Annotated in this window: 770 protein-coding genes, 3 tRNA genes, 1 other RNA gene, 4 pseudogenes and 5 riboswitches (2 of these 783 only partly in view); of the genes and pseudogenes, 306 read left to right on the top strand and 472 right to left on the bottom strand. The window is 69.3% G+C overall.

Annotated elements, in window-relative coordinates; translation table 11 throughout:
- The 3 genes from NUG20_RS04780 to ppc form a co-directional block, all read right to left on the bottom strand.
- Positions 1-13, bottom strand: the 5' end (the start) of a protein-coding gene (locus NUG20_RS04780) for an Lnb N-terminal periplasmic domain-containing protein (protein ID WP_263397307.1). 1016 nt of this gene lie to the left of the window's left edge; only the first 13 of its 1029 coding nucleotides appear in the window; its start codon is at positions 11-13; its stop codon lies off the left edge, out of view.
- Complete coding sequence (locus tag NUG20_RS04775; protein WP_263397306.1) at positions 10-576, bottom strand: TetR/AcrR family transcriptional regulator; 567 nt, start codon at positions 574-576, stop codon at positions 10-12. The genes NUG20_RS04780 and NUG20_RS04775 overlap by 4 nt, the downstream gene beginning before the upstream one ends.
- Positions 577-679: 103 nt before the next feature.
- Positions 680-3400, bottom strand: a complete 2721-nt coding sequence (ppc, locus tag NUG20_RS04770; RefSeq protein WP_263397305.1) for a phosphoenolpyruvate carboxylase — start codon at positions 3398-3400, stop codon at positions 680-682.
- A 358-nt stretch (positions 3401-3758) separates the two neighbouring features.
- Positions 3759-3860: riboswitch (S-adenosyl-L-homocysteine riboswitch) on the top strand.
- Between the two features lie 34 nt (positions 3861-3894).
- Between ppc and ahcY the strand changes: the two genes are divergently transcribed.
- The 4 genes from ahcY (at position 3895) to NUG20_RS04750 (ending at position 7220) form a co-directional block, all read left to right on the top strand.
- Positions 3895-5340: an adenosylhomocysteinase gene (ahcY, locus tag NUG20_RS04765; protein WP_263397304.1), complete on the top strand. Its 1446-nt coding sequence runs from the start codon at positions 3895-3897 to the stop codon at positions 5338-5340.
- A gap of 397 nt (positions 5341-5737) precedes the next feature.
- Positions 5738-6022 (top strand): hypothetical protein, encoded by a 285-nt coding sequence (locus NUG20_RS04760; RefSeq protein ID WP_263397303.1) that lies wholly within the window; start codon positions 5738-5740, stop codon positions 6020-6022.
- Positions 6023-6113: 91 nt separating this feature from the next.
- Entirely contained in the window at positions 6114-6668 is a 555-nt protein-coding gene (locus tag NUG20_RS04755) for a transglycosylase domain-containing protein (RefSeq protein ID WP_263397302.1), read from the top strand.
- Positions 6669-6821: 153 nt separating this feature from the next.
- Complete coding sequence (locus NUG20_RS04750) at positions 6822-7220, top strand: hypothetical protein (RefSeq protein ID WP_263397301.1); 399 nt, start codon at positions 6822-6824, stop codon at positions 7218-7220.
- A gap of 162 nt (positions 7221-7382) precedes the next feature.
- On the opposite strand, the gene NUG20_RS04745 is transcribed toward NUG20_RS04750, so the two are convergent.
- Positions 7383-10235, bottom strand: coding sequence for a TonB-dependent receptor (locus tag NUG20_RS04745; protein ID WP_263397300.1), 2853 nt, complete (start codon positions 10233-10235; stop codon positions 7383-7385).
- 150 nt (positions 10236-10385) lie between these two features.
- On the opposite strand from NUG20_RS04745, the gene NUG20_RS04740 reads away from it, so the two are divergent.
- A complete protein-coding gene (locus tag NUG20_RS04740) occupies positions 10386-11165 on the top strand; it encodes a DeoR/GlpR family DNA-binding transcription regulator (protein WP_263397299.1) in 780 nt (259 codons plus the stop codon).
- Between the two features lie 7 nt (positions 11166-11172).
- Here NUG20_RS04740 and NUG20_RS04735 read toward each other — a convergent pair whose 3' ends face one another.
- On the bottom strand, positions 11173-12303 hold the full coding sequence (locus NUG20_RS04735) for an amidohydrolase family protein (RefSeq protein ID WP_263397298.1): 1131 nt from the start codon (positions 12301-12303) through the stop codon (positions 11173-11175).
- Between the two features lie 109 nt (positions 12304-12412).
- On the opposite strand from NUG20_RS04735, the gene NUG20_RS04730 reads away from it, so the two are divergent.
- The 6 genes from NUG20_RS04730 to NUG20_RS04705 are packed head-to-tail and all read left to right on the top strand — an operon-like array spanning position 12413 to position 20721.
- On the top strand, positions 12413-14524 hold the full coding sequence (locus tag NUG20_RS04730; RefSeq protein WP_263397297.1) for a glycoside hydrolase family 36 protein: 2112 nt from the start codon (positions 12413-12415) through the stop codon (positions 14522-14524).
- A complete protein-coding gene (locus NUG20_RS04725; RefSeq protein WP_263397296.1) occupies positions 14521-15447 on the top strand; it encodes a DMT family transporter in 927 nt (308 codons plus the stop codon). The genes NUG20_RS04730 and NUG20_RS04725 overlap by 4 nt, the downstream gene beginning before the upstream one ends.
- A gap of 11 nt (positions 15448-15458) precedes the next feature.
- A complete protein-coding gene (locus NUG20_RS04720; protein ID WP_263397295.1) occupies positions 15459-16748 on the top strand; it encodes a D-tagatose-bisphosphate aldolase, class II, non-catalytic subunit in 1290 nt (429 codons plus the stop codon).
- Positions 16735-17895 carry an SIS domain-containing protein gene (locus tag NUG20_RS04715; RefSeq protein WP_263397294.1) on the top strand — a complete coding sequence of 387 codons (1161 nt, stop codon included), beginning with the start codon at positions 16735-16737 and terminating at the stop codon, positions 17893-17895. The genes NUG20_RS04720 and NUG20_RS04715 overlap by 14 nt, the downstream gene beginning before the upstream one ends.
- Positions 17892-18839 (top strand): N-acetylglucosamine kinase, encoded by a 948-nt coding sequence (locus NUG20_RS04710; protein ID WP_263397293.1) that lies wholly within the window; start codon positions 17892-17894, stop codon positions 18837-18839. The genes NUG20_RS04715 and NUG20_RS04710 overlap by 4 nt, the downstream gene beginning before the upstream one ends.
- A 37-nt stretch (positions 18840-18876) precedes the next feature.
- Positions 18877-20721, top strand: a complete 1845-nt coding sequence (locus NUG20_RS04705) for an NPCBM/NEW2 domain-containing protein (protein ID WP_263397292.1) — start codon at positions 18877-18879, stop codon at positions 20719-20721.
- A gap of 84 nt (positions 20722-20805) precedes the next feature.
- Here NUG20_RS04705 and NUG20_RS04700 read toward each other — a convergent pair whose 3' ends face one another.
- The 3 genes from NUG20_RS04700 to NUG20_RS04690 form a co-directional block, all read right to left on the bottom strand.
- On the bottom strand, positions 20806-21363 hold the full coding sequence (locus NUG20_RS04700; protein WP_263397291.1) for a DUF3228 family protein: 558 nt from the start codon (positions 21361-21363) through the stop codon (positions 20806-20808).
- Between the two features lie 325 nt (positions 21364-21688).
- Complete coding sequence (locus NUG20_RS04695; RefSeq protein ID WP_263397290.1) at positions 21689-22609, bottom strand: M14 family metallopeptidase; 921 nt, start codon at positions 22607-22609, stop codon at positions 21689-21691.
- 119 nt (positions 22610-22728) lie between these two features.
- A complete protein-coding gene (locus NUG20_RS04690) occupies positions 22729-25401 on the bottom strand; it encodes a TonB-dependent receptor (RefSeq protein ID WP_263397289.1) in 2673 nt (890 codons plus the stop codon).
- Positions 25402-26059: 658 nt separating this feature from the next.
- Between NUG20_RS04690 and NUG20_RS04685 the strand changes: the two genes are divergently transcribed.
- The 3 genes from NUG20_RS04685 (at position 26060) to NUG20_RS04675 (ending at position 29858) form a co-directional block, all read left to right on the top strand.
- Positions 26060-27430 (top strand): alpha-amylase family protein, encoded by a 1371-nt coding sequence (locus NUG20_RS04685; protein WP_263398392.1) that lies wholly within the window; start codon positions 26060-26062, stop codon positions 27428-27430.
- 306 nt (positions 27431-27736) lie between these two features.
- Positions 27737-28561, top strand: a complete 825-nt coding sequence (gene metF / locus NUG20_RS04680) for a methylenetetrahydrofolate reductase [NAD(P)H] (protein ID WP_263397288.1) — start codon at positions 27737-27739, stop codon at positions 28559-28561.
- A 652-nt stretch (positions 28562-29213) separates the two neighbouring features.
- Entirely contained in the window at positions 29214-29858 is a 645-nt protein-coding gene (locus NUG20_RS04675; protein ID WP_263397287.1) for a DUF4124 domain-containing protein, read from the top strand.
- Between the two features lie 259 nt (positions 29859-30117).
- Here the strand turns inward: NUG20_RS04675 and NUG20_RS04670 are convergent, their stop codons facing one another.
- From NUG20_RS04670 to NUG20_RS04655, 4 genes are all read right to left on the bottom strand, one after another.
- Complete coding sequence (locus NUG20_RS04670; protein WP_263397286.1) at positions 30118-31080, bottom strand: Nudix family hydrolase; 963 nt, start codon at positions 31078-31080, stop codon at positions 30118-30120.
- Between the two features lie 238 nt (positions 31081-31318).
- Entirely contained in the window at positions 31319-31693 is a 375-nt protein-coding gene (locus NUG20_RS04665) for a VOC family protein (RefSeq protein ID WP_263397285.1), read from the bottom strand.
- A gap of 822 nt (positions 31694-32515) precedes the next feature.
- Positions 32516-35254 (bottom strand): preprotein translocase subunit SecA, encoded by a 2739-nt coding sequence (gene secA / locus NUG20_RS04660; RefSeq protein WP_263397284.1) that lies wholly within the window; start codon positions 35252-35254, stop codon positions 32516-32518.
- Between the two features lie 163 nt (positions 35255-35417).
- Positions 35418-36365: a M23 family metallopeptidase gene (locus tag NUG20_RS04655; protein ID WP_263397283.1), complete on the bottom strand. Its 948-nt coding sequence runs from the start codon at positions 36363-36365 to the stop codon at positions 35418-35420.
- 10 nt (positions 36366-36375) lie between these two features.
- Between NUG20_RS04655 and NUG20_RS04650 the strand changes: the two genes are divergently transcribed.
- Positions 36376-36852, top strand: coding sequence for a DciA family protein (locus NUG20_RS04650; protein WP_263397282.1), 477 nt, complete (start codon positions 36376-36378; stop codon positions 36850-36852).
- A 149-nt stretch (positions 36853-37001) separates the two neighbouring features.
- Here NUG20_RS04650 and lpxC read toward each other — a convergent pair whose 3' ends face one another.
- From lpxC to NUG20_RS04575, 15 genes are all read right to left on the bottom strand, one after another.
- Positions 37002-37913, bottom strand: a complete 912-nt coding sequence (gene lpxC, locus NUG20_RS04645) for a UDP-3-O-acyl-N-acetylglucosamine deacetylase (RefSeq protein WP_263397281.1) — start codon at positions 37911-37913, stop codon at positions 37002-37004.
- Positions 37914-38157: 244 nt separating this feature from the next.
- Entirely contained in the window at positions 38158-39378 is a 1221-nt protein-coding gene (gene ftsZ / locus NUG20_RS04640; protein ID WP_179568378.1) for a cell division protein FtsZ, read from the bottom strand.
- A 201-nt stretch (positions 39379-39579) separates the two neighbouring features.
- Positions 39580-40815: a cell division protein FtsA gene (gene ftsA / locus NUG20_RS04635; protein WP_003465508.1), complete on the bottom strand. Its 1236-nt coding sequence runs from the start codon at positions 40813-40815 to the stop codon at positions 39580-39582.
- A complete protein-coding gene (locus tag NUG20_RS04630) occupies positions 40812-41642 on the bottom strand; it encodes a cell division protein FtsQ/DivIB (protein ID WP_263397280.1) in 831 nt (276 codons plus the stop codon). The genes ftsA and NUG20_RS04630 overlap by 4 nt, the downstream gene beginning before the upstream one ends.
- A gap of 160 nt (positions 41643-41802) precedes the next feature.
- Positions 41803-42762 (bottom strand): D-alanine--D-alanine ligase, encoded by a 960-nt coding sequence (locus NUG20_RS04625; RefSeq protein ID WP_263397279.1) that lies wholly within the window; start codon positions 42760-42762, stop codon positions 41803-41805.
- Complete coding sequence (gene murC / locus NUG20_RS04620; RefSeq protein WP_263397278.1) at positions 42759-44195, bottom strand: UDP-N-acetylmuramate--L-alanine ligase; 1437 nt, start codon at positions 44193-44195, stop codon at positions 42759-42761. The genes NUG20_RS04625 and murC overlap by 4 nt, the downstream gene beginning before the upstream one ends.
- Complete coding sequence (murG, locus tag NUG20_RS04615) at positions 44192-45502, bottom strand: undecaprenyldiphospho-muramoylpentapeptide beta-N-acetylglucosaminyltransferase (protein ID WP_263397277.1); 1311 nt, start codon at positions 45500-45502, stop codon at positions 44192-44194. The genes murC and murG overlap by 4 nt, the downstream gene beginning before the upstream one ends.
- Entirely contained in the window at positions 45499-46821 is a 1323-nt protein-coding gene (ftsW, locus tag NUG20_RS04610) for a putative lipid II flippase FtsW (protein ID WP_263397276.1), read from the bottom strand. Before ftsW ends, murG begins: the two co-directional genes overlap by 4 nt.
- Entirely contained in the window at positions 46821-47906 is a 1086-nt protein-coding gene (gene mraY, locus NUG20_RS04605) for a phospho-N-acetylmuramoyl-pentapeptide-transferase (RefSeq protein WP_263397275.1), read from the bottom strand. Before mraY ends, ftsW begins: the two co-directional genes overlap by 1 nt.
- The gene (gene murF / locus NUG20_RS04600) at positions 47896-49434 is read right to left on the bottom strand and encodes a UDP-N-acetylmuramoyl-tripeptide--D-alanyl-D-alanine ligase (protein WP_263397274.1); all 1539 of its coding nucleotides are present in this window, start codon (positions 49432-49434) and stop codon (positions 47896-47898) included. The genes mraY and murF overlap by 11 nt, the downstream gene beginning before the upstream one ends.
- Positions 49431-50927, bottom strand: coding sequence for a UDP-N-acetylmuramoyl-L-alanyl-D-glutamate--2,6-diaminopimelate ligase (locus tag NUG20_RS04595; RefSeq protein WP_263397273.1), 1497 nt, complete (start codon positions 50925-50927; stop codon positions 49431-49433). The genes murF and NUG20_RS04595 overlap by 4 nt, the downstream gene beginning before the upstream one ends.
- Entirely contained in the window at positions 50924-52795 is a 1872-nt protein-coding gene (locus tag NUG20_RS04590) for a peptidoglycan D,D-transpeptidase FtsI family protein (protein ID WP_263397272.1), read from the bottom strand. The genes NUG20_RS04595 and NUG20_RS04590 overlap by 4 nt, the downstream gene beginning before the upstream one ends.
- Positions 52792-53055, bottom strand: coding sequence for a cell division protein FtsL (gene ftsL, locus NUG20_RS04585; RefSeq protein WP_263397271.1), 264 nt, complete (start codon positions 53053-53055; stop codon positions 52792-52794). Before ftsL ends, NUG20_RS04590 begins: the two co-directional genes overlap by 4 nt.
- Positions 53052-54101 (bottom strand): 16S rRNA (cytosine(1402)-N(4))-methyltransferase RsmH, encoded by a 1050-nt coding sequence (rsmH, locus tag NUG20_RS04580; RefSeq protein WP_263398391.1) that lies wholly within the window; start codon positions 54099-54101, stop codon positions 53052-53054. Before rsmH ends, ftsL begins: the two co-directional genes overlap by 4 nt.
- A gap of 14 nt (positions 54102-54115) precedes the next feature.
- Entirely contained in the window at positions 54116-54517 is a 402-nt protein-coding gene (locus NUG20_RS04575) for a division/cell wall cluster transcriptional repressor MraZ (protein WP_255424114.1), read from the bottom strand.
- 373 nt (positions 54518-54890) lie between these two features.
- Here NUG20_RS04575 and NUG20_RS04570 point away from each other — a divergent pair, with 373 nt between their 5' ends.
- The 4 genes from NUG20_RS04570 to NUG20_RS04555 all read left to right on the top strand — a co-directional run bounded on the left by NUG20_RS04570 (position 54891) and on the right by NUG20_RS04555 (position 56979).
- Complete coding sequence (locus NUG20_RS04570) at positions 54891-55679, top strand: NRDE family protein (RefSeq protein ID WP_263397270.1); 789 nt, start codon at positions 54891-54893, stop codon at positions 55677-55679.
- Between the two features lie 99 nt (positions 55680-55778).
- Positions 55779-56143: RNase P RNA component class A (gene rnpB / locus NUG20_RS04565), an RNA gene on the top strand.
- Between the two features lie 63 nt (positions 56144-56206).
- Complete coding sequence (locus tag NUG20_RS04560; protein ID WP_263397269.1) at positions 56207-56518, top strand: DUF4160 domain-containing protein; 312 nt, start codon at positions 56207-56209, stop codon at positions 56516-56518.
- Positions 56515-56979, top strand: coding sequence for a DUF2442 domain-containing protein (locus NUG20_RS04555; protein WP_263397268.1), 465 nt, complete (start codon positions 56515-56517; stop codon positions 56977-56979). Before NUG20_RS04560 ends, NUG20_RS04555 begins: the two co-directional genes overlap by 4 nt.
- A 77-nt stretch (positions 56980-57056) precedes the next feature.
- On the opposite strand, the gene rsmI is transcribed toward NUG20_RS04555, so the two are convergent.
- Positions 57057-57881 carry a 16S rRNA (cytidine(1402)-2'-O)-methyltransferase gene (gene rsmI / locus NUG20_RS04550; RefSeq protein ID WP_263397267.1) on the bottom strand — a complete coding sequence of 275 codons (825 nt, stop codon included), beginning with the start codon at positions 57879-57881 and terminating at the stop codon, positions 57057-57059.
- Between the two features lie 81 nt (positions 57882-57962).
- Between rsmI and NUG20_RS04545 the strand changes: the two genes are divergently transcribed.
- The 5 genes from NUG20_RS04545 to NUG20_RS04525 all read left to right on the top strand — a co-directional run bounded on the left by NUG20_RS04545 (position 57963) and on the right by NUG20_RS04525 (position 63327).
- Positions 57963-59687 (top strand): penicillin-binding protein activator, encoded by a 1725-nt coding sequence (locus tag NUG20_RS04545; protein WP_263397266.1) that lies wholly within the window; start codon positions 57963-57965, stop codon positions 59685-59687.
- Positions 59677-60045, top strand: a complete 369-nt coding sequence (locus NUG20_RS04540; protein ID WP_263397265.1) for a YraN family protein — start codon at positions 59677-59679, stop codon at positions 60043-60045. The genes NUG20_RS04545 and NUG20_RS04540 overlap by 11 nt, the downstream gene beginning before the upstream one ends.
- A gap of 1 nt (position 60046) precedes the next feature.
- Positions 60047-60592 carry a metal-dependent hydrolase gene (locus NUG20_RS04535; RefSeq protein ID WP_263397264.1) on the top strand — a complete coding sequence of 182 codons (546 nt, stop codon included), beginning with the start codon at positions 60047-60049 and terminating at the stop codon, positions 60590-60592.
- Positions 60589-61974 carry an FAD-binding oxidoreductase gene (locus NUG20_RS04530; protein ID WP_263397263.1) on the top strand — a complete coding sequence of 462 codons (1386 nt, stop codon included), beginning with the start codon at positions 60589-60591 and terminating at the stop codon, positions 61972-61974. The genes NUG20_RS04535 and NUG20_RS04530 overlap by 4 nt, the downstream gene beginning before the upstream one ends.
- Positions 61975-62370: 396 nt before the next feature.
- Complete coding sequence (locus NUG20_RS04525) at positions 62371-63327, top strand: acyl-CoA thioester hydrolase/BAAT C-terminal domain-containing protein (RefSeq protein WP_263397262.1); 957 nt, start codon at positions 62371-62373, stop codon at positions 63325-63327.
- 848 nt (positions 63328-64175) lie between these two features.
- Here the strand turns inward: NUG20_RS04525 and NUG20_RS04520 are convergent.
- The 19 genes from NUG20_RS04520 to NUG20_RS04430 form a co-directional block, all read right to left on the bottom strand.
- Positions 64176-64910, bottom strand: coding sequence for a response regulator (locus NUG20_RS04520; RefSeq protein ID WP_263397261.1), 735 nt, complete (start codon positions 64908-64910; stop codon positions 64176-64178).
- Complete coding sequence (locus NUG20_RS04515) at positions 64900-67590, bottom strand: ATP-binding protein (protein ID WP_263397260.1); 2691 nt, start codon at positions 67588-67590, stop codon at positions 64900-64902. Before NUG20_RS04515 ends, NUG20_RS04520 begins: the two co-directional genes overlap by 11 nt.
- A gap of 66 nt (positions 67591-67656) precedes the next feature.
- Entirely contained in the window at positions 67657-68298 is a 642-nt protein-coding gene (gene kdpC, locus NUG20_RS04510) for a potassium-transporting ATPase subunit KdpC (protein WP_263397259.1), read from the bottom strand.
- Positions 68299-68339: 41 nt separating this feature from the next.
- Positions 68340-70400, bottom strand: a complete 2061-nt coding sequence (gene kdpB / locus NUG20_RS04505) for a potassium-transporting ATPase subunit KdpB (RefSeq protein WP_263397258.1) — start codon at positions 70398-70400, stop codon at positions 68340-68342.
- Positions 70401-70410: 10 nt separating this feature from the next.
- Positions 70411-72132, bottom strand: coding sequence for a potassium-transporting ATPase subunit KdpA (kdpA, locus tag NUG20_RS04500; RefSeq protein WP_263397257.1), 1722 nt, complete (start codon positions 72130-72132; stop codon positions 70411-70413).
- Between the two features lie 15 nt (positions 72133-72147).
- Positions 72148-72240, bottom strand: coding sequence for a potassium-transporting ATPase subunit F (locus NUG20_RS04495; protein ID WP_046977662.1), 93 nt, complete (start codon positions 72238-72240; stop codon positions 72148-72150).
- An 18-nt stretch (positions 72241-72258) separates the two neighbouring features.
- Positions 72259-72987: a TorF family putative porin gene (locus NUG20_RS04490; RefSeq protein WP_263397256.1), complete on the bottom strand. Its 729-nt coding sequence runs from the start codon at positions 72985-72987 to the stop codon at positions 72259-72261.
- 177 nt (positions 72988-73164) lie between these two features.
- Positions 73165-74745 (bottom strand): CocE/NonD family hydrolase, encoded by a 1581-nt coding sequence (locus NUG20_RS04485; RefSeq protein ID WP_263397255.1) that lies wholly within the window; start codon positions 74743-74745, stop codon positions 73165-73167.
- Positions 74746-75064: 319 nt separating this feature from the next.
- A complete protein-coding gene (gene thiL, locus NUG20_RS04480; protein ID WP_263397254.1) occupies positions 75065-76039 on the bottom strand; it encodes a thiamine-phosphate kinase in 975 nt (324 codons plus the stop codon).
- Positions 76040-76242: 203 nt separating this feature from the next.
- The gene (nusB, locus tag NUG20_RS04475) at positions 76243-76716 is read right to left on the bottom strand and encodes a transcription antitermination factor NusB (RefSeq protein WP_263397253.1); all 474 of its coding nucleotides are present in this window, start codon (positions 76714-76716) and stop codon (positions 76243-76245) included.
- Positions 76713-77180 carry a 6,7-dimethyl-8-ribityllumazine synthase gene (gene ribH / locus NUG20_RS04470; protein WP_263397252.1) on the bottom strand — a complete coding sequence of 156 codons (468 nt, stop codon included), beginning with the start codon at positions 77178-77180 and terminating at the stop codon, positions 76713-76715. Before ribH ends, nusB begins: the two co-directional genes overlap by 4 nt.
- Positions 77181-77299: 119 nt before the next feature.
- Positions 77300-78481 carry a 3,4-dihydroxy-2-butanone-4-phosphate synthase gene (gene ribB, locus NUG20_RS04465; protein ID WP_263398390.1) on the bottom strand — a complete coding sequence of 394 codons (1182 nt, stop codon included), beginning with the start codon at positions 78479-78481 and terminating at the stop codon, positions 77300-77302.
- A 114-nt stretch (positions 78482-78595) separates the two neighbouring features.
- On the bottom strand, positions 78596-79195 hold the full coding sequence (locus NUG20_RS04460; RefSeq protein WP_263397251.1) for a riboflavin synthase: 600 nt from the start codon (positions 79193-79195) through the stop codon (positions 78596-78598).
- A 78-nt stretch (positions 79196-79273) separates the two neighbouring features.
- Positions 79274-79447, bottom strand: a riboswitch (FMN riboswitch).
- 152 nt (positions 79448-79599) lie between these two features.
- Entirely contained in the window at positions 79600-80718 is a 1119-nt protein-coding gene (gene ribD / locus NUG20_RS04455) for a bifunctional diaminohydroxyphosphoribosylaminopyrimidine deaminase/5-amino-6-(5-phosphoribosylamino)uracil reductase RibD (protein ID WP_263397250.1), read from the bottom strand.
- A complete protein-coding gene (locus NUG20_RS04450) occupies positions 80715-81200 on the bottom strand; it encodes a GNAT family N-acetyltransferase (protein WP_263398389.1) in 486 nt (161 codons plus the stop codon). The genes ribD and NUG20_RS04450 overlap by 4 nt, the downstream gene beginning before the upstream one ends.
- Positions 81197-81727 carry a transcriptional regulator NrdR gene (nrdR, locus tag NUG20_RS04445; RefSeq protein ID WP_263397249.1) on the bottom strand — a complete coding sequence of 177 codons (531 nt, stop codon included), beginning with the start codon at positions 81725-81727 and terminating at the stop codon, positions 81197-81199. The genes NUG20_RS04450 and nrdR overlap by 4 nt, the downstream gene beginning before the upstream one ends.
- A gap of 144 nt (positions 81728-81871) precedes the next feature.
- The gene (gene glyA, locus NUG20_RS04440; protein ID WP_263397248.1) at positions 81872-83125 is read right to left on the bottom strand and encodes a serine hydroxymethyltransferase; all 1254 of its coding nucleotides are present in this window, start codon (positions 83123-83125) and stop codon (positions 81872-81874) included.
- A gap of 123 nt (positions 83126-83248) precedes the next feature.
- Entirely contained in the window at positions 83249-83716 is a 468-nt protein-coding gene (locus NUG20_RS04435; RefSeq protein WP_263397247.1) for an RcnB family protein, read from the bottom strand.
- A gap of 238 nt (positions 83717-83954) precedes the next feature.
- Positions 83955-84905 (bottom strand): helix-turn-helix transcriptional regulator, encoded by a 951-nt coding sequence (locus NUG20_RS04430; RefSeq protein ID WP_263397246.1) that lies wholly within the window; start codon positions 84903-84905, stop codon positions 83955-83957.
- Between the two features lie 110 nt (positions 84906-85015).
- Here NUG20_RS04430 and NUG20_RS04425 point away from each other — a divergent pair, with 110 nt between their 5' ends.
- From NUG20_RS04425 to NUG20_RS04415, 3 genes are all read left to right on the top strand, one after another.
- On the top strand, positions 85016-86515 hold the full coding sequence (locus NUG20_RS04425) for an MFS transporter (protein ID WP_263397245.1): 1500 nt from the start codon (positions 85016-85018) through the stop codon (positions 86513-86515).
- Between the two features lie 138 nt (positions 86516-86653).
- Complete coding sequence (gene ettA / locus NUG20_RS04420; protein ID WP_263397244.1) at positions 86654-88315, top strand: energy-dependent translational throttle protein EttA; 1662 nt, start codon at positions 86654-86656, stop codon at positions 88313-88315.
- A gap of 333 nt (positions 88316-88648) precedes the next feature.
- Positions 88649-89665, top strand: coding sequence for a DUF4434 domain-containing protein (locus NUG20_RS04415; protein WP_263397243.1), 1017 nt, complete (start codon positions 88649-88651; stop codon positions 89663-89665).
- A gap of 35 nt (positions 89666-89700) precedes the next feature.
- Here NUG20_RS04415 and NUG20_RS04410 read toward each other — a convergent pair whose 3' ends face one another.
- From NUG20_RS04410 to NUG20_RS04315, 20 genes are all read right to left on the bottom strand, one after another.
- Entirely contained in the window at positions 89701-90834 is a 1134-nt protein-coding gene (locus tag NUG20_RS04410; protein ID WP_263397242.1) for an acyl-CoA dehydrogenase family protein, read from the bottom strand.
- Positions 90835-90836: 2 nt separating this feature from the next.
- Complete coding sequence (locus tag NUG20_RS04405; RefSeq protein WP_263397241.1) at positions 90837-91523, bottom strand: alginate O-acetyltransferase AlgF; 687 nt, start codon at positions 91521-91523, stop codon at positions 90837-90839.
- Positions 91520-92995, bottom strand: a complete 1476-nt coding sequence (locus tag NUG20_RS04400) for an AMP-binding protein (RefSeq protein WP_263397240.1) — start codon at positions 92993-92995, stop codon at positions 91520-91522. Before NUG20_RS04400 ends, NUG20_RS04405 begins: the two co-directional genes overlap by 4 nt.
- A gap of 26 nt (positions 92996-93021) precedes the next feature.
- On the bottom strand, positions 93022-93252 hold the full coding sequence (locus tag NUG20_RS04395; protein ID WP_263397239.1) for an acyl carrier protein: 231 nt from the start codon (positions 93250-93252) through the stop codon (positions 93022-93024).
- 13 nt (positions 93253-93265) lie between these two features.
- The gene (locus tag NUG20_RS04390) at positions 93266-94846 is read right to left on the bottom strand and encodes an MBOAT family O-acyltransferase (RefSeq protein ID WP_263397238.1); all 1581 of its coding nucleotides are present in this window, start codon (positions 94844-94846) and stop codon (positions 93266-93268) included.
- A gap of 13 nt (positions 94847-94859) precedes the next feature.
- Positions 94860-95984: an alginate O-acetyltransferase AlgX-related protein gene (locus tag NUG20_RS04385; RefSeq protein ID WP_263397237.1), complete on the bottom strand. Its 1125-nt coding sequence runs from the start codon at positions 95982-95984 to the stop codon at positions 94860-94862.
- A gap of 4 nt (positions 95985-95988) precedes the next feature.
- Complete coding sequence (locus NUG20_RS04380) at positions 95989-97011, bottom strand: alginate O-acetyltransferase AlgX-related protein (RefSeq protein ID WP_263397236.1); 1023 nt, start codon at positions 97009-97011, stop codon at positions 95989-95991.
- 17 nt (positions 97012-97028) lie between these two features.
- On the bottom strand, positions 97029-99854 hold the full coding sequence (locus NUG20_RS04375; RefSeq protein ID WP_263397235.1) for an NfrA family protein: 2826 nt from the start codon (positions 99852-99854) through the stop codon (positions 97029-97031).
- A complete protein-coding gene (locus NUG20_RS04370; RefSeq protein ID WP_263397234.1) occupies positions 99851-101995 on the bottom strand; it encodes a glycosyl transferase family protein in 2145 nt (714 codons plus the stop codon). Before NUG20_RS04370 ends, NUG20_RS04375 begins: the two co-directional genes overlap by 4 nt.
- A gap of 6 nt (positions 101996-102001) precedes the next feature.
- The gene (locus NUG20_RS04365) at positions 102002-104221 is read right to left on the bottom strand and encodes a cellulose biosynthesis cyclic di-GMP-binding regulatory protein BcsB (RefSeq protein ID WP_263397233.1); all 2220 of its coding nucleotides are present in this window, start codon (positions 104219-104221) and stop codon (positions 102002-102004) included.
- Positions 104218-105408 (bottom strand): non-hydrolyzing UDP-N-acetylglucosamine 2-epimerase, encoded by a 1191-nt coding sequence (gene wecB, locus NUG20_RS04360; RefSeq protein WP_263397232.1) that lies wholly within the window; start codon positions 105406-105408, stop codon positions 104218-104220. The genes NUG20_RS04365 and wecB overlap by 4 nt, the downstream gene beginning before the upstream one ends.
- Positions 105409-105902: 494 nt before the next feature.
- Positions 105903-106418, bottom strand: a complete 516-nt coding sequence (gene def, locus NUG20_RS04355; protein ID WP_263397231.1) for a peptide deformylase — start codon at positions 106416-106418, stop codon at positions 105903-105905.
- A gap of 266 nt (positions 106419-106684) precedes the next feature.
- Positions 106685-111187 (bottom strand): cellulose biosynthesis protein BcsC, encoded by a 4503-nt coding sequence (locus NUG20_RS04350; RefSeq protein ID WP_263397230.1) that lies wholly within the window; start codon positions 111185-111187, stop codon positions 106685-106687.
- On the bottom strand, positions 111175-112335 hold the full coding sequence (gene bcsZ, locus NUG20_RS04345) for a cellulose synthase complex periplasmic endoglucanase BcsZ (RefSeq protein ID WP_263397229.1): 1161 nt from the start codon (positions 112333-112335) through the stop codon (positions 111175-111177). Before bcsZ ends, NUG20_RS04350 begins: the two co-directional genes overlap by 13 nt.
- Positions 112332-114626, bottom strand: a complete 2295-nt coding sequence (gene bcsB / locus NUG20_RS04340) for a cellulose biosynthesis cyclic di-GMP-binding regulatory protein BcsB (RefSeq protein ID WP_263397228.1) — start codon at positions 114624-114626, stop codon at positions 112332-112334. Before bcsB ends, bcsZ begins: the two co-directional genes overlap by 4 nt.
- A gap of 47 nt (positions 114627-114673) precedes the next feature.
- Complete coding sequence (bcsA, locus tag NUG20_RS04335; RefSeq protein ID WP_263397227.1) at positions 114674-116827, bottom strand: UDP-forming cellulose synthase catalytic subunit; 2154 nt, start codon at positions 116825-116827, stop codon at positions 114674-114676.
- 98 nt (positions 116828-116925) lie between these two features.
- Positions 116926-117324: a hypothetical protein gene (locus tag NUG20_RS04330; RefSeq protein ID WP_263397226.1), complete on the bottom strand. Its 399-nt coding sequence runs from the start codon at positions 117322-117324 to the stop codon at positions 116926-116928.
- 49 nt (positions 117325-117373) lie between these two features.
- Positions 117374-117832 (bottom strand): cellulose biosynthesis protein BcsD, encoded by a 459-nt coding sequence (gene bcsD, locus NUG20_RS04325; protein WP_263397225.1) that lies wholly within the window; start codon positions 117830-117832, stop codon positions 117374-117376.
- A gap of 218 nt (positions 117833-118050) precedes the next feature.
- On the bottom strand, positions 118051-119235 hold the full coding sequence (gene pncB / locus NUG20_RS04320; RefSeq protein WP_263397224.1) for a nicotinate phosphoribosyltransferase: 1185 nt from the start codon (positions 119233-119235) through the stop codon (positions 118051-118053).
- 154 nt (positions 119236-119389) lie between these two features.
- Positions 119390-120235 (bottom strand): glycosyltransferase family 2 protein, encoded by an 846-nt coding sequence (locus NUG20_RS04315; protein ID WP_263397223.1) that lies wholly within the window; start codon positions 120233-120235, stop codon positions 119390-119392.
- A 490-nt stretch (positions 120236-120725) separates the two neighbouring features.
- Here NUG20_RS04315 and NUG20_RS04310 point away from each other — a divergent pair, with 490 nt between their 5' ends.
- The 4 genes from NUG20_RS04310 (at position 120726) to NUG20_RS04295 (ending at position 126240) form a co-directional block, all read left to right on the top strand.
- On the top strand, positions 120726-121874 hold the full coding sequence (locus NUG20_RS04310) for a phosphotransferase enzyme family protein (protein WP_263397222.1): 1149 nt from the start codon (positions 120726-120728) through the stop codon (positions 121872-121874).
- A 158-nt stretch (positions 121875-122032) separates the two neighbouring features.
- Positions 122033-124195: a TonB-dependent siderophore receptor gene (locus NUG20_RS04305; protein WP_263397221.1), complete on the top strand. Its 2163-nt coding sequence runs from the start codon at positions 122033-122035 to the stop codon at positions 124193-124195.
- Positions 124196-124568: 373 nt separating this feature from the next.
- A complete protein-coding gene (gene pnuC / locus NUG20_RS04300; protein ID WP_263397220.1) occupies positions 124569-125150 on the top strand; it encodes a nicotinamide riboside transporter PnuC in 582 nt (193 codons plus the stop codon).
- A gap of 352 nt (positions 125151-125502) precedes the next feature.
- A complete protein-coding gene (locus NUG20_RS04295; protein WP_263397219.1) occupies positions 125503-126240 on the top strand; it encodes a UTRA domain-containing protein in 738 nt (245 codons plus the stop codon).
- Positions 126241-126439: 199 nt separating this feature from the next.
- Here NUG20_RS04295 and NUG20_RS04290 read toward each other — a convergent pair whose 3' ends face one another.
- The 4 genes from NUG20_RS04290 to NUG20_RS04275 all read right to left on the bottom strand — a co-directional run bounded on the left by NUG20_RS04290 (position 126440) and on the right by NUG20_RS04275 (position 130554).
- Positions 126440-126964: a cyclophilin-like fold protein gene (locus tag NUG20_RS04290; RefSeq protein ID WP_263397218.1), complete on the bottom strand. Its 525-nt coding sequence runs from the start codon at positions 126962-126964 to the stop codon at positions 126440-126442.
- A 26-nt stretch (positions 126965-126990) separates the two neighbouring features.
- Positions 126991-128205, bottom strand: a complete 1215-nt coding sequence (locus tag NUG20_RS04285; protein WP_263397217.1) for an MFS transporter — start codon at positions 128203-128205, stop codon at positions 126991-126993.
- A gap of 223 nt (positions 128206-128428) precedes the next feature.
- Complete coding sequence (locus NUG20_RS04280) at positions 128429-129457, bottom strand: alpha/beta hydrolase (RefSeq protein WP_263397216.1); 1029 nt, start codon at positions 129455-129457, stop codon at positions 128429-128431.
- 47 nt (positions 129458-129504) lie between these two features.
- A complete protein-coding gene (locus tag NUG20_RS04275) occupies positions 129505-130554 on the bottom strand; it encodes an NAD(P)-dependent alcohol dehydrogenase (RefSeq protein WP_263397215.1) in 1050 nt (349 codons plus the stop codon).
- A gap of 121 nt (positions 130555-130675) precedes the next feature.
- Between NUG20_RS04275 and NUG20_RS04270 the strand changes: the two genes are divergently transcribed.
- Positions 130676-131563, top strand: a complete 888-nt coding sequence (locus NUG20_RS04270; protein ID WP_263397214.1) for a LysR family transcriptional regulator — start codon at positions 130676-130678, stop codon at positions 131561-131563.
- Positions 131564-131581: 18 nt separating this feature from the next.
- Here the strand turns inward: NUG20_RS04270 and NUG20_RS04265 are convergent, their stop codons facing one another.
- From NUG20_RS04265 to xerD, 18 genes are all read right to left on the bottom strand, one after another.
- Positions 131582-132418, bottom strand: a complete 837-nt coding sequence (locus tag NUG20_RS04265; RefSeq protein WP_263397213.1) for a glycosyltransferase family 2 protein — start codon at positions 132416-132418, stop codon at positions 131582-131584.
- A 6-nt stretch (positions 132419-132424) separates the two neighbouring features.
- Positions 132425-134722 carry a type II secretion system secretin GspD gene (gene gspD, locus NUG20_RS04260; RefSeq protein ID WP_263397212.1) on the bottom strand — a complete coding sequence of 766 codons (2298 nt, stop codon included), beginning with the start codon at positions 134720-134722 and terminating at the stop codon, positions 132425-132427.
- A gap of 9 nt (positions 134723-134731) precedes the next feature.
- Positions 134732-135514, bottom strand: coding sequence for a type II secretion system protein XpsN (gene xpsN, locus NUG20_RS04255; RefSeq protein WP_263397211.1), 783 nt, complete (start codon positions 135512-135514; stop codon positions 134732-134734).
- Positions 135504-136307 carry a type II secretion system protein GspM gene (gspM, locus tag NUG20_RS04250; protein WP_263397210.1) on the bottom strand — a complete coding sequence of 268 codons (804 nt, stop codon included), beginning with the start codon at positions 136305-136307 and terminating at the stop codon, positions 135504-135506. Before gspM ends, xpsN begins: the two co-directional genes overlap by 11 nt.
- Positions 136288-137412 carry a PilN domain-containing protein gene (locus NUG20_RS04245; RefSeq protein ID WP_263397209.1) on the bottom strand — a complete coding sequence of 375 codons (1125 nt, stop codon included), beginning with the start codon at positions 137410-137412 and terminating at the stop codon, positions 136288-136290. Before NUG20_RS04245 ends, gspM begins: the two co-directional genes overlap by 20 nt.
- Entirely contained in the window at positions 137409-138269 is an 861-nt protein-coding gene (locus tag NUG20_RS04240; RefSeq protein WP_263397208.1) for a type II secretion system minor pseudopilin, read from the bottom strand. The genes NUG20_RS04245 and NUG20_RS04240 overlap by 4 nt, the downstream gene beginning before the upstream one ends.
- Positions 138266-138916 carry a type II secretion system protein J gene (locus tag NUG20_RS04235; RefSeq protein ID WP_263397207.1) on the bottom strand — a complete coding sequence of 217 codons (651 nt, stop codon included), beginning with the start codon at positions 138914-138916 and terminating at the stop codon, positions 138266-138268. Before NUG20_RS04235 ends, NUG20_RS04240 begins: the two co-directional genes overlap by 4 nt.
- Positions 138913-139329 carry a type II secretion system protein XpsI gene (locus NUG20_RS04230; protein WP_263397206.1) on the bottom strand — a complete coding sequence of 139 codons (417 nt, stop codon included), beginning with the start codon at positions 139327-139329 and terminating at the stop codon, positions 138913-138915. Before NUG20_RS04230 ends, NUG20_RS04235 begins: the two co-directional genes overlap by 4 nt.
- A complete protein-coding gene (locus tag NUG20_RS04225) occupies positions 139326-139775 on the bottom strand; it encodes a type II secretion system protein XpsH (protein ID WP_263397205.1) in 450 nt (149 codons plus the stop codon). The genes NUG20_RS04230 and NUG20_RS04225 overlap by 4 nt, the downstream gene beginning before the upstream one ends.
- Positions 139776-139854: 79 nt before the next feature.
- The gene (gspG, locus tag NUG20_RS04220) at positions 139855-140289 is read right to left on the bottom strand and encodes a type II secretion system major pseudopilin GspG (RefSeq protein ID WP_263397204.1); all 435 of its coding nucleotides are present in this window, start codon (positions 140287-140289) and stop codon (positions 139855-139857) included.
- A 502-nt stretch (positions 140290-140791) separates the two neighbouring features.
- Entirely contained in the window at positions 140792-142006 is a 1215-nt protein-coding gene (locus NUG20_RS04215) for a type II secretion system protein XpsF (protein ID WP_263397203.1), read from the bottom strand.
- 112 nt (positions 142007-142118) lie between these two features.
- Positions 142119-143849: a type II secretion system ATPase GspE gene (gene gspE / locus NUG20_RS04210; protein WP_263397202.1), complete on the bottom strand. Its 1731-nt coding sequence runs from the start codon at positions 143847-143849 to the stop codon at positions 142119-142121.
- A gap of 392 nt (positions 143850-144241) precedes the next feature.
- A complete protein-coding gene (locus NUG20_RS04205) occupies positions 144242-146134 on the bottom strand; it encodes a S8 family peptidase (protein WP_263397201.1) in 1893 nt (630 codons plus the stop codon).
- 159 nt (positions 146135-146293) lie between these two features.
- Positions 146294-154513: an ESPR-type extended signal peptide-containing protein gene (locus NUG20_RS04200; RefSeq protein ID WP_263397200.1), complete on the bottom strand. Its 8220-nt coding sequence runs from the start codon at positions 154511-154513 to the stop codon at positions 146294-146296.
- A 1858-nt stretch (positions 154514-156371) separates the two neighbouring features.
- Positions 156372-160511 carry a phosphoribosylformylglycinamidine synthase gene (purL, locus tag NUG20_RS04195; protein WP_263397199.1) on the bottom strand — a complete coding sequence of 1380 codons (4140 nt, stop codon included), beginning with the start codon at positions 160509-160511 and terminating at the stop codon, positions 156372-156374.
- A 234-nt stretch (positions 160512-160745) separates the two neighbouring features.
- On the bottom strand, positions 160746-161564 hold the full coding sequence (locus NUG20_RS04190; RefSeq protein ID WP_263397198.1) for a DsbC family protein: 819 nt from the start codon (positions 161562-161564) through the stop codon (positions 160746-160748).
- Between the two features lie 90 nt (positions 161565-161654).
- Positions 161655-163814, bottom strand: coding sequence for a hypothetical protein (locus NUG20_RS04185; protein ID WP_263397197.1), 2160 nt, complete (start codon positions 163812-163814; stop codon positions 161655-161657).
- 67 nt (positions 163815-163881) lie between these two features.
- Positions 163882-164856, bottom strand: a complete 975-nt coding sequence (xerD, locus tag NUG20_RS04180; protein WP_263397196.1) for a site-specific tyrosine recombinase XerD — start codon at positions 164854-164856, stop codon at positions 163882-163884.
- A gap of 152 nt (positions 164857-165008) precedes the next feature.
- Between xerD and NUG20_RS04175 the strand changes: the two genes are divergently transcribed.
- Positions 165009-165488, top strand: a complete 480-nt coding sequence (locus tag NUG20_RS04175) for an RDD family protein (protein ID WP_263397195.1) — start codon at positions 165009-165011, stop codon at positions 165486-165488.
- 67 nt (positions 165489-165555) lie between these two features.
- On the opposite strand, the gene NUG20_RS04170 is transcribed toward NUG20_RS04175, so the two are convergent.
- The 3 genes from NUG20_RS04170 to lptF are packed head-to-tail and all read right to left on the bottom strand — an operon-like array spanning position 165556 to position 168051.
- Complete coding sequence (locus NUG20_RS04170; RefSeq protein WP_263397194.1) at positions 165556-165858, bottom strand: hypothetical protein; 303 nt, start codon at positions 165856-165858, stop codon at positions 165556-165558.
- A gap of 4 nt (positions 165859-165862) precedes the next feature.
- Positions 165863-166969 carry an LPS export ABC transporter permease LptG gene (gene lptG, locus NUG20_RS04165; RefSeq protein ID WP_263397193.1) on the bottom strand — a complete coding sequence of 369 codons (1107 nt, stop codon included), beginning with the start codon at positions 166967-166969 and terminating at the stop codon, positions 165863-165865.
- Positions 166966-168051, bottom strand: a complete 1086-nt coding sequence (gene lptF / locus NUG20_RS04160; protein WP_263397192.1) for an LPS export ABC transporter permease LptF — start codon at positions 168049-168051, stop codon at positions 166966-166968. The genes lptG and lptF overlap by 4 nt, the downstream gene beginning before the upstream one ends.
- Before the next feature lie 108 nt (positions 168052-168159).
- On the opposite strand from lptF, the gene NUG20_RS04155 reads away from it, so the two are divergent.
- The 3 genes from NUG20_RS04155 (at position 168160) to NUG20_RS04145 (ending at position 173168) form a co-directional block, all read left to right on the top strand.
- The gene (locus NUG20_RS04155; RefSeq protein ID WP_263397191.1) at positions 168160-169659 is read left to right on the top strand and encodes a leucyl aminopeptidase; all 1500 of its coding nucleotides are present in this window, start codon (positions 168160-168162) and stop codon (positions 169657-169659) included.
- A gap of 131 nt (positions 169660-169790) precedes the next feature.
- Positions 169791-170213 carry a DNA polymerase III subunit chi gene (locus NUG20_RS04150; protein ID WP_263397190.1) on the top strand — a complete coding sequence of 141 codons (423 nt, stop codon included), beginning with the start codon at positions 169791-169793 and terminating at the stop codon, positions 170211-170213.
- Between the two features lie 108 nt (positions 170214-170321).
- A complete protein-coding gene (locus NUG20_RS04145; RefSeq protein WP_263397189.1) occupies positions 170322-173168 on the top strand; it encodes a valine--tRNA ligase in 2847 nt (948 codons plus the stop codon).
- 225 nt (positions 173169-173393) lie between these two features.
- Here the strand turns inward: NUG20_RS04145 and NUG20_RS04140 are convergent, their stop codons facing one another.
- From NUG20_RS04140 to pssA, 4 genes are all read right to left on the bottom strand, one after another.
- Complete coding sequence (locus NUG20_RS04140; protein WP_263397188.1) at positions 173394-174548, bottom strand: pectate lyase family protein; 1155 nt, start codon at positions 174546-174548, stop codon at positions 173394-173396.
- 576 nt (positions 174549-175124) lie between these two features.
- Positions 175125-175619: a ribosomal protein S18-alanine N-acetyltransferase gene (gene rimI, locus NUG20_RS04135; protein WP_263397187.1), complete on the bottom strand. Its 495-nt coding sequence runs from the start codon at positions 175617-175619 to the stop codon at positions 175125-175127.
- A complete protein-coding gene (locus NUG20_RS04130) occupies positions 175616-176107 on the bottom strand; it encodes an alanine acetyltransferase (RefSeq protein WP_263398388.1) in 492 nt (163 codons plus the stop codon). The genes rimI and NUG20_RS04130 overlap by 4 nt, the downstream gene beginning before the upstream one ends.
- An 8-nt stretch (positions 176108-176115) precedes the next feature.
- A complete protein-coding gene (pssA, locus tag NUG20_RS04125; RefSeq protein WP_263397186.1) occupies positions 176116-176892 on the bottom strand; it encodes a CDP-diacylglycerol--serine O-phosphatidyltransferase in 777 nt (258 codons plus the stop codon).
- Between the two features lie 75 nt (positions 176893-176967).
- Here pssA and NUG20_RS04120 point away from each other — a divergent pair, with 75 nt between their 5' ends.
- The 3 genes from NUG20_RS04120 to NUG20_RS04110 all read left to right on the top strand — a co-directional run bounded on the left by NUG20_RS04120 (position 176968) and on the right by NUG20_RS04110 (position 179905).
- Positions 176968-177363: a DUF4124 domain-containing protein gene (locus NUG20_RS04120; RefSeq protein ID WP_263397185.1), complete on the top strand. Its 396-nt coding sequence runs from the start codon at positions 176968-176970 to the stop codon at positions 177361-177363.
- A gap of 100 nt (positions 177364-177463) precedes the next feature.
- Positions 177464-179158, top strand: coding sequence for a proline--tRNA ligase (locus tag NUG20_RS04115; protein WP_263397184.1), 1695 nt, complete (start codon positions 177464-177466; stop codon positions 179156-179158).
- A 282-nt stretch (positions 179159-179440) separates the two neighbouring features.
- On the top strand, positions 179441-179905 hold the full coding sequence (locus NUG20_RS04110) for an H-NS histone family protein (protein WP_263397183.1): 465 nt from the start codon (positions 179441-179443) through the stop codon (positions 179903-179905).
- Between the two features lie 74 nt (positions 179906-179979).
- Here the strand turns inward: NUG20_RS04110 and NUG20_RS04105 are convergent, their stop codons facing one another.
- Positions 179980-181239 carry a threonine/serine exporter family protein gene (locus tag NUG20_RS04105; protein WP_263397182.1) on the bottom strand — a complete coding sequence of 420 codons (1260 nt, stop codon included), beginning with the start codon at positions 181237-181239 and terminating at the stop codon, positions 179980-179982.
- 107 nt (positions 181240-181346) lie between these two features.
- Between NUG20_RS04105 and NUG20_RS04100 the strand changes: the two genes are divergently transcribed.
- From NUG20_RS04100 to NUG20_RS04080, 5 genes are all read left to right on the top strand, one after another.
- Positions 181347-182459 (top strand): ABC transporter permease, encoded by a 1113-nt coding sequence (locus tag NUG20_RS04100; protein ID WP_263397181.1) that lies wholly within the window; start codon positions 181347-181349, stop codon positions 182457-182459.
- 81 nt (positions 182460-182540) lie between these two features.
- Complete coding sequence (locus NUG20_RS04095) at positions 182541-183362, top strand: ABC transporter ATP-binding protein (protein WP_263397180.1); 822 nt, start codon at positions 182541-182543, stop codon at positions 183360-183362.
- Positions 183363-183365: 3 nt separating this feature from the next.
- Positions 183366-184292 carry an MlaD family protein gene (locus NUG20_RS04090; RefSeq protein WP_263397179.1) on the top strand — a complete coding sequence of 309 codons (927 nt, stop codon included), beginning with the start codon at positions 183366-183368 and terminating at the stop codon, positions 184290-184292.
- Complete coding sequence (locus NUG20_RS04085) at positions 184289-184960, top strand: ABC-type transport auxiliary lipoprotein family protein (RefSeq protein WP_263397178.1); 672 nt, start codon at positions 184289-184291, stop codon at positions 184958-184960. The genes NUG20_RS04090 and NUG20_RS04085 overlap by 4 nt, the downstream gene beginning before the upstream one ends.
- 193 nt (positions 184961-185153) lie before the next feature.
- Positions 185154-185717 (top strand): hypothetical protein, encoded by a 564-nt coding sequence (locus tag NUG20_RS04080; protein ID WP_263397177.1) that lies wholly within the window; start codon positions 185154-185156, stop codon positions 185715-185717.
- An 85-nt stretch (positions 185718-185802) separates the two neighbouring features.
- On the opposite strand, the gene NUG20_RS04075 is transcribed toward NUG20_RS04080, so the two are convergent.
- Positions 185803-186384: an alpha-ketoglutarate-dependent dioxygenase AlkB family protein gene (locus NUG20_RS04075; protein ID WP_263397176.1), complete on the bottom strand. Its 582-nt coding sequence runs from the start codon at positions 186382-186384 to the stop codon at positions 185803-185805.
- Between the two features lie 113 nt (positions 186385-186497).
- Between NUG20_RS04075 and NUG20_RS04070 the strand changes: the two genes are divergently transcribed.
- Together NUG20_RS04070 and NUG20_RS04065 are read left to right on the top strand one after the other, a co-directional pair.
- Positions 186498-188141 carry an electron transfer flavoprotein-ubiquinone oxidoreductase gene (locus NUG20_RS04070; RefSeq protein ID WP_263397175.1) on the top strand — a complete coding sequence of 548 codons (1644 nt, stop codon included), beginning with the start codon at positions 186498-186500 and terminating at the stop codon, positions 188139-188141.
- Between the two features lie 66 nt (positions 188142-188207).
- Positions 188208-191039, top strand: a complete 2832-nt coding sequence (locus NUG20_RS04065; RefSeq protein ID WP_263397174.1) for a rhamnan synthesis F family protein — start codon at positions 188208-188210, stop codon at positions 191037-191039.
- 24 nt (positions 191040-191063) lie between these two features.
- Here NUG20_RS04065 and NUG20_RS04060 read toward each other — a convergent pair whose 3' ends face one another.
- On the bottom strand, positions 191064-191696 hold the full coding sequence (locus tag NUG20_RS04060; RefSeq protein ID WP_263397173.1) for a CoA transferase subunit B: 633 nt from the start codon (positions 191694-191696) through the stop codon (positions 191064-191066).
- Between the two features lies 1 nt (position 191697).
- Positions 191698-192435, bottom strand: a complete 738-nt coding sequence (locus tag NUG20_RS04055) for a CoA transferase subunit A (protein WP_263397172.1) — start codon at positions 192433-192435, stop codon at positions 191698-191700.
- 135 nt (positions 192436-192570) lie between these two features.
- On the opposite strand from NUG20_RS04055, the gene NUG20_RS04050 reads away from it, so the two are divergent.
- Together NUG20_RS04050 and NUG20_RS04045 are read left to right on the top strand one after the other, a co-directional pair.
- Complete coding sequence (locus NUG20_RS04050; protein ID WP_263397171.1) at positions 192571-193917, top strand: phosphohexomutase domain-containing protein; 1347 nt, start codon at positions 192571-192573, stop codon at positions 193915-193917.
- Positions 193918-193972: 55 nt separating this feature from the next.
- Entirely contained in the window at positions 193973-195376 is a 1404-nt protein-coding gene (locus tag NUG20_RS04045) for a mannose-1-phosphate guanylyltransferase/mannose-6-phosphate isomerase (RefSeq protein WP_263397170.1), read from the top strand.
- Between the two features lie 58 nt (positions 195377-195434).
- On the opposite strand, the gene rfbD is transcribed toward NUG20_RS04045, so the two are convergent.
- The 4 genes from rfbD to rfbB are packed head-to-tail and all read right to left on the bottom strand — an operon-like array spanning position 195435 to position 198916.
- The gene (gene rfbD / locus NUG20_RS04040) at positions 195435-196364 is read right to left on the bottom strand and encodes a dTDP-4-dehydrorhamnose reductase (protein ID WP_263397169.1); all 930 of its coding nucleotides are present in this window, start codon (positions 196362-196364) and stop codon (positions 195435-195437) included.
- Complete coding sequence (gene rfbC, locus NUG20_RS04035) at positions 196361-196918, bottom strand: dTDP-4-dehydrorhamnose 3,5-epimerase (RefSeq protein ID WP_263397168.1); 558 nt, start codon at positions 196916-196918, stop codon at positions 196361-196363. The genes rfbD and rfbC overlap by 4 nt, the downstream gene beginning before the upstream one ends.
- Positions 196915-197802 (bottom strand): glucose-1-phosphate thymidylyltransferase RfbA, encoded by an 888-nt coding sequence (rfbA, locus tag NUG20_RS04030; RefSeq protein ID WP_263397167.1) that lies wholly within the window; start codon positions 197800-197802, stop codon positions 196915-196917. Before rfbA ends, rfbC begins: the two co-directional genes overlap by 4 nt.
- Before the next feature lie 58 nt (positions 197803-197860).
- A complete protein-coding gene (gene rfbB / locus NUG20_RS04025; RefSeq protein WP_263397166.1) occupies positions 197861-198916 on the bottom strand; it encodes a dTDP-glucose 4,6-dehydratase in 1056 nt (351 codons plus the stop codon).
- 238 nt (positions 198917-199154) lie between these two features.
- Between rfbB and NUG20_RS04020 the strand changes: the two genes are divergently transcribed.
- The 8 genes from NUG20_RS04020 to NUG20_RS03985 all read left to right on the top strand — a co-directional run bounded on the left by NUG20_RS04020 (position 199155) and on the right by NUG20_RS03985 (position 207640).
- The gene (locus NUG20_RS04020) at positions 199155-199901 is read left to right on the top strand and encodes an electron transfer flavoprotein subunit beta/FixA family protein (protein WP_263397165.1); all 747 of its coding nucleotides are present in this window, start codon (positions 199155-199157) and stop codon (positions 199899-199901) included.
- A complete protein-coding gene (locus tag NUG20_RS04015) occupies positions 199901-200857 on the top strand; it encodes an electron transfer flavoprotein subunit alpha/FixB family protein (RefSeq protein ID WP_263397164.1) in 957 nt (318 codons plus the stop codon). Before NUG20_RS04020 ends, NUG20_RS04015 begins: the two co-directional genes overlap by 1 nt.
- Before the next feature lie 195 nt (positions 200858-201052).
- The gene (locus NUG20_RS04010; protein WP_263397163.1) at positions 201053-201751 is read left to right on the top strand and encodes an NAD-dependent epimerase/dehydratase family protein; all 699 of its coding nucleotides are present in this window, start codon (positions 201053-201055) and stop codon (positions 201749-201751) included.
- Complete coding sequence (locus NUG20_RS04005; protein WP_263397162.1) at positions 201729-202706, top strand: glycosyltransferase family 2 protein; 978 nt, start codon at positions 201729-201731, stop codon at positions 202704-202706. The genes NUG20_RS04010 and NUG20_RS04005 overlap by 23 nt, the downstream gene beginning before the upstream one ends.
- Entirely contained in the window at positions 202703-203125 is a 423-nt protein-coding gene (locus NUG20_RS04000; RefSeq protein ID WP_263397161.1) for a GtrA family protein, read from the top strand. The genes NUG20_RS04005 and NUG20_RS04000 overlap by 4 nt, the downstream gene beginning before the upstream one ends.
- Entirely contained in the window at positions 203122-204447 is a 1326-nt protein-coding gene (locus NUG20_RS03995; protein ID WP_263397160.1) for an NAD(P)/FAD-dependent oxidoreductase, read from the top strand. The genes NUG20_RS04000 and NUG20_RS03995 overlap by 4 nt, the downstream gene beginning before the upstream one ends.
- Positions 204444-206468 (top strand): hypothetical protein, encoded by a 2025-nt coding sequence (locus tag NUG20_RS03990; RefSeq protein WP_263397159.1) that lies wholly within the window; start codon positions 204444-204446, stop codon positions 206466-206468. Before NUG20_RS03995 ends, NUG20_RS03990 begins: the two co-directional genes overlap by 4 nt.
- A gap of 86 nt (positions 206469-206554) precedes the next feature.
- Positions 206555-207640, top strand: coding sequence for an FkbM family methyltransferase (locus NUG20_RS03985; protein ID WP_263397158.1), 1086 nt, complete (start codon positions 206555-206557; stop codon positions 207638-207640).
- Between the two features lie 94 nt (positions 207641-207734).
- On the opposite strand, the gene NUG20_RS03980 is transcribed toward NUG20_RS03985, so the two are convergent.
- The 12 genes from NUG20_RS03980 to NUG20_RS03925 form a co-directional block, all read right to left on the bottom strand.
- A complete protein-coding gene (locus tag NUG20_RS03980) occupies positions 207735-208676 on the bottom strand; it encodes a GDP-mannose 4,6-dehydratase (RefSeq protein WP_263397157.1) in 942 nt (313 codons plus the stop codon).
- A complete protein-coding gene (gene gmd, locus NUG20_RS03975; protein WP_263397156.1) occupies positions 208660-209700 on the bottom strand; it encodes a GDP-mannose 4,6-dehydratase in 1041 nt (346 codons plus the stop codon). Before gmd ends, NUG20_RS03980 begins: the two co-directional genes overlap by 17 nt.
- 80 nt (positions 209701-209780) lie before the next feature.
- Positions 209781-212327, bottom strand: coding sequence for a glycosyltransferase family 4 protein (locus NUG20_RS03970; protein ID WP_263397155.1), 2547 nt, complete (start codon positions 212325-212327; stop codon positions 209781-209783).
- The gene (locus NUG20_RS03965; RefSeq protein ID WP_263397154.1) at positions 212327-214603 is read right to left on the bottom strand and encodes a methyltransferase domain-containing protein; all 2277 of its coding nucleotides are present in this window, start codon (positions 214601-214603) and stop codon (positions 212327-212329) included. The genes NUG20_RS03970 and NUG20_RS03965 overlap by 1 nt, the downstream gene beginning before the upstream one ends.
- A 40-nt stretch (positions 214604-214643) precedes the next feature.
- The gene (locus NUG20_RS03960) at positions 214644-215936 is read right to left on the bottom strand and encodes an ABC transporter ATP-binding protein (RefSeq protein ID WP_263397153.1); all 1293 of its coding nucleotides are present in this window, start codon (positions 215934-215936) and stop codon (positions 214644-214646) included.
- Positions 215933-216718: an ABC transporter permease gene (locus NUG20_RS03955; RefSeq protein ID WP_263397152.1), complete on the bottom strand. Its 786-nt coding sequence runs from the start codon at positions 216716-216718 to the stop codon at positions 215933-215935. Before NUG20_RS03955 ends, NUG20_RS03960 begins: the two co-directional genes overlap by 4 nt.
- A 107-nt stretch (positions 216719-216825) precedes the next feature.
- On the bottom strand, positions 216826-218199 hold the full coding sequence (locus NUG20_RS03950) for a glycosyltransferase family 4 protein (protein WP_263397151.1): 1374 nt from the start codon (positions 218197-218199) through the stop codon (positions 216826-216828).
- 2 nt (positions 218200-218201) lie between these two features.
- Positions 218202-219395 carry a cystathionine gamma-synthase gene (locus NUG20_RS03945; protein WP_263397150.1) on the bottom strand — a complete coding sequence of 398 codons (1194 nt, stop codon included), beginning with the start codon at positions 219393-219395 and terminating at the stop codon, positions 218202-218204.
- Between the two features lie 82 nt (positions 219396-219477).
- Positions 219478-220848 (bottom strand): pyridoxal-phosphate dependent enzyme, encoded by a 1371-nt coding sequence (locus tag NUG20_RS03940; RefSeq protein ID WP_263397149.1) that lies wholly within the window; start codon positions 220846-220848, stop codon positions 219478-219480.
- Between the two features lie 201 nt (positions 220849-221049).
- Positions 221050-221274, bottom strand: a complete 225-nt coding sequence (locus NUG20_RS03935) for an HP1242/YdcH family protein (RefSeq protein WP_263110973.1) — start codon at positions 221272-221274, stop codon at positions 221050-221052.
- Between the two features lie 340 nt (positions 221275-221614).
- A complete protein-coding gene (locus NUG20_RS03930; protein WP_263397148.1) occupies positions 221615-222511 on the bottom strand; it encodes an OmpA family protein in 897 nt (298 codons plus the stop codon).
- A complete protein-coding gene (locus NUG20_RS03925; protein WP_263397147.1) occupies positions 222508-222900 on the bottom strand; it encodes a DUF4398 domain-containing protein in 393 nt (130 codons plus the stop codon). The genes NUG20_RS03930 and NUG20_RS03925 overlap by 4 nt, the downstream gene beginning before the upstream one ends.
- A 99-nt stretch (positions 222901-222999) precedes the next feature.
- Between NUG20_RS03925 and NUG20_RS03920 the strand changes: the two genes are divergently transcribed.
- On the top strand, positions 223000-224148 hold the full coding sequence (locus NUG20_RS03920) for a PilT/PilU family type 4a pilus ATPase (RefSeq protein ID WP_263397146.1): 1149 nt from the start codon (positions 223000-223002) through the stop codon (positions 224146-224148).
- 107 nt (positions 224149-224255) lie between these two features.
- Here NUG20_RS03920 and maiA read toward each other — a convergent pair whose 3' ends face one another.
- Entirely contained in the window at positions 224256-224915 is a 660-nt protein-coding gene (gene maiA, locus NUG20_RS03915) for a maleylacetoacetate isomerase (protein ID WP_263397145.1), read from the bottom strand.
- Positions 224916-225005: 90 nt separating this feature from the next.
- Positions 225006-225995, bottom strand: a complete 990-nt coding sequence (locus NUG20_RS03910; protein ID WP_263397144.1) for a fumarylacetoacetate hydrolase family protein — start codon at positions 225993-225995, stop codon at positions 225006-225008.
- 373 nt (positions 225996-226368) lie between these two features.
- On the opposite strand from NUG20_RS03910, the pseudogene NUG20_RS03905 reads away from it, so the two are divergent.
- Positions 226369-227679 (top strand): annotated as a pseudogene (locus tag NUG20_RS03905) (DEAD/DEAH box helicase); the annotation flags it as partial.
- A 310-nt stretch (positions 227680-227989) separates the two neighbouring features.
- Here the strand turns inward: NUG20_RS03905 and NUG20_RS03900 are convergent.
- Positions 227990-230266: a transferrin receptor-like dimerization domain-containing protein gene (locus NUG20_RS03900; protein ID WP_263397143.1), complete on the bottom strand. Its 2277-nt coding sequence runs from the start codon at positions 230264-230266 to the stop codon at positions 227990-227992.
- A 32-nt stretch (positions 230267-230298) separates the two neighbouring features.
- On the bottom strand, positions 230299-232935 hold the full coding sequence (locus NUG20_RS03895; protein ID WP_263397142.1) for a TonB-dependent receptor plug domain-containing protein: 2637 nt from the start codon (positions 232933-232935) through the stop codon (positions 230299-230301).
- A gap of 160 nt (positions 232936-233095) precedes the next feature.
- Here NUG20_RS03895 and queD point away from each other — a divergent pair, with 160 nt between their 5' ends.
- Together queD and NUG20_RS03885 are read left to right on the top strand one after the other, a co-directional pair.
- Positions 233096-233455: a 6-carboxytetrahydropterin synthase QueD gene (gene queD / locus NUG20_RS03890; RefSeq protein ID WP_263397141.1), complete on the top strand. Its 360-nt coding sequence runs from the start codon at positions 233096-233098 to the stop codon at positions 233453-233455.
- 283 nt (positions 233456-233738) lie between these two features.
- Positions 233739-234110, top strand: a complete 372-nt coding sequence (locus NUG20_RS03885) for a phasin family protein (RefSeq protein WP_263397140.1) — start codon at positions 233739-233741, stop codon at positions 234108-234110.
- 295 nt (positions 234111-234405) lie between these two features.
- Here NUG20_RS03885 and bioD read toward each other — a convergent pair whose 3' ends face one another.
- Complete coding sequence (gene bioD / locus NUG20_RS03880) at positions 234406-235098, bottom strand: dethiobiotin synthase (protein WP_263397139.1); 693 nt, start codon at positions 235096-235098, stop codon at positions 234406-234408.
- A gap of 256 nt (positions 235099-235354) precedes the next feature.
- On the opposite strand from bioD, the gene NUG20_RS03875 reads away from it, so the two are divergent.
- The 4 genes from NUG20_RS03875 (at position 235355) to NUG20_RS03860 (ending at position 239235) form a co-directional block, all read left to right on the top strand.
- A complete protein-coding gene (locus NUG20_RS03875) occupies positions 235355-235837 on the top strand; it encodes a free L-methionine (R)-S-oxide reductase MsrC (protein WP_263397138.1) in 483 nt (160 codons plus the stop codon).
- Positions 235834-236277, top strand: coding sequence for a TfoX/Sxy family protein (locus NUG20_RS03870; protein ID WP_263397137.1), 444 nt, complete (start codon positions 235834-235836; stop codon positions 236275-236277). The genes NUG20_RS03875 and NUG20_RS03870 overlap by 4 nt, the downstream gene beginning before the upstream one ends.
- 26 nt (positions 236278-236303) lie before the next feature.
- Positions 236304-236523, top strand: a riboswitch (cobalamin riboswitch).
- A 111-nt stretch (positions 236524-236634) separates the two neighbouring features.
- A complete protein-coding gene (gene btuB, locus NUG20_RS03865) occupies positions 236635-238506 on the top strand; it encodes a TonB-dependent vitamin B12 receptor (RefSeq protein WP_263397136.1) in 1872 nt (623 codons plus the stop codon).
- 273 nt (positions 238507-238779) lie between these two features.
- Positions 238780-239235 (top strand): GNAT family N-acetyltransferase, encoded by a 456-nt coding sequence (locus NUG20_RS03860; RefSeq protein WP_263397135.1) that lies wholly within the window; start codon positions 238780-238782, stop codon positions 239233-239235.
- Positions 239236-239281: 46 nt separating this feature from the next.
- Here NUG20_RS03860 and gph read toward each other — a convergent pair whose 3' ends face one another.
- Together gph and NUG20_RS03850 are read right to left on the bottom strand one after the other, a co-directional pair.
- Positions 239282-239935, bottom strand: coding sequence for a phosphoglycolate phosphatase (gene gph / locus NUG20_RS03855; protein WP_263397134.1), 654 nt, complete (start codon positions 239933-239935; stop codon positions 239282-239284).
- A gap of 45 nt (positions 239936-239980) precedes the next feature.
- Positions 239981-240883, bottom strand: coding sequence for a LysR family transcriptional regulator (locus NUG20_RS03850; RefSeq protein WP_263397133.1), 903 nt, complete (start codon positions 240881-240883; stop codon positions 239981-239983).
- Positions 240884-240983: 100 nt separating this feature from the next.
- On the opposite strand from NUG20_RS03850, the gene NUG20_RS03845 reads away from it, so the two are divergent.
- Positions 240984-241619, top strand: a complete 636-nt coding sequence (locus NUG20_RS03845) for an NAD(P)-dependent oxidoreductase (protein WP_263397132.1) — start codon at positions 240984-240986, stop codon at positions 241617-241619.
- A gap of 142 nt (positions 241620-241761) precedes the next feature.
- Positions 241762-242703, top strand: a complete 942-nt coding sequence (locus NUG20_RS03840; protein ID WP_263397131.1) for an MBL fold metallo-hydrolase — start codon at positions 241762-241764, stop codon at positions 242701-242703.
- 51 nt (positions 242704-242754) lie between these two features.
- Here the strand turns inward: NUG20_RS03840 and dinB are convergent, their stop codons facing one another.
- Positions 242755-243816 (bottom strand): DNA polymerase IV, encoded by a 1062-nt coding sequence (dinB, locus tag NUG20_RS03835; protein WP_263397130.1) that lies wholly within the window; start codon positions 243814-243816, stop codon positions 242755-242757.
- Between the two features lie 207 nt (positions 243817-244023).
- On the opposite strand from dinB, the gene fabA reads away from it, so the two are divergent.
- Both fabA and fabB read left to right on the top strand, forming a co-directional pair.
- Positions 244024-244539: a 3-hydroxyacyl-[acyl-carrier-protein] dehydratase FabA gene (gene fabA, locus NUG20_RS03830; protein ID WP_263397129.1), complete on the top strand. Its 516-nt coding sequence runs from the start codon at positions 244024-244026 to the stop codon at positions 244537-244539.
- Complete coding sequence (fabB, locus tag NUG20_RS03825; RefSeq protein ID WP_263397128.1) at positions 244539-245747, top strand: beta-ketoacyl-ACP synthase I; 1209 nt, start codon at positions 244539-244541, stop codon at positions 245745-245747. The genes fabA and fabB overlap by 1 nt, the downstream gene beginning before the upstream one ends.
- A gap of 54 nt (positions 245748-245801) precedes the next feature.
- Here fabB and NUG20_RS03820 read toward each other — a convergent pair whose 3' ends face one another.
- The 6 genes from NUG20_RS03820 to NUG20_RS03795 all read right to left on the bottom strand — a co-directional run bounded on the left by NUG20_RS03820 (position 245802) and on the right by NUG20_RS03795 (position 253468).
- Complete coding sequence (locus NUG20_RS03820) at positions 245802-246659, bottom strand: SH3 domain-containing protein (protein WP_263397127.1); 858 nt, start codon at positions 246657-246659, stop codon at positions 245802-245804.
- A gap of 314 nt (positions 246660-246973) precedes the next feature.
- Positions 246974-248998 carry a M3 family metallopeptidase gene (locus NUG20_RS03815; RefSeq protein ID WP_263397126.1) on the bottom strand — a complete coding sequence of 675 codons (2025 nt, stop codon included), beginning with the start codon at positions 248996-248998 and terminating at the stop codon, positions 246974-246976.
- A 61-nt stretch (positions 248999-249059) separates the two neighbouring features.
- Positions 249060-250163: a PLP-dependent cysteine synthase family protein gene (locus NUG20_RS03810; protein ID WP_263397125.1), complete on the bottom strand. Its 1104-nt coding sequence runs from the start codon at positions 250161-250163 to the stop codon at positions 249060-249062.
- Positions 250164-250316: 153 nt separating this feature from the next.
- Entirely contained in the window at positions 250317-250529 is a 213-nt protein-coding gene (locus NUG20_RS03805) for a heavy-metal-associated domain-containing protein (protein ID WP_263397124.1), read from the bottom strand.
- A gap of 45 nt (positions 250530-250574) precedes the next feature.
- A complete protein-coding gene (locus NUG20_RS03800; RefSeq protein WP_263397123.1) occupies positions 250575-253028 on the bottom strand; it encodes a heavy metal translocating P-type ATPase in 2454 nt (817 codons plus the stop codon).
- Positions 253025-253468, bottom strand: a complete 444-nt coding sequence (locus tag NUG20_RS03795; RefSeq protein WP_263397122.1) for a heavy metal-responsive transcriptional regulator — start codon at positions 253466-253468, stop codon at positions 253025-253027. Before NUG20_RS03795 ends, NUG20_RS03800 begins: the two co-directional genes overlap by 4 nt.
- A gap of 244 nt (positions 253469-253712) precedes the next feature.
- Between NUG20_RS03795 and NUG20_RS03790 the strand changes: the two genes are divergently transcribed.
- The 3 genes from NUG20_RS03790 (at position 253713) to NUG20_RS03780 (ending at position 257368) form a co-directional block, all read left to right on the top strand.
- Positions 253713-254147, top strand: a complete 435-nt coding sequence (locus tag NUG20_RS03790; protein WP_263397121.1) for a CopL family metal-binding regulatory protein — start codon at positions 253713-253715, stop codon at positions 254145-254147.
- Positions 254148-254258: 111 nt separating this feature from the next.
- Positions 254259-256082, top strand: a complete 1824-nt coding sequence (locus NUG20_RS03785) for a copper resistance system multicopper oxidase (protein ID WP_263397120.1) — start codon at positions 254259-254261, stop codon at positions 256080-256082.
- Positions 256083-256453: 371 nt separating this feature from the next.
- Positions 256454-257368: a copper resistance protein B gene (locus NUG20_RS03780; RefSeq protein WP_317852741.1), complete on the top strand. Its 915-nt coding sequence runs from the start codon at positions 256454-256456 to the stop codon at positions 257366-257368.
- 257 nt (positions 257369-257625) lie between these two features.
- On the opposite strand, the gene NUG20_RS03775 is transcribed toward NUG20_RS03780, so the two are convergent.
- Both NUG20_RS03775 and NUG20_RS03770 read right to left on the bottom strand, forming a co-directional pair.
- Positions 257626-258099: a hypothetical protein gene (locus tag NUG20_RS03775; protein WP_263397118.1), complete on the bottom strand. Its 474-nt coding sequence runs from the start codon at positions 258097-258099 to the stop codon at positions 257626-257628.
- A 320-nt stretch (positions 258100-258419) separates the two neighbouring features.
- The gene (locus tag NUG20_RS03770) at positions 258420-259145 is read right to left on the bottom strand and encodes a TetR/AcrR family transcriptional regulator (RefSeq protein WP_263397117.1); all 726 of its coding nucleotides are present in this window, start codon (positions 259143-259145) and stop codon (positions 258420-258422) included.
- Between the two features lie 100 nt (positions 259146-259245).
- Here NUG20_RS03770 and NUG20_RS03765 point away from each other — a divergent pair, with 100 nt between their 5' ends.
- Entirely contained in the window at positions 259246-260376 is a 1131-nt protein-coding gene (locus tag NUG20_RS03765) for an FAD-dependent oxidoreductase (RefSeq protein WP_263397116.1), read from the top strand.
- A gap of 169 nt (positions 260377-260545) precedes the next feature.
- On the opposite strand, the gene glmS is transcribed toward NUG20_RS03765, so the two are convergent.
- Complete coding sequence (gene glmS / locus NUG20_RS03760; protein ID WP_263397115.1) at positions 260546-262378, bottom strand: glutamine--fructose-6-phosphate transaminase (isomerizing); 1833 nt, start codon at positions 262376-262378, stop codon at positions 260546-260548.
- Positions 262379-262674: 296 nt separating this feature from the next.
- On the opposite strand from glmS, the gene NUG20_RS03755 reads away from it, so the two are divergent.
- The 9 genes and pseudogenes from NUG20_RS03755 to NUG20_RS03715 all read left to right on the top strand — a co-directional run.
- Positions 262675-263946 (top strand): efflux RND transporter periplasmic adaptor subunit, encoded by a 1272-nt coding sequence (locus tag NUG20_RS03755; protein WP_263397114.1) that lies wholly within the window; start codon positions 262675-262677, stop codon positions 263944-263946.
- Between the two features lie 175 nt (positions 263947-264121).
- Positions 264122-264844, top strand: a complete 723-nt coding sequence (locus NUG20_RS03750; RefSeq protein WP_263397113.1) for an ABC transporter ATP-binding protein — start codon at positions 264122-264124, stop codon at positions 264842-264844.
- A gap of 81 nt (positions 264845-264925) precedes the next feature.
- Entirely contained in the window at positions 264926-266224 is a 1299-nt protein-coding gene (locus tag NUG20_RS03745) for an ABC transporter permease (protein WP_263397112.1), read from the top strand.
- 64 nt (positions 266225-266288) lie between these two features.
- Positions 266289-267515: an ABC transporter permease gene (locus tag NUG20_RS03740; RefSeq protein WP_263397111.1), complete on the top strand. Its 1227-nt coding sequence runs from the start codon at positions 266289-266291 to the stop codon at positions 267513-267515.
- A gap of 49 nt (positions 267516-267564) precedes the next feature.
- On the top strand, positions 267565-268866 hold the full coding sequence (locus NUG20_RS03735) for an ABC transporter permease (protein ID WP_263397110.1): 1302 nt from the start codon (positions 267565-267567) through the stop codon (positions 268864-268866).
- A gap of 37 nt (positions 268867-268903) precedes the next feature.
- Positions 268904-270130: an ABC transporter permease gene (locus NUG20_RS03730; RefSeq protein WP_263397109.1), complete on the top strand. Its 1227-nt coding sequence runs from the start codon at positions 268904-268906 to the stop codon at positions 270128-270130.
- A 15-nt stretch (positions 270131-270145) separates the two neighbouring features.
- Positions 270146-271318, top strand: coding sequence for an ABC transporter permease (locus tag NUG20_RS03725; protein WP_263397108.1), 1173 nt, complete (start codon positions 270146-270148; stop codon positions 271316-271318).
- Positions 271319-271475: 157 nt separating this feature from the next.
- Complete coding sequence (locus tag NUG20_RS03720; protein WP_263397107.1) at positions 271476-272813, top strand: sigma-54-dependent transcriptional regulator; 1338 nt, start codon at positions 271476-271478, stop codon at positions 272811-272813.
- A pseudogene (locus tag NUG20_RS03715) lies at positions 272738-274162 on the top strand (HAMP domain-containing sensor histidine kinase); the annotation flags it as partial. The gene NUG20_RS03720 and the pseudogene NUG20_RS03715, both read left to right, overlap by 76 nt.
- Before the next feature lie 618 nt (positions 274163-274780).
- Here NUG20_RS03715 and NUG20_RS03710 read toward each other — a convergent pair.
- Together NUG20_RS03710 and glmU are read right to left on the bottom strand one after the other, a co-directional pair.
- Positions 274781-275740, bottom strand: a complete 960-nt coding sequence (locus NUG20_RS03710) for a right-handed parallel beta-helix repeat-containing protein (protein WP_263397106.1) — start codon at positions 275738-275740, stop codon at positions 274781-274783.
- Positions 275741-275848: 108 nt separating this feature from the next.
- Positions 275849-277213 carry a bifunctional UDP-N-acetylglucosamine diphosphorylase/glucosamine-1-phosphate N-acetyltransferase GlmU gene (glmU, locus tag NUG20_RS03705; protein WP_263397105.1) on the bottom strand — a complete coding sequence of 455 codons (1365 nt, stop codon included), beginning with the start codon at positions 277211-277213 and terminating at the stop codon, positions 275849-275851.
- A gap of 142 nt (positions 277214-277355) precedes the next feature.
- Between glmU and NUG20_RS03700 the strand changes: the two genes are divergently transcribed.
- Complete coding sequence (locus NUG20_RS03700; protein ID WP_263397104.1) at positions 277356-277739, top strand: GtrA family protein; 384 nt, start codon at positions 277356-277358, stop codon at positions 277737-277739.
- Positions 277740-277930: 191 nt separating this feature from the next.
- Here NUG20_RS03700 and NUG20_RS03695 read toward each other — a convergent pair whose 3' ends face one another.
- From NUG20_RS03695 to NUG20_RS03645, 11 genes are all read right to left on the bottom strand, one after another.
- Positions 277931-278503 carry a chorismate mutase gene (locus NUG20_RS03695; RefSeq protein ID WP_263397103.1) on the bottom strand — a complete coding sequence of 191 codons (573 nt, stop codon included), beginning with the start codon at positions 278501-278503 and terminating at the stop codon, positions 277931-277933.
- 506 nt (positions 278504-279009) lie between these two features.
- Complete coding sequence (locus NUG20_RS03690) at positions 279010-279432, bottom strand: F0F1 ATP synthase subunit epsilon (RefSeq protein ID WP_179568760.1); 423 nt, start codon at positions 279430-279432, stop codon at positions 279010-279012.
- A gap of 147 nt (positions 279433-279579) precedes the next feature.
- Complete coding sequence (gene atpD, locus NUG20_RS03685; protein WP_263397102.1) at positions 279580-280998, bottom strand: F0F1 ATP synthase subunit beta; 1419 nt, start codon at positions 280996-280998, stop codon at positions 279580-279582.
- 113 nt (positions 280999-281111) lie between these two features.
- Complete coding sequence (locus NUG20_RS03680; protein WP_263397101.1) at positions 281112-281489, bottom strand: hypothetical protein; 378 nt, start codon at positions 281487-281489, stop codon at positions 281112-281114.
- Positions 281490-281582: 93 nt separating this feature from the next.
- Complete coding sequence (atpG, locus tag NUG20_RS03675) at positions 281583-282446, bottom strand: F0F1 ATP synthase subunit gamma (RefSeq protein ID WP_145705144.1); 864 nt, start codon at positions 282444-282446, stop codon at positions 281583-281585.
- Between the two features lie 145 nt (positions 282447-282591).
- Positions 282592-284139: a F0F1 ATP synthase subunit alpha gene (atpA, locus tag NUG20_RS03670; RefSeq protein WP_263397100.1), complete on the bottom strand. Its 1548-nt coding sequence runs from the start codon at positions 284137-284139 to the stop codon at positions 282592-282594.
- A gap of 147 nt (positions 284140-284286) precedes the next feature.
- Entirely contained in the window at positions 284287-284814 is a 528-nt protein-coding gene (locus NUG20_RS03665) for a F0F1 ATP synthase subunit delta (RefSeq protein ID WP_179568768.1), read from the bottom strand.
- Between the two features lies 1 nt (position 284815).
- Positions 284816-285286, bottom strand: coding sequence for a F0F1 ATP synthase subunit B (locus NUG20_RS03660; RefSeq protein WP_263397099.1), 471 nt, complete (start codon positions 285284-285286; stop codon positions 284816-284818).
- A gap of 115 nt (positions 285287-285401) precedes the next feature.
- Positions 285402-285701, bottom strand: a complete 300-nt coding sequence (gene atpE, locus NUG20_RS03655) for a F0F1 ATP synthase subunit C (RefSeq protein ID WP_046978353.1) — start codon at positions 285699-285701, stop codon at positions 285402-285404.
- A 79-nt stretch (positions 285702-285780) separates the two neighbouring features.
- Complete coding sequence (gene atpB / locus NUG20_RS03650) at positions 285781-286575, bottom strand: F0F1 ATP synthase subunit A (protein ID WP_263397098.1); 795 nt, start codon at positions 286573-286575, stop codon at positions 285781-285783.
- A gap of 27 nt (positions 286576-286602) precedes the next feature.
- Positions 286603-286968, bottom strand: a complete 366-nt coding sequence (locus NUG20_RS03645) for an ATP synthase subunit I (protein ID WP_179568774.1) — start codon at positions 286966-286968, stop codon at positions 286603-286605.
- 443 nt (positions 286969-287411) lie between these two features.
- Here NUG20_RS03645 and NUG20_RS03640 point away from each other — a divergent pair, with 443 nt between their 5' ends.
- Positions 287412-288224: a hypothetical protein gene (locus NUG20_RS03640; RefSeq protein WP_263397097.1), complete on the top strand. Its 813-nt coding sequence runs from the start codon at positions 287412-287414 to the stop codon at positions 288222-288224.
- 91 nt (positions 288225-288315) lie between these two features.
- Here the strand turns inward: NUG20_RS03640 and NUG20_RS03635 are convergent, their stop codons facing one another.
- From NUG20_RS03635 to aceF, 3 genes are all read right to left on the bottom strand, one after another.
- Positions 288316-289011, bottom strand: a complete 696-nt coding sequence (locus NUG20_RS03635) for a DUF6624 domain-containing protein (RefSeq protein WP_263397096.1) — start codon at positions 289009-289011, stop codon at positions 288316-288318.
- Between the two features lie 120 nt (positions 289012-289131).
- A complete protein-coding gene (gene lpdA, locus NUG20_RS03630) occupies positions 289132-290937 on the bottom strand; it encodes a dihydrolipoyl dehydrogenase (RefSeq protein ID WP_263397095.1) in 1806 nt (601 codons plus the stop codon).
- Positions 290938-291069: 132 nt separating this feature from the next.
- Entirely contained in the window at positions 291070-292839 is a 1770-nt protein-coding gene (gene aceF / locus NUG20_RS03625; protein WP_263397094.1) for a dihydrolipoyllysine-residue acetyltransferase, read from the bottom strand.
- A 244-nt stretch (positions 292840-293083) separates the two neighbouring features.
- Here aceF and NUG20_RS03620 point away from each other — a divergent pair, with 244 nt between their 5' ends.
- Positions 293084-293842 carry a TspO-related membrane protein gene (locus NUG20_RS03620; RefSeq protein ID WP_263397093.1) on the top strand — a complete coding sequence of 253 codons (759 nt, stop codon included), beginning with the start codon at positions 293084-293086 and terminating at the stop codon, positions 293840-293842.
- A 10-nt stretch (positions 293843-293852) separates the two neighbouring features.
- Here NUG20_RS03620 and NUG20_RS03615 read toward each other — a convergent pair whose 3' ends face one another.
- The gene (locus tag NUG20_RS03615; RefSeq protein ID WP_263397092.1) at positions 293853-294383 is read right to left on the bottom strand and encodes a DNA-deoxyinosine glycosylase; all 531 of its coding nucleotides are present in this window, start codon (positions 294381-294383) and stop codon (positions 293853-293855) included.
- A 183-nt stretch (positions 294384-294566) separates the two neighbouring features.
- Here NUG20_RS03615 and NUG20_RS03610 point away from each other — a divergent pair, with 183 nt between their 5' ends.
- Complete coding sequence (locus NUG20_RS03610) at positions 294567-295202, top strand: OmpW/AlkL family protein (protein WP_263397091.1); 636 nt, start codon at positions 294567-294569, stop codon at positions 295200-295202.
- A gap of 92 nt (positions 295203-295294) precedes the next feature.
- Here NUG20_RS03610 and NUG20_RS03605 read toward each other — a convergent pair whose 3' ends face one another.
- The 5 genes from NUG20_RS03605 to NUG20_RS03585 all read right to left on the bottom strand — a co-directional run bounded on the left by NUG20_RS03605 (position 295295) and on the right by NUG20_RS03585 (position 299582).
- Entirely contained in the window at positions 295295-295858 is a 564-nt protein-coding gene (locus NUG20_RS03605; RefSeq protein WP_263397090.1) for a CcdC protein domain-containing protein, read from the bottom strand.
- Between the two features lie 12 nt (positions 295859-295870).
- Positions 295871-296677: a MetQ/NlpA family ABC transporter substrate-binding protein gene (locus NUG20_RS03600; RefSeq protein ID WP_263397089.1), complete on the bottom strand. Its 807-nt coding sequence runs from the start codon at positions 296675-296677 to the stop codon at positions 295871-295873.
- 197 nt (positions 296678-296874) lie between these two features.
- The gene (locus NUG20_RS03595; RefSeq protein ID WP_263397088.1) at positions 296875-297570 is read right to left on the bottom strand and encodes a methionine ABC transporter permease; all 696 of its coding nucleotides are present in this window, start codon (positions 297568-297570) and stop codon (positions 296875-296877) included.
- Complete coding sequence (locus NUG20_RS03590) at positions 297567-298574, bottom strand: methionine ABC transporter ATP-binding protein (RefSeq protein ID WP_263397087.1); 1008 nt, start codon at positions 298572-298574, stop codon at positions 297567-297569. Before NUG20_RS03590 ends, NUG20_RS03595 begins: the two co-directional genes overlap by 4 nt.
- Positions 298575-298685: 111 nt before the next feature.
- Positions 298686-299582, bottom strand: coding sequence for a DMT family transporter (locus NUG20_RS03585; RefSeq protein ID WP_263397086.1), 897 nt, complete (start codon positions 299580-299582; stop codon positions 298686-298688).
- 107 nt (positions 299583-299689) lie between these two features.
- Here NUG20_RS03585 and NUG20_RS03580 point away from each other — a divergent pair, with 107 nt between their 5' ends.
- Both NUG20_RS03580 and NUG20_RS03575 read left to right on the top strand, forming a co-directional pair.
- Positions 299690-300172, top strand: a complete 483-nt coding sequence (locus NUG20_RS03580) for a YajQ family cyclic di-GMP-binding protein (protein ID WP_263397085.1) — start codon at positions 299690-299692, stop codon at positions 300170-300172.
- 70 nt (positions 300173-300242) lie between these two features.
- A complete protein-coding gene (locus NUG20_RS03575; protein ID WP_263397084.1) occupies positions 300243-300803 on the top strand; it encodes a DUF1415 domain-containing protein in 561 nt (186 codons plus the stop codon).
- Between the two features lie 72 nt (positions 300804-300875).
- On the opposite strand, the gene NUG20_RS03570 is transcribed toward NUG20_RS03575, so the two are convergent.
- Complete coding sequence (locus NUG20_RS03570) at positions 300876-301592, bottom strand: pseudouridine synthase (protein ID WP_263397083.1); 717 nt, start codon at positions 301590-301592, stop codon at positions 300876-300878.
- Positions 301589-302662: a class I SAM-dependent methyltransferase gene (locus tag NUG20_RS03565; protein ID WP_263397082.1), complete on the bottom strand. Its 1074-nt coding sequence runs from the start codon at positions 302660-302662 to the stop codon at positions 301589-301591. Before NUG20_RS03565 ends, NUG20_RS03570 begins: the two co-directional genes overlap by 4 nt.
- A 142-nt stretch (positions 302663-302804) precedes the next feature.
- Between NUG20_RS03565 and NUG20_RS03560 the strand changes: the two genes are divergently transcribed.
- Positions 302805-303068, top strand: coding sequence for a hypothetical protein (locus tag NUG20_RS03560; RefSeq protein WP_263397081.1), 264 nt, complete (start codon positions 302805-302807; stop codon positions 303066-303068).
- 593 nt (positions 303069-303661) lie between these two features.
- Here the strand turns inward: NUG20_RS03560 and NUG20_RS03555 are convergent.
- From NUG20_RS03555 to NUG20_RS03535, 5 genes are all read right to left on the bottom strand, one after another.
- Positions 303662-304996: a PQQ-dependent sugar dehydrogenase gene (locus tag NUG20_RS03555; protein ID WP_263397080.1), complete on the bottom strand. Its 1335-nt coding sequence runs from the start codon at positions 304994-304996 to the stop codon at positions 303662-303664.
- Between the two features lie 71 nt (positions 304997-305067).
- Positions 305068-305391 (bottom strand): DUF3247 family protein, encoded by a 324-nt coding sequence (locus tag NUG20_RS03550; protein ID WP_263397079.1) that lies wholly within the window; start codon positions 305389-305391, stop codon positions 305068-305070.
- 69 nt (positions 305392-305460) lie between these two features.
- Positions 305461-307461 (bottom strand): PAS domain-containing hybrid sensor histidine kinase/response regulator, encoded by a 2001-nt coding sequence (locus NUG20_RS03545; RefSeq protein WP_263397078.1) that lies wholly within the window; start codon positions 307459-307461, stop codon positions 305461-305463.
- A 161-nt stretch (positions 307462-307622) separates the two neighbouring features.
- Positions 307623-307871 (bottom strand): hypothetical protein, encoded by a 249-nt coding sequence (locus tag NUG20_RS03540; protein ID WP_263397077.1) that lies wholly within the window; start codon positions 307869-307871, stop codon positions 307623-307625.
- Positions 307872-307883: 12 nt separating this feature from the next.
- Complete coding sequence (locus NUG20_RS03535; protein ID WP_263397076.1) at positions 307884-308354, bottom strand: hypothetical protein; 471 nt, start codon at positions 308352-308354, stop codon at positions 307884-307886.
- A gap of 200 nt (positions 308355-308554) precedes the next feature.
- Here NUG20_RS03535 and NUG20_RS03530 point away from each other — a divergent pair, with 200 nt between their 5' ends.
- Both NUG20_RS03530 and NUG20_RS03525 read left to right on the top strand, forming a co-directional pair.
- Positions 308555-309124, top strand: coding sequence for a DUF3016 domain-containing protein (locus NUG20_RS03530; RefSeq protein WP_263397075.1), 570 nt, complete (start codon positions 308555-308557; stop codon positions 309122-309124).
- A gap of 404 nt (positions 309125-309528) precedes the next feature.
- Entirely contained in the window at positions 309529-310500 is a 972-nt protein-coding gene (locus tag NUG20_RS03525; protein WP_263396421.1) for an IS110 family transposase, read from the top strand.
- Positions 310501-310817: 317 nt separating this feature from the next.
- On the opposite strand, the gene alr is transcribed toward NUG20_RS03525, so the two are convergent.
- On the bottom strand, positions 310818-311891 hold the full coding sequence (gene alr / locus NUG20_RS03520; protein ID WP_263397074.1) for an alanine racemase: 1074 nt from the start codon (positions 311889-311891) through the stop codon (positions 310818-310820).
- A complete protein-coding gene (locus tag NUG20_RS03515; protein WP_263397073.1) occupies positions 311870-313177 on the bottom strand; it encodes a D-amino acid dehydrogenase in 1308 nt (435 codons plus the stop codon). Before NUG20_RS03515 ends, alr begins: the two co-directional genes overlap by 22 nt.
- 147 nt (positions 313178-313324) lie before the next feature.
- Between NUG20_RS03515 and NUG20_RS03510 the strand changes: the two genes are divergently transcribed.
- Entirely contained in the window at positions 313325-313804 is a 480-nt protein-coding gene (locus NUG20_RS03510; protein ID WP_263111051.1) for an Lrp/AsnC ligand binding domain-containing protein, read from the top strand.
- 468 nt (positions 313805-314272) lie between these two features.
- On the opposite strand, the gene NUG20_RS03505 is transcribed toward NUG20_RS03510, so the two are convergent.
- Positions 314273-314650, bottom strand: coding sequence for a baeRF12 domain-containing protein (locus tag NUG20_RS03505; protein WP_263397072.1), 378 nt, complete (start codon positions 314648-314650; stop codon positions 314273-314275).
- A gap of 139 nt (positions 314651-314789) precedes the next feature.
- Entirely contained in the window at positions 314790-315209 is a 420-nt protein-coding gene (locus tag NUG20_RS03500) for a hypothetical protein (RefSeq protein ID WP_263397071.1), read from the bottom strand.
- A gap of 133 nt (positions 315210-315342) precedes the next feature.
- Between NUG20_RS03500 and msrB the strand changes: the two genes are divergently transcribed.
- The 6 genes from msrB (at position 315343) to NUG20_RS03470 (ending at position 319819) form a co-directional block, all read left to right on the top strand.
- The gene (gene msrB / locus NUG20_RS03495) at positions 315343-315807 is read left to right on the top strand and encodes a peptide-methionine (R)-S-oxide reductase MsrB (protein ID WP_263397070.1); all 465 of its coding nucleotides are present in this window, start codon (positions 315343-315345) and stop codon (positions 315805-315807) included.
- A gap of 43 nt (positions 315808-315850) precedes the next feature.
- Positions 315851-316261, top strand: a complete 411-nt coding sequence (locus tag NUG20_RS03490; RefSeq protein ID WP_263397069.1) for an MliC family protein — start codon at positions 315851-315853, stop codon at positions 316259-316261.
- A gap of 160 nt (positions 316262-316421) precedes the next feature.
- Positions 316422-317276 carry a flagellar motor stator protein MotA gene (gene motA / locus NUG20_RS03485; protein ID WP_263397068.1) on the top strand — a complete coding sequence of 285 codons (855 nt, stop codon included), beginning with the start codon at positions 316422-316424 and terminating at the stop codon, positions 317274-317276.
- A gap of 10 nt (positions 317277-317286) precedes the next feature.
- On the top strand, positions 317287-318516 hold the full coding sequence (motB, locus tag NUG20_RS03480) for a flagellar motor protein MotB (RefSeq protein WP_263397067.1): 1230 nt from the start codon (positions 317287-317289) through the stop codon (positions 318514-318516).
- A 332-nt stretch (positions 318517-318848) separates the two neighbouring features.
- Positions 318849-319445: an IS110 family transposase gene (locus NUG20_RS03475; protein ID WP_263397066.1), complete on the top strand. Its 597-nt coding sequence runs from the start codon at positions 318849-318851 to the stop codon at positions 319443-319445.
- Between the two features lie 35 nt (positions 319446-319480).
- Positions 319481-319819: a transposase gene (locus tag NUG20_RS03470; protein ID WP_263397065.1), complete on the top strand. Its 339-nt coding sequence runs from the start codon at positions 319481-319483 to the stop codon at positions 319817-319819.
- 103 nt (positions 319820-319922) lie between these two features.
- Here NUG20_RS03470 and NUG20_RS03465 read toward each other — a convergent pair whose 3' ends face one another.
- Positions 319923-320600: a hypothetical protein gene (locus tag NUG20_RS03465; protein ID WP_263397064.1), complete on the bottom strand. Its 678-nt coding sequence runs from the start codon at positions 320598-320600 to the stop codon at positions 319923-319925.
- 522 nt (positions 320601-321122) lie between these two features.
- Between NUG20_RS03465 and NUG20_RS03460 the strand changes: the two genes are divergently transcribed.
- Positions 321123-321659, top strand: a complete 537-nt coding sequence (locus NUG20_RS03460; RefSeq protein WP_263397063.1) for a hypothetical protein — start codon at positions 321123-321125, stop codon at positions 321657-321659.
- Positions 321660-321668: 9 nt separating this feature from the next.
- A complete protein-coding gene (locus NUG20_RS03455) occupies positions 321669-321953 on the top strand; it encodes a DUF4031 domain-containing protein (RefSeq protein WP_263397062.1) in 285 nt (94 codons plus the stop codon).
- Between the two features lie 918 nt (positions 321954-322871).
- On the opposite strand, the gene NUG20_RS03450 is transcribed toward NUG20_RS03455, so the two are convergent.
- Complete coding sequence (locus NUG20_RS03450) at positions 322872-323417, bottom strand: DUF6630 family protein (protein ID WP_263397061.1); 546 nt, start codon at positions 323415-323417, stop codon at positions 322872-322874.
- A 145-nt stretch (positions 323418-323562) separates the two neighbouring features.
- Here NUG20_RS03450 and NUG20_RS03445 point away from each other — a divergent pair, with 145 nt between their 5' ends.
- Complete coding sequence (locus NUG20_RS03445) at positions 323563-323805, top strand: DUF3297 family protein (protein ID WP_263397060.1); 243 nt, start codon at positions 323563-323565, stop codon at positions 323803-323805.
- Between the two features lie 355 nt (positions 323806-324160).
- On the opposite strand, the gene NUG20_RS03440 is transcribed toward NUG20_RS03445, so the two are convergent.
- From NUG20_RS03440 to NUG20_RS03430, 3 genes are all read right to left on the bottom strand, one after another.
- A complete protein-coding gene (locus NUG20_RS03440; RefSeq protein WP_263397059.1) occupies positions 324161-324922 on the bottom strand; it encodes an ABC transporter permease in 762 nt (253 codons plus the stop codon).
- The gene (locus tag NUG20_RS03435) at positions 324919-325866 is read right to left on the bottom strand and encodes an ABC transporter ATP-binding protein (protein ID WP_263397058.1); all 948 of its coding nucleotides are present in this window, start codon (positions 325864-325866) and stop codon (positions 324919-324921) included. Before NUG20_RS03435 ends, NUG20_RS03440 begins: the two co-directional genes overlap by 4 nt.
- A 273-nt stretch (positions 325867-326139) precedes the next feature.
- Complete coding sequence (locus NUG20_RS03430; protein ID WP_263397057.1) at positions 326140-327777, bottom strand: Na+/H+ antiporter; 1638 nt, start codon at positions 327775-327777, stop codon at positions 326140-326142.
- Between the two features lie 268 nt (positions 327778-328045).
- Here NUG20_RS03430 and NUG20_RS03425 point away from each other — a divergent pair, with 268 nt between their 5' ends.
- Together NUG20_RS03425 and NUG20_RS03420 are read left to right on the top strand one after the other, a co-directional pair.
- Complete coding sequence (locus NUG20_RS03425; RefSeq protein ID WP_263397056.1) at positions 328046-328357, top strand: hypothetical protein; 312 nt, start codon at positions 328046-328048, stop codon at positions 328355-328357.
- A complete protein-coding gene (locus NUG20_RS03420) occupies positions 328354-328944 on the top strand; it encodes a fasciclin domain-containing protein (RefSeq protein ID WP_263397055.1) in 591 nt (196 codons plus the stop codon). Before NUG20_RS03425 ends, NUG20_RS03420 begins: the two co-directional genes overlap by 4 nt.
- Positions 328945-329072: 128 nt before the next feature.
- Here the strand turns inward: NUG20_RS03420 and NUG20_RS03415 are convergent, their stop codons facing one another.
- From NUG20_RS03415 to NUG20_RS03400, 4 genes are all read right to left on the bottom strand, one after another.
- Positions 329073-330515, bottom strand: coding sequence for a UdgX family uracil-DNA binding protein (locus tag NUG20_RS03415; protein ID WP_263397054.1), 1443 nt, complete (start codon positions 330513-330515; stop codon positions 329073-329075).
- Positions 330502-331101: a hypothetical protein gene (locus NUG20_RS03410; RefSeq protein ID WP_263397053.1), complete on the bottom strand. Its 600-nt coding sequence runs from the start codon at positions 331099-331101 to the stop codon at positions 330502-330504. The genes NUG20_RS03415 and NUG20_RS03410 overlap by 14 nt, the downstream gene beginning before the upstream one ends.
- Positions 331094-332338 (bottom strand): putative DNA modification/repair radical SAM protein, encoded by a 1245-nt coding sequence (locus NUG20_RS03405; protein ID WP_263397052.1) that lies wholly within the window; start codon positions 332336-332338, stop codon positions 331094-331096. The genes NUG20_RS03410 and NUG20_RS03405 overlap by 8 nt, the downstream gene beginning before the upstream one ends.
- Before the next feature lie 91 nt (positions 332339-332429).
- Positions 332430-333236, bottom strand: a complete 807-nt coding sequence (locus NUG20_RS03400; RefSeq protein WP_263397051.1) for a DODA-type extradiol aromatic ring-opening family dioxygenase — start codon at positions 333234-333236, stop codon at positions 332430-332432.
- A 193-nt stretch (positions 333237-333429) separates the two neighbouring features.
- Here NUG20_RS03400 and NUG20_RS03395 point away from each other — a divergent pair, with 193 nt between their 5' ends.
- Both NUG20_RS03395 and NUG20_RS03390 read left to right on the top strand, forming a co-directional pair.
- Positions 333430-334338 carry a LysR family transcriptional regulator gene (locus NUG20_RS03395; RefSeq protein WP_263397050.1) on the top strand — a complete coding sequence of 303 codons (909 nt, stop codon included), beginning with the start codon at positions 333430-333432 and terminating at the stop codon, positions 334336-334338.
- A gap of 111 nt (positions 334339-334449) precedes the next feature.
- Positions 334450-335019 (top strand): flavodoxin family protein, encoded by a 570-nt coding sequence (locus tag NUG20_RS03390; RefSeq protein ID WP_263397049.1) that lies wholly within the window; start codon positions 334450-334452, stop codon positions 335017-335019.
- Between the two features lie 80 nt (positions 335020-335099).
- Here NUG20_RS03390 and NUG20_RS03385 read toward each other — a convergent pair whose 3' ends face one another.
- Complete coding sequence (locus NUG20_RS03385) at positions 335100-336002, bottom strand: LysR family transcriptional regulator (RefSeq protein WP_263397048.1); 903 nt, start codon at positions 336000-336002, stop codon at positions 335100-335102.
- 108 nt (positions 336003-336110) lie between these two features.
- Between NUG20_RS03385 and NUG20_RS03380 the strand changes: the two genes are divergently transcribed.
- From NUG20_RS03380 to NUG20_RS03335, 10 genes are all read left to right on the top strand, one after another.
- Complete coding sequence (locus tag NUG20_RS03380) at positions 336111-337193, top strand: aldo/keto reductase (protein WP_263397047.1); 1083 nt, start codon at positions 336111-336113, stop codon at positions 337191-337193.
- 237 nt (positions 337194-337430) lie between these two features.
- On the top strand, positions 337431-338426 hold the full coding sequence (locus NUG20_RS03375) for an aldo/keto reductase (protein WP_263397046.1): 996 nt from the start codon (positions 337431-337433) through the stop codon (positions 338424-338426).
- A gap of 97 nt (positions 338427-338523) precedes the next feature.
- On the top strand, positions 338524-339225 hold the full coding sequence (locus NUG20_RS03370) for a glycosyltransferase (RefSeq protein WP_263397045.1): 702 nt from the start codon (positions 338524-338526) through the stop codon (positions 339223-339225).
- Positions 339226-339345: 120 nt separating this feature from the next.
- Positions 339346-339753, top strand: coding sequence for a GNAT family N-acetyltransferase (locus NUG20_RS03365; RefSeq protein ID WP_263397044.1), 408 nt, complete (start codon positions 339346-339348; stop codon positions 339751-339753).
- Positions 339754-339864: 111 nt separating this feature from the next.
- On the top strand, positions 339865-340881 hold the full coding sequence (locus NUG20_RS03360; RefSeq protein ID WP_263397043.1) for a 3-oxoacyl-[acyl-carrier-protein] synthase III C-terminal domain-containing protein: 1017 nt from the start codon (positions 339865-339867) through the stop codon (positions 340879-340881).
- Between the two features lies 1 nt (position 340882).
- Positions 340883-341860, top strand: a complete 978-nt coding sequence (locus tag NUG20_RS03355; RefSeq protein ID WP_263397042.1) for an NAD-dependent epimerase/dehydratase family protein — start codon at positions 340883-340885, stop codon at positions 341858-341860.
- Positions 341861-342026: 166 nt separating this feature from the next.
- Positions 342027-342875, top strand: coding sequence for an MBL fold metallo-hydrolase (locus tag NUG20_RS03350; protein WP_263397041.1), 849 nt, complete (start codon positions 342027-342029; stop codon positions 342873-342875).
- On the top strand, positions 342868-344049 hold the full coding sequence (locus NUG20_RS03345) for an ATP-grasp domain-containing protein (RefSeq protein ID WP_263397040.1): 1182 nt from the start codon (positions 342868-342870) through the stop codon (positions 344047-344049). The genes NUG20_RS03350 and NUG20_RS03345 overlap by 8 nt, the downstream gene beginning before the upstream one ends.
- On the top strand, positions 344046-345155 hold the full coding sequence (locus NUG20_RS03340) for a hypothetical protein (RefSeq protein ID WP_263397039.1): 1110 nt from the start codon (positions 344046-344048) through the stop codon (positions 345153-345155). The genes NUG20_RS03345 and NUG20_RS03340 overlap by 4 nt, the downstream gene beginning before the upstream one ends.
- Positions 345156-345419: 264 nt before the next feature.
- A complete protein-coding gene (locus NUG20_RS03335) occupies positions 345420-346433 on the top strand; it encodes a Rieske 2Fe-2S domain-containing protein (RefSeq protein WP_263397038.1) in 1014 nt (337 codons plus the stop codon).
- Here NUG20_RS03335 and NUG20_RS03330 read toward each other — a convergent pair.
- Together NUG20_RS03330 and NUG20_RS03325 are read right to left on the bottom strand one after the other, a co-directional pair.
- Positions 346423-349416, bottom strand: coding sequence for a bifunctional diguanylate cyclase/phosphodiesterase (locus NUG20_RS03330; protein WP_263397037.1), 2994 nt, complete (start codon positions 349414-349416; stop codon positions 346423-346425). The two genes, NUG20_RS03335 and NUG20_RS03330, sit on opposite strands and share 11 nt — an antisense overlap.
- Positions 349417-349525: 109 nt before the next feature.
- Positions 349526-350473 (bottom strand): oxygenase MpaB family protein, encoded by a 948-nt coding sequence (locus NUG20_RS03325; protein ID WP_263397036.1) that lies wholly within the window; start codon positions 350471-350473, stop codon positions 349526-349528.
- A gap of 190 nt (positions 350474-350663) precedes the next feature.
- On the opposite strand from NUG20_RS03325, the gene NUG20_RS03320 reads away from it, so the two are divergent.
- The 3 genes from NUG20_RS03320 to NUG20_RS03310 all read left to right on the top strand — a co-directional run bounded on the left by NUG20_RS03320 (position 350664) and on the right by NUG20_RS03310 (position 355395).
- The gene (locus tag NUG20_RS03320) at positions 350664-351281 is read left to right on the top strand and encodes a hypothetical protein (protein WP_263397035.1); all 618 of its coding nucleotides are present in this window, start codon (positions 350664-350666) and stop codon (positions 351279-351281) included.
- Between the two features lie 451 nt (positions 351282-351732).
- Positions 351733-353823 (top strand): TonB-dependent siderophore receptor, encoded by a 2091-nt coding sequence (locus NUG20_RS03315; protein ID WP_263397034.1) that lies wholly within the window; start codon positions 351733-351735, stop codon positions 353821-353823.
- Between the two features lie 600 nt (positions 353824-354423).
- Complete coding sequence (locus tag NUG20_RS03310) at positions 354424-355395, top strand: IS110 family transposase (RefSeq protein WP_263396421.1); 972 nt, start codon at positions 354424-354426, stop codon at positions 355393-355395.
- A 451-nt stretch (positions 355396-355846) separates the two neighbouring features.
- On the opposite strand, the gene NUG20_RS03305 is transcribed toward NUG20_RS03310, so the two are convergent.
- From NUG20_RS03305 to NUG20_RS03295, 3 genes are read right to left on the bottom strand one after another with little or no spacing between them, the layout of a single operon-like run.
- A complete protein-coding gene (locus NUG20_RS03305) occupies positions 355847-356254 on the bottom strand; it encodes a hypothetical protein (RefSeq protein WP_263397033.1) in 408 nt (135 codons plus the stop codon).
- Between the two features lie 42 nt (positions 356255-356296).
- Positions 356297-357064 (bottom strand): LytR/AlgR family response regulator transcription factor, encoded by a 768-nt coding sequence (locus NUG20_RS03300; RefSeq protein ID WP_263397032.1) that lies wholly within the window; start codon positions 357062-357064, stop codon positions 356297-356299.
- Complete coding sequence (locus tag NUG20_RS03295) at positions 357057-358352, bottom strand: sensor histidine kinase (RefSeq protein ID WP_263398387.1); 1296 nt, start codon at positions 358350-358352, stop codon at positions 357057-357059. The genes NUG20_RS03300 and NUG20_RS03295 overlap by 8 nt, the downstream gene beginning before the upstream one ends.
- A gap of 339 nt (positions 358353-358691) precedes the next feature.
- Between NUG20_RS03295 and NUG20_RS03290 the strand changes: the two genes are divergently transcribed.
- Positions 358692-359903, top strand: a complete 1212-nt coding sequence (locus NUG20_RS03290) for an FAD-dependent oxidoreductase (RefSeq protein WP_263397031.1) — start codon at positions 358692-358694, stop codon at positions 359901-359903.
- A gap of 264 nt (positions 359904-360167) precedes the next feature.
- Here NUG20_RS03290 and NUG20_RS03285 read toward each other — a convergent pair whose 3' ends face one another.
- The 3 genes from NUG20_RS03285 to NUG20_RS03275 are packed head-to-tail and all read right to left on the bottom strand — an operon-like array spanning position 360168 to position 361249.
- Positions 360168-360386 (bottom strand): hypothetical protein, encoded by a 219-nt coding sequence (locus tag NUG20_RS03285; RefSeq protein WP_263397030.1) that lies wholly within the window; start codon positions 360384-360386, stop codon positions 360168-360170.
- Entirely contained in the window at positions 360367-360816 is a 450-nt protein-coding gene (locus NUG20_RS03280) for a type II 3-dehydroquinate dehydratase (protein ID WP_263397029.1), read from the bottom strand. Before NUG20_RS03280 ends, NUG20_RS03285 begins: the two co-directional genes overlap by 20 nt.
- Positions 360817-360826: 10 nt before the next feature.
- Entirely contained in the window at positions 360827-361249 is a 423-nt protein-coding gene (locus tag NUG20_RS03275) for a hypothetical protein (protein ID WP_263397028.1), read from the bottom strand.
- A 279-nt stretch (positions 361250-361528) separates the two neighbouring features.
- Here NUG20_RS03275 and NUG20_RS03270 point away from each other — a divergent pair, with 279 nt between their 5' ends.
- Complete coding sequence (locus NUG20_RS03270; RefSeq protein WP_263397027.1) at positions 361529-363121, top strand: APC family permease; 1593 nt, start codon at positions 361529-361531, stop codon at positions 363119-363121.
- Positions 363122-363139: 18 nt separating this feature from the next.
- Here NUG20_RS03270 and NUG20_RS03265 read toward each other — a convergent pair whose 3' ends face one another.
- From NUG20_RS03265 to NUG20_RS03255, 3 genes are all read right to left on the bottom strand, one after another.
- A complete protein-coding gene (locus NUG20_RS03265) occupies positions 363140-363700 on the bottom strand; it encodes a hypothetical protein (RefSeq protein WP_263397026.1) in 561 nt (186 codons plus the stop codon).
- Between the two features lie 181 nt (positions 363701-363881).
- Positions 363882-364337 (bottom strand): hypothetical protein, encoded by a 456-nt coding sequence (locus NUG20_RS03260; protein WP_263397025.1) that lies wholly within the window; start codon positions 364335-364337, stop codon positions 363882-363884.
- A 98-nt stretch (positions 364338-364435) separates the two neighbouring features.
- Positions 364436-366112: a M28 family metallopeptidase gene (locus tag NUG20_RS03255; RefSeq protein WP_263397024.1), complete on the bottom strand. Its 1677-nt coding sequence runs from the start codon at positions 366110-366112 to the stop codon at positions 364436-364438.
- Between the two features lie 365 nt (positions 366113-366477).
- On the opposite strand from NUG20_RS03255, the gene NUG20_RS03250 reads away from it, so the two are divergent.
- The 5 genes from NUG20_RS03250 to NUG20_RS03230 all read left to right on the top strand — a co-directional run bounded on the left by NUG20_RS03250 (position 366478) and on the right by NUG20_RS03230 (position 374085).
- Entirely contained in the window at positions 366478-369372 is a 2895-nt protein-coding gene (locus tag NUG20_RS03250; protein WP_263397023.1) for a M16 family metallopeptidase, read from the top strand.
- 359 nt (positions 369373-369731) lie between these two features.
- Entirely contained in the window at positions 369732-370205 is a 474-nt protein-coding gene (locus tag NUG20_RS03245) for an SMI1/KNR4 family protein (protein WP_263397022.1), read from the top strand.
- A 96-nt stretch (positions 370206-370301) separates the two neighbouring features.
- Entirely contained in the window at positions 370302-371090 is a 789-nt protein-coding gene (locus NUG20_RS03240) for a DUF72 domain-containing protein (RefSeq protein WP_263397021.1), read from the top strand.
- A gap of 556 nt (positions 371091-371646) precedes the next feature.
- Positions 371647-373338 carry an alpha,alpha-trehalase TreA gene (treA, locus tag NUG20_RS03235; RefSeq protein ID WP_263397020.1) on the top strand — a complete coding sequence of 564 codons (1692 nt, stop codon included), beginning with the start codon at positions 371647-371649 and terminating at the stop codon, positions 373336-373338.
- Between the two features lie 51 nt (positions 373339-373389).
- Positions 373390-374085, top strand: coding sequence for an AIM24 family protein (locus NUG20_RS03230; protein ID WP_263397019.1), 696 nt, complete (start codon positions 373390-373392; stop codon positions 374083-374085).
- 344 nt (positions 374086-374429) lie between these two features.
- On the opposite strand, the gene NUG20_RS03225 is transcribed toward NUG20_RS03230, so the two are convergent.
- Entirely contained in the window at positions 374430-375203 is a 774-nt protein-coding gene (locus NUG20_RS03225) for a lytic transglycosylase domain-containing protein (RefSeq protein ID WP_263397018.1), read from the bottom strand.
- 505 nt (positions 375204-375708) lie between these two features.
- Complete coding sequence (locus NUG20_RS03220; protein ID WP_263397017.1) at positions 375709-376695, bottom strand: hypothetical protein; 987 nt, start codon at positions 376693-376695, stop codon at positions 375709-375711.
- A gap of 276 nt (positions 376696-376971) precedes the next feature.
- On the opposite strand from NUG20_RS03220, the gene NUG20_RS03215 reads away from it, so the two are divergent.
- A complete protein-coding gene (locus NUG20_RS03215) occupies positions 376972-377748 on the top strand; it encodes a transporter substrate-binding domain-containing protein (RefSeq protein WP_263397016.1) in 777 nt (258 codons plus the stop codon).
- Positions 377749-377899: 151 nt separating this feature from the next.
- The gene (locus NUG20_RS03210; RefSeq protein WP_263397015.1) at positions 377900-378370 is read left to right on the top strand and encodes a DUF4410 domain-containing protein; all 471 of its coding nucleotides are present in this window, start codon (positions 377900-377902) and stop codon (positions 378368-378370) included.
- 458 nt (positions 378371-378828) lie between these two features.
- On the opposite strand, the gene NUG20_RS03205 is transcribed toward NUG20_RS03210, so the two are convergent.
- Both NUG20_RS03205 and NUG20_RS03200 read right to left on the bottom strand, forming a co-directional pair.
- Positions 378829-380922 (bottom strand): gluconolaconase, encoded by a 2094-nt coding sequence (locus tag NUG20_RS03205; RefSeq protein ID WP_263397014.1) that lies wholly within the window; start codon positions 380920-380922, stop codon positions 378829-378831.
- 137 nt (positions 380923-381059) lie between these two features.
- A complete protein-coding gene (locus tag NUG20_RS03200; RefSeq protein WP_263397013.1) occupies positions 381060-381959 on the bottom strand; it encodes an AraC family transcriptional regulator in 900 nt (299 codons plus the stop codon).
- Between the two features lie 301 nt (positions 381960-382260).
- Here NUG20_RS03200 and NUG20_RS03195 point away from each other — a divergent pair, with 301 nt between their 5' ends.
- The gene (locus NUG20_RS03195; RefSeq protein ID WP_263397012.1) at positions 382261-382620 is read left to right on the top strand and encodes a hypothetical protein; all 360 of its coding nucleotides are present in this window, start codon (positions 382261-382263) and stop codon (positions 382618-382620) included.
- 58 nt (positions 382621-382678) lie between these two features.
- Here the strand turns inward: NUG20_RS03195 and NUG20_RS03190 are convergent, their stop codons facing one another.
- Together NUG20_RS03190 and NUG20_RS03185 are read right to left on the bottom strand one after the other, a co-directional pair.
- Positions 382679-383590, bottom strand: coding sequence for a CorA family divalent cation transporter (locus NUG20_RS03190; RefSeq protein ID WP_263397011.1), 912 nt, complete (start codon positions 383588-383590; stop codon positions 382679-382681).
- Between the two features lie 175 nt (positions 383591-383765).
- Positions 383766-384641, bottom strand: coding sequence for a DMT family transporter (locus NUG20_RS03185; protein WP_263398386.1), 876 nt, complete (start codon positions 384639-384641; stop codon positions 383766-383768).
- A 424-nt stretch (positions 384642-385065) separates the two neighbouring features.
- On the opposite strand from NUG20_RS03185, the gene NUG20_RS03180 reads away from it, so the two are divergent.
- The 3 genes from NUG20_RS03180 (at position 385066) to NUG20_RS03170 (ending at position 388095) form a co-directional block, all read left to right on the top strand.
- Positions 385066-385758, top strand: coding sequence for a PDZ domain-containing protein (locus NUG20_RS03180; protein WP_263397010.1), 693 nt, complete (start codon positions 385066-385068; stop codon positions 385756-385758).
- 21 nt (positions 385759-385779) lie between these two features.
- Positions 385780-386979: a peptidoglycan-binding protein gene (locus NUG20_RS03175; protein ID WP_263397009.1), complete on the top strand. Its 1200-nt coding sequence runs from the start codon at positions 385780-385782 to the stop codon at positions 386977-386979.
- 258 nt (positions 386980-387237) lie between these two features.
- Positions 387238-388095 carry a class I SAM-dependent methyltransferase gene (locus NUG20_RS03170; RefSeq protein ID WP_263397008.1) on the top strand — a complete coding sequence of 286 codons (858 nt, stop codon included), beginning with the start codon at positions 387238-387240 and terminating at the stop codon, positions 388093-388095.
- Positions 388096-388231: 136 nt separating this feature from the next.
- Here the strand turns inward: NUG20_RS03170 and NUG20_RS03165 are convergent, their stop codons facing one another.
- Positions 388232-389131, bottom strand: coding sequence for a LysR family transcriptional regulator (locus NUG20_RS03165; RefSeq protein WP_263397007.1), 900 nt, complete (start codon positions 389129-389131; stop codon positions 388232-388234).
- A gap of 78 nt (positions 389132-389209) precedes the next feature.
- Here NUG20_RS03165 and NUG20_RS03160 point away from each other — a divergent pair, with 78 nt between their 5' ends.
- Together NUG20_RS03160 and NUG20_RS03155 are read left to right on the top strand one after the other, a co-directional pair.
- The gene (locus NUG20_RS03160; protein ID WP_263397006.1) at positions 389210-390013 is read left to right on the top strand and encodes an NAD(P)H-dependent oxidoreductase; all 804 of its coding nucleotides are present in this window, start codon (positions 389210-389212) and stop codon (positions 390011-390013) included.
- A gap of 85 nt (positions 390014-390098) precedes the next feature.
- Positions 390099-391202: a DUF1615 domain-containing protein gene (locus NUG20_RS03155; RefSeq protein WP_263397005.1), complete on the top strand. Its 1104-nt coding sequence runs from the start codon at positions 390099-390101 to the stop codon at positions 391200-391202.
- Positions 391203-391225: 23 nt separating this feature from the next.
- On the opposite strand, the gene NUG20_RS03150 is transcribed toward NUG20_RS03155, so the two are convergent.
- Positions 391226-391561: a hypothetical protein gene (locus tag NUG20_RS03150; protein ID WP_263397004.1), complete on the bottom strand. Its 336-nt coding sequence runs from the start codon at positions 391559-391561 to the stop codon at positions 391226-391228.
- Positions 391562-391969: 408 nt separating this feature from the next.
- Here NUG20_RS03150 and NUG20_RS03145 point away from each other — a divergent pair, with 408 nt between their 5' ends.
- The gene (locus NUG20_RS03145; RefSeq protein WP_263397003.1) at positions 391970-392503 is read left to right on the top strand and encodes a hypothetical protein; all 534 of its coding nucleotides are present in this window, start codon (positions 391970-391972) and stop codon (positions 392501-392503) included.
- Positions 392504-392624: 121 nt separating this feature from the next.
- On the opposite strand, the gene NUG20_RS03140 is transcribed toward NUG20_RS03145, so the two are convergent.
- From NUG20_RS03140 to NUG20_RS03130, 3 genes are all read right to left on the bottom strand, one after another.
- Positions 392625-392966, bottom strand: coding sequence for a DUF3817 domain-containing protein (locus NUG20_RS03140; RefSeq protein WP_263398385.1), 342 nt, complete (start codon positions 392964-392966; stop codon positions 392625-392627).
- A gap of 115 nt (positions 392967-393081) precedes the next feature.
- Complete coding sequence (locus NUG20_RS03135; RefSeq protein ID WP_263397002.1) at positions 393082-393843, bottom strand: AAA family ATPase; 762 nt, start codon at positions 393841-393843, stop codon at positions 393082-393084.
- Positions 393844-394019: 176 nt separating this feature from the next.
- Positions 394020-396107, bottom strand: a complete 2088-nt coding sequence (locus NUG20_RS03130) for a beta-galactosidase (RefSeq protein WP_263397001.1) — start codon at positions 396105-396107, stop codon at positions 394020-394022.
- A gap of 494 nt (positions 396108-396601) precedes the next feature.
- On the opposite strand from NUG20_RS03130, the gene NUG20_RS03125 reads away from it, so the two are divergent.
- Positions 396602-397783, top strand: coding sequence for a glycoside hydrolase family 30 beta sandwich domain-containing protein (locus NUG20_RS03125; protein WP_263398384.1), 1182 nt, complete (start codon positions 396602-396604; stop codon positions 397781-397783).
- Positions 397784-398160: 377 nt separating this feature from the next.
- On the opposite strand, the gene NUG20_RS03120 is transcribed toward NUG20_RS03125, so the two are convergent.
- Positions 398161-398784 carry a DUF2076 domain-containing protein gene (locus NUG20_RS03120; protein WP_263397000.1) on the bottom strand — a complete coding sequence of 208 codons (624 nt, stop codon included), beginning with the start codon at positions 398782-398784 and terminating at the stop codon, positions 398161-398163.
- Positions 398785-399021: 237 nt separating this feature from the next.
- Here NUG20_RS03120 and NUG20_RS03115 point away from each other — a divergent pair, with 237 nt between their 5' ends.
- Positions 399022-400332: an acetamidase/formamidase family protein gene (locus tag NUG20_RS03115; protein WP_263396999.1), complete on the top strand. Its 1311-nt coding sequence runs from the start codon at positions 399022-399024 to the stop codon at positions 400330-400332.
- Between the two features lie 215 nt (positions 400333-400547).
- Here the strand turns inward: NUG20_RS03115 and NUG20_RS03110 are convergent, their stop codons facing one another.
- Positions 400548-400748, bottom strand: coding sequence for a hypothetical protein (locus NUG20_RS03110; RefSeq protein WP_263396998.1), 201 nt, complete (start codon positions 400746-400748; stop codon positions 400548-400550).
- A 108-nt stretch (positions 400749-400856) separates the two neighbouring features.
- Entirely contained in the window at positions 400857-401843 is a 987-nt protein-coding gene (locus tag NUG20_RS03105) for a polysaccharide deacetylase family protein (RefSeq protein WP_263396997.1), read from the bottom strand.
- 304 nt (positions 401844-402147) lie between these two features.
- Between NUG20_RS03105 and NUG20_RS03100 the strand changes: the two genes are divergently transcribed.
- Both NUG20_RS03100 and NUG20_RS03095 read left to right on the top strand, forming a co-directional pair.
- A complete protein-coding gene (locus NUG20_RS03100) occupies positions 402148-403068 on the top strand; it encodes an alpha/beta hydrolase (RefSeq protein ID WP_263398383.1) in 921 nt (306 codons plus the stop codon).
- Positions 403069-403112: 44 nt separating this feature from the next.
- Positions 403113-404444 (top strand): M1 family aminopeptidase, encoded by a 1332-nt coding sequence (locus NUG20_RS03095; protein ID WP_263396996.1) that lies wholly within the window; start codon positions 403113-403115, stop codon positions 404442-404444.
- Between the two features lie 64 nt (positions 404445-404508).
- On the opposite strand, the gene NUG20_RS03090 is transcribed toward NUG20_RS03095, so the two are convergent.
- From NUG20_RS03090 to NUG20_RS03080, 3 genes are all read right to left on the bottom strand, one after another.
- On the bottom strand, positions 404509-405546 hold the full coding sequence (locus NUG20_RS03090; RefSeq protein ID WP_263398382.1) for a DUF5694 domain-containing protein: 1038 nt from the start codon (positions 405544-405546) through the stop codon (positions 404509-404511).
- 328 nt (positions 405547-405874) lie between these two features.
- The gene (locus NUG20_RS03085; protein ID WP_263396995.1) at positions 405875-406540 is read right to left on the bottom strand and encodes a DUF4142 domain-containing protein; all 666 of its coding nucleotides are present in this window, start codon (positions 406538-406540) and stop codon (positions 405875-405877) included.
- A gap of 212 nt (positions 406541-406752) precedes the next feature.
- On the bottom strand, positions 406753-407673 hold the full coding sequence (locus NUG20_RS03080; RefSeq protein ID WP_263396994.1) for a hypothetical protein: 921 nt from the start codon (positions 407671-407673) through the stop codon (positions 406753-406755).
- A gap of 263 nt (positions 407674-407936) precedes the next feature.
- Between NUG20_RS03080 and NUG20_RS03075 the strand changes: the two genes are divergently transcribed.
- Both NUG20_RS03075 and NUG20_RS03070 read left to right on the top strand, forming a co-directional pair.
- A complete protein-coding gene (locus NUG20_RS03075) occupies positions 407937-410417 on the top strand; it encodes a DUF1963 domain-containing protein (RefSeq protein WP_263396993.1) in 2481 nt (826 codons plus the stop codon).
- A 1562-nt stretch (positions 410418-411979) separates the two neighbouring features.
- Positions 411980-412252 (top strand): hypothetical protein, encoded by a 273-nt coding sequence (locus NUG20_RS03070; protein WP_263398381.1) that lies wholly within the window; start codon positions 411980-411982, stop codon positions 412250-412252.
- A gap of 77 nt (positions 412253-412329) precedes the next feature.
- On the opposite strand, the gene NUG20_RS03065 is transcribed toward NUG20_RS03070, so the two are convergent.
- The 4 genes from NUG20_RS03065 to NUG20_RS03050 all read right to left on the bottom strand — a co-directional run bounded on the left by NUG20_RS03065 (position 412330) and on the right by NUG20_RS03050 (position 416118).
- Positions 412330-412755, bottom strand: a complete 426-nt coding sequence (locus tag NUG20_RS03065) for a hypothetical protein (RefSeq protein ID WP_263396992.1) — start codon at positions 412753-412755, stop codon at positions 412330-412332.
- Between the two features lie 191 nt (positions 412756-412946).
- Positions 412947-413537, bottom strand: coding sequence for a 2OG-Fe(II) oxygenase family protein (locus NUG20_RS03060; RefSeq protein ID WP_263396991.1), 591 nt, complete (start codon positions 413535-413537; stop codon positions 412947-412949).
- A 96-nt stretch (positions 413538-413633) separates the two neighbouring features.
- Positions 413634-414548: a hypothetical protein gene (locus NUG20_RS03055; RefSeq protein WP_263396990.1), complete on the bottom strand. Its 915-nt coding sequence runs from the start codon at positions 414546-414548 to the stop codon at positions 413634-413636.
- A 43-nt stretch (positions 414549-414591) separates the two neighbouring features.
- On the bottom strand, positions 414592-416118 hold the full coding sequence (locus NUG20_RS03050; protein ID WP_263396989.1) for an SAM-dependent methyltransferase: 1527 nt from the start codon (positions 416116-416118) through the stop codon (positions 414592-414594).
- A 141-nt stretch (positions 416119-416259) separates the two neighbouring features.
- Here NUG20_RS03050 and NUG20_RS03045 point away from each other — a divergent pair, with 141 nt between their 5' ends.
- Positions 416260-417516, top strand: coding sequence for a chymotrypsin family serine protease (locus NUG20_RS03045; protein WP_263396988.1), 1257 nt, complete (start codon positions 416260-416262; stop codon positions 417514-417516).
- A gap of 55 nt (positions 417517-417571) precedes the next feature.
- Positions 417572-418159, top strand: coding sequence for a hypothetical protein (locus tag NUG20_RS03040; protein ID WP_263396987.1), 588 nt, complete (start codon positions 417572-417574; stop codon positions 418157-418159).
- Between the two features lie 287 nt (positions 418160-418446).
- On the opposite strand, the gene NUG20_RS03035 is transcribed toward NUG20_RS03040, so the two are convergent.
- Positions 418447-419259 carry a MipA/OmpV family protein gene (locus NUG20_RS03035; RefSeq protein WP_263396986.1) on the bottom strand — a complete coding sequence of 271 codons (813 nt, stop codon included), beginning with the start codon at positions 419257-419259 and terminating at the stop codon, positions 418447-418449.
- Between the two features lie 404 nt (positions 419260-419663).
- On the opposite strand from NUG20_RS03035, the gene NUG20_RS03030 reads away from it, so the two are divergent.
- Positions 419664-420314: a TetR/AcrR family transcriptional regulator gene (locus tag NUG20_RS03030; protein ID WP_263396985.1), complete on the top strand. Its 651-nt coding sequence runs from the start codon at positions 419664-419666 to the stop codon at positions 420312-420314.
- Between the two features lie 283 nt (positions 420315-420597).
- Here NUG20_RS03030 and NUG20_RS03025 read toward each other — a convergent pair whose 3' ends face one another.
- The 7 genes and pseudogenes from NUG20_RS03025 to NUG20_RS02995 all read right to left on the bottom strand — a co-directional run bounded on the left by NUG20_RS03025 (position 420598) and on the right by NUG20_RS02995 (position 426176).
- Entirely contained in the window at positions 420598-421908 is a 1311-nt protein-coding gene (locus tag NUG20_RS03025) for an SNIPE associated domain-containing protein (RefSeq protein WP_263396984.1), read from the bottom strand.
- 96 nt (positions 421909-422004) lie between these two features.
- Positions 422005-422769: a hypothetical protein gene (locus NUG20_RS03020; RefSeq protein WP_263396983.1), complete on the bottom strand. Its 765-nt coding sequence runs from the start codon at positions 422767-422769 to the stop codon at positions 422005-422007.
- Between the two features lie 366 nt (positions 422770-423135).
- Positions 423136-423408: a SymE family type I addiction module toxin gene (locus tag NUG20_RS03015; RefSeq protein ID WP_263398380.1), complete on the bottom strand. Its 273-nt coding sequence runs from the start codon at positions 423406-423408 to the stop codon at positions 423136-423138.
- Between the two features lie 81 nt (positions 423409-423489).
- Complete coding sequence (locus NUG20_RS03010) at positions 423490-424482, bottom strand: XVIPCD domain-containing protein (protein WP_263396982.1); 993 nt, start codon at positions 424480-424482, stop codon at positions 423490-423492.
- Between the two features lie 11 nt (positions 424483-424493).
- Positions 424494-425015, bottom strand: coding sequence for a hypothetical protein (locus NUG20_RS03005; protein ID WP_263396981.1), 522 nt, complete (start codon positions 425013-425015; stop codon positions 424494-424496).
- Between the two features lie 224 nt (positions 425016-425239).
- A pseudogene (locus NUG20_RS03000) lies at positions 425240-425374 on the bottom strand (SymE family type I addiction module toxin); the annotation flags it as partial.
- A gap of 202 nt (positions 425375-425576) precedes the next feature.
- Positions 425577-426176, bottom strand: a complete 600-nt coding sequence (locus tag NUG20_RS02995) for an XAC0095 family protein (protein WP_263396980.1) — start codon at positions 426174-426176, stop codon at positions 425577-425579.
- A 396-nt stretch (positions 426177-426572) separates the two neighbouring features.
- Here NUG20_RS02995 and NUG20_RS02990 point away from each other — a divergent pair, with 396 nt between their 5' ends.
- The 4 genes from NUG20_RS02990 (at position 426573) to NUG20_RS02975 (ending at position 432281) form a co-directional block, all read left to right on the top strand.
- The gene (locus NUG20_RS02990) at positions 426573-427631 is read left to right on the top strand and encodes a hypothetical protein (protein ID WP_263396979.1); all 1059 of its coding nucleotides are present in this window, start codon (positions 426573-426575) and stop codon (positions 427629-427631) included.
- A gap of 147 nt (positions 427632-427778) precedes the next feature.
- Entirely contained in the window at positions 427779-429161 is a 1383-nt protein-coding gene (locus NUG20_RS02985; RefSeq protein ID WP_263396978.1) for a hypothetical protein, read from the top strand.
- Positions 429162-430112: 951 nt separating this feature from the next.
- On the top strand, positions 430113-431246 hold the full coding sequence (locus NUG20_RS02980; protein ID WP_263396977.1) for a hypothetical protein: 1134 nt from the start codon (positions 430113-430115) through the stop codon (positions 431244-431246).
- Positions 431247-431636: 390 nt separating this feature from the next.
- A complete protein-coding gene (locus NUG20_RS02975) occupies positions 431637-432281 on the top strand; it encodes a hypothetical protein (RefSeq protein ID WP_263396976.1) in 645 nt (214 codons plus the stop codon).
- A 172-nt stretch (positions 432282-432453) separates the two neighbouring features.
- Here the strand turns inward: NUG20_RS02975 and aceE are convergent, their stop codons facing one another.
- Entirely contained in the window at positions 432454-435144 is a 2691-nt protein-coding gene (gene aceE / locus NUG20_RS02970; RefSeq protein WP_263396975.1) for a pyruvate dehydrogenase (acetyl-transferring), homodimeric type, read from the bottom strand.
- Between the two features lie 269 nt (positions 435145-435413).
- Here aceE and NUG20_RS02965 point away from each other — a divergent pair, with 269 nt between their 5' ends.
- From NUG20_RS02965 to NUG20_RS02945, 5 genes are all read left to right on the top strand, one after another.
- Positions 435414-437321, top strand: a complete 1908-nt coding sequence (locus NUG20_RS02965; protein ID WP_263398379.1) for a SpoIIE family protein phosphatase — start codon at positions 435414-435416, stop codon at positions 437319-437321.
- On the top strand, positions 437318-437758 hold the full coding sequence (locus NUG20_RS02960; RefSeq protein WP_263396974.1) for an ATP-binding protein: 441 nt from the start codon (positions 437318-437320) through the stop codon (positions 437756-437758). Before NUG20_RS02965 ends, NUG20_RS02960 begins: the two co-directional genes overlap by 4 nt.
- Positions 437755-438141 carry an STAS domain-containing protein gene (locus NUG20_RS02955; protein WP_263396973.1) on the top strand — a complete coding sequence of 129 codons (387 nt, stop codon included), beginning with the start codon at positions 437755-437757 and terminating at the stop codon, positions 438139-438141. Before NUG20_RS02960 ends, NUG20_RS02955 begins: the two co-directional genes overlap by 4 nt.
- Before the next feature lie 1133 nt (positions 438142-439274).
- Positions 439275-439691 (top strand): PadR family transcriptional regulator, encoded by a 417-nt coding sequence (locus NUG20_RS02950; protein WP_263398378.1) that lies wholly within the window; start codon positions 439275-439277, stop codon positions 439689-439691.
- Positions 439692-439768: 77 nt separating this feature from the next.
- On the top strand, positions 439769-440560 hold the full coding sequence (locus NUG20_RS02945; protein WP_263396972.1) for a siderophore-interacting protein: 792 nt from the start codon (positions 439769-439771) through the stop codon (positions 440558-440560).
- A gap of 692 nt (positions 440561-441252) precedes the next feature.
- On the opposite strand, the gene NUG20_RS02940 is transcribed toward NUG20_RS02945, so the two are convergent.
- Both NUG20_RS02940 and NUG20_RS02935 read right to left on the bottom strand, forming a co-directional pair.
- Positions 441253-441891, bottom strand: coding sequence for a YceI family protein (locus NUG20_RS02940; RefSeq protein WP_263396971.1), 639 nt, complete (start codon positions 441889-441891; stop codon positions 441253-441255).
- An 88-nt stretch (positions 441892-441979) separates the two neighbouring features.
- On the bottom strand, positions 441980-442570 hold the full coding sequence (locus NUG20_RS02935; protein WP_263396970.1) for a malonic semialdehyde reductase: 591 nt from the start codon (positions 442568-442570) through the stop codon (positions 441980-441982).
- A 127-nt stretch (positions 442571-442697) separates the two neighbouring features.
- Between NUG20_RS02935 and NUG20_RS02930 the strand changes: the two genes are divergently transcribed.
- From NUG20_RS02930 to NUG20_RS02910, 5 genes are all read left to right on the top strand, one after another.
- Positions 442698-443669 carry a mitochondrial fission ELM1 family protein gene (locus NUG20_RS02930; protein WP_263396969.1) on the top strand — a complete coding sequence of 324 codons (972 nt, stop codon included), beginning with the start codon at positions 442698-442700 and terminating at the stop codon, positions 443667-443669.
- Between the two features lie 653 nt (positions 443670-444322).
- Entirely contained in the window at positions 444323-446647 is a 2325-nt protein-coding gene (locus NUG20_RS02925; protein ID WP_263396968.1) for a TonB-dependent receptor, read from the top strand.
- Between the two features lie 41 nt (positions 446648-446688).
- Complete coding sequence (locus tag NUG20_RS02920; protein WP_263396967.1) at positions 446689-447801, top strand: glycerophosphodiester phosphodiesterase; 1113 nt, start codon at positions 446689-446691, stop codon at positions 447799-447801.
- 308 nt (positions 447802-448109) lie between these two features.
- On the top strand, positions 448110-448703 hold the full coding sequence (locus NUG20_RS02915) for a queuosine precursor transporter (protein WP_263396966.1): 594 nt from the start codon (positions 448110-448112) through the stop codon (positions 448701-448703).
- Positions 448704-449008: 305 nt separating this feature from the next.
- A complete protein-coding gene (locus NUG20_RS02910; RefSeq protein WP_263396965.1) occupies positions 449009-449236 on the top strand; it encodes a hypothetical protein in 228 nt (75 codons plus the stop codon).
- 90 nt (positions 449237-449326) lie between these two features.
- Here NUG20_RS02910 and glnE read toward each other — a convergent pair whose 3' ends face one another.
- Positions 449327-452155, bottom strand: coding sequence for a bifunctional [glutamate--ammonia ligase]-adenylyl-L-tyrosine phosphorylase/[glutamate--ammonia-ligase] adenylyltransferase (gene glnE, locus NUG20_RS02905; RefSeq protein ID WP_263396964.1), 2829 nt, complete (start codon positions 452153-452155; stop codon positions 449327-449329).
- A gap of 598 nt (positions 452156-452753) precedes the next feature.
- Positions 452754-454946 (bottom strand): translocation/assembly module TamB domain-containing protein, encoded by a 2193-nt coding sequence (locus tag NUG20_RS02900; RefSeq protein ID WP_263396963.1) that lies wholly within the window; start codon positions 454944-454946, stop codon positions 452754-452756.
- A gap of 154 nt (positions 454947-455100) precedes the next feature.
- On the opposite strand from NUG20_RS02900, the gene NUG20_RS02895 reads away from it, so the two are divergent.
- Positions 455101-456621 carry a succinyl-CoA:acetate CoA-transferase ScpC gene (locus NUG20_RS02895; RefSeq protein ID WP_263396962.1) on the top strand — a complete coding sequence of 507 codons (1521 nt, stop codon included), beginning with the start codon at positions 455101-455103 and terminating at the stop codon, positions 456619-456621.
- A 233-nt stretch (positions 456622-456854) separates the two neighbouring features.
- Here NUG20_RS02895 and NUG20_RS02890 read toward each other — a convergent pair whose 3' ends face one another.
- From NUG20_RS02890 to NUG20_RS02875, 4 genes are all read right to left on the bottom strand, one after another.
- Positions 456855-457139: a GIY-YIG nuclease family protein gene (locus tag NUG20_RS02890; RefSeq protein ID WP_263396961.1), complete on the bottom strand. Its 285-nt coding sequence runs from the start codon at positions 457137-457139 to the stop codon at positions 456855-456857.
- 608 nt (positions 457140-457747) lie between these two features.
- A complete protein-coding gene (locus NUG20_RS02885; RefSeq protein WP_263396960.1) occupies positions 457748-458821 on the bottom strand; it encodes a 3-deoxy-7-phosphoheptulonate synthase in 1074 nt (357 codons plus the stop codon).
- 452 nt (positions 458822-459273) lie between these two features.
- A complete protein-coding gene (gene groL / locus NUG20_RS02880; protein WP_263396959.1) occupies positions 459274-460920 on the bottom strand; it encodes a chaperonin GroEL in 1647 nt (548 codons plus the stop codon).
- Between the two features lie 137 nt (positions 460921-461057).
- On the bottom strand, positions 461058-461345 hold the full coding sequence (locus tag NUG20_RS02875; RefSeq protein WP_263111158.1) for a co-chaperone GroES: 288 nt from the start codon (positions 461343-461345) through the stop codon (positions 461058-461060).
- A 273-nt stretch (positions 461346-461618) separates the two neighbouring features.
- On the opposite strand from NUG20_RS02875, the gene NUG20_RS02870 reads away from it, so the two are divergent.
- The 6 genes from NUG20_RS02870 (at position 461619) to NUG20_RS02845 (ending at position 468308) form a co-directional block, all read left to right on the top strand.
- Positions 461619-463385 (top strand): endonuclease, encoded by a 1767-nt coding sequence (locus NUG20_RS02870; RefSeq protein WP_263396958.1) that lies wholly within the window; start codon positions 461619-461621, stop codon positions 463383-463385.
- Between the two features lie 476 nt (positions 463386-463861).
- Positions 463862-464194, top strand: a complete 333-nt coding sequence (gene cutA, locus NUG20_RS02865) for a divalent-cation tolerance protein CutA (RefSeq protein WP_263396957.1) — start codon at positions 463862-463864, stop codon at positions 464192-464194.
- A gap of 4 nt (positions 464195-464198) precedes the next feature.
- Positions 464199-466484 carry a protein-disulfide reductase DsbD family protein gene (locus NUG20_RS02860; RefSeq protein ID WP_263396956.1) on the top strand — a complete coding sequence of 762 codons (2286 nt, stop codon included), beginning with the start codon at positions 464199-464201 and terminating at the stop codon, positions 466482-466484.
- A complete protein-coding gene (locus NUG20_RS02855; RefSeq protein WP_263396955.1) occupies positions 466481-467065 on the top strand; it encodes a TlpA disulfide reductase family protein in 585 nt (194 codons plus the stop codon). Before NUG20_RS02860 ends, NUG20_RS02855 begins: the two co-directional genes overlap by 4 nt.
- A 495-nt stretch (positions 467066-467560) precedes the next feature.
- Positions 467561-468088 carry a hypothetical protein gene (locus NUG20_RS02850; protein WP_263396954.1) on the top strand — a complete coding sequence of 176 codons (528 nt, stop codon included), beginning with the start codon at positions 467561-467563 and terminating at the stop codon, positions 468086-468088.
- Positions 468089-468182: 94 nt separating this feature from the next.
- Positions 468183-468308, top strand: coding sequence for a hypothetical protein (locus tag NUG20_RS02845; protein ID WP_263396953.1), 126 nt, complete (start codon positions 468183-468185; stop codon positions 468306-468308).
- 170 nt (positions 468309-468478) lie between these two features.
- On the opposite strand, the gene NUG20_RS02840 is transcribed toward NUG20_RS02845, so the two are convergent.
- On the bottom strand, positions 468479-469873 hold the full coding sequence (locus tag NUG20_RS02840) for an FAD/NAD(P)-binding protein (protein ID WP_263396952.1): 1395 nt from the start codon (positions 469871-469873) through the stop codon (positions 468479-468481).
- Between the two features lie 271 nt (positions 469874-470144).
- Complete coding sequence (gene gstA / locus NUG20_RS02835; RefSeq protein WP_263396951.1) at positions 470145-470774, bottom strand: glutathione transferase GstA; 630 nt, start codon at positions 470772-470774, stop codon at positions 470145-470147.
- Between the two features lie 145 nt (positions 470775-470919).
- Between gstA and NUG20_RS02830 the strand changes: the two genes are divergently transcribed.
- From NUG20_RS02830 to accC, 4 genes are all read left to right on the top strand, one after another.
- Positions 470920-471243 carry a winged helix-turn-helix transcriptional regulator gene (locus tag NUG20_RS02830; RefSeq protein WP_263396950.1) on the top strand — a complete coding sequence of 108 codons (324 nt, stop codon included), beginning with the start codon at positions 470920-470922 and terminating at the stop codon, positions 471241-471243.
- Between the two features lie 313 nt (positions 471244-471556).
- A complete protein-coding gene (gene aroQ / locus NUG20_RS02825; RefSeq protein ID WP_263398376.1) occupies positions 471557-472003 on the top strand; it encodes a type II 3-dehydroquinate dehydratase in 447 nt (148 codons plus the stop codon).
- Between the two features lie 93 nt (positions 472004-472096).
- A complete protein-coding gene (gene accB, locus NUG20_RS02820; RefSeq protein ID WP_263396949.1) occupies positions 472097-472576 on the top strand; it encodes an acetyl-CoA carboxylase biotin carboxyl carrier protein in 480 nt (159 codons plus the stop codon).
- A gap of 144 nt (positions 472577-472720) precedes the next feature.
- On the top strand, positions 472721-474088 hold the full coding sequence (gene accC, locus NUG20_RS02815) for an acetyl-CoA carboxylase biotin carboxylase subunit (RefSeq protein WP_263396948.1): 1368 nt from the start codon (positions 472721-472723) through the stop codon (positions 474086-474088).
- A 190-nt stretch (positions 474089-474278) separates the two neighbouring features.
- On the opposite strand, the gene NUG20_RS02810 is transcribed toward accC, so the two are convergent.
- Complete coding sequence (locus tag NUG20_RS02810) at positions 474279-475172, bottom strand: AraC family transcriptional regulator (protein WP_263396947.1); 894 nt, start codon at positions 475170-475172, stop codon at positions 474279-474281.
- A 100-nt stretch (positions 475173-475272) separates the two neighbouring features.
- Here NUG20_RS02810 and NUG20_RS02805 point away from each other — a divergent pair, with 100 nt between their 5' ends.
- The gene (locus tag NUG20_RS02805) at positions 475273-476016 is read left to right on the top strand and encodes an SDR family oxidoreductase (protein ID WP_263396946.1); all 744 of its coding nucleotides are present in this window, start codon (positions 475273-475275) and stop codon (positions 476014-476016) included.
- 97 nt (positions 476017-476113) lie between these two features.
- Here the strand turns inward: NUG20_RS02805 and NUG20_RS02800 are convergent, their stop codons facing one another.
- Both NUG20_RS02800 and NUG20_RS02795 read right to left on the bottom strand, forming a co-directional pair.
- Positions 476114-476467, bottom strand: coding sequence for a hypothetical protein (locus NUG20_RS02800; RefSeq protein ID WP_263396945.1), 354 nt, complete (start codon positions 476465-476467; stop codon positions 476114-476116).
- Positions 476464-477396 (bottom strand): hypothetical protein, encoded by a 933-nt coding sequence (locus tag NUG20_RS02795; RefSeq protein ID WP_263396944.1) that lies wholly within the window; start codon positions 477394-477396, stop codon positions 476464-476466. Before NUG20_RS02795 ends, NUG20_RS02800 begins: the two co-directional genes overlap by 4 nt.
- 204 nt (positions 477397-477600) lie before the next feature.
- Here NUG20_RS02795 and prmA point away from each other — a divergent pair, with 204 nt between their 5' ends.
- Positions 477601-478521: a 50S ribosomal protein L11 methyltransferase gene (prmA, locus tag NUG20_RS02790; protein ID WP_263396943.1), complete on the top strand. Its 921-nt coding sequence runs from the start codon at positions 477601-477603 to the stop codon at positions 478519-478521.
- 46 nt (positions 478522-478567) lie between these two features.
- On the opposite strand, the gene NUG20_RS02785 is transcribed toward prmA, so the two are convergent.
- A complete protein-coding gene (locus tag NUG20_RS02785) occupies positions 478568-479053 on the bottom strand; it encodes a hypothetical protein (RefSeq protein WP_263396942.1) in 486 nt (161 codons plus the stop codon).
- A 160-nt stretch (positions 479054-479213) separates the two neighbouring features.
- On the opposite strand from NUG20_RS02785, the gene NUG20_RS02780 reads away from it, so the two are divergent.
- The 3 genes from NUG20_RS02780 (at position 479214) to fis (ending at position 481090) form a co-directional block, all read left to right on the top strand.
- Positions 479214-479582, top strand: a complete 369-nt coding sequence (locus tag NUG20_RS02780; protein WP_263396941.1) for a helix-turn-helix transcriptional regulator — start codon at positions 479214-479216, stop codon at positions 479580-479582.
- A 619-nt stretch (positions 479583-480201) separates the two neighbouring features.
- Positions 480202-480702 (top strand): DUF3426 domain-containing protein, encoded by a 501-nt coding sequence (locus NUG20_RS02775; protein WP_263396940.1) that lies wholly within the window; start codon positions 480202-480204, stop codon positions 480700-480702.
- Positions 480703-480817: 115 nt separating this feature from the next.
- Entirely contained in the window at positions 480818-481090 is a 273-nt protein-coding gene (gene fis / locus NUG20_RS02770; protein WP_003471008.1) for a DNA-binding transcriptional regulator Fis, read from the top strand.
- Between the two features lie 323 nt (positions 481091-481413).
- On the opposite strand, the gene NUG20_RS02765 is transcribed toward fis, so the two are convergent.
- From NUG20_RS02765 to NUG20_RS02730, 8 genes are all read right to left on the bottom strand, one after another.
- Complete coding sequence (locus tag NUG20_RS02765) at positions 481414-482388, bottom strand: phosphatidate cytidylyltransferase (RefSeq protein ID WP_263396939.1); 975 nt, start codon at positions 482386-482388, stop codon at positions 481414-481416.
- The gene (locus NUG20_RS02760) at positions 482385-483017 is read right to left on the bottom strand and encodes a lysophospholipid acyltransferase family protein (protein WP_263396938.1); all 633 of its coding nucleotides are present in this window, start codon (positions 483015-483017) and stop codon (positions 482385-482387) included. Before NUG20_RS02760 ends, NUG20_RS02765 begins: the two co-directional genes overlap by 4 nt.
- Complete coding sequence (locus tag NUG20_RS02755) at positions 483014-483667, bottom strand: CDP-alcohol phosphatidyltransferase family protein (RefSeq protein WP_263396937.1); 654 nt, start codon at positions 483665-483667, stop codon at positions 483014-483016. The genes NUG20_RS02760 and NUG20_RS02755 overlap by 4 nt, the downstream gene beginning before the upstream one ends.
- On the bottom strand, positions 483667-485127 hold the full coding sequence (locus NUG20_RS02750) for a TIGR04222 domain-containing membrane protein (RefSeq protein ID WP_263396936.1): 1461 nt from the start codon (positions 485125-485127) through the stop codon (positions 483667-483669). Before NUG20_RS02750 ends, NUG20_RS02755 begins: the two co-directional genes overlap by 1 nt.
- Positions 485128-485140: 13 nt before the next feature.
- Positions 485141-485575, bottom strand: coding sequence for a hypothetical protein (locus NUG20_RS02745; protein WP_263396935.1), 435 nt, complete (start codon positions 485573-485575; stop codon positions 485141-485143).
- Positions 485572-486951, bottom strand: coding sequence for a phosphatase PAP2/dual specificity phosphatase family protein (locus NUG20_RS02740; protein WP_263396934.1), 1380 nt, complete (start codon positions 486949-486951; stop codon positions 485572-485574). Before NUG20_RS02740 ends, NUG20_RS02745 begins: the two co-directional genes overlap by 4 nt.
- Positions 486906-488660, bottom strand: a complete 1755-nt coding sequence (locus tag NUG20_RS02735) for a bifunctional alpha/beta hydrolase/class I SAM-dependent methyltransferase (RefSeq protein ID WP_263396933.1) — start codon at positions 488658-488660, stop codon at positions 486906-486908. The genes NUG20_RS02740 and NUG20_RS02735 overlap by 46 nt, the downstream gene beginning before the upstream one ends.
- An 87-nt stretch (positions 488661-488747) precedes the next feature.
- A complete protein-coding gene (locus NUG20_RS02730) occupies positions 488748-489362 on the bottom strand; it encodes a CDP-alcohol phosphatidyltransferase family protein (protein WP_263396932.1) in 615 nt (204 codons plus the stop codon).
- A gap of 78 nt (positions 489363-489440) precedes the next feature.
- Between NUG20_RS02730 and purH the strand changes: the two genes are divergently transcribed.
- The 7 genes from purH to yccS all read left to right on the top strand — a co-directional run bounded on the left by purH (position 489441) and on the right by yccS (position 500966).
- Complete coding sequence (purH, locus tag NUG20_RS02725) at positions 489441-491027, top strand: bifunctional phosphoribosylaminoimidazolecarboxamide formyltransferase/IMP cyclohydrolase (RefSeq protein WP_263396931.1); 1587 nt, start codon at positions 489441-489443, stop codon at positions 491025-491027.
- 21 nt (positions 491028-491048) lie between these two features.
- Positions 491049-491906 carry a hypothetical protein gene (locus NUG20_RS02720; RefSeq protein WP_263396930.1) on the top strand — a complete coding sequence of 286 codons (858 nt, stop codon included), beginning with the start codon at positions 491049-491051 and terminating at the stop codon, positions 491904-491906.
- 27 nt (positions 491907-491933) lie between these two features.
- The gene (purD, locus tag NUG20_RS02715) at positions 491934-493223 is read left to right on the top strand and encodes a phosphoribosylamine--glycine ligase (RefSeq protein ID WP_263396929.1); all 1290 of its coding nucleotides are present in this window, start codon (positions 491934-491936) and stop codon (positions 493221-493223) included.
- A 124-nt stretch (positions 493224-493347) separates the two neighbouring features.
- Entirely contained in the window at positions 493348-494022 is a 675-nt protein-coding gene (locus tag NUG20_RS02710) for a uracil-DNA glycosylase family protein (protein WP_263396928.1), read from the top strand.
- Positions 494023-494256: 234 nt separating this feature from the next.
- On the top strand, positions 494257-496356 hold the full coding sequence (locus NUG20_RS02705; RefSeq protein WP_263396927.1) for a TonB-dependent siderophore receptor: 2100 nt from the start codon (positions 494257-494259) through the stop codon (positions 496354-496356).
- Between the two features lie 101 nt (positions 496357-496457).
- On the top strand, positions 496458-498575 hold the full coding sequence (locus tag NUG20_RS02700) for a TonB-dependent siderophore receptor (protein ID WP_263396926.1): 2118 nt from the start codon (positions 496458-496460) through the stop codon (positions 498573-498575).
- A gap of 168 nt (positions 498576-498743) precedes the next feature.
- A complete protein-coding gene (gene yccS / locus NUG20_RS02695) occupies positions 498744-500966 on the top strand; it encodes a YccS family putative transporter (protein ID WP_263396925.1) in 2223 nt (740 codons plus the stop codon).
- On the opposite strand, the gene NUG20_RS02690 is transcribed toward yccS, so the two are convergent.
- Positions 500911-502122: an MFS transporter gene (locus NUG20_RS02690; protein WP_263396924.1), complete on the bottom strand. Its 1212-nt coding sequence runs from the start codon at positions 502120-502122 to the stop codon at positions 500911-500913. The genes yccS and NUG20_RS02690 overlap by 56 nt on opposite strands.
- Before the next feature lie 107 nt (positions 502123-502229).
- Here NUG20_RS02690 and NUG20_RS02685 point away from each other — a divergent pair, with 107 nt between their 5' ends.
- The 7 genes from NUG20_RS02685 (at position 502230) to NUG20_RS02655 (ending at position 507314) form a co-directional block, all read left to right on the top strand.
- Complete coding sequence (locus NUG20_RS02685) at positions 502230-503120, top strand: LysR substrate-binding domain-containing protein (protein ID WP_263396923.1); 891 nt, start codon at positions 502230-502232, stop codon at positions 503118-503120.
- A 200-nt stretch (positions 503121-503320) separates the two neighbouring features.
- Positions 503321-505243, top strand: a complete 1923-nt coding sequence (locus NUG20_RS02680; protein ID WP_263396922.1) for an MFS transporter — start codon at positions 503321-503323, stop codon at positions 505241-505243.
- A gap of 92 nt (positions 505244-505335) precedes the next feature.
- Positions 505336-505635 (top strand): CD225/dispanin family protein, encoded by a 300-nt coding sequence (locus tag NUG20_RS02675; protein ID WP_263396921.1) that lies wholly within the window; start codon positions 505336-505338, stop codon positions 505633-505635.
- Between the two features lie 56 nt (positions 505636-505691).
- The gene (locus tag NUG20_RS02670; protein ID WP_263396920.1) at positions 505692-505973 is read left to right on the top strand and encodes a CD225/dispanin family protein; all 282 of its coding nucleotides are present in this window, start codon (positions 505692-505694) and stop codon (positions 505971-505973) included.
- Positions 505974-506043: 70 nt separating this feature from the next.
- Positions 506044-506466, top strand: coding sequence for a DUF2752 domain-containing protein (locus NUG20_RS02665; protein ID WP_263396919.1), 423 nt, complete (start codon positions 506044-506046; stop codon positions 506464-506466).
- A 93-nt stretch (positions 506467-506559) separates the two neighbouring features.
- Positions 506560-506901 (top strand): CD225/dispanin family protein, encoded by a 342-nt coding sequence (locus NUG20_RS02660; RefSeq protein ID WP_263396918.1) that lies wholly within the window; start codon positions 506560-506562, stop codon positions 506899-506901.
- A gap of 5 nt (positions 506902-506906) precedes the next feature.
- Positions 506907-507314 (top strand): DUF2752 domain-containing protein, encoded by a 408-nt coding sequence (locus NUG20_RS02655; RefSeq protein WP_263396917.1) that lies wholly within the window; start codon positions 506907-506909, stop codon positions 507312-507314.
- Here the strand turns inward: NUG20_RS02655 and NUG20_RS02650 are convergent.
- From NUG20_RS02650 to NUG20_RS02630, 5 genes are all read right to left on the bottom strand, one after another.
- Positions 507311-508207: a hypothetical protein gene (locus NUG20_RS02650; RefSeq protein WP_263396916.1), complete on the bottom strand. Its 897-nt coding sequence runs from the start codon at positions 508205-508207 to the stop codon at positions 507311-507313. The two genes, NUG20_RS02655 and NUG20_RS02650, sit on opposite strands and share 4 nt — an antisense overlap.
- A gap of 68 nt (positions 508208-508275) precedes the next feature.
- Complete coding sequence (gene nudC / locus NUG20_RS02645) at positions 508276-509208, bottom strand: NAD(+) diphosphatase (protein WP_263396915.1); 933 nt, start codon at positions 509206-509208, stop codon at positions 508276-508278.
- Positions 509209-509255: 47 nt separating this feature from the next.
- Positions 509256-509642 carry an iron-sulfur cluster insertion protein ErpA gene (gene erpA, locus NUG20_RS02640; RefSeq protein WP_053836095.1) on the bottom strand — a complete coding sequence of 129 codons (387 nt, stop codon included), beginning with the start codon at positions 509640-509642 and terminating at the stop codon, positions 509256-509258.
- A gap of 31 nt (positions 509643-509673) precedes the next feature.
- Positions 509674-510126: a bactofilin family protein gene (locus NUG20_RS02635; RefSeq protein ID WP_263396914.1), complete on the bottom strand. Its 453-nt coding sequence runs from the start codon at positions 510124-510126 to the stop codon at positions 509674-509676.
- 7 nt (positions 510127-510133) lie between these two features.
- Positions 510134-510868 carry a DUF6776 family protein gene (locus tag NUG20_RS02630; protein ID WP_263396913.1) on the bottom strand — a complete coding sequence of 245 codons (735 nt, stop codon included), beginning with the start codon at positions 510866-510868 and terminating at the stop codon, positions 510134-510136.
- Between the two features lie 193 nt (positions 510869-511061).
- On the opposite strand from NUG20_RS02630, the gene NUG20_RS02625 reads away from it, so the two are divergent.
- The 3 genes from NUG20_RS02625 to NUG20_RS02615 are packed head-to-tail and all read left to right on the top strand — an operon-like array spanning position 511062 to position 516207.
- Positions 511062-511694: a DUF4126 domain-containing protein gene (locus NUG20_RS02625; protein WP_263396912.1), complete on the top strand. Its 633-nt coding sequence runs from the start codon at positions 511062-511064 to the stop codon at positions 511692-511694.
- A gap of 41 nt (positions 511695-511735) precedes the next feature.
- Positions 511736-513646: an EAL domain-containing protein gene (locus NUG20_RS02620; protein WP_263396911.1), complete on the top strand. Its 1911-nt coding sequence runs from the start codon at positions 511736-511738 to the stop codon at positions 513644-513646.
- 2 nt (positions 513647-513648) lie between these two features.
- Positions 513649-516207, top strand: coding sequence for a hybrid sensor histidine kinase/response regulator (locus tag NUG20_RS02615; protein ID WP_263396910.1), 2559 nt, complete (start codon positions 513649-513651; stop codon positions 516205-516207).
- A gap of 177 nt (positions 516208-516384) precedes the next feature.
- On the opposite strand, the gene bfr is transcribed toward NUG20_RS02615, so the two are convergent.
- The 3 genes from bfr to NUG20_RS02600 form a co-directional block, all read right to left on the bottom strand.
- Positions 516385-516855, bottom strand: coding sequence for a bacterioferritin (gene bfr / locus NUG20_RS02610; protein ID WP_263396909.1), 471 nt, complete (start codon positions 516853-516855; stop codon positions 516385-516387).
- 113 nt (positions 516856-516968) lie between these two features.
- On the bottom strand, positions 516969-517178 hold the full coding sequence (locus tag NUG20_RS02605) for a (2Fe-2S)-binding protein (protein WP_263396908.1): 210 nt from the start codon (positions 517176-517178) through the stop codon (positions 516969-516971).
- A gap of 81 nt (positions 517179-517259) precedes the next feature.
- The gene (locus tag NUG20_RS02600) at positions 517260-517871 is read right to left on the bottom strand and encodes an RNA pyrophosphohydrolase (protein ID WP_263396907.1); all 612 of its coding nucleotides are present in this window, start codon (positions 517869-517871) and stop codon (positions 517260-517262) included.
- A gap of 120 nt (positions 517872-517991) precedes the next feature.
- Here NUG20_RS02600 and NUG20_RS02595 point away from each other — a divergent pair.
- A tRNA-Met gene (locus NUG20_RS02595) sits at positions 517992-518068 on the top strand.
- A 44-nt stretch (positions 518069-518112) separates the two neighbouring features.
- A tRNA-Gln gene (locus NUG20_RS02590) sits at positions 518113-518187 on the top strand.
- Positions 518188-518710: 523 nt separating this feature from the next.
- Here NUG20_RS02590 and rpsI read toward each other — a convergent pair.
- Both rpsI and rplM read right to left on the bottom strand, forming a co-directional pair.
- Positions 518711-519103 (bottom strand): 30S ribosomal protein S9, encoded by a 393-nt coding sequence (rpsI, locus tag NUG20_RS02585; RefSeq protein ID WP_003470251.1) that lies wholly within the window; start codon positions 519101-519103, stop codon positions 518711-518713.
- Between the two features lie 2 nt (positions 519104-519105).
- Complete coding sequence (gene rplM, locus NUG20_RS02580) at positions 519106-519534, bottom strand: 50S ribosomal protein L13 (protein ID WP_003470250.1); 429 nt, start codon at positions 519532-519534, stop codon at positions 519106-519108.
- Positions 519535-519750: 216 nt separating this feature from the next.
- On the opposite strand from rplM, the gene coq7 reads away from it, so the two are divergent.
- Complete coding sequence (gene coq7, locus NUG20_RS02575; protein ID WP_263396906.1) at positions 519751-520395, top strand: 2-polyprenyl-3-methyl-6-methoxy-1,4-benzoquinone monooxygenase; 645 nt, start codon at positions 519751-519753, stop codon at positions 520393-520395.
- 194 nt (positions 520396-520589) lie between these two features.
- The gene (locus tag NUG20_RS02570; RefSeq protein WP_263396905.1) at positions 520590-521099 is read left to right on the top strand and encodes a hypothetical protein; all 510 of its coding nucleotides are present in this window, start codon (positions 520590-520592) and stop codon (positions 521097-521099) included.
- A gap of 173 nt (positions 521100-521272) precedes the next feature.
- On the opposite strand, the gene NUG20_RS02565 is transcribed toward NUG20_RS02570, so the two are convergent.
- Positions 521273-521590 carry a DMT family transporter gene (locus tag NUG20_RS02565; protein WP_263396904.1) on the bottom strand — a complete coding sequence of 106 codons (318 nt, stop codon included), beginning with the start codon at positions 521588-521590 and terminating at the stop codon, positions 521273-521275.
- A 119-nt stretch (positions 521591-521709) separates the two neighbouring features.
- Entirely contained in the window at positions 521710-522504 is a 795-nt protein-coding gene (gene speD / locus NUG20_RS02560) for an adenosylmethionine decarboxylase (RefSeq protein ID WP_003476431.1), read from the bottom strand.
- A 149-nt stretch (positions 522505-522653) separates the two neighbouring features.
- Here speD and crp point away from each other — a divergent pair, with 149 nt between their 5' ends.
- Both crp and NUG20_RS02550 read left to right on the top strand, forming a co-directional pair.
- Positions 522654-523343, top strand: a complete 690-nt coding sequence (gene crp / locus NUG20_RS02555) for a cAMP-activated global transcriptional regulator CRP (RefSeq protein ID WP_046979198.1) — start codon at positions 522654-522656, stop codon at positions 523341-523343.
- Between the two features lie 52 nt (positions 523344-523395).
- Positions 523396-524154 carry a sulfite exporter TauE/SafE family protein gene (locus NUG20_RS02550; RefSeq protein WP_263396903.1) on the top strand — a complete coding sequence of 253 codons (759 nt, stop codon included), beginning with the start codon at positions 523396-523398 and terminating at the stop codon, positions 524152-524154.
- Here the strand turns inward: NUG20_RS02550 and NUG20_RS02545 are convergent.
- From NUG20_RS02545 to NUG20_RS02480, 14 genes are all read right to left on the bottom strand, one after another.
- Positions 524151-524882 carry a haloacid dehalogenase-like hydrolase gene (locus NUG20_RS02545; protein WP_263396902.1) on the bottom strand — a complete coding sequence of 244 codons (732 nt, stop codon included), beginning with the start codon at positions 524880-524882 and terminating at the stop codon, positions 524151-524153. The genes NUG20_RS02550 and NUG20_RS02545 overlap by 4 nt on opposite strands.
- A complete protein-coding gene (gene trpC, locus NUG20_RS02540) occupies positions 524879-525673 on the bottom strand; it encodes an indole-3-glycerol phosphate synthase TrpC (protein ID WP_263396901.1) in 795 nt (264 codons plus the stop codon). The genes NUG20_RS02545 and trpC overlap by 4 nt, the downstream gene beginning before the upstream one ends.
- A 143-nt stretch (positions 525674-525816) precedes the next feature.
- Positions 525817-526728, bottom strand: coding sequence for a DUF7822 domain-containing protein (locus tag NUG20_RS02535; RefSeq protein ID WP_263396900.1), 912 nt, complete (start codon positions 526726-526728; stop codon positions 525817-525819).
- A 347-nt stretch (positions 526729-527075) separates the two neighbouring features.
- A complete protein-coding gene (trpD, locus tag NUG20_RS02530) occupies positions 527076-528116 on the bottom strand; it encodes an anthranilate phosphoribosyltransferase (protein ID WP_263396899.1) in 1041 nt (346 codons plus the stop codon).
- A 16-nt stretch (positions 528117-528132) separates the two neighbouring features.
- On the bottom strand, positions 528133-528492 hold the full coding sequence (locus NUG20_RS02525; protein ID WP_263396898.1) for a hypothetical protein: 360 nt from the start codon (positions 528490-528492) through the stop codon (positions 528133-528135).
- 2 nt (positions 528493-528494) lie between these two features.
- Positions 528495-529073 (bottom strand): anthranilate synthase component II, encoded by a 579-nt coding sequence (locus NUG20_RS02520; protein ID WP_263396897.1) that lies wholly within the window; start codon positions 529071-529073, stop codon positions 528495-528497.
- A 319-nt stretch (positions 529074-529392) separates the two neighbouring features.
- Positions 529393-531003 (bottom strand): serine hydrolase, encoded by a 1611-nt coding sequence (locus NUG20_RS02515; RefSeq protein WP_263396896.1) that lies wholly within the window; start codon positions 531001-531003, stop codon positions 529393-529395.
- Between the two features lie 22 nt (positions 531004-531025).
- Entirely contained in the window at positions 531026-532141 is a 1116-nt protein-coding gene (locus tag NUG20_RS02510) for a YkvI family membrane protein (protein ID WP_263396895.1), read from the bottom strand.
- Between the two features lie 49 nt (positions 532142-532190).
- Positions 532191-533234, bottom strand: coding sequence for an N-acetyltransferase DgcN family protein (locus tag NUG20_RS02505; protein WP_263396894.1), 1044 nt, complete (start codon positions 533232-533234; stop codon positions 532191-532193).
- 90 nt (positions 533235-533324) lie between these two features.
- A complete protein-coding gene (locus NUG20_RS02500) occupies positions 533325-535664 on the bottom strand; it encodes a TonB-dependent receptor (protein ID WP_263396893.1) in 2340 nt (779 codons plus the stop codon).
- A gap of 176 nt (positions 535665-535840) precedes the next feature.
- A complete protein-coding gene (locus NUG20_RS02495) occupies positions 535841-537484 on the bottom strand; it encodes an N-acyl-D-amino-acid deacylase family protein (RefSeq protein ID WP_263396892.1) in 1644 nt (547 codons plus the stop codon).
- Positions 537485-537615: 131 nt separating this feature from the next.
- Complete coding sequence (locus tag NUG20_RS02490; protein WP_263396891.1) at positions 537616-538953, bottom strand: peptide MFS transporter; 1338 nt, start codon at positions 538951-538953, stop codon at positions 537616-537618.
- Positions 538950-539963 (bottom strand): dipeptide epimerase, encoded by a 1014-nt coding sequence (locus NUG20_RS02485; RefSeq protein WP_263396890.1) that lies wholly within the window; start codon positions 539961-539963, stop codon positions 538950-538952. The genes NUG20_RS02490 and NUG20_RS02485 overlap by 4 nt, the downstream gene beginning before the upstream one ends.
- Before the next feature lie 60 nt (positions 539964-540023).
- Complete coding sequence (locus tag NUG20_RS02480; RefSeq protein WP_263396889.1) at positions 540024-541949, bottom strand: serine hydrolase domain-containing protein; 1926 nt, start codon at positions 541947-541949, stop codon at positions 540024-540026.
- Between the two features lie 343 nt (positions 541950-542292).
- Here NUG20_RS02480 and NUG20_RS02475 point away from each other — a divergent pair, with 343 nt between their 5' ends.
- Positions 542293-543024 carry a helix-turn-helix domain-containing protein gene (locus tag NUG20_RS02475; RefSeq protein WP_263396888.1) on the top strand — a complete coding sequence of 244 codons (732 nt, stop codon included), beginning with the start codon at positions 542293-542295 and terminating at the stop codon, positions 543022-543024.
- A 91-nt stretch (positions 543025-543115) separates the two neighbouring features.
- Here the strand turns inward: NUG20_RS02475 and NUG20_RS02470 are convergent, their stop codons facing one another.
- The 7 genes from NUG20_RS02470 to NUG20_RS02440 all read right to left on the bottom strand — a co-directional run bounded on the left by NUG20_RS02470 (position 543116) and on the right by NUG20_RS02440 (position 549878).
- Positions 543116-543886, bottom strand: coding sequence for an SIMPL domain-containing protein (locus NUG20_RS02470; protein WP_263396887.1), 771 nt, complete (start codon positions 543884-543886; stop codon positions 543116-543118).
- Between the two features lie 21 nt (positions 543887-543907).
- Positions 543908-544978 (bottom strand): threonine aldolase family protein, encoded by a 1071-nt coding sequence (locus NUG20_RS02465; protein WP_263396886.1) that lies wholly within the window; start codon positions 544976-544978, stop codon positions 543908-543910.
- A 2-nt stretch (positions 544979-544980) separates the two neighbouring features.
- The gene (gene trpE, locus NUG20_RS02460; RefSeq protein WP_263396885.1) at positions 544981-546456 is read right to left on the bottom strand and encodes an anthranilate synthase component I; all 1476 of its coding nucleotides are present in this window, start codon (positions 546454-546456) and stop codon (positions 544981-544983) included.
- Between the two features lie 688 nt (positions 546457-547144).
- A complete protein-coding gene (gene yegS / locus NUG20_RS02455) occupies positions 547145-548083 on the bottom strand; it encodes a lipid kinase YegS (protein ID WP_263396884.1) in 939 nt (312 codons plus the stop codon).
- Positions 548084-548382: 299 nt separating this feature from the next.
- Positions 548383-548865, bottom strand: a complete 483-nt coding sequence (locus NUG20_RS02450; protein ID WP_263396883.1) for a GNAT family N-acetyltransferase — start codon at positions 548863-548865, stop codon at positions 548383-548385.
- 1 nt (position 548866) lies between these two features.
- Entirely contained in the window at positions 548867-549535 is a 669-nt protein-coding gene (rpe, locus tag NUG20_RS02445; RefSeq protein ID WP_263396882.1) for a ribulose-phosphate 3-epimerase, read from the bottom strand.
- Positions 549536-549545: 10 nt separating this feature from the next.
- A complete protein-coding gene (locus NUG20_RS02440) occupies positions 549546-549878 on the bottom strand; it encodes a J domain-containing protein (RefSeq protein ID WP_263396881.1) in 333 nt (110 codons plus the stop codon).
- A 143-nt stretch (positions 549879-550021) separates the two neighbouring features.
- Between NUG20_RS02440 and NUG20_RS02435 the strand changes: the two genes are divergently transcribed.
- The 4 genes from NUG20_RS02435 (at position 550022) to NUG20_RS02420 (ending at position 553432) form a co-directional block, all read left to right on the top strand.
- Positions 550022-550948 carry a phosphoribosylaminoimidazolesuccinocarboxamide synthase gene (locus NUG20_RS02435; protein WP_263396880.1) on the top strand — a complete coding sequence of 309 codons (927 nt, stop codon included), beginning with the start codon at positions 550022-550024 and terminating at the stop codon, positions 550946-550948.
- A gap of 257 nt (positions 550949-551205) precedes the next feature.
- The gene (locus NUG20_RS02430; RefSeq protein ID WP_263398375.1) at positions 551206-551673 is read left to right on the top strand and encodes a hypothetical protein; all 468 of its coding nucleotides are present in this window, start codon (positions 551206-551208) and stop codon (positions 551671-551673) included.
- A 142-nt stretch (positions 551674-551815) separates the two neighbouring features.
- A complete protein-coding gene (locus NUG20_RS02425; protein ID WP_263396879.1) occupies positions 551816-552496 on the top strand; it encodes a hypothetical protein in 681 nt (226 codons plus the stop codon).
- Between the two features lie 453 nt (positions 552497-552949).
- On the top strand, positions 552950-553432 hold the full coding sequence (locus tag NUG20_RS02420) for an Mpo1 family 2-hydroxy fatty acid dioxygenase (RefSeq protein ID WP_263396878.1): 483 nt from the start codon (positions 552950-552952) through the stop codon (positions 553430-553432).
- A 25-nt stretch (positions 553433-553457) separates the two neighbouring features.
- Here NUG20_RS02420 and NUG20_RS02415 read toward each other — a convergent pair whose 3' ends face one another.
- Positions 553458-554375: an SDR family oxidoreductase gene (locus tag NUG20_RS02415; RefSeq protein ID WP_263396877.1), complete on the bottom strand. Its 918-nt coding sequence runs from the start codon at positions 554373-554375 to the stop codon at positions 553458-553460.
- Between the two features lie 183 nt (positions 554376-554558).
- Between NUG20_RS02415 and NUG20_RS02410 the strand changes: the two genes are divergently transcribed.
- From NUG20_RS02410 to NUG20_RS02385, 6 genes are read left to right on the top strand one after another with little or no spacing between them, the layout of a single operon-like run.
- Positions 554559-557390: a monovalent cation/H+ antiporter subunit A gene (locus NUG20_RS02410; RefSeq protein ID WP_263396876.1), complete on the top strand. Its 2832-nt coding sequence runs from the start codon at positions 554559-554561 to the stop codon at positions 557388-557390.
- Positions 557390-557749, top strand: a complete 360-nt coding sequence (locus NUG20_RS02405; RefSeq protein WP_263396875.1) for a Na+/H+ antiporter subunit C — start codon at positions 557390-557392, stop codon at positions 557747-557749. The genes NUG20_RS02410 and NUG20_RS02405 overlap by 1 nt, the downstream gene beginning before the upstream one ends.
- A complete protein-coding gene (locus NUG20_RS02400) occupies positions 557746-559308 on the top strand; it encodes a monovalent cation/H+ antiporter subunit D (RefSeq protein WP_263396874.1) in 1563 nt (520 codons plus the stop codon). The genes NUG20_RS02405 and NUG20_RS02400 overlap by 4 nt, the downstream gene beginning before the upstream one ends.
- Before the next feature lies 1 nt (position 559309).
- Positions 559310-559810 (top strand): Na+/H+ antiporter subunit E, encoded by a 501-nt coding sequence (locus NUG20_RS02395; protein ID WP_263396873.1) that lies wholly within the window; start codon positions 559310-559312, stop codon positions 559808-559810.
- On the top strand, positions 559807-560091 hold the full coding sequence (locus tag NUG20_RS02390) for a K+/H+ antiporter subunit F (protein WP_263396872.1): 285 nt from the start codon (positions 559807-559809) through the stop codon (positions 560089-560091). Before NUG20_RS02395 ends, NUG20_RS02390 begins: the two co-directional genes overlap by 4 nt.
- Positions 560088-560459, top strand: a complete 372-nt coding sequence (locus tag NUG20_RS02385) for a Na+/H+ antiporter subunit G (RefSeq protein WP_263396871.1) — start codon at positions 560088-560090, stop codon at positions 560457-560459. Before NUG20_RS02390 ends, NUG20_RS02385 begins: the two co-directional genes overlap by 4 nt.
- A 165-nt stretch (positions 560460-560624) precedes the next feature.
- Here NUG20_RS02385 and NUG20_RS02380 read toward each other — a convergent pair whose 3' ends face one another.
- Together NUG20_RS02380 and NUG20_RS02375 are read right to left on the bottom strand one after the other, a co-directional pair.
- Positions 560625-561575, bottom strand: a complete 951-nt coding sequence (locus NUG20_RS02380) for a calcium/sodium antiporter (RefSeq protein ID WP_263396870.1) — start codon at positions 561573-561575, stop codon at positions 560625-560627.
- Positions 561576-562255: 680 nt separating this feature from the next.
- Positions 562256-562915, bottom strand: coding sequence for a lectin (locus tag NUG20_RS02375; RefSeq protein WP_263396869.1), 660 nt, complete (start codon positions 562913-562915; stop codon positions 562256-562258).
- A 488-nt stretch (positions 562916-563403) separates the two neighbouring features.
- Between NUG20_RS02375 and NUG20_RS02370 the strand changes: the two genes are divergently transcribed.
- Entirely contained in the window at positions 563404-563898 is a 495-nt protein-coding gene (locus NUG20_RS02370) for a hypothetical protein (RefSeq protein WP_263396868.1), read from the top strand.
- Between the two features lie 220 nt (positions 563899-564118).
- On the opposite strand, the gene hmgA is transcribed toward NUG20_RS02370, so the two are convergent.
- From hmgA to hppD, 3 genes are all read right to left on the bottom strand, one after another.
- Positions 564119-565417 carry a homogentisate 1,2-dioxygenase gene (gene hmgA, locus NUG20_RS02365; RefSeq protein WP_263396867.1) on the bottom strand — a complete coding sequence of 433 codons (1299 nt, stop codon included), beginning with the start codon at positions 565415-565417 and terminating at the stop codon, positions 564119-564121.
- Positions 565418-565435: 18 nt separating this feature from the next.
- Positions 565436-565765 carry an endonuclease domain-containing protein gene (locus NUG20_RS02360; RefSeq protein WP_263396866.1) on the bottom strand — a complete coding sequence of 110 codons (330 nt, stop codon included), beginning with the start codon at positions 565763-565765 and terminating at the stop codon, positions 565436-565438.
- Positions 565766-565909: 144 nt separating this feature from the next.
- Positions 565910-566977 carry a 4-hydroxyphenylpyruvate dioxygenase gene (gene hppD / locus NUG20_RS02355; RefSeq protein ID WP_263398374.1) on the bottom strand — a complete coding sequence of 356 codons (1068 nt, stop codon included), beginning with the start codon at positions 566975-566977 and terminating at the stop codon, positions 565910-565912.
- A gap of 179 nt (positions 566978-567156) precedes the next feature.
- On the opposite strand from hppD, the gene NUG20_RS02350 reads away from it, so the two are divergent.
- Positions 567157-567645, top strand: a complete 489-nt coding sequence (locus NUG20_RS02350; protein ID WP_263396865.1) for a MarR family winged helix-turn-helix transcriptional regulator — start codon at positions 567157-567159, stop codon at positions 567643-567645.
- A 463-nt stretch (positions 567646-568108) separates the two neighbouring features.
- Here NUG20_RS02350 and NUG20_RS02345 read toward each other — a convergent pair whose 3' ends face one another.
- The 3 genes from NUG20_RS02345 to NUG20_RS02335 all read right to left on the bottom strand — a co-directional run bounded on the left by NUG20_RS02345 (position 568109) and on the right by NUG20_RS02335 (position 571348).
- The gene (locus NUG20_RS02345; protein ID WP_263396864.1) at positions 568109-568717 is read right to left on the bottom strand and encodes a thioredoxin family protein; all 609 of its coding nucleotides are present in this window, start codon (positions 568715-568717) and stop codon (positions 568109-568111) included.
- A gap of 16 nt (positions 568718-568733) precedes the next feature.
- Complete coding sequence (locus tag NUG20_RS02340) at positions 568734-570251, bottom strand: peptide MFS transporter (protein WP_263396863.1); 1518 nt, start codon at positions 570249-570251, stop codon at positions 568734-568736.
- Between the two features lie 185 nt (positions 570252-570436).
- Positions 570437-571348 carry a tryptophan 2,3-dioxygenase gene (locus NUG20_RS02335; RefSeq protein WP_263396862.1) on the bottom strand — a complete coding sequence of 304 codons (912 nt, stop codon included), beginning with the start codon at positions 571346-571348 and terminating at the stop codon, positions 570437-570439.
- A gap of 163 nt (positions 571349-571511) precedes the next feature.
- On the opposite strand from NUG20_RS02335, the gene NUG20_RS02330 reads away from it, so the two are divergent.
- From NUG20_RS02330 to NUG20_RS02295, 8 genes are all read left to right on the top strand, one after another.
- On the top strand, positions 571512-575075 hold the full coding sequence (locus NUG20_RS02330) for a lamin tail domain-containing protein (protein WP_263396861.1): 3564 nt from the start codon (positions 571512-571514) through the stop codon (positions 575073-575075).
- Between the two features lie 975 nt (positions 575076-576050).
- Complete coding sequence (gene pdhA / locus NUG20_RS02325; protein WP_263396860.1) at positions 576051-577139, top strand: pyruvate dehydrogenase (acetyl-transferring) E1 component subunit alpha; 1089 nt, start codon at positions 576051-576053, stop codon at positions 577137-577139.
- Positions 577132-578211, top strand: a complete 1080-nt coding sequence (locus NUG20_RS02320; RefSeq protein ID WP_263396859.1) for an alpha-ketoacid dehydrogenase subunit beta — start codon at positions 577132-577134, stop codon at positions 578209-578211. The genes pdhA and NUG20_RS02320 overlap by 8 nt, the downstream gene beginning before the upstream one ends.
- A 1-nt stretch (position 578212) precedes the next feature.
- Positions 578213-578563 carry an SH3 domain-containing protein gene (locus NUG20_RS02315; RefSeq protein ID WP_263396858.1) on the top strand — a complete coding sequence of 117 codons (351 nt, stop codon included), beginning with the start codon at positions 578213-578215 and terminating at the stop codon, positions 578561-578563.
- Positions 578560-579984 (top strand): dihydrolipoamide acetyltransferase family protein, encoded by a 1425-nt coding sequence (locus NUG20_RS02310; RefSeq protein WP_263396857.1) that lies wholly within the window; start codon positions 578560-578562, stop codon positions 579982-579984. Before NUG20_RS02315 ends, NUG20_RS02310 begins: the two co-directional genes overlap by 4 nt.
- Before the next feature lie 126 nt (positions 579985-580110).
- The gene (locus tag NUG20_RS02305; protein ID WP_263396856.1) at positions 580111-580383 is read left to right on the top strand and encodes a hypothetical protein; all 273 of its coding nucleotides are present in this window, start codon (positions 580111-580113) and stop codon (positions 580381-580383) included.
- A gap of 323 nt (positions 580384-580706) precedes the next feature.
- Positions 580707-582281, top strand: coding sequence for a M4 family metallopeptidase (locus tag NUG20_RS02300; protein ID WP_263396855.1), 1575 nt, complete (start codon positions 580707-580709; stop codon positions 582279-582281).
- Between the two features lie 418 nt (positions 582282-582699).
- Positions 582700-583968: a DEAD/DEAH box helicase gene (locus NUG20_RS02295; RefSeq protein ID WP_263396854.1), complete on the top strand. Its 1269-nt coding sequence runs from the start codon at positions 582700-582702 to the stop codon at positions 583966-583968.
- A gap of 268 nt (positions 583969-584236) precedes the next feature.
- Here the strand turns inward: NUG20_RS02295 and NUG20_RS02290 are convergent, their stop codons facing one another.
- A complete protein-coding gene (locus NUG20_RS02290; protein WP_263396853.1) occupies positions 584237-584557 on the bottom strand; it encodes a DUF6172 family protein in 321 nt (106 codons plus the stop codon).
- 209 nt (positions 584558-584766) lie between these two features.
- Here NUG20_RS02290 and NUG20_RS02285 point away from each other — a divergent pair, with 209 nt between their 5' ends.
- Both NUG20_RS02285 and NUG20_RS02280 read left to right on the top strand, forming a co-directional pair.
- Positions 584767-585528: an SDR family NAD(P)-dependent oxidoreductase gene (locus NUG20_RS02285; RefSeq protein WP_263396852.1), complete on the top strand. Its 762-nt coding sequence runs from the start codon at positions 584767-584769 to the stop codon at positions 585526-585528.
- A gap of 800 nt (positions 585529-586328) precedes the next feature.
- Positions 586329-587621, top strand: coding sequence for a carbohydrate porin (locus NUG20_RS02280; RefSeq protein WP_263396851.1), 1293 nt, complete (start codon positions 586329-586331; stop codon positions 587619-587621).
- A 402-nt stretch (positions 587622-588023) separates the two neighbouring features.
- Here the strand turns inward: NUG20_RS02280 and NUG20_RS02275 are convergent, their stop codons facing one another.
- Complete coding sequence (locus NUG20_RS02275) at positions 588024-588656, bottom strand: Rossmann-fold NAD(P)-binding domain-containing protein (RefSeq protein ID WP_263396850.1); 633 nt, start codon at positions 588654-588656, stop codon at positions 588024-588026.
- Between the two features lie 691 nt (positions 588657-589347).
- Here NUG20_RS02275 and NUG20_RS02270 point away from each other — a divergent pair.
- Together NUG20_RS02270 and NUG20_RS02265 are read left to right on the top strand one after the other, a co-directional pair.
- Positions 589348-590274: a carbohydrate kinase family protein gene (locus NUG20_RS02270; RefSeq protein ID WP_263396849.1), complete on the top strand. Its 927-nt coding sequence runs from the start codon at positions 589348-589350 to the stop codon at positions 590272-590274.
- A gap of 120 nt (positions 590275-590394) precedes the next feature.
- On the top strand, positions 590395-591972 hold the full coding sequence (locus tag NUG20_RS02265) for a GGDEF domain-containing protein (RefSeq protein WP_263396848.1): 1578 nt from the start codon (positions 590395-590397) through the stop codon (positions 591970-591972).
- 84 nt (positions 591973-592056) lie between these two features.
- Here the strand turns inward: NUG20_RS02265 and NUG20_RS02260 are convergent, their stop codons facing one another.
- Positions 592057-592962 (bottom strand): DUF808 domain-containing protein, encoded by a 906-nt coding sequence (locus NUG20_RS02260; protein WP_263396847.1) that lies wholly within the window; start codon positions 592960-592962, stop codon positions 592057-592059.
- A 147-nt stretch (positions 592963-593109) separates the two neighbouring features.
- Here NUG20_RS02260 and NUG20_RS02255 point away from each other — a divergent pair, with 147 nt between their 5' ends.
- A complete protein-coding gene (locus NUG20_RS02255; RefSeq protein WP_263396846.1) occupies positions 593110-594738 on the top strand; it encodes a dihydroxyacetone kinase subunit DhaK in 1629 nt (542 codons plus the stop codon).
- A 149-nt stretch (positions 594739-594887) separates the two neighbouring features.
- Here NUG20_RS02255 and NUG20_RS02250 read toward each other — a convergent pair whose 3' ends face one another.
- Complete coding sequence (locus NUG20_RS02250) at positions 594888-596042, bottom strand: XAC2610-related protein (protein ID WP_263396845.1); 1155 nt, start codon at positions 596040-596042, stop codon at positions 594888-594890.
- Positions 596043-596237: 195 nt separating this feature from the next.
- Between NUG20_RS02250 and NUG20_RS02245 the strand changes: the two genes are divergently transcribed.
- Positions 596238-597929: an ABC1 kinase family protein gene (locus tag NUG20_RS02245; RefSeq protein ID WP_263396844.1), complete on the top strand. Its 1692-nt coding sequence runs from the start codon at positions 596238-596240 to the stop codon at positions 597927-597929.
- A 374-nt stretch (positions 597930-598303) separates the two neighbouring features.
- On the opposite strand, the gene NUG20_RS02240 is transcribed toward NUG20_RS02245, so the two are convergent.
- Positions 598304-600685: a DUF3772 domain-containing protein gene (locus tag NUG20_RS02240; RefSeq protein WP_263396843.1), complete on the bottom strand. Its 2382-nt coding sequence runs from the start codon at positions 600683-600685 to the stop codon at positions 598304-598306.
- Positions 600686-601009: 324 nt separating this feature from the next.
- Positions 601010-602041 carry an NAD(P)H-quinone oxidoreductase gene (locus NUG20_RS02235; RefSeq protein ID WP_263396842.1) on the bottom strand — a complete coding sequence of 344 codons (1032 nt, stop codon included), beginning with the start codon at positions 602039-602041 and terminating at the stop codon, positions 601010-601012.
- 303 nt (positions 602042-602344) lie between these two features.
- Between NUG20_RS02235 and NUG20_RS02230 the strand changes: the two genes are divergently transcribed.
- Complete coding sequence (locus NUG20_RS02230; protein WP_263396841.1) at positions 602345-603712, top strand: pirin family protein; 1368 nt, start codon at positions 602345-602347, stop codon at positions 603710-603712.
- A 761-nt stretch (positions 603713-604473) separates the two neighbouring features.
- Here NUG20_RS02230 and NUG20_RS02225 read toward each other — a convergent pair.
- Positions 604474-605076, bottom strand: a complete 603-nt coding sequence (locus NUG20_RS02225; protein ID WP_263396840.1) for a DUF4142 domain-containing protein — start codon at positions 605074-605076, stop codon at positions 604474-604476.
- A 144-nt stretch (positions 605077-605220) separates the two neighbouring features.
- Here NUG20_RS02225 and NUG20_RS02220 point away from each other — a divergent pair, with 144 nt between their 5' ends.
- A complete protein-coding gene (locus NUG20_RS02220; protein ID WP_263396839.1) occupies positions 605221-605361 on the top strand; it encodes a hypothetical protein in 141 nt (46 codons plus the stop codon).
- A gap of 97 nt (positions 605362-605458) precedes the next feature.
- Positions 605459-606175 carry a GntR family transcriptional regulator gene (locus tag NUG20_RS02215; RefSeq protein WP_263396838.1) on the top strand — a complete coding sequence of 239 codons (717 nt, stop codon included), beginning with the start codon at positions 605459-605461 and terminating at the stop codon, positions 606173-606175.
- A gap of 182 nt (positions 606176-606357) precedes the next feature.
- On the opposite strand, the gene NUG20_RS02210 is transcribed toward NUG20_RS02215, so the two are convergent.
- From NUG20_RS02210 to NUG20_RS02170, 9 genes are all read right to left on the bottom strand, one after another.
- Positions 606358-607713, bottom strand: a complete 1356-nt coding sequence (locus tag NUG20_RS02210; RefSeq protein ID WP_263396837.1) for an SLC13 family permease — start codon at positions 607711-607713, stop codon at positions 606358-606360.
- Between the two features lie 133 nt (positions 607714-607846).
- The gene (locus NUG20_RS02205; RefSeq protein WP_263396836.1) at positions 607847-608767 is read right to left on the bottom strand and encodes an acyltransferase domain-containing protein; all 921 of its coding nucleotides are present in this window, start codon (positions 608765-608767) and stop codon (positions 607847-607849) included.
- Positions 608764-609582 (bottom strand): triphosphoribosyl-dephospho-CoA synthase MdcB, encoded by an 819-nt coding sequence (gene mdcB / locus NUG20_RS02200; protein ID WP_263398373.1) that lies wholly within the window; start codon positions 609580-609582, stop codon positions 608764-608766. The genes NUG20_RS02205 and mdcB overlap by 4 nt, the downstream gene beginning before the upstream one ends.
- A 698-nt stretch (positions 609583-610280) precedes the next feature.
- A complete protein-coding gene (mdcG, locus tag NUG20_RS02195; RefSeq protein ID WP_263396835.1) occupies positions 610281-610934 on the bottom strand; it encodes a malonate decarboxylase holo-[acyl-carrier-protein] synthase in 654 nt (217 codons plus the stop codon).
- Complete coding sequence (mdcE, locus tag NUG20_RS02190) at positions 610927-611631, bottom strand: biotin-independent malonate decarboxylase subunit gamma (protein ID WP_263396834.1); 705 nt, start codon at positions 611629-611631, stop codon at positions 610927-610929. Before mdcE ends, mdcG begins: the two co-directional genes overlap by 8 nt.
- Positions 611631-612545: a biotin-independent malonate decarboxylase subunit beta gene (locus NUG20_RS02185; protein WP_263396833.1), complete on the bottom strand. Its 915-nt coding sequence runs from the start codon at positions 612543-612545 to the stop codon at positions 611631-611633. Before NUG20_RS02185 ends, mdcE begins: the two co-directional genes overlap by 1 nt.
- 400 nt (positions 612546-612945) lie before the next feature.
- Positions 612946-613260: a malonate decarboxylase acyl carrier protein gene (gene mdcC / locus NUG20_RS02180; protein WP_184412606.1), complete on the bottom strand. Its 315-nt coding sequence runs from the start codon at positions 613258-613260 to the stop codon at positions 612946-612948.
- A gap of 9 nt (positions 613261-613269) precedes the next feature.
- Positions 613270-614913 (bottom strand): malonate decarboxylase subunit alpha, encoded by a 1644-nt coding sequence (gene mdcA / locus NUG20_RS02175; RefSeq protein ID WP_263396831.1) that lies wholly within the window; start codon positions 614911-614913, stop codon positions 613270-613272.
- A 343-nt stretch (positions 614914-615256) separates the two neighbouring features.
- The gene (locus NUG20_RS02170) at positions 615257-615850 is read right to left on the bottom strand and encodes a TetR/AcrR family transcriptional regulator (protein WP_263396830.1); all 594 of its coding nucleotides are present in this window, start codon (positions 615848-615850) and stop codon (positions 615257-615259) included.
- Positions 615851-615957: 107 nt separating this feature from the next.
- On the opposite strand from NUG20_RS02170, the gene NUG20_RS02165 reads away from it, so the two are divergent.
- Entirely contained in the window at positions 615958-616998 is a 1041-nt protein-coding gene (locus NUG20_RS02165; protein ID WP_263396829.1) for an SDR family oxidoreductase, read from the top strand.
- Positions 616999-617243: 245 nt separating this feature from the next.
- On the opposite strand, the gene NUG20_RS02160 is transcribed toward NUG20_RS02165, so the two are convergent.
- On the bottom strand, positions 617244-618026 hold the full coding sequence (locus tag NUG20_RS02160) for an IclR family transcriptional regulator (protein WP_263396828.1): 783 nt from the start codon (positions 618024-618026) through the stop codon (positions 617244-617246).
- 304 nt (positions 618027-618330) lie between these two features.
- Between NUG20_RS02160 and fucP the strand changes: the two genes are divergently transcribed.
- Complete coding sequence (fucP, locus tag NUG20_RS02155) at positions 618331-619644, top strand: L-fucose:H+ symporter permease (protein WP_263396827.1); 1314 nt, start codon at positions 618331-618333, stop codon at positions 619642-619644.
- A 1-nt stretch (position 619645) separates the two neighbouring features.
- Complete coding sequence (locus NUG20_RS02150; protein ID WP_263396826.1) at positions 619646-620023, top strand: L-rhamnose mutarotase; 378 nt, start codon at positions 619646-619648, stop codon at positions 620021-620023.
- A 441-nt stretch (positions 620024-620464) separates the two neighbouring features.
- Here NUG20_RS02150 and NUG20_RS02145 read toward each other — a convergent pair whose 3' ends face one another.
- From NUG20_RS02145 to NUG20_RS02110, 8 genes are all read right to left on the bottom strand, one after another.
- Positions 620465-621784 (bottom strand): L-fuconate dehydratase, encoded by a 1320-nt coding sequence (locus NUG20_RS02145; protein WP_263396825.1) that lies wholly within the window; start codon positions 621782-621784, stop codon positions 620465-620467.
- A 264-nt stretch (positions 621785-622048) separates the two neighbouring features.
- A complete protein-coding gene (locus NUG20_RS02140) occupies positions 622049-622906 on the bottom strand; it encodes a fumarylacetoacetate hydrolase family protein (protein WP_263396824.1) in 858 nt (285 codons plus the stop codon).
- A 34-nt stretch (positions 622907-622940) separates the two neighbouring features.
- Positions 622941-623687 carry an SDR family oxidoreductase gene (locus NUG20_RS02135; RefSeq protein ID WP_263396823.1) on the bottom strand — a complete coding sequence of 249 codons (747 nt, stop codon included), beginning with the start codon at positions 623685-623687 and terminating at the stop codon, positions 622941-622943.
- A 31-nt stretch (positions 623688-623718) separates the two neighbouring features.
- On the bottom strand, positions 623719-624588 hold the full coding sequence (locus tag NUG20_RS02130; RefSeq protein WP_263396822.1) for an amidohydrolase family protein: 870 nt from the start codon (positions 624586-624588) through the stop codon (positions 623719-623721).
- Positions 624585-625586 (bottom strand): aldo/keto reductase, encoded by a 1002-nt coding sequence (locus NUG20_RS02125; protein ID WP_263398372.1) that lies wholly within the window; start codon positions 625584-625586, stop codon positions 624585-624587. The genes NUG20_RS02130 and NUG20_RS02125 overlap by 4 nt, the downstream gene beginning before the upstream one ends.
- Positions 625587-626035: 449 nt before the next feature.
- Entirely contained in the window at positions 626036-626716 is a 681-nt protein-coding gene (locus NUG20_RS02120; protein WP_263396821.1) for an HAD-IA family hydrolase, read from the bottom strand.
- 73 nt (positions 626717-626789) lie between these two features.
- Complete coding sequence (locus tag NUG20_RS02115) at positions 626790-627005, bottom strand: hypothetical protein (protein WP_263111295.1); 216 nt, start codon at positions 627003-627005, stop codon at positions 626790-626792.
- A 4-nt stretch (positions 627006-627009) separates the two neighbouring features.
- Positions 627010-627573 carry a peroxiredoxin family protein gene (locus tag NUG20_RS02110; protein ID WP_263398371.1) on the bottom strand — a complete coding sequence of 188 codons (564 nt, stop codon included), beginning with the start codon at positions 627571-627573 and terminating at the stop codon, positions 627010-627012.
- A 240-nt stretch (positions 627574-627813) separates the two neighbouring features.
- Between NUG20_RS02110 and NUG20_RS02105 the strand changes: the two genes are divergently transcribed.
- Positions 627814-629937, top strand: a complete 2124-nt coding sequence (locus NUG20_RS02105) for a methyl-accepting chemotaxis protein (protein ID WP_286038067.1) — start codon at positions 627814-627816, stop codon at positions 629935-629937.
- Positions 629938-630088: 151 nt separating this feature from the next.
- Complete coding sequence (locus tag NUG20_RS02100) at positions 630089-630307, top strand: hypothetical protein (RefSeq protein WP_263396820.1); 219 nt, start codon at positions 630089-630091, stop codon at positions 630305-630307.
- A 119-nt stretch (positions 630308-630426) separates the two neighbouring features.
- Here the strand turns inward: NUG20_RS02100 and glpK are convergent, their stop codons facing one another.
- From glpK to NUG20_RS02080, 4 genes are all read right to left on the bottom strand, one after another.
- Positions 630427-631926: a glycerol kinase GlpK gene (gene glpK / locus NUG20_RS02095; RefSeq protein ID WP_263396819.1), complete on the bottom strand. Its 1500-nt coding sequence runs from the start codon at positions 631924-631926 to the stop codon at positions 630427-630429.
- Between the two features lie 96 nt (positions 631927-632022).
- Positions 632023-632841, bottom strand: coding sequence for an MIP/aquaporin family protein (locus NUG20_RS02090; protein ID WP_263396818.1), 819 nt, complete (start codon positions 632839-632841; stop codon positions 632023-632025).
- 176 nt (positions 632842-633017) lie between these two features.
- Positions 633018-634529: a glycerol-3-phosphate dehydrogenase gene (gene glpD / locus NUG20_RS02085; RefSeq protein WP_263396817.1), complete on the bottom strand. Its 1512-nt coding sequence runs from the start codon at positions 634527-634529 to the stop codon at positions 633018-633020.
- A gap of 335 nt (positions 634530-634864) precedes the next feature.
- Positions 634865-635737 carry a DeoR/GlpR family DNA-binding transcription regulator gene (locus tag NUG20_RS02080; RefSeq protein ID WP_263396816.1) on the bottom strand — a complete coding sequence of 291 codons (873 nt, stop codon included), beginning with the start codon at positions 635735-635737 and terminating at the stop codon, positions 634865-634867.
- A gap of 273 nt (positions 635738-636010) precedes the next feature.
- Here NUG20_RS02080 and NUG20_RS02075 point away from each other — a divergent pair, with 273 nt between their 5' ends.
- Positions 636011-636484: a YehS family protein gene (locus NUG20_RS02075; protein ID WP_263396815.1), complete on the top strand. Its 474-nt coding sequence runs from the start codon at positions 636011-636013 to the stop codon at positions 636482-636484.
- A 475-nt stretch (positions 636485-636959) separates the two neighbouring features.
- On the opposite strand, the gene NUG20_RS02070 is transcribed toward NUG20_RS02075, so the two are convergent.
- Positions 636960-637457: a hypothetical protein gene (locus tag NUG20_RS02070; protein ID WP_263396814.1), complete on the bottom strand. Its 498-nt coding sequence runs from the start codon at positions 637455-637457 to the stop codon at positions 636960-636962.
- A 768-nt stretch (positions 637458-638225) separates the two neighbouring features.
- Between NUG20_RS02070 and NUG20_RS02065 the strand changes: the two genes are divergently transcribed.
- The gene (locus NUG20_RS02065; RefSeq protein WP_263396813.1) at positions 638226-639044 is read left to right on the top strand and encodes an HDOD domain-containing protein; all 819 of its coding nucleotides are present in this window, start codon (positions 638226-638228) and stop codon (positions 639042-639044) included.
- Between the two features lie 129 nt (positions 639045-639173).
- On the opposite strand, the gene NUG20_RS02060 is transcribed toward NUG20_RS02065, so the two are convergent.
- The 3 genes from NUG20_RS02060 to NUG20_RS02050 all read right to left on the bottom strand — a co-directional run bounded on the left by NUG20_RS02060 (position 639174) and on the right by NUG20_RS02050 (position 642373).
- On the bottom strand, positions 639174-640562 hold the full coding sequence (locus NUG20_RS02060; RefSeq protein ID WP_263396812.1) for an FAD-containing oxidoreductase: 1389 nt from the start codon (positions 640560-640562) through the stop codon (positions 639174-639176).
- Entirely contained in the window at positions 640559-641023 is a 465-nt protein-coding gene (locus NUG20_RS02055; protein ID WP_263396811.1) for a DUF4126 domain-containing protein, read from the bottom strand. The genes NUG20_RS02060 and NUG20_RS02055 overlap by 4 nt, the downstream gene beginning before the upstream one ends.
- A gap of 147 nt (positions 641024-641170) precedes the next feature.
- Positions 641171-642373, bottom strand: a complete 1203-nt coding sequence (locus tag NUG20_RS02050; protein WP_263396810.1) for an exodeoxyribonuclease III — start codon at positions 642371-642373, stop codon at positions 641171-641173.
- 76 nt (positions 642374-642449) lie between these two features.
- On the opposite strand from NUG20_RS02050, the gene NUG20_RS02045 reads away from it, so the two are divergent.
- The 3 genes from NUG20_RS02045 (at position 642450) to NUG20_RS02035 (ending at position 643883) form a co-directional block, all read left to right on the top strand.
- The gene (locus NUG20_RS02045) at positions 642450-642647 is read left to right on the top strand and encodes a hypothetical protein (protein ID WP_263398369.1); all 198 of its coding nucleotides are present in this window, start codon (positions 642450-642452) and stop codon (positions 642645-642647) included.
- Positions 642648-642848: 201 nt separating this feature from the next.
- Positions 642849-643337 (top strand): hypothetical protein, encoded by a 489-nt coding sequence (locus NUG20_RS02040; RefSeq protein ID WP_263396809.1) that lies wholly within the window; start codon positions 642849-642851, stop codon positions 643335-643337.
- 189 nt (positions 643338-643526) lie between these two features.
- On the top strand, positions 643527-643883 hold the full coding sequence (locus tag NUG20_RS02035) for a DUF1428 domain-containing protein (protein WP_263396808.1): 357 nt from the start codon (positions 643527-643529) through the stop codon (positions 643881-643883).
- Between the two features lie 105 nt (positions 643884-643988).
- On the opposite strand, the gene NUG20_RS02030 is transcribed toward NUG20_RS02035, so the two are convergent.
- The gene (locus tag NUG20_RS02030; RefSeq protein ID WP_263396807.1) at positions 643989-646139 is read right to left on the bottom strand and encodes a TonB-dependent siderophore receptor; all 2151 of its coding nucleotides are present in this window, start codon (positions 646137-646139) and stop codon (positions 643989-643991) included.
- A gap of 225 nt (positions 646140-646364) precedes the next feature.
- Here NUG20_RS02030 and NUG20_RS02025 point away from each other — a divergent pair, with 225 nt between their 5' ends.
- Positions 646365-647198: a lysophospholipid acyltransferase family protein gene (locus tag NUG20_RS02025; protein ID WP_263396806.1), complete on the top strand. Its 834-nt coding sequence runs from the start codon at positions 646365-646367 to the stop codon at positions 647196-647198.
- Between the two features lie 199 nt (positions 647199-647397).
- On the opposite strand, the gene NUG20_RS02020 is transcribed toward NUG20_RS02025, so the two are convergent.
- Positions 647398-648129 (bottom strand): hypothetical protein, encoded by a 732-nt coding sequence (locus NUG20_RS02020; protein ID WP_263396805.1) that lies wholly within the window; start codon positions 648127-648129, stop codon positions 647398-647400.
- A gap of 225 nt (positions 648130-648354) precedes the next feature.
- Here NUG20_RS02020 and NUG20_RS02015 point away from each other — a divergent pair, with 225 nt between their 5' ends.
- Positions 648355-649092 carry a ThuA domain-containing protein gene (locus tag NUG20_RS02015; protein ID WP_263396804.1) on the top strand — a complete coding sequence of 246 codons (738 nt, stop codon included), beginning with the start codon at positions 648355-648357 and terminating at the stop codon, positions 649090-649092.
- A gap of 375 nt (positions 649093-649467) precedes the next feature.
- Here NUG20_RS02015 and NUG20_RS02010 read toward each other — a convergent pair whose 3' ends face one another.
- On the bottom strand, positions 649468-649851 hold the full coding sequence (locus NUG20_RS02010) for a DUF4124 domain-containing protein (RefSeq protein ID WP_263396803.1): 384 nt from the start codon (positions 649849-649851) through the stop codon (positions 649468-649470).
- 257 nt (positions 649852-650108) lie between these two features.
- Here NUG20_RS02010 and NUG20_RS02005 point away from each other — a divergent pair, with 257 nt between their 5' ends.
- The gene (locus tag NUG20_RS02005) at positions 650109-652199 is read left to right on the top strand and encodes a TonB-dependent siderophore receptor (RefSeq protein ID WP_263396802.1); all 2091 of its coding nucleotides are present in this window, start codon (positions 650109-650111) and stop codon (positions 652197-652199) included.
- A gap of 270 nt (positions 652200-652469) precedes the next feature.
- On the opposite strand, the gene NUG20_RS02000 is transcribed toward NUG20_RS02005, so the two are convergent.
- The 3 genes from NUG20_RS02000 to NUG20_RS01990 form a co-directional block, all read right to left on the bottom strand.
- The gene (locus NUG20_RS02000; protein ID WP_263396801.1) at positions 652470-653045 is read right to left on the bottom strand and encodes a hypothetical protein; all 576 of its coding nucleotides are present in this window, start codon (positions 653043-653045) and stop codon (positions 652470-652472) included.
- Between the two features lie 177 nt (positions 653046-653222).
- Positions 653223-653885 carry a CPBP family intramembrane glutamic endopeptidase gene (locus NUG20_RS01995; RefSeq protein WP_263396799.1) on the bottom strand — a complete coding sequence of 221 codons (663 nt, stop codon included), beginning with the start codon at positions 653883-653885 and terminating at the stop codon, positions 653223-653225.
- A 260-nt stretch (positions 653886-654145) separates the two neighbouring features.
- Positions 654146-655057, bottom strand: coding sequence for a LysR family transcriptional regulator (locus NUG20_RS01990; RefSeq protein ID WP_263396798.1), 912 nt, complete (start codon positions 655055-655057; stop codon positions 654146-654148).
- A gap of 118 nt (positions 655058-655175) precedes the next feature.
- Between NUG20_RS01990 and NUG20_RS01985 the strand changes: the two genes are divergently transcribed.
- The 6 genes from NUG20_RS01985 to NUG20_RS01960 all read left to right on the top strand — a co-directional run bounded on the left by NUG20_RS01985 (position 655176) and on the right by NUG20_RS01960 (position 661093).
- Positions 655176-655916 carry an SDR family oxidoreductase gene (locus NUG20_RS01985; RefSeq protein WP_263396797.1) on the top strand — a complete coding sequence of 247 codons (741 nt, stop codon included), beginning with the start codon at positions 655176-655178 and terminating at the stop codon, positions 655914-655916.
- 37 nt (positions 655917-655953) lie between these two features.
- A complete protein-coding gene (locus tag NUG20_RS01980; RefSeq protein ID WP_263396796.1) occupies positions 655954-656865 on the top strand; it encodes an SDR family NAD(P)-dependent oxidoreductase in 912 nt (303 codons plus the stop codon).
- Between the two features lie 111 nt (positions 656866-656976).
- A complete protein-coding gene (locus NUG20_RS01975) occupies positions 656977-657195 on the top strand; it encodes a tautomerase family protein (protein WP_263396795.1) in 219 nt (72 codons plus the stop codon).
- 155 nt (positions 657196-657350) lie between these two features.
- Positions 657351-657857 (top strand): DoxX family protein, encoded by a 507-nt coding sequence (locus NUG20_RS01970; protein WP_263396794.1) that lies wholly within the window; start codon positions 657351-657353, stop codon positions 657855-657857.
- A 199-nt stretch (positions 657858-658056) separates the two neighbouring features.
- On the top strand, positions 658057-659427 hold the full coding sequence (locus tag NUG20_RS01965; protein ID WP_263396793.1) for an alpha/beta hydrolase family protein: 1371 nt from the start codon (positions 658057-658059) through the stop codon (positions 659425-659427).
- A gap of 175 nt (positions 659428-659602) precedes the next feature.
- Positions 659603-661093 carry a S41 family peptidase gene (locus tag NUG20_RS01960; protein WP_263396792.1) on the top strand — a complete coding sequence of 497 codons (1491 nt, stop codon included), beginning with the start codon at positions 659603-659605 and terminating at the stop codon, positions 661091-661093.
- 156 nt (positions 661094-661249) lie between these two features.
- Here the strand turns inward: NUG20_RS01960 and NUG20_RS01955 are convergent, their stop codons facing one another.
- From NUG20_RS01955 to NUG20_RS01925, 7 genes are all read right to left on the bottom strand, one after another.
- Positions 661250-661630: a SymE family type I addiction module toxin gene (locus NUG20_RS01955; protein WP_263396791.1), complete on the bottom strand. Its 381-nt coding sequence runs from the start codon at positions 661628-661630 to the stop codon at positions 661250-661252.
- A 384-nt stretch (positions 661631-662014) separates the two neighbouring features.
- Positions 662015-663274: a phosphorylase family protein gene (locus NUG20_RS01950; protein ID WP_263396790.1), complete on the bottom strand. Its 1260-nt coding sequence runs from the start codon at positions 663272-663274 to the stop codon at positions 662015-662017.
- Complete coding sequence (locus tag NUG20_RS01945) at positions 663274-663729, bottom strand: response regulator transcription factor (RefSeq protein ID WP_263396789.1); 456 nt, start codon at positions 663727-663729, stop codon at positions 663274-663276. Before NUG20_RS01945 ends, NUG20_RS01950 begins: the two co-directional genes overlap by 1 nt.
- Positions 663707-667210, bottom strand: coding sequence for a hypothetical protein (locus NUG20_RS01940; RefSeq protein ID WP_263396788.1), 3504 nt, complete (start codon positions 667208-667210; stop codon positions 663707-663709). The genes NUG20_RS01945 and NUG20_RS01940 overlap by 23 nt, the downstream gene beginning before the upstream one ends.
- A 265-nt stretch (positions 667211-667475) precedes the next feature.
- Complete coding sequence (locus tag NUG20_RS01935; RefSeq protein WP_263396787.1) at positions 667476-668315, bottom strand: TSCPD domain-containing protein; 840 nt, start codon at positions 668313-668315, stop codon at positions 667476-667478.
- A 94-nt stretch (positions 668316-668409) separates the two neighbouring features.
- Positions 668410-669141 (bottom strand): hypothetical protein, encoded by a 732-nt coding sequence (locus NUG20_RS01930; protein ID WP_263396786.1) that lies wholly within the window; start codon positions 669139-669141, stop codon positions 668410-668412.
- Positions 669142-669336: 195 nt separating this feature from the next.
- The gene (locus NUG20_RS01925; RefSeq protein ID WP_263396785.1) at positions 669337-671490 is read right to left on the bottom strand and encodes an adenosylcobalamin-dependent ribonucleoside-diphosphate reductase; all 2154 of its coding nucleotides are present in this window, start codon (positions 671488-671490) and stop codon (positions 669337-669339) included.
- A gap of 472 nt (positions 671491-671962) precedes the next feature.
- On the opposite strand from NUG20_RS01925, the gene NUG20_RS01920 reads away from it, so the two are divergent.
- Positions 671963-673408, top strand: coding sequence for a Do family serine endopeptidase (locus NUG20_RS01920; protein WP_263396784.1), 1446 nt, complete (start codon positions 671963-671965; stop codon positions 673406-673408).
- 22 nt (positions 673409-673430) lie between these two features.
- Here NUG20_RS01920 and NUG20_RS01915 read toward each other — a convergent pair whose 3' ends face one another.
- The gene (locus NUG20_RS01915) at positions 673431-673658 is read right to left on the bottom strand and encodes a hypothetical protein (RefSeq protein WP_263396783.1); all 228 of its coding nucleotides are present in this window, start codon (positions 673656-673658) and stop codon (positions 673431-673433) included.
- A 159-nt stretch (positions 673659-673817) separates the two neighbouring features.
- Here NUG20_RS01915 and NUG20_RS01910 point away from each other — a divergent pair, with 159 nt between their 5' ends.
- The 6 genes from NUG20_RS01910 to NUG20_RS01885 all read left to right on the top strand — a co-directional run bounded on the left by NUG20_RS01910 (position 673818) and on the right by NUG20_RS01885 (position 678717).
- The gene (locus NUG20_RS01910; protein WP_263396782.1) at positions 673818-674186 is read left to right on the top strand and encodes a hypothetical protein; all 369 of its coding nucleotides are present in this window, start codon (positions 673818-673820) and stop codon (positions 674184-674186) included.
- A 5-nt stretch (positions 674187-674191) separates the two neighbouring features.
- Positions 674192-674686 carry a phage holin family protein gene (locus NUG20_RS01905; protein ID WP_263396781.1) on the top strand — a complete coding sequence of 165 codons (495 nt, stop codon included), beginning with the start codon at positions 674192-674194 and terminating at the stop codon, positions 674684-674686.
- Positions 674683-675144, top strand: a complete 462-nt coding sequence (locus tag NUG20_RS01900) for a hypothetical protein (RefSeq protein WP_263396780.1) — start codon at positions 674683-674685, stop codon at positions 675142-675144. Before NUG20_RS01905 ends, NUG20_RS01900 begins: the two co-directional genes overlap by 4 nt.
- 151 nt (positions 675145-675295) lie before the next feature.
- A complete protein-coding gene (locus NUG20_RS01895; protein ID WP_263396779.1) occupies positions 675296-676417 on the top strand; it encodes an AI-2E family transporter in 1122 nt (373 codons plus the stop codon).
- Between the two features lie 127 nt (positions 676418-676544).
- Complete coding sequence (locus NUG20_RS01890) at positions 676545-677261, top strand: HAD family hydrolase (RefSeq protein WP_263396778.1); 717 nt, start codon at positions 676545-676547, stop codon at positions 677259-677261.
- An 85-nt stretch (positions 677262-677346) separates the two neighbouring features.
- Positions 677347-678717 carry a leucyl aminopeptidase family protein gene (locus tag NUG20_RS01885; RefSeq protein ID WP_263396777.1) on the top strand — a complete coding sequence of 457 codons (1371 nt, stop codon included), beginning with the start codon at positions 677347-677349 and terminating at the stop codon, positions 678715-678717.
- Between the two features lie 1099 nt (positions 678718-679816).
- On the opposite strand, the gene NUG20_RS01880 is transcribed toward NUG20_RS01885, so the two are convergent.
- Positions 679817-680563 (bottom strand): anti-sigma factor family protein, encoded by a 747-nt coding sequence (locus NUG20_RS01880; RefSeq protein ID WP_263396776.1) that lies wholly within the window; start codon positions 680561-680563, stop codon positions 679817-679819.
- The gene (locus NUG20_RS01875; protein WP_263396775.1) at positions 680560-681075 is read right to left on the bottom strand and encodes an RNA polymerase sigma factor; all 516 of its coding nucleotides are present in this window, start codon (positions 681073-681075) and stop codon (positions 680560-680562) included. The genes NUG20_RS01880 and NUG20_RS01875 overlap by 4 nt, the downstream gene beginning before the upstream one ends.
- Before the next feature lie 547 nt (positions 681076-681622).
- Here NUG20_RS01875 and NUG20_RS01870 point away from each other — a divergent pair.
- On the top strand, positions 681623-682729 hold the full coding sequence (locus tag NUG20_RS01870; protein ID WP_263396774.1) for a catalase family peroxidase: 1107 nt from the start codon (positions 681623-681625) through the stop codon (positions 682727-682729).
- Positions 682726-683310, top strand: coding sequence for a cytochrome b (locus NUG20_RS01865; protein ID WP_263396773.1), 585 nt, complete (start codon positions 682726-682728; stop codon positions 683308-683310). Before NUG20_RS01870 ends, NUG20_RS01865 begins: the two co-directional genes overlap by 4 nt.
- 333 nt (positions 683311-683643) lie before the next feature.
- Here the strand turns inward: NUG20_RS01865 and NUG20_RS01860 are convergent, their stop codons facing one another.
- The 5 genes from NUG20_RS01860 to NUG20_RS01840 all read right to left on the bottom strand — a co-directional run bounded on the left by NUG20_RS01860 (position 683644) and on the right by NUG20_RS01840 (position 688580).
- The gene (locus tag NUG20_RS01860; protein ID WP_263396772.1) at positions 683644-684456 is read right to left on the bottom strand and encodes a ThuA domain-containing protein; all 813 of its coding nucleotides are present in this window, start codon (positions 684454-684456) and stop codon (positions 683644-683646) included.
- Positions 684457-684880: 424 nt separating this feature from the next.
- The gene (locus NUG20_RS01855; RefSeq protein WP_263396771.1) at positions 684881-685483 is read right to left on the bottom strand and encodes a response regulator transcription factor; all 603 of its coding nucleotides are present in this window, start codon (positions 685481-685483) and stop codon (positions 684881-684883) included.
- Between the two features lie 49 nt (positions 685484-685532).
- Complete coding sequence (locus NUG20_RS01850; protein WP_263396770.1) at positions 685533-686723, bottom strand: sensor histidine kinase; 1191 nt, start codon at positions 686721-686723, stop codon at positions 685533-685535.
- 124 nt (positions 686724-686847) lie between these two features.
- Positions 686848-687678, bottom strand: a complete 831-nt coding sequence (locus NUG20_RS01845) for an ABC transporter permease (protein ID WP_263396769.1) — start codon at positions 687676-687678, stop codon at positions 686848-686850.
- A complete protein-coding gene (locus tag NUG20_RS01840; protein ID WP_263396768.1) occupies positions 687675-688580 on the bottom strand; it encodes an ABC transporter ATP-binding protein in 906 nt (301 codons plus the stop codon). Before NUG20_RS01840 ends, NUG20_RS01845 begins: the two co-directional genes overlap by 4 nt.
- A 249-nt stretch (positions 688581-688829) precedes the next feature.
- Between NUG20_RS01840 and NUG20_RS01835 the strand changes: the two genes are divergently transcribed.
- From NUG20_RS01835 to NUG20_RS01815, 5 genes are all read left to right on the top strand, one after another.
- Positions 688830-690074 carry an efflux RND transporter periplasmic adaptor subunit gene (locus tag NUG20_RS01835; protein ID WP_263396767.1) on the top strand — a complete coding sequence of 415 codons (1245 nt, stop codon included), beginning with the start codon at positions 688830-688832 and terminating at the stop codon, positions 690072-690074.
- Between the two features lie 1064 nt (positions 690075-691138).
- A complete protein-coding gene (locus NUG20_RS01830) occupies positions 691139-691831 on the top strand; it encodes an ABC transporter ATP-binding protein (RefSeq protein ID WP_263396766.1) in 693 nt (230 codons plus the stop codon).
- Positions 691832-691907: 76 nt separating this feature from the next.
- A complete protein-coding gene (locus tag NUG20_RS01825) occupies positions 691908-693065 on the top strand; it encodes an ABC transporter permease (protein ID WP_263396765.1) in 1158 nt (385 codons plus the stop codon).
- 46 nt (positions 693066-693111) lie between these two features.
- Entirely contained in the window at positions 693112-694425 is a 1314-nt protein-coding gene (locus NUG20_RS01820; protein WP_263396764.1) for an ABC transporter permease, read from the top strand.
- Between the two features lie 363 nt (positions 694426-694788).
- On the top strand, positions 694789-695946 hold the full coding sequence (locus NUG20_RS01815) for an alpha/beta hydrolase (protein ID WP_263396763.1): 1158 nt from the start codon (positions 694789-694791) through the stop codon (positions 695944-695946).
- A gap of 62 nt (positions 695947-696008) precedes the next feature.
- On the opposite strand, the gene rarD is transcribed toward NUG20_RS01815, so the two are convergent.
- From rarD to NUG20_RS01790, 5 genes are all read right to left on the bottom strand, one after another.
- Positions 696009-696965 (bottom strand): EamA family transporter RarD, encoded by a 957-nt coding sequence (gene rarD, locus NUG20_RS01810; RefSeq protein ID WP_263396762.1) that lies wholly within the window; start codon positions 696963-696965, stop codon positions 696009-696011.
- Entirely contained in the window at positions 696962-697864 is a 903-nt protein-coding gene (gene yedA, locus NUG20_RS01805) for a drug/metabolite exporter YedA (protein ID WP_263396761.1), read from the bottom strand. Before yedA ends, rarD begins: the two co-directional genes overlap by 4 nt.
- 1085 nt (positions 697865-698949) lie before the next feature.
- Positions 698950-700605: a M28 family metallopeptidase gene (locus tag NUG20_RS01800; RefSeq protein ID WP_263398368.1), complete on the bottom strand. Its 1656-nt coding sequence runs from the start codon at positions 700603-700605 to the stop codon at positions 698950-698952.
- Between the two features lie 148 nt (positions 700606-700753).
- On the bottom strand, positions 700754-701677 hold the full coding sequence (locus tag NUG20_RS01795; protein ID WP_263396760.1) for an MBL fold metallo-hydrolase: 924 nt from the start codon (positions 701675-701677) through the stop codon (positions 700754-700756).
- Between the two features lie 285 nt (positions 701678-701962).
- Positions 701963-703255, bottom strand: a complete 1293-nt coding sequence (locus NUG20_RS01790; RefSeq protein WP_263396759.1) for a tryptophan--tRNA ligase — start codon at positions 703253-703255, stop codon at positions 701963-701965.
- A 108-nt stretch (positions 703256-703363) separates the two neighbouring features.
- On the opposite strand from NUG20_RS01790, the gene NUG20_RS01785 reads away from it, so the two are divergent.
- Positions 703364-704197: a hypothetical protein gene (locus NUG20_RS01785; protein ID WP_263396758.1), complete on the top strand. Its 834-nt coding sequence runs from the start codon at positions 703364-703366 to the stop codon at positions 704195-704197.
- A 76-nt stretch (positions 704198-704273) separates the two neighbouring features.
- On the opposite strand, the gene NUG20_RS01780 is transcribed toward NUG20_RS01785, so the two are convergent.
- From NUG20_RS01780 to birA, 8 genes are all read right to left on the bottom strand, one after another.
- Positions 704274-704489, bottom strand: coding sequence for a CsbD family protein (locus NUG20_RS01780; RefSeq protein WP_263396757.1), 216 nt, complete (start codon positions 704487-704489; stop codon positions 704274-704276).
- Positions 704490-704684: 195 nt separating this feature from the next.
- The gene (locus NUG20_RS01775; protein WP_263111362.1) at positions 704685-704819 is read right to left on the bottom strand and encodes an entericidin A/B family lipoprotein; all 135 of its coding nucleotides are present in this window, start codon (positions 704817-704819) and stop codon (positions 704685-704687) included.
- A gap of 95 nt (positions 704820-704914) precedes the next feature.
- Positions 704915-705067 carry an entericidin A/B family lipoprotein gene (locus NUG20_RS01770; protein WP_263111363.1) on the bottom strand — a complete coding sequence of 51 codons (153 nt, stop codon included), beginning with the start codon at positions 705065-705067 and terminating at the stop codon, positions 704915-704917.
- A gap of 146 nt (positions 705068-705213) precedes the next feature.
- A complete protein-coding gene (rocF, locus tag NUG20_RS01765; RefSeq protein ID WP_263396756.1) occupies positions 705214-706137 on the bottom strand; it encodes an arginase in 924 nt (307 codons plus the stop codon).
- Between the two features lie 208 nt (positions 706138-706345).
- Positions 706346-706421: transfer RNA gene (locus NUG20_RS01760), tRNA-Thr, on the bottom strand.
- Positions 706422-706551: 130 nt separating this feature from the next.
- Positions 706552-707403, bottom strand: coding sequence for an SPOR domain-containing protein (locus tag NUG20_RS01755; RefSeq protein WP_263396755.1), 852 nt, complete (start codon positions 707401-707403; stop codon positions 706552-706554).
- A gap of 9 nt (positions 707404-707412) precedes the next feature.
- Positions 707413-708153 (bottom strand): type III pantothenate kinase, encoded by a 741-nt coding sequence (locus tag NUG20_RS01750; RefSeq protein ID WP_263396754.1) that lies wholly within the window; start codon positions 708151-708153, stop codon positions 707413-707415.
- Complete coding sequence (gene birA, locus NUG20_RS01745; protein WP_263396753.1) at positions 708150-709115, bottom strand: bifunctional biotin--[acetyl-CoA-carboxylase] ligase/biotin operon repressor BirA; 966 nt, start codon at positions 709113-709115, stop codon at positions 708150-708152. The genes NUG20_RS01750 and birA overlap by 4 nt, the downstream gene beginning before the upstream one ends.
- A 162-nt stretch (positions 709116-709277) precedes the next feature.
- Between birA and NUG20_RS01740 the strand changes: the two genes are divergently transcribed.
- The gene (locus tag NUG20_RS01740) at positions 709278-709544 is read left to right on the top strand and encodes a hypothetical protein (protein ID WP_263396752.1); all 267 of its coding nucleotides are present in this window, start codon (positions 709278-709280) and stop codon (positions 709542-709544) included.
- Positions 709511-710299 carry a M90 family metallopeptidase gene (locus NUG20_RS01735; RefSeq protein ID WP_263396751.1) on the top strand — a complete coding sequence of 263 codons (789 nt, stop codon included), beginning with the start codon at positions 709511-709513 and terminating at the stop codon, positions 710297-710299. Before NUG20_RS01740 ends, NUG20_RS01735 begins: the two co-directional genes overlap by 34 nt.
- Before the next feature lie 511 nt (positions 710300-710810).
- Here the strand turns inward: NUG20_RS01735 and NUG20_RS01730 are convergent.
- The 6 genes from NUG20_RS01730 to dusA form a co-directional block, all read right to left on the bottom strand.
- On the bottom strand, positions 710811-712001 hold the full coding sequence (locus NUG20_RS01730) for a DUF1501 domain-containing protein (RefSeq protein WP_263396750.1): 1191 nt from the start codon (positions 711999-712001) through the stop codon (positions 710811-710813).
- Between the two features lie 61 nt (positions 712002-712062).
- The gene (locus tag NUG20_RS01725; protein ID WP_263396749.1) at positions 712063-713649 is read right to left on the bottom strand and encodes a DUF1800 domain-containing protein; all 1587 of its coding nucleotides are present in this window, start codon (positions 713647-713649) and stop codon (positions 712063-712065) included.
- A 141-nt stretch (positions 713650-713790) separates the two neighbouring features.
- Positions 713791-715161, bottom strand: a complete 1371-nt coding sequence (locus tag NUG20_RS01720) for an ATP-binding protein (protein ID WP_263398367.1) — start codon at positions 715159-715161, stop codon at positions 713791-713793.
- A gap of 85 nt (positions 715162-715246) precedes the next feature.
- Positions 715247-715930 (bottom strand): response regulator transcription factor, encoded by a 684-nt coding sequence (locus NUG20_RS01715; RefSeq protein WP_003469280.1) that lies wholly within the window; start codon positions 715928-715930, stop codon positions 715247-715249.
- Positions 715931-716009: 79 nt separating this feature from the next.
- A complete protein-coding gene (locus tag NUG20_RS01710; protein WP_263398366.1) occupies positions 716010-716279 on the bottom strand; it encodes a hypothetical protein in 270 nt (89 codons plus the stop codon).
- 484 nt (positions 716280-716763) lie between these two features.
- A complete protein-coding gene (gene dusA, locus NUG20_RS01705; protein WP_263396748.1) occupies positions 716764-717783 on the bottom strand; it encodes a tRNA dihydrouridine(20/20a) synthase DusA in 1020 nt (339 codons plus the stop codon).
- A 144-nt stretch (positions 717784-717927) separates the two neighbouring features.
- A riboswitch (cobalamin riboswitch) is annotated at positions 717928-718181 on the top strand.
- 212 nt (positions 718182-718393) lie between these two features.
- On the opposite strand from dusA, the gene metE reads away from it, so the two are divergent.
- Positions 718394-720685 carry a 5-methyltetrahydropteroyltriglutamate--homocysteine S-methyltransferase gene (gene metE / locus NUG20_RS01700; protein ID WP_263396747.1) on the top strand — a complete coding sequence of 764 codons (2292 nt, stop codon included), beginning with the start codon at positions 718394-718396 and terminating at the stop codon, positions 720683-720685.
- A 214-nt stretch (positions 720686-720899) separates the two neighbouring features.
- On the opposite strand, the gene NUG20_RS01695 is transcribed toward metE, so the two are convergent.
- A complete protein-coding gene (locus tag NUG20_RS01695; protein ID WP_263396746.1) occupies positions 720900-722180 on the bottom strand; it encodes a PDZ domain-containing protein in 1281 nt (426 codons plus the stop codon).
- A gap of 132 nt (positions 722181-722312) precedes the next feature.
- Here NUG20_RS01695 and NUG20_RS01690 point away from each other — a divergent pair, with 132 nt between their 5' ends.
- Entirely contained in the window at positions 722313-724277 is a 1965-nt protein-coding gene (locus NUG20_RS01690) for a choice-of-anchor X domain-containing protein (RefSeq protein ID WP_263396745.1), read from the top strand.
- Between the two features lie 211 nt (positions 724278-724488).
- Here NUG20_RS01690 and NUG20_RS01685 read toward each other — a convergent pair whose 3' ends face one another.
- Genes NUG20_RS01685 through NUG20_RS01675 form a run of 3 tightly spaced genes read right to left on the bottom strand, consistent with a single transcriptional unit; the run spans position 724489 to position 730301 of the window.
- Complete coding sequence (locus NUG20_RS01685; RefSeq protein WP_286038050.1) at positions 724489-725940, bottom strand: efflux transporter outer membrane subunit; 1452 nt, start codon at positions 725938-725940, stop codon at positions 724489-724491.
- Positions 725940-729086, bottom strand: coding sequence for an efflux RND transporter permease subunit (locus NUG20_RS01680; RefSeq protein WP_263396744.1), 3147 nt, complete (start codon positions 729084-729086; stop codon positions 725940-725942). The genes NUG20_RS01685 and NUG20_RS01680 overlap by 1 nt, the downstream gene beginning before the upstream one ends.
- A gap of 9 nt (positions 729087-729095) precedes the next feature.
- Entirely contained in the window at positions 729096-730301 is a 1206-nt protein-coding gene (locus tag NUG20_RS01675) for an efflux RND transporter periplasmic adaptor subunit (protein ID WP_263396743.1), read from the bottom strand.
- A 160-nt stretch (positions 730302-730461) separates the two neighbouring features.
- On the opposite strand from NUG20_RS01675, the gene baeS reads away from it, so the two are divergent.
- Both baeS and NUG20_RS01665 read left to right on the top strand, forming a co-directional pair.
- Positions 730462-731841 carry a sensor histidine kinase efflux regulator BaeS gene (baeS, locus tag NUG20_RS01670; RefSeq protein ID WP_263396742.1) on the top strand — a complete coding sequence of 460 codons (1380 nt, stop codon included), beginning with the start codon at positions 730462-730464 and terminating at the stop codon, positions 731839-731841.
- The gene (locus tag NUG20_RS01665; RefSeq protein WP_263396741.1) at positions 731838-732521 is read left to right on the top strand and encodes a response regulator; all 684 of its coding nucleotides are present in this window, start codon (positions 731838-731840) and stop codon (positions 732519-732521) included. The genes baeS and NUG20_RS01665 overlap by 4 nt, the downstream gene beginning before the upstream one ends.
- A 112-nt stretch (positions 732522-732633) precedes the next feature.
- On the opposite strand, the gene purU is transcribed toward NUG20_RS01665, so the two are convergent.
- The 7 genes from purU to NUG20_RS01630 form a co-directional block, all read right to left on the bottom strand.
- Positions 732634-733485 (bottom strand): formyltetrahydrofolate deformylase, encoded by an 852-nt coding sequence (gene purU, locus NUG20_RS01660; RefSeq protein ID WP_263396740.1) that lies wholly within the window; start codon positions 733483-733485, stop codon positions 732634-732636.
- Between the two features lie 505 nt (positions 733486-733990).
- Positions 733991-734401 carry an XVIPCD domain-containing protein gene (locus NUG20_RS01655; protein ID WP_263398364.1) on the bottom strand — a complete coding sequence of 137 codons (411 nt, stop codon included), beginning with the start codon at positions 734399-734401 and terminating at the stop codon, positions 733991-733993.
- Between the two features lie 159 nt (positions 734402-734560).
- Positions 734561-735436, bottom strand: coding sequence for an NAD(P)-dependent oxidoreductase (locus NUG20_RS01650; RefSeq protein ID WP_263396739.1), 876 nt, complete (start codon positions 735434-735436; stop codon positions 734561-734563).
- Between the two features lie 61 nt (positions 735437-735497).
- Complete coding sequence (locus NUG20_RS01645; RefSeq protein WP_263396738.1) at positions 735498-736595, bottom strand: NADH:flavin oxidoreductase/NADH oxidase; 1098 nt, start codon at positions 736593-736595, stop codon at positions 735498-735500.
- Positions 736596-736983: 388 nt separating this feature from the next.
- Positions 736984-737835, bottom strand: a complete 852-nt coding sequence (locus NUG20_RS01640) for an NAD-dependent protein deacetylase (protein WP_263396737.1) — start codon at positions 737833-737835, stop codon at positions 736984-736986.
- Positions 737836-738046: 211 nt separating this feature from the next.
- On the bottom strand, positions 738047-738427 hold the full coding sequence (locus NUG20_RS01635; RefSeq protein ID WP_263396736.1) for a VOC family protein: 381 nt from the start codon (positions 738425-738427) through the stop codon (positions 738047-738049).
- Positions 738428-738481: 54 nt separating this feature from the next.
- Entirely contained in the window at positions 738482-739735 is a 1254-nt protein-coding gene (locus NUG20_RS01630) for an MFS transporter (protein ID WP_263396735.1), read from the bottom strand.
- Between the two features lie 98 nt (positions 739736-739833).
- Here NUG20_RS01630 and NUG20_RS01625 point away from each other — a divergent pair, with 98 nt between their 5' ends.
- Positions 739834-740739, top strand: a complete 906-nt coding sequence (locus NUG20_RS01625) for a LysR family transcriptional regulator (protein ID WP_263396734.1) — start codon at positions 739834-739836, stop codon at positions 740737-740739.
- Positions 740740-740853: 114 nt separating this feature from the next.
- On the opposite strand, the gene NUG20_RS01620 is transcribed toward NUG20_RS01625, so the two are convergent.
- The 7 genes from NUG20_RS01620 to NUG20_RS01590 all read right to left on the bottom strand — a co-directional run bounded on the left by NUG20_RS01620 (position 740854) and on the right by NUG20_RS01590 (position 748201).
- Complete coding sequence (locus NUG20_RS01620) at positions 740854-741522, bottom strand: VOC family protein (RefSeq protein ID WP_263396733.1); 669 nt, start codon at positions 741520-741522, stop codon at positions 740854-740856.
- A 187-nt stretch (positions 741523-741709) separates the two neighbouring features.
- Positions 741710-742042, bottom strand: coding sequence for a thioredoxin family protein (locus tag NUG20_RS01615; protein WP_003469256.1), 333 nt, complete (start codon positions 742040-742042; stop codon positions 741710-741712).
- 93 nt (positions 742043-742135) lie between these two features.
- Positions 742136-742708, bottom strand: a complete 573-nt coding sequence (locus NUG20_RS01610; protein WP_263396732.1) for a flavodoxin — start codon at positions 742706-742708, stop codon at positions 742136-742138.
- A 200-nt stretch (positions 742709-742908) separates the two neighbouring features.
- Positions 742909-743949 carry a ribonucleotide-diphosphate reductase subunit beta gene (locus tag NUG20_RS01605; protein ID WP_263396731.1) on the bottom strand — a complete coding sequence of 347 codons (1041 nt, stop codon included), beginning with the start codon at positions 743947-743949 and terminating at the stop codon, positions 742909-742911.
- 126 nt (positions 743950-744075) lie between these two features.
- Positions 744076-746493: a ribonucleoside-diphosphate reductase subunit alpha gene (locus NUG20_RS01600; RefSeq protein WP_263396730.1), complete on the bottom strand. Its 2418-nt coding sequence runs from the start codon at positions 746491-746493 to the stop codon at positions 744076-744078.
- 178 nt (positions 746494-746671) lie between these two features.
- A riboswitch (cobalamin riboswitch) is annotated at positions 746672-746894 on the bottom strand.
- A 383-nt stretch (positions 746895-747277) separates the two neighbouring features.
- A complete protein-coding gene (locus NUG20_RS01595; RefSeq protein ID WP_263396729.1) occupies positions 747278-747556 on the bottom strand; it encodes a hypothetical protein in 279 nt (92 codons plus the stop codon).
- Between the two features lie 105 nt (positions 747557-747661).
- On the bottom strand, positions 747662-748201 hold the full coding sequence (locus NUG20_RS01590; protein ID WP_263396728.1) for a hypothetical protein: 540 nt from the start codon (positions 748199-748201) through the stop codon (positions 747662-747664).
- Between the two features lie 177 nt (positions 748202-748378).
- Here NUG20_RS01590 and ompR point away from each other — a divergent pair, with 177 nt between their 5' ends.
- The 3 genes from ompR (at position 748379) to NUG20_RS01575 (ending at position 751420) form a co-directional block, all read left to right on the top strand.
- Positions 748379-749101 carry an osmolarity response regulator transcription factor OmpR gene (gene ompR, locus NUG20_RS01585; RefSeq protein WP_263396727.1) on the top strand — a complete coding sequence of 241 codons (723 nt, stop codon included), beginning with the start codon at positions 748379-748381 and terminating at the stop codon, positions 749099-749101.
- Positions 749098-750372, top strand: coding sequence for an ATP-binding protein (locus NUG20_RS01580; protein ID WP_263396726.1), 1275 nt, complete (start codon positions 749098-749100; stop codon positions 750370-750372). The genes ompR and NUG20_RS01580 overlap by 4 nt, the downstream gene beginning before the upstream one ends.
- Before the next feature lie 139 nt (positions 750373-750511).
- Positions 750512-751420 carry an alpha/beta hydrolase gene (locus tag NUG20_RS01575; protein WP_263396725.1) on the top strand — a complete coding sequence of 303 codons (909 nt, stop codon included), beginning with the start codon at positions 750512-750514 and terminating at the stop codon, positions 751418-751420.
- Between the two features lie 33 nt (positions 751421-751453).
- Here NUG20_RS01575 and NUG20_RS01570 read toward each other — a convergent pair whose 3' ends face one another.
- The 5 genes from NUG20_RS01570 to NUG20_RS01550 form a co-directional block, all read right to left on the bottom strand.
- Positions 751454-752224, bottom strand: a complete 771-nt coding sequence (locus NUG20_RS01570; RefSeq protein WP_263396724.1) for an SIR2 family NAD-dependent protein deacylase — start codon at positions 752222-752224, stop codon at positions 751454-751456.
- 1111 nt (positions 752225-753335) lie between these two features.
- Positions 753336-753767, bottom strand: a complete 432-nt coding sequence (locus NUG20_RS01565; protein WP_263396723.1) for an organic hydroperoxide resistance protein — start codon at positions 753765-753767, stop codon at positions 753336-753338.
- A 97-nt stretch (positions 753768-753864) separates the two neighbouring features.
- On the bottom strand, positions 753865-754332 hold the full coding sequence (locus NUG20_RS01560; RefSeq protein ID WP_263396722.1) for a MarR family winged helix-turn-helix transcriptional regulator: 468 nt from the start codon (positions 754330-754332) through the stop codon (positions 753865-753867).
- 359 nt (positions 754333-754691) lie between these two features.
- Positions 754692-755789 (bottom strand): cell division protein ZapE, encoded by a 1098-nt coding sequence (gene zapE, locus NUG20_RS01555; protein ID WP_263396721.1) that lies wholly within the window; start codon positions 755787-755789, stop codon positions 754692-754694.
- Between the two features lie 61 nt (positions 755790-755850).
- On the bottom strand, positions 755851-756516 hold the full coding sequence (locus NUG20_RS01550; protein ID WP_263396720.1) for an alpha/beta hydrolase: 666 nt from the start codon (positions 756514-756516) through the stop codon (positions 755851-755853).
- An 84-nt stretch (positions 756517-756600) separates the two neighbouring features.
- On the opposite strand from NUG20_RS01550, the gene NUG20_RS01545 reads away from it, so the two are divergent.
- Positions 756601-757464 (top strand): EamA family transporter, encoded by an 864-nt coding sequence (locus NUG20_RS01545; protein ID WP_263396719.1) that lies wholly within the window; start codon positions 756601-756603, stop codon positions 757462-757464.
- 187 nt (positions 757465-757651) lie between these two features.
- Here NUG20_RS01545 and NUG20_RS01540 read toward each other — a convergent pair whose 3' ends face one another.
- Complete coding sequence (locus tag NUG20_RS01540) at positions 757652-758977, bottom strand: GTP-binding protein (protein WP_263396718.1); 1326 nt, start codon at positions 758975-758977, stop codon at positions 757652-757654.
- Between the two features lie 62 nt (positions 758978-759039).
- Here NUG20_RS01540 and NUG20_RS01535 point away from each other — a divergent pair, with 62 nt between their 5' ends.
- Positions 759040-759420: a MerC family mercury resistance protein gene (locus NUG20_RS01535; RefSeq protein ID WP_263396717.1), complete on the top strand. Its 381-nt coding sequence runs from the start codon at positions 759040-759042 to the stop codon at positions 759418-759420.
- A gap of 201 nt (positions 759421-759621) precedes the next feature.
- Here the strand turns inward: NUG20_RS01535 and NUG20_RS01530 are convergent, their stop codons facing one another.
- The 3 genes from NUG20_RS01530 to NUG20_RS01520 all read right to left on the bottom strand — a co-directional run bounded on the left by NUG20_RS01530 (position 759622) and on the right by NUG20_RS01520 (position 762972).
- Positions 759622-761349: an ExeM/NucH family extracellular endonuclease gene (locus NUG20_RS01530; protein WP_263396716.1), complete on the bottom strand. Its 1728-nt coding sequence runs from the start codon at positions 761347-761349 to the stop codon at positions 759622-759624.
- A 98-nt stretch (positions 761350-761447) separates the two neighbouring features.
- Positions 761448-761966 carry a c-type cytochrome gene (locus tag NUG20_RS01525; protein ID WP_263396715.1) on the bottom strand — a complete coding sequence of 173 codons (519 nt, stop codon included), beginning with the start codon at positions 761964-761966 and terminating at the stop codon, positions 761448-761450.
- A 388-nt stretch (positions 761967-762354) separates the two neighbouring features.
- Entirely contained in the window at positions 762355-762972 is a 618-nt protein-coding gene (locus tag NUG20_RS01520) for a TetR/AcrR family transcriptional regulator (protein ID WP_263396714.1), read from the bottom strand.
- Between the two features lie 137 nt (positions 762973-763109).
- Here NUG20_RS01520 and NUG20_RS01515 point away from each other — a divergent pair, with 137 nt between their 5' ends.
- From NUG20_RS01515 to NUG20_RS01500, 4 genes are all read left to right on the top strand, one after another.
- Positions 763110-764273 (top strand): isovaleryl-CoA dehydrogenase, encoded by a 1164-nt coding sequence (locus NUG20_RS01515; RefSeq protein WP_263396713.1) that lies wholly within the window; start codon positions 763110-763112, stop codon positions 764271-764273.
- A gap of 106 nt (positions 764274-764379) precedes the next feature.
- Positions 764380-765990 carry a carboxyl transferase domain-containing protein gene (locus NUG20_RS01510; RefSeq protein WP_263396712.1) on the top strand — a complete coding sequence of 537 codons (1611 nt, stop codon included), beginning with the start codon at positions 764380-764382 and terminating at the stop codon, positions 765988-765990.
- 752 nt (positions 765991-766742) lie between these two features.
- Positions 766743-768755, top strand: a complete 2013-nt coding sequence (locus tag NUG20_RS01505) for an acetyl/propionyl/methylcrotonyl-CoA carboxylase subunit alpha (RefSeq protein ID WP_263396711.1) — start codon at positions 766743-766745, stop codon at positions 768753-768755.
- A gap of 195 nt (positions 768756-768950) precedes the next feature.
- Positions 768951-769691 (top strand): DUF6065 family protein, encoded by a 741-nt coding sequence (locus tag NUG20_RS01500; RefSeq protein WP_263396710.1) that lies wholly within the window; start codon positions 768951-768953, stop codon positions 769689-769691.
- Between the two features lie 7 nt (positions 769692-769698).
- Here NUG20_RS01500 and NUG20_RS01495 read toward each other — a convergent pair whose 3' ends face one another.
- From NUG20_RS01495 to NUG20_RS01470, 6 genes are all read right to left on the bottom strand, one after another.
- Positions 769699-770091 carry a hypothetical protein gene (locus NUG20_RS01495; protein WP_263396709.1) on the bottom strand — a complete coding sequence of 131 codons (393 nt, stop codon included), beginning with the start codon at positions 770089-770091 and terminating at the stop codon, positions 769699-769701.
- A gap of 375 nt (positions 770092-770466) precedes the next feature.
- On the bottom strand, positions 770467-770883 hold the full coding sequence (locus tag NUG20_RS01490; RefSeq protein WP_263396708.1) for a hypothetical protein: 417 nt from the start codon (positions 770881-770883) through the stop codon (positions 770467-770469).
- A gap of 146 nt (positions 770884-771029) precedes the next feature.
- Complete coding sequence (locus NUG20_RS01485; protein WP_263396707.1) at positions 771030-771575, bottom strand: excalibur calcium-binding domain-containing protein; 546 nt, start codon at positions 771573-771575, stop codon at positions 771030-771032.
- A gap of 90 nt (positions 771576-771665) precedes the next feature.
- Positions 771666-772880, bottom strand: coding sequence for a chromate efflux transporter (gene chrA, locus NUG20_RS01480; RefSeq protein ID WP_263396706.1), 1215 nt, complete (start codon positions 772878-772880; stop codon positions 771666-771668).
- A gap of 615 nt (positions 772881-773495) precedes the next feature.
- Positions 773496-773846: a hypothetical protein gene (locus tag NUG20_RS01475; RefSeq protein ID WP_263396705.1), complete on the bottom strand. Its 351-nt coding sequence runs from the start codon at positions 773844-773846 to the stop codon at positions 773496-773498.
- A 159-nt stretch (positions 773847-774005) separates the two neighbouring features.
- Positions 774006-776723 carry a bifunctional acetate--CoA ligase family protein/GNAT family N-acetyltransferase gene (locus NUG20_RS01470; RefSeq protein WP_263396704.1) on the bottom strand — a complete coding sequence of 906 codons (2718 nt, stop codon included), beginning with the start codon at positions 776721-776723 and terminating at the stop codon, positions 774006-774008.
- A 632-nt stretch (positions 776724-777355) separates the two neighbouring features.
- Between NUG20_RS01470 and NUG20_RS01465 the strand changes: the two genes are divergently transcribed.
- On the top strand, positions 777356-779185 hold the full coding sequence (locus NUG20_RS01465) for a monovalent cation:proton antiporter-2 (CPA2) family protein (RefSeq protein WP_263396703.1): 1830 nt from the start codon (positions 777356-777358) through the stop codon (positions 779183-779185).
- Positions 779186-779871: 686 nt separating this feature from the next.
- Here the strand turns inward: NUG20_RS01465 and zwf are convergent.
- Together zwf and NUG20_RS01455 are read right to left on the bottom strand one after the other, a co-directional pair.
- Positions 779872-781743, bottom strand: a complete 1872-nt coding sequence (gene zwf / locus NUG20_RS01460) for a glucose-6-phosphate dehydrogenase (protein ID WP_263396702.1) — start codon at positions 781741-781743, stop codon at positions 779872-779874.
- On the bottom strand, positions 781740-783530 hold the full coding sequence (locus tag NUG20_RS01455; RefSeq protein ID WP_263396701.1) for a glycoside hydrolase family 15 protein: 1791 nt from the start codon (positions 783528-783530) through the stop codon (positions 781740-781742). Before NUG20_RS01455 ends, zwf begins: the two co-directional genes overlap by 4 nt.
- Positions 783531-783651: 121 nt before the next feature.
- Between NUG20_RS01455 and NUG20_RS01450 the strand changes: the two genes are divergently transcribed.
- Positions 783652-784362: a response regulator transcription factor gene (locus tag NUG20_RS01450; protein ID WP_263396700.1), complete on the top strand. Its 711-nt coding sequence runs from the start codon at positions 783652-783654 to the stop codon at positions 784360-784362.
- Here NUG20_RS01450 and NUG20_RS01445 read toward each other — a convergent pair.
- Positions 784338-785705 (bottom strand): sensor histidine kinase, encoded by a 1368-nt coding sequence (locus NUG20_RS01445; RefSeq protein WP_263396699.1) that lies wholly within the window; start codon positions 785703-785705, stop codon positions 784338-784340. The genes NUG20_RS01450 and NUG20_RS01445 overlap by 25 nt on opposite strands.
- 230 nt (positions 785706-785935) lie before the next feature.
- On the opposite strand from NUG20_RS01445, the gene NUG20_RS01440 reads away from it, so the two are divergent.
- Positions 785936-788311, top strand: coding sequence for a YadA-like family protein (locus NUG20_RS01440; protein WP_263396698.1), 2376 nt, complete (start codon positions 785936-785938; stop codon positions 788309-788311).
- Positions 788312-788376: 65 nt separating this feature from the next.
- Positions 788377-790260 (top strand): S8 family serine peptidase, encoded by a 1884-nt coding sequence (locus NUG20_RS01435; protein ID WP_263396697.1) that lies wholly within the window; start codon positions 788377-788379, stop codon positions 790258-790260.
- Positions 790261-790540: 280 nt separating this feature from the next.
- Here NUG20_RS01435 and NUG20_RS01430 read toward each other — a convergent pair whose 3' ends face one another.
- The gene (locus tag NUG20_RS01430; RefSeq protein WP_263396696.1) at positions 790541-793855 is read right to left on the bottom strand and encodes an ankyrin repeat domain-containing protein; all 3315 of its coding nucleotides are present in this window, start codon (positions 793853-793855) and stop codon (positions 790541-790543) included.
- Positions 793852-794109 (bottom strand): YcgL domain-containing protein, encoded by a 258-nt coding sequence (locus NUG20_RS01425; protein ID WP_263398592.1) that lies wholly within the window; start codon positions 794107-794109, stop codon positions 793852-793854. The genes NUG20_RS01430 and NUG20_RS01425 overlap by 4 nt, the downstream gene beginning before the upstream one ends.
- 218 nt (positions 794110-794327) lie before the next feature.
- Between NUG20_RS01425 and NUG20_RS01420 the strand changes: the two genes are divergently transcribed.
- Genes NUG20_RS01420 through NUG20_RS01405 form a run of 4 tightly spaced genes read left to right on the top strand, consistent with a single transcriptional unit; the run spans position 794328 to position 798749 of the window.
- Positions 794328-795527: a beta-ketoacyl-[acyl-carrier-protein] synthase family protein gene (locus NUG20_RS01420; RefSeq protein ID WP_263398591.1), complete on the top strand. Its 1200-nt coding sequence runs from the start codon at positions 794328-794330 to the stop codon at positions 795525-795527.
- An 8-nt stretch (positions 795528-795535) separates the two neighbouring features.
- Positions 795536-796312: a beta-ketoacyl synthase chain length factor gene (locus NUG20_RS01415; protein WP_263396695.1), complete on the top strand. Its 777-nt coding sequence runs from the start codon at positions 795536-795538 to the stop codon at positions 796310-796312.
- Positions 796309-797127 carry a glycosyltransferase family 2 protein gene (locus NUG20_RS01410; RefSeq protein ID WP_263396694.1) on the top strand — a complete coding sequence of 273 codons (819 nt, stop codon included), beginning with the start codon at positions 796309-796311 and terminating at the stop codon, positions 797125-797127. The genes NUG20_RS01415 and NUG20_RS01410 overlap by 4 nt, the downstream gene beginning before the upstream one ends.
- Positions 797124-798749 (top strand): NAD(P)/FAD-dependent oxidoreductase, encoded by a 1626-nt coding sequence (locus tag NUG20_RS01405; protein WP_263396693.1) that lies wholly within the window; start codon positions 797124-797126, stop codon positions 798747-798749. Before NUG20_RS01410 ends, NUG20_RS01405 begins: the two co-directional genes overlap by 4 nt.
- 132 nt (positions 798750-798881) lie before the next feature.
- On the opposite strand, the gene NUG20_RS01400 is transcribed toward NUG20_RS01405, so the two are convergent.
- The 3 genes from NUG20_RS01400 to fabG all read right to left on the bottom strand — a co-directional run bounded on the left by NUG20_RS01400 (position 798882) and on the right by fabG (position 801065).
- Positions 798882-799814, bottom strand: coding sequence for a hypothetical protein (locus tag NUG20_RS01400; protein WP_263396692.1), 933 nt, complete (start codon positions 799812-799814; stop codon positions 798882-798884).
- Between the two features lie 15 nt (positions 799815-799829).
- Positions 799830-800048 (bottom strand): hypothetical protein, encoded by a 219-nt coding sequence (locus NUG20_RS01395; RefSeq protein WP_263396691.1) that lies wholly within the window; start codon positions 800046-800048, stop codon positions 799830-799832.
- Between the two features lie 279 nt (positions 800049-800327).
- The gene (fabG, locus tag NUG20_RS01390; RefSeq protein WP_263396690.1) at positions 800328-801065 is read right to left on the bottom strand and encodes a 3-oxoacyl-ACP reductase FabG; all 738 of its coding nucleotides are present in this window, start codon (positions 801063-801065) and stop codon (positions 800328-800330) included.
- 200 nt (positions 801066-801265) lie between these two features.
- Between fabG and NUG20_RS01385 the strand changes: the two genes are divergently transcribed.
- Positions 801266-801634 (top strand): tetratricopeptide repeat protein, encoded by a 369-nt coding sequence (locus NUG20_RS01385; RefSeq protein WP_263396689.1) that lies wholly within the window; start codon positions 801266-801268, stop codon positions 801632-801634.
- 43 nt (positions 801635-801677) lie between these two features.
- On the opposite strand, the gene NUG20_RS01380 is transcribed toward NUG20_RS01385, so the two are convergent.
- The 11 genes from NUG20_RS01380 to xanC all read right to left on the bottom strand — a co-directional run bounded on the left by NUG20_RS01380 (position 801678) and on the right by xanC (position 809246).
- Positions 801678-802247 carry a hypothetical protein gene (locus NUG20_RS01380; protein WP_263396688.1) on the bottom strand — a complete coding sequence of 190 codons (570 nt, stop codon included), beginning with the start codon at positions 802245-802247 and terminating at the stop codon, positions 801678-801680.
- Between the two features lie 38 nt (positions 802248-802285).
- A complete protein-coding gene (locus NUG20_RS01375) occupies positions 802286-802729 on the bottom strand; it encodes a hotdog family protein (protein WP_263396687.1) in 444 nt (147 codons plus the stop codon).
- Positions 802726-805092 carry an MMPL family transporter gene (locus NUG20_RS01370; protein WP_263396686.1) on the bottom strand — a complete coding sequence of 789 codons (2367 nt, stop codon included), beginning with the start codon at positions 805090-805092 and terminating at the stop codon, positions 802726-802728. Before NUG20_RS01370 ends, NUG20_RS01375 begins: the two co-directional genes overlap by 4 nt.
- Positions 805089-805310: a hypothetical protein gene (locus NUG20_RS01365; protein WP_263396685.1), complete on the bottom strand. Its 222-nt coding sequence runs from the start codon at positions 805308-805310 to the stop codon at positions 805089-805091. Before NUG20_RS01365 ends, NUG20_RS01370 begins: the two co-directional genes overlap by 4 nt.
- Positions 805307-805528: a hypothetical protein gene (locus NUG20_RS01360; protein WP_263396684.1), complete on the bottom strand. Its 222-nt coding sequence runs from the start codon at positions 805526-805528 to the stop codon at positions 805307-805309. Before NUG20_RS01360 ends, NUG20_RS01365 begins: the two co-directional genes overlap by 4 nt.
- 97 nt (positions 805529-805625) lie before the next feature.
- The gene (locus NUG20_RS01355; RefSeq protein ID WP_317852733.1) at positions 805626-806273 is read right to left on the bottom strand and encodes a LolA-related protein; all 648 of its coding nucleotides are present in this window, start codon (positions 806271-806273) and stop codon (positions 805626-805628) included.
- Positions 806197-807171: a lysophospholipid acyltransferase family protein gene (locus tag NUG20_RS01350; RefSeq protein ID WP_263111449.1), complete on the bottom strand. Its 975-nt coding sequence runs from the start codon at positions 807169-807171 to the stop codon at positions 806197-806199. The genes NUG20_RS01355 and NUG20_RS01350 overlap by 77 nt, the downstream gene beginning before the upstream one ends.
- Positions 807168-807455 carry an ApeI family dehydratase gene (locus NUG20_RS01345; RefSeq protein ID WP_263396683.1) on the bottom strand — a complete coding sequence of 96 codons (288 nt, stop codon included), beginning with the start codon at positions 807453-807455 and terminating at the stop codon, positions 807168-807170. Before NUG20_RS01345 ends, NUG20_RS01350 begins: the two co-directional genes overlap by 4 nt.
- A gap of 12 nt (positions 807456-807467) precedes the next feature.
- The gene (locus NUG20_RS01340; protein ID WP_263398589.1) at positions 807468-808217 is read right to left on the bottom strand and encodes a lysophospholipid acyltransferase family protein; all 750 of its coding nucleotides are present in this window, start codon (positions 808215-808217) and stop codon (positions 807468-807470) included.
- 53 nt (positions 808218-808270) lie between these two features.
- Positions 808271-809002: a COG4648 family protein gene (locus NUG20_RS01335; RefSeq protein WP_263396682.1), complete on the bottom strand. Its 732-nt coding sequence runs from the start codon at positions 809000-809002 to the stop codon at positions 808271-808273.
- The gene (xanC, locus tag NUG20_RS01330; protein ID WP_003470209.1) at positions 808977-809246 is read right to left on the bottom strand and encodes a xanthomonadin biosynthesis acyl carrier protein XanC; all 270 of its coding nucleotides are present in this window, start codon (positions 809244-809246) and stop codon (positions 808977-808979) included. Before xanC ends, NUG20_RS01335 begins: the two co-directional genes overlap by 26 nt.
- 129 nt (positions 809247-809375) lie before the next feature.
- On the opposite strand from xanC, the gene NUG20_RS01325 reads away from it, so the two are divergent.
- Positions 809376-810743: an NAD(P)/FAD-dependent oxidoreductase gene (locus NUG20_RS01325; RefSeq protein ID WP_263396681.1), complete on the top strand. Its 1368-nt coding sequence runs from the start codon at positions 809376-809378 to the stop codon at positions 810741-810743.
- On the top strand, positions 810740-811750 hold the full coding sequence (locus tag NUG20_RS01320; RefSeq protein WP_263396680.1) for a chorismate transformation FkbO/Hyg5 family protein: 1011 nt from the start codon (positions 810740-810742) through the stop codon (positions 811748-811750). Before NUG20_RS01325 ends, NUG20_RS01320 begins: the two co-directional genes overlap by 4 nt.
- A gap of 298 nt (positions 811751-812048) precedes the next feature.
- On the opposite strand, the gene NUG20_RS01315 is transcribed toward NUG20_RS01320, so the two are convergent.
- From NUG20_RS01315 to NUG20_RS01305, 3 genes are all read right to left on the bottom strand, one after another.
- Positions 812049-813410: an AMP-binding protein gene (locus tag NUG20_RS01315; RefSeq protein WP_263396679.1), complete on the bottom strand. Its 1362-nt coding sequence runs from the start codon at positions 813408-813410 to the stop codon at positions 812049-812051.
- A 140-nt stretch (positions 813411-813550) separates the two neighbouring features.
- Positions 813551-814567, bottom strand: coding sequence for a cytochrome d ubiquinol oxidase subunit II (gene cydB, locus NUG20_RS01310; protein ID WP_263396678.1), 1017 nt, complete (start codon positions 814565-814567; stop codon positions 813551-813553).
- Positions 814567-815967, bottom strand: coding sequence for a cytochrome ubiquinol oxidase subunit I (locus tag NUG20_RS01305; protein ID WP_263396677.1), 1401 nt, complete (start codon positions 815965-815967; stop codon positions 814567-814569). Before NUG20_RS01305 ends, cydB begins: the two co-directional genes overlap by 1 nt.
- 405 nt (positions 815968-816372) lie before the next feature.
- On the opposite strand from NUG20_RS01305, the gene NUG20_RS01300 reads away from it, so the two are divergent.
- The 5 genes from NUG20_RS01300 (at position 816373) to NUG20_RS01280 (ending at position 822156) form a co-directional block, all read left to right on the top strand.
- Positions 816373-818754 carry a S9 family peptidase gene (locus tag NUG20_RS01300; protein ID WP_263396676.1) on the top strand — a complete coding sequence of 794 codons (2382 nt, stop codon included), beginning with the start codon at positions 816373-816375 and terminating at the stop codon, positions 818752-818754.
- 332 nt (positions 818755-819086) lie between these two features.
- Positions 819087-819650: a hypothetical protein gene (locus tag NUG20_RS01295; RefSeq protein ID WP_263396675.1), complete on the top strand. Its 564-nt coding sequence runs from the start codon at positions 819087-819089 to the stop codon at positions 819648-819650.
- Positions 819651-819696: 46 nt separating this feature from the next.
- A complete protein-coding gene (locus tag NUG20_RS01290; RefSeq protein WP_263396674.1) occupies positions 819697-820710 on the top strand; it encodes a hypothetical protein in 1014 nt (337 codons plus the stop codon).
- Between the two features lie 283 nt (positions 820711-820993).
- Positions 820994-821893 carry an oxygen-dependent coproporphyrinogen oxidase gene (gene hemF, locus NUG20_RS01285; RefSeq protein ID WP_263396673.1) on the top strand — a complete coding sequence of 300 codons (900 nt, stop codon included), beginning with the start codon at positions 820994-820996 and terminating at the stop codon, positions 821891-821893.
- Complete coding sequence (locus NUG20_RS01280) at positions 821890-822156, top strand: DUF2164 domain-containing protein (RefSeq protein WP_263396672.1); 267 nt, start codon at positions 821890-821892, stop codon at positions 822154-822156. The genes hemF and NUG20_RS01280 overlap by 4 nt, the downstream gene beginning before the upstream one ends.
- 144 nt (positions 822157-822300) lie before the next feature.
- On the opposite strand, the gene NUG20_RS01275 is transcribed toward NUG20_RS01280, so the two are convergent.
- Together NUG20_RS01275 and polA are read right to left on the bottom strand one after the other, a co-directional pair.
- Entirely contained in the window at positions 822301-822780 is a 480-nt protein-coding gene (locus tag NUG20_RS01275) for a DUF421 domain-containing protein (RefSeq protein WP_263396671.1), read from the bottom strand.
- Between the two features lie 860 nt (positions 822781-823640).
- Positions 823641-826409 carry a DNA polymerase I gene (polA, locus tag NUG20_RS01270; protein WP_263396670.1) on the bottom strand — a complete coding sequence of 923 codons (2769 nt, stop codon included), beginning with the start codon at positions 826407-826409 and terminating at the stop codon, positions 823641-823643.
- 645 nt (positions 826410-827054) lie between these two features.
- Here polA and NUG20_RS01265 point away from each other — a divergent pair.
- Positions 827055-827342 (top strand): DUF2782 domain-containing protein, encoded by a 288-nt coding sequence (locus NUG20_RS01265; protein WP_263396669.1) that lies wholly within the window; start codon positions 827055-827057, stop codon positions 827340-827342.
- Positions 827343-828341: 999 nt separating this feature from the next.
- Here the strand turns inward: NUG20_RS01265 and tssA are convergent.
- From tssA to tssB, 29 genes are all read right to left on the bottom strand, one after another.
- Positions 828342-829388, bottom strand: a complete 1047-nt coding sequence (gene tssA / locus NUG20_RS01260; RefSeq protein ID WP_263396668.1) for a type VI secretion system protein TssA — start codon at positions 829386-829388, stop codon at positions 828342-828344.
- A gap of 79 nt (positions 829389-829467) precedes the next feature.
- Positions 829468-836622, bottom strand: a complete 7155-nt coding sequence (locus tag NUG20_RS01255) for a two-partner secretion domain-containing protein (RefSeq protein WP_263396667.1) — start codon at positions 836620-836622, stop codon at positions 829468-829470.
- Positions 836623-836632: 10 nt separating this feature from the next.
- Positions 836633-838330: a ShlB/FhaC/HecB family hemolysin secretion/activation protein gene (locus NUG20_RS01250; protein WP_263398588.1), complete on the bottom strand. Its 1698-nt coding sequence runs from the start codon at positions 838328-838330 to the stop codon at positions 836633-836635.
- Entirely contained in the window at positions 838327-838794 is a 468-nt protein-coding gene (locus tag NUG20_RS01245) for a hypothetical protein (RefSeq protein ID WP_263396666.1), read from the bottom strand. Before NUG20_RS01245 ends, NUG20_RS01250 begins: the two co-directional genes overlap by 4 nt.
- A complete protein-coding gene (locus tag NUG20_RS01240) occupies positions 838791-842426 on the bottom strand; it encodes a bifunctional serine/threonine-protein kinase/formylglycine-generating enzyme family protein (RefSeq protein WP_263396665.1) in 3636 nt (1211 codons plus the stop codon). The genes NUG20_RS01245 and NUG20_RS01240 overlap by 4 nt, the downstream gene beginning before the upstream one ends.
- A gap of 5 nt (positions 842427-842431) precedes the next feature.
- Entirely contained in the window at positions 842432-843160 is a 729-nt protein-coding gene (locus NUG20_RS01235) for a PP2C family protein-serine/threonine phosphatase (RefSeq protein ID WP_263396664.1), read from the bottom strand.
- Positions 843160-843732 carry a type VI secretion system-associated protein TagF gene (gene tagF / locus NUG20_RS01230; protein WP_263396663.1) on the bottom strand — a complete coding sequence of 191 codons (573 nt, stop codon included), beginning with the start codon at positions 843730-843732 and terminating at the stop codon, positions 843160-843162. The genes NUG20_RS01235 and tagF overlap by 1 nt, the downstream gene beginning before the upstream one ends.
- An 11-nt stretch (positions 843733-843743) precedes the next feature.
- A complete protein-coding gene (tssM, locus tag NUG20_RS01225; protein ID WP_263396662.1) occupies positions 843744-847262 on the bottom strand; it encodes a type VI secretion system membrane subunit TssM in 3519 nt (1172 codons plus the stop codon).
- Between the two features lie 23 nt (positions 847263-847285).
- Positions 847286-848575 carry a type IVB secretion system protein IcmH/DotU gene (gene icmH, locus NUG20_RS01220; protein ID WP_317852732.1) on the bottom strand — a complete coding sequence of 430 codons (1290 nt, stop codon included), beginning with the start codon at positions 848573-848575 and terminating at the stop codon, positions 847286-847288.
- A 4-nt stretch (positions 848576-848579) separates the two neighbouring features.
- Positions 848580-849914, bottom strand: a complete 1335-nt coding sequence (tssK, locus tag NUG20_RS01215) for a type VI secretion system baseplate subunit TssK (protein ID WP_263396661.1) — start codon at positions 849912-849914, stop codon at positions 848580-848582.
- Positions 849915-850088: 174 nt separating this feature from the next.
- Positions 850089-850328 (bottom strand): hypothetical protein, encoded by a 240-nt coding sequence (locus NUG20_RS01210; RefSeq protein ID WP_263396660.1) that lies wholly within the window; start codon positions 850326-850328, stop codon positions 850089-850091.
- 9 nt (positions 850329-850337) lie between these two features.
- Positions 850338-851615: a type VI secretion system-associated FHA domain protein TagH gene (gene tagH, locus NUG20_RS01205; RefSeq protein ID WP_317852753.1), complete on the bottom strand. Its 1278-nt coding sequence runs from the start codon at positions 851613-851615 to the stop codon at positions 850338-850340.
- Positions 851616-851790: 175 nt separating this feature from the next.
- The gene (locus tag NUG20_RS01200) at positions 851791-852327 is read right to left on the bottom strand and encodes a DUF6931 family protein (RefSeq protein ID WP_145703980.1); all 537 of its coding nucleotides are present in this window, start codon (positions 852325-852327) and stop codon (positions 851791-851793) included.
- A gap of 10 nt (positions 852328-852337) precedes the next feature.
- The gene (gene tssI / locus NUG20_RS01195; RefSeq protein ID WP_263396658.1) at positions 852338-854329 is read right to left on the bottom strand and encodes a type VI secretion system tip protein TssI/VgrG; all 1992 of its coding nucleotides are present in this window, start codon (positions 854327-854329) and stop codon (positions 852338-852340) included.
- Between the two features lie 311 nt (positions 854330-854640).
- Positions 854641-855951 (bottom strand): tetratricopeptide repeat protein, encoded by a 1311-nt coding sequence (locus tag NUG20_RS01190; protein WP_263398587.1) that lies wholly within the window; start codon positions 855949-855951, stop codon positions 854641-854643.
- Positions 855952-856024: 73 nt separating this feature from the next.
- Positions 856025-856312: a PAAR domain-containing contractile injection system baseplate protein gene (locus tag NUG20_RS01185; RefSeq protein WP_263398586.1), complete on the bottom strand. Its 288-nt coding sequence runs from the start codon at positions 856310-856312 to the stop codon at positions 856025-856027.
- Between the two features lie 61 nt (positions 856313-856373).
- Entirely contained in the window at positions 856374-858869 is a 2496-nt protein-coding gene (locus NUG20_RS01180; protein ID WP_263396657.1) for a serine/threonine-protein kinase, read from the bottom strand.
- 283 nt (positions 858870-859152) lie between these two features.
- Positions 859153-859689, bottom strand: coding sequence for a hypothetical protein (locus tag NUG20_RS01175; RefSeq protein ID WP_263396656.1), 537 nt, complete (start codon positions 859687-859689; stop codon positions 859153-859155).
- A 499-nt stretch (positions 859690-860188) separates the two neighbouring features.
- A complete protein-coding gene (locus tag NUG20_RS01170; protein WP_263396655.1) occupies positions 860189-861235 on the bottom strand; it encodes an endonuclease/exonuclease/phosphatase family protein in 1047 nt (348 codons plus the stop codon).
- A gap of 121 nt (positions 861236-861356) precedes the next feature.
- The gene (locus tag NUG20_RS01165; RefSeq protein WP_263396654.1) at positions 861357-861569 is read right to left on the bottom strand and encodes a hypothetical protein; all 213 of its coding nucleotides are present in this window, start codon (positions 861567-861569) and stop codon (positions 861357-861359) included.
- Between the two features lie 224 nt (positions 861570-861793).
- Positions 861794-862471 carry a hypothetical protein gene (locus tag NUG20_RS01160; protein WP_263396653.1) on the bottom strand — a complete coding sequence of 226 codons (678 nt, stop codon included), beginning with the start codon at positions 862469-862471 and terminating at the stop codon, positions 861794-861796.
- Positions 862468-865257, bottom strand: coding sequence for a type VI secretion system ATPase TssH (gene tssH, locus NUG20_RS01155; RefSeq protein ID WP_263396652.1), 2790 nt, complete (start codon positions 865255-865257; stop codon positions 862468-862470). The genes NUG20_RS01160 and tssH overlap by 4 nt, the downstream gene beginning before the upstream one ends.
- Positions 865258-865306: 49 nt before the next feature.
- On the bottom strand, positions 865307-866350 hold the full coding sequence (tssG, locus tag NUG20_RS01150) for a type VI secretion system baseplate subunit TssG (protein WP_263398585.1): 1044 nt from the start codon (positions 866348-866350) through the stop codon (positions 865307-865309).
- Complete coding sequence (gene tssF / locus NUG20_RS01145; protein WP_263396651.1) at positions 866314-868209, bottom strand: type VI secretion system baseplate subunit TssF; 1896 nt, start codon at positions 868207-868209, stop codon at positions 866314-866316. Before tssF ends, tssG begins: the two co-directional genes overlap by 37 nt.
- The gene (gene tssE / locus NUG20_RS01140; protein WP_263396650.1) at positions 868209-868712 is read right to left on the bottom strand and encodes a type VI secretion system baseplate subunit TssE; all 504 of its coding nucleotides are present in this window, start codon (positions 868710-868712) and stop codon (positions 868209-868211) included. Before tssE ends, tssF begins: the two co-directional genes overlap by 1 nt.
- Before the next feature lie 15 nt (positions 868713-868727).
- Positions 868728-869519: a type VI secretion system accessory protein TagJ gene (locus tag NUG20_RS01135; RefSeq protein WP_263396649.1), complete on the bottom strand. Its 792-nt coding sequence runs from the start codon at positions 869517-869519 to the stop codon at positions 868728-868730.
- Between the two features lie 82 nt (positions 869520-869601).
- Positions 869602-870105: an Hcp family type VI secretion system effector gene (locus NUG20_RS01130; RefSeq protein WP_263396648.1), complete on the bottom strand. Its 504-nt coding sequence runs from the start codon at positions 870103-870105 to the stop codon at positions 869602-869604.
- Between the two features lie 84 nt (positions 870106-870189).
- Positions 870190-871683 carry a type VI secretion system contractile sheath large subunit gene (gene tssC / locus NUG20_RS01125; RefSeq protein ID WP_185821500.1) on the bottom strand — a complete coding sequence of 498 codons (1494 nt, stop codon included), beginning with the start codon at positions 871681-871683 and terminating at the stop codon, positions 870190-870192.
- 3 nt (positions 871684-871686) lie between these two features.
- A complete protein-coding gene (gene tssB / locus NUG20_RS01120) occupies positions 871687-872193 on the bottom strand; it encodes a type VI secretion system contractile sheath small subunit (protein WP_145704028.1) in 507 nt (168 codons plus the stop codon).
- A gap of 457 nt (positions 872194-872650) precedes the next feature.
- Between tssB and NUG20_RS01115 the strand changes: the two are divergent.
- Positions 872651-873076 (top strand): annotated as a pseudogene (locus NUG20_RS01115) (AraC family transcriptional regulator); the annotation flags it as partial.
- 187 nt (positions 873077-873263) lie between these two features.
- On the opposite strand, the gene NUG20_RS01110 reads toward NUG20_RS01115, so the two are convergent.
- Positions 873264-873710 (bottom strand): universal stress protein, encoded by a 447-nt coding sequence (locus NUG20_RS01110; RefSeq protein WP_263396647.1) that lies wholly within the window; start codon positions 873708-873710, stop codon positions 873264-873266.
- A 78-nt stretch (positions 873711-873788) separates the two neighbouring features.
- Positions 873789-874355, bottom strand: a complete 567-nt coding sequence (locus NUG20_RS01105; RefSeq protein ID WP_263396646.1) for a sugar O-acetyltransferase — start codon at positions 874353-874355, stop codon at positions 873789-873791.
- A gap of 307 nt (positions 874356-874662) precedes the next feature.
- On the opposite strand from NUG20_RS01105, the gene NUG20_RS01100 reads away from it, so the two are divergent.
- The 3 genes from NUG20_RS01100 to NUG20_RS01090 all read left to right on the top strand — a co-directional run bounded on the left by NUG20_RS01100 (position 874663) and on the right by NUG20_RS01090 (position 876846).
- Entirely contained in the window at positions 874663-875535 is an 873-nt protein-coding gene (locus NUG20_RS01100; protein ID WP_263396645.1) for an MBL fold metallo-hydrolase, read from the top strand.
- A gap of 162 nt (positions 875536-875697) precedes the next feature.
- Complete coding sequence (locus NUG20_RS01095; protein WP_263396644.1) at positions 875698-875967, top strand: hypothetical protein; 270 nt, start codon at positions 875698-875700, stop codon at positions 875965-875967.
- Positions 875968-876516: 549 nt separating this feature from the next.
- Positions 876517-876846: a hypothetical protein gene (locus tag NUG20_RS01090; protein WP_263396643.1), complete on the top strand. Its 330-nt coding sequence runs from the start codon at positions 876517-876519 to the stop codon at positions 876844-876846.
- 284 nt (positions 876847-877130) lie between these two features.
- On the opposite strand, the gene NUG20_RS01085 is transcribed toward NUG20_RS01090, so the two are convergent.
- Positions 877131-878684, bottom strand: a complete 1554-nt coding sequence (locus NUG20_RS01085; RefSeq protein ID WP_263396642.1) for a hypothetical protein — start codon at positions 878682-878684, stop codon at positions 877131-877133.
- Positions 878685-878912: 228 nt separating this feature from the next.
- Between NUG20_RS01085 and NUG20_RS01080 the strand changes: the two genes are divergently transcribed.
- The 4 genes from NUG20_RS01080 (at position 878913) to NUG20_RS01065 (ending at position 882281) form a co-directional block, all read left to right on the top strand.
- Positions 878913-879656 (top strand): endonuclease/exonuclease/phosphatase family protein, encoded by a 744-nt coding sequence (locus NUG20_RS01080; protein ID WP_263396641.1) that lies wholly within the window; start codon positions 878913-878915, stop codon positions 879654-879656.
- The gene (clsB, locus tag NUG20_RS01075; protein ID WP_263396640.1) at positions 879653-880870 is read left to right on the top strand and encodes a cardiolipin synthase ClsB; all 1218 of its coding nucleotides are present in this window, start codon (positions 879653-879655) and stop codon (positions 880868-880870) included. The genes NUG20_RS01080 and clsB overlap by 4 nt, the downstream gene beginning before the upstream one ends.
- A gap of 35 nt (positions 880871-880905) precedes the next feature.
- A complete protein-coding gene (locus tag NUG20_RS01070) occupies positions 880906-881829 on the top strand; it encodes a lysylphosphatidylglycerol synthase domain-containing protein (protein WP_263396639.1) in 924 nt (307 codons plus the stop codon).
- Positions 881830-881894: 65 nt separating this feature from the next.
- Positions 881895-882281 carry a VOC family protein gene (locus NUG20_RS01065; RefSeq protein WP_263396638.1) on the top strand — a complete coding sequence of 129 codons (387 nt, stop codon included), beginning with the start codon at positions 881895-881897 and terminating at the stop codon, positions 882279-882281.
- Positions 882282-882753: 472 nt separating this feature from the next.
- On the opposite strand, the gene uvrD is transcribed toward NUG20_RS01065, so the two are convergent.
- Both uvrD and NUG20_RS01055 read right to left on the bottom strand, forming a co-directional pair.
- Positions 882754-884955: a DNA helicase II gene (gene uvrD, locus NUG20_RS01060; protein WP_263396637.1), complete on the bottom strand. Its 2202-nt coding sequence runs from the start codon at positions 884953-884955 to the stop codon at positions 882754-882756.
- A gap of 78 nt (positions 884956-885033) precedes the next feature.
- Positions 885034-885915 carry a LysR family transcriptional regulator gene (locus tag NUG20_RS01055; protein WP_263396636.1) on the bottom strand — a complete coding sequence of 294 codons (882 nt, stop codon included), beginning with the start codon at positions 885913-885915 and terminating at the stop codon, positions 885034-885036.
- Between the two features lie 117 nt (positions 885916-886032).
- Between NUG20_RS01055 and NUG20_RS01050 the strand changes: the two genes are divergently transcribed.
- Positions 886033-887556, top strand: a complete 1524-nt coding sequence (locus NUG20_RS01050) for an MFS transporter (RefSeq protein ID WP_263396635.1) — start codon at positions 886033-886035, stop codon at positions 887554-887556.
- A 99-nt stretch (positions 887557-887655) separates the two neighbouring features.
- On the opposite strand, the gene NUG20_RS01045 is transcribed toward NUG20_RS01050, so the two are convergent.
- The 10 genes from NUG20_RS01045 to NUG20_RS01000 form a co-directional block, all read right to left on the bottom strand.
- Positions 887656-889086 carry an FAD/NAD(P)-binding protein gene (locus tag NUG20_RS01045; RefSeq protein WP_263396634.1) on the bottom strand — a complete coding sequence of 477 codons (1431 nt, stop codon included), beginning with the start codon at positions 889084-889086 and terminating at the stop codon, positions 887656-887658.
- Between the two features lie 118 nt (positions 889087-889204).
- Entirely contained in the window at positions 889205-890623 is a 1419-nt protein-coding gene (gene cls, locus NUG20_RS01040; protein ID WP_263396633.1) for a cardiolipin synthase, read from the bottom strand.
- A gap of 217 nt (positions 890624-890840) precedes the next feature.
- Positions 890841-891008, bottom strand: a complete 168-nt coding sequence (rpmG, locus tag NUG20_RS01035; protein WP_170874102.1) for a 50S ribosomal protein L33 — start codon at positions 891006-891008, stop codon at positions 890841-890843.
- A 10-nt stretch (positions 891009-891018) separates the two neighbouring features.
- Positions 891019-891255, bottom strand: coding sequence for a 50S ribosomal protein L28 (rpmB, locus tag NUG20_RS01030; protein ID WP_003467012.1), 237 nt, complete (start codon positions 891253-891255; stop codon positions 891019-891021).
- Positions 891256-891428: 173 nt separating this feature from the next.
- Positions 891429-892094, bottom strand: coding sequence for a cation efflux transmembrane domain-containing protein (locus NUG20_RS01025; protein ID WP_263396632.1), 666 nt, complete (start codon positions 892092-892094; stop codon positions 891429-891431).
- Positions 892095-892097: 3 nt separating this feature from the next.
- Positions 892098-895310, bottom strand: coding sequence for an efflux RND transporter permease subunit (locus tag NUG20_RS01020; protein ID WP_263396631.1), 3213 nt, complete (start codon positions 895308-895310; stop codon positions 892098-892100).
- A 152-nt stretch (positions 895311-895462) separates the two neighbouring features.
- The gene (locus NUG20_RS01015; RefSeq protein ID WP_263396630.1) at positions 895463-896734 is read right to left on the bottom strand and encodes an efflux RND transporter periplasmic adaptor subunit; all 1272 of its coding nucleotides are present in this window, start codon (positions 896732-896734) and stop codon (positions 895463-895465) included.
- 482 nt (positions 896735-897216) lie between these two features.
- The gene (locus NUG20_RS01010; protein ID WP_263396629.1) at positions 897217-898488 is read right to left on the bottom strand and encodes a TolC family protein; all 1272 of its coding nucleotides are present in this window, start codon (positions 898486-898488) and stop codon (positions 897217-897219) included.
- A 55-nt stretch (positions 898489-898543) separates the two neighbouring features.
- Positions 898544-898912, bottom strand: a complete 369-nt coding sequence (locus NUG20_RS01005; protein WP_263396628.1) for a hypothetical protein — start codon at positions 898910-898912, stop codon at positions 898544-898546.
- A gap of 358 nt (positions 898913-899270) precedes the next feature.
- Positions 899271-901103, bottom strand: coding sequence for a DUF885 domain-containing protein (locus NUG20_RS01000; protein ID WP_263396627.1), 1833 nt, complete (start codon positions 901101-901103; stop codon positions 899271-899273).
- A 191-nt stretch (positions 901104-901294) separates the two neighbouring features.
- On the opposite strand from NUG20_RS01000, the gene NUG20_RS00995 reads away from it, so the two are divergent.
- Complete coding sequence (locus tag NUG20_RS00995) at positions 901295-901777, top strand: REP-associated tyrosine transposase (protein WP_263396626.1); 483 nt, start codon at positions 901295-901297, stop codon at positions 901775-901777.
- 141 nt (positions 901778-901918) lie between these two features.
- On the opposite strand, the gene NUG20_RS00990 is transcribed toward NUG20_RS00995, so the two are convergent.
- The 8 genes from NUG20_RS00990 to NUG20_RS00955 all read right to left on the bottom strand — a co-directional run bounded on the left by NUG20_RS00990 (position 901919) and on the right by NUG20_RS00955 (position 907779).
- On the bottom strand, positions 901919-902116 hold the full coding sequence (locus NUG20_RS00990; protein ID WP_263398593.1) for a hypothetical protein: 198 nt from the start codon (positions 902114-902116) through the stop codon (positions 901919-901921).
- Positions 902117-902243: 127 nt separating this feature from the next.
- Complete coding sequence (locus NUG20_RS00985; RefSeq protein ID WP_263396625.1) at positions 902244-902585, bottom strand: lipid-A-disaccharide synthase N-terminal domain-containing protein; 342 nt, start codon at positions 902583-902585, stop codon at positions 902244-902246.
- Between the two features lies 1 nt (position 902586).
- Positions 902587-903309, bottom strand: coding sequence for a glycosyltransferase family 2 protein (locus NUG20_RS00980; RefSeq protein ID WP_263396624.1), 723 nt, complete (start codon positions 903307-903309; stop codon positions 902587-902589).
- A 108-nt stretch (positions 903310-903417) separates the two neighbouring features.
- Positions 903418-904383, bottom strand: a complete 966-nt coding sequence (locus tag NUG20_RS00975; RefSeq protein ID WP_263396623.1) for an SDR family NAD(P)-dependent oxidoreductase — start codon at positions 904381-904383, stop codon at positions 903418-903420.
- Between the two features lie 65 nt (positions 904384-904448).
- Positions 904449-905372, bottom strand: coding sequence for a ParB/RepB/Spo0J family partition protein (locus tag NUG20_RS00970; RefSeq protein ID WP_263396622.1), 924 nt, complete (start codon positions 905370-905372; stop codon positions 904449-904451).
- Positions 905372-906169, bottom strand: a complete 798-nt coding sequence (locus NUG20_RS00965) for a ParA family protein (protein WP_263396621.1) — start codon at positions 906167-906169, stop codon at positions 905372-905374. The genes NUG20_RS00970 and NUG20_RS00965 overlap by 1 nt, the downstream gene beginning before the upstream one ends.
- 100 nt (positions 906170-906269) lie before the next feature.
- Positions 906270-906911, bottom strand: coding sequence for a 16S rRNA (guanine(527)-N(7))-methyltransferase RsmG (gene rsmG / locus NUG20_RS00960; RefSeq protein ID WP_263396620.1), 642 nt, complete (start codon positions 906909-906911; stop codon positions 906270-906272).
- Positions 906912-907155: 244 nt separating this feature from the next.
- Positions 907156-907779, bottom strand: coding sequence for a 4'-phosphopantetheinyl transferase family protein (locus NUG20_RS00955; RefSeq protein WP_263396619.1), 624 nt, complete (start codon positions 907777-907779; stop codon positions 907156-907158).
- A gap of 129 nt (positions 907780-907908) precedes the next feature.
- On the opposite strand from NUG20_RS00955, the gene NUG20_RS00950 reads away from it, so the two are divergent.
- Positions 907909-908160 carry a GlsB/YeaQ/YmgE family stress response membrane protein gene (locus tag NUG20_RS00950; protein ID WP_009573531.1) on the top strand — a complete coding sequence of 84 codons (252 nt, stop codon included), beginning with the start codon at positions 907909-907911 and terminating at the stop codon, positions 908158-908160.
- A gap of 62 nt (positions 908161-908222) precedes the next feature.
- On the opposite strand, the gene NUG20_RS00945 is transcribed toward NUG20_RS00950, so the two are convergent.
- The 6 genes from NUG20_RS00945 to NUG20_RS00920 form a co-directional block, all read right to left on the bottom strand.
- Positions 908223-908654 (bottom strand): GFA family protein, encoded by a 432-nt coding sequence (locus NUG20_RS00945; protein WP_263396618.1) that lies wholly within the window; start codon positions 908652-908654, stop codon positions 908223-908225.
- Positions 908651-909433, bottom strand: coding sequence for an exodeoxyribonuclease III (gene xth / locus NUG20_RS00940; RefSeq protein ID WP_263396617.1), 783 nt, complete (start codon positions 909431-909433; stop codon positions 908651-908653). The genes NUG20_RS00945 and xth overlap by 4 nt, the downstream gene beginning before the upstream one ends.
- Positions 909434-909494: 61 nt before the next feature.
- Positions 909495-910931 (bottom strand): coniferyl aldehyde dehydrogenase, encoded by a 1437-nt coding sequence (locus NUG20_RS00935; protein ID WP_263396616.1) that lies wholly within the window; start codon positions 910929-910931, stop codon positions 909495-909497.
- 329 nt (positions 910932-911260) lie between these two features.
- Positions 911261-911941 carry a pyrimidine 5'-nucleotidase gene (gene yjjG, locus NUG20_RS00930; protein WP_263396615.1) on the bottom strand — a complete coding sequence of 227 codons (681 nt, stop codon included), beginning with the start codon at positions 911939-911941 and terminating at the stop codon, positions 911261-911263.
- Between the two features lie 146 nt (positions 911942-912087).
- Positions 912088-913746 carry an MFS transporter gene (locus NUG20_RS00925; RefSeq protein ID WP_263396614.1) on the bottom strand — a complete coding sequence of 553 codons (1659 nt, stop codon included), beginning with the start codon at positions 913744-913746 and terminating at the stop codon, positions 912088-912090.
- Between the two features lie 133 nt (positions 913747-913879).
- A complete protein-coding gene (locus NUG20_RS00920) occupies positions 913880-915286 on the bottom strand; it encodes a DcaP family trimeric outer membrane transporter (RefSeq protein WP_263396613.1) in 1407 nt (468 codons plus the stop codon).
- A 216-nt stretch (positions 915287-915502) separates the two neighbouring features.
- On the opposite strand from NUG20_RS00920, the gene acs reads away from it, so the two are divergent.
- From acs to NUG20_RS00905, 3 genes are all read left to right on the top strand, one after another.
- Complete coding sequence (gene acs, locus NUG20_RS00915) at positions 915503-917446, top strand: acetate--CoA ligase (RefSeq protein ID WP_263396612.1); 1944 nt, start codon at positions 915503-915505, stop codon at positions 917444-917446.
- A 147-nt stretch (positions 917447-917593) separates the two neighbouring features.
- On the top strand, positions 917594-918259 hold the full coding sequence (locus tag NUG20_RS00910) for a response regulator transcription factor (protein ID WP_263396611.1): 666 nt from the start codon (positions 917594-917596) through the stop codon (positions 918257-918259).
- A gap of 700 nt (positions 918260-918959) precedes the next feature.
- Complete coding sequence (locus NUG20_RS00905; protein WP_263396610.1) at positions 918960-919526, top strand: manganese efflux pump MntP; 567 nt, start codon at positions 918960-918962, stop codon at positions 919524-919526.
- 75 nt (positions 919527-919601) lie between these two features.
- On the opposite strand, the gene NUG20_RS00900 is transcribed toward NUG20_RS00905, so the two are convergent.
- Both NUG20_RS00900 and NUG20_RS00895 read right to left on the bottom strand, forming a co-directional pair.
- A complete protein-coding gene (locus NUG20_RS00900; RefSeq protein ID WP_263396609.1) occupies positions 919602-920198 on the bottom strand; it encodes a 2OG-Fe(II) oxygenase in 597 nt (198 codons plus the stop codon).
- Between the two features lie 290 nt (positions 920199-920488).
- Positions 920489-922746: the 3' portion of a TonB-dependent receptor gene (locus NUG20_RS00895; protein ID WP_263396608.1), read on the bottom strand. It continues 451 nt past the right edge of the window; only the last 2258 of its 2709 coding nucleotides appear in the window; the start codon falls outside the window, past its right edge; its stop codon occupies positions 920489-920491.

The following is a 922746-nucleotide window of genomic DNA, read 5'->3' as shown; positions in this document are numbered from 1 at the left end:
GCCGCGTGCTCATAGCGTTGCCACCGCCGCCGGCGTGGCCAGCGCATGGCACAGCAGCCGACAACCGCGCAGCGCCAAGGCCTTGCGTTCGGCTTCGTCGCCGCCGCGCTGGCAGGCGCCGAGCATGTCCATCAACAAAGCGAGGTCGTCTCCATCCAGACCTGGGCGGCACAGGCCGGCATCGGTGGCGCGCCGCAGGAACGGCAGCAGGATCGCCATCAGCCGCGCATGCGCCACTTCGATCTGCGGATGGTCGCGCGGCATCGAGCGCCAATAGTCGGCCAGCGGAGCGGACATCGCGATGTGCTCGGCGACATCGCGCAACAGCAGGAACAGGCCATCGGGGCGCTCGCCGATGTCGCGCGCGCAGTGTTCCAAGCCATCCAGGGCGCGCTGCAGCAGCGCGATCATCAGGTCGGTGCGATCGGCGAAATTGCGGTACAGCGTGGCCCGGCCGACGCCGGAGCGCTCGACCACCAACTCCAGCGGCGCCAGCACCCCGTGCTCGCAGAACACTTCGTCGGCCGCGTCGAGCAGCAGGCGGCGGCGTTGGGCGGCATCGGCGCGGAGGTCCATGGCGGGGATTATCGGACAATTCTGTCCGCTTGCGATAGTGCCGCGGCTGCGGCCGGGTTCGAAGCCCGTCCGGCAGCACGGCTGCCGGACGCGGCGGCCGCCGTCAGCCGGTGTTCTGCACGCCCTGGGAGACGCCGTTGACGCAGGCCACCAGCGCGCGCAGCAGCTCCTCGTCCTCGCCATCGGTCGCCCGCCAGCGCTGCAGCAGGTCCACCTGCAGCACGCTGATCGGGTCGATGTAGGGATTGCGCAGGCGGATCGACAGCGCCAGCCGCGGGTCGTGCTGCAGCAGCGATGCTTGCCCGGTCAGCGCCTTCACCCAGCCCTTGGTCAGCGCCAGTTCGTCGCGGATGCGCGGGAAGAAGCGCTCGTGCAGCGGCCCGGCCAGGCGCGAGAACATCTCGGCGATGTTGAGGTCGCCCTTGGACAGCACCATCGCGATGTCGTCGAGGAAGGTGCGGAAAAACGGCCAGTCGGCGGCCATCTCGCGCAGCGTGTCTTCATGGCCGGCGTCGATGGCCGCGCGCAGGCCGCTGCCGACGCCGTACCAGCCCGGGATCACTGCGCGCGCCTGGCTCCACGCGAACACCCAGGGGATCGCGCGCAGGTTGTCCAGCGCCGCGTCCTGGCCCAGCCGCCGCGACGGCCGCGAGCCCAGGGTCATCCGCTCGATCACGTCGATCGGCGTGGCCAGGCGGAAATAGCGCATGAACTCGGCATCGCCGACGAAATTACGGTAGGCGCGAGTGCTGTGCTCGGCGACGATGTCCATCACCGGCCGCCACGCTTCCTCGCGCGCGTCAGGGGCGCGCGGGCGCAGGCTCGACAGCAGCACCGCGCCGGTCATCTGCTCCAGCGAACGCAGCGCCAACGCACGGATACCGTACTTGCGATGGATCACCTCGCCCTGCTCGGTCACCCGCAGCCGGCCGTCGACGCTGCCGCGCGGCGCCGCTTCCAGCGCGCGCGTGGTCTTGCCGCCGCCGCGCACGATCGAACCGCCGCGGCCATGGAAGAATGTCAGCCGGATGCCGAGCTCGGCAGCGGCGTCGAGCAGTTCCACCTGCGCACGCTGCAGACCCCAGCGCGAGGCGGCGATGCCGCCGTCCTTGCCGCTGTCCGAATAGCCGAGCATCACCATCTGCACGTCGTCGCGCGCGGCCAGGTGGCGGCGGTAGACCGGATCGGCGAGCAGGTCGCGCAAGGTGTCGGTGCCGCCGCGCAGATCATCCACGGTCTCGAACAGCGGCACGATGTCCAGCGGCACCGCGCCGCCCGCGTCGACCAGGCCGCCGCGCCGCGCCAGGGCAAGCACGGTCAGCACGTCGGCGCGGTTGTGCGCCATGCTGATGATGTAGCTGCCCAGCGCATCGGCGCCGTGGCGCGCGCGCGCATCGGCGAGCGCGGCGAACACCGCGTCCAGCCGAGCGTTGCCGGCATCGTCGGGCGCCGCCGGCAAGGCCTGCTCGCCGCCGGCGTAGGCACCGAGCACGGCCGCGCGCTCCTGCGCCGACCGCGCATCCCAGCCGTCGTCGCCCAGCGCCGTGGCCACCGCGCGCGCATGCACGCTGGACTCCTGGCGCACGTCCAGCCGCGCCAGGTGGAAACCGAAGCTGCGCACCCGCCACAGCAGGCGCCGCACCGCGAACCAGCCGGCGTGCAGGCCCTTGTTGGCCTGCAGGCTGTCCAGGATCAGTTGCAGGTCCTGCTCCAGCTCGGTCGGCGTGGTGTAGGCGCCGCCGGGCGCGTCGTCCAGCGTCGCCTGCAGGCGCGCGCGCATCAGGTCGTTGAACAGCCGGTAGGGCATGTCGCCGTGGCGCGGGCGCGAGTGCGCCGCGGCCTCGGGCAGCAGCTGCCGATAGCGTTCCAGTTGCGCCAGCAGCGGCGCACTGACCGCCACCAGCGTGGTCGACTGGCTGAGCAGGCTGGCCAGCTGCCACAGTTCCTTCAGGTAGCGGTCCAGCACCGCGCGGCGCTGCGCATCGAGCGTGGCGGTGATGGTGCCGGCGTCCACGTTGGGATTGCCGTCCATGTCGCCGCCGACCCAGGTGCCGAAGCGCAGCAGCCGCGGCAACGGCACCGGCACGCCGTAGGTTTCCTCGATCGCGTGCTCCAGGGTTTCGTACATCACCGGGATCACCCGGTACAGCACCTGGGTCAGGTAGAAGCCGACGTGCTCGCGCTCGTCTTCCACGGTCGGCCGTACCGGCGAGGAATCGGCGGTCTGCCACGAGGCGGTCAGCGCCATGCGGAAGCGCGCCGCGTCGGTGGCGCGTTCGCCGGGCGTGCGCATGCCGTCGAGGTTGTCGACCAGGCTGGCCACCATCAGTTGTTCTTTTTCCAGCAGCGCGCGGCGCACCGCCTCGGTCGGGTGCGCGGTGAACACCGGCTCCACGTCGATCCGCGGCAGCCACTCGCCCAGTTCCTGCGCGCTCACGCCCTGCGCCTTGAGCCGCTGCAGCGCATCGTGCAGGCCGTCCGGCTGCGGCGTGTCGGCGCTGTTGCGCTGGTAATCGCGGCGCCGGCGGATGCGGTGCACGCGCTCGGCGATGTTGACCACCTGGAAATAGGTACTGAAGGCGCGCACCAGCGCCTCGGCATCGCGCGGCGCGCGGCCGGAAAGCTGCTCGCTCAGCGAGGACGGCGGCGCATCGCTCTCGCGGCGCGCGATCGCGGTGGTACGGATGGTCTCGATCTCGTCCAGGAACTCCGCAGACACCTGCTCGGCGAGCAGGTCGCCGACCAGCGCCCCCAATCGGCGTACGTCGTCGCGCAAGGGAATATCGGGCGTGGCAAACACGATGCTGCTGCGGTACTCGTTCATCGGAAACGCATGGCTCGGCTGTGGGGGCGCCGCAAGACTAACCCAAAAGTATTAGTCCCCCGCCCGGTCCTGATAACGGTTTCAAAGCGAACCATCGCCGGTGCCGCGACACAGGCACTCCTGTGGGAGCGACTTCAGTCGCGACGACGCCATGCCGGACGCGTCGCGACCAAGCCGCTCGGCACAAGAGCCGGCCGCACTCGGCAACGCCCCCGAGGCGCCACCGGTGCGTAACGATCGCCCCCGGCAGGCCTGGTCGCAGCGCCGTCGCGGGAGCGGCGCCAACGCGCGCTGCATCCCAGGACGAGCGCCGCCCATTCAAGCACCGTACCCCGCAGCCGTTATACTTGGCTATCCCTCCGCCGAGGGGCGCTGCGACCGTGTCGATGCGGGGGCCTCCCCGCCTCCAGACCCGGCCAGGCTCGGCGGCAGGCTTGAGCGACAACGGCGCCCGGACCTTCGCGAGTTTCTCGCCATTGACCGGAGCTTTACCGATGAACGCTGTACGCAAGAGCTTTTCCACCGAGGGCGACTACAAGGTCGCCGACATCTCCCTGGCCGATTGGGGCCGTAAGGAGCTGGACATCGCCGAGCACGAGATGCCGGGCCTGATGTCGATCCGCCGCCAGTACGCCACCGCCAAGCCGCTGGCCGGCGTGCGCGTGACCGGCTCGCTGCACATGACCATCCAGACCGCGGTGCTGATCGAGACGCTGAAGGACATCGGCGCCGACGTGCGCTGGGCCTCGTGCAACATCTTCTCCACCCAGGACCACGCCGCCGCCGCGATCGCGGTCACCGGCACCCCCGTGTTCGCCTGGAAGGGCGAGAGCCTGGAGGAATACTGGGACTGCACCCTCGACGCGCTGACCTTCACCCTGCCTGACGGCACCCAGACCGGCCCGGAACTGGTGGTGGACGACGGCGGCGACGTCACCCTGCTGATCCACAAGGGCTACGAGCTGGAGAACGGCTCCAAGTGGGTGGACGAACCGGCCTCCTCGCACGAGGAGCAGGTGATCAAGGACCTGCTCAAGCGCGTGGCCGTCGAGCGCCCCGGCTACTGGACCCGCGTGGTCAAGGACTGGAAGGGCGTGTCCGAGGAAACCACCACCGGCGTGCACCGCCTGTACCAGCTGGCCGAGGCCGGCACCCTGCTGGTGCCGTCGATCAACGTCAACGACTCGGTGACCAAGAGCAAGTTCGACAACCTGTACGGCTGCCGCGAGTCGCTGGCCGACGGCCTCAAGCGCGCGATGGACGTGATGCTGGCCGGCAAGGTCGCCGTGGTCTGCGGCTACGGCGACGTCGGCAAGGGCTCGGCGCACAGCCTGCGCGCCTACGGCGCCCGCGTCATCGTCACCGAGATCGACCCGATCTGCGCGTTGCAGGCGGCGATGGAAGGCTTCGAGGTCAACACGGTCGAAGACAGCCTGGGCCAGGCCGACATCTACGTCACCACCACCGGCAACAAGGACATCATCCGCATCGAGCACCTGACGCAGATGAAGGACCAGGCCATCGTCTGCAACATCGGCCACTTCGACAACGAGATCCAGGTCGAGGCGCTGTACAAGTACCCCGGCGTGCAGAAGATCAACATCAAGCCGCAGGTGGACAAGTTCGTGTTCCCGAACGGCAACGCGATCTTCCTGCTGGCCGAAGGCCGCCTGGTCAACCTGGGCTGCGCCACCGGCCACCCGAGCTTCGTGATGTCCAACAGCTTCGCCAACCAGACCCTGGCGCAGATCGACCTGTGGCAGAACAAGGACAGCTACGAGAAGCAGGTCTACCGCCTGCCGAAGAAGCTGGACGAGGAAGTGGCGCGCCTGCACCTGGAAAAGATCGGCGTGAAGCTGACCAAGCTCAGCGACGACCAGGCCGCCTACCTGGGCGTGTCGGTCGACGGTCCGTACAAGCCGGAGCATTACCGGTACTGAGTGGTCGGCGGGTTTGCCGCCGGACGCGAAGAGCAGGTAGAACGGGCGCCGAAAGGCGCCCGTTTTTGTTGGTGGCCAGGCACCCTAGAGACACATCATGTCCATGACGCAGACGACCGGACTTAATCGCCAGTGGTCGCTTGTGCATCACGGAGGCGAGTGATAGCGTCGCACCGCATGCATCCATGGATCGGACCTCATGATCAGACGCGGAAGCGATGTAGGCAGGACATCGCAATGGCTTAAAGGCCTACTCGACCCGCCACTACTCCTGCGCTTCCCCAACAGCAATCGACAGTCGTCGGTTGTGGCCTGGTCATTGCCATGCGTCATCATGCTTCTGCTTTCCCTAGGTTGCGCCAGGAACCTTCAGCATAGGCAACTGACGGATATTCCATTGGCCGAGAAACCCGCCATTCCGTCCACCGAGTCCGCGTGCAAGGCAGCCGGTCAGTTCTGGTCGCAGCAGGGCTTGCCCGGTGGTCCGAAATCCTGCGCGGTGAAGACGACCGATGCATTCAAGATATGCACCGACAGCCTGCAATGCCAGGGAAGCTGCCTGGTCGCGAAAGACCTGCCATTGGGTGCCAAAGCGATCGGCAGTTGCTCGGAATGGATAGCAAACTTCAGCTGCTACAAATACATCGAAGATGGACGGGTGCGCATGCTCTGCGCGGATTGAGCAGACAGCGTGGCACCCTGCTCTGCGGCCCAAACCGCCCCATGCAAGCCAGGCGCCCTCAACCCGGTACGGGTCCGATGAGTGACATCCCATGAAACGCATCGCAGCATCGGCATTGACTGCGGTCGCGGCGCTCTTGCTGGTGGCGATCGCCGCATTCGCCTGCTACGACATGGTGGCGTTCCAGCCGCGCCGAGCGGAGATTCAGGCGCTGCTGCAGCGCGCTCCAGCGCAGGATCGCGATCCGCCGGCATTGATTCGCCGCTACATCCTTGCGTCGCACCAAGCCGATTACCCGCCTACCGCAGCCGTCGCCCGCATGCTGCTGGCGCGCCTGGATGTATCGCGCGATGAAGGCATGCTCGCCTGGCATGCGCGCACGGTGCTCTGGGATCGACTGGTCTGGCTGCACCTGTCGCAGGACGAGATCATGGCGCTGTATACCACCTTGTCCTACAACGGCTCTGGCTATGGCCTCAGCCAGCTGTCGCAGCGGCTGTACGCGAAACCGTTGAGTGCGCTGTCCGAGCCCGAAGCGGCCACGGTCGTTGCGATTCTCTGGTCGCCTGGCCTGCACCTGAGCGACAGGTCGCGCCTGGATCGGCGACGGGACCTCTTGATGGCAAGAGTACGGGCTGCACGTTGACGATACCCTCGCACACGGCATGACCTGCTCCGCGGGTGCGCCCGCTCCTGTCTCGGAAAAAGACTTCTGGAAACTGGTGGATGCGCCGTCGAATTGACGCCACCAAAACTGGGTTGGCAACTCTGTCCACCTAACACCGAGCGGAAAGGACTCATGTTGAAGCCTCGCCGGCTACTCGTTGGCCTGGGCTGTCTCGCAGCCCTGGCTGTCGCTGTCATCGCAGGCCACAAGCCACTGGTGATCTGGTTGATGCACACGCACCCGTTCTCCGCTGAAGCGTTCGACGCTTCGCGTTGGCGTGCCGGCCTGCAGGCGTCGGAGGAAGGCGAATGCGTGCGTGGCCGCATGGCGAACGACATCATTGCCACGGTCGCGCGCCCGGGTCGGCCGAAGTCTGCCGTGGAAGCAGCGCTCGGCGCTCCGCAGGGCATGCGCGGCGAGATTGCGGATTACGAGCTTGGCATGTGCAGCGGGCTCAGGATCGATTTCGATTCGCTGTATGTGGAGTACGCCGATGGCAAGGTGGTGCGGGCGTATCACGTGCAGCATTGAAGCGCCGATGGTCTCCGAGGTGCCCTTGCTTCGGGTGCGGCGAGGTGACTCCCTGAGCCAGATCAGCAATGCGCTTGAGGCCGGACCCTCACCCCAACCCCTCTCCCGATGGGAGAGGGGCTAAAGCACGGTCCTCTGCGGACGCCCGGAACCGCAGGCGGATCAGAACCGCAGGCTCAGGCCCAGGGTGAAGGCGCGGCCATAGCGGGAGTAGCCCTGCGACAGCAGCGGGTTGCCGTTGATGCTGTAGGTCTGCTCGTCGTCCAGCAGGTTCTGGCCTTCCAGGCTGAGGCTCAGCATGTCGTTGACTTCGTAGGACACGTGCGCGGTCAGCCAGGTGATCTTGTCGGCCTGTTCGTTGTAGCCGGCGCCCAGCACGTTGACCGCGGTGACGAAGCCGTCGGTGTGGTCGGCGGTGGCGCCGATCGACCACGGCCCCTTCTCGTACATCACCCCGAGCGAGTACACCGCCGGCGCGATGCCTTCCAACGGGCGCTCCTCGCCGTTGACCCAGCTGCGCGACCAGTTGCGGGTGTACTGCGCGCGGAAGCCCAGGCCGTTGTCCCAGAAGTGCTGCAGGCCAGCCTCGATGCCGCGCACCTTGGCGTAGTCGCCGTTGATCGGCCGCATCACGTTGAACAGGTGGCCCGGCACGCCGATGTCCTGGTTCGGCTCCCAACTGGTGGTGATCTGGTTTTCGATGCGCTTGTAGAACACCGCCACGTTGGCGATGGACTGTTCGGCGAAGTACCACTCCAGCGACAGGTCGCCCTGCTTGGCGCTGTAGGGCTTGAGGTTGACGTTGCCGCCGTAGATCTGGGTGAACTCGCCCCAGGACACGCTGGCGGTGGTGTTGGTCGGTGCCAGCTTGTCCACCGAGGGGCGCGCCATGGTCTTGGCCGCGCCCGCGCGCAGCAGCAGGTCGTCGCTGAAGCGCCAGGTGAAGTTGCCCGACGGCAGCACGAAGGTGTAGTCGCCGTCCTGCACGATCGGGGTCGGCTCGGCGTACTCGGCGGTGTAGTTGAACGCACCGTTCTCGGTGATGCTGAGGATCTTCGCGTCCCAGGCCTGGGCGCGGGTGCGGGTCTTGACCAGGCGCACGCCGACATCGGCGTTCCAGCGCTCGCCGGACAGGTCGGCCTGCACATAGAAGGCGTTGGTCTTCTCCTCGACCCGGTAGCTTTCCAGCGGGTTCCACTGCGGCGCGGCCAGCGCGTAGTCGTAGGTGCTGCCGTCCTGGCGCGGGTTGCCGTCGTAGGCCTGCAACTGGGCCAGGTAGTTGGGCACGTCGAAGGCCAGGAACGTGCGCGGGAACGTGGAGCCCACCTTGTCCATGAAATGCGGCAGGGCGAAGGTGTGATCGAGCACGTTGCCGCCCAGCGCGCCGACGTTGATCGCGTTGTCGCCGGAATAGTAGTCGGCGCCGCCGTTGAGGGTGTTGTTGATCAGGTCGCGGCGCTTGCTGCGTTCGGTGCGGGTCATCCCGAAGTGCAGGTTGTCCACGCCCCACTGGCCGACGTACAGCTTGCCGCCGAGGGTGCCGCCGGTGATCTCGTCAGCGATGTTGTCGCCGCGCAGTTCCATGTAGTGCGTGTTGAAGTCGGTGTCGGTGAACTGGCCGTTGGCCAGGCCGGTGGCGAGGTCGCGGCCATCGTCGAAACTGGCGGTGACGTTGGGCACGGCGTTGCGGCCCAGGGTGATGCGGGTGGTGTTGGGCTGATTCATGCGCAGCACCACGTAGGTGTCCTGGCCGCCGGAATAGCGCTTGGAGGTGGAGCGGTACAGGTCGCCGGTCAGGGTCAGGCTGTCGCTGGCCTTCCATTGCCCGTTGATGCCGTACAGGTCGGTGTCGACCACCCGGTGTTCGGTCTGATTGAGGATCTCCGGGTTCATGCGCAGCTCCGGATCCGGGTTGTCCAGGGTGAGGCCGGTGACGATGCCGTTCTGCACGGTGATGTCCGACCAGCGCCCCGGCGCGAACAACGGGTAGTACGACTGCTGGTAGGACACCTGCGGCGAATCGAGGCGGGTCTTGAGCCCGTCGACGACGATGCGTACGTCGTCGTTCGGCCGCCACTCGAACTTGCCGGAGAAGGCGCGGCGCTTCTTGTCCTCCAGGATCGAGCCGACGCGGAACTGGCCAGGTGCGATCAGCCCGTATTCGTCCGGATCCAGCTCGCCGTTGCCGTTGGGATCGATATTGCCGCCCCAGGCGTTGCCGCCCCAGGTCGGGTCGCTCGGGTCGGGGTTGCGGGTCCAGCCGCCGTCGTTGCCGGCGATGTCGGTGCGGTCCTTGCGCTCGGCGTAGACCACGCCCAGCAGCACGCCGAACGTGTCGTCGAGGAAGGTGTTGCTGTAGGCCGCCGACAGCTTGCGGCCGTTGAGTTCGGACATCTGGTTGCGGTCGCCTTCGGCGCGGACGATCGCATGCTGGCCCTTCTGGTCGAACGGGCTGGCCGAGCGCAGGTTGATCAGGCCGCCGATCGCGCCTTCGGTCAGCACCGATTGCGCGCCCTTGACCACGTCGGCGCCGCTGATCACGTCGGCCGGCAGCACGTCGTAGGCGAAATCGCGCCCGGCGCCGTCGGTGGCCAGGATGCGGCCGTTGAAGGTGGTGAGCGTGTACTCCGGGCCGAGCCCGCGCACGCTGACCTTCTGCCCTTCGCCGCCGGCGGTGCGGCTGATCGACACGCCGGTGATGTGGCTGAGCGAATCGGCCACGTTGTCGTCGGGGAAGCGGCCCAGCTCCAGCGCGCTGATCGAATCCTGCACCGTCGCCGCGTCGCGCTTGAGTTCGGTGGAACGCGCCAGGGCGGCGCGCACGCCGGTGACCTGGATCGTCTCCAGGTCGACCGGATTCTGGCTGGTCTCGGCGTTGCTGGTGGCGCTGCCCGGTGCCGGCTGCAGTTGCGACGACGACGGAGCGGCGTCCTGGGACCAGGCCGTGGCCGGCATCAGCAGGGCAAGGGCGATGGCATGGAACAGGCTGTGGCGATGCGGACGAACGGCGTTCACGGGCGGTCTCCTGGGGCTGGCGGGCGTAGGACGGCGGTGCGGGGGCCAGATGAAAAACAACGAAACCGAGCCTATAGCAGGTTTCGTTTTGTATCAATAGCGAAATGTAACGAACTGTCGCATACTCTGGACCGTTTGCAAGGAGCCCCCATGTCCGTCACCCGCGACACCAGCCAGCGCCGTCTCCAGATCAGCGAATTGGTTCGCCAGCACGGCAGCGTGCAGGTCTCCGCCCTGGCGCAGCAATTCGGGGTGAGCCTGCAGACCGTGCGCAAGGATCTGCGCTATTTGGCCGAACGCGGGGTCATGGCGCGCGCCTACGGCGGCGGCATCGACAGCAGCGCGGTCAACGCCGGGCCGGCCGAACCGCATTACGACGCCAAGCGCACCGTGCACCTGGAGGAAAAGCGGCGCATCGGCCGGCGCGCGGCGGCGATGGTGCAGCCGGGCAACACCATCGCCATCGATTCGGGCACCACCGCGATCCAGCTGGCCGAAGCGTTGCCGGACATCGACGTGACCGTGGTCACCAACGACTTCGGCGTGCTGACCGCGCTCAGCCCCAAGACCCACATCAACCTGGTGATGCTGGGCGGCGAACTGCGGCGCAAGAACATGGCCTTCTATGGCGGGCTGACGGTGGAAGCGCTGGACGCGCTGCACGTGGACCTGCTGTTCCTGGGCGTGGACGGTTTCGACCTGGAGCGCGGCATCACCACCCACTACGAACCCGAGGCGATGCTCAATCGCAAGATGGTGGAGGCGGCGCGCGCGGTCATCGCCATCACCGACAGCTCCAAGTTCGGCAAGATCTGCCTGCACCGGATCATCCCGGTCTCGGAGCTGGACGCGCTGATCACCGACACCGGCGCGCCGGAGGACGTTGCCCAGGCCTGCCAGGCGCTGGGCGTGGATCTGGTGCGCGCCTGATCCTGGCCTATTGCGCAGCGGTCTTGGCCGCGGCGAATTCGCGCAGCGCATTGCGGTAGTAGATCTTGTCGATCACCGTGCGCGGCAGCGCCAGGCCAGGCACGTCGGCCTCCAGCACGGCGATGCGCTGGCTCTCGTCGGTGGCCAGATAGCGCCAGTCCGATTGCCAGACGCCGTGCGCTTCGGCGCGGAACTGCGCCGGGTCCGCGTCCGGCGCGTAGGTCAGGTCGGTGCCGTACAGCAGGCGGTCCTGATAGCGGATAAAGAAGTCGCGCACCTTGGCCCGGTCGCGGTTGGACTGGTACTGCACCTGGCTCATGCGCGCGGCCAGGTCGACCGTGGCGTTGGGAAAGCGGTCCAGGAACTCCGCCAGCCGGTCGACGTCGTATTCGAGGCTGGCCATGTGCGCACCGACCACCCGCAGCTGCGGATGCGCGCCGACGAAGCGGTCGCGCGCGGCCATCAGCGCGGCATGCGAGGGCATCTCCGGATGCAGGTACATGTGGTACTGCGGATGCTTGGCGAAATACTCGCGGTCGTTGTTGGTGGTCATCTGCTGCAGCGGCAGCCAGCAGTTGTAGGGCTCGCCCTGGTGCGCGATCAGCGGCACGCCCAGTGCGCGGATGTGCTCGGCGACCGGCGCCAGGCCGGGATCGTCGAGCATGATCAGCCTGCCCTGCGCGTCCTTCTCCACCATGCCGATGTTCTTCCACACCTTCACCGCGCGCGCGCCTTCGCGCACCGCCTGGTCGAGGCCGGCATCGACGCGCTTGCGCCATCCGGGCGTGGCGTAGCCGCGCATCGAGAACGTCGTCGCCCAGTGGAAGCGCGCCGGATCGGCCTTGGCCAGGATCAGCGCATCGCGGTGCTGCCGCTCGATGCTGGGGAAATCCGGATAGTCGACGTTGATCGAGAGCAGTTCGAAATTGTCGGCGCGCGCCTGTTCGAGGAAGGCGTGGTCGGCGCGGTTGGCATGGACATGCGCGTCGTACTTGCGGACCTTGGCGAAATCTTCCATCGCGTAGGGCGCGTCGGCCACGTTGGCGCGCTTCGCGCCGGATTGCGCATGCGCCGCCGGCACGCCGCCCAGCAGGGCGATGGCCAGCGGAACGCCGAACAGGATCAGGACGGTCTTCATCACTCCACCTCACGTTATCGAAACAAGTAGCAACATAACGAAACAAAACGCTTGCATCAATCGTCAGGGCGCGCGCAGAATGCCGACAACGCCACCGGACCCGTTGCCCATGTCCCCGATTGGACGCCGCAGTGTCTTGAAGTACGTCGTCGGCAGCGTGGCCGGCGCTGCCGCATGGAGTGTGGCGCCCTGGGCACGCTCGGCCGAACCCGTCGGCGCGACCGCCGCCGACGGCAAGCCGGCGATCGCCGATGCGGTGCTGTCCCTCGCCTTCGACCGGCGCATGCACACGCGGCTGTCCTCGCGCGGCAAGCCGCTGACCGCCTACCAGCCCAGCGAAGCGCTGCTGCTGGCCGACGGCAGCGAACTCACCGACTTCGCGCTGACCGGCCAGCAAACGCATGCGCTGGACGATCCGCGCCATGGCCGCGGCCGGCAGACCGTGTTCACCGGCCGCGCGGCCAAGGCCGGCGTGGAGAAGCAGGTGGCGGTGAGCCTGTTCGACGCGCTGCCCGGCCTGGCGCTGCTGCAGGTGCGCTATCGCAACCTGGGCATGAGCGCATTGCAGGTGGCCGGCTGGCGCAACGGCGCGCACGAACTGCCGGCCGTCGCCGGCGGCTTCTGGAGTTTCTCCGGTGCCACCCACACCGACCGCCGCGATTGGGTGCAGCCGCTCGGCGACGGCTTCGCGCAACGCAACACGCTGGCGATGGAGTCCTCCGACTACGGCGGCGGCACGCCGGTGGCCAATCTCTGGCGCCGCGATGTCGGCATCGCCGTGGGCCACGTCGAGCTGGTGCCGCGCCCGCTGGACATGCCGGTGCGCCGTACCGCCGCGGGCGCGGCGATCGCCATCGAATCGGCGCAGGCGACGACGCTGGCGCCCGGCCAGGAACTGGTGACCGAGCGCACCCTGCTGGCGGTGCACAGCGGCGATTTCTTCGCCCCGCTGCAGCAGTACCAGGCGTTCATGCGCGCCGAGGGCATCGAAGGCCCGCGCCCGCCGGACTCGGCGTTCGCGCCGATCTGGTGCGCCTGGGGCTACGAGCGCGACTTCAACGTGCAGCAGATCTTCGCCACGCTGCCCAAGGCGCGCGAACTCGGCTTCGAATGGGCGGTGCTGGACGACGGCTGGCAGACCAACGAAGGCGACTGGAAGATCGACCGGCGCAAGTTCCCGCGCGGCGATGCCGACATGCGCGCGTTCACCGCCGAAGTGCGCAAGCACGGCATGCGCCCGCGCCTGTGGCTGGCGCCGCTGGCCGCCGATCCCGGCAGCGATGTGCTGCACGACCACGTGGACATGCTGCTGCTGGACAAGGAAGGCGCCTTCCAGACCGTGACCTGGTGGAACGCGCTGACCCAGTGCCCGGCCTACCAGCCGACCATCGACTTCTACGTGGCGCTGGTGAAGAAGGCCATCGGCGACTGGGGCTTCGAAGGCATCAAGCTCGACGGCCAGCATCTCAACGCGGTCGCGCCCTGCTACAACCCCGCGCACCACCACGCCAGCCCGAACGATTCGGTCGTGGGCCTGGCCAAGTTCTGGGATGCGATCTATCGCGCCGCGCACCAGGCCAATCCGCAGGCGGTGGTGGAACTGTGCCCGTGCGGCACCGCGTTCGCGTTCCACAACCTGCCGGCCACCGACCAGTACCCGTCCTCGGACCCGCTGTCGTCGTGGCAGGTGCGCAGCAAGGGCAAGTCGATCAAGGCGCTGATCGGCGCGCGCAGCAGCTACGCCGGCGATCATGTGGAACTGTCGGACAACCGCGACGATTTCGCCTCCAGCGTCGGCATCGGCGCGGTGATCTCCAGCAAGTTCACCTGGCCCAAGGACACCGACCATCCGTCGGTGCCGCTGCCGCCGGGCGGTTTCGTGCTGACGTCCGAGCGCGAAGCGCTGTGGCGCAAGTGGGTGGAGTTGTACAAGACCCACATGCTGCCCAAGGGCGAGTACCTGGGCACGCTGTACGACATCGGTTTCGACAAGCCCGAAGCGCATGCGATTCGCAAGGACGGCGCGCAGTACTACACGTTCTATGCGCCGCAGTGGGACGGCAAGGTCGAGCTGCGCGGCCTGGCGCCCGGCCGCTGGCAGGTGCGCGATCTGTTCAACGAACGCGACCTCGGCATCGTCGATGCCGCGCATGCGTTCCTGCCCGCGCGCTTCGAGCGTTTCCTGCTCCTGCAGGCCACGCCGGCCAGGGATCCGGCATGAGCGCGGCACCGACGCCGACCGCGCGGCGCCGCCCCTGGCTGGTCTTCGCCCTGACCACGGTGGTGCTGTGGGGATTGTGGGGCGCGCTGTCGCCGCTGTCGGCGGCGCACGGCTTCCCCGACACGCTGGTGTACTGCGTGTGGGCGCTGACCATGCTGCCGCCGGCGCTGTACCTGCTGTGGCGCAACGGCTGGCAGCTGGAGCGCTCGCCCAGGGCGATCGGCTACGGCCTGACCATCGGCCTGCTCGGCGCCGGCGGGCAGATGCTGCTGTTCCACACGCTGACCATCGGCCCGGCGTACTTCGTGTTCCCGATCATCTCGCTGTCGCCGGTGGTGACCATCGCGCTGTCGTTCCTGCTGCTGCGCGAGCGCACCGGCTGGCAGGGCACGCTGGGCATCGTGCTGGCGCTGCTGGCCCTGCCGCTGCTGGACCTGTCGTTCGGCCGCGGCAGCGGCGCCGGGCTGGGCTGGTTCCTGCAGTCGCTGCTGATCATGCTGGCGTGGGGCGTGCAGGCCTTCTTCATGAAGCTGGCCAACGACAGCGTGCGCGCGGACAGCATCTTCGCCTACATGACGCTCGGCGCCCTGCTGCTGGCGCCGGTGGCGCTGGCGATGACCGACTGGCGGCAGCCGATCAACACCGGGCTGGACGGGCCGTGGATGACCGCCGCCATCCAGCTGCTCAACGCGGTGGGCGCGGTGACCCTGGTCTACGCCTTCCGCTACGGCAAGGCCATGGTCGTGGCGCCGCTGAGCAATGCCGGCGCACCGCTGGTCACCGCGGCGCTGGCGCTGCTGTTCGCCGGCGTCGTGCCCGGTCCGCTGAAGGCGGTCGGCCTGGTGCTGGCGCTGGTCGCCTCGCTGCTGCTGGTGCTCGAACCCGAGCGCGCGCCGCAACCGCAACCGCCCTCTCCCCCCTGACTGGATTTTCCATGCACGCTCTGCTCGACCTGATCGCGCGGCATCGGCAAGGCCACGCCATCGGCGTGACCTCGATCTGCTCGGCCCATCCCCTCGTCGTCGAAGCCGGACTGCGCCACGCGCAGCGCAGCGGCCAGGCGCTGGTGCTGTTCGAGGCGACCTGCAACCAGGTCAACCAGGACGGCGGCTACACCGGCATGCGCCCGGCCGACTTCGTCGCGTTCGTGTACGCCATCGCCGACCGCGTCGGCTTCGAACGCGGCCGCATCGCGCTGGGCGGCGACCATCTCGGCCCCAACCCGTGGACGGCGCTGGACGCCGCCGCGGCGATGGACAAGGCCGAGGTCATGGTGGCCGCGTACGTCGCCGCCGGCTTCCGCAAGATCCACCTGGACTGCTCGATGGCCTGCAGCGGCGATCCCGAGCCGCTGCCCGAAGCGGAGATCGTGCGCCGCGCGGTGCGCCTGTGCCGCGCCGCCGAAGACGCGTGGGCGCAGGCGGGCGGCGAAGCGCCGGTGTACGTGATCGGCACCGAGGTGCCGGTACCCGGCGGCGCCACCGAAGCGATCGACGGCCTGGCGCTGACCACGCCGGACGCGGCGCTGGCCACCATCGAAGCGCACCGCAGTGCGTTCGCGCAGGCCGGGCTGGGCGATGCCTGGACCCGCGTCATCGCCTCGGTGGTGCAACCGGGCGTGGAATTCGACCATCACGCGGTCATCGACTACGACAGCGGCAAGGCGCGCGACCTGAGCCAGGCGCTGACCGCCGTGCCGGGCATGGTGTTCGAGGCGCACTCCACCGACTACCAGACGTGCGCTGCGCTGGACGCGCTGGTGCGCGACCACTTCGCCATCCTCAAGGTCGGCCCCGGGCTGACCTTCGCCTTGCGCGAAGCGCTGTGGGCGCTGGACGCGATCGAACGCGAATGGATCGACGCCACGCAGCGCGCCAACCTGCGCGAGGTGACCGTGCGCCGCATGCAGGCCGCGCCCGGCTACTGGCAGCGCTACTACCACGGGCAGGGCCGCGGCCTGGCCATCGACCTGCAGTACAGCCTCAGCGACCGCATCCGCTACTACTGGCCGGATGCGGAGATCGAGCAGGCACGCGCGCGCCTGTTCGACAACCTGCGCGCCGATCCGCCGCCACTGCCGCTCCTCGGCCAGTATCTCCCCCACGCATTGCACGCCATCCGTACCGGGACCGCGACGCGCGATCCGCAGTCCCTGGTCATGGCCCACGTCAGTGCCGTTCTCGACGACTATCACCATGCATGCCATGCCCATGACCCCTCCTGATGCCCTCGGCATTGCCGAATCCGAACTGGACGCCAGCGGCGCGCTGTGGACCGCGCGCGAGATCGCGCAGCAGCCGCGCATGCTCGAACGCACCCACGCGCTGGTCGCCGAACTGCACGCGCAGCTGCAGGCCTTCGCCGCACCGATCGCCGACGACCCGCGCGCGCGGGTGATCCTCACCGGCGCCGGCACCTCCGCCTACATCGGCCAGTGCCTGGCGCCGCTGCTGGACCGCGTGCTGGCTGCGCGCGTGGACGCGGTGCCCACCACCGACATCGTCTGCGCGCCGCAGCTGTACCTGGATCCGGCGCAGCCGCTGCTGCTGATCTCCTTCGGCCGCTCCGGCAACAGTCCCGAGAGCCTGGCCGCGGTGGACCTGGCCGAAGCGCTGGTCGCCGACGTGCGCCACCTGGTGGTGACCTGCAACCGCGACGGCGCGCTGGCGCGCGTGCCGGTGGCCAAGGCCATGACCCTGCTGCTGCCGCAGGAAACCCATGACGTCAGCTTCGCGATGACCTCCAGCTTCAGCTGCATGATGTACGCGACCCTGGCGGCGCTGCTGCCGGCCGGCGCGCTCGATGCCCGCATCGGCCCGATCGGCCGCGCCGTCGACGCGGTGCTGCTGCATGCGCGGCCGTTGCTGGAAACGCTCTCGCGCGGCGGCTTCGAGCGCGTGGTGTACCTGGGCAGCGGCCTGCTGCAGGGCCTGGCGCGCGAGGCCACGCTCAAGCTCGGCGAGCTCACCAACGGCGCGGTCGCTACCTGCTACGACTCGCCGCTGGGGTTTCGCCATGGTCCGAAGACCTTCGTCAACGCGCGCACGCTGGTGGTGGTATTCGTGTCCAACGACCCCTACACGCGCCGCTACGATCACGACCTGCTCGACGAACTGCGCCGCGACGGCTGCGCCGCCCGCGTCGTGGAGATCACCGCGCAGCCGCGCCCGGGCCTGGACGCGGACACGCTCGCAGTTGTCGGCATGCACGCAGCCGCGGACGTGGACCTGCTGTGGCCGTACATCGCCGCCGCGCAGCTGTTCGCGTTCCTGACCTCGCGCGCGATGGGCGTGACCCCGGACAATCCGAATCCGTCCGGGGTGGTCAACCGCGTCGTGCAGGGCGTGCGTCTGTACGCGTTGGACGCATGAGCGCAGCGCTCTACCTCGGCGTCGACGGCGGCGGCAGCAAGACCCGCTTCGCCGCGATCAACGCCAACGGCGTCTTGCTGGCCGAGGCGCAGCTGGGCACCACCTATCACCCGCAGGTGGGCCTGGACGGCGTCCGGGCCACCCTGGCCGACGGCATCGGCCAGCTGCTCGGCCAGTTGCAGCTTAGCCCGGCCGATATCGCGCAGGCCTTCTTCGGGCTGCCCGCCTACGGCGAGGACAGCCGCGCCACCGCCGCGCTGCAGGGCATCCCGGCGCAGGTGCTGGGCCACGACCGCTACGCCTGCGACAACGACATGGTCTGCGGCTGGGCCGGCTCGCTGGCCTGCGCCGACGGCATCAACATCATCGCCGGCACCGGCTCGATGGGCTACGGCCGGCGCGGCGCCGCCGCCGCGCGCTGCGGCGGCTGGGGCGAGGCGTTCTCCGACGAAGGCTCGGCCTACTGGATCGCGATCCAGGGCCTGAACGCGTTCTCGCGCATGAGCGACGGGCGTCTGCCGCGCGGTCCGCTGCATGCGCTGCTGCGCGAGCATTTCCAACTGGGCCGGCACGACCTGGACATCTGCGCGCACGTCTACGGCGAAGGCGTAGGCACCCGCGGCGACCTGGCCAGGCTGTCGCCGCTGGTCTCGCGCGCCGCGCAGGCGGGCGACGCGGTGGCCGCGGCGATCTTCGAACACGCCGGCCGCGAGCTGGCGGCGATCGCGGTGGCGTTGCACGGCGCGCTCGGATTCGACCCCGGCGAGCCGGTGCCGGTGTCGTATTCCGGCGGCGCGTTCAGCGCCGGCGATCTGTTGATGCGCCCGTTCCGGCTGGCGCTGGGCGCGGCCGCTCGCGGCTTCGAACTGCGCGCGCCCTTGCACGCGCCGCACTACGGGGCCGCGCTCTACGCGCGGCAACTGGCCGCCATTCCATCCCGCTGAAGCACCGCTGCGGACGCCAACCACCAAGGACACGCCAATGAAACGCCCGCTGCTGGCCGCTCTGCTCTGCACCCTCGCCGCCGCCGCGAGCGCGGCGCAGCGCCCCGACGCCCTGCAACCCAGCGGCCGTTTCAGCGTGTACGGCCACGGCGCGGCCGCCACCCCGCCGATGGGCTGGAATCCGTGGAACGCCTTCCGCACCGACGTCGACCAGGCGCGGATCCTGTCGGTGGTCGACGCCATCCAGCGCCGCGGCCTGCAGCAGGCCGGCTACCGCTACATCAACATCGACGACGGCTGGTGGTTGCAGCGGCGCGCCAGCGGCGAGATCGCGATCCGCACCTCGATGTTCCCCATCGCCAGGACCGGCGAGGGCGGCACCAGCTTCCGCGCCTGGACCGATGGATTGCATGCCCGCGGCTTCAAGGCCGGTCTGTACACCGACGCCGGACGCAACGCCTGCTCGCAGGCGTTCGACCGCACCAGTCCCAACCTGCCGGTGGGCAGCGTGGCCGAGCGTGAGATCGGCTTGCAGGGCTTCGAAGCCTCGGACCTGAAGACCATGTTCCAGGACTGGGGCTTCGACTACCTGAAGGTGGACGCCTGCGGCCTGGCCGACTTCGCTGCCGACAGCGTGCCGGTGCGCGAATCCGGCCAGCGCGCGTTGCGCCCGCTGATCGTGCGCGGCGACGCCGTGCGCAGCGACCGCGATGCGCTGGAGACGCACTACGCGCGCATCGGCCGGCTGCTGGCCGCGTTGAATCCCGACAACGACTACGTGCTGTCGATCTGCCCATGGGGCGAGGCCGGCGTGCGCGACTGGGGCGGCAGCTACGGCCACCTGTGGCGCACCAGTCCGGACATCGAGCCGACCTGGGACAGCATGCTGCACAACTTCGATTCGGCCTCGCGGCGCGAGCTGTACGCCGGCCCGGGCCGCTGGAACGATCCGGACATGCTGGCGGTCGGCCTGGGCGCGTTCGACGCCGCGCACCTGACCGAAGCGCGCACCCATTTCTCGCTGTGGGCGATGCTGTCCGCACCGCTGCTGCTGGGGTTCGACCTGACCCGCGCGCCGGACCCGCTGATCGAACTGCTGCGCAATCCCGAGGTGATCGCGGTCAACCAGGATGCGGCCGGCAACCAGGCCACGCTGGTGGTCGACGCTGCGCCGGTGCAGGTACTGGTCAAGCCGCTGACCGCGCGCGGCGAACGCGCGGTGCTGCTGTTCAATCGCGGCGACACCGCGGCCGTGGCGCAGGTCGATGCGCGGCAGATGAAGCTGGCGGCCGGCACGCCACTGGCGGTGCGCGATCTGTGGCGCCGCCGCGACCTGCCGTCGCGCCAGGGCCCGCTGCGCTATTCGCTGGCGCCGCATGCCGCGGTGATGCTCAAGGTCAAGGGCACGCCGGTCGAAGCGGACGCGACCCTGCTGAGCGAAATGACCGGGCGCATCCATGTCGCCGCCGATGGCCTGCCGAGCTACGCCACCGCGCTGGACGCCGCCTCCGGCACGCCGCGCGCCGACGTCACGCCATACGGCCAGCCGCTGAAGATCGCCGGCAGCGCATACGCATACGGCATCGGCGCCCATGCCGATTCGCGGCTGGAAATCCTCACCCGCGGCGAGTTCTCCAAGTTCAGCACCTCGATCGGGCTGCAGGACAGCGCCGCGCGCGGCACCGGCAGGACCGTGTTCCGCATCTACGGCGACGCCAGGCTCCTGTACGAAAGCGCGCCGATGCGCAGCGGCGATGCGGCAGTCGCCGTCGAACTGCCGATCGGCAACGTCGGCGTGCTCGAGCTGGTCGCCGCGGCCGACGCAGTGCCGGCCGGCGCGTTGCCGCCGCTGGTGGTCTGGGCGAATCCCGTGCTGCGCTGAGCGCGCTTGCGGCGAGCTTGCGCCTGTCGACGGCGGGCCGCTGGCAATCGCGCACCCGCTCGCTACTGCGACGCCGGCACGCGGCTAAGGCCGCCAGTTCGCGTTGCGCTCCCAGAACGCCACGCTGCGCCGGTAGGCCTCGCGGTCCAGCGCCACGCCCGAGCCGCCCTCCTCCACGCCCAGCGCGTTGCGCAGCATGGTGATCGGCGCCATCGGGATCTCCTGCGGCTCGGCCGTATAGAGGCAGCCGACCACGCCCCACTCGGCCTCGATCGGTGCGCCTTCGCGCGCCAATTGCTCGCGGCTGTAGAGGATCGGCAGCAGGTACGTGGCGACCGGCGGCTCGACGCCTTCGAACCAGCGCACCAGCACCGGCAACTCCTCCCTGCTGCGCGCTTCGTAGCCGGAACGCAGCAGGTGGCGATTGGCCTCGGTGATCGGCACGGTCAGGCAGCGGGTGGACGTCCAGTTGCGATGCACGTGCAACTTGCAGAACGGCGCGTAGCCGTCCAGCACCCGGAGCGGCATGGCGTCGTTGAGCTGGCGCTCGAACTGTTCCGGCGTGCAGTCCTGGATCGCGTTGCGGCGCGCGTCGCGCGGGAACAGGCGGGTGCGGGCGAAGGGGGTGAGGACGATGGACATGGCGGCTGTGGGCACGAGGAGCGAGCTAGCGTAGCGTGCTCGGCAGCTGATGGACACCGTGGACAACTGCATGGCCATGCGGCGGTCGGTACGGCATCGATTCCGATCGCCACCGCCTTTTTGCCCGTGCTTCTGCAGGAGGAGTTTCAACTCCGACGCTTTATCGGCAAGACGTCGGGATTGAAACCCCTCCTACGAAGAACAGAAGACCGTCATGGCGCGGTGTCGGACTTGGCATAGACGCGGATCAATGCTTCACCGCGTGGCGCGCCATTGCACGCGGACAAGCCGCCGCGCACGCCCGGCATCGCGCAGGCGGCACCGACTACGGATGCGCCAACGCATAGTCGATCGCCGCGCGAACCGCCGCCACCTGTGCGGCATTGCACTGCTCGGGCGTGGCGCTCGGACTGTCGGGATAGACCTCGGTGGTCGTGGTGTAGCGCGCGTCGCTGATGCCCGCACACAACCCCAGCTTCTTCATCGGGTAGCGGATGACGCCATGCGCCACCACCGGCGAGCCGATGATCTTGCCCTCGGCATCGGCCGGCGCGATATGCGTCACCTGCTCCACTGCCGCGATCACCGCCTGCTGGAACGCCGGTTGTGGATTCTCGCTGTCGTCGACCAGGTAGAAGCCGTCGGGAATGCCATCGGGCTCGTAGGCGACACCATCGCGCGCGGCCAGCGCCGGCCGGAATTCGGACTCGTCGCTGTCGGTGGTCTCGTGCAGGTCGATGTGCATCGCGATCCGCCCACGCAGCGGCGCGACCAGCCGCAGCAGCGCGGCCGACTCCTGCGCCGGGCTGTCTTCGCGGAACGACCGGTTCGGATCGATCGCGTCCGCGTTCCAGCGATGGATCCGCTCGTAGGCCCACGGACTCACGCACGGCGCCACCAGCAGGTTGGCGCGACCGGCGTAATCGGCCGCATGCTGGCGCGCGAACTGCAGCGCGCCGTGCACGCCACTGGTCTCGTAGCCGTGCACGCCGCCGGTCACCAGCATGCACGGCAGCGCGTCGTCCCATCCGCGGCTGCGCAGCGCCAGCAGCGGGTAGCGCTCCTGCGCGTACGCCACCACCCCGTAGTCCACGACATCCAGTTGCCCACGCAGCTGCTCGATCGCCGCCACCACATCGTCCTGGTAGCTGCGCTGGCGCTGCTGCCGCGACAGCCATGCCGCCCTTTCCGCAGGCCCCCAGGGCGTGCCGGGCGTACCGATCGGGTAGAAGGCGTCGGATGTCATCGTGCGGCTCCACGTGTGCAGTGAGGCGGACGACTTTAGCACCGTGCAGCGCCGCAGCGCGTGCATCGCGGCGCGACGCGCCATCGCCCTGCATGCGGCGCGCATCCCACCACCATGCCCTACAGCCGGAAGCGCAACCCGAGCGTGTAGGTGCGCTCCGGCGACGCCACCTCGCGCGGGAACGTGCTGCGCTCGCCGAAGTAGTTGTAGGTGGTGGTCCCGAGCAGGTTGGTCGCCTCGGCGAACACCGTCAGGCGCTCGCTGAGCTCATAGTTCAGGGCCACGTCCAGCCACTTCTCCGGGCCATGGTAGATCTGCTCGGGCTGGTCGCCGGAGCTGTTGAAGCTCACTGCGTAGCGGTTGCGCCAGTTGTAGGCGGCACGCGCGGAAAAGCGCTGGTACTCGTACATCAGGATGACGTTGTACGCATTCTTCGACACGTTGGTCAGCGGCTGGCTGATGCCGTCGGGCGAATCGGCCTCGGCGTCGATGTAGGTGTAGTTGAGCTGGGTGCCGAACCCGGACAGCCACCCCGGCAGGAAATCGTAGAACTGCGTATAGCCCGCCTCCACGCCCTTCAGCGTGCCCTTGCCGGTGTTGCGCGGGCGACTGATCGAATAGGTGGTCCCGTCGATGGTCTCGTCGGCCGCATAGGTCTGGATGTAGCCGTCGATGTCGCGATGGAAGGCGGCCAGCGACAGCAACGAACCCGGGCGGAAGTACCACTCCAGCGACAGGTCAGCGTTGCGCGACTCCACCGGGCGCAACTGCGGGTTGCCGCCGCCGCCGCGCGCCGGCAGCGAGTCGGTGGACTCGTACAGGGCCAGCTGCGGATTGAGATCGGCGAACTCCGGCCGAGTGATGGTGGTGCTGCCGGCCAGGCGCAGCATCAGGTTCTCGCGCAGCGACAGGTTGGCGCTGTAGTTCGGCAGCACCTTGTCGGTGCGCCGGTCGATCTGCACCGGGCCGGACACGCCGTCGCGCGGCTGCGTGCCGCGCAGCGTGGAATCCAGGCGCGTGGCGCGCACGCCGATGCGCCCGTCCACCGGCACCGGGCCAAGCGCGAAGCCATAGTTCAGTTGCGCGTACGCGGCGTAGTTGTCCTCGCGATCGTCGAAGAACAACGCCGGATCGGCGTCCGGGCGCGTGGCCGAGTGCCCCATCAGCGTGCGCAGGTAGGCGCTGCGTTGCAGCAGGAAATCCTGGTTGGCCGAGGCCCAGCGGTCGGTGCCGAAATCGCGCGCGCCGTCGAGCATGTTGCCCGGCGTCACCGAGGCCAGGCCGGGCACGTCGCCGAGCAGGATCGGCGTGCCGGTCACGTTGTCGCGTGCGCCGGTGTCGCCGGACCGATTGGTCGCGCTGCGCCGGCTCGCGCGCAGGCCGACGTCCAGCGATTGCAGCGGACCGGTGTCCAACGCGATGTTGGCGTCGCCGCGCCACGCCCACTCCTCGCCCTTCTGCTCGTTCCAGCTGTCGTAGTACTGGCGCAAGGTCCAGTTGCCGGGCGCGGTGGCGTCGTAGGCGCTGCCGTCGGCCTGGGTGATCCAGGTCGCCGGCGCGCCGCGGCCGGAGCGCAGGTGCAGCAGCGGCGCCAGCGTCTCCACGTCCAGGGTGAAGGCGCGATTGTCGGCGGTGCTGTAGGTGTAGGCCAGCTCGGTGCTCAGCTTCACCTTGTCGTTGTTCCAGCGCCCGCCCAGCGCCGCCTGATAGGTATCGGAGGCGTTCTTGTGCGCCTGGGTGCTGGACAGCGTCCGCATGTCGCTGGCTTCCAGTCCATCTAGCACCGCAGTGCCCGGGCGCAGGCTCAGCGAGCGCGTGTTCTCGGCCGTGGCCAGGCCGGGGAACGGGAGCCAGTAGTTCACCTGCGGCCGGTTGCCGTAGCCGATGTACAGCGCATCCAGATACACCTCGCTGCGCTCGCTCGGCGCCCACTGGAATGACAGGTTGGCCGACTTGCGCTCGCGGTCGCCGCGCGCCATCAGCCCGCCGGCGCTGTAGGGCACGTAGATCCGCTGGCCCGGATCGAGCGGATTGGGCTTCAGGTCGTAGGTGCCGTAGATCGAATTGGACTCCTGGTACGGGCGCCGCTGATAGGCCACGCTGCCCATCACGCCCATGCGGCCATGCCCGGTGTCCCAGCGCTCGCTGAGGGTCAGGCTGCCGTTGGGCACGGTCTTGCCGGCCTGGTCGCCGCGCAGCGCGCTGACGCTGCCGGCGATGGTGCTGTCCTCCTCGAAATCGAACGGCCTTCGCAGGTGCACGTCCACCACGCCGGCGATGCCGCCTTCCTGGAACTGCGCACCGGTGGTCTTGTATACATCGACGCTGCGCAGCAGTTCGGTAGGCACGTCGGCCAGCTCGATGTCGCGACCGACAGTGGTGAACACGTTGCGACCGTCGAGCGTGGTGACCACGTTCGGCAGGCCGCGCACCAGCACCTGCCCGACCTCCGCGCCAGCGCGCGCGACCTGCACGCCAGTCACGCGTTGCAGCGCCGCCGCCACGCTGTTGTCCGGCAGCTTGCCGATGTCCTCGGCGACGATGGAATCGCTGATCTCGGCATGCGCCTGCTTGGTCGCGATCGCATCGACGACGCTGCCGCGCACGCCCTTGACCTGCACCGTGTCCAGCGTTGGCGCGGCGGCGGGCGGCGCCGCGGACGCGCCATCGGCAGGCGCCGGCTGCGCATGTGCATGCACGCTGCCGCTCAACGCCAAGGCGATCCACAACGCCAGCGGACGCTGCATCGCGGCAGGCCGGCGATGCGATGGACAAGCAAGACTTCCGGTCATCGATCCTCCTGGGCTCGCCGCCGCGGGGCGCGGCGCGAGCGCGACTATCAGGGCTGTTGCACGAGGCGAACCGGCGATACAGGTTCGCGATGTCGCGAGTGGCGACGCGGCCGATTACAGCAACGCCCTGTGCAACGCGACGTGATGGCAAACGCGCCTCGGCGCCGCGCAGTGCACGCGGCTTTCATCGGTGACGTGAAAGGCGGCATAGGCTGCAATGCACGCCGCGCGTGGTACTCGCGCAATGCCGGCATACCGCTGGCGACCGCCGCCGGGATCGCACCCGACGTCTCCATCGATACCCCAAGAAAAACACAATGCATGCAACGCCGGTGCGCCGCTCACGCAAGCCACCGTCGCCGCACAGCGGCCACGCGTCATGCCAGGACGCGACGCCGCGCGCCAGCGCGACAGAACTGGATACCGATCCCGCTTTCGACCGGCACTGCAATGAATACGTATGTAGCGCATCCATGTTGCGCCGCGATGCGCGCTTAGCATCGCTCACCGCTGCATTCCCAGCGCCGCTGCCGCCGGCGTGGGAGGCAGGGCCGACGCGCAGGCACATCGCCTGCGCACTTCCACCAAGGAGACCCGTGTGATGCGCGACCTGCCCGCCGCTCCGATCGTCCCGCCGCGCCCGCCACGCTGGCGCATGTTGCTTGTCGGCCTGTTGTTGACCCTGGCCACCGCCAGCGCCCAGGCCGACGTCATCCTGCACGCCTTCAACTGGCCCTACGCCACCGTGGAAGCGCGCGCGGCGCAGATCGCCGCGGCTGGCTACCACAAGGTGATGGTGGCGCCGGCCTATCGTTCGCAGGGCAGCGAGTGGTGGGCGCGCTACCAGCCGCAGGACATGCGCGTGATCGACAACCCGCTCGGCGACACCGAGGACTTCGCCAGCATGGTGCAAGCGCTGGCCGACGTCGGCGTGGAGACCTATGCGGACGTGGTGCTCAACCACATGGCCAACGAGGCGGCGACGCGTCCGGACCTGAACTACCCGGGCAGCGCGGTGCTGTCGCAGTACGCAGCGGACCCATCGCGCTATGCGTCGCTGCGGCTGTTCGGCGACCTGTCGGCGAACTTCCTCGGCGCCGGCGATTTCGGCCCGGCGCAGTGCATCGCCGACTACGGCAATGCCTACCAGGTCCGCACCTACCGCATCTGCGGCGGCGGCAGCGATCCGGGCCTGCCCGACCTGGTCGGCAACGCCTGGGTGGTGCAGCAGCAGCGCAGCTATCTGCAGGCGTTGAAGACGCTGGGCGTCACCGGTTTCCGCATCGACGCGGCCAAGCACATGCCCTTCGACCATCTCAACGCGGTACTCGATGCCGGCATCCGTTCCGGCGTACACGTGTTCGGCGAGGTGATCACCACCGGCGGCGCCGGCACGGCCGACTACGACCAATTTCTCGCGCCCTACCTGCAGGCGACGCCGCACGCCGCCTACGATTTCCCGCTGTTCAGTTCGATCCGCAACGCCTTTGCGTTCGGCGGCAGCATGGACGGCCTGGTCGATCCCGGCGCCTACGGCCAGGCGCTGCCCGGCAGCCGCGCGGTGACCTTCGCGGTCACCCACGACATTCCCAACAACGCCGGCTTCCGCTACGCGATCCTCGATCCGGTCGACGAAACCCTGGCCTACGCGTATCTGCTCGGCCGCGACGGCGGCGTGCCGATGGTGTACTCGGACAACAACGAGAGCGGCGACAACCGCTGGGTGAACGCCTACCAGCGCGACGACCTCAAGCGCATGATCGGCTTCCACAATGCCGCCCAGGGCAGCGACATGCAGGTGCTGTCGCACGACGCCTGCCATCTGCTGTTCCGCCGCGGCGACTTGGGCATCGTCGGCATCAACAAGTGCGGCACCACCGTCACCACCGCCGTGGCAATGAACGGCAGCGTGCTGCGTTGGAACGTGGACTACAGCGACGCGCTCGGCTCCGGCAACGTGGTGCGCATTTCCAGCAGCAGCTACACCTTCAGCCTGCCGCCGCGGCAGGCACGGATGTGGAAGCGTTGACGTCGGCGGGCGCGTGACGGCGAGGGCGAGCCGACGATCGATCCGTCATTGGACGGCAAACGCCCGGAACGTGGAAGCGGAGCAGGCGCGACCGGATGGCGCGCCTGCGCGACTGGGTCGCTGGGTCCTGCAAGCAACCGCCGCCCGCGGACGCGGCAGCCAATCGACCGGCACGCCGACTGCGCGGCCGCCGGATCGTCCCGGCCGTGCAGGCCCCGGCGCATCGCCGCTGCACACTGGCCACGCCCGCAAACATCCATCCGGATGAAGAGATATACTCCACGCATCACCTGACGCGCCGCGCCCATGACCGCCATCAGTTTCGAGTTCTACCCGCCCAAGACCGACGAACAGCGCGCGCAGCTGGACCGCACCGCCGCGCGCCTGAAGGCCTACGCGCCGGAGTACGTATCGTGCACCTTCGGCGCCGGCGGCTCGACGCTGAGCTACACCTCCGAAACGGTGCGCCACCTGAAGCAGCACCACGGCTTCGAGGCGGCGCCGCACCTGTCGTGCGTCGGCGGCAGCCGCGAAGAGATCCGCGAGCTGCTCAAGCTGTACCGCGCGATCGGCTGCCGGCGCCTGGTCGCGCTGCGCGGCGACCTGCCCTCGGGCATGGGCCATCCCGGCGACCTGCGCTACGCCGCCGACCTGATCGCCTTCATCCGCGCCGAGCACGGCGATGCCTTCCACCTGGAGGTCGGCGCCTATCCGGAGACGCATCCGCAGGCCAGCGACGCGCTGAGCGACCTGCGCCACTTCAAGACCAAGGTCGATGCCGGCGCCGATGCCGCGATCACCCAGTATTTCTACAACGCCGACGCCTATTTCGCTTTCGTGGATGCGGTGCGCAAGCTCGGCGTGCAGATCCCGATCGTGCCGGGAATCATGCCGATCTCCAACTTCAGCCAGCTGCGGCGTTTCTCCGAGCAGTGCGGCGCGGAGATCCCGCGCTGGATCGGCAAGCGCATGCAGGCCTACGGCGACGATGCCGACGCGATCCGCGAATTCGGCGCCGACTTGGTCGCCTCGCTATGCGAACGCCTGCTCGCCGGCGGCGCGCCGTCGCTGCACTTCTACACGCTCAACCTGGCCAAGCCCACCGTCGGCGTGCTGTCGCGATTGGGATAAGCGCCGTCCGCCGCTGGCACGCGCACCTGCGCTGCGACGTTCATGGCCATCGGCGAGGCGGCAGGCATCCGATGGCGAACAGCGTCGGGACTGAAGTCCCTCCCACAAGACGCCTCGCTGCGGCACCTGGCCGAATTCCATGTAGGAGCGGCTTCAGCCGCGACAAACGGAGTCGGAAACCTGGCCGACTTCGCAACCGGTCGGCACTGAAGCCCCTCCTACAACAGCCGTGCTGCTTCACCTCGCCGAATTCCCTGTAGGTGCGGCTTCAGCCGCGACAAACGAAGTCGGCGACCTGGCCGACTTCAAAACCGGTCGGGGCTGAAGCCCCTCCTACAACAGCCGTGCTGCTTCACCTCGCCGAATTCCGTGTAGGAGCGGCTTCAGCCGCGACAAACGGAGTCGGAAACCTGGCCGACTTCGGAACCGGTCGGCGCTGAAGCCCCTCCTACAACAGCCGTGTTGCTTCGCCGTGCCGAACGCACTGTGGGAGCGACTTCAGTCGCGACGAGAAAAGCGGCCAGACCCCCGCCTCGCGAAAGGTCGCGACGATGCACATCCCACAGCACCCGTGCCTCGCCCCACGTTGCCGCGCTTGCGCCCCCCCCTGCGGCAGCTTCCCAGACACCAGGCGTACGGCTAGGCTGACGTGATGCGCGCGCCCTCGTCGATCCTCCTGTTGCTCTGCCTGTGCACCGTGTCTGCCGCCGCGCAGCAGGTCAATCGCTGCACCGGCGCCGACGGCGCCACGGTGTTCAGCGATCGCCGCTGCGAGGACCTCGGCGCGATCGACCGGCTGCCGCCGCGGGCCGCGCCCAGTGCCGCCAGCGAAGGCGCCAGCGGCCTGTACCGGCCGCAGTGCGTGCGCCGGCTCAGCGAACTGGCGCAGCAGATCCGCACTGCGGTGGACGCACGCGACATCAATCGCCTGTCCACGCTGTATTGGTGGAACGGCGTCTCGGACGAAGCGGCGCGACGCATCCTCGATCGCCTCGACGCGATCGTCCAGCGCCCGCTGGTCGCGATCGTGCCAGTGCTGCCGTCAGCACCGGCGTCCTTCCCCACCATGCCGGCAACGGCCGACACCGCGCCCGGCGCCGAACCGCAACCCGCAGCCGGCGCCGCACCTGCAGCAGCGCCCACCGCCACCGACGCCGTGCCTGGCGCTGCCGCCACGCCGCCGCGCGCACGCGCGACCGCGTTGCGCCTGGAGCAGACCCTCGGCGGCAGCGCGACGCCGACCTCGACGGTGCTCAGCCTGCGCCGGCAGTACAACTGCTTCTGGATCAGCTTCTAGCGCATTCCCGACTCGGGTTCCACAATCGGCACCCTGATGTGGGAGCGACTTCAGTCGCGACGGGCGTTCCCGATAAAGCCCATCGCGAGTGCAGCCGCTCCCACAGTGGCGGCAGTAGCTTGACCGGGGCGCTACACGCCGCGCACGCACAAGCAGCGGCCGCGATCGGCGCGCACTGCGTCGCCCAACCTTGCACCACGCAACAAGCCGCGACCGCCTCACCTCGCATCGCGCGCGCTGCGGCGCCAGCGCCACCCGATCAGGCGGCGTCCACGTCCACCGGCCACAGCCCACGGATCGCGGCGATGCCCTGGCCGCCATGGCGACGCGCTTCGGCAACCTGGGTCGGCAGCAGGCCGCCGATCGGATACAGCGGCAGCGCCACTTCCTCGCGCAGCCGTTCGAAGGCGTCCCAGCCCAGTGCTGCGGCGCCGGGATGGCTGGCGGTCGCCGCCAGCGGGCCGACCACCGCGAAATCGCAGCCGAGCCGCTGCGCCGCCTGCAACGCTTCCACGGTATGGCAGGACGCGGCGACGCAGTGCCTCGGCGGCAGCGGACGGGCATCGAACTGCGATAGTTGTTCCGACCCCAGATGTACCCCGACGCCCAGCTCCTGCGCCAGGGCCAGATCGCGATTGACCAGCACCTGCACGCCGCGCGCCGTACACAGCCCCGCCGCAGCCCGCGCCAGCGGCTGCCAGCGCTCCGCCGACAGGCTGCGCGCGCGCAGCTGCACGCGTTGCACGCCACCGTCCAGCGCGCGCTCCAGCGCCGCCAGCCAGCGCTCGGGCTCGACCGGCTCCGGCGTCACCAGATAGCGATCGGGCTGGCGCAGCATCGCCACCACCGGCTGGTCGGCCGGCGGCATCGCGTAGCGGCCCAGCTTGTCGGGCGTCACCCAAGTCAGCGCCTGACCCTCGCGGCCGCGCGCGGTGCCCTTCCACGACAGCACCTGGCGCATCTCCAGGCGCAGCCGCTTGTCCGGGTAGCGCTGCGGCACTTCCATCAGCTGCGCACCGACCGTCGCCTCGATGCCCAGCTCCTCCTGCAGCTCGCGCACCAGCGCCTGTTCGGAGGTCTCGCCCGGCTCGCGCTTGCCGCCAGGGAATTCCCACAGCCCGGCCAGGTCGCGACCCTCGGTGCGCCGGGCCAGCAGGATACGGCCGCGGGCATCGGTGATCACCCCGGCGACGACATGAATGGATCTGAGCGGTTCGGACATGACGCAAGCTTGCCGTCTTCGGCGGTGCCAACGCAATGAACCGGCTCACATCGTCGGCGATCCGCGCGTCGCCGCAATGATCTGCGCGTTCGATCCGAACCCGGCGGGCACGGCAGGCACGACCCGATGGCACCCGACCGCATGCGGCCATGCGGGCCCCGACACCATGCGAATGTGAAACGGCGGGCAAACGCGACGGCCTGGCATGGACGGCGCAGCGAAGGCGATGGCGCAGCGCTCAGCCCGGCAGATCGTGACCGATCCGCCACAGCACCCCGCCCGGATCGTGCAGGGTGAAATCGCGCATGCCCCAGGGCCGATCCTCCGGTACGCCGACGCGCGCGTCGTAGCGGCCGGCCAGATCGGCAGCATCCAGCCGCCGCCACCAGGCATCGGCATCCTCCACCCACAGGTGCAGCATCAGGTTGTGCGCCAGCGCCTGCTCGTAGAAATCCTGCAGCAGGAACGCACAGCGCTCGCCGTGGCGGAAACAGACGAGCCCGGCGCCAAGCGGCTCGGCCACGAATCCCACCTCGCGATAGAACTCCATGGACAGCGCAAAGTCCCGCGCCGGCACGAACACCTTCAATTCAAGACTGGGAGAAAGCTCCACGGCATCCGTCCAACGGCAATGGCGACACCCGGCACCCTACCCGCAGAACGCGCGATACGCCACGCCGGCAAGCGCCCCATCCGGGCCTTCCCCAAAACAAAAACGCCCCGCACAAGACCGGCTATAGATACAAGGGTTTGACCAACAACCGCACCACGGATGGAGCACAGCCTAGCCCCTCTCCCGTCGGGAGAGGGGTTGGGGTGAGGGTACGGCGCGAAGCGGCTCGTGGTGTTTGGGTGCACGAGGCTACGCCCGTACCCTCATCCGCCCCTGCGGGGCACCTTCTCCCGGTGGGAGAAGGGAACAGCCGCTTAGCCCCTCTCCCGCCGGGAGAGGGGTTGGGGTGAGGGTACGGCGCGAAGCGGCTCGTGGTGTTTGGGTGCACGAGGCTTCGCCCGTACCCTCATCCGCCCCTGCGGGCCACCTTCTCCCGGTGGGAGAAGGGAACAGCCACGTAGCCCCTCTCCAGTCGGGAGAGGGGTTGGGGTGAGGGTACGGCGCGAAGCGTCTCGCGGCGTTTGGTACACGAGGCCGCGCCCGTACCCTCATCCGGCCCTGCGGGCCACCTTCTCCCGGCGGGAGAAGGAACAGCCGCTTAGCCCCTCTCCCGCCGGGAGAGGGGTTGGGGTGAGGGTCCGGCGCGAAGCGGCTCGTGGTGTTTGGGTGCACGAGGCTACGCCCGTACCCTCATCCGGCCCTGCGGGCCACCTTCTCCCGGCGGGAGAAGGAACAGCGCGGTAGCTCCCTGCGCGGCACCTTCCCCGAAAGGGGACCATGATCGCGAGGGGCGGTTGTGGAGGCTTGTGAGCAGGGGCTCTCCTAGCTCAACTGCCCATGGCAATGCTTGAACTTCTTGCCGCTGCCGCACGGGCACGGATCGTTGCGGCCGACCTTGGGCGCCTCGCGGGTGACCTGCGCCACCGCCGGGGCGTTGGCGCCCAGCGCCACCTGCTCGGCTTCCTCGTCGGCGCTGTAGCCGCCGGCGTCCTGGTGCTGGAACTGCGCCTGGCGCAGCTGCGCCTCCATCTGCTGCCGTTCCTGCGCCTCCAGCGCCGCCACCTCTTCCTCGCTGCGGATGCGCACGCGCGCCAGCAAGGTCACGACTTCGCGCTTGGCGTGCTCGAGCATCTCCGAGAACAGCTCGAACGCTTCCTTCTTGTATTCCTGCTTGGGCTGCTTCTGCGCGTAGCCGCGCAGGTGGATGCCCTGGCGCAGGTAGTCCATGCGCGCCAGATGCTCCTTCCAGCTCTGGTCGAGCACGGTCAGCATCACGTGCTTCTCCAGCGCGCGCATGGTCTCGCCGCCGATCGCCGATTCCTTCTCCTGGAAGTGGCGGTCGACTTCCTCGCGCACCTTTTCGGCGATGCCGGCCGCGTCCAGTTCCTCGTGGCGCTTGACCAGGTCGGTCAGCGACAGCGGCAGGCCCAGGTCGCTGGACAGGGTCGCTTCCAGGCCCGCCAGATCCCACTGCTCGTCGACCGAGTTCGGCGGCACGAAACGCGCCACCAGGTCGTAGATCACGTCGTCGCGGATGCCGTCGACGTTGTCCTTGACCGACTCGGCATCGAGCAGCTCGTCGCGCTGCGCGTAGATCACCTTGCGCTGATCGTTGTTGACGTCGTCGAAGTCGAGCAGGTTCTTGCGGATGTCGAAGTTGTGCGCCTCGACCTTGCGCTGCGCCTTCTCGATCTGGCGGCTGACCAGCTTGTCCTCGATGACGTCGTCTTCCTTCATGCCCATCATCCGCATCGCCTTCTGCACCCAGTCCGAGGCGAAGATGCGCATCAGGTTGTCTTCCAGCGACAGGTAGAAGCGCGAGGAACCCGGATCGCCCTGGCGGCCGGAGCGGCCGCGCAACTGGTTGTCGATGCGCCGCGATTCGTGGCGCTCGGTGCCGATGATGTGCAGGCCGCCGGCGGCCTTGACCGCGTCGTGACGCTCCTGCCACGCGGCCTTCAGGCGCGCGCGCTCGTCCTCGCTCAGGTCCTCGCCCAGCGCGTGCAGTTCCGCTTCCAGCGAGCCGCCGAGCACGATGTCGGTGCCGCGGCCGGCCATGTTGGTGGCGATGGTCACCGCGCCCGGCTGGCCGGCGTTGGCGACGATCTGCGCCTCGCGCTCGTGCTGCTTGGCGTTGAGCACTTCGTGCTTCACGCCCGCCTTGCGCAGGTGCTCGGACAGCATTTCCGAGGTCTCGATCGAGGTGGTGCCGACCAGCACGGGCTGGCCGCGCTTGGCGCAGTCCTCGATGTCGGCGAGCACCGCGTTGAACTTGCCCTGGCGGTTGAGGAACACCTGGTCCGGCCAATCCTTGCGGATGGTCGGGCGGTTGGTCGGGATCACCACCACTTCCAGGTTGTAGATGCTCTGGAATTCGTAGGCTTCGGTGTCGGCCGTACCGGTCATGCCGGACAGCTTCTTGTACATGCGGAACAGGTTCTGGAAGGTGATGCTCGCCAGCGTCTGGTTCTCGCGCTGCACCGGCACGCCTTCCTTCGCTTCCACCGCCTGGTGCAGGCCGTCGGACCAGCGCCGGCCCGGCAGGGTGCGACCGGTGAACTCGTCGACGATGACCACTTCGCCGTCGCGCACGATGTAGTCCACGTCGCGCTGGTAGATCGCATGCGCGCGCAGCGCGGCGTTGAGGTGGTGCACCACGCTGAGGTTCTGCGCGCCGTACAGGCGGTCCTCGTCGTTGGTCAGGATGCCGGCGGCGCGCAGCAGTTCTTCTGCGTGCTCCATGCCGGCCTCGGACAGGTGCACCTGCTTGCCCTTCTCGTCGACCCAGAAGTCGCCCTCGCCTTCCTCCGACTCCTGCTTGGTCAGCTGCGGCACGATGCGGTTGACGCGGATGTACAGCTCCGGCGAATCGTCGGCCGGGCCGGAGATGATCAGCGGGGTACGCGCCTCGTCGATCAGGATCGAGTCCACCTCGTCGACGATGGCGTAGTTCAGGCCGCGCTGGTAGCGGTCGGCCTTGGACAGCGCCATGTTGTCGCGCAGGTAGTCGAAGCCGAATTCGTTGTTGGTGCCGTAGGTGATGTCGGCGGCGTAGGCGGCGTGCTTGTCGCTGTGCGGCATGCCCGGATAGACCACGCCCACGCTCAGCCCCAGCCAGTTGTACAGCTTGCCCATCTGCGCGGCGTCGCGGCGCGCCAGGTAGTCGTTGACGGTGACCACGTGCACGCCCTTGTCTTCCAGCGCGTTGAGGTACACCGGCAGCGTCGCCACCAGGGTCTTGCCTTCGCCGGTGCGCATTTCCGCGATCTTGCCCAGGTGCAGGACCATGCCGCCGATCAGCTGCACGTCGTAGTGGCGCATGCCGAGCACGCGGCGGCTGGCCTCGCGGCACACCGCGAACGCTTCCGGCAACACCTTGTCCAGGCTCTCGCCGCCGGCGATGCGGCCGCGCAATTCGGGGGTCTTGGCCTGCAGCTGCGCGTCGGAGAGCTGCTCCATCTCCGGTTCCAGCGCGTTGACCTTGGCGACGATACGGTGGAGCTGACGCAGCTGGCGTTCGTTGCGGCTACCGAAAACGCGAGTAAGCAGACTGTTGATCATTGAAGGAACCGGTTGGAAAGGAACGCCCGTACGGCCCAATCCCCAGGGAATCGAAGGGCCGCAAACGAAACAGGGCGCGAGGCGCCCTGTCGTGGCAAAGCCTATTGTAGCTTGGGGCGGGTCCCGGCGATTCAAGCGCCGGCATCGCCGCCCCAGCGATCCGTCAGCCGCGGCCGCGGCGGCCCACCGGGGTGGCGCCATCGCCGAGGAACTTGGCCGGATTCATCACCACGCCGTCCTTCCACACCTCGAAATGCACGTGCGCGCCGGTGGAACGGCCGGTGGAGCCGGCCTTGGCCACTTCCTGGCCGACCCGCACCAGATCGCCGACCTTCACCGACAGCCGCGAATTGTGCGCGTAGCGGGTGACATAGCCGTTGCCGTGGTCGACCTCGACCACGTTGCCGTAGCCGCCGCGCACGCCGGAGTAGCTGACCACGCCATCGGCCACGGCCAGCACCGGATCGCCGACGTTGGCGTGGAAGTCGATGCCCTTGTGGTTACCGGCACCGCCGCCGAACGGATCGGCGCGGCCGCCGAAGCCGGAGGTGATGTAGCTGTTGCGGATCGGCATCTGCGACGGCACCGCGTTCTGATCGAGCTGGTGGTCGAACAGCAGCGATTCGAGCACCGACAGCTGCTGGCCGGAGGTGGCGAACTGCTGCTGCAGCCCGTCCAGTTCCTTGTCCAGCTGCGGCGCCGGCATGTCCTGGCTGACCTCGTCGTCACCGCCACCGACGCCGACCGGCTGGTCGAAGTCGAACTCGCCGTCCTGCAGCTTGCCCATCCGGGTCAGGCGTTCGCCGAGCGCGTTCAGCCGCGTGGCCTGCGCCTGCAGTTCGCCCAGCCGCGCGGCCAGCGCGTTGACCTGGGTCTGCGCGTCGCGGCGCACCTGCGCCAGTTCCGCATCCTGCTTTTGCACCTTGGCCCGCAGCTGCGCCGAACCGGCCAGGCCGGTCGCGGCGCTGACGCCGATGCCGAGTACCATGCCCACGCCGAGCACCGCACCGAGCACGGCCAGGGGACGCCGGTCTGCGAACTCGCGCAGTCGCCACGGCAGGTCCTTGATCCCCTTTTCACGTGAATTGATTACGATCTTCTTAAACGCCATATGAGTTTTCATGTCTAAGCGAAAGTCCGGCGAGGGCCATACCACCGCGCCGATGCCGGCGTTGGACGCCGCATTGGCGGACAAGGTGGGCGACCCGTTGCGACGTGCCCTGTGGCTCGACGCGCTGGACCGACAGTTGCGCCCCCATCTGCCGCCGAACCTGGCCTCCCGTTGCCGGTTGGCCAATGTGAACGGCGAACAGCTCGTTTTTCTCGTTTACTCTCCGGTCTGGCATGCCCGGGTCAGGCTCGCCGAGGCCGATATCCTCGCTGCGGCCCGATCCCTCGGGCTGAAGGCCACCAGGGTGACCGTCAAGATTGCGACTTCACCTGCGCATTCCCCAATGCAGCAGGCAAGAAACAAGCCAGCACCGGTTTCCGCAGCGACGCACAAAGGATTGCGCGACGCGCTGGCATCCTTGCAGGACGTCGACTCCACGACGCCTGAAGCAGCTACGACCTCCGGCCGTAACGGTCTGCGTACGTAGACACGCACGACCTGACCCGACGCATCCTAACGGGCGCCGGCCTCGAGGTCGTTACCGATTCGTTAAATAGAAGTTAAGAGCGGACGAAGCGTGGGACGGATCGCCCCATTTCGTGACCGCGGGCCACCCCGGCTGCGGGGCGCCGAACTTTAGGCGTAGGCCACGGCCCCGTAGGCCACCGGCGCCGGTTGCGCGCCGCCGTCGAAGCTCACCCACTCCCATGCGGCCTGCTCGGCGAGCAGCGCGCGGACCAGCTTGTTGTTCAGCGCGTGGCCGGATTTGTAGCCTTCGTAGGCGCCGAGGATGGCGCCGCCGGCCAGGTACAGGTCGCCGATCGCATCGAGGATCTTGTGCCGCACGAACTCGTCGGCGTAACGCAGGCCGTCGTCGTTGAGCACACGGAACTCGTCGAGCACGATGGCGTTGTCCATCGACCCGCCCAGGCCAAGGTTGCGCTCGCGCATGTACTCCAGGTCGCGCATGAAGCCGAAGGTGCGCGCGCGGGAGATTTCCTTGATGTAGGCCATGGTCGAGAACTCGATTTCCTGGCGCGACTGCTTGGCCGGGATCATCGGGTGGTCGAACTGGATGGTGAAACCGAGCTTGTAGCCGTCGTAGGGATCGAAGCGGGCGATCTTGTCGCCGTCGCGCACTTCTACCGGACGCTTGATGCGGATGAAGCGCTTGGGCTTGCCCTGCTCGACGATGCCCGCGGACTGCAGCAGGAATACGAACGGGCCGGAGGAACCGTCCATGATCGGCAATTCGGCCGAGGACAGTTCGACGATGGCATTGTCCACGCCGAGGCCGGCCATCGCCGACATCAGGTGTTCCACCGTCTGGATCTTGGCGTCGCCGCGACTGAGCCCGGTGCACAGCGTGGTCTCGGTGACCAGCTCGGCATCGGCGGGCACTTCCACCGCCGGTTCCAGGTCGACCCGACGGAACACGATGCCATGATCGGCAGGCGCCGGACGCAGCGTCATGTACACCTTGTCGCCGCTATGCAGGCCTACGCCGGTGGCGCGGATCGTGTTCTTGAGGGTGCGTTGCTGGGTCATGGGAGACAGTCTGGGAACGTCCGCTCAGACGGGAACTGAACGAAATTGAGAATATCACGCGTTTAGCCAAATTTTAACAATACAGTCACAGCGTCCTATTTGCGCAACGCTGGCGCATGCCGGCGTCGCGGTCGCAAAAACCTGCCGGGTCGAGACGACCCGGCAGCAAAGGACACGGCGCGCCGATCGGGCGAACAGTCCCGATCGGCGGTGTTGCGGCCGGCGCAAGGCCGGCCTGGCGCGGTCAGTCCGCCTGGCGGCGCAGGAACGCCGGAATGTCCAGGTAGTCGTTGGGCAGATCGGCCGCGGCCGGTGCCGGCGCGGACGAGCCCATCGCATCGCTGCTCGGGCGACGCAGGCCCAGGCCCATCGCACCGCCGACCGCCTTGGACACGGCGTCGCCGCCATGCTCGAAGTCGCCGAATTCCGGCTGGCCGGTGGTCGCGTTGCGCACCAGCTTGATCGGCGCGCGCTGCTCCGGACGCTGGGTCTGGCGCGACACGGCGCGGTTCAGGCCGGTGGCGACCACGGTCACGCGGACCTCGTCCTGCATGTCCGGGTCGAGCACGGTGCCGACCACGACGGTCGCGTCTTCCGAGGCGAAGCCTTCGATGGTGCGGCCGATCTCGTCGAACTCGGCCATGGTGAAGTCCGGGCCGGCGGTGATGTTGACCAGGATGCCGTTGGCGCCGGCCAGGTTGACGTCGTCCAGCAGCGGGTTCTGGATCGCCGCTTCGGCCGCCGCCTGCGCGCGGTCGTCGCCGCGGGCCGAGCCGGTGCCCATCATCGCCAGGCCCATTTCCGACATCACGGTGCGCACGTCGGCGAAGTCGACGTTGATCAGGCCCGGACGCACGATCAGGTCGGCGATGCCCTGCACGGCGCCCTGCAGCACGTCGTTGGCGGCGCGAAACGCCTGGATCATGGTGGCGTTGCGGCCGAGCACGGTGATCAGCTTTTCGTTGGGGATGGTGATCAGCGAGTCGCAATGCTGGCTCAGTTCCTCGATGCCCTTCAGCGCGACCTGCATGCGCCGACGGCCCTCGAACGGGAACGGCTTGGTGACCACGGCCACGGTCAGGATGCCCATCTCCTTGGCCAGCTGCGCCACCACGGGGGCAGCGCCGGTACCGGTGCCGCCACCCATGCCGGCGGTGATGAACACCATGTCCGCGCCCTGCAGCGCGTCCATGATGCGCTCGCGGTCTTCCAGCGCGGCCTGGCGGCCCACTTCCGGATTCGCGCCGGCGCCCAGGCCCTTGGTGACGTTGGTGCCGAGCTGCAGCTGCAGCTTGGCGCCGCAGTTCTTGATCGCCTGCGAGTCGGTGTTGGCGGTGATGAACTCCACGCCGTCCACGCTGCTGCTGACCATGTGCGCGACCGCGTTGCCGCCGCCGCCGCCCACGCCGACCACCTTGATTACCGCATTGGGTGCCATCTTTTCAATCAGTTCGAAATGCGCCATGTCCGTTTCCTCTTGTTATGGGGCCGGGACTGGGGACTCGGGACTCGGGACTCGAAAAGCAGCTTCGATTCCCTGCCCGGCCTTTCGCGCCGGCTATTTTCTTAGTGGATGTTGCCGTTACCGCTTACCGTCTCTCTCCGCCCTTCCGCTCTCCGCTTTTGCTGTTCCGGGTCCCGAGTCCCGGGTCCCGAGTCCCGGCTTTCAAAACTCGCCGCGATACCAATTCTTCAATTTCTTGAACAAGCTGCCGGCGCGCCCGGTCGGCAGCGACGGACGCCGTGGGTGTTCGATCTGGCTGCCCATCAGCAGCAGGCCCACGCCGGTGGCGTGCACCGGGTTGCCGACTACTTCGCCCAGGCCGGTGACGTGCTGCGGAATGCCCACGCGCACCGGCATCTGCACCATTTCCTCGGCCAGTTCGACCACGCCTTCCATCTTCGAGGCGCCGCCGGTCAGCACCATGCCGGCGCGCACCAGTTCCTCGAAACCGGAGCGGCGCAGTTCGGCCTGCACCATCTCGAAGATCTCCTCGTAGCGGCCCTGCACCGCCTGCGCCAGCGAGTGGCGCGGCATGCGCCGCGGCGGGCGGTCGCCGACGCTCGGCACCTGGATGCTTTCCTCGGCGGTGGCCAGCTGCGCCAGCGCGCAGGCGTAGCGCACCTTGATCTGCTCGGCTTCCGGGGTCGGCGTGCGCAGCATGTGCGCGATGTCGTTGGTGACGTGGTCGCCGGCGATCGGCAGCGAGGCGGTGTGGCAGATCGCGCCCTGCACGAACACCGCCAGGTCGGTGGTGCCGGCACCCATGTCGACCAGCACCACGCCCAGCTCGCGCTCGTCGGCGGTCAGCACCGCGACCGAGGACGCCAGCGAGGACAGGATCAGGTCATCCACCTGCAGGCCGCAGCGCTGCACGCACTTGCTGATGTTGGCCGCCGCCGACTGCGCGCACACCACCAGGTGCGCGTGCACCTCCAGGCGCACGCCGGTCATGCCGACCGGATTGCGGATGCCTTCCTGCGAATCGTCGAGCACGTACTCGCGCGGGATCGCGTGCAGGATGCGCTGGTCGGCCGGGATCGCCACCGCCTTGGCCGCTTCCAGCACCCGGTCCAGGTCGTTCCAGGTCACTTCGCCGTCGCGGATCGGCACGATGCCGGGCGAGTTCTTGCACTGCACGTGGTTGCCGGAGATCGACGCGTACACCGAGCGGATCTCGCAGCCGGCCATCAGCTCGGCTTCCTCGACCGCGCGCTGGATCGATTGCACGGTGGATTCGATGTCCACCACCACGCCGCGCTTGAGCCCGCGCGATTCGTGCGAACCGATGCCGATCACCTCGATCGGGTTGCCGGGCGAATACTCGCCGACCAGCGCGACGACCTTGGAGGTGCCGATGTCCAGTCCAACGATGAGGGATTTGTCGCCTTTGCGGTTCATGTCTTGGAGCCGGGATTTGAGATTCGGGATTTGAGATTGGTGAAGGCAGGCTGGCTTGGGATGCGTGGCAGATCGACGGAAGCGGAGCGTTGCGAAGCCGGTTTCTTTCCCGATCCCGAATCTCGAATCTCCGATCCCCGCCTTTCGACCGTGAACCCATTGGTGTAGCGCAGGTCGGCGCGCGCGATCGGCGCCTGCTCCGGCGTGACCAGTTGCGGCAGCACGCGGGCGAAGCGTGCCAGGCGCGTGCGGGCGTCGTCGCGGCCGACCACGATCTGCACGTCCTCGCCCAGCTGCAGCGACCAGCTGCCGCGCGCGTCCATCGCCACGCCATTGACCGGCAGCCCGGCCGGCGCGAACAGCGCGCGCGATTCGTTGTACAGCGCGACCACGTCCTGCGCCTTGGCGTCCGGCCCGGCCAGCTGCGGCAGCGCCATGCCGCGCAGTTCGCTCGGCAGCGCGAAGATGCGGCCCTGCTCGGACAGCATGCGGTCGGCGCCCCAGCGCGCGAACGGACGGTGCTCGGTGACCCGCACTTCCAGCACGTCCGGCCAACGCTTGCGCACCCGCGCGCTCTCCACCCACGGCAGCCGCTCGATCGCGTCCTGTGCGTCCTGCAGGCGCACCGCGAAGAAACCGCGGCGCGCGTACGGCAACACCACCTGGCGCAGCTGCTCGGCCGGCACCCGCTTGAAATCGCCGCTGACCTGCAGCCGGCTCAGCGGCCAGCGCTCGGCGCCGACCCAGCCGTTGAGCACCGCCACCACCGGCAGCGCGACCAACGCCAGCGCCAGCACCCAGGCGAGGATGCGCAGGAGGGTGCTCATGCATCCGCCTCGCGGCGGATGCCGGGACTCGGGACTCTGGACTCGGGACTAATAAAAGCGGCGCCCTTGGCAAGGATGCGCGCGCGCTTGCTCGGGCGCAGCAGCGCATCGGCAGCGCGCGGCGCTCCGAGTCCCGGGTCCCGAGTCCCGAGTCCCGAAATCACAGCGTCTGCTCCAACACCCGCCACACCAGTTCCTCGAAGCCGATGCCGGCCTGGCGCGCGGCCTTGGGCACCAGCGAGTGGCTGGTCATGCCGGGTGCGGTGTTGGCTTCCAGCAGTGCGAAGGCGCCGCTGGCGCCGTCGCGCATCACGTCCACGCGGCCCCAGCCGCGGCAGCCGGCGGCGCGGAACGCGGCCAGCGCCAGTTCGCCGAGCGCGCGCTCGTCTTCGCCGTCCAGGCCCGGGCACAGGTACTGGGTGTCCTCGGCCACGTACTTGGCGTGGTAGTCGTACCACTGGCCCTTGGGCACGATACGGATCGACGGCAGTGCGGTGTCGCCGAGGATCGCCACGGTCAGTTCGTCGCCGACGATCATCTGCTCCATCAGCAGCTCGCCGTCGTAGCGCGCGGCCAACGCCACCGCCTCGTCCAGCTGCGCCGGCTCGAACACGCGGGTCACGCCGACGCTGGAGCCTTCGTTGGCCGGCTTGACGATCACCGGCAGGCCGATCTGCGCCGCCGCCGCGTGGATCGCGTCGGCCTGCGCGGTCGCCGCCAGGCGCACGTAGCGCGGCGTCGGCAGGCCCAGCGACAGCCACACCTGCTTGGTGCGCACCTTGTCCATGCTCAGCGCCGAGCCGAGCACCGGCGAGCCGGTGTACGGCACGCCAAACGCGTCCATCAGGCCCTGCACGATGCCGTCTTCGCCGCCGCCGTTGTGACCGTGCAGCACGTTGAACACGCGGTCGAAGCGCTTCTCCACCAGCGCCTGCGCCAGCGCCGGGATGCCGTCCACCGCGACCGCGTCGACGCCGCGCGCGCGCAGCGCCTCGAGCACGTTGCGGCCCGAATCCAGCGACACCTCGCGTTCGCTGGAGGTGCCGCCGAGCAGCACCGCGACGCGGCCGAACACGGCCGGGTCGGTGTGGCGCGGCGGCGCGAAGGTCGGCGCGCTCATGCCTTCCCCCCCGCAGCGAAACCGTCCTGGGCGATGTGCTGGGCGACGTAGCCGATGTCGCCGGCGCCCATCATCAGCAGCAGGTCGCCGTCCTGCAGCACGTCCGGCAGCACGTCGCTGAGTTCGGCGACCTGTCCGACCACCACCGGCTCGCTGCGGCCGCGCGCACGGATTGCGCGCGCCAGCGAGCGCGCGTCGGCGCCGGGGATCGGCGTCTCGCCGGCCGGATAGACTTCACTGAGCACCAGCGCGTCCACTTCCGACAGCACCGCGGCGAAGGCATCGAACTGGTCGCGGGTACGGCTGTAGCGATGCGGCTGGAACGCGACCACCAGGCGCTTGTCCGGCCAGCCGCCGCGCGCAGCGGCGAACACCGCGGCCAGCTCGCGCGGATGGTGGCCGTAGTCGTCGACCAGGCGCACGCGCGCGCCGCTGGCGGTGACCACTTCGCCCAGGTCGTTGAAGCGGCGGCCGATGCCGGCGAAGCTCTGCAGCGCGCTGGCGATCGCCTCGGGCGCCACGCCCAGCTGCCAGCCGATCGCGGCGGCGGCCAATGCGTTGAGCACGTTGTGGCGGCCCGGCAGGGCCAGCGTCACCGGCGTGCTGCTGCCTTCCGGCAGGCGCAGGGTGAAGCGCATGTGCGGACCGTGCTGGACCACGTCCTCGGCGCGCACGTCGGCGTTCTCGCTGAGCCCGTAGCTCATCACGTGGCGCGGGGTCTTGGCGGCCAGCGCGGCCACTTCCGGATCGTCGATGCACAGCACCGCCAGCCCGTAGAACGGCAGGCGCTGCAGGAATTCGGCGAACGCGGCCTGCACGCGGGCGAAATCGTTGCCGTAGTTCTCCAGGTGATCGGCGTCGATGTTGGTGATCACCGAAATCAGCGGATTCAGGCGCAGGAAGCTGCCGTCGCTCTCGTCGGCCTCGGCCACCAGCCACTGACCGCCACCGAGTTTGGCGTTGGCGCCGGCGGCGAGCAGCTGGCCGCCGATGACGAAGGTCGGATCCAGCCCGCCTTCGCTGAGCACCGCCGCGGCCAGGCTGGTGGTGGTGGTCTTGCCGTGGGTGCCGGCCACCGCGATGCCGCGGCGGAAGCGCATCAGCTCGGCCAGCATCGCCGCGCGCGGCATGATCGGGATGCGCTGGCTGCGCGCCTCCATCAGCTCCGGGTTGTCGTCGCGGATCGCGCTGGACACCACCACGCAGTCGGTGCCGAGCACGTTGGCCGCCGAATGCCCGCGCATCACCCGCGCGCCGAGCTTGACCAGGCGCCGCGTCGCCGCGTTGTCGGCGTTGTCCGAACCGGAGACCTCGTAACCCAGGGTCAGCATGACCTCGGCGATGCCGCTCATGCCGGTGCCACCGATGCCGACGAAGTGCACGCGCGGGAACGCGCGGACCAGGTCGCCGGTGTCGTGGAGACGGCGGATCATGCGCGAACTCCGTTCGCGGCGGGACCGGGGACCGGGGACCGGGGACCCGGAAAAAGCGGAGCGGCGGCGCTGCGCGCCTGGCCGTGGAGATTGTCTGTGTGCATAGGCTTCTGCTGTTGATCTTGCTTGTCGCCGGTCCCCGGTCCCTGGTCCCTGGTCCCGCTACGGGTCCCCGGTCCCCGGTCCCCGGTCCCGGCCTCTTCCAAAATGATGTCCGCGATCCGCTCGGCCGCATCCGGCTTGGCCAGGCTGCGGGCGGCGTCGGCCATGGACAGGCGACGTGCGGGGTTGCCGAGCAGGTCGCGCAGCACGCCCTGCAGGTTGGTCGCCAGGGCGTCGTCCTGCTTCAGCAACACGGCGGCGCCGCGTTCGACCAGGTATTCGGCGTTGCGGGTCTGGTGGTCGTCGACCGCGGCGGCGAACGGCACCAATACGCTGCCGATGCCGACCGCGCACAGTTCGGCCAGGGTCGAGGCGCCGGCGCGGCATACGATCAGGTCGGCCCAGGCGTAGGCCGCGGCCATGTCGCCGATGAAGGCTTCGACGCTGGCGGCGACGCCGGCGTCGGCATAGGCCTGGGCCGCTTCGTCGCGCAGTTTTTCGCCGCACTGGTGGCGCACCTCGACCTGCGCGCCGAGCGCGGCCAGTGCGCGCGGCAGCGCCTGGTTCAGCGCACGCGCGCCTTGGCTGCCGCCGAGCACCAGCAGCCGCACCGCGCCGTCGCGCGCGGCCAGGCGCTGCGCCGGCGGCGCCAGCGCGGCGATCTCGGCGCGCACCGGGTTGCCCACCGCTTCCTCGCGCGCGGCGAAGCTGCCCGGGAACCCGGTCAGCACGCGACGCGCGACGCGCGACAGCACCTTGTTGGTCAGGCCCGGGGCGCGGTTCTGTTCGTGCACCAGCAACGGCAGTTTCATCAGGCGCGCGGCGATGCCGCCCGGGCCGGCCGCGAAGCCGCCGAAGCTGACCACCGCGCGCGGCATCCGCCGGCGCAGCACGAAGCCGGCGGCGCGGATCGCGCGCATGACCCGCAGCGGCGCGCCGAACAGCGCCAGCGCGCCCTTGCCGCGCAGGCCGCCGATCTCGATGGTGTCGATCTCGATGCCGTGCTGCGGCACCAGTTGCGTTTCCATGCGCCCGGCCGCGCCCAGCCACACCACCGGCACGCCGCGCGCGCGCAGCACCTTGGCCACCGCCAGCGCCGGGAAGATGTGCCCGCCGGTACCGCCGGCCAGGATCATCACCGGGCGCGACGCGGCGTCCGCAGCGGATGCGGTCGCGGTGGTGACCAGCGGCACGGACGCACTCATCCCAGCCTCCCGAAGGTCGGCTCGACCCGCGGCTGCATGCGGCTGGTGCCGCGCGCCGGGGTGCCGGCCTGGATCGCCGCGGCCACCGCGCTGGCGCTGGCCTCGCGCGCGGCCTGCAGGTCCTCGGCGCTGTCCACGGTCTGCCTGACCGGCGGCGCCGCATCGCTGCGCACCTTCGCCACCTGGCGTTCGGCGCGATCGAGTTCGTAGGACACGCGCAGCAGCAGGCCCATCGCCACGCAGGTCATCAGCACGCTGGAACCGCCGGCGGAGATCAGCGGCAAGGTCAGGCCCTTGGTCGGCAGGATGCCCAGATTCACGCCGACCGAGACGAAGCTCTGCAGGCTGATCCACAGGCCGATGCCGAAGGCGATGTAGCCGGAGAAGTGGCGCTTCATTTCCACGCAGCGCATGCCCAGCCAGAACGCGCGGCCGACCAGCAGCGCGTACAGCGCGATGATCAGGCACACGCCGGTGAAGCCCAGTTCCTCGGCGATCACCGAGAAGATGAAATCGGTATGCGCTTCGGGCAGGTAGTTGAGCTTCTGCACCGAACCGCCCAGGCCGACCCCGAACAGTTCGCCGCGGCCCACCGCCATCAGCGCGTTGGACAGCTGATAGCCGGAGCCGAGCTGGTCGGCCCACGGGTCCAGGAACGAGGTGATGCGGCGCAGGCGGTACGGCTCCAGGATCGCGATGAAGGCGAACACCGGCAGCCCGATCACGATCGGCATCGACATGCGCGGCAGGTTGACCCCGCCCAGCACCAGCATGCCGGCGGTGATCGCCAGCAGCAGCGTGGAGGAACCGAAGTCCGGCTGCATCAGCAGCAGGCCGACCAGCGCCACCGCCACGCCCAGCGGCTTGAGCATCGCCGGCCAGGTCGCGTTGACCTCGTCGCGGAAGCGCACCAGGTAGCTGGACAGCCACACGATGTACAGCACCTTGACCGCTTCCACGGTCTGGAACTTGGAGATGCCCAGGTTGATCCAGCGCCGCGCGCCGTTGACGCTGCTGCCCAGCCCCGGCACGAACACCACGATCAGCAGACCGAAGCAGGCCAGCAGCAGCAGCTGGTTGTACTGCTCGATGTTCTTCAGCTCGGTGCGCATGGTCCAGATCGCCAGGCCGATGCCGCCGGCCAGGAACAGCAGGTGCCGGGTCAGGTAGTAGAACGGGCTGACGGTCAGCTCGATCGAGCTGGAGCCGACCATCACCACGCCCAGCGAGGCCAGCGCCACCACGGCGCCGAGCAGCCACGGGTCGTAGCGGCCGCCGATGGCCTCCAGTCGGGTCGCCTGGCGCGTGCTGTCGTTCATCAGCGCACCTTCAACGTGGCCAGGCCGACCAGCACCAGCACCACCGAAATGATCCAGAAGCGCACGATCACCCGCGGCTCGGGCCAGCCCTTCAGCTCGAAGTGGTGGTGGATCGGCGCCATGCGGAACACGCGCTTGCCGGTGAGCTTGAACGAGGCGACCTGGATCATCACCGACAACGTCTCGATCACGAACACGCCGCCCATGATCACCAGCACCAGTTCCTGGCGCACGATCACCGCGATGGTGCCGAGCACCGCGCCCAGCGCCAGCGCGCCGATGTCGCCCATGAACACCATCGCCGGGTAGGTGTTGAACCACAGAAACCCCAGCCCCGCGCCGGCGATCGCCGCGCAGATGATGATCAGTTCGCCGGCGCCGGGAATCGAGGGGATCTTCAGATAGGCCGAGAACACCGCGTTGCCCGAAGCGTAGGCGAACACGCCCAGCGCGCAGGCCACCAGCACCGTGGGCATGATCGCCAGCCCGTCCAGGCCGTCGGTCAGGTTGACCGCGTTGGAGAAGCCGACGATCCAGAAGTAGGCGATGGCGACGAAGCTGATCCCGGCCAGCGGCAGCGCGATCGACTTGAACATCGGGATGTAGAAGGTGATCGCGGCCGGCACGTCGGCGGTGTAGTACAGGAACAGGCCGGCGGCCAGGCCGAAGATCGACTGCAGCAGGTACTTCCAGCGCGACTTCAACCCGTTCGGGTCGCGGCGCACGATCTTGATCCAGTCGTCGTACCAGCCGATCACGCCGAACGCCAGCATCACCGCCAGCACCAGCCACACGTAGCGGTTGCGCAGGTCGCCCCACAGCAGCACCGACAGCAGCACGGTGAGCAGGATCAGCGAGCCGCCCATGGTCGGCGTGCCGGCCTTGGAGAAGTGGGTCTGCGGGCCGTCCTTGCGGATCGGCTGGCCGCCCTTGAACTGCGCCAGCCTGCGGATCACCGCCGGGCCCAGCCACAGCGACAGGAACAGCGAGGTCAGCGCCGCCAGGATGCCGCGGAAGGTGAGGTAACCGAACAGCCCGAACAGGCTCTCCAGCTGCTGCAGCCAGCGGGACAGTTCAAGCAGCATGCGGCGTCTCCTCACCCTGCGCCAGCAGCGCGCTCACGATCTTGTCCATAGCGCTGCCGCGGGAGCCTTTGACGAGGATGGTGGCCGGGACCGGGGACCGGGGACCGGGGACCGGGGAAAGCGCGGCGTCGGCGCCGACCGGCGTCGCGCGATTGTGTTGATGCATCGATGTGTGTACCTGCTTGTGCTCTTGCTGTTCCCGGGTCCCCGGTCCCCGGTCCCCGGTCCCGGCTGCGCGAAGGTCCGCACGCAGTGCCGCAATCAACGCCGCATGGCTGTCGAACACGCGTCCGTTCTCGCCGAAGGCCTGCGCGGCGACCGCGCTCAGCGGGCCCAGTGCGTACAGCCGGGTCAGGCCGGCGTCGCGGGCACGGCGGCCGCCGCTGGCGTGCAGCGCCTCGGCGCCGTCGCCGAGTTCGCGCATGTCGCCCAGCACCAGCCAGCGTTCGCCGCCGGCGGCGGCCAGCGCATCGATCGCCGCGGCCAGCGAACCGGGATTGGCGTTGTAGCTGTCGTCGATCAGCACCGCGCCGCCGGGCAGCGTGTGCGCGATCTGCCGGCCCGGCACCGGCTGCACCTGCGCCAGGCCCGCGGCGATCAGCGTCGGCGCGATGTCCAGCGCCAGCGCCAGCGAGGCGGCGGCCAATGCGTTCATCAGGTTGTGGCGACCGGGCAGCGGCAGCGTCGCGTCGACCTCGCCGTGCGGGGTGACCAGCACGAACTGCGAGCGGTCCGCGCCCACGCGCAGTTGCGTGGCGGTGACCTCGGCGCTGGCCTGCAGGCCGAAACGCAGCACGCGCGGGGTCAGCGGCGCCGGCAGGCGCTGTTCGAACCACAGCCCGAACGCATCGTCGGCATTGATCACCGCGGTGCCGTCGGGCGGCAGCGCGGCGTAGATCGCGCCCTTGGTCTCGGCCACGCCGAGCAGGCTGCCCATGCGTTCCAGGTGCGCCGGGGCGATGTTGTTCACCAGCGCCGCGTGCGGAGCGACGATGTCGGTCAGGTAGGCGATGTCGCCCGGCTTGCCGGCGCCCATCTCGTAGATCGCGTAGTCGGCCGCGTCCGGCGCCTCGATCACCGCCAGCGGCAGGCCGATCTCGTTGTTGCGGTTGCCGGGGTTGGCGTAGACGCTGCCGCCGTTCACCTGGCAGGCGTGCTGCAGGATCGCCAGCAGCAGCGCCTTGACGCTGGTCTTGCCGTTGCTGCCGGTGATCGCCGCCACGCGCGTGGCGCGGCCGCGCTGCATGCCGGCGGCGATCCGCGCCAGCGCCAGCTGGGTGTCGGCGACCAGGATCTGCGGCAGTTCGACCTGCGGCTGCAGCGCCTGCACCAGCAGCGCGCTGGCGCCGCGCGCGGCGGCGTCGGCGACGAAGTCGTGGCCGTCGAAACGCTCGCCGCGCAGCGCCACGTACAGGCTGCCCGGCGCCAGCGTGCGGGTGTCGTGGGCGATCGCGTCGATCGCCACGTCGTCGCCATGCAGTTCGGCGCCGGCCCAGTGCGCGAGCATCGACAGCGGCAGGCGCTTCATCGTGCACGCTCCATGGCCGGAGCGGCGGCGCGCGCCTGCAACGCCTGCGCGGCGATCTCGGTATCGTCGAACGGATGCTGGATGCCGCCGATTTCCTGGTACGGCTCGTGGCCCTTGCCGGCGATCAGCACGATGTCCTCGGGGCCGGCTTCGGCCACGGCCAGGGCGATGGCCTGGGCGCGGTCGCGCTGCACGCGCACCGCCTGCAGGTCGGTGAAGCCGGCCAGGATGTCGGCGACGATGCGGTCGCCATCCTCGCCGCGCGGATTGTCGTCGGTGACGATCACCACGTCGGCCAGGCGCTGCGCGATCGCCGCCATCTGCGGGCGCTTGCCGGTGTCGCGCTCGCCGCCGCAGCCGAACACGCACAGCAGGCGGCCGTGCACGTGGCCGCGCAGGCTGTCCAGCGCCTGCTCCAGCGCGTCCGGGGTATGCGCGTAGTCGATCACCAGCAGCGGCTGCGCCGCGCTGCCGCCGAGGCGGTTCATGCGCCCGCGGATCGGCTGCAGCTGCGACAGCGTCGCGGCAATGCGCGCCGGCGCCACGTCCAGCGCATGCAGCGCGCCGGCCACCGCCAGCAGGTTGTCCACGTTGAAACGGCCCAGCAGCGCCGACTGCACCGGATGCCGCGCGTCGCCGACCAGCAGGTCGAAGCCGATGCCGCGCGCGTCCAGGCGCAGCGCCTCGGCGCGCAGCGTGGCGCCGGCCTGGCCGCGCGAGCTGACGCCGATGCGGCGCAGTTCCGGGTCCAGCGTCGCCAGCAACTCGCGGCCGAACGCGTCGTCGAGATTGACCACCGCCGCCTTCAGCCCCGGCGTGGCGAACAGGCGCGCCTTGGCCGCGCCGTAGCCGGCCATGTCGCCGTGGTAGTCGAGATGATCGCGGGTGAGATTGGTGAACACCGCCACGTCGAAGTGCACCGCATCCACGCGGCCCTGGTCCAGCGCGTGCGAGCTCACTTCCATCGCCACCGCCTGCGCGCCGGCGTCGCGCAGCTGCGCCAGCAACGCATGCGTCTGCAGCACCAGCGGCGTGGTGAAGCCGGTCGGCACCACGTCGCCGTACAGGCCGACGCCGAGCGTGCCGATGCTGCCGCTGCGCGTGCCCAGGCTCTGCCAGGCCTGCGCCAACAGCTGCACGGTGGAGGTCTTGCCGTTGGTGCCGGTGACCCCGACCATGGTCATCGTCTGCGACGGATGGCCGTGGAACTGGTCGGCCATCGCACCCATGCGCGCGCGCAGGCCCGGCACCGCGATCGCGTCGGCCGGGGCCGGCAACTCGGCCGGGGCCGGCGGTTCGAACAGGATCGCCGCCGCGCCATTGGCCTGCGCCTGCGCGACGAAGCCCAGCCCGTGCGCGCCGAACCCGGCGATCGCCACGAAGGCATCGCCGGGGCGCACCGCGCGGCTGTCCATGACCAGCCCGGACACCTGCACGTCGCGCGCCAGCGCCAGATCCGGCAGCAGGTGCGACAGCGGCAGCGCGCGGCTCACTGGCGGGTCTCCTGCAACGGCACCGGCTGTGCAACCGGCGGCGGCGGCGCGACAGCACGCGCGCTGGGCAGTGCCGCTTCCACCTCGGTGGCGGCGTCGGGCACCAGGGCCGGATCCGGCTCCACCGGCGGCGGCGGCGCGTGGCCGCTCTTGCCGGCGGCCTGCGCCGCCAGCCACGCCTGGATGTCGTCCGGCGGCACGTCCATCAGCCGCAGCGCCCCTTCCATCACGTTGTGGAACACCGGCGCCGAGACCAGGCCGCCGTAATACTTGGCGCCCTGCGGATCGTTGATCACGATGACCGTGGCGAAGCGCGGATTGGTCGCCGGCACCAGGCCGGCGAACAGCGCGTTGTAGTGGCCGCGGATATAGCCGCCCGGCCCGTTGAGGCGCGCGGTGCCAGTCTTGCCGGCGACGTGGTAGCCGAGGATCGCCGCGCCCTTGGCGCCGCCCTGGGTCACCACGGTCTCCATCATCGCCACCACTTCCCGCGCCACTTCCGGGCTGATCACTTCGCGCGGCTCCTGGTGCTGGCCCTTGACGAAGGTCGGCTGCATCAACTTGCCGCCGTTGCCCAGCGCGGTGTAGGCGGTGGCGATCTGCAGCGGCGTCACCGACAGGCCATAGCCGTAGGACATGGTCGTCTTGGTGGTGCCGTACCAGCTGCGGCTGCCCGGATGCGACACCACGCCGGCCGATTCGCCGGGGAAGCCGCTGTGCGGCGCCGTGCCGTAGCCGAAGTTGCGCACCGACTTGTAGAACGCCTGGTCGTCCAGCTTGGCGACGATCTTGGCCGCGCCGATGTTGGAGCTGCGGGTGATCACGCCGGTGACGTTGAGCACGCCGTTGTTGCGCGGCACGTCGCGGATGGTGTAACGGCCCAGGGTCATGAACCCCGGGTTGGTGTCGATGATGGTATTGGGCGTCACCACCCCTGCCTGCAACGCGGTCGCCACCGTCAGCGGCTTCATCGTCGACCCCGGCTCGACCAGGTCGGTGACCGCGCGGTTGCGGCGCGCGTCGGAATTGACCCCGCTGACCGCATTCGGGTTGTAGGTCGGCAGGTTGACCATCGCCAGCACTTCGCCGCTCTTCACGTCCACGATCACGATCGAACCGGCGGCCGCCTTGTTCTCTTCCAGCGCGTTGCGCAGCTGCTTGTAGGCCAGGAACTGGATGCGGCGATCGATGCTCAGGGTCAGGTCCTTGCCCGGCTCGGCCGGCTTGACCAGGTCGATGCTCTCCACGATCGCGCCCTTGCGGTCGCGGATCACGCGCTTGGAGCCGGGCTTGCCGCGCAGCCATTCGTCGAACGCCAGCTCCAGCCCTTCCTGGCCACGGTCGTCGATGTTGGTGAAGCCGAGCACGTGCGCCATCGCTTCGCCCTGCGGGTAGAAGCGGCGGAACTCGCGCTGCGAGAACACGCCCGGGATGCCGAGCGCGACCACCGCATGCGCCTTGTCCGGATTGATCCGGCGCTTGAGGTACATGAACTCCTTGTCCGACTTCTGCGACAGCTTGGCGGCCAGCTCGTCGCTGGACAGTTCCAGCGCCCGCGCCAGCTGCGGAATGCGGTCGGGATTGCGCAGCAGTTCCTGCGGATTGACCCAGATCGACTCCACCGGCGTGGACACCGCCAGCGGCTCGCCGTTGCGGTCGGTGATCATGCCGCGCGAGGTCGCGATCGGCAGTTCGCGCAGGTAGCGCGCCTCGCCCTGGCGCTGGTAGAAATCGCTGTTGATGATCTGCACGTAGGCGGCGCGGCCGATCAGCGTGACCGAGCACAGGCTCAGCGCCGCGCCGACCAGCACCAGCCGGCCACGGAGATTGAAGTTGCTGCGCGGGCGGTTGCGGCCGGTCTTGCTCATGGCCGCACCACCACGATGTCGCCGGTTTCCGGGAACTTCATGCCCAGCCGCTCGCGCGCGACCTGATCGACGCGATTGCTTTCCGCCCAGGTCGCCTGCTCCAGCTGCAGCCGGCCGAACTCGATGTTCAACTCGTCGCGGTTGTGCTCCAGCCGCGACAGCTCGACGAACAGCTGGCGATGGCGATGGCGCATGTACACCACCCCGATCGCCGAGGCGATGGTGCAGGCGAGCAACACGACGAGCAGCAGCCGGCTCATTGGGCGTCTCCTGGCGGAGACGCCGGGATTGGGGATTGGGCATTGGAGATTCGGGAAGAGCGCTCTTCCAATCCCGAATCCCCAATCCCCAATCCCAGCTTCTCAGCCACCCGCAACACCGCACTGCGCGCCCGCGGGTTGCCGGCCAGTTCGTCGGCATCGGCCTTGATCGCGCCGCCATGCAGTTGCAGGGTCGGCACGAACGCCTGCGCTTCGGGCAGGCGGCGGTTGCTCGGCGGGGCCTTGGCGTGGCGGTTCATGAACTGCTTGACGATGCGGTCTTCCAGCGAATGGAAGCTGATCACCGCCAGCCGGCCGCCCGGCTTGAGCTTGGCCAGCGCCGCGTCCAGCCCGGCTTCGAGGTCGGCCAGTTCGCGGTTGATGTGGATGCGGATCGCCTGGAAGCTGCGCGTGGCCGGGTGGGTCTTGCTGTCGCCGCGCGGCATCACGCTGGCGATCAGCTCGGCCAGCTGCGCGGTGCGGGTCAGCGGCTGCTCGGCGCGGCGCGCCACGATCGCGCGGGCGATGCGCCGGCTCTGGCGTTCGTCGCCGTAGGTCCACAGCACGTCGGCGATGGCGCGTTCGTCGGCGCGCGCCAACCATTGCGCGGCGCTCTCGCCGGCATCCGGGTCCATGCGCATGTCCAGCGGGCCGTCCTTGCCGAACGAGAAACCGCGCTCGGCCACGTCCAGCTGCGGCGAGGACACGCCCAGGTCGAACAGCACCCCGTCCAGGTCGGCGGCGGCGTCCCACTGTCCCAGTTCGGCGAAGCTGCCGCGACGGATGCTCACCCGCGCGTCGCCACCGAACGCATGTTCGGCTTCGGCGATCGCCTCGGGATCCTTGTCCATCACCAGCAGCCGGCCTCCCGGGCCGAGTTTGTGCAGCACCCCGCGCGCGTGTCCGCCACGCCCGAACGTGCCATCCAGATAGATTCCGTCTTCGATCACCTGCAGCCCGTCCATGACCTGCGCGAACAACACCGGCACATGCGCCGCCGGCGGTTGCGACACCGGAAGGTGACCGGCCTGCGCCTGTCCGCGCATCCGGACACCCCGGCTCACAACTTCAGATCGAGCAATCCATCGCCCAGATCCTCATCAGACAATGTCTGCTGGATCAGTGCGCGATGAGCCTGCTCGCTCCATAGTTCGAACTTGTCGCCCATGCCTAACAGCACGGCGCGCTTTTCGATGCCCACCGCAGCGCGATGGCTCGGCGGGATGGTGATGCGGCTGTTGGCGTCCAGCTCCAGCGCGGCCGAGGAACCGACCAGCTTCTGCTGCAGGATCCGCACCACGCGCTGGGTGTTGGGCTTGGCCATGACGTCGTCACGGACCCGCTCCCATTCCTTTTCCGCGTACAGCCACAGGCATCCGGCCTCGAACGGGTTGTAGGTCAGCACCAGCCGATTGCCGCTCGCGCGCACGACGAGGTCGCGGTACGCGGTGGGAACCGCCATACGCCCCTTGTCGTCCACTGTGATTGCGGTCTCGCCCTGAAACACGACGCCTACACCTTTCCAAATCCGCCTGGGCGGTCATTGAACCACGAAAAACCACAAAAAACCCGGTTTTCCCTCAGGTGCCCACCTTAGCAGCGCGCGAAAGGTTGTCAACAACTTTGCGACCGATAAATCGCCAGCCACATCAATGGCTTGCGCCATTCTTTAGAGACTTGTTCAAAGCTTATCCACAAGTTGCTGTTTCGTCTCATATTTTGAGATTGGGGGAAAATTCAGCCCTGTGCACAGGGCGTTAAGACGGCGGTCGGCTGCCGTGCCGGCGGCCGGCCGGCTCGCGCGCCACTGCGCAAAGCCGCACAATCGGCGGCCTATGTGCCTGGTCGCCCTCGCCCTCCGCTCGCACCCGCGCTGGCGCCTGCTGCTGGTCGGCAACCGCGACGAATTCCATGCCCGCCCGACTGCCCCGCTGCAGCGCTGGGCGGCTCCGGCGCAACGCGTGCTGGCCGGACGCGACCTGCGCTCGGGCGGCAGCTGGGTGGGCCTAGACGACGCCGGCCGCTGCACCGTGGTCACCAACGTGCGCGATCCGCTGGCGTCGATGTCCGGCGCCTCGCGTGGCGCCCTGGTCGCCGACTATCTGGCCGGCACCGATCCGGCGGCCGCCTTCGCCGCCGCCCTGGCGCTGCGCGCCGACGCCTACCCGCCGTTCAACCTGCTGCTGGCCGACGCCGACGGCGCCGAATACATCGGCAACCACCCGCCTGCCCGGCAGCGCCTGGCGCCCGGCATCCACGGCATGTCCAACGGCGCGCTGGACGCGCCCTGGCCGAAGACCGCGCGCCTGTGCGACACCGTGGCCGACTGGATCGCCGCAGGCGACGAGGACCTGGCCCCGCTATGGCGAGCGCTGGCCGACGAGACCATCGCCGCCGACGCGCAGCTGCCCGACACCGGCGTGGGCCTGGAACTGGAGCGGCGCCTGTCGCCGGCCTTCATCCGCGGCCACGACTACGGCACCCGCGCCAGCACCATCGTGGCGGTGGACGGCGACGGACACGGCTGGATCCACGAGCGCCGCTTCGGTGCGGACGGGGTGTTTTTAGGGGAGACGCGGCTGGAAGGGCTCGGGACCGGGGACTCGGGACTCGGGTTCCGGTAAGAGCCAAAGCAAAAGCGAGGCGTGTCGCTCCCGCCGCTTTTTCCCGGCACCCGATCCCGCGCGGCGCGAAGGCGCCGCACATGCGACAATACCCATGGCGGAGTCGGCCAGACAGTCGCGTCATCCGGTGCATTTCGATGCAAAGGGTGCCGAGGAAAGTCCGGGCTCCATAGGGCAAGGTGCCAGGTAACGCCTGGGCGGCGCGAGCCGACGGATCAGTGCAACAGAAAGATACCGCCTAAGTCTGCGCAAGCAGACCGGTAAGGGTGAAATGGTGCGGTAAGAGCGCACCGCGAGTCCGGTAACGGACCGGTACGGCAAACCCCACCTGGAGCAAGACCAAATAGGGACCTCATGGCGCTGCCCGCGTCGGGTCCGGGTAGGTTGCTCGAGCGCCGCGGTGACGCGGCGCCTAGAAGAATGACTGTCCACGACAGAACCCGGCTTATCGGCCGGCTCCGCCACTTTTTCCAGATCTCGAGACCTCCCGCAGACCCCCCGGGTTCGGAGGCTTTAGCCTGGCTGTGATGACCACCCTTTCAGGCTGGCACGCGCCCGCAGGGCGGCCCACCCTTGCGTCGATGCAATGGTTGCACTATTTTGGACGTATGCCGACGATCGTCCGTTTCGCCAACAGCGTCATCACGATGTACGCGGCCGACCATCTTCCACCACATTTCCACGTCCGTACCAAGGATGGTCGAGAAGCCTTGATCGTTATCGAAACCCTTGCGGTTCTGGCTGGCCGCCTAAGCCGGCGCGAGCTGAGTGCGGCACTCGAATGGGCCGCCGCAAACAAGGCCGCCCTCGTCACCCGATGGCAGGAGTTGAATCCATGAACCAGCCTCAATTCGTCATTACCCAGGTGAAGGCCGTAGATATTGGCGAACTTGCGTTGACCTTCGCCGACGGCTTCACTTGCAGGGTCGATCTAAGCGACGTCCTGGCCTCGCATCCGTCCCTGAAGAAGGCGCGGATGCCGCATGTCTTCTACAAGGTCTCGCTCGATGAATGGAAACGTGGCGTCATCTTCGACGGCAACGATGACCTAGCGCTCGCCAGTGACAACCTACGGGCACTCGCCATTGAGCAGGCCGGTGACTACTCGCACCAGCAGATCATCGCCTGGATGCATCGCCACGACCTGACGCTGGATTCGGCGGCCGCGGCATTGGGCGTGAGCCGGCGCATGCTGGCGTACTACCGAAGCGGCGAGAAGCCCGTTCCCAAGAGCATCGGGTTGGCGATGCTGGGATGGGAAGCCGAACAAGCAGGGTTCCGATACCCGGCAGTCGCCTGACAACGCATTGGCTGGGAGCGGCGGTTGGCGATCGCACGCGGCAGGTCAGCCGGCATGCGCGCGGTATTGCGTCCGCCTCAGCCGCCGTACAACGCCTTGCGCGGCGCGCCGGTGATTTCCGCGGCCAGCTTGGCGGCGGTGGACGGCGGCAGGTGTTCGCTCAGCGTGGCGTAGACGCGGCGGCCTTCGGCCAGTTGCGCGTCGGCATCGTCGCCGGCGCCCTGCACGATCAGCACGAACTCGCCCTTGCGCTGGTTGTCGTCGGCTTCCACCCGCGCCTGCAGGTCGGCCAGGCTGCCGTCGAGCACGGTCTCGAACAGCTTGGTCAGTTCGCGCGCCAGTACCGCCGGGCGCGCGTCGCCGAACGCGGCGCGGCAGTCGGCCAGGGATTCGACGATGCGATGCGAGGACTCGTAGAACACCAGCGTGCGCGGCTCGCCGGCCAGGCGTGCCAGGCGCTCGCGGCGGGCGGAGGCCTTGGCCGGCAGGAAGCCTTCGAAGCTGAAGCGGTCGCTGGGCAGGCCGGCCACGCTGAGCGCGGCGATCGCCGCGCAGGCGCCGGGCACCGGGCTGACCCGCACCCCGGCCTCGCGCGCCGCGCGCACCAGCCGGTAGCCCGGGTCGCTGACCAGCGGGGTGCCGGCGTCGCTGACCAGGGCCAGCGAGTCGCCGCCGAGCAGGCGCGCGACGATGCGCTGCGCCAGCGCCTCTTCGTTGTGCTCGTGCAGCGCCAGCAGCGGCTTGTCGATGCCGAAATGCGCCAGCAGCTGGCCGCTGCGGCGGGTGTCCTCGGCGCAGATCGCGGCGACCGCGCGCAGCACCTCCTGCGCGCGCGGCGTCAGGTCGGCGAGGTTGCCGATCGGCGTGGCGACAACGTGCAGGGTTCCGGGCTGGGCGCTCATCTACGGCTTTCCATGGTCAAGGGTAGAATCGTAGCGGTTTTCCCCGGCGCGCCCCGGCGTGCCCTGCCGAATGGACCAGAAATGAACAAGCGATTCGCAAGGATTTCCGCCCTGTCGCTGCTGGCGCTGCTGTTCGCCGGCTGCGCCACCACCAGCGTCACCCAGAGCGCGTCGCCGGCCCAGTCCGCGGCGCTGGCGCTGCTGGACCAGGGCAAGCCGCGGGAAGCGGCGCAGCAGTTGGAAGCGCAGGCCGCCGGCGCCACCGGCAGCGAGCGCAATCAGTTGCTGGCCGATGCCGCCTTCGCCTGGTACGAGGCCGGGGACGTCGCGCGCGCGCGCAGCCTGGTGGCGCAGGTGCAGCCGCGCCAGCTGTCGGGCCTGAGCAAGGTGCGGCTGGCCCTGGTCAACGCCGAGCTGGCGCTGGTCGACCGGCAGCCGGCGCAGGCGCTGCAGGCGCTGGGCAGCGATCCGCAGGCGGTGCCGCAGAACCTGCGCGCACGCTGGCACCTGGCCCGCGCGCAGGCGCTGGAAGGCACCGGCGACGGCAACGCGGCGCTGGACGAACGCGCCCGCGCCGATATCGGCCTGACCGGCCAGGCGCGCACCGACAACCAGCGCGCCATCGTGCGCCTGCTGGCCGCCTTGAACGACGCCACGCTGCAGGCGCGCGCCGCCGCGCTGCCGGCCGGCGACCCGCTGTACAACTTCGCCGGGCGCGCGCTGATCAGCCGCGGCCTGCCGCTGCCGCGCCCGTTCGACCGCGGCGCGCAATGGGGCTTCGACACCAGCAAGCGCCCCCCCGCCGAGCGCGACGGCTATCGCCCGCCGGCCAAGCTGGCGGTGCTGCTGCCGCTGAGCGGCAGCCTGGCCACCGCGGCCGCGCCGGTGCGCGACGGCCTGCTCGCCGGCTACTACGGCGAGACCCGGCGCCGCCCGGAGATCAACTTCATCGACACCACCGGCACCGCCGCCGGCGCGCTGGCCGCCTACCAGAAGGCGATCGATGGCGGCGCCGACTTCGTGGTCGGCCCGCTCGGCCGCGACGAGGTCAGCGCGCTGTTCGCGCGCGATGCGCTGCCGGTGCCGCTGCTGGCGCTGAACCGCGGTACCGCCGCCCCGCCCGCCGGCAGCGCCGGCTTCTCGCTGGCGCCGGAAGACGACGGCATCGCCGCCGCCGAATACCTGCTGGCGCACGAGCGCCGCAACGCGCTGGTGATCGGCAGCAACGACGACAACGGCCGCCGTGCGGTGGCCGCGTTCCGCGAGCGCTTCAGCGAGCGCGGCGGCAAGGTCGTGGCCAGCGTCAGCGTGGCAGAGACGCCGGGCGATGTCGGCGCGCAGCTGCGCAATGCCGGCGCCGCCGACGCGGTGTTCCTGGCGGTCAAGGGCGGCACCGCGCGCGCGCTGGCGCCGCAGCTGGCGCTGGCCGGTTTCGCCGGCAAGAGCCGGGTCGCGACCTCGCAGCTCGTGCTGGGCACCGGCAAGGCGGAGGACGACCTGGTGCTGGACGGCATCGCCTACCCGAGCGAACTGTGGAACGTGCGCGGCGTCGGCGGCCTGCCGGCGGCGACCAGCGTGGCCGAGACCCTGCCGACCGCGCGCGGCCCGGCCGGGCGCCTGTTCGCGTTCGGCTACGACGCCTGGCAGATCAGCGCCTACCTGGAAAAGCTCGCCACCGGCGCCGAAGCCAACCTGCGCGGCGCCACCGGCGTGCTGCACCTGGACGGCTTCGGCAACATCCTGCGCACTCCGGCCTGGTCCACCTTCAGCGGCGGGCGCGCGACGCCGCTGCCCGATGGGCGTTGACCGCCGGCAACGCGGCAACGACGTGGAAGCGGCGGCGCGCGCCGAACTGGAGCGCGCCGGGCTGCAACTGATCGCCGCGAACGTGCGCTATCGCGGCGGCGAACTGGACCTGGTGATGCAGCAGGCGCAGTGCCTAGTGTTCGTCGAGGTGCGCTACCGGCGCACCGACGCATTCGGCGGCGGTGCCGCCTCGGTCGACCTGCGCAAGCGCCGCCGGCTGGTGCTGGCCGCGCAGCTGTTCCTGGCCGCGCACCCGCACTACGCGAACTGGCCGTGCCGCTTCGATGTGGTCGAGGCCGACGGCGAACCGCCGCGGCTGACCTGGCTGCGCGACGCATTCCGCGCCGACGACTGCTGACATGCCCAGCATCTTCACCCACGCCGCGGTGCCGCTGGCGCTGTGGGCCGCCGCCGATCGCGGACGCATCTCCGGGCGCCTGCTCGGCGCCGGCATCGCCGCGTCGATGCTGCCGGACCTGGACGTGGTCGCGTTCGCCCTGCACATTCCCTACGCCGATGCGTTCGGCCATCGCGGCGCCAGCCATTCGCTGCTGTTCGCCGCGTTGCTGGCCGTGCTCGGCGCGCTGCTGCACCGACCGTTGCGCGCCGGCGCGCTGCAGGCGACGACGTGGATGTTCGTGTGCACCGTCTCGCACCCGCTGCTCGACGCCATGACCTCCGGCGGGCTCGGCGTCGCGCTGGCGTGGCCGTGGAGCGAGCACCGCTGGTTCGCGCCGTGGCGGCCGATCCGGGTGTCGCCGTTCGCCAACGGCTTCTTCGGCGCGCGCGGCGTCGCCACCCTGCTGTCGGAACTGCGCTGGGTGTGGCTGCCGCTGGCGGCGGCGGTCGGCGCCTGGAAACTGCTGCAGCCGCCCTCCTCTCCCGCACCGCGTTCGCCACCATGACCACGCCCTTGCCAGCCGCCCTGACCGATACCCTCGCCGCACTGCTCGGCGGCGACGGCTGGCGCACCGACGACGCCAGTCGCCGCAGCTACGGCGAGGACGATTCGCGGCGCTGGGCGTTGGCCGACGCGGTGGCGCTGCCGCAGACCCGCGAGCAGGTGCAGGCGATCGTGCGCGCCTGCCGCGCGCATCGCGTGCCGATCGTCGCACGCGGCGCCGGCACCGGCACCGCCGGCGCCGCGGTGCCATTCGGCGGCGGCGTGGTGCTGTCGTTCGCGCGCATGAACCGCATCGTGCAGCTGCGCCCGCAGGACCGCTGCGCGGTGGTCGAACCGGGCGTGCTCAACGGCGACCTGCAGCAGGCGCTGATGCCGCACCGCCTGTTCTGGCCGCCGGATCCGTCCAGCGCCGAGATCTGCAGCATCGGCGGCAACCTGTCGACCAATGCCGGTGGCCCGCGCGCGGTGAAGTACGGCGCCACCCGCGACAACGTGCTCGGCGTGGTCGCGGTGACCGGCACCGGCGAGCTGATCCGCTGCGGCGGCGCCTACACCAAGGACGCCACCGGCTACGACCTGACCCATCTGCTGGTCGGCAGCGAAGGCACCCTGGCGCTGATCGTGGAGGCCACGCTGAAGCTGTCGCCGCGGCCGCTGGCGCAGGCCGGACTGCGTGCGTTCTACCGCGATGCCGGCAGCGCCGCGGCGGCGGTGTCGCGGCTGATGGCGCAGCCGACCACGCCGGCGATGCTGGAATTCATGGACCGCAGCGCGATCGCGCTGCTGCGCCGCAACGGCAGCGACGTGCCCGAGGCCGGCGCGATGCTGCTGATCGAAGCCGACGGCGACCACGACACCCTGCCCTATGCATTGCAGGCGCTGGGCGCGGCGGCCGAAGGCGACGGCCTGCTGTCGCTGGACGTGGCCACCGACGGCGCCGCGCGCGACCGGCTGTGGGCCGCGCGCCGCGCGCTGTCGCCGGCGCTGCGCACGATCAAGCCGGGCAAGATCAACGAAGACGTGGTGGTGCCGGTGTCGCGCATCCCCGAACTGGTGGCCGGGGTGGAAGCGCTGGCGGCGGAGTTCGACCTGCCGATCGTCGCCTTCGGCCACGCCGGCAACGGCAACCTGCACGTCAACATCATGTACGCGCCCGACGATGCCGCCGAGACCGCGCGTGCGCACGCCGCGCTGCCGCGCCTGTTCGCGCTGGTGCTGGCGCTGGAAGGCACGCTGTCGGGCGAGCACGGCATCGGCGTGGCCAAGCGCGACTACATGGCGCAGGCCTTCGACGCGGCCACGCTGGACGCGATGCGCGCGGTGAAGCGCGCGCTGGACCCGGACGGCATCCTCAATCCGGGGAAGGTGTTGCCGGACAGATAGCGCGGCTCGGGACTCGGGACTCGGGACTCGGGACTCGGGACTCGCAAGAATCGGCCTGATGCCGCGTGCAGGCAACCGGCGACCGCTTTTTGTAGGAGCGGCTTCAGCCGCGACGAACGAAGCGAAAAAGGCTGACAACGTCGTAACCTGTCGAGGCTGAACCATCCTGTGGCACACGGGGCCAACCCTGGCCACGTTTGCGGGAGATGCCCAGTCGGCAGCCGCGACTCGCATTGTTGGCAGCACCTGCACAGTCGACGTCGCCTCGCCGGCGTCAAGGCATGACCATCCGGCCATGCGACCGAGGCATGAATGCACGATAGTGCCGCGGTGCGAACGGGGACGTGCGGCGCATCCGTGCCGCGACCCGAGCGCCCACACCAGGAACGGCGCTTCATGACGATCAGATTCGGCCTCGCGGCCGCCGTTGCATGGCTGGCCGGCTGCGGCGTCGCGACGGCGCAGCCGATCGCCGAGCGCTCGATCGAGACCGCGACGCTCTCCGCCACGCTGTACACGCCCGAGGACACTGCGGCGCACCCGGCGGTGCTGGTATTGGGCGGCGCGGAAGGCGGACGCGCCTGGGCCAAGCGCATCGCCAGGCGCCTGGCCGAGCAGGGCTACGTCGCGCTCGCACAGAGTTACTTCAATGGGCCTGGCCTGCCGTCGCAACTCAGTGCGATCCCACTGGAACGGCTGCAGGCCGGCATCGACTACCTGGCGCAGCAAGGCCCGGCAGCGCCGCCGCGGATCGCCGTGCTGGGATTGTCCAAGGGCGCCGAAGCCGCACTGACGCTGGCTGCGCACGATGCGCGCATCGCTGCGGTGGTCGCCGCATCGCCATCGGACGTGGTCTGGCAGGGCATCGACCGCAGCGGCGGCGCAGCGGCCAGCTCGTGGACCCTGGCCGGCACGCCGCTGGCCTACGTGCCCTTCGCGCCCTGTCCAGATTGCAAGGGCTTGCTCGATCTCTACACGCACAGCGGCAAGGCGGTCGCCGCCGACAGCCCTGCCAGGATCCCGGTCGAACGCATCCACGGCCCGGTGCTGCTGATCGCCAGCGCGCAGGACCAGGTGTGGCCGTCCGCACAGATGGCCGATGCGATTGCCGAGCGGCTGCGGCGGCGCCAGTTCGCCCACCAGGTCAGCGTGCTGCAATACCCACAGGGCGGACATTTCGCCTTCGGCCTGGCGCCGACCGAGACCACGCTGCAGGAAGACATCGGCTTCGGCGGCGGCACGCCGTCAGGACTGACCGCAGCGCGCGCGGACAGCTGGACGCGGACCACGGCGTTCCTGGATGCCGCATTGCGCGACACCGGCGATACGCGTCCGGCAGCACCCGTGCGCTGACCCGGCAACCTGCACGTCGGCACCAGTACGCCCCAGCACCACTCGCAGATGCATAGCCACGGCTGTTCAGGCTGCTGGACGGCACGCTGTCGGGCGAACGCAGACATCGGCGCGGCCAAGCGCGACCACATGGCGCAGGCCTTCGACGCGGCGACGCTGGACGCAGCGCGGTGAAGCGCGCGCTGGACCCGGACGGCGTTCTCGATCCGGGAGAGGTGCTGCTGGATAAGTAGCTGAGCGAAGACCGGGAAAAGTGCAGCTCGCGCGTGCAGAGAAGGTTAGCGCCCCGCAATTCTGATCGACGCCGTCGCATCCCTTGGCCATGCGCTGCATTTTCTGATCACCGCCTTTGCCTTTGCTGTTGCCGTTGGCTTTGCTGTTGCTGTTGCTGTTGCTGCTGTTGCTGCTGTTGCTGTTGTTGCTGTTGTTGTTGCTCGTGGATTGGCTTTTGACTTACCGGGTCCCTTCCGCAGCGGCGGGCGTGGCGGGGAAAAACCCGAAGGGCGACGCGCATGGATGCGCGTCGTTCGCGGCAGGGGCAGGAGCCCCTTCCGCGAATCCCCGCCGCCCCCGCGGACCTGGAGCGCGCAGCGCGGAAGGCGCGAGGACGGGGTGTGCTTTCTTTTGGTTACTTTGATCAGCCTTCGGCTGCTGTAAAGCGCTTCTTTGCACAAGCAAAGAAAAGTGACTCGCGCCCGTAGGGCGTGAAATGCTTTGAACACTACGCTACCTGTCAGCAACCATGATCAAGCACTGGAGCGTGCCGGCCTGATCCATGAGCCATCCAGTCGCGGCAGCGCTTATCGGCGCAACTATAGCGACGCACGCGATATCGCCGCACCCAGACATCAACGAAACTCAGGATTGCTCTGCACCCCGATGAAACGCAACCCCACACCCGGCTCCGTAGCGATGTAGCGCGGCGCCACCGCGCTGTCGCCGAGCTTCTGCCGCAGCTTGCCGACCAGGATGCGCAGATAATGGGTGTCCTCTTGATGCGTCGGCCCCCACACTTCGCGCAGCAGCTGCGGCTGGGTGAGCACGCGCCCGCTGTGGCGCAGCAGCAGCGCCAGCAACGCATATTCCTTGCGGCTCAGCGGCAGCGGCTCGCCATCCAGGCGCACCTCGCGCAGGCCCAGGTGGATGTGCAGGTGGCCGTCGTCGAACACCGGCTCGGCTTCGCCGGCGGCCGGTTGCATGCGCAGCAGCACGCGGATCCGCGCCATCAGTTCCTGCACGCCGAACGGCTTGGTCACGTAGTCGTTGGCGCCGGCATCCAGCGCCTGCACCTTCTCCGTTTCGCCGGCGCGCACGGTGAGCATGATCACCGGCACCGTGGACCACTGGCGCAGTTCGCGCAGCACGCTGTGCCCGTCCTGATCGGGCAGGCCGACGTCGAGCACTACCAGTTCGGCGCCGTGCGCGGCCAGCTGCGCCAGGCCGTCGCCGCCGGTGGCCGCCTGCAGCACGCGGTAGCCCTGCGCGCGCAGGCTGATGTCCAGGAAGCGCCGGATCTGCGGCTCGTCGTCGATGACCAGCACGCGCGGCGGCGGAATCGGATCGGCGTGGGAGTCAGTCGGCATCGGGGCGGGGCGGCGGGGCGGCGGGTTCGATCAGCGGCAGGGTAATGCGGATCGTGGTGCCGCGGCCATCGGCGCCGGGCAGCGCCTCGACGCTGCCACCGTGCGCGCCGATCATGCCCTGGCAGATGGTCAGGCCCAGGCCGGTGCCGTGGCGGCCGCGGTCGCCGCGCTCGACGCTGTAGAACATGTCGAAGATGCGCGCGCGCTCGTCCTCGGGAATGCCCGGGCCGCGGTCGCCGATATCGATGCGCAGGCGCCCGTCGACCATCGCCGCGGCGACGCGGATCGCCTCGTCCTGCGGCGAAAACTTCGCCGCGTTCTCCAGCACGTTGAAGATCGCCTGCTCGACCAGCGCCGGGTGCACCCACAGCGTCGGCAGGTCCGCCGCCAGCGCGATGTCCAGCCGCACCTGCGGCTGGTAGCGCTGCAGCCGCCGCGCGGCCGAGCCGATCAGTTCGTCCACGCCGATCCAGTCGCGGTTCAAGGTCAGCCCGGTGTGGCCGAGCCGGGTCATGTCGAGCAGGTTCTGGATGTAGCGGTCCAGGCGCTCGCCTTCCAGCTGGATCGTCTCCAGCAGGCTGCGGCGGTCGTCGGCGTCCATCGCCTGGCCATAGCTGGACAGGCTGCTGGCGGCGCCGATCATCGCCGCCAGCGGCGAGCGCAGGTCGTGCGACACCGACGACAGCAACGCCGAGCGCAGGCGCTCGGTCTCGCCGCTGACCCGCGCGCTTTCCAGGTCGGCGACCAGCCGCGTGCGCAGCGCGGCCTGGCCGATGTCCTCGACCATGGCCTCGGCCAGACGCTGCTGCTCCAGCCCGGGGCGCTGCACGCCGGCAGCGAACTTCAGCCCGACCACGCCGATCGCGCCGCGTTCGTGGCGCACCGGCAGGAACCACCAGCTGGCGCCGGCCAGGGTGTCGGTGAAGCGGCCGGTGGCCTGGCCGTGGCGCTGCGCCCAGTCGGCGGCGCTGCGGTCCACCGCCGCCATCGACGGCGCGTAGTCGTGCGCGCCGTCCTGCGCCGCGGCGTGCGCCGCCTCCAGCGGCTGCAGCCGCACCCACGCTTCCGCTTCCAGCGTGGCGGCCAGCGCACGGCGCCCGGCCTCCAGCACCTGGCCCAGGTCGGCGGCACTGGTCAGTTCGCGGCCCAGCCGCTGCAGCGCGGTGGTCTGCGCGTTGGCCGCGCGCAGCGCCAGCACCTGCATGCGCAGCCGCGACGCCAGCCGCCCGGCGACCAGCGCCGCGACCAGGAACAGCAGCACCGTGACCAGGCCCTGGCGCGCGCCGATGTGCAGCGTGTAGCGCGGTTCGATGAAGAAGAAGTTGTAGGCGAAGAAGCTCAGCAACGCCGACAGCACCGCCGCGGCCATGCGCGTCTTCGCCGCGACCATCACCACCGCGACGATGAACACCATCGACAGGTCGTCGATGCCGACCCAGCGTTCGGCGATCCAGGCCACCGCCACCGCCAGCAGCGAAGCGACGGTGGCGAACGCCAGGTCGTCGCGCGACAGCCAGTGGCCGGGACTGCGCCAGCGCCGCCGCGCGCGTGCGCGCGCTTCCGGCGAGCTGATGATGACCAGTTCGTAGTGCGCGCCGCGCTGCAGCAGTTGCTGGGTCAGGGTGCGGTTGATCATCCGCGCCAGCGGCCGCTCGCGGGTGCGGCCGAGCAGCAGCGTGGACACGCCGTTGTGCGCGGCATGGTCGAGCAGCGCATCGGCCACGCTGGCGCCATGCAGCAGCGCCGCGTCGCCGCCGAGCCTGCGCGCCAGCGCGAAGGCGCGATCGATCTCCAGCTGCCACGCTTCTTCCGGCTGCGCCTGGGTCTGCACGGTGACCACGCTCCATGGCGCGCCGCGGCGCTCGGCCAGGCGCCGCGCCACCCGCACCAGGTAGTCGGACTGGCCGCGCCCGTCGATCGCCACCAGCACCCGCCGCCGCAGCGCCACGCCGGTGCGGCCCTGCGCGGCCTGCACGTCGCGCAGGTCGTTGTCGACGCGGTCGGCCGCAGTCTGCATCGCCAGTTCGCGCAGCGCGGCAAGGTTGGACGGCGAGAAGAAGGCCTGCAGCGCCTGCCCGGCCTGCTCGGGCAGGTACACCTTGCCCTGCTGCAGGCGCTCGATCAGCTCGCGCGGCGGCAGGTCGACCAGCACGATGTCGCGCAGCCGGTCGAAGATCGCATCGGGCACGGTCTCGCCGACGCGGATGCCGGTGATGCGGTGGACCACGTCGTTGAGGCTTTCCAGGTGCTGGATGTTGACCGTGCTGTAGACGTCGATGCCGGCGTCGAGCAGTTCCTGCACGTCCTGCCAGCGCCGCTCGTGGCGGCTGCCGGGCGCGTTGCGATGGGCCAGTTCGTCGACCAGCACGAGCGGCGGGCGCCGTGCCAGCAGCGCGTCCAGGTCCATTTCCTCGAGCGTGCGGCCGCGGTACTCCACGCGCCGCCGCGGCTGCACGGTCAACCCGTCGAGCAGCGCCGCGGTCTCCGCGCGGCCATGGGTCTCGACCACCCCGACCACCACCTCGCTGCCCTGCTGCTGCAGCTGCCGCGCGCGCGACAGCATCGCGTAGGTCTTGCCCACGCCCGGCGCCGCGCCCAGGAACACGGTCAGGCGCCCGCCGCGCTCGCGCTGGAGCGCGCCGATCAAGGCGTCGGCCTGTTGGGTGCGGGGATCGGGCATAGGTGCGGTTCGGGACTCGGGACTCGGGACTCGGGACTCGCAGAGCGTACAGCGCGGGCCGTCGGCTTATTGCTTTTGTTCTTGATTTTCCCGAGTCCCGGGTCCCGAGTCCCGAGTCCCGGCTCCATCCAACGCCAGGTTCAACGCCAACACATTCACCCGCGGCTGGCCGAGCACGCCGAACTGGCGCGGCTGCACCTGCGCGGCGACCAGCGCGGCGACGGTCGCGACCGGCAGCTCGCGGGCGTTGGCCACGCGCGCCACCTGTTGCTGCGCCGCGGCCACGCTGATGTCCGGGTCCAGGCCGCTGCCGGACTGGGTCAGCAGGTCGTCCGGCACCTGTGCCGCGGCGACGCCGTCGCGCGCGGCCAATGCTGTGCGCGCGTCGGCGATGCGCTGCTGCAGTTCGGGATTGCTGCGCGCCTGGTTGCTGCCAGCCGCGGCCATCGGGTCGAACTTGGCCGCCGACGGCCGCGGCTGGAAGTAACCGGGCGCGGCGAACGGCTGCGCGACCAGCGCCGAGCCGAGCACGCGGCCGTCGCGTTGCAGCAGGCTGCCGTTGGCCTGCGCCGGGAACAGCGCGCCGGCGAACAGGGTAGCGAGCAACGAGTACAGCGCGGCGGCGCCCAGCACCAGCAGCGGCAGCACCACCGCGGCGCGCCAGCGCAGCGGTTCGCGACAGGAAAGGGAAACCGGGGAAACGTTCATCGCGGGAGATCCGGAAAGGAAGCGGAAGATCGGTGCCAGGCTCAGCCCAGCGCCACCAGCAGCAAGTCGATCAGCTTGATCCCGACGAACGGCAGCAGCACGCCGCCGACGCCGTAGATCAGCATGTTCCGGCGCAGCAGCGAGGTCGCCGTGGCCGGGGTGAAGCGCACGCCGCGCAGCGCCAGCGGGATCAGCGCCGGAATCACCAGCGCGTTGAAGATCAACGCCGCCAGCACCGCATGGGTGGGGCTGGACAGGCGCATCACGTTCAGCGCGGCCATCTGCGGGATCGAGGCGGCGAACAGCGCCGGCAGGATCGCGAAATACTTGGACACGTCGTTGGCCAGCGAGAAGGTGGTCAGCGCGCCGCGGGTGATCAGCTGCTGCTTGCCCACTTCCACCACCGCCAGCAGCTTGGCCGGATCCGAATCCAGATCGACCATGTTGCCGGCTTCCTTGGCCGCCTGCGTGCCCGAGTTCATCGCCAGGCCGACATCGGCCTGGGCCAGCGCCGGCGCATCGTTGGTGCCGTCGCCGACCATCGCCACCAGGCGACCGCCGGCCTGCTCGGCACGGATGCGCGCGAGCTTGTCCTCCGGCGTGGCCTCGGCGATGTAGTCGTCGACGCCGGCCTCGGCGGCGATCGCCGCGGCGGTGAGCGGGTTGTCGCCGGTGATCATCACCGTCTTGACGCCCATCGCGCGCAGCCGCGCGAACTTCTCGCGCACTCCATGCTTGACCACGTCCGACAGCTCGACCACGCCGAGCACGTGCCGGCCCTCGGCCACCACCAGCGGCGTGGCGCCGCTGCGCGCGACCTGCTCCACCCGCCCCTTCAGTTCCGCCGGCACCTGCCCGCCCAGCGCGGTGACGTGGCGGATCAGCGCATCGGCCGCGCCCTTGCGGATCGAACGCGGCGGGTGTGGCCCCTGCGCGGGCAGGTCGACGCCGGACATGCGCGTCTGCGCGGTGAAGGCGACGAAGCTGGCGCCATCCGGGTCGGCCGGCGGCAGGCCCTGCTCGCGCGCCAGGCGCACGATCGACTTGCCTTCCGGGGTCGGGTCGGCCAGCGAGGACAGCATCGCCGCCTCGCGCAGCTGCGCCGCATCGACGCCGCTGAGCGCATGGAACGCGGTGGCCTGGCGGTCGCCGTAGGTGATGGTGCCGGTCTTGTCGAGCAGCAGCACATCGACGTCGCCGGCCACCTCCACCGCCTTGCCCGACTTGGCCAGCACGTTCGCCGACAGCGCGCGGTTCATACCGGCGATGCCGATCGCCGGCAACAGCCCGCCGATAGTGGTCGGGATCAGGCACACCAGCAGCGCGATCAGCAGCAGCGGGTCGATGCGCACGCCGACGAAGCCGGCGATCACCGGCAAGGTGGCGACCACGATCAGGAAGGTCAGGGTCATCGCCGCCAGCAGCATGGTCAGCGCGATCTCGTTCGGGGTCTTCTGCCGGTTGGCGCCTTCGACCAGCGCGATCATCCGGTCCAGGAAGCTATGCCCCGGCTCGGCGGTGACCTTCACCACGATCTCGTCGGACAGCACCTTGGTGCCGCCGATCACGCCGGAGCGATCGGTGCCGGCCTCGCGCAGCACCGGCGCCGATTCGCCGGTGACCGCGGCCTCGTTGATGGTGGCCACGCCGTGCACGATCTCGCCGTCGGCCGGAATGAGCTCTCCTGCGGAGATCACCACCAGGTCGCCGGGCTTCAGCTCCGCGGCGGGAATGCTGGTTTCGCCATCCAGTTGCGCGCTGCTCACCCGGCGCGCCACCAGGTCCTTGCGCGCGCGCCGCAGCGAAGCGGCCTGGCCGCGGCCGCGCGCCTCGGCTACCGCTTCGGCGAAATTGCCGAACAGCACGGTGAGCAGCAGGATCGCGGTCACCGCCCAGCCGAAGCCGGGCGCGCCCTGCCCGGCCGCGGTGATCAAGGCCGACAGCAAGGTGCCGGCGAATACCACCGCCATCACCGGGCTGCCGAGCAGATGGCGCGGCGAGAGTTTCAGCACGCTGGCGCGCAGCGCCGCACGCAACGCGGGGCCGTCGAGCAGACCGGGCTTGTGGACCGAGGAAGAAGCTTGCGGAAGCGGAGTGCTCATGGTCGTGGTCTCAGTGCGCGGCAAGCGTCAGGTGATCGGCGATCGGGCCCAACACCAGTGCCGGCGTGAATTGCAGAACGGTCAGGACCGCGATGACCGCGATCAGGGTCAGCGCGAAGGTCGGCGTTTCCACCTGCAGGCTGCCGCCGGTTTCCGGCGCCACGCGCTTGCGCGCCATCTGCGCGGCCACGACCAGCGGCACGATCAGCGCCGGATAGCGGCCCAGGATCAGCACCAGCGTGCAGGTCAGGTTCCACCATGGAATACCGTCGCCGAGGCCTTCGAAGCCCGAGCCGTTGTTGGCGAACGCCGAGGTGTACTCGTAGAACACCTGGCTGATGCCGTGGAAGCCGGGATTGGAGGTGGCGGTGATGGCCGCCGGCATGGCCAGGGTCAGCGCGGTGAAGCCGAGCAGCACCAGCGGCTGCAGCAGCACCAGCAAGGCCAGCAGGCGCACTTCGCCAGCCTCGATCTTGCGGCCGAACAGTTCCGGCGTACGCCCGGTCATCAGCCCGGCCAGGAACACGCTGAGCAGCAGGTACACCAGGAACTGCTGCAAGCCGCAGCCGATGCCGCCCCAGATCGCGTTGACCAGCATATCGACCATGGCCACGCCGCCGGTCAGCGGCGCCAGCGAATCGTGCATCGCATTGACCGAGCCGTTGGAGGTCTGCGTGGTCAGCGCCGACCATGCCGCCGACGCATCGGCGCCGAAGCGCACTTCCTTGCCTTCCATCAGCGCCGCGCTCGCGGTGCTGGCCGAATGGCCTTCGGACCACACCGCCACCGCGGTGGAGGCCAGCGACATCGCCAGCATGCTGCCGAACACCAGCGCGGTGAATTTGCGGCGCCCGGTGAACGGCCCGACCATGAACGCGATCGCGACCGGGATCAGCACGATCGCCAGCATTTCCAGCAGGTTGGAGAACGGGGTCGGGTTCTCCAGCGCCATCGCGCTGTTGGGGCCGTACCAGCCGCCGCCGTTGGTGCCGAGCTGCTTGATCGCCACCATCGCCGCGACCGGGCCGAGCGGGATCTTCTGCGTGGCCATGCCGGCGCTGGCGTCCAGCGGCGTCGCCACCGGACCGGCAGCCAGCGTCGACGGCACGCCCTGCTGGGTCAGCAGCACCGTCCACAGCAGGCACAGCGGCAGCAGGAAGCGCAGCGTCGGCCGGATCACGTCGGCCCAGTAGTTGCCGACGTCGGCCTCGTCGACGCTGAGCGTCGCAGTCTGCGAACCGCCGTTCGCTGCGGCCGCTCGCCCACCGAACAATGCACGCAACGTCGCCACCACCAGCGCCAGGCCCATCATCGGGGTGACGAACTGCAACCCGACCACGCCCACCGCCTGCGACAGGTACGACAGCTGCGCCTGGCCGGAGTAGTGCTGCTGGTTGGTGTTGGTCAGGAACGAGACCATGGTGTGCAGCGCGGTGTCCCAGCGCATGTTCGGCACCGCGTCGGGATTCAGCGGCAGCCAGGCCTGGGTGACGAACAGCGCGAACACCAGCACGCCCAGCACCAGGTTGCTGGCCAGGAACGCGGCAGCGTAGCCGCGCCAGCTCATGCCCTGCGCCGGATCGGTGCCGAGCAGCCGGTACAACGGCCGCTCGATCCAGCCGAACAGCGCGTCGCTGCGCATCGGCGCACCGCGCATCACCTTGGACAGGTACAGGCCGAGCGGCCAGCCGAGCAGCAGCGCCAGCGCATAGACAAGCAATGTATCGATCATGTCGGCGGTCTCGGCTCAGAAGTCTTCGGGACGCAGAATCACGTACAGCAGGTAGCCGGCGGCGACGATCACCGCCACGCCGCAGATCAGCGATAGCCAGGTCGGCATGTCATCTCTCCTAGGGAATCAGAACGTGGCTTGCAGCGCGGCTTCGACGCGCGCGCCGGCCATGCCGGGGAACAGCCGCTCGGCGGCGCGGTCGCTGTCGTGCGCGGTCAGCCGCAGCTCCAGCCCGGGGCCGCCCTGGCGGCCGCTGGGCAGGGCGAACACCGCGCTGACCAAGCCATGGCTGTAGCTGTCGGCGTAGCCGCGGGCGAGCCAGTAATGGCCGACCGCCGCCTCGACGCGGAAGCGCTCGTTGAACGGATAGCGCGCGCCGAGCTGCGCATAGGTGCCGGTGCTGTCGCTGGCCAGCGCGTCGTCGGACCAGCCGAGCTGCGCCCACACGCGCTGCTTCCAGGTCACGGTCGCGCCCAGCTCGGTCCAGTTCAGCGCGGCGGCCGAGGGGTATTGGTAGCGGGTCAGGTTCGCGTCCCAGGCCCAGTCCGGCGTCCACTGGCCGCGCCAGCCGAGCACGCCGTCGACTTCGGTGCTGGCGTGCGGGGCGCTGTCGAACTTGATCGACGAAGCCCACAGCGACGCGTATGCGCCGTTGTCGGCGGCCAGCGCCAGGCCGGCCTGCACGGCGGGATCGCCGTCGCTCTGGGTGCTGCCGCGCCAGACATAGTCGCTGGTCAGCGTGGCGTTGCCACTGACGCTGGCGGCGTGCGCCGATGCCGCGCAGGCAAGCAGGGAAAGCGCGAGCGCGCCGCGCGACATGGGCCGGCGGGCGATGCGGGGAAGCGGGGAACGCATGACGTGAGGTCCAGGGCGGAACCGTTCCGCCGACCTGGTCATGTTCCGGCGCGGGGCCGTAAAGTCGCTATCGGCCGACGCCGGTCGCGGCGTAAATTCCGCGTAATTTCCGCCACGGGCTGGCGGCCGGATACAGGAAAGGCCGGCATCGCGCCGGCCTTTCCGTCACACGCACATTCAGTGCAGCGGCACGCTCAGGCTCGACGGCGCCGCCGCCGGCGAACTGAAGCTGACGCTGCCGCCGAAGCGGCTGGCCGAGGTGTAGCGCGGATCGGTGGTGTCGACCACCAGCACCAGGCGGTTGCCGGCCGGGATCTCGGCGGCGGTCGCCTGCAGCGGCAGATCGATCGTGGTCGCCACGCCCGGGGTCGCGTTGCGCAGCGAGTACGGCGCATGGGTGAGCAATTTCCCCACACCCAGGCCGTCCATGCTGTAGAGGTAGGCGAACAGCGACACGTTGGCCTGGCTCGGGGTCACGGTCACGCGCAGGGACGGGCTGCCGGCCAGGCGCTTGGTGCTGGCATACGCCGGGCCGGCCCAGACCGCGGCGCCACTGCGGGTCACCAGCGGGATCGAGGTGGTGACCGGCGCGCCCAGGCCCTGCAGCAGGCCGCTGACCAGCAACACGCCCGAATCGGCCAGGGTCGGCACGCCGGTGGCGATGCGGTGGCTCCAGCCGGTGCTGGTCGCGCCGGCCAACGTGCCGGTGGGCGCCAGCAGGCCGCTCGGGCGGGTCAGTCCGTAGCGGGTCGCGCCGGCCTGCACGCTGTTCCAGTCGGCATAGCGCAGCCAGGTACCGCCGAGGGTGGACAGCTGCACCGGCAGCTCGCTGTCCACGCCGTTGGCCTGGCCCTTGAGGTAGTGGTCGAACCAGCGGGTGGTCTCGGTGTAGATCTCGTTCGGCAGGCCGAGCGCGCCCGGCAGTTCGGCGGTGGCGTGGTCGCCCTGGCTGAACATCAGGTGCTTGGGCACGGTCAGGCGGTTGTACAGGTCGATGTACTGGTTCGGCGGGAACAGGCCGTCGTTGAACGCATTGGCCAGCAGCACCGCCGGGCGGTTGCGGTTGAGCGCCTGCAGCTCGTTGATCACGCCGCGCTCGCCGGCCTTGGGCAGGAAGCCCTGCACCGCGCCGTCGTAGTCGCCGACCGCGACCCGCGCGCTGATCTGCGCCAGGTCCGGGCCGGGCCGGCCGGTGATCGCGCCGGAGGCGACCAGCAGGGCCACGCCCTGCTCGCTGACGGTGGCGTTCGCGTACAGCGAGGCCTGCAGGTCCGCCCAGCCGCTGAGCGCGGCGACCGCCTTGATCCGCGGATCGCGCGCGGCGGCGAGCAGGCTGGTGCCGGCACCGTAGGAAATGCCGGAGACGCCGATCGCATTGGCATTGGCCGGGGTGTTGGCCAGCGCCCAGTCGATCACCGCGCTGACGTCCTCGACCGTCGCCGCTCCGGCGATGTCGATCTGCCCGGCCGAATCCCAGAACCCGCGCGAGGTGTAGCTGACCACCACGTAGCCATTGCTGGCCAGTTCGCTGGCGCGGCCCACGTATTCCAGGTTGGGCAGCGACCAGCTGGCCGGCATCACCACCAGCGGGAACGGCCCGTCGCCCTGCCCCTGCGGTACCAGCACCAGCGCGCCGAGCTTGGTCCCGTCCCAACCCGGGATGGTCTGATACTGCTTGCTGAAGCCGCCGGCGAAGGCGGCGGCGGAGAACAACAGCATCGCGCACAGGGCGATGCAGCGGGACACGGACGTACGCATGTACTGCCTCCCAAACGGCGCCGGGTCGGAATGGCCCAGCTGCCAGATACGGTTACGAACACGCGACGTGGGGGTGTCGAGTGCCGCGACCATACCAGCGGGTACGGGCGACTTCACGCCGCAGTGCGGCACGGTATGGTGGCGCGCTTGTGGCCGTCGATCAGGCACCTGGCCTTCTCTCATCCGGCCCTGCGGGGCACCTTCCGCCGAAAAGGGGGCCCATCCTGACGGGAGAAGGGGAACAGCCGCGGCGTGCTTAGCCCCTCTCCCATCGGGAGAGGGTTGGGGTGAGGGTACGGCGCGAAGCGACTCGAAGTCCCTAACCGGCGAAATGCTCGTAGCCGCGCCGCGGCGGCTGCCACGGCTGGCCGTGCGCGTCGCGTACGACGATGCCGCTGCCCGCGACAATGCGGCCGATCGGCGTCGCGTCCTCGCCGATCGCCTGCAGCGCCTGCACGATGGCCGCGCGCTGCGCCGGTGCGGCGGTGAAGCACAGCTCGTAGTCGTCGCCGCCGCCCAGTTGCCAGGCGTGCACCTGCGCGGCATCCGCCTCCGCCGGTGCGGCGGCGGCCGGCAACGCGGCCAGCCATAGTTCGGCGCCGACCCCGCTGCGTACGCAGATGTGGTCCAGGTCGGCCAGCAGACCGTCGGAGATGTCGACGCAGGCGTGCGCCAGCCCGCGCAGGCGCAATCCAGCCTGCACCCGCGGCGACGGCCGCAGCAGGCGCTGGCGCAAATGCTCGTGAATCGGATCGGCAGCGACCTGCGCCACGTCCAGGCGTCCGGCCTGCCACAGCGCCAGCGCGGCGGCGGCCTCGCCGGGGCGGCCGGTCACCCAGATCTCGTCGCCCGGCTGCGCGCCGTCGCGGCGCAAGGCGGCGCCGGGCGCCACGCTGCCGATCGCGGTGACCGACAGCGACAGCGGCCCGCGCGTGGTGTCGCCGCCGGCCAGCACGATGGCGTGCGCGTCGGCCAGCGCGAAGAAGCCGTCGGCGAAGGCGTCGATCCAGCCCGCATCCTCGTGCGGCAACGACAGCGACAGCGTGCACCAGCGCGGCTGCGCGCCCATCGCGGCCAGATCGGACAGGTTCACCGCCAGCGTCTTCCAGCCCACATCGGCCGGCGCGGTCTCAGGCGGAAAGTGCACGCCGGCGTTGAGCGTATCGGTGGTGATCGCCAACTGCTCGCCCGGCGGCGGCTGCAGCAGCGCCGCATCGTCGCCGATCCCCAGCGGCACGTCGTCGCGCACCCCGATCCGGGCACGCAGGCGATCGATCAGATCGAATTCGGGCATTTGGGGGCCGGGATTGGGGATGCGGGATTGGAGATTGCAATAGCCGGGATGGGCCGCCATTCACCGGGAAGCGTGCTGGATTCGGGGTCGAGGCCTACGGTCGCCAAGCATTGCCGCGAATGCATTCCTTCGCGCGATCAACGATGGCTACCGGGAAGCCGCTCTTGCGAATCCCCAATCCCCAATGCCGAACCCCGCGCCGCCTAGGCGGCGCCCCCCGACTCCACCGCGCGCCATTCCAGCGCGGCGCGGTCGAGCACGCCGTTGACGTAGGTGTGGCCGTGTTCGGAGCCGAACCGCTTGGCGGTCTCGATCGCTTCGTTGATCACCACGCGGTACGGCACGTCCTGGCGATGCAGCAGTTCGTAGGCGGCCAGGCGCAGCACCGCGCGCTCGATCGCGTCCACTTCCTCGACCGCGCGGTCCAGGTAGCCGACCAGCGCCGCGTCCAGTTCGGCGCGGTGCTTGAGCACGCCTTCGACCAGGTTCTCGAAATAGATCAGGTCGGCCAGTTCGTGCGCCTGCTCGTGCGCGAACTGCGCGATCACGTGCTGCGCGGTGCCGCCGGCGATCTGCCAGGCGTAGATCGCCTGCAGCGCGCGCCGGCGCGCGCGCGAACGCAGCACCGGATCGACGCCGTCGCGGCGGACGTGCTTGTGGCCAGCGGACTTGTTCACGGCAGCAGCTCCAGAAGATTGACCATTTCCAACGCGGTCAGCGCCGCTTCCTCGCCCTTGTTGCCGTGGCTGCCGCCGGCGCGTGCCTCGGCGTCCTCGACCCGCTCCACCGCCAGCACGCCGTTGAGCACCGGGATGCGGAAATCCAGCGACACCCGCAGCAGGCCTTCGGCGCAGCCGTCGGCCACGTGCTCGTAGTGTCGGGTGTCGCCGCGGATCACGCAGCCCAGCGCGATGATCGCTGCGTGCTTGCCGGCGGCGGCCAGACGCGCGGCAGCCAGCGGCAGTTCCCAGGCACCGGGCACGCGGATCACGTCCACCGCCTCGTCGGCGATGCCGTTGCCGGACAGGCTTTCGCGCGCGCCGGCGACCAGCACGTCGGTGATGCGCGCGTTCCAGCGGCTGGCGATGATCGCGAACCGGGCCGCTTCGGGAGCGCGGAGGTCGCCTTCGTAGTGGGTCATGGCGGTGGCGGGTTCAGGGGGTTGGAGAGTTTAGCAGTGCAGCCGGGACCGGGGACCGTCGAGCCGGGACCAGGGACCGGGGACCAGGGACCCGGAAAAGCAAAAGCAGGCCGCGGGTTTCATGCCGTTGGCTCTTGCCGTTCCGGGTCCCCGGTCCCCGGTCCCCGGTCCCGCCCGGGTCCCGAGTCCCGAGTCCCGAGTCCCGACCCCACCTCCACATGCTCCACCACCTCCAGCCCGAACCCGGCCAGGCCGACCTGGCGGCGCGGGGTGCCCAGCACGCGCAGCTTGCCCAGGCCCAGGTCGGCCAGGATCTGGCTGCCGGCGCCGTTGCGCCGCCACTGCCCCACGTCCTTGCTGTTGGCGACCACGTCGGGCTGCTTGCGCAACCGCGCCAGCAGCGCCTGGCTGTCGCGCGGCGCCGACAGCACCACCATCACCCCGCTGCCGGCGTCGGCGATCGCGCGCAGCGCGTCGCTGGCGGCCACGCCGAAATCGTCGCGGCGCCAGTGCAGCAGGTCGGCCAGCGGGTTCTCCACCTGCACCCGCACCAGGGTCGGCGTGTCCGCGTCCGGGGTGCCGCGGACCAGCGCGAAATGCAGGTCGTGGGCGATGCGGTCGCGGTAGGTGACCAGGGTGAAGCCGCCGAACTCGGTCTCGATGGCGCGCTCGTCGATGCGCTCGACGGTGTGCTCGGTGGCCAGGCGATAGGCGATCAGGTCGGCGATCGAGCCCATCTTCAGCCCGTGCAGGCGCGCGAATTCCTCCAGCTGCGGGCGCCGCGCCATGCTGCCGTCGGGATTGAGCACCTCCACCAGCACCCCGGCCGGCTCCAGCCCGGCCAGCAGCGGCAGGTCGCCGGCGGCCTCGGTGTGGCCGGCGCGGGTCAGCACGCCGCCGGGCTGGGCGATCAGCGGGAAGATGTGGCCGGGCTGGCTCAGGTCGTGCGGCTTGGCGTCGGGTTTGACCGCGGTGCGCACGGTATGCGCGCGGTCGTAGGCGGAGATGCCGGTGGTGACGCCCTCGGCCGCTTCGATGCTGACGGTGAAGTTGGTGTGGAACTGCGCGGTGTTGTGCTGGACCATCGGCGCCAGCCCGAGCTGCGCGCAGCGCTCGCGGGTCAGCGACAGGCACACCAGGCCGCGCGCATGGGTGACCATGAAATTGATGTCGGACGGCTTGACCAGTTCGGCGGCCATGATCAGGTCGCCCTCGTTCTCGCGGTCCTCGTCGTCGACGATGACCACCATGCGGCCGGCGCGGATCTCTTCCAGCAGCTCGGGGACGGGGGCGAAGTTCAGGCTGGGGGCAGTGGACGGTGACATGGGGACTCGCAGGATTCGCAGGAGGTGGCGCCGCGGCGCCGGCAGCGCGGGCTGCGGCGACACGGCCATCGGGAGCAAGGACGGGTGGCGTCAGCCGTCGCGGCCTTGCAGCAGGCGTTCGACGTAGCGCGCGACCAGGTCGATTTCGAGGTTCACCGCGGCGCCCACGGCGGTCTGCGCGAACGCGGTGTTGGCCACCGTGTGCGGAATCAGCGCGACCTCGAACCCGGCGGCGTCCACTTCGTTGACGGTCAGGCTGACCCCGTCCACGCAGATCGAGCCCTTCTTGGCGATGTAGCGCAGCAGCGCCGGCGGCGCGGCGAAGCGCCAGCGTTGCGCGCGCGCGTCCTCGTGGATCGACAGCACGCTGCCAAGGCCGTCGACATGGCCGCTGACCAGGTGCCCGCCGAGGCGGTCGGTCGGGCGCATCGCCCGCTCCAGGTTCAGCGCCGCGCCTTCGGCGAGCGCGCCGAGCGTGGTCAGCGACAGGGTCTCGGTGGACGCATCGGCCTGGAACGACGCCGCGTCGAAGGCGACCACGGTCAGGCACACGCCGTTGACCGCGATGCTCTCGCCGAGCTGCACGTCGGCGAACGGCAGGCTGCCGGTGGAGAAGGTGAAGCGGATGTCGCCGCCCTGCGGCTGGCGCGCGGCCAGGCGGCCGACGCCTTCGATGATTCCGGTGAACATAAACGTTTCTCGCAAGGATGGTGAGCGAAAAACGCCACAAGGCAAACAGGCGCGCGCGCAGCCGCGAGGCTGCGCGAAGGCCGTCTTCTTTCATCCGGACTATACCGTCGGCTCCGGCATCGGACCGGATCTGCTGACCTTGCGCAGCGGCACCGGCACTGCGTGCCGGTTGCCTCTGTCCAAGCGCTCGCGGGCTCGTGCGCGAACGCACCTACCGCCGGTGGGGAATCGCACCCCGCCCTGAAGACGTTTGTGGTGCCGGCGAACCGGCGTGCGCATTCTAGCAGGGCGCGGCTTGGCACCCGCTGCGGCGGGCGGGCCACCGATGGGACGTAGCGTCACGGCGAAGGCGGCAACCGTGCGCCGTGGCGACAGCACACCGGCGCAGCAGATGCCGGTTGCCGCTACCCGGCGTCCGCCGCCGCCGGACGCAGCAGCAGGCGCAGGTCGTCGCCGACCTGGCGGGTCTCCAGCAAGCGCAGCGGCACGCGCTGCGCCATCGTGTCGATGCCCAGGCCGGCCAGCAGCGGGCGCGCGGCGTCGCCGAGCAGCAGCGGCGCCAGGTACAGCAGCACTTCGTCGACCAGGCCGGCGCGCAGCAGCGACCCGCCCAGGGTCGCACCGGCTTCGACCTGGACTTCGTTGATGCCGCGCTCGGCGAGCAGGCGCAGCGCCGCGGCCAGATCGAGGCGACCGGACTGCATCGCGACCGCGGCGAACTCGGCGCCCGGCAGCGGCGGCGGCGCCAGCCCCGGCGCGTGCAGGTACAGCGTCGGCGCGGCGCCATCGCGCACCTTGGCCCGCTGCAGCGTGCGCAGCTGCGCATCCAGCACCACGCGCAGCGGCGGCACCACATCGGTACCGTCATCCAGGCGCACCGTCAGCGACGGATCGTCGGCCAGCACGGTGCCGGCACCGGTCAGGATCGCCCCGGCGCGCGCGCGCCAGCGCTGCACGTCGTGGCGCGCGGCCGCGCCGGTGATCCACTTGGATTCGCCGCTGGCCAGCGCGGTGCGCCCATCCAGGCTGGCGCCGAGCTTGACCCGCAGCCACGGCCGGCCGCGCTCCACCCGCGACAGGAAGCCGCGGTTCAAGGCGCGCGCCTGCGTGTCCATCAGCCCGCTGCGGACCTCGATGCCGGCCTCGCGCAGCAGCGCAAAGCCGCCGCCGTTGACCTGCGGAAACGGGTCGGCCATCGCCGCCACCACGCGGGTCACCCCGGCCTCGATCAACGCCAGCGCGCACGGCGGCGTGCGCCCGAAATGCGCGCACGGCTCCAGGGTCACGTAGGCGGTGGCGCCGCGCGCACGCGCGCCGGCGTCGCGCAGCGCGAACACCTCCGCGTGCGGGCCGCCGGCACGTTGGTGGAAGCCCTCGCCGACCACCTCGCCGTCGCGCACCAGCACGCAGCCCACCATCGGGTTGGGGCGCGTGGTGTAGGCGCCGCGCTCGGCCAGGCGCAGCGCCTGCGCCATGTGCCGATGATCGTCGGCGGAAAACCCGCCCATCTCGCTGCCGCTCATGCCGCCAGCGCGCCGGCGTCGATGCGCATCACCGTCACCTGCAGCGGCCCCAGCGGCAGCTGCACATGCGGCTGCCAGCCCAGGCGCTGGTAGAACGGCACCAGATGCGGCTGGCAATACAGATACAGGTAGCCTACCTGCAGCCGCGCCGCGGCCTGCACGCAATGCGCGACCAATTGCGCGCCGAGTCCGCCGCTGCGCGCCTGCGGGCGCACGTACAGCGTCGCCAGCCACGGCGAGAACTGGCGGATGCGCGCGTCGTCGTTCTGCAGCAGGCTGACCGAACCGAGCCAGTCGTCGCCGTCGAGCGCGATCCAGGTGGTCGGGATGCGGCTGTCGCAGCGGTGGCTGCGCAGGTCGGCTTCGGCCTCGTCCAGCGCCCATTCCGGCAGCAGCGGGCCGAACGCCTGCAGGTGTTCGCTGGCCAGCGCCGGGATGTGCTGCGGCGCCTCGGCCAGGCAGACGATGCGCATGCCGGTCAGCGCTTGCCGGACTTGTCGCCCGGCTTGTCGACGCGGACCAGGTCCAGCAGCGGCAACTGCTCGCTGCCCACCGGCAACTCGCGTTCGAGCTTCTCGATCTCCTCGCGGAAATCGGCCACGTCCTGGAAGCTGCGGTACACCGAGGCGAAGCGCACGTAGCCGACATGGTCGAGCTTGCGCAGCTCGGCCATCACGTATTCGCCGACCCGGATCGACGGCAGCTCGCGCTCGCCGGACATGCGCAGCTGGTGCACCACCGCGCGCACCGCCGCCTCGATCTGCTCCTCGGCCACCGGCCGCTTCTGCAGCGCGCGGTCGAAGCTGGTGCGCAGCTTGCGCGCATCGAAGGCCTCGCGGCCGCCGTCGCTCTTGATCACCGTCGGCAGCTTCAGCTCGATCGTCTCCAGCGTACTGAAGCGCTCGCCGCACGCCTCGCACTCGCGGCGCCGGCGGATCGTCGCGCCGTCCTCGGACACGCGCGAATCGATCACGCGGGTGTCGGTGTGCTGGCAGAAGGGGCAGTGCATCAGGAAAGCCGGGACTCGGGACCCGGGACTCGGAACCCGGTGAAAAGCGGAATCCATCGACCGGCCGGCCCAATGGCCATGCCAGCGGATGCGGGAGCCGGCGCTGTGCCGAGTCCCGAGTCCCGAGTCCCGAGTCCCGACACCTCAGCCATACACCGGATACTTCCTGCACTGCGCGGTCACCGCCTCGCGCACGCGGGCGATGACCGCGGCATCGGCCGGGGCGTCGAGCACGTCGGCGATCCAGTTGGCCAGGTCGATGCTGTCCTGCTCCAGGTAGCCGCGGGTGGTGATGGCCGGGGTGCCCAGGCGCAGGCCCGAGGTCACGAACGGCGAGCGCGGGTCGTTGGGCACCGAGTTCTTGTTGACGGTGATGTGGGCCTTGCCCAGCGCGGCTTCCGCGTCCTTGCCGGACACGTCCTTGCCGATCATGTCCACCAGCATCAGGTGGTTCTCGGTGCCGCCGGAGACGATCTTGTAGCCGCGCGCGATCAGGGTCTTGGCCATCGCCTGCGCGTTCTTCACCACCTGCTGCTGGTAGTCCTTGAATTCCGGCTCCAGCGCTTCCTTGAACGCCACCGCCTTGGCCGCGATCACGTGCATCAGCGGGCCGCCCTGGATGCCCGGGAACACGATCGACTGCAGCTTCTTGACCAGTTCCTCGCTCGCGCCCTTGGCCAGGATGATGCCGCCGCGCGGGCCGCGCAGGGTCTTGTGGGTGGTCGAGGTGACCACGTGCGCGTGGTCCATCGGGCTCGGATACACGCCGGCGGCGACCAGGCCGGCCACGTGCGCCATGTCCACGAACAGCACCGCGCCGACCTGGTCGGCGATGGCGCGGAAGCGCGCCCAGTCGATCTTCTGCGAATACGCGGAGAAGCCGGCGACGACCATCTTCGGCTTGTGCTCCAGCGCCAGCCGCTCGACTTCGTCGTAGTCGATCAGGCCCTGCTCGTTCACCCCGTACTGCACCGCGTTGAACAGCTTGCCGGAGGCGTTGACCTTGGCGCCGTGGGTCAGATGGCCGCCGTGGGCCAGCGACATGCCCAGGATGGTGTCGCCCGGCTGCAGCAGCGCGAAGTACACCGCCTGGTTGGCCTGCGAGCCGCTGTGCGGCTGCACGTTGGCGTAGTCGGCGCCGAACAGCTGCTTGACCCGGTCGATCGCCAACTGCTCGGCGATGTCGACGAATTCGCAGCCGCCGTAGTAGCGCTTGCCCGGATAGCCCTCGGCGTACTTGTTGGTCAGTTGGCTGCCCTGGGCTTCCATCACCCGCGGGCTGCAGTAGTTCTCGCTGGCGATCAGCTCGACATGGTCTTCCTGGCGGCCGGCTTCGGCGGCGATGGCCTGGGCCAGTTCGGGATCGTAGGTTTCGATGCGGGCGTCGCGCGGGAACATCGGGTCTCCAGGGGCATGGACAAAAGGCAGACCGCTAGTTTAAGCCCCGCGCAGGGCCGGCGGCGAACCAAAACGACGACGGCCTCCCGCAGGAGGCCGTCGTGGCGTGCCCAGTGGCCCGGATCAACGGCCGTTGAGCACCAGGTCGGCGATGATGCCGCTGGCGATGGCGACCATCAGCAGGTTGCCGCGGTCGTCGCGGACCCAGCGGTAGCCGTACGGCGGACGCCGCACCTGGTAGCGGTCGTAGTCGTAGACCACGTAGTTGGGTCCGTAGTAGCGCTGGCCGCGCGCCCACGGCGGCGGGCCGGGATGGCGGTAGTAGACGACGTCCGGACGGCGCCGGTAGCCGTCGCGGTAGCCCTGGCTGTAGTAGCGGCGGTCGTCGTGGCGTTCGCGTTCGCGCCAGCGGCGGTCGCGGTCGCGATCCCGGTCGTGCCAGTCGCGATCGCGGCCGCGGTCGTTGTCGTTCCAGCCGTGACGGTCGCGGTCGCGATCGCCCCAACCGTCGCGGGCGAAGGCCGGCGGCGCCATGAAACCCAGCGCCAGCAGGGACGAAAGGGCAAGGGTGGCAATGCGTGTGGTGTTCATGGCTGCTCCGTCACTTTTGGTGTCACGACTGCATTAATGCGCCCGGCGTCTGAACCGCTTCCTGCTGGAACCGGTTACGCATTCAGCTTGCTGGAAACGAGTAAGCGACCGTTACTTTTCGACCTGTTTTTCCTTTGTATGTCCGCGTGGGCGACGTCGGCATTGCGGCGGCCCCTGCGGTCACATTGCCCTCCTGCCCCGCGCCGCCAACCCGCGCATGCGCGCCAGACACCCACGCTCAGTGGCGGTGCGCTTCGCCACTGCCCGCCGCGGCGACGCCGGCCGGCTGCGCATGCAGCTGCAGCAGCGCCGTCCGCGCCGCTTCGTCGGCAGGCAGGTAGACCACCAGCCGGTTGCCGTTGCGCGGCGCCGACCACCAGTTGACCTGCTGCAGCTGCAGCTCGCCGACCTGCGGATGGTGGAAGCGCTTGAGCTGGTTTTCCACGCCGCGCACCTCGCGCCGTTGCCGCCACAGCGCGTCGAACTCGGACGAGGCGTCGCGATACCGCGCCAGCAGGCGCTCCCATGCCGGTTCGCCCAGGTGCTCGCCCATGGCGGCGCGCAACAGCGCCACCATCTGCTGCAGGACGTTGTCCCGGTCGACCAGGCGCGCGCGCCAGCACGGGTTGGTGAACGCCTGGTAGACGCAGTTGCGGTCGGTTTCGGGCAGCTCCGCCAGGGTCACTCCCATCAGACGTTCGAAAGCGAGGTTGGCGCCCAGGATGTCGAAGCGCGGACTCTGCAGCATCGCCGGCCAGGGACCGAGCTGATCGAGCAGCATGCGCCCGGTATCGGTCAGCCGCTCGCACGGCGGCTGCAGCCGCTGCACCGCATCGCCCAGGCCGGCCAGCGCCAGCACGTGGCCGGTCTCCACATCCGAGCACTGCAGGGCGCCGGCGATGGCGGTCAGCACGCGCGCGGAGGCGCGCACCGGCCGGCCCTGTTCGAGCCAGGTGTACCAGGTGACGCCGACATCGGCGAGCGCGGCCACCTCCTCGCGGCGCAGGCCCGGCGTGCGGCGCCTGCCGGCACGCGGCAGGCCCAACCGCGCCGGATCCAGGCTCTCGCGGCGCGCGCGCAGGAAGGCGCCGAGCGCACGGGCGCGTTCGACGGCCAGCGCCGGGCCGTGCGTGGCGACGGCGGCGCTGCCCGCCGCAGCGCTGGTGGGAGACAGCCGATCATTGAGCATTGGTGTTCTCCGTCCGGGTCCGCGCATCGAACCGAGTCACAGGCAGGAAGCGCCAGTACCATGATAAATAACTACTTGTACCAGTTTAGAGGGTTCGCATACTGCGCGCCATGACCACCTCCTGTCCCTCCCCCGCCGCACCCACGCCCGTCGATCGCCGCGACCGGCACCCGCCGCGGTGCGCCCACCCCGACGCCGCGGCGCCGACCCTGGGCGCACGCGGGCTGGCGATCCTGCTGATCGGCCAGATGCTGCCGCTGATCGACTTTTCCATCATCAATGTCGCCCTCGGCTCCATCGCCCACACGCTGCACGCCTCGGCGATGGCGCTGGAACTGATCGTGGCGGTGTACGGCGTGGCCTTCGCGGTGGGCCTGGCCGCGGGCGGGCGACTGGGCGACAACTTGGGCCGGCGCCGGGTGTTCGCCGCCGGGGTGCTGCTGTTCGGCTTGGCCTCGTTGCTGTGCGGGGCGGCCGGATCGGTGGCGGCGCTGCTGGCCGGGCGCGTGCTGCAGGGCCTGGGCGCGGCGCTGGCGGTGCCGCAGATCCTCGCCACCATCCACGTCAGCCTGCGCGGCGAGGCGCATGCGCGTGCGCTGGCGCTGTACGGCTCGTTGGGCGGGATCGCGTTCGTCATCGGCCAGGTGCTGGGCGGCACCCTGGTCAGCGCCGACATCGCCGGTTCCGGTTGGCGCGCGATCTTCCTGATCAACCTGCCGTTCTGCGTGCTGGCGCTGGCGGGCCTGCGCTCGGTGCCGGAGACCCGCGCCGCGCGGCGGACGCCGCCGGACCTGGCCGGCGCCGGCCTGCTGGGGCTGTTCCTGGCCTGCCTGCTGCTGCCGCTGGCGCTCGGCCCCACGCTGCACTGGTCCGCGCCGTGCCTGGCGGTGCTGGCCGCGACGCTGCCGTTGCTGGTGGCGCTGGCCCGTACCGAGGCATGGCAGGAACGCCGCGGCCGCCAGCCGCTGTTGCCGCCGGCGCTGCTGCGCCTGCCCAGCGTGCGCTTCGCGCTGCTGCTGGGCGCGCTGTTCTTCGCCTGCTGGAGCGGCTTCATGTTCGTGCTCGCGCTGACCTTGCAGGCCGGCGCGGGACTGTCACCGCTGCAGTCGGGCAATGCCTTCATCGTGCTCGGCGCGGCGTATTTCTGCTCGGCATTGGTCAGCGCGCGTGCGGTGGCCCGGTTCGGGCTGCTGCCCACGCTGCTGCTGGGCTGTACGGTGCAGATGCTGGGCCTGCTGGCGCTGGCCTGGACGCTGCACGCGGCCTGGCCGCATCCCGGCTGGCGCGACCTGGCGGCGCCGACGGCGCTGATCGGGGCCGGCCAGGCGTGGATCGTGGCCTGCTTCTACCGCATCGGCCTGTCGCAGGTGCCGACCGAGCACGCCGGTGCCGGCAGCGCCATGCTCTCCACCATCCTGCAGGCCGCGATGGGCCTGGGGCCGGCGGCGCTGGGCGCGGTCTACGCGCATGCGCACGGCGGCGGCAGCCTGGCGGCGATGCAGACGGCGCTGGCAAGCGAGTGGCTGGCGATGCTGCTGCTGGTGGCGTGCACGCTGCGCTACCGGCAGCGTCAGCGTCGCGCCGGCCAGATGCCGACGGCGCGCCCCTAGCCCCGGCATCGCCGCGTCCGCACGCGGCGCGTGCATGTCGGCGCGGACGTGCCAACGCCGGTGCCGCTATAATCGCGGGTATCCATTTCGTCGCCTTCCGGCTCCGGCCGGCGGGCGTCCTGCGCCTACGGAGACCCCATGTCGCAATACATCTACACCATGAACGGCGTCAGCAAGACGGTGCCGCCGAAGCGCCAGATCATCAAGGACATCTCGCTGTCGTTCTTCCCCGGCGCCAAGATCGGCCTGCTCGGCCTCAACGGCGCGGGCAAGTCGACGGTGCTGAAGATCATGGCCGGCGTGGACACCGACTTCAGCGGCGAAGCGCGCCCGCAGCCGGGCATCAAGGTCGGCTACCTGGCGCAGGAGCCGGAGCTGGACCCGACCAAGACCGTGCGCGAAGCGGTCGAGGAAGGCGTCGGCGAAGTGCTGCAGGCGCAGGCCGCGCTGGACAAGATCTACGAGGCCTATGCCGAGGAAGGCGCCGACTTCGACAAGCTCGCCGCCGAGCAGCAGCGGCTGGAGGCGATCCTCGCCGCCGGCGATGCGCACATGGTCGAGCAGCAGTTGGAGATCGCCGCCGATGCGCTGCGCCTGCCGCCGTGGGACGCGGTGATCGGCCCGCTGTCGGGCGGCGAGAAGCGCCGCGTGGCGCTGTGCCGGCTGCTGCTGCAGAAGCCGGACATGCTGCTGCTCGACGAACCGACCAACCACCTCGACGCCGAGTCGGTGGAATGGCTGGAGCAGTTCCTGGCGCGCTACACCGGCACCGTGGTGGCGGTGACCCACGATCGCTACTTCCTGGACAACGCCGCCGAGTGGATCCTGGAACTGGACCGCGGCCGCGGCATCCCGTGGAAGGGCAACTACACCGACTGGCTGATGCAGAAGGAAGAGCGCCTGAAGCAGGAAGACAACCAGGAGAAGTCGCGGCAGAAGGCGATCCAGAAGGAGCTGGAATGGTCGCGGCAGAACGCCAAGGGCGGCCGCACCAAGGGCAAGGCGCGTCTGGCGCGGCTGGAAGAACTGCAGTCGGTCGACTACCAGCGCCGCAACGAGACCAACGAGATCTTCATTCCGCCGGGCGAGCGCCTGGGCAATGCGGTGCTCGAGTTCAAGCACGTCACCAAGAAGTTCGGCGACCGCCTGCTGATCGACGATCTCAGCTTCCTGGTGCCGTCCGGCGCCATCGTCGGCATCATCGGCCCCAACGGCGCCGGCAAGTCGACGCTGTTCAAGATGATCATCGGCAAGGAGAAGCCGGACTCCGGCGAGATCGTGCTCGGGCCGACGGTGAAGCTGGCCTACGTGGACCAGAGCCGCGACAAGCTGGAAGGCAACCACAACGTGTTCCAGGAAGTCTCCGGCGGCCTGGACATCCTCAACATCAACGGCGTGGAGATCCAGTCGCGCGCCTACCTGGGCCGCTTCAACTTCAAGGGCCAGGACCAGCAGAAGCTGGTCGGCAGCCTCTCCGGCGGCGAACGCGGGCGCCTGCACATGGCCAAGACCCTGCTGCAGGGCGGCAACGTGCTGCTGCTCGACGAACCGTCCAACGACCTGGACATCGAGACGCTGCGCGCGCTGGAAGACGCGCTGCTGGAGTTCCCGGGCAACACCTTCGTGATCTCGCATGACCGCTGGTTCCTGGATCGCATTGCGACCCACATCCTGGCGTTCGAAGGCGACTCGCACGTGGAGTTCTTCCAGGGCAACTACCGCGAGTACGAGATCGACAAGCGCCGCCGCATGGGCGACGACGCCGGTCCGAAGCGGCTGCGCTTCAAGGCGCTGAAGTAAGCCTGCAGGCAAGCGTTCCCGCAAACGGCCGCGCCCTTGCGCGGCCGTTTGCGTTTCGGCGTTGCGTCGCCACGCCGCCGTCCTCGCAGCGATGGCGCACGCCAGCGAGCATGCGCACGCGGCGCGGCGCCGACAGCGCAGACATCCCTCCCCGAATGCGCTGCAGCGGCAACATGCCCAGCCACGCAAGTCGGTGAGTACGTGCGCGCCGAACCGCCGGTCATCGAACCGCATCGGCAACATGACCGGCAGCCGGCCAGTACGCGCCGCGCCACGCGATCTTTCTGGGCGATGGTGTAGAAACATGCCTGGACCTCGCCGCTCGCGGAAGCAATGAACAACGCTCGCCCTGGATCCCGTCCCTTCCCGCTCAGTCGCCGCGACCTGCTACGGCTGGCCGTGCTCGCGCCTGCCGCGTTCGGCGCGAGCCTGCTGCCGGGCTGCGCCAACCCGCCGCGGTTCGACGGCGGTTTCATCCAGCCCTGGCGCAGCCACCTGGAAATGAGCGCGCAGGACTGGCAGCAGCACATGGCGCTGGCCCAGCGCATGGGCTGCCGCCAGATCGTGGTGCAGTGGGCAGGGTTGTACGGCAGCGGCGGCGATGCGGACTGGGACGTGCCGGACAGCGTGATGCAGTTGATCTTCTCCACCGCCGCTGCGGCGGGCTTGCGGGTGCGGGTCGGCCTGCCCTACCACAGCGGCTGGTGGAAGGCGCTGCAGACGCCGGACCTGGCCGCGCTGGATGCCTTCCTGGCGCTGACCCTGGACAACGCCCGCGCCTACCTGCTGCGCGCGCCGTGGGCCGCGCAGGGCAACTTCGACGGCTGGTACCTGCCCTACGAGTTGGAGCAGTTCCACTGGGCGCAGGACGAGCGCCAGCAGCGCCTGTGCGCCTGGCTCGCCGCGTTCTGCGCTGCGGCCAGCGCCGGCACCGCGCAGCCGACCGCGATCTCCACCTATTTCAGCCGGCTGCAGACCGACGGCTCGCTGGCGCAGCTGTGGACCCGCATCCTCGACCAGGTGCCGCTGCGGCCGATGGTGCAGGACGGGGTCGGCGTGGCCGGGCTGGACAACCTGGATGGCGTGGATCCGCTGCTGGCGCTGCTGCGCGCGCGCCAGGTCGACTTCGACGTGGTGGTCGAACTGTTCGAGCAATTGCCGAGCTCGGCCGCCGACGGCAGCAACTTCCAGGCGCAGACCGCCGATGCCGCGCGCATCCGCAAGCAGCTGGCATGGGCGCACGCCAGCGGCGCCGCCGGCATCTTCGCCTTCGCGCTGGATCCGTGGCTGTCGCAGGACACCCCGCGCGCGCAGGCGCTGCGCCGGCAGTGGCGCGCCGGGCGCCAGTAGCGCCGTGCACGCCTCGGCAGAAGCCGTGGCGCTTGTTACAGCGCGCGGCCGATGATGTCGCGCAGGATCTCGCTGGTGCCGCCGAAGATGCGCAACGCGCGCGCGTCGGCCCAGGCGCGGCCGATGCCGTACTCGCTGCTGTAGCCGTAGCCGCCGTGCAGCTGCAGCAGCGCGTCCAGCACCTGGCCCTGGATCTCGGTGGCGTTGAGCTTGGCCATCGCCGCGGTGGTGGCCTGCAGCCGGCCCTGCAGCTGCGCGTCCAGGCACTGGTCGAGGAAGCTGCGCAGCATCGCCAGCCGCGCGGCCGCATCGGCGAGCACGAAGCGGGTGTTCTGGTGGTCGATCAGGTGGCGGCCGAACGCCTTGCGCTGGCGCACGTAGGCGATGGTCTCGGCGAGCATGCCTTCGGCCGAGGCGGCCGCGCGCAGCGCGATCGCCAGGCGTTCGGCAGCCAGCTGTTCGCCGAGGTAGTCGAAGCCGCGCTGCTCCTCGCCGAGCAGGTGCGAGACCGGCACCGCCACGTCCTGGAAGAACAGCTCGCTGGTGTCCTGCGCGTGCTGGCCGATCTTGGCCATCGGCGCGCCGCGGCTGATGCCGGGCAGCGCGGTATCGACGCAGAACAAGGTCAATCCGCGCGCGCCCAGCTCCGGCGCCACCGTGGCCACCACCACCGCCACGTCGGCGTTGCTGCCGTTGGTGATCCAGGTCTTCTGGCCGTTGAGCAGGTAGTGATCGCCGTGCCGTTCGGCACGGGTACGGATCGCCTTCAGGTCGCTGCCGGCGCCGGGCTCGGTCATCGCGATCGCGCCGATCGCCTCGCCGCGCGCCATCTTCGGCAGCCAGGCATCGCGTACCGCGTCGCTGCCGTACTGCATCAGGTACGGCGCGGCCATGTCCGAATGGATCGAGAAGCCGATGCCGAGGAAATTGGCCCGCGCCAGTTCCTCGATCACGCAGGCGGCATGCCCGTAGTCGCCGCCCAGGCCGTAGGGCTCGGGCAGCTGGCAGTTGAGCAGGCCGGCGGCGCCGGCCGCGCGCCACAGCGAACGCGGCGTGATGCCGTCGCGTTCCCATTGCGCGTAGTGCGGGGCGATCTGTGCGTCGATGAAACGCCGCACCTGTTCGCGGAACAGGGCATGGTCTTCGCGGAAGACGGCGCGCTCGATCACGCTCAGCGGCCCACCGGATCGGTGCCGCTGAGCTGGCCCTGCAGGACCGGCGCGGCGGCGCTGCCGCTCAGGAACAGGCTGTAGTGGTCGCCGGGCTGCAACGGCGGCAGCGCCAACGGCGCGCTGTCCTTGCCGCCGCACGCGGCGACCAGGCGCGCCTGGACCGGGTTGATCGCGCGCGCGCTGCTGGCGCCCGCGGCGACCGTCGGGAACACCACCGGGCCGTTGTCGGCCATCGCCAGCCGCGCCTGGCTGCAACCGCTGGCCAGGTTGTAGAAACGGATCTCGGCCTTGAGCGCGTCGCTGCTGCCGCCGCCGTCGGCCAGTACCGCCAGCGGCCGCGCCGGCGCGGCCGGGTCCAGCACCAGCGTGGTGAAGCTGCCGGCGGCGACCTGCGCCTGCTGGCGCGCCTTGCCGGCCACGCGTACCGCGAACGGCTTGCCGCCTTCGACGATGGCGTAACGGGTGGCGCGGACGGCCGGGCCGATGCGCTGCTCGGCACCGTTGCCGACGCCGACCGCGAGCGCGGCGCTGCCCGGGTTGAGCACGCGCACGAACGCCGAACCGGCCGGCGGGCGCGCGGCATACAGCTGCGCGAGGCGGCCTTCCGATGCGCCCTGCTGGGCGCTGGCGGCCAGCGGCGAGAGGGCCAGCACCGCGCCGGCAAGCAGGGTCATGATCGGTTTCATCGTTTGGTTTCCTGGCTGCGGAGCGTGCGCGCCAGTGCGTAGCGCTGCTCCAGTTGTTTGCGATCGACCTTGTTGGTGGCGCCGGTGGGCAACGCGTCCACGGCGATCAGTTCGGAGGGAATCATGTATGGCGGCACGCGCTGGCCGAGCTGCCGCTTCCAGTCCTGCAAGGCGTCGGGCAGCGGCTGCACTGCGCCTGCGCCCGGCGCGGCCAGTTCGACGAAGCCGATCATCCGCACCAGGCTGCCGTCTGGCCGGCGCAGCACTACCGCCGCACCGGCGACCACGCCGTCCAGGGTGGACAGCGCCGCATCCACTTCGGCCAGTTCGATGCGGTAGCCGTTGAGCTTGATCTGGTCGTCCTTGCGGCCGCGGAAATAGAGGCGGCCCTGCGCATCGATTTCGCCCAGGTCGCCGCTGCGGTAGGCGCGCTTGCCGTCGTGCTCGAACAGCACGCCCTGGTCCAGGTCCGGGCGCTCCAGATAGCCGCGCATCACGTGGTCGCCGGCCATGCAGATCTCGCCGCCGTCGATGAACACCTGCGCATACGGCTTGGCCACGCCGATCGGGAACGGGTTGGGCGCGGCCGCGCGCAGTGCGGCATCGATCTCCACCCAGGTGGTGGAACAGGTGGCTTCGGTCGGGCCATAGGAGTTGACGATACGCGCCTGCGGGAAGCGCGCCCACAACTCTTCGGCCAAGCGCGGGGTCAAAGATTCGGCGCCGAACACGAACACCTGCAGCGTGGGCAGGTGTTCGGCGCAAAAGCGCGGGTTGAGCAGCTGCTGGCGCACGAACGAGGGCGTGGACGCCCACACCGCCACATCGGCATCGCGCAGGTGGTCGACGAAGCGTTCGCTGTCGGCGATCACCTCGCGCGGGCACAGCACGCAGCAGCCGCCCAGGCCGAGCGCGCCGCACAGGTCGAACAGCGAGAAATCGAAGCTGAACAGCATCTGGTTGAGGAACGCCGGCGCCGGCCCCAGCGCCAGGCAATCGCGGATCCAGCCGGCGAACAGCGCCACGCTGTCGCGGCCGATCTGCACGCCCTTGGGATCGCCGGTGCTGCCGGAGGTGAACATGATGTAGGCCAGGTCCGGCACCGCCAGCGCGCGCGCGTCGTCGGCGCCGGGGCCGAACGTATCGGCCGCCGCGTCGTAGACCGCCGCGGCATGCACCAGCGCGGTGATGCGCTGCAGCCGCGCCGGCGGATTGATGGTGTCCACCGGCACGTAAGTCACGCCCAGTTGCAGGCAGCCGAGCATGGCCACCACGAAGGCGGACTGCTTATGGCCGGAAATCACCAACGCATGGCCAGGCTGCACGCCGGCCTGCTGCGCGCGCGCGATCCAGTCCTGCGTGGCCTGGTACAGCCCGGCCCAGTCCAGCACGCCGGCAGCATCGCGCAACGCCGGCGCATGCGGCGCCTGCTCGCGCTCGACGAAACGGCACTGGTCGAAATCAAAGCGCATGGCGGCGGCTCCGCTGGTGGCCCGGCTCAGCGCTGGTGCGCGGCGACGTAGTCGGCCAGCACCTGCACCGATTCGACCAGCGTGTCGATCTCGTCGATCGGCAGGGTCACGCCGAGGCGGTCCTTGACCTCGACCATCAGCTGCACCTTGGACATCGAGTCGAACAGCGACTCCATGTATTCGTCGGGCTGCACGCGGGTACCGATCACGCTCTCGACGATGTCGGTTAGCTGGGTCTGGAGGGTCTGCATGTCCATGGGGTTCACCTTGTCAGAACTGGAAATAGAGGAAACGCGATTCTTTGTGCAGGCTCGACAGGCACAGCGCGAGCAGCGACAGCATCAGCAGCAGCCACGGCAGGTTGGGCTGCCAGCGCATCCACGCGCGCGGTGCCGGACTCGGCTTGGCCAGCGCAGGCGAATACACGCCCATGATCTGGTGCGCGTTGGGCGCCAGCCACACCACCGCCAGCAATCCGGCGATGTAGAGCAGCTGCAGGTGGTGACCGGCCAGCAGGCGCCAGCCGTCGGCCGCGCCCATGCCGGCGATGTGGCCGAGGTTGTCCAGGCTTTCCCAGCCGCGCAGGCCGGCCATGCCCTGCACCAGCTGCCACGCCGCGTGCACGCCGTCGGCGCGGAAGAACGCCTGCGCGAACAGCACCGCGACGAAGGTCAGCAGCAGGTAGCCGGCATGCTGCAGCGGGTTGAGCGTGCGCAGCGCCGCCGGCTTGCGCCCGCCGACGAAGATGCGCCAGGCGTGGTTGATCGCCAGGTAGGCGGCATGCAGCAGGCCGAAGATCAGGAACTGCAGGCCGGCGCCGTGCCAGATCCCGGCCAGGCCCATCGCCCACACCGTGGGCAGCACGATCATCGAGGCGAAGCCGCCGGCCGAGGCCACCGCGGCCGGGCCGGTGGCGCGCCCGTGGCGGGTGCGCCAGCGGGTCACCGCCATCGCCACCGGGTAGTACAGGTAGGCGGTGATGTAGCGGGTCAGGGTCATGTGCCAGCGTGCCCAGAAATCGATCACGCTGGTCGCCTTGTAGGGCGAGTTGAAGTTGAGCGGGAAGCGGATGCCGAACATCCGCGCCAGGCCCAGCGCCATGTCCGAATAGCCGGAGAAATCGAAGTACAGCTGCAGCGCGTAGCTCAGCGCGGTGGCCCACGCGCCCCAGAACTGCACCTCGCCGGTGCTGGCGAAACCGGCGTCGGCGTACGGCGCGATGCTGTCGGCCAGCAGCACTTTCTTGGCCAGGCCGATCACGAACAGCATGCCGCCGACCGACAGGTTGTCGGCGTGGAAGCGGTAGGTCTCGCGCTTGCTGAACTGCGGCATCATCTCCTTGTGGTGGAGGATGGGGCCGGCGATCAGGTGCGGGAAGAAGGTCACGAACAGCACGTAGCTGAGCGGGCTGCGGTCGTTGACCACGCCGGCGCGGCAGTCGAGCAGGTAGCCGATCTGGGTGAAGGTGAAGAAGGAAATGCCCAGCGGCAGGATCAACGCATCCATCGGGCCGACGTTGAAACCAGCGTCGTGGGCGAAGGTGACCATCGCCGCGAAGTACTTGTAGTGCACCAGCAGCACCAGGTCGGCGGCCACGCCCAGCGCGGTGACCAGCAGTTGCAGCCTGGGGCGCTTGGCCAGCGACAGGATCGCCAGGCTGACCAGGTAGTTGAACACGATCGAGCCGGCCAGCAGCACCACGAACTGCGGGTTCCACCAGCCGTAGAACACGATCGAGGCCACGCACAGCCATAGCGCGGCCAGGCGCGGCTGCAGCGCGCCGAGCAGGTAGTGCACGCCCAGCGCGACCGGCAGGAAGATCAGCAGGAACAGGAAGGAGTTGAACAGCATCGTCGGTCGGCGCTCAGTCGATCTCGGCCAGCGCCGCGCGTTCGCCGTCGGTCAGCGGCAGCGACAGGGCCATTTCGGAGAATTCCCAGACCACCAGCTTCAGGCTCGGCGGCCATTGCCTGCGCTGCGGCCAGGCCGCCAGCAACGCGCCGGAGAACTGGCCGCCGTCCAGGCTCTGGTTCCACACTTCGCGGCCGAGGGCGTGGCCCAGGCGTTCGCCGAACAGGCTGCGGCGCCCGTTGGAGCTGCCCAGCAGCAGCACCTCCACCGGCGGCGTGTCGTCGAGCAGGCCACCGCTGCGCAGCGGCGCGATGGTCTGCTGCGGCTCGCGGTCCAGCGCCGGGCGCCAGGCCGGCGGCGCATGTTCCAGCCCGGCCAGCACGATCAGGTCGCCCATCCGCGGCGTCGGCGCGCCGGGCGCGCCGACCGCGAAGGCCTGCGCGCCGCGCCCACCGAGCAGCGGCAACGCCGAGGCCGCCACCGCATCGGCGGCGCGCTGCGCGCCGATCCGGTTCATGTGCACGTCGGTGCGGAAGAACACCGGCGCGTCGCCGGCCTGCAGCACCGGCAGCAGGTCGGTCGAGGCCACGCCGGCGGCGGCCAGCGCCTGGTGCCATTGCCCCAGCCGCGCGCGCATCGGCGCCGAATGGCGCAGGCCGCAGGTGTGCGCCTGCTCGATCCGCGACTTGTCCGGCACCGCCACCACCAGCAACTGCACGCCCTGCGCCTGCAGCTGCCGCGCCCAATGCCGCATCAAGCGCACGCGCTGGGCGAACACCGCTTCGCCGGCGCCGGCGGGCGGACGCAAGCCGTCGCGGTAGAACAGCCAGCCTGGGCAGCCCAGCGCGACCTGCGGCCCGGCATCGCCGAGCAGCCGATAACGCAACGCCGCGCCGGCCAGGTCGGCCTGCGCCTGCAGCGGCAGCTTCAGCGCCTGATTGATCGCGCGGCCGGCCTCGCCGTCGGCCCAGCGCGCCGGCGCCAGCGACGCCGCCGGCAGCGGCGCGCGGCCCAGCATCCAGCCACCGGACAACAGCCCGGCGACCAGCAGCAGCACCACCACCACCGCGGTGACCACGTGCGCGCGCGCCGGGGCCGCCGCAGGCAGGGGCGCAGGCGCGCCGGGACGTGCACTCATCGGCTTACTGTCCCAGGGCCTTGTGCAGGCGCGCCTGCCACTGCTGCGCGCTCATGATCGAGGCGTTGTCCCACTGTCCGCGCGCATCCGGGCCCTGCCCATAGGACGGCTCGAACATCTGCCACACCAGCACCTGCGGCTTGGTCTTCTGGAACTCGGGCGATTCCAGGTATTCCAGCAGCATCACCCAGGGGCCGACGTTGCCGGGCTTCCAGTTCACCGACACCGGGCGATCGAGCAGATTGGACAGCTTCTGCGGGAAGCCGAAATACGGCTGCACCATGCTGTGCCCGGTGACATGCAGCGGCGCCGGCGCGTCGTCCAGCAGCGCCTGCTGATCGGACTGGCGGCGCACGGTGAAGGTGTCGCGGCCCACCGCCTTGCGCTGCGCGTCGGTCAGGAACAGTTCGGCCAAGTCGCCGAAGCGGCGCTCGGTGATCTCGCTGCCCAGGGCCATGCCGGTGCCGTCCTGGCCCTGCAGCCGCGGCACCTGCTGGCGGACCTGCGCGGCGACCGCCACGGCCACCGCGTCGGCGGCCGGCTGGGTCCAGTGCTGGTCGCTGCGGTAGAACACCTCCTGCCCGCCCTGCTTGACCTGGCGCAGCACCTGCAGCGCGTCCACCGCCGGCACCTGCGCCGTGCCCAGGCTGTCGTGGATCAGCGCATAGCGGCCGCGCACGGCATCGCTCATGCGCTTGCCGTCGGGCAGCTTGTCCTCGTAGAACAGGGCCTTGTCCGGCAGCACCAGCACGTCCAGGCGGACCCCGGCCGCCGCCAGCGCGGTGCGCGCCTCGGCGATCAGCGCGGTGTTGCGGTCGATCGCCGCGCCGTCGACCTCGGTCAGGCTGCCCCACCCGGGGAACAGCCAGCCGTCCTTGCCGACCATCACGATCGAAGAGTCCTGCGCGGCGCCGGCGGCGGCAGGCGGCGCCTGGGCCAGCGCCGGCGCGGCGGCGAACGCACACAGCAGGCCCAGCCACAACGCGCGGGCATGCGCACGGGGGGACGGGAAGACGGCAGCGGTCATGGCGGTTCCTTGCATGATCAGTAGTAGAGGGTGGCGGTGGCGAACAGGCCCTTGGCGCGCTGGGTATCGCCGCCGCCGATGGCGAAGCGGTACTGCACGCTCAGGTCCAGCGAGGAGCGTGCGGCGTTGTAGCGGTCCTCGCGGAACCAGTAGCGCACGCCGAGGCCGGGACCGGCGCCCAGCGACCAGCTGCGGTCGGTGTCGGACAGCGCGAATGCCTGCTTGCCGATCAGCGGGTAGGCGATGCCGCTGACCCGCGTGCGCTGGTCGAGCCAGTCCGCGCCCACCACCACCGACGGGGTCAGCACCCAGCGCGTCTGCTCGGCGCCGAACCGGTAGCTGCGGCCCAGCCGCACTTCGGCGGCGGCGAACCATTGCGCGCGATGCAGGCGGCCGTCGGAGTCGAGCAGGCTTTCGACCGGGGCGCCGGTGGCGTCCAGCCGGTCCACGCTGAAGCGCGCACGGTTGTCGTCCCAGCTGTAACCGGCCTGCGCGTAGCCGCTCAGCGTCCACCACTGGTTCACGTCGGTGCGCACGCCGGTGCCCTGGTAGAAGCCGTAGGTCAGGTACGACATCCAGCCGCCGGCATCGCTGTCCAGGCGGTAGCGCGCCAGCGTGTTGACCTGCAGCGGCTGGTTCGAGTCGCGCTGGATGCGGCACTGGATCGCGGCCGAATCCGGATAGACGCCGCCGTTGCGGGTGGCGGTGCCGAGGAACTGGCGGCGCTCGATGCCTGCGCTCAAGCCGGTGCGACCGAACGCGTAGCGCACGCCGAACGATCCGATCGTGGAGGGCCAGCCGGCGATCGAGCGCGAGCGGCTCAGGCGCTCGGCCCGCGCGCGCGCGTCCTCGGTGGCTTCGCCGGTGCAAGGATCCACCGCGCGCACGGATTCGAAGGTGCCGCCCTCGTCGTACAGCGTGTTGGCCATGCGTGCGTACGCTTCCAGCGTGCCATGGCGGTTGTTGAGCGCCTCGGGCCGCCAGAACGCCTCCACGGTGCCGAAGGCCGAATCGCCCGGGGTGCTGATCGCCGACCCGCCCAGGTTGGTCGCGGCCTGGCGCGCGCCGCGGTAGCCGGCCGAGGCGATCAGGCCCCACTCGCGCGAGAGGTTGGCGATCGAACTGCGGGTGTTGTAGCGCTGCGCCTTGTCCAGCGGCAGCCGGCTCTGGTCGGCGCGGTCGATCGCGCTGCGCAGCAGCGCCACCGCCTGCGTGTTGTCGCCCTGCGCGGCACTGGCATAGGCCTGGTCGAGCACCACGCTGGGCGGCGCCTTGCCGGTGGCTTCGGCCGCGCGGAAATCGTCCAGCGCCTGCGCCGGTTCGCCGATGCGCTGGTACAGATAGCCGCGCTGCATCAGCAGCCCCGCGTCGGCGGGGCGCTGGCCCAGCGCGCTGTCCAGGCGTTGCCGCGCCTGCGCCTGCTGGTCACTGTCGCCGGCGGCCAGCGCGGTGGTGAGCAGGTTCTGCAGGCTGGCGTTGTCCGGGCTCTCCTGCAGTGCGCGCTGCGCTTCGCGAATGGCCTCCTGGTAGTCCTGCCGCCCGTACGCGGCGTAGGCGCGTTGCGCGGGGCTGCCGCTGCCCTGCAGGTCGGCCGGGGTCAGTTCGCACTGGGTGCCGTAGGGCGTATCGCGGCATTGCTGGAACGGCGCCGGGTACGCCGCCAGGGTCAGCGTCGGGACCGCGCGCGCCTTGCGCAGCGCCTTCTCGCGCTGGGCGACGGCCTGGCCGATCTGCTGGCGCGCGGTGTCGTCCGCGTCGGCCAGCGGATCGGCCTGCAGCGGTTGCAGCAGGCGCGCGGCACGTTCGCGGTCACCGGCGGCGATCGCCGCATCCACCGCCAGCAGGCGCACGTTGCGCTGCTGTTGCGCATCCAGCCAGTCCTGGCGCAGGGCGGCGTCGAAATCGGCGTTGGCCTCGGTGGTGCGCAACTGGCGCTGGCGCAGATACCCGCGCATGACCAGCGCCACGGTGTCTTCGCTGTCGTTGTCCAGGGCCTGGTCGGCGGTGTCCTCGGCGGCGGACAGTTGCCCGTCGAGCAGTTGCACGGTCATCAGCAGCAGGCGATGCGAAGCCACGTCCGGCGCGTACGCCACCGCTTGCCGGGCGAATCCGGCCGCCGCGGCGAAGTCCTGCGCGATCAACGCCTGGTAACCCTCCTGCGCCGGCTTGACCGAGCGCTGGCGGCCCAGCGCCACGCGCTTGGCCTGCAGGTCGGCGACATTCGGCGCGCCCAGCTGCACCGCCGTGGCGGCAGCGGCTTCGGCCTGTTCGAAGTGCTGTTGCGCCTCCAGCGCGGCCACCCACAGGATCGCCCAGGCGCCCTGCTGCGGCTGCTGGCGGAAGGCCTGTTCGGCCTTGTCCGCGGCCTCGGCCATGCGGTCGTTGTTGTAGGCGTCGTAGGCCTGGGTGGCCAGCGCGAAGGCGCGCTGGTAGGCCTGTTCGGCCGCGCTGGGGCGCGCGGTGGCGCGTGGCGCGGGTGCGCCGCCGGCGCGCGCGGAGGCGGAGGCCGCTGCCGGCGCCGACGCCAGTCCCGGCAGCGCCGGATCGCGCAGTCCCTCGGCCAGCGCGCGGCGGGCCTGCGCGCGCGCTTCGTCGGCGCGGCCCAGCTTCTGCAGCGCGTAGATCTGCAGCAGGCGCAGGCGCGCCACGTCCGGGCGCAAGCGCGCCGCTTCGGCGGCCTCGCGGCTGGCGCGCTGGTAATCGCCGCGTGCGTAGGACGCGTAGGCGTCTTCGGCGATGCGGTAGGCGGCACCGGCCAGCGGTGGTTGCTGCGCATAGGCGGGGACGCTGCCCAGGCCGAGCAGGCCCAGCGCGATCACGGCCGAAAGCAAGGTGATTCTCATGCCTGCAGTTCTCCGCCGGCGCTGTATCGGGGTAGGCCGGCGCGGCGATGCTGCTCGCGCACGGCGGTGGCGATCGCCGCCTGGGTGGCGACGCCCTGCTTGACCAGGTGGTCGCCGATGCGGCCGTCGCGTTGCGGCTTGTATTCGTCGAGCACGCGCTCGAACTGGTCGCGCGCGATCAGGCGCATCTCCACCAGCAGATCGCCCAGCAGCGGCACCGCGTCGATGCGGTAGCTTTCGCCGCTGATCAGGCGCAGGCCGGCATTGATTTCGCTTTCGCGCGCGATCGATTGCCTGAGCACGCTGGCGTGCGCGTCCTGCAGCAGCCGTTCCTGCTCGGCCTCGGACAGCGCGTTGGCCACCGCGACCGCCAGTTCGTCGGGCGCGCTAGGCGGCAGCGGCAGCAGGCGCCACTGCACGCAGGCCTCGACCGACAGCGGGAACTGCCCGGCCTGCAGGTAGTCGACGTCGATCGCCGCGCGCGGCAGGTCGCCCTGGAAGGCGATGGCCTCGGCCAGGGTTTCGTCGTCCAGCCAGCCCTGCGCGACCAGGATCCGGCCCAGCGGCTGCTGGCGCCCGCCCTGCTGTTGCTGCAGCGCCTGCTGCAGGCGTTCGGGTTCGACCGCTTCCCAGGTGGCCAGCAATTCGCCCAGGCGCCGGCGCGTGTGCACCAGCTGCGCGGCGGAGGGGAAATCGTGCATGGTCTTGTCCCACACCATGCGCTTGCCGAACAGCAGGTACAGCAGGAACATGCGCCAGGCGCGCGCGGTGGCCATGAAGTTGATCATGTTGCCGACCACCATGCGCGGGATCGACATCAGCGCATGTTCCCACCCGTACAGGCGGTTGACGAAGTAGAAGCGCTGCGCCACGCGCGTGACCAGCGCCGCGGTGGTCAACAGCGCCACGTTCATCTGCCAGGTGCCGTTCTGGAAGATGGTCGGGAACTGGGTGCTCCACGCGCCGGTCACCTTGAGCACCCAGAACAGCAGCAGCTGCAGGAAGATCAGGTAGGCGAAGACGCTGATGAACGAGGTGACGATGCCCTTGCGGTCGCGCGCCAGCAGGTACTTGGTCGCCAGCGAACCGCGCCAGCCCAGCGTCTCCCAGCTCTGCAGGCCGATGCCCAGCACCCAGCGCGCCTTCTGCCGGTACGAGGCGCGGAAGTTGTCGGGGAAGTATTCGCGCACGCACAGCGCCATGCGCAAGGTGCGCTCGCGCACCGGGCCCCAGCCGAACCACGACGCGCGGCGCACGCGGAACTGCACCGGGAAGCGCGCGAAGATCGAGTGCATGCCCATCGCCGCCAAGCGCGCGCCGACGTCGTAGTCCTCGGTCAGGCTGTCGGTGTTGAACGGCTGGTTGCCGGTGGCCTCGCTCAGCGCCACCAGCGCCTTGCGCGAGAAACAGGTGCCCACGCCGGCCGAGGGCACCATGCCGGACACGCTTTCGCGCACCACCAGGTCCTTGGCGTGCCACTCGGCGAACTCGTCCATGTACACGCCGGCGACCAGTTCGTACCACTCGCGGTCCAGCGAGGTCACCGGCAGCTGGATCATGTCCTTGCGCGGCAGCAGGTAGTTGAAGAACCGCAGTTCCATCGGATGCAGCACGTCTTCGCTGTCGTGCAGGACCACGCCGGCGAATTCGATGCCGTGGCGCTTCTCGTACTCGAAGATCGCCAGCACCAGCCAGTTCAGGCAGTCGGCCTTGCTGGTCGGGCCGTCGTGCGGCACCTCGATCCGGCGCATGCGCTTGTAGCGCCGGCACATGCGTTCCACTTCGGCGATGGTCTGCGGGTCGTTGGGATAGGTGCCGACGAAGATCACGTAGTCGTGGTAGTCGAGCACGTCGACCATGTTCTCGACCATCTGCCCGATCACGTCGTACTCGGCCCAGGCCGGCACCATGATCGCCAGCGTCTGTTCGGGCCGCTGCAGCAGGTCCTGCTGGGTCAGCGGCCGGTATTCGCTGCGCTGCTTGAGGATCAGGGTGCGCCAGATTTCGCGCACCCAGTACCAGGCATCGATGAACAGGTCATCGAGGCTGGAGATCAGGATCACCACCGCCACCACCACTGCCGCCGTCTCCAGGAAGGCGTAGTAGTTGGCGAGGTGGATGTTCCAGTACAGGCCGTCCACAGGCGGTCAGTGCCCGGACTGGACGGACTTGCGGCGGCGCCGGACCTGGGTCACGCGCGCGGCCAGCAGCATGAACACGATCACCCCGACCAGCACCAGCAGCCACACCATGTGCTGCTGCCACAGCGGCTGCGGGTCGGCCTGCTCGGCCAGCTGCGCGCCGGTCGGATCCTGGCCGTCGAAGTCCTGCACCAGACCGCGCGCATCCAGCAACGCGAGGTTGCCGCGGATCAGCCGGAACGGCGCGTCGATCTGCGGCCCCTGCGCGCCCAATTCGCGGTAGATCACCCCGGTGTTGGCGCCGCTGCCGACCACTTCCACCAGTGCCGCGCGGTCGAGCCCGGCCACGTCCAGCAGCACCTTGTCGCCCGGGCCGGACACCACCAGCTTGCCGTCGCGCAGCGCACCGCTCTGCGCCAGGCCCTGCGGGGCCAGCACGAAGCTGAGGTAGGCGCCGTTCGGCGCGATCGCCGTCTTCGCATCGCCGAGCTTGAGCGTGGCGGTCGTCGGCGAGGCGCCGGTCGCGCTGGCGAGGTGGATCACCTTGGCCAGCGTCGCCGGCGCATCCTGCAGCCAGCTCGAGGGCACGAACACGTCGTGCGGGCCGGCCAACTGCGCGGCCGCGCCGACGAAATCGCCGCCGAGACTGCGGTCGGCCAGGCGGATGTGGCTGCTGGGCAGCACCGACACCGGGTAGCCGGTGGCCGGATCGTGGCAGTACGGGCGTGCCGGCTGGCGCAGGAAGCTGATCCGCACCTGGTTGCGCGCGGCCAGCGCGTAGCTCGGCACCTTGGCGACCAGGCGCTGCGGCTTGCCGTCGCTGTTGAGCACCTTGGCGCCCACCAGGTAGTCGTTGAAGAAGATCGAGGCGACCGCGCCCTGCCCGGCCGGGTTCGGCGCGGCGGAGACGTCGATCACCACCTCGCTGGGCAGGCGTCCGTCGCTGGACAGCGCGCCCAGGTCGAAGCTGGCGGTGCGATCGCCGCGCGCGACGATGTCCAGGGTCCCGGACATGCTGCCGAGACGGTTGAGCAGCACCACGCCCTTGTCGGCCGGCGGCTGCAGCGCCTCGCCGACCCGCAGCGAGCGGCCCAGCGCATAGGCGCGCCACTGCTCGGTCAACAGGCCGGCGACCTTGGCGCCGGCACCGGTGGCGACCAGCAGGGTCGGCCGTCCGCCGACCAGGGCCACCTGCACCGAGGCCTTGTCGGCCGCCTGCTCGAACCCGGCCATGTCGGCCTTGCGCCATGCGGCGAACGCACCGGCCGCGTCCGGCGACGCCGCGCCGACCTCGCTGGCCAGCGCATCCAGCGCGGCACGCACGCCGGCGCGCAGCGGATCGCTCAGCACCGCCACGTCCACCGCCAGCGGACCGGCGTCGCCCAGCGACAGCAGCGCGCCGACCTCGGCCAGGCTGCCGATGCGGTGAGTGGCGCTGCCGTCGGCCAGCGCCGCGTAGGCGGGAATGCCGGCCAGGCTGGCCGGGATCGCCAGCCCGCGCAGGTCCACGGTCGTGCCCACGGCCGGCAGCGCGACCACGTCCACGCGCTTGCCGCCGTTCTCCAGCGCGGTGCCCACGCGCCACGCGGCGTCGTAGCTTTCCACGCTGGTGGCGCGGCCATCCACCAGCAACCGCACCTTGGCCGGCAGCGCGCCCCAGGCCTTGGCCACGGTGTCGATCGCGCGGCCGTCGAAGCGGTAGCTGAAGCGCGAATCCGGCGACAGCCGCAGCACGTTGGCCGGCGCGCTCTGGTCGGCGCACTCGTATTCGGAAACCACCGACCACCAGCCCACGCCGAAGCGCACGAAGCCGCTGGGGCGGGCGAACCCGTCGATGCCGATCAGCTGGCTGGCGTCGCCCTGCGCATCGGTGATCGACCGCGCCGACACCGGGTCGCCGTCGATCGACAGCAGGCTGGAGGTGCGTCCGGTGTGCCCGCGCAGGTAGCGCGCATCGACCTGCAACTGCGCGTCGCGGGTAGGCACGCCGGCCGGCACCGGCAGGTAGATCTCGCGCTGGCTTTCCTGGCCGCTGAGCACCAGCGGCTGGGCGAAGCCGAGCTCGCGCAGCGTCATCGAGCGCTGCACGGTGGTGTCGCCGGCCCACTCGCCGAACTGGCCGGCGACGGAGTCGGCGGCGGCAGCGGGGTTCAGCGGCGCCAGCAGGACCAAGGCCAGCGGCACTACCTTGGGAAAGCGTGCGGTACGACGTCGGGTCTGGGTCATGGCATCGATTCTGAAAGAGGGAAGTTGGAAACCGCCGCGGCACGGCCGGGGACGCATGGGTCGAACGGGTCGAACGGCAGGCCGCGCAATGCGGCCACGATCCGCGCCGATGCGCGGCCATCGCCATACGGGCTGGCGTCGGGGAGGAACTGCGCGGGCCGCACCGGCTGCTCGCAGGCGGCAGCGACCGCGGCCACGATCCGCGCCGGATCGGTGCCGACCAGGGTGACCACGCCGGCCCGGACCGCTTCGGGGCGCTCGGTGACGTCGCGCATCACCAGCACCGGCCGGCCCAGCGCCGGCGCTTCTTCCTGCACCCCGCCGGAATCGGTCAGCACCACGTGCGCGCGCTGCATCAGGCGCACGAAGGCGAGGTAGTCCTGCGGCGCGATCAGGTGCACGTTGTCCAGCCCGCCCAGCTGCGCGTGCACCGGGCCCTGCACGTTCGGATTCAGGTGCACCGGGTAGACGATCTGCAGGTCGCGGCGCTGCGCCAGTTCCGCCAGCGCCTGGCAGATGTTGGCGAAGCCGTCGCCGAAGCTCTCGCGGCGGTGCCCGGTGACCAGCAGCAGCTTGCGCTCCGGCGCCAGGAACGGGAACTGCGCATCGACCGCGCCGCGCAGCACGGCATCCTGCTCGAGCCGGCCGACGGTCTGTTCCAGCGCATCGATCACGGTGTTGCCGGTGACGCCGATGCGGCCGGACAGGTTTTCCTGCTGCAGGTTGCCGCGCGCGCTGTCGGTGGGCGCGAACAGGTGGTCGGCGACCACGTCGATCACCCGCCGGTTCATCTCTTCCGGCCAGGGCTGCTGCAGGTTGCCGGTGCGCAGGCCCGCTTCGACGTGGCCGACCGGGATGCGCCGGTGGAAGGCGGCCAGCGCCGCGGTCATCGCGGTACTGGTATCGCCGTGCACCAGCACGCGGTCCGGCTGCACCTGCGCGTACAGGGCGTCGAGCTTGTCGAACAGCCGCGAACACAATCCATTCAGGGTCTGGTTCGCTACCATGACGTCTAGATCGTGGTCCGGCCGGATCGCGAACAGCGACAGCACCTGGTCCAGCATCGCCCGATGCTGGCCGGTGATGCAGACCAGGGACTCGATGCCCGGCGCGGCGTGCAGCGCACGGACCAGCGGCCCCATCTTGATGGCTTCAGGGCGCGTACCAAAAACGGAAAGAACCTTCACCAACCCGCTCCATGTGGTATCAATAGCGTGATGCTCGTCACACTATAGCCCGTCAGGTGGAGGCGCGCCACCCGGTGCGGCCTGGCGCGGGGTTCACTGGGCGCTCGATATTGCTGTTTCCCGGCGCCAGTCTTCCGCGGTTTTCGAGGATTTTCGCGGGAGAAACGGCCAATTGCCCGCCACAACGGGCAGGGATGACGCCGTTGTAGACAGATGCGCTGGCGGCGGAGCGGCATCCTGGCCCGGGACGACGCCGGCCGGACGTGGCGGCACTTTCAAAGCGCCGGACGCGCCAGACAATCCCTACCTGGCTCCCTGTCTCGTCGCGAGTCGCACTGCACGCGCCCTCGCTAGATGGAGCCTGACCAACCGATCGCCACGGGCCGACCGTCCAAGTCCTTGCACCCGCATATGCCCAGGAGCACGTGGTCCGTGCTTATGCGCTGGGCGGCAGGCGCATGCACCCTGCGTCCAGGTGAATCAGGCAAGCGGCGCTACAGCTCGTAGGACAGCACGTCCTCGAAGCCGAACTTGCCGAAGTCGCGGATCCGCGAAGGGTACAGCCGGCCGATCAGGTGATCGTGCTCGTGCTGCACCACCCGCGCATGGAAGCCTTCGGCCTCGCACACCACCGCGGCGCCGTTCGGGTCCATGCCGCGGTAGCGGATATGGCGATAGCGCGGGATCACCGCACGCAGTCCGGGGATGGACAGGCAGCCCTCCCAGCCGTCCTCCAGTTCGTCGGACAGCGGCTCGATCTGCACGTTGGCCAACGCGGTGCGCGGCACCGGCGGCGCGTCCGGATAGCGCGCATTGCTGTCGAAGCCGAACACCATCAGCTGCAGATCCACCGCGATCTGCGGCGCGGCCAGGCCGACCCCGCGCGCGGCATCCATGGTCTCGAACATGTCGGCGACCAGCGCACGCAGCTCCGCGCTGCCGAAGCCGTCGACCGGCTGCGCGATGCGCAGCAGGCGCGGGTCGCCCATACGGATGATGTCGCGGATCATGACCTGCTCCTGTCGCCGATGCGGCCGATTATCCGCCGACCGGCGCCTCCCTGCAGCCTTGACGGCGCGCGCGAACAACAGCAAGCGCTTCATTGCCGATGCAGTCGGGGCTGAAGCCCCTCCCACACTGCACCCAGCCGGCCATCCGCAAGCCCACTGTGGGAGCGACTTCAGTCGCGACGAACGAAGCCGATCACGCCGGCACAGCCTCGGTGCCGAAGCCGCTCCCTCAGCATCTCCCGACAACCGGTCGTCAGCGCCCCGCCCTACTCGCCCGCATACGGCGAGGCCAGCACCTGCGGGCGGCGGCCGAGGCCGGCGCCGAGGCGGTCGAGCACGAAGCGTACGTAGATGTTGGTGCTGAACTGGTTGTAGTCGCGGGCGTTGTTGAAGATCAGCCGCCCGCCCAGGAACAGCTGCGGCGCCAATTGCCATTCGGCCGTGCCGGCGAGGTTGTAGGACACGCCGGTCTTGCTCTGCCCGGCGTAGACCGGCGCGGTGTAGGTGTCGACCAGGCCCAGCAGCGCGGCCAGCGAGGCGGCGTCGTAGGCGGCCTGCTGCATCTGCGCGCTGGTCGGGAAGTAGGGGCTGTCGTCGCTGCGGAAATGCTGCACGCCGACGCTGGCGTCCACGCTCCAGTTGACCTTGCGCCCGGACGAGCGCCCGCTCCAGTGCACCGGGAACCCGAGGTCGACGTAGTCCTGCGGGCTGAAGTAGCCGCCCTGGCCGTAGGTGTAGCCGCTCAGGTTCTTGTCGTACTGCATCGCGGTCAGGTTGAGGCCGGCGGTCAGCGACTGGTTCTCGGTCTCCAGCGCGTGCACGTACACGCCCAGGTCCACCTGGCGGTGGTCGTTGTCGGCGACGTTGTGGCCGACCAGGCGGTCAGCGGTCAGGTTGGCGTAGCCGCCGAGCAGGCCGTTGTCGAGCGTGGCCGACAGGCGCACGCCGTTGCTGGTCACGCCGCCCCAGCTGAGCCCGGCGCGGCCGTCGTCGACGCCGGCGAAGGACAGCAGGCTGTCGCTGACCGCGCGCCGGAACACCTGGCCCGAGTAGGTCAGGTTCTCGCCGATCTGGCCGCGATAGCCCGCGCCGCCGACGATGCGCTGCTCGGGGAAGCCGATCGGGGTGCTGCCGAGGTCGGCGGCGAAACCGCCGTGCTTGTACTTCACCGCCACGCCGACGCCGCTGGCGTCCTGGTCCAGCCGGCGCGCGCCGGCGCCGTTGGCTGCCATCGTATACAGCGCCTGGCTGAAGCCGGCCGGGGTCAGGCTGGCCGCGGTGGTGTTGGCGGCCAGCGCCTGGAAGCGCGCCACGTCGGCCGCGCTCAGGTCGGCGCTGCGCGAGGCATCGCCGAGGATGGCGCTGGCCAGGGTGCTGATCGACACGTCCGCGGCGACGTTGGCGAGCAGGAACGCCGACAGCGGCTCGGCATACAGCGCCTGCAGCGCCGCGGCCTCGCGCTGCGCATTGGTCAAGGTGGCGTCGGTGTCGTTGTACAGCTCGTTGTACAGGCCGGTGTTCACCGCGTAGGTGCGCAGCGCGTTGCGGGTGGCGTTGCTGTCGCCCTCGGTGAGCAGCAACTGGTACAGGTCGCTGCCGATCAGCTCGTCGATCGGGGTGCGGTCGGCGGCCAGTGCATCGCCCATCGCCGCGGTGGGGCCGGCGCCGAAACGGCTGGCGGTGGAATAAGCGGTGTCGAGCGTGCCGGCATCGAGCAGGGTCGGGGTGACATCGACGCTGAGCTTGCCCTCGCCGACCGCGAACTCGCCGTGCAGCGGCACTTCCAGGTCGTTCAACTTGCCCAGCCCGGCCTCGCCGTCGCGCGCCCGGTAGAGGGCGCCGGCGGCCAGGCTGTCGCTGTTCTCCGACTGCACTTCGCGCAGTTCGTCGAGCACGGTGCCGGTGCGCGCCGGGCTGGCCAGCGCCTGCGCCTGGCGCGCGCTGCCGGTGGTGGCGACGCGGTCGTCGGGATAGGAGGACGAGGCCATGCTGGCCGCGGCAGGCGCGCGCTGGCCAGGCACCGGCAGCGCCGCCAGCTGCACGCCGACGGCGGCGCTGGCGCTGGCCGGCGGCGGCAGGTCGTCGCCGCTGGCATAGGCAGCGCCGGCCGCGGCCGGCAGCGCCGGGAGCGCGGCTTGGCCGGCCGTGGCATAGGCCGGCGCCGGATAGCCGCCGCCGAGGCTGTCGGAGACCACCGCCGGGCTGCGCGGCATGCGCCCGCTCATGCCGGCGAACGGGTTCAGCGGGCGCCCGGCGCCGGCGAACGAGGCCGGGCCGTTGGCGGCCGGCAGGCCGTTGTCGTGCTGGCCGGCCTCGCGCGCCTGCGCCGCCAGCGCGGCGCGGAAATAGCTTTCGGCCTTGCGGCTCTTGCCGGCGCTGCGGTACACGCGGCCGGCCGCGCTCAGCACCGCCGGCGAATCCGGCGCCTGCGCCAGCGCGCGCTGCAGATAATCCTCGGCGCTGTCCAGGTCGCGCAGCGCGGCGGCGGTGTTGGCCGCGGCGATCAGCGTGTCCAGGTCGTTGGGCGATTGCTGCAACTGCTGCTGGTACAGCACCAGCGCCTGGCGCTGGTCGCCGGCGCCGGCGTACAGCCGCGCCAGCGCGGCCACCGCCTTCGGATCCTGGTTCTGCTGCGCCAGCAGCGGCGCCAGCGCGTCGTAGGCCGCTTCCAGGTTGCCCAGCTCGCGCAGGGCATCCACCTGGCGCAGCGTGTAGCCGCTGCGCAGGGACTGGTAGCGGCGCTGCTGCTCGGCGCTCATGTCGGTGTCGCGCAACTGGCGCAGCGTGGCCGCCAGCTCGGCGTCCTGCTGCGCGCGCAGCAGCACGCTGGCGTACTGCAGCCGCGCCTCGGTGTTCGGGTTCTGCGCGACCAGGCGTTGCGCCAGGGTCAGCGCGCGCTGGTTGCTGCCGATGTCGGCGTAGGCGCCGGCCATCGACGCCAGCAGCGCCGGCTGTTCCAGCGCGCCGCCGAGCGCGGCCTCGGTGCGCGCCAGCAGCAGCTGCGCCTCGCCGGCGCGGCCCTGCTGTTGCAGCAGCCGCGCCTGCGCGGCCTGCTGCTCGACCCAGGCGGTGTTGCGCAGCGCGCTCATTTCCGCGGTGCGCGCCGCTGTCGGAATGCGTTCCAGGCTGGCGTAGGCGCTGGCCCAGTCGCCGCGTTCCTGCGCCAGCAGCGCGTTGGCGTACAGCGCCTCGGGCATGTCGCCGTGCACCGCGAGCAGGCCGTCCATCACGCTGCGCGCCTGGTCCGGGCGCCCGGCCTGCTGGTACAGCCGCGCCAGGTCCAAGCGCACCCACGGATCGCCGGGGCGCTCGACCATCGCCGCTTCCAGTTCGCTCTGCGCGGTGACCGTGTCGCCGGCTTCCAGCGCCTGCTTGGCGCGCGCGCGCTGCACGTTGGAGCGCAGTGCGGCTTCGCCGCCGGCCTTTTCGCGCTGCGCCGGGCTGAGCCTGGCGAACAGCGCGCTGGCCTCGTCGGCGCGGCCCTGGCGGCTATACAGGCCGATCAGGCCCTGCAGCGCGCCGGCATCGTCGGCGCTCAGCGCCAGCGCCTGGCGGTAGCTGCGTTCGGCGGCGGCGGCATCGCTGGCCGCCTGCAGGTCGCCGAGCAGCACGTGGCCGGTGGCTTCGTTGGGCTGCAGCTTCAGCGCCTGCTGGGCCAGGCGCAGGGCCTCGTCGCTGTCGCCGCGGCCGCGCGCGGCCTGCGCCTGCTGCAACTGTAGCCAATAGCGCGCGCTGTCCAGCGCCGAACGCCATTTGCCGTTGCCGGCCGCGGCGGGACGCAGCAGTTCCTGCGCCTCGCCGAAGCGCTGCTGGCGCAGGCGGATCGAGCCCAGGCCGCCGAGCGCGTCGGCATCGCGCGGACGCGCGCGCAACACCTGGGTGAAGCGCTGCTCGGCCACGCCGAGATTGCCGGCGTTGAGCGCTTTGAACGCTTCGCCGAGCTGTTCGCCGGCCGGGTCGGCGGCCTGCGCGGTGCGCTGCTGGCGCAGTTGCACGGCCTTGTTGGCCACCTCGGCATCGTTCGGATTGGCCGCCAGGAACGCCTGGTACAGCGGCGCGTCGGCGCTGCCGGCATTGAGCCACAGCAGCGCCTGGCGCCAGGCGGCACGCGCCGGCCCGCCGACGTCGGCACGCTTGCTCATCGTGCCGAGCTGGGCGATGCCTTCGCGCCGGGTCGGTTCGCGGTAGGTCAGCACCTGCGCCAGCGCCAGCGCCGCGGCGCCGTTGTTGGGCTGCGCGGCAGCCAGCCGGCGCAGGCCGTCGCGGGCGCCTTCCCAGCCCTGCGGGGTCCCGGCCAGGGCCTGGTAATACTCCAGCGCCAGGTGCTCCGGCGGCGCCTTGCCGGCGAACAGCGCCTGGTACTCGCGCACCGCCTCCACGTAGCGTCCGGCCGCGGCGGCGCGGCGCGCGTTGCGCAGGTTGAGGCTGTCGCCGGTGCCGCCGATCGCCTGGCTCAGGCGCTGCGTCTGCGGCGCCTGCGGGTGCGCCTTCTGCAGCTGCTGCAGGCGCTTGCGCGCCTCGCCCTGGCGGCCTTGCGCCAGGTCGATCTGGGCCAGGCCGAGCAACGCGTCGGGCTGGTTCGGGTCGACCCGCAGCAGCTTGCGCCAGGTGTCGGCGGCGAGGTCGTCGCGGCCCTGGTCGTGCCAGTAGTTGCCCTGGCTGATCAGTTGCTGGGTGGCGTTGCCGGTCTGCGCATGCGCGCTGCCGGCGAGCAGGCACAGGTCGATCATGCCGGCCAGATACAGAGGCTTGAGGTTCATGCGGAACATTGGGTTCTCCAGGCGGGCTGCAGCAGGCCGTCTGCGGAAAAGCGATAGCGGTTGTCGAGCCAGCCGCGTCCGAACAGGACCAGCACCCGGTCGTAATAGGGAAGCTTGGCCGCGGCGGCATCGCCGGGCGCGGGAATCTGTTGCGCCTGCGCCTTCAGCAGCACCGGCTGGCGCAGCGCGCTCAGGTACGGCAGCAGCGCGGCGGCGAAGCCGGCGGGCGCGGCGCCGCTGCCCACGCCCAGGCGGGTGTCGATCTTCTCGCTGAAGTGGCCCTGCGCCTGCAACTGCTGCAACGGACCGGACAGGTCCTCGAGCAGCGCCTTGCGCAACGGCTCGCCGGCATCGAGCATGCCGGCCCACAGGTACACGCGGATCGCGTCGTAGCTGCCCAGCGCGCCCTTGTCCGGATCGACCGCGAACGCGCGGCCGTCCCAGGCGATCCAGTCCGGGACGAAACCGACCGGCGCGCTGTCGCGCAGCAGCCGCGCGCTGCGCTGCGCCAGCCCGGCCCACGGCCCCTTCGGATCGGCGGCGGCGAAGCGGCGCAGCAGCTGGATCGGCAGGTAGCTGGGATTGAGCGTCCAGCGCTGCGGCTTGACGAAGCCCTGCACCGCCGGCAGCAGCATGCCGCCGAAGCCGGGCAACTCGACCAGTTCGTGGCGCCGCACCAGCGCCAGCATCTGCATGCCGGCCTGGGTGTAGCCGGGGCGCTTCCACAGCCGCCCCGCTTCCAGCAGCGCGTAGGCGATCCACAGGTCGGCATCGCTGGCGGTGTTGTCGTCGAGCACGCGCCAGCTGCCGTCGCCGGCGCGGCCCCACAGCCAGGCCGGCAACACCTGCTGCGGACGGCCGCCGCTGAGGTTGTGCCGGGTCCAGCCGAGCAGCCGGTCGAACAGCACCTGGTCGTTGGCAACCAGCGCGAAGAACAGCGCGTAGGACTGGCCTTCGGAGGTGCTGCGCTGGTCGGCATTGCTGAAATCGATCACCCGCCCGCCGTCGTCGATGTGCTTGGCGACGAAGCCGGTCCACTCGCGCCACGGCGTGCAAGCCGCCGCGGCCACGGCCGGCGCCGGCGGCAGCAGCGCGGCAGCGCCCGCGGCGAGCACGCCGCCAAGCAGATGGCGGCGCTGTCGCGCGTGCGGGGTCATTGCCCGTCCCGCAACCGTTGCGCCGAGTGCCGGCGCAGCACAACGCGTGCGGCCAGCGCCAGCAGCAGGCTCAGCACCACCACCGCCAGGCCGAGCAGCAGCGGATGCTGCGAGAAGTACCAGCGCGCCCAGGTCGGCAGCGGCAGGTGGCCCACGTAGTAGGCCTGGTTGCCGGCCAGGCTGCGGATCTTGCCCTGCTGCAACAGCACCACGCTGCCCTGGAAGTCCTTCAGCGTGGCCGGCTCGAACCAGGCCTCGAACAACTGGCCGACGCTGGCCGGGTCCTCGGCCAGCAACGCGACCACGCTGCGCCCGGGCTTGAGCGGCGATTCGAAGCCCATCAGCACCACGTCGCCCGGCGCCGGCTTCACCGCCACGTCGGCGGTGGTCGGCAGGTCGGTGCGGCGCGCGTCGAAGGACAGGAAGCCGGGCAGCTTGTCCATCACCCAATCGCTCATCGAGAAGCGCCGGCCGCTGGCGCCGTCGCCGATCGGCAGATGCGCGCTCCAGCGCTGGAACAGCGGCTGCGAGCGCGAGGAACCGAATACCAGCAGATCGCTGTCGGCGTGCTGGTCCACCTCGCCGGCATGGATCAGCGTGGCGCGCAGCGCCGGATAGCCGGTGGATGCGCCGAGCTTGCCGAGCAGGGTCAGCAGGTTGGAGGCGTCCTGGTCGCTGGCCTCGTCCGGCACCACGATGGTGGATTCGGACAGGTCGGCCAGGCGCGTGAACGGATAGCCGGCATTGCCGAACGCGGCCAGGTTCGGCATCGCCATGTAGTGGTGGAACGAACTCAGGTCCACGCTCGAATCGGCGTCGATCGCGCCGGACACGTCGGGGAAGGTGTTCTTGCACGCCTCGGCCTGCGGCCGGTCGAAGAAGAAGTGGAAGCGCAGCTGGCTGTTGGCCGAGAACGGCCCGGTCGGCAGCAGCAGCTTCTGCTCCACCGGCATCGCGCCCTTGGCCTTGAGGTCGTGCCACCACTGCAGCGGCAGCGATTCGGCATACGGACGCCCGCTCAGCGGCAGCGTGGTGACGAAGGCGTCGTTGATGCTGACGTTGAGCGCGGACTTGTTCAGCGCATCCGGCACCGTGTAGCGGTAACGCAGCTTGACCGGAATGCCGTCACGCTGCCACACGAACAGGTCCGGCGGCAGCTGCAGGCCGACCCGGATCAGGTCCGGGTGATAACCGGTGACGTTGAGCTGCGAAGTCTGCGCCACCAGGTCGGCGAAGCGCACCGGGCCGTCGCTGGAAATCCAGTTCGGCGCATCGTAGGGCTTGCGCGGCTGCGCCTGCTTGAGTTCGCCGATCCTGGCCACGGCGCCGTTGAACGGCGTGCCCAGGGCCAGCGCGGTGGCCGCCTGCTGCAGGTCGTTGTCGTTGCGGCCGAGCACAAGCAGCAGCTTGCCGGCCGCATCGCGCGGGTTGGTCACCACCGCCAGGGTCGGACCGGCGATCTCGCCCAGGCCGTTCTCGGCGGTCGCCAGTTCCGCCGGCAGCGTGTTCTGGGTGGCGAACAGCACCGCGTTGCCGCTAGTCGGCACGTCGCCGATGGAGACGTTGAACACCGCGCCGCGGTAGCCGGCCTGCGCACCGAACCACGAGGACACGATGCCGGCGCTGCGCAGCGTGGCCAGGTCCGGGCGCTGCGGGAACACGAACGGCAATTCCAGGCGGCGCGTGTCGCGCTTGTCGTAGAACGGCACCGGCAGCAGCGCCAGGTCGTTGGCCAGCACCAGCGGCGTGGTGCTCAGCGACAGCCGCGTGGCCGGGTCGATGTTCGCCCACAGGCTGGTGTGGTCGGGGTCCTCGCATTCGCGCGTGTAGTGCCCGATCAATTGCAGGTTGAGCTGGTTGTAGTCGCTGACCAGGCGCGGATCGATCGGCACGTCGGTCTGCTGCAGCTTGCCGGCGTTCTCGCGGGTCACCGGCAAGGTCGCCACGGTGACGCCGTTGACGGTGACCTTCAGGTGCGACAGCTCCGGCAGCAGCGCCGGCGAGTAGCTGTAGCTCAGGTGCAGCGTCGCCGCCTCGACCACCTCGTCGGTGCGCGTGCTGAACGCCACGCCTGCGCTGCCCTGGATGCCGCGCAGGGTGACCTCGTAGTCCATGCCGAGCTGCTTGAGCGTCGCCGAACGCTCCTGCACGCCCAGCGCCGGCGTGGCCGGCACCAGCGCGGCGCCAGTATTGGGCGCTGCCGGCGCGGTGGCCGGAAGCGTCGGCTCCTGCGCCAGCGCCAGGCCGGACAGGATAGTGAGGCAGCACGCGGCCAGGGCAGGTAGACGCATCGAGGGCAACCGGAAGAAAGAGGAAGGAAACGACGGGCGGAGGCGGCTCACGGCGCGGATTCCTCGCCGGCCGGGCGTGCCGGGCGGAAGCCGCCGCGCACGCTCTCGCCGATGTGCTGGCCCAGGCGCTTGAAGCCGCGCATGCTCGCCGCGAACACCTGGCCCATCGACTTCCAGAAGTTGTCACGGTCGTGGCGGCCCCACTGCGACACCCAGATGTCGGCACGGGCGAAGGTGCAGGCGACCAGCCAGCGCTCCTGTTCGATCGACATGCTGCGGAACTGCACGCTGATGTGCCCGTCGCGGTCGTGGCGCACGATCGCCGGCAGGCGCTTTTCGGTATTGCGGTGCGACAGGCCCACGTCGACCAGCGTGTCCGGTTCCACCGGCGCCGCCTCGGCCTGCTTCAACGCCATGCCGCCGGTGGAGAAGTTGACGGTGCGGCAGGCCAGCTCCTGGCCGTCGGGCAGGTACAGCGTGGCCGGGATGTCCAGCGGCACGCGGTGCGAGCGGCGCACCTGGCGCATCTCGCTGGCGGTGGCGATGGTGGCGCCGAGCAGCAGCACGTTGTAGACGGTCCAGACCAGGTTGAACCAGATCGTCTGCGCTTCGCCGGTGGCATCGGTGTAGAACAGGCGCATCGCCCCGGCCGCCAGGCCGGCCAGGTTCAGCACCAGCAGGAACAGGTAGGGCTTGGCGATCTGCCGGTCGAAATAGCTGCGCGTGACCAGACCGCCCTTGGGGGTGACGTTGAACTTGCCGAGCTTGGGATTGAACAGCGCCACCAGCGTCGGGCGCAGGATGTACCAGGCCAGCGTGGTCTCGTAGACCTCGTTCCACAGCAGGTGGCGGAACTTGCCCTGGGTGCGCAGGTTGGTCAGGTTGGCCTGCATGATGTGCGGCAGCGCGTAGGCCAGGATCATCAGCGCCGAGGCGTGGATCACGTGCGCGCCGAAGAACAGGAAGGCCAGCGGCGCGGTCAGGTAGATGATGCGCGGCAGCCCGTAGAAGAAATGCAGCATCGCGTTGGCGTAGCACAGCCGCTGCGACAGGCGCAGGCCCTTGCCGAACAGCGGATTGTCCAGCCGCGCGATCTGCGCCATGCCGCGCGCCCAGCGGATGCGCTGTGCGACGTGGCCGGACAGGCTCTCCGTCGCCAGCCCGGCGGCCTGCGGCACGGTGATGTAGGCGCTGCGGTAGCCGCGCCGGTGCAGCTTCAGCGCGGTGTGCGCGTCCTCGGTGACCGTTTCCACCGCCACCCCGCCCACTTCCTCCAGCGGTTTGCGCTTGATCACCGCGCACGAGCCGCAGAAGAAGGTGGCGTCCCACTGGTCGTTGCCGTCCTGCAGCAGGCCGTAGAACAGCTCGCCCTCGTTGGGCACCTTGCCGTGGTTGCCGAGGTTGCGCTCGAACGGGTCGGCGGAGAAGAAGTAGTGCGGCATCTGCACCACCGCCAGCATGCGGTCGCGCAGGAACCAGCCCATCGCCACCTGAAGGAACGAGCGGGTCGGGATGTGGTCGCAGTCGAAGATCGCCACGTACTCGCCGCTGGACTTCTTCAGCGCGGCGTTGATGTTGCCGGCCTTGGCGTGGAAGTTGTTGGTGCGGGTGAGGTAGTGGATGCCAGCCTGTGCGCAGAACGTGCGGAACTCCTCGCGGCGGCCGTCGTCGAGCAGGTAGATGTTGAGCTTGTCCGCCGGCCAGTCCATCACGCTGGCGGCCAGGATGGTGGAGCGCACCACCGACAGCGGCTCGTTGTAGGTGGGGATGAACAGGTCCACCGTCGGCCATTCGTTCTGGTCGGCGGGCAGCGGCACCGGGCGCCGGTTCAGCGGCCACAGCACCTGGAAATAGCCCAGCACCAGGATCGTGAACGCATACACCTCGGCCAGCAGCAGGCCCAGGCCGAGGCTGAGGTCGACCGCGCTGCTCACGCCCATGGTCTGGGTGATGCGCCACCAGATGTAGCGCGAGGACACCGCCAGCGACAGCGACATCATCACCAGCACCGCCAGCCGGCTGCCGCTGCGGCGCAACAGCATCGCCGCGATGAACACCACCAGCGAGAACAGCAGCTGTTGCGGCACGTCCATCGGAATGGCGACCACGAACACCAACAACAAGGCGCCCAGCGCCCACAGCGACCAGGTGGCCAGCGTGTGCATGGGTTGACCGGCACGCGATGCGGACGCAGCGCTCATCAGCGATTCCTAGCGAGGAGGGGCGAAGCGGCGCGCGTTCTCCCCTCCGCGCGACGACATGACACGATACGCGGCGCCAGCGGCGCGCGCATCACGCGTCAGCGGATCTGCAAACGCTTGAGCGGGCTATCGGGCGTCGGCACGCGATCGCGGCCGGTCTCCAGCAGGCGCTGGAACAGCTGCGCGAGCGGCGTGGCCGCAGCGGCCGCTGCCGATGCCGCGGGTTCCGCCGCGGCGGGCTTTGCCACGGGCAGCGCCACGACCGGCCTGGACTCGGCCGGCGCGCGCACCACCGACAGCGTCGGCACGGACACCGGCGCGATGGGCTGTGGCGCTTCGGCGGGCGGCAGCGCTTCGGCAACGGCCGGCTCCGGCGCGCTCAGCCGCGCCCCGGAAAAATCCTGGTACGCACTGGCGCCCTGGCTGCCGAGCTTGGCGAACAGGCTGGAAATGTCGTCGGCCGCATCGGCGCCGGCTTGGTCGGTCTTCTTGGACATCGATCACCCCCTAAGATGATTTGTGTGTCTGGTGGATCGAGTACCTGAGTCAGGCGACCCGGCACAACACGAAACGGCGGACATCCTCGTCGTCGACCGGCACCGCGCGGACCCCCAGGCCCGCCGACATGCCGGCCTGCTCGAACCAGGCGTGATACACCCCTTCCAGGAACCCATCCGCCCCGGCCGTCTCCCCGGCCAGGGCGATCTGCAACGGCGAGCCCACGTGGTGCAGGTCGACCCGGTCGGCCTGCTCCTCGAAGCGCACATACCCCCACTCCACCCGCTCCCAGACCCGGTTGGCCGCGGCCTGGATCTCGTCCAGCGTCGCGCAGGCCCCGATCGGGTGCTCGCCGGCGAAACGGCGGCCGATCCGCGCCATCAGCAGCGCCATGTCTTCCGCCGCCAGCTCCGCCGCGAACTCCTGGGCCAAGGCACGCAGGAAGCCGCGCCACTGCCGGGAACAGGCCTGGGTACGGAAATGCGCGTGTGGCTCGGAAGGACTCATCGGGTGCTGCCTGCGTTGGAAAAATGGCACGGCAGTGCCGGGCAAAGGGTACCGAGCAAGCTTGATGCCAAGATGGCCGATCCCGCCATCAACGGGATACAGTTCTCACTTTCCGGCCCATCATAGCCAAATGCTGCACCACAGCATAGCCTGCTCCGGCTTGGCGCCGCTTGCCTGTATTTTCGTCGCAACCGGCCCGGAAGTCGGCCGGCCACGTCTCACTCTGGACGATCGGCGGCCACGTCAAAGACTTGGCGCAGATAGGCCAGGTAGGCTGGGTCGTCGCACAGGGTCTTGCCCGGCGAATCGCTGAGCTTGGCCACCGGCTGGCCGTTGCAGCGGACCATCTTGATCACGATCTGCAACGGCTTGGGCCCCAGGTCGTTGGTCAGGTGCGTGCCGACGCCGAAGGCGAGCAGGCAGCGGTCGCGGAAATGCGCGTACAGCCGCATCACCTTGTCGATGTCCAGGCCGTCGCTGAACACCAGGATCTTGCTGCGCGGGTCCACCCGGTGCTGCTGCAGGTGCGCCAGCATGCGTTCGCCCCATTCGAACGGATCGCCGGAGTCGTGGCGCATGCCGTCGAACAACTTGCAGAAGTACAGGTCGAAGTCGCGCAGGAACGCCTCCAGCCCGACCACGTCGGACAGGGCGATGCCAAGATCGCCGCGGTACTCGCGCGCCCACGATTCCAGCGCCGCGGCCTGCGAATCGCGCAGCCGCGGGCCCAGCGCCTGGAACGCCTGCAGGTATTCGTGGGCCATCGTGCCCAGCGGGGTCAGCCCGTAGCGCCAGGCGAAGTACACGTTGCTGGTGCCGACGAACTGCGCGCCCAGGGTCTGCTGCAGCACCGGCAACAGTTCGCCGTGCCAGGCCCGCGAATAGCGGCGGCGGGTGCCGTAGTCGGCGATCGCGCAACCGCCGTAGCCGCTGCTGTCGCGCAGCAGCGCGATCTTGGCCTGCAACCGGCGCAGGCCCTCGTCGTGGTCGTCGCCGCCGGTGTTGCGGAACCAGACCTCGTTGACGATCGCCAGCAGCGGCACCTCGAACAGGATGGTGTGCAGCCACGGCCCGCGGATGCGCAGTTCGATCTCGCCCGGCACCGTGGCCGAAGCGCGCAGCTGCAGGTACTTGCGGTCCAGGTGGAACAGCGCAAGGAAATCGGCGAAGTCCGGCTTGATGAAGCGCAGCCCGCGCAGGTAGTCCAGTTCCTCGGCGCGGAAGCGCAGCGCGCACAGCGCGTCGATCTCGGCCGAGATCTGCTCCAGGAACTGCGCCAGGTCGATGCCCGGCGTGCGGCACTTGAAGCGGTATTCCACCTGCGCACCGGGATGCTGGTGCAGCACCGCCTGCATCATCGTGAATTTGTACAGGTCGGTGTCGAGCAGCGAATCGATGATCATCGCGGCATTATGCGCCAGCGTGTTACCGGCTCGCTCCGGCTCCTCTGTAGGAGCGGCTTCAGCCGCGACCGGCACTACCGGTAACGCCGGTCGCGGCTGAAGCCGCTCCTACAGGAACGCGAGGCGCCGAATGCGCCAGCGCGCCGCATCGCGCTCAGCCAGGCCGCCGCCAGCACAACCTGGCGAAGGTCACCCAGGCGTGCAGCCAGATCACCGCCCACACCGCCGCGCGTACCGGCGCGCTGCGCGTGGGCGCCTCGAACTTGCGGAAATAACGCCACAGCCCGCGGTGCTTGTGCCATTCCACGAACCACGGCCGCTTGCGGCTGGAGACGCCGCGCACGTGCACGACGCGCAGGCCATTGACCACCGCCACCGTGGCCCCGGCCTGGCGCGTGCGGCGGCACAGGTCCAGGTCCTCGGCATGCAGCCGGTAGCCGGCGTCCCAGCCGCCGATGCGGTCGAACAGCGCCCGCGGCAGCAGCATCAGCGCGCCGGAGATCGCGTCCACGCGCTGCAGCGGCTGTGCCGGATCGGCCGCCAGCGCCAGCCGCGAACCGGCCAGCGGATGCCGCAGCATCGCCGCGAAGTCCGGATCGCGGCGGCGCACCGCCGCGTCGGCGCGACCGTGCTCGTCGACCTGCTCCACGCCGAGCAGCGCGTCGCCGAGCGCGGCCACCTGCGCGCGCAACAGCGCCAGCGTATCGGTCTCCACCATCAGATCCGGATTGACGAACGCCAGCCACGGCGCGTCGCTGGCCGCCGCGCCCTGGTTGCAGGCGGTGGCGAAGCCGGGGTTGTCGGGATTGGCGATGAAGCGCACGCGCCGGTCCTCCAGCGCGTGGCGCTGCACGATCGCCAGGGTGTCGTCGCGCGAGGCGTTGTCGACCACGCGGATCTGCGCGACCTGCGCCGCCGCGCGCAACCGCTGCAGGCAGGCGTCGATAGTGCTGCCGCTCTCGTAGGTCACCACCACCACGGCCATCTGCTGTTCGCTCATCCGCCGATTATCCGGGGAAAGCACCGCGCGCAGAAGGCGCCGCGCCTGCGCGCGGCGACAAGCCTGCTGCAGGACCTCTACGTCACCGCCTGCCAGCGCCGCGCCGACGGCGCGGAAACGGTCGCCCGCTGCCCGACGGCTGGACCCGCATGGACGATGCCGCGGCACAGTGCGCCGGCATCGCCGCGCACCCGCGCGTCAATCGCGCGCGCCGACGCGGTAGAATCGCCGGCCCCCTGCTTTTCGCGGTGTAGATGACGGCTAGCGCCCTCTACGGCGCGCTGCCGCCAGGCTCGCTACGCATCGGCCGCCCCCTGTGGGGGTGGCCGTGCATGCCCACGGCCCGGCAGCGCCGCCGCCCTGCGACCGACCTTGCCGTCGGCCGCCGCCCCGGGGCTCCGCGTCATTGGTCTAGACCAACCTCCAAAAACTGCCGGACGCCGCTGCGTTGCGCCGCGATCGGCTCGCACCTGCGCGCCGGGCGGGCAGCATGAGCGCGCACCAGATCCACGGCATGGGCCTGGCCCCGGCGGCGGCGGACTGGCCGCCCTTGCGCAGCGACGAGGTGGATGCGCTGTTGCGGCGCATGGCCCTGCCCGACGCGGTGCGCGCCCTGCGCTGGCACAGTCCGCGCCCGTTCTCCGCCGCGGCCGAGGTCGACAGCGCGGTCGGCACCCTGTTCGTCAAGCGCCATCACCGTCGCCTGCGCGACGCGCAAACGCTGGGCGAGGAACACCGCTTCATCGAACACCTGCGCGCGCGCGACGTGCCGGTGCCGGCGCTGCTGCGCACGGCCGACGGCGCCAGCGCGGTGGAAATCGGCGACTGGACCTACGAGGTGCAGCGCGCCGCCGCAGGCGAGGACCTCTACCGCGACACCGCCTCGTGGCAGCCCTTCGCCGGCTCCGCGCATGCGCAGGCCGCCGGGCGCGCCCTCGCGCGCCTGCACCGCGCCGCCGCCGACTACGTCGCCGCGCCGCGCAGCACGGCGCTGCTGGTCGCCAACCTGCGCCTGTTCGGCAGCGCCGATCCGTTGCAGGCGCTGCAGCAGGACCTGCGCGGGCGGCCGGCATTGGCGGCTTGGCTGCAGCGACGCGACTGGCGCGGCGACCTGCGCCGGCACCTGCTGCCCTGGCACGCACAGGCCTGGCCGTCGCTGCGTTCGCCGCCGCCGCCACTGTGGACGCACGGCGACTGGCACGCCTCCAACCTGTTGTGGCGCGACCACGGCACGGCGAGCGAGGTCAGCGCAGTGTTCGATTTCGGCCTGGCCGACCGCAGCTTCGCGCTGTTCGACCTGGCCACCGCGATCGAGCGCAACCTGGTGCCTTGGCTGGAACTGGATGCCGGCGGCCGCGCCGCGGCCGACCTGGACCAACTCGATGCGCTGCTGCGCGGCTACGCGCAGGTGTTGCCGCTGGACGCGGCGCAACTGCGCCTGCTGGCCGCGCTGTTGCCGATCGCGCACGCCGACTTCGCGCTCAGCGAGATCGACTACTTCGCCGGCATCACCGGCTCCGACGCGAACGCCGACATCGCCTACCACCGCTATCTGCTCGGCCATGCCGACTGGTTCGGCGGCGAGGAAGGCCAGCGCCTGCTGCGGCAATTGCAGCGGCACGCCGAGGCGGCGCGATGAGCGCCACGCGCGCGCGGCCGCGCACGCCGGCTTGCCCATGGCGCGTGCCTGCTGCGCAGCGCTGCCGGCGCGGCGTCGCACCCGATACCCGACGTCGCTGTCGCCTGCGCGCAGCGGCATCCGTTCTTTCCGTTCCGATTCCCGCCTAGAGGCCCAGCATGTCCCACACCTTCCCCGCGCTCGCGCCGCTCGCCCTGGCCTTGGCGCTGGCCGCCACCGCCGCGCCGGCACACGCCACCGATGCGGACACGCGCACGCCGGTCGAACTGGACGCGGTCAACGTGCAGGCCGAGCAGCCGCGCAACCGCTCCAACCTGGCCGGCTACGGCGACGCCGCGCTGCTGGACACGCCCGCGTCGATCGGCGTGATCGACCGCGCGCAGCTGGACGACCGCCAGGTGCGCGTGCTCAGCGAGGTGCTGCGCGCCGATGCCTCGGTCGGCGACAGCTATGCGCCGATCGGCTACTACGAGAACTTCGTGGTGCGCGGCTATTCGCTCAACGCCGCCAACAGCTACCGCATCAACGGCCTGACCATCGCCGGCGAGCAGAACGTGGCGCTGGAGAACAAGCAGCAGGTGCAGGTGCTCAAGGGCCTGTCCGGGCTGCAGTCCGGCCTCACCGAACCGGCCGGCGTGATCGACTACACGACCAAGCGCCCGCAACAGGTGCGCACGCTGGTGCTGGGCACCGACGACGACGGCGGCCGCTACGCCGCGGCGGACCTGGGCGGCTGGTTCGGCCGCGATCGCCAGTTCGGGCTGCGGGTCAACGCCGCGCACGAGGACATCCGCAGCTACGTGAAGCATGCCGACGGCCACCGCAACTTCCTGTCGCTGGCCGCGGACTGGAACATCGACCCGCGATCGACGCTGCAGCTGGACGTGGAATACCAGGACCGGCAGCAGCGCTCGGTCCCCGGCTATCAACTGCTCGGCGGCACGCGCGTGCCCAGCGACGTGTCGGTGCACCGGCTGCTGGCCTACCAGCCGTGGTCCAAGCCGGTCGGCATCGATGCGCTCAATGCCCAGTTGCGCTATCGCTACCGCTTCAACGACGCCTGGAGCGCGCAGCTGGCGGCCGCCCACAGCCGCGCGGTGATCGACGACTATTCCAGCTTCGCCTGGGGCTGCTACGGCGCGGCCAGCTGCGCCGCCGACGCGGTTCCCAACTATTTCAGCCGCGAAGGCGACTACGACGTCTACGACTACCGCAGCCCCGACGACACCCGCCGCAACGACCAGGTGCAGGCGACCGTATCCGGCAGCTTCGCCACCGGCGCGCTGCAGCACCAGCTCAACGTCGGCGTGGACTACCTGCGGCGCAGCATCGACCGGCACGGCTCGATCAACGAGTGGATCGGCACCGGCAACATCGACGCCGATCCGCCGGTCTATGCCCAGGCCGATGCCGAATTGGATCCCAAGCGGCGGCGCCTGGACAGCACGCAGACCGCGCTGCTGGCCAGCGACCGCATCGGCATCGGCGAGGCGTGGCAGTTGCTGCTGGGCGCACGCCAGGTGCGCTACGACGAGCGCGCCTGGGACCGCGACGGCGCACTGACCCGGCACACCCGCCGCTCGGAACTGCTGCCGCAGGCGGCGCTGCTGTTCAAGCCGCAGGACACGCTGTCGTTGTATGCCAGCTTTGCCAAGGGCCTGGCGCCGGGCGGCACCGCCTCGTGGTTCGCCAGCAATGCCGACGCGATCCTCGCGCCGACCGCCGCCTACCAGAGCGAGGCCGGCCTGAAATACGAGCGCGACGGCCTGGCGTTTGGCGCCGCCGTGTTCGACATGCGCCAGGCCTACCAGTACGCGCAGCCGCAGGCCGACGGCAGCTTCCTGTACCTGCAGCAGGGCCGGCTGCACAACCGCGGCATCGAGTTGTCGGCCGACGGCGCGATCGGCGAACGGCTGCACCTGCAGGCCAGCGTCGCCGGCATCCGCGCGCGCGCCGAGGACACCGGCACGCCCGCCTACGAAGGCCACCAGGCCTTGAACGTGCCCAGGCTGCGCGCCAGCGCCCAGGCCAGTTGGGACGTGCCCGGCGTGGCCGGCCTGGCGCTGCTGGGCGGCGCGCAGTACAGCGGCGCCAAGTACGCCGACCGGATCGGCAATGCCGAGGTGGGCGGCTATACCGTGTACAACCTGGGTGCGCGCTACGCCACGCGGCTGGGCGCGGTACCGACCACGCTGCGGCTGAGCGTGGACAACCTGGCCGACAAGCGCTACTGGCGCGACGTCGGCGAATACGCCGGCGACGACTATCTGTTCCTGGGCGCGCCGCGGACGGCACGGTTGGCGGTGCAGGTCGATTTCTGAGGGACGGGATTGGGGATTCGGGATTGGGGATTCGCAAAAGCAGGGGTCGGCGTCGAAAGCATGACCTTGTAGGAGCGGCTTCAGCCGCGACGCTTTACCGCTAACGTGTCGCGGCTGAAGCTGCTCCCGAGAAAAGCGCGACGCCATGCATTCACAGAGTTTCCTGATCGCTGATTCGACATTGACCCGATTACCCAGCCTAGCCTTCAACCGTTTTGCCATGCTTCCCGCCGATGTGAGAGCGGCTTCAGTCGCGACGCATTGACGGTAAAGCGTCGCGGCTGAAGCCGCTCCTACAGAAGAGCGCAATGCGGTGAATTCGCGAGCCGCTCCCAATCCCGAATCTCCACTCCCCAATCCCGGCCTTCCAACCATGTCCCCCCTCGAACTCCTCGCCGTGCTGGTCAACGTGCTCGGCGTGTGGCTGACCGCGCGGCGGGTGCGCTGGTGCTGGCCGGTCAACGTCGTCGCCGTGCTGCTCTATGCGTGGCTGTTCTACCAATGGAAGCTGTACTCGGACATGCTGCTGCAGGGCGTCTACGTGTTCCTGCAGGGCTACGGTTGGTGGCGCTGGAGCCAGGGTCGGCTGGACCACGGAAAGGTCCATGTCGGTCCGCTGCCGCGGCGCGAAGGCGTGCGGTCGTTGCTGGCCGGCGCCGCCGGCGCGGCGCTGCTGGGCTGGCTGATGCATCGCTACACCGACGCCGCGCTGCCGTGGCTGGATGCGGCGCTGTCCGCCTTCAGCCTGGTCGCCAGTTTCTGGGCGGCGCGCAAACGCATCGCCAACTGGGGCCTGTGGATCGTGCTCGACTGCGTCTACGTCGGCGTCTTCGTCTACAAGGGGCTGTATCCCACCGCGGCGCTGTATGCCGGCTTCGTGGTACTGGCGGGGTACGGCCTGCGGCTGTGGCAGGCCGACCTGCAACGCGCGGGCGCTGCGCAGCCGGCGCCATGAGCCGGCGCATCCGCATGCGCCGCAATCGACGCAGACCGGCATCGGCGAGCAGGCCGGGACGGTCGTCATGACCGGCGCGCAAGAGGCGCAGACGGTTCATGCCAGCCTGCGCTAGCCCGGCGCGCCGGTCGCACCGCAGTGCCACGAGCGCACGCGGCATCGCTATGCTGGAGCATTCTCGATCCCGGGCATGCGCAGTGAGCGGAGCGTTGTGGAAGCGACTCCGGGTGACTTCCTGCCATTCGCCGCGACAGGCTTTGCAAGCGAGGCCTGTCGAGACTGCAGTCGCTCCCACAGGTTTCGTTGCCTGCGACCATGGGCAAGAAAAGTGCAGCATCGCCACGGAGACCCCATGCCCACGCCATTGAATCCCGCCACCGGTTTCGGCCAGCGCATCGTCGATGCGCTGCTGGCGCGCATCGCCGGCGGCGAATGGGCCGCGGACCAGCGCCTGCCGGTGGAGCGCGAACTGGCCGCGCTGTTCGGCTGCACCCGCATCACCTTGCGCGAGGCGCTGCAGCAACTCGAATCGGAAGGACATATCTACCGCGAGAACCGCCGTGGCTGGTTCGTCAGCGCGCCGCGCGTGCGCCACGACCCCACCAGCATCGCCGGCTTCATGCAGTACGTGGCCGCGCAGGGCGGCATGCCGCGTACCGAACTGCTTGGCGCGCGCCGCCAACCGGCCGGCGCCATGCTGGCGCGGCAGCTGGAACTGGACGATGCCGCTGAAGAGGTTTTCGTCCTGCAGCGCCGGCGCTGGATCGGCCGCCGCGCGGTGCTGCTGGAGACCAACGCGATCCTGGCCGTCTGGGCACCGACCTTGCTCGACTACGACCTGGCCGCTTCGCTCAGCGCCGTGCTCGCGCAGCGGCTGGGGTTGCGCCAGGCGCGCAGCCGGCTGTCGATGTATCCGGCCACGCTGGATGCCGAGCAGGCCGCGCTGCTGCAGTCCACCGCCGGCACGCCATGCTTCCGGCTGCAGCGGGTGAGCTACGCCGCCGACGGCCGCGCGGTGGAGTTCGACATCGAGTCCTGGCGCCACGACGTGCTGGAAGTGACGGTGGAGGTGCAGGCGCCGCCCGAGTAAGGCCTCGCTGGCGACACTGGCAGCGCAATGCGACCCACCAGGCGAGGCGCGAATGCGGGCAGCCGCCACAGCGCTCGCGCAGGTGCGAGGACACGTCGCAGCGATCGCGGGCGGACAGGCAATCTGCAGACCCGCGAGAAGAGCGATCTGCGCATGCCGCACGACACTTGGCACAAGGATGGGGCTCAGATCAACGGGCTCATTCTGCCGAGAAAGCGACCCGGACGTCGCCTCGGCCCAGAGCCTGGGCCAGGCCGGCGGGATCGTCCACCCGTCCCAGGCTGGTGTAGGTATACGACGAATGGAAGCTTTCGTAGAAGACGACCACCGTGCGCGTTCCATAGAGCATCAGATCGCCTTTCTGGATCGTCCCCGGTCGGCTCGCGCGAACGGGTAGCGCTTTCGCTAGGTCGGCATGTTTTTCGTTGCCGTTGAGTTCCGCCATGTCCAACGCCAGCGGGAGCTGGGCGGCGAACGCCCGGGCCGCAGAGGTATCGGCCAACGTGACGGCAAAGCGGCGTTCGCCGACGGTCATCCACATGTGCGTACCCTCCCATTTCGCGGACGCGCCACGCGCATCCTGAGCCATCGTCCCAAGCGCCTCGGACGGGTTCGCGGCGCACCCGGCAAGCGTCACCATGCCCAGCAACGCCACTGCCTCGCACAGGGGCCACCACCGTGCCAAGGCCCGCTGTTCGATGAGGGAGCGCAGTTTCAAGTGCACGGCATCGCTCCGGAGCAAACAGGTCGTCAAGCGGATGGCGCCACGGACGAACGCGACGCCATCAGGGACAGGAACGCGCCGAACAGCAGCAGCGCCGCACTCGCCACGAAGGTGCTTTCGTAGCCGCTGCGATCGAACAGCGCCCCGCCCACAGTCGAACCCAAGGCGATGGCGAGCTGGATCACCGCCACCATTAACCCACCACCCGCTTCGGCATCCGCCGGCATGGCGCGCGCGATCCAGCTCCACCAGCCCACCGGAGCCGCAGTCGCCAGCAACCCCCATAGCGCCAGCAGCGCGGCAACTGGCCATAGCCAGTGGGCCAAGGGGATGAGCGCCAGCGCGATCGTCGCCATGAGCACCGGAATGGCGGTCAGCGTGCGATACAGGCCGCGCTTGAGAACCGCCCCGATCACGAAGGTACCCACCAAGCCCGCCACACCTATCCCCAGCAGGATGAGCGAGAGCGTGGCCACCTCGACCCGCGTCGCCGTTTCAAGGAATGGCCGCAGGTAGATGAACAATGCGAACTGTCCCATGAAGAACGCAGCACAGGCCGCCATGCCCAACGCGATATGTCGGCTTCTAAGCAGGCGGAAGACGTTGCCGGCGCCGGCCCTGCGTTCGGCGGCCATGGCCGGCAAGCTTGCCCACTGCCACACAAAGGCGATGGCGGCCACCGGAATCAGGCAGAGGAAGGTACCGCGCCAGCCGACGACCGCGCCCAGGTAGCTGCCCAGCGGCGCGGCGATCACCGTGGCCAACGCGTTGCCGCCGTTGAAGATGGACAAGGCGCGCGGCACCTGCGCGAGCGGCACAAGGCGCATGGCGGTGGCCGCAGACATCGACCAGAAACCGCCGATGACCACGCCGATGAGCGCGCGGCCGAGCATGTAGATCGGATAGTTCGGCGCCATCGCGATGATCGCGCCGGACACAGCCATCGCGCCGGTCAGTCCAAGCAACAGCGTCCTGCGGTCCATGCTGCCGGCCAGCGCAGGGATGGACAGGCTGGTGAGCACCGCGAATGCACCGGAGATGGCGATGCCATATCCCACCAGGCCTTCGCTGACGCCAAGGTCGGTCGCCATCGGCGTCAGCAGACTGACGGGCATGAATTCCGATGCGATCAGCGCGAACACGCACAGCGTCATGGCGAAAACGCCGCTCCAGTTGGCCAACTGCGTTGTCGCGGCGCGTTCGATGCCGCCCACCGACGTGCTTGTTGGAGCGCCTGTCATGGCGTTGTGTCCTGCGGCTCGCCGGCCGGCCTGGGTGCTTCAAAGGAGAGGACAGCGCGCATGCTCATAGCGCGTATCCCGAGGATTGGGTGCCGCTTGGCGCACCGCCATTGCCAGGCAGCACATTCCCGCAGGAAGACAGCGCCACTGCGGCGGCCAGATGTGTTCATGCCGATGTTCCTCTGATTGCCAACGACAGCCGCTGCGCCAAAACCGCACGCCGTTATTGCAGATGCTGTTTGAAGAAAGCCGTCAGCTTGTCGAACGGAATGAGGTCGACCCGGTCATAGAGATCCACATGCCCGGCGCCCTTCACCCACACCAGCTCCTTGGGCTGGCCCGCCAGGCGATAGGCGTCCTCGCTGAATTCCTTCGAGTGCGCCCGGTCACCGGCGATGAACAGCATCGGACGCGGCGAGATCGTCTCGATGTCATTGAACGGGTAGAAGTTCATGAACTTGACCAGGCTGCTGAGCATGGGCTTGGTCGTGTTCTCCGCCGACTGCCCTTTGGGCGTGTATTGGCCACGCGCAGTGCGATAGAAGTCGTAGAACTCGCGCTGGATGTCGGGTGTATTTTCGTCCAGTTCGTTGACCGTTCCTGGGATGTATTTGATGTCGCCGCCGGTGAACTCGGCGAAGCGCTGATCGATGGCCGACCGGATGATCTCCTTGCGCTGCGCAAGGGTGGTGGACTTGTTAAGGCCGTCGCGGACGGCGGCGCCCATGTCGTACATGCTCACGGTGGCGATGGCTTTCATCCGCGGATCGATCTTGGCTGCGCTGATGACGAAGCTGCCGCTGCCGCAGATGCCGAGGACGCCGATCCGGTCCGGATCCACGATGGCCTGGGTGCCGAGGAAGTCCACTGCCGCGCTGAAATCGTCGGCATAGATTTCCGGGGCCACCAGGTGGCCCGGTTCGCCCTCGCTCTCGCCCCAGAACGACAGATCGAGAGACAGCGTGACGAAGCCCTGCTCGGCCATCTTGGTGGCGTAGAGGTTGGCGCTCTGCTCCTTCACCGCTCCCATCGGATGGCCGACCACGATTGCCGCATGACGGACGCTGCGATCCAGATTCTTCGGCACGAACAAGTTGCCCGCCACCTGCATCCGGTACTGGTTCTTGAACGTGACTTTCTGCACCGTCACCTGGTCGCTGGCGTAGAAGTTGTTGGCGCCATGGGACATGTCCGCTCCTGTTGCGGCAAGGGGGCTGATCAGAAGCGCAAGCAGCGCGATGATCTTGTTCATGGGGTTCTCCACGTTGAAAAGGAATGTTGCCGTTCCCGCGCCATCAGTCAGGCGCCCAGCGTGGCGGTGTCGATCACGAAGCGGTATTTGACGTCGCCTTCGAGCATTCGCGCATAGGCCTGCTCGATCTGATCGGCACGGATGAGCTCGATGTCGGCCACGATTCCGTGCTGGGCGCAGAAGTCGAGCATCTCCTGGGTTTCCGCAATGCCGCCGATCATCGAACCGGCCAACGTGCGGCGCTTGGTGATGAAGTTGAATACTCCCGGCGACGGGTGCGGGCTGGCAGGCGCACCGACCAGCACCATCGCGGCATCGCGCTTGAGCAGGACCAGGAAGGCGTCCAGATCGTGCGGCGCGGCCACCGTGTCGACAATCAGATCGAAGCTCTTGGCATGCACGGCCATGTCTTCAACGTCGCGGGACACCACCACCGCGTCGGCGCCCAACGCCAGCGCGGCTTCGCGCTTGGACTCGGAAGTGGTGAACGCCACCACGTGGGCGCCCATGGCATGGGCGAGCTTGATGCCCATGTGGCCCAGGCCGCCGATGCCCACGACGCCTACCTTCTTTCCCGGACCCGCATTCCAGTGCCGCAGTGGCGAATAGGTGGTGATACCGGCGCACAGCAAAGGAGCCACCGCCGCCAGCTGTTCCTGCGGATGGCGCACGCGCAGCACATAGCGCTCGTGCACGACGATCTGCTGCGAGTAGCCGCCCAGCGTCCAGCCAGGGGCGTCGGCCGTCGCGAAGTTGTAGGTGCCGACCATGTCATCGCAGTAGTTTTCGAGGCCGTCGGCGCAGTCCTCACACTGCTTGCAGCTGTCCACGATGCAACCGATGCCGACCAGGTCGCCCGCCTGGAAGCCATCGACGTGCGCGCCGACGGCGCAGACCCGCCCGACGATCTCGTGGCCGGGCACGCAGGGGAACTGGGTGCCAGCCCATTCGGCACGGACTTGGTGGAGATCAGAGTGACACACGCCGCAGAACGCGATGTCGATCTGCACGTCATGCGGGCCCGGGGCGCGACGGGCGATGTCCATCGGCTCCAGGGGTTTGTCGCCGGCGTAGGCGCCGTAGGCTCGAACAGGCATGGGAAGGATCCAGCGGGGGAGTGCAGCCATTCTGCCGACGCGGGATCAGCTTTATTAGATGATCAATGCTTGTATGAGCTATTAGTCGCTCTAATCAATAAGCCGTGGCACCATGGGTTCCATGGCGCGACGCAACCTCAACGACCTGTTTGCTTTTGTCTCCGTGGCCCGCGAGGGAAGCTTCACCCGCGCCGCCGCGGTGCTCGGCGTGACCCAATCGGCCTTGAGCCAAGCCATCAAGGCCTTGGAAGAGCGGCTGGAAATCCGCCTTCTGACCCGCACCACGCGCAGCGTGTCCCCCACACCTGCCGGCGCAAGGTTGCTCCAGGCCATCGGCAATCGTTTCGATGAGATCGAGTCCGAGCTGGACGCGCTGACGGCGATGCGGGACAAGCCTGCCGGTTCCGTCCGCATCACCAGTGGCGACCATATCCTGCGGACGCTGCTATTGCCCAAGTTGATGCCGGTGATGCATCGCTACCCGGATATCAACATCGAGTTCGATGTCGCTTACGGATTTCGGGACATCGTGGCGGATCGCTTTGATGCCGGCGTGCGATTGGGCGAGAGCATCGACAAGGACATGATCGCGCTCCCCATCGGCCCGAAGCTCAGGATGGCGGCGGTCGCATCGCCGGCCTACTTTGAGACCCACCCTGTTCCGAAGTCCCCTGAAGACCTGACCAAGCACCGCTGCATCAATATCCGCTTCCCTACCCACGGCGGCCTGTATGTGTGGGAGTTCGAGCGTCGCGGGCGGCAGATGAACGTCCGGGTCGAGGGGCAGGCGACCTTCAACACCTCCCCGCATATGGTGATCGCCGCGCTCGATGGACTGGGCATCGCGTTCTTGCCGGAAGAAGAGTTCGCCCCGCACCTCGAAGAGGGACGCTTGGTCCGCGTGCTCGAAAATTGGTGCCCGCCCTTTCCGGGCTACCACCTGTACTACCCGAGCCGCCGACAGCCTTCGCCCGCGTTCTCGATCGTGGTGGACGCGCTGCGGTTATAGCCAGGCCACGCGCCGCGGCTAGTCCGCGTCGAACAGCGCGCGCTGCGGGTCCGGCGGCGGCAGCTCGGCGTACAGGCGCTGCAGGTCCTCGCGGCGCGCGCGCAGCGGATCGTGCATCAGGAATCCTGCCAGGCGCGCATGCCAGGCCGGCCAGCGCGTGGCCAGCGCGTCCATGTCGCCGTCGGCGGCGCGGCCCTCGCCGCTGCGCGCGACGTAGGCGGTTTCGCACAGCACGTTGCGCCAGCCGAGTCCGGCCATGCGCAGCGACAGGTCGGTCAGCGCCGCGTACCAGGAGCCGTAGCTGCTCGCGTCCAGGCCGCCGGCGCGCTGCCGCGCTGCGCCGCGCAGGACCACCGCGTGGCACACCGCCGCCGGCAGTTCCGGATGCAGCGGCGGCAGCGCCGCACACGCGCGGGCCAGGCGCTCGCCATCCTCGGGCACCGGATTGATCTCGCCCAGCCGCGGCCAGGCGCAGGCTTCGCCGGCGTTGCTCCACGGCGTGGCGCTGGCGATGGCGGCATCGCGCGCCAGGCATGCGCTCAGTTGCTGTAGCCAACCGGGCAGCGGCTGCGCGTCGGCGGCCAGCACCACCACGTCGGCACCGGCGCAGGCGCGCAGCATCTCGTCCAAATGCGCGACCTCGCCGAGCATGCGCGGGCGCCGGGTGTAGTCAGCCTGCAGCCGGGTGCGCGCCAACCAGGCCTCGATCACCCGGATGCCACGCGGCCCGGACTGCGCGTCGTCGGCCAGCCATACGCGAGTGCCAGCCGGGGTATGCGTTTCAAGTGCGCCCAGGCACGCGTCCAGCGCCGCGTCATCGACGCCGACTGGCAACAGCACGATGGGCAAGCTCACCGTTGCCTACTTCTTGCCCGAAGCCGGCAGCGGCTGCATCACCTTGAATTTCTGCCCATACTCGTCGGTGAGATTGCGCGCTTCCTGGGGGTTGCGCACGATCGTCGGGGTCAGCAGCACGATCACTTCGTTGCGGGTCTTGTCCTGCGACTTCTGCCCGAACAGAGCCCCGACCACGGGCAGCTTGCTCAGAATCGGAACGCCATTGCTGCCGTCGCTGGTCCTGTCACTGATCAGACCGGCGAGCATGATGGTGTCCCCGCTCTGTACTGCGGCTTCGGTCTTGACCCGACGCGTATTGATGTCCACGTTGCACGCCGAACTGTTGACCACCGTGGTGGTACCGCTACACGCCGCCGGGCGCGTGCTCGGCGTGCTGACTTCCTGCACGATATCCAGGAACACCATGCCGTCCTTGGTCACGCGCGGGCGCACCTTCAGGATCACGCCGGTGTCGATGTACTGCACCGACGAATAGCTGGTGTCGCTGCCGATGCCGGTGTTGATCGAGGTCGAGTTGATCGGGATGCGCGTGCCCACGTTGAGGGTGGCCTCGGCGTTGTTGCGCACGAACACCGACGGTGTCTGCAGCAGCTTGACATCAGTCACTTGGTCCAGCGCGGTGATCACAGCCGCGGCGTTCTTGCCGAGGAAGGTCCAGCCCAGACCGCTGCTGGTGATCTTGCCGGCGATATCGCCCCAGATGTTGCGTCCCGCCGCGTTGGGCAGATTGGCGCCACCACCGATACCGATATTGGCGGCGTCGCCGGCGGCGCTCACGGCTTGCTCGAAGAACCAGTTCACGCCGTATTGCAACTGCCCGACCAGGCTGACCTCGGCCACCTGCGCCTCGATGTGCACCTGCATCGGCATCACGTCGAGCTTCTCGACCACGTCGCGGATCGAGCGCCACGACTGCGGCGTGGCGCGCACCAGCAAGGTGTTGGTCTCCTCCACCGCCGACACGCCGACCTTGTCGCCCTGCACTTCCAGGGTCACGCTGCCGTTGCCGGGGGTGCGCTGCGACAGCTGCAGGCTGCCGTTGCCCAGTCCGCCGCTGCTGCCACTGCCGGACGAAGAGCTGCTGCCCGAGGAGAAGCTGTCGCCGCCGCTGCCGTTGAGGCTGCCGCTCCCGCCCAGGCCGCCGTCGCTGCTGCCGTTGAAGCCGCCGCCGCTCATCTGGCTCAACTGCGTGCCCGGCATCAGCGAGGCGCTGGAATCGCCGCGGTTGCCGCCGGCGCCGAACACCTCGGCCAGGCGGTCGGCCAGGTCCTTGGCCTTGATGTATTTCAGTTCGTAGGAGAACAGGCGGCTGCCGCCGCCGGCGCTGTCGATGCGGTCCAGCCATTCCTGGATCTGGTCCAGGTAGCGCGCCTGCGGAGTGATCACCAGCACCGCGTTGGCGTTCTCCAGCGGCATGAAACGGAACATGCCGGCGCTGGGGGTCTTGCTGTTCTCGCCGAACACCTTCTCCAGGTCGGCGGCGACCTGCTCGGCCTTGCCCGACTGGATCGGGAACACGCCCACCGACATGCCCGACAGCCAGTCCACGTCGAAGATCTGCACCGTGCGCAGGTAGTTTTCCAGCTCGGCGCGGGTGCCGCCGAGGGTGATGACGTTGCGCGAGCCGTCGATGCCGACGATCGCGTTCGGCCGCGCGTATGGCTCCAGCACCTTCTTCATCTCGCTGGCGGAAATGAACTTCAACGGCACCACCCGTACCTCGAAGCCGCGCGCGCTGGCCGGCGAGGCGGTGCTCGGCGCGACCGTGCCGGCCAGGGCCTGGTCGGCGGGCACGATGTTGTAGCGGCCGCCGCTGTAGACCATGCGCGCGTTGTTCCAGCCCAGCACCATCTCCAGCAGGTTCAGCGCCTGCGCCGGCGACACCGGCTTGGGCGTGGCCAGGGTCACCGTGCCCTGCACGCCCGGCGCGATCACGTAGTTCTGCCCGAGCATGTCGCCGAGGATCGCCTTGACCACCGCGTGCACCGACTCGCCTTCGAAGTTGAAGGTGGCGCTGCCGCTGCTGGCGTTGGCCAGCGACGGCGCCGGTGCGGCGGCGGCGCCGGAATTGATCATGGCGCCGCTGCCGCGGCGGATCACCGGAGCGACGCGCTCCGGCAGGTCGTTGGGATCGGCCGCGCCGGCCGGCCCGCCGGGCGTGCTGCTGGTGCTGCTGGTGCTGCCGGCGGCGCCGACGGCGGGATTGATCGCGGCGCCGCGGCGGACGTCCGGCGAGGGCGTGGTGGCGCAGCCGGCCACCAGGCCGATCGCGAGGAACAGGGAAAACAAGCGCGGCGTCATGCGATCACTCTAAGGGTTCTGGCCGGGGGGAGTGCCGTTCTGGCGTTGTTGCTGCAACTGCCGGCGGCGGGCTTCGATACGTTCGCGGATGGCTTGCAACTGTTGCGACGACGGCGCCGGCGCGGCGGCCGGTTCGCTCGGCGGCGGCGCATTGCCCGCTGCGTTCGACGGCGGCGGCGGCACGGCGGGATTGATCGCGGCATTGCTGACAGGCGCGTTGACGGCGGGCGCGGCCACCGGCGGCGGCAGCGGCGGCATGCCCGGCGGACGCGCGCCCTGGCCGAGCACGGTCGGCGGCTGCCCGCCCTTGCCGTCGAACACCTGCAGCTCCAGCGTCTGCGTGCCGCTGCCGCCGCTGACCACCGCGCGGCGCGGTTCCAGCGACAGCAACCGCCAACCCTTCACCGGATCGCTGCCTTGCTGCAGGCGCAGCGATTCGCCCTGCTCGGTGGTCAGCGTGGCCATCTTGAAGGTGTCGGTGAGCAGCACGCCGGTCAGGCGCACGCTGGGCGCGGCGGCCTGGCCGTTATCGGCGCTGAGGAAGAACGGATGCGGCCGACGGTCTTCGGCGAACACCGGGCGCGCGGCGATCTCGGCGTAGCGCGAATACTCGCCCAGGCGCTCGCCGGCCGCCGCCGGCAAGGCCGGCAGGCGCTGGGTCATGGCCGGATCGTCGGGCAGCGGCTCGATCCGCTGGCCAAGGCCAGCCACGCCCAGCACCCACACCAGCAGGCCCCACAGCGCCAGCGTCGCCAGCCACACGCTGCGCAGGCCGATCGCTTCAATGCGCATGCGCGCCCCCCTCTTGCTGCGGCTGCGGCGACGCGGCGGCGTCCGGCATGGGCGACGGCGCTGCCGCAGGCGCCGGCTCGCTCGGCCCGGGGCCGGCAGGCGTGCCGGCATCCATCACCGGTGCGCCCGGCGGCGGCGCAGGACTGCCCGGCGTTGGCGCCGCGGGCGACGGTGGCGTGCCCGCTGCCGCGGGCGGCGCCGGCATCGCGTTCGGGCGCAGATAGCCGGCCAATTCGAAGGCCACGTCCAGGCCGTTGCCGCTCTCGCCCGGCGACAGCTGGTAGCGCTGCGCCATTACGTTGAGGTTGTCGACGAACAGCGCCGGGGTGCCGCTTTCCAGCGCATGCAGCACCGTCGCCAGTTCCGGCGTGCCGCAGCGCAGCCGCACCTGCACCGCGACACGGGTGAAACGGTCGCGGCGGTTGTCGGCGGCCAGCGGCGACCGATTGCTGATCGCGCAGCTGCGGTTGCCGGGACTGGCGGTGGCCACCGCGCTTTCCAGGCGCTGCACCAGGCCGGCCGAGGCCAGCTCGGCCGAGGGCTCGCGCAGGAAGCCCGGGCGCTCGGCCAGCTCGCGTTGCGCCTGTTGCAGGCGCTGCGCCACCTGCGGCGCCTGCTGCAACTGCATGCGCACGCGCAGTTCGCGCTGGCGCAGTTCCTGGATCTGCGCCTCCACCTCGCGCATCGGCAGCGTCCACCACGGATGCACCAGCACCAGATAGCCCAGCCCCAGCACCGCCAGCAGCAGGCCCAGCGCCAGCCAGCGGTCGCGCTTATCGACCTGCACCGGCATCGGCGGCCTCCTTGCGCTTGGTCCCGGCCAGTTCGGCGGTCAGGGTGAAACGGTCGCGATGGCTGCCCGGATCGGCCTGCAGCACGCCGGTCAGCGACGGCGTGCGCCACAGCGGCGAGCCTTCCAGGCGCCCGACCAGCGAGGACGCTTCGCTGCTGAGTCCGATCAGCTGCAACTGATCGCCCTCCACCGAGAACTTCTCCAGGTAGGTGCCCTCGGGCAGGCGCTTGCTCAGTTCGTTCCAGATTTCCAGCGAGGTCGGGCGCTCGGCGCGCAACTGATCGAAGAACGCCGCGCCTTCGACCAGATCGACCAGTTGCTGGCGCTGCGCGGCCACGCCGCGCGCGCGCTGCGCGCCGTTGTCCACCTGCGCGCGCAGCTGCTCGAGCGCGTCGCGGCGGTTGTCCAGCAACTGCCAGCCGGCGGCGAACAGCGCCAGCAGCGCGGTCGCGGCGAGGATCGCATTCCAGCGCCGCATCGGATCGGCGCGGCGATAGCGCTGCTCCGGCGGCAGCAGGTTCACGCCCAGCGGCGCGCCGTCGGCGCCGGCCACGTCGACCCCGGCCAGGGTCGGACGCAGCGCACCGGCGCTGGCGTGCAGGTCCTCCAGCACGCGGCGCGGCGCCACCACCAGTTCGGCGTCGAGTTGCGCATCGTCGCGGCGCGCGCCAAGGCGCACGTCGTAGACCACCTGGTCGGCCTGGAACGGCGTCTGCCGGTCGATCTCGAACCTGACCACGTCGCGCAGGTGATCGGCGGCGGCGGCCGGCAGGCGCAGCGTGCGCTGCAGCGCCGAGTGCGCCGGCAACAGCCAGGCCCGCGGCAACGCCGCCAGGCGCGGTCCGAGCACGGCATCCAGGTCCGCCGGCGACAGCGGCCACGGCAATGCCAGCGGCGCGCCCAGTTCGGCACCGAGCTGGCGGGCGACCAGCAGCTGCTCGCCGTCGCGCCACAGCAGCAGCCGCGCCTGCGACCAGCCCAACTGCAGCTGCCAGCGCGGCGGCAGCCACGCCATCAGCGACCGCTGCCACCAGGCCAGCAGGCCGCCGGCACCGGGCGTCATGCGCACGCCGAACTTCTCCATTGTGTCGCGCCACGCAGTCATCGAACGGTCGATCCTTCTTCCCATCGCAGCACAGTGTAGGCGGAGCCCGGTAGCGCCGACGAGCCTGGGCGCACCACTGCGCGCAGCACGGCCTCGCGTCCGGCCGCCAATCGCGCGCGGCTTTCGATGCTGTAGGTGCCGCCGCCCCCGCCGATCGGCGCGGCCTGCGCCGGGTCGTTGCGCTCGCGTTGCGCCAGCACCTGCTGCGCGTCCAGGCCGAGTGCGGTCAGCACCGGCGCCGGCGCGAAATCCGGCGCCGGGCGCGAGATGCCGCTGTACAGGGTCAGGTTCGGCAGCAGCTTGGCGTACAGGTCGGCATCCATGCCCAGCACCAGCTGCAGCTCGGCCAGGCTCTCGAACGGCGTGTCCTTGGCCCCGTACGGGCGGCCTTCGGCGGCGTAGTCCGGGTCCTCGGCGCCGCCGTTGGGCTGGCTGAGGTTGTCCGGATCGCGCCAGTCCACGATCGCCGCGGCGATCCGGTCGGCGCGCTGCGGATCTCCGCCGACCGCGCGCACCAGCGCCGCCAGCAGCGGCGCGTCGGCCAGGTTCAGGTCGACCTTGCCGCTCTCGTCGGTGATGCGCAGGTCGACCGTGGCGTCTTCGTACTGCCAGCGGTAGCGGCGCCCGTCCGCGCGCCAGCCCGGCTGCGTCGGCGTGCCGGCGAGCCGGGTCAGCGCGTATTCGAGTCCGGCGCGGGCGCGCTCCTGCGCTGCCGCGCCGTCGCCCAGCACCTTGCCCTGCAGGCCTTCGGTGCGCGCGGTCAGCGCGAACGCGCCGATCAGCGCGGTCAGCAGCGCGATCAGCCACAGCACCAGCACCAGCGCCGCGCCGCGCGCCGGGTTCGGCGCCGCGCTCATTGCCGCGCCTCCGCACTGCCGGCCTGGCGCAACGCCACCACCAGCGGCGGCCAGACCATGCCGTCGTCGCTGCTCAGTTCGATCGACACCAGCAGCGGCAACTGGTCGGTCTTCTCCCAGCGCTCCTGCCAGGGGCCGATGCTGCCGCGCTCCGGATCGATCCCGCGGTAGCGGAAGCGCACCTGGCGCAGGCCCTCGGCCAGCGGCTCGGGCGCACGCGGCTTTTCTTCGGCGATCTGCTTGCCGGCCTGCACCTGCACCAGCGCGATCGCCAGGCGTTGCTGGCCGGCGTCGCCGCTGACGCTGAGGTCGTGCAGGTAGGGGCCGCCGCGGCCCAGGTAGTCGGGAAGATCGGCGACGAACTGCATGCGCTGCGGCTCGCCGACGAAGCGCACCGGCTGCAGGGTGCGGCTGTCGATGTCCAGCGCCATCGCCTGGGCGCCGCTCAGGCGCCGGCGCAGGAACCCCTCGACCGCGCGCATGCGCTCGCTGCGCCCGGCGATGCTCTCGCCGCGGCCGCTGATCGCGGTGGCCGAGCGCAGCGTGGCGAAGGCCAGGGTCAGGCCGCCGACCAGCAGCACCGTGGCCAGCAGCACTTCGATCAGGGTGAAGCCGCGCGCAGCGGCGCGGCCCGGCGCGCGGCTCATTGCGGCACCCCGTTGTTCTGCGCGCTGACCAGGCGCAGCGTCTTCCACTGCAACGCCTGCGCCGGCGCATCGCCCCAGCGCACCTGCAGGTTCAGTTGCAGCAACGTCGGCGCGCCGGGCGCCATGGTCGTGTCCGGCGGCCGCCGCGCATCGACGTACGGCGCCACGTCCAGGGTCCAGCGATAGCGGCCCTGCTCGAAACTGCCCTGCTCGCGGCCCGGCTGCAGCGGCTGCTCCACGCCCTGCGCGGCCAACAGCGATTGCGCGTACAGCGTGGCGCGGCTGAGCTGCTCGGCGCGCTTGACCTGGCGCGCGGCGCCGGACAGCGAGCCGAGCAGCAGGGTCAACGCCAGCGCCAGCAGCGCGAACGCCACGATCACCTCGATCAGCGTGTAGCCGCGCTGCGCCTTCATGGCATGCCCTGCTGCGGCGGACGCCCGACCCTGACCTCGCCGGTCAGCCAGGCCACGTCGATGCGCCAGCTGGCGCTGCGCGCCTGCAGTTCGATGCGCCCGCCGGTGGCGGCGCCGTCCTCGAAGAACTGGATCGCGCCTTCGTCCTGCCGCCGCTGCGCCTCGCGCGCGCCGCTGAAGCGCACCGTCAGCGACGGCGGGATCTCGCCGTGGCGGCCGTTGGGCGCCTGCCAGCGATGCGCCTGCGGATCGATCAGGAAGCGCTGCGGCTGGCCGGTGGCGATCGCCTGCGCCCGCGTGTAGCGCAGTTGCGAGGCGATCTCCTTGGCCGACGAACGCAGGCGCATGCCGTCGATGCCGCCGGTCAGGACCGACGCGGCCAGCACCGCGGCGATCGCGATCAGTCCCACCACCAGCAGCATCTCCAGCAGCGACACGCCGCGCATGCGCGCACGCGCCGCGACGGCGCGCGCTGGCGCACCGCGGCAGTGAGCGCGGGCATGGGCCTGGATCACGGCGCCGGGGTCACTCGTACTTGATGTCGGCGTCGTAGCTGCTGCCGCCGGGCTGGCCGTCCTTGCCCAGGCTGATCAGGTCGAACGGCTTGCCGTCGCCGGGCGCCTTGTACTCGATCGGGTGGCCCCACGGATCGTTCAGCTCGCTGGCCTTGGCGTACGGACCGAGCCAGCCGCTGACGCCGCCCGGCGCGGCGACCAGGTCGTCGAGCTTGGACGGCAGCTTGCCGGTGTCGAGCTGGTAGTTGTCGATCTTGCCGGCCATGGTCTGGATCTGCGACTTGGCCAGGTTGGCCTTGCCGCGATCGGCGCCGCCGAGCACGCGGCTGCCGACCAGGGTCAGCACCGCGCCGATCAGCACGATGACGATGATGATTTCCAGCAGGCTCATGCCCGACTGGCGTGCGGCGGAGGGGGAACGGGTCAGGGAGCGGATAGTTCGCATTGCATCGGATCCTTGCGGTGAAAAACCTTATGTAGCCGAACGCGGCGACGATGGCAGTCGTGGCGTGCGGGTCGTGCAGCTGCGCTTCATGCGCGGAAATCTCGGCGTGACACGCGCCATGGTGCGCGGCGGCGATGCCACTGTCATGTCAGTGGCCTTGGCTGCGCAGCGGGGCTGCGGACCGACGTGCTGGTCGCACCGGGCGTTCGGCGCCCCATGCGCCATGGCGTGGCGCGCGAATACTGCAGGCATTGCCGCTGCCGTCCATGGCGAGACAGCGCCGTGCCCGGTCAGGCCTGCCCGGCCCTCCATGGCCGGGCGTTCGGCCATGCGCGAACCGGTGGTTCGCAAGCGCATGGCCTCCTTCGATTCGATAACCCGCTGCGCCACAGTTTCACGCCGCCATCCATGGCGCAGCACCACGTGCGCCGTAACCGCCGGCCCGACCCTCCGTGGCCGGGCGTTCGGCGCCCCATGCGCCATGGCGCATGAGCGGGACGCCTCACCCAATCGCATTGGTCAGGTCGTACAAGGGGACGAGGACGGAGATGATCACCAGCCCGACCACCGAGGCCAGGACCAGGGTGATCAGCGGCACCAGCGCGGCGAGCAGGCGGTCGATCGCCTGCGCGGTTTCCTGCTCGAAGGTATCGGCGGTCTTCAGCAGCATCGTGTCCAGTGCGCCGGATTCCTCGCCGACCTGGATCATCTGCAGCGCCAGCCGCGGGAAGCGTTTGCCCTTGGACAGCGAGGCCGACAGGCCATGGCCGTTCTTGACGTCGTCGGCGGCGGCGCCGACGTCGGCGGTCAGCGCCAGGTTCGACAGCACGTTGCGCGAGATGCCCAGCGCCGCCAGCAGCGGCACGCCGTTGCGCAGCAGCGTGCCCAGGGTGCGGGTCAGCCGCGCGGTTTCCAGCCGCGCGATCAGCACGCCGATGAAGCGCTGCTTGAGCAGCCAGGCGTCGAACCCGGAGCGGAACGCCGGGTCGCGGCGCTTGCGGTCCACCGCCAGCAGCGCCAGCCCGGGCACCACCAGCAACACGATCCACCAGTCGCGCACGAAAAGACCCACGCTCAGCACCGCCTGGGTGAACCACGGCAACTGCACGTCCAGGCTCTCGTACATCTGCGCGAACTGCGGCACCACGTAGCCGAGCAGGAACAGCAACGCGCAACCGACCACGCTGACCAGGATCGCCGGATAGATCAACGCATTGATCACCCGGCCCTTCAGTTCGCGGCTGCGCTCCAGGTATTCGGCCAGGCGCTGCAGCGTGTCGTGCAGGCTGCCGCCGGCCTCGCCGGCGCGGACCATGTTGATGTACAGGCGCGAGAACAGGCCGTGCTGGCGCTCCAGCGCGACCGACAGCGGCGCGCCGCCGCGCACCGCGTCGCGGATGTCGCCGACGGTGCGTTTGGAGCGCTCGTCCTCGGGCAGTTCGAGCAGGATCGACAGCGCGCGGTCCAGGGGTTGGCCGGCGCCGAGCAGGGTCGCCAATTGCTGGGTGAACTGCACCAGCGCCGCGCCGTCGAACGGCTTGGGCCGGAACAGGCCGCGCAACGAGGTGCCGCCGCCCTGCGCGGCGAGCTTGGCCTCCATCGGCATATGCCCCTGCTCCTGCAGGCGCAGCGCCACCTCGGCGTCGCTGGCGGCTTCCATCTGGCCTTCCAGGATCTCACCGTGCGGGTCGAGCGCTTTGTAGCGGTACAGGGGCATCAGCGGCGGGACTCGGGACTCGGGACTCGGGACTCGGAAAGCGCGCTGCGCGCGTGCCGGCGCGGCCGCGGCAGAGCTACGGTGCAAATGCGCGCTGGCGCGCCTGCGCGCATCAGGTTTCCTCCGTCACGCGCAGCACTTCCTCGATCGTGGTCTGGCCGCTGAGCGCCTTGCCCAGGCCGTCCTCGTACATCGTGCGCATGCCGGCCTCGCGCGCCAGCTGCTCGATTTCGCCCATGCCGGCGTGGCGCATCACCGCGCGCCGCAGCGCGTCGTTCATCACCAGGAATTCCATGATCGTGGTGCGGCCCAGGTAGCCGGTCGGCGCGATCGCCGAAGGCCGCGGGCGGAACAGGAAAATCTCGCCCTCCGGCTGCAGCTGGCGCAGTTCGAACTTCTCGATCTCCTCCGGCGAGGCCGCATAGCGCTCGGCATGGGTCGGCTCCAGCCGCCGCACCAGGCGCTGCGCCAGGATGCCGTTGATGGTGGAGGTCAGCAGGTAGTCCTCCACGCCCATGTCGAGCAGGCGGGTGATGCCGCCGGCAGCGTTGTTGGTGTGCAGCGTGGACAGCACCAGGTGGCCGGTCAGCGCCGACTGGATCGCGATGCGCGCGGTTTCCAGATCGCGCATTTCGCCGATCATGATGATGTCCGGATCCTGGCGCACGATGCTGCGCAGCGCATGGGCGAAATCCAGCCCGATCTGCGGCTTGGCCTGGATCTGGTTGATGCCTTCGATCTGGTATTCGACCGGGTCCTCGACGGTGATGATCTTGACGTCGGAGGTGTTGAGCTGGCTCAGCGCGGTGTACAGCGTGGTGGTCTTGCCCGAACCGGTGGGGCCGGTGACCAGCAGGATGCCGTGCGGCTGCTCCAGCACCTTGCGGAACTGTGGCAGGAACGCGTCGGTGAAGCCGAGCCGGTGGAAGTCGAACACCACCGTCTCGCGGTCGAGCAGGCGCATCACCACGCTCTCGCCGTGCGCGGTGGGCATGGTGCTCACGCGCAGGTCCAGCTCCTTGCCCTGCACGCGCAGCATGATGCGCCCGTCCTGCGGCAGGCGGCGTTCGGCGATGTTGAGCTTGGCCATGATCTTGACCCGGCTGATCACCGCCGCGGTCAGGTTGGCCGGCGGGCTTTCGCCGTCGATCAGCACGCCGTCGACCCGGTAGCGCACCTTCAGCCGGTTCTCGAACGGTTCGATGTGGATGTCCGAGGCGCGCAGTTCCACCGCGCGCTGGATCACCAGGTTCACCAGCCGGATCACCGGCGCTTCGGAAGCCAGGTCGCGCAGGTGCTCGATGTCGTCGGTGGCGGTGCTGTCGCCGTCGGCGGTTTCCACGATCGCGCCCATCGCGCTGCGGCCCTGGCCGAACCAGCGCTCGATCAGGTCGTCGATCTCCGAGCGCAGGCCGACCCGCGGCAACACCACGAACCCGGTGGCCAGGCGCACCGCGTCGGCCGCGTAGGTCTCGTGCGGATCGGACATCCACAGTTCCAGCGCGCCGTCGCGCTCGCCCAGCGGGCACACGTGGAACTGCTTGAGGAAGCGCAGCGACAGCGGCTGCGCCTCGGGCAGGTTCTCCGGCGCGGTGGCCGGCAATTGCTTGGCGTCGAGCAGCGGCAGGCCCAGCACTTCGGCGCTGACCTCGGCATGGTCGCGTTCGGAGACCAGCCCCAGGCGCGCCAGCAGCGACAGCAGGCCGCCGCCGGATTCGCGCTGCAGCTGGCGCGCGCGCAGCAGGTCGCCCTCCTTGAGCCGGCCCTTGGCCAGCAACGCATCGACGATGCGCGCTTCGGGCGTATCGGCAGCGGCAGCAGTGTCCTTGACGAGCGCGTTCACACAATCCCTCCAGAGCGTGCGGCGACTTTAGCAGTTCGGCGCGACCTGCCGCCCACCCGCGCGGCGTCGGCCGATGCGACTGTCTACGAGGCCGCGGCAGCGCCGCGTGCGGTCATCGGCATGACATGGGCGACGCGCATCGTGGCCTGCTGCCGCGGTCGCGCGGTCGCGGCGGCGCCGGTCGTCGCGGTAGTGCGCAGTGTTGGCAAGACGAGCGCGCGGCGCCCGCAGTGCCGAAGCCGGATCGCGCATGCCTGCGCGCGCCGGCCGGCCAGCCGCCAGCGACATCCGCCGCTTGACCACGCGTTTTCGCCGTCCTGACGCAGGAAACCCGGCCGGAGCCGGGTTTCCTGGTTCCTCCGGCGCCGTTTCCGGCGCCGTGCGTCGCATCCTTACTGGCGGGCGACCAGGCTGACGCCGCTGTAGCCCGACGTGCCGACCAGCTTGATGTAGTAGGTGCCGGCCTTCGGCGCAGTGAAGCGCACCGTCTCGTTGTTGCCGGGACGGGCCGACTTGGCGTCGTAGCTGCTGCTGGTGGGCTCCTTGTCGAAGCTCACGTACAGCGACACGTTGCCGCTGCCGCCGTAGGTGAGGAAGCTCAGCACCGCGCCGGCCTCGGCGTCGAAGCTGTACAGCACCTCGTTGCCCGCCGCGCCGGTCAAGCCGGACACCGCGACCTTGTTGGTCAACGCCGTCGCCGGCGGTGCGCACTCCTCGGTTTCCGGATCGCACGGCACTTCCAGCGCCTTGTCCAGCGCGGCCTTGGCGTCGACGATGCCGGTGCCGATCGGGGTGCTGGTCGGGATCGACACCGGGAACGGGCGCGCGGTCTGCTTCAGCAGGGTCTCCAGCGCGGCCGGGGTCAGCGGCGCGTTGCCGGCGGCGATCACCGCGCTCTGCACCAGGGCGGCCACCGCCGCCACGTGCGGCGAGGCCATCGAGGTGCCGCCCATGCCCATATAGGTGTAGGCGCCGGAGGTCGGCGTGGTCGCGCCGTTGTAGCCGTTCTGCCAGACGAAGCCGCCCGGGTTGCCGTCGACGCTGCCGCCGCCGCCCGGACCGGACAGATCCACCGCCGTGCCATAGTTGGAGTAGTAGGCGATGCCGCCGGTGATGCGCGTGGCGCCGACCGCGATCACGTTGGCGCAGCTGGCCGGGCGGAAGTTGGAGGCATTGCCGGCGCTGTTGCCGGCCGCCACCACCACCGTGGTGCCGCGCGCCACCGCACCGTTGATCGCATCCTGGTACAGCGCGTCGCAGGTGCCGCTGCCGCCCAGGCTCATGTTGATGATCTCGGCCGGATTGGCGTTGGCCGGGATGCCGGTGACGGTGCCGCCGGACGCCCAGGTGATCGCGTCGGCGATGTCGGACAGATAGCCGCCGCACTTGCCGAGCACGCGCACCGGCAGCACCGTGGCTTCCGGCGCGACGCCGGCCATGCCGACGCCGTTGTTGGTGGCCTCGGCGACCGTGCCGGCGACATGGCTGCCGTGCCAGGAGCTGTCCTCGGCCAGCGAACCGGCGTAGCACTCGTTGTCGTTCTCGACCCAGTCGCCGTAGTCCAGCGCGCCGGGCACCCGCGCGTCGGTCGGACGCCGCGAGGTCTCCGCATCGGAGATGAAGTCGTAGCCCTGCAGCAGGTTCACCGCCACGTCCGGATGGTTCGGCAGGATGCCGGTATCCAGCACCGCGACGACCACGCCGTCGCCCTTGGACACGTCCCACGCGGCCGGCGAATTGATGCCGCCGGTGGGATTGCTCAGGTGCCACTGGTACTGTGCGTACAGCGGATCGTTGGGCACCAGCTGCGGCTGTTCCAGCTTCGCCCTGGGCAGTTCGACGGCCTGCAGCTTGACGTCGACCTGCGCGTACTTGACCGCCGGATCGGCGGCGATTTCCGCGACCACCTTGTCCACGTCGGCCTTGCTCAGCTTGCCCGACAGGCGGATCAGGTCCGCGCCCACGCCCAGGGTGCGCACGTATTCGGCGCGCACGCTGGCGGCCGCGGCGCGGGAGATGCCGTTGCCGCCGCCGAGGCTGGCGCGGGTCACCGCCGATTGCACCGCCGACAGCTTGGCGCTGCGGTCGCTGGCCGCGGCGCTGCCGGCGTTGTAGCGCACCACGATGCGGCTGGAAGTCTGCGCGTCGGCCGGAGCGGACTTGCTCGGCTCCTTGACCGGCAGCTGCGACGCGGCGCCAACCGCGAACGCGCTGGAGGCCCCCATCGACATCATCAGCATGGCGGCGGCGATGGCATTGATACGAAGATTTTGCTTGTCGATCACGTTGACGTCCTCTTCAAAGTTTCATGGATCAGGCGACAGTTGCGGCCGTAAAAAACTCCTTTTTCCCGAATCCGTTGGCCGGCCCAGCCAAGGTCCTTTGGTCTGCCCCCTCAGGCCATGTCTTGGCGGACGGCGGCAGCTGCCGCCGTCCGCGATGGCTCACCAGCCGAAGCCGGCGCCGATGCCGACCGAGCTGTCGTCGCCGCTGAACGCGCCGCCGATGGTCACCGTGGCGCGATCGCTGAAGGCGCGCTGGTAGCCCACCGACAGCGCCGATTCGCCGTTCTGGAAACCGACGCCGGCACCGACCCGGTTCTGGGTGCGGATGCCCGCAGCGCTGGTGGCCATGTTGAGCATCGCCGCGCTCATCGCGCCCTGCCGGTCGATGCGGCGATCCTGATCGCGCAACCGCGCATCGACGTCGCCGCGCAGCACGTCGAAGCTGTCGGCCATCGTGTTGAAGCGCGTGTCGGTGTACGACTTGGCCGTGGCCACGCCGCTGTCCAGCTGGCTCTTGTTGACCGCATCGGTGGCCTGGGTGCCGGCGGCGACGTTGGCGACCTGGCGCTCGTTGCCGGCGCTGCCCACCGACACCGTGTTGGCGCGGTCGGCGACCGAGCCCTGGCCCAGCGCCACCGCCCCCTGCGCCGTGGCGCTGGCGCCCTGGCCCAGCGCGGTGCCCGAGGCCGCGGTGACGCTGGCGCCCTCGCCCATCGCCACCGCATTGGTCGCCACCGCGGCGATGTGGCTGTTGGCGCCCACCGCGGTGCTGCCGTCGGCGTTGACCTTGGCGTTGCTGCCGATCGCGGTGTCGTTGGGACCGTGCGCATAGGCGCTGCCGCCGATCGCGGTGCCGGTGACGTCGTTGGCGCGCGCCGCCGTGCCGACCGCGGTGGCGCCGTTGCCGGCATCTGCCACGACCGCCTCGCCGACCTGCGCGGTGGACGCGGCGCCGGATACCGCCGCCGGCTCGGACACCGCCTGCGCGGTGGCCTGCGCCGACTCTGGTTCGGCGACCGCCGCCACGCTGGCGACCCGCGCATTGCGCGACACGCTGGCGGTGCCGGCGCCGCGCGCATCCAGCTCGCTGACCTTGCCGTCCAGCGCCGCCAGCGCGTCGCCGACGTTGCTGTAGCTGGCGCCCTGGATCACGTAGGTCGGCGCCACGAACAGGCCCTGCGCGCCGAGGCCGGCACCGCCGCCCAGGAACGTGGCCATGTTGCTCAGCGACTGGTACAGCTGGCTGCCGTTGATCGCCTCGGTGCTGCCCGCGGCGACGCTGCCCGCGGTCAGGTTGACGATGCGCCGGGTGGCCGGGCCGCCGCGGCCGTTGCCGCTGCCCAGCGACACCGTGTCGGCCTCGTAGACGCGCGAGCCGGCGCCGAGCGCGACCGCATTGTCGGCCGACACGCCGGCGTTGGCGCCGATCGCCACGCCGTTGCTGCCGCTGTTGCGGACGAAGCTGTTGTAGCCCAGCGCCACCCCGTTCTCGCCGATCGCATTGGTCTGCAGGCCGACCGCGGTGCTGCGCGCACCGCTCGCCGAACTGCCGGCGCCCGCTGCGGTGGTGCCGGCGCCGCTGGCGACGCTGCCCACGCCCAACGCACTGCTGCGCAGGCCGCTGGCGACGGCCCCGGCCCCGGCCGCGGTGCTGTTCACGCCGCTGGCGCTGGCCACGCCGCTGCCCGAGCTCTGGAAGCTGGCGCTGGTCTCGCCGGCGGCCGCGGCCACCGCATCGAGCTGGGTCTTGTTCACCGCATCGGTGGCGTTGATCGCTGCGCCGACGTTGGTGATGCGGCGCGTGGCCGGACCACTGACGCCGTTGCCGCCACCCACCGACACCACGTTGGCCTCGCTGGCGCGCGTACCGGCACCCAGCGCGACGCTGTTGGCGCCGTTGGCCCAGGCGCTGGTACCCAGCGCGGTGGCGTTGATGCCGCTGTAGGCGTAGGCGTCCTGGCCGATCGCAGTGCCGCCCTGCACGGTGGCCCAGGCGAACTGGCCCACCGCGGTGGTCTGCGCCGCCGTGGCCCAGGCCGAGGCGCCGAGCGCGGTGGCGTCCTCGCCGGTGGCGCGCGCGCTGTGGCCCAGCGCCGAGGCGTAGGCACCGGACGCGGTGCTGCCCCAGCCCAGCGCCGAGGCGTTGCTGCCCGACGCTTCGGCGCCATAGCCGAACGCGCTGGTGCGGGTGCCGCTGGCGCTGCTGAACGCGCCGACCGCGGTGCTGTAGTCGGTCGCCGCCTCGCTCTTGTAGCCGGTGGCGGTGGACTGCAGGCCGGCGGCCGTGGCCCCGGCGCCGCTGGCGCTGCTGAACGCGGCGGTGGCCTGCGCGCCCGCGCCCAGTGCGGTGGCGCCGACTTCGCTGGCGGTGGTGGTGCCGTCGAGCAGCACGTTGCCGGCGTCGTCGGTGTAGTACAGCGAACCGCCGATGGCGGTGCTGGACTCGCCGGTGGCGGTGGCGTTGTAGCCGGAGGCGGTGGCGTACTGCGCACCGGCCAGCGCGCCGCTGCCGAACGCCGAGGCGCCGGTGCCGTAGGCGTTGGCCGCCTCGCCGGCGGCGGTGGCGTAGGTGCCCTCGACATAGCTGCCGACGTCGTCGGCCGGGTCGCCGCCGCCGCTGGCCTTGAACTGCTTGCCGGTCGCATCGGCGGACTGCTTGACCTCGTCCAGCTGCGCGACGTTGACCGCGTCGGTGTCCTCGGTGCCCGCGGCCACGTTGGTGATCTGCCGCTCGCTGCCGGCGCTGCCGACCGATACGGTGTTGTCGCGCTCGGCCTCGGACAGTGCGCCCAGGGCCACGCTGTTGCTGCCGGAGGCGTAGGCGCCGTAGCCGAAGGCGCTGGAATCCTCCGCGCTGGCGTAGCTCAGGCTGCCGATGGCGGTGCTGAAGTCGGCGGTGGCGCCGGCGCCGGCGCCGAACGCGGCGGAATTGGCGCCCGAGGCTTCGGCCGGAATCAGCCCGAAGAACGAGGTGCCGCCGACGGCGACGCTTTCCTCGCCGGACGCCACGCTGGACTCGCCCAGCGCCACGCTGCCGGTGCCCGAAGCGGCCGCGCCGACACCGACCGCGGTGCCGTAGTCGCCGCTGGCGAGCGCGCCGTAGCCCAGCGCCGAGGACAGGTAGCCGGTGGCCTCGCTGTAGCCGCCGAGCGCTGTGGCGCCGATGTTGGAAGCGCTGCTGCGGAAACCGGTCGCGGTGGCCTGGTTGTCCGAGGCCACGGCTTCGCTGCCGCTGGCGGTGGAGTAGGTACCGCTGGCCTGCGCACCGGCACCGCTCGCGGTGGCGCCGATCTCGCTGGCCAACGCGCCGTTGCCGATGGCGATGCTGTCCTGGCCCAACGCCTGGCTGTCGCTGCCGAGCGCGACTGCATCGCTGCCGCTGGACACCGCATTGAAGCCGATCGCGGTGGCGCCGGCGGCCAGCGCATTGGCGCCGCCGCCCAAGGCGGTGCTGCCGTCGCCGATCGCATTGGCCGCCTCGCCGGCGGCCAGCGCGTTGTCGCCTTCCACCAGCGCACCGGCATCGCTGTCGTCGCTGCCGCTGGCCTGGAAGTACTTGCTGGTGGTTTCCGCCGCCTGCTTGACCGCGTCCAGCTGCGCGACGTTGACCGCATCGGTGGCCTCGGTGCCGGCGGCGACGTTGGTGATCTGGCGCTCGTTGCCGGCGCTGCCCACCGACACGCTGTAGGCGCGATCGGCCACGGCCCCTGCGCCCAGCGCCACGGCGTTGGACGCGGTCGCCTCGCTGCCGGCGCCGATCGCCACCGCGCTTTCCGCGTCGGCCAGGGTGTTGGTGCCCAGGGCGATCGTGTTGACCTGGTTGCCCAGCGCCTGGAAGCCCATCGCCACGCTGTAGTTGCCGTAGCCGAACGCGCCGCGACCCACCGCGGTGGCGCTGAGGCCCGGTGCCCAGCTGTTGAAGCCGATCGAGGTGGCGCCGTTGCCGCTGGCCCACGCGCCGGTGCCGAATGCCGAGGCATTGGTGCCGGTCGCCCAGGCCGAGGCGCCGAACGCCGAGGCGCCGTCCGCCGTGGCCCAGGCATAGGCGCCGCTGGCGGTGGCGTCGTCGCCGCTGGCCCAGGCGTTGTCGCCCTGCGCCAGGCTGTAGTCGCCGGTCGCGCGCGCCTTGAAACCGCCGGCGGTGCTGTGGTCGCCGGTGGCCTGCGCGCCGTAGCCGGTGGCGGTGGCCTGCGCCCCGGTGGCCTGCGCGCCGGCGCCGAGCGCGGTGGCGTTCTCGCCGGCGTTGGCGCCGATCATCTGCGCATTGCCGTCGGCATCGGTGATCGGCTGGTTGTACTGGTCGAACGCCTGGCCCTGGCCGCCGATGGCGGTGCTGCCGGCGCCGCCGGCGGCGCTGCCGTTGCCCAGCGCGAGCGCATCGTCGCCGATCGCCGCGGCGCCGCTGCCATAGGCGGCCGCACCGCTGCCGTAGGCATTGGCCGCATCGCCCGCCGCGACCGCGCCTTCGCCGTCGGCATAAGCGCCGACCGTGCCGGTGCCGTCGGTGGTGAAGAACTTGGCGGTGGTCTCGGCGGTGGTGCGCACCGCATCCAGCTGCGCCACGTTGACCGCGTCGGTGGCCTGGCTGCCGGCGGCGACGTTGACGATCTGCCGCTCGCTGCCGGCATCGCCGACCGAGACGGTGTTGGCGCGGCGCGCGACCGAGTTGGAACCCAGCGCCACGCTGTCGGCGGCGAGCGCGGTGCTGTAGTAGCCGAGCGCGGTGCTGTTGGCGCCGCTGGCCCAGGACTCGGCGCCGAGCGCGCTGGCGAAGGCGCCCGGCGCATAGGCGAAGTAGCCCAGCGCCGTGCTCTCCAGGCCGGAGGCCTCGCTGAGGCTGCCGTTGGCGACGCTGAAGTCGCCCGAGGCGATCGCGCCGGCGCCGAACGCCGCCGCGCTCTGCCCGCTGGCCTGGGTCTGCACGAACAGGCCCAGGCCCGGGATCAGGTCGGCCGGGCCGCCCACGGCGACGCTGCTGGTGCCGGTCGCCGCGCTCTGCGTGCCGACCGCGGTGGCGTAGTCGCCGGTGGCATTGGCCACCGCGCCGAACGCCGACGCCTGCGCGCCGCCGGCATAGGCGCCCACGCCCACCGCCGAGGCGGCGAAGCCGCCGGCATCGGCGCTGGCGCCCAGCGCGGTGCCGCCGACGCCGGCGCTGGTCGCGCCGGTGTCCACGGCCACGCCGCCGTTGGTGATCAGCGGATCGCCGTTCTCGTCCACCGCCACCCCGCCCACGGCCACGGCCGCCGGGCCGGTGGCCTGCGCATTGGTGCCGAACGCGGCGCTGTTCTGCCCTGCCGCCACGGCACCGCTGCCCACCGCGGTGGCGCCGCTGCTCACCGCAGCAGCACCGCCGCCGAGCGCGGTGCTGCCGTTGCCGATGGCATTGGCCGCCTCGCCCGCGGCCAGCGCATCGTCGCCTTCGACATAGGCGCCGGCGTCGCTGTTGCCGCCGCTGGCCTGCAGGTACTTGCCCGCCTCCTGCAGCTGCGCGACGTTGACCGCATCGGTGGCTTCCGTGCCGGCGGCGACGCTGGTGATCTGCCGGGTCAGGCCGTTGCCGACGTCGCCGACCGACACGCTGTTGTCGCGGTCCGCGTAGGAATACGCGCCGAGCGCGACCGCACTGGACGCGGAGCGGTTCTGCGCGTCCTCGAGCCAGCTGCTGACCCGCGCGCCGTAGCCGATCGCGGTCGCGTCGGTGCCGTTGGCCGCGCTGTTGGCGCCGATCGCGGTGCTGCTGTCGTGGAACATCGAGGACACCGAACCGGTGCCGAGAGCGACGCTGTTGGCGGTCCACGCGGTGGACTCGTGACCGATCGCCACCCCGCCCTCGCCCGCGGACAGCGCATAGCCGCCCAGCGAAACGGTATGCGGCGCGAACGAACCGGCGCTGTGGCCGATCGCCACCGAGTCGACGGCATCATTATCCAGGCTCGGGAACACGTTGGCGTTGTAGCCCAGCGCGATGGCGTAGTTGCCCTGGCTCTGCGCGCCCGCGCCCAGGGCGACGCCGCCGACCCCGGTCGCGGCGGCGATGCCGACGCTGTTGCCGGCGCTTTCGGCGGCCGTGCTGACGCCGCCGATGGCGACGCTGTCGGTACCGCTGGCCAGCGCATTCATGCCCATCGCCACGGTGCTGGTCGCGGTCGCGCGCGCGCCGATGCCGGTCGCGGTGGCGTAGTCGCCCGCGGCGCGCGAACCGTAGCCCACCGCCGTGCCCAGCGCACCGGATACTTCGGACAGGCCGCCGACCGCGGTGGCGCCGTCCTGGAAGGTCTGCGCGTGGTAGCCCAGCGCGGTGCTCTGCACGCCGCTGGCGGAGCTGCCGGTGCCGACCGCGGTGCTCAGCGCGTCCAGCGCCTGCGCGCCGCCGCCGACCGCCGTGGCCGCAGTGCCCAGCGCCTGGGTGGTCTGCTCGCGGCTGCCGACGATGAAGCCGTCCTCGTCGTATTCGTAGACCGTGGCGACGCCGCCGATCGCGGTCGCCGACTCGCCGTCGGCGGTGGCGTTGGCGCCGAGCGCGCTGGCGTTCTGGCCGTTGGCCACCGCGCCGCTGCCGACCGCCGAGGCGGCGATGCCGCCTGCGAAACTGCTGGAACCGAGCGCGGTGGCGTAGTCGCCGTCGGCCGATGCGTTGGAACCGGAGGCGGTGGCCTCCTCGCCCTGCGCCAGCGCGCTGCCCTCGCCGTTGGCCGAGAACAGGCGCGCGGTGGTGTCGGCGACGTCGGCGACCGCAGCGAGCTGGTCCAGGTTCACCGCATCGGTGCCCTCGGTACCGGCGGCGACATTGGCGATCTGGCGTTCGTTGCCGGCGCTGCCGACCGAGACCGTGTCGGCGCGATCGGCGGTGGAACCCTGGCCGAGCGCGACGCTGCCGGCGGCCCCTGCCTTGGCGCCGTAGCCCAGCGCGGTGGAGTCCTCGGCCTGCGCCCAGGAGGCGCCACCGAGCGCGGTGCTGGAGTCGCCGTCGGCCGAACTCAGCCAGCCGATCGAGGTGGAGAACGCGCCGTTGGCCCAGGCGCCGGCGCCGAACGCCGAGCCGCCTTCGCCCTGCGCCTCGGTGGTGAAAAAGCCGAGCACGCTGCCGCCGACCGCGGTGCTTGATTCGCCGCTGGCCAGGCTCGACTCGCCCACCGCCACGGCGCTGCCGCCGCTGGCATTGGCGCCGTAGCCGAAGGCGGAGGCGAAATCGCCGCCGGCCTGGCTGAAGCCGCCGTTCGCGGTGCTCGCCAGACCGGCAGCTTCGGCGGAGAAACCGGTGGCTGTGCTCTGCACGCCGTCGGCGCGCGCGGCGGTGCCCAGCGCGGTGGAGAACGCGCCATTGCCCTGCGCGCCGGCGCCGAACGCGCTGGCGCCCTGTGCGGTGGCGCTGGTGGTGCCTTCCAGCACCACCTCGCCGTCTTCGTCGACGATCGACAGCGCACCGCCGACCGCGGTCGCCGAAGCGCCCACGGCGGTGGCGTTGCTGCCGACCGCGGTGGCGTTGCCGCCCTGGGTGGTAGCGCCGCTGCCGAGCGCGCTGCTGCCGTTGCCGATCGCGTTGGCGCCTTCGCCGGCGGCCAGCGCGTTGTCGCCTTCGACATAGGCGCCGGCGTCGCTGTCGGCGCTTCCGCTGGACTGGAAATACTTGGCGGTGGTGTCGGCGGTCTGCTTGACCGCGTCCAGCTGCGCCACGTTGACCGCATCGGTAGCCTCGGTGCCGGCGGCGACGTTGGTGATCTGGCGCTCGTTGCCGGCGCTGCCGACCGAGACGCTGTTGTCGCGATCGGCGAGCGCGTCGGCGCCCAGCGCCACGCTGTTCTCGCCCTGCGCCACGGCGGCGTTGCCCAGCGCGGTGCTGTTGCGGCCGGTCGCGGTGGCGAAACCGCCGATGGCGGTGGCGTAGTCGGCGTCGGCGCTGGCGGCCAGGCCGACCGCCGCGGTGGCGACGCCGTTGGCGATGCTCTCGGCGCCGAGCGCGGTCGCGCCGGTACCGCTGGCGGTGCTGTAGTAGCCGAGCGCGGTGGATTCCAGGCCGGTCGCTTCGCTGAGCGTGCCGCTGGCCACGCTGCCGTCGCCGCTGGCGTTGCTGGCCGCGCCGGTCGCGGTGCTCTGTTCGCCGCTGGCGTTGCTCTCGGCGCCGACCGCGGTGGCGTAGTCGCCGCTGGCGCTGGCGCCGTCGCCGATCTGCAGCGCCTGCGCTTGCGCGGCCGAGGGCAGGACCGCGGTGCCGGCGCCCAGCGCCATGGCGATCGCGGCCGACAGGGCCAGGCCCTGCGCGCGTCCTGCCCTGCCTTCGCGGACCAGCTGTCCGCGGGAATCGCCGCTGGCCAGTTCCGAGGCCACGGTCCACATCCCCAACGCCTTGTTCCAGACCTTGCGATAAATCCGATTCATCGACTGCTGCTCCTCAAATAGGCTGGTTTTTGGTCAAAAAGCCACCCTCGCCCGGCATTCCAGCCGGCCGACCCCCTGTCGGTATTTGGCGCCGCATGTCTCCCTGGTACCCCAGGGCGCGAAAGGCTTGCGCCTGTCGCAACTCGTTTTCGTTGATGAACTGAGATGAAATGCGGAACTGTCTGGAGTGTTAACCCCGTATCTTGAGTACGTCAAGTTTTTGACTTGAAACCACATAACACGGGATGGAAGTCCCACATTTGCGACTTAATTGTTAATTTTTAGATAAAATTCAATCAAAACAAGACATTCCGCCAAATTCTCGGCACAACACTTGCCGAACGTTGACACGCAGCAGTCATGCGAGCCGCTGCTGCGCCAAGGGTTTGACGTGGATCGACGTGCCGGCGAGCCCGCGGCCAGACGAGGGTGCTGCCGATGCCGAAAGCCGCTTGCGTGCGGCCGTGCACAAGCGCAACTGCGCAGAACGCGGTCGTTGGACGGCGGCGGCGGGCGCTGGCGCCCCTCTCCCACCGGGAGAGGGGTTGGGGTGAGGGTCCGGCGCGAAGCGGCTCGCTGAGTTGGGTGCGCGAGGCTTCGCCCGTACCCTCATCCGCCCCTGCGGGGCACCTTCTCCCGAGGGGAGAAGGGAACAGCCGCGCCCTGCCTTTCCCGAGGGGAGAAGGGAGCAGCCGTCAGCCCCTCTCCCACCGGGAGAGGGGTTGGGGTGAGGGTCCGGCGCGAAGCGGCTCGCTGAGTCGGGTGCGCGAGGCTTCGCCCGGACCCTCATCCGCCCCTGCGGGGCACCTTCTCCCGAGGGGAGAAGGGAACAGCCGCGCCTGCCTTTCCCGATGGGAGAAGGGAAAGGCCGTCAGCCCCTCTCCCACCGGGAGAGGGGTTGGGGTGAGGGTCCGGCGCGAAGCGGCTCGCTGAGTCGGGTGCGCGAGGCTTCGCCCGGACCCTCATCCGCCCCTGCGGGGCACCTTCTCCCGAGGGGAGAAGGGAACAGCCGCGCCTGCCTTTCCCGATGGGAGAAGGGAAAGGCCGTCAGCCCCTCTCCCTCCGGGAGAGGGGTTGGGGTGAGGGTCCGGCGCGAAGCGGCTCGCTGAGTCGGGTGCGCGAGGCTTCGCCCGTACCCTCATCCGCCCCTGCGGGGCACCTTCTCCCGAGGGGAGAAGGGAACAGCCGCGCCTGCCTTTCCCGATGGGAGAAGGGAGCAGCCGTCAGCCCCTCTCCCTCCGGGAGAGGGGTTGGGGTGAGGGTCCGGCGCGAAGCGACTCGCTGAGTTGGGTGCGCGAGGCTTCGCCCATACCTCATCCGCCCCTGCGGGGCACCTTCTCCCGAGGGGAGAAGGGAACAGCCGCGCCTGCCTTTCCCGATGGGAGAAGGGAGCAGCCGTTAGCCCCTCTCCCACCGGGAGAGGGGTTGGGGTGAGGGTCCGGCGCGAAGCGACTCGCTGAGTCGGGTGCACGAGGCTTCGCCCGTACCCTCATCCGCCCCTGCGGGGCACCTTCTCCCGAGGGGAGAAGGGAACAGCCGCGCCTGCTTTCCCGGTGGGAGAAGGGAACAGCCGTTAGCCCCTCTCCCACCGGGAGAGGGGTTGGGGTGAGGGTCCGGGCGCGAAGCGGCTCGTGGAGGTGAGTGCACCGACGCCGATGCCGCTACGTTTTCCGGGTCGGTTCGTCGCGACTGAAGTCGCTCCCACAAGGGAAAATCGCTCCCACAGGGCTGGAATCAGCCGCCGGCCGACACGGTGCAGCGCACGCGCCGCAACGGATCATGCGCCGGGGCGGCGCAAGGCGTGCCCGCTTGCAGCATGCCGCCGCGCCCGCCAACGGCGGACGCGGCAGGCGCGTGCTCAGCCCACCCACACCCGCGCGTTGCGGAACATGCGCAGCCACGGCGAATCGTCGGGCCAGCCCTCGGGGTGCCAGCTGAGGTTGAGCGTGCGCTGGGTGCGCTCCGGATGCGGCATCAGGATCGTCACCCGGCCGTCGTCGCTGGTCAGGCCAGTGATGCCGTCGGGCGAGCCGTTCGGGTTCAGCGGATAGCGCTGCGCGACCTCGCCGTTGCCATCGACGAAGCGCAGCGCCACGCGCGCGGCGGCCTGGTCGACGGCAGTGTCGAACTCGGCGCGGCCTTCGCCGTGCGCCACCGCCACCGGGATCCGCGAGCCGGCCATGCCGCGCAGGAAGATCGACGGCGACTCCACCACTTCCAGCAGGCTGGTGCGCGCCTCGAACTGCTCGCTGCGGTTGCGCAGGAAGCGCGGCCAATGCTCGGCACCGGGGATGATGTCCTTGAGCTGGCTCAGCATCTGGCAGCCGTTGCACACGCCCAGCGCGAAGGTGTCCGGGCGCGCGAAGAACGCCGCGAACGCGTCGCGCAAGGCGGGCCGCTCCAGGATCGAGGTGGCCCAGCCGCGGCCGGCGCCGAGCACGTCGCCGTAGCTGAAGCCGCCGCAGGCGGCCAGGCCGACGAAATCGGCCAGGTCCACGCGGCCGGCGATCAGGTCGCTCATGTGCACGTCGAAGGCGCGGAAGCCGGCGCGCTCGAACGCATTGGCCATCTCGATCTGGCCGTTGACGCCCTGCTCGCGCAGGATCGCCACCTTCGGCCGCTGGCCGCTGGCGACGAACGGCGCGCCCACATCCTCGGCCGGGTCGAACGCCAGCTTCGGCTTCAGGCCAGGCGCGGCGAAATCGCGCGCCACGGCGCGTTCCTCATCGGCGCTGTCGGGGTTGTCGCGCAGCTTTTGCAGGGCATGGCTCACCGACCACCACGCATCGAACAGCTCCTCCCAGCGCCATTCGACCAGGGTCTTGCCGGCTAGCCCCACGCGTACCACCGCGGCGGTGCTGGGACGGGCGATGCGCTGCGCGCATTCGGTCAGCGCATGGCGCTCGACCAGGTCGGCGAACGCGGCGCGGTCTTCCTTGGCGATCTGCACCACCGCGCCCAGTTCCTCGTTGAACAGGCTGCGGAACGGATCGTCGCCCCAGGCGTCGAGGTTGATCTCCAGGCCCTGGCGCGAGGCGAAGGCCATTTCGCACAGGGTTGCGAAGGCACCGCCGTCGCTGCGGTCGTGGTAGGCCAGCAGCAGCCCAGCCGCGCGCGCATCGCGGATCAGTTCGAAGAACGCGCGCAACCGCTGCGCATCGTCCAGGTCAGGCACCGGCCCGCCGAACGCCGGCAAGCCGCCTTCGGCATGCACCTGCGCCAGCACCGACCCGCCCAGGCGCTGCTTGCCGCCGCCCAGCCCGATCAGCCACAACTCGCTGTCGGCCTCGCGCGCCAGCAACGGCGTCAGCTGGGTGCGCGCATCGGCCACCGGGGCGAACGCGGAGACGATGAGGGAGACGGGGGAAACGCTTTTGTGTGTGGTGGAGCCGGGACCGGGGACCCGGGACCAGGGACCCGGAACAGCGGCAGGATCGGCGACGGCGGGATCGCGGGCATCCTGCTCTTGCTCCTCCCCGGTCCCCGGTCCCCGGTCCCCGGTCCCGACCACTCGGTCCCGAGTCCCGGCCACATTCCACTGCGCCTGCATCGACAACGAATCCTTGCCGACCGGAATGCTCAGCTCCAGCTGCGGGCACAGTTCCATGCCCACGGCCTTGACCGCGGCGTACAGCCGCGCGTCCTCGCCGGCGTGGTTGGCCGCGGCCATCCAGTTCGCCGACAGCTTGACCTGGGCCAGCGCCTCGACCGGCGCCGCGCACAGGTTGGTGATCGCTTCGCCGACCGCCATGCGCGCCGCGGCGGCGGCATCGAGCAGCGCCAGCGGGGTGCGCTCGCCGATCGCCATCGCTTCGCCGGCGTACGTATCGAACCCGGCCAGGGTGATCGCGCAATCGGCCAGCGGCAGCTGCCACGGGCCGATCATCTGCTCGCGCGCGGTCAGCCCGCCGACGCTGCGGTCGCCGATGGTGACCAGGAAGCTCTTGGCCGCCACCGCCGGATGCGCCAGCACGCGCAACCCGGCTTGGCGCAGGTCCAGCGTGTCGGTGTCTAGCTCCGGCCAGCGCGGCGCCGGCGGCTGCCGCGCATCGCGGTGCATCTTCGGGGCTTTGCCGAACAGCACGTCCATGGGTAAATCGATGGGGTGCTGGCGGGACTCGGGACTCGGGACTCGGGACTCGGCAGAAGCGGGTTCAGCGGGAACTGCAAGATCGACGGTCGACGCATGCAGCGTGCTTGCCGCCTGCATTTGCTCCATCCGAGTCCCGAGTCCCGAGTCCCGAGTCCCGAGCACCCCATATCCCACCACCAGCCGTTCTTCGGCAGTGGCCACGCCGACCGCGGCGAACGGGCAGCGCTCGCGTTCGCAGATCGCGGCGAATTCGGCCAGGCGCGCCTGCGGCACGCCGAGCACGTAGCGTTCCTGCGATTCGTTGCACCACAGCTGCATCGGCGACAGCGACGGGTCGTCGCTGGGCACGCGGTCCAGGTCGATGATGCCGCCCACGCTGGAGTCGTGCAGCAACTCGGGAATGGCGTTGGACAGCCCGCCGGCGCCGACGTCGTGGAACCAGCGGATCGGGTTGTCGGTGCCCAGCGCCACGCAGCGGTCGATGACCTCCTGCACGCGCCGCTCCATCTCCGGGTTGTCGCGCTGCACGCTGGCGAAATCCAGGTCCTCGGCGCTGTCGCCGGAGGCCACCGAACTGGCCGCGCCGCCGCCCAGGCCGATCAGCATCGCCGGGCCGCCGAGCACGATCACCGCATCGCCGGGCTGCAGGCGGATCTTCTCGACCTGGATGCGGTCGATCGCGCCGAGGCCGCCGGCGAGCATGATCGGCTTGTCGTAGGCGCGGGTCAGATCCTGCGCCTCGGGCAGTTCGAAGCTGCGGAAATAGCCGAGCAGGTTGGGCCGGCCGAATTCGTTGTTGAACGCGGCGCCGCCGAGCGGGGCCTCGAGCATGATCTCCAGCGCCGGGGCCATGCGCGGGTTCAACGGGCGCTCGCCCTCCCACGGCTGCGGCAGCGTGGGGATGCGCAGGTGCGAGACGCTGAAACCGGTCAGGCCGGCCTTGGGCTTGCCGCCGCGGCCGGTGGCGCCCTCGTCGCGGATCTCGCCGCCGGCGCCGGTGGAGGCGCCCGGGAACGGCGCGATCGCGGTCGGGTGGTTGTGGGTCTCGACCTTGATGCAGAACGCCGACGGCGTCACCGGCTCGCTGCGGTATTCGCCGCTGGCCGGATCCGGGCGGTAGCGCGCGGCCGGATGCCCTTCCACCACCGCGGCGTTGTCGCTGTACGCGCTGAGCGTGTGCTGCGGGGTCTGCTGGTGGGTGTGCTTGATCATCCGGAACAGCGAGCGTTCCTGCTCCTTGCCGTCGATGCTCCAGCTGGCGTTGAAGATCTTGTGCCGGCAGTGCTCGGAATTGGCCTGCGCGAACATCATCAGTTCGACGTCGGCCGGATCGCGGCCGAGTTCGCCGAAGCGCTGGCGCAGGTAGTCGATCTCGTCCTGGGCCAGGGCCAGGCCCAGCCGCGCGTTGGCCGCTTCCAGCTGGTCCAGCGCGATGCGCTCGACGTCGCCGCGCGCCGGCGCCTGGAACAGCGCCTGCGCCTGGGTCGCGCTGTCCAGCAGCGACTGGGTCATCGGGTCGTGCAGCAGCTTGGCCAGCGCCGCCTGCTGGATCGCGTCCTGCGGCCAGCCGGCCAGGTCCAGGCGGGTGCCGCGCTCCACGCGGCGGATCGCCAGGCCAGCGCCGCGTACCAGTTCGGTGGCCTTGCTCGACCACGGCGAGCGCGTGCCCAGCCGCGGCACCACGTAGCGCGAGCAGGTGCCGGCCTCGGCGGCGATCGGCGCGTCCTGCGCCTGCAGGATGCGTTGCGCGGTGGCGGTATCCACCGCGGCGTCGGCGTCGCTGTCGATGAAGTAGACGTGCCAGGCGCCGGCGATGCGCAGACCGGGGACGACGGATTGCAGGCGGGTTTCGAGCCGAGCGCGGCGGAACGGCGAAAGGGCGGAAGCGCCCTCGAGGACGATCATGTCCGGGGAACCGTGTGAGGAAACGGGCTGGCTATTGTAGCCGGGACCGCGGGGACCGGGGACCGGGGACCGGGGACCGGGGACCGGGAAAGCATGAACCCCGCCGGCGGCAGGGTTCACGTAAAAAACAAACCGGGAGAGATAGCCGGCTTCACTGCATGGCACAGCAGACTCTCAGCCGCGGCACACCTGCTTTTCCGGGTCCCCGGTCCCCGGTCCCCGGTCCCGGCAACCTCAGCGACTCCCGCCCGCCCGACCCGCCTCGGCCGCGCGCTTGTCCAACGCCTCGCGCAGCTGCGCCGGCGGCAGGTAGCCGCCGAGCTGGGTGCCGTCCGGGGCGAAGATCGCCGGGGTGCCGTTGACGCCCAGGCGCTGGCCCAGGTTGTACTGCATGGTGACGGGGTTCTTGCAGCTGGCCGCGCCGGGCACCTTGCCACTGGCCTTGGCGTCGGTCAGCGCCTTCTTCTTGTCGGCCGCGCACCACACCGCGACCATGTCCTTGTAGTCCTGGCTGCCCAGGCCCATGCGCGGGAACGCCAGGTACTCCACCGCGATGCCCTGCTTGTTGAGCTCGGCGATCTCGCTGTGCAGCTTGCGGCAGTAGCCGCATTCGATATCGGTGAACACGCTGATGGTGTACTTCGGGTTGGCCGGCGCGAACACGATGCGCTCGGTGCGCGGCGCCGATTCCAGCAGCTTGCGGCGGTAGCTCAGCAGGCCCTCGCTGGAGGCGAACTGCTTTTCCTGGATGTCGAACGGCTGCGCCTGGAACAGGTAGCGGCCGTCGTCGGACACGTACAGCACCTGCCCGCCGACCACCACTTCGCGGAAGCCCGGGAATGGCGCGGCGCCGATGAAGTCGGGCTTGAAGTTCGGGTCCAGCTGCAACAGCGCCGCACGCACGCGCTGTTCGCCCGGAGCACCGGCAGGAGCGGTCGCGGCGGCAGGCTTGGCGGCCGCGGCCGTGGCGCTCTTGGACGGCGGCGCGGCCGGCTGCGCGCAGGCGGAAAGGCTGGCGGCGCCCAACAGCGCGCTAAAGGCAATACGGAGCATTGGCTATCCATGGGAGCGACGAATCGGCCGGATTGTCGCATACCGCTTCGACCGCCTCGTGTAGACAGCCGCGCGCCGCTGGGCGCGCGCTCAGTCGGTGGAATGCTCCGGGTAGGCGCCGGCAGCGGCCGGATCGTGCAGCGCGGCCGGCAGCGCCCAGCGCAGCAGGCCGCGATCGGTCAGGGCCCACAGCGCCTGCCCGTTCCATGCGAACGCCAGCGTCGCCAGCCCGGCGCGCGCCGGCGCCGCCAGCGGCAGCGGGGGACGCGTCGCGGCGAGCGGCCACACCGCCACCTGCAGGCCGCCGCCGGGCGCGTCGCTGCCCAGCGCCAGCAGCCGTCCATTGGCCGAGCGCGCCGCGGCCTTGAGCGTCTCGGCCCGGCCGAGCAGCGCCGACAGCCGCACCCGGCCGTCGCGCAGGTCGACCACGTGCATGCCGACGAAGCGCTCGCCGCCGCCCGCCGCCGGCGCGAAGCGCGGCGGCGACGTGCCGTGCGGGTCCAGCAGCAGCACGAAGCCGGTGGCGATCCAGCCGCCCTGCAGCGAGCCCAGCGGCGTCGGCACCCACTGCGCCACGCCGCTGGCGTCAAACGGATCCGGCACGCCGAAGCGCTGCGGCAGCGCGAACGCGCGCAATACGCGGCCGCTGCCCGGATCCAGTTCGGCCAGCCCCTCGGCGTCCTCCACCCACAGCGCACGCGGATCGCGCAGCCGCACCGGCCACAGCTGTGCGTTGCCCTTGCTCGCGCCGTCCATCAGCGCCTGCCGCGGCGCGGCGAAGGCGCGCGCGAAGGTCCAGAGGCCATCGCTAGGTGGCGGCGTGGCCGGCGTACTCATCGTGAAGCGCCCGCTGCCGAACGCGCCGGCACCGGCGGCGTCGCTGTGGTGCGCGAAATAGGCCGGGCGCTGCGCCGCATCCAGCTCCCAGCGGGCGTAGCCGCGGTCGTCCGCCGCGTCGCCGGCAACGGCATGGCGGCGCAGCTGACGCGTGGCGACGTCGTAGACGTGCAGCACCTCGTCCTCGTCGCCGGCGGCCTTGGCCCGGAACCACACGCTGCCGCCCTGCGCGTCCGCCATCAGCCGGCGCGCGCCCTCCTCGCCCTGCCAGACGAGCGCCGCCTGCCACTGCTCGCCGTCGCGATGCAGCCGCCACAGCCGGGTGCCGCTGGCGGGGCCGCCCAGGACCTGCACGCTGAGCAGCAGGTCGCCGTCGGGCAGCGCCAGCAGGTCCTGCGGGTAGCGCGCGCCGTTCGTCGCCGCGGCCATGCCGACGAGCGCGTCCCACGGCAGCGCCTCGACGGGCACCGGCGCAACGCCATTGCCGGCCGCCACGAAGGCGACGGGCGGCGCGGGCGGCAATGGCGCAGCCGGCAATGTCCACGCCAGCGGCGAGGCGGCGACATGCAGCGCCGCCTGTGGCGCGCTCGCCGCGATCGCCGCGCGCACGCCCTGGAACAACGCCGCCGGCACCACGCGCTGGCGCAACTGGCGCGGTGGCGGCGACGGGCCGAACGGATCGATGTGGGAGAGCGTCTTGAGCACGCTGTGCTCGGGATTGGCGTAGGTGTCGGTACGCTCGATGCGCAGCGCGGTGGCCGCGGTGCCGAACGCGGCGGAGACGTCGAACACGCACAGCGTGGTCTCCAGGCCACCACCACGGCCCTGGCGTTCGCTGCGCGTGGCGCAGTATTGCGGATAGTGCGCATCGCGGAACGCGGCCAGCGCATGCCGATCCTGCGGCGCCCACTGCGTGCGCCGGTGCGCCCGTTGCAGCCGCAGCTGCGCCTCGCCCGCAGTCAGCGCGCCCTGCGCGACCGCCGCCTCCAGCATCGGCGCGGTGACCTGCGCGACCAACAGCGCACGCAGGTCGGCGCGCCGCGACAGCAGGACCTCGTCCCAGTCGTCCGGCAGGTACGCCAGTTCGGACGCGGCGCTGCGTTCCTCGACCCCGTCCTGCGCCTGCAGCGTCGCCTGCACCGCCGCCTGCACCTGCGCGTACGGCGCTTCGACCAGCAGGTGCGCGACCGCGGCCGGTTCGCGCCGGCCATCGGCCAGCGACCAGAACAGCAGGTCCTCGCGGCGGCGCACCGCCGGCGCCTGCGCGTCGAGCGCGGAGGACGCCGCGGCCAGTTGCCAGGGGCTGTCGCCGGATGCGACCGGCGCGGCGACAGCGCTGCTCGCGGCGAGCAGGAACAGGACGGGCCAGGCGCTGGAGCGGGCCTGCGACGCGATGGCAGCAAGGACGTTCAAATCGATCCGATTCGGCAGGAGTGAGGTCATGGCCACGGCGTGGCGGCGGCGCAACGCGCCACGCGGCTTAGCCGCGCGGATGGTGCTTGCTGTGCAGTTTCTGCAGGTGTTCGCGCGCGACCAGGGTGTAGATCTGGGTGGTCGACAGCGAGCTGTGGCCGAGCAGCATCTGCAGCGCACGCAGGTCGGCGCCGCGGTTGAGCAGATGGGTGGCGAAGCTGTGGCGCAGGCCGTGCGGGCTGACCAGCACCGGATCGATGCCGGCCAGCGCCGCATAGCGCTTGACCAGGCCCCAGAACTGCTGCCGGCTCAGCGGGCGCCGCGCCGCATCGATGAACATCGGCACGATGCCGTCGCTGGCCGGCACCGCCTGCCCCGCCGCCAGCGCCGGCCGCGCCGTGTCCAGATAGCGCTGCAGCCAGTGCTGCGACTCCTCGCCCAGCGGCACCAGGCGCTCCTTGCTGCCCTTGCCGGTGACCCGCAGCACGCCCTGGCGCAGGTTCACCGCGTTCGCCGGCAGGTTGACCAGCTCGCTGACGCGCAGCCCGGCCGCGTACATCAGTTCGAGCATCGCGCGGTCGCGCAGCCCGGCCGGGTCGGCGTCGTCCGGCGTCGCCAGCAACGCCTCGATCTGGCTCTCGGCCAGCGCCTTGGGCAATGAGCGCGGCAGCTTGGGCGGATCCAGCAGCGCGGTCGGATCGTCGCTGCGCTCGCCGCGGCGCAGGCGCAAGGCGAAGAACGCGCGCAGCGACGACAGCCAGCGCGCGTTGCTGCGCTGCGAGTAGCCCATCCGGGCGCGCCAGGCCAGATAGTCGAACAAGGCCTGGCGATCGGCCCCCGGCAGTCCGCCGCCGGCCCCGTCGCGCCAGCGCGCGAAGCCCTCCAGGTCGCGCCGGTAGCTGTCCAGGCTCTGCCGCGCCAGGCCCTGCTCGGCCCAGGCCACGTCCAGGAACTGCTGGATCGCGACGGCATCGGCATCGCGCAGCGGGGCGAGCCGTTGTGCCTGTTGGCGGCGTTCGGCGGGGGTGTGGAGGTCGGGCATTGGGAGAGCTTACGGGACTCGGGACTCGGGACTCGGGACTCGGGACTCGGGACTCGGGACTCGGGAAAAGCCTAGCGCGGACTTTGCGCGGCGCAAGGCGGTGACGATGCTGGCCGGTGACGCGCCGGTGGCGCTGCCGCTAAGCTGTGGCGATGACCGCCGCCGCGTCCACCGCCACCGCTTCCCGTCCCCGTGCGCTGCTGCCGTGGCGGCTGCTGGCGCTGTTCTACGATGCGTGGCCGGTAATGGCGCTGTGGTTCATGATCTCGGCGCTGTTCACCCTGGGCTATACGCTCGAAGGGCATGCGCCGCGCGAGAACATCGCGCCGTTCAGCGCCCTGCAGTGGCTGCTGTGGCTGTGCTGCTGGCTGGTGGCCGGCTTGTACGCCACGCTGAGCTGGCGCCGCGGCGGCCAGACCCTGGGCATGCGCCCGTGGCGGCTGCGCCTGCACGGCGCCGATGGCGGCACGCCGTCCTGGGGCGCGTTGTGGCGGCGCTATCTGGTCGGCACGCTGTCGCTGCTGCTGGGCGGGCTGGGATTCTGGTGGGCGCTGGTGGATCGCGAGCGGTTGACGTGGCACGACCGCGCCAGCGGAACACGGTTGGTTCGACTTCCGAAGCGACAGCCCTGACCTTGGCGCACGAAACGCGCGGCGAACCTGTTCCGTTTCACTACCACTGCTACGCAAGGCGCTCCGCTCAGTCCGGACGCACAAGGCGCACGGCGGCGCGGCGCAACATTGCCTCCAGTCCATGGCCCGACAAATACAGCAATAGCAACAGTGGCGGTACCAGCAATAAGTAGCTGGCAACCCAGGACATGCCGCGCAACCAGGTGTCGCCCCCGAGCGCATCCAGCAACAGCAACTGCGGGGTCAACGGCAGTTGCAACAGCACAAAATGCCCTTTGTCGTCGGCACCCTGGGCAGCCCACACGCACAACGCGGTCGGCACTGCATACAGCAGGCACAAGCCCACGCCGAGCGGACTCAACCGGCGCATCGCCTCAATTGCTGCGTTTGCGGAACAGCAGCCACGACACGGTCAGCATCACCAGCGGCGGCAGCGCGTAGGCGATGCGGTAGTCGAACTTCAATGCGCCGGCCATGCGCCCGAAGAACAGCTGCAGCAGCCAGAACACCAGCGCGAACAGGATGCCCAGGAACAGGCGCTTGCCCATGCCGCCGCTGCGCAGGGCGCCGAACGCGAACGGAATGGCGGCGAAGCACAACGCCAGCACGTTGAGCGGATAGAACCAGCGGCTCCAGTACTGGTCCTCGTAGTCGCGCGCGTCCAGGCCGTTACGGCGCCGGTACTCGATGCTGGTGTGCAGCTCGTGCGCCGACAGGTTGCGCGGCTTGGCCAGGCCCGAGGCCAGCGCGGCGGCGTCCAGCTGCGACGCCCACGGCAGGCTGTCGAACTTCTCGCGCTGCACCGAACGCTCGGCGAAGGTGTCGCGGTAGACCTGCTTCAGGGTCCAGCCGCTGTCGCGATGCTCGGCGGTGGTGGCATGGGTCAGCGAGGCCAGCCGCCCGGCCTGGTCCAGCGTGTACAGGCGCACGTCGCGCAGCTCCAGCCAGGTGCCGCCGGTGCCTTCCAGATGCTCTTCGCCGCTCTGCGCATTGAGGAAGGTGTCGCCTTCGCGCGCCCACAGCCCGGAGTAGCGGGCCATGCTCATGTTGCCGTTGTACTTGGCGTTGGCCTTGATCGCATCGGCCTGGTTCTGCGCCCACGGCGCCAGGGTCTCGCCGCTGAACACCATCGCCACGGTCAGCACCGCCATGGTCGCCGCGGCGGCCACGCTCAGCCGCCGCCGCGACAGGCCCAGCGCGCGCAGCGCGGTCAGTTCGGAGGTCGCCGCCAGCTGCCCCAGGCCCATCAGCACGCCGATCACCGCACCGGTCGGGAACAGCGTGTAGGCGCGCCGCGGCACGGTGTAGGCGACATACGCCACGGCGTGGCCGAGGCTGTAGCTGCCCTTGCCGATGTCCTTGAATTCGTTGGACAAGGCCATGATCACGTCGAGGCCGAGCAGCACCGCCCAGGTCAGCAGGACGGTGCCGAGCACGGCGCGGCCGACGTAGAGGTCGTGCAGGTGCGGGCGCAGCTTCATGCGGACTGCCTCCGCGGCCGCGACAGGCGGCCGTCGCGCAGGTAGCTCCACACCGCCAGCGCCAGCAGCGGCAGGGTCAGCCACCACAGGCCCAGCGCGCGCGGCAGCTTGTCGGCGTTCAGCCACTGGGTGCCGATGAACATCAGGTTGGTGCCGACCAGGTAGGCCAGGAACGCCAGCATGATCCGGCCGTAGCGCTGCTGCCGCGGCGAGCTGCGCGACAGCGGCAGGGTCAGCAGCGCGAACGCCAGCGCCAGCAGCGGCGGGGCGATGCGCGCGTGCAGCTGCGCATTGGCCTGCGGCCGCGGGTCGCCGATCAGCTGCGCGGTGGTCAGCAGTTCCGGATCGTCGTCCTTGCGCGCTTCGTCGCGGTCCGGCAAGGCCACGTCGTTGCTGGCGTAGCGCATCAGCCGGTAGTCCATGTCGTCGCCGGCCAGCGGGCCCTCGATGCGGTAGCCGTCCTCCAGGCGCAGGTAGCGGTCGGCCCTGCCCTCGAAGAACATCGCGCCGCGTTGCGCGGTGACCACGTCCAGGCGGCCGTCCTTCTGCCGCTGCATGAACACCTTGCCCAGCTTGGTGCCGTCGCCGGACAGGGTGCTGATGTAGACGATGCCGCCGTCGGACAGCGTGGTGAAGCGCCCGGCCTCCAGCCCCGCCATCAGCAGGCTGCGGTTGGCCTCGTCGATCAGCCGGTCGGAGGTGCGGTCGGCCCAGGGGCCCAGCCACAGCGAGCACAGCCCGACCAGGGTCACCACCGGCACCACCAGCATCAGGATCGGCCGCAGCAGGCGCCGCGGGCCGACGCCGATGGCGGTGATCACCGCCATCTCCGAGTCGCGGTACAGCCGCGCCAGCGCCAGCAGCAGGCCCAGCATCAGCGCCAGCGGCAGGATCAGCGGCAGGTACACCACGAACTGCAGGCCGAGCTGGGAGAACAGCAGCTTGGCCGGGATGCGGCCGTCGGCGATGTTGCCCAGGACGTCGACCAGCACGCCGCCGACGCTGACCACCAGCAACACGATGAGGGTCGCCAAGAAGCTCTGGATGAAATCGCGCAGCAGGTATCGATCGAGCTTCGGCATGAGGGTGGGTTGATTTAAACTCTCGGATTCGTTCGCGGCGGATCCAGCCTAACCCGGCTGGACGTAAACAGCCCGCGATTGTACGGATTTGCCAACGGAATCTGATCAATGGCCCTGGAATTCACCCTGAACCACGACGCCCCGGCTACCGCGGCGTTCGATTGCATCGTCGTCGGCGTGTTCGCCGACAAGCGCCTGTCGCCCGCCGCCCAGGCCCTGGATGCGGCCAGCGGCGGACGCCTGACGGCCCTGGCCGGCCGCGGCGACGTCAGCGGCAAGACCGGCGCCACCGCGCTGCTGCACGACCTGCCGGGGGTGAGCGCGCCGCGCGTGCTGGTGGTCGGCCTGGGCGAGGCCGCCAAGTTCGGCGTGCCGCAGTACCTGAAGGCGGTCGGCGACGCGGCGCGCGCGCTGAAGAGCGGGCCGGCGGCCAAGGCGCTGTTCACCCTATCCGAACTGGAGGTCAAGGGCCGCGACCAGGCCTGGGCGATCCGCCAGGCGGTGATCGCCAGCGACCACGCCTGCTACCGCTATACCGCCACGCTGGGCAAGAAGAAGCCCGACGACAGCGGCCTGGCCAGCCTGGCCGTGCTCGGCGAGGACGCCACCGCGCTGGCCCAGGGCCAGGCCATCGCCGCCGGCGTGAAATTCGCCCGCGAGCTCGGCAACCTGCCGCCGAACCTGTGCACCCCGGCCTACCTGGCCGAGACCGCCGCGGCCTTCGCCCACGGCATCGACGGCGCCGAGGCCGAGATCCTGGACGAAACGCAGATGCAGGAACTGGGCATGGGCTCGCTGCTGGCGGTGGCGCGCGGCTCGGCCAACCGCCCGCGGCTGCTGGTGCTGAAGTGGAACGGCGGCGGCGACGCCAAGCCCTACGTGCTGGTGGGCAAGGGCATCACCTTCGATACCGGCGGCGTCAACCTGAAGACCCAGGGCGGCATCGAGGAGATGAAGTACGACATGTGCGGCGGCGCCAACGTCATCGGCACCTTCGTCGCCGCGGCGACCGCGCGCCTGCCGCTGAACCTGGTGGTGGTGGTACCAGCGGTGGAGAACGCGATCGACGGCGACGCCTACCGCCCCTCCGACGTGATCACCAGCATGTCAGGCAAGACCATCGAGGTCGGCAACACCGACGCCGAAGGCCGCCTGATCCTGTGCGACGCGCTGACCTACGCCGAGCGCTTCAACCCCGAGGCGCTGATCGACGTGGCCACCCTCACCGGCGCCTGCATGGTCGCCCTCGGCCACCAGACCGCCGGCCTGATGAGCAAGCACGACGACCTGGCCGAGGAACTGCTGGCCGCCGGCGAGCACGTGTTCGACCGCGCCTGGCGCCTGCCGCTGTGGGACGAATACCAGGGCCTGCTCGATTCCAGCTTCGCCGACGTCTACAACATCGGCGGCCGCTGGGCCGGCGCGATCACCGCCGGCTGCTTCCTGTCGCGCTTCACCGAAGGCCAGCGCTGGGCGCACCTGGACATCGCCGGCGTCGCCAGCGACGAAGGCAAGCGCGGCATGGCGACCGGACGGCCGGTGGGGTTGTTGTCGCAGTGGTTGCTGGATAGAGCCGGGACTCGGGACTCGGGACCCGGGACTCGGTAAGGCGCTGCCATGTCATTTCCCCCAATCTGCGTCAGCACCGGTAGGAACTCCCTGGGTTCCAGAAAGATCCGCCGGTGCTCGCGAACCCGCTTTCCGAGTCCCGAGTCCCGAGTCCCGGGTCCCGGCTTCTAATGCGCGCCGACTTCTACCTGATCGCCAAGCCGCGGTTCCTCACCGAGCCGCTGCGCCTGGTCTGCGAACTGGCACGCAAGGCCAACGACGCCAACCTGTGGACGCTGGTGCTGGCGCGCGACCAGGCGCAGGCCGAGGAGCTGGACGAGCTGCTGTGGGCGTTCGACGACGACGCCTACATCCCGCACCAGATCGCCGGCGCCGATGTCGACGAGGAAGAGGCGCAGGTGCTGATCGCCCCGCCCGGGGTGGAGGCGCCCTCGCGCGCGCTGGTGATCAACCTGCGCGACGACGCCTACCTCGGCGCCTGCGAGCGCGTGCTGGAAGTGGTGCCGGCCGACCCGGCCGCGCGCGAGCCGCTGCGCGAGCGCTGGAAACAGTACAAGGCGCTGGGCTTCGAGGTCAGCAAGTACGACATGTGATGGAGCCGGGAGTGGGGATTGGGGATTCGGGATGGGCTCCCACTCTTCCTTCACCGGCACCATCCCCGCGCCCCATCCCCAATCCCGAATAACGAATCCCGGCTTCCCATGACCACCCTCGCCTCCAGCTACGACCCCAAATCCTTCGAATCGCGCCTGTATGCGGCGTGGGAACAGGCCGGTTACTTCAAGCCGTCCGGCCAGGGCGAGCCGTACACGGTGCTGCTGCCGCCGCCGAACGTGACCGGCACGCTGCACATGGGCCACGCCTTCCAGCAGACGCTGATGGACGCGCTGGTGCGCTACCACCGCATGCGTGGCTTCGACACGCTGTGGCAGGTCGGCAGCGACCACGCCGGCATCGCCACCGAGATGGTGGTGTCGCGCAACCTGGCGCTGGAAGGCAAGGGCGAGACCCGCGATTCGCTGGGGCGCGAGGGCTTCATCGCCAAGGTGTGGGAGTGGAAGGCGCAGTCGGGCGACACCATCGAGCGGCAGATGCGCCGCCTGGGCACCTCCAGCGACTGGTCGCGCAGCACCTTCACCATGGACCCGCAGCCGTCGGCGGCGGTGGTCGAAGCGTTCGTGCGCTGGCACGAGCAGGGCCTGATCTACCGCGGCCAGCGCCTGGTCAACTGGGACCCGGTGCTGAAGACCGCGATCTCCGACCTGGAAGTGGAGAACGTCGAGGAAGACGGCTTCCTGTGGTCGATCGCCTACGCGCTCGAGGACGGCGCCAGCTACGAACACGTCGAGCGCGACGCCGACGGCAACGAAACCTTGCGCGAGACCCGCGACTATCTGGTCGTGGCCACCACGCGCCCGGAAACCATGCTCGGCGATACCGCGGTGATGGTGCATCCGGACGATGCGCGCTACGCGCACCTGATCGGCAAGACGGTGACGTTGCCGCTGACCGGGCGCCGGATTCCGGTGATCGGCGACGACTACGTGGACCGCGCGTTCGGCACCGGCGTGGTCAAGGTCACTCCGGCGCACGATTTCAACGACTACCAGGTCGGCGTGCGTCACGACCTACCGATGATCAACCTGTTCACCCCGACCGCGGCGGTCAATGACAACGCGCCGGAGAAGTACCGCGGCCTGGACCGCTACGACGCGCGCAAGGCGGTGCTGGAAGAACTCGAGGACCTCGGCATCCTGGTCGAGACCAAGCCGCACAAGCTGCAGGTGCCGCGCGGCGACCGCACCGGCCAGGTGATCGAGCCCTACCTCACCGACCAGTGGTTCGTGAAGATGGACGCGCTGGCCAAGCGCGGCCTGGAGCTGGTCGAATCGGGCCAGGTGAAGTTCGTGCCGCCGAACTGGATCAACACCTATCGCCACTGGATGGAGAACATCCAGGATTGGTGCATCAGCCGCCAGCTGTGGTGGGGCCACCGCATTCCTGCGTGGTTCGACGACGCCGGCACCTGCTACGTCGGCCGCGACGAGGCCGAGGCGCGCGCGAAGAATGGCCTCGGCGCCGATGTCGCCCTGCACCAGGACAGCGACGTGCTGGAGACCTGGTTCTCCGCGCAGCTGTGGCCGTTCTCGACGATGGGCTGGCCGGATCCGCAGGCGATGGCAGAGCGCGGCTTCGACCGCTACCTGCCGTCGAGCGTGCTGGTCACCGGCTTCGACATCATCTTCTTCTGGGTGGCGCGGATGATCATGGCCACCGACAGCTTCGTCGGCCAGGTGCCGTTCCGCGACGTGTACATCACCGGCCTGATCCGCGACAAGGACGGGCAGAAGATGTCCAAGTCCAAGGGCAACGTGCTCGACCCGCTGGACATCATCGACGGCATCAGCATCGAGGACCTGGTCGCCAAGCGCACCACCGGACTGATGCAGCCGCGCATGGCCGAGAAGATCGAGAAGGCCACGCGCAGGGAATTCCCCGAGGGCATCATCGCCCACGGCGCCGACGCGCTGCGCTTCACCATCGCCGCGCTGGCCAGCCACGGCCGCGACATCAAGTTCGACCTGGGCCGCGCCGAGGGCTACAAGAACTTCTGCAACAAGCTGTGGAATGCCAGCCGGTTCGTGCTGATGAACACGCAAGCGCGGGACTCGGGACTCGGGACTCGGGACTCGGCACGGCTCGTGCCGGCAACCGATGCGGAGAAGTGGATCCTGGTGCGGCTGGACAAGGTCGCTGTCGAGGCGCAGGCGCACTTTGCCGCCTACCGCTTTGATCTTCTGGCGCAGTCGCTGTACGAGTTCGCATGGAACGAGTTCTGCGACTGGTTCCTGGAGCTGACCAAGCCGGCCTTGAACGGCGACGACGCCGTCGCCGCCGACAGCACCCGCCACACCCTGCTGCACGTGCTGGAGACGCTGCTGCGCCTGCTGCACCCGCTGACCCCGTTCGTCACCGAGGAACTGTGGCAGCAGGTGGCGCCGCGCCTGGGCATCGCCGCGTCGACCATCTCGCTGCAGCCGTACCCGCGCGCCGGCGACCTGGACGTGAGCGCCTACGCCAGCGCCGAGGCCGACATCGAATGGCTCAAGGCCATGGTCTCGGCGCTGCGCCGGGTGCGCAGCGAACTCAACGTGCCGCCATCCAAGCTGGTGCCGCTGCTGCTGCAGGGTGGCCTGACCGACGACCGCGCGCGCGTCGCGCGTTTCGCCTCGCAGCTGTCGTTCCTGTTGCGGCTGGAGTCGATCCAGTGGCTGGAACCGGCGCAGGACACGCCGCCGGCGGCCGCGGCGATCGTCGGCGAGCTGCGGCTGCTGGTGCCGCTGCAGGGGCTGGTCGACCTGGATGCCGAGCGCACGCGCCTGGACAAGGAGATTGCCCGGGTCGGCGCCGAGCAAGACAAGAGCGCGGCCAAGCTGGAGAAGTTCACCGACAAGGTGCCGGCGGCGGTGGTCGAGCAGGAGCGGCAGCGCCTGGCCGACTGGACGGCGCAGCTCACCGGCCTGCGCGAGCAGCGCGCCAAGCTGTAGGTGCGCGGCTGTCGCTGCCGGCGAGCGCGCCGGCAGCGCGACATGCGGTGACCCACGCGTTCTTCCCAGCAACCCGCTTGCACCCTGTAGGAGCGGCTTCAGCCGCGACAGGCATTACCGGGAAAGCCCAGGTCGCGGCTGAAGCCGCTCCTACAGTGGCACTGTCTGCAATCGAAGCCGCACGCGCACCGCTGCCCGGCATCCCGGACAGCGGTGTCGCCTCCCTCAGAGCTTGCCGGCGCCAGCCTTGGCCTTGACGTCGTTCGCCACCTGGTTCGCCGGCAGCAGCGAATAGGTGTACGGCGGCGTCCAGCCGATGCTGTTGTTCCACAAACAGGTCAGCGCCTGGCCGTTGAGCAGCGAGCCGAAATCGCGATACACGCTGCCGCCATAGTTGGCGGCGATCTTGTCGCAGCCGCTGACGCCAGCGATGTCGAAGGCGTTGTTCTCGGAGAAGATCTTCGATTCCTTGCCCACGCCGTGCGCGTGCGAGAACTTGTACACCGGATGGCTGGTGCTGCCGACGTGGTAGTTGTTGTACAGGTGCACCTGGCCGAAGCGCACCCGCGGCGCGCGAGCGGAAATGTTCTCGAACAAGGTGTTGTGGATGGTCACCTTCAGCTTGCCGCTGTCGGTGCTGGAGGCGCTGTCGCTGGAGCCGATCAGGTTGTTCTTCTCGTGCGACTTGAACGCCGAATACGAGATGGTCACGTAGTTGGCGCCCTTCTTCACGTCCAGCGCGCCGTCGTGGTGCTGCTTGGGGCGGCCGTTGGCGGTGCCGTTCTGGTCGTCGGTGCGGCGCCCGTCGGTGAAGGTGACGTGGTCCACCCACACGTTGCTGGCGCCCTCGATGGTCAGGCCGTCGTACTCGGCATTCCAGTTGCCGGCGCTGCCGTCGTCCGGGTCCCACACCGGCTGCGGATCCCACGGGTTCTCGATGGTGAGGTTGCGGATGATCACGTCGTTGGCCTTGACGTACAGATAGCCCTCGCGGATCTGCGCATTGCTGCCGACGCCGATCAGCGTGGTCTTGGTGGGCACGTCCAGGCGCGCGCGGCTCTTCATGTCCGCGGTGGTGGCGTACGGCGTGCCTTCGCTGATGTCGATGATGCCGCTGATCTTGATGATGCGGCCGTTGCTGCCGACGCTGGCCTTCAGCGCGGCCTTCAGTTGCGCGGCGGTGCTGACGCTGTAGACGTTGGCCGCCGCGGCCTTGGAACCGCCCTTGGTGCCGCCGTTCTGCGTCGCCCAGCCGGTACTGGCGACCTCCAGGCTGGCATCGGCATAGGCGCTGCCGGTCGCGCCCGCCAGACAGACGGCGAGCGCGAGCGCCTGGGTGAGCGTGCGCGGAGACGCTGCGTTGAGAGACTGTGTCTTCATCCTGGGACCTCGTGAGCATGGGTGGAGTCGGCGCAGGCGCGGCGCGTTCCGCTGCGCGGAAAACGCAAACGACGCGTGCGCATTCGCTGTCCCTTCGGACAACTGCGCCTCATGCCATCGAACCAGGCAGCGCCGAAGAGGCGCGCACTGTAGGGAGCGCATTCGGCTTGGGAAGAGACAAATGCGGTACGCGCAGATCCAGCGCTGCGATATGGGGATGGCATCTAACAAACCGCGCTCGCGAAGCGGCGCGTCTGCCCGCTACCGCTGCGGGACAACAACGCTGTCCCGACGACAAGTCGCGACATTGCGCAGACGTGCAACGCGGCCGGGAAAACCCTGGAAAATGCAGTGCCCGCGCCACCGGCGGTGCGCTCGGCATGCAACGCCTGCGTCGCGAGGCGGCGGCGACGGGATGCCCGAGCGACGCTGTCCGCCAGCGCGTGCGCAGCGCGCGGCGGGCGCACGCAACGCTGCACCTGCAAGCACTTCATCGGGAAGGAAACAACGTGCCACGAAAACCGCCGGCACGCAAAAACAGCATGCCGGCGCGGTGCCGGCGGCCTGCGTCGCGCGCTACGACATGCCTTCGAAGAACAGCTCGATCGCCATCACCAGCGCGTCCTCGCGGCCGTTGGCCGCCGGGTAATAGCGCGGGCGGCGGCCGATCTCGTTGAAGCCTTCGCTGTGGTACAGCGCGATCGCGCTGGGATTGGACGGGCGCACTTCCAGGAACACGCGGCGCGCGCCCAGGTCGGCGCCGTACTTGATCAGCGCGCGCAGCAGCAGGCGGCCGTAGCCGCGCGACTGCCGTTCCGGCGCGACGCAGACGTTGAGGATGTGCGCCTCGTCGGCGGCGACGCTGATCACGCCGTAGCCGACGATCTGGCCCTGCTCCAGCAGCACCCAACCCGGGTAGCCGGCCTGCAGGCAGTCGCGGAAGATGCCGCGCGTCCACGGGAACGGATAGGCGCGGCGCTCGATCTCCATCACCGTGTCGAGGTCGGTCTCGCGCAGGCTGCGCAGCGTCGCCGCCGCCGGCGAGGAGGCGGACGAGCCCAACGCACTCATCGCGGCGCCTGCTTGCGCAGTGCGCGCAGCTGCGGCCACAGCGCGCGCTTGGCGGCGGCGTTGCCGCGCAGTTCGGCCAGCGGCCAGGTCGCCATCAGGGTCTGCGTGGCCGGATCGTTCGGATTGCGCCCGGAGGCACGCAACAAGGCGATCTGCAGCCGATCGGGCAAGCGCAGGCCGGCGCGGCGCGCAACCGGTGCGGGCGCCGCGCGTTGTGGCTCGGGATAGGCCGCCGGTGCGGCCGGCGCCCGCGCGCGCGGCGACGGCTCCGCGGGCGTGGGCGTTGCGCCGCGCGCCGCATACGCCAGCGCTGCATGCTCGGGCAGCGGCGCGGGCGCGGCCGCATCGGCGGCAGGCGAATCTCGCACCTGCGCCGGCTGCGCGACCACGGCGGCGATATCGGCGTCGGCACCGACATACAGCGTATGCCCCAGCGCCTGCAGCCAGCCATGCTGCTCGGCCGACCACAACGGCGCGTCGTGGGTCATTGCCTCGCTCACGTCGCGTCCGGCAGCTTGCGCCAGCGCCGCCACAGCCAATGGCAGGGGCCGGACAGCGCATACAGCACGCCGATCGCCAGCAGCGCGCGCGACAGGTCGATGACCAGCACCGCGATCACCACCGACGCCAGCACCAACATCAGGAACGGCACGCGGTCGGCGCGCGGGCCTTTCTCGCCGCCGCCCTTGAAGCTCCAGAAGCGGATGCGGCTGACCATCAACAGCGCCGCGACCACGGTCAGGCCCAGCGCCACATAGCGCAACTGTTCGCCGTCCCAGCCGAGGTTGCCGTCGGCGAACGCCCATACGAAAGCCATCATCAGCCCCGCCGCGGCCGGGCTGGCCAGGCCGACGAACCAGCGCTTGTCGACCGTGCCGACCTGGGTGTTGAAGCGCGCCAGGCGCAGCGCGGCGCAGGCCGCGTAGAGGAACGCCACCGACCAGCCGACCCGGCCCATCACGCTGCCGTCGAACTTCAGCGCCGACAGCGACCAGTGGTACATCACCAGCGCCGGGGCCATGCCGAAGCTGACCAGGTCGGCCAGCGAGTCGTACTGCACGCCGAATTCGCTGCTGGTGCCGGTCAGCCGCGCCACCCGCCCGTCCAGCCCGTCCATCACCGCGGCGACGAACACCGCCACGCTGGCGTGCACGAACTGGCCGTTGGCGGCGGCGATGATGGCGTAGAAACCGGAGAACAGGCCGGCGGTGGTGAACAGGTTCGGCAGCAGATAGATGGTGCGCGAACGGGGTGGCGGTCGGGATGGGTCCATCCCGGCAGTTTAATCGACTTGCCAGGCCCGTCGGCGGGTGCTGCAATCGGCGCTGGCCCCGCCCTGGAGAACGTGATGCGCGCCCTGACCCGGCTTTGCTGCCTGTCCCTGCTCGCCGCCGCCAGCGGCGTGGCCGGCGCCGCCACCCTGTACCAATGGAAGGACGCGCAGGGCGTCACCCACTATTCGGAGAGCCCGCCGCCGGGCGGCAAGTACCAGGCGCGGCGGGTCGACGGCCATGGCGGCGCCCCGGCCGAAGCCACCGAGGCCGCCGCCCCGGCCGAGAACGCCAACTGCCTGAGCGCGCGCAAGAACCTGGACATCCTCGGCAAGCCGGGCAAGGTGATGACCGACCGCGACGGCGACGGCAAGCCCGACGCGGAACTGGACGAGGCGCAGCGCGAGGCGCAGAAGGGCCTGGCCGAGGCCGCGATCAAGGCCTATTGCGCGCCGCCGCCCGCCGCGGAATGAACGCGCGCGGCCGGCGCGGACCCGGCGCGGGCCGCCGCGCATCCCCGCAGCGCCGGCAATGACTGGCAAAATGGGCGCCCGCCGTTAGCGAAGCCCCTCGATGCGCCTTTCCCAGTTCCACCTGCACACCACCAAGGAAACCCCGGCCGACGCCGAACTGGTCAGCCACCGGCTGATGCTGCGCGCCGGCATGATCCGCAAGCTCGCCTCCGGCCTGTACACCTGGTCGCCGCTGGGTCTGCGCGTGCTGCGCAAGGTGGAAGCGGTGGTGCGCGAGGAAATGAACCGCGCCGGCGCCGTGGAAGTGCTGTTCCCGACCATCCAGCCGCGCGAGCTGTGGGAAGCCACCGGGCGCTGGAAGAAGTTCGGCGGGCTGATGCTGCGGATGAAGGACCGCAAGGACCAGGAATACTGCTACAGCCCCACCGCCGAGGAGGCCGCCGCCGATTTCGCGCGCCAGGAGCTGAGCAGCTACAAGCAGCTGCCGGTCAATTTCTACCAGATCCAGACCAAGTTCCGCGACGAGATCCGCCCGCGCTTCGGGGTGATGCGCGCGCGCGAGTTCCTGATGAAGGACGCCTATTCGTTCCACGTCAGCGACGAGGACCTGGCCCGCGAATACGAAAACATGAAGGCCGCCTACAGCCGGATCTTCACCCGCCTGGGCCTGCAGTTCCGCGCGGTGCAGGCCGATTCCGGCGACATCGGCGGCGACGCCTCGCAGGAATTCCACGTGCTGGCCGAGTCCGGCGAGGATTCGCTGGCCTTCTCCACCGGCTCGGACTACGCGGCCAACGTCGAGACCGCGGTCGCCGCCGACCCGGCGCCGCGCGCGGCGGCGCAGGAGGAGCTGCGCAAGGTCGCCACGCCCACCCAGAAGACCTGCGAAGCGGTGGCCGACCTGCTCGGCATCGCGCTGCAACGCACGGTCAAGTCGGTCGCGGTGATGGCCGGCGACGCCTTCGTGCTGGCGCTGGTGCGCGGCGACCACGCGGTCAACGAGATCAAGCTGGGCAAGGTCGCCGGCCTGGCCGGCTACCGCATGGCCAATGAGGCCGAGATCCGCGCCCACCTCGGCAGCGAGCCCGGCTTCCTCGGCCCGCTCGCTCCGCGCCAGCCGATCCGCGTGGTCGCCGACCGCGACGTGGCGGCGATGGCCGATTTCGTGGTCGGCGCCAACGAGGCCGGCTTCCATCTGGCCGGGGTGAACTGGGGCCGCGACCTGCCCGAGCCGGACGCCGTCGCCGACCTGCGCAACGTGGTCGAGGGCGAGCGCGCCCACGACGGCGGCGAGATCCGCCTGGCGCGCGGCATCGAGGTCGGCCACGTGTTCCAGCTCGGGCGCCAGTACGCGCAGGCGCTGGACGCCACCGTGCTGGACGAGAACGGCAAGACCGTGGCGATGGCGATGGGCTGCTACGGCATCGGCATTTCGCGCATCGTCGCCGCGGCGATCGAGCAGAACCACGACGAGGCCGGCATCCGCTGGCCGCAGCCGATGGCGCCGTGGTCGGTGGCGGTGTGCGTGATCAACCCCAAGCGCGACCCGGCGATCGACGCGGCCGGCGAGGCGCTGCTGGCCGAGCTGCAGCAGGCGGGGCTGGACGCGGCGCTCGACGACCGCGGCCTGCGCGCCGGCGCGATGTTCGCCGATATCGAACTGATCGGCATTCCGCACCGCGTGGTGGTCTCCGAGCGCGGGCTGGCCGCCGGCACCTTCGAATACCGCGCGCGCAGCGGCGGCGAAGCCGAAAACCTGGACCGCACGGCATTGCTGGCGCGCCTGCAGGGTTAATCGGGAAGGCCGGGAATATATATCCCGGCCTTTTTTTTGCCCGACCGCCGCTACGACACGGCTTGCACATTTGCTGCGGCAATATGCCCGGCCCGATCGCGGCGGCATGCCGGTTTATTTGACAAGCCGAATCCGGCGCGTATAAGTGTCCCCGCACGCCGGATCCAGCGACGGCCGCGCATATCGAATAAACGGAATATTTGTCAATCCGATAAAGCGATATTATGATTCCGCTCGAGCCAGGGAATGGCTGTATGCCCTCATCCATTTTCCGGAGTACAGATGACCATCGATCTCAGCGGCCTGTCGGCCAAGCAGTTGGGCGCTCTTATCAAGACTGCCAAGAAACAACAGACCATCGTCGCCAAGCGCACGCCCATCGCAAAGGTCCGCACCCAGCTGGCACGCCTGGCCAAGACCCACGGCTACAGCCTCGACGAGGTCCTCGGTGGCGCCGCTCCGGCCAAGCGCGGTCGCAAGGCCGCCGGCAAGCCGGGCCCGAAGCCGGGCCGCAAGCTGGGCAAGGTGCCGCCGAAATACCGTAATCCGGCCAATACCGCGGAAACCTGGACCGGCCGCGGCAAGCAGCCGCGCTGGCTGGCCGAGCAGGTGGGCAAGGGCAAGAAGGTCGAAGATTTCCTGATCGCGGCGCCGGCCAAGTCCGCCGTGCCGGCCAAGAAGACCGCCAAGAAGGCGGTCAAGAAAGTCGCCAAGAAAGCCAGCAAGTCCGCCGCATCGAAAAACTGATCCCGCAGATTGGCGGATATTCGGAAAACGCCGGCGCGAGCCGGCGTTTTTTATGCGCGCCGCGCAGACCGCGACTATAGATTCTTGCGCGCCGGCACCAGCAGGTTGCCGAACAGCAGGCCGGCGACCAGCGCCATCACGATATTGGTCACCGCCAGCAACGCCGACTGCCCGCCGGGCACGTCGTGCTGCTGCACCAGCGTCAGCAACCCGCGCAGGCTGGCGCTGCCCGGCACCAGCATGATGATGCCGGGCAGCCGGATCAGCGCGCCCGGGCGCTGCACCAGCCGGCCGAACAGGTTGCCGGCCGCGGTCAGCGACATCGCCGACAGGAAGATCCCGACCGGGCTGCCCCAGGCCTCGCCGGCGACGCGCGCGATCACGTAGCCGGCCACCGAGGCCGCCATCACCCACGGATAATCGCGACCGCTGGCCTTGAACAGCAGCGCGAACGCGTACGCGGCGATCGGCAGCGAGGCCCATTCCACCCACCCCGCCTGCGGCCGCGACGCGTGCACCATCGGCTCCAGGCCCAGCAGCTGCGCCAGGGTCACCGCGATCACCGCGCCCACGGTCAGCTTGAGGATGGTGGTCACCGCTCCGGCGAAGCGTGCCGTGCCGGACACCCAGTGCTGGCTGGTGAGTTCGTTGACCGCGTTGGTCAGCGCCATACCCGGCAGCAGCACCACCAGCGAGGCGATGATCACCGAATTGAGGTTCAGCGGCGCCACGCTGGTCGCCACCAACGCGGCGACCACACCGGCCAGCAGCGCCGCCAGCGCCTCGTTGGCCTCCTTGGCGGCCGGGCGCTTGTCGGTGAACTGGGTCAACGCGCCGATCAGCAGGCCGATCGCGGTGGCGGTGGCGATGTCCAGCCACGGCAGCCGCCACAGCCCGGCCACGCCGGTGGCGGCCAGGCCGAAGCCGAGGATCTGCATCGCCTTCCAGCGCCGCCCGGGCGGGCGGTCCAGCTGGCGCAGCGCGGTATGCCCCTGGGCCACGCTCATGCGCCCGCTGGCGACGTCGTCGGCGATGCGGTCGGCGACGCTGAGCTTGTGCAGGTCGTTGTCGCCCGGCGCCAGCCGCACCACGCGGGTGATGTCGCTGGAGCCGATCGCCTTGGTCGGATCGCTGAAGCTGAGGATCAGCCCGGTCGGGTTGGACCAGGGCTCGCAGTCCAGGTCCAGCTGCTGCGACAGCGCCACCACCGCCGCCTCCAGGCGCTGCGCGGTGGTGCCGTAGGTGTGCAGGCGGCCGGCGATCTCGGAGACGAACGCGATCCGTTGCGCATAGGTGGCGGCGGTGGACGGGCTGGCGGTGGGCGCGGCGGGCATGTCGGCTAGTATGGCGCGAACGCCGCGCGCAGCCACCCTGTGCAACATGCCGACGTTGCGGGGCAGGCGAAACAGGTATGCTCGCGCCCGCACGCCCCGGACGCCTCATGATCGAACCGCAACCGCCCACCCTCAGCCAGGACGACCGAGACCCTTCGCGGGTGCGGCTGTCCGGCAGTTGGACGTTGGCCACGGCGCTGGCGTCGTCGGACGTGCTGCGCACGATGCCCTCGGGCACCACCGGCATCGACGCCAGCGGCATCGGCCAGCTGGATTCGGCCGGCGTGCTGCAGCTGATGCGCTACGCCACCCGCAACGGCATCGCCCACGAGGCGCTGACCTTCCGCCACGACCACCAGGCGCTGGTCTGCACCATCGAGGACGTCGCCGACGACCGCCCCAAGCGCAAGCGCGACTACGGCTTCGCCGCGGCGCTGGAACGCCTGGGTTACGCGGTGCACCGCAACGGCAAGGAAATCGTCGCGCTGGTCGGCTTCCTCGGCGAGACCCTGGTCAAGGTGCTGCGCCTGGTGCACGAGCCGCGGCGCTTCCGCCTGACCTCCACCGTGCACCACATGGAGCAGGTCGGGCTGGACGCGGTGCCGCTGGTGGCGCTGCTGTCCTACCTGGTCGGCGCGGTGATCGCGTTCCTGGGCTCGACCATCCTGCGCGACTTCGGCGCCGAGATCTACGTGGTGGAGCTGGTCAGCATCGCCTTCCTGCGCGAGTTCGCGGTGCTGCTGACCGCCATCGTGCTGGCCGGGCGCACCGCCAGCGCCTTCACCGCGCAGATCGGCGCGATGAAGGCGCGCGAGGAGGTCGACGCGATCCAGACCCTGGGTTTGGACCCGATGGACCTGCTGGTGATCCCGCGGCTGGTGGCGCTGCTGGTGATGCTGCCGCTGCTGACCTTCGTGGCGATGATCGCCGGCCTCGCCGGCGGCGTCACCGTCGGCGCCTTCGACCTGGGCATCCCGCCGCAGATGTACCTGGCGCGCATGCACGACACCATCCAGCTGCGGCACATGCTGGTGGGCCTGTCGAAGGCGCCGATCTTCGCGATCGTGATCGGCCTGATCGGCTGCCTGGAGGGCCTGCGCGTGGAGGGCACGGCGCAGTCGGTCGGCGAGCGCACCACCTCCAGCGTGGTGCAGACGATCTCGCTGGTGATCATCATCGACGCGATCGCTGCGCTGTGGTTCATGAACGTGGGATGGTGAGATGAAGCAGGAATCGGGAATCGGAAACCGGGCATTCGTCGAAGGCGGACGCCGCGCGCTGCCTGGCCGGGAGCCATTGCCTTGAACAATCCCCAATCCCCAATCCCCAATCCCGATCCCGAACTGGCGATCTCGGTCCGCGGCCTGCTCAACCGGTTCGGCAGCCAGACCGTGCACGAGGACCTGGACCTGGACGTGCGCCGCGGCGAGATCCTTGGCGTGGTCGGCGGCTCGGGAACCGGCAAGTCGGTGCTGATGCGCAGCATCCTCGGCCTGCGCGACCCCGACGCCGGCCACATCCGCGTGCTCGGCGTGGACACCGATTCCAAGCGCCGCGAAGACCGCCTGCACGTGGAGCGCAATACCGGCGTGCTGTTCCAGGACGGCGCGCTGTTCTCCTCGCTGAGCGTGGGCGAGAACGTGCAGGTGCCGCTGAAGGAACACTTCGGCGAGCTGCCCGACAGCTGGCACTACGAGCTGGCGCTGCTGAAGGTGAAGCTGGCCGGGTTGCCGGCCGATGCGATCAACAAGCTGCCCTCGCAGCTGTCCGGCGGCATGCGCAAGCGCGCCGGGCTGGCGCGCGCGCTGGCGCTGGATCCGCCGCTGCTGTTCCTGGACGAACCCACCGCCGGGCTCGACCCGATCGGCGCGGCCGCCTTCGACCGCCTGATCCGCACCCTGCAGGAAGCGCTGGGGCTGACCGTGTTCCTCATCACCCACGACCTGGACACCTTGTACGCTATCTGCGACCGCGTTGCGGTGCTGGCCGACCGCAAGGTCATCGCCACCGCGCCGCTGGCCGAGATCGAGCAGGTCGACCACCCCTGGATCCAGGAATATTTCCACGGCCCGCGCGCGCGCGCGGCCCGCGACGCCAAAACCGCCTGGACCGAGAACGCCTGAGCCATGGAAACCAAAGCCAACTACGTCCTGATCGGCGCCTTCACCATCGTGGCCGGGCTCGCCTTGCTGCTGTTCGGGCTGTGGGCCGCCAAGTATTCGTCCGACCGCACCTGGCAGGAGTACCGGGTGGTGTTCCGCGAGGCGGTCACCGGCCTGTCGGTGGGCAGCCCGGTGCAGTACAACGGCATCGCGGTCGGCTCGATCACCGAACTGACCCTGGCGCCGAACGATCCGCGCCAGGTGGTGGCGCGGGTGCGGCTGAACTCGACCACCCCGATCAAGAGCGACACCCGCGCCAAGCTGGGCATCACCAGCCTGACCGGGCCGTCGATCATCCAGCTCTCCGGCGGCACCCCGGAGGCGCCGTCGCTGACCTCCATCGACACCAGCGACGCGCCGATCATCCAGACCACGCCGTCGGCGCTGCAGAACATCACCGATACCGCCAACCGCATCGTCGAGCGCCTGGACGAGGTGCTCAGCGACCGCAACGTGGCCAGCATCACCGCCACCCTGCACAACCTGGAAACGATCAGCGGCTCGCTGGCCGACCGCGACGAAGGCATGCAGTCGCTGATCCTCAGCGCGCGCGACGCCGCACGCAATCTCGACGTGACCCTGAAGACCACCAACGGCACCATCCAGCGCCTGGACCAGAACCTGGTGCAGCAGCTGCCGCCGATCCTGGACAAGCTGGAGAGCACGCTGAGCAAGCTGGATTCGGCCAGCGGCAACGCCGACAAGATCCTTGGCGAGAACCGCTCGGCGATCAACAGCTTCGCCAACGACGGCCTGGGCCAGCTCGGCCCGACCCTGACCGAACTGCGCGGGCTGATCCGCGACCTGCGCCGGGTCAGCGACCGCCTGGACAACAACCCCGCGCGCTACCTGCTCGGCCGCGACGCCCCGAAGGAGTTCGAACCCAAATGAAGCCTACGCGCGCCCTCCTGCTGCTCGCCGTCCCGGCCCTGCTGCTGCTCGCCGGTTGCTCCGCGCTGACCGGCGGCAGCAAGGAGCCGGTCACGATCTACGCGCCCGACGTGCGCGTGACCCCGGACCCGTCCTGGCCGCAGGTGACCTGGCAGTTGGCGATCGCCAAGCCCAGCGCCGCGCGCGTGGTCGACAGTTCGCGCATCGCGGTGCGTCCCACCCCGGGCGAACTGCAGGTCTACAGCGGCGTCGGCTGGGCGCAGCCGGCCACCGACATGCTCGAGGACACGCTGGTGCGCGCGTTCGAGGATTCCGGGCGCATCCCCGGCGTGGCCCGGCTCGGCACCGGCATCCGCGCCGACTACAAGTTGCTGCTGGACCTGCGCCGCTTCGAATCCGACTACGCCGGCCGCGACCTGCCCTCGGCCACGATCGAGCTCAGCGCCAAGCTGCTGTACACGCCCGACCAGCGCGTGGTCGCCTCGCGCACCTTCCTCGCCGCGCAGCCGGCCGCCAGCACCGACAAGGCCCAGGTCGCCGACGCGTTCGGCCAGGCACTGACGCAGCTGAGCGGCGGAGTGGTCGGCTGGACCCTGCAGCAGGGCCAGGCCGACGCGGCGACCGCCCTGGCGCCGGTGCCGCAGCTCGCTCCAGCATCGCGGCGCTAACTCCAAAGGCGACCTCCAGCACGCCCTCAGGGTGATGCCATTCCCTTTTCAGTTGGCGGCAAGAGCGGCACACCAATTACGTGCGCCTTATCAGACACATACAGCGAACTAGTCGACTTATCGAGCCCAAACGGAGTTGGTAAAATTCGGCCGCGGACATGAGTTCGCATAAATAAAAAAAAGGATTTACTCGATGAAGATGAAGATATTGATGGGCGGACTGATCCTGAGCGCAGCGAGTGTGCTTGCCTCGTCCGCCGCAGCACAAAGTTTGGTACAGATGCCAGATCTTCCAGAAACGGCCAGGTTGGGAACGGATACGAGCACGATGGCCGTTCCTGACGGGGTCCAACTCGTTGAGTTGTATCGCTATTACAACCCCAAGGAGCGCAATCATTGGTCTGGTCGCAGCATGCCCCAGAATTGGGAGCAGTTGGGCTGGCGATACGAAGGCAGCTTGGGCTTCATCTCCTACACGCCGTTTTCCGGCGGGCACGCGCTTTACAACTGCTTCATCGCTGGCGCCAACGATTTTTTCACTTCACCTGACCCGAACTGTGAAGGCAAGAATTTATCGACCTTCATGCCAATCTTGGGATATGTCGCCGACACGCAGATCCCTGGCACGGTGCCTCTTTATCGCTGTATGCGCGGCTACACTCCAACTCGTGCCGACCATTTCGACACGCTAAGTTCGGTATGCGAGAATGTGCCCAATAAGGCAATGGATGGTGTAATCGGATACGTTTTCCTATAAGTAGTCTTTGCGATTGGCCGCCCTTACTGGCGGTCAATCGTATGCGGAGCCGCTTCGGAATGTTCTGGATGGAACAATCTCATGATTATCCAGCAGCGATCCTGCGAAACGTCAGATTGATCCGCTCGCTCACCGGCTTCGCAGTCCGCGGCAACGCATGCCGATAAAGGCGCTGGGTCTCGCCACCCATCAACATCAATCCACCGGCGCTCAGCTCCAGCGCCTGGCGCAGCGTCGGCTGCAGGCGATGGCGCAGCACGAAGCGGCGCGTGGCGCCCAGGCTCAGCGAGGCGATCAGCGGGCGCGGGCCGAGTTCCTTTTCGTCGTCGCTGTGCCAGCCCATCGCGTCGTGGCCGTCGCGGTAGCGGTTGGCGAGCACGCTGTTGAACGCGACTCCAGTTTCCGCCGCCAGCCGTTCGCGCAACGCCCGTAGCGCCGGCGGCCACGGATGCGGCGCGAAGCGGGTGCCGGAGTAGCGGTAGCTCGCCCCCTGGTCGCCGATCCAGCAACTCAGCCGCGGCGAATCCACCAGCCGCCCGAACAGGCGGATGCGGTGAACCTCCCACTCCACCCCGGCCAGCAACTGCGCGAACAGCGCCGCGGCCTCGGCCGGCGCCAGCCAGCCAGGCAGCCAGCGGACGTCGGCGCCGGGCAGGTCAAGTTGCATCGCGCCACGCTAGCATGCCCTGGCCCACCATACGCCAGCGTCCGGAATTTGCCCCGTCACGCACAAAGCCTGAAAATGCAGACAGCCAGATCGAGCCAACGGGAGCGGACCAGATGACGGGATTGGAAGGCGGCGCCAGCGCGCCGGAGCCAGTGGAACGCGACGTCATGGAATACGACGTGGTCACCGTCGGCGCAGGCCCAGCCGGGCTGGCGTTCGCGATCCGGCTCAAGCAACTCAACCCCGACATCTCGGTCTGCGTGATCGAGAAGGCCAGCGCGGTCGGCGCGCAGATCCTGTCCGGCGCGGTGATCGAACCGGCCCCGCTGGACGCGCTGCTGCCCGGCTGGCGCGACAACCCGCCGCCGATCTGCGTGCCGGCCGGCGAGGACGAGTTCTGGCACCTGAGCAAGGACGGCGGACGCAAGTTCCCGATCGTGCCGCCGGGCATGCGCAACCACGGCAACTTCATCGTCAGCCTCGGCGCGCTGTGCGCGTGGCTGGCGCCGCAGGCCGAGGCGCTGGGCGTGGAGATCTATCCCGGCTTCGCCGCGGCCGAGACCCTGCATGCCGACGACGGCACCGTGCTCGGCGTGCGCATCGGCGACATGGGCGTGGCCAAGGACGGCGCGCACAAGCCCGGCTACACCCCCGGCATCGACATCCGCGCCAAGGTCACGGTGCTGGCCGAGGGTGCGCGCGGCCACCTGACCAAGCGCCTGATCAAGCGTTTCGCGCTCGACGCCGGGCACGATCCGCAGGCCTTCTCGATCGGCATCAAGGAACTGTGGCAGCTGCCGGAAGGCCGCGTGGTGCCCGGCAAGATCGTGCACACCCTGGGCTGGCCGGCCGACAATGCCACCTATGCCGGCAGCTTCCTGTACCACCTGGACAACAACCAGGTGGCGCTGGGCTACGTCAGCGGACTGGATTACCACGACCCCGAGTACCGCCCGTGGGAAGCGTTCCAGCAATGGAAGAACCACCCGCTGATGAAGCCGCTACTGGAAGGCGGCACCATCCTGTCGGCCGGCGCCCGCGCCATCGCCAGCGGCGGCTGGCAGTCGCTGCCGAAGGTGGAGATGCCCGGCGCGCTGTTGATCGGCGACACCGCCGGCCTGCTCAACGTGCCCAAGATCAAGGGCACCCACCAGGCGATCCGCAGCGGCATGCTCGCCGCCGAACACCTGGCCGCCGGCGCCGCACTGGATCCGGCGGGTTTCGACGCCAAGCTGCGCGGCTCGGAGGTGATGGCCGAACTGCGCCAGGTGCGCAACATCAAGCCCGGGTTCAAGAAGGGCATGTGGTTCGGCCTGCTCAACGGCGCCTGGGAAACCCTGGTCAAGGGCGCTTCGCCGTGGACGCTGAAGGTGACGGCGGACTGGTCGTCGCTGGACCGGCTCGGCGAGCACGAACAGCCCAAGCGCGACTACGTGCAGCGCGAATTGGCGCCGCGCGACCGCCTGCAGGGCGTGTACTTCGCCGCCACCGAACACGACGAGGACCAGCCCGTGCACCTGCACGTGCTGGACCCGCAGATCTGCGTGACCCGCTGCACCGAGGAATACGGCAACCCCTGCACCCGCTTCTGCCCCGCCGCGGTCTACGAGATCGTCGACGACGCGGCCGGCAAGCGCCTGCAGATCAACGCCGCCAACTGCGTGCACTGCAAGACCTGCGACATCAAGGATCCCTACGAGATCATCAACTGGGTCACGCCGGAAGGCGGCTCCGGCCCGAATTACCAGAACCTGTGAGCCGCCCGCTTCCGACGCGATGCTCTTGCTGCGCCGCAGCCGCGTTCTTCGCCACGTGACCTCGCGATGAGAGCCACCTGGCACAAGGCTGAGCGCGCCGCGCGTACGGCTGTCGAGCGGCACGGCGGCGGCTGGCGCGGCCTGCTTGCCGTTGCCGAGCGTAGCTGGAAGGTGCTGCGGGCGCTGGGCCTTGCCGGTTTCGTGCGGCGCTTGCGCAATGCCGCGCACGCGCAGGTGTCGGTAGCGCCGCCATCCGATGTCATGTTCCCCGCGCCAACGCCGATCGAGCGCGTGCAACTGCGCGTGGGCGTGATGGCCCACGTTTTTTACCCCGACCTTCTGGGCGAATTGACCCAGGCGCTGACGGCCATGCCGGTGCCGTACGTGCTGATGGTTTCGGTCATCGATGACGACGCGCGTGCCGCTGCCCAACAGCACCTGTCGTCGTTGCCGAACCTGCAGACGCTGAAAGTACGCAAGGTCGCCAATCGTGGCCGCGACCTGGCGCCGTTGATCGTGACGTTCCGCGAGGACATTCTCGCGCTCGACGTCGTGGCGCACTGGCATACCAAGAAATCCCTATACACCGGCAGCGAACGCCGCGATTGGCGTGATTATCTGACCGCTGCGCTGTTCGGCTCAACACAGCGCATCGCCTGGACCCTCGGCATGTTCGATGCCGAGCCGAGACTGGGAATCGTCTACCCGGAAAGCTTTACCGGCATACCTCTGTGGGGCCACACCTGGCTCAGCAATCTGCAGGTTTGCCGCGAACTGGGACAGCAGCTGGGGATCGCCATTGATGCCTCTGCCTATATCGATTACCCGGCAGGCTCAATGTTCTGGGCACGAGTAACGGCATTGCAACCCATTTACGCACTTGGGTTGAGCTTGCAGGATTTCCCCGAAGAGCGCGGCCAGACCGATGGAACCCTACAGCATGCGCTGGAGCGGATGTTCGTGGCCGTGGTACGCCAACAAGGACTGCTGGCCGGCATCCTACCGCCGGATGGGCGGCTTGCACTGAGCACGGAAGGCAGCCGTAATTGGATGCAGGCCTTCCAGATGCCTCTGGCCACGCGCATGACCATGTCGGCGATCGAGGCAAAGCTGGTGTCGCTGGATGTTTTCGACACACTGGTAACGCGTCCGTTCCTGACCCCGGCCGGAGCACGCGCTTATCTTGCTCATCTGGCAGCCGAGACCCTTGGCGTCCGGGGGTTCGCCACGTTACGCGATCGTGCCGAAGCGCTCGCGCGAGCGGCAGCAGGACGTGACGTCGACCTAGACGCCATCTACGCCGCAATGGCACGGCTCGCAGAAGCGAAGGACCTGCCCTTGCAAGCGCTGCAGGCACTGGAACTGGATACCGAAGCACGTCTGCTGCAGCCGCGCCAGGCGCTGGTTGCCGCGGCTAATGCGCTTGCCGCCAGCGGCCGGCGCCTGGTCGCGGTGTCGGACATGTACCTGGGCAGCGCCGACCTGCAAAAGGTGTTGCCAGCAGCAGTCGGCGGACTGCCGCAAGCCTGGTATGTCTCTTGCGAAACCGGCTGGCGCAAGGATGACGGCCAGGCCTGGGAACAGCTGCCGGCGCGCGAAGGCGTGGCGGCACGGCACTGGATGCACATCGGCGACAACGAACAGGCGGATATCCAGCGCCCACAGATGCACGGCTATCTCACGCCCGTGCATGTTCTGCGACCATCGGCTTTGCTCGACGTGGTCCCGGCGTTGCGCCCGCTGCGACCTGCCGCGGGCGCATCCAGCCCCTGGCAGGATCAGTTGTGGCTGGGCCTACTCAGTCGCCACCTGGCGGATCTGGCCGATACCCGGCCGGAGCAGTTCGGCCACCATCTGCGCCTGGAGTCGCCGACCTCGCTCGGCTATCTGGTGTTTGGCCCGTTGCTCGCCGATTACCTGCTGTGGCTGTCGCGCGTGGCGCTGTCGCGCGGCATTGGCCAGATCCTATTCCTGAGCAGGGAAGGCTATCTGCTGCAAAAAGCGTTTGCGCAGCTGCAGGCGGCATGTCCGCCGCTGGCAGCGCTGCGCGACCGCTATCTGCTGGCCTCGCGCCGCGGCACCGGCGTACCGACGCTACGCGAGGCCAACGACCTGGAGGCATTGTTCGGCAGTACCTATACCGGCAGCCTGCAGGATCTGCTGCAGGCACGGCTCGGCACCGCTGCGACACGCGCGATCGCAGCGCAACTTGGCGCCGCAGACATGCGCGGCATGGTGATGTTGCCAGAGATGCGCACCGCTTTGCTGCAAAAATTGGCGCCTGCGATACCGGAACTGCTCGACGTAGCCGCCGTTGAACGCGAAGGCTATCTGCGTTACTGGCGCGCTACGGTCGATGACGCACCAGCCATGGTTGCCGACCTGGGCTACGCAGGCACAATTCAGGCGCAACTGGGCAGGTTGACTGGAACCACGCTGGGGGGCGGCTATTTCGCGGTGAACGACGGCATCGCTCAAATCCAGGCCAGCGGCTGGGCCGAAGCCCGTTACTTCGATGGCCGCAACGCGGATGCGGAAACCTCGGTGATCCTGCAACACGACTTGCTGCTGGAAACCTTCCTGACCGCACCGGATGGCCAGTTCTCACATTTCGCGTTGCGCGACGATGGCGAGGTCGAACCCGTCTTCGCCGACAACGACCTGGATCCCATGCACTTCGCCACGGTCGCCGCAGTCCAGCGAGGCGCGCTCGATTTCGTCGCCGACCTTTGCGCCATCGGCGGCAGCGAGACTTGGCAATTCGCGTTCGACCGCGCACTGATCCAGGCGCCATTGCGCTGCCTGGGCGAAGGCCGCTGGCAGGCCGGCGACTGGACGCGCGGCCTCGCAGTCAGCGATGCGTTCACTGGCCGCGGCCTGGTCGCCGTGGCCATCTGAGCCGCGTCCGCGCTCGCTGCAGCGTCACGCTCTGCGGAAAGGAACCCCGGTCTTGGCAACGAGTTCCGCCTCCTCCACGCCATCGGCCGCCTCCACCAGCACAAGTCCCTCCGCGGTCACGTCGAACACCGCCAGATCGGTGACGATGCGGTCGACCACCGCCACGCCGGTCAACGGCAGGTCGCAGTCGGGCAGGATCTTGTGGCTGCCGTCCTTGGCCACGTGCTCCATCAGCACCACCACGCGCTTGACCCCGGCGACCAGGTCCATCGCCCCGCCCATGCCCTTGACCATCTTGCCCGGCACCATCCAGTTGGCCAGGTCGCCGCGCGCGCTGACCTGCATCGCGCCCAGGATCGCCAGGTCGATGTGGCCGCCGCGGATCATCGCGAAGGAATCGTGGCTGCCGAAATAGCTGGCGCCGGCGCGGGCGGTGACGGTCTGCTTGCCGGCGTTGATCAGGTCGGCGTCGACCTCGTCCTCGCTTGGGAACGGGCCGATGCCGAGCAGGCCGTTCTCCGACTGCAGCCACACGTCCACGCCCTGGGGGATGTGGTTGGCGACCAGGGTCGGCAGGCCGATGCCCAGGTTCACGTAGGCGCCGTCGGTGAGTTCGCGGGCGGCGCGCTGCGCCATTTCGTCGCGGGTCCAGGCCATGTCAGGCGTCCTTCTGGCGCAGGGTGCGCTGTTCGATGCGTTTTTCCGGATGCGGGTTGTGCACGATGCGGTCGACGTAGATGCCGGGCAGGTGCACCTGGTCCGGATCGATGCTGCCGGTGTCGACGAGCTGCTCGACCTCGGCGATGCAGACCTTGCCGGCCATCGCGCAGGCCGGGTTGAAGTTGCGCGCGGTCTTGCGGAACACCAGGTTGCCGGCGGCGTCGGCCTTCCATGCCTTGATCAGGGCCACGTCGGCGTGCAGCGCGGTCTCCAGCACATAGTGCTTGCCGTCGAACTCGCGCGTCTCCTTGCCCTCGGCGACGACGGTGCCGTAGCCGGTGGCGGTGAAGAACGCGGGGATGCCGGCGCCGCCGGCGCGCAGCCGTTCGGCCAGGGTGCCCTGCGGATTGAACTCCAGCTCCAGCTCGCCGGCCAGGTACTGGCGCTCGAATTCCTTGTTCTCGCCGACATAGGACGAGATCATCTTGCGGATCTGCCGGGTCGCCAGCAGTTGGCCGAGGCCGAAGCCGTCGACACCGGCATTGTTGGAAATGACCGTGAGCCCGGTCACGGCGCTGTCGCGCAATGCCGCGATCAGCGCCTCGGGGATGCCGCACAGGCCGAAACCGCCGACCGCCAGGGTCTGGCCGTTCGCCACCACGTCGGCCAGCGCCGTGGCCGCATCGGGGAAAAGCTTGCCGCGTCGCCCGGTCGCCCGGGGGGAGGTGTCGCCCATTGGCCCGCATCCGCATTGGAAGTAGACAGCTAGTTTAGCCGCTCGCCGACCGTGGCCTACGTCGCACTGCCGCAACGACCGATTAAGGGCTGGAACGTTACACTCCGGTTTCCCCCAAGCCAGGACCCTTCACCTATGCCGCTTCCCGCATTCAAGGCCTACGACATCCGCGGCCGCGTTCCCGACGAACTGAACGAGGACCTGGCCCGCCGTATCGGCGTGGCGCTGGCGGGGCAATTGGAGAGCGGGCCGGTAGTGGTCGGCCACGACGTGCGCCTGGCCAGCCAGGGGCTGCAGGACGCGCTGTCCGCCGGCCTGCGCGCCAGCGGCCGCGAGGTCATCGACATCGGCCTGTGCGGCACCGAGGAAGTGTATTTCCAGACCGATCACCTGAAGGCCGCCGGCGGGGTGATGGTCACCGCCAGCCACAACCCGATGGACTACAACGGCATGAAGCTGGTGCGCGAGAACGCGCGCCCGATCAGCTCCGATACCGGCCTGTTCGCGATCCGCGACACCGTGGCCGCCGACACCGCGCCCGCCGGCACTCCGACCGCGCCCGAGCACAGCCGCCCGGACAAGAGCGCCTACATCGAGCACCTGCTGAGCTACGTGGACGTGTCCACGCTCAAGCCGCTGAAGCTGGTGGTCAACGCCGGCAACGGCGGCGCCGGCGCCATCGTCGACCTGCTGGCGCCGCACCTGCCGTTCGAGTTCGTGCGCGTGTTCCACGAACCGGACGGCCACTTCCCCAACGGCATCCCGAACCCGCTGCTGCCGGAGAACCGCGAGGCCACGGCCACGGCGGTCAAGCAACACGGCGCCGACTTCGGCATCGCCTGGGACGGCGATTTCGACCGCTGCTTCTTCTTCGACGAGAACGGCCGCTTCATCGAAGGCTATTACCTGGTCGGCCTGCTGGCGCAGGCGATCCTGGCCAAGCAGCCGGGCGGGAAGGTGGTGCACGACCCGCGCCTGACCTGGAACACCATCGAGATGGTCGAGGATTCCGGCGGCGTGCCGGTGCTGTGCAAGAGCGGGCATGCCTTCATCAAGGAGAAGATGCGCAGCGAAAACGCCGTGTACGGCGGCGAGATGAGCGCGCACCACTATTTCCGCGAGTTCGCCTACGCCGACTCGGGCATGATCCCGTGGCTGCTGATCGCCGAACTGGTGTCGCAGTCGGGCCGCTCGCTGGCCGACCTGGTCGAGGCCCGCATGCAGAAATTCCCATGCAGCGGCGAGATCAACTTCAAGGTCGCCGATGCCAAGGCCGCGGTGGCCCGCGTGATGGAGCACTACGCCGCGCAGTCGCCGACGCTGGACTACACCGACGGCGTCAGCGCCGAATTCGCGCAGTGGCGCTTCAACCTGCGCAGCTCCAATACCGAACCGCTGCTGCGCCTGAACGTGGAAACGCGTGGTGATGCGGCGTTGCTGGAACAGCGCACCAACGAAATTTCCGACCTGCTGAAGGCATGATCGGACTTATGCCCTTTATCGTCCCTTTCACCGCATCTATGGAGTTCCCCCGCCCATGAGCGACGTCCTGCCCATCATCCTGTCCGGCGGTTCCGGCACGCGGTTGTGGCCGCTGTCCCGCGAGTCCTATCCGAAGCAGTTCCTGCCGCTGGTCGGCGAACACAGCATGCTGCAGGCCACCTGGCTGCGTGCGGCACCGGTCGCCGGGCACGCGCCGATCGTGGTCGCCAACGAAGAGCACCGCTTCGTCGCCGCCGAACAACTGCAGCAGATCGGCGTGCAGCCGCAGTCGATCCTGCTCGAGCCCAAGGGTCGCAACACCGCGCCGGCCATCGCCGTGGCGGCGCTGGAGGCGACCCGCGACGGCGCCGATCCGCTGCTGCTTGTCCTGCCCTCCGACCACGTGATCCGCGACGAAGCGGCCTTCCATGCGGCGGTACGCATCGCCGCGACGGCCGCTGAGCAAGGCAAGCTGGTCACCTTCGGGATCAAGCCGACCGCGCCGGAAACCGGCTACGGCTACATCAAGGCCGGCGCCGGCAACGGGGTCAGCGCGGTCGAGCGCTTCGTCGAGAAACCCGACCTGGCGACCGCGCAGGGCTACCTGGCCTCGGGCGAGTATTACTGGAACAGCGGCATGTTCCTGTTCCGCGCCTCGCGCTACCTGGAGGAACTGCGCCGCTTCCAGCCGGCGATCGCCGATGCCTGCACCAAGGCCTGGAACGCGGCCACGCGCGATGCCGATTTCACCCGTCTGGACAAGGACGCCTTTGCCGCCAGCCCATCCGACTCGATCGACTATGCCGTGATGGAAAAGACCGCCGATGCGGTCGTGGTGCCGCTGGACGCCAACTGGAACGATGTGGGCTCCTGGTCGGCGTTGCTGGACGTGTCGCCGCAGGATGCGCAGGGCAATGCGCACCACGGCGACGTGATCGAGATCGATTGCCGCAACACCTATGCCTACGGGTCGCGGCTGATCGCGATGGTCGGGTTGCAGGACGTGGTGGTGGTCGAGACCGACGACGCGGTCCTGGTGGGCCATCGCGAGCGCATCCAGGAGGTCAAGGAGATCGTGGCCAGGATCAAGGCCAGCGGCCGCTCCGAGGCCACCTGGCACCGCAAGGTGTACCGCCCGTGGGGCGCCTACGATTCGATCGACAACGGCCAGCGTTTCCAGGTCAAGCGGATCACGGTCAAGCCCGGCGCCACGCTGAGCCTGCAGATGCACCACCACCGCGCCGAACACTGGATCGTGGTCAGCGGCACCGCCGAGGTCACCCGCGGCGAGGACGTGCTGCTGCTCACCGAAAACCAGAGCACCTACATCCCGCTGGGCGTGACCCATCGCCTGAAGAACCCGGGCAAGCTGCCGCTGGAGCTGATCGAAGTGCAGTCCGGCAGTTATCTGGGCGAGGACGACATCGTGCGCTTCGAGGATACCTACGGGCGCACCTGAGTCCTGCCGCAGCGGCAAAAAAAGAGCCGGGTAATCCCCGGCTCTTTTTTTATCCGCTTCACGCGCGCGCGGCGCCTTGTGCGGGTTTCGGTTGTGCGGCCAGTTCGCCGATCACCTGGCGCAGGCCATCGCGCCATTGCGGCAGCGCAAGCGAAAAATCGCGCTGCAGCCTGGACACATCCAGCCGCGAATACGCCGGGCGCTTGGCCGGGGTCGGATACTCGGCCGTGGCGATCGGCAGCACGCGCGGCGCACGCGTCAGCAAGCCCGCCGCGAGCGCGTCCTCAAAGATCGCTTCGGCGAAACCGTGCCAGGTGGTCTCGCCGGCGGCGGTCAGGTGCCAGGTGCCCGATTGCGCGGCATCGCGCTGCCCGAGCACCTGCGCGGTGACGTCGGCGATCAGCGCCGCCGGCGTCGGCGTACCGACCTGGTCGGCGACCACGCGTAGCTCATCGCGCTCGGCGCCGACACGCAGCATGGTGCGCAGGAAATTGTTTCCATGCGCGGCGTACACCCAGGCGGTGCGGAAGATCAGGTGCTGCGCACCCGAGGCGCGGATCGCCTCTTCGCCGGCGAGCTTGGTGGCGCCATACACGCCCAGCGGCGCGGTCGGCGCGTCCTCGGGATACGGATGGGTGCCCTGGCCATCGAAGACGTAGTCGGTGGAGTAGTGCACCAGCGGCACGCCGTGCGCGGCGCACCAGTTGGCGATGGCCGCAGGCGCCTCGGCGTTAACGCGCATGGCAGCATCGCGCTCGTGCTCGGCCCGATCCACCGCGGTGTAGGCGGCCGCGTTGACCACGGCAGCCGGGCGCTCTGCATCGAGCAATGCATGCAAGTTGCCAGGACGATCTAAATCGGCCCGCACGCATGCACCACCATCAGGCAGGTTGCCGCTGCGCGTGGCCGCCACTACTTCGAATCCCGCCAAGGCACGCAACAGTTCATGGCCGACTTGCCCGTTACCACCGAATACCAGCACCTTCATGGCGCATAGACCGGCAACCTTTCCTCAGCGATCTGACTCAGGAAAGGCGCCTCCTGATCCTTCTTCGACAGCACCGGCGTACCGATCGGCCAATCGACGGCCAGGTCTGCGTCATTCCAGCGAATCCCTCGATCTGCTTCATGGACATAGACGTCGGTGCATAGATAATTGAACAGCGCCGTCTCGGACAGAACCGCGAATCCATGGGCAAAACCCGGCGGAATCCAGAACTGTCGCCGGTTGCTCGCGCCGAGGATCACAGCCTCCCATTGACCGAAAGTTGGTGAACCCCGACGGATGTCCACCGCCACGTCGTAGACCTCGCCCTCCAGCACGGTCACCAGCTTTCCTTGCGGACGTGGCCATTGATAATGCAAGCCGCGCAAAACCCCTTTTTCTGATGAAGAAACGTTGCTTTGCACGAAATTGGCAGGCAATCCCTGATCAGCGAAGCGGCCCGCATTCCACGTTTCAAAGAAGAAGCCACGAGAGTCGCCGAAAACTGTAGGTTCTAGAATCTTGCACCCTGGAAGCGATGTCTCGATCACATTCATCGCACTACACCCCGTTTCAGCAACTTGTGCAGGTATTGGCCATAGCCGCTCTTTGACAGCGGCGCAGCGAGTGCCTCTAGTTGCTCGGCATTGATCCAGCCCTTCCAGAACGCAATCTCTTCAGGACAACAGACCTGCAGGCCCTGGCGGGTCTGGATGGTCTCAATGAAGTTCGATGCTTCCAGCAAGGATTGGTGCGTCCCTGTATCGAGCCACGCATAACCGCGACCGAGCGTCTCCAGATGCAGCTGTCCCGCCTCTAAATAACAACGGTTCAGATCAGTGATCTCCAGTTCCCCGCGCGGCGACGGCTCTAGCGCAGCTGCATACGCAGAAGCGTTGCCGTCGTAGAAGTACAGCCCGGTGACCGCGTAGCTCGAGCGTGGCTGCGTCGGCTTTTCCTCAATCGCGATGACGCGCCCCTCGGCATCGAACTCGGCGACGCCATAGCGCTCAGGGTCGTTGACCCAATAGCCGAATACGGTGGCGCCGTCCTGACGTGCATCTGCGCGCCCGAGCAGGTCGATAAGCCCATGACCATGGAAGATGTTATCCCCCAGCACCAGGCAACTCGGCTTGCCGGCGACGAAGTCGCGTCCGATCAGGTAAGCCTGCGCCAACCCATCCGGGCTCGGTTGAATCGCATACTCGATGCTCATGCCCCACTGTGATCCGTCGCCTAGCAAGGCGCGAAACAGCGCCTGCTCGTGCGGCGTATTGATGATCAGCACCTCGCGGATGCCGGCCAGCATCAGCACGCTGAGCGGGTAGTAGATCATCGGCTTGTCGTACACCGGCAGCAGCTGCTTGCTGACGCCCTTGGTGATCGGATACAGCCGGGTGCCGGAGCCGCCGGCCAGGATGATGCCTTTGCGTTGGGTCATGAGGTGCTTCCTAGAGAAGTCCGCGCATGGATGTGCGGGCTCTGGCGAGAGACTCGCGTTATGCCGCCGTACCGATGCGTTCCAGCCGGTAGCTGCCGTCGAGCACGCCCTGCACCCAGGCCTGGTTGGCCAGGTACCAATCCACCGTGATGGCGATGCCCTGCTCGAAGCTGTACTTCGGCTCCCAACCCAGCTCGTCCTTCAGCTTGGACGCATCGATGGCGTAACGGCGGTCGTGGCCGGGCCGGTCCGCGACATGGGTGATCTGGCTGACGCGGGGCTTGCCGTCGGCGCGCGGACGGCGCGCATCGAGCAGCGCGCAGATCGCCTGCACCACTTCGATGTTCTGCTTTTCGGAGTTGCCGCCGACGTTGTAGGTCTCGCCGACCCGGCCCTTTGCCAGTACGGTGCGGATCGCCTCGCAATGGTCGCCGACGAACAGCCAGTCGCGCACCTGCTTGCCGTCGCCGTACACCGGCAGCGGCTCGCCGGCCAGCGCCTTGGCGATCACCAGCGGGATGAGCTTTTCGGGGAAGTGGTAGGGGCCGTAGTTGTTCGAGCAGTTGGTGGTCAGCACCGGCAGCCCGTAGGTGTGGTGGAACGCGCGCACCAGGTGATCGGAGGCGGCCTTGGACGCCGAGTACGGTGAATTGGGCGCGTACGGCGTGGTCTCGCTGAACTTGCCGGTCTCGCCGAGCGTGCCGTAGACCTCGTCGGTGGACACGTGCAGGAAGCGGAACGCGTCGCGGCGCGCCTCGGGCAACGCCTTCCAGTGGTCGCGCACCGCTTCGAGCAGGCCCAGCGTCCCCACCACGTTGGTCTGGATGAAGGCGCCGGGGCCGTCGATGGAGCGGTCGACATGGCTTTCCGCGGCGAAGTTCAGCACCGCATCGGGCTGATGCGCATCGAGCAAGCGCGCGACCAGTTCGCGGTCGCCGATATCGCCCTGCACGAAGACGTGGTCGGGGTTGCCCTCCAGCGATGCCAACGTGTTCAGATTGCCGGCGTAGGTCAACGCGTCCAGGTTGATCACGCGGACGCCGCGCGACACCGCCTCCAGCACGAAATTGCCGCCGATGAACCCGGCGCCGCCGGTTACAAGCCAAGTAGCCACTGTCACGTCTCCTGATCGGGCGCTGCAGGGCGCTCCGCTGTCCCAAACCCGACAGGATATACGCTTTGCCCAGGACGGTCGCCTCCGCCCAGCGCCGCAGGTTCAGGCTCGGGCAGCGATGCCCGGCCGTCACCATACGCCCTCGCATGGTCCATCGCCGGCGGTTAGAATTCACCGACTGCCCCGTGCCAGCCGCCGCGGCCGGGCCTTCCCGCACTGCTGAAGGATCTCGTACAAGATGAAAATCCTCGTCGCCTACAAGCGCGTGGTGGACTACAACGTCCGCATCCAGGTCAAGCCGGACGGCTCCGGCGTCGTGACCGAGGGCGTCAAGCTTTCCCCCAACCCGTTCGACGAAATCGCCCTGGAAGAAGCGCTGCGCCTGCGCGACGCCGGCATCGCCACCGAGGTCGTGGTCGTCACCCTGGCCCCGGCCGATGCCGCCGCGCACCTGCGCAATGGCCTGGCGATGGGCGCCAACCGCGCCATCCACGTCGTCACCGACACGGCGATCCAACCGCTGACCGCCGCCCGCACGCTGCTCAAGCTGGTCGAGCAGGAGCAGCCGGACTTGGTCATCCTCGGCAAGCAGGCGATCGACGACGACGCCAACCAGACCGGACAAATGCTGGCCACGCTGTGGGGCCGCCCGCAGGCGACCTTCGCCGGCAAGCTGGTCGTCGCCGATGGCAAGGCCACGGTGACCCGCGAAGTCGACGCCGGCCTGGAAACGCTGGAAGTGGACCTGCCGGCGGTGGTGACCACCGACCTGCGCCTGAACGAGCCGCGCTTCATCAAGCTGCCGGACATCATGAAGGCCAAGAGCAAGCCGCTGCAGACCCTGGCCTTCGCCGACCTGGGCGTGGAGTCCAACGACAGCCTGACCACCACCCACTACGCTCCGCCGCCCAAGCGCAGCCGCGGCGTGATGGTCAAGGACGCCGCCGAACTGGTGGCCGCACTCAAGCAGAAGGGGGTGTTGTAATGGCCAAGATCCTCGTCGTCGCCGAACACCTGAACGGCCAGCTCAACGCGGCCACCGCCAAGACCGTCAGCGCCGCGCAGGCGCTGTCGCCGGAGTCCATCGACATCGTGGTGCTGGCCGCCGACCCGGCCACCGTCGCCGCCCAAGCCGCGCAGATCGCCGGCGTCGGCCGCGTGCTCACCGTCGCCGACCCGGCCAACGAACACGCCATCGCGCAGGTGCTGGGACCGCAGATCGCGCAGCTGGCGCAGGGCTACAGCCACGTGTTCGGCCCCTCCACCACCTTCGGCAAGGACCTGATGCCGGTGGTCGCCGCACTGCTCGGCGTCAACCAGATCTCCGACCTGATGGCGGTCGATGGCGACTACGCCTTCAAGCGCCCGATCTACGCCGGCAACGCGATCATCAGCGTGCAGGCGCCGGCCGACCAGACCGTGGTCGCTACCGTGCGCAGCGCCTCCTGGCCGGAAGCGGCCCGCTCCCGTGAAAGCGATAGCGGCAGCGCGGCGATCGAAGCGGCCAGCGTCACCGCCACGCTGCCCACCCACACCCGCTTCGTCGGCCTGGCCGCAGGCACGTCCGACCGCCCCGACCTGCAGAGCGCCAAGCGCGTGGTCTCCGGCGGCCGCGGCGTGGGCTCGGCGGACAACTTCAAGCACATCTACAGCCTGGCCGACAAGCTCGGCGCGGCGGTGGGCGCCTCGCGCGCGGCGGTGGATGCCGGCTACGTGCCCAACGAACTGCAGGTTGGCCAGACCGGCAAGATCATCGCCCCGGACCTGTATGTGGCCATCGGCATTTCCGGCGCGATCCAGCACCTGACCGGGATCAAGGACGCGGGCACCATCGTGGCGATCAACAAGGATGCGGAATCGCCGATCTTCGAGATTGCGGATATCGGCTTGGTAGGTGACTTGTTCACGCTGTTGCCGGAGTTGGAAATGGCGCTGGCCTGAACACAGCGCTCCGCGTGGCCGCAACCAGCGGGGGCGGCCACCAACGCGGCCGAGCGCGTACAGCAGGGAATGGCCGTGGGCAGGACAATTGCGGCAAAAATCCCTACACTCCCTACATTCATGTTGGTCAACAACCCTCCGAGACCCAGGGTCAGGGTGACCGCGGCCATCAATGGAACCCGAGTAGCGGCAATTATGATCGTAGGCAACGGATTGCTCGCATCCGCGTTCGAGCAAAAGGCAATAGAGGCGCTTGGCGCGACCATCTTTGCGTCCGGAGTATCCAACTCCAATGAAGTCGATCCGGCAGCCTATGCGCGGGAGAAAAAGCTGCTCTGCGAGCACTTGAAATTGGCGCGTGGCACTTTCGTCTACTTCAGTACCTGCAGCATCGCTGACCCCGATCGCGGCGTAGGTGCCTATGCTCGGCACAAGAAGTTGATGGAGGAGGAGGTCGCCACTCGCGACGACTACCTCATTCTGCGACTACCGCAGGTGGTCGGCCATACGGCAAATCCGAATACATTGACGAACTTTCTGGCCAGCCGCATCGCCGAAGGCGTGAAGATCCCCCTGTGGTCCGGGGCGATCCGCTGCCTCGTCGATGTGGAACATGTCGCAGCAATCACCCTGGAGCTGTTGCGCCAGCCACGTCCCATGCGCGTGCTGGGCGACATTGCGCCACCCGAAGTGGTGACCATGCCGGAGCTAATCGATATGCTCGAATCCGTGATGGGGGTTCGTACGCAGCGCGAACTGATCGATCGAGGCGGCGGCAGTCGACCGGATCCCGAGCTGATGCTGTCGCTATCGCATAGGTTGGGGCTGGACATCAGCACCGGCTACACTGCGCGCCTTCTTCGTAAATACTATGGCCGCCCCGATGCGCCGTGAGATGTATGAGCTTTCGGTCGTCATTCCCGTCTACCGAAGCGAATCGATCCTGCCTGCACTGGCGCAAAAGCTTGAGGAGACGCTCCCTCCCCTCTTCGGCGATTCGTTCGAAGTGATCCTGGTCAACGACTGCAGCCCAGACCGGTCTCGAGAAGTCCTGCTTGAGCTAGCGCGGGACAGGATCTGGTGGAAGGTTGTTAGTCTGCGTAAGAACGCCGGCCAGCACAATGCGATCATGAGCGGGCTGCGCATGGCTCGTGGCAAGCGCATCGTCACAATGGACGATGACCTGCAGCATTCGCCAACAGACATCCCTAAGCTGCTGAGCGCCCTTGACGCGAGCTATGACGTATGCTACGCAAGCTTTCACGCCAAGCGACACGCCCTGTGGAAGCGCCTGGGAAGCAGCTTCAACGACCGGATGGCCACTCGCCTGCTCGACAAGCCGAGAGGACTGTACCTATCTCCGTTCAGGGCCATGGTCTCGGGCGTACGTGACGAATTGGTCAAATTCACCGGCCCTAACGTCTATCTGGATGGACTCATTCTCACCACGACGAGCCGGATCACCAGCATCACCATCGATCACCACGCGCGGGCCGACGGCCAGTCGGGCTATAGCCTGCGGAAGTCGATTTCGCTGTGGCTCAAGATGGCGACCAGTTTCTCCGTGCTGCCGTTGCGGCTTGCGTCACTGATGGGTATTGCACTCTCCGCGCTTGGGTTCCTGCTAGCCGTTGCCTTCGTCATCCAGCGATTCACCATCAACGCGATGCCGGTTGGCTGGTCCTCACTGATCGTATCGGCACTGATCATCGGTGGCGCACAGTTGCTCGCACTCGGAGTGATTGGCGAATACGTAGGCCGCGTCCTCCGGCACGTGAACGCAAGCCCGCAGGCGGTAGTCGAAACAACGGCGAACTTCGACGACAACTCGAACGAGTCGGAAGCATGAAGATGCTACGCACCGCCATTGCCGATCCGCGCCTGCGTCAGTTCGTCCTGTATGCCGTTTGCGGGGGAACTGGCGTCCTGGTCGACTTGTCACTGTATACGCTGCTGGTTTGGCTGGATTTCAACTACCAGGCGGCCAATGCAGCGGGCTACGCCGCCGGCACGCTCGTCAGCTTCGCCCTGAACCGGCATTTCACATTCCAGGCCTACGACAAGACCTTGCAGCGCCTCGGGCTCTTCTTCGCGGCCGCCCTGGTCGGGTATCTAGCCTCCAGCGCCCTGTTATGGCTCCTGGTAGGCGTGCTCGGCTGGGCACCGCTGCCTGCGAAAGTCGCTACGCTATTTTTCGTGCTGATTCTGCAATTTTCGCTGAATCGGGCAATCACCTTCAAAGCATCAATGGGCAAATCAAGCAAATGAGCAACCAATTCCATACTGCTGTCGTCGGCGGCGGCTTCGCCGGCCTGTCTGTGGCATATGAGATCGCCAAGGCCGGGAAGCGCGTGGTCGTCATCGAGCGCGATGGCGAGTTGGGCGGCCTCGCCGGCGGCTTCAAAGTCGGCAATGAAGTGCTTGAGAAGTTCTACCATCATTGGTTCAACAATGATGCGGAGATCTTCAAGCTGATCGAAGAACTCGGCGAGCGGGAGAATATCCTGCTCAGGCCCACCCGCACCGGCATGTACTACGCCGATCAGTTCTTCCGGCTGAGCACGCCGATGGACCTGCTTCGCTTCAAGGCGCTGCCATTCCATGACCGAATCCGGCTCGGCATCGCCGTACTCCGTGCACGCTCGGTAAAGGACTGGAAGCAACTGGAGAAGCTGAGCGCCAAGGAATGGTTGATCGACCTGTGCGGGCAGAACGCATACGACGTCGTCTGGGATCCGCTCTTGGTCGGAAAGTTCGGCGATGTCGCCGATGATGTTTCGGCAGTCTGGTTCTGGAAGAAGCTGGTCCTTCGCGGCGGAAGCCGCAGCAGTTCTGGCGACGAGGTCTTGGCCTATTACAAGGGCGGCTTCGCGGAACTGGCGAACCGCCTAGGCAAAGAGATCGTCAATCTTGGTGGCCAGATTCGACTATCGACTGAAGCGCTCCGAGTGATGACCGACGCCGGGCGTGCGACTGGCGTCGAGACGAGCGACGGTCCCGTGGCCGCGGAGAATGTAGTGATTTCGACTGCATTTCCGATCACTGCAGATCTGCTCGAAGGGGGCGTGCCCGAGGACTATCTCCAGAGACTGCGCCGCGTCCGCTATCTGTCCAATGTCTGCATGGTCCTCAGCCTGGATCGCAGCTTGTCCGATACATACTGGCTTAACGTCAACGACCCCGGCTTCCCTTACGTAGGCGTCATCGAACACACCAATTTCGAGCCGCCAAGCTCTTACGGCGGCCGCCACATCGTGTATCTGTCCAAGTATCTGCCGCCGAGCCACGAGATGTATACGATGAGCGACGAGGAACTGCTCGACTTCTCGGTGCCACACCTGAAGAAGATGTTTCCCGAGTTCGACCGCAGCTGGATCCAAGACGTTCATGTGTGGCGAGCCGACTACGCGCAGCCGATCGCCGAGAAGCACTACTCGCAGCTGGTGCCAGGACGAGCCACGCCGCTGGCGAATACCTTCGTTACCAGCATGGCCCAGGTTTATCCGGAGGATCGCGGCACCAACTACGCGGTACGCGAAGGCCGCGACCTGGCGCGCAGCATCCTCTCCACGGAGCGACCCGCCGGGTGAGCACGGAATATGTCGTGCAGGGTGCGGACGACGTCCTGCGCCGACTTTCTCCGGCGCAACGCAGGCTTCGGGTAGCGCTCACCTACCTGATCGCGATGCTCATCCTCACCTCCCTCATATACGCAGTGTTGGCACGATTGCCGGCTGTGCGAATCGGAGATGGGGCCGAGTACTACGCTATGGAACTGGCCGTCAGTCATGAGCACAGGCCATTCGTTGCGGCTCCCACCTGGGCGGCATATGAGCAAATCTGGAAGCAGGGGAGCATCGCCTCCCTGCAGACAGCCGATCAACTCAAATCTGTCTACGTGCCGCTCACGCGCGAGGGCGAGACCGACTTCAACCATTTCTGGTTCTATCCCCTGATGGCGAGCGTGGCCAGCGCACCAGGGAAGTATCTAGGGCTGGTCGACGCCTCTCATGCACGCTTCATGATGCTGCACGCCCTACTGATCGCGGGACTGCTGCTGCTGTGTTTTCGCACGCACGGTTTCAAAGGCATGCTTGCCGCAACAGCGCTGATCGTTACGTCGCCAGCACTGTGGTACGTCAACAAGGTTCACACCGAGTTGTTCACCGTTGTACTGACGACGGCTGCAGTTTGCCTGGCACTGAAACGGCAGTGGGCCTTTTCCGGGTTAATGCTGGCAATGGTGACCACTCAGAACATCAGCTTCGTTCTTCCCGCCATTGCGGCATGCCTGTTTGCCCTTGCAGCCTATCGCACTGAGGATGACCGCGCGCCAGGTCTGATGGATACATTGGCTCTCGTTATGGCGGCAATCATCGCGCTACTCCATCCGCTCTATTATTTCTCGCGCTATGGGGGCCTCACTCCGCAATTGATCAACAAGGGCGCCGAGGTATCGCATCTGGACGTCTTTTCGTCTATTCAATACCTGCTCGACCCCGACGTCGGACTGCTCCCGAATTGGCCGCTTGGCGTGCTCCTCCTTGTCCTTGCGGCGCACGGGCTGTACCGCCGCCGGCTTCCGCTGCCAAGGCCGAGCATGGCAGCGTTCACGGCCATCTTCGTGCTGGCAGCAATGGCCGCTCAGGCGGCCACGACCAACATCAATTCGGGTGGCACGGCAGGTCCAGCGCGATACGGCCTTTGGTATCTCTGTCTGTTCTACCCTATCGTTGCATTGTTGAAGCCTCTGTCGGCGAGCCGCCTGAACCGCTGGATCGCCCGCGCCTGCTGGTTTGTTGCAATGGTTGCCGCCGCCATCGGGGTTCGCGACTACCTGCCAAACAAGCCCGAGTCCTACACCAGTCCGAGCCGTGCCGCTTCGCTGATCTACGGGCACGCACCTTGGCTATGGAATCCGAGCCCGGAAGTCTTCGCCGAACGCAACGCACAGCTGGGAGAGCGCACGCCCCCGGGCCCCGCTCTCGTGCTCGGCCAGGGTTGTCGCAAAGCCCTGTTTCTTCCAGGAACCGAAAACCATGTCGCGCTGTACCCTGCCGGCGCCTGTGGCCTCACCGCCGCCGCCGGGGCCAAGCTCATTGGCAGCCAGTTTCCGTTGCTACCGCAAGAACCGACGTATTTTTCTGTCAATCTGGAAGATGTCGCATCGATGAAAGGGGTGCTGTCGGCGACACAGCCAGCAGGCCCCACCGAATTGCGCGCGTACCTTGGCGATGGGTGGTCGTCCGACGAGCCATGGGGCGTTTGGTCGCTTGGAATGCACTCAAGCCTTCATCTCCGATTGGAGCGGCCTGCGGCCCAGGGGGCGGCGCTGATACTGCGCGCCAACGGACTTTGGCACGGCGAGCGGCATGCGATGACGGTCTCCGCACGGGTGAACGGCGGCCCATGGCAGACACGCACCATGACCGCCTCTGAACCCCAACCTGCAGTCGTGCCTATCAGGTTGCCGGCGCTACCGGCGGGCGCAGACGTCCTTGTGGAGTTGCGATACGACAAACCCGCTTCTCCTGCGAGCCTGGGCCTTTCCCAGGACACTCGGGAGCTTGGCATCGGCCTGGTGTCCCTGGAATTTTCGCCACATTCGTAGCTACGACGCCTCCGCCCGCCTAGAGAAGCAGCGCCAACGTGATGTTTTGGCTATACTGCCGGAAGTCTTTCTTTTGGTTTTAGATAATGGCGCAGAATTCCACAGAGGCAGTGAAATGGGCGTATCGGCTCCTGCTCGATCGTGAGCCGGAGAACGAACAGGCGATCGAAGCCAAGCTCAATCTGGCGACCATTCGCGACTTGCGCCTGACCATCCTGGGGTCGGAGGAATATACCGGCAAGCGCGAAAATCCGCAGAAGACGGCGCAAAGCCCGTTTTTTCATTACACAAGCGCGTTCGACGCAGTAGCAGTGATGCGCAGCCATGCGGCAAAGAATCCGGAGCCCAAGCCTGGTTATCTGGTTAATTTCCTTGGCGTGGCGATCGATCCGAAGTTCTTCCCGACAATCCTATCCGCGCGCGCGGGCGAAGTAGAGCCATTGCCGATTCCAGCGAACTGGCATGCAGACATCGCCGAATGGGGTGCAGCATTGCGCGCCGTCGACTTGGCGGGCGAAAGCTTCACCATGGCGGAATTGGGATGCGGCTGGGGATGCTGGATGAACAACACCGGCGTCGCTGCGCGGAAGAGCGGGCGCAAGGTCAAGGTGATCGGCATCGAAGGCGATGGTGATCACGTCCAGTTCGCGCGTGAAGCTCTGGGTACCAACGGCTTTGCGGACGACGAGATCGACCTCTGCCGTGGCGTGGCGGCGGCGACAAGCGGAATCGCATTGTTCCCACGCCAGGATGTGCCTGGTACGACATGGGGCAGCGAGCCAATCTTCGGCGCGTCCGAGGAGCAGCGCAGCCAAGCGGTAGAAGCTGGGTCGCACGATGAAATTCAGATGCTGTCGCTAGCCGAACTGCTGGAACGGTATCCACGGATCGACCTGTTGCATGTCGACATCCAAGGAGGAGAAGCAGACCTCGTGGAACAGACATTGTCCTTACTGAGCGAGAAGGTCGCCTACATCCTGATCGGCACCCACACGAAGCAGATCGAAGGCCGCTTGTTCGAAGCATTCACCGCGGCTGCATGGCAGCTGGAAATGGAGCGCGCGGCTATCTTCGACATTGCTGACGGTGCGCCACGAATTCGAGTGGATGGGGTGCAAGCCTGGCGCAACCCCAGGCTTTTCGTGCAACAGCAGGAACGCAGCGCATCATGATCAAAGTTCGGCGCGCGAGCTGTTTGCTACAGCTCGCGCGCAGCACTTTTGATATAGACAGCTGACACATCCCTCTAGCGCCACGCGTCACGCGTCACGCGGCTCGGAGCATCCAATCGAGGGTGTCACGGAGAGGCGGGCACGACCAATCTCCAATGATGCTTTTCAAGAGCCGATTGTCGCCTCTAAGCACCTTCACTTCATTCGGCCGCACGAATGCCGGATTTACCACGACCTCCAGCGAGTGGCCGGTGGATTCCTTACAAAGTGCAATGACATCTTGCAACGAATGCGTGTTGCCGGAGCAGATATTGACAGTGCGACCGATCGCGGCTGGTGCCTGCAGCAGCCGTCTATAGGAGTTCGCGACCGAGCGCACGTCTCCAAAATCGCGCTCCACATCCAGGTTGCCCAACTCGATCCTTTGATCACGCCGGACAAAGTGAGACACCACCTTTGGAATGAGGAAATTGTCGGCCTGCCCGAGTCCCGTGTAGTTGAAGGGCCTGACGGTCACAATCGGCAACCGCGGCCGCCAAAGGCGTGCTACATATTCCATCGCCAGCTTGCTTACGGCGTAATCGTTCGCCGGCGAAGCAGGCACATGCTCATCAAGCAGATGGGTTGATGAGTTGCCATAGACGTTGGCACTGCTGGCGAGCAAAACGCACTCCGGCGCGAGGCCTGAATCATCGATTGCCTGCAGCAGGTTACGGGTACCGAGAAGATTTACATTATAGAAATCTTCAACCCGACCGTGCGCAACAAATGCTAACGCCGCGAGATGGACGATCATGTCCGGCCGGCATTTCGTCAATACCTCACGCAGCGCCCCCACCTCACGGAGATCCGCTTGGTGGTACTCGTCCGCAGGAATCAGCGCGCCCGCCCAGTCGTCAACGATGTCTTTGTGAGTTCCCAGTCCAATGAGGTGACAACCCTGCGCCTTCAACTCCGACGTGACGTAACGCCCGGTGAAACCCGACGCCCCCGTCACTAGGATCCTCTTGCCAGCCAGGTCAGAAGGAGAAACCACGCTCGTTCCTCTTGAGATCAGCTTCCACCATCATCTGGCACAACTGCTCCAGCGTCGTTTTCGGCTTCCAGCCAAGCAGCTGCTCAGCCTTCGCCGGGTCGCCGATCAGGAGATCCACTTCCGCAGGACGATGGAATTTCGGGTTGATGCGAACGAGGGTTTCGCCGGTAGCGACGTCCACCGCGATTTCCTGCAGATCCTGCCCACGAAAATCAACCTCGATGCCAGCACCCTTGAACGCCATGCGTACAAAGTCGCGCACTGTCTCCGTTCGATTCGTTGCAAGGACGAAAGTATCAGCGTGATCTGCCTGCAGCATTCGCCACATGCCTTCAACATATTCCTTGGCGAAACCCCAATCACGCTTGGCATCGAGGTTGCCCAGCTCAAGCACATCTAATTGCCCCAGTTTGATTTTGGCAACTGAATCGGTGATCTTACGGGTCACGAACTCGCGTCCGCGCAGCGGGCTCTCGTGATTAAAGAGGATGCCGCTCGAACCGAAGATGTTATAGCTCTCGCGGTAGTTCACCGTGATCCAGTGCGCATAGAGCTTCGCAACACCATAAGGACTACGCGGGTAGAAAGGCGTACTCTCTACCTGTGGAATAGCCTGCACCTTGCCAAACATTTCAGACGTAGACGCTTGATAGAAGCGAATCCTCGGATCGATCAGACGGATCGCCTCAAGTAAATGCAGCGCGCCCACGCCAGTGATTTGCGCAGTAGTGGTCGGCTGCTCGAAACTGACGCCGACAAAGCTCTGCGCTGCCAAATTATATATCTCGTCCGGCTGGATCTTCTGCACCATTGAAATGGTTGCACCGAGGTCGGTCAGATCGTACTCGACGAGCTTCAGATTCGGATGACCTGACGCACCAACCTCATCCAACCGCCAGAAATTCACCGAACTGGTTCGGCGATAGGTCCCGAAGACCTCGTAGCCCTTCGAGAGCAAAAGCTCTGCCAGGTACGCACCGTCCTGACCTGTAACCCCGGTGATGATCGCCTTCTTATTGCTCATTGTCTCTCTCTGCTCTGCATTTGTAATCCATGACACCGCACTTGCGCCTTCCACCGCGGGACCAGCAGCCATACGTCGTGCTACGTCCCAGAAGTATAGTTCATCTCGCGTGGCGACCTTGGCTGACCCGGCGTTGCCTTGGAAGTAGTCTCCACGAGCACGGCCGCAAGGTGATCAGCGCTCTGGCTCCACGTCAGCCAAGGCATTGCGTCAGAGCGCGGATGGCTGCCCTCTCGATACATGGCCACCCAGCGCAACAGGGCATTGGCAATGTTCAAGGCGCTGCGTCCATCGAAGTAAAACGCATGCGAACCGGCGACCTCGCGAAACACCGGAATGTCGCGCGCGATCATAGGCTTTCCGCGCTGCGCCGCCTCGATCAAGGGCAGCCCGAAGCCCTCACCCTCCGATGCCGCGATGAGACAGGTGCTACTGGCGTAGATCTGATCCAGATACTCATCACTGGCGCCTTGCAACCAGAACAGATTGTGATTGGCTTGCGGGTGCTGGGAAAGGCGCTCGCTCAACTCGTCAACCAACCAGCCTTTCTTGCCGACGATCACGAGTACGTATTCGCATCCTTGCTCCCAGAGTTCTTCGAAGGCATCCAGTACCTGCGAGTGTCCCTTCCGCGGCTCGAGCGTGCCCACCATTAGGAAGCTGGTGCTGCGCTCGATACGAGCCAGCACCTGCACCGCGTTGGGCGGCAGGCCTTTGGTCGGTTGGCTTTCGTCGATGTCGGCACCCAGGTGGAACCAATCGATCCTTGCAGCGGTTTTGATCTCGGCTTCCTCTACCCAAGCGGCAACATCGTCGGCCACCGCGCGCGAGATGCAGATCAGTTGGTCCGACACTCCCAGGATGTCGCGCAGCCAACGCTCATGCATCTGTCCGCCAGGCTGTGGCCACCAATCGGGATTTCGGATCGGCAGGATGTCGTAGACGACAAAGCAGATTTTCGCGCCGCTGGCACGAAAGTAGTCGAACCACTCCGGCAACAAAGACACGCAGTCGCCCACCAGATCGAGGCCGAAATAGATATCTCCCGCATGGCAGACTAGCGGTTCATCTTCTCCCAGGTCCTCACCAAACAACGTCCTTGCGTACTGGTTTGCGCAAACGTAGCGTCCGCTTGCACGATCTACCCTCACCAGCCGCACCTGATAGCCAACCGGCGGGATCTTCGTCCACTTCGAAACGATTGCGCGCGTGACGCGCTGGATGCCCGTCCTATGGTCGTGCTCAGCCAACTCGGAGACATCGATCATGATCTTCGGGCGCGCGGGGCCGATCGAGCGGTCGATTGCATCGGCCAACGCCATCATGTCCGCGTCGTCGATTGGCCCAAGCTTGACGAGCTGTCGCGGCAGGTCCCTCAGCGCATCATCGCGGTAGGCATGTATGCTCCGCCCTTCGTGCAGTTGCTCGCATGCGGCAATGAAGCTGGCGCCCACTCGGTCCCATGAGTAATCCTGGGACCGCAGCGCCGAGTACCGGCGCAGCACAGCCATCGCTGATTCCGACCGCAAGGTGGCCGCCATGCGCTCCCGGATGGAATCCACGTCCATCGGGTCGAACAGCGCCGTCGGTTCCAGCACGATCTCCTTCACGCTCGATGCATTGGAAGCGATCACCGGGGCGCCGCACGCCATCGCTTCGACGACCGGGAGGCCGAAGCCCTCATGCCACGATGGGAACACGAACAGGCTGCACTCGTTGTAGAGACCCACAAGCTCTTCGTCCGTGACATAGCCGGTAAACTGCAGGTCGCCATCGGCCAGACCCAACTGGACCATTGCCCGGCTAAGTTCGTCCACATGCGGCGCATGCATGCGTCCCGCGAGCACCAGCCGATTTTCCCTCCTCAACTCCGGCGCGAGCCCGGCGTAGGCCTGCAACAAACGCATAAGGTTCTTACGGTAGTCCGACCCGCCGGCGTACAGGATGAAGCCGCCGGTCAGTCCGAACCTACGCCGGACCTCATGCCGGATTCCGTCGTCGCACTCGAGCAGACGGAACACCGGATCGCACGCTGCCGAGATGTTGAACAACCGCTCCGGATCGCAGCCGACGACCTCGATTGCCTCCCGCGAAGAACTCTCGGAGATCGAAAACAACGCATGTGCCGTCTTGAGCTCCTTGATCTTCTGCTCGTAGAACTCGCGATAGCTCGAATCCGGATCCAGATAGACCTCCGGATTCAGGTAAGGAATGAGGTCGTAAAGAGCGACGACCGTAGGCACCCCGCTGAGGCGCCCGACGCTGACTACGGAGTTATCCAGAAATCCTTCGAACAGGCTGGAGACGAAAATTATGTCCGGCTCCAGCGCGGCGAGCGCCGCCTCGCGGATCACACATGCGCGCTCGAGTCGCGCGCGGTTCTCCGACTCCTTTGCGATGACCGGCATTGGCACATGCCAGACATGAATGTTCGCCGCGGGAAGAACCCCTGCGAACGTGCCGCGAATCTCCTTGATGGAGTCTGCGAACCCGCCATTGAGCGCCAGATGTACGTCATGGTTTGCAGCTTGCCGAGCAACTGACAGCGCCAGCGAAAGGCTGTAGCGCCCGATGCCACGGTAGCGGCTTTCCGACTGAGCCCCCTGCAGGTCGATCACAATGCGCATCAATTCATCCCCGAATGCTCAGCCTTGAGCTTCTCAAACCATTGTCTTCCATACACTGTAAGCCTCGACAGTGCGACGTTGCGATCCGCATCGGTGAACGATCCCACCTGCCCCAACGAGGGAGGCGGCGCAGACGCGCCAGCGTCAAAGATGTGTTCCTGTACCGCGACGCGGCGCAGACGCGAGTGCAAAGCAGGCACGCGCTTGAGCACCGCGTTCATCGATCGAGCCAGCAACGGCCGCCGCATGACACGACGGATGCCCGCGACAGCAAGACGTCGGCTAGCTGTCGCCGGTGCCCTCACCAGGCGGGTAGCGAAGCGGATTGGCTTGGTGAGTCGCCACGAACGGCTGGCAAGAACCACAGCGAGCCGCCTTTCCGCATCGACAGCGCGCAGGTACCAGTGATGCGCATTGGACAGAGACGCTTCAAGCGCAGCCTTAGCCTGGTCCGCTTCGTGCCGATAATCAGCGTTACATGCGTGCAACAACTCCATGCGACGCCGGATTGCGGAAATACGCACCCCTTCCGACTCGTGCTGCCAATTCCATTCCGAGACCGTCTTCTGCTTTTCTTCGAGCAATTCCGCGATCGCCGACTCGTGCTGCTGACGCAGCGCTTCCGCAGCACGTTGCCCTTGCAGAACCGCCTCTGCTACCGCTTGCTCTTTCTCCTGGACCAAGCGCGCAATCAAATGCTCTTTTTCGTCGTCCTGCAGCACGACCGCCTGTGCTCGCCCGTCACCGAACCGAGCAAGTGCTTCTTCGCGCTCGTTGGCAAGCATGAACCAACGGTGCGCATTTTCGAGTGACTCCGTCAGCTCTTGCTGCAGTCCTGCACGCTCGCGGCCAATCGTCGCGTAGGCGCGCTCGTACGTCAGCAATCCGCGCTCATAGGCGGACACCAGCGTTGTCCATGGCGGAAGTGGTTCTTCGTCGCCAGCCTGCGAGACGAACCCCTGCAACAGCCGATAGCGCCACTGCGGGCGAGGCAACGCGAACAGCTTAAGGAACGCGTTCCGGTAGCGACCGGGCAGCACCGCCAGGTCAAGCAGCGGCCGACGCAACGGATCAGGCTTCTGGACGTGGCCTTGGATCACCTCGCGAAATGTGATCAACAAGGAGAGGAACAGATCGTCTGGCCATGCGCAGTCGACTGCATCCGCAGAGATCGCACCGTAGTCGATCAGCGAAACGATGTTCTCTGGCGAAACGATGATATTCCAGCAACGCACATCGTTGTGGTACAGGCCCGCATCTTCCAGAACCACGAGTTGCGCCAGCAGCGCGTCGAGTACCTGCTCGTAAGCGTAGGGTTCATGGGCCGAGATCATCTCCGAGAGCAGCGTGCCAGAGAGCATCTCGCGGGCGATCCAGGCGGTGCGATCGTCGCGAAGGGTGCGCAACAGGCGGGGACCGTTGAAGCCGGGCGGGACATTGGACAAGAACGCCACCTCCCGCTCGTACTCGAGCAGGTTCAGCGCCCCCCGGGCCTCGTCGTCCAGCGCCAGCTGCTTGAGGATCGTGCCTTCGCCGAAGAAGTACCGACGCGTTCCGCGATGGCTGCCCATGGCGTCGGAATGAGACTCGAAGCGCATGGCGATGATTTTTGAGAGCTCATCGCCGAGATACCAGTATCGAGCGCTGGCGAAATAGATCGGTCGCTCAATTCCGGATAGATGGGTGGACTGGAAACCAAGCACCCGCCGGAATGCGTAGGGCTGCAGCAGCTCCTCGGGCCGCTCGGGCTGGGAAGGCCCCCAGTAAAGGGGCTCTTCGCGCAGCGCCAACTCGTAGATCGCGGCCGAGGTGCTGGCCGCGAGCTTCCCGAGCAATCCACGCACCTGGTCCATCCCATGCGCATGAACCAGGTGATGGAACACGCTAAGCCCGAACACTATGTCGTACAGGCCCGGCTGCAGCCTGGCCACAAAGTCCTCGATGCTCGCGCACTCGAATGCCGCGCTGGCCAATCCGCTGTCGCTCGCCAACGCCTGGCACACGGCCACGTTACGATCAAGAAAATCCACGCCATGGACACTGTGACCATCTGCGGCCATATTCAGAGAGAAATAGCCTTGAGCACAGCCCAAATCGAGCACGCGTAGCCGCCGCCCCAGTGCCTGCTCAAGGCGTTTCGCACAATCGCGGATCAATACGAGACGATCCTCGCAACCGCGCGACACGTCGCCGGATAGCTCAGGATGACCATAGATAGGCTGGTACTTCTCCGGCAGCGCTGCCACCAGACTAGCCAGGGTGAGATTGTCGCTCATCGGCCAGACCCCAGCGAAAATGAGATGGCTGCCCGTCGATTCATGCCGACGCCTCGATGACACCGAAGCCTGCCTTCATATCGACGATCCCCCAGAACTGCATGGCGCGCCCGACATCCAGCAGCAGTGCGTCATAGCGGCGATCTAGCGGCACGAGCTCAGCCAGTGGATCGCCGCTGGAAACTCCAAGCGAAACCATATAGTGACCCTGGTTGAGATCGAGCGGCAGGGTGAACTTGCACACCACCACTTCGCCTGCCTTGGCTGTTATCCGGTCGCGACCTTCACTGGAAAGGAACGAATTGGTGCCGTAGAGAAAAAGGCCTTCGAGCGTTTTCAGCAGGAAACCCGGGACCACGCTCTCGACATTATCGTCGAAGGCGATTTTCATGTAGAACTCGGTCTTGGCACCGCTGTCCAGGCGCGAAGGGAAGTGCTGCCCGCCACTGACCACCATGTAATCGACGATACGTGCTCCGCCCTGGCCCCACCGGTGTTCGCCGCGATTGTAATAGGGGCGGGTGTGGAAGATGTCCTCGTTGCTGCCCCCCATTTCCGCTGCTGCCGCGACGGCTTCGAGCGGATGGGCGGCGACGACGGACTTCCTGCCGAACAACTCGTCCAGGTACAGGTTAGACACCTCGCGCGCAGGTCCGTCGGCGTGCACTCCACCGTCCTTGATGAAGATCACTCGGTCGCAATGTTTGACGATGTCGCCCACCGCATGACTAACCAGGATCAGGGTGGTTCCCTGTTCCTTGAATTCCTGGATTCGGCGGAAGCACTTGGCCTGGAAGTAGGCATCGCCGACAGACAGCGCCTCGTCGACGATCAGAATATCCGGGCGGAAGGCAGTCGCGACAGCGAACGCGACGCGCACCTGCATGCCGCTGGAGTAAGTCCGCACAGGCTCGTCGAAATACTCGCCGATCTCCGCGAATTCCTGAATTGCCGGAATCACCTCGTCGATCTGCTGCAGGGTGTAGCCCATCAGGCCCGCCGAATGCCTGGCATTCTCGCGGCCGCTCAGATCGGGGTTGAAGCCCATGCCTAGTTCCAGGATCGCGGCAATGCGCCCGCCACGCGTGATGCGCCCCTCGGTCGGCTGAACGGTACCAGTGATCAGCTTGAGCAGTGTGCTCTTGCCCGCTCCATTGCGCCCCACCACACCCACAGATTCCCCAGGCGTGATCGCGAACGACACATTGCGCAGTACCCAGTGCTCTTCCTTCGGATGAACCGGCAATCCAAACCAGTTCGCAGCGCGAAGCCATTCACTGCCCCACACCCGATAGGACTTGCCCACACCCTCAACGCGCATCACGCCACTCATAGGGCATCCACCATTTCCTGACTCGCGCGGCGGAACACCACCAGCGAAGCGAACGCAAGCACGACGGTACTCAGCGCCATCGGCAGCAGGTCTCGCCAGACTGGGGCCTGGTCGTACAGCAGGACACGCTGATAACTGGTCACCAACGGATACAGTGGATTGAGACGGAACAACTCCTGCACCGCAGCGGGGAGGATGTTGATGCTATAGACAATCGGAGTCAGCCAGAACAGGGCTTGCAGTACGACAGGAACGACCTGCCCGATGTCGCGAACGAATACATTGAACACGCCGAGCAACAAGCCGATTGCCATGGCAAAGCACAGTGTAAGCAGTATCAGCGGAAGCAGCCAGACTGTCTGGGCGCCAGGAAAGTGACCCAGCACCGCGAACACCACAAAGATAGCGACCAACAACAGCAGGTTGTTTACAAGCATCGCGCCGCCGGCGATGAGGGGTAGGCAGATCCGGGGGAACGCCAACTTCTTCATCAGGTTGCCATTCTCGACGAACAGCGACACACATCGGCTGATGGTTTCCGTAAACATGCTCCAGCACAAGGTACCGGACATGAGATAAAGCGCATATGCGTATTTGTTGTTAACGCCAGGCAACTTGGCAGCCAATACCTCGGACAGGATCGTGGCGAAGATAAGAACCTGCATGAGCGGATGGATGATCATCCACAACGCACCCAGCTTGCTTCTGACAAAGCGCATCCTGAGGTCGTTCCTAATCGACGACAGGATAAAGTAGCGGTAGGCCCATACGGACCGCATCATGTCCAAAATCTGTACCTCTCCAATTACTTGTTAGCGAGTCGGATGAACATCCACCCACGAAATTCCTGCCGCCCCATCGAAAGGGCTCGACCCCTGCGCGCTGGGACTTAGCTCGACTCCGGCACCACTTCCACAATTCTTGCCAACAAGCGCTGCGCCGCCCGCTCCGGCGAAAGATGACGGCAAACGTGCCGCTTCGCCACCTCGCCAAGCGCGCGGGCACGCACCGGGTCGTCGGCGAGCCGCCGCATTGCCTCGGCCGCGCACGCCACATCGGCCTCGGCCCAGCGCGCACCATCCGAATCCGGATAGTCTCCTTCTGCCACAGGGACCAGCTCGTAATCCACAAGGCAGGAGTTCGTCGAATCCATGAACTCCATGTTGCCCGACCAGCCGGTCGCGATTACTGGCTTGCCTAGTGCCATGCATTCCGCCAAGCCCAAGCCGAAGCCCTCGGCGCGGTGCAGAGAGACATAGGCATCGCAGCAGCGCTGAAGCGCGTGCACATGGCCCCGGTCTATGACCTCGTCACGCACCAGGATACGAGGATCGCCGGCCACGACGTTGAGCAAATCGCGCATGCTGTCGGGATGCAGATGGCCGTTGCTCGACTTCACGAGAAGGCGCACGTCGTCGCGTCCGGGCGGGAATGCGGCAAGGAACGCCCGCACGACAGCATGCGGATTCTTGCGAGCAATAAAGGAGTGGAAGTCGAAGCTGCAGAGAAAAAGGAATTTATCCGAATCAAGGCCGAAGTCAGGCCGCTGGAGGCCACTGTCATGCACGGCCGACAGCGGCAGCGGCAGCCGCATGATGGGCTTCTCGGTGATGCGGCGGAACGCATCTTCGATGAACTTCGACGCTACCATGATCTCATCCACATGACGAATCGCCTCCTGCCAGGCATCCGGAATCTTCTCCAGCTCCCAGAACCAGCAGACGATCACGTAACGGTTCTCCATCCGAGCCTTTCCTACATGCTCAAGCGCCGCCTCCAGATAATCGGGATTCACGAACACGATGCTCACCGGATGCGGCAGCCTTTCGTCGATGAATCCATCCATGCTGTGGTCTCCCCACGAATGCGGCATTCCCAGGTCGATGTCGTACAACGCCACAGGCACGCCCGCGTCGATCAGCGCGCGCGCATACATCCTTGCACTCTCTGCCAGACCGAATTCGCCGCGGATATAGCCCAGGATATTGACTCCGGGAGACTGCAAAGAGGGGCTATTCATCTTCGCCTGCCAAGGCCTAGCGGCACCTTGCGCAGCATCCCAGGCGCTCGTCCGCTGGAAACGAGTTTGTGCGACTGATCGCGCAGAGAGAAGCGCGGCAAGCTGATCACGCAACCCTTGCGGAAACAGCCGATAAATACGTTGCAGATATGGCTGGCGACGTATCCATGCCTGAAGATTCAAGCCTAGCAACCCGGTCCTCAAACTAGACAAGATGCTCGGGCGTCTCTGCTGCTGCAACATGCCTACTGCTGCGCCTCCAACGCCCGCTGCAAATCCACCCGCAAATCCCCCACATCCTCGACCCCCACGCTCAACCGCACCAAGCCATCGCTGATGCCGAGCTGTTCGCGGCGGGCGACCGGGATGGAGGCATGGGTCATGACCGCAGGATGGTTGACCAGGCTTTCCACGCCGCCCAGCGATTCGGCCAGGGTGAACAGCTCGGTCTTCTCGCAGAAGCGCTTGGCCGCGTCGAAGCCGCCCTTGAGCACGATCGAGACGATGCCGCCGAAGCCGGACATCTGCCGCTGCGCCAGGGCGTGCTGCGGATGCGAGGCCAGGCCCGGGTAGATCACCTTCTCCACGGCCGAGTGGGTATCCAGCCACTGCGCCAGCACCAGCGCGTTGTCGCAATGCGCGCGCATCCGCAGCGGCAGGGTCTTGAGTCCGCGCAGCGCCAGGAAGCTGTCAAACGGGCCCTGTACGCCGCCCACCGAGTTCTGCAGGAACGCCAGCTGCTCGGCCAGTTCGGCATTGGCGCCGACCACGGCGATGCCGCCGACCATGTCCGAGTGGCCGTTGAGGTACTTGGTCGCCGAGTGCACGACGATGTCCGCGCCCAGTTCCAGCGGGCGCTGCAGCATCGGCGAGGCGAAGGTGTTGTCCACCACCACCAGCAGGCCGTGCTGGCGCGCGATCGCGGCGATCGCGGCGATGTCGACGATCTTCAGCATCGGGTTGGTGGGGGTTTCGATCCACACCATCCGGGTCTTGGGCGTGATCGCGGCTGCGAACGCGGCCGGATCGGTCAGGTCGACGAAGCTGAAGTCCAGCGCGGCGGTGCGCCTGCGCACGCGCTCGAACAGGCGGTAGCTGCCGCCGTACAGGTCGTCCATCGCCACCACGTGGCTGCCGCTGTCCAGCAACTCCATCACCGTGGAGGTGGCGGCCATGCCGGAGGCGAACGCGAAGCCGCGCGAGCCGCCTTCCAGCGCGGCGACGCAGCGCTCGTAGGCGAAGCGGGTCGGGTTGTGGGTACGCGAGTACTCGAAGCCCTGGTGTTCACCGGGGCTGGACTGGGCGTAGGTGGAGGTCGCATAGATCGGCGGCATCACCGCGCCCGTGGACGGGTCCGGATGCTGGCCGCCATGGATCGCCAGGGTCGCCAGCGACAGCGCAGGGCCGTCGCCATTGGGGTTGGACGTGTGGTCCGTCATGAGGGGTTCCCGGAGAAGGGGCGTGATTCTAGCAGCGAGGTCTGAACGGCCCCCTGTACCGGGAGCCGTCCACGAGGCACCGTCACTGGACGCGGCGGCGCAGGTAGTTGAGCAGGTCGATGCGGGTGATCAGGCCGAGGAAGGCGCCGTCGTTCATCACGATGGCGACCTGGCCGCGGTCGAACACCGGCAGCAGGGCCTCGATCGGCGATTTCACGTCGAGCCGGTCGAGCTTGCTGACCATGGCCGTGGAGACCGGGTCGCGGAAGCGGGCCTCGTCGCCGTAGACGTGCAACAAGACGTCGCTTTCGTCGACGATGCCCACCAGTTGGTCGCCGTCCATCACCGGCAGCTGCGACACGTCGTACAGCTTCATGCGCTGGTAGGCGGTGGTCAGCAGGTCGCTGGGACCGACCACCACGGTGTCGCGCTGGCTGTACGGGCGCAGGATCAGGTCGCGCAGGTCGCCGTGCTGCGGGCGCTCCAGGAAGCCGTTGTCCAGCATCCAGTAGTCGTTGTACATCTTCGACAGGTACTTGTTGCCGGTGTCGCAGACGAACACCAGCACCCGCTTGGGTTCGGTCTGCGCGCGGCAGTACTTCAGCGCCGCGGCCAACAGGGTGCCGGTCGAGGAGCCGCCGAGGATGCCCTCCTTGGCCAGCAGCTCGCGCGCGGTGTGGAAGCTCTCGGCGTCGCTGATCGAATAGGCCTTCTTGACCCGCGAGAAATCGGAGATGGCCGGCAGGAAGTCCTCGCCGATGCCCTCCACCAGCCAGCTGCCGGACTTCTCGCTGACCGTGCCCTGCTCGATGTACTCGGTCAGGATCGAGCCGACCGGGTCGGCCAGCACCAGTTCGGTGTGCGGCGAGGCGGCGGCGAAGGCGCGCGACAGGCCGGTCATGGTGCCGGAGCTGCCGCAGCCGAACACGATCGCGTCCAGCTTGCCGTCCATCTGCCGCAGGATCTCCGGGCCAGTGCCGAACTCGTGCGCGGCCGGGTTGTCGGGATTGCCGAACTGGTTGACGAAGTAGGCCCCGGGGGTCTCGGCGGCGAGGCGCGCGGCCAGGTCCTGGTAGTACTCGGGATGGCCCTTGGCCACGTCCGAGCGGGTCAGCACCACTTCGGCGCCCATCGCCTTGAGGTTGAAGATCTTCTCCCGGCTCATCTTGTCCGGCACCACCAGGATCAGCTTGTAGCCTTTCTGCTGGGCGACCAGAGCCAGGCCGATGCCGGTGTTGCCGGCGGTGCCCTCGACCAGCACCGCGCCGGGCTTGAGTTCGCCGCGGCGCTCGGCCGCTTCGATCATCGACAGGCCGATGCGGTCCTTGATCGAGCCGCCGGGGTTGGCGCTTTCCAGCTTCAGGTACAGCTCGCACACGCCGGTGTCGAGCTTGCTGGCCTTGACGATGGGGGTGTCGCCGATCAGGTCGAGTACGGAAGAGTGAATGGCCATCGCGTCCGGATGCATCGCGCCGACATAGCGGCTGGACCGGTGATTATCCGCGGTATGCGCCGGAATGTCAGACCGGGACGCGGAATCGGCACGAAAAAAGCCGCGATCGCGGCTTCGGGAAGAGATGGCGCGGACGGTGGCGAGCCGACGAGGAGGCCGGCCACCGCCCGCGACAAGTGAACGCGTCGTGGGAGGGGTGGATCAGTGCGGCTTCTGCTGCTCGTCGTAGAGCCGCAGCAGCTTTTCCTTGGCCGCGAGCTTTTCCCGCTTCATCTGGGACAGGGTGAGATCGTCGATCGGCAGCACGCCGAGTTCGGCATCCATGCATTTCTTGTCCAGGGTCTTGTGACGCTGGTACAGCTGCTTGAACTCGGGATCGGATTTGATCAGCGCGTCGATTTCGGTCTGCGATTGCCCTTCGAACATAGGAATAGCCTCCTTCAGCTGGAAACAAGAACGCCCCGGCCGGAACGGCACGGGGCGTTGCCTGGGAGCGGAGTCGCGCGGGCCGCCAGCCGCTCCACCGCAACGCCCGGGCCTGCGGCCCTTGGAACGTCGTGCTGCGGTGCGTGCCACTGCTTCATCGGCCCGGTGCCTCCGTTGGAACCAGGCGACGAGATGCCACCTGGGAGTTCGACCCTACGCCTCCCCACCGCATCCGACAAGGGACGCCAGCCCGCTTTTCCGCATTCAGTTGCTCGCCGCTCAGGCCCAGGGAAAAACCGCGTTAAAAACGGTTCCAGGGCACCGGTGCGGCCACCCCGGCTCAGGGTGCGATCACCACCTCGGCGGCGCGGGCCTTGCTGGCCGGCGCCTTCTTGCCGACCGCCTGCAGCCGGCTCGCCGCCACGCCGCCGCCGACCAGCGCATCGCGCAGCGCGTCGGCGCGCTTCTGCGCCACGCCGGCGTCGGCATCGTAGGCCTCGATCCGCACCCGGCCCTTGGCGCCGATCTGCAGGTACTGCGCCAGCGCCTTGGCCTGGCCGGCGGCATCGGCGGTCAGCGCCGCCTTGCCCGCGGCGAACGCGCCGCCGCCGACGGTGAAGACCTCCCCGCGCGGCTCGAAGCGCGACGCCGGCAGCTTGGCCCCGGCAACCAGTTCGGCCTCCTCGCGGGCCAGCTTGGCCGACTTCTGCTGCGCGGCGCTGAGCTTGGCGGTCTGCTGCCCGGCCACGCTGGTCAGCGCCTGCTCGGCATCCTGCCGCGCCAGCTGTTCGGCCTCGGCCGCCTGGCGCAGGCTTTCGGCCTCCTCGGCCTGGATCTGCGCCTGCACCCGCAGCCGCTCGGCTTCCTGGCGCGCCCGCGCGGCCTCGCGGCGGCTGGCTTCGACCAGCAACTCGCTGCGGGTCCTCTCCAGCTGGTCGACCTGGCGCCGGGCCAGCGCCGCACGCGCGGCGGTCTCGGCGATCTCGACGCGGCGCTCGGCGAGGTAGCGCGCATCGTCCTGCTCCTTGCGCTTGGCCGCGGCGAACGCGGCGACCGCCTGCTGCGCCTGCAGCCGCTCGTAGGCGGCCACGTCGGCGCTCAGCGGATCGGCCTGCAAGGCGACCAGGCGCTGGTTCAGCACCGCCAGTTCCGGATCTTCGGCCGCGAACGCCGCCAGCGGCGCGACCAGCAACAGCAGCGCGGCCAGGCGGCCGGCCATCCCCAGGCGACGGCTCATGGACGGCCCTCCCCGGTGTTCAAGCTGCGCTGCAGGTCGGCCACCTCGGCCTTGCGCTGCTGCAGTTGCGCGTTCGCCACCGCCTCCTCGCTGCGTACCCGCGCCAGGTCGGCATCGGCCGCCACGCGCAGCGCCAGCTGCGGCGCGGTCTTGCGTTGGCGGCGGTCCAGCGCCGCCTGCTGGGCCTGTTCCAGGCCCTGGCGGGCCGTGGCGATCAGGTCCGGCGCGTACTGGTCGGCGTCGGCCTGGATCGCGCGCTGCACCGCCTGCTGCGCGGTCTGCAGCTCCGGCGAGGCGACCTGGGCGAACGCGGCGGGCGCGGCAAACAGCGCCAATGCGCACGCCATCACGTACTGCGGGCAACGGATTTGTGCGAAGCTAGTTTTCATCAAGGGGGGCCGTAGGCGGAGACGTCGAGCGCGGCCATTGTCGGAAGCCTGTGGCGCGCTTGCAACGGGCAGCCGCGGATTGTTGGGGAACCATTGCGCATGGATATCGGCTACTTCCTGAAGCTGATGACCGAAAAGAACGCCTCGGACATGTTCCTGACCACGGGAGCACCGGTCTATATCAAGATCGAAGGCAAGCTGTACCCGCTCGGCGCCACCGGCCTGCCGCCGGGCATGGTCAAGAAGATCGCCTATTCGCTGATGGACGAGGGCCAGGTGCCGCAGTTCGAGCGCGAGCTGGAGCTGAACATGGCCATCGCGCTGCAGGACGCCGGCCGCTTCCGGGTCAACGTGTTCAAGCAGCGCGGCGAGGTCGGCATGGTCATCCGCGCGATCCGCAGCAAGATTCCCAGCATCGAGGAACTGCACCTGCCGCAGGTGCTCAAGGACGTGATCATGACCCCGCGCGGGCTGGTCCTGGTGGTCGGCTCGACCGGCTCCGGCAAGTCCACCTCGCTGGCGTCGATGATCGACCACCGCAACAGCACCACCACCGGGCACATCCTCACCATCGAGGATCCGATCGAATACCTGCACAAGCACAAGATGTCGATCGTCAACCAGCGCGAGGTCGGCCTGGACACCCACGCCTTCCACAACGCGCTGAAGAACGCGATGCGCGAGGCGCCGGACGTGATCCTGATCGGCGAGATCCTGGACGCGACGACGATGGAGGCGGCGATCGCCTTCGCCGAGACCGGCCACCTGTGCCTGGCCACGCTGCACTCCAACAACGCCGACCAGACCATCGAGCGCATCCTCAACTTCTTCCCGGAAAGCGCGCACAAGAACGTGCTGATGAACCTGGCGCTGAACCTGCGCGCGGTGGTCTCGCAGCGCCTGGTCAAGGACAAGAACGAGCGCCGCCGCCCGGCCACCGAGGTGCTGCTGAACACGCCGATGATCCGCGACCTGCTGCGCCGCGGCCAGGTGCACGAGATCAAGGCCGCGATGGAGGAGTCGCTGGAGGAAGGCATGGAGACCTTCGACCAGTGCCTGTTCCGGATGGTCAAGCAGGGCCAGATCGAGCAGGAGGAAGCGCTGCGCGCGGCCGACTCGCGCGACGGCCTGGCGCTGAAGTTCCGCCTGTCCGAGGGCTCCAGCGGCGAACACGACCCCTACGCGGACTATGACGCCGCTGCCGGCGGCGGCGCCAGTTCGCCGCGGATCACGCACGGCTTCGGTTGAGCGCACGCGGCGGCGCCTTTGTAGGAGCGGCTTCAGCCGCGACAGGCATCATCCGGCAAGACCCTGTCGCCGCTGAAGCCGCGCCTCCAGGGTCGAGACGCCAGGCCTCAGCCCTGCGCGTCCGGCTGCCGCTCCGGGCGCGCCGCATCGAACGCCGGCAGCGCCAGGCAGGCCTGCTCGATCCGCGCCAGGGTCGGATAGACCTGCATGTCCACGCCGAAGCGGCGCGCGTTGAAGACCTGCGGCACCAGGCAGCAATCGGCCAGCCCCGGCTGCTCGCCATGGCAATAGGTGCCGGTGTCGGGCGACTCGGCGAGCAGTTGCTCCAGCGCATCGAAGCCCAGCACGATCCAGTGCAGCATCCACTCCTCGCGCTCGGACTGCGGCACGCTCCACACGGTCTCGAAGAACCGGCCCACGCGCAGGTTGTTGAGCGGATGGACGTCGCAGGCGATCAGTTGCGCGAGCCCGCGCACCCGCGCGCGGTCGATCGCCGCATCCGGCAGCAGTGGCGGCTCCGGCCAGCGTTCGTCCAGGTATTCCAGGATCGCCAGCGACTGGCGGATCGGCTGGCCGTCGTGGCACAGCGTCGGCACCAGCTCCTGCGGATTGAGTCGCGCGTACTCCGGCGAATGCTGCTGGCCGCCGTCGCGCACCAGGTGCACCGGCAGCGCCTGGTAGGCCAGCCCTTTCAGGTTGAGGCCGATGCGCACGCGATAGGCGGCGCTGGAACGCCAGTAGGTGTACAGCTGCAACGCCTCTTCCACGCCCTGCCCCTCCCCGTCCGGACGATCACGATACCGGTGGACACAGTAGCAGCGGCGCCGCCGGTCGTCTCGGCGCCGCCGCCGGCCGGCTCAGGGCCGGGAAGCGGGCTCGATGCGCTGTTCGATCGCGCCGAAGATGCTCACCCCGTCACGGTCCAGCATCTCGATCCGCACCACGTCACCGAACTTCATGAACGGCGTACTCGGCTGGCCGTCGCGCAAGGTCTCGACCACGCGCTGTTCGGCGAAGCAGGAGGCGCCGCGGCTGGTGTCCTGGTTGGCGATGGTGCCCGAGCCGATCACCGCGCCGGCGGCCAGCGGCCGCGTCTTCGCCGCGTGCGCGACCAGTTGCGCGAAGTCGAACTGCATGTCCTCGCCGGCTTCCGGCGCGCCGAACCACGCGCCGTTGATGTGGGTCAGCAGCGGCAGGTGCAGCTTGTTGTCGCGCCAGGCCTCGCCCAGTTCGTCCGGGGTCACGAACACCGGCGACAGCGCCGAGCGCGGCTTGGACTGCACGAAGCCGAAGCCCTTGGCCAGTTCGGCCGGGATCAGGTTGCGCAGCGACACGTCGTTGACCAGCCCGATCAGCTGGATATGCCCTGCGGCCTGCTGCGCATCGACCGCCATCGGCACGTCGTCGGTGACCACCACGATCTCCGCCTCCAGGTCGATGCCGTAGTCCTCGCTGACCACCTTGACCGCGTCGCGCGGGCCGTAGAAGCCGGCGCTGACCGCCTGGTACATCAGCGGATCGCTGTAGAAGCTCTCCGGCACCTCGGCGCCGCGCGCGCGGCGCACCCGCTCCACGTGCGGCAGGTAGGCGCTGCCGTCCAGGAACTCGTAGGCGCGCGGCAGCGGCGCGGCCAGCGCGGCGATGTCCAGGTCGAACTGGCCGTCGGCGCTGCCGTCGTTGAGCGACTCGGACAGCGCGTTCAGGCGCGGCGCCAGGTTGCTCCAGTCCTCCAGCGCGCGCTGCAGGGTCGCAGCGATGCCGGTGGCGCGCACCGCGCGGGTCAGGTCGCGGGAAACGACGATCAAGGTGCCGTCGCGACCGCCTTCCTTCAGGGAACCTAGCTTCATGTCCGTCCAGTGCTGGGGAGCCGATCGGACGATTGTACGGCCAGACCGAATATTGGTTGCAACTGAAACAGAGCCGCCGGCCGTCGGAAAACCGCCCGGCCTTTTGTGCATTGCGCCAATTCAGCGTAGACTGGCCAGGTCTGCATGCGGCCGTCCGTTTCCCTCAGGGACCGCCGGCGAGGTCAGGATCGTTCGATCCGCTCGCCCGCCCCGCCCGACGCCTTTCGTGGTGCCGACAAACCCGAGCGCTGTCTGCTCCGGGTTGTTCCACCCTCTCGCAGCGCGGTTCACGGGAACGCTCCGAGCCTCACCCTACTTGCGTCTGCACTCCGGGCACGTCCCGGCGACGGCGCGTTATCCGGAGCTTTTCTCGATGTCATTCGAATCCTTGGGCCTGGCGCCCTTCCTGCTGCGCGCGTTGGCCGAGCAGGGCTACGAAACCCCCACCCCGATCCAGTTGCAGGCGATTCCGCTGGCGCTGGCCGGCCACGACCTGATGGCTGGCGCGCAGACCGGCACCGGCAAGACCGCCGCGTTCGGCCTGCCGCTGCTGCAGCACCTGGGCACCTCGCCGCAGCCGGTGGGCAATGGCGCGCGCAAGCCGCGCGCGCTGATCCTGACCCCGACCCGCGAGCTGGCCACCCAGGTGCACGACAGCCTGCGCGGCTACAGCAAGTACCTGCGCATCCCCAGCACCACCATCTACGGCGGCGTCGGCATGGGCAACCAGCTCGACGCGCTGCGTCGCGGCGTGGACCTGCTGATCGCCTGCCCGGGCCGCCTGCTCGATCACCTCGAGCGCCGCAGCGTGGACCTGTCGGGCATCGAGATCCTGGTGCTGGACGAGGCCGACCGCATGCTCGACATGGGCTTCCTGCCCTCGATCAAGCGCATCCTGGCCAAGCTGCCCAAGCAGAACCGGCAGACCCTGCTGTTCTCGGCCACCTTCGAGGAAGGCATCAAGCAGCTGGCCCGCGAGTTCATGCACGACCCGCAGGAAATCCAGGCCACGCCGAGCAACACCGTCGCCGACACCATCACCCACCGCGTGCACCCGGTCGATGGCACCCGCAAGCGCGAGCTGCTGCTGCACCTGCTGGCCGCCGATTCGCGCATGCAGACGCTGGTGTTCGCGCGCACCAAGCACGGCGCCGACAAGCTGACCATGTTCCTGGACAAGTCCGGGCTGAAGACCGCCGCGATCCACGGCAACAAGAGCCAGGGCCAGCGCCTGCGCGCGCTGAGCGACTTCAAGGCCGGTCGCATCACCGTGTTGGTGGCGACCGACATCGCCGCGCGCGGCATCGACATCGACCAGCTGCCGAAGGTCATCAACTACGACCTGCCGATGGTCGCCGAGGACTACGTGCACCGGATCGGCCGCACCGGCCGCAACGGCTCGCAGGGCGAGGCGGTGTCGCTGGTGGCGCAGGACGAGGCCAAGCTGCTGCGCGCGATCTCGCGCATGCTCAAGCGCGAGATGGACATCCGCGACGTGCCGGGCTTCGAGCCGTCCACGCCGATCCGCTGGGGCAACAACAATCCGGCCGACGAGCGTCCGGGCGGCCAACGTCCGCCGCGCAAGAGCACCCACGCGCGCCGCCCGCACGGCGATGCGCCGCGCCCGCACGCGCATGCCGGGGCCAAGCCGGCCGGCGGCACCCAGCCGGGTGGCGCACGCCGCCAGGGCGAGCGCCGTCGCAGCGGCGGCCAGCCCAGCGCTGCGCGCTGAGTCGGCGCGATCCGCGTTGCGGATCGCAGCAGGCACAAGCGGCCCACCAGGCCGCTGCCGGTAAGCCGACGGTTTCGAGCGTCGGCAAGCCACACAGAAAGGAGCGCGAAATGCGCTCCTTTTCTGTTTTGCGGCAGGTCGGTTTGCAGCAGCGGGCCCTTCCACCTCGACCGCGTTGCGAAGCGGCGGCGGACACGGCCTACGATATCTGCAGCCGCCCGCCGCTCCGCCATGCTCGAACGACAGAGCCCAGAGCGAATCCCTACCCGCCGATCAGCGCGGTGTTGCGGTCGATCTGCGCGCGGTAGGCATCCAGCACCGCCGCGGTGCGCACGACGTAGCGGCGCAGATCGTCCCAGCGCTGATCCTCCAGCGCCTCGCGAATGCCGGGCAGGGTCTTGACCTCGTAGCCGGTCGCCAGCCCCGGCGCATAGATCAGGTTGCGGTACCAGGGACGGCCCGGCAGTCCTTCGTCGGCCAACAGGCGTTGGTCGATCTGCTGCAGGGAGGTATTGAGCTGGCGCCGCGTCGAGGCATCCAGCGCGCCGCTGCGCGCGGCCAGCGCCGCGTCGTAGCGTTGGCTGCTGGACTGCAGGCGGGCGATGGCCTGGTCCAGCGCGGCAAAATCGATCGCCGGCACCGCCTGCTTGGCCGCTGGCGGCTGCAGCGGGCGATTGGGGTTGTCGGCGGCGCGGTAGGCACCGCTGCGCAGCAGCGCGGCCTGGGTCTGCGCGGCCTCGCGGTCGCTGTCGGCCTGCTGTTTCAGCTCCTTCGCATAGCCGGCCACCGCGTCGGCGAAGTCGCCGAAACGCTGCGGCAGCACCGGCGCGTTGGCCACCCGCAGCACGGTGCGGCCGACCGTTTGCGACAACAACGGCAGATAGCGGAATTCGGGATCGATGAAGCGCGCGAAGTAGTCGTAGGAGTCGTAGAGGGAGTGGTAGACGCCGCCGCCCCCGCCCTGCCCGCCATAGCCCAGGTCCAGCGTCGCCAGGCCCAGATGCTGCAGGAACGGGCTGTAGTCGCTGCCCGAGCCCAGCGCCTTGAGCGGCAGGTCCGCGCCGGCCGCCGCCTTTTTGGCGAGGTCCTTCTGCGCGGGCTTGGCGCCGGGCGCCAGCGCATCCAGCTGCGCGCGGGCACGCTGCCGCTCGAGTACGCTGACCCCGCTGTCGGGATCGCGCAATTCCTCGGCCACGCCATTGACCAACCGTTGCAGCGCATGGCTGCCGCCGGCGTTGAGGAAGCCGCGACCGTTGCCATCGGTGTTCACGTACAGCACCGCCTTGCGCTGCAGTTCGTCGGCATGCTGCTCGGCCCATTCGGTCGAGCCGAGCAGGCCGGCCTCCTCGCCGTCCCAACTGGCGTAGACCAGGGTGCGCTTGGGCCGCTGGCCCTGCCGCGCGAGCTCGCCGATCGCCTTGGCTTCGGCCAACAACGCGGCGGTGCCGGACAGCGGATCGGCGGCGCCGAACACCCAGCCGTCGCGATGGTTGCCGCGCACCACCCATTGGTCCGGGTATTCGCTGCCGCGCAGCGTGGCGATGACGTTGTACAGGGTCTTGCGCCCGCCCCAATCGGCGTCGACCTTCAGATGCACGCGCGCGCCGCCGTCGCCGCCGATGCGGTAGGTGATCGGCAACGCGCCGCGCCAGTCTTCCGGCGCCACCGGGCCGCGCAGCGCGGCCAGCAGCGGTTGCGCGTCGCCCCAGCTGATCGGCAGGGTCGGGATCTTGAGCACGCTGCGCGCCTGCTCGATCGGCAGGCGCTTGGCGCCGGCGGTGGCGCCCACCCCCGGGGTCAGCGGATCGCCCGGGTAGATCGCGAAGTTGGCGACCGAACCGCGTTGCACGCTCCACTGGTTGCGGGCCGGGCCGTCGGGGTACGGCAGGTCCTGGAAGTAGCCGTCGTCGCGCGGGTCGGAATAGATGATCGCGCCGATCGCGCCGTGCTCCTGCGCCAGGCGCGGTTTGAGTCCGCGCCAGCCCTTGCCGTAGCGGGCGATGACGATCTTGCCGCGCACGTCCACGCCGTTGCGCGCCAGCGCCTCGTAGTCCTCGGCGATGCCGTAGTTGACGTAGACCAGGTCGGCGGTGACGTCGCCGTTGCCGCCGTAGATCACGTATGGCGGCAACACGTCCTGGGTCTGCGTCGAGGTGCTGTCGCCGGGCAGCGGCGGCTCCTTCAGCCGGGCCACATAAGGCTGCGCGCCCAGCAGTTCCAGCGCCGCGCTCCTGGGCGACGGCCACAGCACCTCGTACTGTTCGATTTGCGCGTCCCAGCCGTAGCTGCGCAGCCGCGCCTGCAGGTCGCGCGCGTTCTCCAGGTTGTGCGGCGCGCCGACCTGGTTGGGGCGCGAGGACCACTGCTTGAGCCAGCCGCGGTAGTCCGCGTCTTGCAGCCCGGCGTCAAAGCGCGCCTCCAGCGCGCGCTGCGCCTGCGCGGCGGCGGCATCGTAGCCGGGCAGCGGCACCGGCTGCGCGAGTGCGGAGGAAGCAGCGAGAATCAGAACCAGCCCGGCACTGCGGCGACGATGCGACATGAAAACACTCCTTGAACGTGGCATGGGCAACCTCAGAAACGGTAGTCGAAACCGACGGTGAAATAGCGACCGCGCAGGTCGTACTGGGTGAAGTCGTAGGGCGCGCGGATACCGGGGAACGACGCGTCGTACGGCGGCTCCTCGTCGGCCAGGTTCTCGATCTTGGCGTACAGCGTGAGCCGGTCGATGCCGCTGTAGCCCAGGTACAGATCGAACTGGTCGTAGTGGTCGACCCGCGACTGCACCGCGCTGGCCGCGGCGCTGGCCTTCTGGTCGTAGCCGCCGGTGTAGTACCAAGTCAGCGCCGCGTTGATGTCGCCCAGGGCCCAGTCCAGCGTGGTGGTCGCCTTGTTGCGCGGCAGCGAGGGGCCCAGATTGCTGCCGGCGTAGTCCTCGAGCGGGCCGCCGACCACGGTCGGGCGGCGGTAGTCGCGCACATGGGTGTAGGCGCTGCTCAGCCCGAACGTACCGAACCCGTCGCTGCGCCAGCGCTGGCGCAGTTCCACGTCGATGCCCGAGGTGCTCAGTTCGCTCAGGTTTTGGTAGCGGTTGTAGACCGCGACCAGCTTGCCGCGCGCGTCGCGGACCACGTCGGCCGGATCGTTGTTCTGCACCACGGTGGTGGTGTTGCCGGTGCCGATCAGGTGCTCCAGTTCGATCTTGTACCAGTCCACGCTGAGGCTGGTATCGGCCCATGGCGACAGCACCACGCCCAGGTTGTAGCTGCGCGTGCGCTCCGGATCCAGGTCGGTGTTGCCGACGGTGAAGAAGGTCGGGTTCTGCCGCGAGCCGGGCACGTCCGGATCGTAGGGATCGACCACCGAGCCGTAGGAGATGTTGGTGCTGGCGGCGTTCTCCGACAGCGACGGCGCGCGGAAGCCGCGCGAGGCCGCCGCGCGCACCAGCAGCGCGTCGATCGGCTGCCAGCGCAGGCTGACCTTGGGCGAGAACGCATCGCCGAAATCGCTGTAGTGGTCGCCGCGCCCGGCCAGTTGCAGCTCCAGCGACTGCAGCAGCGGCACGTTGACCTCGGCGTACAGCGCCGACACCTCGCGCTTGCCGTCCACCTCGGCGATCGCCGGGCGGATCTGCAGGCCGGCGTCGATCTGCCAGGGATTGCGCGAGACCAGCTCCTCCTGCCGCCATTCGGCGCCGGCGGCGAAACCGACACTGCCGGCCGGCAGCTCGAACAGGTTGCCGGACAGCTTGGCGTCGACGCCGCGCAGGGTCGAGCGTGCGGGACGCAGGGTGCTGAGATTGATGCCGTCGATCACCGCCTGCGGCGTGGCCGCCGGATCGAGCAGGTCGTAGCTGCCGTCGGCCAGCGCCTGGGCCAGGCTCCAGCGGTTGGCGAAGCCGCCGGACACCGTCTCGTGTTCGGTGCTGCGCGCGGCGAAGGCGGCCGCCTCCCATTCCCAGCGCGCGGTCGAGCCCCTCACCCCGCCCAGGAAGCGGTAGGACTGCGAGCGGTTGGTCTTGACCGTCTGGCCCAGGTCGAAGAACGTGTACTCGATCGGCACCGCCACGCCGTAGGGGTTGTACGGGCTGGACGCCGGCAGCAGGTTGGACACCGGCTCGGCCAACCCGGTGCTGGCGTTCAGCGCGAAGCGCCCGCCCTCCAGGGTGAAGTACGGACTGGAGCCGAAGATCGAGACGCCCTTGACCTCGCTGTATAGCGCCTCGCCGAACGCTTCGAGGGTGTCGCCGAGCCGGAAGGTGGCGTTGGTGTAGGCCTGGTAGCGCTTGGTCGAGGGAATCAGCGTGGTGTAGGGCGCCTGGTTGAACGCGCAGGTATCGCCGGCCAGGCCGTCGATCGGCGCGCTGGCGGTCAGCACCGTGCCGTCGGGGCAATTGCCCTGGGCGTCGAGCATCGGCACCGAGCGGCCGCCGACCAGATAGCGCGCGCCCTTGGCCGACCAGCCGTTCCAGCGCCCGCCGGGCAGGTCGCTGTAGATGCCCGAACGGGTCAGTTCGCGCTGGTCCTGGTCCAGCCGGTCGCGGTTGTAGGCGTCGACGCTGAAGAGGATGTTGTAGCCGTCGCGGTCCAGATCGCCGATGCCGCCGACGAACTTGGCGCGCTGCGTGTCCAGCCCGCCCTGGTCCGCGGTGCCGCCGCTGAGGCCGAGCTCGGCGCCCTGGAAATCCTGGCGGGTGATGATGTTGACCACACCGGCCACCGCGTCCGAGCCGTATACCGCCGAGGCGCCGTCCTTGAGCACTTCGATGCGCTCCACCGCCACCAGCGGCAATGCGTTGAGGTTGACGAAGGTATCGCCCAGGCCGTTGGCGGGGAAGCCGTAGTTGGCCAGGCGCCGGCCGTTGAGCAGCACCAGCGTGTTCTTCTGCGACAGCCCGCGCAGGCCGATGCCGGCCGAGCCGGACGCCCAACCGTTGTTGGTGGTCTCGTTGCTGGCGTTGCCGGTGTTGGCGGAGATCGAGCGCAGCGCATCGGCGACGGTGACCTTGCCGGATTGCTCCAGCTGCTGCCGGTCGATCACCTGCACCGGATTGGGACCTTCGCTGTCGCTGCGCTTGATGTTGGAACCGGTCACGCTGACCGTGGCCAGGGTCTTTCCGGTGTCATCGGTGCGCGATTGGGCAGCGGCGACGGGGACGAGCAGGACGCTCGCAAGGCTCAATGCGAGCAGGTGGGGCGTGTGCGGCTTCACGTGGACGTCCGTGGGTGGGGGCGCACCAGTGAGCCATCGCCGCCGGATTAACGAAAATCACATAACTGCATACGAATATGTCGTTGCGTGACATGCGCCGGCACCGAACCGGCATCCACGTGCGCCGGCGCCCGCCATGGCTGGCTTTACAATGCCGCGCATGGATATCTTCAAAGTCTTCACCCTCGAAGCGGCGCACCGCCTGCCCAACGTCCCGCCCGGCCACAAGTGCGCGCGGCTGCACGGACATTCGTTCCGGGTCGAGCTGCACGTCAGCGGCGAGCCTGGCGCCGACACCGGCTGGGTCATGGACTTCGGCGACATCAAGGCGGCGTTCGGCCCGATCTACGACCAGCTCGACCACCACTACCTCAACGATATCGAGGGCCTGGAGAACCCGACCAGCGAACGCCTGGCGGTGTGGATCTGGGAGCGGCTCAAGCCGGCATTGCCGCTGTTGAGCGAGGTGGTGATCCACGAGACCTGCACGTCCGGCTGCCGGTATCGCGGTCCTGCTTGAGGCAGGGATTCGGGATTCGGGATTGGGGATTGGCAAGGGCGGCATGACGGCAACTGACCCATTGCGGATGGACGGCCCTGTTCCCGGGTGCCCGCGTAGGCGCAGCTGGCGTCCGCCCAATGCGTCCGCAGGCCAGGTCGGCGCTAGGCAGATCGCCTCCAACCTATTGATCCGAAAGCCACTTTGAACGAAGCCTGAGCGGCTTCAGAAAATTTTGTTGCATTGCAGCAGAATGCGCGTATGTTGCACTGCAACAGCAATCGGCATTCCCTGGAGTTGCATGATGTCCGCTCAGTTCAATGATCAGTTCAGCAGCTACACCCAGCAGTTCGCCGCCGCCGCCGCGCGGGCCAACCGCCTGGCGCTGGAAAGCGCCGAGAGCGTGTTCGGCGTGCAGCTGAAGACCTTCGAGAAGAACGTCGCCGCGACCACCGGCTTCCTCGGCGAGCTCACCGAAGCGCGCGACATCGGCAGCGTGCAGTCGCTGTGGCCGAAGGGCCTGCAGATCGCCCGCGACAACTTCGAGCGGCTGGCCACGGCCAACCAGGAAGTGTTCGGCCTGGGCCTGAAGACCTCCGAAGCCATCGGCCAGCTGGCCAAGAACCAGTTCGAGGCGGCCACCGATCAGGCCGCGCCGAAGGCCAAGACCAAATAAGCAAGACCAGACAAGTCCGCTGCGGCACAGCCGCAGGACTGACCAGTGGTACGCGCGGGTCCCTCCCCCCGTGCAGCCAAGACCCGGTAGATCCCTCCCTCTACCGGGTCTTTTTTATGGCCGGGACTCGGGACTCGGGACTCGGGATTTTCGCAACTGCCAGGCATTCCTGTGCTTCTTGCGGATGTCTCAGCCCGACTTTTCGGTCCGTTGGGGCTGAAATCCCCTCCTCCACAAGAAACCCTCCTCACGGCCGCCATTCCTGCGCTGCGCGCGCTCGCGGCCAGGCACCGAATCAGCCCGCCGTCTGCTCGCCCGGCCATGGGTGCAGCTGCGCCGCCAGCGCGGCCGGATCCGGTTGCGGCCGGTACGGCAGCCGCCCCCAGCAGGGCATCGGCAAGCGCTCCTGCAGCATCTGCATATTGGCGTCGATGCGTTCCATCGCCGGATCGATCTCGTTGCCGATCCAGCCGATGCAGCGCAGGCCGTCGGCGGCGATCGCCGCGGCGCTGAGCCGGGCGTGGTTGAGGCAGCCCAGGCGCAGCCCGACCACCAGCAGCACCGGCAAGGCCAGCGCGCGCGCCAGGTCGGCCTGGTCCAGCGTCGCCGACAGCGGCGCCGCCCAGCCGCCGACGCCTTCCACCACCACCACGTCGGCCTGCGCGCGCAGACGCGCGAAGGCCGCCGCGATCGGTTCCAGCTCCACGCGCACGCCGGCCTCGGCGGCGGCCAGTTCCGGCGCCAGCGGCAGCGGCAAGGCATAGGGATTGAGGTCCGCGTAGTCCGGCCGCGGCGCGCTGGCCGCCTGCAGCGCCAGCGCATCCTCGTTGCGCCAGCCGTCCGCGCCGCGTTCGCAGCCGCTGGCGACCGGCTTCATGCCCACCGCCACCTGCCCGCGCGCGCGCAGCGCATGCAGCAGCGCGGTGCTGGCGACGGTCTTGCCGATGCCGGTATCGGTGCCGGTGACGTAGAAGGCGGGGAAGCGCATCGTCGCAGGATCCTCGGGGCCGCCACATGCGGCGCGGCCGCGCAGGATAGCCGGCGCCGTGCCGCCGCGTCAGCGTCATCGGCGATCTGCCCGTGCGCAAAGGGGCCATCGCGCCGATGCATGCGCCAAGGAACACGTGGGGCGCAGGTCGATCGCTGCCAGCGACGGCTCGGCCCATCCAGGCACGCGTCCGCTCTCCCTTGCGTCGGCCGTCTCCGCCGCCCAGGCCGCCACCGGCCGCTGCTAGACTCGTGCGATGTTCGCTTCCTCTTCGCTCACCGGCAGCAAGCCGGAACAGTACGCCCAGTTGCTCGCCCAGGCCCGCTCCCTGGTCAGCGGCGAACCCGACCGCATCGCCAATGCCGCCAACCTGGCGGCGCTGGTGTACCACGCGCTGCCGCGGTTGAACTGGGTCGGCTTCTACCTGTACGACGGCAAGGAACTGGTGGTCGGGCCGTTCCAGGGCCTGCCCGCGTGCGTGCGCATCCCGCTGCACAAGGGCGTGTGCGGCGCCGCCGCCAGCAGCGGCCAGACCCAGCGCATCGACGACGTCGAGGCCTTCCCCGGGCATATCGCCTGCGATGCGGCGTCGCGCTCGGAGCTGGTGGTGCCGCTGCTGCGCGACGGCGAACTGATCGGCGTGTTCGACCTGGACAGCCCGGACCTGGCGCGCTTCGATGCCGACGACCAGCACGGCCTGGAGGCGCTCGCCCAGGTCTTCGTCGACGCGCTGCGATGAGCACCGAGAAGCTGCGCAACATCGGCCCCAAGAGCGCGGCCTGGCTGCGCCAGGTCGGCCTGCGCACGCAGGAGGACTTGGCGGCGGCCGGCGCAGTGGGCGCATTCCTGAAGGTCAAGCGCGCCGGCTTCAAGCCCAGCCTCAACCTGCTGTACTCGCTGGAGGGCGCGCTGACCGGCTGCCACTGGCAGGAACTGCCCGAGGCACGGCGCACGCAGTTGCTGGCCGAGCTGGACACGGCGGCGGCGGCGCTTCCGGCGCAACGCGGCCTGCCGGTGGCCGGACCGGTGGCGACCACCCATTTCGACCGCGACGGCGACCATAGCGATACGCCGTATGCGGACTACGCCGACGACGCGTCCGGCGGCCATGCCTACGACGCCGAGCGCGACCGCGGACGCGACGACGACGGCCACGCCGGCGAGCGCGACGCCGACTGATCCGCGCGCCACGCCGCCGATCGCGTACAATCGCGCCGCTTCAAGGTGACCTGCCGGCCCCGGCCTGCAGGTTGAAACGGGAAGCCGGTGCGTCTTGCGACAAGGCCGGCGCTGCCCCCGCAACGGTAAGCGATCCAAGCTGACGACCTGCGCCACTGTGCAAACCGCATGGGAAGGCGTCGCCAGCCGGGAGTTCCGACTCCCAGATCGCCAGCCCGGAGACCGGCCTTGCAGTCCACTGGTTGCGATGCGGAGGGCGTCGCGGCGTGCCGCGCCGCGTCTGGCGCCGTCCGCTTGCACCTTCCGTTCGCGACTCCTTCGCCGTCACAGCGCGCAACCGCGCGCCGGAGTTGCCCCATGTCGTTCCGCCTGCTTTCGGTCGCGATCGCGTCCGCCCTGTCCCTGCCCTCGCTGGCGCTCGCCGCCGATGCCGCCACCGACCTGGACCAGGTCCTGGTCACCGCCACCCGCACCCAGATCTCGGTCGAGGACAGCGTGGTCCCGGCGCAGGTGATCGACCGCGCCGAGATCGAGCGCAGCCAGGCCACATCGCTGGCGCAACTGCTGCAGGGCCGCGCCGGCATCGGCGTGTCCAACCAGGGCGGGCTGGGCAAGCTGACCACGCTGAGCCTGCGCGGCAGCGAATCGGACCACGTGCTGGTGCTGGTGGACGGCGTGCGCATCGGCTCGGCCAGCGCCGGCCTGGCCGCGTTCCAGGACCTGCCGCTGAGCCAGATCGAGCGCATCGAGGTCGTGCGCGGCCCGCGCTCGAGCCTGTACGGCTCCGATGCGATCGGCGGGGTGATCCAGATCTTCACCCGCCGCGGCGGCCAGGGCCTGCAGCAGAACCTGAGCCTGGGCGCCGGCAGCAATGGCCTGCGCCAGGCCAGCGCCGGCTTCAGCAACCGCGGCGAGCGCGGCTGGCTGTCGGTGCAGGGCGGCTACCAGAACACCGACGGCATCAACGCCTGCAACGGTTCGGCCACCCTGTTCGCCGGCTGCTTCATCGACGAGCCGGACCGCGACGGCTACCGCAACACCTCGCTGAGCGCGCGCGCCGGCTATGCGCTGAGCGACACCCTGCGCATCGAAGGCCAGGCGCTGAACATCGACAGCCGCAACGAATACGACGGCGATGCGCTGTTTGCCGGCAACGAGGCTGACAACACCCAGCAGGTGTTCGGCGGCAAGCTCGACTGGACCCCGTCCGAGCGCGTGCACGTGGCCGCGCAGCTCGGCCGCAACACCGACCAGGCCGACAGCTACTACCACGCCGCCGGCAGCGACACGCGCAGCTTCGTCAGCACCTTCGACAGCCGCCGCGACACCGCCTCGCTGCAGGGCGACTTCGGCCTGGCCGAGGGCCACCTGCTCAGCGCCGGCGCCGACTGGCAGCGCGAGGAAGTCACCGGCAGCACCGCCTTCGACGTCGACCAGCGCGACAACACCGGCGTGTTCGCCGAGTACCAGGGCCGCTTCGGCGCGCAGCAGGTGCAGGCCAGCGTGCGCAGCGACGACAACGAGCAGTTCGGCCAGCACACCACCGGCAGCCTCGGCTGGGGCCTGGCGCTGGACGGCGGCTTCAAGCTCACCGCCAGCCTCGGCACCGGCTTCAAGGCGCCGACCTTCAACGACCTGTACTACCCGTTCTCCGGCAATCCGGAACTGAAGCCGGAGAAGTCCAAGAGCGGCAACCTGGGCGTGGCGCAGTACGCCGACACCTGGAACTGGACCTTCAACGTCTACGAGACCCGCGTCGACGACCTGATCTCCTACGACGCCGTCAGCTTCCTGCCGGTCAACGTGGACGAAGCGCGGATCCGCGGCGCCGAGCTGACCGGCTATGCGACGCTGGCCGGCTGGGAACTGTCGGCGCAGCTCAGCCACACCGATCCGCGCAACCGCAGCGACGGCGGCAACCGCGACAACTGGCTGGCGCGGCGCGCGCAGAACACCGCGCGGCTGGACGTGGACCGCGGCTTCGGCCCGGTCAAGCTCGGGGTGACCGCGTTCGGCAGCGGCCACCGCTACGACGACGCGGCCAACAGCGTGCGCCTGGCCGGCTACGGCACCGTCGACCTGCGCGTGGAATACGCGTTCGCGCCGGACTGGACGCTGCAGGCCAAGGCCAGCAACGTGTTCGATCGCGACTACCAGACCATCAACTGGTACAACCAGCCGGGCCGCGAGTACGCGGTGACGCTGCGCTACGCGCCGGCGGCGCACTGAGGAACGACGCGCTGCGCCGCACGGCGCAGCGCTTGCTACGACTGTGAAAAGCGCGGCGGCATCGACATCGACGCTGCAGCCCTTGTAGGAGCGGCTTCAGCCGCGACCGGGCTCTACCGGTAAAGCGTCGCGGCTGAAGCCGCTCCTGCAGGATCCGAACGCGCATGGCTGCTTCGTCAAAGCAGCGCTTTCGCGCATCGTCGCCTGTTCCCGCGACATGCCGCGCGCGCCCTGGATAATGACCGGCGTAGCCAGTCAATTCCGGGATCACCCATGCACATCTCTTATCGCGCCGCCGTGCCCGCCGACGCGGCAGACTGCATCGACCTGCGCGGCCGGACCCGTGAGAACGCGTTCTCGGCCGAACAGCTGGCCGCGCTGGGCATCACCGTGGACAGCTGGCAGGCCGGTATCGCCAACGGCAGTTTCCCCGGACATGTGGCCGAGGCGGGAGGCCGCATGGTCGGCTACTGCTTCGGCGATCGCGACAGCGGCGAAATCATCGTGCTGGCGCTGCTGCCCGCATGGGAGGACAAGGGCCTCGGCAAGGCATTGTTGGCGCGGATGGTCGAGGATTTCCGCGCATGGGGCTTCGCGCGGCTGTTCCTCGGCTGCGCGGCCGACCCGGCGGTGCGTTCGCACGGTTTCTATCGGCACGTGGGCTGGCGTCCCACCGGCGAGATCGATGACCTGGGCGATGAAGTGCTGGAGTACCGGCTGTCGGCTTGATCGGTCCGCAAGGCCGAGCGCGCGCGCGCGCAGCGATCGCCGGCGGCTACCCCAGCGTCAGCAACTCGCGCATGTCGTCCATCAGCAGCACCACCTCCGCGCTGGCCAGGTCCAGGTCGCGCGGATAGCCGTAGCGCACCAGCGCGGCGGGCATGCCGGCGGCGTGCGCGGCCTGCAGGTCGGTGCCGGAATCGCCGACCATCAGGCAACGGGCCGGCGGCTGCGCGAAGCGCTGCGCCAGGTGCAGCAGCGGCAGCGGGCTCGGCTTGCGCTCGGGCAGGCTGTCCCCGCCGAGCGTCGCGGCGAACGCGTCGGCCACGCCGAGATGGCGCAGCAGCGGCGGCACGAACGCGGACGGTTTGTTGGTGCACAGCGCCAGCGTCACGCCGCGCGTGCGCAACTGCGCCAGCGCCTCGGCCGCGCCCGGATACAGGCGCGGGCTGCGCAGCAGGCACTCCTCGTAGTGGCGCATGAAGGTCGGCATCACCGCGTCGATCGGCGTGGCGTCGTGCGCATGCCGCCACGCGGCCTCGACCAGCTTGCGCACGCCCTCGCCGATCCAGCCGAGCACGGTGGCGTCGGGCACGCGCGCCAGGCCGAAGTCGGCGAGCGTGCGATTGAGCGCTTCGGCGATATCGGCGCCGCTGTCCACCAGCGTGCCATCCAGATCGAATACCACCAGCGCAAACGGAAATGTCATCTCGTTCCTCGGTGCGAAGCGCAGCGCCCATTGTAGGCGCCGCGCTCAGTCGCGATCCCAGTACGGCACTTCGCCGAAACGCGCGACCAGGAAATCCAGGAACACGCGCACGATCGCCGGCTGCTGCCGGCGCGACGCATACACGCCGAAGATGTCCATGGTGTCGAGTTCGTGGTCGGGCAAGACGCGCCGCAGTTCGCCGCTGCGCAGCAGCGCTGCGGCCTGGTAGGTGGGCAGCATCGCGATGCCGGCGCCGATCCGCACCGCCTCCAGCAGCACGGTGGCCTCGTTGGCGGTGAAGTTGCCGCTCACCGGCACCGACACCCGTTCGCCGCGATAGCGCAGCGGCCATTCGTGCTTGCCCACGTAGTGATGGCCCAGGCAGTTGTGCGCGGCCAGGTCGGCGGCGCTCAGCGGCGCGCCGTGCCGCTGCAGGTAGGCCGGCGCCGCGCACAGCACCGAGCGGCATACGCTCAGGCGCCGCGCGATCAGTCCCGGATCGACGCGATTGGAGATGCGCACCGCCAGGTCGATGCGCTCCTCGACCAGGTTGACTGTGCGATCGGCCAGCAGCATGTCCACCCGCGCCTGCGGGTAGCGGGTCACGAACTCGGCCGCCGCCGCGGCCAGATGCGCCTGCCCGAATGAGGCCGAGGCGGTGACGCGCAGCTGTCCGTGCGGCTCCGGGTCGTCGCTGGCCAACTCGTCGCGCAGCGATGCGCCGATCGCCAGCATCGGCCGGAACCGCGCCAGCGCGGTCTCGCCGGCACCGGTCAGGGTCACCCGTCGCGTGGTCCGGTGCAGCAGGCGGGCGCCCAGCCAGCGCTCCAGCTCGGCCAGATGGCGCGAGACCATCGCCCGCGACAGGTCCAGCGCCTCGGCGGCGCCGGTGAGACTGCCGCGCTCGGCGACCTCGACGAACACCGCAATCGCGGTCAGACGGTCCATTTGCCCGTTCCATGCAACAAAGAATCGACTTATACGCGGTTTATCGCGCTAATTGCCATGGCTACGCTGTGCACATCCCGTCCCTCTCTGGAGCACCTCGATGCACATCGCCCTGATCGGCGCCACCGGCAATATCGGCCGCCATATCGCCCAGGACGCCTTGCGCCGCGGCCATGCGGTCACCGCCCTGGTCCGCCGCGCGCAGCCGCTGCCGCCGGAACTGGACGGCGCCAACATCGTGGTCGCGTCGCTGGACGACCGCGCCGCCCTCGTCGCCGCGGTGCGCGGCCACGACGTACTGGCCAGCGCCTACGGCCCCGGTGCCGAGGCGGCCGACACGATTCCCGGCGTGGCCCAGACCCTGATCGAGGTCGCCCGCAGCGCCGGCGTGCCGCGCCTGCTGGCGGTCGGTGGCGCCGGCAGCCTGGAAGTGGCGCCGGGCGTGCAACTGGTGGACACGCCGAACTTCCCCGATGCCTACAAGCCCTATGCGCTGGCGCACCGCGCCGCCCTGCAGCGCTTCCAGGCGGCCGCCGATCTGGACTGGACCTTCTACGCCCCGGCCGCGGAAATCGGCCCCGGCGCCAAGCGCGGCGGCGTGCGCACCCAGGCCACGGCATTGCTCAACGATGTGCACGGCCACAGCGCGATCAGCTACGCCGACTACGCCAGCGCCTTCGTCGACGAAATCGAACGCCCGCAGTACCTGCGCCAGGTCGCCACCGCCGCGTACTGAGCAGCGACGCCCGGCGCACTGCGCGGCGGCGTGCCGATGGCGCCGCGCGCGGCCGCCCGTTCCGCGCCGCGACCGCATACGGGCGCGGCCGATCCGCACGCCATGCCGATGCATGGCGTCGCCTTTCCCGATGGAGTTCCGCATGTCTTCCTTTTCGTTGTCGCGCCTCGGCGCCGCGCTGATCCTTGCCCTCGGCATCGCCGGCAATGGCGCGGCGCACGCCGCAACCGGCACCCCCGCCCAGGCCGCAGCTGCCACCGCGAAGCAGCCGGCCGCCGCGCCGTTGCAGGTGCAGGTCTACCATCCGGACGCGAACGCGATCTTCGGCGTCGCCTCGGTGCTGGTGAGCGGCGCCAAGGACGTGCTCCTGGTCGACGCGCAGTTCTCCGCGGCCGATGCGCGCGCCCTCGTCGCGCAGATCCGCGGCTCCGGTAAGCGCCTGACCACGATCTACATCAGCCACGGCGATCCGGACTACTACTTCGGCCTGGACGTGCTCACCCAGGCGTTCCCGCAGGCCAAGGTGCTGGCCAGCCCGGCGACGGTCGCGCACATCCGCCAGACCCAGGCGCAGAAGCTGCAGGTGTGGGGACCCAAGCTCGGTGCCGACGCGCCGCAGCGCATCGTGCTGCCGCAGCCGCTGCACAGCGACCGCCTGCTGCTGGAAGGCCGCGAGCTGCAGATCGTCGGCCTGGACGGGGCGACCCCGGACCGCACGTTCGTGTGGATTCCCTCGATCCGGACCGTGCTCGGCGGAATCCCGGTGGTGGCCGGCGAACACGTGTGGATGGCCGATACGCAGACCCCGGCATCGCATGCGCAGTGGCTGGCCACGCTGCAACGGATCCAGGCGCTGCAGCCGCAGCGGGTGATTCCCGGGCACTTCGTGCCGGGCGCGGCGCAGGACCTGGCCGCGGTGCGCTTCACCGCCGACTACATCCGCGCCTTCGACGAGGAAACCGCCAAGGCCAAGGATGCGGCCGCGCTGGTCGCGGCGATGCAGCGCCGCTATCCGCAGCTGGGCGGCGTGGAGGCGCTGCAGCTGAGCGCGAAGGTGGCCAAGGGCGAAATGCGCTGGCCGTGAGCGAGGCGCCCGCGCGCGGCGCGAACACGGCCGCGCGCATGGCTGCACGGTTCAGCGGAACAGCTGTCCTTGCGTCTGCACCGGCTCGGCTTCGTGGAAGCCGGCCAGCCCCACGCCGACCAGGCGGTAACGCGTGGACGCGGGCAGCTCGACGCGCTGGCGCAAGGCCAGTGCGATGTCGGTCAGCGCCTGCAGCGAGTCCGGCGGCTGCTCCGGGGTGAAGCTGCGGGTCAGGATGCGGAACTGCGCGGTCTTCAGCTTCAGCACCACGGTGCGCGCGACGCGCTCGGTGCGACGGGTCGCGTTCCAGGTCTTCTCCGCCAGCTGGCGGATCGCCGGCTCCAGCGCGTCCAGTGCCAGGTCTTCGGCGAAGGTGTCTTCGGAAGAGATCGACTGTACCGGCTGGTCCGACTCCACCGGCCGCTCGTCGATGCCGCGCGCACGCTGGTACAGGCGCCGCCCGAAGCTGCCGAAGTGCGCCTCCAGTTCCGCTTCGGCATGCGTGCGCAGGTCGCCGACGGTGACGATGCCCAGCGCCGCCAGCTTGGCCTGCATCACCTTGCCCACGCCCGGCACCTTGCTCACCGGCAGCGGGGTCAGAAACGCGTCGACGCGATGCGGGCGGACCACGAACTGGCCGTCGGGCTTGCGCCAGTCCGAGGCGATCTTGGCCAGGAACTTGTTCGGCGCGATGCCGGCCGACGCGGTCAGCTGGGTTTCCTCGCGGATCTGCGCGCGGATGGTCTGCGCGATCTCGGTGGCGGTGGCCAGCTCGCCCTTGGGCACGGTGACGTCGAGATAGGCTTCGTCCAGCGACAGCGGCTCGATCAGGTCGGTGTGGCGTTGGAAGATCTCGCGCACCTGCCGCGACACCGCCTTGTAGCGCGCGAAATCCGGCGGCACGAAGATCGCGTCCGGGCACAGCCGCTCGGCGCGCAGCGCCGGCATCGCCGAGCGGATCCCGAACACGCGCGCTTCGTAGGACGCGGCGCAGACCACCGAGCGCATGCCGCGCCAGGCCACCACCACCGGTTTGCCGCGCAATGCGGGATCGTCACGCTGCTCCACGGACGCGTAGAACGCATCCATGTCGACGTGAATGATCTTGCGCATCGGCCCTGCACCCTACGCCAGCGAACGGTAGCCGCATGATAAGCCAGGCTCGCGCATACGCCGAGAACGCATGCCTTGATTTCGCTCAGCGCGCCGCATTGCAGCACTGTCTACGCTACGCGTGCGTACGGATAAAACGTTTGATTGAAAGCGCGCACCTCGTGCACGCTTGCGCGCCTCGACCGTCTGCCCTGGGAATTTCTGCTCATGAGCCGCCTCACTTCGTATTCACGCGAACAACTTCTCGCCAGCGCCCGCGGCGAGCTGTTCGGCGCCGAGGCTGGACGCCTGCCCAACGATCCGATGCTGATGTTCGACCGCATCACCCACATCGACGATGCCGGCGGCGCGCACGGCAAGGGCACGGTCCGCGCCGAACTCGACGTGCGCCCGGACCTGTGGTTCTTCGGCTGCCACTTCATCGGTGACCCGGTGATGCCCGGCTGCCTGGGCCTGGATGCGATGTGGCAACTGACCGGCTTCTTTCTGACCTGGATCGGCGCACCGGGCCGCGGCCGCGCGCTGGGCGTGGGCGAAGTGAAGTTCACCGGGCAGGTGCTGCCGAGCGCCAAGCAGGTCGTCTACGAACTGGACATCAGCCGGGTCATCAATCGCAAGCTGGTGATGGCGGTGGCCGACGCGCGCATGTCGGTCGATGGCCGCGAGATCTACACCGCCAAGGATCTGCGCGTGGGCCTGTTCACCTCGACGGAGGCGTTCTGATGCGCCGCGTCGCGATCACCGGCATGGGCATCACCTCATGCCTGGGCAACGACCTGGATACGGTGTCGCGCGCGCTGCGCGACAGCCGCGCCGGCATCCGCGCCAATCCCGAGGCCGCCGAACACGGCCTGCGCAGCCAGGTCGCCGGCGACGTGCAGCTGGACCTGGAGGCGCTGATCGACCGCAAGCTCAAGCGCTTCATGGGCGATGCGTCGGCGTACGCCTACCTGGCGTTGCGCGACGCGATCGCCGACGCGGGCCTGGACGAGGCCGTGGTCAGCGACGTGCGCACCGGCCTGATCGCCGGTTCCGGCGGCGGCTCCAGCCACTGGCAGGTGGAAGCGGCGGACCTGCTGCGCAACCGCGGCGTGCGCAAGGTCGGCCCGTACATGGTGCCGCGCACCATGTGCTCGGCAGTCTCGGCCAGCCTGGCCACCGCGTTCAAGATCAAGGGCGTGAGCTATTCGCTGTCGGCGGCCTGCGCGACCTCGGCGCACTGCATCGGCGCGGCCGCGGACCTGATCCGCCACGGCCAGCAGGACGTGATGTTCGCCGGCGGCGGCGAGGAACTGGACTGGACCATGAGCCTGATGTTCGATGCGATGGGCGCGCTGTCCAGCGGCTTCAACGACCGCCCGGCGGTGGCCTCGCGTCCGTACGACGCCGAGCGCGACGGCTTCGTCATCGCCGGCGGCGGCGGCATGCTGGTGCTGGAAGACTACGAGCGCGCGGTGGCGCGCGGCGCGCGCATCCATGCCGAACTGCTCGGCTACGGCGTGACCTCCGACGGCGCCGACATGGTCGCCCCGTCCGGCGAGGGCGCGGTGCGCTGCATGCAGATGGCGATGCAGGGCGTGGACGCGCCGATCGACTACCTCAACACGCACGGCACCTCCACGCCGCTGGGCGACGTCACCGAACTGGGCGCGGTGCGCGAGGTGTTCGGCGACGCGGTGCCGCCGCTGTCCTCGACCAAGGCGCTGTCCGGGCATTCGCTGGGCGCGGCCAGCGTGCACGAGGCGATCTACTGCCTGCTGATGATGCGCGACGGTTTCATCGCCGGCTCGGCCAACATCGACGCGCTGGATCCGCGCGCCGAGGGTTTCCCGATCGTGCGCGAGAGCCGCGAGGCGAACCTGCGCACGGTGATGTCCAACAGCTTCGGCTTCGGCGGCACCAACGCCGCGCTGGTGTTCGGCAAGCGCTGAGCGGGGCTGCGCACGGCAGCGGCAGGCGTGTCCTGCCGCCGACCGCCGGCGACGTCAACGTTCCAGTTGCTTGCCGTCGCGGCGCTTGCTCTCGTCCTCGTCCTTGATCCGCTCTTTCCTGGGCGGCGGCGCGGATGGCGGTGGCGCGGGCGGTGGCGAAGCGGGCTTCGGTGGCGGTGGCGGTGGTGCCGGCGGCGGCGTGTGCTGCGCCGCCAGCACCACGGTCTCCGGCTTCGGCGGCCACCATGGCGAGGCGGACGGCGAGGATTGCGGGGGCTCGGTCGACTGGTGCACGGACTCGCGCCAACGCCGCTCGTCTTCATCGCGCCGCTGCTGCTCGGCCAGTTCCTTGTTGCGCTTGGGGTTGAGCGCATCCGGCGGCGGCGCCTGGTACATGCGCTCGCCCGGCGGCACCCATTGCGACTGCATCGGCGCCTCCACGGCGGGCGGCGCCGGCTGGTAGCCGAGCGTGTCGGCGATACGTTGCGGGATCAGCTGACGCTTGAGCGCCTCGGGCATCGGCGCCGGCGCAGAGGGCGACGCCTGCGCTTGCTGTCGCCAGCGTGCGCGGTCGCGCGCCCAGGGCCGGCCACGGTAGTGCGCATCCCAATAGGGATCGAGGGCGAACCCGATGGCCGGAGCGAAGACACCGTCGCGCGCGTCGAACTCGACCACGCCGGCCGGCAGCCATCCGCGCGCCTCGCGCCAGCGCACATCGCACCACGAAAAATCGTTGACGCATCCGTAGACGGTGATGCTGTCGCCGCCCACCACCGTGGCGACGCGCGGATAGTCGTTGGCCGGGCCTGCGCGCAGATTGGCGGCGCTGCGGGCGAACCCGCCGTTGCTCTGCGCCAGCACCGGCGCGACGGCGGCCAGCAACAGCGGTGCGATCCAGATGCAGCGTTTCATGCCCAACCTCCTGTGCCTGGCCGGCCCCGTGGCCGGGGTTTCTTCCATGGGCTCGTGAGAGCCATCGTGTTCGGCAATGTTCTAGCACGCCGACGCGCTAAGGACCTGTTAACCCGCTCGGGCCACGGTGCAACTAGGCGCATGCCGGCCGGAAGACAAGGAAGAAACTGCTGCCATCAGCCACCACGCGCACATGTGGCGCGTGCGCACCCAGACGGATCGGCGAATTGCTGCGCGCGAAAGGCGGATGCGTGCGCCAGCGCATTCGGCACATTGCCATCGCGCCGCATGGATAGCGGCGCGGTGGCGGGCGATCAGCCGGCCATGCCGCTGTGCCGCAGCAAGGCATCCAGCTCCGGCGCGCGGCCGCGGAACGCGGTGAAGTTCTCCAGCGCCGGACGGCTACCGCCGCGCGCCAGGATCTGCTGCAAGAACCGCGCACCGGTGGCGGCCAACTGGTCCGGCGCCTCCTCGAACGCGGCATAGGCGTCAGCGCTGAGCACTTCGGCCCACTTGTAGCTGTAGTAGCCGGCGCCGTAGCCGCCGGCGAAGATGTGGCTGAACTGGTGCGGGAAGCGGTTCCATGCCGGCGGCCGGTTCACCGCCACCTCGTCGCGCACGCGCTCGAGCAGTTGCAGCATGCTGTCGCCGGCGGCGTCGAAGCTGTGATGCAACTGCATGTCGAACAGCGCGAATTCCAGCTGGCGCACGGTGAACATGCCGCTCTGGTAGTTCTTCGCCGCGAGCATCTTGTCGAACAGCGCGCGCGGCAGCGGCTGCCCGCTGTCCACGTGCGCGGTCATCGCCTGCAGGCGCGGCCATTCCCAGCAGAAGTTCTCCATGAACTGGCTGGGCAGTTCCACCGCGTCCCATTCCACGCCGTTGATGCCGGCCACGCCGAGCTCGCCGACCTGGGTCAGCAACTGGTGCAGGCCGTGGCCCATTTCGTGGAACAGGGTGGTGACTTCGTTGTGGGTGAAGGTGGCCGGCTTGCCGTCGCCGCCGCGGCCGAAGTTGCACACCAGGTACACCAGCGGCGTCTGCACGCCGTCGGCGCGGTCGCGGCGGTTGCGGCAATCGTCCATCCAGGCGCCGCCGCGCTTGCCCTCGCGCGCGTACAGGTCCAGATAGAACTGCCCGACCAGGCGGCCCTGTGCGTCGCTGACGCGGAAGAAGCGCACGTCCGGATGCCACACCGGCGCGCTGTCCGCTTGCACCTGCAGGCCGTACAGGTCGTTGATGACGCCGAACAGGCCGTCCAGCACCTTCGGCTCGGTGAAGTACTGCTTCACTTCCTGCTCGGAGAAGCTGTAGCGCGCCTGCTTGAGCTTTTCGCTGGCGTAGGCCAGGTCCCAGGCCTGCAGCTCGTCCAGGCCCAGGTGCTCGCGGGCGTAGGCTTCCAGTTCGGCGCGGTCGCGCTGCGCGTACGGCTTGGCGCGCGCGGCGAGGTCGCGCAGGAAGCCCAGCACCTCGTCGGGGCTGCGCGCCATCTTGGTCGCCAGCGAATACTCGGCGTAGCTGGCGAAGCCGAGCAGGCCGGCCAACTCGCCGCGCAGCGCCAGGATGCGCTCGATCGCCGCGCTGTTGTCCAGCGCCGGGTCGCCGAACTCCGAGGCGCGGATCGCGTTGGCGCGGTACAGGGTCTCGCGCAGCGCGCGATCGTCGGCATACATCTGCACCGGCAGGTAGCACGGCATCTGCAGGGTCAGCTTCCAGCCGGGCTGGCCGTCCTTGTCGGCGGCCGCGCGCGCCGCGGCGACCACGTCCTCGGGCAGGCCGGCCAGGCGCGCGCGGTCGTCGACCAGCAGCGACCACGCATCGGTGGCGTCGAGCACGTTCTGCGAAAACTTCGCCGACAGCGCCGACAGTTCTTCCTGGATCGCGGCGAAACGCTGCTTGTCGGCATCGCCCAGTTCGGCGCCGCCCAGGCGGAAATCGCGCAGCGCGTTGTCCAGCACCTTGCGCCGCGCGGCGTCGTAGCCGGCGGCCTCGGGCGTGGCGGCCAGCGCGCGGTACTGCGCGAACAGCGCCAGGTTCTGCCCCAGCGCGCTGGAGAAACGCGTCACCTTGGGCAGGTTGGCGTTGTAGGCCTCGCGCAGCGCCGGCGTGTTGACCACGCCCTGCAGGTGGTTGACCTGGCCCCAGGCGCGCCACAGGCGCTCGGTGGCGTCGTCCAGCGGCGCCACGAAGCTGTCCCAGCGCAGCGGTGCGACCCGCTCGGCCTGGGCGACCGCCGCCTCGGCCTCGGCCAGCAGCGCATCGATCGCCGGGCCGACGTGCTCGGGCTGGATCGCATCGAAGCGCGGCAGGCCGGAAAAATCGAGCAGGGGGTTGGTCATCGCGGGACTCTCGGTAGCGGGGGAAGGGCCGGCACTGCCGGCCATCATCGGGATATGGCGATCAGGACAGCGCGGCGCAAGCCAGCGGCGGCAGTCCGGCGCCGGCCACCGCCGCGGCCAGCTGCGCGTCGGCCTGCTCCACGTCGATGCCGTGCTGGCGGTACCAGTCCGGCTGGTAGTAGCTGTGCCCGTAGCGCTCGCCGCTGTCGCACAGGATGGTGACGATGGAGCCGCTGCGGCCCTGCTCGCGCATCTGCGTGGCGGCCTGCAGCACGCCGACGAAATTGGTGCCGGTGGAGCCGCCCACGCGCCGCCCCAGGCGCGCGCTGACGTAGCGCATCGCCGCCAGGCTCAGCGCATCGGGCACCTTGACCATCGCATCGACGCAGCTGGGAATGAAGCTGGATTCCACCCGCGGACGGCCGATGCCCTCGATGCGCGAACCGCCGGTACTGGTCAGGCCGGCATAATCGCGTCCGGCCAGCGCCTCGCGGTAGCCGTCGAAGAACATCGACACCTCCGGATCGGCGCACAGGATGCGGGTGGCATGGCGGCGGTAGCGCACGTAGCGGCCGAGCGTGGCGGCGGTGCCGCCGGTGCCGGGGCTGCACACGATCCATTCGGGCACCGGATGCGGTTCTTCCTGCATCTGCCGGAAGATCGACTCGGCGATGTTGTTGTTGGCGCGCCAGTCGGTGGCGCGCTCGGCGTACAGGAACTGGTCCATGAAATGGCCGCCGCTTTCGCGCGCCAACTGCACCGAATCGGCGTGCAAGTCGCAGGCGCGCTCGACCAGGTGGCAGCGTCCGCCCTGGAACTCGATCGCGGCGATCTTCTCCGGCGAGGTCGTGGCCGGCATCACCGCGATGAACGGCAAGCCCAGCAGGCGCGCGAAATAGGCTTCGGATACCGCGGTGGAGCCGCTGGAGGCCTCGATCACCGGGCGCCCCTCGCGCAGCCAGCCGTTGGCCAGCGCGTACAGGAACAGCGAGCGCGCCAGGCGGTGCTTGAGGCTGCCGGTGGGATGGCTGGATTCGTCCTTGAAATACAGGTCGATGCCGGGGAAACCGGGCAGGTCCAGCGGGATCAGGTGGGTGTCGGCCGAGCGGTTGAAATCGGCTTCGATCTTCTGGATGGCGTTGGCCACCCAATCGCGAGGGGTCATGGCGGTGCGCAGGGCGGAAAAATCGTGCCCACGATACACGCCTGCCGATGTCCTTGGGTCGCGCCGCAGCGGCGCCGCGCGGCGACGTTCACTTGGTGGCGTGGCGTTTCGTGGGCGTGGTCGCGACCGGCTGAGCGGCGCTCACGCCGCCGCTCAGCGCGCCGCGACACCGAAGCCGGCGTCGGCGATGGCGCGCTCGATCGCCGCCGGGTCGATGCGGGCGTCGTCGTAGTCGACATCCACACGCCCGCCGTCCAGCACGATCTGCGCAGCGGCGACCCCGGCGCTGGCCTCCAGCACCCGTTTCAGCCGTGCCGCGCAGCCGCCGCAGGTCATGCCCTGGACTGTGAGTTGGAGATGACGCATTGCAGTGTCCTCGTTCGGAGTGGCGTTGTCACCGCGGCGCCGCGTTCACCGCGGCCGCCAGCGGTTCAGCAGCAGGGAATTGGCCAGCACCGAGACCGAACTCAGCGCCATCGCCGCGCCGGCGATCACCGGATTGAGCAGGCCGAACGCCGCCAACGGGATGCCGAGCACGTTGTAGACGAAAGCGAAGAACAGGTTCTGGCGGATCTTGCGCAAGGTCGCCGCGGACAGGTCGATGGCGGTGGCCACGTCGTCCAAGTCGCCGTGCACCAGCACCACGTCGGCCGCTTCCACCGCGATGTCCGAGCCGGCGCCGATCGCGAAGCTGACGTCGGCCGCGGCCAGCGCCGGCGCGTCGTTGATGCCATCGCCGACCATGCCCACGTGCGCGCCGCGCTCGGCCTGCAGGCGCCGCACTTCCTCGGCCTTGTGCTGCGGCAGCACTTCGGCCAGCACCCGCTGGATGCCGACCTGCGCGGCCACCGCCCGCGCGACATGGCGGTTGTCGCCGGTCAGCATCGCCACGTCGATGCCGCGCGCCTTGAGCCGGGCGACCGCTGCGGCTACACCGTCGCGCAACGGATCGGCGATGGCGATGTAGCCAGCAAACTGGCCGTCTACCGCCACGGCGACCACGCTCTGTCCGCGCGACTGCGCCGCGTCCGCGCGCTGCAGCAGGGCCGCGTCCGGCGCCTGCACGGCCAGTTCCTGGATCCACGCCAGCGAGCCCAGCGCCACCTCGCGCGCATCGACGCGGCCGCGCACGCCCTTGCCGGGCAGCGTCTCCACCGCCTCCAGCCGCGGCGCAGGCGCCGGCCCGCGCACGCCGTCGTCGGCGGCACGGCGCACGATCGCCTGCGCCAGCGGGTGCGCCGACCCAGTCTCCAGCGCCGCAGCCAGGCGCAGCAGTGCGGTGGCGTCGCCGCCCTCCGCCACGCCGGTCGCGATCACCTGCGGCCGGCCTTCGGTCAGGGTGCCGGTCTTGTCCACCACCAGCGTGGTCAGCGTGCGCGCGCGCTCAAGCACCTCGGCGTTGCGGATCAGGATGCCGGCCCTGGCGCCCACGCCGGTGCCGACCATGATCGCGGTCGGCGTGGCCAGGCCCAGCGCGCACGGGCAGGCGATCACCAGCACCGCCACCGCATGCACCAGCGCGGTGGCGAAGCTGCCGCTCAGCGCCCAGGTCGCGGCCAGGGTCAGCGCGGCGATCGCGATCACCGCCGGCACGAAGATCCCGGCGATGCGGTCGACCAGATGCTGCACCGGCGCCTTGGAGCCCTGCGCCGCGTCGACCATGCGCACGATCTGCGCCAGCAGGGTATCGGCGCCGACGCCGGTGGCGCGCGCGCGCAGCATGCCGAACTGGTTCACGGTGGCCGCGAACAGGCGGCTGCCCGGCTCCTTGGCCACCGGCATCGCCTCGCCCGACAGCATCGCCTCGTCCACGCTGGAGCGGCCGTCGAGCACCTCGCCGTCCACCGGCACGCGCTCGCCGGCGGCGACCACGAACACGTCGCCGACGACCAGCGCGGCGGCATCGATTTCCACGATCGCGCCATCGCGCTCGACCCTAGCGGTCTTCGGCTTGAGGTCGAGCAAGGCGCGGATCGCCGAGGAGGTCCTGCGCCTGGCGCGCGCCTCGAGCAGGCGCCCGAGCAGGATCAGGGTGATGATCGAGGCGCTGGCCTCGAAGTACACGTGCTGCCCGGCCAGGCCGAACAGGGTGACCGCGGCACTGTACAGATAGGCCATGCTGGTGCCGAGCGCGACCAGCACGTCCATGTTGGCACGGCCGTTGCGCAAGGCCGCGAACCCGGCGCGGTAGAAGCGCGCGCCGATCCAGAACTGCACCGGCGTGGCCAGCAGCAGCTGCAGCCAACGCGGCAACGGCTCGGCATGCTGGCCGCCGAGGGCATGGTCGATACCGGAGAGGTCGAACATGCCGAACATCTGCGCGAACAACGGCAAGGTCAGCAGCACCGACGCAGCGAACAGGCCCAGCTCGCGCTGCCAGGCGCGGCGCTCGGCCTGTTCGCGCGCGGCCATCTGCGCCTGGTCCAGCTCGCGCACCGCGCTGGCGCCGAAGCCGGCCTGGCCGATCCGCGCGATCAGGTCGACCGGCTCGACCACGCCGGCCACGTACTCCACGCGCGCGCGCGCCGAGGCCAGGTTGACCGTGCCGGCGATCACCCCGGGCGTCTTCGCCAGTACCGCTTCGATCGAAGCGGCGCAGGACGCGCAGCTCATGCCGCTCAGTTCCAGCGTCGCGGTCTGTGTCGGCACCGCATAGCCGGCCTGGCCGATGCGCTGCAGCAGGGTCTGCGCATCCACCTGCTGCGGGTCGTAGTCCAGGCGCACGCGCGCGGTGGCGAAGTTGGCCTGGGCGCTGACCCCGGGCAACTGGTTGAGCGCCTGCTCCAGGCCCACGGCGCACGACGCGCAGCTCATGCCCTGTACCGGCAGGCTCAGCGTGGCGGTGCCGGCGACTGCGGTGTTCACGGCTGCACCTTGCCTGGCGCCGCGTCGCCGCGGATGTCGCTGAGGATCGGGCAACGCTCGGGTTCGCCGCTGCCCGGGCATTCCTCCACCAGTGCGGCCAGCGCGTTGCGCATCTCGGTCAGTTGCGCGATGCGCCGGTCCAGTTCGTGCAGGCGCTCGTTTGCGCGCTGCCTGATGCCCTGCACGCCATGCACGCGGTCGTCCTGCAGCGCGAGCAGGTCGCCGATCTCCTCCAGCGAAAATCCCAGCTCCTTGGCGCGGCGGATGAAGCGCACCCGCTCCACCGCGGCGGCATCGTAGTCGCGGTAGCCGGACGCGCGCCGCGGCGGCGCCGGCAGCAGGCCCTGGCGCTCGTAGTAACGGACCGTGTCGATGGCGACGTCGGCCTGGCGCGCGAGCGCGCCGATGGTGAAGTGGGACGGAGTGGCAACCGGTTTCATGCGTCCAAGCTACTCCCTGGACGTCGGTCCAGGGTCAAGCCATTGTCGGCGTGGCGCGCACGTCGTTCATTGGCCGCTCACGCTGCAACGAAATCCAGGTCCGCCAAGCGTTTGCCGGAGTGCAGGCGCGCCCTGGACCCGGCTCCAGGGTGCGGCCGTAGCGAGCGGCCAGCGCGCGCCGGCGCTTGCCCGCAGCGATCACTCCAGTATTCTCTGGGCATCCTCCGCGCGCCTTTCGTGTTCCGTGCCGATCTTCGCCCTGCTGACCCGCCTGCTGCTGTGCCTGAGCCTGTTGCTCAATGGCGCCGGCAGTGCCGTGGCGATGCCGGGGGTACACGGCACGGCCGACGCGGCGCCAGGCGCGGACCATGCCATGGCGCATGCGCACGCCGGCAAGCACATGCAGGCCGTGCAGGTCGCCCGCGCGACGATGCCCTGTCATGAGGGCATGCCGCCGCAGGCCGACGAGCACGGCGACGATTGCCACGACAAGGCCGGCAAGCACGGCTGCTGCGGCACCGCGGCAGGCTGCCAGTGCCCGCATGCGCAGCCGTTGCCGGCGCTGATCGCGCTGCCGTCGGCCCTGCCCGTCGCCGCGCAGGGCGGGTTTCCAGGCGACCATCAGGATGGCCGCGGCGCGCCGGGCCTGCCGCGGCTGGAGCGACCTCCCAGCGCCTGATCGCGACGCTGCCGCCCTTCCGGGTGGCGCCACTGCGGCCGCGCTTCCGCGCGCCGTCGTTTCCGCGCATGCACCGCTCAGGCGGTCGCGCATCGCATCGAGGCTTGCATCATGAAATCACCTTCCTCCGGCCTGCCGGCCCTGCCGTCGCGGCGCCGTTTCGTCACCGGTCTGGCACTGGGCGCTGCCGCCGGCCTCGGCGGCCTGTCGCTGCGCCCGGCGCAGGCCGCGGCGCTGGCCCGCAACGGCGCCGTGCCCTACCAGCTGCACGGCACCGATTTCGACCTGAGCATCGGCAGCGCACGGGTCAACTTCACCGGACGCGAGCGCCCGGCCATCACCGTCAACGGCAGCGTGCCCGCGCCGATCCTGCGCTGGCGCGAAGGCGACACGGTCGATGTGCGCGTCGCCAACCGCCTGCCCGGGCAGGCGCAGACCTCCGTGCACTGGCACGGCATCCTGCTGCCGGCCAACATGGACGGCGTGCCCGGCATGAGTTTCGACGGCATCTACCCCGGCGAGACCTACCGCTACCGTTTCACCCTGCGCCAGTCCGGCACCTACTGGTACCACAGCCATTCGCTGCACCAGGAGCAGGCCGGCCTGTACGGCGCCATCGTCATCGATCCGCTGCAGCCGCCGCCGTACCGCTACGACCGCGAGCACGTGCTGCTGCTGTCGGACTGGACCGACCTGGACCCGGCGGCGCTGTTCCGGCGGCTGAAGAAGATGCCGTCCTACGACAACACCTACCAGCGCACCGTCGCCGACTTCCTGCGCGACGCGCGCGAAGACGGACTGCGCGCCACCCTCGCCGATCGCGGCATGTGGGGCCGCATGCGGATGACCCCGAGCGATCTGTCCGACGTCAACGCCAACACCTACACCTACCTGCTCAACGGCGTCGCCCCGGACGGCAACTGGACCGGCGAATTCCGTCCCGGCGAAAAGATCCTGCTGCGCCTGATCAACGCCTCCAGCATGACCTACTTCGACGTGCGCATTCCCGGGCTGAAGATGACCGTGGTCGCCGCCGACGGCCAGTACGTGCACCCGGTGAGCGTGGACGAACTGCGCATCGCTGCCGCCGAAACCTACGACGTGCTGGTCGAGCCCAGCGGCCAGGACGCCTACACGGTGTTCGCCCAGGACATGGGCCGCACCGGCTACGCGCGCGGCACCCTGGCGGTGCGCCAGGGACTGCAGGCGCCGGTGCCGGCGAACGATCCGCGGCCGCTGCTGCGCATGCAGGACATGGGCCACGACATGGGCGGACATGCCGGCATGGACCACGGCGGCGGCGCGCCGATGCAAGGCATACAGGACGGTAGCGGCGCCAGCATGGGCATGGCCGGCATGGAGCATGCCGCGATGGACCACGGCGCTCATGCGGCCGCCGGCGCCAGCACCCCGCCCGCGCACCCGGTCAGCGAGCGAAGCAATCCGCTGGTGGACATGCAGTCCTCCGCCACCGCGCCGAAACTGGACGACCCGGGCATCGGCCTGCGCGGCAACGGCCGCCGCGTATTGACCTACGCCGACCTGCACAGCCTGTTCGAGGACCCCGACGGCCGCGAGCCGGGGCGCGAGATCGAACTGCACCTGACCGGCAACATGGAGAAGTTCGCCTGGTCGTTCGACGGCATCCCGTTCGCCAGCGCCGAGCCGCTGCGGCTGAACTACGGCGAGCGCCTGCGCATCGTGCTGGTCAACGACACGATGATGCAGCACCCGATCCACCTGCACGGCATGTGGAGCGACGTGGAGGACGCCGCAGGCCGGTTCCAGGTGCGCAAGCACACCGTGGACATGCCGCCCGGCACGCGCCGCAGCTACCGCGTGCGCGCCGATGCGCTGGGCCGCTGGGCCTACCACTGCCATCTGCTGTACCACATGGACGGCGGCATGATGCGCGAAGTGCGGGTGGACGCATGAACGCCGCACCGCTCGCCACGCTCGCGCAGGCCATCGGTCTGGCGCTGCTGTTCGCGCATGGCGCTGCGCATGCCCAGCATCTGCATGCCACTGCAAGCGATGCCGACCCGGCCGCGGCCGCTCCCACAGCCGCCGCTGCGCCTGCGTCTGCATCGTGCGAGTGCCCGCCACCCGACGACCGGACACTCATGCACACCCCGCCGCCGCCCGCTGCCGCCGGCAACGCTGACGCAGCGATGGCCCATGCCGGCATGGACCATGCCGCGATGGACCATGTCGCACACACCGACGCTGCGCCGGTCACCCCGACGGCGAGCGATGGCGGCGTGCGGCACGTGGGCATGGACCACGCAGCGCATGGCGCCCACGCCATGCCGAACGCCGCGGGCATGCAGCACATGGGCATGGACCACGCCACGATGGAGCACGGCACGCCAAGCACGCCGCACGCCGATCACGCCATGCACGACCCTGCCGACCACGCCCGGAGGCCGCACGCCGCTGCCGCAGCGGCGGCTGCAACGCCGCCAGCCGCGGCATGCACCTGCACGGGTGCGCCCGCTGCGGCCCTGCCGCGCGAGCCGATCCCGCCGCTCACCGACGCCGACCGCGCCGCGGCATTCCCGACCCTGCGCGCACACACCATGCAGCACGGCTCGGCGCGCACCGGCTACCTGCTGTTCGATCGACTGGAAGGCTGGGACGCCGACCACGGCGGCGGCCAGGCCTGGGAGGCCAGCGCCTGGTATGGCGGCGACATCGATCGGCTGTGGCTGCGCAGCGAAGGCGAGCGCAGCGGCGGCCGCACCGAAGCGGCGGACCTGGAGGCGCTGTATGGCCACGCGGTGTCGCCCTGGTGGGATCTGCTGGTCGGAGTCAAACAGGATTTCGCCCCGGGCGACGCGCGCACCTCGGCCGCGTTCGGCGTGCAGGGTATGGCGCCGTACAAGTTCGAAGTCGCCGCCACGCTGTACGTCGGCGAAGGCGGCAGCGCCAGCGCCCGCCTGGAAGGCGAATACGACGTGCTGCTGAGCAATCGCTGGATCCTGCAGCCGCGGCTGGAAGCGGAGGCGGCGTTCGCCGACGATCGCGCACACGGCGTCGGCAGCGGCCTGTCCACGCTGGAAGCCGGATTGCGCCTGCGCTACGAGATCAGCCGCCGCTTTGCGCCGTATCTCGGCGTGGTCCACGAGCGCGCCTTCGGTGCGACCGCGGACTATCGGCGCGAGGCGGGAGAGGCCGCACGCGACACGCGTGTGGTGGCGGGCGTGCGGGTCTGGTTCTGAGGCTGCAGAGCGAGCATTCCGGTTCGGCACCCTCCCAACGTCAGCGAAACACTGCAAGAAAGCACCACTGTGGGAGCGACTTCAGTCGCGACGGGCATTACCGGTAAAGCCCGTCGCGACTGAAGTCGCTCCCACATGGATCAGCGCAGGCGTTCGCATCGCTGTCATCGCGCCGCAAACCACCATTGAGCGCAGCGCCATGCCGAGCGGGGTTCAACCGCCAAGGCTACCTATGCGGCAAGCAGTGGCGCCGCCCTTCAGGCGCGCAGCGAACCGCCCTCCCCGATCCGCCACTCGCGCGGCGGCCGCAACGCGCCCAGCGTGCGCACCAGTTCCTGATAGCTGCGCGCCAGTTGCCCGAACAATCCGGCATCGCTGGCGCGGGTTTCGGCGACCTCGTAGTAGGCGCCACGGCCCAGGTCGATGAAGTAGTCGACGCTGACCCGGCGCCGCGCGGCCACGCCGGGAAACAGCCCGGCGATCAGCAGGCATCCGTCGCCGACCTCGCGCAGCGCGTCGGCGCGGGCGCGCCCGACCTGCTCCTGCGCATGCAGCCAGGCCAGCGCCTGGGTGCGCGACAGCAGATGCCCGTCGGCCTGGTAGCGCAGCAGCACGAACACCAGATAGCTCTCGCGCGACTCGTCCAGCGGACGGCCCAGCCGCTGCCCTGCCTCGTGCACCAGCGCCTGCCACAGTTCGGCCGGCGCCCCCTGTCTGAAAGACTCGTACATACGTCCTCCTGCGTGGTGGGAACCCTCGCGAAAGCTTATGCATAAGCTGGGCCACTGCGTTGGCAGCCGGCCGCGGCGGCTGCCAATCCGGCGTGCGTGGGTGCGCGGCGAACCACGGAAGCCTGCTACGCGGATGCCGCGCAACGCGGCAATCACCGACATGCGTGCGTGGAACCGGTGCGACATGCACCGACAACCAGCGGCGATCCGGCACCGAAGAGGCTCGCGACCGCAAAACAATGTCACATGGCGCCAGCATGTTGACCAGCACCGCTCCGCTACACGCGCCATGCCGGCACCGTGACGCGACGCCGACCCCGCTACTTCTTCTTGGTGGCGATCTTGCGGGCCGGTACGGCGGCCGGCTGCGCCTGCGCGCGCCCTGCCAGACCATGCAGGATCAGGTCGATGCCGGCCAGGAAATCCACCCGGTCGTCATGCGTGCGCAGTTGTACGGCCATGCCGCGCACGAACGGGTACGTGTCCGCATCCAGCCGCGACCACGCATTCGCCACCGCATCCAGGAAATCGGATCTGACGATGCCGCGCACGCGCGCGCGCTGCGTGTTGGCCGCGTTCTGCCCGGCAACGCCGAGCACATAGCTCAACAACGCGGAGACCGCCGCCCACTGCTCGTGGTCCGGCACGCCGAGCGCACGCACCTGCTGGCCGATGCGTTCGACGATGCGCACGATCGGCAACTCGCCGGGTGCGCCGGTGAGCGCCGACCCCATCCACGGATGCGCATCGATCGCGTCGAACATGCCCAGCGCCAGCGCGCGGATCGCCGCCTCCGGCGTGGCGTCGGCGGAGGGCGCGTGCAAGGTGCGCGCGACGATGGCGTCGCAGGCGGCGGTCAGCAGATCGCGCTTGTCGGCGACGTGCCAATACAGCGCACCGGGGCCGGTGGCGAGCCGTTCGGACAGCGCGCGGAAGGTCAGGCCGCCCTCGCCGCCGCTGTCCAGCAGCGCGATCGACGCGTCCACGATCTGTTCGCGCGAGAGCGATTCCTCGCGTCGCGGGGTGCCGCGCATTGTCTTGGCCATGCCCCATGTTGACACGGATGGAACGCCATTCCAATATGTGGAACGACGTTCCATACGTACGCGCACCCGCCCCGGCGCGCCCACTCGACCAAGGATTCAGATGCACACCCCCATCGCGATCATCGGCGCCGGACTCGGCGGGCTCATGCTCGCCCGCGTGCTGCACGTGCATGGCATCGCCGCGACGATCTTCGAAGCCGAGGCCTCGGCGGATGCCCGCCCGCAAGGCGGCCTGCTCGATATCCACACCTACAACGGCCAGCGCGCGCTCAAGGCCGCGGGTCTCTACGACGCGTTCCTGGGTCTCGTGCTTCCCGGCGCGGATGCGAAGCGGGTCGTCGACAGCCAAGGCACCGTCCTGATCGACAGGCCCGACATGGGCAGCGGCGGCAGGCCAGAGGTGGACCGCGGAAACCTGCGCCGGCTCCTGCTCGACTCGCTTCCCGCGGGCACCATCCATTGGGGACGCAAGCTGGCCATGGCGGCTCCGCTCCCCGGCGGGCGGCACCTGCTGCGCTTGGCCGACGGTGCGACAGTGACCACCGCTCTGCTCGTGGGTGCGGACGGCGCCTGGTCGCGGGTGCGCCCGCTGCTGTCCCACGCGGTGCCCGCCTACGCCGGCACCTCGTTCGTCGAGACCTGCCTGTTCGACGGCGACATCCGCCACCCGGCCAGCGCGCAGGCGATCGGCGGCGGCACGCTGATGGCGGTCGCGCCGGGCAAGGGTATCCTCGCCCACCGCCATGCCGATGGCACGCTGCAGACCTACGTGTCGCTGAACAGGCCGGAGGAGTGGTTCGCGCGCCTGAACTTCGCCGACCCGGCGACCGCGCTGGCCCGCGTCGCCGCAGAATTCGCCGGCTGGGCGCCTGCGCTGACGGCACTCATCACCGACGGCGACACCGCTCCCGTGCTGCGCCCGATCCATGCGCTGCCGATCGGGCACCGCTGGGAACGCACGCCCGGGGTGACATTGCTCGGCGATGCGGCGCACCTGATGTCGCCGTTCGCCGGCGAAGGCGCCAACCTGGCGCTCCACGACGGCGCCGAACTTGGCAAGGCCATCGTCGCCAATCCTGGCGCGATCGAAGCCGCGCTCGCCGCGTACGAAAGCGAGATGTTCCCGCGCAGCGCGGCCTTTGCCGAAGAGTCCGCGCAGAATCTCGCGATGTTCTTCGACGCCGATGCGCCCCAGGGCCTGGTCGCGTTCTTCAACAGCGTGGCCGGGTAGCCGAATCGGTTACGCGGAGGCAGTCGTGCCGCAGCGCGCCGACGCGACCGTGCCGGCATCGACCGCGCCGCACGGCACTTCTGAAACCAGCGATGTAACAGCGATATCCATGCGCTGCGCCAGCCGGCATGCGAAGGCACGCAGGCCGGCCTAGCGACACACGTCGCACCTACTCCACCGTTACCGACTTGGCCAGGTTGCGCGGCTTGTCCACGTCGGTGCCGCGCGCCAGCGCGGTGTGATAGGCGAGCAACTGCACCGGGATGGTGTGCACGACCGGACTGAGCAGGCCGGCGTTGCGCGGCGTGCGGATCACGTGCACGCCTTCGGATTCGCTGAAGTGGCTGTCCTGATCGGCGAACACGAACAGCTCGCCGCCGCGCGCGCGCACTTCCTGCATGTTGGACTTCACCTTCTCCAGCAGCGCATCGTTGGGCGCGATCACCACCACCGGCATGCTCGCGTCGACCAGCGCCAGCGGGCCGTGCTTGAGTTCGCCGGCCGGGTAGCCCTCGGCGTGGATGTAGGTGATTTCCTTGAGCTTGAGCGCGCCTTCCAGCGCGATCGGGTAATGCAGGCCGCGGCCAAGGAACAAGGCGTTGTGCTTGTCGGCGAAGCGCTCGGCCCACACCGCGATCTGCGGCTCCAGGTTCAGCGCGTGCTGCACGCTGCCCGGCAGGTAGCGCAGCTGTTCCAGGTATTCGGTTTCCTGGGCGGCGCTCAGGCGTCCGCGCAGCTTGGCCAGCACGCAGGTGAGCTGGAAAAGCGCCGCCAGCTGGGTGGTGAAGGCCTTGGTCGAGGCCACGCCGATCTCGGCGCCGGCGCGGGTGTACAGCACCAGTGCGCTGGCGCGCGGGATCGCGCTCTCGGGCACGTTGCAGATCGACAGGGTCTTGGCATGGCCCAGCGACTTGGCGTATTTCAGCGCCTCCATCGTGTCCAGGGTTTCGCCGGACTGGGAGATGGTGACGATCAGCTGCCGCGGATTGGCGTGGGCGGCGCGGTAGCGGTACTCGCTGGCGATCTCCACGCTGCACGACAGCCCGGCGATCGACTCGATCCAGTAACGCGCGGTCAGCCCGGCGTAGTAGCTGGTGCCGCAGGCGAGGATCTGCACGCCGTCGATGTCGGCCAGCAGCGCGTCGGCGTTGCGGCCGAACAGCGTCGTCTCGAAACCGCCGGCATCGAACAGCGCTTCCAGCGTGTCGGCCAGCGCGCGCGGCTGTTCGTGGATTTCCTTCTGCATGAAGTGGCGGTACGGGCCCAGCTCCAGCGAGGCCAGCGACACTTCGGACATGTGCACTTCGCGCTGCACCGGCCGGTTCTCGGCGTCGTACACCTGCACGTCGGCGCGGCTCAGCTCGGCGGTGTCGCCCTCTTCCAGGAAGATCACCCGGCGCGTGGCCTGGATCACCGCCGACACGTCCGAGGCAATGAAGTTCTCGCCCTCGCCCAGACCGATCAGCAGCGGGCAACCCATCCGCGCGCAGACCAGCACGTCCGGGCGCGACTTGCTGACCGCGGCCAGCGCGTAGGCGCCGGTCAGTTCCTTCACCGCGGCCTGCAGCGCCGCCAGCAGCGAAAGCCCCTGCGACGCGTGGTGGTGGATCAGGTGCGCGATGACCTCGGTATCGGTCTGCGATTCGAACACGTAGCCCAGCGCGCGCAGGCGCTCACGCTGCTGCTCGTGGTTCTCGATGATGCCGTTGTGCACCAGCGCCAAGTCGCCATGGCTGACGTGCGGATGCGCGTTGGCCTCGGTGACGCCGCCATGGGTGGCCCAGCGGGTATGGCCGATGCCCAGCGTGGCGTGGACGTCCTCGGCCAGCGCGGCGCTTTCCATCTCCGCCACGCGTCCGGTGCGGCGCACCCGGCGTACGTGGTCGCCGGCGACCACGGCGATGCCGGAGGAATCGTAGCCGCGGTACTCCAGACGCTTCAGGCCTTCGATCAGCACCGGCACCACGTCCCGCTCCGCAATCGCACCCACGATCCCGCACATAGCCGCACCCTTCGCCGAAAGATCGCCATTCTAGCGATGTCCGCTGAATGTCCCACAGGACCTCACCGCGCGACCGGAACAGGCCACGCCCTGTCCAAGCGCGGTCCTATTGAGCAGCCTTGGCCTTCTAATCGCGCCACAGCCTGCTCGATCGCACCGGACACGGTGTCCGCGAACGTGTCCGCGGACACCCGGACAGCCGTCCGTCCCACATAAAAATACTATCTTTCAAGCATTTGCGATTGGCACGCAGCATGCTTTGAATTCGTTCATCTCCACTGCGCCGACCCGACCCGATGATTCGCGACACTTCCGCCCAGGACCAGGTTCTCGCCCGCCCCCGCTCCGCCGCCGCCTGGCGCCGCTGGTTCTGGCCTGCGCTGGTCGGCCTGGCGGTGCTGCTCGGCATCGCCTTCGCCGCGCGCGGCTGGATCGCCGGCAGCCGCTCGTTCGATGCGCAACGCGTGCGCATCGCCACGGTCAGCCGCGGCGACCTGGTCCGCGACATCTCCGCCGACGGGCGCCTGATCGCCGCCAACAGCCCGACCCTTTACGCGATCTCCGGCGGCACCGTGAGCCTGAAGGTGGTCGCCGGCGACGTGGTCAAGCAGGGCCAGGAGCTGGCCGAGATCGACAGCCCCGAACTGCGCAGCAAGCTCGCCCAGGAAGAGGCCACGCTGGCCGGCCTGGAAGCCGAGGCCGGTCGCGCCGACCTGGATGCGGTACTGGCGCGCGCCAACGCCAGCAAGCTGGTCGACCAGGCGCAGATCGAGCGGCAAGCCGCCAGCCGCGACCTGGAACGCTACCAACGCGGCTACGACGGCGGTGCGGTGCCGGCGGTGGAACTGGCCAAGGCGCAGGATTCGCTGAAGAAGGCCGACATCGCGATGAGCCATGCGCAGAAGGATTCCGGCCTGCAGACCCAAGGCGCCGGCCTGGACGCGCGCAACAAGCGCCTGCTGGCCGAGCGCCAGCGCGCGGTGGTGACCGAGGTGAAGCGGCAGGTGGAGCTGCTGACGCTGCGCTCGCCGTTCGACGGCCAGGTCGGCCAGGTGCAGGTGTCCCAGCACACCAACGTCGCCGCCAACGCACCGGTGCTGAGCGTGGTGGATCTGTCCAAGTTCGAACTGGAGATCAAGGTGCCGGAAAGCTTCGCCCGCGACCTGGCGATCGGCATGCCGGCGCAGCTGACCAGCGGCGCCGGCGAACCGTTCGCCGGTGCGATCTCGGCGGTGTCGCCGGAAGTGGTCAACGGCGAGGTCAACGCGCGCATCCGCTTCACCGACAAGCAGCCGCCCGGCCTGCGCCAGAGCCAGCGCATGAGCGCGCGGGTGCTGCTGGATACCCGCAAGAACGTGCTCAAGCTCGAGCGCGGCCCGTTCGTCGAACAATCCGGCGGCCGCTACGCCTACGTGATGGACGGCAGCGCGGCGATCCGCCGCCCGGTGGAACTGGGCGTCACCAGCCTGGGCGAGGTCGAGGTGCGTTCGGGCCTGCAGCCCGGCGACCGCGTCGTCGTCTCCGGCAGCGACCTGTTCGGCGAGGCGCCGCAGGTGACGGTGCATTGAAGCCGGGACTCGGGACTCGGGACCGGGGACTCGGAAAAGCAAACGCAAGATGCAGAACAACTGAATTTCGGCGGGGAGACGGGTAACGAAGCGTGAGCTTTTCGAGTCCCGAGTCCCGAGTCCCCAGTCCCCAGTCCCGGCACCACAACATCACTCCTAGCGAAGGAACCACCTCATGCTCGAAATGCGCTCCGTCTCCAAGGTCTTCCGCACCGAACAGGTCGAAACGCACGCGTTGCGCTCGCTGGACCTGCATGTGCGCGAAGGCGAATTCGTCGCCGTCACCGGGCCGTCCGGCTCCGGCAAGACCACCTTCCTCAACATCGCCGGGCTGCTGGAGACCTTCACCAGCGGCCAGTACGTGCTCGATGGGCAGGACGTCAGCAACCTCAACGACGACGCGCGCTCGCGCATGCGCAACCAGAAGATCGGTTTCATCTTCCAGGGCTTCAACCTGATCCCCGACCTCAACCTGTTCGACAACGTCGATGTGCCGCTGCGCTACCGCGGCATGGCCGCAGCCGAACGCAAGCAGCGCATCGAGGACGCGCTGGGCCGGGTCGGGCTCGGCTCGCGGATGAAGCACTACCCGTCCGAACTGTCCGGCGGCCAGCAACAGCGTGCGGCGATCGCGCGCGCGCTGGCCGGCAGCCCGCGCCTGCTGCTGGCCGACGAACCGACCGGCAACCTGGACTCGCAGATGGCGCGCGGGGTGATGGAACTGCTGGAAGAGATCAACGCGCAGGGCTCGACCATCGTCATGGTCACCCACGACCCGGAACTGGCCGCGCGCGCGCAGCGCAACGTGCACATCGTCGATGGCCAGGCCACCGACCTGCAGCGCGAACCGGTGCTGGCGCATGCGGCGATCGGCACCATCCCCAACGTCGCGCGCTGAGCGAACCCACCCGGCCCGGCGCTGCGCGCCATCGCCATCCCACCCATCGTCGCCACCCGCAGCGCCCGCCCGGAGCCACCCATGTTCGGCTACTACTTCCGCCTCGCCTTGCACAGCTTCCGCCGCAACAAGATCCTCACCGCCCTGATGGTGCTGGCCATCGCGCTGGGCATCGGCGCCAGCATGACCACGCTGACCGTGTTCTACGTGCTCTCCGGCGACCCGATCCCGCAGAAGAGCGATCGGCTGTTCTACGTGCAGGTGGATCCTCGGCCCAAGGCCGGCTACCAGCCCGGCGAGGAGCCGGACTTCCAGATCACGCGCTTCGACGCCGAAGCGCTGCTGCGCGAAAAGCGGGCGAAGCGGCAGGCGATGATGAGCGGAGGCGGGGCGGCGATCGAACCGCTCAAGAGCGGCCTGAAACCGTTCAAGTCGGAAGTGCGCTTCACCTCGGCGGACTTCTTCCCGATGTTCGATACGCCGTTCCTGTACGGCCGCGGCTGGACCGGCACGGAAGACGAGCGCCACGAGCGCGTGGCGGTCATCAGCAAGAAGCTCAACGAGAAGCTGTACAACGGCGCCGACAGCGTCGGCCGCGAACTGCGCATGGACCAGAACACCTTCCGCATCGTCGGCGTGCTGGATACGTGGGACCCCAATCCGCGCTTCTACGACATCACCAACACCTATGGCTCGGACGAGCAGGTCTACCTGCCGTTCTCGGTGGCGATGGACCTGAAGATGGACCGCAACGGCAGCATGAACTGCTTCGGCGACAGCAATGGCGAGCCGACTGGACTCAACGCCCCCTGCATCTGGGTCCAGTATTGGGCGGAACTGGAAAATCGGACGCAGGTCGCCGACTACAAGGCCTACCTGGAGAACTATTCCAACCAGCAGCGTGCCGCCGGCCGCTTCGAGCGGCCGAACAATGTGCGCCTGCGCAACGTGATGCAGTGGCTGGACCACAACGAAGTGGTGCCGGGCGACGTGCGCCTGCAGCTGTGGCTGGCGATGGGCTTCCTGCTGGTGTGCCTGCTCAACACCGTCGGCCTGCTGCTGGCGAAGTTCCTGCGCCGCAGCGGCGAAATCGGCGTGCGCCGCGCGCTGGGCGCCTCGCGCCGCGCGATCTTCGCGCAGTGCCTGGTGGAGGCCGGCACCATCGGCTTGGCCGGCGGCATCGCCGGACTCGGCCTGGCCGTGCTCGGGCTATGGGCGGTCCGCCAGCAGCCCACCGGCTACGCCAAGCTGGCTCATCTGGATCCCACGATGCTGGCACTGACCTTCGCCCTGGCCCTGGTCGCCAGCCTGCTGGCGGGCCTGCTGCCCTCCTGGCGTGCGATTCAGGTCGCGCCGGCACTGCAGCTCAAATCGTCCTGACCACCACGCCCGCCGCACGGCGGCGGGCAGACCGCCAACGAAGGTCCCTCACAAGGTTATCGCCATGGACATCCGCCCCATCCTCTCCACCCTGCGCCGGCACAAGACCGCCGCCGCGCTGATCGTGCTTGAGATCGCGCTGGCCTGCGCGATCGTGTGCAACGCGCTGTTCCTGATCGGCAACCGCATAGAAACCCTGCACCGGCCCAGCGGCATCGCCGAATCGGAACTGGTGACGGTCTCGCTGGGCGGCATCGGCCAGCAGGTCAACGCCGCCGCGCGCACCCGCGAGGACCTGGCCGCGTTGCGCGCGGTGCCGGGCGTGCGCAACGCGACCGTGCTCAACCAGGTGCCGTTCGTCCGTTACTCCTGGAACACCAGCCTGTCGCTGACCCCGGACCAGGAGCGGTCCACCCTCAATGCCGCGCAGTACATGGCCGAGGAAGGCACGCTGCAGACCCTGGGCCTGCGGCTGGCGGCAGGGCGCGATTTCACGCCCGACGAATACCTGGATCTGGAAACCGCACAAACCGACAAGGAAGTGCAGAAGAAGGGCACCGCCATCATTCTCAATCGCGCCACCGCGGAAAAGATGTTCCCCGGGCAGAACGCCCTGGGCAAGACCGTCTATACCGGGCCAGTGGCCGCACGCGTCGTCGGCATCGTCGAGACGCTGGCGCGGCCGAACGCGGGCAACGGCCTGGCCGAAATCGACTACGCGATGCTGCTGCCGCTGCGCCTGAGCTACACCGATGGCCTGTACGTGCTGCGCGTCACCGATCCGGCGCGGCGCCAGGAAGTGCTGGCCTCGGCGACCGCGGCGCTGATGAAGGTGGACAACAGCCGCCTGGTGCTGAAACAGCAGACCTATGCCGAGATACGCGACGAATACTTCCAGGGCGACCGCGCGATGGTGTGGTTGCTCGGCGCGGTGTGCATCGCGCTGCTGATCGTGACCGCGCTGGGCATCGTCGGCCTGGCCAGCTTCTGGGTGCAGCAGCGCACCAAGCAGATCGGCATCCGCCGCGCGCTCGGCGCCACCCGCGGGCAGATCCTGCGCTACTTCCAGACCGAGAACTTCCTGCTGGCCAGCACCGGCATCGTGCTCGGCATGCTGCTGGCGTACGCGATCAACCAGTGGCTGATGGGCAAGTACGAACTGCCGCGGCTGCCGCTGTACTACCTGCCGTTCGGCGCGCTGACCCTGTGGCTGCTCGGCCAGATCGCGGTGTTCGCACCGGCGCGGCGCGCCGCGGCGGTGCCGCCGGCCGTCGCCACGCGCAGCGCTTGACGTGTCCCCTTGGCCGGCGTCATGCCGGCCCTTTTTTTCAGGACTCCCGATGTTCGGCTACTACTGCAAACTGGCGCTGCACAGCTTTCGTCGCAACCGGTTGCTGACCGCGTTGATGGTGCTCGCCATCGCGGTCGGCATCGGCGCCTCGATGACCACGCTGACCGTGTTCCACGTGCTGGCCGCCGATCCGATCCCGGGCAAGAGCGCGCAACTTTTCTACGTGGAGATGAACGTCTATCCGGACGACAAGTACGAGCCGGCCGGCGAGGAGCCGCTGCAGCTGACCCGCCGCGACGCCGAAGCGCTGTTGCGCGACAAGCGCGGCGATCGCCAGGCGATGATGTCCGCCGGCGGCGTGAACGTGGTGCCGGTCAAGGCCGAACAGACGCCGTCCCACGTCGAAGCACGCTTCACCTCGTCCGACTTCTTCCCGATGTTCGCGGTCCCGATGCGCTACGGCCACGCCTGGACCGCCGAGGACGACACGCGGCGCGCGCGCGTGGCGGTGCTCTCGCGCAAGCTCAACGAGCAATTGTTCGGCGACGTGGACAGCACCGGGCGCGACCTGCAGGTCGGCGAAAACATGCTGCGCGTCGTCGGCGTTACCGAGGACTGGAGCATGAACCCGCGCTTCTACGACCTGACCAACACCGAATACGGCGACAGCGAGGACATCTTCGTCCCGTTCTCGACCTCGCGCGACCTGCAGATGGGAGCGAGCGGCACCATGGAGTGCTGGGGCAGCAGCGGCGATGGCCAAGACAGCGAGAACGCGCCCTGCACGTGGATCCAGTACTGGGTGGAACTCGCCGACGCCGGCAAGCGCGCCGCCTACCGCGATTACCTGGACGGCTACGCGCGCCAGCAACACGATGGCGGCCGCTTCACCCACCCCGCCGACGTGCGCCTGAGCGACGTGATGGCATGGCTGGACCGCAACCATGCGGTACCGGCCGACGTGCGCCTGCAACTGTGGCTGGCGCTGGTGTTCCTGGGCATCTGCCTGCTCAACACCGTCGGCCTGATGCTGGCCAAATTCCTGCGCCAGGGCGGCGAGATCGGGGTGCGGCGGGCGCTCGGCGCATCGCGCCGGGCGATCTTCGCCCAGCACCTGGTGGAAGCGGCAATGATCGGCGCGGCGGGCGGCATGGCCGGCCTGCTGCTGGCCTGGCTCGGCCTGTGGCTGGTGCGCCGGCAACCGGCCGACTATGCCGCACTGGCGCACATGGACGGCAGCATGCTGTTCGTCGCACTGGCGTTGACGTTGGGAAGCAGCCTGCTGGCCGGCGCATTGCCTGCATGGCAGGCCATGCGCGTGCAGACCGCCATGCAACTCAAGTCGCAGTGACGCGCTACGCGTCCCCCTTCCTGCCAGGAACGCCCCCGTGCCTATCCGCCCCATCCTCTCCAGCCTGCGCAAGCACAAGATCGCCGCACTGCTCATCGTGCTGGAGATCGCCTTCAGCTGCGCCGTGGTATGCAATGCGCTGTTCCTGATCGGCACGCGCCTGCACAACATGCAGCGCCCGACCGGCGTGGCGGAAGCGCACCTGGTCTACGTCAAGGTCGGCAGCGTGCTCGGCAGCGGCGATGCCGCCGCGCTCACCCGCGAGGACCTGGATGCGCTGCGGCGCATTCCCGGCGTGCGCAATGCCAGCGTCATCAACCAGCCGTTGTTCGGCAGCTCGATCGGCGCCAGCGGCATCTCGCTCGGCCCGGACCAGCAACGCGCCACCCTGAGCGCCACCAACTACTTCGGCGATGCGCAGCTGCTGGACACGCTGGGGCTGAAGCTGGTCGCCGGCCGCGGCTTCAACGCCGACGAATTCCTCGACCACGCGCGCTTGATGGACCCCAACGACGATGCCGTCGTTCCCTCGGTGATCCTGAGCCAAGCCCTGGCCCAGCGCCTGTTCCCCGGACAATCGGCGATCGGCAAATCGATCTACGTGTACGGCCAGCAGCGGGTGGTGGGCGTGGTCGAGCGCCTGGTCCAGCCGCGCGACTACGGCTCGGCCACCGACTACGAGAGCACCATGCTGTTCCCGGTGAACATGGCCTACACCCGCGGCACCTACGTGCTGCGCGTGGACGATCCGGCGCAGCGCGAGGCGGTGCAGCGGCAGGCGCGCAAGCTGCTGCTGGCGCACGGCCCGCGGCGCATGATCCGCGACAAGAGCAGCGTCTCGCTGGAGCAGGCGCGCGCGACCTACTACCGCAACGACCGTGCGATGGCCTGGCTGCTGGCCGGCGTGTGCGTGATGTTGCTGCTGATCACCGCGCTGGGCATCGTCGGCCTGGCCAGTTTCTGGGTGCAGCAGCGCACCAAGCAGATCGGCGTGCGCCGCGCGCTCGGCGCCACCCGCGGCCAGGTGCTGCGCTACTTCCAGCTGGAGAATTTCCTGCTCGCCAGCGTCGGCATCGTGCTGGGCATGTTGCTCGCCTACGCCGCCAACCTGTACCTGATGAGCGCCTACGAACTGGAACGGCTGCCGCTGTGGTACCTGCCGGTCGGCGCGCTGGCGCTGTGGCTGCTCGGCCAGCTCGCGGTGCTCGGCCCGGCGCGGCGCGCCACCCGCGTGCCGCCGGCGGTCGCCACGCGCAGTGCGTGACGGACGACGCTGGCCATGGATCGCTTCCTGGTCTCGCTGCGCCGGCACACGCTGCTGGCGACGCTGATCGTGCTGCAGATGGCGATCAGCTACCCGGTGCTGCTCGCCCTGGGCACGCTGGCCAACCAGGCGCATGCGCGCATGCAGGCGACCAGCGGCATTGACGACGACGCGCATCTGCTGACGCTGCGACTCGGCGGCCGGGTATCCGCCGCGGCGGCGCAGCGCGAGGCGGCGGCCTTGCGCGCCGTGCCCGGCGTGTTGCACGTCGCGGCAATCAACCAGTTGCCGTTCGGGCCCGAGCGCTGGGACACCCTGATGGGACCACGTGCCGACGGTGCTGGCGGGCAGTTCCAGGCCAGCACCTACCTCGGCGATCCCGGACTGCTGGCGGCGCTGGGCCTGCGCCTGCAGCGCGGTCGCGACTTCAGCAGCGACGAGTATCGCGATCTCGCATCGCCCTCTGCGCTGAACCTCGCGCAGCGGGTGATCCTGACCCGGCCGCTGGCGGCTCGGCTGTTCCCGAATGGCGACGCGCTCGGACAGATGGTGCATCTGGGCGGCAAACCGCCGGCGCGGGTGATCGGCATCGTCGAGCAGCTGCGCACGCCTGGCGAGGGCGGCGAGGACAGCGCCATCCTGCCGTTGCGCCTGCACGATCGCAGCAACGCGCTGTACGTGCTGCGGGTCGCGCCCGGCGACCCGGCCCGGGTCCGCGCGCGGCTGGCGGCAGACGCGGAGCGGATCGCGCCGGGGCGGCTGCACGAACTGAGCAGCGCCGGCGAGCTGCGCCTGCAGCGACTGCGCCTGCATCGCCATCGGCTGATGCTGCTCGCCGCGGGCGCGGCGCTGTGGCTGTTCGGCACGCTCGCGACGGTCTACGCCATCAGCGAGGCGATGGTGAGCCAGCGCTACCGGCAGATCGCGCTGCGGCGCGCGCTTGGCGCGCGCGCGGCACAGATCCGTACCCATCTGCGCCGCGAGAACCTGTTGCTGTGCGGCCTGGGCATCGCCATGGGCGTGGCCATCGCTGCGCTGCTGCGCCGCGTCCTGCTCGAGTTTTCGGCGCTGTCGCCGCCGCCCCTGTATCCGCTGGCCATCGCGCTGCTGTTGCTCGGTGGCGGCTGGCTGGCGATGCGCGGCCCGGCCGCACGCGCCGCGCGGCTGTCGCCTGCGGCGTACCGGTGATGCGCGCGATCGCGGCGACGACACCGCACTTGCCCGCGGCGCCACAGGTCGGCTGCCTGCCGCCCATCACGCACACGACAAGCCACGCCGGGGCTGCGATGATGCCGCCTCGTCCCGCATCCGCCGGTTCCGCCCCGGCCATCCGACAAGGCTCCCGATGCCCTGCATCCTGATCATCGACGACAACCCCGCCGTCGCCACCGCGCTCGAGGTGCTGTTCTCCCTGCACGACATCGACACGGTGCACGCGGACAGCCCGGACGCCGGACTGCAGCGCCTGGCCGAGGGCGACATCGATCTGGTGCTGCAGGACATGAACTTCACCGCCGACACCACCTCGGGCGAGGAAGGCGTGGCGCTGTTCGATGCGATCCGCGCGCGCCACCCGGACCTGCCGGTGATCCTGCTTACCGCCTGGACCCAGCTCAGCAGCGCGGTGGAACTGGTCAAGGCCGGCGCCGCCGACTACCTGGCCAAGCCCTGGGACGACCGCAAGCTGCTGACCACGGTCAACAACCTGCTGGAGCTGTCCGAGGCGCGGCGCGAACTGGAACGGCGCCGCGACGGCGAACGCCGCCATCGCCAGCAGCTGGCGCAGCGCTACGAACTGCGCGGCGCAGTGTTCGCCGACCCGGCCAGCGAGCGCGCCATCGCCCTGGCCTGCCAGGTCGCGCGCTCGGAACTGCCGGTGCTGATCACCGGCCCCAACGGCAGCGGCAAGGAAAAGATCGCAGAGATCATCCAGGCCAATTCGCCGATGCGGCAGGGCCCGTTCGTGGCGCTGAACTGCGGCGCGATTCCGGCCGAACTGATCGAGGCCGAACTGTTCGGCGCCGAAGCCGGCGCCTACACCGGCGCCAACAAGGTCCGCGAAGGCAAGTTCGAAGCCGCCGATGGCGGCACCCTGTTCCTGGACGAGATCGGCAACCTGTCGCTGGCCGGGCAGATGAAACTGCTGCGCGTGCTGGAGACCGGGCGCTTCGAACGGCTGGGTTCCAACCGCGAGCGCCAGGTCAAGGTGCGGGTGATCAGCGCCACCAACGCCGACCTGACCACGATGATCCGCGACGGCGCGTTCCGCGAGGATCTGTACTACCGGCTCAACGCGGTGGAGCTGTCGCTGCCGGCGCTGGCCGACCGCCCCGGCGACATCCTGCCGCTGGCCGAGCACTTCCTGTCCGGCGCCAAGCCGCTGTCGGCCGGCGCGGCGCAGGCGCTGCAGCGGCATGCCTGGCCAGGCAACGTGCGCGAGCTGCGCAACGTGATCCAGCGTGCCGAGCTGCTGGCCGGCGGCCGCCAGATCGACGCCGCCGACCTCAACCTGCCCAAGCCGGCGCCGCAGCGCCCCGCCGCCGGCGCCGAGCCGGACCGCGAGCGCATCGTCGCGGTGCTGGGCCGCGCCAACGGCGTCATCGCCCAAGCCGCGAACGAACTGGGCATGAGCCGGCAGGCGCTGTACCGGCGCATGGACCGCTACGGAATCCCGCGCGAATGAAATTGCGCCGCTCCTTCACCGCCGGCCTGTTCCTGCGCCTGCTGCCGGTGCTGGCGCTGGCCGCGGCGACGCCGTGGCTGCTGGCGTACTGGATGGACCGTGGCTGGGAAGTGGTGACGCTGTCGGCGCTGCTGCTGTTGGCGCTGATGTGGTGGACGCTGCGCCGCGCCACCGCGCCGATGCGCTCGCTGTTCCGCGCCCTGGCCGGCACCGTCAGCAGCTACCGCGACGGCGAATACAACTTCGGCGTGCACTGGCGCGGCGACGACGAACTGGGCGAGATGGTCGCCGCGCACCGGCAGCTGGGCGAGATCCTGCGCGAGCAACGCCAGGGCCTGGCGCAACGCGAACTGATGCTCGACACCATGGTGCAGAACACGCCGGTGGCGATGCTGCTGACCTCCAACGGCGGCGACGGCCTGCGCCGCGTGGTGTTCTCCAACCTGGCCGCGCGCAAGCTGCTGCACGGCGGCTGGAAACTGGAAGGCCAGCGCCTGGACGACCTGCTGCTGGGCATGCCGCCGGCGCTGCGCGAGGCCGTGGCGCGCGGCGGCGACAGCCTGTTCACCATCGACGACGACGAGGATCCGGAAGAGGAGCAGGTCTACCATCTGTCGCGGCGCCGCTTCCGCCTCAACGGCCGCCCGCACGAACTGCTGCTGATCCGACTGCTCACCGCCGAACTGCGCCGCCAGGAAGTGCATACCTGGAAGAAGGTGATCCGGGTCATCAGCCACGAATTGAACAATTCGCTGGCGCCGATCGCCTCGCTGGCCCATTCGGGCGCCGAACTGGTGCGGCGGCAGAAGGTGGAGCGGCTGGAGGAAGTCTTCGGCACCATCGAGGAGCGCGCGCGGCACCTGGAAGGCTTCATCCGCGGCTACGCGCGCTTCGCCAAGCTGCCGCAGCCGCAGTTGCAGACCGTGCACTGGGCGCAGTTCCTCGGCGGATTGCAGCAGCAGATTCCGTTCGCGCTGGAGCTGGAGGCGCCCGACCTGCACAGCCGGGTCGATCCGGCGCAGCTGCAGCAGGCCTTGCTCAACCTGGTCAAGAACGCGCACGAATCCAGCCCCGAAGGCCTGCCGCCGGCCGACAGCGTGCGCATCCGCGTCTCCACCCGGCCGGAGTGGCTGCGCATCGAGGTGCTGGACCGCGGCAGCGGCATGAACGAGGCGGTGCTGCAGAACGCGCTGATGCCGTTCTATTCGACCAAGCGCAACGGCACCGGCCTGGGCCTGGCGCTGACCCGCGAGATCATCGAGGCGCACGGCGGCCGCCTGTCGCTGCAGAACCGCGACGAAGGCGGACTGTGCGTGGCGGTGCAGCTGCCGCTGGCGTCTGCAAGTTAACGCCTCGCGCTCTTCTGTAAGAGCGGCTTCAGCCGCGACAGGCACTAACTGGAGTGCGTCGCGGCTGAAGCCGCTCCTACAGGGTGGTGCGCACTCTCTGCGGCACGCTCAATCGCGCACGGTGCCGCTCTCGGCGATGCGCGGCGTGCTGAGCGCGCCGCAGGCATCATCGGCGCCGGTGGTGCAGCTGCCGCTGGCATCGAGCAAGCGCATTCGATGCAGGCGATGTCACTCGATGGTGTCCCTGTGGGAGCGACTTCAGTCGCGACAGGCTTTCCCGGTAGAGCCCGTCGCGACTGAAGTCGCTCGCACAGTCTGTCCCGCAAGCGTCCAGCACAGACACGAAGGCCGCGCTGCCCAACCTCACTCGCGAATCGTGCCGCTCTCGGAGATGCGCGGCGTGCTGAGCGCGCCGCAGGCGTCGTCGGCGCCAGTGGTGCAGCTGCCGCTGACATCGAGCAAGCGCATTCGATGCAGGCGACGTCACTCGATGGTGTCCCTGTGGGAGCGACTTCAGTCGCGACAGGCTTTCCCGGTAGAGCCCGTCGCGACTGAAGTCGCTCCCACAGTCTGTCCCGCAAGCGTCCAGCACAGACACGAAGGCCCGCGCTGCTCATCTCACTCGCGAATCGTGCCGCTCTCGGCGATGCGCGGCGTGCTGAGCGCGCCGCAGGCGTCGTCGGCGCCGGTGGTGGCGGTGGCCGGAATCGCGCCGTAGTAACCGGCGCCGACCGTGTTGTCGATGAAGCGCCCGCCCTGCGACGGGCATTCGCCCTGGTCCAGGTCGAACCAGTCGGAGAACGCGGCGTACTTGCCGGCGCGCACGAAGCGGTTGCCGCGCACCTCGGTGGCGTCGGACGCATCGCGGGTGCGCACCACGTCGCCGTTGACGTCGGTGAAGGTGTTGTCCTTCACCACATTGCCGGTCGAATGCCGCGCCAGGTACAGCGCATGGATGTAGCCGGAGGTTTCCTTGCTGTTCTCGATCGCGTTGAACTGGTTGCCGACGATCAGGTTGTCGCGGGAGTTCTGCAGCCGGATCGCCGCGTACGAATACGCCGGACTGCCCTGGCCGTGGATGCCGCCGATGCGGGTGAAGCGCATGCCGCGGATCTCGTTGCCGCTGTTGCCATCGGCCGCCGCGTTGCTGCTGCCCAGGTCCATCGCCATCCAGTAGTCGCTGACCTCCAGGCCGACGAACTGCAGCTGGGTGCGCTGGTTGCCGCCGCCGCGCAGGGTGAACCAGGTGCCGCCGCCAGCGCCGTCGAAGCGCGGCATCGTCGCGGCGCCGGCCGCGGCGACGATGCGCAACGGCGCGCCGTTGCGGAACGTCCAGCGGACCGACTGGCCGACATAGGTGCCGGGCGCGACCACGATCTCCACTTCCGTCTGCGGCGACTTCGCCTGCAGCCGCTGTTGCGCCGTGGCCAGGGTCTGCAGCGCGGTCGCCGCGCTGGTCCCGGCCGCGGTGTCGTCGCCGTCCGGCGCCAGGTACAGACGAAAGGTCTGCGCCTGCACGGCACCCGCCGTGATCAGCAACAGCGCCAGCATCCACCACCGCGCGTTTCGTGCCTGCATCGAACACCTCCCAGGGTCGTCGCACGCCGGCACCGTGTGTTGCCAGCTGCGCCACCTTAGCGCGGCGCCGCCGCTGCGGTTGCGAAGCCGGTCACGCTGCGCGGCCGGCTATTTCTTCTTCGGCCGCTTCCAGTCTTCGTGCGTGCTCTGGCGCACCCGCGCCACGGTGAGCTGGCCGGGCGGCGCATCGCGGGTGATCACCGAACCGGCGCCGATGGTGGCGCCGCTGCCGATGGTCAGCGGCGCCACCAGCGCGCTGTTGGAGCCGACGAAGACGTCGTCGCCGATGGTCGTCTGCCACTTGTTCACGCCGTCGTAGTTGCAGGTGATCACGCCGGCGCCGACGTTGACCCCGCTGCCGATCGTCGCATCGCCGAGATAGCTCAGATGGTTGGCCTTGCTGCCGACGCCGAGCACCACCTTCTTGGTCTCGACGAAGTTGCCGATGTGCACGCCGTCGGCCAGCACGGTGCCGGGCCGCAACCGCGCGAACGGGCCGATCTGCACCGCGCCCTCGGTGACCACGCCTTCCAGGTCGCAGTGCGCGCGCACTTCGGTGCCCGGCCCCAGCACCACGTCCTTCAGCCGCACGAACGGGCCGATGCTGACCCCGTCGCCCAGTTCCACCTCGCCCTCCAGCACCACGTTCACGTCGATGCACACGTCGCGGCCCACGCGCACGCGGCCGCGCTGGTCCAGGCGGTTGGGGTCGAGCACGTGCGCGCCCTGCGCGCACAGCGCACGCGCGGCGCGCAGCTGCCAGGCGCGTTCCAGCTGCGCCAGCTGCCACGGGTCGTTGGCGCCTTCGGCCTCGGTCGGGTCGGCCACCAGCACCATCTCCGCCGGGGTGAATTCGGCGGCGGCGGCGGCGAACACGTCGGTGAGGTAGTACTCGCCCTGCGCGTTGTCGCTGCGCAGCTGCGCCAGCCAGCGCTTGAGCGCGGTGGATTCGGCGGTGACGATGCCGGTGTTGATGGCGCGGATGTGGCGCTGCTCGTCGTCGGCATCCTTGTGCTCGACGATCGCGGCGACCTTGCCTGCCGCGTCGCGCACGATGCGCCCGTAGCCGCTGGGATCCTCGGGCTCGGCCACCAGCACCGCCAGCCGCCCCGGCGAGTGCAGCAGGCGCAACAGGGTATCGGCGCGGATCAGCGGCACGTCGCCGTACAGCACCAGCACGGTGGCCGCATCGGGCACCGCGGCCATCGCCTGCTGCACCGCATGCCCGGTGCCCAGCTGCTGCGCCTGCTCGGCCCACAGCAGGTCCGGCTGGTCGGCGAAGGCGGCGCGCACCGCATCGCCGCCGTGGCCGTAGACGATGTGGATCGCCGCCGGCTGCAGGTGGCGGGCGGTCTCGATCACGTGGGCCAGCATCGGCCGGCCGGCGATCGGTTGCAGCACCTTGGGCTTGGCGGACTTCATCCGCTTGCCCGCACCGGCGGCAAGGATCACGACGTGCAGGGGCAGGCTCATGGGGAGGTTCCGTTCCGGGTAAAGGAGGATTTTAGAGCCAGCCGCGGATGCGTGCCGCAACCGCGCGCGATCGCGACGCCGCGGCATTTACATCCGCGCGGCAGACGCTAGCATGCGCGCTTGATTCCAACCCAGGGCTTCCATGAGTCTGCTGCGCCAGAGCAGTCAGTTCGTGCTGATCGGATTGCTGCAACTGCTGATCGACTGGAGCGTGTTCGTCGCGGCGACCGCCGCCGGCATGCCGACGGTCCCGGCCAACGTGCTCGGCCGCGTGTGCGGCGCCGTGATCGGCTTCTGGCTCAACGGCCGCATCACCTTCGCCAACGGCGACGGCGCGCGCCTGGGCTGGCAGCGCTTCGGCCGGTTCCTGGCGATGTGGATCGCGCTGACCCTGCTCAGCACCTGGCTGGTGTCGCTGTGCGTGGATGCGCTGGGCCTGCGCCTGGCCTGGCTGGCCAAACCGGTGGTCGAAGGCCTGCTGGCGGTGCTGTCGTTCTTCATCGGACGGCATCTGGTGTATCGCTAGCTCCGCTGGGCGCTGGCCTCGGCCTGCCGGGATCCCCGTAGGAGCGGCTTCAGCCGCGACAGGCCCTACCGGTAAAGCCCGTCGCGGCTGAAGCCGCTCCTACAGGATGAACCCGGCTGCGAACGGCGCAAGCTGCGCGCGCTCAGCGACGCAGACCGCAGTTGCATGCAATCGGATGCGGCTCGCCCCGCTCAGCGGCAGAAATCGCCCAGGCTGCGCACCAGCGCGGTGCGGTGGACCTGGTCCAACTGCCAGCGCAACGCATGGGCCTCGGCCGCGCGCGCGGTCGCGGCCGGACAATCCGGCGCCTGCCGCGCCGCGGCACTGGCCTGCAGGGCGTCCAGCATCTCGCCCTGCAGCTGGTCCAGGCGCGCGCGCAGCGCCGCCAGGTCCGGGCGCGGCTGGTCGGGCGCACGGCCGCGCAGCCGCCACCGCGCCAGCAACTGGTATTGCACCAGCTTGTTGGATTCGATCTGCATGCCGAAGAAGCGCGCCGCGTCGTCCGCATCCACGCCGTGCGCTTGCGCCTGCGCGCGCGCGCTGGCCAGCACCGCGGCCTCGCGCGCTGCATCAAGCACCGGCTTGCCGCTGTCCCACTTGCTCAGCGCGACCTGGTCGCCGATCGCGTTGCGCTCGACGATCCGGTCGAGCAGCGGCTCGAGCGGCGTGGCGCTGCGCGCGGGCATCGCGCAGCCCATCAGGGCGGCGCCGGCCAATAGCGCGGTCAGCGCGCGGGCGAGGACGGCGGGAACGGAAGCGGTCATCGTGGCTCTCCAGAAGGCGTCTGCGTGGGGGAGGATCCGCAGACTGGCGGCCATCTTGCCCAAGACGATGGGACAGTTTCGTTGCACGGCGCCGCGATTGTGATGCGAGTGTGCAGTCGAGTCAGCGGCGATAAAGCCGGCGCTGCACGCGTCGATGCGACGCCGCCGCGGCATTGCCTTTCGGCCGGTCAATCGGCCAGGACACCAGCTACGAATCAATCCATCGCGCCCGGCCTCGGTGCGGGCGATGCAGGGCTGGCTGTATGGCGTCGACTGCCATTGCGTCTGTGCCGGCGCCCGGTGTTGATCAGGATCATCAGGAAGATGGCCAGGCCGCGAACACGACGGCGCAGGCTTGGCGCAGGCGGCAGATGCACAGCGCTTGCGGGCTGCGCGATGGCGACGCACCGCATGGATCGGCGCGCCTCACAAACGAAAAACGCCGGCAGCAGCCGGCGTCTTCGTCGCGTTCGCGCGCGGCCGCCAGGCGGCGCGTGCGCTGTCGCTCAGTGCTTGAGGTTCTTGCGCAGGCGCTCCAGCGCCTGCAGCTGCGCGGTGACTTCCGCCAGCTTGGCCTGCGCCTCGGCCACATCGATGCCTTCGCCACGGTTGGCCAGCATGCGCTCGGCGTCTTCCTTGGCCTTGCGCACCGACGCCTCGTCGATGTCCTGCGCGCGGATCGCGGTGTCGGCCAGGATGGTCACCACCTGCGGCTGCACCTCGAGGATGCCGCCGGAAATGGCGAAATCCAGCTGCTCGCCGCTGGCGGTGGTGACCACCACCTTGCCGGGCTTGAGCCGGGTGATCAGCGGCGCGTGCTTGGGCGCGATGCCCAGCTCGCCCAGCTCGCCGGTGGCGACCACCAGGGTCGCTTCACCGTGGTAGATCTCGTGCTCGGCGCTGACGATGTCGCAACGGATGGTGCTCATGGTTACCTCGCTGGCGCGAGGCGGGATTGGGGATGGGGGATTCGGGATTGGTCAGGGCGATCGCACCGCCTTCCCTCTCCATTCGAATCCACCAACCGCGATGCCCGCCTTTGCGTATCCCTAATCCCGAATGCCGAATCCCGGCTGTTACGCCTTCTCGGCCATTTTCTTGGCCTTCTCGACCGCTTCTTCGATGCTGCCGACCATGTAGAACGCCTGCTCCGGCAGGTGGTCGTACTCGCCTTCGACGATGCCCTTGAAGCCGCGGATGGTGTCCTTCAGCGACACGTACTTGCCCGGCGAGCCGGTGAACACTTCGGCCACGTGGAACGGCTGGCTGAAGAAGCGCTCGATCTTGCGCGCGCGCGACACCGACTGCTTGTCCTCTTCGGACAGCTCGTCCATGCCCAGGATCGCGATGATGTCCTTCAGTTCCTTGTACTTCTGCAGGGTCATCTGCACGCGGCGGGCGGTGTCGTAGTGCTCGTGGCCGATCACGTTCGGATCCATCATGCGCGAGGTCGAATCCAGCGGATCCACCGCCGGGTAGATACCCAGCGAGGCGATGCTGCGCGACAGCGCGACGGTCGAGTCGAGGTGGGCGAAGGTGGTCGCCGGCGACGGGTCGGTGTAATCGTCCGCGGGCACGTACACGGCCTGGATCGAGGTGATCGAGCCAGTCTTGGTCGAGGTGATGCGCTCCTGCAGCACGCCCATTTCCTCGGCCAGGGTCGGCTGGTAGCCCACCGCCGACGGCATGCGGCCCAGCAGCGCCGACACTTCGGTACCGGCCAGGGTGTAGCGGTAGATGTTGTCGACGAACAGCAGCACGTCCTTGCCCTTGCCGTTCTCGTCCTTCTCGTCGCGGAAGTACTCGGCCATGGTCAGGCCGGTCAGCGCCACGCGCAGGCGGTTGCCCGGCGGCTCGTTCATCTGGCCGTACACCATCGCGACCTTGTCCAGGACGTTGGAGTCCTTCATCTCGTGGTAGAAGTCGTTGCCCTCGCGGGTACGCTCGCCCACGCCGGCGAACACGGACAGACCCGCGTGCGCCTTGGCGATGTTGTTGATCAGTTCCATCATGTTGACGGTCTTGCCGACGCCGGCGCCGCCGAACAGGCCGACCTTGCCGCCCTTGGCGAACGGGCACATCAGGTCGATGACCTTGATGCCGGTTTCCAGCAGCTCGGTGGCCGAGGACTGGTCTTCGTAGCTCGGCGCGGCGCGGTGGATTTCCCAATGGTCGGTGGCCTGCACGTCGCCGGCCTCGTCGATCGGGCGGCCCAGCACGTCCATGATCCGGCCCAGCGTGCCCGGGCCGACCGGCACCGAGATCGCGCGGCCGGTGTTGGTCGCCACCAGGTTGCGCTTGAGGCCGTCGGTGGAACCGAGCGCGATGGTGCGCACGATGCCATCGCCCAGCTGCTGCTGCACTTCCAGCGTAATCGCGGTGTTTTCGACCTTCAGCGCGTCGTAGATCTTCGGCACATCGGCGCGCGCGAATTCGACGTCGACGACCGCGCCGATGATCTGAACGATCTTGCCCTGGGTGTTGATGGCGTTCATGTGACTACTCGCTTATCGAAGTTTTTCGGGTGTTCTGGAAAACCGGGTGGCTTTCCGCAACATCCGGGAGAGATTCCCGGCCAGGCTACCGGCCGGGAATCCGATTTACCGCATCACTCGCACTTGAGCATCGTAGCGGTTTGCGTGAACTGGTCGCTGGCCTGCTTGCACGCCGCCGGCAGACCGCTCTTGTCGGCCATCGAGTCCCACTGTGCCTTGGACTGGTCGATCGCCTGCTGGAACGCGGCAGCGGCGCCGTTGCCGCCGGACTTGGCGAAGCACGCCTTCGCACGGGCCAGATAGTCTTCGCATTCTTTCGGAAGACCGGCGGCGACCGGGGCGGCAGCAGCGGCATCGGTTGCCGGAGTAGCCGGAGCGGCGGTCTCGGCAGCCGGAGCCGGAGTCGCGGTGTCAGCGGCGGGGGCGGCCTCTTCCTTCTTACATGCAGCCAGGGTTGCACACAGCGCGAGCGAGAGCAAAACCTTGTTCATTCCATTTCCTTGGTAGTTTAGGTGGCGACCGATGCGCGAAACGTGTTGCTCCAACAACGGAAGCGCCGTGCGCAACGGCGAGTCCGACGAACCTCACACAGCGGCCGCGCCGCCCACGATCTCGGAAATTTCCTGGGTGATCGCCGCCTGCCGCGCCTTGTTGTAGATCAGCTGCAAGGTGCTGATCAGCTTGTTGGCGTTGTCGCTGGCGGCCTTCATCGCGACCATGCGCGCGGCATGCTCGGAGGCCACGTTCTCCAGCACCGCCTGGTACACCAGCGACTCGATGTAGCGCGTCATCACGTGCTCGAGCACGGTCGCGGCATCGGGTTCGTACAGGTAGTCCCAGTCGTGGTGCGCGACCTGATTCTCCGCCGCCGGCAGCGGTAGCAGCTGATCGAAGCTGGCCTTCTGCGTCATCGTGTTCACGAAGCGGTTGTAGACCAGGTAGACGCGGTCGACCTTGCCCTCGGTGAACGCATCCAGCATCACCTTGATCACGCCGATCAGCTGCTCCAGCTGCGGCACGTCGCCGAGGTGGCTGACGCTGCCGACCATGTCGACCTTGAGCCGGCGGAAGAACACCGAGGCCTTCTGGCCGATGGTGACCACGTCGATGCCGGCGCCCTTGTCCTGCCACTGGCGCACTTCGCCCAGCATCTTGCGGAACAGGTTGTTGTTGAGGCCGCCAGCCAGGCCGCGATCGGAGGAGATCACGATGTAGCCGACGCGCTTGACCGCATCGCGCTGCACCAGGAACGGATGCGTGTAATCGGTGCTGGCCTGCGCCAGATGGCCGATCACCTGCTTCATCGCCTGCGCGTACGGGCGCGAGGTCTTCATCCGATCCTGCGCCTTGCGGATCTTGGAGGCCGAGACCATCTCGAGCGCGCGCGTCACCTTGCGGGTGTTCTGCACGCTCTTGATCTTGGTTTTGATTTCGCGTCCGCCTGCCATTTTCTTCTCGTCGGGACTCGGGACTCGGGACGCGGGACTCGGAAAAGCCCGCTCACGAATCGTTTCTACTTTTCCGGATCTCGTTTCTCGGAACTGGAGCCCGCTTTCGCGAGTCCCGAGTCCCGAGTCCCGAGTCCCGGCGCGCTTACCAGCTACCCGTGGTCTTGTACTCGCCGATGCCCTTCTTGAACGCCGCTTCGATCTCGCCGTTCCAGTCGCCGCTGTCGTTGACCTTGGCGACCAGTTCGCCGGCGGTGTTGGCGAAATGCGCGTGCAGGCCTTCTTCGAAGGCGCCGATCTTGTTGACCGGCACGTCGTCCAGGAAGCCTTCGTTGACCGCGTAGATCGACAGCGCCTGGTTGGCGATGGACATCGGCAGGTACTGCTTCTGCTTCATCAGCTCGGTGACGCGCTGGCCGCGCTCGAGCTGCTTGCGGGTGGCTTCGTCCAGGTCCGAGGCGAACTGCGCGAACGCCGCCAGCTCGCGGTACTGCGCCAGCGAGATACGGATGCCGCCGGAGAGCTTCTTGATGATCTTGGTCTGCGCGGCGCCGCCGACGCGCGACACCGAGATACCGGCGTTCACCGCCGGACGGATGCCGGCGTTGAACAGATCGGTTTCCAGGAATATCTGGCCGTCGGTGATCGAGATCACGTTGGTCGGCACGAACGCGGATACGTCGCCGGCCTGCGTTTCGATGATCGGCAGCGCGGTCAGCGAACCGGTCTTGCCCTTCACTTCGCCGTTGGTGAACTTCTCCACGTAGTCCTCGGACACGCGCGCGGCGCGCTCCAGCAGGCGGCTGTGCAGGTAGAACACGTCGCCCGGATAGGCTTCGCGGCCCGGCGGGCGCTTGAGCAGCAGCGAGATCTGGCGGTAGGCCACGGCCTGCTTGGACAGATCGTCGTACACGATCAGCGCGTCTTCGCCGCGGTCCATGAAGTACTCGCCCATGGTGCAGCCGGCGTAGGCGCTGATGTACTGCATCGCGGCCGACTCGGAGGCGGTCGCGGCGACCACGATGGTGTGCGCCAGCGCGCCGTTCTCTTCCAGCTTGCGCACGATGTTGGCGACGGTCGAGGCCTTCTGCCCGATCGCCACGTACACGCACTTGATGCCGGTGGTCTTCTGGTTGATCACCGCATCGATCGCCAGCGCGGTCTTGCCGGTCTGGCGGTCGCCGATGACCAGCTCGCGCTGGCCGCGGCCGATCGGGATCATCGCGTCGACCGACTTGTAGCCGGTCTGCACCGGCTGGTCGACCGACTTGCGCCAGATCACGCCCGGCGCCACGCGCTCCACCGGCGCGGTCTGCGAGGTGCCCAGCGGGCCCTTGCCGTCGATCGGCTCGCCCAGCGCGTTGACCACGCGGCCGAGCAGTTCCTTGCCCACCGGCACTTCCAGGATGCGGCCGGTGGTCTTGGCGACGTCGCCTTCGCGCAGGTTCTCGTAGTCGCCGAGCACCACGGCGCCGACCGAGTCGCGCTCCAGGTTCAGCGCCAGGGCGTAGGTCTCGTTCGGCAGTTCGATCATCTCGCCCTGCATCACGTCGGCCAGGCCGAAGATGCGCACGATGCCGTCGGACACGCTGGTGACCGTGCCTTCGTTGCGCGACTCCGCGGTCAGCTTGACCTGCTCGATGCGGTTCTTGATCAGTTCGCTGATTTCGGAGGGGTTGAGCGTGGTTGCCATCTTGGTTTCCTTCGGATCGTCCACCGCGCGAAGGCGGATGGCGACGTTTGGTTAGCTTCTTTGAGAATCGGGAATGGGGAATCGGGAATCGCAGGTGGCGTCGCCGCCGGGCCGGGCTCTCTACTCTCTATTCGCCATTCCCGCTTCTTAGTGGGCCAGTGCGGATTGCAGGCGCGACAGCTTGCCTTTCAGCGAACCGTCGATGACCACGTCGCCGGCGTCGATCACCGCGCCGCCGATCAGCGAAGCGTCCACCGCCGTGGTGATCTCGACCTCGCGGCCGAAGCGCTGCTTCAGCGCCACCTTCAGCGAGGCCACCTCCGCGTCGCTCAGCTGGGTGGCCGAGGTCACGTTGGCCTTGACCACGCATTCGGCCTCGGCGCGCAGCTGATCGTACAGCCCGGCGATCTCCGGCAGCAGCGGCAGCCGCTGCCCTTCGGCCAGCAGGCTCAGGAAGCGCGCGTACTGCTCGTCGGCCACCTGCGGCGCCAGCAGCGCCACCGCCTGTTCGCGTTGCAGCTGCGGGTTGTGCAGCAGCGCGGCCACGCGCGGATCGGCCGCGACCTGGGCGGAGAACGCCAAGGCCTGCGACCACGGCGCGAGCTTGCCGGCATCGCTGGCCGCGGCGAACGCGGCGCGGGCGTACGGACGCGCCAGTGTGAGGGCCTGGCTCATCTCAGATCTCCGCCGCCAGCTCGTCGAGCAGCGCCTTGTGGGCGTTGGCATCGATTTCGCGGCGCAGCAGCTTCTCGGCGCCGCTCACCGCCAGCAGCGACACCTGGCGACGCAGGTCCTCGCGTGCACGGTTGGCCGCGGCGTCGATCTCGGCCTGGGCCAGATCCTTCTGCCGGTTGGCCTCGGCGATCGCCTCGTTCTTGGCCGCTTCGACGATCTGGTTGGCGCGCGCGTGGGCCTGGTCGATGATCTCGTTGGCCTTGGTACGCGCGTCCTTCAACGCTTCGTTGACCTTTTCCTGCGCCTGCGCCAGATCCTTCTGGCTGCGATCGGCGGCGGCGAGGCCTTCGGCGATCTTCTGTTGGCGCTCTTCGATGGCCTGCATCAGCGGCGGCCAGATCTTGGTCGCGACGATCCAGATCAGACCGGCAAACGCCAGCGCCTGGGCAAAGAGGGTGAGACCGATATTCATTGGGTACGCTCAGCCAAAGGTGACGGGGTGGACGTGCCGCCCTGCGGCGGACGCGTCCGAACCTTCATCCGCAGCGGCGGCCGCATTGCTGCGGCCGTCCGCCGGTGCAACTGGATCAGCCGCCCTGCGGCAGGCGCGACACGAACTCGCCGATCATCGGGTTGGCGAACGCGAACAGCAGGCCCACGGCGACCGAGATGATGAACGCGGCGTCGATCAGGCCGGCGGTGATGAACATGCGCACCTGCAGCACCGGGATCAGTTCCGGCTGGCGCGCGGCCGACTCCAGGAACTTGCCGGCCATGATGGCCAGACCGAGGCCGGCGCCCAGCGCGGCCAGGCCGATCATGATGCCGACGGCGAGGACGGTGGAGCTCTGGACTTGGGCGAGGTTGGTCAGGACGGCGAAGTACATGGTTTTCTCCAGGAACAAAGTTGCTTGAGGATGGTGAATCGAACGAAGGGTTGCAAAAAAAACGCGTGAAGCAGGAACGTCAGTGGCTGTCTTCCGCCAGGCTCAGATACACGATGGACAGCATCATGAAGATGAAAGCCTGCAGCGGGATCACCAGCAGGTGGAACAGCATCCAGCCGAAGCCGAACGCGCCGCCGGCCAACGCGCCGACGATGCCGGCACCGCCCAGCACCCAGATCAGCAGGAACACGATCTCGCCGCCGAACATGTTGCCGAACAGTCGCATCGCCAGGGAGATCGGCTTGCTCAGCCACTCGACGATATTGAGGATCAGGTTGAACGGCAGCATCCACTTGCCGAACGGGGCGGTCAGGAATTCCTTGGTCATCCCGCCCACGCCCTTGGAGCGCAGCGAGAAGAAGATCATCAGGAAGAACACGCTGATCGACATGCCCAGGGTGGCGTTGACGTCGGCGGTGGGCACCGGCTTCCAGTAGTGCACGCCGACCAGGGCCAGCGGCATGGCGATGAAGTCCGCCGGGATCATCTTGATGAGGTTCATCATCAGGATCCAGAAGAACAGGGTGATCGCGATCGGGGTCACCAGCTTGCTGGTGCCGTGGTAGGTGTCCTTGGCCTGGCGGTCGACGAACTCCAGCAGGATCTCCACGAACGCCTGCCACTTGCCCGGCACGCCGGCGGTGGCCTTGCGCGTGGCCAGCCAGAAGCCGAACACCATCAGCAGGCCGGACAGCACCGACATCACCAGCGTGTCGACGTGCACCTGCCAGAACCCGCCTTCCTGCACCTGGAAGGTGAGGTTCTGCAGGTGGTGCTGGATGTAGGAGGTAGGGGTTGCTTCCTCGCCCGCCATGAGTCCTGAGCCTTTATCTGATTTCGATCAACGTCTGGCCAGAGCCAGAACCTGGAACATCAGCCCGGTGGCGATACCCGCCAACAGGGCCAGAGGAGGCAGCCGCCACCAGGCAAAGCCCAGCGCCAGTACCGCGAACACCAACACCCACTTCAGCACCATGGCCACGATCAACCGCGCCATCGCCGCACCCGCCGCCTGCACGCCGCCGCTCAACGCGGTGCGTGCCGCCAGCCATCCCCCCGCCACTGTCGCCAGCCCGGTTGCGGCGGCGCCCATGGCGTACTTCGGCCCCAGCAGCAGGAACGCCAGGGAAACCACGGCCACCGCCACCAGCGGGTAAATCGCTGCGCGCAGCATCAGCCGCCGACCCGCATCAACGGAGTTCAGCACAGAAAATCCTGCAGTTGTGTGGTGGATTGAGGACGTCTTCGCGTCCGTCGAGCCGCGGAATTATAGCAATGGGACAATTTGCGAGACAACCGCCAAAGGTTGCGGCCGTCCCTTAAATCGCGCCAAGCCATCCACGATAGCACGTCGCGGACCCGCTCCGCGGCCTGGATTGATGCATCGCAACAAGGATCTGCGTGGGAACTTTACGCCGCGCATCCGGTCCGATCTGCAGGGACTGCGCCCCATCCTCGTCGATCTGCAGCGCAGGCCTATGGAGCCCCGGGTGACCGGGGCTCTTCTTTTTGCGCTCCGGTTCTGTGATGGAGACCGCCCTGTCCTGGTCCATACCTTCACGGATGGTGGACACGGTCTTAAGGATAGTTTGCCCACGCAGTGGCACTAGCCATTGGCGCATTCATTACCAAAGACGGAGCCCTGCCCCCATGAAACACCTGCTTGCCCTGGCCTTGCCATGCGCGCTCGCCGCCGCATACGCCCTCCCCGCCCATGCCGAAGACACCGACGACCGGTTCACCATCCGCCTCGGCGCGATGAACATCGACAACGACAACACCCTGCGCGGCGACACCTCGATCAACGGTGAGGAGCTGTCCGGTTCGCAGGACTTCGACTTCGGCGGCAAGGAATGGGAGCCGCGTGTGGACGGCGTGTTCCGCCTCAGCACCCGCCAGCGCCTGATCTTCGACTACTTCAAGTACGACAAAGACCGCCGCGAGGAACTGGGCGAGACGGTCAGCTACGGCGACTTCACCGTGCCGGCCGGCAGCTTCGTCAAGGGCGAGCTCAAGTACCAGGTGGCGAGCCTGGTGTACGACTATTCGGTGGTCGACACCCCCGAGTTCAGCGTGGGCCTGCAGGTCGGTGCCGAGTGGGCCAGGGTCGAAGCCAACGCCTATGCCGACCTGGGCGACCTGTACACCGGCACCTTCGCCGACGAGAAGGAAGACGGCTACGCGCCGGTGGTCGGCCTGCGTTTCACCGCGCAGCCCAGCGAGCACTGGCTGTTCAACGTGCAGGGCCAGTACATGAACACCAGCTGGGGCGACTTCGGCGACTACGACGGCGACCTGACCCGCGCCAATGCGATCGCCGAGTACCGCTTCACCCGTAACTTCGGCATCTTCGCCGGCTACGACTGGTTCAAGCTGGACGTCGACCGCTCCGGCCGCGACGGCACCATCGGCCTGAAGCAGGAGTTCAAGGGCCCGGTGGCCGGCGTGACCTTCGCGTTCTGATCCTGCGCCACCCGCTGCATCCGGAAAGGCCCGCCATGTGCGGGCCTTTCCGTTTTCGGGCGCCGCGGATGGCGGACGTGCCGCTGCGCGATCACGGCGCCGGCGAGAGCCCGGCGACCATGCACAGATAATCGGATAGCGGCATGTCGCCGACGCTGGCGCGGCGCGCGTCGACCTGCTGCGGATCCTCGATCGGCTTGGGCTCCCAGCGCCCCTGTTTCGCGACCAACTGGGTGCCGTAGCGCTGCGGCTTGCCCTGCGCGACCAGCACGCGATCGGTCAGCATGGCCATGTTGCGCGCCGCGATCTCGCCGCGCTCCACCTGCGGCGCCAGCTTGCTCAGCACCTCGGCCTGGAAGGCGGGGTCGCGGTCGGCATGCTGCACCAGCAGCCAGGCCGCGGCGACGCCGTCGCCGCCGACCTGCGCCGCACTGGGCAAGCCGTCGTGCTCGGCGACGATGCGCTTGATCTGCGGCAGATGCGCCGCATCGATCGCAGCCATCTTCTCCACTCCCGCCAGCGACCAGTCGCCGCCGCGGGCCTGCTGGTCCACGCGCTGCATGTCCAGCAGGCGCTGGCGCAGCGCAAGATCGGTCGGCGCGGCCGCGGCCGGTGCGGCGGCCGCGGCACGTGCGGCGTCGTCATGGTGGCTGCGCATGAACTGCGCCGCGCCCGGACAGCGCGCCAGCGCGGCGCTCAACGCGGGATCCTCCGCCTCCTCGGCGGCACCTGCCGCGCGCAACGGCAGCGCGCAACACAGCAGCAGGCCCAGCAGCGCGTGGCGCATCGTGCGTCTCCGAGATCGGCTGGAGCGACCGTAGCAAAGGCGAGACGCCGCGCCAACACCGTCCGCAAACGACGACGCCCCGCGCGGGGCGGGGCGTCGTCGGCATCGCGAAGCAGTGGATTACTTCTTCTTCGGGATGTACAGGTCGGTGATGGTGCCGTCGTAGACCTCGGCGGCCATGCCGACCGATTCGCTCAGGGTCGGATGCGCGTGGATGGTGTGGCCGATGTCCTCGGCCTCCGCGCCCATCTCGATCGCCAGGCCGATCTCGGCCAGCAGGTCGCCGGCATGCACGCCGACGATGGCGCCGCCGATGATGCGGTGGGTTTCCTCATCGAAGATCAGCTTGGTGAAGCCCTCGGTGCGGCCGATGCCGATGGCGCGGCCGCTGGCCGCCCACGGGAACTTGGCCACGCCGACCTTCAGGCCCTTGGCCTTGGCCTCGGTCTCGGTGACGCCGACCCAGGCGATTTCCGGGTTGGTGTAGGCCACCGACGGGATCACCCGCGCCACCCACTCCTTCTTCTCGCCCGCCGCCACTTCCGCGGCCAGCTTGCCCTCGTGCGTGGCCTTGTGCGCCAGCATCGGGTTGCCGACGATGTCGCCGATGGCGAAGATGTGCGGCACGTTGCTGCGCATCTGCCGGTCGACCGGGATGAAGCCGCGCTCGGTGACGTTGACCCCGGCCTTCTCCGCGCCGATCTTCTTGCCGTTCGGGGTGCGGCCCACCGCGACCAGCACGCGATCGTAGGTGGTCGCGCCCAGCCCCGGCTGCTCGCCTTCGGCCGCGGCTTCGAACGACACCGTGATGCCCTTCTTGTCGGCCTTGACCTCGGTGGCCTTGGTCTTCAGGTGGACTTCGACGCCCTGCTTCTTCAGGCGGTCGGCCAGCGGCTTGACCAGGTCCTTGTCGGCACCCGGCATCAGCTGGTCCATGAACTCGACCACGGTGACCTTGCTGCCCAGCGCGCTGTACACGGTGGCCATTTCCAGGCCGATGATGCCGCCGCCGACCACCAGCAGGGTCTTGGGGATCTCCTGCAGCTCCAGCGCGTCCGTGGAGTCCATCACCCGCTTGTCGTCCCACGGGAAGTTCGGCAGCTTCACCGCCTGCGAACCGGCGGCGATGATGCAGTGCTCGAAGCGCAGCAGTTGGGTCTTGCCGTCGGCACCGACGATTTCCAGCTCGTTGGGCGACACGAACGACGCCACGCCGGTGACGGTGCGCACCTTGCGCTGCTTGGCCATGCTCGCCAGGCCGCCGGTCAGCTTGCCGACCACGTTGTCCTTGTACGCGCGCAACTTGTCCAGGGCGATCTTGGGCGCGCTGAAGGTCACGCCGAAATCGCCGGCATGGGCGACCTCGTCGATCACCGCGGCCGCGTGCAGCAGCGCCTTGGACGGGATGCAGCCGACGTTGAGGCACACGCCGCCGAGGCTGGCGTAGCGCTCGATCAGCACCGTGTCCAGGCCCAGGTCGGCGGCGCGGAACGCGGCGGTGTAGCCGCCGGGGCCGGCGCCGAGCACCACCATCTTGCATTCGATGTCGGCCGGCTTGCCGCTGGCCAGCGCCGGCTTCGGCGCCGGCGGCTCGGCCGGGGCGCGATGCGACGGCGCGACCGGCGGCTTGCTGGCCGGCACGTCGGCCTTGGCCGCGGCGGGCGCGGCCGCCGGCGTGGCACCGGCATCCTCGGTTTCCAGCAGCGCGATCACCGCACCCTCGGACAGGGTGTCGCCGAGCTTGACCTTCAGCTCCTTGATCACGCCGGCCGCCGCCGACGGCACTTCCAGCGTGGCCTTGTCCGACTCCAGCGTCAGCAGGCCCTGGTCCTTCTTGACCGTGTCGCCGACCGCGACCAGCACTTCGATGACCGGAACCTCGCTGTAGTCGCCGATATCCGGGACCTTGACCTCAATGACCGCCATGCAGCTTCTCCTGTGGCCCGGCCGGCGCGCCGGCGGGCGATTGCAGTTCTACGGCGCCGCCGCGATGGACGCGGCGCGCGCAGGTGGGGGAAAACACGGGCCGCGCCGGGCGCGGCGCCGTTGCGGCAGGACTTACAGCAGCACCCGGCGCATGTCCGCCAGCACCTGGCTCAGGTAGGTGGTGAAGCGCGCCGCCGCGGCGCCGTCGATGACCCGGTGGTCGTAGCTCAGCGACAGCGGCAACATCAGCTTGGGCGCGAATTCCTTGCCGTTCCACACCGGCTGGATCGCCGACTTGGACACGCCCAGGATCGCCACTTCCGGCGCATTGACGATCGGCGTGAACGCGGTGCCGCCAATGCCGCCGAGCGAGCTGATCGAGAAGCAGCCGCCGCTCATCTCGGCCGGGCCGAGCTTGCCGTCGCGCGCCTTCTTGGCCAGCTCGCCGCTCTCGCGCGCCAGTTCGACCACGCCCTTCTTGTCCACGTCGCGGATCACCGGCACCACCAGCCCGTTCGGGGTGTCGGCGGCGAAACCGATGTGGAAGTACTTCTTCAGGGTCAGGTTCTCGCCGGCCGCATCCAGCGAGGCGTTGAAGTCGGGGAACTGCTTCAGCGCCGCGGCGCTGGCCTTGAGCAGGAAGGCGAGCATGGTCAGCTTGATGCCGGCCTTCTCGTTCTCCTTGTTCAGCGCCACGCGCAACGCTTCCAGGTCGGTGATGTCGGCCTGCTCGAACTGGGTGACGTGCGGGATCATCGCCCAGTTGCGCGCCAGGTTGGCGCCGGAGATCTTCTTGATCCGCGACAGCGGCTTGACCTCGACCTCGCCGAACTTGGCGAAGTCCACCTTCGGCCACGGCAGCAGGTTCAGGCCGTTGCCGCCGCCCGCCGCCGGCGCGCCGCCAGCCGAGGCGGCCGCCGCGCCGCCGGACAGCGCCGCCTTGACGTAGCGCTGCACGTCGTCCTTGGTGATGCGCCCGCCGTGCTCGGTGCCGCTGACCTGGAACAGGTCCACGCCCAGCTCGCGCGCGAACACGCGCACCGCCGGGCTGGCGTAGGGCACCTTCTGCGGCAGCACGCTGTCGGCGTTGAACTCCACCGGCGGGCTGCTCGGGGTGCCGGCGGACGCGCCCGCCGCGGCGGCCTTGGCCGGGGCCGAGCTCTGCACCTGCGCGATCTCGCGCTGGGCCAGCTTGTCCGGCGCGGACGAGGCCGGCACCGGCTCCACCCCGCCGCCGGTCTCGGCGCTGGGCTGGACCGCGCCCGACGACGGCGCATCGGCGTTGGCGCCGGCCACTTCGATCAGCGCCACGACCTTGCCCTCGGACAGGCTGTCGCCGACCTTGACCTTCAGTTCCTTGACCACGCCGGCCACCGACGAGGGCACTTCCATCGTCGCCTTGTCCGACTCCAGGGTCACCAGGCTCTGGTCCTTGGCGACGGTGTCGCCGACCGCGACCAGCACCTCGATCACCGGCACGTCGCTGTAGTCGCCGATGTCCGGCACGCGCGCCTCGACGATACCGGCCGCGCCCGCCGGCGCAGGCGCGGGCTTGACCGCTTCCTGCCGGGCCGGCTGCGACGGCGCCGCTTCCTGCTTGGCCGGCGCCGCGGTCGCCTTGGCCGCTGCCGGGGCGGGCGCGGCGGCGCTGGCGCCGTCCTCGGCCACTTCGATCAAGGCCACCAGCTTGCCTTCGGACAGGCTGTCGCCGATCTTGACCTTCAGCTCCTTGACCACGCCGGCGAACGGCGACGGCACTTCCATCGTCGCCTTGTCCGACTCCAGGGTGACCAGGCTCTGGTCCTTCTTCACCGTGTCGCCGACCGCCACCAGCACTTCGATTACCGGGACGTCGCTGTAGTCACCGATATCGGGGACAAGTGCTTCCTTGATTTCGGCCATGCGGGCAACTCCGGCAACTAATGAGGGGGAAACCCCTATTGTGGCGGCCCGCAGCCGCAGCGCCAACCTTTGCCGGGCAAAAAAACCCGCGGCGGCCGTGCCGCGGCACCGGGAAGCGCCTGCGTCCGGGCGTTCGCGGCGACTGTACGCCGGCGCATTGTCTCGGCGTCACCGCGGCCTCCGGCGGCGCACAGCCTTCACGGACGGGCGCTTAGCATGCGCCGCACCGGATCGGAGTGCCGCCATGCGTGTGTTCGTGCTGTTGATGTCGTTGGCGATGCCGCTGGTCGCCTGGTTCGCGCAGCGCGGCGCGTTCGGCCCGACCAATGGCGCGATCTCCGACCGCTACCCGACCCTGATCGTCGCCGCCGGCTATGCCTTCGCGATCTGGGGCCTCATCTTCCTGCTCGACCTGGGCTTCGGCCTGTGGCAGCTGTCGCCGCGACGCCGGCGCGACGGCGCGCTGGCGCGGGTGCGGCTGCCGGCGGCGCTGGGCTTCGGCCTGACCGCGCTGTGGATGCCGGTGTTCTCGCAACAGCACTTCCTGCTGGCGCTGGGGGTGATCTGGGCGGCGCTGGCCTGCCTGGCGCTGGCCGCGCTGCGCCTGTCGCGCGATCCGCACGCCGAGCCGTGGCAGGCGCTGTGGGCGTGGCTGCCGTTGTCGCTGCACGCCGGCTGGCTGTCGCTGGCCGCCTTCCTGAACACCGCGCAGGTAATCGTCGCCTACCGCTGGCTGTCCACCGAACACATGCTGCCGTGGAGCCTGCTGCTGTTCGCGCTGGCCGCGGCGCTGCTGCTCGGCCTGAACCGGGCGATGCGCGGCAACCTGGCCTATGCCGCCGCCGCGCTGTGGGCGCTGGCCGCGGTCTACGTCAAGCAGGCCGGCAGCGGCCTGGACGGGGCGCGCAGCGCGGCCTGGGTGGCGTTGGCGCTGGCCGCCGTGCTGCTGGTGCAGACGCTGTGGCTGCGGCTGCGCGCGCGTTCGCTGCGCACGCAGCACTGATCCGGGCGGGCTACGACGAGGGCGTAAGCCAGGCCTGCAGCGGCCCCCAGGCCTGCTGCAGCCGCGGCAGCGAGAACGCGGCGTTGGCCGGGCTGGTCGACGGCAGCGCCAGCACCGCCAACGCCGGGTCGCGCGGCGGCAGCTGCGGCTGCACGAAACGCGCGAACGCGTTCGCCGCAGCGGCGCCGTTGCAGGCGATCGCGCGCAACTGCGGCAACTGCGCGATGCGCGCGGGCAAGGGATTGGGCACTTCGCTGCCGCGCACGATCGCCGCGTCCAGGCTGCCGCTGCGCCGGCACTGGCCGATCACGTCCCACAGGCCCACGCCGCACGCGTGCATGGCCTGCACGCGCGCGTGGTACTCCAGTTGCGGATCGAAGCCGCACAACGCGCCCAGCAGCGGCCACAGACGGTTGCGCGGATGCGCGTAGTAGCGCGCGTGCTGCAGCGAGGCCGCGCCGGGCATGGAGCCGAGAATCAACACCCGGCAATCGTCGCGGATCTGCGCGGGCAAGCCCTGCAACAGCGTTTGCGTCGTCACGTCGAGGGCACCACGATGAATGTCGCCAAGCCTTAAAACCTCGTTATTTCAGGCATCGAACGCGTGTGTCTGAACGATGCCTGGACTCGCCCGGACGGGGTCGGCGTCGATTCATCTTCTCATCGATACGGTGTGCGCGCCCACTCCCCGTGGCCCCACAAGAAAAAGATGAGGAGATTCCCAATGCGGTCCATTCAAATGCTGAGCCTGGCTGTCGTTTCCGCTCTCGCGTTCGCGCCTGCCGCGTTTGCGCAGGACGGCGCCGATACTGCATCCGGCAAGCGCTTTTCCGTCGTCGGCAGCGCAACCCTGCTCGACCCCCATTCCAAGCCGGCCAATGGCCTGGACATCGATGGCGGCCCGGCGCCGACCATCAGCGCCAGCTGGCTGATCAACGACAACTGGGCGGTGGAACTGTGGGGCGCGGCCGACAAGTTCAACCACCGCGTCAACGCCAGCGGCGTGGGCAAGGTCGGCACGGTCGAGCAGCAGCCGCTGGCGCTGAGCGGCCAGTACCACTTCGGCCAGGCTGACAACGTGTTCCGTCCGTTCGTCGGTGTCGGCTACTACGAGTCGAACTTCAGCAACGAGAAGATCGACGGCCTGTCGGCCAGCGGCCAGCACGTCGGCCTGGACACCGCCAAGGGTGCGATCGGCACCGTCGGCGTGGACATGAACATCAACTCGACCTGGTTCGCCCGTGCCGATGCGCGCTACATGCATTCGCGCCCGGAAGTGCAGGTCGCCGGCAGCGGCACCGGCCAGGACCTGAAGCTGGATCCGTGGCTGGTCAGCTTCGGCGTCGGCGCGCGCTTCTAAGCACGCCTGCATCGCGTCACATGCAAACGGGCCCGATGGGCCCGTTTGTTTTTGCGCTGGCCGCACCGCGGCACTGCGCGCCGAGCCGCCGCTCAGCGTGGCGAACGGTCGTAGCCGCGATAGCGGTCGTAATGTCGCGCCTTGCGCCGCAGCAGCCATGCATACGCGCAGGCGTAGCCGAGCAACAACGCCGCCGCGCCAAGGAGGCTGGCGTGGCTCATCCAGCCCTGCGCCGGCCACGCCGCGTGCTCGCTCATGCTGCGCCAGCCCTGCACCAGGCCGGCGCCGATGCGTGCCACCACCAGCAGCGTCATCGCCAGCACCAGCCACAGGTTCGGCGTGTAGTACAGGCCCTGCGGCAACGGTTCGAACCGGCTCAACCAGATCCCCAGCGCGCCCAGGGCGAGGCCCGCCAGCCAACCGAGACAGGCATAGGCCGCCGCGTTGGGCCACCAGTGTGCGGCGATCAGCGCGAAGCCCAGCAACAGCGCGCTGGACACCAGCGCCGACCAGAACTGCACGCCAGCCAGCCACGCCCGCGCCTGGCGCCGCGAGGTGCCGTAGCGGAAGCGCTGCAGCAGCGACAGCGGCAACAACACCGCGGTGACCGCCAGCGCGATCACGATCGCCAGCGGAATGGCCAGCAGCAACGGCATGCGCGGGTCTCCTCAGAACGCCGGCAGCACCGCGCCCTGGTACTTGCGCTCGATGAAGGCCTTGACCTCGGGACTGGTCAGCGCCTTGGCCAGCTTCTGCACGCGCGGGTCGTCCTTGTTGTCGGCGCGCGCGACCAGGAAGTTCACGTACGGCGAGTCCTTGCTCTCGATCGCCAGCGCGTCGCGGGTGGGATTGAGCCCGGCGTCGAGCGCGTAGTTGGTGTTGATCAGCGCCAGGTCGACCTGGTCCAGCACCCGCGGCAGCATCGCCGAATCCAGTTCGCGGAACTTCAGCTGCTTGGGATTGGCGACGATGTCGCGCTGGGTGGACAGCGCGTTGGACGGATCCTTGAGCTTGATGACCCCGGCCTTGTCCAGCAGGATCAGCGCGCGGCTGTTGTTGCTGGGATCGTTGGGGATCACCACGTCGGCGCCCTGCGGCAGCTCGGCCAGCGACTTGACCCGGCGCGAGTAGGCGCCGAACGGCTCGATGTGCACGCCGACCACGGTGACCAGGTCGCTCTTGCGATCGCGGTTGTAGGCGTCCAGGTACGGCTCGGTCTGGAAGTAGTTCACGTCGATCTGCTTCTGCACCACCTGGTCGTTGGGCTGCACGTAGTCGTTGAACACGCGCACGTCCAGGGTCAGGCCCTCTTTCTCCAACATCGGCTTGACCACCTCAAGGATCTCCGCATGCGGCACCGCGGTGGCGGCGACGCTGAGGCGTCCGCTGTCGGCGCCGGACGAGGACGTTTTGCCGCAGGCGGCAAGAGCCAGCACGGCGGTGGCGAGCAGCAGGCGAAGCGGGAGCTTGGTCATGGCGGGAATCCGAAAACGTGGGGAAGAAGAGCGGCCAGGCCGCCATGCGGGCAAGCTAGCAGACCCGGGCGCTGCATGCGGCGAAGGGCCAAGGATGGCTTTTCTGTAGGAGCGGCTTCAGCCGCGACCGCTTTACCGATAGATCCGGTCGCGGCTGAAGCCGCTCCTACAGAAGAGCGAACAGGTGAGCTGCGCGCTCAGCGCCGGCTGTAATGCGCGACCAGCCGATCGCCGAGCATCTGCAGGCCCTGCACCAGCAACAGCAGCACCACCACGGTGATCAGCGCCACGTCGGCGTGCGAACGCTGGTAGCCGTCGCGGTAGGCCAGGTCGCCGAGGCCGCCGGAGCCGATCGCGCCGCCCATCGCGGTGAAGCCGATCAGCGCGATGGTGGTCACCGTGGCGCCGGCGATCAGTCCCGGCCGCGCTTCAGGCAGCAACACCCGCGTCACCAGCTGCCAGGTGGTCGCGCCCATCGCCAGGCTGGCCTCGACCACGCCGCGGTCCACTTCGCGCAGCGCCGTCTCCACCAGCCGCGCATAGAACGGCGCCGCGCCGACCACCAGCGGCAGGATCGCGCCGCGCACGCCCAGCGAGGTGCCCATCGCCCACAGCGTCAGCGGGATCATCGCGATCATCAGGATGATGAAGGGCACCGAGCGCAGCACGTTGATCGCCAGCGCCAGCACGCCGTACAGCAGCGGCCGCTGGTGGGTCTGGCGCGGCCCGGTCAGGAACAGCAGCACGCCCAGCGGCAGGCCGATCAGCAGAGTCAGCGGCAGCGAGCCGCCGAGCATCAGCAGCGTGTCCAGCGTGGCGTTGCCGATCTCGGCCCATTTGCCGGGGTCGAGATTGCGGAAGAACCCGCTGGCGGCGGTCGCGAACGGGATCATCGGCGCAACTCCTCGACATGCACGCTGGCGGCGACGAACGCGGCCTGCGCTGCGTCCACGTCGCCGCCGACCAGGGCCACGGTCAGCTGGCCGTACGGGGTGTCCTTGATCCGGTCGATGCGCCCGGACAGGATGTTGTAGTCCACCGCGGTCTCGCGCGCGATGCGCCCGAGCAGCGGCGCATAGGTATCGCCGCCGACGAAGGTCAGGCGCAGGATGCGCCCGGCCACCGCGCCGAAGTCGCGATGCAGTTCGCCTTCGTCGACATGCTCGGCCTCGGACACGAAGCGGCGCGTGGTCGGATGCCGCGGGTGCAGGAACACCTCGGTGACCGGCCCGCTCTCGACCAGGTGCCCGGCGTCGAGCACCGCCACGCGGTCGCAGACGCGGCGGATCACGTCCATCTCGTGGGTGATCAGCACGATGGTCAGGCCCAGCTCGCGGTTGATCTGCGCCAGCAGGCTCAGCACCGAGGCGGTGGTCTGCGGATCCAGCGCGCTGGTGGCCTCGTCGCAGAGCAGGATCTGCGGCCCGGTGGCCAGCGCGCGGGCGATGCCGACGCGTTGCTTCTGCCCGCCGGACAGCTGCGCCGGATATTTGTTGGCGTGCTCGGCCAGGCCGACCCGGGCCAGCAGTTCGGCCACCCGCGCATCGATCTGCGCGCGCGGGGTGCCGGCCAGTTCCAGCGGGAAGGCGACATTGCCGGCGACGCTGCGCGAGGACAGCAGGTTGAAGTGCTGGAAGATCATGCCGATGCGCCGGCGCAGCGTGCGCAGGCCGGCGCGGTCGAGCGCGGTGACGTCTTCGCCGCCGATCAGCAGGCGCCCGCCGCTGGGCTCCTCGAGCCGGTTGATCAGCCGGATCAGGGTCGACTTGCCGGCGCCGGAGTGGCCGATGATGCCGAACACCTCGCCGGCCCGGATGTCCAGGTCGAGCGGGTGCAGCGCCACGACCGATTGGCCGGCGACGGAGTAGGACTTGTGCAGGTGCTCGAACTGGATCAACGCGCGGGGACCGGCAGCGGAAGGGGGCGCAAAGCCTATCAGGCCAAGGTTGTGCGCGTTATTCCATTCGATTCTAACGCTTGCGCGTGCGGCCGCAGGCAGCGGCGCCGGCTACGGATGCGCCTGCGGCGGCGGACGCACGGTGGCGCGGACCCGCTCGCGGTGCAGCAGGTACAGGCCGCTGGCGACGATGATCGCCGCGCCCAGCCAGGTCCAGGCGTCGGGCAGCTTGCGCCACAGCAGCCAGTCCCACGGGATCACCCAGATCAGCCCGCTGTACTCCAGCGGCGCGATCAGCGAGGCGTCGCCGCGGCGGAACGCCTGGGTCAAGGCCACCTGTCCCAGCGCGCCGGCCAGGCCGAGCGCGGCGATCCAGCCGGCATCGGCCAGGCGCAGCGGGACCCAGCCCGGCAGCGCCAGCGCCCCGGCGCCGAGCGCCATGATCAGCAGGAACCAGACCACCAGCGATTGCGGCGTCTCGGTGCGCGCCAGCAGGCTGACCAGCACCGCCGCGACCGCGTAGGCGGCCGCCGCCAGCAGCACCATCAGCCCCGGCAGCGACACGAAGCCGCCCACGCCCGGGCGCAGCACCACCAGCACCCCGACCAGACCGATGCCGATCGCGGCCCAGCGCCGCGGACCGACGTGTTCGCCCAGCAGCGGCACCGACAGCGCCGCCACCAGCAGCGGGGCGACGAAGTAGATCGTGTAGGCGGTGGACAGCGGCAGGCTGCGCAGCGCCCAGGCGAAGCAGCCGATCATGGCGATGCCGAGCACGCCGCGCAGCAGGTGCAGGCCCCAGCGCACCGGCAGGATCGAGCGCGGGCCGGCGGTGGCCAGCACCCACACCAGCACGAACGGCAGCGAGGCGCCGCCACGCAGCGTGGCGACCTGCAGCGCCGGATAGTGCGCGGTCAGCATCTTCATCGCCGCATCCATCAGCGCGAAGCAGGCGACCGCCGCGACCATCCAGGCGGCGGCCGCGGCGTTGGAACGGGAGGTGGGCATGCGCGGATTATCGCCGCGATCGTTAGCGCCGCCCAGCAGCGCGGCCGCGTCGGCAGCGGCGCTGCGGCGACATCGGTAGGATATGGGGTCTTTCCCGAGGATCTGCCATGCCTTCCTTCGACGTCGTCTCCGAAATCGACAAGCACGAACTGACCAACGCCATCGACCAGGCGAACCGCGAGCTGTCGACCCGCTTCGATTTCAAGGGCGTGGAGGCCAGCTTCGAGCTCGACGACCAGGTCATCACCCAGGCGGCGCCGAGCGACTTCCAGGTCAAGCAGATGACCGACATCCTGCGCGCGCGGCTGATCGCGCGCGGCATCGACGTGCGCTGCCTGGAGTTCGGCGACGTGGAGACCAACCTGGCCGGCGCGCGGCAGAAGGTCACGGTCAAGCAGGGCATCGAGCAGAAGCTGGCCAAGAAGATCGTCGCCGCGATCAAGGACGCCAAGCTCAAGGTGGAAGCGCAGATCAACGGCGACAAGCTGCGCATCAGCGGCAAGAAGCGCGACGACCTGCAGGACGTGATGGCGCTGCTGAAGAAGAGCGATTTCGAGTTGCCGCTGCAGTTCGAGAATTTCCGCGACTGACCCGTGCGCGGCGGCATGCCCGCCGCACGCTTCGCCCGCTCGCCGCCCGCCCTCGCCCGCTGGAACCGCCTTGAACGATCCCGACCCCAACGCCGACCCGATCGCCGCGACCCGCCTGTGGCTGGAACGCGCGGTCATCGGCCTGAACCTGTGTCCGTTCGCCAAGGCGGTGCACGTCAAGCAGCAGATCCGCTACGTGCTCAGCGACGCGACCACGCCCGAAGCCTTGCTGGAAGAGTTGAGCGAGGAACTGCTGTTGCTGCGCGATACCCCCGCCGAGCAGATCGACACCACCTTGATCGTGCATCCGCAGGTGCTGGGCGATTTCCTGGACTACAACGATTTCCTCGACAACGCCGACGCCGCGGTGGACGCGCTGGACCTGCACGGCATCCTGCAGGTGGCCAGCTTCCATCCGCACTACCAGTTCGCCGGCACCGCGCCGGAGGACATCGGCAACTACACCAACCGCGCGCCCTTCCCCACCCTGCACCTGCTGCGCGAGGACAGCGTCGAACGCGCGGTGGCCGCGTTCCCGGACGCGGACGTGATCGTGGAGCGCAATCTGCAGACGTTGGAGACGCTGGGATTGGATGGCTGGAAGAAGCTGTTCGAGAACCGGGATCCGTGATTGGGGATTCGTGATTGGTAACGGCAAGGATCGCCAGAGCGCGCTGACCGCGCTTTTACCAATCCCCAATCCCTACTGCCGAATCTCGGCCCCAAACACCTGCGCCAGATCCGCCGCCTCCAGCACGCGCCACTGTCCGGCCGGCAGCGTCTGTTCTAGCGCGAAGCCGCCGATGCGGCTGCGGTGCAGCGTCGCCACGTGGTTGCCGACCGCGGCGAACATGCGCCGCGCCTGGTGGTAGCGGCCTTCGTACAGGGTGATGCGCGCCTGGCGCGGGCCCAGCACCTCCAGCTCCACCGGCAGCAGCGGCGTGGTCTCGCCGTCCAGCAACAGCGTGCCGCTGGCGAACTGCGCCGCCTCGTCGCCGCGCAGGTCCTCGGCCAGGGTCGCTTCGTAGACCTTGGCCAGCTGCGATTTCGGCGAGACGATGCGATGCAGCAGCGCGCCGTCGTCGGTCATCAGCAGCAGGCCGCTGGTGTCGCGGTCCAGCCGCCCGACCGTGGACAGCAGCGGCGAGCGCAGGCGGAAGCGCGGCGGCAGCAGGTCGTAGACGATGCGGCCCGGATCCTTGGTCGAGCAGGTGTAGCCGACCGGCTTGTGCAGCGCCAGGATCAGCCCCGGCGGCGGGTCCAGCGCCTCGCCGTCGATGCGGATCGTCGCGTGCTCGACCTGGTCGTCGGCGTACAGCACCTCGCCGTCGGCGTCGGTGACGCGGCCTTCGCGGAACATCAGTGCAACCTGCTTGCGGCTGCCGTAGCCCAGGTTGGCCAGATGCTTGACCAGCTTCATCGGCGGACCGTGGCGCGGGCACGCACCGCCAGGATCAGCTTGAAGCCGTCGCGGGTGGCGACCACCTTGGTGTCGCCGAAGCTGGTATCGAGCACCGCCTCGTAGGGCAGGTGCCGGTTCGCCACCAGATAGAGCTTGCCGCCGGGCTTGAGCGCCTGCGCGGCCACGGCGATGAAGCGGCGACCGATGTCCGGGCGCTCCATGCGCCCGGGCGCATGGAACGGCGGGTTGCTGACGATGAAGTCGTACTGCGCCGGCAGCCCCGCGGTCACGTCGTGCCAGTGATAGCCCATCTCCACCGCGGCCGGCGCCTGCGCCAGATTCGAGCGGGCCAGCGCCAGCGCGCGCGCGTCGGCCTCGAACAGGTCCAGCGCGGCGATCTTCGGGCAGCGTGCCAGCAATTCCGCGGACAGATAGCCGTAGCCGGCGCCGAGATCGGCGCCGCGGCCGGCCAGGTCGGCCGGCAGGTGCTCGGCCAGCAGCGCCGAGGCCGGGTCGATGCGATCCCAGGCGAACACGCCGGGACGGCTGCGGAAGCGCCCGTCCAGGATCGGCCGCGGCGCGTCCAGCTTGGCCCAGCGCTGCTGCAGCGCGGCGTCGTGGCCGCCGTGCAGCGGCGCGGTCCAATACGCGCGGCAGTGGTTCTTGGTCAGCTTGCCGCCCAGCCCGGCCAGCTGCTGCAGGTCGTCCTCGCCGGAGCGGGCGCCTTCGTTGTTGGACTGGCAGGCCAACACCACCCCGCCCGGCGCGGCCAGCGCCACTGCGCGCGCCAGCAACGCGCGCGCCTCGTCGCGCTGCCGCGGCGGCAGCACCAGCACCAGCGCATAGCCGCCGACGTCGTCATGCTCGCCGGCGTCCTCGGCGCGGACCTGGCAGCCGCCCTGCTCCAGGGCGGTGGCGAACGGGCGGTAGCCCTGTTCGCACACCAGTTGCGCCGGCTGCGCATGCTGGCGCAATGCCCAGCCGTCGCGCGCGCGCAGGAACAGCACCTTGCCGGCGGGCCAGCGCAGCGCGCCCTGGGCGAACGGCAGGAACAGGGTGTCGAGGGGAGCGTCTTGCAGAGCCGGCATGGGATCGGGATCGGACAGGGAATGCGCATTCTACCGGCAGTGCGCCGCCGGCCCGGTTTTGCGCTTAGCGAACGCATCATTGATGCGATGGCAACATTCTCGCGCCTAGGCTGCAGGTCACCCCGAACGGATGGAGAGGCAAATGCGCGCAGTGTTCATCGGTGGCGTCGTCGACAACAGCGAAGTGGACCTGGACGGCAGCCAGCCACCGCTGCACTACCCGGAAAACACCGGCACCGGGCGCCCGCGCTACCGCCTGCACCAGCGCGGCGAACGCGACGACGGCAGCGTGGTCTATGCAGTCTATGCCGCGCCGGAACTGGGCGATGCCGAGGTGGAGCGCGTGTTCAACGAGCGCGGCTATGCGCGCCGCTTCGGCGTGGAGCCGGCGCCGGTGGACCACTAGGCCGCCGAGCGGCATCTGCGATGCCGGGTGCGCGTTGACGTGCCCGGCGTTGACGCTTGATTTGAGCGTGCGGGATCGGCTTTCCCTGGGGTGGCGGGGATTTTGCCGTTGGAATGGGGCGTCTGAGCTGGGGGCGTTGTGCGGCCCGCGTGGCACGTGGCGTGCGGCTCGATAGCTTTTCGCCGTTTTTCTACAGCGCTTGGGTTGTGATGTCTGTCGCGGCTGAAGCCGCTCCTACAGGGGTGTGCGTGTGCTGGCCGGGCTGTCGTGACTAGAGAAGTCGTGCAGCGCAGGCTTAGTTCGGTGCGGGGTCTTGGCTTCGCGCGTCGCGACTGAAGTCGCTCCCACACTGGGCATTTGGGCATTCCGACAAATCAGTGACGGTGCAGCGTTTCCTTGTGGGAGCGACTTCAGTCGCGACGCGCTGACCGTCAGCACTCGCGCACAAGGATGGCGCCACTCCGTCCGCAAAAGTACGGCACGGCAAAGCACGGACGGCGCCGATCCGATCGGCATGCCGCTCTCCCCACACCCAGTCCCCGGCCTGCCGCCGTACCCGGCCGGCAGGCCGGGGCACGGCACCATGACGTCTTCTACTTGCCGATCTTGGGCGCGACCCGCCAGATCACGTTGCCAACGTCGTCGGCCACCAGCAGCGCGCCGGGCTTGTCCACCGCCACGCCGACCGGGCGGCCCTGGGCCTTGCCTTCGGCGTCGAGGAAGCCGGTCAGCACGTCCTGCGCCTTGCCGCTGGGCTTGCCGTCGACGAACGGCACGTAGACCACCTTGTAGCCGGACGGCGGATCGCGGTTCCACGAGCCGTGCTGGCCGATGAAGGCACCGCCCCGATACGCCTGCGGCAGCAACGCGCCTTCGTAGAAGGTCAGTCCCAGCGACGCGGTATGCGCGCCCAGCGCATAGTCCGGCTTGATCGCGCTGGCCACCATCTCCGCGTTCTGCGGCTGCACGCGCTCGTCCACGTGCTGGCCGTAGTAGCTGTACGGCCAGCCGTAGAAGCCGCCCTCGCGCACCGAGGTCAGGTAGTCGGGCACCAGGTCGCTGCCGATCTCGTCGCGCTCGTTGACCACCACCCACAACGTGTCCGCGCCCGGCTGCCAGGCCAGCCCGACCGGATTGCGCAGGCCGCTGGCGAACACCCGGGTGGCGCCGCTCTGCGCGTCCACTTCCAGGATCGCGGCGCGATTGAGTTCGGCGTCCATGCCGTTTTCGGCGACGTTGCTGTTGGAGCCGACGCCCACGTAGAGCTTCTTGCCGTCGCGGCTGGCCAGCAGGCTCTTGGTCCAGTGATGGTTGATGCCGCCGGGCAGGTTGGCGACGAAACTGGGCGCGGCGCTGATCTGGGTGTCGCCGTCTTTGTACGGGAAGCTGACCAGCGCATCGGCGTTGGCGACATACAGGCGGTCGCCGACCACGGCCATGCCGAACGGCGAATACAGGCCCTTGAGGAACTGCGTGCGCACCTCCGCCACGCCATCGCCGTCGGCATCGCGCAGCAAGGTGATGCGGTTGGCGCTGGGCACGGTCGAGCCGGCCTTGGCCATCATCGCGCCCTGGATCTTGTCGCGCAGGCCGCTGCTTTCCTTCTCCGGCGCCGGCGGCGCAGCGGTCTCGGCCACCAGCACGTCGCCGTTGGGCAGCACGTACAGCCAGCGCGGGTGGTCCAGGTCGCGGGCGAAGGCCTGCACCGCCAGGCCGGCGGCCGGCACCGGCGCGGCGCCATCGGCCCAGCGCTTGACCTCGGCGACCTTCACCGTGGGGATCATGCGCTTCACCGGGTCGGGCAACACCGGATCCGGGCCCATCCCCTCCTCGATGGAGTGCTTGGCGGTATCGCCGCAGGCGGCGAGCAGGGCGGCGCTGAGCACGCAGAAGGCCCAGCGGGCACGAATTGGCGAGGGCGTGGTCATTCTTCGTGGGCATCCAGGCTCGGGGGGTTCCGATGATGCACAGCCACGCCGCGGCAAAAGTGAAAGACGCGTCAAGACGTCTCGTCGCCGCGCGGGTCGTTGTCCCAGGGCCGGGCCGGGAGCTGGCGCACGCTGCGGATCTCGTCCAGCCAGATGTAGTGGTGTTCGGCAGGATCGTCGAGGCCGTCGATCCGCACCTGCGCGTTGCTGCCTTCGCGCTCGTTCTCGTCGCGGAACTGCTGGATGCTCGGGCGGATCGTGACGGTGCCCAGGAACGCGCTGCCGTCGGTGAGTTCGATGCGCACGTTGGACTGCTCCGGCAACTGCAGGATCAGTTCCTCCAGCGCCTGGATCTGCGCCTGGTCGGTGTGGACGCGCTTGGCATACTTGGTCATCGGCGTGCTCTCTGCAGGGGACGCCCTACCCTAGCGCCGCAGGCGTGAGCCGGCGGACAAGGCCGCCGCTCAGCGTTGCCGGGCGAAGCGCACCGCCGAGACCAGCTGCGCCACGCTGTAGGGCTTGGCCAGATGCTCCTGGAAGCCGGATTGCAGCGCGCGCTGGCGATCGTCGGCGCGCGCCAGCGCGGTCACCGCCACGGCCGGCAGTTCGGCCGCCTCCAGGCCCATGTTGTCGCGGATCGTGCGGATCAGGCCGTAGCCGTCCATGCCGGGCATGCCGATGTCGGTGACCATCACGTCGATGCGGTCGTGGCCGCCGTCGTCCAGCACCGCTAGCGCCTCGCTGGCGGACCCGGCGGTGACCACCTCCGCCCCCTGCTCCTCGAGCAGGCGCCGCAGGTAGTCGAGCATGTCCGGCTGGTCCTCCACCGCCAGCAGGCGCATGCCCTTCAGCGCGTAGGCCTCCACCACCTGCTCGGCCATCGCGAAGGCGCGCACCTCGCGCAGCGGCCGCTTGCCCGGCGCGTTGCGGTGCAGCGGCAGGCGCACGGTGAACACCGAGCCGCAGCCGCGGCCTTCGCTGGCGGCGCTGACCTGGCCGCCGTGCATTTCCACCAACTGCTGCACGATCGCCAGGCCCAGGCCCAGGCCGCCATGCAGGCGCGTGGTGGTGGCGTCGGCCTGGCGGAAGCGGCCGAACAGGTGCGGCAGGAATTCCGGCGGAATGCCGTCGCCGGAATCGCGCACCGCCACGGTCACATGCTCGCCGTCGGCGTCGATGTCGATCGCCAGTTCGATGTGGCCATGCGCCGGGGTGAACTTGACCGCGTTGGACAGCAGGTTCCAGAACACCTGCTGCAGGCGCGTGGCGTCGCCCAGCACCAGGCACGGCTGCGCCGGCTCGCGCAGGGTCAGGGCCTGGTCCTTGCCCTCGGCCACCGGTTCCTGCGCACGCAGCGCCTCGCGCACCTGTTCGACCAGGTCCAGCGCTTCCACTTCCAGCTGCACCTTGCCCAGCAGCATGCTGCTCAGGTCGAGCATGTCCGAGATCAGCCGCTGCTGCGCGCGCGCGCTGCTGGCGATCACCGACAGGCCCTTGTTGCTCGGATCGCCCGGCGGCAGCCGCTGCAGCAGCAGGTCGCTCCAGCCCAGGATGGTGGTCAGCGGGGTGCGCAACTCGTGCGACAGCGTGGCCAGGAATTCGTCCTTCAGCCGCGCCATGCTCTCGGCGGCGTTGCGCGCGCTGCGCTCCGATTCCAGCAACTGCTCGCGAGCCAGTTCGATGTCGCGGCGCTCGGTGACGTCCGGGCTGCTGCCGGCCAGGCCGATGAACTCGCCCTCGGACGAATAGCGCGGCATCGCGGTCATCTCGACCCAGCGCCAGGCGCCGTCGTGGCGGCGCGCACGTACCAGCGCGCGCAGGTTGCGCTGTTCCTCGAGCGCACTGCGCAGCTCGAAGGCGAACACGCCGGCGTCTTCCGGGTGCAGCACGTCGCCCCAGCCGGGACGCGCGTCGTCCGACTCCGGATTGATGCCGAAGAACTCGGCGTAGGCGGTATTGGTGAAGCGTAGCTGGCCGGTGGCGTCCAGCACCCAGACCGGCATCGGCAGGCCCTCGGCGAGCGCGCTGAAGCGCGCCTCGCTTTCGGCCAGGTCGCGCTCCACGCGCTTGCGTTCGGTGATGTCGAGGAACTGAATGGCCACCTGGTGGCGCTCCGGCGCACCGACCCGGAACGCGTCGACCGTCCACCAACGGGCCAGGGCCGAGGCATAGTTCTCGAACTTGGCCGAACAACCGGTGCGCGCCACCTCGCCGTACAGCCGGAACCAGTGTTCCTCGTGGGTCGGCGACAGCTCGCGCATGCGCCGGCCGATCACGTCGCGCATGCCGGTCTCGCGCTCGAATGCCGCGTTGACCTCCAGGAACACGTAGTCCACCGCCAGATCGCCCTCGAACAGCACCTGCACCACGCAGAACCCCGAATCGATCTTGTCGAAGATCTCGCGATAGTGCAGGTCCGACACCTGCGCGAGCGACGAGAGGGACGATTCGGTGCTGACTTGCATGGCGTGGTGTGCTCTGGAAACGGCGGCGACGGAAGAAGCGAAGCGGCGCTCGCGTCCACGGCGTGAAGACCCTCAGGGCCGGAGCGGGCGCGCGCAGCCCGCATCTTGTTAAGCCGTTCCGCTGCCGTCAAGCCGGAACCCCGCCGGCACGACCCCGCGGCTCACCACAGGAATGCGACGACCAGCACGATCCCGAGCAACGACAGCGCGATGCCGGCGATGACGCCCCATTGCGTCATCCGCGCGCTGCGCAACGCCTGCTCTTCCAGCCAGCGCTCGGCCTCCTCGCGCCAGGACGGCGGCGGCGACTGGTCCAGGATCTGCTGGACCCGGGCCACGCCCAGTTGCCGGCATTGCTGGCGGCACTGCTCCGGCGCGGCCATATCTTCCGGTGCGATTGCGTAAGACATGCGCGGTCTCCTCTAGCCCAGCGTGAAGCGGGGGCTGTCGCTGCTCAGCTCGTGCTCCACCGCCATCCGCGCCAGGCGCGTGTAGTTGGCGCGCGGACCGGCACCGCGGCCGACGATCAGGCCCAGGTACTCCAGGCCGGTCCAGACCCGCGCCTTCCACTCGACCCCGCTCTCGGCCAGCACCAGGGTCAGCGAATAGCGGAAGTTCTGGCCCTGCGGGCTGCGGAAGGCATAGATCGGCGGGAACTGCACCGCCACGTCCTGCTGCTCGCCGAGCGAAGCCAGATAACGGCGCAGTTCCTGGCGCACGTCCTCGCCCGGCGCCAGCCGCAGCTGCCGCGCCGCCTCGTCCAGGTTCGCCTGCTGCTCGACGAAGCTGGCCGCGCCGCTGGCCGGGCTATGCCCGTTGCGCTTGGCCCAGTCGATGAACTGCAGGCGCACATCGCCCGCGGCGTGCGCATGGTGGAACAGCGGCATCTTCATGCGATCCCCGGATCAACGTGTCTGTGGCCGTCATCGTCGCGCGCGCGCCGTGAAGTACGCGGCGACGCAGCGTGAACCGCACGTCACATGGCCCGGCGACATGAATCGGTTGCCAACGCCGGCGACGGCAGGCTTTGTCCAGATTGCGGCGGCGCACGCACAGGCACACACTTGACCTGCACCCCTCGTGGAGATCCGTCATGAAGATCCGATACGCCTGGACGGCGCTGGCCCTGGCCTGCCTGTTGGCGGGCGGAGCCTCCGCCGAGACCCGCAACGTCACCGATCCGCAGGCCCCGCGCGCCATCGAGGGCGATGGCCCGGTGCAGGTGCGCTGGGCCGACCCGACCACGTTCACCGAACTGCGCCACAGCCGCAACCGCTGGGAAGCGCAGCGCGGCGACTGGGTACGCGACCTGGCCGAGTACCTGCAGGAGCGCGCGGGCAAGCAGTTGGCGCCCGGCCAGCGCCTGGACGTCGAACTGACCGACATCAAGCGCGCCGGCGACTACGAGCCCTGGCATGGCGTGCAGTGGAACGACGTGCGGGTGATGCGCGACATCTACCCGCCGCGCATCAGTCTGACGTTCACCCTGCGCGGCGCCGATGGCCAGGTGCTGGAGCAGGGCGAGCGCAAGCTGCTCGACACCAGCTATCTGTTCAACAGCTCGATCGGCATGAGCACCGACCCGCTGCGTTACGAGAAGCGGATGCTCGACGACTGGCTGCGCCGCGAGTTCCGCGACGACGCGGCGATGGCTGAGCGCTGAGGAGCGCGTGGCGGCTTCGCGCGTTGGTGTTTGTCGCGGCTGAAGTCGCTCCTGCAGGAACGTGCGTCGAGTGGGCTGGGTGTCTGCAAGAGGGCTCCAGCCCCCATGGTTTCCGAAGCCGGAAATTCTGCCGCTGCGTTCGTCGCGGCTGAAGCCGCTCCTTGTATCTGGACATGGCGCCCCTGAAGGCGTTATGTCTTCCGACTGATCATCGGGGGAGGTGCGGGAAGTCCAGTCGCTCCTGAAGCTTCGAGCTTGTGCTGTAGATCGGCTCCCGCCCTCCATCTGCTGGCCCTGTGGTGTCCGCACGGTATCCAGAGTCCGCCGCTGGCGTGAACTCGCATCCACAAGGCAGGACCGGGCGCAGCGATGATCGTGATCACCCATCCGATGGAGGAGTCCTTATGTCCCCAGTCGTCGGCATTGACGTCGCCAAGCGCAGTTTCGATCTGGCCATCGACCTGGCCAACGGCAAGTACCGCACCAAGGCCAAGCTTCCCAACGATCCGAAGGGCTTCCAGGCCCTGCACGCGTGGCTGCAGACGCACGCGCAGGCGGACAGCTGGATCGTGATGGAAGCCACCGGCACCTACCACGAGGCGCTAGCCGAGTTCGTGCATGGGTTGGGCTACCGCGTGTGCGTACTCAACCCAGCGCAGATGGCGCTGTATGCACGCAGCCAGCTGACCCGGGTCAAGACCGACCGCAGCGATGCCAAGCTGATCGCCAGCTACGGCCAGCGCCATGCGGCGCAGCTGCGGCCCTGGCAGCCCGACCCGCCGGCGCTCAAGCAGCTCAAGGCGCTGGTGCGGCGCCGGGACGACCTGCTGCAAATGCTGCAGATGGAGCGCAACCGCCTGGACGTGGCCGCGCCGGTGGTGCGCGACTCGCTCCTGGAGAACATCGGCCAGTTGCAGGCGCGCATCGCGCAGATTGAACGGGCCATCGACGACCAGATCGACCAGGACCCGACCTTGCGCGGGCAGCGCGACCTGCTGGTGAGCATCGATGGGATCGCCGACACCAGCGCGGCGTTGATGCTGGCCGAACTTGGCAATGTGGAGCGCTTCGCCCACGCCTCGGCGGTGACCGCCTTTGCCGGGCTCAACCCCCGGCTGCAGGAGTCCGGCAAGCGCCAGGGCCAGGTCTGCATCTCCCGCACCGGCTCCCCGCGGCTGCGCGCGGGCCTGTACATGCCGGCCCTGGTCGCCATGACCCACAATCCGGTCGTCCGTGCGCTGAAGCAGCGCCTGCGCGAACGCGGCAAAGCCGGCAAGCAAATCGTCTGCGCCGCCATGCGCAAGTTGCTGCATCTTGCCTACGGCGTCCTCAAATCAAACACGCCCTTCGATCCTCAAAAGGCCATTGCCTGTTAGACGGGAAGACGGTATCTACAACAGAGCAGAGCGCTAGGTTGGAGGCGCCCCTGTGGGAGGGACTTCAGTCCCGACGTGGTCCGGACGCGGCACACCCATCGCTGCGCTCGTCGCGACTGAAGTCGCTCCCACAGTCGGTTGCGGCCAGCATGCTGCGGCTCTGCAGGAGCGGCTTCAGGCCCGACGGTATCCGAAGCCGCAAGGTGTATCGCTCCGTTTGTCGCGGCTGACGCCGCTCCTGCAAAAGCGAGGCGCGGACCAGGCACTGCGCTGCGCCAAGCGGGAGCGCGTGCGAAGCGCCCGGCCGGCCACAGCCTTCAGCCGCCCAGGTACTGCCGCGGCGCGCGCTTGAGTCCGCACAGCAGGCGGTAGGCGCTGGAGCCGCAGCGCGCGGCCAGGGTGTCGATGCGCGGCTGCGCGCCCCATAGCTGCACGTCGCTGCCGAGCCCGGCCTGCGGGTGCTCGGTCAGGTCCACCGTCAGCATGTCCATCGACACCCGCCCGATCAGCTCGCCGGGCACCCCGTCGATCAGCACCGGGGTGCCGTTCGGCGCGAACTGCGGATAGCCGTCGGCATAGCCGATCGCGACCACGCCGACCCGGGTCGGCCGCGGCGCGACGAAGCGCGCGCCGTAGCCGACCGGCTCGCCAGCGGCCAGCTCGCGCACCGCGATCACCTTGGAGCGCAAAGTCATCACCGGACGCAGCTCGCCCGGCAGCTCGGCGTTGGCGGCGAACGGGTCGGCGCCGTACAGCATCAACCCTGGGCGCGCCCAGTCGTTGCGCAGCTGCGGCCAGCCCAGCAGCGCCGGCGAATTGCACAGGCTGGTCTCGCCGGCCAGGCCGGCGGTGGCCTGGCGGAACACCTCGGCCTGCTCCAGCGTACGTGCGCTGTCCAGCTCGTCGGCGCGCGCGAAATGGCTCATCAGCACCAACCGCTCCACCTGCGGCAGCGCGCTCAGCCGCGCGTGCGCGGCGCGGAACGCGTCCGGCGCCAGGCCCAGCCGGTGCATGCCGCTGTCCAGCTTCAGCCACAGGCACAGCGGCTGCGGCGCGGCATAGGCGGCGATCGCCTCCACCTGCCACGGCGAGGCCACCGCGCACCACAAGCGGTGCTCGGCGATCAGCGGCAATTCGTCGGCATCGAAGAAGCCTTCCAGCAGCAGGATCGGCGCGGCGATGCCGGCCTGGCGCAGCTCCAGCGCCTCCTCGATGCAGGCCACCGCGAAGCCGTCCGCTTCGGCGTCCAGCGCGCGCGCGCACGCCACCGCGCCGTGCCCGTAGGCATCGGCCTTGACCACCGCCAGCGCCTTGCCGCCGCCCAGGTGCCGGGCCAGGCGGTAGTTGTGGCGCAACGCGTGGAGATCGATCAACGCACGGGCTGGGCGCACGAACTTGCCTCTGCGACGGGCGCCGAGGCGCCGCGCGAATAACGGAAGATGTCCAGGCCCTCGCCGCTGATCTGCGGCTGGCGCGAGGCGATCAGGTCGGCCAGGTAGCGGCCGGAACCGCAGGCCATGGTCCAGCCCAGCGTGCCGTGGCCGGTGTTGAGGAACAGGTTGCGGTAGCCGGTGGCGCCGACCACCGGGGTGCCGTCCGGCGTGGCCGGGCGCAGCCCGGTCCAGAATTCGGCGCGGGCCAGGTCGCCGCCGCGCGGGTACAGGTCGTTCACTACGTTTTCCAGGGTGGCGCGGCGCCGCGCCGGCAGCGACAGGTCGAAGCCGGCCAGTTCGGCCATGCCGCCGACGCGGATGCGCTGGTCGAAGCGGGTGATCGCCACTTTGTAGGTTTCGTCGAGGATGGTGGACATCGGGGCCAGCGCCGCGTCGCGGATCGGCAACGTCAGCGAATAGCCCTTCAACGGATACACCGGCAGGCGGATGCCCAGCGGTGCGAGCAGCTGCGGAGAATAGCTGCCCAGCGCGACCACGTAGCGATCGGCGCGCTCCAGGCGGCCGCCGATGCGCACGCCGTCGAGGCGATCGCCATCGGCGAGCAGGCCGTCGATCGTTTCGCCGTAGCGGAACTGCACACCGGCCGCGGCGGCCAGCGCGGCCAGGCGCTGGGTGAACAGGCGGCAGTCGCCGGTCTGGTCGTTGGGCAGGCGCAGCGCGCCGACCAGGGTGGCCGGGGCGCTGGCCAGCGCCGGTTCGATGCGGGCGATGCCGGCGCGGTCGAGCAGTTCGTAGGGCACGCCGTACTCGCGCAGCACCTCGATGTCCTTAGCCGCGCCGTCCAGCTGCGCCTGGGTGCGGAACAGCTGGGTGGTGCCGAGCTGGCGGCCTTCGTATTCGATGCCGGTGTCGGCGCGCAGCTGGTCCAGGCAGTCGCGGCTGTATTCGGACAGCCGCACCATGCGCGCCTTGTTGATCGCGTAGCGCTCGGCGGTGCAGTTGCGCAGCATCTGCGCCAGCCACAGGTACTGGCGGATGTCGGCGGTGGGCGTGATCGCCAGCGGCGCGTGGCGCTGGAACAGCCACTTCAGCGCCTTCAGCGGCACCCCCGGCGCCGCCCACGGCGAGGCGTAGCCCGGCGACACCTGGCCGGCGTTGGCATAGCTGGTCTCCAGCCCGGCCGCGGGCTGGCGATCGACCACCGTCACCTCGCAGCCGGTACGGGCCAGGTACCACGCCGTGGCCGTGCCGATCACACCGCTGCCCAGAACCAGAACCCGCATGCACTTACCTCGTCGGATCAAATCCCTGGCTGGATGGCGCGAGGGATGGGGTTAGGCGCAGTATAGGAAGCGCAACCCAGGATTTTCCCCTGATTTTCGATCGACCGCCAGGCCAATTCCCTACCCCAGCCCATCGAGACCCGCGCCATGGCCGCACGCGCCCGCGAACTGGACAAGATCGACCGCAAGATCCTGCGCATCCTGCAGCAGGAAGGCCGCATCTCCTTCACCGAGCTCGGCGAACGGGTCGGCCTGTCGACCACGCCGTGCACCGAGCGGGTGCGCCGCCTGGAACGCGATGGCGCCATCACCGGCTACTACGCACGACTGGATCCGCACTACCTCAAGGCCAGCCTGCTGGTGTTCGTGGAGATCAGCCTGGCCTACAAGTCCGGCGACATCTTCGAGGAATTCCGCCGCGCGGCGCTGAAGCTGCCCAACGTGCTGGAGTGCCACCTGGTCTCCGGCGATTTCGACTACCTGCTCAAGGCGCGGATCAGCGAGATGGCCTCCTACCGCAAGCTGCTGGGCAGCACCCTGCTGACTCTGCCGCACGTGCGCGAGTCCAAGAGCTACATCGTGATGGAAGAGGTCAAGGAGACGCTGAGCCTGCCGATCGCCGACTGAGCGTGATGATTCCCCTCTCCTTGCGGGAGAGGGGTTGGGGTGAGGGTACGGCGGCACTGGGAAGTCGATAGCCGGGGAAGCACGCCGTTGTCGTCCGAACCATGCGCGACGTTGGGTGGCGCGTCGGTGTGTCCGTACCCTCATCCGCCCTGCGGGCACCTTCTCCCGAGGGGAGAAGGGAGGCACCGCGACGTGTGGCCGCGCGCTGCAATGGCTCAATCGTGCGGTACGGCAGCGACGCCATGATTCCCCTCTCCCTGCGGGAGAGGGGTTGGGGTGAGGGTACGGCAGCGCTGGGAAGTCGATAGCCGAGGCAGCACGCCGTTGTCGTCCGAACCATGCGCGACGTTGGGTGGCGCGTCGGTGTGTCCGTACCCTCATCCGCCTTGCGGGCACCTTCTCCCGAGGGGAGAAGGAGGGGGCGCAATGCATAGCGCCCTGCCGTATCGGCCTGCGCGATGGGCGCGCTTAGGCGAGCAGCTTTTCCAGCTCGTCGCGCGAGGTGTGCGCGTGGTTCTTGGCCAGTTCCGACACCACCCGCTTCTGGACTTCCTTGTGCAGCAGCGGCCGCAGCTGGCCCAGCGTCTGCGGGTCGGCGACCAGCACCAGGTGCTCGAAGTCGTTGCGCAGCGCGTTCTGGTACAGGCGCTCGGCGAGCTGGCGGACGAAGCCGGCCTCGTCCATCGTCATCGGCCGGTCGCCGTCCTCGACGCCTTCGATCGGTGTGGGGCTCAGCACCTCGGTCTGCTCCAGCAACGACGTCTCGCCGGCCAGCGTGGTGCGGAACAGGCGTGCGCTGACGCGATCGGCGACGACCACCAGGGTGTTGTCGGGAAGCTTGCTCATCGGTTCTCCTAGCGAAGGTACGGTGCAGGCACCAACGGCACCTGCGTCGTGGCAGTCTAGGAAGCGGTTCGTGAGGATTGCGATCACGGATCGTTGGCCATGCCTTCACGCACGGCCATGCGCGGACCGCCAAGCGGCGCTAGTCGTCGATGCGCTGGCCGTCGCCGCTGGGCACGGTGCTGTAGTAACGGCCGCTGCGGGTGTCCAGTACGCGGTTGGGCCCTGCCTGCACGGCGCCCGGAATCAATCGTCCGCTGCGGTCGTAGACCTTGGCCGGCGCCGGCGTCGTGCCAGGGGCGGTGGACGCCGGCGCGGCCGGACGCGACGGCCCCTGCTGCGGAATCGGCGCCGGCTGCGCGCGCTGACCCAGGCCGCTGGGGATCGGCGCAGTCGGCGGCGTCGCCACTGGTCGCGTGGACACCGGCGCAGGCGCCGGCTGCACGGTAGTGGCCTGGCGCGTGGCGGTCGGCGATTTCGGCGCGGGCTGGAGGCTTTGCGCGGCGGCCAGCACCGGGCTCAAGACGCATAGCGAGAGCAGCCACAGACGGGGCATCGACATGGCACTCCTCCCTCCGGTTCGGGAATGCAGCCTAGCGCGCGGCGCCTGCGCACGGAGTGAACGCGGCGGCTTGATCGCTGCCGCTCCGCCCACATTGTGCATGGACTCTCTCCGACGCGAAGGCACGCCCGCCATGAGCCGATTCGACCTCACGCCCCCCACTTCCGCCGAACGCGATCGCCTGGTCGCCGGGCTGAACGACGAGGAACGACGGGTGCTGCTGCAGCACGGCACCGAGGCGCCGTTCTGCGGCGTGTTCCTGGACAACAAGCTGGAAGGCGTCTACACCTGCCGGCTGTGCGGGCTGCCGCTGTTCCGCTCCAGCGCCAAGTTCGACTCGGGCACCGGCTGGCCGAGCTTCTTCGCGCCCTACCACCCGGCGCACGTGCGCGAGATCCGCGACACCAGCCACGGCATGATCCGCACCGAGATCGTCTGCGCGCGCTGCGACAGCCATCTCGGCCACGTGTTCCCGGACGGTCCGCCGCCCAGCGGCGAGCGGCATTGCCTGAATTCGGTGTCGCTGCAGTTCACCGAGCAGGGCCAGGCGCTGCCCAATCCGCTGCAGCGCGGCGGCGGTGACACCGAACCGGCCTGACCGGCGGCGCCGCGGCGCCGCGAAGATCGAGAGGAGACCCGGCATGCGTCCCATCCTGGTGTTTTCGCTGCTTCTGCCGCTGTCGCTGGCTGCGTGCGGACGCGCCCCCACGCCGGCGACCACCGCCGCGCCGGCAGCGACGCAACCCGCCGGCGCGGCCACCGGTGCGCCGGCCACCGACCCGGAGGTGCAGGCCGATGCGCTGCGCGTGCACTGGCAGTGCGGCGACAGCGCGGTGCAGGCCGACGTCGATGCGGCGCGCGAGCGCGCAGCGCTGCTGGTGAACGGCCGCACCCTGCACATGCACCGGGTCGATGCCGACAGCGGCGCGCGCTACGCCGATGCCCAGGGCAACGCGTTCTGGGAGCAGCCGCAGGACGCCGCCACGCTCACCCTGTCCGGGCAGCGCGAAGTGCTCAAGTGCGTGCGCCAGGGCAGCGGCGTCATCGGCTGAGGCGGGCACCAAACGCCGGCGTACGCAGCCACGGCGGGGACGCCGCAAGCGGGATCTTCACACATGCTTTCACGCGTGGCGCGGCGGCGCCGCCTTCAGAAAGCCGCCGCCGGGCCGAAATGGAGGTATCCCCGTTCTCGGCTCGCAGGCTGCTTCCGCCATGCTCATCATTGTTGGCTTCCTCGTCGTCATCATCAGCGTGGTCGGCGGCTACGTGCTGTCGCACGGCCATCTCGGCGCGCTGTGGCAGCCCTACGAATTGCTGATCATCGGCGGCGCGGCGCTGGGTGCGTTCCTGGTCAGCACCCCCGCCAAGATCGTCAAGGCGACCTTCGTCGACATCGCCGGCGTGTTCAAGGGCCCGAAGTACAAGTCCGACGACTACAAGGCCACCCTGACCCTGATCTACGAGTTGCTGAACAAGGCGCGGCGCGATGGCTTCATGGCCCTGGAAGACCACGTGGAGAAGCCGGCCGAGAGCGCGATCTTCGGCACCTATCCGAAGGTGCTGGCCGACCACCACCTGCTCGACTTCATCACCGACTGCCTGCGCCTGATGATCGGCAGCAACATCGAGCCGCACGAACTGGAGCCGCTGCTGGAGCTGGAGTTGGAAAAGCACCACCACGAGGCGATGGCGCCGGCGCATGCGCTGAGCAAGGTCTCCGACGGCCTGCCCGGCTTCGGCATCGTCGCCGCGGTGCTGGGCATCGTCATCACCATGGGTTCCATCGGCGGCCCGATCGAGGAGATCGGCCACCACGTCGGCGCCGCGCTGGTCGGCACCTTCCTCGGCATCCTGCTGGCCTACGGTTTCGTCGCGCCGCTGGCGGCGGCGATGGAAGCGCGCGCCGAACAGGACAGCCGCATCTTCGAGTCGGTGAAGACCGCACTGCTGGCCTGCCTGCGCGGCTACAACCCGAAGATCGCGCTGGAGTTCGCGCGCAAGACCCTGCCGAGCAACGTGCGGCCGAGCTTCTCGGACTTCGAGACGCACCTGAAGACGATCAAGTAGCGCCGCCGCCATGCCCGAAACCAAAGCCACCGTCGTCATCCGGCGGGTCAAGAAAGTCCAGGGCGGCGGCCATCATGGCGGCGCCTGGAAAGTCGCCTTCGCCGACTTCGTGACCGCGATGATGGCGTTCTTCCTGGTGCTGTGGCTGGTCGCCGCCACCACCAAGGAACAGCGCATGGCGATCTCCGAATACTTCCGCAATCCCAGTCCGCTGGAGGGCAAGAGTCCGGCGCCGAGTCCCGGCATGGCCGGTCCCGGCGGCGCCAGCACCTCGATGATCAAGCTCGGCGGCTCGGCGGACATGCAGCGCGGCGACAACAAGGATCCGTTCGGCAGCAAGAGCCTGAAAGGCGATACGGAAAGCAAGACGGCGCAACGCGAGAAGGAAAAGCAGCGCCTGGAAACGCTGATGCAGGACCTGAAGGAAGCGATCGACAAGAGCCAGGCGCTGGAGCCGTTCAAGGACCAGTTGCTGCTGGACCTGACCCCGGACGGCCTGCGCATCCAGATCGTGGACAAGGAGAACCGGCCGATGTTCGACATCGGCAGCGCGGCGCTCAAGCCCTACACCCGCGACATCCTGCATGAGCTGTCAGGCTTCATCAACGAAGTGCCCAACCACATCAGCATCACCGGCCACACCGACGTCACCCAGTACAGCAGCAAGAGCGGCTACAGCAACTGGGAACTGAGCGCGGACCGCGCCAACGCGGCGCGGCGCGAATTGGTGTCCGGTGGCATGGGCGAGGACAAGGTCTCGCGCGTGGTCGGCCTGTCCTCGTCGGTCCTGTTCGACAAGCAGACCCCGGACAACCCGATCAACCGCCGCATCAGCATCGTGGTGATGACCAAGGACGCCGAGGACGCGGCGCTGGCCGGCAGCGATCATGCGGTGGCGCTGGGCAAGCCGCAGAGCGACGCCGACACCAAGGTGCCGGACCTGGGCGCGGCCGCGGCCGCCGCGGCTTCGCCGGCCACGGCCACGGCTCCGGCTAGCGTTTCGACTCCGACTCCGACTCCGGCCACGGCGGCGAATGCCGCTGCGCCGGCGGCGACTGCGGCCAAGCCGGCGACGGTGGCGATCCTGCCGCCGCGCACCACCTCCCCGGAGGCCGCCGCCGACGCCGCCCGCGAAGCGATCCGCGCGGTCAACCGCGTCACCGGCGGCAAGCCGGGTGGCGGGGCGGCGCCGTCTCCGGCAACGGTCACGGCCACCGCCGAAGGTCCGGCGCAGCGCTGACACTGTCGGCGCCCGACCCCGCCCTGTAGGAGCGGCTTCAGCCGCGACCGGAGCTTTCCAGGTAGCCCGGTCGCGGCTGAAGCCGCTCCTTGTATCTGGACATGGCGCCCCTGAAGGCGTTATGTCTTCCGACTGATCATCGGGGGAGGTGCGGGAAGTCCAGTCGCTCCTGAAGCTTCGAGCTTGTGCTGTAGATCGGCTCCCGCCCTCCATCTGCTGGCCCTGTGGTGTCCGCACGGTATCCAGAGTCCGCCGCTGGCGTGAACTCGCATCCACAAGGCAGGACCGGGCGCAGCGATGATCGTGATCACCCATCCGATGGAGGAGTCCTTATGTCCCCAGTCGTCGGCATTGACGTCGCCAAGCGCAGTTTCGATCTGGCCATCGACCTGGCCAACGGCAAGTACCGCACCAAGGCCAAGCTTCCCAACGATCCGAAGGGCTTCCAGGCCCTGCACGCGTGGCTGCAGACGCACGCGCAGGCGGACAGCTGGATCGTGATGGAAGCCACCGGCACCTACCACGAGGCGCTAGCCGAGTTCGTGCATGGGTTGGGCTACCGCGTGTGCGTACTCAACCCAGCGCAGATGGCGCTGTATGCACGCAGCCAGCTGACCCGGGTCAAGACCGACCGCAGCGATGCCAAGCTGATCGCCAGCTACGGCCAGCGCCATGCGGCGCAGCTGCGGCCCTGGCAGCCCGACCCGCCGGCGCTCAAGCAGCTCAAGGCGCTGGTGCGGCGCCGGGACGACCTGCTGCAATGCTGCAGATGGAGCGCAACCGCCTGGACGTGGCCGCGCCGGTGGTGCGCGACTCGCTCCTGGAGAACATCGGCCAGTTGCAGGCGCGCATCGCGCAGATTGAACGGGCCATCGACGACCAGATCGACCAGGACCCGACCTTGCGCGGGCAGCGCGACCTGCTGGTGAGCATCGATGGGATCGCCGACACCAGCGCGGCGTTGATGCTGGCCGAACTTGGCAATGTGGAGCGCTTCGCCCACGCCTCGGCGGTGACCGCCTTTGCCGGGCTCAACCCCCGGCTGCAGGAGTCCGGCAAGCGCCAGGGCCAGGTCTGCATCTCCCGCACCGGCTCCCCGCGGCTGCGCGCGGGCCTGTACATGCCGGCCCTGGTCGCCATGACCCACAATCCGGTCGTCCGTGCGCTGAAGCAGCGCCTGCGCGAACGCGGCAAAGCCGGCAAGCAAATCGTCTGCGCCGCCATGCGCAAGTTGCTGCATCTTGCCTACGGCGTCCTCAAATCAAACACGCCCTTCGATCCTCAAAAGGCCATTGCCTGTTAGACGGGAAGACGGTATCTACAGGACCCACCGGCTGCGAAAAGGCGCTCCAGCGGCGGCACACTTGGCTGTCTGTCCATTGCACTCCGCATTCGCGCCGCAGCGCTCACTGCGCCAGCGGTTGCGCCACGCCTTGCGCGATCGCCTGCTCGACGATGCGTTCGATGTCGCGCTGCAACGCCGCGTTGGCGACCTGCTGGCGCTGCGCCAGCACCCCCTGCCGCGTGGCGAAACCCGCCTGCTGCTCGGCCAGCGCTGACTGGCGCGCGGCCAATGCCTGCATCTGCCGCGCGTAGTCGGCCTGCGCCGCATCGGTGCGTGGCGCCGACCCGGACGCGCCCTGGCCACCGTTGGCGGCGCGCCGCGCCTGTGCGCTGGCGGCCTTGGCGTCCTCCTCGGCCAGGCCCGCCTGGCGCTGTGCGATGGCGCCCTGCTGCTCGCCGAGCTCACCCTGGCGCTGGCCCAGCCGCCCCTGTTGCTCGCCGAGTTCGCCCTGCTGCCGTCCCAGCGCCGCGACCGGCGCGTAGGCCGCCTTCAGTTTCTGAATCGTGGCCGCATCGCGCACCACGTAGTGCTTGCCGTCCCTGCGGATCCACCACAGCGTCTCGTCGCCACGACGCGCACGCAGCGCCCTACGCAGGTCCTCGCTGCTGCCGTACATGTTGGTGCCGTCGCCGTCGAACAGCACCGACGCGTTGCGGCGATCGTCGGACGTGATGGTGAGGCTCGAAGCGGTCGCGAGGCGCTGCGCGCCGGCGATGTGCCTGGGCGGTGCGGGGACCATGGGTGGCGCCGGTGGTGCAGGCGGTACCGGCGCGGCGGGCGGCGAAGGCACGCTTGGGTCCGGGAATGCCGGGACCGGCGGCGCTGCGGGCGGCACCGGCACGATCGGCAAAGGGGGTTCAGGCGGTTCAGGCGGTTCGGCCGGTTCGACGATGTGCCTGGCCTTCTCCTGGGTGTTCGCACGCACCGACGGAATCGCAGCGACAGCGGCGCTGACCAGGACCAGCAATGCGGCGTGGTGGCGCCAGGATGAGGTGTTCGACTGCATGACGCGTCTCCTTGTGGGCTTGGCGGATGGACGGTGTAGCCGCAGTCGGCTACGCCGGCGGCAGTGCGCGCCGGCGCGAGCGGCGAAGCGGGTCTCGCACCGCCCAACAGCGACACCGGCAGAGCGCTTTACCGCCAGAACTGGATGGCTACAGCTGTAGTCAACGTATCCATGGCTACATCTGTAGTCAAGCCTGCCGAAGGTCATGCCCGGCCGTCCGCTTACAATGGCCGTCAATCCGCGAACGAGACGAACGTGTCCAAGCAATCCAAAGCCAAGCGCGACAAGCGCAAGAAGCAGCAGCCCAAGCGTGCCTTCGCCCGATTGGGCCGCGATCAGCCCATCGCCAACCACGCCGTGCTGCAGGACGACAGCGGCCGGGTGCTGGCCGCGATCGGCCTGCAGGGCAGCGAATGGCTGCTGTCGGTCGGCGGCCAGACTATGGGCAATGCCGACAATCCGGTGCCGATGCTGGCGATGCTCAAGCACCTGGCCAACGTGCAGGAGCAGGAAGGCAACACCATCACCCTGGACTACTCGACCCAGCTGCAGCAGATGATCGACGACCTTGCCGCCGACGAAGGCAAGACCGCGGCCGAGTACCTGGACGCGCTGGTCGCCGAGTTCGCCGAGGGCGATGGCGACGAGAGCGCCGATGAGGACGCCGATGCAGATGCCGGCGACGCGGCCGATGCAGACGCGAGCACCGCCGCAAGCGCGACGACGGCGGCACCCGATGCGGCCGAAGCGGACGCGGATGCAGACGCCGACGGCAAGCACAAGCCGGCCTGATCGGACGCGATGGCGGTCTACATCGACGATGCGGTGCATCCCTGGCGCGGCCAGCGCTGGGGACACCTGCTCGCCGACACGCTGGACGAGCTGCATGCGATGGCGGCGCGGCTGGGCATTCCCCGCCGCGCCTTCCAGAACAAACTCAGCGGCGCGCACTACGACGTGCCCGCGGCCTTGCGCGACGAGGCGATCCGGCTGGGCGCGGTCCCGGTGTCCCGACACACCGATCGCGAACTGATGAAGGCGCTGATCCGCCAGGCGCGTGCGCAGGCGCGCGGCGAGGCCGAGTGACGGGTTCGAGTGCCGGCAAGCGTGCACGGATGCTGCCGTTGGATGGCTTGCCGTGTTTCTAGGGCCTTGTCAGCTTCGATCCTTCACCGAAACCGTTGTGGTTTTTGACTCCGTTCGTCGCGGCTGAAGCCGCTCCTACAGAAACCTTGCGGCAAGCTGCCAGGTGCGCTGTGGGAGGGCTTCAGTCCCGACAGCATTTGCAGCCTGGAAATCCACTTCTTCGCTCGTCGCGACTGAAGTCGCTCCCACAGGGAGTTCGGATGCTCGGCTGGTGGACTGTGGGAGGGGCTTCGGCCCCACACCCGCCGAAGCCGGCGCAGGGTCCGGACTCCGTTCGTCGCGGCTGAAGCCGCTCCTACAGGGGCTTGCGGCAAGCTGCCGGGTGCGCTGTGGGAGGGACTTCAGTCTCGACAGCATTCGCAGCCTGGAAATCCACTTCTTCGCTCGTCGCGACTGAAGTCGCTCCCACAGGGAGCTTCGGATGCTCGGCTGGTTGACTGTCGGAGGGGCATCAGCCCCACACCCGCCAAAGCCGGTGCAGGGGCCGGATTCCGTTCGTCGCGGCTGAAGCCGCTCCTACAGGAAACCTTTCGGCAAGCTGCCGGGTGCACTGTGGGAGGGACTTCAGTCCCGACAGCATTTGCAGCCTGGAAACCCACTTCTTCGCTCGTCGCGACTGAAGTCGCTCCCACAGGGAGCTTCGGATGCTCGGCTGGTGGACTGTGGGAGGGACTTCAGCCCCCACATCCGCCGAAGCCGGTGCAGGGTCCGGACTCCGTTCGTCGCGGCTGAAGCCGCTCCTACAGGGGGCTTGCGGCGGGCTTGCGTGGGCACTGTGAGAGGGCTTCGACAACGACTGGACCGAAGCTGTCGTCGTCGAAGATTCCATTCGTCGCAGCGGCATCTAGAACGGGTCGCTTAGAACGGGTCGCTGCCCGGGCGCAGGTCGATGCCCAGGATCGCCGCCAGGCGCTGCATGTCCTCGTCGTCGCGGCTGAGCGCCATCCAGCCGGCGCGGTAGTCGCCGCCGGTGTCCCAGCACCAGATGCTGTAGCCGTACTCGCGTAGGCGGTCGTAGGCCACTCCCAGCAGCGAGGCGGTGTCGTGGGCGCCGAGGAAATCCTCGTCGTCGATGTCGCCGCCCCAGTCGATGCGCAGGTTCCAGCGCGCAGCCAGTTCGTCGATCGCGCCGATCAGCGCTTCGGCGTCGCGGCCGTCCACGTAGAAGCCGGAGGTCCAGTCGATGGCGTCCTTCAGCGTCCACAGCCAGCCGTCGCCGTCGCTCTCCGCCTCGCCCGCCGCCTCGCGGTAGGCGTTGAACTGGCGCAGCGCGGTCTCGTCGTCGCCTGGGTTGATCAGCAGCAGCAGGTTCCAGATCAGGCCCTGCTGGGTGTCCGGATCGTCGTCGTCCGCGTCGCCGCTGAGGTCGTCGGGTTCGTCGTAGTCGGCGCTGTTGTCGGGCATGGCGGCGGATCGGGAGGACGGGACGCGCAGTGTGACGCGCCGGGCGCGGCGACGGAAGCGCGGGGAAATTCGGCAGCGACGTCGCAGGCGTTTATCCTTCGCCCCCGGAAGACGGCGCCACCCGCCGCCAAGCGAACCCACGACGATGAGCGATACCCCTCCCGATCACCTGGCGATCAGCCCGCAGAGCCCGTTCCACGATGCCGAGGCGCTCGCGCGCGGCGTCGGCATCCGCTTCAACGGCGTGGAGCGCGACAACGTGGAGGAGTATTCGGTCAGCGAAGGCTGGATCCGTGTGCAGGTGGGCAAGGCGCGCGACCGCCGCGGCAATCCGATGACGATGAAGATCAACGGCCAGGTCGAGGCGTACTTTCTCGAGAAGGAGTGATCGCGCAGGCGCGGCGATCGCGCGGCAGCGTGCGCTGGCCGCTGTCCGCTGACGATCGATGCGCTCATGGTGGTCATGGTCTGAGCACCTGTCGTGTGCCGCGGCTCGTGCGGATGCGGGCGGGCGCATCGCGTTCGCCTGCGCGGCAGGCCGGGACGTAGTCACCGACCTATTCTGTCGCGGCTGAAGCCGCTCCTACACAGGGCGGCGGCTGGCTTGCTGGTGCAGTCTCGCGAGGGGCTTCGGCCTCAACAGCGGCGAGATCCGCTCGCGCGTTGCCGCTCCACCGCGCCGGATCGCGGCCGCGGCGGCTCGCGCACAGGCGTCGCCACGCAACGCGCGATCCTGCGCCGGCTCAGGACTTGAGCCGGTAGCCGCTGCGGAAGATCGCCCAGACCACGGTCAGGCACACCGCCAGGAACACCCCGGTCATGCTCGCGCTGACCGCGATGTGCACATCGGCCTTGCCGAAGAACGCCCAGCGGAAGCCGCTGACCAGGTACACCACCGGGTTGAACAGGCTGATCTTCTGCCACAGCGGCGGCAGCATGCTGATCGAGTAGAAGCTGCCGCCGAGGAAGGTCAGCGGGGTCACCACCATCAGCGGGATCACCTGCAGCTTCTCGAAACCGTCGGCCCAGATGCCGATGATGAAGCCGAACAGGCTGAAAGTCAGCGCGGTCAGCACCAGGAAGCCGAACATCCACAGCGGATGCGCGATCTCGTACGGCACGAACGCGCGCGCGGTGAGCAGGATCAGCAGGCCGAGCAGCACCGACTTGCTCGCCGCCGCGCCGACGTAGCCGATCACCACCTCCCACCACGCCACCGGCGCCGACAGCACCTCGTAGATGGTGCCGGCCCAGCGCGGCATGTAGATGCCGAACGAGGCATTGGAGATGCTCTCGTTGAGCAGCGACAGCATCACCAGCCCGGGGATGATGTAGGCGCCGTAGCTGATGCCGTCGATGGCGCCCATGCGCGAGCCGATCGCCGCGCCGAACACCACGAAGTACAGCGAGGTCGACAGCACCGGCGAGGCGATCGACTGAGTGAGCGTGCGGAAGGTGCGCGCCATCTCGAAACGGTAGATCGCGGCGATCGCGTGCACGTTCATGCGCGCGCCTCCGCGCCGGCGGCGGCCGGACGCACCAGGTTGACGAAGATCTCCTCCAGCGAGCTTTCGCTGGAATGCAGGTCCTTGATCTCCACGCCGTGTTCCTCCAATTGCCGCAGCAGGGTGCCGATGCCGGTCTGCTCGGCCTGCACGTCGTAGGTGTAGGTCAGCGTCGCGCCGTCGGCGGACAGCTCCAACGGCTGCGCCGCCAGCGCCGCGGGCAGCGCCGGCAGCGGCGCCTGCAGGGTCAGCGCCAGCTGCTTCTTGCCGAGCTTGCGCATCAGCGTGCGCTTGTCCTCCACCAGCACCAGTTCGCCGCGGTTGATCACGCCGACGCGGTCGGCCATGTCCTCGGCTTCCTCGATGTAGTGGGTGGTCAGGATGATGGTGGTGCCCTGCTCGCGCAGGCGCCGCACCATCTGCCACATGTCGTGGCGCAGCTCCACGTCCACGCCGGCGGTGGGTTCGTCCAGGAACAGGATGCTCGGCTCGTGCGCCAGCGCCTTGGCGATCAGCACGCGCCGCTTCATGCCGCCGGACAGGGTGGAGATCTTGCTGTCGCGCTTGTCCCACAGTGACAGTTCGCGCAGCACCTGCTCCAGGTAGGCGGGGTTCTTCGGCTTGCCGAACAGGCCGCGGCTGAAGCGCACCGTCGCCCACACCGTCTCGAACGCGTCGGTGGCCAGTTCCTGCGGCACCAGCCCGATCTTGGCGCGCGCGGCGCGGTAGTCGCGGACGATGTCGTGGCCGTCGGCCAGCACGGTGCCGGAGCTGGGATTGACTAGGCCGCAAACCACGCTGATCAGCGTGGTCTTGCCGGCGCCGTTGGGCCCGAGCAGGGCGAAGATCTCGCCGCGCTGGATGTCCAGGTCGATGCCCTTCAGCGCCTGGAAGCCGCCTTTGTAGGTCTTGGTGAGCTGCTGGATGGAAATGATCGGCGACACACGAACTCCTTGCGCGGCGGAACGGATCGCCACCGCGACGAACGCCCGACAGGGTAGAGGCCCGCCCCGCTCCGATAAACCCCGATGGACGGAAGCAGTCTCCCGCATGCGGGATAGTGGTGGAGCTCCGGGACTCGGGACTCGGGACCCGGGACTCGAAGAGCCTAGCAGCAACGCCGTCGCGGGCATGATGACAAGCGCAGCGTCCGCCAGCCGGGCTGCCCTCAGCGGCGCGCACCTCCGAGTCCCGAGTCCCCAGTCCCGGCTCCTCACTCAACCCTTGCGCCGCGCCTCCAGCAGATCCAGGTTGCGGATCAGCCGGCGCGCGATCTCGTCGGAGATCTTGCGCTGGCGGGTCAGCCGGAACAGCTCCTGGCGTTCGGCCTGCAGCCCGGCGTGGCGCAGCTGGCGCAGCACGTCGTCCAGCCGCCGCGCCTCTTCCGGGTCGCTTTCCATCGCCTCGCCGTGGTCCAGGTGGCGCTGGTACAGGGCGCTGACCCGGATCGCCGCCTCGTTGTAGAGATCGGCATGCTCGCTGTCCTGCACCAGCCGCTGGCGCAGCTTCTCCACCGCGACTAGCGCCGCACGCGAGGATTCGCGCCGCGCCAGGTCCTCCTCGAGGCGGTCGCTGGGTTCCTCCGGCAGTTCCAGGCCGCGCAGCAACCGCGGCAGCGCCACGCTGGCGACCAGCAGCGAGGTGACGATCACCGCGCTGGCCAGGAAGATCACCAGGTCGCGCGCCGGGAACGCGGCGCCGTTGGGCAGCGCCAGCGGCAGGGTCAGCACGCCGGCCAGGGTGATCGCGCCACGCACGCCGGCCAGTGAGGCCGCCACCACGATCCGCCACGGCGGACTGAGATGCGCCTCGCCGCGACGCCGCGCCTTGAGCAGGTTCCAGCGCAGCGACAGCCACACCCACACGAAGCGCAGCAGCAACAGGCCGACGTAGATCGCCAGCGCATAGCCCAGCAGCCACCACGGATTGAGGTGACCGGCCTCGTCGATGTTGTGCACCGCGCCCTGCACGATCCCGGGCAACTGCTCGCCGAGCAGCACGAACATGATGCCGTTGAGGGTGAACTGGACCATGTCCCACACCGCCGAGCGCTGCACGCGCATGCTGCCGGGCGCGCGGCCGCTCAGTTCCACATAGCTCATGCTGATCCCGGCGGCGACCGCGGCGAGGATGCCGGAGGCATTGATCGCCTCGGCCAGCAGGTAGGCGGCGAACGGCAGCAACAGGTTGACCAGGATCGCCGCGCCGGGTTCCTCGCCGACCTGGCGCCAGATCCAGCGCTGCGCCAGGCTCGCGCCCAGGGTCACGCCGACGCCGGCGGCGACGCCGACCAGCGCCACCCACAGGAAGGTCAGCGAGGCGTCGGCCAGCGAGAACGTGCCGGTGACCGCCGCGGCCACCGCGAACTGGAAGCAGACCAGGCCGGAGGCGTCGTTGAGCAGCGATTCGCCCTCCAGGATGTGCATCAGCCGCTTCGGGATCGGCGCGCGCGAAGCGATCGAGGACACCGCGATCGGATCGGTCGGCGACACCACCGCGGCCAGCGCGAACGCCACCGCCAGCGGCATCGCCGGAATCATCCAGTGGATCAGGAAGCCGGCGCCGACCACGGTGAACACCACCAGGCCCAGCGCCAGTTCCAGGATCGCGCCCTTGTCGCGGAACAGGCCCTGCTTGGGGATGCGCCAGCCGTCCAGGAACAGCAGCGGCGGCAGGAACAGCAGGAAGAACAGCTCCGGTTCCAGCGCGTAGCCCTTCTTGAACACCCCGGCGATGACCGCGCCCAGGCCGATCTGCACCAGCGGCAACGGCAGCGAGAACGGCAGCACGCGCACCAGATAGCCGCTGGCGACTACCGCCAGCAACATCGCCAACACCACTTCGATCGAATGCATGCTCGTCCGGACGGCGGCGCCGCGCCGACGGCACCGCACCATGAATGGGGGAAGCGGCAAGCAAAGCGCACCGCAGGCACGATGTCCAGTGGCGGCGGCGCGCGGCATTTAGGCGGCGGCGCGCCTGTCGCGGCCGGCACGCCCACGCGGGCGCCGTGCCACGGTGGCGGCGGGGACGCCGCGCTGCGGCCAAACCGCGGCACGCGCCAGTATCGATCCTTTCCATGTCCGCGCCCGAACCCGGCGCGGTGCCGCCGTCGGAGAGTCCATGCTTACCATTCGAGAGCTCAATGTCTTCACCGACGACCAGACCGTCAGCGACAACATTTCGCAGGTATGGACGCTGATCGCGAGCACTGCGTTGCGGCATGGCGCGCGCGGCCTCACTGGCTGCGGCAGTTGCGCTGCCTCTGCACAGGCGCGCTTGCTGGAGATTCCTGTAGCGCGCGGGGGCGATACCTCGCCTACGAAGCCCATTCATCATTATCTGGTTCGCGTGATGCAACCGCGCCAGCGCAATCGCCGTAGAAGCGTGTGCACGGTCGACTGGCCGGGCATTCCCTCAAGGAGCAACCCATGAAGATCCATTTGCTGGCCCTCGCCCTAGCTGGCCTCGTCGCGATGCCCGCCATGGCCGCGACCGGCCAAACCGCGATGCATGACCACGCCGCGATGACCGAGGCCAAGCCCAATCCGATGGTCGGCGGCACCCCGATGTACGCGACCAAGGACATCGTCGACAACGCGGTCAACTCCAAGGATCACACGACGCTGGTCGCCGCGGTCAAAGCCGCCTGCCTGGTGGACACGCTGAAGGGTGCAGGCCCGTTCACCGTGTTCGCACCGACCAACGCCGCCTTCGCCGCACTGCCGGCGGGCACCGTGGACACGCTGCTCAAACCCGAAAACAAGGACAAGCTGACTCAGGTACTGACCTATCACGTGGTCGCCGGCAAGCTCGATGCGACGACGTTGCTGGCGCAGATCAAGGCCGGCGGCGGCAGCGCCAAGCTGACCACTGTGCAGGGCGAAACCCTGATCGCCAAGACCCGCGGCGGCAAAGTCACCCTCACCGACAGCAAGGGCAATACCGCCCACGTCACCATCGCCGACGTGATGCAGAGCAACGGCGTGATCCATGTCGTGGACAAGGTTTTGATGCCGTAAGCACCCCTCGGGGAGTGCATTGGCGTCGCGGGGACGGCTACGGCCGTCCCCGTTTTGCGCCGTACCTTCGGCCGGCAGCGGACGGCGCTGCCTGCACACTTCAACGACGGACGAACTCGCACAGGCGGTCAGTCGCCGGCATTGGCTGCGCGCGGTGCCTGCATCTGCTCTGCCAGAACGCGCAAGTCGTGCACGAAGCCTCGATAGGCGGCATCGGCCGTATCGCCGCCACGCTGGCGCAGCACCCATGACGGATGCACGGTGGCCAGGGCGCGGATGCCGTCGGCCAGCGCCTGCCACTGCCCGCGCTGCGCCATCAGCGCAAAGCCGTTGCCCAGCACCGCATGCGCCGCGATCGCGCCCAGGCACAGCACGATGCGCGGCCGCACCCGCGCCAGTTCGCCGGCCAGCCAGAAGCGGCACGCCTCGACCTGCGCGCGTTCGGGATTGCGGTGCAACCGCGCCTTGCCGCGCTGCTCGAAGCGGAAATGCTTGACCGCATTGGTCACGTACAGCCCGCCGCGGGCGATACCCAGCTCGCCCAGCGCACGATCGAACAGGCGCCCGGCCGGCCCGACGAACGGCCGCCCGCTCAGGTCCTCCTCGTCGCCGGGCTGCTCGCCCACCACCATCACCGACGCATCGTGCGGGCCTTCGCCGAACACGGTCTGCGTGGCCGGCTGCCACAGCGGGCAGCGGCGGCACGCGCGCGCGGCATCGCGCAGCGCCTCCAGGCTGTCACCGGCGTCGACATCGGCCTGCGGCGCTGGCGCCGGAATGCGTCGCCGCACCGGCTCCGGCGCACGCTCGGCCATCTCGCGCACGCGCTGCCCGGCCTCGCGGATCAGGCCCGGCAGCAACTGCGTCTCCGGCAGGTTCTTCCAGTACTTCTGCGGCATTTCCTGGCGCATCATGGTCGGATTGAGCCGCGCCGGATTGAAGATGTTGGCGTAGTAGGTGCGCCACAGCGCATCCTGCGCATCGTCGGCCGGTGCATTGTCGCGCTGCGCACCGGCCCCGAACTGCAACACAGCGCCATCCCAGCGCACGCTGCGATACGGGGTCAGGATCGCCCAGCGCATCCCGGCGAAACGCCGCGCGAAGAACGGCGCGATGCGATCGACGATGTAGTGCCCCGGCTCGAACCAGGCGACGAACGCCTCCTCCTCGCCCGGCACCTCGCGGAAGCGCACGAACGCCTTCATCTTGTGGCTATCGCGGCGCACCGCCTGCGCCCACTGCTGCGCCCGATGCACATCGACATCGGTGACCCGCTGCAACAGCGCCCGCTCACCCGACGCGACGCGCCACAACAACCGATACAACAACGCATGCCGCTGCGGATCGCGATGGCACAACACCGCCCCCGCCAACGCCAGGAATTCCGCGGACACCCGCGGCGCCGCCACCACCGCCGGCAACCCGCCCACCTCCGCCCCCGCCAACAACCCACCCTGCGCATCCCCCTCCCAGAGCAGCGACTCTGGCGCCACCTGCGCACACCACGCCGCCCGCGCCGCCACCCGCCACGCCTCCAGACTCCACCCCGGCACCACCTCAGCCCGAAACACAGCGCAACCCCCGCATCACCCCGCCGCCACCAAAACAAAAGACACCAGCACCACCACCTTTGCCAATACAGCAACTACTGCTCTTGCTCTTGCTCTTGCTCTTGCCGTTGCTCTTGCCGTTGCTCTTGCCGTTGCTCTTGCTCTTGCTCTTGCCGTTGCTCTTGCTCTTGCTGTTGCTCTTGCTCTTGCTGTTGCTCTTGCTGTTGCTCTTGCTGTTGCTGTTGCTGTTGCTGTTGCTGTTGCCAGTGATTTTGATCTTGACCTTTCCCGCCTTAAAGCGAGCCGAGCACCGCAGTGACGAGCGGCCGAAGAGGCGCCCCTGTTTGAGCGAAGCGAGTTTGGGCGCCGTGCCGCTCGTCGCGAGGAGCGCAGGGGACCGGTGCGGCTGTATCGCACCGGCTCGTGTCGGGCGGGAGCGGTTTTGGTTACTTTTGCCAAGACAAAAGTAACTCGCGCCGACCGGCGCGAAAGCTCTTGATCTTGATCTTGCTTCGGCTACCGCCGTTGCCTCTGCAGTTGCAGTTGCAGTTGCAGTAATTATCGCAACAGCCCAGCCACTGCAGCGGCACAGCGCAGAGTCAATCAAACAACCCACCCTGCCGCGGCGCCGGCGCCAACTGCGCCCGCAACCGCTGCGGATCGTCCAACCGCCGCCGCGGATGATGATCGAGCACACTGACGAACGGCAGCACCTTCTTCATCGGCATCCGCAACCGCGCCAGATCCCCCACCCGCAACCGCGCATGCCGCCGCGACAACAACAACCGCTCCACATTGCGCGTCCCCAACCCCGGCACCCGCAACAACATCTCCCGCGCCGCCGTATTCAGATCGACCGGAAACCGCTCCGGATGCCGCAGCGCCCAGGCCAGCTTCGGATCCACGTCCAGATCGAGCATGCCGCTGGCCGCCTCCGGCGCGATCTCCTCCACCGAGAAATCGTAGAAACGCAGCAGCCAATCGGCCTGGTACAGACGATGCTCGCGCTGCAACGGCGGCGCCTGCAGCGGCAGCTTCGATGATGCATCCGGAATCGGACTGAATGCGGAGTAGTAGACCCGCCGCAAACGGTAATTGCCGTAGAGATTGTGGCTGGTGCGCAGGATCGCCCGATCGTCGGCGCCATCGGCGCCGACGATCATCTGCGTGCTCTGCCCGGCCGGGGCGAACCGCGGCGGCTTGGCCCGGATCGTCTTCTCGGCCTTGCGCGCCTCCTTGTTTTCCTCGATGCGCCAGCGCAGCTCGCCCATCGCCGCGCGGATGCCGCCGACGTTCTTTTCCGGCGCCAACTGCGCCAGGCCCTGTTCGGTCGGCAACTCGACGTTGATGCTGAGCCGGTCGGCGTAGCGGCCGGCCGCGGCCAACAGCTCCGGCGCCGCATCGGGAATGGTCTTGAGATGGATGTAGCCGGCGAAGCGGTGCTCCTCGCGCAGCTGCCGCGCCACTTCCACCAGCTGCTCCATCGTGTAGTCGCTGTTGCGGATGATGCCGCTGGACAGGAACAGGCCCTCGATGTAGTTGCGCTTGTAGAAATCCAGGGTCAGCTTCACCACCTCGGCCGGGGCGAAGCGCGCGCGGCGCACGTTGCTGGACACGCGGTTGACGCAGTACGCGCAATCGAACACGCAGAAGTTGGTCAACAGGATCTTCAGCAGCGACACGCAGCGGCCGTCGGGCGTGTACGAATGGCAGATGCCCATGCCCTCGGTACTGCCGATGCCGCCGCTACGCAGCGAATGGCGCTTGTCCGCACCGCTGGAGGCGCAGGAGGCGTCGTATTTGGCCGCGTCGGCGAGCACGGCGAGCTTTTCCAGGGTGTTCACCCGCGGACGATGCGCGCTTGCCGTCTCAACCTGTGAGACGGCGATGCGCCATCGCCTTCACCGCGATGAATCGCTCAGCGGCGGCCACCGGTCAGGCGGCGAGGCGCTGCGCGCCGCCGTCGAAGCGATACAGGTCCATCGCAATCATCCCGGCGTCGATGCCGGCATCGATGCGCTGCGCGCCCAACCCGCCCTCGCCGGCCGCGCCCATCGCGAAGTAGATCGGCAGCCAGTGTTCGTCGGTGGGATGCGCGCGTTCGGCGAATGGCGCTTGCCGGCGGTAGTCGAGCAGCGCCGGCAAGTCCTCGCGCGCCAGCGCCTGCTCCACCCAGCCGATGAAGGGGCGCACGTAGGGCGCGTCCTTGCCGTCGGCGTAGCGGCCGAAGTCGTGCAGGTTGTGGGTGATGCTGCCCGAGCCGACCAGCAGCACGCCGTCCTCGCGCAGCGGCGCCAGCGCCCGGCCCAGCGCCAGCTGATGGGCCGGACCTAGCTCGGGCTGGATCGACAGCGGCACCACCGGGATGTCGGCCAGCGGATACAGCAGCGACAGCGGCACCCACACGCCGTGGTCCAGGCCGCGGCGGTCGTCCAGGTGGGGCTGCAGGCCCGCCCGATCCAGCCGCTCGGCGACCTCGCGCGCCAGCGCCGGCGCGCCCGGCGCCGGGTACTGCATCTCGTGCAGTTCACGCGGGAAGCCGCCGAAGTCGTGGATGGTCTGCGGCTGCGCGGCGCCGCCGACCAGCGGCCGCCGTCCCAGCCAGTGCGCCGAGGCCACCACGATCGCGCGCGGGCGCGGCAAGGTCGCCGCCAGTTCGGCCAGCCGCGCGCCGACCAGGCCCGGATGCAACGCGGTCATCGGCGAACCGTGCGAGATGTACAGCGAAGGCAAGCGGGACATGATGGGTCTCCAGGGGAATGAGGCGGCGGCGATGCCGGGCGGCGCGGCCGCCGGCGATCGGCACAGCCATGCATCGCGTCGCCGACGCCGGCGGTCGCGATCGTCGGCCACGGCGCCAGGAACCCAGGGTATTCCCGACCCGAGGGGAGATAAATTACCCTCCGACCGGATATCTATTTCAGGAACGGCAACAATGGATACGCTGGACGCGATGCGCGTGTTCGTCACCGTGGTCGATCGCAACGGCTTCAACGCCGCCGCCGACGCGCTGGGCATGTCCACCGCCAGCGTCACCCGGCAGGTGGCCTGGCTGGAGAAGCGGCTGGGCCTGCGCCTGCTCAACCGCACCACCCGCCGGGTCAGTCCGAGCAGCGTCGGCACCGGCTACTACCAGCGCTGCCAGGTGCTGCTGGCCGAGTTCGACGACATGGAGGCGGCGGTCGGCGAGCAGGCGCTGACCCCGTCCGGCACGCTGCGGATCAACGCGCCCTTCAGCTTCGGCATCGCCCGGCTGGGGCCGCGCCTGGCCGGCTACCGGGCGCGCTATCCGCAGGTCGCCCTGGACCTGTCGCTGTCGGACCGGCTGGTGGACATCGTCGAGGAAGGCTACGACATGGCGATCCGCATCACCCGGCAGGTGACGCCGACCCTGATCGCGCGCAAGCTCGGCGAGGTGCAGGCCTTCCTGTGCGCCGCGCCGGCCTACCTGGAGCGCGCCGGCACGCCGCGCCTGGCCGCCGACATCGCCGGCCACGAGTTCCTCAACTACAGCTACGTGCCGCTCGACGAATTGCCTCTGCGCGGACCCGACGGCGAGACCCGGGTGCGGGTACAGGGCGGGCTGCGCGCCAACAGCGGCGACGTGCTGCGCGAAGCCGCCATCGCCGGGATGGGCATCGTCGTGCAGCCGGACTTCATCGCCCAGGAGGCGCTGGAGGACGGGCGCCTGGTGCGGGTGCTGCCCGACCACCAGCTCGAGCCGATCGGCGTGTACGCGGTCTATGCCAGCCGCAGCCACCTGGCGCCGAAGGTGCGCAGCTTCATCGACTACCTGGTCGAGGTCGGCATCGAACGCGAGATGCATGCCGACGCGACGCCCTGACGCCGACGCGAGGACGCCGGTCGGACACAACATCCCGCGCGTGGCGATGATCCAAGCGGCGGCGCATGCGCACAATGCCCGCGCTTCCCCCGCCACTTCAGGAGCTCCCCCATGAGCAAGATCGCGATCGTCTATTTCAGCGGCTACGGCCATACCGCCAAACAGGCCGAAGCCGTGCACGCCGGCGCCGCCAGCGTCGGCGAGGCCACGCTGTACCGCATCGACCAGGACGGCAACCTTCCGGATGCCGACTGGGAAGCGCTCGGCCAGGCCGACGCCATCGTCTACGGCAGCCCGACCTACATGGGCGGGCCGGCCTGGCAGTTCAAGAAGTTCGCCGACGCCAGCTCCAAGTCCTGGTTCTCGCAGGCGTGGAAGAACAAGATCGCCGCCGGCTTCACCAATTCGGCCTCGGTCAACGGCGACAAGTTCGCCACCATCGCCTACTTCTGGACCCTGTCGCAGCAGCACGGGCAGATCTGGGTCGGCACCGGCCTGCTGCCGTCCAACACCAAGGCGCACGGCCCCGCCGACACCAACTGGACCGCCGGCTCGGCCGGCGCGCTGGCGATCTCGCCGTCGGACGCCTCGCCGGAGGAAGCGCCGCGCGCCGGCGACCTGGAAACCGCACGCCTGCTCGGCCAGCGCGTGGCCGAATACGCGGCCAAGCTCAAGGGCTGAGCCGCGCTCCTGCGTCGCCACCGCCACGGTGGCGACGGCAGGCCGCCGGTTGCGTGCGGCGGCGGCCGAGCGTGCCGCCGCTACCCTGCCGACGCGTTCGCCGCGCGCAGGTGGTCGATGAACACGCGCAACTTCGGCGCCAGGTGTTCGCGCGCCGGGTAATACAGATAGAAGCCGGCGAACGGCTGCTGCCAGTCGTCGAGCACGCGGACCAGGCGGCCGGCGGCGACGTCGGCGGCGACCACCGATTCGAAGCCCTGCGCCAGGCCCAGGCCGGCCAGCGCGGCGGCATGGGTCAGGCCGCTGTCGTTGAACACCAGGGTGCCGCTCACCTCCACTTCGAAATCGCGGCCGTCGCGGGTGAACTCCCAGGCCATGCGCCGGCCATTGCTCATGCGGTGCACGATGCAGTCGTGGTCGACCAGGTCGGCCGGCGTCTGCGGCAGCGGATGGCGCCGGAAATAGGACGGCGCGGCGACGATTACCTGGCGCTGCATCGGCCCCAGCGGCACCGCGATCATGTCGCGCGCCAGGCATTCGCCGAGGCGGATGCCGGCATCGAAGCCCTCGGCCACCACGTCGACCAGCGCCGCGTCCACGCACAGCTCCACTTCGATCTGCGGATAGCGCGCCAGGAACGCCGGCAGCCACGGCATCACCAACTGATCGGCCACCACCCGCGGCAAGGTGATGCGCAGGCGCCCGGCCGGGCGCTCGCGCACCATGTCCAGGTCCAGGAACGCCGCCTCGATCTGCGCCAGGCCCGGCCGCACCCGTTCCAGGAAGCGCGCGCCATGTTCGCTCAGCGCCACCCGGCGCGTCGTGCGATGCAGCAGGCGCACGCCCAACTGCGCCTCCAGCGCACGCACCGTCTGCGACAACGCCGAGGCCGAGACGCCGAGTTCGTTGGCGGCGCGGGTGAAGCTGGCATGGTGGGCGACGCGGGCGAAGGCGACCACGGCAGGCAGGGGACTGGCAGCCATTGTGAAGCTCAACTTCAAGGAAGATGCAGACTATGCCAGTTTATCCGCGTGGTCGCGCGGCGCATCCTGCCCATCCCGCGGTACCGACCGCTTGCCAGGAACCTCCCCATGTCGCTCGACCACTACCGCCTGCTCGGCCGCTCCGGCCTGCGCGTCAGCCCCATTTCGCTGGGCACGATGACCTTCGGCAACGACTGGGGCTGGGGCGCCGACGAAGCCGAAGCCGGGCGCCTGTTCGCGCGCTACGTCGAACGCGGCGGCAACTTCATCGACACCGCCAACACCTACACCAACGGCAGTTCCGAGACCCTGCTCGGCAAGTTCGCCGAAGGACGCCGCGACCGCCTGGTCATCGCCAGCAAGTACACCCTCAACCCCTTCCCCGGCGACCCCAACGGCGGCGGCAACCACCGCAAGAACCTGCTGCAGTCGGTGGAGGCCAGCCTGAAGCGGCTGCGCACCGACTACCTGGACCTGCTGTACCTGCACATCTGGGACGACACCACGCCGGTGGAGGAAGTGATGCGCGGCTTCGACGACCTGGTGCGCGCCGGCAAGATCGTCTACGCCGGCATCTCCGACGCGCCGGCCTGGCAGGTGGCGCGGATGCAGACCCTGGCCGACCTGCGCGGCTGGTCGCCGCTGGTCGCGCTGCAGATCGAATACAGCCTGGCGCAGCGCACGGTCGAGGCCGAGCTGGTGCCGATGGCCGAGGCGCTCGGGCTGGCGGTGCTGGCCTGGTCGCCGCTGACCATGGGCATCCTGACCGGCAAGTACAGCCGCCAGGACCTGGCCGCGGTGCAGCGCCGTGCCGCGGACGGCCAGGCCGGCGCCGAGCGCGGCGATGCGGCGCATGCGCACGAGATGCTGACCGAGCGCGCGCTGGACATCGCCGACGTGGTCAAGCAGGTCGCCTCGGAACTGGGCCGTTCGCCGGCGCAGGTGGCGCTGGCCTGGCTGCTGCAGCGGCCGGGCGCCGGCGCAATCCCGATCGTCGGCGCGCGCACCCTGGCGCAGCTGGACGACAATCTCGGCGCGCTGGACCTGCAGCTGGACGCGCAGCAGTTGCAGCAGTTGGATGCGGTCAGCGCGGTGGCGCTGCCGTTCCCGCACGCGTTCGTGCGCCTGCCGGTGCCGCGGCAGCTGGTGTCCGGCGGCACCCGCCTGCGGCCGCGCACGCCGGCGATCTGAACCGCGCCGGCAACGCGTGGCCGAACGCGGCACTGACTCTGCGCAAACGCCGGCCATGGCATGGTCGGCGCCTGCGCAGATCGCGGCGCGGCGGCGCGTTTGCAGGATCGGACAAGGATCCTGCGCGATCGCGATAACGCACCGCCGCGCCGCGCCCGCATTCTCCCTGCCCCGCGACGACAGCGTCCGCGCCGGGTCTTTTCCACATCTCCTCCCCCTCCCAACAGGAGCTTCCCGATGCAAACCCGCACCCTCGGCCGCAACGGCCCCCGCGTGTCCGCCCTCGGCCTCGGCTGCATGGGCATGAGCGCGTTCTACGGCGGCCGCAGCGACGACGCCGCCTCGATCGCGGTGATCCACGCCGCGCTGGACCACGGCGTCACCCTGATCGATACCGCCGACATGTACGGCCCGCACACCAACGAAGTGCTGGTCGGCAAGGCCCTGGCCGGACGCCGCGACCAGGCGTTCCTGGCCACCAAGTTCGGCATCAAGCTCGATCCCAACGATCCCAGCGTGCGCGGCGTCGACGGGCGTCCCGAGTACGTGCAGGCCGCCTGCGAGGGCAGCCTGCAGCGCCTGGGCGTGGACCACATCGACCTGTACTACCAGCACCGGGTGGACCCGAACGTGCCGATCGAGGACACCGTCGGCGCGATGGCGCGGTTGGTGGAACAGGGCAAGGTGCGCTTCCTGGGCCTTTCCGAGGCCGCCGCCGGCACCATCCGCCGCGCGCATGCGGTGCATCCGATCACCGCGCTGCAGAGCGAGTACTCGCTGTGGTCGCGCGATCCGGAGAGCGACCAGGTGCTGGACACGGTGCGCGAGCTGGGCATCGGCTTCGTGCCCTATTCGCCGCTGGGCCGCGGCTTCCTGACCGGCGCGATCCGCTCGCCGGAGGACTTCGAGGCCGATGACTACCGCCGCCATTCGCCGCGCTTCCAGGGCGAGAACTTCGCGCGCAATCTGCAGCTGGTGGAGCAGGTGCGCACGCTGGCCCAGGCCAAGGGCGTCACGCCGGGCCAGCTGGCGCTGGCCTGGGTGCTGGCGCAGGGCGAGGACATGGTGCCGATCCCGGGCACCAAGCGCCTGGCCTACCTGGAAGAGAACCTGGGCGCGCTGCAGGTGACGCTGAGCGCCGAGGACCTCGCGCAGATCGAGGCGATCTTCCCGGCCGCCGCCGCCGCCGGCACCCGCTACCCGCCGGCGATGATGGCGACCCTGCAGCGCTGACCCGCTGTTGCGAACCGGCCGCGCCGTGCCTGCGGCAGGCCGGCACGCGGCGCGGGCCGATTTGCCCGCGCCGCTCCGGCGTCGCATGATGCCGGACGTGATCTCGTTCATCGTTCCCGCCCACGACGAAGCCGCCCTGATCGGCGACACCCTGGCGTCGCTGCATATCGCCGCCGAAGCCTTGCGGCTGGACTACGAGACCCTGGTGGTCGCCGACGCCTGCAGCGACGACACCGCGCAGATCGCGCGCCGCCACGGCGCGCAGGTGCTGGACGTGCAGTTGCGGCACATCGCCGCCACGCGCAATGCCGGCGCCGCCGCCAGCCGCGGCCGCTACCTGCTGTTCGTCGATGCCGACACCCGCGTCAACACGCCATTGCTGGCCGCGGCGCTGCGTGCGCTGCACACCGGCGCGGTGGGCGGCGGCGCGCAAGTGCAGTTGCTCGGTGCCGTCGCCTGGCACGAACGCGTGGCGCAAGCCATGTTCGGCTGGCTGTTCCGCCGCACCGGCATCGCCCCGGGCTGCTTCCTGTTCTGCACGCGCAGCGCCTTCGTCGCCGCCGGCGGCTTCGACGAGCGCTACTACGCCGGCGAGGACGTGGCGCTGAGCCGCGCGTTGGCCCGCCACGGCCGCTTCGTGATCCTGCGTGAGCCGGTGCACACCTCCGACCGCAAGCTGCGCAGTTTCAGCAAGCGCGAGCACCTGGGCCTGCTGCTCCAGTTGCTGCGCCGCGGCCGCGGCATGCTGCGCTCGCGCGAGGCGCTCGGCTTCTGGTACGGACAGCGCCGCGGCCGCTAGGCGCGTCGTGCATTCCCGTATCGCCTGCATGGGTCTGTAAATCGGTTGCGCCCGACTTGGGCGACTTTCTACTATCGGCAAATGGGCGAGAACGGCAACCTGACGATCAGGAACGCGGCGATGGCGGACCGGCAGGCGATCGTGGCGTTGCTGGCGGAGCTGGACTATGCCGGAACCGAGGACTTCATCGAGGCGCGCCTGGCGCAGCTGCTGGCGCATCCGGACCAGGCCTTGCTGGTGGCCGCCGCCGGGGACGACGTCGTGGGCGTGTTGTCGCTGCATTTTCTGCCGCAGTTGGCCTTGGCCGGCGACATCTGCCGCATCAGCTATTTCTGCGTGGACGATCGCGCGCGCGGCGCCGGCGTGGGGCAGCGTTTGCTGGCGCAGGGCGAGGCGTTGGCGCGGCAGCGCGGCTGCGACCGCCTGGAGGTGCACTGCCATCGCCGCCGGGAGCGGGCGCACGCCTTCTACCGGCGGGAAGGCTTCGTCGAAGCGCCCAAATACTTCGCCAAGTCGCTGCATGATTGAGTCGGCTGTCTGAGGCCGCCAGCGACAGACAGCGCCGCGATTTCCCCAAGAGCGGTTGCCGGCGCCGATCCGCTGGCAGTACGCTGCGCCCCCTTTGCCCGAGCTTTGGCGATGACCGTCGAACCCAGCAGGCCCATCGCGGTGCGCATCCTCGGCACGGGCGACTATCTGCCGGCGCGGCAGGTGGCCTCGGACAGCTTCGACCGGCGCTGGGGCAAGCCCGCCGGCTGGACCCTGCGCCATGCCGGGGTCGGCGTGCGCCACTACGCCGGCGCCGAGGAACCGGCCTCGCTGATGGGCGAACGCGCCGCGCGCGCGGCGCTGGCGGCGGCGCAGCTGGAACCGGGCCAGGTCGATTGCGTGATCTCCGCCTGCAGCCTGATGGAGCAGGCGATCCCGTGCAGCGCCGCGTTGCTGCATGCGCGGCTCGGCCTGCAGGGCAGCGGACTGGCCGCGTTCGACGTCAACGCCACCTGCCTGAGCTTCATCGCCGCGCTGGACCTGGCCGCCTGCGCGATCGCCGCCGGCCGCTACCGGCGCGTGCTGATCGTGTCCAGCGAGATCGCCAGCGTCGGCCTCAACAGCGAGGACATGGACACCGCGCCGCTGTTCGGCGACGGCGCCGCGGCGGTGGTCCTGGGCGCGGACAGCGGCGACAGCGGTTCGCAGTTGCTGGCCGCGCACCTGGAAACCTATTCCGAAGGCATCGAGCATTGCCGGGTCCGCGCCGGCGGCACCCGCCTGCGCCTGGAACACGGTGTGGAGGCGTTGCGCGCCGGCTCGCTGTTCGAAATGAACGGCCGCGCCACCTACCGGCTCGCCGCCGCGAAGTTGCCCGGGTTCCTGCAGCGGCTGCTGGACAAGGCCGGCGTCGACCTGGAGCAGTTGCAGCGGATCGTGCCGCACCAGGCCAGCGCCAAGGCGCTGCGGCACCTGCAGGTCGCACTGCGGCTGGCGCCGGACACGCTGATCAACGTGATCGGCGCGCGCGGCAACCAGATGGCCGCGTCGATCCCGAGCGCGCTGCACCAGGCCATCGCCGAAGGCCGCATCGTGCGCGGCGACCTGATCGGCCTGGTCGGTTCCGGCGCCGGGCTGGCGTTCGGCGGCGCTGTGCTGAGGTACTGACATGGCGCGCATCCTGGTCACCGGCGCCTCCGGCTTCATCGGCGCGCACATCGTCCGCGCCCTCGCCGCCGAAGGCGCGCAGGTCCGCGCCAGCGGCCGCAATGCCGCCGCGCTGGCCGCCTTCGCCGGCGATCCGCGCATCGACGTGGTCCGCGCCGAACTGTGCCGCGACGACCTGGCGCCGCTGCTGCACGACTGCGACGCGGTGATCCACTGCGCCGCGCTGTCCGCGCCGTGGGCCAGCGCCGAGGTGTTCCGCCAGGCCAACGTGGTCGCCACCGAGCGCATGCTCGCCGCCGCGCAGCGCGCGCAGGTGCGGCGCTTCGTGCACTTCAGTTCGCCCAGCATCTATTTCCGCTTCGCCGACCAGTACCAGGTGAGCGAAGACTTCACCCCGCCGACGCGCTGGATCGGCGGCTATCCGCAGACCAAGTGGGAAGCCGAGGAGAAGGTGCGCGCCGCCGCCGCGGCCGGGCTGCCGGCGCTGGTGCTGCGCCCGCGCGCGGTGTTCGGCCACGGCGACAACGCGATCGTGCCGCGGCTGCTGGCGGTGGCGCAGCGTGGCTGGTTCCCGCTGGTGCACGGCGGGCGCGCGATGATCGACGTGTGCTGCGTGGAGAACGCGGTGGCCGCGGCGCTGGCCGCGCTGCGCGCCGAGCATGTCGGCGACGGCCGCGCCTACAACATCAGCAACGGCGCGCCGATCGCGGTGCGCGACCTGCTCACCGAACTGTTCGCGGTGCTGCAGCTGCGGGTGCGCCTGCTGCCGGTGCCGCGCGGCCTGGCGCTGGCGCTGGCCACGGTCGGCGAGCAGATCGCGCTGCGCCGGCGCGGGCAACCGGAGCCGCGGCTGAGCCGCTACGGCATCGGCGTGCTCGGCTATTCGCAGACGCTGGACATCGGCCGCGCCCGGCGCGAACTCGGCTACGCGCCGGTGCTGTCCACCGAGGCCGGGCTGGCGGCCCTGGCACGCAGGTGAGGCGGTCCTGGCAAGTCCGTGGCCCGGCCTGTCCGGCATCGCCTGCCGACGCAGGCGTGCGCGTTTTCGCATGTGTGGGAGGGACTTCAGTCCCGACGCGGTTTGCCCGCCAAAGCGCCGTGGCCGCAACATCACCCACGCACCACGCGGCCGGGCGAGAACGCACATGAGCGCACCGACGCTGCGCTGGCGGCTGTACGAAGCCGGGCACTGCACCCATCCCGAGCGCGCCACGCGCCGCGGCGCGACGCTGGCGCCGTGCCAGTTCCCGGCGCTGGCGGCGCTGCTGCAGCACCCGGTACACGGCAACCTGCTGTTCGACACCGGCTACTCGCAGCACTTCCTCGATGCCACCGCGCAGTTTCCCGAGCGCCTGTACCGCGTGCTGACGCCGGTGCACCTGGCGCCGGGCCAGTCGTTGCGCGAGCAGTTGGCTCGCGACGGCATCGACGCTGCGGCGATCGGCTGGATCGTGCTGTCGCATTTCCACGGCGACCACGTCGGCGGCGTGGCCGACTTCGCACAGGCGCGCATCGCCTGCGCGCAACAGGCCTGGGACGACCTGCAACGGCGCGGGCGGCTGGCGGCGTTGCGCGAAGGCTTCCTGCCGGCGCTGCTGCACGGCGCGCGCGAACGCATGCAGTGGTTCGAAGCATTGCCGACCTGTCCGGCACCGGCGGCACTGCGCGGCTTCGGCACGCTGCGCGACCTGTTCGGCGACGGCAGCGTGCTGCTGGTGCCACTGCCCGGGCACGCACCCGGCCACTACGGCCTGTGGTTCGAGGATGCGCACGGACCGGTATTCCTGGTCGCCGACGCGGCCTGGTCCAGCGCCGCGATCGCCGACGGCACGCCGCCGCCGGCGCTGGTCACCCGCCTGCTCGGCGAGCACCGCGTCTATCGCGACACGCTGGCGCGGCTGCATGCGCTGCGCCTGGCCGAACCGGCGCTGCGCATGGTGCCTTCGCATTGCCGGCAATGGCGGCCGGCCGCGCGCACAGCGGCCGATGGCTAGCGCGCCGGCGGTGCTGATCACCGGCGCGCGCGCGCCGGTGGCGCTGGACCTGGCGCGGCGCTTCGCCGCGCAGGGCTGGCGCGTGCATCTGGCCGACAGCGTGGCCTGCCGTATTTCCGCCTGGTCGCGCGCGGTGACCGCCAGCCATCGCATCGCCCCCGCACGCGACGCGCCGGCCGCCTATGTCGCCGACCTCAACGCGCTGGTCGCGCGCCAGCGCATCGCGCTGCTGTTGCCGACCTGCGAGGAAGTGTTCTACCTCGCCCGCTACCGTCACGCGCTGCCGGCGCAACTCGACGTGCTGGTGGACGCGTTCGACACGCTGCGCACGCTGCACAGCAAGTGGCAGTTCCTGCAGCTTGCGCGCACGCTCGATGCCGACGTGGACGTGCCGGACAGCATGCGGGTGCGCAGCCTGGCGCAGGCGCGCGACTGGGCCGGCAGCGCGCCGCTGGTGCTGAAGCCGGAATACTCGCGCTTCGGCGTGCACGTGCGGGTGCATCCGCACGGCCTGCCCGCCGTCGCGCCGCCTCTGCCCGACCAGGGCGACTGGGTCGCGCAGCGCTATTGCGAAGGCGAGGAACGCTGTTCGTACGCGGTGGCGCGCGACGGCGTGCTGCTGGCGCATGCGGTGTACCGGCCGCGCTACCGGCTGCAGCGCAGCTCCAGCTACTACTTCGAGGCCGCGCCGTCGCCGCAGATCGAACGCTTCACCGCGCAGCTGGTCGGCAAGCTCGGTTTCAGCGGGCAGCTCTCCTTCGACTGGATCGTCTCGGCGCAGGGCCGCTGCAGCGTGATCGAATGCAATCCGCGCGCGACCAGCGGCCTGCACCTGTTCGCTGCCGCCGACCCACTGGTCGCGGCGCTGGACGGCAGCTGCCGCGATCCGGCGGCGGTGGTACGCCCGGCAGCCACGCGCGCGGCGATGCTCGGCCCGCTGATGCTCGGCGTCGCCCTGCCCGCGGCGCTGCGCCACGGCCAGCTGCGCCGCTGGCGCGACGACTATGCGCGCGCCGACGACGTGCTGGCGCCGCGCGGCGACCGGCGCCCGCTGGCCGGCGCGCTGCGCGACCTGGGCAGCCATGCGCGGCTGGCGCTGGCCCGGCGCTGCACGCTGCGCGAGGCCTCCACCCGCGACATCGAATGGGACGGCGAGGCCCTGCCGCCGCCATGAACGGCAACGCCGAGCCCGGTACCGACTACGCCGTGCAAGCGCAACGCTTCGCCGCGCTGCACGCCGGCCGCGATGCGCAAAGCGTAGGCTCCAATCTGTACGCCCGCATCGAGATGCTGCAGGCCGGCGCGCTGGCGATGCCGGCGACGGTCAGCGAGCAGCGCGCGGGCAACGCCTGGGTGTGTTCGCCGCGCACCACCTATGCCGACTACGCCGCCGAGGAAGCCGCGCGCCTGTTGCCGCCGGCCTTGGCCGCACCGTTGCGCGGGCTGTGCGGCGGCATCGGCGCCTGGCTGGACTGGGCGCGGATCGACCGCGCGGTCACCCTCAACAACTGGCTGCTGTCCACCAACCTGTATCCGCCGCTGCCGCCCGAAGGACTGGGTGGCCTGCTGGACGCCGCGCGCGCACGCTGGCCGGACCATGCGTTGTGGTTCCGCTCGTTGAACCGGGTGGACACGCCGCACTGGCTGGACGCGCTGCAGGCGCAGGGCTTCACCCTGATCGGCAGCCGCCAGGTGTACCTGTACGAGGACTGGCCGGCGCTGCTGCAGCACCGCGACCTGGCCCGCGACCTCAAGCTGACCGCGCGCACCGACCTGCAGCGCTGCGACAACGACGCCATCGGCGAAGCCGACTACCCGCGCATCGCCGCGCTGTACGCGCAGCTGTACCTGGACAAGTATTCGCGCTGCAATCCGGACTACCACCCCGAGTTCCTGCGCGCCTGGCACCGCGCCGGACTGCTGCGCTTCGATGGCTTTCGCGACGCGAGCGGCGAGCTGGTCTGCATCACCGGCCTGTTCGGTATCGGGCGCACGCTGACCGCGCCGATCGTCGGCTACGACCTGCGCCAGCCGCAGCGGCTGGCGCTGTACCGCACGCTCACCGCCTGCGGCTTCGAGCACGCGCTGCGCCACGGCCGCCGGCTCAACCAGAGCGCCGGCGCGGCCAGCTTCAAGCGCCAGCGCGGCGGCACGCCGGTGATCGAGTACAGCGCAGTGGACGCGCGCCACCTGCCGCTGCGCCGGCGCCAACCGATCGCCGCGCTCGGCGCGCTGACCGAACGCATCGGCGTGCCGCTCATGCGCCGCTATCGGCTGTGAACGGCGTGCCCGGGCAAGTGCGGCGGGCGCAGATCGCCGCAGTGCGAGCCGCCTGCGCTGCGTGCATTAGCTCACGCGCAGCGCAGGCCGCGCACGGTCTGCGTGCATCGGCCGCCGCTGCAAGCGCGCGCGGCATACCGATGTCCTGCACGACATGACGATCGCTTGCGGCGAAGCCGAAACGCAGCGCCCGCCGGCGCGCACGCGCTACATCGGGAACGCGCCTCCAGACATCGGCATGCCGCGCATGCGACGCTAGCGGCCATGAACGATTGGCACCCCTCGCTGTACCGACACTGGTTCGCCGTCGCCCGGGCCGACGCGCTGCGCACTCGGCCGCTGGCGGTGACGGTGATGGACCGGCACGTGGCGATCGCGCGCTGCGCCGACGGCAGCCTGCTCGCGCTGGAGGACCGCTGCCCGCACCGGCATGCGCCGCTGTCGGCCGGCTGCGCCACCGGCGACGGCCTGGCCTGCCCGTACCACGGCTGGCGCTTCGGCCGCGACGGCGCGCTGCGCGAGATCCCCGGCATGCCGCCCGGGCAGGCGCCGCCGGCGGTGCGGGTGCGCGCCTTCGCCGCGCGCGAACACGACGGGTTGATCTGGCTGCGCCCGGATCCCGACGGCGACGCGCACCCGGCGCAATTGGTGCAGGCCTTGCAGCCGCCGTCGCGGCGCTTCCTGTGGCGCACGCGTTGGGAGGCGCACGTGGTCGATGCGCTGGAGAACTTCCTCGACCCGCTGCACACCCACCTGCTGCATCCGGGACTGGTGCGCCGCGGCGGCGCGCGCACCGCGATGCGCGCCTGCCTGCAGACCACCGCCGAAGGCTTCCACGTCGACTACGCCGGCGCCGCCGCGCAGAGCGGCTGGCTGTACCGCTTGTTCGAATCGCCGCGCACGCTGGAACGCGCGCACTTCGCCGCACCAGGCACCGCGCAGATCGAATACCGCTACGCGCGCGGCGGCCGCGTGCGGATCAGCCTGCACTTCACCCCGGTCGGCGCGCGCAGCACCGAGGTGTTCGCCAGCCTGCACGTGGACGGGCGCTGGGCGCCGGCATGGGCGGTGCGCTGGCTGGTGTGGCCGCTGCTGCGCAAGGTCGGCGAGCAGGACCGGCGCATGCTCGCGTTGCAAGCGCACAACCTGCAGCGCTTTCCCGGCGCGCGCGGCGCCTCGACCGCGCTGGACCTGGTGCGCGAGCCGCTGCGCCGCTACTGGGACGGCGCGCCGCTGCCGGCACCCGGCGCGCAGCAGTCCGTCGACATCATGCTGTAACCGCGTCGAACGCGCCGAGCGCGTCGATCGCCTGCGCCAACGGCACCGGCCGCCCGATCAGGTAGCCCTGCACGTGGTCGCAGCCGTGCGTTCGCAACCACTGCAGCTGCTCGGCGCTTTCCACTCCCTCGGCCACCACTTCCAGGCCCAGGCTGCGGCCGAGCGTCAGCAGGGCCTCGCAGATCGACGCATTGCGCGCGTCGCGATGCACGTCGGCGACGAAGCTGCGATCGATCTTCAGCGCATCCAGCGGCAGGTCGCGCAGGTAGGCCATGCTGGAAAAGCCGGTGCCGAAATCGTCCAGCGCCACGCACACGCCGAGCGCGCGCAGCTGCCGCAGCACCTCCAGCGCCTGCTGCGGATGCCGCATCAGGCTGCTCTCGGTCAGCTCCAGGTGCAGGCCGTCGGCGGCCAGGCCGGCCTCGGCGCAGGCCTGGGCCAGGTCCGCGACCAGGTCGCCATCGAAGAACTGCAGCGCCGAGACGTTCACCGCCACCGGCAACGCCGGCCAGCCGTGCGCCGCCAGCTGCCGCCTTGCCTGCGCCGCGGCGCGCATCACCCAGCGGCCCAGCGGCAGGATCAGCCCGGTGTCCTCGCACAGCTGGATGAACTGATCCGGGGCGATGTAGCTGCCGTCGGCCTGCGGCCAGCGGATCAGCGCCTCCAGCAGGCGTGGCGCGCCGCTGTCGGCACGCACCACCGGCTGGAAATACAGCTCGAATTCCTGCCGCTCGATCGCCTGGTGGATGCGCCCGGCCAGGCGCAGGCGTTCGCCGATGCGCGCGGACATGCTGCGCTCGAAGCGGGCGACGCTGCGCCCATCGGCCTGCGCCGCGTGCGCCGCCTGCGCGGCGCTGCCGATGATCTCCTCGGCGCCGGCGGCATCGTCCGGACACAGCGCCACGCCGACATGCGCCTGCAGCTGCTGGGCGAAGTCGCCGCCCTGCACCGGCGTGGCGACCGCCTCGAGCAGCGCTTGCAGCGCCTGCGGCAGCTGCTGCGGATCCAGCACCGCCAGCACGAAGTCCTGCGATGGCTGGTACGCGGTCAGGCCGAAGCGCTCGCCGAGCCCGCGCACGCGCGCCGCCACCGCGCAGCGCACCGCGTCGCCGGCGGCGCGGCCCAGGGTGTCGCCGATCAGCGCCAGGCCGCGCAGCTGCACGTAGGCCACCGCGTAGGCGGCGTGCGGCCGTGCGTTCAGCGCCTCGGCCAGCGCGCGCGGATTGAGCAGGCCGGTGGCGACGTCGTGGCTGGCGCGGAACGCGAGTTCGCGCTCGTAGGCCAGGCGCTGGCTGACGTCCTCGGCCAGGATCAGCCGCGCCGGCGCGCCGCCGAACTCCAGGTCGGCGCTGTGGATGCGCACCGACAGCAGGCTGCCGTCCTTGCGCCGGTGGGTCCAGATGCTCGGCTCGTCGAAGCCCTCGCGCGGCTTGCGCACGTCCGCCAGCAGCCGCTCGGCGTCGCTGGCCGGTCGCAGGTCGAGCAGGGTCATCGCCAGGAACTCGTCGCGGCTGTAGCCGTACTGTCGGATCGCGGCCTGATTCACTTCCAGGAAGCGCAGGCTGTCCACCGCGAACAGCCAGAACGGCAGCGGGTTGCGTTCGAACATCAGCCGGAACTGGCGCTCGGCATCGATCAGCCGCGCCGCCACCTCCAGCCGCTCGCTCACGTCCTGCACCGCACCGGTCATGCACATCCCGTCGCGCCCATGCACCAGCGCGCCGCGCGCGGCCAGCCAGCGCAGGCGCCCGTCCGGCATGTGCATGCGGTACACCGCGTTGTACTCGCCAAGCCCTTGCAGCGCGTCCTCATAGCTGCGCGCCACCCGCGCGCGGTCGTCGTCGTGCACCCGGGCCAGGAACGCGTCGACCGTCATGCTCATCCGCGGCAGCCCCAGCATCGCCCCGGTCGGCTCGGACAGCAGCAGCTGGCGCTGGTCGGTGTCGATCTGCCAGGTGCCGATGCCGCCCATCTCGTGCGCCAGGCGCAGGTCCTCGTCGCCGCGGCGCAGCCGTTGCAGCAGGTGCCGCTGGCGGTGCTCGGCGCGGCGCAGGCTGCCGAGCAGGTAGATGAACCCGGCCAGGTACAGCAGGTACACCGCACTCGCGCCGCCGGCGAACCACCACCAGCCGGCCAGCGCCTCGCGCACCGACAGCCCCGCCACCGCCAGCAGCGGATAGTCGCGCCCGCCGCTGATCGCCACCATCCGCGCCTGCTGGCCGAACACCGCTGCGCGCATGCCTAGGGCCAAGCCCTGCGGTTGCGACCGCGCCAGGCCCGGCGGCAGCTGCACGCGGCCGCCGGCGGCCGGACCGCTGGCGGCCAGCAGCAGGCCGTGGGCGTCGATCAGGCCGACCACGCCGTCGTGCCCGGTATCGAAGCCGGCGACGATCTGCTGCAGCGCCGCGACCCGCCAGCGCGCCAGCACCCAGCCGCCTGAGGCCAGCGGCAACGCCAGGCGCACCACCGGCTCGCCGTCGGCGGTGCGCTGCAGCGGCCCGACGGACACGCCCGCGCTGCCGCGCTGCGCCTGCTGCGTCCACTGGCGCACGCTGGGATCGCCCGCGCCGCCAAGCCAGCGCGCACCCTGCGCATCCAGCAGGGCTACGCTGTGCAATTCCGGATGCCGCGCCAGCAACCCCTGTAGCGAGGCCTCGACCAGCGCCGGCGCATGTGCCGGGGTCTCCGCGCGCAGCGCCTGCGCGTTCGCCGCCTCGCCGCGCAGCGCTTGGCCCAGGGTGTCCAGCTTCACCTGCAGCAGGCGGTCGGCGCCGGTCGCCAGCGCCAGGCTCTGCCGCTGCGCGGCCGCCAGCCGGTTGTCGCGGTCCTGCACCAGCACGTAGGCCAGCGCACCGGCCAGCACCACCGCCAGCAGCAGGCCCCACACCAGGATCGCGTGCAGCGGCGCGCGCAACGCCCGCCGCAGGCGGTGCCTGAAGCGCAGGTCGCGCGTCTTGTCGGTGGCGGAGAAACGGTGCGGCATAGGTCGTCTTTAGAGCGGCACGGCGGCCGCGATCTTGACCGGCCAGGAGCCGTGCATCCGGACTGCGCACGCGCATTCCCGTTCATCTTCCGCAACGGCCGGACCGTACCTAGCCGGGCCAGTGCACCAGCTGCTGCGGCGCGATCCCCACCCGCCGGCAGGCGCGTTGCGCGATGCCGTCGCTGAGCGCCACCCGGAACAGCGGCGCCAGCCCTTGCAGCATCCGCGCCGAGGCCGCCGCGTGCAGGCCTTGCAGGCGTCCGCGTCCAAGCATCGCCGTGGCCCACGGCGGCAGCAGCGCCGCGCCTGCGCCCAGGAACAGGTCGCGCGACAGCCCCGCGGCGGGCACCGGCAAGCGCAGCGAGGACAGCACCGCCAGCACCTCGCGCGAGCGCGCGTCCACCCGCAGCTGCGGGCGCACCTGGGCGAAGTACGCCAGCACTTCGCGCTCGGACGAAGGCACCGCCTGCGCGCCCAGGGCCTCGGCCACGCGCCGCACCTCGTCGTAGTAGCGATCGGCGATGGCCGGCGGCACCGCGCGGCAGTAGCGGCGATAGCCCTGCAGGAAACCGTAGGCCTCGGTGACGTGCACCCAGGTAAGCAGCGCCGAATCGTCGGCGGCATAGGCGCGGCCGTCCGGCGTGTGGCCGCGGATCCGCGCGTGGATCGTGCGCACCCGCTGGACCAGGCGTTGCGCCTCGGCCAGCGGCGCATAGCTGGTGGCGGCGACGAACTGGGTGGTGCGGCGCAGGCGCCCGACCAGGTCCTCGCGGAAATTGGAATGGTCGTAGACGCCGGCCAGCGCCAGCGGATGCAGGGTCTGCAGCAACAAGGCGCACAGGCCGCCGGAGAGCATGCCGGGGAACTCGGCATGGATGCGCCAGGTGACGCTGTCCGGGCCGAACAGGCCGGCGTCGCCGTGCGGTTGATCGTAGTCGATGCTGCTATGGCCACGCGGGAACGCGCCCAGCACCCAGCGGCGGATCTGGGCGGAAGCCGGGGCGGTGAGCGTACGCAGCATGGCGGTCATCGGCACATGGTAGCGAGCGGCATGCATGCGCCGCGCAAACCGCACGCCCGCGTTGGCGACGTCGCACGCAATGCAGCGGCCGCCGGGGGCTGCGCGGCGCTGCGACGGCCGCATGTGCGATCGCAGCATGGCAATTGCGGCCACTGTGCTAGAAAGAACCTGCCTCAAGATCGCCAGCGGCATCGTCGTTCGTCACCGTATCTGCAAGGAGCCTGTCATGATCGCTTTGTTCAAGGGGTTGGGGTTGTTGCTGGAGGACAACGCGCTGCACCAGCGCTCGTTCCCCGAACAGGTCGCGCATTGGCAGCACAAGAGCGAAGCGCAGCTGCGCTCGGAAGTGGACGTGCTGGCCAAGGCCAAGCAGCAGTGGCTGGTGGCCTCGATCGTCGGCTGGCAGGCGATCTCGCTGGTGATCCTGGGAGTCATCACCAACCAGTTGTGGCAGCACGACTACCACGTGACCTTCTCGCGCATCGTCATCGTGTTCAGTTCGTGGGTCGCGATCCTGTTCGTGATCTGGTTCATCGCCAACATGTTCGACCGCACCGCCGGCTTCGAGCGCTGGCTCACCGCGTTCAACAGCCGCGAGCCGCTGACCGTCGATGCCGACACGGTGGAGTGTGTGGCCGATGCGCTGAACATGGCGCGCAAGTATCCGGAGATCCTCGAGTACAAGCGCGAAGTGGTCGCCAACCGCGAGTTGCGCCACGAGGACATCCGCATCATGCGCGAGATGGGCCGCATCCGCCTGCACGCCGAACTGGTCGCCGCGCTGATCCAGTTCGAAGGGCTGCCGCCGGGCGGCCAGACCGGCGTGTTCCGCGTCGCCGGCTGAGCCGGCTGCGTCGCGCCGTTACTGCGCGACGCGTCTCAACTAGGCGCATCGCCCTCCGCAACGGAGGGCGGGCGCAATCATCGTAGTGGGCGTATCGGCGCGCCGCGCGCGGCGACAGCGCTACACAGATACCCGTCATCCGCACCCATCCAGGTTCTTGCCGCCGCGGCCGTTGGCGGCCTGCATGCGCACCGGTGGCGCGCGCATCCATGCAAGGCATGCCAACGCACCGCAAGTCGGCCGTGCGCCGCTTCGCCCGTGGCCGCCGCTGCCCGCAGCAGTACTCCTGCGTCTCCCTAATAAAGCGCTCGCGTCGCGACGATGGCGCCCGCCTGCGCGGCGCCTGCACCGGAGGCCGCCCGCCGCGCCGAGCGCCGGCGCTTCGCAAATGCCTCTTCGCGAAATATAATCATTCTCGATTAGCCCTCCCCGCCTCCACCCCACGGTTCCGATGAAACTGCATCCCCTTCCGCTCGCCTGCCTGCTCGGCATGGCGGCTTCCACGGCTGCGCGCGCGGCCGACGCGACCGACGCCGTGCAGGCCACCGCGCTGCCCGCGGTGCAGGTCCGCGCCGAGGTCGACACCGGCTTCCGCAGCACCGCACCGGCGCAGTCCGACAAGTCGGACGCGCCGCTGGCGCAGACCCCGTTCTCGATCACCGTGGTGCCGCGCGCGCTGCTGGACAGCCAGCAGGCGCAGACTCTGGCCGATGCGCTGCACAACGTGTCCGGCGTGGTCGCCAACACCTTCGGCCGTCGCGGCTGGGACGACCTGATCATCCGCGGCCAGACCGCCTCCGACTCGCTGTTCGTCGATGGCCTGCGCACCGCCGCCAACAACCGCGTCGCCGAGCAGCTGTTCGGCATGCAGCAGGTGGAAGTGCTGAAGGGGCCGGCCTCGCTGCTGTACGGCCAGGTGTTGCCCGGCGGGCTGGTCAACCTGGTCAGCAAGCGCCCCGCGCGCACGCCGCTGCGCCGCGCCGAACTGGGCGTCGGCAGCGACGGCCTGCAGCAGGGCAGCTTCGACCTGAACCAGCCGCTGTCGGCCAACGGCAAGGTCGCGCTGCGCCTCAACGGCCTGGCGATGAATGCGGACGACCCCACCGACCACGTGTATTTCCGCAGCCGCTGGATCGCACCGTCGCTGTCGCTGGACCTGGGCGAACGCACCGATTTCGTGCTGCTGACCAGCTACCAGGAACGCGACTACATCCGCCAGCAGGGCCTGCCCTGGGAAGGCAGCGCCGACGCCAATCCGAACGGCAGGATCGACCGTTCGCTGTTCACCGGCGAGCCGACGCAACCGCCGTACCACAGCCACCAGAGCCGCGTCGGCTACGTGCTGGACCACCGCTTCGACAACGGTTGGACCCTGCACCACGCGGCGCGCTGGCAGGCATTCGGGCTGGACGGTTTCTTCATCGCCAACAACGGCCTGGCCGCCGACCTGCGCACGCTGCGCCGCACCGCCACCGACCAGCACTACGACGGCCGCACCTGGGTGCAGGACACCTACCTGCAGCGCGGCGTCGCCACCGGCGCCTGGCAGCACACGCTGACCGTCGGCGTGGACGCGTTCAAGACCTGGGAATGGAACGTGCAATCCACCTGCCGGGTCGGCACGCTGAACGTGTACGCGCCGGTCTACGGCGGCGCCATCGCCTGCCCGGCCACGCCCAGCCGCGACAATCTCAGCGTGGTCGCTTCCGGCGGCCTCTACCTGCGCGACCGCATCCAGTTCGCGCGCGACTGGCAGCTGCTGCTGGGCCTGCGTCACGACCGCAGCCGCAACCGCAGCGAGGACCATCTCACCGGCGTGGACGCGCGCAACGACGCCAGCGCCACCACCGGTTCGGCCGCATTGATGTTCGATGCCGGCGGCGGACTGCATCCCTACGCCAGCGTCGCCACCTCGTTCTTTCCCAACGTCGGCACCGACGCGCAGGGCGCGCAGTTCGACCCCGAGCGCGGCCGCCAGGTGGAGCTTGGAGTGAAGATGGAACTGGACGCTGGCACCAGCCTGAGCATGGCGCTGTACGACCTGCGCCGGCGCAACGTGCTGCAGGCCGACCCGCTCAACGACGGCTACAGCATCGCGGTCGGCGAGCAGCACAGCCGCGGCGTGGAGCTCAACGCCGCCGCCGACCTGGGCAGCGGGGTCAGCCTGTTCGCCGGCTATGCCTACACCGACGCGGTGGTGACCGACGACGGCGCGCAACGCGTCACCACCGTCGGCGACCGCCTGTACAACGTGCCCAGGCACAGCGGCTCGCTGTGGCTGCAGTACGCGCCGCACGGCGTGGACGACGGCTGGACCTTCAGCGGCGGCGGCCGCGCCGAAGGCGAGAAGACCGCCTACGGCCACCGTATCCCCGGCTACGTGGTGTTCGACGCCGGCCTGGCTTACCGCCAGGGCCACTGGCGCTACGCGCTGAACCTGAAGAACGCATTCGACCACGACTACTACAGCGGCGGCCTGCAGCGCGCGGTGGCGCTGGGCGACCCGCGCACGCTGCTGTTCTCGGTGGGCGTGGATTACTAGCGCCCCGTTTGCTTTGCAGGCAACTCAGCGGCCCCGGCGACATGTCGGAGCTGAAGCCCCTCCTACAGTGCACCCAGCTCGTCGTCGCGAGCTCCTGCATAGCCCGCGAGCTTCTGTAGGAGCGGCTTCAGCCGCGACGAACGAAGCCATCCAGCTATCCGACCTCGAAAGCAGTCGGGACTGAAGTCCCTCCCACAGTGCACCAACAGGCTCGCCGCAATTCCTTGTGGGAGCGACTTCAGTCGCGACGAGCGGAGCCGTCCGATTGCCAGGCCTCATGAAGCGATCGCGACAGATGGGCCCAAAAAGATCGATATCGCAGCGGCTTCGGCAACCTGTCGCGGCTGAAGCCGCTCCTTGTATCTGGACATGGCGCCCCTGAAGGCGTTATGTCTTCCGACTGATCATCGGGGGAGGTGCGGGAAGTCCAGTCGCTCCTGAAGCTTCGAGCTTGTGCTGTAGATCGGCTCCCGCCCTCCATCTGCTGGCCCTGTGGTGTCCGCACGGTATCCAGAGTCCGCCGCTGGCGTGAACTCGCATCCACAAGGCAGGACCGGGCGCAGCGATGATCGTGATCACCCATCCGATGGAGGAGTCCTTATGTCCCCAGTCGTCGGCATTGACGTCGCCAAGCGCAGTTTCGATCTGGCCATCGACCTGGCCAACGGCAAGTACCGCACCAAGGCCAAGCTTCCCAACGATCCGAAGGGCTTCCAGGCCCTGCACGCGTGGCTGCAGACGCACGCGCAGGCGGACAGCTGGATCGTGATGGAAGCCACCGGCACCTACCACGAGGCGCTAGCCGAGTTCGTGCATGGGTTGGGCTACCGCGTGTGCGTACTCAACCCAGCGCAGATGGCGCTGTATGCACGCAGCCAGCTGACCCGGGTCAAGACCGACCGCAGCGATGCCAAGCTGATCGCCAGCTACGGCCAGCGCCATGCGGCGCAGCTGCGGCCCTGGCAGCCCGACCCGCCGGCGCTCAAGCAGCTCAAGGCGCTGGTGCGGCGCCGGGACGACCTGCTGCAAATGCTGCAGATGGAGCGCAACCGCCTGGACGTGGCCGCGCCGGTGGTGCGCGACTCGCTCCTGGAGAACATCGGCCAGTTGCAGGCGCGCATCGCGCAGATTGAACGGGCCATCGACGACCAGATCGACCAGGACCCGACCTTGCGCGGGCAGCGCGACCTGCTGGTGAGCATCGATGGGATCGCCGACACCAGCGCGGCGTTGATGCTGGCCGAACTTGGCAATGTGGAGCGCTTCGCCCACGCCTCGGCGGTGACCGCCTTTGCCGGGCTCAACCCCCGGCTGCAGGAGTCCGGCAAGCGCCAGGGCCAGGTCTGCATCTCCCGCACCGGCTCCCCGCGGCTGCGCGCGGGCCTGTACATGCCGGCCCTGGTCGCCATGACCCACAATCCGGTCGTCCGTGCGCTGAAGCAGCGCCTGCGCGAACGCGGCAAAGCCGGCAAGCAAATCGTCTGCGCCGCCATGCGCAAGTTGCTGCATCTTGCCTACGGCGTCCTCAAATCAAACACGCCCTTCGATCCTCAAAAGGCCATTGCCTGTTAGACGGGAAGACGGTATCTACAGTGCACCTGGCGAGTCGGCCGTTTGCTCCCTGTAGGAGCGGCTTCAGCCGCGACGAACGAAGCCGCCCAGCTATCCGACTTCGGAAGCAGTCGGGACTGAAGTCCCTCCCACAGTGCACCCAGCAAGCTTGGTGCAAGTCCTTGTGGGAGCAACTTCAGTCGCGACGAGCGGAGCGTCCGATTGCCGGGCTTCATGGAGCGATCGTGACGGATGGACCCAAAAAGAGGCATCGCAGCGACTTCGGCGACCTGTCGCGGCTGAAGCCGCTCCTACAGTGCGCCTGGCGAGTCGGCCGTTTGCTTCCTGTAGGAGCGGCTTCAGCCGCGACGACGAAGCATCCAGCTATCCGGCTTTGGAAACAGTCGGGACTGATGAGCGGACTCTGACCCGCGACGGTATCGGCAACTGCCCCCTCGACGCCGGTCGCCACTCAGCCCTGCGCGCACGGCTGCGCCGCCGCCGGGGTCTCGGGCGCGACGCACTGGCCGAAGTCGCGCGGCAGGCCGGGGATTTCTCGGCGCTGGCCGACCTGCAGGTCGAACTCCTGCAGCACGCGCGGCGCGCACGACGCCATTGCCGTGCCGCTGCCGGCAGCCGCGTCCGGCGCCGCGCAGGCGGCATAGACCTGGTAGTGGCAGTGCCCGCTGCGGCTGTCGACGCAGCGGAACGTGGCCAGCCCGCCGCGGTAGGTGGTGCGGCTGAAGATCACCGCCACGCCGCGCTCGCTGGTATGCACCACGGTCTCGCGGTGGGCGTCGGTGGACAGGTCGAGGTTGGCGTGGCCCTGGCAGCCGGCGAGGCTGAGCAGGCACGACCACAGCGCGGAGAGCAGACGCATGGCGGATTCCTTGTTCCAGTGCGAAAAAAGCGAAGGCGGCGCTTACATGCCGCGGAACAGACTCATGTACGGCTGGCTGACGGTCAGCACTTCGTCGCGGTGGCGCAGCTTCATCCGGCCCTTGCCGGTGTCGTCGCGGACCACCGAGGCCACCGCCTTCAGGTTGACGATGGTGGAGCGGTGGATCTGCCGGAACGCGGCCGGGTCCAGCACGTCCAGCAGTTCGCGCAGCGGCGTGCGCAACAACGCCTCGCCGTCGCGGGTCAGCACCGTGGTGTACTTGTTGTCGGCCTGGAAGTAGACCACGTCGTCGAGCAGGATCAGCCGCGTCTCGCGACCGCTGTTGGCGGTGATCCAGGCCAGCGGCGGCGGCGCCGAAGGCGACGGCGGGCGCTGCCCAAGACGCTGCAGCAACGCATCCAGCACTGCCACGTCCGGCCCCTGCGCGGCTCGCGCCTGCAGCCGCTGCACGGTCGCCAGCAGGCGTTCGCGCGCGATCGGCTTGAGCAGGTAGTCCACCGCGCCCTGTTCGAACGCGTCGATCGCGTACTGGTCGTAGGCGGTGACGAACACCACCTGGGTGCGCGGGCTCAGCTCGCCCAGCGCGCGCGCCACCTCGATGCCGCTCAGGCCAGGCATGCGGATGTCCAGGAAGGCCACATCCGGCTGGTGCTCGGCCAGGCGCTCCAGCGCGCTGGCGCCGTCCTCGCATTCGGCGACGATGCGCAGCTGCGGCCAGACCTCGCCGAGCAGCGCGACCAGCGCGGTGCGCAGCAGTTCCTCGTCTTCGGCGACGATCGCGTCAACCATGTCGCGCTCCTGCCGGCAGCGGCGGCGGGACCGGCGACGGCGCTTGCCATTGCGGCGGACACGGCAAGGTGATCGTCGCGGCCACGCCGCTGGGGAAGTTGGACACGATCGCGAACGTGGCCGCGCCGGCGTAGGTCAGGCGCAGGCGCTCGCGCAGGTTCTTCAGGCCGATGCCGGTACCGCTGGACTGGCTGTTGAAGCCCAGGCCGTCGTCGGCGACGGTGATGGTGACATGGTCGTCGAAGGCGCGCGCCAGGATCCAGACCGTGCCGCCGCCGGGCTTGGGTTCCAGGCCGTGCTTGATCGCGTTCTCCACCAGCGTCTGCAGCATCATCGACGGCAGCGCCAGGGTCTTCATCGCCTCCGGCACCTGCACTTCCAGCTGCAGCCGCGCGCCCATGCGGATCTTGAGGATCTCCAAGTAGGCCTGGGTGCGTTCGAGTTCCTCGCCGAGCGAACTCAGCGCGTCTTCGGCGCTGGGCAGCGAGCGGCGCAGGTACTGGATCAGATAGCCGAGCATCAGGTCGGCGCGCGGCGGATCGGTGCGCGCCAGCACCTGCGCGCTGGCCAGCGTGTTGTACAGGAAGTGCGGTTCGACCTGCGCGTGCAGCAGATTGAGCCGCGCCACGGTCAGTTCCTGCGCGGTGGCCGCCTGCGCGGCGGCGGCCTGTTCGTCGCGGCGCAGCTCGGCGACGCGGCGCGCCACCGCGCGGCTCAGCGCCTCGGCGTTCTCGTAGTTGCTGCCCTCGTCGACCGCGAACAGGTCGATCCAGGCGCTGGCGTCCGGTTCCAGCAACAGGATCAGGCTGCTGCTGCCGGCGCCGGGGGTCAGCGTCGCCAGCACCTGGTTGCGCTTGACCGCAAAGCGCGCGGCCAGGTTCCAGCGCGACGGCTTGCGGCCGTTGTACGGATCGATGCGGCGCACCTTCGCGCGCACCTGCAGGCTGTCGGCGGCGCTCTCGATCTCTTCCACCCGCGGCAGTTCGCGCACCGCCGCATCGACCAGCGCGAACGCCTCGCGGGTGTCCAGTGGGATCTCGATCTGGCGCCGCTGGCGGCTGGACAGGCTGGCGGTGTCCAGGCGCCCGGCGATCAACCAGACCCGGCGCAGGTGGGTGATGCCGGCGACCAGCGCCGACAGCATCAGCAGCATCGCCAGCAGGCCGAAGAACCAGCCGGGCCGGTCTTCCATGCCGTAGAACACGCCGCTCCAGACGAAGCCGGCGACGATCACGGCGGCCGCCCAGGCGCACAGCAGGCGGACGATCAGGGACACGCTGGAAAACATGGCGGCGGGGATCGGTGACATGCGGCGAGCATAGCCGCGGCGGCGCGGGCCGCCAGTCCCCTTGCGACGAAACCGCGCCGACGCGGACGAGGCAGCGGATCGGCGGAGCGAAACATGGCGCTGGCGAGGCTTCGGGGGCGTCCCGCGACCGCAGCGCACGACGGGACCGAGCCGTGCTGCACAGCGACCGCCTGCCCTGTCGCTGTGGCTGCGCCCAGCGAAGGCCTGCGCCAGCGCCAGCGCAGGCGCAGGCGCAGGACGCATACCGCAAGCAAGCGGTGTTGGCGACGCGAGCGCACGCGCTCGCTTAAACTTCGCCGTCACGATCAGGAGCCCGGCATGCACCGACGACACTTTCTGCGCAGCGGCGCACTGGCCGCCGCCACGCTCGGCGCCGGGCCCTTGTTCGCACGTACGCAGCGCGACGCCGCGCTGCCGCGACCAGCGCCGACCCTGCCGGTCCTGCCGGCGGCGCCCGCTCCCGCCGCGTTCGCGCCGTCGTCGCCATTGGCGCCGATCCGCGCCAGCGCCGACCGCATCGTCGCGCTGCACGCGTGCACGCGGCCGTTCCGCGCGCAGGGGCCGCGCATCGAGGCCGAGCGCATCGGCCGCAAGACCGTGATCCACAACTACGGCCACGGCGGCAGCGGCTGGTCGCTGTCGTGGGGCTCGGCGGCGATCGCCACGCAGCTGGCGCGCGCCACCGGCCAGCCCGAGCTGGCGGTGATCGGCTGCGGCGCGATCGGCCTGACCACCGCGCTGGTCGCGCAGCGTGCCGGGCTGCGCGTGCGCATCTATGCAAAGGAGCGGCCGCCGGAAGTGCGCTCCTCCTTCGCCACCGGGGTGTGGTCGCCAGATTCGCGGGTGTGCACCAGCGCCTACGCCACGCCCGAGTTCGGGCGGCGCTGGGAACAGATGGCACGCACTTCGTTCGGCATGTACCAGAACCTGCTCGGCCTGCCCGGCGACCCGATCGAGTGGCGCGACGGCTACGTGCTGTCGGACGTGCCGTTCGACCAGCCCAGCGGCCATGGCGGCAACGGCGAACCCGACTATCCAGCGCTCGAGGCGCAGTACCTGGCCGACCTGGGCCCGCGCTCGCAACCGCTGGCGGCGAACCAGCATCCGTTCCCGGTGGCGCACGTGCGCCGTTACACGCAGTTGGTGTTCAACATCAGCGCCTATGCGCGGCTGCTGATGGACGACTTCCTCGCCGCCGGCGGCGAGATCCAGACGCGCGAATTCGAAAGCCCGCGCCAGTTCGCCGAGCTGCGCGAGAAGACCCTGGTCAACGCCACCGGCTACGGCGCGCGCGCCCTGCTCGGCGACGACAGCCTGGTGCCGGTGCGCGGGCAGACCGCGCGACTGGTGCCGCAGTCGGACGTGACGTACGGGCTGGTCTATCGCGGCCACAACCTCAACGTGGTGCCGCGCCGCGACGGGATCCTGGTGCAGGCGCAGGCCGACGGCGACTTCGGCAATGCCGACGCTACTCCGGACCGTGCCGCGTCGGAGGCGGCGGTGGCGCGACTGGCCGCCCTGTTCGCGTAAGCCACGCCTCATCGCGTCACTTCGCCAACCTCATCGTGGCGACCGCGGCCCCAGTGCGCCGAGGCTCCAATGCATCGGTGGACGGACATACCGCCTGCGCCGCGCCCAGCGTACCGCCTCGCTTGCCACGCCGTGGCGGCCGCGCTTCGCTCACCGAAGCCCACAGCGCGTGCTCCGCACGCGCGGCACCTGCGCTTCACCGTGGCTAGCACACGGACGCCGTGGCGCGCCTTGTCCGCGACTGGCCAGCATGCGCGGTGCGCGCTACAGCCGGCTGACGCTGCGGATGCGGATGTCGTCGCTGTCCACGCCGTGCCGCTGCGCGGCCTGCGCGCGCAACCGTTGCAGCAGCCGTGCCGGATCCAGCGGCTCGCCGTCCTCCCAGCTGTGCGCCAGCGTGCCCCAGGCGATGCGCTGGCCGTAGCTGTAGGCGTCGTAGTCGGCCAGGTAGTGCCGCGCAGGCTCAGGTGCCGACGTGCACATCGCCTTCGTAGCCGTTGCAGCCCAGGTGTTCCAGCGCGATCGACAAGGCCAGCGCGTAGCTCTGCGCGCAGTAGCCGCCGACCTGTCCCACGCGCTGCCGCGAGACCACGCACAGGCAGGGTTCGCGCTGGTCGCAGGCATCGTCGTGCACTTCCACGTACGGCCGGCCGAGTTGCGCGACCGCGGCGGCGGTGGCGGCGCTGTCCGAGCACGCGCCCGGATCCAGCAGCAGCATCTCCACCCGCGCCGCATCGGCCTGGGCCAGCGCCTGCAGCAGTTCGGCCTCGCTGGCGCAGCCGCGCACCGCCAGGGTCTTGCCGGCACGCCCGGCATGCGCGAGCAATTGCCGCAGCACCGGCGGCGCGATGCGCGCCGGGCGGCCGCGATGGCCGGCCACGCAGTCCGGGCCGCGCAACAACAGGATCGACATGGCGGCGCCCTCAGTTGGCCAGCGCGGCGCGCGCGCCAAGCCGGCGCGCGGCCACGCCCAGCGCGATCGCGTAGCTGTCGGCGAGCGCGCCGTTGGCGATCACCGTCAGCAGCGGCGCGTGGCGCGGATGCAGCAGCGGCTCCAGCGCCTGCGCGCTGGCGTCGTGCATCTCGATGTACGGATGGCCGAGCGCATCGAGCGCCTCGCGCAGATGCGCGCCGTGTTCGGCCAGGTCCGCGGCCGGCAACTCGCCGGAATCCAGCAGCACCAGCTCGGTCTCGTCGTGCGCGCCCTGCCGCAGCCGCGCCACGATCTGCGCCGCATCGGCGCAGGCCACCGGCACTACATGCGCACCGGACGCGCCAGCCAGGCGCCGCGCAACGGCAATGGCCGGCGCATCACGGTGCGGGCCCTGGATCAGCAGAATCGACATGGAAGACATCCAACGGAAAGGACGTTGCAGACTCTAGGCGCGTGCCGCGTAAGCGCGCCATTGCGGCATGGCGTTGCGGCGTAAAGCTTGCGTAAGAAGTGCCGGGACTCGGGACTCGGGACTCGGGACTCGGAAAAGCGTAATGCCGCGAATCGGGGCTTTACCGACTTCCGTTCTTCGAGTCCCGAGTCCCGAGTCCCGAGTCCCGCGCCGTGCGACAGCCGGCCGCATCTGCGATCATCCGCGGTTTCCCGCAGCAAGCGCCGCCTGGAACATCTCATGACCCAACCCGCCCTGCGCCGCGATGTCGGCCCATTCGCCCTGATGCTGACCGGCCTGGGTTCGATCATCGGCTCCGGCTGGCTGTTCGGCGCCTGGCGCGCCGCTGGGCTGGCAGGCCCCGGCGCGGTCTGGGCCTGGCTGCTGGGCGCGGCGATCGTCACCACCATCGCGCTGGCCTATGCCGAACTGGGCGCGATGTTCCCCGAGTCCGGCGGCATGGTCCGCTACAGCCACTATTCGCACGGCTCGCTGGTCGGTTTCATCGCCGGCTGGGCCAACTGGATCGCGATCGTGTCGGTGATCCCGGTGGAAGCTGAGGCCTCGGTGCAGTACATGGCCTCGTGGCCGTGGCAGTGGGCGCAGGACCTGTACATGCAGCAGCCCGGCGGCGCCGGCGAATTGTCGGTGCCCGGCCTGTACATCGCCGCGGCGCTGGTGCTGGTGTATTTCCTGCTGAACTTCTGGAGCGTGAAGCTGTTCGCGCGCTCCAACAGCCTGATCACCGTGTTCAAGCTGGTGGTGCCGGCGCTGACCGGCATCGCGCTGATCGCCAGCGGTTTCCACCGCGAGAACTTCAGCGTCGGCCTGCACGGCGGCGCACATGTGATCGATTTCGCCGCGGTGCTGACCGCGGTGGCCACCGCCGGCATCGTGTTCAGCTTCAACGGCTTCCAGAGCCCGGTGAACCTGGCCGGCGAAGCGCGCAATCCGGGGCGCAGCATCCCGTTCGCGGTGCTGGGGTCGATCGCGCTGGCGACGGTGATCTACCTGATCCTGCAGGTGGCCTATATCGGTGCGGTGCCGCCGGAGCTGTTGGCCAAGGCCGGCTGGCACGGCATCGATTTCCGCTCGCCGTTCGCGCAGCTGGCGATCATCGTCAACCTGCACTGGCTGGCGATGCTGCTGTACGTGGATGCCTTCGTCAGCCCCAGCGGCACCGGCATCACCTACACCGCGACCACCGCGCGGATGATCTACGGCATGGAGCGCAACGGCACGCTGCCGGCGGTGCTGGGCAAGCTGCATCCGCACTGGGGCGTGCCGCGCCCGGCGATGTTCTTCAACCTGGCGGTGTCCTACCTGTTCCTGTTCTTCTTCCGCGGCTGGGGCACGCTGGCGGCGGTGATCTCGGTGGCCACGATCATCTCCTACCTCACCGGCCCGATCAGCGCGATGGCGCTGCGCCGCCACGCGCCGGAGATGCACCGTCCGCTACGCATCTTCGGCCTGCCGGTGCTGGCCGCCACCGCCTTCGTGCTGGCCACCGAACTGCTGTACTGGGCGCGCTGGCCGCTGACCGGCGAGATCATCGTGCTGATGCTGGTGGCGCTGCCGGTGTACGCCTACTACCAGCACCGCCAGGGCTGGAAGGATTTCGGCAAGCACCTGCGCGGCGCCAGCTGGCTGATCGCCTACCTGCCGACCATCGCGCTGCTGTCGTGGGCCGGCAGCACCACCTTCGGCGGGCATGGCTACCTGTCCTACGGACCGGATCTGGCCGTCGTCGCGGTGGTCGCGCTGGGCTTCTATTTCTGGGGCGTGCGCGCCGGCTGGCGCACCCCGTCGCTGCAGCAGGCCAGCGACGGCTGAGGCCGGCGTCGGCGCGGGTCAGCGCAGCGCCTGCAGCAGGCGCGAGACTAACGTGGCGCCAACGAATCCCGGCAGGCTGCACAGCAACGCCATGCTGAAGGTCTCGATGGCATCGCGCTGCATGTCCAACACCGCGAACGCGATGCCGAGGCAGAGCAGGGACGACAGGAACCCCACCAGGCCGATCCGCGCATGCGCGCGCCAGCCGCGCAACCGTGGCCAGTACCACGCGGCGGTCGCGCCGGTCAGCAAGGCCGGCAACGCACCGAACAGGTAGGACACCAGCGCGATCGCCAATGCGACCAGCAGCGCATTGCCGGGCGGCAGGCTGCTCCCCGCCGATCCGATCAGCAGCAACGGCGCCGCCACCAGGAACGTGCCCAGCGGCGGTCCGGCGATCAGGAACGCCAGCACCACGCCGGTGCGCACCAGGCCCGGATGCAATGGATCGATGGCATCGGGGGTGGCGGTGGCATCGGCCCGATCGTCGCCTTGCGGCACGCCGGTGGCGGGCGCATGCGCCGGTGCCGTGGGCGCGGCAGAGACGGTATCGGTATCGGGTGGATCGTCGGTCGTCATGGATCAGTGCCGTTACGGTGTGGTTGGCGCGTCGTTGCGATGGCGCCCGCTCTGCGGCGACTGCGACATCTGGGAAATACCGATCGCCATCGGCAGGCTGCGCAGCGGCAGGAGACGGTCGCGGCGCCACGTCCAGCAACGCGCACGCGATACCGGGTGGACACGGACCGCAGCAGTACGGCTATGCCGATTCGGGCGCACGCGCGCGTGTCCCGCCACGCAGCGCCTGCAGCAAGCGTGAGATCAGCGTGGCGCCAACGAACCCCGCCAGCGCGCACAAGGCCAACGCGATGGCGACCTCGTTGATGGGCGGCAGCGGGCGGCGCAGCAGGACGATCGCCGCGCCGACGCAGATCGCCGACAGCAGCGCGGCGGCCAGGCCCAGGCGCAGATGCGCGCGCCAGCCGCGCAGGCGTGGCCAGCAACGTGCCGCCAACAGGCCGGTCAGCAGCGCCGGCAACGCGCCGAACGCATAGGAAAACAGCGCCATCATCAGGGCCAGCAACAGCGTGCTGACGGAGGGGCCTTGCCCCGACCACACCATGGCCACCGGAAAGCCGACCACGACCGTGCCCAGCGGCGGGCCGGCGATCAGGAACGCCAGCACCACGCCGGTGTGGACCAGCCAGCGCGGCAATGGAGCGGCGCCTTCGCCTGGCGCAGGCCGGGCGAGGCGCCGCCGAGCTCCGGCCGGGACCGCCCGCGGATCGGCCGCAGGGTCCGGTCCCTCGGCCGTCACCGCGCCGCGGGGCCGGCTTGCCGCTGCGTCGCGCTGGCGTCGCGGGTGGCGCGGAACTCCGAATCGCTGCTCCAGTTCGGCCATTGCGACGAATTGGCCAGCTCCGCGCCCAGCGTGTACAGCACCTGCAGGTCGCGCGCGGCGCCGGCGAAGGTCCAGCTCGGCAGCCATTCGTCGCCGGGCTGGTGGTAGCGCTTGGCGGTGTAGTCGTCGGAGGCCGCCTTGCCGGCCTTGATCCCGCCGTCCACCCAGTCCTGCCCGGCGGCGAACGACAGCGCCGGCACACCGCGCTTGGCGAAGGAGAAGTGGTCGGAGCGGAAGAAGTAGCCGGCTTCCGGCTTCGGGTCCGGCGTGTAGCGCAGGTCCCAGCGCTTGGCGACCGTCTTCAGGTCCTCGAGCAGATCCAGCTTGGCGCTGCCGTAGATGCCGAAATCGCGCGACGGGCCGAACGGGCTCATGCCGTCCATGTTGATCACCGCCACCGTGCGCGCCAGCGGATACAGCGGCTTGGACGCGTAGTACTCCGAGCCGAGCAGGCCCTTCTCCTCGGCGGTGACCGCCAGGAACACCACCGAGCGCTGCGGCGCCGGCTGTTTCGCGAACACCCGGCCCAGTTCCAGCAATGCGGCGGTGCCGCTGGCGTTGTCCAGCGCGCCGTTGAAGATGCCATCGCCGTTGGCGTCGGCCGTGCCCACGCCGATGTGGTCCCAGTGCGCGGTGTAGATCACGCTGTCGTCCGGGTGCGTGCTGCCGGGCAGCCGCGCGACCACGTTGTGCGAGGTGATGACCTCCGACTTCACCGCGTAGTTTGCGTGCAACCGCTCACCCTTCAGTTCCACCGGCTTGAAGTCGCGCGATTGCGCCTGCTTCTTCAGCGCATCGAAATCCAGCCCGGCGCGCTTGAACAGGTCCGCCGCGACGTCGCGCTGGATCCAGCCTTCGAGCGCGGGGTGCGCGGACTTGGGATCGTCGCGGACCACGTCGAACATGCTGTTGGTGTTGGAACTGGCCACTGTGGCCCAGCCGTAGGAGGCCGGCGCGGTCTCGTGCACGATCAGCACGCCGGCCGCGCCCTGCCGCGCGCCTTCCTCGTACTTGTAGGTCCAGCGGCCGTAGTAGGTCATGCCCTTGCCGTCGAAGGCGCCCTTGCCGGTCTCGAAATCCGGGTCGTTGATCAGCACCACCGCGATCTTGCCCTTCAGGTCCACGCCCTTGAAGTCGTCCCAGCCGCGCTCCGGCGCCTTGACCCCGTAGCCGACGAAGACCAGCGGCGCGCCGTCGATGGCGACCTGGCTGCTGCCGTCGAGCGCGGCACGCACGGCGATCTGCTGGCCCTGGGTCAGTGCCTGGCGCTGGCCGCCGGCTTCGACCGCCACCTGCGGAGTGCCGACGATGTCGGCGCGGCGCAGCGGCACCGCCTGCGTCCACAGGCGCTTGCCGTCGCGCAGGTCGCCGCCCGGCTGCAGGCCGGCGGCCTGGAACTGCGCGCTCAGGTAGGCCACGGTCTTGTCCTCGCCCGGCGTGGCCGGCGCGCGGCCTTCGTAGGCGTCGGACGCCAGCGTCTTGACGTCGGCGGAAATGCGCTGCGTATCGAAGTTCGGCGCGGACGGCGGCGCCGCCATCAGCGCGCCTGAAATCGCCAGCGCCAGCATGCCCAGGATCGGTCGCTTCACTCTTGCCCCTTGGTTGGTGTGCGCGTCCGAGTGTAGCGACGGATGCCGCGGCCGGCACGCCGCATGCGCACGCAGCGGCGGCGCCTTGGGCGGCGCACACGCCGCGCTGCCCGGAATGGGAGCGGCCTCTGTGCAGACAGACGGTGCGCGGCCTGCGTGCCGCGCACCGTCTGCGGTGTGGCCGCCTCGTCGCCCGCTGCACGGCGGCCCCGCAACCGGCGGCGTCCAGCGGCGCTGCCGTGTTCCGATGCGGTCCGCTTCGGCCGGCGCCGTGCACGCCCGGCCAAGATGCCGTGCCATCAGTCACGTTTCGAGCCCGTCACGCGCCCACTATGCTGGACCATTCTCCTTGTCAGGCCAGGCCCATGCTCCGACCCTTGTCGCTGTTGATCTCCAGCATCCTCACCCTCGGCGCGGGCGCCGCGATCGCGCCGGCCAGTGCCGCGCCGCCGGCGCTGGCCGCCAAGGCCACCGTGCCGGAGATCGGCTACACCCGCTTCACCCTGCCCAACGGGCTGACCGTGGTGGTGCACGAGGACCACAAGGCGCCGGTGGTGGCGGTGAGCATCTGGTACCACATCGGCTCCGGCGACGAGCCGGCCGGCAAGACCGGCTTCGCCCACCTGTTCGAGCACCTGATGTTCTCCGGCTCGGAGAACCACAAGGGCACCTATTTCCAGCCGTTCGAGAAGGTCGGCGCCACCGACATGAACGGCACCACCTGGTTCGATCGCACCAACTACTTCGAGACCGTGCCGACCACCGCGCTGGACATGGCGCTGTGGATGGAATCGGATCGCATGGGCCACCTGCTCGGCGCGATCGGGCAGAAGGAACTGGATACCCAGCGCGGCGTGGTGCAGAACGAGAAGCGCCAGGGCGAGAACCGTCCGTACGGGCGCGTGGACGAGAACATCCTGGCCAACATCTTCCCGGCCAACCATCCGTACCAGCACGACACCATCGGCTCGATGGCCGACCTCGATGCGGCCTCGCTGGACGACGTCAAGCAGTGGTTCCACGACAACTACGGCGCCGCCAACACCACCCTGGTGCTGGCCGGCGACATCACCGTGGCCCAGGCCAAGGCCAAGGCCGCGCAGTACTTCGGCGACATCCCCGCCGGCAAGCCGGTGCCGCGCCAGCAGCCATGGATCACCCCGCTGGCCAAGCAGACTCGTGGCGTGCAGCACGACCAGGTCGCGCAGCCGCGCATCTACCGCACCTGGGTGGCGCCGCAGCTGGGCACCGACGACGCGGTGCAGCTGGACCTGGCCACCACCGTGCTCGGCGGCGGCAAGACCAGCCGCCTGTACCAGCGCCTGGTGTACCGCGACAACCTGGTGGACGACATCTCGGCCAGCATCCAGCCGTTCGCGCTGGCCAGCCAGCTGCAGATCAGCGCCGACGTGAAGGACGGCGTGGACCCGGCCAAGGTCGAGGCCGCCATCGCCGACGAACTGAAGAAATTCCTCAGCGAAGGCCCGAGCGCCGACGAACTGCAGCGCGCGCAGGTCAACTACCGCGCCGGCTTCGTGCGCGGCCTGGAGAAGGTCGGCGGCTTCACCGGCAAGGCCGCGATCCTGGCCGAGGGTCAGGTCTATCGCAACGATCCGGGCGCCTACAAGCACGACCTGCAGCGCGCCCAGGCCGCCACCGCGGCCAGCGTGCGCAAGGCCGCCGACACCTGGTTCGGCAAGGGCGACTACCTGCTGACCGTGCTGCCTGCGGCCGAGGGCTTCGACCCGGTGGCCGAGGACAAGGCGCTCAAGCCGCTGCCCGTGGCCGACGGCAAGCCCGCGCCCAAGCTGCCGGCCAAGGCCAGCTACAGCGTCGGCAAGAACCAGGTCGACCGTGCCGCCGGCATCCCGGAAACCACCCAGTTCCCGAGCCTGAGCTTCCCGCAGCTGCAGCGCGGCAAGCTCAAGAACGGCATCGAGGTGGTGCTAGCCGAGCGCCACACCATTCCGGTGACGCAGGTCGAACTGCTGTTCGACGCCGGCTACGCCGTCGACCAGGGCGGCAAGCTCGGCACCGCCAACTTCACCGCGGCGCTGATGAACGAAAGCACCCGCAGCTTGGACTCGGTGGAAGTGGCGCAGCGCCGCCAGCGCCTGGGCGCGATCACCAGCGTGGCGTGCGAGCTGGACAGCTGCGCCGCCTCGCTCGACGCGCTCAACGACCAGCTCGCGCCGTCGCTGGCGTTGTTCGCCGACATCGTGCGCAACCCGGCGTTCAAGGCCGAGGACATCGAGCGCGTGCGCGGCCAGTGGCTGGCCTCCATCGCGCAGGAGAAGACCCAGCCGCAAGGCCTGGCGCTGCGCACCCTGCCGCCGCTGCTGTACGGCCCGCAGCATCCCTACGGCGTGCCGCTCACCGGCAGCGGCACCGAGGCGGCGATCAAGAGCCTGGGCGCCAGCGACCTGACCGCGTTCCAGAACGACTGGCTGCGCCCGGACAACCTGCGCATCCTGGTCGCCGGCGACACCACCCTGGCGCAGATCATCCCGCAGCTGGACGCGGCGTTCGGCGACTGGCAGCCGCCGGCAGCCGCGCGCCCGACCAAGACCCTGTCGCAGGTCGCCGCGCAGCCCAAGCCGCGGGTGTACCTGATCAACCGCACCGACGCGCCGCAGTCGCTGATCCTGGCCGGCCTGCTGGCACCGTCGACCAAGGCGCCGGACAACCTGGCCATCGGCGTGGCCAACGGCGCGTTCGGCGGCACCTTCACCTCGCGGTTGAACATGAACCTGCGTGAGGACAAGCGCTGGGCCTACGGCGCCAACAGCTTCATGCTGGATGCGCAGGGCCAGCGCCCGTTCCTGTTCTTCGCCCCGGTGCAGACCGACAAGACCGCCGAGTCGGCCGCCGAGATCCTGAAGGAAGCCAAGGCCGTGGTCGGCGACAAGCCGCTGACCGCCGATGAGATCGCCAAGATCAAGAACCAGCGCATCCGCGCCCTGCCGGGCAGCTTCGAGACCACCGGCGCGGTGCTGGGCGCGGTCGAGAGCATCGTCCAGTACGACCGTCCGGACGACTACGTGCAGACCCTGAAGACGCGCCTGGAAGCCATCGACCAGCGCGCCGCGCAGGCGGCGATCAAGGAGATTGTCACGCCGCAGGCGATGACCTGGGTCATCGTCGGCGACCTCAAGCAGATCGAGGCGCCGGTGCGCGCACTGAAGCTGGGCGAGGTGCAGGTGCTGGACAGCGACGGCCAGCCGGTCAAGGCGAAGGCCAAGGCCGCCGGCAAGCAGTAACGCCGCACATGCATGGCCGGGACTGCCCGGCCATGCGCGACGCGTCGGCATCTGCGTGATCCGCCGGCGCCATCGCAACGCATCGCCATCGCCATCGCCATCGCCATCGCGCGATGCGACATGCGACATGCGACGGCATGTGGCCTCGCACGCTGCGCTCCGGCGCAACCTGCATGCACACAAGCGGGTACAGCACGCAGCCATCGCTGCGCGTTCCACTATCGGTCGCGCGGCATGCAAGCGCTACGGCCAATGACAAGACTTCGAGCCGGTCCTTGCGCCACCCGTAAGCTGGCCGACCAGGCATCCTCCAAGAAGTAGACTCGCCTCCTGGACGCTGCTGCCGATCGGAGATCGCGATGCTCGAAAACACCTTCTCCGATGGCGAAGCCGCCATCGTCCCGGCGGATCTGGATCACCTGGAATCCGTCATCGGCTGCAAGCTGCCGGCGTCGTTCAGGGCGCACTACCTCAAGTACAACGGCGGCATGCCGGCGCGGGCGTACTGGGTCGGCGAGGATGGGGACGAGCCGATAGAAGTCGCCGCTTTCAAACCGATCGCGCATGGCGACTACACGCTGCTGTCCAGCTACCGGTCGATGCTGCAGAAACAGGTTCTGCCCGCACGCCTGCTGCCGTTCGCGAACGACTGGGGTGGCAACTTCTTTTGCCTGGATCTGGACACGGGCACCGTCAGCTATTTCCCCACCGACACCTTCGACAGCGACCTCAGCCCGGAACAAAACCAGGCCAATGCCGAACGGCCGGTGTGCCCGGATTTCCTCCAGTTCGTCCACGGGCTGATCGACGAGGAGGATGCGTACGACGCATGAACCGGCCGGCAAGGCGCGCATGGCCGGCAATGTCCTTCACGGCCCTTGGCCGTAGCGCTTGGTATCCCGAACGCCTGTCCTCACCTACCACCGCCGATGCCGACCGCCTCGCCCCGCCGCGCCGACGTCGCCCCACGCATCCGCGTCGGCTGCGCCGGCTGGTCGATCGCCAGCACGCAGCGCGCGCTGGTCGGCGAGGGCGCCAGCCAGCTGGCGCGCTATGCCACCCGCTTCAATGCGGTCGAGATCAATTCCTCGTTCTACCGCCCGCACCGCCCGGCCACCTACCAGCGCTGGGCCGACAGCGTGCCGGCGGATTTCCGCTTCTCGGCCAAGCTGCCGCGCACCATCACCCACGACGCGCGCCTGTACCGGGTCGCGCCACTGCTGCAGACCTTCCTCGGCGAAGTCGGCCATCTCGGCGACAAACTCGACTGCCTGCTGGTGCAACTGCCGCCGAGCCTGGCCTTCGATGCGCGCACCGCCGCCACCTTCTTCGCGATGCTGCGGCGCCGCTGGCACGGCGGCATCGCCTGCGAACCGCGCCACGCCAGCTGGTTCAGCGCGCGAGCCGAGGCGCTGTGGCAGCGCCACGGGGTCGCGCGTGTGGCCGCCGACCCGGCCCTGAATGACGCCGCCGCGCAGCCGGCGGGCACGGCGGCGCCGGCTTACTGGCGCTGGCACGGCACGCCGCGCATCTACTACAGCGACTATCCCGACGACGTCCTGCAGCAGTTGGCCGCACGCGTCGTCGCCGCCACGCCGCCGACGGGCGAGGCCTGGGTGATCTTCGACAACACCGCGCTCGGCCACGCGCTCGACAATGCCGCCACGCTGCAGGCGCAGCTGGACGCGGAAGGCATCGACGTCGGCCCAGGCACCTGACGCAGCGCGTCACCCGGACGCCGCCAGCGGCCACGTCAGCCGCGAAGCGCGGACCGGCCACGCTGTTATGCACGACCACGCGCGTACGAGCAATCATGCCAAGCGTGCAGCGAACCTGTGGGAGCGACTTCAGTCGCGACGGGCCTTACCGATAGTGCGTCGCGACTGAAGTCGCTCCCACAAAAGCTCGCGCTTGCCGTAGACCCCTTGGGTCGCATGCTCCAGGCTCCGGGCGCCTGCCCACCCCGGCGCACCCGGGCCATGGGCCATGGCGATCAAACCGATGGCGGCCGCCTCCGACGCGCCGCGGGAATCCGCGCCGCAGCGCGATTGGCCCCGCTCTTGCATCGCTTTGCGCATGTCCCAGCCGTCCACCCTCCGATTCAAGCCAGCCGGCGCATGGCCGATATCGCCAGATCGGCCGCCTGCGTCGTGCCTCGGCCCGGATCGCGCTGCGCTTTCTTCTTTCGTCGGCACGCGGCTGCCACCGCCGCCGGTCTCCCGTCTCCTCCTTCGGTCGTTTACCATGCCGCACGCATCCTGCTCTGGACCCGAGATGAGCCATGCCGCTCCTCCCTGCTGCACCCCGCTGCTGAGCCTGTCGCTGGGCCTGCTGCTGGGCAGCTGCGACACCGCCGCCGCGCAGGCCGCACCGGCCGCGGTGCAGACCGCGCCCGCGCCCGTGCCGCTGACCCCGGACCTTGCCTACCCCGAGCTGTTCCAGGCGGTGCAGCAGCAGGAACTGTTCGACGACCAGAAGCATTTCGTCGATGCGCTGCCGCTGCGCGACCCGGCGCTGATCAACGCCGACTACCTGGCCCAGCGCCAGCAGCCGGGCTTCGACCTGCGCCGCTTCGTCGCCGCCAACTTCGAGGAATCCGGCCCGGTGCAGACCGAGGCGATACGCCAGGACACCGGCCTGCGCGAGCACATCGACGCGCTGTGGCCGCTGCTGGTGCGGCGCCAGGTGGACGTGCCGGCGCACAGCAGCCTGCTGTCGCTGCCGCAGCCGTACGTGGTGCCGGGCGGGCGCTTCCGCGAGGTCTACTACTGGGATTCCTACTTCACCATGCTCGGCCTGGTCGAGAGCGGCGAGACCGAGCGCAGCCGGCAGATGCTGGACAACTTCGCCTACCTGATCGACACCTACGGGCACATCCCCAACGGCAACCGCACCTACTACCTGAGTCGCTCGCAGCCGCCGTTCTTCTCGCACATGGTGCAGCTGCAGGCCAAGGTGGAAGGCGACGCCGCCTACGCGCGCTACCTGCCGCAGCTGCAGAAGGAATACGCGTACTGGATGGAAGGCGCGCAGGCGCTGGCCCCGGGCAGCGCGCAGGCGCACGTGGTGCGGCTGGCCGACGGCAGCCTGCTCAACCGCTACTGGGACGCGCGCGACACCCCGCGCCCGGAAGCCTGGCTGCACGACGTGCGCACCGCCGCGCAGGCCAAGGACCGCCCGGCCGCGGAGGTCTACCGCGACCTGCGCGCCGGTGCCGAGAGCGGCTGGGACTATTCCAGCCGCTGGCTGGGCGACCGCAAGACCCTGGCCACGATCCGCACCACCGCCATCGTCCCGGTCGACCTCAACAGCCTGCTCTACCACCTCGAAACGACCCTGGCCCTGGCCTGCGCCAAAGCCCCCGGCGCGGCCGGCTGCGACACCGACTACGCGGCCCTGGCCGGCGCGCGCAAGACCGCGATGGACAAGCACCTGTGGAGCGACGCCGGCTACTACGCCGACTACGACTGGCAGCAACGCCGTCTGCGCGACCAGGTCACCGCCGCGGCGCTGTATCCGCTGTTCGTCGGCGTCGCCTCGCCGGCGCGCGCCAAGCGCAGCGCCGACACCGTGCAGGCGCAGCTGCTGCGTCCCGGCGGCCTGGCCAGCACCCGGCTGCACACCGGCCAGCAGTGGGACGAGCCCAACGGCTGGGCGCCGCTGCAGTGGATCGCGGTGAACGGCCTGCGCCGCTACGGCCAGGACGCGCTGGCGCAGCGCATCGGCAGCCGCTTCCTGGCCCGCGTGCAGGCGCTGTTCGCGCAGCAGCACAAGCTGGTGGAGAAGTACGGCGTGGACGCGCAGGCCAGCGGCGGCGGCGGCGGCGAATACGCGCTGCAGGACGGCTTCGGCTGGACCAACGGCGTGACCCTGCTGCTGCTGGACCTGTACGCCACGCCGGCGCCGCCGGCAGCGGCCGCACCGGCGGCGCAGCGGCAGCGGCAGGCGGAGCCGGCCACACCCTGAGGCGCCGGCCGGCGGGTATGCTGCGGTCCTTGCCCACACCAAGGACCGACGATGAGCGTACGCACCCTGGCCGAATTCCTGTCCGCCTCGCGCGAGAAGGACGCGTCCGCCGACGCGTTCGAACTGGAAAACCCGCACCTGCTGGAAGTGCGCCTGGACGGCCTGGTCTGGGCCAAGGCCGGGGCGATGGTGGCGCGCAAGGGCGCGGTCAAGTTCACCCGCCAGGGGCTGATGGAACAGGGCCTGGGCAATCTGCTGAAGAAGGCGGTCAGCGGCGAAGGCATGCAGCTGATGAAGGTCGAGGGCGAAGGCCGCGTGTACCTGGCCGACGCCGGCAAGAAGATCACCCTGCTGCGCCTGGCCGGCGAGGCGATCTTCGTCAACGGCAACGACGTGCTCGCCACCGAGTCCGGCATCGACAGCCAGATCACCATGATGCGCAAGGTCGCCGGCATGCTCTCCGGCGGCCTGTTCAACGTGCGCCTGAGCGGCCACGGCATCGTCGCCATCACCTCGCACTACGAACCGCTGACGCTGCCGGTCAACGCGCAGACCGGGCCGGTGTTCACCGACCCCAACGCCACCGTGGCCTGGTCCGGTGGGCTGACCCCGGAGATCATCACCGACGTCAGCCTGGGCACGCTGTTCGGGCGCGGCTCGGGCGAGAGCATCCAGCTGCGCTTCGCCGGCGACGGCTGGGTGGTGGTGCAGCCGTACGAGGAAGTGGCGCTGCAGGCCAGGAGCTGAGAGCGCGACGCCGGCGTCAGCCTGGGCACGCTGCTTGGCCGCGGCTCCGGTAAGAGCATCCAGCTGCGTTTCGCTGGCGACGGCTGGGAATGGTGCAGCCGTACGAAGAAGTGGCGCTGCAGGCCAGGAGCCGCGGCCTGGCGCGCACGGCCAGCCTGGCTTGCCGATGGAATGGCCGGATGCCGCGCATGGCCGCCGGGTCGATGCGCCATCCCCCATGCGATGCCGCACCCCGCGCGGACGCACCATTGCGGGATGTGTGCGGATGCCAGGTTCGATCGTGCGCGCGTCGGCAGCGACGCGCGCGACCCACGCGACCCGCAAGCGCCCGATCGCAACGCGCGTTACTGCGCCGGCGTCTCCGCCTTGATTCCCATCGCCTCGCGGTAGCGCTGGTACAGCGCCAGCACCTTGTCGATGTACTCGCGCGTCTCCGCATACGGCGGCACGCCGCGGTAGCGCGCCACGGTGCCGATGCCGGCGTTGTAGGCGGCCGCAGCCAGCGTGCGGTCGCCCTGGTAGCGGCGCAGCAGCGACTGCATGTAGCGCGCGCCGCCAGCGATCGACTGGTCGGCGGCGAACGGATCGGCCACGCCGTATTCCTTGGCCACCTCGGGCATCAGCTGCATCACGCCCTGCGCGCCCTTCGGCGAGACCGCGGCGGCGTCGAAGCCGCTTTCGGCATGCGCGATCGCGCGCAGCCACGGATCGTCCACGCCGGTGGCGCGCGCCGCGGCACGGAACTGCTTGGCGTGCATGTTCAACTGCGGCGCGCCGACCTTGCCCAGGCCCGGGTGCGCCGCCTCGCCCGGCGGGGTCACCGCGGTGAAGCGCAGGTACGGGCGCGACCCCGGCAGGTTGCGCGTGGAATACACCAGGCGCCCGTCCTGCTCGCGCTCGTACAGGGTGCCGCTGAACACGCCCATGCTGCCCCACAGGTTGGGCGTGGCGATCGCGGCATCGTCGAGCTCCTTCGGCGTGCATTTGGAGCCCGGCTCCGGCGCGGTCGCCAGGCTGACCGTGCCGTCGCGCACGCAGCGGTACACCGTGCGCGCCTGCGCGCCGGCGGCGACGCAGCACGACAGCAACAGGATCAGCAGCGTTCGGGAACCGGGCATGGGTGGGCTGCAGGACGGGCAAAGGTGGGCGCGCATCATCGCGCAACCGGCGTCGGCGCGGGTGAGGACCGCAATGGGGCTCCTTCCGACCGAGGCTTTGACGCGCACTTTAGGTGGGGCAGCGTCCCTGACAGGTCACCGACGCTGCCGAGGTTCCCGGCTCCGTTCGTCGCGACTGAAGTCGCTCCCACAGGAACTTGCGGCGAGCCGGCCGGGTGCACTGTGGGAGGGACTTCAGTCCCGACTGCATCGAAGCCGGATACCGGATGGCTTCTTCCTTTGCGGTTGAACCGCTCCTACAAGGGCAGGCCAACGGGCGAGCAACTTGTGCGCGCAAGTCGCCAACCTCTGGCACGTACCATTGCGCACCGGCCGCCGGCACGAGCGAGGAACGCCCCGCCACGATGGTGTGTGCACTGTAGGAGCGGCTTCAGCCACGACAGAAACCTTCGGCTGCCTGTCGCGGCTGAAGCCGCTCCTACAAAGGCAAGCGGCCTGCGCCCCCTTACGGCGCGCAGACCGCCAGCTTCTGATCCGCGTACCACAGCGCGCGCCGCGCCAGGTCGTAGGCGCTGTCGGCGGCGCGCGGCAGCGTCTGCTGCGCCTGGATCGGGTCGGCGCCCTTGGCCATGGCGTTTTCCACCCGCTGCAGCGCATCCAGGTTGTCCAGCACCGATTGCAGCAGGCGGCTGCGCTGCGCCGCCGGGCAGGCCGCGCGGCGCCGCTCCAGCTCGCCGATCGCCTTGCGGATGCGGCGGCTGGCCTCGCCGTCCAGCCCGGGCGCCTTCTCGAATGCGATCGGCGCGGCCTTGTAGGCGTCGCCGGTGGCCTCGCTGCCGAGATCGCCCGGGCGCTCGTGCAAGCCGGGATTGAAGCGCACCTCCGGCGGAGGCCGCGCCACCGCCGGCTGATGGGTGCTCTTGGGCAGCATCTTCTTCATCGCATCGCCGATGCCCTGCATCGCCACGTCGCCCAGGGTGCCGTCGCTGGCCCAGTCCTTGTCGAAGCGGGTGCGCCGATAGTCGATCGGATTGGGGCGCTCGAGCAGGCGCTTGGCCTTGGCCAGGTCGCGCGGGTTGGTGGTGCCCGGCGGCGTGCCCTGCGCCTCGGCGAACGGATCCACCGCCACGCCGTCCGGCAGCCGTGCGCTGCCGTCGCGGGTGTACAGCGTCGCACTCATCGGCGCGGCCTGCGTGGCCACGGGGGCGGCGGTGCGGGTCGGTGGCGGCAGCGGCGCTTGCGCCGCGCGTGCGGCGGCCGGCGCCCGCCGTGCCGCGACATGCGGCGCGGGCTCGGCAGCCGGCAATTGCGGCGGCGGCGCGGCAGCCGGCACCGGCCGCGGCACGAACACCAGCCGCAGCGCATCGTGCGCATGCGCCGGCGGCGGCGACGGCGCGATCAGCAGCAATCGGCCCAGCAGCAGCAGGATCAGCAAGGTGGTGGCCGCCGCGCCCAGGCGCAGCAGCCGGTCTTCCGCAGGCGCAGACGTCACGACGATCGAGATTCCATAGCGAGGTATGCGTCCACCGGAGGATTGTCTCCGGACCCCGCTATGGTGCCGTGAGTTCCTGTGCCGAAACGTGTCGGCCGGCGTCCACAACGGCCATGTCCCGGCATGCGCCGCCGGATTGCAGGTGCAAAACCCCTGCCGCGCTTGACGCTGCGCCATGTGGCGAGGAAACCGGCTAAGGTGGCGCGCGCCGACGCCGCGACAGCCGGCGTACAGCCAGCGCACGCCGGCACCCCCGATATCCTGTTGGAGAACGCAATGATCCGATGGCTGGGCGCCTGCCTGCTGAGCGCGGCCGCGGCGCTGCCGGCAGCCGCCGCGACGTCGCACCTGGACGCCATCGCGCAACGCGGCGCGCTGCGCGTATGCACGACCGGCGACTACCTGCCGCACAGCCTGCTGCGCACCGACGGCCGCTACGAAGGCATCGACATCGCCCTGGCGCAATCGCTCGCGGCCAGCCTGGAAGTGCCGGTGCGCTGGGTGCCCACGCGCTGGGCGACGCTGCTGCCGGACCTGCTCGCCGACCGCTGCGACATCGCCGTCGGCGGCATCTCGGTGTCGCTGCCGCGGCAACGCCACGCCTGGTTCAGCGCCGTGCTCGAGGTGGACGGCAAGATCCCGCTGGTGCGCTGCGCCGACCAGGACCGCTATCGCGACGTCGCCCAGATCAACCGCGCCGAGGTGCGGGTGATCGAGCCGCGCGGCGGCACCAACGAGGCCTTCGCCCGCCGCGAGCTGCCGCAGGCGCGGCTGACCCTGTCCGACGACAACACCGCCATCTTCCGCGAACTGGCCGAAGGCCGCGCCGACGTGATGATCACCGATGCGTCGGAAGCGCGTTTCCAGCAGCGCCGCGTTCCCGGGCTGTGCGCGGTGAACCCGCAGCAGCCGCTGCAATACAGCGAAAAGGCGTTCCTGCTGCCGCGCGACGACATGGCCTGGAAGGCCTACGTGGACCAGTGGCTGCACCTGAGCAAGGCCAGCGGCGAGTACCGCAAGGCGCAGGCGCCGTGGCTGGGGGATGCGGACTAGCCTCGCAACGCGAACGGCCCATCGCCGCAGCTGCTTCCGCGCGGCACCAATCGTTGGGGCAGAGACAGCGGCAGCGGCATCGACGCCGCGCTATGCTGCCGACGCCGGCGGCGATCGCCCCGGCAGAAAAGGACATCGACAAGGGGACATCATGAAGAACGTATGGAGCGCGCTCGCATTGGCGGGCGTCATGCTGCTGGCCGGGTGCTCGACCAACAGCGTGGTACGCCAGAGCTACAAGGCCGCCGCGCCGGAAACCTACTGGTACCAGATCAAGGGCAACGCAGACACCGATGCCGAAAGCCTGGGCATGTTCCAGCGCCAGCTCGACGAAAAGCTGGACGCGGCGCATCTGCGCGGCGCCGAAGGCAAGGCGGACGCGCGCAAGATGACGATCACCATCGACCACTACTACATGCGCAGCAACGGAGCGCGCTTCTGGGCCGGCATCATGGCCGGGCGCGACAAGATCAAGAGCCGGATCGAGGTCGCCGGCGCGGACGGCAAGACCGCGGCACGCTTCGATGTCGAGTCGACCAATACCAGCGCCTGGGGCACCTCCGAAGGATTGGTCGGCCGCCATGCCGAAGAAATCGTCGAACGGCTCAAGCAGCTGCAGTAGACGCATGCGTTAGCGATCGCCATTGCGCGGGGACGCAACCGGTGTCCCGCGCGCGAGATCACCGTGCGCGAGCGCCTTCCGCTCGGCCGCTCGACGCCAACGCCGCATTGTGGGAGCGACTTCAGTCGCGACAGGCCTTTCCGATACACCCTGTCGCGACTGAAGTCGCTCCCACAAGGGATCCATGCCTGCGGATAGACAAGAAAGCGGCTCCAGCGCCGTCGCGACTGAAGCCCGCCGATGATTGCGCCCGAGCGCTTTCCACCGGGCGTTCGGCGCCAACGCAGCGTTGTGGGAGCGACTTCAGTCGCGACGGGTTTTCCCGATACACCCCCCGTCGCGACTGAAGTCGCTCCCACAAGGGATTTCATCCCTGCAGATGGACAAGAGAAGCGACTCCACAGCCGTCTCTCCAGCCGGCACGCTGCGCCTGAGCATTCCGATGCGCTGTCGCCCGCCTACTCCAGCGTCACCGGCAGATCGCGGTTGGCCGTGGCCTGGTTGCCGCTGTAGTCGCGCGCGGCGATGCGGATCAGGTAGTCGCCGGCGGGCAGCGCATTCGGCTGCCACAGGCCCTCGGCGATGCGGCCATCGCGCACCGTGTTGGTCACCACGTAACGGAAACGGGTGCGCGCGCTGCCGTGCACGGTGATGCCGCTGTCGGCGGCGTACGCCAGCTTCACCGCATCCGGATCGGCGGGCATCCGATCGAACTCGATGTTCGGCCGCGCCGGCGTGGCGCCAGGCAACGGCCGGCCCTGCGCATCGAGCACCTCGTAGCCGAGTGCATACAGCCCCAGGCGCCGACGCGGCAGGTTGCGGTCGACCTGGTCCCAGGCCTCCACCACGATCTGCACGCCGCCGTTGCCGCGCGTCACCCGCACCCGTCCTTGCGTCGCCGGCAGCGCCTGGCCGGTGCCGTCGAACAGTTCGATGCGCTGGATCTGCGGCGGGTAGTGATCGGCGTAGTCGCGGAAGCCGAGCAGCACCGCGTTGCGTTCGAAGCCGCTGGCGCCGACGTTCAAGTGCACGTGCGCCATCGCGTTGATCGTGCCCAGCGCCTCGCCGGCGGCGAAGCGGGTGCCGCGCAGCACGCGCACCCGCTCCGGCGCGCCGCTGTCGTCGGCGAGCAGATGGAAGCGCTGCGGGTCCAGCACCGCGCCCTGCGCGGTGCGGCCCACGCGCATGTGGATGTAGCCGAGCTGGTCCAGCGCCATGCCTTCGCCGAGCTTGCCGAGCGCCCAGGTCGCGCTGGCGCTGGCGACCTTGCCGTCGGCGATGGCGTAGACCGTCTGCCCGACGTCGCCGCGGATATCCAGGCCGGCATGCAGATGGTCGCGGCTCTCGCCCTGGTAGTTGCCGCGCACCTCGCCGAGCGTGCCGACCACTTCGTGCCAGCCGTCCTGCGGGCGCAGCGGCCAGCGGCCGTGGGTGGCCGGCAGCGGTTGTGTGGCGGCCGGTCCGATCACCGCCGGCGCGACAGCGGCAGCGGCCTGCGGCGTGGTCGGCAGCAGCCGGTGCACGCGCGCGCTGCCGGCATCGGTGACGTAGACCACGCCGTTCGCGGCCACGGTCACGCCAGCCGGACGCGCCAGGCTGGTCTCGCTGCGTTCGCCGGACAGCACCAGCACGTGCCCAGTCGAAGTGACCTGCAATACACGGCCGTCGTCGCTGCCGACGTAGCAGTGCCCGTCGAAGGTGAGCCCCAGGCTCAGCGGCCGCGATAGCGGTGAGGCCTCACTGGCGCTGGCCAGGGTGATCACTCGCCCGTCCGGCAGCAGCTGACGGATCGCGTTATTGCGCAGGTCGGCGATCCACAGCACGCCGGCACGATCCACCTTCAGGTCGGTCGGCGTATCGAAGCGCGCAGCGGCGCCCAGGCCATCGGCATAGCCGGGGCGCTCGCCGCCGGCGAGCGTGCGCACCTGGCCGTCGCGCTCGATCACGCGGATGCGGTCGTTGTAGGTGTCGGCGACGTAGACGCGCCCCTGCGCATCCACCGCCACGCCCATCGGGCCGTTGAAGCGCGCCTGCGCCGCCGGACCGTCGCGGAAGCCGGCGGTGCCGTCGCCGGCCAATGTCGTCACCACGCCCTGCGCGGTGAGCTTGCGGATCGCGTGGTTGCCGGTATCGGCGATGTACAGCGTGCCCGCCGCATCCACGGCGATGCCCGAGGGCGTATCGAACCGTGCCGCGCTGGCGATGCCGTCGACGAAACCTTCGGCGCCGCCGGCGACGGTGGCGACCGTGCCGTCGCGGCCGATGCGGCGAATGCGGTTGTTGTCGCCGGCATCGGCCACGTACAGCACGCCGTGCGGATCGACCGCGATGCCGTAGGGATCGGCGAAGCGTGCACGCGCCGCATCGCCGTCGGCCAGGCCGCGCACACCGTCGCCGGCCACCCACTGCAACTGCGCCAGCCAGCCCAGCGGCGTCGGCGCCGGGGCGCTGGAAACGCGCGCCGCGCTGTGCGGACGCAGGTTCGGCCACCACGCGAACACCGCGAGCGATACCAGCGCCAGCGACAGCAGCCACACCCCGGTCTTTCTCATGCCCTGCCCGCGCGACGAATGGTCAGGCACCTTAGACAAAGCGCGCGGTGCAGGGAAGCGCCTGCGGCGCGGTGCATCGCAGCGGCTTCAGCGCATGCGTCCGCAACGGGCGGCGCCAGTGCGGATCGGGAGCGCGATCAGCCCGCCAGGCCGAGTTGCTCGGCCAGGTCGTTGCGCGGCGAACGGCCGTACAGGCGGCTGTATTCGCGGCTGAACTGCGAGGGGCTCTGGTAGCCGACGCGATAGCCGGCCGAGCCCACGTCCATCCGCTCCACCACCATCAGCCGCCGCGCTTCGCGCAGGCGCAACTGCTTCTGGTATTGCAGCGGGGTCATCGCGGTCACCGCGTTGAAATGGTGGTGCAGCGACGAGGCGCTCATGTTGACCTGGCGCGCCAGGTCCTCGATCCGCACCGGCTCGGCATAGTGCTGGCGCAGCCACGCGATCGCCTTGGCGATGCGGTTGCTGGGGCTGTCCTCCTGCGCGATGCGCAGCAGGTTCGGCCCGCACGGGCCGGTCAGCAAGCGATACAGGATCTCCTGCTCGATCAGCGGCGCCATCGCGGCGATGTCCTCGGGCCGCTCGAGCAGCCTGAGCATGCGCAGCGCCGCATCCAGCAGCGCCGGGTCGGCGGTGTTGACCGACACCCCGCGCACGCACACGGCGCTGGCCTGCGCCGGCAGCGGGATGCGCTCGAGCAGGTCGCGCAGCCGGTCCGGGCGGATCGCCATGGCCACGCCCAGCAGCGGCCGCTCCGGGCTGGCCTGGGTGATCCGCGACACCACCGGCAGGTCCAGCGCCACCAGCAGGTAATTGCCGACGCCGTAGCGGTATTCCTCGGTGCCCAGGCTCAGGCACTTCTCGCCCTGTACCACCAGGGCGAAGCACGGCCACTGCGCGGCATGCGTCTTGGGCGATGGCGCGGTGCGGTGCGAACAGAAGAAACCGTCGATGGCGGTGTCGCCCTCGCCGTCGGCGGTGGTCAATCGGGCAACCAGGGTGGCCATTTCTTGGTAGCGGTCGGCAAGCGCGGTCATCGGCGTAAGGCGCAGTGGCGGTCGATCCAGGGACGTACAGCTTGCCTGATGCTGCGGCGGCGCGGACGCCGCGTCGGCACGGTTTGCAGGATCGGACAAGAATTCCGCGGGATCGCGATAACGCGCCGCGGTGCCGCGCTCGCATCCTGTGCAGGCTGGATCCCCCGCCGCGTCTACCGGAGTGCTCCCATGCCCATCCTGCTCCCCTCCCCTTCCCCCAACGCGCCGAGCGCCGCCGCGACGGCGCGCCGTTGCCCTTCCCACCACCGCGCCACGCCGCGCCAAGCGCAGGGCTGAACCGATGCAAGCGCATACCGAAGCCCTGGAAATCACCACCTTCCGCCTGCAGGACTGCACCTGGCGCACCTTCCTGCGCGCCAACGCCGAGGTCGATGCCTGGCTGCAGCGCCAGCCCGGCTTCCGCTCGCGGCGCATCGCGCGGCGCCGCGACGGCACCGTGGTCGACATGCTGCTGTGGGACAGCGTGGCGCACGGCACCGCCTCGGCGCGGCGGCTGATGCGCGAGCTGCGCGGCGCTGCGATCCACGCGCTGATCGATCCGGACACGGTGTCCTGGGACATCGCGCCGGTGCAGCACGTCAGCGGCGAGGAGCCCGGCGACAGCGAAGCCGAAGCCGAGGCCGACAGCCTCGCGGCCTAGCGCAGGCGCCGGCGCCGGCGGTGTCGCCCACCATGGCGGCCGCCACCGTGCGACGCCATCACACCCAGCCGCGGCGCCGGAACCACGCCAGCGGCAGCACCACGCTCAGCGCGATCACGCCCAGCGCCCAGAAATAGGCGTCGTGCCACTTGAGTTCGGGCATGTAGGCGAAGTTCATGCCCCAGATGCCGACCAGCACCGTCGGCGGGATGCCCACCACCGACGCCACCGCCATCACCTTCATCACGTTGTTCTGGTCCATGTTGATCATGCCCAGCACGCTGTCGAGCAGGAACTCGACGCGGTCGTCCAGGTGCTGCTCGAACTCGCTCAGGGTGACCAGGTCCTTGTGCAACAGGCCGATGCGCTTGGCCGCATCGGCGCCGAACCAGTCCGGCGCGGCGCCGTCCAGGTAGGTGGCCAGGCGCAACAGGCCCTGGCCGGCGTTGTGCATGCCGCCCAGCCGCCGCCCCATGCCGCCGACCGCGTGCAGCATCCGCTCCAGGTCGCGCGAGGTGTGCGGTTGGTCGAAGGCCACGCGGGTGGTCTCGGTGATCTCCGCCTCCAGCGCTTCCAGCCGGTCCGCCAGCTGCCCGACCACCTGGTCGAGCAGGCGCAGCAGCAGATCGTCGCTGGTTCGGCACGGACTCTGCTCCAGTTTCGCGGCCACCGCTTCCAGCGAACCCATGCGCTGCTCGCGCTGGGTCACCAGCACCCGCGGCGACAGCGCGAAGCCCAGCGGCGCGGTCGGGCCGTCCTCGTCCTGGAACCGCGGCACGTTGAGGAACAGCACATCGCCCTGGATGCGCACCCGGCTGCTGAACTCGATCTCGCCGATCGCCGCACGCGTGGGCAAGGCGAAGCCCACGCTCCGGTCGGCCTCGGCCAGCTCCTCGCCGCTGGGCTGGCACAGGTCCACCCAGCAGAACGGCTGCGCGGACGTTCCGGCGATGCGGTGGATCGTGATCATCGGGATCGGCTTCGTGGCGGCGAGGGCGCGAGCATCCTCCGCCGCGAGTGAAGCGTCAACGCACCCGAGCCCGACGATTCAGCTGCGGCGGCGGCACGCCCGCCACGCGCCGGCGTCAGCCGCGGGCCGCGCCGCGGCGCTTGACCACATGGCCCAGCGCCAGCGCGCCGCCGCGTCACACGATCTTGGTGCGCCGCCACCACTGCGTGACCTTCTCCTCGCGCACCAGGGTGAACAGCCCGGCGCCAAGGATCAGCGCGATACCGACCAGCATCGGCCAGTCCAGGTGATCGTGGAACAGCCAGTAGCCGAAACCGATCGCCCACAGCATCTGGCTGTACTGGGTCGGTGCCACCGCACTGACCGGTGCGGCGCGCGAGGCGTACATCAGCAAGATCGCGGCCAGCCCGGCGGGCAGGCCGTAGCCGGCCAGCAGCAGCCACTGCTGCGGCGTCGGCCACACGAAGGTCGGCAGCATCAGCAGCGCCCCCATCAGCAACGGGCCGAGCACGCCGGCGCCGTACAGGGTGAGGCGTTTCTCCCCAGGCCCGGCCATGCGCAGGCTGATCACCGACACCGCGCCGACCAGCCCGCAGACGATCGCCGCGACATGGCCCTCGCCCAGGTGCCGGAAGCCCGGCCGCAGCACGATCAGCACCCCGACGAAGCCGACGATCACCGCCAGCCAGCGCCGCCAACGCACCTCCTCCTTGAGCAGCAGCACCGACAGCAAGGTGACGAAGATCGGCATCAGGAAGATCAGCGCGAACGCCTCGGCCATCGGCAACAGGGTGAACGCGGTGACCGCGGAAAGATTGCCGATCGCACCGGTGAACGCACGCAGCAACCAGATGCTGGGACGCTGCGCCACCACCACCTCGCGCCAGCGGTCGCCGCGCTTCTTCAGGAACGGCAGCGCGGTGAGCATCAGCAGCGCGCCGAAGAACACCACCTCGTAGGCCGGCAACGCGCCCTCCAGGCCCTTCACGAACGCATCGCTTATCGAATAGGCGGCGTAGCAGGCGAAACCGAGCAGCACACCTTTGAGCATCATGAGCCTCTTGCGATCGGAGAGCGTCCGTATCGACATGGACGCGAGAGAGATCCGCATTATGCCGGTGGGGTACCCGTTTGCGAGGCGGCATTGCGACGGATCTGGGACTCGCCGCCGCTATGCGTTCGATGCAAACCGCTTGCCATAGCCCGTCCGATCCCGACCCGGCGTCCGGCGGAGGCGTTGCCTCGCGGCCATGCATCGATTCGGCGCGGGCAGCCTTGAGCCGAAACGATTTCTTAAGCATTCCCTTGCTATAACGCGGCCATCGCCACGGGCCTACGCTCGCGGCCGCGTCCATGGAACGGGATGCCGCATGAAGCACAGGGAGAGGTGCCACCTCCTTGGACATGACGGTTTCCGCTCCTCCAGCCCGTTCGCCATGTGCGCAATCGCACCTGCAGATCCGGAGAGCCGTTCAATGACCTCACTACACAAGTGCCTACCTCTGCTGATCGCCGCGAGCCTGGCGGCCTGCAAGCCTGCCGCCACCGAATCTGCGGAAGCGGCGCCGCCCGCCAACGCTAACGCTGCCAGCCCAGCCGTCGCGAGCGCTCCGCCTCCCATTGCCACGGAAGCCGACTTCGGCGAGGCGTCGCTGCGCCCGCTGCTCAAGCCGGACGACCACATCCTCGCCTTCAAGAACCACGACCTGACCGGCGACGGCCAGGACGATGCCGTGGCCATCGTCCGTCATGCCACCGCCGCCGCCTCGGGCAATACCTGCGAACTCCTGGTGCTGCAACAGACGGGCAAGGCATGGACCGTGTCCGACCGCAGTCCGCAGGCCGTCGACTGCCTCTACAACGACGTAGCGCGGAACGCGACGCGCCTGGACGACAACCTGACCCTCAAACCCCAGGAAATCGTCTACATCAACCAGCAGGCGCGCAGCAACGTCACCTACACCCTGAAGTACGACACCACCAAACAAGCGTGGTATCTCGCCGAAGCGAGCAGCGCCGCACCGACCGAGAACCCCAAGACCGGCACGATGGACGTGCTTCGCGGAACGGTGCGCTATCCCGCGGACCTTCCCTGGACCCCTATCGCGCAGATCGATCCGGAACAACTGCAAAAGGCAATGGACAAGCACCGGGCCGTTATCCAATAGCCCCATCTCAAGGAGTAGAACATGCCCCGTTTCAACGAGAGTTCGGCACTGCTGTTGAAGACCGCGGTCGATTCCGGCATCACCTCGCCCGCGGAACTGGCCAACCTGATGGGGAACGCGGCCGTCGAGACCGGCCACTTCCGCCGCATGCACGAGAACATGGGCTACACCTCGGCCGACAGCCTGATCGGCGCGGTGTCCTCTGCCGACGACCGCTTCACTCGCCAACAGGTCGAAGAGGCCGTCGCCAGTCGCGATCCGCAGCGCATCGCCACCGTGATGTACGAGAACCGCCCCGATATCGGCAACACCGAGCCAGGCGACGGCTGGCGTTTCCATGGCCGCGGCTACCTGCAGTACACCGGCCGCGACAACTACGAGCGCTATGGCGAACGCTTCGGTGTCGACCTCGCCAACAATCCCGACCTGGCCGCCGAGCCGCAGACCGCCGCCAACCTCGCGGTGGCCTACTGGGAAGACCGCGTGCCGCAGAACCTGCGCGACGATGCACGTGCCGCCGGACGCATCATCAACGGCGGCGACAATGGCGCCGACGAGCGCGTGCGAGCCGCGGACCAATGGGCGCAGACCATCACTCCGGAACTGGTGGCCGACATCCAGAGCGGCAAGGTCACGCTGGACCAATTGGCGCGCATGGGCGGAGACGAACGCAGCAACCAGACGCGCGCACTGCAGGAACAGCTGTCCGAACTGGGTTACCGCGGCGCCGACGGCAAGCCGCTGAACCCGGACGGCGATTTCGGCCGCAATACCCGCCACGCCCTGCAGGATTTCCAGCGCGCGCACGGGTTGGACGACGACGCGGTCGTCGGACGCAAGACGCGAGAGGCGCTGGCCGAGGCCAAGCAAACGCCGCTGGTCTCGGAAGCGACGCATCCCGAGAACCCCTACTTCGAGCATCTACGCGAACGCATGCCTGACGCCACCGACGCCCAGGTCGCGTATACCCTGCAGTCCGCGAAGGCCGAGGGCGTCAACGGCCCGCAGCAGATCCAGGAAGTGACGGTACGCGACAACGTCGCCTTCGTCGCTGGCACCACGCCGGGTTTCCGCGCGCGCGTCGATCTCGAGCAGGCGCCGTCGCTGCAGGAGAGCACGCGTCAAATCGATCTGCACAGCCAGCAGCGCGGGCAGGAACTGCAGCAACAGCACACGCTCCAGCAGGAGCCTGCGCAGGCACGGGGCGGAATGACGGCCTGAGTACCAAACGTCGCTGTCTGTACGCCAAGGCCCTGTTTCCGCGGGGCCTTGGCGCTTCAGGCCACCGTTGCCCGAGAGCCTTGCGGCGTTTAGCCAATGAATCTTCAACTGCGTGGCGGCGACCTTGCGGGAAGCGAAGCGACAGCTACGCTGCCCCAGGCCACAGATCCTCCACAGCGGCGATATCCGTGCCGCAGCGCGTCGGTTACGATGCCAGCCCCATCCCCTCCTTCGTCACGACGCTGGATCTGGCGTTCGATGACGCAACGTGCCAACCCCGTGAATCCCTACTCCGGCCCCCTGCTGACCCGCCCGCTCGCCGCAGCGCTGCTTGCCGCACGCGATGGCGGCGCCGCCCGCTGGTCCGGCTCGCTGGATCTGCAGCGCAGCGAGGGTCAGGCGCTGCTCGCCGCGGACGGTTGGCAGTGGGGCGGGCAGACCTACCCGTATCCGCCGAAACTCAAGGACCGCACGATCTATTACTGGGACGGCGAGGACTTCGCGCCGGTATCGCGTTTCGGCGGCGCGCTGATCAAGCTGGTGCCGACCGAATGGGGCGCGCCGACCTTCGAGATCGACGGCATCAAGATGCTGCCCAGCGCACAGCTGTCGCCGTTCGAGGACGCGCGGCGCAAGGTCGCGCTGATCGAACCGCGCGGCAAGCGGGTACTCGACACCTGCGGCGGGCTCGGCTATTTCGCCGCGTGCGCGCTGGAGGCCGGCGTGGCGCAGCTGCACTCGTTCGAGAAGAACGCCGACGTGCTGTGGCTGCGCACGCTCAATCCGTGGTCGCCGGATCCGGCAACCAGCGACGGCCGCCTGCAGCTCGCGCACGCCGATGTGGCCGAGACGATCGGCGCGATCGCCAGCGAGTCGATGGATGCGCTGCTGCACGACCCGCCGCGCTTCGGCATCGCCGGCGAACTGTATTCGCAGGTGTTCTACGACCAGCTGGCGCGGGTGCTGCGCCGTGGCGGGCGGCTGTTCCACTACACCGGCAGCCCGAACAAGCTGACCAGCGGCCGCGACGTACCGCGCGAGGTGGCCAAGCGCTTGGACAAGGCCGGCTTCCGCGCAGAGCTCGCGTTGGACGGCGTATTGGCGACGCGCCGCTAGCCAGTTCGACCCGTGCCGCACGCCCTTTGTAGGAGCGGCTTCAGCCGCGACAGGCAGCCCGCCGCGAGCGGCCAACCCGACGCCATCCGAACCACTCCGATAGCGTGCAGCACACCCGAAGCCAAGCGTGCGCCATTCAAACCGAAGCGGCGATATGCTCGCGCAGCCAGCGATGCGCCGGATCGCGGTGCACACGCTCGTGCCACAGCATGGCCATCTCGTAACCGGCCACCTCCACCGGCGGCGCGCAGACCTTCAGGCCGGGCTGATCGCGCAGCAGCCGCTCCGGCAGCATCGCCACCAGATCGGTGCGCAACAGCGCGTCGATGACGAACAGAAAATGCGGCACCGACAGCACCACCCGGCGCTGCAACCCGCGTTCGTGCAGGGCCGCGTCGGTGACGCCGCTGAAACCGCCGCCATCCGGCGACACGATCACGTGTTCGAGCTTGCAGAACTGCGCCAGCGTCGGCCGCCGCTGCAGGCGCGGATGCCCGGCGCGGCCGGCCAGCACGTAGCGCTCGGCGAACAGGGTGCGTTGGCGCAGGTTCGGCGGCGCATCCTCGCGCGTATGCAGGGCCAGATCGATCTCGCCCTGCTCGGCCTGGCGCGCGATCTGCAGTGGCGACATCTCCAGCACCGCCAAGCGCGTGCCCGGCGCCGCGCGGCGCAGTGCCGCCAGCGCCGGCAGCACGATGGTCGATTCGCCGTAGTCGGTCGCCGCCACGCGCCACGTGTTGCTGGCCTGCGCAGGATCGAACGGCGTGGCCGGCGCGACGGCGCGCTGCAGCGTCTCCAGCGCCTGCCGCAGCGGCGCGCGCAAGGCGTCGGCGCGCGCGGTCGGGCGCATGCCGCGCGGACCGGGCAGCAGCAGCGGATCGTCCAGCGCCTCGCGCAGCTTGGCCAGGTGCACGCTGACCGAAGGCTGCGACAGGTGCAGGCGCGCGGCCGCACGGGTCACATTGTGCTCGGCGAGCAGTGCGTCCAGGGTCAGCAGCAGATTCAGGTCCAGGCGTCCGAAATTAAGCATGGCCATAGCTGGAATTCCCTTAATTCATTTCCACTATAGCGAGCCGCGGCCTACCTTGCCTGCATCCCGTCACCGAGCCCGCCCATGAACGTGTTGCTGGTCTACGCCCACCCCGAACCGAGGTCGCTCAACGGCGCCCTCAAGGACTTCGCCGTGCAACGCCTGCAGGCCGCCGGGCACCACGTTCAGGTGTCGGACCTGTACGCGATGCGATGGAAGCCCACGCTCGACGCGCAGGATAGTCTGGACGGCGCGGACGGCGATCGCTTCGATCCGTCGCTCGCTTCCAAGCGCGCCTTCGCCGACGGCCGCCAGAGCGCGGACATCGCCACCGAGCAGGACAAGCTGCGCTGGGCGGACGCCGTGCTGCTGCAGTTCCCGCTGTGGTGGTTCTCGCTGCCGGCGATCCTGAAAGGCTGGGTGGACCGCGTGTATGCGTATGGGTTCGCCTACGGCGTCGGCGAACATTCCGATGCGCGCTGGGGCGACCGCTACGGCGAAGGCACGCTGGCCGGCAAGCGCGCGATGCTGATCGTCAGCACTGGCGGTTGGGAGTCGCACTACGCGCCGCGCGGCATCAACGGCCCGATCGACGAGCTGCTGTTCCCGATCCAGCACGGCATCCTGCACTATCCCGGCTTCGACGTGCTGCCGCCGTTCGTGGTCCACCGCACCGGCCGCATGGATACGGATCGGTTCGCACAGACCCGCGATGCGCTCGGCCAGCGCCTGGACACGCTGTGGAGCACGCCGCCGATCGCGTTCCGCACGCAGAACGGCGGCGACTACGCGATCCCGGAACTGACGCTGCGGCCGCAGGTCGCCCCTGGCCGGAGCGGATTCGCGGCGCATGTCCGGGCGCCCGGCGAGGACGAAGCGCCGCGCTAGGCGTAGCTCGCGCGTGGCGCATCGCAGCCCGACGCGCCTGTAGGATGGCGCGTGCGACAACGGTGTCGCGCCTGCCACCGGATCCATGCAGCACCCGCCCTTCTCAACGCCCGCCCGCCTGCTCGTCCTGTGCGCCGCCGCGATGCTGGGCGCCTGCGCCACGCAGGCGCCGCGCGCGCCCGAGCGCACCCCGGCCGAGGTCAAGGCCGACATCGCACGGCGCATTCCGGCGACGATTCCCGACCGCAGCGGCTGGGCCAACGACGTCTATGTCGCGCTGTCCTCGCAGGAGATGGCCACCAGCGCCGACAACATCTGCGCGGTGCTGGCGGTGATCGAGCAGGAGTCCACCTATCGGGCCAATCCGCCGGTGCCTGGGCTCGGCAAACTGTCGCGCGCGGAACTGGGCCGGCGCGCGGCGGCGCTGCACGTGCCCGGGTTCATGCTCGATGCGGCGCTGGCGCTGAAGTCGCCCAATGGCCGCAGCTATGGCGAGCGCATCGCCGCGGCGCGCACCGAGCAGGAACTCAGCGTCATCTTCGAGGACGTCGCCGGCAGCGTGCCGCTGGGCCAGCGCCTGTTCGGCGATCTGAACCCGGTGCGCACCGGTGGCCCGATGCAGGTCAGCATCGCCTTCGCCGAGGCGCATACCGACGGGTATCCGTATCCGGTGCAGGACACGGTGCGCCACGAGGTGTTCAGCCGCCGCGGCGGGGTCTGGTTCGGCACGCGGCATCTGCTCGGTTACCCGAACGACTACGACGCACTGCTGTATCGCTTCGCCGACTTCAACGCCGGTTGGTACGCCAGCCGCAACGCGGCGTTCCAGGCCGCGCTGTCCAAGACCAGCGGCATGAGTCTGGCGCTGGACGGCGATCTGTTGATTCCCGGCGCCGGCATCGACCAGCCCGGCGCCACCGAGCGCGCAGCGCGCAGCCTTGGCGAACGGCTGGCGCTGCGCGACCAGGAGATCCGCCGTGCACTGGAGCGCGGCAACGCCGCCGACTTCGGCGACACCGAACTCTATCGCAAGGTCTTCGCGTTGGCCGAGCGCAGCGCGGGCAAGCCGCTGCCGCGTGCGGTGCTGCCCGGCATCACCCTGGAGAGCCCGAAGATCACCCGCACCCTCACCACCGCCTGGTTCGCACAGCGCGTCGCCGAGCGCTGGCGCCGCTGCATGGGCAAGTGACGCCGCGGCGTGCTGGCCGGGCGCTAGCGCCGCTTGCGCGGCGGCAGCAGTGTCCACACGAAGACGCCGGCCAGCAGCAGCAACGCGACGGTGAATACCCCGTCCCAGGCGATCCAGAACCAGTATTGCCCCGCGTCGGCATCCAGCCGATACACCCGGGACGGACCGCCGCGCGCTCCGCTGGTGACCAGCACGCCGCGCGACACGGCCTGCACCAGCAGGAACAGCTTCAACAACGCGGTGGTCACCAGCAGCGCCGCGGCCAGCAACAGGGCCGGCCGGCGCAGGCGGTCGCCCAGCCGCCGCCACGGTCCGGTGGGTGCCGCGTGAATAGGTCGCCGTCGTGTGTGCTTGCCCATCGTCTCGCTCCGTCGCGGTGATCGCCTATCGTCCCTTGCATCCCCGCATGCCTGACACGCCTGTACGCGCTGGCGCGACTGCGGCGAGGATCGCGACGCAGGACGCATCGCGCCCGTCCGCGAACGGTGCACGACAGTGGCGCCGCAGGCTTCGACGTGCCTGCGCGGGGGGCATGATAGCCGCCGCAGACAGGTCCGTCGTGCGCAATGGAGCTGCCCGCGCGCGTTGCCGGTATAATCGCCGCGCATCGCCAAGGCAGGCCGCGCACCGTCCGGACTGCCGCCATTGCACCCATCAAGGATGATCGCGCCGGCCTCGCCCCGGCATGCCGCATGCGTGACTTCCTTGTCCCGTCGTTACCGTGCCGGTCGCCCGGCCCGTACCTCGTTCGTCCCAAGGAAATCCTCTTGAAGAATCTCGTCACCCTCGCCCTGCTCGCCCTGTGCGCGACCGTGCTCTCCGCCTGCGACCCCACCACCGGCAACAAGAACATGTCGCCGGACGACTACCTGATGTACAACGTCTCGACCTGGAATGGCATCGGCACGGTGACCGAGCCGTGGATCGGCGGCGAGCGCGGCGAGCAACTGCTGGCCGATGCGAGCGCGCTGAAGTCGATGCAGCCCCACCGCAACGCGCTGAACAACCCGCGCAAGCAGATCGCCAGCAGCGGCAAGGCCTACGAAGGCTTCGGCATTCCCGAAGACGCGCAGGACTTGGACGCCAAGCTGAAGGCCTACCAGAAGGGCGCCGACACGGTGCTGGCGACGCTGCAGGAGATTGCCGCACTGCCCGACGGCTACACCGAAGCGCAGGTGCATCCGCTGCTGGAGCGGCTGAACACCGAATCGGAGACCCTCGACAAGGACGCCACCGCGCTGGACGCCGCGCAGAATGCCTACGCCAAGAAGCACCACATCAAGCTGGTGACCCAAGGCTGAGCGGTAGCGCCGATGCAGCAGGGAAAGCGGCCTCCGGGCCGCTTTTTTTTGTCTGGCGCCTTTGAACAGGGAGCTGAGTGCCGAGCGCAAGATCGCGCAGCGTGCGCCCGGCCTGCCGCACCTATCGCCCAGCGCGCTGCCGAGACAAGCCGAGCAGACCGATGCGGCGGAACCACATTTCCAGCGGCACCGTGACCAGCGGCGGCAACGCCGCCAGCAGGCTCAACAGCCACGCCCACCAAGGCCAACGCAGACGAACCGCGGCGATCACGCTGGCGACCAGATAGACCAGGAACGCCACCCCGTGCAGGCGGCCGAACAGCCATACGCCCAGTTCGGTGGTCTGGGTGCCGTACTTGAGCAACATGCCGAGCAGCAGCCCGGCCCAGGTCAGGCCTTCGAAGAAGGCGGCGGCGGCGAACAGGCGGCCGACAGGCGAAATCGGAGGGGAAGGCACGCGCAACTCCAGTGGGGAAGGAAGACGCCGCGACGCGATGGCGGCGGCGACGCCCGCTGGCGACGTCATTCTACAGAGTCGGCGCTCGCGCTGGCGCTGGCCTTGGCGACCAGCCGTGACTTCAATCCTCGTCGAGCAGCGTATCCAGCATGCGCTGCGGCTGCTCCAGGAACGCGCGCGTCAGCCGGTAGTGCTCGGTGTCGCGATACTCGACGCGCTGCAGTCCATCCTCGCCGATCTGCAGGATGTCGGCATGCGGGTACGCCATCAGGATCGGCGAATGGGTCGCAATGACGAACTGCGAGCGCTGCTGCACCAACTGATGCAGACGCGTCAGCATCGCCATCTGCCGCGATGGCGACAGCGCCGCCTCCGGCTCGTCGAGTACGTAGAAGCCGTTGCCGCCGAAGCGATGCAGCATCAGCGCGAAGAAGGACTCGCCATGCGACTGCGCGTGCAGCGACACGCCGCCGTAGCTGTCGATGACGGGAGCGCCGAACGACGGCGCCCCATCCAGGCGCTCGATCTCGCTGGCGACGTTGTAGAAACTCTCCGCACGCAGGAAGAACCCGTCGCGTGCGCGGCGGCCGCTGCGGCCCAGGCGCAAGGCCTGGTGCAGGTCGGAGTGCGATGCCAGCGTGCTGAAGTTGAAATTCCTGGTCCCGCCCTCGGCGTTGAAGCCCCAGGCCACCGCGATCGCCTCCAGCAAGGTCGACTTGCCGCTGCCGTTCTCGCCGACGATGAAGGTCACTTTCGGATGGAAGCGCAGCACGCCGAGGTTGCGCACCGCCGGCAGCGAATACGGCCAAGCCTGCATCGACGCCACGCGGTCCTGCTTCAGCGTCACGTCCATCAGATAGTGCTCGGCATCGATCGCGCGCACGGGCTCCCTCCCGGCCGGCAGGAAGCCGGCGTTACTGCGCCAAGTTTCGCGGCGAGACACGTTGCGCGCAATGCGCGCGCAGCGCGGGGCATCCGCCATGGCCGTTCCTGCGCCGATCCACACGTGCTGCGCGTACGGATCGGCCGCACGGCGTCAGCCGCGCATCGCAACCGCGCTCATCGGCGATCGTCTAGCACCGCCACGTCCTCCGGCGCCAGCTGCACCACGTCGCTGGCCGCGCCCGTGCTCAGCAGCGAGCGCATCGGCGCCGGCAGACGCACCTGCTGCGCTTCGCTGCCATGGTTGATCAACACCACGACGCGACGGCGGCCGTCGCTACGCACGCCCACTTCCACGTCCGCGGGTACGTCCGCCAGCGGCGCGCGCACCTGCGCGGCGCGCAACCAGTCGCCGGTGAGGCGGTCGAGGGTGGCGTCGTCGAGCCAGGCGCCGACGTAGCTGATGCGGCCCTTGCCGACACGCCGGGTCAGCACCGCCGGTTCGCCGTCCAGCCAGCCGTTGGCCTGGCCATAGCGCAGCGGCACCTCGGTCTGCGGCGACCGCGCCTTTAGCTGCTCGGCCCAGATCCTGGCACTGCCCTCGCCGGCCGCACCGGCGACCGGAATCGGTTTGTCCAGCGCATAGAACTGCTCCACGCGCCCGCCCAGCAACTCGCCCAGCGGACCAGGCTGGCGCTGCGGCTGCAGGCCGTTGTCGGCGTTCTTCATCGCGCTGCGCGGGCCCAGCACCAGATGCCCGCCGCGTTCGACGTAGGCCTTCAAGCGCTGCGCCTGCGCATCGCTGAGCACGTTGAGCGACGGCGCCACCACCAGCTTGTAGCCGTCCAGCGGCGCCATCGCCGAGACCACGTCGACCACCTGCGCCTGCTGCCGCAGCGGGCGGTAGAACGACTTCATCTGCACCACCGCATCGAAATCGGACGAATGCTTCTGGAACCCCAGCGCCCAGCGGCTGTCGAAATCGTTGATCAGCGCGACGTCGGCATGCGGCGTGGTGCCCGCCAGCGCCGCGCCGGCCTTGGCGAACTCCGCGCCGACCTGCTGGATCTCCGCATACACCGGCACCGGCTCGCCATCGGCGCCGACCAGGGTGCCGTGGTATTCCTCTTGCCCGTTCGGCGCCGCGCGCCACTGCCAGTACGCGACCGCATCGGCACCGTGCGCCACCGCCTGCCAGGCCATCGCCCGCACCTGGCCCTTGCGCAGCGCCACGTTGGTCGCGCGCCAGTTGACGAAGCCCGGCTGGGTTTCCATCACCCAGTAGTTGCGGTGCTTGTAGCCGCGGGTGAGATCGTGGCGCGCCGCATTGTCCACCCAGTCGTAGCGCTCCCCGGCGACATAGTCGTCCCACGCGGCGATGTCGAGCACCTCATGCAGCTTGTAGGCATCGAAGCCGGCGAACCACCCCATCGTATTGGTGGTGATGAACTGGCGCGGATCGGCATGCGGACGGATCGCCTCGATCTGATTGCGCGAATAGTCGGTCCAGGTGTCGCTGACGAAGCGCTTCCACTCGAGCAACAGGGCCGGATTCTGTTCGTCCTCATGCACCGGGATCTGCGCGAAGTCGTTGTAGGTCTGGCTCCAGTACGCGGTCGCCCAGCGTTGGTTCAACGCCTCGATGCTGCCGTACTTGCGCTGCAGCCAGGCATGGAACTGCGCCTTGGCCTCCGGATCGAACGAGGCCTGCGCGTACTCGTTGTCCAGTTGCCAACCGACCACGTGCGAGTTGCGGCCATAGCGCTGCGCCATCTGCCCGGCGATGGCGCGCGCGAAGCGGCGATAGCGTGTGCTGGCGAAGGAGAATTGCTGGCGGTTGCCGTGTTCGTCGCGCACGCCATCCTGGCTGATGCGCAGCGTGTCCGGGTAGGCCTGGGTCAACCACGCCGGCGGCGCGGCGGTCGGCGTGCCGAGCACCACCACCATGTGGTGCCGCGCGGCCGCGGCGATGGCGCGGTCCATCCATCCGAAATCGTATTGGCCCTCGCGCGGCTCCATGCGGCTCCAGGCGAACTCGCCGATCCGGACCACACGCACGTGCGCGGCCTCCATCAAGGCCAGATCGCGCTCCCAGTGCTGCTCGGGCCACTGCTCCGGATACCAGGCCACGCCCAACAGCACCGGCGCGGCATCGGCATAGCGGGTGGCCTGCGCGCGGGCATCGGGCACCATGGCAGCCAGCGCGAACAGCGTGCCGAGTAGCAGCGCTGCGGTGCACTGCGGAAACCAGGAAAGCGATGGCATAGGCGGACTCGTCGGGAGGGGGAAAGGCGGCCGGCAGACCCTGGCGGCCGCCAGCATCATTGTGCACGCACGTACCATGTGCGCACTTGCGTAACTTGCCGAACCTGGATGCGCAACTGTGCACAAAGTAGGCGATGTCGCGGCCGCGCGGCTCAGGATTGCGCCCGCACAACACCTGGTATCCGCAATGCACCGGCAAGGCCGCTTTCGCGCATGCACCCGCAGTTCGGCATGCGCAGCGCCGGACCTGCACAGTAGCCGCGGCATCGCCATTCGCTATGCGCGTGTCCCGGGGCAGGCTCGCTGCTGTCCTACGCCTTCGCGAATGCAATCCCTGCCTCCCTGCGCGTTGCATCCCACTTGCCGCGCTTGGTGCATGCAGCGATTGTCTATGTCATGTCGGCGGCGTAGCGTCACGCCCTGCCACAAGCCCCTGTCCCATTCCCCCGGAGACAACCATGAGAACACCACGGATCCTCGCCACTGTGCTGGCGATGGCCACAGCGATCTTGTCCACCGCACCGGCCTTGGCGCAGAACGTCACCGTCACCCCAAGCGAAACGCACCAGACCATCCAGGGCTTCGGCGGCATGAGCGGCGCCGGCTGGATCGCCGACCTCACGCCGGCCCAGGTCGACCTGGCCTTCGGCAGCGGCGATGGCCAGATCGGGCTGTCGATCATGCGCATGCGCATCGACCCCTCCAGTTCCGGCTGGAGCCTGCAGGTTCCGGCCGCGGTACGTGCGCGCTCGCATGGCGCACTGTTGCTGGCCTCGCCGTGGTCGCCGCCGGCGTACATGAAGTCGAACAACAACCTCAACAACGGCGGCAAGCTGCTGCCGCAGTACTACGGCGCCTATGCCAAGCATCTGCTGGACTTCTCCAACTACATGTCCGGAAAGGGCGCACCGCTGTACGCGCTTTCCTTGCAGAACGAACCGGACTGGCATCCGGACTACGAGTCTGCGGAATGGAGCGCCAGCGACTTCACCAACTTCCTCAGCGCCCAGGGCGCCGGATTCGGCAACCTGAAAGTGCTCGCCGCCGAGTCGCTGAACTTCAATCCCAACCTGACCGATGCGTTGCTCAACAGCAGCGCCAGCCAGCACGTGGACATCATCGGCGGGCACCTGTACGGGGTGCAGCCGAAGGACTATCCGCTGGCGCGCAGCAAGGGCAAGCCGCTGTGGATGACCGAGCACTACACCGACAACACCGACGGCAATGCCTGGCCGTCCGCGCTGGGCGTGGCGAGCGAGCTGCACAAGAGCATGGCGGCCAACTACAGCGCCTACATCTGGTGGTACATCCGCCGCAGCTATGGCCTGATCACCGAGGGCGGTGCGATCAGCAAGCGCGGCTACGCGATGGCGCAGTACGCGCGCTTCGTGCGCCCCGGCGCCAAGCGGATCGGCGCCACCGCCGCGCCGTACAGCGACGTCGCCGTCACCGCCTACAAGCGGACCGACAACAAGATCGTGCTGGTTGCGGTCAACACCGGCACCCAGTACCGCGAACTGAAGGTCACCCTGCCCAGCGGCAGCGCGCCCAGCTTCACCAAGTACAGCACCTCGGCCAGCGTCAATGTCGGTTACGGCGGCACGTATCAGGTCAGCAACGGCCAGACTGCGTTCTATGTCGATCCGCAGAGCGTGGCGACGTTCATCAGCAACTGAGCGTTTGCGTTGCGGCGCCCGGACCGATGGTCCGTTCGCCACAGCGCACGACACACCGAGGATCTGCGGCCCGACAGGCCGCAGATTCGTCCGGCCATGCATGCTGCGCGTCAGGCGTGACGACCATGCCGTAACCTCGCGCGTCGCCTTTCGTGCCTTGTCGCCGGCATCAGGCTGGGACCCGCCGCGGCGAATCCCGACCTGACGTCCGCCAAGGCAGCATCCACGTTGGACAGCGAAACGTGGCCATGCGGCGGCAGCCTGATGAAGAGCGGGGAAAAGTGCCCACGGGCGGACAGACATCGCAGGCGCAATGACGCTACAACGCCCGCTCAGTGGCCCCATCAAGGGGCCTGCCAAGCGGGACGTCCAGATCCCTAGGTCCAGTTGTCGTCGCCATCCGGGCTGGTGTCGTCCGAAAAGTCTTGGTCGGCGTCCTGCGGCGGCGCATCGTCGTAGTAGTTGTTGGTGACGTTCTCGACCACGGCGGGTTGCGACGCGCCGCCGCCCAGGAATCCGCTGCCGTGGTGACCGCCGAGCAGGCTCTCCACGCCCTCGAACAGGAACATGCCGCCGGCCACGCCGGCCGCCGTCGTGGCCGCGGTGCCGAGGAAACTTGGCCCACGCGCGGCGGGTGCCGCGACCGGCGCCTGCTCCGCCGCGCCGGCACCACCGCCGAACAAGCGCTCGCGCCACCCCGGTGCGCCTTGCGGCGCGGGCGCCGGCGGCAACGGCGGCGGCCCCGCGCTGAATCCCTGGCCGAGAAAACTGGCAGCCGCTGGCGGCGGCGCGGCCTGCTGCAGCTGCGCGATCTGCGCCTTGGCGGTCTCCAGCGCATGCTCGAGCAGCAGCGCCCGCTGCACCAGCAGATAGGCCGCATCGGGCTGACCGGCCAGGCGCTCGCGGATCAGCGCGTCCGCCTGCGGATCCTTCGCCACACCGCCGGCGCCGCGTACGCGGGCCAGGAAATCTTCGAGAAGCTGTTGTTCTTGCGGGGTCATACCAGTACCTGGAGGAGGTGACCGGCCCAATGCCGGCAGGCACAGCATGGGCGCGGACACGCCGGCACCAAGGGAGATGCCGCCACCTTGGTGCGGCGACATTCATCGAGACCGCAGGAACGGCGCGCGACGCAGGTCGTCAGCGACGACAGCCTGGATGCGTGACTTCCGGCATTTCCAGCCCCGGCGGCCAATGACTACAAATGTAGTCAGCGACCACGCACCAGGGAAACGACGATGAAGCGGCGAAGCATGCGCTGGAACGCGGCACTGGCATTGGCATTGGCGGCAGCGGCGCCGGCATGGGGCGGCGAGCAATGGATCGTGGCCACGGATCTATGGGGCAACCGCGTCTATCAGACGCTCGAACTGGACGCGACCGGCACGCAACTGCAAGGACGGCTGGACGCCGACCCGGTACGCGGCACCCGCCACGGCGATGCGGTGGCGTTCGCGGCCACCTCCGCCGATGGCCGCGTCTACCGCTTCGACGGCAGCGTCGATGGCGAGCGCATGCGCGGGCGCAGCGACCAACCCGATCCCAATGCCGCCGACGTACGCGCCACCCACCCCTTCGAGGCTTGGCGCGTGCCTGCACGCAGCAGCGGCGCGGCACGCACGCACCGTTTCGTGCCCGCCGATTACGCCAATACCTTCAGCGCCGATCGCGCGCCGGTGCTGGTGCTCTGGCCCGGCGACACGCTGCGCACGCAGACGCTGGATTCGGGCGGCGTGGACGCAAGCGGCACCACCCGCGCGCTGTTCGGCAATCCGCAGGTCGGGCCGTTCTTCGTGGCCGGCGCCGAACCCGGCGACACGCTCGCCATCCATCTGGTCTCGCTGCGGCTCAACCGCGACAGTGCAGACAGCCTCGATGGCCTGGTTGGGCGCCTGCAGACCCCGCGCGTGGCCGCGCAAGCCGCCGGCCTCGGCAAACACGTGCGCTGGCGCCTGGACCGCGACGCCTCGCTCGCGTCGCCGCTCGATGCCGAAGGGCCGATGAAGCATTTCGCGATCCCGCTGCGGCCGATGCTCGGCGGCCTCGCGCTGGCGCCGGGCTTCGGCAGCGCCGCCCTGTCCACCGGCGATACCGGCGCCAGCGGCGGCAACATGGATTTCAACGCGGTGGTCGCCGGCAATACGGTGTATCTGCCGGTGCAACAGCCCGGCGCGCTGCTCTATCTTGGCGACGGGCACGCGCTGCAGGGCGACGGCGAGACCACGCAATGGGCGCTGGAGACTTCGCTGGACGTGGAACTGCGGGTCGACCTGATCAAGCACCGGGCGATCGCGATGCCGCGGGTGGAATCGCCCGAGCAGATCATGACGCTGGGCCAGGCCGGCTCCAGCGACGAGGCCTTGCGCGTGGCCACCTCCGGCATGCTGCACTGGCTGCAACAGGACTACGGCCTTTCGCTGGCGCAGGCCACCCAGGTGCTGGGCGTGGCGGTGCACTACCGGGTGGCCAATCTCGCCGGGCGCAGCATCGGCGTGGCGGCCAGCATCGATAAGTCGGTGCTGCGCACGTTGCAGAAGCCGGCACGCTGAGCACCGGAGCCAGCGCATTCGTTCAGGTACTGCAGCCAGCAAAGCGCAGCGGGAGCGGCTCCCTTGTGGGAGCGACTTCAGTCGCGACGGGCCTTACCGACAAGGCCTGCCGCGACCGATAGCCCAAGATCAAACGGCGCCGCTGCTGTAGGTCGCACGCCAGAACTCAGCCTCTGCCCTGCAACCGCATGCGCACCTCGACGCCTATTCCTCCCCTACTTCCTCCCCACTTCCTCCGCCACACCATCGCCTCGCGGCAGCCGCACCGCCCACATGTTGTCGATCAGGTTCGGATACGGGCGACCGTTCTCTTCGGCGCGCTGCCGCGCCGCGGCCTTCTGCGCAGGCGACAACGGCTGCGAGCGCTGGCCGCGCGGCTTGGGTTTCTTCCAGGGTGGCGTGTCTGAGGCGCGCATGGAGAGGCTGGCGAGCGAGGGAAGCGACAGCGTGACACCATCGGGTGCGTGGACAGGTGAACGGCGCAGGTGCGCTCCATGCACCCGACGTCTCCAACCCGCTTGCCGCTATTCCGACTCGAGCCCCGCCAGCGCGGACACCCACGCCGGCACCAGCGGCTCGCCGGCATAGAAGTCCTTGGGCTTGTGGTCGGCCATAGCCCAGCGGTGCAGCCAGCTGATGCCGCCACCACCGGTATAGCCTTCGGCGTGCCGATAGGCCGGATCGCGCAGCGCCTCGTCCAGGGTGACGAACGCATAGCCACGGCGGCGCGTGGCGGCGATCAGCTCCGGGAAGGCGACGGCATTGAGTTCGTTGGCATGCATCAGCCACACCTGCGCGATGCGGCGGCCGAACAGCTGCTGCGATTGCGCTTCGTAGTAGTCCAGCTTGTTGAGCATGTACGGCACATAGCCCTTGCGCAGCCGCAGCAGCGTGGCCTCGCGCGCCGCGCCTTGCGGCTCGGTTTCCAGCACCCGCGCATAGGCGAAGGCCCACACCCACTCGCTGTTGTCCACGGTGACCGGTGCGATGCGGTAACCGCGTGCGGCAACGAACGCGACGACCGCTTCGCGATCGGCCGCGCTGCGGCCAGTGGCCAGGTACGGATGGCGGAACCAGCGCAGCTGTTGCCCGTACTCGGCCAGCAGCGGCCGCAGGCTGCGCTCGCCGCGCACGATCGCGTCCTCGTAGGCCGGCAAGCCGACGTCGTGCAGGTTCACATGGCCGTAGGTGTGGTTGCCCAGTTCGTAACCAGCGTCCAGCCAGTCGCGCAGCATCGCCACGCGCTGCGGCTGCAGGTGGCCGTCCTGTTCGAGCTTGTCCTCGTTGACGAAACCGACGATGGGCACATCCGCCTGCCGCAACGATGCCATCAGCTGCGCATGGAACGCCGGCAACTGCGCAGCCGGGGTCTCGCCCATGCGCTGCCACGGCAGGTCGTCGATGGTCACCGCGATGCGGCGGTCCGACTCCTGCGCCTGCACCTGCGCGGCACCGAAGACAGCCAGCACGGCCAGCACGGCCAGCAGCACATAGCGACAGTAACGTTTCATCGGCGACACCAGATCCGGAGCGGGCCAGTCTAGCGGATGCCGCAGATGCCTCCGCCGCGTGCGGCTGCGGCTGCGGCTGCGGCGGCAGCGTGTCGCGTCGCCGTTGGCCTGGCTGCGGCAACGGGCCGCACGCATGCATGCGCATCCGCTCATTCTGCACCGCAGCCTGCTGTGCAAACGCCGCTGCAACGGAGCCGACCGGATGCCGTGCCATCATGCCGCCCTGTCCGCACACGCCGGATCCCATCGAGCCCGAGCGGGCAGGAGAACGAGATTGAGCAAGTGGATGTCGATGGGATGGATCGTGTTGCTGCTCGCAGGTTGCGCCAGGACACCAAAGGACGCGACGTCCACGTCCCCGGCGCCGGCAACGTCCGCGCCAGCCAGCGCCTCCGTGCCGGGACGGCAACGCGGCGAAGGAAAGCCCTACGAAATCCCGGAGAGCCAGGTCTGGACGGTGCCCGATCCGGCCTCCGGCCGCGATTACCAGGTGTTCGTCGCCTTGCCGCGCGGCTATGCAGACGATCCCGCCCGCCGCTATCCCGTCCTCTATGTCACCGACGCCGACTACGCCTTCCCGCTGGTGCGGCCGATCGCGCGGCGCTTGAACGGCGAAGGGCCGAAGATCGACGACTTCATCCTGGTGGGCCTGTCGTACGCCGTCGGCGACGAGCCCATGCCGAGCCGACGCCGCGACTACACGCCGACGCCGGAGGACGGGGCGAACGCGGCGCCGACCCCGACGCACGGCAAGGCCAACGGCTACATCGGCTACCTGCGCGACCAAGTCCTGCCGTTCGTGGCGCAGCGCTACCGCACCGACGAACGCAGGCGCCTGTACCTCGGCCACTCCTACGGCGGCCTGCTCGGTACCCAGATCCTGCTGAGCGCGCCGGAGATGTTCGCCGGCTACATCCTGGGCAGCCCGTCGTACTGGTACGGCGAGCACGCCATGCGCGACCAGGAAAAGGCGTTCGCCGCCACTCACAAGGATCTGCCGGCGCAGGTCTATCTCTACGTCGGCGAGTACGAGCAGACCCGCTACGGGCAGAACTACGACATGGTGGACGATGCGCAGGCGATGGTGCGCAGCCTGCGCGCCAGGCGCTATCCCGGGCTGCAGGTGCAACTGGACGTGCTCAACGACGAGGACCACCTGAGCGTGGCGCCGCGCGGACTCACCCACGGGCTGAAGTATCTGCTGGGCACCAAGGAGCCCCGATGACACGCCCGGCACCCCGGCGAGCGGGCTGGCGCGCATGCGCGGCATTGGCCGTCTTGGTCGCCGCATCGGCAGTAGCGACGGGCGCGGCGGCGCAGACCGTGGCGCCGGCGCCCGGTGCGGGATTCGAAGTCGAGCGCTATGCGGTGACCCTGCACCCCGACCTGGCGACCACCGCCGTGGCGGGTACGCAGAGCATCACGTTGCGCGGCACGCAGCGGGTGTCGCAGTTGGTGTTCTCGCCCAACGCCTTGCGGCTGCGTGCCGCGTCGCTGGACGGGCGCGCGGTGACGGTGGTCAGCCGCGCCGACGGCATCGTCTTCGAACTGCCCGCGCCGCTGGAGAAGGGCGCGAGCGCCACGCTCCGCTTCGCGCTGGAGGGCGTGCCCGCGCACGGCCTGGTGCGCGCCGGCGACGGCGTCTACAGCAGCTATTTCGCCTGCGACTGGATGGTCTGCCTGCAGGACGCGCCCGGCGACAAGGCCGCGTTCGCGCTCGACCTGCTGCTGCCGGCAGGCGCGACCTCACTCGGTGTCGGCAAGGCGTTGCCGCTGCGTCCGCGCCGCGACGGCCTGGTCCTGCATCGCTGGCGCTCCACCCGGCCCTACTCGGCCTACCTGTTCGGCTTCGCTGCGGGCACCTTCGCCAAGGCGACGGTCAACACCGACGTCGGCGAACTGGTGTACCTGGACGCCACCGGGAACAGTGCCGACCTGCCGGCGGCGTTCGCGCAGGCGCCGGGCATCGCACGCTTCCTCGCCGACAAGGCCGGCATCGCCCTGCCCGACCGGCGCTATACGCAGTTGCTGGTGCCGGGACAGGAAGCGCAGGAGGCCGCGACGTTCTCGCTGATCGGCCAGGAAGCCCTGGAAGAGGACCGGCAGGCGCCGTCCGCGGCATGGATCGTGGCCCACGAGATGGCCCACCAGTGGTGGGGAAACCTGGTGACCTGCGCGACGTGGCAGGACTTCTGGTTGAACGAAGGCATCACCACGTTCATGACCGCGGCGTGGAAGGAGCAGGCGGTCGGCGCTGCCGCCTATCGGCAGGAACTGGACCAGGCACAGCGTCGGCTGGAGCGCGCCCGCGCCGCGGGCTTCGACAAGCCGCTCGCGTGGTCGGGCAGCTATCCATCCCTCGGCATGCGCCGCGCCGTCCAGTACAGCAAGGGCGCACTGTTCCTGGCGCACCTGCGCGAGCGCCTGGGCGAACAGGCCTTCTGGAACGGCATCCGTGGGTTCACCCGCGGCCATGCCGGAAAGACCGTCACCAGCCGCGATTTCCAGGCCGCGATGGAGCGCGCGAGCGGCCAAGACCTGTCGGCGGTCTTCGTCGAATGGGTCTACGGCACCGCCGAGCCGGCGGCAGCAACACGCTGAAAGCGGTCACCGCGACACCGCCGCCGCACGGCCGCCTGCGCCGCATCGCAGCGGCCGTCGCCGGTCACTGCAACACCCGCTGCGCATCGACGCTCTCCACGCCCTGCAGTTGCCCAAGCCAACTGTCGAACCATGGCTTGTGCGACACGCCGACAATCGAGAGCACCCGTGCGCCCGGCGTCTCGCGGAAGGTCTGCTGGAAGTTGGCGACCATGCGCAGGTTACGGATTTCCCAGCCGCTCACCCAGATCTGCGGATAGTGCTGCGGCGACGCCGCGCGCATCGCCGCGCCGGCATTGACGTCTGCGTAGATCGCCAGGTTCTCCGGGCGATTGATGAAGCGGTACAACGGCAGCAGATCGCTTCCCTGCTGCAACGCCTGTTCCTGCCGCTCGATCCCGTCCAGCGCGGCCCTGCCATCCTTCCACGCCTGCTCGATCGATTGGCCGAACGCCTTCCTGTCGGCGACCCGGATGTTGTCGCCAGTGTGATCGTCCACCGGGTACACGCGCGGCAAGCCCAGCCGTGCCGCCAGGCGCGCACCGATGCGGTAGTTCTCGTTGCTGCTCGTGGCGATCTTGGCAAGCGCCGCCACCAGCGCCGCGTCCAGGCCATCGCCCGCGTGTCGCTCGGCCGGCACCAACTGCAGCCATTGCGCATAGGCAGAAGCACGTTCGTTGGCCGCCAGGAACACGGCCGCCAGTCGTCGCCGCTGCGCAGGCGTCGGCTGCGCCGGCCAGGCGGCGAGCGCCGTGTCGACCTCGGCGAGGGCGGCGGGCACATCCAACCCCGTCGCTGCCTGCGCCTCGCTGGTCGACAGGCAATAGTCGGCGCCATAGACGCTGGGGTGGCGCGCAGCGAGATCGCACTGCTCGCCGCCGATGGCCTCGATGGCGATGATGTCCGGCTTGAATGCCGCGAGGCGATCGAGCAGCGCGTCCAGCGCCGCAGGCGCAACGCCGCCGTCGATCTCGCTGAGATGGACCGACCCCAGCACCAGCACCTGCGTGCGCGGCCCCAGCATGTCCTTGTCCAACGTCGTCAGATCCACCTGCGCCTGCGCAACGACTGGCAGCGCCAGCGCCACGCACCATCCGACCATCGACCGCCATCGCGCCATGCCATCCCTCCATCCGGTTGTAGCGGACAGTGTCGCCAAACGCGTGCACCGCCACCCGTGCCGTTGGATGGCGTGCCGAAAGGCATGCGTCGGTGACGTGCGATGGGTTTCGCCGCCGCCGCGGCGCGTGCGTGCGTGCGTGCGTGCGTGCGAATCGTTGCGCAACAACCAAGCGGGCTCGCTTCTTTCCATTCCAAGGAGTGGACGAAAAGAAGCGAGCCCGATCGGTTGTTACGAGGAATGCCAACGCGTACGTGCGGACGTTACGCCAGCAAGGCGTGACAGATCGACGACCTGCCACGCCATGGGATCACATCGACTTCTTGATCTCTTCCGCCTTCGCCAGATGCTGCTCGACGTGCGTCCTGGTCTCGGTCAAGTGCTTCTTGACCGGATCGGTCGACGCCGCCGCCGTCATCTGCGAGTCGATCAGCTGCAGCGCCTCCTTGTGCCCGGCGATCATCGCGTCGATGTAGGCCGCCGCGTAGTCCTTGCCGGACTTCTCGCCCAGCGTCGTCAGCTCCTGCTCGCCCTTGGTCTCCAGCTGCTTGACGTCCGGCGTTTCGGCCAGCGTACCGAGCGCCTTGGTCTTTTCCAGGTTGGCGGAGTGTTCCTTCTCCATCATCTTGGCGTAGTCCAGCACCGCCCCCGTCACCTGCTTTTCCTGCGCCTGCTTTGCCGCGGCGATTTCATTCTTGTCGACCGCACCCAGCAGGCCGAGCGCGATGTCGTCCCCGGAGCTGGCGCGCGCCGCACCTTCCGGTGCCGGACTGGCTTCGCCGACCGGCGGCGTGGTGGGCGTCGCGGCGCCGCCGACCGGCGTCGGCTCGGTGGAGGCCGCCGGCGTGTCCGCGGTGGGTGCCGGAGCGTCGTTGTCCTTGTTCTTGCAGCCCGCGATGGCCAGCGCACCGACGATGGACAGCACCAACAGTGAATGTTTCATATGCGATTCCTCCTCCAATGGGGAGGCCAGCATCGCGCTACGCGGGTGAAGACGCATCATGCAATCGGGATGAATTCTTCAGTTTTGTAGTGTGACGATGAAAGTGCCGATGCATGGTCAATCGCGACGGCCATGGGCTGTTTCGGACGAAGAGGCGCGGCAGTCGAATGTGTCTGTCGCCATGCATCGGATCGCTGCGCCGCGATCCTACCTAGGCATTGCCTCCATCCACCGGCGCCTCGCGATCAATATTTGAGCGCGTTCGCGGTCGGCGCGAGCGGAGCGAATCGTGCGCTCCTGAAATCCTGCAGCAGACGGAAGACCCGTTCGCCGTCCTGCGCGTAGTCCCGAAAACCGCTTTTCGTGAGCCGGTACAGACAGCCATCGCGTGCGAAGACCAGGTCGCCGCCATCCCAGTCAGCCCAGTCGCTGCCGGGCAGGTCCAGCAGCACCGTGCCGTCGCGGTCCAGGACACGATGGTCCAGGCCGTACCACGCCTCGTTTTCGCGGCCGACAGCCTGCAGCAGCGACTGCAGCCGGCGGCCGCTGGCGCCCGGCTTCTCCCACACGCGCGGACGGGTGAAGCGGTAGAGCACGTCCGATGTCAGGCCACCGGTTTCGCCCACACCCGCATCGATCACCTGCCAGCCGTCGCGCTGCCGCAGCGCGCTGTCGATCGGCTCGTCCTCGCCGCCGCCCGAGCCGCGCCCGAACGGCCGCACCTGCAGGTCGTGCGGCAACTGGAAGCCGGTCGGCAACGGAAAGGGATCGCGGCCCTCCTGCGGGCGATGGTTCAACAGCAGGGTCCTTTCGTCCTCGAACATGCCGCCACCACCCCAGCAGTCGCCCTTCGGCCACAGCGCCAGCGCGGTGAAGAACGGCGGACGCGACAGCGCCGTCCAGGTGACGAAATCGCCTTTTTGCTTGGATGCGAAATACACCAGCAACCTGCCCGACGGCGACAGGTCGCAACGTCGCTCGTAGATGCGGCCCTTGAACCACTGCCCGTGCTCGAAGCTGTCCTCGCGCAGGTCCCAGCGGATGAGCTGCACCTGTTTGCTGGGTCCGCGGCGGAAGATCACACCAGTGCGCGCCTCGCGCGCCAGCAGCGCGTAGAGCCGCGTGGCCGGGGGACGCTGTTGCGCGTGATGCTGGGTCGCTTCCAATCGATTGCCTCTCTCTACCCAAGCTGCCAAGCACGTTCGCCAATAGACCGAAGCGCGCGTGCTGCCTCTCTCCAATCGTACCTCCATGTGCCGCCAAGTCCTATGACGGGGCGCTTTGCATCATCGGAAACGTCCTGGATATCGCACGACGTAGGCGCTTCCATGCCGGCTCGCGTGTGGGATCAACACGCCTCCCCACGCATGACAACCGTAAAAACACCAAGGTAAGCTGCGGCCACTCAACCGCTGCCGATGCCACGCCCATGCGCCGCGTTCAGACCGATGCCCTCTCCATCGACCTGCCCGACCGCTTCACCGTCGTGCGGCAGGTAGGCCAGTTCGTCAAAGCGGCGTACCCCGTCGCCGATGATGAAGTTTCGCTGGGCGTCGTCATCGTGCGACGCGAGACCCCGCACGATGCCGGCGCCGATCCCTGGGAAGGCTTTCGTGCCGAGTGCCGGACACGACGCGGCGAAGTCGCGGTGTTGGCCGAGCAGGCACTGACGATCGACGGCCGTCCTGCATTCCAGGTGACCGCGCAGGGCGACGACTATGTGTATCTGTTCGTCATGGTGCTTTTGGACGATGCGTTGTACCTGGACATTGTGGGCGACTGTCCGGCCGGCACCGAGGCCGAGCATGTTCCAGTGCTCGACGCCGCGCTGCGCAGCCTGCGCGTGACCGGCGACGCCGCCGCCGCGCTGGCGGCACACGACGCCTGGATGCAGAACATGTTCGGCGGCCAGGACGACGAGGACGGCGACGACGACGATGGACATCCCGCGCCCGTGACCGCGCCGGCGGAGCCGTTCCGCATTCCCGAGGACGGCCGCGACGTCTTTCGGATCGACGACCTGGCGTTCGACTTTCGGCGCGAGACCGGGGCGAGCATCGGCAATACGGGCAGCAGTGGCGACGAACTGGTCATCGACCTGCAAGCGCGTGCACGCAAGGCGGACGCGGCCGCCCGAGCACATCTGGTGGACGATACCAAGGTCTATTTCCGTTTCTCGGTGAAGGGCGTCCACCGCGCGGGCGTGCCGACCGGCCGTATCCGCTTCGAGGACGATCGCGAGCCGGCCCACCAGGCCTATCTCTGGTCGGGCGGCCTGCGCTTCGACCTCAAGCTCTGGGGAGAGTTGGTGCTGGAGCAGGGCTGGGTCGGCTTCAGCGGCTACCTGCAGGCGTACGGCGCCGGCCATCGCTATCCCGTGCGCATCGCGCGCAAGCTGGCGACGGAGACCCTGGACTGGTCGAATTACCGCTTCACCTCGATGGACGAGCTGTCGAGCGCACCGCCTGGCCTGCCGCGCCACGCGCATCTATCCAATCTGGCCGGCCCCACGCTACCGGAGGCGTTGTACGCCTATACGTCGCTGCGTTCGCTGAGCATCTACTACGACGACGAAGCCGCCGGCGCCAACGGATTGCAGGAATTGCCGGACGCGATCGCCCGCTTCTCCGCCCTGGAGGACCTGAGCATCGTCAGGGCCAAGGCCCTCGAGCGTCTGCCCGCCGCGCTCGGGGCGCTGCGCGCACTGCGGCGCCTGCACGTCACCCGCACCGGCATTCGCACCGTGCCGCCGGAACTGCTATCGCTGCCACTGATGTATTGCGTGCTGGACGACAACGCCATCGAGCAGCTGCCCGACGCATCGTTCCCCGCCACGCTCAAGACCCTGTCGCTCGCAGGCAACCAGTTGCAGACCGTGCCCGCCAGCGTCGCGGCCTCGCCGGCGCTGCAACGGCTGGACCTCACCAACAACCCGTTGACCGCGCTGCCCGCCGGACTGGAGCGCATCGAACGGTTGGAACTGGAACTGCCGAAGAAGCACGCCTTGCTGGACTACCGCTACAAGGGCGCCGGCGGTCAAGGTACGGTCGCCTTCGACGATGATGCCTACTACGTGCGCAACGACCCGGGTTTGGCCCAGCAACTGGAGCAGGCGCTGGCAAGCGACGCGCAGTGGGCGCCCTACCGGTCCGGGATGCAGGCGCTGGCGTGGCGCGCAATCGCGCTGGCCACGGACGAGGCGGACGACTACCGGATGCGCGGCAACACGCGCTTTGGCGGACTGCCCGACCTGCCACCGGACATGTCCTACCCCCGGGTCACTGCCTTCGACGGCACGATCCGCCCCATGCAGTTCATCGCGCAACTGGACTGCACGCAGCTGGCCCCGCTACAGACCTACCTGCCGCGGGACGGCGTGCTGTATTTCTTCATCTCGGACCAGGAAGACCTCACGCCGCAGGTCTTCCATTACGCCGGTCCGCGCGCGGCGCTGCAGGCCGCTGCGGACCTGGCGAGCGATGCAGCGTTGCTCGACGACCAGGACGACGGCACCCTTCCCTACCGCGCCAGCGCCGCCCACTGGATCAGCGTGCCGCATTTCTATTCCGACGAGGAGTATTACCAAGGCGCGGCCGAGGGCCTGGATGCCCTGGAGGAAGCGTATGAGCTCGTCGAATCGCTGCGCGATCGGCTTGCGGCGCAGTCTGTCGTCTCCCCAGTGCACGGCGTGAACAGCCACGTGTTCAAGCAACACGACACCCCGCTCAGCGAAGCCGCCAACCGCCTGCACGGTCGCCCGGAGGATTTCATGGTGCTGCTGCGCGTCGCATCGGATGCGAACCCCGGCTTCTGCTTCTGGGACGCAGGCGAGCTGTATTTCGTGATCCACAAGAGCGACCTCGCCAAGCGTGATTTCTCCAACGTGTACTGCGGGTTGGAGAGCAGCTAGGCGCTCGACCTGAGAACGGGTATCTGAGCAGGCGTCCTGCTGCCTGCTTCCCGCTTCCATCATCGCGCCTCCCACTTCGCGCATGGTGCTGCCCCTCTTCCCGAGAGAACGCTCGCCATGATGGATCGGCAACGCGTACATGGGCCGCGGCGTCACTTGTGCGCACGCAAGCAATACAGCCGCTGCGCTAGCGACCTGGCGGCGACGTGTCTCGCCCGCATTCGACGCTGCTTTAGGAAGTCCCTTTATCCACGCCGCGACAGCCGTTGCGCGCGTTCATGCCCCTGCAAAGGACAGACGGCTAAGCTCCACTTGACGCCACGGACGCAGAAGGACGCACGATGTCGCAGCACGCCATCGAGGACCTGATCGAGAGCACGATCCATCTGGTCGACCGCAGCGCACTGGACGGCCCACGCCAATCCTCGCTGATCCACGGGCTGTTACATCTGCAAGCGCGCTACGACACCAGCCTGACCTGGTTCCGGTTGCCCGATGTGTTGCTGCGCCACGGGGTGCTGGTGCGTACGCCAGTGGAGGCCATCGCCGATGCCGGACTGCGGGCCGAGGCGCTGGCTGCGACTGAGCCGGGCTGGCTCGGGCGCGATGATGATGCGGGCTATCTCGAATGGGAAGGCCAGGCGCGCGTGCTCTATCGGCAGGCCGATGCCAACCACGCCCTGCCGTTGCCAACGTTGCTGCGCAGCGTACTCACGCTCGCCGACCAGGCTAACGAGACCGAACTGTTCAGCGACTGGTATGCGCTGCTGGTGAACGGCTGGCTGGACGAGACATTCACCGCCGAGGATGGCATGGCGCCCACGCTCGACGGCTTGCTCGCGTCGGACGACTTCCAGGCGATCCGTGCGTTGGCAGCGCGCCGTGGGCTCAAGCGCCGGCGTGGCGTTCCGGAGGACCTGGCGCTGCCCCGGCTGACGGAGAGCGAGCACGACGAGGTCGAACGCAGCTTCGGCCTGCGCTTCTTCCTGGAACCCAAACGCAAATCGTCCCTCCTGCTGGCCGCGCGCGACAAGGCGTTGATCCAGCAGGCCAGGGTGCGTGAACTGATTCCCGCGCTGGTCGAGCAGAATCTCGGCGCCGCGCTGCAGGCCGCAGGCTGGTCGCCGGTGCACGCCGGCAGGGACCGTCAATGGTGCTGGATCCGCGAGCGCGACGGCAGCCGCCAGTTCCTCTGGGCCACCCATGAAATGGGTCGGGGCATGCTGATGGTCCAGGTGGGCGTGCAGCACGCGCGACTGCTGGCATGGCAACGGCGCCAGGCCACCCCGCAATTGCACGACCTGCATTTCTACGCGATCGCCGCAGGATTCTTTGCCGAGGAGGTGCAGCAGAGCGCGGACATCGGCGATTTCGGCGGCTGGGCGCTGGATGCCTCCAAGAGCGATACCCAGCTGTGCGCCGCCATCGAGCGCCTGATTGCCGCGCTGCCCGCAGTGGATGCGAACTACTTCGGCTTGATCGACCAGCAGTTCCCAGAGCCGTTTTTCGCCCGCAGCGCCGATAGCCTGCTGCACCTGCTGGAAGAAGGCGATGACGACGGCATGGTGCCACCGGACGTGCTGTTCGACAGCCCCGACAGCCTGTTGCTGGCCTTCGTCTTCCATCACCTGCAGCATGGCGACGAGGCCGGTGCCACGGCGATCGTCGAGCGCCTGCGGACACGCCAGGCCGCGCGCGAGCGCCTCAGCCCTTGGCACCGCGACCATCTGGCTCCGTTCCTGCAGCAATGGGACGAAGGCCAGCGCGACCTGCCAATGCCGCCAGTGCTGCATGCGCTGCTGATCGGCCACTTGCGAGCTCAGGAAGCGGGTTGAGCAGCGTCGTCAATCACCTCGCCTGCAGAGCTGAACCGGCTCCGATCATGGACAAGACGTCAGCCGCCAGCGCACGGCTATGGTGTTCCGCTGCATCTGATATTCGCGGCCGACTGGATATCGGCCTGCACCATGACCGGCTGGCCCGCCACCAACGCATATTCGTGGTAGTACGGCTTGGCCATGCTCACCTTGCCCTCGTTGATCGTGCGTATGCTGCCGCTCTCGGGCATGCCGAGCGAGGTGCCGGGAATCTCGCCGACCATCGAACGGAACGCATTGCCGAGCGAACCGGGCGCCTCGATTTCCTCGTCGTACTGGTCCTCGCACATCGCGTTGGTGTACCGGGTGAGGCCCACGCCATTTTGGCCGAACGTACGCAGGCGGGCAGGCGCGGCGACCAGACCATCGGCGGCGCCTCCTTCCGCAGCCGCGCAGAACGGCAGGACGACAGCATCAGCCAGCAAAACTCGCGAGGGAACAGGTTCAAACAGGACCTCCATGGTCGAGCGGGAAGCATCGAAGCGCGATAGCGCGATGCCGATGGACGCGTTATCGGCCAGGCGCCCGGTTCCTCGACCGCGCTCAGGGTCCGAAGCGTCCGCCGCTCGGGAAGGCCTGCAAATCCCCAATGATCCTGTACGGCATTCGCGCTGCGATGCCGGCGCGATGGCTTGATCCGGACCGTCGGTAGCTACAGCGAAAAACGGAAGTCGTAGGAGATCCTGGTGCCGCCGCTCAGATTGTCCAGCGTGCCGTGCACCATTTCCGTGCCGTAGAACATGAAGCCTTCGCCGTACTCGAGTTCGACCGGCTTGAAGTCGCTCAGGCCCGGTGCGGACTCCACGTACATCGAATTGCTGCCGTGGGTCCGGGTCACCGGCAACCAGATGTTGACCAGATTCGGCCGCTGCCCGTACTCCTCGTCGCGATGGAAGCGCAGGATCGCCCGCGAGCCATGGAAGTTGACGCGCATCATCGCCTCCGGCTGCAGGCTGCGGATCGGACCGACGAATCCGGCGATGTGGTCGAAGACCAGCGAGTGGATAAGCGCCATCGAGCGCTCGGTCACCGCCTCACGCAAGGCCTTGCTGACGTCCCAGCTGTTGCGGGTGACGAAGTGGTGCGGCAGCGCGAGGTCCGCATCCCGAGGGTTCCAGCGCGGATCCAGATGCAGCGTCTCGAGCGCGTCGGTGCCGAAGAAGTCGGCGACGATCGCGCGCAGGTCCCAGCGTGCGGTGTCGTAGGCGAAGACCGACGACAGCGGCAGGGCACGCCCTGCCACGTCGACCGTCGCCGGGCTGCAAAACCGGACGGGGGATGCGATGGATGCCATGACGGGCCCTACCCTTCGTCGACCGCACCGAACCGGCGCCGCGGCCTAGCCCGCAAGCGCCAGCGCCTTGGTGAGCAGGTTTTCCGCCGCCACCGTATCGTCCTTGGGACGCGACGCCTTCGCCGACCCGAGCGACGGATTGTCGTCTTCCTCCGCCAGCACTTCGACCACCGCGACCGCGACCTCGGTCATGACTTCGGTGGTCACTTCGGTCGTGACCTCGGTGGTCACCTCCGTGGTGACTTCCGTCGTCACCTCGGTGGTCACTTCGGTCGACGTGTTGCTGATCATCGCGGCGATCACGGTGATGTTCGGCGGACTGGTCGTCGACTTGGTGGTCCCCGAGAGGTTCACGTAGGTGGGCTGCGCTCCGCTGTTCCACATCTCCCCGTAAAGCGTCAGCGTCGGCGCCTGCGAATTGGAGAACTGGATGATCGCGTTCTGCGGATTGCCGTTCTGGCTGAACCATGCGAGTTGGTCGATCTCGCCGTTCGGCCCCTTTTCGCCGGTATAGACCGGCTTGTTGACGACCGATCCGGCATAGGTGACCTCGGGCGCATTGATCACCAGCTTGTCGCTGAGCTCCGTGCTCTTGCCGTCGCTGGTCAGACTGAACAGGTTGTAGGTGCCGTTCCACGTCGACAGTTGCTGGGTCGCGGTGCCGGCATTGCCGAATAGATTGTTGGCCGCCGGCAGCGGATCGCTGCCCTGCGCGAACAGGCCGACGAAGCCGTTGACGCCGGCATTCTGGTAGAACGTCAGCTGCGCCGAGGTCGCGTTGTTGCTCGACGCGGACCAGCTCACTCCAGTCGCGGTGAACGCCGGGGAGTTGATCGCCGCGCCATTGAGCGTGATCGACTGGCTGCTGGCATCGATCACCACCGGGCCGGGAATATAGGTTTTCCCGTCCGGTTGCAGCCAGCTGGTCATGTAGGTTCCGGACGGATCGAAGGTCGCCATTGTCGTGTCCTCTTGTCCTGCAGATGGAAGGAGCGGCGGAAGATCAGGCTTCTATCAAGCTGTCTTTGCTGGTGTGGACCTCGGCCATGGCGCGGGTTACCGCGGAGGGCGTGGCGGCGTAGCCGCGCTGCCGCAGCCAGGACGCGACCAGGCCTTCGTATTCCCCGATGGCGATCTCGCGGTCGGCGACGGCCTGCGCGACCGCGACCTGCCGGTCGCGATAGCCGCGTGCCAACGCCGGATCGAGCAGCGCGGCGCCAACGAAGCGCACCGCCTCCTTGTCCGGATCGCGCTTGAACATCATCCGGGTCACGCCGGTGTGTTGCAGCAGCAGCGAACGCCGCTCGTCGGCGGTCAGGCCAGCGCGGGCGTCGAGGTAGGCCTTGGGGTTGGTGCGGAACTCGCCCTGGGCGCGCTGGTCCAGTGCAAGCGTGAGCAGCGTCTGGTATAGCGGCTCGGAGGCGAAGCTGTACTTGTAGCCAGCAGGCACCTTGTGGTTGTGGATGTTGCGGCGGGCGATCTCGGCCAAGACCGGATAATCGTCGCGGTCGCAGATCAGCGGCGTGCGCCGCGCCTCGCTGATCTTGGCCAGGCCGAGCTTGGCGAGCATGTCCGGATCGGACTGGATCGCGTCCTTGGCCGGAATGAAGAACGTGGAGATGCCGGACACCTTCGCCTTCACCTCCGGATCGCGATAGTCGCGGATCACATAGCGATCGATCTGCGGCGGGCCGGCGAACATGTTGGCGACATAATTGATCGCCGGATGATCGGGGCCGTAGATCTCTTCGAGATAATCGAGCAGCACATCGAACTTGTCGTTCTTGTAGCCGCCGAACTTGAAGCCCAGATCGCCGATGCAACCGACCTGCCACAGCACGAAGTTGGCGGTGGTATCGATCTTGCGCCGGCGCAGCAGGAAATCGGTGGCCTCGTAGATCTGCATGCCCGGCACGCTCGGGTCCACACCGAGATCGGCGTACAGGCAATCCTCAGCCGACACCGCTGGCAGCATCACCGCGTCGTAGCCTTCCTGGCGCGCGATCTCGATCGCGTTGTGGGATGGCGTCACGAACACCCCGGGATGGCCGTAGAACAGTGCGCAAACATACTTTCCCGCACGCACTTCGGCCATGATCCGCTCGATCATCTGCACGTAGGTGATGATTCGCGCCTTGTCGTCGGCGTAGTACTCGTAAAGATCGAAGGCATTGGAGTTCTGCGCCTCGATCCACATATCGGTGACCGGATCGGCGGCGGCGTACAGCACGATGTCCGCCTGCTGGATATGCGCCTGGGCTTCCAGCGTGAAATGCGACACGGCCTTGATTCCGGAACCGATGACAACCAGCCTTCCCTGTTTCTCACGCACAGCACCTTGCTCGCCGCTTGACATAAAGGCCGCCCCGGTTTCAGAGAGATGTGGATAGACGCTACGCCGATTCGAAAAATAGTTTGTAGACATCTCAAGCGCGCAAATATGGATTTCAGATCTAGGTTTTCTTTGATTTTCTCCAGATAAACCAAGTAAACCGAAGCGCCACGCAATGCTTCTCGCAGTGAAGTGCATTCCGTGCCCTGGCACCTGGGGTAGACAAGTGTCGGCGCCCTGGCCAGACCATCCTGTCCATCACAGAAAAACCGAATGCGTGCTTCCTACAGTCGCCTTGGTCGCGGCGTCCCGCGGCCTTCCATCCACAGGAGAGCGACGATGAACCTCGAACGGTTGAGCGCGCGGCTGTCGGCAACAGGAACCAAGACGATAAAGATGCACGGCATGGGCTTGGCCCTGGCAGCGGCCATGGCAGCGGTGACGGCAGGTGCCGCGAACGCAGCGGCGCCGCAGACGGCGCCGAGCGATGCGCTGACAGCGGCGCAGGCGGTAGAGCACGATCTGCCCGCCATTGCGGCCGCACTGGATGTCGATCCCACGCGCGCCCGCAGCATCATCAACGTGCAGGAGCACGCCGCCGGCCTGGCGGACACGCTGCGCACGCAATACGCCGATCGGCTCGCGGGCATGTACCTCGAACACGCTCCGGTCGACAGGCTGGTCGTGCGCCTGACCGGCGACCAGGCGGTGCGCACCCAGTTCCACACCTTCGGCACCGATCCGCTCGAAGTCACCTTCGTGCCCGGTGCGACGCATACCGTCGCGCAACTGACCAGCGGACTGGAACGTGCGCTGGCGACCGGCCTGCGCGACGAGGCATCCGGCGTCCATGCCGGCTACGTCGACGAACGCACCGGCACGATCGTCATCGAGGTGGACCAGGACACCCGCAGCACGGCCCGACTGACCAGGCAGCTCGAGCAGCTCGCGGGCGTACCGGTGCGCATCGAGGTTTCGCCACGCGCGGTGACGCAGGCGGTCTATGGCAGCGGCAGTATCTCGTCACTGTGCACCACGGGCTTCGCGGTCAACCATGCAGCCAGCAACCAGCACGGCGTGCTGACGGCCGGGCATTGCGACACCGGCGCGGCGCAGACCTACTCCGGCATCGATGGCGCATCGCACACGCTGAACGAGGTGGCGCTGCTGGCCAACGCGAATGCGGACCTGCTGCGCCTGGGCAACACCGCCGTCGCGTTCGGTGGTTACTTCTACGCCGACGCCTGGCGCGCGGCGACCGGCCGTCGCACCCGCGCCGCAACCACGACCGGCGCCGTGCACTGCCACTACGGTCGCAACGGCGGCTACAACTGCGGCAGCGTGCAGTCGACCGTGGCCAACCCCGGCAGCATCTGCGGCCCCAGCAACACCTCCGCCTGCAATGCGGTGTACGTGCGCGTGGCCGGCGCCTCGCTGTTCTGCATCGGCGGCGACAGCGGCGGCCCCTGGTTCACCGGCACCACGCTCGCCGCGGGCATCCACTTCGCCGGACCCACCGCAGGCGGCAGCCCGTGCTACTACACCAGCACCGACTGGGCCTACGACAGCATGGGGCTCAACCTGCTCTATCCGTAGAGCGAAGCGCAGCATGATGCTGCGCAGCGTGTACTGGAGATCGGCCGGTGTATATATGGCCGATCTTCTGGCCAACGTGGGAAGCGCCATGCGAGTTCCGGGAATTGCATTGATGATGTGCTTGGGCGCAACGGGGTGCGGCACGGCAGACGACACCACGCCAGGGCCGGCGAGCGCGCCGGCCGACGCGGCCGCAACGGCGCCGGCGGCAGCCGCGCCGGACGAACGCGTGGAGGCGGCCACCGGCCCGATCGTGGAGCGTATCCGCACGCAATACGCCGAACGCCTGGCCGGGCTCTACTACGAGCGCGAGCAGAAGCGGATCGTGGTCCGGCTCACCGGCATGGAGCCCGTGGCACCGGAAACGCACACCGTGGCAGGCGGCTCGTTGCAGGTGGTGTTCGAACCCGGCGCTGCCCACTCGTTCGCGGAGTTGAACCGGATCATGGCCGACAGCACGGCCAAGATCGCGGCGGCGCTGCCGACGGCGCACGCCCGCTACGTGGACGAACGCAGCGGCGCGATCGTCATCGCGATCGCGCCAGACAGTGCTGCCGGCAAGGCGAAGGAAGCGGAGCTGACGCAGTCGCTTGGCGTACCGGTACGGGTCGAGGTCGAGGTGCCTGCGGTGCCGCAGCGGTAGCGCCGCAGCGTTCTCAAGCACTGTCGCCGAACAGCACGAACGTCAGCAGCGCCGCCGCCACGGCCAGGCCGATCCCGACCAAACGTCCTCTCTGCCGGCGCGCGTTGCGCCGTTTGATGTCGGGCAAGTCGAACCAGTAGCCGCTGTCTTGGTGCGACGGGGAAGACTGGTTTCGCTTCGAAGATCCAGGAAACATGCATCGCTCCATCTGCAACTGTGGTGGAAGGCATCGCACGCGTGCTGCCCATGCATGGCAACGTCGCGTGCGCCGCCGGTGCGGTGCCGTGTCAGAACCGGAACAGATAGCCAGCCGAGATCCGGGTCTGTCGCGATTGCTCGAGCAACGGGCTGTCCTTGATCCCATCACCGAACTGGGTGCCGGCCACGTCCACGAAGAACGTGTGTCGCTCGGCAGGGCTGTAGTCCAGCCGCAGGCCCAGCTCGACATTGGCCGTGCCCTCGCCGTCATAGGCTGGGCGGGCCAGCGTGGCTTCCTCGGGACGCACGCCGTAGTAATAGGCCACGTACTTGTCGTCGACCCATTCCGCGGCCACACGCGGTGTCAGGCCGAAGCGGCCCATGCCGAAGCGGCGCTCGGCCTGCACGCGTCCGCGCGCGCCTTCGCTCTTGTCCATCACGTCCACCAGGTACTCGGCGGAGATCTCGGCAAACGGGCTGTTCCAGGTCACCGCAGCGCCTGCCCAGATGCTGTCGTCGCGCTCCTGCATGCCTTGCAGGTAATCGGAGTCCTCCGGGTCGTAGCCGTCCATGGCGTAGCGCGCCCGCACGCGGAGGTTCAGCACGTCGCTGTCGTTGATCTTGAAGTCGAACCGTCCCGCATTGATCTCCGTCCAGCGGTTCTCGAAATAGACGATCGGCAGCCCCTTCGTTTCCTGGTCGTAGTCGCGGTAAGGGCGGTCGATCACCGCGGCGCCCAGCCCGATTCCCCAGCGCGATGTCTTGGCCTCCGGCACCTCGGCCTCCTGGGCGCCGGCGGGCAGCGCAGCGGCCAGTCCGATGGAAAGAACACCGGCCCACCCCAGAGCCGCGCGCGGCGACGATGTGTTTGGCGACGAACGACGAGATTCCTCATGACGCATCTTTGAATCCTCGATAGGGCCGGCCATCGGTGGCCGGCAAGCGGTTGGGGTTGCCCTGGCGGCAGAGCGGCCGCTCCCGCCCGATCGCCGCCGCGTCGCGTGGTGGGAACACCGCCTTACTGACCGATCGGACAGTAGAGATCCTAGCGTTATAATGACCGAACGGTCATTACATGGCGGACTGCGGTAACTGGGCGTTCAGCTTGCGCGCCCGCCGCTCGCTGCATCCCGATATGCACCGCGTCAGCGCAGCACAAGCCAACCCAATGCTGCAGCCGGTCCAGCCACTGCCGCCGCCGTGGCGCCACCCGCTACACTGACGGGTCAAGGTCGCTTGCCGCGTTTGCAGACTTGCCCGGCTTGGCCCTGGCGGGACCGGAACGGCCCGAACGATGGAGGCACCGATGGCGACGAAGAACGCGAAAAAAACGCCTGAAACGGCGGATGGCACCAAGAAGAAAAGGACGCGGCTTTCCCCGGAGATCCGCCGCAAGCAGATCCTGGAGGCCGCGCTGGTCGAGTTCAGCGCGCAGGGCTTCGCCGCCACCAGCATCGCCATGATTGCGCGGCGCGTCGGCATCTCCAAGGCCAACGTCTACGTGCATTTCTCCAGCAAGGACGAGATCTTCGAGACCCTGCTGCGGTCGCTGTCCGCGCTGGGAAGGAGCCAAGGCAACTGGCGCCAGATCGAGGACACCCACGACGTGCCCGGCTTCATCGACAACCTGGTCGATGTCACCTATGCCTCGTTCACGCCCGAGGCCCTGGCCATCCTGCGGTTGATGATCGCCGAAGGGCATCGCATCCCGGACGTGCTGGCCAAGTGGAACGAATCCAACGTCAACGCACGCACGGAGCGCCAGGCCATCATCGACGAGCAGGTGGCGGCGGGCCGGATGAAGCGCAGCCCGCTCAGCGAACACTTCCACTTCGCCATGACCCCGTTCGTGTACGCCGGCATCGCCAAACTGGTGTTCGGCGACGCCGCCACGGAAGAAGTGGAACGCATGAAGGAAACGCACCGCAAGCTGCTGCACCAGTTGCTGGAGCCGTAGGCACGGCGGTCGAGGCCGCAAGTTGGCCGACGCCGCGCCATCGCCTGATCGCGTATGTTCTCTCGGAAGCGTGAACTCTCTAAGTGGCCGGTGCACGGCAATCGGCCACGTGGACGTAGACCCATTTGATCGACTGCGCAGCGGCGCCATGAGCGTGCTGGCACAGCCGTGAGCGTGTTGGAAGCGGGCACCGGCGCCTCCTGGTGTTGGAGGTGAGCCAGGCCAGAGGAGTTGGACGCCCTAGCGACTTGGGCGGAAGAACCGCTACGTGTTCACTTAATTTCTACGTTGGAATAGCCCCATTGAGCAGCTTCTGGCTCTGTCTGAATTCAAGCGCATCCGGAATATCGTGAAATGTAAGCAGATCGCCAGCGAGGTCCGCGAGCATATCTCTGGCGTCCAGCGGCGTGGCACGGAAGAACTCGCGACGATGATTGACGAGATTGGCACGGTTCTTAGCCAACTTGGCATGCATTGCCGCTTCGATTCCGACAGCATCCTTAGAGAAGAAGAGCGCGTGAACATCGAAATTGAAGGGTACAGATGCATCACTGAGCTCACGGATTCGATCCATAGGATCCAAACGGCGGGTCATTCCAACCTTGATAAGAGATTCGCCAAAAGATCCAATGTTTGAGATCACATATACGTAGCCGGCCCTGATGTTTGCTACTCGGTAATCAACGTCGGCAATTGCGCGCTCCACTTCCGACACCTGATTACGCATCCTCTCCGCAGCTTCTGAGTCGCCCTTTGCCACCAGGGCCGCCAGCGCGTTCACATAGTGCTGTCGCTCCTTCTCTAGCTTTAGGCGCTCGCGCTCCATCTCCTGCTGGATCTTGCGCTCTTCACGCAGCCGCTCGCGCTCCTGCCGTTCCACCTCCTTTTCCTCCGCCTTCTTTTGCACGAAATCCGCTGTCAGCTGTAGTTCTGCAATACGGAGTTGCAGGTACTCATCCGTGATACGGATGCTCATTGTCTTGCCCAAGCGCTGGATCGTCTTTGCCACCTTCTCGATCCGCTCTATAGCGGCCGGAAGCGCATATGGCTTCAAGCCACGTACCAGCACATCTGCCTCCGCGTTAAAAGCCCGCAACATCAGCTTGCAGTAGTCCCGCAGCATGGTCCTACCTTGTGCTTCTGAGCCGTTGACCGTCCAGCCGATGGCCGCGACAACAGCATGGCCATCTGCCTTATTTAGCTCCTTTATTAGCTCACGGATCTGGCCAAGCCGATCCTTGTACGCGACAGCATCCTGTAACGGATGTGCGTACTCGTACACACCCGACTCCTGCAACAATGCACGTTCGCGGGTTTCAACCACCTGTTTTTGCAACTCATCGAGCTGCAGCAGCAGCTCATCTCGCTTCGCTGTCAGTGCTGCAAGCTGATCCTTCCAGGTTGCTGAAGCGCAGGCTATCTCTACGTTCAAACGCTCAATCTCTCGCTCGCGCTCCAGCTGGCTGATGCCTCCGATCCGCGAAAGCGTTGCGTGTATTTCATCTCGATCCTTCGACACCGCAGCCAGGTCATCCAGAACTTGACGTGCGAAGCGCCTTACCCCCCAAAGCGGAATCTTTCGCTTTGCCTCCATACCTACTCCATATGCGATGCTCGAAACTCGGCCTACAAACAAATGTGCAATGCATCGATGCGCACTGATATTGAAATGTCGAACCTGTGTCTTCAGCTACCTCCGTTCAGGCGACACTTCGGCCGAATCAGCCTTCTCGGGTTGTTCAGATAACGCTGCAGCTTTAGGCTGCATGAGGTCCTCCACCTGCTGACTGGCTCTCTGTAACTGAGTAGAAGCAACTTTTTTTTCCAATTGAGCAAGCTCCAACTGGTTTCTCGCTCTCTCGCGTGCCACTTCGTTCTTTGCCTCCGCCAACGCCTCCTCCGCAAGCTTGATACGTGTTTGAGCTGCACTAAGTTCGGCCTCCTGCCTGGACTTCTCGGCCTGCGCCAGGATGATGTCAACTTCAAGAGCCTTGTCGGAACCGAGCCTCAGAGCCGTGCTGATAATCTGTGTGTAGAGCTCGCTCAACTTCTCCGGAGGAAATTCCTGGTTCATAGATATCTCACATACCCGGAATAACGCCTCGCGGAAAAACATTACCATTTGCGATCGCTCTGACAGCAGTTTCGCAGCTTGGGCACCGCTACCACTGCCACTTCCGCCTGGGGCACCCACCTGTGGCATTACATTGAGTTCTGCTTGAGCAGCCATCTGCATCGCCACGTCGGGCGCTGGCTCAGCGCAGGCACGCACTACTATCCGCCCCTGGCTATTCGTCGTCGCCGCCAGGACCATGCCACGACGAGAAGCATCATAGTCGAACCAATAGCTACTACCCGCTTCAAGCTTATGCAGCCGCGCCGGCGACGTTAGTGTTGCGCAGGCAGTCAAATGCACTAGGCAAGACACAATCAGAAATCGCAACCCAGCTTTCATGACGTTCTCCGCTGATAGGATTCTTTTCGCACGAAAAAATCAAAGCCACGGACGTATCCGCCAAGCCTAATGCCAAGCGTCTATGCACCTTTATGATTGCCCCCTTCTTCCAAGCAGTCCCCCCGACCACCTAGCATCGCTTTAGGCAAACCGATAGTGACGGCGGCCTGACGTGACTTATATCGCATTAATCTGAACGATTGGTAGACACAACACGTACAAGCTATGCACCAACGTGGCACCCAATCGCGCGCTGTCCTCCCGCGCTTTCCTACTCCTCCTAGCCGCTCCTACCGACCATCACGATTGACTCAACAGCCGATAGTCGCACAGACCAAATGGGCTCCTTCTCCAACGGGAGACTTTCTACTTCATCGCAGCATCTAACCAACTGCGTTTTGCGACCAATTCGCCGGCGCGAGCGATGATCTGCAGCTTGCTGCCAATGGAGAAGCCAAATTGCTCCAGCCATAGCCCGCTCAGGCGCAGGACCGGGATGCGGCGGTCGCCGGTGTGGCGGTGGGGCAGTGGGGCCGGGATAGGAATCGGAGCCGACGGTGCAATGGGTGGGTTGGCGCGACGCGCGGGCGGCAGCGGCGGAGCGTGGCCTCGTTGGCGTCCTCGAGCAGCCCGCCACACAACTCGTCGTCGGTGGGCAGCGGAGTGAACGGCAGCTCCCACGCAGGCCCATCTTTGCGGAGATGCGGTGGGTTGCCTTTATCAGCCTATCTGATGGGGCTTGGTTTGCACCTGATCGGGCTGCTGGATGTCCTTGGTCTGGTGCTGCGCTTCGCTCAACGACTGCAGCTGCGCCAGCGATTGCTCCACAGGCTTGCTCAGCGCGTCCTCGGTGGGCATGTGCGCGCGCAGGTGCGCGGGATCGTTCAATGCGCCCTGGACGACGAACAGGTTCTCTCCCGCGCGGACCTTGCGCGAGTCTTCGCTGAGCACCACGTGATCGATCCGCGACAAGCCGTTCTCTTTCGCCAGATACGCGGCGCTCGCGGCGAGCTTGGCGCTGTCGGCGTCGTAGTCCCGGCCAAGCCCTTGCTCCAGCTTCAATACCGCTGACTCCGCTTGCGTGTGCAACGGATCCCGTGCCCGTTCGCTGGCAGCTTGCGTCGTGGCCTCGCTTGGAAACGTCCTCTCCCCGGGCGGCTGCGCTTCGCTGATCGCCTTCTGCAGCCATGTTTGCTCAGGCTTGGGGTTGTGGTGCTCCTTGTTCAAGTCGCTTCCAGGCATCGGCGCCGGAATGCTCTTGATGTCGTCCACGTTCTCCAGCGGCCTGAGATCGCCCTCGAAACCCTTGTCCTCGATGCCCTTGACGCTCTTGCGATGCAAGCCGGCGTGATTGAGTGCTCCCCAGGTGAAGTCGACGCAACTGTTCGTGGCGCCGCCATATTCCATGCTAAAGCCATACTTATCTGGAGCCGCGCCAAATTCTTTCAGCCTCTCGTACTGCGCCTTGTCAATTTCCATCGTGCGCGAGTAATAGGGATCCTTGTAGTCCTTGGCATCGCTGTAAAAGACTTTCCCTGGCCCACTGGATTCACCATGCTTCGCCGGAGCGAAGCCATAGCTGTTTGCCGCCGTGCCATCGTCGATGGAATAGTAGACATGTCCTGCATTGGACGTGCCTTTCGAAAGCAAAAGCGGCGTGCCTGGTGCCGCTACGTAAACTGTGAGCGTGTAGCGCTTGTCATGATCGTCCATGGTGGCGTCCCTTACTTTGCTTTCCTGGTGTAGGCAATCAAGAGCTTTGCGTTCGCATCGATCAGCGCTTCGCGATTTCGATCAATCCGCAAGCTGAGCCGATAGCGACCCGCGGGGAGTGATGGGCTGTAAGCGAATGCGAACTCTTTGGACACCGTCTCCGCCGAAGACAGGCCAGCGTCCTGCATCGCCATCGGATCTGCATCGAACGCGAACAGGCCTGGCGCAACACCGTCGGCCGCCAAGGCAACGGGCGCTTCCTGATCCCTGCCGACGCGTTGGCTACGCTCCAATTCCACCTTGGCCAAGCCAGATGACTGAACGCGCTCCAGCTGCACCACCGCCACAACATCGGCACGTGCCAGTCGATCGGCTGCATCGGCAACCGCAGTTGCGTCATGGCCTGTCAGTCGCACTCCGATAAAGATCGGCGGCTCCGCATCATCGACCTGTGCGGGCAAATCGAACTCAACTTCAATCGGCCCGGCATCATGTGGGGCCAGGTCACGCACCAATGGCACGACGGTTCGCATTTCACTCCGCTCCTTTGCGATGGACTTGTTTGCGGGCTGTGACGGCCCGCTGCACCCGGCGATCAAGCCGATCAGCAGCGCCAACAGTGGAAGGCGCACTCGGTCCTTTGCGATGGGCACACGTAACCCTCCAGATGGTGTCGATGTCGCAGCTGAGAGCGCTGGACCAACCTGCCCAGGTCGCTCGCAACCATGGTAGCGACAAATCCGCCGCCTTTCGCGGGCTAGTCCCGTGTGCGTACCGTCTCGCCCTCGACCGTTGACACCACCAGCTCGCCGGCTCGCGCGGTGATCTGCAGCTTGCTGCCGATAGCGAAGCCCATCTGCTCCAGCCATAGGCCACTCAGGCGCAGGACCGGGCGCGGCGGGCCGGTCTGACGATGCAACACGGATAGGCCGGGGGCGCAATGGGCCGGCTGGTCGCATGACGGCCGCTTGTGACCTCAGATACCTCACTCCCTTTGCTCGCGCACTGACGCCCGCTGCATCCAGGGCCGACCCCGCAACACGAGGCCAGCCTCTCCAGCGACGCATCCCTGCCTCATCCCACCCATGCCGCGATCAATGCAGCCGCCCGCCTCCCGCAGGTGGCGTGACCCACTCCACCGCATAGACCGCCCGCTCCTCGCGTACGCCGTTGGGCGTGGGTTCGCGCAGCGGCTGGCGCTCGATCTGCTGCAGCAGCGCCCGCATCGCGTTCGCTGCCTCGCAGAGCGTGTCGCCCACCTCTGGCAATGCCTGGCCGGCACGCGCGGTTGCATCGCCGGCCGCCACCACCCGGGCATGGGCCGAGACGGTCTCGGCCAGCAGGGTGAGCTGGTCGAGTTGCGCCTGCGTGACGCGGAAGGCGCCGCCGCCCACGTCCGGCGCCACCTCGACGGTGGCAGCGGGCCGGGCGCCGCGCGCCGTGTCGGTCCGCTGCGCAGGATAGGACAGCGCGTCCAGCACCAGCTCCGCTTGGTCGGCCAACAGCTCCAGACAGAGCGCCAGCTCGCCCATGCGCACCTTGGGCTCGGCGGCACGCTCCTCGTCCGGCGTGCGCGGCTGCGCCAGCCGGACCAGGAACCTCACGTGATCGCGCAGCTTCGCCAGCCGGAACTGGCTCTCCTCCGGCAGGAAATAGCCGGGCATGTCTTCATCGTCCAAACGGTCGTACGACATCGTTGCCTCCTCGTTCCATGAAGGGTTCCGCCCGCCACGCATGGCGGACGGGAAGTCGGGAGGTTCGAAACCGCTCATAGACGGCGGGCGTATTTCCCCGAAGGGTGTTGTATTAGCCGCCCTCCCGACGTAGGCATCGCGTCGGCTTGCGCCCGAGCTTCGGGCACAAAAAACCCACCGGTTTGTCGGAGGTGGGTACCGCTATGAGGGGAGTTTCGACGCTCCTTGTAGACAAGACTGCTACTGGAAGTTGCGAATGTCAACAGATCGCTATAGTTCAAATAGCGCTGCAAGTACCGCCGATCCTCAACCAGCTGAAGGAAGTCGCGCTCTGCCCACCTCGAGTGAGAGCACTTTCTTTTCACACAACAACACTTCTTTTCAACTATTCAACTCATGAAAAATGACGTTTCCCAACAGGTAACTTACATATGGCTTACAGAACTGCGCTCGATACAAACATGGATCGAGAGCCACCCCCTACTATTAGGCAGCTATGCCATTCTGGTTCCCAGCATTAGCATCTATCATTACACGCGAACCGAGCAAGTCCCGCTATCGATCGCGTCCACTGACATCATATCGGCCTTGCCATCCGTATTCGCGGCTATAGCTTTTTTGGTATTAGCCTTAACGACCTTACCTTTAATTCCAGTATTACTGATGTTTGAAGGCGCTAAACGAGATGCAAACGGACGCCTTCACGTCCTTTCAAATGACACATCCAAGAGAATAAAGGATGCCATTTATTGGTTTAGCGCATTCATGATCCCAGGCGCCATCGTTGCACTTGGCGTCTGTGCAAGCACCCTTTGGTTCCCAAACAGTAGATGGCCAGTTACTAGCGCAGCCATTCTGGCGAGCCTTATATTTGTCGCACTAGTTCACCTAATTAAAGGAAATAAATTAAAGAACTTAATTTCGCCAGACACAATGATAAACATACCTATCAGCTTCCTACAGATGCTGCTAGCAATTTCTTTGATGCAGGTGTCGCTAAGAATTTTTGGAAGCTCCCCTACCAACACCGAAGCCGTTATCGCAATAGTAATTGCAGTTTTCGCTCTACCTTTTTTGCAAATTTTTGTCGTGTTGCTGGTTGAACTCACAAGTCAACACTATGGCTTCGTAATGCAAGCCTTCCTGGGTTCTTTCTGCTTGATTTCGATGCTTTGCATAGCACCTACCACGGGCGCATTCCTGGCCGGCCATGTACTGGGAGGGAGCGCCTCTGGATACACGAAGTGCATTCAACTCGAGCTTGGAGATTCAGCCGTTAAATTCAAGAAAATTCTTTCCCAACACAGCACAAATACCGTCCCCATAAATATTCTTTCAAATGCATCTGAAATTTACCTAGTCCGCGATCCGCATAGTCACGACCAAGCTGTTTACCGCATTCCGGAAGCAGACGTCATTGCCCACGTTCCATGCCCGGCGGCAGCAGGTAAATAATGGTCTTACGACAGGCGGTGCCCACCGCTTCACTGTCTTCAGTTCAGCTATCGGCCACGCAAACCAGCACAGCCGAATAATTGATCCTGACCCCGTTACTCACGCTCCAAACCCTATTTCTCGCAACCTTTATCCATGGAAATCAGCATGCCTCAAGACATTGTTAATGAAGACGAAGATCATAATGACCGCGACGCACCACTACAGAAGCTTTCTGACGAATTCCTTGAGTCTCTTCGCAATATTAAGCAGGCGATAATTATCGTTATGCCACACCTTGCAAAGTGGACCATTAATGAGATTAAAAAGGAACAAAAGAAGGTCGAGGTATTTATTCCAAAGAACGCAGAGCCAGAAATTGAAATCAGGTTCCAGAAGGCAAAGGACTTTGCCGATTTCAATGCATCAATGCGTCGGCTCGCCCAGCTCCGCGATGATCGCTCGATGAGTATTTTAGCAAGAAGCCTAGTCATCCAGATGTTCTCTGAGCTGGACGCCTTTATGGGATCGCTTTTAAGACAAGTTTATAGCGACAAAGCCGACTTACTAAATACAATTTCCAGAGAAATTCCAATCTCTGAGCTTGTCACTTTCGAAAGCATTGAGGCTGCAAAGTCCTCCATTATCGACAAAGAGATTGATAGCTTTCGCCGAGAGAGCTATGTAGAACAATTTTCTCAACTTGAGAAACGGTTCAGCCTACAGCTGAAAAAGTTTCCAGAGTGGAGTGAGTTCGTGGAAATGAGTCAACGAAGAAATATTTTCACTCACAATGACGGCATCGTTAGCAGCCAATACTTATCCATTTGCATAAGGGAAGGCTGCAAATTAGATAGTGACCTGAAAGTCGGGGCGCAACTTGACGTCTCACCAAATTACCTGTTCCGCACCGCCACGGTGATCTCCAAAATAGGATTCATGCTCTGCCACACGCTTTGGAGTAAAATATTTCCGGACGACGTGGAAAAAATGCAAGATTCTATCGGCTCGGCCCTCTATCGCTGCCTCGAGGATAAGCAATGGCCAGTGGCTGCAGCTATTGGAGCGTTCTCGTTGACTGACCCAATGAAAAGATCCTTGCCCGATCTCGACCTGAGGATCAGGGTAGTTAACAATGCGATTGCACTTAAATTTTCCGGCGACGAGAAAGCATGCGCCCAGATGATATCCTCAATGGATTGGAGCGCATCCTATCGGGATTTTAAATTGGCTATCGCAATACTCAAAGAAAATAATGAAGAGGCAGTTCGCCTAATGAAGGACATTGGAAAAAAGGGTGAACTTGTTAACCAGGGCGCCTATCATACCTGGCCGCTTTTCCAAAAACTTCGAGATACTCCGGAATTCTATTCGGCCTATGAAAGTATTTATGGTGAGGCATATTCTGAAAGCGTGCCCATGACAGGAAAGCCCATTGCTGCATCAATATCTGTATCGAACGAAATTAATGAGAAGGCAAAGCGCTCACCACGAAAAAAGGCACTCCCAGCAAACCATATCAAAAAAAAGAAGGCAGCCAAGCTTAACTGAGCAGCACGTCGTGGATTTCGGGCGTGTTGGCCGTCCTTGCGTATGCGAGACTGCCACAGAGGAAGAGCACTCTCTTCCGCTGCGGCCCGTCTCCCGCCTGGCGGGAGACGAGCAGAGCGTTACTGTCTGATGGGCCGGTTAGACCCCACCCGGATTGGCCTTCTCCGGATCAATCTTGTACTGCTTGATTGCCCGAGCCACATCCTTCCCGGTCATCTTGCCGTCCTTCGCCAGGAGAATAAGGGTCAGGTTCACTTTTTACGCTCCGCCTTGAACACGACATCGAGGCCGAGCGTCAATGCTTCGCCGGCGTCAGGCCGGCCCATCGACCATGCAAACCCGTCACTACACCGAATAAGTCAACCGACCCCGTTACTGCGACTCTGCCACGATGCGCTTCGCGGCCCTGGTCGAGGCCAAGACCCGCCGCTTTGCGGGGGTCAGTCCGGCCCATCGGCCAAGCAAATCCAACACGGCCATTAAGTAGGTCAATCTGACCCCGTTACTCTGCAAGCACGCAGCTGCTGGGCTTTGCCTTCCCCAACGCGTGCAAACCTGCCTGTACGCGTTCAGCGATTGCAAGATCGTTTGCTCCCGAGCCTGTTCCAACGTGATTTCCTATACTTAGCAGGCGTGCGACGCTCGCCATGCGCCCAGGTTACAATCCATACTTGCGCCCGGCGGTCTGAACACGCAGTATCAGCCCAAACGAAGATACCAGCATTTATTAGGGCTTGTTCACCGATGGAGCTTGGTTAGCAAAACGCTTGTTCAAGGTGATGCGCATGTTGGACACCAATATGGGGTCAATTTCCAGATCGAAGAATAGCCCGACTTACGATATTTGGACGAAGACCATCCGCATCGTTGGCTCGAATATTAATGATTTACGTGTCAGCCATGCGCCCTGTCACGGGCGCGCGGCCTAATTCCCAAAATACGGAGAGCGGAATGTCAATTAAGGATGAGCTCAGTGCACGGCTGGAGGACATTCATGCTCATGGATATCCGTTTCCTGTCGTTAGGGCTGTTTTAAGAGCTCATGAGCTCCCTACCGCTCAAGGATGGGAAACTCAGATAGAAAAAATTAAAGATCTAAAACATGAAGAACTGATCTACGCACAAGCCCTCCTAAAAAGACTTCATTTAAGCCTTGCGCTGTACTCGGAGAAGGCTTTTCAGTTATTTAAGATCTCCGCAGGTGCGGCATCTACGTTGGGTGACATCCTCACCAATTACAAGCCGACCAATGCATTTGCAGCTCGCTTTCCCTACGACCTAAGTGAAACCGAACTGCGCGCAGCTACTCGCACCATCAATGTTTCTGCCTCGCTGAACGAGGAAGACATAGATGAATTTGATGAGGACGGAGAAGCGAGATTTTTTGACAGCACCACTTTCTCATCACGAGCGATTCCCACGGTCGCCCTTAGCGGCAAAAGGTACAAAACGCTAAGAGCAGAGTACGACATCAACGACCTGAAGAGCGTACCGTCCGCATTGCAAGATTACGACCAGATCGTCGCCATTAGACGGATTGCATTCCAGTTCAACCATGTCGTCGCAGTTCATGAGACCAGTGGTCGCTACTTTGTAGAGCTTCGCTTAGATTGCAGCAGTTCTTGGCTGGCGGGTGAACTCGAAAAACACTTTTTGTTCGTGAAAGGCTGGACTAATCAGCTATTTAAGTCAAAGACTGGGACTGAATCTCTTCTTAAGGGCGCCGTCAATCTCTTCCCTTCGATCGCCGCTCTCTACAACGAGCCCGAGGGCCGCGTGCGGCAAGCTGGTTCATCTTCTCCGTCTGCTTCTGTGAGAGATGAAAAGATGCGCAGGAGTAGTTTAGATCTCCGTCAGGACCCGTTCCACAAACATGGTGTCCAAGCAACGGGGAAGTTCAATGGGCACAATTTACTTAAGACTTGGGATTCAACCGTGTATGAGACCACACCAAACTTGGTATTGCCGGGAACCTTGTCTATAGCAAGCTCAACTGAGCCCTATTTAGCACATGGTGAAATTCACGGAGCAGCTTGTCAGTCTGATTACCTTTTGGTTCTTGAGCATCTCATTGCAACACTATGATTGTTGACGCTCACAAACTCGCGCGAATCAGGTCGGATCTTCAAGATCCAGATCTGCTACGCGCGTGCGAGGTTATAGTTGACGCACTACAGCGGACAGCTGGCCCAAACTTGGCTCACATTACTTACGGGCAATTCAGAGACATTGGCGCCCCCAGCGAAGTGATTGCCAAGTCTTTACATTATTTAGCAGGAGACGTTGGCATCCTTCAGATGCACTTTGAGTTCATAACTGAAGATCAGGATACACATGAGATATCCATTGATGAGATTCAGGAGAGCGAAAAACTTCAACGCTATTATGATCCTCGCGGAGAATCAATTGAGAAGATAGACTTCTATAGACATATCTTTCCTTATTTTACTCCAGCCAACATAGCTTCAGGCCACAGTGAGTGACTTGATCCTTTCTGCGTCGTTAGGCACGCTCTTTAATGACCCGCTTTTAGGGCCGTTATTTCGCAGCCAGTTCGCACGTCTCGCGGCATACGATTACGACAGTTTTGTTGACGCCTTAGAGTCAGATCTCGAATCGCTCATTAAAACTATAGAGGAGGGCGCTTCCTTAAGAACTAAGGACGGCGAAGATCGACTTACCGACGAGCTCATACTTGGCCTCAAAGCCATGGGCTACCAAGCGAGTCACGACACATATATCAACGGCCATTCCGATATTGTAGTCAGCTCCAAATTCAACCATTACACCTGGATTGGTGAAGCCAAAATCCACGACTCATATCAATGGCTGTACGAAGGTTTCTGCCAACTTGCCACCAGATATTCCATTGGAACTTATGACGGCCACAGAGGTGGCCTGGTTATTTACATAAGGAACGTGGATGCGGAGGGCGTTGTTCTTAAGTGGAGAGAAGAACTTGTCACGAGAAGCGCTGGTACTTTCGGCAAAATCTCAATCACTCCGGATCACCAGAAGAACCCTCTTCGCTTTGAGTCGGCCCATAAACATTCGAAATCCGGCCTTGACTATCGTGTAAGGCACTTTGGTGTGGTCATGAATTTCTCGCCTCTGAAGTGACGACATTTTCACCACAATCTTTCGGCTCGCCAACAACTAAATTAGGGACTCAGCCAAATCGCATCGAAGGCTCAAAGGCCCTGAAAGACAAAGGCCCGCAACTGCGGGCCTTGTCCAGTATTGCATCGGAACAGTGGTAATCGCATTACGTCTGTGAAGGCATGTATGTCAATCAAACCCCAACCGGATTCGACTTCTCCGGATCAATCTTGTACTGCTTGATCGCCCGAGCCACATCCTTGCCGGTCATCTTCCCATCCTTCGCCAGCGCCGCAATCGCGGCATGCGCGATGTAGTACCGGTCCACTTCGAAGAAGCGGCGCAGGTTGGCGCGGGTGTCGGAGCGGCCGAAGCCATCGGTCCCCAGCACGGTGTAATGCGCCGGCACGAACGCACGGATCTGGTCGGCAAAGGCGCGCACATAGTCCGTGGCGGCGATCACCGGGCCCTGGCGGCCTTCCAGCAGCTGGGTCACGTACGGCTTGCGCTGCTCGCCTTCCGGATGCAGGCGGTTCCAGCGCTCGGCGTCGAAGCCGTCGCGGCGCAGTTCGTTGAAGCTGGGGCAGGACCAGATGTCGGCGGTGACGCCGAAGTCCTTGTCCAGCAGTTCGGCCGCGGCGATGGCTTCGCGCAGGATGGTGCCCGAGCCCAGCAGCTGCACGCGCAGTTCGCCCTTCTTGGGTTTGCCGGCGTCGGTCAGCAGGTACATGCCCTTGATGATGCCGTCCTCTGCACCGGCCGGCATTTCCGGGTGGGTGTAGTTTTCGTTCATCAGGGTGATGTAGTAGTACTCGTCCACCTGCTCTTGCATCATCCGCTTCATGCCGTACTGCATGACCACGGTGACTTCGTAGCCGAAGGTGGGGTCGTAGCTGCGCACGTTCGGGATCGACCCGGCGATGACCTGGCTGAAGCCGTCTTCGTGCTGCAGGCCTTCACCGTTCAAGGTGGTGCGGCCGGCGGTGCCGCCGAGCAGGAAGCCGCGGGTGCGCATGTCCGCCGCCTGCCAGGCGATGTCGCCCACGCGCTGGAAGCCGAACATGGAGTAGTAGATGTAGAACGGCAGCATCGGCACGTTGCTGACCGAGTAGCTGGTGCCGGCGGCCATCCACGAGGAGATGGCGCCCGGCTCGCTGATGCCCTGCTGCAGCACCTGGCCGGACTGGTCCTCGCGGTAGAACATCAGCTGGTCGGCGTCCACCGGCTTGTACTTCTGGCCGAACGGGGCGTAGATGCCGATCTGGCGGAACATGCCTTCCATGCCGAAGGTGCGCGCTTCGTCGGCCACGATGGGCACGATGCGCGGGCCCAGGTCCTTGTCGCGCAGGGCGATGTTGAGGCTCTGCACGAAGGCCATGGTGGTGGAGTAGCTGCGCTCGCCGCTGGACTTGAGCAGGCGGTCGTACTTGTCCAGGCCGGGCACGTCGAAGGACTGGTCGGCCTTGCGGCGGCGCTGCGGCAGGTGGCCACCGAGGGAGGCGCGGCGCTCCTGCAGGTACTGCACTTCCGGCGAATCCGGGCCGGGGTGGTAGAACGGCACCTGCTCGGCATCGGCCAGCTGCTTGTCGCTGAGCGGGATGTTGAAGCGGTCGCGGAACGCGCGCACGGCGTCGTCGTCCAGCTTCTTGGTCTGGTGGGTGGGGTTGAGCGATTCGCCCGAGGAGCCCATGCCGTAGCCCTTGACGGTCTTGGCCAGGATCACGGTGGGCATGCCCTTGGTGTTCACCGCCTGGTGGTAGGCGGCGTACACCTTGTGCGGATCGTGGCCGCCGCGGTTGAGGCGCCAGATGTCGTCGTCGGACAGGCCGGCGACCATGGCCGCGGTTTCCGGGTACTTGCCGAAGAAGTTGGCGCGGGTGTAGGCGCCGCCGAAGGCCTTGCAGTTCTGGTATTCGCCGTCGACGGTTTCCATCATCAGCTTGCGCAGCACGCCGTCGGTATCGCGCGCCAGCAGCGCGTCCCAGTAGCCGCCCCACAGCAGCTTGATGACGTTCCAGCCGCCGCCGCGGAACACGCCTTCCAGTTCCTGGATGATCTTGCCGTTGCCGCGCACCGGGCCGTCCAGGCGCTGCAGGTTGCAGTTCACCACGAAGATGAGGTTATCCAGGCCCTCGCGGCCGGCCAGGGCGATGGCGCCCAGGGTTTCCGGCTCGTCGCTCTCGCCGTCGCCGATGAAGCACCACACCTTGCGGTCGGACTTCTCGATCAGGCCGCGGTGCTCCAGGTACTTCATGAACTGCGCCTGGTAGATGGCGCTGAGTGGGCCCAGGCCCATCGACACGGTGGGGGTCTGCCAGAAGTCCGGCATCAGCCACGGGTGCGGGTAGGAGGAGATGCCCTGGCCGTCCACTTCCATGCGGAAGTTGTTGAGCTGGTCTTCGCTGATGCGGCCTTCCAGGAAGGCGCGGGCGTAGATGCCCGGGGAGCTGTGGCCCTGGATGTAGAGCAGGTCGCCCGGGTGGTTGTCCGAGGGCGCGCGCCAGAAGTGGTTGAAGCCCACGTCGTACAGGGTGGCGCTGGAGGCGAAGGAGGCGATGTGGCCGCCCAGGTCGCCCGGCTTGCGGTTGGCGCGGACCACGGTGGCCATGGCGTTCCAGCGGATGATCGAGCGGATCTTCCACTCGATGGCCGCATCGCCCGGGCTCTTGGCCTCGTTGGCGGGCGCGATGGTGTTGACGTACTCGGTGGTCGGCGAGAACGGCAGGTAGGCACCGGAGCGGCGGGTCAGTTCGACCATGTCCTCCAGCAGCTGATGCGCGCGCTCGGGGCCCGCCACATCGATGACGGCCTTGAGCGATTCGATCCACTCCTGGGTCTCAGTGGGGTTCGGATCGTTCTGCAGCACCTCGTTCAACCAGTTCATAGCGCTCCCGTCGGTCGCACGCACGCGCGCGATTGCATGTGTTTTTCGAAGCCTCCAAGTGTAGCGCAACCGCCCCGCCGGACCTCGTACGCCAGCGTATGGAACGCACTGTCACATTGGCCCGGGACAGCGCGGGACACGGATGCGCGGCGGGGCGCGGCTGCGCTTATGATCGTGGCCGACTCCCGCGGAGCGCCGCCATCGCCGCCCTATCCTCCGTGCAGGACGCTTCCGCGGTCGCCTGGCGGCACAGCCTGCGCACCCGGCTGATGCTGTGGGGCAGCCTGATCCAGGTGGCGTTGCTGCTGGGCCTGGCGCTGCTGTTCTACCTGGGCGCGCGCCAGGTGGTGGTGCGCAATGCGCGCGAGGAGGTGGCTGGGCTGGCGCAGCAGACCGCGCGCAGCCTGGACGCGACGCTGGGCTCGGTGCAGGTGAGCGGCCGCACCCTGGCCGCCGGCGCTTCCGGGGTCGGGCGCCAGCCGTTCAACCTGCGCAGCCTGCTGCACGCCACGCTGGAGGGCGACCCGGACATCGCTGGGGCGCTGCTGGTGATCGAGCCGGGCGCGCTGAAGGGCGACGACCGCGGTTTCGCCTGGCACCTGCGGCGCACGCGCGGCAAGATCATCGAGCAGCCGGCCGAGGCGCTGGGCTTCGACTACCGCAGCATGCCCTGGTACCGGCGCACGCTGGCGGCGTCGGCGCCGTGGTGGTCCGAGCCGTACAGCGACGCCTCCACCGGCGGCGATTTCCTCACCACCTACAACCTGCCGCTGCGCCTGCCCGGCGACGATACGGGGGCGCCGGCGATCGGCATGGTCAGCGTGGACGTGCCGCTGAAGCGGTTGCAGTCCATCGTCGGCGAGCTGCCGGCCAGCGCCGGGCTGCAACCGATGCTGCTGTCGCCGGACGGGCTGTTCGTGCTGCATCCGGACCCGGCGCTGCGCTTCCGCCGCACCCTGGAGGCGCACGTGGCGCGCGCGCGGCCGGACCTGTCGCCGCTGGCCGCCGCCGTGGCCGCGCACCGGCCGGTGCGCTTTTCCCACACCGCGCCCGACGGCGAGCGCTACCTGACCCAGAGCGCGGCGGTCGGCGACACCGGCTGGACCTTCGCGCTGACCGTGTCCGAGCGCTACATCGTGGCCGGGCTCAACCGCATCGCGCTGTGGGTGGGGCTGGGCGGCGGCACCGCGCTGCTGCTGTGGCTGTGGCTGCTGCGCCGCTACACGGTGCGGCTGGCGCGACCGATCGAGGACCTGACCAACTCGGCCGGGCACTTCAGCCAGGGCGAGTTCGACTACCCGCTGCGGCACGTGGAGCGGCAGGACGAGGTGGGGGTGATGGCGCGCGCGTTCGACCGCGCGCGCGGCTCGATCAAGCTGCAGCTAGAAGAGATCGCCGCGCTGGCGCAGGCGCGGCAGCGGATGCAGAGCGAGCTGTCGATCGCGCGCGACATCCAGCAGGCGATGCTGCCGGACGGGCGCACCTTCGACAGCGCGCACAAGCACCTGGAGACCTACGCGCTGCTGGAGCCGGCGACGATGGTGGGCGGGGATTTCTACCAGTTCTTCGAGACCGAGCCGGGGCTGCTGTGGTTCGTGGTCGGCGACGTGTCCGACAAGGGCGTGCCGGCGGCGCTGTTCATGGCGCGGGCGATGACCGTGCTGGAAGTGGCCGCGCGCCGCCACACCCGGCCGGACGCGATCCTGATCGCGGCCTCGCAGCGCATGGTGGACGGCAACGACACCTGCATGTTCGCCACCGTGCTGTGCGGGCTGATCGACGTGCACAGCGGCGACTACTGGCTGTCCAGCGCCGGCCACGATCCGCCGGTGCTGCTCGGTGCCGACGGCCACGTGCAGCTGCTGGCGGTGGAATCGGGCCCGCCACTGGGGATCGAGCCGCAGACGCGCTACCCGGTGGTGCGCGGGCGCCTGGCCGCCGGCGCCACGCTGCTGAGCTACACCGACGGCATTACCGAAGCGATGGACGCGCAGGACCAGGCGTACGGCGAAGCGCGGCTGCTGGCGGCGCTGCGGCCGGGCATCGATGCGCAGGCGCAATGCGCGCGGGTGCTGGCCGACGTGCATGCGTTCACCGCGGCCGCACCGCAGTCCGACGACATTACGTTGCTGGCGATCCGGTTGCGCCAGGACCCGACGCGGGAGGCGAGCACATGAAACTACGGCTGCAGATGGTGCCGGCGCTGGACACGCTGGCGCAGCTGAGCGACGCCCTGGAGGCCGCGCTACTGCGCCACGGCGTGGTGCTGGAGCACGTGCACCGGGCGCGGCTGATCGTGGAGGAACTGGCCTGCAACACGCTCGAGCACGGCCACCTGAGCGGCGAACAGCCGCCGGTGGAGGTGACCTTGCAGGTGGACAGCGGCGCGCTGGTGCTGGAATTCCACGACAGCGGCCCGGCCTTCGATCTGCGCAGCGCGCCATCGCCGGACCTGGACGCGGACATCGCCGAGCGCCCGATCGGCGGCCTCGGTCTGCACCTGGTGCGGCAGCTGGCCGACCACATCGACTATCGTCACGACGCCGGCCGCAACGTCGTGCGCATCACCTTGCTGCAGCCCTTCGACCCCATCCCCCAGGAGTTCCCCGCATGACCACGTTGAGCCTGCAGATCGAACCGACGCAAGACAGGCGCCAGCGCATCACCCTCAGCGGCCGCCTGGACACGCACACCTACCAGGCGCTGGACGAGGCGCTGGCGCCGTTGCTGGCCACCCAGATCACCACCTTGGTGCTGGACCTGTCGCACCTGGACTACATCAGCAGCGCCGGCATCCGCTCGATCTTCAAGGCGCGCAAGGTGCTGGCCACGCGCGAGGGCCGCGTGCTGGTGGTCAACCCGCAACCGCAGATCCGCAAGGTGTTCGACGTGGTCAAGGCGGTGCCGTTGAACGAGATCTTCACCTCGGTACAGGAGCTGGACGAGTACCTGGACGAGATGCAGCGCAGGGTGCTTGAGGACGGCGATGGTGGCTGAGTTGGGCGCGGGTGTTCGGCTGTGTCGTGGCCTGTTGGGTGCCCTGTCGGAGGGACTTCAGTCCCGACTGCTTCTGAAGCCGATCGATTCGACAGGGAGCTGAAGCCGGTCGGCCGGGCATCACACCTGTCGCGGCTGAAGCCGCTCCTACAGGGGTATCTGCTGGAGCGTGCATCGCTTCTGTAGGAGGGCTTCAGCCCCGACCGGATCTGCACGCGCGCGATATGTACGCCACACGCGGCGCGACTGAAGTCGCTCTCACAAGGAGGCATCCGAAGCGCTGGCTCGCTGCACTGTTGAGAGGGACTTCAGCGCCGACAGCCTCCGGAGCCGGCTGCTGACCCACTCCGCGTCGCGACTGAAGTCGCTCCCACAGGCATGCGTTCGGAGTGCTGGCTTGCTGCACTGTGGGAGGGACTTCAGTCCCGACAGCAAACGAAGCCTATTCGACTCGACAGGGGAACTGAAGCCGGTCGACCGAGTGGGCACCTTGTCGCGGCTGAAGCCGCTCCTACAGAGGGCGCTTGGTGGATCCTTGCGCCCGCTTCTGTAGGAGGGGCTTCAGCCCCGACAGGATCTGCAAGCGCTAGATATGCCGCCACGCGCGTCGCGACTGAAGTCGCTCCCACAATTAGGAGTGCTGGCTCGCTGCACTGTGGGGGCTTCTGTCCCGACAGCAACCGAAGGCGATTCGACTTCGACAGGGAACTGAAACCCTTTGACCGAGTGAGACACCCTGTCGCGGCTGAAGCCGCTCCTACAAAAAGCTTGCGACCAGCTCGCCGGGTGCTCCAGCCTCGCGCTTGTTGTGGGAGCGACTTCAGTCGCGACGCGACCAACTGAATCCTTCGACCATCCCGAACGCGCCGCATCGGTGAGCAGCCCCTGGCTGAACGCGCGCCCATTCCATTCGCCCCACCCACCGCTCTTGCCTTGCCCGCAGACTAGATTCGATATATCGTTTCGCAACACTTAGACATATCGAAACGATGCCGCGCCCGACCGATTCCAGCCACCGCCACCCGCACCGCCTGTTCGACGAGGACAGCCCCGGCCGCGGCCCGCATGGCCGCAGCGGCGGGCGTGGCGGGCGCCCGCTCGGCCATGGCGACCTGCGCCTGCTGCTGCTGGCGATGATCGAGACCCAACCGCGCCACGGCTACGAATTGATCCGTGCGGTCGCCGACCTGTTCCATGGCCTGTACACGCCCAGCGCCGGCACCGTCTACCCGACCCTGGCGCAGTTGGAGGCGCAGGGCCTGGTGCAGGCCGACGCCGATGCAGGGCGCAAGCGCTACGCGATCACCGCCGACGGCCGCGCCTTCGTGCAGGCGCAACGCGCGCAGCTGGATGCGGCAGTGGAACGCACCCATCACAGCGCCCGCGCGCTGGTGCGCGCCAACGTGCCGGCACCGGTGCGCGAGGCGATGCGCCGGATCAAACACGCCTTGCTGGCGCGCCACGGCCGCTGGAGCGAGGCCGAAGTCGCCCGCGTCGCGCAGCTGCTGACGCAGGCCGCCGACGGCATGGAGCACGACGGCGATGACTGAAACCTGCCCGCGCCCTACCGCCTTTCCTTCTTCTATGCAGGCGCACCGCGCCGCCCCCTTTCCCCAAAGGATTTCGCATGACCCCCCATGAAAACCGCCTGCTGCGCCATCCACTGAAGATGCGCCACCTGCAGGTGCTGCGCACCCAGCCGCTGACCCCGCACATGCGCCGCATCGTGGTCGGCGGCCCGGACCTGGACGGCTTCGTCAGCGCCGGTCCCGACGATCACGTCAAGCTGTTCTTCCCCAACGCCGACGGCGCGTTCGTGCTGCCGACGATGACCGACAGCGGCCCGGTCTACCCGGCCGACGCCGCGCCCTCGCCGGCGCGCGACTACACGCCACGCCACTACGACGCGGCGGCGCAGGAACTGACCCTGGATTTCGTGCTGCATGGCGACGGTCCGGCCTGCCGCTGGGCGGCACGCGCCAACCCGGGCGACCCGTTGGTGGTCGGCGGCCCGCGCGGCTCGTTCGTCGTGGCCGACGACTACGACGCCTACGTGCTGATCGGCGACGAGACCGCGCTGCCGGCGATCGGCCGCTGGCTGGAGGAACTGCCGGCCAGCGCCCGGGTGCACGCCCTGATCCAGATCGCCGGCGGCGCCGATCGGCAGGCGCTGCCGTCGCGCGCGCAGGTCGACATCACCTGGCTGGAGCGCAACGGCGTGCCCATGCTGAGCAGCCAGTTGCTGGAAGACGCACTGCGCGATTTCGAGGCACCGGACGGCGACGCGTTCTACTGGATCGCCTGCGAATCGGCACGCGCGCGGATGATGCGCAAGTTCGTCGAAGGCCGCCTCAACGTACCCAGGGACTGGATCCGCGCGACGGGGTATTGGAAGTCGGGGCGCGAGGAGCAGGCGTAGGCTTGGCGCTCAATGTGGGTGCCGTTGTTTTGCCGCAACCTGCATGGCGATGTGCAGGGGCGGTTCCGGATGGCCTGGGCGGTGGAAATGCGGCAGCCGAGATGTCCCGCGTCGGGACTGAAGTCCCTCCCACAAAAAGCATGCATCCTCGCGGAGCCACTGTAGGAGCGGCTTCAGCCGCGACGTTTTTCTCAGCTCGATCGATCCGACTGTTTCATTCTCCTGTCGCGGCTGAAGCCGCTCCTACACAGGCGCTTGTCCATGCGGGAGCCAAGGCGCCATGCGTCGGGACTGAAGTCCCTCCCACAAAAAAGCATGCTTCCTTGCAGAGCCACTGTAGGAGCGGCTTCAGCCGCGACGCTTTTCTCGGCTCGATCGATCCGACTGCTTCATTCTCCTGTCGCGGCTGAAGCCGCTCCTATATAAGCGCTTGGCGGTGTGGTGCCAAGGTGCCATGCGTCGGGACTGAAGTCCCTCCCACAAAACGCATCGCTCCTTGTGGGAGGGACTTCAGTCCCGACTGCAGACAGCCGAAAACACCTGCGGCTGCGCGCGGGCACCGCGCACTCCCGCCAGCGGCGCCAACATGTCGCGCCGCGAGGGCACACACGAAAACGCCCGCCGGATGGCGGGCGTTTTCATCGAAAGCGACGGCCCGGTTCAGGCTGCCGCTTTCACCGCAGTGCGCAGGCTTACTTCGCGTCCTGCAGCGCCTCGGTGGTGATGCGGATCTTGACCTCGTCGCTGACGTTGGGCACGTACGCGCCCAGGCCGAAGTCGCTGCGCTTGATCGTGGTGGAGGCGTCGAAGCCCAGCGCCGGCACCTTCTTCATCGGATGCGGGCCTGCGCCGTTGAGAGTCACCGCCAGCACCACCGGCTTGGTGACGCCCTTGATGGTCAGGTCGCCGGCCACGCTCAGCTTGTTGGTGCCGGCCGCGCTCACCTTGGTGCTCTTGAAGGTGGCGGTCGGGAACTTGGCGGCGTCGAAGAAGTCGCCGCTCTTCAGGTGTTCGTCGAACTTGGCGGTGAAGCTGTTGAGGCCCGACAGCGGCAGGGTCACCTGGACGCTGGACTTGCCCACGTTCTCGGCGTTGTAGACCAGGGTGCCGTCGACGTCGCCGAAGTGCGCGGTGGGGTTGGAGAAGCCGAGGTGGTTCCACTGCACCAGCACGTCGGTGTGGGTCGGGTCCAGCTTGTAGGTGCCGGAGGTGCCCTTGATCGCGGTGGCGGCTGCTGCGGCCGGCGCGGCGAAAGCGGTGGTGGCCGGCTGGGCGACGACGACGGCCAGCGCCAGGGCGAGCGGAAGCAGCAGTTTGCGGGTCTTGTTCATGGGCGAGGAGCTCCTGGGAAATCGGTGGTTGGGAAACTGCGGCAAGCGCAGGTACAGCGGTGTGAGGATGAAGCGGAACTGTTGCGGCTTACTCGATGCGCGCGGCCTCGTCGAAGCTCAGCCGCGGCAGGCGCGGGAACAGGCCGGCGGGATCGCCGTAGCCTAGGTTGACCAGGAAGTTGGACTTGATCGCGGTGCCGGCGAAGAATGCCGCATCGACCTTGGCGTTGTCGAAGCCCGACATCGGGCCGGCATCCAGGCCCAGCGAACGCGCGGCCAGGATCAGGTAGGCGCCCTGCAGCGAGCCGTTGCGGAACGCCGATTCACTGCGGCCTTCGCGCGGGCCGTCGAACCAGCTCTTGGCATCGGCGTGCGGGAACAGGTACGGCAGCTTCTCATGGAAGTCTTCGTCGTGGGCGACGATCACCGTCACCGGCGCGGCCATGGTCTTGGCCAGGTTGCCTTCGGACAGCGTGGGCTTGAGCTTCTCCTTGCCCGCGGCCGAGGTCACGAACACGAACCGCGCCGGGCTGCCGTTGGCTGCGGTCGGGCCCCACTTCAACAGGTCGTAGAGGGCGCGCAGGGTGTCTTCGCCGACCGGCGTGTCGCGGAAGGCGTTCTGGGTGCGGGCGGAACGGAACAGCTGATCCAGGGCGGCGTCGTGCAGGGCGTCGGACATGCGGGCATTCCTTTTGTCTTCAGTGGGACGCCGGCGCCCCAGGGGGCGGTCTCGGCGCAAGACGGCCAGTGTAGAGTGGCACGATAGCCGCAACACCCAGCCGCAATGCAACGGATTACTACCAAACGTGAAACGATCGGGCGCGCTCTGGGCGATTAGCGATGATCGCGCCGGCAATGCGCGCCAGGCCGAGGCGCTGGCCGCCGCGCTGGCCCGGGACGCGGCGACGCCCACCGCGGCGCTGGTATTGCACCCGCACATGCCCTGGCGCTGGCTGGCGCCGCGGCGGTTGCCCGGCGCGGCGCACGCCTACGGCCCCGGCCTTGCCGACCTGTTGCGGCAACCGCCGGCGCTGGCGATCGGCTGCGGCCGCCAGGCGGCATTGGCGACGCGGTTGCTGCGCGCGCGCGGCAGCCGCGTGGTGCAGGTACTGGATCCGCGCCTGCCGCCGCGGCACTGGGACGTGGTGGTGGTGCCCGACCACGATCGCCTGCGTGGCGACAACGTGCTCACCCTGCTCGGCAGCCTGCATCCGGTCGACGATGCCTGGCTGGCCACTGCGCGCGCGGCGTTCCCGGCGTTCGGCGCGCTGCCATCGCCGCGCACCGCCCTGCTGGTCGGCGGTCCCGCCGCGCTGGCGCCATGGACCGCCGACGCGGCGGCGGCGCTGTTCAGGCAACTGGCCGCGCAGTTGCGCGACAGCGGCGGCAGCGTGCTCGCCAGCACCTCGCGGCGCACGCCGCCCGCGGTGGCCGCCGCGCTGCGCAGTGCGTTCGCCGGCGTGCCGGGGCTGGTCTGGTGCGGCGAGCAGGACGGCCCGAACCCGTACGCCGGCATGCTGGGCTGGGCCGACCGTATCGTCTGCACGCCCGATTCGGTGAACCTGCTGTCGGAGGCGTGCGCGACGCGGATGCCTGTGCGCGTGGCGATGCCGGCGCTGGCACGCGGCAGGGCGCGCGACTTCCATGCGGCGCTGCGCGCGCGCGGCCGCCTGGACGAAACGGTGCCCGGCGACATCGGCGCCGCCTGTACCCCACTGCGCGAGACAGCGCGCATCGCCACGCGGCTGCGCGCGATGCTGGGCCTGGACGAGGCGTAACGCCCGCTTCGTTCGTCTGCTGCGGCGAGACGCTGTGCATGCACCACCGGATGGGGGCATCCGACTTGTTCCGGATCCGTCAGGGACACCGCTTCGTTCGTCGCGACTGAAGTCGCTCCCACAAGGAATCGCGGCCGGCGTCCTGGATGCACTGTGGGAGGGACTTCAGTCCCGACGAGCGGAACCTTGGCTCCCGCATCGCCAAATACCTTTGTAGGAGCGGCTTCAGCCGCGACCGGAAAATGAAACGATCGGATCGATCGAGCTGGAGAAAAGCGTCGCGGCTGAAGCCGCTCCTACAGGAGCTCTGCCGGCATTGGTACGTGCACTGCAGGCGGTGTTCGGTGGCTTCGGCCAGCAGCCACGATAGTGGCGCAAACGCGATCTCCGCCGCTCGCCTTGTCGCTCCACGCAACGCGGCATGCACTTCCAACACCACAGAGACAACCGCATACGCATGCGGCGCACACGGCAAACGCCGTCGCATTCGCCGCCACTGTCACCGCAGTGTCAGCGGCGTTGCATCTGCCGTTAACAGTTCGGCAACACCCTGGCTTCTGGAATCGGCGCCGCCTCGCCATCGCTGCCGCTCGCACGAACGCGTCCTGCGCCGGGCCGATTCCTCTCCTCCCCCGTTGCCATGGAATCGCCCGATGCCCCGTCCCTACCCGCTCGCCGCCGCGCTGGCGCTCGTCCTGTCGTCCTTCGCCGCTCAGGCCGCCGATGCCGATCCGGCCGCGGCCGATGCCGCCTCGGCCGACGCCGACACAGGCACCGGTAGCGTGCAGCAACTCGACGCGGTGTCGGTGATCGGCCAGGGCGAGACCCGCCAGGTGCAGCGCATCACCCGTCAGGACGTGCCGGTGCTGCCGCCGGGCACCAGCATCCAGAAGCTGCTCAACCGCATCCCCGGCGTCAACGTGCAGTCCAACGACGCGTTCGGCGCCAACGAGGAATCGCAGACGGTGAGCCTGCGCGGCTTCAACGGCACGCGCCTGGGCTATACGCTCGACGGCCTGCCGCTGGGCGACAACGCCTACGGCAACTACAACGGCCTGAACATCAGCCGCGCGCTGATCGCCGAGAACTTTGGCGGGGTGGAACTGGCCTCGGGCATCGGCAGCCTGGGCACCGCCTCCACCAGCAACCTCGGCGGCACCGTGCAGTACTTCTCGGACGATCCGGCCACCGAAACCGGCGTGCGCCTGTCGCAGACCGTGGGCTCGGACGCCAACCGCCGCACCTACCTGCGCCTGGACACCGGCGAGCACAACGGCTTCTCCGCCTACCTGTCCGGCATCTACGCCAGCGCCGACATGTGGGCCAAGCCGGACTCGCCGACCAGCACCGCGCAGTTCAACGGCAAGGGCGTGTACCAGTTCGACGGCGGCAAGATCACTGCCTTCGTCGATACCTCGCACACCTCGCAGGCCGACTACGCCTACCTGTCCAAGAGCGGCATGCGCCGCGGCCTGGGCTGGGACTGGAACCTGTACGCGCCGGACTGGCAACGCGCGTTGGCCGCGGCCTATTGCGCGCCCGCCACCCGCGACGCCAGCCGCTGCGCCTACAGCGGCGGCGTGGACAACATCGACGACGCGTACTACCAGAGCCGCGCGTTGCGCAACGACGACCTGTACTACCTGGCCGGCGACTTCCAGCCATCGGACACGGTGAGCGTGCACACCCAGGTCTACCACCACGAGAACGAAGGCCAGGGCCATTGGTGGTCGCCGGGCCAGGCGTCGAATCCGGGCACGCCGCAGGCACTGCCGATCTCGATCCGCAGCACCAACTACACGATCAACCGCACCGGCGGCATCGCCTCGCTGGGCTGGGACCTGGGCCCGCACCACCTGGAAGCCGGCGTGTGGTACGAGCGCAACAAGCATCACGTGGAGCGCAACTTCTACTGGATCGACGGCCCGATCGACGACGACCTGTTCCTCAGCGGCCCGGACCGCCGGCTGTTCTCGCAGGACTACACGATCACCACCAAGCAGGCCTACCTGCAGGGCACCTTCAAGCTGCTCGACGAGCGCCTGACCCTGGACCTGGGCGTGAAGAGCCCGCACACCACGATGACCGCGCGCGAGACGCCGGGGATCGCGGTGGAAGCGCCGGTCGCCAATGGCACTCTGAAGGCGAGTGAGGCGCTGCTGCCGCAGGTGGGCGTGAGCTACCGCTTGGCCGAAGGCCAGGAACTGTTCGCCTCCTACGCCGAAAACATCGCCGCGTTCCAGGGCGGCGGCGCCGGCGGACCGCTGCTGGTCACGCAGGCTTCGTTCGATGCCAGCGCCGGCACGCTGGAGCCGGAGAAGTCCAAGACCTTCGAGGCCGGCTACCGCCTGGTGCGCGATACCTTCGAGGCCTCGCTGGTCGGCTACGACGTCACCTTCGACAACCGCCTGCTCTCGCTCAATCCCTGTCCGAGCATCCAGCAGGGCACCACGCCGGCGTGCACCACGCGCTTCTTCAACGTCGGCTCGGTCAGCAGCCGCGGCGGCGAGCTGACCTTCATCTGGAAGCCGACCGCGCACCTGCAGTGGTACAACTCGGCCTCGATCAACCGCTCCACCTACGACGACAACTACGTGCAGAACGGTGTGACCATTCCGACCGCCGGCAAGTACACGGTGGACACGCCCAAGCGCATGTTCACCAGCGAGATCAGCTGGAACTACAACGGCTGGAACGCGAACCTGCGCGGCAAGTACACCGGCCAGCGCTACTACACCTACACCAACGACCAGGGCTTCGGCGGCTACACCGCGTTCGACGCCGGCACCGGCTACGACTTCGGCGCGGTGTCGTTCCTGCAGGACCTGAAGCTGTCGCTCAACGTGACCAACCTCACCGACAAGCGCTACGCCTCCAACCTCACCGCCTTCAGCAACAGTGACCCGAACGGGCGTTCGCTGGCGTTCCATGCCAGCGCGCCACGGCAGGTGTTCCTGACCCTGGACGCGCGCTTCTGAACGCGCGCATCCTGTCGCCACTTCGCTCCGGAACGCATGCGATGATGAAACCGATTGTCTGGTTGCTGGGATGTTCGATGGCGCTGTCGTCGCTGATCGCCGCGGCCGAAAACGCCGCGGCTGCGGGTCCGCACAAGCCGCTGGTGATCGGTCACCGCGGCGCCAGCGCGCTGCGCCCGGAGCACACGCTGGCGGCGTATGCCAAGGCCATCGCCGACGGCGCCGATTTCATCGAGCCGGACCTGGTCTCGACCAAGGACGGTGCGCTGGTGGCGCGCCACGAGAACGAGATCGGCGCCACCACCGACGTCGCCGCGCATCCGGAGTTCGCCGCGCGCAAGACGCGCAAGACCATCGACGGGCAGCAGGTGGAAGGCTGGTTCACCGAAGACTTCACCCTGGCCGAGCTGAAGACGCTGCGCGCGCGCGAGCGCCTGCCGCAACTGCGCGGCACCGCGTTCGACGGGCAGTTCCAGTTGCTCACCTTCGACGAGATCATCGATTTCGCCGCGGCCGAATCGGCCACGCGCGGGCGTCCGATCGGGCTGATCCCGGAGATCAAGCACGGCACCTATTTCCAGGCGCTGGGCCTGGCGATGGAAGACAAGGTGCTGACCACGCTGGACGCGCATGCGTACACGCGCAGCGCACCGGTGATCGTGCAGTCGTTCGAGATCGGCAACCTGCAGTCGCTGCACCGCAAGCTCGGCGACACCCATCCGAACGTGCGCCTGGTGCAGTTGCTGGGCGACCCGGAGGAACGCCCGGGCGACCAGCTGCGCGACGGCCCGACCTATGCGCAGATGGGCAGCGCGCAGGGCCTGCGCGCGATCGCCAAGTACGCGCAGCTGGTCAGTCCCAGCCTGCGCGCCATCGTCCCGGTCGATGCCGACGGCGCGCTGGCCGCGCCCACCGCCTTCGTCGCCGACGCGCATGCGGCCGGGCTGCAGGTGGTGCCGTATACGTTCCGTCCGGAGAACTATTTCCTGCCCAAGCAATTGCAGGACGCGCGCGGTCCGGCGGCGGTGAATGCCGATGGCAGCATCGCCGAGATGCGCGCGTTCATTGCCGCAGGCGTCGATGGGTTCTTCACCGACGACCCGGCGGTGGGTCGTGCGGCAGTGGATGGGACGGCGGTGTCGCGCGAGCGCTGAAGCGCTCTGCAGGGACACCTAGCGATCCTGTGGGGGCGACTTCAGTCGCGACGGGCTCTATCGGGAAAGCCCGTCGCGACTGAAGTCGCTCCCACAGAAGGGCCCAAGGGATTCGCAAGGATCGCTTCTCCCTGTAGGAGCGGCTTCAGCCGCGACCGGGCTTCACCAGTAAGATCTTGTCGCGGCTGAAGCCGCTCCTACAGGAAGCATCTACAGGGCGCATCCGTGGTCCGCGGCACACCGCGCTGGCCGCCACGCCGCCGCATCGCGATAATGCGCCGCTTCGCCTCGCCCTAGCGCCGCCGCCCGTGAACCAACCATCCTCGCCATCGCCGACCTTCGCCGCGCTGACCCCGCGCGCCCTGCTGCTGGCGGTGCTGGCGATGGGTGCGGTGGTGCTGCTGTCGAACGTGCTGGTGCAGTTCCCGATCAACGATTGGCTGACCTGGGGCGCCTTCAGCTATCCGGTGGCGTTCCTGGTCAGCAACCTGATCAATCGCCGCTTCGGTCCGCGCGCGGCACGGCGCGTGGCTTGGTGCGGCTTCGCGCTGGCGGTGCTGCTGTCGATCTGGATCGCCACCCCGCGCATCGCCGCCGCCTCGTGCCTGGCGTTCATCGCCGCGCAACTGCTGGACATCACCGTATTCGACCGCCTGCGCCGCGGGCGCTGGTGGCGCGCGCCGATCGTCGCCACCACCTGCAGCGCGACGCTGGACACCGCGATCTTCTGGTCGATCGCCTTCGCCGGTTCGGCGCTGCCGTGGGTCAGCTGGGCCGCCGGCGACCTGGCGGTGAAGCTGGGCATCGGCGTGTTCCTGCTGGCGCCGTTCCGCGCACTGCTGTGGCGGACCGCCCCGCCGGCCGCCGACGATGCATCGGCCACGCGCGCGCCGCCGCGTTAGGGCGAACCGCGATCCGCTTGGCGGCCGCCATGGAATCAGGCACCCGGCGTTTGCGCAACGTCCCGGCCTGGCAACGCGCAGCCACGCAAACGCCAATGGACCGACCCGTCGGCACTCGCCACGCCAGGCCGACGTCGGCAACATCGTCGCCGCGCCAGTACGACGGATCGAACAACGCCGCTACGTGCGGACGCGCACGTGACTCGGACCCAATACACGCTTCGAATTCTTCCCCGCGACGCATCGACGGCGCCACGACTCGGACGCGAATCGGCCACCTCACAAACGAAAGGAAGCGAAGACAGATGACATCGAACCACAGGCGCATGCTCCGCGATCCACTGCTTCTTCCGTTATTGCTCGCCTCGCTTTTGAATGCGCTTTCCGCAGGCGTTCTGTGGCAGAAAATTGCGGCCGCATGCGACCTCGGCCCCGGCTGGCCGGAACTACTGCAAGGACTCTGCGGCTTTCTTCTGCTTGTGCTCATGCTCATCAGGGCGCTTTGGCTCAAAAAGCGCGTCAACCCCAGATGACGGGCACGCCCCATGTTCGCCTCAGGGGCGTGCCATCCACTTCCGGGCAGGCCGGGTGGGATCCGGCGCGCCGTCGGCGGGCCAGCCGCGCTATCGTCCGCTGCGCCCCGGCTCGAACGCCAACTCCTTGGCCTGCGCCGCGGCGGTGATCGCGGCGCGTGCGTGCGCGATCGCCTCGGTGCTCGCGGTCAGCCGCGGGCGCCGGTCCAGCGTGCAGGCCAGGCCGGCGTCGACCAGGGTCGCGTGTGCGTCGTGCAACCTGGCGGCGGTCGACGCATCGAACCATGCGCTGGCCGCCAAGGCGTCGATCAGCGCCGGCGTATCGCGCGGCTGGGTCAGCTCGGGATGCTGCGCGGCGCCGAGCAGCACGCCGGCCTGCAGCAGGAACTCCAGGTCGACCAGGCCGCCGGCGCCCTGCTTGAGGTCGAAACGCGCCGCATCGCTGCGGTCCAGTTCGGCGCGCATGCGTGCGCGCATCTTCAGCACTTCCTCGCGCAACTGCGCAGCCTCGCGCGGGCGTGCCAGGGTCTGCGCCCGCACCTGCTCGAAGCGTTGCAGCAGGTCGGCGTCGCCGGCCACGCCGCGCGCGCGCACCAGTGCCTGGTGCTCCCAGGTCCAGGCACGCTCGCGCTGGTAGTCGGTGTAGCTGGCCAACGACGACACCAATGCGCCTTTGCCGCCGTCCGGGCGCAGGCGCACGTCGATGTCGTACAGGCGGCCGCCGCCGGTGACCGCGCCGAGCAGGGCGATCACCTTCTGCGCCAACCGCGCGAACCAGCGTCCGCTCTCCAGCGGGCGCGCGCCGTCCGAGGCCTCCACGCCGGCGGCGTGGTCGTACAGGAACACCAGGTCCAGGTCCGAGCCGATGCCCAGTTCGATGCCGCCCAGGCTGCCGTAGCCGATGATCGCGAAGCTGCCGCCGGATACTTCGCCATGGGCGGCGGCCAGTTCGGCGCGGGCCAGGCGCAGCACCGTCAGCACCACACCCTCGGCCAGTTCCGCCAGTTGGCGGGCGCTGCGCACCGCCGGCTGGCGCCGGTCCAGCGCGGCCAGCGCGATGCGGAAACTCAAGGCCTGGCGCGCTTCGTTGAGGCCGCGCAGCGCGGCTTCCGGATCGTCGCCGGCGGCGGCGACCGCGCTGTCGCACAGCCGCTGCATCGCCGCCCGATCCGGCATCGGCCCGGCGACGCGGCTGTCGAGCAGTTCGTCGAGCAGCAGCGGATACGCGGCCAGGCGTTCGGACAGGAACGCGCTGCGCGCCAGCACGTCGACCAGCCGCGCCAGCGCGCTGGGCTGTTCGTCGAGCAGCGCCAGGTAGCTGGCGCGGCGCAAAATCGCCTGCAACAGGCCGAGCACGCGGTGCAGCGCGGCATCGGCCTGCGGCGAACGCGTGGCGGCATGCAGCAGCGCCGGCAGCACCCGGTCCAGGCGCGCGCGCGCCACGTCCGACAGCGTGCGCACGCCGAGCGACTGCACGAAACCGCGCAGCGCCTGGTCGGTGCCGTCGGCATCGGCGAACCCGGCCGCAGCCAGCACCTGGGAGCCAGCCTCGTGCGGCAGGCCGCGCCAGTAGCTGGCCAGCGCATCCGGCGCCGCGGCCTGCACCCGCGGCGCCAGCAGCTCGGCGAATTCGGCGGCGACGCGGTCGCGCTGCACCTGCAACGCGGCATACAGCTGCGCCCAGTCGGCGTAGCCGAGGCCGAGCGCGATGCGTGTGCGGTCCAGCGGGTCTTCCGGCAGCGCATGCGTCTGCGCGTCGCGCAGCATCTGCAGGCGGTTCTCGACCTGGCGCAGAAAGCGGTACGCGTGGGCCAGCGCGGCGCCATCCGCGGCCGCGACCTGGCCGCCGGCGACCAATGCCTGCAGCGCCGGCAGCAAGCGGCGCTCGCGCAACGCCGGCTCGCGGCCGCCGCGGATCAACTGCAGCGACTGCACCAGGAATTCGATCTCGCGGATGCCGCCGGGGCCGCGCTTGATGTCGTCCAAGCGATCGTGGCGCGCGACCTCGGCGGTGATCGCCGCCTTCATCTCGCGCAGCCCGTCGAGCGCGGTGAAGTCGAGATAGCGCCGGTACACGAACGGGCGCAGGGTCTGCAGCCAGTCCTCGCCGGCGGCGATGTCGCCGGCCACCGCGCGCGCCTTCAGCCACGCATAGCGCTCCCAGTCGCGGCCTTCGCGCTGGAAGTAGTGGTCCATGCCGGCGAACGACAGCGCCACCCGCCCTGCGGTGCCGAACGGCCGCAGGCGCAGGTCCACGCGGTGCGAGAAACCGTCGGCGGTGGTCTCGTCCAGCAGCCGCGCCAGGCGCTGGCCGAGGCGGGCGAAATATTCCTCGGCGGCGAGCGGACGCGCGCCATCGGACTCGCCGCCCTGCGGATACGCGTAGACCAGGTCCACGTCCGAGGAAAAATTCAGTTCGCCGCCGCCGAGCTTGCCCAGGCCGAACACCACCAGCCGCTGCGCGCTGCCGTCGGCGGCGCGGACCACGCCGTGGCGGGTGGCGAACTCGCCTTCCAGCGCCTGCAGCGCCAGGTCCAGGCAGGTCTCGGCCAGCTGCGTGCTGCCGGCCAGGGTCGCGTCGACATCGTCCAGGCCCAGCACGTCGCGCCATACCAGCCGCGCCGACGCGGCGGCGCGATGGCGGCGCAGTTGCGCCGGCCATTGCGCCGGCTGCGCCGGGTCCAGCTGCGGCGGCGGCAACGGCGGCGGATCGGGCTGCGCCAGGTGCGCGAGCAGCGTCGGTTGCCGGCACAGCGTGTCGAGCAGGAACTCGCTGGCCAACACGACGCGCTGCAGGTCGGCGTCTAGGCCCGGACGGTTGGGCCAGGGCAAGGCGCCGACGGCTTGGCGCAGGCGCGCCAGGTTGCGGTCCAGCAAGGGCTGCACGGTGTCGGGAACAAGCAGGGAGGGCGCAGGCATCCGCCGATTCTGGCATCCCGCCGCGTCCGCAGACAGGGGCCGCATGTCGCCGGACGATGTTTGCGCTCAGGATTCGAGGCCGCGCCGCATGCGTTCGGCGCCATTGCCTGGTCTTGTCTTAAAAGACGGTCTGGCGTCTTCGGCTCGGCCGAAATCCAGGCAAAAAAAAGCCCGCTTGCAGCGAACTGCCAGCGGGCCTTGCTCCCTCCCCCACGTCGGGATGCAGGACGATCTTGGGCGCTTTGTTTGCACATTGCACGCTGCACTGCAAAACGATACCGGGCGGTACATTCTGCTGCGCTGCGGGATACACCGAGGGCTGTTCACGCCGTACGCGCGTTGCCTTGTCGGATGCGCAATTGTCGCCCCCCGCATGTTGCGATCTGCGGGCGCGGTCGACATCGATCGCGAAGCGCTTCATCGATTATGCCCGCCGCGATCAAATGACCCCAGCCGCTTCCGAGCCGACTCCATACGCTGTCATCGACCATGCGCAAACGCTTTGCCTGCATCGCGACGGCGGCGCGGCACGCTGCATCCGGCTGCGCGTTTGCATGACCGCAGCCACGCGCGAAGCCGATGCCGTCTTGCGACTCGATCAGGGTTTCGACGCGGGCGGCGCCGCGCTGTCCGGCAACCACGCCGGCTGCCGCTCGTACCACTCGCGCGCGTTGAGCAGATGCCATTGCCGCTGTTCGCCGCGCAGCGCCACGCCGACGCCGAGCACGCCCCAGCGCGCGTACAGGTCGCCCTGGGTGCCGGCATCGCCGACGCGCAGGCGCGCGCGCAGCGACACGCGCTGGTTTTCCGCGGACAGGCGATCCAGCCACAGCGCGTCCTTGCGCCAACGCAGTTGACCGCTCGCATCCAGCTGTCCGGCATCGGCCAGCTTGAGCAGCCACGCCGGCGCCTCGCTGCGCTGCGCGAACACCGCCAGCACCGGGCCGGCGTCGCGCATCTGGATCTGTACTTGCGCATCGGCCTGCTTGGCCGGCTCGGCGACGATGCGGCCGCGCGGCACGCGCAGCGTGGCCCACCAGTCGCGCTGTTTCGCCGCTTCGCCGTAGCGCACGCCTTGCAGGCGCAGCGTGCTGCCGCTCAGATCGAAGCGCTTGCCGTGCAGTTCCGCACGCCGCAAGCGCGCGTCCAGGTCGAGGTCGCCCACCAGCGCCAGCCCGGCGGCCTGCAACTGCGCCTGGCGGCCGCGCAGGCGCACGTTGCCTGCGCCGACCTGCCCGGCAGCGTCCAGATGCAGGTCACCGCTGAGCGAGCCGTTGCCGCCGAGCACGCGTACCTGCGATGCCGGCAGGTAGCGGTTGTAAGCGCGCAGGTCGGGCACGCGCGCATCGTCGAAACGCAGGCGTGCCTGCAGCGATTCCTTCAGCGTCGCCAGCGTGCCGTCGCCGTCCAGGTCCAGGCGCAGGTCCTCGCCCTGCACGAAGATCGCCTTGGGCTCGGCCACCGGCGTCAACGCGAACGTGTGCATGCGCACGTTCACCTGCGTGCGCGGCTGCGCGGCGCTGCCGACGATGCGTCCGATCGCCTGCGCCTTGCCGCGAATCCGCACCTGCAGCACGTCGGCCACCGCCTGCACGTCGGGGACGTCGAGGCGGCTGCCCGGCTGCAGCGCACCCTGCGCCAGACGCAGATCGGCGGACACGTCGCCGCCGCCGTCGAGCCGGAACCACGGCTTGCGCACCAGCAGGTCGCTGATCCAGTTCAGCGATTCGAAATGCCAACGCCCCTGCAGCGTGCCGGACAGCCGCGGCAGCAGCGCTGCCGGGTCGGCGAAGGGAATGCTGCGCCCGGCGATGCGCAGGTCGGCATCGATCATGCTGCGCGGGTCGACCTGGCCGGGCAGGCGCGCGCGCAGCCGGATGTCGCGATCGACGTCGAGCAGCAGCGCCAGCACGCCGCGGTCGGTGGCGCCGACGCCGGCGTGCAGCGGCACCCGCCAGTTGAGTTTGCTGCCCGGCTGCAGTTCGCCACGCAGCATGCGCAGGTTCGCTTCGACGTGTCCGAGTCCGGGTTCGGTACTCAGCCGGGTCTGGCCGCCGGCCGTATCGATACGCAGCGCCACGCTGCGTCCGTGCACTTGCAGCGCCACGTCGGCGATGCCCAGCTTGCGCAGGCCCGGCGCCTGCGCCCGGTAGTGGCGCGGGAACGAGAAGCGCGCGTCCACGTGCGCCTGGTCGGCGACTTGGCGCTTGCCGTAGCGCACGCTGGCGTCGTCGAACACGATCTGCGACGGGAACAGTTCCGACGGCCCGCCGCGCAACTGCTTGAGGAAGCCCACGGTGCCGTGGCCCTTGCCCTCGATCGCCAGGTCGCCGAAGCGCGCGCGACGCAGCGTGCCGCTGTGGATCGCATCGAAGCGCAGCGTCCAGCCCTGGTCGCTGGGCGGCGGCGGCGGGATGGTGTCGGCGACGCGGTCGATCTCGCCGATCACGTTCACCGCCTCCAGCCACGGCAGCCGCACTTCGCGGTGCAGCAGCGGCAGCAACGCGATGCGCGCGCTGGCGCGGTCGGCGCGCAGGGTCCACACGGTGCGCTGCACATGGCCGCGCATGCGCACGTTCCAGGCGGTGACGAAGCCCGGCAGCACGGTCAGCGCCGGGCCGGTCTGCATGCGGAATTTTTCCGGCTTGCGGTTGGTCGCCATGTCGAACAGCGGCGTGTTGAGGAACACGTTGCCCAGCAGCAGGTACAGCAGATAGGCGACCAGCAGCCCACGCAGCAGCAGGCGCCACGGCCGCGGCCAGCGCCGGTAGCGTTCGAGGGCGGCGTTCAACGAGAGGCGGGCGAAGGGCGGCACTGCGGCACTATCGCTGCGCTACGGCGTCGGGCGCGTGAAAGCCGCGCGCCGCCAGTGCCCCATCGGCGCAAACCCGGACCCGGCGCGATCCGCGATAATCGGCGCTCCCTCTCTTTCCACACGGTTGCCCATGTCCGCCGAACGCATCCTCCACGCGCGCCTGCGCGAGCGCGTCGTCACCGCCGAGGCCGCGGCCGCGCTGATCCAGCCTGGCGAGACGGTGGCGATGAGCGGCTTCACCGGCTCCGGCTACCCGAAGGCGGTGCCGATCGCGCTGGCGCAGCGGATCGAGGCCGCGCACCTGCAGGGCCAGGCGTTCAAGATCCAGCTGATGACCGGCGCCTCCACCGCGCCGGAACTGGACGGCGCGCTGGCCAAGGCCGACGGCATCGCCCTGCGCATGCCGTTCCAGACCGACCCGGACGCGCGCCAGCGCATCAACGCCGGCACCCTGGACTACATCGACATCCACCTCAGCCACGTCGCCCAGCACGTGTGGTTCGGCTTCTACGGCGAGATCGACACCGCGGTGGTCGAAGTGGCCGGCATCCGCGAGGACGGCAGCCTGATTCCGTCGACCTCGATCGGCAACAACAAGACCTGGCTAGACCTGGCCAAGAAAGTGATCGTGGAGGTCAACGACTGGCAGCCGGCCGGCATCGACGGCATGCACGACGTGTACTACGGCACCGCGCTGCCGCCGCAGCGCAAGCCGATCCCGCTGCTGCACGCCGACGATCGCATCGGCGAACCGTCGCTGCGCTGCGATCCGGACAAGATCGTGGCGGTGGTGCGCACCCACGGCCCGGACCGCAACAGCCCGTTCGCCGCGGCCGACGCCACCAGCGAGCGCATCGCCGCGCACCTGATCGACTTCCTCAAGCACGAAGTCGGCAAGGGCCGGCTGCCGGCCAACCTGCTGCCGCTGCAGTCGGGCGTGGGCAACATCCCCAATGCGGTGCTGGCCGGGCTGGCCAGCAGCGGCTTCCGCGACCTGAGCGCCTTCACCGAGGTGATCCAGGACGGCATGCTCGACCTGCTGCGCAGCGGCGTACTGAAGGTCGCGTCGTGCACCGGCTTCGCGCTGAGCCCGGAGGCGAACGAGGAGTTCAAGCGCAACATCGATTTCTACCGCGAGCGCATCATCCTGCGCACGCAGGAGATCTCCAACCATCCGGAGCTGGTGCGGCGGCTGGGCTGCATCGCGATGAACGGCATGATCGAGGCCGACCTGTACGGCAACGTCAACTCCACCCACGTGATGGGCAGCCGCATCATGAACGGCATCGGCGGCTCCGGCGACTTCGCCCGCAACAGTTTCCTGTCGATCTTCCTCAGCCCCAGCACCGCAAAGCAGGGCAGCATCTCGGCGATCGTGCCGATGGTCAGCCATGTCGACCACACCGAGCACGACGTCTCCATCGTCGTCACCGAACACGGCCTGGCCGACCTGCGCGGCCTGCCGCCGCGGCATCGCGCACGCCAGCTGATCGACCACTGCGTGGACCCGAGCTACCGCGCGCAGCTGCAGGACTATTTCGACCGCGCGCTGCACGACAGCTACGGCAAGCACACCCCGCACCTGCTGCCCGAGGCGCTGTCCTGGCATCAGCGCTGGCTGGATACCGGCAGCATGCACGCCGCGGGTTGATCGAGAGCGGTGCGCACGTCGCCGTCGCGGCTTCCTCGCTTCTTGCAACTTCGGCCGCGACGAGCGAAGCGGCACGGCTGCCGGCCTAGGATACTGTCGGGGCTGAAGCCCCTCCTACAGTGCACCCAGCAAGCTTGCCGCAAGTCCCTGTAGGAGCGGCTTCAGCCGCGACGAACGAAGGAAGGGACCCGCCGACTTCGGGAGTTGCCGGGGCCGAACCTCGACAACCTCCGCTATGAATCGATGGACGAAAGAACCAACTCAGGCTCGTGCAGGAACGCTAGTTTGCGTGCGCGCGGCAGTTGCTTGAGCGCCCATTCGGCGCGCGAGGCGGCGGCGCGATCCGGGTAGGCGCGGCTGGCCAGCAGCCGCAGCGGCGGGTTGGCGCGGGTGTACTTGGCGCCGGTGCCGCGCAGATGCGCCTGGAAGCGCGCCTCGAGGTCGATGGTGATGCCCGCGTAGTAGCTGCCGTTGCGGCATTCGAGCAGATACAGGAACCAGGGCGTGGAGTCGGCCATGCGCGCATTATCGGCCAGCGCGCGCTTCGCGCCACCGTCCGCAGCATTGCATTGCCCTATGCGCTCGACCTCTGGGCATGTCTCTGCCGATCCAACCCATCCCATCGATGCCGATCATCGCGATCGCCTCGCCGCGCTGAACCGCTACGAAACCGGCTTTAACGCAACCCGAACACCTTGCCAGTCGCTGGCACACGCCGGCAAACCGCAGCCACGGCGCGGGCGCATAAATTCACCACCGGCCGGATGCCGTCGATGACGAGGCTCTCTCCCTTTGGATTCGACGGCACGGCCGGGTCTTTTTTGCGGTACGCAACGGACATCTCGGACGTTGCCTGTGATCCGTCACCGGATCAACAGCGCTTCGACGGCCCATGTCTGGCGCCGCATCGGACGCGCCCCCAGCCTTTGCTGGCGACGCCGGCATGTCGCGCTGAAGCCGCCTATAAGGACTGCGCCCCTGCTACGCGCGCTGTGGAAGAGCTTCCACCCCTGTTGTCATCGTAGGTGGAGAGATCACTCCTTCGCTCGTCGCGGCTGAAGCCGCTCCTACAGAAGAGCGGCACGCGTGAGAGCGGCACGCGTTCCGTGTGGTGTTGCCGCTTTGCTCAGGCCGCCTGCGACAACCGCGCCTGGCGCCGTGCGCGCACCGCCTGCGCCAGCCGCTCCAGCACCTGCACCGAGCTGTCCCAATCGATGCAGCCGTCGGTGATGCTCTGCCCATAGACCAGCGGCTGGCCGTCGACCAGTTCCTGGCGCCCGCCGACCAGGTGGCTTTCCACCATCACTCCGACGATGCGGGTCTGTCCGGCCTCCAGCTGCGTGGCGATGTCCTCGACCACCTTCGGCTGGTTGTCCGGGTTCTTGCCGCTGTTGGCGTGGCTCGCATCGACCATCAGCCGCGCCGGCAGCCCGGCCTTCTCCAGCACCTGGCCGGCGGCGTCGACGCTGGCCGCATCGTAGTTGGGCAGCTTGCCGCCGCGCAGGATCACGTGGCAATCGGGATTGCCGGTGGTCGCGGCGACCGCGGTCTGCCCGTCCTTGGTCACCGCCAGGAAATGATGCGGATGCGAGGCCGCGCCGACCGCATCGACCGCGATCTTGACGTCGCCGCTGGTGCCGTTCTTGAACCCGACCGGGCACGACAGCCCCGACGCCATTTCCCGGTGCACCTGGCTTTCGGTGGTACGCGCGCCAATCGCGCCCCAGGCCACCAGGTCGGCGATGTACTGCGGCGAGATGATGTCGAGGAATTCCACGCCGGCCGGCAGGCCGAGGCGATTGATGTCGCGCAGCAGGCCGCGCGCCAGGCGCAGGCCCTTGTTGATGTCGAAGCTGCCGTCGAGGTTGGGGTCGTTGATCAGGCCCTTCCAGCCGACCGTGGTGCGCGGCTTCTCGAAGTACACCCGCATCACGATCTCCAGCGCATCGCCGTAGGCGTCGCGCAGCGGACGGAGGCGCTGCGCGTACTCCATCGCCGCCACCGGGTCGTGGATCGAGCACGGACCGATCACCACCGCCAGGCGGTCGTCGCGGCCGTGCAGGATTTCATGCAGCGCCGCGCGCGAAGCCGCGACGGTCTGCGAGGCTTCTTCGTCGCAGGGCAGCAGCGACTGCAACTGGGCGGGCGGGGTCAGCGGTTCGATCTTGCGGATGCGCAGATCGTCGGTGTGGGGAGCCATGGGAATCTCTCGTCGGGGGTCTGGGTGGGGAGCCAGGTCCGGCGGCATGAAAAAAGCCGCCAGGTTCGCTGGCGGCTTTCGGGGATGCGGCTGAAGTTTCCTTCAGGGTGAACGCATTCCTTCCTCCGCCAGCGGCATCGGAAAACCGTAGTACCAAAAATAAAAGCTGCGGTTGGCGTTCATGGGATGCATTGATAGCACAGGATTTTTGCGGGTGCCACAGTTGCTGATGCAACTGTGGCTGCGGGACTCGGGACTCGGGACTCGGGACTCGGGACTCGCAGGGCAGGTTCTCGCGCGCAGGCCGGCTCTCGGCTCTTCCGAGTCCCGAGTCCCCTGTCCCGAGTCCCGGCTCAAGTCGAACACATCCCACCGCGCACAAAAAAAGAGCCCCGCATCGCTGCGGGGCTCCTTTCGACTGCGTACTGCAGGTCGGCTTGCGCCGGCGCGGATCAGAAATCCATGCCGCCCATGCCACCCATGCCGCCGCCCATGCCGCCACCGGCGGCCGGCTCTTCCTTCTTCGGCGCATCGGCCACCATCGCTTCGGTGGTGATCATCAGGCCGGCGATCGACGCGGCGTTCTGCAGCGCCGAACGGGTCACCTTGGTCGGGTCCAGGATGCCGAACTCGACCATGTCGCCGAACTCGCCGTTGGCGGCGTTGTAACCGAAGTTACCGGTGCCTTCCTTGACGCGGTTCAGGATCACCGACGGCTCTTCGCCGGCGTTGGTGACGATCTCGCGCAGCGGCGCTTCCATCGCGCGCAGCGCGATCTGGATACCGTGGGTCTGATCTTCGTTGGCGCCCTTCAGCTCGCCGATCGCGGTCAGCGCGCGCACCAGGGCCACACCGCCGCCCGGGACCACGCCTTCTTCCACGGCCGCACGGGTCGCGTGCAGGGCGTCTTCGACGCGCGCCTTCTTTTCCTTCATCTCGATCTCGGTCGAGGCACCGACCTTGATCACCGCCACGCCGCCGGCCAGCTTGGCCACGCGCTCCTGCAGCTTCTCGCGGTCGTAGTCCGAAGAGGTCTCTTCGATCTGCGCCTTGATCTGCTTGATGCGCGACTCGATGCCGGTGGTTTCGCCGGCGCCGTCGATGATGGTGGTGTTCTCCTTGGAGACCTGCACCTTCTTGGCGCGGCCCAGGTCCTTGATGGTCGCCTTCTCCAGCGCCAGGCCCACTTCCTCGGAGATCACGGTGCCGCCGGTCAGCACGGCCATGTCTTCCAGCATCGCCTTGCGACGGTCGCCGAAGCCCGGCGCCTTGACCGCCACGACCTTGACGATGCCGCGGATGGTGTTGACCACCAGGGTCGCCAGCGCTTCGCCTTCGACTTCCTCGGCGACGATCAGCAGCGGCTTGCCCGACTTGGCCACGCCTTCCAGCACCGGCAGCAGGTCACGGACGTTGGAGATCTTCTTGTCGTGCAGCAGGATGAACGGGTCGTCCAGGTCGGCCGACTGGCTCTGCTGGTTGTTGATGAAGTACGGCGACAGGTAGCCGCGGTCGAACTGCATGCCCTCGACCACGTCCAGCTCGTTGTCCAGGCCCGAGCCTTCTTCAACGGTGATGACGCCTTCCTTGCCGACCTTCTTCATCGCGTCGGCGATGATGTTGCCGATCGACTCGTCGGAGTTGGCCGAGATGGTGCCGACCTGGGCGATCGCCTTGTCGTCGGCGGTGGGCTTGCTGATCTTCTTCAGCTCGGCCACGGCGGCCACGACGGCCTTGTCGATGCCGCGCTTGAGGTCCATCGGGTTCATGCCGGCGGCGACCGCCTTGGAACCTTCGCGGATCAGCGCCTGCGCCAGCACGGTGGCGGTGGTGGTGCCGTCGCCGGCGTTGTCGGAGGTCTTGGAGGCGACTTCCTTCACCATCTGCGCGCCCATGTTCTCGAACTTGTCGGCAAGCTCGATTTCCTTGGCGACGGAGACGCCGTCCTTGGTGATGGTCGGGGCGCCGAAGCTTTTTTCGAGCACGACGTTGCGGCCCTTCGGACCCAGGGTGGCCTTGACGGCATTGGCGAGAATGTTGACGCCGCGCACCATGCGCGAACGAGCGTCTTCACCGAAACGGATATCTTTGGCAGCCATGTGTGTAACTCCGGAATTCGTGATTGGGGATTAGGGATTGGCCAAGAGCGGGATTCGGGGGAAACCCGGGACCGCGCCGCGGCGAGCGCAGCGCGAATCCCGAATCCCCACTCCCGAATCCCGCGATCGGCGGCGTTTTAGCCGACGATCGCCAGGATGTCGTCTTCGCGCAGCACCTTGTACTCGACGCCTTCGGACTTGTAGCTGGAGCCGGCGTACTGGCCGTAGATAACCTTGTCACCGACCTTGACCGCCGGAGCGCGGACGCTGCCGTTGTCCAGCGGCTTGCCGCTGCCGATGGCCACGATCTCGCCCTTGGTGGACTTTTCCTTGGCCGAGTCCGGGATCACGATGCCACCGGCGGAAATTTCGTCGGCTTCGATCGGCTTGACTACGACGCGGTCGTGAAGCGGCTTGATGCTCATTGAGAGAGACCCTCTTAAGTGATTGATTGGTCTAGGAAAGGCTGGCGATGTTAGCACTCGCATGTGACGACTGCCAGCAACGCTCGCGAAAAAACCCGGTGTGCCGGGATGCGCTTGATGTGGTGCTGGCCGGCGCCCTTTCAAGGGCCGGCCGCAAAAAATTTCGCCCTGCTGCCCGCCCGGGCTGCGGAACTGGTACCCGGATTCCGCACGCTGTCACAGAGGCAGGCTAGTCTCGCAGACCCAGGGGGGACCATCCAAAAGGAGTTGTCGATGAAGCCATCCGCCGTTGCGCTACCCCTCGCCTGTCTGCTGGCCCTGGCCGGCCCCGCCCAGGCCGCCGTATTCATCAACGAATTGCACTACGACGATGCCACCGCCGCCGGCGACACCGGCGAGGGCGTGGAGATCGTCGCCACCGCCGGCGAGAGCCTGAGCGGCTACAAGGTCTACCTGTACAACGGCAGCAATCCGGGCGCCGCGGTGGCGTACGCCAATACCGCGGTGCCGGCCGGCAACCTGGTCAGCTGCGGCGGGCAGGTGCGCATCGCCACCGTCGGCTATGCCAGCAACGGCGTGCAGAACGGCGCCAACGACGGCCTGGCGCTGGTCGACGGCAGCGGCCAGGTGGTGCAGTTCCTCAGCTACGAGGGCGCGATCACCGGCGGCGGCGGCCCGGCCGCCGGCCTGACCAGCCAGAACCTGCCGGTCAGCGAGAGCAACAGCACCGCGGCCGGCACCTCGCTGCAGCTGCGCGGCAGCAACGGCAGCGCGGCCGCCAATTTCACCTGGGCCGGCAGCTCGGCCAGCAGCTTCGGCGCCTGCAACAGCGGCCAGACCTTCAGCGGCGGCAGCAGCAACACCGCGCCGTCGGTGGTCTCGACCACGCCCACCCAGGGCGCCAGCAACTTCCCCGCCGCCGGCGACCTGGCGGTGACCTTCAGCGAGACGGTGAGCCTGGCCAGCGGCGCGTTCGCGCTGAGCTGCAGCCAGTCCGGCACGGTGGCGCTGAGCTACCCGAACAGCGGCAGCCAGTTCGCGATCTCCACCAACACCGCGCTGGCCGCCGGCGAAAGCTGCAGCCTGAGCATCCTCGCCGCACGCGTCAGCGACGCCGGCGGCGCGCATCCGGCGCAGGACGGCAGCATCGCCTTCAGCGTCGCCAGCGGTGGCGGCGGCAGCACCGGCTACTACTCGCGGGTCAACACCGCCAATGCCAGCCAGTTGCGTTGCTCGCTGCACGAGACGATCAAGGGCCACACCGTCTACCCGTACAGCAGCAGCTCCGGCACCAGCACCTGGACCATCCTGGAGATCGCCGACGAGGACCCGAACAACAGCGGGCGCATCCTCGACGCCTACCGCAACCGCAGCTACGCCAAGGTCAGCGACCGTGCCGGCAGCGGCAGCGGCCTGCGCTACAACCGCGAGCACAGCTGGCCGAATTCGCTCGGCTTCGGCTCGGCCAGCGGCGACAAGGGCCTGCCCTACGCGCCGTACACCGACACGCACATGCTGTACCTGACCGACGCCACCTGGAACGCCGACCGCGGCAACAAGCCCTACGCGAACTGCGACAGCAACTGCGGCGAGCGCATCACCGAGGCCAATGCCGGTTTCGGCGGCGGCAGCGGCAGCTACCCGGGCAATTCCAACTGGGTGCGCACCCCGGACGGCAACGGCGGCAGCTTCGAGGTGTGGAACCACCGCAAGGGCGACATGGCGCGCGCGGTGATGTACATGGCGATCCGCTACGAAGGCGGCACCGACGCCGGCACCGGGCAGTCCGAGCCGGACCTGGAGCTGACCGACGACCGCAGCAAGATCGTGCAGACCTCGGCCTCGCCGGCCTACATGGGCCTGCTGTCGACGCTGATCGCGTGGAGCCAGCTGGATCCGCCGGACGATGCCGAGCGCGCCCGCAACGAAGTGATCTACAGCTTCCAGGGCAACCGCAATCCGTTCATCGACCATCCGGAGTGGGCGACCTCCGGGCTGTTCACCTCGGCCAAGCCGGCGAGCTGCCAGCTGCTCAACTGACGTAACCCCCGGCGCGCCGATCGCGGCGCGCCGGGGTTGGCGGCGCGGCCTGGGCATCGCCCCGGTCGCTCCTGCGCGCGGCGCGCGCATCGCCGCCATCGCCGCATTCCGCAGGCCCTGGGACGACCGGCACACACACGACCGGGCTCCACGGCTGCACGAGGTGTCGCGACGCTGCGTGCCGTGCCTGCGGCAATCGCGTGACACGAGGACACGCCGGCACCGCTGCCTGCGTCATGAAATCTGCTTGTCTGGTTAGAACCGCCGCCCGCCGGCGGCATCCGCACGCGTCCGCCCCGCCCCTTGCGGCGGTACCGGCGCAGGCGCGGCGCCGCGGCCACGGGCCATGCCGGCCAAGGGCCGCGCGGCCATCGCCGACTGCCGCGCACGCCATCGCAACCGGCCGCCGCCGTCCGCGGACCCACTGCCCATACGCGCCGGCAAAGCCCTGCCGGCGTCCCTATACTGTCGGCCGCATGTCTTCGCCCCCGCTCCGTTTGCTGTTCAGCACCTGCCCCGATCCGGCCAGCGCCGCGCGCATCGCGCAGGTCTTGGTCGAGGAACGGTTGGCCGCGTGCGTGAGCCGCTTGCCCGGCGTGCAGTCGACCTATCGCTGGCAGGACGCCGTGGAGCAGGCCGAGGAAGTGCTGCTGCTGATCAAGACCGCTGCCGACCGCGTCCCCGCGTTGCAGCGGCGGCTGAGCGAACTGCATCCCTACGACGTCCCCGAACTGATCGAGCTCGAGGTCGCCGGCGGCCTGCCCGCCTACCTGCAGTGGGTGCATGCCGAAACCCGTGAGGAACCGTAAGCCGATGACCTTGCTGCACCGTCTCGCCGCCCTGTGCCTGCTGGCCATGGCCGCCTTCCCCGCCCTGGCGATCAACGAAAAGGACCTGCTGCCGGTCGACCAGGCCTTCGTGCTTACCGCGCAGGCGCCGGAGCGCGGCCGCATCGCGCTGCACTGGAAGATCGCCGACGGCTACTACCTGTACCGGCACCGGATCGCGGTGCGGGTGGAGAGCGGCTTCAAGGCCAACCCGACCCTGCAACTTCCCGCCGGGCACAAGAAGACCGACCCCTACTTCGGCGAGGTGGAAACCTACCGCGGCCAGCTGAGCGCGGTGCAGACCGGCGCCGCCGCCAGCGGCGTGGACACGCTGCAGGTGGAAGTGCGCTACCAGGGCTGCGCCGATGCCGGGGTCTGCTATCCGCCGCAGAAGCGCCTGCTCAGCGTGGCGCTGCCGGCGGAAGAGACCGGCGCGGCCGCGGCCGCGTCCTCGCCGCTGCCCGGCAGCGGTCCGGGCAACGCCGGCCCTGCCGCCAAGCCGCTGTTCGGCGCTGGCGCCAACGCCGTGCAGGGGCTGCCGCTGCCGTCGGACCAGGCGTTCGGTTTCGAGGCCATCGTCGGCGACGGCAACACCCTGCTGCTGCGCTTCACCCCGGCGCCGGGCTACTACCTGTATCGCGACCGCACCGCGCTGGCGCTGGAAGGCGCCGCCGGCATCCGCACCGGCATGCCGCAGTGGCCGCAGGGCCGCTCGCACAAGGACGAGCATTTCGGCAACGTGGTGGTGTATTTCGACCAGGCCGAGGTCACCGTGCCGCTGCAGCGCCAGCGCGCCGATGCGGCCGAGGCGACCCTGGTCGCCACCTTCCAGGGCTGCCAGAGCGAGGGCATCTGCTATCCGCCGATGACCCGGCGGGTGAAGCTGTCGCTGCCCAAGGGCAAGGTCAGCCCCGACGGCCAGGCCGAGGTGGCGCCGTTGCTGGTGACGCCGCTCAACAGCAGCCAGGCCGACGCCAGCGCCGCGGCCGCCGACACCGCGACCCCGGTGACCGCGGCCGACGCGGCGACGCCGCCCGATGCGTCGGTGCACAACGCCGCGCGCAGCACCGCGCCGCAGGCCGAGCCGCAGAACCTGCTGTGGATGCTGCTGCTGGCGCTGGGCGGCGGGCTGGTGCTGAACCTGCTGCCGTGCGTGCTGCCGATCCTGTCGCTGAAGGTGCTGGGCGTGGCGCAGAGCGGCGAGAGCCGCAGCCGCGCGCGCAGCCATGCGCTGTGGTACACGCTGGGCGTGCTGGTGTCCTTCGCCGTGGTCGGCGGCATCGCCGTCGCCGCGCGCCTGCTGTGGGGCTTCCAGTTGCAGCGCCCGGGCTTCGTCGCGGTGCTGGTGTACCTGATGTTCGTGGTCGGCCTGAGCCTGTCGGGCGTGTTCACCCTGAGCGCCAACCTCGGCGGCCTGGGCCAATCGCTGTCCACCCGCAGCGGCCCGGTCGGCGACTTCTTCACCGGCGTGCTGGCCTGCGTGGTGTCCAGCGCCTGCATCGGCCCGTTCATGGGCCCGGCGCTGGGCTATGCGCTGACCGCGCCGCCGGCGATGGCGATGCTGGTGTTCCTGACCCTGGGCCTGGGGCTGGCGCTGCCGTTCCTGCTGATCGGCTTCGTGCCCTCGCTGGCCAGGCGCCTGCCCAAGCCCGGCGCGTGGATGGAAACGCTCAAGCAGGTGCTGGCGTTCCCGATGTACCTGACCGCGATCTGGTTGCTGTGGGTGCTGGGCAAGCAGCGCGGCGTGGATGCGGTGGCGCTGCTGCTGGTCGGCGCCACGCTGCTGGCGCTGGGCCTGTGGTGGTTCGAGCGCGCGCGCTGGCGCGGACACAAGGCGGGCATGCGCCTGGCCAGCGTGTTGCTGCTGCTGGCGCTGGTGCCGGCCTGGGGCGTGACCCGGCTGCCGGCGCCCGGCGCCACGGTGGAGCGCAACACGGTGGCCTATTCGCCGGAGATGCTGGACCGGCTGCGCACCGACAACCGCGTGGTGTTCGTCAATATGACCGCCGACTGGTGCGTGACCTGCAAGGCCAACGAGCGCAACGTGTTCAGCGGCGACGCCTTCCGCGACACGCTTAAGCGCGTCGATGCGGTGTACATGAAAGGCGACTGGACCAACGAGGACCAGCGCATCAGCGCCTTCCTCGCCGAGCACAAAGCGGTCGGCGTGCCGCTGTACGTGGTCTACGGCCCCGGCGCGCCGCCGACCGTGCTGCCGCCGGTGCTGAGCCAGGCGGTGGTCGAGGACGCCCTGCTACGCGCGGCGCGATGAAGGCCACGCCGCCGCGGCTGCTCGCGGTCGCCGCGGTGGCGGCGGTGCTGGGCGTGGCCGCCGCGCAGCTGTGGTGGCGCGTGCCGACGACCTCGTCGCCGACGCCGGCCACCGGCACCGCGACAACTGCTCCCGCCGCACCCGCACGCGTCGCCGCGGCCCGCCCCGGCGACATGGCGCCGGCGCTGCGCCTGCCCACGCTCGACGGCGGCAGCCTGACCCTGGAACGGTTCCGTGGCCGCCCGCTGCTGGTCAACGTCTGGGCCAGCTGGTGCGAGCCGTGCGTGCGCGAGATGCCCGAGCTCGACCGCCTGGCGCAGGCGCAGCCGGCCGACGGCCTGCAGGTGCTCGGCATCGCCCTGGACCGCCCCGAGGACGTGCGCGCCTTCCTGCAACGGGTGCCGATCGCCTACCCGATCGCGCTGGAAACGCCCGGCCCGGCCGACGCCAGCGTGCGCCTGGGCGACACCCAGGGCCTGCTGCCCTACAGCGTGCTGATCGGCGCCGACGGCCGCATCGTGCGGCAGAAGCTGGGCCCATTCGCGCCCGGCGAAGCGGAGCGCTGGGCGCGACTGCCGTAGGCGCGATCTTCCGGAACGATGCTGCGGCCTGCGCATGTGCCGTCGCGCGCGTGCTTGCGCAGACGGCGCGGCATCCGACACCGACTGCTGACATCTTCGCGGCGGCGTAGTCAACGCGGCCGCTCCAAGCCCATCCTGCTCGCGAAGCCAGGCTTGCTCGCCACACCGGGCACGCGGCGCACCGCGCTGGCTTGACGGCCGCCGAACGGCTGGCCGAACCGGAGCGGGATCCCTCGCTGCGGCGCATGGCAAGCAATGGGCAAGCAACAAGCCTCTCGCCCGAGAGGGGCTGGGGTGAGGGTCGGGGGGCGAAATCCGCGGCCAAGGGCTGGAAGTCACGATGCCGCCCAGCACGTTGTGTGCGTTCAAGCACGGCCTACCATCGAATCGAACAAAGCGGCCGCCCGCGCCACGCGCGGCCGCAGCGGTTCAACCTGGCCAAGACGGCTGCTCGCACTGGGGATGGGAATGCCGAAACAGGATCGTCGTTGGCTGATGCCGGTCGCGCTGGGACTTGCCCTCGCGGCGGCCGCACTGCACCTGGGCTGGGAATACACGCACGGCGGGGTCAAGAGCCATCACTTGCTCGACCGCGCCGACCTGCCCGCGATTTCGAACTGGTGGGGCTTGATCGTGCTTCCGCTGCTGGGCGCCCTGGCCGGCCGGTCGGTCTGCCGCAGGGCGCACGCCAGCCCTTCGGCACTGCCGCGCGCGCTGGCCGCTTTCGTCGCCGCGCTCGCCGCGGGCGCGGCGCTGTCGGCGGCCTTCGTCGCCGGCAACGAGCCAGCGGCGTCGGCGCTGTTTCTGGCGATATTGGCCTCGGGCCTCGTGGTGCCCGCCTACCGCGCGGAGTACGGCTTCGGTTTCGTGCTCGGCATGACGTTCGTGTTCGGCTCGGTGCTTCCAGGCATCATCGCCCTGGTGGTGGCGGGGATCTCCGCTGCGGCCCATCGCATCGCATGGCCGGCGGCCATGTGGCTCGCCAGACGGGCACGGGGACGCGAATCGGGCGCCGGCGGATGAGGGCGAGCCGGCCGCCCAGGCGCGTTTCGCGCCGCGGCAGCGCCCGCCATAAGAAACATCCGTCTAAAACAATCGCAACTTCGCCGACGCCAGCGTGCGCCTGGGCGAGGCCCAGAGCCTGATGCCGTACAGCGCGCCGATCGACGCCGACGGCCGCATCAAGCAGAAACTCGGCCCGTTCGCGCCGGGCGAAGCGGAGCACTGGGCGCGATCGGACTGAAGCTTCAGCTTCTTGTTTGAACGGCCTTGGTGGCGACCGGCGCGATCGCGCTTGATCCGGCCTGGTGGCGGTCCGGTCCGCTGGCCGCAATCATTAATCATTGTGGGAGCGACTTCAGTCGCTCCCACAGTAGCCGCGGCCACACCGGGCCTCGCCTCGATCGGGTCCCGCTAAAGCGCTTGCCGCTGCGCCTCGCCGACGCCGCCACCTGCGCTCCGCGCCTGCCCCAGCGCCGCCAGCTCCGCGGCCAGGCGCTGCGCGCCCGCGCGCAGTTCCGGCACCGCGGTGATCTCCCACAGCACGCCGCGCAGCAGCGGCCCCAGGCAGTACAGGCCGGGGACCGGATGGCCGCTGCCGTCGCGCACCTGCAGGCGCGCGTCGACGACCAGCCCCAGGCCCAGCGGATCGGCCTGCAGTAGGCCGGCATCGCGCATCGACGCGACCAGCGGATGGCTGGTGCGGGCGACGTCGGTGTCCAGCCCGGTGGCGCGGATCAGCACGTCGAAGGTTTCGGTACGCGCGCTGCTGCTGGCGCGATCGCGGACCACCGCCTCCACCGCGTGTTCGCCCAGCCGCGCGCGCAGCAGGCGCCCGGCGCGGATGCGCAACTGGCCCTGCTGCTGCAGCTGCGCCAACGCGCTGGCCGCGGCCGGCGCCAGCCGATGCCGCGCCGCTTCCCAGTACGGACGCAGGTGGCGCAGGAAGCGCGCGCGCGCCGCCGGCGCCAGGCCCTGCCAGAACGGTTGCAGGTGCGGGCGCAGCGCATCCACCACGCTGCGCCAGTCTTCCACCACCGTGGTCAGCTGGCGCAGGCTGCGCACCAGGCCGGCCAGATCGTGGTGGCGCAGCGCCTGCGCCACGCTCGGCGGCAGCGTCACCGGCGCGCCCGGCACCGCCAGGTGCGCCTGCGGCGCCAGGCCGCGCCGCGACAACGCGGTGATCGGGCCGCGATGGCCGCGGCGGCGCAGGGTCAGCGCGACATCGGCCATGGTCAGACCGGTGCCGACCAGCAACAGCCGCGCCTGCGGCGACACCTCGTCCAGCACCCCGTCCTGCCACGGCCAGCCGATGTAGCGCCGGTGCACCGCCAGGCGCGGGCCGATGCCCGGCAGCGCCGCCGGCGGCAGTGCGCCGATCGCCAGTACCACCACGTCGCTGACCACGTCCTCGCCGTTGGCCAGGAAGATGCGGAAGCCGTCCGGATCGCGCTCCACCGCCACCGCCTCCTCGGTCACCCGCGCCACCTCGACGGCCGACGCGGCCAGCGCCGCGTCCAGGTGCTGCTCCAGGTAGCGGCCATAGCGCAGCCGCGGCAGGAATTCCAAGCGCTGCGCGGCATCGAGCTGCAAGGCGTCGGCGAACCCGCCCGGATCCTGCGGGTCCACGCCCAGGTCCTTGGCGCGCACGTTCAACAGGTGTTCCGGCCGCGCCGCGCCGTAGGCGATGCCGCGGCCGAAGGTGTCGGCCACGCCGACCAGGGTGATGCGGCTGGCCGCTCCCTGGCGGGCCAGCTCTGCGGCCAGCACGTTGCCGCAGAATCCTGCGCCGATGATCGCAATTCGCATGGCTCGCACTCTTGGCCGGTCGGGGCGTCCTTTGTGCCCGGGATGCCGGCCGCGGGTGTAAATCGCCGGTTAATGCGCGCGTTGCGGCGCATGCCGATCAGGCATCAGCACATGCGCCTGCTACATGAGCCGCGTCCGGCGGGCCTTCGCAACAGGGTCCGCGCGCTCGGCGCGTGGCCGTGGAAATGCACGATTGCCCGTACGCAGCGATCGTTTCTCGCATTGCCCAGGAAACACACCAAGGACACACACACGCCGGCGCGACGTCGACCTACTGAAGCCCTTCTTCGCCCAGCGCCTGCTGCACCGAAGGCCGCGCGTGCACGCGCCGGTACCACGCTTCCAGATGCTGCAAGCCGTCGAAGTGGATGTCGGCCTTGTAGTGCGACGTCAGCCAGGACGCCTGCCCCCAGCCGACCAACGCGTACAGATAGGCGTCGGCGACAGTGAAGGCGTCTCCCATCAGGAACCGGCGATCGGCCAGTTGCGCGTCGATCCAGGCGAAGCGCTGCTCCAGCTTCGGCCGCGCGGTGTCCACGTACTGGCCGGCGAGCCGCGCATACAGCAGGGGAATGAAGCCCTTGTGGATCTCGGTGCTCAGGAAGTTCAGCCACTCCTGGAGGCGATAGCGCTCCATGCTGCCATCGCGCGGCACCAGGCCCAGTTCCGGCTTGCGGTCGCCCAGGTACTGGACGATGGCGGGGCCTTCGCGCAGCACGCTGCCGTCGTCGAGTTCGAGCGCCGGCACGTAGCCCAGTGCATTGACCCGATGGAAATCCGCTCCATCCTCGGCCAGGTGCGTCCTGTGGTCGACCTTCACCAGGGTCGCGGCGAGGCCGAGCTCGTGCAGCACGATATGCGCCGCGAGCGAGCAGGCGGCCGGGATGTAGTACAGCTTCATTGCGATCTCCAGAAACAGGCGGGACTGCCGGTCTCGGCGGAGCGGCCGCTGCATTCTAGGAACCGGGTATAGAAAAGGAAGAAGGCACTATAGTGTTGTATAGGTACATAATTTATACCTAGCGACGAGTGCCGAGGAACCCGCGATGAAAGACAACGTTTCCGGCTGCTCCGTGGAAGAGGCCATGCGCCTGCTGGGCGGACGATGGCGGCTGTTGCTGGTGTCGTACCTGCTGGACGGGCCCAAGCGGTTCAACGTCCTGCGGCGCGACATTCCGGCGATCTCGCAACGGATGCTGACCCTGGACCTGAGAGCCCTGGAAGAAGCGGGCCTGGTCCAGCGCACCGTGTATCCGACCGTGCCGGTCAAGGTCGAATACGCGCTGACCGAGGACGGTCGCCGCCTGGAGCCCGTGGTGGCGGTGATGAAGGAATTCGGGCTGTGGCTCAAGGCGCGGGCTGCCAGTTGAGCGCCGCGGGGCTGGCGGCCGGTGCGGATCGCGCGCCTCAGCACTGGCTGGCGGAAATGCGCAGTGCCATGCAGCATCGCGCTTCACCTTCCCGCGACCTGGCGCGGCACATCGTCTTCCCTCCTCGCCGGTTCGATCGCTGCGCTGGGACAGGATGAGCGACGGCAGGGACGATCCATAGCTTGCGTGCCAAGTCGCCCCGGTGCATAGGCCGCAGAACCAAACATCCGTTTAAAACATGCGCAACTTCGCCGAACTGGACAGTAATGCCGGCTTCGCGCAGACTGCCGCCCTTTCCGCTGCTTTGTCCTCCATGGCGCGACTGCTGCTGCTGCACGGCCCCAACCTCAACCTGCTCGGCACCCGCGAGCCGGGGGTCTATGGGCACGCGACACTGGCGCAGATCGATGCGGCGCTGCTGGCCCAGGCCAGCGCAGCAGGACACCAGCTCGACAGCCTGCAGTCCAACGCCGAACACGTGCTGGTGGAACGGGTGCAGGCCGCGCGTGGCGACGGCACCGCCTTCATCCTGATCAACCCGGCTGCGTTCACCCACACCTCGGTGGCTCTGCGCGACGCGCTGGCGGCGGTGGCGCTCCCGTTCATCGAGATCCACCTGTCCAACCCGCACAGCCGCGAGCCGTTCCGCCACCACAGCTATTTCAGCGACCACGCGGTCGGCGTGATCTGCGGCTTCGGCGCCGACAGCTACCGCTATGCGATGGACGCGGCGCTGGCCCGGCTGGGGACCAGCGCATGAGCCGCACCCCGCCTGCAGCGCGCGGCGCCCCTTCTTTTCGAGTTCGCCGGGCCGCGTGCCCGGTCTTTCCCCGATTCACCTCAAGAGGCCGTTATGGATCTCCGTAAAATCAAGAAGCTGATCGACCTGCTGGAAGAATCCAATCTCGCCGAGATCGAGATCAAGGAAGGCGAGGAAAGCGTGCGCCTGGCGCGCACGCCCACGGGCATGATGGCCAGCGCCCCGCAGTACGCCGCGCCGGCCCCCGCCGCGCCGCCGGCGGCCGCGCCGATGCCGATGAGCTCGCCCACCGAGGCCTCCACCGGCGGCACCGCCAAGCCCGGCAACGCCCTGCCCGAGGGCCACGTGCTGCGCGCGCCGATGGTCGGCACCTTCTACACCTCGCCGTCGCCGGACAAGCCGGCGTTCGTCAGCGTCGGCCAGGCGGTGAAGGCCGGCGAGACCCTGGCGATCATCGAGGCGATGAAGATGTTCAACCCGATCGAAGCCGACGTCTCCGGCACCATCGTCGCGATCCTCAGCGAGAGCGGCGTGCCGGTGGAGTTCGATCAGCCGTTGTTCGTGATTGGCTGAGCCGCCGGGACCGGGGACCAGGGACCGGGGACCGGGAAAGGCAAAAGCCAAAAAAGCGCACCGCGCTTGGCTCCTGCTCTTTCCGGTCCCTGGTCCCCGGTCCCCGGTCCCGAAGAGACAACCCCGCGTCCGGAATCCCATCCAATGCTAGATAAAGTCGTCATCGCCAATCGCGGCGAAATCGCGCTGCGCATCCTGCGCGCGTGCCACACGCTCGGCATCCGCACGGTCGCGGTGCATTCCACCGTCGACCGCAACCTCAAGCACGTGGCGATGGCCGACGAGTCGGTGTGCATCGGCCCGGCGTCCTCGGCCGAGAGCTACCTCAACATCCCGGCACTGATCGCCGCGGCCGAGGTCACCGACGCGCAGGCCATCCATCCCGGCTACGGCTTCCTGTCGGAAAACGCCGACTTCGCCGAGCGCGTGGAGCAGTCCGGCTTCATCTTCATCGGGCCCAAGGCCGACACCATCCGCCTGATGGGCGACAAGGTCGAGGCGATCCGCGCGATGAAGGCCGCCGGCGTGCCGTGCGTGCCCGGCTCGGGCGGCCCGCTGGGCGACGACATCGTCGCCAACACCAAGGTCGCGCGCGAGATCGGCTATCCGGTGATCATCAAGGCGGCCGGCGGCGGCGGCGGCCGCGGCATGCGCGTGGTGCATTCGGAGGCGGCGCTGAAGGCGGCGATCGAGACCACCAAGTCCGAGGCCAAGGCCGCTTTCAGCAACGACCAGGTGTACATGGAGAAGTTCCTGGAGAATCCGCGCCACGTGGAGATCCAGGTGCTGGCCGACGGCCAGGGCAACGCCATCCACCTGGGCGAGCGCGACTGCTCGATGCAGCGCCGCCACCAGAAGGTGGTGGAGGAAGCGCCGGCGCCGGGCATCAGCGAAGCGCTGCGCAACGAGATCGGCAAGGTCTGCGTGGACGCGTGCGTGCGCATCGGCTACCGCGGCGCCGGCACCTTCGAGTTCCTGTTCGAGAACGGCAGCTTCTACTTCATCGAAATGAACACGCGCATCCAGGTCGAGCACCCGGTCACCGAGCGCATCACCGGCATCGACCTGGTCTGCGAGCAGCTGCGCATCGCCGCCGGGCAGAAGCTGAGCATCAAGCAGAGCGACATCGTGCTGCGCGGCCATGCGATCGAGTGCCGCATCAATGCCGAGGACCCGGAGACGTTCATGCCCAACCCGGGCCTGATCACCGGCTTCCACCCGCCCGGCGGCCCCGGCGTGCGCGTGGACACGCACATCTACAGCGGCTACAAGGTGCCGCCGAACTACGACTCGATGATCGGCAAGCTGATCGTGCACGGCCCCGACCGCGACACCGCGATCGCGCGCATGCGCGTGGCGCTGAGCGAGATGGTGGTGGACGGGATCAAGACCAACATCCCGCTGCAGCAGCGGATCATGCGCGACAAGGGCTTCCAGGCCGGCGGGCAAAACATCCACTACCTGGAAAAGCGGCTGGCCGAGCGCAAGAACAAGTCGATCGCGTTGGTTTGAGGTGGAGCCGGGACTCGGGACTCGGGACTCGGGACTCGGGACTCGGGACTCGGGACTCGGGACTCGGGACTCGGGACGGCAGGATGATGTCCCGGGGGAAATCGCTGTCAAGCGATTTGAGGCGAAAAGGGCCGCTTTTTCCGCAGAAAAGGCGGCTTTTTCGTTTCAGCGCAACGGCTGCCGCCCCTGGTCAGGCTTTCGCATAGCGGCTCGGCGGTGCGCCCACCTGCCGGCTGAAGGCGACGCTGAAGGCGCTGGTGGAGCCGTAGCCGATGCGTTCGGCGACCTCGGCCACGCTCGATCCGCCGCGCCGCAGCAGGTCCTTGGCCACCTGCATGCGCCAGGCCAGCACGTACTCCATCGGCGGCACGCCGACGGTGCGGGTGAACCGCTCGAAGAACGTCGAGCGCGACAGCGCCGCCGCGCGCGCCAGTTCGCCCACGGTCCAGGCGTGGTCGATGCGCCCGTGGATCTGCTTGAGCGCCAGCGCCAGCCGTTCGTCGCCCAGGCCGCGCAGCAGGCCCGGCGGCGCGCTGCCGGCCGTCGTCCAGCGCATGGCCTCGACCAGCAGCATCTCGACCAGCCGGGACAGCATGTAGTCGTTGCCCGGCTTCCGGTCCTGGTATTCCTCGCCCACCATCTGCACCAGCTGCATCAGGCGGCCCGCGCCGCGCACATGGACCACCGCCGGCAGCAGCGAAACCAGCAGCCCGGCATGGGCGCCGTCGAACTCGAACGCGCCGCCCAACGAGCGCATGTCCGGCGCGCCGTCCGGATCGCCATGGCGCCGTTCGCCCTGCCCGCCGGGGACGATCTTCGGATCGATGAACACCGGCGGCGCCGGCACCAGGCTGGAGAGCGTGAACGCCGGCGTGGTCGGCAGCAGCACGAAATCGCCGGCGCCGATCGTGACCGGCGCATGCCCGTCCACCGCCAGCACGGCGGTGCCTTCCAGGACGATGCAGAACCCCGGTTGCCCGTACTCGGCATAGCGCACCGCCCAGTTGCCCTTGCCGCTGATGAGGTTGGCGAACACCGCGCGGGGGTGGAGCAGGCGGACGACGTCGGAAAGCGGATCATGCATTTCGGACTTTGGCTAAAACAAAACGGATTCTGCATTATCGATCATCCGAGGCGGCTGGCCTATCGTTTCTTCCCGAGTCCACTCACTCTTGGAGAACGAAATGAAGAGCGTCCTGATCACTGGCTGCTCCTCCGGCTACGGCCTGGAAACCGCGCGCCACTTCCTGGCCCAAGGCTGGAACGTCGTGGCCACCATGCGCCAGCCGCACCCGGCGCTGCTGCCGGCCTCGCCCGAGCTGCGCATGCTGGCGCTGGACGTGACGCAGCCCGACAGCATCGCGCGGGCGCTGGAGGCGGCCGGCCCCATTGACGCGCTCGTCAACAATGCCGGCATCGGGCTGTTCGGCGCGTTCGAGGCCACGCCGATGGCGACCGTGCGCGAGGTGTTCGAGACCAACACCTTCGGCGTCATGGCGATGTGCCAGGCCGCGATTCCCCGGTTCCGCGAGCGCGCCGCGGGCGTCATCGTCAACGTGACCTCCAGCGCCACGCTCGCGCCGTTCCCGCTGGTGGCCGCGTACACGGCGAGCAAGACCGCGGTGCAGGGCTTCACCGCGTCGCTGCGCCACGAACTGCAGGCGTTCGGCGTGCGGGTCAAGCTGGTGGAACCCGGCTACGGTCCGTCCACCCGGTTCACCGCCAACGGGCAGCAGCGCATGCAGGGCCTGATCCCCGACGCCTACGCGCCGTTTGCCCACGAAGTGTTCTCGCGCCTGGGCCAACCGGCGGCGGTGACCACGGCGAGCGACGTCGCCCAGGCGATTTGGCAAGCGGCCAACGACGTGTCCGAGCGACTGCATTTTCCGGCCGGCGCCGATGCCGTGGCGCTGTCCGAACAGCGCTAGCTGTACCGCGCGGCGCCGCGAGCGTTGGCACGTCAGGCAGCACTAACAGATCGGAACCGGAGACCCGCCTTTGCGAATCCCCAATCCCGAATCCCGGCTACTTTGCCTGGGTCCCCTGCACCGGCTCGGCGCCCAGGCTCGAGGTCGGGCTGACGATCATCACCGTCTCGGTCGAGCCGTCCGGCCAGACGATCTGGAAGGTGCTGCCGGGCGGCAGCGTGGAGAACGGCATGCCGCTGCGCGCGCGGTAGATCGCCGCGACCTGTGCGGCGCCGGCGCGGCGCAGGTCGGGCGCGGCATGCGCGGTGGTCAGCTCGACCTTGGACAGGCCGCGGTAGCGCTGCTCGCTGGTGTCGATCAGCAACAAGCCGGCCGCCGCCGCCGAATAGGCGACCAGGGCCAGCACCCAGAACCAGAACTTGGCGCCGTGCAGCCATTGCCGGTATTTCATGAGCCTGCTCCTGTCCTGCCTACCAGACGGTTGACCATGTCGTTCATCGTGTCCGTGCCTTGCCGCGGCACCGCGGCGTCGAAAACAAAACTGCTGAAATCCTGGGTCGGGTCCTGCGCGCAGATCCCGCCGTTGGCGCAATAGCGGGTCATCAACTCGCTGTCCGGGCCACAATCCAGCCCCAGCCGGCATGCCGCCAGTTGCCAGGCCAATTCGGTGAAGGCGGTGCCGGCGATGCGCTCGTCCAGGCTGTCGTCGCCGCTGGCGGCTAGGCCCATCGCCGGCGCCAGTGCCATGTACGCATCGGGATCGCCGGAGGCGCGGACCCGTTCGACCAGGTCGCGCTTGTAGTCGGCCGAGGGCTGCAAGGGCTGCCCCAGCGCCAGCAGCGCCGCCTCGGCGGCCAGGTTGCCGCCGCGCGCGGCCTGCACGCGCTGGGCGACGATGGCTTGGCGGGTCAAGCCGTCGCCGGGCACGAAGCCGGCGCAGCGGCTGCCGACCCGCGCGCGCGCGGCGACCATGCGTGCCGAGGTCGGCAGCCGCGCCGCGTCGATCGCGCGGGTGTCGGCGGCGAAGCCGGCCGGGTCCATCGCATAGCCGGCGCAATAGTCGTAGATGCGGCTGAGCAGCCAGGACGCGTCGGCATCGCCCTGGGCCACGGCGGCGGACAGCTGCTGCGCCGAGCGGTACAGGTCGGGACTGCGCTCCAGCGCGGCGCGGCGGTCGAGCGGCAGCGCCTGCACCGACGTCGACCGCCGGCGGTCCTGGGTCGGCACCGCCACGGCGTCGGGCGTCGCCATCGCCATTGCCGTGGCGGCGGCCGGCGCCGGCGCGGCCACCGGCAGCGCGGCGCGATACGCGACCACGCCGAGCAGCAGCGCAGCGGGCGCCAGCAACAGCCAGGTTTTGCGGGACACGGCGAGGGACATGCGCGGAGGCGATGAGGGCGACAGGCGGCAATGGCGGCAAGCCCTTGGAACCGGCGGCCGCGCAATGTCGCAGTCTAGCGCAGCCGATGGCGGCCCACGACATACGGGAGCGGCCGCAGGCGCAGCCTGGGCGCGGCGGCGGCGTGGTCGAGCGGCCGCGGCGGTCGTCTAAGATGCGCGCTCATTCCTCCTTGTGCCCGACCGATGCCGTTCCTCGAACTGACTGTGCGCTGCACCGACGCCACCCAGCCCCGCTACGAGAACGCGCTGGAGGACGTCGGCGCGCTGGCGGTCACCCTGCTCGACGCCGAGGCCGACACCAGCAACGAGCGCGCGATCCTGGAACCGGGCGTCGGCGAGACCCCGCTGTGGGGCACGCTGGTGCTCAGCGCGCTGTTCCCCGCCGAGCAGGACGCGTTGCTGCTGCTGGCCGCGCTGGACGCGTTCGACCCCGGCCTGGACTGGGCCCAGGCCACGTTCCGCAAGGTCGACGACCAGGACTGGGAACGCGCCTGGCTGGACCAGTTCCAGCCGATGCGCTTCGGCGCGCGCACCTTCATCGTGCCGTGGAACCACGACCTGCCGGAGGAGGCGCGCGGCACCGAGGCCGCCGTGGTGCGGCTGGACCCGGGCCTGGCGTTCGGTTCCGGCACCCATCCAACCACCGCGCTGTGCCTGCGCTGGCTCGACGCCCTGGCCGCCGACGGCGCCCTGGCGCAGGCGCGCGTGCTCGACTTCGGCTGCGGCTCCGGGATCCTGGCGCTGGCCGCGCTGAAGCTGGGCGCGGCCGCCGCGGTGGGCGTGGACAACGACCCGCAGGCGCTGCTGGCCACGCATGACAACGCCGAGCGCAACGCGGTCGGCGCGCGCCTGGCCGTGCACCTGCCGGCCGACGAACCGCCGGCGACCTACCCGGTGGTGGTCGCCAACATCCTCGCCTCGGCGCTGGACGCGCTGGCGCCGACCCTGGCCGAACGGGTCGCGCCGGGCGGGCGTATCGCCCTGTCCGGCATCCTGCACGGCCAGGAACAGGAGCTGCTGCAGCGCTACGCGCCGTGGTTCGAGCAGCTGCGCAGCGAACAGGACGGCGACTGGATGCGCATCGACGGCGTGCGCCGCGGCTGAGGTCGGCACGCCGCCGTTTTTCCCCCGGCCGTGCAGGCCGATGGGTTCAGCGCGACCCTGCGGCCAGGCTGCGGATCGCCACCGTCAGCAGCGCCGCCTCGGCGTGGATCGCCAGCACCCGCGCGCGCGGCCGCCAGCCCTGTGCGCGCAGGCGGCGTTCGTGCCAGCGATGGCCGCGCCACGCCTGCGGCAGCCGCCAGGCCAGCTCCAGCGCCAGGGCGAACATCGCCGCTGCGCCCAGCGCCTGCACCAGGACGATCCAGGCCGCGGCATGCGGCAGCAGCCATAGCGCCACCGGCAGCCGCGCCGGCGGCGCGGGTGGATACGGCAGCGCGAACACCTGCCACGACCAGCCCTGCCTGACCGCGCGGCGGCCCTCGCTGGCGTCGGCCCAGATCCGGTAGCGGCGCACGCCGATCCCCGGCGGCGGCCGCGGGCGGCGCTGCGCGCACAGCGGCGCGCGGGCGAAACGGGGGTGGCGGGCGTCCCGCGGGTGGGCATCCTGCATGTGCATCGGCGCGTCCTGGTCCATGGCAGCGGTCGTCTGGGCAATAGGCGGCGGGCGGCGCGCATCTTCACCACGCCCACCCGTCACGGTTGACAGTATCAACAACAAAGCGGCGATTGAAAGCCGTACGAACCAACTTCTCCAGTCGACGCGGCTATATCTCGCCTCCCCTGCGGAGGTGAGCGTGAGCAGCAAGCTGTACGAACGGGTGCGCGAGGCGCGCAAGCTGACCGGTCTCACCCAGGAAGCGCTGGCGCTGGACCTGGCGGTGACCCGCAGCGCCGTGGCGCAGTGGGAGATGGCCGACGGCACCGCGCCGGCGGTGGAACACCTCATCGCACTGGCCCGCCGCAGCGGGCTGACCTTCGAATACCTGGCCACCGGCCGCGGCGAACGCGTGTTCGGCGAACCGCTGTCCGTGGCCGAGGAAGCCGCGCACTACCGGCAGCTGTCCGACCAGCAGGCGCGCCTGCTCGACGGCTTCGAGACCCTGAGCCCGCGCCAGCGCGCCGGCCTGCTGGACCTAATCGGCGCCGGCCGGAAGCGGCGCTGAGCGGCGCACACCCAAGCCGCGTCCGCGCGCCCTTGTAGGAGCGGCTTCAGCCGCGACACGGAGCTGACCGGAGTGCCTGTCGCGGCATTCCCGCTCCTACAGGACGCGGGAATGCCGCCCGGCCCTGCAGTCCGTTCCCGCGCGTGCTTGAATAGCGCTCTCGTTGCCGCCGCCGCCGTCCCCGCGCATGCCCGATCCCACCCCGCCCCGCCCCAGCCTCGCGACCCTGCTGCGCCAGCCCGATCGGCCTGCGCCGGACCAGGCTGATGCCGCCGCGCCGGCGGACGCGGAACCGGGCGCGAGCGCCAGCGCAGGCGAGACGAGCGATCCTGTCACCGGCACCGGCGCTGCGCCCCACGCCGAACCCGCGCCGGCACCTCCGTCCGCATCTGCGCTGGTGCCCCAGGCGGAGGCTGAGGCGGACACGGACGCAGCGCTCGCCGCCACGGTGTCCACGCCGTCACCGCCCGCTTCCGAGGCCAGCGATTCGAGCGCGCCGCGCGCCGGCGCATCGGCTTACGAAGCGGAACCGGCTCTGGAGCAAGACCCCGAACCCGAGCCGACGCCAGCGCCGGCACCGGCCCCCGCGTCCGCCACGACCACCATCGCGCCCAGCTTCATGCAACCCAGCGCGCCGCGCCGGCCGGTGCTGCGCGCCGCGCGGTGGCAATGGATCGCGCTGGCTGGGCTGGGCCTGCTGCTGGCGCTGCAGATCCTGATCGCCGACCGGCAACGGCTGGGCGCCGACGCGCGCTGGCGGCCCTGGGTGGCCGGCGTGTGCCAGGTGCTGCGCTGCAGCCTGCCCCCGTGGCGCGAGCCGAGCGCGTTCACCATGCTCAGCCGCGAAGTGCGGCCGCTGCCCGGCCGCGCCGGCACGCTGCAGATCCAGGCCACGTTCCGCAACGACGCGCGCTGGGCGCAGGCCTGGCCGCTGCTGCAACTGTCGCTGGCCGACGCCGACGGCCGCACCATCGGCAGCCGCGTGCTGCGCCCGGAGGAGTACCTGGGCCGCACCCGCCCCGACGCGGCGACGCTGGCGCCCGGGCAGAGCGCGCAGGTGGCGTTCCAGGTGCGCGAACCGGCGGCGGAGACCGCGGCATTCAGCTTCGACTTCCACTGAAACGCTGTGGCACCACGATCCGCGATGGCAGCCGGGCAGGCCACGCGCTAGACTCGTCCCCCCGCGCCGGCCCTCCAGCCCTCCGGCGCCGCCGTCATCCGGGGACCCGTCGAACTTGAACGCTGCCACCACTCGTCCTGACTCCAGTCGCGGCGCGCCAAAGCCGCCGCTGCGCGAACACGTGGCGCAGTCCGTGCGCCGCTACCTGCGCGACCTCGATGGCTGCGACGCCGACGACGTGTACGAGATCGTGCTGCGCGAGATGGAGATCCCGCTGTTCGTGGAAGTGCTCAACCACTGCGAAGGCAACCAGAGCCGCGCCGCGGCGATGCTCGGCATCCATCGCGCGACCTTGCGCAAGAAGCTGAAGGAATACGGGTTGGCGTGAGGCCGGGACTCGGGACTCGGGACTCGGGACTCGGGACTCGGGACTCGGGACTCGGGACTCGGGACTCGGGACTCGGGACGGCAGGATGATGTGCCGGAGCAAATTCCCGTCAAGCGATTTGATGCAAAAAAGGCCGCTTTTTAAGAAAAAGCGGCCTTTTTTGTGGCTATAGCCCAACCGCTTTTCTGTAGGAGGGGCTTCAGCCCCGACGCCTTACCGGCAACGCGTCGAAGCCCCTCCCACAGAACAGCGCAAATGCGGCGAACTTGCGAAAATCCCGAGTCCCGAGTCCCGAGTCCCGAGTCCCGAGTCCCGAGTTCCACTCACACCCATCCATACCGGATCAAGTGGAAAAACACCGGCGCGGCGAAGCACACCGAGTCCAGCCGGTCGAGCACGCCGCCGTGGCCTTCGATCATGTGGCCCCAATCCTTGATGCCGCGGTCGCGCTTGATCGCCGACATCACCAGGCCGCCGAAGAAGCCCATCAGGTTGGCCACCAGCGCCAGCGCGAACGCCTGCAGCGGCGAGAACGGGGTGATCCACCACAGCGCCGCGCCGAGCAGGCTCGCCGACAGCAGGCCGCCGACGAAACCTTCCACGGTCTTGGACGGCGACAGCTTCGGCGCGATCAGGTGCTTGCCGATCAGCTTGCCCCACACGTACTGCAGCACGTCCGAGGACTGCACCACGATCACCAGGAACGCGAACAGCAGCAGGTTGCGGCCTTCGTAGCCGGGGATCTCCAGGTTCAGCAGCGCCGGCACGTGCGAGATGCAGAACACGCAGATCATCAGCCCCCACTGCACCTTGGCGGTGCGTTCCAGGTAGCGTGTGGTGTCGCCGCCAATGGTGGCCAGGATCGGCAGCACCAGGAACGCGTAGACCGGGATCAGCAGCGTGTACAGGCCATACCAGCCGCTCCACACCAGCCAGTACTGCCACGGCAGCACGATGTAGAACGCGGCCAGCAACGCGTAGTAATCGCCGCGCCGGGTCGGCGCCAGGGTGATGAACTCGCGCAGCGCGAACAGCGACACCAGCGCGAACAGCACGATCACGCCGATGCGCCCGAACACGAACGCCAGCGCCACCACCGCCGCCATCACCCACCATGCGCGGATCCGCGCGACCAGGTTGTCCAGCACCGCGGTCGGGCGTTCGCGCGCGCGCCAGCGCAGCGTCTCGGAGATCAGCGTGGCCAGCAGCAACACCGCGGCGATGCCGAGGAACAGCCAGATGGTCTGCTGGCGCAGCGAGGATTGCTGCAGATGGTCGCTGAAGGCGATCGGATTCATCGCGCGGCCTCCATCTGTTCCGGCGACAGCGCCAGCAGCGCCGCGCGCGTGCGCTCCAGGAACGCCTGCTTGTCCTCGCCAGCGTCCAGCCGCAGCGGCGCGCCGAAGGTGGTGGTGCACAGCAGCGGCAGCGGCAGCCACTTGCCCTTGGGCATCACCCGTTTCAGGTTGTCGATCCACACCGGCACGAATTCCAGTTCCGGCCGGTGCCGCGCCAGGTGGTAGATGCCGCTCTTGAACGGCAGCACGCCTTCGTCGGTGTTGCGGGTGCCTTCCGGGAACAGGATCAGCGAGCCGCCGCCGTCGACCGCTTCGCACAGGCAATCGATCGGATCGCGGGTGCGCTGCGCGGCCTCGCGCTCGATCAGCACGCCGTTGAACACCGCATGGATCAGGTAGCGGCGCAGCGCGTCGCGCTGCCAGTAGTCGGCCGCGGCCACCGGCCGCACCTCGCGCCGCAGCGACGCCGGCAGCGACGACCAGATCAGCACGAAGTCGCCGTGGCTGGCGTGGTTGCCGTAGTACACGCGGCGTTCGCTGGACGGCATGCAGCCGCGCCAGAACGCACGCGCGCCGGTCAGGGTGCGGATCGCGGCGCTGCAGCCGCGGGCGATCAGACGCTCGATCATTTCCACTCCAGTTCGCGCACGATGGCGCGCAGGCGGATCACGATGGTCAACGCGGCGCCGCCGATCAGCAGCGCCAGGGTCAGGACCAGGAAGATTTCGGCGATGGCACTACGCTGCAGCAGCAGCGCGGCGGCCGCCAACAACGCCGCCAGCGACAGCCAGTGCATGCGCTGCACCCGCGCCATCGGCCCCTGCACCGGCTCGCTGACGCCGCAGGCCAGGCCGAGCATGCGCACGTAGGCGGTGCCCACGCACAGCAAGGCCGCCGCCCAGCCCAGCTCGGCGCCCCAGCTCAGCACGTGCTGCAGGCCGTAGCCCACACCCAGGCATATCAGCACATCGGAGAGCCGATCCGGCGCCTCGTTGTAGACCTCGCCGGCGCGGCCGATCATCTGCGCCTGCCGCGCCATCAGCCCGTCCAGGCGATTGCACAGCAGCCGCCCCTGCAGGGCGAGCGCGGCCAGCAGCAGCAACCCGGCCGCGTCGCGCGGCGGCTCGCGCCAGGCCAGCGCGAACATCAGCGCCGCCAGCACGGCGAAGCCGAGCGCAGTCCAGGACAGGCCGTTGGGCGTGGCGCCACGCGCGCGCAGCGCCTGCGACAGGCGGGCGCGCAGACGCGCGCGGCGTTCGGCCTGGATCGATCGTGCCATCAGTCACCGCCTCCGCATCCGCCGCAGCCACCGCCGCCGCAACTGCCACCTCCGCCGCCATCTCCTCCACCGCCGCCGGAACCCGAACAACCGCTGCCGCTGCCGTTGGCGACCGGCGTGCGCAGCGTGTGGTAGTCCGCCCACGGCGTGCCCAGCAACAGGCTGGTTCCGGCCAGCGCCAGCGGCTGCTCCAGGTCCAGCACCTGCGTCGTCTGCCGTGGCCCGACATCGGTCAGCAATGCCGCATCGCGCTCGGCGAGCAGCCGCTGGCCGGCAACGCTGCGCCGGGTGGGCGTCAGCAGGAAGCCGAGCACGAGCATGCTCACCAGCACCATCGCCGCCACCAGGAATCCGACCGGGCGCTGCAACTGCAGGCCGATCTGGATCTTGAGCATGCCGACGCTCCACAGCGCCAGCGGCGGCGCGGCGCCGGCCACGCGCGCGCACCACGCCTGGCCACGCCCGAGCAGCAGGCGCTTGCGCAGCAGCGGCTCGCGCAGCCGTTCGGCCTCCTTGCGCAGCGCGGCCAGCGCCAGCGACACCTGCGGATTGGCACGCACGATCGACAAGGCGCGCTGCAGCGGCGCCGGCGCGTCGACGCCGGTGCAGTACAGGGTGGCGTCGCCGCCGGAACGCGTCTTGCGTACCGCTTGCAAGCGCACCGCGTCGCAGGCCAGCAATAGCGCCAGCTGCATGTCCGCCACGCGCTCGCCGCCGCCGGCGAGATAGGCCAGCTCGGCGCTGTCGGCCTGCATGACGGCACGGTGTTCGCCGACCTCGCTGACCGCCCGGCGCAGCCGCGCCGCCAGCACCCAGACCAGGCCGATCGTCACGAGGAACAGCAGCAGGAACGAGGGGCCCGGCCAATGCAACGGCGAGACGCCGCCGTGAAGCCGCGCCAGGCCCATCGCCAGCACCAGCGTCGCCAGCGCCCAGTACCACAGCGCGTTGCCCACGCGCGGCGGCATGCGCCAGCGCACCAGGCGCCGGCGTACCGCCGCGCCTTGCACATCCGCGGGCGGCGGCCAGCACGTTGCCGGCGGCTCGCCGAAATGGCGCCAATAGTGCGCCAGGGTGGCGCGGTACTGCGCCCGGAAGCGCTCCGCTTCGGCGGGGTCGCCGCGCCCGGGCTGGTGGTGCAGCGTGATCAGCAACACCTGCGGACAGAACCGTTGCCAGTATTCGCGGGTATCGGTGAGGTGGGTATGCCAGACCTGGTCGACCAGCGCGCTGGGGGTCACTTCCTCGCCGACGACGCAGGCCAGGAAGCAGAAACGCCGGTATTCCTCGACTGCGAGCGTGGCCAGTGTCAACGACACGTTGGCGTCCTTCGCCACGCGGCGCACGAAGGCCGGCAGCGCGTGGTCGTCCTCGCCGAAACGATAGGCCTGCAGCCGCTCCCACAGTGCGCGTTGCGCATCGACGTCAGGGACGAGAATCGACCTGGTCGGGTTGGTCATCGCGTACGCTCCTTCATACGGCCTGCGCCAGGAGCAACGCTAGCAAAAGAGCGAGCAACTGCAGCGACAGGCTGGCGACCTGCCGCAGCAACAAGCCGCGCATGCCGCGCCAGCGCGTCTGCCAGTCGCGCGGCGGTGGCAGCTGCCGCAGCAGGCCGAGCCGGTGCAGCGCGGCGTCCAGATCGGCGCCGGCCTGGTCTGGCTCGGCTTCGGCCAGCACCGCGTCGAGCAGCGCCACGTCCAGGCCGACGCGCGCGGCCCAGTAACGTTGCAGCACACCGGCCAGCACGCTGAGCAGGCACAGCGCCATTGCCAGCGCTGCGCCGGCATTGGCGTACCACGCGCCCAGCAACAAGGCGACGGCGAGCAGCGTCAGCGATAGCCGGTCCAGCGGCGCCGCCTGCCGCAGCAGCGCGGCCATCGTGCGCAGCTGCAACCGCGTACTCATGCCGGCTGCTCCAAGGCCTGCAGCGGTGCGGCCGGCGCGGCACATGCGGCGGCGATGGCGTCGCGCTGCGCGGGACCCAGCACGATCCGCGATGCGCGTGCGCGCAGCAGCGCGAGCGCGTCATCCAGCTCTGCGGCGCGCCCGCTGTGCAGCAGCCAGGTGGCGACCGCGGCGGCGCTGCGCGAATAGCCCAGCGCGCAGCACACCAGCACCGGGCCGTGGTGGCGTGCGGCCTCGATCGCGGCGGCGGCGGCACGCAAGGCATCGGCGGGTGGCGCGACCAGGTCCAGCATCGGCACCGTGCGATCGTGCGCACCGGCATCGCGCAGCGACAGTTCGGCGCTGACGTCGACCACCGCGCCGAAAGCGGCACGCTCGCCGCGGCCGGGCATGCGTCCCAGCCAGACCCCATCGGCGATTTCGCGCGGCGCCGGATCGCGCCGGGTCCAGGCGCGCGAGTTGAGCCAGGCGGCGGCCAGGTACGGCGCGTACAGCCAGCGCGCGGCCAGGCTGAGGCGGCCGTCGGTGCGCTTCTGCAGGCCGAGCGCGCCGAGCAGCGCGTAGTCGAGCGCGACCAGCGACAGCGACAATGCCGGCCACAACAGCCACCAGCCCGCGCCGCCGATCGCCCAAGCCAGCGCGACGCAGGCGGCGCTGCCGGCCAGGTAGGCGGCGGCCAGGCGCCAGCGCGCCGGATCGCGCGCCAGTGCCAGCGCGCTCCACGGCGGCGCGATGCGCTGCGGCCACAGCCACACGCACAACCAGCCCGCGGCCAGGCCGGTGGGAATGTCCAGGAAATGGTGCTGGTAGGTGGTCAGCACCGAAATGCCGATCAGCGCGAACCAGGCGTGCAGCACGCCGCGCGCCAGGCCGTGCAGATGCTGCGCATAGCGCACCCACAGCACCACCAGCAGCACGATGTGCAGCGACGGCGCCTGGTTGAACGGCTTGTCGAACCCGAGCAGCACCGCGAACAGCCAACCGAACACGCCCTCGCTCGGCGGCCGTTCGAAGCTGAAGCGCAGCGGCCACAGCAGGAAACAGCCCACCGCCAGCAGTTGCGCGGTCAGCAACCGCTTGGCATGGGTGTCCAGTTCGGCGCGGGTGCGGCAGACGAAGAACGAGGCCACGTAGAACAGGTCGATCGACCAGTACGGCACGATCGTCCACGGCCAGAACGGGATCTGCGTCTCCCACGCGAACGGCAGCGACGGCACGCCCGCGCGCCGCTCGGCCAGCGTGTTGGCCAGGCCGTAGCTGAGGAAGAAGAACGGCCCCAGCAGCGCCAGCCATCCCAGCGCACGCCGCCATGGCCGCGGCGCCGGTACGCTCACGGCGCGATCCGCTGCGCCAGCGACACGGTGAAGATGCCCCATTCGTCGATGCGTTGCTCGAGCTTGCGGAAGCCGGCCGCGCGCACCAGCTCGTCCATCTCCTGCTGGGTACGGCGGCGCATCACCCAGGCCGCGCCGCCGCGGTGGCTGGTCAGCGCGCGGGCGATGAACTCCAGCTGCGGATGCCAGGGCTGGCCGGTGTAGGCGAGATAGCCGCCCGGCTCGACCGCGGCGGCCACGCCCTGCAGCGAGCACAGCACCTGGTCGTTGTCCGGGAACAGTTCGTACAGGCCGGACACCACCGCCAGCGTCGGCCGCGGCTGCAGGGCCGCCAGCGCATCGCGGTCGAAGGCGTCGCCCTGCTCGAAGCGGGCGATGTCGGCGGCGCCGAGCTCGGCGATCAGCGCGCGGCCGCGCTCCACGTTCAACGCGCTGAAATCGCGCAGGGTGATCGCATCGGCGCGCTGTTCGGCGCCGGCCAGTGCCTCCAGCACATAGCGGCCGTGGCCGGCGGCGACGTCGAGCACGCGCACCGGCGCGCCGGCCGCGCGCAGGCGCTGCATGGCCAGGCGCAGCAGTTCGTGCAGGTGGGTACGGCGCACGCGGATGCCGCGCCAGCCGATCGCATCGAGATAGTTGCGGTCGATGAAGCGCCCCAGCGGACCCTTGCCGATGGCGCGGTCGCGATACACGTAGTCCAGCGTGCTGCCGGAATCGAAGCCGGTCTGCAGGCCCAGCGCGACGCCTTCGGACAGGGTGCCGCCGAAGCGCAGGTTGGCGCGCACGAAGCGCCAGCGCAGGTCCTGCAGGCTGTATTTTTCCGGCGGCCAGGACAGCCGCTCGGATTCCTCGAAGGTCGGTCCGCGCCGGTGCGCCTGCAGCAGGCTGGGCAGCGCCGGCGCCTCGGCGAAGCGCTCGCGCACGAAGCGGCGGATCTGCGCCAGCGCCGGCGCGCGGTCGCGCTCGCCCAGGGTGTCGTGGAAGAACCCGGGCAGCAGGTGGCGCTCCTTCACCGGCGAGGACAGCCGCTCGTAGAAGCGGTCCTGCGGGCCGCGGTGCACGACGAAATCGTCGCCGGACACCAGCAACTGCACCGGCACGGTGATCGCCTGCGCATCGCCGACCACACGGTCGGCCGCGGCGTACACGCCCAGCAGCACGCGCACCGAGATCGGCCGGGTGATCAGCGGATCGTCGCGGTAGCTGGCCACGCGCGCCGGGTCGTGGGTCAACCACTGCGGCTTGACGTAGCTGTTGACGAAGAAATTTCCGCGCAGCTTGTGCATCAAGGCCAGCCCGGGCCGCGCGAACGGCACGTACAGTTTGACCTTGAACGCCGGCGAGGCCAGCACCAGCGCGCGCAGCGGCGGCGCGTAGTCGTGCACCCAGGTGCTGGCGATCACCGCGCCCACGCTCTGCGCGATCACCACGATGTCCTGCACCGCGATGCCGTGCGTGGCGCCGATGTGGGCGATGAAGCTGTCCAGGTCGCGCACCAGCGCCGGGAAGCCGGGCGCATCGCCGCGCACGCCGGGCGAGCGGCCATTGCCGCGCGCATCCCAGGCGAACATCGCGCAGTCGTCCAGGCCCAGTTCGTCGGCCAGGTGCAGCACCCGCCCCGAATGCTCGTGGCCGCGATGCAACAGCACCACCGCGCGCGGCTGCGCCGCTGGCGCCGTGGCCGGCCAGTGCCGGTAGAACAACCGTGTTCCGTCGAAACTGCAAAACTCGCTTTCGCTGACCTGCCGCATCCGTTGCCGATTCCCTGTCGTGGTACCGCTGTTGCCGTGAGTGTCGCTATCGCATCGGTGTCGTGGCCGTGGTCCGCGTGCCGCGGTTCAGCGCGAGGCCGCCTCGCGCAGGCCGGCGGCCACGCGCCGCAGCACCGTCGCCGCGCACAGCAGCGCCAGCACGATCGCGAACCCGTCCACCGTCTTCGCCCCCACCCAGCCAGCGGCCAGCAGCAGCCCCAGCAGGCCGATCGCAAAGGCGCGATCGCTCTTGCCCATCGGTCCGTCGTAGCGCCGTCCGGCGCCGACCATCAGCCCCAACACCCCGGCATACTCGGTCAATGCCGCCGCCAGCGCCAGCGCCCACAACCAGTCGGCGCTCGCGCCGGGCACGCTGGCCAGGCTCAGGTACAACGCCGCGTCGGCGATCACGTCGCTCAATTCGTTGAGGTAGGCGCCCAGCTTGGACTGCTGCCCGAACTCGCGCGCCAGCATGCCGTCGACCGCGTTCAAGGCCATGCGCAGCAGCATCCACGCCGGCAGCAGCGCGTACCACAGCGGCTGCGCCGGCGCGCGCCAGAACACCCAGGCGGCGACCAGCAGCGACACCGCGGCCGCGCCCACGGTGACCTGGTTGGCGCTCACGCCGAGCCGGTACAGGCCGCGCACCCCGGGCCGCAGCAGGTCCTGGAAGCGTCCTTTCAATGCGTAGATCGAAACCATTGCGGGGTCCTGAGGGTCCATGCCGGGGCGGCGCAGCCTACAATATCCACTCCCCGCTCCGATGTGTGCCCTGCCCCCATGTCCTCCGATTTCCTGCCCGTGCGCCGGGCATTGCTGTCCGTTTCCGACAAGACCGGCCTGCTCGACCTGGCCCGCGCGCTGGCCGCGCGCAACGTGGAGCTGCTGTCCACCGGCGGCACCGCCAAGGCGATCCGCGACGCGGGGCTGCCGGTCAAGGACGTCTCCGAACTGACCGGCTTCCCGGAAATGATGGACGGCCGGGTCAAGACCCTGCACCCGCTGGTGCATGGCGGCCTGCTCGGCCGCGCCGGCACCGACGATGCGGTGATGGCCGAACACGGCATCGCGCCGATCGACCTGCTGGTGCTGAACCTGTATCCGTTCGAGGCGGTCACCGCCAAGGCCGACTGCACGCTCGCCGAGGCGGTGGAGAACATCGACATCGGCGGCCCGGCGATGCTGCGCTCGGCGGCGAAGAACTTCGCGCGCGTGGCGGTGGCCACCGATCCGGCGCAGTACGCCGACCTGCTGGCCGAACTGGAGGCGCACGACGGCCAGCTGTCGGCGGCCAAGCGCTTCGCGCTGTCGGTGGCCGCGTTCAACCGCGTGGCGCAGTACGACGCGGCGATCAGCAATTACCTGTCCACGGTGACCGACCCTGCGAGCGAGGTGCCGGTGCGTGCCGCGTTCCCGGCGCAGGCCAACGGCAGCTTCATCAAGGTCATGGACCTGCGCTATGGCGAGAACCCGCATCAGCACGCCGCGTTCTACCGCGACCTGTGCCCGGCCCCGGGTTCGCTGGCCACGTTCGAACAGCTGCAGGGCAAGGAACTGAGCTACAACAACATCGCCGACAGCGATGCGGCCTGGGAATGCGTGCGCCAGTTCGACGCGCCGGCCTGCGTCATCGTCAAGCACGCCAACCCCTGCGGCGTGGCGGTGGGCGCCGGCTGCGGCGACGCCTACGAACTGGCCTACGCGACCGATCCGACCAGCGCCTTCGGCGGCATCCTCGCCTTCAACCGCACGCTGGACGCGGCTACCGCCAAGGTCATCCTCGACCGCCAGTTCGTCGAAGTGCTGATCGCGCCGGACTACGAGGCCGGCGCGCTCGAGTACGCGAAGAAGAAGGCCAACGTGCGCGTGCTGCGCATCCCGCTGGCGCCGGCCTCCGGCGACTTCATCGATACCAAGCGCATCGGCTCGGGCCTGCTGATGCAGACCGCCGACGACCGCGTGGTGACCCGCGACGAACTCAAGGTGGTGACCCGCCTGGCGCCGACCGAGGCGCAGTTCGCCGACCTGCTGTTCGCGTGGAAGGTGGCCAAGTACGTCAAGTCCAACGCCATCGTCTACGCCAAGGACCACCGCACCATCGGCGTCGGCGCCGGGCAGATGAGCCGGGTGTATTCGGCGCGCATCGCCGGGATCAAGGCCGCCGACGCGGCGCTGGTGGTGGAAGGCTCGGTGATGGCCTCCGATGCGTTCTTCCCGTTCCGCGACGGCATCGACGCGGCCGCGGCGGCCGGCATCAAGGCGGTGATCCAGCCGGGCGGCTCGATGCGCGACGGCGAGGTGATCGCCGCCGCCGACGAGCACGGCATCGCCATGGTGTTCACCGGCGTGCGGCATTTCCGCCACTGAGCGGCCAAGGAATCGAAAACGATGAAACGCACTACATTGCGCCACGGCCTGCCGCTGCTGCTCGCGCTCGGCATGGCCGCGTGCAAGCCGACCGCCGCGCCCGCTCCGGCCGCAGCGCCGGCCGCACCGGCAGCGACCGCGGCGCCGGCACAGGCCGCGCACGTGCCGCGCACCGAGCGCCTGCAGGCCTTCCTGCAGACGCGTTACGGCAAGCAGGCGCGCCTGTCGGAAAGCTGGTCCGGCCAGGCCGATAGCCAGGCGGTGCAGAGCGAGGTCTGCGCCGAGCAGCCGGTGGTGGTCGGCAGCCAGGTCCAGCAACTGCTGGCGGTATGCCACCGGCTCGACGACGGCGGCCATGCCAATCCCGGACTGATCGACTTCCTGATCCTGCGCGACGACGGCCAGGGCCTGGCGGTGGTCGCCGAGAAGCTGGCCGACGGCTTCGGCAGCGACGGCGATCCGGGCGCGGTGGACATCCTGCGCCTGGGCAGCGATTTCTACGGCTTCGTGGTCTACAGCAGCTGGATCGGGCAAGGCCTGGTGCTGGAATCGCAGGACCTGGTGCTGCCCGGCCCGAAGGGTCTGGTCAACGCCGGCTCGGTGCGCCAGCACATCGACAACCAGGGCGCACTGGATTGCAGCGACGAAGGCCGCGATCCGCAGCAGACCGCCGCGCAATGCCAGGCGGAGCTGTTCGACGTGGATTTCAAGCTCGCCGTGGACGACAGCGATCCGGCCGCGCGGGTGTGGCCGGTGACCATCGAGGAAACCGGCATGTCCTGCGGCAAGAAGCTCGGCACCACCCAGGTGTTCGCGTTCGACGCTACCCGCTGGGCCTATCCGTTCCCCGATTCGATGCAGCGCGAAGCCTGCGAATAGCCCTCCTTCGACATCACGAGACACGCCTTGAAAATCCTCGTCATCGGTTCCGGCGGCCGCGAACACGCCCTGTCCTGGAAGCTGGCCCAGTCCCCGCGCGTCAGCGACGTGCTGGTTGCCCCGGGCAATGCCGGCACTGCCACTGAACCCAAGTGCCGCAACGTGGCGATCAAGGTCGACGACCTGGACGGCCTGCTCAAACTGGCGCAGGACGAAGCGGTGGCGCTGACCGTGGTCGGCCCGGAAGTGCCGCTGGTGCTGGGCGTGGTCGACCGCTTCCGCGCCGCCGGACTGCGCATCTTCGGGCCCACGGCCAAGGCCGCGCAGTTGGAAGGCAGCAAGGCGTTCGCCAAGGAATTCCTCGCCCGCCACGGCATCCCGACCGCGTTCTACGAAGTGCATACCGAGGTGGACGCGGCGCTGGCCTACGTGCGCGCCAAGGGCGCGCCGATCGTGGTCAAGGCCGACGGCCTGGCCGCGGGCAAGGGCGTGATCGTGGCGATGACCCTGGACGAGGCCGAAGCGGCGGTGCGCGACATGCTGTCGGGCAATGCGTTCGGCGACGCCGGCGCGCGCGTGGTGATCGAGGAATTCCTCGACGGCGAGGAAGCCAGCTTCATCTCCATGGTCGATGGCGCCACCGCGCTGCCGATGGCCACCAGCCAGGACCACAAGCGCGTCGGCGACGGCGACACCGGCCCCAACACCGGCGGCATGGGCGCGTATTCGCCGGCGCCGGTGGTCACGCCCGAGGTGCATGCACGAGTGATGCGCGAGGTGGTGGAACCGACCGTGCAGGGCATGATCGCCGACGGCGTGCCGTTCACCGGCTTCCTGTACGCCGGGCTGATGATCGACGCCAGCGGCGCGCCCAAGGTGATCGAGTTCAACGTGCGCTTCGGCGACCCGGAGACGCAGCCGGTGATGCTGCGCCTGCAGTCGGACCTGGTGGAGCTGATCGAGGCGGCGATCGACGGACAACTGCATGCGACCGAAGCGCAGTGGGATCCGCGTCCGTCGCTGGGCGTGGTGCTGGCGGCGGCGCCGTATCCGGAAGCGCCGATTACCGGCGAGACGATTTCCGGCCTGGAGCAGGTGCCGGCCAGCGCCAAGGTGTTCCATGCCGGCACCGCCCTGGATGCGCAGGGCCGCGTGCTCAGCGCCGGCGGCCGCGTGCTGTGCGTGGCCGCGCTCGGCGACAGCGTGTCCGATGCGCAGCGCAATGCGTATGCCGGCGTAGCGCAGATCCGGTGGCCCAGCGAATTCCATCGCAGCGACATCGGCTGGCGCGCGATCGCGCGCGAACGCGGCGAATAGGCCGCACGTAGCCCTGTGTAGGAGCGGCTTCAGCCGCGACAGATCCTATACGCAGGTAACCATAGGATCTGTCGCGGCTGAAGCCGCTCCTACAGCTGACACCATCGGTATTCGAGGACATTCCATGGCACTGGATCCCGACCTCCACGCCCAATTCCGCGAGCTGGCGGCGCAGACCGACGGCATCGATACCAAGGTCTACGCAGACTACGCCAAGGATCCGCTGGAGCCGATCGTCGGCCTGGGCCGCCGCAACGCGCGGCTGTGCTTCTTCGGCCGCGACCCGGGCCGCAGCGAGGTCGAACACGGCGAACCCTTCGTCGGCAGCGGCGGGCAGCTAGTGCGCAAGGCGCTGTACCGGCATCTGCACGACGGCCAGCCGATGCCGGATTTCGCGGCCTCGCTGAAAATCGGCCGCGACTTCTTCTGGATCAACACCGTGCCGTACAAGCCGCTCGGCAACAAGGCCTGGTCGATGCAGGTGAAGCGACGCTTCCATCCGCTGATGCGGCGCCTGCTGATCGAGCAGTGGCGCGGCCGCGACATCGTCACCCTCGGCCGCGAAGCCTTCCTGTGGTTCGGCATCGACCAGCCCAAGCAGGTGCGCGCGCAGCTGGACGCATTTTGGGCCGACGATGCGCGCTTCAGCGCGAGCATCGAAGTCGACCTGCAGACCGAGCGCGGCACGTCGCGGCGCTTCGCCCTGCATCCGCTGCCGCATCCCTCGCCGCTCAACCAGACCTGGTTCAAGCGTTTCCCGGCGCTGCTCGAAGCGCGCTTGCGGCAACTGTCGGTATGAGCGCGGGCGCCCGCATGGCCCGTGCCGGCCGCCGTGCCCGAATCAGGTCGCGCAACGATCCGTTGACCTGAGCTTCACAAAAGAGAACAATTCGTATTAGCCAGCGCATGGCTCCGCGTCGACGGAGCAGTTTCCCGCGTCCGGGACATCCAGCGGTCAGCCACCTCCTTCCTACCCCACCGCTTTCGCCGATCGCGGGCGGCACGCTGCTGCCCGCAGAAAAGGATGCTGCCGATGTCTTGTCCGTCCGCGCACGCCGCGCATGTTCTTCCCTGCCGATTCCATCGCGGCGTGCGCCTGGCAACGCTCGCCGCCGCGCTGCTGCTGGCCTGCAACGCCTACGCCGAAGACACCGATCCCGAGACCGACCAGGCCACCGAACTGGACGCGGTCAGCGTGACTGCGGCGCGTGTGCATGCCAACGCCGGGGCGCTGGGCGAACGCAACATCCAGGACACGCCGTTCGCGATCCAGGTGCTGGACCGCGAGGACCTCGACAAGCGCCAGGTGGTCTCGCTGGGCGATGCGTTCTTCAACGATCCGTCGGTGGTCACCCAGGTCGGCGCCTATTCCAGCGGCTGGAGCTCGCCGATCATCAACCGCGGACTCGGCCTGAGCTACGACAGCTACCGCGTCAACGGCCTGCAGGTCTCGTCCTGGGGCAGCGAGTGGCCGCTGGAAGCGATGGAGCAGGTGGAGCTGCTGAAGGGCCCGGCCGGCTTCCTGTACGGCTTCGGCCAGCCCGGCGGCCTGGTCAACTACCTGACCAAGAAGCCGACCGACGACACCACCCTGTCGGCCAGGCTCGGCTGGCGCTCGGATGCCGTGGCCAGCGCCCAGCTCGACGCCGGCGGGCGCTTCGGCAACCAGGACATGTTCGGCTACCGCCTCAACGCCTTCCGCGAGAAAGGCGAGACGTACAACGGCGGCGAGGTGGATCGCAAGGTCGTCTCGGCCGCGCTCGACGCGCGCCTGAGCGATCGCCTCACCTGGACCGCCGACTTGGTCTACCAGAGCCGCCAACTTTCCGAGGAAGCGCCGCAGTACTACTTCATCGGTCTGAGCGCGGTGCCGCGCGCGATCGGCGGCGACGCCGACCGCTCGGTGACCGGCTCGTACTACGACACCCGCTCGCGCCTGCTGTCCACCGGACTGGAATGGCGCTTCGCCGAGGGCTGGAAGGCCAGCCTGAACTACGGCGTCACCACCTCGTGGAACGACGTCAACAAGATCTTCGCCTACATCGACGAGGCCAACGGCGACTACGACGTCAACGCTTACGAACTGGGCGGCAGGAGCGAGTGGAAGCTGGTGCAGCTGATGCTGCAAGGAAACTTCGCCACCGGGCCGCTGCGCCACCAGTTGGTGGCCGGCGCCTCGCGCCAGGACGCCACCGGCTGGGACCGCCCCTATGTGTGGCAGACCATCGGCCGCGGCAATCTCTACGACTGGCAGGGCATGACCCACTACAGCAACGCCTCACGGGCGATGACCCGCAGCAGCGAGACGCTGCAGAAGGCGCTGTTCGTCAGCGACACCATCGCCTTCGCGCCGGGCTGGTCGCTGCTGGCCGGCTGGCGCTACAACGACTACGAACAGGTCGGCACCTACCACGCCTATCCGGTCACGCCGACCTATGCGCTGATGTACAAGCCGGCCGACGCGGTCACGCTGTATGCCAGCTACATCGAGTCGCTGGAAGCCGGCGGCCGCGTCGGCGACGACTACATCAACGCCGGCCAGGTGCTCGACCCCACCATCAGCAAGCAGTACGAGATCGGCGCCAAGATCGCCTATCCGCGCTGGAACGCCAACGCGGCGGCGTTCCGGCTGGAGCGCGGCGCCAGCATCGACCGCATCACCGCCACCGGCAAGTATCTGGAGCAGGACGGCGTCACCCTGTACGACGGCATCGAACTGAGCGGCGAGTACCGCCTCACCGAGCAACTGAGCGTCGGCGGCGGCGCCACCTGGCTGGATCCGCGCTACGACAAGCTGTCGCCGAACAACGCGGCCGAGCAGGGCCATCAAGTCAGCTTTGCGGCGCGCTGGCAGGGCGTGGTGCATGTGGACTACGCGTTCCCTGGCATCGACGGACTCAGCGTCTACGCCGCGCTGCGTTACTTCGGCGACGTCTGGTACGACAGCGCCAACACGCTGAAGTTGCCGGACTACACGCTGGCCAACCTGGGCGCCGGCTATCGCATGCGCATGCGCGGGCATCCGCTGACATGGCGCGCCAGCATCGACAACCTCACCGACCGCAAATACTGGATCACCAACAGCGTCGGCGCGCCGCGCACCTACGCGTTGAGCGTGCAGTTCGAGCTGTGAGCCGCGCGGCGGCCTGTGCCGTAGCCGCCGCGCTCTTCGTTTCGTCCACCCAGCCCAGCGGCAAGGCACGACACCCTCTTCCCCGACCAACGGAACCCGTCATGCCCACCCGCCTCCCACGCCATTCCCTGCTGCCGCTCGCGCTGGCGGCCGCGCTTTGCGCTCCCGCCCATGCCGCAGTGGCCGAGACCGACGCCGCCCCCGCCGAGCGCAAGGCCACCGAACTGGACGCGATCCGGGTCAACGCCGAGCGTGCCGAGGCGCCGGCCGGCGCCCTGGGCGAACGGCCGGCGCGCGACACGCCGTTCTCGATCACCCGCATCGATGCCGACGACCTGCAGCAGCGCCAGGTGAACTCGCTGGCGCAGATGTTCATGACCGATCCGTCGGTCTCCGGCAACGTCGGCGCCTACAACAGCAGCTGGTACACCACCATCCAGGTGCGCGGCCTACCGGTCAGCTACAGCAACGGCTACAAGCTCAACGGCATGCCGCTGTACACCTACGGCGCCGAGTGGCCGAGCGAGAGCATGGAGCAGGTGCAACTGCTCAAGGGCGCCAGCGGCTTCATGTACGGCTTCGGCGCCCCCGGCGGCATCGTCAACTACCTCACCAAGAAGCCCACCGACACGCCGTTGCTGGACCTGAGCGTCGGCTACCGCGACGGCGGCGTGTACAGCGCGCAGCTCGACAACGGCCGCCGCTTCGGCGCAGACGAGCGTTTCGGCTACCGCCTCAACCTGCTGCGCGAACAGGGCGACATCTACAACGACACCCACGTCGAGCGCACGCTGGCCTCGCTGGGGCTGGATGCGCGGCTGAGCGAGGATCTCACCTGGACCGCCGACCTGCTCTACCAGGACCGCAAGCTGGAGAACGAAGCGCCGACCATCACCTTCTACGGCTATGGCGACAGCGCGCTGCCGCGCCGCCTCGACCCGCGCCGCGACCGCGCCATCCGCGACACCTTCTTCAATACCGAGATGCAGTCGGCGATGACCGGCCTGCGCTGGCGGATCGACGATGCCTGGAATGCGCGCCTGGACCTGAGCTACAGCAAGTTCCGCAGTTCGATCAACAAGATCTGGGACTACGTGCTCAACCGCGAGGGCGACACCGACACCTATATCTACGACCTGGGCAACCTCGCCGAGAACTACCTGGCGCAGGGCCTGTTCGAAGGCCGCTTCAGCACCGGCCCGATCGACCACCAGGTGGTCGCCGGCGCAAGCTGGCAACAGGCCGACAGCGGCTGGGCCAAGCAGAACCTGTGGTACCAGCTGGGCACCTCCAACCTGTACGAGGACAGCGCGCTCAGCTACCACAGCACCCATTCGCGCGACACCTACCGCAGCGACCGGGTCGAGCAGAACGCGCTGTTCGCCAGCGACACGCTCAGCGTCGGCGCGCACTGGTCGCTGCTGCTGGGCCTGCGCCACGCCCGTTACGAACAGAACAGCTGGAACGTGGACGGCGCGCATACCGCGCGCTACCAGAAGTCGGTCAATACTCCGACGGTGGCGTTGCTGTTCAAGCCACGCGAGGACCAGACCCTGTACGCCAGCTACGTGGAATCGCTGGAGCAGGGCAGCACCGTCGGCCAACTCTACGAGAACCGCAACACGCTGCTGCCGCCGCTGGAAAGCAAGCAGTACGAGTTGGGTTACAAGCTGGAGCGTGCGCGTTGGGCGCTGGACGCGGCCTGGTTCCGCATCGAGCGCGGCGCCGAATACGGCAATGCCGCCAACTACTACGTGCAGGACGGCGAAGTGCGCTACCAGGGTTTCGACCTCAGCGGCCACGTGCAGGCCACGCCGAACTGGCGCATCGGCGCCGGCGCGACCTGGGTCGACGCCGAGTACCTGCGCAACGAGGCCGCCGCGGTCGGTCGCACGCCCGCCGGCGTGGCCAGGTTCCAGGCCACGCTCAATACCGCGTACGCGTTCGACGCCGTGCCCGGGCTGAGCGTGCACGCGGCCGCCAAGCACTACGGCTCGCAGCCGTACGGCGCGTCGATGTGGAACGACCTGTACGACCTGAAGCTGCCCTCGTTCACCTTGCTCGATGCCGGCCTCGGCTATCGCACGCACTGGGGCGCCACGCCGGTGACGCTGCGCGGCGAGCTCACCAACCTCACCGACCGCCGCTACTGGACCAACGACGGCAACGGCTACGGCCAGCCGCGCACCTGGTCGCTGAACGCCACGTTCGAACTGTGAGCGCAGCCCTGCGCCTTGCCGCGGCATACCCGCGGCAAGGCGCAGCGGCAACGGCAACGGCAGGACAGCGGCTACGACCGCACCGCGTTTTGCAGCGCCGATGCTCGCCGATCACTTCGTCATCGTCGGCAAGCATCATCGCGGCCAGCGTTGCGTTATCGTGTCGCCGTGCCGAAATCCTCGATCGAATCGCGCCTCAGCCGCCTGTGGGCCCACGAAAAGGCCAGCTACGGCCTGCGCGTGTTCATCGCGCTGGGCGTGGCGATGGGGGTGTGCTGGCAGCAGCAGCAACTGACCGCGCTGCCGGCGATCTTCCTCGGCGCCATCGCCAGCGCCATCGCCGAGACCGACGACAATTGGCTGGGCCGGATCAAGTCGGTGCTGCTGTCGCTGCTGTGCTTCGCCGCGGCCGCGGCCGCGGTGGTGCTGCTGTTCCCCTATCCGCTGGCGTTCGTCGCCGGCATGGCGCTGTCCACCTTCGCCCTGACCCTGCTCGGCGCGCTCGGCGAGCGCTACGCCTCCATCGCCCAGGCCACGGTGGCGCTGGCGATCTACGCGATGATCGGCATCGACCACGGCGGCCGCGCCGGCCACGTCGGCGGCAGCGCCTGGCACGGCATCGGGCTGTTGATGCTCGGCGCGGCCTGGTACGGATTGCTGTCGATCCTGTGGACCGTGCTGTTCGCCAACCGCCCGGTGCGCGAGCGGCTGTCGCGGCTGTTCTTCGAACTCGGCCGCTACCTGCGGCTCAAGGCCGCATTGTTCGAACCGGTGCGGCAGAGCGACCTGCACGCGCGGCGGCTGGCGCTGGCCGAGCAGAACGCGCAGGTGGTGGCGGCGCTGAACGCGGCCAAGACCGCGATCATGAGCCGCTTCGGCCGCTCCGGCCGGCCCGGCGTGCAGTCCGGCCTGTACTTCCGGCTGTACTACATGGCGCAGGATTTCCACGAACGCGCCAGCTCCTCGCACTATCCCTACGAAGCGCTGACCGACGCGTTCTTCCACAGCGACGTGCTGTACCGCTGCCAGCGCCTGCTTGCCCTGCAGGGCAAGGCCTGCGCCGCGCTGGGCGAGGCGATCCGGCTGCGCCAGCCGTTCGAGTACGGCGAGCAGACCCAGCTGGCCACCACCGACCTGCGCCAGTCGCTGGACTTCCTGCACGCCCGCGCCGATCCGCGCCAGGCGCGGCTGCTCGGCTCGCTGGAACTGCTGGTGACCAACCTGCAGAGCATTGAGCGGCGGCTGTCCGACTCCGCGCAGTCCGACACCACCAGCGACACCCTCGACACGCGCCTGCGCGACTCCTCGCCGCACACGCTGCGCGAGATGCTGGTGCGCGTCGGCCAGCAACTCACCCCCGGCTCGGTGCTGTTCCGGCACGGGCTGCGCATGGCGATCGCACTGGTGGTCGGCTACGCCATCATGCAGTCGATCCACGCCAGCAACGGCTACTGGATCCTGCTCACCACCGCCTTCGTGTGCCGGCCCAACTACGGCGCCACCCGGCTGCGCCTGGCGCAGCGCATCGCCGGCACCCTGATCGGCCTGGGTGCGACCTGGGCGCTGATGCAGCTGTTCCCCGGCACCGAACTGCAGCTACTGTTCGCGCTGGCCGGCGCACTGCTGTTCTTCGTCACCCGCACCGACCGCTACATGCTGGCCACCGCGGCGATCACGGTGATGGCGCTGTTCTGCTTCAACCTGCTCGGCGACGGCTTCGTGCTGATCTGGCCGCGCCTGCTCGACACCCTGATCGGCTGCGCGATCGCCGCGGCGGCCTCGTTCCTGATCCTGCCCGACTGGCAGGGCCGCCGCCTCAACCAGGTGATGGCGACCGTGCTGGCCAGCTGCGCGCGCTACCTGGCGCAGGTGCTCGAGCAATACCGCAGCGGCATGCGCGACGACCTTCCCTACCGCATCGCCCGCCGCGACATGCACAACGCCGACGCCGCGCTGTCGGTGGCGCTGTCCAACATGTTGCGCGAACCCGGCCGCTACCGCCGCAACCTGGATGCCGGCTTCCGCTTCCTGGCGCTGTCCAACACCTTGCTCGGCTACCTGTCGGCGCTGGGCGCGCACCGCGCCGCGCTGGCCGGCGAAGCCGACCCGGCCATCGACCGCGCCGGCGGTTACCTGCAGGACACCCTGGGCGCGATCGCCGAGGCACTGGCGCAGCGCCAGGCGCTGCCGCCGGCCGACGAATCGGCCGAGGTGGCCATGGCCGATGCGCTGGAACACGAGGACGGGATCGACGAAGCCAAGCGGCGGCTGGTGCGCAACCAGCTGGCGCTGACCCTGCGCCTGCTGCCCAAGCTGCGCGCCGCCGCGCATGCGGTCACCGCTCCGGCGTCGGCGCCAACGCCGCCTTCTGCGGTGCCGGCCGCACGCTGATGCCCATCCACAGCAGCGCCGCCACCGCCAGCGCCACGCCGCCGACCACCACGCCGCGCCAGCCGGCGTAGGCGTAGGCCGCGGTGCCGAGGCTGGAGCCGATCGCGCCGCCGATGAAGTAGCAGGTGACGTAGGCCGAAGTGATGCGGTTGCGCGCCTTCGGATCCAGCTGGTAGATCACGTGCTGGTTACCGATGTGCACGCCCTGCACCGCCACGTCCAGCAACAACACCCCGGCGATCAGCAGCCACAGCGAGTGCGGCGCGGCGGCCAGCAGCAGCCACGACAGCAGCAGCATGGCCAGCCCGCCCCAGCCCACCCAGTGCCCGGCGCCGCGGTCGGCGAGCTTGCCCGACAGATTGGCGGCGAACGCGCCGGCGGCGCCGATCAGGCCGAACAGGCCGATCGTGGCGGTGCCATAGCCGTAGTCGGGGCCGGACAGCAGGAACGCCAGCGTGGTCCAGAACATGCTGAAGCCGGCGAAGAGCAGCCCGCCCAGGATCGCCCGCGAACGCAGCACCGGTTCGTCGCGCAGCAGCGCCAGCACCGAGCCGATCAGGTGCGGATAGGACAACCGCGGATTGCCCGGATGCCGCGGCAGCGCGCGCCACAGCAGCGCCGCCACCAGCAGGATCAGCGCCGCGGCCACCCAGTACACGGTATGCCAGCCGCCGGCGCCGGCCAGCAGCCCGGACACGGTGCGCGCCAGCAGGATGCCGAGCAGCAGCCCGCTCATCACCGTGCCGACCACCCGCCCGCGCTCGTGCGGCGCGGCCAGCGTGGCGGCGAACGGCACCAGGATCTGCGCGGCCACCGAGCTCAACCCGGTGACCAGGGTGCCGACCAGCAGCAGCGCGAAGCTGCTCGAGGCGGCGCTGATCAGCAGGCCCACCGCGCTGAGCGCGTACAGCCCCACGATCAGGCTGCGGCGCTCGAAGCGGTCGCCCAGCGGCACCAGCAACAGCAGGCCAGCGGCGTAGGCCAGCTGCGCGGTGGTGACCACCGCGCCGGCGCTGCGCACGTCGATCGAGAAGGTCTGCGCCAGCACCTCCAGCAGCGGCTGCGCGTAGTAGTTGCTGGCCACCGCCAGGCCGGTGGCGGCGGCCATCAGCAGCACCAGGCCACGGTGCATCGGGGCGTGCGGGGAGGTGTCCATGAGCGGGAATCCAGGAGGGGAGCGGAAGGAATGACGCCAGTCTGGGCCGGCACAATCGATCTTTCCAATGTATTGTTTTCACTCGACCCATCTTCTTTGCAGATGCCATGCTGACCCTGCGCCAGCTCGAATTCGCCGTTGCCGTCGCCGAGGAAGGCAGCTTCACCGCCGCCGCACGCCGCTGCCACACGGTGCAGTCGGCGCTGAGCCACCAGATCGCCAAAATCGAGGAAGCGCTGGGCGCGCGGCTGTTCGAGCGCGGCGCGCGGCAGGTGCGCACCACCGCCGCCGGCGAGGTGTTCCTGCACAACGCCCGCGAGACCCTGCGCGCGGCCGAGCGCCTGCACGAGGAGATGGCGCAGACCCTGGGCACGGTGCGCGGGCGCCTGCACATCGGCCAGATCTCCTCGCTGACCACGGTGCAGGTGCCGGCGCTGCTGCGCCGCTTCCGCGACGCGCACAGCGCGGTCGACGTGCACCTGCGCACCGGCATGAGCGATGCTCTGCTGCTCGAACTGGGCGAGGGCCGGCTGGACGTGGCCCTGGTCGGGGTCGGCCCGCACATCGTCCTGCCCGAGCAGCGCCTGCTGCTGCACGAGGAACCGCTGGCGCTGATCGCCGCGCCCGGCAACCGCTTCGCCGCGCGCACCGAGGTGGCGCTGCACGAACTGGAGGACGCGCCGATGGCCGGGCTGATCGCCGGCGCCGGCGTGCGCGGCATCATCGACCGCGCCTTCGCCGAGGCAGGCCTGCGCCAGCGCCTGCAGTACGAAGTCACCCATGCCGACCTGCAGCGCCAGCTGGTGGTCGAGGACCTGGGCCTGGCGATCGTGCCGCAGACCATGGCCGCGGCGATGCACGGCGTGGCGGTGATCGCGCTGCGCGAGCGCTTCCGCTTCCTGACCTACGCCACCTGGCGCGCGGACCCGACCCCGGCCGCGCGCGCACTGATCGCGCTGCTGCGGCAGGGGCAGGAGGACGCCAGCGAAGCCAGCTAACCGGCTCGCACCGCCCCCCCCCTGTAGGAGCGGCTTCAGCCGCGACGAACGAAGCCCGAAGGCGTCCCCCTCTCCAGCACGGCACAGCACGCGCCTACCCGGCGGCTGCACGCCTCGACACCGGCCGCGGTCCGCCCCGCGGCCCCGCCTCCGCCGCGCAACGAACCTGCTAGGCTGCGCGCGTTCGCAAAGGAGCCTGCATGTCCGGCCATAGCCAGTTCGCCCTGCTGAAACAGCGCCGCTTCCTGCCGTTCTTCGTGGTCCAGGGCCTGGGCGCGTTCAACGACAACGTGTACCGGCAGGCGATCATCGGCCTGCTGTTCTATCTGGGCGTCACCCCCGAGCAGCGCACGCTGTACACCAACCTGGCGCCGGCGCTGTTCATCCTGCCGTACTTCCTGTTCTCCGCATTGGCCGGACAGATCGCCGAGAAGCTGGAGAAATCACGGCTGGTGGTCATCACCACCACGATGGAGATCGCGATCATGTCGCTGGCCGCGGTCGGATTCCTGACCGAGAACATGGCGGTGCTGCTGGTCGCGCTGTTCTGCACCGGCCTGCAGTCCACGCTGTTCGGCCCGGTGAAGTACTCGATCCTGCCGTCGGTGCTCAAGCCGGAGGAACTGACCGGCGGCAACGGCCTGGTCGAGATGGGCACCTCGATCTCGATCCTGTGCGGCATGATCCTGGGCGGGCTGATCTTCCAGATCGCCGGCAGCCACGGCCCGGTCGCCGCGGCCACCGCGGTGATCGCGCTGGCGGTCGCCGGCAACCTGGTCGCGCGGCTGATCCCCAAGGTCGATGCCGGCGCGCCGGAGCTGAAGATCAACTGGAACCCGGTACCCGAGTCGCTGGCGATCATGCGCCTGACCCGGCGCCAGCTGGCGGTGCGCAACGCGGTGCTCGGCGTGTCCTGGTTCTGGTTCATCGGCACGGTGCTGACCGCGCAGCTGCCGACCTACGCCGAGCTCAACCTCGGCGGCGCGCAGGACCTGTACATCTTCGCCCTGGCGCTGTTCTCGATCGGCACCGGTACCGGCTCGCTGCTGTGCGAAAAGCTGTCCGGGCGCACCGTGGAAATCGGCCTGGTGCCGCTGGGCGCGTTCGGCATCAGCGCGTTCATGCTCGACCTGTATTTCGCCCGCCCCGGCGGCGCGCTGCAGGCCGGGCTGGACATCGGCCAGTTCGTGCGCCAGGCCGGCAGCTGGCGGATCATGCTCGACCTGGTCGGCATCGGCCTGTGCACCGGCCTGTTCGTGGTGCCGCTGTTCGCGCTGATCCAGAGCCGCACGCCCAAGGCGGAACTGTCGCGCGTCATCGCCGGGCTCAACATCCAGAACTCGATGTTCATCGTCATCGCCGCGGTGGTCGGCATCGCGCTGCAGATGCAGCAGCTGAGCCTGTTCGGCGTGCGCGTGCCGATGCCGGGGCTGAGCATCCCGCAGGTGTTCCTGGCGCTGGCCATCGCCAATGCGCTGGTGGCGATCTGGATCTTCAGCATCGTCCCCGAATTCCTGATGCGCTTCCTCAGCTGGGTGATGGTGCGCGCGCTGTACCGGCTGCGCCTGCACGGCATCGAGCGGCACATCCCCGACGAAGGCGCGGCGCTGATCGTGTGCAACCACGTCAGCTACATGGACGCGCTGGTGCTGGCCGCGTCGATCCCGCGGCCGGTGCGCTTCGTCATGTACTACCGCATCTTCAACATCCCGGTGATGCGCTGGATCTTCCGCACCGCCAAGGCGATCCCGATCGCCGGCGCGCGCGAGGACCCGGCGCTGATGCAGCGCGCGTTCGACGAGATCGATGCGGCGCTGGCCGACGGCGAACTGGTGTGCATCTTCCCCGAGGGCGCGCTGACCAAGGACGGGGAAATCGCCAAGTTCAAGTCCGGCATGGAGAAGATCGTCGAGCGCCGCGCGGTGCCGGTGCTGCCGATGGCCTTGCGCAACATGTGGACCAGCATGTGGAGCAAGCGCGACTCGCGGCTGCGGCGCATGCGCGTGCCGCGCCGCTTCCGCGCGCACGTGGAGGTGGTCGCCGGGCCGCCGGTGGCCGCCGCCGAGGCCAGCGCCGAGCTGCTGGAAGCGCAGGTGCGGCAGCTGCGCGGGGATGCCGCCTGAACCTTTGGGGTGCCTGGAAACGCCGCTTCAGGTAGATTAGGCGCCGGGGAGACGCCTGCATGCTGCAGCGGCGTCCATTTCAGGGGTCGAAAGTGAGTCAGGTTTTGCCACCACCACCGCCCAACGGCGCGGGCATCTACGTCCCCAACAATCTGGTGTGGGCGATCCTGTCCACGCTGTTCTGCTGTCTGCCGCTGGGCGTGGTATCGATCGTCTACGCCTCGCAGGTGGACGGCAAACGCGCCGCCGGCGATGTCGCCGGCGCCCGCGAGGCGTCGCGCAAGGCCGGTCTGTGGGCGATGTGGTCCGCGCTCGCCGCGCCGATCCTGCTCGCGCTGTGGTTCCTGCTGTTCGGCGGACTGGCAATATTCGGCAGCCTGCTCGGACACTGAACCTCCCCGCCTTTTCGTTTTTTCCCTCGTTCCACCACGCAACCGGAGTAACACGGATGAATACCACCGCACCGCAAGTGTCCAACAATCTCGTCTGGGCGATCCTGAGCACGCTGTTCTGCTGCCTGCCGCTGGGCATCGTCTCCATCGTGTTCGCCTCGCAGGTCAACACCAAGCTCGCCGCCGGCGACATCAATGGCGCCCGCGACTCGTCGGAGAAGGCCAAGAAGTGGGCGATCTACTCGGTCATCGCCTGGGTCGTGCTGGTCGTGCTGTACCTGATCTTCATCTTCGCCCTGGGTGGCCTGGGCATGATGCAGCAGTCGTCCATGTCCTGATCGACGAGCAGGGCCGCCGCTGCCGCGCGCAGCGGCGGCCCTTGCCGATTGCTTGCGTTCCTTTCCGAACATGCTGCTTCTGCGCGGTCGTCCCCTGCCCCGCTGGCTGCCGCTGGCCGCGCTGAGCGCTGCCGCCGCGGTGGCGACGCTGGTGCTGCGCCGGGTCGATCCCAATACGCCGGGCAATCCGTTGCCGGCCTGTCCGTTCTATACCCTGACCGGGCTGTACTGCCCCGGTTGCGGCAGCACCCGCTGCCTGCACGCGCTGGTGCACCTGGATCTGGCCCACGCGCTGGCGAGCAATCCGCTGCTGGTGGTGGCCCTGCCGCTGCTGGCGATCATGGCGCTCAATGCCGCCGGGCTGCGCATGCGCCCGCTGGCGCCGCTGCTGAAGATCCTCGCCGACCCGCGCCTGTGGCTGTGGCTGCTGCTCGGCTACGCCGTGCTGCGCAACCTGCCGTGGTTTCCGTTCACGCTGCTGGCGCCGCACTGAGCGCAATGGCCCGGGCCAAAAGATGGAGGCCGGACGGCCACCTCGTCTAGACTCCTCCCCATGCCCAGCGCATAGCCACTCAAGGAGATCCACATGAGCACCGTCAGCCCCGTCACGCCCCCGCCCGCCCCAGCGCCCGGCGCGATCCCCAATCACCTGGCCTGGGCGATCATCGCCACGGTGCTCGGCTTCTGCCTGTGCTGCCCGTCGATCATTCCGGGCATCGTCGCGATCGTGTTCTCCAGCAAGGTCAACGGGCTGCTCAACCAGGGCGACCTGGACGGCGCACGGCGCGCCTCCAACAACGCCAAGACCTGGTGCTGGGTGACCACCGCGCTGGCCATCATCGGCCTGCTGATCAACGTCGGCATGGTCGCCACCGGCGGCATGCAGGGCTACATGGACTACGTGAACCAGATGCAGCAGATGAGCTGACCGGCATGCGCGCCTGGCAACAACGGGCGTGCCTTGGCGCCGGCGCCGCCATCGCGGCGGCCGGCGCCACCATGCTGTACCGGTTCGATCCCAACGCCGCGGACAATCCGTTCGCGCCGTGCCTGTTCCATGCGCTCACCGGTTACTACTGCCCCGGCTGCGGCATGACCCGCGCCTTGCACGCACTGGTGCATCTGGATCCGCTCGGCGCCTTCGCGATGAATCCCGGGGCGATGCTGGGCCTGGCCCTGCTGCCGGGACTGATCGCATGGAAGGCCGGCTGGCGTGCGGCATGGTTCGCGCCGGTGGTCGCCGTGGTATCGCGACCGAATTTCTGGCTGCTGGCGCTGCCCGGCTACTGGATCGCGCGCAACCTGCCGTGGTTCCCGTTCACCCTGCTCGCGCCGGGCTAACTGACCCAGCCGGCGATCACCAGCAACGCCAGCAGCACCAGCCACAACAGCAGCACCCGCCAGATCTGGCTCATCGCATCCCGCAGTTCCGGCAGGCGCCGCAGCATCGGCACCGCCATGCCGGCATCGCTGTAGTCGTGCGCCTCCTCGTCCAGCTCGCCGCGCACGCTGGCGCAGGCCACCGGGCCCAGGAAGCCGCTGTCCAGTTGCCAGCGGTTGCCGCCGGCCGCGCGCCAGGCGCCGAACACGGTCTCGAAGTTGCCGACCAGCGCCAGCGAAAAGGTCATCAGCTGCGCCACCGGCCATTCCATCGCCGCCAGTGCGGTGCGCGCGCCGAGCGCGGTGGTCAGCGGCAGCCGCGGCGCGTACGGCCCGACCGCGGCCAGCGCCAGCAGGCGGTAGCCGAGCGCGCCGACCGGCCCCAGCAGCAGGAACCAGAACAGCACCGCGAACCAGCGCCGCAGCGCGCTGACCGCCACCGCCTCGACCAGCCCGGCCGGATCCTCGCGCAGCGGCCCGCCGTCGGCCTGCAGCTGCGCGATCGCGATGCGCCGCGCGGCGACGTCGTCGGCCTCGATCACCGCTTCCACGTCGGTATCCAGGTCGCGCGGCCCCCAGCTGAAGGCCAGCACCAGCACCCCGAACAGCAAGGCCAGCAGGCCCAGGTGCGGCGCACTGACCAACCACTGCAGCAGGCCCACCAGTAGCACGGCCGGCAGCAGCGCCAGCGCGATGCCGTAGCGGCCGCGCCAGGCGCTGCCCTCGCCGGTGTGCGCATCCAGCCACGACAGCCAGTCGCCGTAGGCATCGAAGCGCCGCAACGAGGCGACCATGCCGGGCGCGACATGGCCCAGCACCAGCGCAACGATCACAGCGACGAGGGTAGTGAACATGCAGGTCCTCCGGGACCGTTCTGAAGCGTGTGCGCAGTGGCAACCGCCGCGCCTAGCCGGCGCAACGGCTAGGCGTGGTCGCCGTCGCGGCGGTACCAGTCCACGACCAGCGCGTGCGCGATGGAGATCCGCGGCGGCAGGCGAAGGCCGTGGCCGTCGTCGGCGCCATCGCCGAGCGTGGCCGCACGCTGCAGGGCGGCGCCGATCTCGTCGCGCTCGACCCAGCGCGCGTCTTCCAGTTCGCCATCCACCTGCGGCGCATCGGGTTCGGCCAGCGCGCGGAAACCGAGCATCAACGCACCGGGGAACGGCCATGGCTGCGCGCCGTAGTAGCGGCAACTGCCGGGCCGGACCCGCACCTGGGTTTCCTCGGCCACTTCGCGCGCCACGGTCTGCTCCAGCGACTCGCCCGGTTCGACGAACCCGGCGATCACCGAATAGCGCCGCGCCGGCCAGCTCGCCTGGCGGCCCAGCAGCAGCCGGCGGCCGTCGCTGACCGCGACGATCACCGCCGGATCCACGCGCGGATAGTGTTCGCTGGCGCACTGCGTGCAGGTGCCGAGGAAGCCGCCGCGGCCGAACGCGATGGCGCCGCCGCAGACCCCGCAGAAGCGGGTGCGCGACTGCCAGTGGAGCATGCCCCGCGCATAGGCGAACAGGCCCGACGCGGCGGCCGGCCACTCGGCCGCGGCGCGGCGCAGGTCGATGCGCTGCGGCGGGTCGAGCTGGGCATCGAGCGCGGCCGCGGCCAGCGCGAACCAGGCCGTGCCGTCGCGCAGGCCGAGGAAGATCGCCTGCGCGACCGCGTCGCCCAGCGATGCGCCGGTCAGCGCCAGCGGCTGCCCCTGCGCGTCGGCGTAGGCGTTGCCGTCGGCATCGAGCAGCAGCAGGCGCGCGGTGGGCCAAGCGCGGCGCAGCGCCTCGGGATCGTTGCGCAGCGCATCGGCGCGGTCGACGGCCGCGTCGGCGAAAACGAAGGAAGCGGAGGTCAGTTCGGACATGCGGCGCAGGGTGCAGGCAAACCACGCATCCGGCAAGCCGCGGCGTGTTACACGCTGAAGCTGCTGCCGCAGCCGCAGGTGGTCTTGGCGTTGGGGTTGCGGATCACGAACTGCGCGCCGTGCAGGCCTTCGCTGTAATCCACTTCCGCGCCCATCAGGTACTGCAGGCTGAGCGGGTCGACCAGCAGGGTGACTTCGTCGGTCCGCACCGACAGGTCGTCCTCGGCGCGGTTCTCGTCGAACTCGAAGCCGTACTGAAAACCGGAACAGCCGCCGCCCTGGATGTACACGCGCAACGCCAGCGCGTCGTTGCCTTCCTCGCGGATCAGCTCGCGCACCTTGGCCGCGGCGGCCTGGGTGAAGTTCAGCGGCCGCTCCAGCGACTGGTAGTCGGGCGCGGGCGCGGCACTGGGCAGGGAAACGAGAGTGCTCATGGCAGCAGGATGGGGGCGGCCGCTGGCCGAATCAAGCCTCGGCCTTGGTCAGCACGCGCTGCGCCGGCTCGGCCTGCGGCTCCTCGTGCAGGTGTTCCGGCGGGGCCAGCGCGGCCATGCTGCCGGCATGGATCAGCCGCCCGGTCAGCTGTGCGCCGGCGTTCATCTCCACCACCTGGTAGTGCACGTTGCCCTGCACCCGCGCCTTCGGCGCCAGCTCCACGCGCTCGGCGGCATGCACGTCGCCGATCAGCTGGCCGTTGATGATCACGATCGGCGCACGCACCTCGCCCTCGATGCTGCCGTGCTCGGACAGGGTCAGCGTCGCCGGCGCACCGTCCTCGGCCAGCACCTTGCCGAGGATGCGCCCTTCCACGTACAGGCCGCCGCTGAACACCAGATCGCCCCGGATCACCACCTGCGCGCCGATCAAGGTATCGACCACGGTCTGGCCGCTGCTGCGACCGTTCTTGCTTCCGAACATAAGCTGCCTATTCCCCTTTGCCGTTACCGGCCAGTGTCCAATCGAAACTCTGGGTGACCGGCGCCCCTCCGCCGGACAGCGATACTCGCACCCGTTGCGGGGTGAAATCCTTGGGCAGGATCACGCTGCCGTCCAACTGCTGGAAATAACGGAACGAATAGTCCTGGCCGGGCACGCCGCTCTTCTGGTGCAGCTCGTCCCAGCCCACGCTGGTCAGCTTGCCGCCGCGCACGCCTTCCACCGCCAGGCGCATCTGCCCCTGGCTGATCGCGCCGCGGTTGAGGTTCTGGGTCAGCACCACGTTGTAGTGCCAGGTGCCGCCGGCCTCGGCCGAGAACTCCGCCGAATGCACGGTCAGGCCCTTGCGCTGGCTGGTCGCGCCGACCAGGCGCTCGTAGAAGGCCACGTCGGCGCGCAGCCCGGCGATCTCCTCGTCGCGTTCGGCCAGCGAGCTCTGCACCGCGTTGTTGGCGGCGCGGCTGATCTGGTCCGAGCGCGCCAGCGTGGCCTGGCGCTGGTTGAGCGTCTCGATCTGCCGCTGCTGGGCCTGCAGCTTGCGTTCGGCCTCGCGCAACTGGGTGCGCACATCGCCCAGTTCCGGCGCGGCCTGGCGGCTGGCCAGCAGCCAGGTCCCGGCCAGCGACAGCAGCCAGGCGACGGCGATCAGCAACCACAGGCCGCGCCCGCGCACTGGCGCGGCGCCGTTGGGCACGATCTGGAAACGGGGGACGGGTCGGTTCATCGTCAAAGCCGCGCCACCGAGGCGGCAGCGGCGTCGATCCTCGCGGGGGTTCGGCCGGCCAGCTAGTGTAAGCCAGGCTCCCGACCGGCGCCGGACCAATCGCCGCCAGCGCAGCGGCGCGCCCCATGCTGGCCTTCGCCGCACGCTTGGCCGATAGTGGCCGCCACACGCGCGCGCCCAGGAGCGCCTCGCCATGACCGACGCCCACCTCTTCGTAATCGGCATCCTGCTGGCCTGGCTGGCCGGCATCCGCGTCTACCTGACCGTGTTCGGGGTCGGCATGGCCGGCCTGCTCGGCTGGCTGGACCTGCCGCAGGCGCTGCAGGCGACCGAGTCGTGGTGGGTGCTCGGCACCTCCGGCGCGCTGGCCCTGGCCGAATTCTTCGCCGACAAGATCCCCGGCGTGGACTCGGTGTGGGACCTGCTGCAGACCCTGACCCGGATCCCCGCCGGCGCGTTCCTGGCCGCGGCCACACTGTCGCCGGACGGCCAGCTCGGCGCCGGCGCGCTGGCCACCGGCGCCGGCATCGCGCTCACCAGCCATGTGCTGAAGTCCGGTTCGCGCGCATTGCTGAACACCTCGCCGGAACCGGCCAGCAACTGGATCGCCTCGCTGACCGAGGATTCGGTGGTGATCGCCACGCTGGCGCTGGCCCTGGCGCATCCGTGGCTGGCGTTGATCGTAGTGCTGGGCGCCAGCGTGCTGGGAGCGCTGCTGGTGTGGTGGGTGTGGCGCACCCTGTGGCGCGGGGTGCGCCGCCTGCTGGCGGTGCCCGCGGACGTCGTCATGGCCAGGCCGAACCGGGACGGCTCCCTGCCTTCGTGAACTTCATCGCATAATTGCGCGTGCACCAGGATAAAGACGCGATGGCCGCCAGAGACACCGCACCGCCTCCCAGCCGCGACGACCCGCGTTCGCGCAACGTCCGTGCCGAAACCCCGCCGCCGCACTACTGGCGCCGCTGGGCCGCCGATGCCGTGCCCGAGGCGCAAGAAGTGACGGCGCCCGCTGCGGCACCGAACGCGCAGGACGCTGCAGCGCCGGCCACCGACCACCAGGCCGCCGCCGACGTGGCGCCGAGTCCGCCAGGCGCGACGGAGACGCCGAACGCCGCCACCGCGCCGCCGCAGCCGCTGGACGCGCCGTACCGGATCCTGATCGTCGAGGACGACCGCTCGCAGGCCCTGTTCGCGCAGAGCGTGCTGCACGGCGCCGGCATGCAGGCGCAGGTGGAGATGCAGGCCGAAGGCGTGCAGCAGGCGATCGCCGAGTACCGGCCCGATCTGATCCTGATGGACCTGCACATGCCCGGCCTGGACGGCATGCGCCTGACCGCGCTGATCCGCCAGCAACCGCAGCACCAGTTGCTGCCGATCGTGTTCCTGACCGGCGACCCGGATCCGGAACTGCAGTACGAAGTGCTCGACAGCGGCGCCGACGATTTCCTGACCAAGCCGATCCGGCCGCGGCACCTGATCGCCGCCGTCTCCAACCGCATCCGCCGCGCGCGCCAGCAGGCGCAACAGAGCGCCAGCGACGGCGTGCCGCTGAACAATCCCGAGACCGGCCTGCCGACCCGCAGCCACGTGCTGCAGCTGCTCGGCGAGTCGCTGCGCACCCGCGGCGGCGGCCTGTTCTTCATCGAGGTCGCCAGCGCGCTGGGCCTGCGCGAGCGCTACGGCTATGCCGCGTTCGAACGCCTGATGACCCAGGCCGGGCGCCGCCTGGCCAGCGTCACCGCGCCGCAGCCGCTGGCCCGGCTCAACGACAACAGCTTCCTGCTGCTGGCCCAGGGCGACGATCTGGACGCGCTGCGGCAGCGCGCCCAGGCCCTGCGCGAAGCGCTGGCCAACCATGCCTTCCCGCTGCGCGAGGACGAAGCGGTGCACCTGCGCTGCGCGATCGGCTACGCCGACCTGGCGCAAGGGTTCGAAGACGCCGGCAGCGCGCTGGAAGCGGTCGAGCGCACCGCGCTGCAGGCGCGCCTGCATCCGCAGGGCGTGGCCGCGTACGCGCCGCCGCGCGAGGAAGAGGACCTGGGTCGCATCGCGATGTTCGAAGGCCAGCTGGAACCGGCCTACCAGCCGATCGTCGCCGTCGCCGGCGGCGACACCGCGCAGTACCAGGTGCTGCTGCGCCTGCGCCAGCGCGACGGCACCCTGCTGTCGGCCGGGCAGGTGCTGCCCGCGGCCGAGGCCGGCGGGCGCATCGCCGACCTCGACCAGCAGGTGCTGGACCACGCGCTCGGCCTGCTGCACCTGTACCAGCACGCCACGCCGCCGCTGCGCCTGTTCGTGTCGCAGTCCTCGCGCACGCTGGCGCGCGGCGCCTTCGCCGACTGGCTGGTCGAGGCGATCGGCCGCCGCGGCGTCACCGGCACCTCGCTGGTGATCGACCTGCGCCTGGACGACGCGCTGATCCACACGGTGACCCTGCAGCAGTTCTGCGCCCGGCTGATGCCGCTGGGCGTGCAGTTCTGCCTCAGCCAGTTCGAACCCGGCGCCGAAAACGAGGCGCTGCTCGGCCAGCTGCCGCTGGGCTACCTGCGCCTGTCGGCGCGTTTCGCCAATGCGCATGCCGATGCCGGACTGCGCGACCAGTTGCGCGCCACGATCGACCTGGCGCACCGCGCCGGGCTGATGATCATCGGCCAGCAGATCGAGGAAGCGCAGGCCGCCGCGGCGATGTGGATGGGCGGGGTCGATTTCATCCAGGGCAACCTGGTGCAATCGGTCGGCGACGAACTGAACTTCGATTTCCAGAACGCGGTGCTGTAGCGATGCCCGCACGCCGGCGCCGGCCCCTGCCGTGGCTGGCCGCGTCGAGCGCGGCGCTCGCGCTCGCCGCCGCGCCGCTGGCGCTGCCGGCACTGGCGCCGCCGCCGCCGTGGCAGCTGCTGGCGCCGGCCTGCATCGGCGCCGCCGCGCTGCTGGCCGCGCTCGCCGCCTGGCGCGCACGGCAACAGGCGCGCGCACTGGATGCGGCGTCGGCGCGCGCGGCGCTGGCCGAGTCCGAACGTGACGCGCTGCAGCGCGACGTGCACCTGCGCGAGCGGCTGGAACGCGAACTGGTGCAGGCCAAGCAGGCCGCCGAGGCCGCGGTGATGGCCAAGGGCGAATTCCTGGCCACGATGAGCCACGAGATCCGCACTCCGCTCAACGGCATCATCCCGATGCTGGAACTGATCGCACGCGGCCAGCTCGGCACCGAGCAGCGCGAGATGCTGCGCGCCGCCAACGACTCTTCGCTGCAGCTGCTGCGCATCGTCGACGACATCCTCGACTACTCCAAGCTGGAAGCGAACCGGCTGGAGCTGGAGATCACCAGCTTCAACCTGCGCGAACTGCTCGACGGCATGCTGCAGCTGATGCAGCGCGCGGCCGAGGCCAAGGGCCTGCGCGTGGCGCTGCAGCTGGATCCGGCGGTGCGCCTGCCGGTCCGCGGCGATCCGCTGCGGCTGCGGCAGGTGCTGAGCAACCTGATCGGCAACGCGATCAAGTTCACCGCGCGCGGCAGCGTGGAGCTGCGCGTGCGCCGCCTCGGCGAGACTCCGGCGCAGCACCTGCTGCGCTTCGAGGTGCGCGATACCGGCATCGGCATCAGCCCCGAGCAGCAGGAGCGGCTGTTCCGCTCCTTCACCCAGGCCGATGCGTCCACCACCCGCCTGTACGGCGGCACCGGGCTCGGCCTGGCGATCTGCAAGCGCATCGTCGACCTGATGGGCGGGCGCATCGGCGTGGAATCGGGCAGCGACCAGGGCGCCACATTCTGGTTCGAGATTCCGCTGCTGAAAGTGATCGGCGACCTGCCGCAGGCCCAGGGCAGCCTGCCGCGGCTGCACGCGCTGCTGGTCGGCGCCGACCAGCGCCTGTACCAGCGCCTGAAAACGCTGTTGCCGAACTGGGGGGTGCAGCTGAGCAAGGTCGACTCGACCCAGGAAGCGCTGGAGCGGCTGCGCGCCGGCAACCTCGCCGCCCCGACTTACGACCTGGTGATCGGCGATCTCGACGGCCTGCGCCAGAGCGCGCGGGCGCTGCAGCGCGCGGTGACGCGGTTGCCGGCGCCGCACGCGATGCGCCTGATCTGGCTGTACGGCGACACCGAGATCCCCGAGGAAATCCGCGCCCACGGCGCGCTGCTGTCGCGGCAGGCGGCGGACCTGGACCTGCGCGGCATGCTCGCGCTGGCGCCGGCGGCGGCCCTCGCCTCCGCGGCCGCGCCGGCCTTGCCCGAAGAACCCGCTTCCGATCCGCAGCGCGATGCCGCGGCGGCATCGGCATCCGCCACCGCCGCGGGCCCGGCCGAGGCGATCGGGCCGGCCTCGCCGGCCGCCGACTACCGACTGCTGCTGGTCGAGGACAACCCGGTCAACCTGCTGGTCGCGCAGAAACTGCTCGACGTGCTCGGCTACCGCAGCGACAGCGTCGCCGACGGCGCCGCGGCGCTGGCGCAACTGGCCACGCAGGCCTACGACCTGGTGTTGATGGACTGCCAGATGCCGGTGCTGGACGGCTATGCCGCCACCCGCCAGTGGCGCCAGTCCGAAGCGGCGGCAGGACGGGCGCGGCTGCCGATCGTGGCGATGACCGCCAATGCGATGGCCGGCGATCGCCAGCGCTGCCTGGAGGCCGGCATGGACGACTACCTGTCCAAGCCGGTCGGCCGCGAGCTGCTGGCGCAATGCCTGCAGCGCTGGCTGCCGCACCGCGCCGCCAATGCCGCGCCGGCACAGACCCCGCCGGAGAGTGCCGCGCTGCCGGCGGATGCGGAGACGGCGAGTGCGCAGACAGCGCAATCCGCGCAGAGGCAGACGCAGACGCAGACGCAGACGCAGACGCAGACAGCGGCAATCGCAGCGTCCGCTTCCAGCAATAGCAATAGCAATAGCAGCAGCGACAACAATAGCGACGGCGCCACCAGTACCAGCATCAGCACCGCCGATCTGGCACCGCTGCCGCCGACACCGCTGCCGGTGCTGGACATCGCGGTGCTCGACGAGTTGCGCGAGCTTGCCGGCAGCGCGACCACCGCGCAGATCGTGGAACTGTTCCTGGGCGATGCGCCGCAGCTGATCCAGCGCCTGGAGCAGGCCGCCGTGATCCCGCAACTGGAGCCGCTGCGCGACGCGGCGCATACGCTGAAGTCCTCGGCGGCCAACGTCGGCGCACTGGCGCTGTCGGCCGCGGCCTTGCGCATCGAGGCTGGCGTGCGCGCCCACCAGCTGGAGCGCCCCGCGGTCGCGGTGGCGCTGGTCATCGCCGAATTCGCACGCGCGCGGCTGGCCTTGAACGGCTACCGCAACACCTTGCGCGACGCAGCCGAAAGCCCCGCGTCGTAGACGGCCGTTGTCTCCTGTAGGAGCGGCTTTAGCCGCGACAGGCCCTATCCGGAGCTACCCATAGGATCTGTCGCGGCTGAAGCCGCTCCTACAGGGATGCCAGCCTCCGTGGGCGACCTGACGCTTGGCGAGGCCGCCCGAGTACAGACCACAACACGGCCAGCGGCAATGCGCCGCTCAGTCCTCGAGCTTGGTCAGCAGGTAGTTCGGCTCGCCGATGCGGCCGATCAGATCGAGCTGGGTTTCCAGCCAATCGATGTGCTCTTCCTCCGACTCCAGGATGTCGGCCAGCAACTGGCGGCTGACGTAGTCCTGGATCGACTCGGCGTAGGCGATGCCGTCGCGCAAGGTGGTGGTGCCGTCCCGCTCCAGGGCCAGGTCGCACTCGAGGATTTCCTTCGGGTTCTCGCCGATGCGCAGCTTGCCCAGGGCCTGGAAGTTGGGCAGCCCCTCGAGGAACAGGATGCGGTCCGCCAACTTGTCGGCGTGCTTCATCTCGTCGATCGATTCCTTGTACTCGTGTTCGGCCAGTTCCTTCAGCCCCCAGTTCTTCAGCATTTTGGCGTGCAGGAAGTACTGGTTGATCGCGGTCAACTCGTTGTAGAGGACCTTGTTGAGGAACTCGATGACCTTGCTGTCGCCCTTCATCGCAGTGCTCGCTAATGCCTGGAAAGCGCAGACTTTAGCGAATCGGCCACCGCCGTGAAGGAACGCGAATCGTGATCATCCCGCTGCGCATCCGCGCGGCGGCGGCGCGCGGCTCAGGCGGCGCGGGCCAGGCCACCCAGCACGGGCAGCGGCAGGTCGCGCAGCAGCGCGCGTTCCAGCAGATCGCCGGCCATGTCCAGGCACGAGCCGCAGGTGGCCCCGCAGCCGGTGCGCATGGTCAGTTCGGACACGGTGCGGCAGCCGGCGTCGGCGGCTTCGCGGATCTGACGATCGGTGACCCCATTGCAGATGCAGACGTACACGATGGCGTTCGGCGGCGGGCGGCGCGGACTGCGCCTGGCCGCCATTCAAACCAAAGTGAGAATGGTTGTCAATTCCGGGCGTTAATCGTTATTAATACGGGCCACCCAAGGCCCGCCACGCTTGCGTGGACGCTTGCGCGGGCGCTCGTGGCCGGCGGTGTTGCCGGGCATCCACGCCTCCTGCGCCAGGGTCGGCATGGCACGGATGCCCGGCCCGGCGATGCTCTGCGCCAGCGGCGCCAGGTGGCGCAGCGCCCGCGCGTAGACGCCGCGCTTGAACAGCACCACGTGCTCCACCGGATACCAGAAGTCGACCCAGCGCCAATGGTCGAACTCCGGCGTCTCGGTCAGCTCCAGGTTCAACTGGCTCTCGTCGCAGCGCATCTGCAGCAGGAACCAGACCTGCTTCTGGCCGATGCACACCTGGCGTTCGTTGCGGCGGATGGCGCGGCTGGGCAGCCGATAGCGCAGCCAGCCAGGCGTGGCTCCGAGCACTTCGACATGCTCGGGCAACAGCCCGGTCTCTTCACGCAACTCGCGGTACATGGCCTCGACCGGGGTCTCGTCGGTATTCATGCCACCTTGCGGGAACTGCCAGCCATCCCGGCGCACGCGACGTGCCCAGAACACCTGACCGTCCGGCCGCATCAGCACGATGCCAACGTTCGGTCGATAACCGTCCGGATCGATCACGATGCGGACTCCTGAAAAATCTACTGGCTCCGACTCTGCCATGGCTGCGGCCGGGCCACAAGCGCGGCAAAAACCCGTTGACAGCCGTCCGATTTGCTATAAGAATTGGCGGTTCACCAAGGCTATGTAGCTCAGCCGGTTAGAGCACAGCACTCATAATGCTGGGGTCGGTGGTTCGAGTCCACCCATAGCCACCATGGTGTCCACGCAGCAGGCGTGCGATAATTGCGATCTGCGACATTGCCCCGTCGCCAAGCGGTAAGGCACCTGACTCTGACTCAGGCATTCGGTGGTTCGAATCCATCCGGGGCAGCCAAACACCAAAAAAAAGGCCGATCGAAAGATCGGCCTTTTTTTTGGTGTTTGGCTGCGGGTTCGCGCAGGCGCTTTGCGCCTGCGCCCCACACCTTGCTGCGCAAGGTGTGGGCCCCGGCCTTCCCTCTCCACATCCCCGCGCCTGTCGGCGCGCCCCCTTGGACTCCAAGGGGGCTTTTCACCAGACGCTCGGTGCGCATGTCATATGAAAACAGCGCCGAGCTGCGAACGCCTTCCCGCGAACGGCGATTGCTATGCAGCCGACCGCGCTACTGATGCATCGCTAGATCCGCAGCAGTAGAACCACGCGCGACTGATGGCAACACTCAAGCAGAAGACAGCACCGGCATGGAGCTGAGTACAGGCGCGCCGAACCAACGACCACGAGATCGAGGCGACGCAGAGCACGGCTTGGCTTGCGACCGCCGCTGCCGTCGGACCCAAACGACAAAAGCCCGGCCGGGGCCGGGCTTTTGCGTACTTCCCAGGGGAATCCCGAAGGATTCCTCGCCAGGCGCGGTGGATCAGCGCTTGGAGAACTGGGTCGCGCGGCGGGCCTTGTGCAGACCGACCTTCTTGCGCTCGACTTCGCGGGCGTCGCGGGTCATGAAGCCGGCCTTGCGCAGCTCGGACTTCAGGGTTTCGTCGTACTCGACCAGCGCGCGGGCGATGCCCAGGCGGATCGCACCGGCCTGGCCGGTGGTGCCGCCGCCGGCGGCGGTGACGAAGATGTCGAAGCTTTCGGTGTTCTTGGTCAGCTCCAGCGGCTGGCGCACGATCATGCGCGCGGTCTCACGGCCGAAGAACTCGTCCAGCGGACGGTTGTTGACGGTGATATTGCCGGTACCCTTGCGCAGGAACACGCGGGCGGTGGAGGACTTGCGGCGGCCGGTGCCGTAGTTTTGCGTGATCGCCATGATTAGATATCCAGAACTTGCGGCTGCTGGGCGGTATGCGGATGCTCGGAGCCCTTGTAGACCTTGAGCTTGCGGTACATGGCGCGACCCAGCGGACCCTTCGGCAGCATGCCCTTGACCGCGATCTCGATGACGCGCTCGGGGTGACGCTCCAGCGCCTGCGCCAAGGTCTCGGTCTTCAGGTTGCCGATGTAGCCGGTGAAGCGGTGGTACTTCTTGTCGTTGAGCTTGTTGCCGGTGACCGTGATCTTCTCGGCGTTGATCACCACCAGGTAATCGCCGGTATCGACGTGCGGGGTATAGACCGGCTTGTGCTTGCCGCGCAGACGGCGGGCCAGTTCGGTGGAAAGCCGGCCCAGCGTTTTGCCGGCGGCGTCGACGAGATACCAGTCGCGCTGGACGGTCTCGGACTTAGCGGTGAAGGTGCTCATTAAAGAAGACTCGGTTGGTCGGGCGGATTCCGGCAGGACGCTGCCTGAACTTTGCCACGCGTTGTGACTTGCAAAAACGCAAGAGGCGGAATTCTACGCGCCGCCAGCGGCACGCGCAAGTCCGTCCCTTGCCCGGGACCCCAGCGCCGTCGGCGCTTGGCATGGCGGCGGCCCGGGGCGAAAATCGAATGCCCCCCCATCCCCAGGCCCCTCGCGATGACGGCTCCCCGCCTGCATACCCCGCTCGACCGCGCCCTGGTCGAAGCCCAGCGCGCCCTGGAAACGGTGTTCGGCGATCCGCCGGCGCAGCGCCCCTACCCGGCGGCGGCCACCGCCGACGTGGTGCTGGCACCGGACGAACGCCGCCATGCCGCCGGGCTGATGCGCATCAACCATGTCGGCGAGGTCTGCGCGCAGGGCCTGTACTTCGGCCAGGCCGCGGTCGCCCAAGATCCGGCGACCCGCGCGCACCTGCTGGAAGCGGCGCAGGAAGAGACCGACCACCTGGCCTGGTGCGCGGCGCGGCTGCGCGAGCTGGACAGCCGCCCGAGCCTGTTCAACCCGGTCTGGTACGCCGGCAGCTACGCCATCGGCACCCTGGCCGGGCTGCGCGGCGACGGCTGGAACCTGGGCTTCGTGGTGGAGACCGAACGCCAGGTCGAGGCGCACCTGGACGAACACCTGCAGACGCTGCCGCCGGCCGATTTGCGCAGCCGCGACGTGCTGCGGGTAATGAAAGCCGACGAGGCGCGCCATGCCGAACACGCCGAACAGGCCGGCGCGCGGCGGCTGCCGGCGCCGATCCCGTCGCTGATGGCCGCCGCCTCGCGGCTGATGAAGGCGGTCGCCTACCGGCTTTGAGCGCGCCGCGGCGCAGGCGCCGCCGGTGCCGCGCTGGCATTGCCGGCGCATTCGGGTTAAAGTGAACGAAAGCTGACTGGTTCCGACGTCCGCCTATCCTGTTCAGCGACTGGCGCTTCCATCCCGGCGCCGTCCGACTTCGCCGCACCACCGCGCCGCACCCCTGCCGCTTGCGCCTGCTTTCACGACCGATCATGCCTGCACGCTCCACCCATCTGCCATCGCCACAGACCCGCTGGCTCTCGCGCCTGCTGTTCGCGAGCCTGTTCGCGCTCGGCGGCGGCGCCCTGCTCTACCACCTGCTCGGCGACTACCGCCATGCCAGCGCGATCCTGCGCGACCACTCGGTGGCGACGGTGCCGGTGATCGCCGACGGCGCGTTCGGCGCGCATGCCGAGCCGCTGGTGCATTACCGCTTCCACTATGTCTTCGAGAGCAAGGGCCGGCTGCACCGCGGCGCGTTCGAGGCCAGCGGCGCCGAGGCCGGGCCGCTGCTGCTCGACGGCGCGACCGTGGAGATCGCCTATGCCAACGCCGATCCGTCGCGCTTCGGCCGCCTGGACCAGTTGCAGCACGCCGGCAACCTCGGCGGCATGCTCAGCCGGGTGGCGATCGCGCTGTCGATCGCCGCGCTGCTGGCCGCGGTCGCGCACCAGATGCTGATCGGCCGCGTCCTCGGCGCGCGCCGCCCTGCCGTGGCCTGACGGCTCGGCACAGTCGCCGCTTCTCAGCCTCGGCGCCCATGACAGCGGAGCTAGGCGAGCACTGCGAGCGCCCGGATCGGCCCGCGCCTCAAGTTGACCCGCAGCGCCTGCCCACGAACGTTGGCAGCGCTGCCGCCTGCGACATTCTTTATAGGCCGCGAACCCGGCAGCGCTCAGGACTGGACCAGCTTCAGGCCGATCACCCCGGCCACGATCAGGCCGATGCAGGCCAGCCGCGCCGGCGACGCGCTGTCGCCGAACAGCGCGATGCCCAGCGCGGCAGTGCCCAGCGCGCCGATCCCGGTCCAGATCGCGTACGCCGTGCCCAGCGGGATGTCCTTCAGCGCCTGGGTCAGCAGCCACAGGCTGATGCCGGCGCCGGCCAGGGTGCCCAGCGTCGGCCAGAGGCGGGTGAAGCCTTCGCTGTACTTGAGGCCGAGCGCGAAGCCGATTTCGAACAGGCCGGCGAGCAGCAGGTAGATCCATGGCATTGTCTGTCTCCGTAGACAAATAAAAATAAAAACGGCCCGATGTCTGCACATCGGGCCGCCGTCGGCAAGGGTCGCAGCGCAAACGCTGCGGGGCGGGCCGTCCCGCCGAATGTGACGTGCTACTCGGCCAGGTTGCGACCGTGGAACAGTTCCTCGATCTCGCGCTTGAGCAGCGCCTCGATCCGCATGCGCTCCTTGAACGAGAGGTTCTTGGCCTTTTCCTCGAACAGGTACTGGTCCAGGTCGAAGTCCTTCAGGTGCATCTTGGTGTGGAAGATGTTCTCCTGGTAGACATTGACGTCGAACATCTCGTAACGCGCCTTGATGTTCTTGGCCAGGAAGTTCTGGATCGAGTTGATCTTGTGGTCGATGTAGTGCTTCTTGCCCTTCACGTCGCGGGTGAAGCCACGGATGCGGTAATCCATGATCACGATGTCCGATTCCAACCGCTCGATCAGGTAGTTGAGCGCCTTCAGCGGCGAGATCACCCCGCAGGTGGCGACGTCGATGTCGGCGCGGAAGGTCGCGATGCCGTGCTGCGGATGGGTTTCCGGGTAGGTATGGACGGTGATGTGGCTCTTGTCCATGTGCGCGACCACCGCGTCGGAGATGATCTCCTTGCCGGCCAGCTTCTTGTCGATCACCGGCTCTTCGGAGATCAGGATGGTCACCGAGGCGCCCTGCGGATCGTAGTCCTGGCGGGCGATGTTGAGGATGTTGGCGCCGATGATCTCGGCCACATCGGTGAGGATCTCGGTCAGGCGGTCGGCGTCGTACTGCTCGTCGATGTACTCGATGTAGCGCTGGCGCTCCTCTTCGGAGACCGCGTAGCAGACGTCGTAGATGTTGAAGCTCAACGCCTTGGTGAGGTTGTTGAAACCTTGCAGCCTCAGGCGAGGCAACGGCTTGACCACGGGCGTGAATCCTCTAAAAGATGGACGGGGTAGAAAGGGCAGCAATTATGGGCCAAACGCGCCCGTAGCGAAACGTGGGGATTGGCGCTCGTTTGCCGCAGACAACGCGTCCCGTTAAGCTTCGGGACTCACGCAGTAGCGAAGCCGCCATGAGTCCCGGAAACACCTCCACTGCAACACCTGTGCGCATCGCTCCAAGTCCTCTGACGTTGGACACCGCCACGATCGACCGCTTCCTGGCGCATAGCCACCGCCGGCGCTATCCGGCGCGGACCGACGTGTTCAGGCCCGGCGACCCGGCCGGCACCCTGTACTACGTCGTCAGCGGCTCGGTCAGCATCATCGCCGAGGAAGATGACGATCGCGAATTGGTGCTGGGCTATTTCGGCAGCGGCGAGTTCGTCGGCGAGATGGGCCTGTTCATCGAATCGGACCAGCGCGAGGTGATCCTGCGCACCCGCACCCCGTGCGAACTGGCCGAGATCAGCTACGAGCGGCTGCACCAGCTGTTCCTGGGGTCGCTGTCGGCCGACGCGCCGCGGGTGCTGTACGCGATCGGCGTGCAGCTGTCCAAGCGCCTGCTCGACACCTCGCGCAAGGCCAGCCGGCTGGCGTTCCTGGACGTCACCGACCGCATCGTGCGCACCCTGCACGACCTGGCCCAGGAGCCGGAGGCGATGAGCCACCCGCAGGGCATGCAGTTGCGCGTGTCGCGGCAGGAGCTGGCGCGGCTGGTCGGCTGCTCGCGCGAGATGGCCGGCCGCGTGCTGAAGAAGCTGCAGGTCGACGGCATCCTGCACGCCCGCGGCAAGACCGTGGTGCTGTACGGCGCGCGTTGAGCGCAACGCGCATGGCTGCACGCCGCGCTAGCGGCGGCAGCGGACCATCGCGATGGTCCTGAGCGAGACCTTCTATTGGTTCGTGCTGGTCGGCCTGGCGGCGCAGCTGGTCGACGGCGCGCTGGGCATGGCCTTCGGCCTGGTGTCCTCGTCGGTGTTGTTGAGCATGGGCCTGCCGCCGGCGGCGGTCAGCGCCAGCGTGCACAGCGCCGAGGTCTTCACCACCGGCGCCTCGGGGCTGTCGCACCTGGCGATGGGCAACGTCGACAAGCGCCTGTTCCTGCGCCTGGCGCTGCCGGGCATGGCCGGCGGCATCCTCGGCGCCTATGTGCTGACCCAGTTGCCCGGCGACCTCATCCGCCCCTTCGTGCACCTGTACCTGCTCGGCCTGGCGGTGCTGATCCTGCTGCGCGCGGCCGGCCGGGCGCTGCCGCGGCAGCAGGTGCGGCGGGTGCCGCTGCTCGGTTTCGTCGCCGGCCTGCTCGACGCCAGCGGCGGCGGCGGCTGGGGCCCGGTGGCGACCTCGACCCTGCTGGCCCACGGCGGCCAGGCGCGCACCACGATCGGCACGGTCAACGCCGCCGAGTTCCTGGTGACGCTGTCGATCTCGCTGACCTTCCTGCTGAGCATGGGCGTGCAGCACCTGGAGATCGTGCTCGGCCTGCTGGTCGGCGGCATGCTGGCCGCGCCGCTGGCGGCGGTGCTGGTGAAGCGGGTGCGCGAACGCTGGGTGCTGGTAGCGGTCGGCGTGCTGGTGCTGGGCATCAGCCTGTACCAGATCGGCAGCACGCTGTACCGCTGGCAGGTCTAGCCGCCCGGCGCAGCCACGGCGTCGCCGGCGCGATCGCGGCAACCCCAGTTCAGGATCGGCGTGGCGGACGGCAGTTCGCGGCGGAAGCGCGCCACCGCCGAGGCCTTGGGGTTGACCACCACCGGCGTGGCGGCGGCCTGCAGCAACGGCAGGTCGGCGGTGCTGTCGGAATAGGCGATGGCGATGTCCGCATAGCCCAGCTCGCGCAGCATGCGCATCTTTTCTTCGTTGTGGCAGTGGCGGGTGGCGGTGACCGCGCCCAGCCGCGGGCCGATCAGGCTGCCGACCACCGGCACGTCCTGGTGCGCGACGAAGCCGAGGATGGCGCGCGCCAGCTCCGGCGGCGCGCCGGTGGCGACCACCACCCGGTCGCCGGCGGCACGGTGCCGGGCGAACACCTCCAGCGCCTGCGGCAACAGCCGCTGGCGGATCTGCGCCTCGTGGCGCAGCACGTACTGGTCGATCACCCGGTTGAACTCGCGCGCGCGGTGCAGGCCGAAGCTGGCGATCCACACGTAGCCGGAGATGCCGGTGCGCCGGGTCGGCAGCATCGCCACCAGCGGCCCTAGCAGCGGCGTGGCCAGCAGCGCGGCGGCCAGGCGCAAGGGGTTGCGCCGGATCAGCCAGGCGAACAGGTGGCTGCCGGAGTCGCCGTCGTACAGGGTGTGGTCGAAATCGAACACCACCAGCGGCGCGTCGGCGCGCGGGGCGGAATAGGCGCCGCTCATGGCTCGAAGAACAACTGGCGCAGCGCTTCGCCGGGTTCCTCGGCGCGCATGAAGGTCTCGCCGACCAGGAACGCGTGCACGCCGGCCGCGCGCATCATCGCCACGTCGGCCTGGCCGAGGATGCCGCTCTCGGTGACCAGCAGGCGGTCGCGCGGGACCGCGTCGCGCATCGCCAGCGTGGTCTGCAGCGACACCTCGAAGGTGCGCAGGTTGCGGTTGTTGATCCCGATCAGCGGCACCGGCACCTGGATCGCGCGCTCCAGCTCGTCGATGTCGTGGACCTCGACCAGCACGTCCATGCCCAGCTCCATCGCCAGCGCCGACAGCTCGGCCAGCTGCAGGTCGTCCAGCGCGGCAACGATCAGCAGGATGCAGTCGGCGCCGAGCACGCGCGCCTCGTACACCTGGTAGGGATCGATGGTGAAGTCCTTGCGCAGCACCGGCAGCGTGCACGCTTCGCGCGCCTGCTGCAGGTACGTGTCGTGGCCCTGGAAGAAGTCCACGTCGGTCAGCACCGACAGGCAGGCGGCGCCGCCGAACTCGTAGCTGACCGCGATGTCGGCCGGGTGGAAGTCGGGGCGGATCACGCCCTTGGACGGGCTGGCCTTCTTGATCTCGGCAATCACCGCCGGCTCGCCGTCGGCGATCGCGCTCTGCAGCGCGCGGGCGAACCCGCGCACCGGCGGCGCGGCCCCGACGCGGGCGACCAGCTCGGCCAGCGGCACGCGCGCGCTGCGGGCGGCGATCTCTTCGGCCTTGCGGGCGAGAATGGTGCGGAGGATGTCGCTCATGCGCTCGGGGTTCCGGGGGACGCGGCATTATCGGCCAAGTTGGGCTGAACAGGCCGGGACTCTAGTTTCGGGACTCGGGACTCGGGACTCGGGACTCGGCAATAGCGTAGTGCCGGTGCCGTTCGACCAGACGGATCTTGGATTCAGTCCTTGGCCTGGTCTGCGTCGGGCTCGTCCTGGTCCGACAATTCGAAGTACAGCACCTCGGACCAGTTCGTCAGTCCCAGCGGCCGTTCGGTGGCGCCGGTTCGCGTGCTGTCGCAGTCGTCGTCGAAGCGCAGGCCGTGGAAGACATCGAGCGGCGGCGCGCCCTCTTCGACGGCCAGGCGGCGCAGCAGGGTCGCGGCCTCGTGGAGGTCGGCCGGCAGGGCCTCGAACGCGGCGCCGACCTCGCGGCATCGGCCGATCTCCTGCTCGACGCAGTGGCGCAGGTCTTCTTCCCCGATCGCCGACATCATGTCGAGTTCGAGGGTCTCCAGCAGCAGGAACGCGTCGCGGTTCGCTTCCAGGAAGGCGACGGTCTCGTCCAGCCAGCCTGGCAGGTGCTCGACCGTCGCCGGCACCGGGACCGGCGCTTCGACCGGTGCGTGCGTCGGCGAGAACAGTTGCTTGAGCCGCCCCATCAGGGATGCTGGCGACGCCACGACCGGCGCTGGCGCAGGCGGCAGGGGAGGCGCGGCCGCGATCACCTTGACGATCTCGGCGAAGCGCTTGACCCGCTCCAGGCCCGGGGCGAACGGACTGCTGATCGCGTGCAGGCGCGCCGGCTGGTCATCGTCTTCGTCGGCGCCCGCCTCTTCGTCCTCGTCCTCGCTTTCGTCATCGTCTTCGCCCTCCTCCCCGCCCTCGACCTCGTCTTCCCCCTCGTCCTCATCCTCGTCATCCAGGCCCTCCGCCACCAACGACGCGCACAACTGGGGATCGGCCGACATCAGCAGCCGATACACGAACGGCACGTCGTAGGCCCATTCGGAGAGGCTGGAAATGGTGTCGGGCCGATCGCCATACGAGGCCGGCCGGTTGCTGAGGCTGTAGAGATAGGAGCGGTTGGCCATGCAAACCCTTTGTCGTCGTGCGCCGCCGACGCGGCGCAGCGGGCAGCTTACGCGCCGACCGAAGGGCCGGCCATCTCGGATGCACACCGAACGTGTTCCGCACACCGCAACCGGTCGCATGCGCTCGGCTGCACAACGCGGACGTCGCGCACGCCCACCGCGGCTGTCGGCGCCCCGTCTGCGGCTGGCCGTCGGCGCGCAGCATCTTGTTGCCGTCGGAACGAGGCGTACTGCAGCGAGGCGCCGAGATGGATGCTGCTGGACGGACAACGGGCGACATCGGCACCGCCCGCCGCGATCCCGACACCGCCGCGCTCAGACCGGCAAGCGCTTCGGGTCCCGCGTCCTCAGTCGCGAACGTCGGCCAAGCGCCGCGTGCACGCCACGTACGCATCGAGCTTGCCGCGCGCGCGGCCGTCGGCGATCGCCGTGCGCGCCAGCGCGATGCCGGCGCCGATGTCGTCGGCCACGCCGGCCACGTACAGCGCCGCGCCAGCGTTGAAGGCGACGATATCCAGCGCCGGACCGGGCACGTTGTCGAGCACGCCGCGCAGCATCTCCATCGACTCGTTGGCGTCGGCCACCTTGAGGTTGCGGCTGGCCGACATGGCGATGCCGAAATCCTCCGGATGCACTTCGTACTCGCGTACCTGGCCGTCGCGCAGTTCGCCGACCAGGGTGCCGGCGCCGAGCGAGAGTTCGTCCATGCCGTCGCGGCCCCACACCACCAGTGCGCGCTCGGCGCCCAGTTCGTGCAGCACGCGCGCCTGGATGCCGACCAGGTCGGGATGGAACACGCCCATCAGGATGTTGGGCGAGCCGGCCGGATTGGTCAGCGGACCGAGGATGTTGAAGATGGTGCGTACGCCCATCTCGCGCCGCACCGGCGCCACCACCTTCATCGCCGGATGGTGCACCGGCGCATACATGAAGCCGATGCCGGTGGCGGCCAGCGCCTGCGCCACCTGCTCGGGCTGCAGTTCGATCACCGCGCCCAGCGCCTCCAGCGCATCGGCGCTGCCGGACTTGGAGGAGACGCTGCGGTTGCCGTGCTTGGCCACCTTGGCGCCGGCCGCGGCGGCCACGAACATCGCGCAGGTGGAGATGTTGAAGGTGTGCGAGCCGTCGCCGCCGGTGCCGACGATATCGACCATATGGGTGCGGTCGGCCACCTCGACGGTGCGCGAGAACTCGCGCATCACCGCCGCCGCGCCGGCGATCTCGCCGATCGTCTCCTTCTTCACCCGCAGCCCGGTGAGGATCGCCGCGGTCATCATCGGCGACACTTCGCCGCGCATGATCTGCCGCATCAGCCCGACCATCTCGTCGTGGAAGATCTCGCGGTGCTCGATGGTGCGTTGCAGGGCTTGCTGCGGGGTCAGCGTCATTGCGGTTCCTGGACGTTCAAAGACTGGCGTGCTCGAGGATTTCCTGGCCCATCAGCACACAGTCGCCGTCGGCCATGGGGTAGTAGAGCAGGCGCATGCGGTACTCGCCCTTGTAGATGTAGCCCCACACCTGCAGCACCTCGAAGCGCTGCTTGGCATTGGCCGGATTGACGATGGACGGCAGCCGCTCGACCTCGTCGCCGACCTCGGCGCGCTCGTCGTTGTCGGAATGGAAGGCCAGCAGCTTGGCGGCCTGGGCCCGCGCGGCCTCGGCGCATCGCGGCGCGGCCGCCTTGGCGCCGGCGGGCGCCGCCAGGCACGGCGCGCACAGCAGCAGCGCGATCGCGGCGAACGCTGCGCGTGGATGCAGACGCATGTTCAGCGCTCCAGGAAGTTCTTCAGCAGGGCGTGGCCGTGCTCGGTGAGGATGGACTCGGGATGGAACTGCACGCCCTCGACCGGGAACTGGCGGTGGCGCAGGCCCATGATCTCCTCGACCGTGCCGTCCTCGTTCTCGGTCCAGGCGGTGACTTCCAGGCAGTCCGGCAGCGTGGTCTTCTCCACCACCAGCGAGTGGTAGCGGGTGGCCTCGTAGCGGTCCGGCAGGCCGGCGAACACGCCGCGGCCCTCGTGGCGGATGCGCGAGGTCTTGCCGTGCATGATGGTGCCGGCACGCACCACTTCGCCGCCGTAGGCCTGGCCGATGCTCTGGTGGCCCAGGCACACGCCCAGGATCGGCGTGTGCTGGCCGAGCCGCTCGATCAGCTGCAGCGACACCCCGGCCTCGTTCGGCGTGCACGGGCCGGGCGAGATCACGATGCGCTCCGGCGCCAGGCGCTCGATCTCGTCCACGCTGAGCGCGTCGTTGCGCACCACCTTGACCTCGGCGCCGAGCGCCTGCAGGTACTGCACGAGGTTGTAGGTGAAGCTGTCGTAGTTGTCGAGCATCAGCAGCATGTGCGGTCCATCCAGTTGATTAGTAAGGCGCAGAACCCTGGAACCCCGGATTCGTGCCCGCTTGGATACCCGCAATTTTAGTCGATACCCTGCGCCGCCAGTCGGGAGACTGCACGTAGGCCATAGTGGCATGGACGCAGAAACTCGGCCAAGGCCGTGCTTCATCCCCCGGAGGACCGGCCGATGTCCGGTGTCCGCTGCCGGCGCACCGATCTGCGCTGCGGACGAGCGGCGTTCGCTGCGCCAGGCGCGTGGGTGAAACGCGTGCGTGGCGGCCGCGCGCCGCCTTGTGTGCGAGCGAAGCGCCGCAGTGCGCAGGTCAGGGCCTGGCCGCCTGTCCTTCGGCCACAGGAACGAACAGCAGGTCCTGGTAGTCGTAGCTGAAATCGGCGAGCGGCGACACCGGCTGCATCGCGATGCGCGCGACCTTGCCTTCGGCATCCAGCGCGAAGGTGACGTAGGCCGGCTCGATGGCGCGGTCGTCCCATTCGGTACGGAAGGTGTCGTACTGCCAATGGCGCAGCGTCCCGGCCATGTTGGGGGTCTGCTTGAAGTCGATCCGCAGCTTGCCCGCGCGGTCGGCGATCTCGATCGGCCCATACCACGCATCGGCATAGCGGCCCGCATAGCCGGCGGCCGGCAGCGAGGGACGCGATGCCTTGCGCGCGCTGTTGCCGGCGGCCTGCAAGGCCGCCAGGCCGCCATCCAGGCGCTGCCGGTACCAGGTGTCGAACGCCGCCACCCAGTCGCGCGGCGCGAAGCCCAGATAGTGGTCGAGCAGTTCGTAGCCCAGGCCGCGCATCACGCCGACGTCCTCGGCATTGATCTGCAGCGAAATGCCCAGGTTGCGCTCGGGCACCAGCACGATGAAGGTCAGCACGCCGAACACCGCGCCGCCGTGCTGCACGACCTTGACCCCGCGATAGTCCTGCACGTTCCAGCCCAGCGCGTAGCTGGAGAAGTTCGGCGTGATGTCGGCGACCGGCGCCGGGTACGGGTTGATCGGCACCGGCACCTGCGGGGTCCACATCGCCTGTGCGGACGCAGCGCTGTACAGGCGCTTGCCGTCGCTGCCCGGCAATGCGCCGAGCGCCAGCTGGATCTGCAGCCAGCGCGCCAGGTCGTTGGCGCTGGAGGACAGGCCGCCGGCCGGCGCGGCCACCTGGCCCAGGCCCTCGCGCTCGGGCAGCAGCTGCTGCGGGCCGAGCCCGCGTACGCGCGGGTCCAGGCGCGCATGCGGCTGCGCCCGGTTCGGGTTGGCGAAGCGGTCCTTCTCGTCGCTGACCGAGCTGCCCATGCCCGCCGGCTTGAACACGCGCTCGCGCATGAAGCTTTCCCAGTCCTGGCCGCTGGCCGCGGCGATCACTTCGCCGGCGACCACGTACAGGATGTTGTCGTAGGCGTAGTTGCTGCGGAAGCTGGTGGCCGGCTTGAGGTGGCGCAGCGCGCGCACGATGTCGCCGCGGCTGCGCGAACTGCGCGGGACGAACAGCAGGTCGCCCGCGCCCAGCCCCAGGCCGCTGCGATGGACCAGCAGGTCGCGCACGGTCATCTCGCGCGTCACCCAGGGGTCGTACATGCGGAACTCGGGCAGGTGGTCGATGACCTTGTCGTCCCAGCCGAGCTTGCCCTCGTCCACCAGGATCGCCAGCGCCGCGGCGGTGAAGGCCTTGCCGGTGGAACCGGTGGGGAAGATGGTGTCCGCATCGACCGCCTCGGTTGCGCCCAGGCGGCGTACGCCATAGCCCTTCGCCTGCACGATCCGGCCCTGCTCGACGATGGCGATGGCCATGCCGGGCACGTCGTGTTCGGCGAGCATGCGCTCCACGCGCGCGTCGAAACCCGGCGGCGGCGCGGCGGCCGCGCTGGCGGCCCAGGCAAGAGCGATCGCGACGATCGCGGCCTGCAGGCATTTCGGAATGGCGGCCATCATGGACTCCCGGACGGGTTGGCTAGCGAAGCTCGGCGCCGAGGCGCTGCGGGCGGCGCCACAGCAACCAGACGCCCCAGGTCATCAGCGGCAGCACGTAGACCGCCAGAAACAGCCAGGTCAGCGTGCCGTAACCCTTGGCGATCAGCTCGACCAGGCCCACCGCGCTGGCGGCATACACCGCCAGCAGCATCGAGCCGACCGCGAGCGCCGGGCGCAGCGCGCGCGGCATCGGCCGCTGCCGTTCCCCGAAGGTCTTGGCCACGCGCTCGTTGATGGCATGCAGCAACGCCACCCCGGTATCGACCAGGGTCAGCAGCACCGCGATCTGGAACGCCCACTCGAACCACGGCGCGTGCAGCTTGCCCAGCAGGAACGCCGAGGGCAGCGCCTCGGCGCCGATCTCGCGGTAGTAGCCCATCATCGCGATGTAGAACACCACGCCCGGCAGCATGCCGAGCGGGCCGGCGAGCGCGCCGGCGGCCAGCGCCTCGCGGCGGCTGCGCAGATGGCGGATGCAGAACAGCACCGCGGGAATGGTGGCGACGTTGTAGCCGGCGTAGCTGAGCCCGGCGCCGAACCAGCCATCGGCGAGCGGCACGGCCGCGAAGTTGGCCTGGATGCGGCCGCCGAAGGCGACCACGCTCCAGACCAGGAATATGAAATAGACCAGGTACAGATAGCCCACCGACGCAGTGAGGAACTTCTCGATCGCCGCGCTGCTGTAGACCAGCATCGCGCCAGTGGCGGCGATCATGCCCAGCGAACCGGCCAGCTTGGGCAGGCCGAACAGGCTGTGCGCGATTTCGCCGGCGGCGGCGCCCATCACCGCCAGGATCACGATCATCAGCGCGAAGTAGCCGATCTCGAACAGGAACCAGGCGCGGCCGAGCAGTACCTTGAAGAAGGATCGATAGTCGTAGGCGCGTGCGACCCGCGCCAGCTCGAAGCTGACCATCAGCACCGCGCTCCACACCAGCATGCTCACCGTCATGCCCAGCAGGCCGCCCCAGGGACCGGCCGGCAGGAAGAACTCCACCAGTTCGCGCCCGGTGGCGTAGCCGCCCGCGATCACCGCCGCCTGGAACACGAAGCCCGGCAGCAGATAGCGCTGGAACCAGGTGGATGCGCCGCTCACGGCGCGCACCGCTGCAGGCGAATACGACGCAGAACAAGATCGACGAGTTTCATGCCAGGCACTCCTCCACCAAGGCGTCGAACGCCGCGCCGCCGCGCATCGGATCGGCGACCGCGCAGCCCAGGCGCCTGCTCTCCGCCGCGCACAGTGCATGCGCCGAGGCTTCGTCCAGGTGTGCCGTGTTGAGGCTCACGCCCGCGCAGCGGATCGCCGGGTTGGTACGTCGCCCCAGCTGCAGCGCCAGCGCGATGGTCTCCTCGATGCTGGGCAGTGCGAACTGCGGATGGCCCAGCACGCGTTCGCGCCCGGGCTGGTGGCAGACCACCACCACGTCGGGCTGGCTGCCGTGCAGCAGCGCCAGCGCGACGCCCGCATAGGCCGGATGGAACAAGGAACCCTGCCCTTCGATCACGTCCCAGTGGCCGTCGGCGGCCTCGGGCGAAAGCAGCTCGGCTGCGCCGGCGGCGAAATCGGCCACCACCGCATCCATCGGCATGCCGCTGCCGGCGAGCATGATCCCGGTCTGGCCGGTGGCGCGGAAATCCGCATCGACGCCGCGTTGCGCGAACCCCCTGGCCAGCGCCAGCGCGGTGTATTTCTTGCCCAACGCGCAGTCGGTGCCGACCGTCAGCAAGCGCTTGCCGCGGCGCGGCTGGCCGGTGGCGACGCGGATGCCCGGCGGCGGCTGGCGCACGTCGATGAGCTGACGCCCCAGCGCGGCGGCCGCCTCGCGCAGGCGCTCGATCTCGCTCATGCGCACGTGCATGCCGCTGACGATGTCCAGGCCGGCTTCCATCGCCTGCAGGATCGAGCCCACCCAGGCCTGCGGGATGACGCCGCCGGCATTGGCCACGCCGATGACCAGCGAGCGCGCGCCGCGCGCGGCGGCCTCGGCCGGGGTCATCCGCGGCAAGCCGGTGGTGACGGTCGCGCCGGCGCAGGCGAATTCGCCGACGCAGCGCTCCGGCGCCCAGTCGCGCAATCCGAACGCGGTCTTGGCGTAGCCGGGTTCGGTGACGTCGCCGAGGAACAGGAGATGCGGCCCTGGCAGCGCCTTCAATGCCGGTGCGGATGGCGGGCGGGTCTGTGGCATACGCGGTCGTTCACCTGGAGGATCGTGGGGCGGACCGCCGTTGCACGGCGCCCGATGCGATGCGGACTGCCGCTGGCGGGCGGTGCGCGGCTAGAACCGGTAGTCGAACTCGACGCCGACGGTGCGCGGCCGGATCGGCACCGCCGCCACCTGCACCGGCGTGCCGCTCACCTCGCTGTTCACCGGCGACAACGACGACCAGGCGTCTTCGTTGGTGACATTGTTGGCATAGACGCGCAGTTCCCAGTTGTTCCTGCCGATGCCCGCGTACACGTCCACGGTGCGGTAGCTGTCCAGCCGCAGCGGCGGCGTCACCACTTCGTCCAGCACGGTCGACGGGTCGCCTGGTGCGGTCACGCGCTGGCGCTCGGTCGTCGCGTTGAGCTGCGAGCCCACGCCGCGCAGCGACGCGCCGACCTGGCCGTTGAAGCCGCCGCCGATGGCGAAGGCGTATTCGGTGTTCAGCGCCCACGCCAGCCGCGGCGCGTACGGCATCCGGTCGCCGGCGAGGCCGGTATTGAGCACGATGTCGAAGCCGTCCTGCGGGATCACCGTGGGCGCGAAGTCGTTCTTGATACTGGCCTTGGTATAGGCGAGGTTGAAGCCGATGGTCCAGTGGTCGGTGGCCAGGAACCAAGTGGACAGTTCGGCGCCCTCGCTGGTCGCTTCGCCGCCATTGACCAGGCCGCCGATGCCATTGAACGAGGAACTGACCTGGATGTCGTCCCACTCGATGCGGAACGCGGCCAGGTCCAGTTGCACGCGGCGGTCGGCGAACTGGGACTTCAGCCCGAGTTCGTAGCTGGTCAGCATCGAGGAATCCACCTTGGGCGGGATGCCGGGCAGCGCCACGTTCGGCCCGCCCGGCTGGTAGCCGGTCGCCACGCGCGCATAGAGCATGCTGTCCTCGCTCAACTTGAACTGTGGGCTCAGGCTCCAGGTGAACACGTCCTCTTCGGATTCGCCGGGCGTATCGCCGAGCGGCACCAGGATGCCCTCGCTCACGTTCTGGCTGAACCACTGTTCGTTGCGCGCCTGGCGCACGCCGGCATCGATCTTGAAACGCTCGCCGATGCGCCATGAGCCGTTAGCGAACACCGCGAACTCCTTGTAGGTGCTGGGCATGCCGAGGAAGGTCAGCGTTTCGTACATCTGGTCGTAGGGCGCCGGCAGCGGCGAACCGTCGCGCTGGCGCAGCGCGGCGAGCTGGCTCTGCAGCGCGTCCTCCTTGGTGTAGAACACGCCCAGCAGCCACTCGAACGCGCCGCCGCTCTTCGAACTCAGCCGCAGTTCCTGGGTGATCTTGTCCAGGTCGAAGTCGTAGCGCACGAAAGAACTGCCCGGCTCCGGCAGGCCGAGCACCAGGTTGGCGACTTCGCCGAACTGGATGGTCGAATCGGTCTGGGTCATCGTGTCGGTCTGCGACCAGCCCGTGGCCGACACCAGGTCGGCCCAGCCCAGGTCCCACTCCAGGCTCAGCGCGGTCAGGGTCAGTTCCTTGGAGAACGGCTGCGGTTGCCAGGTCCGGTCCACGTGGTCGCCGAACAGCGGCTCGAGCGTGTCCGGGTCCAGCGCGGTGCCGCCGCGGCCGTCGGCATCGATGCGCTGTTGCAGCACCGACAGGTTCGCGTCGAACGCATCGCCGTCCCAGAACAGCGCCGCGCGGGCGCCCATCTGTTCGCTGTCGTTGATGTCCTTGCGGCCGTCGGTGGCGTTGTCGGTGTAGCCGGGCAGCTCGTTGCGCGCAAAGCTCATGCGCAGCCCCAGGCGATCCTCCTTCAGCGGCACGCTCGCGCCGAAGCGCGTGTTCCAGCCCTGTCCGCCGCCGGCCACCGAGCGCAGGCCGACACCGAGACGGAACTCCTCGCCGCTCACCTCCGGCGCACGCGTCACGTACTTGAGCAGGCCGCCGATGGCGCCGGCGCCGTACAGCGTGCCTTGCGGCCCGCGCAGCACTTCGACCCGGGTGATGTCGTAGGGCAGCACGTCCAGCATCAAGGTGTTGGCGCCCTGGTAGATGCCGCTCGAACCGACTGGAACCTCGTCGATGTAGGTCGCCACCGTGGCGCCGGAGGACAGCGCGGAGATGCCGCGCAACGACACCGAGGTCTGCCCGGGGCTGCCGCTGTCCTGCACCTGCATTCCCGGGATCAGGCTCGCGTAGTCGGCCAGCGAACTGGCGCCAAGGTTTTCCAGTTGGCGCTCGCCGAGGACGCTGATGGACGCGGCGACGTCGCGGATGTTTTCGACGCGCTTGTTGGCGGTGACTTCCACCTTGTCGAGCGTTGCCAGGCGCTCGGCGGTGGCCGGCTGGAGTGCGGGAGGCTGCTGCGCCGCGACGGGGGCCGTGGCCACCCACGCCAGGCTGCCGGCGATGGCCAGGGACAACGGCGAGCGGTACCACGGGCGGGTGGACTGGAACGCGTTCATCTTGCTCTCCCCGGATGGCGATCCGTACGTGCGAGCCGCGCTGCATGGCGCTCGCGGCGATCTGGCATGCTCTGATAGGAGATAATCGTCCTAATCAGAGAATTGTCAATACGTTTGGAAACTACCTGTTCGCGCCGAAGCGGCCGACGCCGACCGCATCGACATCGGCATCGCACTCAGTCCCGCTTGCGCTCGCGCCAGCCCGGCCCGCGCACCACGCGCCCCGGTTTCGCGCCGGTGTGCTCGCCCTGACGCAACACCTGCACGCCGTTGACGAACACGTCGCTGACGCCGGTCGCATACCGCTGCGGCGCCGCGTAGGTGGCGTGGTCGGCGATCGTGGCCGGATCGAACACCACGATGTCGGCGAAGCAGCCCGGCTGCAGGCAACCGCGGTCGCGCAGTTTCCAGTTCGCCGCCGGCAGGCCGGTCAGCCGATGGATGCCCTCTTCCAGCGGCATCAGCTTGCGGTCGCGCACGTAGTGGCCCAGGAACCTAGCGACATTGCCGTAGGCGCGCGGATGCGTACTGGATTTGAGGAACACGCCTTCCGGCGCCGAGGATTCGGCGTCCGAGCCCAGGCTGGTCCATGGCTGCTTCAGGCCCAGCTCGACGTTCTGCTCGCTCATCAGGAAATACGCGGCGACCACGCGGGAATCGTCCTCCACGATCAGGTCGAGCACGGTCTCTTCGGTGGATGTGCCACGCACCCTGGCCACGTCGGCCAGGGTCTTGCCGAGGAACGGCTTGAGTTTCTCGTTCTTGAACTCGATGAACAGCACGCGCTCGTCGGAACCGGTGAGCAGGCGGATGTTCTCCCAGTCGACGTCGGGATCCTTCATCTCGGCGATCACCCGCTTGCGGATGGCCGGATCCTTGAGCCGGGCGACCATCGCCTCGTGGCCGCCGGCCTGCACCCAGGGCGGCAAGCCCGCGGTCAGGCCGGTGGCGCCGGCGGTGTACGCGTACATGTTGGCGCTGACTGCCAAACCTTGCGCACGCGCCGCATCGATCTTCGCGATCGCCTGGGCCATCTTCGGCCAGTTCTTCTCGCCCGCCGCCTTGAGGTGATACGCCTCGGCGCGCTGCCCGGTGGCGCGGGCGATGGCGATGGTTTCGTCCAGCGCCTCCAGGAACCGGTCCGCCTCGCTGCGCATGTGCGCGACATAGCCGCCGCCGGATTCGGCCGCGGCCTGCGCCAGCGCGACCAGTTCGCCGGTGTCGGCGAACGCGGCCGGCGGATAGATCAGCGAGCCGCCCACGCCCAGCGCGCCTTCGCCCATCGCCTGCCGCACCAGTTCCTGCATGCGCGCAAGCTGCGCGGCATCGGGGTCGACGTCGCCTTCGCCCAACTCGTGGATGCGCACCGTGGTGGCGCCGACGAACGAGGCCACGTTCGGCGTGATGCCGCGCTTCTGCAGGTAATCCAGGTATTCGCCCAGCGTGGTCCATTCGATCGGGTAGCGGATGTCGCCCTGCTGCTTCAGCGCATCGGCCTTCATCTTCGGGGTGAACGGACCCATCGACCAGCCCTCGCCGAACACCTCCAGGGTCACACCCTGCTTGGTATCGCTCACGCCGCGGCCATCGGCGATCAGCGCTTCCGGCGCCCAGCTCAGCATGTTGATGAAGCCCGGCGCCACCGCATGGCCGCGGGCATCGACAGTGTGCGTGGCCGTCGCCCCGCTCCCCGCCGGCAGCAACGCGACGATGCGGTCCGCGCGCACCGCCACGTCGACGCGCCGGCCGGCGGCGCCGCTGCCGTCGTAGACCACGCCGTTGCGGATCAGCACGTCGTACGTCTCCTTGGCGGCAGCCATCGCGCCCGGCGCCGAGCAACAGCCGGCAAGCGCCAGCATCAGAATGGAACCTCGCACTCGCAACATCGGTGTGCTCCTGGTAGGTACCGCGACGACAGCAGACACCGCCGGCAGAGGAAAACCGGCGGACTTCAACGACGACGTTCCTTCGACAGCATGCCCGCCGCGGCCGGCGGCGGCGATGCGGCCGCTGCAGGACCGCGGTCCCGTTCCACCTGGCGGATGGGCCTGTCCAGCATCCACAACAGGCACGCCGCCAGCGCCGCCAGTCCGGCCAGCAGCACGAAGAATCCGGCGTGGCCGATCCGCGACCACAACGCGCCCACCGCGCCGGCCAGCAGGCTGCCGGTGAAGATCGCCAGGAACCACGCGGCCACCGTGGTCGCGCCCAGCCGCGGCGGCGCCAGGCGCGCGAACAGGCCAAGCCCGGTCGGCAGGATGTACAGCTCGCCCAGGGTGAGAATCGCGAAGAACGCCAGCACCCATGGCCAGCCGACGCGCCCGCCGCCGGCCGCGCCGTCCAGCGCCGCCAGCAACAGGTAGGCCAGCGCCACGATCAGCGCGCCGATCGCCATCTTGCGCGCTGGCGGCGTCTCGCGGCCGGCATCGGCGCGACGCCGCCAGTGCAGCAGCAGCAGCGGGGTCATGCTGATGACCAGCAGGGGATTGAGCGACTGGAACCAGGTCATGGGAATCACCGCAGCGCCCCAGGTCCGGTCCACGCCGACATCGATCCACAGCGACAGCGTATTGCCGATCTGCTCGTAGGCGCCGCGGAAGATCGTCGCCGCAAGACCCACGCCCAGCAGCAGCAACCACACCCGTTTGCCGTCGCCGCTGGATGCGCCCGCGGCGGCCGGCGCAGGCGCGCGCGTGCGGCTGTCCGGCGGAAGATAGCCGCGGCCCAGCACGTAGATGGCCAGCCCCACGAACATGCCGATGCCGGCGGCGCCGAAGCCGTAGTGCCAGCCGTAGACTTCGCCCAGGGTGCCGCAGATCAGCGGCGCCATGAAGCCGCCGATGTTCAGGCCGACGTAGTAGACGTTGTAGGCCCTGCCGCGGCGCGGGTCGTCGGCGGCGTACAGGTCGTTGATCTGGCTGGGCAGGCTGGGCAGGAACAGGCCGTTGCCCAGCGCAATGGTCGCCAGCGCGACGTAGAACAGCGGTTCGAACGCCATCAGGAAATGGCCCAGCGCCATCACGCTGCCGCCGATGATCACCGCGTTGCGCTTGCCCAGCCAGCGGTCGGCCACCGCCCCGCCGAGGATCGGGGTGAAGTACGCCATCGCGGTGTAGCTGCCGTAGATGAAGGAGGACTTTTCCTGGGCGAACAACAGCTGCTTGGTCATGTAGTAGACCAGCAGCGTGCGCATGCCGTAGTAGGAGAACAGTTCCCACATGTTGGTCAGGAACAGGATGGTCAGCCCGCGCGGCTGGCCGAACCATGTCTTGTCCGCCATGCCGCTCATGCGTTGGTCCTGGGCCCCCAGACCTCGTCGCCGCAGAAGATGTGGCCATCCTCGTAGCGCACCGACGGCACCCGATCGCGGGCCAGGAAGATCGGCCCGTCCAGGTCGACGACGTCGCAGAACTGCCCCAGCACGAACGCCGGCGCCGCCGCCAGGCTGGTGCCGCACATGTTGCCGACCATCACCTGCTTGCCCAGTTCGCGCGCGCGCGCGGCCATCAGCAGGCCCTCGGTGAGCCCGCCGCACTTGTCCAGCTTGATGTTGATCACGTCGAAACGGTGGTGGCGCGCTTCCAGTTCGGCCAGGTCGAGGATGCTTTCGTCCGCGGCGAAGGGAAGCGCGCGTTCGATGCCGTCCAGATCGCCTTCGCGGCCGCGCGCGCATGGCTGCTCGAGCAGCGCCACCTGCGCCGCGACCAGCGCCGGCAACAGCCGCGGCAGGGAATCGGCGTCGTAGCCCTGGTTGGCATCGACCGCGATCCAGGTCGCGGGACAGCGCGCGCGCACGGCATGCACGCGCGCGCCATCGAGGTCCGGATCGCCGGTCAGCTTGAGCTTCAACGCACGCGCCTGCACGTAGGCCGCCGCGCGCTCGGCCATGAGCGCCGGATCGTCGGCACCGACGGTGAAGGTGGTCAGCAGCGGACGCACCGCCTGCAGCCCGGCCAGCGTCCACACCGGCATGCCGCGGCGTTGCGATTCCAGTTCCCACAGTGCGCAGTCCAGCGCATTGCGCGCGCCGCCGGCGGGCAGCAGCGCGCGCAGCGTGTGCCGATCGATGCCCGCCTCGATGCGCGGCCGCAACGCTTCGAGCGTGGCGATCATCGTCTCGGGACGATCCTGCGTGTAGTACACCCCCGCCGCCTCGCCGCGCCCGGCATGCCTGCCATCGCGCAGGGTGACCACGGTCGCCGGCATCGCCTCGAACACATGCCCGGCGATGCGGAACGGTGCCGACAGCGGCAGCGGCTCGTTGTGCAGATCGAGTTCGATGGGGCCGGCGATGGTCACGCGCACCTCGCGAAAGACGGACGGGAAGCAGCGGGCGGGCGAGCGCGCCGCCCGCTGCGCTCAGTAGTACGCGCCGTAGCCGATCAGGTGGTTGGCCAATCCCACCCACAGCAGGAACAGGCACGCCAGCGCCAGCAACACCGCCCACAGCTTGGCCAGCCAGCGGCGCCGGCCGCGCAGCGCCTGCCACGCGCTCCAGAGGGACAGCGCCGCGCCGACCGGGAGCGCCACCAATGCGAACAGCCGCAGCGCGTTGATCATCGCGTCGGAGCCGGACCCGGTCATTTCCAGATCGCTGAGCATCGCCACCACGAAGCCGAGCGCGCCACCGATCGACACGAGCACGGCCAAGGCCGTCAGCCGCGCCACGCGCTGGGCGCGCGCGTCGGCTGCCGACAGTCCGTAGGCGACGCCATAGTGGCGGCGCACCAGCGCCGAGATCGGCCACGCCAGAACGGTCAGCAGCAGCACCGCCAGGCTCGCCGCCAGCAGTGGCAGCGTGAGCGAACGCCACAGCGACAGGCGCTCGAACACCATGATCGGCGCGTACGGCTCCATGGTGAAGCGCACCACCTTGCCGTCGACCACGTCGGCAGCCAGGCGGTCGCTGCCGGCGACGTCCTGCCACAGGTACGGCGCGATCTCGCGCCACTTCTTCGGTGCGCCGCTGGCGTCGGTGGCCATCGGCACGCTGATCGTGCCGTCTTCGTTGGCGATCACCTTGACCTGGCCCAGCAGGTTCGCCAATGACAGCAGGTTGCTCTGCGGGCGGCGGCTGCTGTCGTAGTGGCCGACCATCTGCTGCGCGTGCAACTTGGCCTGTTCCGGCGCGACGCCGGCCGCTGCGCGCGTCGCCGGTCCCGGCAAATAGCGATCGGCGAATCCGCGCACCAGCGCGCCGCGGATGTGCCCGGTCGCGCCATCGCGGCCGCTGCTGTTCATCGAGACGAAGATGCCGATGCCGTCGTCCAGAAACAGCTGCAGATCGCTGTGGAACCACATGGTGTCGCCGCCATGCGCGATCGCGCGGTGGCCGTTGACCGTGGATTCGTAGAAGCCGAGCATCATCCGGCTCAACGGCCCCACCGACGCCTGCGCGGTGGAATGCATCTTGCGCGCAGTGTCCGCACCCAGGATGCGCGCATCGCCGTAGGCACCGTCCTGCAGGTGCGCGATCATGAAACGGCCCATGTCCGTGCCGGTGGCAGCCAGGCTGCCCGCCGGCGCCAGACTGATGAATTCATAGTCCTTGGGTTTGCCGTCGGAGGCCTTGTCGTAGCCCTTGGACATCTTGGCCAGCAAGGCCGGCGGCAGCGGTTGCGCGAAGCTCGAATGGGCCATGCCCAAGGGCTGGAAGATGTGGCGCGCGATGTAGGCGTCGAACGGCTCGCCCGACACGCGCTGCACGATATAGCCCGCCAACGCCGTCGCGTAGTTGGAATACGCCGGCGTGGCGCCTGGCACATGGATGCGCTCAGGGACCCAGCGCTTCAGCGCCGCTTCCAACGACACGATCTGGTCCGCATCGGAGCTGATCAACCCGCGGATCTGCTCTTCCAGGCCGGTGGTGTGGGTCATGATCTGGCGCAGCGTCATCGGCTTGCCGTCGCGCGGCGGAATCTTGAAGTCGATGTAGCGATTGACGTCGGCGTCCAGATCCAGCTTGCCTTGCTCGACCAGCTGCATGACCGCCGTCCAGGTGAACAGCTTGGACACCGAGCCGGGCCGGAACAGGGTGCCTGCCGGATCGACCGGCGTGCGCTTGTCGAGATCCGAATAGCCATAGCCCTTCTGCAGCAGCACCTGGCCGTCCTTGACCACCACCACCACCGCGCCGGCGATGTCGCCGCTCTCCAGCGCGTAGGGCAGGTAGCCGTCCAGCCAGGCCTCCGCGTCGGCGCGGGTCAGCGCGGGCGTGCCGGCAGGGCTGCCGGTGTCGGGCAGCGGCGAAGCGGCGGCGGTGGCCGGCGCGGTCGCTGGCGGCACGCTGGGCGGAACCGAAGGCGCCTGCCGCGCCCGGACTGGCGCAACCGAGGCCATGAACAACAGACAGCCGCACAACGCGAACGGGATGAGGCGCATCGCTTCTCTCCGGAGCTGGTGATGGGCAGTCCCGCGGCCTGCGACGACCGGGCAGATGCGGGCTGTCTTTGTCCTGATTTGGTAATAATGATCCCAATCAGAGAATTGTCAACCACGGGCAAAACACCGGCGACATCCACTGCGGCCCTTGGCCTTCGCCCTTTCCAACCTCATCCACTAAGGCGATGATGATCCTGCCCAGGACGCTTCCGTGGGTCCGGGCATTCCCCCAGGAGAGCAGGTAAGGATGAATTCGCACCACCCCACCATCGGCGGACTGCTGCGCTCGCTGCGGGCGCGCAAGGGCTGGACCCTGAAGCAGATGAGCCAGCATTCGGGCATTCCGCTCTCCACGCTGTCCAAGGTCGAGCACGACCGCCTGACGCTCACCTACGACAAGCTGCTGCAGCTGAGCCAACGCCTGCAATTGCGCATGTCCGAACTGTTCGCCGAACAGGACGACGCGCCCGAGCCGGCGGTGACCGCGCGCCGCAGCATCGGCCGGATCGAGGACGCGATCCGGGTCAACACGCCCAACTACGACTACTACTACCTGTGCCCCGAACTGCGCCGCAAGCGCATGATCCCGGTGCTGACCAAGGTGCGCGCCAAGAGCATCGAGGAGTTCGGCGAACTGGTCCACCACTCGGGCGAGGAGTACATCCACGTGCTCGAGGGACGCGTGGAAGTGCATACCGAGTTCTACGATCCGATCGTCCTGGACGCCGGCCAATCGGTCTACATCGATTCCAACATGGGCCACGCCTATCTCGCCGCCAAGGGCTGCAAGGAAGCCCTGCTGCTGGGGGTCTGCTCCAGTTCCGACGAGCAGTTGCTGGAATCGCTGATGACGCTGCATGGCGACGAAACCGCCGCCCAGAAGACGCGGCAGAAGCCAGTGGCCGTCGCGACGAAAGCCGCTGCGGCCAAGCCGAAGGTGGCCCGTCGCAGCCCGGCCGCGGCCAGGAAAAAAACCTGACGCAGGCAGCGTCAGACGTGCGCTGCGCGGACGTCGGTCGTGCCGGATGCCGCCGATGCTGACGATCCAGCTCCGGCACCATGGCGCGGGCTCATTGCGCGATCAGGAAGACCGCGTAGACGTTTTCGGAGAGGGTGAGGCTGCCGGCTTCCAAGGATTCGGCCGGACTTTGCGCACGCGATCCGCTCACCGTCACGATGTCGGATGCGCGCGGCTCGGCGGTCACTTGCGTGCCGGGCGATGGCCAACTTCCGGCCTGGATGCCGTAGGCAAAATCCGGCGCCACTTCCGAGATCGTGTAAAGACCGCCCAGGCGTACGCCATAGGCTTTGGCCAAGGACTGCGCCGAGGTGCGGGTCTGTTCGGCCGCCTGGCGCTTGAGATCGGCACGCAGCGCCGCCTCGCGACTGTAGTGCGGCGCGATGCCGGACACCTGCAGTTCCTCGCTAGTGCTCAGCTTGCCGAGCAAGCCGCGTACGTCGTCCAGTGCGCCGAAGTCGGCGGAAAGGGTACGTTGCACGCGGGTTCCTTTGAAGACCTGCTTGTTGTCTTCGTAGCGTCGATCGGGCTCGATCGACAGCGTCGTCGCCTGCACGCTGTCGGCCAGCGCGTGCTGCTGCTTGAATGCGGCCAGCACGCTCGCCGCGTTGGCCTGCACGCGCTTGCGCGCCGCCCCCGGATCGGCGTCCACTGCGCTCAGCGTGATCTTGACCCCGAAGCGATCCGGCACCACCTCGCGCTGCGCCTCGCCCTTGACCAGCAGGTGCGGCTGCGACGGCAGGCTGTTGACCTGCGCTGTTGCCACTGCCGGCAGCGCCAGCAGCGCGGCCATGAACCAGGCACCGAACATGTTCGTCTTCATCCTTCCTCTCCTTGGTGAATGTCAGCCGGCCGCGCGCTGCGCGCCGGGTTGCGCCAGCGCGGCGAAATCCTCAATCAATGTATCCACCGCATCGGCCTGCGTGGCCCACGAGGTCACGAAGCGGATCACCCAGCGTCCGTCGGCCAGCAGCTGCCAGCGTTCGAAGTCGTAGCGCTGCGCCAGCGCCTCGACGGCAGCGGCCGGCAACGCCACGAACAACTGGTTGGTCGGCGAGTCCGACGCGAACTGCGCGCCGGCCGCGGCCAGGCCCTGGCGCAGGCGCGCGGCCATGCGGTTGGCATGCGCGGCCAGTTCGTAGAACAGGCCGTCCTCGAACAGCGCAGCGAACTGCGCGCCCAGCACCATGCCCTTGGCGAGCAGCGCGCCGCGCTGCTTGAGCAGGTAGCGGAAATCCGCTTGCAACGCCGGGTTGACGATCACCAGCGCTTCGCCGAGCAGCGCGCCGTTCTTGGTGCCGCCGATGTAGAACGCGTCGCTCAGCGCGGCGATGTCGGCCAGACTCAGGTCGTTGCCTTCGGCGGTCAGCGCACTGCCGACGCGCGCGCCGTCCAGGAACAGCCACAGCCCGTGCGCGTCGCAGAAGTCGCGCAAGGCCTGCAATTCGCGCTTGCGATAGAGGGTGCCGACTTCGGTGGTGTTGGATATATAGACCAGCCGCGGCTGCACCATGTGCTCGTTGCCGTGCTCGGCCAGCAGCGGCGCGATCCGCTCGGGGCTGAGCCGGCCATCGGCCGCGTCCAAGGTCAGCACCTTGTGCCCGGTGGCCTCGATCGCGCCGGTCTCGTGGGTGGCGATGTGCCCGCAGGCGGCGGCGATCACCGCCTGGTGCGGGCGCAGGAACGCGCCGATCGCGACCAGGTTGGTCTGCGTGCCGCCGACCAGCAGGTGCACGTCGGCATGGTCGCAGGCGCATTCGCGGCGGATCAGCTGCGCGGCATGTGCGCTGTGCCGGTCCAGGCCGTAGCCGCCGTTCTGCTCGGCGCTGGCCGCGGCCAGCGCGGCGAGCAGGCGCGGATGCGCGCCTTCGCTGTAGTCGTTGCGGAAGCCGATCCGCGCGGTCGGTGCGGACACGCTCACAGCCCCTTCGCCGCCTCGGCCACCGCGCGGAACAGCGCGCGGCCCTTGTTCATGGTCTCGTCCCATTCGGTCTGCGGATCGGAGTCGTAGACGATGCCGGCGCCGGCCTGCACGTGCAGGCGGCCGTGCTTGATCACCGCGGTGCGGATGGCGATGGCGGTGTCGGCGTCGCCGTGCCAGCCGAGGTAGCCGATGCTGCCGGCGTAGACGTTGCGCTTGATCGGCTCCAGCTCGCGGATCACTTCCAGCGCGCGGATCTTCGGCGCGCCGCTGACGGTGCCGGCCGGGAACGTGGCACGCAGCACGTCGGCGTAGCTGAGTCCGGGCAGCAGCGTGCCGGTGACCTCGCTGACGATGTGCATGACGTGGCTGTAGCGCTCGATCACGAAGCGCTCGCCAACTTCGACGGTGCCGGCCTGCGACACGCGGCCGGCATCGTTGCGGCCCAGGTCGATCAGCATCAGGTGCTCGGCGCGCTCCTTCGGATCGGCCAGCAGTTCCGCTTCCAGCGCCAGGTCCTCTTCCACGGTCTTGCCGCGCGGGCGGGTGCCGGCGATCGGGCGCACGGTGATCTGGCCCGCTTCCAATCGCACCAGGATCTCCGGCGAGGAACCGACCACCTGGGTGTCGCCGACATCGAGGAAATACATGTACGGCGACGGGTTCAGCGCGCGCAGCGCGCGGTACACGTCCACCGGGCGCGCGCTGAACGGCACGCTCAGGCGCTGGCTCAGCACCACCTGGAAGATGTCGCCGGCGCGGATGTATTCCTTGGACTTCTCCACCGCGGCGATGAACCCCTCGCGGGTGAAGCCGGACACGAAGTCGCTTTCGTCGAGCACGTCGCGCGCCAGCGGCACCGGATAGCCGGCGCCGGGCTGGCGCAACGTGGCGGTCAGCGCATCCAGCCGCGCCTGCGCCTGCTCCCAGGCGTCGGCGTCGCGCGGGTCGGCGTGCACGATCAGGTACAGGCGGCCCTTGAGGTTGTCGAACACGGCGACCTCCTCGGACAGCATCAGCAGGATGTCGGGGGTGTCCAGCTCGTTGCGCTTGTCGCCGCTGGCCAGGCGCGGCTCGATGTAGCCGATGCATTCGAAGCCGAACCAGCCGACCAGCCCGCCGGTGAAGCCGGGCACGCCGTCGAGCTTGGGCACCGAATGCGCCGAGCGCAGCGCCTCGACCTCGGCGAACGGATCGGCGACCTCGCGGCGCTCGACCAGCTCGCCGTGATCGCGCACTTCCAGTGTCTGCCCGCTGAAGGTGTACACGCGGCGCACCGGCAGGCCGATGATCGAGTAGCGGCCGAAGCGTTCGCCGCCTTCCACCGATTCGAACAGATAGGTGTGCGGCGCGGCGGCGAGCTTGAGATAGACCGACAGCGGCGTGTCCAGGTCGGACAGCACTTCGCGGACGACGGGGATGCGGGTGTGACCTTCAGCGGCGTAGCGCTGGAACTGCTCGCGGGTGATCAAGACGGCTTTCCTTCCGGGACTCGGTGGCGGGGCGGACGACGGCTGCAGGCCACCATCGCCACGCACGGCGAGCGGAAGTGAGGGAACGCGGAGTCGTCAGGCTGGACACGGCGGTACTTTACCGCAACTGCGAGGACTGGCAACGGTTGCAGAAGGGACCATCGGCGCGGTGGTGGTGGTGCGGCGTCGGAGCGAATTGGGAGCGGGGAAAGGCGTCGGGGTTGAAAGCCCTCCCGCAAGGCAATGGATCGCCAAGCGCGTGGACTCGGCGCAATCGTCGGTTGGCACAACGGTGCATCGCGTGCCGGTCGACCAGCTCGGAGCAAAGCAGCAGACTTGCTGGACTGGATGCAGTCGGGACTGAAGTCCCTCCCACAGTGCACCCGGGATGCTCACCGCGAGCCTTTTGTGGGGTCGCTATCGAGACAGGTGAAGCGGTGGCGTCGATGGCATGCAGTCGGGACTGAAGTTCCTCCCACAATGCACTCGGGATGCTCACCGCGAGCTTTTTGCAGGGCCGCAATCGCGACGAATGCAGTGGTCGCACGGACGGCTTCAGGGCAATCGGGATTGGAGCTCTGTCACCCAGGGCCTGTACGCCAACGGCCTACCTCATGTGGCCCACTCATGTGGGAGCGACTTCAGTCGCGACGCGACATACCCTCCAGGCAAGCGGCCGGCGCGGCCGCTACCCCACGCGGCCGCGCAGCAGTGCCGACTCCAGCGGCAGGTGCATGCGCAGGCGGCCGGCGACGCAATCGATGCGGAAGTGCCGCGAGGTTTCCGGTTCGCCGTCCAGGTTCAGAGTCAGCGGCATCGCCGCATCGATGCGCAGCCACGGCAGCCGCGCGCGCACCGCGACGCGCTCCAGCGCCGCCTGCTTGCCGGAGGTGACCAGCGTGCCCAGCGTCGCGGCGACTTCGCCGGTCATCTCCGGGACGATGGTCAGGTCGAGCAGGCCGTCGTCGATCAATGCGTCCGGGCACAGCGCCTGGCCGCCGCCGGCCTGGCGCCCGTTGCCCAGGCCCAGCGCGATGAATTCGCCCTCCCAGGCGAACTCCGGGCCCTCGAACCGCGCCTGGATCGGCTCGATCTGGCCCAGCTTGCCCATCCCGGTGATCAGGTAGGCCAGGCCGCCGAGCATCTTCTTCAGGCCCTCGTCGGTCTCCACCGTGACCTGGGTGCCGAAGCCGCCGCTGGCGACGTTGGCGCACCAGTGCGGCCCGTGCTTGGCCTCGATGCGCAGCAGGTCGATGGCCACCGCCGGCGCCTGCGCGATCAAGTGCAGCGCTTCCAGCGGCGTGTCGGGAATGCCGGCGGCGCTGGCGAAGTCGTTGGCCGTGCCCAGCGGCACCAGGCCCAGCGCCGGCAACGCCGCGGCGTCGGCGTCGTGGTGGGCCAGCGCGCTGGCCACTTCGCTCAGCGTGCCGTCGCCGCCGGCGGCGACGATGCAGTCCACGCCGTCGGTCACGGCCTCGGCCACGTAGCGTTCGGCGTCGCCCTCTTCCCAGGTGACCCGCACCTGCAGCTGGATGCCACGCGCACGCAGGTCGGCGACCGCCTCGCGCAACGCTTCGTCGCCCGCGGACTTGCCGTTGAGGATCAGACGCCAGTGCGGTGTTGCCATACGGAGCTTCCCGGGATCAGGCCCGCAGCCTAGCCGGCAGCGGATGCGGGCATCGTGAATACGCCGTGCAGCGGCGGCATATGGGCCATGGGCGACGCGCTACGGCACCAGCGACGACGGCCACGGGCGCCGGTGAAACCAGACGCTGTCTGCCGCCGTGTCATACGCCCGTCACCGATCGCCCGGACCATGGGAGGCCATAGCAAGGACGACGGATGGAGGCAGGATCAGCCTCCGATTTCTCCCAGGGGCCGCACTGGCGACAGTGCGGTTCTTTTCTTTTGCGCCGGTGGCGCCGCTCAGCCGGCTGCGAACCGGGCCAGCGCCTCGCCCTGCAGGCGGTACACGGTCCATTCGTCCTGCGCCCGCGCGCCGATGGCTTCGTAGAAATCGATCGCCGGCCGGTTCCAGTCCAGCACCGACCACTCGAAGCGGCCGCAGCCCTCGGCCACGGCCTGCCTGGCCAGGTGCCGCAGCAAGGCCTTGCCGGCGCCGCCGCCGCGGTGTTCCGGGGCCACGTACAGGTCTTCCAGGTACAGGCCGTTGCGGCCGAGCCAGGTCGAGTAGTTGTAGAAGTACACCGCGTAGCCGATCGGCTGCGCATCGGCTTCGCAGATCAGCGCATGCGCGGTGGCGCCGGGGCCGAACAGGCTGGCGCGCAGGCCGGCCTCGTCGGTCTGCACCGCGTCCTCGGCGCGCTCGTAGCGGGCCAGCTCGCGGATCAGGCGCAGGATCAGCGCCGCGTCGTCGGCCGTGGCAGGGCGGATGCGCAACGCGGCCATGTCAGCGCGCCGCCACCGCTGCGCGCATCTGCGCGATCACCGCGGCATAGTCGGGCGCATTGAAGATGGCCGAACCGGCGACGAAGGTGTCGGCGCCGGCCGCGGCGATCGCGGCGATGTTGTCCGGCTTGACCCCGCCATCGATCTCCAGCCGGATCGGCTTGCCGCTGGCGTCGATCCGGCCGCGGATCGCGCGCAGCTTGTCCAGCGCCGAGGGGATGAAGGCCTGGCCGCCGAAGCCCGGGTTGACCGACATCACCAGCACCAGGTCCAGGTCGCCGAGTACCCAGTCGAGGATGTCCACCGGGGTGGCCGGGTTGAGCACCAGGCCGGCCTTGCAGCCATGCGACTTGATCAGCTGGATCGTGCGGTGCACGTGGCGGCTGGCTTCGGGGTGGAAGCTGATGAGGCTGGCCCCGGCCTCGGCGAAATCCGGGATCAGCCGGTCCACCGGCTCGACCATGAGGTGCACGTCGATCGGCGCGGTGACGCCGTGCTTGCGCAGCGCCTGGCACACCATCGGGCCGATGGTCAGGTTCGGCACGTAATGGTTGTCCATCACGTCGAAATGGATCCAGTCGGCGCCGGCCTTGAGGACGTTGTCCACTTCCTCGCCGAGGCGGGCGAAATCGGCGGAGAGGATGGACGGGGAGATGATGCAGTCGGACATGGCGAAGGTCTCAGCGCTTGCGCAGGGTGCGGATACGGTCGTAGGCGGTGTTGAGCTGGCTGGCCTTCTTCTCGGCCCGCGCGCGCAGCTCCGGGCTGGCGCCGGCGACCTTGTCGGGGTGGTACTGGGAGATCAGCCGGCGGTAGGCCAGCTCGATCTCGGCATCGGTGGCGTCGCGGGTCACGCCCAGTTCGCGGTAGGGGTCGTCGCGCTGGCCGAGCTTGAACCAGTCGGCGTCGAAGGCGTGCCCGACCAGCAGCCCGAGCGCCGCGCCGAACACCGGATTGGGCCGGAACAGCAGCGCCCCGACGATCGCGCCGAGCAGTTTTCCGTACCAGTGCATGGGCGAGGGCGGGCTCGGCGGACAAGGCCTCGTATTTTACGGCACAGCGGGCCTTTCCGGCCGTACACTACGCGGCCCGCTGTCGAGCCGCGGGCCCGCCGGGTCCCGGGACAGCCGCCATTGCGAAGTCCGTAGGAGCGCCTGTGTCCACCACGCTGTTGCAATCCGATCTGCCCGGCCTGCCGTTGCGTCACCGGGGCAAGGTCCGCGACGTATTCGATATTCCCCGCGAACGCCTGCCGGCCGACGCCCCGCCCGGGGACTACCTGCTGATGGTCGCCACCGACCGCCTGTCCGCCTTCGACGTGGTGCTGCCCGACCCCATTCCCGGCAAAGGCGAGATGCTGTGCCAGGTCTCCAACTTCTGGTTCAAGAAGACCGAGCACCTGATGCCCAACCACCTCACCGGCATCGACGTGGCCAGCGTGCTGCCGGCCGGCGTGGACGCGGCGCTGTACGCGCGGCGCGCGGTGGTGACCAAGAAGCTCAAGCCGGTGCCGGTGGAGGCGATCGCGCGCGGCTACCTGATCGGCAGCGGCTGGAAGGACTACCAACGCACCGGCAAGGTCAGCGGCATCGAACTGCCCGACGGCCTGCGCCAGGCCGAGAAACTGGCCGAACCGATCTTCACCCCCTCGACCAAGGCCGCGGTCGGCGACCACGACGAGAACATCGACTTCGACGCGATGGTCAAGACCGTCGGCGCCGAGCTGGCCGAGCGCGTGCGCGACGCCACGTTGCGCATCTACCGCTTCGCCGCCGATTTCGCCGCCGAACGCGGCATCCTGCTGGCCGACACCAAGTTCGAGTTCGGCACCGACGCCGACGGCCGCCTGTACATCATGGACGAGATGCTGACCCCGGATTCCTCGCGTTACTGGCCGGCCGACGAGTACCAAGTGGGCACCAGCCCGCCGAGCTACGACAAGCAGTTCGTGCGCGACTACCTGGAGACGCTGGACTGGGGCAAGACCGCGCCCGGCCCCAGCCTGCCGCAGGACGTGATCGACCGCACCCGCGCCAAGTACGCCGAGGCGCTGCAGCGGCTGGCGGGCATCTCGATCGACTGAGGCTCCAGCGGCGCGCCGCAAGGGCTGGGCCTGGGTTTGCTCAGGCCTCCCAGGTCCGTGCTCGCCAGCACCTCCCGTCTGGTTGGCCTATACCTGGCGCGGCGACGGACGCCTGAGCCACGAGCACGCGCCGGCAATCCAGCCGCACCGCCACGTCGGCGGATTCACTGGCTCTTTACCCTGCCTCCATAAGCTGCTCACCCCACTGGGGTCATGCCATCCAACCAGATCAGGAGGATCCGTTGGTCTTCGCACGCATGCTTTCGACCGCTCTTGCGCTTGGCGTGGTGCTTGCCGCGTGCAAACCGCAGCAGGGCGAGTCCACGGCCGTCACCTCGCTGCCCTCCGCGACGGCCGCTGCCCCTGCCCAGGCCACGCCCCGTTGTCCGGATGCCGATTTCGACGGTTTCCTCCATCGGTTCAGCGCCGACATCGCAGTGCAGGAAAAGGCCACGGCCAACCCGCTGACGATGATCCGGGTAGATCCGGATGCCCAGCCGGAGCCAACACCGGTGAGCCGCGAGGTCCCGCTGGCCGAGGTCGAGTGGCCGGTGATCCCGACTCTGGATGAAGCGCGTCGCGGCGGCCGCGAGGTCGTCGTCTCCGAGAACGCCGACGGCCGCCAGGTGCTGGTCCGCAAGGCCGACACCAGCGATCAGCAGGTCTACCACTTCGCCCAGCGCCCGTGTTGGACCTTGGTGAAGGTGGACGATCAATCCCTGTGAACCGAAGGACACGCAGCACCCTCGATGGATCTCCATGAGGATAAGGAAAGACCTACGGGCCAAAGCTCCACTGCACCAGTCACGCGCAGAGCACCGCAGTTCGCTGCGAATCTTCTCCCTTGCTTCCGAGTTTCTGCTTCTTATGAGCAACTTGTCTGGCTACTTTCGCCACGCTCTCTTTCTGGCGCTGTCTCTGCCGGTCATTGGATTGGTTGGATGCAATCGCCCTACCAGCATGAATGCTGCCGCTGCCACGCACCCGGACACATCGAAGGAGCAGGCGTCGGTCGCTCCACCAGCGGCATTGCCTGCCGACGCCTCGCAAGGCGACGATCTCGCCAATTTCGCGAAAGCCCTGCACGTCCAGTGCGAGGATGCTTCCAAGGGACGCGGCTGCACGGCAGGCAATATGGAAGCCGGCGATTTCTACGACATCGCGCTGTCCACGAACTGTAGTGCGGAGGGCTTCTTCGCAGGCGTTTCCGAACCCGATGCGCCCCTGCTGGATACCCTGCCGGTGACCGGCAGCAAAGCCCAGATCAATGCACGCCTCTCCGATGGACAGTTCGTGTGCGTGCAGGCGACGGCGCATGCCGGCCAGCAATCGGCCTACTACTACGTGGTGGGCCTCCCTGTCGCCAGCATCCCCGCGTGCCGAGGCAAGCCGATCTGCAACCAGTATGGTGACCGCCCGATCACCTTCGTCGCGCAGCACAAAAGCGGCAAGGCATGCGCACTGATAGACGGCGCACGCCCTGAAGGCGACTGCGCCCAGGGCTGGGTAGAGCCTCAGCAGCTGGACGTTTTCTCCAATGGAATTTGACTGTAACGGCTCTGGAATTCACAACCGAATAGACCAGGACTTCCATCATGGTCGCTTCGGGGGCCGGTAAGTAGGCGATACCCAGACGATAAGAGCCCCACAGCGACACAGGCGACGCCAGCGGTCCCACAGCAAGCCGCATCACATGATCATCCAGGAAGCGCGGCAATCTATGGGGGATGGCCTTCTGGACCACCCGATGGCGTCGCCCCGGAGCAAGGGACAACGCAAAATCCGCAACAGCCCTTGCGCAAGCGCAGTCGATGCTGGGCTTCGATGTGCTTGCCTTGTAGAAGGGCTTCAGCCCGACGCTTTTCCAGTCGCGGATATCCAGCGCTTCGTTCGTCGCGACTGAAGTCGCTCCCACCGGATTTCGGGCGGCTCCGACCCGCACCGCCGTCTCCGCATCGCCACGCCGATGGCGCTATGCTGGCCCGGTTCCTGGGAGGGAAGATGGATACCACCGCCTACGCGCGCCCGATCGACCGCTACTTCGCCAGCTATTCCGACGATCACCGCAATGTCGCCAACCAGCGCATCCATGTGCTGGCGGTGCCGGCGATCCTGTGGTCGGTGGTGGCGCTGCTGTGGTGCATCCCGGTCGGCGGCAGCTGGTTCCAGAGCGGGCTGTGGGCGGCGCTGGGCATGTTCGCGGCGTGGATGTTCTACAACCGGCTGTCGCGGCCGCTGGGCTACGGCATGCTGGCGGCGTTCTTCTTCTGCGGCTGCCTGTGCCGGCTGCTGGAGGCGCACCTCGGCCTGCACGGCCTGCTGTGGCTGGCGCTGGGCGTGTTCGTGGTGGCCTGGATCGCGCAGTTCGTCGGGCATAAGCTGGAAGGCCACAAGCCCAGCTTCCTCACCGACCTGGTGTATCTGCTGATCGGACCGGCCTGGGTGCTGGCCAAGGTCTATCGGCGCATGGGCTGGCGCTACTGAGCCAGGCGCCGCGTCTGCGTCTGCCTCAGCGCGGCAAACCTAGCATCGCCGCATCGGGCGCGAACGCGCGCGGCGCATAGCCGAAATCGCGCTGCGCCGGCGCCAGGTCGAACACCAGGTCCTCGCCCATGCGCTGCAGCGCGGCGCGGTTCATGCCGCGCAGGCGGCCGCCGGCATGGGCGATGCGCAGGGCCAGCGCGAACACCGCATGCGGCAGCGACAGCAGCCGCGCAGGCGGCTGCAATGCGGCCAGCACCCGCCGCACCATTTCGCGATAACTGAGCACCTCGCCGCCACCCAGCGCATAGCTGCGGCCATGCGTGGCCGGATGCGCCAGCACCGCCAGCGCCGCCTCGGCCAGGTCCTGCACGTGCACCGGCTGACGCAGGCCTTGCGCGCTGCGCGGCAGCACGAACCAGCCGCTGCGCTGCGCCAGGGCCGCGATCGCGCTCAGCGTGCGGTCGCGGCCGGCGCCGTAGACCAGGGTCGGGCGCAGCACGGTGGCGGCGGCGGCGCGCTCGGCGGCGACGGCGAACAGCGTGGCCTCGGCCTCGCGCAGGCGCCGCGCGACGTCGCGCTCGGCGGCGTCCAGCGAATCGCGCTTGACCTCCAGACTGGTGGAACCAAACGCAACCACGCGCGGCGCGGACAGCGGCGTGCGCCGGTACCAATCGGCGAACGCATCCAACGGCCCGCAACTGAAGATCGCATCGGCCTGCAGCGGCGGCGCCTGCAGCGCTCCCAGTTCGCCCAGATGCCAATGCAGGCCATCGCGCGGCGGCTGCGGCTTGCGCGAGAACGCATGCACCTGCCAGCCGGCGGCCAGCAAGCCCTGCACCACGCGCTCGCCGATCTGGCCGCTGCCGCCGAACAGCAGCGCCACGCGCCCGCCCGGATCGTGTGCAAGCGTGGAGGAAGCGGCAATGGCAGGCGCGTCGGTCATCGCACAAGCATAGCGAGCGCGCGCCGCCACGCCCAATGCCTGCGGCGCGGCGCTCGCAAACGCATCACCCTGCCTGCGCTATCGTGGCGCAATGACCTCGCATGCGCAGACCACCATCGCAGGCCAGCGCCGGGATGCGCCTGTTACACTCGGGCTCCTGCTCGCGAATCTCGCATTCCCTGCATGATCCCCGTCCTGGACATCCTGCTGGCCTTGCCGTTCCTGATGGCGGCGGCCATCGTCGCCCTGCGCCATCGTTCGCGCGCCACCCTGGCCTGGGTCGCCGCGGCCGCGCCGTTGGCCGGGCTGGTGCTGCTGGGCGCGCTGACGCCGACCGTGCTGGACGGCGGCATCGTGCGCGCCGACCATGCCTGGCTGCCGCAGATCGGATTGACGTTCTCGCTGCGCCTGGACGGGCTGGCGTGGATGTTCGCCGGCCTGGTGCTGGCGATCGGCGCGCTGGTGGTGATGTACGCGCACTACTACCTCGGCGCGCGCGAGAACGTGGCGCGCTTCTACGGCTATCTGCTGCTGTTCATGGGCGCGATGCTGGGCATGGTGATCGCCGGCAACCTGTTGCTGCTGATGGTGTTCTGGGAGCTGACCAGCATCAGTTCGTTCCTGCTGATCGGGTTCTGGTCGCATCGCAAGGATGCGCGCGACGGCGCGCGCATGGCCCTGGTGATCACCGGCGGCGGTGGCCTGGCACTGCTCGGCGGCATCCTGCTGCTCGGGCGCATCGTCGGCAGCTACCAGCTCGATGCGGTGCTCGCCGCCGGCGATGCGATCCGCGCCAGTGCGCTGTATCCGTGGGCGCTGGGGCTGATCCTGCTCGGCATCTTCACCAAGAGCGCGCAGTTCCCGTTCCATTTCTGGCTGCCGCATGCGATGGCCGCGCCCACGCCGGTGTCGGCCTATCTGCATTCGGCGACCATGGTCAAGGCCGGCGTGTTCCTGCTGGCGCGGCTGCATCCGGCGCTGGCCGGCAGCGACCTGTTCTTCTACACGGTCAGCGGCATCGGCGCGATCACGCTGCTGGCCGGCGCCTGGCTGGCGATCTTCCAGCACGACCTGAAAGGCCTGCTCGCGTATTCGACGATCTCGCACCTGGGCCTGATCACCATGCTGTTCGGACTGTCCACGCCGATGGCGGTGGTGGCCGGCGTGTTCCACATCCTCAACCACGCGGTGTTCAAGGCCTCGCTGTTCATGGCCGCCGGCATCATCGACCACGAGACGCATACCCGCGACATGCGCCGGCTCGGCAACCTGCGCCGCTGGATGCCGTTCACCAGCGCGCTGGCGATCATCGCCTCGCTGTCGATGGCCGGCATCCCGCTGCTCAACGGCTTCCTGTCGAAGGAAATGTTCTTCGCGCAGGCACTGGAGGCCGGCGGTCCGGCGGCGATGCGCGTGTTCACCGCCACCGCGGCGCTGCTGGCCGGCGTGTTCGGCGTCGCCTACAGCCTGCGCTTCGTCTACGAGACCTTCTTCGGCAGCGGGCCGCGGCAGCTGGACGCGATGCCGCACGAGCCGCCGCGCTGGATGAGAATCCCGGTGGACATCCTGGTGCTGCTGTGCGTGGCGGTCGGCGTGGTACCGGCGCTGACCGTGGCGCCGGTGCTGCGCACTGCCGCGCACTCCATCCTCGGCGAGACGCTGCCCGCCTACAGCCTGGCGGTGTGGCACGGCTGGAACGCGCCGCTGGCGATGAGTTTCGCCGGCGTGGTCGGCGGCGTGGCGCTGTACTTCGGCCTGCGCAAGCTGACCGCGCTGTACACCGAGGCGCGCCGCTCGCTGGGCAAGCGGGTCTTCCACTGGCATGTGGAAGCGCTGTTCGGCGTCGCTGCGCGCTTCACCCGGCTGCTGACCAACGGCAGCCTGCAGCGCAGCCTGCGCTGGCTGCTGCTGAGCGCGGTGGTGGTCGCGGCGGCGCCGTTCGTCGCCGCGCCGCCGCTGTGGAACCAGTGGCCGGCCCCGCAGCCGATGCCGTTGCTGGGCTGGGGGCTGTGGCTGCTGATCGTCAGCTGCGCGCTGGCCACGCTGTTCCTGTACCGGCAGCGGCTGCTGGCGGTGCTGGTGATCGGCGGCAGCGGCCTGGGCGTGAGCCTGGTGTTCGTGTTCCTGTCGGCGCCGGACCTGGCGCTGACCCAGTTGCTGGTGGAGATGGTGACGCTGGTGCTGATGCTGCTGGCGATGAACTACCTGCCCAAGGCCTCTCCGGTCGAGCCGCAGCGCTGGCGCAAGCTGCGCGATGCGACGCTGGCGATCGCCGCCGGCACCGGCATGGCCTTGCTGGCGTATTCGGTGATGACCCGGCCGGCATCGACGATGGCCGGCGAGCTGCTGCAGCGCGCGCTGCCGGAAGCCTATGGGCGCAACGTGGTCAACGTGATCCTGGTCGACTTCCGCGGCTTCGACACCTTCGGCGAGATCACCGTGTTCGGCATCGCCGCGCTGGTGGTGCATGCGCTGCTGCGGCGCGCGCGGATGGCGCCGGAGAAGGTGATGCCCGGCCCGCCGATCAAGCTGCCGGTGCCGGCCGACCTGGCGCAGCTGATGTTCCCGCTGACCCTCACCGTGTCGATCTTCCTGTTCCTGCGCGGCCACAACGCGCCCGGCGGCGGCTTCGTCGCCGGACTGGTGCTGGCGGTGCCGCTGCTGATCCAGTACGTGATCCAGGGCGCCGCCTCGGTGGAGTCGCGCTTCGGCTTCGACTACATCCGCTGCATCGGCCTGGGCCTGCTGCTGGCCGCACTCAGCGGCATGGCCTCGATGCTGTTCGGCGTGCCGTTCCTGACCAGCGGCCACTACGACCTGCAGTTGCCGTTGATCGGCGACATCCCGCTGGCCAGCGCGCTGGGCTTCGATACCGGCGTGTACCTGGTGGTATTCGGCGGCACCATGCTGACCCTGTCGATGATGGGCACGGTCAAGCCTTCGCGCACCCGCGCGTCGCAGCGCGGCCAGATCGATCCGGCGCAGCGCTCGGCACGCACCGGGGAGATGCGCTGATGGAACTGGCACTGGCGAGCGCCATCGGCGTGCTGACCGCGGTCGGCGTATACCTGCTGCTGCGTGCGCGCAGCTTCGACGTGATCCTGGGCATGACCGTGCTGTCCTACGCCACCAACCTGCTGATCTTCGCCGGCGGGCGGCTGGTGCAGGGCAAGGCGCCGGTGCTGCGCGACGGCATCGCGCCGACCCTGGCCGAGCACGCCGATCCGCTGCCGCAGGCGCTGGTGCTGACCGCGATCGTGATCGCCTTCGCGATGACCGCGGTCAGCATCGTGCTGGCGATGCGCAGCCGCGGCGACAACCGCAGCGACCATGTCGATGCGCGCGTCGATCACGATGGCGGCAGCGCGCTATGAACCACCTGGTGATCCTGCCGATCCTGATCCCGCTGCTCGGCGCCGCGCTGTCGCTGTTCGTCGAGCACCGCCGCTACGGACGCCACGTGCGCCGCGCGGTGGCGTGGACGTCGATGGCGGCGCTGGCGGCGGCGGTGATCGCGCTGTTCGTGCGCGCCGGCGACGGCCAGGTGCAGGTGTACCTGCTCGGCGACTGGCCTTCGCGGCTGGGCATCGCGCTGATGGCCGACCGCCTGTCGGCGTGGATGCTATTGACCACCACCCTGCTCGCCGCGGCCTGCCTGCTGCACGCCTGCGCCGGCTGGGACCGGCGCGCGCCGCACTTCCACGCGCTGTTCCAGTTCCAGCTGGTCGGCCTCAACGGCGCGTTCCTGACCGGCGACGTGTTCAACCTGTTCGTGTTCTTCGAGGTGATGCTGATCGCCTCCTACGGCCTGCTGCTCAGCGGCGGGCGCGGCCTGCGCCTGCGCGTGGGCTTCCACTACGTGGTGTTCAACGTCACCTCCTCCACCCTGTTCCTGATCGCGCTGGGCCTGCTGTACGCGTTGCTCGGCTCGCTGAACATGGCCGAGCTGTCGCAGCGCATCGCGCAGGCGCCGCCGGAGAACCTGCGCCTGATCAAGGCCAGCTTCGGCCTGTTGCTGCTGGTGTTCTGCGCCAAGGCCGCGCTGCTGCCGCTGTACCTGTGGCTGCCGGAAACCTATGCGCGGGCGCCGGCGCCAGTGGCGGCGCTGTTCGTGATCATGACCAAGGTCGGGCTGTACGCGGTACTGCGGGTCAGCACGCTGATCCTGGGCAACCAGGCGCAGGCGCTGGCCGGCTACGGCCGCGACTGGCTGCTGTGGCTGGGCGTCGGCACGCTGCTGCTGGCCGCGCTCGGGGTGCTGGCCGCGGTGCGCCTGCGGGTGCTGGTCGGCTATCTGGTGATCGTGTCGGCGGCGACGCTGTTCATCGCCTTCGCGCTGGACGCGCCGGGCACGCTCGGCGCCGGCCTGTACTACCTGACGCACAGCAGCTTCGTCGCCGCGGCGCTGTTCCTGATCGCCGACCTGATCCGGCGCCGCCGCGGCGACGCCAGCGACCGCAAGGAAGTGATCGCGCCGCTGCCGGGCAAGACCGTGCCCGGCGTGCTGTTCCTGATCGCAGCGGTGTCGATCGCCGGCCTGCCGCCGCTGTCCGGGTTCCTGGCCAAGGTCGCGATCCTCGGCGCCACGCCGGCGGCCAACGTCGGCCCGGTGTGGGCCGCGGTGCTGCTCAGCAGCCTGATGGTGATCATGGGCCTGACCCGCGCCGGCGTGCGCCTGTTCTGGCGCGTGCCGGGCGACCAGCGCCTCGACGACGACAGCCTCGAACAGCGGCCGCAGCCGCAACCGCGCAAGGCGCGCGCGCGGCCGCTGGAAACCGCGGCGACGCTGCTGCTGCTCGGCTACGGCGTGGCGATGACCATCGCCGCCGGGCCGATGCTGCGCTATACCGAGGCCGCCGCGGCGCAGCTGCTGCGCCCGGCCGATTACGCCACCCAGCTGCGCGCCGTCGCGCCGGCACTGCGGGAGCCCTGACATGCGCCGTTCCTGGTTGCGCCGCCTGTTCCCTTCGTGGCCGCTGAGCGTCACCGTCACCGTGTTCTGGCTGCTGATGAGCGACAGCTTCAGCCTGGCCCAGGTGCTGCTGGGCGCGCTGCTGGGCGTGGCGGTGCCGCTGTTCGCCGCGCGCCTGGACCGCGAGTTCGCGCGCATCGGCTCGCTGCGCCCGGTGCCGAAGATGCTGTGCGTGGTCGCCTGGGACATCGTGCGCTCCAACGTGGTGGTGGCGCTGCAGGTGCTGGGCCCGGAATCGCGGATCCATCCCGGTTTCATCTGGGTGCCGCTGGACATCGCCAACATCCACGGCATCGCCGCGCTGACCAGCATGATCACGCTGACCCCGGGCACGGTGTCGGCGGCGCTGTCGGACGACCGCAAGTATCTGCTGGTGCACGTGCTGCACCTGGACGACGCCGAGACCGTGATCCGGCAGATCAAGACGCGCTACGAAGCGCCCCTGATGGAGATCTTCCCATGACCGGCCACATGTTCATCGAGGGCACCATCGCCGTATGCATGCACGTGGTGGGGCTGGCGATGCTGCTGGCGCTGTGGCGGCTGCTGCGCGGGCCGACGGTGCCCGACCGCATCCTGGCGCTGGACACGCTGTCGGTGACCGCGATCGCCGAACTGATGCTGTTCGGCATGTACCTGGATTCGCCGATCTATTTCGAGGCCGCGCTGGTGATCGCCATGCTCGGCTTCGGCAGCACCGTGGTGCTGAGCAAGTTCGTGCTGCGCCGGGACATCGTCGAATGATCGGGCTGCTGCAGGTCGGGCTGTCGCTGCTGCTGATCGTCGGCTGCTTCTTCATCCTGCTCGGCGCGCTGGGGCTGGTGAAGCTGTCGGACTTCTTCAAGCGCCTGCACGCGCCGACCAAGGCCAGCACCCTGGGCGTGGGCTGCGTGCTGCTGGCCTCGGTCGGCTACCACCTGTTCCTGGGCCAGGATCCGCAACCGCGCGAACTGCTGATCACCGCGTTCCTGTTCATCACCGCCCCGATCAGCGCGCACATGATGGCCAAGGCCGCACTGTCGCTGATGATGGAACAGCGGCCGCAGGTGCCGGGCAGCGACCACGCCGACAAGGAAGGGCTGCCGCCGCCGGCGCAGCAGGACGAGCGCTAGAAGATTCCGACCTGGCTGTGCCGCGGTTGGCGCGATCCTGTAGGAGCGGCTTCAGCCGCGACCGGGCATTGCCGGTAACGCCCGGTCGCGGCTGAAGCCGCTCCTACAAGTGGCATCGCCTGGCAGGCTCCCCGCTTTTCCGAGTCCCGAGTCCCGAGTCCCGCCTCAGCTCACCAACGCCACTTCCAGCCCCACCCAAGCCAGGAACGCGACCAGCAGCACCGCGCCTTCGCCGCGGCTGATGCGCATATCGCCGCGCAGCATCGGGTACAGCACCACGCTGAGCGCGACCGCCGCCGGCAGTTCCAGGCGCACGAACGAGGCCGGCAACGGCAGCGGACGCAGCGCCGCCATGCCGCCGATCACCACCAGCAGGTTGAACAGGCTGGAGCCGAGCACGTGCCCGACCACCATGTCGCCCTGCCCGCGCCGCGCCGCGGCGATCGCGGCGGCGGCTTCCGGCAGCGCGGTGCCGATCGCGACCGGCAGCAGGCCGACCAACAACGGCGACAGGCCCCAGGCGGCGCCGAGCCGCGGCGCCGCATCGACCACGAGCTTGGCGCCGAAATACAGCAGCACGATCGCGATCAGCAGGCGCAGCAGATTCAGGCCGAGCGCGGTACGGGTCACCGCATAGCCGGACAGGCCGAGCTGGCGCGCGGCGTCCTCGCTGCGCGCGCGGCGCAACAGGAACACCAGCACGCCGACGAAACCCAGCAACAGCAGCGCGCCTTCCCAGCGCGCGATCGCTCCATCCAGGCCGAAGCCGATCAGCGCCAGCGTCGCCACCGCCAGCACCGCCAGTAGCGGCGACAGCAGCCGCGTGCGCACCAGCAGCGGCGCCGCCAGCGCGGCCAGCGCCAGGGTCAGGCCCAGGTTGGCCAGGTTGCTGCCGACCGCATTGCCAAGCGCCAGGTCCTGCGCGCCGACCGCGTAGGCGCGCGCATTGACCGCCAGTTCCGGCAACGAGGTGCCGAACGCCACCAGCAGCAGGCCGGCCACAAACGGCGAGGCGCCGCAGCGCTGCGCCAGGCCCGACGCCGCCTTGACGATCGAGTCGCCACCCAAGGCCAGCAACAGCAGTCCCACCAGCACCAAGCCGATCGCGCTCGCCATCGCCCATCCTCTCGCCGTTACGATGCGCGATTCTATGCGCAGCGCGGATGATGCGGTCGTCATCGTGGTAATGGGGGGCGATCGGTGGTCAGGCGGTCTTCCCGGCCGAACGGGTGCCTTGGCGCAAGTTGCGGCAGCCAATCGAACCAACCGGAACCATGTTTGTGAAGGCGCCGGCCGGTTGGAAGGGCGCAATTGCAGAGGGTTAGAGATGGCCTGGGGCCTTCAGTTCAGACGGCCATCCTGGAGCTTCAGGTCCACCGCTTCGCTCGTCGCGACTGAAGTCGCTCCCACAGGGGCTTGCGGCGACTGTAAAGGGGGCCTCAGTCCAGTCAGCTGCCGAATCCTGTTGCCTCGTCGCAGTACCTGTCGCGGTTGAAACCGCTCCTGCAAAGTCGCGGTGCGCTGGTTGGGTGCACTGTGGGAGGGGTTTCAGCCTCGACTGCTACCGAAGCCTGTCGTCTCGTCGCGGTATCTGTCGCGGTTGAAACCGCTCCTACAAAGTCGCGCTGATCTGATCGACCAGCTTGTCCTCGTGCACTAGGCACCGGTCAAGCCGCTGCACTGGCTGGGTGCGCTGTGGGAGTGGCTCCGGTAGCTGGACCATCGGCCCCCAACGCGCTTTCGTGAAATCCATCGCGATATCCCTTCGCGACGGCGCCGCTCCTGCAGCGACTCGGCTAGCCGCAGCCTTCGACGTAGTCCACCTGCGGTGGCAGGCCGACGCGCCAGGCGCTGGCCTTGCCCGCGGCGTCGATCTCGAACACCAGTACGCCGGACTCTGCGGCGGCGCTGGAGATGCGCAGGATCTTGCCGCCTTCGATGTACTTGTGCGGCTGCTCCTCAAGGCGCCCGGCATACAGCGCGCGCAGCTGCGCCAAGTCCATGCCGACCTTGCCGCCGCCCGGCGCGGTCTCCTTGGGAGTGCGCACGTCATAGCGCACCAGCTTGTCGGCTTCGAACATCAGGCCGAAGTCGTTGCCGCCCTTGGCCCAGCGCGGCCTGAGGACATAGCAGCCGCCAGGCTCACCGGGCTGGCCGTCGAGCTCGCCGCCCCATGCCGTGCGCGCTTGCGCCGCGCTCATGCCCAGGCGCAGGTCGCCGTAGCCATCGGCGCGGGCCAGCTGGCGCTCGGCCGGCGCCATCTCCGGCGGTATCGCCGCCGCCGGGGCCTGCGCCGGCGGCACGTCGGTATCGGGTTGGTCCAGTGGCGGCGGCGGCAAGGCGTCGTCGTTCGCCGCGGCGGGCGCTGACGCCGACGGCGGCGATGCTGGCGGCGATGTGTCGCAAGCGCTCAGCGCGAGCAGCAGCAATGCGGCGGCGGGCAGGGTCGGCTTCATCGCAGTTCCTCGCAAGAGCAGCGCATAGGCTAGCGCGCGCGGCGGATGCATGCACTGGCTGGCGTTGCGGAATCACGACACAGGTCCGCCATCGTCCTCGCTATCGCCACCCGGCTCAGCAGCTTTGGCTTTGGCTTTGGCTTTGACTTAGCCGTAGCCGTGCCCGTGGCTGCGCTGTAACTGCGCCTTGGCATTGGTCTTGGCTGTCGTTGTCGTTGTCGTTGTCGCTGTGGTTGTGGTTGTGGTTGTGGTTGTGGTTGTGGCGTTGATGTTGATGGTGCCGGCGGACGCTGCTGCACATGCGGCGCATCGCATTCGTCCGGCATCCCAGGAGGCAAGGCATCGACACCCGTGCGTAGACGAAGTTTCCCGCCTCACACTGGCCTCGCCTCGTACCCGCACGCGACTCGCCGCCGCGCAGCGCGCATCGCCTGTCATCAGCGTTTCACCGCCAAAGGCGAAGCTGCGCCTCTTCCGGTACCACTGCCATGCATCCGCGCAAGACCGCCCTCGCCCTCGCGGCACTGCAATCCCACGCCGCGCCACTGGACATGCGCCAGCGGCGCGTGCTGATCCTGGCCGATGGCCAGCGCAGCGTCGAGGAATTGGCCGCGCTGGGCGGCAGCAACGCCGCGGCGATCGTGCAGGCGCTCTTGCAGCAGGGCTATCTGGATGATGGCCGCGCCGCCGCACCGGTCGCGGCTCCGGCAGCCCCGGCCGCGGCGCCAGCGGATCCGCGCCGCGCGCTGCTCAACGCGCGCATGTATCTGCTCGACCTGTTGCAACTGCAGCGCCATCCGGCCTCGCGCCCGCTGCAGCAGCAGTTGCGCGATGCGCGCGAGGACGCGGCCACGCTGCAGGCGATCGCGAACGCCCTGCGCGCGATGCCGGAAATGACCTCCGAGCGCTACGCGCAGCGCATCCGCGAGCGCGTGCTGGAAGTGCTGCCCGCGCCGCTGCACGCGTCGCTGGAAGCCGCCTGAGCGCACCGCCCTACTGCTGACCCTCGGTCGGCGCGGACCGGTGCGCGACGTAGTCGGGGCGCGCGGAAAATGACCTCCGGCGCTACGCGCAGCGCACGCTACAAGTGCTGCCAACCCGCCGCGCGCGTCGCTGGAACTGGAAACCGCCTAAGCGCACTGCTGCAGGCGCTGGCCCGCGGTCCGCAGTGCGGGAGGGCCGGTACGCCACACACCGCGCCGCTCAGGGCGCTTGGAAATTGCGCCGCAGACCCTGCCAGCACTGCTGGTAGTCGCGCTGGCGATGCGCGGCGGCCAGCGCCTGCGCGGTCGGGCGCAGCACCGCGCGGGTCTCGAACATGAAGGCCATGGTGTCGGCGATGACGTCCGGCCGCGACAGGTCCGCCTGCGAGGCCTTGTCGAAGGTGGCCGCGTCCGGGCCATGCCCGCTCATGCAGTTGTGCAGCGAGGCGCCGCCCGGCGCGAAGCCTTCGGCCTTGGCATCGTAGACCCCGTGCACCAGGCCCATGAACTCGCTGGCCACGTTGCGGTGGAACCACGGCGGGCGGAACGTGTGCTGCGCCACCAGCCAGCGCGGCGGGAAGATCGCGAAGTCCAGGTTGGCGGTGCCGGGCGTGTCGCTGGGCGCGGTGAGCACGGTGAAGATGCTCGGATCGGGATGGTCGAAACTGATCGAACCGATCGTGTTGAAACGGCGCAGATCGTACTTGTACGGCGCGTAGTTGCCGTGCCAGGCGACCACGTCCAGCGGCGAATGCGCGATCGGCGCGCGCCACAGGTGGCCCTGGAACTTGGCGATCAGTTCGAACTCACCTTCGGCGTCCTCGTAGGCGGCCACCGGGGTGAGGAAGTCGCGCGGATTGGCCAGGCCGTTGGCGCCGATCGGCCCCAGGTCGGGCAGCCGCAACAGTGCGCCGAAGTTCTCGCACACGTAGCCGCGCGCCTGTCCGTCGGGCAGCGCGACGCGGAAACGCACGCCGCGCGGGATCACCGCGATCTCCTGCGGCTCGACCTCGAGCGTGCCCAGTTCGGTGCACAGCTGCAGCCGCCCGAGTTGCGGCACGATCAGCAGCTCGGCGTCGGCGTTGTAGAAGAAACGGTCCTGCATCGAGGCGTTCGCCGCGTACAGATGCACCGCCACGCCATGCTGCGCCTCGGCCGAGCCGTTGCCGGCCACCGTGTACAGGCCGTCGACGAAATCCACCGGCGCCTGCGGCAGCGGCAATGGACTCCAGCGCAACTGGTCCGGCGACACCGGCCCGGCGTTGAAGTCGTTGTGGAAGCCGCCGGCCTGCGTGTAGGCGGCGAACGCACCGTGCACCGCCGCCGGGCGGATCCGGTACAGCCAGCTGCGCCGGTTGACGCCGCGCGGCGCGGTGAACGCGGTGCCGGACAGCTGCTCGGCGTACAGGCCATGGGCCACGCGCTGCGGCGAGTTCTGCCCCTGCGGCAGCGCACCGGGCACGGCTTCGGTGGCGAATTCGTTGCCGAAGCCGGACATGTAGCGATGATGGTCATGCATGCACTTGGGCCTTCGAAATCAAGCCCCTCTCCCACCGGGAGAGGGGTTGGGGTGAGGGTACGGCGCCGCCGTAACATCGCAAATCACCTGGATCACGGCATTCGTCGACAGCAGCACATCGTTGCTCCAAAAGCGGACGATTCGCCAGCCTTGCGACTCAAGCCAGCGTGTTCTTGTCGCATCGCTCGTTTCGCTATGTTGCGAACCATCCAGCTCAACGATCAACTTCGACGCCACACAGCAAAAATCGGCGACATAGGGAGGAATCGGATATTGGCGCCGGAACTTGACGCCTTGCAACTGGCCGCCTCTCAGGCAACTCCATAGTTTGCGTTCGGCATCGGTCATGGCCCTACGCAGCAAGCGTGCGTTCTGCAGCGTTGAAGTGGGGAGCGGCGGTTTGACTCTCATAGCGCCACCGTACCCTCACCCCAACCCCTCTCCCGTCGGGAGAGGGGCTCTTGCCGCGTCGGCGCATGCCTTTTTTTCGCGTCAGAGCACGCCGCGCTTCATCTGGTCGCGCTCGATGCTCTCGAACAGGGCCTGGAAGTTGCCTTCGCCGAAGCCTTCGTTGCCCTTGCGCTGGATGATCTCGAAGAAGATCGGGCCGATGCAGTTCTGGGTGAAGATCTGCAGCAGCTTGCGCTGCTTGGTCTCTAGGTCGGCGTCGATCAGGATCTTGTTCCTGGCCAGCCGCGGCACGTCCTCGCCGTGGTTGGGGATGCGCTGGTCGATCACCTCGAAGTATGCGTCCGGCGTATCCAGGAACTCGACCCCGGCCGCGCGCATGCGCTCCACCGTCTCGTAGATGTCGTCGGTGAAGCAGGCGATGTGCTGGATGCCTTCGCCGTGGTAAGCGTCCAGGTATTCGTTGATCTGGCTCTTCGGGTCGGACGATTCGTTGAGCGGGATGCGCACCACGCCGTCCGGCGCGGTCATCGCCTTGGAGGTCAGCCCGGTCTTGGCGCCCTTGATGTCGAAGTAGCGGATCTCGCGGAAGTTGAACAGGCGCTCGTAGTAGTCCGACCAGCGCTGCATGTTGCCGAAGTACAGGTTGTGGGTCAGGTGGTCGATGAAGGTCAGGCCGAAGCCGGCCGGGTGCGGCTCGGCGCCGGGCACCGGTTCGAACTCGGCGTACACCGACCCCTTTTCGCCATAGCGGTCGACCAGGTACAGCATGCAGTCGCCGATTCCCTTGACCACCGGCGCCGGCACCGCACGGGTGTCGGCCTTGTCGGCGATGGCTTCGCCGCCGTTGCCCAGCACCTTGGCGAACACCTCGTCGGCCGGATGCCGGAAGCGGATCGCGAAGCCGCAGGCGCAGGGGCCGTGCGCGGCGGCGAAGTCGGCGGCGAAGGAATCCGGCTCCTCGTTGACCAGGAAGTTGACCCCGCCCTGCCGGTACACGGTGATCGCGCGGCTGCGATGGCGCAGCACCGCGCTGAAGCCCATGCTGCGGAAGTAGGCGTGCAGCTGTTCGCCCTGCCCGGCCGGCGCGGCGAATTCGACGAATTCGAAGCCGTCGATGCCCATCGGGTTTTCGAAGGTGGTGACCTGCATACCCAGGTTGGCCGGCTGGGACGGATACTGCGGTTGTGCGCTCATGGCTCGTCTCCTGGAGGACGCGGGCCGCGGCCGGCCGAAATTTCGGATGCGGACGGACGCCAGACTCGCGAGAATGGTCGGTAGTGTCCTCCGTTGTAGTTACAAATGAAACCACCAGCAAGGTGCAATGCAGCATGACGTCGATCGCTCCCTCCGCCCCACCCGCTCCCGAGCAGCCCTCGCTCGACCTGGAGCAGTTCCTGCCCTACCGCATCAGCGTGCTGTCCAACCGGATCAGCAGCAACATCGCCCGCGTCTACGGCGAGCGCTACGGCATGGCGGTGACCGAATGGCGGGTGATGGCGGTGCTGGCGCTGTACCCGGGGCTGTCGGCCGGCGAGGTGTCCGAGCGCACCGCGATGGACAAGGTGGCGGTGAGCCGCGCGGTGGCGCGCCTGCTCGAGCGCGGCTTCATCCAGCGCGAGACCCATGGCGACGACCGCCGCCGCTCGGTACTGCACCTGACGGCGGCGGGCGTGGAGGTCTACCAGGTGGTCGCGCCGATGGTGCTGGAATGCGAGCGCCGCCTGCTGGCGCCGTTCAGCGAGGAAGAGCAGCGCGTGCTGCACCGGCTGATCGACCGCTTGGCGGCCGAGGGCTTGCCGAGCATGACGGGCAAGTAGCCGCGGTGTTGCGGGAGTGGCGCGCCCGACGGCAAGGCCCGTCGCGCCTGAGTCGCTCCCGCACGAGGATCCGGTGGGTCCACGGCAATCCTTCTAGGAGCGGCTTGGCCGCCACCGCTGGCCTGCTGCGCCTCGAAGCCATCTGTCGCGGCTGAAAGCCGCTCCTACAAAGGCCGGACGCTTCCTCGCGCGCGGCGAGATGCCGCCTCGCGCGGCGATTTGCGTGCTCGGCTACGCGGACACGGCCGAGCGGGACTCTATGGGAGCGACTGCAACCGCGACGGGCCGTTCGGTAAAGCCGTCGCGACTGAAATCGCTCCACATGGAGATCCGGCGGATGCACGAACCCCTGTAGGAGCGGCTTCAGCCGCGACAGGCTTTACCGGTAGAGCCCGTCGCGGCTGAAGCCGCTCCTACAGGTTCAATGCCTTCCGGCTGCCAGCAAGACGCACTGCCGCTTCGCTCAGGTCTGCGGCGGCGCCCACTGTTTGAGGAAGTCGAAGAACTTCTTGCGGTCGTAGCCCTTGCCCTTCTCCAGCTCGCCGGTGAACTGCGATTGCAGCAGCTTGCCGTCGGCGTCCAGCACCAGCAGGTGCGGGTAGGCCTCGATCTTCGGGTACTGGGCCAGGAACGTCTCGTTCTTGTTGTCGTCGCTGTAGTTGACCTTGACCCACACGTAGTTGGCGTCGCGGAAGCTGCGCAGTTCCGCATCGCCCTCGATGAACTGGTCGAGGATGTGGCACCACGAGCACCACTCGCCGCCCACGTCGAGCAGGATCCGCTTGCCGCCACGCTTGGCTTCCACCTGCGCGGTCTCCAGGTCCTTGGCCGGGTCGCGGGCCGGGTCGAACTGTGCGCTCAGCGCCGCCACCGCGGCCACGTCGGCGGCGGCGGGCGTATTGCCCGAGGCCACCGGCTGGCTGGGATCGGCCACCGGCGGCTTCTGCACCGAGGTGTCCAACGGTTTGGCCGGGGCCTGCTCGGCCTCCGGTGCGACGGCCTTCTCGCAGCCTGACAGTGCCAGCAGCAGCGCCGCGGCGCTGCCTATCGTCTTGATCGTCTTGTTCGACATTGCGATCTACCTCACGTCATTTGACACCGTGCATCAGCTTGCTGATCAACGGTGCAATCAGGAACAGCAACACGCCCGAGCCAAGCAGCGCCCAGAAACCGAAGGTATACCCGCTCAGGGCGGAAGATACCGTCATCCCGCCCTCGCCGCTGACATGGCTGGCGAAGATGCCGGACAGGTTGTTGCCGATGCCGGTGGACAGGAACCAGCCGCCCATGCCGAAGCCGACCAGGCGCAGCGGCGCCAGCTTGGTCACCATCGACAGGCCGATCGGCGACAGGCACAGCTCGCCCACCGACTGGATCACGTAGACCATGAACAGGGTCCAGAACGGGATCTTGCCGGCGTCGTCGACCAGGCTCGACAGCGCGAACATCAGCAACAGGAACGCCAGGCCATTGAAGGTCAGGCCCAGCGCGAACTTGCGCGAGATGGAGGGATTGAAGCGGCCGGCCTTGACCCAGATCCAGGCGATGAGCGGCGCCAGGGTGATGATGGCCAGCGAGTTCACCGACTGGAACCAGGCGGTGGGGAAGGTCCAGTCGCCGAACCGGCGATTGACGATCTCGTCGGCGAGGAAGGTGAAGGAACTGCCCGCCTGCTCGAAGAACATCCAGAACAGCACGTTGAAGGCGAAGATGATCAGCATCGCGATCACCTTGTCGCGCGCCACCTTGCCGTTGCGGATGCCTTCGATCAGCAGCATCACCGCCAGGATCACGAACATCGTGCTGAGGATCCACTGCAGCACCCCGGCGCCGGCGGCCAGCGCCAGGTACACCACCGGGATCGCCACCAGCATGCCGAGCAGTACGTACACCACGCGCATGCGGCTGGCGCCGTCGTGGATCGGCGCGCCGATGCCCTTGAGCTGGGCGCGGCCGAACCAGAACCACACCAGGCTGATCAGCATGCCGATGCCCGAGGCGATGAACACCATCTTGTACGACGGCATCGCCGCGGTGCCGAACACCTTCTCGGCCAGCTGCTGGGTCAACCACGGCGCGATCATCGCGCCCAGGTTGATGCCCATGTAGAAAATGGTGAAGCCGCTGTCCCGGCGCGGGTCGGCGGCGCTGTACAGCTGGCCGACCATGGTCGAGATGTTGGGCTTGAACAGGCCGTTGCCGACCACCACGGTGGCCAGGCCCAGCTCGAAGATCTGCGGGTTCGGGATCGAGATCAGGAACAGGCCGGCGGACATCACCGCCGCACCGACCAGGATCGAGCGCTGGTAGCCGAGCACCCGGTCGGCGATGTAGCCGCCGAAGATCGCCGCCGCGTACACCAGCGCCAGGTAGGCGCCGTAGGTGGCGCTGGCCGGCGCCTGGCCCGTCCCCTGGCCGTCATGAAATTGCGCCACGATGTACAGCACCAACGCCCAGCGAATCCCGTAGAACGCGAAGCGCTCCCAGAATTCGGTCATGAACAGCATCCACAATGGCCGTGGATGGCCCAGCAAGGTCTTGAATTCGGGCGGTTGCGCCGGCTGCGGTGAGGCGGGGGGGTGCGACGCGACGTCGTCAACGCTCATGCGGTGTTCCCTTGCGTATTCAGTATGGGCTGGGCGATTCCGGCCGGGCCGGGTAACGGGCGAGCATCACCGACAGTTGGCGGGGACGTCAAATTGGCGGGACCGGGGACCGGGGACCAGGGACCGGGAAAGCAGGGGCGCCCAGCCGCAACGATTCCCTGGCAAGCGCGGCGCCGGCGGTGGCCTTACGGTTCCTGCGATGCCGCTTCCGGGTCCCCGGTCCCCGGTCCCCGGTCCCGGCTTTCCAGCCCCACCGAGGTCCGCACCTCGAACAGTTCCGGAAAGAAGGTCAACGCCAGCGCCTGCTGCAGGAAGCCCACGCCGCTGGAGCCGCCGGTGCCGCGCTTGAAGCCGATCACCCGCATCACCGTGCGCATGTGGCGGAAGCGCCACAGCTGGAACTGCGTCTCCAGGTCCACCAGATCCTCGCATAGCGCGTATTCGCGCCAGTAGCGATCGGTGTTCTCGTAGATGCGCTCCAGCACCGGCCGCAGCAGCGGGTCGCTGACGTGCGGCTGGCGCCAGTCGCGCGCCCGGTACTGCTCGGGCACGGCATGGCCGAAGCGGGTCAGGTAGCGCAGGAATTCCTCGTACAGGCTGGGCGCTTCCAGCACCGCCTGCAGCGCCGCCTGGCCCTGCGGGTCGTGGCCGAACACGCGCAGCATCTGCGCGTTCTTGTTGCCGAGCAGGAATTCGATGGTGCGGTACTGCAGCGACTGGAAGCCGGAGGCCGGGCCGAGCACGTCGCGAAAGCCCATGTATTCGGACGGGGTCAGCGTCTCCAGCACCGACCACTGCTCGGTCAGCTGGCGCAGCACCTGCTTGCTGCGCGCCAGCACCTTGCGGCACTGCCAGACCTCGTCGCGCTGCAGGTGCACGATCGCCGCGCGCAACTCGTGCGCCAGCAGCTTCAGCCACAGCTCCGAGGTCTGGTGCTGGATGATGAACAGCATCTCGTCGTGGTGCGGCGGGTCGGACAGCGGCTGCTGCGCGGACAGCAGCTGGTCCAGCCGCAGGTAGCCGCCGTAGGTCAGGCGGCCCTCCAGGTCGGTGTGGATGCCGGCTTCGAGCGGGCGCTGGTTCTGTTCGACGGGCATGGGCGGGTACGGCGGTCCGGGGCCGGCAAGGGTACCGCAGCGACGCCTGTCACATCCCGGTCAGCGGCGGGCGGCAAACTCGGGCAGAATCGAGCCGGCGCCTTGGGGGGCGCCCGATCGTCATCCGTCGTCACGTCTTCAAGGATTGGGGAGAGTCTTCGTCATGCGAACCATGCTGCTTCGTGCCGCAGTGTTGTCGTGCGCGCTTGCCTGTGCCGGAACCGGCCAGGCCCAGGTCGTCATCAGCCAGGTCTACGGCGGTGGCGGCAACAGCGGCGCCACCTACAAGAGCGATTTCATCGAACTGCACAACAACGGCAGCGAGGCGGTGAGCCTGGCCGGTTGGTCGCTGCAGTACGCCTCGGCCGCCGGCAGCAGCTGGCAGGTCACCGCGCTGGCCGGCAGCATCCCGGCAGGCGGCTACTACCTGGTCAAGCAGGCCGACGGCAGCGGCGGCAGCACTGCGCTGCCGACCCCGGACGCCACCGGCACCACCGCGATGAGCGGCACCGCCGGCAAGATCGCGCTGAGCAACGCGGCGACCGCGCTGAGCGGCGCCTGCCCCGCCGGCAACGTCGATTTCGTCGGCTACGGCAGCACCGCCAGCTGCGCCGAAGGCAGCGCGCCGACCGCCGCGCCGAGCAACACCCTGGCGGTGCTGCGCGGCAATGGCGGTTGCAGCGACAGCGACAACAACAATGCCGACTTCGCCACCGGCGCGCCGACCCCGCGCAACGCCGCGGCGGCGCTCAACCTGTGCGGCGGCGGCAACCAGCCGGTGGCCAGCGTGGCCAATGTCAGCCGCGGCGAAGGCGACAGCGGCAGCACCGCGTTCGTGTTCACCGTCGCCCTGAGCCAGCCGGCCGGCAGCGGCGGCGTGAGCTTCAGCGTCGCCACCCGCGACGGCAGCGCCAACGCCGGCAGCGACTACCAGGCCCTGGCCGCGACCAGCGTGACCATCGCCGCCGGCGACAGCAGCGCGCAGGTCAGCGTGCTGGTCGATGGCGACACCGCCAACGAACCCGACGAGACCTTCTACCTCGACGTCAGCGGCATCAGCGGCGCCCTGCCGGCCACGCTGACCGCCAGCGGCGTGATCCTCAACGACGACTTCAACCTGGTGCCGATCCACAGCATCCAGGGCAGCGGCGCACGTTCGCCGCTGGTCGGGCAGATCGTCGCCACCAGCGGCATCGTCACCGCGCGGCGCAGCGCCGGCTTCTTCCTGCAGGCGCCCGACGCCCAGGCCGATGCCGATCCGCAGACCTCCGAAGGCATCTACGTCTACACCGGCAGCGCGCCGCCGGCCGAGGCCGCGGTGGGCAACGCGGTGCGCGTGCAGGCCACCGTGCTCGAGTACGTGCCGAGCGCCGACCCGACCCAGCCGCCACTGACCGAGCTGGGCACGCCAACCGTGCTGCTGCAGTCCACCGGCAATCCGCTGCCGGCCGCGGTGACGCTGACCACCAGCTTCCCCGACCCGAGCGGCGCCTACGACCAGCTCGAGCGCCTGGAAGGCATGCGCGTGGCCGCGCCCAGCCTGACCGTCAACGCGCCCACCGGCGGCAACGTCAACGAGACCAACGCCACCGCCAGCAGCAACGGCGTGTTCCATGCCGTGGTCACCGGCCTGCCGCGCGCCTGGCGCACTCCCGGCGTGCAGCAGCCCGACCCGCTGCCGGCCGGCTCGCCGGCCGGCGTGCCGCGCTGGAACACCAATCCGCAGGTGATCGCGGTGGGCAGCGCCGGCCTCGGCGGCGAGCGCATCGACGTGGCCGGCGGCTGCGTGGTGCTCGGCGTCAGCGGACCGCTGGACTACAGCTTCCGCCGCTACACGATCTATCCGGAAACCGCGCCGACCGTGCAATGCAACGGCGCCGACCAGCCCAAGCCGGCCCCGGCGCCGCAGGCCGACGACGTCAACGTCGCCACCTACAACATGGAGCGCTTCTTCGACGACCAGAACGATCCGGCGATCGGCGAACCGGTGCTGACCCCGGCCGCCTACCAGGCCCGGCTCAACAAGGCCTCGCTGGCGATCCGCAACTACCTCAACACGCCCGACATCCTGGGCACGGTGGAAGTGGAGAGCCTGAGCGTGCTGCAGACCCTGGCCGCGCGCGTCAACAGCGATGCGGTCGCCGCCGGCCAACCCGATCCGCAGTACGTGGCCTATCTGCAGGAAGGCAATGATGTCGGCGGCATCGACGTCGGCTTCCTGGTCAAGACCGGCGCGGTCGGTGCCGGCGTCGCCCGCGTGGAGGTCGTGTCGGTCAGCCAGGAAGGCAAGACCACCACCTGGACCGAGCCGGCCGGCGGCACCAGCCTGCTCAACGATCGCCCGCCGCTGCTGCTGAAGGCAGTAGTGCATTTCGCCGACGGCCGCACGCTGCCGCTGACCGTGGTCGAGGTGCACCAGCGTTCGCTCAACGGCGCCGAGACCGACGACGCCAGCGGCCAGCGCATCCGCGCCAAGCGCCAGGCGCAGGCGGTGTTCCTGGCCAACCTGCTGCAGGCGCGCCAGGCCGCCGATCCCGCCGAGCAGATGCTGGTGATGGGCGACTTCAACGCCTTCGAGTTCAACGACGGCTACGTCGATGCGATGGGCACGGTGACCGGCCTGCCGTCGGCCGACGCGCAGACCGTGGTCGAGGGCGACGGCGCCGACCTGGTCGACCCGGACCTGTACAACCTGACCCTGCTGTCCACGCCGGACCAGAGCTACTCGTACGCCTACGACGGCAACGTGCAGTCGCTGGACCACGTGCTGGCCAACAGCGCGCTGATGGGCTCGGCGCAGATCGCTACGCTGAGCGAAAGCCATGCGCGGCTCAATGCCGACTTCCCGGCCACCGCGCGCAACGACGCCAATTCGCCGGCGCGGCTGTCCGACCACGACCCGGCGGTGGTGCTGCTCAAGCTCAAGCCGCTGCAGCGCGCCGACCTGGGCGTGACCGCGAGCGCGGCCAATGACGCGGTCTACGCCGGCGACACGATCCGCTACAGCGTCGAGGTCGGCAACGCCGGTCCGGACGCGGCCCGCTTCGCCGCGGTCGCCTTCGCGCTCGACGCGGCGGTGACGCCGACCCTGAGCGCCGCCCCGGGCTGGGACTGCGCGGCATCGGACGTGGGCGCGCAGACCGTGGTCACCTGCACCACGACGCAGTTCGCCGCGGGTGCGGCGCAGCGCTTCGAGGTAGCGGTGCCGGCCACCGCCGAGCTGGTCGGCCGCACGCTGCGCCTGGCCGCCTCGGTCGCCTCGCAGACCGAGGACCCGAACGCCGGCAACAACGGCGCCAGCGCCGCGGTGGCGGTGCAGGCCGCGCCTGCCGGCAACCTGGCGCTGCGCATCGACGGCCCGGCGACGCTGCCGCTGACCGCGTTCGGCGCCAACTACCGCATCGCCCTGAGCAACCACGGCAATGCGCCGGTGCGCCGCGCCAGCCTGAGCGTCAGCGGCAACACGTTGTCGGTGCTGTCCGCGCTGGTACCGCCGCGCGGCTGGCAATGCGTGCGGCAAGCCCACGGCCTGCGCAGCGCGCAGTTCCAGTGCAGCACCCGCGCCGACCTGGCCCCGGGCGCCAGCACCACGTTCACCCTGGCCGTGGCCACCCGCCCGTTGCCGGCCGACCGCACCATCGTGATCCAGGCCAGCGCCAGCTCCGCCTCGCCCGATGCCGACCCGTCCGACAACACGGCACGCTTCAGCACCCGCATCGGCCGCTGAGCGCAACCGCCTGCGGGGAGAACGAAGGGCGCGGCCGCAAGCCGCGCCCTTTTTCTTTTGCTGTCGCTACAGAGGCCGCCGTCGCCTTGAGGCCTCGGCTGTAAAAGCCCCTCTCCCCTCGGGAGAGGGGTTGGGGTGAGGGTCGGGGCGAAGCGTCTCGCTGAGTTGGATGCACGAGGCTTCGCCCGTACCCTCATCCGGCCCTGCGGGCCACCTTCTCCCGATGGGAGAAGGAAACAGCCAAGCCCCTCTCCCCTCGGGAGAGGGGTTGGGGTGAGGGTACGGGGCGAAGCGTCTCGCTGAGTTGGACGCACGAGGCTTCACCCGTACCCTCATCCGCCCCTGCGGGGCACCTTCCCCCGAAAAGGGAGCCATGGTCCCGAGGGGAGAAGGGAACAGCCGAAGGGCCGCTCTTGAGCCGTTGCTGTTGCTCTTGCTGTTGCCGTTAGCTGTCGCTCCTAAAACTTCCCGCCCTAAAGCGAGCCGAGCACCGCAGTGGCGAGCGGCCGAAGAGGCGCCCTTGTCTGAGCGAAGCGAGTTTGGGCGCCGTGCCGCTTGCCGCGAGGAGCACAGGGCACCGGTGCGGCTGTATCGCACCGGCTCGTGTCGGGCGGGAGCGGTTTTGGTTACTTTTTGCCAAGACAAAAGTAACTCGCGCCAGCAGGCGCGAAAGCTCTTGATCTTGATCCTGCTCCTAGCCGCACGTGTGTTTTGCGCAGTCGCCCGTATATACGGCAGACGCCATCATGCCCAGAGCTAAACGTCCACCGATAGACATCCGCACCCCATGCAGCCGCCAATCGCAACGCAGCAATCGCGCAAGTGAACGCCAGCAGTGCGCGCAGCCAACACAATCCACGTTTTTGCTGCAATCCAGCAAGATGCCGTGCTGCGGTGCAGGACGGCTTTTGTGCACGCCTTCCTTAACATGCCAGCTCATATCATTTGAAACTTGTTGTCGAGAGTGCCGCCGTCATGACCATCGCCGCGCAATTCGAAATTGAATACCTGCAGTACCTCGACGCGGACGGCCAGCCGGCCCGCGACGCCCTTCCGGCCGACTCGGCCAACCCGCAGACCCTGCTGACACTGTTCAAGCAGATGCTCTACGTGCGTACCTTCGACAGCAAGGCCGTGGCCCTGCAGCGCACCGGCAAGCTCGGCACCTACGCCTCGTGCCTGGGCCACGAGGCCACCCACATCGGCATCGGCGCCTCGATGCGCAGCGGCGATGTGCTGGCGCCCAGCTACCGCGAATACGGCGCCATGTTCATGCGCGGCGTGCGTCCGCGCGAAGTATTGCTGTACTGGGGCGGCGACGAGCGCGGCAGCGATTTCCTGCGCGATTCCGACGCGGCCAAGGACTTCCCGATCTGCGTGCCGATCTCCACCCAGTGCCTGCACGCCGCCGGCTCGGCGCTGGCGTTCAAGCTGCGCGGCGAAGGCCACGTGGCGGTCGCCACCTGCGGCGACGGCGGCTCGTCGAAGACAGATTTCTATGCCGCGCTCAATTCCGCCGGCGCCTACCAGCTGCCGCTGATCCTGTGCGTGATCAACAACGGCTGGGCGATCTCGGTGCCGCGCGCGGCGCAGACCGGCGCGCAGACCCTGGCGCAGAAGGGCCTGGCCGGCGGCCTGCATTGCCTGCAGGTGGACGGCAACGACCTGATCGCGGTGCTGGAGGCGATGCGCCAGGCGCGCGAGCGCGCGCTGTCCGGCCAGGGCGGCAGCGTCATCGAATTCATGACCTACCGCCTGTCCGACCACACCACCGCCGACGACGCCCGCCGCTACCGCGACGAGGCCGAGGTCAAGCAGGCCTGGGAACGCGAACCGCTGACCCGCCTACGCACCTGGTTGACCGCGCAGGGCCTGTGGAGCGAGACCGAGGAAGCGGCATGGAAGCAGGAATGCGCGCGCCTGGTCGACATCGAGGTCGACGCCTACCTGGCCACCCCGGTGCAGCCAGTGGAGGCGATGTTCGATTACCTGTACGCCGACCCGCCGCCGGAGCTGCTCGCGCAGCGCGCCGAGGCCGTCGCCCTGGAGCGGCGCCATGGATGAACTCGCTCCCCGCCTTGCCGACACGGCCGCCACGCACGCGGCCGGCACCGCCCACCACGCCGCCACCGCGCGCGGAGACAGTCCGATGACCAGCACCCCCATCACCCTGATCGAAGCGGTCACCCAGGCTCTGGCCTGGGAACTGCAGCACGACCCGTCGGTGCTGGTGCTGGGCGAGGACGTCGGCGTCAACGGCGGCGTGTTCCGCGCCACCGCCGGCCTGCAGCAGCGCTTCGGCGCGCAGCGCGTGCTGGACACGCCGCTGGACGAAACTACCATCGCCGGGCTGACCGTCGGCCTGGCCGCGCAGGGCATGAAGCCGGTGGCCGAGGCGCAGTTCGACGGCTTCGTCTATCCGATGGTCGATCACCTGATCTGCCACGCCGCGCGCCTGCGCAACCGCACCCGCGGCCGCCTGCATTGCCCGATGGTGCTGCGCGTGCCGTGGGGCGGCGGGATCCGCGCGCCGGAGCATCACAGCGAGGCCAACGAAGCCATCTTCACCAACGTGCCGGGCCTGCGCGTGGTGCTGCCGTCCTCCCCGCAGCGCGCCTACGGCCTGCTGCTGGCGGCGATCCGCGAGCCGGATCCGGTGATCTACATGGAACCCAAACGCCTGTACCGCCAGTACAAGGAAGTGGTGGTCGACGACGGCGAGGCGCTGCCGCTGGACGTGTGCTTCGTGCTGCGCGAAGGTAGCGACGTGACCCTGGTCGCGTGGGGCGCGCAGGTCAAGGAAGCGCTGGAAGCGGCCGACAAGCTCGCCGCCGACGGCATCAGCGCCGAGGTCATCGACGTGGCCACGCTGCGCCCGCTGGACTTCGACACCATCGCCGAATCGGTGGCGCGCACCGGCCGCTGCGTGATCGTGCAGGAGGCCCCGCGCAGCGCCGGCTTCGGCGCCGAGATCGCCGCGCGCCTGGCCGAGCAGTCGATGTACGACCTGGTCGCGCCGGTGCAGCGCGTGACCGGCTACGACACGCACATCCCGTTGTTCCGGCTGGAGATGAAATACCTGCCGAGCGTGGACAAGATCGTCGCGGCGGCCAAGCGTGCCGTCGCCGCAGGCTGACATGCGCGCGCGCCTGCTCAGCGACTACCGCGCCACCTACCCGCATCCGCTCCGCGTCGCCGCCGGCGAGCGGGTGCTGCTGGGCGTGCGCGACGAGGAATGGCCGGCGTTCGTGTGGACCACCACCGCCGCCGGCAGCGCCGGCTGGGCGCCGCTGGCCTGGCTGCGCGCCACCGGCGACGGCCACGCCGAAGCGCTGCGCGACTACGATGCGCGCGAACTCGATGCGGTGCAGGGCGACACCGTGACCCTGCATCACGAATACGGCGACTGGTGGTGGGCCGAGCGCGCCGATGGCGCGCAGGGCTGGCTGCCGGCACGCGACCTGGAACTGCTGGAAGAGACCACATGAGCGAAACCAAGAGCTTCAACCTGCCCGACCTGGGCGAAGGCCTGCCCGACGCGACCATCGTCGAATGGTTCGTCAAGGAAGGCGACACCATCCGGCTCGACGAACCGCTGGTGTCGATGGAGACCGCCAAGGCGGTGGTCGAGGTGCCCTCGCCGGTCTCCGGCAAGGTGCTGAAACTGGCCGGCGCGCCGGGCGACATCGTCGTCACCGGCGCGATGCTGGCGCAGTTCGCGCCCGACGCCAGCATGCCGCAGCGCGCCGAGGGCCAGGACACCGGCCACCACCATGGCGGCGCCGCGCCAGCCAGCCCCGGCAAGGGCGCCGGCGCGGATGCGCCGGGCGACAACGACCGCGTCGTTGCCTCCGACGACGGCGGCGAACTGCGCGACGCCGATACGGCGCAAGGCGGCAGCGAGCGCGACGACGCCGGCACCGTGGTCGGCGCGATGCAGAGCTCCAACACCGTGCACAGCGAACGCACGGTCTCGGTCGGCGGCGTGCGCGCGATGCCGGCGGTGCGCGCGCTGGCCAGGAAACTGGGGGTGGACCTGACCCGGGTACGCGCCAGCGGCGGCGACGGCGCAGTGACCCTGGCCGACGTGAAGCAGGCCGCCGCCGACGGCTCGGCCGCTGTAGGAGCGGCTTCCGCCGCGACCGCACGGCCTGCGCAGGTCAAGGCGGAAGCCCCCCCTGCAACCGCGCCCACCACCGCAGCACCAACGCGCACGCCGCTGTCCGCCGCCGGCAAGCCGATGCGCACGCAGCCGCCGGGCGCCACCGCGCACGGCCAGCCTGAGCAGCTCAAGGGCGTACGCCGCAACATGGCGCGGGTGATGGCCGATGCGCACGCCAAGGTGGTGCCGACCACGCTCAACGACGACGCCGACATCCACGCCTGGACGCCCGGCAACGACATGACCGCGCGCCTGGTGCGCGGCATCGTCGCCGCCTGCCGCGCGGTGCCGGCGCTCAACGCCTGGTTCGATGGCGACGCGCTGACCCGCACCCTGCATGCGCAGGTCGACATCGGCATCGCCGTGGACACCGACGACGGCCTGTTCGTGCCGGCGCTGCGCAACGCCGACATGCTCGATGCGCGCGGCATCCGCGAAGGCATCAGCCGCCTGCGCCAGCAGGTGGAGGCGCGCAGCATCGCCGCCTCGGAACTGAGCGGCTACACCATCTCGCTGTCCAACTTCGGCATGTTCGCCGGCCGCTACGCCACCCCGGTGGTGGTACCGCCGTGCGTGGCGATCGTCGCCGCCGGCCGCGCCCGCCACCAGCTGGTGCCGGTGATGGGCGGCATCGAGACGCACAAGCTGATCCCGCTGTCGGTCACCTTCGACCACCGCGCCTGCACCGGCGGCGAAGCGGCGCGCTTCCTGCGCGCGCTGATCGACGACCTGGCGCTGGCGGGCTGAACCGCGGGCCGCCGCTTCGCAACGGAGCAGCGGCCCTCATGTCGGATCAATTGCTCGTCGAAGCCTGGATGATCTGCAGCGCCATCTCGTCGCGCCGCTGACGTTCCGCCGCTGCACCAGCGCCGCATGCACGGCCTCACCGAGCCGCAGCGGATCGCCGCGCTGCCATCGCCGAACGTAGACCGCAAGCCGACGGTCCTGCGCGTCAGCGCTTCGACCATCGTTGGCGCGGTACCGAACAAGTCGCTGCGGCATTTCCAAGTCCAGGAAAGGATCGCAATCGAGCGTTCGCATGCGACGCCATCCAGCTGGCGTGCGTGTTTTCCGCCATTCTCGCGAACGCCATACCGTCGCGCCGCGTCACGCCGCAGCGGTTCGCACGCCGCTTGCGAGAAATAGTGCACCTGCCATGGAATGCGGCGCAATTATTGTGCGCCTTGGCACGAACCGCAGCGTCGCCTGCCGCAAACTCATCACGGCGCAGGCGTCCCCACCCGCCTGTGTGCCGAAACGGTATAGCAGGCTCGCCATCCCATATCGGCACTCCGAGCGAAAGCCGTCTACCACGGCCGCTAACCGCATCGCTATGTTCGTTGCCAGGGGGACGGCAGCGCGCCATTGGCCGCAATGCCGACGCGATCCACGACGCAACCGCAAGCAACGTGGCAGCCATGCGCTGCCGCGCCGGCAAGACATTCCCTATCGCTCATGAGGAATTCCAAATGACCCAGTCCATCCGCCGCCAGCGCCCGCTGGCGCTGCTGCCGTCGTTGCTGCTCGCCCTCGCCGCCACCTCCGCCGCCGCGGCCGAACGCGTGGATCTGCACGGCAAGGATCTCGGCACGCTCAACACCCAGTACAAGGCCGCCGCCACCAGCCTCGGCGGCGTGCCCGCGGCCGCCGCGGTGCGCCATGCCGAGCTGGTCGGGCTGGATGCCGAGTCCGCGCTGAGCCTGCTGAGCAGCAGCACCGACGACGACGGCACCGTCCACAGCCGCTACCAGCAGACCTTCCGCGGCGTGCCGATCTGGGGCGAGCACGTCGTGGTCAGCGAGCGCAGCGACGGCAGCGTGCGCAGCCTGTTCGGGCGCTCGGTCGCCGGCCTGGCCAGCGAACTGCCGGCCACCGCGACTGCCGCTGCAGCCGCGCTGCTGCCGGCCAATCGCGCGCTGGACGTGGCCAAGCGCGCCGCGCTCGGCGATGCGCTGGCCGCGCGCCGCATCGAGCGCGCACAGGCGCCGCAGATGATCTACCTGGACGACGACGACCGCGCACACATGGCCTACGTGGTGTCGTTCTTCGCCGACGCGCCGCAGGGCGGCGAACCGACCCGCCCATTCGTGATCGTCGACGCGCGCAGCGGTGCGGTGCTGCGGCAGTGGGAGGGGCTGACCACACGCGACGCCACCGGCCCCGGCGGCAACGCCAAGACCGGGCAGTACGAATACGGCACCAGCGGCAGCATCCACGGCTTCCTCGAGGTGGACAACAACTGCCGCATGCAGAACAGCACGGTCAAGTCGGTGAACCTCAATGGCGGCACCTCCGGCAGCACGGCCTACCAGTTCGCCTGCCCGCGCAACACCTACAAGGCCATCAACGGCGCCTACTCGCCGATCAACGATGCGCACTACTTCGGCGGCGTCATCGAGAAGATGTACCGCGCCTATGCCGGGGTGGCGCCGCTGAGCTTCCAGTTGGTGATGCGGGTGCACTACAGCACGCGCTACGAGAACGCGTTCTGGAACGGTTCGACGATGACCTTCGGCGACGGCAACACCCGCTTCTATCCGCTGGTCAGCATCGACGTCGCCGGCCATGAGGTCTCGCACGGCTTCACCGAGCAGAATTCCGGCCTCACCTACTCCGGCCAGTCCGGCGGCATCAACGAGGCGTATTCGGACATCGCCGGCGAGGCCACCGAGTACTACCTCAAGGGCAGCAACGATTTCCTGGTCGGCCCTGAGATCTTCAAGTCCAACGGCGCGCTGCGCTACATGGCCAATCCGCCGCAGGATGGCGCCTCGATCGACAATGCCGCCAACTACCGCAGCGGGCTCGACGTGCACTACTCCTCCGGCGTCTACAACAAGGCGTTCTACAAGCTGGCCACCACCTCCGGCTGGAACACGCGCACTGCCTTCGAGGTATTCGCCCGCGCTAACCGCCTGTACTGGACCCCGAGCACCAGCTTCAACAGCGGCGCCTGCGGCGTGCGCACCGCGGCCAGCGACCTGGGCCGTTCGGCGGCGGCGGTGACTGCCGCGTTCAGTTCGGTCGGCGTGACCTGCCAGTAACCGCGGCAGCCGGTACCACCCGCCGCACGACCACCTGGACCGGTGGCCGTGCGGCGATATGGCCACGCGGCGTTGCGGGCAAGCCAGCGGACTGCGCTATCGCCGGTGCGCATGGCGAGGCGCCTGCGCACGTCGTCGCCGCGCGCGACCGGTTCGGCACCAACCCAGCACCGCGCCAGGTTTTCCACGCGCGCGCCACCTCGCCTTGCCAGCGAGCGGCGACTGCGGCGACCGTTTCCCGCAGGACGCTCGGGCAAGGGCCGCTGTCGCCGATCGAGCGTCTTTCGAGCGGCGGCAATTGGCCTCCCAGACGCGTACGCCTCGCATAGGCGTCCGGCTGCGGGTAGGCTGCGCGGCTACGTCCGCCGCAGCGCATCGCGACGGCATCGTTTCGCCGCCCTCTTCCGGACCACGCTGCATGCCATTCGCCACGCTGGGCCTCGCCCCCGAGCTGCTGCCCGCGTTTTCCCGCGCGCTCGACGCCGCCGGCTACACCGCGCCCACGCCGATCCAGGCGCAGGCGGTCGCGCCGATCCTGCGCGGCGAGGACCTGCTTGCCTGCGCCGCGACCGGCTCTGGCAAGACCGCTGCGTTCGCGCTGCCGCTGCTGCAGCATGCGGCGCTGCTGCCGCCCAGCCGCCGCGTGCGCAGCTTGGTGCTGGTCCCGACCCGCGAGCTGGTCGCACAGGTCGGCGACACCTTGCAGGCGCTGGGGCGCTACCTGCCGCGACGGGTCAAGGTGGCTGCGGTCGCCGGCGGCGCCTCGATCAATCCGCAGATGCTGAAGCTGCGCGGCGGCGCCGACATCGTCGTGGCCACGCCGGGCCGGCTGCTCGACCTGGCCGCGCACAACGCACTCGATCTGGGCGCGGTGCACACGCTGGTCCTGGACGAGGCCGACCGCCTGCTGGCGCTGGGCTTCGAAGAGGAACTGGGCCGGATCCTGGCGCTGCTGCCACGGCGCCGGCAGACCCTGCTGTTCTCGGCCACCTTCCCGGCCGAGGTGGACGTGCTGGCGCAACGCCTGCTGCGCGGACCGCGCCGCATCGGCGAGGAAGCCGCCGCCGCCCCGGCGACGATCCGCCAGCGCGCGATCGAGGTCGACAGCGCGCAGCGCACCGCGCTGCTACGGCACCTGCTGCACAGCGAGGCCTGGCCGCAGGCGCTGGTGTTCGTGGCCAGCCAGCGCGGCGCCGACAACCTGGCCGAGAAGCTGCACAAGGCCGGCGTGGCGGCGCAGCCGTTCCACGGCGAACTGAGCCAGGGCCGCCGCAACCAGGCGCTAGCCGGGTTCAGGAGCGGCCAGCTGCAGGTCCTGGTCGCCACCGACGTGGCCGCGCGCGGGCTGGACATCGCGCAGCTGCCGGTGGTGGTCAACTACGACCTGCCGCGCGCCACCGCCGACTACACCCACCGCATCGGCCGCACCGGGCGCGCCGGTGCCGACGGCCTGGCGGTGAGCTTCGTCGATGCGGCCAGCGAGGCGCACCTGCTCCTGATCGAGAAGCGCCAACGGCTGCGCGTGCCGCGCGAACGCATCGCCGGTTTCGAACCGACGCAGACGGCCGCGCCTGCCGCCGAGACAGCGCCGCAGACCGGCGGCATCAAGGGCAAGCGCCCGAGCAAGAAGGACAAGCTGCGCGCGGCGGCTGCGCAGGGCAGCGGTGGACTGCCCGCGAAGAGTTGATCGCGTTCGCGGCGCTGGTCGCGGCCGGTGCCGGAGATGCGCGCGCTATTTCGCAGAGCGCAGGTTGCAGCGATCCGATGCATTGCGCGCCAATCCTGTCGGTCGCGGCCGAAGCCGTTCCTACAGTGCTTCCGGCCAGCCAGCTGCGCGCTTCTGTAGGAGCGGCCTCAGCCGCCACACCGGCCGAAACGCCCGGCGTCGATCATCGCGGCCAATGGCTGGAAGACCACCCGCATCCGCTCCCAACAGGGGCAAGCGCAGCCCACGCTCAATCGTCGAACGGATCGGTCACGGCATCGCCCTGCGCCCGCGGCGTGCGCTTGCCCGGCTTGCTGCGGATCTCGACGTAAAACTGGGTGGCGCCGGTCGCCACCAGCGCGTCGATCGCGCGGATCAGCTCGGCCGGCGGGACCACCGCGGCGCTGGCCTCGTCGGCGCCGAACAGCGTGTCGAAGTCCCAATAGTCGGCGCCGGCCGGCAGGGTCTTGCGGCGTTCGCGGCGGATGTACTTGCGGATGTCGTGCTTGCTGGCGTCGAGCAGGCGGTCGGGGTGCTTGCCTTCGATGCGGAGCTGGTAAGTCTTCTTCACTGCGGGAGGATCCTGGAAAGAGGGAACGCGGCCGCCGGGCGGGCGCGGCGGCGGCTGGCGAGCGTGCGGCCTGACCCGGGCAATGGCCCTGCTGCCGGCCGCAGGCGGGCGCGGCGGGCCGCCATGGTGCCAGAACCCGGCCCCGCGCTGCGGATTGGCCGACAATCGGCGCCTGGCGCATCCCCGCGCCGCCGCCGCAGGAGCCGCCGATGACCGACCCCTCCACCTTCGCGGGCTACCGCGTGCTCGTCGCCGGCGCCAGCCGCGGCATCGGCCTGGCGATCGCCGACGCCTTCGCCCAGCAGGGTGCGGGCGTGGCGATCTGCGCGCGCAATCCCGCCCATCTGGCGGACGCGGCCGAGCAGCTGATACGCCACGGCCATCCGGTGTCGCGGCTGACCTGCGATCTGGCCGACCCGGCGCAGATCCAGCAGTGGGTGGCGCATGCGGCCGACGCGCTGGGCGGCATCGACGTGATGGTCAACAACGCCTCCGGCTACGGCCATGGCGACGACGACGCCAGCTGGCAGGCCGGATTCGACATCGACCTGATGGCGGCGGTGCGCTGCAATCGCGCCGCGTTGCCGGCGCTGCGCGCCAGCGCCCACGGCTGCATCCTCAACATCAGCTCGATCAACGGGCTGCGACCCACGCCGCGGGTGCCGGCGTATTCGGCGGCGAAAGCCGCGCTGAACTACTACACGACCACGCTGGCCGCCGAACTGGCGCGCGAGCGGATCCGGGTCAATGCGATCGCGCCCGGCTCGATCGAGTTCCCCGGCGGGCTGTGGGACCAGCGCCGCGCACAGCAGCCGGAGCTGTACCGGCGCATCCGCGCCGATATCCCATTCGGCAGCTTCGGCGCGCTCGAGGACGTCGCCCACGCCGCGCTGTTCCTGGCTTCGCCGCAGGCGCGCTGGATCACCGGCCAGATCCTGGCGGTGGACGGCGGGCAGTCGCTGGGCGTCTGACCGCGCCGCGGCGGCCGTCGGCAGGCGCCGCGCCACTGGGCGTGGGCCCATGCGCGGCTGCGCAGGACCGCCGCACGGCGGCCGGTGATCGTTGCGCACACAGCGCGTACGCAAGCACATCGTGGGCAAGCACCGGCAACGGCGCCGGAGGCCTGGCAGGCTCGCCGACTCCCTGAATCGGCTCGGCGAATCGCGCCGTGCGCTACTCATGCCATGACCGCAGGCGGCGTCTCCAGCCGCCGCGGTGGTCTCTGTGTCCGCAGTCGAGCGCTGCGGCGCACCAAAAACGCTCCGCTCGCCGATGCCTCGCCAATGCAGCAGCGCGATGGCGCGTGGCAGCGCCGATCCTCTTCGACCAGCAGGAACCGCGCTGCGCAACGGTCGACGCATGTGGCGGGATCGCGCGTCCAGGCGCATACCTGAATAAATAACAACAAGAAGGCGCCTATTCGAACAATAACGAACATGAAACGAGCATGGCGACGATAAGCTCCGGCGCGCAGGGGTTGCATCCGACTTCATCCCGCGCGCCGCAGCACACGCATGCGACGGGCACCTGGAGGCCATGTGTTCCATCCACGCATCGACACCGTCACCCGCCCACCTCCCGCCGCCGGGCCAGTCCCGCGCGCCGCAGGGGTGGCTCCTGTCCGCGCCTTCAACCCCGCATCCGCCGCGGCCAGCAACCGATGCAGCAGTCCCCACGGCGATCGCCGCCCTCCTCCGCACGGCAGCCGCCGCGCCGGAGTCCTTCCCATGACCGGGCCGCGCACCGCGGCCCCGCGCAAAGCGAGTCACTCATGAACAAGAACCCATGCATCGCGCTGGCGGCGCTGTCGGCAGCGCTGTGCTGCGCACAGGCCGCCGCGGAGGATTTCGACCCGGCCAAGACCCTGACCGGCGACTGGGGCGGCGCGCGCACCCGGCTGGTCGACAGCGGCGTGGACCTGCGCCTGTCCTACACCGGCGAGTTCGCGCACAACAACTCCGGCGGCAGCCGCGACGACACCTACGCCTACGCCGACCAGTTCTTCCTGGCCGGCACCTTCGATCTGGACAAGCTGTGGGCCTGGCGCGGCGCGACCTTCAAGGTCGAAGTGGCCAACCGCAATGGCGACTCGCTCAACGACACGGCTGGTTTTCCGACCCTGCTGGCGGTGCAGGAGATCCACGGCCGCGGCGCGGTGACCCGCCTGAGCCAGTTCTCGCTGACCCAGGAACTGTTCGACGACCGCCTCAGCATCAAGCTCGGCCGCCTGTACGCTAACGGCGATTTCTTCTCGTTCTCCTGCAAGTTCCAGAACCTGAGTTTCTGCGGCGGCCTGCCCGGCTACGTCAGCAACGGCTGGTACGTCGACCCGATCAGCCAGTACGGCGCGGTGGTGGCGTTCAAGCCCAACGACGCCTGGCGCTTCAAGGTCGGCGCCTACGACGTCAACCCGAACAACCTGGACCACGACCAGGGCCTGAAACTGCGCACCGACGGCGACAGCCAGGGCACGCTGATGATTGCCGAGATCGAGTACCTGCCCAGCTTCGGCGACGGCCTGCAAGGCCACTACCGCGTCGGCGGCTGGCGCAACAGCGCCAACTACCGCAACACCGTCACCGCCAGCGGCCTGCCGTCGGACGTCAGCGGCGACGCCACCGCGGTGATGGACAGCGAAAGCGGCTACTACGCCACCGCCGAGCAGGCGCTGTGGCGCGCGCCCGGCGGCGGCACGCTGCGCCTGTTCGGCAACTGGGTGCAGGCCGACAAGGACACCGACCGCATCGACCAGATGCTGCAGCTGGGCGCATGGCTGGATGCGCCGTTCGCCTCGCGCCCGTACGACCGCATCGGCTTCGCCGCCGGCCGCACCCGCGTCAGCGAGCGCCTGGGCGATGCGCAGCGCCGCTACAACGCCGCGCTGCCGGCCGGCGCGGCGGCGGTGGGCGTGCAGGAATACGAATACCCGCTGGAACTGAACTACCAGTACGCCATCACCCCGGCGCTGTCGCTGATGCCCAACCTGCAGTACATCCGCAACGCCAACGGGATCAAGGACAACAACGGCGTGGTCGGCGGGCTGCGCGTGAGCTTGAACTTCTGAGCGGTGGCTAGCGCCGGCAACAAGTCCGATGGCGCCGGTCGCACGGCGCCATATGGGAGCCTCTGAAAACCTCGATTTCCGAACTTGCACGCGATGCGCACGAATGGATCACGAGCGCTTCGATCAGGTTTTTTAGAGTGATTGGAGCTTCCCACAAGGCGGTGATGTGGCGAGCAGGTCGGCGATCAGGTCGCCGCCTTCTCCGGTGCACCGCGATCGGTTGCCAGGCGTTGCCAGGCATGGAGCACAGGCGCAGCAAGTGCAGCAACGGCCGGCGCATGCCGCCAGCGCAGCAACGCAGGCATGGCGGACGCGGCAGCGCCTCCTTCGTGCAAGCGCGCTACGCCGACGCGGCGTCGCCCACGCGCGCGGCGACACCACGCCATCCGCGCTCCGCGCCGCTCAGGCCAGCTGTTCCGAACCGACCACGTGGACGCCGACACGCGGCCGCAACGCGTGCTCCACCAGCGCGGCGGCGACGCGCGCGGCGGGATTGACCCGGTAGCGCCGCGGCAGCAGCGGGCCCAGCGCGTGCAGCAGCGTGCCGGCCAGCCGCTCGGCGCCGCGCGGCTGCGCGCGCTCGCCGCCGATCAGTCCGGGGCGTACCAGCGTGAGCGAGGCGAACCCCAGCGCCTGCAGCTCACTTTCCAGTTCGCCCTTGACCCGGCTGTAGAAGAAGCGCGAGCGCGGAGCGGCGCCCAGCGCCGAGTTCAGCGCGAACGTGGTGGCGCCGTGCTGTTGCGCCAGCCGCGCGATCGCCAATGGATAGTCGTAGTCGACGCGGCGGAACGCGGCGCGCGAACCGGCCTGCTTCATCGTGGTGCCCAGCGCGCAGATCGCCGCATCTACCTGCCACCACGGCGCCTGCGCCGGCAATTGCTCGAAATCGATCAACGGGTTGTCCAGCTTTGCGTGTACGACATCCAGTGCGCGCCGGGTCGGCGCGACCACCGCGCTGCACTCCGGCGCGGCAAGCAACTGCGCCAGCACATGCAAGCCGACCAGGCCGGTGGCGCCGGCGACCAGGATCTTCATCGAAAGCGCCCTTGCACGGTGGAGGGAGGAAGCTACGCCGATCGCAGGCGCATGGGCAAGGCACTGGCGGCATGCGAGCTTGGCCGGCTCCCACGAGACGCTTCGCGCCGTACCCTCACCCCAACCCCTCTCCCGGTGGGAGAGGGGCTAAGCGCACTGTGCTGTTCCCTTCTCCCATCGGGACCATGGCCCCTTTCGGGAGAAGGTGGCCCGCAGGGCCGGATGAGGGTACGGGCGAAGCCTCGTACACCAACTCCACGAGACGCTTCGCGCCCTACCCTCACCCCACCCCTCTCCCGGTGGGAGAGGGCTAGGGCTGTTCCTTCTCCCCTTGGGAGAAGGTGCCCCGCAGGGGCGGATGAGGGTACGGGCGCAGCCTCGTGCACCCGAACTCCACGAGACGCTTTCGCGCCAACCCTCACCCCAACCCCTCTCCCGGTGGGAGAGGGGCTAAAGCGCGCAGCGGCTGTTCCCTTCTCCCAACGGGACCATGGCCCCTTTTCGGGGAAAGGTGCCCCCCAGGGCCGGATGAGGGTACGGCGCAGCCTCGTGCACCCGACACACAAGCCCGCGTACCTGCACAGCAGCCGATCCCGCAGCGCCGCGCATGGTCGCCGCGCTGCGGCGCGTACGCCACAATAGCCGCCAGCGCGCCGCCCGGCGCCGCAGCAGCCAACCGAGGAGCCGTTCGATGTTCGTGGTGTGTGGAGAGGCCTTGTACGACATCTTCATCGACGGCTACGCCGGCACCTCGGTCGGCATGACCGCGCGCCAGGGCGGGTCGCCGTTCAACGTGGCGATCGGCCTGGCCCGCCTCGGCACGCCGTCGGCGCTGTTCACCGGCCTGTCCACCGACCCGCTCGGCCGCCAGTTGCGCGGCACCCTGGAACGCGAGGGCGTGGCGCTGGACCACTGCATCGACAAGGCCGAGGCGACCACCCTGGTGATGGTCGCGCTGGACGCGCAAGGCGTGCCCAACTATTCGTTCTACGGCACCGGCTGCGCCGACCGCGCGCTGACCGCGGCCGACCTGCCGGCGCTCGACGCCGCGGTCGGCGGCCTGCATTTCGGCTCCTACACGCTGGTCGCCGAGACCACCGCCAGCACCTTCCAGACCCTGGCCGAGCGCGAACGCACGCAGCGGCTGATCTCGCTGGATCCGAACGTGCGGCCGACGGTGGAACCGGACATGGCGGTATGGCGCGCGCGGCTGGATCGCTGGATCGCGCTGGCGCACGTGGTCAAGGTCAGCCAGGAGGACATCGAGCTGCTGTACCCGCGGCAGGATCCGTTCGCGATCGCGCGCAGCTGGCTGCAGCAGGGCCCGTCGCTGGTGGTGATGACCCTGGGCAGCGACGGCGCGGTGGCCTGGAGCGGCGATGCCGAGGCGCGCGTGGCCGGGCGCGCGGTGCAGGTGGCCGATACCGTCGGCGCCGGCGACAGCTTCCAGGCCGCGCTGCTGCACCAGTTGCCCGACCTGGCCGCGCTCGCCGCGCTGGGCACCTCGGCGCACGCGCTGCAGCGGCTGCTGACGTTCTGCGTGGCCGCCGCGGCGATCAACTGCACCCGCGCCGGCGCCAACCCGCCCAGCCTGGACGAGGTCCGCGCCGCGCTGTAGGGCCGGGGCCAGCGCCGGCTCAAGCGCACGCCGCCGGCGCCGATATCCTGTTCCTGAGCGTCACCCCCGGTCGCCGCGTTTGTGGCAGGGTGGCGCGTTCACTGGAAAGGAAGCGTCCGCATGCCGGATCAACGCGACGAGCCGCCTGCCGGCGGCCTGCGCAAGCTGTTGTCGCCGCGCCGCCGCGCGCCGGCGGCCGCCTCGGCGGTGGCGCCGCACGGCCATGCGCCCGCGCCGGCAGATGCGCAGGGGAGCGATCCGGCCGCGGCCACCGCGGCGCTGATCCAGCTGTTCAACCGCGCCCAAGAGCCGCTGGACCTGCTCGGTGCCTTCGCCGACGGCATGGCCGGCCTGCACGGCGAACTCGGCGACATGGGCCGCCGCCTGCAGTCGGCAGCCGGCAGCGGCGACTGGCCCAGCTACGGCCGCGCGCTGCGCCAGCTGATAGACAAGTACATCCGCACCATCGACGTCGGCGATCCGCTGGCCGGCCCCAGCGACACCGAACGCCTGCGCGACCTGCTGCGCCAGGCCGTGGCCGGCGCGCTGGCCTCGCTGCTGCACAACCTGCCCGAGCTGGCCAACGAATCGGAGGCCACCGGCGAGGCGTTGCGACAGTGGCGGCCGGGCCAGCCGCTGGAACCCCTGGCGCAGCGCGTGCGCGAGCTGTGCCACCAGGTCGCGCTGCGCGCCAGCGACAGCCAGGAGCAGCAGACCCTGCTGCTGGGCCTGTTCGACCTGCTGCTGGAGAACGTCGGCGAACTGCTCGACGACACCAGTTGGCTGCAGGGCCAGATCGCGGTGGTACGCGACCTGATCAGCGGCCCGCTGGACCGCTATTCGATCGAGGAAGCGCGCGGCAGCCTGCGCGAGGTGACCTACAAGCAGGGCCTGCTGAAGCAGGGCATCGCCGAATCCAAGGAGGCGATGAAGGACATGATGGTGTCCTTCGTCGAGAACCTGGACGGCATGGCGATCAGCACCAGCGAATTCCACGACCGCATCGCCGACTATTCGCAGACCATCCGCGACGCGCGCAGCATCGGCGACCTCAACCGGTTGCTGCAGGAAGTGCTGCAGGACACCGGCCACGTGCAGCAGCAGGCGCTGCGCGCGCGCGACCACCTGATCGCCGCGCGCCAGGAAGTGGACGCGGCCGAGCAGCGCATCCTGCGCCTGGAGCAGGAGCTGCAGGACGTCAGCGGGCTGGTGCGGGTCGACCAGCTCACCGGCGCGCTCAACCGCCGCGGCCTGGAGGAACTGTTCGCGCGCGAGCTGGTGCGCACCGAGCGCGGCGAGCAGCCGCTGTGCGTGGCGATGCTGGACCTGGACAACTTCCGCAAGCTCAACGAGATCTACGGCCATCCCGGCGGCGACGCCGCACTGCGCCACGTGGTCGAGGTGGCCCGCACCACGCTGCGCGGCAGCGACGCGATCGCCCGGTTCGGCGGCGAGGAATTCCTGCTGCTGATGCCCGACTGCACCATCTTCGAAGCCGCCGCCGCGGTGACCCGGGTGCAACGCGCCCTGGCCCAGCGCGCGGTGGTGCACGAGGACCAGCGCGTGTTCGTCAGCTTCAGCGCCGGCGTCGCGCTGCGCCGCACCGGCGAGACCCAGGACGTGGTGGTCAAGCGCGCCGACCGCGCCCTGTACGAAGCCAAGAAGGCGGGCAAGAACCGGGTGGTTTCGGCGGATTAGCGCCGGCGCAGCCGGCGCGGGATTGGGGATTGGGCATTCGGGATTGGCAAACGCGAGTGTTTCGCTCTTGCGAATCCCGAATCCCTACTCCCGGCCTTTCCGCAGCTTCTGAAACAACAACACCGCCCCCAGCACCACCGCCCCGGCCACGATGCCGACCAGCGCATTGCCCAGGTTGACGACCAGGCTGCCCCAGGCGCCCGGCGGGGCGATGCCTTCGATGGCGTGGTGCAGCGGGCCGATGCTGTGCACCAGGATGCCGCCGCCGACCAGGAACATCGCCGCGGTGCCGGCGATCGACAGCACCCGCATCAGCCACGGCGCCAGCCACAGGATGCCGCGGCCGATCGCCGCGGCGGCGGCGCCCTTGCGGGTCAGATACAGGCCCAGGTCGTCGAGCTTGACGATGCCGGCGACCAGGCCGTACACGCCGACCGTCATCGCCAGCGCGATCGCCACCAGCACCGACACCTGCTGCACGAACGGCACGTTGGCGACCACGCCCAGCGACAGCACGATGATCTCCGCCGAGAGGATGAAGTCGGTGCGGATCGCGCCCTTGATCTTGTCCTTCTCCAGCGCGACCACGTCCACCTTCTCGTCGGCCAGCGCCTGCAGCTGCTGCGCGTGGTGCTGCGCGTCCTCTTCCTTGGAATGCAGGAAGCGGTGCGCCAGCTTCTCCACGCCCTCGAAGCACAGGAACGCGCCGCCGATCATCATCAGCGGGGTGATCGCCCACGGCAGCCATACGCTGATCGCCAGCGCCGCCGGCACCAGGATCGCCTTGTTGAGCAGCGAGCCCTTGGCCACCGCCCACACCACCGGCAGCTCGCGGTCGGCGTTGACCCCGGTGACCTGTTGCGCGTTCAGCGCCAGGTCGTCGCCGAGCACGCCAGCGGTCTTCTTCGCCGCCACCTTGGTCAGGATGGACACGTCGTCCAGCAACGTGGCGATGTCGTCGAGCAGGGTGAACAGGCTGGCGCCGGCCATGCGGGGATTCCGTTCGAGGGTGAGCGGGGATTCTCGCCGATTCCGCGCGCCGGGTGGGTGAGCAGGGCCACGCACGGCCTCAGCCGCGCATAACGCCGGCTCGGCTACCGTGTGCGGCACACACAACCGCCGCCGCGAAGGACCCCCATGGACCAGTTCCTCACCGCCCCCCGTGCCATCGTCGACGACGTGCTCGACGCCGTCGCCGCGCTGCAGCCGCTGCTGCGCTCGGACCCGGCCAGCGGCGCGCGCATCGTGCTGCAGGCCGAGCGCGACCCGGCGCAGGTCGCGGTGCTGTCCGGCGGCGGCGCCGGCCATGAGCCGGCGCATGCCGGCTTCGTCGGCCCCGGCATGCTCAGCGGCGCCATCGCCGGCGACCTGTTCGCCTCGCCGGGCGTGGAAGCGGTGCTGGCCGCGATCCGCGCCTGCGCCGACGCGCCCGGGGTGCTGCTGGTGATCAAGAACTACACCGGCGACCGGCTCAACTTCGGCCTGGCCGCCGAGCGCGCCCGCGCCGAAGGCATCGACGTGGCCAGCGTGCTGGTCGCCGACGACATCGCCCTGCCCGACGCCGCACAGCCGCGCGGCATCGCCGGCACCGTGCTGGTGCACAAGTACGTCGGCCACCTGGCCCGCGAAGGCGTGCCGCTGGCCGAACTGGCGCAGCGCGGCCAGGCCTTCGCCGACCGCCTGCTGTCGCTGGGCATGGCCCTGTCCAGCTGCACCGTGCCGGGCCAGCACACTGGCCGCCGCGCGCCGGAGCTGGGCCTGGGCATCCACAACGAGCCGGGCACGCGCAAGGTGCAGCCGGCCTCGGTCGAGGAAGCGCTGGCGCTGGTGCTGGACCCTTTGCTCGAACAGGCCGACGCGCGCTACGGCGCCGACGCGCCGCTGCTGCTGATGCTCAACGATCTGGGCGGCTGCTCCACCCAGGAACTGGGCGTGCTGACCCGGCTGGCGCTGCAGCGCATCGGCGTGGCGCGGATCGCCTTGATGACCGTGCCTGCCGCGCTGATGACCTCGATGGACATGCACGGCTTCTCGATCACCCTGGCGCCGGCCGACGCCGACGCGCTCGCCGCGCTCCAGGCGCCGGTGCAGACCCTGGGCTGGCCCGGCGTGCGCGTGCCGCACGCGCCTGCCCACTTCGCCCCGGCGCTGCTGCGCAGCGACGCGCACCGGCACGGCGCCCGCGATGCGCAACGCGGCGCGGCGCTGGCCCGGGTCGCGCATGCGCTGATCGCTGCGCAGGCGGAACTGGACGCGCTGGATGCGCAGACCGGCGACGGCGATGCCGGCAGCACCTTCGCCGCCGGCGCCCGCGCGCTGCAGCAGGCGCTGGACGAGGACGCGCTGGCCACCGGCGAGGCCGCGCCGCTGGCGCACGGCCTGGCGGCGACGATCGAACGCAGCATGGGCGGCTCCAGCGGCGTGCTGCTGTCGATCCTGTTCACCACCGCCGCCACCGAGCTGGAAGCCGGACGCGGCTGGGTGCCGGCATTGCAGGCCGGCGTGGCGCGCATGCAGCACTACGGCGGCGCACAGCCGGGCGATCGCACCATGCTCGACGCGCTGCTGCCGGCACTGGAGGCGCTGGCACGCGGCGGCAGCGCCGACGACGCGGCACGTGCGGCACGCACCGGCGCCGATGCCACCGCGCAACTGGATCGAGCTCGCGCCGGCCGCTCGGCGGCGGTGCCGGCGGACGCGCTGCGCGGCGTGGTCGATCCCGGCGCCGACGCGGTGGCGCGCGCCTTCGCGGCGTGGGGCCCGTAGCCATCTTGCTCCTGTAGGACCGGCTTCAGCCGCGACAGGGTCTTTACCGGAGAGTCGTGTCGCGGCTCCGGAGAGTGCCTGTCGCGGCTGAAGCCGCTCCTACAGAGAGCATCGATGCGCGCCAGGAACATCGATGCGCGGCGCCGGCGCTACTGCGCCGCAGCGGCTTGTGCGGCGCTCAGCGCCTGCGCCACCGCCTGCAACGATCCATGCACCGATCCAGGCTGCAATGCCAGCGGCTGGGTCTTGCCGCGCACGACGACTTCCATGCGCTGCGGCACGCCCTGCGCATCGCCGACGATGCGGTAGCGGGTGTCGCCGCGTCCGAAGCCGAGTACGTGCCGGTCGGCGTCGTAGTCGAAACCTTCGCCCGCGCCGTCCGGATACAGCAGGTCCACCCGCTGCTGCGCGCCGATCGCCGCGTAGTACGGCGCCGCGGCCTCGCCGTCGCCCGCGTCGGCGAACACGACGATGCGCTTGCCGGCGGGGGCGAGGCGGAACTCGAGCAGGATCTTGTGCGGCAACAACGCCATGCTGCCGTCCTCGTCCCACAGGTAGTACTGCTCCGCCACGCGCCTGCCGCCCTGGTCGCGGTAGCGCGTCTCCTGGGCCAGGCCCGGCGGGGCGCCGGTGGCGTCCTCGACCAGTTCGCGCTCCAGCAGCGGCTCGCCATTGCGCACCGTGTACACCGCCGACTGATGCCAGCAGCAGCCGTCCTTGGTCGAGGTGCGGAGTTCGTGCGCCTGCGCGTCCACCTGGAACAGGCCGCAGTTGCTCTGCGCCAGCTCGGTGAATGCCGGACTCGGCGCGAAGCCGTCGGCGGTGCCGAGGTACACCTGGTAGGAGGGGCCGTGGTAGCAGCTGTTCTGCCCGTCCATCAACGCCAGGTCCTTGATCCCGTCGAAATTGAAATCGGCGTAGATCAGCACGCTCTGCTCGCCGTACGGCAGTTCGTGCACGTTGGCCCTGGCCTTGCCGCCCTGGTCATCGGTGTGCAGCACCAGCTCGGGCGAAGCCACCTCGATCAGCGGCGTGGCGCGGCCGCGCGCGAACACGCGCACGATGCCGGGGCGGAACACCTCGCTGGTGTCCTCGATCTCCAGCGTCGCTCGGTAGCGCGCGGAAAAATCCTGCACCTCATAGGTGCGGCGCTGGCTGCCGGCGAAGGCCTGCGCATCGAAGCCGTCGTCGGCGTCGCGCTGCGGCGCGGCCGACGTGGTGGCCGCCAGCAATAGCCCGCCCAGCAAGGCGAGACCGCAGCGCCAGGCGGCGCGCACGGGGAGGGGCGCAGAGAACGACCGCATGGCATGTCCTGGAGGTAGGCACTGTGTGCCGGAGCGACGGATTCTAGAGCAGCCTGCCCACTGCGGCGTGCGCTGGCGCGCCACTGGCCCGTGTCCGGCGGCCCGGCCCCACCGCGGCGTCGCGAGTTCACCGGGCGACGACCCGGCCCCGGCCACACTGGCCGCCGCAATCCCTGCCATTTCCGGAGCCGAACCTTGAGCGCGACGCCCGACGCTGCGGACACCTCGCACGTAGTCGGCGGCCTCAGCCGCCGCACCCAGATCCTGCGCCTGCTGCTGCGCTACCGCAGCTCGGGCGTGTTTTCCGGCATGGACGTGGAGGCCGCCGACGCCGAGCACGCGCTGCCGCCGGAAGGCACGCCCGAGCAGTTCGTTACCGACCTGGAGGCGCTGGGCCCGACCTTCGTCAAGCTCGGGCAGATGCTGTCCACGCGTCCGGACGTGGTGCCGCCGGAATTCGCCACCGCGCTGGAGCGGATGCAGGAAAACACCGCGCCGATCCCGGTGGAGCGCATCCGCGAGATCGTCGAGGCCGAACTCGGCGTGCCGGTCAACAAGGCCTTCTCCGCGTTCGACGACACCCCGCTGGGCACCGCCTCGCTGGCCCAGGTGCACCGCGCCGCGTTGCGCGACGGCACGCCGGTGGCGATCAAGGTGCAAAAGCCCGAAGTGGCCGCGCAGGTACGCTCTGACCTGGAGGTGCTCAAGAGCTTCGCCAGCGCCGCCGACAAGCTGACCGGGCTGGGCCGGCGCATCCGCTTCGCCGACTGGCTGGCCGAGTTCGGCAAGGCGCTGCTGGCCGAACTGAACTACGAGGCCGAAGCGGAGAACCTGGCGCGCTTCGGCGAGCATCTCAAGCCGTTCCCGCAGCTGTGGGTGCCGCAGCCGATCTGGGACCTGAGCAGCCGCAAGGTGCTGACCATGCAGCTGGCCGAAGGCGTGCGCGTGGACAAGATCTCCGGGCTGCGCCGCACCGAACAGCCGATGGACGACCTGGCCGCGGCGCTGGTGCGCGGCTACCTGGACCAGATGTTCGTGCACGGCGAGATCCACGCCGATCCGCACCCGGGCAACCTGCGCGTGCTGAGCGACGGGCGCCTGGCGATCTTCGACCTGGGCATGGTCGCGCACGTGCCGCCGAAGCTGCGCGAGCGCCTGCTCAAGCTGCTGTTCGCCGCGGTCGATGGCCGCGGCGAGGAAGTGGCCGAGGAGACCATCGCGCTGAGCACGCGCCTGGAGGATTTCGACGAGGACCACTACCAGCGCGAGACCGGGCAGATGATCGCGCGCTATGCCGCGCACGACGCCACTTCCGAAGGCCGCGTGGTGCTGGACCTGGTGCGCATCGCCACCGCCTACGGGCTGCGCACGCCGCCGGAACTGAGCCTGCTCGGCAAGACCCTGCTGAACCTGGAAGCGGTGTGCCGCGCGCTGTCGCCCAACCTGGACACGCGCAGCGTGGTCGAGGACCAGCTGCAGCACGTGATGCGCGCGCGGCTGAAGAAGTCGCTGTCGGCGGCGAACCTGGCCAGCGAAGCGATGGAAATGCAGGCGCTGCTGCGCGAAGGCCCGCGCAAGCTGTCGGACATCCTGTCGCTGGCCGCCGACAACCGCCTGCAGGTGCGCGTGGCCGGGCTGGAGGAATCGCGGCTGATGGAGAGCCTGCAGAAGATCGCCAACCGCGTCGCCGCCGGCGTGGTCACCGCCGCGCTGATCCTGGCCTCGGCGCAGATGATGCGCATCGACACCGGCAGCAAGCTGTTCGGCTACCCGACGATCGCGATGGTGCTGTTCCTGCTGGGCGTGGCGTTGGGCCTGGGTATCGTGATCAGCGCGGTGCTGTTCGACCGGCGCGCGCATGCGCGCGAGGAGCGCGGGCGGCGTTAGGGCCGGGACTCGGGACTCGGGACTCGGGACTCGGGACTCGGGACTCGGGACTCGGGACTCGGGACTCGGGACTCGGGACTCGGGACTCGGGACTCGGGACTCGGGACTCGGGACGGCAGGATGATGTTCCGGGGGAAATCCCTGTCAAGCGATTTGATGCAAAAAGGCCGCTTTTCTTAAGAAAAAGCGGCCCTTTTTTTCGGCTCCGGCGCAACCGCTTTTTTCTGTAGGAGGGGCTTCAGCCCCGACGCCTTACCGATAACGCGTCGGGGCTGAAGCCCCTCCCACAGAAAAGCAAAAAAGCGGCGAACTTGCGAAAATCCCGAGTCCCGAGTCCCGAGTCCCGAGTCCCGAGTCCCGAGTCCCGAGTCCCGCTACTCCCTCGGATCACGCAACAGCTTGACCTCCTGCGGCGACTCCAACGCGATGCCCTCTTCCGCCAGGCGCTGCAGCAGGCTGAAGAACAGGTCGCTGCGGGTGCCGTAGACCAGCCGCGGATTGGCGACGTAGGCGAAGCTGTTGAGGGTGACGTGGCCGCTGGCGATGGAATCGATGAACACCGACGGTGCCGGGTCCTCCTGCACGCCCGGGTGCGCGGCATAGAGCTGCATCAGCAGTTCGCGCAGCTTGACCACGTCGGTGCCCAGCGACACCGCGAACTGGATCTGCACCCGGCCCAGCGGGCCGGCCAGGGTCATGTTGCGCAGGGGTTTGGTGATCAGTTCGGAGTTGGGCACGATCAGCGTGGAGCGGTCGCCGACCTGGATCTCGGTGGAGCGCACGCTGATCTTGCGCACGTCGCCCTCCTGGTCGCCGATCTTGACCCAGTCGCCGATCTTGACCGGGCGCTCGGCCAGCAGGATCAAGCCGGACACGAAGTTCTGGATGATCGACTGCAGGCCGAAGCCGATGCCGACCGACAGCGCGCTGACCACCAGCGCGATCTGCGCCACCTCGATGCCCGACGCCGCCAGCGCGCACAGCGCCGCGAACAGGATGCCGGCGTAGCGGGCCACGGTGCTGACCGAATTGCGCGAGCCGTCGTCCAGTTCGGTCTTGGGCAGGTAGGTCTGGGTCAGCCAGCCATGGATGTACTGCATCGCCAGCAGGCCCAGGCCCAGCACCAGCACCGCGCGCACGACGTCGCCCAGATACAGGTGACCCTTGCCGATCGGAATGCCCTGGGTCAGCACCGAAAACCAGTCGGTCAGGGTCGACACGTTGGTCCCGAACGGCATCAGCAGCGCGCCCAGGCCGATCAGCAGCAAGACCACGCGCAACAGCGCCGAGGTCAGCACGCCGGCCTGCTCCAGGCGGCTGGCGCGCACCCCGAACGCGCCATTGGCGGCGCGCCCGATGCGGCCTTCGCTGGCGAACAGCCACAGCGCGAAGTCGTCGGCGAAGGTCATCAGCAGGCGGATCGCGCCGACGATCATGGTGATCCAGATGATCTGCCGGGTGATGAACAGGCCCAGGTGCAGATAGCCCAGCAGCGAGGCCAGCAAGGCCACCACCACCACCACCCGCACCAGCATGCCGACCAGCGCCAGCACACCGCCATGCTGTCCCGGCGGCGGCGGTTGCGCGTTGGCCAGCGCCTGCGCCGCGGCTTCGGCGTACTGGCGCCGGCGCAGCCGCGACAGGCTGGTCAGGATCGCCAGGATCAGCACCGCATAGACCAGCGCGATGACGCCCTCGGCGGCGAACGTGGCCGATTCGCTGGTCAGGCTGGCCCGATTGATCACCAGCAGCATGCTGCTGAGCCAGGCCAGCGTCGCGGTGGCCCAGGTGAACTTGCGCAGGCGCCGCGCGGTGGCGTCGTCGATCGGGAACAGCCGCCACGACGGCTGGTTCGGCAGCAGCACGCTGGCGCCCAGCGAGCCCATGAACGCGGCGGCGAAGCTGTACACGAGGAAGCCATGCACCACGATCTCCAGCTTCGCCGGCACCGCGCCGATGCTGCGCAGGCTCTCGGCCAGCACCAGCGCAGCCAGGCCCGGCGTCAGCGTGCCCAGCAGCAGGAACCACAGCGCCAGCCCGGAGCGGCGCAGGCGGCTGCCCGGCGCGCGCGAGACCGCATAGCGCTTGCCCAGCCAGCGCAGCAGGTAGCGCAACGGGAACAGCAGCACCAACGCGATGGCCACGCCGATGCCCAGCCCCCGGGCGCCATTCTTGGCGATCGCCGCGTCCAGCGCCTGCGCACCGAGCCGGTACAGGTCGAGCAGGCGTTCGCGGTCGTCGGGGAAATCGCTGGCGATCTGCCGCCACAGCGCCGGCGACAGCGGCGAGGCCGAGCGCAGCGACAGTTCCTGGCTGAAGTGCTCGGCCTGCACGCCTTCGATCTGCTCGCCGAGCTGCTTGGCCTCCACCGCCAGCAGCCTGCCGCGCTTGATCCCCGAATCCAGCGGCGCGCGCTGCTTGGCCAGGTCCTTGCGCTGCGCGGCGATGTCGCTGGCCTCGCCCGCGACAGCCTCGCCGAGCTGCTGCAGGCGCGCATCGACCTGGGCCAACTGCGGAGTCAGCGCCGCGACCGCGGCATCGGCATCGCGCTGCGCATCGGCGACCTTGTCGAGCAGTTCGCGCAGCGCGGTCGGATCGGCGGCGTCCATGCCGCGCCGCGCGTCCTGCAGCGTCTGCTCGGCGCCTTCCAGCAGGGCCTGCGGGTCGGGCGCCTGCGGCGCGTCCTGCGGCTGCGCGCCCGCCGCCGCGCACAGGCACAGCAACAGCGCCAGCAGCGCGCAGCGCAGCAATGGCATCGGCAAGGCGGAACGGAACGGAAAGCGCACGCGAGGACCGGCAGTCAGGCGCGGACCACCGCGCGTGCGGCGCAATATACGGGGTGGGGCTTGAACGGAGCCAGCGGCGCGGCCGTGGCGGGCGCGTGGATGGCGCGGCGGGTGGGTGCCTGTCGCGGCTGAAGCCGCTCCTACAAGGGCGGGCCGGCGGTGTACCAACGCCTGCGGGCGCTATGGCACCTCGCTCACTGCGCTGGGCCTACCTCCCCGCATATCCACCTGCTCCGCCATGCGACCCCACTGTAGGAGCGGCTTCAGCCGCGACAGGCACTCACGGTCTCCGGCTCACTGCCCCGTCCCCGCCTGCGTCAGCAGCACGATCTTGCCGATATGCGCGCTGGATTCCATCCGCGCGTGCGCCTGCGCCGCCTCGGCCAGCGGGAAGCAGCGGTCCAGTTGCGGCTTGATCCGGCCCTGTTCGAGCAGCGGCCACACCTGCTGCTCCAGCTCGCGCGCGATCGCCGCCTTCTCCATCACCGAGCGCGGGCGCAGGGTCGAGCCGGTGTGGGTCAGGCGCTTGGCCAGCAGCGGCATCAGGTCCAGTTCGCGGACTTTGCCCTGCTGGATGCCGATCTGCACGATGCGCCCGTCCAGCGCCGCGGCCTGGTAGTTGCGCGGCAGGTAGTCGCCGCCGAGCAGGTCCACGATCAGGTCGGCGCCGCGGCCATGGGTCAGGCGCAGGGTCTCGGCGACGAAGTCCTCTTCGCGGTACAGGATCGCCGCCTCCGCGCCCAGCGCCAGGCTGGCCGCGCGCTTGTCGGCCGAGCCGACCGTGCTGATCACCCGCGCGCCGAACGCGGTACCCAGCAGCGTGGCGACGCTACCGATGCCGGAGGTGCCGCCATGCACCAGCATGGTCTCGCCGGCCTGCAGGCGGCCGCGCTGGAACACGTTGGCCCACACCGTGAAGAAGGTCTCCGGCAATGCCGCGGCCTCGGCCAGGCGCAACGGCGACGGCACCGGCAGCGCATTGCGCTCGTGCACCACCGCGTACTCGGCATAGCCGCCGCCGGCGACCAGCGCGCACACCGCATCGCCAAGCCGATAGCGCTCCACGCCCTCGCCCAGCGCCACCACCTCGCCGGCGAACTCCAGCCCGGGCAGCGGCGAGGCGCCCGGCGGCGGCGGATAGCTGCCACGGCGCTGCATCACGTCGGGGCGGTTGACCCCGGCCGCGGCCACCCGCACCAGCAGTTCGCCGCGGCCCGGATGCGGCAGCGGCAGGCGCACCGGCACCAGCACCTCCGGCTCGCCGGGTTGGCGGATCTCGATCGCGATCATCGAATCGGGGAGCGGCACGGCGGAGGTCGGGGACATGGCGGGAACCTGGGCAAAGGCGCAGCGCCACGGGGGCGCGAAACGCGGGGGAACCGCGATGATCGGCCTTCGCCGCGTTGCGGTCCGTGACGGTGCGCGCAGCGTTTCCTTCTGGGCCGACACTGCCCGCCCGGGAGTGGAGAACGCCGGGAAACACTGTGTGGGAGCGACTTCAGTCGCGACAGGCCTTACCGGAAAGCCCGTCGCGACTGAAGTCGCTCCCACAGGTGTGTAATCGGCTTGGAGAGAGACGCCAATCGCCTGCCACCTCCATCTGTACCGCCCAAGGCGTCAGCGTCGGCATTGGCGGCCATCCCCTGCCATGCGTCCGACGCGCCGCAGCGGCGGCAACGGATCGGCACGGGCAGCGCAGGCCGCCGCGGCGACCCGACAGCGCGAGCGCCGCTCGCGCAGCCTGTCGCCATCGAAGCAGTTGTCGCACAGCGCCTGCAGCGGAGACGGCATCGCCGCGGCCGCGTTCCACGTGCGGGACAGGATGTCCTCCACACCGGCCTTCCATTCCGCCGAGCGCGCGCCATATTCGATAAATTGCCGCTGCCTCCCAGCCGCGCCCGCACCAAGGACACCTTCATGACCGACCCCGTCGTCCAGATCGAACCGCTCGGCTTTCCCTGGGAAACCATCGATCCGTTCCTGTTCTGCGTCTATCACGACGACGCCTACCCCGCCGGCAATGGCGCGATGGGTCCGGCGGTGTCGCTCGAAGGCCGCGCCATCGGCCAGGACTTCAGCCGCAAGGACGGCTGGAGCATGTATCACGGCAGCGACGTCCCCGGCTTTCCCGGTCACCCGCACCGCGGCTTCGAGACCGTGACCATCGTGCGCCAGGGGCTCATCGACCATTCCGACTCGCTCGGCGCGGCAGCGCGCTTTGGCGCCGGCGACGTGCAGTGGCTGACGGCCGGTGCCGGCGTCGTCCATTCGGAAATGTTCCCGTTGCTCGACACCGCCGCGCCCAACCCGCTGGAGCTGTTCCAGATCTGGCTCAACCTGCCGGCGCGCAGCAAGATGGTGGCGCCGCACTTCACCATGTTCTGGGCGCAAGACCTGCCGCGCTTCACCGCCACCGACGACGCCGGCCGCACGACCGACGTGGCCTGCGTGGCCGGCCGCATCGGCCCCGTCGATGCCGCGCCCGGCACGGCCGGCGGCCCGCTCGCGCCGCCGCCGGATTCGTGGGCCGCGCAGGACGATGCCGACGTGGCCATCTGGACGATCCGCATGGCGCCCGGCGCACGCTGGACGCTGCCCGCCGCGCAAGGCCGGGACACGCGCCGCAGCCTGTACTTCTTCAAGGGCGCCTCGGTGACCGTGGGCGGACGCGAGGTGACACGCCACGCCGCCATCGAACTGCGCGCCGATCAGGCGGTCGAACTGGTCAACGGCGCTGCGGCCGAGAGCGAGTTCCTGGTGCTGCAGGGCCGGCCGATCGCCGAACCGGTCGCGCAACATGGCCCCTTCGTGATGAACACCCAGGCCGAGATCGCACAGGCCATGGCCGACTACCGCCGCACCCAGTTCGGCGGCTGGCCCTGGAAGGACGAGGCGCCGGTGCACGGGAGCGATCCGAACCGCTTCGCGCGCCACCCGGATGGTCGCGAAGAACGGCCGGCACCGCTCGCGGCAGCTGCGGACAGCGCGGGCGGTTAGGGGTTGTTCCCTGGCGTATGGCTGCGGAAATTTGACCACGACAGCTTTACCTCGATCCCTCTCCCGAGGGGAGAGGGGCTAACAGCTATCCCTTCTCCCCTCGGGAGAAGGTGGCCCGCAGGGCCGGATGAGGGTACGGGCGAAGCCTCGTGCACCCTAACTCCGCGAGACGCTGCGCGCCGTACCCTCACCCCAACCGCTCTCCCGACGGGAGAGGGGCTAGGCTGTTCCCTTCTCCCAGCGGGACCATGGCCCCCTTTTGGGGGGAAGGTGCCCTGCAGGGGCGGATGAGGGTACGGGCGCAGCTTCGTACACCCAACTCCGCGAGACGCTGCGCGCCGTACCCTCACCCCAACCCCTCTCCCGACGGGAGAGGGGCTGAGGCTGTTCCCTTCTCCCATCGGGAGAAGGTGCCCCGCAGGGGCGGATGAGGGTACGGGCGAAGCCTCGTGCACCCTAACTCCGCGAGACGCTTCGCGCCGGACCCTCACCCCAACCCCTCTCCCGACGGGAGAGGGGCTGAGGCTGTTCCCTTCTCCCAGCGGGAGAAGGTGCCCCGCAGGGGCGGATGAGGGTACGGGCGAAGCCTCGTGACCCAAACTCCGCGAGACGCTGCGCGCCGTACCCTCACCCCAACCCCTCTCCCGACGGGAGAGGGGCTAGGCTGTTCCCTTCTCCCAGCGGAACCATGGCCCCCTTTTCGAGGGAAGGTGGCCCGCAGGGCCGGATGACGGTACGGGCGCAGCCTCGCGTCGATCCGCTCAGTACCGCGCCGACGCCAGCGCCTGCGCGCGCTCCAGTTGCTCGGCGATGCGCTTGCGCGCCTGCTGCAGTTCCTGCTTCGTCGCGTCCTGTTGCGCCGCCGGCACCAGCTCGGCATCGATCACGTTAAGCGCGTCGGAATAGCTGCGCACCATCGTCGCCATGTAGGCGTTCATGTAGGCCGATGCGTCCTTCTGCTGATCCAGCGCCTGCAATTGCGCTTTGCCCTTGGCCGCCTGCGCGGCGATCTTCTCCGCATCGCCCGGTCCACCCTTGCCGGCGTCCGCGGCCGCGGCGCCCTGGTGCGCGGCGACCACCTCGCGGGCGAAATCGGCGACGCTGCCGCTGACATTGCGCGACAGCGCCTGCTGCGACAACGCCACCGCATTGCCTTCCAGCACCTGCAGCATCGCCTTGGCAGACGCGTCGCCGGCGATCGCCTCGCGTCCGCTTTCGCCGCCGACCGGCGCGGCGGTCGGTGCCGGCGAGGTCGCCGGGGCGGTGCGCGACGCCTGGTCGCCAGGCTTGCCGCAGCCGCTCAGCGCCATGGCGGCGAGCGCCGCGAGAATCGGAAGCCGGATCGTGATGCGCGTCGGGGTCATGGGGTACTCCTGGTTTGCCAGTGCCTACCTTGCCCATGCAGCGCGCAAACCCGCGTGAATCGCTGCGCTTTTCATGACACGCCCTCGACGCGGCCAAGCGCATGCAGTGGTCTGCCGCAACCGCGGCGCTCATGGAGAGCGCACATGGCCAACAACGAGAAAACCGGCACCAAGGCCGGCAAGGCGGCATCCAAGGTGCTCAAGGACGGACGCACCGGCAAGGACAGCAAGACCGCCGCAGGATCGGCACTGTCGCAGCGCCCGGACAAGAAGAAAGGCAAGTAGACCTGCCGGCGGGAAGTGCCGCAGCCGGCGGCGTTTGCCGCCGGCCGCTAGAATGCTGCCATCGCCATCAAAGGCTCCAGAGCGCTTCGACCCGCCGATGACCCTCGCGCCCGACACCCGCACACCGCGCAAGCGCGTGGCGCTGTACGAAGACGTGGCCGAGCGGCTGCGGCAGAAGATCTACGACTACGTGCTGCCGCCGGGCGAGTGGATCGACGAGCCGGCGCTGGTCGCCGAATTGGGCATCAGCCGCACCCCGCTGCGCGAGAGCCTCAAGCTGCTCGCCGCCGAAGGCCTGGTGCAGATCGAGCCCGGTCGCGGCGCACGCGTGACCCGGTTGAACCTGGAAGACCTCAACGAGCTGTTCCCGGTGATGGCGCTGCTGGAAGGCCGCTGCGCCTACGAGGCGGTGCGCAAGGTCGACGCCGCCGGCCTGGCGCGGCTGGAAACGCTGCATGCGCGCATGGAGCAGGCCGCCGACGAAGGCGACCTGGCCGAGTACTACCGGCAGAACTACCTGATCCACGAATCGGTGCAGGAATTCGCCGGCAATCCGTGGCTGATCCGCGTCACCCACGACCTGCACCGCATCCTCAAGATGCACCGCGGGCGCCAGCTGCTGGCGCCCGGACGCATGCAGCAATCGCTGTCCGAGCACCGCGAGCTGATGGACTGTTTCCGCCGCGGCGACGCCGAAGGCGCCGAGCGCACCATGAACCGGCACCTGCAAAGCCAGGGCAACGCGCTGGCGATGTACGTGGCCGCCGGCGGCAAGCTCAATGTGCCGGCGCCGTTGCCTAGCGGCCGGGATTAGGGATTGGAGATTCGGGATTCGTAACGGCAGCATCTGCTGCGCCGATGAGCTGATGCGCTGGTTGAAACTATGCACAAGAAAGCGCCGACCCAAGGGCCGGCTCTTTTTTGTGCAACTCACGTTGGATCAGCAACCGCGATCCGCTCTAACCAATCCCCAATGCCGAATCCCCAATCCCGGCCTCACAGCCACCCCGGCACCACCAGCAGCAGCCACGCCAGCAGCGGGCCGAACAGGACCACCAGGCCGCTGTAGATCAGGAAGCGCTTGTACAGCGACTCGCGTTCGTCCGGGGCGGCCGAGGCCACCACCAGCGCGCCGTTGGTCGAGAACGGGCTCACGTCCACCACCGTGGAGGAGATCGCCAACGCGCAGATCACGCCGGCCGCGCCGAGGTGGCCCTGCAGCAGGAACGGCACCGCCAGCGGGATGGTCGCGCCCAGCACCGCCGCCGAGGAGGCGAACGCGGAGACGATGCCGCCGACGTAGCACACCAGCAGCGCGCCGAGCAGCGGGATGCCGATGCTGGACACGCCGTTGCCGATGTAGTCCACCGCCCCGCTCTCCTGCAGCACCGCCACGTAGGTGACCACGCCGCTGATCAGCAGCACCGTGGACCAGCTGATGCCGTCCACCGCGCCCTTCTGCGCCTTGGGCGATAGCAGCGCCAGCACCACCGCCACCGTGATCGAGACCAGGCCGACGTTGAGGTTGTAGCTCAGCGAGGCCACGCCCAGGCCGAGCAGGCCGAACAGGGTCAGCACGCGATCGCGGTTCAGGCTCACCGCCTCCAGCGCCGCCGGATCGGTCGACAAGGTGCCGCCGCCGGCCGACAGCAGCGCGCCGTGGCCTTCGATCGCGAACTGGCGGTGCGAGGACTGGTCGCCCACCGGCACGTACTCGGCCGTGGCCAGCGACGGCGCCTGGCCGCGCCGCAGCAGCGCCAGGCCGCCGAAGGCGAAGAAGCAGATCAGCGCCATCAGCAGGTTGAAGCCGAGGCTGGTCAGGAACACCGCCATCTCGGTGACGTCCAGCCCGGCCTTTTCCACCACCTTGTTGGTGATGCCGCCGTACACGCTGATCGGCGAAAAACCGCCGGCCTGCGCGCCGTGGATCACCAGCAGGCCCATCAGCAGCGGATTGATCCGGTACTGCTTGGCGAAGCGCAGCGCGACCGGACCGATGATCGCCACCGCCGCCGGCCCCAGCGCGCCGAACGCGGTCAGCACCGCGGTGACCACGAACATCACCCACGGGATCGCCACGATCTTGCCGCGGACCGCGCGCACCGCCCAATGCACCAACAGATCGATGGTGCCGTTGTTGCGCGCGATCGCGAACAGATAGGTGATGCCGACCAGGGTCAGGAACAGGTCGCCGGGGAACCCGGCCAAGACCTCCTTCCCGTCCATGCCGACCCAGACGCCACCGACGATGAAGGCCAACGCGAACGCGACTGCGCCCATGTTGACCGGCAACGCGGTGGCCACGATGAACATGACGATCAAGCCGATGATCGTCGCGATTTGTGGACTCATGCGCCCTCCCGAGCTTGCTGGATCCGTACCACTGCCGCGAATGGCCACCCGCCACCCTGGGTCGATCGCCAACTGCCAACTCCGTTGCGGCGCGACGGCTCCCATCGCCGCCCCCATCGCCGCCACGGCTGCATCACTGCATGCGTTGCTCCGCCTGCCGCACCCAGGCCGCCGCCGCGGCCAGGCTGCCGAACTCTTCCACCGACCGCGCCTGGCACTCCGGCAGCAGCGCGCGCGCGATGCGCGCCAGCGCGCAGCCCGGTCCCAGTTCCAGGAACACGCGCGCGCCGCGCTCGGCGGCCTGGCGCAGCGTTCCGGCCCAGTCCAACGTCGTCGCCAGCTGCGCCGACAAGGCGGCGATGGCGTCGTCGCGATCGCCGATGCGGTGCCCGTCGATGCCGGCCAGCAGCGTGGCGCGCGGCGCGGCCAGCGGCGCGGCGCGCAGGTCGGCGGCGAACGCCTGCGCCGCGTCCGCCAGCAGCGGCGTGTGCGCGGCCACCGCCACCGGCAGGCGCGTGACCCGCGCGCGCTGCGCGCGCGCCTGGCGCTCGCCCTGCGCCAGCGCGTCGGCATGGCCGCCGAGAATCAGATGGTCGTCGCCGTTGACGATGGCCAGGTGCAGGCCGGTCTGCGCGCACAGCGCCTCGGCCGCATCGCACAGCAGGCCCTGCACCGCGATCAGGCCGTCGCCGTTGCGGCTGGCGGCGTCCATGCGCTGCGCGCGCTGCACCGCCAGCGCCAGGCAGGCCGGCGCGTCCAGCCCGCCGCCCAGCGCGTGCGCGGCTAGCTCGCCGATGCTGTAGCCGAGCAATAGCGCCGGCGCCGGCAACTGCGGCGACAGCGCCGCGGCATTGGCCAGCGCCGCGGCGCAGACCAGCGGCTGCGCGATCGCGTTGTCGTAGCGCGCATCGCTGCCGGCCAGTGCGCGCGGATCGGCGCCGAGCACCTGCGCCGCCGCAGCCAGCACCGCCTCCGCCGCAGGCGCGCCGGCGCTGTAGTCGAACATCGCCGGATGTTGCGCGCCCTGCCCCGGGCATAGCAGCGCCAGGCTCATGGCTGCTCCTGGCGGAGCAGGAACCAGGCGCAGGCGAGCAGGTCGGCGCTGCCGCCCGGGCTGAGCCGGCGTGCGACGAAGGCGTTGCCGAGGCGCGCGAGCTGCTGGCGCCAGTCCGGCTGCAGCGTGCCGCCTGCGTCGAGGAAGGCTTGGGCGCTGCGTTGCGCGAAGCGCAGGCCCTCGCGGCCGCCGCGGTGCAGCAGGTTCAGATCGTCGGTGCGCGCGATCAGCTGCAGCAGGGCCTGCGCCATGGCGGCGTCGCGCGCGAGACCGGCACGCAGCGCGCTGCGCAGCGCCGGCAGCGCCACCTCGCGCAGCAACGGGAAGCCGTCGGCCGCCTGCTCGCGCACGCCGGCGACGCCATGCAGGCGACGCATGCGCTGGCCGTGGCTGCGCGGGTCCAGCGGCGCATCCAGCAGCGCCTCGCGCCATGCGCCGACCGCGGCGCAGACCGCCTCGCCGGCGGGCGCCGTCGCGGTGTGCGTGCGCAGCCGCGCGGCCGCGGCGACCAACAGGCCCAGGCTGAAGATCGCACCGCGGTGCGTGTTGATGCCGCCGGTGGCGCGCAGCATGGCGCGCTCGGCGCCGATGCCGAGCTGGCGCAGCGTCGCGAACGGTGCGTCGGCGGCACCGGCGGCGGCGATCGCGACGAAGTAGCCGCGCAACGCGAACAGGCTGCGTAGGAAGGTGCCGGCATCCATGTCGTCGTGGCTGCCGCGATCGAACGGCGTGACCAGCCCGGGCTTCGGCGCGCAGGCCAGCTCTGCATGCAGGCTGGCGACGGCGAGACGGCCGAGGCGGTGTGGCAGGGCCAGGCGGTGTGGAGCGGTCGCCGCTGTATTGGTTGCGGCCGCAGTCGCTCGCGGACGGCTGGCGAATTGCGCCGTCGCTGCTCGGGCTTCGTTCGTCGCGACTGAAGTCGCTCCCACAGGGGATGCCGTGCGTGCGACGAGCCCTGAGGGAGGGGCTTCGGTCCCGGCCGTTTGCGGGGCTGGAAAGAGCTCGGCTTCGTTCGTCGCGGTTGAAGCCGCTTCTACAGGGGCTCGCGGATGGCCGGCTACATGCGTTGCAGGAGGGACTTCAGCCCGGACCGCTTCCGGTACCGGAAAGACCGCGGTTTCGTTCGTCGCGGCTGAAGCCGCTACTGCAGGGGCTTGCGGATGGCCGACTGCATGCGCTGCAGGAGAGACTTCAGCCCGGACCGCTTCCGGCATCGGAAAGATCGTGGCTTCGTTCGTCGCGGCTGAAGCTGCTCCTACAGGGGCTTGCGGATGGCCGGCCGCATGCACTGTGGGAGGGACTTCAGGCCCGACCGCTTCCGGTATCGAGAAGACCGCGGCTTCGTTCGTCGCGGCTGAAGCCGCTCCTACAAGAGCTTGCGGATCGCCTGCTACCTGCGCTGTGGGAGGGGCTTCAGCCCCGACCGCTTCTGGTGCCGACACGTCGGCTGCTGCGGGCGCCGGCGATGCCGGGAAGCAGCCGTCTTCCACGCCGCGCAGCGCCTGCAGTTCCATCATGCCCCCCACGCCTGCAGCAGCGTTACGCGCGGCTGCAGCCGGCAGTCGCGCAACGCCTTGACCAGCAGTTGCGCGCTGTCGCCGGCCAGTTCGCGCCAGCTCACCGCGCTGCCATCGGGCAACAGCACTTCGCCGTCGACGCGGCGGCCGTGGCGCTGCTCCCAGCGCGCCAGGTCGGCGAGCAGTGCGCCCGCCTGCGCCGGCGAGGGCAACTGCCACAGCAGGTCGATGTCCGAGCCGGCATGCACGTAGGGCAAGCCGGTCAGCGCCTGCCAGGCGAAGGCGCCGAACACGCGCGGGGTCAAACCATGCGTGGCGGACAGCGCCTGCAGGTCGTGCAGCGGCGGTTGCCAATCCGGCAGTCCCTGCACCTGCGCGCAGACCTCGTCCAGCGTCAGCGCGGCGCGCTGTCGCAGCACCGCGCCGCGCTCGGCCGACAACGACAGCCGCTGCTTGCCCTCGACCGGCGGCAACGGCACGCCGAGACGCAGCACCTGCGCGTCGTCGCTGTGATCGCCGCGCGCGACGATCGCCGGATGGCCGGCGGCGAACCAATCACGCAAGCGCGCCTGCGCACCAGGCGTGCGCGCCTGCCACGGCGCATCGGCCGCCAGCCAGACCAGATCGTGCCGGGCAAGCGGCTCATGCATGGCCGGCGGCGACCTCCGCGGCGATCGGCGCGGCGAGCAGGCGGCCGTTGCGCTCGGCGCCGCGTTGCGCGCGCATGTCGCCCAGCAGCGGCGCCTGCAGCGCGGCGACCAGCGCTTGCGCCAGATCGCCGGTCCACACCGCCTGCACCGCGCCCATCGCCACGTAGTTCTCCACGCCCGGCGCGAACACCGGAGAACTCTTGCTCAGCGCCTGCAGCTTCTCCAGCGGCTGCTTGGTGACCCGCGCCATCGCGCGCAGGTCCATCACCCGCACCTGCGCCTCGGGCAACGCGTAGATCGCGTCGGCCATCAGCCCGAAGGCGAGGAAGCCGCCGCTCACCGATTCGCCGTAGACCAGCGTGAGCAGCCGTGCACCGCGGCGCCGCGCCAGGTCCAGGCATTGCGCCAGATGGCCGAAATAGCCGTTGATGCCGAGCAGTTCGTCCTTGCGCGACGGCCGCTGCCCGGCGGTATCGACCAGCATCACGATCGGCCGCTGCGGGTGCGCGCGGGTGCTGTCCAGCACCGCGGCGGCCAGCGCCAGCGCGTGCTCCACGCCCACCTCGAGTTTGTCGGCGCTGCCGATCACGGTGACCTCACCCAGTGCGGTGGTGGCGCTGCCGCCGATCACGCCGTCATGCACCTCGATGCGGTGGCCGAGCGGGAACAGTTGCTGCAGCAGGGGGGTCAGTTCCATCACGGGCTCCGGTCGGCGACGGCGGCAAGGAAGGCGGCGGTGTCCAGCAGCGGCAGCGCGTCGGGATCGGCGATGCCTTGCCGGCGCCAGATGTCCACGCCGTCGCGGCAGTCGCCGTAGGTCTCCAGCCGCCGGCGCAGCGCGGCGTGTTCGGCGGCGATGCGCGCCAGGCCATCGTCGTCCTCGGCCGGCGGTGGCACCGCCAACGCGGCGATCGCCGCGGCGCGGAACTCCTCGATCGCATCGGCGACCAGGGCCTGCGCCTCGCCGAGCAGGTAGCGGTGCTTGCCGCCGGTCACGCGCCACACCAGGGCGCGGTCGCGCGAATCGAATTCCTCCACGCCGCGCACGGTCTCGATCACTTCCGGACCCGACAGGCCCAGCCGTCCTTCCTCGGACATGACGATGCGCGAGCAGCAGCGGCTGACGATGCCCATGCCGCCGAAGCAGCCGTTGCCGCTGCCGATCAGCGCCAGCACCGGCACGCCGGCGGCGCGCGCGTCCAGCGTGGCGCGCATGATTTCGGAAATCGCGATCAAGCCGGCATTGGCCTCGTGCAGGCGCACGCCGCCGGTATCGGGCAACAGCAGCACCGCCGCCGGCGTGGTCGCCGCGGCGCGCTGCAGCAGCCCGGTGAGCTTGGCGCCATGCACCTCGCCGACCGCTCCGCCCATGAACTGGCCCTGCTGCGCGGCGATCAGCACCGTGCGTCCGTCGAGTTGGCCTTCGCCAACCACGATGCCATCGTCGAACGCGCCGGGCTGGTCCAGCTGCGCCAGGTGCGGACTCATCGCGCGCTGGCGCGGACCGACGAACTCGCGGAACGAACCCGGATCGAGCAAGCCGGCGATGCGCGCGCGCGCGTCGGCCTCGTAGAAGCTGCGCGGGCGGCGGTTGTTGGGGATCGCGCTCATGCGCAGCTCCGGTATGGGCGATAGGCGTGCGACGCGGGCGGCACGGATGCAACAACGCTTCCTGTAGGAGCGGCTTCAGCCGCGACCAACGAAGCCGAAATAGCGCAGGCTGCGGCCACAGTCGGGACTGAAGTCCCTCCCACAGGGCTCCTCGCAGGCAAGGCATCCCTTGTGGGAGCGACTTCAGTCGCGACGAGCAACGCCCGAACAGCGGCCATCGCGGATGCCTTGGGAACCGAAGCGCCTACCGCAAGGCCAGCGCCCCCTGTAGGAGCGGCTTCAGCCGCGACCAACGGAGCCACCATGTCGCCGACTCCAGAGACAGTCGGCGCTGAAGCCCCTCCCGCACGAAGCTCAGCGCGTGCGCCGCGACGCCTGGCGAAGACCGAACTCCGGCGCATCACGCATCCTCCTGCAAGGCTTCCACCGCCTGGTCCAGGCGCAAGCCGACCACCGCCGGCGTGGCGCCGACGTCGTTGATCGAAATGCGCACGTCGCGCAGCGGGTGGCGCGCGGCGAAATCGTCGAGCACCGCCTGCCAGATCGTGCCGAAGCCGTCGGCGGCGGTGACGATCTCGATCTGCATCGCGCCACCCAGGTCCTGCGGTTCGATCAGCACTTCCAGATTGCCGGAAGACACCACGCCGACCAGCACGTGGTCGAGCCGGCCGTTCGGCGCCAGGCGCCCGTCGTAGCGATAGCGAAGGGTTTCCATCGATGCCCCTTACCAGTTGCGGAAGCGTTGCGGCGGCGCGTACAGGCCGCCGGACCAGCGCACCAGATCCTTGACGCTGCGCGCGGCCAGCAGGTCGCGGCTGGCGTCGCGCAGGCGGATGCCCAGGTCCTCGGGGCGGCGGATCACGCCGCGGTCGCGCAGGTTCTCGACCATGCGCTTGTCGCGGCCCAGGCCCACCGCGGTGTAGCCGGCCACGCCGCGGATCGCCTGTTCGCGCTCCTCGGCGCTGCGGCACAGCAGCAGGTTGGCGATGCCTTCTTCGGTCAGCACATGGCTGACGTCGTCGCCGTAGATCATCACCGGCGGCAGCGGCATGTTCGCGCGCTCGGCCAGTTCCCAGGCATCGAGCCGGTCGACGAAGGCCGGCGCCATGTGTTCGCGGAAGGTCTCCACCATCTGCACCACCAGCTTGCGCCCGCGCGGCATCTCGCCCGGCCGCGCCGCCTCGCGCCCGGCCTTGAGCCAGGCGGTGCTGCCGTGGCGGCGGCCGCGCGCATCCGAGCCCATGTTCGGCGCGCCGCCGAAGCCGGCGATGCGGTCGCGGGTGGCGGTGGAACTGTTGCCCTGCAGGTCGATCTGCAGCGTGGAGCCGATGAACATATCGCAGGCGTACAGCCCCGCGGTCTGCGAGAACGCGCGGTTGGAGCGCATCGATCCGTCCGGGCCGGCGAAGAACACGTCGGCGCGCGCGGCGATGTACTTCTCCATGCCCAGTTCCGAGCCGAACGAGTGCACCGATTTGACGAAGCCCGACTCGATCGCCGGGATCAGCGCCGGATGCGGATTCAGCGCCCAGTGCCGGCAGATCTTGCCGCGCAGGCCCAGCGATTCGGCATAGGTGGGCAGCAGCAGCTCGATCGCGGCGGTATCGAAGCCGATGCCGTGGTTGAGCCGGTCCACGCCGTATTCGGCGTAGATGCCCTTGATCGCCATCATCGCCATCAGCACCTGGATCTCGGAGATCTGCGCCGGGTCGCGGGTGAACAGCGGTTCGATGTAGTGCGGGCGCGGCGCCTGCACCACGTAGCCGACCCAGTCGGCCGGGATGTCCACGCGCGGCAGCGTGTCGACGATCTCGTTGACCTGGGCGATGACGATGCCGCCCTTGAACGCGGTGGCCTCGGCGATCACCGGCGTGTCCTCGGTGTTCGGCCCGGTGTAGAGATTGCCCTGGCGGTCGGCGGCCTGCGCCGCGACCAGCGCCACGCGCGGGGTCAGGTCGACGAAATAGCGGCCGAACAGTTCCAGGTAGGTGTGGATCGCGCCGATCTCGATGCGCTTGTCGGCGACCAGCCGCGCCAGGCGCAGCGCCTGCGGGCCGGAGAAGGAGAAATCCAGGCGCTGCGCGATGCCGCGCTCGAACACGTCCAGGTGCGAAGGCAGCGCCAGCACCGACTGCAACAGGTGCAGCCCGTGCACCCGCGCCGGATCGACCTCGGTCAGGCACTGCGACAGGAAATCGGCCTGCTTCTGGTTGTTGCCTTCCACGCAGACGCGGTCGCCCGGCTCGATCACCGCCTCCAGCAGCGCCACCGCGTCCTTGGCCTCCACCAAGCGTCCGCGCGCCAGCCCTTCGGCCCGCTGCAGGCGTTGCCGGCGATTGTCGGCGAGCGTGTTCCAGTCTTGAGACATGAGGCTATCCGTCGGCGAAAGGGAGGGCGGCAGCGCCTGGCAGCGCGGCCGGCCGAAAGTGTAATTACGATATAATTATGAAGCGGTGACAATGCACGCTGCACTGCACCAGCGCATTTCCGATGGCCGGATGGCCCCCATGCTCGGCACCGGCCTGACGGTGATGTCGGCCGGACCGGACGCGCTTCGATTCAGGGCCCCCCTCCGTCAGCGAGCCTTCAACGCCTTCGGCTGCCGCTGCGATGACCTCTTCGCCCCGGCAGCACTCGCGGCGCCCATGCAGCGCTCCAGGGTGCGCTGCATCGATCGTCGGATCCGCCACCGCAGGCGACGCAGCGACTACCTAGCTCGAGCCGATCAACCGGTCGAACACCTGGCCAAGGAGCTGGGCAAGCTCGGTCTCGTCGGCGTCGGCCAGCGCGGGCAAGGCGATCATCTGCCGCATGACCTGGAAGCCCGAGATCATGGCCAGGATCAGCGCCGCGCGTTCGGCGGGAAGCGCGCCGTCCAGGGCGGCGGTGACCGTCTTCAGATGATGGGCGGCGATCTTGTCGCGGCCTATGTGCGCGGCCAGCTGGCTGGATGCGGAATGGAAGGTGATGAGGAAACCGTCCAGCGGCGTGGCATCGGCGCGCGTCATCCTGACCAGCGCTTCGGCCAGCGCCTTGCCGGGATCCGGCCGATCCATGATGCCGCCTGCGATCAGGCTGCCCTGGGTCATGGTCGCTTCGACCACTTCGGCGAACAACTGCTCCTTGGAGCCGAAGTAGCGGTTCACCATCATCGCCGTCACCCCGGCGCCCGCCGCGATCTCGCGCACCCCTGCGCCGTCGTAGCCGGACTGGGCGAACGCGCGGCGGGCGGACGCGAGGATCGCCTCGCGCGTGGCTTCGGCATCGCGCGGGCGGGGCTTGGGGGCGCTGGCGGCTTTCTTCATGGCCAAAGTATACGCGCGTAGACAAACGTCTGCACCGGATGTATACAGCTGTATACATGCCAGCTTCGAGCGCCGGATCACCCGCGTGGCGGCATGGAGGACACGACATGAACAAGACCGTGCTGGTCACCGGAGGCACCGGTTTCATCGCGCAGTACTGCATCCTGGCGCTGCTCGGCGCGGGCTATCGGGTCCGCACCACCGTGCGCACGCTGGCGCGCGAAGCGGAAGTGCGGCAGCAGCTGCAGGCGGGCGGCGCCGAGCCCGGCGAGCGCCTGTCCTTCGTCCAGGCCGACCTGGACAGGGACGAGCACTGGGCGGACGCGGCGGCGGGATGCGCCTACGTCATGCACGGCGCCTCGCCGACGCCGACCGGCCAGCAGACATCCGAGGACGACTGGGTCAGGCCCGCGGTGGACGGGAACCTGCGCGTGCTGCGCGCCGCGCGCGCGGCCGGCGTCGCCCGCGTCGTGCTGACCTCCGCCTTCGGCGCGATCTGTGCGGGACACGGCAAGAGGGACAGGCCGTTCGACGAGACCGACTGGAGCGACCTGTCCGGCGATGTCTGGCTTTACCAGAAATCGAAGACGCTCTCCGAGCGCGCCGCGTGGGACTTCGTTGCGCGCGAAGGCAACGGGCTGGAGCTGTCCGTGGTCAATCCGACCGCGGTGCTCGGCCCGGTACTGGGCGCGGACTACTCGCACTCGATCCGCCTGATCAAGCACCTGCTGGAAGGGCAGCCCGGCTGCCCGAAGATCAACTGCGGCTTCGTCGACGTGCGCGATGTCGCAGACCTGCACCTGCGCGCCATGACGGATCCGGCCGCCAACGGCGAGCGCTTCATCGCGATCTCTGGCGACAGCCTGTGGCTGGGCGAGGTGGCGCAGGTGCTGAAGCAACGCATGGGAACGGCGGCGCGCAAGGTCAATACGCGGGTGCTTCCCAACTGGGTGGTGCGCCTGGGCGCGCTGAAGGATCCGGCCATGCGCGGCTCGGTGCCGTTGCTGGGGCGGAACATGAACGCCACCAGCGAGAAGGCGAGGCGCCTGCTGGGCTGGACACCGCGTCCGCGCGAGGACGCCATCGTCGCCACCGCCGAAAGCCTGATCCGGCTGGGGCTGGTGACCGGGGTGGAGCAAGCGGCATGAGGACGAGGCCGATCCGGCCGCTTCTGGCCGGTGACATGGGTCTGGCGCGATGACAGCGAACGGCTCGGCACCGCAACCGACGCCTTGCATCGCCGCCGCCAGTGGCCGGACTGCAACGCCATCCCGCGCAGGTCCGGTGGCGATTGCCGCGGCGCCGCTTCGGCGACGCCACGTCGCCATGGGCGACCGACGCAGCCTCCTCCCGCTGGCCTTCGCACCGGCCGGCGGCAGGATCGAACCGGGGGTCAGCCCGCGCCGTTGCGCGGCGGGCTGTACATCAGCGCGCGGGTGATCTCCGCCGCCGCCGCGCACACCGCTTGCATCGCGGCTTCCGCGTCGATTTCCTGCGGGCGGCGTTCGATGAAGGGCACGGTCAGGGTGTAGATCGCGCTGCCGTGCTGCAGGATCGGCGCAGTCAGGTCGACCACGCCGACCACCGCTTCGCTGGGGTGGATGCTGTAACCCAGCGCACGCACCTGCGCGGCGGCGGCGACGAACGCGGCGCGGTCGTAGGCCATGTCGCTGGCGTCCAGGCGCTGCAGCAGCCGCGCCTGCGCGTCGGGCTGCTGGAAGGCGAACAGCACCAGCCCGGAGGTGGAATGGGCGAGCGGGCGGCGATGGCCCGGGCGCACCACCAGGCCCAGGTCGCTGGGCACGTCCATCTGCGCGATGACCACGATCTGGTCGTCCGATGGCGCCACCAGATGGCACGGCTGGCGGATCGCATCGGCCAGGCGACGCATCACCGGCAACGCCAGCTCGGTGACGTTCTGCACCTGCGGCTGCTGCATGCCGAGCATGAACAGGCGGTTGGTCAGCACGTAGCCGCCCTCGCCCGGCCCGCCCTTGCTCAGGTAGCCGCGCTCTTCGAGCACCTGCAGCATGCGGAAGATCTCGCCGCGCGAGCGGCCGATGCCCTGCGAGATCTCGCTCATGGTCATCGGCCGCGCGTCGCGCGCCAGCAACTCGAGGATGTCCAGGCCCTTGTCCAGGGCGGGCGCGCGGTACTTGGGCGGGGGCGTGGTCATTCCGTCGAGGCCCGGCTGGGATGTGGGAGGGCGCTAGGGTACAGCGAATGTCCGGGGACAGAAGCGCGGCGAAACCGGTCCACGCCTGGCGCGCGGATGACCGAGAGTGCGCCGAGGCCAGACGCATCCACGTCGGCGATGCCGACTGCAAAGACAGCGCGCGCCAATCGTTGGACACATCGCGCACCCGCGTCAGGCCATGCAAATATAAACACGGATTTTATATTTGCATGGCGACAACGGTCGCAGTACGCTCCGGCCACAACCCAACGCGACGCGGCACATCCTGGGAGGGGTAGGCGGCATGCACTACAGCAGCGACACCGCAACAGCGGCGCCTGGCAACCTGGCGCGTACCGCGCTCGTGCCCCTGGTCCTGATCGTCAGCCTGTTCTTTCTGTGGGGCATGGCGAACAACCTCAACGACATCCTGATCAAGCAGTTCAAGAAGGCGTTCGAGCTGTCCGACCTGCAGGCCGGGCTGGTGCAGAGCGCGTTCTACCTGGGCTACTTCGTGTTCGCGATCCCGGCGGCGATGTTCATGCGCCGCTTCAGCTACAAGGCCGCGGTGGTGCTGGGGCTGCTGCTGTACGCGGCCGGCGCGTTCCTGTTCTACCCGGCCGCGCAGGAGCACACCTACGGGCTGTTCCTGCTGGCGCTGTTTGTGATCGCCAGCGGCCTGGCGTTCCTGGAAACCACCGCCAATCCGTTGGTCACTGTGCTCGGTCCGGCCGAGGGCGCGGCGCGGCGCCTGAACCTGGCACAGGCGTTCAATCCGCTGGGGTCGATCACCGGCGTGCTGATCGGCCAGCACTTCATCCTGTCCGGCGTGGAGCACACGCCGCAGCAACTGGCGGCGATGACGCCGGCCGCGCGCGAGACTTTCTTCGCCGCCGAATCGGCCGCGGTGCAGACGCCGTACCTGATCATCGGCGCGGTGGTGGTGCTGTGGGCGCTGCTGATCGCGCTGACCCGCTTCCCGGCCACCCGCGACAGCGGCGCCGACGCCAGCGGCGGCAAGGCCTATTTCGGCCCGCTGCTGCGCAACGGCCGCTTCGTGTTCGCGGTGGTCGCGCAGTTCTTCTACGTCGGCGCGCAGGTCGGCATCTGGAGCTACCTGATCCGCTACCTGCAGGACGGCGTACCGGGCACACCGGAAAAGACCGCGGCGAGCTTCCTGACCATCTCGCTGGTGCTGTTCATGGTTGGCCGCTTCATCGGCACCGCGTTGCTGCGCTACGTGACGCCGGCGCGGCTGCTGGGCGTGTTCGCGCTGCTCAACCTGCTGCTGTGCGGCGTGGCGATCGCGCTGCCGGGCTGGATCGGGCTGTACGCGCTGGTGGCCAGCAGCATGTTCATGTCGGTGATGTTCCCGACCATCTTCGCGCTGGGCCTGGAAGGCCTGGGCGACGACGCGCGCAAGCTCGGCTCGTCGCTGATCGTGATGGCGATCATCGGCGGCGCGGCGCTGACCGCGCTGATGGGCGCGGTATCGGACGTGGCCGGCATCCATTGGGCGATGGCGGTGCCGGCGCTGTGCTTCGCGGTGATCTTGGGCTTCGCGCTGCAGGCGCAGGGCCGGTCCGCGGCCGCGCGCGCCCCCGCTGCGGGGGCCTGAGATGCCGCGTCACTGCTATCTGCTGGACCTGCACGACGACCCGGCGCTGATCGCCGAGTACGAACGCTGGCACCGCGCCGACACGGTGTGGCCGGAGATCGTCGCCTCGCTGCGCAACGCCGGCATCCGCGAACTGGACATCCACCGCTGCGGCGACCGCCTGGTGATGCTGATGGAGGTGGACGAGGACTATTCGCCCGCGGCCAAGGCCGCCGCCGATGCCGCCGATCCGCGCGTGCAGGCCTGGGAGGAACTGATGTGGCGCTTCCAGAAGCCGCTGCCCGGTTCGGCGCCGGGCGAGAAGTGGCGCGAAGCGTTGCAGATCTTTTCGTTGCGCGCGGCCGTGGCGGAGCAGGCGCGGATGCAGGAGCGCGAATGAGGTCACTGTCAGCGCTGCGGTCCCGCTCTGTCGAGCAACCATTCTGTAGGAGCGGCTTCAGCCGCGACAGGCTGAATGGGTAGCGCGCGTCGCGACTGAAGTCGCTCCCACAGAATCGTGCGCGACGCAGGCAATGACACTGCGAAAGCACTTCGGTCCCGATGGCTTGCGAACCATCAGGACCACTACTTCGTTCGTCGCGACTGAAGTCGCTCCCACAGGGACTTGCGGCGAGCCGGCTGGGTGCACTGTGGGAGCGACTTCGGTCCTGACGGCTTCCGAAGCCGTCGAATCCGCCGCTTCGTTCGTCGCGGCTGAAGCCGCTCCTACAGGGGCTTGCGGCAAGTGCTCCGGGCGCACTGTGGGAGGGACTTCAGTCCCGACGGGTTCCGGAGCCGCACAATCGCACGGCTCCGTTCGTCGCGAGTGACGTCGCTCCCACTATGCCTGCTGCGCGGCCAGGTCCGCGCTCCAGAACGGGCCGTCCGGATACAGGAACTGGGTGACCGAGTCCGCGTGCATTTCGGCCGAGAAGCCCGGCTGCGTCGGGGCCAGGTAGCGGCCGTGTTCGATCCGCACCGGATCGACGAAGTGCTGGTGCAGATGATCGACGAACTCGATCGCGCGGTCCTCCATCTTGCCGGTGATGGCGACGAAGTCGGCCATCGCCAGATGCTGCACCAGCTCGCACAGGCCGACGCCGCCGGCATGCGGGAACACGCGCACGCCGAACTTCGCCGCCAGCAGCAGGATCGCCAGGTTCTCGTTGACCCCGCCCACGCGCGCGGCGTCGATCTGGATCAGGTCCACCGCGCCGGCCTGCAGCAGTTGCTTGAACACCACGCGGTTCTGGGTGTGTTCGCCGGTGGACACCGGCACCGGCGCGATGCCCTGGCGGATCGCGGCGTGGCCGAGCACGTCGTCGGGGCTCGTCGGCTCTTCGATCCAGGCGATGTCGAACTCGGCCAGCTGGCGCATCCAGGCGATCGCCGGGCCCACGTCCCAGCGCTGGTTGGCATCCACCGCCATCGCGATGTCCGGCCCGATCGCTTCGCGCGCCAGGCGGCAGCGGCGGATGTCGTCCTGCACGCTGGCGCCGACCTTGAGCTTGATCGTGCGGAAGCCGTCGGCCACCGCTTCCTTGGCCAGGCGCACCAGCTTCTCGTCGGAGTAGCCGAGCCAACCGGGCGAGGTGGTGTAGGCCGGATAGCCCTGCTCCAGCAGTGCCTGCGTGCGCGCGGCGCGTTGCGGCTCGGCCGCGCGCAGCATGGCCAACGCCTCGTCCGGGGTCAGCGCGTCGCTGAGATAGCGGAAGTCGATGGTGGCCACCAATTGCTCCGGCGACAGCTCGGCGATGTAGCGCCACAGCGGCTTGCCGGCGCGGCGCGCGGCCATGTCCCAGGCGGCATTGATGACGCCGCCGATGGCCATGTGCATCACGCCCTTCTCCGGGCCCAGCCAGCGCAGCTGCGAATCGTCGGTGAGGCTGCGCGCGAAGCCGCCCAGGTCGCCGATCACCGCCTCCACGTCGCGCCCGACCACGTGGTGCGACAGCGCCGCGATCGCCGCGCTCTGCACGTCGTTGCCGCGGCCGATGGTGAACACCAGGCCGTAGCCGGCCAGGCCGTCGTCGGTGTCGGTGCGCAGCCGCAGATAGGCGGCCGAGTAGTCCGGATCCGGATTCATCGCATCGGAACCGTCCAGTTCGCGCGAAGTGGGGAAACGCACGTCGAAGGTCTCGAGGGCAACGATTTTGCTCATGGGGATCCTGGTCGGTGAGGCGGTGGAGAAAAAGAAAATGCGGTGAAGAGCCCCTCTCCCCCCGGGAGAGGGGTTGGGGTGAGGGTGCGGGAGTGCACGACTTCCGCCGCCCATCCAAAACACGAACGAAGTAAAAGCACGCAGCCGTGGCCCACACGCGGGATGCGGAGGCGCGAGCGAAGACCGCATCCGGATGGATTACGAGGTGGCTTCGCCCCTTACCCTCACCCCAACCCCTCTCCCGGAGGGAGAGGGGCTTAAGCGTTACTGCGCGTCGCGGGGATGGGCGACCACAGCCTGGCGCTGCTCGCCCAGGCCTTCGATACCCAGCGTCATCACGTCGCCCGGCTTCAGGTAGACCGGCGGCTTCTGCCCCAGGCCCACGCCCGGCGGCGTGCCGGTGCTGATCACGTCGCCCGGCATCAGCGTCATGTAGCGGCTGATGTGGCTGACCAGCTCGGCCACGCCGAACACCATCGTGCGCGTGCTGCCGTTCTGGTAGCGATGGCCGTTGACCTCCAGCCACATCGACAGGTTCTGCGGATTCGGCACCTCGTCGGCGGTGACCAGCCACGGGCCGAGCGGGCCGAAGCCGTCGCAGCTCTTGCCCTTGACCCACTGCCCGCCATGCTCGAGCTGGAACTCGCGCTCGGACAGGTCGTTGATCACCGCGTAGCCGGCGACGTGCCGCATCGCCTCGTCCACGCTGACGTCGCGGGCGACGTCGCCGATCACCACGCCCAGCTCCACTTCCCAATCGCTCTTCTTCGATCCGCGCGGGATGGTCACGGTGTCGTTGGGGCCGCTGATCGCGGTGGTGGCCTTCATGAACAGGATCGGCATCTCCGGCACCGCCATGCCCGACTCGGCGGCGTGATCGGCGTAGTTGAGGCCGACGCAGATGAACTTGCCGACGCGGCCCACGGCCGGTCCGTAGCGCACCTCGCCGTCCACCATCGGCAACGTGGCCGGGTCGAGCGCGCGCAGCTTGTCCAGGCCGGCGGCGGTGAGGTGCTCGCCGGCGACATCGTCGATGACCGCGGACAGATCGCGCAGATGGCCGTCGGCGTCCAACAGGGCGGGACGTTCGTGGCCGGGTTCGCCGTAGCGCAGCAGTTTCATGGGGTGTCCTTGTGTGAGTGGAATGCGGGCGCGGTCAGTTCGACCAGCCGCCGTCGATGATGTGGGTCTGGCCGGTGGTGAAGGACGCCTCGTCCGACGCCAGGTACACCACCAGCTGCGCGATCTCGCGCGGGTCGCCGAGGCGGCCCATCGGCTGGCGGTCGGTGAAGCTCTTCCACACCGCCTGCTCGTCGCCGCCCAGCGCCTGCACGCGCTGCGCAAGCGACGGAGTCTTGATCGTGCCCGGGCAGATCGCATTGCAGCGGATGCCCTTGGCCACGTAGTCGGCGGCGATCGCCTTGCTCAGCCCGATCACCGCGGCCTTGGTCACGCCGTAGGCGAAACGGTTCGGCACGCCCTTGATGCTCGAGGCCACCGAGGACATGTTGACGATGCTGCCGCGGCCCTGCTCCAGCATGCCCGGCAACACCGCCTGACACAGGTAGTACATCGCATCGACGTTGATCGCGAACGAGCGCCGCCACGCCGGCTCGTCGCAGTCCAGGATGCTGCCCTGGTGCACGTAGCCGGCGCAGTTGAACAGCACGTCGAACGGCGGGTTCGCCGCGACCAGCGCCTGGATCGCGGCGGGGTCGGTGACGTCCAGCGTCTGGGTGACGATCGTCGGCGCGTCGGCGGCCAGCGCCTGCAGCGCAGCGGCGTCGATGTCGGTGGCCAGCACCAGCGCGCCTTCGCGCGCGCAGGCCAGCGCGCTCTCGCGGCCGATGCCGGCGCCGGCGGCGGTGATCAGGCAGCGCTTGCCTTGCAGCCGGCCGCTCATGCGCGGCTCCGGTGGTGGAATGCGGGCGTGGTCATCGTGGGAAGTTCCGTTCAGGGGAAGGAGAGTCGGGCAGGCGGTAGAAGCGGCGCGCGGTGCCGGCGAACACGTCGGCGGCGTGGCCGGCGGCGTGGCGCGCGACCAGCGCCTGCGCCTGCGCGAACCAGTCGCGGTAGGCGGCGCGCTGGGTCAGCACCGGCCAATCGCTGCCCCACATCACCCGCTGCGGGCCGAAGCAGGCGAACACCTGCGCCACGTAGGGCTCGATCACCGCCGCGTCGGCGCCGGCGGGCAGTTCGGTGAGCAGGCCGGACAGCTTGCACAACACGTTCGGGAATTGCGCGAGTTGCGCCAGGCCGTCGGCCCAGGCGGCGAACCCGGCGTCGCCGATCGCCGGCTTGGCGGCATGGTCGAGCACCACGCGCAGCGACGGGTGGCGCTGCAGCCGCGCCTGCAGCGCGGGCAGGTGCAGCGGCTTGACCAGCGCATCGAACGCCAGATCGTGGTGCAGCAGCGCGTCGAAGGCGGGATCCAGCTGCGGCCGCGCCAGCCACTGCGGATCGGCCAGGTCCTGCACCATCGGCCGCAGGCCCTTGAGCAGGCCGTCGCCTTCGGCGCACAGCGTGGCGATGCGCGCGGCGACGTCGCCGGCCTCGAAATCGACCCAGCCGACCACGCCGGCGATGCGCGGCTGCGCGTGCGCCAGCTGCAGCAGGTAGCGGGTCTCCGCTTCGGTCTGCGCCGCCTGCACCGCGACGATCGCGTCCACGCCGTGCGCATCGAGCGTGGCGCTCAGGTCGTCGGGCACGAAGTCGCGATACAACGCGGCGAGTTCGGGCGTGAGCCAATCGTAATCGCCGCGCGCCAGCTGCCAGAAGTGCACGTGCGCATCGACCACGTTCACGGCGTCGGCACCTGCGCCTGCAGCAGGCCCTGGTTGCGCAGGTCGCGCCACAGCGCGGGCGGGATCGGCGCGCGCAGGCGCGCGGCGGCGCTGGCCACCTCGGCCGGCGTGCGCATGCCGGCGACCACGGCGGCGACCGCCGGATGTGCGAGCGGGAACTGCAGCGCCGCGGCGCCCACGTCCACGCCTTGCGCCGCGCTGGCCGCGAACAGCTGCTGCGCGTGCTTGAGCGTGGCCGCGTCCACCGGCGCGTAGTTGTAGGTGTCGCCGGGGCCGCGCGCGTCGCTGAGCAGGCCCGAGCTGTACGGGCCGGCGACCAGGATGCCGATCTGCTGCTGCAGCGCCTGCGTCATGATCCGCTGCGCGGCGTGCTGTTCGAGCAGGGTGTAGCGGCCGGCCAGCATCACGCAGTCCAGCGGGAACAGCGGCATCAGTTCCAGCGCAATGTCTTCCTCGTTGACGCCGATGCCGATCGCGCGGCAGGCGCCGCCGGCCTTCAGCTCGGCCATCGCCGGCAGCGCTTCGTCCAGCGCCTGGCGCAGCATCGCCGGGTGGCGCTCGCCGTGGGTGAGGCGGCCGATGTCGTGCAGCAGCAGCACGTCCACGTGGTCGGTGCCGAGCCGCTGCAGGCTGGCCTCGAACTCGCGCAACACGCCGTCGCGGCTGTAGTCGAACGCGGCGCTGCGTCCGGCCACGGCGAAGCCGTCGCGTCCCGCCGCGGCACCGGCATCGTCGTAGACGCGGCGCCCGACCTTGGTCGACAGCGTGTAGCTGGCCCGCGGCAACCCGCGCAGGCCCCGCCCCAGCCGGCTTTCGCTCAGGCCGTAGCCGTAGTACGGCGCGGTATCGAAATGGCGGATGCCGGCGGCATGGGCCTCGGCAACCGCGGCCAGCGCCACCGCCTCGTCCACTTCCGCGTACAGGTTGCCGATCGGTGCGGCGCCGAAGCCGAGCGTGGCGATCCGCACGCCGCTGCGGCCCAGCGGGCGCTGCGCGATCGCGCCGGGTTCGGCAGCGGCGAGGGCGGCGTTCAACGGCACCTGCGCCGGTCTCGGTCGAGCGCCGAGGCGGACCGCCCGCTCGACCTCCAGGATCGGTTGCTGCTCGGCTTGCGCATGCCACACACCTCCGCCCCGCGGGGCCAGATCGGATGGTGCCGGATCGGCTGCCAGGATGACCGGCGCCGCTCACGACTGTTCGTATATGAATATAGCAATCATAAGTGAACAATCAACGCCGCGGCGCAACATGGGCGAGCGAGAGGCCGGGCGGCGCAGCGATGGTTCAGATCGCGCACAGGCGCGGCCGTGGGCGCGGCGCGAGGGATTGTGCGTTGAGGACGACCCAGCAGCGCCGGTGTACGAGGTCCGGCTCAGGGACGCCAAGGCGTCTCCGCCCCACGGCGACGGCGTCAGCGCTGCGGCCGAGCCATCGCCGGCAGCGCTGCTCACGCGATGGCGTGCGCCGGCCCGCCTAGCAATGCGCACAGATCGGCCGGGCGCTGCAGCAGCGGCAGCGGCGTATGCGGCTGCAGCGCCGCCGGCAAGGTGTAGCCCCAGCCGACGCCGGCGAAGGCGATGCCGGCCTGGCGAGCGGCGTCGGCGTCGCGGATCTCGTCGCCCACGCACAGTGCGTGCGCGGCCGGTACGCCGCATGCTTTCAGCGCCGCGCGCAGCTTGCGGCGCTTGCCCAGCAGCGCGGCGCCGCAGCCGATGTGCCGGAAACGCGCGGTCAGTTCGGCGCCGAGTACCCGCTGGACGTTGTCGCGGCTGTTGGAGGTCACCAGGGCCAACTGCACGCCCGCGCCCTCGAGCGCGTCCAGCAGTTCGGCTACGCCGTCGAACACCGCGATGCGTTCGATCTGCGCGGCCATCAGCGCGCGCATGCGCCGCGCCACCGCCGGCACCCGCCACCAGCGCAGACCGCTGCGCGCCATCAGCTCGCGCGCGCTCAGGCTGCGGATTTCCGGCAACCGCTCCATGTCGAAACGGCGAAAGCCGAACTCGTCGGCGACCTCGTTGACGGTGGCGAGGAACCAGTCGAAGGAATCGGCCAGGGTGCCGTCGAAATCGAAGATGATCAGGTCGTAGCGGCGCATGCCGCGCCAGCATGCCGCAGTCCCCGCCATGCCACCAGCCTGACGCGGGGCGCGGCGGCACACGCCCAAGCCGGAGCCGGCCGCTGCCGGCTCCGGCGCCGGCTCAACCGCAGCAGTAGCAGGTCAGCGGCTTGCCGGGGCCGCCCGGTCCTAGTTCGCCGCCGAACGGCGCGCACTCCTGCGCGCATTGCCAGGCGCTACACGAGGCATCCTTCTCGATCCCGTCGCCCGCGGTCGCCTGCATCGCGCCGAAGCCCATGCTGGCCAGGAACACGGCCGCGACCATCCCGTTACGCAACGCTGTCCAACGCTGTTTCATGAGTTCACTCCTCGACAGTTGCCAAAGCCGCCGGCACTTCCGTGCGTCGCATTGCAGCCACCAGGTCCTGCACCCGCTCCGTGGTATCGAAGGCGCCGACGCGCGCGTAGCGCACCCGGCCATCGCGATCCAGCGCCAGCATCAGCGGCACGTTGCGCGCGCGGAACAGCATCAGCGCGCGGCGATCGGTGAGCGTGGTCACCGGGAACGCGAAGCGGTGTTCGGCGGCATAGCGGCGCGCCTGTTCCGCACTGCAATGGCACACGCCCAGCAGCTGCACGCGCCCCCCGCCCTGCTCGGCCAGGCGCTGCGCCGCCTGCACCACGCTGGGCGCCGAGCGCTTGCAGTACGGGCAGGTGGTGGTGAAGAAGAACAGCACCTGGTAGTCCGCCGCCGGCACGCCCAGGGTCAGCGGCGCGCCGTCCAGCGCGGTCGCCGCGATCTGCGGCACGTACATGCCCAGGTACGGCTCGGTGGTGCGGGTCACGAACCAGCGCCGCTCTTCGCGCAGCGTGCGGTTCTGCCAGGCCAGCACCGCCACCAGCGCGCAGGCGGCGAGCAACGCCAACCAACTCCAGGGAAACCGACGTGCCATGCGCTGCGCCCGTGCTGTCGTGTCCGCAGCAGGCTGCGCAGCCGCGCCGCCGCGGTCAACGCCTGGCGTGCGGTTTTTGCGACCGCGTGGCGATGCTGGGGAGGCAATCACGCTTTGTCGCGGCGTGCATTCCAGTGCCGATGGGCGATCCGTTCAAGCACGGCGCCGACACGTCGATATCGCCTGTACGTCTCTCTCCTCAAAGCCGCCGCCATGCGCATCGCCCCCCATCCGACTGCATTCGTCAGCCTGCAGACCAAGCTGCTGAGTGCCCTGGCGCTGGGCCTGGGCGTGGTCCTGCTGTGCGCCCTGGCCGGGCTCGGCTCGGCCTGGCTCAACCTGTCCACCGACGTGCCGCGCGAGGTCGCGCAGGCCTCGGCCAGCGAGCAGATCAGCCGCCATTTCCGGATGCAGGTGCAGGAATGGAAGAACGTGCTGATCCGCTGCCATGCCGAGGACATGCGCAACAAGTACCTGGCCGCTTTCGACAAGGAAGGCCGCCAGGTCGCCAGCGCCACGCACGCGCTGGCCACGACGCTGGCCGACCCGCAGGCCGCAGCGCTGGCACGCGATTTCGCCGAGCAGCATGCCGCGCTGGAGCGGCACTACCGCGACGCGCTGCAGGGCTTCGCCGCGGCCGGCTACGACACCCGCGTCGGCGACGACGCGGTCCGCGGCCTGGACCGCAAGCCCAGCGACACCTTGCAGGCGCTGGTCGAGCGCAGCACGCTGCTGGCGAATGCGGCGGTACAGCGCAATTCCGAGAACGCACGGCGCAGCCTGGTGTACTCGGCGGCGCTGACCGTGGCCGCCGCGTTCGCGCTGGTGCTGGTGGTGGGCTGGTGGATCCGACGCTCGGTGGTGCGCCCGATCGAGGCGGTGGCACGCACCGCGCGCTCGGTCGCCGCGGGCGACCTGGTCACCACGCTGCAGGTGCGCAACCGCGACGAGATCGGCATGCTCGGCCAGGCGATGGGCCAGGTGGTCGACACGCTGACCTCGGTGTCTTCCGCGCAGGCGGAGATGGCGCAGCGCCACGAGGCCGGGCAGCTCAGCTACCGGATGACGGCCGACGCCTTCCCCGGCGCGTACGGGCGCATGGTGGAGGACACCAACGGCCTGATCGGCGCACAGGTGCAACTGATCCAGCAGATGCTGGAGACGATGCAGCGCTACGCGATCGGCGACATGGCGCTGGACATGGCGCGCCTGCCCGGCGAGAAGGCGCAGATCACCGAAGCGATGGACGCGACCAAGCGCAACCTGGTCGCGATCAACGGCGAGATCCGCGCCCTGGTGGAAGCGGCCGCGGCCGGCGACTTCTCGCGGCGCGGCGACGCGGCCGGCTACCAGCACGACTTCCGAGCGATGATCGACGGCCTCAACCGGCTCATGGCCACCGCCGACAGCAATCTCGACGCGCTGTCCAGGCTGCTGCAATCCATCGCCGCCGGCGACCTGACCGCGCGCATGCACGGCGAATTCAACGGCGTGTTCGCGACCATGCGCGACGACGCCAACGCCACCGCCGAGCGGCTGGCCGACATCGTCGGCCGCATCCAGACCGCGGCCATGAGCATCGACAGCGCCGCCAGCGAGATCGTCGCCGGCAACGACGACCTGTCGCGGCGTACCGAGCAGCAGGCGGCCAGCCTGGAAGAAACCGCCGCCTCGATGGAAGAACTGACTTCAACCGTGAAGCAGAACGCCGAGCATGCGCGCCAGGCCAACCAACTCGCGGTCGGCGCGGCCTCGGTGGCCGCGCAGGGCGGCACGGTGGTCGGCCAGGTGGTGAGCACGATGGACGGCATCGAGACCTCGTCGAAGAAGATCGCCGACATCATCTCGGTGATCGACGGCATCGCGTTCCAGACCAACATCCTGGCGCTCAATGCGGCGGTGGAAGCGGCACGTGCCGGCGAGCAGGGCCGCGGCTTCGCGGTGGTCGCCAGCGAGGTGCGCACGCTCGCGCAGCGCTCGGCCAGCGCGGCCAAGGAGATCAAGGGCCTGATCGAGGCATCGGTCGGGCAGGTCGCCGACGGTTCGGCGCTGGTGCGCCAGGCCGGCGCGACCATGCAGGACGTCGTGTCGTCGGTACAGCGGGTCACCGACATCATGGCCGAGATCTCCGCCGCCTCGCAGGAACAGTCGGCCGGCATCGAACAGGTCAACCAGACCATCACCCAGATGGACGAAGCCACCCAGCAGAACGCCGCGCTGGTCGAGGAAGCCACCGCCGCCGCACGCGCGATGGAAGAGCAGGCCAATGGCCTGAGTGCGGCGGTGACGGTGTTCCGCACCGGCGCGCGCAATCCGGCGCTGGCCGCAGCGGCGTAACGCGCAGCGCAGCGCGAGGCTTATCGCTGGGCCGGTGGCTCCTGGCTGCGTGCTGTACGGGCACTCTTCATCCGCCCTTGCCGCTGGCTTCACGTGCTGCGTCGGCCGCGGCGCGCACCGTGCGTCCTCGATCCGATGCACAGAGACGCACATGCAGATGCACAATCCCAATCCCGGCCAGGATCCGCAGCAGCCGCCGAACGAGGTGCCGGGCCAGGTCCCGAATCCGGGGGTGGATCCGACGCCCGACCGGCCGGTGGATCCGATCCCGGACCAGCCGATCGATCCGACCATCCCGCCGATCAGCGATCCGGTCGGCGATGTCGCCGCCCCGGTGCCGGGGCCGCGCGGGCCGACGCAGTACGTCTAGCGCCGTCCCGAAATCTGGAAACCCTGTAGGAGCGGCTTCAGCCGCGACCGGGCCTTATCGGTAAGGCCCCGGTCGCGGCTGAAGCCGCTCCTACAGGGAGCAGCGCGACGCCTCGCTGCTCAGCGGATGCGGAAGCCCATCGTCGCTTCCACCGCCTGCTTCCAGCCGGCGTACAGTTCCTCGCGGCGTTCGGCCGGCATGCTCGGTTCGAAGCGGCGGTCCACCGCCCATTGCTGCGCGATCTCGGCGCGATCCTTCCAGAACCCCGTCGCCAGGCCGGCCAGGTAGGCCGCGCCCAGCGCGGTGGTTTCGGCCACTTCCGGGCGCAGCACCGGCACGTCGAGGATGTCGCTCTGGAACTGGGCCATGAAGTCGTTGCTGATCGCGCCGCCGTCGGCGCGCAGCTCCTTCAGCTCGATGCCCGAATCGACCTGCATCGCGGTCAGCACGTCGCGGGTCTGGTAGGCCATCGATTCGATCGCGGCGCGGATGAAGTGTTCCTTGGTGGTGCCGCGGGTCAGGCCGAACACCGCGCCGCGGATGTCGCTGCGCCAGTACGGCGCGCCCAGGCCGACGAAGGCCGGCACGAAGTACACGCCGTCGTTGTCGCCGGCGCGCTCGGCGTAGGCTTCCGAGTCGCTGGCCTTGCCGAACATGCGCAGGCCGTCGCGCAGCCACTGCACCACCGACCCGGCGACGAAGATCGCCCCTTCCAGCGCGTACTCGACCTTGCCGTCCACGCCCCAGGCGATGGTGGTGAGCAGGCCGGTGTTGGACGCGACCGCCTTCTCGCCGGTGTTCATCAGCATGAAGCAGCCGGTGCCGTAGGTGTTCTTGGCCATGCCCGGCTCGAAGCAGGCCTGGCCGAACAGTGCCGCCTGCTGGTCGCCGGCGATGCCGGCGATCGGCACTTCGTGGCCGTAGAAATACTGGCCCTGGGTGGTGCCGTAGACCTCGCTGGAGGAACGCACCTCGGGCAGCATCGAGGCGGGGATGTCGAGCATCTGCAGCAGTTCCTCGTCCCAGCGCAGCTCGTGGATGTTGTACAGCAGCGTGCGCGAGGCGTTGGTGTAGTCGGTCACGTGGACCTTGCCGGCGGTGAGGTTCCAGATCAGCCAGCTGTCGATGGTGCCGAACGCCAGTTCGCCGCGCTGCGCGCGTTCGCGCGCGCCCTCGACGTGGTCGAGGATCCACTTGACCTTGGTGCCGGAGAAATACGCATCGATCAGCAGGCCGGTCTTGGCCCGCACCATGTCCTCGTGGCCGGCGGCCTTGAGCTGTTCGCAGATGTCCTTGGTCTGCCGCGACTGCCAGACGATGGCGTTGTAGATCGGTTGGCCGGTGGCGCGGTCCCACACCACCGCGGTCTCGCGCTGGTTGGTGATGCCGATGCCGGCGATCGCGCTGGCGTCCACCTGCTGGTTGTTCAACAGCTCGGTGATCGTGGTGTAGACGCTGGTCATGATCTCGCGCGGGTTGTGCTCCACCCAGCCCGGCTGCGGGAAGATCTGCCCGAACTCGCGCTGCGCCATGCCGACGATGTGGCCCTTGCGGTCGAACAGGATCGCGCGCGAACTGGTGGTGCCCTGGTCGATGGCCAGGATGAATTTCTTTTCCATCGGTGACTCCTGCGGGGTCGTGAAGGCGCGCGCCGCGGCGGCGCCTGGAATGTCGGGGGAACGTGCCGGCGACGCCGGCACGCGGGGCGCGTCGGCTCAGGCCTGGCGCGCTGCCGCTTCTTCCTCCAGCGCTTTGACCCGCGCCGGCAGGAACGGATAGATCAACCATTGGTAGGCCGCGCCGCCGACCACGCCTCCGATCAGCGGGCCGACGATCGGGATCCACCAGTAGCTGTTGGCCGACGGCAGCGCCGAAGAGCCCCAGCCGGCGAAGTAGGCGAACAGGCGCGGCCCGAAATCGCGCGCCGGATTGATCGCCCACGCTTCCAAATAGCCCATCGAAGCGCCGATCGTCGCCACCAGCAGGCCGATCATCAGCGCGCCGGAATTGGCGGTGGGCGCGGCCTCGTTGTAGCGCTCGGTGATGGCGAAGATGCCGAAGATCAGGAACGCGGTCAGGATCACCTGGTCGCGCAACGCATGCATCGGCGTGATCGCCAGGCCCGGTGCGGTGAAGAACACGCCGGCCGCGCCGCCCGCCTCGCGGGTCAGCTGATGGGCCTGGTTGTAGTGGTCGATCACCGGCGCGAACAGCAGGTAGACGATGCCCGCGCCGAGGAACGCGCCGATCACCTGCGCCGCCCAGTACGGCAGCACCTTCTTCCACGAGAACCCGCGGAACACGGCCAATGCCAGCGTCACCGCCGGGTTGGCGTGGGTGCCGGAGACCGAGCCGGTGGCGTAGATCGCGATCGTCACCGCCAGGCCCCAGGCGATGCACACGCCCCAATAGGCGTTCTGGTAGGGACTGGGGTCGTACAGCACGTACATGCACGCCACCGAACAGCCGAAGGCGATGATGATCACCATCGCCACCGCCTCGGAAATCAGTTCGCCCAGCAGTTGCCGGTTCATGCGCGCGGCTCCCGCGCTGCTGCTGCCGTCTTGCCGATCATGCCGCTCGTCGTCTTCATGCCTGCCACCCTCCACGGTCGTTTCCAGGTTCGCGCGCAGCGGCGGATGCCGATGCGCGCGGCGATTGCGCAGCGCGGCCGGCGCCCACGACGGGCACGCCAACCGCGCTGCTTGCCTCATGCGGGCGCGGCGGCCGTGGCCGGCGCCCGTTGCAGATAGTCGGCCAGGCGCTGGCGGCCGGCCGCGTCGATGCGCAGGCCGAGCTTGCTGCGGCGCCACAGCAGGTCGTCGGCCTGGGTCACCCATTCGTGTTCGCGCAGGTAGTCCACTTCCGCCTGGTACAGGTCGGCGCCGAAGTGTTCGCCCAGTTGCTGCAGCGAAGTGGCCGCGCCCAGCAGCAGTTCGGCGCGGGTGCCGTAGTTGCGCGCCAGCCGCGCGGCGGTGGTCTCGGCCAGCCACGGCCGCGCCGCGCGCAGTTCCTGCGCCAAGGCGCGGATGTCGCGGCGTTCGCCGCCGGGCAGCGGCGCGCCGCGCGCGGTCCACGCCGGCGCCTTGCGCCCGGCGTGCGCGACCAGCCGGTCCACCGCTTCCTCGGCCAGCTTGCGGTAGGTGGTGAGCTTGCCGCCGAACACGTTGAGCAGCGCCGCGCCGTGGTCCGCGTCCAGTTCCAGCAGGTAGTCGCGGGTGACTTCGGCGGCGTTGTCCTCTTCGTCTTCGAGCAGCGGGCGCACGCCGCTGTAGCTCCACACCACATCGCTGGGCGCGATCTGCTTGAGGAAGTAGCGGTTGGCGGCGTCGCACAGGTAACGCGTTTCCTCGGCATCGATCTTCGGTGCGGACGGATCGGCGCGGTAGTCCACGTCGGTGGTGCCGATCAGGGTGAAGTCGTGCTCGTAGGGGATCGCGAACACGATGCGCCGGTCCGGCTGCTGGAAGATGTAGGCGTGGTCGTGTTCGAACAGCCGCGGCACCACGATATGGCTGCCCTTGACCAGGCGCAGCGCGTGGTCGTGCCCGACCTTGGCCACGTCGTCCAGGAACTGCACCGCCCACGGTCCTGCGGCATTGACCAGCGCGCGCGCCTGCACGTCCTGGCGGCGGCCGTCGGCGTGCTGCAGCGCCACCTGCCACAGGCCGTCGGCGCGGCGCGCGGAGACGCAGCCGGTGCGGGTCAGGATCCTGGCGCCGCGCTGCGCCGCATCCATCGCATTGAGCGCCACCAGCCGCGCGTCCTGCACCCAGGCATCGGAATAGACGAAGCCGGTGCGGAATTCTTCGCGCAACGGCGCGCCGACCGGGTCCGAGCGCAGCGCCATGCGCTTGGAGCCAGGAAGGGTGCGGCGGCCGCGGCCGAGATGGTCGTACAGGAACAGGCCGGTGCGGATCATCCACGCCGGGCGCAGGTGCGGCTGGTGCGGCAGCAGGAAGCGCAGCGGCCAGATGATGTGCGGGGCCAGGCGCAGCAGCACCTCGCGCTCGGCCAGCGCCTTGCCGACCAGGGCGAACTCGTACTGCTCCAGGTAGCGCAGCCCGCCGTGGATCAGCTTGGTGCTGGCGCTGGAGGTGTGCGAGGCCAGGTCGTCGCGTTCGCACAGGCACACCGACAAGCCGCGGCCCACCGCGTCGCGGGCGATGCCCACCCCGTTGATGCCGCCACCGACCACCAGCACATCGTAGATCTCGCTCATTGCCTGACTCCGGAAGCTCGTGTCCCGGGCCGGCAAGCGCTAGGCCGGCGCCGAAGGACGAAAAGATCGTAAACGAACATTTCCGAACATATCACGCTGCAGTGCAGCGCAGCGTGGGCGAACGCGGCCGAAGTCTGCCGTCCAGCAAAGGAAATTCAAGGCGCTGCAGGCGCCATGGCCGCGATCTGCGGCGACAGCCAGCACGCTTTAACGTCACAATAACGAAATAATACGAACATAAACGTACACATAACAGCTCGCAGCATACGCAGCGTAGTTGGCTGGCTTCCGGATCGGCTCACGGCGCGACCGCTTCTTGCTTACCGCGCAGGCACTCAGTCCGCAGCGCCCTGGCCCGCGGCCACCGCCTCCGCTGCATCCGCACCTGCGTCGTCGCTGTCGGCGACGAACACGCGGGTGCCGGCCTCGGCCAGCACCGCAGCCAGTTCCGGCGGGGGCGCGCGATCGGTGAACCACGCCTGGACCCGCGCGATCGAGCCCAGCCGGACCATCGCGTTGCGCCCGAGCTTGCTGTGGTCGGCGGCCAGGAACACCTGCCGCGAGTGCTCGATGATGGCCTGCGCCACCCGCACCTCGTGGAAATCGAAATCCAGCAAGGTGCCGTCCGGATCGATGCCGGAGATGCCGATCACGCCGAAATCCACCTTGAACTGGCGGATCAGCTCGATCGTGGCCTCGCCGGTGACGCCCTGGTCGCGGCCGCGCACGCGCCCGCCGGCGACCATCACCTCGAAGCTCGGGTTGGCGCTCATCATCACCGCCACGTTGAGGTTGTTGGTGATCACCCGCAGCCCGCTGTGCCCCATCAGCGCGCGCGCCACGTCCTCGTTGGTGGTGCCGATGTTGATGAACAGCGAGGCGTCGTCGGGAATGTGCTGCGCCAGCAGCGTGGCGATGCGCCGCTTTTCCTGCGCCTGCAGCGTCTTGCGCGCGGTGTAGGCCAGGTTCTCCACGCTCGAGGGCAGGCTGACGCCGCCGTGGTAGCGGCGCAGCACGCCGGCCTCGCACAGCAGCGCCAGGTCGCGGCGAATGGTCTGCGGGGTCACCTCGAAGCGCGTGGCCAGCCCGTCCACCTCGGCATAGCCCTGCTGCCGCACCAGCGCCACCAGCTGTTCCTGGCGCGGATTGAGCGCGGGCACCGCGCTCGGCTTGGGAGTCGTATTGTCCATGCGCCGATGATGGCGCATGCGCGCGCGGATGCAAACGCTGGTGGGGCGGCGACGCCGCAGGCCTGACCCTGATCGCCGCACGCGTACGGCGCAGCGCACCAAGCCGAGGTCGCGTCGCGCACGCTGCCCGGGAACGTGCGGACGCCGTGCGCGCCACCGGTCTTCGGCACGCATCGCGCAGTCGCGACGGCGTGCATGACGAGGCGCGGCGGCGGCGCGGCCTACTCGCGACGGATGACACGGCCTAGACTACGCACCCCGCCGGACGCCACCGGCAGCACCGGACCGGCCATGATCGCCAACGACGTATTGCGCTCCATCCGCTACATGCTCGACCTGAGCGACCAGATGATCGTGGACACGGTCCACCTCGCCGACCCCGCCTTCCCGATCGACAAGAGCGAAGTGCCCGCCTACCTGAAGAAGGAAGACGAGGACGGCTTCGTCGCCTGCAGCGACCCGGTCCTGGCGCACTTCCTCGACGGGCTGGTGTTCCACTACCGCGGCCGCGACGAGACGCTGCCGGCGCGCCCGGTGGAGACCCGGGTCACCAACAACGTGGTGCTGAAGAAGCTGCGCGTGGCGTTCCAGCTCAAGGACGTGGACATGCACCAGATCTTCGCCGACGCCGGCTTCCCGGTCTCCAAGCCGGAACTGTCGGCGCTGTTCCGCCAGCCCGAGCACAAGAATTTCCGCCTGTGCGGCGACCAGCTGCTGCGCAATTTCCTCAAGGGACTGACGCTGCGGATTCGTGCCGCGGGGTGAGGCCGGTGAAGCGAAGCGCGTCGTAGCGGCAACAGGCGCTATGGTGCGTGGCGCCGATCTGCTTCCTGTCGGGGCTTCAGCCACGACCATGTTCGGCGCTCCGGCGCCCGCGGATCGCGCGGCGACCGACTGTCAGCATCGTACCACCAACGCGGCCATCTTCGGCAGGTAATGTCTTGCAACTGCCGCGCCTCGGTCGCGATTGATTGCCGAAGCCAGGTGGAAACGCCGTGCCGGCGGTGCATTTTTTTTCGGCACTTCTGTGCCCACACTGCCCGAGGCCGGTGTGGATCGCCGCTTCGTTCGTCGCGACTGAAGTCGCTCCCACAGGGGGCGGGCCGGCCGTATGCGCCGTAGAAATGGCTCTAGGCGGCCTCGGGCTATCAGCTCCCGTCGGCGGCAGAAGGCGCCTTCCCTGCCGCTGCCTCGGTCGCGATTGAAGCCGCTTCTGCAAGCTACGCGAGAGGCGCGGCGCTCAGCGGATCCGGTACACCCGCGCCTTCGGCAGGTCTTCGTCGACCTGCAGGAACCAGCGCCCGGCGATGCCGGGCACGACCTTGATCGCCGGCGAGGCCAACGCGGTGCGCAGGGTCATGCTGCCCTTGAGCACCTTCCACTGCTGGCCGTTGTCGAGCACGAACACGGTGCCCGGCGCCCAGCCGGCGACCTCGCCCTGCACGTGGGCGCTGATCGGGCCGTCGTCCAGGCCGATCATCATGCCCTGCTCGGGGGCGCCGTCGCCGCCGGCCGCGGCGATCGCCGGCGCCGCCGCGGACCGCGCCGGGGCCTGCGCCGCGTCGCGGGCATCGGCCTCGCGCAACAGGCGATTGAGCGTGGCCAGCTGGGTCGGGGTCAGCCCGGCCTCGCGCAACTGCTCGGCACTCAGCCGCCGCTCGATCTCCACATATCCCGACTGCGCCAGCGCAGCCGGTGCCGCCAAGGCGCACACCAGCGCCAGCACCACGTATTTCATCGTTCGATCCTGCCGCCTGCGCGGATGAGAAAGGCGCGCGGCCCAATGGGCCGGCTGCCCAGTTCGGCGAGTTTGGGTCAGTTCGGTGACAACGGGATGACATCCGCCGCCGGCCGTCAGGGCAGAGGCTTGCCCAGCAGCGAAGGCGGCTGCCACCGCCCTTCGGCGTGTCGCGACGACTGGCCACGTCGATCGCATCGCATCCGCGCTGCCGGCGTTCTCGCTCGCGGCCTCCACGGCGTTCTGGCAGCAATGAGCACGGGCCGCGCGAGGCGCGCCGCGGCAGGAAATCGCCGACCGGCCAACACTCGCAGTCCTGCGCGTGCCCGCGTCCACACACGCATCTTTCAATCCAGGCATCGATGGCCGACGCCAGGTCTCAGCGGTTTCCATCGAGAAGCCTGTCGCGACCGATCTCGATGTCGCCTGGTCGCCCGCAGCGTCGTCTCTGCCGCGGGCCACGCGATCGCACGCTCGGCGGCAATCGGCGGCGACGCAGATCGCTGCGCAGCGGTTGCGGAGCGAGGCGCTGTCCAGCGGCGCCCGGTTCGCCGCGGATTGTCCGCAGCGGCCAGGACCGCTGCCGCGGCGCGTTGTTCACACGCCTCGCAGCGTGTCCAGTCGGCATCGTCAGGACGGACCATACCCTGTGGTGTGCACGCCGCACGCCGCGATTCGGTCTACGATGCGCGGGATTCGCCATCCATGGCGGGCACCGCCCCCTCTCTGCGCCGGCGATGTCCCTTCCCGTTCCGCGTTGAGGTCTCCATGAAACTAGAGGTGCTGTTCGACCAGTTGCACACCCTGCCGACCATCCCCAAGGTGGCGCAGGAGCTGATCCTGCAATTCGACAATCCCACCACCAGCCTGGACAGCGTGGCGCGCAGCATCGAGCGCGACCCGGTGATCGCGGCCAAGGTGCTGCGCCTGGCCAACTCGGCGCGCTTCCGCGGCGCGCGCGAGTCGACCAGCGTCGAGGACGCGGCGCTGCGCCTGGGCTTCAACACCTTGCGCACGCTGGTGCTGGCCTCGTCGATGACCGACGCGTTCCATGCGCCGGCGCATTTCGACCTGCGCGCGTTCTGGCTGCACAGTTTCGAGGTCGCGGGTATCTGCCGACTGCTGGCCAAGCAGAAAGGCCTGGACACGGAAACCGCGTTCACCTGCGGGATGATGCACAACATCGGCGAGCTGCTGATCCAGACCGGCGCGCCGGACTATGCCGCGCAGCTGCATCCCGACGCCTCCTCCAGCGGCCGCGCCGCCGACGAGACCGTGCAGTTGGGCTTCGGCTATCCGGAAGTGGGCGCCGAGCTGGCGCGCCGCTGGCACCTGCCGCAGGTGATCCAGACCGCGATCGCCTACCAGGCACGGCCGCTGCAGGCGCCGGAAGGCGAACCGATGCCGCGCGTGGTGGCGCAGGCGGCGCTGGTCGCCGATGCGCTGGAGCGCCTCGGCGGCGCGACCCCGGAGGCGCGGCAGGCGGTCAGCGGCCCGCTGCTGGACGACGTGGACCTGGACGCGCTGTTCGCCGCGCTGCCGGAGGTGATCGAGGCCGACCGCGCGTTCACCGAGATGCTGCGCTAGACGTTGCTCGCCGCGTCTTCGGCAACGAAGACGATCGGCTCCACTGTAGGAGCGGCTTCAGCCGCGAACGGGCGTTACCGGTAACGCCGCTCGCGGCTGAAGCCGCTCCTACATTTTTTCGCGACGGCGCTAGCCGCCCTCAGCCTCTGCCCGCAGCGCGCCGACCACGCTCGGCCACAGTTCCGACACGGTCGGATGGATCGGCACCGCCCATTGCAGCGTCTCGAACGGCTGCTCGGCATTGATCAGGTCGAGCACGCCATGGATGGCCTCGTCGCCGTTGATGCCGAGGATCGCCGCGCCGAGGATGCGGTGGGTCTGCGCGTCGGCCACCAGTTTCATGAAGCCGGCGGTCTCGCCGTTCTCGCGCGCGCGCCCGACCTGGGTCATCGGCCGCTTGGCGAACAGCAGCGGGCGGCCGCTGGCGCGCGCCTGCGCCTCGGTCATGCCGACCCGGCCCAGCGGCGGATCGGTGTACAGCGCATAGCCGGGCACGCGCTGCGAGACGCGGCGTTGGCCGCCGTCGAGCAGGTTGGCGGCGACGATCTCGTAGTCGTTGTAGGCGGTGTGGGTGAACGCGCCGCGGCCGTTGCAGTCGCCCAGCGCCCACACGCCGGCGGCGCTGGTCGCCAGTTGCTCGTCCACCTGGATGTAGCCGCGCGCGTCGGTGGTGATGCCGGCGCGGTCCAGGCCCAGGTCGTCGGTATTGGGCTGCCGCCCCATCGCCAGCAGCACATGGCTGGCGACCACTTCCGGCGCGCCCTCGTGGCAATCCACCTGCACCGCCACGCCCTGCGCATGCGGCGCGAACGCGATGCACTGCGCGCCGGTCCGCACCGCCACGCCCTCGCCTTCCAGCACCGTGCGGATGCAGGCGGACACGTCCTCGTCCTCGCGCGCGATCAGCCGCGGCTGTTGCTCGACCACGGTCACCTGCGCGCCGAGGCGGCGGAAGATCTGCGCGAATTCCAGGCCGATGTAGCTGCCACCGATCACCGCCAGGTGCCGCGGCACCTCCTGCAACTGCAGGATCGAGGTGTTGGTCAGGTAGGCGATCCGTTCCACGCCGGGCAGCGCCGGCACGTGCGCGCGGCCGCCGACGTTGAGGAAGATCTTCGGCGCGGTGATGGACTCCTCGCCCACGCGCAGCCGCTGCGGCGCCTCGAAGCGGGCATGGCCGCGCAACAGGGTCAGCCCATGCATGCCGCCCAGCCACTGCTCCAGATTGTCGCGCGCGCTGTGCGTCACCGCATGCGCGCGCGCCATCACCCGCGCGATGTCGATGCCGACGTCGCCCTGCAGCTGCACGCCGTAGTCGGCCGCGCGCCGCGCCAGGTGCGCCACGCGTGCGCTGGCGACCAGGGTCTTGGTCGGCATGCAGCCGGTGTTGACGCAGGTCCCGCCGACCAGCTGCCGCTCGACCAGCGCCACCTGCATGCCGGCCGCGACCAGGCGCGCCGCCAGCGACGGACCGGCCTGGCCGGCGCCGACCACGATCGCGTCGAACGCGCGGCTCATCGCAGCAGCGCCATCGCCAGCACGCCCAGCGCGATCGCCGCCGCATCCTCGAGCAGCGCGGCCGGCAGGTCGCGACCGAAGCGTCGCGCCATCGCCGCGCGCGCCGCCGCACCGCCGAGCGTGCCGAGCACCGCGCCCAGCGCGCCGGCGACCATCGCCGCCACCCACAACCCGCCCGCCATGCCCACCGCCGCGCCGCACAGCGCGCCCATCGCGATGCGCGTGCCGAACTGCACCGGCACCTTGCGGCTGGGCGTGCCCGGCAACTGATCGGTGACGAGTTCGCCGATGGCCAGCAGCGACACGATCCACGGTGTGAAGCGCCACCCCAGGAACGCCAGCGGCGTCCCGACCAGCGGCAGCACGCCCAGGCTGGCGGCCCAACTGACCACCGCCGGCGCGGTCATGGCGCGCAGGCCCGCGACGATCCCGATCAACAGCGCGACGACGAGCAGGCTCATGATGGCGACTCCGGCAGCTGGCGTAGGGACATCCGGGACAACCTGGCGCACGCGGCGCACAGCGCGCGGCGGCGACGCTCGAGTATAGGCACGACTGCGGCGCGCCCGCCATGCGATGCCGATTTGCGCACGCGCATGCAATGCGGGTCAGGAAGGCTTGGCCGGCCTGGTTCGCTTGGCGGCCTTGGCCGGTTTCTTCGCCGCCCTGGTCGGTGCAGCGGGCTTGACGGCGTTGGCGGGCCTGGGCGACGGCGCTGGCTTGGGCGGTTTTGTCGGTTTTGTCGGTTTTGTCGGTTTTGTCGGTTTGGTCGCCTTGGTCGCCTTGGTCGCCCGGGTTGTCTTGGTCGACTCGGCAGCTCCACCTGCCCTGGTCGCGCTGGCCGTTTTCGTCGGCTTGCTCGATGCGCTCGGTTCGGCCGTTTTCCTCGCTTTCGCAGACCGCGTTGGCTTGTCGGCCTGCGTTGACTCGTCCGACTTCGCGGCCTCCACGGCCTTCGCGATCCTGCCGGTTTTCGCCGAGCGGCTTGTCGCATCGGCGCCCGGCGTGACAGCGTCGTCGCGCTGCGCCAGCGCCTTCAGCGTGACCCAGGTCGGCGCATGATCGCTGGCATGCGGCAGGTCGCGTACCCAGCGGTCCACGCCGGCGTCGCGCAGGCGCGCGGCCAGCGGCGGATTCAGCAGCAGGTGATCGATACGCAGCCCAGCGTTGCGTTGCCAGTGCTGGCGGAAATAGTCCCAGAACGTGTAGATCCGCGCATCGCCATGCACCTTGCGCAGACTGTCGGTCCAGCCCTGCGCGAGCAGTTCCGCATAGGCCTGGCGGCTCTCCGGCTGCAGCAGCGCGTCGCGCCGCCACGACTTGGGATCGTAGATGTCCTCGTCGGTCGGCACCACGTTGAAATCGCCGATCAAGGCCACCGGATGCGGCAGCGCGACCAGTTGCTGCGCATGCCGCTGCAGCCGCGCGAACCAGTCCAGTTTGTAGTCGAACTTCGGCCCCGGACGCGGATTGCCGTTGGGCAGGTACAGGCAGCCGACCAGCACCCCATGCGCCATCGCCTCCAGGTAGCGGCTCTGCGTATCGCGCGCATCTCCCGGCAGGCCGCGCCGGCTTTCCACCGGATCGCTGCCCTTGGCCAGGATCGCCACCCCGTTCCATGCCGATTGCCCCAGCCACAGTGCGCCGTAGCCGGCGGCATGGATCTCGTCGATCGGGAAGCCCGCATCCACGCTCTTGAGCTCCTGCAGCCCGACGATGTCCGGCGCCTCGCGCCGCAGCCACTCCAGCAACTGCGGCAGGCGGCTGCGGATGCCGTTGACGTTGTAGGTGGCGATCTTGAGCGTCTTCATCGCGTGCGCCATTGCAGAACCGGCCATCACCTTGCCCAAGCTAGGCTCGGCGCATCGTGAAAACCGGGAGCGCCGCATGACCCCACTGGACAAACCGTTGCGCCGGGAACTGGAGATCGACGGCACGACCTATACGCTGACCATCGACCCGGACGGCCTGAAACTCACCGAAAAAGGCCGTCGCAAGGGCCTGGCGTTACGCTGGAGCGAGTTGGTCAGCGGCGACGCCGCCCTGGCCACCGCCCTGCAGGCCTCGCTCGCCGCCGCCAAGTGAGCAGCGTCGCGCCGCCGCCCGCATGCTGCGCGGCAGCGTAGACAAAGCGCCGCCATCCCGCGTCGGGCGGCCAGCGGCAGGATGCCAACCGCCATGGGCAGTGGTATTTTTCGATCGGCCAGCAGCGAGCAAGGAGCAGGACGGATGCGAGCGAACAGTGGAACGTGGCGCGGGCGGGGCCTGCACCCGGGATCGGAGGACGTGCAGTCCCAGCGCAAGCAGCCGCCGCTCCCACGCTGGAAGCACACGCTGTCGGCGGGCGCGCTGATCCTGGCGGCGCTGCCGCTGATCGCGCCGGCCGGCAATGCCGACACCCCGCAGGACACGCTGCAGATCGCGACCAGGACCCGCCATGCGCCGGGAACGCCGCAATGGCGCCAGATCCACGACTGGCTGGCACAGCACCTGACCGCCATGGACGGCAAGCCCAAGGGCGATCCCGAGCGGCTCGGCACCATCACCCTGGCCTACAGCACGACCAAACCGATGACGACCGGCCCGATCCCGCAGCCCGTCCCCCTGCCTGCGACCGGCATGCCCGGCGACACCATCGGCATCGCGTCGTGCGCGCAGGGCCAGCTGCAAACGTGGAACTACGTCATCGACGACAGCCAGGACCATCGCTGGATCCTGCAGTCCTACTCGCTGAAGCAGGCCGCCTCCTGTCCGGATAGCGCCCGCCAGGGCTGACGCGCTGCATCCGCCGCAGAGGCGACGCTGGCAGGCGCGTTCGCTGCGGCGCGTATCGAACGGGTTCATACGGACCCAGTGCCGCGGCAGACACCATCGCCACCGCGGCATCGCTTGTCGATTTCCCGCCCTCTCGCACGTCGTATCCAGCAAGGCGCCCATTCCGGCGCGCCGAACCCCGGAGGTTCCATGTCGTATGTCGATGGTTTCGTACTGGCGGTGCCCACCGCCAACAAGGAGAAGTTCCTGGAACACGCCCGCGTCGATTCGGTGTTCATCGAGCACGGCGCGCTGCGCGTACTCGAATGCTGGGGCGACGATGTGCCGCACGGCCAGCAGACCGACTTCTTCCGCGCAGTGGAGGCCAAGGACGACGAGACGGTGGTGTTCTCGTGGATCGAGTGGCCGGACAAAGCCACCCGCGACGCCGGCATGAAGAAGATGATGGAGGACCCCCGCATGGATCCGGCGGTCAACCCGATGCCGTTCGACGGCAAGCGCATGATCTACGGCGGCTTCGTGCCGGTGCTGGAATTGAAGAAATAAGGCGCAAGCGACGACGCGCGACGACCGCTGCGCCGCCACCGCGGCATGCGGTTCGCGCATGCCGCTGCATGCCGCGCTGCGACGACGACGCAGCGCGGCGGCGGCTCAGAACCTGTAGCTGAAGCTCAGCGTCGCGCTGCGCCCGGCGGCGTAGTACAGGTTGCTGTACTCGTCCAGCACGAAGTACTTGCGATCCAGCAGGTTGCTCGCGTTGAGCTGCAGCGACGCCTGCGCGTTGACGTCGTAGCGTGCCATCGCACCGAGCAGGGTCACCGAGGCCTGGTCCACACGCTGCGGGCCGTCGGGGCCGTCCACCGCGGCGTGGCTGGCGGACTGCCAGTTGGCGCCGCCGCCCACGGTGAGCCGGTTCCATGCGCCGGGCAGCCGATAGGTGGTGAACACGCGCACCAGCGTGCGCGGCAGCGCGGTGCGCAGGTCGGCGCCGTCCGGGCCTTCCAGTTCGAAATGCGACCAACCGAACGACGCGCTCCAGCCTTCGCTCAGTTCGCCCGACGCTTCCAGCTCGAAGCCGCGCGAGCGCGTGCCGTCCACCGCCACGAAGGCCTGGGTCAGGCCGTCGGGCAGGGTCTGCCCGACCTCGGCCTCGGCCACGTTGTCCTGGCGGGTGTCGAACAGCACCAGCGCGGTGTTGAGGCGGCCGTCGAAATGGCGGCCCTTGATCCCGATCTCGCGGCTGCTGCCGAGTACCGGATCGAGGAAGCTGCCGTCGCGGCGCCGGTTGTCCTGCGGATCGAAGATCTCGGTGTAGCTGACGAACGCCGAATACACCGGGGTGATCGCATAGACCAGCCCGGCATAGGGCACGGTCTTGCGGTGGTCGTGGCGGAACACGCCGCTGTAGAGGTCGTCGGTGTCGTTCTTCCAGCGGCTGTAGCGGGCGCCGACGATCAGCGTCAATGGCTCGGCCAGCGACAGGCGCGCGGCGGCGTAGGCGCCCTGCTGGTCGGTGCGGATGTCGGTGGCCTTGTCGGCATCGGCGGCGAACTGCGGAAACGGATAGCGGCCGTCCCACTGCAGGAAATCGCCGACCGGCGCCAGCGCCTCGGTGGCGTTCACCCATGAGCGCTTGCTGTAGCGCGAACCGCTCAGGCCCAGCACCAGCTCGTGCTCGCGGCCCCACGCGCGGAACGGCCCGGATGCGTACACGTCCACCATGTTCTGCAGGCCGCGGTCGCGGCTGCGGTAGGCGGACGGCTCCACGGTCTCGCCGCTGACGCGGTTCGGGAACCCGTAGACGTAGAACAGCGCCATGTCGCCGTCGGTGGCGCGGTGGCTGGCCAGCGCGCGCAGCAACCAACCATTGCCGAACGTGTGCTTGAGATCGGCGAAGGCGGTGGCGGTGGTGGTGTTCCAGAAGGTCCAGTCCGCGGCGCTGCTGAAACCGCGCGGCCATTCCAGGAAACTGCCATCGTCGTAGAACACCGGGTAGGTGCCCCAGGTCACGCCCTGCGGCCGGTTCTTCTGGTAGTCGTAGCCCACGCTCAACGTGGTGGCGGCGCCGAGGTCGGCATCGACCACGCCGTACAGCACGGTCTTCTCCTTGCTGTAGCGGTCCAGGTAGGAATCGCCCTGCTCGTAGGCGCCGACCACGCGGCCGCGCACGCTGCCGTCGGCCGCCAGCGGCGCGGCGACATCGGCGGTGCCGCGCCAGGTGTCCCACGACCCCGCGCTCAACGATGTCTCGGCCTGCAGCGTGCGGCTGTCGGCGCGCTTGCGCACGAAGTTGATCGTCGCCGACGGGCTGCCCGCACCGGTGAGCAGGCCGCTGGCCCCGCGCAACACTTCGATGCGCTCATAGATGGCGGTGTCCAGGCTGGCGTCGGCCGATCCGGAATTCAGCCCGGGCGCCACCGGCACGCCGTCGTAGGCCATGTTCTCCACCGGAAATCCGCGCGCATAGAACAGCACGCGCTCGGTGTCGTAGGCGTTGGACGACACGCCGGTGACGTTGTCGAGCACATCGCGTACCGAGGTCAGGTGCTGGTCTTCGATCCGCTGCGCAGTGACCACGCTGATCGACTGCGGCGTCTGCTGCGGCGTCAGCGACAGGCGCGTCGCCGCCGCGGTCTGCTCGACCGTGTACGACCGTTCGCGTTCGGCCTTGACGTTGATCGCGTCCAGCGTGGTCGGATCGGCGCCGGCGTCCGGCTGCGCCGCGGCCGACAGCGCGATGGACAGGCCGACCGACAACACGCTCAGGCGCACGGCAGCGCCGCGAAGATGGAAAACGGACATGGGAAAACCCCTGGGATGAAGTGAGCCACAGGCAGGCGGCCTGTGCGGATTCTCACGACTGGGGCTGGCGATGGAACACGGCTTGCGCGTCGTCAAGTCCGCGTAGTTTACCTCAGGGTCTGGCGTCCACTGCCAGGGGGACGCGGCGCTGCCTGGCCAACGGCGGCGGCGAGATCGCGGGGTAAACTGCGCCCTGCCTCCAGCGCCGCCCACGCCCTCCACGCCATGCCTCCTGCCCACCCGCGGCCAGCGTCGCGCTCCCTTCTCGCCAGCGTGCGCAGCGTCGCCAGGCTCGCCATCTTCGTGTTCATCAGCGCGATCCTGCTGCCGCCGCAATGGCTGCTGATGCGCTTCACCCGCGGACGCATCGCCTTCGTGCTGCCGCGACTGTGGTTCGCCTGCCTGCGCACGCTGCTGGGCATCCGCGTCGAGCGCGTCGGCGTCCCCCGCAGCGGCGGCGGCACGCTGTTCGTCGGCAACCATCTCTCGCATTTCGACATCGTGGTGCTGGGCAGCTTGCTGCACGCACGCTTCATCGCCAAGAACGACATGGAGCGCTGGCCGGGAATGCGGCATCTCGGCGCACTGGCGCAGACCGTGTTCATCAGCCGCCGCCGGACCGACGCCGCCCATGTGGCCGCGGCCGTCGCCGCGCAGATCCGCCCCGACCATGACGTGGTGCTGTTCGCCGAAGGCACCACCTCCTCCGGCGAGCGCGTGGCCCCGTTCAAGTCGAGCCTGTTCTCGCTGTTCCTGGGTGGTGACGCCGACACCCGGCCATGGACGCTGCAACCGTTCACCCTGGACCTGCTGTCCGTCGACGGCCGCAGCCTGGCGCACGGCGGCGAGCGCGACGCCTACGCGTTCTACGGCACGATGCAGGCCGGCACCCACGTCGCACGCTTCCTGCGCCTGTCCGGCGCCGTGGTGCGGGTGACCTTCCACGCGCCGATCGCGATCGGCCACGACGCGGACCGCAAGGCGCTGGCGCGGCAGGTGCATGCGATCGTGGCGTCGGCGCTGGTTGCCGGCCAGGCGCCAGACGCGCCGCCAGGCTGACGCGGAAGTGGTTGATGCTGGCGGCCGGTGCGTGAGTGCGAAGCTGCGAAGGCGCGCCTACAACAGCTTGCGATAGCGTCGGGAAGGCATTGCAGGGGGGCTGCGGCCGCTCCGGTCGCCCAAGGTTTCTGTCGCGGCTGAAGCCGCTCCTACAGGGGCGAGTGGGGGCGCTTCGTTCGTCGCGACGGATGGCCCGAGGCTACTTTGCCGCCTCGCACAGCTTGCGGTTGAACCAGGTGGACTTGGCGATCGGCAGATAGCTGTCCCAATCGCTTGGCGGCAGCATGCTGCCGTTCTTGTCCAGCTCCTGCTGCAGCGAATCCTCGTCGCGACTGGCGCCGGCGATGGTGCTGTCCAGCGCGGCCAGGCAGTCCTTGGGGCGGCCCAGGCGCAGCAGGGCGATGGCGCGATCGTTGGCGAAGCGGTCGCGCTCCAGCCAGTTGAAGAACGTGCCGCACTCCTTGCCGAATGCATCCATGCCCGCCAGCGCGGCCGCATAACGCTTGCCGCGATAGTCGGCCAGGTACGCCGAGCGTCGCTTGCCGCTCGCCGCCGCGGTGCAGCCTGGCGGCAACGCCAGGTACTCGCCGTCGAAGCCGGCGCGCGCGCCGCAATAGTCGCGGCAGCTGTCCTCGGTCAGGGGCGTCGCCTCGAACCCGCCAGGCGTGCGCTTGAACGACACGCGGCACGGCGTGTCGCTGCCATCGGTGGCCTCGGCGATCTCGCCACGCAGCGTCCCCGACAGCGCGCAGGTATGGCCGTTGGCGCCCACCGCCTCGATCTCGAACTGGCGGACGCCGCCCTGCCCGCTGATCTGCAGGCTACCCCAACCGTCCTTGGTGCCGTACTCGACCGGCGCCGGCGTGGCCGCTGCGGCGCCGAACGCGGCCATGCACAGCAGCACCGCGGTCCACTTGCATCGTCCTGACATCGCGTGTCCAAGCTCGGGAAGGGAGAGGAATTCTGCTTCATCTTGCGCACCGCCAGCCAGCGTGCCAGAACTCTCCGCGGTCGGCGTTCGGGCCCTGCATGCACGAAAGCGCCTTCGGCTGCGGCGCACGCCGGCGCGACGCGCGTGTAATCTTGGGCAAGGCGCACGCCGATCCCATCCGCGATCCCGCTCCCCGCCGGCCGGCATCCGAGGCAGAATCCCATCATGCACCCGCTCGCCTTCCCGCTCGTCACCCTGCTCGCCGGCGTCGTCGCCGCCGCACCCGCGCCGACGCCGACGCCGACGCCGGAACGCATGCTGATCTTCAGCAAGACCGCCGGCTTCCGTCACGAGTCGATTCCCACCGCGGTAGCGACGCTGCGCCAGCTGGCGAGCGAAGAGGGCTTGGTCGCCGACCACAGCGAGGACGCGAACGACTTCACCGCAGCCAACCTGGCCCGCTATCGCGTGGTGGTCTTCGCCAGCACCACCGGCGAGATCCTCGACCCGGCGCAGCAGCGCGCCTTCGAAGGCTTCGTGCACAACGGCGGCGGCTTCGTCGGCGTGCACTCGGCCGCCGACACCGGCTACACCTGGCCGTGGTACGGGCGCCTGGTCGGCGCATGGTTCAAGGGCCATCCGCCCGGACTGCAATCCACCCGCGTGCAACCCGAGCGCGACGGCCGCCCCGACGGCGCGTCCTGGCCGATCCGCGACGAGATCTACGACTACCGCAGCAACCCGCGCGCCCAGGTGCAGGTCATCGCCACTGTGGACGAAGGCCTGTACGAAGGCGGCAGCATGGGCGCGGACCACCCCATCGCCTGGTGCCACGGCTTCGACGGCGGCCGTGCCTGGTACACCGGCCTGGGTCACGACGCGGCGGTGTACGCCGACCCGAATTTCCTGGCGCAGCTGCGGCAGGGCGTGCGCTATGCGGCCGGCCAGGCAGCGCCGTGCTGATCGGCGCTGCCTGCGCCGCCAGATCGCCGCGATACCGCCGCTCGTGATGGTATCGGCCACACGCTCCAGGACTTTGCCGCATTCCATCGTGCGGCAGACGGCATCGTCCCAGCGGTCACGGGGCTCATGTGCAGCACTTGTCCGAGCGGAACCGCGTTTCCGCCTGGGATGTCACGGCTCTCGCGTCGGCCGCAGCGGCGTGGATTGCTGCGCACGTTGAGGAACTACTCGCGATTGCCCGCGCGCCTTCGGCCGGGATCGCGGCCGTGCACGCCGATGTTGGGTCCTTGAAGCGGATTGCAGCCGCCCATGACGCTCGCTGCCGCTCCAGACCGGCAGCTCACACCGTCGCTGCCGCGGCGCGGCGCCGCCGATTCACTTGCAGGCTTGGGTCACGGCTTTCTCGACCGCCTGCATGAAATCGCGATCGTCTTTCATGGCCGGGTCGTTGCGGGCGCTGTCGCGCACGTGCCTGGCGCGCGTGCAGGCTTCCGGACCCGGCGCGCGCACCGAGCTGATCAGGCTCGCGCCGAAGCTGGGCTCCTGGCCGCTGCCGGAAGGCGCCTGTTGGCCGTTCTGGCCGGCAGGCGGTTGCGATGCCCGTTGCGGGCCTTGGCCGCCGGCAGGCGCAGCGGACGCCGCGGTCTCCCATCGCTTCTGCTCGGTGCCGTTCGCGCAGGGCACGGACTGGTACACCGTCCCGAGCTTGGGATCCTTGCATTTGTAGGCCGACTGGGCCGACGCCGGCAGCGCCAGCATGCACAACAAAGCCGCAAGTATCCTGACCATGGCGCCCCTCCCCCCCAGGAAAAACGCGAGCTTACACGACTGGCTTGCGCGGGCAGCCGCGCTCGCGGGAGCAACACTACGACCTCCCCACGAGAATCCTGCGATGTACCGAACAGCTTGCGCCGGCGGTCCAGCCGCACTCCTGGTGGTCGCCAAGCAGCCCAAAAGACGCGAGCCCTCCCCCATTCAGCTACCATATGAGATTAACTCTCATTCCGGAATCGGTCATGTCCTTGCGTCCCCGTCCCAACCGCCTGCCTCTGGCCATCGCGTTTGCATTGGGCCTGGCGAGCCAGTCGGCGGCCGCACAGGACGCGGAAACCGATCCGGTCACGCTGGACCAGATCTCCGTCTACGGGCGCGTGACCAGCGACACGACGCTGCAGATTCCGCAGACCGTGGACGTGATCGATCGCGCCATGATCGAGGCGACCGGAAGCGAAACCGTGGGCGATGCGCTGCGCTTCGTGCCGGGCGCCTCGCGCGACGGCTCCACGCTCGATGCGTTCGGCGACACCTACCTGATCCGCGGCTTCGCGGCCAACCAGACCGTCAACGGCATGACCGCCAACGCCTTGCGCCAGGCACGCGACGCGGTCGCCATCGAACGCATCGAAGTGCTCAAGGGACCGGCCTCGGTCCTGTACGGGCAGCTGCAGCCGGGCGCCGTGGTCAACATCGTCACCAAGCAGCCGGAAAGCGTCTGGGGCTTCGAGGGCGCGGTGAAGTACGCGCGTTTCGACGACTGGCGCGCCACCGTGGATCTCACAGGCCCGCTGTCCGCCGACGGCTCCGTGCGCTTCCGCGTCACCGGCGCCTTCGACGACAGCAAGTCGTTCGTGGATTTCTGGAACCGGCAGCACCAGTTCATCGCGCCGTCGCTGGCTATCGATCTGGGCGAACGCACCACCGTGACGCTGGAGGCGTTCCACACCCGCAACCGCATCGAAGGCTTCTTCAACGGCGTGCCTGCCGAAGGCACCGTGCTGGCGAACCCGAACGGCCCGCTGCCGCGTTCGCTCAGCCTGGTCGATCCCACGTTCGATCCGTCCGTGCGCAGCAATACCGACGTCAGCGCGCGCCTGGAGCATCGCTTCAGCGACAGCGTCCGCTACCGCGCCGCGATCTCGTGGACGCGGGAAGAGGTCGACGAAGAGAACATCTTCGGCGTGCTCGGCTGGGACGAGCCGCAACGCACGCTGACCCGCGCGGTGCTCGATGGACAGAGTGCCGGCGAAGCATGGTCGGCGCACAACGACCTCGCCTGGCAGACCAGCACCGGCGCGATCACCCACGAGTTCGTGGCCGGCGGCGACTACACGCGCTTCAAACGCCACAACGCCAACACCACCGGGCTGGCCGACAGCCTAGACCTTTACGCGCCGGTCTACCAGTTCGACCGTAGGCCCGAGGTCGTCCCGCTCCCCTCGCGCAGCAGCACCAGCGAGGAAGCCATCCGCACCCTCGGCCTGTTCGCGCAGGACCGCATCGGCCTGACCGACACGTTGCGGGCGGTAGTGGGCGCGCGCTGGTCCACGTATCGGCAGGACACCGCCTCGCTGACGGGCCGGGGCGGCAGCGGCAGCTTCAAGCAGAAGCAGGACGCCTGGACCAGCCAGTTGGGCCTGCTCTACACGCCGCACGAGAACCTGGCCCTGTTCGCGAACCGCACCACCTCGTTCCTGCCGGTGTCCGGGCTGACCGCGAGCGGCACGCCGCTGGAGCCGGAAACCGGCGTGCAGTACGAAGTCGGCGCAAAGTCCTCGTTCTGGAATGGGCGGCTGGTGGCGACGGGCGCGTTGTTCCGGCTCGAACGCGAGCACGTGGCGGTCTCCGATCGCGACAATCCCAGCTCGCTCGCCGCCATCGGCAAGCAGCGCTCGGAAGGCGTCGACCTCTCCGCGCGGCTGGCCATGCAGGGCTGGACCGTGCAGACCGGCTACGCCTACACGCGCGCCAAGACGGTGGAAGACACCAACGCCACCCTGGTCGGCGCGCCCATCCGCAACGTGCCCAGGCACAGCTTCGTGCTGCAGAGCGACTACCGCTTCAGCGAGGGCGTCCTGAGCGGCCTGCGCCTCGGTGCGTCCTCCACCTACACCGGCACCCGCACCGGCGACGTGGACGGCAGCTTCGAACTGCCGTCGTACTGGCGCACGGACCTGTCGATGGACTACGAGATCAGTCGCCAGCTCACGATGGGCATGCGCATCGACAACGTGGCCGACAAGCGCGGCTACACCCACGCCTTCAGCACCTTCGAAGTCTGGCCGGACATCCCGCGCACCGCCAGCTTCACGGTGTCCTACCGCTACTAGGCTGCGGCGTGCGCCGGCTCTTGGCCGGCTGCATCGCAGGGCACCCTCGCGTTTGCGCGCGTGGCGTGCGTTGCCGTTACTGACTGTCTCGTCGCGCCGCAGTAAAAAATGAGCGCGTTTGAACCTGGATACGTGCCGGCAGTGGCATGCTACTCCGGAATTCCGTTCGACGCCCCTGATCTCTACCGTGGAGCAGAAGAACAGCGTGCAGGTCACCGCATTGGCTCCATCTGCACGAGCAACCGCTGATGCGTTGCACGCGAGGCAACATCACTCCAGGGGATTGCGCATGGGGCCGGACAAGAACTCGATCCTGACCGGCGCATCCAGCTTACGCCTCAAGGCCGGTATCCGACTGCTGTAGTCGCGGCGATCGAGCGTCTCGCTGTACACATGAAGCACGATATCCCCTGTGCGCTCATCGACAAAGATCCCTTGCAGTCCTGGAACCGTTTCGTACAGATCGGCGTGATGCCGTTTGATCTTTTCCCAAAGCTCATCGATGGTAGCCGGTGCTCCCATCTTTATCACGATGGGAAGCTCTCCCCTTGCAGTTGCCACGTTCGGCACGGGCGTCACCGGCGCCGAGCCCTTGAGCCGTATCACGAACTGCAGCGTTGGCATGTCTTCCCAGTACGCGCCCGCCAACCTACCGCTATAGCGGTCGACAATGCGGGACACCTGGGCCTGGGCATGCTCCTGCATATACAGCCTCCTGGCAGCCTCCTCCACCGGGATTCCCACGCTTTGGGCATAAGACGTTGCGGCCGCCACCTCATCCTCTGAAGAGCGCGCGACAGCCCCGCGAGGAAGCGCAAGCACTGCTGCTGCCAGCATCAGGATCATTGTTCTCACAGACGTCTCCCTGGCCCAATACGGCACTTGATGTCACGCCTCAGCAGCGGCCCGCCCAATCCGAAGCAGCTGCGACTCATACCTTCCGAGATCCGAATCGCGCCGCAGCGCACCATGGACCATGGTCCGGCGGAAGACGCTGCTCCGCGCCTTCTGTTGCGCCACATGCTAGGCATAAACCATCAGCGCGAGCAGGTCCATCAAGCCGTGGGCGATGATCGCGGGCCAGAGCCGGCCTGTGCGTGCGAACCACCATCCGAGGATCAGCCCCACCACGACCAATGAAATTGCGCCGATGGGGCCTTGGTACAAGTGATACGAGGCTCGGATCGCCGTACTGACGTTCACCGCGAACGCGCGGCTATGCCGTCGCTCCAACGCGCGTATCACATACGCGCAGACGAACACTTCCTCGAAAACGGGATTGACCAACGAGATCGCCACGATCGCGGCCAGCGACAGGTTGCTGGCGACCATGGCATCCATGGAGGGATTCACGCCCTCGGCCATGAACGCCCCGAGCAAGCTCAACGGATAGCACGCCGCGATGCATACGATCAGCAGTCCCAGTGCTTGCCAGATGTCCCGCCTCTGCCAATGGAGACCCAATGCCTGCGCACTCCATCCACGCAGCCACAGCGCCGGACCAAGCACCGCCATGACCAGCAGCTCATAGAAGACCATCGACCACAGGCTGGCTTCCGAGAAAGACGCATCGACCTCGGCCGCCAGCACCGCCGAAAAGCTCCAGTAGATGGGGAGCCCGAACGCGATCGCCACGACGACCAGCAACTCGCCCCATCCGGCAGATGACGTTTCGCGTCCTTGCATCGATGTCCTTTTGTTAGCCCTTGATCTCGCGGGAAGCGATATCAACCGCACGGGGCGGCGCTACAGACGTGTGAGATTTCAGGTAGTGGAGTTGCTGAGATGACGGGAAGGCGATCACACCGGGGTCCATCGAGCGTATCGGGCCCATTTGCACTTCGTTTCCCTTTCTCGAAAGTCTACGAAAATTGCGCCGCGTTTTCGACAGCACTACACAGCAGCGCATCTCCAGCACTCTTCCGAGAGCCCCAGCGTTTCATAATTCACTCCCCCGGATGTCCGAACTTCTCTGCGTACAGCTTGCTCAGCCAATCGACGAACACGCGAACCCGCGGCGACAGCTGGCGGTGCTGCGGATACATCGCCGACAGCGGGAAGTCCGGGCTCGGCCAGTCGGCCAGCACTTCGACCAGGCGTCCGTCCCGCAACTCGTCTTCGACATGGAAGCGCGGCAGCTGGATCAAGCCGCAGCCGCGCAGCGCGCAGATGACGTTGTTCTCGGCATCGTTGACCGACATCCACCCGTCGAGCGCGAACGCACGCACCTGGCCGCCGACGCGCAGGTCCAGGGTGTTGTCGGTGGCGCCGCCGCTCGAGAAGAACTTCACCACTTGATGCGCGGCAAGGTCGTCGGGATGGCGCGGCGTGCCGAAGCGGGCGAGATAGTCCGGGCTGGCGCAGACCACCTGCGGCATGATCGCCAACCGCCGCGCCACCAGCGAGGAGTCGCGCGGGGTGCCTGCGCGGATCACGCAATCCACGCCTTCGCGGACCAGATCGACCAGCCGGTCGCCGCTGCTGACGACCAGCTCGATGCCGGGATAGCGCGTCCGGAATTCGTCGATGCGCGGCAGCACGATCCGCGTCGCGTGCGTGCCGTGCATGTCCACGCGCAGGACGCCGCGCGGATTGGACGCGACCTGGCGCAACGAGGCTTCGGCGTCGTCCAGCTCGCTGAGCACGTGCACGCAGCGCGCGTAGAACGCCTGGCCGTCCAAGGTCGGGCGCACGGTGCGCGTGGTGCGGTCGAGCAGGCGGGTGCCGAGCCGGGCTTCCAGCGCCTTGATCGCGTAGGTGGCGGTGGCGCGGGGAATGTCCAACGCCGCCGCGGCTTGGCTGAAGCTGCCCAGCTCCACGATGCGGGTGAACAGGTGCAGCGAGTCGAAGCGGTCCATGGCCCGATTGTTGTCTGTCGTTGAATTGAGTTGGCAACTTAGCAGGATTTATCCCAATGGCGTCAACCGGAAGAATGACGCTCCACGGGCAGTCCGCCCCTCTTCTCTGGAGCACGCCATGCGTACGCACGCATCCAAGACCGCCATCGTCACCGGCGCCTCCCGCGGTATCGGCCAGGCCATCGCCCAACGCCTGGCCGCCGATGGCTTCGCGGTCGTCGTCAACTACGCCGGCAACGCCGCCAAGGCGCAGGACACCGTGGCGGCCATCGCGGCGGCCGGCGGCAAGGCCATCGCCGTCCAGGGCGACGTCGGCAACCCCGAGGACGTCGCCGCGCTGTTCGACGCCGCGCGCCAGGCCTTTGGCCGCATCGACGTGGTGGTCAACAGCGCCGGCGTCATGCCGATGGCGCGAATCGCCGCAGACGGCCTGGCCGACTTCGACCGGGTGATCGCCACCAACCTGCGTGGCACGTTCCTGGTGCTGGGCCAGGCCGCCGCGCAGCTCGGCGAAGGCGGCCGCATCATCGCCCTGTCGACCAGCGTCATCGCCAAGGCGTTCCCGGGCTACGGCCCCTACATCGCCTCCAAGGCCGGCGTCGAAGGGCTGGTGCGCGTGCTCGCCAACGAGCTGCGCGGCAAGGGCATCACGGTCAACGCGGTCGCGCCCGGCCCGGTCGGCACCGAGCTGTTCCTCAACGGCAAGAGCCCCGAACAGATCGAGCAGAGCGCCAAGCTGGCCCCGCTGGAACGGCTGGGCACGCCCGACGACATCGCCGCCGTGGTGGCGTTCCTGGCCGGCCCCGGTGGCGGCTGGGTCAACGCCCAGGTCCTGCGCGCGAACGGCGGCTTCGCCTGAGCCGCCGCATGCGCTCCCCGTTCGAGGAACTCCTCCCATGAGCCAAGTGATCCTGGTCACCGGCACCTCCAGCGGCTTCGGTGCGATGAGCGCCCGCGCGCTCGCCGACGCCGGCCACATCGTCTACGCCAGCATGCGCGACACCGGCGGGCGCAACGCACCGCAAGTGGGGCGCGCGAAGGCCTACGCAACCGAGCACGGCGTGCAGCTGCACGCGATCGAGTTGGACGTGCAATCGCAAGCCTCCGCCGACGCGGCCATCGCGCGCATCGTCGCCGAGCGAGGGCGCATCGACGCGCTGCTGCACAACGCCGGACACATGGCGTTCGGCGCCGCCGAGGCGTTCACCCCCGAGCAGTTCGCCCAGCTCTACGACGTCAACGTACTCGGCGCGCAGCGGGTCAATCGCGCCGCGCTGCCGCAGCTGCGCGCGCAAGGCAAAGGCCTGCTGTTGTGGATCGGCAGCAGCAGCCACCGCGGCGGCACGCCGCCGTTCCTGGCGCCCTACTTCGCGGCCAAGGCGGCGATGGACGCGCTGGCGGTCAGCTACGCCGCGGAACTGGCGCGCTGGGGCATCGAGAGCTCCATCGTCGTGCCCGGTGCGTTCACCCAGGGCACCAACCACTTCGCCCATGCCGGCAGACCCGCGGACGACGCGCGCCAACACGCGTACGACGCAGGCCCCACCCGCGGCCTGGCCGACACCGCGCTGAAGAACCTCGCCGCATGCGAGCCGCCCGATGCCGCCCCCGCCAGCGTCGCGCGCGCAGTCGTCGACGTGGTGAATGCGCCCTACGGCCACCGCCCGTTCCGCGTGCATGTCGATCCTTCCGACGACGGCTGCGCAGTGGTCGCGGCAGTGGCCGACCGTATCCGTGCGGAGTTCTTGCGCCGCATCGAGTTGGGCGATTTGCTGGCGCCAGCTGCGACGTCGGCCGCGGCCGGTTGACGCTTGCGTCCAGCGCATCAGCAACGCGCCTGGCGCAACCAGCGTGCCGTGCCTTCGCTGCGAGTACCCAGAATTTTTCCAATCCTGTTTCACCACCAACGGAGCATCACCATGCCATTCGCCAACTACAAGTTCCCGGAAGGAATCCTGGACCACGCCCGCAAGGAAGAGATCATCCACCGCACCACGGCGATGTTCGTCGAGTACTTCGGCGAGGAGGTGCGTCCTTTCAGCATGGTGCTCGTCGAAGAAGTCGCGGACGGCGGCTGGGGCCGCGCCGACGAGACGCTGACGCTGGAGAAGATGGGCTTGTCGCCGAAGGGCAAGTGACGCCATCGGATACGGAAAGGCGGTGGCGGGTCATGCACGTCCGCCGCCGACCTTGCTGCCGAAAACCACGATGACGAAGTCCAGCCAACGTGCGTCACTCGTCCTTGGCAGCATGACGTCGCATCAGCGCTCGCGCATTCCCTCAAGGAGTCCCGATGAACGTCCGTACCCCATCGCCGCCGCGCGCCGCTTGGTCCGCCGCGGGCGCAAGCGTCGCGCGCCTCGAACCCGCTCTTTACGCCCTGCTGCGCATCGTCTTCGCCACAGTGCTTTTCACCCACGGCCTACCGAAGGCGCTGCGCATTCCGCACGGATCGATGCAGGACCCGATGGCCGGATCGATCGGCCTTATCCAGAACGTGTTAGGCCTTCCCTTCGCGCCGCAGCTGGCGTTTCTGGTCATGCTGCTGGAGACGGGCGGTGCGCTGATGCTGGCGATCGGCTTCGGCACCAGGCTGGTCGCCCTGCTGCTCGTTCTGCAGATGGCCGCGATCAGCTATGCACTGGGGCCGACGTGGCCCTGGCTAGACCGCGGCATCGAGTTTCCGGTCCTGATGGGCGCTCTTGCGCTGTACATGGCCGCGCGCGGCGGCGGACGCTATGCGCTGGACACGCGGCTAGGTCTGCGCAGCAAGGTGGCAGCCGCCGCTCACTCGTTATGATGGAGCGAGTTGGCCGCCGAAATATCCGGCATAAGACAGATGCGTAACAGAAAGTAGCCGCCCGCCACCCATACGCGATGCGCCCCGCCGCATTGCCTGGCGAAGACCCAACGCGCCCGACCGTCCTCCGGACCTTCGGCACTGTGCCGACCGCGACCGCGCCTGCGAGGATGCGGTTTCGATACGACAAGGCGCGACCATGCTGGGACTCATCACGGCCGCACTCCTCGGCGCGGCGCTGTCCGCGTCCACGCCCGCGCCGCCGCTGGATGCGATGCCGCACACCCGCCTGGACGCGGACCTGCGCTGCCTGCTGGGCGTGTACGCCCTGCCGGCGGGGCAGTCGGTGACCATCACCGGCGACGGCGGGAAACAGCGCGAACTCCACTACACCCTGTCGAACGGCCGCTTCGGCTCCTTGCGGCTTGACGCCAGCGGCGGCTACGGCGCCGACGCTCTGTACATCCGTTTCGCCCCCTGCCGCGCCGGCACGCTGCAACTGACCCAAGGCGAGGCGACCGCGACCGGCACCCGCCTGCGCCTGGTCGAGCAGGAGACCACCTTCCGCAGCGACGGCATCGCGCTGCACGGCAAGCTCGTGCTGCCGGTCGGCGGTCGCGCCACGGCGGCGGCCGTGTGGATCGAGGGGTCGAACAACGATCCCAGCACCGACGACAACGTGTGGCAATACGAACTGGCGCGCCGCGGCGTGGCGGTCTTCGTCTACGACAAGCGCGGGACCGGCGCCTCCACCGGCGCCCCGTCCTCGGATTTCCATGCGCGCGCACGCGACACCGCGGCCGCGGTCGAGGAAGTCCGCCGGCTCGCGCCGCGCGTGCGGCGGGTCGGGGTGATCGGCGGCAGCCAGGGCGGCTGGGTGGCGCCGCTGACCGCCACCCTGGTCCCGCTGGACTTCGTGGTGCCCGCGTTCGCGATGGCGGAAGGGCCCATCGCGCAGGACCGCGCACTGGTGGAACAGCAAGTGCGTCGCGCGGGATTCGACGACGACGCGGTGGCCCAGGCCAGGGAACTGACCGACATCACCGCACGCATCGTGCGCTCGAACATGCGCGAGGGGTTCAGGGAACTGGAGGCGTTCAAGGCCAGGCACGCCGACGCGCCGTGGCGCAACGCCATCCAGCCGCGCTCCTACACCGGCCTGTTCCTGACGCTCTCCAGCGCCGACATCCAGGCCAACGGCCCCGCGCTCGCGCAAGGCCTCACCTTCGGCTACGAACCGCTGCCCGTGATCGAGACGATCGCCCCGCGCCAGCTCTGGCTGCTCGGCGGCCGCGACCGCCAGGCGCCGAACGCCGTCACCCAGGCACTGCTCCGGCAACTGCAGCAACGCCGGCGCGATCTCGCCGTGGTCGTGTTCCCGAACGCCGACCACGGCCTGATCGAAACCATCGCCACGCCCGACGGCAAGGCGAAGACCTACGCCGCGCGCCTGTTCGACGTAACCGCGGACTGGATCGACAAGCGCAAGCTTCCGGCGGCAGAGAAGTTCATCGTGATGCCGGTCGCCGACGGCGCTACCCAGGCCAATTTCCCGCCGGGAAACCTCTAAGCGACACACCTGCGAGTGCTCCTGAGTTGAAGGAGCCCGCCCTCTGCGGCCCACGCAGCGAAGCTGTCTGCATCGCGATGCTACCCTCGCGACAGCATTGGCGAAGGCCAACGCAGCCAGTCAGTTGCCTCGCCCTTTGGCCCGCGCGCGCCCGATCACCCACCGAGCGAATACGATGAACGTCAGAGTCCTGCTTGTTCTGTTAGCGGCCATCGCCTGCATGTCGCCGCCCGTCTGCGTCGATGCGGCGGCGGCGGCTCCGGAACCAGCGCCCTCGGCGGAGGTCGCAGCGGACGTCGTGCGCGCGGATTTTGCGGTCCTGTACCGGACCTTGCGCGAGGCGCATTTCGATCTCTACGCACACCGCCCCAAGGCGGACTACGACAGGGCCTACCGCACGATGGCGGCATCGATCCGCGGCCCCATGGCGCCGGTCGCGGTAGCCACGCTGTTCCAGAAGTTCGTGGCATACGGGCGGATCGGGCACGCCCGGATCGATGCACCCATCGTTGCCTTCGTGGCGCATGTGCAGAACGGCGGCACCTTGCTGCCGCTGTTCGCGCGTGTCGATGGCGACAAGGTCCTGTTGACCGAAGCGGCGGAGGCCAGCGGCACACTACGCGCGGGCGTAGAGATCACCGCCATCGACGGCCAGCCGGTCCATGCCGTCCTGGAGCGGCTGTCGGCCTATGTGTCTGCAGAGCGTCCCTACATGGCCTTCGCACAAATGGAAGAAAGCCTTCCGGCGCTGTTGTGGCTCGACCGCGGCGCGGTCGCCTCGGTCACGGTCACGGCGACGGTTGCCGGCCAATCCGTGACCGTTCCCGTGCCGGCAGTGACCCTGGAGCAACGCAAGGCGTTGGACGCCATGTATCCGAACCCCGGCCTTGCGACCGATTTCTCCACCCGCGACTACAGGACATTGGAAGGTGGCGTCGCCTACCTGCGTCCCGGCCCGTTCTTCAACGGCGAACCGGGCGCCGACGCCGCGTCCCCCACCTATCAGGCGACGGCGTTCCTGGCATTCATCGACGACAGTTTCCGCAAGCTCCTGGCTGGCGGTGCCGACGACCTCATCATCGACCTGCGCGACAATCCCGGCGGGGACAATAGCTTCAGCGACCCGATGGTCGCCTGGTTCGCCACCCGTCCCTTCCGCTTTGCGTCCTCCTTCATGCTCAAGGCGAGTGCGACGACCAAGGCGGACTACGCGCGCCTGCGGGCCACCCATGCGCCAATCGATCCCGATTTCGCACGGCAGATGGAAGCCGAGACGCACCAGCCCAACGGCACCCGCTACCGCTACGACCTTCCCCTCGTCCAACCGCGTCCCGCCCCGCGTTACCAAGGGCGTGTGTGGATCCTAGTGAACCGTCACAGCTATTCGAACGCAGCCTCCGTCGCCGCGCTCGTGCAGGATTATGGTTTCGGCAAGGTCATCGGCGAGGAGACCGCCGACGTGGCCTCGAATTACGCGTCGGTCCAGCGCTTCACGCTGCCTGGGACGAAGCTCCCGGTCACGTACCCCAAGAGTCACTTCGTGCGTCCCAATGGCAAGGACGACGTCTCGGGCGTGCGACCCGATTTTCAGATCGACCGGCCGCCGGTCACCAGTGCCGACGATGTGGTCTTGCGCCAAGCGCTTGCCGTCATTCGGCAGCGCTAGCGCGCACCATGTCCGCGCAATGGGGCCAGCGAACTGCCGTTTCCTGCACCAGCACCGGTCGCAGGGCGCTGCCCATCGCGGCGCAGCCGCCCACATGGCGCAAGGCCAGGAGCCGCGATTGCCAGGAGCGCGCGCCGGAGCGACGACGGCACAGAGTTATACCGTGGGCGTGATCACCAGCGCGCCATCGACGATGGCGATGTGGGGCTTGCTGCCTGGCGCAAATCCTAGTTCCGCCAGCCACTGGCCGCTCAGGCGCAGGGTGGGAGTGCGCCGGCTCTGCCGACGGCCGTCTATCAACACGTCCTGGCAGACATAGCCCACCGTGCATTGCCTAGGGCAGCGCGGGCTGTGCGAACGCCTGGGTGGCAGTTCGTCTTCCGTTGGAACCGGATTGAACAGCGTTGTGCGCGACAGGTTGCCGAGGGATAACCCTAGCATCTGTGAGGTGGCAGCCGCTTCGAACGGGTTTGCTGACTTGCGGGTGCAGCGACGGGAAACAGAAGTGCTTTGAGGTGCGGCTGCTTTGCGGGACATAGATGACTCCTGAGTTAAGAGGAGTCCGCTTTCCCTGCTGCCAAGCAAGGTGGCGGACGATACGGGTTGGCAGACCGGACTCAGGGACCGGCAGGCCTTGCGGCCTCCACGTACCGCCCGCCATGAAGCGTGGGAGCTATCGCCCACGGTAACGCCGGGCAACAAAAAAGCGCCGGGCATCGAAGATGGGCGCTGGTGCGCCTGAGTGATCGGGCTGCCAAGCCCGGCTGCGTAATTTTAACGCGGCGATTCAATCCTCCTCTTTGACAAGGCCGGCGTCAACGAGATTTGTAGACGACGCAAGCTATGCCCGCGTGGAAAATCTACTCTAACACCGACATCTAAACCAAACTCGGCATCAAGGCTTGATGCCGACATCAAGCCTTATCGCCTTGAAGGTGAACCTGACCCGGTTACCTGGCTATCCACAAAATCGGCCATGAACCTGGTAAGAAATAGATCAATCGCCCGTGCGCTTGTGAAACAGGCATAGGCCTGATGGTCGTCCCCCTTATTGCTATCTGCAAAGTCACAGACACTCTTAGCCACTATGCAGAGCGGGCGCGGACTCGCGGCGTAATTTGCCGCCAAAAGCAGTCCGTAAGATTCCATCTCAATGGCACGCAACTTCCTGTTCTGCACCTCCACCCGCTCGACTACTCCGCTATCGGCAAGCACCGCCGAGCCGCAGCCCATCGGCCCTCGCACAACCCGAAATGGATTCTTGGGACGATTTGGCCACTTTTTCCAGATCGAGTACAAGGCATCAGCATCTGTTCCCAACTGATCAACTCGGGGCGGAATTCGCACATCAACGGCGATCTGGTGCGGAGCGCTCAGGAAGATTGAACCACCCTGCTCGGAGACGGCGTGTTTCCCACTCTGATAATCCCAACTGCAGTCCGCGAAAACAACGTCGCCGATCTCGGCCCGTCCAGGAACGCCCGCACAAATACCCGGCATCACGCAGACGCGAGGCCTGTAGATGCTGATCAGTTTCGACGCCAGTACGGCCGCGGACACCATGCCCATGCGCTCCGCATGGGCAGAAACGACAGAGTATGACCTGCCCGCAACATCAATTCGCCCTGGCACAACGAACGTGTTGTCATCTGCCGGCTCTGGGGCCTTCCAATTCCATTGCAGCTCGTGGATCGCCTCAAGTTCGGATTTCATCGCGGCCACCACGAGGATGTCCGTCAAGTAATTTGACGACTCTCGTTGAGACTGCTCTTCTGTGATGTAGTCGATGCACCGAACGATGGTATCGAGCCAATCATCACGGAGATCACTGGTGATTAACAGGTGCCAAGCATCTTGTCGGAACGTTTCCGCAGCTTCGCTTGCCGCGGCATCATACTCGGTCAAGCCAATAATCTTTCTTGGCTTGCGCAGCGCCCCCCCGTCATTTATCTCACCGAGCAGTTGCAGCGAGTGTTTGACATCAGGGTCATCGCTCAATCTTCCCGGGATCATAAGGTCAATCAAAAGCAGGTCGAACTTCTCGTCCTGCATAAACGATGCAGCTTCCGCCGTGCAACGCGCATTAACGATGTCGTCATGCCCAATTCGACCACTTTCCACGAGGCTCCTCACCGCTTTTGCAACGCGGCGCGAGTTGTCATCCACCAGCAAAATTCGCATTAGGCCACCATTAGCTCTTGGAGACAGGCGCCGAGCTTCACCTTCCAGTCGTCGCTCACGGCATTGTAGTAGACGCAGTCAACGAAGACCCCACTGTGTTCGCTTCTCAACGTCGTAGCGAGTTCCGTCAGATCCACTTGCTTGCCCTTATCGTGGAAGGCTTCGTACTGCGTGACGACGATGACCTTGGGCGAAAGTCCATGGAAATCGACGTGTCGCAGCACTTCCATGCCTCCGAATCCCTGCGGCCGCCCGCCACTCTCGCCCGCCCCGACGTCAAACGTCGGGAGCGACATGTCGAGTATGACAATGCTGGGGCCTTGCTCTATGAGCGCATCGATCGTTGTTCGGACCGATCTGGACACGATGATCTTGGCGTACGGAGCAAACACTTCCAGCCAGCTTCGAATACTTGACAGCTTTGGGCTCTCATCATCCGCTATTAGGATTAGCATCTTTCGGCTCCTCCTGATGGATGGATAGCGCCAGGTTTAAATAGAACTGCCCGTCGTCCCTGATCTCTATGCTCAAGCGCCCATGCTCAGACTGAGAAACAATGCTTGCAAGTTTTGGAATTCCGGAATCTTTGTCTTGCCTGGCCCGCGCCAGATAATCGGGATCGTTCAACCTTGGTTGAACCTCCGACACGCGAACCCTACCTCCTGCGATCCCTCCGGGGAACACGGCTTCGTTCGATATTTCTAGGGTGAGCACGCTCGCTTCGGCACTGTAGTCTGAAGCGATATGAATCTTCGGCTCCTTCATGTTGGATCGCTTGGCAACGTTATCGATCGCAACCAGCATGATGTCCTGCATGAATGGAAGTTGTTGAACGTTAAACGCAAGCCCCGACTTGTCGCTCACGGTTACAGATGGGTTGAAGCCAGGAGTCAACGATTGCACGTAGGTTTTTGCAATATCGCAAACATCTTCCATGGAGAAACGCACATCCTCAACCTCGATAGGCGCGAACCAATCCGCCACCGTTGTTATTGCGCGCTGCACTTCGCTTGAAGCCTGATTAACGGCTTTCAATAGGTCGGTCCGATCCTGCCCGAGATCAACGTTGGCCTCTACAGCTTTCTTCAGTTGCGCGAACAGCGTCCCGAAGTGATTAGATGTTTCCTTCGCTATCAGGTCGCACGCCACCTCAAGGGACGGATTGAGCAGCCCGCGCAGGCTGCTGAGCACGGTATCCAGAAAGGTTTCGATGGTCGTATCAGTCCTGGCCACAGCGCGAAACAGCCGATAGTGTGCAGGGCCCATTCGGGGGTCAAATATGCCCCTTGGCTTCTCCTCAGTTCTGACATGAAGCAGAACGTCCTTCAGTCGCAACAACTGACTGTCATAGGCGCGAGTAAACCCAAGAAAGGCGGCTTGCAGCTCGAGGGGATTTCGAGATTGCGCGATGGCCCTTTCCCATCGGGTGTTCTCCTTATAGCGGCCATCAGAGTGCTGCTGAGTGATCAGTGCCTCAGCCTCCACCGGCGCGCGCAAATAGCCAACAATGGATCCGTGTCTGATGCGCTTGCTTAGGTAGCTGTCGAGCCCATGGGGCACATCGAAGAGAAATCTCGCCTTTGCGACATTGACCATTGAGATCAGCAGTTCGTCCGCTTCGCTCTCCTGCACAGTCAACCAGAGCCTCGCGGCGAGCTCCGGCTTCGCCAGTTCCCGTAAGAGTGAGTCGAAGGTTTCAGCCGGCGACTCTCCATCCTTACTCAACTGAAGATACCGATTGAAACTGTCCGCCAAATCGCGACGGAGAATCGATCTGAGCGCCGGGGTGTCCACGTGGACCCTGCTGGCGTCAATTGTCTTCAACCCCTGGTTGACACGAATCTCCTTTGAGATAGTAGCGAGCTGATACTTGTACTCGTTAGCATTGATTGGGTCTAGCTGGACGAGCCTCGCGTAGATGTCGCGCCGCTCCTCAAGTACCGCTTTTGAGCTGGGTAGCGTTCTAAGCATGTCCAGGACGTCCGTGCTACAAGCGTTTCTCAAAAAGTAGACGACCTCTTCCGGCTCGACGTCCTTCAACGAATGCGGCAGCAAGGATGGGCGGTCAACGCCGTGCGCGGCGAGTACCTTCTGAAGCGCGAAGATCCTGTTGGTGCGGGTCTTATCCGTCGTATCAATCTCGCCAAGTGCTGCAAGCGCATTGGAAAGCGCCACACGCTCGGCAAGGGGTGCCATCTCCCTCCATGGAATGCCCTCAAAGACGAGTTGGATGGGGAGCGAATCCGGCTTCCGGCCCACAACGGACAGTTCTCGACTCAGGAGGTTCACCGCGCTTCTCAAATCTCCGGTCACGCCGTAGGCCGATAGCGCAATCATTGCCGAGGTTCGCGCCATCATTTGAACGGGTGACCTCAGCGATTCTGCGATCCGAACGCCAACCTCCTCGTATTTCCCGGCGTTGTAACTAGCACAGCCACGCGCGAATGCTAGAGCATGATCTTCAAGAGAGTCATCACTTGTGCTTTGGCGGTCCAGCATCATCATGGCCCAGCCGCGAGTCGGAGACAGGCTCAACTTGTCTAGGTACTGCCGCGCGACGGTTGGCGAGGCTGCGTTCGAGACCACATCCAGCAAAGAGATGTGCTGGCAGTTGAGCGCTGCCAACTTGAGATTTCTCAGGTAGACCTGCGGAGTGCTCGAACGTTGCGCCTCATATAGCTCCAACGTCGCTTGCGCGAACGGCAGCCCTGAGTAGACTGCGCCCATCTTCCATGCCAGGTCCGCTGAATCCGCGGAACCAATTAGGCGGAATGGTTCGGACTGGATTGCAAGGGCCTTGGAGACCCTCAGCTCCAGTCCTGCCGCCTCATCTCTTGGCCTCCATTTGCACGGATGCATTACCGACTGCAGAAGGCTCCTTACCAGCGCAGTTGCGATGGAGCGACTGATAGGGGGCGAGGACCTAGTGGCAGCTTCCCTGTATGCAGGCCGGTACTGACCCAGTAGCGCGAGATCCAGCGCCCGGCTGTCCAGGACTTCACAGTTGGGCATCCCAAATCCAAGGCCTAGTGCCGCCGCGAGCTTATCCAGCCTGAAGTCATTGAATTCCCCCAAGCGGGATACGGCGTCTTCTACGCGCTGCCGCACGCCGATGTTAGGGGAGGTTACTGTCAAGCGCTGCAGCGCGGCAATGAACGTCTCATACATATCAAACACATGATGGTTCTGTTCAACCCTGAGAATTGCCGCTAACTCTCGCTCAGCGCTGGGCCAAGCGCCGGCCAGTCTGTACTGCAGGTAGACCTGAATGTCCGCGCGCTCACGGTTTACCAGCCGTCGAGCCGTGTTCTCGACATACCAGCCAATAGGAACGGACTTCTCTGCGCGCTGCGACAGATGTCGAACACAAACAGGAAGGACGGCCTTTCTAAACCGCGCCCGAATCTTGGACGCATATTCCTTCTGAGCATCGTCACCGCCCAGTTCCTGAAGCAAAGCGACGGTGAGGCTCATTGACCAAAGCGAAACTCCAGCCAGGCCTTCTACAGCTTCAACCTCGGCTAACGCTTGCGCGAAGCTGCCGATAACGATCAGTCGCTCAATCTCCTGCTTTTTAGCAAGAAACAAGCTGAGAAGGTCACGTTCAGCGAGCAGTCGCCATGAGAGCCAGTGGATCTCAAACTTCAGCGATCTAGGCTCTGTGGACTGGAGCAACGTGAGATAAGAGTAGCCGATCGGAATACGTGCGAATCGCTTGTTCTCGAACGTGGTTAAGCGACGCATTTCCTCAAAGAAACCACCAACACCCGAAGTCGATACTTTCGTGCGGGCCTGCAACAGCGCATTGCTGAGCCCTTGGCGATATTGGTGCGCCCGCAGCTGGCGCTCGGTCTCCGTATTCTTCCGGCCCTCTCGAGAGCGCGCTACTACGCCGCTGATTAAAGAGATGGGCCGTTTTCTTTCCTTCGCTTTCAAACCAGCTCCTGCGCCTTACCCCTTCCCGCCGGCATAGACTACGCCATGCCAGCGGGAACAGAGTAGTTACGAATGGGAGATGTCGGCCAAGTCGGCTTTTCGCCTCGTCCGTGTAACCCCCCCGCCCCGGCTCCGAGGGAGCCCCTCTTTCTGACACACAAGGTGTAGCGGTTTATGCCTATCGCCCTAGCCGCTTATGCCTATCCAATTAGCGTCTTATGCCTATCCGCATACCTTCCATCAATGCCACCGATTTTCTCCCACCTCACCCGCACTTCGAATACCCACAATTCAAACAAGTAGCACACCCGTCCATGATCACCAGGGCCTTGGTGTTGCACTTGTGGCACATCGTGGCCGACGGCGGGAAACTCGCGCCGTCGCCGGTGACGGCGATGTCCTCTTCGTGGTCGGCGGTGGAGTTGGCGACGACCGTCCCCTCATCCGCCCTTCGGGCACCTTCTCCCGCAGGAGCAGGCGCGGCCGGCTTCACTTCACTGTTTTTTTTTGAGCGCTCTTCGTACTGCTTGCGCTTTTCGTTGATCAGCGCGCGCTGGTGGTCGCTCATCTCCGGGTCGTGCAGCAGGCCGATGGACTTCATGTGCTCTTCGACGATGCTGCCCAGTTCGGCCACCAGCGAGGGCATGTACACGCCGCCGGCCTTGAAGTAGCCGCCCTTGGGGTCGAACACGGCCTTCATCTCGTCGACCAGGAAGGTGACGTCGCCGCCCTTGCGGAACACGGCGGACATGATGCGGGTCAGCGCCACGATCCACTGGAAGTGTTCCATGGACTTGGAGTTGACGAAGATCTCGAACGGGCGGCGCAGTTCGTGCTCGGTGCCGGCGTTGAGCACGATGTCGTTGAGGGTCACGTACATGGCGTGTTCCACCAACGGCGATTTGATCTTGTAGGTGCTGCCGATCAGCACATCCGGGCGCTCGATGCGCTCGTGCATGTGGATGATGTTGTCCACCGGCACTTCGGCCTCGGCGGTGGCGCGGTCGATCGACGCGGCGGGCACGGGCGGTGCGGCGTCGCGCGCTTTGTCTTCGGCGGTGACGACGGCGTAGCCCTTGATTTTCTTGTCGATCTTGACGGCCATGATGCGTTCCTGGTGTGCGTGTCTTGTTAGGGTGCGCGTCCCTCACCCTGGCCTCTCTCCCGCGCACGGGAGAGAGGGTGCAGCGTGGGACGGCTTACTTGCGGGCGCGGGTGGCCGCGGCCTTCTTGCCGGCGCTCTTGCGCACGGCGGTCTTCTTCACCGCAGTGGCCTTCTTGGCGACCTTGGCGGTGCTCTTCTTGGCGGCCTTGGCGACCTTCTTCACTGCCTTCTTGGCGACGGCCTTGCGGGCGCCGACGCTCTTCTTGGCCGGGGCCTTCTTGGCGGCCACCGACTTCTTGGCGACGGTCTTCTTCGCGGCGACCTTCTTGGCGGCCTTCTTCGGCGCGGCCTTCTTGGCCGGGGCCTTCTTCACTGCGGCCTTCTTCACTGCCGCCTTCTTGACGGCGGTCTTCTTGCCGACGGCTTTCTTGGTCGCGGTCTTCTTGGCGGCGGTCTTGCCCGCGGCCTTCTTGGCGGTGGCCTTCTTGGCGGTCTTCTTGCCGGCCTTCTTCAGCGCGGCGGCTTCGGACTGGGCGTTGGCCTTGGCCGCTTCCAGCTTCTTGCGCGCGTTGGCGACGGTCTTCTTCACCGACTTGCCGGCCTTCTCCGCGCGCTTGGCGACGGCCTTCTCGGCCTTCTTGACCGCCTTGCGGGTCTTGGCGACCTGGTCCTGCACGCGCTTTTGCACGTTCTCGGCGGTCTGCTTGACGCTGGCGACGGCGTCGCTGGCGGTGGCGGCGATCGCTTCGCCCATGTTGCTGGCGGTTTCTTTCACGTTTTCGGCGACTTGCGTCAGCGTCGCCGTCACACCATTACCGTTGCTCATAAAAAACCCTCCTCAGGGTGTCAGTGTTTATGTAACGCGGGCGATGCTATACCGATTGCAGCGAAGCGTGGAACCGGATGTGGCGACAAACGATGCGCGGTAGGGAAGCGTTGGGGAAGGACGGCGTGCCGCCTTCCCGGTTTCGCCTACCGCGGCCACTCCCTGCGCCGGCACGCAGGGAGCAAAAACGCGGCATCAGAACTTGCCGTAATACCCTTCTTTGAGCGCGTCGAACAGGTTGGCGGCGGTGTGCATTTCGCCGTCGTACTCGATCTGCTCGTTGCCCTTCGCCTCGACCACGCTGCCGTCTTCCAGTTCGAAGCGGTAGGTGGTGTTCTCCAGGTCCGCTTCCTTGACCAGCACGCCCTGGAAGGCGGCCGGGTTGAAACGGAACGTGGTGCAGCCCTTCAACCCCTGCTGGTGCGCGTAGCGGTAGATGTCCTTGAACTGCTCGTAGGGGTAGTCGGTGGGGACGTTGGCGGTCTTGGAGATGGAGCTGTCCACCCACTTCTGCGCCGCGGCCTGCACGTCCACGTGTTCCTTGGGGTGGATGTCGTCGGCGGAGATGAAGTAGTCCGGCAGCTGCGCGTCGGCGGCCTCGGCGAACGGCATCGCCTTGGGGTTGACCAGGTGGCGGTAGGCCAGCAGTTCGAAGGAGAACACGTCCACCTTCTCCTTGGACTTCTTGCCTTCGCGGATCACGTTGCGGCTGTAGTGGTGGGCGAAGCTGGGCTCGATGCCGTTGGAGGCATTGTTGGCCAGGCTCAGCGAGATGGTGCCGGTGGGGGCGATGGAGCTGTGGTGGGTGAAGCGCGCGCCCACTTCGGCCAGCTCGTCCACCAGTTCCGGCGCCACTTCGGCGATGCGCTGCATGTAGCGGCTGTACTTGGCGTGCAGCAGCCTGCCTTCGATCTGCTGGCCCACGCGCCAGCCGTCCTTGGCCATTTCCGGGCGCTGGCGCAGCATCGCGGCGGTGACCTCGAAGGTCTCCTGCATGATCGGGGCCGGGCCCTTTTCCTTGGCCAGGGTCAGCGCGGTTTCCCAGCCGGCCACGGCCATCTCGCGGGAGATGGCTTCGGTGAACTCGCACGAGGCCGGGCTGCCGTACTTCATCTGCAGCATGGTCATGGTCGAGCCCAGGCCGAGGAAGCCCATGCCGTGGCGGCGCTTGCGCAGGATCTCGTCGCGCTGCTGCTGCAGCGGCAGGCCGTTGACCTCGACCACGTTGTCGAGCATGCGGGTGAACACGCGCACCACTTCCTTGTATTCCTCCCAGTCGAAGCGCGCCTGCGCGGTGAACGGGTCGCGCACGAAGTTGGTGAGGTTGATCGAGCCCAGCAGGCAGGCGCCGTACGGCGGCAGCGGCTGCTCGCCGCAGGGGTTGGTGGCGCGGATGTTCTCGCACCACCAGTTGTTGTTCATCTCGTTGACGCGGTCGATCAGGATGAAGCCCGGCTCGGCGTAGTCGTAGGTGGAGACCATGATCATGTCCCACAGGTGGCGGGCGCGGATCTGCCCGTACACCTTGCACGCGACCAGGCCGTCGTCGCGGACGATGTAGTTGCTGTGGGTGGGCCAGTCGCGCCAGACCACGGCGTTGGCGTCGGCCAGGTCGATGTCGCCCTCTTCCTTGCGGTTGACCGGGAACACCAGCGGCCAGTCGGCGTCGTTCTCCACCGCCTGCATGAAGCCATCGGTGATCAGCAGCGACAGGTTGAACTGGCGCAGGCGCCCGTCCTCGCGCTTGGCGCGGATGAAGTCCTTCACGTCCGGGTGCGACACGTCGAAGGTGCCCATCTGCGCGCCGCGGCGGCCGCCGGCCGAGGACACGGTGAAGCACATCTTGTCGAAGATATCCATGAACGACATCGGCCCGGAGGTGTAGGCGCCGGCGCCGGCCACGAACGCGCCGCGCGGGCGCAGCGTGCTGAATTCGTAGCCGATGCCGCAGCCGGCCTTGAGGGTCAGGCCGGCTTCGTGGACCTTCTCCAGGATGCCGTCCATCGAGTCGGTGATGGTGCCCGACACGGTGCAGTTGATGGTGCTGGTGGCCGGCTTGTGTTCCAGCGCGCCGGCGTTGGAGGTGATGCGCCCGGCCGGGATCGCGCCGCGGCGCAGCGCCCAGGCGAAGCGTTCGAACCAGTAGGCGCGCTTTTCCTCGGTGGCCTCGGCATCGGCCAGCGCGCGCGCCACGCGCTGGTAGGTGCCGTCGATGTCGGCATCCAGCGGCTCGCCCTGCTTGGTCTTCAGGCGATACTTCTTGTCCCAGATATCCTGCGACGCGGGCTGCATCGGGATGGGGTTCTGCTTGGACTCGGTCTGGACGACTTCCAGGCGCACCGTGCTCATTCTTTTCTGTTCTCCTCGAACCTGTCCCGATGGGGCGGATGGGGGTGGCCGTCCGCCGTGTCTCTCATTTGTATGCGGTTTGCGCTGCGCGACGACGACAGCCGCGGCAGCGCGCACGGCGCCGCCCTTCGGCCGAATGGGAATGCGTAGGGCGTTCGACCGCCCGTTTCACGTTCACGCCCTGCGTCACTGCGTGCGCCCCCTGGGGTTGCACCCCAGCGAAAACCCCAGTAGTTGGGTTGCTTTTCCGCCTCACCGCTACATGTAGTGGCAAAACGAAGTGCCCACGCTAACCCTGGGCCGGCCGGCTGTCAACGTCAGAACCGGGGCCGGGCGGCATCGCCGTACCTGCCGCGGGGTTCGCCGCGCCGCCCTTTCACTGGCGGTTAAACGCCGCTCGTTCATCTTGATTTATGCGCCCTGGCGCCCATCTGCCCTGCGTCCTTCGCCGCGTCATCCCGGAACCCGACCCATGCGCCCGCTGCCCACGCTGCTGACCCTGACCGCCGCCGCCGCTTTCGGCGGTTTCGCCGCCACCGCGATCAACGCGCACCTGGACAACCGCGCCGAGGCGGCGCCGGCCCCCGCCGCGCCGGTGGCGCAGACCCTGGCCGGCAGCGCGGCGTTGCCGGCCTCGGTGGCCGGGCAGCCGTTGCCGTCGCTGGCGCCGATGCTGCAGCAGACCATGCCGGCGGTGGTCAGCATCAACACCAAGCAGGTGGTGCGGGTGCGCAATCCGTACTTCAACGACCCGTTCTTCCGCCGCCTGTTCCCGGACATCCCGCAGGAGCGCATCAACGAGTCGCTGGGCTCGGGCGTGATCATCGATGCCAAGAACGGCTACGTGCTGACCAACCACCACGTGGTGGAGAACGCCGACGACGTGCAGGTGACCCTGGCCGACGGGCGCAGCTTCAAGGCCGAGTTCATGGGCTCGGACGCGGACACCGACGTGGCGCTGATCCGGATCAAGGCCGACAAGCTTACCGAGATCCGCCTGGGCGACAGCAGCAAGCTGCGGGTGGGCGACTTCGTGGTGGCGATCGGCAACCCGTTCGGCTTCACCCAGACGGTGACCTCGGGCATCGTCTCGGCGATGGGCCGCAACGGCATCCGCGGCCTGGGCTACCAGAACTTCATCCAGACCGACGCCTCGATCAACCCGGGCAACTCCGGCGGCGCGCTGGTCGACCTGCACGGCGAGCTGGTCGGCATCAACACCGCCAGCTTCAACCCGCAGGGCAGCATGGCCGGCAACATCGGCCTGGGCCTGGCGATCCCGTCGAACCTGGCGCGGGCGGTGGTCGATCAGCTGCTGAAGAACAACGGGGTGATGATCCGCGGCACCTTCGGCATCGAGACCCAGAACCTGACCGCGCAGATGGCGCAGGGGCTGGGCCTGGACGCGGCGCGCGGGGCGCTGGTGACGCGGGTGCTGGCCGGTTCGACCGCCGCCAGCGCGGGCCTGCAGCCCGGCGACGTGGTGGTCGGCGCCAACGGCGAGCGGCTGGACAGCGCCGAGGCGCTGCACAACTACGAAGGCCTGCAGCCGGTGGGCAGCACGGTGACGCTGGACGTGCGCCGCGACGGTAAGCCGCTGCAGATCAAGGCCACGCTGAAGGAACAGCCGCGCGCGGTGAGCGGCGAATCGCTGGACCCGCGCCTGACCGGCGCCACCTTCACCGACCTGCCCGAGTCGCTGCGCCAGTCCGGCATCAACGGCGTGCTGGTCGGCAGCGTGGCGCGCGGCAGCCGCGCGGCGCGCAACGGCCTGGCCGGCGGCGACGTCGTGGTGGCCGCGTCCACCGGCGAGTTCGCCGACCTGGCCAGCTACCGCGCCAACTTCGCGCGCAAGCCGGCGCAACTGGTGCTGCGGGTGATCCGCGGCGGCGCGCAGGCCGACCTGTTGATGCAGTGAGCCGCGCCGCCGGGGGCCGCGCTCACTCCAGGCGCGCGGCGTAGTCGTCGCGCACGTGCTGGTTGAGATAGGTGCTGAGGCCGCGCCCGGCCTCGGCCAGGCGCTGCATCTCCGCCACGTGGTAGGGCCCGGGGTGGCGATGGTCGTAGCGGTAGGTGCCGCCGTCGACGAAGCGCAGCACGATCCAGTCCGGGCCGATGTCGTAGGCGACCACGCCCGAGCGGCCGCCCTTCCTGCCGTAAGCACGCATTGCGTTCCTCCTCTGGTCGCGCGCCGTGCGAGCGGCGACACTGTGGACCGGCCAAGCCTAACAAGCCGTACACCACGCCGATGGTATTGCTGTCGCCCGCGATCCGCGAAGCGTCCGTGCGCAGCGGACGGTAGCCCCACATCCCTCAGGAGATACCCGATGAATACCAGCCCCACCAATACCGAAAACCTCAAGGACAACCTCAGCGAAGCCGGTTCGCACCTGAAGTCGGCCGCCAGCTACGCGGGCGACGCGATCAAGGGCGCCGCCGGCGCGGCGGGCGAGGAGCTGAAGCTGGGCAAGGCCAACATCAAGTCCGAACTGTCCGACAGCGCGCTGTCCGGCCTGGCCGCTGCCGAGTTCGGCGGTGCCGCCGCCAAGGAGCAGGTCGACGTGCTGCTGGACAAGGGCCGCGACCTGGTCGACAGCGCCGCCGAGCTGATCCGCGAGCGTCCGCTGGCTTCGTTCGGCGTGGCCTTCGCCACCGGCTGGATCATCGCCAAGCTGGCGCGCAGCAGCGACAAGTAAGCCACGTGAGCGACGAGCAGGCCCGCGACAGCGCCACTGCCGCGCCCGATCCCGCGGCGGCCGAACGGCCGTCGCTGGAGGAATCGTTCCGCGAATTCGGCAACGCTGGCCGCGAGGGTTTGGCCGCCACGCTGGAGGCCAGCCGCGCGCTGCGCAAGCTGGTGGCGGCGGACCTGGCGCTGGCGCGCGCCGCCCTGGCGCGCGCGCTGGTGTGGCTAACCGTGGCGGTGGCGTTCGGCGCCTCGGCGTGGATGCTGCTGATGGGCGCGCTGATCGCGGTGCTGCAGCGGCTGGGCTGGTCGTGGCTGGCGTCGATCTCGGCGACCGCGGCGTTCAGCCTGGTGGTCACCGCGCTTGGCGCCTGGCAGGCCTTGCGCTATTTCGAGATGAGCAAGCTCGACGCCACCCGCCGCCAGCTGGCCAAGCTGGGCATCGGCGGCGACGACGACGAGGACCATGCCGGCGGCAGCACAGCCGCGGCGAGCGAGACGCACCGATGAAATTCGACCAACTGCAGCACCGCATCGCCCGCGCCGAGACCGTGCTGGAAGGCCGCCAGCAGCAGATGCGGACGCAGTGGACCACGCTGCAGCGGGTCTGGCGCGAAGGCTGGACGCCGCTGCGCATCGTCGCGGTGGGACTGGGCGCCGGCTTCCTGGCCGGCCGCGCCGAACCGGCGGCGGCGATCGGCAAGATCGGCGGCGCGCGCTGGCTGCAGATGATCAGCGCGATCTCCAGCCTGCTGACCGCGACCCGGGCCAAGGAAGCCTCTGACCACGCCGAGCGCGCGGCGGACACCGCGCAGGATGCCGCCGCTGCGGTCGATCCGGCCGCGGCCGCCGCTGCGGGCGTGCCGCCGCGACAGGAACCGACCGCGTCCTACGCAGCGCCCGCGGCGCCGCGCGACCAGGCGCAACCGCAGCCGGCCGAAGCGGCCACCGACGTGTCCGAGCGCTGAGCGGCGCCGCCGCGGCCGGCCGGCGCCTGTCGCCACGCCGTCTTCATACCGCGCAGGCCAGGATCGGCCTACACTCCGCCACCTTCTTTTTGCGCCGAACAGCGTGCGTCCGCAGGACGCGCGCCGGGGCCACGTACGCAGCGCAGGTCCGATGAGCACACTCTCCGAATCCGTGGCCGACGCCGGCGACGTGGCACCGCCCCACGCGGACACCCTCCCGCCGCCGCCGGCACCGCGCCCGCGCGGACCGGTGTCGTTGGTGGTGCTGGCGACGCTGGCGGTGGGCTACACGCTGTGGGCGGCGCAGGAAGTGGTGCTGCCGGTGCTGCTGGCCGCGTTCTTCGCCCTGGTCGGCAACCCCATCATCCGCGGGCTGCAGCGGCTGTACCTGCCGCGCTTCCTCGGCGCGCTGCTGGTGCTGCTGTCGGGCATGGCGGTGACCGCGACGCTGGCCGTGCAACTGGCCGGCCCGGCCGCCGAGTGGGTGCAGCAGGCACCCGGGCAGATGCGCCACATCGCCACCCAGGTGCGCGACCTGACCAAGCCGATGCAGCAGGCCAACCAGGCCGCGGAGAACTTCGCGCGCGCCGCCGGCGGCGAGAGCGGGCGCCGCGTGCAGGTGATCCGCACGCAGATGGACGACCCGTACAAGGCGCTGGTGCGCACCCCGCGGCTGGCCGCCTCGGCGCTGGCGGTGGTGCTGCTGACGTTCTTCTTCATGGTGTTCGGCGAGAACCTGCAGCGGCATGCGATCGCGCTGCTGCCGAACCGCCAGCAGCAGAAGTTCACCACCGACATCCTGCGTTCGATCGAGCGCGAGGTGTCGCGCTACGTGCTGACCATCAGCGTCATCAACACCCTGGTCGGGCTGATCTTCGCCGGCATCCTGGTGCTGCTGAAGATCCCGCTGCAGGAGGCGCTGCTGTGGGGCACGGTGGTGGCGCTGCTGAACTTCGCCCCGTACGTGGGGCCGCTGATCGGCGCGATCCTGATGCTGCTGATGGGCTTCGTGGAGTTCCGCGACCCGCTGAGCGCGGCGCTGCCGGCGATCGTGTACCTGGCGCTGCATGTGCTCGAAGGCCAGGTGGTGACGCCGATCGTGCTCGGCCGGCGCATGGCGATCTCGCCGCTGATGCTGATCCTGGCGCTGATGCTGTTCGGCTGGCTGTGGGGCATGGTCGGGCTGCTGCTGGCGGTGCCGCTGCTGGTGTGCATCAAGATGGTGCTGGCGCGGGTGGAAGGCATGCAGCGCTGGGCCAGGTTGTTGGAATGAGGCCGGGACTGGGGACTCGGGACCTGGGACTCGGAAAAGCAGGCGGCGCGGCGCCGTGGCCGGCGCACGTCTACCTGGGGCGACGGCCGTGGCGGCCGGTTGGCGTAAAATGCGCCAGGTGACTTCCTTGCCTTCCTTCCCCGTTCGCGCGATCACGCTGGACCTGGACGACACGCTGTGGCCGTTCGCGCCGATCGGTGCGCGCATCGAGCAGGTGCTGCACGACTGGCTGCTGCAGCACAGTCCGCGCACCGCCGAGCGCTTCCCGATCGCGGCGATGCGGCAGCTGCGCGAGGAGGTGTTCGCCGCGCATCCGCACCTGGTCCACGACCTGAGCGAGATGCGACGCCTGACCCTGCGCCGCGCGCTGCGCGACAGCGGCGCCGACGAGGCGCTGGTGGAGCCGGCCTACGCGGTGTTCTACGCCGCGCGCAACCAGGTGGAGTGCTATCCGGACAGCCTCGCGGCGCTGGCGCGGATCGCCGCGCGCGTGCCGGTGGCGGCGCTGAGCAACGGCAACGCCGACCTGGCCACGATCGGCCTGGCGCCGCATTTCGCGTTCCAGCTCAGCGCGCGCGAGCACGGCGCGGCCAAGCCGGACCCGAGCATCTTCCACGCCGCCTGCGCGCGCCTGGGCGTGCCGTGCGCGCAAGTGCTGCACGTCGGCGACCACATCGAGATGGACGTGCTCGGCGCGATGCAGGCCGGCCTGCGCGGCTGCTGGATCAACCGCGACGCGCAGGCCTGGCATCCGGCCACGCCGCCGGACCTGCACTTCGACGCGCTCACCGGCCTGGCCGATTGGCTCGACGCCACCCAGCCGGCTGCCGGAGCGGACGCATAAGCCGCGCCCGCACGGCCGCCCGTCACCCCTACTTCGTTCCCAGCGTGCCCGCCGACGGCCGCGCCCGACCCACAAGGACCCGCTGATGTCCCTGCCTTCCGGCTTCACCGACGCCTCCACCCACGCGTTGCCGCTGCATGTGCTGGACCGCGAACGCCTGGCCGACTGGCGCGCCGCGCAGTCCCCGGCATGGGTGGCGTGGCTGGACGCACAGCAGTTCGTGGCCGCGCCCGGCACCGCGCTGCTGCTGCCGGGCGCCGACGGCGTGGCCGCGGCGGTGCTGGGCGTCGGCGACCGCGGCGATGCCTACGCCTACGCGCACGCGCCGCTGGCGCTGCCGGCCGGCAGCAGCTGGCGGCTGGCCAGCGAGCTGAGCGAGGAGGAGCAGGCCGCGCTGCAGCTGGGCTGGGGCCTGGGCAGCTACCGCTACGCGCGCTACAAGCAGTCGGCGCGGCTGCCGGCGCGCCTGCTGGCCACGCCGAGCGCGGAAGTGCGCGACCTGCTGCAGGCCTGCGTGCGCGTGCGCGACTGGGTCAATACGCCCGCCGAGGACATGGGCCCGGAGCAGCTGGAGGCGCTTGCGCGCGAGCTGGCGCAGGCGCATGGCGCGCAGTGCGAGAGTATCGTCGGCGAGGAACTGCTGGCGCAGAACTTCCCGGCGATCCACGCGGTCGGCCGCGCCTCGCACCGCGCGCCGCGGCTGATCGTGCTGCGCTGGGGCGAGGAAACACACCCGCATGTGGCGCTGGCCGGCAAGGGCGTGTGCTTCGACACCGGCGGGCTGGACCTGAAGCCGGCCGACGGCATGCGCCACATGAAGAAGGACATGGGCGGCGCGGCGCATGCGCTGGCGCTGGCCGGGCTGGTGATGGCGCAGCGGCTGCCGTTGCGGCTGACCGTGCTGATCGCGGCGGTGGAGAACGCGGTCGGCCCGGACGCGTTCCGCCCCGGCGACGTCATCGCCACCCGCCAGGGCATCAGCGTGGAGATCGACAATACCGACGCCGAGGGCCGGCTGGTGCTGTGCGATGCGCTGACCTACGCCAGCGAACAGGCGCCGGACGCGATCCTGGATTTCGCCACGCTGACCGGCGCGGCGCGCATCGCGCTGGGCCCGGACCTGCCGGCGCTGTTCTCGAACGACGACGCATTGGCGCAGGCCTGGATCGCCGCCGGCGAACGCCACCGCGACCCGGTCTGGCGCATGCCGCTGTGGCGCCCGTACCTGCGCTACCTGACCAGCTCGATCGCCGACCTGGCCAACGCCGGCTCGCGCATGGCCGGCGCGGTGACCGCGGCGCTGTACCTGGAGCGCTTCGTGCCCGCGCGGCAGGCCTGGGCGCACCTGGACGTGTACGCCTGGAACGACAGCGACCGCCCCGGCCGCCCCGCCGGCGGCGAAGCGCTGGCGCTGCGCTCGGCCTACGCGATGCTGAAGGCGCGTTACGCCGGGTGAGGCCTGGTGGGTATCGTATTGGTGTGGTCGAAGTTGCTGCGGCGCAGCCCCCTGTAGGAGCGGCTTCAGCCGCGACAGACACCCAAACCGCCGTGATTGCTGACGTCGCTCTCGCGGCTGAAGGCGCTCCTACAAGGAGCTTGCCCTCAGGGATTTGCGATCCTGCTTGCTGAGTGCACTGCAGGAGGGACTTCAGTCCCGATCGATACGGTGCAGCAACTCCATCGCTCAGCTCGTCGCGACTGAAGTCGCTCCCACAATGGGCCTTGCGAATGCTCGTTGAGTGCACTGTGGGAGGGACTTCAGTCCCGACGCTGCCCGGTCACGGAAGCTCGGCCGCTCCGCGTGTCGCAGGCATTGTCGTGGCGGAGGCGCGGACCAGATCGCCGGAGCGCACGAACTCATGTAGGAGCGGCTTCAGCCGCGACAGACAACCGGAACCGTCAAGGTTCCTAGCTTCGTTCGTCGCGGCTGAAGCCGCTCCTACAGGGGCCTTGCAGCCTCTTCGCTGGATGCGCCATAGAAGGTGCTTCAATCCCGACACTGTCCTGGTATCAGTAACTCATCGCTTCACTCGTCGCGACTGAAGTCGCTCCCACAGTGAGCCTTGCGGCTTGCTCGCTGGTTGCACTGTGGGAGGCAGTTCAGTCCCGACGCTGTCCGGGCGCGGCAGCTCCACTGCTTCGCTCGTCGCGGCTGAAGCCGCTCCTACAAGGAGCCTTGCGGCCTGCTTGCTGGGTGCACTGTAGGAGGGACTCAGTCCCGACCCGATACACGGTGCAGCAACTCCATCGCTCCGCTCGTCGCGACTGAAGTCGCTCCCACAGGGAGCCTTGAGGCTTGCTCGCCGATTGCACTGTGGGAGGCAGCTCAGTCCCGACGCTGTCCGGTCGCGGCAGCTCCAGCGCTTCGCTCGTCGCGGCTGAAGCCGCTCCTACAAGAAGCCTTGCTGCACGCTCGCTGGGTGCACTGTGGGAGGGGCCTCAGTCCCGACGCGATACGGGTGCGGCGATTCCGTCGCTTCGTTCGTCGCGGCTGAAGCCGCTCCTACAGGGGCGCATGCATTCTTCGCTGCGAGTGCGGTTCGCGCCGCGCCGGCTCAGCCCTGCTCGCGCAGCAGCGGGGCGATCTGGCGCATGCGGGTCTGGGTGGCCGGGCCGACCAGGGCGAAGGCGGTGCCGCCTTCGGACCAGTACTGCGCCAGCAGGCGGCCGTCGCGGCGTTCGCCGTCGTGCAGGCGGGCGCTGCCCGGGCGCAGGTACAGGCCGATGCGGGCGCCGTCGGCGTCCTGGTAGACCAGCATCGCGGCCGCACCCTCGGGCGTGGACAGCAGGCGCCCGCCGCGCAGCGCGAAGCCCTGCGCCTGCAGGTCCGGCACCGCGCCGGCCTCGCCGAAATGGGTGCGCAGCCAGCCCTGCAAGGCCACCCGCCGCGCCGGATCGAATTCCAACGGTTGCTCGCCATCGGCGAACAGGCGATACGCGGCCACCGCGTCGGCCATCGGCAGGCGTTCGCCACCGAGGCGGCTGTCGCGCAATTGCCAGCCCAGTCCGGTGCCCAGGCCGAGCATCAGTACGCAGCTGGCGGCCATCGCCGCCAGCGTGCGGCGACGCTGGCGCACGCGGCCGCGCAGCGCCGATGCGCTCAACGCGGGATTGGCCGGCAGCGCTTCGGCGCCGGCCCAGGCCGCGCGCAGCGCGTCGGCGTCCTGCTTCCAGCCGGCCACGCGCGCGGCATGGGCGGGATGGGCCTGCAGCCAGGCGGCCACCTGGGCGCGGCGCGCCGGGTCCAGGCGGCCATCGACATAGGCGTGCAGAGTTTCGTCGTCGGGGCGCAGCACGGTCATTTGAGCACTCGCAAGGCAGGGCCGGGGCCGCTGCGGCCTTCGCCGATCTGGCGCAGTTTCTCGCGCGCGCGCGACAGCCGCGACATCACCGTGCCGATCGGCAGGTCCAGCGCGGTGGCGGCGTCGCGGTAGCTGAACCCCTCGACACTGACCAGCAACAGCAGCGCGCGCTGCTCGGCCGGCAACTGCGCGAAGGCGGCCAGCATCGCGCGGCCGTCGTGCACCTGTTCGGCCGACGGCGCCTGGGTCGGCTGCTGCGGCGCGAACAGCGCCAGCACCCGCTGCCAGCGCTGCGCGCGGCGGCGCGTGTCGACGAATTGCCGGTACACGATCGCGAACAGCCACGGCTGCAGCGCATCGGCATCGCGGCGGGTGGACCAGCGCCGCAGCGCGCGCTCCAGCGCCGCCTGCACCAGGTCGTCGGCACTGGCCGCATCGCCGCTCAGCGATTGGGCGAAACGCCGCAACCGCGGCATCAGCGCACGCAGGGATTCGTCGTCGAGGTCATGCATGGCTGGTTTCGTGCTGCAGGTCGGGGATGGACGGTCATGGGTAGGACGCACGGCGAGGCGGATTATTCCCCAACCTGGGTTAGCCATCCGTCGGGATCGCTCGATCGGCACGCTCACGGCCGTGCAGGCCGACCAGGCGTCGGTCGCCTGCAGCACTGGCTTCGCGCGGCAGAACAGAGAGGGCGCACAGCGAGGCGGAGTATTCCCCAGCCTGGATTAGCCCGCCGGTCGGATCGGTCGATCTGCGAGATCGCGGCCGTACAAGCCGACCAGGGCGGCCGCCGGCAGCAATGGCACCTGCAGAACTGGCGTTGCGCGGCAGGGGCCGGAGGGCGATCGCGGGTGGACGCACGGCAAGCGGCGTATTCGCCAACGGGGGTTGGCCGCTCGCCGGGAGCGCCTGCGCGATCGCGCCGCTCCGGCGGGCTGAAAGCAACTGCTGGCGACAAAGCACCCCGCAAGCAACGCACAAAAACTACCGGCGTCGGGAATAGACCGCGACGCCGCACGTCTCACTGCCAATCGCCGCCGCCACAGGAGTTCCCCCATGTCCCATCCCGACCCCGCCCCGCCCTCGCCACCCCGCCCGCGGCCCTGGCTGCCGCTGGCGGCCATCGCCGCGATCGCCGCCGTGCTCGCCGCCGCCTTCGCCTGGAGCGCCGGCTGGCTGGGCGGGCCGCAGCGGCTGACCGCGCAGCGCATGACCGACGCCATCGAGGCCGGCGGGCCGCCGCATCCGGGGTTTCGCCGCGCGCACAGCAAGGGCATGTGCGTGAGCGGGCATTTCGAAGGCAACGGCCAGGCCAGTGCGCTGTCCTCGGCGCGGGTGTTCGCCCAGGCCTCGGTGCCGGTGCTGGGGCGGATGTCGATCGGCGGCGGCGATCCGCATGGCGCCGATGCCAGCGCGCGGGTGCGCAGCATGGCGCTGCTGCTGCGCAGCGACGACGGCCAGCAGTGGCGCACGGCGATGAACAGCTTTCCGTTCTTCGTGGTGGCCACGCCGGAGGGCTTCATGGCGCAGACCCTGGCCGCGCAGCCGGACCCGGCCACCGGCAAGCCGGACCCGGCGAAGATGGCCGCGTTCGTGCAACGCTATCCGGAAGCGAAGAAGTTCCAGCAGTGGGCCAAGACCGCGCCGTGGTCGGACAGCTGGGCCAACACCCAGTACAACGGGGTCAACAGCTTCCGCTTCATCGCCGCCGACGGCAGCAGCCGTTTCGTGCGTTGGTCGATGCGGCCGCAGACCGCTTTCAAGGAACTGTCCGCGGCGCAGCGGGCGCAGGCCGATGCCGACTTCCTCGGCGAAGACCTGCAGGCGCGGCTGGCGCACGGCCCGTTGCGCTGGGATCTGGTGCTGACCGTGGCCGCTCCCGGCGACCCGGTGAACGATCCATCTCAACCTTGGCCGCAGGACCGGCAGCAAGTGGTCGCCGGCACCCTGGTGCTCGACCATGCCGAGCCGCAGGCCACCGGCCCGTGCCGCGACCTCAACTACGACCCGCTGATCCTGCCGCGCGGCATCGCCGGCTCCGACGACCCGATTCTGGCCGCGCGCTCGGCGGTGTATTCGCACTCGTTCAACCGCCGCGAGCGCGAGATCGGTCGCGGCCAGGCGCCCGAGGCCACGGGCCAGGCAAAGGGAGGTGCGCAATGAGCCGCGCCAACGTCTCCGGACATTTCAACCTGATCGCCCGCGTGCTGCATTGGCTGATGGCGGCGATGATCCTGACCATGCTGTTCGTCGGCGTGGGCATGGTCGCTTCGGTGTCGCAGCGGCCATGGCTGCTCGACCTGCACCGCCCGCTCGGCATCGCCATCTTGCTGCTCGCGATCGTGCGCCTGGGCAATCGCCTGCGCCAGCGGCCGCCGCCGCTGCCGGCCGATCTGCCGTGGTGGCAGAAGACGGCGGCGCTGGCCTCGCACTGGTTGTTGTATGCGTTGATGCTGGCGATGCCGTTGCTGGGCTGGTCGCTGCTGTCGGCCGGCGGCTATCCGATCGTGCTGTGGCCGGGCGCGCAGCTGCCGCCGATCGCGCCGCACAGCCCGGCGCTGTACGCGTGGTTGCGCAGCGCGCATGGCTGGCTGGCATATTTGCTGTTCGCCACGGTGCTGGGGCATCTGTGCGCGGCGCTGTTCCATGCCTGGGTGCGCCGCGACGGGGTGTTTTCAAGCATGGCGCGAGGCGGGGCGGCGCCGGTGGTGGCGGATCAGGCAGCGCCTAGGGAACAGGTCTAAGGGGTCTGTTCTCTGCTACGACGTTGGGTGGACCTGGCCCGTCGGTCGCGATGGGCTTGGTCGGTGATGCGCGTCGCGACTGAAGTCGCTCCCACAAAAGGCGCGTGGCGTGCCGGCCGGGCGCTCCTGTGGGAGGGGCTTCAGCCCCGACAGGGTGCCCGGCGAAGGTCCGGCTCCTGTCGCAGCTGAAGCCGCTCCTACAAAAAGCGCGGGACGTGTTGGCCGGGTGTGCTGCAGGGGGGGCTTCAGCCCCGACAGGGTGCCGGCGAAGGTCCGGTTTCTGTCGCGGCTGAAGCCGCTCCTACAGAAAAGCAAAGCGTGGCGCCTGCGGATTCAGCGGGGGCGCGGCGTTGCCGCTTTCGTCTCGCCGGCGATGCCGTGGCCGGTGGCGGCCCAGTAGATGCCGCCGTACAGGTGCTCGAGGTAGCGCGGGTCGTTGTAGGCCTCGGCCTGGTGGCCGAGCGCGGTGGCGAACACGCGGCCGCCTTCGAAGTGGTGGTACCACGCCACCGGGTGCTGTTTGCCCATGCCCTTGGCGACCTGGCCGGGCCAGATCAGCGTGGGGTCGTAGCTGGTTTCGTCCACCGTCATCAGCGTGACCAGGTCGTCGCTGTACGGCGGGTCGTATTCGTACCACTCGTCCGACCACATCCAGCGCTGCGGCAGGCCGGCGGTGGCGGGGAAGTTGTGGTCGACCACGTCGACCATCGCGGTCTGCAGGTAGGGATGGGTGCGGAACGAGCGGCCGATCAGGCGGTCGTACCAGTCCCACTGCCCGCGCGCGATCGCGAACGCCTTGTGCACCGCGACCACGCCGCCGCCGGCGCGCACGTACTTCTGGAAGTTGGCGCGCTGCGCCGGATTGAGGTCGGTGGCCGGCGTATTGAGCAGCACGATCGCCGCGTACTGCGACAGGTCGCCGTCGAACGCCTCGGCGTTCCAGGCCCATACCAGCTCGAAATAGTGCTGCCGCGCCAGCGCCTCGAACTGCGGCTTGGCCACCGGGATGTAGTCGTGGTGGTACTTGTTGGGAATCGCCGCGACCAGCACCTTGAACTGCCCGTCGGCCGCCAGCGCAGCGCCGGCCGGCAACGTCCACGCCAACAGCAGCGACCACCCAAAGCACAGCGCACGCATCCACTTCATCACGCACTCCCGTCGACCGATGCAGGCGAGCTTAGTCACTGGCGACGCCTCCACCGCGCGACTGCGCACAATTTCATAGGCGCTTGCCGAACCGGCATACCCCGCGCTCCTCGGCAGCGGCGGTTGCGGCACGGGCCGGCATCGGCGCGCGTCGGGCGGCACAACACCGATCGTGCGGCAAGGCGCCATGCGGCCTAGGCGTTGCCCATCGCGTAATGAAGCCCTAGCCGCAGATCCAACGCAGACGTGAGTGAGCTGCCAACCGGTTCGGATCCATGGCTACGGGCATCGTGCGAACCCCGCAGCGGCTCGCTGCGCTTCACCTGGTCGTCCGATCTGCCATCCGTCGTGACGCAGCGGACGGACCTGGATGCGACCCGAGTGCCGGCGGCCGCGTCACTGGCCTTCGCGTTTGGCGGCCGCGCTACAGCCAGCCCTTCTGCCGCGCCAGCCGCGCCGCCTCGATGCGGTTGCCGACGCCGAGCTTGCCGATCGCCTCGGACAGGTAATTGCGCACGGTGCCGTGCGACAGCCCGAGCCGGGCGGCGATGTCGCCGGCGGAGGCGCCCTCGCCGGCCAGGCGCAGCACCTGGCGTTCGCGGTCGTTGAGCGGATCGGCCTCGGACCAGGCCTCCAGCGCCAGTTCCGGATCGATCGCGCGGCCGCCGCGGTGCACCTGGCGGATCGCATCGACCAGGCGTTCGGGCGGCGCGTCCTTCAACAGATACCCGCCGACGCCGGCATCCAGCGCGCGGCGCAGGAACCCAGGACGGGCGAAGGTGGTGACGATCACCACGCGCACCGGCAGCTGCTGGCGCTGCACCCGCTGCGCCAGTTCCAGGCCGCTGAGGCCGGGCATCTCGATATCGGTGACCAGCAGGTCCGGCGTGTGCGCCTGCAGCGCGCGCCACGCGGCTTCGCCGTCGGCGGCGCTGGCGACCACCGCGATATCCGCTTCCAGGCCCAACAGCGCGCTGAGCGCACCGCGCACCATCGCCTGGTCCTCCGCCAGCACTAGTCGAATCACGCCTTCCCCCGATGTTGTGCGCGCATTGTAGAGCGCGGCAGCGCGGCGCTCAGTGCAGCGCGGCGTCCTGCCCGGCATGCGGCGGCGCGACCGGCACGCCGGGCGCGGGTTCGGCGGTCCGCGGCAACGGCGCGGCGGCCAGCAGGCGGGTGCCCTGGCCGCGTTCGGAGTCGATCCGCAACGAACCGCCCACCGCTTCCAGCCGTTCGCGCATGCTGGCCAGGCCGGTGCCCGGCTGCATCGCGCTGCCGCGGCCGTCGTCGCGGATCTCCAGCCAGGCCTGGCCGCGTTCGCACCACAGCCGCAGCTGCGCGTTGCCGGCACCGGCGTGGCGCTGGATGTTGGTCGCGGCCTCGCGCAGCACCATCGCGAACACGGTCTCCAGCTGCGCGCATTGCGGCAAGGCATCGACCTGATAGCGGAAGGTGACCCCGGAGGATTCCAGCAGCAGCTTGGCCGAGGCCATTTCCGCCGCCAGCTGCGCGGCGCGGATGCCGCTGACCGCGCGCCGCACCTGGCCCAGCGCCTCGCGCGCGACCTGGCCGACGTCCTCCATCTCCTGCCGCGCCGCGGCCGGATCGCGCGCGAGCAGGCGCGCGGCCAGGTCCGACTTCAGCGCCACCAGCGACAGGGTGTGGCCGAGCAGGTCGTGCAGGTCGCGGCCGATGCGCTCGCGCTCGGCGACCGCGGCCAGGCGCCGCACTTCTTCGTGGCTCAGGCGCAACTGCGCGTCGGCGCGGGCGCGGCGTTCGAAGCTGATGTTCATCAGCCCCACCGACAGGCCGACCACCACCGCGCTGGTCATGTACAGCAGCGACCAGCCCTGCAGCATCCAGGCCGCGGCGAACGCACCGAGCAGCAACAACATCGCCAGCAGCGCGCGCCCGATCGGGAAACAGAACGCCAGGAACGCACAGGCATAGATCATGTAGCACTGCGCACCGGGGTTGTACGGCAGCAGCACGAACGCCAGCACGGCCATGCCGGCCACGCACCAGCGCAGGTAGCGGCGATCGCGGTAGTAGGCGCAGTAGTACAGGGCCAGAAACGCCGCGTAGCTGACCATCGTCGGCCAGAACCAGTCGCGGAAGATGTGCCGCTCGTACAGCGGCGTGATGAACAGCCAGATCGACCACACCAGCGACAGCCACACGAACCACTGCGTGCTGCGTTTGGCCGTGGTCCAGCTCATCCGCTGGGCGACCAGCGATTCGGGCGACGCTTGCAGCAGATCGATCACGGCAGGCTCCAGGGGCGGACGCGCCGCCGCGGTGCATAGCATAGCGAGCACATGGGGATGCCGCGCGACGCGGCGGGAAGCGGCGATGCCGGCCGCGCGGCGCCGGCGCGGCGGAGGCCGGCCATCAGCCGCGGCGCAGGCGCCGATGCGCCAGCGCATAGAACGCCACGGTCATCGCCAGCAGCGCGGCGATGTGGCCGGTGATTCCGCTGCCGTCGTCGTGACCGACCACGCGCAGCGCGAGCTGGCTCAGGTGATAGGACGGCCACAGCGGCGCCAGCGTGGTCAGCAGCGACGGCAGCATCTGCAGCGGGATCCACAGACCCGACAGGAACGCCATCGGCAGGTAGATCAGGTTGACCACGGCCGGCGCGCCGCTGCCGCCGACGCGGGCACCGATGTACAGGCCGATCGCACAGAACGGCAGCGTGCCCAGCACTTCGATCAGCAACAGCCAGGCGCGCTGCGACGGCGCCAGCCGCACCCCGCCGAGCATGCCGCCGAGCAGTTGCAACAACAATGCGATCGCCAGCGCGAACAGCATCGCCAGCACGGTGCGCGCCAGCAGGATCGCCCCAGGTGGCACCGGCATGGCGCGCTTGAGGGTGAGCAGGCCGCGTTCGCGGTCCAGCGCCAAGCCCACGCCGAAACCGAACAGCGCCGGCGCCATCACCCCGAACACGCCGTAGCTGGCCATCAGGTACACCGCAGCGGCGGCATTGCCGCGATTGAGCAGCACGCCGAACAGCAGGTAGAACATGGGCGGGAACAGCAAGGTCGGCAGCGCGAACGATGGCGTGCGCATCCAGCGCAATAACTCGTAGCGGATTTCGCGCAACAGCAGCGCGGCATGGTCGCGCAATGGCGGCGCAGCGGCGTCGGTCGGCCGCGCCGCCGCCGTGCCGTGCGCCGGGGACGCGACATGCTCGGTACGGCGTGGATCGGGCGTGCTCATGCGGCCTCCGCACGGGTGATGGCGAGGAACGCGTCGGCCAGGCCGGCGCGGCGGACTTCCAGTTCGTCCAGCGCCGGATCGGCGGCGAGCAGTCGCGCCACCACCGGCTCGGCCGGTTCGGCGACGATCTCCAGCACGCCGTCGCGCGCTTCCACGCGGCGCGCCTGCGGCCAGCCCGCCACCTGCACCGCAGTCAGCGCGCTGCGGCAGCGGATCGTGCGTTGCTCGAAGCGCGCCCGCAGCTGCTGCACGCTGCCTTCGGCGATCAGCGTGCCGCGCTGCAACACCGCGACCCGGTCGGCCAATACCTCGGCCTCCTCCAGGTAGTGGGTGGTCAGCAGCACCGCGCAGCCGTCCGCGACCAGTTCCTGGATCGCCCGCCACAGGCCCTGCCGCGCCTCGATGTCCAGGCCGGTGCTGGGTTCGTCCAGGAACAGCACCTGCGGCCGCCCGCAGATCGCCATCGCAAATTGCACGCGCCGCTGCTGGCCGCCGGACAAGCCGCCGTAGCGGCGCGGCATCAGGCCATCCAGCCCGGCCAGCGCCACGCAATCGGCGACGCTGCGCGGGCGCCGGTAGTAGCCGCGCGCCTGGTCCAATAGTTCGCCCACGCGCAGCGTGTCCGGCAAGCCGGCGGACTGCAGCATCACCCCGGCCTGGCGCCGCGCGCCGAGCGCACGCGGATCCTGGCCGCACAGCTGCACGCTGCCGGCATCGGCCACCTGCAGCCCGAGCAGCAGCGCCACCGCGGTGCTCTTGCCCGCGCCGTTGGCGCCGAGCAGGGCCAGCAGCTGGCCGCGCTGCAACTGCAGGTCCACGCCGTCCAGCGCGACCACCGCGCCGTAGCGCTTGTGCACGGCGCGCAGCTGCGCCAGCGGAAGAGTGTCGGGAGCGGCGTGCATCGGCAGGAACCGGTCGTGGCGGGAGTGGCCATGCTGCGCCGCGGCGCCGGCCCATCCCAGTGCGGCCCGTCAGCCGCGGCGGGTGACAGCTGTCACTGGCGATGGCTGCGCGATTGCCGCATGCTGCGCTCCACGCCACGGGGAATGGCGCCGCACCTGCCGCAGCGCAACGCAGAAAGTGACTTCCGGCAACTGGGAAGCGCACCCCTCGCCGTCCACACTGCGCCTACTGATTCGTCCAGGGACAAGATGAGTACCTCCGCCGACCTGCTCAAAGAACTCCGTATCGACCGCAAGGCTCCGCCGAGCGCGCCACCGTCGCGGCGCGGGCTGTGGATCGCCGTGGTCCTGGTGCTGCTGCTCGCGCTCGGCGTCGGCGGCTGGCTGCTGTTCGGCCGCGGCAAGGCCATCGAGGTGACCACCGCGCCGGTGGTGGCGATCGCGGCCGGCAGCAGCAGCGCCTCGGTGCTGGATGCCAGCGGCTACGTGGTGGCGCGGCGCATGGCCACGGTCTCGGCGAAGATCACCGGCAAGGTGCGCGAGGTGCTGATCGAGGAAGGCATGCGCGTGGAACAGGGCCAAGTGATGGCGACGCTGGATCCGATCGACGCCGGCGCGCAGCGGCAGCTGTCGGCCTCGCAGCTGGACGCGGCGCGCAGCCAGGTGGCGAACATGCAGGCGCAGCTGCGCCAGGCCGAGGCCGATGCGCAGCGGCTGCAGACCCTGTCCACGCAGCAGTTGGTGTCGCGTTCGCAGTACGAGCAGGCGCTGTCGCAGCGCGACGCCCTGCGCGCGCAGCTGCAGAGCGCGCAGCGCAACGTGGTGGTGGCCGGCAACCAGCTGTCGATCTCCGACCTCAACGTGGACAACACCATCGTGCGCGCACCGTTCTCCGGCGTGGTCACCGCCAAGGCGGCGCAGCCGGGCGAGATCGTGTCGCCGCTGTCGGCCGGCGGCGGTTTCACCCGCACCGGCATCGGCACGGTGGTGGACATGGACTCGCTAGAGATCGAGGTCGAAGTAGGCGAGGCCTTCATCGGCCGGGTCAAGCCGGGCATGCCGGTGGAAGCCACACTCAACGCCTACCCGGAGTGGAAGATTCCGGCCGAAGTGATCGCGATCATCCCCTCGGCCGACCGCGGCAAGGCCACGGTGAAGGTGCGCGTGGCGCTGAAGCAGAAGGATCCGCGGATCGTGCCGGAGATGGGCGTGCGGGTGAGCTTCCTGGAAGCCCCGCAGGCGCAGGCGCAAGACAAGCCGCAGGGCGTGCGCGTGCCGGGCACGGCGATCGTCAAGCGCGACGGCCAGGACGTGGCGTTCGCACTGAAGGAGGACAACACCGTCGAGCGGCGCGCGCTGAAGACCGGCATCGCGCTGGGCGACGACCGCCAGGTGCTGTCGGGCCTGGCGGCGGGCGACACGGTGGTGCTGGACCCGCCGGAGACGGTGCGCGACGGAGTCAAGGTGAAGATGGCGGAGGCGACCGAGCAATAGCGGCGGACGCGTGTGAGGTACCGCGCTTTGGCGCGAACCATTGCATGCCGTCCGTGTCGCCCCTGTCGCCACCGCCTTGCTCCATCGCCATGAAGACGGCGCCGTTACTTTGTTTTCGTTCCAGTTATTGCCATAGCGAGTGTCGCTGAAACCAGTCGTTTCACCGCATCGCATGGTTCTTGCCCGTGATGCATCAAGCCTGCAATTGCCTGCACAAGCTCCAACCGCCATACCGCTCTTGCTCTTGCTCTTGCTCTTGCTCTTGCTCTTGCTCTAGATGTTGCTCTAGCTGCTGCTCGGCTCCGTTGTTGCTCGGCTTTGCTGTTGCTGTTGCTGTTGGCTTCCTGGGTTCCCTTCCGCAGCGGCGGATGGACCGGGGAAAAACCCGAAGGGCGGCGCACATGGATGTGCGCCGTTCGCGGCAGGGGCAGGATGCCCCTTCCGCGAATCCCCGGTGCATCCGCGGACCCGTAGCGCGCAGCGCGGAGGGCGCGTAGGCAGGGCGCGCTTTCTTTTGGTTACTTTTCTTTGCGCGAGCAAAGAAAAGTGACCCGCCCTAGGGCGGAAGCTTTTGCTTTGCTGTTGCTTTTTTGCTTGGGCGTTTGCTTTTGTAGGAGCGGCTTCAGCCGCGACTGGTTCTGTCAGGAAAGTGTCGCGGCTGAAGCCGCTCCTACAAGAGCTCCACCACTGAAGGAGCAAAAGCAAAGCTTTCGCCTGCGGCGAGTTACTTTTCTTTGCTTGTGCAAAGAAAAGTAACCAAAAGAAGCGCTTCACCACAGCCGAAGGCTGGTCAAGCACACCCTACTCCGCGCCCTCCGCGCTGCGCGCTCCGGGTCCGCGAACAGGACGGGATTCGCGGAAGGGGCATCCTGCCCCTGCCGCGAACGGCGCACATCCCTGTGCGCCGCCCCTTCGGGGTTTTTCCCGCCCTATTCGCCGCTACGTAAGGGACCCGGTAAAGCCAAAAGCAAAAGCACAGCAACAGCATCGCAATTGAAAGCATCCGCGAACCGCCTCACCGCAATCGGCACATCCACTACCCGTCCACTGCCAGGAACACCACCATGTCCACCCTCGTCAAACTGCGCAACGTCACCAAGACCTACCAGCGCGGGCCCGAGAAAGTACAAGTCCTGCACGGCATCGACCTGGAGATCGAACGCGGCGACTTCGTCGCCCTGATGGGACCCTCCGGCTCCGGCAAGACCACCCTGCTGAACCTGATCGGCGGCCTGGATACCCCCAGCGGCGGCGAGATCGAGATCGAAGGCGAACGCATCGACCGCATGAGCGGCGGCCAACTGTCCACCTGGCGCAGCCAGCACGTCGGCTTCGTGTTCCAGTTCTACAACCTCATGCCCATGCTCACTGCGCAGAAGAACGTCGAGCTGCCGCTGCTGCTGACCAACCTCAGCGCCGCCCAGCGCAAGCGCAACGCCGAGATCGCCCTGACCCTGGTCAACCTCGCCGACCGCCGCAGCCACCGCCCCAACGAACTGTCCGGCGGCCAGCAGCAGCGTGTGGCGATCGCCCGCGCCATCGTCTCCGATCCCACCTTCCTGATCTGCGACGAGCCCACCGGCGACCTGGACCGCCACGCCGCCGAAGAGATCCTGCAGTTGCTGCAGCAGCTCAACCGCGAACACGGCAAGACCATCATCATGGTCACCCACGACCCCAAGGCCGCCGAGTACGCCAGCCATACCGTGCACCTGGACAAGGGCGAGCTGGCCGACGCGCCGCTCGTGGCGCATTGAACCGGCCGCTGCCGCATCGCGGCCAGCCGCGGCGCGCGTACCGCGCCACGGCGTACCGTTCCCTGGAGAATCGAACATGAAATACTTTTCGTTGGTCTGGGCGCAGCTGTTCCGCAGCAAGACCCGCACCCTGCTGACCCTGCTGTCGGTGGTCGCCGCGTTCCTGCTGTTCGGCATGCTCGACTCGGTGCGCGTGGCGTTCAACTCCGGCGGCAGCGTCGAAGGCGCCAACCGGCTGATCGTATCTTCGCGGCTGTCGATCACCCAGTCGCTGCCGGTCAGCCTGCAATCGCAGATCGAGTCGGTGCCCGGGGTGAAGAAGGTCACCTACGCGATGTGGTTCGGCGGCATCTACCAGGATCCGAAGAACTTCTTCCCCAACTTCTCGGTGGCGCCGAACTTCTTCGACGTGTACAGCGAGTACGACGTGCCGCCGGCGCAGCTCAAGGCGTTCCGCGAAACCCGTACCGCCGCGGCAGTCGGCGCGGCGCTGGCCAAGAAGCACGGCTGGAAGATCGGCGACACCATCCCGCTGCAGGCCACCATCTTCCCGCGCGGCGGCAGCAACGACTGGCCGCTGACCCTGACCACCATCTTCAAGGTCAAGGACGCCAAGAACGCGCAGGCGGAAAACCAGTTGATGATGAACTGGAAATACTTCGACGAGTCCAACGACTACATCAAGAACAAGGTCAGCTGGTACACCGTGCAGCTGGGCAGCGCCGACCAGGCCTCGCGGGTGGCGCAGGCGATCGACGCGCTGTCGCTGAACTCCGACCACGAGACCAAGAGCCAGACCGAGGCCGCGTTCTCGCAGGCCTTCGCCAAGCAGTTCGCCGACATCGGCCTGATCGTCACCGCGATCATGGGCGCGGTGTTCTTCACCCTGCTGCTGCTCACCGGCAACACCATGGCGCAGGCGGTACGCGAGCGCATCCCGGAGCTGGCGGTGCTGAAGACGCTCGGCTTCCGCGACGGCACCGTGCTGAGCCTGGTGATGGTCGAGTCGGTACTGCTGATCGTGCTCGGCGGACTGATCGGCATGGGCCTGGCGGCGCTGATCATCCCCGGCGTGGCCGCGGCCAGCGGCGGCATGATGCCGATGCGCAGCGTGCCCCCGCAGACCTGGCTGGTGGCGCTGGGGCTGATGGTCGCCATCGGCATCGTGGTCGGCTTGCTGCCGGCGCTGCGCGCGCAGCGGCTGAAGATCGTGGACGCGCTGGCCGGGCGCTGAGCCCGCCGCCGCATCGTTCTCTATCGCATTCTCGGAAGACGCACTGATGAAACTCAAACAATGGTTGGGCAATCTGCTCTCGCTGCTGCTGCTGGCCCTCGGGCTGGCGCTGTGGATCGCGCTGCCCTGGTACGGGGTGCTGGCGCTGGCCGTCGGCGTGGCGCTGTGGCTGCTGCTGACCCGCAGCGGCCGCCTGGCGCTGGCCGCCACCCGCATCGGCGTGGCCAGCCTGCCGCAGCGCTGGGGCGCCTCGTCGGTGATCGTGGTCGGCATCGCCGGCGTGGTCGGCGTGCTGGTGGCGATGCTGGCGATGGGCGAAGGCTTCCAGGCCACGCTCAGCAGCACCGGCGACGACACCACCGCCATCGTGCTGCGCGGCGGCTCCGGCGCCGAGACCAACTCGGTGATCACCCGCGACCAGGTGCCGCTGATCGCCAGCCTGGCCGGCGTGGCCAAGGGCGCCGACGGCAAGCCGCTGGTCTCCCCGGAGCTGTCGCAGGTGATCAACCTGCCGAGCAAGGCCGAGGGCACCGACACCAACGTGCAGTTCCGCGGCGTCGGCGACGCCGGCTGGATGGTGCACGACAAGGTCCGGATCGTGGAAGGCCGCCGCTTCGCCGCCGGCCTGCGCGAGATCGTGGTCGGCCAGGGCGCCAAGGCGCAGTTCCGCGGGCTGGAGGTCGGCAAGACCCTGAGCCTGGGCCGCGAGCAGTGGACCGTGGTCGGCGTGTTCGCCTCCGGCGACGCGCACGATTCGGAACTGTGGGCCGACGCGCAGACCCTGGCCTCCACCTACAACCGCAGCGCCTACCAGTCGATCAACGTGCGCACCGCCGGCAAGGACGGCTACGCCCAGTTCAAGGCGGCGATGGCCGCCGACCCGCGGCTCAAGCTCGACGTGGAAACCACCCGCGCCTACTACGCCAAGCAGGGCGGCAACCTCAGCAAGCTGATCAGCATCCTCGGCACGGTGATCGGCGCGATCATGGCGGTGGGCGCGGTGTTCGGCGCGCTCAACACCATGTACGCGGCGGTGGCCACCCGCGCGCGCGAGATCGCCACGATGCGCGCGATCGGCTTCCGCGGATTGCCGGTGGTGACCGCGGTGATGCTGGAGACGATGCTGCTGGCGTTGCTCGGCGGGCTGCTCGGCGGGCTGATCGCCTGGGTCGTGTTCAACGGCTACAGCGTGTCCACCCTGGGCAGCAACTTCAGCCAGGTGGTGTTCCAGTTCAAGGTGTCGCCGGAACTGTTGTGGAGCGGGCTGAAGTGGGCGCTGGGCATCGGCCTGGTCGGCGGGCTGTTCCCGGCGCTGCGCGCGGCGCGGCTGCCGATCACCACCGCCTTGCGCGCGCTGTAAGGCCGCCGGTCCCGGGCATCGTGGCGCCCTGCCTGGCGCAAGGAAGCGAGGTCGCGGGCCGGCCTCCACCTGCGCAAATGCGACCCGCGGGTCTGGCCCGGCGTGTCGCGGGCCGGCGCCACGCGGCCCGACCTGAACGCGAGGCGCTGCCGCGCGACGCCGACCGGGTGCCGGCCAGGCCCGGCACGGCCCGTTCGGGAACGGTGGATGCGCCACAGCGCAGGCCGCAGCGGAAAAACCGGGCTGGCGGTCCCGCCTCGGCGCACCCTGCCGACCCGCGTCATCGTTTCGTCATCCAATTGCGGTAGAGCCGCGCCAGCGAAGGCGGTAGCCTGCGCGGCCGTTCATCCACCGCCTACCGCCATGTCGTCGCGCCTGCGCCTCCTGCTCGTCCTCTGCGCCAGTCTGTGCCTGGCGGCCTGCTGCGTGGCCGCGGGCACCTCCACCTCGCTCAGCGACCGCCTGGTCGCGCCGGGCGGCGTGTCGCCGCTGATGGACGAGGAACGCATCCAGGGCCTGTTGTCGACCCTGCCCAACCGCAGCGGGCACGTGCTCACCCCCGGCGGCATCCCGATCTTCTGGCGGGCGATCGATCCGGGCGACTACCGCATGCGCTACCGCTACGAGCATGCCGGCCGCGACGCCAACGGCCACGAGCGCGCCGATTTCGCGATGGACGTGGCCGCGCCGCAGCCCGGCGCGCACGCCCCGCCGCGCGGTACCGTGGTGCTGCTGCACGGCTGGATGATGGACGGCGACTCGCTGCTGCCGTGGTCGCTGGACCTGGCCCAGGCCGGCTACCGCAGCATCAGCATCGACCTGCGCAACCACGGCCGCTCCGGCGGCGGCCCGGCCGGCTACGGCACCCGCGAGTCCGACGACGTGGTCGCGGTGATCCGCGCGCTGCGCGCCCGCGGCGAGGTGCAGGGTCCGCTGTACCTGTTCGGCGTGTCCTACGGCGCCGCCACCGCGCTGTTCACCGCGCAGAAGCTGGGCGGCGACGTCGACGGCGTGGTCGCGATGGAATCCTTCGCCAACGCCGGCCGCGGCATCCGCGACATGATCCCGCACATGCTCGCCAGCCGCCCGCAGGGCCTGATGGCCAGCGCAGCGATGGACCTGGCGCGCTGGCGCTACGCCGGGCAGAACCTGGATGCGGTCATCGCCAACGCCAACCAGCGCCTGGCGCTGAACCTGGACCAGGTCGACGTGACCGCCGCCGCGCGCGCCGCCCCGGCCTGCGTGCTGCTGCTGCATGGCGGCGCCGACCAGCACATCCCGGTCGCGCACGGCCGCCTGCTGGCGCTGGACGCGCCGCGCGCGCACTACCTGGAGATGCCCGGCGAGAACCACATCAGCCTGCCGATGCGGCTGGACCTGCTGGCGCCGACCGTGGAGGACTGGTTCGCCGAACTGCCGGCGCAGCGCCACGACGGCCACTGCCCGTCGCCGCTGGCGCCGCGCGTGGACGCCGGGCAGCAGCTGACGGGCAGCCCGGCTGCGAGCGTCGGCCGCGGTTGAGGAGGGAGTGGGGATTCGGGAGCGGGGATTCGTAACAGCGGACTGCGCAGGCCGCCGCGCTATCAAGGGGAGCGGCTTCGGCTCTTGCGAATCCCCAATTCCGAATTCCCAATCCCGGCCCCTCGCCGCCCCCAACCCGAGCGCCACAGGCTCTCGCCGGCGAACAGCAGCAGGCCGATCCAGATCGCGGCGAAGCCGATCGCCTTGCCGGTGTCGAACGGTTCGTGGAAGAACCACACTCCCAGCAGCAGTTGCAGACTCGGCGCGATGTACTGCAGCAGCCCGACCAGCGACAGCGGGATGCGCCGCACGCCGTAGGCGAAGCCGATCAGCGGCACCGCGGTGACCACGCCGCCGAACACCAGCAGCAGATCGTTGCGCCAGCCCCAACCGCCGGCGAAACCGCCGCCGTGCCCGCTCTCGCTCCACAGCACGAAGCCCAGCGCCGGCAGGAACAGGTACAGGCTCTCCACCCCCAGCCCGGCCACCGCATCCACCTGCACCAGCTTGCGCAGCAACCCGTACAACCCGAACGAGGCGGCCAGGCTCAGCGCGATCCACGGCAGCGCGCCGGCATCGACGGTGAGCCAGCTCACGCCGAGCGCCGCGCACGCCACCGCCAGCCACTGCAGCGGGCGCAGCCGCTCCTTCAGCACCAGCACGCCGAGCAGCACGTTGACCAGCGGATTGATGAAATAGCCCAGGCTCGCCTCGATCACGTGGCCGGCGTTGATCGCCCAGATGTACAGGCCCCAGTTGAACGCGATCGCCAGGCTGCTCAGCGCCAGGATGGCCAGCGCGCGCGGCTGTGCGGCGATGCTGCGCCACCACTGCAGGCGCGTGCGGTACAGCAGCCAGCCCACCACCAGCACCGCGCTCCAGACGATGCGGTGGGCGATGATCTGAAACGACGGCACCGCCTTGAGCAGATGCCAGTACACCGGCACCACGCCCCACAGCGCGAACGCCAGCGCAGTGATCAGCAACCCGCGCCGCGTCTCCTGCTCAGTAACGGTCATCGCCGCGTCCGCGCCACGGTGATGACCACCACGCCGGCCAGGATCACCGCCATCGCGCCCAGGTCGCTGGCGGTGAAGCGCTCGCCGCCGAGCCAGCTGCCCAACGCCACCGCGATCACCGGATTGACGTAGGCATAGCTGCCGGCCAGCACCGGACGCACGTTCTGCAACAACCACACGTAGGCGGTGAACGCCACGATCGAGCCGAACACGCACAGGTAGGCGACCGCCATCAGCGCGTGCGGCGTCGGCCAGGCATGCGGGCGCTCGCCGCTCAGCAGGCCCGCGGCGACCAGCAGCACGCCGCCGCACAGCATCTGCCCGGCGGCGGCCATGAACGGCGCCGGCAGGTCGCGACCGCGCGACCACACCGAACCGAACGCCCAGCCGATCGGCGCGATCAACAGCAGCACCAGGCCCTTGGGGCTGGCGCTGAGGCTGCTGCCGGCATTGAGCCACAGCACCCCGGCGAACCCGACCACGATGCCCAGCCATTCGCCGCGGCTGGCATGCTGCCCGCGCAACGCACCGAACAGCGCCATCCACAGCGGCACCGAGGCCACCGCGACCGCGGCCAGGCCCGAGGACACCTGGCGCTCGGCCAGCACCACCATGCCGTTGCCGCACAGCAGCAGCAATGCGCCGAGCACGGTCAGCGACCCCCATTGCGCGCGCGTCGGCGCCGCCACGCCGCGCCAGCGCAGCACCGCGTACAGCAGCGAGCCGGCGACCACGAAGCGCAGCCCCGAGACCATGCTCAGCGGCGGCGTCCCGCCCTCCAGCGCGAAGCGGATCGCCAGATAGGTCGAACCCCAGACGACGTAGACCAGCAGCAGCGCGAGGACGACGAAACCACCGCGCGCGGGAACGGCGGTGGCGGGAGAGGGCGAGGACGACATGCGCAGAAGGACCGAGCGGTGTGGACATGAATTCTAGGCCAGCGGCCACGACCAGCGACAGCATTGCAGCGCGACGCGCGCGGCACGCTGTTTTGCACGTGGCGCTGATCCCTTCAAGCCATCGGCGATAGGTGCTTCGCTGAGCCAGCATGATCCTGAGCGCACAGCACGTGCTTGCGTCATTGCAAAGGCAACCCGAGGCTTCCGGCCATCAGCCGCAATCGCCGCGCGGCAGACTCCCCGCGTCGGGACTGAAGTCCCTCCCACAATGCACCCGGCACCTTGCGCAAGGTTTCCTGTAGGAGCGGCTTCAGCCGCGACAGGAGGCATCCGCAATCCATCGGCTTCGGCAGCAGTGGAGACCGAAGCGCCTCTGCGCTGCACTCCAGGCGAGCCCAGCGCGAAACTCCACCTGTGGGAGCGACTTTAGTCGCGACGCGCGGAGTCAGCAGCTCCATCGGCTCCGGCAGCAGTCGCGGCTGAAGCCGCTCCTACAGTGCACCCAGCAAACTCAGCGCAAGGCCTCCTGTAGGAGCGGCTTCAGCCGCGACAGGAGGCATCAGCGATCCATCGGCTTAGGCACCAGTCGAGGCCGAAGCCCCCTGCAGTGCACTCAGCAAACGGCGGCAATGCGCTGTTCGCCGGCAACGAGGCCAACCCAGCGCGAAGCTCCAACCTGTGGGAGCGACTTCAGTCGCGACGCGCGGAGTCAGCAGCTCCATTGGCTCCGGCAGCAGTCGCGGCTGAAGCCGCTCCTACAGTGCACCCAGCAAACTCAGCGCAAGACCTCCTGTAGGAGCGGCTTCAGCCGCGACAGGAGGCATCAGCAATCCATCGGCTTCGCACCAGTCGGGGCTGAAGCCCCTCCTACAGTGCACCTAGCAACTCAGCGCAAGGCTCCCTGTAGGAGCGGCTTCAGCCGCGACAGGACGCGTCAGCAATCGATCGGCTTCGGCAGCAGTGGAGACCGAAGCACTTCTGCGCTGCACTCCAGCAAACCCAGCGCGAAGCTTCACTTGTGGGAGCGACTTCAGTCGCGACGCGCGACACCCACCCCAACCGCAGCCACAGTCACAGTCACCACCTCAGCGCCGCGCCGCCTCGCTCGCATCGCGCGCCGGCTTGAACTCCGAGCCGTCGTCCCAGCGCGGCCACTCGCGGCTGTCGGCCAGGCGCTGGCCCAGGTCGTACAGCAGCAGCGTGTCGGCGGCATGCCCGGCCGGATCCCAGGATGCGCTCCAGCGATCGCAGGGCTGGTGGTAGCACTCGGCGAAATAGCGATCGCGGATCGCCTTGCCGGCGGCCACGCCGCCGTCCAGCTTGTCCAGGCCAGGCCCCACCGTGATCGCCGGCACCCCGGCGCGGGCGAAGGCGAAGTGGTCGGCGCGATAGAAGAAGCCCGCCTCCAGGTTCGGATCCGGCGAATAGGCGCGGCCGCGCGCCTGCGCCGCCGCGGCCAGATCGCGCTCCAGCGACACGCGTCCGCGGCCCCACGAGGCGACGTTGCGGGTGGCGCCGTCGGGGCTGAACATCTCGCTGTTGATCACCGCCACGGTGGTGGCCAGCGGCGCCAGCGGATGCGCGGCGTAGTAGGTCGCGCCGAGCAGGCCCTTTTCCTCGGCGGTCAGGGCGATGAAGTACAGCGTGCGCTGCGGCCGCGGACCGGCCGCGAACACTCGCGCCAGTTCCAGCACGCTGGCCACGCCGGTGGCGTTGTCGACCGCGCCGCGGCGGATGCGGTCGCCGCCGGCATCGGCCGCGCCGAGGCCGAACGCGTCCCAGTGCGCCGAGTAGATGACGGTCTCCTCCGGATGCGTGGCGCCTTCCAGCTTGGCGACCACGTTGTGGGTGACCACACGCTCGCGCTTGAGCGCGAAACGCACCGACAGCGCCGCATCGCCCAGCGCCTGCGGGCGGAAGTCGGCGCGCTGCGCACGTCGCTTCTCCGCCTCGAAATCCAGCCCGGCGCGCTGGAACAGCGACACCGCCAGCGCGCGTTGCATCCAGCCGCGCACCGGCACGTGCTGCGCACGCGCCTGCGCGTCGCTGCGCTCGATGTCGAACAGCGGCGACAACCCGGAACTCTTCACCGTGGCCCAGCCGTACGCCGCCGGCGCGGTCTCGTGCACGATCAGCACGCCGGCCGCGCCCTGCCGCGCGGCTTCCTCGTACTTGTAGGTCCAGCGCCCGTAGTAGGTGACCGCGCGGCCATCGAAGGCGCCGGGCTGCGGCGTCTCGAAATCGGCATCGTTGATCAGCATCACCGCGATCTTGCCTTTCAGGTCCACGCCCTTGTAATCGTCCCAGCCGCGCTCGGGCGCATGGATGCCGTAGCCGACGAACACCAGCGGCGCATCCTTCAGCGCCACCTTGGCACCGGGCCGCAGGCTCTGCAGCACCACGTCCTCGCCGTTGACCAGCGCCTGCGACGCACCGGCCACGCGCAGCGTCGCGGTCACCGGTCCGTCCACCTGCGCGCGCACCAGCGGCACCGCCTGGGTCCAGCCGCCGTCGTCGCCCGCCGGTTGCACCCCGGCCAGGCGGAACTGTTCGCTGAGATAGGCGATGGTCTTGTCCTCGCCCGGCGTGGCCGGCGCGCGGCCCTCGAACGCATCGGAGGCCAGCGTGCGCACATGCCGCTGCAGCGCTTCGGCATCGATGCCGCCGCCGGGCAGCGCCTCATTGGCCGCCTGCGCGGCGCCTCCCATGAACAGACAGGCGGACAGCAGCAACATGCGCATCGGATTCACGGCGAAGACCTGAAAAAACCTGGTTGCACAGTGTAGAGCGTGACGCCGTCACGAAACAGCAATGACGTGGATCGAGACACGAGAAGCGCAGACACACGCTTTTCCCAATCCCGAATCCCAAATCACGAATCCCGGCCTTTCAGCGATCCAGCCAGCAGGCCAGGCCCTGCGCATTGAGTTCGATGTCCATCCGCAGCACCTGCTCCACGCCAGCGTCGTCGAGCGGGCAGCCATGCAGTCGCGCGCGCTCCAGGTACAGCGCGGTCAACGCCGCGACCAGGCAGCGATGGCGATCGGAATGGCCGTCGCAGCCGCGCGCGATCGCCACCATCGCCTCGAGTTGCTCGAACAGATCCGCGGCCAATGTCTCTGCCGCGCCGACCGCGCCGTAATGGGTAAGATACAGCGTGTCCGGCGCATAACCGAGCATGCGCTGGATCGAGGCACGCATCGCTTCCGGATCGAACTGCACCGGCGAGGAGGTCGGGATCACGAACGCGCCCTGCGCGCTGTCCAGCTCGCGGTACGACAGCCCGAAGGTGTCGCCGCTGAACCAGCTGCGGCTGCGCGCGTCCCACACGCACAGATGGTGGCGCGCGTGGCCGGGCGTATCGATGCACAGCAGCTCGCGCTCGCCCAGCCACAGCCGATGGCCGTCCTCGGCGACGACGACGCGTTCGGCCGCCACCGGCAGGATCGTGCCGTAGCTGCGCGCGATCTCGGCTTCGCCGTACACCGCGGTGGCACCGGCGATCAGCCGCGTCGGGTCGATCATGTGCGGCGCGCCGCGCGGATGCACCAGCAGGCGCGCATTCGGCAACCGCTGCAGCAGCGCACCGGCGCCGCCGGCATGGTCCAGGTGCACGTGGGTCAGGATCAGCCAGTCCACATCGCCCGGCGCCAGGCCGGCGCCGTCGAGCGCGGCCAGCATGGTCGGCAGCGAATGGCTGGTGCCGCAATCGACGAACGCGCCGCGGCCGTGCTCCACGATCAGGTAGGCCGCATCGAACTGCGCGCGCTGGAAGCCGGTGTCGATGAGATGGATGCTGGGATCGCGTGGCATGCGCAAGGCGGTGGCTGGGCGAAGGTCCATTCTAGGCCGTATGGAGGCCGTTGCCAGCCCTGCACGGTACGCGTCGGCCTCCAGGCAATCCCACGGCCCGTGCATCGTCATCGGGACATGCAATCCTGGAGACTGCGGCGCGGGTGCCCCTCCGTTACAGCCAGCTGCGATCCCAGTGCTTTTGTGGGAGGGACGTCAGTCCCGACGCATTGCCGCCAAAGCCTCGTCGGGACTGACGTCCCTCCCACACACACACGCCTGGCCGTGACTGCGGCGACGTAACCCTCAGCCCGCGTCGCGCAGCCGCTGCAGCGCGGCCAGCACGGCGTCGGCCGGCACCGCCAGGGTGATTCCGGCGGCCTGCAACGCATCGGCCTGCGCCGCCTGCTTGAGCACGCCGATCACGCGTCCGGCCTCGCGCGGCGAATCGAAGCCGCCGCTCTGCAGCAGCAACGCGCCTTCGCCGTCGAGCAGCTTGAAGTAGAAGCGGCCGTCGCCCTCACGGTACTGCTTGAAGCTCGGCAGCGCCTGCTTGGCCTGCGCGGCATCGGCCTGTTCCGCCTCGCGCAGCGACAGGTCGCGCAGGCCCACCGCATGCCGCAATTCGGCCAGGAACGGCGTGGCATAGCGCGCACGCAGGCGCTGCGCGTTGTCGCGCAGGATCGCCTCGATCTCGCCCGGGCGCGCCATCAGCGCCTCGTAGCGCTCGCGCATCGGCGCGATCTCGGCGTCGATGCGCTCGAACAACTGCTGCTTGGCCTCGCCCCAGCCGATGCCGCCGGCGAAGGCCTGCGCGAACGCGGCGGCCTCCTCGGCGCTGGCGAAGGCCTGGTACAGCTGGAACAGCGCCGAGCCCTCGGTCTCCTTCGCCTCGCCGGGCGCGCGCGAATCGGTGACGATGGCGAACACGTGCTTCTTCAGTTCCTCGCGCGGGGCGAACAACGGAATCGTGTTGTCGTAGCTCTTGCTCATCTTGCGCCCGTCCAGCCCGGGCAAGGTGGCCACCTGCTCGTCGATCAGCGCTTCGGGCAGGGTGAAGTAATCGCGGCCGTAGACGTGGTTGAAACGCTGGCCGATATCGCGCGCCATCTCGATGTGCTGGATCTGGTCGCGGCCCACCGGCACCTGCTGCGCGTTGAACAGCAGGATGTCGGCGGCCATCAGCACCGGGTACATGAACAGCCCGGCGCTGATCCCGGCATCGTCGTCCTCGCCGTCGGCGCGGTTCTTGTCCACCGCCGCCTTGTAGGCATGGGCGCGGTTGAGCAGGCCCTTGCCGGCGACGCAGGTCAGGAACCAGGTCAGCTCGTTGGTTTCCGGCACGTCGGACTGGCGGTAGAACCACACCTTCGACGGATCCAGCCCGGCCGCCAGCCACGACGCGGCGATCTCCAGGGTCGAGCGCTGGGTGCGCGCCGGGTCCTGCGCCTTGATCAGGCTGTGCAGGTCGGCCAGGAAATAGAAGCTCTCGATACCCGGACGCAGGCTGGCCTGCAGTGCCGGGCGGATCGCGCCGACGTAGTTGCCCAGGTGCGGGGTGCCGGAGGGGGTGATGCCGGTGAGGACGCGGGTGGTCATGCGGGGAATCGAAGCCGGAAGAAAACCCGGCGAGTTTAACCGCTGCGCGGCAACCCCGTTCCGGCGCATGGCGCGTTCAATGCCAGGTCCCTTCCCGGAGTCGCCCCGATGCGCACGCTCTTCCGCCTGCTTCCAACCCGCCCGATCGGCCCGATCTCGATCGCCCTGCTGTGTATCGGCCTGCTGTGCGGTTTCCGCCCCTACCCTGCACCGCCGCCGTCCGCGTCGCTGGTCGCCCTGAGCGTGATCGACCGCGACGACGGCGCCGATCTGCCGCAGCACGTGCAGCGCGGCCAGCGCTGGGTCGCCGCCACGCCCGGCCACCGCTATGCGCTGCGCCTGAGCAACCTCACCGGCCGCCGCGTGCTGGTGGTGCTGTCGGTGGACGGAGTCAACGCAGTCAGCGGCGAGACGGCCTCCAGCGACCAGCGCGGCTATGTGCTGGCGCCGTGGCAGAGCACCGAGATCGCCGGCTGGCGCAAGTCGCAGCGCGAGATCGCGCAGTTCGTGTTCACCGACCTGGCCGACAGCTACGCCGCGCGCACCGGCCGCCCCGACAACGTCGGCGTGATCGGCATGGCGGTGTTCGACGAAGCGCCACGCATCGTGCCGCAGGCAAGCATCGAGGAGCGCCGGGAAAGCGCTGCCGCGCCGGCGCAAACACCGGCACCGGTGGCGGCGCGCGCCCAGGAAAGCGATGCCGCGCTGGGCGCGGTGCAGCGCCTGGGCACAGGCCATGGCGAACGCGAATGGTCGCCGTCCAGCACTACCGAATTCGAACGCGCCAGCGAGGTGCCGCAGCAGCGCGTGCAGCTACGTTACGACAGCCGCGCACGGCTGATCGCACGCGGGGTGATCCCGCGGTCGCGGCCGTACCCGCGCGTGGCCGACGCACCGCATGCCTTTCCCGGCGACTTCGTGCCGGATCCGCCGGCGCGCTGAGCCCGCGCACATGTAGGCGCGAAAAAGGAACGGGCCGCACTCGCGGCCCGTTCCGGTGCAAGGCGCATGGATCGCCTCAGTTGCGGTATTCCTTGTCCAGGCTGTCCTGGAAGGTACGCACCTCTTTTTCGGCGCGGTCGCGATCCCAGCCATAGCGTTCCTGCAGCTTGCCCGACAGGTATTGGGCATTGCCTTCGGCCACGTCGAAATCGTCGTCGGTCAGATCGCCCCACTGGGCCTTGATCTTGCCTTTGAGCTGGGTCCACTTGCCGGAAATGATGTCTTTGTTCATAGCATCGCTCTCGTTGGTCCGCGGCGACTGAACCGCGCGCAGAGCATCGCGCCTGCGCCGTTGCCATGCGGTCGATACGACGTCAACGGCGCATGAGTTCGGTTAACCATTTACCGGACCTGGCGATGGCATGTACGAGACGCAAAAAAAACGGGCCGGCAAAGCCGGCCCGTTCTTGTCACCGAGCGCTGGGGCTCAGTTCTTGGCGGCGTCTTCGACCTTCTCGCCGGCGCTCTGCACGTCCTTGCCGGCACCGGCAACGGTGTTGCAGCCAGACAGCAGGCCGACCGAGAACATCGCCAGCAGCATCCACGCAAAAGTACGCTTCATAGGTTCACTCCTTTGTTGATCATGGGAACGCGGCACGAGCCGCGTCTGGGTAACGCATTGGATATCGAAAACGCGAAGCCACTACGGCCGATCGATCAGCACTTGCCGTCGCTGCAATCGCCCGCCTTGTCTTCCACCTTCTCGCCCGCCTTCTGCATGTCTTTGCCGGCACCGGCCATGGTGTTGCAGCCAGTCAGCATGCCCGCACAGAACAGGGTCAGCATCATCAAGGTGAGCAGTCGCTTCATCGTGGAATCCTCGCAGTAAGACGGGTCTAGGGGACAGCGGCGATAGCCGTTGCCGAGCTACCGTCTGGCGGTGAATCTGACTTCACCACTGTGGATTTCACGTGAATGAAGCGCTCCAGTGTTCAGTTTTCTTCCAGAAACCCAACTCAGTCTCGCATCAGCGTGGACTTGCCGAACAGGCTTTCGACCAGGTCCACCGCCAGTTCGGCGGTCAGATTGCGATGGTCCAGCACCGGATTGAGTTCGACGATGTCCAGCGAGCCCATGCGCCCGCTGTCGGCGATCATCTCCATCACCAGCTGCGCTTCGCGGTAGTTGGGGCCGCCGGGCACGGTGGTGCCCACGCCGGGCGCGATGCTGGGGTCGAGGAAGTCCACGTCGAAGCTGACGTGCAGGTGGGTGTCGGCATCGAGTCCGTCCAGCGCCGCTTCCATGGTGCGCTTCATGCCCATCTCGTCGATGTAGCGCATGTCGTACACATCGATGCGGTGCTGCTTGATCAGCCGCTTCTCGTCCGGATCCACCGAGCGGATGCCGATCTGCCGGACCTGGTCCGGGCGCAGCGCCGGCGCGTCGCCGCCGAGTTCGGTCAGCGCCTTGGGACCCAGCCCGCACAGGCAGGCCACCGGCATGCCATGCACGTTGCCCGACGGGGTGACCTCGCTGGTGTTGAAGTCCGAATGCGCGTCCAGCCACAGCACCCGCAGCTTGCGGCCCTGCTCGCGGCAATGCCGCGCCACCGCGGTGATCGAGCCGATGCCCAGGCAATGGTCGCCGCCCAGCATGATCGGCATGCGCCCGGCGCGCAGCTCGGCGTAGCTGGCGTCCATCAGCGCACGGTTCCAGGCCACCACTTCGTCCAGGTGCCGGTAGCCGGCGACCGGGGATTGCCATGGATTGCGCGGGCCGTCGAGGTTGCCCAGGTCGCGCACTTCGATGCCGCGACCGGCCAGCGCCTCGTGCAGGCCGGCGATGCGCAACGCTTCCGGCCCCATGCGCGCGCCACGGTGACCAGCGCCGATGTCGGTGGGAACGCCGATCAGGGACACCGGCAGAAAAGAGGAACTCATGCGGACGTGCTCCAGCAAAAAATGTGCGCCAGTCTAGCGAGCCGCCCGCGGCGCGACCCGCCGCGGCGCAGCAGGGCGAACGCCGACGGTACGCAGCGTGCGGCGACGCATTGCCGGAAAATCCATGGAAAGGCGCACGGCGGCAAACGCGTACACGCGAGCATTGCGCCGGCGCCTGCCGGGCGCACACTGAACGACGCGAGGAGAATGGTGCCGCTTGTCCGAATCGAACGGACGACCTACTGATTACAAATCAGTTGCTCTACCGACTGAGCTAAAGCGGCACGAGGACTGCAGTGCCCGCGCTGCGGGCCGTCGCAGTCTACCTGCTGGCAGGCCGTCGCGGCAGATCGCGGCGGCGGGCCGCGATCCGCACCGGCCCGGAAGACCGAAGCGCATGCGCAGCGCGGCATTCTAGCGCAGCGTGGCGCAGTCCAGCGCGCGCTGGCGCTGCGCGCCGAGCTGCCGCCGCAGCGAGGCGGCCTGTGCCGCGGAGGCCGTGCGCAGGTCCAGCCACCAGCGCGACTGGCCGCTGCCGCCGCTGGGGACCAGGTCGACGTTGAAGCCGGCCTTGGCCAGTTCGGCGCGGCGGCGTTCGGCGCCTTCGCGGCTGCGGTACTGGCCGAGCGCGATGGCGCCGGCTTCCTCGCCCTGGCGGATCGGGTAGTAGTCGCGGATGCCGGCGGCGACGATGCGCTCGACCGCGGCCTTGACCCCGTCCTCGCCGCCGATGGTCGGCAGCAGCACGCGGAAGCTGGTGGCGTCGTCGTCGCCGACCTCGCGCAGGCGCGGGCGCGTGGCGGCGGTGCCGAGTGTGGCGACGGCGGCCTCGGCGGCGGCACGGTCCGGATACGGGCCCAGGCTCAGGCAGACGGGGGCCGCAGCAGGCTCCGCGGCGGCGGCCACGGCGTTGCTGGGCGCTTTGGGCGGTGGTGGCGCGGCAGCGGTCGGCGCTGCGGTCGTGGGCGTTGCGGTTGCTGGCACTGCAGTTGTTGCGGGCGCGTCGGCAACCGCAGCGGCGGCGCTCGGCGCCGCGGCGGTGGCAGTGGCAGGCGCTGGTGCCAGTGCCGGTGCCGCAACGGGGGCCGGCGGCGCGGACGCGGCCGCGGGCACGGCCTGCGATGCCGGAACCAGCTGCAGCGTCGCCACCCCGGCGGGCGGAGTCGGCAGCGGTGCCGGCGCGGGGGTCTGCGGCTGCGTCGCCCACCACAGCGCGACGCCGAGATTGAGGATGGTCAGGACGACGAGCAGGGCGCGGACGAGCATGCGCGGATTCTACCCGGCACGCCCGGCCGCGGCGTGCGCCTGCGCCCACAGCGCCAGCCCGTCCAGCACCAGCGACGGGCGTTGCTCGGCCGCCGGCAGTCCGTGCAGCAAGGGCGGCGCGCCGCCGCCGTGCAGCAGCAGCCGCGGCCGCCGCGTCAGCAGCGCCTCGCCCTGCTGCAGGCTGCGTTCGATCAGTGCCAGCGCCGCACCGTCGCACCCGGACGCCAGCGCATCGGCGGTGTCGGTGGCGAACTCGCGGTAATCGCCGCCCTCGGCCGGCAGCTGCGCGGCGCGCTGCTGCAGGGCCTGGCGCATCGTGGTCGGCGACGGCGCGATGCGTCCGCCATGGTGCAGGCCGTCGCGATCGAGCAGGTCCAGGGTCAGCGCGGTGCCGACCCCGACCACCAGGACATCGCCGCCGCCGTGCGCGGCGAGCAGCGCCAGGAAGCGGTCCACGCCGAACCGCTGCGGCTGCGCATAGGCGATGCGCACGCCGGCGCAGGCGGCCTCGGTGCGCGCCACCTGCACCTGCGCGAAGCGGGTACGCAGCGCGTCCAGCACCGCCGCGGTCAAGGCCGGCGCGGCGACGCTGGCGACGTAGGCGGTGTCGCCGCGCGGCAACGCCGCCACCGCGGCCGCGTCCATCGCTTCGGCGCCGTGCGCCCAGGCCTGCACCGCACCGGCACGGCCGCGCTCCAGCGCGGCGAACTTGAAGCGCGAATTGCCCAGGTCGAACAGCCAGTCGCTCATGCCGGCCTCACGCTGACTTCGCCGGCATGCAGCGGCCGCTCGCCGTCGGCGAACGCCACCCGCAGCGCGCCGTCGTCGGCCAGGCCCAGGGCCACGCCCTCGCACGCGACGCCGCCCTCGTCGATGCGGATCGCGCGCCCGGCGAGCAGGTCCAGCGCGGCATAGCGCGGCAGGAACGGCGCCAGGCCCTGCGCATCGAACAAGGCCAGCGCCGGCAGCAGATGCGACAGCACCATGGCCGCGATCGCGTTGCGCGAGACCTCGGCGCCGGCCAGCGTGGCCAGGTCGGTCCACGGCTGGCCGATGCTCGCGGCACTCGCTGCCGGCATGCGCACGTTGAGGCCCAGGCCGATCACCGCCCGCGCCGGCCCGGCGAACTCGCCGCCGCCTTCGACCAGCAGCCCGCCGAGCTTGTGTCCGTCGGCGAGCAGGTCGTTCGGCCATTTCAGCCCGACCGTGGCGAACCCGGCCGCGCGCAGCGCCTCGGCCACGGCCACGCCGGCGGCCAGGCTCAGCCCGCCCAGGCGCCCCAGCCCGCCGGCGAAGCCGCGCGCCACCGACAGGTACAGGTGCGCCGCCAGCGGCGAGGCCCAGACCCGGCCGCGGCGGCCGCGCCCGCCGGTCTGGCGCTCGGCCAGCAGCACCTCGCTGCCGCGCGCCGGCGCCGGCCGCGCCAGCAGCGTGCTGTTGCTGGAGGCCAGGCTCCAGGCGATCTCCAGCCCGGCCAGTTCGGCGCGCGCCGCCGGCGCCAGCGCCGCGCCGATGCGCTCGGCCTCGAGCAATTCCAGCGGCCGTGCCAGCCCGTAGCCCTCGCCGGCGCGGCCATCGATCTCCACCCCGGCCGCGCGCAGCGCCTGGATGCGCTTCCACACCGCGGCCCGGGTCAGCCCGAAGGAGCGCGCCAGGGCGTCGCCGGAAAGGCGGCCCTGGCTGAGCCGGGCCAGTAGTTCGCGCTCGTCCACGCCGGTTCCATCGCCTCGTTTCAATCCACACGCCCCTGAAGACGTGACCTCGGAGCGGAAAAGTATGCGGGAAGCGCCGTGCCTGCGCCCAGCTGCGGCCCTGCGCCGGGTAAAAACCGCGTTAGAATCGGGATTCACCGCCGCTCGCCCTGGATGCCGACGATGCGCCGCTTCCTGCCGTGCCTGATCCTGCTGCTCCCGCTGGCGGCCGCCCACGCGTCCGACGCGCTGGCGAGCAAGCAGCGCAACGACTGCGTCTACACCGACGCGACCGACACGGACGCCGCCCAGGCACGTCCGGCACCGGCGCACCCGCCCGCCTCCGCCAAGCCCGGCGCAGCGCCGAGCGGCGGCGGCGGCGACAGCGATCTGGTGCCGCGCCTGCGCATGCCCAAATGGCACAGCTTCCTGCCGGGGATGTTCCGCTGATCCCACGCTGGTTGCGCTGGCTGTCGCCGGCGCCTGTTCCGATCGACGAGACGACCTGGCAATCGGTGCGGCAGCGCTGCGCGTGGGTGTCGGCGCTGGATGCGGCACGCGAGCAGACACTGCGCGCACTGGCGGCGCAGTTCCTGCACAGCAAGACCATTTCCCCATTGGCCGAGCTGCACCTGGATGCGGTGCAGCGCACCTTGCTGGCCGCGTTGTGCTGCCTGCCGCTGCTGGAATTCGGCGCCGACGGCCTGCGCGGCTGGTCGCAGCTGCTGGTGTATCCGGACGCATTCCGGGTGCAGCGCAGCCACGTCGACGCAGCCGGCGTGCTGCACGAATGGGAAGACGAACTGATCGGCGAATCCTGGGACAGCGGCCCGCTGATCCTGTCCTGGGCCGACGTGCAGGCCGACCTGGACGACCCGCGCGCCGGTTACTGCGTGGCGGTGCACGAGATGGCGCACAAACTCGACGTGCTCGACGGCGCGCTGGACGGCACCCCGCCGCTGCCGCGCGACTGGCAGCGGCGCTGGGCTACCGACTTCCAGCGCAGCTACGACGCATTCTGCACGCGCGTGGACCGCGGCCGCGCCAGCGAGATCGATGCCTACGCCGCCGAGGCACCCGAAGAGTTCTTCGCCGTGGTCAGCGAATATCACTTCTCCGCACCGGAGCGGCTGCAGCGCGAAATGCCCGACGTCGCCGCGCACCTGGCGCGGTTCTACGGCCCTTCGCCGTTCGCCGGCGCGTAGGGGCAGGCTACGATCGAAGCGCCCGGCGAGCCTCCTCTAGGAGCGGTTTCAACGGCGGCCTACAATCGCAGCGATGAGCTTCCCGGCTACGGATACCGTCGAGGCTGAAGCCCCTCCCATAGTGCACCCGCCCGGCCACCGCAGTTCCCTGTAGGAGCGGCTTCAGCCGCGACGAACGAAGTCGTGAACTGCACCGGCTTCGGACACTGCCTGTCGGGGCTGAAGCCCCTCCCACAATGCACCCAATCGGCCACCACAGCTCCTTGTAGGAGCGGCTTCAGCCGCGACAAACGAAGACGGGAACTGCACCGGCTTCGGACGCTGCCTGTCGGGGCTGAAGCCCCTCCTACAGTGCACCCAGCTCTCTCGCCGCAAGTCCTGTGGGAGCGACTTCAGTCGCGACGAACGGAGCAGTAGACCTGGCGGCGGCGAACGGAGCGGTGCCGAAGCCATCCCCCACTGCACCCGGCCGGCGCCCCGTCGTTCGCGCAGCAATGCCACAGCGCCCGCCTCACACCAGCTGCAGATCCCGCGCATGCGCCTGCGGAAACACCTGCTGCAACTGCGATGGCGACAACCCCCACATGCGCCGCAACAAGCCGGCGAACAGGTCGCGGTAGTTGGTCAGCACCGGGTAGTCGCGATCCTGGAACAGCTTCTCCTTGCTCACCGCGACCTGCTCGCCGGCGATGCGCCCGCCGTTGACCGCGCCGCCCATCACCCAGTACGTGGTGCCGTGGCCGTGGTCGGTGCCCTTGTCGCCGTTCTCGCGGAAGGTGCGGCCGAACTCGGACAGCACCACCACCACGGTGTTGCGCCATTCCGGCCCCAGCGCCTCGGCATAGGCGGCCAGGCCCTCGGACAGGTTGCCGAGATTGGTCGCCAGCGGACCGTCGGTGCTGCCCTGGTTGACGTGCGTGTCCCAGCCGCCGACATCGACGAAGCCGAGCCGGTAGCGCTCGCGCATCAGCGTGGCGATGCGCCGGGTCTCGTCGGCGAAGGTGCGGGCGCTGGCGGCGCCGCGGTTGGCCTGCTGCATCTCGTCCTGCAACGCCTGGGACACCTGCTGGCGCAGCGCCAGGCCCTCGTGCGCGGCGCTGGCCAGCGGCGTGCCCTGGTACATCTGCGCCAGGATTCCGGCCTGGCGCGGGTCGAAGGCCGGGGTGGGATTACGCTTGAGCGACAGGTTGGGAATGTCGCCGCCGCCCTGGAAGCTCAACGGCAACGAATCGGTGAAGGCGATCGAAGGGGTGCCGGTGGCCACCTGCGACAGCCGCGCCAGGAACCCCGAGCGGTAGTCGCTGCGTTGTCCGGCCGGCTGCCCGGCTTCGATATTGTCCTGGGTCTCGAAGTGGCTGCGCGACAGATCGTCGGTGCCGGCGAACGGCACGAACGCCAGCTGCTTGTCGTTCCACAACGGCTGCAAGGTGTCGCGCAACCGCGGGTTCAGCCCCCACTGCGTGTCCAGTGCGATCGCGCTGTTGGGGTTGGCCGGATCCGGCCGCGCGATCGCCAGGGTCGGCCGCGACGCGTAATAGAAATCGCTGACATAGGGCACCAGCAGGTTGTTGCTGTCGTAGCCGCCGCGCAGAAACACCACCAGCAGCCGCGGCGATGGCGCCGGCGCGGCGAACAGGCGCCCGGCGAACGGCAGGCTGGCCGCCGCGGCAGCGGACGCGAACAGGAAATGGCGACGGTGCATGGGGGACCTCCGTGATCGCCGGGCGCGGCGACAAGCGAAGCACCCGGCACTATGGGCCGGGTCAGCGGTAGTTGAAGTCGGGCGAGGACAGCAGGAACGCGTTCCACTCCTGCTGCGAGCGCGCCTGCGCCAGCGCCTGGCGGGTGGTGTCGCCGAGCTGCGGTTCGATCGCCTGGTAGTACAGCGGCGTGGTCAGCTGCGGAAAGCCGCCGCGCTGCTGTCCGCCGCTGTTGAACAACTGGGTGTTGCCGCCGCCGATCGCGCGCGCGATCTCGAAGCGCTGCGCCATCTGCCCGGAACTGTTCCAGGCGCTGGACTGCAGCGGCCAGCCGTCGGGGGTGATGCGGCCATAGGTCGGCTCGCCCATCTGGCTCAACCAGCCCAGCAGCGGCTGCGGATTGGCGATGGTCTGGCCGTCGTAGGCCAGGCGCAGCGACGACACCAGGAAGCGGTACGGGTCCTTGAACTTGTGCGGCGCGCCAGCGGCCATTTCCGGCGCGGCGAACAGCACCTGCAGCACGGCGGCGATGTCGCCGTCGCTGCGCTGGAAGGTGCGCGCCATCTTCTCCACCAGCGCCGGCGGCGGATCGTCGGCGACGAAGTACTCGGCCAGCCGCCGCGACACGAAGTGCGCGCAGGCCGGCTGGCGCACGATCAGTTGCACCGCGCGTTCCACCTCATCGAAACCGCCGCCGGCGATGCGCTGGCCGAGCAGGCTCTTGTCGCCGGGCTGGTGCCGCGCCGGGTTGAACTCGAACGCGCCGCGGCGCAGGTACTGCGCCTGCTGCGGCGGCGGCAGCTTCGGCGGCGCGTCGCGATTGGGCGGGGCGATGCCGACGCCGGTAAGGATCAGCGCCAGCTGCTGCACGTCGTGCTGGCTGTAGCCGCTGTCCACGCCCAGCGTGTGCAGCTCCATCAGTTCGCGCGCGTAGTTCTCGTTGACCTTGCCCTTGGCGTTCTGCGCGTTGTCCAGATACTCGAGCATGGCCGGGCTCTGCAGCGTCGCCATCACCAGGTCGGAGAACTTGCCCAGCGCGTGCGGGCGGATCGCGTTGTCGGTGTAGTCGGCGACGGTCCAGCGCAGCCGGCCCTTGTCGGCGAACACGCTGAAGTGGTTGAGCCAGAACCACACCATCTGCTCGCGCAGCTGGTCGCGCGAGTACACCGCGCGCAGCAACTGCGCCTGCCGCGCCTGCGCCAGCAGCGTATCGGCGCGCTGTTGCAAGGCCTTCTTCGCCGCGACCTTGGCCTCGCCGTCGGGCATCGCCTTGATGTCCTGCTGCCGCGTATCCAGCTGCTTGAGCAGCTCCTGCACCGGCGTGTGCAGCGCCTCGTAGCCGTCCAGTTGCGTGCGCACGGCCGCGGGCAGGGTGTCGTCGCCGCTGGAGGCCTGCAACTGATCGCGCAGGAAGCGCTTGCGCCCGTCGCGCTGCAGCTGCGCTACGCTGGCGCTGTCCAGGCCGGTGGTCATCGATTGCAGCCAGCGCGCATCGTCGCGCTCGAGCACCTTCTGGCTGCCGGCGATGGCCGCCACGGTGAACAGCACCAGCAGCAGCGACAACAGCAGCCGCTGCGCGTTGCGCAATGCGCGACGCCCATGCACGCGCAAACGCGGACGCGATGCGGGGCGAGGCCGGGGCTCGGGCATGCGGCGCTCCTTGACCGGAAACCGGGTGTGACGATCCACGCAGTATCCGCGCCTGGCCAGCGCAGGCGTTAAGCGAATGTCGGAACGCGCCGCGGTGTTTGCGCGGGATTCACCTCGCGACCACGCAATCCGAAGGCCGGGCTACAGGCCCGGCGGCAGCGTCACCAGGAAGCGCGCGCCGCCCAGTTCCTCGGAGCGGCTCACCTGCAGTTCGCCGCGGTAGCCCTTGACCAGGTCCTGCACGATCGCCAGGCCGATGCCATGGCCGTGCACGCGCTCGTCGCCGCGCACGCCGCGCTGCAGGATGTGCGCGACCTCTTCCGGCGCGATGCCCGGACCGTCGTCCTCCACCGACAGCACCAGCCCAGCACGGCGGCTGCCGGCGGCCGGCGCCGGATGCACGCTCAGCAGCACCCGCCGCCGCGCCCACTTGAAGGCGTTCTCGAGCAGGTTGCCGAGCAGTTCCTGCAGGTCGCCGGGCTCGCCGTGGAAGCGCGCGCTCGGCTCGATGTCAAATTCGCACAGCACGCCCTTGGCCGCATACACCTTCTCCAGGCCGCGCACGATCTCCTCGGCATTGGGTTCGATCGGCAGCGGCGCGGAGAACAGCTTGTGGCCGCTGGAGGCGGCGCGGCTGAGCTGGTAGGTCACCAGGTTGTTCATGCGCCGCAGCTGCGCGTCCAGTTCCTCGCGCAGTTCGGGGCCGTCGTTGCCGCTGTCCAATTGGGTGCGCAGCACCGCCAGCGGCGTCTTCAGGCTGTGCGCCAGGTCGGCCAGGGTGTTGCGCTGGCGGTCCAGGTTCTCGCGCTCGCTCTCGATGAAGGCGTTGATGCTGTCGGTCAGCGGCTCCAGCTCGCGCGGATGGCGATCGCCCATGCGCACCGCTTCGCCGCGCTGCACCTTGGTCAGCTCGTTGATCACCCGCCGCAGCGGGCGCAGGCTCCATTGCAGGATGAAGGCCTGCAGCAGCAGCAGGATCAGCCCGGCGCCGCCGAGGTTGAACCACACCCGGCCGCGGAACACGCGCAGCTGCGCGCCCAGCGCGCGGGTGTCCTCCATGACGTAGATGGTGACCGGGGTTTCCTTGTCGCGGCGCACGTAGGCCAGGCCGATGCCGTAGCGGTAGACCTCGCCTTCGCTGCCGTCGATCTGGGTCATCGGCCAGGGGCCGTCGAAGGTTTCCTGGCGCGGCTCGAGCATGCCGCCCTTGGGCGGCAACGGACCCTCGCTGGACATCGAGATCCAGCGTTCGTTGGGCATCACGATCTGCGCGTACAGGCCGCTGCCGGGCCGGTCGAAGTGCGGGTCCGGCGGCGGCTTGTCGTTGTTGATGTACAGCGAGCCGTCGCGCGCCACGTCGACGTTGTTGGCGTAGGCGGTGGCGTAGCTCTTCAGGCGCTCGCGCAGGTTGCTCAGCGCGGTATCGGCGAAGGCCTGGTCCAGCGCATAACCGGCCGCAGCCAGGAACGCCACCAGGCTCAGGCTGGCGGCCAGCAACTGGCGCGCCTGCAGCGAACGCGGGCGCCAGCGCTTGTACCACTTGGGTCGTGCCGGCACGCCGTCGCTTCCTTCGCTTGCGGATCGCAGGCGCGTGGGATCAGCCTTCGGTGCGCGGGATGGCGAAACGGTAGCCGCGGCCGCGCACGGTCTCGATCGGCTTCAGTTCGCCGTCCGGATCCAGCTTCTTGCGCAGGCGGCCGATGAACACTTCCAGTACGTTGGAGTCGCGGTCGAAATCCTGCTGGTAGATGTGCTCGGTGAGGTCGGCCTTGGAGACCAGTTCGCCGGCGTGCATCATCAGGTATTCGAGCACCTTGTATTCGTAGCTGGTCAGGTCGACGTTGCTGCCGCTGACGCTGACCGTCTGCGCCGCCAGATCCAGCGCCACCGGCCCGCACTCCAGGGTCGGCTTGCTCCAGCCCGCGGCGCGGCGCAGCAGCGCGTTGACCCGCGCCAGCAACTCCTCGACATGGAACGGCTTGACCAGATAGTCGTCGGCGCCCTGCTTCAGGCCCTCGACCTTGTCCTGCCAGCTCGAACGCGCGGTGAGGATCAGCACCGGAAACTTCTTGCCTTCGTCGCGCAGCGCCTTGATCAGCTCCATGCCCGACATCTTCGGCAGGCCGAGGTCGATGATGCCCACGTCGAAGGGCACTTCGCGGCCCATGTACAGGCCTTCCTCGCCGTCCTGCGCCGCATCCACCGCGAACCCCTCGCGCTTCAGGCGAGCAGCCAGGGTCTCACGCAGCGGGGCTTCGTCTTCGACCAGAAGGATACGCATGAACTCTCCCTAGTTACTTCTTACGGATGGCCGGCGGCCGGGGCATTGGATGTTGCAAGCTGAACCAAACTATCCTGGCTCAGGGGTTATCGTCGCGTGGTGGTTCCTGCGGCTCGATCGGGCGCGGAACGCGCGGCGGCGCGACGCCGCCCGGTTGCGGATCGTCCATGTAGCGAACGCGTCCGCGGCCATCCATGTACTTGACCCGGTTGATGTCGCGTCCGTCGAACGGCACGCGCTCGGCGCCGAGGATCTGTCCACCGGTGGACCGCTGGACCCGCCGCACCGCATCGGACAGCGAACTGCCGTTGTAGTCGCGCGCCCGGGCAGCATCGCGGGCCTGCGCCATGGCCGGACCCGGACCACGCTGCTGCGCCCAGCCATGGCCGGCAGCCGTGAGCGCGAACGCGATCACGACAGCGGTGCGGCAGCGGCGGAGAGTGGCAAGGGTCACGACAGGCATCCTAACGGACTGATCGGAAACGTTCAAAAGTTGTGAAACGGACCGCATGGCGACAGCGGCACGATTCTGCAAAATCGAGCCAAATTCTTGATTTTTCGGGGTGAATCCGATCTGAACTTTTCCGCTTGCGGCTGTCGGCGTTCAGGCAAATGAACTCCCATCGGCGCTCCTGACGGGCTGTCCCCGGCGCTGCCCGGCCCCGGTTGTGCACGGTCTGCCGCCCTCTCGGAGGGTGACACTGGTCGCCGCAACAACCTGAACAAAATAACTGAACGAGCGTCAAAAGGGAGCCAGCGGCATCGACCCAAACCGTATGGGAGGAAGCACAGGTCCCGGCAGGCTCAGACACTCGCAACCCTGCCAAGCCCCTTTACGCCGCGGCGCGCGCCCCGCCCTCGGTCGGCTGCAACGCCTGTTCCAGCAGCGCCCAGTCCGCGCCCGGCCGGTGCGCGCCCTCGCTGAGCGCCTGGCGGAACGCGCGGCCGCCCGGCTGACCGTGGAACAGGCCGAGCAGGTGCCGTGCGATGTGCTTGAGCGCCACCCCATCGGCCAGGCGCGCCTCGACGTAGGGCCGCAGTGCGCGCAGCAGCTCGGCGCGCGGCCGCGGCGTGGCGCCGGTCAGGGCCGCGTCCAGCCGGTGCAGCACATAGGGATCGTGGTAGGCCGCCCGGCCCAGCATCACCCCGTCGACCGCCTCCAGCTGCGCCTGGGCCGTCTCCACCTCGGCTAGCCCGCCGTTGAGCACGATCCGCAGCTGCGGGCGTTCGCGCTTGAGCCGGTGCGCCCAGTCGTAGCGCAGCGGCGGCACCTCGCGGTTCTCCTTCGGCGACAGGCCCTGCAGCCACGCGTTGCGCGCATGCACCACGAACAGCCCGCAACCGGCGGCGGCGACCTGGTCGACGAAGGCGAGGAAGACCGCGTAGTCGTCGTCCTGGTCCACGCCCAGGCGGCACTTCACCGTGACCGGGATGTCCACCGCCTGCACCATCGCCGCCACGCACTCGGCGACCAGCGCCGGCTCGCGCATCAGGCAGGCACCGAAGCGCCCGGCCTGGACCCGGTCGGACGGGCAGCCGCAATTGAGATTGACCTCGTCGTAGCCCCACTCCTGGCCGATCCGCGCCGCCTGCGCCAACAGCGCCGGATCGCTGCCACCCAGCTGCAGCGCCAGCGGATGCTCGACCGCATCGAAGCCCAGCAAGCGCGCGCGATCGCCCAGCACCACCGCATTGGCATGCACCATCTCGGTATACAGCCGCGCCGACGGCGCCAGCAACCGGTGGAACACGCGGCAATGGCGATCGGTCCAGTCCATCATCGGCGCAACGGACAGGCGCAGGGAAGCGGCGTAGCGCGCGGGCAGGTCGGAGGTCTGGAGCGGAAGCGTCATTGGGCGCGGCGGTGCTGCGCTGCCGCTTGCCGCGGGAGCGCCAGATCATTGGCTTTGGGATCAATAGCTTACACGTTCGCCGTGAACGTTGCCGGCCAACGTCGGCGAATTCACTTGGCGCTTGACCCGCCGCCGCATCCGGCCTATCGTGCGCTCGCCGAAGGTATCCATCGCTTCATTCGGATGAAGGGATGGATTTAAACGGGAATCCGGTGAAGGCCGGCGCCGCAAGCGCCTGCCCATTCCGGAGCTGCCCCGCAGCGGTGAATGGAAACGACCTCCGTCAATGGCACTGGGCCGGCGCATGCCGGCCTGGGAAGCGGCGGACAGTAGGCGCGCAGCCGGCACGGTGCGCTCGTCCATCAGCCCGAATACCGGCCCCGGCCGGAGGACCTGTGCGTCCTCCGATTCGACCTGGCGTCTCCGCGGGGAGGCGGCCGGAAGCCGTGCCGTGGCCCTGCGCCGCGCCGCGCTCTTCCGCCTGCCCGCGTGGCGCCGGTTCGCCCGCGGGGGCGAAGGTCGCTGGCGTGGCGGGCGTCCCGTGCGAACGGGCGGACGGCGCGCGGTTCCTTCGTTCCTCAATGCCCATGAACGCAATGAGGAAACGCAAATGACGATCGTGACCAACCTGGGCTTCCCGCGCATCGGTGCGCGGCGCGAGCTCAAGCGAGCGCTGGAAAGCTACTGGCGCGGCGACAGCAACGGCGCAAGCCTGCAAGACACGGCGCGGCAGTTGCGCCAGCGGCACTGGCGGCTGCAGGTCGAGGCCGGGGTGGACCTGCCGCCCAGCAACGACTTCAGCCTGTACGACGCGATGCTCGACACCGCGTTCCTGTTCGACGCGATCCCGCAGCGCTACCGCGCGCTGGCCGATGCCGATCCGCTGGCCGGCTACTTCGCGATGGCGCGCGGCACGCAGGAGGACGGCCTGGACCTGCACGCGCTGGAAATGACCAAGTGGTTCGACACCAACTACCACTACCTGGTGCCGGAACTGGCGCGGCGCCAGCATTTCCGCCTGCGTGGCGACAAGCCGTTGGCCGAGTTCCTGGAAGCCAAGGCGCTGGGCATCACTACGCGGCCGGTGCTGATCGGGCCGGTGACCTTCCTGCTGCTGTCCAAGACCGTGGACGGCAGCGACCGCTGGGCGCTGCTGGACAGCCTGTTGCCGGCCTACGCCGAACTGCTGCAGCAACTCGACGCTGCCGGTGCCGCCTGGGTGCAGATCGACGAGCCGGCGCTGGTGCTGGATCTGGACCTCGCCGCGCGCGAGGCCTATGGCCGCGCCTATGCGTTCCTGGCCCAGGCGCCGCGGCCGAAGCTGCTGCTGACCACGTATTTCGGCGAGCTGGGCGACAACCTGGAACTGGCCGCGTCGCTGCCGGTGGACGGCCTGCACGTGGACCTGGTGCGCGGCGTGGCGCAGTTGGACGCGGTGCTGCAGGCGCTGCCGGCCGACCGCGTGCTGTCGGCCGGACTGGTCAACGGCCGCAACGTCTGGCGCACGCCGCTGGACACGGCGCTGACCCTGGCGCGTTACGCGGTCGGGCATGTCGGCAGCGAGCGCCTGTGGCTGGCGCCGTCGTGTTCGCTGCTGCACGTACCGGTGGATCTGGAGCAGGAACAGCGCCTGGATCGCGAACTGCACGCATGGCTGGCCTTCGCCCGGCAGAAACTGCAGGAACTGCGCACACTGGCCGATGCGCTGCTGGAGCTGCCGCACGCGCAGACCGAGCTGGCAGCGGCGCGCGAGGCGCTGGAGACGCGGCGTGCGTCCGCGCGCGTGCATCGCCCCGAGGTCGCACGCCGGGTGGCGGCGCTGAGCGAGGATGCCGGGCGCCGGCAGTCGCCGTATCCGCAGCGGCGCGAGGCGCAGCTGGCGGCGTTGCGGCTGCCGGCCTACCCGACCACCACCATCGGCTCGTTCCCGCAGACCGCACAGGTGCGGCAGGCGCGCGCGCAGCACAAGGCCGGCAAGCTCGGCGATGCCGAGTACGATGCGTTCCTGGCCGCAGAGACAGAACGCTGCGTGCGCGCGCAGGAGCAGCTCGGGCTGGACGTGCTGGTGCACGGCGAGTTCGAGCGCAACGACATGGTCGAATACTTCGGCGAGCAACTCGACGGTTTCGCCTTCACCAAGCACGGCTGGGTGCAGAGCTACGGCTCGCGCTGCGTCAAGCCGCCGATCATCTACGGCGACGTGCGGCGTCCCGCGCCGATGACGCTGCGCTGGACCCAGTACGCGCAGTCGCTGACCGACAGGCCGATGAAGGGCATGCTGACCGGACCGGTGACGGTGCTGCAGTGGTCGTTCGTGCGCGACGACCAGGAACGCGCGCAGACCTGCCGGCAGATCGCGCTGGCGCTGCGCGACGAGGTGCGCGACCTGGAGGCGGCCGGCATCGGCGTCATCCAGATCGACGAGCCGGCGATCCGCGAGGGCCTGCCGCTGCGCCGCGCCGACTGGCAGGCCTACCTGGACTGGGCGGTGCAGTGCTTCCGCATCGCCGCGGCCGGGGTGCGCGACGCCACCCAGATCCATACCCACATGTGCTACTCGGAGTTCAACGACATCATCGAGGCGGTGGCGGCGATGGACGCGGACGTGATCTCGATCGAGACCTCGCGCTCGCGGATGGAACTGCTCGATGCGTTCGTGCGCTTCCGCTATCCGAACGCGATCGGCCCGGGCGTGTACGACATCCACTCGCCGCGCGTGCCCAGCACGCAGGAGATGGTGGCGTTGCTGGACAAGGCGCGCGCGGTGCTGGATCCGCAGCAGCTGTGGGTCAATCCGGATTGCGGCTTGAAGACGCGCGACTGGGCGGAAACGCGCAGCGCGCTGGAGGCGATGGTGGCCGCGGCACGGCAGCTGCGCGCGCAGCAGGCGCAAGCGGCGTAAGTCGGCGACGTAGGCCCACGATGCCCGGCGTGCTGCACGCCGGGCATCGCAACGGCAGGTGCCACGGCATGTCCGTTCGCGGCTATCGCAGCGCAGCGCTTGGCTCATGCGCCGGTCCTGGAAATAGGCTGCCCTACCCCACTGCGATGCGCTGCGGGCGGCTACACCGAACACCCGACATGCGGCAAAACACCCGCAGCTACAGGCCTTCAATTCACTCCGTCGTTGGCGCAGCGGCCGCCGGCACTTGCGCCGATACCGCAGCGTCAGTGCCGCCTGCAAACAACAGACTCAGTTGCTGCATGCGGCGATCGCGCCATACCTGCGCCGGCACCGGAACGCCTGTGCGCACTCCGGCCACCAGCGCCGGCACGTCCTGAGCGGCGCCAACCGCCCGGCCGTCGATCTCCAGCAGCACGTCCATCGGTTTGATCCCGGCATGCATGGCGACGCTCCCATCGATCACCTCCACGATCCATGCGCCGCGCGCGGAAGGAAGCCCGGTTGCCAACACCAGTTCCGCGGTGACCGGCGCGATGCGCACTCCGAGTGTTCTGGGTGCCGCAGCGGCTGCGGCTGCGCTCGGCGCTGCCGAAGCCAAGGCCGGCGGCGCCGCGGCCGCTGCAGGTGCGCGGCCACTCGGCGTCCACGCCACGTCGGTGAACTTGGTGTTGAACCCGCCGAACAGCCTGCGGTAGTCGCGGCTGGCCTTGCCCGCTTCCGCCTGGGTGTCGTACGCGGTGCAGGTGGTGCCTTCGTCCGGCAGGCCGTGCGCGCGCACGGTCTGCTTGAATTCCTCGGCGTACGCCGCGCTCTGGGCATACACCGCGAGCGGATCGGCGTCGGTCGGCATGGCGAAGATCTGGCTGGCGACGGTCCGCGCCAAGTCGCTACGATCGGGAACGTCGACCTGGGTCTGGTAGCAGTAGAAATAGCGTGTGACCTGCGTCGGCACCTGCGCGGCGGCATTCCATGGCGGCGGCGTCCACTCCACCTCGCGCCAGCTGCCGACCTTGATCAGCAACGGCCGCTTGCTCCACAGCGCGCGTTGCTGCTCGCGCTGCGCCAGGGCTTCGTCACGGCCGGGGCCGAGCGCGCAGTCCTTGGTTCCGGCGCCGCCCAGGCTGCCAACATGCCGCAGGAAATCGCTGGCCAGTTCGTTGCTGCGCAGCAGCCAGCCGCTGGCGTCGTCGTGGTAGGACACCTCGACGACTGGCGAGGCCCAGACCTTGGCCGGCACTGTGCCGGTGTCGGTCACGCTGCAGTAGGCGAACCCGGTGCGGATCGACGCAGGCGCTTGCGCGACGACGGCCGCGGGCGCAAGCCCGGCAAAGACAACAGAGAAAAGCACTGCAGTACGCAGCATCTGGACATCCCCCTGGCTGTTCCAGCGTTCCCATCGGCACCGCAGTGCCGCCCCAGCACCGACACTAGCCGATCCGCGGCACCTGCACCACCACCGCGGCGCGGGAACCGCCGCAGTGCTGCAGCGCATGGTGGAACTGTCATCGGGGCGGGGTATAACGCAGTCACGTCGCGGCGAGGGGGCGCTGCATCCGCTGCGCAGGCGTGCGGTCGCATCGCGATCGGCGCACTGTCCGGCTTCGCACCGTTCAAGGAGAGAGCCATGTCGACGCTACCGAAGTTGTCCCTGCTGTCCACGCTGCTGCTGTCGCCGCTGCTCGCGCAGGCGGCCGATCTGGTTCCCAAGCAATTGGCCGGCCCGCCGGAGGAATTCGCGCAGATGCGCGCGCCGGCACCGGCCGAGGCGGCGATCCTGTCCAAGAGTGCGTTACTGCCGGTGGAGTTCTCATCCGCACGCAGCGGCGCCGCTGCGCAATGGCAGGCGACGCTGCCGGTGGAGAACGGCAAGCTGCGCTTCGTGCTGCTGTCCGGCGCGCACGACTGGCAACCGCAGTTGCATGCCCCTGGCGCGGCGAACGCGCGCGCCAGCGCCGCCGGCATCGTGCCGAACGCCATCGCCACCCGCCTGGGCAGCGGCGACGCCGCACTGCCGGCGCGCGAATACCGCGTGGACGCTGCCGCCAACGGCAACTGGACCTTGACGTTGCGCGCCGACGGCACCGAGGCGCAACGCGGCTACCTGTTGATGGAAGGCGACGCGCGCACCCAGCTGGCGTCCTATCCCAGCGATCGCCGCCAACTGCACAGCGGCCAGCGCATCGGCCTGACTGCGATGCTCGGCGGCATCGACGGCCACGGCGCCACCGCGCTCGGCGCCACGGCCGGGCGCATCCGCGATGCGCAGCTGCGCGTGATCGCGCCCGACGGCACGGTGACGCAGTGGCCGATGGCCGACGACGGCCGCCATGGCGACGGCGCCGCCGGCGATGGCCTCTACGCCGGCGATTTCCCGGCGAAGGGCCCCGGCAGCTACGTCGCGCAAGTGGTGGTGCATGGCGAGGATGCCGCCGGCCAGGCGTTCGTGCGCACCGCCGAACACGTGCTGCCGGTGCTCGACACCAGCTTGCGCATTGCCGCCGACGCGGTGACGGCGAGCGCGCAGGACGGCACCCGCCTGATGCTGCCGATCCCGGTCAGTGCCGGCGGCCAGGCGCCGGCGCACTACCGCGTGCTCGGCGAACTGTGGGGCACCGGCCGCGACGGCAGCGCGGTACCGGTGGCCTGGCTCGGCGGCATGCTCGCGCCGCAGGACGGGCGCCTGCCGCTGAGCGTGGACGAACGCTGGATCGTCCGCGCCGGCGCGCGCGCGCCGTTCACGCTGCGCAACCTGCGCATCGAGGACCCGGACCATTTCGTGCCGCTGGCCACGCACGACACGCTGGCGCTGACCCTGCCGGCGCCGCGCCGCAGCAGCGTGGCGCGCGGCGGCGCGATCGACGCCAGCATGCGCATGGGCGAGCGCCCGGCCGCGCTGCTGCGCGCGGCGACCGATACGCAGCCGCAGGCGACCGGTGCGCGGCTGCTGCTGGTGCATGGCTACTGCTCGGGCGGGGTGTGGCCGGTGGCGCAATTCAGCAATGCCTCGGCGTTCCTGGACGTCAACCAGAACCGCAGCAACGACCAGTTCGCGCAACTGCTGGCGCAGTTCGGCAGCCAATGGAGTTCGTTCGGCACGGTGGCGCACAGCCAGGGCGGCATGGCCGCGCTGCACCTGTACAGCTACTACTGGAGCGGGCTGGACAACGCCAGCGGCGGCCGCGTCATGCAGTCGGTGGGTACGCCCTACCAGGGCACCAACCTGGCCGGCATCCTGGCCACGGTGGGCTCGTGGTTCGGCGTGGGCTGCGGCAGCAACAGCGACCTGAGCTACGACGGCGCCAAGGCCTGGCTGGCCGGCATCCCGACCTCGGCGCGGGCGCAGGTCAACTACTACACCACCTCCTTCGCCAAGACCAACTGGTACACCAACGACTACTGCAACGCGGCCTCGGACCTGGTGCTGGACGACCCGGAGGACGGCACCGTCGAGCAGGTCAACGCGCAGCTGCCGGGCGGGGTCAACCGCGGCCACACCACCGGCCAGTGCCACACCACCGGCATGCGCGATCCGGCGCAGTACCTGGATGCCAACCGCAACGCGACGATGAACGCCAACGCGGCGCGGTGAGGGCCGGAATGGGGAGTCGGGATTGGAGATTGGTAAAAGCGCTGCCCGGGCATGGAAGCCTGGTGCGGCGCCGATGCCTCCATGCGCCAATGCTGCTGGTGCCGTTTCGATCCTGATGCTGTTCTTTGTAGGAGCGGCTTCAGCCGCGACAGGTGCTCCCGGTAAGGCCCGTCGCGGCTGAAGCCGCTCCTACAGTCGCGCAAGAAATCCGCTAACGCGTCGCTTCAGCCACCGGCTCGCCGCTGCGCGCATCCGCGCCGCCGCCGAGCACCTTGTACAGGGTGACGCGGTTGCTGGCCTCGGTCAGGCGCAAGGTGATCAGATCCTGCTGCGCGGCGTACAGCGAGCGCTGCGAATCCAATGCGTCCAGGTAGCTGTCCACGCCGTTGCGGTAGCGCGCGTCGGCCAGGGTGTAGCTGCGTTGGGTGACGGCGACCAGGGCGCGCTGCGCGTCCATGCGTTCGTCCAGTTGCGCGCGCGTGGCCAGCGCATCGGCCACCTCGCTGAAGGCGGTCTGGATCGCCTGCTCGTACTCGGCCACGGTGATGTCCTTCTGGATCTTGCTGGCGTCCAGTTCGGCCTTCAGCGCGCCGGCGCGGAAGATCGGCACACTGATGCTGGGCACGAACGACCAAGTACGGTTGCCGGCGTCGAAAAGGCTGGACAGCGCGGTGCTGCTGCGCCCGGTGGACGCGGTCAGCGCGATGGTCGGGAAGAACGCAGCGCGCGCAGCGCCGATGTCGGCATTGGCAGACTTCAGCGTGTGCTCGGCATACAGCACGTCCGGACGCTGCAACAGCACGCGCGATTCCAGCGGCGCCGGCAGCGGTGCCAACGCCACGCCGCCTTCGAGCGCGGCGGCCTGCGGCAATGCTTCCGCGCTCACTGGCGCACCCACCACCAGGTCCAGCGCGTTGCGCGAAGTGGCCAGCTGCGTGGTGTAGCTGGCGACGTCGGCGCGTGCGGTCTCCACGCTGGTCTGCACCTGCGCCAGGTCCAGCCCGGAGACGATGCCCTGCTGGTGCTGCAGTTCGGTGAGCTGCAGCGTCTGCCGCTGGCTGGCCAGGGTCTGCTGCGCCAGCGCCAGGCGCTGCTGGTCGGCGGCCACGGTCAGCCAGTCGGCGGCGACCTCGGCGACCAGGCTCATGCGCGTGCTGCGCTGGGTCTGCGCGGTGGCCAGGTAGGTTTCCAGCGCCTCGTTCTTGAGGCTGCGGATGCGTCCGAACAGGTCCAGTTCCCAACTGCTGACGCCGACGTCGGCCGCATAGGTGCGCCCCACTTCGGAGCGTCCGCTGCTGCTGGTGGACGCGCTGCTGCGCGAGGCGCTCTGGCTGCCGCTGAGGTCCACCGACGGGAACAGGTCCGCGCGCTGGATGCGGTACTGCGCGCGTGCTTTGTCGATGTTGAGCACCGCCACGCGCAGGTCGCGGTTGTTGTCCAGCGCCTGCGCGATCACCTGCTGCAGGCGCGGATCCAGGAACACCTGGCGCCAGTCCAGCGTGGCCACGTCGGCGACGTCACCACCGGTGCTGGTGCCGCTGTCGGCGAAAGTGGCCGGCACAGGCGCGTCGGGACGGGCGTAGTTCGGCGCCATGCTGGCGCAGCCGGCGAGGACACCGGCGCAGGTCAGGGCCAGCGCGGTACGGGTCAGGGACACACGGATCACGGCGTTGCCTCCTTGGTGCGCAGCGGTTCCGGTTCGGCACGCTTGCCGGGGAACAGACTGCGCACGATCACGTAGAACAGCGGCACGAAGAAGATGCCGAGCATGGTCGAGATCAGGGTGCCGCCGAGCACGCCGGTGCCCAGCGAATGGCGACCGCCGGAGCCGGCGCCGCTGCTGATCACCATCGGCAGCACGCCGAGCATGAACGCCAGCGAGGTCATCAGGATCGGGCGCAGGCGCATGCGCGCCGCATGCAGCGTGGCGTCGATCAGCGGCTGGCCCTTCTCCTCCAGTTCCTTGGCGAACTCGACGATCAGGATGCCGTTCTTGGCCGCCAGGCCCATCGTCGCCAGCAGGCCGACCTGGAAGTAGATGTCGTTGGACAGCCCGCGCAACCACGTCGCCAGCAGCGCGCCGACGATGCCCACCGGCACCGCCAGCATCACCGAGATCGGGATCGACCAGCTCTCGTACAGCGCGGCCAGGCACAGGAACACGAAGATCAGCGACACCGTGTACAGCATCCAGGTCTGCGCGCCGGAGGCCTGCTCCTGGTAGGACATGCCTGACCATGCGTAACCTACGTCCTTGCCCACTTTCCCGACCAGCCCGGCGATGCCGTTCATCGCGTCGCCAGAACTGATGCCGCTGGCGGCGCTGCCGGTGATCTCCATCGACTCGACCCCGTTGAAGCGGCTCAATACCTGCGGCGCATACGCCCACGCGCTGCTGGAGAAGGCCGAGAACGGCACCATCGCCTCGCTGCTGTTGCGCACGTACCAGCGGTCGATGTCGCTGGGCAACATGCGCGCGGCGGCGTCTCCTTGCACGTAGACGCGCTTGACCCGATTGTTGTTGAGGAAGTCGTTGACGTAGCTGCCGCCCATCACCGTGGCCAGCGTGGCGTTGATGTCGGAGGCCGCCAGGCCCAGCGCGCCGGCCTTGGCATCGTCGATCCGCACGCGGTAGGTCGGCGCGTCTTCCAGGCCGTTGAAGCGCACCGCGGTCATGCCTTTGTCGGCGTTGGCCAGTTGCAGCAATTGCTTGCGTGCGGCGACCAGGGCGTCGTGGCCCTTGCCGGCCACGTCCTGCAGTTCCAGGGTGAAGCCGGAACTGGTGCCCAGGCCGTTGATCGCCGGCGGCGACAACGCGAACACCTGCGCGTCGGGCAGCGCGCCCATCATCGCGCCGGTGATACGGTTGGCGATCTCCTGCGCGGAAGCATCGCGCTCGGCCCAATCCTTGAGCTTGATGAAGCCCATGCCCGAGTTCTGGCTGCTGCCGGCGAAGCTGAAGCCGGAGATGGTCATCACCCCCGCCACTTCCGGCTGCTTGAGGATGAAGCCGGTGGCCTGGTCGATCGACTGCTGAGTGCGCTGCTGGGTGGCGCCGGCAGGGGTGGTGAACATCACCATCAGCATGCCCTGGTCCTCTTCGGGCAGGAACGAGCTGGGCAGGCGCCAGAACAGCAGCGCCATCACCGCGAGCAACACCAGATAGACCAGCCCGCCGAGCTTGCGGTGGCCGATCAGCTTGCCCACGCCGCGGCCGTAGCCATCGGCGCCGCGATCGAAGCGGTCGTTGAACCAGCCGAAGAAGCGCCCGAGCAGGCCCTTGCGCGACACGTGGCCGCCCTGCTCGATCGGCTTGAGCAGGCTGGCGCACAGCGCCGGGCTCAGGGTCAGCGCCACCAGCAGCGACAGCAGCATCGCCGCGGCGATGGTCACCGAGAACTGCCGGTAGATCTCGCCGGTAGCGCCGCCGAAGAACGCCATCGGCAGGAACACCGCCGTGAGCACCAGCGCGATGCCGACCAGCGCGCCGGTGATCTGCCCCATCGAGGTGTAGGTCGCCTGCCGTGGCGACATGCCTTCCTCGCTCATCAGACGCTCGACGTTCTCCACCACCACGATCGCATCGTCCACCAGCAGGCCGATCGCCAGCACCATCGCGAACATGGTCAGGGTGTTGATCGAATAGCCGAGCAAGGCCAACACGCCGAAGGTGCCCAACAGCACCACCGGCACCGCGATCACCGGCACCAGCGTGGCGCGCCAGTTCTGCAGGAACAGGTACATCACCAGCACCACCAGCGCGATCGCCTCGAGCAGGGTCTTGACCACTTCCTCGATGGAGATGCGCACGAACGGCGTGGTGTCGTAGGCGACCTCGTATTTGAGTCCGGCCGGGAAATACGGCTTGAGCTGCTCCAGCTTGGCCTCCACCGCCTTGGCCGCGTCCAGCGCGTTGGCGCCGGTGGCCAGCTGCAGGCCCATGCCGGAGGCGGCCTTGCCGTTGTACTTGGAACTGGACGCATACGACTTGGAACCCAGTTCGACCCGCGCCACGTCGCGCAGGTACACGGTGGCGCCGCCGGCCTGCGACTTCAGCACGATCGCCTCGAACTGCGCCGGGGTCTTGAGCTTGCTGCGCGAGGTGACCGTGGCGTTGAGCTGCTGGCCCTGCGCTGCCGGCAGCGCGCCGAGCGCGCCGGAGGAGACGTCGGCGTTCTGCGCCGAGATCGCGTTGCTCACGTCCGAGGGCATCAGCGCATAGGTGCGCAGCTTTTCCGGGTCCAGCCACACCCGCATCGAGTATTCGGAGCCGAATACGTTGACTCCGCCGATGCCGTTGAGCCGGCTGATCGGGTCCTGCAGCGTGGACACCATGTAGTCGCCGATGTCGGTGCTGTCCATGCTGCCGTCTTCGGAGGTGAAGGCCAGCACCATGAACATGCTGCTGCCGGCGGACTTGGTGACGGTCACGCCATTGCTCTGCACCGCCTCGGGCAGCATCGACTCGCCTTGCGAGACCTTGTTCTGCACCTGCACCTGCGCGGTGTCCGGATCGGTGCCGGAATCGAAGGTCAGGGTGATCGAGGCGCTGCCGGCGGAGCTGCTGCTGGAGGACATGTACAGCAGGTCGTCCAGCCCGGTCATCTGCTGCTCGAGGATCTGCGTCACCGAGTTCTGCACGGTCTCGGCGGAAGCGCCGGTGTAGGTGGCGCTGACGGTGATCGCGGGCGGGGCGATGTCCGGATACTGCTCCAGCGGCAGCGACAGGATCGAGATCGCGCCGGCCAGGGTGATGACGATCGCGATGACCCAGGCGAAGATGGGACGGTCGATGAAGAAACGGGCCATGGCGATTCCTCAGTCGGCCTTCGGCGCGGCCGCAGCGGCGCCTTGGGTGGCCGCGGGTGTCGTGGCGGCCGAGGTCACTTCCACCGCCTTGACCTGATCGCCGACCGCGACTTTCTGCAGCCCCTGCACGATCACCTTGTCGCCGACCTTCAGCCCGTCGCGCACCACCCATTTGTCGCCGATCGCGTCGCCGGTGGTCAGCACGCGCTGCGCGACCTTGTTGTCGCTGCCGACCACCATCGCCACCGCCTCGCCCTTGCTGTTGCGGCTGATCGCCTGCTGCGCCACCAGGATGGCCTGCTCGTCCACCGCCATCGACAGCATCGCCTTGACGTACATGCCCGGCAGCAACAGACGATCGGGATTGGGCACCACCGCGCGCAGCTTGACCGTGCCGGTGGCGGTATCGACCGCGGCATCCACCACTTCCAGCGTGCCGCTGCGCGCGTAGGTGCTGCCGTCCTCCAGCTGCAGTTTCACCTCGGCCTTGCCGTCCACCGCCTTGAGTTGGCCGGCGTCGAGCTGGCGGCGCAGCTGCAGCAGTTGCGCGCTGGACTGGGTCACGTCCACGTACATCGGATCGAGCTGGTTGATGGTGGCCAGCACGTCGCTCTGGCCGGCGCTGACCAGCGCGCCCGGCGTGTAGCTGGAGGTGCCGATGCGGCCGTCGATCGGCGCGGTGATGCGGGTGTAGTCGAGATTGATCCGCGCGGTCTGCAGCGAGGCCTTGGCCGCGACCACGGCCGCCTCGTTCGAGCGCAGCGTGGCCACCGCGTCGTCGCCGTCCTGCTTGCTGACCGCGTCCAGCGCGACCAGGGTCTGGTAGCGCTGCGCCTTCGGCCTGGCCGACAGCACCGCCGCCTCGGCCTGGGCCAGATCGCCCTTGGCGGTGTCGTACGCGGCCTGGTAGCTGGCCGGATCGATCTCGTACAGCACCTGCCCGGCCTTGACGTCCTGGCCCTCGGTGAACAGGCGCTTGCGCAGGATGCCGCCGACCTGCGGGCGCACCTCCGAGCTCATGTAGGCCACGGTGCGGCCGGACAGGGTCTGGTCCAGCGCCAGCCGCTGCGCGCTCACCGTCTGCACGCCGACCTGCGCCTGCGGCCGCTGCGGCGGCTGCTTGGAAGAACATGCGGCCAGCGCCACGGCGATGGCGCCGGCCAGCCACCAGCGCGAGGACGAAACGGGGAAGCGACGGGCGACGACGGGCAGCATGCGGCGAACTCACGGTTTATCCGAATGTGGCCACGCTACGGCGCGAATGTGCAGCAAATTTGGAGATTGCCGGCAGCGGCGCGGATTCGCTTGATTTCCCCTGCGGCGGCGCGGCTAATACGCAGCATCCCCCGTCGCCGCGTCCCGCATTGCCTCTCCGATGAAACTGGGCATCACCGCCAAGCTGTTCCTCGCCATCCTCGCCGCATGCGTGGCGGTGCTGCTGGTCAACGGCATCGCCGTGCAGGTCTTCCTCAAGCGCCAGTTCCTGGATTACCTCAACGAGCAGGGCGTGGAACGCATGCTGGAGACCTTGCCGCGGGTCAGGGCCGAGTACGCGCGGCACGGCAACTGGGACTTCGTGCGCGACAATCCCGATGCCTGGTTCGTGCTGATGCGCCCGGAGCGCAGCCCTGGCCAGCCGCGACGCCCGCCGCCGATCTCCGACCAGACCGGCGCGGTGTTCCGCTTCGCCGTGCTCGACAAGGACTACAGGTCGGTGATCGGCAACCCGGATGTCGGCCGCAACGACATCCTGCGCCCGATCGTGGTCGACGGCCGCACCGTCGGCTGGATGGCGATGCTGCCGTTCCAGAAGGTGCTGGCGGCCGAGGATGCGCGCTTCTACCAGGCGCAGCAACGCGCATGGTGGACGATCGGCAGCGCCTCGCTGCTGGTCGCCGCGCTGCTCGGCTGGCTGCTGTCGCGCGCCTTGCTGCGGCGCATGCGCGGGCTCACCGGCGCCACCCATCGGCTGGCTGCCGGCGATTACGCCACCCGCATCGACACCGGCGCGCGCGACGAATTCGGCCAATTGGCGCGCGACTTCAACCTGCTGGCGCAGGCGCTGGAACACAACGAACGCGTACGCCGCGAGTTCATGGCCGATATCTCGCACGAACTGCGCACGCCGCTGGCGGTGCTGCGCGCCGAACTGGAAGCGTTGCAGGACGGCATCCGGCCGATGACCCCGGCTTCGCTGGGATCGCTGCACCAGCAGGTCGGCCAGCTCGGCAAGCTGATCGAAGACCTGTACGACGTCTCGCTGACCGACGTCGGCGCGCTCGCCTACCGGCGTGCACCGGTCGATCTGGCGCTGATCCTGGCCACGGTGCTGGCCGGCGTGCAGGCGCGCTTCGCCGCCGCGCCGCTGCAGCTGCAGGTGCAGATCGACGCCGGCCCGCTGCAGGTAGACGGCGACGAGCGCCGGCTGCAGCAGCTGCTCGGCAACCTGCTGGAGAACACGCTGCGCTACACCGATGCCGGCGGCACGGTGCAGGTGCGCTGCGCGCGTCGCGACGCGGTGCTGGAACTGGTGGTCGAGGACAGCGCGCCGGGCGTGGACGCGGACAAGCGCGAGCGCCTGTTCGAACGCTTCTACCGCACCGAGGCCTCGCGCAACCGCGCCAGCGGCGGCAGCGGCCTGGGCCTGGCGATCTGCCGCAACATCGCCGAGGCGCATGGCGGCTCGATCAACGCCGAGGCCTCCGCGCTGGGCGGGCTTCGGGTGGTGCTGCGCTTGCCGGCGCTGGCGGCATGAGCGGCCTGGATCCGATCGGCCACGTGCTGATCGTCGAAGACGAACCGCGCCTGGCCGCGGTGATGCGCGAATACCTGCATGCGGCCGGCTATTCGCACGACTGGATCGCCGATGGCGCGCAGGCGCTGGGCGCGTTCCGCGCGCAGAAGCCGGACCTGGTGCTGCTTGACCTGATGCTGCCCAACCGCGACGGCCTGGAGATCTGCCGCGACCTGCGCAAGGAGAGCGCGGTGCCGGTGATCATGGTCACCGCGCGGGTGGACGAGATCGACCGCCTGCTCGGCCTGGAGATCGGCGCCGACGACTACATCTGCAAGCCGTTCAGCCCGCGCGAAGTGGTGGCGCGGGTGCAGGCGGTACTGCGCCGCCATCGCCACGATCCCAACGACGCGGCGGCGCCGGGCCTGCACATCGACGAAGCCGCATGCCGTGCCAGCGTGCATGGCCACGATCTGGACCTGACCCAGGTCGAGTTCCGCCTGCTGCGCACCCTGGCCGCCACACCGGGCCGGGTGTATTCGCGCGAACAGCTGATGGACCGGCTCTACGCCGACCACCGCATCGTCACCGACCGCACCGTGGACAGCCACGTCAAGAACCTGCGCCGCAAGCTTGCCGACGTCGGAGGCGAAGACTGGGTGCGCTCGGTGTATGGCGCCGGCTACCGCTTCGAACCCTGATCGGGCAGCCAAAAATCGAGCACTGAAAAGCGCCTTGGCCAACCCGTCGCCACGCAGAACTCAGGCTCTTTCGCGTCCCGAGTCCCGAGTCCCGAGTCCCGAGTCGCCAAGATCAGCGAAACACCACCGTGCGGTGTCCATTCAACAGAATCCGATGCTCGACATGGCGGCGCACCGCGCGCGCCAGCACCTGCGATTCGGTGTCGCTCCCCAGGCGCACCAGGTCGCGCGGGGTCATCGCGTGATCGACGCGGGCCACGTCCTGTTCGATGATCGGGCCTTCGTCGAGATCGCCGGTGACGTAATGCGCGGTGGCGCCGATGATCTTGACCCCGCGCGCGTGCGCCTGGTGGTACGGCTGCGCGCCCTTGAAGCTGGGCAGGAAGCTGTGATGGATGTTGATCGCGCGCCCGGCCAGCGCCGCGCACAGCGTCGGCGACAGGATCTGCATGTAGCGCGCCAGCACCACCAGGTCGATGCGTTCGCGCTCCACCAGCGCCAGCAGCTGCGCCTCCTGCGCGTCACGGTTGGCGGCGCTGACCGGCAGGTGGTGGAACGGCACGTCGTAGGACTGCGCCAACGCAGCGAAATCCTGGTGGTTGGACGCCACCGCGGCGATGTCCACGCGCAGTTGCCGGCTGTGCGCGCGGAACAGCAGATCGTTGAGACAATGGCCCTGCTTGCTGACCAGCACCAGCAGGCGCGCGCGGCGGCGCGCATCGTGCAGTTGCCAGTCCATCGCGTAGTCGGCGGCGAGCGGCGTCAACTGCACCTTCACCGCGGCGACGATGCCGTCGGCGGGCACGTCGAAGTGCACGCGCAGGAAGAACCGGCCGCTCTCCTCGTCGCCGAACTGCTGCGCATCGAGGATGTTGCAGCCGTGCTCGAACAGCAGGCCGCTGACGCGGTAGACGATGCCGGTACGGTCCGGGCAGGACAGGGTCAGGATGTAGTCGGGGCGCATCGGGCCAATGATAGGGGAGAATTTCGGGACTCGGGACTCGGGACTCGGGACTCGGGCTAGAGCTCGGGACGGTGGCGGTGGCGGTGGCGGTGGCGGCGGCGGCGGATGGTGCCAGGACATTGGATGTGGAATGCCGTCGGGCCTTGACGGGCGCCTTGCCGACTGTAGGAGCGGCTTCAGCCGCGACGGGCTTTACCGGTAAGGCCTGTCGCGACTGAAGTCGCTCCCACAGGGACTTGCGGCAGGATCAACCGGATGCACTGTAGGGGGGCACTTCAGTCCCGGTACCTTCCCGTGCAGAGGAAAGTGTGCTACTTCGCTCTCGCGGCTGAAGCCGCTCCTACAGGGACTTGCGCAGGCCAATCGGGTGCACTGTGGGAGGGACTTCAGTCCCGACTCCTCACCCGCGCAGGAAAGTGCACCGCTTCGTTCGTCGCGGCTGAAGCCGCTCCTACAGGTGGAGCGTCCGTGCGCTGGCCGCAGGCGCCGTGCCGGCACGCCACGTCTACTCCGGACGCAGTCGCAGCGCCAGCCGCCGGTTGACCTTCTCCAGCCGCGCCAGCGAGTCTTCCACCGACATGCCGACCGCCTCGTGGGTAGTGATGTGCGCGCGCAGGTGCGCCGGATCGTCCAGGTCGCCGCGCACCAGGAATACGTTCTCGCCCTGCTCCACCTCGCCCAGTTCACGGCTCAGCACCACGTGATCGACCTGGTCGAAGCCGTACTCCTTCGCCAGTGGCAGCAGCCGCGCCACCATCCGCTCGCTGATCGCATCGGGGGCGCGGCCGCAGGCGGCGTCCAGCGCGTGCACGCCTTCGCGGATCTGCGCGTACAGCAGATGATCGGGGTGGTCCTGGTGCTCGGGGCCGAGCACGGTCTCGCGCGCGACCGCGCGCGGCGGCTGGATGGGCGTCATGGCGCCGGGGTCGGACGAATTCGGGCTCATGGCATCCTCCTATGATGCGCCTGCTAGCCGCCGCACCTTAGCGGGAAGCATGCGGCCAGCTCAAGCGCGGCGACGCAGTCTGCGCCATGCCGCGACAAGGCCGCCTGAAGATCCGGCCTGATCGGGCGCTCAGTCCTGCCCGGCGCGGCGTGCGGCGACCTTGGCCAGCGCCGACCAGTCCAGCTCGCCGTCGCCGTGCGCGATCGCGTCGATGAACTGGTCGCGCAGCACCGCCGCCAGCGGCATCGGTACGTGCCGGGTCTCGCCGGCGCTCAGCGCCAGGCGCACGTCTTTCAGCCCCAGCGTGGTCTTGAAGCCGGCCGGACTGTAGCGCTGCTGCGCGATCATGCCGCCGTAGTTCTGGTACGCCGGCGCGGCGAACAGGGTGTTGACCAGCATGCCCAGGAAGTCGGCCGCGTCCACGCCGTGCCCGCGCACCAGCGCCGAGGCTTCGGCCATGGTGCCGATCGCACTGGCCAGGCACAGGTTGGCGGCCAGCTTGACCGCGTTGGCCTGCTCCGGCGCAGCGCCGAAATACCAGGTCTTGCGCCCGATCACGTCGAGCAGCGGCTGCACCCGCGCCAGCGCGGCGGCGTCGCCGGCGGCGAGCAGGTTGAGCTGGCCGGCGGCCGCCACGTCATGCCGGCCCAGTACCGGGATGGCCAGATAGGCCACGCCGCGTTCGGCATGCAGCGCGCTCAGTTCGCGCGCCAACGCCACCGAGATCGTGGCCATGTTGACGTGCACGCTGCCGGCAGGCAGCGCGTCGAGCGCGCCACGGTCGAGCAGGGTCTCGCGCACCGCCGTGTCGTCGGCCAGCATCGAGAACAGCACCTGGCCGCGCACCGCATCGGCCGGCTGCGCGGCCGCCTGCGCGCCGGCATCGAGCAGCGTCTGCGCCGCGCCCGCACTGCGGTTCCACACGGTCAGCGCATGCCCGGCGCGCAGCAGGTTGTGCGCGATCGGCAGGCCCATCGTGCCCAGGCCGAGAAAACCGATGCTCATCGCAAACTCCTTGAATGGTGCGAGGTTGAGGCCGCGCCCTGCACGGCCAGGCGCGCGCGCATCATGCGTCGAACAGGCCGCGCGCCGAGCGCGGCTCGCAGCGCAGGTATTGCGGCGCCGGCTTCAGCTTGGCGCCGAGTGCGGCGGCGGCGTGCCACGGCCAACGCGGATCGTAGAGGATGCCGCGGGCCAGCGCGATCGCGTCGGCCTGGCCCTCGGCCAGGATCGCCTCGGCGTGCTGCGGCTCGGTGATCAGGCCGACCGCGATCACCGGCATCGTCACCGCGCGATGGATCGCCTCGGCCTGCGGCACCTGGTAGCCGGCCGCGACCGGGATCTGCTGGCGGCGGTCGAGGCCGCCGCTGGACACGTGCAGGTAATCGCAACCCTGCGCCTGCAACGCCTGCGCCAGCACGATGCTCTGCGCCACGTCCCAGCCGCCCTCGACCCAGTCGGTGGCGGAGAGGCGCACGCCCACCGCCACCGACGCCGACACCGCCGCGCGCACCGCCGCATGCACGCGCAGCAGCAGGCGCATGCGGTTGTCCAGGCTGCCGCCGTAGGCGTCGGCGCGCTGGTTGCTCAGCGGCGACAGGAACTGGTGCAGCAGGTAGCCGTGCGCGGCATGCAGTTCGATCAGTTCGAAACCCAGCCGTTCGGCGCGCTGCGCCGACGCGACGAACGCGGCGACGATGGCGTCGATGCCGGCCAGGTCCAGCGCCTGCGGCGGCGTGCCGTGCTCGGCGAAGGGCAGCGCCGACGGCGCCACGGTCTGCCAGCCGTTCGGCTGTGCCGGCGCGATCGCAGCGCCGCCGTCCCAGGGCTTTTGCGTGGACGCCTTGCGCCCGGCATGCGCGAGCTGGATCCCCAGCGGCATCGGTGACCAGCGCCGCACCGAGGCCAGCACGCCGCGCAGCGCCGCTTCGGTGGCGTCGTCCCACAGGCCCAGGTCGGCGTAGCTGATGCGCCCGCGCGGCTCCACCGCGGTGGCCTCCAGGATCATCAAGCCGGCACCGGACTGCGCCAGCTGGCCGAGGTGGATGGTGTGCCAGTCGCTGGCCTGGCCATGCTCGGCGGAGTACTGGCACATCGGCGCGATGACGATGCGATTGGACAACGACAGCGGCCCCAGGGCGAGGGGCGAGAAGAGATGGCTCAAGGTGGCGTTCCGTGGGGGCGCCCGCCGCAGTGCGGGCAAGCTGCCATTGCACTCCTGCCGGCGCTGCCGATCAACCACTGCCGATGGATCAGTTCGTGCGCGGATTCGGAACGCGCGGTGCCGGAGCCGCCAGGGCGAGTCGTCAATTCCAAGCAGGCCGCGCTGGGTCTGGCAGGCCGCCACCTGGCGTTGCGTGGCGCAGCGCCTGACTGGCGCTCAGGTCAAGCCGCGCGGCGCCGGGTGGCGGCCTGCCAGACCCAACCCGACGGGCCGTTCTTGCGCGCGCACGCGGCATCGCTCGGACATGGACAGGTGCCATTTCCGCCCTCTTGCTTGCCGCATGCGCGCGCAAGAGCGGCGCGGCCTTCTCTGGGACCGACGACTCGCCCTAGGCCGCCACGCGCGGCAGCAGGAACTCCAGCGCCTGCGCGCAGGGCTGGGCCAGCTTCAGGCTCAGCAAGTCGTCGCCGCGGGTGCGGCCGAGGTTGACCGCGGCGATCGGCAATCCGGCCTTGGCCGCGGCCTGCACGAAGCGGAAGCCGGAATACACCATCAACGACGAGCCCACCACCAGCATCGCGTCGGCCTGCTGCAGGTGCGCGAAGGCGGCGGCCACGCGCTCGCGCGGCACGTTTTCGCCGAAGAACACCACGTCCGGCTTCAGCACGCCGCCGCACTGCGTGCAGGCCGGCACCACGAAGGCGGCGAAGTCCACGTCCTCCAGGTCGGCGTCGCCATCGGGTGCCTGCCCGGCCTGCAGCGTCGCCCACTGCGGATTGTGCTGCAGCAGCTGCTGCTGGAAGTCCTCGCGCGGCAGGCGCCGTTCGCAGCCCATGCAGCGCACCACGTCCAGGCGCCCGTGCAGGTCGATCACCGCCTGGCTGCCGGCGGCCTGGTGCAGGCAATCCACGTTCTGGGTCAGCAGCAGTTCAACCTGGCCGCGCGCTTCCAACTGCGCCAGCGCCGCATGCGTGGCATTGGGCCGGGCATGGCCGAAGCGCGGCCAGCCGACCAGGCTGCGCGCCCAGTAGCGCTGACGCGTCGCCAGTTCGCCCATGAACGCCTGGTAGGTGACCGGCTGCGCGCGCTTCCAGTCGCCGGCGGCATCGCGGTAGTCGGGAATGCCCGAATCGGTGCTGCATCCAGCGCCGGTCAGCACGAACAGGCGCCGGTGGCGTTCGACGAACGCTTCCAGCGCTGCGGCGTCGGCATCCGCCTCTGGCTGCAGCAACTGACGCATCACAGGACTCCGATAGCGGCGGGTAGCCTCTATCTTGGGCATCCACGGCCACGGCACAAGGCCGCACATGAACGTGCACAGGTTGCCAAGGCGTACGCACCCGCGCACCCGATCGGCACGCGGGTGCGGCGCTCCTGCAGGGAGCGGTTGGGGGCAGCCTCGGCATCGACCGGACGAACCCAGCGGAACGTCCGCAAGCTTGGCCATCGCACTACAGAACGTTGCTGACCTCGATCAGATTGCCGTCCGGATCGCGGAAATACAGCGACAGGATCGGACCGGTGGCGCCGGTGCGCTGCACCGGGCCGTCCTCGATGGCGACCGCCGCCGCGTCCAGTTCGCGGCGCACCTGCGCCAGCGGCGTGGCGGTGATGAAGCACAGATCGCCGGAGCCGGGCGTGGGCACGCGCGCCTTCGGCTCGAACTCGCGGCCGGCGGCGTGCAGGTTGATCTTCTGTTGGCCGAACGCCAACGCGGTGCGGCCTTCGCCGAAGCGCTGCACCTGCATGCCGAGCACGAGCGCGTAGAACGCGCAGCTGGCCTCAATGTCGGCGACGGTGAGGACCAGATGGTCGAGACGGTCGATCTGCACAGGCTGCCTCCAGGCAAGGAAAAACGGTCGCTCCCGGAGGGACAGCGCAGCCGGCTATTCGCCGCGCGGCGGATGCGGGCCGAAGCGGCCGTACGGACGGCTGTCGTCGGCGCCAAGGCGCAGCACCTGCGCGGCGACCAGGGCGACGCCCAGCAACAGCAGGCAGCAAGCGGCCAGCGCGTTCCAGCCGCCGTGTTGCCAGGCCGCGCCGCTGAGCGAGCCGATCAGGCTGGCGCCGCTGTAGTAGGCCAGCAGGTACAGCGACGCGGCATGGCCCTTGTTCTGTCCGCCCAGCCGGCCGACCCAGGCGCTGGCCGCCGAGTGCGCGACGAAGAAGCCGATGGTCAGCAGCACGATGCCGGCGATCACCACCGCCAGCACGTGCGCGATGGTCAGCGCCACGCCGAGCGCCGCCACCGCGATGCCGGCCAGCACCACCGGGCCGCGGCCGAAGCGGTCCGAGGCGGCACCGGCCACTGACGAGGACACGATGCCGAACACGTAGGCGCTGAAGATCATGCCCAGCTGGCTCTGGCTGAGCCCGAACTCCGGTCCCCCCAGGCGGAAGCCGGCGTAGTTGTAGACGCTAACGAACACGCCCATCGCCAGGAACGGAATCGCGAACAGCCATGGCAGGTGGCGATCGCGCAGATGCCCGCCCCAGGCCTGCAGGTGGAAGCGCAGGTTGACGCCGCGGCGGCGCACGAAATGCCGCGAGCGCGGCAGCAGCAGCACGAAGCCGACCGCGGCCAGCAGGTCGATCGCCGAGACCGCCGCCAGCGCGATGCGCCAGTCGAAGTGATCGGTGAGCACGCTCATGCCGATGCGCCCGACCATGCCGCCGAACGCGTTGCCGGCCACGTACAGGCCGGTCGCCGCGCCCAGCTTGCGCGCCGGCACCTCCTCGGCCAGGTACACCATCGCCACCGCCGGCACCCCGCCCAGGGCGACGCCGGACAGCGCGCGCACCGCGACCAGCGCGCCCCAGTGCGGCAGGCACGCGGCGATCAGGTTGAGCAGCGCCGCCAGCGCGATCGACACGAACATCAACCCGCGCCGACCGAGATTCTCCGACACCGCGCCGGCGCAGAAGATCGCGATCGCCAGGCCGCCGGTGGCCAACGACAGCGGCAGCGAACTGGTCGCCGCGTCGACTCCGAATTCGCGTGCGAACGCCGGCAGCAGCGGCTGCACGCTGTACAGCAGCGAGAAGGTGGCGAAGCCGGCCAGGAACAGCGCCAGGCGGATGCGCGCCAGCGGCGCGGCGTCCACGGCGTGCAGCGGCGGGCATTGGCTGGAAGTGGTCACGACGGCGATGGCGCAGCGAAAGGACGGCCAGTATTTGCCTGCGCCGACCCGGTGTCCAATATATGATCCAGGCATTCTCCATATCTTGTGGATATGACATGGAACTGCGCCACCTGCGCTATTTCCTGGCCGTCGCCGAAGCCGGGCATTTCACCCGCGCCGCGGCGCAGCTGGGCATCCAGCAGCCGCCGCTGAGCCAGCAGATCCGTGCGCTGGAGCAGGAGCTGGGCACGCCGCTGTTCGTGCGCACCCCGCGCGGCGCCGACCTCACCGAAGCTGGGCGCGCGTTCCGGATCGAGGCCAAGCGCGTGCTCGCCGACCTGGAGCGCGCCGGCGACGCCGCCCGGCGTGCCGCGCGCGGCGAGAGCGGCGTGCTGCGGCTGGGCTTCACCGCCTCGGCTGCATTCAATCCGATCGTGCCGATGCTGGTGCGCAACTTCCGCCGCGGCTGGCCGGCGGTGGCGCTGGCGCTGGAGGAAACCAACACTGCCGGCCTGCTCGCCGCGCTGGTGCAGGGCCGCCTGGATGCGGCCTTCATCCGCTACAGCGTGGTCACCCCGCCCGAGCTGCAACTGCTGAAATTTCCCGACGAGCCGATGAAGATCGCGGTGCCGGCCGCGCACCGCCTGGCCAAGCGCAAGCGCGCGCCGCTGTCGGCGCTGGCCGGAGAACCGTTCATCCTGTTCCCACGCAGCTTCGGCACCAGCCTGTACGACGAAATCCTCGAAGCCTGCCGCCAGTCCGGCTTCGAATTGCAGATCAAGCAGGAAGCGCCGCAGATGTCGTCGATCGTGAACCTGGTCGCCGCCGAACTCGGCGTCTCGGTGGTACCGGCCTCGACCACCCAGGTGCAACTGCCCGGCGTGCGCTACCTGGACATCGAAGGCCGCGTGCCGATGGCACGACTGGCGCTGGCCACGCTGCCGGCCACCGCGCAGGCGCTACCGGTGGTGCGCCACCTGTGGCAGCTGGCGCAGGCGCATGCGGCGGGAAAGCGCGGGTAGTTGCGGATCACTCGCGCACCCCTCCCTGTAGGAGCGGCTTCAGCCGCGACACGCGTTACCGATAGCGCCTGTCGCGGCTGAAGCCGCTCCTACAGTAATGCGCGAGCGACAAGCTCACCGCGACACCACCTCCCACCCCGCCGCGTCGCGCAGCACCTGCCCGCCGCGCACGCCTTCGACGACCACCCGCACGCCGCGCGCGAATGGCAGCTGGCGCTGCTCGGGAAACCAGCGCCGCTGCGCATCGACCACGATCAACAGGCCTTCGTGATCGCCGAGCGGCGCGAACGCGTCGGACACCGGCATGAACGGCATCAGGCCCAACCGGTCCTGCGCCGCGGCGGCGACCGCCGGCACCTGCGCGCTGGGCAATCCGACCTCGCTGATGCACAGCAACTCATCTGCTGAAAACACGCCATCGGCGACAGCGCGCGCCGGCAACGGCCGGCGCGCGATCAGTTCCAGCACCGCGCCGTCGGGCCCGGCGAAATACACCGATTGCGATTGCCACGCCGCGTCGAGCGCGAACCGCACCTCGCCCACCGGATCGCGCAGCGACGGCGCGCGCCGCGACAACCAGTCGCAGGCGGCGTCGAAGCGCGCAGGCGGGATGTTGAAGGCCAGATGCATGCTGCCGATCTCGGCGTCGGCGGGCAGCAGATCGAGCAGGCTCCAGCCGATGCGCACCTGCGTGGCTACGACCGGAAGTTGCAGGACATCGCGATAGAACGCGGCGCTGGCCCCGGGATCGCTGGCGGGCAGGCTCAGTTGGGTGATGCGCATGGTGGCTCCTTGTGCGGGAGCCGCTATTGGACGACCTCAAGCGTAGTTGAGGTCAAGCACGGCGCGCAGCGCGTGGGATGTTCATGCGGACGCGCTCCTGTAGGAGCGGCTTCAGCCGCGACAGGACCTCCGGGTAGAACCTGTCGCGGCTGAAGCCGCTCCTACAGAAGAGCCTTGCCGCGAGCGCTCAACCCAGGTGCGCGCGCACCGCTTCGTCGATCTTGGCCGGCGGCACGAAGCCCGGCACCCGCGCCACTTCTTCGCCCTGGCGGAACAGCATCAGCGTCGGGGTCTGGCGCAGGCCCTGGGCGCGGAAGAAATCCTCGCCCACGTCTTCCATCTTCACCTTCAGCAAGGTCACGCCCTGCGCGCTGTCGCTCTCGGCGAAGCGCTCCAGCGACTTGTCGAGCATGCGGCAGCCGGGGCAGTTGTCCTTGTTGAAATCGGCCAGCACGCGCGGATGCGCGGCGATGGCGTCGGCGAACTGTTCGGCGGTGGCGACGGTGATGGTGGTGAACATGGAGCGAAACCTTGTCTGATGTCGGAGGACGGAGCGGCACAGCAGCGACGATGCCGGCGGTGCGATGAAACGATGGACGGTAGAAATGCAGCGTCAGCCGCTGTCGTGCAGCGGCAACGCCAGCGGTGCGCATCCGGCCGCCCTGCCGGATGCAGGCTCGGCAGCGGCCGGCGTGCTCGCCGCTGCGGAGCCGGCCGGCGCCGCTGCACGCGCGGCGCGCAGCGTCAGTACCTGCGCGCACCAGGCACCGATCGCCGCGTTGTCGCGATCGCCATGCGGCATCTGTTCGATCTCCAGCCGCGGATAGGCGCTGTCGAAGAAACGCGCGATGCGCTTGACCGCACCGCAGTAGTACTCCAGTCCCCACTGCGTCTCGCCGGTACCGAACGCCGCCACCTCGATCGTCTTGCCGGTCGCCTCGACCAGTTCGGCGATGTAGCGCTTCATCTCCGCCGGGGTGCGCCCGGCGTTGTCGCTCCAGCTGCCGAGCAGGTGCAGATCGAAGTCCGCCGCGCGCGCGGCGTCGCCGAGCGCAGCATGCAGGGTCTGCATGTCGGTATGGATCCAGGTCACACGGTGCCCGGCCGCCTCGCACTGCGCCTGCACGCGGCGGGCGACGTCGCGGGTGTTGCCGCTGAGCGAGGCGTAGGCGAGCAGGATGCGCATGAGGCGGGGATTGGGGATTCGGGATTGGGGATTCGTAAAAGCGGGCTCGGCGTGACCGCGACCAAATCACGTCTCAGACATTCCCGGACCGCTACTTCTCAGAATCAATGAGTGGAGACAGGAGATCGATGCTTTGGAAAGAGAGGTTCGGCACGGCTTTTTACCAATCCCGAATCCCCAATCCCTAATCCCGGCCTCTCTCAAAGATCGTCGAAGCCGTTGTCGGAGTTGGTCTTCTTGTAGCTGGCGTTGCGCATCTCGAAGAAGTCGGTCTTGGTCTCGGTGAAGTTGTCCGCGTAGGCCTTGATCCACGGCATCACGTTGTCGCTGGCGTCGGTGTACAGCTTCTCGATGCCGAGCATGCCGGACATCTTGTTGGCGCGGTACTTCACGTACTGGATCATCTCGTCCACGTCGATGCCCTCGATGCCGTCCAGCACTTCCGAGGACCACTCGGTCTCCAGCCGGATCGCGTGCTCGAACGCCTGGTGCACGTAGTCGGTCAGCTCGTTGGTCTGCAGCTCGGCGTTCTCGCCGATGATCGCGCGGATCAGCTCGCTGATGAACTTGGTGTGCGCCAGTTCGTCGCGGTTGATGAAGCTGATGATCTTGCCGGTGCCGGTCATGCGGTTCTGCCGCACCAGGTTGTAGAAAAACGCGAAACCGGAATAGAAGTTGATGCCTTCCAGGATCGAGGACTGGATCAGCGAGCGCAACAACGTCTCGGCGGTCTTCTCGCGCATGAAGTCGTCGTAGGCCTGCATGATCGGCTGGTTGCGCGCGATGATGGTCGGGTGCGTGCGCGCGATCTCGAACACGCGGTTCTGGTCGGCCAGTCCGGCGATGGACGCCAGCACGTACGAATAGCTCTCGTTGTGGATCACTTCCTGCTGGCCGATGATCGCCGCGTTGGCGTGCGCGGCCGGGTCGGTGATGTATTCGGCGACGTTGTAGATGAAGCGCGTCTGTGGCGAATCCAGCGTGGCCAGCAGGCCGATGATCGAATCGTAGGCGTTCTTCTCGCGCGCCGACAGTTCGCCGTACTGCTTAGCGTCGCCCTTCATGTCCACCTCGTCGGGGATCCAGAAGTTGGTCGACAGCTCCTTGTACGCACGATAGAACGACGGATACGGGATGTCGTTCCAGTTGAGGATGCCGCTGGTGGTGCCGTTGATGATCCCGGTGGAGCGGTTGGGATGCATTGGTTCGAGGATCTTGATGCGGTCGAGCGCGATGGCCATGGGTCGGATTCGGTAGTCGGTTGAACGGCGCCGGCGAGCGGCGCGGCGATGCGGGGACGACGCAGCGGGCGCATGGCGGCTCCCAGAGGAGGCCATGCGCGCGCAGGCGCCGCTACGAGGTGGCGATCAGCTCGAGCACCACTCGCATTCGCTGATGTCGATGTCGTTGGAGCGCACGTAGTAGGTGGTCTTTAGTCCTTCCTTCCAGGCGGTCATGTGCAGGTCGAGCAGGGTGCTGGCGCGGATGGTGCTGGGCACGTAGAAGTTGAAGCTGATCGACTGGTCGACGTGGCGCTGGCGGCGCGCGTTCTGGCGCACGCTGGCGAACTGATCGACCCGGTAGGCGCCCTTCTCGTAGTACGGATAGGTGTCCACGGTCAGGCCCGGGGCCACCACCGGACGGCGGAAGTCCTTCTTCTCTTCGTAGTAGAACGCGCTGTAGATCGGGTCGATCGAGGCGGTGGAGCCGGCGATCTGCGCGGTGCTCATGTTCGGCGCCACCGCGATCATCCACGCGTTGCGCACGCCGTTGATGCTGACCTGCGCGGCCAGTTCCTGCCACTGCGCGCTGTCGTAGCCGCGCTTGCTGAAGTACTCGCCGTTCTGCCAGTCGCTGCCCTTGAACACCTTGTACGCGCCCTTCTCCTTGGCCAGCGCCAGGCTCGCCTGGATGGTCAGGTAGTTGATGCGCTCGTACAGTTCGTCGCAGTAGTCCTCGGCCTGCCTGGAGTTCCACTCGATGCCCTTCTGCGCCAGCAGGTGGTGCCAGCCGAAGGTGCCCAGACCGATCGCGCGGTACTTCTGGTTGGTGATGGTGGCCTGCGGCACCGGCAGGTCGTTGAGGTCGATGACGTTGTCGAGCATGCGCACCTGCACCCGGATCAGCCGCTCCAGCACGTCCGGCGACAGCAGGTCCGGCTGCGCGGTCACGGCGCGGCCCAAGTTCACCGAGGACAGGTTGCATACGACGAAGTCGCCGGCCTGCTTGGTGGTCACGATCTGGTCGCCGCTGATCATCTCCTGGATGACCCGGGTCGGGCTCATGTTCTGCAGGATCTCGGTGCACAGGTTGCTGGAATAGACCATGCCCTGGTGCTTGTTCGGGTTCATGCGATTGACTTCGTCGCGATAGAACATGAACGGGTTGCCGGTCTCCAGCTGGCTGACCATGATCCGCTTGAGCATGTCGATGGCCTTGACCACCTTGCGGCCGATGCGCTCGTCGGCCACCACTTCCTCGTACCTGGCGCGGAAGCTGCCTTCGCCGCGCTTCTCGTCGAAGAAGTCCTGCAGGTACCACCCCTTGACCTCCTTCACCTCGTGCGGGTCGAACAGGTACCACTCGCCGCGGCGCTCCACCGCTTCCATGAAGATGTCCGGCACGCACACCGCGGTGAACACGTCGTGCGCGCGCAGGCGCTGGTCGCCGTTGTTCAGGCGCAGGTCCAGGAACGCCTCGATGTCGCGGTGCCAGATGTCCAGGTACACGGCGATGGCGCCCTTGCGCTGGCCGAGCTGGTCCACCGACACGGCGGTGTTGTTGAGCTGCTTGATCCACGGCACCACGCCGCCGCTGGAATTCTTGACCCCGCGGATCGCCGAGCCGGACGAACGCACGTAGCCCAGGTAGGCGCCGACGCCGCCGCCGTGCTTGGACACGCGCGCCACGTCGGTGTTGGAGTCGTAGATGCCCTGCAGGCTGTCGTCGACGGTGTCGATGAAGCAGCTCGACAGCTGCCCGCCGATCTTGCCGGCGTTGGCCAGCGTGGGCGTGGCCACGGTCATGTACAGGTTGGACAACGCCCAATAGGCCTCGCCGACCAACTGCATGCGGCGTTCGCGCGGCTTTTCGTCCTGCATCAGGTACAGCGCGATGGTCAGCCAGCGCTCCTGCGGCAGCTCGTAGACCTTGCGCGAGTTGTCGGTGGCCAGGTAGCGCGTGGCCAGCAGGTACAGGCCGTTGTAGGCGAACAGCTTGTCGCGCTCCGGCTCGATCATCCTGCCGGCTTCGGCGAGTTCGTCCTTGGAGTAGTTCTTGAGGATGTCGATCGAGTACACGCCGCGGTCGGCCAGGCTTTCCTGCAGGCCGACGTAGGAGCCGTACTTCTCGCCGGCATCGTAGAAGCGGTTCTTGCTGGCGCGCTTGTACAGGCGGTGCAGGTACAGGCGCGCGGCGAAGTATTCCCACTCCGGCGTGGCGATGTCCACGCGCGACTCGGCCTCGCGGATCAGGTAGTCGACCATCTCGTCGGCCGACAGGCTTTCCTTCTTCTCCACGAACGCGAACGCCTTGCGCTCGTAGTCGGCCACGTCCAGCTGCGGGAACTCGGCATGGATCCGGTCCAGGGTGCGCTGCAGGCGCGAGCGGTCGAAGGCCATGCGGCGGTTGCCGCCGTCCTTGACGATCCAGGTCACGGCGCGCTGGTCGTTGCTCGGCTCGCTGGCGGCCACGTCGGGCTGCGCGGCAGCGGCGGCGGCGGGCGTGGGGTCGACGTCGGCGGCGTCGAGGGGGGCTGCGGCCGGCAGGCTGTGGGTCTGGCTCATGAAGGTCTCCAAGCGTGGTGCACCGGCTGCCCGGCCCTCGCAGGCAGGACTCCGACCGGATCAGCAGCGTGGGGACGCGGTGTCGCAGCGACCGCGACGGCACAGGCGCGAGCCTGCGGGCAGTCACCGCTTCACCGACCATCTCCCCCCGGAGATTCAACGGTCGGCGCCGCGCTGTGTGCATCGCGCGGCTGTCGGCAGGTCTTCGGGCTTATGGGCGACGGCCGATGGCCGGTTCCTAGCCCGTCGCTTCCCAAGGCGGGACGCCTCAGTGCGGGTGACGGGTTCGTTCCCAATTACCGCTGCGGGGCAGCGCCGGACTAGGCGCTTGCGCGCCGCACCGGCTTCCCTTTTGATCCCGCGGCCTGGTGGCCGCTGGAACCGACCACCACAAGATAGTGTGGTACCTGGGCCTCGTCAACGCTAAATGTAGTCGTCGAACCGAAAACCCAAGCGGGGCAATAGTTTGCCGCCGCAGCGCCGCAAAACCCGGCCACAGGACGCCGGATCGGGCCTGGAACCGGCCGGATCGCCCATGCCGCAAGGCCCTCGGCGACCCCGTCGACAACCTGCTGCGCGCGTCGGCCCACGGCGATTGCGCGGAGTACCGGCGACAGCGCGCAGCGTGGGCCGAACCGCAGCCGCATGTGCTGCCGCCAGCCGCGCCCGGCCCGGGCGCGACCCAGGCGAGCACCGATGGACAGCAAGCGGCGCTGACCGCTGCCCGGCCGGGGACTTGGGTTGCAGGCGCGGTGCCGCCACCGCGCAGCGGCGCCGCTCCAACTCAGCGCGAGCGCGCTCCGGCCTGCTGCATGGCCGCGCGCAGCTCCTCCGGCGCCAGCTGGCCGTCGTGGTTGCCGTCCAGCGCATCGAAGCGCTGGGCCAGGCGCGGCAGCGAGGCGGCCGCTTCGCTGCGGCTGATCAGGCCATCGCCGTTGGCGTCGGCCTCCTTCAGCCGTTGCTGCAACTGTTGCTTCTGCGTGGCGCTCGGCGCGGCCTGCGCGGCAGCGGTGCCGGCCAACAGCAGGCTGCACAGCATTCCATGGGCAATGGCTGTCTTCATGGCGGTTCTCGAATAAAGGATGGGCGGAAAAGTGGCGACGTGGGCGATCGCGCCCGCAGTGGACTGGCCGCCGCGGGCGCGTGATCGCCATGCCCGGGCAGCCAGCTACGGACGGCAGGCCACGACCTCGCCAGCGGCGTTGCTGCAGGTACCGGTGTGGCTGAGGCTGCCGTCGGCGAGGGTGGTCGAGCCCTGGTAACTGGAACCGTTGGCGGCGGTGGCACTGTTCTGGCGGCTGCCGGCGACGCTGCCATCGGCGCTCCTGCCGATGCTGCCGCTGCTGCTGACGCTGCCGCCGTTGGCACCGTCGACGCTGGCGCTGCCCTGGCGGCCGGCGCTGCCGTCGTCATTGCGGTAGAAGCTGCCCTGCCGCGTGGCCGATGCACCGCTGGCACGGCTCGCCGTGGCGCCGCTGCTGCCCGCCGCGTTGCCCTGGCCATCGGCCTGCCACTGGCGTCCCCGCACGCGGCTGCCGTTGGCGCCGCTGGCGCTGGCGTTCACCGCGGCACTGCGGGCGCCGTCCACGTGGCTGGCGCTGCGGGTGCGGGTGCGTTCGCGCGCCTGCGCGTCCGGCGCCGCCAATGCACCCAGGCCAGCGATGGCCAAGGCAAGCGACAGGATCGGATTGCGTAGCGAAAGGATCATGGTTCTTCTCCGGGAAGCAGCACGGCGCTGCGGTGGAGCCACGGTAGGCTGCGCGCCGGCGCATGATGTCGGGTTCCGGCCAGCGGATGTTTCCGCGGGCGGCGGCGGAAACATCCGCTTACACAATCCGGGCGGCAGGCGTTGCCGGGCGACCGCGGCGCAGCCGATAGTGCGTGCATGAACGACGCCCCTGCCCGCCTACTCCTGGTCGACGACGACGCGCGTCTGCGCGAGCTGCTGCGCCGCTATCTGGAAAGCCAGGACTTTTCGGTGAAGGCGGTGGCCGACGGCGCCCAGTTGCAGCAAGCGCTGGCGCGCGGCCACTACGATCTGGTGGTGCTGGACCTGATGCTGCCCGGCGAGAACGGCCTGGAGATCTGCCGGCGCCTGCGCGGCCAGGGCGACACCACGCCGATCGTGATGCTCACCGCCAAGGGCGACGAGATCGACCGCATCGTCGGCCTGGAGATCGGCGCCGACGACTACCTGCCCAAGCCGGTGAACCCGCGCGAGCTGCTGGCGCGGATCCGCGCGGTGCTGCGCCGCACCGGACCGGCCGGCGCCGGCGCGCCGCAGCCGGACGGCGGCGAAATCGGCTTCGGCCGCTTCCGCCTGCACCTGGGCCGGCGCGAGCTCAGTTGCGACGGACAGCCGCTGAAGCTGACCACCGCCGAGTTCGCGGTGCTGTCGGTGCTGCTGCGGCATCCGCAACAGCCGCTCAGCCGCGACCGCCTGATGAGCCTGGCGCATGGCCGCGAACACGACGCCTTCGCGCGCAGCATCGACGTCACCGTGGCGCGGCTGCGCAAGCTGCTCGAAGACGATGCGCGCAACCCGCGGCTGATCCAGACCGTGTGGGGCATCGGCTACGTCTACGTGCCGCCGCAGGCCGCGCCATGAGCCGCGGCCGCCGCAGCGGTGACGGCTGGCCGCGCAGCCTGTTCGGGCAACTGGCGCTGGTGATCGCGCTGGTGCTGGCCGGGGCCGGCCTGCTGGCGCTGCTGCTCGGCCGCGAACTGGCGCTGCGCCCGGCCGCGCAACAGCTGCTGCGCACGCTGGACGGTTTCGCCAACGTCGCCGAGGCTTTGCAGCGCGCGCCGGCGCCGACTGCACTGGAACCGGCGCTGCGCGAAGCCGGAGTGCAGGTCCGGCACAGTCCGCCGCCAGCGGCCAGCACCCGCGCCGGGCCGCTGACCGACGAACTGCAGCGGCGCGCGGCAAGCCAGCTCGGTCCGGGCCGCGAACTGCGCCGCAGCGCGGACGACGGCGCGCTGTGGCTCAAGCTGGCCACGCCCGACCCGCTGTGGGTGTCGTTCGCCGGGGAGCGCCGCGGCCACGGCATGCGCCGCTTCTCGGTGGCGCTGCTGGCCGCCTGCGCGCTGCTGGTGTGGCTGGCCGCGGCCTACTTCGCGCGGCGCCTGGTGCTGCCGTTGCGGCAACTGGCCCTGGCCGCGCCGCATATCGTGCGTGGCGACGGTGCCATACCGATTGCCGGCGGCGGCCCGCGCGAGGTGAACGAGCTGGCGCGCGCCCTGGCCGATGCCAGTGCCGACGTACGCAGCGCCGCGGCGGAGCGAACGTTGCTGCTGGCCGGCATCTCGCACGACGTGCGCACGCCGCTGACCCGCCTGCAATACGCACTCGCGCTGCTGCCGCAAGTGGAGCCGGAACTGCGCGACGGCATGGAACGCGACATCGGCGAGATCGACGCGATCCTGGCTCAGTTCATCGCCTATGCCCGCGACGGCCGCGACGAGGCCAGCGCGCCACTGGACCTGGCCGAACTGTGCCGGCATGCGCTGGGCGCGACGCGCGCGGCCTGGGAGGTCGACTTGCCGAAGCAGGCGCCGCTGTACGCCAAACCGATGGCGTTGCAGCGCGCGCTCGGCAACCTGATCGGCAACGCCGAGCGCCACGGCGCCGCACCGTTCCAGCTGCGCCTGGCGCGCGACGGCGACGGCTGGCGCATCGAGGTACGCGACCACGGCCCGGGGCTGGACCCAATGCTGGCCGCACGCGCGCAACAACCCTTCGTGCACGGCGGCCACGGCGGCAGCGGATTGGGCCTGGCGATCGTCGAGCGCGTCGCCCGCCAACACCACGGCGAACTGCGCCTGGACAACGCCGCGCCGCATGGCCTGCGCGCGACGCTGCGGGTGCGCGAGGCATGAACGCCGGCGCAGTGGCGACGCTGGCCGCCATGCGCCCGGCATCGGCCGCTGCCGCGGCGTACGCCGCGCGCGTCGCAATCGCATCGGCAACGCATCGCGCCCTCCCCTCCCACGCCTGCCCTCTCCAAGGACTCCGCCCATGACGTCGCTCGCCCGCATCTTGCTCGGTATGGCGCTGCTGCTGACTGCGCTGCATACCGCAGCGCTGCACGCGCAGGATGGCCGCCTGCGCGAACGCCTGCGCGCGCGGCTGGCGCAGTCGGCGGCAGCACCGCCCGCGACGCTGCCCGACGGCACGCGCGTGCTGCGTGATGTCGCCTACGGCACCGATCCAGCGCAACGTTTCGATGTCTACCTGCCCGCCAATGCGCGCAACGCGCCGCTGATCGTGATGGTGCACGGCGGCGGCTGGGCGAACGGCGACAAGGACAATCCCGGCGTCGCCGCCAACAAGGTCGCGCACTGGTTGCCGCAGGGCTACGCGCTGGTGTCGGTGAATTACCGCATGCTGCCGCAGGCCACGCCGCTGCAACAGGCCGGCGATGTCGCCCTCGCGGTGGCCAAGGTGCAGGTGCTGGCCGCAGGCTGGGGCACCGATGGATCACGCATGGTGTTGATGGGGCACTCGGCCGGCGCGCACCTGGTGACGCTGCTGGACCTGTCGCCGACGCTGTTGGCGCAGGCCGGCGCGCGCGCGCCGCTGGGCACCGTGGCGCTGGACAGCGCGGCGATGGACGTGGAGCAGGTGATGCAGGCGCGGCACCTGCCGCTGTACGACCGCGCCTTCGGCAGCCAGCGCAGCGACTGGATCGCCGCCTCGCCGTACCACCAGATGGGCAAGGGCGCACCGCCGCTGCTGGCGGTGTGTTCCAGCCGCCGCGCCGATGCCTGCGCGCAGGCCCGGCACCTGGCCGACAAGGCGACGACACGGCGCATCCGCGTCGAGGTACTGCCGCAGGATCGCAGCCATGCCGAGATCAACCGCGACCTGGGCCTGCCCTCGGCCTATACCGCGGCGGTGGACGCATTCTTGCAGTCGTTGCGCTGAGCGACCGCGAGGCCGGCAGCGTGCGCGCGGGCGTCAGCCCGCCGGCCAGCGTTGCAGCAACAGCGGCAGGGCCAGCGCGGCGCGGTCGCGCCAGTGCAGGTCGGCGTGCGCGGACAGGCCGCTGGGCTCGGGGTTGATCTCGACCACGCAGGCGCCACGCTCCTTGGCCCGCAGCGGCAGCCCGGCGGCCGGGTGGACCAGGCCGGAACTGCCGATCACCAGCACCAGATCGGCCGCATCGGCCGCGCTCTCGGCACGCGCCCAGTCGGCGGCCGGTAGCGCTTCGCCGAACCACACCACACCCGGACGCACCGCGCCGCCGCACGAAGCGCAGGCCGGCGGGGGCAGGCGCTGGGTCGGCGCCTGCACGTCGATCGGCGGCAGCAGTCCATGCCAAGGCTGCCCGCAGTCGCCACAGCGCAACGCCGACAGGCGACCGTGCACGTGCGCGGCGACCTCGCTGCCGGCGCGCTGGTGCAGGTCGTCCACGTTCTGGGTCGCCAGGGTGGTGCTCTTCAGCCCGGCCAGACGCACCAGGGCGTGATGCCCGGCATGCGGCTGCGCCTGCGCGACGAGCGCCATGCGCCAGCGGTACCAGCCCCAGACCAGCGCGGGGTCCGCGCGCCACGCCTCCTCGGTGGCCAGCTGCTGCGGATCGAAGCGTGCCCACAGGCTGTCGTCCTGTCCACGGAAGGTCGGCACGCCGCTCTCGGCGGACATGCCCGCGCCGGTCAGGACCAGCAGGCGGCGCGCGCCCTGGATGAAGGCGGCGACGGTATCGGCGTTGTAGGCGGAGCTGAGCATGGCGCGCGCAAAGGTGATGGTCTTCGCACTATCACATCGACCCAGTTCCGCCTCAATCTGCGCCACAGCAATGCCGCCGCTGCTGCGGGCACGGCAAGGGCGAGGTACCGACGCGATGCGATCGCTGTCGCCATGGCATGCGGCGCACCGGTCGGCACTGTCTTCAGGGTCATAGTTGCTAGTGCTAGTGCTGTTACTAGTGCTGTTACTAGTGCTGTTACTAGTGCTGTTACTAGCGCTGTTGCTAGTGCTGTTACTAGCGCTGTTGCTAGTGCTGTTGCTAGTGCTGTTGCTGTTGCTGTGGCTGTGGCTGTGGCTGTGGCTTCGGCTTCGGCTATGGCTGTGGCTGTGGCTGTGGCTGTGGCTGTGGCTTTTGGCTTTGGCTTTGGCTTTGGCTTTGGCTTTGGCTATGGCTGTGGCTGTGGCTGTGGCTTTGGCTTTGGCTTTTGACCTACCGGTTCCCTTCCGAAGCGGCGGCCATGGCGGGGAAAAACCCGAAGGGCGGCGCACAGGGATGTGCGCCGTTCGCGGCAGGGGCAGGATGCCCCTTCCGCGAATCCCCGTCATGGACGCGGACCCGGAGCGCGCAGCGCGGAGGGCGCTAGGCAGGGCGCGCTTTCTTTTGGTTACTTTTCTTTGCGCGAGCAAAGAAAAGTGACTCGCCCCAAGGCGAAAGCTTTGCCTCTGCCTTTGTGCTGGCACTTGAAGCTTTGAAAGCTTGAAGCAAGAGCAACAGCTTCCGCTGGCGCGGGTCACTTTTCTTTGCTTGTGCAAAGAAAAGTAACCAAAAGAAAGCACACCCCGCAGCGCGCCCTCCGCGCTGCGCGCTCCGGGTCCGCAGCCCCAACGGGCATTTTTCGACGGCACATCCATGTGCCGGCGAAAAACGACGCGCATCCTGCGCGTCGCCCTTCGGGTATTCGCCCGCCGGGTCTGCCGCGCTGAGGGGGCCCGATAGATCACAAGCAAAGCAACAGCAAAAGCAAGGCGACGGCAACAGCTGCTCTTTCGGCCACGTTCTGCATGGTGGCTCGGGCCACTGCCGTATTGCAGACAGCAAAAACCCCGCCGCGCACGTGGCGCGACGGGGTCTTCGGACAAGCCGCATCGTTTAGTCGAGGACGACCAGGTTCACGTCGATGTTGCCGCGGGTCGCGTTGGAGTACGGGCAGACCTGGTGCGCCTTGTCGACCAGCGCCTGCAGTTCCTCGCGCGGCATGCCCGGCACGGCGATGCGCAGCTCCACCGCGATGCCGAAGCCGCCTGGGATCTGGCCGATGCCGACGCTGCCTTCGATGCTGACCTCGCCCGGCAGCTTCAGCTTGTCCTGCGCCGCCACCGCCTTCATTGCGCCGATGAAGCAGGCCGAATAACCAGCCGCGAACAGCTGCTCCGGGTTGGTGCCGTCGCCGCCGGCGCCGCCGAGTTCGCGCGGGGTCGACAGCTTCACGTCCAGCGCCTTGTCGGAAGACACGGCGCGGCCTTCGCGGCCGCCGGTCGCGGTGGCGTGGGCGGTGTAGAGGATCTTTTCGGGTGAGGCCATGGTGGTTCTCCTGATGGGGCGCGAGGCGCCGGGTTGATTGATAACGATTTAATAGCACACTATATAATTAACGGAACGTCATGCCTTGGCGACAACCTCAGCCGCCGCCCAGATTGCCGCGCAGGGTTTCCAGTTGCTGCTTGAGCTGGCGCAGGTCCTGCAGCGAACAGGCCGCGGCGCAGAACACCTGCTCGGGCACTGCGCCGACCTTGTTGCGCAAGGCGCGGCCGGCCGCGGTCAGGCGCACCACGACCTGGCGTTCGTCGTCGGCCGAGCGCTCGCGGGTCACCAGGCCGCTGGCCTGCAACCGCTTCAGCAGCGGCGTCAGCGTCGCCGAATCCAGGAACAGGCGCTCGCCGATCGCCCCGACCGTGCGCGCGTCCTGTTCCCACAGCACCAGCATCACCAGGTACTGCGGATAGGTCAGGTCCAGCGTTTTCAGCAGGCCGCGGTAGAGCTTGTGCATCGCCAGGTTGGCCGAGTAGAGCGCGAAGCACAGCTGCTGATCCAACTGCAGTGCCGCGTCGCGGCTGGGGATCTCGGCAGGGGTGCGCTTCTTCGGCATGGGTGCAATTTACATAGCGCGCTATTTAATTGCAAGCACTTCGATCTGGAATAGTCGGGTGTCTACCGCCCTCGCACATCGCGACCGAGGGCCAGTCCCAAAAGTGCATCGTGCTTGCAGGTCCCCCGCAGGATGGACCTTCGGTCAGGTTGCACAATGCCAGCGAGCCCGCTGCTTCACTCGTCGCGACTGAAGTCGCTCCCACAGGGAGCATGGCGATGCTCGCGCATGCCGCTTCTTGTGGGAGGGACTTCAGTCCCGACTGCATCGTGCCCGGTGAGTCCGCCGCCTCGCTTGTCGCGACTGAGGCCGCTCCCACAGGAAAGCCGGGAGGCCAGCGCCTGCGCGGACCACCGCGCTCAGGCGCGGTGCGCGGTGGCCAGGTACTCGGCGCTCTGCATCTCGATCAGGCGCGAGGCGGTGCGCTCGAATGCGCCGGCCAGGCGCTCGCCGCTGTACAGCTGCGGCGGCGGGTCCTGCGCGGTGCAGACCAGGTTGACCTGACGGTCGTACAGTTCGTCGATCAGGTTGACGAAACGCCGCGCCGCGTCTTCGTTCATGCGGTCGAAGTGCGGGATGTCGCCGAGCAGCACGGTGTTGAACTCGCGCGCGATCTCGATGTAGTCGGACGGCCCGCGCGGGCCTTCGCACAGCGCGGCGAAATCGAACCAGGCGATGCTCTTGCCGCGGCCGCGCACCGGGATCTTGCGCGTTTCGATGACGATGTTGCCGCTGCGCGCTGCTTCGTTGCCGCTGAGTTCGCTCCAACGTCCTTGCAGCCACGCATCGGACTGCGCATCCAGTGGCGCGCGATACACCGGCGAGCGGGTCAGCGCGCGCATGCGGTAGTCCTCGGTGCCTTCGGCGTACAGTTCCACGCAGTACTTCTGCAGCAGCGCGATCGCCGGCAGGAAGCTCTCGCGCTGCAGGCCGTTGAGGTACAGGTTCTGCGGTGCGGTGTTGGAGGTGGTGACCAGGGTCACGCCCTCGGCGAACAGGCGCTCCAGCAGCCGCGCCAGCAGCATCGCATCGCCGATGTCGGTGACGAAGAACTCGTCCAGCACCAGCACGCGCAGCTGGGTACGCCATTCCTGCGCGATCCTGGCCAGCGGGTCGCTCTGCCCGGCATGCTCGCGCAGGCGTTCGTGCACGCCGCGCATGAAGCGGTGGAAGTGGGTGCGGTACTTCTGCTCAATCGGCAGGCCGTCGTAGAACAGGTCGACCAGGAAGGTCTTGCCGCGGCCTACGCCGCCCCAGAAGTACAGGCCGCGCACCGGCTCGGGCTTCTTCCAGAACGCGGCCAGGCGATCCAGCCAGCCATCCTGGTCGCTGTCCACAATCGCGGCGTGGATGCGGTCCAGTTCGGCCAGCGCGGCGTGCTGCGCCGGATCGTCGCGCCAGTCGCCGCGCGCCACGCCGGCGGCATAGCGTTGCGACGGCATGCTCGCTGTGCTCATCGGTGCCGGCCCGCGCCGCGCCGCGCGTGCGGCCACGCGCCTGCCTGTCGCCGCGCCGCGCTCACGCCGGCTTCGCCGGCAGCCACGCCTTGACCCCGTGCTGCAAGGCGCCGCGCAGGTCGATCAGCTTGCGGTGGAAGAAATGGCTGGTGTCGGGCATGCGCACCAGCTCCGGCTGCTGTTCCAGTGTCTCCAGCCATTCGTACACGGCCTGCGGGTCGACGATCTCGTCGGCGTCGCCCTGGATCACCAGCCACTGCGGCGGCGGTTCCACGCCGGCGAAGTCCCAGCGCCCGGCGGGCGGCGCGATCGATACCAGCGCCTGCGGCTGCAGCGCGGCGCTGGCGCGCAGCGACACGTAGGCGCCGAAGCTGAAACCGGCCAGCCACAATGCGTCGTGCGGGCGCTGTGCGCGCACCCACGCCGCCACCGCGGCCAGGTCCTGCTGCTCGCCGTCGCCTTGGTCGAAACTGCCGGCGGAGGCGCCGACGCTGCGGAAGTTGAAGCGCACCACGTGCACGCCGAGCTCGCGCAGCGCGCGCGCGACCATCGTCACCACCTTGTTGTGCATGGTGCCGCCCTCGGTGGACAGCGGGTGGCAGACGATCGCGGTGACCGGCAAGGCGGCCACCTCGGCGTCGGGGAGGTCGACCGCGGCTTCGATCGGTCCGGCGGGGCCGTCCAGCGTCAACGCGCCGGATTCGGTGGGGAAAGCGGGAGAGGTCATGCGCTCATAATACCGGGGCTGGGTGCAGGCCACATGCAGGCCGCATGCACGCAGCGTTCTCTTTCCCGACCGGATCTTCTGCGCGTGGTGTTCGTTCTCCTGAGTGTGGTGTGCAGCGTGCTGGTCTCGGCGCTGCTGAAGCTGGCGCCGCGCCAGCGTATCGACCTAGCCCAGGCGGTGACCTGGAACTACCTGGCGGCGGCGCTGCTGTGCGCGGCGCTGCTGCAACCGCCGCTGGCCTCGCTGCGCAGCGCGCAGACGCCGTGGGCCGCGCTGCTCGGCCTGGCGGTGCTGCTGCCGGCGCTGTTCCTGGTGCTGGGCCGCGCCGTGGCGCTGGCCGGCATCGTGCGCACCGACGCGGCGCAGCGGCTGTCGCTGCTGCTGTCGCTGGCGGCGGCGTTCGCGCTGTTCGGCGAGCGTGCCAACGGCTACAAGCTGGCCGGGCTGGCGCTGGGGCTGTTGGCCATCGCCGGCATCGTGCACCGGCCCGGACCGGCGCCGGACGGCGCAACGCGCGCGGCGCCGTGGCTGCTGCTGGTCTGGGCCGGCTTCGCCCTGATCGACGTGTCGCTCAAGCGCATCGCCCAGGCCGGCACGCCGTTCGCTGCGTCGCTGCTGGTCGCCTTTGCGATCGCCTTCGTGCTGCTGCTCGGCGTGCAGCTGTGGCGGCACGTCCGCGGCACCCGGCCGCTGGCCTGGCGCAACCTGGGTGCCGGCCTGCTGCTGGGGGCGCTCAACTTCGGCAACATCGCGTTCTACGTGCGCGCGCACCAGGCGCTGCCGGACAGCCCGGCGGTGGTGTTCGCGGCGATGAACCTGGGCGTGATCGTGCTCGGTGCGCTGCTCGGCGTAATGGCCTTCGGCGAGAAGACCAGCGCCTGGAACCGTGCCGGGCTGGGGTTGGCGCTGCTGGCGATCGTGTTGATCGCGGTCGGTGCGCGCGGTTAGCGGTGGCGCGTGCGCCACGGATTCTGTCGCGGCTGAAGCCGCTCCTACAGTGCACCCATCCGGCGCCCGGCCCCCTGTAGGAGCGGCTTCAGCCGCGACAAAACGAAGCGCGAAGGCCTGCATGTGGGGATGGTTCGTAGCCGATGAACAGGCAAGCGAACCAGAAATGCCGGCAGTCCCGGCAGCCTCAGCGCCGCCACACCGGAAACGGATCGGCCAGCGCCTGCCAGGCCAGTGGACCGCGTCCCAGTTCCGCGTCGTCGAGCAGGCAGGCGTCGAGTTCGGCGCGCACCCGCGCCTCGTCCAGGCCGACGCCGATCAGCGCCAGCTCCTGGCGGCGGTCGCCCCACAACGGATGCCACAGCGCGCGCAGCGCCGCGTACTCGCGCGCGTCGCCCACCTCCTCGGCCTGCGGCGGCGGTGCGCTCCAGCATGCGTTGTGCTGCCGTTGCCAGCCCAGCTCGGTGTACGGCAGCGGGCGCGGCGGCAACGGCAGCGGCGTGTCCAGCAGGCCCTGCTCCACGCGTTCGCGCGCGGCGTACCAGAAGCCGGCCGCCTGGGTCTGGGTGGCCGCGCCGACGATGGACAGTTCGCCGACCCAGTCCATGCGGCTGGCCAGCCAGAAGAAGCCCTTGCTGCGGATCACGTCGCGCAGGCCACGCTGCGCCAGCCGCGCGAAACGCAGCGGATGGAACGGGCGCCGTGCGCGGTAGACGAAGCTGCCGATATCGAACTGCTCGGTCTCCGGCGCGTGTTCGCCGCGCAACGCCTGCATCCAGCCCGGCGCCAGCTGCGCGCGCACGAAATCGAAGCGGCCGGTGTCCAGCACCAGCGCCAACGGCACGTCGCCATCGCGGGCCTCGACGATGCGCGCGTCGCGGTTGAGCGCGCGCAGCACGGCGTGGGTGCGCGCCACCGTGTCTGCGCTCGCCAGGTCGCACTTGCCGATCACGAGCACGTCGGCGAATTCGATCTGCTCCACCAGCAGGTTGACCAGGCCGCGATCGTCGTCGGCGCCGACCTGCAGGCCGCGCTCGGCCAGGCGCTCTGACGAGCCGAAATCGCGCAGGAAGTTCACCCCGTCGACCACGGTGAGCATGGTGTCCAGCCGCGCCACGTCGGCCAGGCTGCGGCCGTGTTCGTCGCGCACCGCAAAGGTGGCGGCGACCGGCATCGGCTCGGAAATGCCGGTGGATTCGATCAGCAGGTAGTCGTAGCGGCCGCTGTCGGCCAGGCGCTGCACCTCCTGGCGCAGGTCCTCGCGCAGCGTGCAGCAGATGCAGCCGTTGCTGAACTCGACCAGGGTCTCTTCGGTGCGGCTGAGCGCGGCGCCGCCGTCGCGGATCAGCGCGGCATCGATGTTGATCTCGCTCATGTCGTTGACGATCACCGCCACGCGGCGGCCGTCGCGGTTGCGCAGCACGCGGTTGAGCAAGGTGGTCTTGCCGGCGCCGAGGAAGCCGGACAGGACGGTGACGGGAAGGCGGCGGTCGAGCGCGGCGGGCAGTGGCATGGCGGCTTGGACGTGGCGGGAGAAATGTTACTATATAACACTTCAATGCCGGAGCGCCGTCCATGAAAACCCTGCCCCCGCCGTTCTTCGATGCCTCCGCCGTGCTCCTGTCCGGGCTGTGCCTGCTGCATTGCCTGGCTTTGCCGCTGCTGGCCGCGGCGCTGCCGCTGTTCGGCATCTGGGCGCAGGCCGAATGGGTGCATGGGCTGTTCGTGATGCTGGCGCTGCCGCTGGCCGGACTGGCGCTATGGCGCGCGCAGCGGCAACGGCCGCTGCCGTGGCCGCTGTGGGCGATGGCCGCGCTGGGCCTGTGCGGATTGCTGGCCGGCGCGAGCGGATTCCCCAGCGCGCAGGCCGAGACCCCGGCCACCGTGGCCGGCAGCCTGCTGCTGGCGAGCGCGCACCTGTGGAACTGGCGGCGCAACGGACATCGGCACGGGTAGCCGGGATTGGGAATTCGGGATTCGGGATTGGTAAAAGCGGGGCTCGCGATCTGAGAGACCGCGCTTCTCCTTGCGCATCAGGACCGACCCGGCAGCGCAGTCCGCTATTCCGAAAGCCCCGCTAAACGCAGCTGCACCCGGCGCAGATCGCAGCGCTCCGCTTCAACGAATCCCCAAATCCCGAATCCCGAATCCCGGCCTTCAAAGCTCAAAACCCAGCAGCAACGGATCGTGATCGGAGCTGCGCCACGGCCCGGGCAGGTTGCGCGCGCGGTAACCGTCTTGTTCCGGCAGGTCCGCATTGACGTGCCATTCGGTGGCGCCGCGCAGCAGCGGCGCCAGCGCCGGGCTCAGCAGGGCGTGGTCGAGGCGGCCGCTGAGGCCACGGTAGACGAAGCTGTAGGGCTGCTCGACATGCGCCTGCGCCAGCGCATCGCGCCAGCCGGCGTCGCGCAGCAGGCGCAGCGGGTCTTCCATCGCGTAGGCGTTGAAGTCGCCGAGCAGCACGCTGGCGGTGCTGCCGCTGCCGGTCGGATCGGTGCGCAGCCAGGCGTCCAGGCGCCGCGCCGACTCGGTGCGGGTGGCGTTCCAGCAGCCCTGGCCGTCGCCACGATCGGCATCGTCGGCGGCCGCCTCGCCGCAACCCTTGGACTTGAAATGGTTGGCGACGACCACGAACGGCTGCCCGCTGCCGCGCCGGAACGCCTGCGCCAGCGGCACCCGGCTGTGCGCGGCGAACGGGCCGCCTTCCAGCACCGCCGGCTTGCCGACCGGGCTGACCCGCGAGGCGCGGTAGATCAGGCCGACCCGGATCGGGTTGTCGCCCGGGCCGCGCCCGACATCGACGAAACGCCAGTCGCCGCCGTCGCCGGCATTGAGCGCGGTCACCAGCGTGGCGATCGCCGAGGTCGGTCCGTAGCCGTCGTTCTCCAGTTCCATCAACGCGGCGACGTCGGCCTGCAGCGGGCGAATGGTGGCGACCAGCTTGGCCAGCTGCGCCTGGAATTCGGCCGCGGTGCGCGCGCCGCGCAGGGTCGGGAAACTGCCGCCGCGGCCATCGCCGTTGAAGAAGTTCTCCAGGTTGAACGCGGCCACGCGCAGCGTGCCGGCGACCTGCGGCGTGGCCGGCGCCGGCGGCGGGGTCAGCTGCAACGGCGCGGTCGGATACAGCCGCGCGGCGCCATCGACCACGCCGCCGACGATGCCTTCCACGCCCTGCAGCGTCGCCCCGGCACGCGGCGCAACGGCGGCTTCGCCCGTGCCCAGGTACGCGGGCAGGCTGTCGGGCGCATGCGTGCCGGTCTCCCCCAGGCGCAGCAGGCGCTGCGCGTTGTCGGCGACCGCCGCGGCCAGTTCGGCGCTGCCGGGCGCGGCGATTTCGCTGGGCTGCCACAGGCGCCCGCCGAAGGCGACGCCGAGCTCGCCGGCCTTGGCCAGCGCATCGGTGTCGACCACGGTCAGCGGCGCATCGATGCGCACGCGCATGCCGGCCAGCGCCGACCAGTCGGCCGGGGCAGCGTCCAGCGCCTGCAACGGCAAAGGCTGCGCGCGCGCCAGCACAGTGTGCCCGGCCTCGCGCACGCTGCGCCCGGCGAACGCCGTGCCGGCGGACGTCTGGCTGGCCGCGCGCCGCGGCGCCAGTTCGCCCCATACCCGCACCCGGTCGCCCGGCGCCAGCGCGGCATCGGCGTCGCCGTGCACCAGCAGCGCATCGGCGGTGAGCGGATCGCCATCGCCGGCGTCCTGCACCAGATAGCCGCCACCACCGGCTTCCACGCGCGCGGTGACCACGCCTTCGAAGACCACGTTCTGCCCGCTATCGGCCGGCCGCAACTGCCCGATCGGGACCATCTGCGGCGGCGACAGGGCGTAGGCGGCGGGTGCGCCGGCAACCAGCAACAACGACAACAACGGGGGCAGTACGCGCATGCGATCACTCTCCTTAGCTCGCCGGCGCGGAGCCGGCATCGAATACGAACGCGCCGCCCGGAGGCGGCGCTGCAACCCGCATGGACCGGGCCTGCGGATTATTTCAGGTTGGCCAGCATCCAGTCGACCGTGGCGTGGACCTGCGCTTCGCTGAGCGCCGGATTGCCGCCCTTGGGCGGCATGATCCCGCCGTCGGGGCCGGTGTAGCCCTCGATCGCGTGCTTGTACAGCGTGTCCTTGCCTTGCGCGATGCGCGCGTCCCAATGCGAATGGTCCAGGGTCGGCGCCTTGCCGACGCCGGTGGTATGGCAGGCGGTGCACAGGCTGTCGAAGATCACCTTGCCGTCGGTGGTGCCGCCGTAGGCGACCTGCGCCGACGCCTTGGCCAGCGCCGCCGCCTGCGCGGCGGCCTGCGCCGCGGCGCCGGTGCTGCCGGCATAGACCGCGCCCGACGGCGCGATGCGTTCCTCGGTGCGCTTGAGCGCCACCGGCGACACCTCCGGCGGGATCGCCCGCTGCAGGTAGGCCGCGAACACGATCAAGCCGATGGTGATCAGGACCAGCAGGCCGATCACCAACGAGAACCGCTTGAGAAATTCGAGGTCGTAATTCCGCACATCACACCCCTTTGGCACGTGGAGACCGACCACTGCTACGCGGCCGAGTATAGCCAGCGTTTGCCGCGCACGGCAGCCCCAGCGACGCGACGAATCGCAGCCGATGCGTGCTGCATCGCAGCAGTCGGGCGCGCGACGCCACCGCCATCACAGCTGCGACCACGCCGCAGCCGACCGACAATCGCACTTCTGTAGGCGCGGCTTCAGCCGCGACGAACGGAGCGGCAGACCTTCCGACGTCGAATGCCTTCGACGCCGAACCCTCGCACGGCGCACTCCCGCATCGCAGTCGGATGCATCGAGCGGGGCACGCGGCATTGGCTACTCCACGCCAAGCCCGTACACCGACCATCTCTTCGCACCCGCCGAACATGGCTCGCAAGCGCCGCTACGGCGACGGCGCACTGCCGACCGCGCGCAGGCAGAAACCGCACACCGCCTCGACCAGGCGTTCGCTGTCGCGCGGGCCGTCGCGGCTGGGCGCGGTCGGCCCGACCAGGGCCTCGGTGTAGGCGCCGACAAGGCAGGCGGCTGCGGCGTCCAGGTCCTGCGCCGGGAATTCGCCCGCGGCCACGCCGTCGGCGAGGATGCCCTTGAACAGATCGCCGAACAGGCGCCGGCAGCGGATGCGCTCGGCGTCCACCTCCGGCTCCACCGGTTCGGCGATGAAGGCGTAGGCCAGCCCCGGCCCGGCCAGCGCGCGGCGCACGAACGAGGCGATCGCCGCGCGCAGGCGCTGCGCCGCCGGCGCCGGTTCGGCGGCGATGCCGCGCAGGATCGCCAGTTCGTAGTCCACCGCCGCGGTCAGCACTTCGACGAACAGCTCGGCCTTGGACGGGAAGTGGCGGTAGATCAGCCCGGTGGACACCCCCGCCTCGGCCGCTACCGCGGTCACCGGCGCGCCGCGGAAGCCGCCCGCGGCGACCAGCCGGCGCGCCGCCAGCAGGATCCGCTGGCGGTTGCCGGCAAGGCGTTCTTCCATCAGCGCGGAGCGTTTGTAGGCCATGGGTGATTCTAGGTTCAATTAATGAATTATTGTTCACTTCTTTGCCGTTCCCGGCTACGCTGGCGTCCATTCCCCGGCGCCGCCTGGATTCTAGGCGCCCCATCCGCCGCACGCCCGCCTTTCGGAGCCCGCCCGCCATGTTGATGCCGTCGTTGAATTTCGAACTGGGCGAGGACATCGACCTGCTGCGCGACACGGTGGCCGCGTTCGCCGCGCGCGAGATCGCGCCGCTGGCCGAGCAGGCCGATCGCGACAACGCGTTCCCGGCACCGCTGTGGCGCAAGCTCGGCGAGCAGGGCCTGCTCGGGCTGACCGTGGAAGAGGAATACGGCGGCAGCGCGATGGGCTACCTGGCGCACGTGGTGGCGATGGAGGAGATCTCGCGCGCCTCCGGCGCGATCGGCCTGTCCTACGGCGCGCATTCGAACCTGTGCGTGAACCAGCTGCGCAAGAACGGCAGCGACGCGCAGAAGGCGCGCTACCTGCCCCGGCTGTGCAGCGGCGAGCACGTCGGTGCGCTGGCGATGAGCGAACCGGGCGCCGGTTCGGACGTGGTCTCGATGAAGCTGCGCGCCGAGCTGCGCGGCGACCGCTACGTGCTCAACGGCAACAAGATGTGGATCACCAACGGTCCGGACGCCGACGTGCTGGTGGTCTACGCCAAGACCGACCCGGCCGGCGGCGCGCGCGGCATCACCGCGTTCCTGGTCGAGAAGGGCATGCCCGGCTTCAGCACCGCGCAGAAGCTGGACAAGCTCGGCATGCGCGGCTCCAACACCTGCGAACTGGTGTTCCAGGACTGCGAGGTGCCGGTGGAGAACGTGCTGGGCAGCGTCGGCGGCGGCGTGCGCGTGCTGATGTCGGGCCTGGACTACGAGCGGCTGGTACTGTCCGGCGGCCCGCTGGGGCTGATGGCCGCGGCGATGGACGTGGTGATGCCGTACGTGCACGAGCGCCGCCAGTTCGGCGAGGCGATCGGCAGCTTCCAGCTGATGCAGGGCAAGCTGGCCGACATGTACGTGGGCCTGAACGCCTGCCGCGCCTACGTGTATGCGGTGGCGCGCGCCTGCGACGCCGGCCGCACCACCCGCCAGGACGCCGCCGGCGCGATCCTGTACGCCGCCGAGAAGGCGACCTGGCTCACCGGCCAGGCGATCCAGGTGCTCGGCGGCAACGGCTACATCAACGATTACCCGACCGGGCGCCTGTGGCGCGACGCCAAGCTGTACGAGATCGGCGCCGGCACCTCGGAGATCCGCCGCATGCTGATCGGCCGCGAATTGTTCGAGCGGACCAAGTGAGCGCTTCATGTAGGAGCGGCTTTAGCCGCGACACATCCTCTGGTAAAGCGTCGCGGCTAAAGCCGCTCCTACACGAATTTCCTTTCCTCCTTTCGATGGCCCTGCCATGAGCGTGATCCAGACCCAGTTGCAACCCGGCAGCGACGCCTTCGCCGCCAACGCCGCGGCGCTGCGCGCGGTGGTCGACGACCTGCAGCAGACCCAGGCGCGCATCGCCCAGGGCGGCAGCGACGCCGCGCGCGCCAAGCACCAGGCGCGCGGCAAGCTGCTGGCGCGCGAGCGCATCGACGCACTGCTCGACCCGGGCAGCGCCTTCCTGGAGATCGCCCCGCTGGCCGCGCTGGGCCTGTACGCCGACGAAGTGCCGTGCGCCGGCGTGGTCGCCGGCATCGGCCGCGTGTCCGGCGTGGAATGCGTGATCGTCGCCAACGACGCCACGGTCAAAGGCGGCACCTATTACCCGATGACGGTGAAGAAGCATCTGCGCGCGCAGGAGATCGCGCAGCAGAACCGGCTGCCGTGCATCTACCTGGTCGATTCGGGCGGCGCGTTCCTGCCGCTGCAGGACGAGGTGTTCCCCGACCGCGACCACTTCGGCCGCATCTTCTACAACCAGGCCAACCTGTCGGCGCAGGGCATCGCCCAGATCGCCTGCGTGATGGGCTCGTGCACCGCCGGCGGCGCCTACGTGCCGGCGATGAGCGACGAGACGGTGATCGTGCGCGAGCAGGGCACCATCTTCCTCGGCGGCCCGCCGCTGGTGAAGGCGGCCACCGGCGAGGAAGTCAGCGCCGAGGAACTGGGCGGCGCCGACGTGCACACGCGCATCTCCGGCGTGGCCGACCACTTCGCCGACAACGACCTGCAGGCGCTGGCGCGGGTGCGCGCGATCGTGGCCCAGCTCAACTGGCGCAAGCCCGAGCCGGCGCTGGCGCTGCGCGCACCGGAGCCGCCGCTGTATCCGGCCGAGGAACTGTACGGGGTGATCCCGGCCGACCCGCGCAAGCCGTTCGACGTGCGCGAGGTGATCGCGCGGGTGGTCGACGGCTCGCGTCTGGACGAGTTCAAGGCGCGCTACGGCACCACCCTGGTCACCGGCTTCGCGCACCTTCACGGCTATCCGGTCGGCATCGTCGCCAACAACGGCATCCTGTTCTCCGAGTCGGCGCTGAAGGGCGCGCACTTCATCGAACTGTGCGCGCAGCGCGGCATCCCGCTGGTGTTCCTGCAGAACATCACCGGCTTCATGGTCGGGCGCAAGTACGAGCATGGCGGCATCGCCAAGGACGGGGCCAAGCTGGTGATGGCGGTGGCCTGCGCGAAGGTGCCCAAGTTCACGGTGGTGATCGGCGGTTCGTTCGGCGCCGGCAACTACGGCATGTGCGGCCGCGCGTATTCGCCGAATTTCCTGTGGATGTGGCCGAACGCGCGGATCGGGGTGATGGGCGGGGAGCAGGCGGCGAGCGTGCTGGCGACGGTACGCCGCGACGGCATCGAGGCCAAGGGCGGCAGTTGGTCGACGGAGGACGAGGGCGCGTTCAAGACGCCGATCCGCGAGCAGTTCGAACGCCAGGGCCACCCGTACTACGCCAGCGCGCGGCTGTGGGACGACGGCATCATCGATCCGGCGCAGACGCGGCGGGTCTTGGGACTGGGATTGTCGGCGGCGTTGAACGCGCCGGCGGAACCGACCAAATTCGGGGTGTTCCGGATGTGAGCGGGTATTGCCGCCCGGCTTGCAGCGTGGCGCGACCGATGTCCGCCGCAAACACCATGCACGCAGCAGGCTCCACTCCTGCCGTTGCTCCTGCCGTTGCTCCTGCTGTTGCCGTTGCTCCTGCTCTTGCTTCGCTTTTGATTTACCGGGCCCCCTCGGCGCGGCAGGCCCGGCGGGCGAATACCCGAAGGGCGGCGCGCAGGATGCGCGACGTTTTTCGCCGGCACATGGATGTGCCGTCGAAAAATGCCCGTTGGGACTGCGGACCTGGAGCGCGCAGCGCGGAAGGCGCGCTGCGGGGTGTGCTTTCTTTTGGTTACTTTTCTTTGCACAAGCAAAGAAAAGTGACCCGCGCCAGCGGAAGCTCTTGCTCTTGCTTCAAGCTTTCAAAGCTTCAAGTGCCAGCACAAAGGCAGAGGCAAAGCTTTCGCCTTTGGGCGAGTCACTTTTCTTTGCTCGCGCAAAGAAAAGTAACCAAAAGAAAGCGCGCCCTGCCTAGCGCCCTCCGCGCTGCGCGCTCCGGGTCCGCGTCCATGACGGGGATTCGCGGAAGGGGCATCCTGCCCCTGCCGCGAACGGCGCACATCCCTGTGCGCCGCCCTTCGGGTTTTTCCCCGCCATGGCCGCCGCTTCGGAAGGGAACCCGGTAAGTCAAAAGCAATGGCAACAGCAACAGCCAAAGCAACTGCAACTGCAACTGCAACTGCAACTGCGCGAGCAACACACGACACCCCTTCTCCAGGCAACTGACCATGGCCACGCCCGACCTGCCGATGTTCGACAAGATCCTGATCGCCAATCGCGGCGAGATCGCCTGCCGCGTGATCGCCACCTGCCGCAAGCTCGGCATCGCCAGCGTCGCCGTGTACTCCGACGCCGACCGCGACGCGCGCCACGTGCGCCTGGCCGACGAAGCGATCCATATCGGCCCCGCGCCCGCGCGCGACAGCTACCTGCGCAGCGAACGCATCCTCGATGCCGCCCACGCCAGCGGCGCCCAGGCGATCCATCCCGGCTACGGCTTCCTGTCCGAGAACGCCGACTTCGCCGAGGCCTGCGCCGCGCGCGGCATCGTGTTCATCGGGCCGCCGCCGGCAGCGATCCGCGCGATGGGCGACAAGAGCGCGGCTAAGGCGTTGATGCACGCGGCCGGCGTGCCGCTGACCCCCGGCTACCACGGCGAACGCCAGGAACCGGAATTCCTGCGCGCGCAGGCCGATGCCATCGGCTATCCGGTACTGATCAAGGCCAGCGCCGGCGGCGGCGGCAAGGGCATGCGCCGCGTCGACCGCAGCGAGGAGTTCGTCGCCGCCCTGGCCGCCTGCCAGCGCGAAGCCCAGGCCGCGTTCGGCAACGCGCACGTGCTGGTGGAAAAGTACGTGCTGCGCCCACGGCATATCGAGATCCAGGTGTTCGGCGACCGCCACGGCGAGCTGGCCTACCTGTTCGAACGCGATTGCTCGGTGCAGCGCCGCCACCAGAAGGTGCTGGAGGAAGCGCCGGCGCCGGGCATGGATGCAGAACGTCGCGCGGCGATGGGCCAGGCCGCGGTGGAAGCGGCGCGCACGGTCGGCTATGTCGGTGCCGGCACCGTGGAGTTCATCGTCGCGCCCGACGGCGCGTTCTACTTCATGGAAATGAACACGCGGTTGCAGGTGGAGCATCCGGTCACCGAGTGCATCACCGGCACCGACCTGGTCGAATGGCAGCTGCGCGTGGCCGCCGGCCAACCGTTGCCCAGGCGCCAGCACGAACTGGCGATCCGCGGCCATGCGCTGGAAGCGCGGCTGTATGCCGAGGACCCGGCGCGCGGTTTCCTGCCCTCGACCGGCACGCTGCAGCACCTGCGCCTGCCGGCCGCGGACGCGCATACCCGCGTCGATGCCGGCGTCGAACAGGGCGATGTGATCGGCCCGCACTACGACCCGATGATCGCCAAGCTGATCGTCTGGGACGAGACCCGCGAACGCGCGCTGCGGCGCATGCAGGCGGCGCTGGCCGCGTGCCAGGTGGTCGGCGTGGCCACCAATGCCGCGTTCCTGCAGCGCCTGATCGGCACCGCGGCGTTCGCGCAGGCCGATCTGGATACCGCGTTGATCGAACGCGAGCACGCGGCCCTGTTCGATGCCGCGCCGGCCACCGCCGAATCGACCTGGAGCCTGGCCGCGCTGGCATGGCTGCTGCACGAGCGCCATGACGCCGCACAGGCGGGCGATCCGCATTCGCCCTGGGACCTGCGCGATGGCTGGCGCCTGGGCGCGCCTGCGCCGCGCAGCCTGATCCTGCAGCACGGCGAGGCACGCCGCACATTGCGCGCGACCGCGACCGATGCCGGCTGGCGCGTGCGCGACGACGCCACCGACGCGGTGCTGCTCGCCGCCGGCCGCCTGCACGACGACGGCCGCCTGCAGGCGCAACTGGACGCGCAGCGCGTCCACGCCGACGCGGTGTTCGCCGGCGCCCGCCTGCACCTGTTCGTCGATGGACAATCGCACCAGTTCGACCTGCACGACCCGGTGGCCGAGGCCGACCAGCCGATCGCCGATGCCGGCGGGCTGACCGCGCCGATGCCTGGCCGCGTCGTCGCCCTGCTGGTCGCGCCCGGCACGCAAGTGGCACGCGGCACGCCGCTGCTGGTGCTGGAGGCGATGAAGATGGAGCACACCTTGCAGGCCCCGGCCGACGGCGTGGTGCATGGCTACCGCGTGCGCGAGGGCGAACTGGTCGGCGACGGCGTGGCGCTGCTGGATTTCGAGGCGGCCTAGCGCGCACCCTCGCGCCAGGATCCAGCACGCGCTGCAGGCACGGTGCCACCGCTCGCAGCGTCGGCCGCGCACGACCGCAACCCAACGCGTGCAACGCTGCGGCCGACCGCAGCGCCGACACTTCGGCAGCACCCGGTCGCCATGCCGACGCCGACGCGTCACACTCGGCGCACGTCCTCAGCCGATGCCGCCGCCATGAAGCTCACCGCCCACGTTCTCGACGGCCACACCCTCGACGTGCGCCCGGCGCCGCGCGAGCGGCCGTGGATGGACCGCACCGACCAGCGCTACGCCTACCGCTGCCTGCCGCTGGACATCGCCAACGCGCACGGCTGGGAGTTGTTGTGCCAGAGCGGCTTCGAGGCCGAGTGGAGCGGCGGCAACGGACTCGATGACATCCGCCTCCATGCCGACGCCGGCGGCCACGCGCCGGCGGTCAGCCACTTCGGCTACGGCGTGCTCACCTTCCACGTGCCCTGCCTGTTCCGCACCGAGCCGGGCGTGGATCTGTACGTGACCGCGCCGGTCAACCGGCCCAAGGACGGCATCGCCGGGCTGACCGGACTGATCGAAACCGACTGGAGTCCATATACCTTCACCATGAACTGGCAGTTCACCCGCCCCGGACGGGTGCGCTTCGACGCCGGCGAACCGTTCTGCCATTTCTTTCCGGTGCAGCGCCGGGTACTGGCCGAGACGCAGCCGCGCTGGCAGCCGCTGTCGCAGACCCCGGAACTGGAGCGCGACTACCAGGCCTGGATGCGCAGCCGCGGCCAGTTCCTGCACGATCTGGAGCGGGACGATCCAGAGGCCAAACGCGAAGGCTGGCAGCGCAGCTATTTCCGCGGGCCGGCGCCGGGGCACTGCCCAGCCGGCGTCGAGCACCGGGTCAAGCTGCGGCTGGCGCCGTTCACCCGCGACGACGACGCCGGCTGAGCGCGATTCAGCGCGGCGCGGAGGGCGCGTGCCGCTGCCGGGCACGGCTGGACATGCGGAACACGCCATAGGCCAGCACTAACCCGAGCAGGCCGGCGAACCCATGCGCCCAGTCGAACACCCGCGGCGCCGCGCCACCGAGTTCGTCGCCCCAGACATTCAACACGACCAGCACGATCGCCGTCGCCGCCAGGCCGAGCAGGAACCAGGCGCGGCTGGCCCCCAACGCGTAGAACAAAAACGGCAATCCCAACCCGACCAGGAAATGCACCGGGAAAAAGTACACCGCGCCGTACGGGCGCACCAGGAACCAGAGGATGACGGCGACCGCCGCCACGAAGACGAAGAAGCCCAGCGACAGCGCGCGGGTCTTGGCGGGAGGAAGTCGAGGCTCGGACATGGAAACACCTGTGCGGGAGCCTCGACCTTAGCGAAGCCGGTATCACGGTGCGGTCAAGACCGCGGCGATGCGCGCCAGCGTCGGACTGCGCCGCGATGAGTCGTTTTCGGCGCGGCATATGTGTGCGCGCTGGCGGTCGGCGGTGCCTGTGCATGCAACGTCTGCGCCGCCCAAGGACCCACAACCGAGCCAGCCAGCGCCGGAATGACGCCACGTACCAAGCCACTCTGCCGAACAGTCCATCGCCGCGGCAATCGTGTCGATGCCGCGCCTATAGAACGCGGACCGGTACACGACCGTGCCAGGAAGTGTCATCGGGAAGAACGGCACCTTGCCGCATGCCGCAGCGGATGACGGACGAGCGCAGCGAATCGGCTAGTCCGTGTGGGCGAGCGCGAGCCCGCCCTGGCCATCCGGCCACCAGACTTCGCCCAGTTCGGAGCTGGCATCGAAGAAGCCCAGGCCATGCTTGGCGGCCAGGCCGTACATGGCTGCGTACGCCTCTTGCGCCTGCGACCAGGCGAACGCCGCAAAGATGAGCGAACGGCCGACGCTGTAGTCGGTGGCGCGCCCAGGCGCTTCGTCGACGTCGTCCGCGGCCAGCGGGCCGTTCATCGGCGGAAACGCAGCGATCATGTCCAGGAACCATGCGCGCAGCGGTGCCGAGCTCACGGCCGGATCGTCGTAGCCGTGCTCCTCGCTCCATTCGGTCTGGGTCTCGTACCAGGCCAGGAACTGCGCGCGCTGTCGCGGTGCCGCATCCATGTCGAATACCGTCAGGTCGTAACTCATCCCATCTTCCTAGTCGAGGCGCGGGCGCTGCAGTGGCCACGGCGAGTGTGTGGGCGCGCAAGCAGGCGCGTCAACGTAGCTGCCCGGAGCCGCGCGCGCCGCCCTCGGCACGCAAGGTCCGCAACGCATGCTGCATCCGTCGCGCACTAGTGACACCACTGCTGCTCGCACGGCACGCCGTCGTGGTTGCCATCCATCTTCGCGCCAGGGCAATGCTGCAGAAAATAGGTGGCCTCCTCGCACGAGGTCATCTGCGTGCAGCGGGTGCGTCCGTCGCACTGGAAGCGCGGCTCGGCGGCCGCCTGCGTAGCCGGCGCCACCGGTGCGGTCATGTCCGGCACCGGCGCGGCGGCGAAGCGCGGTGCGATCAGCGAATACGCATAGACGCCGATGCCGAGCAGCACCAACACCGCCAGCCCGCTGCCGAGCGCGCCACGACGCCGCCTGCCGGCAGCGGCCGGGCGCCCGCGCCTGGCCGGAGCATGCCCCGGACGCATTACCCGCACCGCACGCGGCCGCCCTTCCGCGTCGTGTTCCAGATCGAACGAAATCAACTCGCCGAGCCGCGGACGCACGCCGTCGCGCGGGAACGATGCGATGTGCACGAAGATTTCGGCATCGCCATGCGCCGAGCGTACGAAGCCGAAGCCGCGCTCCTCGTTCCATTTGATCAACGTTCCGTGCGTGCGCATGGGGCCACCTGGAAATGAGCAACTGGCATCACGACCTGCTTGCCGACAGCAACGTCGGGGACGCTCGGCGGCGGCCAGCGCCGGCTGCGCCTATCGCACCGTCGCCCCGAGCGCGCCAAGGCCGAGCGTCGCCGCCACACACCATGCCACGACCCACAGCGCCGGGCGCTGCAGGCGCGCCATCAGCACCAGGCCCAACGCTACCACCAGTAGGTCCGGCGGGCTGCGGATCCCGTCGCGCCACAATGGGTCGTACAGCGCCGCGGCCAGCAGACCGACCACCGCGGCATTGATGCCGGCCAGGGCCCGCGCCACCGGCGGGCGCCAGGCCAGCGCCTGCCACAGCGGCAACGCCGCGCCCAAGGCCAACATGCCCGGCGCGAACAACGCCGCCAGCGCCAACGCCGCACCCGCGCCAGGGGCGACGCCTGCGCCGGCGTTCGCGCCCAGGTAGGCGGCCAGCGTGAACATCGGGCCCGGCATCGCCTGGGCCGCGCCATAGCCGGCGAGGAAGGTATCGGCCGACATCCAGCCGCTGGCGACCAGCTCGCGTTGCAGCAGCGGCAGCACCACGTGGCCGCCGCCGAACACCAGCGCCCCGGCGCGATAGAACGCCGCGGCGATCGACGCCGGCGATGGCGGCGCAGCGGTCTGCGTGGACGCCCACAGGGCGGCCACCAGCAGCCCGCCGAACGCCAACGCGCAGAGCGTCCCCACATCGCGCCGCCAGCGCCACGGCGCGGCGGCGGCCATCGCCACCGGCGGCGGCCGACACCACGCGATCCCGGCCAGCGCGCCCAGCCCGATCGCCAGCGGCTGGCCCCAGCCGCGGTCGAGCGCCAGCACCAGGGCGGCGGCGGTCACCGCCAACAGCGCGCGGCGCAGGTCCGGGGTCAGCGTGCGCGCCATCGCGTACACGCCATGCGCGACCACCACCACCGCGACCAGCTTGAGTCCGTGCAGCAGTTCCGCGCCGAGCGGATGCAGCAGCCACCGCGGTGCGGACAGCGCCAGCGCGAACATCAGCAGCGCCGACGGCAGGGTGAAGCCGACGAACGCCGCCACCGCCCCGCGCCAGCCCGCGCAGCGCCAGCCGATGGCGACGCCCAGCTGGCTGCTGGTCGGGCCGGGCAGCACCTGGCACAACGACAGCAGCTGCGCGAAGCCGGCCTCGTCCAGCCAGCCGCGGCGGCGCACGAATTCCTCGCGGAAATAGCCCAGGTGCGCGAGCGGGCCGCCGAAACTGGTCAATCCCAGGCGCAGGAACACGCGCAGCACGTCGCTGGCGCGGACCGGCGCGGACATCGGCGGACGTTCGGCAACAGACATACGGCGCCCCTCGCGCAGCGCCGACGGTGGCGCAGGCCGATTCTGCCAGGGTGCGATGACTGCCGCCGTATCGCCGATGCACCCGGCACACGCCGATCAGTTGGGGCGCCTCCGGCGTGGTTCGTGTGCGTATGCGGCACGCGGCGGCGGCGCACGGCAGCCGCACGTGGCTGCGCAACTGTCTACTTCGTGCGTCGGGACGATCGGCTAGAGTCGAAACCGTCGAGCGACGCGCCGGATCGCGCGCGATGGATGCGCATCCGGCGCACGCCGCGTCAGCTGGCAGCGCGTGGCAGGTCAACGCCCGCTTGCGGCATTCGTCCCCCGATGCTGCACCATGCCGGCGCCTGCCTCCTGCGCTCGACGCAGCTGTAGCGCCATGGAGTGCATGCCGGGCGGGGCGTCTTGCCTCGCCCGGCGTGCGGCGGTTGCAAGCCGATGGCCGGTGCGACCCCACGCTGCTTGCAAAACGCGGGCCCACAGCAGCTCGCCGCGGATGCGCCGGAGCCTGCGACGGGCCCTGCAGCGCAAGCATCCACGGCAACCGCGTCGACTGTGATTCCCGTAAAAGCGGTACCGTCCTGCGTACTGCTAAGAACCACCCTCCAGCCCTTTGCGGAAGCTCAAACCAATCGCTGCAAGTCCGAAACCAGCGATTAGCACTGACACCGCATAGAACACCAGCACGACTCCCCAATATTCCATAGGCTGCTCTGCAGAAGTCGCGTGGATGCCGCGCAGGTAGCGGCCATCAAAGCCGATGGATCCGGTCTGCAGGTTCGAGCGTAGGGCAAAGCCACTCATTGCGCCCAGCAGCAGCGTGAAAGTACCACCAGCGATGAAAGTCAGCGGCCTATGCTTCGGTGGCCTGAGCCCCGGAAAAATACGGACTGCTGCGAATATAGAAAACGGAACGAACGCGATTGTCAGCAACAGTTCCACAGGCCTCCCATCAGCTTTCGCCGCGATTCGATGGCATCATTTTCAAGCACCGGCTCCCTAATACCGTCATGCAAAATCTGGGGATTCGGAAACATCCATGTCGCCTCAGCGCAGTGCGCCGCTACGTAGCCGGTTTCGCACCATGCCATCCCTAGTTGCTTATGGAGACAGGCCGCCACCCTCACCCGTCCCCACCGGCAACACCACATCCATCAACGTCGCATCCTCCGGGTCCGGCGTGGCCTTGAACCCCAGGTGTTCGCACATCGCCAGCATGGTGCGGTTCTCGCGCAGGACCTGGCCTTCGACGACGTTGAGGCCGAGCCAGCCGGCGTATTCGATCATGATCCGCATCAGCTGCCAGCCGATGCCGTGGCCCTTGAGATCGGAGCGGATCAGGATGCCGTATTCGCCGCGGTCGTAGTCGGCGTCGGCGTGCAGGCGCACCGCGCCGAGCATGTCGCCGGTCTTGGGCTCGATCGCGACCAGGGCGATCGAGCGGGCGTAGTCGAGCTGGGTCAGGCGCGCGATGAATTCGTGGCTGAAGTGCTTCACCGCCTGGAAGAAGCGCAGGCGCAGGTCCTCGTCGGTGACGCGGGCGAAGAAGCTGCGGAACAGCGCGTCGTCTTCCGGGCGCACCGGGCGCACGAACGCGGCGGCGCCGTCGTTGAGCACGATGCGCCGCTCCCATTCCTTCGGATACGGGAAGATCGCGAAACGTGGGTGGCCGCGGCCCTTGTGCAGGCGCCGCGACGGCGCCACCGCCACGCGCGCGTCCACCGCGATCACGCCGTCGCGGTCGGCCAGCAGCGGGTTGATGTCCAGTTCGCGGACCTCGGGCAGATCGGCGGCCAGCTGCGCGAGCTTGACCAGCACCATCGCCACGGCGCGCTCGTCGGCCGCGGGCACGTCGCGGTAGGCCTTGAGGATGCGGCTGACGCGGGTGCGGCCGATCAGTTCGTGGGCCAGGCGCAGGTCCAGCGGCGGCAGCGCCAGCGCCTTGTCGTCGATCACTTCCACCGCGGTGCCGCCGCGGCCGAACACGATCACCGGGCCGAAGGTGGGGTCGTCGGCGATGCCGGCGATCAGTTCGCGCGCCTTCGGCCGCAACAGCGTGGGCTGCACCAGCACGCCGTCGATGCGCGCATCCGGCCGCGCGGCGCGCGCGCGGGCGAGGATGCCTTCGGCCGCGTCCTGCACCGCCTGCGCGCTGACCAGGTTCAGGCGCACGCCGTCGACGTCGGACTTGTGCGGGATGTCGGCCGAATGGATCTTCACCGCGACCGCCAGGCCGTCGGCCAGCATCGGCGCCGCCGCGTGCGCGGCCTCGGCCGCAGTGGCGGCATGCACCACCGGCGCGGTCGGGATGCCGTAGGCCGCGAGCAGGCGGTTGGTGGCCAGCGGGTCGAGCCAGGTCTGCCCGGCGGCCAGGGCGGCATCGACGATGCCGCGCGCGGTGGCGGCGTCGAACACGAAATCCTCGGGCAGGCTCGGTGGCGTCTCCATCAGTGCCGCCTGCGCTTCGCGGTAGCGCACCAGATGCATGAAGCCGCGCACCGCGTCGGCCTCGGTGGCGTAGGTGGGGATGTGCGCGGCGTTGAGGGTGGCGGTGGCGCTTTCGTCGTTGCCGAGCCACACCGCGAACACCGGCTTGTCGCGATGGTGGCGTGGGCGCAGGCCGAGGGTGCGGGTCAGCGCCTGCGCGGCGTCGGCGGAGGAGGTGAACGCGGTCGGCACGTTGACCACCAGCACCGCGTCGTTCTCCGGATCGGCCAATAGCGCTTCGGCGGCGGCGGCGTAGCGCTCGCCGTCGGCGTCGACCACGATGTCCACCGGGTTGGCGTGCGACCACTCCTGCGGCAGCGCCTGCTCCAGGCGTTGCAGGGTCTGCGGCGACAGCGCGGCCAGGGTGCCGCCGAGGTCGGCCAGCTTGTCCACCGCCAGGCGGCCGACGCCGCCGCCGTTGCTGAGGATGGCCAGGCGGCGGCCGGGGAAGGTGCTGAGCCGGCCCAGGGTCTCGGCGGCGGCGAACAGTTCGTCCAGCGCGCGCACGCGCAGCAGGCCGGCGCGGGCGAAGGCGGCGCCGTAGACCGCGTCGGAACTGGCCAGCGCCTGCACGTGGGTGTCGGCATTGGGATCGATGCGCAGCTGGCGGCCGGACTTCACCACCACCACCGGTTTGGCGCGCGCCGCGGCGCGCGCGGCGGACATGAACTTGCGCGCGTCGCGGATGTGTTCGACGTACAGCAGGATGGCGCGGGTGCGGTAGTCGGTGGCGAAGTAGTCGAGCAGGTCGCCGAAGTCCACGTCCAGCGCATCGCCCAGCGACACCACCGCGGAAAACCCGACCGAGCGCGCCACGCCCCACTCCACCAGCGCCGCGGCGATGGCGCTGGACTCGGAGATCAGCGCCAGGTCGCCCGGCTGCGGGCAGTGCGCGGCGATGCTGGCGTTGAGCTTGGCGTGCGGCGCGATCACGCCCAGGCAGTGCGGGCCGAGGATGCGCAGGCCCTTGGCGCGCGCGGCCGCTTCGACCCGCGCCGCGGCCGAGCCCGGGCCTTCGCCCAGGCCGGCGGTGAGGATGATCGCCGCGGCCACGCCGCGCCGCGCGGCGATGGCGACGATGCGCGGCACGATCCGCGCCGGCGCGGTGATGACCACTAGGTCCGGCACCCACGGCAGATCGGTGAGTCCGCGCACGGTGGGCACGCCGTCGATCTCGCGGTAGCGCGGGCTGACCCAGCCGATCTGCCCGGGAAACCCGGCCGCACGCAGGTTGCGCACCACCGCGCGCCCGGCCGAGCGCTCGCGCGGACTGCCGCCGACGATGGCGACCGAGGCGGGGCGGAACACGGACTGCAGGTGATAGGTGCTCATGGCGGGCGCGGGGCGGGCAAGCGGTGCGACAACGGTACACGGCTGATGCTGGCGTGGGGATGATCGGGAATGCGCACGCTCCGCGGCCTGCCGGGGCGCGGCTTTGGGCGATGCGGGGAAGACGGTGGATTCCAGCGCCCACGCGTCGGGGCTGAAGCCCCTCCCACAGTGCACCTATCGGCCCAATCGCGAGCTCCTTGCAGCAGCGGCTTCAGTCGCTACAGCGCAGCCGCGGACCTTGCGACACCCCATCCTGTCAGAGGCTGAAGCCTCTCCACAGTGCACTTCGTCGGTCAATCGCGAGTTCCCCGCAGGAGCAGGTGCAACCGCGACCAGCGCAGCCACGGACATCGCGGCGCCGGGTCCTGTCGGGGCCGAAGCCCCTCCCACAGGGAATCGGAATCTGGCCGCAAGTCCCTGTGGGAGCGACTTCAGTCGCGACGAACGAAGCAAGTCCGCTCGCCTAGCTAGCGCCCTTTCGGAGCCGACGGCCCAAGGCCGCCCGGCATCCCTCCCGCGGCTTCCCTCCACCGCACCTGACGGCGCCGCAAGCCTGGACCCGCCTGCTACCCCAATCCGGGGTAAGCGAATGGTCGCGTGGCGGCTGCATAATGTCGGGATGGAAACGACTCATGCATAGCGGCGGCCTGGAGCTGGCGCTGGTCTTGCTGCTGGCCGCGGTCATCGCGGTGCCGGTATTCAAGCGCCTGGGCCTGGGTGCGGTGCTGGCCTATCTCGCCGCGGGCGTGGTGCTGGGCCCGGACGGGCTTGGCTTCGTGCAGGACACCGAACGCATCCTCAACGCCGCCGAGATCGGCGTGGTGATGCTGCTGTTCCTGATCGGCCTGGAACTGTCGCCGGCGCGGCTGAAGCTGATGCGCCGCGCGGTGTTCGGCGCCGGCACCGCGCAGGTGGTGCTGACCGCGCTGCCGCTGGGCGCGCTGCTGCTGTGCCTGGACCTGAACTGGAAAAGCGCGCTGGTGGTGGGCCTGGCGCTGGCGCTGTCGTCCACCGCGGTGGGCCTGCAGTTGCTGGCCGAGCGCAAGGCGCTCAACAGCGACTACGGCCGGCTCGGGTTCGCGATCCTGCTGTTCCAGGACCTGATCGCGATCCCGCTGCTGGCCGCGATCCCGCTGCTCGGCGGGGCCAAGAACGACACCCTGACCTGGCCCGAAGTGGCGCAGGCGCTGGGCGCGCTGGCGATAGTGGTGCTGTGCGGCCGCTTCGTGCTGCGCCACCTGTTCCGCATGGTGGCGCGCACGCGCATGCCCGAGGTGTTCACCGCCAGCGCGCTGCTGGTGGTGCTGGGCAATGCCTGGTTCCTGCAGAAGGCCGGGCTGAGCCCGAGCCTGGGCGCGTTCCTGGCCGGCGTGTTGCTGGCCGATTCGGAATTCCGGCACGAACTGGAAGCGCAGATCGAACCGTTCCAGGGCCTGCTGCTGGGCGTGTTCTTCATCGCCGTGGGCATGGGCATCGACCTGGACCGCATCGTCGCCGAACCGTGGCTGATCGCCGGCGGCGTGGCCACGCTGCTGCTGGTCAAGTTCAGCCTGCTGGTCGGCATCGGCCGGGTGGCGCGGCTGCCGCTGCGCAGCGCGTTGCTGCTGGGCAGCCTGCTGTGGCTGGGCGGCGAATTCGCGTTCGTGGTGTTCACCGAGGCGCAGCGCGTGAAGCTGCTCGACGACGCCAACCACGACCGCCTGGTCGCGGTGGTCGGCGTGTCGATGGCGCTGACCCCGCTGCTGCTGATCGGCATCCAGCGCCTGCTCGACGGCAGCGAGACGGCCAAGGCCAAGCGCGCGCCGCCGCCGGCCGCCAGCTACGACACCGTGGACGAACAGCGCGCGCAGGTGCTGATCGCCGGCATGGGCCGCTTCGGCCAGATCGTGGCGCGCCTGCTCACCGCGCAGCGCATCCCGTTCGTGGCGCTGGAGCACAACCCGGACACGGTGGAGGACCTGCGCCGCTTCGGCAACAAGATCTACTACGGCGACCCCAGCCGCCCGGACCTGCTGCGCGCGGCCGGCAGCGACGGCATCCGCGTCTTCGTGGTGGCGATGGACGACCCGGAGACCAACATCAAGACCACGCGGCTGATCCGCCGCCTGTACCCGAAGGCGCAGGTGCTGTCGCGCGCGCGCAACCGCCAGCACGCCTGGCGGCTGATGGACCTGGGCGCCGAACCGTTCCGCGAGGTGTTCGCCTCCAGTCTGGAGCTGAGCGAGAAGGTGCTGGTGAACCTGGGCCTGAGCGCGGACACCGCACGCGACCGCATCGCCCGTTTCCGCCAGCACGACGAGCAGCTGTTGCGCGCGCAACACCTGGTGTACGACGACGACACGGCGGTGGTGCAGACCTCGCGCGATGCGCGCGCGGACTTGATGCACCTGTTCGAAGCGGACGTGAGCGAGGCGCCTGTGGAAGCGGCGGACCGCGAGGCGGTCGTTAAAACGCAAGCGTAGCGGCTGATCGCGAGATGGCGTGTCTCTGTGGATCGTTGCAGGGACACGTGCGGGAGGGACATCGGCCCTGACAGGAGCCCAAGCCCGGCAATTCCACCGCTTCGTTCGTCGCGGCTGAAGCCGCTCCTACAGGGGTTTACGGGCGGTCGCGGCCTTGCGGGGCTGCGGCTCTTGTAGGAGGGGCTTCAGCCCCGACAGGATCCGGAGCCGGTCGGCTCCATCGCTTCGTTCGTCGCGACTGAAGTCGCTCCCACAGGACTTCGGTCAGGTGCTTGGCGCACTGAGGCAATGGCTCCGTTGGCTTGGGCCATCGGCGCCGACAGAGGGCTGAAGTCTGGCAACTTCGCCACTTCGCTCGTCGCGGCTGAAGCCGCTCCTACAGGGTTTTACGGGTGGTCGCGGCGCTTGTGGGCTGCGGTGCTTGTAGGAGGGGCTTCAGCCCCGACAGGATCCGGAGCCGGTTGGCTCATCGCTACGTTCGTCGCGACGACGGCGGCGGCGTCGCCCGCCGCGAGGGCGAGGGCGGCAGGGGTCGCCTTCATCTGAAGTCGCTCCCACAGAAACTTGCGGCGAGCTGGCTGGGTGCACTGTGGGAGGGACTTCAGTCCCGACTGCAGCCATGTCCTCGTCGTTCGAATGGCCCAAGACCATCCGAAGCCGCCCAGACGGGCGTCGCGCGTTGCCGGTCAGCGCTCGGTCCCGGATCGCTTGGCCGGCGTCGCGGGCGGTTTCTTCGCCACGCGCCCGGTCGCTTTCCCGGGCGCGGATTTGACCGCCTTCCTGGGCCCGGCCGTCTTCTTGCGTGCTGCCGTTGGCTTGCCCTCGGCTGGCCTCGTCGCCTTGGCCGCCTTCCTGGGCGAAGCGGCAGCGGCAGTGGCCGCGGCGGTTTTCTTGGACTTGGCAGCGCCTGGCGCCGTCTTGGCCTTGGACTTGGCCTTGGCTACGGCAGGCTTGGCCGCAGCCTGGCGCTTCGCTGGCGCCGCCGGCTTGGCCTCGGCACCGCCTTCCGCTGGGCGCCGCGGCGGTGGGCGGCGGCCGGCGGTCAGGGTGCGCCAGGCGTGGCCGCCGTTGAGCGCGAGCAGCGCGTCGGCGGTGGCTGGGCCGGCGCTGCCGGCCGGGTACTGCGCCACTTCGTCGGACGAGCCCTGCCACGCGTCCAGGATCGGCTGCACGATGCGCCACGCCGCTTCGACCATCGTCGCGTCCTGGAACAGGCCGGCCTCGCCGTTCATGCAGTCCTGCAGCAGGCGTTCGTAGCCGACCGTGTATTCCTTCGGGAACCAGTCGCGGTAGCGGAAGTCCATGCGCACCGGCGCCAGGCTGACCCGCGCGCCCGGGCGCTTGACGTCGAACTGCAGCGAGATGCCTTCGTCGGGCTGGATGTGCAGCACCAGCCAGTCGGGGCCGTAGCCGCCGATCTCGGCGCTGCGCAGCGGCGCCAGCGGCGCCGGCTTGAAGCGGATCGCGATCTCGGTGGTGCGTTCGCGCAGGCGCTTGCCGGTGCGCAGGTAGAACGGCACGCCGGCCCAGCGCCAGGTGTCGACCTGCAGCTTCATCGCCACGTAGGTCTCGGTGTTGGAATCGGCCGGCACCGTGTCTTCCTCGCGGTAGCCGGGCACCGCGTTGCGCCCGATCGCGCCGGCCGCGTACTGGCCGCGTACCACGTCGGCCGGGGTCAGCGGCCGCACCGCTTCGATCACCTCGGCACGCCGGCGCAGCATCGCGGTGGGGGTGAACGCCGCCGGCGGCTCCATCGCGATCATCGCCAGCAGCTGGAACAGGTGGTTGGGCACCATGTCGCGCAGGCAGCCGGTGGGATCGTAGAAGCGCCCGCGACCTTCCACGCCGATGGTCTCGGCGGCGGTGATCTGCACATGGTCGATGCGGTCGCGGTTCCACACCGGCTCGAACAGGCCGTTGGCGAAGCGGAAGGCGAGGATGTTCTGCACCGTCTCCTTGCCCAGGAAGTGGTCGATGCGGAATACCTGGTCCTCGTCGAGCACGCGGCCGACGATGGCGTTGAGGTCCCTGGCGCTTTGCAGGTCGTGGCCGAACGGCTTCTCCACGATCACCCGGCGCCAGCCGCCGTCGGCACGCTGCTTGACCAGGCCGGCCGCGCCCAGCTGCTCGATCGCCGGGCCGAAGAAGCGTGCCGCGGTGGCCAGGTAGAACAGCACGTTGCCGCCGGTCTGGTACTGCGCGTCGTACTTTTCGATCACTTCGCCCAGCGTGCGGTAGGTCGCCGCGTCGGCGAAATCGCCGCGCAGGTAATGCATGCGCGTGCGCAGCCAGCCCCACACTTCCTCGTTCAGGCCATCGGCCTTGAACTCGGCGTCGCGGTCGGCGATCAGGCCACGCAGCGCGTCGCCGAGCATGCGCCGCCAGCTGGCTTCGCTGATGTCGCCGTGGTCCACGCCGATCACCGCGAACTGCTCGGGCAGCGCGCCGCTGCGGCGCAGGTTGTACAGCGCCGGCAGCACCAGCCGCCGGGTCAGATCGCCGCGCGCGCCGAAGACCACGATCAGGCAGGGCGGAGTCGCTTGCGTCGCATCGCTCATGGATGGGTTTCCTGTTCGCCGAGTAAGCCATGCAGGCGCAACGCGGCGTGGACCAATGCCACGTGCGAGTAGCCCTGCGGAAAGTTGCCGAGCATGCGGCCGCTGCGCGGATCGTATTCTTCGGCCAGCAGGCCGACGTCATTGCACAGGCCGAGCAGGCGTTCGAACAGTTCGCGCGCCTGCGCGCCGCGGCCGAGCAGCACGTAGTTCTCCACCAGCCAGAAGCTGCAGGCGATGAAGGTGCCCTCGCCGGCCGGCAGGCCGTCGCCGCTGGCGTCGTCGGCGCGGTAGCGCTCGACCAGGCCATCGATGCTCAGCCGCTGCGCGATCGCGTCGGCGGTGGCGGCCACGCGCGGATCGTCCGCCGGCAGGAAGCCGACCAGCGGGATCAGCAGCGTCGCCGCGTCCAGCCGGTCGCTGCCGTAGCTCTGCACGAAATAGCCGTCCGGGTGCACGCCCTGCGCCAGCACCTGCGCATGCACTTCGTCGGCCAGGGCGCGCCAGTGCGCGCGTTGCGCGGCGTCGGCATCGGTGACCCCGTCGCGCGCGCCGCAGTCGAACGCCAGCCACGCCATCACCTTGGAATGCACGAAATGGCGGCGCTGGTCGCGGATTTCCCAGATGCCCTCGTCCGGCTCGCGCCAGCATTGCTCCAGCACCTCCAGCAGCTGCCGCGCCAGCGAGCGGCCGTGCACCGCGGTCGGCAAGCCCTCCTTGTGGGCGCGGTGGAAGGTGGCGATGACCTCGCCGTACACGTCGAGCTGGAACTGGCCGGCGGCGGCGTTGCCCACGCGCACCGGCAACGCGCCTTCGTAGCCGGGCAGCCAGTCCACTTCCCATTCGGGCATGCGCCGCTCGCCGCCGATGCCGTACAGCGCCTGCAGCTGGTCCGGCGAGCCGGCCACGGTGCGTTGCAGCCAACCATGGAAGGCGGCGGCCTCGTCGGAATAGCCGGCCGCGCGCAACGCGGTCAGGGTGAATACCGCATCGCGCAGCCAGCAGAAGCGGTAGTCCCAGTTGCGTTCGCCCTCCAGGCGCTCCGGCAGCGAGGTGGTCGGCGAGGCGACGATCGCGCCGGTCGGCAGGTAGCTCAGGCCTTTCAGCACCACCAGCGAGCGCCGCACCGCCTCGGTCCACGGGCCGGCGTGCACGCAGCGGTGCGACCAGCCATGCCAGAATGCTTCGGTCTGCTCCAGCGCCTGTTCCGGCGCCAGCGGCGGCGGCAGTTCCAGGTGCGAGGCGCCGTGGCTGAGCACGAACCAGGTGCTGTCGCCGGCTTCCAGGGCGAAATCCGCTTCGGTGGCGAAGCCGTGGCCATGCATCGGCTGCGGGCTGCGCAGCGCGATCTGGTCCGGCCCGGCGATGGCCTGCAGGCCGCCGTCGATCTGCGACACCCAGGGAATGGTGCGGCCGTAGTTGAAGCGCAGCTGCAGCTGCATGCGCATCGGCACCCGCCCGCGCAGCCCGCGCACGATGCGCACCACGTGGTTGTGCAATTCCTCGTTGTGGCTGGCGGCCATGAAGTCCAGGACCGCGACGGCGCCCGCGTCGGTCTCGAAGACCGTTTCCAGTACCAGGCTGCCGTCGCGGTAGTGGCGCGTGCTGCGGAATTCGCCCTGCGGCGCGATCGACCAGCGGCCGTGTTCGGGGGTTCCCAGCAGCGCCGCGAACAGCGCATCGGAATCGAAGCGCGGCAGACACAACCAGTCGATCGAGCCGTGCTTGTCCACCAGCGCCGCGCTGCGGCAGTTGCCGAGCATGGCGTAGTCTTCGATACGTGAGGCCATCATGGGCGCCGTGGCAAGGAAGCGGCGAGTGTGGCAGCCGCCGCGTTTGTACGGCGTAAGTACCCGCACGCGCCGGGCCGGCGAGCGCACGCCGGCCGCTGCGGCTACACTGCGCCGGCGCATGAATGCCGACACCGCTGCCACCGCCCTGCGCGTCCTGCTCCTGGAGGACGATCCGACGCTACGCGACCGCATCCTGATCCCGGGATTGCGCCGCTTCGGCTTCGAGACCGCCGGCTACGGGACCGGGGCGGGCCTGGAGGCGCGCTTGCAGCAAGACGGCGCCGACATCGTGGTGCTCGACGTCGGGCTGCCGGACACCGATGGCTTCACCCTGGCCAGCGCGCTGCGCCAACGCTACCCCGAGCTCGGCATCGTCATGTTGACCAGCCTGGGCCAGACCGAGGACCGGGTGCGCGGCCTGACCGGGGGCGCCGACGCCTACCTGGCCAAGCCGGTGGAGATCGACCTGCTGGCCGCCACCCTGCACAGCCTGGCACGGCGCCTGGGTGCGCGCGCACCGGCGGCGCCGGCGCGCGGGCGCTGGCAAGTGAGCGAGGACGGCTGGTGCCTGCTGGCGCCCACGGGAACGGCGGCGGCACTGACCGGCAGCGAACGGCGCCTGTGCCTGCGGCTGCTGGAGCAGCCCGGATTGCTGGTGGCGCGCGAGGCGCTGATCGCCGCGCTCACCGACCGCGTGTACGACTTCGATGCGCATCGGCTGGATTCGATGGTGCACCGCCTGCGCGCCAAGGCGCAGCGCCGCTGCGGCGTCGCGCTGCCGCTGGCGGCGGTACACGGCAAGGGCTACATCTTCGACCCGGCCGGCTGAGCCGCGGCCGCCGCGCCGACGCGCGGCAGGGCGATGCGGAAGCGGGTGCCGGCGCCGACCTCGCTGTGCACCTCGATGTGCCCGCCGTTGCGCACCACCAGGTCGCGCACCACCGCCAGGCCCAGCCCGGTGCCGCTGTCGGCGGGCTTGGTGCTGTAGAACGGCTCGAACACCCGCGCCACCACGTCCGCCGGCATGCCGTGGCCGTCGTCGGCGACCTCGATGATCGTCCACGCCTCTTCGCTGCGCACGGCGATGTCCAGATGGCCGCGGTCGGCGATGGCGTCGCGGCTGTTGCTGGCTAGGTTGAGCAGCATCAGGTCGAACTGGCTGCGATCCAGGTGGATCGGCGCCGGCGCCGCGGGCAAGGCGCAGCGCAGCACGATGCGCGCTTCCAGCAGTTGCCGCAGCATCGGCTGCAGCGCCTCGATCGCGGCCGCGGCGTCGAAGTCCTCGGCCTGTTCGCCATCGCGGCGGCTGAAGCGCAGCAGCCGGCGGATGACGGCCATGCCCCGCCGCGCCGATTCCTCCACCGACGCCAGGCTGCCTTCCAGCTGCGCGACGCGCTCGCCGTCGCTGCCGGCGTCGTCGTCGTGGCGCGCGGCGGAGAAGCCGACGATCACCGCCAGGACGTTGTTGAAATCGTGCGCCAGGCCGCCGGCCATGCGCTCGACGATCTCGCGCTTCTGCGCATGGATCAGCTGCGCCTGCGCCCGCTCGCGCTCGAGCATTTCCTGCTGCAGGCGCTGGCCGCGCGCATTGGATTCGCGCAGGCTCTCGCGTAGCGCTTCGGTGGTGCGGTCCAGCAGCAGCGTCACCAGCAGATAGCTGAACAGCACCGACGGCAGGTTGTAGAACGCGCGCGCCGGCTCGTCGACGAATTCCAGCAGCGCATCGTGGCCCACGCCCACGCCCAGCATCAGCAGCAGCGCGCCGAAGGTGATCCACAGCGCGCGGCGCCCGAGCACCAGCCCGGCCAGGATCAGCACCAGCATCTGCGCCAGCTGATCCGGCAACTGGCGCTGCAGGCCGTTGACCGCGGCATTGACCAGCAGCGACGCCAGCATCGCGGCCAGCAGCAGCCCGACGCCGGCGCGCAGCGCGCCGCGGCGCACGCGTACGAAGCCGATCGCGGCGCACACCGCGATCAGCAGACTCATCGCCAGCGAGACCACCATGCCCGGCGGCACCGCGTGTCCACGCAGCTGCGGCCAGGCGAGCGGCAGCGCGACGGCGAACGTGGCCGGAATGGTGATCGCCAGGAACAGCAGCAACAGCTGGATCACGCGCACGTTGCGCCGGTCCACCTCGTCCACGACCGGCGCCCGGTCGAACCAGTTCAACAACGCCCTCACCATCCGAATGCGCTCCCCATCCCACTCGACTCGGTGAGAACCCGGTGATGATCGTGCGAGAACTTGCGGGTGACAAGTAAATGACGCCGCGCATAAGTTCGCTGTACGGAGCGTGCCCAGGGTCAGCGGCGCATCCCAACACCACCGATCCCGAAGCGGCGCGCCTGCGCGCCGCTGACGTCGCCTCCTGTCCACCGCCTCAGCACCGAGAGATCGCCATGAACGAATGCACGACCATACGCGGCACCGCCGCCTATCGCCCGATCGGCCATGCCGCGCCCGCGGTTTCGCGCACTGGCGCCCGTAGCGCGCTGGCGCTTGCCTGCGCGCTGTGCCTGGCGACGTCGTCGCTGGCGCAGGCCGCCACCGCCCCGCCCGCGGTGCCGGCCGCCGCCCCGGCTGCGACTTCGGTTGCGACCGCCGATGCGGCGCCGACCGACGCGGACGCGGTGCCCGCGGATGCGAGCGGCGACACCGCCCTCTACTTCCAGGCCACCGGCAGCGACAGCAGCAACGCCGGCGCCTACGCCGACGGCGACGAGGCGCTGGCCGCAGGCGAGGCCGCCTCGGCGGTCGGTACCGGCACCGTCGCGCTCGGTGCCGGCGCGGTCAGCTACGCCAACCAGGCGCTGGCGGTGGGCCACAACAGCCTGGCCACCGAAGTCTCCACCACCGCGGTCGGCGGCGTGCTCGACCTGGACTTCTCCTACCAGCCCTCCGGCGCGGTCATCCTGCAGCAGACCTCCGCCTCCGGCATGGCCGCGACCGCGCTGGGCGCCGGCGCCCAGGCCAGCGGCAAGTACAACCTGGCCGCCGGCGCCGGCGCGATCGCCAGCGACCGCTCCAGCGTCGCCATCGGCGGCATCGTCGACGTGGGCGAAGACGGCTTGGGCGCGGAAGGAATTCAGTTGCAGGCCACCCAGGCCACCGGCCCGATGTCCACCGCGGTGGGCGGCGGCGCGATGGCCACCGCCTACAGTTCCACCGCGGTCGGCGTGCTGGCCGAGGCCAGTTCCGAACGCACCGTCGCGGTAGGCCAGAGCGCCACCGCCAACAAATATGCTGCGGTCGCGCTGGGCGCGCAGACGCAGGCGACCGGCGAATGGGCGACCGCCGTGGGCAATGGCGCGCGGGCGCTGAGCGATCGCGGCCTGGCCGTCGGCGCACAGGCCTTCGCGCAGGCGGAAAACGCCACCGCGGTCGGGTATTCCGCACTGGCGCTGCAGCAGGACGCCACCGCCCTCGGCAGCGGCGCCTGGGCCGGCGGCACCCGCAGCATCGCCATCGGCAAGGCGATGGTCTGGAACGGCAATTTCTGGGGCGACACCCCGATCCTCTTCAACGACAGCATCGCCATGGGCACCGGCGCGGACGTCTATGGCGACCAGTCGATCGCGATCGGCGCCGGTGCGCGGGTCGGCAACTCCACCTTCGTCAACGATGTGCAGCTGATCACCAACAGCAGCGTGGCGCTGGGCGCCGGCGCGGTCGCCGAGCGCGACAACACCGTGTCCATCGGCCACGCCGGCGCCGAGCGCCAGCTCACCAACCTGGCCGCCGGCACCACCGATACCGATGCGGTCAACCTGGCGCAGCTGCGCGGCGTGGCCAGCGCGTTCGGCGCCGGCAGCATGGTGGATGCCAACGGCAACCTGATCGGCGGCAGCTATCTGGTACAGGGCACGCGCTATAACGACCTGGGCTCGGCGATGGGCGCGTTCGACACGGCACTGACCGGCTTCGACACCCGCATCAACGCCATCGCCAATTCCGGCGGCGGCCAAGGGGTCAGCATCGGCGGCGGCGACGTCACGCCCCCCAGCACCGGCACCGGTACCAACGCCGTGGCGGTGGGCTCCGGCGCCACCGCCAACGGCGACAACGGGCTGGCGCTGGGCGCCGAATCGCTGGCCTACGGCCCCAACGACACCGCGATCGGCGCCAACGCCAAGGTCAACGCCGACGGCAGCACCGCGGTCGGCGCCAACGCCCGCATCGCCGCGGTCGCGACCAATGCGGTGGCGGTCGGCGAGAGCGCCAGCGCCTCCGCCGCGTCCACCACCGCGCTGGGCCAAGGCGCCTCGGCCACGGCCGCCAACGCCGTCGCGCTGGGCCAGGGCTCGGTCGCCGACCGCGCCAACACGGTCTCGGTCGGCAGCAGCGGCAACGAGCGCCAGATCGCCAACGTCGCCGCCGGCAGCGCCGGCACCGATGCGGCCAACGTGGCGCAGATGCGTTCCGGCGACAGCGCCACGCTGAGCAGCGCCAACGCCTACACCAACACCCGCGTCACCGCGCTCGACGACAGTTTCAACCAGCTGCGTACCGACACCGAGCATCGCCTGGACGGCATGGATCGGCGCATGGACCGGCTGGGCGCGATGAGCGCGGCGATGCTCAACATGGCGATCAACGCCGCCGGCACGCAAAGCCCGCGCGGGCGCGTGTCGCTCGGCGCCGGCTTCCAGGGCGGCGAGCAGGCGCTGTCGATCGGCTACGCCAAGAAGCTCGGCACGCGCGCCTCGTTCAGCCTGGGCGGCTCGTTCAGCGGTGGCGAATCCTCCGCCGGCATCGGCGTGGGCCTGGACCTGTGACGCCGCGCGGCACCGCACGCGCCGCACGTTTCCTTTTCTCTCTTCTTGGTTTCTAGGATCTGCAGATGATTTCTTACAGCAAACTCGCCGCCGCTCTCGCCGCCGCCCTGCTCGCCAACGGCGCACAGGCGGCCTCTCCCGTCATCGGCCGTGGCGGCGTGCAGGAGGCGGTGCCGCAGTCGGCGCAGACGCTGGACAGCGGCCAGCGCTTCATCGTCAAGACCCGCGAGACCGGCACGCAGGCGCGGCGCTCGCTCGACAGCACGCTGTCCACCGCGGTCGCGCGCAGCGGCATGCAGCGCGCCCGCGCGGCCACGGCCGGCGCACCGGCGCGCAGCGCGGTCGGCGCCAAGGTGTTGCGCGACATGGCCGTGCCCGGCTGGCACGTGGTGCAGACCTCGCGCCACCTCGACGACAGCGAGCGCGCCGCGTTCGTCGCCGAACTCAAGGCCGATCCGTCGGTGCAGTCGGTGCAGGTCGACCGCCTGTACCGGCGCCTGGACGAAGCACGCGTGACCTTGCCGCGCGCCACCGCCTTGGCCGCCACCACACCGAACGATCCGGCCTACGCCCAACTGCAGTGGAACTTCCACGATGCGGTCGGCGGGGTGAACGCCGAGCAGGCCTGGACCCGCTCCACCGGCCAGGGCGTGGTGGTGGCGGTGGTCGATACCGGCGTGGTCAAGGACAACCCCGACCTGGCCGCCAACGTGCTGCCCGGCTACGACATGATCACCGACCGCCGCGTCTCGCGCCGCGACAGCGACGGCCGCGCGCCCGGCGGTTTCGACCTGGGCGACTGGGTCGATGCCGACTACTGCGTCGCGCTCGGCGCCCCCGGCAACCAGGCCGAAGCCAGCTCCTGGCACGGCAGCCACGTCTCCGGCACCATCGCCCAGGTCACCAACAACAGCCTGGCCACCGCCGGCCTGGCCCACGACGCCAAGATCGTGCCGGTGCGCGTGCTCGGCGCGTGCGGCGGCTTCGGCAGCGACATCGCCGACGGCATGCTGTGGGCGGCCGGCCTGCCGGTGGACGGCCTGCCGGCCAACCCGAACCCGGCCGAAGTGATCAACATGAGCCTGGGCAGCGGCGGGCCGCAGAGCTGCCCGCAGCTGTATCAGGACGCGATCGACCAGATCAACGCCGCCGGCAGCATCATCGTGGTCGCCGCCGGCAACTCCAACGCCGACGCCGGCACCTACACCATGTCCTCCTGCAACGGCGTGATCAGCGTCGGCGCCACGCGCATCAATGGCGGTCGCGCCAGCTACTCCAGCTACGGCACGCGCGTGGACATCGCCGCACCGGGCGGCGGCGGCGGCGTCGACGGCAATCCGAACGGCTACATCTTCCAGGTGGTCAATGCCAGTACGCAGGCCCCGACCGGCGATTGGCAGATCGGCGGCATGGCCGGCACCTCGATGGCCTCGCCGCACGTGGCCGCGGCGGTGGCGATGGTGCAGAGCGTGGCCAAGACCCCGTTCACCTGGAGCGGCATGCGCGACCTGCTGCGCGCCAGCGCGCGTCCGTTCCCGGTGGCGATCCCGACCAGCACGCCGATCGGCGCCGGCATCCTGGACGTGGACATGCTGCTGCAGATGGCGACGACACCGCCGTGCGATCCCTCGGACAGCAGCTGCGTTCCGCCGACCAAGACCCTCAGCAACAAGGTCGAGCTGCGCAACCTCAGCAGCCAGGGCGGCGACGGGCTGTACAGCTTCCAGGCCGAAGCCGGCAAGGCGGTGAGCTTCATGACCTTCGGCGGCAGCGGCACTGTCGCGCTCTACGCGGCGGCCGGCAAGACGCCGAGCAGCGGCAGCTACGACGCACGCTCGGTGCGTGCCGGCACCACCCAGACGATCCGCGTCACCCCGTCCAGCGCAGGCACGTACTACCTGCGCCTGTCCGGCAGCTACAGCGGCCTGACCCTGGTGGCGCGGCAGTAAGCGGCAAGCGGCGGCGCCGTTCGCCGCCGCGCCGGCGGGCGCGGGAGGGAAGCCTCCCGCGCACGTTCTGGAAGATCGATCGGCCCGCCATGCGCGGGCACTTTTAGGCGCAGCGCGGAAGCGACGCCGCGCGATCATTGCAGTGGCGGTCGCATCGCGAAGCACGGGTTGCCGGGGTTGCGCTTGTCGGGTGGCGCGCAGAACAAACCGGACAGCGGCCGGCGCGCGGCGTCCAGCGCCCGTCGCCAGCGCGCATGCGTACGCACCGCATGGACAACCGCTAGCGGCTTTCGCGCAGGAAGCGGGCCATCGAGGACACGCCCGGCAGCGCCGGCTGGAACTGGCCGGCGACGTCGACGAAGCCGCGCATCACCGCGATCTCGCGCGGCGGGCGGTTCAAGGTATCGCGCAGATCCGGATCGGCGCCGGCGCGCAGCAGGCGCTGCACCAGCAGCGGCAGGCCGTGCAGCGCGGCCAGGTGCAGCGGGCCGAAGCCGCGCGGGTCCTGCACGTCCAGGCTCACCTCTTCGTCGAGCAGGCGCTCCACGCCTGCCAGCACCACCGGCTCTTCGCAGGCGGTGCCCGGTTCGGCGCGCGCGCCGAGCAGCAGCAGCAGCGGGGTCACCCCGCCGGCGGCGCTGCGGTCGGGTTCGGCCCCGGCCAGCAGCAAGGTGTCCAGCAGCGCCAGCAGGCGCGACTTGTCGCGCGCGGTGAAGCCGTACAGCGCGGCGCAATGCAGCGGCGCCAATTGCTGCGCGTCGCCGGCATGCACGTCGGCGCCGGCGGCCAGCAGGCGTGCGGCGATGTCCGGCAGGCCCAGCGCGCAGGCCAGCATCAGCACGGTGACGCCGCCGGGCAGGCGGTGCTCGATCTGTGCGCCGGCCGCCAGCAGCGCGGCGACGATGTCGGTCTGGCGCATGCTCACCGCCGCCGACAACGGCGTGGCGCCGCTGGCCGCGGCATGCTGCAGGTTGGCGCCGCGCGCCAGCAGCAGGCCCACCGCCGCGGCATGGCCGCCGCCGGCGGCGCGCAGCAGCGCGGTGCAGCCCTGCGCGTCGACCGCATCGACGGGCAGGCCCAGGTCGATCAGGCGGCGGATCGCGTCGGCGTCGCCGACCATCGCTGCGGCCGGCAGGTCGGCCTCGCGCAGCGGGCGCCGCGGCAACGGCCAGATCCGCCAGTCCAGCCAGTCGGCCAGGTCGCGGCGGCCGCTGGCCAGGGCCACGCCCAGCGGCGTCTGCCCGTCGGCGGCACGCGCTTCCGGCGAGGCGCCCTGCTGGATCAGCAGCTTCAGCGACGCCTCGCGGCCCAGCGCGGCGGCCAGGTGCAGCGCGGTCATGCCGTGGCTGTCGCGCGCCTCGCGGTCGGCGCCGCGTTCGAGCAGGTGCAGTTGCAGGCGCAGCCAGCCCAGGCGCACCGCCAGCGACAGCGGCGGATCGCCGGCCGGCGACGGCGCGAACGGGTCGGCGCCGCGGTCGAGCAGGTCCAGCGCGAACTGCTCCAGCGCGCGCGAGGCGTGGTCGTGCTGGGCGCATGCGGCGAGCAGCCGGGTCAGGCCGCCGCCGCCGGCCGGCGACACGCCCTGGCGCAGCATCGCCTGCAGGCTGGGCACCGCTTCCACGCCGCGCGCGAGCAGCGCGAACATCGGCGTGTCGCCACAGGCGTCCAGCACCTCCGGCGCGGCGCCGTGCGCCAGCAGCCAGTCCACCGCCTGCGGATTCAGCGCCAGATGCGGATCGTGCAGCAGTACGCCCAGTTCCTCGGCCGCGCACAGCCGCGCCAGCGCCGCCAGGCCGTCGCGCTGGCCCAGTTGCAGGCCTTCGCGCAGCAGTTCCAGCGGCGGCCGGTCGGGCAGGCTGGCGCTGCCGACCTCGCCCTGGCCGTCGCTGACCGCGGCCGGCAGCGGGTAGTCCGGATCCAGCGCGGACACGATCGCCCAGCGCCCGGCCTCGGCGGCCAGGTCGACCGCGCGGCGTCCGCCCTGGTCCGGCTGCGCAGCGGCGATGCCCAGCTCCAGCAGGCGCCGGATCAGGCCCGGCGAGACTTGGTCGGCGGTGCAGGCCAGCAGCACCGCGTTGCGGCCGTCGCCATCAACCGCGGTCAGGTCGGGCTTGTGCGGCAGCAGGTGTTCGAGCACCGCGACGCGGCCATGGCGCGCGGCTTCCAGCCACGGCGTGCGGCCCAGCGCATCGCGCGCTTCCAGGTTGGCGCCGGCGCCGAGCAACGCGTCGACGATCTCCACGTGCCCGGCCTGCGCCGCCTCGTGCAACGCGCTGCGGCGCTGGCGGTCGCGCGCGTCGACCCGCGCCTTGTGCTTGAGCAGCAGCTGTACGCCGGCCGGGTCGTCTTCCTCGGTGCCGGCCGCGGCCAGCAGCACCGGGCTGCCCTCGGCCGGTTCCGGCTTGGCGCCGCGCTCGAGCAGGAACTTGGCCATGCGCCAGTTGCCGACGTGGCAGGCCACCGCCAGCGGGGTCAGGCCATCGCGGTTGAGCGCGTCCAGTTCGGCGGCCGCGTCGCGCAGCAACGCGGCCACGCCCGGATCGGAACTGCGCGCGGCGTGGTGCAGCGGGGTGTTGCCGTCGCCGTCGCTGGCGCGCGGATCGGCGCCGTTGGCGAGCAGGGTCATCACCGCCTCGGGGCGGCCGTGCCAGCTGTCGCGGGTCGCGGCCAGCAACGGGGTCATGCCCAGGTGCGGCTGGTTGACGTCGACGCCGCGCACGATCAGCTCGCGCAGCAGGCGCAGGTCCGGCAGCACCGCGGCCAGCACCGGCAGGCTGCGCTGGTCGCGCCAGTCCGGCGCCGGCAGCGCGTGCGGATCGGCACCGGCCTGCAGCAACTGCAGCCCGCGATCGACGCGGCCGCCGCGCGCGGCGTCGTACAGCGCCGCATGCAGTTCGTCCGGCGCGGGCGCCGCCTCGTCCTCGCGCGGCGCGGAGGCCGCGCTCAGTTCGGCGAACAGGTCCGCCGAGGACGCCGGCAGCGCCAGCGCCTGCGGCGCGGCCACGCGCTGCAGCACGCCATGCAGCAGCGGCGACAGCAGCGCATAGGCCAGCGCCAGCGGCCAGCGCGCGGCAGCGGCCAGCAGGCCCGGCCAGGCCAGCAACACGCCGACGCCGGCCAGCACCAGCACCAGCGCCGCCACCGCCAGACCGCGCCAGGCCTGCACGTCCTGCTGCGCCAGCGCATGCCAGCGCGCGCCCAGCGGGCCGCCCTCGCATTCGCTGCCATGCCACAGCGGCCAGGTGCGCCACAGCCCGAGCAGCGCCGCGCTGGCGGCCACGCTCAGCGCCAATGCGGCGGCCAGGCTGCCGCTGTCGCGCAGCGCCGCCAGCGGCCACGCCACCAGCAGCGCGACCAGGCCCAGCCCGCCGGCCCACAGCGCCAGCAACGGCAGCAGGTCCCGCCCCAGCGCCTGCACGCTGGCCGGCCGCGGCCGGCTGCCGCGCTGCCAGGACAGCGCCAGCGCGAACGCCGGCTGCGCCAGCCAGGCGCCCAGCGCCGCGGCCAACGGTCCGATCCCGGCGACCAGCGCCAGCAGCGCGCCCAGCGCTGCGGCGATCCAGGGAGCGCGCGCGCGGAAGGGGGAGTCGGTCATCGTGTCGGATCGGTCCGGCCGTCGGGAAGCGGCGGCAATTGCAGATGGAAGCCGCAGCCGGCCAGATTCGCGCGTACCGCCGCGGGATCGGTGCGGGCCAGGGTGCGCTCGGCGGTCAGCGCCACTTCGAGCACGAACGCCAGCGGCTGCAGCGACGCCAGCAGCGCCTGCGGCAGGCAGCCGAAGTCGTCGCGCTTGGCGAGGTAGAGGTAGGTGTCCGGCTTGCGTTGGCTTTTGTAGACGTAGGCTTGCATGCCCGTGGCGTGCGCCTGGCGTGGAAAGGCAAGCGATTGTGGAGGAAATGCGCCAGCGGCGAAAGCGCGCGCCGCGCGTTGCATTTATAAATGCATGCGCCATGCCTGTTCACGTTCAGCGCGGCGTGCGCTTCACGGCTTTGCGGACCGCGCCGATATACTCCTGCGATCCCTCCTCTACGGAATATCGCGTGACCGAAGCGCCCCCGTCGCCCCGCATGGCACCCGTCGCAATTCGTGCGTACACCGCGACCACCGCGCTCGGCAGCGGACTGCAGGCCCAGGCCTCGGCGTTGCGCAACAGCCGCAGCGGTCTGCGCCGCAACGATTTCGGCGCGCAGCCGCTGCCCTGTTGGATCGGCCGGGTGGACGCGCTGGAGACCTTGCCGCTGCCGCCGGCGCTGGCCGCATGGGAATGCCGCAACAACCGCTTGGCGTGGCTGGCGCTGCAGCAGGACGGCCTGCGCGAGGCGGTCGCCGCCGCCGCGCAGCGCCACGGCGCCGAGCGCGTGGCGGTGGTGATGGGCACCTCCACCTCCAGCATCGGCGCCAGCGAAGAGGCCTATACAAGGCTCGACCAGGACGCCGAGGGCGCGTGTTTTCCCGCGGACCTGCAACGGCCGATCGTGCACACGCCGCATTCGCTCGGCGATTTCGTGCGCGAGGCCACCGGCCTGCGCGGCCCGTGCATCACCGTCGCCACCGCCTGTTCGTCCAGCGCCAAGGTGTTCGCGCAGGCGGCGCGGCTGATCGCCGCCGGGGTGGTGGATGCGGCCCTGGTCGGCGGCGTGGACACCTTGTGCGGCAGCGTGCTGTTCGGCTTCAACGCATTGCAGTTGGTGTCGCCGGAGCCGTGCCGGCCGTTCGACGTGCGCCGGGTCGGGCTGTCGCTGGGCGAAGCCGGCGGCTATGCGCTGCTGGAACGCGCCGACGCGGCCGATGCGCCGCCGGCGCTGGCGGTGCTGCGCGGCTACGGCGAATCCAGCGATGCGCACCACATGTCCGCACCGCACCCGCAGGGGCTCGGCGCGCGCCTGGCGATGGGCGCCGCGCTGCGGCGGGCCGGCGTGGACGCCGCCGAGGTCGGCTACCTGAACCTGCACGGCACCGCCACGCCGGCCAACGACAGCATCGAGGCCGCCGCGGTGGCGGCGCTGTTCCCGGCCACCCTGCATGCCAGTTCGACCAAGGCCTGGACCGGGCATACGCTGGGCGCGGCCGGCATCGTCGAGTCGGTGTTCGCGCTGCTCGCGCTGCGCGAGGGCCTGCTCCCCGGCACCCTCAACAGCGACCAGCCCGATCCCGAGTGCGGTCCGCAGATCCGCTTCGCCAATGCCCACGCACAGGTCCGTTACGCGATGAACAATTCCTTCGGCTTCGGCGGCAACAACTGCTCGCTGCTGTTCGGCCGCGCATGAGCACGCCGATGTTGACCGCGACCATCGAAGGCATCGGCTTCTGGACCACAGGCCTGCCGACCTGGGAGGCGGCGCGCGCCTTCGCCGCCGGCAGCGGCGGCACGCTCGAAACGCCGGCGCGGCCGGCGTCGCAGCTGCTGGCGGCCAACGAGCGGCGGCGCGCGCCGGATACCGTGGCGGTGTCGCTGGAAGTGGCGCTGGCCGCGTGCCAGGACGCCGGCCGCGATCCTTCCACGCTGCCGTCGGTGTTCACCTCCACCCATGGCGACCTGGCGATCACCGACTACATGTGCGCCACGCTGGCCGACGATCCGCTGGCGATCTCGCCGACCAAGTTCCACAACTCGGTGCACAACGCCGCCGCCGGCTACTGGACCATCGGCGCCGGCGCCACCGCCGCGGCGACCGCGATCAGCGCGCACCAGGCCAGCTTCGCGCAAGGCCTGCTGGAAGCGCTGTCGCAACTGGCCGCCGGCGAGGCGGCGGTGCTGCTGGCCGGCTACGACAGCCGCGCGGTCGGCCCGCTCGGCCGCGTCTCGCACAGCGAAGGCCTGCTCGGTGGCGCGCTGGTGCTCGGCGCCGCGGCGCTGCCGGGCAAGCCGCGCCTGCGCGTGCACCTGGGCGACGGCCCAGCCGACGTCGGCAACGGCGCGTTAGCGCGGCATGCCGCCGGCAACGCAATGGCGCCGATGCTGCCGCTGTTCGACGTACTGGCCGCCGGCGCCGGCGGTTGCGTGCTCGACGCCGGCGGCGGCCGCTGCCTGGTCGTGGAGCTGACGGCATGAGCCGCATCCCGCTGCGCGCCGACGAGGCCGCGATCCTGATCCCGGCGCTGAACGAATCGCTGCGCATCCGCGAAGTGGTCGGCGATGCGCTGGCGCACTGCCCGCGGGTGATCGTGGTCGACGACGGCTCCGACGACGGTACCAGCGACTGCATCGCCGATCTGCCGGTGACGCTGATCCGCCATCCGCAGCGGCGCGGCAAGGGCGCCGCGCTGCGCAGCGGCTTCGCCGAAGCGCAACGCCAGGGCGTGCGCGCGGTGATGACGATGGACGGCGACGGCCAGCACAGCGCCGCCGATTTCCCGCGCCTGCTGGCTGCGGCCAATCGCCATCCCGGCTGCGTGATCGTCGGCGCGCGGCTGCGCAAGCGCGCCAGCCAGCCGACCATCCGCCGCATCGGCAACGACTTCGGCGACTGGGGCATCGCCTGGGCCTGCGGCTTCCAGCTGGTCGACAGCCAGAGCGGGCAGCGCCTGTACCCGCAGGCCGTGTTCACCCTGCCCGACGTCCCCGGCGAGGGCTTCGTGTTCGAGGCGCAGCTGCTGATCTCCGCCGCGCGCCAAGCCGGCGCGCGGGTGGTCGCGGTGCCGATCGAGACGCGCTATGCCAACCCGACCTGCCAGTTCCGCAAGAGCCATTTCCGCCTGGTCCGCGACCTGTGGAAGATCACCTCGCACGTGGTCGTGCAGGTGTGCAAGTACGGCCACGTGCTGCGCGAATACCGCCGCGTCCGCGCCAACCCGGTGCTGATCGACGACACGGCCGGCGAGTTTTCCAAGGTGCCCTCCCCTTTCGGCAAGGAAGAAACGACATGAACGAGCGGCATGCGGACGTGGTGATCACCGGTGGCGGCCTGGCCGGGCTGACCCTGGCCCTGCAACTGCGCCAGCGCGACCCCGACCTGCGCATCAGCGTGCTGGAACGGCGCGTGCACCCGGTGCGCGAGGCCGCGTTCAAGGTCGGCGAATCCTCGGTGGAGATCGGCGCGCACTACTTCGCCAACGTGCTCGGCCTGCGCGAGCACCTGGAAACCGAACAGATCCGCAAGTTCGGCTTCCGCTTCTTCTTCTCCGAGGGGCGCGAGGACATCGACCGCTGCACCGAACTGGGCGTGAGCCAGCTGCTGCCGACGCCGTCGTGGCAGATCGACCGCGGCCGCTTCGAGAACTTCCTCGGCGAGCGCGCACGCGCGCTGGGCGTGGAATTCATCGACGGCTGCACGGTGCGCGGCATCGACCTGGCCGAGGACGACGCCGACCACCAGGTGCGCTACGAGCGCGACGGCGCCGCCGCCACGCTGCGCGCGCGCTGGGTGGTGGACGCCAGCGGCCGCGCCGGCCTGCTCAAGCGCAAGCTGGGCCTGGCCCAGGACAACGCGCACAACGCCAATGCGGTGTGGTGGCGGGTGGACGGACTGGTCGACCCCAACGGCTGGTCGCAGGACAGCGCCTGGCTGCAGCGCTGCACGCCGCCGGACCGCTGGCGCTCGACCAACCACATGTGCGGGCCTGGCTACTGGTTCTGGCTGATCCCGCTGTCCTCCGGCGCGCATTCGCTGGGCATCGTCTGCGATGCGGCGATGCATCCGCTGGAGACGATGAATACGCACGAAAAAGCGATGGCCTGGCTGCACGAGCACCAGCCGCAGGTGGCGCGCACGCTCGAACAGAGCCAGCACGCGCTGCAGGATTTCCTGTTCCTGCGCAAGTTCTCCTACGGCTGCAAGCAGGTGTTCTCGGCGCAGCGCTGGGCGCTGACCGGCGAGGCCGGGGTGTTCCTGGACCCGTTCTATTCGCCGGGCAGCGACTTCATCGCCATCTCCAACACCTACATCTGCGAACTGATCGGGCTCGAACGCGCCGGCCGCAACATCGCGCCCTACGCCGAGCTGTACCAGCAGCTGTATTTCTCGTTCTACGAGAACACCCTGACCCTGTACCAGGACCAGTACCCGTTGTTCGGCGATGCGCAGGTGATGCCGGTCAAGGTGATCTGGGACTACACCTACTACTGGGCGCTGCTGGCGCCGCTGTACTTCTCCGACCGCATCGCCGACCTGCCCATGCTGGGCCGGCTGCGCCCGGACTTCACGCACGCGCGCCAGCTCAACCTGGGCATGCAGGCGCTGCTGCGCGACTGGGGCCGCCACAACGACGCGCAGGACCGGCCGCAGGCCGATGGCCGGCTGCTCGACCAGTACCTGATCGGCTGGTTCCACCAGCTCAACGCGGCACTGCGCGACGAACTGGACGACGCGGCGTTCCTGGCGCGGGTGCGCGAGAACGTCGCGCGGATGGGCTGGCTGGCGCGCGAAGTGCTGGACCAGGCGCGCGCGCAGCATCCGCAGATCGACGACCACGGCCTGGACGCGCTGCTCGCCGATACGCTGGACGGCGAGAGCTCGCTGGCCGACAGCTGGTACGCGCGCGCCGCGTGAGGTCCGCGCGCCGTGCCGGGACGGCGCAGGGTCCGGCGATGGAGACCGGCGGCGCCCGCCACGTGAAGCGCCACGGCCTTTGACCGTCGCTCTACCGGCACTCGCCGCGTCGCGCGCGGGCGACAGGCGCGCTCACTCCGCGTCGGCGGTGCGCGGGCGCGGCGCTTGCGGCGCGGCGTCTGGATCCGATTCGCCCTGCTCCGCCTCCGCCGGCTCGCTGCCGAAGCGATCGAACACGTCCGGATCGAACAGGCTGGCATTGGCGATATCGCCGGTGGAGATCACCTTCGCCGCCGGCAGCTCGGAACCGGAGAAGATGTCCTCGGAGTAGTTCTCGGTCACCACCACCCGCAACGTCTGCGCATCGCGGTAGCCGCTCCACACCGGGATCAGGCGCAGGTACGGCGAGGCGTCGGCGCGCAGCGGCGGGATCCATTCCAGCCAGCCGGCATAGACCTTGCGATCCTTCAGCGACAGCAGCACCGGCACCGGCGCGAGCAGGCCGTCGCTGGTCTCCAGCGCGTCCAGGCGGTCGGCCGGGTGCGCCTCCGCCCCGGCCTGGTCCGACGCCGCGCGCGGCGCCAGCAGGCGCGACAGCCAGCGGCCCAGGCGCAACGGCGGATGCCACAGCATGCGCAGCGCCAGTTCGGCGACGAAGCCGCGGGTGCGGACCTGCTCCACGCGCAGCACGCTGAGGAAGAACAAGCGCTCCAGACTGTTGTAGGTGCCGGTGCCGTACAGCCACAGCGCCGCCTCGTCGCGCGGCCAGAACCAGTTGATCCACACCCGCAGCGCCAGGCAGATCAGGAAGGCGAGCAAGGCGGTACCGATGCCCGGATACGGCGCGACCAGATGCAGCAACTGCCAGGCCTCGCGGCCCCACGCGGTGGCCATCAGCAGCACCGCCAGCACCCGCGCCGCCGCCAGCGCGACGATGCCGACCAGCGCCGAGGCCATCAGCAGCTGCTCCTTGCCCTGGCGCGAGGCCCAGTAGGAGGTGATGAAGGTGAAGTTGACGAACAGATAGCCGCCGATCAGCGGCAACAGCAATTGGTTGAAAGGCATTCCTTGCCCCTGCGGCTATTTGGCGCGCTTGGCCTCGACGCGGCCGCGCACCGTGCGCGCCACCTTGCTCACTGCCTGGCGCCCGGACTCGCTGTTGAAGAACGCCTGCAGGTCCACGCGCACGCCCGACCCGGTGAACACGGCGTAGGTCCGGTCCTTGAGCTGGGACACGGTCGCGACCGTGCCGCCCGGGACCCGGCTGGGGCGCTTCTTGGTGGCAGGCACGGCGGACATGGCCCGACTATAGGCCCGCCCCGCCCGCATTCCAAGTGCCGCGCCGCCAGGGCGTGCCATCCATTCCCGAGTAGGTCGCGTTGGGTCTGTCAGGTCGCCAGCCGGTGCTGCGTGGCGCAGCGCCTGACCGGCGGTCAGGTCAAGCCGCGCGGTGCCGGCTGGCGGCCTGACAGGCCCAACCCGCAGGGCCACGCTTGCGCGTGCACGCTGCCGCGTCAGCGCTGGCGTGAACACGCATGCACGGCAGTGGCGCGAGCTGCTCGGGATGGATGACACGCCCTAGCCCATGCCGCCGTTGATGCCGATCACCTGGCCGTTGACGTAGCCGGCCGCGTCCGAACACAGGAAGCCCACCAGCGCGGCGACCTCCTCCGGCTTGCCGGGGCGGCCGGCCGGCACCAGTTGCTTGATCGCCTCCGGCGCGAACGCCTCGCCGGCCATCGCACCCTCGATGACCCCGGGCGCGACCACGTTGACGCTGATCCCGCGGCTGGCCATCTCCCGCGCCAGCGATTTGCTGGCGCCGTGCAGCGCGGCCTTGGCCGCGGCGTAGTTGGTCTGCCCGCGATTGCCGAGCACCGCCGCCACCGACGAGACGCTGACGATGCGGCCCCAGCGCGTGCGCGCCATCGGCAGCAGCAGCGGCTGGGTCACGTTGAAGAAGCCGTGCAGCGACACGTCGATGACCCGGTGCCACTGCGCCGCGCGCATCCCGGCCATCGGCGCGTCGTCGTGGATGCCGGCGTTGTTGACCACCACCTGGATCGGCCCGGCCTCCAGCAGCGCGGCCAGCGCCGCGGCGCTGGCATCGGCGTCGGCCACGTCGAACGCCACCGGCTCGGCGCTGCCGCCGGCGGCGGCGATGTCCTGCACCACCGCCGCGGCGCGGGCCAGGTTGCCGTTGGCATGCACGATCACGTGCAATCCGTCGGCGGCCAGGCGCCGGCAGATCGCCCCGCCCAGGTCGCCGCTCCCGCCGGTGACCAGGGCCCGGCGTTTCGTCGAAGGATCGGTCATGCGCACGTGCTCCGTATTGCGTCGTTGCAGGACGCAACATCGTAGAACACGGCGAGGGCCTGGTCAGTAGCGGGCAACGCGCCGGCGCGCGCAGGCGGCGCAGCGCTTTGCCAGCACGATGGCGGCGGACGTAGCATGCCCCGCGACCGCGCCAGCCGCGCCTGTCGCGATCGACGCACGCCACTTTCAGGAATCACCCGATGAACGCCCTCCTTCGCGCCCGTTCGCTGGTGCAGGCGATCTACCAGCAACCGCAGCGCTGGGACGCCAACCTGGCCGAGGCGGAAGCGCTGCTGCGCGACGCGCTGCGCACGCAGCCGCACGATCCCGAGCTGCTGACCGGCCTGGGCACGGTGCTGTGCGACCTGGGCCGCCACGACGAAGCGGCATCGGTGCTGCGGCAGGCGCTCAAGCGCGGATCGCGCGACCGCAACACTTGCTTCAACCTCGGCGTGGCCTTGCGCAACGGCGCCGGGCGCAGACACGCATCGCTGTATTTCGCCAAGGCTGCGGCGCTGCAGGCCTCGCCCCGGTCCTGGGAGGCCTACTTCGACGCGCAGGCGCAGTGAGCAGCCACGCGCGCCGCTCGATGCCGACCGGCCGGATGCATCTTCATTTGCTGCCGAACAGCTTCTGCATGCTGGCCGCCGCACTCTTCACACGTTCGAACGCGACGTCGTTGTCGACGCGCAAGTCCTCCGGCAGCGCGGCGTACTCCATGCATGCGTGTTCGGCGATCGCCCCGCGCAAGTGCGCGATCACGCGGAATACCAGGTGGTCCATCCGCCAGCAGATGGACGGTTCGACACCCGAACGCCGATCCGCGCGCGCCGGATGGCTATGCCCTCCGCTCCAGATGTCCGTTCCGAAAGCGAATTGGATCTCCTCGTAGCGGGAGTCGGATCGCGTGTATCGGGGATCGCTGAAAAGGATCTTCCAGCGTGGCAGGGCCGAGAAACGCAGGCTGCAGAAGATCGGCCTGAACAGCCGGCGCGACGTATCCACCTGGGTGATGGATGCCGGGATCCGCGTATGGAAATCAGCGAACACCTCGACCAGATGACCGAGCGCGGGCGGCATGAACTCGATGTAGCGCGCGATCACGAAGCCCGGCGCATCGGCGGCATCGAGGGCGGGAATATAGAAAAGATCGCCCGGTTTCGGTGCTCTCAGCGCCTTCATGGGATGTTCCCAGCATGCATGCTCGGTGGTGCGCGCCGCTACGCCGCGCCCAGCATCACCGTGGCGCGGCCTTCGGCCAGCAGCTGCGCGCCATGCACGATGCGGAAGCCGTACTGCTGGCTGTCCTCGGCCTGCAGCAGCACCTCGGCCTCGCACTCGATCGCCTCCGGCAGGTCGTGCAGATCGCCCACGTGCAGCTGCACGCCGCGCAGCGCGACCAGCATGCCCGGGCGCACCGGCTTGCCGCTGGCGCGGCCGAGCAGGCCACCGTGCACCGCCATCGCCTGCGCGCCGTACTCGCACAGGTGCAGCGCGCGCAGGCGGCCGCCGCTGCGCAGCGGATGCCCGGGTTCGCGATGCGCGTGGCTGCGCAGCACGATGCGCTGCGCGTCCCAGGCGACCACTTCTTCCCACAGGCACATCAGGCCCTGGTGCGGCACCAGCGCCGCGATCGCGGCGCGTCCGCGCGCAAGCGCGCTCATGCGGCGTGCTCCCGGTGCGCCACGGCCGGCGTATCGCTGGCGGTCTCGCGCGAGATCAGCAGCGCCAGCACGAAGTTGAACAGCACGCCCAGCGCCACGGTGCTGCCGATCGCGCGCAGCACCGGGATGCTGGACGCGGCGAGCAGCGCGAACACCAGCAGCGTCATCAGGCTGCACACGATCAGCGCGTGCAGCGTGCGCAGCTGGTCGGCGCGGTCGTCGCCGGCGTGGTCGAAGAACAGCGCGTAGTCCAGGCCCAGGCCGGCCGCCAGGATCAGCGCGATCAGGTGGAACAGGTTCAGTTCGACTCCGCAGCCGCGCAGGATCGCCAGGATCAGCAGCGTGGTCAGCGCCATCGGCAGCAGCACCCGCGCGATCCGGCGCGGCGTGCGCAGCGCGATCGCCACGGTCAGCGCCAGCAGCAGCGCGGCGATGCCGAGCGCGCCGAGCACGCGCCCGCGATAGGCGGCGACCAGCGATTCGGACGCGTCCTTGAGGTCCAGCAACTGCGCGCCGCTGCCCTGCACCGCGCCGGCCAGCAGAGCCGGATCGCGCAAACCGGTCAGCGACACCAGCGCGGTGGCGTGGTCGGCACGGTCCAGCAGCAGGCCATCGACGGTGGTCGCCAACGGCGTGCCGTGCAGGTCGCGCGCGGTCAGCGGCGGCGCGCTGCGGGCGCGCGCCAGGTCGGCCAGGAACGGGGCAAAGGCGTCGGCACGGAACGGCGTGGCGGCGACCGCGGCGGCGGTCAGCGCCTGTGCCTGCGCCGCGTCGGGCAATGCCGCCTGGCGCCGCTGCTGGGTCGCCGCGCTGGGCAGGTAGCGCGCGGCCATGTCGTAGCCGGCCAGTTCGCCGCGCGCCACCAGCGCGTCCAGGCGCGGACGCAGCCGCTCGGAGGCGGCCAGCGCGGCGTCGGCGGACGCGGCCGGCAGCGCCAGCACGTAGCGCACGTCCGGCGCGCCCAGTTCCTGGCGCAGGTGCGCGTCGCGGGCCAGGCCGTCGGCCGGCACCGGAGTCAGCTTGGACAGGTCGTTCTGCCAGAACGGGCCCGGCGCGAACGCGATCACCGCCGCCGCGACCAGCGCCAGCGGCAGCAGCGACCAGCGCGGCCGCGGCAGGCGGGCGATGCCGCGCCATAGCCGCGCCAGCGCCGGCGAATCGGCATGGTCGCGCGGCGAAGGATCGATCAGCGCCGGCAGCAGCAGGCGCGTGGTCAGCGCCGCCACCAGCAGCCCGGCGATGGTGAACACCGCCAGCTGGCGCAGGCCGTCCACGCCGGAGAACAGGAAGGTGACGTAGGCGATGCAGGTGGAGACCACGCCGGTGGCCAGCGTCGGCCACAGGTGGCGCGCGTTGGCGCGCGGGTCCAGCCCGGGGCGTTGATGGCTGAACAGGTGGATCGGATAGTCCTGCACCACGCCGATCAGGGTGAAGCCGAACGCCACGGTGATGCCGTGCACGCCGTCGAACAGCAGCGCCACCGCGCCCAGTCCGGCCAGGCCGGCGCTGGCCAGCGGCAGCACGCCGAGCACCGGGATCTTCCAGCTGCGGTAGGCGACCAGCAGCAGCACGACCAGGCCCAGCGTATCCAGCACGCCGATCCACTGCGCCTCGTTCTGGGTGCGTCCGCCGATCTCCACCGAGAACGCGCCGGGCCCGGTCAGGATCAGGCGGCTGCTGCTGCCGGCACTGGCCTTGGCGAAGGCGGCATGGATCGCATCCACCGCCCGCTGTTGCCCGGTCGGATCGAAACCGGCGGCACGGGTCTGCGCGACCAGCAGCGCGTCCTTGCCGGCGCGGTCGAACCAGACGCCTTCGCGCTGCTGCGGGCCGCCGGCCGGTTGCAGGCTTTCGGCCAGGTGCAGCACTTCCAGGGTCGGGTCGCGCGGCAGCAGCGGCTCGACCATCGCCGCAGCCGGCGACCCCAGGTCCTGCAGCCGCGCCTGCAGCGCGTCGGCCAGCGTCGCCGCATCCAACGGGTGCGCATCGAAGCTGTCGCTGAGCAGGTAGCGGTAGGCCAGCAGCCGCTCGGGAATCGCGTCCAGGCCGGCATCGGCGCCGTTGGCGACCAGCTCGAAGGTGTCGCGCTGCGCGGCCAGCTGCGCATGCATCGCCTGCGATTGCCGCGCCAGCGTCGCCGCATCGGCGCCGGACAGCGACATCAGCAGCAGCCGCGAGCCCGGGCCTTCGCCGAGTTCGTCGAGCAGCAGTTTCTGCGCGGGGGTTTGGGCTTCGGGCATGAACTTGCGCAGGTCGCCCGACACCTGCAGCACGTTGCCCAGCCACCAGCCGCCGCCGGCCAGCAACGCCAGCCACAGCAGCGCCAGCGAGATACGTGCTTTCGAACTCAGTTGGCGTGTCATCGATGCGACCACGCAAGCGCCCACACGTCCAGATCCGGGGCCGCGGGCGCGGCATCGGGCGATACGAACCGCCTCCTGCTACCGCGGGCCGGCATGAACTTGCGCAAGTCGCCTGAAACCTGCAGCACGTTGCCCAGCCACCAGCCGCCGCCGGCCAGCAACGCCAGCCATAGCAGCGCCAGCGAGATACGCGCTTTCGAACTCAGTTGGCGTTTCATCGATGCGACCACGCAAGCGCCCACACGTCCAGATCCGGGGCCGCGGGCGCGGCATCGGGCGATGCGAACCGCCTCCTGCTACCGCGGGCCGGCATGAACTTGCGCAAGTCGCCCGATACCTGCAGCACGTTGCCCAGCCACCAGCCGCCGCCGGCCAGCAACGCCAGCCACAGCAGCGCCAGCGAGATACGCGCTTTCGAACTCAGTTGGCGTGTCATCGATGCGACCACACAAGAGCCCGCACGTCCAGATCCGGGGCCGCGCACGCGGCGGCGCGCGGCGCGGGCCGCCGCGCGTTATCGCAGGTGGGCGGCATCAACGCGCGTCGCCGTGGCACAGCGCGGTCAGCGCCTCGGTCTCGGCCAGGCTGGCCGCGTCGCGCGCGGCGCCGGCCAGCAGCGTGCGCTGCACGTCGCCCTTGGCCGGGGTGGTCTCGATGCAGCGCAGCTCGGCGCCGCGGCCGTACAGGCGCAGGCTGCGCACCTGCGCGGCCAGTGCCGCGTCCTTGGGCTGCAACTGCAGCTGCCAGCGTTCGCGCGTGCCGCTGCTGCTCAGCGTGTAGTGCTGCTGCAGTTGTGCGCGGTCGCCGGACAGCAGCGCGCCGAAGCCGTTCTGCAGGCCGGCCAGTTCCGGCACCCGCGCCAGCGAGAAGCGCCGCGGCGCCTTGCCGGCGCGCTCCAGGGTGGCGTCGCCGCCGCGCAGGGTGGTGGTCTCGCGGTACGGCGCGGTCACTTCGCGCACCAGGGTGGCGTTGTCCGGGCGGCGGTACTGGCCCTGCACCCGCAGCGGCGCCTTCAGCAGCGCCGAGCCGCGCAGTTCGACGAAATCGGTGCTGACCGGGGCCGGCCGCGCCAGCTTCTGCAGGATCCAGTCGGGGTCGAGCGGCTCAGGCGGCGCGGCGCACAGCGGTGCGGCGCTGCACAGCAGTATCAGCATCCACGGCAAGGTGCGACGCATCGGCATGGCGGTTGTTCCAGAAATCGTAGAAGTTGAACCAGTTGTACGGCGCGGAGCGCGTGTAATGTTCCAGCCTGGCGGCGTAATCGCGGATGAGCGCTGCCAGCACCGGCGCGCGCTGCCGCCGCGGCAGGTCCAGGCCTTCGCTGAACGTCTCGAACACAAGCTGGTAGCGGTTGCCGCCGCGGTACAGGCCGAACGCTAGCACCACCGGCACCTTCAGCGCCGCGGCGATCAGCCACGGCGAGGTCGGGAACATCGCGCCCTGGCCGATGAACGCGGCCGGCAGCGCCGGGTCTTCCGGGCGCGGGCGATCCACCAGCAGCGCGACCAATGCGCCTTCGTCGGCCGCCTGCTTGATCGCCATGACGATCGAGGTGCTGTCCATGCCGGCGTCGATGATGTTGGCCGCCAGCTGCGGGTTCAGCGCGCCCAGCAGTTCGGTCATCGCCGGGTTGTGGGCCTTGTCCAGCACCACCTTGACCTGCACGTCGGGACGCTCGGTGGCCAGCACCCGCAGCGCGTCGAAGCTGCCCAGGTGCGAGCCGAAGATCAGCACGCCGCGGCCGCGGTCCATCTGCGCGTGCAGCTGCTCCAGGCCCTGGATGTCGACCTGGAAGCGATGCATCTGCCCGCACAGCATGAACACCCGGTCCAGGATGGTGGAGGCGAAGGTGTGGATGTGCCGGGCCACGTCCAGCAGCGTGGCCGGGCGATCGAACACGCGGCTCAGGTAGTCGCGCGAGTCGCGCCGCTCCGGGCCGCGCACCAGCAGGAAATACAGGGTGATCGGATACAGCAGCAGGCGCCCGACGGCGCGGCCGCCGTAGCGGGCGATGCTGCGGATCAGCCACAGCGCGAACCGGCCGCCGCCTTCCGGGCGGTGCTTCCAGCTGGCGCTCATGGCGCCGCGCCCGCGACCAGCTCGCCGCTGACCAGCAGGTCCTCGCCGCGGCGCACGCGGAAGCGCCAGCGCGGCGCCGCCCCGTCCAGTTCCACGCGCGCCGGCTGCCCGGGCAGCAGCGGCTGCAGGAATTTCACCTGCGGCAGGCGCAGCGGCCCGCGCGCGCCGTGCGCGGCCTCCACGGCCTGCAACACGTGGTCCAGCACCACCACGCCGGGCACCACCGGGTGGCCCGGGAAGTGCCCTGGCAGGCTGGGATGATCATGCGGTACGACGAAATCCATAGGGGTAGCGACTCAGATCCTGGGTTCGAGCATGGCACGGACGGCCTGGTGCGCGCGCTGGGTCAGCTGTTGCCGGTCCAGCGGGCCATCGGCGCCGTTCACGTTGATCGGCGCGCCGATCCGCACCCGGATCACCCCGGGCCGGACCCGGAACAGGCTGGTCGACGGCAGCACCTTGCCCGCCCCGTCCAACGCCACCGGCACCACGTCCACGCCAGCATCGATAGCGGCCTGCAGTAGCCCGGCCTTGAATTCGGCCAGTTCGCCGCTGCGGCTGCGGGTGCCTTCCGGGAACAGGCACAGGTCCTGGCCCTTGCCCAGCAGGGCCGCGGCCTGGCGCCGGACCATGGCCCCGGCGCGGCGGCTGTCGCGGTCCAGGAACAGCATGCCGGTGGCGCGCGCGTACCAGCTCACGAACGGCACCTGCAGCATTTCGTCCTTGAGCAGGAAGCGCAGCGGCACCGGCAGCGCCGCGAACAGCGCGCAGATGTCGATGATCGACTGGTGGTTGCTGACGAACAGGTGGTTGCGCGACCAGTCCACCCGCTCCTGGCCTTCCACTTCGAAACGCACCCCGGCGCCGAAGAACAGCACCGGCGCCCACACCCGCGCGCCCATGCGCAGCGGCAGGCGCGGCCCGAACAGCAGCAACAGGCCCAGCGCCACGACGATGCCCACCCCGGTGAAGCTCAGGGTGAACAGCAGTTGCAAAGCGTTCCACACGGCCCAGGCCATACGCGACGGCATCCCTGCCTGCGGCATCTTCAGTTTTTCCTTGGTGATCTGCACAACCCTCTGCCCCCGCGATGCGCGCGTCAGCGCAACAGATCGCGCCAAAAGACCGGCCCCAGCCGCGCCAACCGGTGCAGGAAGTCAGGCAGATTACGGTAGGGACGCTGCGGAAACCAGCGCCCGCGCAGGAAGTACTCGCCGACGAAGAAGCCGCCGATGACCCCGTAGCCCAGCAGATTGGCGATCAGCGAGGCGTGCGCGTCGGCGATCGGCAGCGGCGAGGCCTGCCCCAGCTGCGCCAGCACCCCGCTGGGCACCGCGCACAGCGCCAGCACCAGGTTCAGCAAGGTCATGGCCGCCAGCAGCAGCGCCCATGCCAAGGTCAACCGGCGCGTGTAGCGCAGCTGCGCGGGGGTGAGCGGCAGCCCGGCCTGGCGATACAGCGCCTCGACGATGCGCGAGATCAGCGGAATGCGCCCGCGCTGCAGGCTGCGCCCGAAGAACCAGGCCACCCAGGCGGTGAACAGCACCGGCGGCGCGGCCAGCAGCAACAGCGCGTGCGGCGAGCGCCACAGCGGCACCAGCGCCGCCAGCGCCAGCGCCGCCAGCGCCCAGGCCCACGGTCGCCACCGCGCCATCGGTTCCACCAGCAGCATCAGCACCAGCGCCGCGCCGGCCAGCACGGCCAGGTCGGAACGGTGCGCGGCATTGGCCCAATGCGCCAGCGGCGAATACGCCAGCGCCAGCAGCACGCTCAGCGCCAGCGCCCACGGCGCGGCGTCGGCCGGATCAGCTGGTCTTGTTGGCTTCGACATGCGCCGACAGCGCGCGCAGCGAGGCGAAGATGCGGCGGTTCTCGTCGTTGTCCGAGCGCAGCTGGAAGCCGTAGCGCTTGCTGATCGCCAGCGCCAGTTCCAGCGCGTCGATCGAGTCCAGGCCCAGCCCGGTGTTGAACAGCGGCGCCTCCGGATCGATGTCGCCGGGCTGCACGTCCTCCAGGTTCAGGCTCTCGACCAGCAGCTCGGCCAGTTCACGTTCGGCGGCGGTTTGCGAAGACATCCAGGGGCTTCCAGGCGGTGAGGACAGGTGCGACAAGATGGTGCATCGGGCGCAGCGGCGCAACTGTCCGACCCTGGCCGGCAAGCTATCATGACGCCCGTCTTACATGTCCGCCGCAGGTTTTTCAGGATGAATTCCACCGCTCCCGCCCGCGCGCCCGCGCCCTCGCCCGCCACGCCGCAGGCCGCCGCGGCGGAAACGCCCGACGTGCTGGTGATCGGCGGCGGCCCGGCCGGCTGCGCCGCGGCGACCCTGCTGGCGCAGCAGGGCTGGCAGGTGACCCTGCTGGAGAAGGACCACCACCCGCGCTTCCACATCGGCGAATCGCTGCTGCCGATGAACATCCCGATCCTGCAACGGCTGGGCGTGCTCGAGCAGGTGCGCGCGATCGGCGTGCTCAAGCTCGGCGCCGATTTCCCCAACGACGCTGGCGGCTACAACACCTTCCGCTTCGCGCGGGCGCTGGGCGCGCAGTCCGACTACGCGTTCCAGGTGCCGCGCGCCGAGTTCGACCGGGTCCTGTTCGCGCACGCCCGCGCCGCCGGCGCCGAGCTGCACGAGGGCGTCAAGGTCGAGGCGGTGCAACTGGACGGCCAGCAGCCGCTGGTGCAGGCGCGCGGCGCCGACGGCGTGCGCACGTTCCGCCCGCGCTACCTGATCGACGCCAGCGGCCGCGACACTTTCCTCGGCAACAAGCTCAAGCTCAAGCGCGCCAACGCGCAGCACCAGTCGGCAGCGCTGTTCAGCCACTTCCGCGGGGTGGCGCGGCGCCCCGGCGAGGACGCCGGCAACATCAGCATCTACCGCCACCCGCACGGCTGGATGTGGCTGATCCCGCTGCCCGACGACGTGATGAGCGTCGGCGCGGTGTGCTACCCGGAGTACATGAAGACCCGCCAGGGCGACAGCGAGGCGTTCCTGCTGCGCACCCTGGCGCTGAACCCGGACGTGGCCGCGCGCATGCAGGGCGCGCAGCGCGTGGCGCCGGTGCACGCCACCGGCAACTACGCCTACGAATGCACGCGCATGAGCGGGCCGCGCTGGCTGATGCTCGGCGACGCCTACGCCTTCGTCGACCCGATGTTCTCCTCCGGCGTGTACCTGGCCATGCACAGCGCCGAGCGCGGCGCGGCGATGGTCGACGCGGCGCTGCGCGATCCGGCGCGCGAGGCGCGGCTGCAGCGCGGCCTGGAGAAACACCTGCGCCGCGGCCTGGACGAATTCAAGTGGTTCATCTACCGCTTCACCTCGCCGACCATGCGCGAGCTGTTCGCGCATCCGCGCAACGTGCTGCAGGTGGAAGAGGCGGTGGTGGCGATGCTGGCCGGCGACGTCTTCGACAACCGCACGGTGATCCGCCGGCTGCGCGTGTTCCGCGCGATCTACGCCATGTCCGCGGTATCGATGCTGCCGCGCGCATGGAGTGCCTGGCGCCATCGTCGCCGCCAGGCACGCGAACAGTTCCAAGGCGACACCCTGCACGGAGACAACGCATGAGCCGGCCGCACCCGCAGTTCCCGCCCCACGACCAGCGGCATCCGCAGCTGGAGGTGGACTACGTCGCCGAAACCGATCCGGGCGACCTGCTGCGCGACGAACGGGTACTGGCCGTGTTCGGCTTCGGCAACGACGCCCCGCATCACGACGATCCGCGCTACCTGCGCGTGCCGCTGCAACCGCACGGCCCGCGCATGCTCGAGATCTGGCGCACCGACGCGCCGGTGCGCAGCGGCCGCGACGGCGACATCGCCTGGGCTAGCGACGGCCGCCTGCAGTTCGGCGTGATCGAGATCGACGAGCAGACGCTGGACATCGAAGAAGCCTCGGCGCTGGCCTACGCGCAGATCACCGCCTTCGTCGCCGGCAGCGCCACCCCGCGCCTGCTGCGCATCTGGAACTACCTGGACGCGATCACCCTGGGCAGCGGCGACCGCGAGCGCTACCGCCAGTTCTGCGTCGGCCGCGCGCGCGGGCTGGGCGATTTCGACCCCAGCCAGCTCCCGGCCGCCACCGCGGTCGGCCGCTGCGACGACGCGCGGGTGATCCAGATCTACTGGCTGGCCGCCGCGCAGGCCGGCACGCCGCTGGAGAACCCGCGCCAGGTCAGCGCCTACCGCTATCCGCGCCAGTACGGCCCGCAATCGCCGAGCTTCGCCCGCGCGATGCTGCCGCCGGCCGGCAGCGACATGCCGCTGCTGCTGTCCGGCACCGCCAGCGTGGTCGGCCACGCCTCGATGCACAGCGGTCAGCTGATGGCGCAATTGGAGGAAACCTTTGCCAACTTCGACGCACTGCTGGCCGCCGCACGCAGCCACGCCCCCGACCTGCCCGCGCAGTTCGGCGACGGCACCCGGCTGAAGGTCTACGTCCGCGAAGCGGCCGACCTGCCGCTGGTCGCCGACGCCCTCGACGCCCGCTTCGGCGACCGCGTCCCGCGCCTGCTGCTGCACGCAGTGATCTGCCGCAACGAGCTGGCGGTGGAGATCGATGGCGTGCATGGCTGAGCCGGCGCGCGGCTGACGGCGCCAGCGCCGCAGCCGCGGCCTAGCGGATGCTCGACAAGGGGCACCGGGCCGCGCAAGACGTTCGGCTACGCCCCATGCCGGCGTTCACGACAGACCGTGCTCCCGGCGGCAGCGACGCTCGACGCGATGCGGAAAACTCGGTTGCAGGCGCGCTTTGCCGTTCACGTTGGCGCGCATCCTGATCGCATGTAGCGTCGCAAGGCCACCGACGGTGGCCGACACCGATCCTCTGCGCGTGGATGCGGCAGGCCACAAGGCGCGCCATCGGCGCCGCCCCTCAGCCCTCGCGCTCCCCCGCCAACAACGCCAGCAACCGATCGCGCGGCAGCTTGCCGGTTTCGTTGCGCGGCAGGGCGTCGAGCTTGCGCAGCCGGCGCGGCAGGAACACCGGGTCCAGTTCGCGGCGCAGCGCGGCCAGGATCGACGCCTCGTCCAGGGTGGGCGCGACCACCACCGCGGCGATGCGGCCGACCGCCTGGCCGGATTCGGGCTCCAGTTGCAGCATCGCGCCGTCGACCACGCCCGGCAGCGCCAGCAGGCGCCGCGTCAGGTCGGCCAGCGAGGCGCGCTTGCCGGCGATTTCCAGCAGGTCGGCCTGGCGCCCGCGCACCTGGAAGCGGCCGTCGGCGTCCACCTCCATCAGGTCGGCGAGCAGGACCGGTTGCGACAGGTGCGGTGCGTACACCAGCGTGCCGTCCGGCTGCGGCAGCACGCGCACGCCGGGCAGCGGCGTCCACTGCGCATCGCGCGCCGTGCGGCGGCTGGCGAACACGCAGGTCTCGGTGGACCCGAACATCTCGCGCACTTCGCCGCCGAAGCGGGCCTCGGCGGCCGCGGCCAGGTCCTGCGCCAGCGGCGCGGTGGCCGAGACGATGCCGGCCAGCGGCGGCAGCGCCACGCCGGATTCGACCAGCGCGCGCAGATGCACCGGCGTGGTCACCAGCAGCCGCGGCGCCGGCACCTGCGCCAGCGCGCGCACCACGTCCTCGGGGAAGAACGGCCGCCCGGCGTGCACCGCCAGCGGCGTCACCAGCGGCAGCAACACCGACAGCTCCATGCCGTACATGTGCTGCGGCGGCACCGTCGCCACGACCTGCGGGACGGCGTCCGCCGGCCACAGTCCGGTCAGCGCCAGCAGGTCCTGGCGGGTGCTGGTCAGGAAGCTGCCCCAGGTCTTGGGATTGGGCTTGGGCGCGCCGGTGCTGCCGGAGGTGAAACCGATCGCGACCAGCGCATCGTCCGCCAGCTGCGGCATGTCGCCGTCCAGGCTCGGCAGCGGCTCGGGCAATTGCCAGTAGTGCGGCGGCGGCTCGGCCAGCGCCAGGTCGCCCAGGCAGTAGCTGTCGGCATGGCTGCGCTGCACCTCGGCGACCACCGCCGGCGCGCGCGAGGACGGCAACAGCGAGGTCTGCCCGCGCAGCGCCACCGCGCAGAACGCGACCATGAAGCGGTAGCGGTCCTCGCACAGGTTCAGCGCATGCCGGCCCGGCGGCAGCACCGCGGCCAGGCCGCGCACGTGGCCGAGGAAAGTGGCCAGATCGATGTGCTGGCCGCCGGCGTAGGCCAGCGCGCGGTGCGCCTCGCCGACCGCGAGCGGATGCAGCAACGGCGTGGAAACAGGGGCAGGAACGGCAGGCATGCGTGGCGACGGCTCGGCGGGCGACTGGCCCGCAACGGCAGCGGGTCACGTAGCTTGGCCGCCGCCATCGTCGCTGGCAAGCCGGATGCGCGCGGGCGCGGCCCCGCCCGTCGCCCGCCGCCGCCCCGCAACGCGCAGGCTCAGTGGTGGTAGCCGGTGTCGGCGGTGATCTTGCCGCGGAACACCCGGTACGACCAGGCCGTATAGCCCAGGATCACCGGCAGCAGCACCGCCAGCCCGACCAGCACGAAGCCCTGCGAGGACGGCGGCGACGCCGCTTCCCAGATGGTCAGCCCCGGCGGCACGATGTTCGGCCAGATGCCCAGCACCAGGCCGAAGAACCCGAGCACGAAGAAGCACAGGGTCAGCACGAACGGGCGCGCATCGCGGCCCTGCGCCATCGCCGCGCGCCACAGCGCGAACGCGTTGACCAGCACCAGCAGCGGGACCGGCGACAGCCACCAGAAATTGCCGTCGTGGAACCAGCGCGCCATGATCCGCGAGTCCAGGAACGGCAGCCACGCGCTGACCAGGCCCATGAACACCACCACCACCAGCACCAGCGGCCGGGTCAGCGAGCGCGCGATGCGCTGCATCGGCCCTTCGGTCTTGAGGATCAGCCAACTGCCGCCGAGCAGCGCGTAACCGAACACCACCGCCGCGCCGGTCAGGATCGAGAACGGGCTGAACCAGCCGAGCACGCCGCCCAGGTACTTGCCGCCCTGCAGCGGCATGCCCTCGACCAGCGCGCCGAGGATCACCCCCTGCCAGAACGCCGCGCACAGCGAGCCGGCGGCGAACGCCCAGCCCCACAGGTACTTGGAGCTGTGCGCCTTGAAGCGGAACTCGAAGGCCACGCCGCGGAACACCAGCGCGATCAGCATCATCAGCACCGGCAGGTACAGCGCCGACAGCACCACCGCATACGCCTTCGGGAACGCCGCCAGCAGCCCGGCACCGCCCAGCACCAGCCAGGTCTCGTTGCCGTCCCAGATCGGCGCGGCGGTGTTCATCATCAGGTCGAGCTGGTCCTCGTCCTCGGCGAACGGCGCCAGGATGCCCAGGCCGAGCACGAAGCCGTCCAGCAGCACGTACATCAGCACGCCAAAGCCGATCACCCCGAACCAGATGACCGGCAGCACGGTCGCCATGTCCATCAGCGCGCCTCCTCGATGTAGTCGTCGGCCGCCGAGATCGGCCGCGCGGGGGTCTTGTCGCCATCCTGCGTGTGCGGCTCCGGCTCGTGCGGCAGCGGTCCGCTGCGTAGCATCTTCAGGATGTACCAGCTGCCGAAGCCGAACACGAAGGCATACGCGGCCACGTACACGCTCAGCGACACCCACACCATCGCCGGGCTGACCGCGCTGACCGCATCGCGGGTGTGCAGCAGGCCGTAGACCACGTACGGCTGGCGCCCGATCTCGGTGACGAACCAGCCGGAGATCAGGGCGATGAAGCCGGCCGGCAGCATCGCGTTCCACGCCACGTGCAGCGCGCGCCGCCGCAGCAGCGTGCCGCGCCACCAGAAGAACAGCGACACGAACGCCAGCAGCAGCATCGCCATGCCCAGCCCGACCATGACCCGGAACGCGTAGAACACCGGCTTCACCGGCGGCCGCTCGTCCTTCGGCACCGTGGTCAGCGGCGCGATCTGTCCGTCCAGCGTATGGGTCAGGATCACGCTGCCCACGCGCGGGATCTTCACCTCGTAGTCGTTGCGCTCGGCCTCCTCGTTGGGCACCGCGAACAGCACCAGCGGCACGCCCGCGCCCGGCGCCTCGTTGTGCCAGTGCGCCTCCATCGCCGCCACCTTCATCGGCTGGTGCTTGAGCGTGTTCAGGCCATGCGCGTCGCCGGCGGCGATCTGCAGCGGCACCGCGATGGCGGCGAACGCCACCGCCAGCTTCAGCATGCGCCCGGCCGCGTCCAGATGCTCGCCGCGGCGCAGGTACCAGCCGCTGACCCCGCCGATCACGAAACAGGTGGTGATGAACGCGGCCAGCACCATGTGCGTGAGCCGGTAGGGGAACGACGGATTGAAGATCACCTCGCGCCAGCTGGCCGGCTGGAACACGCCATCGACGATCGCATAGCCGGCCGGCGTGTGCAGCCAGCTGTTGGCCGACAGGATCCAGAAGGTGGAGATCAGCGTGCCCAGCGCGACCAGGCAGGTGGACAGGAAGTGCAGCTTCTCCGGCACCTTGCGCCAGCCGAACAGCATCACCCCCAGGAACGAGGCCTCCAGGAAGAACGCGGTCAGCACCTCGTAGCTGAGCAGCGGACCGAGGATGTTGCCGGCGCGCTCGCTGAGCACCGACCAGTTGGTGCCGAACTGGAAACTCATCACGATGCCGCTGACCACGCCCATGCCGAACGACACGGCGAAGATCTTCAGCCAGAAGAAGTACAGGTCGCGCCACAGCGTGTCGCGCGTGCGCAGCCAGCGCCACTCCAGGAACGCCAGCCAGCTCGACAGGCCGATGGTGAAGGCCGGAAACAGCACGTGGAAACTGATGACGAATCCGAACTGGATGCGCGACAGCAGCAATGCGTCCATGGGCGTCGCCTGCAAAACAATAACCGACCCGTATTGTTAGCCCTGCCATGTGAAATTGCGTGTGACGGGTTGTCGCAGTGGCGTTCGGGACTCGGGACGGCAGGAAGCTGTCCCGGGGCAAATCGCTGTCAAGCGATTTGATGAAAGAAATGCCATCTTGAAAAAAACGGTCTTCCTGCCACCCCAACGCAGCGCTTTTCTGTAGGAGGCTCTTCAGCCCCGACGCCTTCCGGTAGAGCGTCGGGATCAAAGCCCCGCCTACAGAAAACAAAAAATGCAAAGCACTCGCGACGTCCACCGAGTCCCGAGTCCCCAGTCCCGAGTCCCGGCCCCATGACCAACGGCGCAGTCGCCGCCGCGCCGCGGCTGCTACCCTCGCCGCTTGCCCGTTCGTCCGGAATCCAGATGCGCCGCGTCCCCTTGTGCCTTGTGTTGCTGTCCCTGTCCTGCCTGGCGCCGCTGGCCGCCGCACAGGACACCGCCGCCCCGTTGACCATCGAGCAGGCGATGGCCGATCCGGACTGGATCGGGCCGCCGGTCGAGGATGCCTGGTGGGGGTGGGACGGGCGCCAGGTGCAGTACCAGCTCAAGCGCGCCGGCAGCCCGGTGCGCGACACCTACCGCCAAGGCGTTGACGGCAGCGCCGCGCAGCGCGTGGAGGACACCCAGCGCAGCACGCTGGATGCGGCCAATCCGGTCTACGACAGGGGCCGCCAGCGCATGCTGTTCGTGCGCAACGGCGACGTGTTCCTGCGCGACCTGCGCAGCGGCGCGCTGACCCAGCTGACCCGCAGCAACGAGGCTGCCTCGCGTCCGCAGTTCACCACCGACGGCGGCGCGCTGTGGCGGGTCGGCAACGACTGGTACCGCTGGAGCGCCGGCGGCGGCACGCAGCAAGCCGCGGTGCTCAAGGCCGAACGCGATCCCGACGCCGCGCCCAAGCCCGATGCGCTGCGCGAGCAGCAACTGCGCACCTTGGAAACCCTGGCCCGCGACCGCGCGCAGCGCGATCTGGCGCGGCAGCAGGAGCAGGCCTGGCGCCGCGCCGACGGCAGCCGCGCGCCGGCGCCGGTGTATCTGGGCGAGGACGTGGCCATCGACGACAGCGCGCTGTCGCCGGACGGCCGCCACCTGCTGGTGGTGACCCATGCCAAAGGCGCCGACGAAGGCCGCGACGGCAAGATGCCCAAGTACGTCACCGAATCGGGCTACGAGGAATTCCAGGAGACCCGCACCCGCGTCGGCCGCAACCTGCCGCTGGCGCAGACGCTGTGGCTGGTCGACGTGGCCGCCGGCAGCGCGCGCAAGCTCGGCGTCGACGCCCTGCCCGGGATCGACGCCGATCCGCTGGCGGCGCTGCGCAAGGCCGCCAAGCAGGAGCCGCTCAAGGGTCCGCGCGCGATCCGCGTGGAGACCGACGGCGACGGCGCCGGTCCGGCGATCCACTGGAGCGACGACGGCCGCAATGCCGCGGTGATGCTGCGCGCGGTCGACAACAAGGACCGCTGGATCGCCAGCGTCGACCTGGACAAGGCCACGCTGCAGAACCGCCACCGTCTCACCGATGCGGCCTGGATCGGCTGGAGCTTCAACGAGTTCGGCTGGCTGCCGGACAACCAGACGCTGTGGCTGCTGTCCGAGCAGTCCGGCTACGCGCACCTGTACACCCAGCGCGGCAACGACAAGCCGCGGCAGCGCACCTCCGGCAAGTGGGAAGTCTCCGCGCCGGTCGCCACTGCCGATGGCCAGGGCTTCCTGTTCCTGTGCAACCGCAAGTGGCCGGGCGACTACGAGGTATGCAAGCTCGACCTGCGCGAGGACCGCGTCAGCGAGCTGACCGCGCTCGACGGGGTGGAGGACTTCGCGTTGTCGCCGGACGGCCAGCAGCTGCTGGTGCGCTATTCGGGCAGCTACCTGCCGCCGCAGCTGGCGGTGCTGCCAGTGGCCGGCGGCAGCGCGCGCACCCTCACCGACACGCGCAGCGCCGCGTTCAAGGCGCGCGACTGGATCCAGCCGCAGTACGTGCAGGTGCCGTCCAAGCACGGCGCCGGCACGGTCTGGGGCAAGTACTACGGCCCGCAGCATCCCGAGCCCGGCAAGCGCTACCCGATCGTGATGTTCGTGCACGGTGCCGGCTACCTGCAGAACGTGTCGGCGCGCTACACCCCGTACTTCCGCGAGCAGATGTTCCACAACCTGCTGGTGCAGAAGGGCTACGTGGTGCTCGACCTGGACTACCGCGCCAGCGCCGGCTACGGCCGCGACTGGCGCACCGCGATCTACCGCAACATGGGCCACCCGGAGCTGGAGGACTACCTGGACGGCCTGGACTGGCTGGTCGCCGACAAGCAGGGCGACCGCGACCGCGCCGGCATCTATGGCGGCTCCTACGGCGGCTTCATGACCTACATGGCGCTGTTCCGCAGCCCCGGCACGTTCAAGGCCGGCGCCGCGCTGCGCCCGGTCGGCGACTGGAGCCAGTACAACCACGAATACACCGCCAACATCCTCAACACCCCGGAACTCGATCCGCAGGCCTACCGCACCTCCTCGCCGATCGAATACGCCGCAGGCCTGCGCGACCACCTGCTGATCGCCCACGGCATGATCGACGACAACGTGTTCTTCCGCGATTCGGTGAGCATGAGCCAGAAGCTGATCGAACTGCACAAGGACAACTGGGAGATCGCCCCGTACCCGCTGGAACGGCATGGCTTCACCCGCGCCGACTCGTGGCTGGACGAATACAAGCGGATCCTGAAGTTGTTCGAGCAGCAGTTGAAGTAGGTTTCTTGCGCGAGCGTGCCGTTCCTGCCACGGCAGGAACGGCTGCGGCAGCGGCTGCGGCAGCGGCAACACGGCAATGGCCTTCCTGGCGACGCACGCCGCCGGGAATGAAGCCCTCCCGCAGCAGCGCCGCGAGCCACCTGTAGGAGCGGCTTCAGCCGCGACAAACGAAGCGGCATGCTTCCCGGCGTAGGCCATCGCCGGGAGCCGATGGCCAACAAACAGAACGATGGCCCAGCAGCACCCCACCGGCTTGCGTCGCCGGCCGCGCCCTCTATCCTTGCCGGACGCTACGCGGCACCCACTGCCGCCTCCCACCGAAGGACCGCCGCATGTCGCCCCCGCCCCTGCCCGTTGCGCGCAACCCGATGATCGACTCGATGGCGAAGGTCTCGCTGCTGGTCGGCGTGCTGTGGTTGCTCTACGCGCTGGCGCAGGCGCTGCTGGTGACGGTGCTGCCGGACGGCGCGATCGCGCAGATGCTGCTGCTGATCGAGCTGCGGCTGCCGCCGCTGCTGCAATGGTGCACGGACCACCTGCTGGCCTTGTCGTGGCTGTCGGCCGCGTTGGCGCTGGCGTTCTGCGCCACGTCGTGGTCGCTGCTGCGCCGGCGCGAGTGGGCGCGGGTGGCGTTCGTCGCCTTCCTGCTGCTCACCGCGCTGGCCAACTTCGTCAGCCTGCCGCTGCTGTGGGAGGTGTTCGATGCGTTGCAGGCGTGGCTGCCGCACGGCGCCCAGTACGGCGCCGATGCGTCGGAGCTGCACGCCGAGCTGCGCAGCGGGCGCATCGCCGGCATGTTCAGTGCGGTGCTGACCTGCCTGGTCTTCGCCGCGCTGCACGGATGGATCGTCTACCTGCTGTACCGGCCGGCGGTCCGCGCCGAATTCCGCACCTGATCTCACTCCCCCGCCGGCATCGCGCCGGCTCCGAAAAGGATTTCCGATGACAGCGTATCGCCCCAGCCGCCGCTTCCTGGCCGGCACCACCTTGTTCGCGCTGGCCTGGCTGGGCATCGCCGCCTGCGCCGACGCCGCGCCCGCCGCGCCGCTGTGCGGCCTGTACATGGACGATGCGCAGAACGCGCTGTACCTGGAAAGCGCCGACAGCGCACGGCTGGAACCGGAGCAGGACACGCCGCGGCGGTTCCATCTGCAGCGCCAGGGCGACGATCTGCAGCTGTTCGACCTGGACAGCGGCCGCAGCGAGCGTTACGCGCTGTCGGCGGATGCGGCGCAGGTCCGTGCGCCGGACGGCACCGTCTATCGGCGCGGCAGCACGGCGCCCTGCCAGGCGCCGACGCAGGCGGCGACAGCCACAGCGGCCATCGCGCAGTGCCGCGCGGACCTGCCGGCCTGCGCGCAGCGGCTGGCGCAAGGCGGGCACGCGCAGGCCGCGGCGCTTTGCGGGCCGCAGCTGCCGTTCGCCTGCCACGCGCTGCTCGATCCCGCACCGGCTGCGGCCGCGGCGCCCGCCCAGGCCAGCACTGCCTTGCAACCCGAAGCCGTATGCCAGCGCAGCGCCTCCCCGCGCGTCTGCACCGCGGCGGCGGAGCGGCTGTGGGACGCCGGCCAGTTCCTGCGGGCGAAGGCGCTGCTGGAACAGGCCTGCGCCCTGTCCGATCCGGTCGCCTGCGGCCGCACCACCGCGTTGGAAGAGGTGGACGCGGCGCTGCTGCAGTCGCCGCCGGCGACGCGGCTGCCGTGCGGCCGCTTCATCGCCCCCATCGGCAACGCGATCAGCCTGCAGTTCGGCGCCGACGGCCGCGTGCGTAGCGGCGATGGCGAGGCGCTGGACGCGCGCCTGGACGACGGCCAGGTCGTGCTGCGCCAGCGCGACGGACAGCAATGGCGGTTGCGTCCGCTCGGGGCGAACCACCTGCTCGGGCTGGATCGCGCGCACCGCTTCGTGGTGCTCTTCGGCGACGAGACCGGCCGCTGCGGCGCCGCGGAGCGGTAACCGCGCAATCCAGCCGCCACAGCTGCCATGGCGCTACTGCGCCCGCTGCACTGCCTGGCATCGCTTCCTTCTCCCTACGGGACCATGGCCAAAGGTGCGCGAGGGGCGGATGAGGGGGCGGACGAAGCACCACGGCAACCTGGGGCGCGTGCCCGGCGGCAATCCCGGTCGCGTTAACAGGGGCCTGGCACGGCCACGCAATAATGTGGCGTGCCCTTGCCGCCTCGCCCAGCCAGATGGCTGGCTAGCACCTCTTCCCCACTGCCCGACTGCCATACCGCCCATGACCGAGTTCGACCGAGTACGCGACTACCTGACCGGCCTGCAGGACCGCATCTGCGCCGCCATCGAGGCCGCCGACGGCCGCGCCCGCTTCGCCGAGGACCTGTGGCAGCGGGCGGAAGGCGGCGGCGGGCGCACCCGCATCCTGCGCGACGGCGCGGTGTTCGAGCAGGCCGGGATCGGCTTCTCCGACGTGTCCGGCACGCGCCTGCCGCCCTCGGCCAGCGCCAACCGTCCGGAGCTGGCCGGCGCCTCGTGGCGCGCCACCGGCGTGTCGCTGGTGTTCCACCCGCACAGCCCGTACCTGCCCACCACCCACGCCAACGTGCGCTTCTTCCGCGCCGAGCGCGACGGCCAGACCGTGGCCTGGTGGTTCGGCGGCGGCTTCGACCTGACCCCGTATTACCCGTTCGACGAGGACGTGCGCCACTGGCACCGCACTGCGCAGGCGCTGTGCGCGCCGTTCGGCGCAGACCGCTACGCGGCGCACAAGCGCTGGTGCGACGAATACTTCTTCCTCAAGCACCGCAACGAGACCCGCGGCGTCGGCGGGCTGTTCTTCGACGACCTGCATGGCGACTTCGAACGCGACTTCGCCTACCAGCGCGCGGTCGGCGACGGCTTCCTGGACGCCTACCTGCCGATCGTCGAGCGCCGCCGCGCCCTGCCGTGGGGCGAACGCGAGCGCGAGTTCCAGCTGTACCGGCGCGGGCGCTACGTCGAGTTCAACCTGGTCTACGACCGCGGCACCCTGTTCGGCCTGCAGAGCGGCGGGCGCAGCGAGAGCATCCTGATGAGCCTGCCGCCGCGGGTGCGCTGGGAATACGGCTTCCAGCCCGAGCTAGGCAGCGCCGAGGCGCGCCTGGCCGACTACCTGGTGCCGCGCGAGTGGCTGGCATGAGCGCGACGCTGCCATCGCGCGTGCTGGGGCGCGAGGAGAAGGCGCAGATCGCCGAGCAGCTGCAGCGCTATCTGCGCGACGAGCTGCAGCAGGAGATCGGCGCCTTCGAGGCCGAATTCCTGCTCGATTTCGTCGCCGAACGCATCGGCGCGCATTTCTACAACCGCGGCTTGCAGGACGCGCGCACCGCGTTGGCCGCCCAGCTGGACGCGCTGGACGACGCGCTCTACCAGCTCGAGCAACCGACCGAGCCGCGTCGCTAACCCGACCCTATTCGACCACCATTCTGCCGGCGCGCGCTCTTGTAGGAGCGGCTTCAGCCGCGACCGGGGCGTTACCGGGAAAGCCCGGTCGCGGCTGAAGCCGCTCCTACAGGGGGCTGCCAACTGCTTAAAGCGCCGAGCCGCTCAATCGCCCTTGCCGGCGACGATGGTGATGTGGCCGTTGGTCTCCAGCAGCGCCAGCCTGACCTCGTCCAGCTGCAGGCAGCCCTGCTGGCGCATCGCCGCCTCGAAGTCGGCGTTGCTGACCAGTTCGCGGCGCAGCACCTGGCGGAACACATGCCCGTCGCGCGCCAGCACCACCGGCTCGCCTTCGATCAGCCGCTCGGCGCGCGCACTGCGCGAGGTGAGCAGGCCGACCCCGAAGTTCAGGGAGATCAGCGTCGCCGCCAGCAGCAGGCCGCCGCCGAGCGAGGTGTCCTGGCCGAGCAGCGCGTTCTGCACCGCATTGCCGAGCAGCACGATCAGCAGCATGTCGAACGGTGTCAGCTGCCCCATCGCGCGCTTGCCCGACACCCGCACCATCGTCAGCACCGCCACGTACACCACCACTGCGCGGAAGATGAATTCCCACCACGGCATCGACAGACGGAAAAGATCGGGCATCGCACGCTCGCAGGTGAGGTTGGGCCGCGACCTGATGCCGGCCTGCGCCGGCGGCTGTGGCGGCGCAGTGGATTGGCGCTGGAACTTTCTTGCAGGCAATAAAAAGCCCCGCGGACCAGGGGGAGGTCGGCGGGGCCAGGGAACGGAGACTTGGGGAGGAGTCGCCGTTCCTAGATCTGCTCCAGGGGATGGGAGGAGATCCGCGACAGGTATTGCGCCTGTCGAGGGATATAAAAACACTTTCTACCTTGCTAGTTCGTGAAGATTTTAGTTAAAAATTTGTCGGATTAAGGACCGATTCATTCGCGAAATTCAGTGCAACGCAAGGTTCCAAAAACAACTGTGTTTTATAGGCCGGATTCATGCACAGGAACGTCACGGCAGCGCCCGCGCGATGCGCCATGGATCCCGGAATCGCGCGTTGTCGCCAATCTGGCGCATCCATGCTCCAGCATCCCTGTGCCGAGATCCGCGCGCGATGAACGAAGAAGATTCGGACGTAATCATCGCCGGGATGCTTCTACATTCCACCCGGCACCTTTTTCGGCATCGCACGCAGTCCGGATGAAGGCATTCAGGCGCCGCGCGTTCGATTCAGCCACACGCGCACTCGATCGGCTCGCGCGCCAGCGCCGTGCCCAGATACGGCACCGCATAGGTGGTGCCTGGGTCTTGCTCAAGCGCTGCAGGTCGACGTCGGTGCCGCACATCAGCTGGCCGGCGTAGGCGCTGCCCTGTTGCTTGCCGCCGTCCAGCGAGACCGCGGCTTCGCTCCCGCCCCGCCCCGCCCCGCCCCGCCCCGCCTACGACTCGCCGAGTCCCGAGTCCCGAGTCCCGAGTCCCGAGTCCCGAGAAAAAGCCTAATGCGCCTCGTCCCAGTTGTCGCCGACCCCGCTGTCCACCACCAGCGGCACCTTCAGCTCGGCGGCACCGGCCATCAGCCGGGTCACTTCGGGCAAGAGCGTCTCGACGAAGTCGGCGTCGGCCTCGAACACCAGTTCGTCGTGCACCTGCAGGATCATCAGCGCGCGGTCGCGGTGCCGCTCCAGCCAGGCGTCCACGCTGACCATGGCGCGCTTGATGATGTCCGCGGCGGTGCCCTGCATCGGCGCGTTGATCGCCGCGCGCTCGGCGCCGGCGCGCATGCCCTGCTGCTTGGCGTTGATGTCGTTCAGGTACAGCCGGCGGCCGAACAGGGTCTCCACGTAGCCCTGGGTGCGGGCCTGCTCGCGCATGCGCTCCATGAAGTCGCGCACGCCCGGGTAGCGGCTGAAGTACAGCGCCACGTAGTCCTGCGCTTCGCCGCGGCCGATGCCCAGGTTGCGGGCCAGGCCGAACGCGCTCATGCCGTACATCAGGCCGAAGTTGATCGCCTTGGCGGCGCGGCGCTCGTTCGGCGTGACCTCCTCCAGCTTGCGCCCGAACACCTCGGCGGCGGTGGCGCGGTGCACGTCCACGCCGGCGCCGAAGGCGCGCAGCAGGCCCGCGTCCTCGGACAGGTGGGCCATGATCCGCAGTTCGATCTGCGAGTAGTCGCAGGCGATCAGCTTGCGCCCGGGCGGGGCGACGAAGGCGCGGCGGATGCGGCGGCCGTCCTCGGTGCGGATCGGGATGTTCTGCAGGTTCGGATCGGCCGAGGACAGCCGCCCGGTGGCGGCGCCGGCCTGGTGGTAGCTGGTGTGCACGCGGCCGGTGTCGAGATTGATCATCTCCGGCAGCTTGTCGGTATAGGTGCTGCGCAGCTTGGCCAGCCCGCGGTATTCCAGGATCACCCGCGGCAGCTCGTGCTCGGCGGCGATCGCCTCCAGCGCCTCTTCGTTGGTGCTGGGCTGGCCTTTGGGGGTCTTCAGCAGCGCCGGCAGCTTCAGTTCGTCGAACAGCACCGCCTGCAGCTGCTTGGGGGAATCCAGGTTGAAGGTGCGCCCGGCCAGCGCGGTGGCCTTCTGCTGCGCGGCCAGCATGCGCTGGCTCAGGTCCTGGCTCTGCTTGCGCAGTTCGGCCATGTCCACGCTGACGCCGTTGGCCTCGATCCGCGCCAGCACCGGCACCAGCGGCATCTCGATCTCGCGGTAGACCCTGGCCAGCGCCGGCTCGGCGTCCAGCTGCGCGGACAGCGCGCGGTGCAGGCGCAGGGTGATGTCGGCGTCCTCGGCGGCGTAGCCGGTGGCGTCGTCGATGGCGACCTGCGAGAACGCGATCTGCTTGGCGCCCTTGCCGGCCACGTCCTCGTACTTGACCGTCTCGTAGCCCAGGTAGCGCCGCGCCAGCGAGTCCATGTCGTGGCGGCTGGCGGTGGAATTGAGCACGAAGCTCTCCAGCATGGTGTCGTCGGCGTAGCCGCGCACGTCGATGCCGTGGCGGCGCAGCACGTGCAGGTCGTACTTGCCGTGCTGGCCGACCTTGGCCTTGGCCGGGTTTTCCAGCAACGGCTTCAGCGCGGCCAACGCCAGCTGCCGGTCCAGCTGCACCGGCGCGCCGGGGTAGTCGTGGCCCAGCGGCAGGTAGTCGGCACGGCCCGGCTCGATCGCGAAGCTGAGCCCGACCAGGTTGGCGCGCATCGCGTCCAGCGCGTCGGTCTCGGTGTCGAAGGCGAAGCGGTCGGCCACGCGCAGGCGCTCGAGCAGGTGCTCGAACTGCGCCGGGGTCATGACCGCGGTGTAATCGCCCTTGGCCGCCAGCGCCGGATCCAGGGTGTCGTCGATGGGCGCGGCGGCGCGGGCGTAGCCGGCGGCGGTGCCGCGCAGGCTGGGCGCGCCCTCGGCGGCGCCGGCCGGGGCGGCCACGCCGCCGTCCAGATCGCGCAGCGCCTGGGTGAAGCCGTAGCGCTGGTACAGGCCGCGCAGCAGGTCCGGCTCCTGCTCGCGCAGGACCAGCGTGCGCGGGCCGCCGGGCAGGGCCACGTCGGTCTTGATCGTGACCAGTTCGCGGTTCAGCGGCAGCCGCGCCAGCGCCGCGCGCAGGTTCTCGCCGATCTTGCCCTTGATCGCGTCGGCGTTGGCCATCACCCCGTCCAGCGACCCGTACTCGGCCAGCCACTTGGCCGCGGTCTTGGGCCCGCACTTGTCCACGCCCGGCACGTTGTCGATGGCGTCGCCCATCAGCGCCAGCAGGTCCACGATCTGGCTCGGCCACACGCCGAACTTCTCCATCACCGCCGCGTCGGAGTCCATGCGGCTGCCGCTCATGGTGTTGACCAGCTGCACGCCCGGGCGCACCAGCTGGGCGAAGTCCTTGTCGCCGGTGGAGATGGTCACGTCCAGGCCGTCGCCGGCGCCCTGCAGGGCCAGCGTGCCGATCACGTCGTCGGCCTCCACCCCGCCCTCGCGCAGGATGGTGATGCCCAGCGCGTGCACGATCTGGCACATCGGCTCGACCTGCGCGCGCAGGTCGTCGGGCATCGGCGGGCGGTTGGCCTTGTACTGCGGGTACAGATCGTCACGGAAGGTCTTGCCCGGCGCGTCGACCACGAAGGCGACGTATTCCGGGCGCTCCTTCAGCGTGGCGCGCAGCATGTTGACCACGCCGAACAGCGCGCCGGTGGGCTCGCCGGCAGGATTGGTCAGCGGAGGGAGCGCGTGGAACGCGCGATACAGGTAACTGGACCCGTCGATCAGGACTAATCGGCTCATCGGGCAATTCTACGCTGGGTGGGGTTGGGGCTCGGGCCGGGACTCGGGACTCGGGACTCGGAAAAGCATCGGGCCGCCTGGGCCGTTGTCAGGTAAAGGAAGGCCGGCGCATGCCTTTGCCCCTCTCCCCCTCGGGAGAGGGGTTGGGGTGAGGGTCCGGCGCGAAGCGGCTCGCTGATCTGGGTGCACGAGGCTTCGCCCGTACCCTCATCCGCCCCTGCGGGGCACCTTCTCCCGAGGGGAGAAGGGGAGCAACACCCCTCTCCCGCCGGGAGAGGGGTTGGGGTGAGGGTTCGGCGCGAAAGCGTCTCGTGGAGTTGGGTGCACGAGGCTGCGCCCTACCCTCATCCGCCCCTGCGGGGCACCTTCTCCCGAGGGGAGAAGGGGGAGCAACCTAGCCCCTCTCCCGCCGGGAGAGGGGTTGGGGTGAGGGTCCGGCGCGAAAGCGTCTCGTGGAGTTGGGCGGATGAGGCTGCGCCCTACCCTCATCCGCCCCTGCGGGGCACCTTCTCCCGCAGGGAGAAGGGAACAGCGCGCGTGCCTTGGCCCTCTCCCACCGCCGGGTGCGTCCAGCCCTTCGCGCGCCGAATCCGGCCGCGCGGCGCATAATCGGCGGCGACGACTTAGGCTGTGGAGAATGCTGCGATGAAAGCCCTGATGCTGGTTCCGTTGTTGCTGCTGGCGGGCTGCGCCTCGACCGGCATCGGTCCGGACGGTGCGCCGGTCGACGTGCGCGGTGCGGACGTGACCCAGCGCAAACTGGACAACGGCGACACCGTGGACGAGTACCGGGTCTCCGGCCAGCTGCGCATGGTCAAGGTGACCCCGGCCAACGCTCCGGCCTACTACCTGTACGACCAGAACGGCGACGGGCACATGGACGGCAACAAGGACAACGTGTCGCCGGTGTACTGGAAGTTGTACAGCTGGTAAGACCAGATCGGGATACTCGATCCAGCGCCGGCCACGCACCGCTGCCGGCGACGCCAGGTGGCCTCGCCACCACCGCGAAACGGGGCCTGCCGGGCTTTCGGATACTCCGCGCGTCCGGGCTGAAGCCCCTCCTGCAATGCACCCGACAAGTCGGCCGCTCCCTGCCAGGAGCGGTTTCAACTGCGACGAGCGAAGTAGTCCAGCGATCCGGCTTGGAAGCAGTCGGGACTGAAGTCCCTCCCACAGTGCACCCGGCCGGCTCATCGCAAGCTCTTGTAGGAGCCCCTCCTAAATCCGACAAGCCGGCCGCTCCCTGCCAGGAGCGGTTTCAACCGCGACGAGCGAAGTAGTCCAGCGATCCGGCTTGGAAGCAGTCGGGACTGCAGTCCCTCCCACAGTGCACCCGGCCGGCTCGTCGCAAGCTCTTGTAGGAGCCCTCCTAAATCCGACGAGTCGGCTGCTCCCTGTAGGAGTGGTTTCGACCGCGACGAGCGAAGTAGTCCAGCGATCCGGCTTGGAAGCAGTCGGGACTGAAGTCCCTCCCACAGTGCACCCGGCCGGCTCGTCGCAAGCTCTTGTAGGAGCCCTCCTAAATCCGACAAGCCGGTCGCTCCCTGTAGGAGCGGTTCCAACTGCGACGAGCGAAGTAGTCCAGCGATCCGGCTTCGGAAGCAGTCGGGACTGAAGTCCCTCCCACAGTGCACCCGACCGGCTCGTCGCAAGCTCTTGGAGCCCCTCCTAAATCCGACAAGCCGGCCGCTCCCTGTAGGAGCGGTTTCAACCGTGACGAGCGAGTTAGCCCGGCTATCCGGCTTCGGAAGCAGTCGGGACTGAAGTCCCTCCCACAGTGCACCCGGCCCGCTCGCCGCAAGACCTTGTGGGAGCGACTTCAGTCGCGACGCGAGGAGCCTGAAACGCCCCGGCTTCGGCAGTGCCGGGCCGAAGCTCCCTCCGGCGGACAAACTGACACCGCTCTGGCAGCGGGCGGTGCGCGCCGGCTCAGGCGTCCTCGTCGCGGACGCCGGCCACGTGCTGCAGTTCGCTGACCCCGCCCGGGGCCAGTTCCTTCAGCAGGTCCAGGAAGTTGCGCCCGACCAGGCGCTGCGCGCGGCGCAGCAGCAGCGGCACCGGGCTGGAGGGTTCGTGGCTGGCGTAGTACGCGCAGATCTCGTCGAGACGGCGCATCACGTCGTCGGGGCTGGCGATGCGGGCGTTGCCACCGCCGCCGGCCGGCGCCGCGGCGCCACCCTCGGCCTGTCCGACATCCGCATCGCCCTCGCCCTCGGCGCTGCCGCCGGTGCGCGCGGTCCACTGCGGCAGCAGGAAGCGCTCCAGGTCGCGCAGGTCGCCGAGCAGCGGCTTGAAGTCCGGTGCGGCGCTGCCGATGCGCTCGGCGAACAGCGCGTCCACCTCGCGCGCCGACTGCAGCGCGCGCTGCACCGCGGCCACGGTCTCGCCCAGCGCGTCCACCGGGCAGTCCAGGCAGCAGGCTTCGATCTCGGTCAGCGAGGGCACGCTGTCGGCGGCGTTGGCCGGTTTCACGCTGCCGTTGGCCACGCGCAGGTCGCGCAGGCTGAAGCGGCCCAGCCGCGGCGACTGCACGAACGCGGTGGCGCGCAGCGCGCCGAGCAGGCCCAGCGGATCGACCAGCGCGACCACGGCGTTGACCCGCGCGGTCGGGTCGTCGTCGTCCTCGGCGTCCAGCTGCGGGTGCACGCTGTCCCAGCGCTGCGCCAGCAGCGCATGCAGCAGGGCCAGGCCGTCGGCCCAGCCGGGCAGGCCGCGCAGGCGCAGCCAGGCCGCGCTCAGGTGGATCGCCACGCGCAGGTCGTGGCTGCGGCGGAACAGCGCCAACGCCAGCGTCTGCACCTTGTCCCAATCCGGTTCCTCGGCAGCGATCACGCTGTCGCCGACCGCGCGCTCGGCCTTGTTCGCCGCGGCGCGGTCCAGCGCCAGGAAGTCCGGGTCGTATTCCAGGTCCGGGCCGGACGCGGCGTCCTCGGCGATCGGTGCCAGCAGCGCGTCCAGGCTGTGTTCGGTGGTCATGCGCAATCACTCCGGGTCGGGGTCGGCCGGCGTGGCGATGGCGCACGCCGGCGGGGAAACGGGACGGCGTGCGGTGCGCTCACTCGTGCGCGCACTGCGCATCCGGGTCGTCCGCATCGCACGCCGGCTGCTGGTCGGCCGGCAGGCGCAGGCCCGGCTTGACCAGGCCGAACGCGCGGTAGCTGGCGTTGGCCGCGCTCAGGTCGACGTAGGCGATGGTGCGGTTGCTCGAACTCTGCGCGCGGCTGGCGAACACCGAGGTCGGCACGTTGATGCCCGATTCGCCGTCCACGCCGAGCAGGCTGCCGTCGGCGGCGAGCGCGTAGAAGTACGCCGGCGGCAGGCCGACCGCCGCCACGGTCTGGTTGCGCACGCCGAGCACGTAGATCGGATTGGCGGCGGTGCCGATGCGGCCGCTGGCCGAGAACGTGCCGGCGCCGTCGTAGAGCCAGGTGGTGTCGGTCTGCAGCAGGTCGCCGAGCACCGCCAGGTACAGCGCCGCGGTGCCGGCATTGACGGTGTAGGCGCTGCCGTTGAGCGAGGACAGGGTCAGGCTCTGGCCGTTGCTCAGGCTGAAGCCGCCGGGCGAGGCGAAATCGCCCAGGGTGCCGATGCGGTTGTCGATCGCCGCCCCGGCGGCGCCCAGCCGGGTGCTGCCGCCGACGCTGCCGCTCAGCGTGTCGGCGCTGAGGCGGCCGGCGCTGCCTTCGGTCAGGTTCCCGCCGGCCTGCAGCCAGGCGCTCTGGGCGCCGACGGTGCCGTCGATCGCCAGGTCGCCGACGGCGTCCAGGCGCAGCGCGCCGGCGACCGCGACCGGACCGGTCACGCGCAGGTCGCCGAGCGTGCGCAGGCTCAGCTGGGTCGCGCCGAACTCGCCGAGCGCGGCGATCGCGTTGCCGCCGGTCAGGGTGGTGGCGCCGCCGGAACGGCCGCTCAGCGCTGCGGCGCGCAGCGTGCCGGCGCTCTGCGCGATCGCGCCGCCGCTGCGCAGCTGCAGCGCGCCACCGCTGGTCACGTCGTGGCCCAGGCCCAGGTCGCCACCGGCGCTCAAGCCGATGCTGCTGCCGCTCAGCGTGCCGGCCGTGCGCAGCGCGCCGGCCGCGCTCAGCGCCAGCGTGCCGCCGGCCTGCGCCGCCACGGTCAGATCGTTGCGATCGGCGATGGCGATGTCGCCGCCGCGCGCCTGCACCAGGCCCTGGAAGTCGTTGCCGGCATCGGTCAGCGCGATCGCACCGCTGCCGGCATCGAGCGTGGTGGCGCCGGCGACGGTCAGCGCACCGCGCTGGCCGATGTCGCCGCCGCTCGCCGCGGGCGTGGCGGCGCTGGCGGTGGCGATGGTGGACGTAGTGCCGCCGGCAGCGTCGCTGCGCGCGACGAGGTCGCCGCCGATGCTGCCCTGGCCCAGCGACAAGGCGCCGTTGCTGGTCGCGGTCAAACCGGCGACGGCCACATCGCCCAGGGTCAGCGCGTTGCGGTCGCGCACGCTGGTCGCGCCGCCGCTGAGGTTCACTTCGCCAGCGAAGTCGTTGCCGGCATCGTCCAGCGTGATCGCGGCAGCGCCGCTGTCGATCGTGCTGCTGCCGCCCACCTGCAGCGCGCCGCGCTGGGTCAGCGTGTTGCCACCGCTGTCGGCGACCAGGGCGCCGGCGATGCTGCCGTCGCCCACGTTCAGCGCGCCGTGGCTGGCGACGTCCAGCGAGGCCAGCGCCAGCGTACCCAGCGCCAACGCATTGGCGTCGCGGATGCGGGCGGCGCCGCCGACGAGCGACAGCGTGTCCTGGAAGTCGTTGCCGTCGTGGTCCAGCGCGATCGCGCCGTTGCCGGTGTCGATCGCGGCAGCGCCGGTCACCGTCAGCGCGCCCTGCTGGCGCAGCGCGCCATTGCTGGTGAGCTGCAGCGTGGCGACGTTGGAGGTGCCCAGGCTTAGTGCGTCGACGCTGCGGATGCGGGTGTCGCCGCCGTTGAGCTGCAGCGTGCCGGCGAACCGGTTGGCCTGGTCGAGGGTGATCGCGCCGCTGCCAGCGGTCACGATGGCGTCGCCGTCCACGCGCAGCGCGCCGCTCTGGCCGATCGCGGCGTTGCCGCTGTCGGCCTGCAATGTGCCGCGCACCTGGCCCTGACCCAGGCCGAGGGCGCCGCCGCTGGTGACCGCCAGGCTGTCGACCGACAGGGTGCCCAGGCGCAGCGCACCGCTGTCGCGCAGTTGCGTGGCGCCGCCGGTGAGATCCACCGTGCCGCCGAAATGGTTGCCGGCGCCGGTCAACGCGATCGCGCCGCTGCCGGTGTTCACGGTGGTGGCGCCGTCGACCGTCAGCGCAGCGGTGGCCGCCTGGTCGAGCGCGGCGTTCACGGTGGTGATCTGCAGGTCGCCGCTGGCGGCGACATCGTCGGTGAGGAGCAGGGCGTTGCCGCTGCCCAACGTGACGTCATGCCCGCTCAGCGCGCCGCCCAGGCGCAGCGTGCCGGTGCGCGCGACCAGGCTCAGGTCGCCGCTGCCGGTGGCGATCGCGGCGGCCGGCAGGAACAGCGAGCCGTCGGCGACCAGCGCGACGCGGCCATCGTTGCCGTTGTGCAGCGCGGCGACCTCCAGGTCGTTGCGGTCGGCAAGCGCGATGCCGTTGCCGGTCAGGTCGACCGCGCCGACGAAGTCGTTGCCGTTGGTGGTCAGGGCGATCGATCCGGCGCCGGCATCGAGGTCGCTGGTCCCGGTGACGGTGAGTCCGTTGCTGGCCGACTGGGTGATGGCGCCGCCGTTGCTGGTCGCGGTCAAGGCGCCGGTTACCGTGCCGCGGCCCAGGTTCAAGGCGCCATTGCTGGCGGCGGTGAGGTTGCCGGTGGCCAGGTTGCCCAGCAGCAGAGCGTTGCTGTCGGCGATCGTGGTGATGCCGCCGGTCAGGTCGACCGCCTGGCCGAAGTCGTTGCCGGTGGTGGTCAGGGTGATCGACCCGGTGCCGGCATTGAAGTCGCTGGTCCCGGTGACAGTGAGTCCGGTGGTGGTCGACTGGGTGATCGGACCGCCGCTGCTGGTCGCGGTCAAGGTGCCAGTCACCGTGCCGCGGCCCAGGTTCAAGGCGCCATTGCTGGCGGCGGTGAGGTTGCCGGTAGCCAGGCCACCCAGGAGCAGTGCGTTGCTGTCGGCGATCGTGGTGCTGCCGCCGGTCAGGTCGACCGCATCGCCGAAGTCGTTGCCGGTGGTGGTCAGGGTGATCGAGCCGGTGCCGGCATTGAAGTCGCTGGTGCCGGTGACGGTGAGTCCGTTGGTGGCCGACTGGGTGATCGGACCGCCGTTGCTGGTCGCGGTCAAGGCGCCGGTTACCGTGCCGCGGCCCAGGTTCAACGCGCCATTGCTGGCGGCGGTGAGGTTGCCGGTGGCCAGGTTGCCCAGCAGCAGTGCGTTGCTGTCGGCGATCGCGGTGCTGCCGCCGGTCAGGCCGACCGCCTGGCCGAAGTCGTTGCCGTTGGTGGTCAGGGTGATCGACCCGGTGCCGGCATTGAAGTCGCTGGTCCCGGTGACGGTGAGCCGGGTGGTGGTCGACTGGGTAATAGCGCCGCCGCTGCTGGTCGCGGTCAAGGTGCCGGTCACCGTGCCGCTGCCCAGGTTCAACGCGCCATTGCTGGCGGCGGTGAGGTTGCCGGTAGCCAGGCCACCCAGCAGCAGTGCGTTGCTGTCGGCAATCGTGGTGCTGCCGCCGGTGAGGTCGACCGCGCCGCCGAAGTCGTTGCCGGTGGTGGTCAGGGTGATCGAGCCGGTGCCGGCATTGAAGTCGCTGGTGCCGGTGACGGTGAGTCCGTTGGTGGCCGACTGGGTGATCGGACCGCCGCCGCTGGTCGCGGTCAAGGTGCCGGTCACCGTGCCGCTGCCCAGGTTCAACGCCCCATTGCTGGAGGCGTCGAGGTTGCCGGTGGCCAGTGTGCCCAGGAGCAGTGCATTGCTGTCGGCGATGGTCACTACACCGCCGGCCAGACTCACCATGCCCTGGAAGTCGTTGCCGGTACCGCCCAGGCCGATCGCGTTGCCGCGCGCCTGGATGCTGCTGGTGCCGTCCACGCGCAGCGCGCCGTTCTGCGTGATGGCGCCGTTGGCGTCGACGATCAGGTTGCCGCCGAGGGTGCTGGCGGCCAGCGTCAGTGCCCCGCCGTTGGTGAGCGTCGCGTTGCCGCCGGTCAGGCCGACGCTGCCCTGGAAGGCGTTGGCCTGGTCCAGGGTGATGGCGCCGTTGCCGGCGACGAAGTCGGCGTTGCCGCTCACCGTCAACGCCGCGGTCTGCTCGATCGCGCCGCCGTTGCTGGCCGCGTCCAGCGTGCCGGTCACCGTGCCGCCGCCCAGGTTCAGGACGCCGTTGCTGGTGGCGGTGAGGTTGCCGGTGGCCAGATTGCCCAGGGTCAGTGCGTTGCGGTCGGCGATTGTCGTGTCGGCACCGGTCAGGCGTACCACGCCCTGGAAGTCGTTGGCCTGGCCCAAATCGATGGCACCGCTGCCGGCATTGATGTCGGCATTGCCGGTCACCGTCAATGCGGCGGTCTGACCGATCACGCCGCCGTTGCTGGTCGCGTTCAACGTGCCGGTCACCGTGCCGCTGCCGAGGTTCAACGCACCATTGCTGGTCGCGGTGAGATTGCCGGTAGCCAGCGTGCCGAAGGTCAGTGCGCCGCTATCGGTGATCTGGGTGGTGCCGCCGGTCAGGCTCACCGCCTGCCCGAAGTGGTTGCCGGCGCCGGTCAAGGCGATCGCACCGCTGCCGGCGTTGATGCCGCTGGTGCCGGAGACAGTGAGTGCGCCGGCGCTCTGTGCGATCGCACTGTCGACGGTGGTCAGCGCCAGCGTGCCGGTCGCGGTGACGTCGTGCGCCAGGGTGATGCCGTCGTCGCCGCTCAGGCTCACGTCGGCGCCGGACAGCGCCGCGGTCGTGGCCAGCACGTTGCCGCTGTGCAGGTTCAGATTGGCATTGCCGGTATCGATCGCGCTGCCCGGCAGCGTCAGTGTGCCACCCGCATACAGGGACAACGCGCTGTTGTTGCCCAGGGTCAGCGCGGCGATAGTCAAGGCGTTGGCGTCGGCCAGGGCGATGCCGCTGCCGGTCAGCGACACGGCGCCGCCGAAATCGTTGCCCGCTTGCTGCAACGTGATCGCGCCGCTGCCGGCGTCGAGGGTGCTAGTACCGGTGATCGTCAGCGGGTCGCTCGCGGATCGAGTGATCGCGCCGCCATTGCTGATCGCGGCCAAGGTACCGGTCACCGTGCCGCTGCCGAGGTTGAGTGCACCGTTACTGGTCGCGGTGAAATTGCCGGTGGCCAGCGTGCCCAGCGTCAGCGCGCCGCTGTCGGTGATCTGGGTGGTGCCGCCGGTCAGGCTGACCGCCTGGCCGAAATGGTTGCCCGCGCCGGTCAGGGTGATTGCGCCGCTACCGGCGTCGACGTGGCTGGTACCCGTGACGGCGAGCGCACCGGCGCTCTGCGTGATCGCGCTGTCGACGGCGGTCAGCATCAGCGGGCCGGTGGCGGTGACGTCGTGCGCCAGGGTGATACCGTCGTCGCCGCTCAGGCTCACGTTGGTGCCGGACAGCGCTGCGGCCGTGGTCAGGACGTTACCGCTGTGCAAGCTCAGGTTGGCATTGCCGGTATCGATCGCGCTGGACGGCAGCGTCAGTGTGCCGGCTGCGTTCAACGACAGCGCGCTGTTGTTGCCCAGGATCAGCGCGGCGATGGTCAGGGCGTTGCTGTCGGTCAAGGCGACACCGCTGCCGGTCAGCGACACCGCGCCGCCGAAATCGTTAGCTGTCTGTTGCAGAGTGATCGCGCCAATGCCGGCATCGAGGTTGCTGGTACCGGTCACCGTCAGCGGACCGCTTGCGGATTGGGTGATCGCGCCGCCGTTGCTGGTCGCGGCCAGGGTGCCGGTCACGGTGCCGCTGCCGAGGTTCAAGGCGCCGGTGCTGGTCGCGGTGAGGTTGCCGGTGGCCAGCGTGCCCAGCGTCAGCGCGCCGCTGTCGGCGATCGTGGTGTTGCCGCTGCTCAGGCCGACCGCCTGCCCGAAGTCGTTGCCGGCGTTGTCCAGGGTGAGCGCATGGCTGCCCAGCGAGAAGCTGCTGCTGCCGCCCACGGTCAGCGCACCGGACTGCGTCAGGTCGATGGCGTTGGACAGGCTCAGGTTGCCGTCCACGCTCAGGCTGGCGAGGGCGGCGATGTGGTTGCTGCCGCTGAAGCTGGCGTCGCCGCCGATGCTGCCGCCCAAGGTGCCAGCCGTGTAGATGCCGCTCTGCTGCACGCTGCGGTCGGTGCTGATGTTGATCGCGCCGCTACCCACGTCGATGCTGCCGCTGCCGCCGATGCCGGTCTGGCCGCCGCCGTTGGCGACCAGCGACACGCTGCCGTCGCTGCCGCTGTTGAGGGCGGCGGCGGTGATGGTGCCGCTGTTGTTGATCAACTGGTCGAACAGGCCTTGCGCGGCGCGCGCCTGCAGCGTCACGATGCCGCCGGGCGCGCTGAGGACGTTGCTGTTTTCCACCGCCACGCTGTCCAGCTGCAGTTGCAAGGCCTTGTCGACGACGACGCCGAAGCCGCCGCTTTCGAAGGTGAGGGTGACCTTGTCGGCGCCGACCAGGTTGATGTTGCCGGCGGTGGCGTTGATGGTGCCGCTGTTGACCACCTTGCCGCCGATCAGGTCGACCGCGCCGGCGGCGGCGTTGATGGTGCCGCTGTTGGACATCAGCGCGACCATGTTGCCGCCGGCGTCTAGCACGTCGTTGCCGATCATGAAGTTGGAGGCGGTGGTGCCCAGGGTGCTGGCCACCAGTCCGCCGACGTTGAACTGCGCGGTGCTGCCGAAGATGATCCCGTTGGGGTTGATCAGGAACACCTGGCCGTTGGCGTTGACGTTGCCGAAGATCTGCGTGGGATTGCCGCCCTGTACCAGGTTGAGCACCGCGGCGCTGGTGGACGGCTGGTTGAATGTCACCGTTGCCACCGAGCCGATGTCGAACGCGGACCAGTTCAACGCCATCCGGCTGGAGGTCTGGTCGATGGTTAGGGTCGCGCCGCTGGCCGGATTGATGGTGCCGGTGCCGCCGGCGATGCTGCCGCCGGTTGGTAACTGGGTGGCGGCCACCTGCGCCGCCGCGTTGCCGGGTGCCACGGCACCGAGCGCGACCGCCAAGGCCAGCGCGAGCGGCGAATGGCGCAACGCGCAGCGGCGTGCGGCACGGGTGGCGATCGAAGCGGGGGCGATGGCGGACATGGACGGATCCTCAGAAGGTGAAGCCGAAACGCGAATAGAAGCGGACGTCGCGGCCGTCGGACGCATCGCGCCCGCCGGTCGGCTTTGCGGCGCTGAGCCGCAGTTCGAAGCTCTTGAACTGCGGCACGCGCAGGGTGAGCCCCGCACCGACGCCGTCGAAGGTCTCCACCGCTGCGACGAGCGCGCGGTTGCCGCCGGCCGGATAGACGCGCGCGTGGTCGGCGAACACGTCCAGCTCCAGCACCTCGCGCCACGGCCGGCCGTTGAACGGCGAGGCGGCATCGGCGAAACCGGGCGCATCGACGTGGTACTCCAGCGCGGTGTAGTAGCCGCGGTCGCCGAGCGCGTCGGACACCGGGTAGGCGCGCACGCTGTCCGGTCCGCCGACCGCGAACTGCTCCATCGGGGTCAGTGCGTTGTCGCTGTACTGGCCGTTGAGCTTGAGGTACAGGCGCTGGGTGCGGCTGAGGTACTGCATGCGCGTGTAGCCGAGCCGGGCGATGGTGAAATGGCTGTCGTGCTGCGGGCTGACCAGGTCCGGCGTGGCCGAGCGGTCCTTCAGCGACTGGCGCAGGCTCAGCTGCAGCAGGTCGATGCCGCGCCAGCGCAGGTCGGTACGGCGCAACGCAGTGCCCAGTTCGACCACGTCGAACTTCTGGTCGGACAGGCGGATGCCGGCCGCGCTGAGCTGCGACTGCTCGCGCAGGTAGCGCAACGAGGCCTGCCATTGCAGGTTCTCGCGGTTGACGAACTTCCAGTCGCTGCCGGCGTAGACCACCGAGGTCGGCCCCTTCAGGCCGAGCGCGGCGAACACACCGTTGCGCACTTCCAGTTCGCTGCGGCTGGCGCCGATCACGCCGCCGAGCCCGGGCACCGCCGGCACCGGCAGCGCATAGGACAGCGCGCCAATCTGGCTCTGCCGTGGATCCAACGAATAGGCGTAGTTGGCCGAAAGCACGTCGCCCAGGCCCAGCGGACTGTTCCAGGCCAGGCCGAGCTGGGCGCGATAGCGGCCGGTCAGCTCGGTGCCGTAGTTGTTGCCGCCCAGGCTGACCGTGTACGGGCGCGGCGCTTCGCTGGCGACCAACAGCACGTCCGTCTCGCCCTCGCGCTTGCCCGGCTGCAGCACCGAGGACACCGACACGCCCGGCAGGTCGCGCACGTACAGCAACGCGCCGTCCACGTCCTGCTTGCGCAGCGGCCGCCCCTGCAATTGCCGCAATGGCGCCGCCAGGGTGCCGGTGCGATAGCGCGATGCGCCCTTGACCTCGACGTCGCCGATGCGGCCTTCGAGCACGCGGATCTCGACCAGCTGCTCCGGCCCCGGCGTCTGCGCCGGCAGGTAGGCGGTGCTGACGATGAAACCGGACAGGCGGTAGGCGCGGGTGATGGCGTCGGCGACTCCCTGCAACTGGTCGAAGCGCAACGCCACGGCGGGCTGGCCCTGCGCCAATGTCTGGAATTGCGCGTCGGCGAGCGCCTGCACCGTGGCCGGGGTGATGCCCTCGCGCGGGTGCTCGCCGACGTCGCGCACGCGGAAGCCGCGCACTTGCAGGGTCACCGCTTCGTTGTCGCGCTCCTTCAGCGGCGGCAGCGTGGCGTTGGCGCCCGCGGCGGCCACGCCGGCATCGGCCTCGGCAGGCGGGGCCTGCGCGTGCACCGGAGCAGCAGCAAGCCACGCGGACACGGCCGCGGCCAGACACGTCATACGCATTCGATTTCCCCTGGAACGATTCCCTGTCGTGCGCCGGCGCTGCCGGTGGTCGCCACGTGTGCCGCGGCCAGGTGGGCAGCGGGACAGGGAACCAACGTGCCAGCAACGGCCGTCGCTTTCGAATGCCCTGCGAACGCGGGCATTGCGCCAGCGAAGAATAGCAGCAATAAAGCGAACAGCGTCACGAAAATAAACGCCGCCAACAGGCGCCGACGCCGGCGCGCGTGCGCGTCGGCGAACAGCAGCGGCAGCGGCTCGTGCCGCGCGCGCGCAGGCGCCGCTGCGGCGACAGTCGGCCGCAGCGCGTTGCGGTGGGTGACGCCTTGGTCGACGCTGCGCGCAGCGGCCAACACGTTGCGCCGGCGTGCGCGGTACTCGTCGCGGCCGATGCGGCCGTGCTGGTACGCCTCGGCCAGCGCGTGCAGGTGCGCGTTGGCCAGTTGCTGGGCCTCGTTCATGGCAATTCCCGCAGCACCCGCAGACCCACGTCCGGCTGCGCCGAGCCGTTGTCGGCGCGCCGCGCCTGCACCGTGCAATCGGCCCAGTAACTGGCGAAACTGCCGCCGCGCGCCTGCACGCCGGCGCCGCTGGAGACCCATTCCCAGACGTTGCCGGTGAGGTTGATCAGGCCCCACGGATTGGGTTCGCGGCCGCGCGGCGGCAGCGGCGCGCGCGTGGCATCGCCGGCGCTGGCGGTGGGCGGCACGCAGTTGCTGTCCTCGGCCTGGCGCCAGTCGCTGCCGGCCTGGGCGGCGTGCTGCCATTCGGCATCGGTGGGCAGCCGATAGCGCCAGCCGCCGCTGGCGATGGTCAGCCAGCGCAGATAGGCGCGGGCCTGGGTCAGGCTGATGTTGCGCACCGGCGCGCGCGCCAGTTCCGCATCCCCGGCCGGTTGCGCGGTGCACTTGCCGGTGGCCTGGCAGAACAGGTTGAAGTCGGCCACCGCCACCTCCGCGCGCGACAACGCGTAGGGCTTGCCGCCGGCGAGGCCGGGCACCGTCACCAGCATCGGCCCGCGCTGCGCGCCGAGTGCGTCGAAGCAGGGCTTGCCGCGTCCGGGTGCGGCGGCGGCGCACGGGTCGGGACCGGTCGGGACCGGCGGCAGCGGCTCCTCGTCGCTGGCCGCGCCGGCGGCAGGCGTGCGCTCGCTGGCCGCGGGCGCGGTCGCCGCCGGCTTGGCGGCGGGCTTGCCGCTCGCCGGCTTGCGCGCGGGGTCCTTGCCGGCCGGCGCGGTCGCCGCGGCGGCGGTCGGCGCCAGCGCATCGGAACTGGGCGCATCGCTGCCGGCCTGGCGCTGCAGGCGCGCGCCGAGCGTCCCTTCGGGCAATTGCCCGCGCGCCTTCAGTTCGGTTTCCAGCTGCGTCATCGCCTGCGCATCGCTGCGGTACAGCGCCTCCAGGCGCTGGCCCAGGCGCTGCCGCTCGGCGGCGGGCAAGGCCTGCGCGCCGCCGTCCATCACCGCTGCGGCGACGTCGTAGCGGGCCTGTGCGGCACGCAGTTCGGCGCGCTCGCCGAGCGCGGCCACGCCCTGGCCGAGCACGTCGGCGGCCTGGCGATAGCGGCCCTGGCGGAACGCGCCGGCGGCGTTGCCGAGATAGACACCGGCCAACAGCTGCGGCGCTTCCTTCTGCAGGAACGGATGCTGGGGCTGCAGGCTGGCGATGCGCGCCAGCGCCTGGCGCGCCTTGTCCAGGTCGTTGGCGGCGGCGGCGCGGCGCATCGATTCGATCCGCGACGCCACCTCGGCCTCGGCGCTTTCGCGCGCCAGCATCGTCTGCAGTTGCTGCTGCAGGGTCTGCAGACGTTCGCGCTGGGCCAGCAGCTGCGGCGCATGCGCCGCCTGGGTCAGGCCGAAGTCGACCAGCGCCTGCGCACCCGGCAACTGCAGCGGATCGCTCTGCGGCGCGACGGTGTCGGCGATCGCCGCCGCCAGCGCCGCATCCTGCGCGTCGCGCTCGGCCGCCGGCAGCACCGCCAGCGCCGCTTCGACGTTGTCCTGCCAGTCCGGATCGGCGGACGGTGCGGCGAGCAGCGCCGCCAGCGCCTTGCGCGCCTGCGCCGGGTCGTGCGGCGCCGGCACCGCCGGTTGGCTGTCGTGCTGCGCCAGCTGCAGCTGCGCGCCGCGCAACTGCAGGCGCAGCGAATCGGGTAGCGCCGCGCGCGCCTGCTGCAGGCGGGTGCGTGCCTGCGCCCACTGCTGCGCGTCGGCCGACTGCTGGATCGCCGCATCCAGGCGCAGCTCCAGTTCCGGATGCCGCAGCAGCGCGCTGTTCGGATCGATGCGCCGCACCTGGTCCAGCGTGGCCAGCGCGTTGTCGGCCCGGTCGCGGAAGATGGCGCCGGCGGCGACCTGCGCGTTGAGCGTGGTGTCGAGCGCGTTGAGGCGCTCGTTCTTCTCGCGCTCCATGCTCTCGCGGCGCGCATCCAGCGCCGGCGAATACAGCCGCAGCCGGTCGCGCAGCGCGAACACCTGCAAGGCGCCGCGGTAGTCGTAGCGGCCGCTGGACGGATTCCACAGCGCGTCCAGGCGCCGCAGCAGGAAATCCTGGATCAGGTCGCCGCGGTCCACCAGCAGGCGCCGGCGGTCGTCGTCGTCGAGGCTGGCCAGCGCCTGCATCGCCTGGGTCTCGTCGACGTAGCGCTGCGGATCGGCCGCGCCGAAGCGCGCGGTGACCTGCTCCAGGTGGCGCTGGTGCAGATAGCGCGACGCGCCCCAGCCGCCGGCGCCGGCCAGCACCAGTACCGCGGCGCCGTAGCCCAGCAGCGGCAGCGCGCGCTCGCGCAGCGGCACCTCGCGCAGGCCGTCCAGCAGCGCTTCCACGTTGTCCAGGCGTTGCGCGGCGGGAAACGCCACCGCCGCGCACAGGGTCTGGTACTGGCGCTTGGTCAGGCCCGGCACCGGCGGCGGCACGCGTTTGTCGCGCAGCGCCACTTCGGCGCTGAGCTTGTCGAACGGATGCTTGCCGGTAAGCAGTTCGAAGCACACGCAGCCCAGCGCGTAGATGTCGTCGGCCGGCGTGGGTTCCTGGCCGCGGATCATCTCCAGGCTGGCGTAGGCCGGGGTCAGCGCGCCGAGCGTGGCCGCGTCGAACACGGTCTGCTCGCCGGCCACGTCGGCGGCGTGCTTGCCGGCGCGGGCGATGCCGAAGTCGAACACCTTGGCCACGCCGTCGCGGGTGACCATCACGTTGCCCGGCTTGAAATCCGAATGCACCACGCCGGCCGCGTGCGCCCGCGCCAGGGCGCGCGCCATGCCCTCGATCAGCGATCGCGCGCGCGCCAGCGACATGCCGTTGTAGGCCTGTTCGCGGATCAGCGTCTTCAGGTCGCAGCCGTCGATGTACTCCATGGTCATGAAGACCAGGGTGCGGTCCTTGTCGAAGTCGTATACGCGCACGATGTTGTCGTGGGCCAGCTTCTGCGAGCGCCGCGCCTCGCGCTGCAACGCCACCAGCGAATCGGGATGGCGGCGGAACTCGTCGCTGAGCACCTTCACCGCCAGCCACGGGTCGCGGTCGCGCGCTTCGACCTTGCGTTCGTCGCGCGCCAGGTAGACCACGCCCATGCCGCCGCGGCCCAGTTCGCGCTCCAGGTAGAAGCGGCCCTTCAGCAGCGTGCCGACGGTGGCGTAGTCGCCGCCGGCGGCATCGGCCAGACGCTGCCAGCTGGACAGGCTGGCGGTGCCCGCGGTGCCGGTCGCGCCGCCGGTGCCGGTCGCCGCGGTGCCGTCGGTACCGGCCTGCGGCAGCGGCATCGCCGGCTGCACGCGGGTGGCGTCGTCCTCGGCGGCCGCGGGCGGCGGCACGGCGCGGCGCGGCATCACCACGGTGGCGTCGTCGTCGATGGACGCGGCCGGCGCGGCGCCGGCGTCGGCGCGCAAGGCGTCGAGCCGCGTCACCAGCGTGGTCACGGTGACGTCGTCGAGCACCTGCTGCTGGCGCAGCTGCCACAGCGTTTCCACGCCGGCCCGGTAATCGGCCTCGGGCACGGCGCTGCGTTTGGCCAATGCGTCGAGCACGGCCTTCAGGTCCAGCTCGCCGGTGCGCATCGCGGCGACCAGCTCGACGACGGTAGCGGTATCTTCATGCACGTCCTTCACTCCTGCAGGCGGACGACGACGGCGGTGACGTTGTCGCGCGCCGCCCGGCCCATCGCCAATTCGAACAACCGCGCCAGCAGCGCCTGCGGCTCGCCATGCAGGCGGCACTCGACGTCCAGCTCCGGGTCGGGGATTTCCTTGTTGATGCCGTCGCTGCACAGCAGGAACTGCGCGCCGGACACGCTCGGCGCCAGCACCCAGTCCACGAACAGCGGCTCCTGCGCGCCGACCGCGCGGGTCAGCACGCCGGCGTTGGCGGCCGGCTCGGCGCCGGCGCCGGCCTGCCCGAACTGGGTGGCGTCGTCCTTGACCCCGTGCACGTGGTCGCGGGTGAGCTGGCGCAACGCGCCGCCGATGCGGCCGTAGCCGCGGCTGTCGCCGACCCAGCCGTACAGCATGAAGTCCGGATCGTGCACCAGCAGCACCACGGTGGACGCGATCATGTCGACCTGGCGCTGCTCGGCGCAGTGCAGCAGTTCGGTGTTGATCTGCGCCAGCGCGTCCTCGATCGCCTCGATGAAGTCGCACACGTCGGCCGCGCGCGGCAGCGTCGCCAGGCGCTCGACGATCAATCCGCTGGCGTAGTCGCCGGCGGCATGCCCGCCGAGGCCGTCGGCGACCACCCACAGGCCGGCGTCGTCGCGCAGCAGCAGCGCGTCCTCGTTGTGGCGGCGCACCTTGCCGGTTTCGGTACGCCCGGCGGAACGGTAGTGCAGCGCGGCCATCAGCGCGCGGCCTCCGGCAGCGCGAGCGCGGCTGGCGCCAGCCAGCCCAGATAGTCGTGCGCGGACAACAGGCCGACGCTGTGCTGCACCACGCCGTCGCCGCTCCACCACAACGCTTGCCCGGCCAACGCACGCGGCGCATTGGGGATGGCGGTGGCGTCCGGATCCGGCGCCAGCGCCTGCAGCTGCGCGTCGAACGCCTCCACGCCCATGGTGCGATCGGCCAGCGCCTGGCCGAGCAGCATGGCCGCGCGTGCATACCAGCTGCGGTCCGGCGCGGCCTGCGCCAGCGGCAGCGCGATCGCCAGCGGAAAGCAACGGCCGACGCGGTCCTCGCCCGGCCCCAGCACCCCCGCCCAGGCCACCCCGCCGCACAGCCCGCTGCCGAGCACGAACGCGTGCAGGCCGCTGCCGCGGTAGGCCGGTGCCCATTGCGTGCCGAGCTGGTCGCGCGCGCCGGCGATCAGCTGCGAAAAGTGCCGGTCCCACGGTTCGACGAATGCCGGCGGCAAGCGCCGCTGCACGAAATCGCCGGCGCTGGGCAGCTTGCCGAAGAATCCGGGCAATGCCATCGGCTGCATCCTCAACCTCCACACGCGAAACGACGCACGTCGGCGTCGAGGAAGGGATGGCGCAGGTTGCCGGCGCGCAACGGCAGTTGCACCGCATGCCCCCCGACGTCGAAATGGGCGACGAAGCGCAGGTCCGACGGGTTCTGCAGGTCGCCGGCCTGCAGGGCGCGGAACAGCGCCCAGTCGCCTTGGTAGTCGAGCCGGCCGAGCGCGGCGCCGTCGGCGCCGAAGGCGGCGATGCTGACGTGGCCGGGCGTGGGCCCGGGCCATTTCATCGGCATGCTGTCCATGCCGCCGGCGGTGTAGTCGAAGCGCTGGCCTTCGATGTCCACGGTCAGCCGCGTCACCTCCGGGTCCAGGGTCGGCGCCAGCACGGTGAAGCCGACCTCCGGCTGCGCTGCGCCGCGGAAGTACTTCTGCTTGATGCGTTCGGCCAGCTGCAGCTGCGCCGGCAACCCTGGCGCGCCGGCCAGCGCATCGGGGCCGCGCTTCCAGCGCCAGTCGCGGCCGCTGGTGTCGAGCAGCTTCTGCAAGGCGTCGCGGTACAGCGCGTCGAAGCGGCCGCCGACGCCGAACAGTTCGCCGAAGTTCTGCAACGGGATCTCCTGCGCACTGGCCGGATCGAACGGATAGCGGCCCTTGACGAATTCGCCGCAGACCACGCCCACCGCCTGCTGCACCTGCGCGTCCAGCGCGGTCTGCGCGCCGCGCGCCATCAGCGCGGCGCTGCTGCCGGCCAGCGCCTGCAGCCAGGTCGACAGCGGCGGCGGCAACTGCGCCGCTTCCTGCTGCGCCAGCAGCAGTTGCGCATTGGGCTGCGCCGGGGCGGTGGCCGGATCGGTCATGGTCAGCAAGGTCTTGCCGAGCTGGTCGAGCACGCCGAGCAGGTGGTCGAGCGGCGTGGCGCCGGGCGCGCCGTCGGCGAGGGCGTTGAGCGCGGCGAAATGGCTGGCGATGGCGGCGCCGGGCGGCGTGGCCGCGGCAGCGCCGGCGTCGCCGCTGGCGGCCAGCGCCGCGGCCATGGCCGCGTTGCCGCCGGGCAGCTTGGCCGCCAGTTTCGCGCCGGCCTTGCTCGCCGCCGCGGTGGCGGCGTCCTGCCCTGGCTTGGGCGGCGGCGCGCGCAGCAATTGCTGGGTGTTGTCGCGGACCACGCCGAGCAGCAGCCGCAGCGGCGAACTCGGCCCGGCCAGCTTGGCCGCGATCGTGCTGGCCTGCTGCAGGTCCGCGGCCGGCTGCAGTTGCAGGTCGGCGAGCAGGCCGTCCCAGTAGCGGATGTAGTCCTGTTCGTAGAGCACGCGCACCTGCTGCGCCAGCCGCGCCTTGCCCAGCGCGTCGATGCGGCGCGGGCCGAACACCCAATCGTCGCGCACGAACTGCTCCACCGCCTCGCCGATGCCCTGCGCGGCCAGCGCGGCAAACACCGGTTGTGTGTACAGCGCCGGCAGCGGTTCGGACAGCGGTGCGCCGCTCTTGCGCTGGAACACGTTGCCGAGCAGGCCCAGCGCCTTGTCCAGCTGCAACGGCTCGGCGCCGGCCTGCGGTTGCGACAGCTTGAGGTTGCCGTACACCAGCGTGGCCAGGTCGGCCGAGCGCAGCGTGTTGCGCGCCTGCTCCAGCAGCGCCGGATCCAGCGATAAGGCGCGCAGCCGTCCCGGCGCGTCGAGCAGCGCCTGGAAGTGGCCGGCCAGCGCCTGCTGCAGCACGCTGTCGCCGGGGAACAGCTTGCGCCATTCGATCGCGCTCAGCGCGGTCAGCTGCTGCGCGTCCAGGTGCTGCGGCTGGCCCAGCATCAGGTAGCCCTTGAGGTAGTAATACAGCGCCTGCGGCGCGCCGGCGTTCTCGGCCATGCCCTGGCGCAGGCGCAGCGCCACGCCCGGCACCAGGGTGCCGTTGAGCTGGCGCAGGTAGGCGTCGTGCAGTTCCTCGCCGACCGCATCGCCCTGGTACAGGCCCATGCGCATCGACCACGGCGCGCCGTCGCGGTACTGCTGCGCGACCTGCGCCAGCGTGCGGGTGCCTTCCAGTTGCTGCAGCGCCAGCGCGAAATACTGCGGCGTGGTCGCCGCGCTGTCCGGATCGGGGCTGTGCGGGCGTGCGTCCAACGCCGCGCGCACCTGCTGCAGGTAGGCGCGGTTGCCCAGATAGCTGCCGGTGAGTCCGCCCAGCAGCAGCACGCCGAGCAGCGCGATGCCGGCATACCCGGCCGCCTGCAGCCAGGCGCGGCGCCGCTCCAGCGCCGGCGCGCGCCCGGCCAGGCCGGATTCGCGCAGCAGCACCTGGCGCAGCAAGCGTTCGACGAAGAAGGTGCGGCGCTGCGCGCCCGGCGCCTGCACGCTGGCCTCGGCCAGGCCGAAGGTGCGCGCCACCGCGCCCATCATGCGGTCGATCGGCGTGCCTTCCTGGGTGCCGGAGGTCAGGTACACGCCGCGCAGCAGCGGCGGCGTGCCGTAGGCGGTGCCGGCGAACACGCCTTCGACGAATTGCCGCGCGGCTTCGCCGAGCGCGGCGAACTGCTGCGGGAACGACAGGATCGCCGCGCGCCGGGCGCGGGCGCGCTCAACGTGCATGCGTTCGAACAGGCGCGCGTTGAGCCGCTCCTGCAGCAGCGCGTACTCGTCGGCGAAGCCGCGCGCGGCCGTGCCGTCGAGGCTGCGCGGCAGCGGGAACGACACGCCCCACACCTGCGCGCGCTGTTCCGGATTGAGATCGTCGAAGAACTCGCCGAAGCCGCCGATCAGGTCGCACTTGGTGAACACCAGGTACACCGGCACGCTCATCTTCAGCTGCTCGCTGAGCTCGTCCAGGCGGCGCCGGATCGCCTGCACGTGCAGGTCGCGCTCGGCATCGTCGAGCAGCAGCAGGTCGGACATGCTCATCGTCACCAGCACGCCGTTGAGCGGGCGGCGGCGGCGATAGCGGCGCAGCAGGCGCAGGAAATCGATCCATGCGCCGGCGTCGACCTGGCGGTCGGAGTCCTGCGTGGTGTAGCGGCCGGCGGTGTCCAGGAACACCGCTTCGTCGGTGAACCACCAGTCGCAGTTGCGGGTGCCGCCGATGCCGCGCAGCGCCTGCTGGCCGAAGCGCGCGGCGAGCGGGAAATGCAGCCCGGAATGCTGCAGCAAGGTGCTCTTGCCCGAGCCGGGCGGACCGATCACCACGTACCACGGCAGCGTATACAGGTCGCCGCCGCCGCGGCGCTTGCGCAGGATCTGCACCGCCTCGTGGAAGCGCGCCTGCAATTGCTCGCGTTCGTCGGCGCCGCGCGCCTGGCGGTCGTCGCCGAGCGCGTCCAGCGCCGACGGCGTGGCCATCTCGGTGGCCAGCTGGCGGCTCTGCCGGCGTGCGCGCAGCTGCTGCCACTGCAGCCAGCCGGCCCACGCGCCGACCAGCAGCAGGATCAGCAGCAACCGCGGCACCGCGCCGGCCAGCGGCTGGTGCCCGGCGATGGCGATGTAGGGGCCGATCAGCCAGATCAGCAGCGCCGCCAGCAGCAGCCCGACCATGGTCACGACCCAGCCGGATCGCAGCATTCCCAGCAGCTTGCCCACGGCGCTCACTCCCCCGGTTGGAACAGGATTTCGACGCGGCGGTTGCGCGTCCGGTTGGCCGCCAGGTCCGGCGGCACGGCCACTGGCTGCGAATCGCCCGCACCGGCCGATTCGATCCGGCCCGGCACCGACAGGCGTTGTCCCAGCAGCCGCGCCACGGCCTCGGCGCGCGCGGCCGACAGCGCGTAGTTGTCCTTGAAGCGCAGCGAGCGCAGCGGCTGGTCGTCGGTATGCCCGACCACGATCACCCGCCCCGGCAACTGCTCCAGCGCCGCGGCGATCTTGCCCAGCAGCGGCAGCTGGTCCGGATCGACCTCGACCCCGCCGGAGGCGAACATCGCGTTGGCGTTGAGCCGCACGCGCGCCTGGCCGTCGGCCTGCTCCTCGACGCCGAGCAGGCCGGCGCGCTCCTGCGGTTCCAGCAACTGCTTGAGCGTGACCCGCGGCGGCGGGCGCAGCGCGTCCGGCGGGGTCCCGCGCTGCAGGCCGATCTGCGCGGCGGCGGCGCTGATCGGCGCCGACAGCGCATTGAGCCGCGCGTTGAACCACGCGAACGCCAGCAACACGATGCAGGCCATGCCCAGCGCGGCCACCCACAACGGCAGGTAGCGCGCCAGGCGCCGGCGCCGGTCGTCCACGCCCTGCCAATGCGGCGCCAGCGTCTCCGCCGCGGCGCCGCGCTGGGCGCGGATGCGCCGGTACAGGTCGTCCTGGATCTCGGCCAGCTTGGCGCGGCCGCCGGCCTCGATCTGGTAGCGGCCGCAGAAGCCCAGCGCCAGGCACAGGTACATCAGTTCGATCAGGTCGACGTGGCGCGGCACGTCCGCGCACAGGCGCTCCAGGATCTGGAAGAACTTGGCGCCGCCGTAGGACTCGCCATGGAACACCACCAGCAAGGTCTTCTGCGACCAGCCGCTGTGCTCGCCCCACGGCGCATTGAGCACCGCCTCGTCGAGCATCGCGCACAGCACGTAGCGCGCCGCGGTCACCGCTTCCGGCGCCGCGCCGCCGTCGCGCGCGCGCTGCTCGAAGCGCCGCACCTGCGCGGTCACCTGCTCGCGCAGCCGCGCCACGTCCGGCAGCGCCGCGCTGTGGCGCAGCTGCACCGCCAGCAGCAACAGCGGGCTTGCCGCCTGCACCAGCGGGTTGACGCTGCGGCCGAGGAATTCGCTGATGTCGGCGTCGCCGGGCGCCGCGGCGCTCGCGTTCGCAGCCGCGGCCGGCGCTGCGCTGCCGCGCTGCGGACGCATGATGGTGGCATCGCTCAACGGATCGGCGGGCGGTCGTGGATTCATGCGCTCAGCTCCGGATCGCCCACAGCTGCAGGTCCAGCCCGGCGAACTCGCTGCCGAAGTGGAACGCGATGCCGCCGGAGCCCTTCAACGTGCGCCACAGCGGCGACTGCTTGTCGAATTCGAAATACAGGTAGCCGGCGTGGTACGGGATCTGCCGCGGCGCCACCGGCATCGGCATCGCCGCGATGCCGGGCAGCTGCAGATTGACCAGGTCGCGGATCTTCTCCACCGGGCCGATCTTGGCCTGCAGCGGCAATTGCCGGCGCAGCTCTTCGGCCGGCACGTCGGCCTTGGCCGCGAGCACGAACGCGGCGCTGTCGAACAAGGCCGCGTCGGGCACCATCGCCACCCACACGCCGAACTTGCGCGCCTGCACCGGGATCGGCAGCGCGGTCTGTTCCAGCACCGCGCTAAGGCTGCTGCGCAGGCTGGCGATCACCGGTTCGAAGCTCGGCTGCAAGGCATCATGGCGATACGCCGGCCACGCCGGCGGGCGCTTGCCCGGAGTGGTGAAGGTGCTCAACTCGCCGGCCAGTGCGACCAGCGCGGCGTACAAATCCTGCGGGTGCAACAGCGGCGCCGACGCCCAGTGCGCGATGAGCGGCTGCCAGCGATTGACCACCTGCAGCAGCAGGAAATCGGCGATCTCCGCGGCGCCACCGCGATCGCCCACCGATACCCGCGCGGCCAGCGCTTCGCCGCGCTGGTGCAGCAGGCCGAGCAGTTCGACCAGGAACGTGGCCAGCCGCGGTGCCGCCTGGCAGGCCAATGCGGTCGGCACGAAGGCCTCGTCCAGCGACACCTGGCGATCGGCGCGCGACTCGACGATGCGCGCCAGCGGGATCCGGGTCAGTCCTTCCAGCGGCTGCGACTGCGGCAACAGGCGCGTGCTCATCCCGCCCACTTCCATCAGCACCGCGCCCTGCATGCTGCCGGAGGCGTCGTCGACCTCGGTCTCGCGCACCCGGTAGCGGAACAGTTGGTCCGGCGGCGCTTCGGCGCGGCCCACATCGGCCTGCACGGCCGCGCGCAGCGGCAGGGTCAGGTATACGGTCTGATCGCGCCAGTTCGACTCCACGTCCAGCGCCGGCGGCAGCGGATCGTCGCCCGGCATCGCGAACGGGGTGCCGTCGGGAAACACGCCGCGCGCGCGGCGGATGCCGAGCTTGCCGATCGCCAGCAGGTCGGTTTCCAGTTCCAGTTCGGAGAAGCCCCAGGCCTGCGCATGCAGGCCGCCGGCGCGCAGCTCCACGTAGCGCTCCAGGTAGCGCTCCTGCTGCTGCAGATGCTGGGGGCGCAGAAACAACCCCTCGCTCCAGACGACCTTGTTGTTGTGCATGATCCGCCGTGTCCGCTGCTGTCGATGGCGATGCGGCCGCGGCGTTGGACGCAGCAGCCGACCCCAATGTGCGATCCCCTTGCCGACGGCCCGGACGCGGCGCGCGGCGCGCGCAGTCCAGGCTGGCGGGATGCAGTGTGGCCAGCGCGCCGGTGCGCTACCCGACAATTCGTCTCAGGGCTGGCGGTATGCCGCGGCGGCGGCCTGCGTCGCGGGAACATGGCCGCCGTCACGGCGCTGACGTTGCTGCGCGTGCGTTCCTGCATCTGCGGAGCGCGGCTTGTGTAGGAGCGGCTTCAGCCGCGACAGGCACTTTCGGTAACGCGTGTCGCGGCTGAAGCCGCTCCTACAGGGTGCGATGCCGTGCGCATGCAGCAGCGTCGCGCCGGCGCCCAGGCCGCCGGCGATCGCCACGACACCAGGCTACCCCATCTTCCCCGCGCGGCGCGCCGACTTGAGCCGCGCCAGCTGCGCCTCGTAGGCGCGCGCGAACTCGTCGCCGAACAGGCGCCGGAAGCATTCGTCCGGATCCTTGGCCAGGACCTGGAAGTTGTCGCGGTAGCGCTCCCAGTAGCGGCCCTTGCCGGCGAAGGCCAGGCGCTTGCCGCTGGCGTCCACCTCCTGCTCCAACCGGTCGGGACTGAAGTGGAACAGCATCGATTCGAACGCGGCGCGCATGCCGGCCAGCATCGCCATCTGGTGGCAGCGGATGTCGTCGAACGCGTCGTCGAACGCGGCCACGCCGGACAGGAACGCCGGGCTCGGCGGCGCCAGCAGCTTCTGCAGTGCGTCCTCGGGCGTGGCGGCGAACTTGAGCGGGTTGTTCTCCGAGCGCTGGATCACCGTCACCGGCAGGCGGAAGGTGTTCTTGATCTCGGCACGCGCGCGCAGCACCTCCATCACCCCATCGACGACGATCTCGAATATCCGCGCCATCTCGTCCGGCATCTGCGTGGATGGCGTGGGCGGCGCGAACGCGGTCGGCATGGCCGGCACAGCCGGTGTGCTCGCCACCGGCGGTGTCGCCGGCGCGAAATCGCCGGTGGTCAGATCCCAGTTTTCCGGCAGCTCGAATCCGCGCGCCGCAGCCGCTGCCGGCGGCGTGGGGACGCGGAAATGGTCGTTGCCGGCATCGCTATGGTTCCAGCTGTGGGTCGGCGGCGGCGGCACCGACGGCGCCGGCAACGGATCGAGCAGGCGCAGCGGGTCCAGTTCGCCGGCGGCGCCGGGCACGCCCAGATCGCCAAGCAGCGCGTCGTCGTAGGCGCCGCCGGCAGGCGCGGCGGCGCTGCCGAAGCCCGGCAGGCCGAAATCGAAATCGAACGCGTCGCCGCCACCGCCGGGCGCACTGCTGGCCGCGCGTGGCGGCAGCGACGCCGGCACCACCTGGGTCAGGTCCGACGCATCGTCGGGCATCGCCACTGCAGGCGGCGGCGGTGCGGCCGGCGCCTCGGCCTGCAGCTGCACCTGGATCTCGAAGCTGTCCAGCTGCAGGCGGTCGCCGTCGCCGAGCGCGGCCGGATCGCCGCGCTGCAAGGCGGCGCCGTTGAGCAGCATGCCGTTGGTGCTGCGGTCCTCGATGAAATACATGCCGTTGAGATAGCGCACCACCGCATGCGTGCGCGACACGCCGGGCGCGGCCAGCACCCAGTCGCTGTCGTCGGCGCGGCCGATGCTGCCGCCGCGCTGGGCGAACGCCATCTGCGCACGCGCGCCGAACTGCGCAGCGGCCTGGCCGGCGACGGTGAGGGTCAGTTTGGACGGTAGGGACACGTGGCGTTTCCTTAGACTCGGCTGGCGCGGCGCGGCCGCGACCGCGCAATGACGAATGGGCGATGCGAGGCGACGCGCATGCGCTGCCGCGGCACGATGGCGCTCATGCCGCCGCTCCGCCGGCCAGCAGTTCCAGCGCATGCAGCGCATAGCCATGGCGCCGCGCCTCGAACTGCGCCGGTTGCTGCGCAGCGAGCAGGTTGATCGCCGCCACCGCCGCGCGTGCGGTCAGGTGCTCGGCCGGCGGCACCGGCGTGTCCTGGGTCGGCGGCGCCAGGCTGCCGCCGGACCAGGCCACCGCCGCCGCCAGCCACGCGCCCAACGAGGCATAGCCGCCGGCCTGGGCGAAGGCGAACGCGGCGCGGCGGTTGGCCTCGTTCGGCTCGCGCACCCATTTCTCGGCCAGCGCGGCGCCGGCGCGGTCTTCCGGCGACAGCGCCTCGCCGCGTGCGCACTGGCACAGCCAGGCCACCACGTAGCGTTTGGGCAGCAGCCGCGCCAGCAGTTTCAGCGCGTCCTGCGGCTGGCCGCCGTCGAGCAGCACGCGCACCGCGGCCTGCGCCGGCTGCGCCGTGTCCAACTGCGCGCGCGCCGGCGCCGACAGCTCCATTTCCACGCAAGCCTTCTCGATCGCATTCATCGCCGCGTCCTCAACCGATCATGATCAGCGCACCGCCGATCTGGTGCAGCGCATCGGCCTTGAGGCTGAGCATCGGCGCCTTCAGCGTGCCCATCGCCCCGCCCTCCAGCGCCAGCATCGCGTCCGAATGCACCTTGACGCTGGCGCCGGCGCCCATGTCCACGGTCGCCCCGCCCTTGATCGCCACCTGCACCTTGCCCTCCACGTTCACCGCGTTGCTGCCGGTGACGGTGACGGTGACGCCCTTGATCTCGATCTCGCCGCCGCTCTTCATCACGATGCTCGACAGGCCGGTGACCAGTTCGATCTGGGTGCCGGCGCTGAGCTTGAACGTCTTGCCGATCGTGTGCGTGGCGTTGTTGCCGACGTCCAGCGTCTCGTCGTTGTCGACCTTGTGCTTGCGGTCGTGCTTCACGGTCGCGGTCTGGTCGTTGTCGACGGTGGCGAAGTGGTCGTGCTCCACTTCCTCGCGCAGGTCCTTCTGCGCGTGCACGAACAGCTCCTCGCTGCCGAGCTTGTCCTCGAAGCGGATCTCGTTGAAGTCGGCGGCGCCGCCGCCGGCGCTGCGGCTGCGCACCCCGCTCTGAGTCTTGTTGTCCGGCAGCGCGAACGGCGGCATGTGATCGGCGTTGTAGACGCTGCCGATCACCAGCGGGCGATCCGGATCGCCTTCCAGGAAGCTCACCACCACTTCCTGCCCCACCCGCGGCAGGCTCATCGCGCCCCAACCCTTGCCAGCCCACGACGAGGCCACCCGCACCGGGCACGACGGCTTGTTGCCGTCGCGCGCCGAGGTGTTCCAGTGGAAGGTGACCTGGATGCGGCCGTACTGGTCGACCACGATGTCCTCGTCGGTGTCGCTGCCGGTGACCACCGCGGTCTGCAGGCCGGCGATCAGCGGCTGCCGCGCGCGCGCCGCATTGCGGAACGGCAACTTGCTCTCGATCGCCTCGAAGCTGCACGCGAACGGCGCGGCGCCGCTGCCGGCGCCGGAGGCATAGCCCGGCGCTTCCAGCGCGGTCCGCGCGCCGGTCACCAGGTATTCCTGGTTCCATTCCGGACGCGGGAACGCCTTCAGCGAAAACAGCGCGCCCACGCGCAGGCCGAGCGCATCGGTATCGCCGCGATAGCGCGAACGCTGCACGTTGTGCGCTTCCGCACGCACCTGCGCATAGCGCTTGCCGTCGGCGAGCTGCACGTGCGTGCCGGGATAGTCGAATGCGTTCAGCCCGCTGATCGCATGCAGGTCGCCGCCGTGGCCGATCTCTTCGTCCACCGCCAGCGAGAAGCGCGGGCGCAGCGGATCGTAGTCGGTGAGCTGGTGCGCGCCGGTGTGCACGCTGCGTGCCAGCTGCCACTGGCTGACGGTGGCGCCCATCACGTTGGCATGCTGGCCCGGCGGCACGTACGGCAGGGTCTCGAAGCCGCTGCTGCTCGCATGCGCGCCCAGCGCATCGGCCAGCACCAGCGTGTGCACGGCCTGGCCATGGGTGAAGAAGTAATAGATGCCTTCCTGCTCAAGCAGGCGGCTGATGAAATTGAAATCGTCCTCGCGGTACTGCACGCAATAGTCGCGCTTGGGATAGGTGCCGCTCAGGCTCAGCGTCACGTCGCCATAGCCGATGCCGTCGAGCACCGTGCGCACGATCTCCGGCACGCTCTGCCCGGTGAAGATGCGGCAGTCGCGGCGCTGGGTCAGCAGCCACGGCTTGGGCACCAGGGTCACCTCCAGCACCGCGTAGCTGAGCCTGTCGACGACATGGAAGCCGGTCTGCGCGACGTGCGCGACCATGCCGTGGTACCAGCGCACATGGCCCTCGCCGGCCTTCAGCTGCACCGCCATCGAGGTGCCGAGCAGCGCGCGCAGGTCGGGCCGCGGCTGCGTGCTGAGGACGGTCAAACGATAGTCGAACAGCTCGCCCAACGCTTCCGTCGCCTGCATGCGCCAGAACAGCAGCGCATCGCCAAGGTCCGAGTGCAGCGTGATCATGGGCGTGGGCATCGTGGTGTCCGGGAAGTCGATCGCCGCGCAATGCGGACCTTGGCCGGCGATCGCAAGCGGCGTTCGCGGAGCGGTGTGCAACGCAGGCCCCGCCACCCCTGTGCGCCGCCGGCAAGGGGATACTCACATGGCGCCGGAAGCGAAAGCCGACATTTCGTCTCAGCGTTTCGGCCGCTGCCGATGCGCGTCCCGGCCTTGTCTGGCAGCGCGCGCCACGGCCATGCCGGACGCCGCCGGCAGGCTTGCGCCGCACCCGAAGCCGGCGCATCAAAAACCATCAGGATTACGTCCGCGCCGAGCGCGGCATGGCCTCAACGCCGCGCCAGCACCACCCAACCCTGCACCGGCATGCCGCCTTCCTTGCGCAGTTGGTCGGCACGGAGTTGCACGCGGGCAAAGCCGGCCTGCGCCAGCGCGGCCTGCACGTGCGCACGGCTGTGCCGGTAGCGCCCGCTGGAGCCGAGTTGCACTTTGTCGTCCGCCTCGTCCAGCGCCTCCACGGTGAAGGCCAGCCAACCGTCACCGCGCAAGGCGGCGTGCGCGGCCGCGCAGACTTCGCGCAGGTCGCCGAAATACACCAGGGTATCGGCCGAGACCACCACGTCCCACGCCTGCGGTTGCGCCTGCAGATGCGCGGTCAGTTCGCCGACCACCAGCGCGTCGTAGCCGCCGCGTTGGCGCGCCTTGTCGATCATCCCGCCGGACAGGTCCACGCCGGCCAGCCTCCGCGCGTGCGGCCGCAGCAGCGGCGCGCACAGGCCGGTGCCGCAGCCGGCATCGAGCACGTCCAGCGTCGCGTCCGGCGCATGTAGCACCTGCGCCAGCGCCGTGGCCAGCAGCTGCGGCGCGCGGTAATCGAGGTTGTTCAGCAGTTGCTCGTCGAAGCTCTCGGCGAAGCCGTCGAACACTTCGCGCACATAGGCATCGTCGGCACGCGCAGGCGCGTCGCTGCCGCCGCAGGCGGCCAGCATGTGCCGCGCCACCGCGTTGTGCGGATCGCGCGCAAGCCAGTCGCGATACACCGCCACCGCTTCGTCGTGGCGCCCGAGCAGGTACCAGGCCGTGCCCAGCGCCTCCAGCGCGCGCAGGTTGGCAGGGTCCAGTTCGCAGGCGCTGCGGAAGCATTCGGCCGACTGCTCCAGGTGTTCGTGGTGCTGCGCATGGTTGCGCAGGAACACGCCGAGCAGGTAGTGGCCGTGGGCGAACGTAGGCACCTGCTGCAGCAGCTGCGCATAGGCCAGGAAGGCTTCGTCCAGGCGCGCCTGCGCTTCCAGCACCACCGCCAGGTTGCTCAGCGCGTTGTGGTGCGACGGCGCGCAGGCCAGCGCGCGCCGGTAGCAGGCTTCGGCCTCGGCCAGGCGCGCGCATTCCTTGTGCACGTTGCCGAGATTGTTGTGCGCGTCCGGGTAGGCGGGGACCAGTGCCAATGCACGCTCGATCAGTTGTTGCGCTTCGTCGCTGCGCCCGCGCTGGTGGCACAGCACGCCGAGGAAGTGCAGCGCGTCGGCGTGCGCGGCGTGCTGCGCGAGCACCGCGCGATAGCCGCGCTCGGCCGCGTCCAGGTCCCCGGCCCGGTGCGCGGCGATGGTCTGCGCCAGCATCGGCGCGGCCGGCATCCCCATGCCGGCCGCGACCGTCTCCGCTTCCCCGCGCCGCGCCACCGCGGCCCCCGCCTGCTGCATCTCCCCGCTCCCCTTATCCGATCAACACGGTGAAACACCCCAGCACGATCGCCCCGCCATGCGCGGTGCTGTCGCCCAGCCGCGCCGCGGGCATGCCCGCGATCAGCACGGTCGGCGCGCCGGACACGATGCTGTCCGGCGGCCCCACGCACACCGCCATGTCGCCGATCCGCGCTGCCGGCAACCCGCCGATCAGGACCGCCGGCGCGCCTGGCGCCGAGATCGGCCCGCCCACATGCGGCACCACCCCGGTGACCATCGGACAGACGTGCAGATCGGTGAGGCGGGCGGCAGGTTGCATGCGGAGCCGATAGCGCAGTGGCCAGGCATCCAGCTTGGCGCGCGCCGCGGCGCGCAACCCGTCATTTCGTCTCAGCCACCAACGCCGAGCGCGGCGCATCCGGCGCGTCCAGCTTGGCCAGCGTCTCGCGCACCTGCGCCAGCGGCCCGGGCGCATCGCCGTACAGGCCGGTCAGGATGTCGCGTGCGCGTTCGGCATGCGTGCGCGCCTGCACGCGCTGGCCTTGCGCGATCTCCGCCTCGGCCAGGCCACGCAGGATCTCCGCGGTCACCTCGTGCTTGCCGCCTAGGACCCGCTCGGCATCGGCCAGCACCGCCTGCTGCTCGGCCGCGGCGGCCCGCGCCTGGCCGTCGTCGAGCAACCAGAACGCGTGGTTGGTGCGGGCCATGATGGTGGTGGGATGGTCCTCGCGGTACAGCGCCCGCGCATTGTCGAGCGCCTTGCGGTAGTACGGGCCGGATTCGGCGACCTTGCCCTGCTGGCGCAGCGCCCCGGCCAGATTGTTGTAGATCATCTGGGTATCGGCGCCGTTCACCCCGTACAGACGGATCATGACCGGCTGCAATGCCTTCAACTCCCGCTCCGCGGCCGGGTAGTCGCGCTTCATCAGCAGATAGACCGCCAGGCTGTTGCGCATCGACAGGGTCAAGGGATGCTCCGCGCCCAGGCGCGAGGCGCGGCGCGCGATCAGCCTGCGGATCAAGGCGATCGCCTGGTCGTAGTCGCCGCCATCGGCCAGCATGGCGGCGTAGCGATCTCCCGCGCTCAGCACGCTCTGGTCGTCGGCCGGCAACACCCGCAGCATGCCCGCGTAGGCCTCCCGGCTCTCGCGCAGCGCCGCCTTCGCTTCGCCTTGCGCGCGCAGCGCCCAGCTCAGGCGCGATTGCATGTCGTAGGCCAGTGGCGCATCGGCGCCGCCGTGCAGGCGTACCTGCACGATCCCTTCGCGCAGGATCGCGGCCGCCCGTTGCGGCTGGCCCAGGTTCACCAGCGCCTCGCCGAGCAGACGCATGATCTGCAACTCGTCCGCGCTGTACGCGCCCAGATGCGCACGCGCATGGCGCCGCGCCACGTCCAACTGGGCCACCGCGCGCTTGTACTCGCCCAGCGCGATCAGACTGGTACCGATGGTCAGCTCCACCTCCACCAGCGCCTGAGGCTGGCTGGCCAGCTCGCGCGTGGCGCGCTGCGCCGCCTGGTCCATCACCTGCAGCAGCAGGGTCTTGTCCTTGTCCTGCGCCACCGCCGGGTCCACGCTGGACAGCAGCGAGCCGAGGAAGTCGGCCGTCACCTGCGCCCGCTGCGCTTCGCGCTGCGCATTGCGCAACGACCACAGCGTGCTGGCCAGGCCGCCGCACAGCGCGATCAGCACCAGCAGCGAAGCCAGCACCGCGCCACGGTTGCGCTGCACGAACTTGCGCACCTCGCGCCGCCGCGAGCGGCGCAGCGCCCGCGGCGGATAGTCGCCGAGCCAGCGGCGCAGATCGTCCAGCAGCGACGACACCGAGGCATAGCGCGCTGCGCGGTCCGGCGCCATCGCCTGCAGCACGATCGCATCCAGGCCGTCGTGCAGCCCACGCAGCAGTTGCGCCGGCGACACGCCGCGCAGCAGCGCCAGTTCGCGCTGCTGCGGCTGCGGCTGCGCCTGGATCCAGCGCGACGGCGCTTCCGGCACGCCCGCCTCGAACAGCTCCGGGCGCACCCCGCAGATCAGCTCGTACAGCAGCGCGCCCAGCGAATACACGTCGCTGCGCGCGTCCACGCCGCCATCGTCGCCCTGCGCCTGCTCCGGACTCATGTAGCCGGGCGTACCGCTCGCGCCGGCCGGATTGCGCGAGGGCTGCGCGGTTTCCACCGCGATGCCGAAATCGATGATGCTCGGCGCCGGACGCCCGTCGACCTCGCCGACCAACACGTTGTTCGGCTTGAGATCGCGGTGGATGACGCCCTTCTGGTGCGCGTGCTGCACGCCCTCGCCGACCCGCACCAGCAGCTCGATCCGCGCCCGCAGCGACAACCCGCGCTGCGCGCACCAGCGGGTGAGCGGCTCGCCACGGATGTACTCCATCACCAGGTACGGCCGCCCCTGCGCATCGGTGCCGGCATCGTGGATCTGCGCGATCGCCGGATGCTGCATCTGCGCCAGCAGGCGGCATTCGAACTCGAACACCGCGCGCTGCTGCGCATCCAACGCGGTGGCCGCGATCAGCTTGATCGCCACCTGGCGCTCGTAGGCGCCATCGGCGCGATGCCCCAGATAGACCTGGCCCATGCCGCCGCGGCCGATCAACCGATCGATCGCCCACGGGCCGAAGCGGGTGCCCGCCGGCAACTCCGCGGCGTTGGCCTCGCCGCCAAGCAGCCTGCCGAGCAGGCCCGGGCGCGGCAACTGGGTGGCGCGCACGTCGGCCTCGAGCAGGCCGAGCAGCTCGTGCAGCAGCTCCGGATCGTCGCCGGCCTGCGCCTGCGCGAAGGCGGCGCGCTGCGGCTCGGGCAGTGCGCAGGCCTGGTGGAACAGTGCCTGCAGGCGTTGCCAGGTGGCGGGGTTCAGGGGCATGGCGGGGTGGATCGCCCGGGGGCCGGGCGCGGCGCGACGGGCGCCCGGCTACTGCCGGCTGAGGGTGACGCACTTGTCGGGAAATTGGACATGGTCGGACGCGCCGCAGGATCTGGAACTGGCAAGTATCAGGCAAGACGGTGACACAGATCACGCCGGATCGCCCGGGCACGTTGCAAACGCTCAACGCCTCCACGCGCATCCGCTGTCGGCCTCACCAGCACCCATGCCGGACACCGGCGGTGTCGATTGCCGCTGCTGTTCAGCCGGTGGCCCGCGCACTTCATTTTCCAGCCGAATTGCTTCGCTTTGTGCGTGTTCCGGTTCCAAGAAAGGTAGGTGTTGCCGCCACCAGGATGGCGTTCGGATCAATGCTGACTCCGAGCCGCAGCGCCAACCGCGCCTGCTCGTAAAGCATCTTGCGAAGGACCTCGCGGGTGTCCGCGTAGGCCTCGCTCAACCCGAGGTTGGTCCAGAAGTGCCCGCCCTGCTGCGCATTGGTGTCGGTCTCGCCAAGACGCAGGCGGCGAGCACCCTTTACGACGGCGTAGAGAATTCCCAGCGTGACCACCAATGATGCGACTCCCTGCTTTTCGTAGCCACTGGTGGTCAGCAGCTTCGAGAAGAAGACCGTGTCGGTTCCTTCGCTGATCTGCATCTTGCCGATCTCCGTGAACCGGTCGCTTGATACCTGAAGCACGCCGCCTGGAGAGAGACGGAGCCAGTGATGATTCCATATCTGCACGGACGTTCCTGGCGAACCCATCGCTTCGCGCATCTTCTCAAGCAGTTCCGAAAGATAGAGATTGATCTGTGGCATATGGAGGCTCCTCACATTGAAGGTGCAATACCGGTTGCCGCACGTCGCCCTGGCCGGAATGGGGTCTGGACCCGATGTGGTTCCAATGGGTCCGACGTCATTTCGATCGGTCGGCCTGTCGATGATCATCGCCCGTATGCGCGCCGCCATCGCATGCGGGCGGCGGCCGTCGTCACCAGGCGACGCGGCGGCACGCCGCTGATGTGTCTACCCTAATCGATGGTGTCGTGCTTGTTCGTCCAGTCCCTGATTCGGCCGTTAGGTTCCGACCACATCCCGAGCATCTAGCCACTTGGCACCCCACTGAATGACATTGCGCCACCGCGCTACCGAGCAGCGGAGGCGATCTCTTTGGAAGAAGGTCGCGCGACTTTTCTCGCTTTGACAACGCACCGACCGGTGGTGGTCATGACGCAATGCCGACGGCTTCAGAAAGGCGGGGCGCCAGGCAACGCCCTCGGCATCTCGAATGTCGAAGCCGCACGGATTCGACGCCCCATCACGTCCACTCGGCGACGATCGCGCCATGGTCACTGAATCTCCCGACTTCGATTCCGATGGACACCGAGACATTGGTCGCCGGCTTCGCCAGTACGTAGTCCAGCGTACCGCCGCTCTTCTGGGTATGCGGCACGTACTTGGCGATGTTGCCCCGATAGGCATGCCAGCGGCGTCGGAAGCTGACCGACCTGGTGCCCGGCGGCGGACCGAAGCACGCACAGAGATTGTTGTGGAAGTTCGCGAACAAGGCCTTGCTCGTGTCCTCGGCCACCTCGGTCCGAAATTCCTCCAGATCGATGTTCAGGTCGCCGATGGCGATGCACGGCTTTTGTTCGACCGCGATCATGCCGGCAAGCTGTTTGACCGTCTCGCCACCGCCCTTGCCGAACGCTGGCGCGTGCACGGCGTAGATCACCCTGTCCACGAACTCCAGCCGGACGATCTGGCGCTTGGCAGACGTGACATTGACCTCGACCTGAGTCATCTTGAAATCGAGATTGGTGAATATCAAATAGTTGCGATGTTTCTGCTGGGAATCCAAGGCTTCCCAACGGTGATATTTCCAGATCAAGGGCGATAACTGAATCCTGGACAGCCGCGATATCACCTTGGGTTGTCTTGCCGTCGCGATCATGGAGGCCAATGTGCCGGGGTCTTCGATGGCGCGCACGGCGGATCCGAGTTCCCGCATAATTTTCTTGTTCGTTCGCAAGATGTGATTGCGTGATTTGAATTTCATGCCGCTTCGCGTTCGCGAAGACTCCATGCCTATATGCGTCTTCGCCTTGTTCAACTTCGCCCGCCGTGCCGCCATGATGTTCACATAGGGCGACGGAATCTTTTCCTCTTCGCAGATCACTTCCAGCGCCGCCGCCTTTTTGATCGACTCTATTTCTGCAAAGTCGATCGCCGCATCCTGAACTTCGCAACAGATGACTACGTCGCAATGGAGGCTATTGATCGCGCTCTGGATGAGCGACCCTTTGCCGTCCATACCCATCTCCATGGGGTTCCCGCTTTCAAGATTCCAGAAAAGTACGCGCATTGCGCTGCCTCCATGCCGATGTAAAAGTTGCGTTTGAGTCGAGACTCGAATCCGTCGGCACGTCGGATCCGGTCTCGATCGCGCCGCACCGAGGAGGTGCATCCGCGCAGAAGGCATCAACTTAGATACTTGTGCCGCTGGTCGGCTGGGTTACCTTTCGCCGTATCGCGCCAGTGCGCACCGTATTCGCTTGAGCCACAACTCCACCGGCCTCGGCGAGTTTTGCAGCGATGATGAACGCCTTTTCCTGGGCATCCGTGTAGTTATTGACCCATCGATAGTAAGTTTTGCTTCCTGCATTCACCACGAGGTAGGTACCGCCATGACTAGGCATCACAAAGCTCCTTCGCTAAACAACAGAAGCCGGCCATGCTGGCCGGGGCTAGAAAAATCCGATCAAACACAGTCGCAGGCGAATCCATCTTCGCCGGGCAGCGCCGGCGGGAAGATCTTCATCGGCCTTTCCAACCCTTCATTCCACAGCGCCCTTTTCCTTCGTTCTCGTTGCGATCCGACGAGCGCTGTCGGCAATGCCGATACCCGTCGGCCCCGCCCCAATCAATTCAGCACCTTGGCCATCGGCGCGACGATGGGGATTGCCTTGTCCAAGTCGATATCCGCAGCCGTCATTTGCCCCGTGACCACCTGCGCCACGAACTTCCAACCCGTCGGCGTCGCATAGCCGATCACGAAAGAGGAAGTGCTGTTGGTGTAAGGCGTGCCGCCCGACATCGACATGCGGCGTGCGCGCGGATCGACCGTGCGTTGCTTTGCCCCCGGGAACAGACGGCGTTCTGCCTGATCGCGGTCAAACGCTCCGCGCGGCATGTTGCCGGCGAGGTGTGCCACTTTCGCCTTCTTCGGATTACCCAGGTCGGGCAGGAACGACAGGCGGCAGCCGGTCAGTTCGGAGGTGAAGAAAAGCGGCGCGAGGTCCGCGTCCAGGTCCAGCGAGGTATCCGCTCCGGACTTCCAGGGCAACCAATGCGCACGCATGCTGTGACCGCTCTTGCCGTCATCCGGCCGCAGCAGCACGACATTTTGGAACGCGCTCGCCAGAATGAACCTGTGTACGCCGGCCGGCGGAAAGGCGACGGTGTCAAGCTTCTGCTGGCAACCGCCACGGCGCCATTCGCGAAAGTCGGCATGGCTGATCACGCCCTCCTCGTCGACCACGATCACATGGCGCGACAGAAAGTCCTTCGGCTTTTTGGCGAGATCATCGACCAGGGTCATACGTTCGTTCCGCTGGACGCGGCCTCGGCGCCATCGAAGCTGTACGCGAAGCCCGCGCTGTCCGTCGCTACACGCACGCTCGCAATCGGCTCGCTGCGCATCATGCGATCGAGGAACTCGCGGCTAATCTCCGGCAACATCGAATTGGTCAAGATCGCGTCGATCATGCGCCCGCCCGATTCGCTCTCGGTGCAGCGGCTGACCACCAGCTTGACCACGTCTTCGTCGTAGTCGAACGGGATCTTGTAGCGGGCTTCCACGCGCTGCTTGATCCGGTTCAACTGCAGCTTGACGATCTGCCCGAGCATCGTGTCGCTCAGCGGGTAGTAGGGGATGGTGACCAGGCGGCCGAGCAGGGCCGGCGGGAAGATCTTCAGCAGCGGCTCGCGCAGCGCCTTGGCCATGCCGTCCGGGTCCGGCATCAGTTCCGGGTCCTTGCACAGGCTGGCGATCAGCTCGGTGCCGGCGTTGGTGGTGAGGATGATCAGGGTGTTGCGGAAATCGATGCGGCGGCCTTCGCCGTCTTCCATCACGCCCTTGTCGAAGACCTGGAAGAATAGTTCGTGCACGTCCGGGTGCGCTTTCTCCACCTCGTCCAGCAGCACCACCGAGTAGGGTTTGCGCCGCACCGCCTCGGTCAGCACGCCGCCCTCGCCGTAGCCGACGTAGCCGGGAGGCGCGCCCTTCAGCGAGGACACCGTGTGCGCCTCCTGGTACTCGCTCATGTTGATGGTGATCAGGTTCTGTTCGCCGCCGTACAGCGCTTCGGCCAGGGCCAGTGCGGTCTCGGTCTTGCCGACGCCGGAGGTGCCGGCGAGCATGAACACGCCGATCGGCTTGTGCGGGTTGTCCAGGCCGGCGCGGGTGGTCTGGATACGCTTGGCGATCATCTCCATGCCGTGGTCCTGGCCTATCACGCGCTTGGCCAGCAGTTCGGGCAGGCGCAGCACGGTGTCGATCTCGTTGCGCGCCATGCGCCCGACCGGGATGCCGGTCCAGTCGGCGACCACCGCGGCCACCGCTTGGTAGTCCACCGTAGGCAGGATCAGCGGGTTCTCGCCCTGCAGCGCGCTCAGCTCCGCCTGCACCTGACGCAAGCGCGCCAGCAGCGCGTCGCGTTCGTTGCCGGTGGCGCCGGGTGCCGGCATGTCCTGCATCTGTTGTGCCGGCTCCTGCTGCGCCAGCGTCTGTGCCGCCGCTTCCAGCGGGCTGCCGGTGCCTTCGATCGGGGCGATGCCGGCGCGTAGCTGCGCTCGCAGCGCCAGCAGTTCGTCGACCAGCGCCTTCTCTGCGCTCCAGCGCTGCTCCAGATCGGCCAGGCGCAGCTGCTCGGCGTCGAGCAAGGCGCGGCAGGCGAGATCGCGCTCGTCCACCAGAATGCCGATCGCGCGCTCGCGTTCGATGATGCCGCGTTCGGTCTGCAGCGATTCGATACGGCGGCGGCTGTCGTCCACGTCGGCCGGGGTGGCGTGCAGGCTCACCGCCACGCGCGCGCAGGCGGTGTCGAGCAGGCTCACCGATTTGTCCGGCAGCTGCCGCGCCGGGATGTAGCGATGGCTGAGCTTGACCGCCGCCTCCAGCGCCTCGTCCAGGATCTGCACCTTGTGGTGCTGCTCCATGGTGCTGGCCACGCCACGCATCATCAGCACCGCCTTGGCCTCGTCCGGCTCGTCCACCTGCACCGCCTGGAAGCGGCGGGTCAGCGCGGGGTCCTTCTCGATGTACTTCTTGTACTCGGCCCAGGTGGTGGCGCCGACCGTGCGCAAGGTGCCGCGCGCCAGCGCCGGCTTGAGCAGGTTGGCCGCATCGCCGGTGCCCGCGGCGCCACCGGCGCCGACCAGGGTGTGGGTCTCGTCGACGAACAGGATGATCGGCTTGGCGCTGGCCTGCACTTCGTCGATCACCGCGCGCAGGCGCTGCTCGAACTCGCCCTTCATGCTGGCGCCGGCCTGCAGCAGGCCCACGTCCAGCGTGCGCAGCTCCACGTCCTTCAGCGCCGGCGGCACGTCGCCGCGGGCGATGCGCTGCGCCAGGCCCTCGACCACCGCGGTCTTGCCGACGCCGGCCTCGCCGACCAGGATCGGGTTGTTCTGGCGGCGGCGCATCAGGATGTCCACCACCTGGCGGATCTCGTCGTCGCGGCCGATGATCGGGTCGAGCTTGCCGTCACGCGCCTGCGCGGTCAGGTCGGTGGTGAACTTCTTCAGCGCTTCCTGCTTGCCCAGCGCGGCCGGGGCGATCGCGCCGCTGGCCTCGCCCGGCGCGCCGGCCTGGCCGAGCTGGAAGCCGTCGCTGGGCAGCAATCCATCCTCCGGCGAGCCGGCGACGATCTCGGCGAAACGCTCGCTCAGCGCCTCGGGCTTGATCTTCTCGAACTCCTTGGAAATCCCGAGCAGCGCTTGGCGCAAGGTGCGCACGCTGAGCACGCCGACGATCAGGTAGCCGGTGCGCACCTGCGCTTCGCCGAAGCTGAGCGAGGCGTATACCCAGCCGCGCTCGACTGCTTCCTCGACGTTGCCGGACAGGTCGGTGACGCCGCTGGAACCGCGCGGCAGCCGGTCCAGCGCCTCGGTCACGTCGCGCGCCAGGTTCGACGGGTTGAGCTCGAAGCGCTTGACGATGCGGTGCAGGTCCGAGTCCTGCAGCTGCAGGATCTGGTGCAGCCAGTGCACCAGTTCCACGTACGGGTTGCCGCGCAACTTGCAGAACACGGTGGCGCTTTCGATGCCGCGGTAGGCGAGCTTGTTGAGCTTGCCGAACAGGGCGCTGCGACTGATCTCGGCCATGGCGGTGATTCCTTGTGCGAATGCGGAAGAGGAAAAGTGGAGGGCGCGGTCAGCCGGACGGCCGCAGCACCACGTCGTCGGCGTCGGCGATGTCCCAGCTGCGCTGGCCGAGCCAGGTGTCCAGGCCCAGGCGTCCGCCGCGCGCCAGCGTCGTCGCCGGCACCTGGTCGGACTGCAGCAGCAGTTGCAGATCCCAGCCTTTTTCGTCGCCGACGTAGCTGCGCACCGCCGCGGCCAGCTGGCGCAGGGCCTCGCCGCCGGGCAGAAAGCGCTGGAAGGCGCTGCGCGACAGCGGCCCGAGCCGCAGGCGGAAACGCTGCTGCGCGCCGCGCGCATGCGCGCCGAGCACGGTGCTGTGACCGAGCGTGGCGACCTCGGGCGAGGCGCCCAGGCGCAGGTGCGCATCGTCGGGCAGGCGCATCCATTCGGCGACGAATTCCAGCACCTGCACCGGCACCGCGAACAGCTGCTCGAGCAGGCCGCGCAGGCCTTCGGCATTGCGCGCCACCGGCAGCAGGCGCCCGGCGAAATGCCGGCGCGCGTCGTCGGGCAGCGCGTCGCGGTCGCGCAGGTGCGGCGAGCCGATGCCGCTCAGCGCATCCAGGTAGCCGCGGAAACGGTCCTCGTGCGGGCGGTCGGCATGCACGGTCGGCTGCGCATCGGCCCAGGCGCGGTAGAACAGGCTCAGCATGCGATGATGGAACAGGTCGGCGAACGCGGCCAGGGTCGGGTCCTTGGCCTGCGCCTGGCGCTCGATCGCGTACTCGGTCAGGTGCAGCGGCAGCGGCGCGTTCGGCCCGAACAGGCCCAGGAACAGCCCGTACAGCTTGCCCGGCTGCGTACCGGCGCCCGCCACGTAGCGGTCGATCGAGCGCGGCGCGAACGCCAGCGACGGCGTATGCCGCAGCCGCACCGGATCGTCGGACGGGCGCGTGGAACGGCCCAGCCGCGGCTGTTGCTGATGCGCGCGTTCCAGTGCGCGCAGCGCGGCGAAGAACTCGAAGTCCTGCGGCCGCTCGCGCAGCGCCTGCTCCAGTGCGGCAAGGTCGGCGGCGCTCACAGCAGCGCCCGTTTGCCGAGCTGCGCCGGCCAGCGCGCGATCTCGTTGCGCTCGCTGGTACGCAGCACGGTCTCGGTGAACGAGTTGACCGACACGTAGCGGGCGAAGAAGTGCTGCAGCACCGCGCCGAGCAGGAACGCGCCGCTGCCTTCGAAGGCGCTGTCCTCGCAGGTCAGGGTGATCTCCAGACCGCGGCCGAAGGTGATCGGGCCCGGCGCCGGGATGCGGCGCACGATCGGCTGCGCGCGCACCTGCTTGATGCCCTCGATCTGGCGCAGCGCGGCGGCGTCGAACGGATCGCAGTACAGCGTCAGCATCTCGCGCAGCGCGGCGGCGCCGTCCTGGCCGTCCTCGAACAGCGACAGGTAGTTCAGTTGCAGGTGGCTGAGCAGGCGCCACGCGGTCTCACCATCGCTCAGCGCCGGGCGCGGCTTGGTCGGTCCGGCCACGCAGCGCACGCTGTGCACCGGCGCGCCCGCATCCATCGTGAAATCGGTGGCACCCTTGCCGACCGGCATGTGCAGCGGCAGGTCACGGTTGCTGCACAGCAGCTGCAGGCCGAGCTGGCGCAGCGAGGTGGCGTAGGCGCCGTCGTCGGCATCGACCAGGCTCACGTACACCTCGCTGCCGACGTAGCTGGAGCGTGCGCCCTGGCGGCGCTGCCGCGCCGACAGCAGGCGCGGTTCGCGGCGCAGGGTGTAGAACGCGCCGTGGCGCGCATGCCAGGTGTGCGCGTCACCGCCGTAGAACGGCAGGAAGCGCTGCTCCGGCTCCTGGCGGTCGCCGAAGCCTTCGACCTCGCCCAGGCTGTGGATCTCGAAATCCATTGGCCGGGTCCGGTCGGCGAGCACGTGGTATTCGGTCTTTCCCGGCGCCAGATGCAGGCGGTCGGCGCGGCGCGGGAACAGGTTGATCGCCGGCGTGCAGAACAGGCGGAAGTTGTCCGCGCTCACCGCCTGCGCCAGGCTGGCCACGCTGCGCTCCAGCAGCACCACGATCTCGAACCCGGTGCCGTGGAGCTTGCGCAGCGCCGCGCGCAGCCCGCCCAGTTCGGCGAACAGGAAGCGCTGCGGGCAGGCGAAGTATTCCTGCAGCAGCCGATAGCCGCTGAAGGCACGGCCGTCGTACGGCACCAGTGCCTCGTCGTCGGCGAAACCGCGCGCGCGCAGCTCGCTGCGGCCGCGTTGCACCTCCAGCGCCGCGCCGGCCGCGTCCTGTCCGCGGATCACGAAGCCGGCGGCGTGGCCGAGCAGCTGCTCGTACAGGCGCGTGGGCAGGTCGTCGGCGCCGGCCAGGAACAGCGGCAGCGTGTCGAGTGCCAGCATGTTGGCCTGCACGCCGGCCAGCGTTTCGAAACGCAGGCGCAAGGCGGCGCGCACCGGCCTGGCCGCGGCCTGCGCCGGCGGCAGGCCGATCCCGGCGGCGGCGATCGCCGCCGGCGTCTCCAGGTACTTGGCCTCGCGCAGCGCCAGCGGCCACAGCGTGAGCGCATGCGCGGTGCGGTATTCGCAGGCGGTGCGCTCGCCGCCGGCGACCAGGCTGCGCAGCGCGGTGTGGCGCGGCACGGTGTGGCCCGCGGCCAGCGCGCTTTCCTTCAGTTCCGGCTGCAGCTGCACCACCGCCATCGACGGCATCGGCGTCAGGTAGTGCGGGTACACCATCTGCAACAGGTGCTGGGTGAACACCGGATACTGCGCGTCGAGCTTGAGCTGCACGCGCGCGGCCATGAACGCGAAGCCTTCCAGCAAGCGCTCCACGTACGGGTCGGCGCATTCGAAGCCTTCCAGGCCCAGGCGTCCGGCGATCTTCGGGAACTCGCGCGCGAACTCGCCGCCCATCTCGCGCACGTGCTGCAGTTCGCGGTTGTAGTAGCCGAGCAGGCGCGGATCCATCAGGCGTAGCCCTCGCTGAGGTCCAGCCGCCCGGTCTCCAGGTCCAGTTCGGTCTTCAGGTACAGGTTCAGCGGCAGCGGCTGCGCCCACATCTCCGATTCGATGAAGAACACCAGCGAGCGCCGGTCCATGCGCCGCGCGTCGGCCTGCACGGTGACACGCAGGGTGTCGGCGATCAGCCGCGGCTCGAACGCCAAGATCGCCTCGCGCAGGCGCAGCTGCAGCGCCGCCGCGTCGATGCCGGACATGGCCACGCCGGCCAGGTCGGGGATGCCGAAGTTCAGTACCGAGCGCCGCACGTCCGGATACACGTCCAGCGGCTGGTCGGTGGCCAGGTTGACGCAGTTCAGCAGCCACGACAGGTCGCGCATCACGCACTCGCGCAGGCGCGCGGCGGAGATCACGCGCTTGTCGCGGCTCTCCTCCTGGCGCTGCGGCTCGTCGTCGCTGAGCCGGTCCAGCAGCGAGGGCTGCAGGCGTTCCTGGGTGGTGAGTTCGGCCATCGCAGCGGCTCGGGCTCAGGCCGGGTCGAACAGGATCTGGCGCACGTCCAGCAGCGCGTGCTCGCCGGCATCGGTGGCCCACAGGCGCTGGCCCAGGCCGACGTCGCCGTCGCTGCCGCTCCAGTCGGTGCGCCGCGCCAGCAGCAGCTGGCCGTCGTCGCTGCGCTCGGTACCGGGATAGCGCACCGGCACGAAGCCGAACGCCTCGCCGCCGTTGCGCCAGGTCACCGCCACCGGCGCCCACAGCATGTCGCGCAGGTCGGCCGGGGCTTCGAAACGCAAGGCCTGTATCTGCGCGAACGGCACCCAGGCGTAGCCGCCGTTGACCACCAGCTCCAGGCACGGGCCGAAGCGCGGATCGGCATCGGCGATCCAGGAAAAACGCGCGTCGTCGAGTTCGCCGGCGCTGGCCGGGGCCTGTTCGAACGCCTGCGCGCGCAGCTCGGCGGCCTGCGCGGTGGCGCCCTCGGCCGACAGCCGCAACGCCTGCAACAGCAGCGCCAGCCATGGTTCGGGCGTACCGAGCACGGTCGGCAACGCCTGCCCGGCGAACACCGCGGCGCGCTGGCGCTCGGCCTGCACGGTGATCGCGTAGGTCGCGGCGAGCGCGGCGTTGTCGGCATCGAGTTCGCGGCAGGCGTCGAGCTGGGCGCGGGCACGGTCCCATTGGCCGAGCACCGCCAGCAGCTGGAACAGGAATACGCGTTGGCGCGCGTCGGCCGGATGCTGGCGCACGCGTTGGGTCAGCAGTTTCAGCGCTTCGTCCGGACGCCCGTGACGCAGCAGCAGTTCGGGAGTGGTGTCCATGGCCTGTCCGCACGAAGGGAATGGTGCGGCGCCGTCGCAGCGACGGCGCCGGGGTGGGCGGCGGCCGTAGCCGCCGCCGCGGTCAGGCCTTGGCCACGCCCTGGATGTCGTAGGTGAATTCCTTCGCCCCGCCCTGCGCGATGCCCTTGTCGTCCTGCGGCTGGAAGCTGTACTTGAACTTGCCGAAGTGCAGGGTCACGTTCTCGGTCAGGCGATCCTCGCCGCCCGAGCCGCCGGTGGACAGCGAGGTGATCAGCACGCCTTCGCTCAGTTCCAGGGTCAGGAAGTCGGTCTGTTCGCCGGTGGCGTTGGTCACGTACAGCCACGCCGTGTCCACGCGCGCGCCGGTGCACACGGCATCGAGCAGTGCGTTGGAGCAGCCGTCGACGTACTTGGTGATGGAGATGTCCTGGATGTGCGCCTTGCCGCCGCTGGCCGAACCGCCACCGGTATGCAGGTCGCCGGAATTGCTCGCGCCCCACGACCACGCCAGGATCGGCACCTCGCCCTTGTGCTTCTTGTGGTTGGACGCGCCTTCGATCTTGACCTTGCCGCTGCCGAACTTGATATGCATGTCGAACGCCATGGAACTGCTCCTCTAGTGAAAAACGGACAACGATGGTCGGCGTACGGCGCGCATCGCGCCGACGCCGTGGCACGGTGGCGCCGGTCAGGCCTTGGCGGCCGACGGCAGCCGCGACACCAGTCGCAGCGACACGGTCAGCCCTTCCAGCTGGTAGTGCGGCTTCAGGAAGAACTTGGAGGTGTAGTAGCCGGGCGCGCCCTCCACTTCCTCCACCACCACCTCGGCCGCGGCCAGCGGCTTGCGCGCCTTGGTGTCTTCGCTGGAGTTGGACGGATCCCCATCGATGTACTGGGTGATCCAGCGGGTCAGCCACGCCTGCATCTGCTCGCGATCGCTGAACGAGCCGATCTTGTCGCGCACGATGCACTTCAGGTAATGCGCGAAGCGGCAGCAGGCGAACATGTACGGCAGGCGCGCGCCGAGTGCGGCGTTGGCGGTGGCGTCCGGGTCGTCGTACTCGTCGGGCTTGTTCAAGGACTGCGCGCTGATGAACGCGGCCATGTCCGAGTTCTTGCGATGCACCAGCGGCATCAGCCCCATCTTGTCCAGTTCGGCCGAGCGGCGGTCGGTGATCGCCACCTCGGTCGGGCACTTCATGTCCACGCCGCCGTCGTCGGTGGGGAAGGTGTGCGTGGGCAGGCCTTCGACCGCACCGCCGGACTCGATGCCGCGGATCCGCGAACACCAGCCGTACTGCTTGAACGAACGGTTGATGTTCACCGCCATCGCATAGGCCGCGTTCTGCCAGGTGTACTTGGCCGAATCGGCGCCGGTGGTCTCTTCCTCGAAATCGAACTCTTCCACCGGGTTGGTGGTGGCCCCGTACGGCAGGCGCGACAGCGTGCGCGGCATCGCCAGGCCGATGTACTTGGAATCCTCCGACTCGCGCAGCGAACGCCATGCGGCGTAGTCGGGCGTGGAGAAGATCTTGGCCAGGTCGCGCGGGTTGGACAGCTCGTTCCAGTTGTCCATGCCCATCAGCTTGGGCGCGGCCGCGGAAATGAATGGCGCGTGCGCGGCGGCGGCGACCTGGGCGATGCCGTTGAGCAGTTCCACGTCCGGCGGGCTGTTGTCGAAGTAGTAGTCGCCGACCAGGCAGCCATAAGGCTCGCCGCCGAGCTGGCCGTATTCCTGCTCGTAGACCTTCTTGAAGATCGGGCTCTGGTCCCAGGCGGTGCCCTTGTAGCGCTTGAGCACCTTGCCCAACTCCTTCTTGGAGATGTTGAGCACGCGGATCTTCAGCTGCTGGTCGCTCTCGGTGTTGCTGACCAGGTAGTGCAGGCCGCGCCAGGCGCCTTCCAGCTGCTGCATGTCGGCGTGGTGCAGGATGTGGTTGAGCTGCTCGCTGAGCTTGCGGTCGATCTCGGCGATGTAGGCCTTGATCGTCTGCGACACGTCTTCGCTGACCACGTCGCTGCGGCTGAGCACCTGCTCGGCCAGCGTGCGCACCGCGGACTCCACCTCTTCCTTGGCGCGTTCGCTCTTGGGCTTAAATTCGCGGTTCAGCAGCGCGGCGAAATCGCCCGCTTCCAGGACCTGGGTGCCGCTGCCGGCTTCGGCCAGTTGTTCGCTCGCCATGGCTCAGCCCTCCTTCGGGTCGGCGGGCTTGGCCGCCGAGACCAGCGACTGCAGCAGGGCCGGGTCGCGCAGCGCCTGCGCGATCAGGTTCTCGGCGCCGGCCTTGCCGTCCATGTAGGTGTCCAGGTTGGCGAGCTGGGTGCGCGCCTCCAGCAACTTGGCCAGCGGCTCGACCTTGCGCGCCACCGCCGCCGGCGAAAAGTCGTCCATGCTCTCGAAGGTGATGTCCACCGCCAGCTCGCCTTCGCCGGTGAGCGTGTTGGGCACCTTGAAGGTGGCGCGCGGGCGCATCGACTGCAGGCGGCTGTCGAAGTTGTCCACATCGATTTCCAGCGCCTTGCGTTCCTCCAGCGACGGCAGCTCGCCGGCATTGGCGCCGGACAGGTCCGACATCACTCCCATCACGAACGGGATCTGCACTTTCTTCTGCGCGCCGTAGACCTCCACGTCGTACTCGATCTGTACCCGTGGCGCCCGATTGCGCGCGATGAACTTCTGACTGTTTGCCATTGCCTCGTCTCCGATTGAGCTTTTCGATCCGGCCTGCCGGCAATGCCGTGCAGACCGGCCGCGCACCTGCCGCCGGTTGATCCCCGGGACGCCGACGCGAAACGCCGGCGGCGCTCCCCCATCGCGCGCTCGCCGCCGTTCCGCCTCCACGTTCCCCTTGCGCCGTCGGCGCGCGGGCAGATCGCCGCACACCGGGCATCGCATGCCGTGCGTGGCGCCGATTCCCCGGCGCATCCCCTGCACGGCGCTTTTCAGCGATGCGGCGAGTCTAGGAATGGCGCCGAACGACCACCCGACATTTCGTCTCAGCCAGAGCCGCGTCTACGCCTGTGCACAAAACGTGAAAAGGGTGATGGGTTCGCCGCGCTTCTTCCGGTTGTATCGGAGACAGGCCCCGTGGGGTGGGCCGCGACCGCCGCCGATGACCACGTCCCGCAGCATCACCGTACCGGCGCGCATGCAGACGCGCGCGTTCCTGGCCGACGCCGGCGAACCGCTGCTGATCGACCTGCTGGCCTATATCGAAGAGAACATCGGCGAACCGGAGTTGGGCAGCGACATGCTGCTGGCCGCGTTCCCGTTGTCGCGCGCGACCTTGTACCGCCTGTTCCAGGCGCGCGGCGGCGTGGCCAGCTACATTCGCGAGCAGCGCCTGCGCACCGCGCACCGCTACCTGCAGCTGCACCCGCAGTGCAGCCTGACCTGGTTGTTGTACGAAATGGGCTTCGCCTCGGAACGGCAGTTCCAGCGCGCGTTCCAGGCGCGCTTCGGCATGTCGCCGGCGCAGTGGCGCAAGGCGTGCCGGGCGGCGCCGTGCCAGCCCAAGGAAGAGCGTCGCGGACCCTATATCCCGATGTGGCGGATCATCCGCGAGCTGTGCCGCACCTCGATGGTCGACGACGCGCCGGTGTACGCGCCGACCGAATCGGCGACGGCGCAATAGCCGCCGCTCCCTGTAGGAGCGGCTTCAGCCGCGACCGACACCTTCCCCGCGCGACCGTTCCCGGCAAGATCCTGTCGCGGCTGAAGCCGCTCCTGCAGGAGGCGCCGCCGCCGGCACGTGTCCAATCTCAGCGGATCACCAGCACCGGCACCTGGCTGCGCGCCAGCACCTCGGCGGTCTGGCTGCCGAGCAGTACCCGGCTCATGCCACGGCGACCGTGCGAGGTCATCACGATCAGGTCGCTGCGGTGCGAGGTGGCGATGTCGATGATGCCTTCGGCCGGGTAGCGATCGAGCACATGGCAGCCATGCGCGGTCACGCCGGTGGCCTCGGCGGCGGCGAGCGCCGGCGCCAGGATCTTCTGCGCGCCTTCTTCCCGGTCCTGGCGGTATTCGGGCGTGGCCTCGTAGCCCACGCTCCAGCCCATCGCGTCGTACATGCCCATCGCCCAGGGCTCGGACACGGTGACGATATCCACTTCCGCGCCGAGCCTGGCGGCCAGCGCCAGGCCCTGCTGCAAGCCCTTGGCGGACAATTCGGAACCATCGATTGCGATCAGGATGCGCTGGTACATGTGCGTGCTCCGGTAACGCCGCCCGCGGCGGCACCGGCACATTGCACACCCGGCGCGGATCCCGCGCCTTGACCCGGATCAATTTCCCGGCGGTTGCGGCGCCAACGGCCGCGCCGGATTGCCGGCCACGCGTGCGCCGGCCGGCACGTCGCGGGTGACCACGCTGCCGGCGCCGATCACCGCGTCGTCGCCGATCGTGACCCCGGGCAGCACGATCGCGCCGCCGCCGATCCAGACGTTGCGGCCGATCGTCAGCGGCCGCCCGAGTTCGAGTCCGGCCGCGCGCTGCGCCGCATCGCGCGGATGATCGGCGGCATACAGCTGCACCGCCGGCCCGATCTGCGTGCCGTCGCCGATCCGCACCGGCGCCACGTCCAGGATCACGCAGTTGAAATTGAGGAACACGTCCTCGCCCAAGTGGATGTTGTAGCCGTAGTCGCAATGGAACGGCGGCCGCACCACCGCGCCGCGCCCGACCGCGCCCAACTGCTCGCCCAGCAGCGCGTGCCGCTGCGCCGGCGATTCGGCCAGCGCCGCGTTGTAGCGCACCATCCATGTCTTGGCCGCGGCCTGGTCGGCCTGCAGCTGCGCATCGCCGGGGCGATACGGCTCGCCGGCCAGCATCTTGTCTTTTTCGCTGCGCATCGTGCGCTCCCGCTTGGTCTGGAAGAGACGGATCATCGCATTGGCAGCGATGGCGAGCCATCCGCCGATGGCGACGCGTCAGCGCCGCGGCACGAAACCGCACTGGCGTATCGCGCTGCCCGGCCGCACCGCACGTGTGCCGCGGCGACCGCTGCACGTCGCCGGCACGGCTGGCGAATTGCCGTCCGCTGGCCCGGCTTGGCAGCCGGTCAGTTGCACTGCCGGGCGACAACGTGCCGTTGACGCCCGGGTCACCCGGCCACCACCGTCCCCCTGCAACGCTGGACCGCCGTGGCGAGGATCAGCGATGCGCCTGCATCATCTGAATTGCATCTCCACCTGCCCGCTCGGCGGCCGCTTGATGGATGGACGCAGCGCGAGCATCCTGCAGCGCGGCCACCTGACCTGCCATTGCCTGCTGATCGAAACCGGCGACAGCCTGGTGCTGGTCGACACCGGGTTCGGCCTGCGCGACGTGGCCGATCCGCGCAGCCGCCTCAGCGCGTTCTTTCTGGGCCTGGTGCGACCCGAGTTCCGCGAGGAGATGACCGCGATCCGGCAGATCCAGCGGCTGGGCTTCGATCCGCGCGACGTGCGCCACATCGTGCTGACCCACCTGGATTTCGATCACGCCGGCGGCCTGGACGATTTTCCGCACGCGCAGGTGCATCTGCTCACCAGCGAGCGCGACCACGCCCTGCGCCAGGCGACGTGGCTGGACCGCCAGCGTTTCCGTCCCCAGCAATGGACCGATCGTTCGCGCTGGCGCACCTATCCCGCCGCGGAAGGCGACCCATGGATGGGTTTCGACTGCATCCGCGTCCTGCACGGGTTGCCGCCGGAGATCCTGCTGGTACCGTTGCCCGGGCACACCTTCGGTCATGCCGGCGTGGCCGTGCGCAGCGACGGACGCTGGCACCTGCTGGCCGGCGACGCCTACTTTCATCCCGGAGAGATGGATCCGCTGCGGCCGCACTGCACGCCCGGCCTGCGTTTCTACCAATGGATGATGGAGAAGGACCGCAGGTCGCGCCTGCACAACCAGCGCCGCCTGCGCGACCTGAACCGGCAGCACGCCGGCGCGGTCACGATGTTCTGCTCGCACGACGTCGGCGAGTTCGAACGCCTGAGCGGCCGTTCCGCCGCACTGCCGGCCGAAGCCCTGGTCGCCGCGCGCTGAGCGGCGACGCGCGATGGCGTGGTGCGCATTCACCCCTCCTCGACGACACCGCGCCGCATCATGCGCCGTGTCCGCTGGCATGCGCGCAGCAGCCCAGGCCCATGCGGACGCTTTCTCCCAACAAGGCGGTGCGCGATGTCAGAGCGAGTGGAAGTGGGGCAGATGGTGTTCGTCGTCGATGGCGAACTCGGCGTCGGCGCCGTGCGCGAGGTGCGCACCGAGTCCGGGGAATTCGTCGTCAACATCCAGAACGGCGGCGACTTCGTGCTGCCGCTGGACGCAGTGAAGGACGTGCACTCCGGCAAGGTGCTCCTCGCCGTGGAGCGGCTGCCCGAACAGGTCCGCGAAGCGCTGCGCCACCCGCACGACGCCGAACTGCACTCCTCCATGTATGCCGCCACGGACCCGAGCGACGGCACGCTGAAGGAGTGAGGCACGCCTTCGGCGGTATGCCCCAGCAAGAGAACCATACGCAGCAGGTTCGCGCCAATCTGCTCGCCGGTAAGCGTCGGCCAGATGGTCGGTTCATTGCCTTGCGCGTATCTCAGCTAGGTGCCGACCGGATCGCACACGGCGCAATTTATGCCGTTAGACGGAAATTCTTGCTCCTCTCGCCGTATATCTCCGCGCCGGTTGGATCATCGGGCATTTCGCACGCGCATAGGGTAGCTCGCTCCAAGGCGTACAAAGACAGCATCGCCCTACTTGTGGCGCAGCAAGACTGGCCTTAGTATTTCGTCACGGGGTTGCTACAAATCAACGCACGGGCGCCAACCGGAAGTAATCCAATCGGATAATTCCCAGTTCGTCTCGCGTGGCATCGTCGCCGCCATTGCCGCCGTCTCCAACTTAGCGCCAAGGCGCGTGCATTCTATCGGCGTGGGCACGCCGCCGAGAATGGCATTGTTAAATTGCGCTTGAATGGCAATTTGAGGGCTGCAATATCGCATATTCAGACATTGAAAATAACAGGGGAATTCAATGAAAACTGTAACGAGCTTTTTCCTTTCAGCCCTTGCATTGACATCGTCAGCAGCCATGGCTGCTGACGATTCGGGAAAGATCGTCGAGATCTACGCCCATCCAGACGGACAGATCGCCCTAAAATTAGACAACGGGCTGCCCAACTCAAATACCACAAATAATTGCGGAGTTTCCAGCAACCCATGGGCTGGGGTCGCCACTACCGCCGATCCGATCGTTAAGGCCGCAATTTTGTCGGCGTATACCAGCAAATCCAATGTCACTTTGGTCACAATGGGCAAATGTGTCGGCACTTGGATAAAAATTGAGGCCATGCACGTCAGATAATAGAAAATAAATGGCTTTAAGATCACGACATTGGAAAATGCTCTGCCCTGATTAATTGCTGGGAGGCGACATCTCTCGTCAAACAGGTGAAAGACCTGAGCGATATCCGCTGGCTGCGCAATGCATAACCCAATGAGGCGATGGGTGCATGAACGACCTTGAGAACACCAGCAATGACGTCTGCGGGCGCAACCGCATCTGGCGCATGCCACCCGACGATCCAAAAGCCGCCGCAGTCGCTGCGCATCGGATCGCCCGCATCGCCAGGCGGGCCAGGCGGCGCATCAGTGCCGCCCGATGGCGGCACCGATGACCGTGTAGGTCTCCAGCGGCATCTCCTCGCGGCGTGCCTCCAGCGCATCCAGCAACGTGAGGCGACGATGGGGGCCGAGCGGCGCATAGACGTCGCCGCGGGCTGCCCAATCGGCGATGGCCTGCCGCCACCATTGTCTCGCAGGTCCGTCGGTTGAGGCAAACTCCAGCACAAGCGCGAGCCATGTCCAATGCTCCAGCGCCGCCACGACCCCGCGCAGCGTGTGGCGCGCGTCCTCGGTGCTTGCGGGGGAACACACGACGGCAGCGATTCGCTCGACGTCGACCGGCACATCGCCGGTGCGGACGTAACGAACAAGCATGCCGACTGCACGATTGCCACCGCTGGCGACGAACGCCGCGAACTGCGCGTCGCTCAACTGCCCGCCGGCCTTGATCAGGCCGCGCAGCGCAAGCGAGCGCACCAGGCTGCTAGGGCCGCCCAGCCAGCGGCGCATGCGCGCCTCGTCTTCCGGCCGCCCGTGATCCGCCAGTGCCGCCAGCGCGCCCACGGTCGGCCGCGACGCGTCGCTGTCCAGGACAGCACGCCAATGCGCTGCAGGCTCTTCCGCATGGCGGTCGCGCAGGAGGAACACGCCCAGCGAGCGAACGCCGGCGGCGGCATCGCAGAGCGCGGCAAGCACCTGCTCGCGCGGCAACGCGCCCTGCATCTGCGACAGCGCACGCAGCGATTCGCGCCGGACCAGCGGATGCGCGGCGCACACTCCGATGTCGGCAAGCGCGCGCGTACGCGTGGCATCGCAGCGGCGCTGGGCGTGACGCAAGGCGTGCAACGCGATCCCGGGATCGGGATCGCGCATGGCCAACGCCAGCAGGTCGGCGTCGAACCGGATGCCCGCGTCCAGACAGCGCCGGATCGCCCAGGCCCGCACCTGGGCGCGCGGATGTCCGATCAGCGCGTGCAGCCATGGCCGCGACGGCTCCTGAAGCATCCAGGCGTCGACCTGGTCGCTAAACCACTGCTGCGAGACGCGCTCGCGCGCGCGCAGCCTGAGCACCAGCGGCCAGAGCGCGACCACGTCCTCGCCCCGACACCCTTGCAGCAACCGCTCCGTGGTCGCCTGCGCCGTTGCGCGCACATTTTCGACCCAATCGGAACACCGGATCAGGGCGGCCGCCAGCGCCAGGTAGCCGGGAAACGCAGGCAGCGTGCGCAACGCCGCGTGCCGGATCCGGCCATCGCCGTCGGCGCATGCCAGGAACAGCAGCGACTGGCGTGCGGAATCGGGCATCCCGGCCATCTCTATGCGCTCGAGCGCGTGCGTCGACCATCCCGGGCAGGACGGGCCGCGCGCCCTACGCAGTGATTCGTCGACATCGAACAGTTTCTGCGCCGGCACGCTACGCAGGAAGGTGGAGGCATCCTGCGGCTGCGCATCCGCCGCGTCCCATGCGGCAAGCCCCTGCAGCCTGCGCAAGATCAATTCCTCGGGCGCCGGCGGCACCGCCTCCGACGCCACCTGGCGCACCCGCACGCGGGAGGCGAACAGGCGTCGCCAGGTCATGGGCACACCGCGCGAACCGGCAGATGCGCCCTGGCCCCCTTCCGAACTTCACTGCTCTCGCGCATTCTGCCGTCTCCTTCCATGCCCGAACGATAAGCCAGACCTGGCTGGAGTGCATGCGGCGGGCGCTCGCGCGCCTGCAGGCGGTCGCGCCGACATGATGGCCCTCACGCGCCGCACGCACGGCGTGGGCAGAATGGAGGACGGTTTTCTCCGTCCGCATCGCGCATGCCCTCGATCAACGTGCTGACCGTCAACGTGCACATGGGCTTCAACCTGCTCAATCGCCGTTTCGTGCTGCCCGAACTGCGCGAGGCGATCCGCTCCGTGTCCGCCGAGATGGTGTTCCTGCAGGAGGTGCTGGGCGAGCACGCGCTGCACGCGGGACGGCACGCCGACTGGCCGGCGCAGACCCAGTACGAGTTCCTCGCCGATACGCTGTGGCCGCAGTTCGCCTACGGGCGCAACGCGGTCTACCCGCACGGCCACCACGGCAACGCGATGCTGTCGCGGTTCCCGATCGCCTCGTCGGTCAACCGCGACGTGTCGGTACAGGGCCACGAACAGCGCGGACTGCTGCATGCCGTGGTGCGCGTGCCCGGTTTCGATGCCGACGTACATACGGTCTGCGTGCACCTGGGCCTGCGCGAGGCGCACCGGCGCAAGCAGATCGGGCTGCTGTGCGGCATCGTGTCCGACGAGATCCCGCCGGAGGCGCCGCTGATCGTGGCCGGCGACTTCAACGACTGGCGCGTGCGCGGCCATCGGCTGCTGCGCCGCTGCGGGTTGGTGGAAGCTTTCGATCACCTGCATGGGCGGGTGGCGCGGACCTTCCCCTCGCGCTGGCCGCTGCTGCCGGTCGACCGCATCTACCTGCGCAACGCGCGCATCGACGCCGCACGCGTGCTGACCGGGCGGCCGTGGTCGCACCTGTCCGACCACGCGCCGCTGCTGGCGAGGATCGCGTTGTGAAGCGGTCGCGGGCGATCGATTCGCGTTGGCGCCAGGGCCACCGCCTGCGCCTGCTGGAGAACGGCGACGTCTACTTCGCGCGCGTCTACGCGGCCATCGACGCCGCGCAGCACGAAGTGCTGCTGGAGACCTTCATCTGGTTCGAGGACAAGGTGGGCATTCCGCTCAAGGAGCGCCTGGTCGCGGCGGCGCGGCGCGGCGTGCGCGTGCACCTGCTGGTGGACGCGTTCGGCTCGCCGGACCTGTCGCCGGAGTTCGTGCGCGAACTGATCGAGGCCGGCGTCGAACTGCGCATGTTCGACCGCCAGCCGACCCTGCTCGGCGTCCGCCTCAACGTGTTCCGGCGCATGCACCGCAAGCTGCTGGTCGTCGACGGCACGATCGGCATGGTCGGCGGCATCAACTATTCGGCCGATCACCTGACCGATTTCGGCCCGGAGGCCAAGCAGGACTACGCCGTCGAAGTCGAAGGCCCGGTGGTGGCGGACATGGTCTCGTTCATGCGCCGCGCGATGCAGACCCACGGCACCGGCGAGGGCTGGCAGCCGCAGGAACTGCCGGAGCCGCACCGCGCCGCCGGCCCTGCCGAGGTGTGCTTCCTGCCGCGCGACAACGGGCGCCGCTCGCGCAGCATCGAACGCGCCTACCGGCAGGCCTTCCGTGAGGCGCGGCGCGAGATCGTCATCGCCAACGCGTACTTCTTCCCCGGCTACGGCTTCCTGCGCGACCTGTGCGCCGCCGCCCGGCGCGGGGTCAGGGTGTGCATGCTGTTCCAGGGCCAGCCGGATACCCCGCTGGCGCTGATCGCCGCGCGCGCCCTGTACCGCCACCTGGTGGACGCGGGCGTGCACATCTTCGAATACTGCGAACGCCCGTTCCACGGCAAGGTGGCGGTGATCGACGGCGAATGGAGCACGGTGGGCTCCAGCAACCTGGATCCGCTGAGCCTGTCGCTCAACCTGGAAGCCAACCTGCTGATCCGCGACGCGGCGTTCGCGCGCGAACTGCACGGCTGCCTGCGCCGCCTGATGGAGACGCACTGCCGCCGGGTCGAGCCGGCGAGCGTGCCGCGGGGGCGCTTCTGGCAACCGTTGCTGCGCCCGGTGCTGTTCCATGTGCTGCGCAATTTTCCGCAATGGGCCAGCCGCCTGCCCGCACGCACGCCGCGCACGGCGTTGCTGCGCCCGCCGCATCACCGTGGGCCGTCGCCGTGACGGCCGCGCCCGCCCGCAGCCGGCGCTGGCGCCGCGTGCGCCGCATCGCGTACCTGGCGTTCCTGGCGCTGGTGGCGTTCCTGCTGGTGCGCTATGGACGCTCGGTGGACTGGGCGCAGGTCGGGGCGACGCTGGCCGGCTACGGCGGCGGCACCCTGGCGCTGGCGGCCGGCCTGACCCTGGCCAGCTACGCGCTGTACGCCTGCTACGACCTGGGCGCACGCCGCTACACCCGGCACCCGCTGGCGACGCCGCGGGTGATGGCGATCGCGGTCATCGCCTACGCCTTCAGCCTCAATGTCGGCGCGCTAGTCGGCGGCGCGGGCTTCCGCTATCGGTTGTACGCACGCGAGGGGCTGCGGCTGGGGACCATCGGCCGCATCGTCGCCTTCACCATCGGCACCAACTGGATGGGCTACCTGCTGCTGGCCGGCGCGCTGTTCGCCTCCGGCCGCTTGCGCACGCCGCCGCACTGGCCGGTGAGCGGCGCGAGCCTGCCGTGGCTGGGCGCGGCGATGCTGCTGGCCGTGGCCGGCTATTTGCTGGCGTGCCACCTGGCGCGCGGACGCGCGCTCGAAGTCCGCGGCCACGCCCTGCATCTGCCGCCGCTGCCGCTGGCGGTGTTGCAGCTGGCGCTGGGCGCCGCCAACTGGACGCTGATGGGCACGCTGCTGTTCGTGCTGATGCCGCCCGGCGTGGACTACGTCTCCGTGCTCGGCACGCTGCTGGTGGCGGCGGTCGCCTCGGCCATCGCCCACATCCCCGCCGGCATCGGCGTGATGGAGGCGGTGTTCCTGCCCATGCTCGGCCACCAGGTGCCGCAGTCGCAACTGCTCGCCGCCCTGCTCGCCTATCGCGCGTTCTACTACCTGGGACCGCTGCTGCTGGCGACTGCCGGCTATGCCGCACTGGAAGCGCGCCGGCGGCGCGCCGCACCGGCCGCACCGACCCAGAAGTAGCGCTTGTTGGCAGAGGACCCCGGGTGATAGCGTCGCGCGCATGCATCGGCGAAGGACACCATGACATGAAGCGCGTCACCGGCATTGGCGGCATCTTCTTCAAGGCCAACGACGCTGCGGCGCTGCAGGCCTGGTACAAGCGCCATCTGGGCATCGATGTGCAGGCATGGGGCGGCACCGCGTTCGCCTGGACCGACGCCGCGGGCGAGCCGCTCGCCGGCAGCACCATCTGGTCGATCGGCTCGGCGCAAGGCGAGCAATTCGCGCCCAGCACGGCGCCCTTCATGATCAATTACCGGGTGGACGATCTGCACGCGCTGGTCCAGGTATTGCGCGAGGAAGGCTGCAACGTGCTCGATCGCGTGGACGATTCCGAATACGGGAAATTCGCCTGGGTCATCGATCCGGAAGGCAACAAGGTGGAGCTTTGGGAACCGCCTGCGGGGCAGTGATGGCGCATCCGTGGTGGGCCGAAGAACGCCGGACATTCGGATACCACTCTGTTGCCACTGTCACGTCGTCGGCGAGGACTTGCGACGGGCTTGCCGGATGCACTGCGCGCTGCGGGAAGGCCTTCAGCCCGAGGCTCCGAAACCGGATGCTGCGTGGCGTCGTTCGTCGCGACTGAAGTCGCTCCCACAAGGGGCTTGCGACGAGGTGGCTGGGGCACTGCAGGAGGGACTTCAGTCCCGACTGTTTCCAAGGCTGGGGTCTGCATGGCTTCGTTCGTCGCGGCTGAAGCCGCTCCTACACGGGCTTGCGGCGAGGTGGCTGGATGCACCGTAGGAGGAGCCTCAGTCCCGACTGTTTCCGAAGCCGGAGAGTGAGCGACTGCGTTCGCCGGGGGATGCCGCGCGCCATGCATGAGCAGGCGGCAATGCAGTCGCCGCCCTGGCGCCAGCGGAGCGGCAAGCGTCCAGCCCGTTAGATCACCGTCAGATTCGCGTACGCCATCACCAGCCACTTCGCGCCGACTTCGTCGAACTGCACCTGCACGCGCGCGTGGGCGCCGCTGCCCTCGTAGTCGACGACCACGCCGCCGCCGAACTTGGGGTGCTGCACGTTGGCGCCGAGCTTGATCGCCGGCGCCTCGATGACGCTGTGGCCGAGGTTGCGTTGCGCGCCGAGTGAGGCGCTGCGCGACACCTGTACCTTCGGCCGCACTTCGTGCAGCAGCTCGCGCGGGATCTCGCGCAGGAAGCGCGAGGGCACGTTGTAGTTGTCCTGGCCGTGGATGCGCCGCGACTCGGCATAGCTGAGCACCAGCTTGTGGCGGGCGCGGGTGATGCCGACGTAGGCCAGGCGCCGCTCTTCCTCCAGCCGCCCGCTCTCCTCCAGCGAACGCGCGCTGGGGAACAGGCCGTCTTCCATGCCGGCCAGGAACACCAGCGGGAATTCCAGGCCCTTGGCCGAATGCAGCGTCATCAGCTGCACGCCGTCCTCGCCGGCCTGGGCCTGGCCTTCGCCGGCCTCCAGCGAGGCGTAGGCCAGGAACGCGACCAGCTCGGTCATCGCCTGGCGGCCTTCGTCGGCGTCCTCGTCGCCGTCGGCGCGCACGAAGCGCGAGGCCACCGAGACCAGTTCGTCGAGGTTGTCGGTGCGCGATTCCGAATCCAGCCCGCCGCGGCTTTCCTTGCTCCAGTGGTCGCGCAACGCCGAGCGCGCCAGCACCTGATCGATCTGCTCGGGCAGCGGCAGCCCGGCCACCTCGGCGGACAGCTGCTCGATCAGGCCCAGGAACTGCGCCAGGGCGTTGCGCGCCCGCGCGGCGAGGTCGCCGCCCTGTTGCGCGGCCTGCTGCGCGGCGGCCCACAACGACAGCGACTGCGCGCGTGCCAGGCGCCGCACTTCGTCCAGGGTGCGGTCGCCGATGCCGCGGGTGGGGGTGTTCACCGCGCGCTCGAACGCCGCGTCGTCGGCGCGGTTGGCGACCAGCCGCAGGTAGGCCAGGGTGTCCTTGATTTCGGCGCGCTCGAAGAAGCGCATGCCGCCGTAGACGCGGTACGGCACCTGTTCGGCGATCAGCGATTCTTCGAACGCGCGCGACTGCGCGTTGCTGCGGTAGAGCACCGCCGCCTCGCTGTAGCTGCCGCCGTCGCGCACCCACTGGCGCACGCGCTCGACCACGTAGCGCGCCTCGTCGATCTCGTTGTAGGCCGCGTACAGGTCGATCGGGTCGCCGTCGCCCGAATCGGTCCACAGCTGCTTGCCGATGCGGTCCGGGTTGTGCGCGATCACCGCGTTGGCGGCGTTGAGGATGTTGGCGCTGGAACGGTAGTTCTGCTCCAGGCGGATGGTCTGCGCGTTCGGGAAATCCTTCAGGAAGCGCTGCACGTTCTCGACCTTGGCGCCGCGCCAGCCGTAGATCGCCTGGTCGTCGTCGCCGACCACGAACACGCGCCCGCTGTCGCCGGCGAGCACGCGCACGAACGCGTACTGGATGGCGTTGGTGTCCTGGAACTCGTCGACCAGGATCTCGCCGAAGCGGCTGCGGTAGTGCGCCAGCAGCGCCGGGTTGTCGCGCAGCAGTTCGTGCGCGCGCAGCAGCAGCTCGGCGAAATCGACCAGGCCCGCCCGGTCGCAGCGCTCCTGGTACAGCGCGTAGGCGCTGCGCAGGGTGGTGGTCCACTCGTCGCGCGGCTCGGGCTGGATGTGCTGTGCGCGCCGGCCCTCGTCCTTCTGCTGGTTGATCCACCACACGATCTGCTTGGGCGGGAACTTGCCCTCGTCCAGCTCCAGCTGCTGCACGACGCGCTTGACCAGCCGCAGCTGGTCGTCGGAGTCGAGCACCTGGAAGCTTTCCGGCAACTTCGCGTCCTGCCAGTGCAGCCGCAGCAGGCGGTGCGCCAGGCCGTGGAAGGTGCCGATCCACATGCCGCGGCTGCCGTTGCGCAGCTGCAGGTCGGTGCGGTGGCGCATCTCGCCGGCCGCCTTGTTGGTGAAGGTGACCGCGAAGATGCCGTGCACCGGCACGCCGTGGACTTCGTTGAGCCAGGCGATGCGGTGGGTGAGCACGCGCGTCTTGCCGGACCCGGCGCCGGCCAGGACCAGGTAATGGCCGGACGGTGCGGAGACGGCCTCGCGCTGGGCGGGGTTCAGATCATCGAGCAAATGGGAGACATCCACCCGGACATTTTACCGGTTGCGGCGGCGCATCGGCTGCGACGGCGGACGCGGCGCCGCAAAAAGTTCGCCAGCGCGCGGTCAAGCCGCCGGGAACAGGCGTTCGGCCACGAAATCCACGAACGCGCGCAGCTTCGGCGACAGTTGCCGGCTGGACGGCCACAACACGAAGAACTGGCCGCTGTCGTTCAACTCGGCATCGAGCAGCGCCTGCAGGCGGCCGTCGGCCAGCGCCTCGCGGGCCAGGAACTCCGGCATGCAGCCGATGCCCATGCCGCCGATCGCCGCCGCGCGCAGCGCTTCCATGTTGTTGCAGGTCAGGACCGCCCGCGGCAGCGGCGCCGGCGTGGACAAGGGCCACTCGTGCAGCTTGCCGGTGGTGGGAAAACGGAAGCGCAGGGTGTCGTGCGCGGCCAGCTGCGCCGGCGTCTGCGGCACGCCGCGGCGGCGCAGGTAGTCCGGCGCGGCGCAGATGCAGAAGCGGAACGGCCCCAGGCGCCGCGACATCAGGCTCGAATCGGCCTGCGTGCCGCTGCGGATCACCGCATCCAGGCCGCGCTCGACCACGTCGACCAGGCGGTCGTCGAATTCCAGTTCCAGCTCCACCTCGGGATAGCGCTCGTGGAACGCGGGCAGCAGCGGCAGCAGGAAGCGGTAGCCGATGGTCGGCAGGCCCAGCCGCAGCAACCCGCGCGGCGCCTGCAGCGTCTGCGCCAGCACGCTCTCGGCCTCGCGCAGTTCCTCCAGCACGCGCTGGCAGCGCTCGAAGAACAGCCGCCCTTCGGCGGTCAGCGCGATGCGCCGGGTGGTCCGCTGTAGCAGGCGCACGCCCAGTTCGCGCTCCAGCGCGGCCACGCTCTTGCCCACCGCCGACGCCGAGATGCCGAGCACGCGGCCGGCACCGACGAAACTCAGCTGTTCGGCGGCGCGGACGAAGGCGACGATGCCGGTCAAACGATCCATACAGGGATATTACGGAATTCTTCTCCGCTATCCATGGAGATCGGCGGCCTTTTTCGGTGACTCCTGCCACGTTATCTCTAGTCGCGATCCCGGCAGCCGCCGGCCGAGCCGCTCGCGATGACCCTCCGCTCCTCCGTTTCCTCCCCAGCAGCTCCCGCACGACGCGGCGCCGCACTCGCCGCGGTGTGCCTGGCCGCCCTGGCCTTGCCGCTGAACTTCTCCGGCGGCGCGGTCGCCACGCCGGCGATCGGCGCAGCGCTGGGCGGCAGCGCGCTGGCGCTGGCCTGGATCACCAATGCCTTCATGCTCAGCTTCGGCAGCCTGCTGCTCGCCGCCGGCGCCCTGGCCGACCGGCATGGCCGCAAGCGCGTGTTCCTGGGTGGGCTGGGCCTGTTCGCCGCCGCCTCGCTGGGCGTCGGCCTGGCCGGCTCGGTGGTGGCGATCGATCTGCTGCGGGCGCTGCAGGGCGTGGGCGCGGCCGCCGCGCTGGCCGGCGGCACCGCGGCGCTGGCGCAGCTGTACGACGGCGTCGCGCGGGCGCGTGCGTTCAGCCTGCTCGGCACCACCTTCGGCACCGGCCTGGCGTTCGGCCCGCTGGCGGCCGGCGTGCTGATCGAACACGTCGGCTGGCGCGCGATCTTCTTCGGCCTGGCCGCGCTGGCCGCGCTCGCCTGGGCGGTCGGCGCGCGCTGCCTGCGCGAGTCGCGCGATCCCGCCCCGGGACCGGCCGACCGCGCCGGCGCGCTGTGCTTCAGCGCGGCGCTGGCAGCGTTCACCGCCGCGCTGATCCAGGGGCCGCACAGCGGCTGGCACAGTGTGCCGACCCTGGCCCTGCTGGGCGCCGCGGCGGCGCTGTTGCTCGGCTTCGTGCGGATCGAGCGGCGCTGTCATCGGCCGATGCTGGATCTGAGCCTGTTCCGCTACCGCCGCTTCGTCGGCGTGCAACTGCTGCCGGTGGCGACCTGCTACAGCTATGTGGTGCTGCTGGTGCTGCTGCCGTTGCGGCTGATCGGGGTGGACGGCCAGCGCGCCAGCGACGCCGGGCTGACCCTGTTGGCGCTGTCGGCGCCGATGCTGGTGGTGCCGCGCGTGGCGGCGGCGCTGGCGCAGCGCATCGCCCCGGGCCTGCTGTCCGCGGCGGGGTTGGCCTTGGCCGCTGTCGGGCTGTACTGGCTGAGCGCACGCCCTCCCGCGCAGGCGCTGCCGGCACTGTTGCTGATCGGCGCCGGCACCGCGCTGCCATGGGGACTGATGGACGCACTGTCGGTCAGCGTGGTGCCGAAGGAACGCGCCGGCATGGCGGCCGGCATCTTCGGCACCTTGCGCGTGGCCGGCGAAGGCATCGCACTGGCGAGCGTGGCCGCGTTGCTGGCCGGACTGATCCAGTGGCAGCTGGCGGCCACGGCGCCGGCGACGACCAGCGCCGCGTTGGCCGAGACCGCGCAACGCCTGGCCGCGGGCGACCTGGCGCAAGCCGCGCATGCGGGCAGCGCCGCATCCATGGCGCAGTTGCGCCACGCCTATGCCGACGGGTTCGCGGTGCTGGCGCGGACGCTGGCGGCGATCACGGCGATGTCGGCGGTCGCGATCTACCTGCTGCTGGGGCGGACGACGCGACATTCCGTGGAGGCCAGGGCCTAGACAGGCATCACTGGTAACGCTTGTCGCGGCTGAAGCCGCTCCTACAGTGACGCGTCTGCCTGCAGCGCTTGGGCGCCACAACGGCAGCCCGGCATGCCGTCATTGCGCGTCGGGATTGGCCGGCAGTTCGCACAACAACGCCTGCGCCTGCTGCTGCGCCTGCACGCGCAGTTCCGGGATCGCCAGGCTTTCCCACAGGCTGCCGATGCGCAGGCTGCCGAGCACGCGGATGCGCGCATCGGCGTGGCCGTCGGCGTCGAGCAGGGCGCCGTCGGGCGCGGTGGCGACGCCGATGCCGTGTGGGCCGGGCATGGCGTGGCCGCAGCCCAGCAGCTGGTGCAGCAGCGGGCTGCGCATGGTCTGCGCGCGCAGTTCCACACCAGTGGCGTTGACCAGGTAATGGGCGTCCAGTTGCAGCGCCAGGCCGTCGGGACCGACCGCGTTGACCTGCACGCAGGCGCCGACCGGGAATACCGTGTCCAGCCGCGCGCGGTGCATGCGCAGCTGGCCGACCTGGCGCATCGCCTGCAATTGAGCGAAGACCGGTGCGGCGATGCGGTGCCGGTGCACGTCCCAGTAGCGCACCGCATGGCGCAGGAAACGGCGTTGCTCGGTGGCCGACAGCGACTGCCACAGCGCCTGGCCCAGCGGCCGCAGCCGGTCCATCACGCCCTGCCACGGCAGGCCGTGCGCCTGCGCCGCGGCCGCGTGCCGGCGCAGCGCGCGCAGGCGCTGGCGCAACGGCAAGGCCAGCAACGGTTGCGGGTCGAAATCGGCCGCTGCATGGTCGGCGTGCGCGACGTGCGGCAGCGGCAGCAAGGCATGCCGCGAGATCACGTGGACCGGGCCGCGATGCGCGTTGGCGAGCAGGGTCAGCACGCTGTCGACCATGCTCAGGCCGGCGCCGACGATGCACACCGTGGCCTCGCGCGGGATCGCGTGCAGCTGTGCGTGGTTCCAGGCGTCCACGCGCGCCTGCGCGGGCAGGCTGGACGCGCCGCGCGCCGGCAGCGGACGCAGGCTGTTGCCCAGCGCCAGCACCGTCGCCTGCGCACGCAGCGTCGTGCCGTCCTGCAGCCGCAACGCCTGGCCACGATCGTCGCGATCCAGCGCCACCACCCGCGCCTGCCGCCACCGCACCTGCGCCGGACTTGCGGCCTGCGCCTGCGTCAGGCGCGCGCGCAGGTACTCGGCGTAGTGGCGGCGTTGCACGTAGGCCTGCGCCAGCGCGGCGCGCTGCAGCGCCGGATACAGCGCCTGCTGCTGCAACCAGTCGAGGAAATCGTCGGGCAGCTCGGCGAAGGCGCTCATGCGCCCGGCCGGCACGTTCAGCAGGTGCTCCGCGCATGGCGTCGCATAGGCCACGCCCTGCGCCAGCGCAGCCTGCGGTTCGATCAGCTGCAGCCGCAGCGCGCGCGTGGCCTGTCGCAGCAGCTGCAACGCGACCAGGATGCCGGCCGCGCCGCCGCCGACGATGGCGATATCGCAATCGCAGTCGCCATCGGACGCGGTGGGCAGGAGTTCGCTCATGCCGGCGATTGTAAGGGATGCCCTCGCCGGCTCGGCCTGCGGCTGAGAACCATCGCGCATGTCGCGACAAAGATCGCGCATGGCGGCGACATCATGCCGTCACGTCCATGTGCGCGGTTCACATCAACGCATCGGCCAGGCGCGCGATGCCTTCGCGGCTGCGCCGCCATGTCGGCCGCTTGCGCCAGCTTTCCAGCGACAGCGTGCGCGCATCTGCGAGGTATTCGGCTTCCACCACGCGCAGCCGCTGCACCACCTCGGCGCTGTAGCACAGCACGCCGATCTCCGCGTTCAGCGCGAAGGAGCGGATGTCCAGGTTGATCGAGCCGACCAGGGCGATGCCCTCGTCCACGCTCAGGTGCTTGGCGTGCAGGAAGCACGGCCGGTACAGCGCGATCTTGACCCCGCTGCGCAGCAGTTCGTCGTAGTAGGCCTCCTGCGCCCAGGCGGTGAGCCGCTGGTTGCTGCTCTCCGACAGGATCAGCTGCACGTCCACCCCGGACAGCGCGGCGATACGCAACGCGCTGAGCGTGGCCTCGTCGGGCACGAAGTACGGCGTCACCATCACGATCCGCCGCCGCGCCAGGTGGATCAGCGCATTGACCGCATCGCGCGCGTTCTCGAACGGATAGGCCGGGCCGCTGGGCAGCAGTTGCGTGGCGGTGTCGGCCCCGTGCACCGCGGTGACCTCGGTCACGCGCAGGCGCTGCCCGGTCTCGATGAACCAGTCGCTGGCGAACACCGCCTCCAGGTGCGCGACCACCGGCCCCTGCACCCGCGCCACCAGCTCGCGGTTGGGGTGGCCGCGCACGAACTCGGCCGCGGCCAGGTTCTGCGAGCCGATGTAGCCGACGCGGTTGTCGATCACCGCGATCTTGCGGTGGTTGCGCAGGTCCATGCGCCCGCTGCGGCGCCAGCGCAGCCCGCCCGGCAGCAGCGCCTGCACCTCGACCCCCGCCGCGCGCAGGCGCTTGCGGTAGCGGTGCAGCCCGCGGCGGCCGCCGCGCGCATCGAGCAGCAGACGGCAGCGCACGCCGCGCGCGGCGGCGCGCAGCAACGCGGCCACGACCGCCTCGCCGACCGCGTCGTCGAACATCAGGTAGTACAGCAGATGCACGCGCTCCACGGCCGCGTCGATGTCGTCGATCAGCGCCTGCAGCGACACCGCATAGCGGTCCAGCAGCTCCACCGTGTTGCCATGGGTCGGCATGAAGTCGCCCTGGCGCTCGATCAGCGGCACCACCTCGGCGATCGCGGTATCGGCGGGCGGAGTCCAGCGCAACGCGGTCAGCGGCACCTGCTGCTCGCGGATCACCTGCGAGGCCTGCGCCTGGCGCTGGATGCGCTCGCGCGACAGCCACGGATGGCCAAGCAGCAGGTACAGCGGCAGTCCCAGCACCGGCACGAAGCCCACCAGCAGCAACCAGCTGCGCGCCGCGCCGGGCGTGGTCCGCGCGGGGATCCACAGCAACGCCACCAGCCGGATCAGCCAGTCCAACGCCAGCAACCAGGTGCCTTCCAACCAGAACGGCAGCATCGCGACCCTTCGCAAGCCAAGTCGCCCGATTCTGCGGGCTGCGGCGGCAAACGCAACCGTCGCGTGCGGTGCCGCGATTGGCGACGCGCGTTGGGCGACCGCCTCGCGCAGCGGCGACGGCCTGCTGCCGGAACAAATGTGCGGACCCCAGACGCACGAAACCCGCCTTGCGGCGGGTTCCGTGTCGACCTGAAAACGCGATCCAGCGATCAGTCGATCACTTGATCTTGCCTTCCTTGTACATCACGTGCTTACGCACGACCGGGTCGTACTTCATCATTTCCATCTTCCCCGGAGTGTTCTTCTTGTTCTTGTCCGTGGTGTAGAAGTGGCCGGTGGCGGCCGAGGAAATCATACGGATCTTGTCACGCTTGCCTGCCATGATTGTTTACTCCTCAGACCTTTTCGCCGCGCGCGCGCAGCTCTTTCAGAACGGCATCGATCCCGTTCTTGTCGATGGTGCGCAACGCATGCGCGGAAACACGGAGCTTGATCCAGCGGTTCTCGCTGGCGACCCAGAAGCGGCGCTCGTGCAGGTTGGGCAGGAAGCGGCGACGGGTTCTGTTGTTGGCGTGGGAGACGTTGTTACCCGTCTGCACACGCTTGCCGGACACTTGGCATACGCGGGACATTACGCACCTCGATAGAAAGTTTGAGTCGCCCATAGCCTGGGAGACGGCGGCCCCGGCAGCCTTGCGGGCCACCACGCGACGTGGGAAATCAAGCAGTTACGCTGGGGAAGGCCGACCGGAGATCGCGTATCCGGCCGCCGTTCCGACCGGAGCCGGGCACAGCGAGCCGCGCATTATGCACGGCTTTCCCTTGTGTCGCAAGCACTTACCGGCAGCGCGCGGGCCTGGCGCAGTTCCGCCCAGGCACGCCGAGCCACCCGCCAGGCCGAGCGCAGGAACAGCAGCAACAGCGCTGCGGCGATCAGCAGGTCCGGCCAGCCTGCGCCGAACGCCCACACCGCGACGCTGGCCAGGATCACCGCGCCGCCCTCGTAGACGTCGTTGAGCGAGCAGGCCCAGGCCGAGGCCAGGTTGATGTCGCCGCGACGGTACGGCCACAGCAGGCGCAGGCACAGCAGGTTGGCGGCCAGGTTCAACGCCGCGGCCACGCCCATGCTCTCGAACAGCGGCAGCTGCGGGTGCAGCAGCTTCCAGCCGATGCCGGCGGCCACCGCCAGCGCCGCGGCCAGGATCAGCGCGGCCTTGAGCAGCGCCACGCGCGCCTTCGCCGCCAGGCTCGCGCCCACCACCGCCAGGCTCAGCGCATAGGTCAACGCGTCGCCGAGGTTGTCCAGGCTGCCGGACAGCAGCGAGGCCGAGCCGCTGTGCCAGGCGCTGCCCAGCATCATCGCGAAGGTGCCGGCGTTGATCGCCAGCACCCACCACAGCACGCGGCGTTGGCGGGCGTGCAGCGCCGCCACGTCCACGGTCTTGCCGCACCCGCAGCAACTGTCGGCCATGGCTCACCTCGCGAGGGTCGGGGCGGCGGCCACCGCGGACGCCGGTTCGGCAGTGTCCCGCCGATGCAGCCAGCGGTACAGCACCGGCAGCACCAGCAGGGTCAGCAGCGTGGAAGAGACGATGCCGCCGATCACCACCGTGGCCAGCGGCCGCTGCACTTCCGAGCCGGCGCCGACGTTGAACGCCATCGGCACGAAGCCCAGCGCCGCCACCAGCGCGGTCATCAGCACCGGCCGCAGCCGCGCCAATGCGCCCTCGCGCAGCGCCTGCTCCAGCGCCAGACCGTCCTCGCGCAGCTTGCGCACGAAGGCGATCATCACCAGCCCGTTGAGCACCGCCACCCCGGACAGCGCGATGAAGCCGACCCCGGCGGAGATCGACAGCGGGATGCCGCGCAACGCCAGCGCGACCACACCGCCGGTCAGCGCCAGCGGCACGCCGCTGAACACGATCGCCGCATCGCGCAGCGAGCCGAACGACCAGTACAGCAGCGCGAAGATCAGCAGCAGCGTGGCCGGCACCACCCAGGCCAGGCGCTGCCCGGCCGAAATCAGCTGCTCAAAGGTGCCGCCGTAGCCGATCCAGTAGCCGCTGGGCAGTTCGACCTCGGCCTGCACACGGCGCTGCAGCTCGGCGACGAAGCCGCCCAGGTCGCGGTCGCGCACGTTGGCGGTGACCACGATGCGGCGCTTGCCGTCCTCGCGGTTGATCTGGTTCGGCCCCAATACGGTTTCCACCTTGGCCACCTCGCGCAGCGGCACGGTGATCGGCGCCCCGCTGCGCCAGCCGGGCGCGCGGCTAGACTCGTCGGCGTCGCCGCGCTCGCCGTCGCCGCGCAATGGGATCGGCAGGTCGGCCAGCGCCGCCGGATCCTGGCGCAGCGCTTCGGGCAGGCGCACCACGATGTCGAAACGGCGGTCGCCTTCGAACAGTTGCCCGGCGTCCTGCCCGCCCACCGCGGCGGCCACCGTGTCCTGCACCACGCCGGGATTGAGTCCGTAGCCGGCCAACGCAGTGCGGTCTGGGACCACGCTCAGCATCGGCAGGCCCGTGGCCTGCTCGAGCTTGACGTCGGCCGCGCCGGGCACGCGGCGGGCCACCTCCTCGATGCGCCGGCCGACCTGCACCAGCGTGTCCAGATCGTCGCCGTAGAGCTTGATCGCCACGTCCGCGCGCACGCCGGAGATCAGTTCGTTCATGCGCATCTGGATCGGCTGGGTGAACTCGTAGTTGTTGCCGGGCAACTGCTGCACCGCCGCCTCGATCTCGGCCAGCAACTGCGCCTTGGGCTTGCGCGGATCGGGCCATTGCGCGCGCGGCTTCATGATCAGGAAGGTGTCGGCCACCGACGGCGGCATCGGGTCGGTGGCGACCTCGGCGGTGCCGAGCTTGCCGAACACGTGCGCCACTTCCGGAAACTGCTTGATCCGCCGCTCCAGCGTGGCCTGCATGGCGATCGCCTGCTCCAGGCTGGTGCCGGGAATGCGCAGCGCGTGCAGGGCGATGTCGCCTTCGTCGAGATTGGGAATGAACTCGGTACCCAGCCGCGTGGCCAGCACCCCGCACAACAGCACCAGTGCCAGCGCGCCGGCGCCGATCCAGCGCGCGTGGCGCAGCGCGCCGTCCAGCAACGGCGCGTACGCCTGCCGCGCCCAACGCATCGCACGGTTCTCGTGCTCGGCCACCTTGCCACCCAGCATCAACGCGATCGCCGCCGGCACGAAGGTCAGCGACAGCAGCATCGCCCCGGTCAGCGCCAGCACAACGGTGATCGCCATCGGGTGGAACATCTTGCCTTCGATGCCGGTCAGCGCGAACACCGGCAGGTACACCGCGGCGATGATGCCGACGCCGAACAGGCTGGGACGGATCACCTCGGCGGTGGCCTGCGCGGTCAGCTCGAAGCGCTCGGCGGCGCTGAGCACGCGGCCCAGCCGCTGCTGCGCCTGCCCGAAGCGACTCAGGCAGTTCTCCACGATGATCACCGCGCCATCGACGATCAGCCCGAAATCCAGCGCGCCCAGGCTCATCAAATTGCCGGACACGCCGCCGCGGACCATGCCGGTAAGGGTGAACAGCATCGCCAGCGGGATCACCGCGGCGGTGATCAGCGCCGCGCGGAAATTGCCCAGCAGCAGGAACAGCACCGCGATCACCAGCAGCGCGCCCTCGACCAGGTTCTTGGCCACGGTGGCGATGGTGCGATCGACCAGCGCGGTGCGGTCGTACACCGGCACCGCCTGCACGCCCGGCGGCAGGCTGCGGTTGGCCTGTTCGAGCCTGGCCGCCGAGGCCTGCGCCACGGCGCGGCTGTTGGCGCCGACCAGCATGAACACCGTGCCCAGCACCACCTCGCTGCCGTCCTGGGTGGCGGCGCCGGTGCGCAGCTCCGGCCCCTCGCCGACCTGGGCCACGTCGCGCACCCGGATCGGCACGCCTTCGCGCCGATCCAGCACGATCGCGCCGAGCTCGTCGATGCCGCTGACCTGCCCCGGCACCCGCACCAGGAACTGCTGACCGTTGCGTTCGATGTAGCCGGCGCCAACGTTGCGGTTGTTGGCCTCGACCGCGCGCGCCACGTCGTCCAGGGTGAAGCCGAGCGCGACCAGCCGCGCCGGGTCCGGGGTGATGTGGATCTGCCGCGCATAGCCGCCGATGGTGTTGACCTCGGTCACACCCGGCACGTTGCGCAGCTGCGGCCGCACCACCCAGTCCTGCAGCGTGCGCAGGTCGGTGGCGGTCCACGCGCTGCCGTCGGGCTTGCGCGCATTCGGCTTGGCCTCGACCGTGTACATGAAGATCTCGCCCAGGCCGGTGGCGATCGGCCCGAGCTGCGGCTCCAGCTCCGGCGGCAGTTGCGACTTCACCTGCTGCAGCCGTTCGGCCACCTGCTGCCGCGCGAAATACAGGTCGGTGCCGTCGGCGAACACCGCGGTCACCTGCGACAGCCCGTAGCGCGACAGCGAGCGGGTGGATTCCAGTCCCGGCAATCCCGCCAGCACCGTCTCCAGCGGGAAGGTGACGCGCTGCTCGGCCTCCAGCGGCGAATAGCCGGGCGCGGCGGTGTTGACCTGCACCTGCACGTTGGTGATGTCCGGCGTGGCGTCGATCGGCAGGCGCGAGAAACTCCAGGCGCCGATCGCGACCAGCACCCCGGTCAGCGCCAGCATCAGCCAGCGCTGCGCGATGGCGAAACGGATCAGGCTAGCGAGCATGGCGGCGGCCTCCATGCGTGGCGCGCGACACGCCGCTCTTCCTCTGTAGGAGCGGCTTCAGCCGCGACCGATATGCCAGCATCGCGTTTACGTTCGGGTGTCTGTCGCGGCTGAAGCCGCTCCTACAGGGGGGCCGGGGCGCGGTGCGCAGTTCAATGATCATGCGATGCCCCCGACTTCTCGATGTCCGCCTTGACCAGATAACTCTGCTCAACCACAACCTGATCGCCGGCCTTCAGCCCGGACAGCACCTGCACCTGGCGCGCATCGCGCGCGCCGAGTTGCAGCGGCCGCACTTCGTAGGTATCGCCCACGCGCACGAACGCCACCTCCCAATCGCGGAAGGTCTGCAAGGCGGCCACCGGCACCACCAGTTCGGCCGGCTGCTGCGCCACCGTCACCCGCGCCTTCACCGCCGAGCCCGGCCGCCACAGGCCGTCGTCGTTGCGCAGCACCGCGCGCGCCACCGTGCTCTGGCTGGCGGTGGCGGTGCCCGGCAGCACGCGCTCCAGCGTGGTCTGCGCGACCGTGCCGTCGCTGATCCGGGTCACCGTCACCGGCGCGCCGGCGGCGATGTGGCCGGCGTCGGCGCCGAAGATGTGCAGGTCCACCCACAGCGTGGACAGGTCGGCGATCTCGAACAGCGCCTGGCCTTCGCTGGCTGCGCTGCCCACGCTGGCATTGCGCGCCAGCACCGTGCCGGCGATCGGCGCGACGACGGTGTAGCTGGTCAGGCTCAGGTTGCTCTCCACCGTGGCCAGCGCCTGGCCCGCGCGCACGCGGTCGCCGACGTTGGCGCGCAGGCTGCGCACCGGACCGGGGAAGCGCGCGGTGGCCTGCGCCTGCGCGCCTTCGGCCGGGGTCAGCAGGCCCTGCACCTCGTGCTCGTCGGCGATGCTGCCCGGGCCGACCGGCGCGACGCGGATGCCGGCATCGGCGGCGATCTTCGCCGCGATCTCGGTACGGCCTTCGTAGCTGGGATAGGTCCAGCGCAGCGCCTTGCCCTGGACCGTGGCGCGCACCTGCACGTCGAACGAATGCGGCTCGTACACCACGCTGTCGGCCAGCAGGCTGCCGTCGTCGCGCGCGCGCAGGCGATGCGTCTCGGCGACGCCGCCCAGGCGCTGGAGCTGCACCTCGACGCTGCCGGCGCCGGGCGGCAACGGCTTGTCGTCGCGGTACAACCAAGCCTGGTAGGCCGGCGGCGTGCCATCTTCGGCGATCGCCAGTTCGACCGCGTAGCCGCCCTGCTCGAGCAGGCGGCCGCCGTGCGCGCCCTTGCGCGCCTCCTCGGCGTGGGCGTCGCCGGCCTCGCCATGCGCGTCGGCGTCGTCGTGGCTGGCGTCGTCACCGGCGCCGGCGCAACCGCCGAGCAGCAGTCCAAGCAACAGCGGCGCGATCAGCGCGGCAGATCTGAAGTTCATCGTAGGCAGTCCTGAAAGACGCCGGCGGCGGGCGCCAGGCGTCGGGAGAAGGGGGGTCGGAAGCGATGGCATTCGCAGGCGCGGCGTGCGCGGCGCGCTGCTCGGCACGCTGCCGGTGGCCGGACACAATCCGCTCGACGCGGTGTTCCTGCTGGAGTCGAGCAAGCCGCGCGTCCCGTCGCGCGGCGGCATGGCCGGCGGCGGCCACTTGCGATCGACGATGGCCCTCGCCGTCCCCGCAGCACGGCCGGAATCGGCCGGCGCGACGCGCAGCCTCATCGCTGCATGCCGCTCACGGTGCTGGCGCAGCGCGCGGCATAGTGCAGCTGCAACGCGGCCGGTCGCGCTGGTCCGCAACCGGCGGCACGAGGCACGCGTGACGCTGCCGACGCCTTGCCGCGCGGACCACGGCAACAGATATCTGCGCGTCGGTGCGGTGAGTGCAGCCAGCGCGTGGCGGATGCGCAACAGCAGCGAACGGCTCATCGCGCCACCTGCGCGGCGCCCGCGACCACGAACGGCTGTCCGGTCAGGCGCTGGATCTCGATCAGCGCGGTCTGCGCCTCGATCGCGGCGGCGAGCTGCTGCCGCCGCGCATCGCCGTGCTGGGCCTGCAGCTGCGCCCACTCCAGATAGCTGATCGCGCCGCCGCGATAGGCGCGCTCGGCGGCGGCCTCGGCGCGGGTCAGTTTCGGCAGCACGTCCTCGCGCATGCGCGCCACTTCCAGCTGCGCGGCGCGGTAGCGGCCGTGCGCGTCGGCGAGCGTGGAATACAGCGCCAAGGCCTGCGCCTCGCGCTCCACGCCGAGCAGGTCACGCTCGGCCTCGGCGGCACGGATCTCCGGCTGCGCGCGCGCCGCGCTGCCCAACGGCAGCGAAATCCCGGCGACCAGGGCGGTGGCGTCGCCGTCCTGCAGCCGGCGCACGCCGAACTGCCAGTCCAGGTCGGGCCGCGCCTGGCTGCGCGCCAGGCGCAACCGCGCCTCGCGCACGCGCGCCTCGCCGACGAAGCGCGCCAGTTCCGGGGTCGCGTCGAGCAGCGCGGCCAGTGCGCCGAAGTCGGGCACCGCCGGCAGCGCCAGCGGATCGCCGACCACGCGCGCGAACGCGGGATCGCGCTCGCCCCACAGCACCGACAGATGGCGGCGGGCGGCGTCGTGTTCCTGCTGCGCGCGGTCGCGGTCCAGCTCCGCGCGGGCCTGCAGTGCCTGCGCGGTCAACAGCACCGATTCGGGCGAGGCGCCGGCCTGCAGCCGCTGCCGCGCCGCGGCGACGGTACGCTGGCGCTGGGCCAGGTCGGCGCTGGCGATGGCCTGACGCTGCGCCGCCGCGGCGATCGCCAGATAGCGGCGCGCGACCTCGGCGAGCAGGTCCAACCGCGCCAGTTCGCGCTGCGGCGCCAGCGCGTCGATGCGCGCCTGCGCCAGGGTGCGGCGCGCGTCGAGCTTGCCGCCGCGCTCGAGCACGCCGGCCAGGCTGACGGTCAGCTCGGCCTGGTCCAGGCCGCGCGCATCGCCACTGCCGAAGGCGTTCTCCAGTTCGGCGCCCAGGCGCAGCGGCGGGCGCAGCGCGTCGCGCTCGGCCTCGGCGGCGAGCACGCGGCGCTGGCCGTCGGCCAGGCGCAGATCGGGATGGGAGCGGGCGACGCGGGCAACGGCGTCGTCCAGGGTGAGCACAGCATCGGGCGGCACGGCCTGCGCCCACGCGCAGGGCGCGACCGCGAAGGCGGCAACAGCCGCCAGTCGCAACCACATGGGACTTCTCCGGATTCGGGGATCGATGGACGGGCCGGCAGGCGCCGGCGGTGCATCAAGCCGCGATCGGAGGCCGCAACAGGGTATCCAGCAGGTGCGAGCGGTAGTCCTGGTGCCCGGCGGCCGGGCGCAGCTGCGCCGGCAACGGCACTCCCTGCCAGGCCAGCGCCGGCAGCAGCGCCGGGCTCTGTCCGTGGCAATAGCCACTGTGCATCAGCGCATGCATCAAGCCGGCGCCATCGCGTTCATCCTCGCCATCGGCGTGGTGCGACGCGTCTTCGTCCACATGCGCCTGGCCGTGCGCCAGCGCGTGCACGTCGCCCAACGCGCAGGCCACCGGCGCCACCAGCACGCTCAGCGCCAGCAGCGCCAGCACCGTCAGGCGCAGCAGCGGGTGCAGCAGGTGGGCACGGCGGATGGACATGGCGCCAGCCTAGCGATGCGGGCGGGGTTACACAATCGCAGAGGGGAAACGAGGTGAGCGCGGATTGAGCGGCGACGGGCGCGGCCTCATGTAGCGCCGCTGGTCGTCGCCTGATCAAGCGCTGGCGGTCGCCGCCTCGTTTGCGCTCGCGCGCTGGCGGTTCACCGCTTCTTAGGTAGCGGTCGCACCCTGGCGGTCGCACCTCTATCCGGCATTGCGGCTATCGTCCATGCCTTGCTAGCGGTCGTACCCTCATCCGTAACTGGCCGATGCACTCCCACGCTGTGCTGGCGGTCGTACCCTCATCCGGCGCTTCGCGCCACCTTCTCCTGATGGGAGAAGGAAGAGCGCGCGGCGATTATTCGGGCTTGGTCGCGGCGGGCTTGCGCGCGGCGGCCTGCTGCTTGCTCTCAACGATGAACGCGCGCACCTGGTGCTGCAAGACCGGCAGCGGCACCGAGCCCTGCTTCAACACGGCATCGTGGAAGGCCTTGATGTCGAAGTCCGCGCCCAGTTCGCGCTCGGCCTCGGCGCGTAGCTTGACGATGGCGATCTCGCCGAGCTTGTAGCTCAGCGCCTGGCCCGGCCAGGAGATGTAGCGGTCCACTTCGGTGGTGACCTCGTGCTCGCTGAGCGCGGTGTGTTCGCGCAGGTAGGCCAGCGCCTGCTCGCGGCTCCAGCCCTTGTGATGCACGCCGGTGTCGATCACCAGCCGGCAGGCACGCCACATCTCGTAGCTGAGCCGGCCGAAATCCTCGTACGGGGTCTCGTAGATGCCCATCTCCTTGCCCAGCTTCTCGGTGTACAGCGCCCAGCCCTCGCCGTAGGCGGAGATGTAGTTCTCGCGGCGGAACGCCGGCTGCGCGCCCTGCTCCTCGGCCAGCGCGCCCTGCAGCGAGTGGCCGGGCGAGGATTCGTGCAGGGTCAGCGCCGGCAGGTTGTACAGTGGGCGCGACGGCAGGTCGTAGGTGTTGAGCCAGTAGGTGCCGACGCCGCCGCGGCCGGCGGTCCAGAACGGCGCGATGTCGGCCGGCACCGGCACGATGGTGAAGCGCCCGCGTGGCAGCGTGCCGATGAACTTGCCGACCTCGCCATCCACGCGCTTGGCGATCCACGCGGCGCGATCGAGCAGTTCCTGCGGCGTCTTGACGTAGAACTGCGGATCGCTGCGCAGGAACTGCAGGAACGCCGGGAACGTCTGCTGGCCCGCCGGCGCCTTGAAGCCGACCCGACGGATGATCGCGTCCATCTCCTTCTGGATCCGCGCCACTTCCTGCAGGCCCACCTGGTGGATCTGCTCGGGACTCATTTCCAGCGTGGTGTATTCGCGGATCTGCTGCTGGTAGTAGGCCTTGCCGTCGGGCATCGCTTCGGCGGCCAACGTGGTGCGCGCCTGCGGCACGTATTCCTGGCGATAGAAGGCCAGCAGCTGCGCGTAGGCTGGGATCACCTTGTCGCGGACCGCCGCCTGCGCCTGTTCGCGCAGCGCCTGCTGCTCGGCGGCCGGGATCTGCGCCGGCAGCTGCTTGAACGGCGCGTACAGCGTGGCGGCGGTGGGATCCTTCAGTTCGGCGACGCCGGCGATCGAACCGTCGCGGCCTTCCAGCACCGCGCGCGGCACGCTGAAGCCGCGCTTGAGCCCGGCGCGCATGTTGTCGGTCTGCTGCGCGAAGTAGCGCGGCACGTCGTCGAGCCGCGCGATGTAGGCGCGGTATTCGGCCGGCGTGCGCAAGCTGCGCCGCGCCATGAAGCCCAGGTCCGACCAGAACGAGCTGTCGGAATTGAACGGCATCTCATAGGCACGCAGGCGCACCGCGGCGGCAAGGTTCTCGATCTGCGGGCGGTACACCGCCAGGTTGACCTGGTTGTCGGCCGACAGCTGCGCCGGGTCGATGCCGCCGAGCTGGCGCAGCACGTCCTCCCATACCTTCAGCCGTGCCGCCTGCGCCGCCGCGCCGACGTCGGGCAGCTGCCGGTTGTCGCCGCTGCTGTCGCTGTCCTCGTCGGCCTGCCCGACCTGCGCCTGCCGCCATTTCCACTCCTTCTCGTAGATGGCCTGGAAGCGAGCATCGGCGGCGGAAGCGGCGGCTGCCGCTGGCGGCGCTGCGGCTGACGGCGCGGCCAGCGCCGGCGCGGCCAGCGTGAGGGCGAGCAACAGGGAAGCGGCCAGCGGGGTCTTGGCGATCGGCATGGGCGGCGACAGGCAGTGGGAACAGGATCCCGATGATCGCATTCCGGGCGTGGCGGGGGGTGGGCCGGAAGTCCTGGTGCGATGGATCTGGCGACGCCTGCGCCTCTCTGCGCAACACAAGGCATTTCCCGACATGACGTACAGACTCCAGCCGATAGGCGTTGCACGTTCATGCCAGCACGCTACACGCCATGCCTCCACTCACTCATACCGCAGGACACGCCGCATTGCGCCGCGGCCGCCATAACGAACTTGGACGCATCTATCTGTTGACGATGGTGACCTTCCAACGTGCACCGCTGTTCTCGGACTGGCGTTGCGCGCGCGCCGCCGCGGCCTGCCTTGCCACGCCGGACAGCTGGCCAGACGTACGGCTGCTGTGCTGGGTGTTGATGCCTGATCATTGGCATGGCCTGATCGAATTGCACGCGGGCGTGACGCTGCCCGAAGCACTGCAACGCGCCAAGGGGCGATGCGCACATGCAGTGAATCGCGCACGTGGTCGCGGTGGCAGGGTCTGGTCGCCGGGCTTTCACGACCGTGCACTGCGGCGCGAGGACGACATGCTGACCGCAGCCCGTTACATCGTCGCTAATCCCTTGCGCGCCGGCCTGGTCCGGCGCCTGGGCGACTACCCGTATTGGGATGCGGTCTGGCTGCCTGCGCACCGGTGAGAACGCGCGTTCACAGAATCGGTCGCGGCTGAAGCCGCTCCTACAGGGATGCCCTGCTCTTCTGTAGGAGCGGCTTCAGCCGCGACAGACCGCAAAGGTCGCACGCAGACGCGGAGAGAGGCGGTGCATACCGCGCCAGCCTCAATGCGACGCGCGATCCCGGTGCCAGCCGCGGTGCTTGATGTCCAGGTATAGGCTGTAGAACGCGATAAAGGCGGGGAACAGGTTCTGCAGCACGCCGACCAAGTCTTGCTTGGCCGAGAACAGGAAGGCGTCTGGGCGACTACCAGTATTGGATGCGGCCTGGGTGCCTGCGCACTGATGAGAAGGCGCGTTCACAGAATCTGCCGCGGCTGAAGCCGCTCCTACAGGGATGACCCGCTCTTCTGTAGGAGCGGCTTCAGCCGCGACAGACCGCATGGATTGCATGGAAACACGGAGAGAGGCGGTGCATACCGCGCCAGCCTCAATGCGACGCGCGATCCCGGTGCCAGCCGCGGTGCTTGATGTCCAGGTACAGGCTGTAGAACGCGGTGAAGGCGGGGAACAGGTTCTGCAGCACGCCGACCGAGTCCTGCTTGGCTGAGAACAGGAAGTAGCTCAGCGTCATCAGGCTGCCGACCACGCTCATGTACCAGAACATGCGCGGGATCACCGGCTTGCCTGCGCGCTTGGAGGCGACGAACTGCACCAGCCAGCGGCCGCCGAACATCAGCGCGCCGACGTAGCCGATCAGCTTCCAGCCGGTGACGTGCAGGCCGGTCCAGTACAGCGCCTGGATCGGTTCGTTGAGGAAATGCACTTCCATATCAGCGCTCCTGCACCACGGTGCGGCGGCTGCGCGCGATCAGCCAGGCCACGCCGCGCAGGTCGCGGATGCCGACCAGCGCGCGGTTGAGGTTGTTGTACTTGGACACGCCCGAGGTGCGGTGGCGGTGGTTCACCGGCACGCTCAGGGTCTGCCAGCCGGCGCGCTGCATCAGCGCCGGCAGGTAACGGTGCATGTGGTCGAAGTACGGCAGGTCCAGAAACGCCTCGCGCTCGAACAGCTTGATGCCGCAGCCGGTGTCGGGGGTGTCGTCGCGCAGCATGCGCGCGCGGATCGCATTGGCCCACTTGGACGCCCAACGCTTGCTGCCCGAGTCCTGCCGCGACACGCGCCAGCCGGCGAACAGCTTGACCTGCGCGTCCGCGGCGGCGCGCGCGGCGAGCAGCTTGGGGATGTCGGCCGGATCGTTCTGGCCGTCGCCGTCGAGGGTGGCGATCCAGGCGCCGCGCGCGGCCTTGACCCCGTTGCGCACCGCGGTGCTCTGCCCGCTCTGGGTGACGTGGTGCAGCACCCGCAGCTCCGGCGTGCTCGCCTTCAGGCCGTCCAGCACGGCCAGGGTGTCGTCGCGCGAATGGTCGTCGACATAGACGATCTCGAAGTCGGTCACGCCACGCAGCGCGGCGACGATCTCGGCCACCAGCGGCGGCACGTTGTCGCGCTCGTTGAACACCGGGACGACGACGGAAAGGGAAGGCTGGCTCATGGCTCGACTAGGCTCGGCGGCAACGCAAGGGAGAAACGCGGGGAACGGCAGCGGCGACGCAAAAAGACCGCGCATTGTGCCCTGGGCCGGTGACCCGGGGCTGAAGCATCAGGCCGCGGCGCCGAAATAATCGCGGCACCACTGCACCACCTGCGGCAGCCCGACCTCGATCGGGGTGCTCGGCTCGAAGCCGAAGGCGGCGTGGGCGCGCGCCGTATCGGCCATCGTCTCGACCATGTCGCCTGGCTGCATCGGCTTGTAGACCTTCTCGGCGGGGCGGCCGGCGGCGGCCTCGATCACGCCGATGAAGCGCTCCAGCTCGACCGGGGTGTGGTTGCCCAGGTTGAACACCCGGTGCGGCACCGGGTCGGTGGATGGATGGTCGAGCGCGCCGAGCACGCCGGCGACGATGTCGGCGACGAAGGTGAAATCGCGGCGCATGCGGCCGTGGTTGAACACCTCGATCGGGCGCCCGGCCAGCACCGCGCGGCTGAACAGCAGCGGCGCCATGTCCGGCCGGCCCCACGGGCCGTACACGGTGAAGAAACGCAGCCCGGTGGCGCGCAGGCCGTACAGCTGCGCGTAGGTGTAGGCCATCAGCTCGTTGGCCGCCTTGGTCGCCGCGTACAGCGAACGCGGCTGGTCGATGCGCTGGTCCTCGGAGAACGGCGGTGTCGCCGAATCGCCGTACACCGAGCTGCTCGATGCGTAGGTCAGGTGCTGCACGCCGCGGTGCCGGCACAGTTCCAGCATGTTGACGAAGCCGACCAGGTTGCTGTCGACGTAGGCGTACGGGTTCTGCAGCGAATAGCGCACGCCCGCCTGCGCGGCCAGGTGCACCACGCGCTCGGGGCGGACCTCGTCGAACAGCGCGGTCAGGCCGTCGCGGTCGGTGAGGTCGAGCTGGCGGATATCGGCCTGCGGGCACAGCGCGGCGACGCGGTCGCGCTTGAGCTGCGAGTCGTAGTAGTCGTTGTAGTTGTCCAGCCCCACCACCGCCTCGCCGCGCGCGGCCAGCGCACGGCAGGTGTAGGCGCCGACGAAGCCGGCCGCGCCGGTGACCAGGACCGTCATCGGCGCGCGCCTTGCACGGTTGCGGGGACGATGGGGGACATCATGCGATCGACAGCGGCGGCGGCTCAGCCGACCTTGCCGCGCAGCCGCTCCAGCACGCCGTCGAGCGTGTCCAGGTCGGTGTAGTGGATCACCAGCTTGCCCTTGCCGCCGCGGCCGTGGGCAATGGCGACCTTGGTGCCCAGCGATTCGGACAGCTCGGTCTCCAGCGAGGCGATGTCGGCCTGCGGCGCGACGCGGCCGGGCTTGGCCTTGCGGTTGCTGGGCACCTTGCCGGCGGCGAACTGCTGCGCACGGTGCTCGACCTCGCGCACCGACCAGCCCTGGTCGGCGGCGTCGGAGGCCAGCCGGCTGGCCAGTTCCGGCGACAGCGTCAGCAGCGCGCGCGCATGGCCCATTTCCAGGCGCCCGGCCTCGAGCAGCGCGCGGATCGCCGGCGGCAGCTCCAGCAGGCGCAGCAGGTTGGACACCGAGGCGCGCGAGCGGCCCACCGCCTCGGCGGCCTCGGCGTGGGTCAGCGCGAATTCGTCGATCAGCCGCTGCAGCGCCTGCGCTTCCTCCAGCGGGTTGAGGTCCTCGCGCTGGATGTTCTCGATCAGCGCCATGGCGATGACGGTGCGGTCGTCGAGCTCGCGCACCACCACCGGCACTTCGCTCAGCCCGGCCAGCTGCGAGGCGCGCCAGCGGCGTTCGCCGGCGACGATCTCGAACCTGCCCGGCTCCAGCTCGCGGGCGACGATCGGCTGGATCACGCCCTGCGCCTTGATCGACTCGGCCAGCTCCTGCAGCTTGCCCTCGTCCATTTCCTGGCGCGGCTGGTACTTGCCCGGCTGCAGCTGCCCGACCGGCAGCTGGCGCAGGCTCTCGCCGGGCTGCGCCGCGTCGTTGGGCGCCGGCGCGGCCGTGCCGCCCTTCGGTCCCAGCAGCGCTTCCAGGCCGCGGCCGAGGCCGCGCTTCTTCGCTCCGAGGGCAGGGGGCTTGGCGCTCATCAGACGGTCTCCATGGCCGGGGCGGCCCTATTGCGTTCGTTGCGGCGGCGCACGATCTCGCCGGCCAGGCCGATGTAGGCGACGCCGCCGCGCGAGGTGCGGTCGTAGCCAACGATGCTCTGGCCGTGGCTGGGCGCCTCGGCCAGGCGCACGTTGCGCGGCACGATGGTGCGGAACACCTTGTCGCCGAAATGGTTGGTCAGCTCCGCCGACACCGCGTTGGCCAGGTTGTTGCGCACGTCGAACATGGTGCGCAGCACGCCCTCGATCTCCAGCGTCGGATTGAGGTTGGCGCGCAGCGCCTCGATGGTCTCCAGCAGCGCGGTCAGCCCTTCCAGCGCGTAGTACTCGCACTGCATCGGCACGATGATCGAGTCGGCCGCGGTCAGCGCGTTCAAGGTCAGCAGCGACAGCGCCGGCGGGCAGTCGATCAGGATGAAGTCGTACTCGGCGCGCAGCGGCGCCAGCGCGGTCTTCAGCCGCTGCTCGCGCGCCGGCTGGTCCATCAGCTGGATCTCGGCGGCGGTCAGGTCGATGTTGCCGGGCAGCAGGTCGAAGCCTTCCGGCGCGGTCACCCGGATCTGCGCGGCGCTGCTTTCGCCCAGCAGCACGTCGCAGGTGGACGCGGCCACCTCGCGCTTGTCGATGCCGCTGCCCATCGTCGCGTTGCCCTGCGAATCCAGGTCCACCAGCAACACGCGCTGCGGCTGGCGCGCGAGCGCCGCCGCCAGGTTGACCGCCGTGGTGGTCTTGCCGACGCCGCCTTTCTGGTTGGCGATGGCGATGATGCGGGCCATGCGGGAGCCTCGTCGGCGATGGGTGGGACCGGGCATTATGCGGTCACACCCCCCCGGGGCGGAAATCGGCGTCGGCACCCCGGCCGCCGCCCTCCCCGGCTCAGCCGCGCTCGACCACCACCAGGTGGCGGTCCGCGTCCAGGCCCGGCACCTGCAGCCGGTGCACCGCCTGCATCACCCAGCCCGGCGGCAGCGCGGCGATCTCCTCGTCCGGGCGCATCCCTTTCATCGCCAGCAGGCGCCCGCCCGGGCGCAGCAGGTGGCCGCCGACGGCGACGATGCCGGCCAGCGTGTCCAGCGCGCGCGCGGTCAGGACATCGTAGGCGCCGGGCTCGTCCACCGCCTCGGCGCGGGATTCGGCCACGCGCGCGTTGTCCAGGCGCAGCTGGCGTACCGCCTCGCGCAGGAACCGCGCCTTCTTGCCGTTGCTCTCGACCAGGGTCACCCGCAACTGCGGCCGCGCGATCGCCAGCGGGATGCCCGGCAGGCCGGGGCCGGTGCCCAGGTCGGCGAGCGTGCCTTCGACCACGAACGGCTGCATCGCCAGCGAATCGAGCAGGTGCCGGGTCACCATCTCGTGCGGATCGCGGACCGCGGTGAGGTTGTAGGTGCGGTTCCAGCGCGCCAGCAGCGCCAGGTAGGCCAGCAGCGGCGGCGCCAGCGCCGCGGCGTCCAGGCCTTGCGCGCGCAGGCCGTGGTCGAGCGCGGCGGGGACGGATTCGGGGAGGGAGGCGTCGTTCATCGGTGGATTATCGCAGGTGAGGCCAAGGGCGCTGCCATGTCGCGGGTGGCGTCGTCGCCGCCGGGCATCCGCAGCGGGGCGTCGCTGGTGTGGCACGGCGGCATGCAGGAGACCCTTGGCGTCGCAGTGGCGCGACCGGGCTTGGGTCCGCCAGCGACTGTTCGTCGGGGCGGCTTCGGCCGCGACCGGCGTTGCCAGCAAGGCGTCGCGGCTGAAGCCGCTCCTACAAGGGCGGTAATGGCGGCTACGCCGGCTCCAGCGGATACCAGGCCAGCGCGGCGCGATAGTCCGGCGCCGGCACCCATTCGTGCACCTGCCAGCGCGCGACCGCGCCCAGCGCCGGATCGCACCAGGCCAGGCGCAGGACGCCGGCGGCGTCCTCGGCGAAGCGCAGCCGGTGCAGCCCGAACGACAGCCCGTGGCCGTACGCCTTCAGCAGCGCCTCCTTGGCGCACCACAGGCGGAAGAACAGCGCCTCGCGCGCCGGCTCGGCCAGCGCCTGCAAGGTCGCGACCTCGTCGGGGTGGAAGAACCGTTGCGCCACCTCCAGCAATCGCGGCCGCGGGCGCTGGTGCTCGATGTCCACGCCCAGCCGCGCGTGCGCGCCGATGCCCACCAGCAGATAGCCGCCGCTGTGGCTCCAGCCGGTGCCGACGTGCGCCAGCGGCGCGTGCAGCCAGGGCCGGCCGCGTTCGTCGCGGCGCAGCGGCAGGTGCGCCTCCGGCGTCGCCAGTTCGGCGGCCAGCAGGCGCCGTGCCTGCGCCTCGCCCGGCGTGCGCGGCGGATGCGGGCGCAGCCACAGCGCCACCGGGCCGAAGCGCCAGTCGGGCGGATCGGGATGCAATGGTGCGTCGGGCGCGACGCTCACGCCGCCTCCACGAACCGCAACGCCCGCTGCGCCGCGCCGGCCTGGATACACGGCCGCTTCACGGCAGCGCTCCTTAAATGGCCCGCGCCACACCGCTCCCGGTGCGGGCACACGCTAGGAGTCTTATCCATGGGCATCATCATCTGGTTGATCGTCGGCGGCATCGTGGGCTGGCTGGCCAGCATCATCATGCGCCGTGACGCACAGCAGGGCATCATCCTGAATATCGTCGTCGGCATCATCGGCGCGTTGATCGCCGGCTGGTTGTTCGGCGGCGGCATCAACCAGGCGATCACCCTGTGGACGTTCCTGTACTCGTTGATCGGCGCGGTCATCTTGCTCGCCATCGTCAACCTGTTCACCCGCGGCCGCGCGCGCTAAGCGCAGGCGCCCCGCAGGTTCGCGCAAACGCCCGGTTCGCCGGGCGTTTGCGTTTGCGGCGCTCATGGGGCGGCGCGGTCGGCCGGATGATGCACGCCGTCGCTGACCGGGACCGCGATGGCCAGCGCGTACGGATCCACGCCTTCCAGGCAGCCGACGTTGTAACCGTACTCGTTGGGATCGGAGCGGCGCTGGTGATGCGTGTAGATCCCGCACACGCCGCAGAAATAGTGCTGCGCGGTGTGGGTATTGAAGCTGTAAAGGCGCAGCACGTCGGCCCCCTCGCGCACGTGCAGTGCGGCCAACGGCACCGAACCGACGATCGCACCGCGGCGGCGGCACAGCGAACAGTTGCAGCGGCGCGGGTCGACGATGCCGTGCGGCAGTTCCAGGTCGATCTGCACCGCGCCGCAGTGGCAGCTGAGCCGGTGCAGCGGCGCGATCGCGGTGTCGCCGACCTTGTCGATGCAGCGGCGCGGATGACGCTCGTTCATGCGCCGACTCCTTGCTCCAGTTCGATCCAGGCCGGCGCATGGTCGCTGGGGCGGTCCCAGGTGCGCGGTTCGCGGTCGATGCCGGCCGCGCGCGTGCTCGCCTTCAGCGCGTCGGAGACCAGGGTCAGGTCGATGCGCAGGCCGAGGTCGCGGCGGAAGCCGGCCTGGCGGTAGTCCCACCAGCTGAAGATGCCGCCGTCGGCGTGGTGCAGGCGGAAGCCGTCGTGCAGGCCCAGCGCCTGCAGCTTGTGCAGCGCGCCGCGCTCGGCGGTGGAGGTGAGGATGTGGTTGTCGCTCCACACCAGCGGGTCGTGCACGTCGCGCGGGTCCGGCGCGATGTTGAAGTCGCCCAGCACCACCATGCGCGGATGGCGCTGCAGCTCGGCGGCGAGCCAGTCGTGCACCGCCTCGAGCCAGCGCAGCTTGTAGGCGTACTTGTCGGTGCCCACGTCCTGGCCGTTGACCACGTACAGGTTGACGATGCGCAGGTCGCCGACGGTGGCGGCGATGACCCGCTTCTGCTCGTCCTCCAGACCGGGCACGCCGATCTGCACGTCGCTGGCCGGCGTGCGCGACAGGATCGCCACGCCGTTGTAGGTCTTCTGCCCGGCGAACACGCTGCGATAGCCCGCCTCGGCCAGCGCCGCATCCGGGAACTTGTGGTCTTCCAGCTTGGTTTCCTGGATGCCGACGATGTCCGGCGCGAACGCCGCCAGCCACTGTTGCAGGTGCGGCAGGCGCACGTTGAGCGAGTTGACGTTCCAGGAGGCGATTTTCATGCCGCGCAGTTTAACCGCTGGTGGCGCGGACGCTGTACCCATCGCGCTCGACGCGCGCGCCTCAGCGCACCAGCAGGTCGAGCACGCGCGCGATGCGCCGGTACGGCGGCTTCAGCAGATCGCTGCCGGCGCGGCGCGACTGCCACAGGATCGGCAGCGCCTTGCTGAAGGCATCGAAGCCGGCGCGGCCGTGATAGGCGCCCATGCCGCTGGGGCCGATGCCGCCGAACGGCAGCGCGTTGGCGGCGAAGTGCAGCAGGCTGTCGTTGACGGTGACGCCGCCGGCGACGGTGGCGTGCAGGATCGCTTCGACCTGCGCGCGGTCATGGCTGAAGGGATACAGCGCCAGCGGCCGGTCGCGGCCGTTGACCATCGCGATCGCCTCGTCCAGCGTGCGGTAGCTGCGCAGCGGCAGGATCGGGCCGAAGATCTCTTCCTGCATCAGCAGCGCATCGTCGCCGGGTTGCAGCACCACGGTCGGCACGATCAGGCGCTCGCGCTCGGCACGCTCGGGTTCGACGCTGGCCAGTTCGATCACCTCCAGGCCGCGCGCGCGCGCATCGTCCAGGTAGCCGCGCAGGCGCCGGTACTGGCCTTCGTTGACGATGCGGGTGTAGTCGTCGGCCACGGCGAAGTCGCCGTAGCGCGCCAACACCTGCGCGCGCAGCGCCTGCACCAGCGCCGCGCTGCGGCCGGCGTCGACCAGCACGTAGTCCGGCGCGATGCAGGTCTGCCCGGCGTTGAACCACTTGCCGGTGGCCAGGCGCGCGGCGGCCTGCTCCAACGGGTAATCGGCGCAGACGATGGCCGGCGACTTGCCGCCCAGTTCCAGGGTCAGCGGGGTCAGGTTCGGCGCGGCGGCGGCCATCACCTTGCGCCCGACCGCGGTGGAGCCGGTGAACACCAGGTGGTCCAGCGGCAGCGCGGCGAAGGCGCCGGCCACCTCGGCCCCGCCCAGCGCCAGCGCCACGCGCTGCGGCGGGAACACTTCGGCCAGCAGCGAGTCCAGGAACTGCGCGGTGCGCGGGGTGTGCTCGGAGGGTTTCAGGTAGACGTGGTTGCCGGCGGCGATGGCGGTGGCCAGCGGGATCAGCGCCAGGTTGACCGGGTAGTTCCACGGCGCGATCACCCCGACCACGCCGACCGGCACCGGCCGCACTTCGGCGCGCGCCGGCCACAGCCGCCAGCCGGCGCCGACGCGCTGCGGCCGCATCCAGCGCTTGAGGTGGCGCAACAGATGGTCGATCTCGCCGAGCACGGTCATGCCGTCGGCCAGCAGCGATTCGTGGCGCGAGCGATGGCCGAAATCGGCGGCAATGGCGTCGGCCATCTCCGGCAGGCGCCGCTTCAGCGCCACGCGCAGGCGCTGCAGGTCATCGCGGCGTTGCGCCTGGTCGGGCTTGGCCGCCTGCCAGGCCGTGCGCAGCCGTTGTAAGGTGGCCGGCAGGTCGGCGAGCGGCGTGTCGGCGCCGTGGGAAGCGGGGTCGGAAATGGGCATGGGCGCACTATACGATGCCGGCGTATGGCCCGATGTCGGCGATGCCGGACAGGCCGTGGCGCGGCGGCGGCGGAGGGGCAACCGGAGATCGCTTGATGCGCGCGCCGCAGGGTTTACCGCGTCGCGACTGAAGTCGCTCCCACAATGGGTCGACCGGCATGCGGCCCTTGTAGTAGGGGCTTCAGCCCCGATGGCGTTCGCCATTCGGATAGCTTGGTTCCCTACCTCAGCAAGCATGAAGTGCGCCGAGGCTGTGGGTCGCGGCTGAAGCCGCTCCTACAGAAAGCGCTGAAGCGCTTCGGCGATGGCGCGCGGCGCAACACGCGCGGTCATGTCTCCTCGAGCAACAATGCCTGCAGCTGCGCCAGCGTGGTCACTTCGTAGTGCGGCACGATGCCCTCGGGCGCCGGCAGGGCGTGCGCGTTGAACCAGCAGGTGTGCAGGCCGGCGGCCAGACCGCCGGCGATGTCGGCGTGCGGGTTGTCGCCGACCATCAGCACCTGCGCGGGCGGCGGATCGCCCAGCTGCGCCAGGGCGTGCGCGAAGATGCCCGGGTGCGGCTTGGCCACGCCCACCTGCTCGGAAATGGCGACGACCTCGAAACGGTCGTGCAGGCCGGTGCGCAGCAGCCGCGCCTGCTGCAACACGGTGAAGCCGTTGGTGACCAGGCCCAGCCGCGCGCGTCCGCGCAATGCGTCCAGCAAGGCCACCGCGCCGTCCAGCGGTGCGCACAACTCGGCCATCGCCGTCAGGAACGCGGCGTTCAAGGTCTCCGGCGCGGTCTGCAGGCGCTGCGCCCAGCCGGCGAAGCGGCGCTGCTGCAACTGCAGTGCGGTGATCGCGCCGTTCTGGTATTCCACCCACAACGGCCGGTTGAGCGCGGTGTAGTCGGCGTAGTCCTGCTCGGCGAAGGCGACGCCGTAGCCGGCGAACATGCGCTGCAGGCCGGCGTAGGCATCGAAGCGGAACAGCGTGTCGTCGGCGTCGAACAGGATCCAGCGGTAGCGCATGCGGCGGTCTACGGGTGTGTGCAGCGCGCATGGTAAGCGCATGCCGCCGCCGTCGATGCCAGCGCCGCGGCGTAGCGCACAAACGACGACGCCGGCACGAGGCCGGCGTCGCAGTGCCGGAAGCTCCGGCGCAAGGGCAGACACCCTTACTTGGTGATGTCCACGTTACGCGTCTCGCGCAGGAACAGCGTGCCCAGCACCAGGGTCATCAGCGCGATGCCGATGGGATACCACAGGCCGTAGTAGATGTTGCCGGTGCCGGCCACCAGGGCGAAGGAGATCGCCGGCAGGAACCCGCCGAACCAGCCGTTGCCGATGTGGTACGGCAGCGACATCGAGGTGTAGCGGATGCGGGTCGGGAACAGTTCGACCAGGAACGCGGCGATAGGGCCGTAGACCATGGTCACGTAGATCACCAGCACCCACAGCAGCAGGATCGTCATCGGGATGTTGATGCGCGCGGTATCGGCCTTCTCCGGATAGCCGGCCGCGGTCAGCGCGCCCTTGAGCTCCTTGCCGAAGGCGTCGGCCTTGGGCTTGGCGTCGGCCTTGCTCAGGCCAGCGGCCTCGTAGGAGGCGACCTGGCTGCCGCCGATGTGCACCTGCGCCAGCGAACCCGGCGCTGCCGGCTGCACTTCATACGGCACGCCGGCCTTGGTCAGCGCGGCGGTGGCCACGTCGCAGGAGCTGGTGAACTTGCGCACGCCCACCGGATCGAACTGGAAGCTGCAGGTGGTCGGATCGGCCAGCACCTGCGCCGGCGACTTGGTGCGCGCCTCTTCCACCGCGGGATTGGCGAAGTGGGTGATGCCCTTGAACAGCGGCATGTAGGTCACCGCCGCCAGCAGGCAGCCGAGCAAGATGATCTTCTTGCGGCCGATCTTGTCCGACAGCCAGCCGAAGAACAGGAAGAACGGCGTGGCCAGCGCCAGCGCCGCGGCGATCAGCAGGTAGGACACGGTCGGATCGACCTTGAGCGTGCTCTGCAGGAAGAACAGCGCGTAGAACTGGCCGCCGTACCAGACCACGGCCTGGCCGGCGGTGGCGCCGAGCAGCACGATCAGCATCAGCTTGAAGTTGCCGTCCTTGAGGCTGTCGCGGAACGGCTGCTTGGAGCCCTTGCCCTCGGCCTTCATCTGCTGGAACAGCGGCGATTCGCTCAGCTGCAGGCGGATCCACACCGACACGCCGAGCAGGATGATCGAACCCAGGAACGGGATGCGCCAGCCCCATGCCTCGAATGCCTCGGTGCCCAGGGTCAGGCGGCACGCCAGGATCACCAGCAGCGACAGGAACAGGCCAAGGGTGGCGGTGGTCTGGATGAAGCTGGTGTACAGGCCGCGCTTGCCCGGCGGCGCATGCTCGGCGACGTAGGTCGCCGCACCACCGTACTCGCCGCCCATCGCCAGGCCCTGGGCCAGGCGCAGCACGATCAGGATCACCGGCGCGGCCACGCCCCAGGTGTTGTAGTTGGGCAGCACGCCGACCAGGAAGGTGGAGATGCCCATGATCAGGATGGTGACCAGGAACGTGTACTTGCGGCCGATGCGGTCGCCCAGGCTGCCGAAGAACGCGGCGCCGAACGGGCGCACGAAGAAGCCGGCGGCGAAGGCCAGCAGCGCGAAGATCATGCCGGTGGTCTCGTTGACCCCGCTGAAGAACTGCTTGGCGATGATCGCGGCGAGCGACCCGTACAGGTAGAAGTCGTACCACTCGAAGACGGTGCCCAGGCTGGAGGCGAAGATCACCTTCTTGTGGCCCTTGGTCAGCGGCTGGCCTGACGGGTTGATGGCGGTGCTGGACATAGGAAGCTTCCCCTCCGAAGCGGTATGGTGTGGCGGTGGCGGTAAAGGTGGTCGAAGCGCAATCCGTCGCGTGCGTCTGGCGGGCCCGCGGCGGCGCGGCGCGCCCTCCCGGGGCGCCGCGCCGGCCGTGGCCTCAGAAGCTGTACTTGGTGGTGAACTGCAGGCGGGTGATGTCGCCCTTGGCGCCGCTTTCGATCTCGCGCTTGCCGTACATCAGCTCGGCGCCGACATCGACCTTGGGCATCGGCGTATAGAAGATGTTGCCGCGGATGCTCTGCACGCTCTTGGTCACGCCCAGCCCGGTCAGCGCGGTGTCGTTGTCGTAGTCGCTGCGCGCGTAGATCAGGTTGGTGCGCAGCTTGGGCGAGAACGCATGGCGCCAGCCGATGTAGCCGGCGACCACGCCGACCGTGTCCAGGTCGCGGTCGGCCGCGTCGTAGACCGCGTTCTGGGCGATGCCCAGGCCGACGTAGCGGCCGATGCCTTCGCCGCCGCTGAGCTGGTAGAACAGGCTGTCGCTGTCCCCGGCCACCCACTTGCCGCCCAGGGTCAGGCCGCCGGAGACCTTGCTGGCGTCGGCGCCGGTGGCGCGGTTGTCCACCTTCTGCTGGCCGAGCAGACCGCCGATGCCGAAGCTGCCCCAGTCGCCCTTCCAGCCGTAGCGCACGGTCAGGTCCGGCAACGCACCGCGGTCGGAGCTGGCGCTGGTGACGACGCCAGTCGCGCTGCGGTTGTAGACCGTGGTCTCCGGGTTCTCCAGGGCGATGCTGAAACCGCCGTTGGTGTAGCGCACCTGCGCCTGGCGCACGAAGATCACGCCGTCGGTGGGGCCGATGAAGTCGGCCGCTTCCGGCAGCGCCGCCGGATCCATGAAGTTGGACCAGGTCTGGCCGGCCAGCCAGTGGTTCCAGTACATGTAGGCATGGCGCAGGGTGGCGCCGTAAGTGTTGGTGGCGGTCTGGGTGCCCAGGGAATTGCCGAAGAAGTCCAGCTCCACCAGCGCGCCGGCCTTGTTGCCGGCGTCGGTGACGCTGTCCACGCCAAAGTTGATGCGCGAGAACTTGGCGTGCGCATTGTAGTCGGTGCCCGACTTGCCGCCGCCGACCGGAGTCTGCCCGGGCAGGTACAGCGCGCGGCCGGTGGCGTCGTCGGCGAGCTGGCCGTCGCCGGTGCGGGTGGCCAGGAAATCGGCCTTGATGAAGCCGCCGACCTTGAACGTGGTGCCGGGCGCGGCGCCGGGGGTGATGGTGGTCACCTGGATCGGCGCCTTGCCGGCCGGCAGCGCCGGTGCCGCGGCCTGGCTGGACTTCACCGCCGCCACCTCGGTCTGGGTCTGCGCGATCTGACCCTGCTGCTGTTGCTGCGAGGACAGCAGCAGCTGCACCTGCCGTTCCAGCTCGGCCACGCGGGCCTCCAGCGCCTGTTCGCGCGCCGACGGCGTCTTGCCGCTCTGGGCGAAGGCCGCGCCGGGCGCGATCAGGGCGACGAACAGCGCAGCGGCCAACGGGCGCCGTGCCAAGGATGCGATGCGGTTGCTCATTACTCCCTCCCGAATAATGGATGTCCACCGCGCGCAGGCACGGCTGGACCCAGAGTGCGCGCCGCGGCAGGGCGCGCCTATTGGCCATTAGTCGAACAGCGGCGGGTTTACGACCATCGTCTAAAGCCGGGCGCGTGCGCGCTTAACGGTGGATGCGGCACACTGCGCCATGACGCGCCGCCGCATGCGGCGCCCCCGTTCATTGCAGAGGGAACCATGGCCGATATCTATCCCGTCGATCCGCAGTTCGCCGCCCAGGCACGGATCGACAAGACCCAGTACCAGACCCTGTACCGGCAGTCGGTGGAACAGCCGGAGGCGTTCTGGGGCCAGGCCGCCGAGCGCCTGGACTGGTTCAAGAAGCCGACCCGGATCAAGGACGTGAGCTTCGCCCTGGACGACTTCCGCATCCGCTGGTTCGACGACGGCGAGCTCAACGCCAGCGTCAACTGCCTGGATCGCCAGCTGGCCACCCGCGGCGACAAGACCGCGCTGCTGTTCGAACCGGACAGCCCGGACGCGCCGTCCTACAACGTCAGCTACCGCGAGCTGTACGAGCGCGTGTGCCGGCTCGGCAACGCGCTGCGCAAGCTCGGAGTCAAGAAGGGCGACCGCGTCACCATCTACCTGCCGATGATCCCCGACGCGGCGGTGGCGATGCTGGCCTGCGCGCGCATCGGCGCGATCCACTCGGTGGTGTTCGGCGGTTTCGCGCCCAACTCGATCGCCGACCGGGTGATCGACTGCGGCAGCAAGCTGATCATCACCGCCGACGAAGGCCTGCGCGGCGGCAAGAAGATCCCGCTCAAGGCCAACGTCGATGCGGCGCTGAAGCTGCCCGGTACCACGACCGTGGAGACCGTGCTGGTGGTGCGACACACCGGCGGCGCGGTGGACATGCAGGCCCCGCGCGACCGCTGGTTCCACGACGTGGTCGACAGCCAGCCGGCCGAATGCGAGCCCGAGCGCATGAACGCCGAGGATCCGCTGTTCATCCTCTACACCTCCGGTTCCACCGGCAAGCCCAAAGGCGTGCTGCACACCACCGCCGGCTACCTGCTGTACGCGGCCTATACCCACGAGGCGGTGTTCGACCTGCGCGAGGACGACATCTACTGGTGCACCGCCGACGTCGGCTGGGTCACCGGCCACAGCTACATCGTCTATGGCCCGCTGGCCAACGGCGCCACCGCGCTGATGTTCGAGGGCGTGCCCAACTACCCGAACGTGTCGCGCTTCTGGGACGTCATCGACAAGCACCAGGTCACGATCTTCTACACCGCGCCGACCGCGATCCGCGCGCTGATGCGCGAGGGCGAGGCGCCGGTCAAGCGTACGTCGCGCGCGTCCTTGCGCCTGCTCGGCAGCGTCGGCGAACCGATCAACCCCGAGGCCTGGCGCTGGTACTTCGACGTGGTCGGCGACGGCCGCTGCCCGATCGTGGACACCTGGTGGCAGACCGAGACCGGCGGCATCCTGATCACCCCGCTGGCCGGCGCGATCGACCTCAAGCCCGGCTCGGCGACGCTGCCGTTCTTCGGTGTGCAGCCGGCCCTGGTCAACGCCGACGGCGAGATCCTGGAAGGCGCCACCGAAGGCAACCTGGTACTGCGCGACTCGTGGCCGGGGCAGATGCGCACCGTCTACGGCGACCACCAGCGCTTCATCGACACCTACTTCCGTACCTATCCGGGCAGCTACTTCACCGGCGACGGCTGCCGCCGCGACGAAGACGGCTACTACTGGATCACCGGCCGCGTGGACGACGTCATCAACGTCTCCGGCCACCGCATCGGTACCGCAGAAGTGGAGAGCGCGCTGGTCTCGCACCCGAAGGTGGCCGAGGCCGCGGTGGTCGGCTTCCCGCACGACATCAAGGGCCAGGGCATCTATGCCTACGTGACCCTGGTGGCGGACGAGCAGCCGAGCGAGGCGCTGCACAAAGAACTGGTGGCCTGGGTGCGCAAGGAGATCGGCCCGATCGCCGCGCCCGACCACCTGCAATGGGCGCCGGGCCTACCCAAGACCCGCTCGGGCAAGATCATGCGCCGCATCCTGCGCAAGATCGCCGAGAACGCGCCGGACCAGCTCGGCGACACCTCGACCCTGGCCGATCCGTCGGTAGTCGATTCGCTGGTGAACGAACGGCTGACGCGCTGAGGCGTGACAGCCGGGATTCGGGAATCGGGATTGGGGATTCGCCAAGCGGTCCCCGCCCCACTTCCACCTCACTGACGCCGCCACGCTGCCGCTGTTGCCGTCGCTCCAACGACTCCCAAATCCCCAATCCCCACTCCCGGCCCCACAATGACCACCCTGCTGATCGCCGACGACCATCCCCTGTTCCGCGAGGCGCTGCGCGGGGCGGTGCAGCGGGTGATGCCGGGGGTGCAGCTGTACGAGGCCGACAGCGTCGAGGCGCTGTACGCGCTGGCCGACCACCACGCCGATGCCGACCTGTTGCTGATGGATCTCAACATGCCCGGCGCGCAGGGTTTCAGTGCGCTGGTGCACATGCGCGCGCTGCATCCGCAGCTGCCGGTGGTGGTGGTGTCCGCGCGCGAGGAGCCGACGGTGATGCGCCGCGCGCTGGACCACGGCGCGTTCGGCTTCATTCCCAAGTCGGCCGACTCGGACACCATCGGCCTGGCCCTGGGCACGGTGCTGGACGGCGAACGCTGGGCGCCGCCGGAAGCGCACAACATGCCGCCCACCGACCGCGCCGAACGCGAGGTCGGGCAGCGCCTGCGCGAACTGACCCCGCAACAGTTCCGGGTGCTGCAGATGCTCGGCGCCGGCCGCCTCAACAAGCAGATCGCCTACGACCTGGGCGTGTCCGAGGCCACCATCAAGGCGCACGTCACCGCGATCCTGCGCAAGCTCGGCGTCACCAACCGCACCCAGGCGGTGCTGATGGCCGGCAAGCTGGCGATCGACAGCGATGGCATCGTGCTGCCGCTGGAAGAGGAATAGAGCCAGGCATTCCCGCGACGACGCGGGTGCAGCGCTTCGTCCGATGTGCGTGGCGTTTCGCGGGAACGGTGCGGTGCCCTGATCGCTTCGCGACGGGGCGTGCAGCGGCGGCGATGCCAGCAGACCGTCGAGAGTTGTCCTGAGGACCGCCTGGCGCAACTCCTGCAAGATGGTTTCAACCCAGTACGCGGTTCGCGTATCCATCGCGGCCTCGCCAGCACACGTCTCCTCACCCGGCTGTGGTGGTGCCTGGAGGTTTTCGGTCGCGGCTGAAGCCGCTCCCACAGGGGGACATCGCGGATTGACGGCATCTCACTGTAGGAGCGGCTTCAGCCGCGACCGCTGTTCGCAGCGTGCGCCTTAGCCTGCCGCATCCATTGCCGATGCACGCCGATCGCCTCCGACACTCCGCTGCCGCAGCGGCGGCGATGGGCCACCCATATAGCTGCTGCTAAGAAGAAAAGCTGCAGGTTCGCGCGCGTTCGAAGCGTATTCGCCGGCATTCGCCGCTGTTAGAATGCGCGTCCCTTGGGGAGTAGCCTGCTGTCCGGCGTGTCCGGACAGTGCCCGCATCAACACACTCGGCCGTTGCGCCGTGGTGCGGGCAGCCATCTCGGTTGGCGAGACCAGCGGCGAGCGTGCGTGGCGAAAGCCGGGCGTGCGCGCTCGTCGTCGTCTCCTGCCCCGGCGCGGTTCCCCCATGTCGTTTCTTTCGATTCTGTTGCTCGGCATCGCCATGTCCACGGACGCCTTCGCCGCGGCGGTCGGCAAGGGCGCGGCCATGCGCAAGCCGCTCTGGCGCGACGCCCTGCGCGCCGGGCTGATCTTCGGCTGCATCGAGGCGCTGACGCCGGTGCTGGGCTGGCTGCTGGGCCAGGCCGCGGCCAAGTACGTGGCCGCGTTCGATCACTGGATCGCGTTCGGCCTGCTCGGCGCGCTGGGCGTGCACATGATCGTCGCCGGGCTCAAGCCGCAGGAAGCCGAGCAGGCCGACGACGCGCGCAAGCGCCACGGCTTCTGGAGCCTGGCCGCGACCGGGCTGGCGACCAGCATCGATGCGATGGCGGTCGGCGTCGGCCTGGCTTTCCTCGACGTGAACATCGTCGAGGTCGCCGCGGTCATCGGCCTGTGCACGCTGACTATGGTGACCCTGGGCATCATGCTTGGCCGCGTGCTCGGCAGCCTGGCCGGCAAGCGCGCGGAGATCGTCGGCGGCGCGCTGCTGATCGCGATCGGCAGCACCATCCTGTACGAGCATCTGCAGTGAGGCCGGGATTGGGGAGTTGGGATTGGGGATTCGCAACGGCGAAGCGCCTCGCTGTCTAGCCCCCAATCGGCCGCTTCATCCCCGCGGCGGCGGGGACGGCTTGGCGGTGAATTCCAGGTAGGTGGACAGGATGTACTTGTCGCCGCTGCGCGGCGGCAGCGCGGCGTGCATGTACATCCAGTACGGCGGGAACATCAGCAGGCGTCCGGTGCGCGGCGCGACCTCCAGGTCCAGGTCGACGAAGCGGGTCTGGCCGCCCTCGGCCACGTCGTTGAGATACCACAGCAGCACCAGGTAGCGGCCGGTCTCCTCGTCGCAGGCGTCGAAATGCGGCTGGAAGCGCTCGCCGGCGCTGGCGCGGTAGCGCTTGATGCGCAGGTCGGCCAGGCGCGGGCGCCACGGCACCGGTGCGGACAGGCCGAGATCGGCGTTGTAGCGCGTCAATGCCGCACGCACCTGTTCGATGAAGAATCCCTGGAAGGCCGGATCGGCCGCGCGGGTCACGTTGAGCTCGGTCCAGGCGCTGTCGTGCAGGCCGGCGCGCGCGCCGGCGCCGTTATGGCGGTGCTGCGCCGATGCGTGTTCGAACTGCGCGATCAGTTGGCGACAGAAGCCGGCCTGCAGCGCGGCATCGTAGACGCGGACGTAGTGGCGAAGGTCGGTGTGGTTCATGCGCTCGGGCGCCTGTGCATCGTGGCGGGATGGCTGTTGCGATTCGCAGTGGCGACCATCGTTGGCGCCGCTTCGGCCAGGCGGCGCGCCGACCGCGAAGACCGCACAGACCGGCAGTCAGCAGCGACTGCATCGATCGCCACAGCACGGCGTCTGCCATTGCACCACTGCAGCGTCCCGGTCTGCCTCGCCATCGATGAATTCCTCAAAAAAACGGCGCGCCCAAACCGGACGCGCCGTGTGTCGCCCGCCAGCGTCCTTGCGCATGCAAGAGACGCCGGCCAAGACACTCAGAACCGATAGGTCGCGCGCATCCAGTAGTAGCGGCCGACCGTGTCGTAGGTGCTCACGTCGGTGTTCGCGTTCAGCACGTTGTTCTGGTACAGCACCGGCGGTTGCTTGTTGAACAGATTGTCCACGCCCAGGTCGAAGCGGATGTTGGCGTCGGCCATGTCGTAGCCAAGCTGCAGCGCGTGGTACATGTAGCTGCCGTAGTTCAGCACCACACCCTTGTCGGCGGCATCGGCGGACATGTTCTCCGATAGGTCGGTGCTGCCGACCTGGATCTTGCCGACCCAGCGCGTGGTCCAGGTCGCGTCCCAGTTGCCCAGCTTCCAGCCGATCTGGCCGCGGGCGCGCCAGCGCGCGTAGTTGCCGTACGACGAGTTGTACTTGCCGGCCATGTGCACCACCGAGTCGCCGGTGTCGATGTCGTAGCGCTGCAGGTAGGTGCTGTCCAGGGCCAAGGTGAACTTGCCGTAGGCCGTCTCCGGCAGCGCGTAGTTGGCGCCGAAGTCGATGCCCTGGGTGTCCAGCTTGCCGATGTTGACCACCGGGGTCTCGATGTAGTCGATGTTGCCGGCGCTGACCGTGCCCGCCGCATAGCGGTGGATGTAGCTGCAGTACGGGCTGCTCTCGTCGTTGTAGCAGATGTTGGCCACGGTCTGTGCTGAGATCGACTGGATCAGGTCGTCGAGCTTGACCTTCCACCAGTCGGCGTTGAACGACAGGCCCGGCACGGACTCGGGGCTGTAGACGATACCGTAGTCGTAGGAGGTGCCCTTCTCCGGCTTCAGGTTGTAGTTGGCGTAGGTCGAGCCGGACACGATCGCGTTGGTCTGCGACAGGCCCGAGCCGCTCCAGCCGGCGGCCACGCCTTCGCAGGCGTTCTCGTGGCCGCTGCCGCTGTAGTCGATGCACGGATCGGTGAAGGTCGGCGAGTTCGCGGTCGGACCCTGGTACAGATCGTAAATGGTTGGCGCGCGGAACACCTGCGCCACGGTACCGCGCACCATCAGGTCGTGGATCGGGCGCCACTCGAGCTGGAACGAGGCGCTGTTGTTGGTCGAGCTGACGCTGCTGTAGTCGGAGAAGCGATCGCTCAGGGTGACGTTCAACGCGCCGATCGGCGAGGACTGCGCCAGCAGCGGGATGAACAGCTGCGCATAGGCTTCCTTGACGCTGAAGGAGCCGCTCAGCGGCGAGGAGCACGCCTCGGAGGAAATCTCGCAGGTATTGTCGCTGTTGATCAGCGCATTGCTGGAGACGGTGTAGCCCAGGCTCTCCTTTCGATACAACGCGCCGACCGCCAGCTGTGCGCTGCCGGCCGGCAACTCCCACACGCTGCCGTTGGCGCTGGCTTCCCACTGGCGGGTGATGCTCGTGGTCTGGTAGCGCGGGATCGACTCGTGGCTGTTCATCCAGTCGATGGTGTTGGCGTCGGTCTGGTCGAAGATGTTCACTTCGCCCGCATCGATCGCATCCTGCAACGCCGCGTAGTCCACATAGCCGTGGCTCCAGTTGCGCTGCTTGTAGTGCCCGTAATTGAAGTTGACGTCCCACACCCAGCTGGTATCGCCGATGCTGCCCTTCAAGCCGAGCACGTCCTGGTCGGTAGCGGTGTCGTAGAAGGTCTGGCGCTGGCCCAGCGAGCTGAAGCGGGTGCGGTACTCGTAGCCATTGGGGCCGAACTCGACGCCGAACGGGTTGTACGGGTTATCGGCGGCGATGGTGAGGCCGTCGCTCTGCGCATCGAACGGCAGCGGCGCGATCGCGGAGTTCGACATCGTGTGGTTGTGGTAGGCGTTGACGTAGGCCTGCACCTTGTCGGTGATGTTGAAGCTGCCCAGCACGAAGCTGTTGACGCGCTGCTGCGGGGTCATCAGCAGGTTCTGCGCCTGGTAGTTGTAGGCATCGGAGGAGGAGTAGCACTTGTAGCCGCCACCGCCGTCGCTGGTCATCGCGCCGTTGGCGCTGCAACCGTTGGCGGCCAGCGTGCTTGCCGGCAGCTTGTAGTAGCCGCTGGGGGTGCGGCTGGAGCCGCCCTTGTAGACGCTGCCGCTGGACAGATACATCGCGTCCTTGGAGAACGCGCGATCGGCCGAGGAAATCGCTTTTTGCTTGTTGTAGTCGATGCCGACCACGAGGTTGCCGCGGTCCCAGGTCTTGCCGAAGGTGAAGGCGCCGCCCTGGCGGGCGCCGTCGCCGCGGCTGGCCTGGCCGTAGTTGGCGACGAATTCGCCGCCTTCGAAATTCTTGCGCAGGATGA

It is taken from the genome of Xanthomonas sp. CFBP 8443 (assembly GCF_025666195.1).
In the GTDB taxonomy this organism is placed as follows: domain Bacteria; phylum Pseudomonadota; class Gammaproteobacteria; order Xanthomonadales; family Xanthomonadaceae; genus Xanthomonas_A.
Note: the sequence above shows the minus strand (reverse complement) of the source record. Positions and strands in the feature narration are given on the sequence as shown.

Bases quoted from the DNA above. Each gene is read 5' to 3' on its own strand.
- NUG20_RS04775 (WP_263397306.1), bottom strand. From the start codon at position 576: ATGGACCTCCGCGCCGATGCCGCCCAACGCCGCCGCCTGCTGCTCGAC.
- ppc (WP_263397305.1), bottom strand. From the start codon at position 3,400: ATGAACGAGTACCGCAGCAGCATCGTGTTTGCCACGCCCGATATTCCC.
- ahcY (WP_263397304.1), top strand. From the start codon at position 3,895: ATGAACGCTGTACGCAAGAGCTTTTCCACCGAGGGCGACTACAAGGTC.
- NUG20_RS04755 (WP_263397302.1), top strand. From the start codon at position 6,114: ATGAAACGCATCGCAGCATCGGCATTGACTGCGGTCGCGGCGCTCTTG.
- NUG20_RS04750 (WP_263397301.1), top strand. From the start codon at position 6,822: ATGTTGAAGCCTCGCCGGCTACTCGTTGGCCTGGGCTGTCTCGCAGCC.
- NUG20_RS04740 (WP_263397299.1), top strand. From the start codon at position 10,386: ATGTCCGTCACCCGCGACACCAGCCAGCGCCGTCTCCAGATCAGCGAA.
- NUG20_RS04735 (WP_263397298.1), bottom strand. From the start codon at position 12,303: ATGAAGACCGTCCTGATCCTGTTCGGCGTTCCGCTGGCCATCGCCCTG.
- NUG20_RS04730 (WP_263397297.1), top strand. From the start codon at position 12,413: ATGTCCCCGATTGGACGCCGCAGTGTCTTGAAGTACGTCGTCGGCAGC.
- NUG20_RS04725 (WP_263397296.1), top strand. From the start codon at position 14,521: ATGAGCGCGGCACCGACGCCGACCGCGCGGCGCCGCCCCTGGCTGGTC.
- NUG20_RS04720 (WP_263397295.1), top strand. From the start codon at position 15,459: ATGCACGCTCTGCTCGACCTGATCGCGCGGCATCGGCAAGGCCACGCC.
- NUG20_RS04715 (WP_263397294.1), top strand. From the start codon at position 16,735: ATGACCCCTCCTGATGCCCTCGGCATTGCCGAATCCGAACTGGACGCC.
- NUG20_RS04710 (WP_263397293.1), top strand. From the start codon at position 17,892: ATGAGCGCAGCGCTCTACCTCGGCGTCGACGGCGGCGGCAGCAAGACC.
- NUG20_RS04705 (WP_263397292.1), top strand. From the start codon at position 18,877: ATGAAACGCCCGCTGCTGGCCGCTCTGCTCTGCACCCTCGCCGCCGCC.
- NUG20_RS04700 (WP_263397291.1), bottom strand. From the start codon at position 21,363: ATGTCCATCGTCCTCACCCCCTTCGCCCGCACCCGCCTGTTCCCGCGC.
- NUG20_RS04695 (WP_263397290.1), bottom strand. From the start codon at position 22,609: ATGACATCCGACGCCTTCTACCCGATCGGTACGCCCGGCACGCCCTGG.
- NUG20_RS04690 (WP_263397289.1), bottom strand. From the start codon at position 25,401: ATGACCGGAAGTCTTGCTTGTCCATCGCATCGCCGGCCTGCCGCGATG.
- metF (WP_263397288.1), top strand. From the start codon at position 27,737: ATGACCGCCATCAGTTTCGAGTTCTACCCGCCCAAGACCGACGAACAG.
- NUG20_RS04675 (WP_263397287.1), top strand. From the start codon at position 29,214: ATGCGCGCGCCCTCGTCGATCCTCCTGTTGCTCTGCCTGTGCACCGTG.
- NUG20_RS04670 (WP_263397286.1), bottom strand. From the start codon at position 31,080: ATGTCCGAACCGCTCAGATCCATTCATGTCGTCGCCGGGGTGATCACC.
- secA (WP_263397284.1), bottom strand. From the start codon at position 35,254: ATGATCAACAGTCTGCTTACTCGCGTTTTCGGTAGCCGCAACGAACGC.
- NUG20_RS04655 (WP_263397283.1), bottom strand. From the start codon at position 36,365: ATGGCGTTTAAGAAGATCGTAATCAATTCACGTGAAAAGGGGATCAAG.
- NUG20_RS04650 (WP_263397282.1), top strand. From the start codon at position 36,376: ATGTCTAAGCGAAAGTCCGGCGAGGGCCATACCACCGCGCCGATGCCG.
- lpxC (WP_263397281.1), bottom strand. From the start codon at position 37,913: ATGACCCAGCAACGCACCCTCAAGAACACGATCCGCGCCACCGGCGTA.
- ftsZ (WP_179568378.1), bottom strand. From the start codon at position 39,378: ATGGCGCATTTCGAACTGATTGAAAAGATGGCACCCAATGCGGTAATC.
- ftsA (WP_003465508.1), bottom strand. From the start codon at position 40,815: ATGAACCGCAAAGGCGACAAATCCCTCATCGTTGGACTGGACATCGGC.
- NUG20_RS04630 (WP_263397280.1), bottom strand. From the start codon at position 41,642: ATGAGCACCCTCCTGCGCATCCTCGCCTGGGTGCTGGCGCTGGCGTTG.
- NUG20_RS04625 (WP_263397279.1), bottom strand. From the start codon at position 42,762: ATGAGCGCGCCGACCTTCGCGCCGCCGCGCCACACCGACCCGGCCGTG.
- murC (WP_263397278.1), bottom strand. From the start codon at position 44,195: ATGATCCGCCGTCTCCACGACACCGGCGACCTGGTCCGCGCGTTCCCG.
- murG (WP_263397277.1), bottom strand. From the start codon at position 45,502: ATGAGTGCGTCCGTGCCGCTGGTCACCACCGCGACCGCATCCGCTGCG.
- ftsW (WP_263397276.1), bottom strand. From the start codon at position 46,821: ATGAACGACAGCACGCGCCAGGCGACCCGACTGGAGGCCATCGGCGGC.
- mraY (WP_263397275.1), bottom strand. From the start codon at position 47,906: ATGCTGCTTGAACTGTCCCGCTGGCTGCAGCAGCTGGAGAGCCTGTTC.
- murF (WP_263397274.1), bottom strand. From the start codon at position 49,434: ATGAAGCGCCTGCCGCTGTCGATGCTCGCGCACTGGGCCGGCGCCGAA.
- NUG20_RS04590 (WP_263397272.1), bottom strand. From the start codon at position 52,795: ATGAGCAAGACCGGCCGCAACCGCCCGCGCAGCAACTTCAATCTCCGT.
- ftsL (WP_263397271.1), bottom strand. From the start codon at position 53,055: ATGAGCCGGCTGCTGCTCGTCGTGTTGCTCGCCTGCACCATCGCCTCG.
- rsmH (WP_263398391.1), bottom strand. From the start codon at position 54,101: ATGCGCGGACAGGCGCAGGCCGGTCACCTTCCGGTGTCGCAACCGCCG.
- NUG20_RS04575 (WP_255424114.1), bottom strand. From the start codon at position 54,517: ATGGCGGTTCCCACCGCGTACCGCGACCTCGTCGTGCGCGCGAGCGGC.
- NUG20_RS04570 (WP_263397270.1), top strand. From the start codon at position 54,891: ATGTGCCTGGTCGCCCTCGCCCTCCGCTCGCACCCGCGCTGGCGCCTG.
- NUG20_RS04560 (WP_263397269.1), top strand. From the start codon at position 56,207: ATGACCACCCTTTCAGGCTGGCACGCGCCCGCAGGGCGGCCCACCCTT.
- NUG20_RS04555 (WP_263397268.1), top strand. From the start codon at position 56,515: ATGAACCAGCCTCAATTCGTCATTACCCAGGTGAAGGCCGTAGATATT.
- rsmI (WP_263397267.1), bottom strand. From the start codon at position 57,881: ATGAGCGCCCAGCCCGGAACCCTGCACGTTGTCGCCACGCCGATCGGC.
- NUG20_RS04545 (WP_263397266.1), top strand. From the start codon at position 57,963: ATGAACAAGCGATTCGCAAGGATTTCCGCCCTGTCGCTGCTGGCGCTG.
- NUG20_RS04540 (WP_263397265.1), top strand. From the start codon at position 59,677: ATGGGCGTTGACCGCCGGCAACGCGGCAACGACGTGGAAGCGGCGGCG.
- NUG20_RS04535 (WP_263397264.1), top strand. From the start codon at position 60,047: ATGCCCAGCATCTTCACCCACGCCGCGGTGCCGCTGGCGCTGTGGGCC.
- NUG20_RS04530 (WP_263397263.1), top strand. From the start codon at position 60,589: ATGACCACGCCCTTGCCAGCCGCCCTGACCGATACCCTCGCCGCACTG.
- NUG20_RS04525 (WP_263397262.1), top strand. From the start codon at position 62,371: ATGACGATCAGATTCGGCCTCGCGGCCGCCGTTGCATGGCTGGCCGGC.
- NUG20_RS04520 (WP_263397261.1), bottom strand. From the start codon at position 64,910: ATGCCGACTGACTCCCACGCCGATCCGATTCCGCCGCCGCGCGTGCTG.
- NUG20_RS04515 (WP_263397260.1), bottom strand. From the start codon at position 67,590: ATGCCCGATCCCCGCACCCAACAGGCCGACGCCTTGATCGGCGCGCTC.
- kdpC (WP_263397259.1), bottom strand. From the start codon at position 68,298: ATGAACGTTTCCCCGGTTTCCCTTTCCTGTCGCGAACCGCTGCGCTGG.
- kdpB (WP_263397258.1), bottom strand. From the start codon at position 70,400: ATGAGCACTCCGCTTCCGCAAGCTTCTTCCTCGGTCCACAAGCCCGGT.
- kdpA (WP_263397257.1), bottom strand. From the start codon at position 72,132: ATGATCGATACATTGCTTGTCTATGCGCTGGCGCTGCTGCTCGGCTGG.
- NUG20_RS04495 (WP_046977662.1), bottom strand. From the start codon at position 72,240: ATGCCGACCTGGCTATCGCTGATCTGCGGCGTGGCGGTGATCGTCGCC.
- NUG20_RS04490 (WP_263397256.1), bottom strand. From the start codon at position 72,987: ATGCGTTCCCCGCTTCCCCGCATCGCCCGCCGGCCCATGTCGCGCGGC.
- NUG20_RS04485 (WP_263397255.1), bottom strand. From the start codon at position 74,745: ATGCGTACGTCCGTGTCCCGCTGCATCGCCCTGTGCGCGATGCTGTTG.
- thiL (WP_263397254.1), bottom strand. From the start codon at position 76,039: ATGCCCGAATTCGATCTGATCGATCGCCTGCGTGCCCGGATCGGGGTG.
- ribH (WP_263397252.1), bottom strand. From the start codon at position 77,180: ATGACCCACTACGAAGGCGACCTCCGCGCTCCCGAAGCGGCCCGGTTC.
- NUG20_RS04460 (WP_263397251.1), bottom strand. From the start codon at position 79,195: ATGTTCACCGGAATCATCGAAGGCGTCGGCCGCCTGGCCGCGCGCCAG.
- ribD (WP_263397250.1), bottom strand. From the start codon at position 80,718: ATGAGCGGCAGCGAGATGGGCGGGTTTTCCGCCGACGATCATCGGCAC.
- nrdR (WP_263397249.1), bottom strand. From the start codon at position 81,727: ATGCACTGCCCCTTCTGCCAGCACACCGACACCCGCGTGATCGATTCG.
- glyA (WP_263397248.1), bottom strand. From the start codon at position 83,125: ATGTTCCCGCGCGACGCCCGCATCGAAACCTACGATCCCGAACTGGCC.
- NUG20_RS04435 (WP_263397247.1), bottom strand. From the start codon at position 83,716: ATGAACACCACACGCATTGCCACCCTTGCCCTTTCGTCCCTGCTGGCG.
- NUG20_RS04430 (WP_263397246.1), bottom strand. From the start codon at position 84,905: ATGCTCAATGATCGGCTGTCTCCCACCAGCGCTGCGGCGGGCAGCGCC.
- NUG20_RS04425 (WP_263397245.1), top strand. From the start codon at position 85,016: ATGACCACCTCCTGTCCCTCCCCCGCCGCACCCACGCCCGTCGATCGC.
- ettA (WP_263397244.1), top strand. From the start codon at position 86,654: ATGTCGCAATACATCTACACCATGAACGGCGTCAGCAAGACGGTGCCG.
- NUG20_RS04415 (WP_263397243.1), top strand. From the start codon at position 88,649: ATGAACAACGCTCGCCCTGGATCCCGTCCCTTCCCGCTCAGTCGCCGC.
- NUG20_RS04405 (WP_263397241.1), bottom strand. From the start codon at position 91,523: ATGAAACCGATCATGACCCTGCTTGCCGGCGCGGTGCTGGCCCTCTCG.
- NUG20_RS04400 (WP_263397240.1), bottom strand. From the start codon at position 92,995: ATGCGCTTTGATTTCGACCAGTGCCGTTTCGTCGAGCGCGAGCAGGCG.
- NUG20_RS04395 (WP_263397239.1), bottom strand. From the start codon at position 93,252: ATGGACATGCAGACCCTCCAGACCCAGCTAACCGACATCGTCGAGAGC.
- NUG20_RS04390 (WP_263397238.1), bottom strand. From the start codon at position 94,846: ATGCTGTTCAACTCCTTCCTGTTCCTGCTGATCTTCCTGCCGGTCGCG.
- NUG20_RS04385 (WP_263397237.1), bottom strand. From the start codon at position 95,984: ATGAGTGCACGTCCCGGCGCGCCTGCGCCCCTGCCTGCGGCGGCCCCG.
- NUG20_RS04380 (WP_263397236.1), bottom strand. From the start codon at position 97,011: ATGACCGCTGCCGTCTTCCCGTCCCCCCGTGCGCATGCCCGCGCGTTG.
- NUG20_RS04375 (WP_263397235.1), bottom strand. From the start codon at position 99,854: ATGAGAATCACCTTGCTTTCGGCCGTGATCGCGCTGGGCCTGCTCGGC.
- NUG20_RS04365 (WP_263397233.1), bottom strand. From the start codon at position 104,221: ATGACCCAGACCCGACGTCGTACCGCACGCTTTCCCAAGGTAGTGCCG.
- def (WP_263397231.1), bottom strand. From the start codon at position 106,418: ATGATCCGCGACATCATCCGTATGGGCGACCCGCGCCTGCTGCGCATC.
- NUG20_RS04350 (WP_263397230.1), bottom strand. From the start codon at position 111,187: ATGTTCCGCATGAACCTCAAGCCTCTGTATCTGGCCGGCATGATCGAC.
- bcsZ (WP_263397229.1), bottom strand. From the start codon at position 112,335: ATGACCCCGCACGCGCGACAGCGCCGCCATCTGCTTGGCGGCGTGCTC.
- bcsB (WP_263397228.1), bottom strand. From the start codon at position 114,626: ATGCGTCTACCTGCCCTGGCCGCGTGCTGCCTCACTATCCTGTCCGGC.
- bcsA (WP_263397227.1), bottom strand. From the start codon at position 116,827: ATGAGCGCTGCGTCCGCATCGCGTGCCGGTCAACCCATGCACACGCTG.
- NUG20_RS04330 (WP_263397226.1), bottom strand. From the start codon at position 117,324: ATGTCCAAGAAGACCGACCAAGCCGGCGCCGATGCGGCCGACGACATT.
- bcsD (WP_263397225.1), bottom strand. From the start codon at position 117,832: ATGAGTCCTTCCGAGCCACACGCGCATTTCCGTACCCAGGCCTGTTCC.
- pncB (WP_263397224.1), bottom strand. From the start codon at position 119,235: ATGATCATCGATTCGCTGCTCGACACCGACCTGTACAAATTCACGATG.
- NUG20_RS04315 (WP_263397223.1), bottom strand. From the start codon at position 120,235: ATGAGCGAACAGCAGATGGCCGTGGTGGTGGTGACCTACGAGAGCGGC.
- NUG20_RS04310 (WP_263397222.1), top strand. From the start codon at position 120,726: ATGAGCGCGCACCAGATCCACGGCATGGGCCTGGCCCCGGCGGCGGCG.
- NUG20_RS04305 (WP_263397221.1), top strand. From the start codon at position 122,033: ATGTCCCACACCTTCCCCGCGCTCGCGCCGCTCGCCCTGGCCTTGGCG.
- pnuC (WP_263397220.1), top strand. From the start codon at position 124,569: ATGTCCCCCCTCGAACTCCTCGCCGTGCTGGTCAACGTGCTCGGCGTG.
- NUG20_RS04295 (WP_263397219.1), top strand. From the start codon at position 125,503: ATGCCCACGCCATTGAATCCCGCCACCGGTTTCGGCCAGCGCATCGTC.
- NUG20_RS04285 (WP_263397217.1), bottom strand. From the start codon at position 128,205: ATGACAGGCGCTCCAACAAGCACGTCGGTGGGCGGCATCGAACGCGCC.
- NUG20_RS04280 (WP_263397216.1), bottom strand. From the start codon at position 129,457: ATGAACAAGATCATCGCGCTGCTTGCGCTTCTGATCAGCCCCCTTGCC.
- NUG20_RS04275 (WP_263397215.1), bottom strand. From the start codon at position 130,554: ATGCCTGTTCGAGCCTACGGCGCCTACGCCGGCGACAAACCCCTGGAG.
- NUG20_RS04270 (WP_263397214.1), top strand. From the start codon at position 130,676: ATGGCGCGACGCAACCTCAACGACCTGTTTGCTTTTGTCTCCGTGGCC.
- gspD (WP_263397212.1), bottom strand. From the start codon at position 134,722: ATGACGCCGCGCTTGTTTTCCCTGTTCCTCGCGATCGGCCTGGTGGCC.
- xpsN (WP_263397211.1), bottom strand. From the start codon at position 135,514: ATGCGCATTGAAGCGATCGGCCTGCGCAGCGTGTGGCTGGCGACGCTG.
- gspM (WP_263397210.1), bottom strand. From the start codon at position 136,307: ATGCCGGTGCAGGTCGATAAGCGCGACCGCTGGCTGGCGCTGGGCCTG.
- NUG20_RS04245 (WP_263397209.1), bottom strand. From the start codon at position 137,412: ATGACTGCGTGGCGCGACACAATGGAGAAGTTCGGCGTGCGCATGACG.
- NUG20_RS04240 (WP_263397208.1), bottom strand. From the start codon at position 138,269: ATGAGCGCGGCGCCGAACCCGGCGCGCGGCGCGGCGCTGGTGCTGGTG.
- NUG20_RS04235 (WP_263397207.1), bottom strand. From the start codon at position 138,916: ATGAGCCGCGCGCCGGGCCGCGCCGCTGCGCGCGGCTTCACCCTGATC.
- NUG20_RS04230 (WP_263397206.1), bottom strand. From the start codon at position 139,329: ATGAAGGCGCAGCGCGGCTACACGCTGATCGAGGTGATCGTGGCGTTC.
- NUG20_RS04225 (WP_263397205.1), bottom strand. From the start codon at position 139,775: ATGCGCGGCGTGTCGCTGCTGGAGATGCTGCTGGTGGTGGGACTGATC.
- gspG (WP_263397204.1), bottom strand. From the start codon at position 140,289: ATGCGAACTATCCGCTCCCTGACCCGTTCCCCCTCCGCCGCACGCCAG.
- NUG20_RS04215 (WP_263397203.1), bottom strand. From the start codon at position 142,006: ATGCCCCTGTACCGCTACAAAGCGCTCGACCCGCACGGTGAGATCCTG.
- NUG20_RS04200 (WP_263397200.1), bottom strand. From the start codon at position 154,513: ATGAATCGGATTTATCGCAAGGTCTGGAACAAGGCGTTGGGGATGTGG.
- purL (WP_263397199.1), bottom strand. From the start codon at position 160,511: ATGATCGTCCTCGAGGGCGCTTCCGCCCTTTCGCCGTTCCGCCGCGCT.
- NUG20_RS04190 (WP_263397198.1), bottom strand. From the start codon at position 161,564: ATGCTCCGTATTGCCTTTAGCGCGCTGTTGGGCGCCGCCAGCCTTTCC.
- xerD (WP_263397196.1), bottom strand. From the start codon at position 164,856: ATGCCCGACCTCCACACCCCCGCCGAACGCCGCCAACAGGCACAACGG.
- NUG20_RS04175 (WP_263397195.1), top strand. From the start codon at position 165,009: ATGACCGCCGCCGCGTCCACCGCCACCGCTTCCCGTCCCCGTGCGCTG.
- NUG20_RS04170 (WP_263397194.1), bottom strand. From the start codon at position 165,858: ATGCGCCGGTTGAGTCCGCTCGGCGTGGGCTTGTGCCTGCTGTATGCA.
- lptG (WP_263397193.1), bottom strand. From the start codon at position 166,969: ATGAAGCTGCGCCCGCACCTGCACGACCTCTACGTCGGCCGCGCCGTG.
- lptF (WP_263397192.1), bottom strand. From the start codon at position 168,051: ATGCCGAAGCTCGATCGATACCTGCTGCGCGATTTCATCCAGAGCTTC.
- NUG20_RS04155 (WP_263397191.1), top strand. From the start codon at position 168,160: ATGGCCCTGGAATTCACCCTGAACCACGACGCCCCGGCTACCGCGGCG.
- NUG20_RS04150 (WP_263397190.1), top strand. From the start codon at position 169,791: ATGCGCGCCGACTTCTACCTGATCGCCAAGCCGCGGTTCCTCACCGAG.
- NUG20_RS04145 (WP_263397189.1), top strand. From the start codon at position 170,322: ATGACCACCCTCGCCTCCAGCTACGACCCCAAATCCTTCGAATCGCGC.
- NUG20_RS04140 (WP_263397188.1), bottom strand. From the start codon at position 174,548: ATGAAGACACAGTCTCTCAACGCAGCGTCTCCGCGCACGCTCACCCAG.
- rimI (WP_263397187.1), bottom strand. From the start codon at position 175,619: ATGAGTGCGTTGGGCTCGTCCGCCTCCTCGCCGGCGGCGGCGACGCTG.
- NUG20_RS04130 (WP_263398388.1), bottom strand. From the start codon at position 176,107: ATGACCCACGACGCGCCGTTGTGGTCGGCCGAGCAGCATGGCTGGCTG.
- pssA (WP_263397186.1), bottom strand. From the start codon at position 176,892: ATGGACCCATCCCGACCGCCACCCCGTTCGCGCACCATCTATCTGCTG.
- NUG20_RS04120 (WP_263397185.1), top strand. From the start codon at position 176,968: ATGCGCGCCCTGACCCGGCTTTGCTGCCTGTCCCTGCTCGCCGCCGCC.
- NUG20_RS04115 (WP_263397184.1), top strand. From the start codon at position 177,464: ATGCGCCTTTCCCAGTTCCACCTGCACACCACCAAGGAAACCCCGGCC.
- NUG20_RS04110 (WP_263397183.1), top strand. From the start codon at position 179,441: ATGACCATCGATCTCAGCGGCCTGTCGGCCAAGCAGTTGGGCGCTCTT.
- NUG20_RS04105 (WP_263397182.1), bottom strand. From the start codon at position 181,239: ATGCCCGCCGCGCCCACCGCCAGCCCGTCCACCGCCGCCACCTATGCG.
- NUG20_RS04100 (WP_263397181.1), top strand. From the start codon at position 181,347: ATGATCGAACCGCAACCGCCCACCCTCAGCCAGGACGACCGAGACCCT.
- NUG20_RS04090 (WP_263397179.1), top strand. From the start codon at position 183,366: ATGGAAACCAAAGCCAACTACGTCCTGATCGGCGCCTTCACCATCGTG.
- NUG20_RS04085 (WP_263397178.1), top strand. From the start codon at position 184,289: ATGAAGCCTACGCGCGCCCTCCTGCTGCTCGCCGTCCCGGCCCTGCTG.
- NUG20_RS04080 (WP_263397177.1), top strand. From the start codon at position 185,154: ATGAAGATGAAGATATTGATGGGCGGACTGATCCTGAGCGCAGCGAGT.
- NUG20_RS04075 (WP_263397176.1), bottom strand. From the start codon at position 186,384: ATGCAACTTGACCTGCCCGGCGCCGACGTCCGCTGGCTGCCTGGCTGG.
- NUG20_RS04070 (WP_263397175.1), top strand. From the start codon at position 186,498: ATGACGGGATTGGAAGGCGGCGCCAGCGCGCCGGAGCCAGTGGAACGC.
- NUG20_RS04065 (WP_263397174.1), top strand. From the start codon at position 188,208: ATGAGAGCCACCTGGCACAAGGCTGAGCGCGCCGCGCGTACGGCTGTC.
- NUG20_RS04060 (WP_263397173.1), bottom strand. From the start codon at position 191,696: ATGGCCTGGACCCGCGACGAAATGGCGCAGCGCGCCGCCCGCGAACTC.
- NUG20_RS04055 (WP_263397172.1), bottom strand. From the start codon at position 192,435: ATGGGCGACACCTCCCCCCGGGCGACCGGGCGACGCGGCAAGCTTTTC.
- NUG20_RS04050 (WP_263397171.1), top strand. From the start codon at position 192,571: ATGCCGCTTCCCGCATTCAAGGCCTACGACATCCGCGGCCGCGTTCCC.
- NUG20_RS04045 (WP_263397170.1), top strand. From the start codon at position 193,973: ATGAGCGACGTCCTGCCCATCATCCTGTCCGGCGGTTCCGGCACGCGG.
- rfbD (WP_263397169.1), bottom strand. From the start codon at position 196,364: ATGAAGGTGCTGGTATTCGGTGGTAACGGGCAAGTCGGCCATGAACTG.
- rfbC (WP_263397168.1), bottom strand. From the start codon at position 196,918: ATGAATGTGATCGAGACATCGCTTCCAGGGTGCAAGATTCTAGAACCT.
- rfbA (WP_263397167.1), bottom strand. From the start codon at position 197,802: ATGACCCAACGCAAAGGCATCATCCTGGCCGGCGGCTCCGGCACCCGG.
- NUG20_RS04020 (WP_263397165.1), top strand. From the start codon at position 199,155: ATGAAAATCCTCGTCGCCTACAAGCGCGTGGTGGACTACAACGTCCGC.
- NUG20_RS04015 (WP_263397164.1), top strand. From the start codon at position 199,901: ATGGCCAAGATCCTCGTCGTCGCCGAACACCTGAACGGCCAGCTCAAC.
- NUG20_RS04010 (WP_263397163.1), top strand. From the start codon at position 201,053: ATGATCGTAGGCAACGGATTGCTCGCATCCGCGTTCGAGCAAAAGGCA.
- NUG20_RS04005 (WP_263397162.1), top strand. From the start codon at position 201,729: ATGGCCGCCCCGATGCGCCGTGAGATGTATGAGCTTTCGGTCGTCATT.
- NUG20_RS04000 (WP_263397161.1), top strand. From the start codon at position 202,703: ATGAAGATGCTACGCACCGCCATTGCCGATCCGCGCCTGCGTCAGTTC.
- NUG20_RS03995 (WP_263397160.1), top strand. From the start codon at position 203,122: ATGAGCAACCAATTCCATACTGCTGTCGTCGGCGGCGGCTTCGCCGGC.
- NUG20_RS03985 (WP_263397158.1), top strand. From the start codon at position 206,555: ATGGCGCAGAATTCCACAGAGGCAGTGAAATGGGCGTATCGGCTCCTG.
- gmd (WP_263397156.1), bottom strand. From the start codon at position 209,700: ATGAGCAATAAGAAGGCGATCATCACCGGGGTTACAGGTCAGGACGGT.
- NUG20_RS03970 (WP_263397155.1), bottom strand. From the start codon at position 212,327: ATGCGCATTGTGATCGACCTGCAGGGGGCTCAGTCGGAAAGCCGCTAC.
- NUG20_RS03965 (WP_263397154.1), bottom strand. From the start codon at position 214,603: ATGAGCGACAATCTCACCCTGGCTAGTCTGGTGGCAGCGCTGCCGGAG.
- NUG20_RS03960 (WP_263397153.1), bottom strand. From the start codon at position 215,936: ATGAGTGGCGTGATGCGCGTTGAGGGTGTGGGCAAGTCCTATCGGGTG.
- NUG20_RS03955 (WP_263397152.1), bottom strand. From the start codon at position 216,718: ATGATGCGGTCCGTATGGGCCTACCGCTACTTTATCCTGTCGTCGATT.
- NUG20_RS03950 (WP_263397151.1), bottom strand. From the start codon at position 218,199: ATGTTGCAGCAGCAGAGACGCCCGAGCATCTTGTCTAGTTTGAGGACC.
- NUG20_RS03945 (WP_263397150.1), bottom strand. From the start codon at position 219,395: ATGACGGACCACACGTCCAACCCCAATGGCGACGGCCCTGCGCTGTCG.
- NUG20_RS03940 (WP_263397149.1), bottom strand. From the start codon at position 220,848: ATGGCCATTCACTCTTCCGTACTCGACCTGATCGGCGACACCCCCATC.
- NUG20_RS03935 (WP_263110973.1), bottom strand. From the start codon at position 221,274: ATGTTCGAAGGGCAATCGCAGACCGAAATCGACGCGCTGATCAAATCC.
- NUG20_RS03930 (WP_263397148.1), bottom strand. From the start codon at position 222,511: ATGAGCCGTCGCCTGGGGATGGCCGGCCGCCTGGCCGCGCTGCTGTTG.
- NUG20_RS03925 (WP_263397147.1), bottom strand. From the start codon at position 222,900: ATGAAAACTAGCTTCGCACAAATCCGTTGCCCGCAGTACGTGATGGCG.
- NUG20_RS03920 (WP_263397146.1), top strand. From the start codon at position 223,000: ATGGATATCGGCTACTTCCTGAAGCTGATGACCGAAAAGAACGCCTCG.
- NUG20_RS03910 (WP_263397144.1), bottom strand. From the start codon at position 225,995: ATGAAGCTAGGTTCCCTGAAGGAAGGCGGTCGCGACGGCACCTTGATC.
- NUG20_RS03900 (WP_263397143.1), bottom strand. From the start codon at position 230,266: ATGTCGCATCGTCGCCGCAGTGCCGGGCTGGTTCTGATTCTCGCTGCT.
- queD (WP_263397141.1), top strand. From the start codon at position 233,096: ATGGATATCTTCAAAGTCTTCACCCTCGAAGCGGCGCACCGCCTGCCC.
- NUG20_RS03885 (WP_263397140.1), top strand. From the start codon at position 233,739: ATGTCCGCTCAGTTCAATGATCAGTTCAGCAGCTACACCCAGCAGTTC.
- bioD (WP_263397139.1), bottom strand. From the start codon at position 235,098: ATGCGCTTCCCCGCCTTCTACGTCACCGGCACCGATACCGGCATCGGC.
- NUG20_RS03875 (WP_263397138.1), top strand. From the start codon at position 235,355: ATGTTCGCTTCCTCTTCGCTCACCGGCAGCAAGCCGGAACAGTACGCC.
- NUG20_RS03870 (WP_263397137.1), top strand. From the start codon at position 235,834: ATGAGCACCGAGAAGCTGCGCAACATCGGCCCCAAGAGCGCGGCCTGG.
- btuB (WP_263397136.1), top strand. From the start codon at position 236,635: ATGTCGTTCCGCCTGCTTTCGGTCGCGATCGCGTCCGCCCTGTCCCTG.
- NUG20_RS03860 (WP_263397135.1), top strand. From the start codon at position 238,780: ATGCACATCTCTTATCGCGCCGCCGTGCCCGCCGACGCGGCAGACTGC.
- gph (WP_263397134.1), bottom strand. From the start codon at position 239,935: ATGACATTTCCGTTTGCGCTGGTGGTATTCGATCTGGATGGCACGCTG.
- NUG20_RS03850 (WP_263397133.1), bottom strand. From the start codon at position 240,883: ATGGACCGTCTGACCGCGATTGCGGTGTTCGTCGAGGTCGCCGAGCGC.
- NUG20_RS03845 (WP_263397132.1), top strand. From the start codon at position 240,984: ATGCACATCGCCCTGATCGGCGCCACCGGCAATATCGGCCGCCATATC.
- NUG20_RS03840 (WP_263397131.1), top strand. From the start codon at position 241,762: ATGTCTTCCTTTTCGTTGTCGCGCCTCGGCGCCGCGCTGATCCTTGCC.
- dinB (WP_263397130.1), bottom strand. From the start codon at position 243,816: ATGCGCAAGATCATTCACGTCGACATGGATGCGTTCTACGCGTCCGTG.
- fabA (WP_263397129.1), top strand. From the start codon at position 244,024: ATGAGCCGCCTCACTTCGTATTCACGCGAACAACTTCTCGCCAGCGCC.
- fabB (WP_263397128.1), top strand. From the start codon at position 244,539: ATGCGCCGCGTCGCGATCACCGGCATGGGCATCACCTCATGCCTGGGC.
- NUG20_RS03820 (WP_263397127.1), bottom strand. From the start codon at position 246,659: ATGAAACGCTGCATCTGGATCGCACCGCTGTTGCTGGCCGCCGTCGCG.
- NUG20_RS03815 (WP_263397126.1), bottom strand. From the start codon at position 248,998: ATGACCAACCCCCTGCTCGATTTTTCCGGCCTGCCGCGCTTCGATGCG.
- NUG20_RS03810 (WP_263397125.1), bottom strand. From the start codon at position 250,163: ATGACCCCTCGCGATTGGGTGGCCAACGCCATCCAGAAGATCGAAGCC.
- NUG20_RS03805 (WP_263397124.1), bottom strand. From the start codon at position 250,529: ATGCGTCATCTCCAACTCACAGTCCAGGGCATGACCTGCGGCGGCTGC.
- NUG20_RS03795 (WP_263397122.1), bottom strand. From the start codon at position 253,468: ATGAAACCGGTTGCCACTCCGTCCCACTTCACCATCGGCGCGCTCGCG.
- NUG20_RS03785 (WP_263397120.1), top strand. From the start codon at position 254,259: ATGAAATCACCTTCCTCCGGCCTGCCGGCCCTGCCGTCGCGGCGCCGT.
- NUG20_RS03780 (WP_317852741.1), top strand. From the start codon at position 256,454: ATGCCGAACGCCGCGGGCATGCAGCACATGGGCATGGACCACGCCACG.
- NUG20_RS03775 (WP_263397118.1), bottom strand. From the start codon at position 258,099: ATGTACGAGTCTTTCAGACAGGGGGCGCCGGCCGAACTGTGGCAGGCG.
- NUG20_RS03770 (WP_263397117.1), bottom strand. From the start codon at position 259,145: ATGGCCAAGACAATGCGCGGCACCCCGCGACGCGAGGAATCGCTCTCG.
- NUG20_RS03765 (WP_263397116.1), top strand. From the start codon at position 259,246: ATGCACACCCCCATCGCGATCATCGGCGCCGGACTCGGCGGGCTCATG.
- glmS (WP_263397115.1), bottom strand. From the start codon at position 262,378: ATGTGCGGGATCGTGGGTGCGATTGCGGAGCGGGACGTGGTGCCGGTG.
- NUG20_RS03755 (WP_263397114.1), top strand. From the start codon at position 262,675: ATGATTCGCGACACTTCCGCCCAGGACCAGGTTCTCGCCCGCCCCCGC.
- NUG20_RS03750 (WP_263397113.1), top strand. From the start codon at position 264,122: ATGCTCGAAATGCGCTCCGTCTCCAAGGTCTTCCGCACCGAACAGGTC.
- NUG20_RS03745 (WP_263397112.1), top strand. From the start codon at position 264,926: ATGTTCGGCTACTACTTCCGCCTCGCCTTGCACAGCTTCCGCCGCAAC.
- NUG20_RS03740 (WP_263397111.1), top strand. From the start codon at position 266,289: ATGGACATCCGCCCCATCCTCTCCACCCTGCGCCGGCACAAGACCGCC.
- NUG20_RS03735 (WP_263397110.1), top strand. From the start codon at position 267,565: ATGTTCGGCTACTACTGCAAACTGGCGCTGCACAGCTTTCGTCGCAAC.
- NUG20_RS03725 (WP_263397108.1), top strand. From the start codon at position 270,146: ATGGATCGCTTCCTGGTCTCGCTGCGCCGGCACACGCTGCTGGCGACG.
- NUG20_RS03720 (WP_263397107.1), top strand. From the start codon at position 271,476: ATGCCCTGCATCCTGATCATCGACGACAACCCCGCCGTCGCCACCGCG.
- NUG20_RS03710 (WP_263397106.1), bottom strand. From the start codon at position 275,740: ATGCAGGCACGAAACGCGCGGTGGTGGATGCTGGCGCTGTTGCTGATC.
- glmU (WP_263397105.1), bottom strand. From the start codon at position 277,213: ATGAGCCTGCCCCTGCACGTCGTGATCCTTGCCGCCGGTGCGGGCAAG.
- NUG20_RS03700 (WP_263397104.1), top strand. From the start codon at position 277,356: ATGAGTCTGCTGCGCCAGAGCAGTCAGTTCGTGCTGATCGGATTGCTG.
- NUG20_RS03695 (WP_263397103.1), bottom strand. From the start codon at position 278,503: ATGACCGCTTCCGTTCCCGCCGTCCTCGCCCGCGCGCTGACCGCGCTA.
- NUG20_RS03690 (WP_179568760.1), bottom strand. From the start codon at position 279,432: ATGAGCACCATCCGTTGCGACATCGTCAGCGCCGAGCACGAGATCTAC.
- atpD (WP_263397102.1), bottom strand. From the start codon at position 280,998: ATGAACGCCATCAACACCCAGGGCAAGATCGTTCAGATCATCGGCGCG.
- NUG20_RS03680 (WP_263397101.1), bottom strand. From the start codon at position 281,489: ATGAACAAGGTTTTGCTCTCGCTCGCGCTGTGTGCAACCCTGGCTGCA.
- atpG (WP_145705144.1), bottom strand. From the start codon at position 282,446: ATGGCAGGCGGACGCGAAATCAAAACCAAGATCAAGAGCGTGCAGAAC.
- atpA (WP_263397100.1), bottom strand. From the start codon at position 284,139: ATGGCAACCACGCTCAACCCCTCCGAAATCAGCGAACTGATCAAGAAC.
- NUG20_RS03665 (WP_179568768.1), bottom strand. From the start codon at position 284,814: ATGAGCCAGGCCCTCACACTGGCGCGTCCGTACGCCCGCGCCGCGTTC.
- NUG20_RS03660 (WP_263397099.1), bottom strand. From the start codon at position 285,286: ATGAATATCGGTCTCACCCTCTTTGCCCAGGCGCTGGCGTTTGCCGGT.
- atpE (WP_046978353.1), bottom strand. From the start codon at position 285,701: ATGTACTTCGCCGTCCTGACCAACCTCGCCCAAGTCCAGAGCTCCACC.
- atpB (WP_263397098.1), bottom strand. From the start codon at position 286,575: ATGGCGGGCGAGGAAGCAACCCCTACCTCCTACATCCAGCACCACCTG.
- NUG20_RS03640 (WP_263397097.1), top strand. From the start codon at position 287,412: ATGAAACACCTGCTTGCCCTGGCCTTGCCATGCGCGCTCGCCGCCGCA.
- NUG20_RS03635 (WP_263397096.1), bottom strand. From the start codon at position 289,011: ATGCGCCACGCGCTGCTGGGCCTGCTGCTGTGTTGCGCGCTGCCGTTG.
- lpdA (WP_263397095.1), bottom strand. From the start codon at position 290,937: ATGGCGGTCATTGAGGTCAAGGTCCCGGATATCGGCGACTACAGCGAG.
- aceF (WP_263397094.1), bottom strand. From the start codon at position 292,839: ATGGCCGAAATCAAGGAAGCACTTGTCCCCGATATCGGTGACTACAGC.
- NUG20_RS03620 (WP_263397093.1), top strand. From the start codon at position 293,084: ATGCGTGTGTTCGTGCTGTTGATGTCGTTGGCGATGCCGCTGGTCGCC.
- NUG20_RS03610 (WP_263397091.1), top strand. From the start codon at position 294,567: ATGCGGTCCATTCAAATGCTGAGCCTGGCTGTCGTTTCCGCTCTCGCG.
- NUG20_RS03605 (WP_263397090.1), bottom strand. From the start codon at position 295,858: ATGCCGTTGCTGCTGGCCATTCCGCTGGCGATCGTGATCGCGCTGGCG.
- NUG20_RS03600 (WP_263397089.1), bottom strand. From the start codon at position 296,677: ATGACCAAGCTCCCGCTTCGCCTGCTGCTCGCCACCGCCGTGCTGGCT.
- NUG20_RS03595 (WP_263397088.1), bottom strand. From the start codon at position 297,570: ATGATCCCGTTCGCGACCGCCGCCAGCGGGTTCTTCCGCAATCTCGAC.
- NUG20_RS03585 (WP_263397086.1), bottom strand. From the start codon at position 299,582: ATGCCCACCTCCCGTTCCAACGCCGCGGCCGCCGCCTGGATGGTCGCG.
- NUG20_RS03580 (WP_263397085.1), top strand. From the start codon at position 299,690: ATGCCTTCCTTCGACGTCGTCTCCGAAATCGACAAGCACGAACTGACC.
- NUG20_RS03570 (WP_263397083.1), bottom strand. From the start codon at position 301,592: ATGAAGCTGGTCAAGCATCTGGCCAACCTGGGCTACGGCAGCCGCAAG.
- NUG20_RS03565 (WP_263397082.1), bottom strand. From the start codon at position 302,662: ATGCCGGCTCTGCAAGACGCTCCCCTCGACACCCTGTTCCTGCCGTTC.
- NUG20_RS03560 (WP_263397081.1), top strand. From the start codon at position 302,805: ATGCGCGCAGTGTTCATCGGTGGCGTCGTCGACAACAGCGAAGTGGAC.
- NUG20_RS03555 (WP_263397080.1), bottom strand. From the start codon at position 304,996: ATGACCACGCCCTCGCCAATTCGTGCCCGCTGGGCCTTCTGCGTGCTC.
- NUG20_RS03550 (WP_263397079.1), bottom strand. From the start codon at position 305,391: ATGACCAAGTATGCCAAGCGCGTCCACACCGACCAGGCGCAGATCCAG.
- NUG20_RS03545 (WP_263397078.1), bottom strand. From the start codon at position 307,461: ATGCAAGTCAGCACCGAATCGTCCCTCTCGTCGCTCGCGCAGGTGTCG.
- NUG20_RS03540 (WP_263397077.1), bottom strand. From the start codon at position 307,871: ATGTCTTACGCAATCGCACCGGAAGATATGGCCGCGCCGGAGCAGTGC.
- NUG20_RS03535 (WP_263397076.1), bottom strand. From the start codon at position 308,354: ATGAAGATGCCGCTGTTCCACCATGCGCACGCCGCGGGCGATGTGCGC.
- NUG20_RS03530 (WP_263397075.1), top strand. From the start codon at position 308,555: ATGAAGATCCGATACGCCTGGACGGCGCTGGCCCTGGCCTGCCTGTTG.
- NUG20_RS03525 (WP_263396421.1), top strand. From the start codon at position 309,529: ATGTCCCCAGTCGTCGGCATTGACGTCGCCAAGCGCAGTTTCGATCTG.
- NUG20_RS03515 (WP_263397073.1), bottom strand. From the start codon at position 313,177: ATGCGGGTTCTGGTTCTGGGCAGCGGTGTGATCGGCACGGCCACGGCG.
- NUG20_RS03510 (WP_263111051.1), top strand. From the start codon at position 313,325: ATGGCCGCACGCGCCCGCGAACTGGACAAGATCGACCGCAAGATCCTG.
- NUG20_RS03505 (WP_263397072.1), bottom strand. From the start codon at position 314,650: ATGAGCAAGCTTCCCGACAACACCCTGGTGGTCGTCGCCGATCGCGTC.
- NUG20_RS03500 (WP_263397071.1), bottom strand. From the start codon at position 315,209: ATGTCGATGCCCCGTCTGTGGCTGCTCTCGCTATGCGTCTTGAGCCCG.
- msrB (WP_263397070.1), top strand. From the start codon at position 315,343: ATGAGCCGATTCGACCTCACGCCCCCCACTTCCGCCGAACGCGATCGC.
- NUG20_RS03490 (WP_263397069.1), top strand. From the start codon at position 315,851: ATGCGTCCCATCCTGGTGTTTTCGCTGCTTCTGCCGCTGTCGCTGGCT.
- motA (WP_263397068.1), top strand. From the start codon at position 316,422: ATGCTCATCATTGTTGGCTTCCTCGTCGTCATCATCAGCGTGGTCGGC.
- motB (WP_263397067.1), top strand. From the start codon at position 317,287: ATGCCCGAAACCAAAGCCACCGTCGTCATCCGGCGGGTCAAGAAAGTC.
- NUG20_RS03475 (WP_263397066.1), top strand. From the start codon at position 318,849: ATGTCCCCAGTCGTCGGCATTGACGTCGCCAAGCGCAGTTTCGATCTG.
- NUG20_RS03470 (WP_263397065.1), top strand. From the start codon at position 319,481: ATGCTGGCCGAACTTGGCAATGTGGAGCGCTTCGCCCACGCCTCGGCG.
- NUG20_RS03465 (WP_263397064.1), bottom strand. From the start codon at position 320,600: ATGGTCCCCGCACCGCCCAGGCACATCGCCGGCGCGCAGCGCCTCGCG.
- NUG20_RS03455 (WP_263397062.1), top strand. From the start codon at position 321,669: ATGGCGGTCTACATCGACGATGCGGTGCATCCCTGGCGCGGCCAGCGC.
- NUG20_RS03450 (WP_263397061.1), bottom strand. From the start codon at position 323,417: ATGCCCGACAACAGCGCCGACTACGACGAACCCGACGACCTCAGCGGC.
- NUG20_RS03445 (WP_263397060.1), top strand. From the start codon at position 323,563: ATGAGCGATACCCCTCCCGATCACCTGGCGATCAGCCCGCAGAGCCCG.
- NUG20_RS03440 (WP_263397059.1), bottom strand. From the start codon at position 324,922: ATGAACGTGCACGCGATCGCCGCGATCTACCGTTTCGAGATGGCGCGC.
- NUG20_RS03430 (WP_263397057.1), bottom strand. From the start codon at position 327,777: ATGCATTCGATCGAAGTGGTGTTGGCGATGTTGCTGGCGGTAGTCGCC.
- NUG20_RS03425 (WP_263397056.1), top strand. From the start codon at position 328,046: ATGCTTACCATTCGAGAGCTCAATGTCTTCACCGACGACCAGACCGTC.
- NUG20_RS03420 (WP_263397055.1), top strand. From the start codon at position 328,354: ATGAAGATCCATTTGCTGGCCCTCGCCCTAGCTGGCCTCGTCGCGATG.
- NUG20_RS03400 (WP_263397051.1), bottom strand. From the start codon at position 333,236: ATGTCCCGCTTGCCTTCGCTGTACATCTCGCACGGTTCGCCGATGACC.
- NUG20_RS03395 (WP_263397050.1), top strand. From the start codon at position 333,430: ATGGATACGCTGGACGCGATGCGCGTGTTCGTCACCGTGGTCGATCGC.
- NUG20_RS03390 (WP_263397049.1), top strand. From the start codon at position 334,450: ATGAGCAAGATCGCGATCGTCTATTTCAGCGGCTACGGCCATACCGCC.
- NUG20_RS03385 (WP_263397048.1), bottom strand. From the start codon at position 336,002: ATGGCTGCCAGTCCCCTGCCTGCCGTGGTCGCCTTCGCCCGCGTCGCC.
- NUG20_RS03380 (WP_263397047.1), top strand. From the start codon at position 336,111: ATGTCGCTCGACCACTACCGCCTGCTCGGCCGCTCCGGCCTGCGCGTC.
- NUG20_RS03375 (WP_263397046.1), top strand. From the start codon at position 337,431: ATGCAAACCCGCACCCTCGGCCGCAACGGCCCCCGCGTGTCCGCCCTC.
- NUG20_RS03365 (WP_263397044.1), top strand. From the start codon at position 339,346: ATGGCGGACCGGCAGGCGATCGTGGCGTTGCTGGCGGAGCTGGACTAT.
- NUG20_RS03360 (WP_263397043.1), top strand. From the start codon at position 339,865: ATGACCGTCGAACCCAGCAGGCCCATCGCGGTGCGCATCCTCGGCACG.
- NUG20_RS03355 (WP_263397042.1), top strand. From the start codon at position 340,883: ATGGCGCGCATCCTGGTCACCGGCGCCTCCGGCTTCATCGGCGCGCAC.
- NUG20_RS03350 (WP_263397041.1), top strand. From the start codon at position 342,027: ATGAGCGCACCGACGCTGCGCTGGCGGCTGTACGAAGCCGGGCACTGC.
- NUG20_RS03345 (WP_263397040.1), top strand. From the start codon at position 342,868: ATGGCTAGCGCGCCGGCGGTGCTGATCACCGGCGCGCGCGCGCCGGTG.
- NUG20_RS03340 (WP_263397039.1), top strand. From the start codon at position 344,046: ATGAACGGCAACGCCGAGCCCGGTACCGACTACGCCGTGCAAGCGCAA.
- NUG20_RS03335 (WP_263397038.1), top strand. From the start codon at position 345,420: ATGAACGATTGGCACCCCTCGCTGTACCGACACTGGTTCGCCGTCGCC.
- NUG20_RS03330 (WP_263397037.1), bottom strand. From the start codon at position 349,416: ATGCCGCACCGTTTCTCCGCCACCGACAAGACGCGCGACCTGCGCTTC.
- NUG20_RS03325 (WP_263397036.1), bottom strand. From the start codon at position 350,473: ATGCATGCCGCTCGCTACCATGTGCCGATGACCGCCATGCTGCGTACG.
- NUG20_RS03320 (WP_263397035.1), top strand. From the start codon at position 350,664: ATGATCGCTTTGTTCAAGGGGTTGGGGTTGTTGCTGGAGGACAACGCG.
- NUG20_RS03315 (WP_263397034.1), top strand. From the start codon at position 351,733: ATGAAACTGCATCCCCTTCCGCTCGCCTGCCTGCTCGGCATGGCGGCT.
- NUG20_RS03310 (WP_263396421.1), top strand. From the start codon at position 354,424: ATGTCCCCAGTCGTCGGCATTGACGTCGCCAAGCGCAGTTTCGATCTG.
- NUG20_RS03305 (WP_263397033.1), bottom strand. From the start codon at position 356,254: ATGCGTCTGCTCTCCGCGCTGTGGTCGTGCCTGCTCAGCCTCGCCGGC.
- NUG20_RS03300 (WP_263397032.1), bottom strand. From the start codon at position 357,064: ATGGTTGACGCGATCGTCGCCGAAGACGAGGAACTGCTGCGCACCGCG.
- NUG20_RS03295 (WP_263398387.1), bottom strand. From the start codon at position 358,352: ATGTTTTCCAGCGTGTCCCTGATCGTCCGCCTGCTGTGCGCCTGGGCG.
- NUG20_RS03290 (WP_263397031.1), top strand. From the start codon at position 358,692: ATGCACCGACGACACTTTCTGCGCAGCGGCGCACTGGCCGCCGCCACG.
- NUG20_RS03285 (WP_263397030.1), bottom strand. From the start codon at position 360,386: ATGTGCACGTCGGCACCTGAGCCTGCGCGGCACTACCTGGCCGACTAC.
- NUG20_RS03280 (WP_263397029.1), bottom strand. From the start codon at position 360,816: ATGTCGATCCTGTTGTTGCGCGGCCCGGACTGCGTGGCCGGCCATCGC.
- NUG20_RS03275 (WP_263397028.1), bottom strand. From the start codon at position 361,249: ATGTCGATTCTGCTGATCCAGGGCCCGCACCGTGATGCGCCGGCCATT.
- NUG20_RS03270 (WP_263397027.1), top strand. From the start codon at position 361,529: ATGACCCAACCCGCCCTGCGCCGCGATGTCGGCCCATTCGCCCTGATG.
- NUG20_RS03265 (WP_263397026.1), bottom strand. From the start codon at position 363,700: ATGACGACCGACGATCCACCCGATACCGATACCGTCTCTGCCGCGCCC.
- NUG20_RS03250 (WP_263397023.1), top strand. From the start codon at position 366,478: ATGCTCCGACCCTTGTCGCTGTTGATCTCCAGCATCCTCACCCTCGGC.
- NUG20_RS03245 (WP_263397022.1), top strand. From the start codon at position 369,732: ATGCTCGAAAACACCTTCTCCGATGGCGAAGCCGCCATCGTCCCGGCG.
- NUG20_RS03240 (WP_263397021.1), top strand. From the start codon at position 370,302: ATGCCGACCGCCTCGCCCCGCCGCGCCGACGTCGCCCCACGCATCCGC.
- treA (WP_263397020.1), top strand. From the start codon at position 371,647: ATGAGCCATGCCGCTCCTCCCTGCTGCACCCCGCTGCTGAGCCTGTCG.
- NUG20_RS03230 (WP_263397019.1), top strand. From the start codon at position 373,390: ATGAGCGTACGCACCCTGGCCGAATTCCTGTCCGCCTCGCGCGAGAAG.
- NUG20_RS03225 (WP_263397018.1), bottom strand. From the start codon at position 375,203: ATGCCCGGTTCCCGAACGCTGCTGATCCTGTTGCTGTCGTGCTGCGTC.
- NUG20_RS03215 (WP_263397016.1), top strand. From the start codon at position 376,972: ATGATCCGATGGCTGGGCGCCTGCCTGCTGAGCGCGGCCGCGGCGCTG.
- NUG20_RS03210 (WP_263397015.1), top strand. From the start codon at position 377,900: ATGAAGAACGTATGGAGCGCGCTCGCATTGGCGGGCGTCATGCTGCTG.
- NUG20_RS03205 (WP_263397014.1), bottom strand. From the start codon at position 380,922: ATGAGAAAGACCGGGGTGTGGCTGCTGTCGCTGGCGCTGGTATCGCTC.
- NUG20_RS03200 (WP_263397013.1), bottom strand. From the start codon at position 381,959: ATGACCGCGCTTGCCGACCGCTACCAAGAAATGGCCACCCTGGTTGCC.
- NUG20_RS03195 (WP_263397012.1), top strand. From the start codon at position 382,261: ATGCAAGCGCATACCGAAGCCCTGGAAATCACCACCTTCCGCCTGCAG.
- NUG20_RS03190 (WP_263397011.1), bottom strand. From the start codon at position 383,590: ATGATCACGATCCACCGCATCGCCGGAACGTCCGCGCAGCCGTTCTGC.
- NUG20_RS03185 (WP_263398386.1), bottom strand. From the start codon at position 384,641: ATGCTCAAAGGTGTGCTGCTCGGTTTCGCCTGCTACGCCGCCTATTCG.
- NUG20_RS03180 (WP_263397010.1), top strand. From the start codon at position 385,066: ATGACCTCACTACACAAGTGCCTACCTCTGCTGATCGCCGCGAGCCTG.
- NUG20_RS03175 (WP_263397009.1), top strand. From the start codon at position 385,780: ATGCCCCGTTTCAACGAGAGTTCGGCACTGCTGTTGAAGACCGCGGTC.
- NUG20_RS03170 (WP_263397008.1), top strand. From the start codon at position 387,238: ATGACGCAACGTGCCAACCCCGTGAATCCCTACTCCGGCCCCCTGCTG.
- NUG20_RS03165 (WP_263397007.1), bottom strand. From the start codon at position 389,131: ATGGCCATGCTTAATTTCGGACGCCTGGACCTGAATCTGCTGCTGACC.
- NUG20_RS03160 (WP_263397006.1), top strand. From the start codon at position 389,210: ATGAACGTGTTGCTGGTCTACGCCCACCCCGAACCGAGGTCGCTCAAC.
- NUG20_RS03155 (WP_263397005.1), top strand. From the start codon at position 390,099: ATGCAGCACCCGCCCTTCTCAACGCCCGCCCGCCTGCTCGTCCTGTGC.
- NUG20_RS03150 (WP_263397004.1), bottom strand. From the start codon at position 391,561: ATGGGCAAGCACACACGACGGCGACCTATTCACGCGGCACCCACCGGA.
- NUG20_RS03130 (WP_263397001.1), bottom strand. From the start codon at position 396,107: ATGCCATCGCTTTCCTGGTTTCCGCAGTGCACCGCAGCGCTGCTACTC.
- NUG20_RS03125 (WP_263398384.1), top strand. From the start codon at position 396,602: ATGGCCACAGCGATCTTGTCCACCGCACCGGCCTTGGCGCAGAACGTC.
- NUG20_RS03120 (WP_263397000.1), bottom strand. From the start codon at position 398,784: ATGACCCCGCAAGAACAACAGCTTCTCGAAGATTTCCTGGCCCGCGTA.
- NUG20_RS03115 (WP_263396999.1), top strand. From the start codon at position 399,022: ATGAAGCGGCGAAGCATGCGCTGGAACGCGGCACTGGCATTGGCATTG.
- NUG20_RS03110 (WP_263396998.1), bottom strand. From the start codon at position 400,748: ATGCGCGCCTCAGACACGCCACCCTGGAAGAAACCCAAGCCGCGCGGC.
- NUG20_RS03105 (WP_263396997.1), bottom strand. From the start codon at position 401,843: ATGAAACGTTACTGTCGCTATGTGCTGCTGGCCGTGCTGGCCGTGCTG.
- NUG20_RS03090 (WP_263398382.1), bottom strand. From the start codon at position 405,546: ATGGTCGGATGGTGCGTGGCGCTGGCGCTGCCAGTCGTTGCGCAGGCG.
- NUG20_RS03085 (WP_263396995.1), bottom strand. From the start codon at position 406,540: ATGCTGGCCTCCCCATTGGAGGAGGAATCGCATATGAAACATTCACTG.
- NUG20_RS03075 (WP_263396993.1), top strand. From the start codon at position 407,937: ATGCGCCGCGTTCAGACCGATGCCCTCTCCATCGACCTGCCCGACCGC.
- NUG20_RS03070 (WP_263398381.1), top strand. From the start codon at position 411,980: ATGGTGCCACCGGACGTGCTGTTCGACAGCCCCGACAGCCTGTTGCTG.
- NUG20_RS03065 (WP_263396992.1), bottom strand. From the start codon at position 412,755: ATGGAGGTCCTGTTTGAACCTGTTCCCTCGCGAGTTTTGCTGGCTGAT.
- NUG20_RS03055 (WP_263396990.1), bottom strand. From the start codon at position 414,548: ATGGCGACCTTCGATCCGTCCGGAACCTACATGACCAGCTGGCTGCAA.
- NUG20_RS03050 (WP_263396989.1), bottom strand. From the start codon at position 416,118: ATGCACTTCACTGCGAGAAGCATTGCGTGGCGCTTCGGTTTACTTGGT.
- NUG20_RS03045 (WP_263396988.1), top strand. From the start codon at position 416,260: ATGAACCTCGAACGGTTGAGCGCGCGGCTGTCGGCAACAGGAACCAAG.
- NUG20_RS03040 (WP_263396987.1), top strand. From the start codon at position 417,572: ATGGCCGATCTTCTGGCCAACGTGGGAAGCGCCATGCGAGTTCCGGGA.
- NUG20_RS03035 (WP_263396986.1), bottom strand. From the start codon at position 419,259: ATGCGTCATGAGGAATCTCGTCGTTCGTCGCCAAACACATCGTCGCCG.
- NUG20_RS03030 (WP_263396985.1), top strand. From the start codon at position 419,664: ATGGCGACGAAGAACGCGAAAAAAACGCCTGAAACGGCGGATGGCACC.
- NUG20_RS03025 (WP_263396984.1), bottom strand. From the start codon at position 421,908: ATGGAGGCAAAGCGAAAGATTCCGCTTTGGGGGGTAAGGCGCTTCGCA.
- NUG20_RS03020 (WP_263396983.1), bottom strand. From the start codon at position 422,769: ATGAAAGCTGGGTTGCGATTTCTGATTGTGTCTTGCCTAGTGCATTTG.
- NUG20_RS03010 (WP_263396982.1), bottom strand. From the start codon at position 424,482: ATGGACGATCATGACAAGCGCTACACGCTCACAGTTTACGTAGCGGCA.
- NUG20_RS03005 (WP_263396981.1), bottom strand. From the start codon at position 425,015: ATGCGAACCGTCGTGCCATTGGTGCGTGACCTGGCCCCACATGATGCC.
- NUG20_RS02995 (WP_263396980.1), bottom strand. From the start codon at position 426,176: ATGTCGTACGACCGTTTGGACGATGAAGACATGCCCGGCTATTTCCTG.
- NUG20_RS02990 (WP_263396979.1), top strand. From the start codon at position 426,573: ATGAAAAATGACGTTTCCCAACAGGTAACTTACATATGGCTTACAGAA.
- NUG20_RS02985 (WP_263396978.1), top strand. From the start codon at position 427,779: ATGCCTCAAGACATTGTTAATGAAGACGAAGATCATAATGACCGCGAC.
- NUG20_RS02980 (WP_263396977.1), top strand. From the start codon at position 430,113: ATGTCAATTAAGGATGAGCTCAGTGCACGGCTGGAGGACATTCATGCT.
- aceE (WP_263396975.1), bottom strand. From the start codon at position 435,144: ATGAACTGGTTGAACGAGGTGCTGCAGAACGATCCGAACCCCACTGAG.
- NUG20_RS02965 (WP_263398379.1), top strand. From the start codon at position 435,414: ATGCTGTGGGGCAGCCTGATCCAGGTGGCGTTGCTGCTGGGCCTGGCG.
- NUG20_RS02960 (WP_263396974.1), top strand. From the start codon at position 437,318: ATGAAACTACGGCTGCAGATGGTGCCGGCGCTGGACACGCTGGCGCAG.
- NUG20_RS02955 (WP_263396973.1), top strand. From the start codon at position 437,755: ATGACCACGTTGAGCCTGCAGATCGAACCGACGCAAGACAGGCGCCAG.
- NUG20_RS02950 (WP_263398378.1), top strand. From the start codon at position 439,275: ATGATCGAGACCCAACCGCGCCACGGCTACGAATTGATCCGTGCGGTC.
- NUG20_RS02945 (WP_263396972.1), top strand. From the start codon at position 439,769: ATGACCCCCCATGAAAACCGCCTGCTGCGCCATCCACTGAAGATGCGC.
- NUG20_RS02940 (WP_263396971.1), bottom strand. From the start codon at position 441,891: ATGAACAAGACCCGCAAACTGCTGCTTCCGCTCGCCCTGGCGCTGGCC.
- NUG20_RS02935 (WP_263396970.1), bottom strand. From the start codon at position 442,570: ATGTCCGACGCCCTGCACGACGCCGCCCTGGATCAGCTGTTCCGTTCC.
- NUG20_RS02925 (WP_263396968.1), top strand. From the start codon at position 444,323: ATGCCCCGTCCCTACCCGCTCGCCGCCGCGCTGGCGCTCGTCCTGTCG.
- NUG20_RS02920 (WP_263396967.1), top strand. From the start codon at position 446,689: ATGATGAAACCGATTGTCTGGTTGCTGGGATGTTCGATGGCGCTGTCG.
- NUG20_RS02910 (WP_263396965.1), top strand. From the start codon at position 449,009: ATGACATCGAACCACAGGCGCATGCTCCGCGATCCACTGCTTCTTCCG.
- glnE (WP_263396964.1), bottom strand. From the start codon at position 452,155: ATGCCTGCGCCCTCCCTGCTTGTTCCCGACACCGTGCAGCCCTTGCTG.
- NUG20_RS02895 (WP_263396962.1), top strand. From the start codon at position 455,101: ATGTCCGCCGAACGCATCCTCCACGCGCGCCTGCGCGAGCGCGTCGTC.
- NUG20_RS02890 (WP_263396961.1), bottom strand. From the start codon at position 457,139: ATGGCCGACTCCACGCCCTGGTTCCTGTATCTGCTCGAATGCCGCAAC.
- NUG20_RS02885 (WP_263396960.1), bottom strand. From the start codon at position 458,821: ATGGCTCCCCACACCGACGATCTGCGCATCCGCAAGATCGAACCGCTG.
- groL (WP_263396959.1), bottom strand. From the start codon at position 460,920: ATGGCTGCCAAAGATATCCGTTTCGGTGAAGACGCTCGTTCGCGCATG.
- NUG20_RS02875 (WP_263111158.1), bottom strand. From the start codon at position 461,345: ATGAGCATCAAGCCGCTTCACGACCGCGTCGTAGTCAAGCCGATCGAA.
- NUG20_RS02870 (WP_263396958.1), top strand. From the start codon at position 461,619: ATGAAGCCATCCGCCGTTGCGCTACCCCTCGCCTGTCTGCTGGCCCTG.
- cutA (WP_263396957.1), top strand. From the start codon at position 463,862: ATGTCTTCGCCCCCGCTCCGTTTGCTGTTCAGCACCTGCCCCGATCCG.
- NUG20_RS02860 (WP_263396956.1), top strand. From the start codon at position 464,199: ATGACCTTGCTGCACCGTCTCGCCGCCCTGTGCCTGCTGGCCATGGCC.
- NUG20_RS02855 (WP_263396955.1), top strand. From the start codon at position 466,481: ATGAAGGCCACGCCGCCGCGGCTGCTCGCGGTCGCCGCGGTGGCGGCG.
- NUG20_RS02850 (WP_263396954.1), top strand. From the start codon at position 467,561: ATGCCGGTCGCGCTGGGACTTGCCCTCGCGGCGGCCGCACTGCACCTG.
- NUG20_RS02840 (WP_263396952.1), bottom strand. From the start codon at position 469,873: ATGCGAATTGCGATCATCGGCGCAGGATTCTGCGGCAACGTGCTGGCC.
- gstA (WP_263396951.1), bottom strand. From the start codon at position 470,774: ATGAAGCTGTACTACATCCCGGCCGCCTGCTCGCTCGCGGCGCATATC.
- NUG20_RS02830 (WP_263396950.1), top strand. From the start codon at position 470,920: ATGAAAGACAACGTTTCCGGCTGCTCCGTGGAAGAGGCCATGCGCCTG.
- aroQ (WP_263398376.1), top strand. From the start codon at position 471,557: ATGGCGCGACTGCTGCTGCTGCACGGCCCCAACCTCAACCTGCTCGGC.
- accB (WP_263396949.1), top strand. From the start codon at position 472,097: ATGGATCTCCGTAAAATCAAGAAGCTGATCGACCTGCTGGAAGAATCC.
- accC (WP_263396948.1), top strand. From the start codon at position 472,721: ATGCTAGATAAAGTCGTCATCGCCAATCGCGGCGAAATCGCGCTGCGC.
- NUG20_RS02810 (WP_263396947.1), bottom strand. From the start codon at position 475,172: ATGCATGATCCGCTTTCCGACGTCGTCCGCCTGCTCCACCCCCGCGCG.
- NUG20_RS02805 (WP_263396946.1), top strand. From the start codon at position 475,273: ATGAAGAGCGTCCTGATCACTGGCTGCTCCTCCGGCTACGGCCTGGAA.
- NUG20_RS02800 (WP_263396945.1), bottom strand. From the start codon at position 476,467: ATGAAATACCGGCAATGGCTGCACGGCGCCAAGTTCTGGTTCTGGGTG.
- NUG20_RS02795 (WP_263396944.1), bottom strand. From the start codon at position 477,396: ATGTCCCTCGCCGTGTCCCGCAAAACCTGGCTGTTGCTGGCGCCCGCT.
- prmA (WP_263396943.1), top strand. From the start codon at position 477,601: ATGCCGTTCCTCGAACTGACTGTGCGCTGCACCGACGCCACCCAGCCC.
- NUG20_RS02785 (WP_263396942.1), bottom strand. From the start codon at position 479,053: ATGGACCAGGACGCGCCGATGCACATGCAGGATGCCCACCCGCGGGAC.
- NUG20_RS02775 (WP_263396940.1), top strand. From the start codon at position 480,202: ATGCAACCCAGCGCGCCGCGCCGGCCGGTGCTGCGCGCCGCGCGGTGG.
- NUG20_RS02765 (WP_263396939.1), bottom strand. From the start codon at position 482,388: ATGAATCCGATCGCCTTCAGCGACCATCTGCAGCAATCCTCGCTGCGC.
- NUG20_RS02760 (WP_263396938.1), bottom strand. From the start codon at position 483,017: ATGATCGAGCGTCTGATCGCCCGCGGCTGCAGCGCCGCGATCCGCACC.
- NUG20_RS02755 (WP_263396937.1), bottom strand. From the start codon at position 483,667: ATGGCACGATCGATCCAGGCCGAACGCCGCGCGCGTCTGCGCGCCCGC.
- NUG20_RS02750 (WP_263396936.1), bottom strand. From the start codon at position 485,127: ATGACCAACCCGACCAGGTCGATTCTCGTCCCTGACGTCGATGCGCAA.
- NUG20_RS02745 (WP_263396935.1), bottom strand. From the start codon at position 485,575: ATGAGTACGCGGTTGCAGCTGCGCACGATGGCCGCGCTGCTGCGGCAG.
- NUG20_RS02740 (WP_263396934.1), bottom strand. From the start codon at position 486,951: ATGGGGCATCTTCACCGTGTCGCTGGCGCAGCGGATCGCGCCGTGAGC.
- NUG20_RS02735 (WP_263396933.1), bottom strand. From the start codon at position 488,660: ATGCGGCAGGTCAGCGAAAGCGAGTTTTGCAGTTTCGACGGAACACGG.
- NUG20_RS02730 (WP_263396932.1), bottom strand. From the start codon at position 489,362: ATGGTTTCGATCTACGCATTGAAAGGACGCTTCCAGGACCTGCTGCGG.
- purH (WP_263396931.1), top strand. From the start codon at position 489,441: ATGTCCTCCGATTTCCTGCCCGTGCGCCGGGCATTGCTGTCCGTTTCC.
- NUG20_RS02720 (WP_263396930.1), top strand. From the start codon at position 491,049: ATGAAACGCACTACATTGCGCCACGGCCTGCCGCTGCTGCTCGCGCTC.
- NUG20_RS02710 (WP_263396928.1), top strand. From the start codon at position 493,348: ATGGCACTGGATCCCGACCTCCACGCCCAATTCCGCGAGCTGGCGGCG.
- NUG20_RS02705 (WP_263396927.1), top strand. From the start codon at position 494,257: ATGTCTTGTCCGTCCGCGCACGCCGCGCATGTTCTTCCCTGCCGATTC.
- NUG20_RS02700 (WP_263396926.1), top strand. From the start codon at position 496,458: ATGCCCACCCGCCTCCCACGCCATTCCCTGCTGCCGCTCGCGCTGGCG.
- NUG20_RS02690 (WP_263396924.1), bottom strand. From the start codon at position 502,122: ATGGACACCTCCCCGCACGCCCCGATGCACCGTGGCCTGGTGCTGCTG.
- NUG20_RS02685 (WP_263396923.1), top strand. From the start codon at position 502,230: ATGCTGACCCTGCGCCAGCTCGAATTCGCCGTTGCCGTCGCCGAGGAA.
- NUG20_RS02680 (WP_263396922.1), top strand. From the start codon at position 503,321: ATGTCCGGCCATAGCCAGTTCGCCCTGCTGAAACAGCGCCGCTTCCTG.
- NUG20_RS02670 (WP_263396920.1), top strand. From the start codon at position 505,692: ATGAATACCACCGCACCGCAAGTGTCCAACAATCTCGTCTGGGCGATC.
- NUG20_RS02665 (WP_263396919.1), top strand. From the start codon at position 506,044: ATGCTGCTTCTGCGCGGTCGTCCCCTGCCCCGCTGGCTGCCGCTGGCC.
- NUG20_RS02660 (WP_263396918.1), top strand. From the start codon at position 506,560: ATGAGCACCGTCAGCCCCGTCACGCCCCCGCCCGCCCCAGCGCCCGGC.
- NUG20_RS02655 (WP_263396917.1), top strand. From the start codon at position 506,907: ATGCGCGCCTGGCAACAACGGGCGTGCCTTGGCGCCGGCGCCGCCATC.
- NUG20_RS02650 (WP_263396916.1), bottom strand. From the start codon at position 508,207: ATGTTCACTACCCTCGTCGCTGTGATCGTTGCGCTGGTGCTGGGCCAT.
- nudC (WP_263396915.1), bottom strand. From the start codon at position 509,208: ATGTCCGAACTGACCTCCGCTTCCTTCGTTTTCGCCGACGCGGCCGTC.
- erpA (WP_053836095.1), bottom strand. From the start codon at position 509,642: ATGAGCACTCTCGTTTCCCTGCCCAGTGCCGCGCCCGCGCCCGACTAC.
- NUG20_RS02635 (WP_263396914.1), bottom strand. From the start codon at position 510,126: ATGTTCGGAAGCAAGAACGGTCGCAGCAGCGGCCAGACCGTGGTCGAT.
- NUG20_RS02630 (WP_263396913.1), bottom strand. From the start codon at position 510,868: ATGAACCGACCCGTCCCCCGTTTCCAGATCGTGCCCAACGGCGCCGCG.
- NUG20_RS02625 (WP_263396912.1), top strand. From the start codon at position 511,062: ATGACCGACGCCCACCTCTTCGTAATCGGCATCCTGCTGGCCTGGCTG.
- NUG20_RS02620 (WP_263396911.1), top strand. From the start codon at position 511,736: ATGGCCGCCAGAGACACCGCACCGCCTCCCAGCCGCGACGACCCGCGT.
- NUG20_RS02615 (WP_263396910.1), top strand. From the start codon at position 513,649: ATGCCCGCACGCCGGCGCCGGCCCCTGCCGTGGCTGGCCGCGTCGAGC.
- bfr (WP_263396909.1), bottom strand. From the start codon at position 516,855: ATGAAGGGCGACAGCAAGGTCATCGAGTTCCTCAACAAGGTCCTCTAC.
- rpsI (WP_003470251.1), bottom strand. From the start codon at position 519,103: ATGGCGATCACGCAAAACTACGGCACCGGCCGCCGCAAGTCCTCCACC.
- rplM (WP_003470250.1), bottom strand. From the start codon at position 519,534: ATGAGCACCTTCACCGCTAAGTCCGAGACCGTCCAGCGCGACTGGTAT.
- coq7 (WP_263396906.1), top strand. From the start codon at position 519,751: ATGACGGCTCCCCGCCTGCATACCCCGCTCGACCGCGCCCTGGTCGAA.
- NUG20_RS02570 (WP_263396905.1), top strand. From the start codon at position 520,590: ATGCCTGCACGCTCCACCCATCTGCCATCGCCACAGACCCGCTGGCTC.
- NUG20_RS02565 (WP_263396904.1), bottom strand. From the start codon at position 521,590: ATGCCATGGATCTACCTGCTGCTCGCCGGCCTGTTCGAAATCGGCTTC.
- crp (WP_046979198.1), top strand. From the start codon at position 522,654: ATGAGTCCCGGAAACACCTCCACTGCAACACCTGTGCGCATCGCTCCA.
- NUG20_RS02550 (WP_263396903.1), top strand. From the start codon at position 523,396: ATGGTCCTGAGCGAGACCTTCTATTGGTTCGTGCTGGTCGGCCTGGCG.
- NUG20_RS02545 (WP_263396902.1), bottom strand. From the start codon at position 524,882: ATGAGCGGCGCCTATTCCGCCCCGCGCGCCGACGCGCCGCTGGTGGTG.
- trpC (WP_263396901.1), bottom strand. From the start codon at position 525,673: ATGAGCGACATCCTCCGCACCATTCTCGCCCGCAAGGCCGAAGAGATC.
- NUG20_RS02535 (WP_263396900.1), bottom strand. From the start codon at position 526,728: ATGGCCAACCGCTCCTATCTCTACAGCCTCAGCAACCGGCCGGCCTCG.
- trpD (WP_263396899.1), bottom strand. From the start codon at position 528,116: ATGACGCTGACCCCGCAGCAAGCCCTGCAACGCACCATCGAGCACCGC.
- NUG20_RS02525 (WP_263396898.1), bottom strand. From the start codon at position 528,492: ATGCGTCTGCATCCACGCGCAGCGTTCGCCGCGATCGCGCTGCTGCTG.
- NUG20_RS02520 (WP_263396897.1), bottom strand. From the start codon at position 529,073: ATGCTGCTGATGCTCGACAACTACGACAGCTTCACCTACAACCTCGTG.
- NUG20_RS02515 (WP_263396896.1), bottom strand. From the start codon at position 531,003: ATGGCCGCCATTCCGAAATGCCTGCAGGCCGCGATCGTCGCGATCGCT.
- NUG20_RS02505 (WP_263396894.1), bottom strand. From the start codon at position 533,234: ATGCCACAGACCCGCCCGCCATCCGCACCGGCATTGAAGGCGCTGCCA.
- NUG20_RS02500 (WP_263396893.1), bottom strand. From the start codon at position 535,664: ATGAACGCGTTCCAGTCCACCCGCCCGTGGTACCGCTCGCCGTTGTCC.
- NUG20_RS02495 (WP_263396892.1), bottom strand. From the start codon at position 537,484: ATGGCTGCCGCCAAGGAGACGTACGACGTGCTGATCCGCAACGGCGTG.
- NUG20_RS02490 (WP_263396891.1), bottom strand. From the start codon at position 538,953: ATGAGCGGCATGGCGGACAAGACATGGTTCGGCCAGCCGCGCGGGCTG.
- NUG20_RS02475 (WP_263396888.1), top strand. From the start codon at position 542,293: ATGAATTCGCACCACCCCACCATCGGCGGACTGCTGCGCTCGCTGCGG.
- NUG20_RS02470 (WP_263396887.1), bottom strand. From the start codon at position 543,886: ATGAAGACGAACATGTTCGGTGCCTGGTTCATGGCCGCGCTGCTGGCG.
- yegS (WP_263396884.1), bottom strand. From the start codon at position 548,083: ATGGCAACACCGCACTGGCGTCTGATCCTCAACGGCAAGTCCGCGGGC.
- NUG20_RS02450 (WP_263396883.1), bottom strand. From the start codon at position 548,865: ATGGCCGCGTTGCGCATCCGCCCTGCCACGGCCGACGACGCGGCGCTG.
- rpe (WP_263396882.1), bottom strand. From the start codon at position 549,535: ATGTCCGACTGCATCATCTCCCCGTCCATCCTCTCCGCCGATTTCGCC.
- NUG20_RS02440 (WP_263396881.1), bottom strand. From the start codon at position 549,878: ATGCACTGGTACGGAAAACTGCTCGGCGCGATCGTCGGGGCGCTGCTG.
- NUG20_RS02430 (WP_263398375.1), top strand. From the start codon at position 551,206: ATGCTTTCGACCGCTCTTGCGCTTGGCGTGGTGCTTGCCGCGTGCAAA.
- NUG20_RS02425 (WP_263396879.1), top strand. From the start codon at position 551,816: ATGAGCAACTTGTCTGGCTACTTTCGCCACGCTCTCTTTCTGGCGCTG.
- NUG20_RS02420 (WP_263396878.1), top strand. From the start codon at position 552,950: ATGGATACCACCGCCTACGCGCGCCCGATCGACCGCTACTTCGCCAGC.
- NUG20_RS02415 (WP_263396877.1), bottom strand. From the start codon at position 554,375: ATGACCGACGCGCCTGCCATTGCCGCTTCCTCCACGCTTGCACACGAT.
- NUG20_RS02410 (WP_263396876.1), top strand. From the start codon at position 554,559: ATGATCCCCGTCCTGGACATCCTGCTGGCCTTGCCGTTCCTGATGGCG.
- NUG20_RS02405 (WP_263396875.1), top strand. From the start codon at position 557,390: ATGGAACTGGCACTGGCGAGCGCCATCGGCGTGCTGACCGCGGTCGGC.
- NUG20_RS02400 (WP_263396874.1), top strand. From the start codon at position 557,746: ATGAACCACCTGGTGATCCTGCCGATCCTGATCCCGCTGCTCGGCGCC.
- NUG20_RS02395 (WP_263396873.1), top strand. From the start codon at position 559,310: ATGCGCCGTTCCTGGTTGCGCCGCCTGTTCCCTTCGTGGCCGCTGAGC.
- NUG20_RS02390 (WP_263396872.1), top strand. From the start codon at position 559,807: ATGACCGGCCACATGTTCATCGAGGGCACCATCGCCGTATGCATGCAC.
- NUG20_RS02385 (WP_263396871.1), top strand. From the start codon at position 560,088: ATGATCGGGCTGCTGCAGGTCGGGCTGTCGCTGCTGCTGATCGTCGGC.
- NUG20_RS02380 (WP_263396870.1), bottom strand. From the start codon at position 561,575: ATGGCGAGCGCGATCGGCTTGGTGCTGGTGGGACTGCTGTTGCTGGCC.
- NUG20_RS02375 (WP_263396869.1), bottom strand. From the start codon at position 562,915: ATGAAGCCGACCCTGCCCGCCGCCGCATTGCTGCTGCTCGCGCTGAGC.
- NUG20_RS02370 (WP_263396868.1), top strand. From the start codon at position 563,404: ATGCATCCGCGCAAGACCGCCCTCGCCCTCGCGGCACTGCAATCCCAC.
- hmgA (WP_263396867.1), bottom strand. From the start codon at position 565,417: ATGCATGACCATCATCGCTACATGTCCGGCTTCGGCAACGAATTCGCC.
- NUG20_RS02360 (WP_263396866.1), bottom strand. From the start codon at position 565,765: ATGACCGATGCCGAACGCAAACTATGGAGTTGCCTGAGAGGCGGCCAG.
- hppD (WP_263398374.1), bottom strand. From the start codon at position 566,977: ATGCAGGTCACCACCTTCGAAAACCCGATGGGCATCGACGGCTTCGAA.
- NUG20_RS02350 (WP_263396865.1), top strand. From the start codon at position 567,157: ATGACGTCGATCGCTCCCTCCGCCCCACCCGCTCCCGAGCAGCCCTCG.
- NUG20_RS02345 (WP_263396864.1), bottom strand. From the start codon at position 568,717: ATGTCGAACAAGACGATCAAGACGATAGGCAGCGCCGCGGCGCTGCTG.
- NUG20_RS02340 (WP_263396863.1), bottom strand. From the start codon at position 570,251: ATGAGCGTTGACGACGTCGCGTCGCACCCCCCCGCCTCACCGCAGCCG.
- NUG20_RS02335 (WP_263396862.1), bottom strand. From the start codon at position 571,348: ATGCCCGTCGAACAGAACCAGCGCCCGCTCGAAGCCGGCATCCACACC.
- NUG20_RS02330 (WP_263396861.1), top strand. From the start codon at position 571,512: ATGCGAACCATGCTGCTTCGTGCCGCAGTGTTGTCGTGCGCGCTTGCC.
- pdhA (WP_263396860.1), top strand. From the start codon at position 576,051: ATGACCATCGCCGCGCAATTCGAAATTGAATACCTGCAGTACCTCGAC.
- NUG20_RS02320 (WP_263396859.1), top strand. From the start codon at position 577,132: ATGGATGAACTCGCTCCCCGCCTTGCCGACACGGCCGCCACGCACGCG.
- NUG20_RS02315 (WP_263396858.1), top strand. From the start codon at position 578,213: ATGCGCGCGCGCCTGCTCAGCGACTACCGCGCCACCTACCCGCATCCG.
- NUG20_RS02310 (WP_263396857.1), top strand. From the start codon at position 578,560: ATGAGCGAAACCAAGAGCTTCAACCTGCCCGACCTGGGCGAAGGCCTG.
- NUG20_RS02305 (WP_263396856.1), top strand. From the start codon at position 580,111: ATGCACGGCCTCACCGAGCCGCAGCGGATCGCCGCGCTGCCATCGCCG.
- NUG20_RS02300 (WP_263396855.1), top strand. From the start codon at position 580,707: ATGACCCAGTCCATCCGCCGCCAGCGCCCGCTGGCGCTGCTGCCGTCG.
- NUG20_RS02295 (WP_263396854.1), top strand. From the start codon at position 582,700: ATGCCATTCGCCACGCTGGGCCTCGCCCCCGAGCTGCTGCCCGCGTTT.
- NUG20_RS02285 (WP_263396852.1), top strand. From the start codon at position 584,767: ATGACCGACCCCTCCACCTTCGCGGGCTACCGCGTGCTCGTCGCCGGC.
- NUG20_RS02280 (WP_263396851.1), top strand. From the start codon at position 586,329: ATGAACAAGAACCCATGCATCGCGCTGGCGGCGCTGTCGGCAGCGCTG.
- NUG20_RS02275 (WP_263396850.1), bottom strand. From the start codon at position 588,656: ATGAAGATCCTGGTCGCCGGCGCCACCGGCCTGGTCGGCTTGCATGTG.
- NUG20_RS02270 (WP_263396849.1), top strand. From the start codon at position 589,348: ATGTTCGTGGTGTGTGGAGAGGCCTTGTACGACATCTTCATCGACGGC.
- NUG20_RS02265 (WP_263396848.1), top strand. From the start codon at position 590,395: ATGCCGGATCAACGCGACGAGCCGCCTGCCGGCGGCCTGCGCAAGCTG.
- NUG20_RS02260 (WP_263396847.1), bottom strand. From the start codon at position 592,962: ATGGCCGGCGCCAGCCTGTTCACCCTGCTCGACGACATCGCCACGTTG.
- NUG20_RS02255 (WP_263396846.1), top strand. From the start codon at position 593,110: ATGGACCAGTTCCTCACCGCCCCCCGTGCCATCGTCGACGACGTGCTC.
- NUG20_RS02250 (WP_263396845.1), bottom strand. From the start codon at position 596,042: ATGCGGTCGTTCTCTGCGCCCCTCCCCGTGCGCGCCGCCTGGCGCTGC.
- NUG20_RS02240 (WP_263396843.1), bottom strand. From the start codon at position 600,685: ATGCCATTGCTGCGCTGCGCGCTGCTGGCGCTGTTGCTGTGCCTGTGC.
- NUG20_RS02235 (WP_263396842.1), bottom strand. From the start codon at position 602,041: ATGTCCCCGACCTCCGCCGTGCCGCTCCCCGATTCGATGATCGCGATC.
- NUG20_RS02225 (WP_263396840.1), bottom strand. From the start codon at position 605,076: ATGACCCCGACGCGCATCACGATCCGGCTTCCGATTCTCGCGGCGCTC.
- NUG20_RS02220 (WP_263396839.1), top strand. From the start codon at position 605,221: ATGGCCAACAACGAGAAAACCGGCACCAAGGCCGGCAAGGCGGCATCC.
- NUG20_RS02215 (WP_263396838.1), top strand. From the start codon at position 605,459: ATGACCCTCGCGCCCGACACCCGCACACCGCGCAAGCGCGTGGCGCTG.
- NUG20_RS02210 (WP_263396837.1), bottom strand. From the start codon at position 607,713: ATGAGTCCACAAATCGCGACGATCATCGGCTTGATCGTCATGTTCATC.
- NUG20_RS02205 (WP_263396836.1), bottom strand. From the start codon at position 608,767: ATGAGCCTGGCGCTGCTATGCCCGGGGCAGGGCGCGCAACATCCGGCG.
- mdcG (WP_263396835.1), bottom strand. From the start codon at position 610,934: ATGCATGAGCCGCTTGCCCGGCACGATCTGGTCTGGCTGGCGGCCGAT.
- mdcE (WP_263396834.1), bottom strand. From the start codon at position 611,631: ATGGAACTGACCCCCCTGCTGCAGCAACTGTTCCCGCTCGGCCACCGC.
- NUG20_RS02185 (WP_263396833.1), bottom strand. From the start codon at position 612,545: ATGAGCGCGATCCCCAACAACCGCCGCCCGCGCAGCTTCTACGAGGCC.
- mdcC (WP_184412606.1), bottom strand. From the start codon at position 613,260: ATGGAAACCCTTCGCTATCGCTACGACGGGCGCCTGGCGCCGAACGGC.
- mdcA (WP_263396831.1), bottom strand. From the start codon at position 614,913: ATGTCTCAAGACTGGAACACGCTCGCCGACAATCGCCGGCAACGCCTG.
- NUG20_RS02170 (WP_263396830.1), bottom strand. From the start codon at position 615,850: ATGAAGAAAGCCGCCAGCGCCCCCAAGCCCCGCCCGCGCGATGCCGAA.
- NUG20_RS02165 (WP_263396829.1), top strand. From the start codon at position 615,958: ATGAACAAGACCGTGCTGGTCACCGGAGGCACCGGTTTCATCGCGCAG.
- NUG20_RS02160 (WP_263396828.1), bottom strand. From the start codon at position 618,026: ATGACCACGCCCCCGCCCAAGTACCGCGCGCCCGCCCTGGACAAGGGC.
- fucP (WP_263396827.1), top strand. From the start codon at position 618,331: ATGCACTACAGCAGCGACACCGCAACAGCGGCGCCTGGCAACCTGGCG.
- NUG20_RS02150 (WP_263396826.1), top strand. From the start codon at position 619,646: ATGCCGCGTCACTGCTATCTGCTGGACCTGCACGACGACCCGGCGCTG.
- NUG20_RS02145 (WP_263396825.1), bottom strand. From the start codon at position 621,784: ATGAGCAAAATCGTTGCCCTCGAGACCTTCGACGTGCGTTTCCCCACT.
- NUG20_RS02140 (WP_263396824.1), bottom strand. From the start codon at position 622,906: ATGAAACTGCTGCGCTACGGCGAACCCGGCCACGAACGTCCCGCCCTG.
- NUG20_RS02135 (WP_263396823.1), bottom strand. From the start codon at position 623,687: ATGAGCGGCCGGCTGCAAGGCAAGCGCTGCCTGATCACCGCCGCCGGC.
- NUG20_RS02120 (WP_263396821.1), bottom strand. From the start codon at position 626,716: ATGGCGGGGACTGCGGCATGCTGGCGCGGCATGCGCCGCTACGACCTG.
- NUG20_RS02115 (WP_263111295.1), bottom strand. From the start codon at position 627,005: ATGAAACAGCGTTGGACAGCGTTGCGTAACGGGATGGTCGCGGCCGTG.
- NUG20_RS02105 (WP_286038067.1), top strand. From the start codon at position 627,814: ATGCGCATCGCCCCCCATCCGACTGCATTCGTCAGCCTGCAGACCAAG.
- NUG20_RS02100 (WP_263396820.1), top strand. From the start codon at position 630,089: ATGCAGATGCACAATCCCAATCCCGGCCAGGATCCGCAGCAGCCGCCG.
- glpK (WP_263396819.1), bottom strand. From the start codon at position 631,926: ATGGAAAAGAAATTCATCCTGGCCATCGACCAGGGCACCACCAGTTCG.
- NUG20_RS02090 (WP_263396818.1), bottom strand. From the start codon at position 632,841: ATGAACCGGCAACTGCTGGGCGAACTGATTTCCGAGGCGGTGGCGATG.
- glpD (WP_263396817.1), bottom strand. From the start codon at position 634,529: ATGAGCGAGATCTACGATGTGCTGGTGGTCGGTGGCGGCATCAACGGG.
- NUG20_RS02080 (WP_263396816.1), bottom strand. From the start codon at position 635,737: ATGCGCCATCATCGGCGCATGGACAATACGACTCCCAAGCCGAGCGCG.
- NUG20_RS02075 (WP_263396815.1), top strand. From the start codon at position 636,011: ATGATCGCCAACGACGTATTGCGCTCCATCCGCTACATGCTCGACCTG.
- NUG20_RS02070 (WP_263396814.1), bottom strand. From the start codon at position 637,457: ATGAAATACGTGGTGCTGGCGCTGGTGTGCGCCTTGGCGGCACCGGCT.
- NUG20_RS02065 (WP_263396813.1), top strand. From the start codon at position 638,226: ATGAAACTAGAGGTGCTGTTCGACCAGTTGCACACCCTGCCGACCATC.
- NUG20_RS02060 (WP_263396812.1), bottom strand. From the start codon at position 640,562: ATGAGCCGCGCGTTCGACGCGATCGTGGTCGGCGCCGGCCAGGCCGGT.
- NUG20_RS02055 (WP_263396811.1), bottom strand. From the start codon at position 641,023: ATGAGCCTGCTCGTCGTCGCGCTGTTGATCGGGATCGTCGCGGGCCTG.
- NUG20_RS02050 (WP_263396810.1), bottom strand. From the start codon at position 642,373: ATGAAGACGCTCAAGATCGCCACCTACAACGTCAACGGCATCCGCAGC.
- NUG20_RS02045 (WP_263398369.1), top strand. From the start codon at position 642,450: ATGACCCCACTGGACAAACCGTTGCGCCGGGAACTGGAGATCGACGGC.
- NUG20_RS02035 (WP_263396808.1), top strand. From the start codon at position 643,527: ATGTCGTATGTCGATGGTTTCGTACTGGCGGTGCCCACCGCCAACAAG.
- NUG20_RS02030 (WP_263396807.1), bottom strand. From the start codon at position 646,139: ATGTCCGTTTTCCATCTTCGCGGCGCTGCCGTGCGCCTGAGCGTGTTG.
- NUG20_RS02025 (WP_263396806.1), top strand. From the start codon at position 646,365: ATGCCTCCTGCCCACCCGCGGCCAGCGTCGCGCTCCCTTCTCGCCAGC.
- NUG20_RS02020 (WP_263396805.1), bottom strand. From the start codon at position 648,129: ATGTCAGGACGATGCAAGTGGACCGCGGTGCTGCTGTGCATGGCCGCG.
- NUG20_RS02015 (WP_263396804.1), top strand. From the start codon at position 648,355: ATGCACCCGCTCGCCTTCCCGCTCGTCACCCTGCTCGCCGGCGTCGTC.
- NUG20_RS02010 (WP_263396803.1), bottom strand. From the start codon at position 649,851: ATGCTGGCGCTGCCGGCGTCGGCCCAGTCGGCCTACAAATGCAAGGAT.
- NUG20_RS02005 (WP_263396802.1), top strand. From the start codon at position 650,109: ATGTCCTTGCGTCCCCGTCCCAACCGCCTGCCTCTGGCCATCGCGTTT.
- NUG20_RS02000 (WP_263396801.1), bottom strand. From the start codon at position 653,045: ATGATCCTGATGCTGGCAGCAGCAGTGCTTGCGCTTCCTCGCGGGGCT.
- NUG20_RS01995 (WP_263396799.1), bottom strand. From the start codon at position 653,885: ATGCAAGGACGCGAAACGTCATCTGCCGGATGGGGCGAGTTGCTGGTC.
- NUG20_RS01990 (WP_263396798.1), bottom strand. From the start codon at position 655,057: ATGGACCGCTTCGACTCGCTGCACCTGTTCACCCGCATCGTGGAGCTG.
- NUG20_RS01985 (WP_263396797.1), top strand. From the start codon at position 655,176: ATGCGTACGCACGCATCCAAGACCGCCATCGTCACCGGCGCCTCCCGC.
- NUG20_RS01980 (WP_263396796.1), top strand. From the start codon at position 655,954: ATGAGCCAAGTGATCCTGGTCACCGGCACCTCCAGCGGCTTCGGTGCG.
- NUG20_RS01975 (WP_263396795.1), top strand. From the start codon at position 656,977: ATGCCATTCGCCAACTACAAGTTCCCGGAAGGAATCCTGGACCACGCC.
- NUG20_RS01970 (WP_263396794.1), top strand. From the start codon at position 657,351: ATGAACGTCCGTACCCCATCGCCGCCGCGCGCCGCTTGGTCCGCCGCG.
- NUG20_RS01965 (WP_263396793.1), top strand. From the start codon at position 658,057: ATGCTGGGACTCATCACGGCCGCACTCCTCGGCGCGGCGCTGTCCGCG.
- NUG20_RS01960 (WP_263396792.1), top strand. From the start codon at position 659,603: ATGAACGTCAGAGTCCTGCTTGTTCTGTTAGCGGCCATCGCCTGCATG.
- NUG20_RS01955 (WP_263396791.1), bottom strand. From the start codon at position 661,630: ATGTCCCGCAAAGCAGCCGCACCTCAAAGCACTTCTGTTTCCCGTCGC.
- NUG20_RS01950 (WP_263396790.1), bottom strand. From the start codon at position 663,274: ATGCGAATTTTGCTGGTGGATGACAACTCGCGCCGCGTTGCAAAAGCG.
- NUG20_RS01945 (WP_263396789.1), bottom strand. From the start codon at position 663,729: ATGCTAATCCTAATAGCGGATGATGAGAGCCCAAAGCTGTCAAGTATT.
- NUG20_RS01935 (WP_263396787.1), bottom strand. From the start codon at position 668,315: ATGGCCGTCAAGATCGACAAGAAAATCAAGGGCTACGCCGTCGTCACC.
- NUG20_RS01930 (WP_263396786.1), bottom strand. From the start codon at position 669,141: ATGAGCAACGGTAATGGTGTGACGGCGACGCTGACGCAAGTCGCCGAA.
- NUG20_RS01925 (WP_263396785.1), bottom strand. From the start codon at position 671,490: ATGAGCACGGTGCGCCTGGAAGTCGTCCAGACCGAGTCCAAGCAGAAC.
- NUG20_RS01920 (WP_263396784.1), top strand. From the start codon at position 671,963: ATGCGCCCGCTGCCCACGCTGCTGACCCTGACCGCCGCCGCCGCTTTC.
- NUG20_RS01915 (WP_263396783.1), bottom strand. From the start codon at position 673,658: ATGCGTGCTTACGGCAGGAAGGGCGGCCGCTCGGGCGTGGTCGCCTAC.
- NUG20_RS01910 (WP_263396782.1), top strand. From the start codon at position 673,818: ATGAATACCAGCCCCACCAATACCGAAAACCTCAAGGACAACCTCAGC.
- NUG20_RS01900 (WP_263396780.1), top strand. From the start codon at position 674,683: ATGAAATTCGACCAACTGCAGCACCGCATCGCCCGCGCCGAGACCGTG.
- NUG20_RS01895 (WP_263396779.1), top strand. From the start codon at position 675,296: ATGAGCACACTCTCCGAATCCGTGGCCGACGCCGGCGACGTGGCACCG.
- NUG20_RS01885 (WP_263396777.1), top strand. From the start codon at position 677,347: ATGTCCCTGCCTTCCGGCTTCACCGACGCCTCCACCCACGCGTTGCCG.
- NUG20_RS01880 (WP_263396776.1), bottom strand. From the start codon at position 680,563: ATGACCGTGCTGCGCCCCGACGACGAAACTCTGCACGCCTATGTCGAT.
- NUG20_RS01875 (WP_263396775.1), bottom strand. From the start codon at position 681,075: ATGCATGACCTCGACGACGAATCCCTGCGTGCGCTGATGCCGCGGTTG.
- NUG20_RS01870 (WP_263396774.1), top strand. From the start codon at position 681,623: ATGTCCCATCCCGACCCCGCCCCGCCCTCGCCACCCCGCCCGCGGCCC.
- NUG20_RS01865 (WP_263396773.1), top strand. From the start codon at position 682,726: ATGAGCCGCGCCAACGTCTCCGGACATTTCAACCTGATCGCCCGCGTG.
- NUG20_RS01860 (WP_263396772.1), bottom strand. From the start codon at position 684,456: ATGAAGTGGATGCGTGCGCTGTGCTTTGGGTGGTCGCTGCTGTTGGCG.
- NUG20_RS01845 (WP_263396769.1), bottom strand. From the start codon at position 687,678: ATGAGCACGCCCGATCCACGCCGTACCGAGCATGTCGCGTCCCCGGCG.
- NUG20_RS01840 (WP_263396768.1), bottom strand. From the start codon at position 688,580: ATGCACGCCGCTCCCGACACTCTTCCGCTGGCGCAGCTGCGCGCCGTG.
- NUG20_RS01835 (WP_263396767.1), top strand. From the start codon at position 688,830: ATGAGTACCTCCGCCGACCTGCTCAAAGAACTCCGTATCGACCGCAAG.
- NUG20_RS01830 (WP_263396766.1), top strand. From the start codon at position 691,139: ATGTCCACCCTCGTCAAACTGCGCAACGTCACCAAGACCTACCAGCGC.
- NUG20_RS01825 (WP_263396765.1), top strand. From the start codon at position 691,908: ATGAAATACTTTTCGTTGGTCTGGGCGCAGCTGTTCCGCAGCAAGACC.
- NUG20_RS01820 (WP_263396764.1), top strand. From the start codon at position 693,112: ATGAAACTCAAACAATGGTTGGGCAATCTGCTCTCGCTGCTGCTGCTG.
- NUG20_RS01815 (WP_263396763.1), top strand. From the start codon at position 694,789: ATGTCGTCGCGCCTGCGCCTCCTGCTCGTCCTCTGCGCCAGTCTGTGC.
- rarD (WP_263396762.1), bottom strand. From the start codon at position 696,965: ATGACCGTTACTGAGCAGGAGACGCGGCGCGGGTTGCTGATCACTGCG.
- yedA (WP_263396761.1), bottom strand. From the start codon at position 697,864: ATGTCGTCCTCGCCCTCTCCCGCCACCGCCGTTCCCGCGCGCGGTGGT.
- NUG20_RS01800 (WP_263398368.1), bottom strand. From the start codon at position 700,605: ATGCGCATGTTGCTGCTGTCCGCCTGTCTGTTCATGGGAGGCGCCGCG.
- NUG20_RS01795 (WP_263396760.1), bottom strand. From the start codon at position 701,677: ATGCCACGCGATCCCAGCATCCATCTCATCGACACCGGCTTCCAGCGC.
- NUG20_RS01790 (WP_263396759.1), bottom strand. From the start codon at position 703,255: ATGACCACCCGCGTCCTCACCGGCATCACCCCCTCCGGCACCCCGCAC.
- NUG20_RS01785 (WP_263396758.1), top strand. From the start codon at position 703,364: ATGCGCACGCTCTTCCGCCTGCTTCCAACCCGCCCGATCGGCCCGATC.
- NUG20_RS01780 (WP_263396757.1), bottom strand. From the start codon at position 704,489: ATGAACAAAGACATCATTTCCGGCAAGTGGACCCAGCTCAAAGGCAAG.
- NUG20_RS01775 (WP_263111362.1), bottom strand. From the start codon at position 704,819: ATGAAGCGTACTTTTGCGTGGATGCTGCTGGCGATGTTCTCGGTCGGC.
- NUG20_RS01770 (WP_263111363.1), bottom strand. From the start codon at position 705,067: ATGAAGCGACTGCTCACCTTGATGATGCTGACCCTGTTCTGTGCGGGC.
- rocF (WP_263396756.1), bottom strand. From the start codon at position 706,137: ATGAGTTCCTCTTTTCTGCCGGTGTCCCTGATCGGCGTTCCCACCGAC.
- NUG20_RS01755 (WP_263396755.1), bottom strand. From the start codon at position 707,403: ATGCTCGTCCGCGCCCTGCTCGTCGTCCTGACCATCCTCAATCTCGGC.
- NUG20_RS01750 (WP_263396754.1), bottom strand. From the start codon at position 708,153: ATGAGCGACTGGCTGTTCGACCTGGGCAATTCGCGCTTCAAGTTCGCC.
- NUG20_RS01740 (WP_263396752.1), top strand. From the start codon at position 709,278: ATGCGCCGCTTCCTGCCGTGCCTGATCCTGCTGCTCCCGCTGGCGGCC.
- NUG20_RS01735 (WP_263396751.1), top strand. From the start codon at position 709,511: ATGGCACAGCTTCCTGCCGGGGATGTTCCGCTGATCCCACGCTGGTTG.
- NUG20_RS01730 (WP_263396750.1), bottom strand. From the start codon at position 712,001: ATGCACCGTCGCCATTTCCTGTTCGCGTCCGCTGCCGCGGCGGCCAGC.
- NUG20_RS01725 (WP_263396749.1), bottom strand. From the start codon at position 713,649: ATGCCCGAGCCCCGGCCTCGCCCCGCATCGCGTCCGCGTTTGCGCGTG.
- NUG20_RS01715 (WP_003469280.1), bottom strand. From the start codon at position 715,930: ATGCGTATCCTTCTGGTCGAAGACGAAGCCCCGCTGCGTGAGACCCTG.
- NUG20_RS01710 (WP_263398366.1), bottom strand. From the start codon at position 716,279: ATGGCGCAGGCCCGCGATGCTGCCCGGGCGCGCGACTACAACGGCAGT.
- dusA (WP_263396748.1), bottom strand. From the start codon at position 717,783: ATGACGCTTCCGCTCCAGACCTCCGACCTGCCCGCGCGCTACGCCGCT.
- metE (WP_263396747.1), top strand. From the start codon at position 718,394: ATGACGATCGTGACCAACCTGGGCTTCCCGCGCATCGGTGCGCGGCGC.
- NUG20_RS01695 (WP_263396746.1), bottom strand. From the start codon at position 722,180: ATGCGCTGCAGCACTGCGGCGGTTCCCGCGCCGCGGTGGTGGTGCAGG.
- NUG20_RS01690 (WP_263396745.1), top strand. From the start codon at position 722,313: ATGTCGACGCTACCGAAGTTGTCCCTGCTGTCCACGCTGCTGCTGTCG.
- NUG20_RS01680 (WP_263396744.1), bottom strand. From the start codon at position 729,086: ATGGCCCGTTTCTTCATCGACCGTCCCATCTTCGCCTGGGTCATCGCG.
- NUG20_RS01675 (WP_263396743.1), bottom strand. From the start codon at position 730,301: ATGCTGCCCGTCGTCGCCCGTCGCTTCCCCGTTTCGTCCTCGCGCTGG.
- baeS (WP_263396742.1), top strand. From the start codon at position 730,462: ATGAAACTGGGCATCACCGCCAAGCTGTTCCTCGCCATCCTCGCCGCA.
- NUG20_RS01665 (WP_263396741.1), top strand. From the start codon at position 731,838: ATGAGCGGCCTGGATCCGATCGGCCACGTGCTGATCGTCGAAGACGAA.
- purU (WP_263396740.1), bottom strand. From the start codon at position 733,485: ATGCGCCCCGACTACATCCTGACCCTGTCCTGCCCGGACCGTACCGGC.
- NUG20_RS01655 (WP_263398364.1), bottom strand. From the start codon at position 734,401: ATGACGCCCATCCAGCCGCCGCGCGCGGTCGCGCGCGAGACCGTGCTC.
- NUG20_RS01650 (WP_263396739.1), bottom strand. From the start codon at position 735,436: ATGAGCATCGGTTTTCTCGGCCTGGGCACGATGGGCCTGCCGATCGCG.
- NUG20_RS01640 (WP_263396737.1), bottom strand. From the start codon at position 737,835: ATGCGTCAGTTGCTGCAGCCAGAGGCGGATGCCGACGCCGCAGCGCTG.
- NUG20_RS01625 (WP_263396734.1), top strand. From the start codon at position 739,834: ATGGAACTGCGCCACCTGCGCTATTTCCTGGCCGTCGCCGAAGCCGGG.
- NUG20_RS01620 (WP_263396733.1), bottom strand. From the start codon at position 741,522: ATGCGCATCACCCAACTGAGCCTGCCCGCCAGCGATCCCGGGGCCAGC.
- NUG20_RS01615 (WP_003469256.1), bottom strand. From the start codon at position 742,042: ATGTTCACCACCATCACCGTCGCCACCGCCGAACAGTTCGCCGACGCC.
- NUG20_RS01610 (WP_263396732.1), bottom strand. From the start codon at position 742,708: ATGCGCATCCTGCTCGCCTACGCCTCGCTCAGCGGCAACACCCGCGAC.
- NUG20_RS01605 (WP_263396731.1), bottom strand. From the start codon at position 743,949: ATGGCCATCGCGCTCGACCGCATCAAGATCCTCGAACCAATGCATCCC.
- NUG20_RS01600 (WP_263396730.1), bottom strand. From the start codon at position 746,493: ATGAGCCAGACCCACAGCCTGCCGGCCGCAGCCCCCCTCGACGCCGCC.
- NUG20_RS01595 (WP_263396729.1), bottom strand. From the start codon at position 747,556: ATGAAGACAGCCATTGCCCATGGAATGCTGTGCAGCCTGCTGTTGGCC.
- NUG20_RS01590 (WP_263396728.1), bottom strand. From the start codon at position 748,201: ATGATCCTTTCGCTACGCAATCCGATCCTGTCGCTTGCCTTGGCCATC.
- ompR (WP_263396727.1), top strand. From the start codon at position 748,379: ATGAACGACGCCCCTGCCCGCCTACTCCTGGTCGACGACGACGCGCGT.
- NUG20_RS01580 (WP_263396726.1), top strand. From the start codon at position 749,098: ATGAGCCGCGGCCGCCGCAGCGGTGACGGCTGGCCGCGCAGCCTGTTC.
- NUG20_RS01575 (WP_263396725.1), top strand. From the start codon at position 750,512: ATGACGTCGCTCGCCCGCATCTTGCTCGGTATGGCGCTGCTGCTGACT.
- NUG20_RS01570 (WP_263396724.1), bottom strand. From the start codon at position 752,224: ATGCTCAGCTCCGCCTACAACGCCGATACCGTCGCCGCCTTCATCCAG.
- NUG20_RS01565 (WP_263396723.1), bottom strand. From the start codon at position 753,767: ATGGCCTCACCCGAAAAGATCCTCTACACCGCCCACGCCACCGCGACC.
- NUG20_RS01560 (WP_263396722.1), bottom strand. From the start codon at position 754,332: ATGCCGAAGAAGCGCACCCCTGCCGAGATCCCCAGCCGCGACGCGGCA.
- zapE (WP_263396721.1), bottom strand. From the start codon at position 755,789: ATGAGCACAGCGAGCATGCCGTCGCAACGCTATGCCGCCGGCGTGGCG.
- NUG20_RS01550 (WP_263396720.1), bottom strand. From the start codon at position 756,516: ATGACCTCTCCCGCTTTCCCCACCGAATCCGGCGCGTTGACGCTGGAC.
- NUG20_RS01540 (WP_263396718.1), bottom strand. From the start codon at position 758,977: ATGCCACTGCCCGCCGCGCTCGACCGCCGCCTTCCCGTCACCGTCCTG.
- NUG20_RS01535 (WP_263396717.1), top strand. From the start codon at position 759,040: ATGAAAACCCTGCCCCCGCCGTTCTTCGATGCCTCCGCCGTGCTCCTG.
- NUG20_RS01530 (WP_263396716.1), bottom strand. From the start codon at position 761,349: ATGCGCGTACTGCCCCCGTTGTTGTCGTTGTTGCTGGTTGCCGGCGCA.
- NUG20_RS01520 (WP_263396714.1), bottom strand. From the start codon at position 762,972: ATGGCCTACAAACGCTCCGCGCTGATGGAAGAACGCCTTGCCGGCAAC.
- NUG20_RS01515 (WP_263396713.1), top strand. From the start codon at position 763,110: ATGTTGATGCCGTCGTTGAATTTCGAACTGGGCGAGGACATCGACCTG.
- NUG20_RS01510 (WP_263396712.1), top strand. From the start codon at position 764,380: ATGAGCGTGATCCAGACCCAGTTGCAACCCGGCAGCGACGCCTTCGCC.
- NUG20_RS01505 (WP_263396711.1), top strand. From the start codon at position 766,743: ATGGCCACGCCCGACCTGCCGATGTTCGACAAGATCCTGATCGCCAAT.
- NUG20_RS01500 (WP_263396710.1), top strand. From the start codon at position 768,951: ATGAAGCTCACCGCCCACGTTCTCGACGGCCACACCCTCGACGTGCGC.
- NUG20_RS01495 (WP_263396709.1), bottom strand. From the start codon at position 770,091: ATGTCCGAGCCTCGACTTCCTCCCGCCAAGACCCGCGCGCTGTCGCTG.
- NUG20_RS01490 (WP_263396708.1), bottom strand. From the start codon at position 770,883: ATGAGTTACGACCTGACGGTATTCGACATGGATGCGGCACCGCGACAG.
- NUG20_RS01485 (WP_263396707.1), bottom strand. From the start codon at position 771,575: ATGCGCACGCACGGAACGTTGATCAAATGGAACGAGGAGCGCGGCTTC.
- chrA (WP_263396706.1), bottom strand. From the start codon at position 772,880: ATGTCCGCGCCGGTCCGCGCCAGCGACGTGCTGCGCGTGTTCCTGCGC.
- NUG20_RS01470 (WP_263396704.1), bottom strand. From the start codon at position 776,723: ATGAGCACCTATCACCTGCAGTCCGTGTTCCGCCCCGCCTCGGTCGCC.
- NUG20_RS01465 (WP_263396703.1), top strand. From the start codon at position 777,356: ATGCATAGCGGCGGCCTGGAGCTGGCGCTGGTCTTGCTGCTGGCCGCG.
- zwf (WP_263396702.1), bottom strand. From the start codon at position 781,743: ATGAGCGATGCGACGCAAGCGACTCCGCCCTGCCTGATCGTGGTCTTC.
- NUG20_RS01455 (WP_263396701.1), bottom strand. From the start codon at position 783,530: ATGGCCTCACGTATCGAAGACTACGCCATGCTCGGCAACTGCCGCAGC.
- NUG20_RS01450 (WP_263396700.1), top strand. From the start codon at position 783,652: ATGAATGCCGACACCGCTGCCACCGCCCTGCGCGTCCTGCTCCTGGAG.
- NUG20_RS01440 (WP_263396698.1), top strand. From the start codon at position 785,936: ATGAACGAATGCACGACCATACGCGGCACCGCCGCCTATCGCCCGATC.
- NUG20_RS01435 (WP_263396697.1), top strand. From the start codon at position 788,377: ATGATTTCTTACAGCAAACTCGCCGCCGCTCTCGCCGCCGCCCTGCTC.
- NUG20_RS01430 (WP_263396696.1), bottom strand. From the start codon at position 793,855: ATGACCGACTCCCCCTTCCGCGCGCGCGCTCCCTGGATCGCCGCAGCG.
- NUG20_RS01425 (WP_263398592.1), bottom strand. From the start codon at position 794,109: ATGCAAGCCTACGTCTACAAAAGCCAACGCAAGCCGGACACCTACCTC.
- NUG20_RS01420 (WP_263398591.1), top strand. From the start codon at position 794,328: ATGGCACCCGTCGCAATTCGTGCGTACACCGCGACCACCGCGCTCGGC.
- NUG20_RS01415 (WP_263396695.1), top strand. From the start codon at position 795,536: ATGTTGACCGCGACCATCGAAGGCATCGGCTTCTGGACCACAGGCCTG.
- NUG20_RS01410 (WP_263396694.1), top strand. From the start codon at position 796,309: ATGAGCCGCATCCCGCTGCGCGCCGACGAGGCCGCGATCCTGATCCCG.
- NUG20_RS01405 (WP_263396693.1), top strand. From the start codon at position 797,124: ATGAACGAGCGGCATGCGGACGTGGTGATCACCGGTGGCGGCCTGGCC.
- NUG20_RS01400 (WP_263396692.1), bottom strand. From the start codon at position 799,814: ATGCCTTTCAACCAATTGCTGTTGCCGCTGATCGGCGGCTATCTGTTC.
- NUG20_RS01395 (WP_263396691.1), bottom strand. From the start codon at position 800,048: ATGTCCGCCGTGCCTGCCACCAAGAAGCGCCCCAGCCGGGTCCCGGGC.
- fabG (WP_263396690.1), bottom strand. From the start codon at position 801,065: ATGACCGATCCTTCGACGAAACGCCGGGCCCTGGTCACCGGCGGGAGC.
- NUG20_RS01385 (WP_263396689.1), top strand. From the start codon at position 801,266: ATGAACGCCCTCCTTCGCGCCCGTTCGCTGGTGCAGGCGATCTACCAG.
- NUG20_RS01380 (WP_263396688.1), bottom strand. From the start codon at position 802,247: ATGAAGGCGCTGAGAGCACCGAAACCGGGCGATCTTTTCTATATTCCC.
- NUG20_RS01375 (WP_263396687.1), bottom strand. From the start codon at position 802,729: ATGAGCGCGCTTGCGCGCGGACGCGCCGCGATCGCGGCGCTGGTGCCG.
- NUG20_RS01370 (WP_263396686.1), bottom strand. From the start codon at position 805,092: ATGACACGCCAACTGAGTTCGAAAGCACGTATCTCGCTGGCGCTGCTG.
- NUG20_RS01365 (WP_263396685.1), bottom strand. From the start codon at position 805,310: ATGAAACGCCAACTGAGTTCGAAAGCGCGTATCTCGCTGGCGCTGCTA.
- NUG20_RS01360 (WP_263396684.1), bottom strand. From the start codon at position 805,528: ATGACACGCCAACTGAGTTCGAAAGCGCGTATCTCGCTGGCGCTGCTG.
- NUG20_RS01355 (WP_317852733.1), bottom strand. From the start codon at position 806,273: ATGCCGATGCGTCGCACCTTGCCGTGGATGCTGATACTGCTGTGCAGC.
- NUG20_RS01350 (WP_263111449.1), bottom strand. From the start codon at position 807,171: ATGAGCGCCAGCTGGAAGCACCGCCCGGAAGGCGGCGGCCGGTTCGCG.
- NUG20_RS01345 (WP_263396683.1), bottom strand. From the start codon at position 807,455: ATGGATTTCGTCGTACCGCATGATCATCCCAGCCTGCCAGGGCACTTC.
- NUG20_RS01340 (WP_263398589.1), bottom strand. From the start codon at position 808,217: ATGCCGCAGGCAGGGATGCCGTCGCGTATGGCCTGGGCCGTGTGGAAC.
- NUG20_RS01335 (WP_263396682.1), bottom strand. From the start codon at position 809,002: ATGTCGAAGCCAACAAGACCAGCTGATCCGGCCGACGCCGCGCCGTGG.
- xanC (WP_003470209.1), bottom strand. From the start codon at position 809,246: ATGTCTTCGCAAACCGCCGCCGAACGTGAACTGGCCGAGCTGCTGGTC.
- NUG20_RS01325 (WP_263396681.1), top strand. From the start codon at position 809,376: ATGAATTCCACCGCTCCCGCCCGCGCGCCCGCGCCCTCGCCCGCCACG.
- NUG20_RS01320 (WP_263396680.1), top strand. From the start codon at position 810,740: ATGAGCCGGCCGCACCCGCAGTTCCCGCCCCACGACCAGCGGCATCCG.
- NUG20_RS01315 (WP_263396679.1), bottom strand. From the start codon at position 813,410: ATGCCTGCCGTTCCTGCCCCTGTTTCCACGCCGTTGCTGCATCCGCTC.
- cydB (WP_263396678.1), bottom strand. From the start codon at position 814,567: ATGGACATGGCGACCGTGCTGCCGGTCATCTGGTTCGGGGTGATCGGC.
- NUG20_RS01305 (WP_263396677.1), bottom strand. From the start codon at position 815,967: ATGGACGCATTGCTGCTGTCGCGCATCCAGTTCGGATTCGTCATCAGT.
- NUG20_RS01300 (WP_263396676.1), top strand. From the start codon at position 816,373: ATGCGCCGCGTCCCCTTGTGCCTTGTGTTGCTGTCCCTGTCCTGCCTG.
- NUG20_RS01295 (WP_263396675.1), top strand. From the start codon at position 819,087: ATGTCGCCCCCGCCCCTGCCCGTTGCGCGCAACCCGATGATCGACTCG.
- NUG20_RS01290 (WP_263396674.1), top strand. From the start codon at position 819,697: ATGACAGCGTATCGCCCCAGCCGCCGCTTCCTGGCCGGCACCACCTTG.
- hemF (WP_263396673.1), top strand. From the start codon at position 820,994: ATGACCGAGTTCGACCGAGTACGCGACTACCTGACCGGCCTGCAGGAC.
- NUG20_RS01280 (WP_263396672.1), top strand. From the start codon at position 821,890: ATGAGCGCGACGCTGCCATCGCGCGTGCTGGGGCGCGAGGAGAAGGCG.
- NUG20_RS01275 (WP_263396671.1), bottom strand. From the start codon at position 822,780: ATGCCCGATCTTTTCCGTCTGTCGATGCCGTGGTGGGAATTCATCTTC.
- polA (WP_263396670.1), bottom strand. From the start codon at position 826,409: ATGAGCCGATTAGTCCTGATCGACGGGTCCAGTTACCTGTATCGCGCG.
- NUG20_RS01265 (WP_263396669.1), top strand. From the start codon at position 827,055: ATGAAAGCCCTGATGCTGGTTCCGTTGTTGCTGCTGGCGGGCTGCGCC.
- tssA (WP_263396668.1), bottom strand. From the start codon at position 829,388: ATGACCACCGAACACAGCCTGGACGCGCTGCTGGCACCGATCGCCGAG.
- NUG20_RS01255 (WP_263396667.1), bottom strand. From the start codon at position 836,622: ATGTCCGCCATCGCCCCCGCTTCGATCGCCACCCGTGCCGCACGCCGC.
- NUG20_RS01250 (WP_263398588.1), bottom strand. From the start codon at position 838,330: ATGACGTGTCTGGCCGCGGCCGTGTCCGCGTGGCTTGCTGCTGCTCCG.
- NUG20_RS01245 (WP_263396666.1), bottom strand. From the start codon at position 838,794: ATGAACGAGGCCCAGCAACTGGCCAACGCGCACCTGCACGCGCTGGCC.
- NUG20_RS01235 (WP_263396664.1), bottom strand. From the start codon at position 843,160: ATGGCCGCGCTGCACTACCGTTCCGCCGGGCGTACCGAAACCGGCAAG.
- tagF (WP_263396663.1), bottom strand. From the start codon at position 843,732: ATGGCATTGCCCGGATTCTTCGGCAAGCTGCCCAGCGCCGGCGATTTC.
- tssM (WP_263396662.1), bottom strand. From the start codon at position 847,262: ATGCTGCGATCCGGCTGGGTCGTGACCATGGTCGGGCTGCTGCTGGCG.
- icmH (WP_317852732.1), bottom strand. From the start codon at position 848,575: ATGAATCCACGACCGCCCGCCGATCCGTTGAGCGATGCCACCATCATG.
- tssK (WP_263396661.1), bottom strand. From the start codon at position 849,914: ATGCACAACAACAAGGTCGTCTGGAGCGAGGGGTTGTTTCTGCGCCCC.
- tagH (WP_317852753.1), bottom strand. From the start codon at position 851,615: ATGGCGTTCGCCCAGCGCGGCGGCAGCATCGGCCGCGCCGACGACAGC.
- NUG20_RS01200 (WP_145703980.1), bottom strand. From the start codon at position 852,327: ATGAATGCGATCGAGAAGGCTTGCGTGGAAATGGAGCTGTCGGCGCCG.
- tssI (WP_263396658.1), bottom strand. From the start codon at position 854,329: ATGCCCACGCCCATGATCACGCTGCACTCGGACCTTGGCGATGCGCTG.
- NUG20_RS01190 (WP_263398587.1), bottom strand. From the start codon at position 855,951: ATGGGGATGCCGGCCGCGCCGATGCTGGCGCAGACCATCGCCGCGCAC.
- NUG20_RS01185 (WP_263398586.1), bottom strand. From the start codon at position 856,312: ATGCAACCTGCCGCCCGCCTCACCGATCTGCACGTCTGTCCGATGGTC.
- NUG20_RS01180 (WP_263396657.1), bottom strand. From the start codon at position 858,869: ATGCCCCTGAACCCCGCCACCTGGCAACGCCTGCAGGCACTGTTCCAC.
- NUG20_RS01175 (WP_263396656.1), bottom strand. From the start codon at position 859,689: ATGCCACAGATCAATCTCTATCTTTCGGAACTGCTTGAGAAGATGCGC.
- NUG20_RS01170 (WP_263396655.1), bottom strand. From the start codon at position 861,235: ATGCGCGTACTTTTCTGGAATCTTGAAAGCGGGAACCCCATGGAGATG.
- NUG20_RS01165 (WP_263396654.1), bottom strand. From the start codon at position 861,569: ATGCCTAGTCATGGCGGTACCTACCTCGTGGTGAATGCAGGAAGCAAA.
- NUG20_RS01160 (WP_263396653.1), bottom strand. From the start codon at position 862,471: ATGACCCTGGTCGATGATCTCGCCAAAAAGCCGAAGGACTTTCTGTCG.
- tssH (WP_263396652.1), bottom strand. From the start codon at position 865,257: ATGGCCGAGATCAGTCGCAGCGCCCTGTTCGGCAAGCTCAACAAGCTC.
- tssF (WP_263396651.1), bottom strand. From the start codon at position 868,209: ATGGATCCGCGCCTGCTCGGCTACTACAACCGCGAACTGCAGCACGTG.
- tssE (WP_263396650.1), bottom strand. From the start codon at position 868,712: ATGGCCGAACTCACCACCCAGGAACGCCTGCAGCCCTCGCTGCTGGAC.
- NUG20_RS01135 (WP_263396649.1), bottom strand. From the start codon at position 869,519: ATGGACACCACTCCCGAACTGCTGCTGCGTCACGGGCGTCCGGACGAA.
- NUG20_RS01130 (WP_263396648.1), bottom strand. From the start codon at position 870,105: ATGGCGTTCGACATGCATATCAAGTTCGGCAGCGGCAAGGTCAAGATC.
- tssC (WP_185821500.1), bottom strand. From the start codon at position 871,683: ATGGCGAGCGAACAACTGGCCGAAGCCGGCAGCGGCACCCAGGTCCTG.
- tssB (WP_145704028.1), bottom strand. From the start codon at position 872,193: ATGGCAAACAGTCAGAAGTTCATCGCGCGCAATCGGGCGCCACGGGTA.
- NUG20_RS01110 (WP_263396647.1), bottom strand. From the start codon at position 873,710: ATGTACCAGCGCATCCTGATCGCAATCGATGGTTCCGAATTGTCCGCC.
- NUG20_RS01105 (WP_263396646.1), bottom strand. From the start codon at position 874,355: ATGCGCAGCGAAAAAGACAAGATGCTGGCCGGCGAGCCGTATCGCCCC.
- NUG20_RS01100 (WP_263396645.1), top strand. From the start codon at position 874,663: ATGCGCCTGCATCATCTGAATTGCATCTCCACCTGCCCGCTCGGCGGC.
- NUG20_RS01095 (WP_263396644.1), top strand. From the start codon at position 875,698: ATGGTGTTCGTCGTCGATGGCGAACTCGGCGTCGGCGCCGTGCGCGAG.
- NUG20_RS01090 (WP_263396643.1), top strand. From the start codon at position 876,517: ATGAAAACTGTAACGAGCTTTTTCCTTTCAGCCCTTGCATTGACATCG.
- NUG20_RS01085 (WP_263396642.1), bottom strand. From the start codon at position 878,684: ATGACCTGGCGACGCCTGTTCGCCTCCCGCGTGCGGGTGCGCCAGGTG.
- NUG20_RS01080 (WP_263396641.1), top strand. From the start codon at position 878,913: ATGCCCTCGATCAACGTGCTGACCGTCAACGTGCACATGGGCTTCAAC.
- NUG20_RS01065 (WP_263396638.1), top strand. From the start codon at position 881,895: ATGAAGCGCGTCACCGGCATTGGCGGCATCTTCTTCAAGGCCAACGAC.
- NUG20_RS01055 (WP_263396636.1), bottom strand. From the start codon at position 885,915: ATGGATCGTTTGACCGGCATCGTCGCCTTCGTCCGCGCCGCCGAACAG.
- NUG20_RS01050 (WP_263396635.1), top strand. From the start codon at position 886,033: ATGACCCTCCGCTCCTCCGTTTCCTCCCCAGCAGCTCCCGCACGACGC.
- NUG20_RS01045 (WP_263396634.1), bottom strand. From the start codon at position 889,086: ATGAGCGAACTCCTGCCCACCGCGTCCGATGGCGACTGCGATTGCGAT.
- cls (WP_263396633.1), bottom strand. From the start codon at position 890,623: ATGCTGCCGTTCTGGTTGGAAGGCACCTGGTTGCTGGCGTTGGACTGG.
- rpmB (WP_003467012.1), bottom strand. From the start codon at position 891,255: ATGTCCCGCGTATGCCAAGTGTCCGGCAAGCGTGTGCAGACGGGTAAC.
- NUG20_RS01025 (WP_263396632.1), bottom strand. From the start codon at position 892,094: ATGGCCGACAGTTGCTGCGGGTGCGGCAAGACCGTGGACGTGGCGGCG.
- NUG20_RS01020 (WP_263396631.1), bottom strand. From the start codon at position 895,310: ATGCTCGCTAGCCTGATCCGTTTCGCCATCGCGCAGCGCTGGCTGATG.
- NUG20_RS01015 (WP_263396630.1), bottom strand. From the start codon at position 896,734: ATGAACTTCAGATCTGCCGCGCTGATCGCGCCGCTGTTGCTTGGACTG.
- NUG20_RS01010 (WP_263396629.1), bottom strand. From the start codon at position 898,488: ATGTGGTTGCGACTGGCGGCTGTTGCCGCCTTCGCGGTCGCGCCCTGC.
- NUG20_RS01005 (WP_263396628.1), bottom strand. From the start codon at position 898,912: ATGTCCATCCGCCGTGCCCACCTGCTGCACCCGCTGCTGCGCCTGACG.
- NUG20_RS01000 (WP_263396627.1), bottom strand. From the start codon at position 901,103: ATGCCGATCGCCAAGACCCCGCTGGCCGCTTCCCTGTTGCTCGCCCTC.
- NUG20_RS00995 (WP_263396626.1), top strand. From the start codon at position 901,295: ATGCCTCCACTCACTCATACCGCAGGACACGCCGCATTGCGCCGCGGC.
- NUG20_RS00985 (WP_263396625.1), bottom strand. From the start codon at position 902,585: ATGGAAGTGCATTTCCTCAACGAACCGATCCAGGCGCTGTACTGGACC.
- NUG20_RS00980 (WP_263396624.1), bottom strand. From the start codon at position 903,309: ATGAGCCAGCCTTCCCTTTCCGTCGTCGTCCCGGTGTTCAACGAGCGC.
- NUG20_RS00975 (WP_263396623.1), bottom strand. From the start codon at position 904,383: ATGACGGTCCTGGTCACCGGCGCGGCCGGCTTCGTCGGCGCCTACACC.
- NUG20_RS00970 (WP_263396622.1), bottom strand. From the start codon at position 905,372: ATGAGCGCCAAGCCCCCTGCCCTCGGAGCGAAGAAGCGCGGCCTCGGC.
- NUG20_RS00965 (WP_263396621.1), bottom strand. From the start codon at position 906,169: ATGGCCCGCATCATCGCCATCGCCAACCAGAAAGGCGGCGTCGGCAAG.
- rsmG (WP_263396620.1), bottom strand. From the start codon at position 906,911: ATGAACGACGCCTCCCTCCCCGAATCCGTCCCCGCCGCGCTCGACCAC.
- NUG20_RS00950 (WP_009573531.1), top strand. From the start codon at position 907,909: ATGGGCATCATCATCTGGTTGATCGTCGGCGGCATCGTGGGCTGGCTG.
- NUG20_RS00945 (WP_263396618.1), bottom strand. From the start codon at position 908,654: ATGAACGAGCGTCATCCGCGCCGCTGCATCGACAAGGTCGGCGACACC.
- xth (WP_263396617.1), bottom strand. From the start codon at position 909,433: ATGAAAATCGCCTCCTGGAACGTCAACTCGCTCAACGTGCGCCTGCCG.
- NUG20_RS00935 (WP_263396616.1), bottom strand. From the start codon at position 910,931: ATGCCCATTTCCGACCCCGCTTCCCACGGCGCCGACACGCCGCTCGCC.
- yjjG (WP_263396615.1), bottom strand. From the start codon at position 911,941: ATGCGCTACCGCTGGATCCTGTTCGACGCCGACGACACGCTGTTCCGC.
- NUG20_RS00925 (WP_263396614.1), bottom strand. From the start codon at position 913,746: ATGTCCAGCACCGCCATCAACCCGTCAGGCCAGCCGCTGACCAAGGGC.
- NUG20_RS00920 (WP_263396613.1), bottom strand. From the start codon at position 915,286: ATGAGCAACCGCATCGCATCCTTGGCACGGCGCCCGTTGGCCGCTGCG.
- acs (WP_263396612.1), top strand. From the start codon at position 915,503: ATGGCCGATATCTATCCCGTCGATCCGCAGTTCGCCGCCCAGGCACGG.
- NUG20_RS00910 (WP_263396611.1), top strand. From the start codon at position 917,594: ATGACCACCCTGCTGATCGCCGACGACCATCCCCTGTTCCGCGAGGCG.
- NUG20_RS00905 (WP_263396610.1), top strand. From the start codon at position 918,960: ATGTCGTTTCTTTCGATTCTGTTGCTCGGCATCGCCATGTCCACGGAC.
- NUG20_RS00900 (WP_263396609.1), bottom strand. From the start codon at position 920,198: ATGAACCACACCGACCTTCGCCACTACGTCCGCGTCTACGATGCCGCG.